We start from the raw sequence: 922,746 nt of genomic DNA, 5'->3' as shown, positions 1-922,746 counted from the left end.
GTGATTCCGGTGCTGCTATTGTTCGTCGCGCTGCAGCGCTACTACATCCAAGGTCTTCTGCTGGGGAGTGTGAAGGGGTGAAGCCAATGTTCCTGCGATTGTTTGCCATGACCGCTGTTGCCACCTCTGCGGTCACGGCGCAGGCGCAGGAACGCGTGCTCGACGGCTTCAACGACATCGGCGCCTGGCGCCTGGTGGTGTCCAACCAGGTCAGCGGCTCGCTGCGGCCGGTCGCCACCAGTGCCGGCGGGCATGCGCTGTGCCTGGACTACAACTTCAACGGCGTGTCCGGCTATGTCGGCATCCGCCGCAACCTGCCGATCGACTATCCGGACAATTATCGCATCGGCTTTGCGCTGCGCGGCGACTCGCCGTCCAACGACCTGCAGGTCAAGTTGATCGATGCCAGCGGCGACAACGTGTGGTGGGTCAACCGGCCCGGCTTCAACTTCCCGAAGAACTGGACCACCGTCGGCTATCGCAAGCGCAACATCGAAAAGGCCTGGGGCCCGGGCCAGGACAAGCAACTGCGCAGCAGCGCAGATGTCGAGTTCACCATCTACAACAAGGTCGGCGGCAAGGGCACGGTGTGCTTCGACCGCCTGACGCTCACGCCGCTGCCGCCGGAAGACACCTCGCCGTTGAAGGCCGAGGCGATCACCGATACCGCGCCCGCACTGGAACAACGCCTGGCCGACGGCAAGCCGGAGACCTTCTGGCTCAGCGGCGCGGTCAAGCAACAGACCGTCACGCTGGACCTGGGCAAGGTGCGCGAATTCGGCGGCGCGGTGGTGCAGTGGGTCCCCGGCCTGCAGGCCTCGCAGTACGTGGTGCGCGCGTCAAGCGACGGGCGCGGCTGGCGCGACCTACGCACCGTCACGGCCGGTGCCGGCGGCACCGATTGGCTGGCGCTGCCGGACACCGAGGCGCGTTACCTGCGCTTCGATCTTAAGGACGGCCCCAACTGGCGCTACGGCATCAAGGAAGTGCAGCTGCAGCCGCTGGCGTTTGCGGCGACCCCGAATGACTTCATCAAGTCGCTGGCCGCGCAGATGCCGCGCGGCAGCTATCCGCGCGGTTTCTCCGGCGAGCAGCCGTACTGGACCATCCTGGGTCTGGATGGCGGCACCGAGCAGGGCCTGATCGGCGAGGACGGCGCGGTGGAAGTGGGCAAGGGCGGCTTCAGCATCGAGCCGTTCGTGGTCACCGGCGGCAAGCTGCTGCACTGGTCCGATGTCAGCAGCGAGCAGAGCCTGCAGGACGATTACCTGCCGATTCCCAGCGTCGACTGGCATCACGACCTGATGAACCTGCGCGTGACCGCGTTCGTGCAGGGCACCCCGGATCAGGCGCAACTGGTCGCACGCTATCAGCTGCACAACACCGGCAAGGAGGCGCGTGACTTCACCCTGGCGTTGGCGGTGCGGCCGTTCCAGGTCAACCCGCCGGCGCAGTTCCTCAATACCCTGGGCGGTGTCAGCCGGATCGAACAACTGGCGGTGGAGGGCGCGCAGGTCAGCGTCAACGGCAAGCCGCGGGTATTCGCCGCACAACGTCCGGATGCCGGCTTTGCCAGCGCCTTCGACAGCGGCATGGATGTCAGCCATCTCACCGCCGCCACGCCGCCGACGATCACCCAGGTCAAGGACGACACCGGCCTGGCTTCGGGCGTGCTGCTGTATCGCTGGAAGCTGGAGCCCGGCCAACAACGCGAGGTGGCGCTGGTGATTCCGCAGACCGGCACCGCGCAACTGCCGGCCGGCTTCGATGCCGACAAGGCGCAGCAGCAGGTGGCCCAGCAGTGGCGCAGCAAGCTCGATCGCGTGCGCATCAGCGTGCCGGCCGAAGGCAAGCCGGTGGTCGACACCCTGCGCACCGCGTTGGCGCATATGTTGATCTCGCGCATCGGCCCGCGCCTGCAGCCGGGCACGCGCTCGTATTCGCGCAGCTGGATCCGCGACGGCGCGATGATTTCCGAAGGCCTGCTGCGGCTCGGCCGCGAAGACGTGGTGCGCGAGTACATCGACTGGTTCGCCCCGTATCAGTTCGCCGACGGCATGGTGCCGTGCTGCGTGGACGACCGCGGCAGCGACCCGGTGCCCGAGAACGACAGCCATGGCGAGCTGATCTTCAACATCGCCGAGTACTACCGTTACACCGGCGACAAGGCGTTCCTGGAAAAGATGTGGCCGCACGTGACCGGCGCCTACGACTACATGGAAAAGCTGCGCGCCAGCGAGCGCACCGAAGACAACTTCATGCGCAACCCGGCCTTCTACGGAATGATGCCGGTGTCGATCAGCCACGAAGGCTATTCGGCCAAGCCGGTGCATTCGTACTGGGACAACTTCTGGGCGCTGCGCGGCTACAAGGATGCGGCGATGCTGGCCGGCGCACTCGACAAGCCCGACGAGGTCGCCCGCTTCAGCGCCGCACGCGACGAATTCAGTGGCGACCTGGTCGCCTCGCTGGGGGCGGCGGTGCGCCAGCACAGTCTCGATTTCCTGCCCGGCTCGGCCGAGCTGGGCGACTTCGATGCGACCTCGACCACCATCGCGCTGGCCCCGGGCGGCGAGCAGCAACGCCTGCCGCAGGACCTGTTGACCAATACCTTCGAGCGCTACTGGAAGGAGTTTTCCGACCGCCGCGACGGCAAGCGCGCATGGAAGGACTACACGCCCTACGAATGGCGCAACGTGGCCGCGTTCGTGCGTCTGGGCTGGCGCGACCGCGCCTGGGACGCCACCGCGTTCTTCTTCAAGGACCGTGCGCCGCAACCCTGGAACCAATGGGCCGAAGTGGTCTCGCGCACGCCGCGCACGCCGTTCTTCGTCGGCGACCTGCCGCATGCCTGGGTCGCCTCGGATTTCGTGCGCTCGGTGCTGGACATGTTCGCCTACGGACGCGAATCCGACGCCAGCCTGGTCATCGCTGCCGGCACGCCGACGCGCTGGTTCGAGGGCAAGGGCATCGGCATCGCCGAGCTGCGCACACCGTACGGGCGCCTCAATTACACCTTGCAGCGCACCGACAAGCAGCTGGTGCTGCAACTGCAGCCCGGCCTGATCCTGCCGCCGGGCGGGGTGGTGCTGCCGTGGCCGTACCAGGGCACGCCGGGCAAGGCCAGCATCAACGGTGAATCTGCCGAATGGCAGAACGGGGAACTGCGGATTCAACAGCTGCCGGCCAACGTGCAGATCGATGTGCCCAGCGCGGTGCGGCGGGCCGAGCGCGCCTCGCAATGAACGACGCGGCTCGACCGACCCGGGCAGCGCCGGTGCGGCGCGGCGGCGGGTGGCCGGTCGCGTGGCTGGCGCTGCTACTGTGCTTTGTCGCTGTACACGCCACGCAGGCCGCGCAACCCGCACAACTCGAGCAGACCGACCAGGCAGCACACGCATCCTCGGCAGTGCAGTCGCCGGGCGCGGCGCAGCGCGAGATGACCCTGGTCACGCTCAACCTGCATCACGACCGCGAAGACTGGCCGGCGCGTCGCGCCTATATCGCCAGACAGCTCAAGCAACTGGCGCCGGACGTGATCGCGCTGCAGGAAGTGATCGAGCGCCGCGGCAGCGTGGAGAACCAGGCCGCCTGGTTGGCGCGCAAGCTGGATTACGACTACACCTTCGCCTCGGCCGATCCGGTCGGTGCGCCCAAGCGCTACGGCAACGCGTTGCTGAGCCGGCGCACGGTGCTGGCCCGGCATCAGCGCCTGCTGCAGCCGCTGGACGACTACCGCGTAGCCGCGCATCTGCAGGTCGATGTCGACGGCCAGCCGATCAATGTCTACGTCACCCACCTCAATGAACGTGCCGATGCGCGTGGCACGGCCACACGCACGCGTCAGGTCGCCGACCTGCTGGACTTCATTGCCTCCAACAGCGAGCAGGCCCCGGTCGTGATCGCAGGCGATTTCAACACCGCCGCCGATGCCCTCGATCTGGAAGCGCTACGCAAGGGCTACGGCGACAGCTACGGCAGCGTGCATCGAAACAGCGACGCCACCGTCAGCACCTTGAACCTGCATGTCTTCGACACGCCGGCGCGGATCGACCACGTGTTCTTCCAGCAGAACCGCCTGCTGGCGCGCGAAGCGCGCATCCTGTTCGACACCCCGTATGCCGAAGGGCGCTGGGCCTCGGATCACTACGGCGTCTGGGTGCGCCTGCAGCTCGCGCCCGATCAGCCGTAACTCGACCCCTACATCAACCACGTAGGAGCGCACCCGGGCGCGATGGGCTTTACCGATAACGCCCCATCGCGCCCAGGTGCGCTCCTACGAGAAGCTGCAGATTGCAGCGCCGCCACGCTCACCCATGCAGGCGATTGAAGATCTGCACACCGGCCAGCCACACGCCGGCCATGCTGCCGAAGTTGGTCAGCAGGAAGGTCAGCACCACGCGCGAGACGCGATTGCGGTACCAGCCGCGCAAGGTCTGCGCATCGTCGCGCAGCGACAGGAAATCGCCATAGGCCGGCTTGCGCATATGCACTTCGACCAGGGCGGCGAACGCACCGGTCGGCACGCTCAGGCGGAACGGCTTGAAGGGCGCCACGACCGCCGCAGTGAGGATGCTCAACGGGTGGCTGCCGGCCAGCAGGCAGCCCAGCGCGGCCAGTCCGCCGGTATACATCGCCCACTGCAACAACAGGTCTGCGCCCATGCTCAGGCCGCCGCGCCAGAACCCGATGCCGATGCCGGTGATGATGACCGCCAGGATGCCCAGCGTGATCCACGGAATGCGCTTGCGCTGCTGCACGTATTCCAGCGACTCGCGCAACGGGCCGGGTGCGGCGGTGTCCTGCTCCAGGTGGCGTGCAAGCCCGGCCAGATGTCCTGCACCGACCACCGCCAGGATCTCGCGCTGATCGGTGGTGGCTTCCTCGCGCAGGCGCGTGGCCATGTACTGGTCGCGCTCGGCGATCACGGTCTCGTACAGCTCCGGGCTTTCGCTGGCAAAGTCGCCGAAGCTGGCCTCCAGCATGTCGCCCTGCTTGAGCTTTTCGATTTCCTCTTCGCCCACCTCGTCGGCCGCGAACAGGCCGCCAAGCAGGCCGCCAGCCAGTTTCATCTTGCCGAAGAATCCCAGCCGCCCGGACGCGCGCTTGAAGGTCAAGCCGACTTCGCGATCGATCAGGTGCACCGGCAGGCCTTGCGCGCGCGCCAGGTTCACCGCTTCCTTCAATTCCGCGCCCGGCTCGATACCGAGCTGCTTGGCCAGGCGGCGCTGGTAGGCGGCCAGGGCGAGGTTGGCCGCAAACAAGGCCACCCGGCCCTTGCGAATCACCTGCACCAGGTCCAGGCGGGCGAGGGCATCCGGGTCGCTGAGCGCCTGCAGGCGCTGCGCGTCCAGTTCCACCGCCACCGCGTCGTAGCGGCCGCTGCCGATCGCCCGCTGCACCGCGGCCACGCTGGCCAGCGAGACATGCGCGGTGCCGAGCAGGGTATAGCGCACGCCATCGCGTTCGACGATGCGATGCGGCTGGCCGGACAGCGCATCGTCCAGAACGTGGGTGGTTTGCTCAGTCATGGGGTCATTCATCAGAAGGAGGGGCGGTGTCACCGGAGCCGAGCGCGCGTTGCATCTGCACGCCGTCCAGCCAGCGACCATGCTTGCGGCCGATACCGGTGAACACTCCGACCGTGCGAAAACCAAAACGTTCATGCAGCCGTCGCGATGCCAGGTTGTCGGCATCGCCGATCACCGCAATCATCTGTCGATAGCCGCGCTGTTGGCAGCGTGCGATCAGCTCGCCGAGCAAGGCCTTGCCGATGCCGTGGCCCTGCGCGCCGCTGGCGAGATAGATCGAATTCTCGACGGTCCAGCGGTAGCCGGCGCGTGCGCGATAGGCGCCGACGTAGGCATAGCCGACCACCACGCCATCGCGCTCGGCAACAAGATAGGGGTAGCCGGCATCCACGCCCGCGCGCACCCGTGCAGCCATCTCATCGCGCGATGGTGCGCTGTATTCGTAGCTGTTGACCCCGGCAATCTGCTCCGCATAGATCGCGGTGATGGCCGGGATGTCCGCGTCGCGGACTTCGCGCAACTCGACAGGCATGCGGTCAGTCGATGTAGCGCTTGAGCAGGTCGCCATACGCATCGATACGGCGATCGCGCAGGAACGGCCAGATGCGGCGCACGTGTTCGCTGCGCTGCAGGTCGACGTCGCACACCAGCACCGTCGGGTCCTGTCCGGCTTCGGCGATGAACTCGCCCTGTGGCCCCAGCACATGGCTGTTGCCCCAGAACTGGATGCCCGACGCGCCCAACGGCGAGGGCTCATGGCCGACGCGGTTGCACGACAGCACCGGCACCCCGTTGGCGACCGCATGGCCGCGATGGCTGAGTACCCAGGCATCGCGCTGGCGCTCCTGCTCGGGTTGCTGGTCATCCGGATCCCAGCCGATCGCGGTGGGGTAGAGCAGCAGTTCCGCACCGGCCAGCGCCATCAGGCGCGCCGCTTCGGGGTACCACTGGTCCCAGCACACCAGCACGCCGAGCCGGCCGACCGAGGTATCGATCGGCGCAAAGCCCAGATCGCCCGGGGTGAAATAGAACTTTTCGTAGAAGCCCGGGTCGTCCGGGATATGCATCTTGCGGTACTTGCCGAGCAGGCGGCCGTCCTTTTCGAACACGACCGCAGTGTTGTGATACAGCCCGGCTGCGCGGCGCTCGAACAACGAGGCCACCAGCACCACGCCGTGTTGCTTGGCCAGCGCGCCCAGCCGCTCGGTGCTGGGGCCGGGGATCGGCTCGGCCAGGTCGAATTCGTCCACCGACTCGTGCTGGCAGAAATACGCACCGTTGTGCAGTTCCTGCAGCAGCACCAGCTTGGCGCCCTGTGCGGCGGCTTCGGCCACGCGCGATTCGATGATGGCCAGATTGGCCGCGGCGTCGCCGTGGTTGCGCTCCTGGATCAGCGCGACGGGAAGGAGATGACGGGTCATGGCGATTCGTCCAGCTAGGTGACGCACTAAGGTAGCGCGCGATGGTGTAACACCGGCCTGCCGGCCGGAACAGGAGTGACTCAGGCAGCCAGCAGACCGGCGGGCAGCTGCATGGTCAGACAGTGCAGGCTGCCGTTCTGCCAGATCAATGGGCGGCACGGCACCGGCACGATGACGTGCTGCGGAAACGCCTCGGCCAGTACCGCCTGCGCGCCCGCATCGGCCTTGTCGCCGTAAGCCGGCATCAGCACCGCACCGTTGACGATCAGGAAGTTGGCGTACGAGGCGGCCAGACGCCGGCCCTGGTCCAGGATCGGCTCCGCCCACGGCAACACGAACAGCCGATACGGCTGCCCATCGGCCTTGCGCAACGCAGCCAGTTCGGCGCCCATCGCCTGCAGTTCGGTGTAATGCGAATCGCTGGCCACGTCGCAGCCCTGGTAGACGATCGCATCCGGGCCGGCGAAGCGCGCCAGCGTATCGATATGCGCATCGGTATCGTCGCCTTCCAGATAGCCGTGATCCAGCCACAGCACGCGGTCCTGCGCCAGCCACGCGGCAAGATCGGCACTCAGCGACTCGCGCGTGCGCTGCGGATGCCGCTCGTGCAGGCACTTCCAGGTGGTCAGCAAGGTGCCCGCACCATCGGTCTCGATCGCGCCGCCTTCCAGTGCAAAGTCCACCGTCTGCACCTGCGAGGGCACAAACACCTGCGCCGCATCCAGCGAGGTGACCAACTGATCGTCCAGGCTGGCCTCGAACTTGCCACCCCAGCCGGTGAAGCGGAAATCCATCAGGCGGAAACCGCCGTCCTTGCGCAGCGTGATCGGGCCCGAATCGCGCAGCCAGGTGTCGTTGTAGGCCGCAACCACGAAGCGCACCTGCGCCATGTCCACCCGTGCCGAGCGCAGCCGCGCTTCCGCGTAGATCTGCAGGTCGTCATCGGCCACGCACACGATCAGCGGCTCGAAACGGGAAATCGCCGTGACCAGCGCGATATAGGTTTCTTCCACCTCGGCAAGACGCTCGGCCCAATCGGTGCCCGCATGCGGCCACGCAATCAACACGGCGGACTGAGATTCCCACTCGGCAGGAAAGCGAACGCGATCGGTCATACCTGAAAATTACCCATCAATGCCCAGGCGAGCCCAGGCTGTTAATTCAAATCCCCGCACATGGATGTGCGGGCTCTTGCGAGGGACTCGCATCAAAGAGGTTTGGGCCCGATCTCGTTGGCATCGGCCTGGTTGGCCACCACGTCGATCACCCGGCTCTTTTCGAAGTACACGGTGAAGGCCGGATACACCCAGCGGTGGATCGTCGGCCACTGGCGCTTCTGGCCACCGCGCGGCGCCAGCTTTTCCTGCGGCGCGCCATAACGGCCTTCGACCTGGCTCATGCTGTCGCCGCGCAAGGGCAGGGCAGCGGCAGGCTTCTGCTGTGCGCGGTCGATCAGCAGCGTATCGGCCGACGCAGCGGCACTGATCCCCATCAGCGCGATCAGCGGCAGGACAAACAAACGGTTGCGCATGTCATCTACTCCCCAGTGGACAAGATTCGGATGGTGATTACAGCAAAACCAGGGCCAGCGTGCTTGCAGAGCGGTGTTACCCAACGCCGCGCCGGATGTCTGCCAGCGCGGCCGTTACGCGGAGCCGGCCGGGCGGCCGCGCATTCCAGCCTGCATGAGGCAATCGTCGGCGTGAAGCATCGGCCAAGAAAAAACCGCCCGAAGGCGGCTTTCTCGGGTCTTGCACGCGCGGCGAAAGCTTAGCGCTGACGCGCCTTGAAACGCGGGTTCGACTTGCAGATCACGAAGACCTTGCCGCGGCGGCGGACCACCTTGCAGTCGCGGTGACGGGTCTTCGCAGACTTCAGGGAGGACAGGACTTTCATGGCACACCTCGGCGTAAACGGTTGGATTCGATGGAAGAGTGCCCGCAATCGAGGGTGCACCCGGAATTAAGCCGGCAATTCTAACCGGCTTTTCGTCGTGCTTTCAAGTGGTTGCATCGCAATGCCCGCGAGCGGCGCTACACTACCGCCTGATGACCTTCCGGAAACCTGAATGACCGACCTTTCGCCCGTCCTTACCATCGATGGTCCCTCCGGCGCCGGCAAGGGCACCGTGAGCCGGATTGTGGCCGCCCGGCTGGGCTGGCATTACCTCGATTCGGGCGCGCTGTATCGCGCGGTGGGCGTGGCGGCGAGCTGGGCCGATCTGGATGTCTCCGACCCGGCCGCGCTGGTGCGCTGCACCTTCGATACTAAGGTGGAGTTCGACGACGCCGGCGAAGCAGGGTTGCGGGTGCTGGTCAACGGCGTGGACGCCACCGGCGAGCTGCGTCTGGAGACCACCGGTGCACTGGCCTCGGCGATTGCGGCCATTCCCGAGGTGCGCAGCGCACTGAAGGAGCGCCAACGCGCATTCAGGCAGGCGCCCGGCCTGGTCGCGGACGGGCGCGACATGGGCACGGTGATCTTCCCCGATGCCGCCTTCAAGGTGTTTCTGACCGCAAGTGCCGAAGAACGTGCGGGCCGTCGCCATAAACAGTTGATGGAAAAGGGTGTTTCGGTTATCTTTGACGACCTGCTGCGCGAGATCATGGCTCGAGATGCCCGTGATGCGCAGCGGGTGGTGGCGCCATTGCGGCCGGCCGAAGACGCCGTGCTGATCGATACCAGCGGAATGGGGATCGAGGATGTCGTCCAGCGTGTGGTCGGGTTGTTAGCCGCTCGCACGTCGTCGTAAGCGTTCCGCAAGCGGGCATGTCCCGCCGACCGTAAGGCGTTCCAAGGCTCCGTCGCACATCCCGTGTGGCGGTTCTATTACTACTTAACCGACTCGCTGTCCGGAGTCGACCAACAGGCTGGGCGCTTGGCATCTGTCGCATCCGACGATCAACGCCCGTGTGTTCAACTGAGTAAAATTCAAATGACAGAATCTTTTGCTGAACTGTTCGAAGCCAGTCAAGCCAATCTGGCGAAGCTGAAGCCGGGCTCGATCGTCACCGGTACCGTCGTGGAAGTGCGCGGCGACGTGGTGGTGATCAACGCTGGCCTGAAGTCCGAAGGCATCGTGCCGATCGAGCAGTTCCGTAATGACGCTGGCGAGATCGATGTCGGCGTAGGCGACCAGGTCAAGGTTGCCCTCGATTCCATCGAGAACGGCTTCGGTGAGACCGTGCTGTCGCGCGAGAAGGCCAAGCGCGCAATGGTGTGGGACGAGCTGGAAGAGGCGTTGGAAAAGAACGAAACCATCACCGGCCGCATCAGCGGCAAGGTCAAGGGTGGTTTCACCGTGGACATCAAGGATGTCCGCGCGTTCCTGCCTGGTTCGCTGGTGGATGTGCGCCCGGTGCGCGACCCGGCCTACCTGGAAGGCAAGGAACTTGAGTTCAAGCTGATCAAGCTGGACCGCAAGCGTAACAACGTGGTGGTCTCGCGTCGTGCCGTGGTCGAGAGCGAGCACTCGGAAGAGCGCGAGCAGCTGATGGACAAGCTGCAGGAAGGCGCGATCCTGAAGGGTGTCGTCAAGAACCTGACCGATTACGGCGCATTCGTGGACCTGGGCGGTATCGACGGCCTGCTGCACATCACCGACATGGCCTGGAAGCGCGTGCGCCATCCGTCCGAAGTCGTCAACGTCGGCGACGAGCTGGACGTGCGCGTGCTGAAGTTCGATCGCGAGCGTAACCGCGTCAGCCTCGGCCTGAAGCAGCTGGGCGAAGATCCGTGGGACAACATCGCACGTCGTTACCCGGCCAACAGCCGCGTGTTCGGCAAGGTCTCCAACGTCACCGATTACGGCGCATTCGTCGAGATCGAGCCGGGCGTCGAAGGTCTGGTGCACGTCTCCGAGATGGATTGGACCAACAAGAACGTCAACCCGTCCAAGGTTGTGCAGGTTGGTGACGAAGTCGAAGTGATGGTGCTGGATGTCGACGAGGAGCGTCGCCGCATCTCGCTGGGCATGAAGCAGGTTGCCGCCAATCCGTGGGAAACCTTCGCTGCCACCCACAAGAAGAACGACAAGGTGTCCGGCCAGATCAAGTCGATCACCGACTTCGGCATCTTCATCGGTCTGGACGGCGGCATCGACGGCCTGGTCCACCTGTCCGACATCAGCTGGAACACCACCGGCGAAGATGTCGTGCGCAACTACAAGAAGGGCGACACGCTGGAAGCCGTTGTGCTGGCAGTCGATCCGGAACGTGAGCGCATCAGCCTGGGCGTCAAGCAGCTGGAGCAGGATCCGTTCGGCCAGTACATGGCTTCCAACCCGAAGGGTTCGAAGGTCGAAGGCGTGGTGCGTGAAGTGGATGCCAAGGGCGCCACGATCGACTTGGCCGATGGCATCGAAGGCTACGTCGCTGCGCGCGACATCGCCAACGAGCGTGTGGACGATGCGACCCAGCACCTGAAGGTCGGCGACAAGATCGAAGCCAAGTTCGTCGGCATGGACCGCAAGGGCCGCACCCTGCAGCTATCGATCAAGGCCAAGGACGATGCCGAAATGCGCGAAACGCTGGAGGAATACCAGTCTTCGGCCGCATCCGGTGGCATGACCCAGCTGGGCGCGCTGCTGCGTGCACAGTTGAACAGCAACAAGTCCGAGTAAGCGCGTAGCGCTCGCAAGAGCGTGATGGATCGGCCCGGGCTTGCCCGGGCCGATTCCGATGTGTCAGTCGAAAAAAGCAAGTCTTCCCATGACCAAGTCCGAATTGATTGAAATCCTGGCGCGACGTCAAGCGCATCTGAAGGCGGACGACGTGGATCTGGCAGTCAAATCGCTGCTGGAAATGATGGGGCAGGCGCTCTCCGATGGTGATCGGATCGAAATCCGCGGGTTCGGCAGCTTCTCGCTGCATTACCGCCCGCCACGTCTTGGCCGTAATCCGAAGACCGGCGAGTCGGTCGCGTTGCCGGGCAAGCATGTTCCGCATTTCAAGCCTGGCAAGGAATTGCGCGAGCGTGTCAGCTCCGTGGTCCCGGTCGATCTGCTGGATGCGGCTGACTGAGGTCATTCTGCCGCTGCGTTTATGTCGGCTCGGTTAAGCTAAGCCTCTTTTGACGGAGTCTGGCCATGAAGGTGTTTCGCTTGCTGGTGATGTTGGCCTTCCTGCTGGTCGGTCTGATCATCGGTGCGGTCAATTCCCAGGACGTCACTCTCGACTTCCTTTTCTCTAGTGTGCACACCACCTCCGGAATCGCGATCATTGTCGCGCTGCTGGTCGGTGTGTTGATCGGTGCCGGCATGGTGCTGGTCAGTGTGGTCATTCCCCTCTATTCCAAACTGCGCCAGGCCAACAAGGCGGTTGCAGTCAGTCGCACCGACGCCAGGCCGATCACGCCTGCCGCAGTCGAGCCGCGCCCCTTTGATGGACTGTAAGCGCGTATGGACTTTCTGACCGAGTGGATCTGGTTCTTCCTGTTCGTGCCATTGGCAGCGCTGGGGGGCTGGGTCGTTGGCCGCCGCGGTGGCCAACGCCACGGCGATACCCAGGTCAGTCGCCTGTCCAGCACCTACTTTCGCGGCCTGAACTATCTGCTCAACGAGCAGCCGGACAAGGCAATCGAGCTGTTTCTGCATATCGCAGAACTGGACAAGGAAACCTTCGAGACCCAGGTCGCGTTGGGGCATCTGTTCCGCCGTCGCGGTGAGGTCGACCGCGCGATCCGGCTGCATCAGGGCCTGGTGCAACGCGCCGACCTGACCGATCAGCAGCGCGTGCAGGCCTTGCTGGCGCTGGGCGAGGACTATATGAAGTCCGGTCTGCTGGATCGCGCCGAGACCGTATTCACCGAACTGGCGCAACTGGATCAGCGTGCGCCGCAGGCGCTGCGTCACCTGATCGGCATCTATCAGGCCGAGCGCGATTGGGAAAAGGCGATCGACAACGCCACCCGTTACGAAGAAGTCACCGGCGAGCCGATGGGCAAGCTGATCTCGCAATTCGAGTGCGAGCTGGCCGACCGCTATCGCGGCCTGAGCAAGCCCGACGAAGCATTGCAGGCGATCGCACGCGCCTACCAGGCCGATGGCACCTCGGTGCGCGCCGGCATTCTGGAAGGACGCATCGAAGCCGAGCGCGGACACGACGAAGCGGCGGTACGCGCGTTCGAACGTGCTGCGCGGCATGATCCGGAATACCTGCCGGAGATCATTCCTGCATTGATGGCGGCGTATCGCCGGGTCGGCGATATCGCCGGCGCACGTAATTTCCTGTCCGAGATGACCGAGCACTATCGCGGCATTGCCCCGGTGCTGGCATTGACGCAGCTGATGGAAGCGCAGGATGGCGTGGCGCCGGCGTTGGCCTATCTGGGCCGTCAGCTCAAGGATCGGCCATCGGTCCGCGGCGAATCGGCGTTGATCGACCTGACCCTGGCCGAAGGCAGCGACCCGGTCGGCACCTTGCAGGATCTCAAGCACATCACCGACCAGTTGCTGGTGCGCAACCCGAGTTACCGCTGCACCCGCTGCGGCTTCGGCGCGAAGACGCACCACTGGCAATGCCCGAGTTGCAAGGAATGGGGCACGGTCAAGCCGCTGTTGAACTACGCGGTGGTCTGATGCCGCAGGCCTGGCTGTGGTGGTGTCTGTCGCACCTGACGGTCGCGGCATTGGGAACCTGGTTGTTGCGGCGCTACGCGCTGCATCGGCGGCTGCTCGATCATCCGGGCGAACGCCGCAGCCATGTGGTCGCCACCCCGCGTGGCGGTGGCATGGCAATCGTGGCGGCGCTGCTGTTCGGGTGCGTGGCGGCCGGCGTGTTCTGGCCGGCGGCAGGCCCGATCCTGGCTTGGTTCGCGGCCGGGCTGGTGCTGGTGGCCGGGGTGGGTTGGTGGGACGACCATCGTCCGCTCTCGGCCAGGCTGCGTTTTGCGATTCATCTGTTGGCATCCGTCATGCTGGGCTGGCTGGTCAGCCATCACACCGGCAATCTCTGGGACGGTGTGCTCACCGCCATGGCGTCGGTGGTGTTGATCAATGTCTGGAACTTTATGGATGGCATCAACGGCCTGGCCAGCAGCCAGGCGGCCCTGGCCGCGCTGGCCTTTGCTGCCGTCGTGCCTGGCGCCTGGGCCTGGGCCGGCCTTGCCGTCGCCGCAGCCTGCCTGGGATTTCTGCCGTTCAACTTTCCGCGTGCGCGGATCTTTCTGGGTGACGGCGGCAGTGGTGCCTTGGGATATGTGCTGGCTGCGTTGCTCGCACTCACGGTAGCGAGCGGGCAGGTAAGTTGGTGGATCAGTTGGTTGCCATTGACAGCATTTCTTGTAGACGCCGGCTTCACGCTGCTGTCTCGCATGCTCGCCGGACAACGGTGGTGGGAGCCGCATGCCCAACATCTCTATCAGCGTCTGGCACGCAGGCTTGAGACGCACGTTCCGGTAACCGGTATTTATTTCGCTTTCAGCGTGGCTGCCGTCTGCTTGTATGTGTTAATTCGTCATGATGCAATTTGGCTGCAAGTGTCCGGAGCCCTGGTATGGGGCGTGGGTGCCACCGCAATCTGGCTTTTTCTGCGCGATGGACTGCGCAATTCCTGAGTAATGGACTTTTATGATTTCCTGGCGTGACCGTTTGACCAAAGCCCTGCCGCAAGCAGCGGTGGTGCTGCATGACCTGTTGATGGTGTGGGTGTGCTGGCAGCTGCTGCACGCCGGCCGCTACTCCATGCTGCGCGAGGCTCCCGATCTGCCGTTGTGGGATTGGCGCACTGCCGTGGTTCTGGTCGCGCAGGGCCTGGTGTTCTGGAAGATGGGCCTGTATCGCGGGCTGTGGCGATTCGCCTCGGTGCCGGACCTGTGGAACATCTTCAAGTCGAGTTTTCTCGGCCTGGTCGCGATCGTGCTGGCGCTGTCCTATGACCGCCTTGATGGGGTGCCGTTGTCGGTGCTGGTCGTCTATCCGTTCGCACTGTCGGCGCTGCTGGGTACGCCGCGGCTGCTGTACCGCGCCTGGAAGGATTACCAGATCGCGCACTCCGGCGATGCCGCGCAGCGCGTGTTGATCCTTGGCGCAGGTCGCGCCGCCGAAGGTCTGGTCCGTGATCTGCGCCGCACCGGCGCATTTGTGCCGGTCGGCTATCTGGACGATGCCAACAATCTGCATGGCGCCAAGATCCAGGGCCTGAATGTGCTGGGCAACCTGGACCAGGCTGCAGCCATCGCCAAGGAGACGGCGGCCAAACTGCTGGTCATCGCGATTCCGTCGCTGGATGCCTCGGGCATGCAGCGCGTGGTGGCCATCTGCGAAAGTACCGGGCTGCCGTTCCGGATGGTGCCCAAGCTGATCAACGTGCTGGAAGGGCGCTCGTTGCCTGGCGAGTTGAAGGAAGTCGCGATCGAGGACCTGCTCAACCGCAAGCCGGTTACCCCGGATTGGCGCTTGATTCGCGACTGGTTGACCAACAAGACGGTGATGGTGACCGGCGCGGGTGGCTCGATCGGTTCGGAAGTCTGCCGCCAGTGCGCCCGGCACGGTGCGCGCCGCATCGTGCTGTTGGAGATCGATGAGCTGGCGTTGCTGACCGTCGATTCGGACCTGCGTCGGTTGTTCCCGGATATCGAAGTGGTCCGTGTACTGGGCGATTGCGGCGACCCGGCGGTGGTCGCGCATGCCTTGAACACCGCGCTGCCGGATGCCGTCTTTCATGCCGCGGCCTACAAGCAGGTGCCGCTGCTGGAAGAGCAGTTGCGCGAGGCGGTACGCAATAACGTGCTGGCCACCGAAAACGTAGCGCGCGCCTGCCAGCGTGCACGCATCGAGACCTTCGTCTTCATCTCCACCGACAAGGCGGTCGAGCCGGTCAACGTGCTGGGAGCGAGCAAGCGCTATGCGGAGATGATCTGCCAGAGCCTGGACGCACGCGATGCGCCAACGCGCTTCATCACCGTGCGTTTCGGCAACGTGCTGGATTCGGCCGGCAGCGTGGTGCCGTTGTTCCGCGAGCAGATCCGCCAGGGCGGCCCGGTCACGGTGACCCATCCGGATGTGACGCGTTACTTCATGACCATTCCGGAAGCCTGCCAGTTGGTGGTGCAGGCCGCGGCCTCCGCCTCGCATGGCGCGATCTATACGCTGGACATGGGCGAGCCGGTGCCGATCCGCCTGCTCGCCGAGCAGATGATCCGTCTCGCCGGCAAGCAGCCCGGCAAGGATGTGGCGATCCTCTATACCGGCCTGCGTCCGGGCGAGAAGCTGCACGAAACCCTGTTCTATTCGGACGAAGACTATCGCCCCACCGCGCATCCCAAGATTCTGGAAGCCGGTGTGCGCGAGTTCTCGCACGAGCAGGTGTTGCAGCTGGTGACGCGCTTGCGTGAGGCGGTTAACCGCTATGACATCAAGGCGATGGAGACTGTGCTCGGCAGTCTGATGCCGGATTTTGCGGCTGCTCGACGGAAAGTCGACGCGCGATCTGATACGGTCGTTCCATTCCCCGCACGTGAGGTCAGAAGACTTTAATGAGCAAGCGTATTCGCAAGGCCGTATTCCCCGTCGCAGGTCTTGGGACCCGCTTTCTTCCGGCAACCAAAACGGTGCCGAAGGAAATGCTGCCAATCATCGACAAACCTTTGATCCAGTACGCCGTTGACGAGGCCATCCAGGCCGGTTGCGACACGCTGATCTTCGTGACCAATCGCTACAAGCACTCGATCGCCGACTACTTCGACAAGGCCTACGAGCTGGAGCAAAAGCTCGAGCGCGCCGGTAAGCTCGAACAGTTGGAGCTGGTGCGGCATGCCTTGCCGGAAGGCGTGCGCGCCATTTTCGTGACGCAGGCCGAAGCGCTCGGCCTGGGGCACGCCGTGCTGTGTGCAAAGGCCGTGGTCGGCGACGAGCCGTTCGCGGTGTTGCTGCCGGACGATCTGATCTGGAACCGGGGTGCCGGTGCGCTGACCCAGATGGCCGATGTGGCCGAAGCCTCGGGCGGCAGCGTCATCGCCGTGGAGGATGTGCCGCACGACAAGACCGCCAGCTACGGCATCGTGGCCACTGATGCGTTCGATGGTCGCAAGGGGCGCATCAACGCCATCGTCGAAAAGCCCAAGCCGGAAGTGGCACCGAGCAATCTGGCCGTGGTCGGCCGGTATGTGCTCAACCCGAAGATCTTCGAACTGCTTGAAGAAACCGGCGCCGGCGCTGGTGGCGAAATCCAGCTGACCGATGCGATCGCTGGACTGCTGCAGCAGGAAACCGTCGACGCCTATCGCTTCGAAGGCCGTCGCTTCGATTGCGGCGCGCATATCGGCCTGATCGAGGCCACCGTGCATTTCGCGCTTGAGCACGAAAAGCATGGCGGGCCGGCCAAGGAAATCCTGCGCACCGCATTGGCCGAGGCCGACGCGCGCGGCTGATTGCCTGGCCATCGCCTGCATCCACGAACGACGCCATCTGGCGTCGTTCGTCGTTTGTGGCCTCGCTGGGCGAGAACGCCGTGCCGCTGGCTGATCGACACGTCAGGCCGCTTTGCAAACTGCGCACTCTGGTGCAGGTCCGTGGTGCGCGCCTGCCGCTAGAATCCTTGGCATGAGCCAGCCTGCCGAATCCAGCGAACTGATCAACGTGGTGGCCCTGCTGGGCGCTGCCGTGGTCGCCATCCCGGTGTTCCGACGTCTGGGCCTGGGCTCGGTGCTGGGTTACCTGGCCGCGGGTCTGGCGATCGGTCCGTTCGGCCTGGGCCTGTTCGATGACCCGCAGGCGATCCTGCACGTGGCCGAGTTGGGCGTGGTGATGTTCCTGTTCGTGATCGGGCTGGAAATGCGGCCATCGCACCTGTGGAGCCTGCGCAAGGAGATCTTCGGCCTGGGGACGCTGCAGATCGCAGTGTGCGCGCTGGTGCTGACCGGCATCGGCCTGTTGCTCGGCTTCGCGCCGCCGGTGGCATTCGTGGCCGCATCCGGCTTCGTGCTGACCTCCACGGCGGTGGTGATGCAGTTGCTGGCGGAGCGGGGCGATGTCGCCTTGCCGCCGGGTCAGAAGATCGTGGCGATCCTGTTGTTCGAGGACTTGTTGATCGTGCCGCTGCTGGCGATCGTGGCCTGGATGGGCGCCAACGGCGACCCGCAGGCGGCCACGCAACGCTGGCAGGACATCGGCATCGGTCTGGCCTGCATCGTCGGCCTGGTGGTGGCGGGGCGCTGGCTGCTCAATCCCTTGTTCCGCATCCTGGCCGCGTCCAAGGCGCGCGAGGTGATGACGGCGGCGGCCTTGCTAGTGGTGCTGGGCGCGGCGCTGTTGATGCAGGTCGGCGGGCTGTCGATGGCGATGGGCGCGTTTCTGGCCGGTGTGCTGCTGTCCGAATCCACTTTCCGGCATCAGATCGAGGCGGATATCGAGCCGTTCCGCGGCATCCTGCTCGGGTTGTTCTTCCTGGGCGTCGGCATGAGCCTGGACCTGCGTGTGGTTGCGGCAGACTGGCGGCTGATCGTTGCCGGTGTGCTGGCGCTCATGCTCGGCAAGGGCGTGTGCATCTACGCGGTGGCGCGGCTGATGCGCAGCGACCATCGCCAGGCGCTGGATCGTGGCGTGCTGATGGCGCAGGGCGGCGAGTTCGCCTTCGTGCTGTTCGCGGCAGCATCGGCGTCCGGCGTCATCGACGCGCAGGTCAACGCCAGCCTGACGGCAATCGTGGTGTTGTCGATGGCGCTGACGCCACTGTTCGTGCTGTTGCAGCGACGGCTGACGCCGGCCGCCCAGCCGTCGCTGGAAGGCGTGGAAGCCGTCAGTGGCCAGACCGGCAGCGTGCTGATCATCGGGTTCGGGCGCTTCGGGCAGGTTGCCAGCCAGTCACTGCTGGCGCGCGATGTGGATGTGACCATCATCGATAACGACATCGAGATGATCCAGAGCGCAGAACAGTTCGGTTTCAAGATCTACTACGGCGACGGCACCCGGCTCGATGTGCTGCATGCCTCCGGTGCGCACAGCGCACGCGCGATCGCGGTGTGCATCGACAACCGCGAGGCGGCCAATCGCATCGTCGAGCTGGCAAGGCAGGAGTTCCCGCACGCCAGGTTGCTGGTGCGCTCGTTCGACCGTGAGCACTCATTGCAGTTGGTCGCTGCCGGGGTGGACTACCAGATTCGCGAGACCTTTGAGTCGGCAGTGGCGTTCGGGCAGGCGGCCCTGGTCGAGCTGGGCGTGGACGAGGACGAGGCGGTCACCATCGCGCGCGAGATCCGGCGTCGCGATGCCGAGCGTTTCGAACTGGAGATTGCAGCCGGCAATACGCGTGCCGGTGCGGTGGCAGGGCTGATGTACGGCAATCTCACGCCCACCGTGCCCAAGCCCACGCCGTTCACCCCGCCGCGGCGGGAGAGCCGCACGCTCAATCCCGATGCGGTGCCGCAGGCCACTCAGCCCGAAGCCGTGACCCGCGACTGAGTCATGTGTGGCTGGCGAGCACCGAAGCGGGTTCGGCGCTGGGATTGCCTCGGCTGGTCGAGAAAAAACCTTTGGTGATAGAGCGGCCGGCACCAAGCTGCCGGCCTGAGCTGACAAGTCGACCGGCTCAGCCGTGCCGGCGTTGAGCGGCCGCGAAGGCTTCCAGTTGCTCGGGTGTGGCATCTTTCTGGTGCTGCTGTTTCCAGTCAGCAAACGGCATGCCGTACACCGCTTCGCGCGCCTGCTCCTTGCTCATCGGCTGGCCGTGCACTTCGGCGGCTTCGCGGTACCAGTCGCCCAGGCAGTTGCGGCAGAAGCCGGCCAGGATCATCAGATCGATGTTCTGCACATCCGGGCGCTGCTGGTTGAGATGCTGCAACAGACGGCGAAATGCGGCCGCTTCGATGGACGTGGTGATGGAATCGGGTGTCGAGGTGGTGTCGGTCATGACGGAATCGGGGACAATAGACGGCCTTCGACTCTACACCTGACGCCCCATGACCGTTTCCGCGCCAGCTGCCTCTGCTCCGGCCCGCCTTCTCGATGGTCGCCGCATCGCCGAGGAATTGCTCGACGGGCTGAAGCTGCGCGTGGATGCGCGCCTGGCCGCCGGCAAGACGCGCCCCGGGCTGGCGGTGGTGCTGGTCGGCGGCGACCCGGCTTCGTCGGTGTATGTGCGCAACAAGCGGCGTGCGGCGGAAAAGGTCGGCATCGAGGCTTTCGACTACGATTTGCCGCAGGGCACCAGCGAGGCCGAACTGGCGCGGCTGATCGACCAGCTCAATGCCGACGCCAAGATCCACGGCATCCTGATCCAGCTGCCGCTGCCGGGGATTCCCGATGCCAATCGCCTGATCCAGCGCATCGATCCGCGCAAGGACGTCGACGGCTTCCATCCGCAGAATGTCGGGCACCTGGCGCTGCGCGAATTCGGCCTGCGTCCGTGCACGCCGCGCGGCATCGTGACCTTGCTGGGGCACACCGATCAGCCGGTGCGCGGCCGCAACGCGACCATCGTGGGCGTGAGCAATCACGTCGGCCGGCCGATGGGCCTGGAGCTGCTGATCGCCGGTTGCACGGTCACCAGCTGCCACAAGTTCACCCCGCCCGAGGTGCTGGAAGCCAGCGTTCGCAATGCCGACATCCTGGTGGTGGCGGTCGGTCGCCCGGGCCTGATTCCGGGCGAATGGGTCAAGCCGGGCGCAGTGGTGATCGATGTCGGCATCAATCGGCTGGACGACGGCCGCCTGGTCGGCGATGTCGGTTTCGACGCAGCGGTGCAACGTGCGGCCTGGATCACGCCGGTGCCGGGTGGAGTCGGGCCGATGACGGTCGCCACGCTGATGCAGAACACGCTGGAAGCGGCCGACGCGGCTGGCTGAGGCGCGTGTAACGCTGCATTGCAGTCGCGTTGTGTCTTCGTGAAGGCTTTCAGGGTAAAATGCCGCGCTTCCCCAAACTCGGGTCCGCCGATGCTCCGCATCCAGGCTGAAGCTCTCACCTACGACGACGTTTCCCTCGTCCCCGCTCATTCGATCGTCCTGCCCAAGGACGTCAGCCTGGAAACCCGGCTGACCCGCGATCTGCGCCTGAAACTGCCGATTCTCTCGGCCGCGATGGACACAGTGACCGAGCACCGCCTTGCGGTGGCCATGGCCCAGCTGGGCGGCATCGGCATCATCCACAAGAATCTGACCCCTGCGCAGCAGGCCGGCGAAGTGGCCCGGGTCAAGAAATTCGAATCCGGCGTGATCACCGAGCCGTTCACGGTGAGCCCGGACACGACCATCGGCGAGGTGCTCAAGCTGACCCGCGCGCGCAACATCTCCGGCGTGCCGGTGGTGGATGGCAGCGAACTGGTCGGCATCGTCACCAGCCGCGACATGCGCTTCGAGAAGAAGCTCGACGATCCGGTCCGCCACATCATGACCAAGAAGGATCGCCTGATCACCGTGCGCGAAGGCGCCAGTGACGAGGAAGTGCTGGAGCTGCTGCACCGCAACCGCATCGAAAAGATCCTGGTGGTCAACGACAGCTTCGAGCTGCGCGGCCTGATCACGGTCAAGGACATCCAGAAGAAGACCGATAACCCCAACGCGGCCAAGGACGGGTCCACGCGCCTGCTGGTCGGCGCGGCGGTCGGCGTGGGCGGCGACACCGAGCAGCGCATCGAACTGCTGGCCGCGGCCGGCGTGGACGTGGTCATCGTCGATACCGCGCACGGCCATTCGCAGGGCGTGATCGATCGCGTGGCCTGGGTCAAGAAGGCGTATCCGCAGCTGCAGGTGATCGGCGGCAACATCGTCACCGGCGATGCCGCGCTGGCATTGATGGACGCCGGCGCCGATGCGGTCAAGGTCGGCGTGGGCCCCGGGTCGATCTGCACCACGCGCGTGGTCGCCGGTGTCGGCGTGCCGCAGATCACCGCGGTGGACATGGTCGCCGAGGCGCTGCAGGACCGTATTCCGCTGATCGCCGATGGCGGCATTCGCTACTCGGGTGACATCGGCAAGGCGCTGGTCGCCGGCGCCTCCACGGTGATGGTCGGCGGCCTGTTCGCCGGCACCGAGGAAGCCCCGGGCGAGGTCGAGCTGTTCCAGGGCCGCAGCTACAAGAGCTACCGCGGCATGGGCAGCCTGGGCGCGATGGAGAAGGGGTCCAAGGACCGCTATTTCCAGGATTCCAGCGATGCCGACAAGCTGGTGCCGGAAGGCATCGAGGGGCGCGTGCCGTATCGCGGCCCGGTCGGTGGCATCGTCCATCAGCTGATCGGCGGCCTGCGCGCCACGATGGGCTACGTGGGCTGCGCGACCATCGAGGAAATGCGCACCAAGCCGAAGTTCGTCACCATCACCGGTGCCGGCCAGCGCGAAAGCCATGTCCACGACGTGCAGATCACCAAGGAACCGCCGAATTACCGCATGGGCTGATGTCTGTGCGCGGGATTGGGGATTCGGGATTGGGGATTGGTAGTAGCCCGCCGCATCTCCTTCGGCAGGGCGCATCGCCGCCATCCCGCTGTTGCCAATCTCCAATCCCGAATTCCCAATCCCGGCCCCAATGACCAACATCCACAGCGACAAGATCCTCATCCTCGATTTCGGCGCGCAGTACACCCAGCTGATTGCGCGGCGTATCCGCGAGATCGGGGTGTATTGCGAGATCTGGGCCTGGGATCATGACCCGTCGGAGATCGCCGGTTTCGGTGCCAAGGGCATCATCCTGTCCGGTGGTCCGGAGTCGACCACCTTGCCGGGTGCGCCGGTCGCGCCGCAGGAAGTGTTCGACAGTGGCTTGCCGGTGTTCGGCATCTGTTACGGCATGCAGACGCTGGCAGCGCAGCTGGGTGGTGCGACCGAGGCGGCGGACCAGCGCGAATTCGGTCATGCCGAAGTCGATGTGGTGGCCGCCGATGCCTTGTTCGCAGGGCTGACCGATCATGCCGGCGCGTCGCGTCTCAATGTGTGGATGAGCCACGGCGACCACGTGTCGCAGGTGCCGCCGGGCTTCACCGTCACCGCGGTGACCGACCGCATCCCGGTGGCGGCGATGTCCAACGAGGACAAGCGCTGGTACGGCGTGCAGTTCCATCCGGAAGTCACCCACACGCTGCAGGGCCAGACCTTGCTGCGCCGCTTCGTGGTCGATGTCTGCGGCTGCCAGACGCTGTGGACGGCGGCCAACATCATCGACGACCAGATTGCGCGCGTGCGCGAGCAGGTGGGCGATGACGAAGTGATCCTGGGCCTGTCCGGTGGCGTCGATTCGTCGGTGGTCGCCGCGCTGCTGCACAAGGCGATCGGCGACAAGCTGACCTGCGTGTTCGTCGATACCGGCCTGCTGCGCTGGCAGGAAGGCGACCAGGTGATGGCGATGTTCGCCGAGCACATGGGCGTGAAGGTGATCCGCGTCAACGCGGCCGATCGTTACTTCGCCAAGCTCGAAGGCGTCAGCGACCCGGAAGCCAAGCGCAAGATCATCGGCAACCTGTTCGTGGATATCTTCGACGAGGAATCCAACAAACTGGCCAATGCCAAGTGGCTGGCGCAGGGTACGATCTATCCGGACGTGATCGAGTCGGCCGGCAGCAAGACCGGCAAGGCGCACGTGATCAAGAGCCACCACAACGTCGGCGGCCTGCCCGAGCACATGAAGCTGGGCCTGGTCGAGCCGTTGCGCGAATTGTTCAAGGACGAAGTGCGCCGCCTCGGTGTCGAACTCGGCTTGCCGCGCACGATGGTGTACCGCCATCCGTTCCCGGGCCCGGGCCTGGGCGTGCGCATCCTGGGCGAAGTGAAGCGCGAATACGCCGAATTGCTGGCCAAGGCCGATGCGATCTTCATCGACGAACTGCGCAAGGCCGATCTGTACGACAAGACCAGCCAGGCGTTTGCGGTGTTCCTGCCGGTCAAGTCGGTCGGTGTGGTCGGCGATGCACGCGCCTACGAATGGGTGATCGCGTTACGCGCGGTGGAGACCATCGACTTCATGACCGCGCACTGGGCGCACCTGCCATACGATTTCCTCGGCACGGTGAGCAACCGCATCATCAACGAACTGCGCGGCGTCTCGCGCGTGGTCTACGACATCTCCGGCAAGCCGCCGGCGACGATTGAGTGGGAGTGAGTTGACTCCTCCGGGGACTATCGCCGGTTATCGAAAAATCTGCGGTAACGTGTTGATTTAAAAAAAATAGGTATCCACGAGAGCTATCGGTGGCCATTGCCGGCCAGCAGGGCGTGGATTTCCTGTTTTTGTGTAGCAGAGCTGCGGCTAGGCATTGACGTGGTGCGGATCGAGCGTACCGATGGCGTGGCTCTGAACAAGTGACCATGAGACCGGAATGTCGATCGGAATCGCTCCGTCTGTAAAAGACAGTTGCCGTCGAGCAAGTTTTCGCGAGCTTAGAACAACCGAGAGGCCGCCACCGCCTCCCGCACAACCTTGGCGGCCTTTGGGGCATCAACGTAGGCAGCGTCATCCGGTGGGCGTGAATAGTAAATGGGCGCCATAACGTTGAAGGCATGCAATGGTGCAGTGCCTGAGAAATATCGAAAAGTCATGCGCCGGTTTGCAGTTGCGCATAATTGCTTTACGTCACAGATTGTCTCTTGCTGACCATGCAGCCATATTTTTTCATGCGTTGGTGATGGCAAGATAATTCCTTACCTGCACAGAGAATTGCACTCGATGTTCGCCGCGAAGCGGCATCAAGAGGCCATTCGCACACGAGTAAGGGACGTATGGTTTCTATCTATGTGGATGGCGAAGATAAGACTTCGAAGATCAGTGATTGGGTGATTTGCTGGAGTGACAAGTACAAAGCCCTGCAACTGACTTGTCATTACCCCTCAAAAAAAACCTACACCCGCCCACTTAGCAACTGTCGCGTTTCTCCATCGCGCGAGTTGTGCGAGATGTTACTGACAAAGCCAAGCAGCAGGATCGTCAAGCCCACCTCCAAGGTGACGATCTACGGCGAACGGTATGCGGTCGTGCACTATCCGGATGCCAGTAGGCCCTACGTCTATAAGATGGACGATATCGGTCTTGTCGCGCCGGCGGCGATAAAAGAGACGCCGATCTTCCATTATTTTTCAGCCGTGGCAAATGCCCGGCGAGATTGCGCGACATCTGAAACTGACCGTAAAATCGCTTCGAATGTCGTGCGCCAACTGGAAAGACTGCCTGCCAGTGCCGACACTGCCTTGCATGCCTATTGCACGGGAAGCAACGGTGCACTGGCGCCTGGCCAGGGGCTGATCTATCCATTCGGGCTGAACGAGAGCCAGCTTGCGGCGGTCGAGCAGGCGTTCCGCGCGCAGGTAAGCGTAATCGAGGGTCCACCAGGTACCGGCAAGACTCAGACCATCCTCAACATCCTCGCCAATATCCTGCTGCGTGGGCAGACGGTGGCGGTACTGTCCAACAACAATGCGGCGGTTGAAAACGTCTATGAGAAGCTGGAGAAGTGCGGCCTGGGCCACCTAGTCGCCAAGCTCGGCAACCAGGACAACCGCAAGGACTTCTTCGCCGATCTGGCGCCGTGGCCACCCATCGAATCCGAGCCTGCGCCTTCGCTGGAGGAAATCCAGGTCCTGTTTGAGCGCGTGAAGCAGCACCTACACGATCGCAATCGGGTGGCGCAACTGCAGGTTGAGCTAGACGAGCTGACCGTCGAGCGGCGCTATCTACAGCAGTGGCAAGCAGAAAGCGGGGTGCAGGTGACCGCCTCGCTGGACAAGTACGGACTATCGCCACCCCAGACCACGGATCTGATGGCCTACCTGGCCCTTCTCGGTGAGCAGCGCATCCGCCTCAAGGATCGCATCGAGCTGCTGTTCAAGTTCAAGATTTTCCGCACCAAGCCGTTCGCTGATGGCGATGCGCGCCTGACCGTTTTCCATGCACTGCAGATGCATTATTACGACAAGGCGTCACGGGATAAGGAGGCGGAGCTGCAGAAATGCCGCGACTCGTTGGCGCGCGCAAGTTTCGATGTTTCGCTGGAGGCTTTGAAGGCGGCATCGATGCGTCACCTGAAGCAACATCTGCAGGCTCAGACGCGGCCTTCTGACAGCTTCGATGCCGACACATACCGGCATCGAAAACAGTTCGATACCTTCCTACGGCGCTTTCCGATTCTGGGCAGCGGCACGCACTCCATTGTCAATTCGATCGCGTCTGGTGCAATCCTTGATTATGTGATCATCGACGAGGCTTCACTACAGGACATTGTGCCGGGTATCCTGCCGCTGGGCTGCGCAAAGAACCTGGTCGTCGTCGGCGACAACCGCCAGTTGGCGCACATTCCGGTGTCTCTCGGCTTGCCTGCGCCCGCCGATGCCTACGATTGCGAGCGATACAGTTTGCTTGATTCGTGCATCAACGTGTTCGGGGCTGCGATACCCAGGACGTTGCTGAAAGAGCATTACCGCTGCCACCCCAGAATCATTCAATTCTGCAACCAGCAGTTCTACGACAATGCACTGGTACCAATGACCGAAGACAAGGGGGAGATGCCTCTACGCCTGGTGATAACTGCCAGGGGGAACCATACCCGTAAGAATACCAACCTTAGGGAACTGGATTCCCTGCTCAAGCTGCTGGATGACGAGGGCGATCCCGTCGGGATGGACAACGACGGCCGTGGCTTTATCGCCCCGTTCCGGGCGCAGGTTAATCTCTCGGGCACGTGCCTACCGGAGGATTTCGTCAAGGACACCGTGCACAAGTTTCAGGGCCGGGAGTGCGACGAGATCGTTTTTTCCACCGTACTGGATAAAAAGCGCTACAACCAGCAACGTGAGCGGCTGGATTTCGTCGACGACCCGCACATGATCAACGTAGCGGTTTCGCGAGCCAAGCGCCGCTTCACTTTGGTGACGGGCGACGAGGTGTTCACTGGCAACAATGGTCAGATTGCGGCTCTGATGCGCTACCTTACCTATTACGCACAGGACGAACAGATTGTGCGCGCGCCGGTGGTATCGGCATTCGATCTGCTGTATCGCGAGTACGACCAGTCCCTCGCGCGTTTGAATGCGCGCTTGAGGCCCGAAGACTCTCGCTACAAGTCCGAACAGATCGTGGCACATCTACTGCGCGAGGCGCTGTCCGCTCCTATGTACTGGTCGTTGATGTACCACGATCAGATCAAGTTGAATCAGGTCGCGTCGCCGGATAATCCGGATTTGACGCAACGCGAGCTAGCCTTCATGGCACGCGCCAGCTGGGATTTCGTGATTTACTTCAAAGTGGGCAAGGTGCCGTTAGGGGTGATCGAGGTTGATGGTGGTTCCCATGACCGACCAGATCAGGCGGCGCGTGACGCCTTGAAGAACGGAATTCTGGCGAAAAGTGGCATCCCCATCCTGCGCCTGAGCACAATTAAGTGCGGCATCGCAGAGAGTATCGGCGAGTTCATCGCTCAGTGGGCGGGTCCGCCGCGCAGCGCATAGGGCGAGGCGCGCAGGTCCATGGCATGCCGGCCTTATTTCATCCAGCTCATTACTATGCAAGCCGCCGACGCGTCACCTAGTCTGCAATGCCCGGGAGATTTCCTGCTCCAGTGTTACTTTTCGAAGGAGACGGCGATAAGTGAAGTGGTGGACGAGCAATAGATCAGTGCTGGACGGTTTAATGCATTGCTAGCAGCGTAGCCTCGTCTCGCGTCAGCGCAGCTTGGCCAGCGCTACGCGCGCATCTGCCATGAACTTCTGCGTTTCCTGTGGCGTGGAGAGGTTGGCGCCCAGCTGATTGAGCACCTGCTCGATGTCGCTCGATGCGTCCCAGGCTTCGTCACAGAGCATGCCGGCGATCGGGCCGAGATAATTCAGCGCGACTTTTTCCAGTGCATCGCGGACGCGCTCGTCCGGTGGGGAGCCAGCGCCTGCAGGTACTGCGTTCGGTGCGGCGAGCGGCGTTGCTGCGGCCTGTGCCTGAGGCGCTGCAACCGCCGCACGCGGCGGTGCCGGTGCACCACCCAGATCCTGTTCGAAACCGCCCATCAACCACTGCCGCGAGTCGTCGCTCAGCAGCGAGGGCTTGCCCATGCCGGCGCCGGGATCGGTCTGGAAGCGGGCCTTGGCCGCATTGACCATGGTGAGGCGTTGCACCGCCTCATCATTGCGCAGCATGCGGAACACCACCTCTTCGATCTGCCCGGCGTTGAGGCGGATGATGCAGGAGTGGTTCTCCTCGGTGACGATGAACAGAAAGCCGGACGCTTTCTTCAGTGCCAGCGCCTTGAGCTCGCGCAGGACCTCGATCAGCGGACGGAATTCAGTGGACATGGCGTCTTCCTTGCATCATCTGGTACGGAATGGGTGCGCGCAGCTCAGCGTTTGCTAAGCCGCTCCATGGCTAGCCGGACACTGTTTGACAGGCGGGAGATGGCGCGCGCCAGGGTACCAATTTCATCCTTGAGGTTGACCTCGTCGATGGTGTGGTTCCACTTGCCCAGGCTCAGCTCTTCGGCCACGGTGGTCAGGTGCTGGATCGGGCGCAACACGCGGCTCCAGATCAACGCCCACTGCAGGCCGAGCAACAGCGCGCAGACCAGCAGGCCGATGCCGGCGATCCACAGCGACTGGCGCACGATCACGCCATTGACGTCGCTCTTGGGGTAGGCCGACACCAGGGTGAAGCCCCAATCGGGCACTTCCTGCTTGGTGACGACCCAGTCGTCCGGCGTTTCCTTGACGATCCGCTCGATGGTGGCGGTGTCGGTGGTGGCACCGGTGGTGGACTGGAAGCGCAGCTTGTTCTTGCTGTCGAACACGGCGATGAAGCCGGAGTCGAGCACGCGACGGCTGCTGACCACGTTTTCCAGCGCCTGGGTGTCGGCCTTGTAGCCGACGTACCAGGCACCTATCACGCGCTTGTCGTTGCCGGCGAAGATCGGCTCGTAGCCGGTGACGTACGGGTTGCCGAGGATGTCGACCACGCCGTAGAAGCTTTCGCCGTTGCGCAGCTTGGCGGCGGCCTGGCCGTTGGGATCGAGCACGGTGCCGATGGCGCGGCTGCCGTCGTCCTTCTTGACGTTGGTGGAGATGCGCACGAAGTCATCGCCGGTACGCGAGAACAGCGTAGCGGTGCCTTCGTGGATGGCGGTGACATCGTCGAGCATGTCGAAGACGTTGGCCTGCGCCTTCTGGCCCAGCAGCAGGTCGTTGGCGCTGCGCTCGCCCACGCGCACTTCGTTGCCGACGCTGGCGGCGCCGTGTGCGTTAGCTTCCTTGCGCAGCTGGCGCATGGAGGAATTGACGCGATCGAGCATCATCGCGCGGGTGACTGAGAACAGGGTCTGCAAGGACACCGACTGGCGCTCGATCGCGTCGCCGATCTCGAACTTGACCCGGTTCGCTTCGGTAATGGCCAGGATGACCGTCAGTGCCACCACCACGACCAGCACCAAGGCCAGCACCGGCAACAGCAGGCGCACCCGCAAAGAGTGACGAAACATCGCAATTCCCCTGAACGCGTTTAGTGATTGAATCGAACGCCGTCGCAGCCCCCCGGCAGCGGTCGGACCTAGCCGTTATCGGCTGTTGCGCATGATGCTGAAGCGGCCCCCACGCCGCTGGCGGTGCATACGATAGCTCAAGCCGATCGTTTTGGAAGCGCGGCGGCTGCGTCAAGTGGCGTGGCGTTCAAGAACGGTCGAGAACGTCACAGGCTTGCGGCGGGACGGGCGTGGCCGACGAACGGCGCGATGGCCTTTGCGCGCCTGGAAGCCGGCGGCGCGAAGGAGAAACGCATAGAAAAGCCGACTCTCACGAGCCGGCTTGGTGTCGCGAATCGAACCGGATCAGGCTTTGGCGAAGGCCAACAGGTCCTGGTTGAACTGATCGGCGTGGGTGACGGGCAGGCCATGCGGGGCGCCTGGGTAGATCTTCAGTTCGGCGTTCTGGATGATCTTGGCCGACAGCTTGCCCGATGCATCGATTGGCACGATCTGGTCGTCGTCGCCATGCACCACCAATGCCGGCACATCGATCTTCTCCAGGTCCGGGGTGTAGTCCACTTCGGAGAACTGCTTGATGCAGTCGTACTGGCCCTTGTGGCCGCCCAGCATGCCCTGCAGCCAGAACGCATCGCGCATGCCCTGGGTGACCTTGTGGCCGTCGCGGTTGGCGCCGAAGAACGCCGTGGTCAACTCCTGATAGAACTGCGAACGGTCCTTGGCCACACCTTCGCGGATGCCGTCGAACACGCTGATCGGCAGTCCACCGGGATTGGTCGGGCTCTTGACCATCTGCGGCGGCACTGCGCCAACCAGCACCACCTTGGCCACGCGCTTGCTGCCATGGCGGCCGATGTAATGCGCCACTTCGCCACCGCCGGTGGAATGTCCGACCAGGATCGCGTCCTGCAGGTCCAGCTGCTCGATCACTGCCGCCAGATCGTCGGCGTAGGTGTCCATGTCGTTGCCGTCCCAGGTCTGCGACGAGCGGCCATGACTGCGGCGGTCGTGCGCGATCACGCGGAAGCCGTGTTGGCCCATGAACAGCATCTGCGCATCCCAGGCATCGGCGCTGAGCGGCCAGCCGTGCGAGAACACCACCGGCTGGCCGTTGCCCCAATCCTTGTAAAAAATGTTGGTGCCGTCGGGGCGGGTGACGAAATTGGACATTGGGTTGACTCCGTTGTTGGTCGGGTGGGGCGGTGTGGTGGGATGGGCGCGTAGCGCCGGGGCAGCACTGGCCAAGCTCGGCAGCGCTCACGCTGCCAGAGCGGCCGTTGCAGAGATGAGAAAGCTGCGTCGACCGGGCGCGTCTCGAACGGAGGCATGGGCGCTGCCGCGGGCGAGGGCATGCAATCCGGACGTCGTGATCACGGGCCTGGTGTGATGCGGTCGGTAGCGCATGCGTCGAACTGGTCGTTGCACACGGGACGCGCGAGACGCCGCCAACGCATCAGCCTCGACCGCAACCTGACCACTGTGACAGATCACCGAGGCGGATCACTGCAGCGCGGTATCCCACAGCAGCTTGAGGTTCAAGCCGACGATCACCGCCGCAATGACCCAGGCAATGCGCACCAGCCACGGCGGTGCCACCAATGCGCCCATCAACTCACGATCCGACACGAAGCGCACCAGCGGGATCACCGCAAACGGCAGCTGCATCGACAGCACCACCTGGCTGAGCACCAGGAGCCGCGCGGTACCGGCCTCGCCATACAACCAGGTCACGATCACCACTGGCACGATGGCGATGCCACGCGTCAGCAGGCGCCGCAGCCACGGCGGCAAGCGCAGTTGCAGGAAGCCTTCCATCACGATCTGCCCGGCCAGCGTGGCGGTGACGGTGGAATTGACGCCGGAGGCCAGCAGCGCCACTGCAAACAGCGTCGAGGCCAGGCCCACGCCCAGCATCGGCGCGAGCAGGGCGTGGGCCTGTTCGATTTCCTGCACATCGGTGCGGCCCTGCGCATGGAATACCGCCGCCGCCAGGATCAGGATCGAGGCATTGATGAACAGCGCGAACATCAACGCCACGGTGCTGTCGGTCACCGCCCAGCGCAGCGCCGACTTGCGGCCCGCATCGGTGCGCGGATACGCACGTGTCTGCACGATCGACGAATGCAGGTACAGGTTATGCGGCATCACCGTCGCACCGATGATGCCGATCGCCAGATACAGCGCGCGCGGGTCGGTGACCACCTGCGCACGCGGAATGAAGCCGCCCAGCACGGCGGCGATCGGCGGTGCCGCCAGCGCGATCTGGATGCCGAAGCAGACGAAGATGATCAACAGCAGCGCGATCACGAACGCTTCCAGCGCACGGAAACCGCGGTTCATCAGCAACAGCACCAGCACCACGTCCACCGCGGTGATGATGGCGCCCACGGTCAGCGGAATGCCGAACAACAGCTTCAACGCAATGGCGGTGCCGATCACCTCGGCCAGATCGCAGGCGATGATCGCCAGTTCGCAGATGCCCCACAGCGCCAGATTCACCCCGCGCGGGTAACGCGCCCGGCAGGCCTGCGCCAGGTCCAGCCCGGTCGCGATGCCCAGCCGCGCCGACAGGCTCTGCAGTACGATCGCCATCAGGTTGGACAGCAGGATCACCGACAGCAGCAGATAGCCGAACTGCGAGCCGCCGGCCAGGTCGGTGGCCCAGTTGCCCGGGTCCATGTACCCGACCGACACCATGTAGCCCGGGCCCAGAAACGCCAGCAGCCGGAACCACCAGTGGCCGCCCTTGGGTACGGCGACGCTGGCGTGGTGATCGCCCAGCCCGCCATTGGCCGCGGCCGGCGAGGGGAGGGGCAAGGCGGGGTGAGGACGGAGATCGACGGACATGCGGAGCAGGCAGGCTGGCTAGGAGTCGTGCCGATGATATAGCAAGTGCTATGCTGTTGAGCATTGGCAATTTAAATCGTAATGATCGGCTGCGTGCTTCAAACTACGCATCCCGGCACTGGCGCCGGACGTGATGACGGGGATGAGGGTGGGCAAGAGCGAAAAGCTGGAAGCAGCCGCGCCGGCGCTGATCGACGCACAGGTGCATATGGAGAGCTTCCGTCAGGTGCGCGAAGCGCGCCGCGCCGAGCTGGTCGAGGACTATGTGGAGCTGATCTCCGACCTGTTGGTCGACGGCGGTGAGGCGCGTCAGGTCGACATCGCCGCACGCCTGGGCGTGGCGCAGCCGACCGTGGCCAAGATGCTCAAGCGGCTAGTGCGCGACGGCTGGGTGGTGCAGCGCCCGTATCGTGGTGTGTTCCTGACCCCGGCCGGCGAGGCGCTGGCCGCGTCCAGCCGGCAGCGCCATCAGATCGTCGAACGTTTCCTGCTCGCCCTGGGCATCGACGAGGCCACCGCGCGCCGCGACGCCGAAGGCATCGAGCACCATGTCAGCGAAGCCACCGTGGCCGCGTTCGCCGCCTTCCTGGATCGCCAGGGCGGCAGCGCCGCGTGAGCATGCCGGTGGAAACGTCGGTAGAAGCGGCGCAGGCGCTGATCGACCAACAGTGGATGCAACGCGCCCTCCAACTGGCCGAGCGTGCCGAACGCGACTTTGACGAGATCCCGGTCGGCGCGCTGCTGATCGATGCCGAGGGCACCGTGCTGGGCGAGGGCTGGAACTTCAATATCGCCAGCCACGATCCCAGCGCGCATGCCGAGATCATGGCCATGCGCGAAGGCGGCCGCCGCCTGGCCAACCACCGGCTGATCGGCTGCACGCTGTATGTCACGCTGGAGCCGTGCGCGATGTGCGCGATGGCGATGATCCACGCACGCATCGCGCGGCTGGTGTTCGCCGCCAGCGACCCCAAGACCGGCGCCTGCGGCAGCGTGTTCGATCTGCCCGCCGACCCGCGCCACAACCACCGCGTGCAGGTCAGCGGTGGCGTGCTGGCCGCCGAGGCCGGCCTGCGCCTGACCAATTACTTCAGGGCCAAGCGCGGCAAGCCGCCCCTCGCGCCCTGAGCGGCGCGGCCGCGGTATGATGCGCGCCCTTCAGCATCCGGCCGGCGACGGCCCTCCACAGGACGGCGATATGGCAGACACCCTTGCAGGCAACGACCGACTGATCTGGATCGATCTGGAAATGACCGGCCTGGATACCGATCGCGATTCCATCATCGAGATCGCCACCATCGTGACCGATGCGCAGTTGAACGTGCTTGCCGAAGGGCCGGAGCTGGCCATCGCCCACCCGCTGGCGACGCTGGAAGCCATGGACGAGTGGAACCGCAATCAGCACCGCCGTTCGGGGCTGTGGCAGCGCGTGCTCGACAGCCAGGTCACCCATGCCCAGGCGGAGGCGCAGACGGTGGCCTTCCTGAGCGAGTGGATTCGCGCCGGCGCTTCGCCGATGTGCGGCAATTCGATCTGCCAGGACCGCCGCTTCCTGCACCGCCAGATGTCGCGCCTGGAGCGCTACTTCCACTACCGCAACCTGGACGTGTCCACCATCAAGGAGCTGGCACGGCGTTGGGCGCCGACGGTGGCCAATGGCTTTGCCAAGAGTTCGGCCCACACCGCCCTGAGCGATGTGCGCGATTCGATCGACGAGCTGCGCCACTACCGCCAGTTCATGGGCGCGCTGGGCGGCGATTCCCAGGCCGACGTGCCGGCCTGAGCGCTGGCGACGGCGTCGTTGCGCGCTGTTGGCGTGTTGATTGCCGGCGCCTAGTTGCGGACCACGCTCAGGCGTACGTCCGGCAACGTTTACTGCCGACCAGGCAGGCCAGAAGCCACACAATGGCAGCGCATCCAATAAGAAAGGCCGCATCGTTCGATGCGGCCTTTTGCTTTTCCATCACGCCCTTGAATGCATCAGCGCGCCAGCGGCGGACCCTTGCTCAGGTCGCCGTCGTCGGCGATGCCTTTCAGCAGCAGGTCGGAGATCGGCTTGCCGTCGGCATCGTGGTGATACACGTGCAGGTCGCGCTGCGGATACGGGATGTTAAGCCCGTTGTCCAGCAACTGGTTGCGGATCTGTTCCAGCGTGGTGCTCTTGGCCGCGCCGAAATTGCCGTTGGTCGCATACGCGAACAGCATCAGATCCACAGTACTTTCGCCCAGGTTGGTGACCTGCACGAACGGTGCCGGCGAATCCAGGATGTTCGGGTTGTCCTTGGCGATCTGCAGCAACAGCTGCTGGGCTTTCTTCAGATCGTCGCCGTAGCCCACGCCCACGGTCACTTCCAGGCGCCGGTTGGGCAGGGTGCTGTAGTTGACGATCGGCGAGGTGGTGATGGTGCTGTTGGGCAGGGTGATCATGCGCTCGTCGAACGAGCGGATCCGGGTCTGGAAGATCCGGATCTCGTCGACGATGCCTTCCTGGCCGGCAATCACCACATGGTCGCCATCGCGCATCGGCCGCAGCACGATCAGCATCACGCCTGCAGCGATGTTGGACAGCGAATCCTTCAACGCCAGACCGACCGCCAGGCCGGCCGCACCCAGCACCGCGATCAGCGAGGTCGGCGGCACACCGATCTTGCTCAGCGCACTGACGAAGACCAGCACCAGCAGCAACGCATACAACACGTTGCGCAGGAAGTTGGTCAGCGTGATCTCGATGCGCGCGCGGGTCAGCGCACGGTGCAGCCACTGGCTGAGCTGCTTGGCCAGCCACATGCCGACCACCACGATCAGCAGGGCCAGCCCCCAGTTGAGCGCGTATTGCGCCCACGGGATATTGGCCCAGTTGAACGCCGGCTCAGCCGTCCTGGCCGCCACCGGCCTTGCGGCGACTGCTCCCGCAGCCGCCAACACCGCACCCAACATGCCCATCAGCTCTCGCTCTTCAACTTGGCCAGACGCAGCCAGGTGTCGACCACGGTGTCAGGATTCAGCGATACCGACTCGATCCCTTCCTGCATCAGCCACTCGGCCAGTTCCGGGTGATCGGATGGCCCCTGGCCGCAGATGCCCACGTACTTGCCCTTGGCGCGCGCCGATTTGATCGCCATCGACAGCAGCTTCTTGACCGCCGGGTTCCGCTCGTCGAACAGATGCGCCACGATCGACGAGTCGCGGTCCAGGCCCAGGGTGAGCTGGGTCAGGTCGTTGGAGCCGATCGAGAAGCCGTCGAAGATCTCCAGGAACTCGTCGGCCAGCAGCGCGTTGGACGGCAGCTCGCACATCATGATGATCTTCAGGCCGTTTTCGCCCTGCTTGAGCCCGTTCTGCTCCAGCACCTCGATCACCTTGCGGCCTTCTTCCAGCGTGCGCACGAACGGAATCATCACCCAGAGGTTGTCCAGGCCCATCTCGTTGCGCACCTTCAGCACCGCCTTGCACTCCAGCGAGAAGGCCTTGGTGAAGGACGGATCGACGTAGCGGCTGGCGCCACGGAAGCCGATCATCGGGTTCTCTTCATGCGGTTCGTAACGCGAGCCGCCGATCAGGTTGGCGTACTCGTTGGACTTGAAGTCCGACAGCCGCACGATCACCGTGTTCGGTGCCACCGAGGCGGTCAGCGTCGCGATGCCCTCGGCCAGGCGATTGACGTAGAAACTCACCGGGTCGCCGTAGCCAGCGGTCTTGGCATCGATCTTCTTGCGGACGTCAGCGTCCTGCTTGTCGTATTCCAGCAGCGCGTTGGGATGGATGCCGATATGCGCGGCAATGATCATTTCCAGACGCGCCAGGCCGATGCCGGCGTTGGGCAACTGGCCGAAGTCGAACGCACGTTCCGGGTTGGCCACGTTCATCATGATCTTGAGCGGGGCAGGCGGCATGTTGCCCAGGTCGGTGGTGGTGCGCTCGAACGGCAGCAGGCCGTCGTAGATGAAGCCGGTATCGCCTTCGGCGCAGCTCACCGTCACTTCCTGACCGTCGCTGATCACATCGGTGGCGTTGCCCGAGCCGACCACGGCCGGCACGCCGAGTTCGCGCGCGATGATCGCCGCATGGCAGGTGCGGCCGCCGCGATTGGTGACGATGGCCGAGGCACGCTTCATCACCGGCTCCCAATCGGGATCGGTCATGTCGGCGATCAATACGTCGCCGGCCTGCACGCGATTCATGTCTTCCAGCGAGCGCACCACGCGTGCCACGCCGCTGCCGATCTTGGCGCCTACCGCACGGCCTTCGACCAGGATCTTGGCGTCCTTGGCTTCCAGCGAGAAACGCTCGATCTGGGTGGCATGGCTGCGTGACTTCACGGTTTCCGGACGCGCCTGCACGATGAACAGCTTGCCGCTGACACCGTCCTTGGCCCACTCGATATCCATCGGGCGGCCGTAATGCTTTTCGATCACCAGCGCCTGCTTGGAAAGCTCCTGCACGTCTTCGTCGCTGATCGAGAAGGTGCTGCGCAGCTCCACCGGCGTGTCTTCGGTGCGTACGCGTTCGCCGGGCACATCCGAGTAGACCATGCGGATCGCCTTGCTGCCGAGCGAGCGGCGCAGGATCGCCGGCTTGCCTGCGGTCAGCGTGGGCTTGTAGACATAGAACTCGTCCGGGTTGACCGCACCTTGCACCACCATCTCGCCCAGACCGAAGCTGGAGGTGACAAACACCACGTCGCGGAAGCCCGATTCGGTGTCCAGCGTGAACAGCACGCCAGCCGCACCGACGCCCGAGCGCACCATCAACTGCACGCCGGCCGACAGGAACACGTCTTCGTGCTTGAAGCCATGATGCACGCGGTAAGCAATTGCGCGATCGTTATAGAGGCTGGCGAACACTTCCTTGACCTTGTGCACGACATCGTCGGCACCGGTCACGTTGAGGAAGGTCTCCTGCTGGCCGGCGAACGAGGCATCGGGCAGATCTTCGGCAGTGGCCGACGAACGCACCGCCACGGCCACTTCGCCACCGCCGTTTTCCGCACACAGCTGTGCGTACGCGGTGCGGATATCGCGGTCCAGTTCCGGCTGCAGCGGAGCATCGATCACCCAGCCGCGGATTTCCTTGCCGGCAACGGTGAGGGCAGACACGTCTTCGACATCCAGCGTTGCCAGCTTGTCGAAGATGCGCTTGGACAGATCGTTATGCGCGATGAAGTCCTTGAAAGCCTCGGCAGTGGTCGCATATCCACCGGGAACCGAAACGCCAAGCCCGGCCAGGTTGCCGATCATCTCGCCGAGCGAGGAATTCTTACCACCTACGCGGGCCAGATCGGCCAGGCGTAGCTCATGCAACCACAGGATATTCTCGTTCAAGCGCGATGCTCCGTATGGCCATCGCCCGAGCGGGCTGGATGGCCGCGTCCGTAGGAAGAAGCCGCTATGATGCAGTGCACAGCGGAATCTGCACAAGCATGAACCCGTAAGTTTTGGACACCAGTTCAAAGAGGTGGTCTTGATGTCAACAATTCGACCGGTGTTCTACGTCTCCGATGGAACCGGTATCACCGCTGAAACGATTGGGCATAGCCTGCTCACGCAGTTCAGTGGATTCAACTTCGTCACCGACCGCATGTCGTTCATTGATGATGCAGAAAAAGCGCGCGATGCGGCATTGCGCGTGCGCGCAGCAGGCGAGCGGTACCAGGTGCGCCCGGTGGTGGTCAATTCCTGCGTCGATCCCCAGCTGAGCATGATCCTGGCCGAAAGCGGCGCCTTGATGCTGGACGTGTTCGCGCCCTTCATCGAGCCACTGGAGCGCGAGCTCAATGCGCCGCGGCATTCGCGCGTGGGGCGTGCACACGGCATGGTCGACTTCGAGACCTATCACCGCCGCATCAATGCGATGAACTTCGCGCTGAGCCACGACGACGGTATCGCACTCAATTACGACGAGGCCGACGTGATCCTGGTGGCAGTGTCGCGCGCCGGCAAGACGCCGACCTGCATCTATCTGGCATTGCATTACGGCATCCGCGCCGCCAACTATCCGTTGACCGAGGAAGATCTGGAAAACGAGCGCCTGCCGCCGCGCCTGCGCAATTACCGCAGCAAGTTGTTCGGCCTCACCATCGACCCGGAGCGGTTGCAGCAGATCCGCCAGGAGCGGCGCGCCAATTCACGCTACAGCGCGGCAGAGACCTGCCGGCGCGAGGTCGCCACCGCCGAACGCATGTTCCAGATGGAGCGCATTCCGACCTTGAGCACCACTAATACCTCGATCGAGGAAATTTCCAGCAAGGTGTTGTCCACGCTAGGGCTGCAGCGCGAGATGTTTTGAGGCGGGAATTGGTTGGCGGGATTGGGGATTGGGCCGCGCGTAGCGTATTCACTATCCAGGGCTGCCGTGACGTATCGCGGCCGGTCGGCAAGCGTCAAGGAAATCAAGCGGGCGGGGTAGGGCTCCGCCAAGGTAGGCCTGCCGGTGGCCGGTCGTCAATGCTGCCCGTGCGGCAGCGCAGCGTGTAGGATCGGTTCATGGCGCAAGCACTGAGTAAACTCGAACGCATCCCCAAGTTGAGCCGGTTCGGCTGGCTGATGGGCTTGTACGCAGAAAACTTTCAGCATCTGACCCGGCTGTTCGCACCGGCCGACCTCGCTCCCGGCTCCTATGTCTCGTCGATCGGCGATGGGCTGGACCTGCGTCTGGACGTGATCGAGTGTCACCGCTACACGGTCGAGTTGCGGCTGACCTACGACCTGTGCGATCCCGTCACCGGCGAGCCTGACCCGTCGGCCTACGTGCGCCTGTACCGCGATGCGCGCCAGGCCGAGACCACCCATTGCTATGTCGGCCGTCGCTGGCAGGACGTGATGGGCATGTTCCCGCCGCCGGCCGAGCTGATCAGCCACCGCATGCGCATGAATACGTTCCTGGGCAAGTGGCTGGACTATCTGGCCGAGCGCGGCCATGGCGTGGCTACCTTGCGTCTGGATACCGACTACGTCGCGCCACCGCGCCCGGGCTCGCAGGCTGCGGTCGGCTGAGGCTGCGCCACGCCGCTTGCACAGCATCGGTCATACTGATGCGCTCGATTCCAGCTCGCCCGCCATGCCCTATACCCCCATCGTCGCCACGCTCGGCTACCTGTTGTCGCCCGACGGCACACAGGTGTTGATGATCCATCGCAATGCCCGCCCCGGCGATCAGCACCTGGGCAAATACAACGGGCTCGGCGGCAAGGTGGAACCGGACGAAGACGTGCTGGCCGGCATGCGCCGCGAGATCCGCGAAGAGGCCGGCGTGGAGTGCGGCGACATGCAACTGCGCGGCACCATCAGCTGGCCGGGCTTCGGCAAGCATGGCGAGGACTGGCTGGGCTTCGTATTCCTGATCCGCAGCTTCCAGGGCGAGCCACAGGCCTCCAACCCGGAAGGCACGCTGGAATGGGTGGCGATCGACCGCATGGACCAGGTACCGATGTGGGAGGGCGACCGCAATTTCCTGCCGCTGGTTTTCGATGGCGACCCGCGTCCGTTTCATGGCGTGATGCCGTATCGCGACGGGCGCATGCAGTCGTGGACGTATTCGCGCGTCTGAGCGAGATTGAGGGAGTGCGCAGCCGCCCAGGCGAGCGCGGCTGTTATTGCTGGCTGGCGCGGTCACCGCAGTGCCGAAGTTAAGCGTCCGCCGTCCTCAATGGACTTCGATCTGCTGGCGCCAATGCACTTGCGATCGACCTGGCGAGCGCAACCGCAAGCCGGCGCTGCACGCTGTGGCGACCTGCCGCCTGCATTCCGCCTCCACGCACTTCTCCACACCGGTTGTGGATGAATCCTGCGCAAGTCTGTGGACAACTGCGCGCGCGCCTTGCGGTGCAAGGCGGCCACGGAAGCTGGTGAAAATTTCGCCAGCCGTGCTCACTGCGCGGTCCAGCCGCCGTCGATGGCGATCGCCTGCCCGGTGATGTTGCGCGCGGCATGCGACATCAGGAACGCGACCGTGCCGGCGAGTTCGTCGTAGTCGATAAAGGCGCCCTTGGGCATCGGCTTGAGCATCACATCGCGGATCACCGCCTCTTCGGCAATGCCGCGCGTGCGCGCCTGGTCGGCGATCTGGCGCTCCACCAGCGGGGTGCGTACATAGCTCGGGCATAGCGTGTTGACGGTGATGTCGCAGTCGGCGGTTTCCAGTGCGATGACCTTGGCCAGGCCGACCAGGCCGTGCTTGGCGGCGACATACGCGCTCTTGTACGGGCTGGCGACCAGCGAGTGGATGCTGCCGATGTTGACGATGCGCCCGTAGCCGGCCGCGCGCATGCCGGGCAGGAGCGCGCGGCTGAGCCGTGCGGCGCCGGTCAGCATCACATCCACCAGCAAGGCCCAGCGCTGCATCGGGAAGTCTTCCAGCGCGGCAACCTGCTGCAGGCCGGCGTTGTTGACCAGCACCTGCGGCGCGCGCGTCACGCACGCCAAGGCCTGCGCGATGCCGTGGTCATCGGTCACGTCCAGCGCCAGTGCTTCGGCCGAGCTGCCGGTGTCGCGCAGGCGCTGCGCGGTGCGTTCGGCCGCCGCCAGATCCATATCGCTGACGATCAGATGGTGGCCGCCGGCGGCCAGCTCGGTGGCGATGCCGGCACCGATGCCGCTGCCTGCGCCGGTGATCAGGATGCTGCGCTTCATGCGGTCCTCGTCGTCGATCGTGCCCGGCCGGAGCGGCCATGCTGATTGCCAGCCTAGCCGATAGCGTGAAACGGTCGCCTGCATGGCGTGCGCGCGTTACCCTTTGCGCCTTGCTCCTCTCAGGTTCCGCATGAAACGCCATTTCTCGATGCTGCGCGATTTCCAACTCGCGGACTGGTTCACCCTGGCCAACGCCTTCTGCGGTACCGGCGCGGTGTTTGCGTCGATGCGCTTCCTGCAGGAAGGCCATCGCGGCGACCTGCTGTTGGGCATGGCGCTGATCCCGCTGGCGTTCGTGTTCGATGCGCTGGACGGGCATGTGGCGCGCTGGCGCAAGGCGTCCTCGACCCTGGGCCGCGAGCTGGATTCGCTGGCCGACGTGATCTCGTTCGGCGTAGCGCCGGCGGCGCTGGGCTATGCCTGCGGCATGCGCGGCGGCTGGGATTGGCTGGTGCTGAGCTATTTCGTCTGCTGCGGCGTCAGCCGGCTGGCGCGCTACAACGTGACTGCCGAAGAGATCGCCGGCGAGGCCGACAAGGTGCCGTACTTCGAAGGCACCCCGATTCCCACCAGCCTGCTGCTGGTGATCCTGCTGGCGGTCGCTGCCAGCAGCGGCCATATCGGCCAGACCTTGTGGTGGGGGCAGTGGCAGCTGGGGCCGTGGCAGTTCCACCCGTTGGTGCTGCTGTTTGCGGTGTCCGGCTCGCTGATGATCAGCAAGACGCTGCGCATCCCCAAACCCTGACCGGTACGGCCGGGCACACGCGGTAGGATGGCTGGTGGACAGTCACGGGAAGGGATCATGGCAACCAGCGGTTCGGACAACGGCAACTTCGAAGACAAGGCGCGCCAGTACTGGAGCGCCTGGGGAGATGCCATGCGCCACGGCCAGTCCGGCGCCGCTGCCCAGCCCGGTGCCGTTCCCGGGACGGGGCCGGGCAGCGACGCACCGCAGGATTGGCGCAAGGCGATGGACTGGTGGTCGCAGCTGCTGCCCACCCAGGCCGCACCGCAGGCGCAGGAGGCCATCGACCGCTTCCGTCATCAGGCCGGCGACTGGTTCGGCACCATGCAGCAGGTGGCCGCGCAGTTCGCCGGGCGCGACACCTCGGCCAACGAAGTCTCCGAAGCCTGGCGGCGCGCCGTGCAGGGGCAGGGCGAGCAGCTGATGCAGTGGACGCTGGGCTCGCTGCGTGGCGGCAGCCCGGGCGGCTTCGACCCGTGGCTGCAGGACGCCGCGCAGGCGCTGGCGAAGTGGCGGGAAGAAAACGCGCCCTGGCTGGACATGCCGGCATTCGGCGTGAGCCGCAATCACCAGGCACGCCTGCAGACGCTGGCCCGTGCGCAGCAGGAGTACCAGGCGCAATCGCAGGCCTATGGCGAACAACTCAAGTCGGCCATCGAGCAGGCGTTCGGCCGGTTCGCCTCCAAGCTGGGCGAGCACGAAAGCAGCGGCAGTCAGCTGACCAGTGCGCGTGCCTTGTTCGACCTGTGGATCGAGGCCGCCGAAGAGTCGTATGCCGACGTCGCATTGTCCGACCAGTTTCGCGAGGTGTACGGCGGCTTTGCCAATGCGCATATGCGCTTGCGCGCCGCGCTGCAGGAAGAAGTGGAACAGTTGAGCGAGCGTTTCGGGATGCCGACGCGTTCTGAGATGGACGCCGCGCACCGCCGCATCGCCGAGCTGGAACGTACGGTGCGGCGCATGCTGCGCACTGCGGCCAGCCCGGCCGGCAAGCCCGCTGCAGCGGCGGCTGACCCGGTTGCGCCGGCCACGGCCAAACGCGCGCCGGCATCCAGGGCGGACACTGCGCCCAAGCAGGCAGCGGCGACCAGCCCGGCCAGGAAATCGCCAGCGAAAGCCGCCACAGCCAAGAACACGAAGGCGTCCAAAAGCGCCGCCAGGCCATCGGCCGGCACAGCTTCCGGTAAGCCGGCCGCACGCAAGCCACGTGGAGCGCAGACATGAAAGGCCCGTTGGGATTCAGCGCCGAAGACCTGATGCAGGAAACCCTGTCGATGCAGCGCAAGCTGCGCGAGGGGCTCAAGCTGCTGCCCGGCGTGGAAGACGTGGATTACGGCGTGACCGAGCGCGAGGAAATCTGGCGCGATGGCAAGGTGGTGCTGTACCGCTTTGTCGGCGAGCAGGCGCCGGTGACCAGGACGCCGCTGCTGATCGTCTACGCGCTGGTCAACCGCCCCTACATGGTCGATCTGCAGGCCGACCGCTCGTTGGTCAAGGGCCTGCTGGGCCACGGCCAGGACGTCTACGTGCTGGATTGGGGCTACCCGGACCGCTCCGAGCGTTACCTCACGCTGGAGGACTATCTGCTGCGCTATATCGATGGCGCGGTGGATCACCTGCGCGCGCAGTCGGGGCTGGAGGCGGTCGATGTGCTCGGCATCTGCCAGGGCGGCACGTTTGCGCTGTGCTATGCGGCGCTGCAGCGGCCGAAGGTGCGCAACCTGATCACCATGGTCACGCCGGTGGATTTCCACACCCCCGACAACATGCTCTCCAACTGGGCGCGCATGGTCGATGTGGATCTGTTCGTGGACACCATGGGCAACGTGCCGGCGGATCTGATGAACGCCAGTTACCTGATGCTCAAGCCGTTCCGGCTGAATCTGCAGAAATACGTCGGCTTGCTCGACATCCTCGACGACAAGCAGGCGCTGGAAGATTTCCTGCGCATGGAAAAGTGGATCTTCGATTCGCCCGATCTGGCCGGCGAGGCCTTCCGTGAGTTCGTCACCCAGTTCTATCAGCGCAATGGGCTGGTGACCGGGCAGGTGCGCATCGGCGGGGAGGCGGTCGATCTGCAGGCAGTGGACATGCCGGTGCTCAACATCTACGCCGAACACGATCATCTGGTGCCGCCCGATGCCTCGCGTGCATTGCGCGGCCTGGTCGGCAGCGACGATTACACCGAGCTGAGTTTCCGCGGCGGGCATATCGGCATCTACGTCTCCGGACGTGCGCAGCGCGAGGTGCCGGTGGCGATCCACCGCTGGTTGCAGGAGCGTGGCGGCGACGCGTGATCCGGCTTCGGGTTGCGCTGTGCCTGCAGCGAACAGCCGCAGCCGTCACAAGGCGCAGTCGCTGCGGTTTTTAGACTGGGCAACACGTTCGAAGGAGCCTTCCATGGCCACGACCACCGCATTGTCCCGTTCCCTCAACGACCGCATGATCGCCGGCGTGGTCGGCGGCATCGCCCGCCGCTTCGGCTGGAGCTCCACGCTGTTGCGCGTTTTGTTCGTGATCGTGTCGATCGCCTCGGCCGCGTTCCCCGGCATCCTGGTCTATCTGATCCTGTGGCTGCTGATCCCCAACCAGGCCGACTGACGCCCGCCCGGCGCCGGTGGTTGTCCGTGCAGGTGCTGGGCGCGTTGTGGACGCTGCCCAATACCTTGCTCGGCCTTGCCATCGGTGCCGCCGGCAGCTGTTTCGGCGCGCGTCCGCGCTGGTCGGGGCAGGAACTGGCCGTGGTGTTCCATGCCTGGCCATGGGGACCGGGCGGGGCGATGACGCTGGGCAACGTGATCCTGCTCAAGGGCGCCTCGCTGGATCTGCAGTGCAGCACGTATGCGCATGCGGCCGGACGTTGTCAGCACCCGCCGGTGCGCCTGGGCGACCACGAACGTGCGCATGTCTACCAGTACATGCTGCTCGGCCCGCTGTTTTTGCCGGTGTATTTGCTGTGCGGCGGCATCCACGTACGCAATCCGCTGGAACGGGCCGCCGACGCATATGCGCTGCACGGCCACGGCTGGTGGCCGTGGGGACCTCAGCGCAACCGCGAGAAACCGAACAGGTCCGATAACGGGTGAGGCCTTCCTTCCAGTTGCGCGCGCAATAAGCCTGCGCCGATCGCGCTGTAGGTGATGCCGTTGCCGCCGTACGCCATCGCGAACGAGACCCGCGGCCCATGTTGCGGATGCGGCCCAAAGAACGGCAGTCCATCGGCGGTTTCGGCGAAGGTCCCGCCCCAGGCGAACACCGGGCGCAGGCTGATGTCCGGCATCGTCTGGTGGATCTTCTTCAGCAGCGTCTTCAGCTTGCGCATGACACGCGCGTCGCGACGTGCGGGCAGATCGATGTTGTCGTCTTCGCCGCCGGCCACCACGCGTCCATCCGGCGTGCTGCGCAGGTAGAGATAGGGACGCGCGGTTTCCCACATCATGGTGTGCTTGAGCGCGCCCATCTCGCCGTCGTGCAGCGGATCGGTCACGAATGCGTAGCTGCTGCGGTTGCGTGCCACGCGCTGCGACAGCCACTGCTGGTTCGCGTAGCCTGCGGCCATGATGACGTGCCGGGCGCGCAGCGTGACTCCGTCGCGGGTGCGCAACGCGACATGCCGGTCGTTGGGTTTGATCGTGGCAATCGTAGTGCGGTCGTAGATGCGCGCGCCGTATTGCTCGCCTTCTGCAAACAGGCGGTAGCACAGCCGATACGGATCGACGCTGGCGGCCAGGCGGCTCAGGATCGCGCCTTCCGAGCGTACGCCGTAGTTGTGCCACAACGGCGCGCGCTCGATCCATTCGACCGGAAGAGTGTGGGTTTTTCGCACCTGCAGTTCGCTGCGTAGGTCGTCGAGATCCCGCGACCGGCTGGCGTAGTACAGGCTGTCCTGACGGCTGAAGTCGCAGCCGCCCAGCGTATTGCAAAGGCCTTGCAGGTCGAGGATGGCTTGTGCGCACGCAGTGTATGCCAGCGCGGCCGCCGGCATGCCGTAGTGCTTGGCCAACTCGATCATTGGTGTGTCGATTTCGTACTGCAGCAAGGCGGTGCTGGCCGAAGTACTGCCCCAGCCGATCTCGCGCTGCTCGAGCACCACCACCTCGTGCCCGTGCTTGAGCAGCTCGTGCGCGATCAGGGCGGCGGTGACCCCGCCACCGACGATGGCCACCTCGCAATCGGTATCGCGCTCCAGACGCGGATAGGCACGCATCAATCCGTTGCGGATCGACCAGAACGGGTAACCACTTTTGAGGTCCATGCAGTGTCGTACGTGCGAGCGGAGCGCAATTGGACCGGCAGGCCGGGTGAAGCGGTTGTGCAGACAGGCGAGGGGATCCCGCCGTCACCAAACCGCAAACAGCCGGCGTTAACGTGCGTGGAAAGCTCCTCACGGCACGGTCGTTATGCTCGCGCCACTAACGTAGTCACAGTTGTTAAAAGAGGGTGTGGGCATGTCGATCGTTCTGTACGTCGGTGGCAGCAAAGATGGCGACAAGGGAGTTGTGCCTTATGGGTTCAGCAAGTCGCGCGCGATGACCGACGCCGGCCCGGAGATCTATGTCGAGCGCATGGTGCCGTTGAAGGACGTCGGCAAGATCCGCGTGATGGCGCTGGAATCGCTGCACGAAAGCATTCTGGTCGAGCGCGCGGCTACGCATTACGCAGGTCGCGCCAGCTAAGCGCAGCCAAACGGACGATTGCGCTCACTGTCAGTGGGCGCCAAGTGCCACTGCTGCAGGTATCACAACGGTACTTCAGCTCTTTCGCACCCTCTGTAACCACCTGACGATCGCCCGCTAGCGCTCGTCAGCCGTCAAAGGACGCGCCGGCATAGGGTTATGGCGATCCTGTCAACGGGTTCCCGCGGCGGGCCAGCACTGCGAAAATGCTTTTTTCAGTGAAGCGGCTCCGGCCGCGCCGCCATGCACGACAGCCAGCTTGCCCAGCAGATCGCTCGCACCATCGCCGACGAGATCGGTGCCCAACCCGCCCAGGCGCGCGCCGCCATCGCCCTTCTCGACGAAGGCGCCAGCGTTCCGTTCATTGCGCGCTACCGCAAGGAAGTCACCGGCGGGCTGGACGACACCCAACTGCGCAATCTGGAAACGCGCCTGACCTATCTGCGCGAGCTGGAAGAGCGCCGCGCGGCGATCCTGTCCAGCATCGGCGAGCAGGGCAAACTCAGCGACGAATTGCGCGCCGAGATCGTGGCGGCCGACAGCAAGTCGCGGCTGGAAGACCTGTACCTGCCTTACAAGCCCAAGCGCCGCACGCGTGCGCAGATTGCGCGCGAAGCCGGTCTGGAGCCGCTGGCCGATGGCCTGCTGGCCGACCCGAACCAGGCGCCGGAAGTCGCTGCTGCGGCGTACATCGATGCAGAGAAGGGCGTGGCCGATATCAAGGCAGCGCTGGAGGGCGCACGCGCCATCCTGATGGAGCGCTGGGGCGAAGATGCCGCCCTGGTGGGCGAGCTGCGCAGCTGGTTGAACGACAACGGCGTGATTCGCGCGCGCGTTGCCGAGGGCAAGGAAGAGGCCGGTGCCAAGTACCGCGATTACTTCGATCATGCCGAATCGCTGTCCAAGATTCCCTCGCACCGCTTGCTGGCGCTGTTTCGTGCGCGCCGCGAGGAGTTCCTGTACCTGGATCTGGAGCCGGGCAACGATGCCGAGGCCGGCCATCAGTACGCCGAGGGCCGTGTGGCGCGCAATGCCGGCATCTCCAACCAGAACCGTCCGGCCGATCGCTGGTTGCTGGATGCCTGCCGGCTGACCTGGCGCGCCAAGCTGCACATGCATCTGCTGCTGGACCTGTTCAACCAGGCGCGCGAAAAGGCCGAGGCCGAGGCGATCGCCGTGTTCGGCGACAACCTCAAGGACCTGATGCTGGCCGCACCGGCCGGCCCGCGCGTGGTGCTGGGGCTCGACCCCGGTATCCGCACCGGCTGCAAGATCGCCGTGGTCGATGCCACCGGCAAGCTGGTGGCCACCGAGACGATCTACCCGCATGAGCCCAAGCGGCAATGGGAGCAGTCGCTGCAGACGATCAAGAAGCTGTGCATGCAGCACAACGTGGAGCTGATTGCGATAGGCAATGGCACCGCCAGCCGCGAGACCGACAAGCTCGCCGGTGAGGCGATCGCGCTGTGCGGGGCGAGCAAGCTGCAGAAGATCGTGGTCAGCGAAGCCGGTGCGTCGGTGTATTCGGCGTCCGAGTTTGCTGCCAAGGAGTTCCCCAATCTGGACGTGTCGCTGCGCGGTGCGGTGTCGATTGCGCGGCGCCTGCAGGATCCGCTGGCCGAGCTGGTCAAGATCGAGCCCAAGGCGATCGGCGTGGGCCAGTACCAGCACGACGTGGACCAGTATCGGTTGGCCAAGGCGCTGGAGGCGCGCGTGGAAGACTGCGTCAATGCGGTCGGTGTGTACGTCAATACCGCGTCGGCGGCGCTGCTGTCGCGCGTATCCGGGCTGTCGAGCACGGTGGCGGAAAACATCGTGCGCCATCGCGACGACAATGGGCCGTTCAAGCGCCGCAAGGACCTGCTCAAGGTGCCGCGTCTGGGCGACAAGACCTTCGAACAATGCGCCGGTTTCCTGCGCATCGCCGATGGCGACGAGCCGCTGGATGTGTCGGCGGTGCATCCGGAAGCCTATCCGGTGGTCGAGCGCATCGTCGGCAGCACCGGCAAGCCGATCAAGGCCTTGCTGGGCGATGGCAGCTTCCTGCGTGGACTCAAGCCGGAGCTGTTCACCGACGAGCAGTTCGGTGTACCGACCGTGCGCGACATCCTCAAGGAGCTGGAAAAACCCGGCCGCGATCCGCGCCCCGAGTTCAAGGCGGCACAGTTCGCCGAAGGCATCGAGGACATCAAGCACCTCAAGCCGGGCATGGTGCTCGAAGGCGTGGTCAGCAACGTGGCCGCATTCGGTGCGTTCGTCGATATCGGCGTGCATCAGGATGGCCTGGTGCACATCTCCGCGTTGTCGGACACCTTCGTCAAGGATCCGCGCGATGTGGTCAAGGCCGGCGACATCGTCAAGGTCAAGGTGCTGGAAGTGGACGTGGCGCGCAAACGCATCGCACTGACCTGCCGTCTGTCCGATACGCCACCGCCGGCCGATGCCGCAGCCCAGTCGCGCGATCAGCGCGGCAATGGCGGCACGGGGCAGGGCCGGCGCGATGGTGGCGGTGGGCGTGGCCCGGCGCAGGGCAACAGCAAGCCGCGTACCACTGCGCCGCCGGCCGACAACGCGCTAGCCGCGGCATTCGCACGCGCCAAGCGCGGCTGAGCCAGCGTGCCCGGCGGCTGCCCTGGCGTGGCTGGGCAGTGTAGATAGACCCGCTCGCGAGGCGGCGGGTCCGCTGCTGCGATTGGATCGCTATTGGAGCGGTTGATCTGCAATGCCGCTGCGGGGATCTTGCTCTCCGGCCATCGCGATGCCATGTGCAGAGAAATTGTTCGAAAGGCGGCTGATCTGAGGCCTTGGTGCAGGGCCCTTGCCCGCCCACCATCGCAGGACACGCCGCAAGTACGTCCTTGTAGGCTCTTACGCGGCATCCATGCCGCGTAAGGTCCCGCGACGGTGGGCGGGCAAGGACCTGTCGGGATGGTCGGTGAGTTTGTTGCAAACAGCAGTCGGTTGACCACGCTGTTTTATTGCGTTCCAGGCGATCTCACGCCTCGCTGCGTACCGCGCGTGTCGGCAAGATCAGGCGTTCGATCAGGTCGACCAGGCCGGGTGGTTCCACCGGCTTGCCCATATGAGCATCGAATCCGGCGACTACTGCGCGGTCGCGGTCTTCTTCGCGTACATAGGCGGTGAGGGCGATCGCGGGGATGTGCCGCGGCAGGTCGGCGCGGCCGGAGCGCACGGTGCGGATCAAGTCGTAGCCGTCGCGCACCGGCATGGCGATATCGCTGACCAGCACGTCGAAGGGAGTCTCTGCCAGGCATTGTTCGGCCGCTTCCACCGAGCCGGCCGCCTGCACCTGCGCGCCGGCAAGCATCAGGAACTGCACTACCGCCTCGCGCGAATCCTGGTCGTCGTCGACCAGCAGCAGGCGCACGCCATCCAGGCGCCCGAGACAATCACTCGGCAGCGGACCGACCTGCAGCGACCCGGCCGACGCGGGACGCAGATCGCTGACCCCGTGCTGGAACGGCAACACGATGGTGAAGGTCGACCCCTTGCCTTCGCCGGCACTGGAGGCACCCAGGCTGCCGCCGTGCAGATCGACCAACTGGCGCGAGATCGACAAGCCCAGCCCCAGCCCGCCCACGCGCCGCGTGGTGCCGGCATCGGCCTGGCGAAAGCGGTCGAACACATGCGGCAGGAACTCGGCCGCAATCCCGATGCCGGTGTCCTGCACGCACAGTCGCAGCCGGTCGTCCTCGATGTCCAGCGCCACCCGCACCGTTCCGCCGGGTGAGGTGAACTTGAGCGCATTGCTGAGCAGGTTGGACAGCACCTGCTGCAGCCGCCCGGCATCGCCGAAGAACCACAACTCGGCTTCGCCGGGTGCATCCAGTTCCAGTGCGATGTCGCGCGCCAGTGCAGAGGGTTGCATCAACTCCACCGTGCTGCGCATCAGTCCTGCGATATCGAAGTGCTCTGCCTGCAGGCGGATTTTGCCGGACAGGATCGCGCTCATGTCGAGCAGGTCGTCGATGATCTGCGTCTGCGCACGCGCACTGCGTTCGATGATGATCAGCCCCTTGCCCAGATTGGCCGGCTCGAACACCTCCGACTGCATCAGCCGCGACCAGCCCAGGATGGCATTGAGCGGCGTGCGCAATTCGTGGCTGAGCGTGGCCAGGAACTCGTCCTTGACCCGGCTGGCATGCTCGGCCTGGCTGCGTGCGACGGTCTCGGCCTGCAGCGATTGCTTGAGCTTGGCATCCACGCGCGTGCGCTCGATGACGATGCCGGCCAGATGCGATGCAGAGCGCGCCATCGCCTGTTCACGCAGCGAGGGCAGGTGGACGCGGTCGTAGTAGATGTTGAGCGTGCCCAGCACCTGCCCATTGCTATCCAGGATGGGCGTCACGCAGCAGGCAACGATGCCCAGCGCCGCCGAAATCGCGTGGTGGTCGCTGAAGCTGGGGTCGGCCTGGATGTCCTCGCAGATCACCTGCTGCCCGAGATAGGCCGAGCGCGCGCACGGCGGCCCGTTCGGTCCGATCGGCGAGGCTTCGAAATGCCCGCGGTACTCGACCGGAAAATGTGGCGCCGAGCCGAAGCTCAGCGTCTTGCGTACGTCATCCAGCACCATCACTGCGCAATACAGCGCAATGTCGCCACGCGCTTCCACGCTCGCTGCGATGGCGTCCAGCACCACCGGCAGCGGTGCGCCGGTGGTGATCAGGCTCAGGATGGCGCGATCGGAGGCGGTTTCATCCTCGATCAGCTTGCGTTCGGAGATATCGGTCAGCGAGCCGATATGGCCGAGAAAGCGTCCGTCGCTGGCGAAGTGCGGCGACGCGGTATCGATGCACCAACGGTATTGCCCGTCGTGACGACGCACGCGGTACTCGGCCAGGAACTCGCCTCGCTGCTCCAAGGCTTGGCCGAATGCGTGGCGCACGCGTTCGGCATCGTCCGGATGCATCACATCCCACCAGCCCTGATCCATGGCCTGGTCTTCGGCCTGCCCGGTGAAGTGATACCAGCGCGGATTCCAGTACACGCAGTCGCCCTGCGCATCGGCCATCCAGATCATGGCCGGCACCGTTTCGCACAAAGCGCGGAAGCGCACTTCGCTTTCGCGCAGCTGTTGCTCGAACGCACGGCGGTCATGAATATCGGTGTAGGTGCCGATCCACTCGCTGATGCTGCCGTCGTCCCCGCGCACGGGCAGGGCACGCGCCAGGTGCCAGCGCCGCTGGCCATCGTGGCGTTGCAGCTCGCACTCCATCTCGTAGGCGCGCTCGCCCTCGATGGCCAACACCCAGGCCTGCGCGGACAGCTGCAGGCCATCGGCGGTGTGTGCCTGATGCCACGCGGTAGTCTGGTGGTCGGCAGGATCCAGTCCGGTGTATTCGTACCAGCGCCGGTTGAAGTAATGCGGCTCGCCCTCCGGGTCGGCAATGAAGATGATCTGTGGCAGCGTGTCGGCCAGTCGGCGCAGCCGCGCCTCGTTGGCGGCCAGTTGCTGCTGCGCCTTGGCGCGTTGCATGGATTCCCAACAGCGCGCCGCAACCAGGCGGACCAGCTCGATCTCGGTGGACAGCCAGCGCCGCGGTGCGCGCTGATGCACGCCGATGGCCGCGACCAGACGCCCGTGTTTGTGCAGCGGAATCGCCAGCGATGCGCGCAGGCCGGAGCGTCGGTACTGCTGCGCCACATAGTCCGGCGCACCGGGCGCCATCGCATCGGTGGTGAACCAGGGGCGGTTTTCCAGCAAGGCGTCGCGCAGGCCCTGCGCCACTTCCAGCGGAAAATCGCCCTGCAGGCTAGGCATGTCCTGCACATGGTCGCTGATCACGTGCATGGTTCTGCCGTCGGCCGCTGCCAGGCCGAACGCGCAGCGATTGACCTGCAGATGCTCGCCCAGCAAGCGCACGCTTGTATCGATGATCTGACGCGGATCGGAAACGTTTTGCAGCGCGTCTTCGAGCATCAGCAGGAAACTGTCGCGACTTGCCATGCTGCGTTGCTGGGTGACATCGAATCCGTGCACCAGGATCGCGTCAATGCGGCCGTCGCGCTCGCGCATCGGCTGATACAGGAAATCCACGAAGGTCTGATCGAGCGCATTGCCGGGCGTGCGCTGCAGATAGGCGGACATTGACTCGCCGATGAAGGGACGGCCGCTGCGTCGAACCTCATCGAGCAGCTCAAGATAGCCCTGGTCAGCAACTTCGGGCATCGCCTCGAGCAAGGGGCGGCCAATCAACGGACGCTGGCCGACCAGCTCGTGGAAACGTTGGTTCGCGCTTTCGATGATGTAGCCGGGTCCACGCAGCACCGCCATGAAGGCCGGCGACTGGTCGAGCGAAGGCGACACCGCTGCGGGCGCGGACTCGCGACGGGGCGGCCCTGCAGCAGGGGCGGGCGTGCCGGCGACATACAGCATGCCCAGAGGTTTGCCGGCCTGCAGCACCGGGCTGCAGGACCACGCCGATAGCATCAAAGCTGCACGCGCATCGGCATCGCTGTGGTTGGCTTCAACGCTGTCTGCAAGTTCCCCCAATGGCTGGCCGAATGCTGCCGGGTGGCGTTCGCCCAACAGCGCGATGCAGGCATCGTTGTAGATGCAGCGTGACTGCTCGCCCCAGACCAGCAGCATCGGCACCTGTGCATGCAGGCACAGCGAAAGCGTCGTGCGCAGCGCTGGGCTGTCGCGCAGCAGCGGGTCAGCGGCCCATGCGGACGACGCCAGCAACAGCCCGGCTGTCTCGCACGTCTCCGGCAACAGACCGGCAAACGGCGACACGGCGATATCCATTGGTGACCTGCCCATCATGCCTGGATGCACGATTCTAGTGGCAAGCGGGCCGTGATCGAGGGGATGTGGCAGCCGGCGCGACCGCGCGAGGGGTCTACGTTAAGCGCGGCGGGCGGGCGGTCTGCAGGTGTGGCTGACGGTGAAGAGCGTTGAAGACTGGCCGCGCATACATGCGGGCGACGCACCCGCTTGTGCTGTTGCTCAGCTGGCGGCGCCGCTCAGCTGCCGTGCCCTGGACAGCGCGCTGATCAGTTCGTCTGACAAATAGGGCTTGGTCAGGATCACGCCGCGCTCGAAGCCGCTGGGGATGGTGCCACTGGCAACACCGGTCGCCAGCACGAACGGAATCCCGAGCTCCGACAACAGCCGCGCGACCGGCTCACTGGTCTCGCCATTGCCAAGACGGTAGTCGAGCACTGCGATCTCCGGCGCATCGGCCTGGATCAGGGTCAGCGCTTGCGCAACTTCCCCAACCGGACCCAGCACGACCGCGCCAGCCTGGACGAGCTGCAGATCGAGCAGCATGGCATTCATCTGGTCGTTCTCGACCACCAGCACCCGAACTCCACGCAACACCGACATTGCTTACTCCTTCACCTAAGTCGGCCAGTATATCGACACTGCTCCAATGCAGCGCTGGCGCCACTGCTTGCACCTGAATTCGTCAGGCGCGTTCTGACACTGTTCGTTTCATGCGCAAGTCGCTATACTGCGCGGCCACGCCGAAGTGGCGGAATCGGTAGACGCAGCGGATTCAAAATCCGCCGCCCTTAAAAGCGTGTGGGTTCGAGTCCCACCTTCGGCACCAGGATGTAGCGGTACGAGCAAAGCCCTTCTGGCGACGGTCAGAGGGGCTTTTCTTTTGTGCGCTCGATAATCGTCGGAACCTGCGAATGTTGGCGGCTGTTGCCCCCGTCGCGCCGAGCAGCATTGCGGTCAGAAACAGAGCGATTTGTCGTCGACGTGGTGCAGCAGTTGGTGCGGCATCGTCATCTTTCTTCGCCGTATGGCGGCGTGTTCAATTACCGCGCATCGATGATGCGTGGTCGCTGAAAATTCCGGCGAGATGAGCGTGCATTGACGCCAGGCGCCTGCAGGCACGCAACCATCACGCGCGATGCGTACCTTGGAAAGCTCTTTTCAAGCAGGTGGCTTCCCATGGATTTCGATTCTTCGCAGCAACTGCGCATCTTGCGCGACATCCATGGCACCACGCCGGTTGCCGACGAAGAGGCCAACTGGGCAGTGCGTGCCGGCTATGCAACACAGGCCGAAGACGGAGACATCGATCTCACTCACGAAGGCCGCAAGGCGCTGGATGTTGGCCAGACCTGATCCGTCGTTGTGCGGATTTGTTCGACTCGCAAGCAAGTTAAGTGTGCCGTCGAGTGAGCGCGTTCCACAGTCGATCCGCGCGTGTTTGGATGCAGTGGCGCGATGCGCGCGTATCGTGCCGCCACCGACTGCATGCGGTGGAGCAGGGCGCCCTGAATTCCAGGCAAAAAAAAGCCCCGGCAGTGCCGAGGCTTTCAGATGATTGGCGTCCCCACGGGGATTCGAACCCCGGTGTCCACCGTGAAAGGGTGGTGTCCTAGGCCTCTAGACGATGGGGACGCGTATCAAAACCTTGTTGTAGATTCCAGACGGCCTATGTCGGGAATTTGGTGGAGCCAGGCGGGATCGAACCGCCGACCTCCTGCATGCCATGCAGGCGCTCTCCCAGCTGAGCTATGGCCCCACGATGCTGCGAGCCGGCAATCATAGCGACATCGATGGCACTTGGGAAGTGGTGTGCGCAAAAAAGTTTGCGCGACGGATTCGCCAGTGGCGGGGACCAATGTGGCGCGTGCCTTTGCGAGCGCTTGATAAGTGCCCACGTCGCAAACTGATCGACCTAGATGTCGTCTGCATGCACGAGTGTCTGGTTGCGTAAGGTGTGGCGATGCAGTGGCCGTGGCAGCTTTTGCACGTCGGTCATATGCAACAGTCTGCGCACAACATTCGATCCGCATCGCAACATCCCGCGTTTGCTTGCACCGGCATACGCGTAACCGTGCCGGCAGCTGCAGCAGGTGAGGTGCAAAGCTCCAGGACGCACTACGTTGATGCGGAGCTGTTGCATCATCGATATCGACAGATGACACGCCACACCACGAGCACCGCGTGCAGATAACCGCGCACGCAATCGATGCTGAAAAACACGCAAAAAAAGCCCCGGCAGTGCCGGGGCTTTCAGATGATTGGCGTCCCCACGGGGATTCGAACCCCGGTGTCCACCGTGAAAGGGTGGTGTCCTAGGCCTCTAGACGATGGGGACGCGTATCAAAACCTGAGTTGTCACCCTGACGGCCTAAGCCAGGAGTGGTGGAGCCAGGCGGGATCGAACCGCCGACCTCCTGCATGCCATGCAGGCGCTCTCCCAGCTGAGCTATGGCCCCACGAAACTGAGAACGAAATGATAGCGGCCTGTTAATGTTCGCGCAAGTGCTTTTTCATTTCGCATGAGACGCAGCGTGCGCGGGCACGCTGTGCGTCTGCAACTCAGTTGACGCCGTGCAGGTCGCGCAGTTGCGTCTGCCGTGCGCCGAAGTAGGCGGCCAGGTCGGCAATGTCCTGATCGCTCAGTGCAGTGGCCTGCGCCGTCATCAACGGGTGCTGGCGATCGCCGCTGCGGTAGGCCTGCAAGGCGTGCGCAAGATAATCGCCGTACTGGCCGCCGAGCTTGGGATAGCTGGGGTCGATAGGGGCGTTGCCGTCGGCGCCATGGCAATCGATGCAGCTCTGGCCGGTGGCCTTGCCTTTCGCGTGCGCCAGTTTGTCGCCGGCGTCGGCGCGCCCGGCCGGCAGGCCGGCAGACGAGCCGGAGCCATGTTCGCCGCTGGCGTGGCCGGCATCGCCTGCAGAATGATCGGTGGACTCGACCTGGGATTGGGAGCAGGCCGCCAACATCAGGGCAGCGACCAGGGCGATGGCTAGACGCGGAGCGTGCAGGGCGTTCGGCATGTGGGCGCTTATTTGAGGGTGGACAGGTAGGCGGAGATATCGGCGATGTCCTGCTCGGAAAAGCTCTGCGCCTGCGCTTGCATGGTGGGATGCTTGCGTTTGCCCTGGCGGTACTCGGTCAGCGCCTGGGTCAGATACTGGCTGGACTGGCCGCCGATCTTGGGCACGCGATAACTGGGGTAGGCGTTCTTGTAGCCGGTGACGCCGTGGCAGCCCTGGCAGGTATAGGCCAGCAAGCGGCCGTTGGACGGATTGCCGGTGGGCGCTGCGGGTGTGGCCACTGCCGCGGCGGGCGCAGGCGTGGCGGGTGCGGCTGGCGTGACTGACGGTGTCGCTGATGCGCCCCCAAACGGCAGGAAGACGACCAGAGCGAGACAAGCGGCGAGCGGCTGCGGGCGCATGGTTTCGTATCCGGAAGACTGATTGAACGTCCGCACGTGGGGGCGTGGCGGAACCGGTCCGAGTATGCCTGCGATTTGGCGCCGCGCAAACGGGGTGAATACGCGAACTTGAACAGACCATGACCTTTGGCGCATTGGCGACATGATCGTTCGGGTGGTCTACTTGCCTACAACACCTGTTCACGCATCCACTAGGACACGACGATGTCGCCACTCTCCTTCCTGCCCGGCCGCAGCGGAACCTGCGCCGCTGCATTGTTGATCACCACGAGCCTGTTGCTGGGCGGCTGCAAGGCGGGAGATGGCGAGGCCAAGGCCGCCGAGGAGAAGAAAACCGTCGATGCGGTACCGGTGGAAATTGCCAAGGCCGCACGCCGTGCGGTGGCGGCCAGCTATACCGGCACCGCCGCCCTGGAGCCGCGTGCCGAAGCGCAGGTGGTGGCCAAGACCTCCGGCGTGGCATTGGCGGTGATGGTGGAAGAGGGCCAGAAGGTGTCCGCGGGTCAGGCCCTGGTTCGCCTGGATCCGGACCGTGCGCATCTGGCGGTGGCGCAAAGCGAAGCGCAGCTGCGCAAACTGGAGAACAGTTACCGCCGTGCCACCCAGTTGGTGGGGCAGCAGCTGGTCAGTGCCGCCGATGTCGACCAGCTCAAGTTCGATGTCGAAAACAGCCGCGCGCAGCATCGCCTGGCATCGCTGGAGCTGTCCTACACCACGGTGCAGGCGCCGATTTCCGGGGTGATCGCCTCGCGCTCGATCAAGACCGGCAACTTCGTGCAGATCAATACGCCGATCTTCCGCATCGTCGACGATTCGCAGCTGGAAGCCACGCTCAACGTGCCCGAGCGCGAACTCGCCACGCTCAAATCCGGCCAGCCGGTGACCTTGCTGGCCGATGCCTTGCCCGGTCAGCAGTTCATCGGCAAGGTCGACCGCATTGCGCCGGTGGTGGATTCGGGCAGCGGCACCTTCCGGGTGATCTGTGCGTTCGGCCAGGGCGCCGAAGCGTTGCAGCCGGGCATGTTCGGGCGCATCCGCATCGACTACGACCAGCGCAAGGACGCGTTGGTGATTCCGCGCCTGGCGCTGCTGGACGATGGCGAGCCGGCGGTGTTCGTGGTGCGTAATGGCAAGGCCAGCCGGGTGCCGGTGAAACTCGGTTATGCCGAAGGTCCGTGGCTGGAAGTGCGGCAAGGGCTGAAGGAAGGTGACCAGGTGGTGACCGCCGGCAAGGTGGCGCTGCGCGATGGCACTGCGGTGCAGGTCATCGGCCAGCCCGACCGCAAGCCGGTTGCGGCGGCGGCACCGGCAGCCGGCAGCGACGGGAAACGCTCATGAGCGATCACGGCAACCCGCACGCACCCGTGCACGACCCGCATGTCCCCTTGCCTGGCGGCGGCGGTCTGGTGGCCTTCGCCACGCGGCGGCGGGTGACCATCGCGATGATCACCGTGACCATGCTGCTGTTCGGGCTGATCGCGTTGCGCAGTCTCAAGGTCAACCTGTTGCCGGACCTGAGCTACCCCACGCTGACCGTGCGCACCGAATACACTGGCGCGGCGCCAGCGGAAATCGAAACGCTGGTGACCGAGCCGGTGGAAGAAGCGGTCGGCGTGGTCAAGAACCTGCGCAAGCTCAAGTCGATCTCGCGCACCGGGCAGAGCGACGTGGTGCTGGAGTTCGCCTGGGGCACCAACATGGACCAGGCCAGCCTGGAAGTGCGCGACAAGATGGAGGCCCTGTCGCTGCCGCTGGAAACCAAGCCGCCGGTGCTGCTGCGCTTCAATCCATCCACTGAGCCGATCATGCGGCTGGCGCTGTCGCCCAAACAGGCGCCGGCCTCCGACAACGACGCGATCCGCCAGCTCACCGGGCTGCGTCGCTACGCCGATGAAGATCTGAAAAAGAAACTTGAACCGGTGGCCGGCGTGGCCGCGGTCAAGGTCGGCGGCGGGCTGGAAGACGAGATCCAGGTCGATATCGATCAGCAGAAACTGGCGCAGCTCAACCTGCCGATCGACAACGTGATCACCCGGCTCAAGGAGGAGAACGTCAATATCTCCGGCGGCCGGCTGGAAGAAGGCTCGCAGCGGTATCTGGTGCGCACGGTCAACCAGTTCGTGGATCTGGACGAGATCCGCAACATGCTGGTGACCACGCAAAGCAGCAGCGGCAGCGCCGCGGAAGCGGCGATGCAGCAGATGTATGCGATTGCCGCGTCCACCGGGTCGCAGGCGGCATTGGCGGCGGCGGCCGAGGTGCAGAGCACCTCGTCGGCGTCCAGCAGCACCATCGCCGGCGGCATGCCGGTGCGATTGAAGGATGTGGCCGAGGTGCGCCAGGGCTACAAGGAACGCGAGGCGATCATCCGCCTGGGCGGCAAGGAAGCGGTGGAGCTGGCGATCTACAAGGAAGGCGATGCCAATACCGTGTCCACCGCCGCGGCGCTGCGCAAGCGGCTGGAGCAGTTGAAGGCGACCGTGCCCGGCGATGTGGAGATCACCACCATCGAGGACCAGTCGCACTTCATCGAGCACGCGATCAGCGACGTCAAGAAGGATGCGGTGATCGGCGGCGTGCTGGCGATCCTGATCATCTTCCTGTTCCTGCGCGATGGCTGGAGCACCTTCGTGATCAGCCTGTCGTTGCCGGTGTCGATCATCACCACGTTCTTCTTCATGGGCCAGTTGGGCCTGAGCCTCAACGTGATGTCGCTGGGCGGGCTGGCACTGGCCACCGGGCTGGTGGTGGACGATTCGATTGTGGTGCTGGAAAGCATCGCCAAGGCGCGCGAGCGTGGCCTAAGCGTGCTGGATGCGGCAATCGCCGGCACCCGCGAAGTCAGCATGGCGGTGATGGCATCCACGTTGACCACGATCGCGGTGTTCCTGCCGCTGGTGTTCGTCGAGGGCATCGCCGGGCAGTTGTTCCGCGACCAGGCGCTGACCGTGGCGATCGCGATCGCGATCTCGTTGGTGGTGTCGATGACGCTGATCCCGATGCTGAGTTCGCTCAAGGGCGCGCCGCCGATGGCATTCCCGGACGAGCCCAGCCATCCGCAGTGGCAGCCGCAGCAGCGCTGGCTCAAGCCGGTGGCTGCCGGTCGGCGCGGGGCCGGCGCGAGCGTGCGCTACGCGTTCTTCGCGGTGGCGTGGGCGGTGGTCAAGCTGTGGCGCGGCATCGCACGGGTGGTGTCGCCGGTGATGCGCAAGGCCAGCGGCTTGGCGATGGCGCCGTATGGCCGCGCCGAGCGTGGTTATCTGGCGATGCTACCGGCGGCATTGCGGCGGCCCGGCCTGGTGCTGGGACTGGCGGCCGCCGCATTTATCGGCACCGTGTTGCTGGTGCCGATGCTGGGTGCAGATTTGATTCCGCAGCTGGCGCAGGACCGCTTCGAAATGACGGTGAAGCTGCCTTCCGGCACGCCGCTGGCGCAGACCGACGCCCTAGTGCGCGAGTTGCAGCTGGCGCACGACAAGGACCCGGGCATCGCCTCGTTGTATGGGGTGAGCGGCAGCGGTACGCGGCTGGATGCCAACCCCACCGAGAGCGGCGAGAACATCGGCAAGCTCACCGTGGTGATGGCCGGCGGCGGCAGCCCGGAAGTGGAAGCGGCGGCCACCAGGCGACTACGCAGCAGCATGGTGGACCATCCGGGAGCGCAGGTGGATTTTGCACGGCCAGCATTGTTCAGTTTTTCCACGCCGCTGGAAGTGGAGCTGCGCGGGCAGGATCTGGGCGAGCTGGAACGTGCCGGGCAGAAGCTGGCGGCGATGCTGCGGGCCAATGGCCATTACGCCGACGTCAAGTCGACGGTGGAAGAGGGCTTCCCGGAAATCCAGATCCGTTTCGATCAGGAACGCGCCGCTGCGTTGGGCCTGACCACCCGCCAGATCGCCGATGTGATCGTCAAGAAGGTGCGCGGCGATGTGGCCACGCGCTACAGCTTTCGCGATCGCAAGATCGATGTGCTGGTGCGTGCGCAACACAGCGACCGCGCCAGTGTGGATGCGATCCGGCAGCTGATCGTCAACCCGGGCAGCAGCCGGCCGGTGCGTCTGGCGGCGGTGGCCGAGGTGGTGGCAACGACCGGGCCGAGCGAGATCCATCGCGCCGATCAGACCCGCGTGGCGATCGTCTCGGCCAGCCTGCATGACATGGATCTGGGCGGCGCGGTGCGCGAGGTCGAGTCGATGGTGCGCAACGATCCGCTGGCCGCCGGCGTGGGCATGCATATCGGCGGGCAGGGCGAGGAACTCGCGCAATCGGTGAAGTCGCTGTTGTTTGCCTTCGGTCTGGCGATCTTTCTGGTCTATCTGGTGATGGCCTCGCAGTTCGAATCGCTGCTGCATCCGTTCGTCATCCTGTTCACCATTCCGCTGGCGATGGTCGGCGCGGTGCTGGCCTTGCTGATGACCGGCAAGCCGGTGTCGGTGGTGGTGTTCATCGGCTTGATCCTGCTGGTGGGGCTGGTGACCAAGAACGCGATCATCCTGATCGACAAGGTCAACCAACTGCGCGAGGAAGGCGTGCCCAAGCGCGAGGCCTTGATCGAAGGTGCGCGTTCGCGCTTGCGGCCGATCGTGATGACCACGCTGTGCACCTTGTTCGGCTTCCTGCCGTTGGCGGTGGCGATGGGCGAGGGCGCCGAGGTGCGCGCGCCGATGGCGATCACCGTGATCGGTGGGTTGCTGGTGTCCACGCTGCTGACCCTGCTGGTGATCCCGGTGGTGTACGACCTGCTGGACCGTCGCGCCGATGCATACTACCTGGAGCGTGGCCGGCGCACGGCCGGCCAACGTGCGCAGGCGACCGGTAACTCCGACGGGCTGGAGGCGCTATGAGCGTTGCCGCCTTCAGCATCCGTCGGCCGGTCACCACCATCATGTGCTTCGTCTCGCTGGTGGTGGTGGGGCTGATTGCCGCGTTCCGGCTGCCGCTGGAAGCGCTGCCGGACATTTCCGCACCGTTCCTGTTCGTGCAACTGCCGTACACCGGCTCCACCCCGGACGAGGTGGAACGCAACCTGGTGCGGCCGGCCGAAGAGGCGCTGGCGACGATGACCGGCATCAAGCGCATGCGCTCGACCGCCACCGCCGATGGCGCCAACATCTTCATCGAGTTTTCCGATTGGGACCGCGACATCGCCATCGCCGCATCGGATGCGCGCGAGCGGCTGGATGCCATCCGCGACGATTTTCCGGAAGATCTGCAGCGCTTCCACATCTACAAATGGTCCAGCAGCGACGAACCGGTGCTGAAGGTACGCCTGGCCAGCCAGACCGATCTGACCGGCGCGTACGACATGCTCGACCGTGAGTTCAAGCGGCGCATCGAACGGATTCCCGGCGTGGCCAAGGTGGAGATCTCCGGCGCACCGCCGAACGAAGTGGAGATTGCCATCGCGCCGGATCGGCTCACCGCGCACGACCTCAGCCTCAATGATTTGAGCGAGCGACTGGGCAAGCTCAATTTTTCGGTGTCGGCAGGCCAGATCGACGACAACGGCCAGCGCATTCGGGTACAGCCGATCGGCGAATTGCGCGACCTGCAGGAACTGCGCGACTTGGTGCTCAATGCCAAGGGGCTGCGGTTGGCCGATATCGCGCAGGTGCGGCTGAAGCCGACGCGGATGAATTACGGCCGCCGCCTGGATGGGCGCCCGGCGATCGGGCTGGACATCTACAAGGAGCGCAGCGCCAACCTGGTGGATGTGTCCAAGGCGGCGTTGAAGGAGGTCGAGGACATCCGCGCCGAACCTGCGATGCGCGATGTGCAGATCAAGGTGATCGACAACCAGGGCAAGGCGGTGACCTCGTCGCTGGCGGAACTGGCAGAAGCCGGCGCGGTGGGCCTGTTGTTATCGATCACGGTGCTGTTCTTCTTCCTGCGCCACTGGCCATCGACGCTGATGGTGACGCTGGCGATTCCGATCTGCTTTGCGATCACGCTGGGCTTCATGTACTTCGTCGGCGTCACGCTCAACATCCTGACCATGATGGGCCTGCTGCTGGCGGTCGGCATGCTGGTCGACAACGCGGTGGTGGTGGTGGAAAGCATCTACCAGGAACGCGAGCGCATGCCCGGTCAACCGCAGCTGGCGGCCCTGCTCGGCACGCGCAGCGTGGCGATCGCGCTCAGCGCCGGCACCTTGTGCCATTGCATTGTGTTCGTACCAAACCTGTTCGGCGAGACCAACAACATCAGCATCTTCATGGCGCAGATCGCGATCACCATTTCGGTGTCGCTGCTGGCCTCGTGGCTGGTGGCGATCAGCCTGATTCCGATGTTGTCGGCGCGCATGAAGACGCCGCCGATGGTGAGCTCCGAGCGCGGCGTGATCGCGCGGCTGCAGCGCCGTTATGCCAAGGTGCTGGCATGGACGCTGGCCCATCGCGGCTGGAGCGTGGCCGGCATCGTGTTGGTCAGTGCGATCAGCCTGGTGCCGATGAAGTTGACCAAGGTCGACATGTTCGGCGGCGATGGCGGCAACGAGGCTTTCATCCAGTATCAGTGGAAAGGCTCGTACACGCATGAGCAGATGGGGGAGGAAGTGGGGCGGGTCGAGCGTTACCTGCAAGCCAATCGCGACAAGTACCACATCACCCAGATCTATTCGTGGTTCAGCGAAGCGGAAGGCGGCAGCACCACCGTGACTTTCGACGCAGGCAAGGTCAAGGAGCTGCCGGCGTTGCTGGAACAGATCCGCAAGGCCTTGCCGCGCTCGGCGCGTGCGGACTACAGCATCGGCAACCAAGGCGATGGCGGCAGCGGCAATCAAGGCGTGCAGGTGCAGTTGGTCGGCGATTCGACCCAGGCCTTGCAGGCCCTGGCCGACGATGTGATCCCGCTGCTGGCGCAGCGCAAGGAATTGCGCGACGTGCATGTGGACACTGGCGACCGCACCAGCGAGTTGGCGATCCGGGTCGATCGCGAGCGTGCGGCGGCCTTCGGGTTCAGTGCCGAGCAGGTGGCAAGTTTCGTCGGTCTGGCGTTGCGTGGCACGCCGTTGCGCGAGTTCCGCCGCGGCGACAACGAGGTGCCGGTGTGGGTGCGCTTTGCCGGCGCCGAACAGAGCAAGCCGGAAGACTTGGCCAGCTTCACGGTGCGTACCAAGGATGGCCGCAGCGTGCCGTTGCTCAGTCTGGTCGATGTGCAGATTCGCCCGGCCGCCACCCAGATCGGCCGCACCAATCGCCAGACCACGCTGACCATCAAGGCCAATCTGGCCAGCAAGGTCACCGTGCCGGAAGCACGCGCGGCAATGGAAAAGCCGCTCAAGGCGATGAATTTCCCCGCCGGCTACAGCTATACCTTCGACGGCGGCGATTACCAGGACGACGGCGAAGCGATGGGCCAGATGGTGTTCAACCTGGTGATCGCGCTGGTGATGATCTACGTGGTGATGGCGGCGGTGTTCGAATCGCTGCTGTTTCCTGCGGCGATCATGAGCGGCGTGGTGTTTTCGATCTTCGGGGTGTTCTGGCTGTTCTGGATCACCGGCACCTCGTTCGGGATCATGTCCTTCATCGGTATCCTGGTGTTGATGGGCGTGGTGGTGAACAACGGCATCGTGATGATCGAGCACATCAACAACCTGCGCCGCCGCGGCATGGGCCGCACCCAAGCCTTGATCGAAGGCTCACGCGAGCGCTTGCGGCCGATCATGATGACGATGGGCACCGCCATCCTGGCGATGGTGCCGATCTCGCTGACCAGCACCACGATGTTCAGCGACGGCCCGCCGTACTTCCCGATGGCCCGCGCGATCGCCGGCGGACTGGCGTTCTCGACGGTGGTGAGTCTGCTGTTCCTGCCGACGATCTACGCAATTCTCGATGACATGAGCAACGGCGCAGCCGCGCTGGTACGACGTGCGCGCGGCGTGCCGAAGACGCCGCCGACAAGCGTTGCGCTGGAATCGTGAGCCGCCAACCCTGCTGAAGTTTTCCCGGCGTAAGGCATTCACCAGCGCGCTGAGGCCCTGAGTGACAAGGCGCAAAGCCCCTCTCCGGTCGGGGCGAGGAGGCACGGCTTGCGCGCCAAGGGCGCGCGTGCCTTGGAGCGCCCGCGCCGCAAGCGTGGGCCGGGGCGCGGAGCGAGGGGTTGGGGTGAGGGTACGGGTTTCTCCGCGTACCACCCGCCCGTCAGTCACTGGCTTCGGTGAGGGCGACAGCGCGCCCGCGGACTGGCTCCTCGGCTCGGTCAGACATCCTGTCTGACTCGCCGCCGCGGCACATCCCTGTGCCGCTCTCCGCCAATCCCCGGCCACGCTGCCGCCTCGGCGAGTCGTTTCCGTGACGTTGAGCGACGAAAAAAGGCTGCCAATTCAGTGGTCGATTTTGGCGCGAGCCAATCATCCGCCAAGGTCGCCGCACGTCTTCTGGACCTTCGACTTCGTAGCTCTCAGACAAACCGCCCAGATGCCAACTACTCAGAAGTGCACGGTTTCCATCGCTCTCAATCCGCCGCCTTCAAGAAGGAGGCGAAGAGGCCTCTGCCCCAATAGCCGAGGCAACGATCGAAACCTAGGTCGAGCATGCCCTGCGGCAATTGTTGCTCTCCGTTCCGGCAACACAGGAACATTCGAGAGTGGTCCGCGGGCGCCGGGGCGGGACCTTACACGACAAGGCGCGTGTAAGAGCCCCCCATGGATAGGTTCACGGCGTGTCCTGCCCCGGCGCCCGCGGGCCGCTCGCACGCATGAAACAAGTCGCCTGCCAGCAGCCTTTCCTCAACCAAAATCAAAGCGCCAGCAAATCGGGCTTTCCTCATTCAAAACCAAAGCGCCAACTGATCAGCTGTCCTCAGCTATCCAGCTTTCCCGGCAACCTGGGTTCCAAGCCGCTGGATACGCTGGGAAGAGAATCAGCCCCCACGCACCTGCCGCACGATCGCCGCCGCCTTGGCCGAGCTCTCCTTGACCTTGTCCCACTGGCCCTGCGCCAGCCAGTCCTTGGGCACCATCCACGAGCCGCCGATGCACAGCACGTTCGGCTGCGACAGGAACTCGGCCGCGTTGGCCTCGCTGATGCCGCCGGTGGGGCAGAGCTTGAGTTCGGACAGCGGGCCGGCCAGGCCCTTGAGCATCTGCAAACCACCCACGGCGGTGGCCGGGAACAGCTTGCACACGCGGAAGCCCAGGCCCATCAGGGTCAGCAGCTCGGTCGGCGTGGCTGCGCCGGGCACGGCGGGGATCGGCGCATCGGCAAGCAGGCGCGCCAGCGGCGCCGGCGTGCCCGGGGTGACCAGGAAGTCGGCACCGGCATCCACCGACTGACGCAGTTGCAACTCGCTCAGCACGGTGCCGGCGCCGATCACGATGTTGGGCAGCTCACGCTTGAGCATGGCCAGCGCTTCGATCGCGACCGGGGTGCGCAGGGTCAGTTCGATCGCGGGCAGGCCGCCTTCGAGCAGCGCATCGGCCACGCGGCGCGCCTGGTCCAGCGTGTCCACGGTGACCACCGGCAGGATGCCGGCGTCACGCAGCAGCTGTTCGGCGGTGTTCTGGGTCTGGGCAATCGTCATTGCAACTCCGTTAGACGGCGACCGCGAGGCGGTCGCGCAGAGGGAAGGGGAATCAGGCGTCCTTGGACTCGTGCGGTGCGGCGGCGGCCGCTGCATCGGCACCGAGTTCGTACTCGGCGTCGTAGCTCCACAGCGCGCCGTCCGGACGGGTCGGGCCGCAGGAAATCGAGATGGCGCCCTGGTCGGCCGGGCCAACCACCTGGCGGTTGATGGCGAACAGGTTGCGCCCCAAGTCGTTGCCCGCCACCGAGGTGTTGGGTGCGACCTCGCGCGATGCCCACTCTTCGGCCGAGACCAGCACTTCCAGCGTGCCGGCTTCACCGTCCAGGCGCACGATGTCGCCTTCGCGCACACGCCCGATCGGCCCGCCGCGTGCGGCTTCGGGCGTCATATGGATCGCCGCCGGGAACTTGCCCGACGCACCGGACAGACGGCCGTCGGTGACCAAGGCCACGCGCCGGCCCTGGTTCTGCAACAGGCCCAGCAACGGCGCCATCGAATGCAGTTCCGGCATGCCGTTGGCACGCGGGCCCTGGTAACGCAGCACCACCACGAAATCGTGCGGCAGCACGCCGGCGGCGTGCAGCTTGTTGAGCACCTGCGGCGTATCGATCACCACTGCCGGCGCTTCGATCGTGCGGTGCTGCGGCTTGACTGCCGACAACTTGATCAGCGAGCGGCCCAGGTTGCCGCGCAGCAGGCGCAGGCCGCCCTGCGATTCGAATGCGGCGCTGACCGGCCGCGCCACGCTGTCGTCGGCGGTGGTCGCAGTGCCGGGCACGTATACGACCTTGCCGTCCTGCAGGCGCGGCTCGTTGGCGTAGGCGCGCATGCCGCCTTCGACCACGGTGGGCAGGTCGTCGTGCATCAGCCCGGCGTCCATCAGCTCGCGGAACACGAAGGCAGTGCCGCCCGCGGCCTGGAAGCGGTTCACGTCGGCTTCGCCGTTGGGGTAGATGCGGGTCAGCAGCGGCACGGTCTGCGAGATCAGATCCATGTCGTCCCAGGTCAGCACGATGCCGGCCGCACGCGCCACCGCAATCCAGTGGATGGTGTGATTGGTCGAACCACCGGTGGCCATCAGCGCGACCACGGCATTGACGATGGCACGCTCGTCGATCAGGCGACCGAACGGACGGAAGTCCTGGCCCAGCGCAGAAATTGCCAGCGCACGCGCGGTGCCCTCACGGGTCAGCGCATCGCGCAACTGCAGCTCCGGGTTGACGAACGAGGCACCGGGCAGCTGCACGCCCATCGCCTCGAGCAACACCTGGTTGGAGTTGGCGGTGCCGTAGAAGGTGCAGGTGCCGGGCGAGTGATACGAGGACGACTCGGCTTCCAGCAGTTCGGCGCGGGTGGCTTCGCCGGCGGCGTAACGCTCGCGCACTTCGGCCTTCTGCTTGTTCGGAATGCCGGGCGTCATCGGTCCGGCCGGCATGAACAGCGCCGGCAAATGCCCGAACGCCAGCGCGCCGATCAGCAGGCCCGGCACGATCTTGTCGCACACGCCCAGATACACCACGCTGTCGAACATGTCGTGGCTCAGGCCGATCGCTGCGGCCTGGGCGATGTTGTCGCGCGAGAACAGCGACAGCTCCATGCCGGCGCGGCCCTGGGTCACGCCGTCGCACATCGCCGGCACGCCGCCGGCGACCTGCGCGGTGGCACCGAGCGTACGCGCGGTGTCGCGGATCAGCTGCGGGTAATGCTCGAACGGCTGATGTGCCGACAGCATGTCGTTGTAGGCGGTGATGATGCCCAGGTTGGGTGTGGCCGCACCGCGCAGACGCGACTTGTCGGTCGGCTCGGACGCGGCGAAACCATGCGCCAGGTTGCCGCAGCTCAAACGGCTACGGAACGGACCCTCGCGCAGGGCGGCATCGAGACCGGCCAGATACGCCGCGCGCGACGGCGCGCTGCGCTTGCGGATACGGTCGGTGACAGCTTGGATGTTCGGATGCAGGCTCATTGGCTACCGGCTATGAGAAACGGGGAAGGTAATCACGCTGTTCTTTTCGTAGATACCCGCACATGGATGTGCGGGCTTTTGCGAGGGACTCGCACAACATCGGCTCTTGCGAAGGACTCGCACAACATCGGTTGTTGCGAGGGACTCGCACCTAGGCACACCAATGAACCCGCAATTTCGGGCCCGGCGGCTGCAGCGCCACGCGGATCGGATACTCGCTGACATCGTCACCGGCCAATGCAGCCTGCAGCACGTCCAGCTTCTGCTTGCCGCGCAACAGCAGCAGGCGTGTCGGGATGGCGGCCAACCCGGCCGGTGTCAGCGTGATCCGCAGCGGCCACTGATTCGAGCCGGGGCAGCCGGTGGCATCCAGCGACGCATACGGTTGCGGGCTGGACAGCGCCTTGCTCAGGTCGGTCGAGCCCGGAAACAGCGAGGCGGTGTGTCCGTCGCCGCCCATGCCCAGCACCGCCAGGCACGCAGGCTCGGCGTGCCTGGCCTGCAGGTTCGCGGTGTGCACGCACTCGGGTAACTGCTTGCCCGGGCGCACCAGCGGGATGAAGGTCGCCGCCGGTGCATGAGTCAGAAAGCTGTGATTGACCAGCCAGGCGTTGCTGTCCTGATCCTGCGGCGAGAGCCAACGCTCATCGACCAGACCCACTTCCACCCGCGACCAGTCCAGCGGACGGTGAGCGAGCGATTCGTACACGGGCGCCGGGGTGGTGCCGCCGGACAGCAGCATGCGTGCCTGGCCGCGTCGCGAAATCTCCTGTTCCAGCAGGTCGGCCATCTCGCTGGCCACCGCCTCGGTCCATTCGGCCGGGTCTTCGTAGCGCACCAGTGTGATGCGCGGATTGTCCTGCAGGTTCATCGCTGCTCCCCTGGATGCTGACGCTGCGCATCCACCGCATAGGCGGCGGCGCCGAGCAGGCCGGCATGCGGATGCATGACCGCCAGCGACGGCACTCGCGACATGATCGCGGAGAAGCGTCCCTTGTGTTCGAAGCGCTGACGGAAGCCGGAATGCTGCAGCGAATCCAGCACCTTGGGCACCAGCCCGCCGGTGAGGAACACGCCGTCCCAGGCGCCTTGCATCAACACCATGTCGCCGGCGATCGCGCCGAAGATGGCGCAGAACAGATCGATGGTGCGCGACGAGCGCGGGTCGCCCGCCGCCGCACGCGCGGTGATGTCCTTGGGCTGTAGCGGGCCCGGGTCGACCCCGGCGATCTCGCTGAGCGCGCGATGGATGTTGACCAGGCCTGGGCCGCAGATCAGACGCTCGTTGGAGACCCGGCCGAACTGCTCGGAAAGGATCTCCAGGATGCGGATCTCCTCCGGCGTGCCGGGCGGGAAGCTGACATGGCCGCCTTCGGTTTCCAGCGGGAAGCAACGCCCATTGCGGATGATCAGCCCACCCACGCCCAGCCCGGTGCCCGGGCCGATCACGCCGTAGTTGCGCGGCTGATCGATCGGCGCCGGCCGCCAGCTGGCGCCGCCGACCTGCACCACGTCCTGCGGGCGCAGCAGGCTGATCGCCATGGCCTGCGCGGCGAAGTCGTTGATCAGGTGCAGGGTGCTGAAGCCCAGCATCGCCGCGGTGCGCGAGCGCGAGATCACCCACGGATGGTTGGTGATGCGCGCCTCGTCGCCGTCCACGCGGCCGGCCACGGCGAACACGCCCTGGGTCGCCTGCACGCCGATCTGGTCGAGGTAATAGCGCGCGGCTTCGCCGAGCGAGCCGAAATCGACCACCGCAAACTCGCGCGAGGTGTCATCCAGCAGCGGCACCGAGGCGTCGACATCGGCCAGCGCGAAGCGCGCATTGGTTCCGCCGATATCGGCAACCAGCACCGGCTTGGAAGGAGCGGTCATGCGGTGTGTCCCTGTGCGTCGGTGGCCGGGGGCAGGAAGGGCGCCGCGGCATCGGGGCCCCAGCTGCCGGCCGGGTAGGGCTGCAGCGGCAACTGCGCGTCTTTCCACGCATCGCTGACGCTGTCGATCCACGACCAGGCGGCCTTGACCTCGTCGTCGCGCACGAACAGTGCCGGGTTGCCGTTGAAGGCATCCACGAACAGGCGCTCGTAGGCGATGCGGCGGTGCAGGCCGGTCGGTACCGACAGTTCCAGTTCCAGCGGCTGCAGTTCGATCGCGCCCCATTCCGGGCCGGCCAGGCTGCTCATCAGGCCAAGCTCGATGTTTTCCTGCGGCTGCAGCTGGAAGGTCAGGCGGTTGGGCACCGCGTTCTGCCGGTCCGGGCGCTCGAACAGCCAATGCGTCACCGGCTTGAGCGTGACCACGATACGGGTGGAACGCTCGGCCAGACGCTTGCCGGTGCACAGGTGGAACGGCACCCCGGCCCAGCGCCAGTTGTCGATATGCGCGGTCACCGCGACGAAGGTTTCCACGTCGCTGCCTTCCGGCGGGTGATAGGCCTGCGCCGGCTGGCCGTTGATGCTGCCGGCGGTGTAGCGGCCACGCACGCTGTCGTGGGCGGCATGCTCGGCGGTCATCGGGCGCAGCGCTCGCAGCACCTTGACCTTCTCGTCGCGGATGCGGTCGGCTTCCAGCGAGGCCGGCGGCTCCATCGCCACCAGGCACAACAACTGCAGGATGTGACTCTGCACCATGTCGCGCAGCGCGCCGGAGCGTGCGTAGTAGGCGTCGCGCCCGTCCACGCCTTCGCTTTCGGCCACCAGGATCTGCACCGACTCGATGTAGGTGCGGTTCCACACCGCTTCCAGCAACGTATTGCCGAAGCGCAGGGCGATCAGGTTCTGCACTGCCGCCTTGCCCAGGTAATGGTCCAGGCGGAACACCCGGTCTTCGTCGATCAGCGCGCCGATCGACTGCAGGATCTCGCGGGCGCTGTCCGAGTCGTGGCCGATCGGCTTTTCCAGCATCAGCCGGTGCGGCGCGGCCAGCGCACCGCCCAGGGCCAGGCCCTGGCAGGTGCTGATGTACAGGCCCGGCGGAATCGCCAGGTAGCTCACGCACTGGCGGCTGGCCAGCTCGCGTACGGCATTGGCCACCGACTCGGCATCGCGCAGATCCACCGAGCGATAGTCGACCCGCTGCAGCAGCGTTTCGATCTGCTCGGGCGTGGCGATCGGCAGCGCGGCGGCCAGGCGCGGGCGCAGGACCTCGCGGAATGCCTCGGTGTCGTGCGGCGACAACGCCAGCGCGCGGATACGGAAATCCTCCGGCAGCAGGCCATCGACGAACAATCGCAGCAGGGACGGGAAGAGATAGCGCTGGGCGAGATCGCCGGTGGCGCCGAACAGGATCAGGGTGTTGTGCATGGACCGAATTTCAGATTCTGGAGACATCGTGATCAGCAGCTGGTCGGAAAGGCGCCGGATAGCCGGCGGTCGGTATGTCTGTTCCTGAGCGACACTGGCGTGCGCGCAGCGGGGGATGGACGCGTACGCCCAATCCCCGATTGTTGCAGCAAGTGGCCGTCAGCAGTTAGCGCCGCGGCGGTAGACCTGAACATGCGTGGCCGAATGGCGGGCCTTGCAAGGTAGGCTGCACCGCTTGAGGCAGCGGCTTGGGTCGGTGGCGGCATGGTCCCTCCCGAGATCGATGTTGCCATGTGAAAACGATTACATGTCAGAATAAACCAATGCATTCGTTTGCAGGAAATTTCCTTGCAGGCGCATGCGGCGTCACCGCCGTCGGGAGGGCCGAGGGCAGGGCGCACAACTTACGTTGAGGCCGAAGATGGCGAAAGTGCAGTTGGAAGGTGTCCGCAAGGTCTACGAGAACGGCCAGGTCGCGGTACAGGGTGCGAGCTTCGAGGTCGCCGATGGCGAATTGATGGTGCTGGTCGGGCCGTCCGGCTGCGGCAAGTCGACCCTGTTGCGCATGATCGCCGGGCTCGAGGACATCAGCGCCGGCACGCTCAAGATCGGCGAGCGCGTGGTCAATGACGTGGCCCCCAAGGACCGCGACATCGCCATGGTGTTCCAGAGCTATGCGCTCTACCCACACATGACCGTGGCCGAGAACCTGGCCTTCGGGCTCAAGCTGCGCGGCCACCCCAAGCAGGTCATCGCCGAGCGGGTCAACAACGCCGCCGAGCTGCTGGGGCTGACCCCGATGCTCGACAAGCTGCCCAAGGCGATGTCCGGCGGCCAGCGTCAGCGCGTGGCGCTGGGGCGGGCGATGGTGCGCGAGTCGTCGGTGTTCCTGCTCGACGAGCCGCTGTCCAACCTGGATGCCAAGCTGCGCCACAGCGTGCGTACCGAGATCGCGCAGCTGCACCGCAAGCTCGGCACCACGATGATCTACGTCACCCACGATCAGGTCGAGGCGATGACGCTGGGTCAGCGCATCGTGGTGCTCAAGGATGGGGTGATCCAGCAGATCGACAGCCCGATGGCGCTGTACGACCGCCCGGCCAATCTGTTCGTGGCCGGATTCCTCGGTAGCCCGGCGATGAACGTGCTGCAGGGGCGCCTGGATGAGCAGGACGGCCTGCATCTGGTCATGGCCGATGGCTGGCGTGTGCCGCTGGGTGCGGCGCGGGTCGAGCGCAGCTGGTTCGGTCGCGAGGTGATCGTCGGCGTGCGTCCGGAGCATCTGCAGCCGTCAAACGACGCCGCGCTGGGCTTTGACGCGCGTATCGATGTGATCGAGCCGGTCGGCAACGAGATCTTCCTCAACCTCGACCGTGGCGGCCAGCCGCTGGTGATCCGGGTCGCGCCGCAGGCCCTGCCGGCGGTGGGGGAGCAGCTGCGCCTGGCACTGCGCAGCGAGGCGCTGCACTTCTTCGACCCGGCCAGCGGCGAACGGCTGGCGCTGGCCTAACGCGCCAGCCCCTGCACGAACGCAAGCGGGCGGGCGGCATGCGCGCCCGCCTGCAGCACGGCGTAGGCTTCCAGGGTCAGCTCCAGCGGCAACACCGCCAGCGCAAGATCGCCCACCACGCTGACCAGCGTGCCGACGGTGGCATCGCCCAGCAGCACGGCTTGGCCCGCCTCGACCAGCGCATCGCTGCCAACGGCATCGACCTGCAACAGCTGCAGCGCACGCTTGGCCTTGCCCAGAAAATGCGTCCGCGCCACGATCTCCTGGCCCGGATAGCAGCCCTTTTTGACGCTGAAGGCCTGCAGGCGATCCAGCGCCAGCTGCTGCGGCGTCCACTGCTCACGTTGCGCATCGGGCAGGCGCGCCAGCCCCAGTTGCAGGTCCGTACGGCGCCACTCGGCATCCATGCGCGGTACTTCGATAGGCGCGGCCAATGCCTCATCGTTCGTCAGCAACACCAGCGTGCGCGGCAGGGCAGGGCTGCCAAGGTCCAATTCGATACGCTGCGTTCCGATATCGGCCTGCGCGCCTTGGGCGCGGGCGGGCGCGGCAAGGCCGCCAAACGCCGAAAGCGCCGCCACGCCGATCTTGAGCTTGCGTCGGAACACAAAACGGCCGAGTTGCGTTGCGATCTCGGCCGCATTGCCATCGGGCAACAGCATCAGCAGGTGGGTGTCGTCCTCACGCAGGAGTGCGAAGATGGCGATCACGCGCCCCTTTGCCGTCAACCACGCATTCCACTGCCACTGCCCGATCGCCAGCGCCTGTACGTCGTTGGCAAATTGCGCATGCGCGAACGCCACTGCATCCGTCCCGATCAAGCGGACGTATTGCATGTCGTGCAGGGAGCCAAAACCCTGTGGAATAAGATTCAGGTTGTCAGCCATGGAAGGGGAGGACTAAAATCGCAATGTTGTGAGACCACTATGATAGGCCATCCAACCCCCACCCCAGCGCAGGATTCCGAGACGCAGCCTTCTCCTCAGGAGCATCTTCCCGAGAAGCAGCCACTGCCCAAGGAGATTGGTGGACGCGACGGCCCCGAGCCAACGCGCTACGGCGACTGGGAAAAAAATGGACGCTGCATCGATTTTTGAGCAGCTTTTAGCCACAGCGGTCTAGTGCCGCCCAGCCGAGAAAACGAGCCCAGCGAATGGCGATCCGCGAACGTCCTCTTTCCCCGCATCTCCAGGTGTACCGCTGGCAGATACAGATGGTGACCTCGATTCTCAATCGAGCCACCGGCATCGTACTGTCCATCGGCGCCCTGGCGATTGCCGCCGCCTTGCTGACATTGATGCTCGGCCCCGACCACTGGAATTGTTTCCGCGAGCACGCAGGCGCCTGGTACGGCCAGGTCTTCCTGTTCGGCTGGACCTGGTGCTTCGCGTTCCACCTGTTCGGTGGACTGCGCCACATCATGCAGGACTTCGGACAAGGCTATGCAGTGCGCTCGTTCGTCAGTCTTGGCTGGTTGTCGCTGATCCTAAGCTTCGTGCTCACCGCTGCGATCTGGTCCTATGTACTGCTGGCCGGAGGTGCCGTATGAACCGCTACCGTACCCCGCTGAAGAACGTGCGTGGCCTGGGCGCCGCCAAGACCGGCACCGAGCACTTCGTGGTGCAGCGCCTGACCGCCACCGCCCTGGTGCCGCTGTCGATCTGGTTCCTGATCTTCGTGCTGAGCCTGATCGGTGCCGATCACGCTGCGGCCAGCGCCGCGGTGGCCAAGCCCTGGAACGCGATCCTGTTGGTCGGCTTCCTGATCGCCTCGTTCTGGCATGCGCAGCTGGGCATGCAGGTGGTGCTGGAAGATTACGTGCACAACTCGCTGCTCGCGCTTGCTGCGCAGACCATCGTGCGCTTCGTCGCCGTGCTGGGCGCCATCGTCAGCGTGTTTGCCGTGGCGCGTATTGCGCTGGGCATCAGCTGAGTCGTCCGCGACCAAACAGGAATCCATAATTCGATGTCCGCTTACAAGATCACAGAACACAAGTACGACATGGTCGTGGTGGGCGCCGGCGGCGCCGGCCTGCGCGCCACGTTCGGCCTGGCCCAGAAGGGCCTGCAGACGGTCTGCCTGACCAAGGTCTTCCCGACCCGCTCGCATACCGTTGCGGCGCAGGGTGGCATCTCGGCCGCGCTCGGCAACATGGGCGAAGACGACTGGCGCTACCACTTCTACGACACCATCAAGGGCTCCGATTGGCTGGGCGACCAGGACGCGATCGAGTACATGTGCCGTGAGGCGATCCCGGCCATCATCGAGCTCGAGCACTACGGCGTGCCGTTCTCGCGTACCGAAGAGGGCAAGATCTATCAGCGCCCGTTCGGCGGCATGACCACCAAGTACGGCGAAGGCCCGTCCGCACAGCGCACCTGCGCGGCGGCCGACCGTACCGGTCACGCGATGCTGCACACGCTGTACCAGCAGTCGCTGGCGCACAACGCGCGCTTCATGATCGAGTACTTCGCGCTCGACCTGATCTTCGACGAGGAAGGCGTCTGCCGCGGCGTGCTGGCGCTGGACATGGCCGATGGCAGCTTGCATCTGTTCCGCGCCCACGGCGTGGTGCTAGCCACCGGCGGCTATGGCCGTGCCTACTTCAGCGCCACCTCCGCCCACACCTGTACCGGTGACGGCGGCGGCCTGGTCATGCGTGCCGGCCTGCCGGTGCAGGACATGGAGTTCGTGCAGTTCCATCCCACCGGTATCTACGGTGCGGGCTGCCTGATCACCGAGGGCGTGCGTGGCGAAGGCGGCATCCTGCGCAACAGCAACGGCGAGCGCTTCATGGAGCGTTATGCACCGCATTACAAGGATCTGGCATCGCGCGACGTGGTGTCGCGCTCGATGACCGTGGAGATCCGCGAAGGCCGTGGCGTGGGCGAGCACAAGGATCACATCCTGCTCGACCTGACCCACCTCGGCCCGGAAGTCATCAACGAAAAGCTGCCCGGCATCGCCGAGAGCGCGCACATCTTTGCCGGTGTGGACGTGACCAAGCAGCCGATTCCGGTGTTGCCGACCGTGCACTACAACATGGGCGGCATTCCCACCAACTTCTACGGCGAAGTCGTGCGCAAGCAGGGCGACAACCCGGATGCGGTCGTGCCGGGCCTGTACGCGATCGGCGAAGCTGCCTGCGTGTCGGTGCACGGTGCCAACCGCCTGGGTTCCAACTCGCTGCTGGATCTGGTGGTGTTCGGCCGTGCGGTGGCAAACCGCTGCGCCGAGACGGTCAAGCCCAACCAGCCGCACAAGACGCTGCCGTCCGATGCCTGCGACAAGGCGCTGGGCCTGCTGGACAAGCTGCGCTACGCCAACGGCTCCACGCCGACCTCGGTGATCCGCGACAACATGCAGCGCACCATGCAGTCGGACGCAGCCGTGTTCCGTACCAGCAAGACGCTGAAAGAGGGCGTCGACAAGATGGCCGAGATCTTCGCCAGCTTCGAGGACGTCAAGGTCTCGGACCGCTCGCTGGTGTGGAACTCGGATCTGATCGAAACCTACGAGTTGAACAACCTGCTGCTCAACGCAGTGGCGACGATCAACTCGGCCGAGCAGCGGCATGAGAGCCGCGGCGCGCATTCGCACGAAGACTTCCCGGACCGCGACGACGTCAACTGGCAGAAGCACACGCTGGTCACCGTCGACGACAAGGGCAAGTGCGAGTTCGAATATCGTCCGGTGCACATGTACACGCTGAGCAAGGACGTGGACGTGGTCCCGCCGAAGCCGCGCGTTTACTGATCGATGCGCATGGATCGATCCGCTTTCGCATTGCCTCTGCTGGCCGGCCTGTCCGGGTACCGCAGCCGTGCACCGCGCCAGCTGGATCGCCTCATGACGCAGGGGCAACGCCGGCAAGCCGCCGGCGGTTGCGCCACCGCCTCGGCGGTGGCATCCGTCATCTTTACCTTCATGCGCACGGTGCGGTTGTCGTTCGCACCGCGCATCGCCTGAGCCAACGAGAGCAGCTATGGCAGAGTTCACCCTCCCCAAGAATTCAAAGATCGGCAAGGGCAAGCATTACCCTGCACAGGGCGCCAAGAACAAGCGCACCTTCAAGGTCTACCGCTGGGATCCGGATGGCGAAGCCAACCCGCGTACCGACAGCTATGAGATCGATCTCGACAAGTGCGGCCCGATGGTGTTGGACGCCCTGATCAAGATCAAGAACGAGATCGACCCGACACTGGCGTTCCGCCGCTCCTGCCGCGAGGGCATCTGCGGCTCGTGCGCGATGAACATCGATGGCACCAATACGCTGGCCTGCACCAAGGCGATTGCCGCCTGCGGCAAGGCCGAGGTGCCGATCTATCCGCTGCCGCACATGAGCGTGATCAAGGACCTGGTGCCGGATCTGACGCACTTCTACGCGCAGTACGCGTCGATCAAGCCGTGGATCCGCACCCAGACCCCGCCGCCGCCGGACCGCGAGCGCCTGCAGTCGCCGGAAGACCGCCGCAAGCTCGATGGCCTGTACGAGTGCATCCTGTGCGCCTGCTGCTCGACCAGTTGCCCGAGCTACTGGTGGAATGGCGAGCGCTATCTGGGCCCGGCGATCCTGCTGCAGGCGTATCGCTGGATCATCGATTCGCGCGACGAGGACACCGGTGCGCGCCTGGACGACCTGGAAGATCCGTTCAAGCTGTATCGCTGCCACACCATCATGAACTGCGCGCGGACCTGCCCCAAGGGCCTGAACCCGGCGCTGGCGATTGCCGAGATCAAGAAGTTGATGATGGCGCGTCGCGCCTGATCGCAGCGCAATGCGGGCCCGCCTCGGCGGGGAGATGGTTCACAGCGGCACCGGCCCTTGGTCTGGTGCCGCTGTCGTTTTCGGCGCCGGCAAGGCGAGCTGGAGAGTGAGATGGATGAAGAAACCCTGCTGAAGAAACTGCGCTGGCGTTGCCGACGCGGCATGCGCGAGCTCGATCAATTGTTCGGGCGCTATCTGGATCAACGCTGGGCGCAGGCTTCCGAGTCCGAGCGCGCGGTTTTCCTACAGCTGCTGGATTGCGAAGACGATAAGTTGTGGCGCTGGTTCATGGGATACGAGGCCTGCCCCGATGCCGCCAACGCCGCACTCATCGCCGATATTCGCGCCATGCCGGCTTGAGTGGCGACCCTCGCGCGGGCTTGCCTGCGCGCTGGGCGTGCTGAGCGCGCTCGCATTGTGGGCACTCTGGCGGAGCGGGGCGCCGCCATGGCTGGCGATGCTGTTGTCTGTCCATGCAGTGTTGACCGGTGGGCGATCGCTGCGCCTGCTGTTGCGCTCGCCAGCACGGGAAGTGATCGTGCCCTGGAGCGAAACGCCTGCCAGCGTTGACGGCGCGCAGGTGCAAGGCCTGCAGGTGGCATGGCGCGGACCGATCGCAGTGGTGGCGTGGACCGGCCTGGATGCACGTCGCCAACGCCTGCTTTTCTGGCCGGACACCTTGCCCGCAGCGCAGCGACGTGAACTGCGTCTGGCCGCTCAGGCACACGCCATTTCGTCCCGGCGGCCGCAAGTGGCACCATAGCGTCCCTTTCCTGGTTGAACCGCATGTTCAAACCTATCCCGGTTGCCATCGGCTTGCGCTACCTGCGTGCCAAGCGGCGCAATGGCTTCATCTCGTTTATCTCGATGGCATCGATCCTGGGTATCGCCCTGGGCGTGACCGTGCTGATCACCACTCTGGCGGTGATGAGCGGTTTCCAGAAGGAAATCCGCGATCGTCTGCTGCAGATGGCCGCACATGCCACGGTCAGTGCGGACGGCGCGCCGATGCACGATTGGCAGCACGCGGTCGCGGTCGCCATGGCCGATCCGCGCATCGCCGGTGCCGCGCCGTACATCGAAACCGAATCGCTGCTGCAGGGCCCGCGCAAGCAGCCGGCGATCGTGCGCGGCATCGTTCCTGCCGAAGAAGGCAAGGTGTCGGTGCTGGCCAAGAAGATGCAGCAGGGGTCGGTCGACAGCCTGACCCCGGGCTCCTACAACATCGTCATCGGCAAGGAGCTGGCGATCTGGCTGGGCGTGGACATGGGCGACAGCATCGTGGTGCTGCTCAGCGATACCCAGGCCACGCCGCTGGGCGCGATGCCGCGGCTCAAACGCTTTACCGTCAGCGGAATCTTCGAGGCGGGCTACAACGAGATCGACCGCGGCCTGGCCGTGGTCAACATGCAGGACCTGGCGCGCGTGTTGCGCATGGACGGCGTCACCGGCGTGCGGCTGCGCCTGCACGACATGGATCAGGCCTGGCCGGTGGCGCGCGATCTGGCGGTGAAGTTGCATGGCCCGTACCGGGTCAGCGACTGGACCCAGGAGAACGCCAATCTCTACCACTCGTTGAAGATGGAAAAGACCGTGATGGGCATCCTGCTGTCGCTGATCGTGGCGATGGGCGCGTTCAACCTGGTGTCCTCGCAGGTCATGCTGGTCACCGACAAGCAGGCCGATATCGCCATCCTGCGCACCTTGGGCCTGTCGCCTGCGGGGGTGATGCAGGTGTTCATGGTGCAGGGTTCGTTGATCGGCTTCATGGGCACGATCATGGGCGTGATCGGCGGCATCGTGCTGACGCTCAACCTGGAACGCATCCTGGGCGTGATCGAGACGATCTTCAGCGTCAAGCTGCTGCCCGAGGACGTGTATTACATCACCGGCTTGCCGACCGACATGCAGACCCAGGACGTGGTGGTGATCACCGTCGTCGCGCTGGTGATGAGTTTCCTGGCGACCTTGTATCCGGCATGGCGCGCCTCGCGCACGCAGCCGGCGGAGGCGCTGCGTTATGAATGAGATCAGGGGATCGGCCTTGCAAACGCCACACCAAGCAGAGGCGGTGATCCGCGCCGAGGGTCTGGGCAAGACCTACGCCGAAGGCAAGATGCGCACGCCGGTGTTCGACGGTCTGGATCTGACCGTGGCGACCGGCGAAACCGTGGCCATTGTCGGCGCCTCGGGGGCAGGCAAGAGCACGCTGCTGCATCTGCTCGGCGGCTTGGACATTCCGACCTCGGGCGAGGTGTACGTGGCCGGCCGGCGCATGTCGGCGTTGTCCGATGGCGAGCGCGGCAAGCTGCGCAATCAGGCCCTGGGTTTCGTCTACCAGTTCCATCATCTGCTGCCGGAATTCACCGCGCTGGAAAACGTGATGATGCCGGTGCTGCTGTCCGGGAAAGAGGTGTCGGTGGCGCGGGCGCAGGCCTTGCAGTTACTGGAATCGGTCGGGCTCGGACATCGCATCGAGCACAAGCCCAGCGAGTTGTCCGGCGGCGAGCGTCAGCGTGCGGCGGTGGCGCGTGCGCTGGTAAACAAGCCAGGCTGCGTGCTGGGCGATGAGCCCACCGGCAACCTGGACGACAAGACCGCCGAGACCGTGTTCGAGCTGATGCTCGAGCTCAATCGTGCGCAGCGCACCAGTCTGGTCCTGGTGACGCACGATCGCAGCCTGGCGCGGCGCCTGGACCGCGTGCTCGAGCTGCATCAGGGCAAGTTGCGCGAACTGGCGCCATCTGCGGTGTGAGACGCGTCGCCTGGCCGCCGGAGTTCCTGGCGGCTGGGCGGCGGTGAACCCGCGATCTCAAATTGAAGATCCTGGGGCTGGTGGCGGGTGTATTTGCGTGATGCATCGACCGACGGTGGCCACAACATGCGCGTTCAGCACGCGGTGCCCGCGCGCAGCAACGCGTCAATGCTCGCGGTGACAGGACTTGCGTTGACAGGAAGAACGGTCGCCGCCACGCGTGTGGCGACGACCCAGCGCATCAGGGAATGATGCGCAGCGCGCGCAGGCGCGTGAACAGTTCCAGGAACGAGGCGCGGCTGTCGTAGAAATCCGTAAAGCCCAGTTCGCGGCTCTTGGTCATGTCATTGACGCACTCGATCTCGCGGCCCAGGTCGGCATCGGTGTGCCACCAGGATGCCAATCGATTGACGTCGGCCTCCACCAGGCCATGCTGGCTGGCGATCTCGCTCCATATTGCCGGCGCGGTCTCGCTCAGGCGTGCCTCCAGCGGCTGCGGGGTCTCGGGGCAGGGCGCAGCGTCGAGCCCGAAGAAGTCGGCAATCTGGGTCCACATCCAGCGCCAGCGGAACACGTCGCCGTTGACGGTGTTGAAGGCCTGATTGCGGGCGGCCGGGCTCAGGCCGGCCCAGGCCAGCTGCTTGCCGAGCAGGCCGGCATCTGTCAGGTCGGTGAGGCTGTTCCACTGCGCCTGCGAGCCGGGAAACACGAACGGCTGGCCGGTGTGCTTGCACAGCGATGCATACACCGCCAGCGTCACGCCCATGTTCATCGCATTGCTGCCATTGGCCATGCCGATCATGGTGTGCGAGCGATGCACGCTCCAGCCAAAGCCATGCTGTTCGGCGTGTGCGAACAACAGGTCTTCCAGCGTGTAGTAGAAGTTCTCGCCGGGCTGGCGCGGCTCGCTTTCGCGAAACGGCGTTTCCGCCTTGCCGCTGCCGTAGTTCTCGAACGCACCGAGGTAATGCTTGGTGCCGGTGACCAGCGCCATGTGCTGCAGCGGCGCATCGCTCAGTGCCTCGCACAGATGCCGCATCATCGCGCCGTTGGCTTCGACGTTTTCGCGCTCGGTGTCGCGCCGTGTCCAGGTGCAGAAGAACACATGGGTGATCGGCAGGCCACGCAGCGCGGTGCTGGTGCTGTCGGCATCCAGCAGATCGGCCGCAAGCGGGATCACGCCGTCCTGAGGCAGCGGGCGCCGTGCCAGGCCATAGACGGTCCAGCCATCGGCCACCAGGACATTGGCGAGGTTGTAACCGGAAATGCCGGTCACGCCGACAATCAGTGCAGTGCCTTTACGCATGGGGGAAGCTCCTCAGAAACAGTGGCGAACATAGCGCGGCAGTCATGAAATCGAGGCGAATGCAGGCTGATACGGTTGCTGTGCGGCCTGCACACGCTGTTCTGCCTGGCGCATTGCACCTGCGTGGCAGCACCTTCCACCGGCTGGATATACCACTGCAGGGTTGGCCTGATTCCTACCGCGCAATGCGCCCGTTGCTGCTGTGCCCGACGCGGGCGCTGGTCTAACTTGAGTCGGTGGATGGACCACGGCCGGGATGGGGACCGACAGCATGGATGCGTCAGCACAGGCACCGCCTACACCGCGGCGGGTATCGACGATGACCGTGGCAGCGGCCTTGTTGCTGGGCATCGTGGTGTGCGCGTGGTCGCCTGCGCTGCTGTCGCGTGCGGTCTATGCCGCGTGCCTTGCTGCAGGGCTGCTGGGCATCGGCCTCGGCACATGGCTGCGTCCGCGGTGGATCGTATTGGTGGGGACGCTGGCCAGCGCGGTGTTCGGTTTCGGTCTGATGGGCTGGCAGGTCGCCGGCGTCCTGCAGGCACAACTGCGCCCGCAGGATGAAGCGCGGGAACTGACGGTGCGCGGGCAGATTGTTGAACTGCCGGTCGCCGAGCCACGACGCACGCGCTTTCAGCTGCGCGTGGATGACGATCCCGCACAGCCCGGCGCACTGCGCGGCAAGCTGCTGCAGCTGGCCTGGTATGACGACTTTGGTGCCGAGCGCATCGGGCCGCGTGCCGCGCTGCGCGCGGGCGCCGCCTGGCAGCTGCGGCTCAAGCTGCGCGCGCCGCGCGGCTTGCGCAACCCCGGTGGCTTCGATGCCGAGCGGCAGGCACTGGCGCAGCGCATTGCCGCCAGCGGCTATGTGCGGGTGCCGGCTGCGGCGCGGCAGACCGCTGCACCGCGCGGTGTGGATGCCTGGCGCGAAGCGATGTCTCAGCGCATTGCCGACCGCGTGCCCGGATCATCGGCGCCTTACCTGCGCGCGCTCGCCCTGGGCGACACACGCGGGCTGGACGATGCAGCCTGGGCCACCCTGCGTGCGACCGGGCTCAGCCATTTGATTGCGATCTCGGGATTTCATGTGGGGCTGGTCGCTGCATTCGTCGCCATGCTGGTCGCCGGACTCTGGCGAGCCTGGCCGGTGCTTGGAACGCGGATTCCGCGGTCCCACGCGGCGGCGGTCGCCGCCTTGCTCGGTGCCGCAGGGTATGCAGTGCTGGCGGGCCTGGCGCTGCCCACGGTGCGCACCGTGCTGATGATTGCCGTGGTCGCGTTGGCGCGGGTGCTGCGGCGGCGTGCCAGCACCGTGCAGATCCTCGCGCTGGCCTTGTTGGCAGTATTGCTGTGGGACCCGCTCAGCGTGCTGGTGGCGGGCTTCTGGCTCAGCTTTGCCGGGGTGGCCTGGCTGGTGTGGTGCCTGCCAGCGGACGATCGCGCGATCGTGCGCGGCTTCCTGTCCGTCCAGACCGTCGCCACTGTCGGCCTGCTGCCGTTGACCGTCAGCCTGTTCGGGCAGGCATCGTTGGTGGGGCCATTGGCCAATCTGGTCGCCATTCCCTGGTGGACTTTTGTAGTGGTGCCACTCGCCTTGCTGGGCACCGGGCTGGAAGCAGCGCTGCCGGGAGCGGGCGTGTGGGCATGGCGACTGGCTGGCTGGTGCTTCGAGCTGACCTGGCCGGGCCTGGTCTGGCTCGGGCAGACTTCGGCGGCGTTGTGGTGGGTGCCCGAGTCCGATGCGCTCGCGTTGGTCGCGGCCTTGCTCGGCGCGTTCTGGTTGCTGTTGCCGCGCGGCACGCCCGGCAAATCCATGGCGCTGCTGTTGTGGTTGCCGCTGCTGTGGCCGGACCGCGAGCTGCCCGCGGCCGACGAGGCCGACGTGCAGGTCCTTGACGTGGGGCAGGGCCTGGCGGTGCTGGTACGCACGCAACGGCATGCATTGCTGTTCGACACCGGCCCGGCGGTGCGCGATGGCTTCGATGCGGGCGAGCGGGTAGTGCTGCCGGCCTTGCGCGCGCTCGGGGTGCGCCGCCTGGATGCCATCGTGCTCAGTCACGCCGACGCCGACCATGCCGGCGGCTATGCAGCGGTGCGTGCGGGATTGCCCGTGGCGATGACGGCGGCACCGCCACAGGCGCCACTGGACGTCAGCACCCGCTGCCGTGCCGGCCAGCAATGGGCATGGGACGGGGTGCGCTTTGGCTTCCTGCACCCCAGCGCCGGCTTTCCGTATCTGCGCAATCAGTCCAGTTGCGTGCTGCGCATCGAAACACGGTATGGAAGCGCATTGTTGCCGGGCGATATCGGCGAGCTCGTCGAGCGCCGCCTGCTGCGGGAACATGCCCCGGAGTTGCGTGCCGATGTGGTGGTGGTCCCGCACCATGGCAGCGCCGACGGCTCGCATGCCGATTTCATCGCCGCCACCGGCGCGCGGCTGGCGCTGGTGTCCTCCGGGCACGGCAATCGCTTCGGTCACCCGCGTGCCGAGGTGGTGCAGCGCTGGCAGGGCAGTGGCGCCGAGTTGCTCGACACGGCCCAGGCCGGGGCGATCCGGGTCTGGCTGGGCGCCGACGGCCTGCAGGTACGCGAGCGGCGGCGCTGGCAGCCACGGCTCTGGGATGCTGCGGAACGGCGGCGGTCGGCTGCTATCCTATCGACCAGCGAATAGGCGGCCGCGTTGCCGGAGGAATCGAATCGTGTTGGAGCTGGTCAAGGCAGGCGGTTGGCCGATGGTGCCGTTGCTGTTGCTGGGCGTGATCGCGCTGGCGATCGTGCTGGAGCGTCTGTGGAGCCTGCGCCGCAACGAGGTGACCCCGCCAGGTCTGGGCGAGGAGGTCCGCAACTGGGCCGCGCGCGGCAAACTGGATCCCAGCCACATCGAGTCGCTGCGGCGCAATTCGCCGCTGGGCGCCTTGCTGGCCGCAGCGCTGGACGTGCGCGGTCGTCCGCGTGAGTTGATTCGCGAGCGTATCGAGGACACCGGCCGGCATGTGGTGCACCGCATGGAGCGCTATCTGAATGCCTTGGGCACGATCGCTTCGGCCGGGCCGCTGCTGGGACTGCTGGGCACGGTGGTCGGCATGATCCAGATGTTCCTGGGCATTCTCGACCACGGTGTGGGCGATGTGAACCAGCTGGCCGGCGGCATCGGCAAGGCGCTGGTGTGCACGGCCACCGGCATGATCATCGCGGTACCGGCGTTGATGGCGCATCGCTTCTTCAAGGGCCGCATCGCCGGCTACATCATCGAGATGGAGCAGGAAGCCACCTTGTTGCTGGACACGATGGACGGCCGCGCGGTGCCAGGTGCCGCGGCGCCGGTCGCGGCAGCTGGCAAACCTGCCATGGCAAAGGGCTGACGGATGCGCATCGGCAGTGACCGAAGCCAGGACGAGCCGCATATCGATCTGGTGCCATTGATTGACGTCATCCTTGTCCTCATCATCTTTTTCGTGGTGACCACGACTTTCGACGCACGCTCCACGCTGCAATTGCAGCTGCCGACCGCCAGCGACCAGCACAGCAGCACACCGCCACGTTCGCTGAGCGTGCTGGTCAATGCCGATGGGCGTTATTTCATCAACGATCAGGAAGTGCTGCGCTCGGACGTGGACTCGCTCAAGCAGACCATCGCCCAGCTCGCCGGCGACGACCGCGAGCAGACAGTGTTGATGCGCGCCGATGCACGCACGCCGTATCAAGCGGTGGTGACCGCGCAGGATGCATTGGGGCAACTCGGCTTCCGCCGCATCGCGATCGCCACAGCGCCTCAAGCCGGGGCGACACCCACGACCGGCCAGACCCGCACTAACGGAACCCGCCAGTGACCACCTCCAACGACCGCCCGGCGCCAGTTTCGTCCTGGCGCACGTACCGTCGCCTGCTGGCCTTCGCCAAGCCGTATCGCCTGTTGCTGGTGGCCGCGCTGATTGCCGCGCTGATCGAAGCGGCGGGCACGACCGGCTTCCTGGCGTTGATGAAGCCGATCACCGACGAGACCTTCATCTACAAGAATGCCGAAGTCAGTCGCTGGCTGCCGGTGCAGATCATCCTGTTGTTCGTGGTGCGCGGGGTCGCCGGCTACATCACCGATATGGCGATGGGCAAATCCGCGCGCAGCATCGCGCGCGACCTGCGCGTCAAGGTGATGTCCAAATATCTGCGCCTGCCGGGATCGCGCTTCGATTCCGAACCGGTGCCGTCGATGCTGATCCGGCTGGGCTCGGACTCGGACCAGGTGGCGCAGGCGGCGGTGGATGCGGTCAAGGTGATGATCCAGCAATCGCTGCAGGTGATCGGCGCGCTGGCGCTGATGCTGTGGCATAGCTGGCAGGTCACGCTGACCATCCTGGTGCTGGCGCCGGTGCTGGCCTGGGTGATGGACAAGGTGGCGCGGCGCTATCGGCGCATTAGCCACAGCATCCAGGAAAGCGGCGCGCATCTGCTGCAGGCGGCCGACCAGACCTTGTCCAGCCATCAGGAGGTCAAGATCTACGGTGCCCAGCAGACCGAAATGGAGCGCTATGGCGCGCTGGCCGACCGCAATCTGCGTCTGGCGATGAAGGTCGAATCCACGCGTGGCATTTCCACCGCCACGGTGCAGATGATCGGTGCGATCGGCCTGTCGGCGCTGTTGTTCGTGGCCGGTGCCCAGGCACTGGCCGGGCGGCTGACCGCCGGCGACTTCGTGGTGCTGATGACCTCGATGCTGACGATCATTCCGGGCCTCAAGCAGCTCACCAATGTGCAGAACATGGTGCAGCGTGGCCTGGCCTCGGCCGAGCGCCTGTTCTCGGTGCTCGACAGTCCCGACGAGCCGGACCAGGGCGCGGTGCCGCTGACGCGCGCCAAGGGCCTGATCGAATTCCGCAATGTCACTGCACGCTATCCTGGCCAGGTGAACCCGGCCCTGGCCGAGGTCAGTTTCGTGGCGCAACCGGGCACGGTGACGGCGATCGTCGGGCGTTCCGGCAGCGGCAAGTCCAGCCTGATCAAGTTGATCCCGCGCTTCTACGAAGCAGAGTCCGGGCAGATCCTGCTCGACGGGCACCCGGTGCAGGCGTACGCGCTGGCCGATCTGCGGCGGCAGATCGCGCTGGTCGGCCAGCAGGTCATGTTGTTCGACGGTAGCATCGCTGACAACGTCGCCTATGGCGAAATGCGCAGTGCCGATGCCGGCCAGCTGGAACGCGCCATCCTGGGCGCCAACGCGATGGAGTTCGTCGCGCAATTGCCCGAAGGCCTGCAGTCGCATGTGGGCACCAAGGGCGGGCGCCTGTCCGGCGGCCAGCGCCAGCGTCTGGCGATCGCGCGCGCGATGCTCAAGGATGCGCCGATCCTGATCCTGGACGAAGCCACCGCGGCGCTGGACAACGAATCCGAACGCCTGGTGCAGGACGCCTTGCACAAGCTGATGCCTGACCGCACCACGCTGGTGATCGCGCACCGCCTGTCCACCATCGAGCATGCCGACCAGGTGCTGGTGATGGACCAGGGCCGTATCGTCGAGCGCGGCACCCATCACCAATTGCTGGAGCAGGGCGGCTTGTACTCGCACCTGCACGGCATGCAGTTCCGCGAACGTCAGGCATGAGCAAGCGCGGCACCCGCACGCCGGGTTACTGGTACGACAATGCGCCGATCCCGCTGTCGGCGCGCCTGTTGGCGCCGGTCTACGGCGCTGCCATCGCGCTGCGACGCGCCCTGTATCGCCGCGGCTGGCGCAAGCGCCACGGCGTGCCGGTGCCGGTGATCGTGGTGGGCAACGTCACTGCCGGCGGCACCGGCAAGACGCCGTTGACGATTGCCCTGGTCGCCAAGTTGCAGGAGGCCGGCTGGACGCCCGGCGTGGCCAGCCGCGGGTATGGCCGTGACGAATCGGGCACGGCACGCTGGGTCGAGGCGGACACGCCGGTCGCGCTCGGCGGCGACGAGCCGGTCCTGATCGCCTGGAAGACCGGCGCCCGCGTACGTGTGGACAGCGATCGCCTGGCTGCGGCGCGCGCCCTGGTCGAAGCGGGCTGCGACATCGTCGTCTGCGATGACGGGCTGCAGCACTACCGGCTGGCCCGCGATGTCGAGATCGAAGTGGTCGATGGCCAGCGCCGCTACGGCAACGGGCGCCTGCTGCCGGCCGGGCCGCTGCGCGAGCCGGCTGCACGCGCACGCGACTGCGATTTCCGTGTGGTCAATCTGGGCCAGGCAAGCGCAGCAGCGACCGCACCTGCGCCCGATGACGCCGGATTCGGCGAATGGCAGATGCGCCTGAGCATCGACAGTGTGCAACCGATGGATGGCAAGCGCGCTCAGCCATTGAGCAGGCTTGCCGGCCAGCGCGTGCATGCGGTGGCCGGGATTGCGCACCCGGAACGGTTCTTCGCAATGCTGCGCGCGCGCGGCATTGGCGTGGTGCCGCATGCCTTTCCCGATCACCATGTCTATCGCGCCGCCGACTTCAGCTTCGGCAGCCGCCTGCCGGTGCTGATGACCGAAAAGGATGCAGTGAAATGCAGGCCATTTGCCGACGAATGGCTGTACAGCGTGCCGCTCAAGGCGGAGCTGCCGGCGGCGTTCTGGGTGAGCCTGTTGGATCGCCTGGACAAGTTGGCCAGCCGGCAGGGCGTGTGAACGCTGCGCCGGTAGGGCGATCTGCGGCTTGGTTGCAGGGTCCTTGCCGACCCACCGTCGCGGGACACGCCGCAAGTACATCAAGGTCCCGCGACGGTGGGCGGGCAAGGACCAATCAAGATGGTCGGTGTGCCTGTGCGAGCAGTACGGGCAGCGGCGCGTAGTGCTGATGTCGGGCATCGCTGCTCAACTGAACACCGCGACTTCGCTCAATCACACCACGACATCATGCGATTCGGTTATCTCGTTTCTTCAACTCTTCCTGCTTTCCAGAGCGCGCACGCATGACCACCACAACCCCTGCAGATTTCGTCGTCGCCATTCCCGCGCGCTACGCCTCCACGCGCTTGCCGGGCAAGCCGCTGCAACTGATCGGCGATCGCCCGATGATCCAGCATGTGGCTGAGCGGGCGCTGCTGGCCGGTGCGCGTGAGGTCTGGGTGGCCACCGACGATGCACGCATTGCCGAGGTGATTGAAGGCCTTTCCGGCGTGCATGTGGCAATGACCGGTAACGAACATGTATCGGGCACCGACCGGCTTGCCGAATGCGCGCGGATCGCCGGCTGGGAAGCCGATACCTGCGTGGTGAACCTGCAGGGCGACGAGCCGTTCGCGCCGGCCGCCGGCATCCGTGCGGTGGCCGAGCTGCTGCTGCACTCCGGCGCCGAAATGGCCACGCTGGCCGCGCAGGTCGACAGCGCGCACGAAGTGTTCGATCCGAACGTGGTCAAGCTGGTGCGTAGCGCAGGTGGCGACGCCTTGTACTTCAGCCGCGCGCCGATTCCCTGGCATCGCGACAGCTTCGCCAGTCAGCGCAACAGCTTGCCCAGTGACGGGCAATGGCTGCGCCATATCGGGATCTACGCCTACCGCGCAGGATTTCTGCAGCGCTTTGCCGCAATGCCGCCCGGCATGCTGGAGCGCATCGAGTCGCTGGAACAATTGCGCGTGATGGAGGCCGGCTACCGCATCGCGGTGGCGTTGACGCCCGAACAGTTTCCGCCGGGCATCGATACGCCGGACGATCTGGCGCGCGCGCAAACCCGCGTGGCAGCGGCATGAGGGTGCTGATCGTGTGTCTGGGCAATATCTGCCGCTCGCCAATGGGCGAGGGCGCCCTGCGTGCGCGGCTGGACGACGCGCGGTTGTCGCGGCGGATCGAGGTCGATTCGGCCGGCACCGGTGACTGGCATGCCGGCGATCCACCGGACCCGCGCGCGATTCGCTGTGCACGCGGCCATGGCGTGGATATCTCCGGGTTGCGCGCGCGCCAGGTGCGTGGCGCCGACTTCGAACACTTCGACTGGTTACTGTGCGCCGATGGCAGCAATCTGCGCGATCTGCAACGCATCGCCCCGGCGCCGCTGCGCGACAAGGTCGCGCTCTGGCTGCCCTGGGCCGGTGTGGAAGAGCGTGACGATATTCCCGACCCCTACACCGGTGGCATGGACGATTTCGAGCGTGCCTGGCAGCTGGTCGATACCGCTGCGCGCCAGACCGTGGCCAGACTCACCCGCAGCTAATCGGGCTTGGGCATAATTACGGTATGACTGCCCAGCTTACCCAGGAATTGCCGGAATTTCCTACCTGGCTCAATGCCAGGCCATCCACCCTGCAGGAGCATCGCGGGCGGGCGCTGGTGCTGGCATTCGTCAATGCCAGCTCGGTGTGGTGCGCCGAGCGCCTGGCCGAGCTGGCGCATTTCCAGGCGCGCAGCCCCGGCCGGCTGCAGGTGATCGTGGTGCAGGTGCCGCGCTTCGACAGCGAACGCGAGCCGCAACGCGCGCTCAAACAACTGCGCGGCCATGGCGTCAGTGCGCCCATCTTGCTCGACAGGGACTGGGAGACCTGGCGCCGTTTCGGCATCGACTCCTGGCCGACGCTGGTGCTGCTCGATGCCTACGGCCGCGAGCGTCAGCGCCTGGTCGGCGTGACCGGCGATCTCGACAAGGCGCTGGTCGCCCTGTGCGAAGGCCAGCAGCCGCCGTCGGATGCCGATCTGCACGGGGTGGCCGAGCGCGATCCCGAGCCGCGCCTGGAGCTGCGGTTTCCAACCGGCCTGGCCGCTACCGAGGACCGCCTGTATATCGCCGACACCGGCCATCACCGCGTGCTCGAATGCACGCATGGCGGCCGCGTGCTGCGTCAGTTCGGCCACGGCAATGCGGACTTCATCGATGGTGGCGTCGGTGAAGCGGCGTTCCGGCGTCCGCAAGGCCTGGCGCCGGAGCGCGACCAATTGTATGTCGCCGACACCGGCAATCACGCCCTGCGTCGGATCAACCTGCGCAGCGGGCAGGTCGACACCTTGTGCGGCACCGGGCGCTCCGGCGAGCCGGTCGAGGGGCCGCTGGCGTTCGCCGGTGCCTCGGCGCTGAACTACCCGCAAGGCCTGGCCGTTGCCGACAATCAGGTGTTGATCGCCATGGCGGGCGACAACCGCATCTGGAGCTATGACCTGGGCCGCGCCGCATTGAGCGCACGCGCCGGTACCGGCGCGCTCGAGATTCGCGATGGCAGCGGGCATCTGGCCGCATTTGCACAGCCGGCCGGCCTGGCCGCGGTGCAGCAGGTGGCCTACATCTGCGATGGCCTGGGCTCTTCGATCCGCACCATGCAATTGCGTGGCGATCTGGTGCAGACCCTGGTCGGCGGGCAGGGTACCTGGCAGTTCGGCGACGAGGACGGCCCGCGCGGCACTGCGCGGCTGCAGTTTCCGCAAGCCATCGCGCTGGCGGCCGACTCGCCGATGCTGTGGATTGCCGACACCGGCAACGGCCGCCTGCGCTGCCTGCGTCTGGGTGGCGGCGAACTGACCACGGTCGCGCTGCCGCGCCGCCTGCATGGCCCGGCCGGGCTGGCGGTCGCCGCCGGTGCGGTGTGGGTTGCCGAGACCGATGCCCATGCCGTGTTGCGCTACGACCTGGCGAGCGGCGAACTGCGCGATGTTTCGATAGAAGAATGAACGCAAGGCCCCAATCCGATTTCGATGGAAAGGCGTTTGCTGCGCAACTGAGCACTGCGCCCGGCGTCTACCGCATGTACGCGGGCGACGACACCTTGCTGTATGTCGGCAAGGCCGGTGCATTGCGCAAGCGCGTGGGCAGCTATTTCAACGGCACGCCGAAGAATGCGCGACTGACCTCGATGCTGTCGCAGGTCGCGCGGATGGACGTCACCGTGACCCGCAGCGAAGCCGAAGCGCTGCTGCTGGAAAACCAGCTGATCAAGTCGCTGTCGCCGCGCTACAACGTGTCGCTGCGCGACGACAAGAGTTATCCCTACGTGCTGCTGACCCGCGAGCAGTGGCCGCGCATCGCCCTGCATCGTGGCCCGCGTGCCGTGCAGGGGCGCTACTTCGGCCCGTACACCGGCGTTACCGGCGTGCGCGAAACGCTGAGCCTGATGCACAAGCTGTTCAAGCTGCGCAGTTGCGAAGACAGCGTGTTCCGCAACCGCTCGCGGCCGTGCCTGCAATACCAGATCGGCCGCTGCAGCGCGCCCTGCGTAGAGCTGGTTGCCGCGCTCGATTACGCCGAATCGGTATGCCGCGCCACCATGTTTCTGGAAGGCAAGAGCGATCAGCTCGGCGAAGAGATCATGCAGTCGATGCAGCAGGCCAGTGAGGCGCTGGAGTTCGAGCGCGCCGCACGCCTGCGCGATCTGCTGTCCTCGCTGCGCAGCATGCAGAACCGCCAGTACGTGGACGGCCGCGCGGCGGATCTGGACGTGCTGGCCTGCGCCACGCAAGCCAGCCAGGCTTGCGTACTGCTGCTGAGTTTTCGCGACGGCCGCAACCTGGGCACGCGCTCGTTCTTTCCCAAGACCAATGGCGAAGACAGCGCGGACGAAATCTTGGCTGCGTTCGTGTCGCAGTACTACGCCGAACATTCGCCGCCACGCGAGATCCTGCTCGATCGCGAAATTCCCGATGCCGAGCTGATCGAAGCCGCACTCAGCACCGCCGCCGAATACAAGGTGACGTTGAAGTGGAACGTGCGCGGCGAGCGTGCCGGCTATCTGTTGCTGGCGACACGCAACGCACAGCTGACCCTGGTCACCGAACTCACCAGCCAGAGCGCGCAGCACGCACGCAGCGAGGCATTGCGCGAGATGCTGGGGCTGGCCGAGCAGGTCAAGCGGGTGGAGTGCTTCGACATCAGTCACACCATGGGCGAGGCGACGGTGGCCTCGTGCGTGGTGTTCGATGCCAGCGGCCCGGTGCGCGGCCAATACCGGCGCTTCAATATTTCCGGGATCACGCCGGGCGATGACTACGCCGCGATGCGTCAGGCCATCGAACGGCGTTTTCGACGCGCGGTGGAAGAAAACGGCGTGCTGCCGGATGTGCTGCTGATCGACGGCGGCGCCGGTCAGCTCGCACAGGCGAAGGGCGCGCTGGCTGATCTGGGCATCGAAAATGTGCTGCTGGTCGGCGTGGCCAAGGGCGAGGAGCGCAGGGCGGGGCACGAGGCGCTGATCATGGCCGACGGCCGCGAACTGCGGCCGGGCGCGGCATCGCCGGCACTGCAGTTCATCCAGCAGGTGCGCGACGAGGCGCACCGCTTTGCGATCACCGGTCACCGCGGCCGCCGCCAGAAGGCGCGCATGACCAGCAAGCTCGAGGATATCCCCGGCATCGGTCCGCGCCGACGCGCGAGCCTGCTCAAGCATTTCGGTGGGCTGGTCGGGCTCAAGGCCGCCGGCGAGGCCGAGATTGCGCGGGTGGAGGGCGTCAATGCCGCACTTGCCGCGCGAATCTACGCTAACCTGCACGGGCTGGCGCTTCCCGATGCGGCAGGCGAGTCGAGTCCGTAATGAAGTTGACCATCCCCACGTGGCTGACACTGCTGAGGATCGTGATGATCCCGGTGTTGGTCGTGGTGTTCTACCTGCCGTACACCTGGACCAATTTCGCCTCCGCCGGCGTGTTCGCGCTGGCTGCCATCACCGACTGGCTGGATGGCTGGGTCGCGCGGCGTTATCACCAGTATTCGGCCTTCGGCGCGTTCCTGGACCCGGTGGCCGACAAGTTGATGGTCGCAGTGGCATTGTTCCTGATCGTGCAGGGCCATCCCACACCATGGATGGCGTTCTGGGCGGCGGTCATCGTCGGCCGCGAAATCGCGGTATCCGCATTGCGGGAATGGATGGCCGAAATCGGCCAGCGTGCCAAGGTGCGGGTGGCGGTGATCGGGAAGGTCAAGACCACCGCACAGATGGTCGCGCTGCTGTGTCTGCTGTATTCGGTGACGCCGGGGCAGATGCCCACGCATGAAATCTGGTTCGGCAACCTGATTTTCCGCGCCGGTTACTGGACGCTGGCGATCGCCGCATTGCTGACGCTGTGGTCCGGCTTCCAGTACCTGCAGGCCGCCTGGCCGAGCCTGCGCGCCGACGAAAAAGCCGCGATCACCAGCAAACCGAAAAAAGTCGAAAGCAATAGTTGACAGCGATGCTGTTCGCTGTAGAATTTCGCCTCCCAAGCGGGAATAGCTCAGTTGGTAGAGCGCAACCTTGCCAAGGTTGAGGTCGCGAGTTCGAGTCTCGTTTCCCGCTCCAGATGTAGACAAGGCCCCTTGCCGGAGGTCTCGTTGTTTCAAGGCAGGATGCCTTGGGTTTGATGTTTCGGCCTGGTGGTAGAGTGGTTATGCAGCGGACTGCAAATCCGCGTACGCCGGTTCAATTCCGGCCCAGGCCTCCACATTGCATGCGTTGTTTCATGCGTCGGCAACGACGACAGGACTGGCGCAACGAAGTAACAAGCTGTACAATTTTGCTCCACGCGGGAATAGCTCAGTTGGTAGAGCGCAACCTTGCCAAGGTTGAGGTCGCGAGTTCGAGTCTCGTTTCCCGCTCCAAATTCGAACCCTGTATATCGAACGATATACAGGGTTTTTTATTGGCCGACGCTGGTGTCGGGCTAGCACTTGAGGAGGGCAACTATTGGCCTTCTTCTCGCTGACGTAGCGCAGCGTGCTTGATGCCAGATGTGCATTGCGCTTGGTGCACCGCTGGCGCCAGGACGTCTGTCGTAAACAAGATCGCATCGTTGTGCGTGGCACTGCGTGGATGCTGCAGTTGCTGCTCTCCAGACGCACGGAAGGGCACCGCGGTCTGCATCGCTGTGCAATGGCGCGCCGCTTCATCTCCTTCAGAGCAGGTCTTAGCATCGCTGACCATGTCTACCGCAGCCGTGATCACCAATCTGCTCGCGCTGTTCCACCTCAGCCTGCGAGGCACTGACGGTTGCGGTGATGTCCGAGACAGGGGAGCCGGCTGAGGGCGCGCCATGCACTTGTAAGCGCGACGCGGAGGCTGGACTGCGTAATGCGAGAGCGCTGCAACCTCGCAGCGGGCAAGGTTTGCCTGCGCGTCGATGGCCTTGTGCGGTTTGCAGCGCCACTAAAGCGTGCCCGGGGCGGGAATCGAACCCGCATAGCCTTGCAGCTGAGGGATTTTAAGTCCCTTGCGTCTACCAGTTTCGCCACCCGGGCATTGCGATAGCGTGCCTGATTGCGCGCCGATTGTGAATCGCCGCGTCGCCAGTTCGCCGCACTGATGGTCCGATGGCTGCCTGCGCTATGCTCCCACCGCGCAGGCGCGCAGCAACCGGCTGCGCACGATCGAAGGAACCGCATGTCCAGCACCACGCTACTCGCTCCGCTGCAGGCCCGCATCGCCGTGATTGGATTGGGCTATGTCGGCCTGCCGCTGGCCGTTGCATTCGGCGAGCAACGCGATACGTTGGGCTTCGACATCGATGCGCAGCGGGTCGGGCAGCTGCGCGATGGCCACGATGCCACGCTGGAGCTGGACGACACCGAGCTGGCTGCCGCCACCCGGTTGCGCTACACCGCGAATGCTGCGGACCTGGCTGCGTGCAGCATCTTCATCGTCACCGTGCCGACGCCGATCGACAGCTTCGAGCAGCCCGACCTGGAACCGCTGCGCAGTGCCACCACGCTGATCGCCGCTGCGCTCAAACCCGGCGACCTGGTGATCTACGAATCCACCGTTTACCCGGGCACCACCGAAGAAGTCTGCGTGCCCTTGCTCGAAGCCGCATCGGGGCTACGTTTCAACGACGACTTCTTCTGTGGCTACAGCCCCGAGCGCGTCAATCCGGGTGACCGCCAGCGGCGTCTGCGCGATATCCGCAAGATCACCTCCGGCTCCACCGCAGAAGCCGCCGATGCGGTCGACGCGCTGTACACCAGCATCATCACTGCCGGCACCTGGCGGGCGCCGTCGATGCGCGTGGCCGAGGCCGCCAAGGTGGTCGAAAACATCCAGCGCGACGTCAATATCGCACTGGTCAACGAACTGGCCTTGATCTTCGACAAGCTGGGTATCGATACGTTGGACGTGCTGGAGGCTGCCGGAACCAAGTGGAATTTCCTGCCGTTCCGTCCCGGCCTGGTCGGTGGTCACTGCATCGGGGTGGATCCGTATTACCTGATGCACAAATCCGAAAGCGTGGGCTATCACCCGGACCTGATCCACACCGCGCGCCAGGTCAACAACCGCGTCGGCCGGCACGTGGCCGAGCGCGTCTGCGCCATGCTGGCCACACGTGGCGTGGTGCTTGCGCAGGCGAGGGTGCTGGTGCTGGGCGCCACCTTCAAGGAGAACTGCCCGGACCTGCGCAACAGCCGCGCGCTGGAACTGGTGCAGCTGCTGCAAGCCGCGGGCGTGCAGGTCGACACCTGCGACCCGTGGGCCGACCCCGCAGAAGCGCTGCAACATGCCGGCGTGCAGTTGTGCGAGCTTGCGGACGACGGTGCGTACGACGCCGTCGTGCTGGCAGTCGCGCATGCGCAATACCGCGACTACGACACCCAGCGTATTGCCGCACTGGGCAAACCGGGTGCGGTGATTTACGACGTCAAATCGGTGTGGCCGCGCGAGGCGGTCAGCGATCGTCTGTAGCGCGGTTAGTCTGCTGCAACCATTGCACCACGCCATGCGCGGCACGTAATCCGCTGGCGAAGCAGGCAGTCAGCAGATAGCCGCCGGTCGGTGCTTCCCAGTCGAGCATTTCGCCGGCGCAGAACACGCCAGGCTGCGCGCGCGCCATCAGCTGCGCATCCAGCGCCTCCAGCTGCACGCCACCGGCCGAGCTGATCGCCTCGGCAAGCGGGCGCGGTCGCAGCAGGCGTAACGGCAAGTGTTTGAGCGTACGCGCCACCAGCGCAAGATCGTCGCCCGCCTGTTTGCCCAGATGTTCGTAGAGCAAGGCGGCCTTGACGCCGTCGATGCCGACCTGCCGGCGCAGGTGCTCGCTGAAACTGCGTCCCTTGCGCGGTTTTTCCAGTTCGGCGTTGACGCGTTCCAGCGAGCGCCCCGGAAGCAGGTCCAGGCCCAGCTCGGCGACGCCATCGGCATCGATCTGCGCGCGCAGATCTGCAGCCAGCGCATAGATCAGGCTGCCCTCAATGCCGGTGGACGTCGCAACGCACTCGCCCTGCAACTGCTGCGGTGTGCCGCTGCGATCCTGCCAGTGCGCGACCACGGGCTTGAGCGGCGCACCGGCATGCCGCTGCACAAAATGCGCGCTCCAGGCGATGTCGAAGCCGCAGTTGGCCGGCACCAGCGGCGCCACCGCAATGCCGTGATCCTGCAGCACGCCTTGCCAGCGACCATCGGAGCCGAGCTGCGGCCAGCTGCCGCCACCGAGCGCCAGCACCACGGCATCTGCGGTGCGTTCGACATCACCGGTGGGCGAGTGGAAACGCAGCGCACCGTCATCGCTCCAACCAAGCCAACGATGCTGCACATGAAACGTGACGCCTTGTTCCTTGAGTCGGCGCACCCAGCCGCGCAGCAGCGGCGCGGCCTTGCGATCCATCGGGAACACGCGCCCGGAACTGCCGACATAGGTCTCCACGCCCAGATCGCGTGCCCAGGCGCGCAGCGCGTCCGCATCGAACTGCTGCAGCCACGATGCGACGGCCTCCCTGCGCTCGCGATAGCGCTGCGCAAACAACGGCATCGGATCGGAGTGGGTGAGGTTCAAGCCGCCCTTGCCGGCAATCAGGAACTTGCGCCCCACCGAACCCTTGGCTTCGTACAGGTCGACCGCAAGGCCTGCCGCACATGCCACCTCTGCCGCCATCAGGCCGGCCGGCCCACCGCCAATGATGGCCAGCCGCCGCTTGCTCGCATCCGTCATTGCTCAGCCCTTCAGCGCGGCTGCACGCCGAGCAATTCCACATCGAACACCAGCGATGCGCCGGGCGGGATCACGCCGCCAGCGCCGTTGTCGCCATAGCCGTACTCGGGCGGAATCATCAAGCTGCGCTTGCCGCCCACACGCATGCCGGCCACGCCCTCGTCCCAGCCGCGGATCACCTGATGGCCGCCCAGCACGAACTGGAACGGCTCGGCGCGGTCGAGCGAGCTGTCGAACTTCTTGCCATGCTTGTCGGCGGCTTTTTCGTCATACAGCCAGCCGGTGTAATGCACGGTGACCATCGCGCCCGGTGTGGCTTCGGCACCGGTGCCGATGTTGCGGTCGATCCGCTCGAACGTGGCGATGGTGCCGCCGGACGGCGGCAGGGCAGGCGCACAGCCCGCGAGCAGCAGGGCAGCACAAAGCGTCAACAGAAGGCGCATGGGATGGTCCAGCAAAGGGAGTGCATCATTATCGCACCTGGCTCCCGGTATCATCGTGCCCATGGCCAAGCTGCTGCTCAATCTGCGCAATGTTCCCGATGACGAAGCCGACGAGGTACGGGCGCTGATGCGCGAGCATCTGGTGCAGATCTACGAAACCCGGCCCAGCAATTGGGGCATCTCCGCCGGCGGCATCTGGCTCAGCGACGATGCCGATCACCCGCGCGCCAAGGCGCTGATGGATGCGTATCAGGCCCAACGCGGTGCCGTGGCGCGTGCGCAGCGCCAGGATGCGCTCGCTGCCGGCACGGCCGAAACCTTCGGCGCGCTGCTGCGCAAGCGTCCCCTGTTCGTGATCGCCACGTTGATCGGCATGCTGGTTGTCGCCTCGCTGGTCCTGCTGCCGTTCCTGCTGTTGCGCGGCTGATCGCACCTGCGGCCGCATCGGCTTAAAATGGCCGCATGATCACCAATACCGCTGCCTACCAATTCGTCACCATCCAGGACCCGCAGTCGCTCGCCGACAGCGTCCTGGCACACGCCGGGCAGCAGGCCTTGAAGGGATCGGTGCTGGTGGCCGAAGAAGGGATCAACCTGTTTCTGGCCGGCGAAGCCGAGCAGATCGACACGTTCTATGCGTGGCTGCAGGCCGATGCGCGCTTTGCGCAGATGCGCATCAAGTACAGCCTGAGCGCGTTGCAGCCGTTCGCGCGGCTCAAGGTGAAGGTCAAGCCGGAGATCATCAGCTTTCGCCGCGACGATGCCTCGCCGCTGCAGGGCCGTGCGCCTGCGGTGACGCCCGCCACGCTGCGCGAGTGGATGCGGGCAGGGCGCGATGATCGCGGCCGCCCGCTGGTGCTGCTGGATACGCGCAATGCCCAGGAAGTGGCGTACGGCACGTTCCAGGGCGCGCTGACGTTGCCGATCGACAAGTTCACCGACCTGCCGGCGGCGCTGGAGGCGCATCGCGCTGCATTGGCCGACGCCACCGTGGTCAGCTTCTGCACCGGCGGCATTCGTTGCGAGAAGGCGGCGTTGTGGATGCAGGCCGACGGCATGGATAACGTACTGCAGCTCGAAGGCGGCATCCTCGGCTATTTCGAAGAAGTCGGTGGCGAAGGCTATGACGGCCGCTGCTTCGTGTTCGACGAACGCGTTGCACTCGATGCGCAATTGCGCCCATTGGTGGATGCCGAGCGCAGCACCGAAGCAGGAAAAATCTGACCGAGCGCGAGTGAAATGCCCGATGTTCGCGTATTGGGCGCGCTCGCATCATCCGATCACGCCGCGATAGTGCATGCAATGCCTACCATGACGCGTGGCGGCAGAGTACTTCGCGTTCTGACTCGAACGTAATACGTCGCATCGAGCTTGCCCTGAATTATTCACGGAGATAGGCTGCACCAGCCAGCCGCACAGCGAGGACAACAAGGATGACCATCAGAGTTTTTCTGATCGACGATCATGCACTCGTGCGTACCGGCATGAAGATGATCCTGTCCAAGGAAGTGGACATCGATGTGGTGGGAGAGGCAGAGAGCGGGGAGGCGGCCTTGCCGCAAATCCGCCAGCTCAAGCCCGAGATCGTGCTGTGCGACCTGCACCTGCCCGGTGTCAGCGGCCTGGAAATCACCGAGCGCATCGTCAAGGGCGATTACGGCACCCGCGTCATCATCGTGTCGGTGCTGGAAGATGGCCCATTGCCCAAGCGTCTGCTCGAAGCCGGCGCATCGGGGTATGTCGGCAAGGGCGGCGATGCGCAGGAGCTGCTGCGCGCAGTGCGCGAAGTCGCACTGGGCCGGCGCTATCTCGGCAATACCATTGCGCAGAATCTGGCCCTGTCCAACCTGGAAGGGGGCAGCTCGCCCTTCGACGCGCTATCGCCGCGCGAACTGGAGGTGGCCTTGTTGCTGACCCAGGGCCTGCGCCAGGAAGACATCGCCAAGCGCCTGAACCTCAGTGCAAAGACCATCAACACGCACAAGGCGCGCCTGTTCGAGAAGGTCGGCATCCAGGACAACATCGCCCTGGCGCGTCTGGCCAATCAGTACGGTCTGACCGATCCGGCGCGTACCTTGTAAGCCACGCCCTCGGGTTTCGATCTTGCAGATGCAGCAGTCAGATGCTGCTGCACAACGAGCGGGTTAAAAGAGCATGCACGCTGTTCTGCGCGGGAGAAGCACTCCTGCGTCCCGAACGCGCGTGTTCGCTTCGGCATTTAATGCCCGAAAGGCGCTTTGCTTGCGACGGCTGCCGATGATGACCTGTCGTTACAGCGCGGTGCGCTGCGCCATTGGAGCAGGCCGATCGAATCGGTTTGAACGCCGCCACATTCGATGACGAACGCTTGCCGATGCGTAGCAGCGGACATTTCGGTTTGCTGGCGTGGATGCAGTTACGGCGCAGGGCCATGATGGCGCTGGCTTCTGCCTGAGTCCTGATTTTGGCGGCAATCGCCCCGTCGCTCGTTGATGCGGCGGGAACAGCGCCTGGGACAAGCGCGACTGCGAGCGCAGCAACTGTTTCGTTGCGATTCCTGCAAGGCCTGGTCATCCAGTATCGGCATGACACTGCCGCACACAAAAACAAGGCGGCCCGAAGGCCGCCTTGTTTGACACTACCCGCCTGGATTCACGCAGGCGGGTTCAACCGGCTGGGAAACGATCAGTGATCGCCACGCGGCTTGTTGGTGTCGTCCTGCTGCTCCTGCGCGTCATCGCCATTGCGCGCTGCATCTGCCGTCTTTGCTGTCTCGGACACGACGACGGTCGGCTTCGGCTTGTCGGCAGTCTGCTCGTTGGCGTCTGCAGACACCACGGGCGCGACCACTACCGGCCGCTCAGGCGCCTTGTACGGCACCGGCGTTTCGGCCTGCGTCGATGTCGCGGTCGCTGCTGTTGCGTCGGCCGGAGCCAATGCGTCAAGCAGCGTGGTCTGCACAGGAGCGTACGGCTTGCGTGCCGGCGCAGCGTCGGCAGACGGCGAGGTCTGCGGCACTGTGGCGGTGGACGTGGCAGCAACATCGGCTGCCGGGCTTGCCGCCGTTGACGGCTCGGCATGCTGCGGCTTGGACGTCACGACGTCCGCCTGCGCGCTGGAAGGCGCAGCAGCGACCGGCTTCGGCACACTGACGGCTGGCGGCGCTGCGTCGGTTTTCACCGGCTCCGCTTGCGTTGCTGCCGCGGCTGCAGCCGGTGCTGCCTGTTCCTGCCGAGCAACCGAAGGCGCTGCAGCGTCGGCCGATGCCGACGGCACCGGCGTTGACTGCACAGCCGGCTCGGGCGAACGCACGGCCGAAGGAGCAGCACGCTCGACCGGCTGAGCTACAGGAGCCGCGGCTGGCGTCGCGACCGGAGCCGAGGCGGCAACCGATGGCGAGGCAGCGGACGGAGCCGGAGCGGCAACCGGCGCCTGACCCGGCGGGGTCGCCGATTCCTGCGCAACAACCGGAGCCTGCGGCGCTTGCGGGGTCGTCGATGCAACGGCAGAAGCCTGCGCAGCCGGTGCCGATGCAACCGACGCCGTGTTGCTGGCCGAGGCGGTTGCAGCCGGTGCCGCGGAGGCCGCCGATGCATCGCCACGTGCCTGCTCGGCTGCGGTGACTGCCGGAGTTGCAGCCTGCTGCTCGAACGACGGCGTGGCATTGGAAACCGGCGCCGTGGTCGACGTTGTGTCAGCCGCCAGCAGTGCTTCCGCACGCTCCTTCGGGACCGGGCGCGGTTTCACTGCGGCCGGAGCGCTGGATTCCGGCTTGGCGCGTGCCGATACCGTAGGCGTGCTCGCGTCGTCGTCGAAGTCGAACTCCGGTTGACCAGCGCGCGGGGCAGCCGAGGTGTGGACTTGCGCACCGGCTTCGTCGCTCTCGTTGTCGCCATCGAGATCGCCTTCGGCGTCGCCGTCCAGATCGTCCGTCTCCAGACCATCGACGCCGGTACCGCCTTCACCGTTTGCGCCAGCGCCGCGACGGCGACGACGGCCACCACGACGACCGCGACGACGACGGCTGCCGCCTTCGCCATTTGCCGCATCATCGCCTGCTGCCTCCGGTGCCTGGCCCTCCGCATTTGCATCGGTACCGCGATCGGCATGCGACTCGGTCACGATGACCTCGACCGGATGCGCCGGGGTGACCGCAGCTGCTGCCACTGGCGTTGCCGGTGCTGCGGTGCCGGCAATTGCCGCGACCACGGTTGCAGTCGTTGCGGTTGCAGCAGTCGAGGTCAGCGTCTGCGCCGAGGCAGTGCCTTCTTCCTGACGCGCAGGGCGCTGCTGCCGCTCGGACGGCGCGCCGTCCTGCTGCTGCGCAGCTGCACGCGGCGGGCGCGGTGCCTGGTTCTGCGGCTTCTGCTTCTGCTGCTGGGCCTGCTGCGGCTGCTTGGGCTGTTGCTGTGCCTCGTTGCGCGGCGGCTTGGGCACCTGCACCTGCTGCGCCTGACCGCCGTTTTGCGCAGCCTGACCATTGGCCGGCTGGCGACGCTCGTCACGACGCTCCTTGTTGGCGCCATTGCCATTGCCGTTACCGCCATTGCCGCGGTGCTGATTGCCACCGTTGCCGCCATTGCGGGCATCGCGGCCGTCGCGACGCTGGCCGCCACGATCGCCACGCTCGTTGCGGCTGCTGCGGCCGGCATCGTTCTGACGCGGACGCTGGGTCGACTCGGGCGCAGGCGCAACCGGCTCGACGCCGCCGAAGATGCGCTTCAGCCAGCCGACCACGCCGGTGACCGGCGCGGGAAGCGGCAGTGGCGCGACCGGAGCCGGTGCAGGTGCAGGTGCGACCGGGGCAGGGGCCTCCTCACGCAGCGGAGCCGGCTGGCTCGGCTTGATCGAGGTCACTGCCGGCGCAGCCGGGATATTCAACTGTGCCTTGGTCAGCGCATGCACCGGCAGCTTGCGCGGGGTACCGCGCTGGTAGCTCGGCTTGCCGCTGTCTTCGCCCAGCTCGTTCTCACGCAGTCGTGTGACTTCGTAGTGCGGGGTGTGCAGCTGCTCGTCGGCAACGATGATGATCGGCGACTCGTGACGCTGCTCGATCTCACGCAGCGCGCTGCGCTTTTCGTTGAGCAGGTAGTTGGCGATCTCCACCGGGGCCTGGACCAGCACCTGTCCGGTGTTTTCCTTCATGGCGTGCTCTTCGGCCACGCGAATGATCGACAGCGACAGCGACTCGACGCTGCGCATGCGGCCATGGCCGTCGCAACGCGGGCACACGATCTGGCTGGATTCGCCCAGGCTCGGACGCAGGCGCTGGCGGCTCATTTCCATCAGGCCGAAGCGCGAGATGCGGCCCAACTGCACGCGTGCGCGGTCGTACTTGAGCGCGTTCTGCAGCTTGTTTTCGACTTCACGCTGGTGCTTGGTCGAGGCCATGTCGATGAAGTCGATCACCACCAGGCCGCCCAGGTCGCGCAGGCGCAGCTGGCGGGCCACTTCTTCGGCCGCTTCCAGATTGGTCTGGAAGGCGGTTTCTTCGATGTCGCTGCCCTTGGTGGCGCGCGAGGAGTTCACGTCGACGGCGGTCAGCGCTTCGGTCTGGTCGACCACGATCGAGCCGCCCGACGGCAGACGCACGTTGCGCTCGTAGGCGCCTTCGATCTGCGATTCGATCTGGAAGCGGTTGAACAGCGGAATGTCGTCGGTGTAGTGCTTGAGCTTGCGCAGGCTCTGCGGCATCACCTGCTGCATGAACTCCTGGGCGTCGGCATACAGCTCCGGTGTATCGACCAGGATTTCGCCGATGTCGGCGCGCAGGTAGTCGCGCAGGGCGCGGATGATCAGGCGCGATTCCTGGTAGATCAGGAACGCGGCTGGCTTGCTCAGCGCCGCCTCGGCGATCGCCTTCCAGGTCTGCAGCAGGTAGTCCAGATCCCACTGCAGTTCTTCGGCGTCACGGCCGACACCGGCGGTGCGGATGATCACGCCCATGTCGTCGGGGATGTCGAGCTTGTCCAGCGCTTCCTTCAGCGCGGCGCGGTCTTCGCCCTCGATCCGACGCGAGACGCCACCGGCGCTGGGCGAATTGGGCATCAGCACCATGTAGCGGCCGGCCAGCGAGATGAACGTGGTCAGGGCGGCGCCCTTGTTGCCACGCTCTTCCTTGTCGACCTGCACCACGATTTCCTGGCCCTCGCGCAGCAACTCGCGGATGGTCGACTTGTTGTGGTCGACACCAGCCTGGAAATAGTCGCGGGAGATTTCCTTCAGCGGCAGGAAGCCATGGCGCTCGGCGCCATAGTCCACGAACGCCGCCTCCAGCGAGGGCTCGAGCCGGGTGATACGGCCCTTGTAGATGTTGGACTTCTTTTGTTCCTTGGACGGCTGTTCGATGTCGATGTCGTACAGGGTTTGGCCGTCCACAATCGCCACGCGCAGCTCTTCGGCCTGCGTTGCGTTGATCAGCATTCGCTTCATTGTTGCGTTCCTCTCGCGCTCTACCGCGCGGAACGCCGTGACGTTTCGCCTCTGGAACAGCTTGTCGGCCCTTCGCGCAACGCGCGGACAGGCCTGACCAGGGTTTCCAGCGCTGCAACACCACGGCAGGCCGCGGGAGCGCTTGTCTTAAGTTTTTATAGGTGTTTCAGGGCCGGCAGCCGCGTCCGGACGAACCGGGGCAGCGCACGGGACATGTTCAGCGCGACGGTCAAAAACCGCCGGCGATGGCCGGGTAGGCCGGTGAGCCGCTAACATGGCCGCCCCGGGGGCGGTGGTCGCGCACTGTGCCGGAATCATCGGAAGGCAGGCTTCTGGCCAATCAACTTCCAACGAAATCAAACCCTTATCTCGCTCGCCGAGTGTAACAGAATAAAGAGCCGGATGACCGACCCCCAGACCCCCAAGCCGCCCACCGACCGTGTGGGCGTGCGCATTCTCAAAGTTCCGGAAGACCGTGCTGGGCAGCGGCTGGACAATTTCCTGCTCGGCCAGCTGAAGGGCGCGCCACGCAGCCTGATCTACAAGCTGGTGCGCAGCGGACAGGTGCGCGTGAACGGCGGGCGGGCCAAGGCCGAGCGCAAGCTCGAGGGTGGCGAGGAAGTGCGGATCCCGCCGGTGCGCGTGGCCGAGGAGGGCGACAAGGCGGCGCCACCGGCGTCGTTCCTGGCGCGGCTGGAAGCGGCGATCGTGTTCGAGGACGCGCGCCTGCTGGCGCTGAACAAGCCCTCCGGGGTCGCCAGCCATGGCGGCAGCGGGATCAGCTTCGGCGCCATCGAAACCCTGCGCGCCCTGCGCCCGAATCAGACCCTGGAACTGGTGCACCGGCTCGACCGCGATACCTCGGGCCTGCTGATCGTGGCGAAGAAGCGTTCGGCGCTGACCGAGCTGCAGGCCTTGATGCGCGAAGACGACCGTGTCGAAGGCCGCGGCATCACCAAGCGCTATCTGACCTTGCTGGTCGGCCGCATGCCCGATGGAGTGATGACAGTCGATGCGCCGCTGCATATCGGGCTGCGCCAGGGCGGCGAGCGGCATGTGCAGGTCAATGCGATCGGCAAGCCCTCGCTGAGCCACTTCAAGCTGCTGGAGCGACGCGGCGGGCACTCCTATTGCGAAGTCCGTATCGAAACCGGCCGCACCCACCAGATCCGCGTGCACGCCCAGCACCTGGGGCACCCGGTGGCCGGGGACGACAAGTACGGCGAAGCGGAGGTCAACAAGCGCCTGCGCGACCAGCTCGGCCTGAAGCGCCTGTTCCTGCACGCTGCTTCGCTGGAATTTGCGCTGGACGCCGGCAAGACGCCCTATGTGTTGAGCGCGCCGCTGGCGCCGGAACTGGCCGAGGCATTGGACCGGCTAGGGCGCTGAGGCCGCCATTGCGCCGCGGCGAAGTTCCCATCCCGGTCTCGGCCGCCAGCGCGTCGCCGACGCGTCCTGGCGGTCGGCGCGATGGTCGTCGTGCCGGCGCTGCGGCTGCGGCTCCGCCGGGCGTTAAGGCGTGGCAAAGCGGAACAACACCAGGCTGATCGCCAGCGTACCCATGCCGGCCACCAGGCCGTAGACCGTCTCGTGGCCCTGCGCGTAGCGCTTGGCCGCCGGCAACAATTCGTCCAGCGCCAGGAACACCATCACCCCGGAAATCAGGCCGAAGACCGTGCCGAACACCGCTTCGGACAGCACGCTGGACAAGGCCAGATAGCCGATGCCGGCGCCGATCGGCTCGGCCAGTCCGCTGAGCAGGCTGGCGCCGAAGGCGTAGAACTTGTTGCGGGTGGCGAAGTACACCGGCACCGCAATGGCGATGCCCTCGGGAATGTTGTGGATCGCGATGGCGAACGCGAGCGGCATGCCGACCGCGGGGCTTTCCAGTGTGGCGAAGAAGGTCGCCAGGCCTTCGGGGAAATTGTGCGCGGTGATGGCGATGGCGGTCATCAAGCCGACCCGGCGGATATAGGCGCGGTTGTCGTCGCGGAACAGCGGATCGTCGCTGGACAGGCTCTGGTGCGGGTTGGGCACCAGGCGGTCGATCACCATGATCAGCAGCATGCCGGCCAGAAACGCCAGCGTGCCGAAGGTGAAGCCGAGCTTGTCGTTGTAGGCGTTGGAGAACGAGGCGATCGACTTGTTGAGAATCTCCGACAGCGACACATACACCATCGCACCGCCGGCGAATGCCAGCCCGAATGCCAGCAGGCGCGGGTTGGGCTTCTTGGAGAACACGACCATCAGGCTGCCGAGTCCGGTCGCCAGGCCAGCGGCCAGCGTGACCGCAAATGCGGTCCAGACATTGTGGGATGACACTTCGAGCATGTGACGCACGACCTCGTGGAATAGAACGTACTCGGCGGGGAGCGTGGCGACTGCTGCTGCGCACTTTGCGCATGACCACACTGCGGCTGCAGGATGGCCATGCCTGGATGACGAAGGCGTGGTGTCTGGCGCGATAACCCTGACGCGTGCACGCCGGCATCAGGCGCGCACCGTGGGTAGCTGGAGCTGATGCAGGCCGTTCGCCGTGCTCAGCCTTGCGTGCTGCGCGCCGGCGCGTTGCCGCGGCCGTACGCGCAAGGCATCAAAGGCGGCTTAGCCGCCTCGACGCGCACGCTCTTCGATGGCGAAGCATTCGTCCGGGCGCGGCACCGGCGGCTTGAACGCGACCGGCACCTGGATCGTCTGCGGCACTGCCTGGCCATTGCGCGTGGCGGCCCGGAATTTCCATTCGCGCACGCGTTTTTGCGCGGCTTCGTCCAGCACCGGCTGACCGCTGCTTTGCGATACCGAGACGTCGGTCGGGGTGCCTTCGACACCGACCACGACCCGGAGCACCGAGGTGCCGCCGATGCCGGCACAGGCCAGCTGCGGCGAGTATTCCGGCGGCGGGGTCTTCAAGGCGGCCAGTTCGGTCGGTGCCACCGCCGGGGCGGCGGGCTGCTGCGACGACTTGCCACACCCGCTGATGCCGACGGCAAGAAACAGGCCGGCAAGGGCAGCGCGAGACAGGGTCATGGGGTGGCTCCTTGATCGTAAAGCTGGGCGGCCTTGGCCGCGCAGATGAAGTCGTTTTCGCTCAATCCGCCGACGTCGTGGGTGGAATAGCGCACCACCACGCGGTCGTAATGCACGCCCAGGTCGGGGTGGTGGTCCTCGCGGTGGGCGATCCAGGCCAGCGCATTCACGAAGGCCAGCGTGCGGTAATAGTCGGCAAAGCGGAATGTGCGGGTAATTGCCGTGCCCACTTCGGCCAGCTCCCAGCCCGGCACCTGCGGCAGCAGTTCAGCCAGACGCGCTTCGCCAAGCTTGTGGTCGCTGCCCTTGCGCGGCAGGCAATGGGCCTGTTCCAGGGGAATCAGATCGGTCATGACAGTCTCGCAGGGGTGGCGGACAGCGCGTTCACTCAGGATCACGGTGTTCCATGAGCGCAGGCGCATTGAGCGGTAGAATAACCCGCATGATCCAGATATCCGACAAAGCCCAAACCTATTTCCGCAAGCTCATCGAACGCGAGGGCGTGCCCGGCATGGGTGTGCGCCTGAGCGCGGTGGACGCGGGCACTCCGCGCGCCGACGCCCGGCTGGAGTTCGCCGAACCGGCGGACCTGAGCGGCGACGAATGGGCGATCGACTGCGACGGTTTCACCTTATATATCGTCGCCGCCAGCGTGCCCTGGGTGGATGGCGCCGAGATCGACTACGTCACCCAGTCCACCGGCAACCAGCAGCTCACCATCAAGGCGCCCAAGATCAAGGGCGAAGCGCCGGCCGATTCCGCATCGATGGTGGAGCGCGTGCGCTGGGTGGTGGAGAACGAGATCAACCCACAGCTGGCATCGCATGGCGGCCGCGTGGCGGTGCAGGAGGTCTCGGCAGAGGGCGTCGTGCTGCTGCGCTTCGGCGGCGGTTGCCACGGCTGCGGCATGGCCGATGTGACCTTGAAGCAGGGCATCGAGAAGACCCTGATGGGGCGCGTGCCCGGCGTGATAGCGGTGCGCGACGCGACCGACCACGCCACCGGCGACGCGCCGTATATCCCGCGCGATAGCGCGGCCTGATTCCGCGCCACCGGTGACCACGGCCGCCGATCTGCTGCAGGCACTGCGCGCGCGCATGCCGGGCAAGCTCATCCTGGATCGGCGCACCGGCCTGCCTTACGGCTGGGCAACCTGGATGAGCAGCCGCATCGGGCCGGCGGCTGCGTTCGACGACGACCAGGTGATGGGCGTGCTGCTGGCACGGCCAGTACCGCCTGCAGGTGCTGGCGTGGCGTCGTTGTCGCCGTTCCAGGCATTTCGCAGCCTGTGGTGGCAGCACTGGGAGCCGCGGCCGAAAGACCAGCGGCCACAGCACTGGCTGGCGCTGCTCGGCAGCCTGTTGATCCATCTTGGCTTCATCGCACTGCTCATCTGGGTGGTCACGGTGCGCTGGGCGCCGGATGACACCAAGACCGGCGACGAATCGCGGGTGCGCATGACCTTCATTGGCGACGGTGCGGCAGAGCAGGGCGGTGGGCAAGGGCAGCCCGCTGACGCTGCGCAGGCCGCCCCGGGCAGTACGGTTTCAGCGCCGCAGTTCAGTGCATCCGCTGCGACCGGCAGGCCGAGCGCAGCGCCGCCGGAGCCTGCGCGTGTCGAGTCCGTCGATCCTCCTTCAAGCGCTGCCCAGGCCCAGGACATCGCGCCGGAACCGGTGGCTGCCGCTGCCAGCGAACCGGTGGCGCCAGAGGTACCACGCGTGACCGTGCAGGTGCCGCCGGTCACGATCGAATCGCCGCTGCAGGTCACCGAAACACCGGTGGCCACGAACGACTTCGTCGTGCCGCCACCGCCGACAATCACGGTCGCTCCGCGTCCGGTCGAGTCGGCCGCACCGCAGATCGAGGTGCGTCAGCGCGATATCCAGACCGTGACCGAGCAGCCGCAGCTGCGCGAATTGCAGCGTCCCGCAGCGACCGTCGCGATGCGCACTGCCAACGCACCGACGGTGCGCGAGCGGGAAATCGTCGTGCCGGACCGGCCCCAGGTCGTTGCGCCATCGGTGCGCAGCCGCGAGATCACACCGACGGTGCGCATGCCTGACGTGGCCATTCGAACGACCGAGTTGCCAAGCGTGCCGGATCCCGCGCAGCAACCGGCACCGGCCGGGCCAGCCCAGCAGACGCCGGCGACTCCAGCGCCGACATCGTCGACGTCGGTAGCTGCAGCAACGCAACCATCGGCGGCCTCCACGCAGCCCAATCAGGCACAGGCGAATTCGGCGCGACCGGCGCAACCCAGCAGCACTACGGCGGCAGCCTCATCCGCAGCCAAGCCGGCGACCAGCAATGCCGGCCCGGCGCCAGCAGACCGCAGCGGCGGCTGGGATGTCGCGGCCAATGCAGACGACTGGAGCAAATCCGACCGTCGTCGCGCCGGTGACGCCACAGGCGCCAATGGAACACGCAATGGCATGTTCAACGCAGACGGCAGCGTTCACGTCGCCGCCGGAGCCGGCGATGCCGGCAACGGCGCCGGTGATCGAGGACCGCCAGGCAGCGAAACCGATACTTGGACCCGCGACCAGATCGCCCAGGGCGGCACCTGGCTCAAACGTCCGCCGTACGGCTACACGCCGACCTCGCTGGACAAGTACTGGATGCCGAACCAGTCGCTGCTGCAGGAATGGGTGCGGCGCGGCCTGAAGAAGATCGAGATCCCGATCCCGGGCACGACCACCAAGATCAGTTGTGTGGTGTCGTTGCTGCAGTTCGGCGGCGGCTGCGGCCTGAGCGACCCGAACCTCAACGATCAACCGGCAACAGCCAGACCGCCGCCGGATGTGCCGTTCAAGCGGGAGCTGCAGGAAGACAATGGGGCTGTGAGGTAGTCGGCTGCTAAGTTGGTTCTGACATAATATACATTATGCGAAATAAGATATCCGGGCGGCATCGGCTCGACTTCGCTGGATTTGGCTCTTGTTGAGCGCGGCAACCGGGTTCGGTAAAGCTGTGACTTTTCACCCCACCACCGGCCAAGTCACAGGTCCGGCGTCCAGTTCGGGTAAGTCACAGGTTTTGCGCCTCCCGTTAGTTTTTGCCCTTGCTCGAGGTTGAGCGCAGCAATTTCTAACCAGCAGCCGCATCAACCCTCCCCAATGGCCGCACTCTAGTATCCCGGATTTCAACAGCCGCACTTTGGTAGCCCCACAAACCGCAACGCCGCGCTTTGAAATCCCCAGTTTCAACGCCGCTTCAGTTCGTACTCCTTCCAGGTCTCAATGAGACCGGCTCGTTCGTGTCCTTGGTTTCCTCTTGACTATGCCTGCGACGATGACGCAAAGCGAAGGCGTTCAAAAAAAATCGCCGTGGTCAGGCTGCCAGGCGTCGCAACACTTCGTTCTTACGATAGTTGACTACGTTCACAGTGCGTCGCCGTTTGGCGTTTGTGTTCTCGACAATGCCGGATTTGATCAGTTCGCCGAGCGCAGCCTGCAGCTCAGAAAGCAAACCGTCGGTTTCTTCGATCAGGTCAGCCATGGCGACCGTGTCGACAGTCAGAGTGCTCCCTACTTGAGGAAGCCTTCGCAGCCAGGCCATTTTCAAATCGTAGGACGGCATCGTCGGCTCATCTTCATGCTGGTCGGCATTGAAGAAGTCGCCTTGTCCCAGCTTCTCAGCCTTCTTGTCCAAGCGATGTTGCAGTTTGAGCCTCGTCTGCTGCTGCGCCGTTTTCTCTGCCTCTTCCCAGAACACCACCAGCCCCGCAGGGTGATGAGTGGCATATACCAAGTTGAAGATGACCTTTCTTTTGTTAATGTATTCCACCGGAAGCATGGCGGTGCGCAGACGCTGACCACCATGGCCATCGCACACGTCCGCAAGTTTTCGTCGATAACGTCGCATCAGCTCGCGTTGTTTGGCTTCGCCCCCGTGGATCACTGCGTCACGCCAATCTGTGCCAAACACCGCAGCCAAGTTGGTGTCCTGCTCGGCTAGGCCGGTTGCCAGATTGACGAAGTTCCACATGAAATTGATGAGGAGCTCGGTGTGTGGCCGCTTAAGAAAAGGGGCCAGCACGGTCGGTTCAATGATGCCTTTCCAGCCAAAGGGATCGACGAACACGAAAGCGAATTCGTCCGGCTGCAGCCAGCGCAATATGGCTGGGGTTGCCTCTGAGAAAGAAGTACGCCAGATTTCCGGCCGGGCGATACTCGACGGCGCGTGCTGGACATGAGCGTTCAGCAGGTCCACGCGCTCGGTATCGGATTCCACGAAAATCGAGCGAATTTGCACCTGACGTTGCATCTTCTCACGCAGCTGCGCTTGGCAGGCCGCCATGATGTGGATAGCGATACCTGGAGACGTGTCGGACAGGTCATCAGTGGACGATTTCCATGGGCCAGCAAAACAGTCGATGTATGCGATCTTGCTCCATTGCTGTCCGATGATCATCAAGCAGCGCTCAAGATAGGACGCCAAAATGGTGTGTTTAACCAAGGAGTGTTCCCTGTCTTCGTAGCGCGCCAAGGCTTGGCGAGTGACTCCGTTCATTCCCTCTTCCCCCTGTTGATCTAGCTCACGTTGGCCTTCTTGGAGCGTCGCTTGCCACCGACTCCCCAGTCGCCACATTGCTTGAAGAAGAAGGTAGCATCCTGAGCTTCGCACTGCACACGACTCACGCGCGCCCGATCCGGACGCAGGGGCGTGCTTTCTGCGCGAACTTCACGCCGAAGCACGTTGAGTGATGCGGGGTTGCTAATAACCTATAAGCGGATTGACTCAAGTTCTGCGTACGTCTTGCCGATGTTTATCACAGATTTCTATGATTGAACTCGATGCACATCATCCTCTTACTAGTAGTCGCAGGCTCTCTTCTTTGGGGATTGCTTGCCTTTACTCCATATCTCATTTCCCTTGGGTGGCCGGCATCGCTCGCCGTGCCCCTTGTAACGCTCATTGATCTTCCATGCGGTTTGAGCGCGTTCTATCTTGCGGACCTGTTAAACTCGCACTACAGGAAGAACAACGAGTTCTTGAGGCGATTTTACGCCGAGCTTCACTCTGATCTGCTCTCTTTACTGGTGTTTGCAGCCGTACTCTCTGCGATCTTCAGCCTGGCTAAAAACAAGCTACTCCTTGTCGAACATTGACATTGCGTGCTTGGGCGTACCCTTGTTTATTTACGCAATTGACACAATCGCGCGGGCTCGCGATCCAGTAGGGATTCTGCGGTTTGGCAGGCCCCTCCGGCTTATCTTTATGGCGTTCCCGGCCGTCATGTTGGTGGGCTGCGGATGGATGCTTATTCGCATCTATTCGGGTGAGGTCCCGGCGGCGGCTTCGTTGTGGATCCAGGTATGCATCCTCCTTGCCGGATTCTCTTCCTACGTTGGAGCCAAGCAACTGAGTTACTTCATGAGGCACCGGCGTCTGGGTATCTCTCCGACGTTGCAGCAGACATTTCTTCGGCTGAGGGGCGGCAAGCCAGGCATCTATGACGAGGCGGTTGTATTGGCGGAGCGCTTCCGCAGAGAGATGCTTGTCGCCACGTCAAAGGCCGCGGCGGACCGGCGAAAGTCCTTTAAGCGCAAGAAGTCTAGGCCCTGAGATCGTCTGCACGGACCGGCAGGGGCTTGCCCAAATTAGGGAAGGTGCCTGTCTGGGTGTCGGAAATGGACTCGGCGAGCCGGTCTCGCACCCGTTTCACCGAGACTTCTAGGTCGCCGCTCCTCAGGCATTCCCGTCCCCTACGTGGCTCCTACGTGGCTTTGTATACGCGCCATCGTTAAATTCGATGAGGACCTTTGGGGTAACTGCGAAACCACTCCTGCTCGAACTGCGAGGTTAGATACGGCCGCACAAACGCCGATTGGGTGAGGTCCCGCAACCGCTCCTCATGCTGGGCGATGGCTTCCACATCACTGAGTGTCGGGTAGTGACGCAACAGCCGATGGGCTTCCTCGCGCACGGACTTGGGCACGGCTTGGCTGCCGGCGAGTTCTTTGAGAAACGCCCCGGCTTGTAGCAGATTGCGAGTGCGCTCGTCAGGCAGGGTCATGCGACTGCTCACCAAGACTAAGGAGTTCTTAGCGTAGCGCTTAGCCCCACCCGCTTGCCAGCGGCGAGGGCGCAGCCTACCGCTTGGGCAACCTGCGCGTGGCACTAGCAGCCTTTTTCTTGATGGCGGGCCGCGCATTGGCGGGACGTGGTTGTGCGAGTGCCTGCGCCCGTGCCTGGGCAGCGGCGCTCTCACGTTCGGCGCTATGCTGGGCCCGTTCGGCCGCACGTCGGCCTTGATCGGCCTCGCGCAGTGCTGCGACATGTTCGCGGGCCTGCGTAGCCAGTTGGGCCTTGTGCACCTTGGCTTCCTGGCGCAGGCGATCGATCTCGGTGTAAGCCCGATCCTCGACCTGGCGCAGGTGCGTCTGCAGGGTTTCGCGTTCGCCCGCGGCCGCGCTTCGTTCCTGCTCCAGACGGGATTGGGCGCTGTGCAGCTGCACTTCCAGGGCGCCCCGGCGCCCGCTCAGCTCCTCCAGTTGCCGCTGCAGCGCGCCCACCTGTACGGCGAGCTCGCCGGCTCGTTGCTCGCAGACGGCTAAAGCCGCCTCGGCGATCTGGGCAGCAACTACCGCCTGCTGGCGTTGTGCCTCAATGGCGGCAATGCGCTCGCGCTCGGCGGTCACACGGGTTTCTATCTCGGCTTGGGCATTGGCCAGAAAAGCGCGCTCTGGCGCCAGCGCAGCGTCTGCTTGTCCACGCCCGGCCGTTAACGCCAATTCCCACACTTTGGCTAAGGCCACGCCCACATCCTCCGGAACCTCCGGCAGCGCCAGCCGGTGATCGAGCCGCTGGGAGAGCTGAGTCCACCACGCGTCCAGCAACGGCCCGATCGTATTCGGCGAACCGCGTCCGAGGTGCAGGCGCACGCGTTCGACGGTCGGCCGTTCGCCGGCGCCGAGCAACGCATCAGCCGCCTTAAAGACCTCGTTTTCTTGGATTCCTTTGGCCATCTGATGCCCTCCGACTCGAACGCCCTACCCCATTGCCAATCCATGTCCGATAACAGATAGTTATCGGCAGTAGACACCTTAAATTGCAGTATTTAATACGTACGACATATGAAATCTAACATGCTCGCGCCTAGTGTCCCTGCCTTCGGCATCCTCGCTCCGGATCGTCTCGCGATGCAGGCTGCCGACGCCGTGCGCGAACTGCTGGCCGAAGCAGCCGCAGCCAATACCACCCGCAGCTATGCCACCGCCCTGCGGTACTGGGCGGCCTGGTTCCAGAGTCGCTTTGGGCAGCCGATCACGCTGCCGGTGCCCGAGCCGGCGGTGGTCCAGTTTGTGGTCGACCACTTGGCCCGGCGCGGAAAGACTGGCCTGACATGGGAGCTGCCGCCGGCACTGGATGCACACCTGGTCGCAGCTGGCCTCAAGCAGAAGCTCGGTCCATTTAAGCTCAGCACTGTTGTGCATCGCGTGGCTGTGCTCTCGGCGGCCCACCAAGCGCATAAGGCCGCTAACCCGTGTGAAGCGCCTGCAGTACGCCAGCTGCTCAAGCGCGGGCGCCGCGCCTCGGTCAAACGTGGCGAGCGGCCACACAAGAAGACTGCCATCACCCGTAGCGAACTTGAAGCGCTGCTGGTCACCTGCGACGATTCATTAGAGGGGCTTCGGGATAAGGCCCTGCTGCTATTCGGCTTTGCCAGTGGAGGGCGGCGACGCAGCGAGATCGCCGCAGCCAACTGGCAGGACTTGCGCCGCGTTGGTCAGACCGCTTTCGTCTACCGGTTAGAACACAGTAAGACCCAGCAGGCCGGCCCCAATGCTAGCGCCACCCCAGACAAGCCGGTGCTTGGCCGCGCCGGTGCTGCGCTGGATGCCTGGCTGAATGCGGCGGCCATAATCGACGGCCCCCTCTTCCGTCGTCTCTGGAAGGATCGCGTCGGCCCGGCGCTGTCGCCTAAGGCGGTCGCCGCGATCGTGCAGCGCCGCGCGCGCCTGGCCGGGCTGGAGGGAGACTTTGGTGGGCACAGCCTTCGCTCGGGCTTCATTACTGAAGGCGGTCGCCAGGGCGTCGCCCTGCCCGCCTTGATGGCGCTGACCGAACATCGCTCGGTGGCCCAGGCGATTGGGTATTTCCAATCCGGCAGCGCCACCAACAATCCCGCCGCATGCCTGCTTGAGGACGCGCAGTGACCGGTCTTGCCGTGCTTGCTACACTTCACGCGTCGTCTCAGCGCCTGAAACTGCGCGTCAATATCCTGCAGAAAAGGACAAGCGCATGACAACCACGTCCAAGATCGAATGGACCGAGCAGACCTGGAATCCGATCGTCGGTTGCACCAAGATCTCGGCCGGCTGCAAGAACTGCTACGCCGAAACCCTCGCCCGCCGCCTCAAGGCCATGGGCACGGTCGGCTATGAGAATGGCTTCGCGCTCACCCTGCTGCCAAGCCGACTTGAAGAGCCGCTTAAGCGCAAGAAGCCAACCACGTACTTCGTCAACTCGATGTCGGATCTGTTCCACGAGAAGGTACCCGACATCTACATCGAGCAGATCGTTGCGGTGATGGCGGCCACGCCGCAGCACTCCTATCAGGTACTCACCAAGCGAGCTGCGCGGATGGCGCGGTTCTTCCGCACGCGCACGGTGCCAACCAACGTCTGGCTGGGTGTATCGGTCGAGAATCGCCGCCACGGCGTGCCACGCATCGACTATCTACGCACAATAAACGCCGGCATCCGCTTTCTTTCGGTCGAGCCGTTGCTCGAGAACGTTGGCGCACTGGACCTGAGCGGTATCCATTGGGTCATCGTTGGCGGCGAGTCTGGGCCTAAGGCACGACCAATGGCGCCCGAATGGGCCGAGGCAGTGCGCGTGCAGTGCCACGCCCAGAAGGTCGCCTTTTTCTTCAAGCAATGGGGTGGCTGGGGCGCCGACGGCAAGCGTCGCGCCAAGGCCAAGAATGGTCGGCTGCTCAACGGGCGCACCTGGGACGAAATGCCGGCTCATGTCGCCGCCATGGCCTAAGGGCGAGTGAAAGACTCCATTTTTGGCGTTTTCCCTGTTCTAGCGCATAAACTCAAAGCAGTTCCAGCAGCCCAGGAAAGTCGGTGGTTAAGAAAGCCTACGAATGGTCGGCCGACGGCGCCCCTGCGCAAATCGCCCAACACAGCGTCGCCAAGCACGAGGTCTTGAAGGCTTATCTGCTCGAGTATCTGCAGACGTTAGTCAGCTCGCCGCATCAAGACGCCATGCGTGTCACGCTGGTCGACGGGTTCGCTGGCGGCGGCATCTATAGTCACGAGGATACCGGGGAGCGGGTACTTGGTTCCCCCTTTGCGTTTCTCAACACAGTGCGCGAGGCTCAGGCGCTGATGAGCATGCAGCGCACCAAGCCGCTACAGATGCTGGTGGACTACGTCTTCATCGAGAAGCATCCCGACGGCTTCGCTTCCCTGCAGAAGACTCTGCGCGACGAAGGCTTCGGCGAACGTTTTGGCACAGACATCCATCTGCATCAGGGCGGCTTCGAAGATCACGCCGCCGCGATCATCCAGTTCATCAAGGGCAAGAGTCCGCGCAAAGGCCGCTCGCTGTTCTTGCTCGACCAGTACGGCTATAGCGACGTGCCACTGCCGATGATCCGCAACATCCTGCGCGAGCTACCGCGCTCGGAGGTGATCCTGACCTTCGCGGTCGACTCCTTCATCAACTTCGTCAGCGACACGCCGCAGTCGCGCAAGACGTTGCAGTCGATGGGCATCCCCGACGTGTTCAAGGGCCGCTCGGTGCGCGAGATCAAAGTCAACGAGCCCGAGTTCCGTCTGTTCATCCAGAGCCGCCTGTACCAAAGCTTGATCGAGAAAACTGGCGCGCAGTACTACACGGTGTTCTTCATCCGCACGACCGGCCACGGCGACTACTGGCTGGTGCATCTGTCGCAGCACCCGAAGGCTCGCGACGTCATGACCGGCGTGCACTGGAAGAGCAACAACGATTTTCTGCACTACGGCGGCGCCGGCATCGACATGTTCCAGGGCGCGATCCTGCGATACCATACGCGCAGGGACGACGACTTCCTCGGCCAGAATGCCCTGCCCTTCGGGTTCGACGACCCCGCGGCCGAAGCGAGCGTCAAGGCGCTGATGGAGCAACTGCCGCGGCGTATCCACGTTGACGCCAGCCTCACACTGGGTGAGCTTTTCGCAACCACCTGCAACACCTCGCCGGCCGACAGCGACAAGTACAAGCATGCGTTGGCAAGGCTGATCGAGCTCAAGGAGATAGATGCCTTCTCGCCCGAAGGCAGGCGGCGCCTGAAGGCTACGACACTGACCCACGCCGACCGGCTCACGCCCAGCCGGCAATCGAAGCTATTCACTGGTCGCTAGTCGCTACCTGCCACGTAAGCCATGCCCGGTGAAGCACGAGCCTCCAATTCAGTGAAAATCACGAACGCGTACAGCGGTAGAGGGGCGTGCTTGCAAGCGTCCAATGTCGCGCCGCCGCCGCGATAGGCGTACAGCGAGTCATCCTGCCAGATTCTACTGAGGTATTACACTGGCCGTCGCGACGCCTCCACCAAAGCTTCTGACATCTCAAGTACCGACAGCAATGGCCTTGAATCGCGAAATCTCGCCGAAGGGGAGTACGGAGGGGTTCTGGGTCGCAACGGGAAAACGGCTCACCACGAAGTGCTTGATGTCGCTTAAAGCCAGTTCGTCCAAGAGCATTTGTTCACGCGCACGCTCCTTCTCAAGCGCCCGCTGATAGGCACGATCCAGGCTGCGGTTGTAGCGGACGAATTTCTTCACATCCGCCTCGATCCTATTCAGGTCCACGAGGTTATTTTTGCACTGAACGTTATAGATCACGCCGTCGAGCGTCGCAACAACGTCGAACTCTGCATGTCCAACCCTTTTAATGCCTGTAACAGTGAACCCCTGGTCCCGCAGAGCCTCCTTGACCGACCCCTCAAAGATGAACCCCGAGCGGATCTGGTAGCGGCGAACGCGATTGAGACAGGAGTTCTTCCAGTGGTTAGCAAATCGGCTAAGCAGGGTGACCGAAGTGATCAACTCACCACCGACTCGAGTAAATGGTGCATATGTGCTGGTGTTATCGACGTAGTCGCCACTCTCAACGACCATCGCCCTCTTGAGGGCATCCGAAAGCTTGTGCTCAGAGATCAATTCAGCAAAACGCCTTGGCGTCAGCTGCACGAAGTACTCGTCCACGACCATCGGCAATAAGCTACGGAAGAACGCATCCAGCTGGCCATATGTAGTTTGATCAAGATTAAACTCCGCATAAGCCGCGGCTATGTGCGCCAAATTGTTCTCCAGCTCCGCTTTGGAGAAGATTAGGCGGTGATTCACGGGCAACTTCTTAAAGCCGCTAAGGTCCACACCGGCCATTTCGGTAATGGCCGTTCGCTCAGGCTCCAAGAAGAGCGAGTCGAGGGCATTGAAGCCATGGCTTGCGGAAGCTCCTACATCGTCAACTTCCAAACTGAAGTCCGGATAGACGATCGACAGCATCAGGTTGTAGTGCATCGCCGTCGTTCCCAGGCAAGCAGTCTCTATCAAATAGAGGAACTGATTGAGGCCGTCGAGTTCGTGCAGCTGCTTTGAGCCTTGGCAAGCGCTGGGAATCGTGTGGAGAAGGGCCAGAATGTGCCGCCGACGGGACTGAAGGTACCCTATGGCCGATCCCACCGTCCTCAACTCGCTGGCACAGGGGATTCCATTCATTGCAAACGAACTTGAGATGGCCTGCAATTGCACAAGCGTCTTCAGCAAGCGCTGCGCTACCAAGCGCGAGAAACGAGAATCCAGGCTTGCTTTGATAGACGCCACGTCTTGGGCGAAGCTCCCCATGTCAAGCAGGTCAAGGCCGAGAACCTTGTACAACAGCGGTTCGCTTGCCAACTCTATGGGCAGATTGATCAGCTCCTCGATTCCGCGGTAGGTCGAGAACCAAACCTTGAAAGTGCTGTTTGGCGCAAATGGTGCCAGCGCCAAATCGATACTTTCGCGTGAAAGCGCTACAACTCGCTGGGCTTCTGCTTGCGCGGCAGCGCCGGTGAACTTCTGCATTACCATGATCCGAGTCCTTGGATAGTGCACTGAATCGTCGCACAGCGCAGTCTTGAAGTTTTTGAATATACATATGTATAGTAACGACGCTGTTAGGAATTGGCTCTGTTCCCGTTAAGTAGTGACGATCTCAGTCGGTGAACCGGCCACGCCGCAGATTGGCACCACGGCCCGAGGGTTTCGAGCCGATGGAGTCCACGATGCGAGCGCGCGAACTCAAGCAATTGATGGCCTTGACGGCCAAGCTCACCCCCGGGCAGCGAGAGCAAATGATGGCGTGGCTTGGCAGCGGTGTGGCGCTGGAGCAGACCACGTCCGTGGTTCAAGCCCATCTGTCGCAGCACCTGGGTTGTCCCAGGTGCCAGGCCGAGCGGGTGGTGCGCAACGGCCAGGCCAATGGTCTGCAGCGCTACAAGTGCCGCGGCTGCGGTGTGACATTCAACGCCCTGACTGGCACGCCCTTGGCCCGACTGCGGCACCGCGATAAATGGCTGCTGCAAGCCCAGGCCTTGGATGAAGGGCTCAGCGTGCGCAAGGCGGCGGCACGAATGGGCGTCCATCGAACCACGGCATTTCGCTGGCGCCACCGGTTCCTGACGTTGCCGCGCGAGGTCAAGGCGCAGCACCTTGATGGAGTGGCCGAGGCCGACGAGACCTATGTGCTGCGCTCGTACAAGGGCCAGCGCCGCCAACTGCTGGCCGAGCAGGCGCGCAAGCCGCGCCGTCGGGGCGGTCGGGCCGCCAAACGTGGCTTATCCGCCGAGCAAGTGCCGATTCTGGTGGTGCGCAACCGGGCTGGTCAGACCACGGACTTCGTACTGGAAGCGGCCAACAAGCTTTGCGTGACCCCGGTGCTGCAAGTGGCCCTGGCCAAGGACGCAGTGCTGTGCACCGACGGCAGCAACTTGCTGGCCACCGTGGCGCGGGAGCTGGAAATCGAGCACAACGCGGTGAACACCTTGCGTGGTGAGCACACACATGGCGCCTGGCACATCCAGAACGTCAATGCCTACCACAGCCGTTTCAAAGCCTGGATGGCGCGCTTCAAGGGAGTGGCAACGTCCTACTTGCCGAACTACCTCGGCTGGTTCCGGGCGCTCGACTGGAATGCCCAATCCGGCGCCAGCGCCGCGTCGCTGCTGGCTCTGGCCATCTCGGCGTGACGTCATCCTCAGCCAACGGGAACAGAGCCTAGGAATTTCTCCTGAGTGCTTAGCTGCCGTTTTTATTGGCTCTGCTTGGCTATAAGTCCCATAGCTGCCCCTATCTGGCAACAGCGGTTCGAAAAGTTCTCCGATGAGAATTTCGAGAACGCTACCCTTAACTCCTTGATGAGAGAAGGCTGTGGCACCACACGCCTTCTCAATTGCGGCCTTAATTTTTGATCGAAGTAGTGCTTGATACGGATTGCTATTTGACATATCACTCTCGAGTGACCGACAACAATTGCATCGCTTAAATGAGGCATTACGCGGATTTCGCCGATTCGGTATTGGCGTGGAATAAGAAGAATCCTAAATGCATTCGCCAAAACGGCCGCAGCGCTTGAAGGTATGGACAGCCTTAGTAGCTACATCTATTACTGCCATCACTGCTCCGCCAGGCGATCCTGCGATGGCTGCGGGACCACGGCTATCAGCATCATCGCACTCTTTACTTGGCGCTCATTCATTTCCATTGCTTTGAAATCTGGTATGTCATTCATAATCTTGGATCCAAGAACCTTTGCGGCGGCACCTTTAAACCGGAGAATTTTCTCGCCTATGACGACGGCTCTTCTTTCGCACCTGTGAGCCGGAGCGCCGCCTGACCGCGCAGCCGGAACCAGGATTGTTATATCGGGAATGAAGCAAATACGGTCGCTTAAGCGCCGCCACGCCTTAGATGGGCACAGCAATTCTCGCCTCCGGTCTCACGCCGGGAGCGGCGGCAGTCGAATACAGCATCGGCAACGGGGAGAAGGTCAAAAAATTTTGATTCAGTTATCGTGCAAGCGCCGTGTCGGGAGAAGCGCTACGGTACGCTCTTGCAGCGTCGTCGATAACTCTCGCACACAGACCTGGGTCGGTGCGCTGGTGTCGCGCTGGGCGCATAGCGCCAGCAGGTAGTGCGGCTGTGGACGGTACTGCCACAGGCTCCAAAGCGCCGCGTCGTCGTCGAGTTCAGGTCGTACGCTCAGGCGCACCGTGCCGCACTGCGGGTAGTCGAAGCTGAAATGATCCAACGGCAGAGACAGGCCCATGCCACGCGCCTTGATATAGGCCTCCTTGAAGGTCCAATACTCGAAGAATCTGTCCTGCTGTTGCGCTACGGGCATTTGCGCCAGCGCCGCGACTTCTTCGGGGGCCAAAAAGTGATGCGCGATGTCGAGCGATACCTCGCGATGGCTCACGTGCTCCACGTCAATGCCGATCTCGCGCTCTCGCGTCACAGCCAATGCGATCAGGCCATAGGTATGAGAGAGATTGAAGCGCAGTTCCGCTCCGGCCTGTCCCTGCGTCGCTTCGATATGTGGCCTGCCGTAGGCATTTGTGCCGAACCGCCACTGGGCCGGTGCAACCGGCACATAACGCGAAAGCGTAGCGCGCACCAGAGCGCGGGTCAGCAGATAGCGCTTGCGGTCATCGGCGAAGTAGAAACGTGGTTCTTGCGCGCGCTCGGCCGGATTCAGCCACTGGCGCATGCGCGTCAACAGCGCCTCATCGTCGATCCGATCGTAACGCAACAGCCACAGATCGATGCGGTTGCTGCTTGCGCTCAGGCTAGGGGCGCCGATACCTGGGAATGGCGTAACCTGGATGGGGCTGCTCTCGGTATCGGTTGTCATGATCAGGTCTCGGCGACGCACAGCAAATACTGCGCGGCAATGCGGGTGTCATGCGGGGTATTGACATGACAAACGCCGTCAATGGCCGCGAGCGCAGAGACGGCGGGGTGTCGCTGCACGAGTCGATCAGGCCTTGGCGACGGTCGCGTTATGGTAGCCTCGCGCAGGTTTCGCCGTCGTTGCGACCAGTGAATGAAGGCGCGGGAAATAAGGCCGGTATTTGCCAAGCCGCGCCGCGCGCCTGCGCACGTCCGCACCGGCCGCAGCGTACAGTTTGGCGAGTTGGTCGTAGCTGACCGCAGTGGCGGCAACTTCGACCGCGCGCGACTGGAACGCCCCTTGCGCGAGCGCGAGCACGTTGCGTTCGAAAATCTGCCGGCAACAACGCAAGGCCAGGTCCATGACCTCACCGAAGCCGTCCTGCGGGAGGATGTCGAAGACCCGCTGCTCGACCACTGGACCGCAATCGACACGTTGCCCCGGCAGGATCCGGTGCAGGGTCACCCCATACTCCTCCTCGTCCCTGCACAGCGCGGCGAACACGCAGGCTTCGGCGGCACCACGGTAGCGCTGAACCAGGCCGTTGTGGATGTTGAAAAAGCTGGCGTCGGACGCAAGCAGCTTGTCGCTGAAAAGATGCCGGTTGTTGATCGACACCACCGTTTCGCCTTTGGCGAACTTCAGCACGCGGGCGAGATCGGCATCGGGATTACCGTTTTGGACGATCTTGATGCCGGATTGATGCAGTGCGCCGGGCAAGTGTTCGCCGGGCGGACAAGACACCGCGCGCACCTCTAGCCCGACGGATTGCGCGTAATACACAGCGTGACGAAGAAGAGCTCCGCTTCCGACGAAAATCATGTGCATGGACCGTTGGTTGGCGTTGACTGCAATCGGCTTAGCGGATCGAGCATCGCAGTCACCGTGCGCCTGCGGCGCGCCGAGCCAGGCAGTCTGCGGCCCGCTCCGTCGCCCACGTAGTGTATACAACTGCAGCCACGCTGATGATGCTCAATGTCGGTCTGGACCGGTCGCCGCTAGGCTTGACTGGATCGGGCGTCTGTGAGATACCCAAACCGATTGCGATGAAGGAATAAGCGCACGGAGCGGCCATGAATTTCGATGAATCCGTCGAAGACGTTGAAAGGATCCTTTGGCGCGATCCCAGCGGTGTGTTCTGCAAGATGGACGCGCGATCGCAGGCTGACTACCGCTGGCTGGTCGATCGATGGAGCGCTCGTTCGGGCCTCAGCCCCTGCGCTATCGCCAATCTCGCGCTGGAACTGGCGCAGCGCAACTGTCTGCTCGCCGGCGTCGCCGATCGCCGATCACATATCGGCTACTACTTCACCGGCAAGGGACTGCTGGCGCTCTCGGCGCAAGCCCAGTTGCGCCTGTCGTGGCGCGAACAAATTCGTCATGAACAACCGTCCTGGCTACTACCCGCCTACACCGGGCTGATCGCGGCCATTGCGGTGATCTATGCGCTCGCATTGATCGGTTCTTTTTCGTTCGCGCTTTCATCCGCCTGGACCGTGGTCCTTGGCGTGGCGGTGGCGATCTACGGGTTTTGCCTGCTTCCGTCCTGGATCGTGGGCCTGCTTTACAGCCAGTTCGAGCCCTATCCCCTGCCCCGCCTGGACTTCAGCGCCGGCATCGGTGAGGACCACAAGACATTGGTGGTCGTTCCGTGCCTGTTGTCCTCGACCGATGTCGTTCGCAGGCTCGGCGAGACCCTTGAAGGCCTGCACATCGACAACCGGGGGTGCGGTGCTAGCTTCGCGCTGTTGTCCGATTTCGTCGATGCGCATTCGCAACTCATGGACGACGATGAAATCCTAATCCAGGAAGCTATGGGTCAGATCGACCGCCTGAACGCGCACTATGGCGGCGGCTTCGTTCTGCTGCATCGGCCTCGGCGATGGAATCCGGGCGAAGGCTGCTGGATGGGATGGGAGCGCAAGCGAGGCAAGCTCGAAGAGCTCAACGCCTTGCTGGTCGAACCCAATGCAGCCGATGCGTTCCAGCTGATCCACGGCGACACCGGCAAGCTGTCGGGCGTTCAATTCGTGGTGACGCTGGACGAGGACGACACCCAGCTGGCGCCCGGATCGATCGAAAAACTTGCCAGTTCGCTGGCCCATCCGCTCAATCGACCCGAACTGTCCGAGCAGCGCGATGCCGTCGTGGCGGGTTACGGCGTACTGCAACCCCGGCCGATGCTGGCGCTGCCGAAGGGTTGCGCCCCCAATCGCCTCGAATTGCTGGTCAACATGCTGGTCGACATGGCCGCCGGGCCGCCGCGTGTCGATAGGGCGCCGCACAACCTCGACCAGGACATGTTCGGCGAGGTCGGCTATATCGGCAAAGGCATCTACGACGTGCACGTGTTCCATCGGCTGCTGGGCGGGCGCATCGCTGAGAACTCCATACTGAGCCACGATCTGCTGGAAGGCGCATTCGTGCGTTCGGCCTGCGTGGGCGATGTCATCCTGCCGGTGTCGTTGCTGACCTACCATGCGAACTCGCAGCGCAATCACCGCTGGATGCGCGGCGACTGGCAATTGCTGCCATGGCTGTTCGGCGTCGCGCGCGCTCCCAGGGGCGAGCGCGTCGCCGCACCGCCGTTTGCGCGCTGGAAAATCGGCCAGAACGCCGTTCGCATGCTGCTGCCAGCGGCTGCGCTGGTATGCCTGGTGCTCGGCTGGATGACATGTGCCACGCCCGTCTACTGGACGCTAGCCGTGCTGGCCACCGCCTGGGCGCCCTCACTGGTCGAAATCGTGTACGTGCTGCTGAAAAGATTCCGCTTGGGCAATCTGCTGTCGATGTGCCGATGGATCGGCACCTGGGTGCTGATGAAATCGGCCGGCCTGATTTTCCTGATCCATGAAGCACAGGTCTTGCTGGATGCGATCGTACGGGCGAGTTTTCGCATGATCGTCTCCAAACGCAAGATGCTGGAATGGCGAGCGTCGAGTAGCTTGACCTCGCAAGGCTCGCCCGGCTTGCTGGCGTATTACCGGAGCATGGGGCTGTCGCCGTTGCTGGCATTGGCCATTGCCGCAGCCGTTCGGGTATTGAATCCGAACGCGCTGCCGGCGGCGCTGCCGTTCGTGATCACCTGGCTCTTTGCACCCCTCATCGTCTGGTGGTTGAGCCAGACCCCGCTGTCCCCGGGCGACCCGCCCCAACCCGCCTAGCACCGCATACCGTGTCGCGCGATCCAATCCCGTCGCGGTGTCGGCCGAATTTCACGCAGATGCGCGCGCCACGCCACATTCACGGTGCGAACCGCGACGAAAGAAACGAAACGATGCCCTTGAGTCCCGATACCAGGCAACCCGCGCCGCATTCGCACTCGCTGACGTTCGATGCGAATCCAGCCTACAAAGCGTATCTGGACACGGCGTTCGCGCTCGGCATTCTGGCCACGGACCTGGACGTACGCAATCTGCTGTCGCGTTACTACCTCAATCTCGGCGCGCCCACCGACCAGGCTGCGCACCAGCCGGGGGCGTGCCAGTTGTACATCACCCCCTGGAACACGATCGCCAGGTTCTGCACGTTCGGCTTGTTACGCGAGCGGTTGCCGCCGTTCGACATCGGCCAGGCCAGTCGGGCGGCGATCGTCGAATGGGCCGTGCACATGTTGTCGCGCGGTATCTATGTCTACGCGACCGTCAACGATTGCTTCATTCCCGGCACTCGCGCACATGCGGCGCGCGAGGCGTACAACCACCCTTGCCTGGTGACCGCTTGCGACAGGGCTGCACAGACGTTCACGGTGTCCACTTATCTGGCCGATGGCACTTACGGTTCGACATTGGTCAGCTACGCGGCCCTGTCGCGCGCGTTCACTGAGCGCGGCGATCCGCGACGGATGTCGGACTTGCATTTCTACGAGCCGGTTTTGCATGGAATCGTGCGAGCCGATACGCCGTTCGGGCTGCAGGTGTTCGATCCGCTCGCGACCGCGAGCGCAATGGTCAACTACGTGGAATGCCGTCTCGATAAATACGCCACTTGCGAGCAGGAGGTCTACGGGCTCAATGCGGTCGCCGCGTTTGTGCAACGCCTGGCCTTGGCTATTCGCGCCGGAGACGAACTGGATCTGCGCGGTACCCGGACCTTGATGGAGCATCGGAGGATCCTGGTCAGCGTGCTCGACTACGCGCGCGAGCAATTGCAGCTGGCCGATCTGGAACGGATCGAGCGTGCGTTCAAGGCGTTGGAGTCGTGGGCCGCTACCCTGCATTCGCTGGCCTTCGATCATCAGCAGACGCGCGGCGCCGCACGTGGCCGCGGCGGAGAAGCGCGGTTGTTGAAACACATCGGCGAGATCGGCCGGATGGTGCGAATGGACAAACGCGCATCGCTGGATTTCATCGACGCGCTGATTCCGCTCGACTTGCGCGACGTCGTGGCGCGCGCAGGCCGCTCCGATCCGGGCAGGATATGGCAACGGAGGCCCGGATAATGGCGCGGATGGAATCGAACGCGTCAACGAATGCCAACGACAGGTTGATGGGGCCGTTGACGTTCTCGCAGAGGAAGATATGGCTTACCGACCAGATCGCTGGTGATACGGCCAAACACGGCGCGGGTACGCGACGGCATACGGTGCAGCTGCGCTTCCACGGACGGATCGACACCGCGATCCTGGGGACGGCGCTGGCGGTCCTTATCCAGCGACATGCGGTGCTGAGGACGACCTTCCACAGCGACGGCGGAGATCCTTATCAGCGGATCTGGCCCGCCCCGCCACAGGTGTTCTTTCCCGAGCTGGACTGGGGGGATGTTTCCGCCGCAACGCTGGAGCGCCGGATTCGCCGCTTCATGGCCGATGACGCCGGCAAGCCGTTCAACCTGAGCCGGGGGGCGCTGGGACGCTGCGTGTTGATCAGGAAAGGCGACGGCCAAGCCGACTTGGTGCTGACGTTGCACCGGATCATCGTCGACGACCGCTCGGTGGGCATCCTCGCCGACGATCTGATGACGATCTACGCAACGACGGCACAAGGCTGCTCGCTTGAGGACGAGCGGCCGCAGGCGCAGCTCGTCGACGCAGCGCTACAGCAGTGGCAGCATGCTGAGGCCCATGACGTGCGCGAGCGCCTGTGCTTCTGGCAGGAACATCTGCGCGGCGCGCCGGCCTGCGCCGAGCTGGAAACTGACGCTTCCGCTGCGACCGGTGTCGGTAACCGGCTTGGAAGCGTGCGCGTGCCGCTGGGCGCGGCGATCGCGGACGATCTCGCCCGCACCTCGACAGGGGCGGGCCTTGCGATCCACGTGCCGTTGATCGCAGCCTGGGCCGTGCTGCTGTCCAAGCTGGGCGCGGCCAGTAATATCGCCATGGGTTTGCTGTTACCGCGTCACCGCGCCGGCGGCGTGGTCGGCCCACTCGACGAGATCGTGCCGTTCCAGGTCCGCGCCTGCGATTTGGCCAGCATCGACGACCTGCTAGCCAGGATCGGCGGCGATCTCGCCGCGATCGAGGCGATGGCGAGCACGCCGAGCGAATGGATCCTGGGCAATACCGAGCACGGCATGGCGGACGCGGTACTGGATCGGGTCATGGTCCATCTGGACACCAGCGTTGCTCATCGGTCGCCGTCGCCGCACCTGTCGTTACGCTCACAACAGCCGCCGCCGCTTTACTCGGCCTCGTTCGGCGTAGCCTTGCGCATTCGCGCGATCGACGGTAGGCCAACGGCAGAGCTGATCTACGCCGCGCGCAAGTTTCGCAACACCAGCATGCAACAGCTGGCGGCGCGGCTGGCCCATGTGGCCGGATCCATCGCCGGCGATGGCCAACGCTGCGCCGGCAGCCTGCCGCTGTTGTCCCCGCAGCAGCAGCGTCGTGTCGTGGCCATGTTCAACGCGCGCAAACCGCCGAGCGAGCGCAACTTGCTGCTGCACCAGTTGTTCGAGCAGCAGGTGCGTCGCCGCCCGGACCATCCCGCGCTGAAGTTCGGCGATGCGTCAACGAGCTATCGCGATCTGAATGCGCGGGCCAACCGGCTCGCGCACTACCTGCGCGCCCAGGGGGTCGCGACGGAGGATCGCGTGGCGGTGTGCATGCCGCGCGGCCAGGACATGATCGTGGCGATGCTTGGCGTGCTGAAGGCCGGCGCCGCTTACGTGCCCCTGGATCCCGCGCTTCCCGACGATCGCCTGCGCCACATTATCGAGGACAGCGGCGCGGTCGCGGCAATCGCGCCGCGGTCGCTAGCCAGTCTGTGCAAACGCGCGCGCCTGCCCAGGATCGACCTGAAGCAAGGCGCCAGCGCTGCCGCGATCGCCATCGCTTCCGCACGCGCTCCCCGCCTGTCTGCGTCACGGCTAGGCCCCGGCAACCTTGCTTATGTGATCTATACCTCAGGCTCCACAGGACTTCCCAAGGGCGTGCTGGTCGAACACGCCAGCGCCGTCAGTTCTACCCGCGCACGCCAGCGCTACTACTGCTGCATCGGCCGGGCCTTGCTGATTTCGCCGATTTCCTTCGATAGCTCGATCGCCGTGGTCTACGGCGCTCTCGCCACCGGCGGCACCCTGGTGATCGCCTCGGACGCAGCGGCGCGTGACGCGCGCGCACTTGCGCGCAAGATCGTGTCCGAGGACATCGACTATGTCCTTACCGTGCCGGAGTTCCTGCGCCAGATACTCCATGAGCTCGGTGGCCTTCGCGGCGTGAACCCGGCGCTGCGATTGGTCACCGCGGGCGATGCGTGTCCGCGATCGCTGGTCGATGCAGCGCGTTCGCTTTCGCTGAGGCTGTACAACGAGTACGGGCCGACCGAGGCGACGGTATGGGCCAGCGTCCACGACTGCAGCGAGCTGGGCGCGCGCGCCGTCGTCCCGATCGGCCGGCCGATCGACACGGCGAGAATCTATATTCTCGATGCCTACGGATTGCCGGTCGCAGTCGGGATGATCGGCGAAATATGCATCGGCGGCGACGGCGTGGCCCGCGGCTACATGCATCGACCAGGCCTGACCGGCGAGCAATTCGTCGACGACCCGTTCGTTCGCGGTGTCACCGGTCGCATGTACCGCACCGGCGATCTGGGCCGCTGGCTGCCGAGTGGGCACGTGGAATTTTGCGGGCGCCGCGATTCGCAGGTGAAGCTGCGCGGCTACCGCATCGAACTGGAGGAGATCGAGGCGCATCTGGCCGCGATCGCCGCGGTCGAGGCGGCTGCGGTGCGCCTGGAGCAGACCGGTGCGAACTCGCAGCGCCTGGTCGCCTACATCGTCTGCAAGGACCACGTGCGCTTCCAGCCGGCCGCGTTCCAGGCGCAGCTGTCGCTCGGCCTGCCCGCCTACATGGTGCCGGCTGCCTACGTGCAGCTGAAATCTTTCCCGCTCACGCCCAACGGCAAGATCGACCGCGCAGCCTTGCCTAGGGCGGCCGAGAAGACCGTTGCCCGCGGTGGGTACTTGGCGCCGCGCGGAGACATAGAGTTGCGCCTGGCTGCGTTGTGGGCAGGAGTGCTCGTGATCCCGCGCGTCGGCCGGGAGGACAATTTTTTCCAGCTGGGCGGCGACTCGCTGAGTGCGGCCAGGCTGGTCACGTCATGCAGGCAACACGGATGGCGTGTGCGCGTGCACGACCTGTTCCGCTCGCCGACGCTGAAAGAGTTCGCCCGCCGGTTGCGCAGCTCCCGCTAGTCTGACGCCGTCGCACTGCGCCATTGGCCGGCGCGACAAGCGCCCCGCTCCGCGCGCAGATGATGTGCGAACCTTGAGCCGTGCCAGCCGTCTGCGGAGCTAGGACACCATCAGCGCCCGCAGCTTGTCGGCGGCCGCCTGGCGGTCATCGGCGGTTCGGTTGTACAGCTCGCTGTCGCGGTTGACCCGCTCGTAGTTCAAGCGGTGGCGCTTGTAGGTGTCGTCCAGGACCGACTTGTATTCGCTGTAGTGTAGATGGTCGACCAGCACCCCGGAGATGCGGATGATGCGCTGCAGGCGATTGGCGACGTCGAAGATCCAGGCCTCGTTGTACCAGAACTCGAAAATGCCGGGGGTGAAGTAACCCAGCGTCTCGTACCACCTGCGGCTCACGATCGGGAAGTCGCCGCCATCCGGAGGATACTGCCCATCCTCGAAGAACAGTGCGAACACCTCGTCCTCGCGCTCGCCATAGCACTTATCCAGGTGGAAGTCCCAACCGTAATCGATGTACATCTGGTCGTCGTTGGCCATCATCAGCAGATTGCCGCTGCATTTGTCCGCAAGCACGTTCCAGGACCTGGAGACGCTGATCGGCGGGCCCACGATCAGCTCGAGGGCCCTGAAGGCGCTATACGCGGCTCTCATCTTCTCGACCGCGATCCGGTATTGGTCGAGCTGCGGATCGTCGTCGTCCACATAAAACAGCAACTCGACCTGGGACGGATCGGCGCAGGTACGGTGCACGCTCCTGACGAAAAGTTGAACCCGCTTGACCCGGCTACGGGTCGGACACAGCATCGACTTGACCTGCGCGGCCGGGCGATCGGCGCCCACGCGGCGGTGGCGGAACGTGAACGCAATCCTGCTCCAGCGCGTGCGGCAGTCGAGCCTAACGGAGCGGGCGACGCGGCGTACGCTGATGGTGAACGCGAGCGCGCTCATCATCGCGTTGGTGCTCCAGCGCGGCTCGTTCAGCCACTCCACGATCGTTTCATACAGTCGCGGCGACCGCCTTATCGACAGGTGTCCGCCAAGCAAGGCGAGAAATGCGCCTGTTCGCCGTATCAGCTGTCGGACCGGACCGGGTGTGTTGTGCATGCGCAAACCTGCTCAGTTCTGCGGGAAACGGGAGCTCGCCTGATTTCGCCCGCGTCCGGGCCGAGTGGAATCCTTGCAAGCTATCGTGGCGGTGCACTGCGGATTTCGGCCACCATCCTGCCCAGGATCGTGCCGTTGATCTCGACGAATTCCGATACGCCGCGATCGATCAGATAACGGACGCTGTCCAGCCAGCGCACCGGCGTTGCGATCTGCGCCGCGAGCCGCTTGGCGACATCGTCGGCGCCGTAGGGGACGGCATCGGAATTGGCGATGACCGTGCGGCGCGGCGTAGCGTAGTCCAGGCCGTGCGCGAACGTGGCGAACTCCTCGGTCGCCTCGCGCATGTAACGCGAGTGAAACGCGCCGCCGACTTTCAGCGCGATCGCGGCAATCCCTGCGCGCTGCAGCGCCGCGAGCGCGCGTTCGATATCGTCCTTGCGGCCAGACACCACGGTCTGGGTCGGCGTGTTGTAGTTGGCCAGGTCCACGCCATGCAGGCCCTCGCCATCGAGAAACTCGCGCACGCGCGCGGCGTCGATCTGCAATACCGCGGCCATGGCGCCGTCGCGCACGCGGCCCATGATTTCGCCGCGCTTGGCCACCAGGCGCAAGCCGGTCTCGAAATCGAACACGCCCGCCACCTGCAATGCGTTGTATTCGCCCAGGCTATGGCCGAGGGCGTATTCGGCTTCGGCGGCCGGGTCGCCGTCGATGCGCTTGCGCAGAAAGCCAAGCGCACTGACCACATAGAGCGCCGGCTGCGTGTAAACAGTATCGTTGAGCTGCTTGTCCGGATCTTCCAGGCACAAGCGTTCGATCGAATAGCCCAGCACCTCGCTGGCGCGCCGGGTCTGTTGCGGAAACGCGGCGAACAGCGCGCGTCCCATGCCCTTGCTCTGCGAGCCTTGCCCGGGAAACATCACCGCCAGATCGCGGCGCGTACCGATGCGCGCGGCCTGCACCGCCTCAGCCTCGCACACGGTTCTGCGCGTCTACGTGGACCACGCGCGGCTGCAGTGTCCTCGCCTCGGCGTGTTCGAAGGAGCCGAACGCGGCAATGATCAGGATGTCGCCGACCTGCACGCTGCGCGCGGCGCTGCCGTTGACCGAAATCACCCCGCTGCCGGCGTCGCCCTTGAGCGCGTAGGTGACGAAGCGCAGGCCGTTGGACACGTTCCAGGCGTGGATTTGCTCGTAAGGCAGGATGCCAGAGGCGATGAGCAAGTCCTCGTCGATGGCGATCGACCCTTCGTAATGCAGTTCGGCGTGCGTCACCGTGGCCCGATGGATCTTGGCTCTGAGCATCGTAACGTTCATTGCATCTCGTCCTCGCTGAGTGGCTCGCCGATCCTGCGGGCGCAGTGCACGCGACACTGGGTCGCGAATGTAGCACCCCGATCATGCCGATCGAACCGCATCATCGAACCAGGCCGCACGGCGGGCGAAAAGTCGATCGCGGTGCCGCCGTGCGAACTCCGGTCCAGCAACCGGTCGCGGGACGCGAACGCGAGCTGTAGCCCGGCAGGTTCGTGTTATCGTCGTTCGTCAGCAAAAACGGTGCTTCCCATGCAACGGGAAGCGGCTGCTCGGCAGCATAGGCCGCACGGCGGCCGATCGCAACGCGATGAGGCTGTGGTGCAGCGCGGAAACGGATACCGCAGAGGATCAGTCATGACCGGCCCCGCGTCTGAAAATGGCAGCGCCCCCGATCTTGAGCGGTTGCGCAACCGGCTCAAGCAGCGCCTGGGTGGCGCGCGCGCGGCCGATCCGGGCCCGCAGCCCATCGCCCCAGAACGCAGGCCTGCGCAGGTCGGGCTGTCCTGCACCCAGCAACGGCTGTGGTATCTGGATCAGGAAGGCGCGGGCGCGGCATACAACCTCACTGTCGAGGTCCGTTTCACCGGCTCGCTCGATCGTGCCGCGCTGCGATCGGCGCTGTTCGCGTTGATCCAGCGTCACGAACCACTGCGCACGCGCTTTGCGCAGATCGACGGCACGCCGGTGCTGCAGGTGGACGATCACGCGTCGCCGACCTGGATCGAACTCGACTGCGAGCTCGATCCAGGCGCCGAGCGCGAGCGCCGGATCGAGCAGGCGGGGCTGGACGCATCGGCCGTGCCGTTCGCGCTGGACGGCGAGCAGCCGCTGCGTGCGACACTGCTGGTGCTCGACGCCGCCGAGCATGCGTTGTTGCTGACGGTGCACCACATCGTGGCCGACGGTTGGTCCCGCGGGATTCTGTTGCGGGAACTGCTGATCCTGTATCGCGGCCTGGTCGCTCCCGGCATGCCTGCCCTGCCCGCGCTGCCGATCGCCTTCTCGGATTACGCGGTGTGGCAGCAAGCGCAGCTCGATTCCGAAGCGATAGGCGAGCACCTGGCGTACTGGCGCGAACAACTGGCGGATGCGCCGGCGCAGATCACACTGCCGGCCGATCGTCCGCGCCGGCGCTGGTCGAGCTACGGCGGCGACAGCGTGGAGATCGCGTTCGATGCGCACCGGACAGCCGCGATCGAAGCTCTGGCCCGGCGCAGCCAGGCGACCGTGTTCATGATCCTGCAGACGGCCTGGGTCATCGTGCTTTCGCGCCTGTCCGGGCAACAGGACATTGTCGTCGGCACGCCGATCGCGAACCGGCGTTGGCAGGCGGTCGAAGGCTTGGTGGGTTGTCTGCTGAATACGCTCGCGTTGCGCACGCGCATCGACGACGACACCACCGTCAGCGGCCTGATCGAGCGTGTGCGCCAGACGACGCTCGACGCCTACCGGCACCAGGATCTTCCGTTCGAAAAGCTGATCGATGCCGTGCAGCCGGTACGGCGGCCCGGCTGCAGCCCGCTGTTCCAGGTGCTGTTCGGGCTGCAGAACACGCCTGCCGACGAGCTCGCCCTGCCCGGTCTGCGGATTCAGGCCCGGGACGTGCAGAACCGCAGCGCCGTGGTCGACCTGACCTTGTTCCTGCAGCAGACCGAGGCCGGTATCGCCGGCACGCTCAACTATGCGACCGATTTGTTCGAGCGTTCGACCGTCATGGGCTGGGCGGAGTATCTGCAGAACGCCATCGAGGCGATGACGCGGGATCCCGAACAGCTGGTGTCCTGCGTTCCGCTGCAGGACCGTGTCATCGCTAGCGCGGCGCTGCAGCGCCTGAATCCTGCTCCGGCGCCGCTGCCGGCAGATGCCGGCCTCCATCGCCGTTTCGAAATGCAAGCCGCGCGCCTGCCCCACGCCGTGGCGGTGGAGAGCGAAGACGAACGGCTGAGCTATGCTGCTTTGAACGCGCGCGCCAACCGGCTGGCGCATTACCTGTGCGCATGCGGCCTGGCTGCCGGATCGAACGTGCCCGTGCTGATCCCGCGCAGCATCGACATGCTGGTCGCGCAGATCGCCGTCCTCAAGGCCGGATGCAGCTACGTCCCGATCGACCCGGACACCCCGCCCGAGCGGCGGGCGGCGATTCTGCAGGACTGTGGCGCAAGCATGGCCATCACCGCGGCAGGCATCGAGTGCGCGGGAGCGTTGAAGTGGATCGATCCGGTCGCGGCGCAGCAGCTGATCGCCACGCAAGCGTCCACGGACCTGCCCGACCCGCCGACGCCGGCCCGCGTGGCGCCGGCCTACGTGATGTACACCTCAGGTTCGACTGGCGCGCCCAAGGGCGTGGTCGTCAGTCAGCGCGCCGTGCTGTCGCTTTGCGTCGACAACGACTACATCGCGATCGAACCGGACGACTGCGTCGCCCATTGCAGCAATCCGGCTTTCGACGCCTCCACCTTCGAAATCTGGGCGCCGTTGTTGAATGGCGCGCGCGTGCTGATCGTGCCGCATCTGACCAGCCTCGATCCTCAGGCGCTCGAACGCATCATCGTCGAACGGCATGTCACCGCGATGTGGCTGACCACCTCGCTGTTCAATCAATGCGTACGCGCGTCGTCGACGCTGTTCGCGCCGCTGCGCTATCTGCTGTTCGGTGGCGAGGCCGCCGATCCTGGCATCGTCGGCCTGCTAGCCGGCAGCGCGAGGGCGCCGCAGCATCTGCTCAACATGTATGGCCCCACCGAGGCGACGACGTTCGCGACCTGTTACGCCGTGCCTGCGACGGCCGCCACCGCGAACGTGGTACCGATTGGGCGGCCGATTTCCTCGGCCAGGATCTACGTGCTGGACGCGCAGCTGGCGCCGGTGCCGGTCGGCGTGGCGGGCGAGCTCTACATCGGCGGCCTGGGCGTTGCCGAGGGCTACCTGAATCAGCCCGAGCTGACCGCCAGGCGTTTTCTGCACGATCCGTTCCTCGGCGATTGCAATGCCGACGACGCAGACCGGCCGGCGACCATGTACCGCAGCGGCGATCGCGCGCGTTGGCGCGCCGATGGACAGATCGAGTACCTGGGCCGGATCGATCAGCAGGTGAAGATCCGCGGTTTCCGAGTCGAGCCCGGCGAGCTCGAAGTGCATCTGATGCAGCACGCGGAGGTAACGCAGGCCGCGGTCGTGGTGGTGGAACCGGTGGCCGGCGAGCGCCAGCTGCTGGCCTATGTCGCCGGCGTGGAGGGGGGCGCCGCGCGCAACCACGACCTCGTCGCCCATTTGCGCGCGCGGCTGCCGGCGTACATGGTGCCGGCCGACATCGTGCACCTGCCGGCTCTGCCGCTGACCGCCAACGGCAAACTCGACCGGCGCGCATTGCCACGCCCGGCCGCTTCCGGGCAGGACATCGCCGCGCACGTGGCGCCGGGCAGTGCGCTGGAATTGGCGTTGTGCGAGCTCTGGCAGTCGGCGCTGGCCTTGCAACGCATCGGCATCGACGACGATTTCTTTCTGCTCGGCGGCAATTCGCTGTCGGCGGTGCGCCTGGTCGGCTTGATCAAGGAGCGGTTCGGGCATGCGGTCACGCTGCAGCAATTCATGCAGGCGCCGACCGTGCACGCGCTCGCGCAGGCGCTGGGCGCAAGCCAGCCCGCGCGCGAACGTCCGATCCAGACGCTGGCGCCGGATCGCGCCGGCCGGTTCGACCCGTTCCCGCTCACGCCGATACAACTGGCCTACTGGGTCGGACGCAGCGGCGTCGCCGAACTCAGCAACGTCGGCGCGCACGCCTACGCCGAGGTCAATGTCGCGGGGCTGCATCCGGCGCGGTTCGATGCGACCTTGAATCGCATGATCGCCCGACACCCGGCGCTGCGCACGGTGGTGCGCCCGGATGCGACCCAGCAGGTGCTGGCGACGGTGCCGGCGTACGCGTCCGTGCTGGACGACTACCGCCACGCCGATCCCGGCCAGCGCCAGGACGGCGTGGCCAACACCCGGGCGGTGATGTCGCACCAGGTGTTCGACGGCATGACCTGGCCGCTGTTCGAGGTACGCATCAGCCGGTTGAGCGACGAGGCGTTCATCATCCACTGCAGCCTGGATGCGCTGGTGCTGGATGCGTCCAGCGCGATGGTGCTGCTCGACGAATTCATCGCCGCCTACCGCGAACCCGACTGCCGTCTGCCGGTGCTGGAATTGACGTTCCGCGATTACGTGCGCGCGCGCGAGGCATTCGCGCAATCCGAACTCTTCCTGGATTCGAAGGCGTACTGGACCGCGCGTGCGGCCGACTTCCCTGCCCGTCCCGACCTGCCGCTGGCGGTCGACCCGGCGCAGATCACCCACCCGCGTTTCGAGCGCCGCAGCTGCGTAGTGCCCGCGCCGCAGTGGCAGGCCCTGCTCGCGCTGGCCAGAACCCACCAGATCACCCCGACCGTGTTGATCCTGGGCTGTTTCGGCGAGGTGCTGTCGCGCTGGGCGCAGCAGCCGCGGTTCGCGCTCAACCTCACCCTGTTCAACCGCATCCCCTTTCATCCGCAGTTGGATGCGTTGATCGGCGACTTCACCACCCTGGTGCTGCTAGAAATGTCCTACGCCGATCGGTCGGTGCCGTTCCTGCAGCGCCTGCGCGCACACCAGCGGCAGCTGTGGACCGACCTGGAATACCGCTACTTCGACGGCATGGACATGCAGCAGACGCTGCGCCGGGCCGGCGGCGCGGCGACGAGCTATCCGATCGTCGTCACCAGCACGCTCGGCCTGGCGCAGGGGCGCACGCTGGCGTCGCTGCACGACCGCATCGCCGAGGCCGAGGGCTACAGCATCACCCAGACCTCGCAAGTCTGGCTGGATGTGCAGTTGTTCGAGCAGGCCGGTGGATTGCGCTGCAACTGGGACAGTGTGGCCGGGCTGTTCGGCGACGGTGTGCTGGACGCGATGTTCGCGGCGTTCAATGCTCTGCTGGCGCAGTTGCACGATGAGCGCGGCAGCTGGCACCGGCCGGCCAGCGTCGAGCTTCCGCCAGCGCAAATGCGCGCGATCGCCGCATCCAACGCGCCGGTGTCCGATCCGCTGCCGCGGCGGCTGCACGACCCGTTGCTGCGGCAACTGCATCGGCAGGGCGACAAGACCGCGATCCGCTGCCGCGACAAGCGCATCAGCTATGCCGAGCTGGAGCTGCGCAGCCGGGTTCTCGCCAACCGGCTTAAATCCGGTGGCGCCGCGCGCAATCGCCTGATCGCCGTGCTCATGGACAAGGACTGGCGGCAGGTGGTGGCGGTGACCGCGATCCTGCGCGCGGGCGCCGCCTACCTGCCGATCGACGCCGGTCTGCCGCGCGAGCGCATCGCGCTGCTGCTGGACAGCGGCGGTGTCGAGCAGATCGTCGCCTCGCCCGCGGCGGTCGAGCGCTGCCCGCCGGGACCCTTCCGGCTGTACGTGCTGGAAGACGAACCCGGCGCCGCACCGCCCGAATTGTTGCGCGAACCTGCCTGCGACGCACTGCCGGACGACCTGGCCTATGTGATCTTTACCTCCGGATCGACCGGTGTGCCCAAGGGGGTGATGATCGAACATCAGGCCGTGCACAACACCATCGCCGACATCAACCGGCGTTACCGGGTCGACGAGAGCGACTGCGTGTTCGCGTTGTCGAGCCTGAGCTTCGACCTGTCGGTCTACGATATCTTCGGCGTGCTCGGCGCCGGTGGCACGCTGGTGCTGCCCGAGGCGTCGGCGATCCGCGATCCGGCCGCGTGGCGCGAGTTGTTCGCGCTGGCCCAGCGGCACGAACCGATCACGGTCTGGAACACCGTGCCCGCATTGATGCGGATGTTCGTCGACGACCTGCAGGCCGATCCGTATCCCGCGCAGCTGCGGCTGGTGCTGTTGAGCGGCGACTGGATCGCGCTGGACCTGCCGCAGCGCATCCGCGCCGCGATGCCGGCGGCGCAGGTGATCAGCCTGGGTGGCGCGACCGAAGCGTCGATCTGGTCGATCGCCTACCCGATCGCCTCGGTTGCGCCGGAATGGAAGAGCATTCCCTACGGCAAGGCCCTGGAAAACCAGAGCATGCACGTACTGCAAAGCGATCTGGCGCCGGCACCGCTGTGGGTCGCCGGCGACCTGTACATCGGCGGGGTTGGGCTTGCGCGCGGTTACTGGCGCGACGACGCGAGGACCGCGGCGAGCTTCGTGCGGCATCCGCTCACCGGCACGCGCCTGTACCGTACCGGCGATCGCGGTCGCCTGCTGCCCGACGGCAACATCGAGTTCCTCGGCCGCAGCGACTTGCAGGTCAAGATCCGCGGCTATCGGGTCGAACCGGGCGAAATCGAATCGCGCCTGCTTGCCCATCCGCAGGTCGCGCAAGTGGTCGTGCTCGCCCAGCAGGACGCGTCGGGCGAAAAAGCTCTCGCGGCTTACCTGACCTGCACGGGCGCGGCCACGCTCACGGTCGAGACGATACGCGCGCACCTGGCCGAGGCCTTGCCGGCTTACATGATCCCGGGCGTGATCGCGATCATCGACGCGCTGCCGCTGACGCCGAACGGAAAGGTCGACCTCAAGGCCTTGCCCGCGCCGCTCAGCGCAGCCCTGTCGACGCGCAGCTTCCAGCCGCCCGAGGGCGAGATCGAACAGGCCCTGGCCGATATCTGGGCGGCGTTGCTGCAGATCGACCCGATCGGCCGCCACGACCATTTCTTCGAGCTGGGCGGCAACTCGCTGATGGCCGTGCAGCTGGTCGCGCGCATCCGCACCCAACTGGACGTCGAAGCATCGCTTGCCGATGTGTTTTCTGCGCCGCTGCTGGCCGAACTGGCGGAAAAGCTGGTCGACAGGCAGATCGCCGCATACGACCCTGGAGAACTGCTCGACCTGTCGCAGCAGGCAGGCTTGCACGAGCCGTCCAGCGGCACCGGCGGCGTCGCCGATGCGGTCGCATCGTAACCATCCGACGTCCGCGCTGGAGCTTGCGCCGGACCGCGCTGCCGGCGCCACGCGATCGCTGAAGAACGCGCGGCGCCGGCAACCAGCCTAGAAACGCCAGCGAAAACTCACCCGCACGTTGCGTGGTTCCAGCGGATGGTAGTGGATATCCTCCACGCCCTCCTCCGGCTCGCCGGGCAGGCGCGAGGCATAGAAGTAATCGATATCGTGGTCGTTGGAATCGAGCAGGTTGAACACGTCCAGGTACACCCCGAACCGGTCCCACTCGCGGCCGGCGCGCAGGTTGACCAGGGTCGAACCATCGGACTTCACCGAATTGTCTTCGATCAACGGATACGCGCCGAAATGGCGGACGCGCAAGCTCGAGAACCAGCCGCTGTCCAGGCGCGCGGTGATGCCGGCGGACACCACCAGCGGGATCGAACCGGGGATCTTGCGGCCGGCCGGATCGGAATCGCTGAAGCGCGCCTCGGTGTAGGACGCATCCAGGTCGCCGGAGAAGATACCGTTGCCGAACCAGTACACGCCCAACTCGATGCCTTCGCGCCGGCTCGGGCGGCTACCCTCGGTGGTGCCGGCGTCGCCGACGAACAGCAGTTCCGAGTCCAGATCCAGGCGCCACAGCGCGGCGGTGGCGTGCACACGATTACTGAAGTAAAGGCGCGCGCCGAGCTCGTAGCCGGTGGAATCGACCAGCGGATCGACCCGGTCGACCGGCTCGCGGCTCACCGGGTCGAGCACGATGGTGGTGCCACGCGCGTCGTTGGAATGAAAGCCCTGGCCCGCGCTGAGGTAGAGCTCCATTGCCTGGACCGGCTTCCACGCCAGGCTGGCCTTCAGCGAGGTCGCGCTGTCGTCGGCCTTGCCGGAGTTCACCGGTAACGAGCGCGAATCGACGTCGAAGTCGTAACGGTCATGACGAATACCGAGATAGCTGCGCCAGGCGTCGTTGAAATGGAACTCGTGCGCGGCGAACACGCCCAGGCTGCCCTCTTCGACCGCGTCGTCGCGCACCGTCGACAGCAGCTGCCGGGCCCGGGTGCGGAACAGGCCGACGCGTCCGATGTCGTCGAAACGTCCCTCCGCGCCGACGCGCCAGCGGCTGCGGCCGGCGGTCCATTGCTGCGACAGTGCGAATCCGTAGATGCGTCGCTGGTCGACCTGGCGGAACTCGTCGCCGTTGTCCGGATCGTCGAGGAAATAGGCGAAGTTGGAATACAAGCTGAGGTCGTAGTCGATCGCATACGCGCTCGCCGCCAGTTCGCCGCCCCATGCCGGGCCGTGCCAGTCCGCGGAAATGCTGTAGCGCGAGGAGGTTCCGCCGACCATCGTGTCCAGCGAACCGAGTTCGTCGATCAGCCCCTGCTCGACCGCGCGGCGCGGGATCTGGTCGGCGGAGTTCCAGCGGTTGTGGTAGCCCATGAGGGTCAGGCTGCCGCGGCCGCCAGCGATGTCGGCGCTGTACTTGAGCAAGCCGTTGAACTTGCGCACGTCCTCATCGATGTCGGTCCAGGGGCCGTCGTTGCGCAGGAGCTCGGTGCCGTAGAGAAGCGAGCCACCGCCGGCGCTATCGACCGAGTCGACGACAACGCCGCGCAGGTAGCCGTTGCCGCCCGCGGTCAGCTCGGCGTGGCCGCGGTCCAACCGGTCGGCGATGCGAAACCGTGCCGAACCGGCCGAGGAAAAGTCGCCGACGTCGGCGTAGTACACGCCCTTGCGGTACGTGAGTTCGTCGACCGCTTCCGGGATCAGGAAGTTGAGATCGGTATAACCCTGGCCGTGACCGTGGGTGCGCATGTTCACCGGCATCGCATCGACGAAGGTGGCGAAGTCGGTGCCGTGGTCGAGATTGAAACCGCGCAGGAAGTACTGATTGGCCTTTCCGCTGCCCGAATGCTGGGTGGCGACGACGCCGGGCACGAATTCGAGCAGGTCGCCGCTGCGCAGCAACGGGCGCGCGGAAAACTCGATCACGCCGACCGATCCCTCCGACGCGCTGATCGCTTCGCCGACCAGGTTCTGGCGGCGGCCGAACACCTGCACGCGGTCGAGATTGGTGGTGGTGAGTTCCTCGTCCTGGGGGGCGACAGTTTGCGCGATCGCTGCCGGTGCGGCCAACGCGATCGACAAGGCGAAGGCCAGGCGGGTGACATGACGGGGATGCACGTCGTCCCTCGATCGGAGCGACGATAGGACACTTGGATGAGCACGCAACATTTCGATTCCTCGGTGCGGTCCGCGGACGTGCATGCGACGCCGTCGCCGCCCGTTTGGGGCAGGCGCAACAGCGCGGGCTGTGAAGCTGCGGCAATGCAGTGCGGATTCGTTTCGCGCCCGCCGCATCGCAGCCGCGGCGGAGGATGCTCGACGGCGTCGGACGCTCAGCGCGGCGGGCGTTCACCGGGCAGGCAGTACCGCGCGATCAGCGCCAGCAGCGGCGGGCCCGACGGTGCGGCGGACGACAGGTCGTGAATCGGCAGCAGCAGTTGTGCCGGCAGCAGCATCGGGCTGATGTCGCCGGAGCGCATCAGCAATTTCGCTGGAAGTTGCGGACCGTCGTCATCGACGTAGACCACGCCGGTGGTTCCGGCGGCGTGGCGGTGATAACCCACACCTGCCGCGTGGGCCAATGCGTGGGACAGGATCTGGATGTGCGAGTGTTCCGGCCCGGCCTCGGCAGCGAACGCGTCTTCGGCTGGCGACGAATTGGCAGTCGGGCGCAACGGCGTATGCGCGTCCGCATGCTCCAGCCACAGGCGCAAATGGTCTACGCGTGCAGGCAGGGCGATCTGGGCAGCCACGCCGGCGTCACCGGGTGTTTGTGCTTGCATCGCTGGCGCCGCGTGCGGGCGACGGGCCGTCGCGGCAGCGCCCTGCCCGTGCACGCACGCGTTCAACCATCGGCATGGCGAGTGGTCGCCGACACCGTCACGCTGCGCTTGCGATGCAACGTGCGTGTGCGCGGGCCATAGCAGCCTGGTCACGGTCTGGGTCGCGATCTGGAACGACATCAGCATCGCCAGTGCCAGTGCGACCGCCAACGCGACAATGCGGTGCGAGCGCACCGCGTCGATGAAGCGTCGGCGAGTGCGGTACCGGGGTTTCATCAGCCGAGCGACGACCGACGCTTGCATAGGGTAGCGTCCGGTGCATGCACCTTCGCACGCATCCGTCGCGATGCGGCGGAATCGACGGCACTGCTGTAGCGCCCGGCATGGGCCGGCACACGTTCGAACACCTCGCTGGCCGATGCAGTCGCCGAAAGCAACAGCCCATTGCGTTCCTTGTCCATCCAGCATTCCTCCTTCGGCTTCGGCCAGGCGCAAGCGCCTGTCGCCATCGGTCGTCCGATCCGCTCGGTGATCTTGCCTCAGTCAGGCTTGCCAGCCCCCGGCTTGCGCGACAGGCGCGCCCAGCGCAGTGAATTGAGGATCACCCACCCCATCGAAACATGGTGCAGCACGTCCATCAGATGCGACATGAGCCCGATCCGTTGGCCGGCGACCCAATGGCTCAGGTGATGCAGCAGCATCAGCAGGAACGCCAGGATCGCCGTGGACGTCTCCACCCAGCGGAAGATGCGGCTGGACCCGAACGCATAGACGCCGATTGCGGAGAACAGGTAGACAGCGGACAGGATTTTCAGCACGAACACGCCGTCGTAGCCGGGATCCTGGCGCAGAGCGATAAAGTCCGCTTCGGAAAACATGCCGAACAAGGCCATGCTCAACAACGTCGTCGCCAATATCGCCAGCGATGCGATCCATCCAAGTGCGATCTGATGAGCAAGCGACTCTTCTGAGTGTTTCATCGATCTCTCCATGTTGTGCGCGCGCCCGGCCATGGCGGCCTTCGTAGGTCTATCCGATCCGATCGCGCAGATGAGCGGCGATACGTTCCCCTATCACCATGCAGCTGAGATTCGTGGGCACCGTGGGAATGGCCGGAATCAGCGATGCATCGGCGACGGACACATTATCACAGCCATGAATCAGTCCGTGCTCGTCGGCCACGGCCATGCCGTCGCGTTGCGGCCCCATCCGCAACGTTCCCACCGGATGCCACGACGCCCGCACGGTGACGCGCAGCATGCGTTCGAGCAACGGATCGGAATCGACCACCCGCTGGCTGCAAGACATGGGACGGCCGATCAATGCGTCCAGCGGCCGGCTCCTGATCAGGTCCCATGCCATGCGCACGCAGGTCTTCATCCGCTGCAGGTCGTCGTCGCGGTCGAGCAGGTTGAGGACGATGCGCGGAACCAGCGCACCGTCTAGCGGCAAAAATTCGATCCGGCCGGTCGAACGCGGCGCGGCGAGAACGCTCGACAATCCGGACACGACGCCGTCTCCGCCCAGTTCATGGACGCCCGGCAGGTCGTCGGCGTGGATGCCGGCAAGGGCGAAGATCTGCAGATCGCAGCCCTGCGCGGCGTCGGCGCTGGCGAACTGCAGCAGGCCTTTATGCAGGGTGTCGCCCAGCGCGTGTCGGCCTGGCTGCGGCTTCGCCCACAGGCTGACCACGGGATGGTCTTGCAAGCTCTGCCCTACGCCCGGTAGCGCCAGCCGCACCGGGATGCCAGCAGCCGCGAGCGCGTCGGCCGGGCCGATTCCGGAGCGTGCGAGCAACGCAGGCGAGCCGATCGCACCGGCGCACACCACGATGTGCGCAGCATGGAAAACGTCCGTTCCGCTGGCGCTGCGCACCTCCACGCCGGAGGCGTTCACGCGTTCGCCCGCTCCAGTCAGGAGAAGTCGTCGCACCTCGCATCCGCCCTTGATCTCGAGATTGGTGTGATGCGGCGCGTCGCGCAGGTACAACGTGGCGCTGGAACGCCGCCGCCCGGCGACCGCGCTATGGGGAATCGCGCCCACGCCCGCGCTGTCGCTGACTGCCACGTCCACGGTGTGGAATCCGCGCGCGGCACAGGCGGCGATGAAGCCGTCCTGCAGCGGGGACGTGGCAAGCGATGCAGGGTATGCCGATGCCGAGCCGCTGTCGCCGTACAGAACGCGGTCCACGCGCGCGCACCACGGCGATACTTGTTGCCAACCCCAACCGGGGTTGCCTGCCGCTGCCCAACGCTGGTAATCCTCGCGCCGCGCATGCACGGCGACCGAGCCATTGATCGCCGAACCGCCGCCCAGGGTCCTGGCCATGGGATACGGCAGCGTCACCGCCGAGCCGATGCCCTCGTCCCGCACATGCGCCTGCCACGGCCAGTTGTATCCCTGCAGCACTGGAAAGCCGGCGGTCGACAATGCGCGCGGCAGCTCGCCGCCGCCGGCGTCGCCGGCCTCCAGCAACAACACGCGGCGGCGGCCGTCCTCGGCCAGTCGCGCTGCGACGATGACGCCCGCGGTACCGCCGCCGACGACGATGCAATCGTATCGCGCGTGCTTGGACGCATCGTGGCGAATGGACATCGGGCGCGCCGCCATCGCAGTGAGGCGTTCAGAGCAAATCGACGACGAACACCACGCCGATGATCGCGATGCCCGCGCCGAGCAGACGCAGATAGCGGGTCAGTGACGGACGCGCCATCATGACGTGACCGATCAGCACGCCGAGCAGATGGATCGCTGTGGTACCGACCAGGAATCCGGCTCCGTAGAACACCGGATCGGCGGCGTGCGGCATCTCCAGCCCGTGCGCGTGCCCGTGCAGCGAACCGAACAACGCGGTCACAGCCATGATCAACCAGCGGTAGCGGTTGTCCTTGACCAGCAGGATGGCGACGCCCAGGGTGAGTACCGACGATGCGATTCCGACTTCGGTGGCGGGCCATTGGTAGCCGTAGATGCCGAACACCGCGCCGACGATCATGGCGCAGACGAATACCGCGGGCACCACGAAGATATAGCGTCCGCCGAGCTGGGTGCTGACGATGCCCACGCTCAGCATTGCCAGAAAATGATCCGGTCCGAAGACCGGATGCATCAGGCCGGACATGAAACCTTCCGCCGCGCTCACGGTATGCGCCGCCGCGCTGCCCGGCCAGCACAGCGCAAGAGCGCATGCGAGCGTCAAACCCCATGGCAGCCATGCGGCCGCTCCGGCATCCTGCAAACGAGTGTGGTGTAAATGCAGCATCAGTCCTCCGTCATGGCCAGCATTTCTTCCAGTTCCTGTGGCGACAAGCGATCCACGATCGCCGGATCCAGCTTGGCGGCGACGTACAGAGACATCTGCCGGATCGTAGCAAACTCGAACATCTTATCCAGCGGAAGCTCAAGTCCGAATTCGCTCTTGATCCGCGCGAAGATGCTGGTGGCGGTCAGCGACTTTCCGCCGATGTCGAAGAAGTTGTCGTTGCTGCCGATGTTCTTCGTTCCCAGCACGCCTTCCCAGATCGCCGCGATGTCGGCCTGGATGCGGCCGCGCTGGTCGGTTGTGGCGACGTGCGCGGCGTCGTCGGGCGGCGTCGCCGGTGCGGGTTCCTGTGCGCCATGGTGCCCGGGCGCGAGCGTGGCCGCCGCACCGAGCCGGTTGAAGGCGGACCGTTCGATCCAGTGGCGCGAACGCTGGAACGGATAGCTGGGAAGCGAGACGCGTCGCGGCGTGCATCCGGCATGCAGACCGTTCCAATCCACGTCCACGCCAGCCATCCACAGCGCCGCGACGGCCTGCAGAAAGACCTTGCGCGCATCATTCACGCCATCGCTATCGCCTGCAGCGGCGACACCGCGAATACGCGGCCGCGCGTCCGTCCCCACTGCGTCGAATGCCGCGCAGGCGCCGATCGACAACACAATCGGATCGCCGAGCCGGTCGATCTTCTGCAGCGCCGAATGGAACTGGACCAGGTTGGACGGTTGGCGTTCCCAGTAGCGCCTGTCGTCGGGCGCGCGGCGCTCGCGTTCGTTACCGCTGAGCACCAGCGCGAGTGCGGGCGGCTGCAACGATGCCTGCGCCAGCAATTGCGCGTACGCGGCGTAACCGGTATCGCCGCTCGCGCTTGCGGCGCGCGCCGTCGACAGCACGGCCGACGCCTGTTGATGGCCGATGCCCAGCGAGTGCAAGCGCTGCGACAAAGCCAGGATCCGCTCGGCGGTTCCACTGACGCCGCACCGCTGCGCGCCGTCCACCGATACGATCCGGCAACCGCACCCATCCACCAGGCCCTGCAACGAGTCCGCCGTCGCGTCCACCGTGCAATGCTGCTCCGGTTCCTGCGGCAGCAGCAGGCGCGCTTGCGCATCCACCAGGGCCAGCGCGGTTTCCAGCGAGAACACCGCGGCCAGGCACGCGGCCACGTATTCGCCCAACGCGCGCCCGAGCAGCGCCGCTGGTTTGATGCCAAGGCTCAGCCACAACTGCGCCAGCGCATACTCCGACGCGAACTGCAGGCCCATGCGTTGCCGCGGCGGCAGTGCCTGGATGTGCGCGGCATCGGCGTGCGTGAGCAGCGGTTGCAAGTCGTATGCGGCGATTCCGAGCAGTACCTGCGCGCAGCGATTGAACGCGTCGGCGAATGCGGGTTCCTGCCGATGCAGGCAGGCGATCGCGTCGATGCGTGCGATGCCCTCGCCCGCCAGCACCAACACCACCTGCGGGGTATGGCGATGGTTGAATTCGCGCAACGGCAGCGCGGCTGCATCCAGGGCGCGTACCGCGTCGTCGCTGTCCTCGCACACCAGCGCTAGGCGCCATTCGTGCGCCTTGCGCCCGAGCTGCAGCGTATGGGCGACGTCCTCCAGCACCAGCTGCGTATCGCCGCGGAGCGCCGCGGCCAGCTCGCCCGCCGCTTGCCGGCAGGCGTCGGAGGTGCGCGCCGACAGCACCAGCAGTTCGCTGCGTGCGGTGCGCGCCCTATCGGGCGTTGCGGGCGCGGCCGGCGCTTCCTCGACGATGACGTGCGCATTGGTGCCGCCGACGCCGAATGCACTGACCCCGCCGCGGCGCGGCCCGCTCGCCGGCGCCGGCCAGTCGCGCAGTTCGGTATTGACGAAGAACGGGCTGTCGGCGAAATCGATCTTGCGGCTCGGCACTGCGGCATGCAGGCTCGGCGGGATCTGGCGGTGGCGCAAGGACTGGATCATCTTGATCAGCCCCGCGATCCCGGCCGCCGAGCCGAGGTGGCCGATGTTGGTCTTGATCGAACCCAACGGACAGCGTTCGCCCGAGGCGCGGGGGCCGCCGAACACCGCGCGCAACCCCTCGAACTCGATCGGATCGCCCAGCGCGGTCCCGGTGCCGTGGGCCTCGATCGACTGGATTGCGTCGGGCCCGCAACCGGCCGCCTCCAGCGCATCGGCGATCGCCCGCGCCTGCCCTTGCGCACTTGGCGCGGTGAAGCCGAGCTTGCGTGCGCCGTCGTTGTTGATCGCCGTGGCCTTGATCACCGCCAGCACGTTGTCGCCGTCGGCGATCGCCCGTTTGAGCGGCTTCAACACCACTAGGCCCACACCGCTGCCGAACACGCACCCCTTGGCGTCGTCGGCGAAGGCGCGGCAGTAGCCGTCGGGCGAGGTGATGTGTCCACTCACGTAGGAGTAGCCCGACGGGCTGACCGTGTTGGCGATGGTCACACCGCCCGCGATCGCGATCTCGCAGTCACGCGAGCGGGTCAGGCTGTGGCAGGCTGCGTGCACGGCGACCAGCGAGGTCGAACACGCGGTGTTGATGCCGAGGCTGGGTCCGGTGAGGCCAAGCTTGTACGACAGCAGCGTGGCCGCGTAATCGGCCTCGTTGAGGCTGAGCATGCCGATCACGTCGGCGTTCCTGGCCAGTTCGAGATTGCCAATCAGGTGCTCGTACAGATAGAAATTGGTGCCCTTGCCGACGAACGCGCCGATCCGGGCGCCGCCGCGTTCGTCCGCGTAGCCAGCGTCGTCGAGCGCCGCGGTCGCGCATTCGAGCAACAGGCGCTGTTGCGGATCCATGATCGCCGCATCGGCCGGGGTGAGGTCGAAGTAACCGGCGTCGAACCGGTCGATGCCGGCCAGCACCACTCCGGCCTTGACGTAATCGGGCGCGGCCAGTTGCAGCGGGTCGACGCCCGCGGCGAGCAAGGCCGCGTCGCTGAACTGGCGCACCGCGCAATGTCCCGCGGTCAGGTTGGTCCACAGTGCGTGGACGTTATCGGCATCGGGAAAGCGCCCGGCCATGCCGATCACGGCCACGGCGTCGTCGTGCCCGTCCGGTGGTGCCTTCGCCGCCGCAGCGGCATTGTGCTGGCGTCTGCCCGCACCGTCCTGGCCGTCCAGGTGCCGTGCCAGCGACTCGATGGTCGTGTATTGCAGCAGCGCGTTGATCGACAATGGCTGCTCGCGGCCGAGGTTGAGTTGGTTCATCACCTCCACCAGGCTCAACGAGTCGCCGCCGACATCGAAGAAATTCGCGCGGATGTGCAACAGCTCCTTGCCCAGCACCCGACACCATACGCTCCAGATGCGGTGTTCAGTTTGCGAGCGTGGCAAGGTGACCGTGTCCGCGGCGACGCGCTCGCCGTCCGACGGCACCGGCAGGCTGTCGAGCAGCACTTTGCCGTTCCCGCTCAGCGGCAGGCCGTCCAGGGCAAGGATGCGCGCCGGCACCATGTAATCGGGCAGACGTTCGCTCAGATGGGTGCGCAGGGCGCTTTCGTCCAGCGCCGCGCCTGCGCTCGCCGGCACCGCGTACGCGACCAGGCGGCTGTTCGACCCCTCGCCGAGTACGCGTACCGCCGCTTCGCGCACCGTCGCGTGCGCAGCTAGGACCGACGAGATCTCGCCGAGTTCGACCCGGTTGCCGCGCACCTTGACCTGCAGATCGTCGCGGCCGAGAAACTCGATCACGCCGTCGTTGCGGTAGCGGCCCTTGTCGCCGGTGCGATACAGCCGCTCGCCGCTGTCGGGATGGACCAGGAAGCCGAGGCTGGTCTTGTGTTCGTCCTTCCAATACCCCTGCGCCAGGCCGCTGCCGCCGATGTACAGGTCGCCGGCGACCCAATCGGGTACCGCACGCAACCCGGCGTCGAGGACGTGGAAGGTCTGGTTCGGCAGCGGTATCCCGTAAGGGATGCTCGACCAGCCTGGATCCACCGCGCCTATCGGAAAGTGGATCGACCAGATCGCGCATTCGGTCGCGCCGCCGAGGCTGACGATGTCGAGATCGCCGGCGATCGCGCGCAGGCGATCGGGCAGCTTCACCGGGATCCAGTCGCCGCTCAGCAAGGCCAGGCGTAGCGAGGGTATCGCGCCGTCGACGATGGACTGCGCGAAATCCACCAGCATGTTCATCAGCTGCGGCGCCGAATTCCATACCGTGACCGACTCGCGCCGGATCAAGGTGTGCCAATGGCCGGGATCGCGTCCCAGCGATGGCTCCGGCACGACCAGCGTGGCGCCGGCCGCGAGCGTGCCGAACAGGTCGTAGACCGACAGGTCGAAGCCGAGGTCGGACACCGCCAGCACCTTGTCGCTCGCTTCCAGCGCGAAGATCCGGTTGATGTGCGCGACCGTGTTGACGGCGGCGCGATGATCGATGACCACGCCCTTGGGCCGGCCGGTGGAACCGGAGGTGAAAATGACGTAGGCCAGGTCCGCCGGCGACTGGCGCCGTGGCGGCGCCTGGGTGAGCGCGGCGCGATCCGGGTCGATGCGCACGTCCACGCGCACGATGCCGCAGGCGAACCCGTCGTCGGGGCATCCCGGCAATGCGAGCACGATCCTGGCCTCGCTTTCAGCCAGTACCTGGTCGCGGCGCAGCGCGGGCCAGCGCGCATCGACCGGAAGATAGGCCGAGCCGGCAAGCATGACCGCCATGACCGCGACCACCTGCTCGGGCCCACGCGCGCCGCAGATGCCGATCAGTTGCCCGGGGGCGGCCCCTGACTGGATCAGTTGCGATGCCAGCGTCGCGCTGTTGGCGAGCAGGCTGCCATAGCTCAGTGCGCGGCCGCCGCATCGCACCGCCAACCGGCCTGGATCGCGCAAGGCCTCGGCCACGAACGGCTCGTGCAGGCAGTGATCCGGGGTTGCCGCCGCGGTGGCGTTCGCGCGCGCGCGGGTGGCCGCCTGCGCGGCAGGCAGCGGCACGGGATCGGTGCTGTCCCAGGCCGCGTCATCCGCGGCCAGGGTGTCCAGCAGCGTGGCGTAGGCGGCGAACATCGCGTCGAGCACGCCCGCCTGGAACAGCGCATCGGATGCGTCCCAGTTCACCAGCAGCTCGCCGCCGATATCGAACACCTGGCAATCCAGCGACACCTGCGGGGTCTGCGAAATGCCGTAGACCATCGGGCCGAAGGCATTGAACGCGTTGCTGCTCTCGGCGCGGCTGCCGTCCAGCATCAGAGTGCTGGTGAACACGATCGGGAACGACGCGTCGAGCGCGGCGTCCTTGCCGCGGTTGAGTTCGCGGATGACGTCCACCGCGTTGAACTGGCGGTGCTCCATGTCGCGCAGGCATTGCGCCTGGACCCGGCCGACACGGTCGCGAAAGCTGCCGCCGCGCGAGGCGTCGATTTCGACCAGCATCAAGGTGGTGAAGTCGCCGACGATGGCGTTCGCCTGCTCATGCAGCGGCAAGCGGTTGAACAAGGTGAGATTCACGCAGAATCGCGGGGTCCCGCTCCAGCGCGCCAGCACGTCGGAGAACGCCGCCAGCAGCAGGTTCGATGCGGTGATGCCCTGCGCGCGCGCGCGCGCCCTGAGCTGGGTCCATTGCGACGGCGCCAGCTTCAGCGTGCGCCGCGTCAACGCATAACGCGTGTCGGGCCTGGCCTTGGACTGCGGCAACGTCGCCGGCCCTGGCAGGGTGTCCAGCCTGTCCAGCCAGTAGCGGCGTGCGCGCTGGTAGGACGGCAGCGCGCGGCAGCGCTCCTCCGCCAGCACGTAGTCTCTGAAAGTCAGCTGCAACGGGTGCGGGGAAAAGTCCGGATCGGCGTAGAACCGTGCCCATTCGCGCAGAATGATCATCATGCTCCACGCATCGATGGTCAAAAAATCCCAGCCCATGCACAGATGCCAGGCATCGCCCGGCAAGCGGATCAATCGGATCACGTACAGCGGCCAGCGGTCGCTGGGAAGGACCAGCTCGGACATCTCCTTGCGAATGCCGGCCAGCGCTTGCGCCGTGCCGGTGTCGTCCAGCCCGGACAGGTCGTGCACCTGGATCTGGTACGGATCGACCCGCGGCAGTACCCGCTGGCGCCCGTCCGCGTCGACGATCGCACGCAACATGCCATGGCGGGCGATCACGTGGCGCAACGCCGCGCTCAGGCGCGCCGGGTCGAGGGCGTCACGGCACGCGAATTCCATGTAGACGTGGGTGGACGTCCCGCCCAGTGCGAGACTGCCGTTGCGACCGAACCAGTACGCATGCTGGACCGGATTCAGCGCAAACGGTTGGTCGGCATCTTCGATCGCCGCGACGGCCTGCGGGTAGTTCTCCGCTGGCGCGAGCGCGGACTGCGCCTGCAGATGACCGATGAGCGCATCCTTGTGTTCGCCCAGGGCGTGCTGCAGCTCGCGGGTCATCACCCCAGGCGCGGCATGCACATGTAACTTGCCGTCGCGCAGCTCGATCCGCACCTGCTTCTCGGCCAGAATTGCCAACAGCTGCTGCATCGACTCGCTCCTCATTGTCCCGGCGCGGACCCGCGTCCGCGCCCCGCGACGCCATGTCGCCTAGCCATGCATCAGCTCCAGGTACTGCGCGATCGTCGCGTCCTCGAACAGACTGTAGTGGGTGCCCGGAACGCGCAGGCAGACGACCTTGCCGGAGACATGCTGCGACCATCCCCAGTCGGCACGATCGTACGCCGGGTGGCCGGCGAATTCCGCAACGACATCCTGTTCGACGCGGACCACCACGACATCGGCCTGCACCGCACCGGGCGAGTAATCCGCCGCGGCCGCGACCTGGTCGCGGAACACCGTGTAGACCGCGGCCAGCGACGTATCGTAAGACAGCTCCAGCACCTGCGAGGCCTTGCGCAATTGCGTGTCAGCATCCAGGCCGGCGAAGGACGACGGCGCCAGACGCTCGACCGGCAGTCCCAGTCCCAGGTCCTGCAGGAACCACGCCAGCAGTTGCTGCGGATCCGGTTCGGCGCGGGGCCACGGCGCGGGGCCGTCCAGCAGCACGAGCGAACTGAGCTGCTCTCCGGCAGCTTGCAGTTGTGCGGCGATTTCGAACGCGAGCACTGCGCCGGTCGACCAGCCGCCTATCGCGTACGGCCCGACCGGCTGGGCACTGCGTATCGCCTGCACATGCCGCTGCGCCAGCGCGGGAATGCTGCGGCGCACAGACGCCAGCGCCGGATCGGCGCCGACCTGCAGGCCATACAACGGACGCTGCAGGTACCGGCCGAGCGCTGCGTACGCCATCACCGAGCCGCCGGCCGGATGCACCAGGAACAAGCCGGTCCCGCGCCGCTCATCGTTGAGACGCACCGCGGCCTGCCCCTGCACGGACGGCGCACCGCCGGACTTCACCCGCGCCGCCAGCGCACGCACCGTGCGCGCGATCCAGAAATCGCTCAGTGTGTAGGTCTGCCCGAACGCCTGCTTGATCGCGGCGAAGATCCGGATCGCATCGAACGACTGCCCGCCGACCTCGAAGAAATCGTCGGTGACGCCGAGCGAATCGAGCGCGAGCACGCGCTGCCAGATGTCGCGGATCTGCCGCTCGATCTCGTCCGCGGCGGGCACATGCGCGCGCGGCGTCACCGCCGCCGGGTCTACCTCCAACGCGGTCCGCGCCAGCGCGTCGCGATCGGTCTTGCCATTGGCCGTTACCGGCAGGCGAGGCAGGATCCGCCACACGCCCGGGACCATGTACGCGGGCAACTTGCTGCGCAGGAAGGCCTCGCAATCGGCCGCGCGCAGGCCGTCGAGACCGGCGACGTGGCCGATCAGTATCCGGTGTGCGTTCGCTGTCGTTCCCACCGTCACCACCGCGTCGGCGATGTCGGGATGTTCGCCAAGCACCGCCTCGATCTCGGCCGGCTCGATGCGATGGCCTTGCAGTTTGATTTGCGAATCGATCCGTCCCATCCATTGGATGCAGTCGCCATCGAGATAACGCCCCAGGTCGCCGGTGCGGTACCAGCGTTGCCCGGTCGCGGCATCGATCACGAAGCTGCGCGCGGTCTTCTCCGGTTCGTTGAGGTAGCCGCGGGCCAGGCCGTGCCCGCCGATCAGCAGCTCGCCGCGCACCCAGCGCGGGCACGGCCGGCCATGACGGCCAAGCACGCGCCAGGACTGCCCGTCCATGGCGTAGCCGTAAGGAATGCTGGGCCAGGTCGGATCGACCGCCGCGATCGGATAGAAAATCGACCAGATCGACGCTTCGGTGGCGCCACCCAGACTGACCACGCTGGCATTGGGTGCGATCGCACGCACCGCGTCGGGCAGTTCCAGCGGGATCTTGTCGCCGCTGAGCATGACCAGGCGTAGATCCGGCAACGACACCGCACGCCTTTGCGCGGCCTCCACAAGCAGACGCATCAGCGCCGGTACCGAGTTCCATACCGTGACCCGCTCGCGTTGGAGCAGGTCGAGCCAATGATGCGGATCCAGGGTCGCGTCCGGATTCGGATAGACCACGCAGGCGCCGGCAGCGAGCGCACCGAACAGGTCGTACACGGAAAGATCGAAGCCGAACGAGGACACCCCGAAGAGACGGTCGTGCGCGGTCACGCCGAAGCGCCGGTTGACCTCGTCGATCGTGTTCATGGCCGCGGCGTGCTCGATCATCACCCCCTTGGGCCGGCCGGTGGTGCCGGACGTATAGATCACATAGGCAAGATCGTCGCCGCGCACCTGCGCCGGGTCGGCCGTGTCGTGCACGGGCTGCGCCGTCGGCGCGAACTCAGCGATCGCCAACGGCGTCACGCCCGCCGGCCACGCGGCGGCAGCGTCGTGTTCTGCCTGGATCAACACCACGCCGCAACCGCAGTCCTGCAGCATGTAGCCGACCCGCTCGGCCGGCAGCGCGGGGTCGATCGGCACGTAGGCCGCACCGACCCGCGCCACCGCCAGCGCGCAGGCCATCAGCTCGCGGCCGCGGTCCATCATGATCGCCACGATTGCGCCGCGGCCGACGCCCCGCGCGCGCAGTTGCGCGGCGCAGGCCGCACTCCATGCGTCCAGCTCGGCGTAATCGACGGTGCCGTGGCGATCGACCACGGCCGCCGCGGCGCCGCCGTCGCGGGCGTTGCGCGCCAGGCCATCGTGCAGGCGCGCGTGCGGATCCCAGTCGGACGGCGAGGAAGCCGTCGCTCCGGCATCGACGCACGCATGCGCAAACTCCACCTGCCGCCGGTCCCAGGCCGCGGCCACCGCCGCAAGTTCGTGTATCCAGCCTTCGAACGCCGCCCACATCGCGTCGATGAAACCAGGCGGGAAGCACTCCTCGATCAAATCCCAGACCGCATACAGGCTGCCGTCTTCCAGCTCGAAGAACTGGTGGTCCAGCACCGTCTGCGAGGTTTCCAGCACCTGAAAATCCGGCTTGCGATAAGCGCGCATCGCCAGCCCGCTGCCGACCACGAACGGGCTGGGCGCGCTGCCGAACGAACCGCGGATGCGGTTGAGTTCCTGCAGCACCTGCATGCCGCCGATCTGCAGGTGCTTGAGATCCTCGAGCACTTGCTGCTGGATGCGCCGGGCGTTGTCGGCGAAGCTCAGGCTTGGGTCGAGCGCGATCTCCAGCGGGTACAGCGAGGCGAAGTTGCCGAGCATGCCCAGCAGATCCGCGTGCACGCTCGGAAAACGCCGCGTCACCATCTGGCTGAGGATGAAGCGATCGCTGTTGCTCCACTCGGCCAGCACATAGGCGTACGCGGCGACGACCGCGTTGGACGGGGTCAGGCCGTACGTTGCCGCCGCGTCCTTGAACGCTGTCCATTGCGCCGCGGGCAGCAGCATCGAACGGCGCTCCAGGTGCGAGCGCCGCCGTCGCGTCGCGGCGACCTGGGACAGCGCCGGCGGCGCGGGAAGACCGGCCAGGCGATCGAACCAGTACGCGCGCGCCACCTCGCCCTCATGCGATCGCGCAAGGTTTTCCAGCGCGAGCACCGCGTCGCGATACGACAGCTGCAGTGACGCGCGGTCCGGAGCGCCGCGATAACAGGCTTCGACTTCCTCGAGCAACTTCGAGGTTCCGAAGCCATCGACGAAAAAACTGTTGTGGTTGTAGTGAACGCGCGAGGTCCGCACCCCGTCCTGGTCCCAGGTGCTGATACGCAGGTCGAACCACGGCCATCGGTCCAGCGGCAGTTCGCTGCGTGCCATCTGTGCACGCACGCGTGCCAGGTGCGCCTGCACGTGCTCGGCGGGCTGGCCGGTCAGGTCGTCTTCGACGAACGCGACGGGTTCGAACTCGGCGAGCATCTGCAGTTCGATCGAGCTGTTGACGACGCACAATTCACGCCGGTGGCGGCGCAAGGCACGGTTCCAGGCACCAGTGTACGCAGCGACGTCGAGCTCCTGGTAGTTGGTTTCCATGTAGGCGTGCGGCCGCACGTGGTACTCCATGTACGGGTCGTCGGCCAGGTAGAAGCCCAGTTGCAAATCCGACAGCGCGAACGGCGCGGAATCGTTGCCGATGTCTGCCTGCGCCGTGACGGCGATCGCCTGAGCGCCGCGGTTGGAGTTCAGCGCCGCCACCAGCGCCGGCTTGTGCTGCATCAGCCGCCGGCGCAATTCGTCGCTGAGCGCACCCTTGGGCGCGCTCAGCGTGAGCTGCCCGCCTTCGGCAGACACACGGATGCCGAGCGAAGACAGTTCTTCCAGCAATGTGCTCAGATCGCTCATCGTTGTTCCGTCCGTGGCCTGTGGCGCGGGTCAGCCCCTACGCGCGGCAAGCGGCGACGATGCCTCCCATCGGCCAGCGGTGGTGGTGATGCGGGTCGGGCACGACCTGCAGCGCCTGTAGACCAGCCTGCTCCAGCGCGGAGCGCCATTCGGGCAGGCTCATGAAACCGCGGTTGATCCGGCTTCCGCGCCCAAGCCGCGCTTTGTTATAGCTGTGGAAAGTGATCGGGAAGATTTCGATGAACAGGAAATCCCGCGCGGGCTGGCGGAAATTCTCGATCATCGCCAGCCAGCCGTCGGCGCTGAGCAGCGTTCCGAGCCATTGCAGCGTCGCCACGACGTCGACGACGTCGTGGGCGACATCGTCGAGTATCACCAGGTCGACCGATCCGGCCGCCGGTGACTGCGTGCAGCTGCCCGCGTCCAGGTCCAGCACCTGGAACTCCATGCGGGCGAATAGCGCCGGCGGCGCGTTCCGGCGAAACCAGTCCTTGCTCCATTCGATCAGGAACGGATTGATGTCGGTGTAGACGTATCGCTCCAGCGCATCGACCGCCGCGATGAAGCCGGGAAGTTCCAGGGCCGTGCGCAGCACCGAACCAACGCCGGCGCCGCACTCCAGCACGGTGATGCCGGAGCGTTGCCGGCGCATGCGCTCGATCAACAGTTCCGCGCCCAGCTGGCGCTCGACCCGGCGCTGCGGCAGGTGCAGGGTCAGCCGCTCCCACAGCGCCTGCATGCGCTGGAACCCCAGGGTATCGCGCAGGATCGTGATGCCGTCGGCGCCGGCCAGCAGGTCCGCGGCGCGGCGCTCGAATACCCCCAGCAATTCGCGCGCGTCGGCCAGCTCCGGCCGGGTCGACACCAGCGCGTCGGCGCTCTGGCGCTCGGCGGCGGCGACCGTCAGCGTACTTGAGGCGCGCACCCTGCCCTGCTCGTCCAGCGTCAGCCGTCCTTCGTCCAACAGATAATCGAGCAAGGCCTTGCGCACGCCGTGGCCGGCGACCGCCGCGGGTTGCGCCGCCGCGTCGTCGGCGACGGAAGGTCCCAGGAATGTCTCGGCGTGCACGTCGTCGGTGCCGACAAGCGCGGCGGCGAACATGCCGCGCGCGGTGTGATCCACCAGCATCCGGATGCCGTCGAGCCCGGCGTCCAGGGCCGGGCCGTAAAGGTGTGAATCGTCGATGCACGGGCGCAAGTCCATTCGGTGGTCCGGCTCAAAAAACGAAGGTTTCGGACTGCGCCGCATCCTGCGGCTGCCCGGGCGACACCAGCCGTTGCATCAGCATTTGTTCGTAGATCGCATCGGCGATCGTGGACGTCTTCTCGCCCAGCAATTGCTGGGTAGGCACGTCGATGCCGAAGCGCTGGCGCAGGGCGTTGCGCAGGTTGATCGAGGACAGCGAATCCATCCCGTACTCGGTCAGCAGCACTTCGGCGAAAGGCTGCGAATCGTTGGCGAACACGGCTTCGTCGACTTCCAGCACTTCCGCCGCGGTCGCCTGTAGCCGTGCCAGGATCTGCTCCATCTGGCTTTGCCTGTCACCGATGGCGGAAATGGCGTGTGCCGCGTCCGCGGACGCGACCTCGCGCTTGGCGGAGGGTTCGACCGCGCGTGTCGCTGTGCTCGCGGGTGTGGAGACGGGCCGCAGCCAGATGCCGTCGCTTTCGGCGAACACCACCTGGTGCGAGTGCGCATGCGCGGATGCGGCGGGAAAGCAGACCATGCGAAAGCCCGCCTGCGCTAACAGCGCGGCCCAGGTCGGCGGCGACAGCGCCGGTCCGCCCGGCAGGCGCAGCCAGGAATCGGTGAAGCGCCACCAGCCCTCCAGCAAACCGTAGGTCACGTGGGTGTAGACCGGATTTTGGGTCAGCTCTTGCACCAGCAGCGCTCCGTCGCGCTTGAGCAACACCTTACAGTGGGCCAGCGCGCGTTCGATATCCTGGGTCGCATGCAGGACGTTGGCGGCGATGACGACGTCGTACCTGCCTGGCTCCAGGCCTTGTGCCTGCGGATCGCGCTCGACGTCGAACGTGCGGTAGTCGACATAGCCCGGCAGGCTCAGCGCGGCCTTGCGATCGGAGGCGAGGAACGCGGCGGAGAGATCGGTGAATGCGTATTCGTCGATCGCATCGGGTTGTGCGCGCAGCGCGTCGATCACACGGCGCGTCGTGGCACCGCGCCCGGCGCCGACTTCGAGGATGCGGATCCTGGCGCCGGGCTGATGCCGACGCAGGCGTGCGACGCGCTCGGCGACGATGTCGGCGATCACCACGCTGCAATGGCGCAGCGCCGGATCGTTGAAGTAGCTGTCCGCCGCCGCGATCGACGTGCGCTCGGAGAACGCGACGTCGACCGCCGAACGGCGGCCTGTCAGGACCTCCGCGAGCGCCTCCAGCATGGTCTGCGCATACGCGCGCAGCGCGATGTTTCCGCGCGCTTCCCGTAATCGCGCCCAGGCCTGCGCGGGCGCGCTGTCGACGGCCGTCGCGGCATATACGCCGTCGTGGCTGCGTTGCAGGTAACCATGCCGGACCAGTTCGTCCAGCGAGCGTTCGAACCATGGACGGTAGGCATCGAGAATGCGGGCGTCGCAACGGATGGTCTCCGCGGCGCGCGGTGCAGCGAAATCGCACAGTGCGCGCAACTGCGACCACAGCACCGCGACGATCGCTTGCTCCAGCGCCGCATCCTCGGCAATCAGCGCGTCCGCACCGGCCAGTGGCGTTTCCGCCTGCGGCGCGGTGGCGTCCGCTACGAGCGAACGCGGCTGGATCTCTAGGCGGTGGTCCTGGTCGACACCGATCGCCGCCAGACCGGCACGATCCTGTACCCGCAGGTAGCCGTACTGCATCAATGGCGCGTTCAACATGCGCAAGGCGGCATTGACCGCTTCGGGCGCCTGGATCGCCGCGATGCCGGCCTTGGCCATGCGCGTGCGGTGGTATTCGGACGCGACCGCGCCCACCTCGCCCCAATACCCCCAGTTCACCACGCGCACGCGGCAGCGCGCCGCCGCGCCCCAGGCCAGCGCGAACGCGTCTTCGAAACAACTCGCGGCGGCGTAGTTGCTTTGCCCCGGCAAGGTCGCGAACGCGTTCATGCTGGAAAAGAACAGGGCAAAACGCAGGCGGTCGGGATCCAATACCTGGGCCAGGCGCACGCAGCCGGCGACCTTGGGCGCGAGCACCTCGCGCAGTTCGTCGGCGGACAGGCGCTCCACCGAGCGGTCGGCCAGCGTCATGGCCGCGTGGATCAGGCCATCGATCTTGCCGAAACGCGCCTGGATCGCGTCGCGCGCGCGTTCCAGGCTTGCGCGGTCGGCGGCATCGCCCTGGATGTAGTGCACGCGCGGCCCCAGCGAGGCGAGCGCGTCGATGCCGGCCTGGATCGCGGCTTGCGGCCGCCGTCCCATCCACACCAGCTGGAGATCGGGCGTGCGCTGCAGCAGCGCACGGCTGAAGGCCTGGCCGAGGCCGCCGGCGCCGCCGATGATCAGACAGACCGATTCCGCCGCGACGATGTATTCGTCCTGCGGCGGGTCGGTGACCACGCAGGCGCGGCGTTCGTACCAGCCATGGTTGCGATACGCCAGCACCGGGCCGCGTTCGAAATCCGCGCGGGTCAACGCGTGCAGCGGTAGCGACGCGTCCGCCGGCACGTCGATGAGCCGCGCGCGCCAGTTCGGGTACTCGCGCGCGATGCTGCCGATCATGCCTTGCAGGCCGGCATGCACCGGATCGATCCGGGCGGCGCTGGCTGGCGCGGGTGTCGATCGGGTCAGCGTCAGCCAGTCGATGCAACGGTGGCCGTAGCCTGCGGCCAGCAAGGCCTGCGCAAGCGTGAGGCAGCGGAACACGCCGCGCGTCTGCGCGTCGAGCATCGCGTCATCGGTCAATGCGAGCGCGTCGTCGTCGACCAGCCACAGCAGCCGGCGGATGTCGCTGCGTTCGGCGATCGCGCGCCGCAAGCGTTGTGCGTCGTCGATTACCTCCGCGGACAGGAAGCGAATGCCAGCATCGCAATCGGCAAGAGCGGCACGGGCCTGGGTCGTGCCGCCTATCACCAACATCACGCCGTCGCTCGCGACCCGATCGCCGCCGGAATCCACCGGTATCCACGCCGGCGCCACGAACAGGCCTTGCGATGCCATGTCGGCCGCATCGGCCGGCACGGTCGATGCGATCTCGTCGTGCACCAGCAGCCGCTCCTGCGCCGCGGGGTGAAACGCGAAGTCGCTGAAGCGCACGCACAGCGTGCCGTCGTCGTCGCACAGATCGATATCGAACGCCGTATGAGCGCCGCTGACGGCGGCCGTGGCATCCCAGCGCACCACCGCCCAGGCCGCAGCCGTACTGGCATGCAACACCTGCACGTGCCGGCAACGCGAAGGCCGCGCGCCCGGCGCCAGTCGCCAGGCGGTGCGCGCATCGAGATGGCAGGCGATGACGCTCTGCAGGGCACCATCGAGTATTCCCGGATCCAGGGCGAGCCCCGCGCTCGGCGTGCCGGTGAGCGCGAGCCGCGCCACGGCTTCGCCGTCTCCGAGCTGCACTTCGCGGATGGTGCGATGGCTGGATCCGTAGTCGAAACCGATGTGCGAGAACGCTTCATAGCACTGCGCCGACGCATGGGTCGCATGCCGGCAACGCGCGCGGACCGCGGCGATGTCCACCTGTGGGCGATCGACCGCCGCCTCGCGCGCGATCGTGCCGCTGGCGTAGACGACGTCCGGTGCCTGGCGCTCGCCATGGGCGCCGACTTCGAAGCGTATTGGTGCAGATGCATCGCCATGCAGCCACACCGACAACGACGCCGCACCGGCAGGCGCGAACGGCGCCAGCCACCGCACTTGGTCGAATCGGATCGAGCGCGGTGCGGCCGATGGCTGGTCCGCTCCCGCACGCTCCGGCGCTGCGTACTCGAGCGCCGCCCGGACCAGTTCCAGATAGGCCACGGCCGGCAACAGCCGCGCGCCATCGATGATGTGATCGGTCAGATAGGTCTCGTCGCCGTCCAGGGCAAGATCCAGCCGCCGCAGCAACACCTGCTCGCCCGACAGACGCAAGCCGCCGGATTTGGCCGCGGTGCCCGCTGGGTAAGTCGATTGCGGCAATGGAAACCGGCGCATCTCGAAGGCGTAGGTCGGCAGGCTGCAACGGTGCGGCGCATGCGCGCCGAAGACGGTGCTCCAGTCGATGGCCTCGCCCTGGACCCAGCGTCGCACCAGCTGCGTGGCGACCTGCGCGGACACCAGCGCGCTTTCGAGCACGGCTTGCGCCGGTACGTCGCCGCCGGCGGGTGGCCGGTGCAGATCGACGTGACCGTGGTGCACCTGCTCCGGTGCTATGTCTTCGCCGAGCGCGCGCAGGCATCCGGTTAACGCCTGGTGCGAATCGGCGACGAAGCCCAGGCGGTGGGCCATGGCTTCGCGTCCGCAGGCCAGGGTGTGGCTGATGTCGAGCAATGCGTTCGCGCCGGCCGGCTTGTCCTCGACCGCCTTCAGCAGCGCGGCGATCTGAGCCTGCAAGGCTTGCGCACTGCGCGCCGACAGCAGCACAGGGAAACACCGCGCCGATGTCGGCGCGCGCGGCGGCGCGCAATACTCTTCGACCAGCGCATGGGCGTTGACTCCGCCGAAGCCGAACGAACTCACGCCGGCGCTGCGCGGCGCCGGTGCACCGTCGCGTTGCGGCGCCTGCCACGGCTGCGACTGTTCGACCACGTAGAACGGGCTGCCGTCGGTCACCACGTAGGGATTGCGCGGCTGGCTGTGCAGGGTCGGTGCCAGGGTCCGATGTCTGAGCTGCAGCAATACCTTGATCAGACCGGCGATGCCCGCGGCGATCTCCAGGTGGCCGATGTTTGCTTTCACCGATCCCAGCGCGCAATACCCCGTCTGCGGCACGACACCGTAGCGATCGCTCAGCCGGTCGAACGCCGACTTCAGCGCTTCGACCTCGATCGGGTCGCCGAGTGGGGTTCCGGTGCCATGGCATTCGATGTAGCCGATGCTGTGAGGATCGGCATCGACCAGGGAATACGCGCGATAGATCAGGTCGGCCTGCGCACGCGGGTTCGGCGCGGTCAACGAGCGCGCCGCGCCGCCGTGGTTCTCGACGGTGGAACGGATCACACCGTGGATATGGTCGCGATCGCGTACCGCCAGCGAAAGCCGCTTGAGCAGGAACAGGCCGATGCCCTCGCTGCGTACGTAGCCGTTGGCCTCGCTAGAGAAGGTTTTGCAGCGCGCATCCGGGCTCAGCATGCCGGCGCGTGCGTAGCTGCCATAGAGGTACGGCGTCAACATCAGGTGGGCAGCTCCGGCCAGTGCCAGCTCGCACTCGCCGCTCTGGATCGCGCGCACCGCGCGATGCAGCGCCACCAGCGAACTCGAACACGCCGTATCGATGGCCTCGTTGGGGCCACGGAAATCCAGGTGATGGCTGATCCGGTTGGAGGTGACCGACGACAGCAGGCCGGTCGAGGTATATCCCTCCGCCGGGCGATCGGCGCGGGCGATGACGCGGACGTAATCGTGCACCTGCAGGCCGATAAATACGCCGGTATCGCTGCCGGCCAGCGAACGCGGCGCGTAGCCGGCGTCCTCGATCGCGCGCCATGCGTGCATCAGCAGCAGGCGCTGGTGCGGATCCATGGTCGCGGCTTCGCGAGGAGAGATGTTGAAGAATAGAGGGTCGAATTCGTCGATGCCGCTGATGAATCCGCCCTTGCGCATTTCGATGCCGAGTTCTTCGGAGTCGCCGCGCACCGATTCCCACTCGAAGCGGCCCGGTGGCACCGTGGTGATGCAGTCCCTGCCCTGGATCAGATTGCTCCAGAATTCATCCAGGTCCGCGGCCAGCGGCAGCGCGGCGCTGACGCCGATGATTGCGATCGGCTCGCCCGCGGCCTGCACCTCGCGCTCCTCGCGGCCGCCCCGTGCCGACGGATCCTTCCAATAACGGCTGATCCATCGCGGCATCTGGTACGAGCCCATCGAGGTTCTCCTGATATCAGATGCCGTCGGCGCGTAGCGCTTCGACGGGTGCGAGTTGGGAGGCACGCAGCGCAGGCAGCACGCCGAATACGAAACCGATGGCGATGGCGATCAGCAGCGGATTGATCACCACCGCAGGCTGCACGCTAACTGGCCACTCCGTCCAGCGACCGAGCACGAACACGGCCAGGGCGCCCAGCGCCACGCCCATGCACCCGCCGATCACGCTCAACAGGCAGGCCTCGGTCGCAATCATCGCGGCGATGTCGCGTTTCTTGGCGCCCAGCGCACGTCGCAATCCGATTTCCGACTTGCGCTGGGTCACGTTGAAGTAGGTGACCGTGAAGATGCCCACGCCACCGAGTATCAGCAGCGTGGCCGCCAGGAATTGCCCGATTCTGCCGATCAGCGCGTTGCTGACCCGGGTGGCTTCGTTCTGCCTGACCAGCCCCAGGATCTCGAAATTGTCCTCGCCGTTGGCCCGCATCCCACGCGACCTGCGCAGGATCTGCGCAGTCGCCGCTTCCACCGCGGGCATCTGCTGCCAGTCGCGCGTCTGCACCAGCAGATGCGACAGGCTTTCGACGTTGTACAGTCGCCTGAGAGAGGTCTGCAGCGGCACGAATACGTTGGTGTCCTCGCTCTTGCCGTCCGGCCCCAGCCCCTTTTCGCGCAACTCCCCGATCACCATGAACGGCACGCCGGCCACGATCAACATGTCGCCGACCAGGGAGCCCCCGGCGCGCACCGAGCGGGCGACGCCCGCGCCGACCACCGCGACCCGCTCCATGCGGCGGTCGTCGAGATCGTCGATCAGCCGGCCTTCGCCGAGCTTCCATTTCCTGGCCTGGAAGTATTGCTCGGTCACGCCGAGCACGGTGGTGGGAAAGCTTTTTCGGGTGTTCTTCACCACTACGCTGTTGCGCTGCAGTACGGGCAGCACGCGCTGCACGCCGGCAACTTCGTAGCCGATTGCATCTGCGTCGGCGAGAGTGAGCTTGGCATCGGCGACGGCACCGGACCGGGCGATGCTCGACCGCCCGGTCTGGACCATGAACATGTTCTTGCCGACCACCTCGGTCAGCGCTTGCAAGCGGCGCTGGGTACCCGCGCTGGAGGCCATGATCATCATCACCGCGGCGCTGCCCATGGCGATGGCGAAGATCGCCAGCAGCGAGCGCAACCCCGACACGCGCAAGGCAATGAACAGGATCGTTGCTTGCAGGCGCAATCGCTGTAGGAAAACCGACGCGGCCATCCAGTGGTGCTCCTATGGGCAGAGTGAGCCGCTCGTGTTCATTTCTGACGTAGAGCGATCACCGGATCCAGTCTTGCGGCCCGCCTGGCGACCAGCAGGGTGCTCAGCGCGGCGGTGGCGACGGCGGCGGCGACCAGGGCCAGGATCACCAGGAACGGGGTTTTGTGCATCACCAGCCCAAATTTTTCCAGCAGCATCGACGCGGTGGCCAGAACGATGATCTTGGCCAGCAACAATCCGGCCAACGAAGCCGTCACCGCCACCAGCACCGCTTCGATCAGCAACTGCCACTGTACGTCGCTGCTGCGCGCGCCGATCGCCTTTCTCAGGCCGATCTCGGCGGTGCGCGCCTTGATGCTCATCACCATGACCATGGCGATCACCACGCCCGACAGCGCGAAGCCGATGGCCGCCGCAAGCGCGACGAATGTCTTGATGGTGAAGAACGAATCGTCCAGGCGATGCTGGATATCGACCGGTGTCACGATGGGAAACGGATCGCCGGCAGCCGGATCGTAGGGATGGAGTTCTTGCAGCACCTCGGAAATCCGCCGCGCCGCCTCCTTCATGCGCGCTGGATCGGACAGCACGAACGTGACGCTGGTAACCGAATCGATTTTTTCGACCTGATCCATCAGCGTGGTGTACGGCAACTGGATAAAATCGTCCTGATCGTTGCCATGAGGATCCAGGCCGATGGTTTCCAGCACGCCCTTGACTTTGAACGAAATACCGTCGATGGAGATCTGCTGGCCGACCGGCGATTCATTCGGAAACAACGTCGTTGCGACCGAAGATCCCAGCAAGGCGACGCGGGCGCGGCCGGAGACCTCGGATTGGGTGAAGTACTCACCCGCGTCCACGTCGCGGTTGCGGATGTGCTGGGCGCGTTCGGAATTGCCGGTGATCAAGGCCATGGTCGCGTTCGGGCCGACCCTGACCACGCGTTGTCCGCTGAACACCAACGGGTCCCAGTCCTGGATCTCCTTGACCGTGGCCAGGATCGAATCGATGTCCTTGATGGTCAGCCGCAAACCTTCGGCATCCCAGGTCTCGTTGCCGGACTGCGGGGTCAGCACGATCGCATCGGTCGGATAAATCCGGCTGAAATAAACGGTGAACCGGTCGCGCGTGTTGACCAGCGCCAGCGCGATCAGCGTGGTCGCGCAGACGCTGATCACGATGCCGATCGACATCAGCATGGTTTGCAGACGAAAGCGCAGCAGCCGGGTCAGCGACATGCGCAACAGCAGGCTGGCGTTCACGCCTGCACCCCCTGGGCGTCGTCGACGATGACCCCGCCGCTGATGGTGATGACCCGGTCCGCGCGCCTGGCGACCTCCGGATCGTGGGTGACCAGAACGATGGTGGTGCCGCGGTCGTGCTGCTTGCGGAACTCGTTCATGATGTCGTCCGACGCCACCTTGTCCAGGTTGCCGGTGGGCTCGTCGGCCAGCAGGATTTTGGGCTCGTTCACCAACGCGCGCGCGATCGCCACGCGTTGCTGCTGGCCGCCGGACAATTCGCTCGCGTAGTGGCTCATGCGGTCCGACAGGCCTACCGCGGCCAGCGCCGCTTCGCCGAGGCTTTTGAAATCCTTGCGGTTGGCGTACAGCAGCGGCAGCTGTACGTTCTCCAGCGCGGTCGTCCTCGGCAGCAAATGGTAGCTTTGAAACACGAAGCCGATGAAGCCGTTGCGCAGCGAGGCGAGCTCGTTGTCCGACAGCCCCTGCACCGCGCGCCCGTTGAGCAGGTACTGGCCCGCATCGGGCCGGTCGAGCAGGCCGATCAGGTTCATCAGGGTGCTCTTGCCCGAGCCGGACGGACCCACGATCGCGATGAACTCGCCCTTGCTGATCGTCAGCGACAATCGATCGACGGCGCTGACGGGCGCCTCGCCGTTCTTGCGGTAGATCTTGCTGACGTCCTTGAGCTCAATCATCTGCCCCGCCTCCGTATTCCGCGACCCACAGCTGGCCATCCACGAGGACGGTCTGGCCGGCGCCGACACCGGAACTGATTTCGACCTGCTGCGAATTGCCCGCACCAGTGCGGACCCTGGTCTTGGTCCAGCCCTCTCCGTCGCGGACCAGAACGTAGCTGCTGCCGCCCTGCCGGATCACGGCGCTGCGCGGCACCAGCACGATACCACCCTTGGAGCGCAGCACGAAGTTGACCCGCGCAGTCATTTCCGGCCGCAGCGACAACTCCTTCTTGTCGAGTATCTCGACGATGACGATGTAGTTGACCACGCTGTTGACAAGCTCGGCCTTGGGCAGGATCGCTCTTACCACGCCCTTCTGCACTTCCGATGCGAACGCGTCGACGGTGAAGGTGACCTCCTGCCCGGTACGGATCTGGCCGATGCTGCTTTCGTCGATATTGCACTCGATCTGCAGGCGCTGAAGATCGACGATGGTGACGAAGGTCGGGGCCGAGAAGCTGGCAGCCACCGTTTCGCCTTGATAGGTACTGACCGATTCGATCATCCCCGAAATCGGCGCGGTGATGGTCGCGTAGCCCAATTCGATGCGCGCCTGGCGCAATTCCGCCTGCGCCCGCCTGACCGTGGACGCGCGCACCTGCGCATCGCGACGAAACCCGTCGACCTGGTTGCGCGAGATATCGCTGATCTGGGAAAAACGCTGCAACTGCACCTGGGCATACGCGTGCTCGGCATTGGCGGTGGCCAGGTCTTCCTCGAGCGCGTCGATGCGCGCGCGCATCTGGCTGGTGTTGATGACGGCGAGGACGTCGCCCTGCCTGACCATGTCGCCCACATTGACGCGCAACTGTTCGACGATGCCGGAGATCTGCGAGCCGACCTTGACCTGTCCGCCGACGTCGGGTTTGATCGCACCGATGGCGATGATCGAATCTTCCAGCGTGCCGCGCTTAGTCACCAGCGTGGCCCATCGGCGCTGGTTCTGCTCTTGCGGGGGGCGGCTAAAAACGAAAGCTGCGATCGTCGCGATGGCGACGATCAGCAAGGCAAGAACCACGTAACGCTTGGTCATAGGGCACGCTTGCAGCGAAGCAGATCCATGCATGGCGAGGCGAATACCGCCCAGCGCAGGCCGCTTATTGCGAATGCGGCGACCGGCGTCCCCTCATGCGGGGTAGTGGTTGTCCGTATATCCCATCGCCCGATCATATGCATTCGAAAGCGGGCTTGCAAGCGCAGTTTGGAGCTCTAAAAATGCACATCCGTGCAGCTTCGGCGGGCGCTGCGACGGCGCAGAGCGAGTACCGCATTCGCTTCGCATGCCGCGTGCAGTGATCGCGGGGCGGCGTCGCTTTGCGTCGTCGCAGTCGGACGCTAGCGTTTTCGAGCGCCCTCTCGCTGCCTGGATTGCAGTATATTGAGGCCGCGCTTACCACTGCCGCCGATCGCGAGCGGCCCCACGCAAGATCATCGGACGAACTGCGAAGGTGAAGGAGCTGGCCTGGTGACTGAAGCCGCTGCGACAGATGTCCCGCGAGATGCGTCCTGTGAGCCGTTCGTGCTCGCCGCGCTCGACCCATGTCCGCGCGTGTATGCGAACCAGCCCGGGATGCGCACCGGTTCGGCTGCGTCGGATGTAATGCAGTGGCCAAGCTGCCATTGCCTTGCCTAACTTCCTGAGGGACACCACGGCATGCGTATCGTTGCATTGATGTGGCGTCAGTCGGCACCACTGTTCCTGTTGTGCATACTGAGCGATGCAGTCAACGCGGTCAGCAACCTCGGGCTAATCCTGCTGGTGTCCAAAGCCTTGCGCAATCCGTCCAACGTGGCCCTGCTGTGGCCGCAGTTCGTGTTGCTGATCGCGCTGGTGATCGCGACCACGCTGCTGTCGTCGGCCGCGGTCAACCGCCTGGTGAGCGGTTGCACGCTGACGATGCGTCAGGATCTACTGCAGGCGATTTTTCGCACCCCATTGAGGATGCTGGAAGAGATCGGGCCGCCGCGCTGGCTGACCACGCTCGGCGAAGACGTCGGCCAGGTCGGCGTGGCGATGCCGGGCCTGATCGGCGTGCTGCGCAACTTCGTGTTCCTCACCGTCGCGCTCGGCTACCTGGGCTGGATGTCGCCGATCGCGCTGGTGCTGGTGGTCGCCGCGACCGCCGTCAGTATCGTCACCCATCACGTGTGCTGGCGGTATGCCTCGCGGATTCTGGAACTGCTGGGCAAGCAGCGCGAGATCGCCTCCGGCATCGGCCGGGATCTCGCCGACGGACTCAAGCAGCTCAAACTGAGCAGACGCCAGCGCGATCAGATGACCCGCTCGGCGTCGCAGAACCAGCAGCGCATCAACGCCTTGCAGCAGCGCTCGGCGCTGATCTTCAGTCTGTCCGGCTCCCTGCACACGGTGTGGATCTTCAGCCTGCCGCTGCTGATGATCTACGGCACCTCGATCGGCCTGCTCGGGCCGGAAATCGGCTATACCGCGCCATTGCTGATGTTTTTCGTGCTTACCCCGCTGATCGCGGTGATGCAGGGATTCCAGACCAACGCGCAGGCGACGTTCGCGCTGAACCGGATCCGCGACCTCACCGGCTTGCTGGAACGAGAGCTGGAGACGCACGCCGAAGGCGGCGCCGACGCAGCCGGCGACAAGCCGGCAATCCAGCGGATCGAAGCGCGCTCGCTGAGCTATACCTATCAGAAGGATGGCGAGCCCACCCTGGTCATCGGTCCGATCGACATCACCCTGCACGCCGGCGAATCGCTGTTCATCGCCGGCGGCAACGGCAGCGGCAAGACCACGGCCGGAAAGATGCTGTGCGGCCTGTACGTGCCAGGCGCCGGCAGCCTGATCGTGGACGGCGTGGAGATCGACGAATCCAACCGCCACCTGTATCGCGCCAACGTCTCCGCCCTGTTCAGCGACTTTTCGCTGTTCCATTCGCTGTCGGGCAGCGACTACGACCGCCAGGTCACCGACACCTCCCTGGACATGTTCGGCCGGACCCGGCTCTCCCACCTTCAGCTGTCGCGCGAGAGTCTGCTGGCGCAGGCCGCGCACTTCTCCACCGGCGAGCGACGCCGCGTCGCCCTGCTGCTGCTGTTGATGGAGAAGAACCAGATCATCCTGTTCGACGAATTCGCCGCTGAGCAGGACGCCGAGCATAAAGCCTGGTTCTACGACGAACTGCTTCCCTGGCTCAAGCAGGCGGGCAAGATCGTCATTGCGATCACCCACGATTTGCGCTTCCTGGACCGCGCCGACGTCAGCATGGTGTTCGATCGCGGCAACCCGCCAGTTTGCCAGCGCGCCGGCGATCGTACCGCCGCCTTCGCCCCGGCCGATCCGGCCGCAAGCGCCGCGCCGTTGCGTGCGCCGGCGCCGTTGTGACGCGCCGCATCGCGCAACGCCATCCCGGCCGCGTGTGCGCGGGGCCGGGACGGACCACGTACCGCCCGAGTGGCGCGCCGGCGATCCATCCAACGGCTTGAACCCACCGATCCGACGGCGGTAACGACTCCATGTGCGGAATTGCAGGCTTCCTGGATTTTCACGGCGCGGCGCAACCCGCGCACGAGCGCGCGTCGATCCTGCACAGCATGGGCCTGCAGCTGGCGCGCCGCGGGCCGGATGAGGAAACCCGTTACTGCGACGACAGGCTGTCACTGGTGTTCCGCCGCCTGTCGATCGTCGACGTGGCTGGCGGCGCGCAGCCGTTCTGGAACCAGGAGCGCAGCATCGTGGCCGTGGTCAACGGCGAAATCTACAATCACCGCGAGCTGCGCGCACAGCTCGGCGACCGCCATGTGTTCCGCAGCCATTCGGACTGCGAGATCGTCGTCCACCTATACCAGGAATTCGGTGTCGAGGCCTTCGCCCGCCTCAACGGCATCTTCGCTCTGTGCATCTGGGACATCGGGCAACGCAAGCTGGTGCTCGCGCGCGACCATCTCGGGGTCAAGCCGATGTTCTATTGCGACGGCCCGGATACGTTCCTGTTCGGATCCGAAATCAAGGCGCTGCGCGCCCATCCGCAGTGCTCGCCGGAACTGGACTGGAGCGATCTCCACCTTGGCGGCCCGCGCGACGGCATGCACGATCCACGCTATGCGCTGCGCCTGCCGAGCTACGTGGAGGGCGTCGACGTCCTGCCGGGCGGCCATTATCTGACGGTGCATGACGGCCGGTGCTCGCGGCCGCAGGCTTACTGGCGCATCGAAGACACCGAGATAGAAGCGGCGGCCAGCCCGCAACAGCTGTGCGAACGCTATGCGGACCTGCTCGAAGCCTCGGTCCATGCCCAGTTGATGAGCGACGTGCCGGTCGGCATCTTCCTCAGCGGCGGCCTGGACTCGTGCACGATCGCCGCCATCGCCAGGCGCTATCGCCCGGACATCCATTGCCTGAACATCGTCGAGGAGACGGTCGAAGCCTCCGGCGATGCCGATGCGGCTCGCAGCCTGGCCGCGCACGCCGGCCTGCGTTTTTCGCAGGTGCGCTTTCGCGCCGATCATTTCCTCGCCGAACAACCGCTCGGCCTGGAGGAACTGGAGTATTTCGTCTGGATGATGGATACGCCGTTCCTGGACCCGGAAATCTTCTTCAAGCACGAGGCGCATCGCTTCCTGAAGACGCAGCGGCCCGAGCTCAAGGTGGTGCTGCTGGGCCAGGGCGCCGACGAGTTCGCCGGCGGTTATTCCAACAGTTACGCAGCCCCGCATGTCTCGTGGGATGGCTACTTGAAGGCGCAGCGCGTGGCCGCGTTCGCGCCGCCCTATCGCGACTGGATCGACCGCGACAACGTGCGCGATCGCGAGCGGCTGTCGTACCGTCCGCTCATGCGCTCGTTCGTGTGCTCACTGCAGCGATACAACCTGTGGCACGAGGATCGCACCAGCGCCGCCCAGGGGGTCGAGTCGCGAGTGCCGTTTCTGGATCCGCGCCTGGTGGAGTTCCTGTGGTCGATCCCGGAATCGGCGCATGCGCAGCTGTTCTGGGACAAGCAAATCGTGCGCAAGGCAGCGTCACGCTGGATGCCCGAGCGGTTTTGCCAGAGACCGAAAGTGCCGTTTTTCCAGGGTAACGACACCTCGTCGATCACGCGGATGTTTTTCGTATTGTTTCGCAACGCGTGGCCGTCGTTCGTCGAGAAGTACGTCGACGTTGCCGACAGCCTGTTCGACACCAGGGCGGCGGCGCAGTTGGCGCAGCAGGCGGCCACGGACCCGGCCGCGCTCATCGGTCTGTTCCGGCTGATGGCGTTGGCGATCTTCGAGCGCCAAGGCAGCCGCACCGCCCAGACGCATTACCCCGGCTTCATGACCGCGCCCTCGCCACTGCACGCGGACGCTTGAGCGTGCCGCGACCGGCGTGCGGGCAATCGCTCAGCCGCCATGCAGCCACTTTTGCAGGGAGTGTGGCGCGGCCGGCGGTGCCGGCGCGGTGGTCGCCTGCCACAGCACGATCTGCCATTTGTTGGCGCGGTGCGCCCACACCCGGGTGGTCACCACATCGACCTGGCCCTTCCAGCCACCGAATTCTCCGGCCACTTTTTCCGGACCGCTGACGACGGCAAAATCGCCGTACATCCGTGTCACCATGGTCTTGTTGACGTAGCTCGAATACACGCGATCCTTGGTCACCAGCACCAGGTACGCGCTCTTGTTCATGCGCGCGCCGTCGGAGCCTACATAGATCACGTCCTCGGCGATGACCGAGTCCAGGAAGACCAGGTCCTTCTTCACGAACGCCGTCGCCAGCCGGGCTTCCAGCTCCCGGATGACGGCGTTGTCGGCGGCCGCCGCAGCTGGTGCGGCTGGCGCGGCCGGCTGCGCGCAAACGCCCACGGTGGTCGCAAGCAGCCCGCCGAAACAGCAGGCGACGGCCATTGCGCGGGTGACGGATCCGATGCTCATTGCGCTCTCCTGTGTTCGATGGTGAATGCGTTTGGGAATGTGCGATCAGGCGCGGAACGAATAGCTGAGCGAAACGACTTTGTCCTCGGCGAACACGCAATGGAACCAGCCCAGCGGATTGACCAGGATCTCGCCAGGTCCGAGCCGTACCTGCAGGGCGCGCGCGTTCGCATACAGCGGATACCGCGCGTGGTCGGCGGCGGACGGATCGACGCGACAGGGTTGGCTGTTGGTGTAGGCGATCGAGGGATACAGGAATTCGCCCTGGTCGGGCGGGAACATCAGCACGCGCTTGTAACCGTACAGTTGCGCCAGCAATCCGTGCAGATCGTCGCGATGCAGCAACGTCACCGGCCGCGTCCCCGCCCCGCCCTGCCCCATCCACAATTGCGCGATCGCGGGCGGCCCGTGGCGATCGAAGAATGGCGGCGCGAAGGCCTGCTGCAGCGCGGCCGGGATCTGGCAGCCATGGGTGTAGATGTCCTCCGCCCCGCTGCCGTCCAACGCACGCACCAGGTCCGAGATATCGCGTTGCTGGACGATGCGCGGATCGATGGTCAGTGCGCAATGCCCAAACCGCTCGGCAAACTCCTGCAGGCTGCGCGGCAGTGGCCAGGCGTCCAGCGCGCCTTCCACCACCACCGGACGCTGCTCTGCCAGGCAGGCCAGCACTTGTTCGGTCGATGGCCGATACAGGCGCTCGATCGCTGCGACCGGTGCGCGCGAGCCGCTGATGCGGGTGGCCTCCTGGAATCTCGCCACGGTCGCCGCGGACGGGCGGCGCAGCAGCAGGCCGAGCGAAAACGCCAGGCTCAGGTCGCCCTGCACCTGCATCTGCTGAGCGAACGTCGGCGAACGGAACTCGATCGATTCGGGGCTGTCGAGCACGAAATTGGCGATCGCCGACGTCATGCGCACGGTACTGGACGGATTGGGATGCGCACCGTCGCCATAGGCGATGCCGTCGGCGTCCGCCACGACATGGAACTGCTCACCTGCCTGGCCGTCGATCTCGAACGCGCACACGCCCCGCTGGCCACTGGCGTGATAGGCGTCGTGCAGGCGCTCGAACATCCTGGGGCCGAAAGTGTCCATGCTCGAACTCCTTGTCGCGTCGGTTCGTCGGTAGCCTAGCGCGCGTGATGTACTTCGAGGTGCGTGCGGAGCGTCCTGTGGTGCGTCGAGACAAGGCATGCGTTGCGGCCCAGGCTGGTGGCCGGGGCAACGCGCGCAACGCAGTATCGGCGCGCACGGAACGCTTCCTAAGACGCGCGGGCCGGCGGCCGGAGTGCCGCGGCCAGCACCTGCGCGACTGCTGCGGCCCGCGCAGGTGCCATGATCGTCCAGTGATCGGCGTCCATTTCCGTCAGTGTCACGTCCTCGCCCAGGCGCCGAGCGTGAGCCCGCGCCTGCGACGTGTCCATCGACGCGGAAGCGAAGACGTACTGGATCGGGGAATTGATCGCGTTCGGCATATGCGTTGTTCCTGCCTGCAGCAGTCGGCGACGTAGGGCGATGATAGCCCAGTCCGGCGCGGCGTCCGAATGCGTTTCATCCGCTGCCACGGCTTCGGATGGCGGTCGCAGGTGCCTTAGCAGTTGGTCGTCGGCCTGGTCCGGCCATGATTCGGTATCCAGCAGCGCGCAGTCCACCATGCCGACGACGTCGACGGTATGCCCCGCCGATTCGAGCTGAAAGGCCATTTCCTGCGCGATCAGCCCGCCCAGGGACCAGCCGGCCAAGCGATAAGGGCCTTGAACCTGGATCCCGCGCACCGCGCGCAGGTACAGCTCGGCGATTGCGCCGATCGAGGTTTGCGCAGCCGCGTCATCGCTGCGTGCTTGCAAGCCGTAGACGCAGCAGCCTTGCGGCAGCGCTTGCGCCAGAGGCACGCAGGCGGCGACATCGCCGCTGATGTCGTGGATCAGGAACATGTTCTGTTCGTGCGAGCCTTCGCGCATGTGCACCACGCAAGGCGGCAAGGCAAGAACGGGCACTGCGGTCACGCGCGCGGCCAGCGCGGCGAGCGTGGGGTTTTCAAACACTACGGTCAAGGCGATGTCGATGCCTTGGTGGCGCGCTCGTTCGACCAGGCGCATCGCCAGCAACGAGTGGCCGCCCAGTTCGAAGAAATGGTCATGGCGACCGACGTGCGGCAGTTGCAGCAGGTCTTGCCAGATCAGCGCCAGCGCCTGTTCGCGCTCGCCGCGTGGCGGTACGTAGGTTTGCAGCGGCAGCGCGTCTGCGTCCGGCGCCGGCAATGCCTTGCGGTCGAGCTTGCCGTTCGGAGTCAACGGCATCGCCGGCAGCAGCACCAGCGCCGCCGGCAGCATCGGTGTGGGCAAGTGTGCGCGCAGGTGCTGGCGCAGTGCGTCCAGGTCGGGGGATTGCGCGCCCGCGCCGGTCACGTAGCCCACCAGCCGCGCGTGTGCGCCCGTGCCGTGCAGCACCACCGCCGCTTCGCGGACCTGCGGCCAGTCGCGCAGGCACGCTTCGATCTCGCCCAGTTCGATGCGATGGCCGCGCAGCTTCACCTGGCTGTCGTTGCGGCCCAGGTAGTCGAGCGTGCCGTCGGCGCGCCAACGGCCCAGGTCACCGGTGCGGTACAGCCGTGCGCCCGGCGTCGGCCCATGGGTGTCGACCACGAAGCGCTCGGCGGTCAGGCCTGCGCGCGCTTCGTAGCCGCGCGCGACGGCGATGCCGCCGATGTAGAGTTCGCCCGGCACGCCGATCGGGACCGGTGCGCCATGCGTGTCCAGCACGTAGATCCGCACGTTCGCGATCGGGGCGCCGATCGGCACCTCGCCCGCTGGCGGCAGGTGCGCGCAGGCGTAGGCGGTCACGTCCACCGCCGCTTCGGTCGGACCGTACAGGTTGTGCAGGCCCACCTGCGGCCACCGCGCGGCGAATCGCTGCGCCAGCTCGCGCGACAAGGCTTCGCCGCTGCAGAACACCCGTGTCAACGATGCGCAAGTCGAACTTGCGTCGACCGCTTCCACGAAGGCATCCAGCATCGAGGGCACGAAGTGCAGCGTGTCGATGCCTTCGCGCTCGATGAGCGCATGCAGATAGCCTGGATCGCGATGCCCGCCCGGCCGCGCAAACACCAGCCGGGCGCCGGCCAGCAGCGGCCAGAAGAACTCCCATACCGACACGTCGAAACTGCACGGGGTCTTCTGCAGGACGCTCTGGCCGGGTTGCAACGCATAGGCGTCCTGCATCCAGCGCAGCCGGTTGACCACGCCGCGGTGCGCGTTCATCACTCCCTTCGGCCGGCCGGTCGAACCGGAGGTGTAGATCACGTAGGCCAGCTGCGCGTTCGTCAGTCCGGGTACCGCGAGGGCGGCACCGGACAACTGCGCCCAGGTGTGCGGCTGGTCCAGCCACACCTGCTGCGCGGCGCCGACCAACTGCGCCGGCACCGGCGTGCGCTGGGTCTGCAGCACCACCGTCGGCCGGCTGTCGTGCAACATCTCGGCCAGGCGCTGCGGCGGCGCGTCCGGGTCCAGCGGCACATAGGCGCCGCCAGCCTTGAGCGTGGCCAGCAATGCCAGCAACAACGGTACCCCGCGCTCCACGCTCACCGCCACGCGGTGCTCCGGGCCGACCCCGCAGGCGCGCAGATGCCGGGCCAGCCGATTGGCACGCCGGTCCAGTGCGGCGTAGCTGACCTGCTCATTGGCATCGACCGCGGCGATCGCATCGGGCGTGCGCGCCACCTGCGCTTCGAACAGCGTGTGCACCAATCCGTCAGCACAGGCGCGGTCGGTGGCGTTGAAGTCCTGCACCACCTGCCGCCGCGATGCGGCATCGAGCAGGCTCAACGTGGCGAGCGGACGCTGCGGATCCTCGACGATCTGCCGCAGCACGTGCGCGTACGCAGCGGCCCAACGCGCGATCGTGTCCGCATCGAACAGGTCGCTCGCGTAGTTCAGCGTGCCCAGGATGCGATCGCCCGACTCTCCCAGCGTCAACGTCACGTCGAACTGTGCGGTATCGCCGGGCATGGCCAACGGCTGCACGGACAGCCCCGGCAGGCCCAGATGCGCCTTGGGTACGCTTTGCCAGACGAACGCCGCCTGGAACAGCGGTGTATGTGCGAGGCTACGCGGTGGCTTCAAGGCTTCGACCACGTATTCGAACGGCACGTCGGCGTGTTGCTGCGCCTGCAGCACGCGCTCGCCCGCATGCCGAAGCAGCTCGCCGATACTCGCATCCGCGTCGATATCGATGCGCAGCACCAGCACGTTGACGAAGAACCCGATCAGACCTTCCAGCTCCTTGCGAAAGCGGTTTGCGGTGGGACTGCCGATCAACACGCAGGACTGACGGCTCAAGCGCGACAGCAGCACGCTCCAGCCAGCCAGCAACGTCGTAAACATCGACACGCCATGAGCCCGGCTGCACGCCTTGAGTGCAATGACCAGTTGTGGATCCAGCTCGATGCCGACGCTGCCGCCGCGATAACTCTGGATCGGCGGCCGTGGCCGATCGCCGGGCAGCTCGGTCGTCGCCGGCGCATCGGCCAGTGCCCGTCGCCAATACGCCAACTGCTGTTCCAGCCGCGCCCCCTCGAGCCTCTCTCGCTGCCACTCGGCGTGGTCGGCGAACTGGATGCGCAAGGGAGGCAACGGATTGTCCTGGTGCCGCGACAGCGCGTAATAGAGCGCGCCGAGCTCGTTAGTCAGGATGCCCATCGACCACGCATCGGAGACGATGTGATGCATGGTGATGAGCAGCACGTGCTCGTCCGCGCTCAGTCGGATCAAGCAGCCACGCACCAGCGGGCCGCGCTCCAGATCGAAGGCTTGCGTCGTCTCGTGCCCGACGATATCGCGCAAGCGCTCGCCGGCGTCTTTCACGCCGCTCAGGTCGTGCTGGCGAACGCTCGCGTGCGCCGCGGCGCTTATCGACTGATAAGCATCGCCATCGATCTGGCGGAAGGTGGTGCGCAGGGTCTCATGCCGCTGAACGATCAGATCCAGCGCATCGAGCAATGCACGACGATCCAGCGCGCCGCGCAAGCGCAGCCCGCCGTGGATGTAGTAGGCGCGATCGGCCCCCTTCAGGCGTGAAAGAAACCAGAGCCGTTGCTGCGCCAACGACGCCCGCAATGGCCTGTTGCGGTCGGCGATCGCGATCGGCTCGATGGGCTGGTGATCGTTCAATCACCTGGCCTTGCGCCGATCGAGAAACGCCGGACCGACCGCTGCATCGGCATGCGCCGACATCCGGCTTGAATCCACCCTGCGACGATCGCCTTCGCCCACGCAGTCGTGCGTACCGACGACAACGCAAGCACCCGCCATGCCGATGCGCGGCAAAGCGCGCCCGCCCTCAGAATTCATGATCGCACTCTCGCGCTATGCCCGGGGAGCGGGCTTCGGCTCAGCCAAGCAGTTGCAGATGACCCGTGCCTTTTAGCGTGGCCAGATCCAGCCGCGCGTTGCAGCGGACATGGGCGCCGTCGAGCGTGAGCGTGCCGGCCAGACTGACTTCGCCCGAGCCGGCCTCGAAGTCCGCTTTGCTCGTGTCGGTGTTGGCCGGGTCGATACGGATGCCGAGCTCGGTGCCGCCCTGAGTGTTGGGAAAGACGACGTGCACGTAGCCGCGATCGATCGACCGGCGCAGGACGCTGGCGCTGGTTTCCGGACGGGAGATGAAATGCACCGGATGCTCGCCGTCGGCCAGCCGCTGGTACAGCGGCACGGGTTCGTCATCGACGGGCACCTCGGTTTCGGCGACGGGAGGATTGCGCGCCATCTCCTCCATATGCTGTCGCAGGCTGAGCGGACGCATGTCGGTCCAGACCTGTTCGATGTACGCCAGGCACTCCGCCTTGCTGCCTTGCTTGCCGGCGTCGCGCCAGCCCGCGGGCAACTCCCTGGTCGCAGGCCAGATCGAATACTGTTCTTCGTGATTGACTACCACACGGTAGGTGGTCTGATCGTCATCGATGTCGGACATGGAATTCCTCTTTCCCCATTCGTCAACAGCGTTAGCAGTTGGTTAGCGCCACGATTGGCCGCTGCCGGAGTGCCCCATCTTTGCAAGCACTTTTATCAGATCGGCAGCGTTCTGATCAAGTGTCGTTGTTGCATCGTCGTGGTTATTACCCGGTGCGTCGCGGACGCACGATGCGGCCTGGAAACACCAACGCATCGAGTCCGTTGTTCAGCATGCACGCGATGGCATCGTCCGGCGTCTCCACGATGGGCTCCGTCTTGCCGTTGAATGACGTATTCAGCACCAACGGAATACCGGTCAGGCGGTGGAATGCGCAAATGAGCCGGTGGTACGAGGGATTGTCGGCGGCATCCACGCTCTGGAAACGGGTGGTGCCGTCGACATGGGTGATCGCCGGTACGCCGGGCTTGCGCACCGGCGCGACCCGAAGCATGAACGGGCTCTCCTCAATGCCGAACCACTCCATCGCATGCTCGCGCAGGATCGAAGGCGCGAACGGTCGGAACATCTCGCGCTGCTTGATCGTGCGGTTGAGGTAGTCCTTTATGTCCGCACGCCTGGGATCGGCGAGGATCGAGCGATTGCCCAATGCGCGTGGCCCGATTTCGCTGGCGCCCTGGAACCAGCCGATCACCCGCCCGTCGGCGATCATCTGCGCCGCGACCGGCGCGTGATCCTCGTGCGATTCGACCTGGACCGAGGCCGCGTAGCGGTCGAGTGCGTCTGGAATCAGATGGTCGTAGCTGCGGCGCGAGTACATCGCATCGCGGTTACTGCGCGCGATGCGCGGCTGCTGCATGAAGATGTGCCAGGAAATCAGCGCCGCGCCGATCGGCGTGCCGTCATCGCCGCAGGCCGGATACAGGTACATGTCCCGAAAACGCGAGCGCTCGAAGCAGCGCTGGTTGGCCACCGAGTTGAGCGCGGTGCCGCCGGACAGGCAGAGATTGGGCTCGATGCCGTGCGCTACGCAGGTCTCGTACAACTCGTCGAACAGACGCGAGAGCTCGTACTCCAGCAAGGCCTGGGCATGGAAGGCCACGGTCGCGTTGAGCGGTTTGCCGTCGGCGGCGGCCACTTCGATGGCATCGTCGCGGGTCTGTTCCAGCAGGCGCGCATGGGCCTTCTGGTAATGCATGCCGAGCAACTCGGCGTAGTCGATCTCGCGTTCGTCGGCGCCGTAAGGAGCCAAGCCCATCAACTTGCCCGCACCGATGAGGCCGGTTCCGAACAGTCCGGCGGCCACCCGGTCGTAGACGCGCGGCGCGACCAGATGCCGATACGACGGCACCGGCGCCTGCTGCATGCCGCGCATGAAAAAGGCGTGCGCGCCGATCGGATCGCAGGCCAGGGATACCGCGGATTCGAACGGCGAATAGAAATAAGCCGCGGCCGAGTGCATGACGTGATGGGAGGAATGGTGCATCACCGCGCATGGCAGGTGGGTGCCCATCAGATTGATCGTGCTGTAGCTGCCGTCGATCCAGAACTCGGGCCAGGTGTCCTTGAAGTTGGTGCCGTGCAGCTGCACCACCTCGGGCGAATCCATGTTGTTGAGATTGAGCAGCAGCACCTGGTCGATGTCGCGCAACTGCAGTTGCGCCTGGTCGAGCAGGTTTTCGATGTCGCTGGCACGCACGCCCGGATGCTTTTTCTTCCTGGAAAAGCGTTCGGTCGCCACGTAGCCGGCGACATGGCCGTCCTTCAGCACTACCGCCGCTCCGTCATGATTGAAGTTGATCGACAGTATGTTCATGGCCGTTTATCGCAAGGTCTGGACGGCATCGGATCCGGTGCTCGCCAGCACCGACAGCTCGTCGGCGATGTCGCGCAGCGACGGATTTCGGAACAGGAATTCGAGCCCCGGCCGATGGCCGAAGCGCTCTTCCAGGGAATTGGCGATGCGGATCATGCCGACCGAGTCCGCGCCAAGATCGAGCAGGCGTTGATCGAAACCGCAGTCGTCGACGACCAGCACGTCGGCGACGATCGTGGCGATCGCGGCGAGGGTGTCGTCGCGTCCCTCAGATGCGGATGGCGACATGATCGGGGTATCGACGACGCCGTGTACTTGCAGGGCTTCACGGTCGATCCGGCCGAAGTCGTCGAGCGGCAACTGTTCCAGCACGACGATCCGGGCCGGATGCAGGTGTTGCGGCAGCTTTTGCATGGCGTGGGCGAACAAGGCGTTGCCCGGCTCCGGCGTGTTTGCTTCGACCAGCACGACGAACGCAGTGAGTTGTTGGTCGCCGCGCGCGGTGCGCTGCGCCACCGCCGCCGCCTGCGCCACCGCTGCATGCTGCAGCATCGCCGCCTCGATCTCGCCCGGTTCGATCCGGTGACCGTGCAGCTTGATCTGAAGGTCTTCGCGGCCCAGCAGTTCCATGCAGCCGTCCGGACGGTAGCGCGCCAGATCGCCGGTGCGGTACAGCCGCTCGCCGGTGCGGGGGTGCGAGACGAAACTCGCCGCCGTGCGCTCCTGGTCGCGCCAGTACCCCAGCGCCAGGCCGTCGCCGGCGATGTACAGGCTGCCGCGCGCCCATACCGGGCACAGCTGCCAGGCGTCGTTCAACACGTACAAGCGCTGGTTCTTCATCGGCCGGCCGTACGGAATGCTGGTCCAGGCCGGATCGACTGCCTCGATCGGATACAGCACCGACCAGATCGCCGCCTCGGTCGCACCGCCCAGGCTGACCACCGCGCAGCCCGGCGCCAGCGACCGGATCGCCTGCGGCAGCGTCAGCCCGATCCAGTCGCCGCTGAGCATGGCCAGGCGCAGGCTGGTCACGCCCGCGCCGTGCGCGCGCACGCCGACACGGCGGCCGTAGTCCACCAGCAGATCCAGCAACGCCGGCACGCTGTTCCAGAGCGTCACCGCATGCGCGGCGATCAGCGACCACCACTGCGACGGATCGCGTTCGCCCTCGGCCGTCGGCAGCACCAAGCAGGCACCGACCGCCAGGGTGCCGAACACGTCGTACACCGACAGGTCGAAACTCATCGACGACAGACCCAGCACCCGGTCGGCCGCGGTCACGCCGAAACGTTCGTTGACGTCGCGCACGGTATTCAGCGCGGCGCGGTGGGTGATCATCACTCCCTTCGGCCGGCCGGTCGATCCGGAGGTGTAGATCACGTAGGCCAGGTCGTCCGGTTGCGCCGGCTCGCCGGCTGTGGCGGGCAGCGCAGCCGGCACGCGGCCGCGCTGCTGGTCCACGCAGATCGTGTGCAGGCCCGGCGGCGCACGCCAGTACTGCAGTACCCGTGCTTGGGTCAGCACCACGGTGGCCTGTGCTTCGTCCAGCAGTTGTTGCAGGCGCTCGGCCGGCCACCGCGCGTCCAGCGGCAGGTAGGCCGCGCCGGACAGCACCACCCCCAGCACCGCGGCCACTTGCTCCCAGCCCTTCTCCATCACCACCGCGACCAGGCCGTTGCGGCGCGCGCCGGCTGCGCGCAGTTGCGCGCTCAGGTGCTGGGCCAGCCCGTGCAGTTCGGCGTAGCTGAGCCGGGTAGCGCCGCAGCGCACCGCATCGGCCTGCGGCGTCGCCCGTGCCTGCAGCACGAAATCGGTATGCAGCAGATCGTCGCTGCGCGGCGCATCGGTGCGGTTCAGTGCGGTGATCAGCGCACGCTGTTCGGGCGGGAACAGCCGGCTGGCGGGAATTTCCGCGCATGCGGGCGTTGCGGTCTCAGACATCCCATGCCCCTTCGTCACTGCACAACGCATCCAGCAATTGCCCATAGGCGGCGAACATGTCGCCCATCAGGTCTTCGGGCAGGAGCTCGGCGTCGTAGTCCCAGGTGTAGGACAGCGCCCCCGCCACTTCGGTGACCTGATGATCAAGCAGCACCTGCGAGGTCTGCGAGATGCTGTGGCCGATGCTGCCACTGAGCACCGGCCCGGCGTCGCCAGGCGCGGCGATCACTTTCTCCCCTGCCCCCTCGCCGACACCGGCACCGATCGTGCTGGTGAACACGACCGGAAAGGCTGCCGCGCCGATGTGCCGTTGCAGACGGTTGCGCTCGCGCTGCACTTCGATGCCGTCGAACAGTGCGTTGTCCATGTCGCGCCAGATCTGCCGTTGCACGGTTTGCGCGGCGGTTTCGAACCTGGATGCGCCGACATCGACCAGCAACGGGATCATGGTGGTGAAATCGCCGACGATCTCGTCGATGTCGGGATGCAGCGCGAGGCGACCGAACGTGGTCATGCCCAGGGTGAAGCACGCGGCTCCCGACCACAGCGCCAGGATCCGCCCGAACGCGGCGCACAGCAGGCTCGAGGGGCTGAGTTCACTGCGCGCCCCCCTCTGCCGCAGCGCTTCCCAGCGATCGGCTTCGAACCGGGCCGACAAGCGCAGGAACGTGTGCGCGCCGGTACCGGCGCGTCCACGCCGTGGCAGTTCGGGCGCCGGCGGCAACTGCTGCAAGCGCTCCATCCAGTAGCGCTTGGCGCGCGCATAGCGCGGCGACTCGCGTAGCCGGCGCGCGGCCAGGATGTAGTCCCGGAAAGAGAAGTCGACCGTGCGCGCCTGGTAATTTTCCGCGTGCTGGTAGAAGCCGAGAAAGTCGCGATGCAACAGTTGCAGGCTGTAGGCGTCCGCCAGCAGCAGGTCGATGCTCAGGTGCAGGCGGCAATGTCCGTCCAGTTGCTGGACGAAGATCTCGAACAGCGGCCAGGTATCGGTGGCTAGCACCTGGTGCGACATGCGCGCGCGGGTCTGCGCCAGCGAGCGATCGGCGTCGGCGGCGCTCAGGCCGCGCAGGTCGCGGTAGCCAGCCTCGTACGCCGGCACCTCCTGCAGGATGCGCTGGTAGCCATCGGCAGAAAACACCACGCGCAGCATGTCGTGACGGGCGATCAGCAGTTGCATCGCCCGCTGCATGCGCGCCACATCCAGTTCGGCAATATCCACTTCCATGTAGGCATGGGTGCTGACGCTGCCCAGGTGGATGGAATCGCGGCGCCCTACCCAATAGGCCTGCTGCACCGCCGACAGCGGGAACGGTTGGTACCGGTTGACCGGATCGGCGACCGCCGGCTGCCAGACCTCGGCGTTGTGGTCCGCGTCCTGTCTGAGCTTGTCGATCAACGCTGCCAGTCCAGCAGGGGTCGCATCTTCGAAGAAGTCGGCGAGCGGAACGCTCAGGCCGAACAGGTTCTGTACCCGGCTGATCAACTTAATCGCCAGCATCGAGTTGCCGCCGGATTCCAGGAAGTTTTCCTGCACCCCGACCCGGCTGCGCCCCAGCACCTGTGCGCACAGTTCGGCCAGGATCGCCGCGGACGGTGCCGCTGCCGCTGCCGGGGGGGCCGACGCTGCCCGCGCCGCGCCGCTGGCCGGCTGCACGTCGCGCAAGGCGCCGCGGTCGATCTTGCCGTTGGCGTTCAACGGCAGGGCCTCCATCGCCACGAACGCCGCCGGCACCAGCGCGGCGGGCAGTTTCGCTTTGAGCATCGCCTTGAGCGCTGCGAACGTGGCCTCGGCCGACGTCTCGACGGTGGCAGCTTGCCTGGACCGTCCAAAGGCCTTTGCGTCTTCGATCGCGCCGTGGACCGGATCTTCTTCGCGATCGACCGGTCCGCCGAGCAGCGCGTGCATCAGCACGTGCTGCTCGTCGACGGCCAGGCGATCGCGCATCGCCGGAAACGTTACCCCGCCGATCTGGCACAGGCCGACGCCGTGATCGGCGGCGCCGTTTTCCAGGATCTGGGTGACCAGGCCGGCCTCGATGGCTGCGTAACGCCCACCTGCCTCGCCGTACAGTTCGCTCATCGCCGCCATGCTGGCGACCAGCAACAGCGCGAACGCGCAGTCGTCGAACAGCGCGGCGTTCTCCTCGCCGATGTCCTCGGCGCGCAGTGCGTTGCCATCCGGCAATGTGCGCAGGTCGTGATTACGCGGGTTGTAGTAGTAGTAACCCGGCTCCAGCCCGGCGATCCGCCCGGGCTTTGCATACAGGTACACCTGGATCGGATAGAGGTTTCCGGCCGAGCCGTACTGGTACTTGGGGAACATCAGCAGCGAGTGCCGGAGTTGGGCGATGCCGGACAACATCAGGCCGAGATCGCGCGCGGGCATGGCGTCGGGCAGGAAACGCCGCCGGCTGCGGCGCCTGAGCAGCGTGGCGACATCATCCTGCACGCGGTCCAGCGCAATCGCGGGCATGCCGGCCTTGCTCAGGTCCTTCCTGACGTTGGGCTGGCTGGTGCGGATCTCGAGCTTCTTGAGGTAATCGCTGGCGGGCGCGGCCGCGGCCATTCGGTCGGCCGGCTGGCTGGCGAGCACGACGAACGCAGTGAGTTGTTGGTCGCCGCGCGCGGTGCGCTGCGCCACCACCGCCGCCTGCGCCACCGCTGCATGCTGCAGCATCGCCGCCTCGATCTCGCCCGGTTCGATCCGGTGACCGTGCAGCTTGATCTGCAGGTCTTCGCGGCCCAGCAGTTCCACGCAGCCGTCCGGACGGTAGCGCGCCAGATCGCCGGTGCGGTACAGCCGCTCGCCGGTGCGGGGGTGCGAGACGAAACTCGCCGCCGTGCGCTCCTGGTCGCGCCAGTACCCCAGCGCCAGGCCGTCGCCGGCGATGTACAGGCTGCCGCGCGCCCATACCGGGCACAGCTGCCAGGCGTCGTTCAACACGTACAAGCGCTGGTTCTTCATCGGCCGGCCGTACGGAATGCTGGTCCAGGCCGGATCGACTGCCTCGATCGGATACAGCACCGACCAGATCGCCGCCTCGGTCGCACCGCCCAGGCTGACCACCGCGCAGCCCGGCGCCAGCGACCGGATCGCCTGCGGCAGCGTCAGCCCGATCCAGTCGCCGCTGAGCATGGCCAGGCGCAGGCTGGTCACGCCCGCGCCGTGCGCGCGCACGCCGACACGGCGGCCGTAGTCCACCAGCAGATCCAGCAACGCCGGCACGCTGTTCCAGAGCGTCACCGCATGCGCGGCGATCAGCGACCACCACTGCGACGGATCGCGTTCGCCCTCGGCCGTCGGCAGCACCAAGCAGGCACCGACCGCCAGGGTGCCGAACACGTCGTACACCGACAGGTCGAAACTCATCGACGACAGACCCAGCACCCGGTCGGCCGCGGTCACGCCGAAACGTTCGTTGACGTCGCGCACGGTATTCAGCGCGGCGCGGTGGGTGATCATCACTCCCTTCGGCCGGCCGGTCGATCCGGAGGTGTAGATCACGTAGGCCAGGTCGTCCGGTTGCGCCGGCTCGCCGGCTGTGGCGGGCAGCGCAGCCGGCACGCGGCCGCGCTGCTGGTCCACGCAGATCGTGTGCAGGCCCGGCGGCGCACGCCAGTACTGCAGTACCCGTGCTTGGGTCAGCACCACGGTGGCCTGTGCTTCGTCCAGCAGTTGTTGCAGGCGCTCGGCCGGCCACCGCGCGTCCAGCGGCAGGTAGGCCGCGCCGGACAGCACCACCCCCAGCACCGCGGCCACTTGCTCCCAGCCCTTCTCCATCACCACCGCGACCAGGCCGTTGCGGCGCGCGCCGGCTGCGCGCAGTTGCGCGCTCAGGTGCTGGGCCAGCCCGTGCAGTTCGGCGTAGCTGAGCCGGGTAGCGCCGCAGCGCACCGCATCGGCCTGCGGCGTCGCCCGTGCCTGCAGCACGAAATCGGTATGCAGCAGACCATCGCTGCACGGCGGATCCGCCGCCTCGATCCGCTGGTACGGAATTTCCAGACTGTCGCCCGCGTTCCAATCCTTGTCGGCCATTGCGCGCAGGTAGCCAACGTAGGCATCGAACATGTCGTCGGCCAGGCCTTCGGGGAATACGCCGTCGGGCACGTCCCACCCCAGCGACAGCACGCCGCCGGTGAGCAGGTCGACGCGGTTGTCCAGCCATACCTGCGGGGTCTGGCCGCAGGCGTAAACGCTGCGCAACGTGCTGGGCCTGGAGACGAAATCCACCGCCGCCGCATCGGCGTCGAAGATCAGGCTGGTGAACACCACCGGGAGGTAATAGGCGAAGCCGTGTGTGCGTCGCAGCTCGCGCATCAGCTCGATGCCGCTGACCAGCTGATGTTCGGCGCCGAAGCGCAGCTGGATGTGCGCCTGTGCCAGCAGGTCGGCGAAGTTGCCCGCCGCCGATCCGTCGAATTCGCCGATGGTGAAACTCGAGAACGGCCCGACCACGCGGTTGGTCTGCGCATGCAATTGCATGCGGCTGAACGTGGGAATATTCAAAGTGAAGCGCGCGTTGGCGCTCCACGCCGAGACGATGCGCACGTAGCCCGCCAGCGCAACGTCGACGATCGACCGGCCCAACGCGTGGGCGCGCTCGCGCAGGCGCCGGGTGGCTGCGGCGTCGAGCTGCGCGTTGAGGTTGCGCACCTTGGCGGTCGCGCCCTGCCCTGGCCGGTGCAGCACCGGCAGCTCGGGCGCGGGCGCCAGCTTGCCGATCCGTTCGGTCCAGACGGCCATCGAGCGCGCGTACGCGGGCGTGGCGGCGAGTTCGCGCGCCGCCAGGAACCAGTCGCGGAACGAAAGCTGCAGTTGCGGCGGGTCGAGCACGGCGTCGGGGTCGTCATACAGCGCGACCAGTTCACCGAACAGCAGCCGCTGGCTCCACCCGTCGAGGAAGAACGTGTCGATGCTGACGTGCAGCCGGATGCGGTCGCTGTCGCGGACGGTGGCGCGGACGTCGAATCCGGGCCAGCGTTCCAGCGGAAGCACCTGGTGCGAGAGCTCGTCGCGCAACGCCGACAATCGCTGCCCCGCGTCGTATTCGTCCAGGTCGCGCAGGTCGATCACGTCGATGCGGTAATCGGGAACCTCGGCCAGGATCTTCTGCTGGCCGTCGGGAGTCACCACCGCGCGCAACATGTCATGGCGGTGCACCAGCGTGTTCCACACGCGGGTGAAGCGGCCCAGGTCGAGTCCCTCGGCCTCGATTTCGAAGTACGCGTGGATCGACACCTGGCCGAAACGGAACGCATCGGTGCGCCCGACCCAATAGGCCTGTTGCAGGTCGGTCAACGGGAACGGCTGGCCACGGCTGGCCGGATCCGGGATCGCCTCAACGCTGGTCGACTCGTCGACGGGCTCCGCCGCCAGCGTACCGATGTGGCTGGCCAGCGCGGCCACCGTGGGATTCTGGAACAACGCGGCGATATCGAGCTTGCGCTGCAATTCCTTGTCGATGAGAAAGAGCATCTGCAGCGCGGCCATCGAATGGCCGCCCAGCGAGAAGAAATCGGCACGCGCGCCGACCGTGTCCAGATTGAGCACACGCCGCCAGATATCGGCCAGTTGTTTTTCCAGCGGCGTGGACGGCTGCGCGTCGGGCGTATCCAGCGGGTGCAGCGGGTGCAGCGCCGACAGCGCCTTGCGATCGAGCTTGCCGGTGGCCAGCGACGGCAGGCGCTGCATCCGGATCAATTGCGAGGGCAGCATGAACTGCGGCAGGCGGGTTCTGAGCGAACCAAGCAACTCCTGCTCGCCCAGCCCGCTGTCGGAAGAATAGAAGCCCACCAGCAGGTGTCCGTCGCTCGCCGCCAGTGCGGCGGCCTGCGTCACCCGCGCATGCGCGAGCATCGCGCTCTCGATTTCACCCAGTTCGATGCGCCTGCCATGGATCTTGATCTGCTGGTCGCGACGGCCGACGAAACTGCATTCGGCGTCGAGACTCAGCCTGGCCATATCGCCGGTCATGTAGACCCGTTCACCGGGCGCTCCGCCGAGCGGGCTGGGCCGGAACCGGTCTGCCGTCGCCGCCGGCAGGCGGCTGTAGCCGCGCGCCAGGCCGTCGCCGGCGATCACCATTTCGCCGGCGACGATGGGCGGCACCGGGAAACCCAGGTCGTCGACGAGCGCGGCACGGGTGTTGTGAATCGGACGTCCGAGCGGTACGCCGCCGTGCGGCGCAACGGTGTCGGTCACATCGACGGCGGTGACGTCGGCGGCTACCTCGGAAGATCCGTAGAAGTTGTAGATCCTGGCGCCGGGCACGCTGTCGCGGAAGCGTCGCACCAGGTCGGCATCCAGCGGTTCGCCGCTGCAGACCCAGTGGCGCAGCGCGGGCAAGCTCGCGCCCAGGTCGGGATCGAGCGTGAGCAAGGTCGCCAGCAGCGACGGAATCAGCACCAGCCGGCCGACCTGTTCCTGCGCCAGCGTGCGCAGCAGTTCGGCGACGTCGTGGCCGGCACGCTCGTCGACGATCGCCAGCGGCCGGCCTTGCAGCAACGGCCCCACTGCCTCGCAGATGCAGTCGACGAAATTGAGCGAGACCCGGTGGGCCAGGATCTCGCCGTCGCGATAAGGCTGGGTGTCCCACATCCATTGCAGCCGGTTCAGCAGTCCACGGTGCGGCGAGATCACCGCTTTCGGAATGCCTTGCGAGCCGGAGGTGAAGACCACGCAGGCGCTGTTGTCGGGGTGCAGCCGCGGCCGCAGCAGTGGTTGCGGGTCATGGTGTTCGTCGCCGTCGACGACCACCACCTGTACATCGAACGACGCGAACCGCGGCGCCTCCGCCGCGGTGGCAAGCAGGACGCGGATGTCGGTGAGATCGAGCAATTCGCGGATGCGTTTGTCGGGATAGTGCGGATCGATGTAGGCATAGGCTCCGCCCGCGATCAGGATGCCGAGCAGCGCGGCCACCGACTCGCACGAGCGCGCGATCGCGCTGCCGACCACGCGCTCGGGACCGACGCCCGCCGCGCGCAGGCGGCCGGCGATGTGCAGCGCCCTTCGCCGCAGTGCCGCGTAGGTCACCCGCCCTTGCGCGGCGATCAGCGCCACGGCGTCCGGCCTGGCCACCGCCGCATCCAGGAACAGCGAGCCAAGGTCGCGCTGTGCCACGTCCACCGGTGGCGCGGCGTTCCACAGCGCCAGCGGCCCGGCGCAGGCGCGCGCGCACTCGGCGCGCAACCGGGTCAGCGTGATGGACGGATCCGCGGCGACCGCCGCGGCCGCCAGCGAATATTCGGTCATCATCTGCCGCACGGTCGATTCGTCGAACAGCTGGGTGTCGTAGGTCACCGAAAACCACAGCGTGTTCTCGTGCTCGGTCGCGGTGATGTCCAGGTCGAACACCACCGGCGCGCGCGACAGTGCGATCGGCTCGCCAGCGAGGTCGGCGAAACTCGAGCGCGGCAGCGAATCATAGTGGTAGGCGATGATCGCCTGGCACAGCGGCGCATGGCTCAGGTCGCGCGCCGGCTGCAGGTCTTCCACCAGCTTCTCGAACGGAACGTCCTGGTGCTCGAAGGCGTCCACGACAGTGTTGCGCACGTCCTTGAGAAAGTCGGCAAAGCGCATGCGCGCGTCGATCGTCGAGCGCATCACCAGCATGTTCAGCACCGGGCCGACCATGCGTTGCAGCTCCGGCCGCGCGCGACCGGCCACGGGTACGCCGATGGCGATGTCGTCCTGGTTGGAGTAGCGCTGGAAAATCAACTTGAACAATGCCAGCACGATCACGAACGGGGTGGTGCCGACCTGGTTGCACAAGGCCTTCAGCCCGCCCATCACCGGCGGCGGCAGTTGCGCGAACACCTTGTGACCGCTATGGGATTGAACCGTGCCGCGGTTGCGGTCGGTGGCCAGGTTCAGTACCGGCACGCCGCGCAGCTTGTCGTGCCAGTAGCGGCGCCGCTCCTCCTGGCGACCGTCGTCGGCCATGTCGCGCTGCCATTGCGCGTAATCTCCGTATTGCAGCGATGGCGGCGATGGCGAGGACGGCAGGCCGAGCACGCACTGGGCGTAGCACTGCGCCATTTCCTCGATCAGCACCGCCATCGACCAGTCGTCGCCGATCAGGTGATGCAGGGTGAACAACAGCACGTGGTCGTCGGCCGCCAGCCGGATCAGCGCGACCCGCAGCAGCGATGGAGCGTTCCTCAGGTCGAACGGCCGCAGCGTATCGCTCTGGGCCAGCGCGGTCGCGGTGCGCCAGGCCTGGTCCGCATGCAGGTGGCTCAGGTCGACCAGCGGGATCAACCGGCGCCGCGCCGGCAGAACCTGCTGGCGCAGGTGTTGTCCGTGCATGGCGAAACGCGTGCGCAGCGGCTCGTGGCGCGCGACGATCGCCGACAGGGCCGCTTCCAGCGCGGCCGGCTTCAACGCCCCGCGCAGGCGCACCGGGTGCGGGCAGACGTAGATCGGCTTGAGCGGATCGAGCTGGTTGACGAACCAGATCCGCTCCTGGGTGAAGGACAATGGAAAGCTGTCGCGCTGCGCAGCCGCCGCGATCGGTGCGTCAGGCGCCGGCGCGTGTGCACCCGGCAGGTCCGTGACGGCATCGTCCGCAGCAGGCACCGCCTGCCGCGCGCTTTGCGCGCGCCAGTCGGAGAAGCTGCGCTTCATGAGCGCGACGACTCCGGTTCAGACTCGGGCCGGTCGTGCGCCTGCGGTTGCGCCTTCAGCGCGTCGATCATCGCGGAGAAACCGGACAGCGTCGGCGCATCGAACAGGCCACGCAGCGGCACCTGCACCTGAAGCTCTTCGGCGACCCGCGCCACCAGCTTGGTCAATAGCAGCGAATGACCGCCCAGGGCGAAGAAGTTCTGCTCGGCGTCGACCTCTTCCACCTCCAGCAGTTCCTTCCAGATGACCGCCACGGTCTGCTCGGTGGCGGTGGCCGGCGCGCTGCGCCTGGGCGTCACCTGCAGCGATGCCAGCGCGCTGCGGTCCGGTTTGCCACTGGCGGTGCGCGGCATCTGCGCCAGTACCACGAAGCTGGTCGGCACGACCGTGTCAGCCAGTCGCGCACGCAGGTGCCGTTGCCATTCGGCGCTGAAATCATGGGTGGCGTCCTGGTCGGCGCGCAATTCGACGAATGCCAGCAGGGCCTGGTGCGCCTGCCCGTCGTCGCGGCTGAGCATGACCTGGCACTCGCCGACCGCCGGATGCTGCAACAGCGCCGAACGGATTTCCTCCAGCTGGACGCGGACCCCGCGCAGCTTGACCTGATCGTCCTGGCGACCGAGAAAATGCGCGGCACCTTCTTCGTCCCAGAAACCGAAATCGCCGGTGCGATACAACTGGGCGCCAGCCAGCGCCGACCACGGATGGGGCGAGAACACCACCGCTGTCGCGGCGGGCTGATGCAGGTAACCGCGCGCCAGCCCGGCACCGCCGATGCGGATCTCGCCGCCCACCCCGATCGGTGCGGGCAGGCCGGATTCGACGATGAACATCTCGCCACCGGCGATCGGCTTGCCGATCGGGATCGAGCCGCCGTGCGGCGCGTCGCCGCTCCACCACGATGCGTCGATGCAGGTTTCGGTCGGCCCGTACAGATTGACAAACTCGGCGTCCAGCACCTGCGCCGCCTCCTGCCGCAGGCGCGCCGGCAACACGTCCCCGCCGCAGCACAGGGTCCTGAGCGAAACCGCGCCAGCAAACCCGGCCGACAACAGCGCCTGCAGCAGGCTCGGCACGGTTTGCATCACCGTGACCTCGTTGCGCACGATGGTCTGCAGCAGGCCGTCGACGTCGAAGTTGGCGTCCGGTGCGCACTGCACCAGACAGGCGCCGGTGATCAGCGGCGCGAACACTTCCCAGATCGAGGCATCGAAACTCAGTGGCGTGCGCTGCAGGACGCGATCCTGCGGGCCGATGCGCAACGCGTCGACGATCCACGCCATGTGGTTGGCCAGCGCAGCGTGCGGGACGGCGATGCCCTTGGGTTCGCCGGTCGAGCCCGAGGTGTACAGCACATACGCCGCCTGCTGCGGATGAATCGCCACCGGGGGCAGCTCCCGCTGCGCCGGCGCACCGCCGTCGCAGTCCAGCAACGGCGCCGCCGTCGCCGCGGCCAGGGGTTGCAGCGCTCCCCGGGACGCCGGCGTGGTGGCGATGAACGCGGCCGGCCGCGCGCGCGCGACGATCGTTTCGAGCCGCTGCGGCGGTGCCAGGCGGTCGAGCGGCAGCAACACCGCGCCGGCCCTGAGGATGCCGAGCACGGCGACGATCGTGTTCACGGCGTCCTCGGCCAGGATCGCCACCACCTGCTCCGCGCCGATGCCGTGGTCGAGCAGATCCTGCGCGACGCGCCGGCTGGCACGTTCGAGTTGGGCGAACGAGACCGCGCCGTCCACCGCAGCGATCGCGATCCGCTGCGGGAATCGTTGGGCGATGGTTGCGAACGCGACATGCACCGGCGGCGGCGCGTCGCCTTCCAGCGCCGGCCCCAGGCACACCGACTGCAACAGGTTGCGGGTTTCCTCCACGCCGGCGATCGCGACCGTGCCGCCGGCCACGTCGGGCTCAACACAGACGCGTTGCAGCAGTTCCACGAACGCCGTCGCGATACGCCGGGCCTGGGCAGGGCTCAGGCGTGCGCTGTCGAAATCCAGGTCGATCGCAAGCGTGCGCCAGCCCAGCCGCAAGCGGAAGGTCTGGCTGCAGACGTAGTCGTCGACGATCCGCAACGGCGAAGCCGCTGCGTGTGCATCGGTTTCCAGCATTTCGAAGACGAACGCCGGCAATTGCGCGTCATCCGGGCCGATCGCGTTGTCGCCCCCGACGAAGCAGTCCTGCCACGCATCGGCGTCGAACAGGTAGCGGTCGGTTTCCTCGATCGCCGAGCGCAGCGGGATGGCCGCATGGAACGGGAGCCGCAGCGGCAGCGTGCGCGCCAGCGGGCCGATCACCTGCTGCAAGGATTCGTCGGCGCGTCCCGCGCTGACGATGCCGAGCAACACCTCCGGCGCGCCGGTCATCCGCGCGAGCAGGGTCTTCCAGGTCGCGACCAGCACCGCCTGCACGCTGACCCCGAGCCTGCGGGCGAGCGCGGCGGCGGCCGTGGCGAGTGCGGCGTCGACGGGAAGCGACAGCCGCGACGGAGCGAAGCGCGCATCGGAATCCGCACGCTCCAGCAACAGTCTCGGTATCGCCGGCGGGTTGGCCAGCCGGGTCCGCCAGAAGGCGACGCCGACCTGGGCTTCGGGTTCACGCAGCAGATCCTGCTGCCATTGCACCACTAGCGCGTAAGGCACCGATTCGGGCAGCGCAGCGCCGCCATCGCCCAGTAACGCGTTCAATTCCGCGACCAGGTTGTGCAAGGTCGCGCGATCGGCCACCACCGCGGGCAGGCTCAGCTCCAGCCGGGCGCCGTCCGGGGTGTTCGATCGCCGTGCCCGCAAGCGGCTGCCGACCCCGATGTCGATCGGCCGTGCCGTCGCCTGCGCGTCGCCCTCGCCCGCGTCGTGGTGACCGGCGTCGTCGGCCAGCTCGTCGAGTTCGGCGCGCAGGATCTCGTGGCGCTCCACCAGGGTGCATAAGGCCGCGGCGAGCGCCGTGTCCTCGATTGCACCGGAGATCTGCGCGGAGCATTGCGCCACGAAGAACGTCGCGTCGCTACCGAACTGGCATCGCAAGGTGCGGCGCTGCTGGCTGGAGAGAGGATGGGTCAAGTGCGTGTCCATAGTGTCGTCCACAACGTTAGTTCCAGCGTCGCAAGACATTGCCGCCGATACGCCGGGTGCAGTGTCGGAGGGCAGCGTTTTTCCCGGCCACGATGGAAAAGCCGGTGGGCTTCAACTTCAATTCGAGCGCCCGCAGCTGCTTCAGCGGATCGAGCGCGTGCGCGCGGCGGCGAATGTCCGCATGCTCGAACGCGGCCTCGGGATAGATCGACAGCTCGCGCTCCAGTCCGTCGGCCAGCCGGTGCAGGTCGAACAAATGGCTGTGGCCCATGCAGTTGCAGCCGTTGACGCCGGCCCAGTCCAGGCCGGTGCCTTCGAGCAGGTCCAGTGCCTGTTCGATCCGCATGGTATGCACCACCGGATGCAGGTACGCGTCGGCGAGCTTGCTGCGCCGCCACTCTTCCGCATCGTCCAGGCGCGCGCCGGTGGCGCCGTATTGATCGTCCGGCAGGACGCAGCCCAACGCATCGACAACGGCGATACCCTGCTGCAGATCGTCGCCGTCGCCATGGAACACGGCGACCAGCTCACGCTCGAGCATGCGCTCGAATTCTCCGTATGCGTGGTAGAGCCAGGCATACAGCAGGCCGTCGTCTGACAGCGCCCCGGCCAGGGACTGGAATCCGCTGCGCGGCGACGGCAGGTGATGGATCACGCCCGTGGAGACGATCAGGTCGTAGCGGCCGGCGATGTTTCCGTGCGACAAGTCGCCTTGCAGCAGGGTTACATTGCTCAGGCCGTGCCGTGCCACCAGCGACGCAGCCACGTCCAGAGACGCGGTGGACAGGTCCAGGCCGGTGAACCGGGTGTGCGGGAACTGCCGCGCCATGCCGACCAGGCGGTGCCCGGTCCCGCAGCCGGCATCGAGCACGCAGCGGCCGTGCAGCGCGCCAGGGCCAAGCAGCATCTCGATGGCGTTGGATACATCGCGGATCGGCGCGGCCTGCTCGCGCGATGGATACGGATAGCATTCGTACAGCGCCCGCACCGCGCCGGTCGCGTCGGGTGCTGTCACGCAGCCATCGCCGGTCGCTGCCTCGGCACCGCGCTGCCGACGTTCGAGCCAGCGCCGGCGGTAGTCGTCGCCGGCGTTACGCATGCGCGCGGATCCACTCGTTGCTGTTGCGCCGGTCGTAGGGATGGCCCATGGCAAATAACAGGTTGCGCGGGCCGACGTAGGCATCGCGTCCGTGTGCGACCTTCATGTTGTCCAGCATCAGCAGATCGCCGGCCTGCCACGCGAACGCACACCGCTCCTGCTCGTACGCCTCGCGGATGTTCGCCAGCACGTCTTCTTCGATCGGCTCGCCGTCGCCGTAGTAGGTCTGGTGTGGTAGCTCGGACTCGCCGAACTCGGACCGGATCATGCGCTGCATCTGCAGGTCCAGGCTGGAAAAGTGCCAGAACAGCAGATGGTTCAACCACAGCGATTCTCCGGTCGTGGGGTGCCGGCTTTCTGCGGGGCGCAGGATCCGCGTGCGCAAGCGTCCGGCCGCATTCCATTCGAAACCGATGTCGGCGTCGTCCAGCAATCGTTCCAGCGTGTCGCGATCCTCGCATTGGTAGACGGTCTGCCAGGACTGGCCGACCTCGGCGACGAAATTGCGCACGTACAGCCAGCCGCGTTCGCGGAAACGTTGCACGATCGCCGGATCGATCCGGCGTTGCACGCCGCCGCAGTCGGCGATGGGCGTGTTGCCGCCGCTGCTGGCCGGCACGGTGCAATGGAAGAACACCCGCATCGGGAAGAGCCTGCTGTACGAATGCTCGTTGTGCAGCAGGATCGTTTCTGTCTCCGGATAGTCGGTGGACGTGCGGATGTTGCCGCGCACGGCGGTGCGCGGCGACGTGTTCTCGCGATAATCCATCGGCTCGCCGATCAGGTTGCGCACGCAGCGTTCCATGTCGACCGCGCCATGCACGCTGAAGCCTCGAAACAGCAACGCGCCGCGCGTGTCTGCCAGCGCATGCAGCGATGGCGCCGCGGCGGCGAGCCAGGCGGCCAGATCGATCGGACGCTTCGGGGTGACGAAGATCGGAAGTTCGTCGTGATTGCTCGCGATCTCGACCAGATCCAGCAGCGCATCCTGTTCGGCAGGCAGCGCTGACGCGGGAGTAACGACCTTCCGATAGTCGCTGAACTTCACTGTTGGACGCCTCTGGTGTCGAGGGACCGCTGGCCGAAGCGGCGGGCTCTCATCGTCAGGTAATTGGCCGCGGCTTCGCGCTCCGCCGTGGCCGCCACTGCGTATAGCTGTTTCAGTGAGGCATCGCCTGTCTCGGCGAGGAGACCGATCAGGCCCTGGAACTGTAGCAGAAGCATGTCGGCTTCGGCCTTGGCGACAACCGCGTCGTCGTGGCGCAGCACCAGCACCGGGCCCGCAGCGGTGTCGCTCACGTACATGCTCAGGGGAAATTCGTTGGTCGCGACCTGCAGGTCCAGCAGTTCGGCGCGGCGGGTACCGTACAACGCGAGGTCGCGGTACGGCGCATGCAGCGGTGCACCGTGCATGCCGAACATCACCTGCGGCCGGCCGCCACTGCCGTCGCGGTCCAGCAATCGAGCGATGCGCTCGGGCGGCACCTCGGCATGGCTGCAGGCCTCGAACGTCACCCGTTTCACCTGCCTGGCCAGGTCGAGCAAGCTGTTGTCGTCCTGAAGTTCGCAGCGCAGGGTCAGGCGCCTGACGAACATGCCGATCACCGATTCGCGCTCCACGCTGTCGCGATTGACGTAGTCGGTCGCGATCACCAGATCGCGCCGCCCGCTGCGATGCCGCAGTACTGCCAGGAATACCGCCAGGTAGGCGGCGAATACGGTGACGCCGGTCCGCCGGCACCAGGCCGTGATGCGTTGTGCCTGGGCCAGGTCGAGTTGGCGCACGACCACGCTGCCGGTGGTCGCGGCCGGTGCCCTGCGCATGTGCGGGAAAACGTTGGGGTCGGCGCCGCGCAGCCGGTCCTGCCAATAACGCAGGTGGCGGGCATTTTCCTGCTCGTCGCTGGCCAGGCGCTGTTCGACCGCGTAACGGGCGTACTGGATTTCCGGCGCGGCAAGCCCGGCCGGACGGCCGCGCCGGAATGCCTCGTAAGCGAAAACCAGTTCGCGCAGGAACAGCCCCAGTGACCAGCCGTCGGCGGCGATGTGGTGGCGCGATATCACCAGCCAATGCCGTTGCGGCTGCAGCTTCAGCAGCAGCGGGCGCAGCGGCAGGTCGCGCCGCAGGTCGAAACGTCGGTGGATCTCGGCGTTGGCGATCTGTTCGGCGACGCGTTCGCGGTCCGCTTCGGCCAGCGCACGCAGATCCACGATCGGCAACGGCACGTCGACGGCCTCGCCGATCACCTGCGCCGGCTCGGCGCCGCCGGTATACACGGTGCGCAGGATTTCGTGCCGTCGCACGATGTCGGTCATCGCGCGCGCGAGCGCTTCGGGCGCGAGCGGGCCGTCGATCCTGAAGGCGAGCGCGAGATTGAATTCCGGCGAATCCGGAGCCAGTTGCTGCGCCAGCCACACGCGTTGCTGTTCGAACGAGAGCGGCAACCCGGACTGCGGCGACGGCGCGACGGCGGCGTTCGCAGCGGCGAGCAACGCCGGCTTGTGTGCCTTGATCGCGGCCTGCATGGTCGGCGTGAGGACGCCGGCCGGCGCGTTGAGTCTGAGCTGCGTCGCATCCGCTTCGACGGCGATGCCCAGGTAGCGCAAGCCGTTGAGCAAGTGCGGGCCGTCACGGGAGGGTGACGCGTTCATGGCCGCGCCCCACTAGCGCGGCGTGGACGCTCGCGCAGCGCGCTCAGGCGTGCAGCGGCCCGGCGTTGCGGCGTATCGCCGTCGTCCTGGTGTGCGTTCGCCGCATCCAGATGGCGCGCCAGGCCGCGCAGCGACACATGCCGCAGCAGATCCGCGGCAGTGACCTTACGTTGGAAGCGATCGCTGACCAGGCGCGCCGCGGTCAGCAGATTCAGTGAGTTTCCGCCCAGTTCGAAAAAGCTACGATCGGCATCGACTATGTCGCTCTGCAGGACCAGCTTCCAGATCCCGACCAGGACGCCTTCGCTTTGGCTATGCGACGGCGTCCGCTCTTGCCGGTCCAACAGCAACAGGCGGGCCCGGTCCAGCCTGCCGTCGGCGGCGAGCGGCAGCGCACGCACACGCAGCAGCGACTCGGGAAGCATGTACTCAGGCAGCTGCTCGGTCAGGCGCTGCATGAGTTCGGTCTCGATGCCGATGGAGCGGCTCTCGTCGACCACGATGTACGCCGTCAGCGACGATCGGCCCGCATCGTCGGTGGCGATCCGCGCCGCGGCCGCGCGGACCCGCTGATCCGCGCGCAACGCGCCTTCCAGCGATGGCAGCTCGATGGCGCGGCCATGCAGGAGGGTGTCGCCGTCGGCGCCCAGGCAATACAAGGCGCCGTCGGCGCCGATGCGCCCGAAGTCGTCGGTCAGGCAGCGTCGCGCTCCGGCGATTTGCGACGCCGGGTCCGGTTGGAATCGCTCCGCCGTCCATCCGGGTTGCCCGAGGTAGCCGCGCGCGATGGCCGCACCGCGGATCGCCATCCGGCCGGTCGCGCCCAACGGCGCGTCGGCGTTTTGCCGACGCAACAGCTGCACGTTGGCGCGCGTCGAGGGCGTCGCAATCGGCGCGAACAACGCACGACGTCGCACAGGATGCAGGCCGGCCGGGTCGGCAGATTCATGCTCCCAGACGGAGACGGTGGCCACGTCCCACCCGGCAACGATCGCCGGCGCCGGCAATGTCTTGCGGTCGAGCTTGCCGTTCGGAGTCAACGGCATCGCCGGCAGCAGCACCAGCGCCGCCGGCAGCATCGGTGTGGGCAAGTGTGCGCGCAGGTGCTGGCGCAGTGCGTCCAGGTCGGGGGATTGCGCGCCCGCGCCGGTCACGTAGCCCACCAGCCGCGCGTGTGCGCCCGTGCCGTGCAGCACCACCGCCGCTTCGCGGACCTGCGGCCAGTCGCGCAGGCACGCTTCGATCTCGCCCAGTTCGATGCGATGGCCGCGCAGCTTCACCTGGCTGTCGTTGCGGCCCAGGTAGTCGAGCGTGCCGTCGGCGCGCCAACGGCCCAGGTCACCGGTGCGGTACAGCCGTGCGCCCGGCGTCGGCCCATGGGTGTCGACCACGAAGCGCTCGGCGGTCAGGCCTGCACGCGCTTCGTAACCACGTGCAACGGCGATGCCGCCGATGTAGAGTTCGCCCGGCACGCCGATCGGGACCGGTGCGCCATGCGTGTCCAGCACGTAGATCCGTACGTTCGCGATCGGGGCGCCGATCGGCACCTCGCCCGCTGGCGGCAGGTGCGCGCAGGCGTAGGCGGTCACGTCCACCGCCGCTTCGGTCGGACCGTACAGGTTATGCAGGCCTACCTGCGGCCACCGCGCGGCGAACCGCTGCGCCAGTTCGCGCGACAAGGCTTCGCCGCTGCAGAACACCTGTGTCAACGATGTGCAAGTCGAACCGGCACCGACCTCTTCCATCCCGGCGCCGACTTCCCTGGCGCCGATCTCTTCCACGAAAGCATCCAGCATCGAGGGCACGAAGTGCAGCGTGTCGATGCCTTCGCGCTCGATGAGCGCATGCAGATAGCCTGGATCGCGATGCCCGCCCGGCCGCGCAAACACCAGCCGGGCGCCGGCCAGCAGCGGCCAGAAGAACTCCCATACCGACACGTCGAAACTGCACGGGGTCTTCTGCAGGACGCTCTGGCCGGGTTGCAACGCATAGGCGTCCTGCATCCAGCGCAGCCGGTTGACCACGCCGCGGTGCGCGTTCATCACTCCCTTCGGCCGGCCGGTCGAACCGGAGGTGTAGATCACGTAGGCCAGCTGCGCGTTCGTCAGTCCGGGTACCGCGAGGGCGGCACCGGACAACTGCGCCCAGGTGTGCGGCTGGTCCAGCCACACCTGCTGCGCGGCGCCGACCAACTGCGCCGGCACCGGCGTGCGCTGGGTCTGCAGCACCACCGTCGGCCGGCTGTCGTGCAACATCTCGGCCAGGCGCTGCGGCGGCGCGTCCGGGTCCAGCGGCACATAGGCGCCGCCAGCCTTGAGCGTGGCCAGCAATGCCAGCAACAACGGTACCCCGCGCTCCACGCTCACCGCCACGCGGTGCTCCGGGCCGACCCCGCAGGCGCGCAGATGCCGGGCCAGCCGATTGGCACGCCGGTCCAGTGCGGCGTAGCTGACCTGCTCATTGGCATCGACCGCGGCGATCGCATCGGGCGTGCGCGCCACCTGCGCTTCGAACAGCGTGTGCACCAATCCGTCGGCACAGGCGCGGTCGGTGGCGTTGAAGTCCTGCACCACCTGCCGCCGCGATGCGGCGTCCAGCGACGGCGCGTTCGAGGGTGCCAGCTGCGTATCAAACGGTTGCGGTAAGCGGATGAGATCTGCAATTGCCGGTCCATCCACCCTGCCCCGCGCCTGCATCGTCTCGCCGCGATCGCGCCGCCTGATCACGGCGACGCTGGACACCAGGGCCGATTCCGCGCAGGCATGGCCGTGCACGACGCGTTCGATCGAAACCTGGGAAAACAACCGGTTCAATGTGTCCGCGTACAAGCTCTCCGCGGTGATCACGATCACGCGCAAGGAGACAGGCAGCCCGCGCGCTTGCAGCATGCGGTCGACGACGCCCGGAACGGCGTGCATTACATCGGGTTCGGTGCACATCAGCGCTGCGGCCGCGTGCACGGTAGCTTGCGTGGCCACGAGCGTGCCGCCGCAAGCCAGCGGCAGGCATAACTCCATCAGGAAAGCCTGGTGCCATGGCGCGGCGGTTGCCAGCAAGCGAGCGCATGACGCGCGTTCCAGGTTCGCCGCCAGCGCCTCGACGGCGCGCACCAGCGCGCGATGCTCGATCGCGACGGCACCGGCCTGCGCGCCATCGCGCACCCGAACCCAGGCCATGCTGGCCGGCGGTGGCGCCGGCGGTGCGGCCTCGCCCGCGCCGGCCGCTATGTCCTGCCAGCGCCACAGCGGCAACACGCCAGGCACCGCACGATCGGCCAGCACCGCGAGCGCACCGACCTGCGCGAGAACGACGTCGACCTGCGCGGCTGGCCACTCCGGATCCAGTGCGAGCGGCGCGGCGCCGGCACGCATCAACGCGAGCGCGGCGATCCGGCACTCGACCGGATCGCCGATGCAGAGCGCCACTACCGTCTCGGTTCCGACCCGCATCCGCATCGCCGCCGCGGCCCGATCCACGCGGCGGCGCAGCCCCGCATAGCTCCATTGGGTGCTCGCGCCATCCTCCGAAATCGTCTCCAGCGCGATCGCATCGGGCCGGTCCTGTGCGTGCCGGTACAGCATGTCGACGATGGTCGACGCGCCCTGGGCCAATGCCTGCATCAGGTCAGGCGGCCGCTCCACCGGCAGCGCGTCGATCGACGACGGCAGCAGCGCAGGCAGGGCTTGCAGCAGCGCGACATAGCGACGCTGCAAGCCGGCGATGGCGTTGGCGGCAAACGCGCCGCTGCGGTACTCGAAGCGGACGGCCAGGCAGTCGGCGGCCTCTTCCAGGAACAGCGTCAAGTCCCGCACCGGCGCGACGAAACGCGACTGCACAGGGGTGACCCGCAGTCCCGGCACCTGTTCCGACGCCAAGGAAACATCCGCACGAATTTCCACACCCACGTTGAACGGCAACGCATGCGGACCCAGCGACGGGCGGATCCGGTCCAGCACCAGCTGGAATGGCACGTCCGAATGCGCGACCGACGCATTCCAGGCGATTTTCATCCGCGCCAGCACGGCATCCAACGTCGCCGCCCCGGACAGGTCGCAGCGCAGCACCAGGGTGTTGATCAGCAAGCCGATCAGTGCTTCGTCGTCGGGATGCGGCCTATGCACCACCGTGGTGCCCACGCACAAGTCGTCCTGGTCGACGTATTCGCGCAATAGCACGAACAACGCGGTCATCAGCAGCACTGGAAGCCCGACCCGGCGCGAACGTGCATGCGCGCGAAGCGCGTGCAGCGCCGGCGCCGCGAGCACGGCCTGCTCGCTGGCGATCGCGTCCTGTCCCGGATCCGCGGTCGAGGGCAGCAAGGTCGGGCGCAGCCCATGCAGCTGGCTCTCCCAGAACCTCAGCCCGTCGGCGAATCCGTCGCCATCGGCACGCGCGGATTCAGCCGCGGCATAGTCGCCAAACCGCTTGCGCAGCGGGGCAAGCGCGCCGGTCCCACCGCGCGTGTAGGACACGTACAGCGCGTGCAGCTCGCGGGTCAGAACCTGCACCGACCAGTGGTCGCAGACCAGATGGTGCAGGCTCAGCACCAGCGCGTGACGCCGCGGTGCGCGCACGATCAGCAACGCGCGCAGCAATGGCCCGCGCCGCAAATCGAACGGGCGGCGGCTCTCCTCGTCGCACAAGCGCGCGGCCACGGCGTCGCCATGGACCAGGCCGCTCAGGTCGATGCAGGGCAGCCGCGGCAGCGCGTCCGCACCGGCAACCAGCGCGCAGCGGTCCTCCGGACCATCGACGTGCGCGCGCAGGACGGGGTGACGGCGCGAAATTTCTTGCAGCGCCTGTTCCAGCGCGGCGAGATTGAGTTCGCCGGCCAGTTCGGCCTGTCCGCAGATGTTGAACGCGCGCGTTTGCGGAGCGATCAGGCAACTGCGCCAGATGCGTCGTTGTTCGAAGGTGAGCCGCGTTGCTCCGGCATCGCCCGCGTTCGCCGGCGCAACCTGGGCCGGCGCATGCGTCGAGGTCCTGCGGATCAGCTGGCAGATATCGTGCTTGACTGCGGCGAGTCTGGCGAGCTGATCCGGGCGCAGCCCGGGCGCGGGACAGGAATAGCGCAGTGCGCCCTGATCTAGCCAGAGGCGCACGCCCGACGCGTTGAGTTCCGCCAGAAATTCGGACAAAGACATCGTGCCCGCCCGCTAGACGCTGCCGACAACGTGATCCGATGCGCTCCGCTGCTGCGCCTGGCTCCACAGGGTGGCTTCGATCACTTCGGCGACGCGTTCGACGTTGAGGTCGTCGGTCATCAGCAAGTTGATCGGAAGTTGCACTTTGAACGCGCTACGCATGCGGGCCATGATGCGCATCGCGCGCAAGGACTCTCCTCCCAGTTCGTAGAAATGCTGATCGATACCGACCACCGGCACGCCGAGCACCTCGGACCAGATGCCCGCCAGAACCTCTTCGGTGGTGGTGCGCGGCAGTCTGATCTCGACGTTGCCGACGCGCTCCTTCGGCGGTTCGGGCAGCGACTTGAGGTCGAGCTTGCCGCTGACCGTGGTCGGCAGGGTTTCCAGGCGCACGTATTGCGCAGGCAGCATGTACTTCGGCAGCTTGTCGCGGGCCAACTGGCTGAGTTCGTTGATGAGCGCCGGCTCGTCCCGGGTGTCGGCGAGGATGTAGGCCACCAGCCGCTTGGCTCCGTCCTTTTCCGAACGCACCTGCACGACCGCGCGATGCACGTCGGGATGCTTGCCGAGTACCGATTCGATTTCGCTTGTCTCGACCCGGAACCCGTTGATCTTGACTTGGCCGTCCATGCGGCCGAGGAAGTCGAGGCGGCCGTCGGCCATCCAGCGCACCAGATCGCCGCTGCGGTACATGCGCCCGCCGGGCGTGGCGGCGTACGGATTGGGCACGAAACGCTCGGCGGTCAGCGCCTGGCCTTGCACGTAGCCGTCGGCGAGTCCGGTTCCGGCGATATGCAGTTCGCCGGCGACACCGACCGGCACGGGGAAGCCGAATGCGTCCAGTACCAGCACCTGCGTGCCCGGAACGGGTTTGCCGATAAGCACCGACGGGCACAGCGGCGTGGCCTCGCCACGCGACACCGTCGACCATACCGTGGCTTCGGTCGGCCCGTACTCGTTGAAGAACGCCACCTTCGGCAGCGTGCGGCTGTGGCATTCATACAACTCGGCCGGACAGGCTTCGCCGGCCATGATCACGGTCTTCAGCGCCAGCGGACCGAGATCGCGGTGCTGTTGCAGCAACGCGTCATACAGCGAGGGAATGCTCAGCGTGTGGGTGATCTGTTCGTCGAGTACCGCGTCTTCGACCGTGGTCAGGTCGACGCCGGCCGATTCGGGTTGCAGCACCAGCCTGCCGCCGTCGACCAGGGTCCAGAAAATGCCGGCGACCGAGCTGTCGAACGCATACGAGGACAGCAGCAGGAAGTTCTCCACGCGCTCCAGGTAGAACTCGCGCCGCGCCAGGGTCGAATTGATCAACGCACGGTGCGGAATCTGCACACCCTTCGGCCGGCCGGTCGAGCCGGAGGTGTAGATCACGTAGGCAGGACGATCGCCCATATCCGGCAGCGCCAGGTTGTGTCCAGGCAGTGCGTCGAGCGCTTCGCTCTCGCGATCCAGCAGCAGCGGCCGCGCACCGCCGAGGCCGGCGATCTCGACCAGATCCGAGGTCGTCACCACGATTGCCGATGAGATGTCCTGCAAAGCCAGCTCGATGCGATCCTTGGGATTGCTCGGATCGATCGGCACGTAGGCCGCGCCGGCCTTGAGCACGCCGAGAATCGCCACGGGCATCCAGACCGAACGGTTCAGGCACAGCGGCACCAGATCGCCCGGGCGCACGCCGCTCTCGCGCAAATGTCGCGCGAGCTGGTTGGCTTTGCGGTTGAGCGCGCCATAGGAAAGATGTTCCTCGCCCTGGGTGACGGCGACGCGGTCCGGGGTGGCGCGCGCGACGGCCTCGATCAGGCGATGGATACCCTGGCAGTCCGTGGGCACTTCCGGCGTGGCGCTCCAGTCGTGGGTGAGCTTGCGCAGATCGGCGTCGCTGATGAAAGGATCCTCGTCGTAACGCCCGTTCGGCGCGGCGACCATGCTGTCGAGCACGCTCAGGTAGCATTGGCCGATCACTTCCATCAACTCGGCGGTGTATTGCAGGCTGTCGTACTCGACCCGCATTCCGAGCAGTTTGGTGACCGGGGCCAGATAGGCGTTGATGCAGTACGGGAAGGTGGATTCGCCGTAGACCTTCAGCCCCAGCAACTCAGCGTCGCTCCAGCGCTGCAGCACGTCGGCAACGTGGTAATGGTTGTAGAAGAACAGCGTTTCGGACAGCGGCTCGTTGCCGGCCTGGCGTTTGAGCTCGGCCATCGGATAACGCCGGTACGGCAGCAGTTCCTGCTCGCGCTTGAGCACTGACTGGGCCAGTTCCTCCCAGGTGCCGCCGGGCATCGGCAGCCGGAACGCCAGGCTGTTGACGAACAGCCCGATCACACCGTGGCCTTCGCTGTTTTCGGGACGGCCGTTGCCGACCGTGTAGCTGAGCACGTCCTTGCCGCCGCCGAACACGCTCATGACCCGCAGATGCACGGCCAGCAGCAGCGTCTTCAGCGGTACGCCGAATTTCTCGGCCAATGCCTTGACCGAATCGGACAGCTGTTGGGAAATCGGGATCTCGAACTTGATGATCTTGCGTGCGCCCTTGTCTGCCTTGAGCCGTCCGATCAGGCGCGGCAGGTTCATCAGCTGCGCGTCGTCGAGGTACTTGAGCCAGAACTCGCGGAAACGCTCGGTCTTCAACGCCACCTGTTCCAGCGCGATGGCCTCGCGGAAGGTCGTGGTCGGCAGCGGTGCCTCGTAGGGCTGGCCGAACACTGTGGACAGGTAGTGGGTCAGCAGCTCGGTCACCATGAACGCGTCGCTCCAGCCATCGATGATCTCGTGGTGGAAGCTGTAGCCGAGCTGGAATACGCCGTCTTCCAGCAGGTGCACCTGGTAGCGAATCAGCGGATAGCCATCGAGGTCGAAGCCGGTTTGCTTCTCCTGCTCCATCCACTGGTCGACCGTCTCGTCCTGGGACTGCGGCGACTGGCCGCGCAGGTCGTCGAACCGGAACGGCAGCTCGAATGTCTTGTGGATCAGCTGCAGCGGCCGGCTGTAGGTGGACAGGTCGAACGACGTCCTCAACAGCGGATGACGCTCGACCAGCTCCTGGATCACCTTGCGCATGAGGTCCAGGTCGAACGGCGCGCGGATGCGATAGGAGCACATCGCGTGATAGACGGCCGATTTCGCCGCGAACTCGCGGTGATAGATCATGCCCTCCTGGAGCAGGTTCAGCGGATACGCGTCCTCGATGTCGTCGGACATCGCCGCACGGTCCTGCGCGGAAATCAGGCTGAACGGCACGGTGTTGGGCGCCGATTCCAGCAACGGATCGCCCACGCGCACCTTCGCTGCCAGCTCGCGGATGGTCGGGCTGCGATGGATCTGCGCCACCGAGACCATCAGCCCCATCTTCTGCGCAAGCGCCGAGACCTGCACGCTGCGCAGCGAATCGCCGCCGAGGACGAAATAGTTGTCGTCGATGCCGATGCGCTCGGATTCGAAGATCCTGGCGAAGATGTTCTGCAGGACGCGCTCTTCCTCGTTGCGCGGCTCCACGTACGGCGCCAGCGTCATCACTGCGTTCTCGGGCGGCGGCAACGCGGATGCATCGCGCTTGCCGTTGCGGTTGACCGGAATCGCGGCGACGGTGATGAACGACGACGGCGTCATCGCGATCGGCAGCCGCTGCGCCAGCCAGTCGCGCAGGGCTTGCGGATGCACGCTCTGGCCAGGCCGCGCGACGATATAGGCGACCAGCCGGCGCTCGCCGCCGGCATTGGTGTAGGCCACGACGAACGCTTCCGCCACCGCGGGATGTTGCGACAACGCCGCTTCGATTTCGGACGGCTGGATGCGTACGCCGTTGACCTTGATTTCCTCGTCGACGCGGCCCAGGAACACCAGCGCGCCGTCCTCGCGGCGGCGGACGAAATCGCCGGTCTTGTACGACAGCCCCGGACCCCAGGGGTTGGCGCGGAACCCTTCCAGCTGGTCGGCGCCGGTGTATCCGATGGCAATCCCTTTGCCGCCGACGTGCAGTTCGCCGGGCGTGCCGATCGGGACCGGCTGGCCGTGGCGGTCCAGCACGTACAGCGCGGTATTGGCGATCGGATGGCCGATCGGCACCGCACCGTGTTGATCGGCCGGCCCCAGTTCCCAGGCGCTGCAGCCGACCGTCGCTTCGGTCGGGCCGTACTCGTTGAATACGCGCATCGTCGGCGCGTGGCTGCGAATGTCCTCGAGCATCGCCGCTTCCAGCGCTTCGCCGCCGATCACCAGCACGCGAATACTGTTGTCGAGAGTGCCTGGCGCCATCAGCCCGCGCAGGGTCTTCAGATGGGACGGGGTGATCTTGACCAGGCTGTAATCGCTGCCTGGCTGGAGCGCGCGCGCCAGCGCGGCGACGCCGTCGTCTTCGGGCAGCAGGACCACGCGCTGGCCGACCGTTAACGGCGCCAACAGGCTGGTGATGGTCAGGTCGAACGCGATCGAGGTATGCACCAGGGCGCCCTGCCCGCTGGCCAGGCCGTAGGTCGCGGCAGACCATTTCACGTAGTTGCTGAGCGCACGGTGCGGAATCGCCACGCCCTTGGGCCGGCCGGTGGAGCCGGAGGTGAACAGGACGTAGGCGACGCGTTCGCCGTCCTCATTGGCGGTCTCGGCTTGCGGCGGTGTCTGCGGTTGCGAACCGGTCGCGTCGAGCTGGTCGATGCGCAGCACCGCCACGCCCGGCGGAACCCGCTCGGCCAGCGCCGCTTCGGTGATCACCGGCGGCAACGACAGATCGGCGAGCAGGGCCTGGAAGCGTGGCGTGGGATGTTCGGGATCCAGCGGCACGTACGCGCGCCCGGCCTTCATCACGCCGAGCACGGCGACCAGCAACTCCGGAGTACGGCGCAGCAGCACCGCGACGTGATCCTTGCCGGCGGCGACGCCGTCTTGCGCGCACAGCGCCTGCGCCAGCCGTTCGGCGCGCGCGTCCAGCTCGGCGTAGCTCAGGCTGTCACGGCCATATACGACTGCGGTGTTATGCGGTGTATCGCGCGCCTGCTGCTCGAACAAACGATGGAACAGCTCCGAGCCCGGGTAGACGGTCGCGGTCTGGTTGAAGAACTCCAGCAGCCGGGTCTTCTCGCCTTCGGTGACGATACGCAGGCGATCGAGCGCGAGATCCGGCTGTTGCGCGATGTCGGCCAGATAGGCGGTCAGCCCGTCGGCGATGCGCTGCGCTTCCTCGACCGACCAACGTCCACGGTCGAACTGCAGCACCAACGCGTACTCGCCCGCTGCGGAGCGTTCGACCTGCAGGCTGAGCTTGCGCGGTGCGCCTTGCCGGGCCACGTGCGCAACCTGCACGCGTCCAGCGGCGGCGCCCGTGCCCAGATCGAGAAAATCGAAACCGCGCACCGCATAGGCATTGCCAGCGCCGACGTCGGGTCCGGCGTAATCCTGATGGGCGCGGATGCCGTCGACGACACCCATGAGCTTGCGCAATGTTTCGCCGAACACGTCGCTGTCGCGCCATTCCAGATCGACCGGAAGCCGCTGTTCGAAGGGGCCGATCGCGCGCTCCAGCTCGGCATGGGTACGGCCGTCGAAGCTGGATTCCACGCGCGCGGAGCTGGCACCGTCGAGCCGTCCGCAATAGGTCAGCCACGCGCACAGCAACGCCTCGCTCAGCGACGCGCCTGAGGTCTGCGCGATGCCTGCCAGGCGCTGGGCCACGGAGGCATCGAACGCGACGCTGACCTGCCCGGTGTCGACCGGCGCCTGGTCGCCGCCGTGTGATGCCTGGTAGGCAGCCGCGGCTTCCCAGAACGACCGCGCCGCGGCGTGCTCTTCGGATTCGAGCAGACTGTTGCGCCAACTGGCGTAGTCGGCGTACTGGTAACCGTCCTCGCCGGCGTCCGCGGTGCCGGCCAGAATCGTGGCGAGCTCGCCGGCGATCCGTACGATCGAACCGCGATCGACCACCAGCGGCGAGGCGGTCACAACCAGCGTCAGGGCATCTTCACCGCTGCGCACACAGGCGGCGCGCAGCAGCGGCCCGTGTTCGAAATCGAATGGTTTGCCGGCCTCTTCACGACACAGCTCCTGCAGCCGTGCAGCGGCGTCGGCATGATCGCGCAGGTCGGCACCGTCGCTCCAGGCACCGCCGTCCTCGACGATCACCTGCAACGGATCGCGCATGCCCGGCAACAAGGCGAAGCGCGTGCGCAGCGACTCGTGGCGTCGTTCCAGTTGCGCGAACGCCGCCTGGACCCGGCCCTCGTCGTAACCGGCGATGCGTACGACCCCTTGCACATACGCCTTGGCGTCTGGACGCCGCAGGGATGACCACAACAGGCTCTGCTGCGGCGAGCAGGTGAATCCTTGGATTGTGATGTTTGACATGGGAAATTGGTCTTCAGTCAGCGTCGGATCGGTTCTGCCGCCCGCGAACGGGCAACGATTATTCTGAGCGCCGGCAGTACAGCACCGGGTAGCGAAGCTTGAACTTGCTCAATGCGGGCCCTGCTGAGGCGTCGGAGGTCGCGGCGTCCAGTTCTTCGGCGATCAGGCCGTGGCACATCTTGAAAAAAAGCGCTCGCCGGGCGAGCAGTTGCTGCATCTGTTCGGCGCTGTCGTCGGCCACCAGCGCCTGCAGTTCGCGGCCGTTGAACCGCCGCCATGCCGCGGCCAGGCCTTCGTTGATGGTCGATTCAACCGGCGCGCTTTCGCCGATAACGTCGATCCCGACGAAGCCGGCCGCCTGTGCGAGTTCGACGTATTCATCCAATGTCGGCCAGTAGTAGCCGCTGCAGCCTTCCTGCGACAAGGCGTTGCTTATCCTGGTCTGCAAGCGGCAGATCGCGTCGCTGCCGGTCTCGATCTGGGACACGAACACGCCGCCTGGGCGCAGGCCGGCGTGGATACTGCGCAGGATCGCGGCCTGCTGGTTGTATCCGCAGTAATGGTTGACCAGGCGCATGGACGCCAGATCGGCGTCGTGCAACGGGCATTCTTCGATGTTGGCGAGCCGGGTATCGAGATTCAGCGCACGCGCATCCTGCAGGTAGCGCAGGTTGGAATCCACCACGGCGACGTCGCATTCCCGCCCGGCAGCCGACAGCGCGTTGCGCATCGCATCGGCGAGCACGCCCTGGCCGCCGCCGTAGTCGACGTAGCGAACTGCCTGCGGCAGGACGGGGAGCGCGTGTGCAAGGGCGGTGGCGGCAAATGTCTGCGCTTCCTGGCGCGAGGCGAAGAAGGAGATGGCCTCGGCTAAATTGGTACGCTCCCGCAGATCGCGCACGGTGCCCGCGGCGGTCGGCTGGAACCCTGACGTCTGCTGTCTCGCGTCGGCATCGCCGGCGTGTCGAAACATGCCACAACCTCCGGTTGCAAATCAGAGAGGAGCACTTCCTAATTCGTCGCCCTAACGCTTTGCGTGGCCGGCGGACCATCGGATAGTGGTCCTGCTGGAAGGCGGCCAAGCCCGCTTACATCATCACGTTCGATCACATCGTTTTGCTGCCGCCTGTGTTCGATCGGCGCAGCGACATCCAAACATTTCCGATGGTGCCTACTACTTCGTCCGCTTTTGCGTGGACGTCAATGTGTCGAGAATTCGGCCACTGTCGCGAATCAACTGGCCGATGCTGTGCGCGTCGAGGAACTGGCCGATCAGCAACGGCCCCATCGCGAACAACAACGGCTGGTCAGCGGTGGCGAACTCGGAATCGGCCCCAATGACTTCACGCGTGCCGGGATTCACATCCACGCCTCCGACGACGAGAGCGGGTCCACGGCGGCGCTCGATCAAGGCCGAAGCCCCTTTGCGTACTGCGATGGCGTCGGCGTGATCCGGATTGCGAAAATATCTAGCCGCGGGTTGCAGGATCCCAGAGCGCAGGGCGCCTTGAACAAGAGATGTCGGATGGTGTCGTATATCGCCCGAGCCCGCGTAGGCCCTCACGACATCGGTGAACTCCTGTATTTCTCGAAGCGCTTCCAGCGCGGGACTGGTCAACACTACCCCTTGCAGATTCGGAACACAAGCATAGTGCGGCCCGAGTGCCATCACCTGCAGATGCCCCGACGCCATCAGTGCCTGAAGCTTGCGTGCGCTGTGCAGCGTCATCGGCATCGCGTGGTGAAACAAGCGCGTGCGCAGGCGTTGATCGAAGTCGAACTCATCCTCAGCGCACAGCGCGTGCGAATACTCGCTGAGCACCGGCAACGTCGAGAACAGCGCGACTTGCCATGGCACCCGCAGCGTGTCGGCGTAGCGGCGTGAGCCCGATTCAGGTGCGAACGCAGCGCGCAGGTCCGACGCCAGCCGATGACGCAAACCGATGGTCGTGTCTGCGGCGCACCGTTTCCGCCCAGGTCCTGCGGCCACACGGAGCAAGCGCAACGACGGTCGCTGGCCTTGTTCAAGCGCGATTTCCTGTTCGAGCAGTTCGATGCACGCGTCGAGCGGGACGAATCCCTCCGCGTTTGCTGCGCCGCGCAACGACTCCAGCGCGGCCGCGGTCAGCACGCGCGCGGGCCGTAGCGACGGCGCACGTCCCCACACCCGCGGAAGACTGCCACGACGCGATCCCATGACGATGCTGAATTGTCGCGGCCCCTCGAAGCGCAATCCGCCGTCCGCCTCCTCGATGAAGCGGCCGACCCGGTGCGAAAGGCTGATCACCGCGTCCAGCGCGTTGAGATACGTGCCCAGCACCAGTACCCGTTTGGACGCGCGCGCGCCCTCGCGCAGCCAGCGTCCGCAGACGTCTTCCTGCAACTTGGCCGCAGGCCAGGGACTGACGTGATAGCCGGGAGCGCCTTCCAGCGGATCGCGCGGCTGCCAGTGGCCGCTCGCCAGCACCACGGCATCGGCGCGAACGCTGTCGCCGCCGGCGATCGACAGGTGCAGCGCCCCGTTTTCGCGCTGAATGGACGCGATCTCGATCCCCCGGCGCAGGTCCACGATCAGTCCGTGCTCGCGCAGCAACGACACCGTGTCCTGGAACTGGCGCCGCTGGTCGTCGCCAAACGCAACCCGGCTGATCGGCGCGGCCAGGCTGGTTTCGTGCTCGGCGAGCGTGTTGTGGCGGCTCCAGGCGAAGCCGGTGCCGAATTCCCAACCGCGCTCGAACACGCTGATCCGCAGCTGCGACAGGCTCCGCTCGCCGCGGGCAAGGCGCTCGGCCAGGCCGAATAGCAACCACTTCGCGGCCTGGCCGCCGCCGACGATCGCTAGGTGCCGCCTGCCGTCGCTCCCGGCCCACGCTATGGCGTCGCTCATCCCGGCTCCACCGCCGAGGCCGCGATGCGATCGCTCATGCTGACCAACACGCTGCGCGGACCGCTGTAGCGCGCGCGTCCGTGCGAGTAGAGCATGTTGTCGAGCAGCACAACGTCCTCGCGCCGCCAGTCGAAGCCCAGCGCGTTGTCGTCGTAGGCGCGGTTGATCGCGGCGACGGTGGCGTCGTCGATGACGCCACCGTCGCCGTAGTAGGTGTGGTTGGGCAGCGCCAGGTATTCATGGCGCTGCAGTAGGCCGCTCGCGATCTCCTGCGGCAACGACGACACATGAAAGAACGCTGCATGGTTGAACCAGGTCGGCTCGCGCGTGTGCGGATGCAGGACCACCGCCGGCGCGTTGCGCCATGTCCGCAACACGCCGTCGTGCGACCATTCGAATCCGCTCTGGGTCGCGCGGCAGCGTGCCTCCGCCTGCTCGCGCGTATCCACCGCGAACACCTCGCGCCAGGACAGGCCGAGCTCGGGATGAAAGTTGCGTATGTAGCGCACGCCGCGCGCACGGAACTCGGCGACGATCGCCGGGTCCAGCGCCGCGAGCACGCGGCGGCAGTCGGCGATCGGCGTGGCGCCGCCGGCGTCGGCCGGGGTCCGGCAGTAGAAGGCGATGTGCCGCGGCCAATGGCTAGCGTAGGAGTTTTCGCAATGCATGCGGATGGCCTGCGATGCGGCGTACTCGGTCGAGGTGTAGACGTCCTCGCCGACCCGCATGCGCGGGCTGGAACGTTCGAGGTAGGCCATTGGCTCGTCGCCCATCGCCAGTACCAGCCGGCGCAGGCCGTCGGCGTCGCCGACGCGGAATCCACGCAGCGCGATCGCGCCATGACGGCGCCGCAGTTCGTTCAGGCGCTCACGGTTGTCGGCGCACCATGCGACCAGGTCGACGCGGTCGGTGGTGGGCGAGATCAGCGGAATATCGAGGCTGCCGGCGGTGGGCAACTGCAACGCGACCAGATCCTGCGTGCTGTGCACGACCAGGCGCCGCTTCGCCGGCAATCGCGGCAGCTCGCTCATGACGCCGCGTCAGTATCTAGACGCACCGGCGCGCGTCGCGCGCCCAGCAGCAGGCGCCGGTCGTCGGCGGCGCGCTGTTCGCGCAGCGTCTGCATGCGCGCGTGCGCTGCCGCCCTGAGCCGCGCGGCGAGCGCCGGCATGTGCGTTTCCTGATGCAGTGCGTGCAGGGCGCATTCGAACAAGGCCATGACTGTTTGCGCCTGCTCGTCACCGATCGCCGCCGGCAGGTACTTGAGCTCGGCCAGGAAGTCCTCGCCCGGAGTGACCACCAGCACCAGCGGATAATGTTCACGCACGGTCGAGACCACGTCCGCGATTTCGCGAAACACCGCACCGCTCTGCGCGGCAAGTTGCCGCGGCAGGTTCTCGAACACCAGCAGGCTGTCGAACAGGTCCTTGCCGGCCTGGGTCCAACGCAACACCTCGGGCAGCGCGGCGTGGGCATGCTCGAGCCATGCGTGTTGCGCCGACTGGACGCCCGCCAGCCACGCGGCCACCGTGCCGTCGTGGGCGATGGCGATGCGCATGGGCAAGGTGTTGATGCACAGGCCGACGATGCGTTCGCTGTCGGGAAGTTCCGCCGGACGCACGCTCGCGGTCAGTCCGAAGCTGACCTCCGCGGTGGCCGCGATCTGGCCCAATGCCAGCGCCCAGGCTGCCTCCAGCAATACCGCCGGGGTCACGCGCAGACGCTTCGCCAACGCCGGCACGGCGATGTCGGCGGCGGCCAGGCGCACTGCGATGCGCGCCTGCTTCGCCGTCGCGGCCGTGGCGGTGTGCGCCAGCGAAAGCGGAGCGGCGCCGCGCAGGTAGGTTTTCCAGAACGCGGCCGCAGCGTCGGTCTCGCGGCGGGCCAGCCAGTTGGCGTAGTCCAGGAACGACGTCGTTACCGACGGCAACACGTCGCCGAGGTACAGCGACTGGAATTCCTGCAGCACGATCAACTGCGACCAGCCGTCCAATAGCAAGTGATGATGCGTCCACACGCAGCGGTGCTGGCCGTGTTCGGTCTCCAGCAAGGTCACGCGCATCAACGGCGCGCGCGCCAGATCGAACTCGCGTGCCAGATCCTGCTCCAGGAACGCCTGCAACGATCGCTGCGCCGCCTCGGCCGTCGCCCCCTCCAGTATGCGGTATTCGATCGACGGCATCGCATCGCGGTAGCGGCGCAGCCTGGGGTGCAGCGGATCGTCCAGATCCACCGCCGCCTGCAGCACGGCGTGCCGCTGCGCCAGCTGCTTCCATGCCTGTTCGACGCGGTCGCGATCGAGCGGGCCCGACAGCGCGCATGACAGCTGGCTGACATAAGCAGCCTGGCCCGCGTCGTGTTGGGAATGGAACACCATGCCCAGCTGCAACGGCGTCAGCGGCGCGGCCAGCACAGCGGCCGTCGCTGCCGTGGGTTCGATCGCCGGTTCGCCGGAGTGTTCCGCCGGCACCTGTTTCAGCGCCTGGGCCAGTCCGGCAACGGTCGGATGACGGAACAACAGCGTCGACGACAGTGGCAGCCCCCCTGCCCTGGCCTTGGCGACGATCGACACGCTGAGCACCGAGTCGCCGCCGAGTTCGAAGTAATTGTCATCGCGCGCGACCGCGATGCCGAGCACGTCGCTCCAGATGTCCTTGAGCTGCTGTTCCAGCGCCTGACCGGCGTGGTCCGCCGCGACAAGGGCGGCGTACTGCTCGGGTGCAAGCCGCCGCAACGCCTCTCGGCGTTCGGCCGACAGATTCGCGATACGTTGTTTCAATTCGTCCATTTCTCACCCTGTCCCAATGGGCCCGCGCTACGGGTCCGAGTCGCTCAGCAACAGCGCGATTTCCTCGGCGCTCGCGGATTCGATGCGTTGCAACAGTTCGCGCAGGCGTTCGCGCTCGTCAGGCGCGGCGGCGGCCAGTTGCGGGTAGTCGATCTTGCCGTTGCGGGTCAGCGGCAACGCGTCGACGACGGCGATCGTCGCCGGCAGCATCGGTTCGGACAATCGCGCGGCCAGGTACGTGCGCAGCGCTTGCGGTTGCGGCTTCTGGCCGTTGCGGGCGACGACATGGGCGGCCAGCGCCATGGTGCCCGCCGCGGTGCGGCGCGCGACCACGGCGGCTGAAACCAGCTGCGGATGCGATAACAGCGCCGCTTCGATCTCTGACGGCTCGATGCGGAAGCCGCGGATCTTGAGCTGACGGTCGCTGCGGCCGACGTATTCGAACAAGCCGGCGTCGTTCACGAACGCAAGGTCGCCGCTCCTATACGCGCGCGCGCCGGCTGCGAACGGATCGGGCCGGAACCGGTCGGCGGTCCCGGCCGGCGCGCCGTGATAGCCGCGCGCCAGGCCCGTGCCGGAAATCCATAGTTCGCCGACCAGGCCCGGCGCGAGCGGCTCGCCCCAGGGATCAAGCACGTACAGGCGTGTCGTCGCGATCGGCGCGCCGATCGCGACGCTGCCGTGCTCGGGATCGTCCTGGCCGATCTCGTGCACGCAGCATCCGACCGTGGCTTCGGTCGGACCGTACTCGTTGAAAATCCGGGTGCCGTGGCGACGCCATGCGTGCAGCGATTGCGCGCGCAAGGCTTCGCCGCCCACGACCAGCCGCTCCGGCGGATGAGCGATGCCGTCGGCCTGGGTGGCACGCGCCAGGTAATCCAGGTGCGAGGGCGTCAATTTGATCAACGCCGCGCCCGGCCCGTGCATCAACTCCGTGGCCAGTTCGGCCACGCCGTCGGCATCGGCCATCAGGCGCAGGGTCGCGCCGACAGTCAACGGCGCGATTTGGCTGGTGATGGTCAGGTCGAACGACGTCGCGGTATGCACCGGCACGTCGCCGCCGTCCAGGCCGTAATGGGCGACGGCCCAGGCGACGTAGTTGGCCAGCGAATCGTGCTGGATCAGCACGCCTTTTGGCGCGCCGGTCGAACCGGAGGTGTAGATCGCATATGCGACGTTGCGCGGATCCGCCGGGGACCGCACGCGGCGATATCGCCGGGCCGACCCGCGCAACGACGGCAGCGTGCATGCCGGCACCGGCCAGGCCAGCGCGTGCGCGTGATCGGTCAGCACCAGCGCAACCAAGCTGTCGCGCGCGATGCGCTCGCGGCGTTCGAACGGTTCGCCCGGATTGAGCGGCACGAACGCGGCGCCGCACAACCAGATGCCCAGCAACGCGGCGATCAGGTCGACCGAACGCTGCAGGTCCACCCCGACCAGCGCTTCCGGCCCGAGGCCGCGCTCGCGCAAGGCCAGCGCGATCTGTTCCGCATCCCGCCACAACGCGGCATAGCTGACATGGGTGTCGCCGCAGACGATCGCGACCCGGTCGGGGTGGCGGCGTGCCTGCGCACCGATCAGCTCGGGCAGGCAGTGCTGGCGGGGGCCGGATACGGCCGGCACCGGCACCGACGATGCGACGGCACGGCCGGCATGCGCCGCCGCGGGATCGGCGAGCATCGCCGCGAGATTGTCGCGATACGCCTGGGCGAGTGCGCGCACGCTGGCCTCCGACCACTGGCCCGGATCGAAGTCCAGCAGCAATTGCAAGCTGCCCGAAAGCACGTCGCGGTTGAAATGCGCGGTCAGCGCGAAGAACGTCTGGTCCGAAGCCGACGCGGACAGCACCTGGAACGTCTCGGCACCGACGATGCGCTGGTAGACGTGGAAGTCGGTGTACACGAACACCGCGTCGAACGGCGTCTGGCCGAAGTCCTTTCGCAGCTGATGGTAGGGATAGCGGCGATACGGTTGCAGTTCCTGCTCGGCGCGCCAGCAATCGCGGATCAATGCGCTCCAGGAGGCATCCTGCAGTTCCAGGCACAACACGACCGTATTGTTGAACACACCGATCACGCGGTCGCCGTCCTCACCCTCGGGCCGGCCGTTGACCTCCAACCCGCTGACGACGCGGCGGCCGCACAACGCCGACAGCACGCGCATGTGCGTGGCGAGCAATACGCTCTTGAGCGGAACCGAAAGCGCGCGCGCCAGGCCCACCGCGGCATCGTGCACCTCGGCCGCGAATGCGACGCTGACGCGCCCTTGCAGGTGCTGGCCCTGCAAGGGCGTGCGCTCCGGCCGGCGTAGCGCACCGGCGCCGAAGCGGCGCGCCTTGTCGTGCCAGAACGCGCGCGTGCCGTCGTCGGCGACCGCGGCGCGCTCCAGGGCAATGAAGTCGGCGTAGCGCGTGACCGGCGCGGTCCGCTGCAAGGGCCTGCCTTCGCACAGCGCCGCGTACTCCTCCAGCACCTCGGTGATCAGCGACGCCACGCACCAGCCATCGAATGCGGCGTCGCTCAGGCTGAACTGGAACTCGTGTTCGGACCAGCGGTGCACGGTAAAGCGCAGCATCGGTGCGCTGTTCCAGTCGAACCGCCGTTTGCGCTCGGCCAGCATCCACTCGTGCAGCTCACGCGCCTGCGCCGTTGCCGGCACGTCGCGCCGGTCCAGCACCTGGAACGGCACTTCGACGTCCCGGTGCACGCGCTGCACGCCTTCTGCGAACGCGACCAGGTCAAAGCTGACCCGGAGGAATGGATGGCGCTGCGCTGCGTGGCGCATGCACTCCGCCAGCCGCTGCGGATCGCAGCGCCCCTTCATGCGCAGGCTGGTTACGTAGATTTCGTAGACCGGACTGGTTTCGGACAGGTACACCAGTGAGCGTTGCACGTACGACAACGGATACGCGTCCTCGACGTCGGCCGGCAGGCGGTCGCGCCACTGCGCCGGGATCAATTCGAACGGCTGCGGCGCGGGTATGGCGGCCGCCACCGAAGCCTGCAGCCGCTCGGCCAGGGCACGTACGCGCGGACGGGCGAACAGGTCGGCCACGGTGAAATTCAACTGCTCCCTGGCACCCGCGGCAACGATGCGCAATGCACGGATGGAATCGCCGCCCAGGTCGAAGAAATTGTCGTCCACACCGACCGGGGCTACCGCGAGTTCGGCGGCCCATATCCGGCACAGCGCGTGTTCCTGAGGTGTGCGCGGCGGTTCGAACCCCGCGCGCGGCCGTTGCAGTGCCTGAAACGGCAACCGGCCGCGGTCGAGTTTGCCGCTGCGGGTCAACGGCAGCACGTCCACGCGCGCGAACGCCGAGGGAATCAATGGCCGCGGCAGACGCTGCCTGAGAAACGCCAACACTGCCTCCAGTGGTGGCAAGGTCTCGCCCAGCAGGAATGCCACCAGCTCCAGATCGCCATGGGCGTCGCTGCGGGTGGCGACCGCGGCGCCGAGCACGCCGGGACAGGCACACAACGCCTGCTCGATCTCACCCAGCTCGACCCGCCGGCCACGAATCTTGATCTGGCTGTCGCGCCGGCCCAGGTATTCCACGCTGCCGTCACCGCGCCAGCGGGCGAAATCGCCGGTGCGGTACAGCGGAGAGACGCCGTCCACGGGATCGACGCCGAACGCACGCGCCGTGGCCTCGGGCCGATTCAGATAGCCGCGCGCGACCTGCGTGCCGCAGATGCACAGTTCTCCCGGCGTGCCGATGGGAACCGGCCGCTCGTCCGCGTCGAGGATCCGCAGCCTCACGTTGGCGGCAGCGCGGCCGATCGGTATGTCGGCCTCGTCGCGTCCGACGACATGCCAGGTCACGTCGACCGCGGCTTCGGTCGGACCGTAGAGATTGATCAGCGCGGTATCGCCGAACGCGTCGACGAAACGGTCGCGCAAGTGCGGTTCCAGTGCCTCGCCACTGCAAATGCAGCGCGACCACGCCGGCAGGCGGGTCTGCGCGGGCAGATGTGCGAGCAGTGCCAGCAGCATCGACGGCACGAAGTGGGCGATGCTGACGTCGAAGCGGCGCATGTGCTCGATCAGCACCGGCGGATCGCGTTCTCCGCCGGTCGCGAGCAAAACCAGCCTGGCGCCCAGCAGCAGCGGCAGGAACAGCTCCCACACCGACACGTCGAAGGTCACCGGCGTCTTGTGCAGGAACACCTGCCGCGCGTCGAGTTCGAAGGTTTCGGCCATCCACAGCAGGCGGTTGACGATGGCGCGGTGTTCGATCATCACGCCCTTCGGCTGGCCGGTCGATCCCGAGGTGTGGATCACATAGGCCAGATCGTCGGGCCGGCAGCCGATGTCGGCAGACAGCGGTTGCGCGGCCGCGGCTCCGGCCACACCGATGTCGACGAACTCGACATCGGCGAACGCCGCACGGCTCCGGTGCGCCGCGGTCGACAGCACCACCCCGCAACCGCTGGCTTGCAGCAGTTGCCTCAGGTGATCGTCCGGCTCGTCCGGATCCAACGGCAGATAGGCCGCGCCAGCATGGATCGCGGCCAGGATCGCCACCACCATCGCGGCCGAACGGTCGATGGCCACGCCGACAAGCGCATCGCGCCCGCCGTATCCGCGCTGGCGCAATCGCGCCGCAACCCGCGACGCGATCGCGTGCAGCTGCGCGTAAGTCCACTGCGGCCGCGCGTCCCCGCAGACCGGGCCTCCCATCGTGCCGCACAGCGCCACTGCCGCAGGCGTGCGCGCGGCCTGTTCGAGCAACAGCGACAGCAACGTCGCCTGCGCTGGATACGTTCGGCGAGGCCCGTCGAAAGCGGTCAGCAGCAGTTGCCGCTCGTCCGCGCCCAGCAGAGCCAAGGCCGACAGTGGCGTGTCCGCGTCGTCGGCGACCGCGCGATATTGCGCCTGCAAGCGCTCTGCAGCACGGTCGATGTTCTCGCCGTCGAGCACCTGCGGGTCGTAGACGAGCTTGGCCGACAGCCCGGTTCCGGTTCCGGTTTCGGTCACGACCATGCTGAAATCGAATTGCGCGCCGCGCTCATCGAGTGCCATGACCTCGACCGCGGCGCCGGCCAGGCGCGCGTCCAGGCGGCCCGGCGCATGCCACGCCTGTGCGGCGGCGCCGAGCGTGCGCCAGACGAACACCGCGTCGACGAACGGCACCTGTCCCGGTTCGCGCGCGGCGCCCAGGCGCTGCGCCATCGCGTCCAACGGCAGGCGCGCGTGCTTGCGCGCCGCCAGCACCGCCTTCCGCACCCGCGCCGCGAATGCGCGGAAGGATTGCGTGCGATTCACTTCCACGACGATGGGCAGCAGGTTCACGCAGTAACCGATCGCGTCGGACGAACCGTCGCCCTCGCGCAGGTCGAACGGCACCCCGACCACCACCTCGGTGCGCCCGGTCCAATGCGCGAGCATGGCCGCGTACACGGCCAGGTGCAGATCGAACGCGGTGCAGCCGAGATCACGGCCCAGTCGCCCGAAGCCCTCGACGACGGCCGGCGCAACCGGCCAGCCCGTCGCCGCGCCCTGGCGGCGGTCAAGCGCGCGTTTGCGCCGTCCAGGCAATGCCGCCGGCAGGGCCAGGTAGCCGTGCAGGCGGTCGCGCCAGTACTCGGTGTCTTCGTGCGCATCGGCGCTGGCTAGGTAGTCGATCTCGCGCTGCACGTCGTCGCCGGCATGCGGTCGCGATCGGTGTGGGTGCACGGCGTCGCCGCAGGCGGCCTGCCAGGCGTGCATCAGGATCGGCAACGAGCCCAGGTCCACGGCGATATGGTGGGCGCGCAGCAGCAGCACGTGCTCGCGATCGGAGCGTGCGTACAGCACCGCTTCGATCGGCGCCGCGGACTGCAACTCGAAACCCGTGTCGGCGCGTGCCGCCAGTTGCTGCATCAGCTGCACGTCGCTGCAGTGGCGCGCATCCACCTGGATCAGTTGCGCCGGCGGCGAGTCCCAATGCTGCCAGGGTTCGCCGGCGACCACCTCCACCCGCATGCGCAAGGCCTCATGCGTGCGCTGCAATTGGAGGAAGGCGGCCGCGAGTCGGTCGACATCGAGCGCACCGGTAAGGCGTGCCGTCCAGGCTAGGTGATAGGCCCGCGATGCGGGGAAAAGCTGGGCGTGCAGCCACAGGCTGCGCTGGCCATGGCTCAACGGCGCGCGCGCAGGCGCAGGTGACGACGGCCGCCGCGCGCGCGGATCGTGCGGATGCGCCTGGCAATACGCGATCAGTTCGTCCAGGCCACCCACTTCGTGCAGCAGCGCCAGCGGAACCATCAACTGCTGCGCCTCCAGCAGCAGCGCCAGGCGCGCCATCATCAGCGAATCCATGCCGAGCGCCGGCAGCGAACGGTGGCGCGGCAGATCCGCTGCCGGACGGCCGAGCAGCCCGGCGGCCGCGGCGAGAACCTGTTGCGCGAGCACCGACGCGGGTTCGTCGGCTTCCGGTTCGCTGCGCACGGCCTTGCGCGGCTCCAGCCGCACCAGCGCATCGTCGAGAAACAATTGCCGGCACGCCTGGCGGCGGATCTTGCCGCTGGTGGTTTTCGGCACCTGGCCAGCGCGTACGAACACCACGGTGTGCACGCCCACGTCCAGGTGCTCGGCGATCGCCGCGCGGACCGTGTCGGCGGCTGCCTGGGGCTCGAAGCCGGTGCGATGCTCGATTTCGCAGACCAGCACCAACCGCTCGCCGTCCACATCGGCCACCGCGAAGGCCGCACTGCTGCCCGCGCGGATCGACGCGTGCGCGCGCTCGGCGACCCGCTCGATATCGTGCGGGTGATAGTTCCTGCCGCGCAGGATGATCAGGTCTTTCAACCGCCCGGTCACGTACAGCTCGCCGTCGATCAGGCAGCCCAGATCGCCCGTGCGCAGGTAGTCGCGCTGCAGGTCGTGTTGGAGCCGGGCACGGAACGTCTCCTCGCTCGCCTGCGGCTTTTCGAAGTATCCGGCAACCACTCCGGGACCATGCACCCAGATTTCGCCGATCCTGCCGTCGGCCAGCGCCACCCGCCGTTGCGGATCGACGATCGCCACCGATACACCGGTGCCAGGCTTGCCGCAGCTGACCAGCGTCTGCGCCTGGGCCGGGTGCGCCGGCGACGCGATCCGGTCCAGCTGCAACGCCAGCGCGTCCACCGGCAACAGGGTCGGCTCGCGATCCAGCTCGGCACCGGTGACGAACAGCGTCGCCTCGGCCATGCCATAGCAGGGGTACATGGCCTGCGGCCGGAAGCCGCTCGGTGCGAATGCGCGCGCGAAGCGCGACAGGGTTTCGGCCTGGATCGGCTCGGCGCCGTTGAACGCAAGTCGCCAGCTGCGCAGGTCCCACTGTGCGACCTCCTCGGGCGCTGCGCGCCTGGCGCACATTTCGTAAGCAAAGCTCGGCCCGCCGCTGGTGGTACCGCCGAAACGCGTGATCGCCTCCATCCAGCGCAGCGGTTCGCGGAAGAATTCGGTGGACGAAAACAGGATGCACGGGCACCCCACGTATACCGATTGCAGAATGTTCCCGAACAAACCCATGTCGTGATAGAACGGCAGCCAGCCGACCACCACGGTGTCGTGGTCGTGGCCGAAGGCGACGCGGATCGTCTCTTCGTTGCACAGCACGTTGCGATGGCTGACCACGCAGGCTTTCGGGTCGCCAATCGATCCGGACGTGTATTGCAGCACGGCGGTGTCTTCGGCATCGATCTTGAGCGCGCGCCAGGCCGCGGCGTCGATCGCATGGCGTTCGCCCAGGTCCAGCCAGCGCGCATCGGCCAGGCGCTGCTCGGCCGCTTCAACGAAGCCTTGGCGCATATCGCCCGGCGCGATGACGCAACGCGCGCGGCTGTCGGCGACCACCTGGCCAAGCCGGAACGCGAGCCTGCGCGCGTTGCCTTGCGGCAGCGGCAGCGCGATCGCTCCGGCGTACAGCACGCCGGCGATGGCGACGATATAGTCCAGGCCCGACGGATAGGAGATCGGCACCCGATCGCCAGGACGCACGCCGTGCGATTGCAGCAACGCCGCGGTCCGCCGCGCCTGCTCGTCCAGCTGCCGCCAGGTCAGGGCTTGCTGCACCTCTCCGCGTTCGAGAAACTTGAACGCCGGCCGGTCGCCATCGCGCTCCGCCCGCCACCGGAACAGATCGACCAGCGTGCGCACCGCGTGGGCCGGAAAATCAGCCATCCTGCGCCGGGTCCAGCAGATCCAGGTCGGTGGGCGGGGAAAATGCGAGCTGCTGCCGGCAGAACGCGCGCCATTCGTCGCTCACCTCGTCGAAGATCACGCTTTCGCCCGCCCAGATCGAGCCGGTCACGCTGAAGTCGCGGTGCAGGAACACGATCGCGTCCGTATCCTGTGCCGGCATTGGAGCGCGTTCACGGTGGTGTGGCCACTGCGCGAATTGTTGCAATGCAGCGAGCGGATAGGCGCGGCAATAGGGGCGTTGGTGCTCTGCTCCATCGGCGGGCTGGCTGGCGCCGGAGCAAAGATGCTGTTGTGCCTGCGCCAGCAATTGCGCCGCATCGCGATGTCCCGCTGCCAGCGCAATGAGGTACGGCGTGCGCTGGTCCTGGCCGCACAGCCCGATATCCGCGCCGCGCGCGAGCAGCGTGCGCACGATCTCGGCATTGCCGCCGCCAGCGGCCCAGCACAGCGCGGTCCAGCCGTGCTCGTCTTGCGCGTTCAGTGCAGGACCCTTCGCAAGCGCCACCTCCACCTCCGCCGGGTTGCCCGCCCGGATGCTTTCAAGCAGCTCTTCCGTCGCCATCCCTCCTCCCTATGTGAGCCGGTGCTTCGATGCGATCGAGGCGACCCACGACTGGCGCTACCTGCTGCGGCAGCGGTCGCCCATCGTCGTTACGCCACGGCCACTCTTATCATAATTTTGCGGCAAACGCCGTGCCGCCCCGCGCTTTAACGGGCATCGGACGACGCAACGACAGCTGCATTCTGTTGCCGCCTCGCCTGGACCGATTCCGCCGTTTGCTGTGCTGCGCTACGGTACGCACGCAACGTATGTTCCGCCATCCTCGCACCGCTGAACTCGGCGGCGCGCGTGCGTCCGCTCTCGCGGTAGCGCATCGCCCGCTCCTGGTCGTCGACCAGTTCCACGATGGCGTCGGCGAGCACGCGGGGATCGATCCGCGCAAACCCGCATGCATCGAACGACACGTCGACTAGGGCGCCGCTGCGGTCGTGTTCGATAATTTCGGCCAGGCCGCCCATGCGGCTGCAGACGACCGGAACACCCGCTGCCATCGCTTCGATCGCCGCATAGCCGAACGGTTCATACAGCGACGGCACCACCGCCACCGCCGAACGCTCATACAGCGCGTGCAATTGCGGCCTGCTCAACTTGCCGATGAAGCGCGTCGATGTGGCGAGCACCGGATCGCGCTCGGCGACGTAGCGCAGGGCATGGGGGTGGAGGTCGGTGCCGTCGCCGGCGACGACCAAGACGATGTCCTCGCGCTCGGTGCCGATCAGCTGGAACGCGCGCAACAGATAGCGCAGCCCCTTCTGCGGCACCAGCCGCCCGGCGAACGCGACGATCTTGCGCTTGCCGGTGCCGACTTCATCGCCGCCGGCCGGCGCCAGCATGGCCGCGACCTCGGCAATGGCGGCGGCATCGGGTTGCGGCAGCGGCTGCGCACCGTTGTGGATCACCGCGATCTTTGCATCGGCGCAGACCGTGCGCACGTCGTCTTCGACAGAGGCGCTCACCGCGATCAGCAGATCGCTGCGGCTGCACATGTCGCGCTCCAGTTCGGCGATGTAGGCCAGGGTGTCGCAGCCCCAGCGCGGCGTGAACAAATGCTCCAGCGAATGCACCGTGGCAACGATCGGCACGCCCCAGCAGTCGCGCAGCCGCTCGCCGGAGCGGTAGGTGAACCAGTTGTTGCAATGGATGAGGTCGGGAATCCCCCATTCGCTTTCGCACCGGCGAACCACCTCGTCCGCGGTCGTGTCGGACAGCAGGCCGAAGTACTCGAATCCCAGCGAGAGTTCGTCGACCGCCGGGCGCAGGAAGTGGACCTGCCGGTTCGCTTCGATGATCGAATCGCGTCTGTCGCCGCCGCCGACGACGATGGTCAGGCGCAGGTCCGCCGACTCCAGCCCCTGCGCCAACTGCGCCAGATACGTGCCCGCGCCACCGAACGTCACGGGTGGAAACTCGTAAGCGAGAATCAGGATATGCATCACGACGTCAGCCCCTGGTGCGCGATCAAGGTTATCGGCGTTGCGGAGTTTCGAGCATCCCTGCCCCAACGAACTGCGCCAACCGGAGCGATGCGTTCGCACCGGATCGCCGCCAGGAGGAACGAAGCTGCGCGTGGCCGATTCTGTACGATTGCGGCGCAAATGCAACGGCCCGCTCGCGCCGTGGCCGCAACGCACTCGGCACGGCCGGGTTCGGTGGTATCGTCGCCGGCGCGTCGTGCCGGCGCGCGACAGGCCTGGTTTTCCTTGCCTGGGCGTGGCCGAGCGACAAGGAAGACGCCCCCCGGGCATGGGAATTGTCCGTCGACGGAGGATATCCGGATGTTCGAGTACCGCGGCCGACGTATCGAACTGCTGTCGCTGATTTCCCGTGCCGGCAACGGCGAGCTGTTCTGGCGGAACTCGCTGGAGACGATCCGGCTCAGCGATCGCCACGGCTGCTCCGGCATCCTCATCCTCACCGGCAACGAGATCGCGGTCGAGCCCTGGCTGATCGCACAGGCCGTGGCCGCCGGCAGCGCTCACCTGCAGCCGCTGGTGGCGGTCAATCCGGTCTACATGCATCCGTTCACCGTGGCGCGCATGATCAGCTCGTTCGGCCTGATGTTCCGCAGGCGAGTCCGCCTGAACCTGGTGACCGGCACCTCGCTCAGCCATCTGGCAGCACTCGGCGACGGCGCGAACCACGACGAACGCTATGATCGCCTGCTCGAGTACGCATCGATCGTCGATGGTTTGCTGCAGGGGATGCCGCTGACCGTGGACGGCCGCTACTACACGGTCGATGGCCTGCAGTTGCTGCCGGCGCTGGATGAGGCCCTGCGGCCGCACTACTACGTCGCCGGACACTCAGATGCGGCTGCACGCGTGGCCAGCCGGATCGACGCGATCGGCCTGCAGATGCTCGGGCCCGCGCTTGCCGACGGCGCGATCACCGGCCAGGCGATCCACTTCGGCATCGTCACGCGCGAAGACGAGGCGTCGGCATGGGTCGCGGCGCGCGCGCGCTTTCCGGACGACGAACTGGGACGGTTCGTGCAGCAGCAGTCCATGAACAACACCGATTCGCAGTGGAAGCGCCGGCTGCAACTGGCGGCGGCGCAGGAAACCGACGCGTCGCCGGAATTCTGGATGCTGCCGTTCAAGACGTTCCAGGCCGACTGCCCGTTCTTCGTCGGAGGCCACGAACGCACCGCGGAACTGTTGGCGTCGCTGATCCGCGCCGGCGTACACACGTTCGTGCTCGACATCCCGCTCGACGAGTGCGAATACGCAAATACCGCCGCCGCATTCGCAAGAGCCGCGCGGCTGCTCGACGGCTGAATGTCCGGGCCGCGCATCAGCGCTGGATCTGCAGTTCGCCGTCAGCGCCGAGTTCGATCGTGCTGATGCCGCTATCGGTCAGGTAGCGCCTCACGGTGAGATCGGTGAAACGGTCCAGATCCACCTGCACTTCGCCGTTGCTCTTCAGCGACAGGCGTCGGAATCCACGCTCCTTCATCGAACGGCGCACCTGATCCTGCGCGTACTCGCCACCCATAAGCTCGATCCGGTCGGCTTCGGCGAGCGCGGGATGGAAGATGTCGTAGAGCATCACCACGCGTGGCTCGTCGCTGTCGTTCCAGACTTCGTGTTCGATCGAATCGTCGAAGACCAGGCACTCGCCCGGCTGCCAGGTCAGCGTGGACTGGTTCACCCGCATCTTCGCGCCCGCGGGCGTCTTGATCCCCATGTGGATGCGCAGGCGGCCGTTCGTGTATCCACAGTGGCGGGCGATATGCGTTCCGGGTTGCAGCCACGACAGCATGATCACGCCCGCGCAGCGGTGTTCGTGCGGGATGCGGTCGAGGATCGCCGAGGTCGCCGGGAACAATTCCTCGACCTGCTGGAACCGGCGCCGGCCTTCGTAGAAGATCACCTGATCCCAGCCGCCGCGGTCGACGAGCGGTTCCTCGACCGGTTTGAATGCGGCGCCGTCGGCAGTGGAGACGCGCTCGAATTCGGCGAGGATTTCCGCGTAGTGGCGCTGCAGGTAGCCGGCGATCCAGAACTTGCCCGGATCGTAGGACACTACTGGCGGCAGATAGTCGATGTAGTGCAGCGGTCGCTGGAATGCGTGCTTCCAGACGCCTTGGCGCACGGCCAGATCGGCACACTGCCCGGCTTCGGCGACCCTGCCCGCGGTCACCAGGCTGTCGATCAGCACTGCGTACAGCCGGCGCAGATTGTTGGAATTTGTTGTCATCGGTTGGCCTCCTGCGCTGAATTCCCCGGATCGCTTCCGTGGACGCCGGACCGACCCCATGGTCCGATTGTGACCTGCCCCCGTGCAAAAACAAAGCGCGTCACATCCGGCGGCTGTCGCGGCGGCCTCCGTCGCTCAGCACCGCGAAGCCGCGGACGCATTGGCGCCGCATCGCGCCGCGACGCTGTCCAGCACCGCATCGAACACCTGCTGCACGCCGGTGTCCGACAGGCATCGCGGATATGTCGGATCGCGCGGATCGTAGGCGTAGGGGCAGTGGAACTCGGCGCACGAGAACTGCCGCTGCCCATGCCGCTGCAGCGAGAACGCCGACGGCCGGCTGCAGGCGTGCTCGCCACGCACTACGCGCGCGGCATACATTCTTTGCCACAGCTCCGGGCCGATCGGCCCGCATGGCACCACGACCGGCTTGCCCAGCGCAGCGGCGATATGCATGGGCGCGGAGTCGTTGCCGACGAACAGATCGGCGCGGTCGAGCTGCGCGGCCATATGGTTGAGGCTGCCGCCGCTCGCGTCGTGGATGTCGGCGGCGGGATCAGCAGCGATCACCGCGGCACGTAGCGATGCGATCTCGGCCGCCTCGCTCGCACCGCCCACCAGCACCACGCCGGCGCCGTCGATGCGGCACAGCCGTGCGCATAGCTCGCGGTAGTGCGTCAGCGGCCAGCGCCGGTTCCAATGCGCGTCGCCGCCGATGTGCACGGCGATGCGCAAGCCGCGCCGTTGCTCGTGCGCCTCGTCGGCGACGTAGGGGAAACATCGCCCCGGCCCCGGCACGTGCAATCCGATATCGACGCCGGCCGCTTCGGCGAAGGCGCGCGTGCTGTCGAGCAGATCCGGAAAGCGCCCGGCCTGGGCGAAATCCAGCGCGACCGTCCTGTTGACGAAGACAGCTTCGACCGGGTCCAGCGGCACGCCGACGCGTTCGCGGATGCCGCTCAGATAGGCCTGGATCGCGCGCAACCCGGTGCTGCTGGGATCGATCACGCAGAGGTCGAAGCGCTGCCTGCGCAACGTGCGGATCAGCGCGATCCAGCGTCGCGGCGCGCGCGCGCCCGGTTCCGGGCACTCGACCACTTCGTCGATGTAGCCGTGCTTGAGCATGAAATCGCGATAGCGCCGAAGCAGGTTGGGGCCGGCCACGCAATACAGCCGCGCGTTTGGATAGGCTTGACGGAGCAGCTTGAGGAACAGGTTCTTGCTGATCAGGTCGCCGAGCCCGGGCACATGCGGGTTGTCGCGGTTGGCGATGGCCGCGAACAAACAGATCTTGCGCACCTGGTCCGGCCGCGAACGCCGCTCGCGCGCACCGGCGATTGCTTCAGTCGCCCTGGCATGGCCGATGGCGGCCGCACGTATCGTGCGCCAGGCCAAAGCATCGATCGCAGCTGTCCATCGCTCGCTCACTGTTGGGCCCTGGAATGCGGATCAAGCCATCTCGACGCGTCGTTCAAGCCCGAGCAGTCTTCGGCGTCACCGCGAGTCCGCGCTCGTGCGCCCGGACCCGCCGTACGGCAGCTGGCCATGCTTGCCGTCCCAGCCTAGGACATCGACACACACGCGGCAAGGATCACGCAAGGCTTTGCCGTGATAACGATGCAAGCGCCGGGCCGGCCCTGCGCTTGCACGCGTGCGACACGCCGCTCAGGCCGGGTCGGCGGCGGTGCCGGCGACGCTCGATGCGTCGCGCCCGTCGCGCCCGTCGCGCCGCCCGCCTGCGGCGAGCTTGCGTTCGCAGGCGTCGAAGACCGCCTCCACGCTCAAGCCGGTCATGCAATGCGGATAGCGGCGTAGTGCCGGATCGTATTCGACCGGGCAGTCGCGGCTGCAGGCGGCCACTGCGTCGCGGTGCAGCGTGGGACGGTGGCGCCAGCAATCCAGTTCCAGCGACACACTGGTCTGGTTGCGATAGGCGTCCCAGGTCGAATAAGGCGTCGGCCCGAACATGATCACCGCCGGTACGCCAAGACAGCCGGCGATGTGCATCACCGAAGAATCGTTGCCCACCACAAGATCCGCCTGCGCCACGTGCTGCGCCATCCAGTTCAGGTCGCCGCCGCAGGCTTGCCGCAACTCGCCGTCGCTGCAGCGTTCGCGCACGCGATCGACCAGTTGCTGCGCCTCGTCGCTTTCGTCGTCGCCACCGACCAGGACGATCTGCGCGTGGTATCGGCGCAGCAACTGCTCGCACAGCACCTGGTAATGGGCATCCGGCCAGCGCCGGTTCCAGTCGCGGCTGCCGCCGGGATGTACCACGATGATCGGCCGCCGGCCGGAGAACGCCAGCGGCCGATCCACCGGCGCGAGCCGAAAGCGCGGGTCGATCCGCTCGCGCGGCAGCGGCGGGTCGAACGCCAGCGCCCGTGCATAGGCCTGGGCCATGTCGAGCAAGGTCATTGCGCCCCAGGCGCCGCTCAGCGCGATCTGGCCCTGGTTGACGAAGGCGTCGACGGCAAGCCCGCGCTGCAGGCCGAAGCGCCTGCCGATGCCGCACAGGTGAGCGAACAGCGGACTGAGCCGGGTGTCGCGGCTGTCGTGCACGCACGCGTCATAGCGCGCAGCGCGCAAGCCGCGCAGCAGCCTCAGCCAGTTGCGCCAGCGGCCGAAGGCTGGATCGTCGCAAACGATCAGGCGGTCAATCGGCATGTGCAGCAGGTAGAGATCGTGGAACTTGCCGGCCTGGAACGCGGTGGTGACCAAATGCAGTTCGGCGCCGGGGAAACGTCGGGCGACCAGTTCGAACGCGATCGATGCCGCGATGTGGTCTCCGGCGCGCAGGCCCGGGCCCAGCGCGGAGAAGATCACCACCCGCTCGACCTGCGCCGTCGCGGCGGGCACCCGTTCGAACCGACGCAGCAGCCTGGCATAGGCCAGCAGCGCCGCGTCGGCCAGCCTGCGATTCATCGAGCCTCGGCCTGTCGACGCATTGACATGCGCGCGCCGAGTGCCGCTGGCGCGCACGGGCATTCGATCAGCGTCGTGTCCGCCGCAACCCTCCCTGCGTCGCAATACGGGCGGCACCGACCGCGTAAGGTACTGTGATAGGCTCGCTGCATGCCTTAGTGTATGTCGCCACGATCGGGATAAAGCGCGGCCGGACGATATCACACGTCATTGCGTTGGATAATCATGCTGGCAGGAGGCTGTTGACCTATGCGCGAAACCGACGCGGCGTTGACCTTGCAGGGTATCAGGCATGACGCGGTCGCGATTACAGGCATCTCGTGCCGCTTTCCCGGCGCGGACACTGCGCAACAGTTCTGGCGCAATCTGGTCGGTGGGATCGAATCGATAACACGTGTGCCGCAGCAAGGCACCGGCGGCGGGCACGAAGCCACCGCCGCACGCGCCCTACTCGCCGACGTCGAACAATTTGACGCGCACTTCTTCCGCTTCACCCAGAGACAGGCCGACATCGCTGATCCGCAATTGCGGCTGGCGCTGGAATGCGCGTGGCTCGCGCTGGACAGCGCGAATTGCGCCAACACCGCTCCGGACAGCCTGGTCGGCGTATTCATGGGCGCCAGCCTGAGCACCTATCTGCTCGGCCAGATCCTGCCGATATATCCGTCGCTGGCACAGGCCGTTGGTGCGTCGCAGATCCTTTTCACCAACGACAAGGATTTTTATCCGACCACCATTTCGCACCGACTCGACCTCAAGGGCCCGAGCGTTAACATCAGTACCGCATGCTCGACCGGGCTGGTCGCGGTGCACAGCGCTTGCCAGGCGCTGGCCACCTACCAATGCGACATCGCCCTGGCCGGCGCCAGTTCGGTGCTGCTGCCGCAGCAACCGCCGGCTTACGAACCTGGCGGCATCTACGCGCGCGATGGCCATTGCCGCGCCTTCGACGCCGATGCCGGGGGCACCGTCGGCGGCAGCGGCTGCGGCTTCGTGGTGCTCAAGCGGATCGAGGACGCGCTGCGCGACCGCGACTTCATACATGCGGTCATTCTGGGTGGCGCGGTCAACAACGACGGCAGCCACAAGGTCAGTTTCGCCGCACCGAGCGCATCCGGCCAGCGCACGGTCATCGAACAGGCCCTCGCCAACGCCGGCGTCGATGCCACCGACATATCCCTGGTGGAAGGCCATGGCACCGGCACACTGCTCGGCGATGCGGTCGAGCTGGAGGCGTTGACCGACGTGTTCGCGGACCCGGCGATCGCGGCCGGATCGTGCGCGCTGGGTTCGGTGAAGACCAACATCGGGCATCTCGACACGGCCGCGGGCATGGCCGGGCTGATCAAGGCCGCACTCGCGCTGCAGCACGCGATGATCCCGCCGAGCCTGCATTTCCGCCGCCCCGATCCGCAAGGCGCGCTCGAAGGCAGCGCCTTCTACGTGCCAACCACGGCAAGCGCGTGGCCGCACGGTCCGCAGCCGCGCCGCGCCGGCGTCAGCGCGTTCGGAATCGGCGGAACCAACGTGCACCTGATTCTGCAGGAGCCGCCGCCGGCTGCGCGCTGCGATGCGTCGACCCGGCCGTTCCACATCGTTGCGGTGTCGGCGCCGTCCGCCGCCGGCTGTGTTGCGAACGCGCGGCAGCTGGCGGCTTATCTGCGCGAAGCCGGCGATGTCGATATCGCCGATGTGGCGTTCACCCTGGGCGTGTGCAGGAAAGCGTTCGATCATCGTCACGCCTATGTCGCGCGCGATCGTACGCACTTGCTCGAGCTGATCGACACTGGCGCGGGAAGCAGCGCGGAGCCGGCGCCACACCTGCGCGTGGCCTTCGTTTTCCCGCAGCCCGGCGCCGACGATTTCGGCGTCATGAAAGCGGCATATGCGCACGAGGCGAGCGTCCGTGCGGACGTTCGCCTGTGCGCGGACGCGGCGCGCCAGTGCGCGGGCAGCGAGTCCGTCGACCTGTGCGCGGCATTCGTGCAAGAGGCTCTGCCGCAACAGGCCACGCTGCGCGCGGCCGTGTTGTTCGCCGGCCAATACGCGATGGCGCGCTTGTGGATGCGCTGGGGCGTGCTGCCGCAGGCGGTCGCCGGCAACGGCGCCGGTGCCGGCGTGGCCGCGTGCGTGGCCGGAGCGCTCACACTGTCCGAAGCCGTCGCTGCGTTGTACTCGGGCACGACGCCGCAACCGGTACGCCAGGCGCATCCGGACATCGTGCTGCTGGACACGACCGAGATCGTCGACGCCGCCGATGCCGCGAAGAGCGCTTCTTCACCGTTGGTCTCGGGCCGCGATCACGTCGCGTTGTGCTTCTCCGCGCAGGCAGATGGTGCCGGCCACACCTCATGGGCTGCGCACCTGCACGCGTGGCAGCCCGCCGATGGCGCCGCGACGACGGCGCAGCGGCTATACGAAGGCCTGGGCACCGCGTGGGTAAACCGATTGCCGCTGGATTGGGCCGCCTTTCACGGCGAGCAGGCGCGGCGAAAACTGCCGATTCCTTCGCTACCGTTCGTGCGCTCGCGTCACTGGCTGGAAGCACCCGAGACGCTCACCGCCGCGCAGGTGCAAAAGCAGGAGCAGGAGCAACCTGTCGTGCAAGCCGCGCACGAGGCCAGCGCCGATCCAGGCGACTGGTGCTACGTTCCGACCTGGAAACGCTGTCTGGCGCCGCCGGCAGCGCCGGTGCCGCAGGCACCCAAGCGCTGGCTGCTGCTGACCGCGGAAGATCGCTTCTGCGCCGAATTCGCCACACGGATCAGACAGCGCGGCCACGACGTCATCGAGGTGTTCGCCGGTCCTGGTTTCGAACCGCTCGCGGCCACGCGCGCAAGCATCGATCCGCGCAGCCCCGGCGACTACGCCGCGTTGCTGGCCGACTTGTCGCGCCAGGACAGGCTGCCGGACCGCATCGTGCATCTGTGGAGCCTGCCCGACCCCGCCGATGCCGAGCCGCTTTCCGCGCGCCTGAGCGCAGGGCTCGGGCGCGGCCTGCATGCGCTGCTGTCGCTGGCGCAGGCCCTGGGCAAGGCCGGCGTCACCCAGCCGATACGCCTGACCTGCGTCTACAGTCGCGTGCACGATGTCGGCGGCGAGCATGCCCCGCAACCGGACAAGGCGGCGTTGACCGCCGCACTGAAGGTCATTCCGCAGGAGTACCCCAACCTGTCGTGCCTGGGTGTCGACGTGATCGCGCCGAATCCCGGCTCCGTCGTCGAAGACCGCCTGCTCGACCGCCTGCTCGCCGAATGCGAAAACCAGCCGGTAGACGTCGTGTGCGCATACCGCGGCGATACCCGCTGGGTGCAGGCGTTCGAGGCCGTGCACCTGCCGGTGCCGGCGGTGCCCAAGCCCAGGCTCAGGCACGGTGGCGTGTATCTGATTACCGGCGGTTACGGCAGCGTCGGACTGGCGCTGGCCGCGTATCTGGCGCGCAACGTACGCTGCGACATCGCTCTGCTCGGCCGCTCGGCGTTCGCTCCGGAGGATCGCTGGCAGGCGCTGGCCAGCGGCGCCGAAGCCGCCGATCCAGAACAGGCACATCTGGCGTCTGCGCTGCTCGCGCTACGGGCGCAAGGCTGCCGGGTCAGGCTCTACCAGGCCGATGTGGCCGATCGTGACGCGCTGGTGCGGGCGATCGCCGCGATCGAAGACGATTTCGGCGCGATCGACGGTGTGATCCACGCTGCCGGCGTCGCCGATACCGCCGGCATCATCCAGAACCGCAGCCAGGACGGCACCGAGCGCGCCCTGTGGGCGAAGGTCCGCGGCGCGGTGCATCTGGACGACATCCTGCACGGGCGGGCGCTGGACTTCTTCGTGCTGTGCTCCTCGATCGGCTCGGTTCTGCACGCCTTGAAATTCGGCGAAATCGGCTACGTCGCCGCCAACGATTTCCTGGATGCGTTCGCCGCGTATCGGCACGCGCACGCGCGCGGCCTGACCGTATCGATCAACTGGACCGACTGGCTGGACGCCGGCATGTCGGCACGCGCGAAGGCGCGTTTCGCGCAGCGGCAACGCCATGCCGAGCCGGTCGCGCTGCCTGCGCCCGTGCATCCGTTGCTGGGACGCAAGCGGCCCGGCGCGGTCGCCGGCGAATGGATGTTCGAGAATACGCTGCGCGCGCAAGACAACTGGGTGCTGGACGAACACCGTATCGCAGGCACCGCGGTGCTGCCGGGCACCGCCTACATCGAACTCGCATTCGCAGCGTTCGCTGCATGCACCGCCAGCCACAGCGCCGAGATCAGCGATCTGACCCTGATGGCGCCGCTGGTGGTCGCCGATGCCGACGCATGCGAACTGCAGGTCGTGTTGACGCCTCGCGGCGAAGGCTATTCGCTGACTGTCCGCACGCTTGATGCGCGCACGCGCGACGCCTGGACCGAGCACGCCCGCGCCGACATCGCCGCGCTGCATGAGAGCGAAAGCATCGATGCGACGGACGATTTCCTCGACGGTGCGCCGCTGGCCGATGCTGGCTCGCATCTGGGCAACGGGCACGGCACGGGCGATGCCGGCATGCGTTTCGGCGGGCGCTGGCGTGCGTTCGAAAGCGTCGCCGCCGGCCACGGCCGTGGCAGCGCGTGCTTGCGCCTGCCTGAACAATACCGCGGCGATCTCGATGATTACCTGCTGCATCCGGCCCTGCTCGATTGCGCGGTCTCGTTCCTGATTCCCGCCTTGCTCCAGACGCAGACCGAACCCTATGTACCGCTGCACTACCGCCGCGTGCGGATTCGCAGGCCTGGGCGGTTTCCAGAAGCGTTGTTCGCGCATGCGCGCAGCGACCAGGCGCTGGTGCGCGACGGCGGCGCGCTGACCCTCGACGCGCGCATCGTGGATGGATCGGGCGCGGTCTGGGTCGAGGTAGGCGGCATGACCGCCAGGAAGAGCGCGATGGCGCCGTCCACGGCGTCCGCCCCGTCGCAGCGACCCCAGCCACAAGCGCCGGCGAACTTCCTGCTCGATACAGGCACCGTCGGCGAATTGAGCGCATTACGCTTCGTCGCCAGGGATCTGCCTGCGCTGGGCCCGCACGATGTCGAAGTCGACATCCATGCCGCCGCGCTGAACTTCAAGGACGTTCTGGTGGCGCTCGGGATGGTGCCGGCGCCGAGTCCCAAGGGTAAGTTCGGCCTGGAATTCGCCGGTGTGGTGGCCCGCTGCGGCAGCGAGGTCGGCACCCTGCAGGTCGGCGACGAAGTGATGGGATTCGGCGGCCCCTGGGTTGCCCCGCGTGCGGTCTACCCGGCCGCGTGGCTGCGGCGGCGACCGGCGCGATTGTCGGTGGCCGAAGCCGCGGCGGCGCCGGTGGCGTTCACCATCGCGCAGCTGGCGTTGCGCGAGATCGGCGGCCTGCGCAGCGGCGAGTCGGTGCTCATTCACAGCGCGACCGGTGGGGTCGGGCTGGCGGCCGTGCAGGTGGCGCAGCAGATCGGCGCGAACATCCATGCCAGCGCGGGCAGCCCGGCCAAGCGCGCGTTCCTGCTCGGGCTCGGCGTCCAGCATGTCTACGACTCGCGCTCTCCGGCCTTTGCCCGCGAAATCCTCGAACGCACGGCCGGCGGCGTGGATGTCGTGCTCAACTCCTTGGGCCTGCAACTGGGCCGCGCGAGCCTGGACGTGCTTCGCCCGCAGGGCCGGTTCCTCGAACTGGGCCTGGGCAACGACGAACTGGAGCCGATCGCCCAGGTGCAGGGCAAGCACTTCCTGCCAATCGTCGTCGATACCGCCGATCCGGGGCTGGAGCGCGCCTGGAGCAAAACCGTCGAGCAGTTGGCACAGGGCCACTGGACGGCGCTGCCGATCCGCAGCTTCCCGATCGACCGCATTGTCGAAGCGTTCGACTACATGGCCGCCGCACGCCACATCGGCAAGATCGTCCTGACCTACGATGGCTGGGAACGGCTCGGGCTTACGCAAACGGCGCCGCCGCCGGATGCGCGTCAATCCGAAGGGGATTTTTTTGACCAACTGTTGCGCGGCATGTCTTCTCGCGACGGAACCGACGTCTTCGATCGCATCCTGCACCAGGACTTCTGTCGCGTGGCGGTCTCCACCGAACCACTGCAGCCGCTGATCGAGCGCGCCCGGATGGCCGCACGGGTCGGCGTGGGTGCGTTCCTCGCCGGCCAGAACCTGTCGGTGGAGACCCGTGCGCGTCCCGAGCTGGCCATCCCGCTGCAGGCACCAGGTAACGACGTCCAATCCAGACTGGCGCAGATATGGAAGGATTTGCTGGGGCTTCGCGAGGTCGGCATCCACGACGATTTCTTCGACCTGGGCGGCGACTCGTTGTTGGCGATCCGGTTGCTGTCGCGCTGCCGCGAGGAGTTCCAGGTCGACCAGACCCTCGCCGGATTGCTCGATTGTCCGACCATCGACCAACTCGCGCAAAGAATCGAACAGTTGCAGGCAGCGCGACCGCGCGTGGGCGACGCACACGACGAAACCGTGGTCATTTGAGGCGGTTGCGCTGGCGGTCCACGGGCCTGGGCAAAGGATAGGACGCGATTTGGACAAGCAGATCACTCAGCTCACCGCCGCGCAAAAGGCGCAATTGCTGAAGTTGGCCAAGGCCGCTCGGCTACGCCCCGCGGCTGCGTCTCAGGACACGTTGCAAGAGCGGATCGAGCATCAGCCAACCACCGGCCCGCAGCCGGCATCGCTGGCGCAGCAGCGCCTGTGGTTCCTCGACCAGCTCGAACACGCATCGACCATCGCGTATCAGTTGATGGGGTCGCTGGCCTTGCGCGATCCGGTCGATCCGGCCGCCCTGCATCGCGCCGTGCACGCCCTGCGCGACCGCCACGAATCGTTGCGCACCGTGTTCGGCACGCTCGACGGCCAGGCCGTGGCCACGGTGCTGGCGCCGGCCGACGTCGACATCGCCTTGCCGGTCGACGACCTGCGTGCGCTCGCCCCCGCCGAGCGTCAGGCCGCCCTCGCCCGCATCACCGCGCAGGAAATCGATGCGCACTTCGATCTCGCCCAAGGGCCGCTGCTGCGCGTGCGCCTGCTCCTGCTCGGGCCCGACACGCACACGTTGCTGTTCAAGCTTCACCACATCGTCGCCGACGGCTGGTCGCTGCTGCTGTTCGCACGTGAGCTGGAAACGCTGTACGCGGCCTTCCGCCAAGGCGCCGAGCCGTCCCTGCCACCGCTGCCGATCCAGTATGCCGACTACGCACGCTGGCAGCAGCGCTGGCTGCAATCGCCGCAGCGCGACGCGCTGGCGCAAGCCTGGGCGCAGCGTCTGGTCGCCGCGCCAGCCTTGTTGCAGTTGCCGCTCGATCGTACGCGTCCGGCCGCGCGCAGCTACCGCGGCGCCGGTCACGATCTGGTGCTGGATCCTGCGTTGACCCAGCGCCTCAAAGCCCTGGCTGCCGCGCACGGCATGACCTTGTTCATGCTCCTCTACAGCGCGTTCGCGGTGCTGCTGTCGCGGCTCAGCGGCCAGGCGACGGTGGTGATCGGCACGCCGATGGCCAACCGGCAACGCACCGAACTGGAAGGCGTGATCGGCCTGTTCGCCAATGCCTTGCCCCTGCCGTTGCAGGTGGACGAGCGCAGCAACGTCCACGCGCTGTTGCAACAGGCCCGGCAGATGATCCTGGACGCCTACGCGCACCAGGAAATCCCGTTCGACCGCATCGTGGAGACACTGCAGCCGGCGCGCAATTTGAATCACCATCCGGTGTTCCAGGCGATGATCGCGCTGCAGAACATGCCGCGCAGCCAGACCCAGGATGCGGCGACGGGGCTGGTGCCGCAGAACGGTGCCCAGTTCGATCTGTCGCTGGGGCTGGTGGAATGGGGCGATCGCATCCTGGGCACGCTGAACTACGCGAGCGACCTGTTCGATGCGGACACGATCGCACGTTGGGCCGCTGCGTACGCGCACGTGCTGCGGCAGATCGTCGAGGATCCGCAGCGTCCGCTCGCCACGTTGAGCCTGCTCGATGCCGCATCGCGGCGGCAGGTGGTGCAGGACTTCAACGCCACCGACCGCGCCTGTGCCGACGGATTGGTGCACACGCTGTTCGAAGCGCAGGTGGCGCGCACGCCCGATGCGATCGCCGCGGTCGATGCCAATGAGCAGGTCAGCTACGCCGCACTGGACCGGCGTGCCAATCGGCTGGCCCGGCATCTGCGCGCCTGCGGGGTCGGCCCGGAGCACCGCGTGGCGGTGAGCGTGGAGCGCGGGGTACCGTTGTTGCTGGCATTGCTGGCCACGCTCAAGGCTGGCGGCGCCTATGTGCCGCTGGACCCGGACGCGCCGCCGCAGCGCCTGGCCGAGATGTTGCACGACAGCCGGCCGACGGTGGTGCTGCAGACCCAGCGCACGCCGGTGCCGGCGCAGTTGGTCGGCGCCGCGCAGCAGGTGTGGCTGGACCAGCCGCACACCTGGGCGCAGTTGTCCGGTGCCGCCCTCGCGGTACCCGGACTGACGAACGCGCAGCTGGCCTACGTGATCTACACCTCCGGTTCGACCGGCCGGCCGAAGGGAGTGATGAACGCGCACCGCGGCGTGGTCAACCGGCTGCGCTGGATGCAGGACGCCTATGCGTTGCAACCCGGCCAGAGCGTCCTGCAGAAGACCCCGTGCAGTTTCGACGTGTCGGTATGGGAGTTCTTCTGGCCGCTGCTGGCCGGCGCCCGGCTGGTGTTTGCGCGGCCGGGCGGGCATCGCGATCCAGGCTATCTGCATGCGCTCATCGAGCGCGAAGGCATCGACACGCTGCACTTCGTGCCCTCGATGCTGGATGCCTTCGTGGAAGCGGTCGACGCAAGTTCGACTTGCGCATCGTTGACACGGGTGTTCTGCAGCGGCGAAGCCTTGTCGCGCGAGCTGGCGCAGCGATTCGCCGCGCGGTGGCCGCAGGTGGGCCTGCACAACCTGTACGGTCCGACCGAAGCGGCGGTGGACGTGACCGCCTACGCCTGCGCGCACCTGCCGCCAGCGGGCGAGGTGCCGATCGGCGCCCCGATCGCGAACGTGCGGATCTACGTGCTGGACACGCATGGCGCACCGGTCCCGATCGGCGTGCCGGGCGAACTCTACATCGGCGGCATCGCCGTCGCGCGCGGCTACGAAGCGCGCGCAGGCCTGACCGCCGAGCGCTTCGTGGTCGACGCTCACGGACCGACGCCGGGCGCACGGCTGTACCGCACCGGCGACCTGGGCCGTTGGCGCGCCGATGGCACGCTGGACTACCTGGGCCGCAACGACAGCCAGGTGAAGCTGCGCGGCCATCGCATCGAACTGGGCGAGATCGAAGCGCGCCTGCGCGACTGGCCGCAGGTCCGCGAAGCGGCGGTGGTGCTGCACGGCGCAGGCACACACGCGCGCCTGGTGGGCTATGTGACCGGTGTAGCCGCCCAGCCCCCCGACCTGGACGCACTGCGCCAGCACCTGCGCGCACACTTGCCCACACCGATGCTGCCGGCGGCGCTGGTGCTGCTGCCGGCGATGCCGTTGACTCCGAACGGCAAGCTCGACCGCAAGGCATTGCCGGCGCCGGACGCAGACGCGCTGCCGCTGCAAACCTACGTACCGCCACGCGGCGAGCGCGAACAGGCGCTGGCGCTGATCTGGCAAGACCTGCTGCAACTGCCGCACGTCGGTCGCCATGACCATTTCTTCGAACTGGGCGGCCACTCGTTGCTGGCGATCCAACTGGTCGCGCGCGTGCGTCTTGTACTCGGCCAGGAACTCGCCCTGCGCACGGTGTTCGCCTGCCCTACCCTGGCCGAGCTGAGCGATGCGCTGGCCACCGCCGATTCGGTGCCGGCGGAAAAAATCGAGCATCAGCCAACCACCGGCCCGCAGCCGGCATCGCTGGCGCAGCAGCGCCTGTGGTTCCTCGACCAGCTCGAACACGCATCGACCATCGCGTATCAGTTGATGGGGTCGCTGGCCTTGCGCGATCCGGTCGATCCGGCCGCCCTGCATCGCGCCGTGCACGCCCTGCGCGACCGCCACGAATCGTTGCGCACCGTGTTCGGCACGCTCGACGGCCAGGCCGTGGCCACGGTGCTGGCGCCGGCCGACGTCGACATCGCCTTGCCGGTCGACGACCTGCGTGCGCTCGCCCCCGCCGAGCGTCAGGCCGCCCTCGCCCGCATCACCGCGCAGGAAATCGATGCGCACTTCGATCTCGCCCAAGGGCCGCTGCTGCGCGTGCGCCTGCTCCTGCTCGGGCCCGACACGCACACGTTGCTGTTCAAGCTTCACCACATCGTCGCCGACGGCTGGTCGCTGCTGCTGTTCGCACGTGAGCTGGAAACGCTGTACGCGGCCTTCCGCCAAGGCGCCGAGCCGTCCCTGCCACCGCTGCCGATCCAGTATGCCGACTACGCACGCTGGCAGCAGCGCTGGCTGCAATCGCCGCAGCGCGACGCGCTGGCGCAAGCCTGGGCGCAGCGTCTGGTCGCCGCGCCAGCCTTGTTGCAGTTGCCGCTCGATCGTACGCGTCCGGCCGCGCGCAGCTACCGCGGCGCCGGTCACGATCTGGTGCTGGATCCTGCGTTGACCCAGCGCCTCAAAGCCCTGGCTGCCGCGCACGGCATGACCTTGTTCATGCTCCTCTACAGCGCGTTCGCGGTGCTGCTGTCGCGGCTCAGCGGCCAGGCGACGGTGGTGATCGGCACGCCGATGGCCAACCGGCAACGCACCGAACTGGAAGGCGTGATCGGCCTGTTCGCCAATGCCTTGCCCCTGCCGTTGCAGGTGGACGAGCGCAGCAACGTCCACGCGCTGTTGCAACAGGCCCGGCAGATGATCCTGGACGCCTACGCGCACCAGGAAATCCCGTTCGACCGCATCGTGGAGACACTGCAGCCGGCGCGCAATTTGAATCACCATCCGGTGTTCCAGGCGATGATCGCGCTGCAGAACATGCCGCGCAGCCAGACCCAGGATGCGGCGACGGGGCTGGTGCCGCAGAACGGTGCCCAGTTCGATCTGTCGCTGGGGCTGGTGGAATGGGGCGATCGCATCCTGGGCACGCTGAACTACGCGAGCGACCTGTTCGATGCGGACACGATCGCACGTTGGGCCGCTGCGTACGCGCACGTGCTGCGGCAGATCGTCGAGGATCCGCAGCGTCCGCTCGCCACGTTGAGCCTGCTCGATGCCGCATCGCGGCGGCAGGTGGTGCAGGACTTCAACGCCACCGACCGCGCCTGTGCCGACGGATTGGTGCACACGCTGTTCGAAGCGCAGGTGGCGCGCACGCCCGATGCGATCGCCGCGGTCGATGCCAATGAGCAGGTCAGCTATGCCGCACTGGACCGGCGTGCCAATCGCCTGGCCCGGCATCTGCGCGCCTGCGGGGTCGGCCCGGAGCACCGCGTGGCGGTGAGCGTGGAGCGCGGGGTACCGTTGTTGCTGGCATTGCTGGCCACGCTCAAGGCTGGCGGCGCCTATGTGCCGCTGGACCCGGACGCGCCGCCGCAGCGCCTGGCCGAGATGTTGCACGACAGCCGGCCGACGGTGGTGCTGCAGACCCAGCGCACGCCGGTGCCGGCGCAGTTGGTCGGCGCCGCGCAGCAGGTGTGGCTGGACCAGCCGCACACCTGGGCGCAGTTGTCCGGTGCCGCCCTCGCGGTACCCGGACTGACGAATGCGCAGCTGGCCTACGTGATCTACACCTCCGGCTCGACCGGCCGGCCGAAGGGAGTGATGAACGCGCACCGCGGCGTGGTCAACCGGCTGCGCTGGATGCAGGACGCCTATGCGTTGCAACCCGGCCAGAGCGTCCTGCAGAAGACCCCGTGCAGTTTCGACGTGTCGGTGTGGGAGTTCTTCTGGCCGCTGCTGGCCGGCGCCCGGCTGGTGTTTGCGCGGCCGGGCGGGCATCGCGATCCAGGCTATCTGCATGCGCTCATCGAGCGCGAAGGCATCGACACGCTGCACTTCGTGCCCTCGATGCTGGATGCCTTCGTGGAAGCGGTCGACGCAAGTTCGACTTGCGCATCGTTGACACGGGTGTTCTGCAGCGGCGAAGCCTTGTCGCGCGAGCTGGCGCAGCGATTCGCCGCGCGGTGGCCGCAGGTGGGCCTGCACAACCTGTACGGTCCGACCGAAGCGGCGGTGGACGTGACCGCCTACGCCTGCGCGCACCTGCCGCCAGCGGGCGAGGTGCCGATCGGCGCCCCGATCGCGAACGTGCGGATCTACGTGCTGGACACGCATGGCGCACCGGTCCCGATCGGCGTGCCGGGCGAACTCTACATCGGCGGCATCGCCGTCGCGCGCGGCTACGAAGCGCGCGCAGGCCTGACCGCCGAGCGCTTCGTGGTCGACACCCATGGGCCGACGCCGGGCGCACGGCTGTACCGCACCGGTGACCTGGGCCGTTGGCGCGCCGACGGCACGCTCGACTACCTGGGCCGCAACGACAGCCAGGTGAAGCTGCGCGGCCATCGCATCGAACTGGGCGAGATCGAAGCGTGCCTGCGCGACTGGCCGCAGGTCCGCGAAGCGGCGGTGGTGCTGCACGGCACGGGCGCACACGCGCGGCTGGTGGGCTACGTGACCGGCGCGGGCGCGCAATCCCCCGACCTGGACGCACTGCGCCAGCACCTGCGCGCACACTTGCCCACACCGATGCTGCCGGCGGCGCTGGTGCTGCTGCCGGCGATGCCGTTGACTCCGAACGGCAAGCTCGACCGCAAGGCATTGCCGGCGCCGGACGCAGACGCGCTGCCGCTGCAAACCTACGTACCGCCACGCGGCGAGCGCGAACAGGCGCTGGCGCTGATCTGGCAAGACCTGCTGCAACTGCCGCACGTCGGTCGCCATGACCATTTCTTCGAACTGGGCGGCCACTCGTTGCTGGCGATCCAACTGGTCGCGCGCGTGCGTCTTGTACTCGGCCAGGAACTCGCCCTGCGCACGGTGTTCGCCTGCCCTACCCTGGCCGAGCTGAGCGATGCGCTGGCCAGTACCGCCGCAACCGCGCAAGTGCAAATCCCGGTCGCCGACAGAAGCCGCCCGCTCCCGTTATCGCCGATCCAGCAACAACTGTGGCGCTGGGAACGTACCCGCACGAATCACGAGCACCCGGCGCTGTACTGCACCGCGCTGCGCCTGCACGGCACGCTGGACCGCAAGGCCTGCACCGCGGCCCTGGACGCGATAGTCGCGCGCCACGAAATCCTGCGAACCTGGCTCGACCTCGACGTCGATCCGGATGAGCCACGCCAGCGAATTTCGGCGCAGGCGCGGTTTCCGCTGTCGCAGTTCGATCTGGCCCACCTGCCGCAAGCGCAGCGCGAGCAAAGGGTGTTCGACTTGTACAGACAGTTCGGCAGCGAGCCGTTCGACGTGAGCGCCGGGCCGTTGCTGCGCGCCTGCCTGATCCGCCTTGATCCGAGCACACATGTGCTGATCCTGGCCCTGCATCGCCTGATCTGCGATGCATGGTCGCTGGAAGTTCTGATCCGCGAGACCAGCGCGCTGTACAATGCGTTCAAGGCCGGCGAAAACCCGTCCCTGCCGCCGCTACCGATCCAGTTCGCCGACTATGTCGCCTGGTTTCACGACTGGATGCAGGGTGAAAACCTGCGCAAGCACGTCGAGTACTACACCCACCATCTTGCCGGCGCGCCGGTGGCGCTGGCGCTGCCGGCCGACACCCCCGTCGGGCCGGTGGACAGTCACCGCGCCGCTGCAGTCCATCTGGTGTGCGGACGCGCGTTGAGCAACGGCCTGTTGCGCCTGGTCAAGGACAGTGGCGTGACTCCATCGATGGCGATCCTCGCCGGCTATGCACTGTTGCTGATGCGCTTGAGCGGTCAGGACGACGTCATCATTGGCACGATCGTGGGCAACCGTCCGCGAATGGAGCTGGAATCGCTGATCGGTCCGTTCGCCCAGGCCATCGCCATGCGCTTTCGTGTGGACGCGGACATGACCGTGAGCGGTTTCCTGCATGCCGTACGCGAAGTCGCCGTCGCCAGCCAGAGCTACCAGTCGCTGTCGGCGGAAAAGATCTTCGATGCGATGAACTTGCGCCACCGTCCGATCGGCGCGCTGTTCCGGTTCCAGAACGAACCGCGCAGCCCGCTGTCGCTCGACGGCCTCAGCGTGCAGCCGCAACCCGATGGACCGGAAGGCAGGCCGGACCTGCTGCACGTCGACGTGTCGCTGGTGGTGGATCAGCAGCCCGGGCAGATCCTGGCCAACCTGCACTACGCAAGCGACAAATTCGAACACGCAACGGCGCAAGCCTGGCTGGACCGGCTGCGCTCGATCTACGCCGGCATGGCCGAACAACCGGACCGGCGCATCGCCGACTGGGATTTCTAAATCAGTGAGCGGCGACGGCAGGCACCGTTGCCACCGCCGCGCTGCGACCCGGACCGGCCGCGTCAGCCGACGCCGATACCGATCGGTCGGTACTCCACGCCTTCACTGACGCTACGCAGGTAACGCCATGGATCGAGCACCACCGAACCGGAAATAAAATGATAGTCCTGCAAAGCCGCATGCCTGCAACCGATCAGGTACACCCGCGGCGCATCGCGCGGGATATGCCGGTCGTCCGCGTCGACGTAAGGATCGAACAGCAGCACCTCGGCCTTGCGCTCTTCGAGCAGGTTCTTGAGCAGGATCGCTGCGCTACCGGTGGTGATGTTGGTCTCTTCTTTGTAGGCGTAGCCTAGGATGGTCAGCGGCAGGCGGTAGCTTTGCATCAGATCGGCGAGCCAGCGGGTCTGGCTTTCGCGCGCCTGCATCACATTCTCGAACCAGTCGAAACTCAGCCCTGTCTTGCGCGCATACCAGGACATGGCGATGTTGTCGCGCGGATGGCAGCCACCGCCATCGCCCATGCCACCGGACAGGTACTTGTCGCTGATGAGTCGGCGGTTGGCCAGCGCCAGGCACGCGACCACGTCGTCCACGTCGGTATTCGGGGTCTTGTGGCAAATCTCCATCGCCACGTTGGCGAAGACGATCTTCATGCCGATGTAGGTGTTGTAAAGCAGCTTGATCAGCTCGGCGTTCTCCAGCGTCGTGGCATGCACCGGCGCGGTGACCAGTCCGGCATAGAACGCCTTGATCGTGTCCAGCGCGGCCGGGTCGTGCGCGCCGAGCAGCACGAATTCCGGATTCAGGAAATCCACGATCGTGGTGCCCATCGCGATGAAGAACGGGTTGTAGACCAGCTTCATCCTTGCGTTGATCAGCGGCACCACGACATTGCGCATCGTGCCCGGCAGCACGGTCGAGATCACAACCACGATGGTGTCGCGCTCGATCACCGCGGCCAGCCCGCGCATGGCCTCGCACAGGTAGGTGTAATCGAAGTCCGCGCGCGCTTCACCGATGCGGGAAATCCCTTCGAACTCGGGCAGGTGCGGCGTCTGCACGGCCACGAAAATCACGTCGGAGTGTTCGGCCAGTTCTTTGAGTTCGCAGAAACGCAGGTTGCTGTCGCGCAGCGTCTGATTGAAATCGGATCGTCCGTCGGGCCCTGTCTCGCGATATGTTCGCTCGGCCTTGCTCATGTTCTGCGTCAGGCAGTCATATCCCATCACGTCGTGGCCCTTGTCCGCCATCGCTACCGCACAAGGCAATCCGAGCTTCCCCAAGCCTACGAACCCGACTTTCATACGTTCTCCTGTTGTGATCGCACGGCGCGACGGTCGACACTCTTCCTTCTGTGTTCCCCTGACCGCCACGTGTCGCGGCGGCCGCATGCGCGCACGGATATCGCGAAATGCGCGGTGCGGTCCAGGCCGCAAGCCGCGGGGCGATCCCCGGCACGCATATTCACTTCGGCTTTCCGCCTCCTGCCTTTCGCAGTTGTAACGATGTCCGGCACAGCCGGCGCATGCACAAACTCCGACGCCTGAAGGCAACAGCAACTCGTCTCGCCGTGGGCATCGCGATAACTGCGCAAGCTGGCCGGCGACATGGCGAGGCGATCGCAGTGTATCATCTGTCCGCACCGTTCCCGTTGCGTCCGGTCCTGACTGTGTACGTCCATCGCGGGGACATGACAGTCGCTCGATCGTCGTCGGCTCGGCCGCACGATCGAGCGACGGTCCGGCGATTTCCTGTTCGCGCGACCTGCCCGGCGGCTTCGTCGGCTGCGGTTGTCGCGCTGCGACACGACGCCGGACGGCTCGGCACCGGCATGGGCCGCTGGCGCGGATGTCGAATAATTCGCAACGCTCCAGCCAACGCAAACGACCACGGATCAACGATGAGCAAATCGCTATTGCTGCTGACGCCGGAACGATCGCCGACGGTGCGCGTGCTGTTCTTTCCGTATGCCGGCGGCAACGCATCGCATATCCGCAACTGGGGTTCGTCCTTTCCGCGCAATGTTGAATTGCTTGGAGTGCGTTATCCGCGGACGACCGGGCAAGTCGCGCGCACGCCGCAATCGATCGCCGCCGAGGTCTGCGCCGATGTCGCTACGCTTGCGAACGTTCCGTTGATCTTCCTGGGATACAGCCTCGGCGCACTGGTCGCTTACGAGGTCGGCCTGGAGCTGTCGCGTCGCTGCATCGACGCGCCCGTGCACATGGTCGCCGCCGCGTCACGCGCACCGCACATGCCCAGGCGGTCCCCTCCGATTTCCGAACTGACCGATGCCGAGCTCATCGAGGAGTTGCGCCGCTACGGCGGAACGCCCGAAGCGGTGTTGCAGGACAAGGAGGCAATCGCGTATCTGCTGCCTTTCATCCGCGAAGACCTGTCGGTGGCCGAACGCTATCGCCATGCACCGTCGCACGCCTTGCATTGTCCGATTACCGCGGTGGCAGGCCGGTCGGACATGCTGGCCGAGGTCGCCGACGTCGCCGCCTGGGGCGAGCACACGCAGGGACCGTTCTCTTTTCACGAGCTGAATGGGGGGCACTTCTTCCTGCACGAGGATGCGGCCGCAGTGATGGCGATCATCCGGCCGCTGACCGAGCGATACCGCTGTGGGTATGGCGCTGGTCCGCCGGGGCCGTCTTGTGCGCGTGCTGGCGACGCTGGATTTATCGACCCATGGTTATTAGAGTAGCTGGCAAACGGACTGTAGGGATACACCCCGCATGAAACGGAAGCTTCTGGAAATCCTCTGCTGTCCAGGGTGCCGCAGTGAATTGGATCTGCATCCGGATCGGACCGAGGGCGCGGAGACCCTGGAAGGATCGCTGGAATGCCGCGGGTGTGCCCGCCGCTATCCGATCGTCAACCGCGTGCCGCGCATGATCTTGAACACCGCCCCGGTACAGAAGACCCGCTCGAGTTTCCGCACGCAATGGATGAGCCGCTTCGCCGGCAAGGCCGAGCGGCGCACCATGGTGTTCGCGCAAGACGTGCTCGACACGGTGCTGTGGATTCACCAGAGCGCGCAAGGCGCCCTGCTTGCTTCCGGACCCGACAGCTGGTGCCTGGACGCCGGCTGCGGAAGTGGGGAAAAAACCGTGGAGTTCGCCAAGTGCGTGCCGTCCCAGAACGTGGTCGGGCTGGACTTGAGCGATACGCTGGAATCCTCCTACGAGGAAAACAAGCACATCTCCAACCTGCACTTCGTCCAGGCCGACATGTTCCATCCGCCGTTCAAGGAAGGCACGTTCGCGTTCGGCATGAGCTTTGCGGCGATGCACCACACTGCGGACACCGCGCAGGCGTTCCGCGCGATCGCCGCGACGGTCAAACGCCGCGGCACCTTCCTCAGCTGGCTGTATCCGGTTGCCAAGGAATATCCCAACCACGCCTATGGCGCGCTGTACCGCCAACGCGACTGGCACATGCTCAACATTCCGCGGCACTTGCCGGCATGGGCGTGCATGCTTTGTTGCAAGGCCTACGTGGCGCTGCTGTTCCCGATCCTGATACCGACGATCAAGCGGATCAGCAATTTCGGCGCGTTGAGCGAGCGCAACCTGCTCAGCCTGAGCGAGCAATACCACTCGGCCGTCTTTTATACCCACGACAACGTCGCGCCCTATTACCAGCACCGGCATTCGATCGCGGAAGTCGCAGGCTGGTACAAGGAGTGCGGGTATGGCCACGTCAACACCGATCATCCCGGGTTGTACATCGCTCACAGGCTATAGGCTGGACGGAGAACGCGGCGATGGCAACCACGAACGACACGGTCGGCATCCAGATCGCAGCATCGCCGGCCACCGGGCTGCAATCGCTCGTCGATGCGATCCGCGCCAGCGCCGACGGTCGCTGCGCGTTCTTCGATCCAGACGGGTTCGCCTGGGTCGAAGAACTTGAGGCGGAGTATCCCGTCATCCGGGCCGAGCTGGAACGCGTGCTGGACGCGGTCGAACTGCTGCCGGGGCTGGAAGACGTGCAGGTCGGCCAGTATTCGCTGACCAAGGACCGGCGCTGGAAAGTGCTGCCGCTGTACGCCTACGGGCGCTGGTCCGAACGCAACGCGCGGCGCTGCCCGGCGACCGCGCGTGCGCTACAACGGGTGCCGGGGCTGCAGGTCGCGATGTTCTCGATCATGCAGTCGGGCAAGGAACTGCCGCCGCATTACGGCAACTACTGCGGGGTATTGCGTTATCACCTCGGCCTGGTGGTGCCCGATCCGCCGGAAGCGTGCGGCCTGCAGGTCGGCGACGAGGTCCGGCATTGGCGCAATGGCGCCAGCCTGATCTTCGACGACAGCCACCTGCATGCGGCGTGGAACCGCAGCGACCGCGACCGCGGCATCCTTCTGCTCGATTTCGTTCGTCCGCTGCCGCCCGAGCTGACCCGGCGCAACGACGAGGTGGTCGCGGCGATCGCCGCCAGCCCGTCGATCGAGGATTCGGCCAACCGATGGAACGCGTGGGAGAGCGCGTTCGGAGCGCAGCTCGACCGGTTGCTGGGCATCGCCGATTGAGCGCCGGCAGCGGCCGCTTGCGGCGCAAGTGCTGCGTCATCGCCGCGGCGATCGTTTCGTCGGGTAATGCGCTGGCCGCTTCGCTTGCAACGCGCATCGCCCACCGCTGGCCGTAATGACCGGGAGCCCCCTCCGATGTCCGTGAATGCAGTCCCGGTCGAAGCCGCACCGGGTGCCGCGATCGTTACCACCTTGCGCGCCGCCGGCGCCTACCTGGACAACTTCGCGCGCTACCACCTCGCCATCGGCTTTGCCCATTTGTACCTCTTTCTCGACGATCCCGCCGAAGCGGTGCCCGACTGGCTGCGCTCGGAACCGCGGGTCAGCCTGATCCGCCGCGACGACGCGCTTGAAACCGCCTGGCGACGCATCGCACTCGAGCACGAGCTGATCGGTTTCGCGCATCAATGGCGCGAGCGCGAAGTCATGGCCCGGCAACTGTTGAACGTGAAGATCGCCATCGACCTCGCCTTGCGCGCCGGCCAGCGCTGGCTGCTGCACATTGACGTGGACGAGCTGTTCCACTGCGCGGGCAGCACGGTCGCCGAGCATTTCCGCCATGCCGAAGCACTGGGCTTGCGCCAGGTTCATTACGCCAACCACGAGCTGGTACCGTTGTCGTGGCAGCCGGGTGACATCGTGCGCGAGGAAACGCTGTTCAAACTCTCGCCTGCCTGTGTCGACGATGAGCGGAAGCGCTGGTTCCTGAGCAGGTTTCCGCGGCGGCCACGCTATTTCAACTATTACCACTGGGGCAAGGCGGCCGCGCGCGTGGACGCGGGGTTGCTGCCGGGCATGACGGTCCATGAATTCACCGTGCCTGGCCAGGCCCTGCCTTCGTTGGCCGACGCGTTCCAGCCGTCCACGCGCGCATATCGCCAGCCGACGTTGCAGAGCGATCCGTGCATCCTGCATTACGCCATCGCCGGGTTCGACGAGTTCGTACGCAAGTACCGCGTGCTCGGTCGCTTCGCGGATCGCTGGTTCGGCAACGGCGTCGACATCCAGACCGCGATTCCCTTCCACCTCGCCGCGCGCGATGCGGTCGGCGCTGCGGATGCGGGCGTGGCGACACGATTCTTCCAGGACAACGTGTTGTTTTCGTCGTCGGAGATCGACGAGCTTATCGAACGCGGCGTCTGCCGGCATTTCCCGCGGCCGGCGCGGCTGCTGCTGGAGGCTTCCGAAGCGAAGATGGCTTGAACTTCAAGCACAGCGCCGGCAGGCGCATCGCGATGCTTTCAACGCTGTGAAGACCATGGCGTCACCTTGAATCTACCCGCCACATCGAGTAGCGTCAGCAGCTGCCATACAAAGCACCTTGACCCCGTTGCGGCAGCGCGAAAACTCACGCAACGGATGCGGTTTTCTTGCCAGTCACGGAGGTCGTTGTGCCCAACCTGAAAGTCACGGACATTCGTCCGTTCATCCCCGCCAAGGACTTCGCGCTGTCCAAGCGCTTTTATACCGCCCTTGGCTGGAAAACCCACGATGTCGGCCCCGGTCTGGCCTTGGTCCAGTTGAGCGACCAGCAACATTTCTACATCCAGAATTACTACCTCAAGGACGTGGCCGAGAACAGCATGCTGCACGTGACCATCGAGGATGCGCAGGCATGGCACGCGCATCTTTCTTCGGTGTTGCAAGACGACACGTTTGCCGACGCGCAGGTGCAGCCGCCTTCCAGGCAGCCCTACGGTGCCAGTGTTGTATTCGTTCATGATCCGACCGGCGTGCTGTTGCACCTGTGCCAGTGGGACGGCTGATCCGTCCCAGCCCCGGTTTACCGGTCCGCTCCGGCGGTGATCTGCGAGCGCGGCCGGATGCAATGATTGCGACGCAAGCGCTGGATTGACCCGTCGGCCGGCACAGTGTCGGCGCGCTGATGCGTACACGCTTGCGAGCGTCTCCACGACGGCGCCGTCGACGCGCAAGCGGTCGTCAGGCGTGCCGTGCGTTTTTTCGAGGACGGTCGTGAAGCCAGCCCCAAAGATAGACTTTCTTCGCTGGTTCATCCTCCTGCTGTTCGCGGCGATTTTCGCGTTGCCGATCGGCGCCTTGGCCGTGCTTGCGCTGAGCCTGCCCAATCTGGACGGGCAGATCGCTTCGGCGGATATCGCCGCGCCGGTCAGCCTGCGCAGGGATGCGCTCGGCATCGCCGCAATCAACGCCGCCTCGCAAGCCGACGCCGCCTGGGCGCTCGGTTATGCGCACGCGCAGGATCGCTATTTCCAGATGGACGTGATGCGCCGGAGCGCGGCCGGCGAAATGAGCGAGCTGTTCGGCGGCGGACAGTTGGGTTTCGACATCGTCCAGCGCCGCTGGCAACTGCGCGCGCTCGCACGCGAACAGCTGGCTGCCTCGCGCCCGGACCTGATCGCGACCGTGCACGCCTATACGCGCGGGGTCAACGCAGGGTTGGCTCATATGCGGGTGCGGCCGTTCGAATACGTGGTTCTGCGCAGCGAGCCCAGGCCGTGGCGCGATGAAGACAGCCTTCTCATCATCCACGCGATGTTTCTGATGCTCACCGACGCAGGTGCGCGCAAGGAACAGTTCCTCAGCCGGCTCAAGCAAACGTTGCCCGACGACGTGTTCCGGTTCATCAGCTGGGATCACGGCGAATGGGACTCGAGCTTTCTCGACGGCACCACGGCTCCAGCGACGGCCGCGATTCCAGCTCCGCCGCTGCGCGACGCGTCGGCGCGTACACTCGGCGCCGATGCCGTACCGCGCGGGTATCCGGTTTTCAACGGCAGTAGCGCATGGGCGGTCAGCGGTCGCAGGACCGCCCATGCGCAAGGCCTGCTGGCCGTCGATATGCATTTGAGCCTGACCGTGCCGAACATCTGGTATCGCGCCGAAATCCATATTGACAAGGCTGGCACGCCCCGGCAATCGGGTTACGGCCTGACCGTGCCGGGTCTTCCGGGCTTCGTCGTGGGCAGCAACGGTCACGTCGCCTGGGGATTTTCCAACAGCCAGGGCGATTGGGCGGACCTGCTGACGTTGACGCCTTGCCAGCGCGGCAGCGCTCCGGGCTATCGGGTCGACGCGGACTGCCTGCCCTATCAAAGCGAGCAGGAGACCATCAAGGTCGCCGACGCGCCCGACACGGCGACGCGCTTCCTGCTCACCCACTGGGGTCCGTTGACCAATCGCGACCCGCGGCGCAAGCCGCTGGTACGGCGCTGGCTCGGCGACAACCGCCTGGCGACGAATCTATTGCACCTGGATCTGTTCGCAGCCAATAACGTGCCCGAAGCGATCCGCATCGCGCGCGCGTCGGGCATACCCCCGGTCAACTTCGTCGTCGCCGACGCGGACGGCAGGATCGGCTGGACACTGGCCGGGCAGCTTCCGAGTCGGGCAGACGGCTGCCCGATCGCGCCGCGATTGGCCGACTCCGCACGCGTCGACGATTGGAGCCGTCTCAACACCACGATCGCGGATCTGCAAGTCGTCGATCCGCCGTCCGGTTACCTCGTCACCGCGAACCAGCGCATCCTGCCCAAGGCCGACGCGCCGGCCGTATGCGACGGCTCCTACCAGCTCGGCGCGCGCGCCAGACAGATCGCCGATGCGCTCGATCGAACCAAACCGATCGACGAGGCCGCGGCGATGCGCATCCAGGGCGATGACCGCGCTCTGTTTCTGGAGCGATGGAACGAGCTGATGCTGCGCCTCATCGCGGAGCGGCCCAACCCACGCGACGGCAAGTACGACGTGCTTGCGGCGCGGCTGCGCGGCTGGACCCACCGGGCTTCGGCCAATTCGGTCGCGTACCGGGTCATCCGCGAATATCGCGACGCCGTGTCCGGCGAAATCCTGACGCTGCTGGCCAGCGGCAGCGGCATGACCGCCGCCGAACTCTATGACAACCTGCCGCAGGCCGAGTATCCCGTGTGGGCCATGGTCAGCCAACGCCCGGCGGCTTGGTTGCCTGCCGGTTTCGCGAGTTGGGACGATTACCTGCGCAGCATTCTTGATCGCAGCCTCAAACAATATCAAACCGACGATCCCGATCTGACCCTTTCGACCTGGGGTGAGCGCAACCGGTTGGAAATGCGCCATCCGATATTCGGGAACATTCCGGTGCTCGGGTGGTTCTTCAGCATGCCCAACACCGAGATGTCCGGCGACACCCACATGCCGCTGGTTCAAGCCCCGGGCTTCGGCGCAACCCAGCGCATGGTCGTGGCGCCCGGGCGCGAATCGCAGGGACTGCTGACGATGCCTGGCGGCCAGTCGTCAAATCCGCTGTCCTCGTACTTCGACAGGGGGCATGCACAGTGGGTCAAGAACCAACCTATGCCGCTTGTAGCCGGCGAAACGGAACACGAAATCCGGGTGCAACCAGAAACAGTGCGCTGACTAATACAAACGCCTGACAGCGCGGCCAAACCGCTGCTGGCCGCCCATTAGGGAACCTCTGAACAAAGCCCCGAGATGCGCGACACTGGGCAGACTCAACCTTCAAGTGCAACACCTCGCAGAGTGTAGGGTGTCGGGAAGAGAAAACAGTACAGTCGTCTGAGTCCTGAGGAGTGTGCGGTGCTTCAGGTGGAACGTGATTGAGGGACAAGCCTGCGAGCGATCGGCCGCTGCCTTGAACGCAGCGCATCGACCCTGAGCCGGGAAATTAGACGCCAGCAGTCGTCGCGACATTCGGCGGCAGTCAGCTATCGGGCGCAGCGTGCATCCGTGTCTGCTTGAACAAGGGACGGTCATGTTCGCCTTCGTGCATGATCGGCTGGTGTTCGATCGCTGGTCTCCCCCAGCAGATTGCCGCAGCACTGCGTGTCATGCATCCGGATGATGCCCGCCAGCGGGTCAGCCACGAAACAATCTATGCCGCTATCTATGCCCATCCGCGCGGTGGGCTGAAGAAGGCGCTGGTGGACGCGTTGCGCCTAGGCAAGCCGACGCGCGGGCTGCGGCTTACCACTGCGGCAAAGCGTTCGTAGGTGCCGGAGGAACTGCGCATCGTGCATCGCCCGGAGCATGTGGAGCAACGCCTGGTTCCAGGACATTGGGAGGGCGATCTGATCAAACGCGCCTTCAATCGCTCCTGCGTGGGCACGCTGGTCGAGCGCAAGACCCGGTTCTTGGTGTTGTGCAAGATGGAGGGCTGCACGGCCGAGGCGGCACTGGCTGGGTTTACGCGGCAGATGAAGAAACTGCCGGCGTTCCTGCGGCAGAGCCTGACCTACGAACGTGGAACGGAACTGACCTGCCACGAGGAATTGGCCAGGCGGTTAAACCTGGATATCTAGCACGCACACTCATGTACCGAATCATCCAACAGGCGTTCAAATTCGGCATCGGCTGCACAGCGCTGCATTGGCGAAAACGCCTTCAGCTACCGGCTGGAGCACAGCAAGACCAGCAGGCTGGTCCGAGCGCCACTTCCACACCAGACCAACCCGTGTTGGGCCGCGCAGGGTCGCCCTGGCTGCCTGGCTGAGCGCTGCCGACATCACAGGGGCCCTTCTTCCGCCGCCTCTGGGGTGAACGAGTCTGTCGCCGAAGGCGGTTGCAGCGATTGTGCAGCGGCGGGCATTGCAGGCGGGGTTAAACGGTGACTTTGGCGGTCACAGTCCGCGCTCGGGCTTTATCACCGAGGGCGGTCGCCGCCCGCCCTAGTGACGCTGACTGAGCATCGCTTCATGGCGTAAGTGATCGGCTACTTTAATGCCGGTGACGCGTCAAGCAACCCAGCGGCTCGACTGCTTGATCTCTAACGCGCGGGCCAACGCGTCATCGGCTTTTGCGCGGCTCCCGCTTCGCCGGAGTTTTCTCAAGGCTTTTGAGCAGATCCTTCTTCTGGCGAACGGATAGGTCGTTCCACTGCAGAAGGAGTTGGGCCAACAGTTCGTCTTCGGTGTAGAGAAATGCCGCGGGTATGCCAAGCACCTCCGCCAGCTGTTTGGCTGTCTTGATCTGGGGTTCGTGCTTGCCGCGTTCGTACTGGTTGATACGTGGAGAGGCCACGGCGGGATCCAAGCCGGCAAGGATGCCGAGCTGCTTCTGAGATAGCCCGGCTCGTTCGCGCGCCTGTGCTAGCCGCAGCGCAAAAACCGGATGTTCTGCCGTCCGCCCGTTCACTTTTACCCCCTCAAGAGAGGGTTAAGGATGGCGGAAGTGACCGGCGCTTGGATACTAAGATATTCTTAGATGCTATGGCAACGGCCAGCAAGCAGCTCGGGCCCTGGATTGACTGCTCCGTGTCCCTTCGTCAAAGAAATGAACAACTCAAAACCGCAGCCTCAGGGTCTTGGGCGTCTTGACGCCCCAACCATTAGCGACGTCCGTCATCTAGGCGGCCGTGGCGCCCTCTATCTTCTGGCTCTGGTGCAAGCTCTCCACGCGCGAACACGCTTGGCGCCCACCCTGGAGGGGACTCATAGTGTTCTTTCGGTATTGGATGCGCTGGGAGTCATCCGAATCGAGCCGGAGACCGGCCCGGATATCCATGCGATCGCTGGTGACAAGATTGCCTGGTCCTACACTTGGCCACACGTCCCCTTCGGAGAACTCGAATCGCGGCTCAAGGACTACCTGCAAAGTGAAGCTCAAGAGCCCCCTTATGCAGAGATGTGGTTAAGGGTCTGGCAGGAGCTGGTTCCGCTGGAGGTGACCGCTTATCTTCGGCATCAGTTGCGCATTCACCAGTTTCCCGACTTTTTCCTTGTTGAATTGGCCCGGCTACTCATGCCGTACGAGTCCCGATACAGCCTGGGCCATTGGCGCTATGCGTGCTGGGCAGCGGTTCGCAGCATGGCATCGATCTCCCTGCAATACCCAGGCAACGTCGAGATTTTGAAGTTCACGCTGAGCAGCGAACTGCCGCGGCGACTCAGGCTCACCCAGGGCAGCTTGGAAGGAAAGCTTTGCTTTTCCCCTTCCCATTCGCTCCCAGACTGTGCGCTAACGTCTGCGTTCTCCACCGTCGCCACGCGACTGGGCGATCGGTACTGGATGTCTCCCCCCACCCTTGAGCTGATATAGCACCTACGGATCTGCACTCGCGTCACGTACGTCTTGCCCACGATTAGGATTCGGCCAGACATGTGGGCATGGGTCTGATAGTCGGCCGCACGGGGTTGTCATACAGGACTGGCCAGGCGCGCCTTTCTTGCACCGGTCCGGCACGAGCTCCTTGCTGCGGCCAGACGCTGCCACCGAGGCTTCACCCAATGTCAGCCGGTGCGACTTCGCATGCTGGCCAAGTTCTGCCCTCGCCTGGCAGCTCCTTGAAGGTGGTTAACGCGACCTTGTCAGCAATCCCATCTGGGCCAGTTTGGTAGTGGAAATGGCACTGTCCTAGACATTGCCCCTGCTCGTTCGGCTTTGACTGCTGCATCGTTGAGCCGGTGAGCCCTCGGACTTAGTGGCGCAGGTGTGACACATGCGCCCATGTATCACACCGCGTAAGCAGTATCAGCGCCTTGCGGAGACACCTAACTGATCCATGATCCAGCACGCATCTGCAATAACATCGCTTTGGACATGACGCAATGATCGGCGGCCCGAGGTCGACAAGCGCTCCCCTAGGCTCATCACCTGATTGCCGACATGACGACAGTGAACGGCAGACCATTGAAAGGTGTGGGAAACAAAGACACTTGTATCGTGGGTGTGCTCGCTACGTCGGCGGGGTGATCGTATCTTTGAAGGAATATCCCAAAACGCGAGCAACATCTCGCTGGCGGAGGTCTTCCCCATAAGCGGTGCCTGCACGTACGCTAGCCAGCTCACCGACAAACACAAGCCCAGATGCGACCCTTCATACGCTAACAGGTTGACATTGTCTGACCAGACCGCAGTGTTGACTTGCCCGAGCTGGCTGCGCAAGCACCACATGGAGAAGCCGATGCTGCAGGGGCACTGAAGCTGATGTTTGCCTGATCCACCACCCATGCCTTGCATGCACGCATGGCCAGACTTCCGCGCCAAGGTGCGCGCCTGGGCGGCAATGCGAGAAATAGCTTCTGTGTGGCTATTAACAAGGGTTTTGGTTACTTGCCTAGGCGGGATGAAGCGGAAGTACTGACTAAGCACCCGGCTTTGTGGGCAAGGTGCTGCTGCGCGCATCCTCTCTGCCGCATGAATGCGCACATCATGGGGCGAAATACCCAACGGACGAGGCGGTCCGGATGACCATGGCAGACCGGCAACCCAGACCTGCTCAGCTGCCTGGCAGGTCGGTTGATCCCCGAACGAGGAGGCTTTAGGTGCGGCGGTCTGCGATATGGCGCCGTCATCCAGGCCATCCAGACGACTTCCGCATCCGCCGCATTGCAGCGGCTCCCTATCAAAGAAGACACGATAGCCAATGTGCTGGCCACAGTAGTTGCAGAATTGTTCGAGGCGGACTTGATGCTCAGGGCAGAGCCAGAGTGAGCGATGCTGATGGATCGCCTTGTGATGATTCCGCTTCATGCACTGCGGGCACCAGAACACCGTGGCTCGATACCACTCCAGAGGCACTTCAGTGAGGTCCTGGCGCGCCTTGGTGATCACGCGACGGAGCAGCTGATGCGTGATTTCGTCGTTCGCCACCTTCAGTTGCGCTACCCAGTTCATGAATTCGAACAGGTGGGTGGGCGAAGGCGGACGACACGGCTGGAATATGCGTAAGGGCCGCTCGATGAGTTTGGCAATATCATATGCGCGGCACAGGTTGAATCGACCGATCGCCGCATATGCCCCAAAAAGGGAGTTATTCTCCCAATGCTCTGAGAGATGGGCGACAAAACCCGTCGGGGCCGAGGCCCTAGATGACATCAATCTTCTGAAGCAGTTCAGATGTGATCTTCAGCTCCGCACTGTCTGCACCACGAAGGTGAATGAAGAACGATGCCAAGAACCCTGCCACACTGGACATGGCCACGACGGTCCCCACGCCAGGCAAGCGTTGCTGTTTCAGTTCGCGCCAGAACAGCGCGCTACTGCTGACAAGCCGCCCCCCGCCCTCATAGAATCGGGGCAGTAGTAGTTGCAGGTAACTCACTCCCGAACCCACAGGAAACTCAGAACCGGTGTCAATTGCCGCCAGCAGCGGTTCCAGTTCTGCTGAGTTCTGAATCCCCCTGAATTCGTTCAACGTGGACATGAAGCGCTTTTCCAGATCCGAGCGTGCGGCCTTCAACTGTTGCCGTTTCTCTTTGAGTTCGACCTGCCCGAACAAGACCACTGTGACCTTCACGCGGTCTCGCACTAGGCGATTGATGACCGACTTGAGCCAGGCAAACTCGTCACAGCTCAGCTCCTGGGCTTCATCGAAGATCAGAAAAAGGTGCCGGGACTCCCCTGATAGGGCCAGCAAGGCGCGGTGCACTTGGGTACGCTTGCCGGCCAAATCTCTGGCGATCTTGGGCGCATAGTCGATCTGGTTGAGGATTTCCGAAAGTAAGCGCCCTTCGGCCGGATTGGTATCTTCGACCACCTCAAAGATCAACACGCCGCAGCCAGGCTTTTTTCGCTTCATTTCCACCAATAGCAACTCGGCACATGAACTCTTGCCCGACAGCGGCTGGGCGAAGAAGGCAATGGATCCCCTGCCCTTGCGGCCAAGCGCCCAAACACGGGCCAGAACGTCCTTGGCAGCAAGCGTTGGCAGCACCGCTCGCTCAATGATTAGCGGATGCTCATCCCATACCTGATCACGCAAGCGTAGAATCTTCTCAATCGTCATAACGATCTCCGTTGAAGGCACCTATGTCATCCCACTGCATGTAGTTGGACGTTGTTGAGTCGCTGGCCCGATCCAGGAGGTCCGTCACTGCGACTCCGACCTGCTTAACCTGATCGGCGGTGTTGGGGACGTCATCGGGCACATCGCGGCGGGCGTTGTGATCGCCCACATGTCGCATGGCCGCCTTGGCCGGCTTGGATTTACCCTTGGCAATGGCATATTCGTCCGCCACCTTCTTCAGGAACGCGGCCACGACATCGTCGTTCCTATCGTTCTCGATGTAGCCCCCGCGAAGGAGCTGATTGATCTGGCGCCGTAGATCGATCGAGTGATCGCTCCAACGCCAGCGGCCACCCGCCTGACATGTGCCCAAGGGGCGCTGACGGCAGAAAGCATCAATGAATCGGACATTGGTTCGTGCCACATGCAGTTCTAGGTTGACCTGCTCATCCAACAGCGCCCAATCCTTCGCCATGGCCGGGTTCGTGTAGTCGACCTCCAAAAAAGAAAAATAGGGGCGACGCCCAGTGGCTTTGTTTCCCCGAATTGGTACGGTGATGATCGACTTGGACAGATCTGCCTCGCCTTCCCGAAGCGGGGGTAGAAACGGAAACTGGTACTGATCGCGTTCGGGTCCGCAAATGAGCGCATGCATGCGCTGGGCGGGGCTGGCCGCCAAGTTGGCCTTGCCCATTTTCTCGTTGAAGTTGCGCAACAGGTTTGATACTAGATCCACAATCTCGCGCTCTGACAGCACGCACGCGCGGGCGGCCTCTTCCGCCTTCTGCCGCCGAGGATCCTGTGGTCCAGCACCGGTGGTTTGAGGGAGCCGTTTAAAGCCTGCGCGTTCCAGTTCGTTGAAAACGCGTTCTACTAATTGGCGCCGGGCTGGCGTTTTTACTGGGCCAAAGTTCACCGCGCATCCGCTCAGCGACATCACACGTGAGACCAGTTCGTCAGCTAGATGGATGAGCGCGTTGTCCAGCAACAGGCAGTTGAATCCACACCAGCCGAAGCGGTCGTCCAGGTCTGCCAAGGGGCGCGTGGCCAGCTGACCGTCCTTGCGGTGGGCCCAGTCCGGTTCGCCGACTACGCCCGCGTGAAGTACGTCCATCGCATCGCCGGCGTTGGCCGCCTCGCGGAAGATCACCTTGAAGGCCATGATCCAGCCCTTGTGGCGATCGACCAGCAGCAAAAGCGTCATTCGGCCTGCATCCAAAAACCGGAAACCCTCAGGCGTCTCGATCCTGACGGTGCCGATGCAACCCATGGCATGCTCGTCCATCTCGACGATGTCCATTGGCATACAGGCCACGAGGCGAGAGACATGGCCGTTGCCGGCCTTGGCTTTGGTCGCGGCCTTGTCCCCATATTGGGTAGCCACGATCGCGTCGTAGTGCTGGATCAGAAAGGCCTTGGTGAACTCCCGTAAGGCCCCCGCCCCACGCCGACGGGAGGTAAAAGGCCAGGACTGCATGTCGGGATCCTTGGCCTCGCATAAACGCAAAAATTCCATGTGGACCGACTTGTGTCGGACGCCCGCCTCTCCGCCGGGCTTTCGTTTGGCATTGAGCAGCAAGTACGACTCCAATGCTGCGGAAATGTCGCTGTTCTGGCGTAGGAACTGCGCAAATGCCCCCGCTAGCCCTTTGCTTTGATGCGTCGGCAGGGGCTTCCGTCGCTGCCGCGGCTGGATCTCCAAATAGGGCAGCAGCCCTACCCAGCCGATCGGCATGCCTTGCCCATCAAGCGCGACACACTTGTCATAGGCGCGATAGAACACCTCTTTCCAGATCGATTGGGCCTGCAGCAGGCGTGTGATCCGTGCGCCGTGCACATAGCCGGTAATGGCCTCCTTGAGCGAGTAAAACCGTTTCTTCTCCGCCGCACCCAGGCCTTCCAGTGATGGCATGGCCCAGCTGGCGAGAACCAAACGCTCCGGAGGCGTCGTCTTCAGAGTCAGGCGGCTACCCATGGAGATGGGTCCGCAGCATAGTACCGGGACCCCATAGGCGCGTATCCACGTTGCTCTCGACCTCGCGCGAACGCAGCAGCGTGGCCACCGCGCCTGTGATCAGCGCGGTGCTTTCGGAGGTGAGCTGCTGGCACAGATCCCGAACCGCTAGCTCGCCATGTTCTTCCAGCAGATGCCGGCAGCGAATGATCAGCGGCCCCAAGGAATGCGATCGGCACCGGTTGATCGTGGGAACGATGGCCCGCCAGCTCTGGACACGCACCTTGGCTGCGTTGAGCATCGCCAGGCTGATCAATCGCCGGCCTGCCGCCGATGCCTTGTCGGCCTCAAGGGCCAGGTCGACGTCGAGCTCGGTACCCTCCAACGTGGTGACGGTAGCGAAGTGCCGCCGCCCCGGGTGCGAGTGCGCTCGCCCGTGGCGCAGGGGGGAATAGTCGACGAACGCCACATCCGGTGAACCTTCTAGGTAGAAGAAGGCCTCCAATTCGATGTCCGAACTCAGCGTTAGCGGGAGCGCCTGCGTGTCCTGCGGGGGGCTGACAAACCACAGGTTGTGGCCGCTGGCCCCTCTGGCACGCACGGAGGCCAGGTACTGGTTGCGCTTCTTTTGCGCCGGGGTCTTACCCATTAGGTTGCCCGCGCAGACCAGCGGCGGAAGGCAAGCGGGTGCGACCTTGACCCGCGTGGCGGGAAGGGGTGTATAGTGTCTTCGGCATAAACAGGTCCTCCAAACGACCTGGCCTCAAGAGTCCGACCATTGCCGTGGCGGGCTCTTTTTTGTGAATTAGTTTTTAATTCCAGTAGTGCTGGCGTACAGACTACTCGCAGGGAAGGTCGTCAGATTCAATCTCCTGCCGTGGTTTGATTTTCAATCCTCGCCCGAAGAGTCCCGATCATGGTGCTGGACTGTGCTAGCGGATTTCGTCAGATAGGCGCATGGATATGGACCCGATACCTGTTGAAGTCGTTGGAATGCGACGTCGAGTGGTTGAATCGAACTCTGCTTTTGCCCTGCGAGGGCTTCACCGGGGCGATCTATGAGGGGCTGACACCTCGGGTCTTCGAAGAGATCCACAACGCGGGCAAGAACCCCGACGGCGCCTATTGGAAAGAGATCAAGGACAAGACCAAGAAGTTCAACCTGCTCGAACGGGTATGTGAACGTGTGCCGGCGTCACGCGCTTGGTTGCTGCGCGATTTCAACCGCTACATGCAGCTTGATCCGCCCTCATTGTTGGACTCACGCGAGCAGTTGCTGGTTTACACCAACTCGCGAGGTCTTCTGCTGGTACCTGGGCGCGTCATGGCCGCCGTGAAACACCTGGATCCGGCGCTATACGCCGATCTTGAGCACCGATGCACCAGCGCGCTGATTAAAGCGGCTACCCCCAGCACACTGCTCTTTGTCATCGCCTTTCTGCATGAGGTCACCTGGCGCAGGCACCGGGGGACACAAGCGGCAAGGGAATTAGCTGACAACGCGGTTACCGCATTCTCTGCCTCAATGCACGAACGCGCCTTCGAAGACGGCCAGCGACTGGGCGAACGGCTTCGACCTTACTTGCAAGACGCCGTGGCCAATGTCTCGGTATGGGGTGACCGATCCGCGCCGTCAAAGCTCCCTCGGGCACTGGGAGACCTTTGGGTACTGCCTTTCCTGATGAGGAAAAACCAGGACATGCTCGATGCCTGCGCTTGCCTACATGCGGCCGGTGAAGCATGGTACGAACGAATCGATCATCCGTTGCCTGAGCGCTACCGGGATGGCGCCCTGGAGGTGACAACTGAGGGCTTGACCTCATATACACCCGCCCATGCGAGCATCGAAGCGGCGCTCATTGCGCTGCGATTGGAGTTGCTCAAAACACATGGGGATATCTCGCTCGAATACAATCAGTCGCTCTTGATAACGACAGGCACTAACCACGTCGCATATGAAAGGCTGCCCGGCGATTCACGGGCTAGTAGGAACACCCGTTCGCCTCGTTTATCCTCGCGTGCACAATCGGCATAGAGATCGCCGCACGCTCGCGCGACCCGTATTCACGCTCCAGATTCTTAGCCGCATGCTCCGCACGCATCTTAGCTAGTGCCGGCTCTTGCAATGCGTCATAGCTTTCCATGCAGTGAGCCGAAATTAACTGCCATCTCGCTTCTTCATTAATATTTGAAGCTTCACACACCTCGGAAAAATCGACGTCGTTTATGTCCTGCCATAGTATCGCCGGTGTGCCCTCATTTATCCTCGATGCTTGCCAACGCTCAAAGCTCGTGGGCAATTTATTTGCTAGCCAACCTGACAGTTCATCCGGATCACTTCTCAGGAAGGTCGAAATGGAACTCATCAGGCTTGCCTTCTCAAGGACGTAGGAACCGAAGGACCGCTCGGCCGTGCTATTAAGCCCCCACGCGTCCCAGAGTTCATAGGGAAGCTTCTCGTGTACGCGGTCAATGCGGCACATCTCCCACGCCACAAACCCGTTCCCTATGCAACAAAGCTTATGCGCGGTCCGAGCAGGAAACTGCCCCACTTTTTTGCGTTTGATCACCTCTCGCGAGGTTGCGATACAGGTAAGGTGATCGGAATACCGTTGAAGCAGCCAGGCACCTGCTCGCAATTGGGCAGTTCGATGGACGACAGTACGATTCTCCTCGTTGATCGAGCATGGTTCCTCGGCACGGGGGCTTTTTGAGATCCGATGGATAGATGGCTGTCCCCGATGATTGGGAGTGACTTTGATAGCGGCGAATGTTGGTACAAAAGAAAGCTCCTCGGAACGTTGTCTATTGGGCTCCAACATCGCTGTGGCAGCCTCCTTGACTCCGGGAAAATAGCCTTTCCTGCCAAACCGTCCCGTCGTCATGGAATAAATCGGTGCGCAAGTATCCATTGCCCTAAACAGCTCCTGGTGGGCGCGTGAAATCTGCCATCGGACGCGTCGGTTCGCACACACATTGGTCACATCGGCAGCTAACAGAGAGCCACCGCAGCCGTCACAGCCAAATGCTGGGCGGGACACGGCGGCGATGTAATTCATTTGCTCCCCGCAGACTGGGCAGTGCGAGATCAGTCGTCGTTGGTGGTAAGGACAGAACTCAACGAACTGCAGTTGGCAGACCGTGAAGTGCATTCCAAGGGCGATGCATTCTGTGCAAAAGCGGAGACACTCGTCTTCCCATGCCCTATCTGAGTAGTCCTTCAGCATTAGGAAATCCGACTCATTGAAGTACTCCCTTAGCCTCCCTTGCTGGATTGGCCACAGATACCTGTGCGCCTTACTGCTCCATTCATTCACCACCTCCGCGTAGTCGATCCGATCTGGCTTGCGGGGATACTGGTTTTGCTCGGTGATACGAAGATCACGCATCAGCTGAAGTGGGCCCCTTGCAGCGAACCAACCCAATTTGTTCAGAAATGCATATGTTGATTCTCCTGGCAGCAAGGCGTCGCGCACCCAAGGTATGTACGGCTCGAACTTTTCATCGCTCAAGACCCTTCTCCAAGCAAGACTTGGGGAATTGTTGATCGCTTTTCCCAAAAATTCAGCGGGTCGGGAAAGTCACAGCTTTAGCGTTCACCCCAAAGTAGTCACAGCTTTACTGGTCCCCTTGTTACAGTGATACCGAATCCAAACCCAATCCTCGCCCACCGATAAGTGATTGTTTTATATGAAGCGAGACGAAAGAAGTGTGGTCACAGGTTTACCGAGCCCGGTTCGCCCCTTGCCCGAATAGCTGTGCCCAAGATCTGCATCGGCGCGTCGTCACCAACCATGTAGAACTGACAGGCCCTTGGGCTGGCTGGCGCCTGGCCGGCCGAGACCTTGTTGCACCCAGCGGCGAACGGATCCCAGAACGCCGGCTGCGTGGATTGCTCTGGCACGCCAATGCCAGCGACATCCGGGATTCGGTCCGCAGGCGGAACGCCAAACGAAAAGCGGTTCAGCAGTCAATGGTCAAGGTCGTCGTAGTGAATCTTGGCGAATGGCGAGAACGCCACTTCGGACGCACCGCGGGATAAAGCGTTATCCGTAGGGGCTGTGCCTCTACACCCCTGGTCATTTGCAGGCGTCCTGGACGATGTTGTCCCAATAGCTGGACAGGGCAAAGTCACGGTGTACGCCAGCGGCTTCATACGCAGCAGCCCGGCCTGTCTTGGCGCGCTGGCATGCAGACCCGTTGGCCGTATCAGGAACCGTGGCGCCGCCCGAGTAGCCCCCTGAGCTATTGCGGGCTTTCAGCTGGCGATCTATGCGATATAGGCGCCACTTTTCGGCATTTGACGGCTCAGGAACGGGCGTTGCATCCCACGCTTTTTCGGCCTGACCTGATGCACAAGGCGCCGACTGATATACGACCTGACCGCGTTCGCGGCATTTGTGCACCTGCCGTGCTTGAGCAGGCACGACGATTGCCAACGCCAGAACCGCTAGAAATCTTGCTTCCATGCCCTTCCCCCCCGTGCGTCGAGGGGGATGATACCGAACGAATTAAGCTTAGAACCTACATTTTGAGGCATGCCAGTCGCAGTGCCTCTGCATCTAGCGAGGCGTGGTGTCGTCTGGACCGAACTGCAGGATGAGCCTCAAAGTGGGCTTCCGACAATGTCGCCGCCGGCCTGTCGTGGATGATCTGCACATCCACTGGCCGAGGTGTCGGGCCGCACGCAGAGACTTGGGTATCGGGTAGATCGAAGCCCGCGAGCACGTACTTGCTCACGATCTCGCCGCCCTGCGATGCCACGCCCGCCGCACCGATCGCCAGTTGGTTGGCCTGACGGGCGTGTTCGGCATTCTGGCGCACGGTGGAGGTCAGCTCTTCCATCGACGCGGCGGTTTCTTCCAGGTTGGCGGCCTGCTGCTCGGTGCGCTGCGACAGATCCTGATTGCCGGCAGCGATTTCGCTGGCGGCAGAATTGATCGACTGATACGCCCAGGGTTCCGTAGACACTCAAGACCCTCGTTGCGCGTAGCGCCATTCAAACTCTACAGGGGACAAGTCGCCAGTTGAACCGTGGCGGCGGTTGGGGTTGTAGAACATCTCGATGTAGTCGAATACCTCGGCGCGAGCGGCGTCCTTGGTGGGATAGGTCCGCCGCCTGATCCGCTCGCGTTTGAGCAGGCCGAAGAAGCTCTCCACGGGTGCGTTGTCGTGGCAGTTGCCACGCCGACTCATGCTGCACACCAAGCCATGGGACGCCAGGAAACTGCGCCAGTCATCGCTGGTGTAGACAGACCCTTGGTCCGAGTGAACCAAGCAACCAGTGTTGGGTTTGCGCCGCCACACCGCAGACAACAAGGCCTGCACGACCAACTCGGTGTCGGCCCGATCGCGCATCGCCCAGCCGACGACCTGCCTGGAAAACAGATCGATCACAACGGCCAAATACATCCAGCCTTCATGCGTGCGGATGAAGGTGAAATCACTCGCCCAGGCCGTGTCCGGCTCCGTCACGTCGAACTGTCGGTCAAGCAGGTTGGCAGCCGCCTTGCACTGCATCCCTCCATGGAAGCGCGGTTTGCGACCATAGCCCACCTGGGCACGCAGTCCCTCGGTGCGCATCAGCCGATGCACCCGATGGCGACTACAACGCTCACCTAGATCGCGCAGATCCGTGGTGATCTTGCGATGCCCATAAACACTGCCGATGGCCAGCCAGTGGTGCTTGATTAGTCCAAGCAAGCGATCATCTTCCTTGGCGCGCTCACTGTCGGGCGAGCGTAACCGGGCGTAATAACCCGCCCGGTTGACCCGCAACACCTGGCAAATCACACACACCCTGAATTCCCCGCAGTGGGCTTGCATGAAGGCGTACTTTGCCTTTACCCCTTGGCAAAGTACGCGGGGGCCTTTTTTAGGATGTCGCGCTCCTCGGTCACTCGACGCAACTCTGCCTTTAGCCGCCGAACCTCGGCGCTCTGGTCCACCTCGGCGCGCTGCACCACGCCAGGCTTGCCGAACGTGCGCAGTCAGGCGTACAGGCTGTGCGTGGTGACACCCAGCCGCTCGGCGACTTCTGCCACCTTGAACCCACGATCAGTCACTTGCCGGACCGCCTCGATCTTGAACTCATCCGTATACCGCTTGCTGCTCATAGACACCTCCTAATCAGCCATTTTCCATGGCCTTGGGATGTCTAGGAAACCCTGGGCGTATCACATACCCCCGATAAACACCCCTAATCGATAGCCACATTCCCCCAAGCTGTACTCCTTAGCCAAGCCCGTTTTTGGTCGGAGACGGGCCTTTATCTGTATCTGTTCAATCGTAGCGGCCGTCGTTGTTCGGCACGCCGAATGTCGAATCTGTGGTTGTGCAGGTCAACCTGTCCGAACGGCGCATCGACGACAAGGCGTTGGCGGAGCAAATTGCCAAGGTCGTCCTCGCCAATGACAAGAAGGCGGCCGCCATGTCGGCCATCCACGTCACGCTGGTCTATGGCTATGACCTGGGCATCGCATCGTCCTGGCGCTCGATGGGGTATCAGTTCGCGCCGAAAGCGTTGGCGGCGGCCGGTAACAGCGATGCCGCAGCGAGAAGCAGAAGGTAGCGTCTCCTACCCTGCCGAAGACAATGCCTGCGATACGGCGTGGGATGGGTATCGAGGGGAGTTGCGCGGCCCGTGCACCGCAGGCGGTTGCCAAGGCTGTGGTGAGTGCGTTGCCGCGAACGTGGGCGCCCACTCCGCTGAACGCGCTGGTTTCCTGGGCAACGCGGCTGCAGTATTCCTGCAGCCGATTACACATGCGCTTACTTATCCGCACCTGGTACCGGGTGCAGAGACAGGATGCGGAAGCTATGTGGTTCGCCGCATCTCGGAACGACGCCAGCCTCAACCCGCGATGGTAAAGACCGATCCCGAATCCACCCGGATCCCGGCGCCATTGATGAAGCTGGCTCGCTCGGAGCACAGGAAGGCAACCGCCGAGGCCACTTCTTCCGGGCGGCCGCGTCGCTTGAGCGCCATGCCGGGACGCTCTTCGTCCAGGAACGATTCGATCGCCTGCTCGAACGTGGTTCCGTTTTCGCTGGCGCGCTTTTGCATCATCTTGTCGGTCATCGGGGTTGCGATGAAGGCGGGCGACACCGTATTGACCAGCACGTTGTCCGGTCCGTAGGCCTTGGACAGGCCCTTGGCCAAGCTCAGAATTCCTGCCTTCGATGCGCAATAGGCCAGCTCGTCCACGTAGGGCTGCACGGCGTCTTCCGAGGCGAACAGCACGATCCTTCCCCATTGATTGCGGCGCATCGCGGGAATGGCCTGGCGGCACATGCGCACTGCGCCCATCAGGTTGATGTCCAGCGTTTCGAGCCAGCCGGCGTCGCTGACCTCGAGGAAGTCGCCGGTTGCGCCGGTGACGCCCGCTGCGTTGATGTAGATGTCGGGGTCGCCCAGTTGTTCGCGCACCTGTGTCCAGATGGCGGCGACGTCCTGCTCGCGGGTGACGTCGCCCTCGATGGCGATGATCTGCCCCAGGCCCGACAGCTCGGCCACTGCCTGATCGAGCGTGCCGTCCGGAAGATCGGTGATCGCCACGCGCACGCCGGCTTCGAGCAGCTGCCGCGCAGTCTCCTTGCCCATTCCGGAGTCGCCGCCACTGATGAGGGCGATCCGATTGTTGATTCCGAGATCCATGCTGAACTCCTGGTGGTAGAGAGAGGTGGTGGTAGGCGCGCCACTAGCGGGCGAGAAAACGCTCCGCCGTGCGCAGGCCAAGTGCCATCTGCGTCAGCGCGGGATTGGCTGCCAGCGCACTTGGAAAAATCGAGTTGTCGCAGATGTAGAGGTTGGCGATATCGAATGCGCGGCCGTCCGGGTCGACCACGGCCTGCTCCGGATCGGTGCCCATGCGGCAGGTACCCAATGTGTGTGCGGAGCGGGCGGCGGCGAAAATGCGTTGAGCGCCCGCCGCCTCCCAGATTGCGTGCAGCGATGCGCGTGCGTGGGCATCGATCGCGCGTTCGTTGGGCCCGTAGCTGAAGTCGATACGCGCCTTGCGCTGGCCGAAAGCATCGCACTCGTCGGACAGGCTTAGCCGGTTGGCATCTTGCGGCAGGCATTCGCCATTGATGCCGATGCCGGCCAGGCGGTTGTAGCGCGCCATGGTCGAGACGAGCTCCCTCCCCCACAGGCCTGCGCCACGTGCCAGAGTGTTGGCCAGGGTGATCGGCTGCACGCCCAGGCTCTGCACCAGATAGCCGCCGATGAAATCGGCATTGGTCGGGCGCAGCATGTCCTCGGTGATCAGCGACGAGGGGTAGCCGCGGTTCATGCGCATGTCCGAATCGAACTCCCCCCACACCTGGGTGGCCACATGCGCCATGAAATTGCGCCCGACCTGACCGCTGGAGTTGGCCAGCCCCAGGTTGAGCAGCAAGCGCGGTGTTTCCACGCCGCCTGCGCATAGGAACACGCTTGCGCACCGCTGGCGCAGTTCGCGTCCGTCCTGTTGATAGACCACCGCGCTGACCATGCCACGGGCGTCGCGCTCGATATCGATGACCCGGCAACCGGGTCGCAACTGGGCACCGTGCGCGCGCGCCAGCGGCAGCCAGGTGGTATCGACGCTCACCTTGGCGCCATTGCTGCAACCTTGATGACAGGCGCCGCAGTTGTTGCAGGCCGCGCGCATGCCGTAGTGCGGCTGCGCGTGCGCTCTGGTCACCAATGCGGCAGGGGCATCGGTGGCGGTGATGCCTAGCGTGCGGCAACCGCGCTCCATCGCGTTGGCCGAGGCATTGCGCTGCGGCGGCGCATAGGCGTAGCTGCGCTCGGGATCCCATGGATAGTGCGCCGGCCCGGACACGCCGATGAACTCCTCCACGCGGCGGATATAGGACAGCAGCTCTTCATGCGCGATCGGCCAGTCCATGCTGCGCTGCCCGGTGTGCGTCGACAGGCTCAGATCGCGCTTGTCCGGACGCGGGCAGAAGGCGCCCCAGTGCAGGGTCGAACCACCCAGACCCGAACCGGAATTGTTGGCGCCGAATGCGGTGGGCGTCTGCCCGCCGCTCAGGCGCTCCTCCATCCAGTAGATGCCGGTGGTCAACTCATCGGGCAGATGGGAGGCGGGGCTGAAGGACGCACCCGCTTCCAGCACCACCACCGACAGACCTGCCTGTGCAAGCCGTGCGGCCAGCGGGCCGCCGCCTGCACCGCTGCCTACCACCACCACATCGACTGCAGCGTCGTGGATGCCCGGGTTCATCGCAGGCCTTCGGCAGGAAGCTGCCAGGCTTCCTGCCGGTCGGCCGCGGTGTGCTGATAGCCCAGGCTGTCGATACCAACACCGCCAACCGCAAAGCCGTCGTATCCCAATGCGGCCATCGTGGCGGGAAGGCTGACCCAGGTCCGCACGGCTTCGGCGCGCACGTCCTCGAACCAGTGCGCCAGCTGCGCTGCATCCAGCCCATGTGCCGAGGAATCTCCGGCCGTCGCGCGCGACACCTCGTGCAGCCAATGGTCCTGAGTTTCCGCAGGCAGGCCAGCGAAGCCATTGCTCAGCGCGTCGAGCGTGTCGAGCCCCAGCGGCATCGCCAGCCGATCGGGTGGCAACGCGGCATGGCGCCAACCATCTCCCGCACCTTCGGCAAGCTGGACGTCGATTCGCCGTGCAATCGCGCGCGCATCGCCGGCCCCATCCAATACACGCGCGACGACTGCGCCGAGTATCTCCAGTTGGTGCTGGCTCAGCACGCCTTGCGCATTTGCGGGTGGGCCGGCATGCCGGCTGAGCAGCAGCTTGCGCATGCGCGGGGCAACCCGGTCTGCATTGAGCAGCCTGACGAAGTCATCGGGCAGGCACGTGTCCATGCTGCGCTCCACATGCGCTGCGATCAGCTGCGCCAGGTGTTGCGGTTGTTCGTAGGGGATCAGGTGCGCGGCATCGGCCACGACGGCAAGACGCGCATCGTGGTAATGCGGCGCGTTCAGCGTTGTTTGCGCGGCTTCGCCGAGGTCGCCATCCTCACTGCCGGCGAGGATCAACGCCGGCACATGCACGCAGCCGGCTTGCGCACTGCAGTCCTCACGACTGGCGTGTGAGAGCCAGGCGATCCATGCTTTTGCGCTGGTTCGCAGCACATCGTTTACAGCCGCGTTCCTCACAGGCGCAGGCAACCTCGCCGCACAGTTGTCGTCGATAAACTGCTCGGCCTCTTGCCGGGTGGGATGGCCCTTTTCGAACCACGCCAGCATGGTCTGCCGGCGTGATTCCTCCATCGGCTCGGGCGCCGGCGGCGACGCCGCGACCAGGATCACGCCGGCCAGGCCAGCAAGCCCGGCCACGCCATCGCGCGCCTGCGCCGCTGCCAGGGTGGCGATCTTTCCGCCCATGCTGTGTCCGATCACAAACCAGCAGGTCGGTTGCCGCCTGATCACCTCTTCGACAAACCAGGCAACCAGTGCGGCGGTGTCGACCGACTGCAGCGGCGGCGCGTCTCCAAAGCCGGGAATATCGAGCGCCACACAGTCGAAACGCGCCTCCAGTCGCTGGATCACCCCAGACCACTCGTTGCTGCTGGACCCAAGCGCGTGCAGGAAGAACAGCGTCGGCTTCGCCATGTAACACCTCTCTCCATCAGGCGCGCATGATGACCGGCGCTTTGTCCATGCCTCGTGCAGATGAGTCCGACATCGTGTGATGACGTGAGGCTTGGCGCTTGTCCGCGAACAACGTCTGTTGCATCCCGATCGGCATGCCTGCAAGGCGGCAGATCAGCGTCACACATGCGGCCTTGTCGCACGCCCTATCTGTCAGCGTGCCGTTGCAACTGCATCGGGCTCAGCGGATAAGCATCTGCATCTGCATCGCTCGCCCGGTGTCTTTCAAAGGAACAAGACGCCTCATACCAGGTCGCGATAATCCTGCAGGATCACCATCACCAACTGGCTGCGCGAACGCACGTCGAGCTTGTTGAACAGCTGCTGGAAGGTGGCCTTGATCGCGCTTTCCGAACTGCCGAGCTGGCGTGCGATCAACTTGTTGGACTGCCCACGCAGCAGGCCACGCAGCACTTCGCGCTCACGGTCGGTGAAACTGGGCCGGCTTTCCTGGGTGCCCTGGGCGACCAGCGATTGCAGATAACGCTGGTCGATCAGTACCCGGCCCATCGCCACCGCATGGATGCTGTCGATCAGTTCATCGGTGGAGACATCCTTGCGGCAGATACCGGACACGCCGAGCCGGATCAAGGCCAGCGCGTCGCGCTCGGGCAGCCCGGCGGTGACGACCAGCGTGGCCGGACGGCGCGCCTGCTCGGCCTGGCGCCGCATGTAATCCAGCGCGTTGTACTCGCCCATGTCGTAGTCGAGGATGACCACGTCCGGCGTCAGCGAGGCGATCTGTACGATGGCCTGCGCCAATGCGCCGGACTGCCCGACCACCTCGAAGCGGGCGTCGGCACCGAGCAGGCGCAGCAGGCCCTCGCGGAACAGTGTGTGGTCGTCCAGCAGATAGAGGCGCACCGGTGCGCGCCGCGACTCATCCATCCAGCGCCTCCGCATACGATGCGTGCGCCAGCGGCAGATGCAGCTCGAAACAGGCGCCTTCGCCGCCAGGCGCGTAACGCAGCAGACCGCCCTGGTTGGCCATCAGCGCACGCGAGATGTACAGCCCCAGCCCGGAGCCGTCGCTGTCGCTGCGGAACGGCTGGAACAGGCGGCCCGGCTCGGCAATGCCGGGCCCGGTGTCGCGCACGCTCAGCACTGCACGCTCCTGCTCCAGGCGCGCACTGACGATCAACTGGCGGCGTTGCGGTGGCAGCGCCTGCACCGCGCGCAGCGAATTGCGCGCCAGATTGAGCAACACCTGCAACAGCGCGTGGCGGTCGCCGTGCACCGAGGGGAAGTCGGCCGGGATCTGGATCACCAATTGGCCCTCAACGTCCTCCCAGTCCGAACGGATGATCACATCCAGCTCGCTGCACAGCGTCTGCAGCCGCGTTTCATGCGCGTCGTCGGGCAGCTGCCGACGCAGGTTGAAGGACGCCAGCTCCATCAATGCCGCCACCAGGCTACGCAACGCGGCCAGGTCCGGATCAGCGCCAATGGCCGGATGCCGCGCCAGGTTGGAGGTGACCACACCCGCCGCCGAACACAGGTTGCGGATCTCGTGCGACACCGCGCCGGCCAGCAGGCGATTGTTCTTCAGCACATCGTCGAAGTGCGCCGATTCGCGCGCGCGCACTTCCTCGCTGGTGTCGACCAGGATCGCGGCCAGGTGACGCTCGGCGCTGTCTTCGTAGACCGAGAACCAGGTGGTGGCCGGAAAGCGGGTGCCGTCGCTGCGGCAACCCCAGGTGCTGGCAGAGGTGCGCATGCCATCGAGATTGGCGCTCATACTCAGCGCGTCGTCCAGCAGCGGCAGGAACTCGCGCACCGCACGGCCTTCCAGCCCGCCCTCCTCGGCCATGTCCAGGATCTCGTGCGCGGCGCGGTTGGCCGCCACGATGCGGCCGTCGCCGGCCACGGTCAGCAAGGCCGCCGGGCTGCTCTCGGCAAGCAGCCGCAATTGCCGCTCCAGCCGCCGGCGCAGCCGCTGTTCGGCGCGCAGCTGCACGTAATGGGCCAGGATCACCCGGCGGGTGCGGCTGATTTCGGCCACGAGCAGCCCGCAGCCGGCATAGGCAATCGTCGCCATGAAAAAGCGCAGTGCCTGTTCGACCGGGGTTTCGTCGGTGACGAACAGGCCGCGCAGCACCGCGCAGGCGATCGCGGCGATGACGATGTCGCGCCGCGATAGCACCGTGGCCGCCAGCACCACCGGCAGGATGTACAGCAGCCCCAGCGATACGCCCAGGTGCGAGTACCACTCCGCCCACACCAGCGAGGCCAGCATCGCCAGCGACGCCCACAGCGTCGGGCCGCGATTGAGCTTGACCACCTGCCCGCGCCACTTGAATGGCAGTCTCAGTCTGTCCATTGCCTACCCATGCACCTGCGCTGCAATGCCGCTCCTCTCTTGCGATGGTTGATGCCACAGCATCGTGGCCAGGGCTGCGGATTTCACCCTATCGAAAGATAGCCCGGCCGCATCGTTCGGACGGTGCGTGCACTGTCCAACGCTGGCGCAAGGATGGCAGACACGACCGTGGAGGCTGGGTGTAATGCATCCACCCCACGTCGATGTTGCCTCTCCCATGATCACCCGCGATACGTTCCCGCTGCGACGCATCTGGCCCAAGACCTACAAGCGCCTGCTGGTGTTGCTGGCGTTCGACTGCGCTGTGGCCGTGCTCTACACCTTCTTCGGCTGGCAGTGGCTGTCGATCGAAGCCTTGCCGCTGGCCCAGCTCGGCTCGGCGCTCACCATCTTCCTGGCGTTCCGCGCCAATGCGGCCTATGGCCGCTGGTGGGAGGCGCGGCAACTCTGGGGCGCGCTGGTGAACACTTCGCGCGCCATCGCACGCCAGGCCTTGACCGCGCTGGATGTGGACCCGGCCGACCCGCGCCAGGCCGCACTGCGCGACGATATCGTGGTGCACCAGGTCGCCTTCGTGCACGCCTTGCGCTGCCATCTGCGTCGGCAGAACCCGTTTCCCGAGCTGGCCGGGCTGCTCGGCCAGGCACGCGCCGACGACCTGCGCGGCTACGCCAACATCCCCAACGCGCTAACCCTGCGGCTGGGCCAGCAACTGCAGCAGGCGCGCGACTGGGGCATGCTCGACAGCCTGCGCTGGTCGTCGCTGGACGCCAACCTCACCACGCTGGCCAACATCCAGGGCGCCTGCGAACGCATCAAGAACACCCCGCTGCCGCGGCAGTTCTCCTCGCTGCCGCGCACGCTGGTGAACATGTATTGCTGGCTGGTGCCGCTGGGCCTGATCGCCGGCATGGGCCTGGCCATGCCGATCGCCTCGGTACTGATCAGCTTCACCCTGATCGCCATCGACAGCGCCAGCAGCGCCATCGAAGACCCGTTCGAGAACACCGTGCACGACACCCCGATGACCGCGCTGTCGCGCGGCATCGAACTCACCCTGCGCGAAATGCTGGGCCAGCGCGTACCGCTGCGCGAAGTGCGCGCCATCGACGGTTTCATCTACTGACCACGGAGCCAGCCATGCAGACCACCCCCACCCACCTGATCTTTGCCACCAATTTTTCCGAGACCTGCCATGCCGCCATCCCGACCGTGGCGCAACTGGTGGACCGCCTGCGCGCACGCCTGACCATCCTGCACGTGCACGCCAAGGGCAAGCGTGCGCAGGCCCAGCAGTCGCTGGATGCGTTCTTTGCCGAGGCTTCCAATTACCCGGGCTGCGAGCGCGCACTTGCCGGCGGCCCGGCCGCCGCCGGCATCGTCTCGTTCTGCCGCAGCCGCGACGACGCGTTATTGATCATGCCGCCGTCCGAGCGCACCGGCCTGCCACGCCCGCTGCATGTCTCGCTGCGTGCGCGGGTGCTGCAGCGCGTGGCCACGCCGATGCTCACCCTGCCCTACGCCGATGCGATCCCGCGCGATGGCGCCGTCGGCGGCCACGTCGCCTGCTGGATCACCGGCCGCGAAACCAGCCTGGAATCGCTGCGCGATGCCGCTGCCCTGGCACGCCGTCGCGGCGCCGACTTGCATCTATTGCATGTCGTGCCGGAAATCAGCGAAGGCCTGCTGGTGGACAGCCTGTTCAACGACAAGCCGCTGAGCGAAGACGCGGCCGCCAGCTGGCTCGGCGACCTGGTCCAGCAACTGCCCGACGAGGACCTGCGCGTGCGCATCCACGTCGCCGTCGGCAATCCGCGGCGCGAGATCGCCGGCCTGCTCAAACGCGCCTGCGCCGACGTGCTGGTGGTCGAACACGACGCCGTCGTCCGCCGCGGCGTCTGGCGCTCCTCGCTGCAGTCGGCACTGGCAAAGACGCCGTGCGTGCTGATCTGCCTGCCGCCGCCCCATCTGCGCCGCCCGATCCTGGGCGCTGGTGGCGAGCAAGCCGATGCCGCGCGCGGCCGCAGCCTAGCCAGGCGGTTATTGCGCGTGTGAGGCAACCGAGTGCTCGGCGAGCGGCTGAGTGGGCATCTGCAGTGGTCAGCTGGGCAAGGGAGGGCTTGCCTCATTGCGGCATGCATCCCTGAGCGCGAGGCGGTTTACCGACGTCATGACGCGGCCGCGCGTCCCCGAACCAGCATGTTCGAGGACGCGCAAGCGGGCCTGCCATCAGCGTGTGGACCGGCTTATCGATCAGCACTTTCGCAGCGCTATCTGCACCCCAGTGGTGGATCTGTCCAGCGATAACGCGTCCACGCTGGCTGCCACACAGGCTGGCCCGCACAAGCTGGATGCAGCGCCCTACCCCTTCAGCACCAGCGACCCATCCGGATACCTTTCGCACATAAAGTCCACGAAGGCACGCACCTTCGGGGCAGCCAGGCGCCTGGACGTGTGCAACACCCACAACGCCGGCTCCGCGTCAGCGATGGTGCCCCATTGCAACAGTTCGCCACACGCGAGCTGGTTCCGGGCGATCGACTGCGGAATCAGCGCGATGCCACCGCCTGCCATCGCCGCGTCGCGGACCATCAGGAACGAGGAAAACCGCAGTCTTGGAATGGGTTCCAGGACCAGACGCCCGTCATCGAGCGTCCATGTGGTCGGCTGGAAGCTCGACATCACCACGGCGGGCAGTGGTGTAACCGCGCCGCCGGTCGGCATGGCGATGCCGGGGGCGGCCACGACCACCAGCCGATCCCTGGCGAAGCAGCGCCCCACAAGGCTGCTGTCCGGGCTGGGGTTGATGCGGATGGCCACATCGAACTGCTCTTCCACCAGATCGACCGTGCGGTCCTCAGCCACCACCTCCAGCGTGATCTCCTGATAGGCCGCGCAGAACTCTGCGCCGATGCGCCCCATCGCCAGTTGCGAGAACAGCACCGGCGATGCAACCCGCAAGCGCCCACGCGGGCTTGAGAGCCCCTCGCGTGCGGCTGCCATGGCCTCGGCCACCTCGCTCAACGGCACTTCGGTGCGCTCCATCAGCAGCTGCCCGGCCTCGGTGAGCCTGAGGCCACGTGCGCTGCGCTCGACCAGTCGCACTCCCAGTTGCTCCTCCAGCTCGGCGATGCGACGCGACAGGGTCGCCTTGGATCTGCCGCTGGCACGGCTCGCCTTTCCCAGGCCCTGGTTCGCCGCGACCAGCGCGAAATCGATCAATGCATTGAGATCCATGGTGTTCCACATTTGAAACCAGGCGTCTACATCTTGGCGTCTTCGTATTGTGGGTGCAACGGCCTATCGTCTCGTCACCGCAACGCCAAGCGCAGCGGACATGTCGCACTGACGCCTCTTCCATCCATAGCAGGAGATTCACATGAGCATTCTCGTTACCGGTGCCACCGGCACCATCGGTTCTCTGATCACCCAGGGCCTGGCCGACGCAGGCGCCAAGGTCAAGGCACTGGTTCGCCAACCCGGCAAGCGCACTTTCCCGACCGGTGTCACCGAAGTGGTCGCAGACCTCACCGACGTCGCGTCGATGCGCGCCGCGTTGTCGTCGGCGCGCACACTGTTCCTGTTGAATGCGGTCACTCCCGACGAAGTGACGCAGGCGCTGATCGCCTTGAATCTTGCCAAGGAAGCAGGGATCGAGCGCATCGTGTACCTGTCGGTGATCCATGCCGACAGGTATACCAACGTGCCGCACTTCACCGGCAAGTACACGGTCGAGCGCATGATCGAAAGCCTCGACATCGCTGCCACGATTCTGCGCCCGGCGTATTTCATGCAGAACGAAGCGATGATCCAGCAGACGATTCAACAGTACGCGGTCTACCCGATGCCGATCGGCTCGGCAGGTGTGGCCATGATCGATGCGCGCGACATCGCCGATATCGCGGTTGCCGAGTTGCTGCGCCGCGACCGCGCACCCGCCGCACTTGAGCGTGTCACGCTCGAATTGGTCGGCCCGCATGCAGTGACGGGCCCTTCCGCCGCGAAGGTCTGGAGTGCGGCGCTTGGGCGCGAGATCGCCTATGCGGGCGACGACGTGGCTGCCTTCGAAGCGCAGATGGCCACTTACGGCCCTTCCTGGCTGGCCTACGACATGCGCCTGATGATGGCCGGCATCCAGACCCACGGCATGCGGGCGGCCGACGGCACGCTGGAAAAACTGCAGGCCATGCTGGGACGTGCGCTGCGCAGCTATGAAGACTTTGTGCGCGAGGCGACGGCCCGGGCCTGAGCGCAGGTGGTACGACAGGCGCGGTGATCACTGGCAGGATGTCATGCCGCTGCATGGCATCTGCGCGTCTGAGGCAGACTACGCAGATGGACACGATTCGGCCGTATCAATCTCGGGATTTCGACGCCTGCATGGCGCTCTTCGATGCGAATGTGCCGGTGTTCTTCAGCGCCGGTGAACGTGCCGACTTTGCCAGCTTCCTGAGCCATCACGCCGCGGCGTGGCACTACCAGCTACTGGAGCGCGGCAACGCTGTCGCTGGCGCCGCCGGCTACGCGATCGGCGCCGATGGCACCACGGCGAGCTTGTGCTGGGGCATGGTCCACCCGCGGCTGCACCGTTGCGGCGTGGGGACGCAGTTGCTCCTGGCCCGGCTTGAAGCATTGCGCCAGATGCCGGATGTCCGGCGTGTCCTGTTGGATACGAGTCAACACACGCGGCAGTTCTATGCCCGCTTCGGTTTTGTGGTGCAGCAAGTGACGGTGGATGGCTATGCACCGGGTCTGGAACGGTGGGATATGGCGCTCGAGTTGTAGTGCTGGGTGCCACGTGCAGGCAGCGTTCGAGCTGTGCAGTAGCGATGTTGTTCACGGCGTATGGATGCCCCGGGCGGTCGTGCAGACAAGCAGCCTCGCCGTACCACCGCTATTTCAGGCCTGTCACCAAGTGACCGCCGTCGGACACGACTCTCCGAGCATTTCCTACGGACAAAGCAGCACGCTTATCGCGCTGCGTCCTTGTTCACCTGGGCACGCGCGAGCACGCTGGCCGATACCAGCACATCCGGCAGCTCCTGGCGGAAGGCCTCGGCTTGCCCGGCCTGCAAGACCCCGTGAAAGCTTGCGTTGTCGAACACCGGCCTGCCCTGCAGGAAGAAGCCATCGCGGCCTTGCACGACGAAATGGAAACACGCCTGCCAGCGCGGGTCGGGGCTGGCCGACAACTGCACCACCACCTCGCTGCCGGCAGATGCGGTGCTTGCCGGGGTGACCGTGATCGTTCGCGCGGTGATCTGACTGCTGTTCATGGTGACATGATCACGCTTAAGGCGTGGTGGCGGAGTGAGCCGGTGATGGCACGACATGGCATCCAGAGCAGACGCGCCGGCTGGCCAACGCGCTGAGAGCCAGCCAACGGCATATCCCGCGCCAGCGCCGATGGGTGCAGGCCATTGCCCAGGCCAAGCACGTGAACCAAGCGATGAAGCAGCACGATTGACGCACGTTGATACCGCAACGCAGCTTGCGCTGGACGCTGTATCGCGCGCCGTAAACCAGAGAATCTGGTCGGACAGGCCGTTCGCTGCCGCAGCTGGCGTCTATACGAACAAGCCAGGCATCGAGCACGATGCTGAGGCAAGCAACGTCAGCATTATCACGCTGAGAATCACCGCGCCGAAAGTCGGTTTTTTCCTGACCTGCGTGAACGCAAATGCGAGCTAAACACGGCCTGGAGCGGAAGGTTTAAGTTTCTGTTTTTCGCGTCGTTATCACGTTGCCGAGGCATTCACGCGAATATCACGTGGCCTGCCAGCCGGTGCCACCCACTGGACATCAGGACGACTCGCATGACTGCCTATTTGCAACGCTATAACGTCGGGCGCCGTCTCGGCGTCGCCTTCGGAATCCTGATTCTGCTGTCGAGCCTGCTGGTGGCGACGGGCCTGGTCACCATGGCCAATGCAAGGCAGCAATTCGATTTCATCGTGCTCGATCGCATGGCCAAGATCCAGATCGGCAACGGCATGCTGGATGCCAACTCATCGATCCTGATCGCGCTGGGCACCTATGCCATGGCCACCAGCGATGAACTCAACAACGAAGCGCTGACCACCATCAAGGCGCAGCGCCAGCGCTACAGCGAGTTGCGTGCCAAGCTCGATACGCTGCCCAGCTCCGAGGAAGGTCGCAAGATTCGCGCTGAGATGGATGCGCGACGTGCCATCTCGGGCAAGATCAACGACCAGGTCATGGTACTTGCCGCTAAAAACGATAATGCGCCAGCGCAGGCCTTGCTCAGCGAAAAGGCGCGCCCGGCGACGATGGCATGGCAGGACAAGATCCGCGAGCTGGTGACGCGTCAGGAAAACCAGAGCCAGCAAGCCTATGCCGACGCAGTGGCGTCGATGAATCGCGGCAAGCTGCTGATCATCTCCGGTGGCGTTGCCGTGGTGGTGATCAGCAGCCTGCTTGCCTGGCTCATCACCCGCAGCCTGACCCAGCCGCTCGCACGCGCAACCAAAGCCGCAGAGGCGATTGCCAACGGCCAGTTGGACAATGACGTGGAAAGCGACGCCAAAGATGAAACCGGCCGTCTGTTGCGCGCGATGCGTGGCATGCAGAGGCAGCTACAATCCTTGCTCGACGCGCAGAGCGACATGGCCAGGCGCCACGATGATGGCCAGACCAGTTTCCGCATCGATGCCGCGGCGTTTCCTGGCGACTATGGCCGCATGGCCAAGGACACCAATACGCTGGTGGCGTCGCATCTGGCGGTGCAGACCAACCTGGCACGCATCATGGGGCGCTACGCCGTCGGCGACCTCAGCGAGAGCATGGACCGCCTGCCCGGCGAGAAGGCCGTGCTCACGCAGACCATGGACGAGGTGAAGGCCAACCTGTCTGCGATGAACCGCGAGATCAAGCAGCTGGCGCAATCCGCAGCCAACGGCGACTTCAGTGCACGCGGCGATGCCGAGCGTTTCCAGTACGACTTCCATGTGATGGTCGACAGCCTAAACCAGCTCATGGCCACTGCCGACGGCAACCTGCAATCGCTGTCGTCGCTGCTGCAATCCATCGCCGCAGGCGATCTCACCGCGCGGATGACCGGCGAGTTCAAGGGCGTGTTCGCGCAGATGCGTGACGACGCCAACGCCACTGCCGCGCAGCTGGCAGAGATTGTCGGCCGTATCCAGCACTCGGCCGTGTCGATCAATTCTGCCGCCAGCGAAATCGCCGCAGGCAATCAGGACCTGTCGCAGCGCACCGAGCAGCAGGCGGCCAACCTGGAAGAAACCGCCGCGTCGATGGAAGAGCTCACCTCCACCGTGCGCCAGAATGCCGAACACGCCCGTCAGGCCAATCAACTGGCGATCGGTGCGGCTGGCGTGGCCTCGCAGGGCGGCGAGATCGTGAGCAAGGTCGTAGGCACCATGGCCGGTATCGAGGCCTCGTCCAAGAAGATTGCCGACATCATCTCCGTCATCGACGGGATCTCGTTCCAGACCAATATCCTGGCCTTGAACGCGGCAGTGGAGGCCGCACGTGCCGGCGAACAAGGCCGCGGCTTTGCGGTGGTGGCGTCGGAAGTCCGCACCCTGGCCCAGCGCTCCACCGCTGCGGCGAAGGAGATCAAGAGCCTGATCGACGATTCGGTCGAGCGGGTCGCCGAAGGCTCGACGCTGGTGCACACGGCAGGCTCCACGATGGCCGAAATCGTGGCCAGCGTGCAGCGCGTGACCGACATCATGGGCGAGATTTCTGCGGCATCGCAGGAACAGTCGGCCGGTATCGAACAGGTCAACACCACCGTGACACAGATGGACGAAACCACGCAGCAAAACGCAGCGCTGGTGGAAGAAGCCACCGCCGCCGCACGCTCGATGGAAGAACAGGCCGTGCAGCTGACGCAGGCGGTAGCGGTGTTCAAGATCAGCGAGGGCAGTACGCGCACCACGCGGCCGGCAGCGCCGGTTGCGGCAAAGCTCAGCGAGATTGCGGGCCGACCTGCCGCTGTCAAAAGCCCGGGACGCCAGGCACCTGTAGCGAAACGGGCGGTGGCCGCAGGCGCATCGCACGATGCAAGCGACTGGCAGGAGTTCTGATCTGTCGCATCGCAAACAACGGCCCGGCTAGTCCGGGCCGTTTGCTTTTGAGGGCTGAGCGCATCTGCAACTGACCTACACGCCAAAGCGATCCGTCACCGGATGTGCGAGCGCCTGCACGATGCCTTAACCCGCCCAGCCTATGCTGCGCCGGGCTGGACCGCGGCGCTTTGTTGCGCTGAATATCGATTGCCGTTGTCGTCCATGCCCCCGGAAGATCAAAGACATCGCAAAGGAGACTGTATGAAGAAGCTGCACACGCTTATGGCTGTCGGTTGCCTGCTGGGTCTGAGTTCGCCTGCATTTGCCGAGATCGCCAATCTGACCAATAGCGCCGATGGCGCCAATCGCGATGCGGGTATCGCGGCGGTAAAGCAGAAACTGCAGGACGCCTGCAAGTCGCGCAACGGCAGCGTGGATCTTGATTCGTTCGAGGTGGTGTTCGAGAAGACCAGCAAGAACCCGGACGTCCCAAAGCCCTATTATGTGGACGCGAAAATCAAGTGCGACCTGCCCTAAGCGCGGCTAGCGAAACGCGCCTGGCAGTGCCAAAGCGCGTCCATCGCGCATCGGGCACCTAGATCACCACAAGGCCCCGCATACGCGGGGTTTTGTTTTGCCGCGGCCGGCCCTGCGCGTCGGGCCGGCGCTTGAAGAGCGTCGATTCCATCCTGTTTGTGAAAAACCGCGCTCAGGCGCGCTACGCGTTGATCATCGCTCGCCTGCGCTCATCGGCAGGCGGGCGGGCTTGCATCAGCTGCAATACGTGCTGCATTTGGCAATGCGGTTTTTGAACATCCTGCATGACCGTGCGCTGTACTCTCTGCAAACGCGCCTTGGCGGCTGCAAACGCCCTGCCCGCTATCCCAGCTGTGCCCGCGCGGTATCCAGGGTTGTCAGGATCTGGATCACTTCATCCAGCGGATGGAGCGGAGACTCCTTGCGCCCTTCCCCGATGTAGCGCGCCGCGGCTGTCGCTTGCCACGACAGGCCCGCGTAGCCGCTGATTCCGGTCGGATCCGTCCACATCGCGGGCGTGCCGGCGTGGTCGTTGCCGACCAGGCTCAGCGCGGTCGGGTTGTGGAACTCGCCGGCAAGGTCGATGCGGCCCTGGCTGCCGGTGACATAGGCGGTGGAGCTGCTGCGGGCCACGATGGAGCTGATCAGCGTGGATTGCGCGGTGCCGCCGTGCGACAGCACCATGGTCGAGAAGGCATCCACGCCGGTGTCGGTCAGCGCGCCGGTGGTCGTGATTGCGGTCGGTGCGCCCAGGATCATCGAAGAGAACTGCACCGTATACACGCCCAGGTCCAGCAGCGCGCCGCCGCCGAGCGCAGGATTGCGCTGGCGGTGCGTCGCGTCGTCAGGACCGCGTTGGCTCAGATCGGCGAACACATGGCGAAGCTCGCCCAACGCGCCATCGGCCAGCAGTTGCCGCAGCACCGAGGTATGCGGCAGGTAACGGCTCCACATGGCTTCCATCAGGAACAGGCCGCGCTGCCGCGCCTCCTGCACCAGCACACGCGCATCGTCGGCGCAGGTGGTGATGGGCTTTTCGATCAACACATGTTTGCCGGCGCACAGCGCCAGCAAGCCCTGCTGCAGATGTTCGCTGTGCGGTGTGGCGATATAGACGATGTCGACATCGCGGTCCTCAACCAGCGCCTCGTAGCTGTCATAGGCACGCTGCATCTCCCAGGTGCTGGCAAAGGCCTCGGCACGCGCACGCGTGCGCGAGGCCACTGCAAATGGCTGTTGCCCGGTATGGCGGCGCAGCGCGCTCACGAACGCCGAGGCGATCGCTCCAGGCCCCAGCACTCCCCACCGCAACGCGGGCTCGCCGCGCTGCGGCAGGAACAGCTCGGGCTCGGGAAACACTGTGGGCGTCATGCGCTTGGCCTCCTGGGTAGCATGTGCGCGCATCCTAGCAAAGCAGGAGCAGCGTTCCCGGTGGTGCCAGCTTGCGCAGCGTCATCGAGCGGTTTGGATGGATCACTGCAGGCTCAGCGTGCAGCGCCTTCTGTCGCAGGGTCGAAGACGCGCTTGCAATAAGAGCGCAGATGTTCCGGCGTATCCGCACGACCGCGAAAGGCGATGTGGCCGTCGGGCCGCACCAGGATCAGCGCGCTGGTGTCTGCAATGCCATAGGCGGCGTGCGCAGCGCCGTCCAGATCCGAGAGTGCGGTGGCGTCGTCGGGTTGCGGCACGGCGGCGCCCAGGATGAGTCTGGGCCGCAGCCATGGCCACGCCTCCAGACCGGCAAGCGCCAGGCGCAGCTGTGGCATGGCATCGTGCTGCCGCCCGTCGAAGGCAAGCAGCGCCCATCCCCAACTCCATCCATCCGGGTTGTAGAGATGGGCGAACAGCGTTGTCGAGGTGCCATCTGGGGCGACGACATTCGCATCGGGCGCGCGGTCGCCGCAGTGCGGCACGCGGCGCTGAAGCAGCTCGCGCAGGCCGCCAAGATGATCGTCGTTGAGCGGGCTTTGCGGATACGCCACCGACAACTGCTGCAGATCGTCCGAGCCCTGGATCAGCGTGCCGATGGTGGGGATGAGCTTGGCGGCGATGCCCATGGCCGCATCCTTGATCGGGCCGCGGTAGACGCTGTTGTGGAAGCCACGCGCCTGTCGTTCATCCAGTTCACGGTGCTCGCCGCCACGCTCTACGTCGTAGGAATCGAGCACCACCGGCGCGGCCTCGCCTTGCAAGGTCATCGCCAGCCGCCATGCCAGGCCGATCGCATCGTGCAGGCCTGCATTCATGCCCTGCCCCCCGATCGGCAAGGTACGGTGACCGGCGTCGCCGACCAGCAGCACGCGCCCCTTGGTGTAATGCGCGGCGGTGCCATGCTGGAAGCGGCTATGCGTCAGCCAGATCGGATCGCTTAGCGTCAGCGTCGGGTCTTCGGTCACCTCGCGCGCGATGGTCTGCATTTCCTCCAGGGTCGGGTCACGCTCCGGGATGCCGGTGTCGTCGGCCAGGAAAAACAGCCGGTGGTAGCCGCCCCACACTGGCAGCACACCGCAGAAACCCTTGGGGTAATAGAAAAACCAGAGCTGATCGAAATCGGTGGAACGTCGCCAACGCAGCTTGGCATCGACCTGACGGTTCATACGATTGGGTAGCTTTTTCGGTTCGAAATCCAGCCCGAGCTGTTTGCGCACGGCGCTGTCGCCACCATCGGCGCCGATCAGGTAACGGCAGCGCAATTGCTCGGTCGGGCCGTCGGCCTGGTCGCCGCTGTCGCATGTTACAAGCGTGACGGTGACGCCGTCGGCATCCTGTTCGAAGCCGATGATCTTGCGGCCACGCTCGACGCTGCCGCCTTTCGCCTCGAGCTGCTCGGTCAGCACGGTTTCGATGACGTCCTGCCCGCTGTAAAGCACCTGCGCATACGGGCTGGCGATATCGGCAATTTCCACCGGGTCGACGGTCTGCCCGTTGAGCAAGGTGTTGACCTTGGTGATCCGATACGACTTTTCCGCCAGCGCATCGCGGATACCAATGCTGTGGAGCAGCTCCTGCGGCCGCGCCCAGAGGTTGTTGGCGCGCGAATGCGGCCTGGCTTGCACGCGTTGTTCGAAGACGCGGAAGTCGACGCCGTGATGGGCGAGCGCACAGGCGGTGGTCAACCCGATCGGGCCACCTCCGACGATGATGACGTCGGTGTCGACGTCGCGTTGTACGGAAGCGTTCATGGCCTGCCTTTTTTTCGGGAGACGCGTGTTGCGTCGGCGGTCGCGCTCGGCGCACTGACGTCCTGCGCCATGACCTCGTTCATTTCGACCAGCACGGCGAGCGCGGTTGCCACGCGTCTGGCTCCGATGCGATCCAGCAAGCGTTGGTCCAGCGGAGCGGCGGCGGCTTCTGCTGCATTTAGCGCGGCGCGGCCGGTGCGCGTGAGCACCACCAGCTTTGCGCGCTGGTGGTGGGGATTGGGCTGGAGCGCAACGAAGCCTTGCTCGAGCAATAGATCGACGACGCGCTGCACCGCCTGCCGGGTGATGCCCATGTTGCGCGCGATATGCGCCACCGGCAGTGGCATCGGCGAATAGCCCAACGCGCCCAGGACCTGCCACCACGCAGTGGTCAGCCCGGCAGGGCGTACCAATGCATTACCGGTCTCGACCAGACGGCCGTTCGTTTCGAAGATCTTGATCACCAGGTTGCGGACAGCCAGTAAATCGTCTTGAGTGCTCATAGGCAGCATGCTGCCGATATGACAATATGCTGTCAATTGCAAATTTTAGGCTGCAGCATTTGCCTGCCGGTGCCCTGCATCCTTGGAAACTCCCTGCACCAGGAGTCGAGCGACGCCGCAACGCTGGCGTCGAATGCGTGCGCGATCAAGTTCGTCATCGCGTCGCTGTGATCGGTCGCGATTCGGAGCCTGTGGTCGAGATACATCGCGCCGATTAGCCCGCTGCTGTTGAAGGGTGGCACAACGCAGACGAGTCAGTGACCACATATTCCACTGCAACGACATTGTCGTCTGAGCATCGATTCGCGCAGCAAGTTGCGACAACATCCCTGCACTTCTGCTCGCTTTTCACTTGGAGAGCCCTCTTCACGCGTCACACGCCTTGCACCGTGTGCTGCTTAGCTTGTTCCGATGAGCGCACGTATTTCATCGCACACCCTTGTCTTTGCATCGCACACGGATTCAGCCCCTACCGCCGGACTCAAGCATTCGATTGCGGACAAGTGGCTCGAGACCCATCCGACGCTGCCGCTCCCCGGGCGGGGTCACACCATGGAACGCTGGCAGACGCTTGCCGATATCGCGGCAGATGACTTGTGCGCGGCCAAGTTCCTGGAAGCGCACTACGATGCGCAAGCCATCTGCGCCGATCTGGGCGTGGATCTCATCACGCCGACCCAGCGTTGGGCGGTGTGGGCGGCCGAGCCACCCGGCTCCGATATGCGTTTTTCCGGACAAGTGCTCAACGGCACCAAGGCGTGGTGTTCTGGTGCCGCGCAAGTGACGCATGCGCTGGTGACGACGGGCCATGCAGGCGCCAGTTGCCTGTTTGCCGTGGCGCTGGATCAGCCCGGCATTCAGATCGACAGCAGTGCGTGGCAGGCGGTCGGCATGCAAGGCATCGAGACGGCCAATGTCCGTTTCTCCGATACGCCAGCGCAGCAGATTGGCGCAAGTGATGCGTACCTGACCCGACCTGGATTCTGGCACGGAGGTGCCGGCATCGCCGCGTGCTGGTTCGGCGCCACCGTTGCAGTTGCCGATGTGCTGCGTGCCTCTGCGCGTGTGAGCAAAGATCCGCATGCCGCCGCGCACCTGGGCGCCATCGATGCAGGCCTGGCATCTGCCGCTGCGTTGTTGCGCCAGCTGGCAACACGCATCGATGCGCAGCCGGAGCAGGCACATCTGCGTGACGTACTGCAGGTGCGCAGCGTGGTCGAGGCGGTGGCACGTGACACGCTGGATCGGGTCGCACGTGCGTTGGGTCCAGGGCCGCTGTGCGGCAACCGCGCACATGCGCAGCGTTGTGCCGACTTGTCGGTGTTCATTCGGCAACACCATGCAGAACGCGACCTGCAGGCCCTGGGCGAGTTGTGCCAACAGGAGACATCGCCTTGGAAGATCTAGCCGGGCAGCCCATCGAGGGCACAGGCACGCCGGAAGCCGCATGGCGCGCCGCGCCTTACCTGAGCGAGCTGTCACGTGCCACGCTGTCGCACCTGATGCAAGGCGGCCAGCGTCTGGTGGTGGTGGCGCCGCACCCGGACGATGAGGTGCTTGGATGTGGCGGGTTGATTGCCGCCGCGCGTGCCGCAGGCGTACCGGTGCTGATCATCGCGCTGACCGATGGGGAGCAGGCCTATCCCGACGAACCCGGCTGGCAGCCACAGGTGTTGGGTCCGGCGCGGCGCTTGGAACTGGAAGCTGCCGCGCAGCAGTTGGGTGTAGTGCCTGGCGCATTGACCCATCTCGCCCTGGGCGACGGCGCGCTGGCGGCATGCGAAGCGCGCATGGCACAGGCCCTCGGCGATCTGATCACTGCGCAGGACACGGTGCTGGTGACTTGGGACCGCGATGGCCATCCGGATCATGAAGCCGCATCGCGTGCGACCCATGCCGCGTGCAAGGCGCAGTCGGCGCGGCGTCTGCAATATCCGGTCTGGGCGTGGCATTGGTCGCGTCCGGAAGACGGGGTATTTGCCGATGGCACTGCCGTGCGCTTCGATCTATCGCCCGCGGTGCTGGGTGCCAAGCAGCGCGCCATCGCGTGCTTTGCGACGCAGCTTGGCAACTGCACGCCGGCCGTTGCAGCACCGATCCTGCCGCCGTCGGTGCTGGAGCGCTTTGCGCGGCCGTTTGAGGTCTTCATCCGATGACCGCGCTGAGCGTTGAGCACTTTGAGCAGATGTATGCCGATGCAGACCCGTTCGGCTATCGCTCGCGCTGGTACGAGCAACGCAAGCGCGACATCCTGCTCGGTGCCCTGCCCTATCCGAGGTTCGCGCGCGGCTGGGAGTTTGGCTGTTCCAACGGCGAGCTGACCGCGCAGCTGGCGCTGCGTTGCGACACGCTGCTGGCGACGGATCTGTCGCAGCAGGCGGTCGAGCTGGCGAGCGTGCGCGTGCAGGCGCTGCCTGCGGTCACGCTGCAACAGGCCGCGCATCCGTCGGACTGGCCGGAAGGGCTGTTCGATCTGATCGTCTTCAGTGAAGTGGGTTATTACCTCGACGATCCGGCGTTCGAAAAGACCGTCGCGCTGTTCGCCCGCTCGCTCACCGCCAAGGGCTGTCTTGTGGCATGTCACTGGCGGCATGACTTCGACGGTGCATTACGCAGTGCCGAGCAGGTCCACAGCGCGCTGAACCAGGCATTGGCAATGGACACGCTGTGTTCCTATCAGGATGCGGACTTCGTGCTGCAGGCCTGGATGTCCGGGCCGTCGATTGCACAACAGGAGCAGCTGCGATGATCGCAGTGACCATCCCGGCGCATAACGAAGCGGATCTGATCGGCAAGTGCCTGCAATCCATTCTGGTGGCGGCCGCGCATCCGCATCTGTTTGGAGAGCGCGTGGAAATCCATGTCGCGCTCGATCGCTGCAGCGACGGTACCGGCGCCATCGCACGCGCGCACGGCGCAAGAACCGTCACCACCTCCGGTGGTGTCGGCATTGCGCGTGCCGCGGCGGCGTCAGCCGCGATTGCGCGCGGGGCGCGCTGGCTCGCGTTTACCGATGCCGACACCTGCGTACCGCCGGACTGGCTTTCGGCACAGCTCGATTGCGCTGCTGATGTGTTCTGTGGCGTGGTGGAGGTGACCGACTGGCACGATTTCCGTCCTGAGACACGGCAGGCCTTCCTGACCAAGGAAATTCGCCGCGATGGGCATCCGCATGTGCATGGCGCCAATCTCGGCATGAGTGTGGCTGCGTACGTGGCAGCCGGTGGTTTCTCTGCGCTCAAGTGCAGCGAAGACGTGGCGCTGGTCTCGGCACTGGAGCGCGCGGGCATGCAGATTGCCCGCCTGGTCAAGCCGGTCGTCAATACCAGCGCCCGCCGCATCGCCCGTGCGACCGGCGGATTCAGCGATCACCTGGCTCGACTGGAGATGGCCGTACTGGCAGGCGAGCCGGTACTGGGTAATCAGGTTTAGAGCGGCTATCAACATCACTGGGTAGCCGCCAGGCGGGCGTGGCTGGTGCTGGGAAGTACATGCACCACTCTTACGCCGCGATTCCTTCGCGTCATCCGCACTCGCCTGGCGACTGCACGCTAAGTTTCGCTAGCCATACTTAAGCGCTGGGTGTATCGCCAACTACTGCTCAGCAGCAAGCAGTCGCGTCGGTTCCAGGCATTGGATGGGATCGCCATTGGAAACGGCGCAAATAAATCAGTTTATCCAGCGATCGATATCTCGATCACCACCAGCTGTCGCGACAATGGAAACTACGTTTATCTGTATAAGCGAGCTGTGCATAATCCACTGTGGTCGTGTTCTTTTTGATTTAATCGTCATCTGCTGATTATTGCCTTTATCGCTTGCAAGTTGAAAAAATTGCGATCAAGGTGCAACTGTTCTCGACTTAATGCGCCGGCCACGCCGGCCACTGCCGCTACCGAGGTTATGATGGACCCCACGATGTTTCGGCAGATTGGTCGTTATCGATTGACTGCACATACGGTCCCGGTGGGCGGTGTTTTCTCCCCGGAGATTCTGGTGTCGTTCGATGATGGAATCACCTTGTATGGGCACAGGCATGAGATGCGATTCGACACGCAACTTGCCGCGCACCACTACGCCAGACAATGGATGGGCAGATGCACCATCACGCCGCTGGGCATTCTCGAGAGTCTTTGAGCGACGCCGCTACGTCTGATGTCAGGAACCAGATGGCTCCGCTGCAGGGAAGCCCAGCGTGAAGCAGGCGCCCTGCCCTGGTACCGATTGCACCTCTATATAGCCGTCGGCCTGTCTGACCGCCCCATCGACTTGCGCCAAGCCCAGCCCGGTGCCCTTGCCTGCCGGTTTGGTGGTGAAGTAGGCGTCGAACAGCTGATCGCGGATCTCCGGTGCAATACCGCTGCCATTGTCCTGGACAGAGAGGGTGACGTAATCGCCGGCCCGACGACCGGCGGCATCCACATCTGCTAGCGTCCGCGTCGCCACGGTGATGCAGACCCTGCCACGCACCGCGCAGACATCGCGCGCATTGATCACCAGGTTCAACAAGGCCCGTTCCAGCGTGTGTGGATCCGCCAGTACGTCACTGTCGCAAGTCGTGGTCTCCCACTCGACCGATACCGCAGCGCCTGCCGCCTGTTGAAGCAAGGGCAGCAGGCGCGCGACCAGCGCATTGAGCTCGACACGTTCGGGAGCATAAGGATGCTTGCGTGCAAAGCCCAGTAGGCGTTGGGCCATGACCGAGCCCTGCTGCAGAGCGGTCTCTGCCATGCGCAAAATCTTCTGATCCTCTTCTACGATCGAGCCACGCGACTGAACCACATCGATGGCAGCGCCCGCGGTTTGCAGCACATTGTTCAGGTCGTGAACGACACCGGCCAACAGTTGACCGACTGCCTCGCCCTCCTGCGCACGCTCGGCTACGCGCTCAGCCAGACGCTGCGCGGCGCGTGCAATATCCAGCTCAACCTCGATGCTTGGAGACTGCGCCTCTGCACGTACTTGGTCGTGCGTCGCCGCAGCAGCCTGCTCATCGTGCCTGGTTGTAGCCTCGCTGCGGGCCTGCAGCGTCTGGTTGAGCGTGCGTAATGCTTGCTGCGACTGCCGGCGTTCGGTGATGTCGCGATTGACCGCCAGCACGCCCTCGATCTGGCCATCAGCGTTACGCAGTGGGCTTGTCGACACCAACCAGCTCTGGAGCTGCCCGTCTGCATTCGTACATTCGGTCTCGAACTGCTGCGACTCGCCACGCTCGGCGGCAGCGAGCGCTTGTTGCACGCGTGGCCTGAATCGCTTTGGCCATAACGACACCCAGGGCAGACCCACCACGGACTTGGCATCGACAAACGCCACACGCGCCAGACCATGTGCATTGACGAACCTGACGCGTCCGTCCAAGGCAATTTCCTTGATGGAATCCAGCGACAGCTCGACGACCTGTCGATAGCGATGGTCGGGAAAGTCCTGCGTGCTGTTCATGGTTCTCAAATCGATCACGTGTTTTTCGCGTGGGAAACGTAGTGTGATGCATGCATCCTCAGAAAACCTGCTTTATGGGCTCTACAAACGAAAAACTGATTCTTGTCGTCGAAGACGATGCTGACACGCTCGAGTTGGCCACGCTGCTGCTGACCGAAAGCGGTTATGCGGTCGTCACCGCAACCGATGCGCAGGGCGCGCTGGAGCATATCGATAAGCACCCGGCGATCGCGCTGGTTTTCACCGACCTGCAGATGCCGGGCTTACTCGATGGATACGGCCTGATTTCGTATCTGCGCGCAGACGGTAACAATCTGCCGGCGATCCTGACATCGGGTCTGGGGCATTCTCCCAATGGACTACCCAGCCGGACCACGTTCTTGAGCAAGCCCTACACCCGCCGCAGCCTGGTCCAGAATATCGAGGCTTTTGTCGGGCATTAGAGCGGCTAGCAGGACTACTGCGCGGCCGTCAGGCGGGCCCGGCCGGTGCTCGGGATCGGCGTCACTTCTACCCTTGGAGTTTTGAGTTCCTCGTCCATACTCCCGACGACCGCTGGCTACGTGTTTTCAGCCGCTCTTGGCGTGACGGTCAGAACGCAGCTCACACCTTGCGGCGCATGTGCATGTTTCAGGTGTGGTGCTTGCCCCGCGCTGGGTTGATTGACCAAAACACCCCAGCAGGATCGACAGGCGTCGCGATAAGCTGCTCGACGCTGGATCGCACACTGTGCCTGCCATCAGCGCGCCGCGCGCCGCCAGCCTGCATTGATCGCTTCCTGGCTGGTGCAGAAAAAACGCTCGCCCTTGGCAGGTGAGATGCTGGTCCGCGTGTAATCGCGTTGCCCGGGCATATGAAAGATCTTGCTGCCCTTGCTCGAAATATTGCCCTTGATGGCGCAGTGCGCAGGCGTTTGCGTCTGCACTGCCGCCTGTGCACGCTGTGCACGCTGTGCCGATTGCGTGCGCTTACTGCGTCGGTAATCAGCAGGCATCTGAAAGCTGCCAGCCCAGAGATTGCGCCGTTGCTGCTGCGCGTTGCGTTCGTCGGCAACGAACGCGGTGGCGTACTCGCGGTAGGCCACCGCCCAACCGGATTGCACCATCCAGCGGTTGACCGACTGCCCCTGCACATAGCACTCGGCTACGATCCGTCCATAGCGATCGGTGTCCTTGGGTTGGCAGCGAACCGTCTTGTCGAGCAGATAGCCATCCAGTGCAGCAGCGGAACGTCGGCCGCAAGGCCATGCGCTGCCAGCGTTGCTGGTGCATTGCTGCGTGCTTTCGGGTGCATCGATGCCCCACAGGCGGATACGTTTCTGCGCGACAGTGATGGTGTCACCATCGGTCACGGTTGCCCGGCCGACCAACTCTGCTGCAATAAGGGGTGAAGCGAAGAGTGCAACGACAACCACCACCGAACATCTGAACAACATCAACAACAAGCCTCGGGTGATCGGCAGAGCGTGGTCCGTCTGTTCTTGCCTTGGTAACAGCGTCTAGCCGATTGGCTCACCAGAGATCCATCGCACTGATGCCTGCATCATCCAGGCCGACGCGGGGCCGGCACTGTATGCCAATGGGACGGCGATGCCTATCCCTTGCGGTGGTCTGCGAAGACGGTGTTGCGCTCGGTGTTCATCGATGCGCATTCGTTACGGCTGCATTGGAGGCCGATCAATCGCGGTGCCGATAGACGGCGAATAGAAACCAGTGCCTTGAAGGCCGGTGTCTCTGAAAAGTTGGATTGTTCCTGATGAGACCTACAGGTAGCCCCTGCCCCCCGCACCCTTGGCGCAAGTAACACACCGAGTACTGCCCGGTTCTTTGCAGAACCGGGCATGCAGGCAGGCTTACTGCGCAGCCGCTTGCGGCGCGACAGGCGCCGCATCCGGCGTCACGCGCCAGATCGTATTGGCCAGATCGTCCGCGACGATCAACGCACCACGTGGATCGAGCGTGACACCGACCGGGCGACCGCGGGTCAGGCCATCGTCGCCATGGAAGCCGGAGACGAAGTCGATTGGGTCGCCCGCCGGGCGGCCATCGCGGAACGGCACGAACACCACCTTGTAGCCCACCGGCGGGTCGCGATTCCAACTGCCGTGCTCCCCGACGAACACGCCGTCGCCGAACTGCGTTCCCATCGTGGTCGAAGAAAAAGCGACACCGAGTGCGGCGACATGCGAGCCCAGCGCGTAGTCGGGCACGATGGCCGAGGCGACCTTCTGCGGGTCCTGCGGCATGACCCGCGTGTCCACATTCTTGCCCCAGTAGCTATAGGGCCAGCCGTAGAAACCGCCTTCGCGTACCGAGGTGAGGTAGTCGGGCACCAGGTTCGGGCCGATTTCGTCACGCTCGTTGACCACCGCCCACAGTGCGCCGCTACCTGGCTGGATCGCCAATGCAGTGGGATTGCGCAGCCCGGTGGCATAGCTCTTGTGGGCACCGGTTGCCGGATCCACCTGCCAGACCTGGGCGCGGTCGACTTCGGCAATCATGCCGCGCTCGGTGATATTGCTGTTGGAGCCGATCGCAACATACAGATAGCGTCCATCGGCACTGGCGGTCAGCGCCTTGGTCCAGTGATGGTTGATGGCCGACGGCAAGTCGGTGACCTTGCTGGGCGCAGCGCTGGCCTTGGTCTGCCCTGGCTGATAATCAAAACGCACCAGTGCGTCCTGATTTGCCACGTACAGCGCATTGCCGATCAGCGCCAGGCCGTACGGTGCATTGAGCTTGTCGGCAAACACAGTCTTCAGTTCATAGGTACCGTCGCCATCGGCATCGCGCAGCAGCGTCAGACGGTTGCCGCTCTTGACCGAGGTGTTGCCCTTGGCCTTGATCGCACCGGCAATCACGTCCTTGGGCTTGAGGTTGGGTGCATTGCCGCCGCGGCCTTCGGCGACCAGGATGTCGCCATTGGGCAACACCAGCGTCTGGCGTGGAATGCCCAGACCGGTGGCGATTGCAGTGATGCGGTAACCCGCAGGCACGGTGGGTTTGCGCTCGCCCCAGGCTGCCGGCTCGGCGATGGTCATATCGGGCAGCAGGCCGCGATCCGGCGCTGGCAGTTCGGGACTGGTGCCGTGTTGCTTGAGCTCGGGTGCCTTGCCACAAGACGCGAGTGCGGCAGCGAGGATGGAACCCGACACGACGGTAATGGTATGACGCTTCATCGGGCACCTCCCACGCGCAGGCTGGACAGCCCCGACCAGGCTGCAACAAGCGCGAATGCGGTCGCAATCGCAGAAAATACCAACGCTGCCGGCATGATGGCCCAGGCATCGCGGGCATGATGCAGGGCGTCGAAGAAGCCGACGATCCATGCTGCACCGAGCGCGATTACATAGATCACATTGCGGCTTCCGCGAACGAAGCCGACGATCGCACACAGCAAGGCGATCGTCGTCAATACCATCGCGCCGATCAGCAGCCACGCAGCAAAATTGGCCCACTGGATCTGATGACTGCTCCAGTACGCGTAATCGCTCAGCAAGGAGCCGAGAAACAGCGGCCACACACCGCCGAGCACGGCTGCATGGAACGGATGGATGGCCCAGGATCGGGCGGGCATGGCAGTTGAATTCATGGCGGACTCATTCGGCGCGTTGGTGAAACGTGACCTGATGCTGCCAGCTGCTACGTGATGAGCGCGGTGATGCTGAGTCATCTCTGCGCGACGGCTGCTCTAATGCAGAATCCTCGTGCCCATGGTTCAGGACATCGTGACCCAAGGCTATCGATTCGAACAGCATCCGCGGCGCGGGACGCGATTAACTTACTGTCCAGATGAGGCCGATCACAGCCAAGTGTGCAACGTAATAACCATAAAATGCCCAACGTAGCCGGGGTAGCGGTAACTGCAGCCTGCCGAGCTGCATCAGCGGAAGTGCCAACAAGGCCCAGCCATTGCCGTTGTTCCAACACAACAGTCCCATGCAGATCCACAACGTCCACGGCAATTTGGCTAAAGTCGGTTTTGTGGAAGCCAGGCCGACAAGTGACTGCAGCGTTCCGCCAGTGCGAAACCAGCTCCATGCCGCCCCTACAAGCCAAACTCCGATCCATTGATAGTCGACGGCCATTGGCGCAAGCAGTCCAAGAAACGAGGCCAGCAGCCAGCGGCGATCTTGCATTGACCAGACGAGACAAGTCGCAAGTGCGAAGGTGATAAGGATGTTGACCGGCAGCAGGAAACCAAATGCCCACACGTGGAACGGCTGTGCAATGAGCCCCCAGCCAGCCAACCGCTTTACCGACTTCGCGTAGTCGGTTCCAGGTTGCGCGAGATTGAAGGCCATGATCAAAGCAAAAACTGGGAAGGCTATGCGTCCGAGTTCAGATAGAACCGGTAAATAGCCATCCAGCAGTGCCTTGACTACGTGATCGAAGGTCATAAAAACAAGCGCAATCCATTTCAGGAGCTCCCTGCCGCTACTCGTCATGTCGCCTCTCAAGTGTCGTGCTGCAGCAGCGGCGAAACTGCGCACTAGGACAGCCATGGAATGTGCGGCCAAGCCCATCACCATCGCCACGTGAAGTTTTCATCAATCAACTACCGGTAGAAGAACGGTTGTAACTCAAACCGAGCAGGCAATCACCCGCTCTTTGACACAGGCAGCTGATGTGGCTTCTCAACCGGCTGGATTTGTCGCTGCAAAAGCCCACGACAGAATAGTGGAATGTAGGCGCTCTGGCGTGGCGGGCATGGAGACATCCAGCCCCTTCCAAGGCTGCGCCGCTCAGGCGAAACCCAAACCACTCATCCTGCAGAGCGACCGCTGGACCGCCGCCATGATCACAGGTCATGGAAAGATGTGCGTGCTCCAGGCCGCTCTCTACGCTGGGCTCTATCCACTGGAGGAGCAGGCAGATGAAAGCATTCGCAATGATGTTGCTGGCAACCGCGTTGACCATGACTGACACGACCAGCATGCCCAGCCAGCGCCGCTCCAAACAGGGGCACAGAATAGGACCGCAGCGATGCGATTGCATGAGCTGCGTGACCAAGACCAGCACTGACTCCCTTCCCCGCCGATTTGGTCAGCAGCACCCATCCAGGATGGCTTGAGTTCCAGTGCGGGTGTGCAGTGATGAGCACCGGTCATAGGACCATGCAAGCTGGATGGATGGAGCGGCATTGCATCTGCGTCATGCTCGTTGCCGGTATGTACGGCAAGGAGACGGCGATGAAAAGCGCAAGCCTGATGCATTCGACTCGGCATGGTGTACGCACAGCTGGGGCGCCATCTGCACCGCATGGTCCGGCATCGGATGCTTGGATTCGCGCTGCCTTGCCCCTAAATCGGTGGAGAGATGGGATGCCATGCGCAAGCGCGCTGCGCCGCACTCTCCCCTCCATGGCTGCGCTGTTGTTGGGCGCAGTTGTCTTGCTCTCTGTTGCCCCCTCCCCCGCGGCAGCACACCCTTCGGAGATCACGTCCATGACGACACACGCCACCTTGTCGCCTACGCAGCAGGCCATTGCGCCGATTGCCGCGTTTGCGGCCACCGGCGATATCGACCGCTTGAACACCGCATTGGAGGCGGGCCTCGATGCTGGCTTGAGCATCAGCGACTGCAAGGAGGTACTGGTCCAGCTGTATGCGTACGCCGGGTTTCCGCGCAGCCTCAATGCACTGGCTGCGCTGATGCAGGTCGCCGATGCACGCAAGCAGCGCGGCATCGCCGATGCGCCGGGACACGACCCCGGCCCGGTACCGAGCGGCGATGCGCTGCTGGCGCTGGGCACCGCCAACCAGACCCGTCTGGCCGGCGCACCGGTGACCGGGCCGTTGTTCGCGTTTGCGCCGGCAATCGATCAGTACCTCAAGACGCACCTGTTCGGCGACATCTTTGCCCGCGACAACCTGGACTGGATGAGCCGTGAACTGGCCACGATCAGCGTGCTCGCCGCCCTGGAAGGCGTGGAGGCGCAGCTGCAATCGCATTTGAAGATCGGCCTGAACATCGGTGTGACCGAGGCACAACTGCACGAACTGGCCCAGGTGCTGGACAAGCGCGTCGGTGCGGCCGCCGGCACACGCGCCAAGGCGGCACTGGCCAAAGCCCGGGCCCAGTGAACCTGCGGCGGGATTCGACAACCGTAGCGCATGATGCCGCTGCGGGGTGCCATGCCGGTGGCGGCACTACGTCGAAACCGATCGGGCCCCGCTAAAGCGGCGCCGGGCCAGCCGCCAGCCCCGGCCGCCCACCGGCCTGCTTGACGATCAACTGGCCGATGTATTGTTCGGCCAGCCTGGTGCCGATCTCCAGCGCGGTCTGCAGCGAGCCGAAGGTGGGTGCAGCCGGCAGCGGCACGGGATGTCCACAGACCTGCAAGGTCTCCAGCACGATGCGCCGATGCCCGAGCTGTCGAGCGACCACGCGGTACGGCAGGCCCTGGTCGGTGCCTTCCGTGGACATTCTTTCGGTGCAGTGGGTACTCATCGGGCTCGAGCATAGCTGTGATGCCCAAATTTGGTGGCGTGGCAATTTGAACAATTTATGCAGACGCTAGCGCAGCACCAGCGGCGCACTTCCGACAGAACCGCTGCGGCCTGAGCAGGCCCGACCATGCTGCGATGACACCGATGTCGCACTCTGCGTGGCGGACGTAGCGGCGCCGACGAGGACATCATCAGAATAATCTGCTGTAGGGGAACGCCAAATTTTGAGCTCCCCCCCGAAACAATCGGCTTGAATATTCCCCTGGCATTCAGCTTTGATGGCCCGAAGCACATTCAGCTTTGATGGCCCGAAGCAAGGGCGCGCCGGCCTCGAAGTTTATTCGGCGCACTGAACATCAATCGTTTCTTCGAGCATATCTCCTTGCGAATTTCATATAGGAAATGCGAAGAATTGGGCACAATGGCCGGGCTCGCTCGCTTTTGGTCAATATAAATTCGGCGGATATATTCGCCTAGTAGCAGAAAATTTAATATAACACCGGTGTCATTTCAATAAACCGCACCGGTCAGGCCTGATACGGAAGAGTCCGTTAGAGCTGCTAACTTACAGTCGAATCCGCTACGGCGTGTGGGCAATTCACCGACACCTTCGACGCATTTCCCGATTACCTGCGATATGCATCGCATTTAGGATTGCCGCCCCCGGAGATTCGTGACCGCTTATTGTCGCGTCCGCTCTGACATTTCGTTGCGGTCGGGCCTGATAGGGAGTTTTCTAATCCAATTTGGCTATGGATTAAATCATAAAACCCTATGCGTGATGTTTTTCTCTGAATAGCAACTGTCCGTTCAGGCTTTAGAGTTTACCGATAGCGCCGTTAAACAATCTCGCAAGCACACGGTTCAATGCGTCGGCGCATCACCGTGTTATCCGGAGCGCTTATCTGAGGGGACAGATTCGCGGCGGATAAAGTGAATAACACGTGAAATCAAATGCCACGCCGGCAATCCCCGGTGATGGAATCGTCTGCGCCAAATTTTAGATCTTTTGCAGTTGCGGCGCGCCACTACCGGAATCGACCAACCTATGAATCGCTCGCTACTCGCAACCACGATCGCCTCCTGCCTTGTCCTGACTGCCTGTGGCGGCGGTGGCGGCGGCGGCGGCAATGTCCGCAGTGATCCGCCGCAGACCACGGTGATCGCTCCGACGCCGTCTACGCCTACGACGCCTACGACGCCGACAACTCCGACAACTCCGACGACGCCGACAACGCCGGGCACCACCACGGCCGACCCGTTGCCCAAGACCGCGCCGACGCCGGCACCTGCGCCCGCCCGCTACCAGGGCCTGGGCAGCAACCTGCTGGTGCCGACCAATGCGGATCTGGCACAGCAGGCCGGTGCCAGGGGCCAGGGCGTCAAGCTGGCAGTGCTGGACGACAACCTCTACGGCAGCTACGCGCCGATCAGCGGCAAGGTCGATTCCTTCAACGATTACACCGCCAGCCCCGGCACACCGGAATCCACGTCGAACGCGCTGCGCGGCCACGGCACCGTCATCTCGGCATTGGTGCTGGGCACCGCGCAGGATGGCTTCGCCGGCGGCATCGCGCCGGATGCAGACCTGTTCTATGCGCGCATCTGCGCCGAAAACTCCTGCGGTACCCAGCAGACCCGCCGCGCTGCGGTGGACCTGGCGGCTGCCGGTGTGCGGATCGCCAATCTGTCGATCGGCGCCTCGTATGCAGATGCGGCCAGCAGTGCCAATGCCGCACTGGCCTGGAAGTACGCGCTGACCCCGCTGGTGCAGGCCGATGCGCTGATCGTGGCCGCCACCGGTAACGAAGGCGCGGCGGAAGCCTCCTACCCGGCAGCGACGCCGGTGCAGGAAGCCAGCCTGCGCAACAACTGGCTGGCCGTGGGCGCGGTCAACATCGACAGCGCCGGCAATGCCGCCGGCCTGACCAGCTATTCCAACCATTGCGGCGCCGCTGCACAGTGGTGCCTGGTGGCGCCGGGCAGCTACTTCGCACCGGCATTGGCCGGCACGGAGCTGCAGGGCCAGATCGCCGGCACCTCGTTCTCCACTGCCGCAGTGAGCGGCATCGCGGCGCAGGTGCTGGGCGTGTATCCGTGGATGAGCGCCTCCAACCTGCAGCAGACCCTGTTGACCACCGCCACCGACCTGGGCGACCCCGGCGTGGATGCGCTGTACGGCTTCGGCCTAGTCAATGCGGCCAAGGCGATCAAGGGCCCGGGCCAGTTCGCCAGCAACTGGTCGGCGAATGTGACCTCCGGCTACGACAGCACCTTTAGCAATGACATCTCCGGCGCCGGCGGCCTGACCAAGAACGGCACCGGCAAGCTCACGCTCAGCGGCAACAACACCTACACCGGCGGCACCAGCGTCAGCGATGGCGTGCTCGCACTGTCCGGCAGCCTGCGTTCGGATGTCACCGTGCTCAACTCGGCCACGTTCGAATCGCACGGCGGCGTGATCAATGGTAACTACAGCCTGGTCAACACCACCGGCACCACCGCCCTCGAGCTGGGTAAGGGCTTGACCGTCACCGGCCAGGCCAGCCTGAAGGGCAACCTGCTGTTGCTGCCGGAAGCGGCTGGCTACAACGTCGGCAGCAGCGAGAAGATCGTCAAGGCCGGCACGTTGCAGGGCACCTTCGACCGCGTGCAGTACGCCAACAACTTCTTCTGGACTGCTTCGCTCGCCTACGACCCCACCACCGTCACCGCCACGCTGACCCGCAATGCCTCCGCTGCCAGCGCGCAGGCGGCCGGTGCGCCGCAGTCGGTGGTCAACGGTGCCACGCAGGCCGATACGCTGGTCAAGGTGCTGGATACGCGTGTGGCCTCCGGCGATACGGATAACCTGGGTGGCCTGATCAGCGCTACCGGCGCGCTACTGGCGGCCAACGATGCGCAGGTTGCCGCATCGCTGCCGACCCTGGCCGGTCAAGTGCACGGCATCGAGCGCACGCTGGGCTTCCAGTCGGCACTCAACGATGCACGCGTGGCGGCCGATCGCCTGCCCTACCTGGTCGACACCACCACGCTGACCACCTGGATGCAGGGCAGCTATCTGGACGGCGAACTGGGCGGCAAGGGTTTCGACTCGGCCGACTACACCCAGCAGGCCACCACCGTCGGCGTGGATCTGCCGATGGGCAACGCCGGCACCATCGTGGGTGCGGCGCTGAGTTCGGGTCAGGACCGTGCGCACATCGATGCGTCGGCCAGTCGCCTGCGCTCGGACCGTTACGCGATGACCGCGTACCTGTATCAGCCGATCGGCCAAGCGTATGTGTCCGGGATCGGTTCCTACGGCATGAGCAATGTGGACACCGAACGCACGGTGCAGGCCGGCAGCATCGGCGAGCGCCTGCAGGATCGCCGCCACGACACCAACTGGTCGCTGCGCGCGGAAGTCGGCCTGATGCCGCAGGCAGGGCTGTCGCCGTTCATTGCCGCAGGCGTGGTCAGCCAGACCCAGGATGCCTTCAGCGAAGCGTCGGCCACCGGGCTGGGGTTGAGCGCCAACAGCGACACGCTGCGCGCCGGCTATGGCGAGGTGGGTGTGCGCGGTCATCTGGTACGGGGCAAGTGGGGCTTTGATGGCTTGATCGCCTACCGCTCGCTGCTCGGCAATCCGAACTCGGACTTCACCGCCTGGTTCACCGGTCTGCCGGAAGCGCGCTTCAACGTGGCCGGCGAGCCGGTGTCCAAGCAGTCGGCACGTGCCTCGGTGGGCGTGCGCTACCAGCTCAACGATGCCTTCTCCATCTACGGCAACGTGGGCGCCGAGCGCGGTCGTTCCGATGCCAACAGCATCAATGCCAATGTCGGCTTGCGCTGGCAGTTCTGATCGCGACCGGCACCCGACCGCACTTGGTCACCACAACCACTGATGCCATGCAGCACTGCGCATCAGGCAAAAAAAAAGCCCCGGCAATGCCGGGGCTTTTTGGTCTGCGATGACTCAGAAGCTCCAGCCCCAGGTGACCTGGCCGCCGTATGCGGTCTGGCCATCGCCGTTGAGTCCCTGCAACGACAACGCCATGCGGCTGTTGGGCGAGGTAATCAGGCTGACGCCCAGTTCGCCGACCACCGCGTTCTTCGCCAGCGTGACGCTCTGCACCGAGAACTGCGAGCCGCTGCCGACAAAGCCGGCCGACCGCTCCACAGCGCGGTCACCGAACGCATGCCGCCAACCCACCGAGGCATACACCCCGGCCGCCGCACCCAACTGCCAACGCCCGCGCACACCCACTGTGCTGGTTGTGTATTCGTCCTTGGCGCTGTCCACCGACAGCCCGGCAATGCCGCCGCGCTCGTTGAAGCCGTCGGTCTTCAGGTGCGTGTAGTCCGCCGCAACAAACGGGCTGTACACCGCATTGCCGGTGCGCAGATTCCAGGCCGCTTCCAGCGACACGGTGACCGCCTTCGCATCGTAATTGCTGGTCAGCCGCTCTTCGAGCACGCCGGGCAACATCACCCGACGGCTGCTGTCCACGCTGTAATCCGCGTAGTCGACCGCAGCCTGCACAGCGAACGCGGACCAATCTGCCTGGGCGTAGATGCCGGCATGGGTGCCATCGATATCGGAACGATCCAAGGATTCGCGCGAGCGGGTTTCGATGTCCTGATTACCGACCGCGACACCGACCACGCTGCGCTCGCCAATGCGCCGTTCTGCACCGGCCATGATGCCGTTGTCCTCGCGCCGCACCGAGGCGGTGTTGGCATCTCCATCGACACGATTGGGCAGGCTACGGCCGGTGATCCAGACCGTGGTGTCGCCCACCCGCGCATCCTGACTGTCGCCACGCAGATGATTGCCGACGCCGCTCAGCAGGAAGCGGCTATCCAGCAAAGCGGTCGCCGTGCTGGCATGGCTTTCGCCCGACAGCGAGGCAAACGCCGTGCTGATCGCCTGCGGGTCGTCGGGCAAGCGCACCACCGCCTGATAGACCGGGCTGGTGGTCGGCAAGCCATCCACCGCAGCTGCGGCAGCCTGCTGGTTTGGCGCGGTGACCGCATCGACCATGGCCACGGTGTTGCGGCCAAACGACACCGACAACGCAGTGGCACTGGCGCTGACATTCGGCGTGACGAAGGCGTAGTCGGAAACGACGTTGGTGAACTGCCCGGTCAGCCCGCCAGCGGCGCTGATGACCGGGATCTCGGTGAACAACGGCAGATCAGTCGCACGCACCAGTTGCAGGGTGCTGCCCGGTGCCAGCGTGGCCGCCCCGCCCACGCTGATCGGTGTCACCGTGCCACCTGCGCCCGGCGTGACCTGCAGGGTGGAGCCATTTCCGAGCGCGGCATTGCCGCCGACGCTGATCGTGCCAGCCGTACCACCGATCGCCACGGTGCCACCGGAGGTCAGGCCGCCGATGCTGCCGCTGCCGGTGAGCGTGCCGCCCGGACCCACCGTGACCGGCCCGCCCAATGCGGCGCCTGGATTGGCAGCATTACCCACACTCAAGGTTCCTGCGGCAATCGTGATCGGCCCGGTGAAGCCACTGCTGTTTGCGGTGACCAGCAAGGTGCCCACACCATCCTTGAGCAGACTGCCGGTACCCGACAAGGTCCCTGCGTAGGTGCCATTGGCGGTTTGCTGGAACACCAGCGCGCTGGCATTGGCGATATTGCCCTGCAGGCTGTCGGTATCGCCAATCAATGTGCCTGCATTGATCGTGGTGCCGCCGAGATAGGCATTGACGCCATCCAGCGTCAACGCGCCCGCGCCGTTCTTGATCAACGTACCGCTGCCGGTGACGTTGCCGGCAAACGTGCCATCGCCGGCCTGGTCGAACACCAGTGTCGCGTTGTCGACGATGTTGCCCTGCAGGCTGGTGGTGTTGCCGATCAGGCTGCCGCTGGCAATGGTGGTGCCACCGCTATAGGTATTGGGCGCAACCAGCGTCAGCGCCCCCGCTCCCTGCTTGACCACACTGCCGGTGCCGCTGACTGCACCGGCGAACACACCATCGCTGGCCTGATCGAACACCAACGTGGCGTTGTCGACGATATTGCCCTGCAGGCTGGTGGTGTTGCCGATCAGGCTGCCGGCGCTGATCACGGTGCCGCCGGTATAGGTGTTGGGCCCGAGCAATTGCAGCGCGCCGGTGCCGGCCTTCTGCAGCGAGCCGGTGCCGCTGAGCGTGCCGGCATAGACGCTACCGGTGTTCTGGTTGAACACCAGTGCCGCGTTATTGGCGATATCGCCCTGCAGGCTGGTGGTATCGCCGATCAAGGTACCGGCTGTGATCGTGGTGCCGCCGGTGTAGCCGTTCGCACCGTTGAGCACTAGCGCGCCGGCGCCGTCTTTGATCACGCTGCCGGTGCCGGTGATCGAACCGGTGAACACGCCATCGGCCGCCTGGTTGAACGCCAGCGTCGCATTGTCGACGATGGCTCCCTGCAGGCTGGCGCTGTCGCCGACCAGCGTGCCGGCGTTGATCGTCGTGCCGCCGGTGTAGCTGTTGCTGCCGTCCAGTGTCAGCGTGCCGGTGTTGGTCTTGATCAAGGCGCCACTGCCGCTGATATCGCCAGCAAGCGAGAGGTCTGCCGGGGTGTCGACGCTCAGCGCAGCGCCCAGGACGACCGCATTGCCCACGGTTGCGGCAACAGGGTTGGTCAGCACCGCAGCGCCGACCACCGACAAGCTGCCGGTGCCCAGCGCGTTATTGCTGCCGATCGACAAGGTGCCATCGCTCAGCGCGGTCCCGCCGGCATAGCTGTTGTTGCCACTGAGCGTGAGCGTGGATGCACCGGCCTTGATCACGCTGCCGGCACCGCTGATGGCGCCAGTCAGGGCGAGATCGTTGCTGCCTAGCAGCGTCACCGCACCGTCGAGCACCACCGCATTGCCCACGGCCAATGCCTGGTCGGTATCGAGGCTGGTGCCGGCTGCCGCGGTCAGCGTGCCGGTGCCCAATGCCTGCGCATCGCCCAGCACCAGCGTGCCGCCGCCGAGCGCGGTGCCGCCGGTATAGGTGTTGGCAGCACTCAACACCAGCGTACCGGTATCGAGTTTCTGCAGCGTGCCGGTGCCGCCGATGCCGACGTCGATGGTGCCGGTGACGCCGGGGTCGACCCGGATGATGGTAGTGGCCGCATTGGCACTCAATGCACCGGCGCCGGCATCGCTCAGCACATACCCGTCGCTGATGAACTGCATGCCGGTGATGCCTTGCGTGCCCTGCACGCCTACATTGCCTGCGGTGCCGGCGAACACGGAAAAACTGTTCTGCCAGTCGCTGTTGCTCAGCCCATCGATCGAGGTCCAGTTGGTGGGGCCTGCGGCCCAGACGCCTGCGCCGCCATCGATGCTGCCATTGGCAACCGTCTGCACACCATCCCAGAACTGCACGTTGCTGCCGGGCGCCAGCAGCACCACGTTGACCTGCTGGGCCAGCGCGGTCTGCAACGTCAGCTGGGTGGGATCGATGGTACCTGGCAGCGTGCCGATGCCCAGGCCGTTGTCGGTCAAGCCACCGCTGTAGTCGATCAGGCGGTACACACCGGTGCCGAAGCCGCCGATGTCGGTGATGTTGAGCGTGCCGTCCAGGGTGAGATCGCCATTGACCGCCAACACGCCGGTCTGGCTGGGGATGCCCAGGAACGCGTCCAGCGTGGCAGTGGGAGCCAGGCTCAGGCTGCCGGTGGTCAACACTGCGCCACTGGTCACCACCAGACGGCCACCGTCGTTCACCGTGACCGCCGCATCGACCACGCCGCTGCCGCTCAAGCTGGCACCGCTGCCCACAGTCAGGCCACCTGCACTGGCCAGCGTGCCATCCACATCCAGCGTGCCGGCGGTGACCTGGGTGGCGCCGCCGAGCGCGCTGGTGCCGGTGAGCTGCAAGGTGCCGGTGCCGACCTTGTCCAGATTGCCTGCATCACTCAGGCTGCCGGCAAAAGTACTGCCGACGTTGTTGGCGCCAAGCTGCAGCGTGGCGCCGCCCAGCACCGCGACATTGCCCTGCCCGGTCACTGCGCCCAGGGCCGCATTGCTGCCGAGCGAGAGCCCGGCACCTGCGGCCACATCCACGACGCTGGTGTTGCCCAACGCGCCTGCGGCTGTGGTGGCGAGCACGCCGGCCTGCACCGACACCGGGCCGGTGAACGTGTTGCCGCCGGACAAGGTCAAGGTGCCCAGGCCCGTTTTGGTCAAGGCACCCGCGCCACTCAGCACCCCGGTCAGGGCCAGATCGTCCGCGCTGGCAATGGTCAGATCGGCACCGAGATTGACCGCATTGCCCAGTGCCAGCGCAATCGCGTTGCTCAAGGTGGCATTGCCCAGCACCGACAGGCTGCCGACACCGAGCGCGGTGTTGCTGCCAACCGCCAGGGTGCCTGCGTTCAACACGCTGCCGCCGACGTAACTGTTGGCACCGTCGAGCGTGAGCGTGGACGCGCCGTTCTTGATCAGACTGCCCGCGCCGCTGATCGGGCCTGACAGGCGCAGGTCGTTGCTGCCGACCAGGTTGACAGTGCCATCGAGCACCACCGCATTGCCGACCGCCAATGCCTGGTTGCTATCGAGGCTGGTGCCGGTTGCTGCGGTCAGGGTGCCGGTGCCCAGTGCCTGTGCGTCGCCCAGCACCAGGGTGCCGCCGCTGAGTGCAGTGCCGCCGGTATAGCTGTTGGCCGCATCGAGCACCAGCGTGCCGGTGTCGAGTTTTTCCACGCCACCGCTGCCGGAAATGGCGACATCGATGCTGGCGGTTGCACCCGGATCCACACGGATCGCGGTCAACGGCGCAGTCACAGCCAGTCCACCCGCGCCGGCATCGGTCAGCTGATAGCCATCGGTGACGAACTGCAGGCCGCCGATGCTCTGCGTCCCCACCACGCCGACGGTGGCTGCGTTGCCGGCAAAGACCGCAAAATCGCCTTGCCAGGTGCTGTTGGCGCTGCCGTCCTGGTTGGTCCAGTTGGTCGCCGCACCCCAGGTTCCTGCACCGCCGTCGACGGTGCCGTTGGCGGTGGTTTGCACACCATCCCAGAACTGCACGATGCTGCCCGGCGCCGTCACCACCAGGTTAAGTTGCTGGCCGATGGCGGTCTGCAGCGCGAGCTGGCTGAGATCCACGCTGCCCGGAAACAGGCCGATCGCCAGACCGTTGTTGGTGAGCAGGCCGGTGTAATCGATCAGCCGGTACACACCCGTGCCGAACCCACCGATGTCGGTGATGTTGAGCGTGCCGTCCAGGGTGAGGTCGCCATTGACCGCGAGCAGCCGCGTATTGCTCGGCGCTGCCAGTGCGACATCCAAAAACGCACCCGGTGCCAGGGTCAGGCCACCCACGCTGAGCGAGGAGCCACTGGTCAATGCAAGCCGGCCACCGTCGGCGATGGTCACATTGCTTCCCACGTTGCCGGTAGTGCCGGTGCCGGTCAGCGTGCCGCCCAGCGCCACATTCAATGCGCTGGTACCCAGGGTGCCGATCACATCCAGGGTGCCGCCGCTGACCTGGGTGGCACCGCCGATCGCGCTGTTGCCGAGCAGGCGCACCGTGCCGGCGCCGACCTTGTCCAGATTGCCGCCACCGGCGAGGCTGCCGCCAAAATCGCCACCGCCCAACTGCAGCGTACCGCCGGCATCGGTGTTGACATTGCCGGCGCCGCTGAGCGCGCTGATCAGGCCGCCGTTGCTGAGATTCAGCACCGCCCCTGCAGCGACATCGACATTGCTGGCGTTGCCAAGCGAGGCGGCGGTGCTGGCCACCAGCGTGCCGGCCTGGATCGCCAGCGGGCCGGTGTAGCTGTTGCTGCCAGTCAAGGTCAGGGTGCCGGCACCGGTCTTGATCAAGTCGCCTGTACCGTTGATGGTGCCGCTGACCAGCATGTCCGCACCGTTATCCACGGTGAGCGCTGCGCCAAGCGCGATGTCGTTGCCCAGCGCCACCGCAATCGCATTGCTCAGCGCTGCATTGCCGACGACCGACAGGCTGCCGGTGCCGAGTGCATCGTTGGCGCCGACCGCAATGGTGCCGGCCGTCAACGTGGTGCCACCGCTATAGCTGTTGCCCGCGTTGAGCGACAACGTGGTGGCGCCATTCTTGATCAGGCTGCCGCTGCCGGTGATGGCAGCGTTCAAGCCGAGATCGTTGCTGCCGACCAGCGTGAGCTGATCGTTCAACTGCACCGCATTGCCCAGCGTCAGCGTGGCAGCGGCATCCAGTTCGGCAGGGCCGCCGACCAGCAGCGCACCCACGCCCAGCGCAGCGTCGTTGCCGAGCACCACACGTCCCGCATTCAGCGCAACGCCGCCACTGAAGCTATTGGCATTGGCCAAGGTCAGCGTGGCAGCGCCTTGCTTGTCGAGACTGCCGCTGCCGCTGACGACGCCATTGAGCGTGATGTCCTGCGTGCCAGGCAAGGTGAGTGCGCCATTCAAGGCAAGCGCATTGCCCAGCGTCACCGCGGTGCTGGCATCCAGTGTGGTGCCCGCGGCGGTGCTCAGCGTGCCCAAGCCCAGTGCTGTGTCGCTGCCGACCACCACTGCGCCGCCCTGCAGTTGCAGTCCGCCCGCCCAGGTGTTGTTGCCATTGAGCGTGAGCGTTTGCGTGCCGTTCTTGATCAGGCGACCGGCGCCGTCGACTACGCCATCGAGGGTGAGGTCCTGGCCATCGATGGCGAGTTGACCGGCGACATTGACCGCGTTCTGCAAGGTCACCGCAGTGCTGGCAGTGAGCTGCGTGCCATCGGCAGCGGTGAGCGCGCCGGTGCCGAGTGCGCTATCGCTGCCGACCGACAGGATGCCGGTGTCGAGCAAGGTGCCGCCGGTATAGACGTTGTTGCCGGTGAGGGTCAGCGCACCGGCGCCCTGCTTGATCAGGCTGCCTGCGCCACTGACGATACCGGTGATGCCCAGATCGTTGTTGCCGGTCAGCGAGAGCGCACCGTTGAGCACCACAGCGTTGCCGATCGTGGTCGCGGCGGTGGCCTGCAGCTGCGTGCCATCGGCAGCGGTCAGCGCCCCGGTGCCCAGCGCTGCGCCGTCGCCGATCAGCAGCGCGCCTGCATTGAGATCCACGCCACCGGCAAAACTGTTCGGTCCAGCCAGCGTCAATGCAGCATTGCCGTCCTTGACCACGCCACCCACGCCACTGACCGCACCGGTGAGGGTGAGATCCTGGCTGCCGCCGAGCTGCAGGTCCGCTTCCAGCGCCACGTTGTTGGCGACCACGCGTGCGGCGGTGCTGTCGAGCAGTCCGCCGCCAACGGTCAGGGTACCAAGACCCAAAGCGGTGTCGCTGCCCAGGATCAGGCTGCCTGCACTCAGGCGCGTGCCGCCGGTGTAGCTGTTGTTGCCGGCCAGGGTCAGGCTGGCGGGGCCCAGCTTGTCAAGGCTGCCCACGCCGGTGATGGCGCCGGTAAGCGTGAGCGCGTTGCTGCCACCCACGTTGACCAGGCCTGCCAATGCAATGGCATTGGCCAGCGTGCTGACGGTTGCATTGTCCAGGGTGGTACCGGCTGCTGCGCTCAGCGCGCCAACACCGAGCGCGGTGTCGCTGCCCACCGTCAGTGTGCCGGCGCTGAGCGTGGTGCCGCCGCTGTACAGATTGTTGCCGCTCAGCGTGAGGTCGCCACTGCCGGATTTGATCAGGCTCCCGGTGCCGCTGATCGCGCCACTCAGTGTCAGTGCTTGCGCCCCGCTGAGTGTCAGCGCACCTGGAGTCAGCGCGATCGCGTTGCTCAACGCGGTGGCCGTCGTGTTTTGCAGGGCCGCATTGCCGGTGACGTTCAACGCACCCGTGCCCAGCGCGGTGCCGCTGGCCACCTGCAAGATGCCGGCATTGAGGTTGGTGCCGCCGGCATAGGTGTTCAGGCCACTCAGGGTCAAGCTGCCGGTGCCGAGCTTGTTCAACACACCGGTGCCGCCAATGGCGCCGGTCAGGTTCAAGGCATTGCCGCTGCTGCCCACGCCCAAGCTACCGGTGAGTGCAATCGTGTTGCCCAGGGTTGCCGCAGCGGTGGCATCCAGCTCGCCGCCGCTTGCGGTCAGGGTGCCGGTGCCCAGTGCCGCGTTCGAGCCCACCACCAGGCGCCCGGTACTCAAGCTGGTGCCGCCGGTGTAGGCATTGTTACCGGTCAGGGTGAGGTCGCCCGCACCGCTCTTGATCAGGCTGCCGCCACCGTTGATGGCACCGCTCAATGTCAGCGCCTGCGCGCCGGTCCAGTTCAAGGGTCCGCCAAGGCTGATGCCGTTGGCCACCGTCAGTGGCGCACTGCTGCTGAGGTTGGACGCGCCGGTGACGTTCAGGCCGCCGCTTCCCAGTGCCAAGGCACTGCCCAGTTGCAAGGTGCCCGATGCCAGTGTGGTTCCGCCAGCGAAGGTGTTGGTGCCGTTGAGTGCGAGCGTGCCGGTGCCGGTCTTGTTGACACCACCCGCACCGGCGAGCGTACCGGTCAAGGTCAGCGCATTGCCGCTGGCACCCAGGCCCAGCGTATTGGTCAAGGCAACATTGTTGGCCAGGGTCAGTGGAGCGCTGGTATCCAGCTGCCCACCGGCGGCTGTCACCGTGCCCGCTCCGAGCGCGGTGTTGGTTTCGATCAGCAGCGTCCCCGCACCCAGCGTCGTGCCGCCTGCGTAGGTATTGCTGCCGCCCAGGGTGAGCGTGCCGGTGCCGATCTTGTTCAGCGCGCCGGCGCCGCTGATGCCGCCGCCAAGTCGCAGGTTATTGGCACCGCCGATGCCGATGAAATCGTTGAGCACGAACGCGTTCGGCAAGTCGACTGCCGCACTGGAAAGCACGCTGCCGGCAGATACGTTGACGGTGCCGGTTCCCAGTGCGCCATTGGTGCCAACGGTCACTGAGCCGCCGAGCAGGTTGACGCCACCGCTGAAGGTATTGCTGCCGGTCAGGCCCAACGCACCGGTCCCGGTCTTGGTCAGCGCACCAGTGCCGACGATGGGGCCGGCAACGGTCAGGGCATTGGCGCCCTGCAAGGTCAAGCCACCTGTTCCCAACGTGATGCCGCCGGCAGGCGACAGGCTCAGGCCGGCGGCCGTCGCCTCCAGCGCACCGCCGTTGGCGGTGATGGCAGTGCCTAGCTGCGCAGGATTGGCAAACTGCAGTACGCCGCCATTGAGCGCGCTGCTGCCGAAGTTGCTTCCGCCCCCCACCGACCAGGTGCCGCTGTTGACGCGCAGGCTGCCGAAATTGATGTACTGCGCGGTGCTGAGTGTTCCGACGCCGGTGCTGCCGCTGCCAGTGCCGGTGGCCGAATTCTGCAGGATCAGCGTATTGGTGCCGCCTGCGCCGCCATCCACCACACCGGTCTGCGCAAAGCTCAGCAAGCCACCCGGCCCGAGCAGTTCGAGCGCGAGCCCGCCGCCGCTGTTGACGCTGCCGCCAGTCACCGCCGTGAAGCTGTTGGTGCTGCCCGCCCCCATCGACACGCTGCCGTTGATGGTGCCGGCGTTGACGAAGCTGTTGCCGGTGGCCGAGCTCTGGAAGCCCACACGCCCGTTGATGGTGCCGGTGTTGACCGCATTGACGGTACCGCCGCCGCTGACTGCAATCACCGGCGTATCCGCACTCAGCACCGACAGGTTCAACAATGCACGGCTATCGATCAGGCCGGCATTGTTGATCTGCACGACGCCATTGCTGGCCGAGGTGATGCCAAGCGCCATGCCGTCGAGATTGAGCAGGTTCGCTCCCAGCAGGCCGCCGGTACCGTAAATCGCGCCGGTGGCGAGATTATTGGCGGTCACCGTGGTGGAACTGGCGTTGCCCATGGTGACGCCGGTGCTCAACACCGACAACAGGCCGAGCACCGAGGGATCGATCGTACCGCTGTTGTTGAGCGTGGCATTGGTGCCACTGAGCGCAATGGCGGTGCCACCCAGCAGCCCGGCGGTCATTTGCGTGCCAGCCGCAACGTTGATGGTCAGGTTGTTTGCGTTGCTTGCGAAGCTGTTGCTGGTGATTGGCAACCCTGTGCAGGTGACGGTTGCACCCGCTGTGGGGAGCGCAGGTGTGCATGCCCCCCAGGCCAGCATCGGTGCGGCGGCTCCCACCGCCAGGACGACCAGGCTCGCCACACTGCGGCGGGTTGAACCGGGCTTGCGCCGCCGACGTACCAGCTCGTGCGTCACCACCCAATTGCCAATCGCCGCGTTCCAGACCAGCGCAAATGCACGATTCATTTTATTCCCCCTGTATCGCCGTGCAGAGACTCACGCACACACACGCGCTCTCCAACAGCAGAAAGTTGATTTACTGTCGAGTCGGTTTAAAACAGCTTTTGCCGCACCAACCGGTATCGCCTACGGATGAGTACGTTTAATACCATTCCCTGCGGATAATATTGGGAGATTAATAGGCAAAGCGCCATGCATGAAACTGTGCTGAATATCACTAACCACAAAACTATCCATGACACACGTCGAAACTGTCGACTGGTTTGCTCGTGCCCGTCAGTGTTATCGCGCCACCTCATGCGGCAGGCGCCACAGATCATGCGCGGCAGGCTTCAAGTAAAAAAATGGCATGATTCAGCTGTAAAGCGGAATATGATTGGATGAGGTCGAATGATTTAAAGAGATCTGATGCGGCAGTCTGGTTATTAGCGAACCGAACCATTTCGACTACAACTTTGTGTGGAATGCTGCGGCGCAGGAATGAATTCCCGATCGCTGCAGTGTCGTCAGCTGTTTTAATGAGCCCGCTTTCACTATTAAGACCACCACCAACTGTCGACGCCGTTCATTGATTGCGGTATTTGTGTGCGGCCACTCCGCCTGCCCAGTTTATTGTCGCGTTCGATAGCTTGCGATGCAGTTTATTGAAGAGGCCGGCTTATTCGAAAAGGTTTTAGTGCCCGATGATCGTCACCTGTCGATGACCTCGGTTTGTTTCTAGTAGCCATGCAGTGTGTGATCTTCAACACGGAATCTGACGACATGACGCTTGCTTTGGATACCAAACGGCAGGAACAGCACTTCGACTGGTCGGGTGTGCCGATCGACCTGGGTGGCATGGAGCCGCTCGATCAGATTGCGCGCCTGCTGTGCCATGCACTGGTCGCGCCTGCGGCCGCACTGACCATCGTCGAGGGTGGCCGCGTGCGCGTGCTGGCGGCGCGCGGCATCAGTGCCGCCCACGTGGAGCAAGCCATCGGGTTGTGCCGGCATGCGCCTACTGCGCCCAACGGCGTGACGGAGCTGATCGAACCTGCCGCCCTTGCCCCGATCCAGCTGGGCGACGCCGCCTTCCCGGGCTTGCCGGCGCGCTTTATTGCCTGCGTTCCGGTGGGTGCACCGCAGACCGGCGTCTCCGGCACCCTGTGCGTAATCGATACGCGCGAGCGTCGCCTGGCCAGCCAGGAACACCAACAGTTGTTGATGTTCGCCAATGTGGCCGCGGCGCAGCTGGAACTGCAATTCGGTGCCGGGCGGCGCGAACCGCACAGCGGCCTGCTCAATGCACGCCAGCTGCAGTCGGACCTGGATGCCCTGGCCTTTGGCAGCCACTGTGTGCCGACCATCGCCGCCTTCATCGAGGTCTACGACACCCAGGCGGCCAATGAAGCACGTCAGGCGCTGGGCATGCAGCCACTTGAAGAACTGGTGCGCCATGCCAGCTACGTGCTGACGCGCGCACTACGCGGCAAGGCCACGGTCTATCACGTGGCACCGATGCGTTTTGCGTTTTTTCTATTGAATTCCGCGCCGGACGAGATGGAAGACCTGTTGCTCGATCTGCGCGACATGTTGCATGCACCGATGGATGCGGCCGGCATCCCCATGTCGTTGACCTTCCATGCCGGTGTGGTGCGCTTTGCACCGCAACAACCGGACACCAACGATGTCATGCGCAAGGGGCTGGTGGCGCTGGGCGATGCGATCAGCAATCACGCCATCGTGTGCTGGTACAGCGCCTCCCACGACGATGCGATCCAGCGCTCGTACCGGTTGGCGCTGGATGCCGAAAAGGCGCTAGAAGCTGGCGATTTCCGCCTGGTGTTCCAGCCACGGATCAATCTTGAAGACTTGTCGGTGACTGGCTTCGAGGCGCTGTTGCGCTGGCGGCATGCCAACCTCGGCCCGATCGGCCCGGATGAATTCATTCCCTTGTTCGAAAAGACCGCCTTGATGTGCACCGTCACCAACTGGGTGATCGAGAACGCGCTGGTGCACTTGGCCGGCTGGCGTGCGCAGGGGCTGGATTTCTCCATGTCGATCAATCTGTCTTCGCGCGATTTCGGCAACCGCAATCTCGCCGCAGACGTCATCCAACGTTGCAGGGAACTGGCCATTCCCACCCATCGCATCGAGCTGGAGATCACCGAGGGCCGCTGGTTGCGCAGCAATGTCGAGGCCGTGCCCCGGCTGCGCACCCTGCGCGACGCCGGGGTCAGTGTGGCCATCGACGACTTCGGCACCGGCTACAGCAACTTCGGTTACCTCACCGAGCTGCCGGTCAACGTGCTCAAGCTCGATCGCTCGCTGGTGACCGGCATCGCCACCAAGGCCGGCATGCAGTTGCGCGCCGAGGCGGTGGTACGCCTGGCCAGTGCACTGGGATATCGCACCGTGGCGGAAGGCATCGAACATGCCGACGAAATTGCGCTGCTGCGCAGTTGGGGATGCGATGAAGCGCAGGGCTATCTGCTGGCCCGGCCGATGGAAGCGGAGTTGGTGGCGGCCTATGTGGCAGGCGCGGTGGCCGAACAGCGCTTGCCGTGATGCGATCTGCCCGAGTAGGCGCGTGCGTCGTCCTTGATCGACTCACACAGCGCCGCCCTCGCCGCCTGCAGTGATCGCGTGGCAACGCAGCGCGCACGCTGCATTGCCACGCAGCCATCAACTCAGATCGTGCAGGTCCTTGCCCAGCGGCGGACCTAGCGTCCAGTCGGAAAACCGCACCTTCAGCCCTGCACGCTCCGGCGTGCAGCACATCGGCCCGACCTGGTACGCGTCGGCGACGGGAAACGGGCAAAGCCTGACCAGTGGCCAGGTCCGGCCATCGGCCGATACCTGCAGACGCAGGACGCCGTCGGCAACGGTGGCGCGTATCCAGAAGTCCTTGGGGTCGGCCTCGTAGGGGCCGGTCGCCCAATCCGAGACAGGGTTGGTCAACACGCTGCTGAGCATGGCACGGCCATCACTAAGCTCGATGCCCGCCTTGACCCAGTGCTGCTCGTCCACGCGCACCATGATGCCGGCCTGATCGTAGAGCGACTCGTATTGCGCACGCACCCGCAACTGCGCGGTGAAGCGCGCTGCGGCGGTGATACCGAGAAAATGCCCGCTATCGCGCGTAAATCCGTAATGCGTCTTGCGCCAGAAATCGGTGGCCTTGTCGGTGACCACGTCCAAGGTGCCGCCGCTGATCGCGACGGTCCGTGGCCGATTGAGCCAGCTGCCATTCTGCAACTGCGTGTCCTGCGCCATCGTGTTCTCCGTCTTGGGTTGCCTGGCAAGCACACCGCCGCTGATGGCCATTCCCATCGCGCCGCCCAGCAGGCGTCTGCGTGCACCGTCTATCGCATCGTGGGTCATTCAGTGTCGTCCATGCATTTGAAGAACTGCATAGTCTAGCCGCGCGATCGGGCAAAAACGCGTGTGCCTGGGCAGTGCTGCGGATGGCTGGCGTCGCTGCGGCAACAGCTTCAGTGCTGGCGCCAACCCACGCTGTCAGCGCTGTGCGAGCGCGTATTCCAGCGCTGCGCAGATCGCAGCCACCTGCGCAGCGTTGCACTGCGCGGGCGTCGCGCGTGGACTGTCCGGATACACCTCGGTGGTGGTGCGATAGCGCGCGTCGGTGACGCCCGCGCACAGGCCCAGACGCCGTACCGGGTAGTTGATCACGCCAGGAGCGACCACCGCTGCGCCGATGATCTGGCCGTTCGCGTCGGCAGGTGCGATATGGGTGAGCTCGGCGACGGCGGCAATGATTGCCTGCTGGAACTGCGGTTGCGGATCGTCGCTATCGCCCACCAGGTAAAAGCCATCGGGAATACTGCCGGGCACGAAATCGACGCCGTCACGTGCGGCCAGGGCCGGACGAAATTCGCTCTCGTCGCTGTCGGTGGTTTCGTGCAGATCGATATGCACCAGCATCTGTCCGGCCACTGTGGCGACCAGCTGCATCAAGGCCGCCGACTCGGCGGCCGGGCTGTCCGGCCGAAACGCACGATTGGGGTCGATGGCATGGGCATTCCAGCGCTGGATTCGCTCGTAGCCCCACGGATTGACGCAAGGCACCACCAGCAGATTGAGCTTGCCTGCGTAGGCCGCCGCGCGTTGCTGCAGGAACTGCAGTGCGCCCTGCACGCCGCTGGTTTCATAGCCATGCACGCCACCGGTCACCAGCGCGCAAGGTAAACCGGCGTCCCACTGCGCGCTGCGCAGCGCGATCAGCGGATATTGCTCGGCTGCCGCCTGGATCGTCCCGTAATGCACACGCTCATAGCTGGCATCCAGTACATCGATGACCTGCACCACATCGTCGGCATGACTGCGCTGACGCAGCTGACGTGCCCGCCATGCGGCGCGCTCCGCCTCGCCCCAGGCCTGTTGTGGAGTGCCGATCGGATAGGCCATGCGTTCTGTCATTACCGGTGCCGTCCATTGAAAGACGGCCAGGGTAAGCGCTGCGCGCCGGGCGGTCCATTCGGCGGAAGATGCGATGATGGTGACGACCCGTAAGGTCGAGCCCGGTTGCTGCTGACCTTCAAATTTGCCTGTCAACAAGGCTGTGTCGACATTGGGCGCGATACCGCTTTGGATAAGGATTGCCGCAACTGTGGCCGCGGTTGGGCCTGCCCTATTCGCTGACCCGGTTTCAGTGTTGGGCGGTCGAAGGGTTCAAGACAGGCGAGCTGCCATGCAGTGGCATCCCTAGCCTTCCACCGAACGCGCTTGGCTCCTACTCCATCTGCCGGTTTTGCAACTCTGCAGTGGGTGCAAATCCTGCATTCACCTGGGTAGGTGCACCAGGCAATCGCGAAATATTTCCCTGCAATCGATAGCGTGCGTGCGACAACGAGTGGAAAAACTTCCGATCTCGTCGTGATGCATTGCACATCAATATCTTTATCAGGTCTCAATCAACCCAAGCAACGCACAAGCAGATTAAAAACAACATGTCGCTGCAATCGATTGTTCCAGACATGCTGCCAGCGCTGCGGACAGCTCCGCAAAACGAAGCAGGCCCCGCACATGGCGTGCAGGGCCTGCAGTCCGCTGCAGCAAGAACGGCGCGCCAGATGCGCGCCGCACTCTTGCCTAGACGGCCTCTTCCTGAGGTTTGGCCTGCTTGGAACGCCCACCCTTGCTGCCGATCCGCGACATATGATCGCGATCGCGGCTGACCGCCTGGCCGCCCTTGCGGCCAGCTTCGCGTGCTTCGTCGCTGGTGAATTCGTGCGCGTTGCCGCTGGCATGCGCTGCCTTGCCGCCGCTGCTCGCCAACACGCGGCGCTTTTCAGGATCCAATGCGGCAAAACCGCGCCGGCTACGAGTATTGCTTTGTCCGTCTTCCACTGTGCCTCCTCTCGATGCGTCGATCACGCCACTGGTAGGAGGGGTAACGCAACTATCGTGCCAACCCGTAAAGCCCTGCCAGACGGCGCCACGCCGCACGATGCAGGAAAAAACAGCTGCGCTCGCTGTGCAAATCTTGCACTCCTGCCTTGCGCAGGCTGATGTTGCGCACGCGACACACCGATAGCGCTACCAGCGCAGCCGCACGAACGACGTGCTCGTACGGCCGCCGCCGGCAGCATCCAGGCATGCAGCATCGTCAGATCGATCGATGCCTGGCTCGCCCAATGCGTCAGCGAACCGCAACCAGGCGCAAGGTCCGGCGATGTCAGACCGGCAGCGTAGTGGCGCTGCGCCCGTCAGCCAGCAATGCGGCCACATGCCGCGCGATGCTCAGGCAGCAGGTCAAGCCTGGCGACTCGATCCCGAACAGGTTCACCAGACCGGCGATGCCGTGCATGGACGGACCGTCGATGCGGAAATCGGCCGCCGCCTCGCCCGGCCCGCTGATCTTCGGGCGCACACCGCAATAGCCGGGCTGCAATGCGCCGTCCGGCAGGCCAGGCCAGTAACGCCGGATCGCTGCGGCAAAACGCGCCGCATGCGCTGGCTCGCAGTGATAGTCGGGCCGCGCGACCCACTCCACGTCGGGGCCGAAGCGCGCACGCCCATGCAGATCCAGCGTGAGATGCACACCCAGGCCGCCAGGTTCGGGCATGGGGTAGATCAACTGCTGGAAGGGCGAGCGCCCCGCCAGGGTGAAGTAGCTGCCCTTGGCGAAATAGCCGCGCACCTGTGCATGCGCAGGCAGGCCATCGATCCGCGCGGCCAGTGGCGGCGCACCATGACCGGCCGCGTTCACCAGCCAGGCGCAGGTCAGCCTTGCCGGCGCCTGGCCCGCGACGCTCACGCGCAAGCCCTGCGCAAGCGGCTCGACCTGCGCGACTGGTGCGCGCAGCGCCACGGTGGCGCCATGCGCTTCGGCATCGCCCTGCAACGCCAGCATCAACGCATGGCTGTCGATGATGCCGGTGGCGGTGGACTCCAGCGCCGCCACGCAGCGCAGGGCCGGTTCACGCGCCTGTACCTGTGCTGCGTCGAGCGGCAGCAAGCCGTGCGCGCCGCTGGCGATGGCATTGCGGTGCAACTGCTCGAGCTGGTCGCGCTGCGCGTGGTCGCAGGCGATGATCAATTTGCCGCAGCGCCGATGCGGCACGTGGCGCTGTTCGCAATACGCATACAACAGCGGGTTGCCGCTGATGCACAGCTGCGCTTTCAAGGAAGCGGCCGGATAGTAGAGCCCGGCATGGATCACCTCGCTGTTGCGTGCGCTGGTGCCGGTGCCGATGGCGCCTTCGGATTCCAGCACCAGCACCTCGTGCCCCCGCATCGCCAGCTTGCGCGCAATTGCCAGACCCACCACTCCGGCACCTATCACGATGCACTCTACGTCTTGCATGGCCGCTCTCACACGATGGCCGATCAGTCTATCCGCACACTAGAACGCGCAGGATTGTCGCGACCGTTATCACTGTTTTCTCACTATCCAGCTCTATATTCAGCTCAAGTCATGACGTAAATCACGTTATTCAACGCCGACAGACGTTTTCCGAATTTTGCGGTGTGCATTCTTCCCCCACCCGAGCGCGCCCAGTCGCGTCCGGTTCGAAGCTGCAATCACCGAAGGAGTTTGAATGGACGCAACGCGTTCGGTCCTGCTTGCCTCCAATTACGAGGCATGGCCAGAGGCCTTCAATGGGCAGGCATATGCATTGCTCAACGTGGTCCGCAGTCTGGAACACGCGCAGCTGCTGTGCCCGCCCGCGGCCGATTACACCCGCGGGCGCGGCGTCAATCCCGGCGTGTCGTATCTGCTCAACGAACTCAAATACCGCAGTGTCTCTGCGCTGCAGCGGCTGAGCGGGCAACCTGCGCTCTCCAACGCACAGTCACGGGTGGTCGAACAGGACTATGACCTGTTTTTCTACGTGTGCCAGTTCCCCAGGGAATTGAGCACGCTGGGGCGTATCAAGGGATGGCGCGAGCGCTGCCGTACCCGCGTGGTGTACCTACTGGAAACCTGGCCGGAATTGCTGGAATCGCAGAAGGCCGAGTTGAAACTGCTGGACCAGTTCGACCATGTGTTCGTACTCAATGCCAGTTGCGTCGATGCGCTGCGTAGCTATACCCGCACGCCGGTCTCGTTTCTGGCCAGCGCCTGCGACACCCTGCTGGCAACGCCACAGCCGCGGCCGCCGCAACGCTGCATCGACGTGGTCAGCATCGGCCGGCGCATGCCGCAGGTGCACGCGCAGTTGCTTGCGCATGCACAGGCCAACCCGGATTTTTTCTATCTGCACGATGTGCTGCGCGGTGGCGCGGTGCAGGACTGGGCTGCGCATCGGCTGCAGTCGGCAGCCATGATCAAGCGCGCCAAGTTCTTCATGGCGCACGACTTCGTGGTCGATACCCAAGGATTTTTCAAGGGTGTGAAAAAACAGGCGCTGGCAACGCGCTATTTCGAAGGTGCCGCTGGGGGTGCGGTGATTCTGGGCTCCGCACAGGCATGCCCGGAATTTGCCGAGCACTTCGATTGGGAAGATGCAGTGATCGAGCTGCCGGCCGATGGCAAGGAGATTGGCCTGTTCCTGCGTGATCTGGAGCAGCAGACCGACCGACTGGAGTGTGCCCGCCTGCACAACACCGTGCAGTGCCTGCGACGGCACGACTGGGCACACCGGTGGGCGCAGATCCTGCAGACCCTGCAATTGCCGCGCCCGCCACTGATGGCCGAGCGCTTTGCCATGCTAGACAACCTGGCCACGATGGCCGAACAGACCGCCTGCCCGCCGGCGATTGCGCTGAGCATGACCGCCTAGCGCTCCATCGCACTGCGCCGAGTCACCGGCGCGTCAGTTCAAGGAATCGCAATGAAAGCAGTCATTCTGGCGGGCGGCCTGGGAACGCGCATTTCCGAAGAAACCGCCATCCGCCCCAAGCCCATGGTGGAGATCGGCGGCAAGCCGATCCTTTGGCACATCATGAAGATCTACGCACACCACGGCATCCAGGATTTCATCGTCTGTCTGGGCTACCGCGGTGAGGTGATCAAGGATTTCTTCATGAATTACCACATGCGCGAATCCGACGTCACCTGCGACCTCGGCAGCAACACCACCACCTTGCACAACACCCGCGCCGAGCCCTGGCGCGTGACGCTGGTGGATACCGGTGCCCAGACCATGACCGGTGGCCGGTTGCGCCGGGTGCGCGAGCATCTGCGCGACGAGGCGGCGTTCTGCATGACCTATGGCGATGGTGTGGCCGATGTGGACATCACCGCCGCCATCGCACTGCACCAGCGCGAAGGCCGCATGGCCACGGTCACCGCAGTGCAACCGCCCGGTCGCTTTGGCGCCCTGCGTGTGGAAGGCGAACAGGTCACCGGATTCCGCGAAAAACCGCTGGATGGCGACGGCCTGATCAACGGCGGTTTCTTCGTGCTGGACCCGCGCGTGATCGATGTGATCGACGGCGATGCCACCGTGTGGGAGAACAGCCCGCTGGAAACACTGGTCGATCGCGATGAGCTGAGCGTGTATCGCCACGACGGCTTCTGGCAGCCGATGGACACGCTGCGCGACCGCAATCATCTCGAAACTCTTTGGTCATCCAATCGCGCGCCCTGGCGCGTGTGGGAGTAACAACATGCGTATTCTGATCACCGGCAACATGGGCTACATCGGCCCGGTCGTGGCCGCGCATTTGCGACAGCGCTATCCGCAGGCCTGGCTGGTCGGGCTGGATCGCGGCTGGTTCGCGCATTGCCTGTCCGACCCGCGCCGCCTGCCGGAAGTGGTGCTGGACCAGCAATGGTTCGGCGACGTGCGCGATCTCACCGCGCAGCAATTGCAGGGCTTCGACGCGGTGGTGCACCTGGCGGCGATCTCCAACGATGCGATGGGCAAGCGCTTCGAGCTGGTCACCGATGCGATCAACTGCCGCGCCAGCGTGGCGGTGGCGCAGGCGGCCGCGCAGGCCGGCGTGGGACACTTCGTGTTTGCCTCCAGTTGCAGCGTGTACGGCGCCGCCGCCGACGGCACGCCACGTTCGGAAACCAGCGCGATCGCACCGCTGACCGCGTATGCGCATTCCAAGATCGACACCGAACGTGCGCTTGCGCAGCTGGACACCGACATGGTGATTACCTGCCTGCGCTTTGCCACCGCCTGCGGTGCTTCCCCGCGTCTGCGGCTGGATCTGGTGCTCAACGATTTCGTCGCCAGCGCGGTGGCCAACGGTACCGTGGAAGTGCTGTCGGACGGCTCGCCATGGCGGCCGTTGATCCATGTGCGCGACATGGCGCGCGCCATCGACTGGGCATTGCGCCGCACGCCAGCGGCAGGCGGGCAGTTTTTGTTCGTCAATGCCGGCTCGGAGCGCTGGAACGTGCAGATCCGCGATCTTGCCCATGCGGTCGGCGTGGCGATCCCCTCTGCGCATGTTGCGATCTCCACCAGCGCACCCAGCGACAACCGCTCCTATCGCGTGGATTTCTCGCTGTTCGAACGACTGGCGCCGGAACATCAACCGCAGGAAACCCTGCGCTCCACCATCACCGAGCTGCGCGACGATCTGCAGCGCGCCGGGTTCAGCGATGGCGACTTCCGCCAGCGGTCGGACTTCATTCGCCTGCGCATCCTGCAGCAGCTGGTCGACACAGGAACCCTGGCAGCGGATCTGAGGGCGGCGGCATGATCTTCCACCCCACCCCGCTGGCGGGTGCGTTCGTGATCGAGCCGGAACAACGCGGCGATGAACGCGGCTGGTTTGCACGCGTGTTCTGCACCCAGGAGATGGCGCAGGCCGGCCTGGTCGATCAGTTCGTGCAGGTCAACAACTCGTTCAATGCACAGGCCGGCACCTTGCGCGGCATGCACTACCAATTGCCGCCCGCCGCCGAGGTCAAGATCGTGCGCTGCATCCGTGGTGCGCTGTGGGATGCGATCGTGGATCTGCGCCCGGATTCGCCCACCTACCTGCAGTGGTACGGCACCGAATTGACTGCCGACAATCGCCTGGCGCTGTACGTGCCGCGCGGCTTTGCGCATGGCTTCATCACCTTGCAGCCGCAGACCGAGGCGTTCTATTTCGCCAGTGCGATGTACACGCCGCAGGCCGAGCGCGGCTTGCGCTGGAACGATCCGCGCCTGGGCGTGCAGTGGCCGCTCGAACCACAGCTGGTGTCCGACAAGGATGCCGCGTGGCCGGATTTCAACGAACAACAACACGGCATCCCCACCCTTGCCGGACTCACCCCGCGGGAGCGCGCATGAATATCGATCGTCTATTGCAGGCCCGTGCCGCCGAAGGCCGCCCGTTGCGTGTTGGCCTGTACGGCGCCGGCTTCATGGCGCGCGGCATCGTCAACCAGATCGCGCATTCGGTGCCGGGCATGCGGGTGTCGGTGATCTGCAACCGCAGCGTGGACAAGGCGCTGGAAGCCTACCGCCAGGCTGGTCAGCACGCACGCGTGGTGGATGGCGCCAGCGAGTTGAAGCGCCAGATCGCTGCAGGCATTCCCGCCGTGACCGATGACCCTGCACTGCTGTACGAATGCGATGCGCTGGATTGCCTGATCGATGCCACCGGCGCCATCGACTATGGTGCACGCATCAGTCTGGGCGCCATCGCCCACGGCCGCCACATGGTCACCATGAATGCCGAACTCGACGGCACCGTCGGCCCGCTGCTCAAGCGCAAGGCCGATGCAGCCGGGGTGATCTTCAGCGCCTGCGATGGCGACCAGCCCGGTGTGCAGATGAACCTGTACCGGTTCGTGCGTTCGATCGGTCTGACGCCGCTGCTGTGCGGCAACATCAAGGGCCTGCAGGACCCGTATCGCACACCGGCAACACAGGCCGGTTTCGCAGCGAAGTGGGGCCAGGACCCGCATATGGTCACCAGTTTTGCCGACGGCACCAAGATCAGCTTCGAGCAGGCGATCGTGGCCAATGGCACCGGCATGTCGATCCTGCAGCGCGGCATGACAGGCTATGAGCATCGCGCGCACGTTGACGAACTGACCCGGCGCTACGACATCGAGGCCTTGCGTGCGGTGGGCGGCGCGGTGGATTACGTGGTCGGCGCCCTGCCCTCGCCCGGCGTGTTCGTGCTGGCCAGCCACGACGATGCCAGGCAGCAGCACTACCTCAATCTCTACAAGCTCGGCGAAGGCCCGCTGTACAGCTTCTACACGCCGTACCACCTCTGCCACTTCGAAGTCCCGCTGTCGGTGGCGCGGGTGGTGCTGCTGGGCGATGCGGTGCTGCAACCGCTGGGGGCGCCGCTGGTGGAAGTGATTGCCACCGCCAAGCGCGACCTGGCCATTGGCGAAACCATCGACGGACTCGGCGGCTACATGAGCTACGGCCAGTGCGAGCGCGCCGATATCACCGCAAACGCCGGGCTGCTGCCGATGGGCGTGGGCGAAGGCTGTGTACTCCGCCATGCGGTGGCCAAGGACCAGGTGCTGACCTACGACGATGTGCAGTTGCCGGCCAACCGCCTGATCGATCGCCTGCGTGCCGAACAGGCCAGCGTCTTTGCCGACGCTGCGGAACTGGCCGCCTGAGCGCAGGGACATCGGCCGGCGTCCGCGTACCGATGCCGCAGCCGATGGTCGCGCTGCCTGCCCGTCCCACCATCCGCGTCCTGCAGGCCGGGCGTGCGCTGGCCGCCACGATGGTGGTGCTCAGCCACAGCGTGCTGCCCACTACGCATCTGGTGCAGCCGTTACCGGCATGGCTGGCCGCAGCGCTGGCGCACGGCTACCTGGGCGTGGACTTCTTCTTCGTGTTGTCGGGCTTCATTATCTACTACGTCAACCATGCCGGTGCGGATACGCCGGGCTGGAGCTGCGATTACGCCAGCAGCCGCATCAGCCGCATCTATCTGCCGTACTGGCCGGTGGGTGTTGCGTTGGCATTGGCCTATACGCTGCGGCCCAGCCTGGATGATGGCGACATGGGCTGGTCTTGGTTTGCCACGCTGACCCTGTTGCCGATGGGTGGGCAATCCGCGTTGGGCGTGGCGTGGACGCTGAGTTACGAGCTGATGTTCTATGCACTGGCGTGGCTGTTCTTCCGTAGCGGGCATCCGCTGCGCTGCGCGCTGCTCTGGGCCGGCCTGACGCTGCTGTACGCCGCGCTTGGCGCGCCGTTCGCGCAGCCGGTGGAAGTTTCCTGGCGGGCGTTGTTGTTGCATCCCATCACGCTGGAATTCGTGTTCGGCATGCTGGCGGCACGCGCGGTACTGAGCGCTGCAGCATGGACGCTGTGGGTCAGCGCTGCAGTCGCGGTCGTGGCATCGGCGTGTTTCGTGCTCGATGGCATGCAACGCGCGCATTCGCCGCTGTTCGGCCTGGCGATCGCTGGCGCAGTGGTCGGGCTGGTGCGCGCGGAATGGCGCGGCTGGCTGCGTATCGGCCCGGTGCTGCTATCGCTCGGCAATGCGTCGTATGCGATCTACCTGGTGCATATGCCGCTGATGTCGCTGGTGGCACGCACCACGCGGCGGATGGGGCCACTGGCCACCTGGCCGGTGAACCTGCTGCTCAGCGTGAGCGCCGCGCTGCTGCTCGGCGTGGTCTATCACCTGTGCTACGAGCGCATCGCGCTGCGGCATGCGCGCCGCGTGTTGGCACGCCACGTGATCCATTGAAGTTTTGCGACCAAGCCGCGCGTGGATCGGCGCGCACGGCGCTAGGCAAATCGCGCTCACCCCGCCGCCTGCTCCAGCGCCATACCGAAGCGATCGTCGCACTGGGCTGCCGCCTCGGATAAGGCAGCGCCCACCAGCAGCAAGGTCGGCAAGCCCGGCAGCATGCCGGCGGCGGTAAGTCCCAGCTCGCCCAGCGTGGTCAGCCGGCGTTGCTGCTCGGGCCGGGTGGCGGCCTGCACGATGGCCGCCGGCGTGCTGGCCGGCAGATGCGCCAGCAACGCGGTGGCCAAGACATCGGCGCGGCGCAGGCCCATGTAGATGCCCAGCGTGGTGCCGCTGGCGGCCAGTGCGCCCCAATTCGGCTCGCCGTGATCGTGCGTATGCGCGGTGACGAAGGTGATGCCGTGGCAATGGCTGCGATGGGTCAGCGACACTTCCAGCGCGGATGCAGCGGCGAATGCGGCACTGACGCCGTTGATGATCTGCACGCCCACTCCGGCGCGGCGCAGGAAGCTGATCTCCTCGCCCGCGCGCCCGAACAGCAACGCATCGCCGCCCTTGACGCGCACCACGCGCAAGCCCTGCAAGGCGTAGCGCCGCATCAGCCGGCAGATGAAGTCCTGCGGCGTCGAGCGGCAGCCACCGCGCTTGCCGACCCGGATCACCCGCGCCTGCGGTGCGAGCTCGACGATCTGCGGGTTGGCCAGATCGTCCAGCAGAAGCACCTGCGCGGCAGCCAGCGCCTTGACCGCCTTGATGGTGAGCAGGTCCAGATCGCCGGGGCCGGCGGACAACAACACCACATCACGCGCGCAGGACGGAATGACTGACATGAGCAAGTCTCGCAATATGTGGAGGTCGGGACAGGCACTCAGGCGTGTCGGGGTTGCCGGCACAGCCGGGTGAGTTGCGGAACACAGGAGCCGCAGACCGTGCCGCAGCCCAGGCGTTGCTTGAGCTGGTGCAGGTCGGCGCCGTTGTCGATGGCGGCACGGATCGCAGCAGTCGACACCTGCATGCAGCTGCAGACGATCGGGTCGCAGGGCGCGCCCTGCGTCTGCGCAAACACCGCCAGCCGCGGACCGTACCAGGGCCGGCCTGCCAATGCGCTGCGCAGCAACGCCTGGTTGGCCTCGCGGGGCTGCGCCGCGCTAAGCAGCAGGCCGTCGATATGGTTGTGGCCGTCCTGCATGCGCCAGCCCACACGACGCAGCAGCCCGCGGCGCAGGTCGCGGTACTCCAGCACGTCTGCACCGGCCGGCAGCTGCAATGCAGCGATCAGGCAATCGAGCCATTGCGCATCCGGCGCGCGTTCGCAGGCCGCATGCAGGACCGCCCAGTGCCCGCCGGCCTCGGCCAGCGACTCGGCATGCAGCCGCAGCGATGCATAGCCGCAGTCGCGCAACAGCGGCTGCAGTGCCTGTTGCAAGGCCAACGCATCGCCGCGCCGGGCAGCGAGCAGATGCCAGCCGAACACCGCCTTCTCCACCCGCACCGCCGCATGTTTGAGCTCGGGCTGTTGCGAGCGCGCATCCACCGCCGGGCTGCTCACTTCGTTGATGCCGCCGCTGGACAGGTGCTGCCCGCTCCAATGCATCGCGGCAAATACGCTGCCCGAGCGCAGCTCGTCGGACAGTTCCAGCGGCAGCACCAGCGCACCGCGCTTGCTGGCGATCTGCACCAGCTCGCCGGCGACCAGGCCGCGCCGCGCTGCGTCGTCCGGATGCATGCGCAACGCGGGTTCGGGGCTATGCGCAAACGCTGCCGGCACGCGTCCGCTGCGCGACATGCCATGCCATTGATCGCGCAGGCGGCCGGTCAGCAAGCGCATCGGAAAGCGGGCCGAGGTCGGCTCGGCCACCTTGCGATACGGCGTGGCGTGGAAGCGCGCGCGCCCGTTGCCAGTGGCAAACAGGCCATCGGTATAGCGCCGCGCCTGCCCGTGTGCGGCGCCGGCAGGGAACGGCCACTGCTGCGGCGCGTCATCCAGCAGCGGGTAATCCAGCCCGCCGATGTCCAGATCGCGCCCCACCGTCAAGGCGCGTTGCTCGTCGAAGATCTGCGCGGTGCTGTCGAACCCGAACAGACCTGCATCGCTGGCAGGTGCCAGACGCGCTTCGAGCCGGCGTGCCACTTCGCGGGCGATCCACCAGTCCGCGCGCGCCTGGCCCGGCGCGTCCACCGCCTTGCGCACGCGGGTGATACGGCGCTCGGAGTTGGTCACGGTGCCGTCCTTCTCGCCCCAGCTGGCGGCCGGCAACAGCACGTCGGCGTACGGCACGGTGTCGGTGCCGGAAAACGCGTCCTGCACGATCACCAGTTCGGCCTGTTCCAGTGCGGCGCGAATGCCATCCACCTCCGGCATCGAATGCACGGGGTTGGTGCAGACGATCCACACCGCCTTCAACGTGCCCGCACGCAGACGCTCGAACAACTGCACGGCCGGTGTGCCGGTCGTGGCACTCAGACGGCCGGCGGGCAAATGCCACAGACGTTCCAGTTCCGCACGATCGTCGGCATTGCCGATCTCGCGATGCGCCGCCAGCATCGTCGCCATGCCGCCGACCTCGCGCCCGCCCATCGCATTGGGCTGGCCGGTCAGCGAAAACGGCCCTGCGCCCGGCTTGCCGATCTGCCCCGTCGCCAGATGCAGATTGATCAGGGCCAGATTCTTGTCGGTGCCCTGCGCGGACTGGTTCAGGCCCATGCAGTACAGCGACAACGCCGCCGGGCTGCGTCCAAACCACTCGGCCGCCTGCACCAGGTCCTCGTGCGAGATACCGCAGATCTCGGCGCTCATGCGCGGGGTGTACTCGCGCAGCATGTGCTTGAGGGCGTCGAAATCCTCGGTATGCGCCGCAACGAAACGCTCATCCACCAGACCCTCCCAGATCAGGTGGTGCAGCATGCCGTTGAACAGGGCGACGTCGGTCCCGGGTTCGATCGCCAGGTGCAGGTCGGCCATGGCCGCGGTGTCGGTGCGACGCGGATCGATCACGACCCAGCGAATGGCGGGATTTTTCGCCCGCGCCTCTTCCAGCCGGCGAAACAGCACCGGATGCGCATACGCCATGTTGCTGCCGGCAAACAGTACCGTCTGTGCCAGCTCCAGATCCTCGTAACAGGTGGGCGGGCCATCGGCGCCCAGCGCCAGCTTGTAGGCGGTGACCGCGCTGGACATGCACAGGCGCGAGTTGGTGTCGATGTTGTTGGTGCCCAGCAGGCCCTTGGCGAGCTTGTTGAAGACGTAATAGTCCTCGGTCAGCAGCTGTCCCGAGAGATAGAACGCCACCGCGTCCGCGCCGTGCTCCTCGATGATCGCCGCCAGCTTGCCGGTGACGTGGTCGAGCGCCTGATCCCAGCTCACCGCCGCCCGCGGTGCCTGCCGATGGCGACGCAGCTCCGGCGCGAGTACGCGCCCCTGCGTACTGGCGGCGGTCTGCGGCAAGGCCAGGCCCTTGCTGCACAACCGGCCATGATTGGCCGGATGCAGCGGGTCGCCTTCGATGCCGACGATGCGTTCGCCATGCTTGTCGTGCTCGCTGTGGATCAGCACCCCGCAGCCCACCCCGCAGTAGCAGCAGGTCGAACGGGTGATGCGATGCATCGGTGCGGATGTGTGCGGCTGCACCGCCGCACCGATCAAAGGTAGCTGCTGGCCGTCGCTCATGCGGCCGGCTCGGCGACTGCATCCGGCAGCGATACCGGCTGCAACACGATCCATACCGCATCGGCTTCCACCTTGACCGGGTAACGCGGCGCGCAGCCCACATCCGGTGCGCAGGCCTGGCCGCTCTGCAAGGCGATCGCCCAGCCATGCAACGGGCAGGTCACCGTTTCGCCGGCCACGATGCCCTGCGACAACGGCCCGCCCTTGTGCGGGCAATGGTCTCGCAACGCAAACACCTGATCGCTGGCGGTGCGGAACAAGGCGATCGGTGCAATGCCCTCGATCTCGAGTACGCGCGCACCCAATGCAGGTAACTCCTGCAGCGCGCACACGCGAATCCACGCGGCCTGTTGCATGCTCATTCCTCCACCGTTGCGACCGGCGCGGCGATGCGCAAGGGTTGGTACTCCTGCCGCCGTTCGCCGGCGATACGCGCCTTCCACGGGTCGACCAGGCCTTCCAGCGAGTACAGCAGGCGTTCGTACAACGCACGCCGGTTGGCCGCGTCATCCACCACTTGTGCGCGGATGTAATCCAGCCCCACCCGTGCGATGTAGTGCACGGTGCGATCCAGGTAATACGCCTGCTCGCGATACAGCTGCAGGAACGCACCGGTGTATTCGCGCACTTCCTCGGCGGTGCTCACCTTGACCAGGAAGCGGGCGACCTCGGTCTTGATGCCGCCATTACCGCCCACATGCAGCTCCCACCCCGAATCCACCGCAATGATGCCGACATCCTTGATGCCGGATTCGGCGCAATTGCGCGGGCAGCCGGACACCGCCAGCTTCACCTTGTGCGGGCTCCACATATTGGCCAGCATGGTTTCCAGGTCGATGCCCATCTGCGTGCTGTTCTGTGTGCCGAAGCGGCAGAACTCGCTGCCCACGCAGGTCTTCACCGTGCGGATCGACTTGCCGTACGCATGCCCGGACTGCATGCCCAGATCGCGCCATACATCGACCAGATCTTCCTTCTTGACCCCAAGCAGGTCGATGCGCTGGCCACCGGTCACCTTGACCATCGGCACTGCGTATTTGTCGGCAACATCGGCGATGCGGCGCAGCTCGCCGGCATTGGTCACCCCGCCCTTCATCTGCGGAATCACCGAGAAGGTGCCGTCCTTCTGGATATTGGCGTGCGCACGTTCGTTGATGAAACGCGACTGTGGATCGTCGATGGCCTCATGCGGCCAGCTCGACAACATGTAGTAGTTGATCGCCGGCCGGCAGGTGGCGCAGCCGTTGGGCGTGCGCCATTCCATGAAGGCATACGCCTGCGCATGGGTCAGCAACTTGTGTTCGGCAATGGCGCGCCGCACATCGCCATGGCTCAGATCGGTGCAGGCGCAAACTGCCTTGGTTTTCGGCGTTTCCTGGAAGTTGGAGCCCAGGCAGTTCATCAGGATCTGCTCGACCAGGCCGGTACACGACCCGCAGGAACTGGCGGCCTTGGTGTGCTTCTTCACCTCGTCGACGGTGAACAACCCCTGCTCGCTGATGGCTTTGACGATGGTGCCCTTGCACACGCCGTTGCAGCCACAGACCTCGTCGCTGTCGGCCATCGCACTGGCGCGATCCTGTCCGCCGGTGCCGGCATCGCCCAGCGCGCTTTCGCCGAAGATCAGTTGATCGCGCTGCGCCTGGATCGGCGTGCCGTCCTTGAGCAGCTTGAAGTACCAGCCGCCATCGCTGGTGTCGCCGTACAGGCAGGCGCCGACCAGCACGTCGTCGCGGATCACCAGCTTCTTGTAGACCCCGCCGGCCGGGTCGGACAGCACGATCTCCTCGCAGCCATCGCCGCCCATGAAATCGCCGGCGGAAAACAGATCGATCCCGGTGACCTTGAGCTTGGTCGACGCCACCGAGCCGCGATAAATGCCGATGCCGAATTGCGCCAGGTGATTCGCGCACACCTTGGCCTGCTCGAACAGCGGCGCCACCAGTCCGTAGGCAATGCCACGATGGTTTGCGCATTCGCCCACTGCGTACACGCGTGGGTCGAAGCTTTGCAGACTGTCGTTGACCACGATGCCGCGCGCGCAGTGGATGCCGGCTTCTTCGGCCAGCCGCGTATTCGGGCGGATGCCCGCTGCCATCACCACCAGATCGGCCGGGATCTCGCTGCCATCGGCGAACTTCACGCCAATCACCTCGCCCTGCGCGTTGCCCAGCACTGCACTGGTCGCCGTGCTCAGCCTGAACTCCAGCCCGCGCGCGCGCAGGGCCTGCTGCAGCAGATTGCCGGCTACCGGATCGAGCTGGCGCTCCAGCAACCACCCGGCCAGATGCACCACGGTCACGTCCATCCCGCGCAGCTTCAGGCCATTGGCCGCTTCCAGCCCAAGCAGACCGCCACCGATCACCACCGCATGCCGCTTGCTGCGCGCGGTCTCGATCATCGTGCGGGTGTCTTGGATATCGCGGTAGCCGATCACGCCCTTCAATTCGTTACCGGGAATCGGCAACACGAGCGGCACCGAACCAGTGGCGATCAACAAGCGGTCGTATTCCGCCTCGGTGCCATCGGCGGCGATCACGCGGCGACGTACCCGATCGATGCGGGTGACCTCCTTGTTCAGATGCAAGCGGATGCCGTTGTCCTGATACCACTGCAACGGATTGAGCACGATATCGTCGAACTCCTGTTCGCCGGCCAACACCGGCGACAGCAGGATGCGGTTGTAGTTGGGATGTGGCTCGGCCCCGAACACGGTGATCTGGTACATGCCCGGCATCAGCTTGAGCAGTTCCTCCACGGTGCGGATGCCGGCCATGCCATTGCCGATGACGACGAGTCTGGGTTGCTTCATTGCCTGGATTCCTGTCGACATGTCAGACCCGCGCCGCGCCGGCGCTGGACCATTCGCTACGCCACTGTGTCTTGACCCCGGCCAGCAGCGCCCAACCACCGAGTGCGAACGCCGCGAACATCCACATGCCCATCGCATAACTGCCGGTGTGCTGCTTGAGCACGCCCAGGCCCGCAGCCAGCGCAAACCCGCCGATGCCGCCGGCCATGCCGATCAAGCCGGTCATCACGCCGATGTCCTGCGCAAACCGCTGCGGCACCAGCTGAAACACCGCGCCATTGCCGGCACCCAGGCACAGCAAGGTCAGTACGAACAAGGCCAGCGTCACCATTGCCCCACCCGCGCCAAAGCCTGCGATGCCCACCAGCGCAGCCACCAGCAGATAGACGGTGAGCAAGGCGCGCGTGCCGCCAATGCGGTCCGCAATCACACCGCCCAACGGACGCATCACCGAACCCGCCAACACGCAGGCAGCCGTCGCCCATCCTGCAGTACGCGCATCGAAACCGAACTGGTCGTGGAAGTAGCCGGGCAATGCACTGGCAAACCCGGAAAAACCGCCAAAGGTCACCGAATAGAAAAACATGAAGCGCCATGCGTCGCGATTAGCCACCAACACGCGGCCATAGTCGGACCAGCGCTTGCGCGCGACCGGTACTGGCGCTTCTTTCGCAATCAGGACGAATACGACCAGCGTCAGCAGCAGCGGAATGCATGCCAGTCCGAACACGTTCTGGTAACCGAACGCCAACGCCAACATCGGTGCGAACAACGCCGCCAGCACGGTGCCGGAATTGCCCGCCCCGGCAATTCCCATCGCGGTGCCCTGATGCTCCGGCGGGTACCAGCGCGAGGCCAGCGGCAGCGCAACCGCGAACGAAGCGCCAGCAATGCCGAGCAATACGCCCAGCAGCAACACCTGCCCCATGCTGTGCACGCCGAACTGCCAGGCACCAAACAACGAAGCGATCACCGCAAGTTGTGCAACAACACCCGCGCGCTTGGCACCGATACGGTCGGCCAGCATGCCCAGCACCAGCCGCAGCACCGCGCCGCACAGGATCGGCACCGCCACCATCAAGGCGCGCTGCTGCGTATCGAGCCCTAGCGATTGCGCAATCGGTACCTGCAGCGGACCGAGCAGATACCACACCATGAAGCTCAGGTCGAAATACAGGAAGGATGCGAACAAGGTGGGCGTGTGCCCGGATCGCCAGAACGAGCGCTGCATAGAGACCTCTTCGAATGCGATGGCCAAAAAAAAACGGCGCCCCTCCGGTAAAACCGGAAGGACGCCGTTGTCCTGGATGCGTGCGGATCGCCGTTGATCCGCTGCATCGTGTTCGTGTTGTGGCAGGTACGCCGTTGCACCTGCACGGAATCACTACGCAATCAACGTGCCAACTTGCTCACCTGAGCATCACGACGATACAAGTCATTGAAAAATAGCGCTTTGGATGCAGTCCGTCCGATTTCACGACAGTCTACCGACACGCCATTGCAGCTCACCAGTCCCGTCTTTTGTGCAGCCTTGCACCAACAGCGTGCACCCTGTATCGCAGGCTCTGTCGCTTGGCATGACTAACAGCGCCCAACAGAGCTAATACACGGCTGTGCTCGTAAGCCTCATCTAGGACGCGTGCATACCGATCAAATATCTAGGTCAAAAGCCGTGTCAGTCGAGCGCGCGGTGCCCTCGCCGCCCGCGGGACACGCCGTGAATCCGTCCGTGGAGGCTCGGTGGCAGCATCCATGCCGCCACACGGTCCCGCAATCGGCGAGGACACCGCACCAGGAAGTTTGCAGGCTGCTTTATTGAGAACTATGCACACCGAGCATCTCGACAAGTCCTTGCCCGCCCACCGTCGCGGGACCTTACGCTGCATGGATGCCGCGTAAGAGCCTACAGGGACGTACTTGCAGCGTGTCCTGCGAGGGTGGGCGGGCAAGGGCCCTGCACCAAGCCGCAGACCACATGCCTCGCGCCGTTGCCGTTGCCTCGGCTTTTGTCCGCAAGATCCAATGCATCCAGCGCACCCCAGCCTGACTTACCGCCTGATGCGCTCGGCACCCGGGCTCAGGGCGTATCGAACAACCGATTGCTGCGGTGGTCGCCCTCGGAGGAAACCACGCCCACGCGCGCGGCAGCGCGCCGATAGTTGTCCAGTCGATGGATGTCGCGCAGCCGCACGATGTCGTCTTCCTGGATGTCATGCCAGCCCCAGCGCTGGAACTGGGTCAGGAACCACTCCCCGTCCGACAGCCACGGCATGTTGACCGCGCCATCGCGATGGAAGGCCAGCGCTGTCACATCCTTCGCATGTGCCTCGGCTTCGACATCGGCATCCAGACAGGCAGCCAGATGCGCGGCCGACACCCCGATATGCTTCGGCTCGGCCAGCCATTGCGCACATTGCGCCCGATTTGCCGGGTCCGCATCCAGCCAGCGACAGGCATCCAGTACGCAGGCGGTCAGGCGTTCGCTCAACTCGGGTTGCAGCGCGGCGAATTCGCGTCGGCAAGCCAGCACCTTCTCCGGATGTCCGGCCCATAGCTCGCCACTGCGGATCACCCGGCGACCGCTGCCCTGCGCCTGCGCAACCGCAGCCCACGGCTCGCCGGAGCAATAGCCGTCGACCAGTCCACTGGCCAGGGCGTCCGGCATCTGCGGCGGCGGGATGCTGAGCACCTCCACGTCGCGCATCGGGTCCACGCCGCGCGCGGCCAGCCAATAATAGAGCCACAGCGCATGCGTGCCGGTCGGGAAGGTCTGCGCAAACACCGCGCGACGGCCCAGGCTGGCCAGCGCCTGCGGCAAGCTCTGCCCCTCTTCCAGGGCCTGCGCAAGCGCAGGCGCCAGCGTAATCGCCTGGCCGTTGTGATTGAGCGTCATCAACAGCGCCATCGGGCATTGCGGCCCGGCAATGCCCAGGTCGATCGCATACACCAGGCTGGCCAGCACATGTGCCGCATCGACCTCGCCGGCCAGCAGACGGTCGCGCACGCCTGCCCAGGAGGCCTGCCGTTGCAATTCCAGTTGCAGCCCATGGACGCGATCCAGGCCCAGCCGCTGCGCCGCGACCAGGGGCGCGCAATCGATCAGCGGCATGTAGGCCACGCGCAATACGGGGAGGTCGGCTTGGCTCATGTGTTCATCCCAGCAACTCGGCCATGGCCACGATGCGTCGCGCCACTTCGGCCAGTTTGACGCCCTGCTTCATCGCCTGCTGGCGCAGCGCCGCGTAGGCATCGGCCTCGCTCAGGCCGCGTTTTTCCATCAGCAGGCCCTTGGCGCGATCAATCAGCTTGCGGTCTTGCAGCGCCTGCTGCACATCGTCCAGGCGCTTGCGCATGCTGCTTTCCTGCGCAAAGCGCGCAAGCGCCACCTGCACGATCGGCGCCAGCCGCGCCGGCGCCAGGCCATCGACCACATAGGCGGTGACGCCGGCGCCGACAGCCGCATGGATCAAGGCATCGTCGCCATCGCCGGAAAACATCACCACCGGCCGCGGCGCATGTGCATGCAGCATCGACAGTTGCTCCAGGGTATCGCGCGAGGGCGAGTCGACATCGATCACTACCACATCCGGCTGCTGGCTCTGCACCGCGTGCAGCAAGGCACCGACCGAGGCCACATCGTCGAGCACCGTGTAACCGGCGCGCGTCAGTGCCTGACGCAGTTCGCCGATCGGCTTTTCGGTATCGTTGACCAGCAAGACACGCATTGGCGGCAGCGAGGCGTGGACGTGGCCTGATGGTGCCATGCAACATGCCGTCGGTGCGAGCCATCCTTTCGGAGTACGTCTGATGCCGTTGTTCCCGCTGTTCGCAAACCTGCAAGCGCGCGCCGTGCTGGTCATCGGCGGTGGCGAGGTCGCCACGCGCAAGGTGCTGGCGCTGCTCAAGGCCGGCGCGCAGATACGCCTGTATGCGCATGCGCTCTCGCCCGAACTGGCGGAACTGATGCAGGCCGGCCGTTTCGAACAACTGGGCGGCGAGTTCGATCCCGCCTGGATCGACGACGTGTGGCTGGTGGTCGCCGCCACCGACGATGGCGAGTTGAATCAACGCGTCGCCGCTGCCGCCGGTGCGCGTCAGCGCCTGGTCAATGTGGTGGACGATGCCGAGTTGTCGACCTATCAGGTGCCGGCCATCGTGGATCGCGACCCGCTGGTCATCGCCATTTCCTCCGCTGGTGCCGCACCGATGCTGGCACGCCGTCTGCGCGAACGGCTGGAACGCGAACTGGATGTTTCGGTGGGCCGCTTCGCCGGCATGTTCGCGCGTCATCGCGAGCGCATCCGCAGCCAGTTCCCCGACATGAACCGACGCCGGCGCTGGTTCGACCGCGTCATCGACGGCGACGTGCCCTTGCTGCTACAGGCCGGCAACGACGACGCAGCCGAAAGCGCCTTTATCGCCGCACTGGACGATGCCGGCGCGGTGCCGGCACGCGGCAGCGTGCAACTGGTCGGCACCGGCCCGGGCGATCCCGGCCTGCTCACCATCAAGGCGCTACGTGCGATGAATCTGGCCGACGTCCTGCTGATCGGCGACGACATCCCCGACGCGGTGCTGGAACTGGCAAGACGCGATGCCTCACGCCGCGCCTTGCCGCAGCAGGCCGACGCACAACAGCACCTGGTGCTGGAACTGGCCACAGAAGGCCTGCACGTGGTCGCGTTGCGCAGTGGCGCCGGTTACAGCGATGCCGATGCTACTGCCATCGAAGCGGCGCTGCAGGCGCGCGGCCTGGCCTGCGATCGGGTGCCCGGCATTGCTGCGGGGCTTGAAAAAATCAACGCATGAGCGCTGCGCGTGTGCGCTGATGACACTTCAGGCCTTCGGAAAGCGCTTGCGCGCACTGTCGCGCACGTCGATATCGAAGGTCACCTGCAACGCCGTCGGTTCGGCATGGCCAGCACCGGCATCGACGCTGAAGCGCAATCCCTCGCGGCTGGGCAATTGCCGTGCATGCTGTTCCAGCGCATCGCGCGGCACCGACAACTGCCAATGCCCGGCAGTGCAATTGCAGGCCGCGTCACCATCGCTCAGGCTGACGCTGTGGCGCAGCAGTCGCGCGCCCTGCCCGCTCGGCAAGCGGCTCAGATTCTCGATTGTGCGCCCGGCAAGCAAATCGGCCAATTCGGCTTCGTCGATGCGGAAGCGCAGCTGCTGAGCTTCAATCTGGATTTTCATGAATGAGCTGACTCCACTGCTCGGGCGTATTGCAATTGACGAACGCGGCGCGTTCGCTGGCGGTCACAGCGATGCGATGGCATTGCAGCGCAACCTGCAGGGCGCGCAGCGAACGTGACGAAACGGGGCCGGCCATCAGCGCAGTGAGCGCCTCACGCACCACGCCATCCAGGTACAGACGCATCGGCAGCATCTGGTCTTCAAAGGTAACGCAGCGCCGATGCGGTGGCGCCAACAGCTGCTCCAGCAATGACCGGGACAGCAGCGGCATGTCGACCGGCACCACCACCAGTGTCGTTGCATCGGCCAGCTGATCGATCACGCTGGCCAGGCCGCCAAGCGGCCCCAGGTCCGGCTGTGCGTCGGCAATCCCGGCGTAGTCCGGGCGATCGCCGCTGATCACCACATTGTGCGCGCCGGCATCGCGCAGCAACACCTGCATATGCTCCAGCAATGGACGTCCGCGCCACTGCAGCAGCGCCTTGTCCTGCCCCATCCGCGAGGAACGGCCCCCGGCCAGCACCACGCCCGTCCATGCAAGCCTCGCGCTCATGCCGTCTGCTCGCGGGCATGGCATCGCACGACGTGCAAGTGCTGGCTCACGGCGCAATCGCCGGTGCCGCCGGCTGCAGATGGCCCAGCCCGAACACCTGCGCTGTCGTACCGGGCGCGGCGCCTTCGTCCTGCGGCTCCAGTACCGCCCACGCATTGGCCTGCAACAACGGCGCCACGCGGAACGACTCCTGCTGCGGCAGGATCTGCACGCAGAGCACGCCGGCAGCGCTGCAGGTCAAACGTGCACGCAGGTGCTGCCGCCACAGCGGTCGTGCCTGCATCGGCGTCTCCAGCGCAACCTGCAAGCCGCGCTCGGCCGGCATGCCAAGCAAACCGCGCAGCGCCGGCTCCACGAAAAAGCGCAGCCCGGCAGCGCTGGCCATCGGATTGCCCGGCAAACCGACATACAGCGCACCGTCTGCGAAGCGCGCCAGCAACACCGGCTTTCCCGGCCGCACCGCAACCTTGTGGAACAGCACCGCCGCGCCATGCCGTGCCAAGGCATCGGGCACGAAATCGTAGCGCCCGCGCGACACCGCACCGGTGCTCAGAATCACCTCGGCGCCCGCATCGCGCGCCTGCGCAAGCGCCAGATCGAAGCCGGCATCGTCATCGCCCACCTGTCCATGCCAGACCAGTTCGGCACCGGCTGCACGCAGCTGGCTGAGCAGATAGCTGCTGGTGCCATCGCGAATCTGGCCAGGCCGCAACGGCTGCGCCGGATCGCCGATCAACTCGCGGCCGGTCGCAATCAAGGCCACACGCGGACGCCGCACCACCTGCACCCGCGCACAGCCCAGCCCGGCCAGCAGCATCAGGTGCGCGGCGAGCAGCACGGTACCGGCCTCGATCACGCGGTCGTGCAAGGCCACATCTTCCCCACGTCGACGAATATGCTGACCGGCGCGGATATCGGCGCGCAGCCGGATGCGGCCGGGCCGCGCGCCATCGTGCGCCAGCACGTCCACCTGCTCGATTGGCACCACTGCATCGGCACCGGCAGGCAAGCCGGCACCGGTCATGATTTCCCACGCGCTGCCCGCCGCAATGCCAACTACATCTTCGCCCGCGGCAACGCTGCCACCGATCTCGTGTTCGCTACCGGCGATCGCGCCACGGCCGGCCGTGACCAATGCAAATCCATCCATCGCGCTGTTGTCGAACGCCGGCAACTCGGCCGGGCTCGACAACGCCTGCGCAAGCACCCGTCCCTCGGCATCGGCGCTGTCCACCCACTCGCCGGCAAGCACGGCGATCTGCTGATGGACAATCGCAAGTGCGTCGGCGTAGCTGATCATGAGCAAGGCACGGTCGACCGGTGGATGACCTGGCTAGGATACCGGCCCCCGACGCGGCCGGTACAGGCGCAGCGATCGCGGCATCACCGCATGCTGCTGCATGTGCGCCCTCGTCTCGACCAGGGCGCACTTCGCTTGAAGCCGCTAGAACGCAGCGCCTACACGGCAGATCGCACAGTGGCACGTAGTTCCCCCACGGTATCTGTGCCGCATGCAACTCGTCGACCTTGTGGGCTGGCTCGCCAGTGCCGTCCTGATTGCCACCTTGATCCGCCAGATCTACAAGCAATGGCGCTCGGATGCGGCACAGGGCGTGTCTCGCTGGCTGTTCATCGGCCAGATCAGCGCCTCGGTGCTGTTCATCCTCTACAGCTACCTGGTCGACAATGCCGTGTTTATCGTCAGCAACGTATTGATCCTACTGACCGCCCTCACCGGGCATGTGCTGCACCGGATCAAGCAGCGTCGGATGGAGCGTCACGCGGGCAGTATTGGCTAGCCCTGCCGCGTTATTTGGCGGTTTTCTTCGTCGGCTTGCGCGGCTTGGTGGGTCCGGTTGACTTGCTGGCGGCAGACCGCGTCGCGGCCTTTTTCCCCGCAGTCTTGGGCGTTTTCTTCGTCATGGACGTGCGTGCCGGGCTTGCCTTTGCCACGGCCCGCTTCCGTGGCCTGGGCACGGCCTTGGCCTGCGTTGCTGGCTCGGCTACCGCTTCGGGCACACGCACGCTGATCCAGGTCGGCGCATGATCGCTGGCCTTTTCCAGTGCACGTACCCACTTGTCCACGCCGGCGTCCTGCAACTCGGGCGCCAGGGTGCGGTTGAGCAGCAGGTGGTCGATGCGCAAACCACGATCGCGCGCAAAATGCTGGCGAAAATAGTCCCAGAAGGTGTAGATCGGCGTTTCGCCGTGCACCGCAAGCAGGCTGTCGGTCCAGCCCTGCTCGAGCAGGGTCTGGTACGCCTGGCGACTCTCCGGCTGCAGCAACGCATCCTTGCGCCAGCCCTTGGGGTCGTAGATGTCGGCGTCGGTCGGCACCACGTTGAAATCGCCGATCAATGCTACCGGGTGCGGTAAGTCCACCAGCGTCTTGGCGTGCCGGATCAAGCGTTGAAACCACGCCAGCTTGTAGTCGAACTTCGGCCCGGGCTGTGGGTTGCCATTGGGCAGATACAGGCAGGCCACCACCACCCCGTGTATTGCAGCTTCCAGATAACGGCTCTGCGTATCGCCGCGGTCCCATGGCAGCCCGCGACGGATTTCCACCGGATCGGCGCCGCGCGCCAGCAATGCCACGCCGTTCCACGACTTCTCGCCCTGCCAGATCACGCCGTAGCCGGCGTCGCGGATCGCCTGTTGCGGAAAAGCGTCCTGCGTGGCTTTCAATTCCTGCAAGCCGACGATGTCCGGTTGCTCGCGCTGTAGCCATTCCAGCAGATGCGGCAGCCGGCTAGTGATGCCATTGACGTTAAATGTCGCTATCTTGCGGGTGGTGGCGGACATAGATGAGCGACCAGGCGTGCGTGATAGACCAGCATCGCCGCCATGGCATTAAGCAGATGCTCAAGCGAGGTGAAGCTCCGCTGGTATCGGCGCACGCGCTCACGCCTCGCAGACCATCAGCCTCCGTAGCCTGGCCCCACTACTCATTATTGGAGATCGCATGCGACCGTCCGCGCTTTGGATCGCCCTGCTGTGCGCCGGCTGCTCGCGCAGTCCGCCTTCGGTTACCCTGCCGGGCGCGCCTGAAAGCGCCAAGACCAATGTGCTGGAAGCCGGCGCCAGGGTCCTGCAACCGACCGGGCCGGTCGGCAAGCTCGACATCTACCTGGTGGGCTTCCATCCGATGAAAGACGCACCGGATGTACAGATGGAGGCGCATCACTACTGCCATCAGGTCAATGAAGACCTGGCGCAATGCGCGCTCTACGACGGCAATACCGATCAGGCCAACCTGACCGGCATCGAGTACATCATTTCCGAACAACTGTTCGCGCAGTTGCCGCAGCACGAGCGCAGCTTTTGGCATCCGCACAATGGCGAAATCCTGTCGGGCCAGCTGTCCGCGCCCAATCTGCCGCTGGTCGCGGAGAAAGAACTGATGCGCAGCAAGCTCAACAGTTATGGCAAGACCTGGCATACCTGGCACTCGCGCAACGGCACCGCCGCGGGCGATGCATTGCCACTAGGCGAGCCGATGCTGGCCTGGTCATTCAATCGCGATGGCGAGGTCCAGCAACCGTTGATCGATCAGCGCGACAAGCTGGCTACGTTCTCTACCGCGCAACGTCGCGCCAATCGCCAGGACCTGACCCCGCTGGCCAAGCCGCAGCACGGAGTGGATGCCTTGCGGCCGCACTTCGGCAATGCCGAACCGATCCCCGGGGTGGTCGACGCAAGCACCCCATCCGACTGAACCCTCAAAACCTGGCCGCCCATAGCAACTGCAATCGGGGGGCCAGGCATTCGAAGTCCATCGACAAGGTGCGGACGAGCGGACGCGATCTCACACGTCCATACCGTCACGCAGGCGCCGTAACGCCTTGCCCATCCACAGATGCCGGACACGCTGCATGCGCTCGACCGATGGCCCAGCGCGCTCTCGCTCATCTGCACCCTGCAGGCTCAACGTGACACAACTGCCCGCGCATGCAGGCGCAGTCTGCACATGCAGCAACACGCCCAGCTGCAGGCCGCGACCGCCATCGATCTGGTAGCGCACCGATTCACCCAGGCGCGCCTCACCACGCTGCAACCCGACAACACCGCGCCTACACCAGGTTGCCTGCAGCACCCAGCGCGATGCATGCCCATCGCCAGCCGCCAGCTCCGCCACTCCACGCAGGATGCGTCGCTGCACATTGGCATCGCACCACGCATCCAGGATCTGGTGCGGCTCGGCACGGATGATCAGGCGACGCATCCGCAGCATCGGATCTTCAGCGGCGGCAACCGGTGTTGCCGGCAATCCAGGCATGTCTCAGCGTCCAGCACCCTTGCTGCTGGCCTGCAGCGTCTTGGCAGCCGCCAGATGCTCGGCGACATGGCTGCGCGTGGTCTGCAGATGCGCCAGCACCTGTGGCGTCTTGGCCGCAGGAATCAGTTGCTTGTCCAGCGCCGCCAGCGCATCGGTGTGGTCCTTGACCATTGCCGTGACGTAGGCGGCCTCGAAGGCCTTGGTATCGAGCTTCTGCAACATCGCCAGTTCGGTCTTGCCCTTGCTTATCTGCGCCTTGGCAGCGGCAGCAAACAGGTCCGGCGACCACTTGGCCAGCTTCTGATTGTTGTCGGCATGCTCCTTGACCATCTGCTTCGCATAGTCGCGCACGCCACCTTGCACCTGCTTCTGCAGCGCCAGATTGGCCGCACTGATTTCACTGGTATTGATGGCGCTCAAGGTGCCCAGTGCCTCACGCTCCTTCGCGCTCGGGGCGCTATTGCCCGCCTGTTGCTGCGTGGTGGCAGGCATGCCGGCCTGCGTTGCATTCTGCGCGTGCGCAGCGGCGGTGATGCCTAAACACAGGGTCAGCGCCGCAAACATCGGGTGACGTACTTTCATGTGAATCTCCAGCCAGAGGGTGTGCATCCATGCTGGACCTGGTTGCGTGACCCGATCGTCGTACCGGTGTCGAAAGATGGAGAGGAGACGGTGCTGCAACGCAGTGCGCTTCACATGGAGTGAAGGTGGCATGGCGTCCTTGTTCGGCGCGGCGCTACGTATAGTGCAGGTAAGTTGCGCAACAGGCTCCTGCGCCGACGGAAGATGGTTGGGACCGTCAGACTGCTTTGGAACACCCAGCACTCAGCACCGCCGATGCTGCGATCAAGCGCTGTACGCATATGCTTCAGAGCTCCATCTGCCAACGGCCGCGTGCACGGCGGGCATGACGGTATATCAGTAGGCCGAGCATTATCCCTCCGACCGATCCGCATATCTGCTGAGATGGCCGACCCCATGCGCTAATCGATTGCATGCAGCGACTGCGTGCCAGGCAGGATCCCTGCGTGCACCGCTATGCGATGCCAAGGGCAAGCCGGCGCTACCGTAATGCTGCGCCAGCTTGCTGCCGGTCGATGTTATGGATACGCGGAGTGGGCGCAGGCCAACCTGACCTACGACAGCGCCCGCGCATCGAAGACTGCTGGGTCAGGCGCCGGGATCCGCAGGGCCCAACTGCTGCGCCGACAGGATTTCGTCGATGCGTTTGACGATTTGCGCCGCCTGCTCCTGCGACTCTGCGGCAGCAGTGATCTTCTCTGCACGTGCATGGAATACATCCCAGAAATCGTCCGGATGCTGGCGACGAATATCAGGCAATGCATCAGCAAGTTGTTTCAATTGCGCGTCGATATCGGGTGTCATTGAGGGTCTCCTTGTGTGCCCACGCTACCGCCGTGCTGGTGAGCCTGATGCCAACATGGCAGTCCTGTGCATCGCATGGCCTGTGTTTGCGCGACAATGGCGCCATGAGCAGCCACGACATCTCCCCTGCCAACGCCCGCCTGCGCGCGCTGCAAGGCGCTTTGCTGATCGATATCCGGCAGTTGCACGAACGTGCCGGCGGCCAGGCCGAAGGCGCGTTGGCGATTGCGCAACACGATCTGGAAACCACACCCGCACAGCATCTGTCGGAGCAGGCGCGCGAGATCGTGCTGATCTGCCAGAGCGGCAAGCGCTCGGCACACACGGCGGAGATCTTGCGCGCGCACGGCTATACGCAGGTGTCTTCGGTGCTCGGTGGCACCGCCGCGTGGACCAGCGCCGGCCTTCCCTTGGTGCGCCCTACCCTGCCGCCCGACGAGCAGGATTTTCTCGAGCGCTATTCGCGCCATCTGCGCCTGCCGCAGGTCGGTCTGGAAGGCCAGCAGCGCCTGGCGCAGTCGCGCGTGTTGCTGGTCGGTGCAGGTGGTCTCGGCTCGCCGGCGGCGTTCTATCTGGCTGCCGCCGGGGTCGGCCACCTGCGGATCGCCGATGACGATGTGGTGGACCGCAGCAATCTGCAGCGCCAGATCCTGCATGTGGAAGACAGCGTCGGCGTTGCCAAGGTCAGCTCGGCCGCGCAGCGCATTGCCGCGCTCAATCCACGCGTGCAGGTCGAGGCGCTGCAGGCACGCGTGACTGCCGGCAATGTCGAAGCCCTGTTGAAGGACGTGGATGTAGTGGTCGACGGCGCCGACAATTTTCCTGCGCGCTATCTGCTCAACGATGCCTGCGTCAAACTCGGCAAACCGCTGGTCTACGGCGCGGTACAGCAGTTCGAAGGGCAATTGAGCGTGTTCGATGCCGGCCGCAAGCGCGGCCATGCACCGTGCTATCGATGCCTGTTTCCCGAGCCGCCACTGCCCGAATTTGCGCCAAGCTGCGCCGAGGCCGGCGTGCTGGGCGTGCTGCCCGGGGTGATCGGATTGCTACAGGCCACCGAGGCGATCAAGTTGCTGCTGGGCATCGGCGACACCCTCACCGGGCGCTTGCTCAGCTTCGATGCGCTGGCAATGCGCTTTCGCGAAATCCGGCTGCCGCCCGACCCGCATTGCCCGGTGTGTGCGCCCGGCGTTGCATTCACCGGGTATGCCGACTACGCCGCATTCTGCGGCAGCGCCGTCGGCTGAGAACGGCCTGATCGGTGCTGTTGCAGCCTCGCGTCCAGACGCCGCGTTCCCGCGTACGACGTGGACGGGACGGTCTGCCACACCGGGCTGCGCCATCCATTTTGGTTGCCATCAGCTCGCGCAGCGTCGGCGTTTAGTGCCGAAGGCGCGAAAGGACCGGCGTGCAGCCGATAGTGCCCGCCTGGCGGCGAGCGCGGCCCCGCCGGTTGTCGCGCGTGCTGCACCAAACACTCAAAGCGCGTAAGGAATCACCCGCACGCTCTCGCCCGCCTCGAAGCGCCGCGCCTGCTCAGGCAACACAATCAAGGCATTGCTGTCGGCCGCGCCACGCAGCAGATGCGATGCATCACCACGATGCGGCAATGCCGTCAGACGCCCGTCTTCGCCGCACTCCAGCCGCCCGCGCAGGAACTCCAGGCGCTCGTGGCGTTTTTCCCACGGACTGGCCAGGGCTGCATGCCACAGCGGACGCGGCTCGCTACGTCCCTGCAGGCCATCCAGCAACGGCACGCCGTAGGCGATCAGCGTCGCCAGCACCGAGACCGGATTGCCCGGCAGGCCCAGCACCAGGCAGCGGCCGATCTGGCCCAGCACCGCCGGCATACCCGGGCGCATGCGCACGCGCCAGAAGTGGATGCGGCCGAGTTCGCCGATCAGCTGCGGCAGATAATCCTTTTCCCCCGCCGAGACGCCGCCGCAGGTGATCACCACGTCGAAGGCCGCAGCCGCGTCCTCCAGCATGGTGCGGATGCGTTGCGGATCGTCCGGCAGGGTCGGCCATGCGGTCGGCGCGTAGCCTAGTGCGCGCAGCTGCGCCATCAGCATGTCGCGGTTGCTGTTGTAGATCTGTCCCGGCCCCAACGGCATGCCCGGCTCCACCAGCTCATCGCCGGTGGCCAGCACCGCAATGGTCGGCCGCGGCGCCACCGCAAGCCGCGACAGACCGAGCGCAGCCGCCAGTCCGATCCGCGCAGGCGTCAACACTTGGCCACTCTGTACCACCAGATCGCCCGCGCGCACGTCACTGCCGGCCTGGCGCACCGCCGCACCCGGCGCAGGCATGCTATGGAAACGCACCACGCCATCGCGTTCCTGCGCATCCTCTTTCGGGATCACCGTATCGGCGCCATCGGGCAGCGGCGCACCGGTGGTGATGCGCAGGCACTGCCCGGCGCTCAGCGTGCCGGTCCAACGTTCGCCAGCGAACTGTTCGCCGACCAGCTGCAACGCCGCATCGCCGCCAGCGACATCGGCATGCCGTAACGCGAAGCCGTCCATTGCGCTGTTGGCAAAGGGCGGCAACGCAATCGGTGCGATCAGATCGGCAGCGCTGATCCGCCCATCGGCACGCGAGGTGGCGATGTTCTCGTCGGGCGGACGGCTATTGGCGGCGACGGCCTGCAGGATCTGCAGCGCCTGTGCATAGGGAATGCGGGAGGGATAGTCGGTCATGGCACGCAGGATACCAGTGCACCACGACGACTCAGAACGCCAGGCACTGCCAGTGCAGATGCCAGAAGGAATCACTGCACTTTTCTGGCGTAGCTCGCGGCACTCGACCACGGTTGCAGCCGCTGCGGCCCCCCACCTGACGATCATTCGCCAGGCACGGACCGTTCCCTGCTTACTTGCCCTTGACGTGCTTCATCAACCGTCTTTTGCGCGCCACCTGCCGTTCGGTGAGGGTGTTCTTCTTGCCCTCGTACGGATTGGCACCTTCGCGGAAGATGAAACGCACCGGCGTGCCGACCAGCTTGAAGCGCTTGCGGAAGAAGTTTTCCAGATAGCGCTTGTAGGACTCCGGCAACACTTTCAGGCGCGTGCCGTGCACGATGAAGGTGGGCGGATTTGCGCCACCCGGATGCACGTAACGCAGCTTGGAGACGTGGCCACGGATGCTCGGCGGCGGATTGGTCTCGTAAGCGATTTCCAGCGCCTGGTTGACTTCGCTGGTGCTGAACTCGTGCGTGGCCGACGCGTGTGCACGGTGGATCGCCTGGAACAGCTCGCGCATGCCCGAGCCGTGCAGCGCGGAAATCCGCACCGCCTCGGCCCAGCTGACAAAGCCCAGCTTGCGCGATAGCAGGTCTTCGGCCTGCGCACGCTGGTAGTCGCTCTGCCCGTCCCACTTGTTGATCGCCACCACCAGGGCGCGGCCAGCGTCCAGGATGGCGCCCAGAATGGTCGCGTCCTGGTCGGTGACGCCTTCGCCCGCATCCAGCATCAGCACCGCAACCTGGCATTGCTCGATAGCCTGCAGCGTCTTGAACGCGCTGAACTTCTCCACCGCCTCCTCGACCTTGCCGCGGCGACGCAGGCCGGCCGTATCGATCAAGCGGTACTGGCGCCCGTCGCGGTCCATGTCCACGGCGATCGAATCGCGCGTGGTGCCCGGCACTTCCGAGGCAATCATGCGTTCTTCGCCGAGCAGGCGATTGACCAGCGTCGACTTGCCCACGTTCGGGCGCCCGACGAAGGCGATGCGCACACGCGCCGGGTCGGTATCCAGCAGCTCGCCGGCACCTTCCTCGGGCAGACGTGCGCCGACTTCCTCAAGCAGTTCGTCGATGCCTTGCCGATGCGCGGCAGACAACGCCACCACATCGGAGAAACCGTAGCGCGCAAACTCCGAGCGCACGGTCTCCTCGTCGGTGCCGTCGATTTTGTTGATGACCAGCACGGTCGGCCGCGCCAGCTTGCGCAGCCAGGCCAGGATCTCGTCGTCCAGCGAAGAGGCGCCTTCGCGGCCATCGACCACGAACAGCACCAGATCGGCTTCGCCGGCAGCGGCGCGGGCCTGCCGCGCGGTGGCGCCGGCCAGGCCTTCCTCGTCGCCGGCGATACCGCCGGTATCGACGACGATGAACGGGCGTTCCTCGTCGAGACGACAGACCCCGTAATTACGGTCGCGGGTGACGCCGGGCTGGTCGTGGACCAGCGCGTCACGGGTGCGCGTCAGCGCATTGAAGATGGTGGACTTGCCGACATTGGGCCGTCCGACCAGGGCGACCAGGGGCAGCATCGCGAAGTCCTTATTGTGCCAACCGGAAGGCGGTGATATCGCCATCGGTGTTTTGTACCAACAGAATGCCGTCCACGACGATCGGCTGCGCCAGCAGCGTGTCGCGTCCAGCGCGAGCGCGCGCGGCCAGTGCACCGTCGCTGAGTTTCAGCCAGTGCAGATAGCCCTTGTAATCGCCGACCACAGCGTAATCGCCCTGGATAGCGACGCCGGTCAGGGAGCGACGCGCCAGCGCGGCCTGCGACCACATCGCCGCACCGCTGCTCTTGTCCAGGCCCCACACCGAGCCGGCGTTGTCGGACACCACCACCACCGCCGACGACACGCCAACGCCACCGGCGCCGCCGTGATCGCGCGTCCACAGCGGACGGCCGCTCGGGCCTTCCAGTGCGAGGGTTTCGTTCTTGAAGCTGGTCGCATACAACGTGGTGCCGTCGAGCACCGGGGCACCGTCCACATCGGACATGCGCTCCAGCTCGGTGCGGCCTTCCGGCACGCCGATCGCCTGCTCCCACAACGGGCGGCCGTCCTGCAGCGCCAGGGCGCTCAAGGTGCCGCTGTCGTTGCCGACGAACAGCACGCCCGGGCCGGTCACGATCGGCGCATTGCCGCGCACCGACAGGGTCGGGCCTTCTTCGGCATGGAACCAGCGGCGCTCGCCGGTAGCCGCGTCGAAGGCACTGACGCGACCATCGTTGCTGCGCACCAACACCAGGTTCTGTGCAATCGCCGGTGCGGCGATGACTTCGTTCGGCACCTTGGCACGCCATTTTTCGGTGCCATCGGCCTGGTTCAGCGCAATCACGTCACCAGATAGCGTGCCGATCACCACCAGGCCTTCGCCGACGCCGGGGCCACCGGACAGGCGCTGCTTGAACTTGCGATCGTTACGCTCTTCCTTCTTGGGCTTGTATTCCCACACGCGCTTGCCGGTCTGCAGGTCCAGCGCCTGCACGCCGCCGGTAATCGCCGCGGCGTACACCTTGCCATCGGCCACCGCCGGACGCTGGCGCACACCGATATGGCCTTCGCCCTTGCCCACGCCGGTGGACCAGATCTTGTCGACCTTGACCGACGGCTCGAACTTGACCAACTCGGCAGGTTCCTGCGCCTTCTTGGCAGCAGCGTCCTTCCCGGCGAACCAGCCCTTGACGGTGCTGCAACCGGCCAGCGACACGCCCATCAGGGCGATCAATGCAATGCGCTTGTACATATCAACCTGCTTCATCAAATCTGCTCCGCCGGATCGGGCACCTTGCCGCCCACATCCATCAGCTTGGTTTCCAGCAAACGGCGCTGCGGCGAGGCCACGTCCACCGTGGTCAGGGCCTTGGCGTAGAGCGCACGCGCCTCATCCGGCTTGCCCTGCACGACCAGCGCATCGGCGCGGATCTCCAGGCTGGTGTGGTCCTGTGCATCGGCCAGCAGCTTGATCGCTTCGTCCGGCTTGCCGCTTTCGGTCAACACACGCGCCAGGCGCTGCTGCACGATCTGCTTGAGTTCGCCTTCGGCAGGCACATCGCGCAGGGTCTTGATCGCTTCGGCATGCTTGCCGGCATCCACCTGGGCCTTGGCCAGACGCAATGCAGCCAGTTCGGCGTAGACACCGCCCTTGCCGTCGTCAAGCGCCACGATGTCCTTGGCCGCCTTGTCCAGGTCCTTGCCCTGGATGGACTTGACCACCGCTTCGTAACGGGTATTGGCTTCCACCGATTGGGTGGCGGTGTGCTTCTGCCACCACTGCCAGCCCAGGATCAGGGCCAGGCCCACAACGACGCCGCCTACCAGCCCTGCGCCATTCTTTCTCAACCAGGAACGAACGCGTTCGCCTTGTTCGTGTTCGTCCAGCAGATCGTCGATCGCCATGCGTACTCTCGCTCCGTCATCCCGGAGGCGCGGAACATCAATAGGGAAAAATGAAAAACCGCAGTCCGCTTCACTCGGAAGCAGGTACCACGGAGCCGTCGGAGGATACCGCAAAACGGGCCACGTTAGCGCGCTGGAACGGTTTCACATCGACGATACTGCCGCCTTGCTGAACCTCTACCGCCGACGCATTACCCAGCACGATGCGACCCACCTGCCCTGGCGAATAACTGCGACGCTCGCCGGCACGCACCAGTGCTTTTTCAACCGCGCTGCCATCCGGTGCCAGAATCTGCACCCAGCTGTCGCCGCTGAAACTCAACGACAAACTGCCGCCACTGGCGGCCGACGCTGCAGGGGTCTCGACCTCGGGCGTGGCCCGCGGCACCGGCGTCATCGACGCGATGTACGGCGCCGGCTGCTCGCGCGGCGCACTGGCCGGCGGCGTGGCAGTGTTGGCCGGGGTGCCGGTCCCGGGCGCTTCCGGCATGCTGTCCAGCGATACCGTGCTGGGCGCCTTGCCATCCAGATGCGAACGGGTCGCGTACCACACCGGCACCGCGAACACGCCGGTGATCACCACATACATCGCCTTGCGTGCCGTGCTTTCCAGAATGCGCCGCGCCCGCGGCGTATGCGTATGGCTGACCAGCTTGACCGGCTCGATCGGCGCAATCGCCGCCTGCTGCAGCAGTGGCTCCAGGTCCACATGCAGCAGCCGCGCATAGCTGCGCAACTGACCGCGCACAAAGACCGGCGCACCCAGGCGTTGCCACTCTTCCTGCTCCAGCGAGCGCACCACGTGTGCCGGCATGCGCAGCTTGCCGGCGACCTCGTCAACGCTCAGACCTGCCGCTTCGCGCGCGTCGCGCAAATGCTGTCCGCAGCCCTTTTCCTGCTCAAAAGGGTTCGGATTGGAATCACTGATCACAATGCATTGGCCCCGGGGTTAGCGGTCGCTGCGTCAGGAAATTCCTTGACCAACCGCTGTTGATAACGGCTGGCAGCTACCTTGTCGCCTAGCCCTTGCTCAATCTGAATGGCGAGTTGTAACACGGAAGCGGTTGCCGGTGCAGCCGCAAGCCGTCGTTCAATAAACGCGCGTGCTTCGAAATAATTGCGATTGGTTGCTTCGGAGCGCGCCATCGACTCGAGTGCGTACGGATTCCGCGGATCCAGTTCCAGCGCCTTGCGCAAGTCGCCGGCCGCACGCTGCGGCTGCCCCGCCTTGAGTGCACAGCCACCTGCATTGCCCAACGCGGAGGCTGGCGATGCGTAGTTTCTGTCGGTCAGGGCGCGATCGAACCAGATCAGCGATTCGGCCGGCGAGCCGTTCGCGCACAACCATGCGCCGTAATTGTTCAGGACATCGCCGCGCTGCGGCGCAAGTTCCGCGGCCCGGCGGTATGACGCGCCGGAGCCGGCGACATCGCCCTTGACGCCTTGAATCAGCGCCAATAGACCAATGGCATCCACCGACTGGGGATCTTTCTTCAAGGCTGCACGGACCTGCTCTTCGGCAGCGGCGTAGTCGCCTGTCTGTAGCCGATTATTGGCCAGGCCGAGCTTCTCCTGCACCGCCAGACGATTCTTTGTCTCGGTGCTGTCGCGGAACGAATGCACCTGCGCGACCTCCTCGACCGTCTCGACCGAGCCCGCCTTGGCATTGCGACCACCGCAGCCGACCGCGCACAGTGCGATCGCCACGGCCGCCATGGCCGCTAGATCACGCTGCCGCATCTCGACCGGCCTGCCCTTCCAGGGTGCGCAGGAAATCCGCCTGACGACGGGTGCGGTCCATGACCTGCCCTTTGAGCTGTCCGCAGGCGGCATCGATATCGTCGCCACGGGTACGCCGGACCATCGTCAGCACTTGCGCGTCGAGCAGAATCTTCTGGAAAGCGCGGATCTCGGTCTCGCCCGAGCGCTCGTAGCGCGTGCCCGGGAACGGATTGAACGGGATCAGGTTGACCTTGCCGGCGTCCTTGGACTGCACCGCATTGTCGAACTGACGCATCAACCTGGCCAGCTGGCGCGCATGCTCGGGCTGGTCGTTGATGCCCTTCATCAGGGTGTATTCGAAGGTGACCGAATCGCGCTTCTTGTTGCCGCGCAGATAGCGCGCGCAGGATTCCATCAGCTCGGCGATCGGGTATTTCTTGTTCAACGGCACCAGGCTTTCGCGCAGCGTGTCGTTGGCCGCGTGCAGCGAGACCGCCAGCGAGACATCGCTTTCGGTCGAGAGCCGGTCGATCATCGGCACCAGGCCCGAAGTCGACAGCGTCACCCGCTTGCTGGCCAGGCCGTAGCCCAGATCGTCACGCATCACGCTCATGGCGCGCACGACGTTGTCAAAATTCATCAGCGGCTCGCCCATGCCCATCATCACCACATTGGTGAGGCGGCGCTGCTGGTGCGGCACGTTGCCCAGATGGCGTGCCGCCACCCACACCTGCCCGACGATCTCGGCGGTGGTGAGGTTGCGGTTGAAGCCCTGGGTGGCGGTCGAACAGAAGGTGCAGTTCAGACCGCAGCCGACCTGGGACGACACGCACAGCGTGCCGCGGCCCTTGTCGGGGATATAGACGGTTTCGATCGCGTTCTTGCCGTCGGTACCCATGGCCAGCAGCCACTTGTGGGTCCCGTCGGTGGAGGGCTTGTCGAACACGACATTCGGGACGAGGACCTCGGCGTGCTGGTGCAACTTCGCACGCAGCGCCTTGCCGAGGTCCGTCATCTGGTCGAAATCAGTGACGTAGCGATGGTGGATCCACTTCATCACCTGATGGGCACGGTAACGCGCTTCGCCGAGCGTGTCGGCGAAGAAGCGCTCCAGTCCCTCGCGGTCGAGGTCGAGCAGGTTCTGCTTGCGCAGTTCCGGGGTACGGACGGGGACGTCCTGCAGCACGGAGGGGATCACGACCTCATTCACGATTCGACTCTCTCGGCCTCAGCGCGAGACCACTTCGGTGGCGGCAAAGAAATACGCGACTTCGTTGGCAGCGTTCTCGACCGAATCCGAGCCGTGGGCGGCATTGGCATCGATCGAGTCGGCGAAGTCGGCGCGGATGGTGCCCGGCGCAGCGTCCTTGGGATTGGTCGCGCCCAGCAGGTCACGGTGTGCGGCAACGGCGTTCTCGCCTTCCAGCGCCTGGATCATCACCGGGCCGGAGATCATGAACTCGACCAGCGCGTTGAAGAACGGACGCTCGCGGTGCACGGCATAGAAGCCTTCGGCTTCACGACGCGACAGCTGCTTGTACTTGGATGCCACAATCTTCAGGCCGGCCTTTTCGAAACGGCTGTAGATTTCGCCGATGACGTTCTTGGCAACGGCGTCGGGCTTGATGATGGACAGGGTGCGCTCCAGCGCCATGGGAGGATCTCCGTTGGGCGGGCCACTGAAGGCCCGAGATTATCATGAAAAAAACCCGCGTCAAAACGCGGGCTTAGGCTTCTTTGCGATGGTCAATTCTATCTCTTCATCGCTGCGTTTGCACACCGCCCCCTGAATCGTGCTGCATTGCCGCATGACCGGTGCGCCATGCTGCCCGTAGACTCAAACAATCGTTTGATTGAGTTCCGCCCCGCGCATGCCCAAGCCCGCCCACTTCTCCACCAAGGACCGCATCCTCGGCGCGGCCGAGGAGCTGTTCGCCCAGCATGGCTTCGCAGGAACCTCGCTGCGCCAGCTGACCACCCAGGCCGACGTCAATATCGCGGCGGTCAATTACCACTTCGGGTCCAAGGAAAACCTGGTCAACGAGGTGTTCCGTCGCCGCATGGACGAGATGACCGCCGCGCGCCTGCAGCAACTGGAGGCGGCCAGGAAGTCACAGCCAGGCGAACTCACCGCGGTGCTGGCGGCCTTCGTCGAGCCGGCGCTGGCGATGGCGCAGGACCGCCAGAGTGGCGGCGCGTTCGTGCGCGTGATTGCGCGCGCCTATGCCGAAAAGAACGACAACCTGCGCAAGTTCCTGTCCGATCACTACGGGCATGTGCTGCGCGAGTTCGGCAAGGCCATCGCTGCCTGCGTGCCGGGCCTGAGCAAGGAAGAGCTGTACTGGCGCCTGGATTTCCTCGCCGGTGCGCTCACCTATGCGATGGCCGATTTCGGACTGATCAAGCGCCCGGCCGGGGTCAGCGAGGCCGACCACCGCGCGCGCGCCGCGCGCGAACTGATTCGTTTTGCGGAACCCGGTTTCCGTACCCACTCCACACCGTAGTCGCTCACACCAAAGGCTCATCGCTATGTCCAATCCGTTGCTAGTCCGTCGTGCTGCCGTGCTCGGTGCCGGCGTCATGGGCGCGCAGATCGCCGCGCACCTCACCAACGCCGGTGTCGACACCGTGCTGTTCGACCTGCCTGCCAAGGAAGGTCCTGCCGACGGCATCGTGCTCAAGGCCATCGCCAACCTCGGCAAGCTCAGCCCTGCCCCGCTCGCCAGCAAGGCCCTGGCCGAGGCGATCACGCCGGCCAACTATGAAAGCGGTCTGGAGCAGCTGCGCGATTGCGACCTGATCATCGAAGCGATCGCCGAGCGCATGGACTGGAAGCAGGACCTGTACAAGAAGATCGCCCCGTTCGTGGCCGATCACGCCGTGCTGGCCTCCAACACCTCGGGCCTGGGCATCAACAAGCTCTCCGACGTGCTGCCCGAGCAGTTGCGTCACCGCTTCTGCGGCGTGCATTTCTTCAATCCGCCGCGCTACATGCACTTGGCCGAGCTGATTCCGGCCAAGGGCACCGATAAGGCCGTGCTGGAAGGACTGGAAAGTTTCCTGGTCACCACGCTGGGCAAGGGCGTGGTGTATGCGAAGGACACCCCGAACTTCATCGGCAACCGCATCGGCGTGTTCTCGATCCTTTCCACCATCCACCACACCGCCGAGTTCGGGCTGGGCTTCGATGAAGTCGATGCGCTGACCGGCCCGCTGGTCGGGCGCCCGAAGTCGGCGACCTACCGCACCTCGGACGTGGTCGGCCTGGACACCATGGCGCACGTGATCAAGACCATGGGCGACACCCTGCCCGACGATCCGTGGCACCAGTACTTCAAGTCGCCCAAGTGGCTGGATGCGCTGATCGGCAAGGGCGCGCTCGGCCAGAAGGTCGGTGCCGGCATCTTCCGCAAGGTCGGCAAGGACATCGTGGTGCTGGACCTAGAGAAGCAGGATTACAGAACCGCCGATCGCAGCGCGGCGCCGGAAGTGGCCGAGATCCTCAAGATCAAGAACCCGGCCGAGAAGTTCGCCAAGCTGCGCGAAAGCCAGCACCCGCAGGCGCAGTTCTTGTGGGCCACGTTCCGCGACCTGTTCCACTACAGCGCCTACCACCTGGCCGATATCGCCGAGACCGCGCGCGACGTGGATCTGGCGATCCGCTGGGGCTACGGCTGGTCGCTCGGCCCGTTCGAGACCTGGCAGGCCGCCGGCTGGAAGCAGGTAGCGCAGTGGATTGCCGAAGACATCTCCAACGGCAAGAGCATGAGCAGCGCGCCGCTGCCGAACTGGGTGTTCGACGGCCGCGATGGCGTGCATGCGGCCGAAGGCTCGTACAGCCCGGCGCGCGACGCCAAGCTGCCGCGCTCGGCACTGCCGGTGTACAAGCGCCAGCGCTTCCCCGATCCGCTGCTGGGCGAGCAGTTCTCGCCGGGCGAGACGGTGTTCGAAAACGACGGCGTGCGCATGTGGCATGACGGCGACGACATCGCCGTGGTCAGCTTCAAGACCAAGATGAACACCGTCTCCGATCACGTGCTCAACGGTCTGCAGGAGGTCGTCGGCCGCGCCGAGAAGGACTTCGCCGGGCTGGTGATCTGGCAGCAGAAGGAGCCCTTCTCCGCCGGCGCCGATCTGGCCGGCGCGCTGGGTCTGCTGCAGGCCGGCAAGGTCGATGCATTCGAAGCGCTGGTCGCCAACTTCCAGGCCACCAGCCAGCGCATCAAGTACGCGCAGGTGCCGGTGATTTCGGCCGTGCGCGGGCTGGCGCTGGGCGGCGGCTGCGAGTTCCAGATGCACAGCGCCAAGACCGTGGCCTCGCTGGAAAGCTACATCGGTCTGGTCGAAGCCGGCGTCGGCCTGCTGCCGGCCGGCGGCGGCCTGAAGGAAATCGCCGTGCGCGCCTCGCAGGCCGCAGGTCCGGGCGGCGATGTGTTCGCCGAGCTGAAGAAGACCTTCGAGACCATCGCGATGGCCAAGGTGTCCAATTCGGCGGTCAATGCCAAGGAGCTGGGCCTGCTGCGCGCCACCGACAAGGTGGTGTTCAACAGCTTCGAGGCGCTGCACATCGCCAAGGCCGAAGCGCGCGCACTGGCCGAAGGCGGCTACCGCGCCCCGCTGCCGGCACGTCGCATCCAGGTCGCCGGCGACGTCGGCATCGCCACCTTCAAGATGCTGCTGGTCAACATGCTGGAAGGCCGCTTCATCAGCGACTACGACTATGAAATCGCCACCCGCATCGCCACGGTGATGTGCGGCGGCGAAGTCGATCGCGGCGCACTGGTCGACGAAGAATGGCTGCTCAAGCTGGAGCGCAAGCACTTCGTCGAACTGGCCCAGCAGGAAAAGACCCAGGCGCGGATTGGGCACATGCTCAAGACGGGTAAGCCGTTGAGGAACTGAGATTCGGGATTCGGGATTGGGGATTCGTAACAGCGGCTCCCCTGCCCTCCAACATTCTCGCTTCCACCAAATTCATCCGCCGGGCAGGAACATTCAGGAATCAGGATCCGCTGTTGCGAATCCCTAATCCCGACTCCCCAATCCCGGCTATCGGAGATAGCCATGAGCAAACAGATTCAAGAAGCCTACATCGTCGCCGCCACCCGTACGCCGGTCGGCAAGGCGCCCAAGGGCGTGTTCCGCAATACCCGTCCCGACGACATGCTGGCGCACGTGTTGCGTGCAGTCGTGGCGCAGGCGCCAGGCATCGATCTGTCGCGGATCGACGATGCCATCATCGGCTGCGCGATGCCCGAGGGCGAGCAAGGCATGAACGTGGCGCGCATCGGCGTGCTGCTCGCCGGCCTGCCCAATAGCGTGGCCGGCCAGACCATCAATCGTTTCTGTTCGTCCGGCATCCAGGCCGTGGCGATGGCCGCCGACCAGATCCGCCTGGGCAATGCCGACCTGATGCTGGCCGGCGGTACCGAGTCGATGTCGATGGTGCCGATGATGGGCAACAAGGTCGCCATGTCGCCCAACGTCTTTGCCGACGACCATGTCGCGATCGCCTACGGCATGGGCATCACCGCCGAGAAAGTGGCCGAGGAATGGAAGGTCTCGCGCGAGGATCAGGATGCATTCGCGCTCGCTTCGCACCAGAAGGCGATTGCCGCCATTGCCGCCGGCGAATTCCGCGACGAAATCACTCCGTACGAAATCCTGTCGCACCAGCCCGACCTGGCCGGCAATGTCATCGCGCTGCGCAAGCGGCTGGTCGACACCGATGAAGGCCCGCGCCCGGACAGCTCGCTCGAAGGCCTGGCCAAGCTGCGCCCGGTGTTCCGCAACGGCCAGTTCGGCGGCAGCGTCACCGCCGGCAACTCCTCGCAGATGAGCGACGGCGCCGGTGCGGTGCTGCTGGCCTCCGAGCAGGCGATCAAGGATTACGGCCTCACCCCGCTGGCGCGCTTTGTCAGCTTCTCGGTGGCCGGCGTGCGTCCGGAAGTGATGGGGATCGGCCCGATCGCGGCGATTCCCAAGGCGCTCAAGCAGGCCGGCCTGACCAAGGACCAGATCGACTGGATCGAGCTCAACGAAGCCTTCGCCGCCCAGGCGTTGGCGGTGATCCGCGACAGCGAACTGGATCCGTCCAAGGTCAACCCGCTCGGCGGCGCCATCGCTCTGGGCCACCCGCTGGGCGCCACCGGTGCGATCCGTGCCGCCACCCTGGTGCACGGCCTGCGCCGTCGTCAGCAGAAGTACGGCATGGTCACCATGTGCATCGGCACCGGCATGGGCGCGGCGGGCATCATCGAAGCGCTGTAAGTCATGTACTGCGGGATCGGCCGCCGGGCCGATCTCGCAGTGCCGACCAAGCTGTCGATCAATCAGGGCGTGCGCAAGCACGCCTTTTTTATGCGCCAGTGCAAACGGTCGTCAGCGAATGCCAGCGACATCATGCATCCGTCGGCGCGCCCGACAGGCACGCGGCCAGGCGTCGCGTCCGAGCATGGCCCCCTGATCGCACGTTGACCGTCGCCCGGCGGCGCCAACACATGCCAGCCATTCGATCGTCGGCGTGGCGCCATGCACGCGACGTCGCCGCATCCCGGCCTTGGCTTCACTGCCGCGATTACACGGCAGAGCTGCGCCTAGCGCGCCACCAGCCACTGGCCGGTACGCGCACCGGCGAACACCAGCGCCAGTCCGGCCACCAGCGTGATGGCCAGATACACGCCGATCATCGCGGACCGATCCGTGCGTGCGAACACCAGGCATTCCATCATCAGCGAGGAGAACGTGGTCAGCCCGCCGATCACGCCGACGATCAGCAAAGCCCGCAGCGGCCAGCTCGCCGGCCCGCGCGCATCCAGCCAGACCAGCAGCACGCCGGCGACGAACGAGCCGAGCAGATTCACCGTCAGCGTGCCCCACGGAAATCCGTTGCCGAAGCGCTGCAGCAACGAGGCACCGATGGCAAAGCGCAGGCCGGAACCCAGCGCACCGCCGGTCATCGCCAGCAGCAATTGCTGCCACCACACCGGTGCGTTCATGCGCGCACTCCGCAGGCGGCCGAAGGGGATTTCAACAAGGTGTCGTGCATGTCGGCATCATCCGGTTTTCTGAGCAAGAAAAGATGCCGGGGCACAGACCTGCCGCCCCGGCGGGGGTGGGCAGGCATCATCAGCGCGCAGGGTGCGTGCGGTTCAAGGAGGAATGCCATCTCCTGTGCGGCCGATTATGCCGTGGGCTTGCCGCCCTTGTCAGCCCGCGCCTGCTCGCGCGCGGCGCGCAGGCGATCGAGCTTTTCCTTGAGCTTGATCTCCAGCCCGCGCGGCACCGGGTTGTAATAGACCCGCTCGCCCATCGCATCCGGAAAGCCGGTCTGGTCCAGCGCGATCCCGCCTTCGGCGTCGTGGTCGTACTGATAGTCCTGCCCGTAGCCCAGCGTCTTCATCAGCTTGGTCGGCGCGTTGCGCAGATGCAGCGGCACCTCCTGCGTGCCGGTGGCGCGCACCTCGGCCTTGGCCTGGTTGAAGGCGGCATAGCCGGCATTGGACTTGGCGGTGCTGGCCAGATACAGCACCAGTTGCGCGAACGCCAGCTCGCCCTCCGGGCTGCCCAGACGTTCGTAGATGTCCCAGGCTTCCAGCGCCATGCTCTGCGCGCGCGGATCGGCCAGGCCGATGTCCTCGATCGCCATGCGGGTCAGCCGCCGTGCCAGATAGGCCGGGTCGCAGCCGCCGTCGAGCATGCGCGTGAGCCAGTACAGCGCGGCATCGGGGTTGGAGCTGCGCACCGATTTGTGCAGCGCCGAGATCTGGTCGTAGAACTGCTCGCCGTTCTTGTCGAAACGACGCGTACGGTCGGCCAGCACCTGCAGCAGCGTCTGCGGGGTAATCTCGCCACCCTCGCCGCCTGCCAGTTCTGCAGCGATCTCCAGCAGGGTCAATGCGCGGCGCACATCGCCATCGGCCGCGCTGGCAATCTCCAGCAGCGAGGCATCGCTGACCTGGATACTCTCCTGCCCCAGCCCGCGCTCTGGATCATGCAGCGCACGTTGCAAGGCCTCGACGATGTCCTGCGGAGAAACGCCTTCCAGCACGTGCACGCGGCAGCGTGACAACAATGCCGAATTCAGTTCGAACGAGGGATTTTCGGTCGTCGCGCCGACGAACAGGATCGTGCCGCGTTCGATATGCGGCAGGAACGCGTCCTGCTGCGCCTTGTTGAAGCGATGCACCTCATCGACGAACAACACCGTGCGGCGCCCGCCGGCGAAGCGCTGCGCAGCCTCGGCCAGCACCTGGCGCACCTCGGGCAAACCCGACAGCACTGCCGAGATCGCCTTGAATTCGGCGTCGGCGTAATGCGCCAGCAGCAGCGCCAGGGTGGTCTTGCCACAGCCGGGCGGGCCCCACAAGATCATCGAATGCACACGGCCGGATTCCACCGCGCGTCGCAATGCGCTGTCGGGCGCGAGCAGTCGCTTCTGCCCGACCATCTCGTCGAGGGTGCGCGGACGCATGCGCTCGGCAAGCGGGCGCAGATGCTCGCCGTCTACGCTAAGCAGATCGGCTTCGGGAGTGATGGGGAGCTTGGTTCGTGCCACGCGGCATTGTATCGCGTCAGCCAACGACCTTCTGCGAACACGGCCGTTGGCTGCACGACTCCTGCAAGCAACGGCTTACTGCGCGTCGCCGACCACGTCCACACCCTTGCCCGGCGTGTAGCGGAAGGTGTCGGCGGCGAATGCCGGGTTGCGCTTCCAGCCGCTGAAGCTGATCGCGGTGCGCTGGCCGACCGCATCCACCACTTCCATCCTGGCCAGGCCATCCTTGCCGAACCCCAGCGAGGCCATCTGGAAACTGGCTTCGGTGTCGACCTTGGGCGTCAGCGACAGCCACTGCAGTCCGTCACGTGGCGCCGCTTCTTCGCTGACGTCGTATTGCTTGTCCAGGCGCGCCGGGTCGATCAATGCAACCAGTGGGCTGTTCTGTTCTTCGCTGCCCTGCGCACGCACGGTCACCTGCTCCAGGTCCGGGTCGAACACCCACACCTTCTTGCCGTCGGCCACGATCAGCTGCTTGTAGGGCTTGGCGTATTCCCAACGGAACTGGCGCGGCGCCGACAATGCCACCCGCCCGCTCGCGCGCTCCTTGACCCGGCCATTGGCATCGGAGACCTGCTGGCTGAACTGCCCGTCCAGGCCTTTCAGGCCGCGCGTGAACGTGTCCAGCTCCTGGCGCGCACCGGCAAACGCGGTGCCGGCGAACAGGGCGGTGGCAAGAACGGCATAACGGAGCTGGCGATGCATCGCGATGTTCCAGAAAGGGTATGCGTGAATTCTGATACTTCATGGATGAATGGGCGAGCGCTATCGCACAAGGCGTTCAGATCGCGGCCGCCGCCAGTTAGCCCATCTCACTGCGCCGTCTGCACCCTGGACAGATCGCCATACACGATCTGCCCGCGAAAGCCGCGCCGCACCTGCTGGTAGAGCTCGCGAAACGCGCGGTAATCCTGCGGCTGACACAGCGCCTGCGGCCCACGTACTGCCGCGCGTTGCAGGCGATGCACCGCCGTCACCGTCTGGCCCTGGCGCGTCCACTCGACCGCGTACTCGCCAGCGGCATTGCGAAAGCGGCTGCTGCGCGGAATTGCGATGATCGGCACCGTCGCCGGGAAGCTCACCACATAGGTCTCTTCGCGCACGCTGTCGTTGCAGTAGAACGGGGTCAGGTTGTCGTCGGCCGAGGTGGTCGTATAGATGCCTCGGGTGGATTCGGCACCGGGCATATCGGGCAAGGTCATGCCGCCGACCACCGAAAAATCCACCGCATCCTCGGCCTGGAACGTGTAGCGATAGTTGAACGGCGCATCCAGATCCAGCGGGTCGCCCTGGATCAACAGATCGCCGGTGCCATCGAAGCCGGACTGCGCAATGATCGACTCCTCGATGCGATTGCGGTTCTGCGCATTGAGCTGCACGAACATCGCACGCAGCCCCACCTCGCCGGTCTGTCCGCTGTCGAGCGTGGTCAGGCCGTGCAGCCCGCCCTGCGGGGTAAAGCGGTACTCGGTACGCGCGACGTAGCGGTTGACCTTGCGGTCGTTGGGCGGGGTATGCGTGACCTTGCCGTCCAGCGTATGCACCACCGGCGCCCCGAGGTCGCCGGCCGGCAACTGGCCGAAACGCGCATAGGGGTTGGTCGAATCCACATACAGATCGAACGCCGGGATGTAGGTGATGGCGTGATTGAAGCGGCCGAGCACCGGGATCGGCGGCAGCGTCGGCCCACCCTCGGCACCGATCAGCACGGGGGTGCTGGCGATGCCCTTGGCCGCCAGCAAGGCTTCCAGGATCACGGTGTGGTCCTTGCAGTCGCCATAGTGGTTGGCCAGGATGCTGTCGGCGCTGTTGGGCTCCAGTCCGCCATTGCCCAGGTACACCGCCACATAGCGGATATTGCGTGCCACCCACGCGTACAACGCAGCGGCCTGCGCCCGCGGTGCGTCGATGCCGCGGGTCACCTCGTCGGCTAGCGACTGGATCGCCGGCGTCACCGCAGCGGCGCGGCCCCCCTTGACGTGATAGGCCAGCCCCATCTGCGCCCAGCTGTCGAAGGTGCTGGCCATCAAGGTGGGGCTGAACTCCCAGGTCGCCGCGCTCCAGTTCTGGTTCTTCATCGGCGTGGTGCGCTGATAGCGCCACTCCCAGCGCGCCTGATCGCCACGCACCACCGGCCTGGTCCCGCCCTGCAGCCCGCGCACCGACAAATGCATCGGCAATGCCTTCGGCGCCACCAGTGTGACCACCGCATCGTCGTATTGCGCGAACACGCTGAAGGTCTCCCATAGGCTGAAATAACCGGGGAAGTACGGCGTGTTCTGTGCACGCCGCACGCGATAGACGATACGCGCGCCCGGCGCCAGATTCGGGAACACCACCACCTTGACCTTGCGATCGGCATACATCGCCGCCGCCGCGCTGGAATAGCTTTCCTGGGTGTAGATCTTGTCGGGCGCCACGTCCTGGCGCAGCCCTTCGGCGGTGACGGTGTAGGCCTGCAGCACCTCCAGGGTTTCCATCTTCTCGCTGTAGCTGAGCCGCACCTGGCTGAACTGCTCCACTGCCGACTTGGTCTTGAGCAGGATCTCGTACTCGTCGGTTTCCACGCTGCTGGCATCGGCACGCACTTCGTAGTCGGCGCGATAGCGCACGAAGCTGTAGTTGGTGTCGGCCTGCGTGCGCGCCGCGGCGGCGGCAGGCGCGGCCTGTTGCTCGGCCTGGGCCAGCAACGGCAATGAGATCAGCAGCAGCAACAGCAACACGGAACGACGCAGCATGGGTCTTGATCGCGGCGGGCCGGAGCGGCCCTCGTGCAACAGGGTAGCGGGTGCGCGCCGCAGCGTCAGGCACCGGCCTCCAACATTGCCGCATCCACGCGTCTAGGCATCCGCAATCCGAACAAGCCCGGAACGCGGCGCCACGGCCAAGCCGATACGCGCCGCGTTGCCGGTCGCCGATTACTTGGGCGGCGGCGGTGCCAGCACGGTGCGGTCGCCATTGTGCTCGGGCTGGCTGACCACACCGGCCGCTTCCATCGCTTCGATCAGGCGCGCGGCGCGGTTGTAGCCGATCTTCAAGCGCCGCTGCACGCCGGAGATCGAGGCGCGCCGGGTTTCGGTGACGATGCGCAAGGCCTCGTCGTACAAGGGGTCGGACTCGTCGCCACCGCCACCACTGCTTTCCGGCAAGCCGGTCGCACCGACCACGGTGCCATCGCCCATGGTCTGCACTTCGTCCAGCACGCCCTCGACGTAGGACACCGGCCCGCTGGCCTTGAGGTGCTCGACCACCCGATGCACTTCCTCGTCGCTGACGAAGGCGCCATGCACGCGATCCGGCAGCGCGGTGCCGGGCGGCAGATACAGCATGTCGCCATTGCCCAGCAGCGCTTCGGCGCCGGACTGGTCCAGGATGGTGCGCGAGTCGATCTTGGAGCTGACCTGGAACGCCACGCGGGTCGGAATATTGGCCTTGATCAGGCCGGTGATCACGTCCACCGACGGCCGCTGCGTGGCCAGGATCAGATGGATACCGGCTGCACGCGCCTTCTGCGCCAGGCGCGCGATCAACTCTTCGACCTTCTTGCCGACGATCATCATCATGTCGGCGAATTCGTCGATGAAGATCACGATGAACGGCAGCGTCTCCAGCGGCCGCGGCGCCTCGCCCAGCTCGGGATTGGGCTTGAACAACGGGTCCATCATCGGCTGGCCGGCGTCGATGGCGTCCTTGATCTTCTTGTTGAAGCCAGCCAGGTTGCGCACGCCCACCGCGCTCATCAGCTTGTAGCGGCGCTCCATCTCGGCCACGCACCAACGCAGGCCGTTGGCGGCCTCCTTCATGTCGGTGACCACCGGCGCCAGCAGATGCGGGATGCCCTGATAGACGCTCAGTTCGAGCATCTTCGGATCGATCATCAGCATCCGCAGTTCCTTGTGCGAGGCCTTGAACAGCAGGCTCAGCACCATCGCATTGACCGCCACCGACTTGCCCGAGCCAGTGGTACCGGCCACCAGCAAGTGCGGCATGCGCGCCAGGTCGGCCACCGTCGGGCGCCCGGCGATGTCCTTGCCCAGGGCCAGCGTCAGCGGGCTGGCCGACTTGTCGTATTCCTTGGAGCGCAGCAGCTCGGACAGGAAGATCATCTCGCGGGTGACGTTGGGGATTTCCAGGCCGACCACCGACTTGCCCGGAATCACGTCGACCACGCGCACCGACTTGACCGACAGCCCGCGCGCGATGTCCTTGTCCAGCGAGCTGATCTGGCTGACCTTGATGCCCGGTGCGGGCTCGATCTCGAAGCGGGTGATCACCGGACCCGGATAGGCCCCCACCACTTGCGCTTCGATGCGGAAGTCCTTGAGCTTGAACTCGATCTGCCGCGACAGCGTCTCCAGCGTCTCTTCGGAATACCCCTTGGCCTGCGGCTTGGGGTCGTCCAGCAGGGCCAGCGGCGGCAGGTCGGAGCCGTCGGTGCTCACGCCCTGGAACATCGGGATCTGGGTATCGCGCTTGGCGCGCTCGCTCTTCTCCACCACCGGTGCCGGCGGCGGCTCGATCTTGACCGGCTCGCGCTTGGCCTGCTTGACCGCATCGACCTTGCGCACTTCCTCGCGATCTTCGCGCATCACGCGGGTCTGCTGCCACTCGGTGGCCTGATGGGTCTTGCGCTGCATCAGCGGCCCCAGCGCCAGCACCCAGGTGCCGATGCGCTCCATCACCGCGAACCACGACAGGCCAGTGGCCAGGGTGATCGACACCAGCAGCAGCACCAGCACGAACAGGTTGGCGCCCAGGGCCCCGAACCCGGCGCTCAGCGAATTGCTGACCAATCGCCCCAGGATCCCGCCGGCGGCGGCCACGTCGCCGTTGAACAGGCGCAGATGCAGGAAGCCGGTCGAGGCGATCAGGAAACCCACCATGCCGACCAGCCGCAATGCCGGCCCCAGGTCGGCCTCGGCTTGCCCTTCCTTGTCCATGCCGAACAAGGCGATCCAGGCCACCGCGCCCAGCACCACCGGCAGCAGGAAGGCCACATAACCGAACAGCTGCAGCAGCACGTCGGCCGTCCAGGCGCCGACGCGGCCGCCCATGTTGTGCACCGGCGCGACCACGCTGCCGGTCTGCGACCAGCCGGGATCGGCGCTCGAATAGGTGAACAGGCTGGCCAGCAGATACAGCAGCAGCGGCGCCACCGCGATCAATGCCAGATCGCGCCAGAGCTTTTGCCGACGCGGATTGTCCGCCGCCGCTGTCTTGCGCGAGGACGTCTTGCCCTCAGCGGGCTTGCTGCGTTCGGGAACCTGCTTTGCCACCTGTAGCCAGACCTTAGAAAAATGCTGTTAGTGGTTGATAATAAACGACTGAGGCCACGGTTTCAGCTGTTGCATGCGCATCGCCTGCCCGGGCATCCGATGGTCAACAAAAAACGCCGCACGGGGCGGCGTCGATTACGCGTACTGGGTGGACCATGCCATCTGCGGTTCAAGCAGTTCCATCGCGCCGCCTTGATTCACCGGGTGGGGACCGCCACTCTATGCCGCCACAGGGGCGCGAATTCACTCGTCTGCCCTGCCAATTCCTAGATCGCGAGTATACATGAGCGCCTCTTCTGCCAGTCCCGCCAAGCATTCCCGCCTGTTGATCCTGGGCTCCGGCCCGGCCGGCTGGACCGCCGCGGTCTACGCCGCCCGCGCCAACCTCAAGCCGGTGGTGATCACCGGCCTGCAGCAAGGCGGCCAGCTGATGACCACCACCGAAGTCGACAACTGGCCGGGCGACCCCCACGGCCTGATGGGCCCAGACCTGATGAGCCGCATGCAGGCGCATGCCGAGCGCTTCGAGACCGAGGTCATCTTCGACCACATCCACACCGCCGACCTGTCGCAGCGCCCGTTCCGGCTGACTGGCGACGGTGCCGAATACACCTGCGACGCACTGATCATCTCCACCGGCGCTACTGCCAAGTACCTGGGCATCCCCAGCGAGGAAGCCTTCAAGGGCCGCGGCGTGTCCGCCTGCGCCACCTGCGATGGGTTCTTCTACAAGGACCAGGACGTGGTGGTGGTCGGCGGCGGCAATACCGCAGTCGAAGAAGCGCTGTACCTGTCCAACATCGCCCGCAAGGTCTACCTGGTGCACCGCCGCGATACGCTGCGCGCCGAAAAGATCATGCAGGACAAGCTGTTCGCCAAGGTCGCCGCCGGCAAGATCGAAACTGTCTGGCACCACGCCATCGATGAAGTGCTGGGCAACGATGCCGGCGTCACCGGCGTGCGGGTCAAGTCCACCCTCGACGGCAGCACCCGCGAGATCGTCGCGCACGGCTTCTTCGTTGCCATCGGCCATCACCCCAACACCCAACTGTTCGACGGCCAGCTGGCGATGAACAACGGCTACCTGGAAATCCGCTCCGGCCTCAACGGCGCGGCGACCGAGACCTCGGTGGCCGGCGTGTTCGCCGCCGGCGACGTCGCCGACCAGCACTACCGCCAGGCGATCACCTCGGCCGGCTTCGGCTGCATGGCCGCGCTGGATGCCGAGCGCTACCTCGACAAGAGCGCCTGAGGTGGCTGCTGACCGCCGGCCGCGCCGTGCGGGCAGCGCCGATACCAGCGGGCCGTACGCATGAGCGTCACCGCCCGCTGGTGCCGCCGGCTGGACGAGCTTCCGGCCGGGGCCTGGGACACGCTGCACGACGGCGCGCACCCATTCATTTCTTATGCGTTCCTGGAAGGCCTGGAGCAGGAGGGCTGCCTGCGACCGGACTGGGGCTGGAACCCGCTGCACCTGACGCTATGGGACGGCGACACGCTGGTCGCCGCCGCACCGGGATACCTGAAGAACAACTCGCATGGCGAGTTCGTGTTCGACCACGCCTGGGCGCATGCCTACGCGCGCTACGGGCAGGAGTACTTCCCCAAGTGGCTGTGCGGGGTGCCCTACTCGCCGGTGACCGGACCACGCCTGCTGGGCGCACCACGCTGGCGCCCGCAGTTGCTCGGGGCGATGCGCACGCTGGTGGAGCGCAGCGGGCTGTCGTCGGCGCACGTCAACTTCCACCCGGCCGACGAAGATGCCGCCTTCGACGCCGACTGGCTGGAGCGCAACGATCTGCAGTACCACTGGCACAACGCTAGCGGCTGGAGCGATTTCGAAAGCTTCCTGGCGGCGATGGACCACAAGCGGCGCAAGAACATCCGCCAGGAGCGCGTCAAGGTGCAGCGGGCCGGCGTGCAGTTGCGCGTGGTGCATGGCGATGAAGCCAGCGACGCCGACCTGGAAGCGATGTACGGTTTCTACCTCAAGACCTTCAACGAATACGGCAACTCGCCCGCGCTGACGCCGGAATTCCTGCATCACCTGGCCCGGCACCTGCCGCGCCAGCTGGTGATGTTTCTGGCCGAGCTGGACGGGAAACCGATCGCCGGCGCGCTCTGCCTGCGCGGGCGCGACACGCTGTACGGGCGTTACTGGGGCGGTGAAGCCCTTCCGGGGCTGCATTTCGAAACCTGCTACTACCAAGGCATCGAATACTGCCTGCGCGAGGGCCTGGCCCGCTTCGAGCCCGGCGCGCAAGGCGAGCACAAGATCGCGCGCGGCTTTCTGCCGACCCTGGTCCGCAGCCGTCACTGGATCGCCGACCCCGGCTTCCGCGAGCCGCTGGCGCAATGGTGCGCCGACGAGCGCCAGGCGGTGGCCCGGCATGCACGCGAGCTGTCCGAGCACAGCCCGTTTCGCGACTGAACCTCGCGGCGGCGACGTAGGGCGTAGCCGCCGCTGATCGCCGGCCGGGCGTCTTGCAGATGTGGCGGCGATGCGATTCAACCCGTCCAAGGACTAATCCTTAGCCGAGTAGCGAACTACGCGCCCAGCATCGCGGTGCTTGCGGACGCATGCCGCAAAGCATGTCGACCACACACGCGGTTCGTCGCGTGCCGGCGATGGTCAACACCCTGGGAGCACCTGTACGACACGCTCTACACTGCACGCATGTCCCGCGCCCTTCCCTACCTGCTGGCGGCCGATCCGGCCGCCCCGTTTCCGCCGGCCGAGTCCGCGTTGCGCGAGCCGGACGGCCTGCTCGCCATCGGTGGCGACCTGTCGCCGCAGCGCCTGCTCAACGCCTATGCCAGTGGCGTGTTTCCCTGGTTCTCGGAAGGCCAGCCGATTCTGTGGTGGAGCCCGGACCCGCGCACGGTGTTTCGTACCGATGGCGTGCGCCTGTCCTCGCGCTTCCGTCGCCAGCTGCGCAGCAGCCACTGGATCGTGCGCGCCGATACCGCCTTCGCGCAGGTGATCGATGCCTGCGCGTCGATTCCGCGTGCCGGCCAGGATGGCACCTGGATCACCACGCCGATGCAGCAGGCCTACATCGAACTGCATCGGCTGGGCCATGCGCATTCGCTAGAGGTGTTCGATGGCATGCACCTGGTCGGCGGCATCTACGGCGTGGCGGTCGGCCGGATGTTCTTCGGCGAGAGCATGTTCAGTGCCGACAGCGGCGGCTCGAAGGTGGCGCTGGCGGCGCTGGCTGCGCATCTGTACTCCCGCGGCTGGCCATTGCTCGACGCGCAGGTGGAGAACCCACACCTGATGCGCCTGGGTGCACAACGCCTGCCACGTGCAGAATTCCTGCAGCAGGTGCGGCTGCAGGTCGGCCAGGCGGCGGCACCCGGCAGTTGGTCCGAGCGCTACGGCGAGCGGCCTGCCAGCGCGCTCGCTGAAGTCCGCTTAACATAAAATTTGCACCGCGGGGAGATGGAGCGTAAAATGCCGTCCCTTACGGCCCTTCCGGGCCAGCCGTGATTGCACAGGATTACATGTCGAAAGACGACTCCATTGAATTCGAAGGCAGCGTCAGCGAGACGCTCCCCAACACCACGTTCCGGGTCAAGCTGGAAAACGGGCATGAAATCATCGCCCACATCTCCGGCCGCATGCGTAAGAACTACATCCGCATCCTGACCGGCGACCGGGTCAAAGTTGAGATGACTCCCTACGACCTGACCAAGGGTCGTATTACCTACCGCATGAAGTAAGCGGTTCTGGTGTGAGACGCGAGGCGGCCAATGGCCGCTTTTTGTCGTGCCCCCGAGATTTGCGGATCTGGTTGGCAGCGGTGATCCGGCGGTGTCGGCTTGCTTCTGCCCTTCGCTCGCACCTTGCCTCCAGTGCTTGCGCCTCGGTCGCTACTCCGCCCAAGCTCCGGAAGCGCGCTGTCGTTGCTCCTCGCGAGCCGCGACCGCCGCTCGGCTTCTACGCCCCCTCCACTCGGGCCACACGTTCTGAGGGCATAAAAAAAACCGCTCTTTCGAGCGGTTTTTTCGTTTCAGGACCGCAAGGCGATCAGTCGACCGTTGCCGGCAGCAGACGCTCCGGTTCCGGGTGCGCTTCCACCACCAGTTCGCCATCCTTGACGTCGATATTGACCCGACCGCCTTCCACCAGCTTGCCGAACAACAGTTCGTCGGCCAGCGGACGCTTGATCTTCTCCTGGATCACGCGCGACATCGGGCGCGCGCCCATCAATGGATCGAAGCCGTGCTGGGCCAGCCAGTCGCGCGCAGTCGGGGTAGCCGACAGCGAGACGTGCTTTTCCTGCAACAGCATTTCCAGCTCGATGATGAACTTGTCCACCACCCGCAGGATGTGGTCGAAGCCCAGCGGCTGGAACTGCACGATCGCATCCAGGCGGTTGCGGAACTCGGGCGTGAACCCACGACGGATCGACTCCATCGCATCGGTGGAGTGATCCTGCTTGGTAAAGCCGATCGACCGCCGCGACGCCTGGGTGGCACCGGCATTGGTCGTCATCACCAGGATCACGTTCTTGAAGTTCGCCTCACGCCCGTTGGTGTCGGTGAGGATGCCGCGATCCATGACCTGCAACAGGATGTTGAAGATGTCCGGATGCGCCTTCTCCACCTCGTCCAGCAGCAGCACGCAGTGCGGTGTCTTGACGATTTTCTCGGTCAGCAGACCGCCCTGATCGAAGCCGACATAGCCCGGAGGGGCACCGATCAGACGGCTGATGGAATGCGCTTCCATGTACTCGGACATGTCGAAGCGCACCAGCTCGATCCCCAGCTGCAGCGCAAGCTGCTTGGTGACCTCGGTCTTGCCGACGCCGGTGGGGCCAGCGAACAGGAAGTTGCCTATCGGCTTTTCCGGATTGGCCAGGCCCGAGCGTGCGAGCTTGATCGAACCGGCCAGCGTCTCGATCGCCGGGTTCTGCCCGAAGATCACCATCTTCAGATTGCGCTCCAGATGCTGCAGCACGTCCTTGTCGGTCGCGCTGACCTGCTTGGCCGGAATCCGCGCCATCTTGGCGACGATGGTCTCGATCTCCTCGATGTCGATCAGCTCCTTGCGCTTGCCTTCCGGCAGCAGACGCTGACGCGCACCGGCCTCGTCGATCACATCGATCGCCTTGTCCGGCAGCAGGCGGTCGCCGATGTGCTTGACCGACAGGTCCACGGCCGCCTGCAGTGCGTCATCGGCATAGGTCACGCCGTGGTGCGCCTCATACTTGGGCTTGAGGCCCTGCAGGATTTCGAAGGTCTCGCCCACGGTCGGCTCGACGATGTCGATCTTCTGGAAACGACGCGCCAGTGCACGGTCCTTTTCGAAGATGCCGCGGTATTCCTGGAACGTGGTCGAGCCAATGCAGCGCAGCTCGCCAGACGACAGCGCCGGCTTGATCAGATTGGACGCATCCATGGTGCCGCCCGATGCAGAACCCGCACCGATGATGGTGTGGATCTCGTCGATGAATAGCACCGCGTTGGGCACCTTCTTCAGCGCCGCCAGCACGCCCTTGAGGCGCTTTTCGAAGTCGCCACGGTACTTGGTGCCGGCGACCAGCGCGCCCAGGTCCAGCGAGAAGATCACCGCATCGGCCAGCACTTCCGGCACGTCGTTGTCGACGATGCGCTTGGCCAGACCTTCGGCGATCGCGGTCTTGCCCACGCCGGCCTCGCCCACGTACAGCGGGTTGTTCTTGCGGCGGCGGCACAGCACTTGGATGGTGCGCTCGATTTCGTCGCCACGGCCGACCAACGGGTCGATCTTGCCGTTGCGGGCCTGCTCGTTGAGATTGGTGGCGAACTCGGCCAGCGCATCGCCCTTGGCCTCGCCCTCCCCGCCCTCGCTCTTGGGCTCGCCATCGGAGGCGGACGGCTGCTCGCCGTCCTCGCCCAGCTTGGCGATGCCATGCGAGAGGTAATTGACGATATCCAGACGGGTGATGTCCTGCTGGTTCAGGAAGTACACCGCGTGCGAATCCTTCTCGCCGAAGATCGCGACCAGCACGTTGGCGCCGGTGACTTCCTTCTTACCCGAGGATTGCACGTGATAGACCGCACGCTGCAGCACACGCTGGAAGCCCAGGGTGGGCTGGGTGTCGCGGCCATCGTCTTCGGCCAGGCGCGAGACCGAGGCCTCGATCGCCTGCTCCAGATCGTTGTGCAAACGCACCTGGTCGGCGCCGCAAGCCTTGAGGACGGCCTGGGCGGACGGGTTGTCCAGCAGCGAGAGCAGCAGGTGCTCGACGGTCATGAACTCATGACGCGCCTCGCGTGCTCGCTTGTAGCACTGGCCGATGGTTTGCTCTAGGTCTTTGCTGAACATTGGTAACTCCGAACGGCTGTTGCCAACAATATGCGGCTTTTGTTGGGATTTACCACAACCCTATCGGATAGGCATGTTCAGACGGCGTTAGCATGTGATTGCAGCCACAGTGTTGCGCTGCTGGAATGATCCGATTGACGCCTCAGGTCTGTTCCATCGTGCACAGCAGCGGGTGCTGGTTCATGCGCGAGAATTCGTTGACCTGCGCCACCTTGGACTCGGCGACTTCGCGGCTGTAGACCCCGCAGACGCCGCGTCCACGGGTGTGGACATGCAGCATGACCTGCGTGGCCCGCTCCAGATCGAGGTTGAAAAACTGCTGCAGCACCGTCACCACGAAGTCCATCGGGGTGTAGTCGTCGTTCAGCAAAAGCACCTGATAACGCGGCGGTGGCGCCACTTCAGGCTTGCTGGCTTCGACGGTGAGGCCGTGATCGTGTTCGTGTGAGGTCTTACGAGGCATCCGGGCATTATACGGTTCATCGCCGCACGCATTGGACGATTTACGCCGCGCCCCGCACAATTTGTCTCCGATTCCATGGCTGGCCCTTGATGACCGATTCCCTGACCGCGCGGTTGCTGGCGCCGTCGTTCACTGCCGACTTGCCCAGCTCCGTGCACCTTGCCGGGTCGCAGCGCCGCTGGACCTGGCTTCAAACCGTATGGTTCGCCGCTAGCGCGAGCGCGGCCCCGATCGCGCAGGACCCGCAGCGATGAGCGCTTCCGACCAACGCTGGCATCCGGATGTCACCGTGGCCACCGTGGTGGTGCGCGACGGGCGCTTCCTGCAGGTGGAAGAGACCATTGGCGGCAAGCTGTTGTTGAACCAGCCTGCCGGGCATCTGGAACCGGAGGAGAGCCTGCTCGATGCGGCGGTGCGCGAGACGCTGGAAGAGACCGGCTGGGATGTCCGCCTGACCCACTTCATCGGCACCTACCAATGGGTCGCCCCGACTGGCCAGTGCTTCCTGCGGTTCGCGTTTGTGGCCGAGGCCGTGACCCACCATCCCGAGCGCAGCCTGGATACCGGCGTGGTGCGCGCGTTGTGGATGACGCCGGACGAATTGCGCAGCGCGACCGAGCGCCTGCGCAGCCCGCTGGTGTGGGAAGTGGTGGCCGACTATCTGGCCGGCCAGCGCCATCCCTTGGCCTTGGTGCGGCACGTCGCATGAGTACGCCGCGGATCGTTGTCGGTGTCTCCGGCGGTGTGGATTCGTCGGTGGCGGCCTGGCGGTTGGCCCAGCAGGGCGAGTCGATCGCCGGGCTGTTCATGCAGAACTGGGCCGACGACGGCAGCGGCGATTGCCGCGCCGAGGACGACCGCCGCGATGCGGTGGCGGTGTGCGGAGTGCTGGGCATCCCGTTCCACTTCCGCGATTTTTCCGGCGAATACTGGAGCGGCGTGTTCGAGCACTTCCTGGCCGAATACGCGGCCGGGCGCACACCGAATCCAGACGTGCTGTGCAACCGCGAGGTCAAGTTCAAGCATTTTCTGGATGCGGCCCAGGCGCTGGGCGCCGAGCGCATCGCCACCGGCCACTATGCGCGGGTGGCGCACAGCGGCGGGCGCTGGCGCCTACTGCGCGGCGCCGACCGCAGCAAGGACCAGAGCTATTTCCTGCATCAGCTGGGACAGACGCAACTGGCCGCGACGCTGTTTCCGATCGGCGATATGGAAAAAAGCACGCTGCGCCGGGTCGCCCAGGACGCCGGTCTGCCGACCCATGCCAAGAAGGATTCCACCGGCATCTGTTTCATTGGCGAACGCGATTTCCGCGAGTTTCTGGGCCGGTACCTGCCCGCGCGCAGCGGCGAGATCCGCGATCCGCAGGGGCAGCGCATTGCCGAGCATCCGGGCGTGTTTTATTTCACCCTGGGTCAGCGCGAAGGCCTGAACATCGGTGGCGTGCGTGGGCGTGCCGCCGCGCCGTGGTACGTGGTCGGCAAGGATGTGGCGAGCAACGTGCTGTATGTGGACCAGGACCGCGACAGCCCGCTGCTGCAATCGCGCTGGCTGCAGTCCGAGCAGGCCCATTGGGTCACCGGGGCGCCGCCGGCGCGCAGCTTCGGCTGCACCGCGCAGACGCGTTACCGGCAGCCCGACGAGCCGTGCACGGTGGAGGTGCAGGACAATGGCAGCGTGCAGGTGCGTTTCGAGCGGCCGCAGCGGGCGGTGACGCCCGGGCAGTCGCTGGTGCTGTACGACGGCGAGGAATGCCTGGGCGGCGCGGTCATTGCCGCCACCGATGCGCCGCTGGAACGCCAACTGGCAGGATCTTCTTTTTCACCTGAGGTAGTGGCTTGATGAGTTCTTCCATGGATCACCGCGTGCTGGCGCTTGCCGGCGTCGCCCAGGCCCTGCAACAGGTGCGGCGGATCGCCGAAACCGGGCATTCGGAGGCTGCGACGGTGCGTACCGCCATGGACAGCGTGTTCCGGGTGGATGCGTCCTCGCCGGAGGCCGTGTACGGCTCGCCAGCGGACCTGGCGCCAGGGCTGAGGCTGCTGCACAACTATTTCCACAACCAGGGCCAGGACGAGGTCCTGCCGCGGCTGGCGCTGGCAGTGCTGCAGCTGGAGCGCCGCTTCGTGCGCGACACCGCCACCGTGGCCACGGTCTCCAATGGCATCGAGGCAGCGGCGCGGCAGGCACACAGCCTGGGCGACAGCGGCCACCCTGACGTGCTGAGTTCGCTGGGCGGGCTGTATGCGCACACCATCAGCCACCTGCGCCCCAAGGTCATGGTGCAGGGCAATCCGCATTACCTGGGCCAGGCCGGCGTGGTTGCGGAAATCCGCGCGCTGCTGCTGGCCGCGGTGCGCTCGGCCGTGTTGTGGCGGCAGATGGGTGGCAGCCTGTGGGATTTCCTGTTTGCCAAGCGCGCAATGATTGAAGCGGTGGACCGCGCGCTGCGCTAAACCACTGACGATCCCGGTGTGCTACACGCGCTGGCGGTCGCTGGCGCGTGTCAACAAAGCTTGAACGGGCGAGACGATGTGGCGATCGTCGCTAAAGACAAAGGGGGTACGGCCGATACAGCAACCGTGACTCTGCCGAGAACGCCCATGTATTCACGTCCACTTATCCGTCTGGCCGCCCCTTTGGCCCTGACCTTGCTGTTTCCCTTCGCTGTCGGATTCGACTGGCCCGCTTCGGTGCGCTGGGCGATCCTGGCGACCATGACGCTCAGCTGGCTCGGTTTCGCTGCCTGGGTGACCTACTCCCAGTTCCGGCGTAATCCGGACCAGACCCGCATCCTGCGCGAGCAGGACCAACTGCTCAACGAACTGCGTACGTTCGTCAGCAACGAAGTCGACGGTTCGCGCTCGGAAGTCGAGCGTGCCCGCGAACTGATCCGCCAGGCCGTGTCCGGTCTTGGTGGCAGCTTCGAAGCGATGAACCGCAAGTCGCGCCAGCAAAGCCAGGCATTGGCCCGCATCGTCGACCGTGCCGGTGACGACGGCAGCGCCGGTGTCGACGTCGCCCGCTTCGCCCAGCACGCCAGCTCCCGCATGGAGCAACTGGTGGAAGCGCTGGAACAGGTGAGCGGCCAAAGCACCAACACCGTGCATCACATCGATGAGATGGCCCAGCATCTGGATGGCATCTTCGCGCTGCTGGAAGACGTCAAGTCGATCGCCGACCAGACCAACCTGCTGGCATTGAATGCCGCCATCGAAGCAGCCCGTGCCGGTGAAGCCGGTCGCGGCTTCGCGGTGGTCGCCGACGAGGTGCGCAATCTGTCCGAGCGTTCCACCACCTTCAACGAACAGATCCGCAAGCTGGCGCACAGCTCCAAGGAATCGATCGCCAAGGTGCGTGAAACGGTCTCGCAGCTGGCCTCGCGTCACATGGATCGCTCCCGCGAAGCCCGCCACGAATCGGCGGCGATGCTGGAGAATGTCGCGCAGATCAACGCCTCGCTGGGCGACGGCATGCGCGAAATCTCCGAATGTGCGCGCTCCATCGACGGTAGCGTGGCCGAAGCGGTGCGTGCCCTGCAGTTCGAGGACATCGCCACGCAGACGCTGAGCGGTATCCATACCCACCTCGATCGCCTCACCGCGATCAACCGCGAAGCGGTGGCGCTGCAGGAACTGCTGCATCGCAATGGCGGCGTGTACGACAGCGATCTGGTCGCCGCGCTGGCCAAGGTGTCCAACCGCCTGCGCGACATGCGTGTGGAATGGGAGCGCCCGCCGCACAAGCCGGTGGCGCAGCAAGGCATGGGCGCCGGTACGGTCGAGCTGTTCTAAGACCGATGCCACGCACTGTCTGATTTCCGACATTCCCCGGCCTTCCGGGGATTTGTCGTTCCGCAACAACCTGGTATTCCGCTGATGACGCTCCTTGCTCCGCCCACCGATGCACCCACGGCCGTGCTGGAATCAGCCGCGCTGGCAGCTGCACACGCCCAGCGCATTGCGCAAAGCGACGCTGCCCGGCCCGCGCTGCGCAGCGTGCGCATGCCGGCCGCGCTGGAACGGCTGGAGCGTGCCGCCCGTGCGGAAGTGCAGGCAATGCAGCACCCGCGCCGCAGCTGCAGCGAAGAAGAACTGCTGTTTGCGACCGTGGCCTGGGACCTGGGTCTGGATGGCGCCGCGGTCGACGTATCCGGACGCTGACGTTTTTGTGCGACAGCGGGGCGTGCCTCGGCAGGCGCCCCGCTGGCTGTATTCACTGCCCGACCTGTGGCGTTTGTGCATCAGGCCGTGCTACCCGGCGTGGCTCCGAACACGCAATGCCGTGCGATTGCAGCACCAGGGTGAGGTCTCCCCTGCCCGTCTGCTCGAGTACTTCCACGACATAACGCAACACTTCGATCGGATGATCTGCGGCCTGGCTGCGGGGTCCTTACTTGCCTACCGTCGCTGGTCACGCCTTGAATCCGTTCCTGAGGTGTCTTGAGCGGAATCCATGCCGCACAAGGTCCCGCGATGGTGAGCGGGCTGCACCGGCACGACGTAGCTTCCGCTCTGAATTGCGACGTGTACCTTTTCGGTAGTCAGGCGTGTGATGGATCAGGTGTGGATCGCCTGGCTTTGCAGGTTGGCTGCAGGGCCCTTGTCCGCCCACCATCGCAGGACACGCCGCAAGTACGTCCCTGTAGGCTCTTACGCGGCATCCATGCCGCGTAAGGTCCTGCGACGGTAGGCGGACAAGGACCAGTCGAGATTGTCGGTGTGCGGGGTTGCAAGCAGAGCACGAGGTGCATTGTTCGGATCACCTTGCGTCCGAAAATCTTCCTCACGCAAGCCGAATAACAGGCAGGCTTTCAACAGGCAGGCTATGGACTTCTCAAAGTCTCAAGACCCTGCAATACGTATGTTTTTATCTGGCCACCGACCAACTCTCTGGTGCGGTGCCCTTGCCGGTTGCTGGCTCCTTGGACGGATTCACGGCGTGTCCCGCAAGTGGCGAGGGCATCACGCCCTCGACTCGCTGAGCTTTTGACCGGCGCATTTCAACAGCCAGGCGGGCGACGCCGGGCGCTGCGACAGATGGCGTCAGTTGGCGAGGACCAGGCGTGCGCCTAGGCGCATGCCGGCTTCGGCTTCGCGCAGCCACTGCGCCATGTCGCGCGGCGACAGCGGCCGCGAGTAGAAATAGCCCTGGATTTCGTCGCAGCCCTGCTGGCGCAGCAATGCGTCTTCCTGCACCGTTTCCACGCCCTCGGCGACCACCTGCATGCCCAGCGCGTGGCCCAGATGCACGATGGCCTGGGTCACTTCGGCGGTGTTGGCGTCGTCGAGCATGCCTTGCACGAAGCTGCGGTCGATCTTCAGACGCTGCACCGGGAAGCGGTTGAGGTAATGCAGGTTGGAGAAGCCGGTACCGAAGTCGTCCACCGCCAACAGCACACCATTCTGTTCGAACAGCTCGAAGCAGCGGCGCAGCGAGTCGGAATCGCGGATCAAGGCCGATTCGGTCAACTCCAGTTCCAGGCGCGATGGCGACCAGCCGTTGTCGCGGCAGATTTCCAGTACGCGCTCTGCAAAGCCGCGCTCGCGCAACTGCACCGCAGAGACGTTGACCGCGATGCGGCTGAAATTGAGCCCGGCGCGGTCCCAGACCACGGCCTGGCGGCAGGCCTCGCCGATCACCCATTCGCCCAGGCGCACGATCTCGCCGCACTCCTCGGCAATCGGAATGAACTCGACCGGGCTGCACTGGCCATGGCCGGGGCGATTCCAGCGCATCAGCGCTTCGATCGCCGGCGACGATTCACCCACCGTGTTGACCAGCGGCTGATAGACCAGGGTGAATTCTTCGCGTTCCAGCGCACCTTGCAGCGCGTGTTCCAGCTCCAGGCGGCGCTGTGCACGCATCAGCACGTCCTGGCTGTAGTAATGGAAGGTGTTGCGGCCCGATTCCTTGGCTGCATACATCGCCGCATCGGCGGCGCGCAGCAGGCTGTCGAAATCCGACAGGCCCTCGCCCTGCAACGCGATACCGATGCTGGCACCGAGCTTGAGGGTGACGTGGTCCTTGCGCAGCGGCTCGCCGAGCGCGCTGATCAGCTTGCGCGCCACATGGCCGGCGTCTTCCGGTTCGGAGAGATCACGCAGCAGCACGATGAATTCGTCGTCGCTGAAACGACCGAACAGGTCGCTGTTGCGCAGATGCTGGTGCAGGCGCGCCGAGGCCAGTTTGAGCAGATTGTCGCCGGTGGCGTGACCGAAGGAATCGTTGATGCTCTTGAAGCCATCCAGATCGATCAGCAGCATCGCCAGCACCTGGCCGCGCTCGTGCGCTTCGCGAATCGCGTTCTCTGCCTGCTCGCGCAGCAGGAAGCGGTTCGGCAGACCGGTCAGGCGATCGTAGTGGGCCAGCAGCTCGATGCGCTCGTTGGCTTCGCGCTCGCGGGTGACGTCGCGGAACAAGGCGACGAAACGCGGCGGCAGGCCTTCGCGACGGTCCAGCTCGATCAGCACCTGTACCCAGATCCGCTGGCCGGAGTTGCGGTAGAAACACAGCTCCAGCTGTTCGGGCAGGCCGCCATCGGAGATACGCAGCAGCGCCGCCTCGAAGGCGTCGCGCGAGTCCTGCGTGTACAGCGACAGCGCCTGCTCCAGGGTGATGTTTTCCTTGCGCAGGCCGTGGATGCGGTAGCACTCCTCGGTCCACTGCATGCGCCGGGTGTCGACCTCGATCTCGCAGCCGCCGATCTTGCCCAGCGCAGACACGCGGTTGAGCAGCTCGGTGCGCCAGCGGATCAATGCATCGGTCTGGCGTTGCTCGGTGACGTTCTGCAACTGGCCGAGCAAACGCACCATGCTGCCGTTGCCATCGAACACCGGCTGCGCCCAGACCCGCAGGTGATGCGGATTGACGTCGCCAAGCCCATTGATTTCCAGCTCGAAATGCACCGGCAGGCCTTCGTGCTTGATCTTGCGCCAGGCGCTGCGCAGATGCGCAACCGACGGCCGGCCCAGCAGGCGCAGGATGTCGCGAATGCCCTGCAGGCGCTGCTGGGTCACGCCGAGCTGTTGCAGGAAATCCGGCGACACCCACAGCGTGTCCTTGAGCGTGTCCCAGCTCCAGCTGCCCATGCTGGCGATGCGCTGGGCCTCTTCGAGCTGGGCCTGCTGCTCGCGCAGCTGCTGCTCGAGCAACTTGTGGTGGTGCACATCGGTATGCGTGCCGACCATGCGCAGCGGGCGGCCGTCGGCGGTCCGCGACACCACGCGGCCGCGATCCAGGATCCAGCGCCACTGGCCGTCGTGCTGACGCAGACGGAATTCGGCCGTGTAGGTATCGGTGCGCCCGTCCAGGTGCGCCTGCACGGCAGCACTGACCAGCGCGTGGTCGTCGGGATGGATCAGCCCGGACAACGCGGTGAGATTGTTCGGTAGCGGCTGCTCGGAATACCCGAGCATGCGGGTCCAGCGCTCGGAGCGGTAGACCACATCGGCTGGAATGTCCCAGTCCCACAGTCCGTGATCGGCGCTGTCCAGGCCCATTTCCCAGCGGCTGGTACCGTCGGCGCCCATCGGCTCGGGAATGCTCAGGGTGAAGGCCATGACCTGGCCGTGTTCGTCGCTGACCGCGCGCAGCCAGCCTTCCAGACGCCCGCCACCGGTACCCGGCAGCACGCAGGCGGCCATGCCGCCGCTATTGGCCACCTGGACGCGACTGCTTTCCAGGACTTCGGCATAGGCGCCAAGGGTGGACGGCAATCCCAGCGATTGCGCAACGCGGTTGGCCGCCAGAGGCTGGCCATGCGCATCCAACAACACCACCGCCGAGGTCAGCGGGTGCTGCAGCATGCTTGCAATGACGCCTGAGTCCACTCTGGAACACTCCGAAGAATCGACCCCGGCCTTCGGAGTCGCAATGGATAACGGCCGTTTCCTGGATTAGTTGAGGCGCGTGTTTCGGGCCCGACCGAACCGGGACGAGTTGCGGCTAAGATGGTTGCATCGCCAGCACCAAAGGTCGTCCGCGGACCCATGCCTCATCCTGTCGCCGCGCCCGCGTTTTCGTCCGCTCCCGTGTCCCGTCTTCGCCTCGCCGAGCGCCTGCAACAAGGTCTGTGGACCCTGACCGGGCTGTATTTGCTGGTCGGGGTGATCTGGCTGCTGCTGGGCAACCGGCTGCTGCACCTGGCCGGCGCCGCCATGCCGGAGCGCTGGTCGGACGCCAGCTTCCTGCTGGTGTCGAGCGTGGTGATCCACCTGGTGCTGCGCCGTTTCGTGGCGCTGATCGTGGAAGAGCACGCGCAACTGGCGCAATCGGAGGCGGTGCTGCAGGCCAAGTTCCTGGCCCTGCCCAGCCCTGCGCTGATCTACGACCTGGCCACGCTGCGCATCCTGGATGCCAACCCGGCAGCGCTGGAATTCTTCGGCTGGGAGCGCGACGAATTCCTGCAGCAGACGCTGCAGGCAATCTGGCCCAACGCCGACGGCGCGCGCCTGGAGGAAATCATTGCCCAGATCCGCGCCAAGGGCGACGCCACCTGCACCCTGCACGAGGATCTGCTGACCCGCAGCGGCCCGCGCCATGTCGAGATCCGCAGCAACCAGCTGCATCTGGCCAGCGGCCCTGCTCGCCTGGTGGTCACCGTGGACCGCAGCGAGGAACGCCAGGCGCAGCATCTGCGCGACGAGGCGCTGCAGCGGCTGGAAGAGGCGCAGAGCATCGCGCGGCTTGGCTCATGGCAGCTGGATCGCGCGACCGGATTGGGGCGCTACTCGCCGGCGGTGTACCGCCTGCTTGGCCGCAGCGTGCCGATGCATCGGCGCGAGCATCGGCTGGAAGAACTGTTGACCGCCTCGGACACCGCCACCCAGGCGCGGATCGAGCGCATGATCGAGGACATGTGCACCGGTGGCGAAGTGCAGATCGACGTGCTGCTGCCGCTGACCGGTGGCGATTCGCAGCCGCGCACCGTGCATCTGCGCGCCGAAAGCGTGACCAACCCGAACGGCGCCCGGCATATCCATGGCACGCTGCAGGACGTCAGCGAGCGCGAGCAGTCGCGCCGCTTGCTGCGCGAGCGCGAGGAGCAGTTCCGCGAGCTGGTCAGGGTGCTGCCCGATGGCGTGCTGATCCTGGCCGACGAGCACGTGATGTATGCCAATGCCGCCGGATCGGTGCAGTTCGGTTTCCAGGGCGAAACCATCCTGGGCGAGCCGCTGCAGACGCTGGTCGGCGACAGTGATCTGCCGGTGGTGCGCGAGTACCTGCGCGCGGGCAGCGATCGCAACGAGCCGGTGTCCAGCGCACGGGCGATGCGCCGCCGCGATGGCAGCACCTTCTATGCCGGCCTGTCGGCCGGCGATATCCGCTATGGCGGACGCAGCTGCAAGTTGTTGGTGGTGCGCGACCTGAGCGAACCCGAACGCATGCGCGATGCGCTGGCCGAGAGCAATGCCGAGTTGCAGGCGATGGCCAAGCGCCTGTTCTCGCTGCAGGAGGACGAACGCCGCGCGATCTCGCGCGATCTGCACGACGACATCGGCCAGGCCATAACGGCAATGAAGCTGTCCGCGCATGCGGCGCTGGACGAGCCCGATCCTGACGCGCGCCGCGAAGACCTGCTGGAAGTGGTGTCGCTGGCCGACAGCACCGTGACCAAGCTGCGTAACCTGTCGATGCTGTTGCGTCCGCCGCAGCTGGATGCGCTGGGCCTGGAAGCGGCGCTGCGCTGGCAGGCCTCGATGCTGTTTCGCGCATCGCCGGTGCGGCTGGAGCTGGATATCCAGGCACTGGACGTGCGCCCGGGCAACGAGATCGAGCAGGCGTGTTTCCGGATTGCGCAGGAAAGCCTGACCAACGCGCTGCGCCACGCCTGCGCCGGCGAAGTGCACATGCGGCTGTACTCGATCGACAGCGAGAGCTTTCGCCTGGAAGTCAGCGACGACGGCGATGGCTTCGAACCGGAAGGCCCGCGTGGGCTCGGGCTGATCGTGATGCGTGAGCGTGCGCAAACCGTCGGCGGCGCGCTCGCGATAGAATCAGCACCCGGAGCAGGCACGCGCGTGACGTTGCGCCTGCCCTATCACCCGGTCGGCGAGCCCGTCCACGACGATGGTGGACGTTAAGTCATGTGGAGCCCCGTAATCCCGCCCGGACTGGAAATCGTCAAACCCACCCGCCTGGGCGCGGGCAATCCCGAACTGCTGCATCTGGTGGACGCTGCCGCATCCGGCGGCCCGCCGTTGATGGTGTTCCACATCGATATCGATCACTTCGCCTCGATCAACGAGAACATGAGTGCCGAAGTCGGCGATCAGGCGTTGACGCTGGTGGCGCGCCGGCTGCAGGATTTTCTCGGCGCGCGCGGCAAGTTGTGGCGTCACGGCAGCGATGAGATGGTGGTGGTGGCGGTGCGTCGCGAAGACACCCCGCTGCCGGAGGATTTTGCCGAAGAGATCCGCCAGCAGCTGGAACTGCCGCTGTCGGTGCTGCCGTACACCTTGTTCATGACCGGCAAGGTCGGCATCAGCCTGTGCCCGGAACACTCCACCTCGCTGTCGATCCTGCTCGACTACGCCGAAGAAGCCAGCTACCAGGCCGCACGCGAAGGCGGCAATACGGTGCGCCTGTACACGCGCAACTCGACCACCAATGCGCATAGCGAAAGCATCATTGCGCGGCAGATCGTCGATGCGATCCCGCATGGCGAACTGCGGCTGCGCTACCAGCCGCTGGTGAGCGCGCGCGACGGCCGCATCGTCGGCATGGAAGCACTGCTGCGCTGGCAGTCGCCTACCCTGGGCATGCTGGTGCCGGAACGCTTCATGCGCACTGCCGAGCGCCTGGGGGTGATCGTGCAGATCGGCGAATGGGTGCTGCAGAACGCGGTGCGCCAGGCACGGCTGTGGCGCGACCAGGGCTTCGACGATTTCAGCATCGCGGTCAACGTCTCCACGCTGCAGCTGTTGCGCCCGGGTTTCTTCAACGAAGTGATGGCGATGCTGCAGACCGCCGGCGTGCCGGCGCAGTTCGTCACGCTGGAGATCAACGAAAGCGCGTTGACCAACAACGTTAACTTCGTCCACGAGACGATGGCCAACCTGCGCAACGAAGGCATCAGCCTGAGCCTGGATAACTTCGGTACCGGCGATTCCAGCCTGAGCGCGCTGGTGCGCTATCCGGTGGACCGGCTGAAGATCGATCGCAGCTTCATCAAGAGCGCGCCGGCCGGCAGCCGCGAGGCGGCGATTGCGCGCGCGATCATCGCGATGGGCCACCAACTCGGCATGACGGTGATCGCCAACGGCGTGGAATCGCAGGCGCAACTGGGCTTTTTGCGGCGCAACGATTGCGACATCTTCCAGGGCTATCTGTTCGGCGAACCGATGTCGGCCGAGTCGGCCGGCATGGCGCTACGCCGCCGCTACCTGCGCCCGGAATCGTTCGCCGAAAGCCGCCCCGACCGCACGCTGCTGCTGCTGGACGACGAAGAAAACGTGCTGCGCTCGCTGGTGCGCCTGTTCCGCCGCGATGGCTACCGCATCCTGGCCGCCGGCAACGTGCGCGACGCCTTCGACCTGCTCGCCACCAACGACGTGCAGGTGATCCTGTCGGACCAGCGCATGAGCGACATGAGCGGCACCGAGTTCCTGGGCCGGGTCAAGATGCTCTACCCCGACACCGTGCGCCTGGTGCTGTCCGGCTACACCGATCTGGCCACGGTCACCGAAGCGATCAACCGCGGCGCGATCTACCGCTTCCTGACCAAGCCCTGGAACGACGACGAGCTGCGCGAGCACATTCGTCAGGCATTTCGCACGCATGATGAGCTGCGTAACGGCAGGGAATAGGGATTCGGGATTGGGGATTGGTAAAGCAAAAGCCAACAGCGATATTCCTGAGCCGCAATCGGAGATTCGCTGAGTAAGGCAGACGGCAAGAGCGCGGCAAAACCGCTCTTGCCAATCCCTAATCCCGACTCCCCAATCCCAGCGCCAAGCGCTACCGCGGCTGCCGCACCGGCAGCACGATCCGGAAACTGGCGCCCTGCCCCGGGACGCTTTCGACGTCGATGCGGCCGTGGTGCTTGTTGATGATGCCGTAGGAGATCGACAGGCCCAGGCCGGTGCCGCTGCCGACCGGCTTGGTGGTGAAGAACGGGTCGAAGATGCGTTGCAGCAGGTCCGGAGCGATGCCCGCGCCGCTGTCCTGGAACTGGATCCAGACATTCTCGGTCTCGTCGCGGCCGGTGGTGACCGTGATCGTGCCACGCTCGACGATCGCCTGGCCGGCGTTGAGCAGCATGTTCATGTAGACCTGGTTGAGCTCGGACGGCAGGCATTCCACCAACGGCAGCTCGGCGTAATTGCGCTCCAGCGTGACCTTGTACTTGAGCTCGTTCCAGATGATGTTGATCGTGGATTCGAGACCGGCATGCAGGTCGACCATCTTCCACGACTCGGACCGGTCCGAGTACGAGAAGTCCTTGAGGTCGCGCACGATGCGGGTGACCCGCTCGATACCTTCGCGCGACTCGGCCATCAGCTGCGGCAGGTCGCGGCTGATGAAGTCGATGTCGGCGCGGTTGCGGATCTCGTCGATCTCCGGAATCAGCGCCTTCGGATCCGGCGCCTGCAGTGCGCGCTCATAGGCTTCGATCAGCGTGAACAGGCTGCGCAGGTATTCCTGCAGGCTGCCGAGATTGGAGTGCACATAGCCGATCGGGTTGTTGATTTCGTGCGCCACGCCGGCGGCCAGCTGGCCGATGGAGGCCATTTTTTCCGACTGCAGCAGCTTGTCCTGCGCGCCGTTCAAACGCAGATAGGCCTGCCGCAATTCGGCATGGCGCTGCTGCAGCTCGCGCTCGTAGTCCTGCTGGCCTTCGATGTTGTGGAACAGCGCCAGGAAGTGCCCGACGCCCTGCTCCTCGTTGTAGTACAGATGCGCGATGACCACGCGATCGGCCACCGGCAGGCTGCCGGTCCAGCTGCCCTTGCTGCGCGCCTGATTGAGCGCATCCGACGGCAGCACCTGCGAGATCCGTTCGCCGAGATTGCGGTCGTCGGCAGGATCTTCCTTGCACAGGCTCTGGCGGGCGATGGCGTTGGCCAGGATCAGCTGTCCGTCGGCGCGGAACAGCAGCACGCCCTCGAGCATCTGGTCGCCAAAGGCGCGCAGCATGGTCGAGGACGGTAATAGGGTTTGATTGAGAAAAAACTTGGCAGTCACGGGACAGGGCGGCGTAGAGGACGCTTCAATATACGCCGAACCGCCCAGGCCTCGTATTGCGCGGGGCCACGCTCTTGCACGCCGGGCAGCTCAAAGCTGCGGCACAGACATCTGGTCCAGCCTGCGCGTGCGCTCGGGCACGCTGCGGTGCTTCAGGCCACTGCCAGCGAACGACCGCCGCGCAGCACGCTCGATTGGCCCTTGGCGTCGTAGGACGGCGCACTCTCGGTGCGGCCCAGATGACGCAGTGCCCAGTTCACTTCGCGGCGCCGGCGTGCCAGCAGCGCGCCGTTGGCGCGATTGGCTTCGGCCAGTTCGCGCAGCCGCTCTTCTTCGCCTTGGGGCATTGCCGCTTCCAGCGCGCGCAGTGCCGACAGCTTGTCCTGCGTATGGCGCATCAACCCATCGATGTCGTTCTCGAGTAATGCCTGGCGTTCGCCGGCCAGCGCATCGCTGAGACGTTGCAGGAACTCGTTCACGTTCATCCTTTGGGTCGGGGATTAGCCCGCCAGTTGCTGATTCAGATCCATCATGCGGCTGGCGATGGCATCCGGGTTGATGGAGTAGCTGCCGTTCTGCAACGCATCCTTCACTGCCTGGACGCGACCGGTGTCGATCGCCGAGGACTGCGACAGCGTGCGTTGCAGGTTCTGCAGGTTGGTCGCCTCACCGGTCAGCTTGACGCTGTCGGTCGGCGGCAATGCGGCGATCGGGGACGCGCGATCTTCACCGGCCGAAGCGATCTTGCTGCTCGTGGCCGCGGTGCGAAGGGTTGCAGCGGTCGGTAGATTGCCTTCGATTTTCTGGCTCATGTCGGGAACTCCTCTACAGGTCGTAGGGGATAACGGCATGCCAAAAAAAAACTTTATAGCGATTTTCTATCTGGACACTACAACGGTCCCGCTCGCTTCGACGATCCCCTGCACCACCCGGCGCGAAGAGGAATTTTCCACCGAAACCCGCTCGTTCTCGCCGGCATCGGACAGTGCGCGACCGCTCATGCGCACCTCCAGACCGCCATTGCGCGACACCAGCGGCACGGTGTCGCCGCGCCGGACCAGCCGCTGCGTGACCAGATCGTTGGCCGACAGCAGCGAGCCGGCCGGTAGGATGCGCCGGGCGGTCTTGCCCACCGCTGCCACCGGATCGGCCAGCACCGCGCCGACGATGCGCGCTGCATCGCGCTTCTCGATACTGATATCGGCCAGCGAAATGACTTCTCCAGCGCTGATGCCGCGGCGCAGCACCAATACGTCCTGGTTGCGGCGCACCTTCAGCGGCACGAACAGGCGCCAGCCGGCCGGCTGCGGGCAGGCCACTTCCACCGTATTGGTGCCGGTCGGCTGCGCCTGCAGCGCGATCGGACAGGCCGGCATGCGCAAGCCCGGATCGAGCGTGGCCTCGGCCTCGGCATCCGGGCCAACGGTGGCCAGCGCCGCAGCGCGGATGGAATCGACAGACTGATAGCTCTGGGCCCAGGCCGGAGCGGCAGCCAACAAGATGACAAGCAGGAGCAGGCGCATGGGACCAGATCCGGAGGGAGACGGAACAGGCAGTGCAAGAGGCGTGCCTGTTTTTTTGCCGGGATTGGGGAGTTGGGATTGGGGACTTGTAAAAGCGGCTTGGCGGGTGATTCATTTAGCCGTTGCCAGGGCCCTTTGAGCCAGCGGGTCTATCCGACCAACTGTCTCCGAAGTCTTCAGGGCTGCAGAAGCAGCAACGGCCTGACCAACGCGCTCATTCACGCCGTTGAGCCAATCCCCAATCCCAAATCACCAGATCCCGGCGCTTGAGCCAATCCCGAATCCCGACTCCCCAATCCCGACAGCGCCCCACGCCAGGCTAAAACCGCTCAAGTTTTCCGAGGGCGCTGTCGATATCTGCCCCATGACCCACGATCTGCTCAACCGCATCGACCAGCGCACGCGTCTGGCTGGCCACAACCGACTGGCCCTGCTGCTGTTCCGGCTGGGCGGGCGCCAGCTTTTTGGCGTCAACGTGTTCAAGGTGCAGGAGGTGCTGCGCCGCCCGGAGCTGTTCCAGGTGCCCGGCCTGCCGACCGAGTTCGCCGGCGTGGCCGACGTGCGCGGGCGCTCGGTGCCGGTGCTGGACCTGGGCCTGGCGATCGGCCACCCGGAGCGCGACGCGCACTCGGAAAACGGCCCCGGCTATCTGGTGGTGGCCGAATTCAACCGCTCGGTCCAGGGCTTTCTGGTCAGCGGCGTGGAGCGCATCGTCAATATTGCGGTGGAAGATATCCACCCGCCGCCGGAACTGGGCGCCGAAGCCACTTATTTGACGGCGGTGACGCGCTTCCAGGGCGAGTTGATCCAGGTCATCGACGTGGAAAGCGTGCTCGCCGACATCGCCAAGGTCAGCAAGGACGTGCAGCTGGATCCCTCGCTGCAGCTGGTCGCCTACGACCGGCAGTTCCAGGTACTGGTGGTGGACGACTCGCGCGTGGCGCGCCAGCAGATCCGCAGCGTACTCGACCAACTCGGCGTCTCGGCGACCTTGTTGTCCGACGGCCGCCAGGCGCTGGACCACCTCTTGCAGGTGGCTGCATCAGGCGAAAATCCAGCCGACCGCTATGCGATGGTCATCTCCGACATCGAAATGCCGGCCATGGACGGCTACACGCTGACGACAGAAATCCGGCGCACGCCGGGCCTGCAAGGCCTGTACGTGCTGCTGCACACCTCGCTGTCGGGCGTGTTCAACAACGCCATGGTCGAACAGGTCGGCGCCAATGCCTTCGTGGCCAAGTACAGCGCCCACGAATTGGCCGACTACGTGCTGGCGCGCCTGAAAGTGGTCGCCGAAGCGGCCTGAGCAGGCCAGGCGGCTGCCGGGTCGGAGCCGATGGCAGCGACAAGGCGATGCGCCGGCTTCCAAGAGTCCGGCAGCATTGAAGTTGGAGCGGTGTGCGTCAACCCGCTTTTAAAGTGACATCCGCTAAGGCCGGACGTCGGCGGGCAGTCCTGACGTCATCCCGAACCTTCCCGCCTGGCGTGCCTGATCGAAGCAACACCACGACGGATACGATGTCCATCGCGTTCCCGGGACGGCCAAGCTGCCGTTCGTCGGCAGCTCCGATCACTCTCCGCGTTCCGCGGCCCGCACCACCTCGATTGGCACAAACATTGCTTTCTCCCTGGTAACACTTCGCGGGAGAGCACCGTGTCCAATTCCATCTCGTCCTTTCTAGGCATCCACGGCGATGCTCTGCCGCTACGCGAGCAGCGCATGAAGCTCATTGCCAGCAATCTGAGCAATGTGGATACCCCTGGCTACAAGGCAAAGGATCTGAATTTCGAGGCGGCGCTCAAATCGGCCGAAGGCGTACGCGACGGAACGCTGCTGCAGACCACCGACGCCAAGCATTACGAGATCGGCAGCAGTGCCGGGCTCAACCCGTTCCAGATCACCCGCGAATCCGACCAGCCCAGCCTGGACGGCAATACCGTCGATCCCGATGCCGAACGTGCTGCCTACGGCCGCGCCGCGCTGGAATACCGCGCCTCGCTGAGCTTCCTCGAATCCAAGGTGCGCTCGATGCTCACCGCGATCACCGGCCAATAAGTCATGAGCAATCTACCCATCTTCGATGTGGCCGGCTCGGCGCTGCACGCGCAGTCGGTCCGCCTGAGCACCATCGCCTCCAACCTGGCCAATGCCGACTCCGTCGCTGGCTCGGCCGAGGCGACCTACAAGCCCATCGAGCCGATCTTCCAGGCCCAGCAAAGTCGCCAGGACCCCAGCCTGACCTCGGTGAACGTCAAGGAGATCACCACCACCAACGCGCCGCCGATCCGTCGCTACGAGCCCGGCCATCCGCTGGCCGATGCCGATGGCTACGTGTTCTCGCCGGACGTGGACCCGGTCTCGCAGATGGTCAACATGATCTCGGCCTCGCGCAACTACCAGGCCGGCGTGGAAATGCTCAACACCGCCAAGGAACTGGCGCTCGCCACCCTGACCATGGGTCGCTGACCCTCCTAGCTGACCCTTCCCTTACGGACCCTTTCACATGAGCACGATCGGTAGTGACCTCTACACCAGCCTCGGGCTGACCTCCAGCAGCGCCACAGCGACCAAGAAGAAGGAGGAATCGCTCGGCCAGGCCGACTTCCTCAAGTTGATGACCGAGCAGCTGCAGCACCAGGACCCGCTCAAGCCGATGGAAAACAGCGCGTTTCTGGGCCAGTTGGCGCAGTTCTCCACCGTGCAGGGCATCGGCGACCTCAATACCAAGGTCAGCAGCTTCTCGGCAGCGCAGAGCAGCGATCAGGTGCTCAAGGGCGCCTCGCTGGTCGGGCACAACGTGCTGGTGCCCTCCGCACAGCTCGCCATCGATGCCACCAATTCGGCCAAGGGCGTGGTCGCCGCGACCTCGGCCGGCACCGTCAATTTCGAAATCACCGATGCCAACGGCGCCTTCGTCAAACAGCTCAGCGTGCCGGCCAGCGCCGCCGGTGAAGTGTCGTTTGCCTGGGACGGCACCGATGCCAACGGCAACCGCATGGCCGCCGGCAAGTACGGCGTGACCGCCACCCAGACCGACACCGCCGGTTCCAAAAGCAAGTTGTCCACCTATGTCGACGCGCCGGTGGACAGCGTCACGATCGGCTCGGACGGCCTGTATCTCAACCTGACCGGGCTAGGCACTTCCCCGCTCGCCAACGTGCTCCGCGTCAGCTGAGCCGGCAACCGACACTTAAAGGACCTCATCCATGGCTTTCAATACCTCGTTGTCCGGCATCAACGCAGCCAATGCCGATCTGAACGTCACCTCCAACAACATCGCCAACGTCAACACGACCGGTTTCAAGGAATCGCGTGCCGAGTTTGCCGACATGTTCCAGAGCACCAGCTACGGCCTGTCGCGCAATGCGGTGGGTTCGGGCGTGCGCGTCAGCAATGTGGCGCAGCAGTTCTCGCAGGGCAATATCGACCCGACCGGGCGCAGCCTGGACCTGGCGGTCTCCGGCGAAGGCTTCTTCACCGTGACCTCCAACGGCGCCAAGATGTACACCCGCGCCGGCAACTTCCAGACCGATGCCAACGGCTATGTGATCAATCCGCAAGGCGCGCGCCTGCAGGTCTTCGCTCCCAACCCGAGCGGCAACGGCTTCGACGTCGGCCGCCTGTCGGACCTGCAGCTGCTGACCACCGACAGCCCGCCCAAGTCGACCTCCACGGTCAACCTGGCCTTCACCCTGCCCGGCAATGCCACCGCCCCGTCGGTGACCCCGTTCAGCCCGGCCGACGACAAGACCTACAGCCACTCCACCGGCGGCATCAACGTCTACGATTCGCTGGGCGTCAGCCATGTGCAGACCTCCTACTTCGTCAAGACCGCCAACCCGAACGAGTGGCAGGTGCACAACTACGTGGACGGTGCCGCGGTCGGTGCGCCCACCACGCTGCAGTTCTCCGATACCGGCGCGCTGACCACCCCGGCCAACGGCATCATCACGATGGACCCGTTCACCCCGAGCACCGGCGCCGGCGTGCTGAACATGCAGCTCAACGTCAGCGGCTCGACCCAGTACGGCGAAGCCTTCGCGCTGCGTGATACCCGCCAGGACGGCTATGCCAGCGGCAAGCTCAACGAGATCAGCATCGACACCAGCGGCGTGGTGTTCGCGCGCTACTCCAACGGCGCCGACAAGCCGCTGGGCCAGGTCGCCCTGAGCACCTTCGTCAACCCGCAGGGCCTGCAATCGCAGGGCAACAACATGTGGGCCGAAAGCTACACCTCCGGCGCCGCCCGCACCGGCGCACCGGACACCTCGGACCTGGGCCAGATCGAATCCGGCTCGCTGGAATCCTCCACGGTGGACCTGACCGAGCAGCTGGTGAACATGATCGTGGCCCAGCGCAACTTCCAGGCCAACTCGCAGATGATCTCGACCCAGGATCAGGTCACGCAGACGATCATCAATATTCGTTAACGGCTGGGATGAGTGATTAGGGATTAGGGATTGGCAAGAGCCGGTATTCCGCTAAACGGATGCCGGCCCTGTCCCTCTTCTGCCAGGTCGCAATAGCCAGCGTTTTACGAATCCCGAATCCCGACTCCCCAATCCCGGTGCCCAATGGACAAAGCTCTCTACGTTGCGATGACCGGTGCCCGCGCCTCCCTGCAGGCGCAGGGCACCGTGTCGCACAATCTCGCCAACGTCGACACGGTGGGGTTCAAGGCTGCGTTGGCCAATACCGAGGCGTTCAAGATCCAGGGCAAGGGCTATCCGTCGCGGATCGATGCGCTGCATATGGACCAGGGCTTCGACCGCAGCCAGGGCCACCAGAAGGTCACCGGCAACCCGCTGGACGTGTCGCTGCAGCAGGACCGCTGGCTGGCGGTGCAGTCGCCCGACGGCAGCGAGGCCTACACCCGCAACGGCGAGCTGGCACTCACCGCCAATGGCCAGCTGGTCACCGCCAATGGGCATGCGGTGCTGGATGAGGGCGGCAACCCGATGACGATCCCACCGCACCAGGCGATGGAGATCGGCAGCGACGGCAGCATCTCGATCATTCCGCAGGGCGAAGGCCCGCAGACCATGGCCATCGTCGGCAAGATGAAGGTGGTCGACGCCCCCGCCGACCGTTTGACGCGGCGCCCGGACGGGCTGATGCGTAACACCAGCACCGACCCGGCGCAGGCGTTTGCAGTGGCCACCGGCAAGACCATCAACAGCGGCATGCTGGAGGGCAGCAACGTGGACGCCGCCGGCGCGCTGGTGGAGATGATCCAGCTGCAGCGTCAGTTCGAAATGCAGGTCAAGATCATCAAGAACGGCGACGACAACGCGCAGTCGGCCAATTCGCTGCTGCGGGTTAGCGGCTAAGCGCCACTGGCGCCCACTGCCGCACCGCCGGTTGGCTTGCCGCGCTGCCTAGCACCTGGATGGCGGCCGCCTAGGGGACGTGGCTCGCGAGCGAAGTGGCATGTCGTTCGACTCCTGCGGTCTCGCAGGTGGTTTGTATGCGGTTGACGCTGACTACCGATGGTTTGTTGGCAAGGTGTGTGCGGTTGGCAATGCTGTTGATCTGGGCATTCGCTGCAGAGCGGCTGGTTTGTGACTTTGCTGCAGGGCCCTTGCCCGCCCACCATCGCGGGACACGCCGCAAGTACGTCCGTGTAGGCTCTTACGCGGCATCCATGCCGCGTAAGGTCCCGCGACGGTGGGCGGGCAAGGACCTGTCGAGATGGTCGGCGTGCATGGTGCAAACAATGCCTGACGTGGGTTGCTTGGATAACGGCGCGTCCAATGATCTTCTCAATGCAAGCCGAGCAATGGACAAGCTTTAAGAAAGCAACCTTCAAACTCTCTGGTGCGGAGGCCTCGCCGATTGCGGGACCGTGTGGCGGCATGGATGCCGCCACCGAGCCCCCAGAGATGGGTTCACGGCGTGTCCCGCGAGCGGTGAGGACACCGCGCCCTCGACCAACCAGCCTGTTGACTGCGTCGCAATGCCAGCCGGCAAATCCCCAAACCCTTCCGCACGCAGCGCCAAGGGTTCACACGTCGTCGAACACATCGCTGACCGGCGACCGATCTGCCGCGCCTGATCTGCCGCGCAGGTGTCCACCGCTTCGGCCTAGCCGCTGCCTGTCCGCCGCCACCCCTGCCCCGCGCAGGCCACCGCGGCCACTTCGCGTGATCCAGTGCACAGCCGGCAAAAATCCGACGCGGGTTTGGCACAGCACGTGCATATACCCACCCGTACCCGGAACACATCCCCGGGTCTAACGAGGAATCGGGTCATGAATCAGGCTTTGTGGGTCGCCAAAACCGGACTGGATGCGCAGCAGACGCGCATGTCGGTCATTTCCAACAACCTGGCCAATACCAATACCACCGGCTTCAAGCGCGATCGTGCGGCGTTCGAAGACCTGTTGTACCAACAGGTGCGTGCGCCGGGCGGTTCCACCTCCGCGCAGACGCAGCTGCCGACCGGCCTGCAACTGGGTACCGGCGTGCGGGTGGTCTCCACCTTCAAGGGTTTCGACCAGGGCAGCCAGCAGCAGACCGGCCGCGCGCTCGACGTGATGGTCAACGGCCGCGGCTTTTTCGAAGTGCAGATGCCCGACGGCACCTCGGCCTATACCCGCGACGGCACCTTCCAGATCAATGCGCAGGGCGAGCTGGTCACCAACAGCGGCTACCCGCTGCAGCCGGGCATCCAGATCCCCGAAGGCGCGCAGTCGCTAACCATCGGCAACGACGGCACCATCAGCGTGACGCTGGCCGGCCAGGCCGCCGCGCAGGAAATCGGCGCGTTGACGCTGACCGACTTCATCAACCCCTCGGGCCTGCAGTCCAAGGGCGAGAACCTGTTTGTCGAAACCACCGCCTCCGGCCCTGCTCAGAACGGCACCCCCGGCCTCAACGGCCTGGGCAACACCGTGCAGGGCGCGCTGGAAGGCAGCAACGTCAACACGGTGGAAGAACTGGTGAGCATGATCGAAACGCAGCGCGCCTACGAAATGAATGCCAAGGCGATCTCCACCACCGACTCGATGCTCGGTTACTTGAACAACAACGTCTGATCGGCCCGCCGGTCGCTGCCCTCTCAGGAATCCACGCCATGTCCCGCCTGCCTTCTCCTTCCTCCCTGTGCCTCGCCATTGCCTGCAGCGCGCTGCTGGGCGGCTGCGTGGCGGCCGGCGATGTGCGGCCGTTCGCCGAACTGGCGCCGATCGTGCCGGTGGTCGCGCCGGTGGCGCAGCCCACCGCCGGGGCGATCTACGCCGCCGGCCCGAGCCTGAACCTGTACGGCGACCGCCGCGCCCGCGATGTTGGCGATCTGCTGACGGTGAACCTGGTGGAAAGCACCACCGCCTCGTCCACCGCCAATACCAGCATCAGCAAGAAGGACGCGACCACCATGGCCGCGCCGACGCTGCTGGGAGCGCCGCTCACCGTCGGTGGCTTGAATGTGCTGCAGAACTCGTTGAGCGGCGATCGCAGCTTCGACGGCAAGGGCAACACCGCGCAAAGCAACCGCATGCAGGGCAGCGTGACCGTCACCGTGATGCAGCGCCTGCCCAACGGCAATCTGGTGATTCAGGGGCAGAAGAACCTGCGCCTGACCCAGGGCGACGAACTGGTGCAGGTGCAAGGCATCGTGCGCGCCGCCGACATCGCCCCGGACAACACCGTGCCCTCGAGCAAGGTGGCCGACGCCCGCATCGCCTACGGCGGCCGCGGCGCGATCGCGCAGTCCAACGCGATGGGCTGGCTGAGCCGCTTCTTCAATTCCCGTCTGTCGCCCTACTGAGCCTGCGACCATGAATCTGTCTTCCCTGCCCTTCCGTCTGCTGGCCGCCGCTGTGGCGGTCTGCGCGATCGCCGCGCCGGCCTCGGCCGAGCGCATCAAGGATCTTGCCCAGGTCGGCGGCGTGCGCGGCAACGCGCTGGTCGGTTACGGCCTGGTGGTCGGCCTGGACGGCAGCGGCGACCGCACCAGCCAGGCGCCCTTCACCGTACAGAGCCTGAAGAACCTGCTTGGCGAGCTGGGCGTCAATGTTCCGGCGAACGTCAATCCGCAGCTGAAAAACGTCGCGGCCGTGGCCATCCATGCCGAACTGCCGCCGTTTGCCAAGCCCGGCCAGCCGATCGACATCACCGTGTCCTCGATCGCCAACGCGGTGTCGCTGCGTGGCGGCTCGCTGCTGATGGCACCGCTGAAGGGCGCCGACGGCCAGGTCTATGCGATGGCGCAGGGCAACCTGGTGGTCGGTGGCTTCGGCGCGCAGGGCAAGGACGGCTCGCGGGTGTCGGTCAACATCCCCAGCGTCGGCCGCATTCCCAACGGCGCCACCGTCGAACGCGCATTGCCGGACGTGTTTGCCGGCAGCGGAGAGATCACCCTCAACCTGCACCAGAACGACTTCACCACCGTCTCGCGCATGGTCGCGGCGATCGACAGCAGCTTCGGCGCCGGCACCGCGCGTGCGGTGGACGGCGTGACCGTGGCAGTGCGCTCGCCGACCGATCCTGGCGCGCGTATCGGCCTGCTGTCGCGGCTGGAAAATGTCGAACTCTCTCCGGGCGATGCCCCGGCCAAGGTGGTGGTCAATGCACGCACCGGCACGGTGGTGATCGGCCAGTTGGTGCGGGTGATGCCGGCGGCGATCGCGCATGGCTCGCTCACCGTGACCATCAGCGAGAACACCAACGTCAGCCAGCCGGGCGCCTTCAGTGGCGGCCGCACCGCGGTGACCCCGCAGTCGACGATCACGGCCACCTCCGAAGGCAGCCGCATGTTCAAGTTCGAAGGCGGCACCACGCTCGATCAGATCGTGCGTGCGGTCAACGAAGTGGGCGCCGCTCCCGGCGACCTGGTGGCCATCCTGGAAGCGCTCAAGCAAGCCGGTGCGCTCACGGCGGAGCTGGAGGTGATCTGACATGCGTATCGCAGCCTCGCCCATTGATCTCAACCCGAGCACCAAGGCCGATCCCGCCAAGATCGACAAGGTCTCACGTCAGCTCGAAGGACAGTTCGCGCAGATGCTGGTCAAGAGCATGCGCGATGCAAGCTCTGGCGACCCGATGTTCCCGGGCGAAAACCAGATGTTCCGCGAGATGTACGACCAGCAGATGGCCAAGGCGCTGACCGACGGCAAGGGGCTGGGCCTGTCGGCGATGATCTCCAAGCAGTTGAGCGGCGACACCGGCGGCCCGGCGTTGAATACCTCGCTGAGCACCGCCGATGCCGCCAAGGCCTATTCGCTGGTGGCCGGCAAGCGCGACGCCTCGTTGCCGCTGCCGAGCCGCGATGGCGCGGCGACCGGCGTCGGCGCAAGCACCGGTAGCGCTGCAGGCATCGGCGCAGGCGGCCTGGGCGGCATCGGCATGAGCCAAGTGCTGGATCTGATCGCCGGGCGCACCGGCAGCAGCGATGCCGGCAGCGACGATGCGGCCGCGCTGAGCTGGCCCTCGGCCAACGATCGCTGGAGCGATGTGGCGGCCAGCGATGCCGCCGATGCCAACGCCGCGGTCAATGCGAGTGCGGCGAGCAGCGCGGCCGCCAGCCTGGGCGAGCGTACCCCGGAAGGCTTCGTCGCCAAGATCTGGACGCATGCGCAGAAGGCCGCGCGCGAACTGGGCGTGGATCCGCGTGCGCTGGTGGCGCAGGCCGCGCTGGAGACCGGCTGGGGCCGGCGCGGTATCGGCAATGGCGGCGACTCCAACAACCTGTTCGGCATCAAGGCCACCGGCTGGAGCGGTGACAAGGTCACCACCGGCACCCACGAATACGTCAATGGCGTCAAAACCACCGAAACCGCCGATTTCCGTGCCTACGGCTCGGCCGAGGAGAGCTTTGCCGACTACGTGCGGCTGCTGAAGAACAACAGTCGCTACCAGCCCGCACTGCAGGCCGGCACCGATATCAAGGGTTTTGCACGCGGCTTGCAACAGGCTGGATACGCCACCGATCCGGGCTACGCAGCCAAGATCGCGGCGATCGCCAACGGTCCGACCATCGACCGTGCGGTGGCCGCGATCGGCAACGCGGCGGCCGACCTGTCCAACCGCTATGCCAGCACCGCCGAGCCTGCTGGGCTCGGCACCATTCGTCGTTGAGGTAAACGCCCATGTCCATCATGTCCACCGGGACCAGTGCGCTGATCGCCTTCCAACGGGCGTTGTCGACCGTTAGCCATAACGTCGCCAACATCAATACCGAAGGCTACAGCCGCCAACGTGTGGAATTTGCAACGCGCACGCCCACCGACATGGGCTACGCGTTCGTGGGCAATGGCGCCAAGATCACCGACGTGAGCCGGGTGGCCGACCAGCTGGCCACCTCGCGCCTGCTCGACAGCGGCGGCGAGCTGTCGCGGCTGCAGCAGCTGTCCTCGCTGTCCAACCGCGTCGACAGCCTGTACTCCAACACCGCCACCAACGTGGCCGGGCTGTGGTCGAACTTCTTCGACTCCACCAGTGCGGTCTCGTCCAATGCCTCGTCCACCGCCGAGCGGCAGAGCATGCTCGACAGCGGCAACTCGCTGGCCACGCGCTTCAAGCAGCTCAACGGGCAGATGGACAGCCTGAGCAACGAGGTCAACAGCGGCCTGACCTCCGCGGTGGACGAGGTCAATCGCCTGACCCAGCAGATCGCCAAGATCAACGGCACCATCGGCAACAGCATCGACAGCGCCTCACCGGACATGCTCGACCAGCGCGACGCGCTGGTGTCCAAGCTGGTGGGCTACACCGGCGGCACCGCGGTGATGCAGGACGGCGGCTTCATGAATGTTTTCACCTCCGGCGGCCAGGCCCTGGTGGTGGGAACCACCTCGTCCAAGCTGACCACCGTCGCCGACCCGTATCAGCCGAGCAAGCTGCAGGTGGCAATGCAGACCCAGGGCCAGAATGTCAGCCTCAGCGCCAGCTCGCTGGGCGGGCAGATCGGCGGGCTGCTGGAGTTCCGCAGCAGCGTGCTGGAACCGACCCAGGCCGAACTCGGTCGCCTGGCCGTGGGCATGGCCAGCACCTTCAACGCCGGTCACGCGCAAGGCATGGACCTGTATGGCGCGATGGGTGGCAATTTCTTCAACATCGGCTCGCCCACCACCGCCGCCAACCCGGGCAACACCGGCAGCGCGTCGCTGAGCGCCAGCTTCAGCAACATGGCGGCGGTGGATGGGCAGAACGTCACGCTCAGTTTCGACGGCACTGCGTGGAAGGCCACCAATGCCAGCACCGGCTCGGCGGTGCCGCTCAGCGGCACCGGCACCCCGGCCAATCCGCTGGTGCTCAACGGCGTCAGCCTGGTGGTCGGCGGCACGCCGGCCAACGGCGACAAGTTCCTGCTGCAGCCCACCGCCGGGCTGGCCGGCACCTTGTCGGTGGCCATCACCGACCCCTCGCGGATTGCCGCGGCCACCCCGGTCAAGGCCTCCGCCACGGTCGCCAACCTGGGCACCGGCAAGATCAGCGACGTCAAGGTCACCAATGCGCAGAACCCGGCGCTGCTGACCCCGTCGTCGGTGGAGTTCATCGACGCCAACCAGTACACCATCGACGGCGCCGGCCCGTTCGCCTACACCGCCGGCCAGACCATCAGCGCCAACGGCTGGAGCTTTGCGCTGGACGGCGCGCCCAAGGCCGGCGATACCTTCGGCGTCGGCCCCACCGGTGCCGGCTCCAGCGACAACGGCAACGCCAAGTTGCTGGCCAATCTCGACGATGCCAAGGCGCTCAGCGGCGGCACGGTCACGCTCAATGGCGCGCTGTCGGGCCTGACCACCTCGGTGGGCTCGGCCGCGCGTGCGGCCAGTTATGCCTCGGACGCGCAGAAGGTCATCAACGACCAGGCGCAGGCCAGCCGCGACTCGATTTCCGGCGTCAACCTCGATGAGGAAGCCGCCAACATGCTGAAGCTGCAGCAGGCCTACCAGGCCGCCGCACAGATGATCTCCACCGCCGACACCATCTTCCAAGCCATCCTGGGTGCCGTACGCTGATGACTGACCGTATCTCCACCAGCATGATGTACAGCCAGTCGGTGTCGTCGATGACGGCCAAGCAGTCCCGGCTAAACCAGATCCAGGCCCAGCTCACCAGCGGGCAGCGCCTGGTCACCGCCAAGGACGACCCGGTCGCCGCCGGCACTGCGGTAGGCCTGGATCGCGCACTGGCCGCGATCACCCGATTTGGCGAGAACGCCAACAACGTGCAGAACCGCCTTGGCCTGCAGGAAAACGCCCTGTCGCAGGCCGGCGACAAAATGGCGCGCGTCACCGAATTGGCGGTGCAGGCCAACAACTCCTCGCTCAGCCCCGACGACCGCAAGGCAATCGCCTCGGAACTGACCGCCCTGCGCGACAGCATGGTCAGCCTGGCCAACAGCACCGACGGCACCGGGCGCTACCTGTTCGGCGGCACCGCCGATGGCAGCGCGCCGTTCATCAAGAGCAGCGGCGGCGTCACCTACAACGGCGACCAGACCCAGAAACAGGTCGAAGTGGCGCCGGACACCTTCGTCAGCGACACCCTGCCCGGCAGCGAAATCTTCATGCGTATCCGCACCGGCGACGGCACCGTGGATGCGCACCCCAACACTGCCAACACCGGCACCGGGCTGCTGCTGGACTTCAGCCGCGATGCCAGCACCGGCAGCTGGAACGGCGGCAGCTACAGCGTGCAGTTCACCGCCGCCGACACCTACGAGGTGCGCGACAGCACCAATACGGTGGTCGGTACCGGCACCTACAAGGATGGCGAGGACATCAACGCGGCCGGCGTGCGCATGCGCATCAGCGGTGCACCGGCGGTGGGCGACAGTTTCCAGATCGGCGCCTCCACCACCAAGGACGTGTTCTCCACCATCGACGACCTGGTCGGCGCGCTCAACTCCGACACGCTGACCCAGCCGCAGAAGGCGGCGATGATCAACACGCTGCAGTCGTCGATGCGCGACATCGCACAGGCCTCGTCGAAGATGATCGATGCGCGCGCCTCCGGCGGCGCGCAGCTGTCGGCGATCGACAACGCCAACTCCCTGCTCGAGTCCAACGAGGTCACCCTCAAGACCACCCTGTCGTCGATCCGCGATCTGGATTACGCCTCGGCGCTTGGGCAGTACGAACTGGAGAAGGCCTCGTTGCAGGCCGCTCAAACGATTTTTCAGCAGATGCAGTCGTCGTCGTTGTTCAACCTGATCCGCTGATTGCAGCAGAAAACCCGCGTTTTCTGCACTCCTGCGCGCGAGCACTTGCGCAGGCCGACGGAGTTTATTCGTCAAAAGTTATACCAACGCTAAAGATCTACGGGGTGCTGCCGAATAAACCAAACCCCTTGATACACAACGCTTCCGTATTTCGTCCCGCAGCAGAAAGACAGTAAAAAAACACTGGATTTCGCTAAAGGTTCCCGACGCAACGCCGTTATTCATCTCAGCAGCGGCAACGGCCAACTTGATGGCCCCCCTGCGGAGGCTCCGGGCAAGTCCCCCTTGCCGGAAAAATCGCTTAGGAGAAATCAAAATGGCACAGGTAATCAACACCAACGTAATGTCGCTGAACGCTCAGCGGAACCTCAACACCAGCAGCGCGAGCATGTCGACGAGCATCCAGCGTCTGTCCTCGGGTCTGCGCATCAACAGCGCCAAGGACGACGCCGCAGGTCTGGCGATCTCCGAGCGCTTCACCACGCAGATCCGCGGCCTGGACGTTGCCTCGCGCAACGCCAACGACGGTATCTCGCTGGCCCAGACCGCCGAAGGCGCGATGGTCGAAATCGGCAGCAACCTGCAGCGTATCCGCGAGCTGTCGGTGCAGTCGTCCAACGCCACCAACTCGCCGACCGACCGTGACGCGCTGAACTCCGAAGTCAAGCAGCTCACCGCCGAAATCGACCGCGTCGCCAACCAGACCAACTTCAACGGCACCAAGCTGTTGAACGGCGACTTCTCCGGCGCGCTGTTCCAGGTCGGCGCCGACGCCGGCCAGACCATCGGCATCAACAGCATCGTTGACGCCAATGTCGATTCGCTGGGCAAGGCCAACTTCGCTGCCGCCGTTTCCGGCGCTGGCGTGACCGGCACCTCCACCGCATCGGGCTCGATCAGCGGCATGAGCCTGTCGTTCAAGGACGCCAGCGGTGCAGCCAAGAGCGTCACCATCTCGGACGTCAAGATCGGCGTCGGCGAGAGCGCTGCCGACGTCAACAAGAAGGTGGCTGCGGCGATCAACGACAAGCTCGACCAGACCGGCATGTACGCCTCGATCAAGACCGACGGTACGGTGCAGATCGAATCGCTGAAGGCTGGCCAGGACTTCACCTCGCTGACCGCCGGTACCTCCAGCGCCGCAGGCATCACCGTCGGCGCCGGCATCACCACTGCCTCGGCCGCTTCCGGCTCCACCGCTTCGACCCTGAGCACCCTGGACATCTCCACGTTCTCCGGCGCACAGAAGGCCCTGGAAATCGTCGACAAGGCGCTGACCGCGGTCAACTCCTCGCGCGCCGACATGGGTGCGGTGCAGAACCGCTTCACCTCCACCATCGCCAACCTGAGCGCAACCTCGGAAAACCTGTCGGCCTCGCGTAGCCGTATCCGCGACACCGACTACGCCAAGGAAACCGCCGAGCTGACCCGCACGCAGATCCTGCAGCAGGCCGGTACCGCGATGCTGGCCCAGGCCAAGTCGGTTCCGCAGAACGTGCTGAGCCTGCTGCAGTAATCGGCAGCGCTTCGCAGCAAGTCAAGAGCCCCTCTTCGGAGGGGCTTTTTTTGTGGCCGCAGATCTCCTTCGCCCGAGATTTGGCGCGAACGCGCAGCACGCTTTCCTGGCGCGGGTTTTTTGACGCGGCCCGCCGGCATGGAAATTGCATTACCCCAGCTCGTGAGCGAAACGGGTTGCTGCCGCTAAAGTCCTGGCGGATGCGGCCGATACCCGTCTCGTAATCCCATGCGTCCATCCTTGCTTGGACGCCCAGACGAGGAATGCAACATGGCATCGGTGATCAGCACTTCCGGCTCCGGTCTGGACATCCCAACTGTGGTGTCCACCCTGGTTTCCCGGCAGAAAGACCCGGAGCAGGCGCGCATCAACAAGGCCGGGAGCGCCGCGACCACGCAGCTGTCGGCGATCAGCCAGATCAAGAGCAGCATGACCACGCTCAAGTCTGCGCTGGACAAGGTCATCAGCAGCGCCGACACCAACGCCTACAAAGCGACGGTGCCGACCGATGCCGGCTTCACCGCCACCACCACCAGCTCGGCCGCGCCGGGCAACTATTCGGTGGAAGTGGTCTCGCTGGCCAGCGCGCAAAAGCTCGCCTCCGGCGCGTTCGTTGCCGATGCCACTGTCGGCAGCGGCACGCTGACGATCGGGTATGGCGAGAAAAAAATCACCGTGGACATCAGCGGCACCGACAAGCTCACCGACATCGCCGCCGCCATCAACAAGGCGGCCGGTGGCAAGGGCGTCACCGCCAGCGTGGTGACCGCCAACGACGGCCAGCACCTGGTGTTCAACGCGATCGACACCGGTACCAAGGGCGCATTGACCGTCAGCGCCAGCGACCCGAGCCTGAGCAGCCTCACCTATGGCCCCGGCGTCAGCGGCGGCCTGACCCAGTCCGTGGCCGCGACCGATGCGCTGGTGCGCGTGGACGGCTTCGAACGCACCTCCAGCTCCAACACCGTCACCGATATCGTGCCGGGCGTGGTGCTCAACCTCACCAAGGCCGCCGAAGGCACCAAGGTCACATTGGGCGTTGCGGCCGACACCAGCGGCCTCAAGGCCAATCTGACCGCGTACGCGGCCGCCTACAACACCGCCAACACCCTGCTGGCCAAGAGCAGCGCCTACGACCCCACCACCAAGACCGCCGCGGCGTTGACCGGCGACTCGCTGGTGCGCGGCCTGCAGCAGCAGTTGCGCGGCCAGGTCAGCGGCAACCTCACCGAACTCAAGTCGCTCGGCCTGACCATCGACAAGGATGGCGTGATGAGCTTCGATGGCGGCAAGTTCGACACCGCCATCGCCGCCGATGGCGGTGCCGCCGCCGAGGTGCTCGGCAAGGACAGCAAGTTCGGCTCGGCCATGACCAAGCTGCTCGACAGCAACGTCAACGCCAACAACGGCACCCTGACCCTGCGCTCGGACAGCCTGAACAAGCAGATCAAGGGCTACGAGGATGACCTGGATGACCTCGACGCGCGCATGACCAAGCTCAGCGATCGCTACACCGCGCAGTTCACCGCGATGGAAACCATGATCAGCAAGCTGCAGAGCAGCACCAGTTCGCTCAGCGGACTGCTGACGAGCTGATTTCCGTGATGAGGATCCTCAAGTCCCGCAATGGTCTTGCCGATACAAGAAGGGCCTATCGTGATTTCGGCCTTGCCTTCCGGCAGGAGCGTCGTCGCAGGAGCGCAGCGCTCCGGGACCAACGAAGGTCAGCCCATTGAGGAGTCATCCATGTACGGTTCCAATCGTCAGTATGCCGAGCAATACCGCAAGGTCGGCGTGTCCACCAGCGTGACCGAAGCCGACCCGCACAAGCTGGTGTCGCTGCTGTTCGCCGGCGCCTGCCAGCGCATCCGTCTGGCCCAGGCCTGCCTGGCGCAGGGCGACCAGGCGCGCAAGGGCAAGGCCATCGGCGAAGCCTGCGCGATCGTCGGTCACTTGAACGGATCGCTCGATCACGAAGCCGGTGGCGAGATCGCTGGTAACCTGTCGGCGCTTTACGACTACGTGATGCAGCGGCTGACTGCCGCCAACCTGCACAACGACGAAACCGCGTTGACCGAAGCGCTGGAACTGCTCAGCGAAATCGACTCGGCGTGGAATTCCATTCCCCTGGACCAACGCGGCCTTTCCGCCGCTTCGTGAGTCATACCATGCATAGCGCGCAGAGCCTTCAAGCCGAAATTGCCGACATCCGCCTGGCCATGGCACAGGAGGAATTCGAGGTGATGCCGTTCATGCTGGACGCCCACGATCTGCACCTGCGCGAGTACGCGCAGCAGGCGGACCTGAGTCAGGACCGCGACGCGTTGCAGACGTTGCAGGTGATGCAGCAGGACCTGATGCGGATGATGCTCGAACGTCGACGCAAGCTGCTGGATCTGATCCGCGCGCAGCGCACGTCCTCTACGGCCAGCCGCGCCTACGCACGGATCGGACGGATCTGATGCCCGCGCTCGGCACATTCGCGCCATCGGCCGATGCCGCGCTGTTCGCCGACACGCTCAGCTGCGAAGTGCGCCTGCCAGCCAGCTTCCGTGCCGGCAGCGACGCCGGCTCGCACAGCGCCGCAGAAACCCTGCTGCGCAGCCTGGGCCAGGTGGAAGACCTGCGCAGCGAAGACACCAGCGAAGACCGTGGCGAGCTGCCGCTGCTGGTGCAGCGCATGGACGCCAAGCTCGACCTGATGCTGGCCCTGATCGGCCGCCTGGTGCAACAGGGCGACAGCGGATTGATCCAGGCGAACGTGCACTGGTCGGTGCGCGGAATCCGCCTGAGCTGCGCAAGCAGCCACCCGCCGGGCACCCTGGGCAGCGTTTGCCTGCAACCCTCCGACTGGCTTCCTGAACTGGTACAGCTTCCTGCCGAGGTCCTGGCAAGCGCAAGCGATGGCCACGATCACTGGCTATGGCTGCGGTTTGCGCCGCTTTCCCCAGGCTTGCAGGAGGCGCTGGAACGTCATCTGTTCCGTTTGCATCGCCGTCAGATCGCCGACGCCCGCCGCCAGCGCTGATAGCGCCTGTTGGCGCGGGGCGCCGGGTCGGCTAAGGTGCCCTTTACTGAAAAAAGGTCTCTTCTGCGCCGTGCGAGTCATCATCGTCGACGATCACACCCTTGTCCGTGCCGGCCTGTCCAGGCTGCTGCAAACCTTCGCCGGCATCGATGTCGTGGGTGAGGCCAGCAATGCACAGCAAGCTCTGGACATGACATCCCTGCACCGGCCTGATCTGGTGTTGATGGATCTGTCCCTGCCCGGCCGCAGCGGCCTGGATGCCATGACCGATGTGTTGCGCGCGGCGCCGCGCACGCATGTGGTGATGATGTCGATGCACGACGACCCGGTGCACGTGCGCGATGCACTCGATCGCGGTGCGGTCGGCTTCGTGGTCAAGGATGCCGCGCCGCTTGAGCTGGAATTGGCATTGCGTGCAGCGGCGGCCGGCCAGGTGTTCCTGAGCCCGCAGATTTCGTCCAAGATGATCGCGCCGATGCTGGGCCGGGAAAAACCGGTCGGTATCGCTGCCTTGTCGCCGCGCCAGCGCGAGATCCTGCGCGAGATCGGCCGCGGCCAGAGCAACAAGGAAATCGCGGCCGACCTCGGCATCAGCGTCAAGACGGTGGAGACCCATCGCGCGCGCATGATGGAATCGCTCGGTTGCCGGCGTGCCAACGACCTGGTGTTGCTGGCCGCCAAGCATCACAACGAACTGGTCTGAGCAAACCGCTGCGCCGACCGGAAACGGCCGCCAGCGACGAAAACAGTGACGGGATTCCGGCGGGCACGCTTGAGTCCGTATTGAACGTCAGGGAATTCCCCACGCCCTGTCAGGAAAATCACGAATTGCCTCACGCGATTCCCTGATTAGAAACCCGTCGCCTTGTCCTGCAAGATGCGTTCCATCGCTGCCACGTGCGGCGCCTTCCGGAAGCGCTTCGATGAAGACGACCATTTCCGCCCAGCTTGGCCAGCAACTGCACCTGACCCCGCAGTTGCTGCAGTCGATCCGTCTGTTGCAATTGGACGGCATGCAGTTGGAACTGGAAATCCGTCGCGCGCTGGAAACCAACCCGCTGCTGGAACTGGAAGAACTGGCCGACAGCGATGCCGCCGCGACCAGCGACGATGGCGCATCCGATGTCGCCGCCTTCGATGAACTGCCGGAAAGCACGATGTGGGACGTGCAGAGCAGCAGTTGGAACGGCGACGACGACGACCGCATGCAGCGCGTGGCAGCCGGCGAATCCACCGACCCGCACGTGCGCATCCTGCGCGATCTGGCGCTGGACCTGGACGAGGCCGCATTGGGGGCCGCCGCGTTCTGGCTGGAGCAGACCGACGACGCCGGCTATCTGAGCGAGGCCCTGGCGACGCTGCAGCAGCTTGGCGCCACCCGTCTTGGTATGACCGTGCAGGCAGTGGAAGCGGTCCGTCAGCGCCTGCTGCACGGCGACCCGGCCGGCCTGGCCGCCTGCGACCTGCGCGAGTGCCTGCAGGCCCAGCTGGGCGCCCTGCCCGGCCGGGTGCCGGCGCGCCATCTGGCCGCGCGCATCCTTGCCGGCGACCTGGACCTGCTGGCCAGCCACGACTATCCGGTGCTGGCGCGCGCACACGATGCCGAAGTGGACGATGTGCGCGAAGCGGTACGGCTGATCCTGTCGCTGCAGCCGCGCCCCGGCGATGACCTGTTGCAGGAGAGCAACGCCAGCGTGATTCCCGACGTGCTCGCCTGGCATGCCGATGGCAGCTGGCGGGTGGCCTTGAACCCGGCCACCACGCATCGGGTGAGTATCAACCCGGTGCATGAGCGCGCACTGGCCGAGGCCGGCGACGCTGCCCAGCCGCTGCGCGACATGCTGCAGGAAGCGCGCTGGCTGACCCGCGGCCTGTCGATGCGCTACGAGACCCTGCTGCGCGCCACGCGCGCCATCGTCGAACGCCAGGCCACCTTCCTGGTGCGCGGCGAAGAAGCGATGGCACCGCTGACGCTGAAGGAAATTGCCGATGAGATCGGCATGCACGAGTCGACGATTTCGCGCATCACCACCGGCAAATACATTCAGACCCCGCGCGGCACCTTCGAGCTCAAGCACTTCTTTGCCGTACGTCTGGAAGGCGCCAGCGTCTCCGGCCAGGCGGTCAAGGCGATGGTGCGGCGACTGATCGAAAGCGAGCCGGCCGGGCGGCCGCTGGCCGACGAAGCCATCGCCGGGCTGTTGTCGCGCCAGGGCGTTAATATTGCCCGTCGCACTGTGGCCAAGTACCGCGAACAACTCGACATCGCCCCGGCACGCGAGCGCCGCCGCATCAACAAACCGCTGCTTGCCCGGGCAGGATAAGGATTACTATGAGCAAACTCACCGTGCTGCTGGTCGACGACCACGAGGGCTTCATCAACGCTGCGATGCGTCATTTTCGCAAAGTGGAGTGGCTCGATATCGTGGGCAGTGCCGCCAATGGACTGGAAGCGATCGAGCGCTCTGAGTCGCTGCGCCCCAATGTCGTGCTGATGGACCTGGCCATGCCGGAGATGGGCGGGCTGCAGGCAACGCGTCTGATCAAGACGCAGGACGATCCGCCGTATATTGTCATCGCGAGCCACTTCGACGATGCAGAGCATCGTGAACATGCTCTTCGCGCGGGTGCTGACAATTTTGTTAGCAAGCTGTCCTATATCCAGGAAGTCATGCCAATCCTGGAGGGCCTGACGGAAGGAGCCAGGAATGAGTGAGTCCCGCATTCTGTTGATCGACAGCGATGCCGTGCGCGCCGAGCGCACGGTCTCGCTGCTTGAGTTCATGGACTTCAATCCCCGCTGGGTCACCGACGGCGCCGACATCAATCCCGGCCGCCATCGCCACGACGAATGGATGGCGGTGATGGTGGGCTCGGCGCAGGACGCTGCACAGGCCGACAAATTCTTCGACTGGCTGGCCGATGCCAAGCTGCCGCCACCGGTGCTGCTGATGGAAGGCAGCCCGAGCGCGTTCGCACAGGCCCATGGCCTGCACGAAGCCAATGTCTGGACGCTGGACACCCCGCTGCGGCATACGCAGCTGGAAGCCCTGCTGCGCCGTGCCAGCCTCAAGCGCCTGGATGCCGAGCACCAGGCCGGCGTGCAGCAGGACACCGGCCCGACCGGCAACAGCGAGGCGGTGACCCGCTTGCGCCGCTTGATCGACCAGGTGGCTGCCTTCGACACCACGGTGCTGGTGCTGGGCGAATCGGGCACCGGCAAGGAAGTCGTCGCGCGCGCCATCCACCAGCATTCGCCGCGGCGCGACGGGCCGTTCGTGGCGATCAACTGCGGCGCGATCCCGCCGGATCTGCTGGAAAGCGAGCTGTTCGGTCACGAAAAAGGCGCCTTCACCGGCGCGCTGAGCACCCGCAAGGGCCGCTTCGAAATGGCCGAGGGCGGCACCCTGCTGCTGGACGAAATCGGCGACATGAGCCTGCCGATGCAGGTCAAGCTGCTGCGCGTGCTGCAGGAGCGCAGCTTCGAGCGCGTCGGTGGTGGCCAGACCATCCGTTGCAACGTGCGCGTGATCGCCGCGACCCACCGCAACCTGGAAACCCGCATCAGCGACGGCCAGTTCCGCGAGGACCTGTTCTATCGCCTCAACGTGTTCCCGATCGAGATGCCGGCGCTGCGCGAACGTGTCGACGACCTGGCCATGCTGGTGCAGACCATCGCCGGGCAGCTGGCACGCACCGGACGCGGCGAAGTGCGCTTTGCCGACGAAGCCCTGCAGGCGCTGCGCAGCTACGACTGGCCGGGCAACGTGCGCGAGCTGACCAACCTGGTGGAGCGCCTGGCGGTGCTGCATCCGGGCGGACTGGTACGCGTGCAGGACCTGCCGGCGCGCTACCGCGGTGATTTTGCCGCGGCCGTGCCGGTCGAGCTTGCGCCCGAGCCGGCGCTGGTTGCCGCCCCCGTCGAGGACATCGCGCTGCCGGGCAATGTGGTGACCCTGCCATCCTCGCCAGCCGATGCCGAGCCGGCGACCAGCTCCAGCCTGCCCGACGACGGCATCGATCTGCGTGGCCACATGGCCAACATCGAGCTGGCACTGATCAACGAGGCGCTGGAACGCACCCAGGGCGTGGTGGCGCATGCAGCGCAGCTGCTCGGCCTGCGCCGCACCACGCTGGTGGAAAAGCTGCGCAAGTACGGCATCGATCGCGAGCAGACCGAGCTGGCGAACTGAGCGGGCCGGCACCCCGGCCCGGCTCGCTGGCATAGCGCTTGCTTCAGCAGGATTGCCCCGTCCGCAGCCATCGGCTGCGGCGGAATTCCGACATTCACCAGCACCTGCCGAGGCATTGATGCCCATCCCTGTCACCAGTCCGCTGCTGCCGCCGCTGGAAGAATTTCTGCCCTATCTGGAGCAGATCTGGTCCAGCCGCATTCTCAGCAATGGCGGTGACATGCATCACGCGCTCGAACGCGCGTTGTGCGAGTACCTGGGCGTGCCGCACCTGGCCTTGCTCACCAACGGCACCACCGCGTTGATCACCGCGCTGCAGGCGCTGCGCATCACCGGGGAAGTCATCACCACGCCCTACTCGTTCGTGGCCACTGCGCATTCGCTGCTGTGGAAAAGCATCACCCCGGTGTTTGTGGATATCGACCCGGTGACGCTCAACATGGATCCGTCCAAGATCGAAGCGGCCATCACCCCGCAGACCACCGCCATCATGCCGGTGCACTGCTACGGCACCGCCTGCGATACCGCTGCGATCACGCGCATCGCCGACATCTACAACCTCAAGGTGATCTACGACGCGGCGCATGCCTTCGGCGTGCGCGATGAGGGTGGCTCGATCCTGCGCCACGGCGACCTGAGCGTGTTGAGCTTCCATGCCACCAAAGTGTTCAACACCTTCGAAGGTGGCGCCATCGTCTGCCCGGACGAAAGAACCTATCAGCGCATCGGGCATCTGAAGAATTTCGGCTTCGTCGATGAGACCACGGTGGTGGCGCCGGGCATCAACGGCAAGATGAACGAGATCAGCGCAGCCTTCGGCCTGCTGCAGCTCAAGCACATCGATCACGCCATCGCCCAGCGCAGCGCCATCGATGCACAGTATCGGCAGCGCCTGAGCGATGTTCGCGGCGTGCGCTGCGTGGCACGGCCCGATCACGCCAGCGCCAACTACGCGTACTTTCCGATCCTGGTGCAGGACGACTACCCGCTGTCGCGCGATGCGCTGTACCAATTGATGCGCGAGCACGGCATCCTGGTGCGGCGGTACTTCTATCCATTGATCAGCGATTTCCCGATGTATCGCGCCCTGCCCTCCTCGGCGCCGGCATGGCTGCCGGTCGCGCGCTCGGTGGCCGCACAGGTATTGTGCCTGCCGATCTTTCCTGGCCTGACCGGCGACCAGGTCGATACCATTGCCGATCTGATCGCCCGTGCACAGGCAACATGATCGCAACACGCTGCAGCTGCATTTCAGACTCCCATCTCTTCAACAGGCAACCAGGCGAGCTCGCATGACCCAGGCAACATTTATCGAGAACTTCCTCTCCGCCACCGACTTCCAGGAACCGGTTGATGTCACGCTGGACACCGTGCTGCTGGAATTGCCGGAGTGGGATTCGCTGGCCGCGTTGGGTGTGATCGTCATGTTCGACATGGAGTACGGCAAGACCATAACCGGCGACGATCTGACCGCCGCCGTTACCGTGGGCGATCTCTACAGACTGACCGAGGCGTAACATGCCGACCTCCACGCTGCACAACGTCCGCTTTGCCGGCATGGCGACCTGCGTGCCGAAGCGGGTCGTGTCCAATCTCACCGACTGCCGCCCGCAGATCCGCTCCGAACGCGAGCGCCTGGTGCGCAACATCGGCATCGAGACACGCCGCATGGCCTCGGATTGGCAGTGCTTTTCCGACTTGGCCTTCGATGCGACCGAAGTGCTGCTGGAGCGTCTGCAGTGGAAGCGTGAGGAGATCGATGCATTGATCGTGGTGACCCAATCGCCGGATTACCCGATCCCGGCCACCGCGATCATCCTGCAGGACCGGCTAGGGCTGTCGCATGCCACGGTCGCCTTCGACGTCAACCTGGGCTGCTCGGCCTACCCGTTCGGCATCAACCTGCTCGGCTCGATGATCGCTGCCGGCGGCGTCAAGAAAGGCCTGTTATTGGTGGGTGACCGCAGTGCCAATCTGGAAGACCCGATCTTCTCGGACTCTGGCACCGCCACGGCGCTGGAGTTCGACCAGAACGCAGCGCCGATGTATTTCGACCTCAACAGCGATGGGAGCGGCTACAAAGCCATCATCCTGCCGGTGGGTGGTCAACGCGAGCCTGTCGCCATTCAGCACCTGCTGCCTTATCGTGAAAACGAGAAGGATCGCTGGCACCGGGCCACCGATCTGCAGCTCGATGGCACCGCCGTGCTCAGCTTCTCGACCCAGCGCGTTCCCCCCGCAGTTGAAAAATTGATCGCGTATGCCGGTGTAAGCAAGGATGACATCGATTATTTCGTGTTCCACCAGGCCAACCGGATGATCAACGAGACCATTCGCAAGAAGCTCGGCCTTGCGATCGAAAAGGTGCCGTCCACCCTGCGCGACTTCGGCAACACCAGCGGCGCATCGCTGCCCCTGACCATGACCGCACGGATCAACAAGGAACTCGAATCTGGCCCCAAGCGTGTCCTTCTTTCAGGCTTCGGGATCGGGTTGTCTTGGGGTACCTGCCTGGTTGATATCGAAGGCGCGGTGTTTCCTGAGTTGATCGAGTCGTGAATATCGCCCTCGATCCCAACGACCCGTTCTCGTTGCAGGGCAAACGCATCCTGGTCACCGGCGCATCGTCAGGCATCGGACGACAGATCGCGCTGAGTTGCGCGCAGATTGGCGCACAACTGGTCATCAGCGGCCGCGACGAAGGCCGCCTGGCCGAGACCTTCGCCGCACTTGAAGGCACCGGGCATGAGCAGGTAATCGCCAATCTGGACAAGCAGGAGGACATCGACCATCTGGTGGCTTCGGTCGGTGCCCTGGATGGCGTCGCACACGCGGCCGGCATCGCCCGGCTAGCACCATTCCGGATGATCAACCGCGCGCAACTGGACGAAACCTTCGCCAGTAATGTCTATGCACCGCTGCTACTGACGCGCGGCCTGCTGGCGAAAAAGCGCATCAACGCCAAAGGTTCGATCCTATTCATCTCGGCGGTGGGCTCGCACATCGGTCCTGTGGCCACTGCCGCCTACTCCGCCAGCAAGTCAGCCCTGCTCGGCGCAATGCGCACTCTGGCACTGGAAGTGGCCAAGCACGGTATCCGCGCCAACTGCATCGTGCCCGGCTACGTGCGCACGCCAATGCTTGAAGGCCTCAACAAGAGCGGCGGCAACATCGATGAGCACGCCAAACTGACCCCGCTGGGACTGGGCGAACCGGAAGACGTGGCTTATGCGGCGGTGTTTTATCTGTCCGACGCAAGTCGCTGGGTCACCCGCAACTACTTCGTCGTAGATGGTGGCCTGACCGTGCCGATGGACATCTACGCATGAGCAATCCGACTCGCAAAGCCTTTTCCCTTACTGGCAAGACCATCCTGGTCACCGGCGCATCGTCCGGCCTTGGCCAGGAAATCGCGCTGACCTGCGCACGGCGTGGCGCGCGCTTGGTCATCAGCGGTCGCGATCCCGAGCGTCTCCAGCAAACCCATGCGCAACTGGCCGGCGATGGGCATGTGCAGGTGCAGGCCGACCTGACTGTTTCGCAGGACCGGGAGCGCCTGGTGCAAGCCAGCCAGCGCATCGACGGCGTCGTGCACTGCTTCGGCGGGCAGATGCTGTCGCCGATCCGCCAACTGAAGGAAGAACTGATGACGCGCATGTACCAGGTTCATTTCCTTGCACCGGTCATGCTGACGCAGCGTCTGCTGCAAGCCAATGCCATTAACGCGCAAGGCTCCATCGTGTTCATGCTGTCCACCTCCGCGCATATTGGTACACGCGGCGTGGGGCCGTACTCGGCAATGAAGTCCGCCCTGCTGGGCATTATCCGGTGCTTGGCTTTAGAACAGGCGAAGCACCGCGTGAGAGTCAACGGGATTTCGCCATCGGCCGTGCCCACTCCGCGCCTTTGGGGCGAGGACAACGGGCTCAATGAACTGCTGAACCAACAACGCGCGCGCCATCCACTGGGTCTAGGCACACCGCAAGATGTCGCCAACGCTGCGGTCTACCTGCTGTCCGACGCCAGCCGCTGGGTCACCGGCACCAGCCTGGTCATGGACGGCGGGGCGGTGCTCTGATGGAACGCGCACTCATTATCGGCGCCGGCGGCTGGGGCCGCGAAGTCCTTGAGCAAATGCGTAACGATGCCGGGCATGGCAAGGACTGGCTGATCGGCGGGTTCCTGGACAGCCGCGCCGATATCCTAGATCGCTACGGGGTCGATACACCGATCATCGGCGATCCGATGAGCTATCTGCCCCAGCCTGACGATGTATTCGTCTGTGCGATGGGAAATCCCTACGACCGCCACCGCTATGCTCTGCCGATCCTCGAAAAGGGCGGGCGGTTCATTCCAATCTGCACCGACGTCCGCCTGGGCAGGCGGGTGCATTTCGGCCAGGGCTGCTTCTTTGGTTTGCTGGTCCATTCCGGGCCGGACGTGCGCATGGGCGACTTTGTCACCATCCATGCCCAAAGCATGCTCGGGCACGACGTACGCATCGGTGACTACGTGCACGTTGGCGCAATGACGTTCATGGGCGGTGGCGTGCAGATCGGCGACTTCGTCACCGTGCACCCACGCGCCACCCTGATGCCAGGCGTCAAGGTCGGTGACGGCGCGGTCATCGGAGCCGGTGCGGTGGTCATGAAGGACGTACCGGCCGGCGCCACGGTGTTCGGCAATCCGGCCAAAATTGTTTTCCACAAAAACAACCCAGCAGACTGATCGATGCGCTCCCGGATGCACCCCAAGTATTACCTGTCGCAGGAAATCTTTGAGCGCGAGCAGCGCAAGATCTTCCGTCGGGTTTGGTTGTTTGCAGGGCTCAAGACACTGCTGCGGGAAAACAACTGCTTCATCACCCGCAAGATCGCGGGCATTCCCCTGGTAATTCAGAACTTCCACGGCCAAATCCGTGCGTTCGAGAACGTCTGCCTTCACCGCAGTGCACTGATTCAAACCGGTGCTATCGGTTGCCGGCCTTTGGTGTGCCCTTACCACGCCTGGAGTTACGACGAACAAGGCCGGGTAAAAAACATCCCGGACTGCGATGCGATCTATCGCCTGGACACTAGTGAAAGGGACAACCTGAAGCTGCGCGAATTCTCACTGCGCGCCATCGGCAACCTGCTGTTCGTCAACCTCGACTCCAACCCGATGCCCATCGAGGAGCAGTTTTCGGCAGACTTCATCGCCTTGCTGGAAAGTAGTTCCAACGCCTACGACACCGAGGTCATGGTGACCACATGGCATGGCCGGTACAACTGGAAGCTGGCCTACGAGAATCTGCGGGACGCCAACCACCCGCGCTTTGTCCACCCCAAAACACTGGCCAAGAGTGTCAGCTTCACTCCCCAGGTAAACGAGGAACAAGCCAGGCAGTCCATGGAAGCCTTGCAGGGCACATCGCCCGCAGCCTTGCGGCGCGAGATGCGCCGCTTCAGTTTCGGCGGCCCGGAAGCCCCCATCCCCAACTTTCAGCATTTCGGCTGGCACGACAAAGTGGAGCGCTGGGGCAAGCAGGATGCCTACTTCAACTGGCTTGCCTTCCCGAACATGCATATCGCCAGTTCCAACGGTGGCTATTCCTTCACGCTGGAACACCATATCCCCGTCGCCCCGGACCGGACCGACCTGGAAATCTATTGGTTTAGCGCACGCAAGAAACAGCCTTACGGTTCTTCCAGCCAAGTGCTGCTTGCGCAGATGCACGGCAGCAAGGTGGTAGTGGGCGAAGACGTCGACATCATGGAGCGGGTGCAGTCTGCATTGCACACCGACGCGCCGCTGCCTACCCAGGGAGCCTATGAATCCATGAATCGCTTGGTCGAACGTTGGTACACGCTGCTGATGGAGACCGAACATGAAATCTAGGTGGATCATCGGCAGCAGCGAGTACCTCGACCTGGCCTTTCACGCCTGGAAGCAGGCGCGTCAGGACGAGGCGGTCATCAGAATCGACGTGCCACAAGACGCGGGACACGAATTCGATCTGGCCGTGCTGGATGGGCTGAATCCGACCGACGGCGCCATGTTCGTGGCTTTCGACGAACGCTTCGGCAACTTCAAGCGCATGGAACTGATGCAGGCAGCAATGGAACGTGGCTTCAAGCTGGAGTCCTTCATCCACTCCAGCGCAGCCATCGGCTCTGACACGACCATCGGGCTCAACGCATTCGTAGGTGCCCATGCCGTTGTCGGGCACGGGTGCAGGATCGACTACAACACCGTCATCCACGCCGGTGCACACCTCGGACCGGCATGCCGCGTCAAATCGTCATGCTGGATAGAGAACGGTGTGCAAATCGGCGCGGGCGTCGAGATCGGCAGTAATAGCATCCTGCGGACCGGCGCCATCGTGAGTGGGGGCGTCAAGGTGGGACGAAACTGCGAACTTGGCTGGCCGCGTGTCTATTGCGAGGACGTGCCTGCCAAGACCTATTTCGACGCCCGCTACGACGCCCCCATTCATACCTACGAGAGATGACGTTCATGAACTCAAGAAATGAGCAGCTTCGCCAACGGATTCTCCGTATTGCGGAGCAGGAGCGCCCTGCGCTGGAGGATGTCATTGCACGCCTGCCCGCGATTGCCGACCGTCCTGTCTTCCTCGTCGCTCCCGAGTCCTATGCAGGCATGGTGCATGGTCCCAGGGTGGTTGCCGACCTGCATCATGTTGTTGCCGCAATTGATGACCAGAGCATCCACCTGGACCGCATTCATGGCGCGCCGCGCTGGAGCAGTCAGGAGTTTCTTGCCAAGGCGGGGCAGTATGCCGATGCGATCGCTATCGATTTCTCTTGCAGCCCGCGCGGACGGGCGTTTGCAAATGACCTGTGCACCAATGCGGGCATCGAGCAACTGAGCGTTGCGCCTTGCTTGGATCCGCTGATCCCGCATTTCGAGCAGCGCCCCCTCTTTTTGCTCCAACCGCGCTCGGGCATTGGCGACATTTATGGCCCAAAGATCGTCCAGCGCTCCAGCCATGTAATTGCCGCCGTTGATGACCAGCCAAGCGACAGCGACACCGTTCATGGGGTGCCGCGCTGGAATTCTCGCCAGTTCATCGAACAAGCGGCCCAGTATCCCCAGGCATTGGCCATCGACTTTTCTTATAGCCCGGGAGAATCGGGCTTGGCCCGCGAGCTTTGCGAGCAAGCAGGCATTGAAAGGGTAAATGCCTGCCTGGCCGTTGCCAACTGTGGGCTGGTCGCCGTATACGAGCCTGCCCAGGTATACCGTCAGCGGACGCTTCTGCGCCTGGACGAATTTCTGCGTTTTGCGGATCGACTGGACGACGAGTTCAGCGTTTTTACGCTCTACAGCAACCTGTTGTTCCGCCTGACCTACGATTCCAGCCTCCTACTGGACTGCTGGGCGACGCCGATCAACGAGTACTTTTCAGAATACGCCGATACCAGCACATTCCAGTTGGGCAAGCGTGAACACTTTTGCGATGGCGGTGCCTTCCAAGGCCCCATCGTCCACAAGTTTCTAGAAGCATCCCGCCATCGCTACGAAAGCATCACCGCCTTCGAACCCGACAACATCAACTTCCAGAAATTGGAGGGCGTCGCGAGCGCCCTCCCCCTTCCCCCGCACAATTTCAGGGCCATCAAAAAAGCGATCTCCAACGAACAGACGACGCTGCGCTTCGAGGAGACCGGCACCGTTTCCAGCCATGTATCGCCGGATGGCGGAATCTCCGTTGCTACTACTCGTCTTGACGATGAGTTGGAAAAGCTGACGTTACTGAAGTTGGACATCGAAGGGTTCGAAGCCAGGGCACTCGAAGGCGCATCTCATCTCATCCGCACCCAGCGCCCCCGCATGGCTATCTGTGTGTACCACTACGCCCAGGATTTACTGGATATCGTGGAACAACTGGACAAGTTGGTGGATGGCTATCACTTCCGTCTACGCCAGCACTCTCCCGGCCACTACTACGACCTCGTTTTGTATGCATCGCCCGTCGCCGGTGCCGCACCACCACCCTGGGCGGAGTAAGCCCAGGGAACTTCACGGCTTGGAGAGATAGAGCGATGACTGACGCCCGCAAATTTTCTTTTCAACCATCCCCTTCCTGAATTCATTGAGATATCGAACTTCCTGAAAAGCATAGAACCTGCTCATGCTGTCGGACATCTGCCAGTTGGTCTACGCCATCATCGACTTGCGAGAGCATGACAAAGGGCACTCGATTAATGTCATAAGCCGGATTGTGGACACAGCGAAAAACTCGACTTGTCAGCTTACCCTCCACTGGGTAGTGTCATGGTTCGGTGTGCGCGTCGTGCATCGAAACGTCCTTTAGATCTCGACGGATATCATTCTATCGACGCATCTCAGCAGTATTCTGAAGCGAGGAAACCACCATGGAAATCTCGGGCAAGACAACGATTGTTCCGGTAGGAGCTCAATTTGCGAATGTCGGCGTTGCAGCCAACGTTGTGACGCAAATTGTCTCTCCTGCCACCAACCAGTACGGCCTCGTGATTCGCACATGTAGTCTGAGCGGCGCTTCATCCGCAATAGGCCTTGCCGTTTACGCGGATACATCGGCGCCATCCGGATATGGGGACGGAACCAAAAGGGTAATATTTCTCGGCGTTGCCCCTCCCTCAGACCACTTCCCCTACCAGGTCTACCTACCTCCCGGCTATGGCGTTTGGCTGGTAACGAACGGAAACGGCAGTATCAACATGACCTATGACGTTCTGGATAGACTGCCCACCGGCCTTTGACTGTCCATCGGCCCAGATCTCGAGTGCATTGCGCTCTCGATGCGTCCATCGTTGACATGCAGGAGACCTGGATCACAGCACTCGTAATCCTGCAACCTTGTCTGGGCATCACCACTCACCGGTCGAGGGTATTTTCATCGCCCACACCCGTTCAGGCGAGCAAGCCAGGCACGGGGCGTTGATGTGGCGTTCTTCGTTGGACGATTCATCTACCGCGCAAGCGAAGGACGTGATGAGTGCTGCCGAATTCCGGTGGCACGCCGCCAAACGGCCACTGCCTGCTCTTGAATGCCAAATGGCCCGTAACCAAGCGCATTGCCTACTTCAGGAGCCAGGACGGAAAAAGGGTTGCCGACGGGCAGCACGGTGGCAGCGTAGCCATTCCTCCCGATAACGACGCGTCATGCTTCGAGCGGCATGCATATTGCATCGGTTCGGCCAATTCGATGCTCGCTGCCTTCCGCGTGATCGGACTAATTCGCGTTGGCACTGCATCTAGCATCGGATAATTCTTGAATGATCAACTCGAACCACCACCCGTGAGCTCTCCTGCCCTCGTCAGCATCGTCATGCCGGCCTACAAGCCGCGCTATTTCGCGCAGGCGCTGGATAGCGTGCTGGCGCAGACTTACACGGCGCTGGAGCTGGTGATCTGCGACGACAACGCCGATGGCGCCATCGAGGCCGTGCTGGCGTCGAGGCTGGCTGACGCCCCATTTCCGATCCGCTACCACCGCAATACCCCCCGCCTCGGCGAACTCGGCAGCACGGTCAAGGGGATCGGCCTGGCGCAGGGCGAGTACGTCAAGTTCCTGCACGACGACGACGTGCTGCAGCCGGACTGCGTCGCGCAGCTGGTCGGCGCAATGGAGCGCAACCCCGGCACCGCGCTGGCGTCCTCGCGCCGGCTGCGGATCGACGACGACGGCGCCCCATTGCCGGACATCCTGGCCACCAGCTTCCCGTTTGCCGAGGACGTGCTGATCGATGGGCCGGAGCTGGTGTCGTTCCTGGCCGACCACGCCATCAACTTCATCGGCGAGCCGAGTTGCGTGCTTGCACGGCGCGACGACCTGGTGGCGCTGGGTGGCGAGCTGATGATGTTGAACGGCAAGGCCATCCACTGGGTTGGCGACCTGGCGATCTACGTCAAGCTGCTGCGTCACGGCAACCTGGCCCTGCTGTCCAGCCCGCTCACGCAGTTTCGCGTCTCCAGCGCGCAGTTCAGTCAGGCCGGCCGCGACCAGCCGGGTATCGGCGATCAAGGCCACGACGACCTGCGCCAGGGCATCCGTCAACTTGGCTGGCGACGCGAGGGCGGCGACAACCGACAGGTGCGTGTCGCCCCGCTCAGCCCGCACAAGGCGCGGGTGTTCAAGTCGGTGGATCTGGTCAACGCCTTGATGCAGAGCGCAGGAATGGCCGAGCGCGTGTCGCCGGCCACCTGGTTGGGGGTGCGTCATCCCAGCACCGTGCAGCGCGCCTTGATCGATGCGCGTTTGCAGGCGCATGCGGGCGGCCCACGGATCGCAGTGATGGTGGTCGACAGCGACGGCGATGCGGCGGCGGTGGCCGCAACCCAGGCCAGCCTGGCGGCGGTGGCGTGTTATCGGAACCAGCAGACCTGGGTGATCAGCAGCTCGCCGCAGCAGGCCGCCGAGCACGGCGGGCGCGGTGTGCTGATCGGTCCGGACGGCTTGGTGCCCGCACTCAATCGGGCCATCGCCACGCAACAGTCCATCGACTGGGTGCTGCTGGTCCAGGCCGGCAGCCTGTTCACCGCCAGTGGCCTGCTGATGCTGGCGCTGGAGATGCTCGCGCTGCCGGACACGTGTCAGGCCATCTACGCCGATGAAGTGGTCGCGCTGGACGGCGGTCAGCTGGGGCTGGCGATGCGACCGGCGCTATACCTGGACATGTTGCTCAGTTCACCGTCGACGATGTCGCGGCATTGGCTGTTCCGGCACCAAACGCTAGCGGCCGATGGCGGCTTTGCAACCGAAACGAGCGACGCCTTCGAACTGGATTACCAGCTTGGGCTGGTCGAACGCTACGGCCTGGCCTGCATCCAGCACATCGCCGAACCCTTGCTGGTGGCATCGGCCACCACGCGGCATGGCGACGAAGACGAACGGCGCGCCATTGCCCGCCATCTCGCCGCGCGCGGTTATGTGGACGCGCTGGTGAGCAGCAATGGCCCCGGCCGGCACGCGGTGGATTACCGGCATGCACAGCAGCCATTGGTCAGCATCCTGGTGCTGGTGGATGGACGCCTGGCGCAGGTGCAGCGCTGCCTGGAAAGCGTGCTCGCCAACACCGGCTACCCGCACTACGAGCTGCTGTTGCTGGATCGCGGCGACAGCGCCGAACCGGGGCTGCGCGACTGGCTGGCGGGCATCGACAACCTCGGCCTGCAGCAAATCCGCGTGCTGCGCTTCGACGGTGCGCCGTCGCGCGAGGCGGCCTGCAATGCGGCGGCCGAGCAAGCACGTGGGGAGATGTTGCTGTGGTTGGCGGCCGGCGCCGCAGCGATCAAGGCCGATTGGCTGGCGCAGTTGCTCAACCACGCGCTGCGCCCGGAGGTCGGCGCGGTGGCCGGCAAGCTGCTGCGCGGCGACGGCACCGTGCATCACGCCGGCCTGCTGCTGGGCCTGGGGGCACCAGCGGCGCGCGCCTTTGCAGGTGCGGCGTTTGACGAATCGGGTTATCTGCAGCGCCTGCAACTGGATCAGAACTACAGCGCGCTCAGTGGCGAATGCCTGATGCTGCCGCGCCAGCTGTTCCTGGACGCCGGCGGCTTTGCGCAGGAACCGGCATTGGCGCAATGGAGCGACGTCGACCTATGTCTGCGCCTGCAGCAGGCCGGCTATCTCAATGTCTACGCCGCGCGCGCGCAGCTGCTGATCGACCCGCCCGACGCGCCACCCGCCACTGCACTCGACGAAGAAGCGATGTATGCGCGTTGGCTGCCGGTGATGGCCAACGACCCGGCCTACAACCCGGGCTTCTCGCTGGATCCCGGCGCCGGCTTCCAGCTGGCCGACCCGCGCGCCAGTTGGCGGCCGCTGCAGTCGTGGCGACCGCTACCGACGATGATCGCCCTGCCCGCCGATATCGAAGGCTGCGGCCACTACCGGGTAATCCAGCCGCTGCGCGCCCTGCGCGAGGCGGGCATGGTCGAAGGCGTGCTGTTCAACGGCTATCTGGAGATCAGCGAGCTGGCGCGCCAGGATCCCGACGTGGTGATCCTGCAACGCCAGGTCGGCGAGCCGCGACTGGAAGCGATGCGGCGCATGCAGGCGCTGTCGCGTGCGTTCAAGGTCTACGAGCTGGACGACTACCTGCCCAACCTGCCGCTGAAGAACGCGCATCGCGAGCACATGCCCAAGGACATCCTCAAGACCGTGCGGCGCGGGCTGGGCATGGTGGACCGCTTCGTGGTGTCCACCCCTGCCCTGGCCGAGGCGTTCGCCGGGTTGCATGGCGATATCCGCGTGGCCGAAAACCGCCTGCCGCCGCATTGGTGGGAGCACCTGCCCGCACGCAGCGAACGCAAGCAACGCCAGGGCGGCAAGCCGCGCATCGGCTGGGCCGGCGGCGTCAGTCACACCGGCGACCTCGAACTGATCGCCGATGTGGTGCGCGAGCTAGCCGACGAAGTCGAATGGGTGTTCATGGGGATGTACCCGTTCGCGTTGCGCAAGCACATCCATCAGTTCCAGCCTGGCGTGCCGATCGATCATTACCCGGCCGCACTGGCGGCGCTGGATCTGGACCTGGCGCTGGCGCCGGTGGAACAGAACCTGTTCAACGAGTGCAAGAGCAATCTGCGCCTGCTCGAATACGGCGCCTGCGGCTACCCGGTGATCGCCAGCGATGTGCGCTGCTACCAGGGCAACCTGCCGGTGACCCTGGTGAAAAACCGCTACCGCGACTGGATCGGCGCGATCCGCGAGCATCTGGCCGACCCGGCCGCTTCAGCGGCAAAGGGCGCGGCGTTGCGTGATGTGGTGCGCCGCGACTGGATGCTGACCGGAAGCAATCTTGATCGCTGGCGTGAGGCGTGGTTGCCGGATTAGTGGATCGAGGCCGCGGGTGCATGCACCACCGTCTCGCTTGGTCCTTGTCCGCCCACCGTCGCGGGACCTTACGCGGCAGGGATGCCGCGTAAGCGCCTACACGGACGTCCTTGCGGCGTGTCCTGCGATGGTGGGCGGCACGGGCCCTGCAGCCAAGCCGCAGATCCGACGCTCTGCACCCAATACTCCTGGGCCATCGCCCAGCGCCGGACCAATCCGCGGCTGACTTAAAGCCTCTCCCCGCCCCGGCGCCGGAATCCCGGCGCGGTTTCGGCACGCCGCTTGCATTGGTGTGGATGCCTCCCTGGCTGACCGCACCCATGAGCGACTCCGTTACCTCCATCCTCTCGCAGATCCGCAGCTACCAGACGCAGATGGGCCAAGGCCCGATGGGCGCGGTGGGCGATGCGGCGCGCGGCAATCAGATCCAGGGGCTGGCCGGCACGCAGGGAACACCGGCCACCCAGGCACCGAGCTTCAGCGAGACCTTGCGCGGCGCCATCGGCGGCGTCAACGAGGCTCAGCAGAAGTCCGGCGCCTTAGCCAAGGCCTTTGAAATGGGCGACCCCAGTGCCGATCTGGCACGGGTCATGGTCGCCTCCCAGCAGTCCCAGGTGGCCTTCCGCGCCACCGTGGAAGTCCGCAACCGTCTCGTCCAGGCTTATCAGGACGTCATGAACATGCCGCTGTAAAGGTTGACGACACATGGCTCTCGCGATCACCAAAGAAAACATGAACCAGAACGCCGAAAAGGCGGGGCAATGGTTCGACCGTGTCCGCAGCCTGCAGATCACCCGCAAGCTGACCATGATGGCGATGATCGCCGTGGCGGTGGCGGCCGGTCTGGCAGTGTTCTTCTGGTCGCAGAAACCCGGTTACCAGTCGCTGTACACCGGCCTGGACGACAAGGGCAATGCCGAAGCGGCCGACCTGCTGCGCACCGCGCAGATCCCGTTCAAGATCGACCAGGACACCGGCGCCATCTCGGTGCCGCAGGACCGTCTGTACGACGCCCGCCTGAAGCTGGCCGGCTCCGGCCTGACCGGCAAGGAGACTGGCGGCGGCTTCGAGCTGATGGAAAAAGACCCCGGCTTCGGCGTCAGCCAGTTCGTCGAAAACGCCCGCTACCAGCACGCCCTGGAAACCGAGCTGTCGCGCACCATCGGCACCCTGCGCCCGGTGCGCGAGGCCCGTGTGCATCTGGCCATCCCCAAGCCGAGCGCCTTCACCCGCCAGCGTGACGTGGCCAGCGCCTCGGTGGTGCTGGAGCTGCGCGGCGGCCAGGGCCTGGAGCGCAACCAGGTCGATGCCATCGTCAACCTGGTCGCCTCCAGCATCCCGGACATGACCCCCGAGCGCGTCACCGTGGTCGACCAGAGCGGCCGCATGCTCTCCATCGCCGACCCCAACAGCGACGCCGCCCAGCATGCCGCCCAGTTCGAACAGGTGCGTCGCCAGGAAAGCTCCTACAACCAGCGTATCCGCGAGCTGCTCGAGCCGATGACCGGCCCGGGCCGGGTCAACCCGGAAGTCAGCGTGGACATGGACTTTTCGGTGGTCGAGGAAGCACGCGAGCTCTACAACGGCGAACCGGCCAAGCTGCGCAGCGAACAGGTCAGCGACACCAGCACCAGCGCCACCGGCCCGCAGGGCCCCCCGGGCGCCACCAGCAACAGCCCCGGCCAGCCGCCGGCGCCGGCCGCAAACGCCACTGCCGGCGCACCGGGTACCCCGGCCGCTGCCAATGGCCAGGCCGCCGCACCGGCCGCGCCGACCGAAAGTTCCAAGAGCGCCACCCGCAATTACGAATTGGACCGGACCTTGCAACACACCCGCCAGCCGGCCGGCCGCATCAAGCGGGTGTCGGTGGCGGTGCTGCTGGACAACGTCCCGCGCCCCGGTGCCAAGGGCAAGATGGTCGAGCAGCCGCTGACGGCCGCCGAGCTCACCCGCATCGAGGGCCTGGTCAAGCAGGCGGTGGGCTTCGACGCGGCCCGTGGCGACACGGTGTCGGTGATGAATGCCCCGTTCGTGCGCGAAGCGGTGGCCGGCGAGGAAGGTCCGAAGTGGTGGGAAGACCCGCGCGTGCAGAACGGTCTGCGCCTGCTGGTCGGTGCGGTGGTGGTGCTGGCGCTGCTGTTCGGCGTGGTGCGCCCCACCCTGCGCCAGCTCACCGGCGTGACCGCAATCAAGGAAAAGCAGGCCAAGGGCGGCAACGATGGCACTCCGCAGAGCGCCGACGTGCGGATGGTCGACGATGACGACCTTATGCCGCGTTTGGAAGAGGACACCGCCCAGCTCGGTCAGGACCGCAAGAACCCGATCGCGCTGCCGGACGCCTACGAAGAACGCATGCGTCTCGCACGCGAAGCAGTCAAAGCCGATTCAAAACGTGTCGCACAAGTCGTGAAGGGATGGGTCGCCAGTGAAGCCTGATACACCACCGATGACCGGCGTACAGCGCGCCGCCGTGCTGCTGCTGTCGCTTGGGGAAAGCGACGCCGCCGAAGTGCTCAAGCACATGGACCCCAAGGAGGTGCAGAAGATCGGCATCGCCATGGCTACCATGACCGGCATCTCGCGCGATCAGGTCGAGAAGGTGATGGACGAGTTCAACGGCGAACTGGCCGGCAAGACCTCGCTGGGCGTGGGCGCCGACGACTACATCCGCAACGTGCTGATCCAGGCGCTGGGCGCCGACAAGGCCGGTGGCCTGATCGACCGCATCCTGCTCGGCCGCAACACCACCGGCCTGGACACCCTGAAGTGGATGGACCCGCGCGCGGTGGCCGACCTGGTGCGCAACGAGCACCCGCAGATCATCGCCATCGTCATGGCGCATCTGGACAGCGACCAGGCCGCCGAGGCGCTGAAGCTGCTGCCCGAGCGCACCCGCGCCGACGTGCTGCTGCGCATCGCCACCCTGGACGGCATCCCGCCCAATGCGCTGAGCGAGCTCAACGACATCATGGAGCGCCAGTTTTCCGGCAACCAGAACCTCAAGTCGTCCAATGTGGGCGGCATCAAGGTGGCCGCCAACATCCTCAACTTCCTGGACACCGGCGCCGACCAGGGCGTGCTGGGCGAGATCGGCAAGATCGACGCCGACCTGGCCGGCAAGATCCAGGACCTGATGTTCGTGTTCGACAACCTGGTGGACCTGGACGACCGCGGCCTGCAGACGCTGCTGCGCGAGGTCTCCGGCGAGCGCCTGGGCCTGGCCCTGCGTGGCGCCGACGTCAAGGTGCGCGAGAAGATCACCCGCAACATGTCCCAGCGCGCCGCCGAGATCCTGCTCGAGGACATGGAAGCGCGCGGCCCGGTGCGCCTGGCCGACGTGGAAGCGGCGCAGAAGGAAATCCTCACCATCGTCCGCCGCCTGGCTGACGAAGGCGCCATCAGCCTCGGCGGCGCCGGTGCGGAGGCGATGGTATGAACGACATCGTCACCCGCTGGCTGGCCCCCGACCTGCACCTGGAGCCGGCCCCGCCAGCGCCGGAGTATGACGAGCCGGCCGTGCTCGAGCCGGTGCTGCGTCCGCCGACCCTCGAAGAGATCCAGGCGATCGAGGACGCCGCCCAGCAGGAAGGCTTCGCCCGCGGACATGCCGAAGGCTTTGCCCAGGGCCAGTCCGAAGTGCGCCGCCTGACCGCGCAGATCGACGGCATCCTGGACAACTTCACCCGCCCGCTGGCGCGGCTGGAGAACGAAGTGGTCGGCGCGCTCGGCGAGCTGGCCGTGCGCATCGCCGGCTCGCTGGTCGGGCGTGCCTATCAGGCCGACCCGCAGCTGCTGGCCGAGCTGGTGCAGGAGGCCGTCGATGCGGTCGGCGGCGCCGGCCGCGAGGTGGAAGTGCGCCTGCATCCCGATGACATCACCGCGCTGCTGCCGCATCTGGCGCCCAGCAGCACCACCCGCGTGGCCCCGGACCTGAGCCTGAGCCGCGGCGACCTGCGCGTGCACGCCGAAAGCGTGCGCGTGGACGGCACCTTGGACGCGCGCCTGCGGGCCGCGCTGGAGACAGTCATGCGCAAATCCGGAGCGGGCCTGTGAGCGCCCTGCTGGGTGCCACCCCGGCCGACTGGCTGGATGCACGCAACCTGCGCCTGGCCACCCGCCTGAGCGGACTCGGGCTGGAACCGAGCGCCGGGCGCACCCTGATCCGCGAAGGCATCCTGCGCCGCGCGGTCGGCCTGACCCTGGAAGCCACCGGCTGCGAGGCGCCGATGGGCGCCACCTGCAAGGTCGAAGTCGACGGTGGCTGGGTCGATGCCGAAGTGGTCGGCTTTGCCGGCGAACGCACCTACCTGATGCCCAGCGCCGAACTGCATGGCCTGCTGCCCAACGCCCGCGTGGTGCCCTCGCGGCGCCGCGGCGGCGTGGAAGTGGGCGAAGGCCTGCTCGGCCGCGTCATCGACAGCGACGGCACCCCGCTCGACGGCAAGGGCCCGATCCGCGGCGAAGGCAGCGTCAGCATGGCCGGCGTGTCGATCAACCCGCTGGCGCGCGAGCCCATCACCACCTCGCTGGATGTCGGCGTGCGCGCGATCAACGCGCTGCTGCCGATCGGCCGCGGCCAGCGCGTCGGCCTGTTCGCCGGCTCCGGCGTCGGTAAATCGACACTGCTAGGCATGATGACCCGCTTCACCTCGGCCGACGTGATCGTGGTCGGGCTGATCGGCGAACGTGGCCGCGAAGTGCGCGACTTCGTCGAAACCACGCTGGGCGAGGAAGGCCTGCGCCGCGCCGTGGTGGTGGCCGCCCCGGCCGACCGCCCGCCGTTGGCGCGCCTGCATGGCGCCTACCGCGCCACCGCCATCGCCGAATGGTTCCGCGACCAGGGCCTGAACGTGCTGCTGCTGATGGATTCGCTGACCCGTTTCGCCCAGGCGCAGCGCGAGATCGGCCTGTCGGTCGGCGAGCCGCCGACCACCCGCGGCTACCCGCCGTCGGTGTTCGCCAAATTGCCGGCGCTGGTGGAACGCGCCGGCAACGGCGCCAAGGGGCGCGGCTCGATCACCGCCTTCTACACCGTGCTGACCGAGGGCGACGACCCGCAGGACCCGATCGCCGACGCCGCGCGCGCCATTCTCGACGGCCACATCCTGCTGTCGCGCCGGGTTGCCGACAGCGGCCTGTACCCGGCCATCGACGTCGAATCCTCGGTCAGCCGCGTGGTGCAGGACATCGCCGACGACACCTGGCGCCTGCGCATCCGCAAGCTCAAGCGTCTGCTGTCGGCCTACACCGCTAACCGCGACCTGATCGCCATCGGCGCCTATCAGCGCGGCAGCGACCCGGCCACCGACGAAGCATTGGCGCGCTGGCCGGAGATCGTCGAATTCCTCGGCCAGGACGTCCACCGGGCCGCCGACCTGCCCGACAGCCTGTCCGCGTTGCAGCGGCTGGTCGAACCCGAGAACTAATCCATGATGCAGTCCAAACGGATCGACCCCCTGCTGCGCCGCGCCCAGGAACAGGAAGACAAGGTCGCGCGCGACTTGGCCGAGCGTCAGCGCGCCCTGGACACCCACCAGTCGCGCCTGGAAGAGCTGCGCCGCTACGCCGAGGAATACGCCAACAGCCACATGGCCGGCACCAGCGCCGCTGCACTGACCAACCGCCGCGCCTTCCTGGACCGGCTCGACAGCGCCGTGCTGCAGCAGGCGCAGACCGTCGAAAACAACCGCAACAAGGTGGAAGCCGAGCGCACCCGGCTGCTGCTGGCCAGCCGCGAGAAGCAGGTGCTGGAGCAACTGGCGGCCAGCTACCGTGCGCAGGAGAACAAGGTGATCGAACGCCGCGACCAGCGTGAGATGGACGACCTCGGCGCGCGTCGTTCGCGCCTGGCCCGCAGCGAAGACACCCACGGAGAATCCGCATGAACCCCTTGTCCGCTTTTGCCGCCGGCCTCGGCGCACTCGCCGGCACCGGCAAGAAATCCAGCTACAGCGATCCCTCGTCCGAGCCGGACGCCGGCCAGGACCCGTTTGCGCGCATGCTCAACCCGGCCAACACGCCGAACCAGGCCCCGCCGCAGGCGCCCGAGCGCGTGCCGGCCAAGCAGGCCGCGCCCAAGTCCAACCAGCCCGACAAGCAGCGCAGCGACGACGACCACGGCGACGACGCGCCGGGCGATGCCACCGCACGCCCGCGCGCGCAGGATGGCGATGCCAAGGCTGCCAAGTCCGGCACCGCCAAGGAGTCGTCTGCCGCCGACGGTAGCAGCGCTGCCGCCACCGCCAAGACCGGCAAGGGCGGCAAGACCGCGAGCAACGGCGAAGACGCACAGGCCGACGCAGCCACCGCCACCGACACCGGCTGGCCACCGCCGGGCCTTGGCGGCTTCGGCATGGGTCTGCTGGCGCAGGCATTGCCCGGCGGCGATGTGCTGGCGGCCGCGGCTGCGGCACTGGCTGCCGGCGTGACAGCTGCGGCCGGCGCCACGCCGACGGCAACCGCGCTGCCGACCGACGCGGCCGCACCCACCGCACCCGCGACCGCCGGCACCGCCCTGCCCTCGTTGGGCGCGCTGGCACCGGCTGCCACCGCAGGCGCCAAGCCCACCTCCGTCACCGCCTTGAGCGGCGACGCCCAGGCGGCCGCACTGATGAGCATGGCGACCAAGGCGCTGGACCCGGCCACCGATGACAGCGCCGGCCCGGCCGCGCCGGACGCCCCGGCGTTCGTGCTGCCGACCACCACGGCGGCCGCGCTCGGCCGCCTGCAGGACCCGGCGCCGGTGTTCAGCGCCTCGCCCACCCCGACCCCGGAAATGGGCAGCGACACCTTTGACGACGCCATCGGCGCGCGCATGAGCTGGCTGGCCGACCAGAAGATCGGCCATGCCCATATCAAGGTGACCCCGAACGAGATGGGCCCGGTCGAGGTGCGGCTGCATCTGGAGGGCGACAAGGTCAACGCCAGCTTCAGCTCCGCCAATGCCGACGTGCGCCAGGCGCTGGAGCAGAGCCTGCCGCGCCTGCGCGAAATGCTCGGCCAGAACGGCTTCCAGCTCGGCCAGGCCGATGTCGGCCAGCAACAGCAGAGCCAGTCCGGCAACCGCAACGGCGGCGGCAGCGATGGCAATGGCCTCAGCCTGGACGACAGCCCGCCTGTCGGAATTCCGTCGGTGGTATTACGCCAGCGTGGATTGCTGGACGCCTACGCTTGAGCGCGCGCGCCGGGCACGCCCCGGCGCGGCTGAAACCTGGATGCCGGCAAGCTCCGGCACGCCCCACGCCCCTCGCAGCGCAAGGCCTGCGGGGGTTTTGCCGTTGAAGCTGTACGCGCGCCGGGAAACCGTCGCCGAATTGGCACGCCAATTGCATCCATTGGGTGAGCATTCCCCCTGGAGCAGACTGTGGCAGCCGCGGAAAAACCCAAGAAGACCGAAGACAAAGACGACAAGGGCGACAAGAAGAAGGGCGGCAAGAAACTTCTGCTGATCGCCGTCGGGGTCGTGGTGCTGGCCGCTGCCGGTGGCGGCGCCTGGTTCTTCTTCGGCCACAAGGGCGAGGAGAAAGACGGCAAGCACGCCGCGCCCAAGGTGGCCGAGGTGCCCAAGCCGGCGCAGTACTTCCCGATGGATCCGGCAATCGTGGTCAACCTGGCCGACCCCGGCGACGGCCCGCAGTACCTGCAGGTCGAGGTGCAGCTGGTCACTCGCGACCCGGAAGACCTCAAGCTGATCACCGAAAACGCCCCGGCCATCCGCGCGCATCTGCTGATGCTGCTGTCGCAGGTCAAGGCCACCGATGTGGCCGACCTGGTCGGCAAGCAGAAGCTGCAGAAGGCCGCCCTGGCCGAAGCGCAGAAGGTCATGACCAGCGAGACCGGCAAGAAGTGCGTCGAAGAACTGCTGTTCACCAGTTTCGTCACCCAGTAAGGCCTGCCCCATGAGCGTCAGCGATCTGCTTTCCCAGGACGAAATCGATGCCCTGCTGCATGGCGTGGATTCGGGTGCGGTCAATACCGAGCCGGAGCCGCTGCCCGGCGAGGCGCGCCAGTACGACCTGTCCAGCCAGGACCGCATCATCCGTGGCCGCATGCCGACCCTGGAGATGGTCAACGAGCGCTTCGCGCGGCTGTGGCGGATCGGCCTGTTCAACCTGATCCGGCGCTCGGCCGACCTGTCGGTGCGCGGCATCGACCTGGTCAAGTTCAACGAGTACATGCACTCGCTGTACGTGCCCACCAACCTCAACCTGATCCGCTTCAAGCCGCTGCGCGGCACCGGCCTGATCGTGTTCGAACCCACGCTGGTGTTCACCGTGGTGGACAACTTCTTCGGGGGCGACGGCCGTTACCACACCCGTATCGAAGGTCGCGAATTCACCGCCACCGAGATGCGCGTGGTGCAGCTGATGCTCAAGCAGACCTTCGCCGACCTCAAGGAAGCCTGGGCGCCAGTGATGGAAGTGGACTTCGAGTACATCAACTCGGAGATCAACCCGCACTTCGCCAACATCGTCACCCCGCGCGAGTACGTGGTGGTGTGCCGCTTCCATGTCGAACTGGAAGGCGGCGGCGGCGAGATCCACATCACCCTGCCGTATTCGATGCTGGAGCCGATCCGCGAACTGCTCGATGCCGGCATCCAGAGCGACCGCAACGACCGCGACGACTCCTGGAACGTGATGCTGCGCGAGCAGCTGGACACCGCCGAGGTGACCCTGTCCAGCGTGCTGGCCAGCAAGCGCATGAGCCTGCGCCAGCTCACCGGCCTGAAGATCGGCGACATCCTGCCGATCGACCTGCCCGCACAGGTGCCGTTGTGCGTGGAAGACATCCCGTTGTTCACCGGCGAATTCGGCGTTTCCAATGGCAACAACGCCGTCAAGATCACCGCCGTACGCCCGCCCGGCGTGCAAGCCCCACGCGCCGTTCCCTCCCAGGACTCCAGCAAATGATCAACTCCGACATCCTCGACGCCGCGCCTGCCACCTTCGACAGCCTGCAGGCCGAGCACGACCAGAATGCCACCGACCTCAACCTGGACGTCATCCTGGACGTGCCGGTGACGCTGTCGCTGGAAGTGGGCCGCGCGCGCATTCCCATCCGCAACCTGCTGCAGCTCAATCAGGGCTCGGTGGTGGAACTGGAGCGCGGCGCCGGCGAGCCGCTGGACGTGTACGTCAACGGCACCTTGATCGCGCATGGCGAAGTCGTCGTCATCAACGACCGCTTCGGCATCCGCCTGACCGACGTGGTCAGCCCCAGCGAACGGATCCGGAGGCTGCGGTGATCGGCCTGCTGGCCACTGCCGCGCCGGTCGCGGCCAAGGCCACCCAGGTCGGCGCGCAGGCACCGTCCTCGCCTAGCCTGTTTGGCGCGGTGTTTGCATTGCTGCTGGTGCTGGCGCTGATCGTCGGCCTGGGCTGGTTGCTCAAGCGCATGCCCGGCAGCGGTTTCCGCAGTACCGAAGGCCTGCGGGTGGTGACCAGCCTGGCGGTGGGTGCCAAGGAACGCGTGGTGGTGGTGGAGGTCAACGGCCAGCAGTTGTTGCTCGGCGTCACCGCCGGCGGCATCAACACCTTGCACACCCTGCCCGAACCGCTGCCGTCCGCGCCCGCCCCCACCCTGCCCAACTTCAAGCAACTTCCCAATTTCGCCCAGCTGCTGGCACAGAAGCTGCGCAAGGACCCGTGACATGTTGAGTCGTTGGAATCGCTGGGGGCGCAGCCTCCGCCTGGTGCTGATCCTGCTGGTGATGAGCTGCCCACTGCTGGCCGCTGCCACGCCTGCCGCATTGCCGGCCATGGCCCAGGCCGCCGCTCCCGCCGCCGCGCCTGCGGCCGCTCCGGCCGGCGCCAATCAGCTGCCGTCGTTGCCCAATGTCAGCGTCGGCCGCATCGGCGACCAGCCAGTGAGCCTGCCGCTGCAGACCTTGCTGCTGATGACGGCGATCACCCTGCTGCCGTCGATGCTGCTGGTGCTGACCGCCTTCACCCGCATCACCATCGTGCTGGGCCTGCTGCGCCAGGCGCTGGGCACCGGCCAGACCCCGTCCAACCAGGTACTGCTGGGACTGTCGATGTTCCTGACCGCGCTGGTGATGATGCCGGTGTGGCAGAAGATGTGGGGCGCGGGCCTATCGCCGTACCTCAACAACCAGATCGATTTCCAGACCGCCTGGACGCTGACCACCCAGCCGCTGCGCGCCTTCATGCTGGCGCAGATCCGCGAGACCGACCTGATGACCTTCGCGGGCATGGCCGGCGACGGCAAGTACGCCGGCCCGGACGCGGTGCCGTTCCCGGTGCTGGTGGCCTCGTTCGTGACCAGCGAGCTGAAGACGGCGTTCGAGATCGGCTTTCTGATCTTCATCCCGTTCGTGATCATCGATCTGGTGGTCGCCAGCGTGCTGATGTCGATGGGCATGATGATGCTGTCGCCGATGTTGATCTCGGCGCCGTTCAAGATCCTGCTGTTCATCCTGGTGGATGGCTGGGTGCTGGTGGTGGGCACATTGGCCGCGAGCTTCAACGCGTCGTAGCCGCAAGGTCTGCATGCGCGCCGCCCTGCCGGCGTGTCGACCCGGCCTGCCGCTTCGGCATGGGGTCCCGAAGTCGAGCAACAGACGTAGAGCAGACAGCAAGCGCGCCAGCCAGTGCAGCCGATAGCGGCCGAAGCGCACAGCTGAGCGACGCCCAGCGGAACCACCCAACACGCGTGGCTTCGCCTCGTACCCTCACCCCAAGCCCTCTCCCGCTGGAGAGGGGCGAGCTTCTGCAGACCGCACCTTGGTCAGCCCCTACACCGTCGCACCAGCTTCAGACCTCCCCCCCGATTCCCGCTTCCCGCTTCCCGCTTCCCGATTCCCGCTTCCCGATTCCCGCTTCCCGATTCCCGATTCCCCAATCCCGAATCCCGAATCCCGTCCTTTGGCACCCCACTTGCATCATCACACCCATGAGCCCTGAAATCGCCCTGACCGAATTGCGTGGTGGCCTGGTCACCGTCCTGTGGATTGCCGGCCCGATGTTGCTGGCGGTGCTGGTTGTCGGTGTCGTGATCGGCGTGGTGCAGGCTGCCACCCAGTTGAACGAGCCGACCATCGCCTTCGTGGCCAAGGCGGTGGCATTGACGGCCACCCTGTTTGCCACCGGCAGCATGCTGCTGGGGCATCTGGTGGAGTTCACCATTGCGCTGTTCCAGCGCATACCGCATCTGATCGGCTAGCGGACCCGGCCGGATGGATGCTGCCACCCAGATGGTGATCGACGGCCAGCGCGCGTTTGCGATGGTCGGGGCGATCATGTGGACCATGCTGCGCACCGGTGCGCTGCTGACCGCGATGCCGTTGATCGGCACCCGCGCGGTGCCGGGACGGGTGCGGGTGATGCTGGCCGGGACCTTGTCGATGGTGCTGGCGCCGCTGCTGCCGCCGGTGCCGGACTGGGACGGTTTCACCGCGCAGGCGGTGCTTAGCGTCGCCCGCGAGCTGGCGGTGGGCGCCAGCATGGGCTTCATGCTCAAGCTGATCTTCGAGGCCGGCGCGATGGCCGGCGAGCTGGTGTCGCAGTCCACCGGCCTGTCGTTTGCGCAGATGTCCGACCCGCTGCGCGGAGTCACCTCCGGGGTGATCGCGCAGTGGTTCTATCTCGGGTTCGGCTTGCTGTTCTTCGCGGCAAACGGACACCTAGCGGTGATCGCATTGTTGGTGGACAGCTACAAGGCCCTGCCGATCGGCACCGCGCTTCCCGACGCCGCCGCCTTCGCCGAAGTAGCGCCGACCCTGTTCCTGCAGATCCTGCGCGGCGGGCTCACCCTGGCACTGCCGATGATGGTGGCGATGCTGGCGGTCAACCTGGCATTCGGCGCGCTGGCCAAGGCCGCGCCGGCGCTGAATCCGATGCAGCTGGGCCTGCCGCTGACGGTGTTGCTGGGGCTGTTCCTGCTGTCCAGCTTCGCCAGCGAATTCGCACCGCCCGTGCAACGCATGTTCGATACCGCCTTCGACGCCGCCAGGGAATTGACCGCCTAGCGGACACATCCATAAGTGTGAACTGCCTCAAGTTTTTCGCCCGTCAGCCGTCAACGGCACAGGACGATTGATACCGCCAATCGCCATCACTCACCCACGCCAAAGCCCGCGGGAACCGATGCCCAACCTGTCTGCGCTGTTCGCTCCGATTGCGTCACGAGGCGGCCACTGGTGGGCCTGGGCCTGCCTGTGGATTGCCGGGCTGCTGGTGTGCGGCCACCTGCAGGCACAGACCTACAGTTTCCGCGACTACGCCCAGGCCGATGGCCTGCAGGGCATGACCGTCAACAGCCTGCTTGAAGACCGCCAGGGCGTGGTCTGGGTGGGCACCGAGCTGGCCCTGCACCGCTTCGAGCGCGAGAGCTTCATCCCGGTCGGCCAGGAAAGCGGCCTGGATGCGCGCTACATCCGCGCCCTGGCGCTGGATGCGGCAGGACGGCTATGGGTGGCCAGTGCCAACGGCGTGTTCGTGCGCGACGGCGGTGCGTTCGTGCAGCTGCAGCGCGACGGCAAACCGATCCGCGCCGACAGCGGCAATGTGCTGGCCGCCTATGCCGGCGGCATGGTGGTGGTCAGCGAGAACGCCTTGCTGCATCTGTCGCCGGACCACACGGGCGGCTGGTCGGTGCACCCGCTGCCGTTGCAGCTGGCCGATGGCACCAGCCTGCCGGCCGGCAAGGCGTTACTTGCCGATGGCACGGCGCTATGGAGCAGCTGCGGGCCGCACGTCTGCCGGATCGACGAGAACGGACGCACCGAGTTGCTTGGCGAAGCCGACGGAGTGCCGGAGCGGCAGTGGCGGGCGATCTTTCGCGACCACCAGAACACCCTGTGGCTGCGCGGCGGTGGCCTGGTGTTGTCGCGCGCGCCGGGAGAGCGTGTATTCCGCAACCATGCGGCGCCGGCAGGCACCAGCTTCGACACGCTCTCGGCCGCCACCACCCTGTCCGAAGATGCACAGGGCCGCCTGCTGACCCGCTCCGATCGCGGCCTGGTGCGCTGGGAAGGCGATCACTGGCGCTATTTCGGCCACGACCAGGGGCTGCCGATCAGCCCGATGGTCGGCCCGTTGCTGATGCAGCGCACCGGCCAGCTGTGGATCGGTACCCGTGGCCTGGGCGTGCAGCGCTGGCTGGGCTACGGCAACATCGAACACTGGGACGAAAGCCAGGGCCTGGCGGAAGCGCCGACCTGGATGATCCAGCGGCTGCCCAGCGGGGAGCTGCTGGTCGGCAGCGATGCCGGCTCCAATGTGCTGGATCCGCTCAGCGGGCGCATGCAGCCCTGGACGCTGGACGACGGCCAGCCTCTGCTGCAGTCGATCTCCCTGGCGCTCTCGCCGACAGACGGCGCCGCCTGGGTGGCACGCTCGTCCGGCGCATTGGCGCGGCGCGATCCGCGCAGCGGCCGGACCGTCGACGTGCTGCAGCTCGGCCTGCCGATCAACAAGCTGCTGTTCGACGCGGCCGGCACCTTGTGGATCACCACCCCGCGCGGCCTGTATCGCATGCCGCCGGGCGCGCCATACCAGGCCATCCGCGATCCGGGCGTGCCGGCCGCGTTCGTGGGCGATGTCGATCTCGACCCCCAGGGCCGGCTCTGGGCCAGCACCCGCGAGGGGCTGTACAAGCGGCAGGCAGACGGCGCCTGGCAGCGCGTGCAGGTGCGTGGCGCGCTGCCCAGCCAGGATTTCTTCCTGATCGATTTTGCTCCCGATGGCGAGCTGTGGATCTCGCTGCGCGATACCGGGCTGTGGCATGGCCGCCTGCAGGCCGATGGCGTGCTGGCGCTGCGCGCGGTGGACGATCCGCTGGTGGCGCGGGTGATGCCGTTCATCCTGCGCCACGACCGCGAGGGCCGGCTGTGGCTGGGCAGCAGCCAGGGCCTGGACATGCTGGAAAACGGCCATTGGTCGCGGGCCACGCGCACCGAGGGCCTGTTGTGGGATGACATGTCGGCCAATGCGTTCTTCGAGGACGTGGATGGCAGCATCTGGCTCGGCAGCAGCCGCGGCGCCACCCATCTGATCGATCCGTTGCGCGTGTTCGACGCGCCGCCATTGCGCGTGGACATCCTGCGCGTGCGGCGTGGCAACCAGGCGATCACGCCGGGGGCGCAGGTCGATTGGTCGCAGGTGCCGCTGGATGTGGACATCAGCGCACCCGGCGCCGAAGGCGGCCCGGACCGCATCAGCTTCCGCTACCGGGTGGAGGGCCACCAGGCGCGCTGGACCCAGACCTCGCTCAGTCACCTCACCTACCCACTGTTGCCGCCCGGCACCTATACGCTGGAAGTCCAGGCGCTGGATGCCTACCAGCGCAGCGCCAGCCCGGTCGCGCGGCTGCGTTTCGTGCTGCGCCCGCCGTGGTGGCGCGGCGCGCCGGCAGTGGCCGGCTACGTGCTGCTGGGCATTGCCGCGGTGATCGCGCTGCTGCGCTGGCGCACGCGCAAACTGCTGCGGCGCAAACGCGAACTGGAGCAGCTGGTGGCCGAGCGCACTGCCGAGCTGGAACAGGACAAGCGCGAGCTGGAGGCGGCCCGCGCCGAACTGGCGCTCAAGGCCACCCACGACGAGCTGACCGGGCTGCTCAATCGCGCCGGCATCCTGCACGCGCTGCGCGGCATGCTGGCGCGTGCCGATACCAGCGCGCGGCCGCTGGCGGTGGTGCTGATCGACCTGGACCACTTCAAGCTGGTCAACGACCAGCACGGCCACCTGGCCGGGGACGCGGTGCTGGCCGAGGTCGGCCGGCGCCTGGATACGCTGGTACGCGGCGACGACCGCATCGGTCGCTACGGCGGCGAGGAATTGCTGGCGCTGCTGCCGGGGCTCAGTGCCGAAGCCACCCATCGCCTGCAGGCACTGCATCGCGGGATCTGCGGTAACTACCCGATCGATGGCGGCGTGTTGCCGGTGACCTGTTCGGTCGGGGTGGCCTGGTTCCAGCCGGGCGAAACCCTGGAACAGCTGCTGGCGCGCGCCGATGCCGCGCTCTATCGCGCCAAGCGCAATGGACGCAACCGCATCGATTACGACCATGTGCGCTACGACGCCGCGGCCAGCGGCTGAGCCTGCGCCCGGACGCAGGCCGAAAGGCAGTGCCAATGCTGCGATCTGCCGACCGACCCGGCGCACAATGGGCCTTGGCGGCGCGCCTGCAGACACGTCGCTGCAGAGAGTGTCCGCTGCCACGCAGGTGCTTGTGCGCGAGCAGCACGCAACTGTTTTGAAACCGGCATCAAGCCATCTGCGTGATCGCGCCTGCAGCGACAGGGTCCGGCCCAGGGAACAACACGCGCCCGGCAATGGCCGTGCGCGCTGCGCACTCACGCCGCCATGCCTGCTTAAGCATTAAAGAAACACGCGTGAACAGCCGCTAGTCGGTTTACTGCGGCCTGCTATGGGGGCCGCCCATGGCAAGCGTGAGACACCCGCGCGAGGGGCGCGGACCACACGCGCCGATGCGTGGGAGAGTGCAACGCTCGTGGGGGTTGAGTACCGCCAATGCAGGTCGTCAGGCCGGCGTGCACCGTTCTTGGCGGTGCTGCTGCTGGCCTTGCTGTCGCTGGCCGATCTGGCCGGCGCGCAGAGCGCGAGCATTCGTCGTTACGCCCACGACCAGGGCTTGCTCGGGCTGGCCGGCACCTGCCTGCTGCAGACCCGCGCCACGCTGCTGTGGGTGTGTACCGAAAGCGGCCTGTATCGCTACAACGGGCGCAGCTTCCAGCAGGTCATGCTGGATGGCCTGCGCAACGAACCGATCACCTCGATGACCGAAGCCGCCGACGGGCGGCTGTGGGTGGCCGGCTTCCAGGCCCTGTTCGTCGGCGACGAGCACGGCTTCCGCAAGCTGGCCCCCGACGAGGCCGAACACCTGCAGGAAGACATGCTGCTGGCCAGTCCCTCCTGGGGCACCGTGCTGGCCAATGGCGGCACGCTGGAACGATTGAGCGCACGCGGCAACGGCCACTGGCATAGCGAGCCGCTGCTGGACACCGCCACCCGGGTGCGCGTGCCCGAGCTGTCCAAGGTGCTGAGCCTGTCGGTGGAAGGCGACACCTTGTGGGCCGGCTGCGCCAAGCGACTGTGCGCCATCGATGCGCAACGCAAGGTGCAGGTGTACGGGCCGGACCAAGGCGTGCCGGACGATCGCTGGTACAGCGTATTGCGTGATCACGACGGCGCACTGTGGGTCCGCGGCACCGGCAACCTGCTCTATCGCGCGCCGGGCGCCAGCAAATTCAGCGTGCAGCCGCTGCCCTTGCTCGATGGCAGAACCATCGGGCGGCAGGCACCGTTGGTGCTGGACCGCGAAGGGCGCGTGCTGGTGCGTCGCAACGACGGGCTGGCACGCTGGGAGAACGGCCGCTGGCGCAGTTTCGGCGCCGACAACGGGCTGCCGCCCGGCAGCAGCGATGCGATCCTGGTGGACCGCGATGGCGATGTCTGGATGACCGTCGATGGCGAAGGCCTGGTGCGCTGGGCCGGCTACGAATGGATAGAGAACTGGGACGTCTCGCAGGGCATGCCGGCCGCGCCCACCTGGTCGATCGCCCGCGACGCGCAGGGCGCGCTGCTGGTCGGCAACGAACACGGCACCGGCCGCCAGGTCGATCCGGGCGGCCGGTTCGTTCCGGCCCTGCAGGCCTCCGGGATCCAGATCGTGGGCATGCAACGCAGCGCCGACGGCAGCCTGTGGACGCTCAATTCGGCCGGTTTCCTGCGCCGCACCTGGCCGGATGGCCGCAGTGCGCAGATCGCCAAACTGCCGCGCACCGCGCGCCGCCTGCTGATCGATCGCCAGGGGCGGATGTGGATGCTCAGCGCGGGCGGGCTGTTCGTGATCCGGCGCCCGCTGGAAGGCGGCACGATGGAAGCGGTCACCGAGATGCCCACCATCGCCTATACGGATGTCCAGCAGACCGCCGACGGCACGCTGTGGGTGTCCACCGCCAACGGCTTGTTCCGGCTGCAGGGCGCGCGCTGGTCCAAGGTCGAGGTGCTGGTCAATGGCGGCACCTCCGACCCGTGGATCAGCAAGTTCCACATCAGCGATAGCGGCGAGGTGTGGCTGGCGTTCTATCGGCCCGGTCTCTGGCACGGCATGTTGCTGGGCGAGCGGCTGGATCTGCAGGCGATCAGCGACGAGGCGCTGCGCGATGTCGGCGTCTACCTGATGCGCGGCGACAGCCTCGGCCGGGTCTGGGTGGGCCATGCGCGCGGCGTGGAGGTCTACGACGGCGAGCGTTGGGCGCATCTGTCGCAGTCGCAGGGCCTGCTGTGGGACGACATCTCCGAAGCCGCCTTCGCCGAGGATCCGGATGGGTCGGTCTGGATCGGCACCTCGCGCGGGGTGAGCCATCTGCTGGATCCGGCGCGGCTGTTCGATGCGCGCCAGCCCAGCGTGCGCATCGACAGCGTCAGCCGTGGCGGCGTGCCGGTGCAGCGCGGCCAGTTGCTGGGCTGGAGCGACAAGCCGCTGCATATCGAGCTGTCCACGATGGAGGTGTACGACGACCCGAGCCGCCTGACCGTGCGTTACCGCTTGCTCGGCCTGCACAACGAATGGATCCAGAGCGACAACCTGTCGATCGACCAGGCGCCGCTGCCCTCCGGGCATTTCCGGCTGCAGGTGCAGGTGCTGGACCGCTACCGCCGCACCGCCTCGCCGATCGCCGACCTGCCGTTTGCGGTGGCCCCGCTGTGGTGGCGCAGCCCGCCGGCGATCGTGCTGTATGTGCTGATCGGCAGCGCGTTGCTGGCCGGCCTGTGGCGCTGGCGGCACCGCCATCTGGTCGCGCGCGAGCGCATGCTGGCCGAACTGGTGGCCGAGCGCACCTATCAGCTGGAACACGAAAAACGCGATCTGGAAAGCGCGCGCGCAGCGCTGGCCCTGAAGGCCAGCCACGATGCCCTGACCGGCCTGCTCAACCGCTCCGGCGTGCTCGAAGCCATGGCCGAAGAACTGCAGGCCTGTGCGCACGGCGGGCACCCGCTGGCGGTGGTGCTGATCGATCTGGACCACTTCAAACTGGTCAACGACGAACACGGGCATCTGGTCGGCGATGCGGTCCTGGCCAAGGTCGGCGCTCGCCTGACCGCCTGCCTGCGCGACTCGGACAAGGTGGGCCGTTACGGTGGCGAGGAACTGCTGTTGCTGCTGCCGGGCATGTCGCAGCATAGCCAGCACCGGCTGCGCGCCATCCACGAAAAGCTCAGCCTGGCACCGTACGAGGTGGGTGCCGCCCGGCCGCTGCAGGTGACCTGTTCGGTCGGCGTGGCCTGGTTCCGGAACGGCGACAACGCCGCCACGCTGCTGGCGCGTGCCGACGAGGCGCTGTACCGCGCCAAGCGGCATGGCCGCAATCGCATCGAACCGGAAGAGCCCGAATCGTCGGTGGCGTGAGCCCAAGAGTCGCCGGTCGGGCGCAGCTCGCTGCGTACGGATTTCAGCTCGACGCACAGCATCCACGCATGCACTGGCAGCTACCCGCATGCCGGTCACGGCACCGCAGCATCGCCCGCACCGTCACCTCGCGCGCAGCCCCCTCGCCTCCAACGCATCACAGCCATCGCCGGCGGCCCCTGCCCGGCCGACCAGCGCAGTTGCGCGTGACCTGCGGCGCATGCACGTCGATCGCCGCCGGCTGCCCGCAGGCGCTCAAGAAGTGGCGCCCGGGGTCGCTAGGTGCTTGAGCAAGTGCGTCCCTCGGCGCCGGAAGTGGATGGGTGGTCGGAACCTATAACCCTGGCATGGTGATGCTGTCGCTGGTGGTGGCCGTGCTGGCCTCCTATACCGCACTGCATCTGGCCGCACGTGTGACTGCCAGCCGTGGCGGCGATGCCGTGGCCTGGCTGATGGGCGGCGCGGTGGCGATGGGGATCGGCATCTGGTCGATGCACTTCGTCGGCATGCTGGCGTTTCGCCTGCCGATTCCGCTGGGCTACGACCTGGCGTTGACGACCTATTCGATGCTGGCGGCGATTCTGGCATCGGCATTCGCGCTGTGGCTGACCTCGCGGGCCGATCTGCCGTGGCCGCGGCTGGGCATGGGCGCGGTGCTGATGGGGCTGGGCATCGCGCTGATGCACTACATGGGCATGGGTGCGCTGCGCATGTCCCCGGCCATCAACTACGACCCGCTGCTGTTCGGGCTGTCCCTTGCCATCGCCATCGGCGCCTCGGCGGCGGCGTTGTGGATCGCCTTCCGGCTGCGCCACGACGGCCGCCGCTACAGCCTGCGCCTGATCGCGGCGATGATCATGGGCGTGGCGATCGTGGGCATGCATTACACCGGCATGGCGGCCGCGCAGTTCGCGCCCGGCAGCATCTGCGGCGCGGCCGCCGGTGCGCATCTGCCGCTGCCCTGGCTGGCCGCGGTGGTGGTGCTGGTCACGCTGGCGCTGCTGGCGCTGGCACTGGTGATCTCGGTGCTGTCGCGGCGCTTCCAGCAACGCACCGACGTGCTCGCGCGGTCGTTGGCGCAGGCCAATGCCGAGCTGGTGCTGGCCGCCCTGCACGACCCGCTCACCCGCCTGCCCAACCGCGTGCTGCTGCACGAGCACGTGCTGCAAAGCATCGACCGCGCCCAGCGCGACGGGCAACGCTTTGCGGTGATGCTGATCAACCTGGATGGATTCAAGGCCATCAACGACGGCTACGGCCACCAGTTCGGCGACCAGTTGCTGGTGGCGGTAGCCGGGCGCATGAGTGCGCACCGGCGCGCCCACGGCAGCCTGGCGCGGCTGGGTGCCGACGAGTTCGTGCTGGTGTCGGCCATCGCCGACCCCGAGGATGCCGCCGCCATCGCCGCGCATCTGCTGCAGGCGCTGGCGGTGCCGTTCCTGGTCGCCGACCAGGAATTGCGCCTCAGCAGCAGCGTCGGCATTGCGCTGTATCCGGAGGATGCCGGCAGCGAACATCAGTTGATGATCCATGCCGATGCGGCGATGAGTCACGCCAAGCAGGCCGGCCGCAACCGTTACAGCTTTTTCGAGCGCTCGATGACCGGCACCACCCGCGAGCGCCTGCAGCTGCTGCAGGATCTGCCGCGTGCGCTGGAACTGGGTCAGTTCGTCCTGCACTACCAGCCCAAGTATTGCGCCGACGATGGCCGCCCGGTCGGCGCCGAGGCGCTGCTCCGCTGGCAGCACCCCGAGCGCGGCCTGGTGCCGCCGGACAGCTTCATCCCGCTGGCCGAACGCAGCGGCATGATCGGCCCGCTCGGCAGCTGGGTGCTGCAGCAGGCCTGCCGGCAGATGCGCGACTGGCGCGAGGCGGGACATGGGCACTGGCGGGTGGCGGTCAACCTTTCGGCCACGCAGCTGGCCTCGCCCAGCCTGCTGGACGAGGTGGCCACCACCCTGGCCAACTACGCGATCCCACCGGCCCAGCTCACCCTGGAAATCACCGAGAGCATGGCCATGCGCGATGCCGAGGCCTGCCTGCGCACGCTCGGCCAGCTCAATGCGCTGGGCGTGCGCATTGCCATCGACGACTTCGGCACCGGTTATTCCAACCTGATGTACCTGCGCAAGCTGCCCGCGCACGAACTCAAGATCGACCGCAGCTTCGTGCAGGCCCTGGACAATGGCCCGGAAGACATCGCCATCGTCGCCGCGGTGGTGGCACTGGCGCACACCATGCGCCTGCAGGTGGTGGCCGAGGGCGTGGAGACCACCGCCCAGCGCAACACGCTGGAACGGCTGGGCTGCGACCAGCTGCAAGGCTACCTGCTGGGCCGGCCAATGGACGCCGAGCACTTCATCGCGATGGTGGTCGCCCAACGCGACGGCCCAACTCGCCCGACCGGCTGAGCGAAGGCGTCAAAACAACCGCCGCCCCGGCATCCACGCGCAACGACCCGCCAGCAGTCCCACGCACAGCCGCTGCGTCCCGACTACCCAATCCCCAATCCCAATCCCAATCCCAATCTCAATTCCCCAATCCCGATTCCCGATTCCCGATTCCCGATTCCCGAACTGGAACGCCACTTGCATGACACAGGGCTGACCAGTCACCGGCACCTCCATGTCCGAGTCCGAAGACGGCGGCGAACGCACAGAGCTTCCCACCGAAAAACGCCTGCGCGAAGCCCGCGAGCAGGGCAACATCCCGCAATCGCGCGAGTTGTCCACTGCCGCAGTGTTCGGTGCCGGCGTGTTCGCGCTGATGGCCCTGGCCCGCGGTATCGGCGATGGCGCCAGCGTCTGGATGAAGACTGCGCTCAGCCCGGACCCGAAGATGCGTGAAAACCCGATGGCGCTGTTCGGCCATTTCGGCGACCTGCTGCTGCAGCTGCTGTGGGTGATGCTGCCGTTGATCGGCATCTGCCTGGCCGCCGGCCTGGCCGGCCCGCTGTTGATGAGCGGGCTGCGCTTTTCCGGCAAGGCGATCATGCCCGACCTCACCAAGCTCAACCCGATGAACGGGATCAAGCGCATGTGGGGCAGCAACAGCCTGGCCGAGTTGATCAAGTCGGTGCTGCGGCTGCTGTTCGTCGGCCTGGCTGCCAGCCTGTGCATCTCCAAGGGCCTGCACGGCCTGCGCTCGCTGGTGAACCAGCCGCTGGAACAGGCGGTGGGCAACGGCCTGGACTTCACCAAGAGCCTGCTGTTCTACACCGCCGGCGCGCTGGTGCTGCTGGCCGCCATCGACGCGCCCTACCAGAAGTGGAACTGGCTGCGGAAGCTCAAGATGACCCGCGAAGAGATCAAGCGCGAGATGAAGGAGAGCGAGGGCAGCCCGGAGGTCAAGGGCCGCATCCGCCAGATGCAGATGCAGATGTCGCAGCGCCAGATGATGGAAGCGGTGCCCAAGGCCGACGTGGTGCTGATGAATCCGACCCACTACGCGGTGGCGCTCAAGTACGAAGGCGGCAAGATGCGCGCCCCGATCGTGGTGGCCAAGGGCGTGGATGAAATGGCCTTCCGCATCCGCGAAGCCTGCGAACAGCACCGCGTGGCGATCGTCACCGCCCCGCCTTTGGCACGCGCCTTGTATAGAGAAGCGCAAATCGGCAAGGAAATTCCCGTGAGACTCTATTCGGTCGTGGCCCAGGTGCTGTCCTACGTCTACCAGCTGCGTGGCTGGAACGGCGGCCCGATGCCGGAATTGCCGTCGCTGGACGTGGATGAGTTCGGCAAGGGAGCCAGCGCATGAGCGCCCAACCCGCCCCGATGAATGCCCGGCGCATCATGGAGTTGCTGCGCAACGGCCTGGGCGCGCCGCTGGCGCTGATGGCCATGCTGGCCATGCTGATGGTGCCGCTGGCCGCGCCGGTGCTGGATGCGCTGTTCACCTTCAACATCGCCATCTCGCTGATGGTGCTGCTGGCGGTCGTCTACGTGCAGCGCCCGCTGGAATTCACCATTTTCCCGATCGTGCTGCTGATGACCACGATGCTGCGGCTGGCGCTGAACGTCGCCTCCAGCCGCGTGATCCTGATCAACGGCCAGGACGGCCATGCCGCAGCCGGCAAGGTGATCGAGGCGTTCGGCCAGTTCGTGATCGGCGGCAACTACGCCGTGGGTATCGTGGTGTTCGCGATCCTGACCATCATCAACTTCGTGGTCATCACCAAGGGTGCCGGGCGCGTGTCGGAAGTGACCGCGCGCTTCATCCTGGACGCCATGCCCGGCAAGCAGATGGCCATCGACGCCGACCTCAACGCCGGTTTGCTGACGCGCGAGGAAGCCAAGGCCCGCCGCGAGGAAGTCCGCGAGGAAGCCGACTTCTACGGTGCGATGGACGGTGCCAACAAGTTCATCCGCGGCGACGCCATCGCCGCCATCCTGATCCTGTTCATCAACCTGGTCGGCGGCATGGCGGTGGGCATGTTCCAGCACGGCATGAGCTTTGTGGATGCCGCCTCCACCTACACCCTGCTGTCGATCGGCGACGGTTTGGTGGCGCAGCTGCCGGCCCTGCTGGTGTCGTCCTCGGTCGCCTTGCTGGTGACCCGCGCCTCGCGCGCGCAGGACATGCGCGGCGCCATGATCAGCCAGGTGTTCGGCCAGCACCGCGCCCTCGCGGTGGCCGCAGCGATCCTGGGCCTGGTCGGCCTGGTGCCGGGCATGCCCAACGTCGCGTTTTTGACGCTGGGCCTGATCCTGGGCGTGATCGCCTGGAAAATGTACAAGCGCAGCCTGGTCATCCCGCCGACCGGCGACCCCGCCACCGATCCCAAGGCCGCCGCCGCGGCCACTGCCGCCCAGGCCAGTTCGGAGCTGAGCTGGGACGAGCTGCGCCCGATCGACCCGCTGGGCCTGGAAGTGGGCTACCGGCTGATTCCGCTGGTTGACAAGAATCAGGGTGGCGAACTGATGGCGCGCATCAAGGGCGTGCGCCGCAAGCTCACCCAGGACATCGGCTTCCTGGTGCCGCCGGTGCATATCCGCGACAACCTGGAACTGTCGGCCAACGCCTACCGGTTGCTGGTGCACGGAGTGCCGGTGGCCACTGCGGAAATCTATCCCGATCGCGAACTGGCGCTGGACCCGGGCGGCGCGCTCGGCCAGCTCGACGGCATCCCCGGCAAGGACCCGGCGTTCGGCCTGGACGCCACCTGGATCCAGCCGCACCAACGCGCCTATGCCGAATCGATGGGCTACACCGTGGTCGACCCGGCCACCGTGGTCGCCACCCATCTGTCGCACCTGATCCGCGAACACGCCCCGGAACTGCTCGGCCACGAGGAAGTGCAGCAGCTGCTGGCGACCCTGGCCAAGACCGCGCCGAAGATGGTCGAAGACCTCACCCCGAAGGCGCTGCCGCTGTCGGTGGTGGTGCGCGTGCTGCAGAACCTGCTGATCGAGCGCATCCCGGTGCGCCAGCTGCGCAAGATCGTCGAAGCGCTGGTCGAGCACGCCCCGCACAGCCAGGACCCGACCACCCTCACCGCCGCGGTACGCACCTCGCTGGGCCGCTTCATCGTGCAGGAAATCGCCGGCATGTCGGCCGAGCTGCCGGTCTACACGCTGGCCCCGCAGCTGGAGCGCGTGCTGCAGGAGTCCACCCACGGCAACGGCGTGGCGCTGGAGCCCGGCCTAGCCGAGCGCCTGCACCAGAGCCTGGCCGACTGCGTCGGCAAGCAGGAAGCCCGCAACGAGCCGGCAGTGGTGCTGGTGCCCGGCCAGGTCCGCGCCGCCCTGGCCCGCCTGGTCCGCCACAGCGTCCCGTCCCTGTCGGTACTGGCCTACAGCGAAGTGCCCGAAGACAAGCGCCTGAAGCTGGTCGGCACGATCAGCTGAAACCGCCCCGCCGACCAACGCCCCCCGTGGGGGCGCACCCGGGCGCGACAGGCGTTACCGGCACACCCCGTCGCGCCCGGGTGCGCTCCTACGACAGGCCAGGCAATCCGACAACACACCACAGACGCTGACACCACTGTAGGAGCGCACCTGGGCGCGATTGGCTTTACCGGCACATCCCGTCGCGCCCGGGTGCGCTCCTACGACAGGCCAGGCAACCCGAGAACACGCCGCGGACGCCGACACCACCGTAGGAGCGCACCTGGGCGCGACAGGCGTTACCGGCACAGCCCGTCGCGCCCAGGTGCGCTCCTACGACAGGCCAGGCAATCCGACAACGCACCGCAGACGCCGACACCACCGTAGGAGCGCACCTGGGCGCGACAGGCGTTACCGGGACGGCCCGTCGCGCCCAGGTGCGCTCCTACGAACCTACCCACCACGCTGGCCAGCGATGGCAGCAGGCCGGAGACCGACCAGCGCCCCGGCGTCGGAAAGCCGCCACTGGCCCGGATCTCCAATCGATTGCACGGCGCTGGCCGTTTCCAGGCATCCCGAGCGCCCCAGACTTGGCCTTCCGGCCGCCAGCGCTTCCGCCCGCACGACGACGCCAGCGCATCGCCGCCCCGGAAAAAAGTCAATCAATCCATCGACTTGAAGCCGTCGGACCCGGCCGGACACACAGCCCCCGCCTGTTCCTAACGCCCCAGCTTCCCGCGCCGGAACCCCGGCACCCCGTTTTGGCACGCCGCGTGCATTAGCTCTGCCGAGACCGCAGCCAGCGCCACCGCTGCGGGGCGAGAGCAGCACTTGGAACAACCGAACGGGACAGGCAACTCATGACGCTGGCAACACACCCACATTCATCGCGCACCCGTCCGGCGTCCGGCGGGTCCCGTTCCTGGAGGCACTTCGCATGAAAATCAAACGCTTCGTTGCCCCGGACATGCGCACCGCATTCCGCATGGTGCGTGAAGAACACGGCCCGGACGCAGTGATCCTGTCCAATCGCCGCACCGCCGAAGGCATCGAGATCGTCGCTGCCAGCAACTACGACGAAGAACTCGTGCAGCGCGCCCTGGAAACCGCGCGCTCCGAGACGCCGGCCGTTGCCGCCGCGCCGATCCCGTCGGCAGCTGCCCCGCAGGCACCGGCCCCGCAAGCCGCCGCCGCACCGGTCCACGCACCGCTGAAGCAGGCCGCCGATGCCGGTACGAGCCAGCGCCAGCGCGTTGCCAGTGCCGCCGAAGACATGATCGCCGCGATGGCGCTGCGCCAGCCGGTCAATGTGCCGCGCCAGCCGCAGGTCCCCGCACCGGTGCGTAGCGCTGCCGTCCCCTCGCCTGCCGCCCAGGCCCTGGCCCATGCCGTCGCGGTGACCGCCGCGCCGCGCCAGGAACACGCGCTGTCGGCCGTGCCGGAACAGCTGTTCGCCGATTTCCTGACCACCGCGCCGGTGCAGCGCGCCGCCGTGCAGGCTGCCCCGGTGCAGGCCCCGACCCCGATCATGGCCGCCGCTGCTGCCCCCGTGCAGGCCGGCTACGACCAGGACGAAGACGCGCTGGACGACGACGCCGACTTCGACCTGGACGCGCTGCCGCAGATCCTGCCGCCGGCCGCGTTGCCGCCGCTGGTGGTCGCCCCGCCGGCGCTGGCCGCGGTGCCGGTCGCCGCCGCCCCGGCGCCGCAGAACGATGAAGAACTCAAGCAGTTGCGTGGCGAGCTGGCGCTGATGCGGCAGATGATCGAGCGCGAAATGAACCGCCTCACCGACGAGCGCCTGCGTGGCTCGCCGGTGCGCGCGCAGGCTCTGGAGCTGATGGACGACTACGGCTTCGACGCCGGCCTGATCCGCGACGTGGCACTGCAGATTCCGGCCGATACCGAATTGCACCGCGGCCGCGGGCTGATGCTGGGCCTGCTGTCCAAGCGCCTGCCGGTGGCCCCGGTCGACCCGCTGGAACGCGGCGGCGTGATCGCCCTGGTCGGCCCGACCGGCGCCGGCAAGACCACCACCATCGCCAAGCTCGCCCAGCGCTTCGCCGCCCAGCACGCCCCGCGCGATGTGGCCCTGGTCACCACCGACACCCAGCGCGTCGGCGGCCGCGAGCAGCTGCACAGCTACGGCCGTCAGCTCGGCATCGCCGTGCACGAGGCCGACAGCGCCGAGAGCCTGCTGGAACTGCTCGAGCGCCTGCGCGACTACAAGCTGGTGCTGATCGACACCGCCGGCATGGGCCAGCGCGACCGCGCCCTGGCCGCCCAGCTGAACTGGCTGCGCGCCGCGCATCAGGTCACCTCGCTGCTGGTGCTGCCTGCCAACGCGCACTTTTCCGACCTCGACGAGGTCGTGCGCCGCTTTGCCCACGCCAAGCCCCAGGGCGTGGTGCTGACCAAACTTGACGAGACCGGCCGCTTCGGTAGTGCGCTGTCGGTCGTCGTCGATCACCAAATGCCCATCACCTGGGTGACTGACGGACAGCGGGTCCCCGACGACCTGCACCGCGCCAATGCCGCCAGTCTCGTTCTTCGCCTTGAAGATTTGCGGCGCGCTGCCGATAAGCCCTGTACTCCGGAGCACAACCATGCAGTCGCGTGAATACGCCAAGCTGACCAACGCCTTCCCCCTGTCGGCGACCCGTCCCGAGCCCCTGGGCCCGGTGCGCACCATTGCCGTGACCGGTGGCAAGGGCGGCGTGGGTAAAACCAACATCTCCGCCAACCTGGCCGTGGCGCTGGCCGACATGGGCAAGCGCACCCTGCTGCTGGACGCCGACCTGGGCCTGGCCAACCTGGACGTGGTGCTGGGCCTGTCGCCCAAGTACACCCTGGCCGACCTGATCGCCGGCCGCTGCACGCTGGATGAAGTGATCATCGAAGGCCCCGGCGGTGTGCTGGTGGTCCCGGCCGCCTCCGGTCGCCGCCACATGGCAGAACTGGCCCCGGCCCAGCACATCGGCCTGGTCAACGTGTTCTCCGAGCTGGAACGCGACCTGGACGTGATGGTCATCGATACCGCCGCCGGCATCACCGACAGCGTGCTGACCTTCTGCCAGGCCGCCCAGGACACCGTGGTGGTGGTCTGCGACGAGCCGGCCTCGATCACCGACGCCTATGCGCTGATCAAGGTGCTCTCGCGCGAACGCGGCGTGGACCGCCTGCAGATCATCGCCAACATGGTGCGCGACCCCAACGAGGGCCGCCTGCTGTACGACAAGCTGTCGCGGGTCTGCGAAAAATTCCTCGGCGACGTGTCGCTGAACTACCTCGGCCACGTGCCGCAGGACGACTGGTTGCGCCTGTCGGTGCAGCGCCAGCAGCCGGTCATCAAGGCCTACCCCGCCAGTCCGTCGGCGCAGGCCATTGCAGAAATCGCTCGCCGTACCTCGCGCTGGCAGGCCCCCACCGTGCCGCGCGGCAATGTCGAGTTCTTCGTCGAACGCATCATCCAACGGGGAGTGGCCGCATGAGCACCGCTACCGCAACCACGGCCAGCGCGCAGTACCGCGCCGTGCAGCGCAACAACGCCAACGATATCGTCACCCAGCACGCCGACCTGGTGCGCCGCATCGCCCACCATCTGGCCGCGCGCCTGCCGGCGAGCGTGGAAGTGGACGATCTGATCCAGGCCGGCATGATCGGCCTGATCGAAGCCTCGCGCAGTTACGACTCCGAACAGGGCGCCTCGTTCGAGACCTATGCCTCGATCCGCATCCGCGGCTCGATGATCGACGAGATCCGGCGTGGCGACTGGGTACCGCGCTCGGTGCACCGCCGCGCACGCGACGCTGCCGCCGCCGTGCGCAAGATCGAACAGCACACCGGCCGCGCCGCCGCCGCCACCGAAGTGGCCGCCGCGATGGAGATGCCGCTGCCCGACTACCTGCGTCTGATGGAAGATGCCGCCCGCGGCCAGGTGCTGAGCCTGGAGTCGCGGATCGAGGATCACGGCGAGCTGGACACCACCGCCAAGGGCGGCCCCAATCCGCAGCAGATGATGGAGCGTGGCGAATTCGGCCGCGAGCTGGGCAAGGCCATCGGCCAGTTGCCCGAGCGCGAGCAGCTGGTGCTGTCGCTGTACTACGAACAGGAATTGAACCTGAAAGAAATCGGCGCCGTGCTCGGTGTCAGCGAATCGCGCGTCTGCCAGATCCATGGCCAGGCGGTGGTGCGTCTGCGCGGCCGCCTCAAGGTCTTCGAACTGGCCGATGCCGGTGTCGAAATTGACGAATGATTTTTTCGCGTATTTTTAGTGTTAGGAGCTTGATGTGAACAAGAACATGCGGATTTTGATCGTGGACGACTTCTCGACGATGCGACGTATCGTCAAGAATCTGTTGGGCGATCTGGGCTTCACCAATACCGCAGAGGCCGAAGACGGCAACAGCGCATTGGCGGCGTTGCGGGCCGGCCCGTTCGATTTCGTGGTCACCGACTGGAACATGCCCGGCATGACCGGCATCGACCTGCTGCGCAACATCCGCGCCGACGCCAAGCTCAAGCACCTGCCGGTGATGATGGTGACCGCCGAAGCCAAGCGCGAGCAGATCATCGAAGCGGCCCAGTGCGGCGTGAACGGCTACATCATCAAGCCGTTCACCGCACAGACGCTGGAAGAGAAGCTGGGCAAGGTGTTCGAACGTCTGGCGGCGACCGCCTGATGAACGCCACCGTGGAAGCCGATGCCGAACGTGCCGCCCTGATCGAGCGCCTGCAGCACGCGCTCGATGCACTGGAAAGCGGTGACCAGGTCGCCTGGCGGCGCGAGGTGGACCACCTCGCCGCGCTGCGCACGCGCCCGATGATGCAGAGCCTGAGCCGGCTCGCGCGCGAACTCGGGCAGGCGCTGGGCGAGCTGCCCACCGTGCCCGAGGAAGCCGGCGAACTGGACGATGCCTGCTCGCGCCTGGACCACGTGGTGGAAATGACCGAGAAGGCCAGCCATCGCACGCTGGACCTGGTCGAGGAATGCCGCGAGCTGGCCAACCAGCTGCGCGACGGTGGCCTGAACCAGGACCAGGGCGCGCTGATGGACAAGATGCGCCATAACCTGACCGAGCTGTCGCTGGCGCAGAGCTACCAGGACCTGAGCGGCCAGATCATCCGTCGCGTGGCCGGCATCGTGCGGCGCGTGCACGAGGGCTTCGGTGCGCTCGGCCTGCCGCCGAAGAATCCCGAGCCGAAGAAAGACGACGGCGGTCTTGCCGGTCCTGCAGTCAAGGGCCTGGACCGTCACGCGGTGTCGCAGGACGACGCCGACGACCTGCTGTCCGGATTGGGGCTGTAACCATGAGTGCTGTTCCAGACGATATTGCTGCCGATTTCATTGTCGAGGCCCAGGAAATCCTGGATCGCCTCGGCGAACAGCTGGTGTCGCTGGAACAGGCACCGGACGAAGCCGACCAGCTCAACGCGGTGTTCCGCGGCTTCCACACGCTCAAGGGCGGCGCCGGCTTCCTGGCGATCAAGCCGATGGTCGAGCTCTGCCACGCCGCCGAGGAAACCCTGGGCATGGCACGCTCCGGCCAGGCGGTGTTGCAGGCGCATCACTTCGATGCCGCGCAGCAGTCGCTGGATTATCTGCAGGCCATGCTGGATGCGATGGGCTCGGGCGAAACCGTGCCGCATGCACCGGCCTCGCTGATTGCGCAGTTCGATGCCAAGAGCGGCCCGCCGGCGGTCAAGGCCGCGCCCAAGGCCGCTGCCGCTGCACCCGCACACGATGACGCACATGGCGCTGCTGCGCCTGGCGCCAAGGCCGCGCCCAAGGCGGCGGCCAAGGCGGCCGACGCCGAGCAGACCGTGCGCGTGGACACCAAGCGCCTGGACGCCATCGTCAACCTGATCGGCGAACTGGTGCTGTCGCGCAATCGCCTCAAGACCCTGCGTACCCGCCTGCGCGACGAAGAACTCGACCGCGCGGTCAGCACGCTGGACATCGCCACCGCGCGCCTGCAGACCGCGGTGATGCGCACCCGCATGCAACCGGTCAGCAAGGTGTTCGCACGCTTCCCCAAGGTGGCCCGCGATGTCGCGCGCACGCTGTCCAAGGAAGTGGAGCTGGAACTGATCGGCGCCGAGACGGAACTGGACCGCAACCTGGTCGAGGCCCTGGCCGACCCGCTGGTGCACCTGGTGCGCAACGCGATCGACCACGGCATCGAATCGCCGGCCCTGCGCGAAGCCACCGGCAAGCCGCGCAGCGGTCACGTGCGCCTGTCGGCGCAGCAGGAAGGCGACTACGTCAGCATCGAAATCCAGGACGACGGCGCCGGCATCGACCCCGAACGCCTGCGCGAGATCGCCCGCAACAAGGGCCTGATCGATGCCGAAGCCGCCGCCCGCCTGAGCACCGACGAGTGCCTGCATCTGATCTTCATGCCGGGCTTTTCGACCAAGGCCGAGGTCACCGACATCTCCGGCCGCGGCGTGGGCATGGACGTGGTGCAATCGCGCATCCGCGAGTTGAGCGGGCAGATCCAGATCCAGTCCGAACTGGGCCGCGGCAGCCGCTTCATGATCCGCGTGCCGCTGACCCTGGCGATCCTGCCGACCCTGCTGGTGCAGGCCGGCGAAGCCGTCTACGCCCTGCCGCTGGCGCGCGTGGTCGAAGTGCTGCACGCCCCGCAGACCTCGCTGGGCTGGTTCGACGGCCGCGCCGTGCTGGACCGCCGCTCGCACACCCTGCCGCTGATCGACCTGCGTCGCTGGCTGGGCGTGCCTGCCGAACAACCGCCGCTACTGACGGTGGTGCTGCTGCAGGCCGGCGAAACCCGCTTCGGCCTGGTGGTGGATCAGGTGCGCGGCCGCGAGGAAGTGGTGATCAAGCCCCTGCCCCGCGCCCTGCGCGGCCTGCCCGGCTACGCCGGCGCCACCCTGATCGGCGACGGCCGCATGGCGCTGATCCTGGATGTGGATGGGCTGCGTTCCAGCGATCATTGAGGTTGGGGATTCGGGATTGGGAGAATCGGGAATCGGGAATCGGGAATCGGGAATCGTCAAGACGATCCTGGTTGCCTGATCTAACGACAACGGCCGCGTACTGCGGCCGTTGTCGTGTCACTACCAGCATCGCTGCCGATCTATGTCGCTACGCGCGCAGGCATGGGCGCGATGGTTTGGCGACGGCTAGGCTGCCGTGGAAGTGAATCTGGAACCGTTATTTCAGAACCATTACTTCACCAGACCTCACACCATCCGGTGTTGAGGCGCAATCGACTGCTCTCGCTGTTGCTCCTGCTGCTGGGATTGCTGGTGGCGCTGAGTTTCGCCCAAGGCCTGTAATTGCGCCAAGGATTGCTCGACGGGCTGCGCAATCGCATCACTCGTCTTCATATGCGCCATCTTGTGAGCGGGATCGTTCAACGCACCTTCCACAACGAAGACGTTCTCGCCCTGGCGCACGGACTTGGTGTTCTCGCTCAGCACGACATGATCGATTCGCGACAACCCGTTCTCTTTGGCTAAATACGCGCTGCTTGCTGCCAGCCGTGCGCTGTTGTTGTCGTACTCGCGGCCGAGACCTTGCTCAAGGCGGCGAACGGCTTCTTCTGCTTGGTGATGCAGCGGATCTGTTGGCAGCACTCTCGCGAGCTGTGTTACTTCCTGTAGTGGAGATACCTGCTCACCGGGCGGCTGCGCCTCACCAATCATCTTCTGCCAAAGTTCCTGCTTGGGCTTCGGATTGTTGTGCTCCTTATTCAACTCACTTGTAGGCACAGGAGCAGGAATGCTCTTGATATCATCTACGTTTTCTACGGGTCTGATATCCCCCTCAAAGTCTTTATCAACTCCATCTTTTGTCTTCCGGTGCAGTCCAGCATGATTGAGCGCATCCCATGTGAAGTCGATACAACTGTTTTTAGCACCGTGATATTCCATATTGAACCCGTGCTTAGCAGGGGCCGCGCCGAAGGCCTCCAGCTTTTCATACTGCGCCTTATCGATCTCCATCGTGCGTGAGTAATATGGTTTTTGGTAGGTATCGACGTCATTGAACGAAACTTTTCCTGGCCCGCTAGCCTCGCCATGCTTGATGGGTGAGAACCCATAACTTTTGACAGTCGTTCCGTCGTCAATCGAGTAGTACATATGGCCACCGAAGGATGTGCCTCCGGCCATCAACGGCGTACCTGCGGCAGCGACGTAGACAGTGACTGCATAGCGCTTTTCATGATCATCCATGCTCACTCCCCTCACTTTCCTTTGTAGGTGTAAGCGACAAGAAGTTGAGCATTAGCCGCAACCAGCGCCTCGGCGTTCTGATCAAAGCGCAGTTTGAGCCGATAACGGCCTGGCTGGACAGCATTGCTATAGCCGAACGCCAACTCCCTGGACGCGGTCTGTTCAGTAGACAAACCGGCGTCTTGCAGCGTCGTACCGTCCGCATCAAAAGCGAACAGACCAGGAGCCATACCATCAGCTGACAGGGGAATGGACGCCTGCTGACCTACTCCCACACGCTGACTACGCTGCAATTCCACGGAGACCGGACCGGATGGCTCAATACGCTCCAAGTGGAGCTCGGCCGAAACACCAGCGCTAATCAGCCTGTCAGCACTTTGGGAGACGGCAGTTGGATCGACACCGGTGATCCGCACACCGATGAAAACGGGAGGAGTCGCGTCGTCGGGCAGTGCGGGCACATCGAATTCCAGCTCTGTAGGCCCACGATCATGTGGGGTCAAACTCCGTACCAACGGGACGACCGTTCTCATCTCTATCTGCTCCTTTGCGATAGGCACGTTTGCAGGCGGCGGTTGCAGGCTGCAGCCAGCGATCAGGCAGGTAATCAATGCCGTGAGTGCAAAGCGCATTGGATCGTTTGCAAGAGGCACGGCCTTTCTCCAATAAGTGTTGGTGCTGCAGGGGGAATCTTGATAGTTTTTCAATGTCATCGTGTTATGCACGCCTCTCAAGTACCCCCAATGCCCTATGCGCGCGTTGCTTTATGAGTCCTGACAACTCCAGGGCTGAGTGACATGTCCGCTACCTCAGCTTATCGGATGTAGACCCATTCGACGCATTTGTGCGCTACCAACTCTTGCGGTTCCGCAGCTTCGCCTCTCGGGAAAACCTCTACACGCATCCCTGGGCGCGTGTAGAGATCACTCATCCAGCGGCCGTCCTCGACGATGTTGCGCTCGCGCGCAAATCCCATTAGCTCAAGCTGCTGGGTGAAGCGGTCGAAGTCCAGACGACAGATCTCAGTCATTGAAGACGATGCACCGGCCACATTGCGATCAAAACGGAATTCAAACCAGCGTCCATCGAGTTTGGTTTCATCAACACCAAAGCCGTAGCTCCACTCTTTGGTGAGCCGGCCAAAAGCACGGTATAGGCGTTCATCGTTTTTTTACGAATTGAACGACCTGCCCCATTGCCGACTTCAGACGCTCGGGAGTGAAGTCGGAAATGGTCTGGCTGCCTCTGATCAACGCAAGCAGGTGGCCAAGCAAACCCTCCGCAGTGGGCTTGTCAGGCGGCACAGTGGCAGGGCTGGATGAACTCAGGGCGGATGTCTCCGTGACGGTTGCCGGAGCTGCGCCGCCCGCCGCGTGGGCGCATGCGCCCAGAGCCAGGGTGGCGAGCAAGGCGTAGAGGGGGCGCGCGATCATGAAGCGTCCGTAGTGCGCTGATGTCGCTGCGACGCTAGTGGCATGCGGCACTGAGGTCAATCGCAGGTCTCTGTCACCCGCACCATCATCGCCGCACGCTGCGCGCCTTGGCCGGCACCTCCACCGGCGGCAACACCTCCATCAGCAGCTGCCCTTCGCTCGCGGTGATGCGCAGCTTGGTGCCGATGGCAAAGCCCAGTTGTTCCAGCCATAGGCCGCTGAGGCGGACATGGGGCACGTGCTGGTCGCCGGCGTGGTCGTGGGCGCCGGGGTAATGGGTGTAGCTGACGGTGCATTGGCGCGGGCGGCGGGCGCGGCGGGGTGCGCGTAGCGTCCCGGGGCCTTGCGGGGAGGCGTCCGGGTCGGGCGGCAGCATCGGTGGCAGCTTGGTGCGGTCGGGCTCCACAACAACCCACTGCACCCGCTTGGGTGGCGCGGGGCGCGTACGTGTGCGGGTGGGCCGTGCGCTGGCAGATGCCGTGGGTGGGCGGCGGCGGGTCATGGCGCCTCCGGGTGGTGGCGGGTGATGGATGCGGCCGCGCACTGCTGCAGCGCCACGGCACTGCGTGCGAGCCGGCGGCGTGAGGTACGCGACAACACACCGAGCTGGCGACTCAGCAGATGCGCGGTATGGTCTCTCGCCTGCTCAATAGCTGTGCTTGCGTCGAGCCTGCGCAGCACATCGCCCATATCCCCCCGCAGGCGGTGAGCAGAGGCTGGCAACAGATCAACCGGTACAGATGCCGGCATGGATAGTGCGGTAGACATGGCAACGCCCTCCTGGAACAACCCAAGAACCGCCGCCAACGGCGACGGGATGTCGGGAGGTTCGAAACCGCACGTAGCCGGCGGGCATATTCCCCTTGCGGGTGTTGTATTAGCCGCCCTCCCGACACAGGCATTGCGTCGGCTTGTACCTGCAGGATGCAGGCACAAAAAACCCACCGGTTTGACGGAGGTGGGTACCGCTACGTGAGGAGTTTCGACGCTCCTTGGGCCTAGATTGCAAGTACGCGGTCTGGCGTGTCAATACACGCTGGCAAGTCTCGCGCGGCTACGTGCGCCGCTGGCGCAGTTCCATACGGGCCAGGCAAGCCGAACGCCGTTGCCTGATAAGTGCACCTGCCCCATCACGGTTAAGGCCATGCTGCGTGGAAGTGAACCTGGAACCGTTACTTCTGCGTCGCTACGGCCAGGCGATGGAAGACAGCTTGACCCGTCGCGGTGAGCGACTGCAGATCCTGTTGTTGCTCAATACGCTTGCCACCTTCGCCAGTTGGCTGGCGGGGCTGGGCTGCGAAGCCACCGGTATCGTCCAGTGGCTATCGCCACGCAGCAGCACACGCAAGCGTTACTCGACACTGCACGTCGGCCGCGAGGCGCTGGTCAGGCGCTGACCCATGGAACCTGTCTCACGCTGGCTAGGATGACGCTGGTGCTTTAAAAACGTGGGGATACTTAAGAACCTGGAACCGTTATTTCCGAACCGTTATTTCTTCAGGAAAAGTCTCCACAGGGTCAGCTCTTCTAGATCTGAGACATTGGGCATGAAGGCCTCAATCTGTAGCATTCGGCTCAGAGCCGCTGCCGCGAGCTTCAAAGTGGTCTTTGAATAGTGGGACCAGACAAAGATGCCACATCAGCCAACAAGCATAGATGGAATCGCCGGAGTAGGATTGGCCATCGCTTGTCGTTCCGTGCGCGATGGCGTGGCGAAGCCCCGGACCGGACCGAGTAAGGAACACTCGCTCGATGTCGTCAATCACGGGCGCACTGAAGATGGCCTCTAGCTCACCGCGATGATTCTTGTACAACTGCGTAATGCTCATGTCTTCCTGGGTCCCAGAATCCTCATCGTGACGAACAACATCGACGTCATGTCCTTTCAGGACATAGATCAGCGAGGCCTCTAGCAGCGGAGTGAGGATGAAAATGGCCGACGTCATATCACCATGCAGAAATGCCAGAATTCCCTTAGAAAAGGTCTCCGTGAGATCAGGGGGAACGAATGGGCTTTCTCGGCAGAGAGGGAAGACCTCGTCTAGTGATACTGAGTGCTCGCTGGCCAACTGATATAGAACGACAGCGATTCGGCCCCGCACCACAGTCTCTCGGTAGATCCCCTCTTGCCTCGCGATAGCATGCTCCAACGCAGCAGGATCAATGTTCCGCGTGTCCGTTCCCGGAGAACGGAATCGAACGTGGCCATCGGAATCGTGCTGCTGAACACCGAACAAAGAACCTAACGGATGCTTGCGCATCCCTTCAATTGCCTCTTGCTCAATGAGCGAAGTAGGTCGGGGTCGGTGGATAGCAGCAAGCAAGAACAGAGCCTCCTTAATCGAAAGACCCTGAGTCCGATCTTTCACAGCTTTGACCAACTCACTCAGATCATACGAGTACTCGAAGGTGCCGAACTCGTCCTCGGCAGCGGACTGAAGCCGAATCAACTCTATGCGCAGCTCGCGCTTGAAAGCTTTTGCATCAGGCGAAGACAGCCCCCGCAGCAAGTCAATGGCCTGCTGTACGAAATGTGACCCACTTAAATTTCCGCCGAGTGCTTTTCCGTGCTCTGCCATACGGCAGCTTGCTTCAATCATGCATCGTTCGTAGTTGGCACTGTCCTTCGCACGGCGCCAAGCGCGACCCGCACCAACAAGCGCATCGCAAACAAAATGAGGGTCTGTTCCAGAAGTGAATCCGCGTGCAGCTGCCTCCATACGAGGTGCACAATGCTCCGGCAGATCCAAGTCATAGTCCAAGGCCAGATTCATCATGGCCAGCAGTCCCTGGCTGTCGCCTTCAGTCTCAAACTGACCGGCAGACGCCAAGCAGAAAGTCTTCAGCGCTATGAGATCGGAGTCGTCCTCGCGCAGGCGCAGCAGGTCACAGATCTGGAGCCCTCTGCGAAGCGACCTCGTGACCTCGCCAATGGGACGATGATCTGAATCATAATCCCGATGCCTAAGCTCGCGGGTAAGCATCCCATCTGCTACACGAATGTAGGCGAGCACGGCCGCTCTACCAGCATCAACACGACTCCGCTCGACCAGCCAGGCAAGATCCAAAAGCCGAGCGCAGATCACAGGATTGGGCGAACGTCTCCCCAACTCCTCCAGCACTGCGCCACACCCACTCCAATCCGAACCAATAGCTGTCCGCCGGCCATCGAACTCCATCATTGCGCTGTAAGGGGCCTTGGGTAGATCAAGCCTTTGGTGCAGCTGCAATGCTGAAGCCACCATACGAAGAACCCGACTTCGCGGTGAGGTGGCTTGCTCATCGGCACGCTGCTCTTCCGCTATAAGTAGGTCACCTATACGATGCGCAGAAGCTTCACTGGCGAGCAGCCCAGAATCACCAATATCAAAATTAAACTCACTTGCATCTGAAAGTGAAGCTTCTGTCCAGGGATAATTGATGCTGTTCATCAGGCGCGTCCCCACCAAGTCAGTATATAGCGATGACGATATGAGGTTGGCGCTGCGAAGAAAAGACAGAACCAACTAAACTTGCGGAAAACAAATAACGGTTCCAGGTTCACTTCTTTACCATCGCGCCCATACCGCCACGCGGCAGACATGGGCGCGACACGTTGGCGCTAGAACTTGTAGGTCAGCCCCAGGTACGCCAGCCGGCCTGCGTAGCCGCCGGTATAGAAGCGTGCGCGGGTGTCCTCGCCCAGGTGCGAGCGGGACTCCTGCTTGGTCAGGTTCAGCACCGAGGCGGTGAGGCTGAGCGCCGGGGTGATGTTGTAGGCCGCGTTCACGTCGATCTGGTAGTACGGCTCCTCAAAGACGTTCAACCCGTTGACCAGGCCTTGCACCAGTTCGCCGCGACGGTTGTACGAGGCGCGCAGCAGCAGGCTGTCGATCTCGTAGAACACGGTGAGGTTGGTCTGGTTTCTGGCGCTGCCCGGCATGGAGGTCTCGCCGGCCTCGGTGCCGTCCTCCAGCCGCACCGCCGCCTTGCTGGCATCGTTGTAGGTGTAGTTGAACTGCACACCAAGACCGAATGGCAGCGTGTGCTGCGCGTAGAGCTCCACACCTTGCGAGACCGCGTCCTGGCCGCCGGCCTGGGTGCTGTAGTTCTGCACGGTGACCGGTTGCCCGTCGACCATCATGTTCACGTCGCTGATCACGTCGACCGCAAAATTCTCCACGTTCTTGCGGAACAGTCCCACACCTGCCACCGAGCCCGGCTGGAAATACCATTCCAGCCCCAGGTCGAACTGGTTGGCCTTGTACGGCTCCAGGTTCTTGTTGCTGCCCGAGCCGTACCAGCCCTGCTCGCTGGCACCGCCGGTCAGGCGCCGGTCGGCCACGTACTCGGGACTGTAAAACTCCAGGCTGCCAGGCGCGGCGATGTCGTTGTAGCTGGGACGTGCGATCACCTTGGCTGCTGCCGCGCGCAGCAGCAGGTTCTCGGTCAGGTCGTAGGCCAGGTTGAAACTCGGCAGCACGTCGGTGTAGTTGCGGTCCAGCCCGCTGACCACGAACGACTCGGTGCGTTGCACGCTGTCGGACAAACGCCAGTAGCCTTCGGTCCCGCAATAGGTGTCGGCCGGGGCGCCGCTGGGCATGGCGGCGCCCTGCTGGCAGGCCAGCGGATTGCCGTCGGCGCCATCGAAGAAGTAGTCGTTGTAGGCGGTCACCTTGTCGGTGGAATCGGCACGCTGGCCGGTGCGCGCCACCCGCACGCCGACGTTGCCACGCAGCCGCTCGGTGTGGAAGTTGAGTTGCAGGTAGGTGGAATAGATCTCCTCGTCGACGTTGTAGACGAAGTTGTCTTCGCTGCGGGTCTGCATCGCGCCGTAGGTCTGGTTCAAGTAGCCGATGTAGCCCGGGAAGTTGATCGCCGGGAACGCGCTGGCGTTGACGCCACCGGCCAGGTTGTCCTGCGCGAACAGCAGGCCCGGCGAGAACTGGGTGGCGATGGCATTGCAGCGCCCGTTCCAGTAGCGGTTGTCGTAGTCGCCCGGATCGGTGCCCGGGCACACCCAGTAGTTGTTGCCGGTACTGCGGTGGATGCCGCCGTCGCGACGCTTGAGGCCGAACTGCAGCGAGTCGAAGACCTCGCCATCGAAATGCCAGGTGGTATCGATCTGCGCGTACTGCTGCTGATTGGTGTTACGGGTCCAGGACGAGCCGGTCGAGCCCAGGTCGACCTGCAGGATGCCGTCGCGCAGGTTCTGCATCAGCTGCGGCGAGAATGTCATGGACGGCGTGCCGGTGAGGTCCCAGGCGCTGGCGAAGTTGCCGTTGGTCCAGCTGCCGTCGGCGTTCTGCAGGCGCGGCTTGATCGGCAGGGAGAACTGCAGCTCCGGCCCGCCCTTGGCCCAGGTGCGGCCGACCTTGAACGCCACGTCCACCTGCTCGCCACGCCATTCGCCGCCCAGATCCACCGTCTGCGACTGCGATTTCTCGATGTTGTAGCTGCCGGTGATCTGCGGCGTCGGCACGGTGCAATCGTCCGAGCCCCAGCCGCCCGGCGGCAGGCCGGCCGCGGCGGCCTGCGCCTCGCTGCAATAGTAGGTCTTGCCCGGACGCAGGCTGTAGGCGGCGCCAGTGACAATCGTGCCGCTGGGATCGAACTGCAGCCGGTCGAGCAGACGGCCGCCGCGCCAGTTGCCATCGCCGTTATAGCGGGCAATGTTCCACTCGGGAATCTTGATGGTATTGGTCTGCGAGTCCTGCGACAGGTCGAAGCGGAAGTAGTTCGCGGTCAGGGTCAGGTCGTCGGTCGGCTTGAACTGCAAGGTCAGTTGCCCACCCTTGCGTTCGCGCTCCTCGCGTTTGGCGTCCAGGCTGACCGCCGTCGGCATCATGAAACCGGTGTAGTAATTGCTGTTCTGGTCCCAGAAACCGGTACCGCCCCACCAGTTGGCGTTGAAGTCCGACGGATTTCCATTCACGTCGACCGCCGGGCCGACTTCGTCGCGGCCGTACCACTGCCAGCTCTCGGTACTGGCATTGAGCGTGCGCGCGGTACGCTTCTGCTGCGTGTAGCCAACGAAGACACCGAAGCGGTTGTCCTTGTCGTGCCACGAGTACGAACCGGAGAACTGGCCGTCGGTCTTCTTGCTGGTATCCGACCAGGTGCCCTCGGCCGAGACGAAGCCGGAATGTGGCTCCAGTTCCAGCGGGCGCCGCGTCTGCAGGATCACCGTGCCGCCGATGCCGCCTTCGTCGATGCGCGCTTCCGGGGTCTTGTACAGCTCCGCGCTGCCCAGCAGGTTCGACGGCAGCAGCGTGTAGTTGAACGAGCGCGTCGGGTCGCCGTTGGATTCGGCGGTGGCGATGTAGTTGCCGTTCAATTCGGTCAGCACCAGCTCCGAAGACAGGCCGCGCACACTGACGTTCTTGCCTTCGCCGCCGTCGCGGCTGATGACCACGCCGGGCACGCGCTGCAGCGCATCGGCCACGTTCTTGTCGGGGAACTTGCCCACGTCCTCGGCGGTGATCACATCGACCACGGCGTTGGCGTTGCGCTTCTGCTCCAGGCTTTTTTCGATCGCGTAGCGGTAGCCGGTCACCGTCACCGCATCCAGGTCCGTGGCCTGCACCTCGGCCTGGCCGGTGGGCGCCGGCGTGGCGTCGGCCTGCTGGGCGACAGCGGTGGTAGAGGCGGCGCTCGCGAACAAGACGATGGCGATACCGGCGGACAGCGTGCTGCGGTTGCGTGCGAATGGCATGCAGTTCATTTCGATCATGCTCTCCCAGTAGTGATCGGCTTCGGCGGATTCCTGTCGATACAACGATCGGACAAAGACGCCGCGCGAAGTGACGCAGAAATATCCGGCGCCGTTGCGCCCCCCTCCTCTTGCGTCCGCTTCCACGCAGATGCAATTAGATCGTTCTAATGCCGTGGAAAGCTAAGTAGCACAGCCGATGCGGCAGCGCATTCTGCCCCGCAACAGGCCCGCGGCGTTGCAAGGCATCCACGATGGCCGGCCGGCCCGCCACGCTTGCGCGCGGCATGGCACGGCCTGCCGCGTCGCCGGCTGCAGCAGCGTGATCGCTGCAAGCAACACACCCTTGCCCGCAACCGGACGCAAGCGGTTCGCCGAAGCGCCAGAACGCACCTTATTTGAAACCAAACTCAGCAATAGGCTGGATCGACGTCAGGGCATCGTCCACCACACGCCGCTTGGCGGCCATCGCCAACGCGATCGCCACCACCGAACATGCGCGCGTTTGTTGCCTGCGTACACGCGCAAGGGCGGCGGGGCCTGCTGCGGCATTGATGACACGCCTTGGTCGGAAGCGCACGCGCCGATGACCTGTCAACCCTGCATCGACGCCAGCGTGGAAGCGGCCCATGCCGCAAAACGACAACTTTCTGGCGCATCGACCGAGTGCGCCTATCAAGTCCGCCGCGCTCGCGCCGATATGGCTTCCATGGACAGACTCAGCATCATCGGACTGGTGCTCGCGATCGTGGCGATCGTGGGCGGCAGCGTGTTGAAAGGCGCCGGCATTTCGTCGCTGTGGTCGCCGGCTGCCTTCGTGATCGTGATCGTCGGCACCGTGGCGGCGATCCTGCTGCACACCTCGCCGGCGGTTTTCCGGCGCGCCTTCAAGATCCTGCGCTGGGTGATCCAGCCGCCGGCCAGCGATCGCCCGCAGTTGCTGGCGCGCATCGTCGAATGGAGCAACATCGCCCGCCGCCAGGGCCTGCTGGGCCTGGAAGACCAGCTCCCGCGCCAGGACGACGCGTTCCTGCGCAAGGGCCTGCAGATGCTGGTCGATGGCGTGGAGCCCGAATCCATGCGGCACATGCTCGAGATCGAAATGGACAACCAGGAGCGTCAGGATCTTGCCGCGGCCAAGGTGTTCGAAGGCATGGGCATCTATGCGCCCACGCTGGGCATCATCGGCGCGGTGCTGGGGCTGATGGCGGTGATGAAGAACCTGGCCGACCCGGCCATGCTCGGCCATGGCATCGCCGCGGCGTTCACCGCCACCATCTACGGCATCGCTTCGGCCAATCTGCTGTTCCTGCCGGTCGCCGCCAAGCTCAAGAGCGTCATCCACTGCAGCACCAACGAGCGCGAAATGGCGATCGAAGGCCTGATCGCGATCGCCCAGGGCGAGAACCCGCGCAACATCGAGTCGAAATTGGCCGGATACTTGCATTAGTCCCGTCATGGCCCGCCGTCGCAAACATCACGAAGACCATGGCAACCACGAAGCGTGGGCGATTCCGTATGCCGATCTGATGACGCTGCTGCTGGCGTTCTTCGTGGTGATGTACGCAATCTCCTCGCTCAACGAGGGCAAGTACAAGGTCATGGCGCAGGCGCTGACCACCGCTTTCGGCGGCTCGTCCACTGCCGCCAGCCCGGTGCAGATCGGCAAGACCCAGACCCTGGGCGCCGATTACGACCGCCCCTCGGTGATCAAGGCCGGCGCGCCGATGGCCGCCTCCAGCGGGCCGACCGACCCCACCCTGCTGCCGTCGATGGCCGCCCAGATGCGCATGCCGGTGTCGCTGCGTAACCAGGCGCAGCTGGCGCGCGCGCAGCGGCAGATGGACGCGGTGGCCCAGCAGCTGAGCAAGACGTTGGCGCCGCTGATCGAGCAGAAACTCATCACCATCCGCCGCAACGACCTGTGGATCGAGGTGGAGATCAACAGCGACATCCTGTTCGGCACCGGCTCGGCCTCGCTGGCCGGCAGCGCCCGCGGCACCCTGTCGGCGCTGGCCGCGGTGCTGCGCGATGCGCCCAATGGCGTGCGCGTGGAGGGGTATACCGACAACCAGCCGATCGCCACCGCACAGTTCCCCTCCAACTGGGAGCTGTCGGCCGCGCGCGCCGCCAGCGTGGTGCACCTGTTTGCCGACGACGGCGTGGCCCCGCAACGATTGGCGATGGTGGGCTATGGAGAATTCCGCGCACGTGCCGATAACAGCACTGAGGCGGGACGGAATGCGAACCGGCGTGTGGTGTTGATCATCCTCGCTGACTCGGCTGGCTCACTCGCACCCGATCCGCCATCGCAGATGCATGCGACCGCCGCCGGGGCGCCCAAGCTTCCCAAGTCTGACGGCGGCCAAACGGCCGTCACCACCGAAAGCGGCACAAGTTCCGTCCCCGCCGTAATTCAAGGAGTGCAGTGAGATGCGTATCTGGGCAATCGCCAACCAAAAGGGCGGCGTCGGCAAGACCACCACGACGCTGGCATTGGGTCGCGGCCTGGCCGCGCTCGGCCACCGGGTATTGTTGATCGACCTCGATCCGCACTCCTCCCTCACCCGCGCGTTCGGTGTGGCGATCGACCCGCCGCCGCGCGGTGTGCTGGACCTGTTCGGCACCCCGCCGAGCGACCTGGCCAGCCTGGCCCATGAAAGCGCCATCCCCGGCCTGTCCTATGTGTGCGCACAAGCCGCACTGGCCACGCTGGAACGCCGCAGCGCCAACCAGCCCGGCCTGGGCCTGGCGCTGCAGAACGCAATGACCCGGCATGCCGGCCAGCACGACTACATCCTGCTCGACTGCCCGCCCACGCTCGGCCTGCTGATGATCAATGCCCTGGCCGCCTGCGACCGCGTGGTGGTGCCGACCCAGGCCGAGCCGCTGGCGCTGCATGGCCTGGCCAGCATGGTGCGGACTGCCGACATGGTGCAGCGCTCGCGTCGCCGCGCGCTGCCGGTGTCGATCCTGCCGACCCTGTTCGACCGTCGCACCCGCGCCGGCACCGAGACGCTCAGGGAGATGCAGGACACCTACGGCGCCGTCGTCTGGGAAGACGCGGTGCCGGTGGATACCCGAATCTGTAATGCCGCCGCACTGACTGTCCCCGCCACCGGCGGCGACTACCAGGGCCGCGGCCTGTCCGCCTATCGCCGCGCGCTGGAATGGGTGCTGGCCGATGACGCGATGCGTATGGAGCAAGCTGCATGAGCAACCACACCGCCAACGGTGAGCTGGACGATTATCTGGAAGGCCTGTTGCACGACGCCGGCGTCGAGATCCCCGCCCCGGCTGCTGGGGCCACTGCCGCCCCTGCTGCCAGCGAAACTCCGGCGCCTGCGGACGCAGACCTCGCGCTGGCCGAGCCGCCGGTGCAGGCTGCCGCGGCTCCCGAAGCCGCCGCTGTGTCGGAAGCGGCGACGTCCAACGCGATTGCCGCGGTGCTGAGCGCCGACGCGATCGCTGCCGATTTCCTCGCCGAAATGGATGCCGACCCGGCCTTCGGGCCGCCAGTGGTTGCCGCACCCAGCGCCGCGGACATTGCCGCCGACTTCCTGGCCGAAATGGATGCCGACCCGGCCTTTGGGCCGCCGGTGGTTGCCGCACCCAGCGCCGCAGACATCGCTGCCGATTTCCTGGCCGAAATGGATGCCGACCCGGCCTTCGGGCCGCCGGTGGTCGCCGCACCCAGCACCGCAGACATTGCTGCCGACTTCCTCGCCGAAATGGATGCCGACCCGGCCTTTGCCACCGCTGCGCCCAGCCCGTTCATGAGCACGGCCGACCTGATGGCCGAAATGGACGCCGACCCGGCCTTCGCCACGGCGGCCTCCAGCGCGGATCTGCTGGCGGCCGATCTGCTGTCGGAGATGGATGCCGACCCGGCCTTTGCCGATGCCGCACCTGCCCCGCCGGTACCGGCACGGCCTGCGCCGGCACCCATGCAGGCACCGCACCGCGCGCCGCCGCCGCCGATCTACCCGCAAGGCCTGCAGGCACTGCTGGCTCCCGGCCAGGCCGAGCACATCCAGGCCGAGCGGCGCGCCAGCGAACGCAGCACGCGCTGGCTGCGCCTGCGCTGCGGCGAGCAGACCTATGCGCTGGAATTGCTCAAGGTGCAGGAAGTGGTGCTGCCGGTACCGCTGCTGCCACTGCGCGGCACTGCCAGCGCGATGCTCGGCATCATGAACCTGCGTGGCCAGGTGGTGCCGGTGATCGATCTGGGCATGCATCTGGGCTCGGCGCCGATCAACATGGACCTGCAGACGCGCGTGGTGGTGCTGGAAGAAAACGGCGAGACCATGGGCCTGCGCGTGTCGGCGGTGGAAGATGTCACCAGCCTGACCGATCAGCAGATCGAGCCGCCGGACAACGCCCGCCTGTGCCGCATTTCCAACAACCTGTTCCGCGGCGTCGCGCGGCTGGGCCATCAACCGATGATCCTGCTCGATGCCAGCCATCTGCTGCATTGATCCAGCGCGCAGCTGACGCGCACCTGCACGCGCAACGATTCAGCGTTAAAGCTTTCCCGCCCCCCGCCGTTAGTACGCATAGAACCATCCGTTCGGAGCAACAATGAGCACAGTGACATTGGGTGAGGATCTCGGCATCGAGACCAGCGCCGACCTCAAGCAGAAGCTTGCCGCGTTCCTGACCCAGGACGGCGACCTGGTGCTCAATGCCGGCGACGTCCGGCGCATCCATACCGCCAGCGTGCAGTTGCTCTGCGCCTTTGTGCAGACGCGCCGCCAGGCGGGCTTGCATACCGAATTCGATGGCTGCAACGACACTTTTAGAGATGCGGCCCGTCTGCTCGGCGTCACCGACGCGCTCGGACTTTCCGCATCCAATGACAACCTGAAATCTGTGGAGAACGCCGCATGAGCGCACGTATCTTGGTGGTGGACGATTCGGCGTCAATGCGCCAGATGGTCTCTTTCGCCCTCACCTCTGCCGGCTTTGCCGTCGAAGAAGCCGAGGACGGCGCCGTTGCGCTGGGCCGCGCGAAGGGCCAACGCTTCAATGCGGTGGTGACCGACGTGAACATGCCCAACATGGACGGCATCTCGCTGATCCGCGAGCTGCGCCAGCTGCCGGACTACAAGTTCACCCCGATGCTGATGCTCACCACCGAGTCGGCGGCCGACAAGAAGTCCGAAGGCAAGGCCGCCGGTGCCACCGGCTGGCTGGTCAAGCCGTTCAATCCGGAACAGCTGATCGCCACCGTCCAGAAAGTTCTGGGTTAATCCTTACTCGCTTCACCATCGGATCTCACGCCCATGAGCATGGACCTGCAACGTTTCCACGCCACCTTTTTCGAGGAAAGCCGCGAAGGGCTGGACGCGATGGAGGCCGGGCTGTTGTCCCTTGAAGAGGGCAACCGCGACCCGGAAATCATCAACTCGGTGTTCCGCGCTGCGCACTCGATCAAGGGCGGCGCGGCCACCTTCGGTTTCGAAGCCGTCGCCGGCCTGACCCACGTGCTGGAGACGCTGCTGGACGAGCTGCGCTCCAACAAGCGCCAGCTCGAACCCAATGCGGTCGATGCCATGCTCGGCTCGGTCGACGTGCTGCGCGCCCTGCTGCGCGAAGCCGAACACGGCACCCCGGCCGACCCGGCCGCGGTCAAGGCCGTGCATACCCGTTTGAACGCCGTGCTGGCCGGCGAAGCGCCGACCGCCGCCGCGGTCGCCAAGCCGAAGGAAGAAGAACCCGAAGCCTGGCATATCGGTTTCACCCCGGCGCCGTCGCTGTTCATGAGCGGCAACGACCCGCTGCGCATCATCCGCGAGCTCGAGCACCTGGGCCCGCTGCAGATTGCCGCACGCCTGGAGCGCATGCCGGGCTTTGAGAACATCGACCCGCTGGAAGCCTACCTGGCCTGGGACCTGGGCCTGATCGGCAAGATTCCGCGCAGCAAGATCGAAGACACCTTCGCCTGGGTGGTGGACGATTGCGAGCTGGACATCCGCCCGATGGCGGTGCCCGGCCCGCCGCCGAGCCTGGCCGTCGAAGCCGCTGTCGCGGCGCCGGTCGCCGTCGCTGCGGCACCTGCCGCTGCTGCCGAACCTGCCGCCGCTGCTGCCGCCACGCCGGCCAAGGCCGCCGCTGCCGAAGCGGAAACCTCGATCCGCGTCAGCGTCGACAAGGTCGATGCGTTGATCAATCTGGTCGGCGAGCTGGTCATCACCCAGGCCATGCTCAAGCAGGTCTCCACCGGCCTGGATCCGGCGCATGCCGAACAGCTGTTCGCCGGCCTGGATCTGCTCGAACGCAATACCCGCGACCTGCAGGAAGCGGTCATCGGCGTGCGCATGCTGCCGGTGGATGCGGTGTTCCGCCGCTTCCCGCGGCTGGTCCGCGACCTCTCCAGCCGCCTTGGCAAGCAGGTGCGCCTGCGCACCATCGGCGAAGGCACCGAACTGGACAAGGGCCTGATCGAAAAGATTGCCGATCCGTTGGTGCACCTGGTGCGCAACTCGATCGACCACGGTCTGGAAATGCCCGATGCGCGTCGCGCCTCCGGCAAGGACGAGACCGGCACGATTACCCTGGCGGCCTCGCACCAGGGCGGCCATATCGTGATCGAAGTCAGCGACGACGGCCGTGGCCTCAATCGCGCCAAGATCCTGGAAAAAGCCGCCGAACGTGGCATCGCCGTGCCGGACAACCCGACCGATGCGCAGGTGTGGGACCTGATCTTCGCACCGGGCTTCTCCACCGCCGATGCCGTGACCGACCTGTCTGGCCGTGGCGTGGGCATGGACGTGGTCCGCCGCAACATCCAGGGCCTGGGTGGCGAAGTGCAGCTGGAAAGCAATGCCGGCAGCGGTACCCGCGTGCTGATCCGTCTGCCGCTGACCCTGGCCATCCTCGACGGCATGACCGTGTCGGTGGCCGGCGAAACCCTGATCCTGCCGCTGGCCTATGTGCTCGAGGCCCTGCAGCCGGCACCGGAAGACATCCGCTCGATGGCGGGCGACGGCCGGGTGCTGCGGGTCCGCGGCGAGTACCTGCCGATCCTGTCGCTCACCGATTACTACGGCTTCGGCGGGCAGCAGTCCTCGCAGGAACCGCTGGTGGTGGTGGTCGAAGGCGATGGCCAGAAGATCGCGCTGGAAGTGGACGAACTGCTCGGCCAGCAACAGGTGGTGGTCAAGAACATCGAGAACAACTACCGCCGCATCCCGGGCGTGTCCGGCGCCACCATCCTGGGCGATGGCCGGGTCTCGCTGATCGTGGACATCGGTGGGCTGGTGCGCTCGCTGCGCGTACCGCAGGCCGCGTAAGACGCCAAGCCACGCAACAACTGCAATGTGATCCCTTCTCCCACCGGGAGAAGGTGCCCCGAAGGGGCGGATGAGGGTACGAGCACAGCCACGCACAGTCGGAGTTACACGCGGCTGCGCCGGTACCCTCGCACCATCCCCTCTCCCGCAGGAGAGGGGCTCAAAGCATCCAGGCCGCTACTTTGTGCGGCAACGATAGAGCCCTGGCAGCGATGCCGGGGCTTTGTCGTTGCGGCGTCTGTGTGCCCTGTTTTTGCTGCCTGCCTGCCCGTGGCTGAGCACGCCTGCATGCGCGCAGCGTGCTCAGCGTTGGCTGTGCGCGATCTGCAACGTGAGCTCAGGTCACCTCGTTCCTCACCCCGCTCTCCCAAACGCACACTGCGCAACGCGTCACATCTAAAGAACGCAAGCGGGCCGGCAGACGCCGGCAAGCTCAAGAAAGCCGGCTAGCGAACGCTACCGCTGTACCTCTTCTCCTCCCTCCCTTCCGAGAACACCATGAAATTTCTGCACTCCCTCAACGTCGGGCGACGCCTGGCGTTGGCATTTGCGTTGCTGATCGTCCTGCTGGCCGGTTCAACCAGCCTGGCGCTGTACGAATTCAAGACCGTCAAGAACCAGGTCTCGATCATCATCGAGATCAACAACCGCAAGGCGCAGCTGCTCAACCAGATGCGCGAAAGCAATATGCTTGGCGAGCGTTACATCCGCGACTTCATGCTGGCCTCGCCGCAGCAACAGCCCGCCATCGATGCACAGCTCAAGGCCAATCGCGCGCACTACGCCGAGTTGTGGGCTGCGCTGAAACGTCTGCCGACCACCGCCGATGGCATGCGGGCACGCCAGACCATCGAAGACAGCCTCACCGCAGCCCGCGCCACCAACAACCGTCTGCTCGGCATGATCCGCAGCGGCGATCTGGATGGCGCCAAGCAGCTGTTGCGCGGCGAAGCGCAGCCGTTGCTGGAGCGACGCTCCAAGGCGATTGGCGCCGCGGTGGAATTGCAGAATGCGCAGAACGCCGCCGGTGCCGCCGCCATCCTGGGCAGCGTGGCGCTGGCCAACCGCGCGTTGATCGCCTTCGGTCTGTTGTCGGCCGGCCTTGCTGCCGCACTGGCCTGGCTGATCTCGCGCAGCTTGGTGCGTCCGTTGACCCAGGCCACCCAGGTCGCCGACGCCATCGCGCACGGCAAGCTGGACAACCCGATCGGCCCGCAGCCCGGCGATGAACCCGGCCAGCTGTTGACCAGCATGCGCGGCATGCAGGACCAGCTCAAGGCGGTTGCCGCCGCACAGCAGGACATGGCGCGCCGCCACGACGACGGGCAGATCAGCTTCCGCATGGACGAAGCGGTGTTTCCCGGCGAATACGGCAGCATGGTGCGCGACACCAATGCGCTGGTCGATTCGCATATTGCAGTGAAGATGAAGCTGGCACAGATCATGTCGCGTTATGCCATCGGCGACCTGAGCCAGGACATGGACCGCCTGCCCGGCGAGAAGGCCGTGCTCTGCGACACCATGGATGCGGTCAAGCGCAACCTGTTTGCGATGAACAGCGAGATCAAGTTGCTGGCCCAGGCCGCGGCCAATGGCGATTTCAGCGTGCGTGGCGATACGCAGCGCTTCCAGTACGACTTCCTGGCCATGGTGGAGAGCCTCAACCAGCTGATGGCCACTGCCGATGGCAATCTGGGTGCCCTGTCCAAGGTGCTGCAGGCAATTGCCGCCGGCGACCTGACCGAGCGCATGCACGGCCAGTTCCACGGTGTGTTCGCGCAGATGCGCGACGATGCCAACGCCACCACCGAGCAGCTGTCCGGCATCGTCGGGCGCATCCAGCACGCCACCACCTCGATCAATGCGGCCGCCAGCGACATCGCCGCCGGCAACAACGACCTGTCGCAGCGCACCGAGCAGCAGGCGGCCAACCTGGAAGAAACCGCCGCCTCGATGGAGGAGCTGACTTCCACCGTCAAGCAGAATGCCGAAGGCGCCCGCCAGGCCAACCAGTTGGCGATCGGCGCAGCCGGCGTGGCCTCGCAAGGTGGCGAGGTGGTCAGCAAGGTCGTCGCGACGATGGCCGACATCCAGGCATCTTCCAGGAAGATCGCCGACATCATCAGCGTCATCGACGGCATCGCCTTCCAGACCAACATCCTGGCCTTGAATGCGGCGGTGGAGGCAGCGCGTGCCGGCGAACAGGGCCGTGGCTTTGCGGTTGTCGCCAGCGAAGTGCGCACGCTGGCGCAGCGCTCGGCCGGTGCGGCCAAGGAGATCAAGCAGCTGATCGACGACTCGGTGAGCAAGGTCGCCGAAGGCTCGGTGCTGGTGAATCAGGCCGGCACCACCATGACCGAGATCGTGGCCAGCGTGCAGCGTGTCACCGACATCATGAGCGAGATCTCCGCCGCCTCGCAGGAACAGTCGGCCGGCATCGAACAGGTCAACCTGACCGTGACGCAGATGGACCAGGCCACCCAGCAGAACGCGGCATTGGTGGAAGAAGCCACCGCCGCCGCACGGGCGATGGAAGCACAGGCCGGGCAGCTGTCCGATGCGGTGGCGATCTTCAAGATCCAGCCGAACGTGGCACTGCCGTCGGCAAGCCGCACACCCGCCGCGCGGCATCTGACGGTGGTTTAAGCCACAGGGACCTGCCTTCGTCCCCTCGTCCGACGCTGCACGCCACTTCTGCCGCGGGGAGAAGCAAACGCCCTGTCCGGTTTGACACGTCGGCATCGACACCCGAAACGCCCCGATCCTGTCGGGGCGTTTTGCCATCCGGCAGCGACTCACGGACGCACCAGACCACCCCTGCGATCGCCAGGCAATGCTGCCGTTGGTCGAAAGGTGATCAAGCACAAGCTTCGGCGGCCGATACCAGGAGCAATGAGGGCTGCCTGGCCCGCGCTACGTTCAAGGAAGTCCGCATGCCTACCGTCAACTCACCACGCTCTGCCCGCCACATGCTGGGCTCGGTGTTCGCCGTCGCGCTGCTGGTTGCCAGCGTCTCGTTGCCGCCGTCCTTCGCAGCACCGGCCGCGCCGGTTTCGGTCCTGCTGGACAACGTGCCGATGAGCGCGCTGCAGTCGCTGGCCATCGACCTGGTGCAGTTGCGCGACGACCAGCGGGCGCAGCTTGCCGCAGCGCACGACCCTGCCCGCATCGAGGCCTATGACGAGCGCCTGGGCAACCTGCGTCAACGCATTGCACGGCATGCGGGCTATTTTCAGGCCAGCGCGCCGCAGGGCGAACAGGCGCGCCAGTTCGCGCTGGTGCAGCAGCAGTTGGGCCAGTACCTGGCGCAACATCGGCAGGCCAATCGCGCCCTGCACGATGGCGACCTGCAGTCTGCGCAGGCCCTGTCGCTGGGCCATGCCGGCGACACGCGCCACCTGCTGTGGACCGAACTGCAGACCCTGCAGCAGTCGGTGGCCAGCGTGGGCAACACGCAACGCAACTGAGCACTGCCCGCATTGCGACCGGGTGGTCGCAGTGGCGTTGCAGCATTCCCCGCTTAGCCAGCCCTGCGCTGCGCCAAACCACGCGGCCTGCCACGCAGGTACGCGTGCGCCCTGCCCGGCTGATCCCGGTGCCGCCTGCCCTGCCCGCGCGGGTGCGCGCAATCGCCGCGCGGCCCTGGCAACCGGATGACATGCCAGGCGTACGCCTGTCTCGCCTCAAAAACCGCTGAAAAGCCGCCGTCGGACCGGCTGTCGCGCAGCGCTCAACATTTTGGGGATCAGGTCGCTATTCGACTTATCCCGGTCACATTCCTTTGCTGGATACCTGCCATGACCTTCAAGACCACGATTGCAAACACGCTGGCCAACGTTCCGCTCAAGCGCAAGTTCCTGGCGCAGACCGCGCTGGTGGCGCTGGGCATCATCGCGCTGGCGGTGATCGCCGCCCGCATGCAATACGTGGATCTCACCGATACGCGCCGCGACGGACTCAAGAGCCAGATCGAGATGGCGATTGCGGTGGTCAACGGCTACGCCGAGCGCGCCGAGAAGGGCGAGATGGACATGGACAGCGCCAAGAAAGCCGCGCTGCATACCTTGTCCACCATGCGCGCACGCGGCGGCGTGGATTACATCTACGTCACCGACCAGACGCCGGTGATGCTGATGCACCCCATCCGCCCGGATCTCAACGGCAAGCCGCTCAACGACGTGCTGAGCCCGGACGGCAAGCGCATCTTCCCGGCCTTCGTCACTGCGGCGCAGGCCGGAGGCGGCTATGTCGATTACGCCTGGGCCAAGCCCGGCGAAAAAGAGCCGGTGCAGAAGACCTCGTACGCCGCGCTGTACAAGCCGTGGGGCTGGGTGATCGGCACCGGCGTGTATCTGGACGACACCCAGTCCCAGGCGCTGGCCTTCACCGGCGTCGTCACCCTGGCCGGCGGCGTGCTGGTGCTGCTCAACCTGCTGGTGGGCTGGCTGATCGGCAATTCGATCCTGGAGCCGGTGTCGCGTGCGCTCGCCGCCATCAAGGGCGTGGCGCGTGGCGACCTGAGCGTGCGCACCGCACAGCACGGCAGCGATGAAATCGGCCAGATGCTCAAGGCCACCGACGACATGGTGCACACGCTGGAGCGCTTCTCCGCGCAGACCAAGGTGATGGTGCACATGCACGCCGGCGAAGACGTCGGCCACCGCATGCCCACCGATTTCCCCGGTGTCTACGGCGAGCTGGCCGGCGGCATCAATACGATGATCTTCGAACACCTGGACGCCATCATCGATGCGATCGGCATCCTCAACGAATATGCGCAAGGCGACCTGTCGCGCGACGCCGCGCGCCTGCCCGGCACGCGCGCGGTGCTGCACGAAGCGATGGATGCGGCCAAGGCCAGCCTGCTGGCGATTAACACCGAGATCAAGCGCCTGGCCCAGGCCGCAGCCAATGGCGACTTCAGCCAGCGCGGCGATGCCACGCGCTTCAGGCACGACTCGGCGCGCATGATCAACGACCTCAACGCGATGATGGAAGTCAGCGACCGCAACCTGGGCAAGCTGTCCGAGCTGCTGGCCGCGCTGGCCGAGGGCGACCTGACCGCGCGCATGGACGGTCAGTTCCACGGCGTGTTTGCACGCATGCGCGATGACGCCAACACCACGGCCACGCAACTGGCCGGCATCGTCGGGCGCATCCAGCAGGCCGCCGGTGCCATCACCGAATCGGCCAGCGAGATCGCCGCCGGCAACAACGACCTGTCGCAACGTACCGAGCAGCAGGCCGCCAACCTGGAAGAAACCGCCGCCTCGATGGAGGAGCTCACCGCCACCGTCAAGCAGAATGCCGAGCACGCACGCCAGGCCAACCAGCTGGCGATCGGTGCCGCCTCGGTGGCCTCGCAGGGCGGCCAGGTGGTCAGCCAGGTGGTGGACACCATGTCCGGCATCCAGACCTCGTCCCGGAAGATCGCCGAGATCATCTCGGTCATCGACGGCATCGCCTTCCAGACCAACATCCTGGCCTTGAACGCGGCGGTGGAAGCGGCGCGTGCCGGCGAACAGGGTCGCGGCTTTGCGGTGGTCGCCTCTGAAGTACGCACGCTGGCGCAGCGTTCGGCCGGCGCGGCCAAGGAGATCAAGCACCTGATCGACGACTCGGTCGGCAAGGTGGCGCAGGGTTCGGCGCTGGTGGATCAGGCCGGCAAGACCATGGCCGACATCGTGTCCTCGGTGCAGCGCGTGACCGACATCATGAGCGAGATCTCCGCCGCCTCGCAGGAACAGTCGGCCGGTATCGAGCAGGTCAACCTCACCGTCACCCAGATGGACGAGAGCACCCAGCAGAACGCCGCGCTGGTGGAAGAAGCCACCGCCGCCGCCAACGCCATGCAGCAGCAGGCGCAGCAGCTCGATGAGGCGGTGTCCAGCTTCCGGGTAAGCGTTGCCTCGCCCGCACAGCGCGGCAGCAGCCGTAGTACCGCGCGCGCGGAGGCCTTGCGCGTCGCCAGCTGACGACCGCCCGATCGCTCCCGCACCACCTCCCTCACTTCGAAGCCACGCCCATGCCCTCGTCCCTCACGCAATCCCGCTCCGGCGGCAGTCTGGCGTACCGCCTGATGCTCGGCACCGCCGTCGCTGCGTTGCTGTGCTTCGGCCTCACTGCGGCGATCAGCTACTGGCAAAGCAGCCGCGCACTGATCGCCTCGGCACAGACCACGATGCAGAACGCCGCGCGCTATCAGGCCGAGCAGATCGGCAGCGAGCTGGGGCAGGCGTTCACCACCGGCCAGTCGGTCGCCAGCGCCTTGCTGGCGCAGCGTGCGCACGGCGGGGTGAGCCGCGAGGCGGCGTCGGCGATCGTGCACGACCAGTTACAGAACCATCCCGAATGGGTGGGCATGGGCACGTTGTGGGAGCCGCAGGCCTTCGACGGCAAGGACGGCGACTATGTCGATGCCGAGGGTCACGACAACACCGGCCGTTTCATGACCTACTGGGCCTACAACGGCCAGTCGCTGATCCGCGAACCCCTGGTCGGTTACGAAAAACCCGGCGACGGCGACTGGAACCTCAAACCGCGCGAGCTGGGCCGGCAGATCGTGGCCGGCCCCTACGATTACCAGATCGGCGGCAAGCCGGTGCTGATGACCACCTTGTCCACGCCCATCATGGATCAGGGCAAATACGTGGGCGTGGTGTCGGTGGATTTCGCCCTGGCCGCGTTGCAGAAGCGCCTGAGCGGCTTGCGTCCGATGGACGATGGCTATGTCGAACTGATCTCGCCCGCCGGGGTGATTCTGGCCTCGCGCGACGCTGCGCGGATCGGCAAGCCGGCCGACGGCGCCGACTATCGCACGATGCTGACGGCCACCAGGGCCGGCAAGGACTATCTGGATTTCACGCCGGATGCCGCCGGCACGGTCAGCGCCTATGTGCCGTTGCAGATCGGCCAGGCGCAGGAGCGTTTTGCGCTGGGCGTGGTGGTGCCGTATGCGGCGATCATGCAGCAGGCACATCGGCTGTTGTGGACCATTCTGGCGGTCGGCCTGGGCTCGGCGATGGTGCTCAGCCTGGCGCTGTTCGCACTGTTGCGGCGCCAGGTGGTGGGTCCGCTGGACGTCGCGGCCAAGGTGGCCGGTGCGATTGCCTCCGGCAAGCTGGACAACCAGATTGCCGCGCAGCGCCAGGACGAAGTCGGCCGCCTGATGGGCGCCATGCAGCGCATGCAGACCGACCTGCGCCAGCGCATCGAACGCGACGCACAGATCGCCAACGAAAACCTGCGCATCCGCACCGCGCTGGAACATTCGGAAATGGAAGTGCTGCTGGCCGACGAGCAGCATAATGCGGTGTTCATCACCGAGGCGCTGCACACCTCGTTCAAATGCGGCGAAGCGGCGTTTCATGCCAAGGGCCAGCAGGGCTTCAGCGCCGATGCGGTGGTCGGCAAACCGCTGGACTACGTATTCGGCAGCGATGCCGACGGCAAGGCGCGCTTGCAGCGCCTGCAGCAACTGCAGTCCACCACGCTGGAGCGTTACACCTTCGGCCCGGTGACGCTGGACCTGACCATGACCCCGCTCTACGCCGCCGATGGCCATCGCAGCGGCAGCATGCTGCTGTGGCGCAATGTCAGCGCCGAAGTCAGCACGCAGGCAGAGGTCGCCGCGCTGGTGCAGTCGGCGCTGATGGGCGACTTTGGCCAGCGTCTGGCGCTGGACGACAAGCACGGCTTCTATCTGGAATTCGGCCGTCAGCTCAACGGCTTGCTGGAAACCACCTCGCAAGGCCTGGAGCGTATCTCCAGCCTGCTCAGCGCGCTGGCCGAGGGCGACCTCACCGTGCGCATGGACGGACAGTTCCAGGGCGTGTTCGCACGCATGCGCGACGATGCCAATGCCACCGTGGCGCAACTCACCGGCATCGTCTCGGGCATCCAGACCTCGGCCACGCAGATCAACGCGGCCGCCAGCGAGATCGCCGCCGGCAACAGCGACCTGTCGCAACGCACCGAACAACAGGCCGCCAACCTGGAAGAAACCGCCGCCTCGATGGAGGAGCTCACCTCCACCGTCAAGCAGAACGCCGAGCACGCACGCCAGGCCAACCAGCTGGCGATCGGCGCGGCCGATGTCGCCTCGCATGGCGGCGCGGTGGTGGCGCAGGTGGTCACCACCATGTCCGGCATCGAGGTCTCGTCGAAGAAGATCGCCGAGATCATCAGCGTCATCGACGGCATCGCCTTCCAGACCAATATCCTGGCCCTGAACGCGGCAGTGGAAGCGGCACGCGCCGGCGAACAGGGGCGCGGCTTTGCGGTGGTCGCCAGCGAAGTGCGTACGCTAGCGCAGCGCTCGGCCGGCGCGGCCAAGGAGATCAAGCACCTGATCGACGACTCGGTCGGCAAGGTGGCGCAAGGCTCGTCGCTGGTGCAGCAGGCCGGCACCACCATGGCCGAGATCGTCGCCAGCGTGCAGCGCGTCACCGACATCATGGGCGAGATCTCCGCCGCCTCGCAGGAGCAGTCCAGCGGGATCGAGCAGGTCAACCTGACCGTGACCCAGATGGACGAGGCCACCCAGCAGAACGCGGCATTGGTGGAAGAAGCCACCGCCGCTGCACGCGCGATGGAAGAACAGGCCGGCCAGCTGACCGAGGCGGTGGCGGTGTTCAAGCTCAGCCATGCCGGCAGGCCGGCGGCGATTGCGCCTGCCGCCAGACCCGTGGTCAGCGCGGTTGCGCCATCCACCCGGGCGCCGACCGACAAGAAGCGTGCGGCATTACCGCCGCGTCACCCCACCCGCAAGTCGCCCGGCAGTGTCGCCGGCAACGACAGCCAGTGGCAGGATTTCTGAGTGCAGCGTGTGCAGCTGCGCACGCGCGCAGCTGCGACGCAGGATGAAGCACATCCACTAGCGGCATATCGCTGACCTGACACCCGACCCCACTGCCCGGCTCCGGCCATCGGCCATGCTTAAAGATTCAGCCGCCGTTGCCGCTAGCGAGGGAGACATCGGCGGCCTGCGTCCCAGCGCAGTAGCCGGTCCAGCAGCGCATCTGCCTGGTCGCCAGACCTGCACATGCGCCCGGAGATTCGCGCGTTCCAGGGGTCGCCATGAAGCCATGCCTTGTTGCCAGCTGTATTGTGCTGTGTTGCGTCGTCGGCCATGCCCGCGCCGAAGATCCGATCGCCACCGACCGCCCTGATTTCGTCGAGTCCAGTCTCACCGTCGGCGACCGCCGGTTGCAGGTGGAAACCAGCGTCGCCTGGGAGCGCGATGCGTCGGTCGACGGATATTCCACGCCCACGCTGTTTCGCTACGGCCTGGGCCAGAGCTGGGAACTGCGGCTGGAAACCGATGGCTGGCAGCGCATCGACGCGCCCGGCGAGGCCAGCGTGAGCGGCATGTCCGATGTGTCGCTCGGGGTCAAACACCATCTTGCCGGGTCCGACGACGGCAAGGCCTCGCTGGCCTGGCTGCTGCATGTGGACCTGCCCAGCGGCGCCCGCGCCCTGCGTGGGCACGGTGCACGGCCATCGTTGCGGTTGGTGGCCGAATGGGAGCTCAGCGACAGCCTCTCGGCCGGGGTGATGCCCGGCGTGGTGTGGGACGACGATGGGCAAGGCAACCGCTACACCGCCGGCATCTTCGGCGCGGTGCTGGGCAAGGCCTGGAACGAGCGCGTGCGCTCCTTCGTGGAAGTGGCATTGCCGCAGGTCGCCAACAGCGAGGACGGTGGCACCGTGGCACTGCTCGATGTCGGCTCGGCCTGGCTGCTGAGCAACGATGTGCAACTGGACGCGGTGTACAGCCGCGGCCTCAACGATCGCTCACCGGATCACGCGCTCGGCGTGGGTCTGTCTTTCCGCTTCTGAAACAGGCCACACAATGAAGATCATGCACATGCTGGGGATCCTGGTGCTGGTGGCAGCGTTGGCGCTGCTCGCGCTGGGCGGCGTCGGCTACAACGGCCAGCGCGGCCTGCTCGACGCGATCGCCGCACAGGTCATCTCCTCCGATGCGCTGCGCAACCACATGCAGGCCGACATGATGCACGACGCCCTGCGTGGCGACGTCACTGCCGCCCTGCTGGCTGCCTCGCGCCAGGACGCCGCTGCGATCGCAGAAGCACGCAGCGCACTGGGCGAACACGCCACGGAATTTCGTCAGGCGCTGCAGGCCAACCGCAAACTGCCGCTGGACCCGGCACTGCGCAGCGATCTGGACGCGGCGGCACCGGCAGTGCAGGCCTATATCGGCGCGGCCGACCAGGTCATGACCCTGGCCGAAACGCAGGCCGACAGCGGCGCGGCCTACGCCGACTTCACCGCCAAATTCGCCCAACTGGAAACCCGCATGGGCGCGATCAGCGAGCGCATCCTGGCCTTGAACAAGGCCAATCGGCTCAAGGCCGAACAGGACAGCCACCGGGTGATGTGGCAGCAAGGCGGCGCGGTGGTGCTCGCCTTCGTCTGCCTGGCACTGGCCGCAGGCTGGATCCTGCGCTCGGTGTTCGGCCTGCTCGGCGGCGAGCCGCAGCTGGCCATGAGCGCTGCGCAGCACATCGCCGAAGGTCGCCTGGACCAGCCTATTCCGGTGGCCGCACATCACACGCGCAGCCTGATGGCCGCACTGGCACGCATGCAGCGCGACCTGCGCGAACGGCTGGAGCGCGAGCGCAGCATCGCTGCGGAAAACCTGCGCATCCGCACCGCGCTCGACAACGCCTCCACCGGCATGTACATCGCCGACCCGGACCTGACCATCATCTACGCCAACACCGCGCTGCGGACCTTGCTGCAGACCTATGCCGACGACATCCACGCCTGCGCGCCGGCGTTCGACCGCTCCAGCAATCTGATCGGCCAATCGGTGTCCATGCTGGAAGTGGGCAATGCGCAGGATGCGGAGATCTATCAACGTCTGGATCGCCAGGATTCGGCGCAACGCCAGGTGCAGTACCGCGCGGCATGCATCACCCAGGATGTTTCGGCGATCCGCGACCCGGCCGGTGCGCATCTGGGCTTTGTCTGCGAATGGCGCGACCGCACCGCCGAGGCACGCGTGGAAATCGACGTGGCCGATGTGGTGCGCAGCGCCGCGGCCGGCGACCTGTCCAGGCGCATCGACAGCGCCGGCAAGCAAGGCTTCTTCCTGCAGTTGGCGCAGCAGCTCAATGCGCTGCTCGATGCCAACGCGGTCAGCATCGCCGAGGTCTCGCGCCTGCTCAGCGCATTGGCCGATGGCGACCTGAGCGCGCGCATGCAGGGCGATTTCCACGGCGTGTTTGCCCGCATGCGCGACGATGCCAACACCACCGCCGAGCAACTGGCGCTGGTGATCGGGCGCATCCAGCAGGCAGCCGGCAGCATCCACACCGCTTCCAGCGAGATCGCCGCCGGCAACAGCGACCTGTCGCAACGCACCGAACAACAGGCGGCCAATCTGGAAGAAACCGCCGCCTCGATGGAGGAGCTGACCTCCACCGTCAGGCAGAATGCCGAAAGCGCGCGCCAGGCCAACCAGCTGGTGATCGGCGCGGCCGGCGTCGCCTCGCAAGGCGGTGCGGTGGTGGCCAAGGTGGTCACCACCATGTCCGGCATCGAGGTCTCGTCGAAGAAGATCGCCGAGATCATCAGCGTCATCGACGGCATCGCCTTCCAGACCAATATCCTGGCCTTGAACGCCGCAGTGGAGGCGGCGCGTGCCGGCGAACAGGGCCGCGGCTTTGCGGTGGTCGCCAGCGAAGTGCGCACGCTGGCGCAACGCTCGGCCGGCGCGGCCAAGGAGATCAAGCACCTGATTGACGACTCGGTGAGCAAGGTCGCCGAAGGCTCGGTGCTGGTGCAGCAGGCCGGCACCACCATGGCCGACATCGTGGCCAGCGTGCAGCGTGTCACCGACATCATGGGCGAGATCGCGGCAGCCTCGCAGGAGCAGTCGGCCGGCATCGAGCAGGTCAACCTCACCATCACCCAGATGGACGAGGCCACCCAGCAGAATGCTGCGCTGGTGGAAGAAGCCACCGCTGCCGCGCGCACCATGGAAGACCAGGCCGGTCAGCTGGCGCAGGCGGTGTCACGCTTCACCCTTGCCGATGCGCCGGCACCGATGGCGGCAGCGCCGACGGCCGCAGCGGCAGTGGCTGCGCTCAAGCGTGGCCCCGGCGCAGCGGCTACACGCAAGCCGGCAACCAGGCCGGTGGTCGCCACTGGCAACGACGGGCAGTGGCAGGACTTCTGAGCCACGCGTGCAGGCGGCCCAAGCTTGGGCCGCACCTGCGCGCTTGCCGCGCCACCGGCGTGCCCGCCCTGCCCGCCACGGCAGCGTAGCCGGCGGCCTGATCGCGGCATCCGCGAGCCGGCCGCCGCACCGTTCATCCTTCAAAGATAAAGAATCATGCCGGGCAGCCGCTAGCGTGCTGGAGAGCGTTCCTGCGCAATGCCCCGGAGTTACTGATGAACAAGTTCAACGATTGGCCGATCCGCCGCAAACTGATGTTTGCCTTTTGCCTGAGTGCCGTGCTGACTGCCCTACTCGGCGGGCTCGGCTTTTCGCGCATGCAGCAGATGCAGCAGCAGACCACCCTGATCAACCAGGACGTGGTGCCGGTGCTGAGCCGTCTGTCCGAGCTGCGTGGCTTTGCCGGCGAATTCCGCGTCTATGAAGTGGGCCAGTTCGTCAATCTGGACGATCCGGAACGCTATGCGATGTTCTTCAAGCGCATGGACGAGATCCAGGCCAAGTACGTCGAGACGCAAAAACTGCTGGACGCCAAGATCGGCGCCGGCTCGCCGCTGCAGGCCGAATACGCGAAGCTGAGCGATGCCAGCACGCGTTACTTCGCCGCCAACCAGCAGCTGCGCAAGCTCTATGCAGAACCCGACCGCGCTGCGGCGATGGAATTTTCGCGCAAGCAGTCCGGCGAGATCCGCAAGGAACTGTTCGCCTCGGTCGACAAGCTGTATGCACAGCAATCCAAGGCCCTGAGCGACATGGTCGCGGCCAGCGACGCCTCGTTCAAGCTGACCAGCGCGGTGCTGCTGATCGGCACGCTGCTGATGGCCGCGCTGTCGGTGACCTTTGGCTGGCTGATCGCACGCAGCATCACCAATCCGCTGTCCAAGGCGCTGGGCGCCATCAAGGCGGTCTCGCGTGGCGATCTGAGCGTGCAGGTCAACAAGACCAGCAACGATGAAATCGGCCAGATGCTCGAAGCCACCGGCGGCATGACGCAGATGCTGCGCCGCTTCAGCGACGAGACCGCGCGCATGTCGCACCTGCATGCGGCCGAAGACATCACCCACCGCATGCCGGAGGATTTCCCCGGCGTGTACGGCACGTTGGCCGGCGGCATCAACACGATGATCTTCGAGCATCTGGATGCCATCACCGACGCGGTGCGCATCCTCAACCAGTACGCACAGGGCGATTTGACCCAGGACGCACGCCGTCTGCCGGCCAGCCGCGCCATCCTGCATGAGGCGATGGATGCGGCCAAGGCCAGCCTGTTGTCGATCAACACCGAGATCAAGCAGCTGGCGCAGGCCGCAGCGGCCGGCGACTTCAGCGCACGCGGCGACGCGGCGCGCTTCAAGTACGACTTCGCGGTGATGGTGGCGGACCTGAACTCGATGATGGAGGTCAGCGACCGCAATCTGGGCAAGCTGTCGCAGCTGCTCGGCGCCGTGGCCGAAGGCGATCTGACCGCACGCATGGATGGCGACTTCCACGGCGTGTTCGCGCGCCTGCGCGACGATGCCAATGCCACCACCCAGCGCCTGACCGACATCGTCGGGCGCATCAAGCACTCCACCCTGGCCATCAACACCGCCGCTGGCGAAATCGCCGCCGGCAACCAGGACCTGTCGCAGCGCACCGAACAGCAGGCCGCCAACCTGGAAGAAACCGCCGCCTCGATGGAGGAGCTCACCTCCACCGTCAAGCAGAATGCCGAACACGCACGCCAGGCCAACCAGCTGGCGATCGGTGCCGCCGATGTGGCCTCGCACGGCGGCAGCGTGGTCGGCCAGGTGGTCACCACCATGTCCGGTATCCAGACCTCGTCCAAGAAGATCGCCGAGATCATCTCCGTGATCGACGGTATCGCGTTCCAGACCAATATCCTGGCCCTGAACGCAGCAGTGGAAGCGGCACGTGCCGGCGAACAGGGCCGCGGCTTTGCGGTGGTCGCCAGCGAAGTGCGTACGCTGGCGCAGCGTTCGGCCGGCGCCGCCAAGGAAATCAAGAGCCTGATCGACGACTCGGTCAGCAAGGTGGCCGAAGGCTCGGCGCTGGTGAACCAGGCCGGCACCACCATGAGCGAGATCGTCTCCTCGGTGCAGCGCGTGACCGACATCATGAGCGAGATCTCCGCCGCCTCGCAGGAACAGTCGGCCGGCATCGAGCAGGTCAACCAGACCGTCACCCACATGGACGAAGCCACCCAGCAGAACGCCGCGCTGGTGGAAGAAGCCACCGCCGCCGCGCGTTCGATGGAAGAACAGGCGCAGCAGCTCACCGAAGCGGTGGCCTTGTTCCGCCTGTCGGCCGAACTGGAAGCGGTGACGCGTGCCACGCCGGTGGTGCGCCAGATCGCTGCCAAGCGGCCTGCCGCCGCCAGCGCAACGGCGACCAAGCCGCCGGTCGCCAGGCCCGCTGCACGCGCCGCAGTGGCGCTGGCACCGTCCAACGAATCGGATTGGGCCGAGTTCTAGGAAACGCCGCAGCGGCCGCGCACTGGCCGCTGTGAAACACAAGCCGCGCTCCTGAAAGCGCGGCTTTTTTATTGCCGCATCGTTTTTAAAAGACATATCAACCCGATAGGCAATAAAACAACTTTAAAATAACCTTTTACTTATGTAGCAATATGCCTATTGTCGAGTTCGGCATTATCTCCGCCGGTAGCGATTACAAAACCCGATTAACTCCACCCCTGGCGACTTATATTTTTCACAAGCCTGACCGAGTTATATATTTTTTTGATATCGAGGTATTCAGTGATGCGATCGCGCGCCGTTACTGCGCATAGCGACATGTCACGCAGACACTGGTTGGCGTTGCCTGGTCGCTCCCATCCATCGCCTAAAGCCTTCCAGGATCTGTCATGACTGCACTTCTCCAACGCTACAACGTCGGCCCTCGACTAGCGGCGGCTTTTGCTGTCCTGATCGTATTATCCGGCATCATTGCGTTTATCGGTTACCGCGGCCTGACCTCTGCACGCGCGCTGGTGGACCATCTGGTGCACCAGAACATGGAGAAGATCCGCCTCTCCCACAACATGATGAATGCCAATTACATCATTGCGATGCAGATCCGCAACGTGGTCCTGCCGACCTCCAATGAAGATAATCTCAAGTTCATCGAGATCATCAAGACCGCGCGCGCCGATTACCTCAAGGCACGCGAAACGCTGTATGCAATTCCGCCTTCCGAGGAAGGCAAGGCCATCCGGGCGGAAATCGATCGCCGCCGTGCGGTCGCCAAGGTCCTGAACGACAAGGTCATGGATCTGGTCATGACCGGCCACAGCGATGAGGCGCTGCCCTTGCTGCTGACCCAGGCCGCGCCGGCGATGCAGCAATGGCAGGACAAGATCGCCGAGAACATCGCCCTGCAGGACAGGCTGGCTGGTGAGGCCTCTGCGGTCGCACTGCAATCCATGGACGACTCGCGCAAGCTGCTGGTCGGCGGCTCGCTGCTGGTGGTGCTGCTGAGCGGCGTGCTGGGCCTGCTGATCACCCGCAGCCTCACCCAGCCACTGAGCCGGGCCACCCGCGCAGCCGAGTCGATTGCCGGCGGCAAACTGGATAACGACGTCGACACCCAATTCAACGACGAAAGCGGCCGTCTGCTCAAGGCGATGAGCAAGATGCAGCTGCAGTTGCGCAACCTGCTCGCCGCGCAGACCGACATGGCCAAGCGCCACGACGACGGCCAGATCAGCTTCCGCATCGATGCCACTGCCTTCCCCGGCGAGTACGGCCGCATGGCGCACGACACCAACACGTTGGTGGGCTCGCATATCGCGGTGAAGATGCGCCTGGCGCAGATCATGGGCCGCTACGCGATCGGCGACCTGTCCGAGGATATGGAGAAACTGCCCGGCGAAAAGGCCGTGCTCAGCGAGACCATGGCGCAGGTCAAGGTCAATCTCGGTGCGATGAATACCGAGATCAAGCACCTGGCCGTGTCGGCGGCCAACGGCGACTTCAGTGCCCGCGGCGATGCCGAGCGCTTCCAGTACGACTTCCGCCTGATGGTGGAAAGCCTCAACAACCTGATGTCCACCGCCGACGGCAACCTGCAGTCGCTCTCCACCCTGCTGCAGTCCATCGCCGCCGGCGACCTCACCGCACGCATGAGCGGCGACTTCCGCGGCGTGTTCGCGCAGATGCGTGACGACGCCAATGCCACCGCCACGCAGCTGGCCGAAATCGTCAGCGGCATCAAGGCCTCGGCGGTGTCGATCAAGGGCGCTGCCAGCGAGATCGCGGCCGGCAACCAGGATCTGTCGCAGCGCACCGAGCAGCAGGCCGCCAACCTGGAAGAAACCGCCGCCTCGATGGAAGAGCTTACCTCCACCGTCAAGCAGAACGCCGAGAGCGCGCGCCAGGCCAACCAGCTCGCCATCGGCGCGGCCGGCGTGGCCTCGCAGGGCGGCGAGATCGTCAGCAAGGTGGTCGAGACCATGAGCGGCATCGAAGCCTCGTCCAAGAAGATCGCCGACATCATCTCGGTCATCGACGGCATCTCGTTCCAGACCAACATCCTGGCCTTGAACGCGGCGGTGGAAGCCGCCCGTGCCGGCGAGCAGGGCCGCGGCTTTGCCGTGGTCGCCTCGGAAGTGCGCACGCTGGCGCAGCGCTCGTCCGCGGCCGCAAGGGAGATCAAGGGGCTGATCGACGACTCGGTGCAGCGTGTCTCCGAAGGGTCGGTGCTGGTGCACAGCGCCGGCAAGACCATGGGCGAGATCGTGTCCAGCGTGCAGCGGGTCACCGACATCATGGGCGAGATCTCCGCTGCCTCGCAGGAGCAATCCTCCGGCATCGAGCAGGTCAACCAGACCGTCACCCAGATGGACGAGACCACCCAGCAGAATGCCGCGCTGGTGGAGGAAGCCACCGCCGCCGCACGTGCGCTGGAAGACCAGGCCACCCAGCTCACCGACGCGGTGGCGGTGTTCAAGACCGATGCCGGCTATGCCCTGGCGCCGGTGCGCACCGCCGCGGCGCGGCCGGTGGTGACTCCCGCGCTGAAGGCCAAGGTGGTCGCGGCCGGACGCACCGCCGCGTCCAAGCCGCGCCCCGTGGCCACCGCGCCGAGCAACGACGCCAGCTGGCAGGAGTTCTGAGCCAAGCGAGCACAACAGTCTGAATGGAGCCGGGCGGCATCGATGCTGACCGGCTCAAGGCATAACTGTTATCGGCCGATAGGCTGCGTACGCCTATGAGAACCCTCCATGACCACTTCGCCCGCGCTGTCGCCGCAGACCGCCCCACCCTCTCCGCAGCGCTGGAGCAGCCGCTGGGATGATCTGGCGATCGCCAGGAAGCTCGGCATGATCGGGATCCTGGCGCTGGCCGGCCTGGTCATTCCGGTACTGCTGTACAGCGGCAAGCTCAACGAAAGTGTGGCCATCAGCAGCAACGAGTTGCGCAGCTACGCGCCGCTCGGGCAGATGCTGGGCCTGATCACCGACCTGCACGCCGCCCACGTCGACAGCGGCAGCACCGCCCGCGCCGCGGCCACGCGCGCCGATCGCGATCTGCAACAACTGCTGGCCACCACCGCCACGATGCCGGGCTTCGAACGCAGCCAGAAGGCCTTGCTTGGCCTGCAGCAGCGTCACGTTGCCAGTGCCGCTGCAGACGGCTATGCCGCGGTCAGCGAGCAGGCGTTTGCTGCGCTCGACGCCTTGCGCGACGACAGCCAGCTGGTCTACACCCCCTATATCGAGAGCTACCACCTGGTGGTGGCCACGCTGATCTACAGTCCCGATGCCACCGAATCGCTGACCCGCCTGGATGCGGCCAGCGACCCGTCGCAGGCGGCCGACAGCCGCGCCATGCTGCGCGAACAGCTCGGCCAGCTGGCCCGCAGCCATGCGCGCTTCCGGCATGAGCTGGACAAGGCGATGGGCCTGCTGGAACAACCCGACCCCGCCCTGGCCGATGCCGCCAAGACCGAAACCACGCGTGCAACCGCAGCGCTGGCCGCGCTCGGCACCGCCCTGGACGGCAGCGACGCCAACGCCGACACCCAGTGGAACGCTGCGCTCGACGATCTCGGCCAAGCCATGCAGGCGCTCAGCAGCGTCTCGCTGCAGGCCCTGCAGCGCCAGTCCGAACGCCACCTGGCCGATGCCCGCAACGCGATGTGGCAGGCCATTGCCGGGCTGTCGCTGCTGGCGGTGCTGATCGCGGCGCTGGGCTGGTACACCTTGTCGCGGCTGACCCGCAACGTGCGCCGCGCCGCTGCGGTGGCGGCCAATATCGCCCGAGGCCAGCTCGGCGAACACATTGCCGCGCCCAGCCGCGATGAAACCGGCCAGTTGCTCGACAACATGCGCCGGATGCAGGAGCAGCTGCAGCGCGTGCTGGCAGCGCAGAGCGAGATGGCCCAGCGCCACGACGCCGGCCAGATCAGTTATCGCATGGACGCGGAGAGCTTCCCGGGCGCGTACGGCACCATGGTGCGCGACACCAATGCCCTGGTCGGCACGCATATCGCGGTGAAGATGAAGCTGGCGCAGATCATGTCGCGCTATGCCATCGGCGACCTGAGCCAGGACATGGACCGCCTGCCCGGCGAAAAAGCCGTGTTCAGCGACACCATGGATGCGGTCAAGCGCAACCTGTTTGCGATGAACAGCGAGATCAAGTTGCTGGCGCAGGCTGCGGCCAACGGCGATTTCAGCGTGCGTGGCGATACACAGCACTTTCAGCACGACTTCCTGGCCATGGTGCAGAGCCTCAACCAGTTGATGGCCACCGCCGATGGCAATCTGGGCGCGCTATCCAGCGTGCTGCGCGCCATTGCCGCCGGCGACCTCACCACCCGCATGCATGGCGACTTCCACGGCGTGTTCGCGCAGATGCGCGACGATGCCAATGCCACCGTGGCGCAGCTGGCCGATATCGTCGGACGCATCCAGCAGTCCACCGACGCCATCAACGATGCCGCCAGCGAGATTGCCGCCGGCAACCAGGACCTGTCGCAGCGCACCGAGCAGCAGGCCGCCAACCTGGAAGAAACCGCCTCCTCGATGGAAGAACTCACCTCCACCGTGCGCAACAACGCCGAGCATGCGCGGCGTGCCAACCAGCTGGTGGTCGGTGCCGCCGCGGTGGCCTCGCAAGGTGGCACGGTAGTCGGCGAAGTGGTCGGCACCATGGCCGGCATCCAGGCCGCCTCGCGCAAGATCGCCGACATCATCTCGGTCATCGATGGCATCGCGTTCCAGACCAATATCCTGGCCCTGAATGCGGCGGTGGAAGCGGCACGCGCCGGCGAACAGGGGCGCGGTTTTGCGGTGGTCGCCTCCGAGGTACGTACCCTGGCGCAGCGCTCGGCCGGCGCGGCCAAGGAGATCAAGCAGCTGATCGACGATTCGGTGAGCCGGGTCGAGCAAGGCAATGTGCTGGTCAGCCAGGCCGGCCGCACCATGCAGGACATCGTCGATTCGGTGCACAGCGTCACAGAGATCATGCACGAGATCAGCGAAGCCTCGCAGCAGCAGTCGCAGGGCATCGAACAGGTCGGCCAGACCATCGCGCAGATGGACCAGGCCACCCAGCAGAACGCCGCGCTGGTGGAGGAAGCCACCGCCGCAGCACGTTCGATGGAAGCACAGGCGCAGCAGCTACGCGATGCGGTGTCGGTGTTCCAGCTGCAGGCCGCTGCCAGGCCGGCCAGGCTGGTGCGCGCCGCGTAAGGCGGTTGCGCGCGCAGCTGCATGCGCGCGAGGCCGTACACATGTGGGCCAGCGCATAGGGCCCTCGTGCAACAGGGTCGCCGGCGCCGGTGTGCTGACCGATCGCGGCCGAGCAACACCGCCTGGGCCGCGCAATCAAGCGCTGCCTCCAGACTGGAACCAACGCAGCGGCATGACGTCCGCTGCGGACCCGACGTCAATCTGCCCGGCAGCCGTTTGATGTCTGGCGCAGGCAATGCCCTGCTCTCGCACGCCGCTGCGACAACGTCGCATAGCCGGCCCCATCACTGCATCGGCCAGGGATTTCCATCCGGCCATCTCGCAACGGCAACGTCGCACCGCGCCCAAAAGGGTGAGACAGATGTGAATCCGCCGATGGATGCATTGGTGTTGATAGCGCTCCCATCGACGTTTCCGGTCCATTTGTGCACATGCGCGTCACTTCAGTGACGGCCACCCATACGCAGCGGTGGGCACGCGTTCAGTCGTCCAGGCACCGGCCGTTACCTACCACGCACGCATACCTGCCTTGCAATTGCTGGGGTCACCACGCTGTGGCCCGGGTGATGGATCGGTTGGATGCCTGCCCGCTGCACCCGTGTACCGCCCACGCGTCCTCCCCGACGCGTCTTGTCCTTCCTTGCCAACTGCCTCGAGACCCCCCAAATGATCGCTCTTCTTCAACGGTACAACGTCGGCAAGCGCCTGAGCTTCGCCTTTGGCACGCTGATCCTGTTGTCGTGCGCGCTGGTCGCCGCCGGCCTCTACACGCTGGCGCAGGCCCGCGAACGCATGGACACGGTGGTCAACCGCAACATCACGATCATGCAGTACGCACAGGACATGACCAACGCCACCTCGGTCATCGCCGTGCAGCTGCGCAACATCGTCTTGCCGACCTCGCAAGAAGACAATCTGCGCTTCTACGCCATCATCAAGGACCAGCTGAAGCGTTACGAAGAGACCCACCGCAAGTTGTATGAATTTTCTGCCTCGCCCCAGGCCACCCAGATCCGCGAACGGATCGACCTTGCCAGCGACCAGGCCCGCAAGACCAACGAAGCGGTCGCGCAGCTGGGCCTGACCGGCAAGGCTGATGAGGCACTCAAGCTACTGCTGGAAAAGGCCGCACCGAACACGCAGAACTGGCAGGACGCGTTGACGGAGTATTCCGATCTGCAGCGTCAGCGCACCCAGGAAGCCTATGTGGCCACGACGGCAGAAATGGCCCGCGGCCGCGCGATGTTGATCGGCGGCGGCCTGGCGGTGGTGCTGTTCAGTACCCTGCTCGGCTTCCTGATCACCCGCAGCCTGGTGCGCCCGTTGACCCAGGCCACCCGCGCTGCCGAAGCGATCGCCAACGGCAATCTCGACAACGACGTGCGCACGCAGTCCAACGACGAAACCGGCCGCCTGTTGCAGGCCATGGATCGCATGCAGGGCCAGGTGCGCAACCTCATCACCGCACAGCTGGACATGGCCAAGCGCCACGATGACGGCCAGATCAGCTTCCGCATGGATGCCGGCGCCTTCCCGGGCGACTTCGGCCGCATGGCCAAGGACACCAACGAGCTGGTCGCCGCGCACATCAAGGTCAAGATGCAGACCATCCATCTGGTGGAGCGCTATGCGATCGGTGACCTGAGCGAAGACATGCCGCAGCTGCCGGGCGAAAAAGCCGCCATCACCACGGCAATGAATCAGGTCAAATTGAACCTGTCGACGATGAACGCCGAGATCAAGCAGCTGGCACTGGCCGCCGCCAACGGCGACTTCAGCGCCCGCGGCGATGCCGAGCGCTTCCAGTACGATTTCCGCGTGATGGTGGAAAGCCTCAATAACCTGATGGCCACCGCCGACGGCAACCTGCAGTCGCTGTCCGGCCTGCTGCAGTCGATCGCCGCCGGTGACCTCACCGCACGCATGAGTGGCCAGTACCAGGGTGTGTTTGCACAGATGCGCGACGACGCCAACGCCACCGCCGAACAGCTGGCCGGCATCGTGGGCCGCATCCAGACCGCTGCCGATGCGATCGGCCTGGCCTCGGGCGAAATCGCCTCCGGCAACCAGGATCTGTCGCAGCGCACCGAGCAGCAGGCGGCGAACCTGGAGGAAACCGCTGCCTCGATGGAAGAGCTCACCTCCACCGTCAAGCAGAATGCCGAGCACGCCAGCCAGGCCAACCAGCTCGCCATCGGCGCGGCAGCAGTGGCCTCGCAGGGCGGCGATGTGGTGGCCAAGGTGGTCACCACCATGTCCGACATCCAGAGCTCGTCGAAGAAGATCGCCGAGATCATCAGCGTCATCGACGGCATCGCCTTCCAGACCAACATCCTGGCCCTGAATGCCGCGGTGGAAGCGGCGCGTGCCGGCGAACAGGGTCGCGGCTTTGCGGTGGTCGCCAGCGAAGTACGCACGCTGGCGCAGCGCTCGGCCGGTGCCGCCAAGGAGATCAAGCACCTGATCGACGACTCGGTCGACAAGGTCACCCAGGGTGCCACCCTGGTCGACCAGGCCGGCACCACCATGGCCGAAATCGTTGCCAGCGTGCAGCGCGTCACCAACATCATGGGCGAGATTTCCTCTGCGTCGCAGGAGCAGTATTCCGGCATCGAGCAGGTCAACCAGACCGTGACCCAGATGGACGAAACCACCCAGCAGAATGCCGCGCTGGTGGAAGAAGCCACTGCCGCCGCACGGGCGATGGAAGAACAGGCCCAGCAGCTCACCGAAGCGGTGGCCGTGTTCAAGGTTGCCGAACACGCACCGGTGGCGCGCCAGTTGTCGGCCATTGCCAATGCGCCCGCCAACGCCCGCAGCACACCGCGCCCGATCGCCCGCACCAGCACGGCCGCGCCGGTGCGCCGCAGCACCGCTGCTGCGTCGGCAACGGCAAACGACGTGGGCGACTGGCAGGAGTTCTAAAACCGCCAGCAAGCACTGTCAGCACATCGACAGCAGTGCACGCCGGTTGTTGCAACCGGCGTGCACGGTGCGCGGGATCCATACGCTCGACACCACGCACGAGCACGCGGCCGTGCACTCCGCATCCGCAGCAAGTTCACCACGGCACCGCACACGCGGTGCCGTTTTACGTTGTGCGCGCCATGCCAGCTGCCCGCAAGCCCGCATGCACCGCGGCCAGCGTGAAATCGCACTTCACATCGTGCAAGCCGGACTCTATCGCGTTGCCTCCAAAACCACGTTAAACGGGTGTTTTCTAGGGAAATTCCCGACACACCCCCACCAATTCCCTACCCCTTGTACACATGGCAGTCACGTGCCTGAGACCCGGCTTTACCGGCCAGCCCGGCTTGCCTCAATACAGCAGTTCTAACGCCGTTATCTGACCGACGCATCACACAAGGGATGACGTGCGACGCACTGCTCCAGCACTGCATCGCATGCCAGTCCACCTAACGGCACATTCGCTCAGGTCACTCCATGAATTCCTTTCTGCACCGCTTCAACGTCGGCAAGCGCCTCTCCCTGGCCTTCGGCGTGTTGATCCTTCTGTCCTGCGCGCTGGTGGCCGCCGGCCTGTACACGCTCAGCCAGGCGCGTGAGCGCCTGGACACCATCGTCAACCGCAACATGGCGATGATCCAGTACGCCACCGACATGCTGGACGCCAATGCCACCATCTCGTTGAACCTGCGCAACATCGTGCTGCCGACCACTGCCGAGCAGAATCGCCAGTTCGGCGAAGTGATCGACGCCCAGCGCATCCGCTACAAGGAGCTGCGCGAGAAGCTCTACGCGTTCCCCGCCGACGCGCACGACCAGCAATTGCGCAACGCGCTGGATCTGACCCGCGAGCAGGCGCTGGCGCATAACCAGCAGGTGCGCGAACTGGGCACGGCCGGCAAGGTCGACCAGGCCATGCCGATCCTGCTCGAACGCGCCGCACCGGCCACCCAGCGCTGGCAGGATGCGATCCGCACCTACTCGGACGCGCAGCGCAAGAGCAGCCAGCTGGCCTACGACCAGGCCAATGCCTCGATGGCGCGTGGCCGCGCCATGCTGATCGGCGGCGGCCTGGCCGTGGTGCTGCTGAGCGCCCTGCTGGCCTGGACGATCACCCGCAGCCTCACCGGCCCGTTGAACCGCGCCACGCGCGCCGCCGAGGCGATCGCCGACGGCCGGCTCGATAACCAAGTGCACAGCGAGGCCAGCGACGAAACCGGCCGCCTGCTGCAGGCAATGGACAAGATGCAGTCGCAGGTGCGCAACCTGATCACCGCGCAGCTGGACATGGCCAAGCGCCACGACAACGGCCAGATCAGCTTCCGCATGGATGCCGACGCGTTCCCGGGCGACTACGGCCGCATGGCCGGCGATACCAACGCCCTGGTCGACAGCCACGTCCAGGTCACGCTGCGTCTTGCGCAGATCATGGGCCGCTACGCCATCGGCGACCTCAGCGAGGACATGGACGCGCTGCCCGGCGAAAAGGCCAGGCTGACCGACACCATGGCGCAGGTGAAAACCAACCTGGCGGCGATGAATCAGCAGATCAAGCAGCTGGCGCAGTCCGCTGCCGACGGCGACTTCGGCGCACGCGGCGATGCGGCGCAGTTCCAGTTCGATTTCCGCGTCATGGTCGAGAGCCTCAACCAGTTGATGGCCACCGCCGATGGCAGCCTGCAGTCGTTGTCGGGCATCCTGCGTGCGATTGCGGCGGGCGACCTGACTGCGCGCATGGACGGCGAGTTCAAGGGTGTGTTCGCACAGATGCGCGACGACGCCAACGCAACGGCGACCCAGTTGTCCGGCATCGTCGGGCATATCCAGCACTCGGCCACCTCGATCAATGCCGCCGCCAGCGAGATCGCTGCCGGCAATCAGGACCTGTCGCAGCGCACCGAGCAGCAGGCCGCCAACCTCGAGGAAACCGCTGCCTCGATGGAAGAACTCACCTCCACCGTGCGCCAGAATGCCGAAAGCGCACGCCAGGCCAATCAACTCGCCATCGGTGCCGCCAGCGTGGCCTCGCAGGGTGGCGAGGTGGTCAGCAAGGTGGTCGACACCATGAGCGGCATCGAGGCCTCGTCCAAGCGCATTGCCGACATCATCAGCGTCATCGACGGCATCTCGTTCCAGACCAACATCCTGGCCTTGAATGCCGCCGTGGAAGCGGCGCGTGCCGGCGACCAGGGCCGCGGCTTTGCGGTGGTCGCCTCCGAGGTGCGCACCCTGGCACAGCGTTCGTCGGCGGCGGCCAAGGAGATCAAGAGCCTGATCGACGACTCCGTGCAGCGGGTGGCCGACGGTTCGCAGCTGGTGGACCAGGCCGGCAAGACCATGGCAGAGATCGTCGCCAGCGTGCAGCGTGTCACCAACATCATGGGCGAGATCTCCGCCGCCTCGCAGGAACAGTCGGCCGGCATCGAGCAGGTCAACCAGACCGTCACCCACATGGACGAAGCTACTCAGCAGAACGCCGCGCTGGTGGAAGAAGCCACCGCCGCCGCCCGCGCGATGGAAGAACAGGCCCAGCAGCTCACCGAGGCGGTGGCCGTGTTCAAGATTGTCGAGCAGGGCCCGGCCGCACGTCAGCCCGCGTCGATGGTCGCTGCGCCGGTCAATGCACGCTTTGCCGCCCGCCCGACCGCACGTGCCGGCAGCAACGCAGCGCCACGCCGCAGCACCGCAGGCACGGCGACAGCGGCAGCCACGGCAGGCCCCAGCGACTGGCAGGAGTTCTGAGCCCCACCGCAACGCGTGACACCCGCAATCTCCAGAAACACCATTCGAGCGTAGTTTGATTCGGTGACGAATCTTGAGGGTCGCTTCCTAGCGAGGGAAGCGGCCCTTTTTTTGTTCCGGGCATCGGTCTACATCGGCCGGCGGGCGTCAGACGGAGCGTCAGGCGACGCGTCATATTTCATCAAAAACTAACAATCGCCACAGTGCGGCAACCGCCTAATCCGGCAAGCGAACTGGACAATTGTGCGGATTTCGACACAAACCATCAATTAATTGCATAAACGGCCGCTATCGACTTCACGCATCCGTAACGCCCTCCCCCGGGCAAGGTCGATCCCTCATGCACTCCTTCAACCGCCTGTCCGTCGGCACCCGGCTGTCCGCGCTGCTGACGTTGGTGATTGCGCTCTCCCTCGGCCTGCTGGCCCTGACCATCTACCGCCAGTCCGCCGACGACATCGAATCCCAGGTCAAGGCCGAGCTGCGCTCCAGCACCCGGTTGATGCAGCAGTCGGTGGCGATGTACGACGTCACCCTGACCGAGGGCACCCAGCGCCTGGGCAGCGTGTTCGAGACCATGCTCCCCAGCGGCGAGCGCAGCCTCGACACCGCCAGCACCGTCGTCATCGGCGAGCAGCAGACGCCGTCGCTGCGGGCCGGCAAGCAGGTACTGAACCTCAACGTCGACGCGGTGGATCGCTTTGCGCAGACCGCCGGCGGGGTCGCCACGATCTTCGCGCGCACCGGCGACGACTTCGTGCGCATCACCACCTCGCTGCGCAACAAGCAGAACGAACGCGTGGTCGGCACCCTGCTCGACCGCAAGGGCAAGGCCTACGCCGCGCTGTCGCAAGGCAAGGCCTTCACCGGCCAGGCACAGCTGTTCGGCGAGCAGTACATGACCCATTACCAGCCGCTGCGCAATGCCGCCGGCGAGGTGATCGGCGCCCTGTTCGTCGGGCGCAACTACACCCAGGGCCTGGCCGCGCTGAAGGCGCAGGTCAGCACCACCAAGCTGGGCCAGGACGGTTATTTCCTCATCGTCGACATGGCGCCGGGCGAGCACCAGGGCCAGGTCATCGCCGCACCGCCGGGCACACCGGCCACGCTGGCGGCGCTGGTGCCGGCCGAGCAGCAATCGCTGCTGCAGTCGGTGCTGGACGGCAAGCAGCCCAGCGCCAACCTGCAGTTGCGCGATGCCCAGGGCAACGCCCAGGCCTTCGAAGTCACCGCCCAGCGCTACGCGCCGTGGCAGTGGGCGGTGATCGGCACCCAGCCGCGCAGCGCCATCGACGGCCCGCTGGACGAGCTGATGGGCAGCATGCTGCTGTTCTCGCTGGTGGTGCTGGGCCTGTGCATTGCAGTGGTCTTCATCGCCGCGCGCAAAATGGTCACCCGCCCGCTGCTGGCGGTGGAACGCGTGCTCGGCGACGTCGCTGCCGGGCGCCTGGACAATCCCATCGAGATCGACCGCCACGACGAACTCGGTCGCCTGCTGCTCAATGCACGCGCCATGCGCGACGACCTGCGCGCGCGGCTGCAACGCGATCAGCTGATCGCCAGCGAAGCGCTGCGCGTGCGCACCGCGCTGGACGATGTCAGCACCAACGTGATGATCGCCGATGCCGATCGCCGCATCATCTACGTCAACCGCCCGCTGCAACGCATGCTCAAGAGCGTGCAGGACGAACTGCGCCGCGACCTGCCCAACTTCGATGCCGATGCGCTGATCGATGCCAGCATCGACCAGTTCCATCGCAAGCCCGAGCACCAGGCACGCATGCTCGACCAGCTCACCGGCACCCACACCGCGCAGATCCATGTCGGTGGCCGCACCATGCGGCTGGTGGTCAACCCGGTGCTGGGCGCGGCCGGCGAGCGCATGGGCTTTGTGGTCGAGTGGGCCGACCGCACCCAGGAAGTCCAGGTGGAACAGGAGGTCGCACGTATCGTGCAGGCCGCCGCCGCCGGCGACCTGAGCGAGCGCGTCGGCCTGGAAGGCAAGCAGGGGTTCCTGCTGCTGCTCGCCCAGCAACTCAACGCGCTGCTGGACAACAATGCGGACGGGCTGTCGCGCGTGTCCGCCCTGCTCTCTGCGTTGTCGCAGGGCGATCTGACCGCGCGCATGGACGGCGACCTGCAAGGCGTGTTCGCCACCATCCGCGACGACGCCAATGCCACCGCCGACCAACTGGCCGGCATCGTGCGCCGGATCAAGGACTCTTCGCTGGCGATCAACTCGGCCGCCACCGAGATCGCCACCGGCAATGGCGACCTATCGCGTCGCACCGAACAGCAGGCCGCCGCCCTGGAAGAAACCGCCGCCTCGATGGAGGAGCTCACCGCCACCGTCAAGCAGAATGCCGACAACGCCGACCAGGCCAATCGGCTGGTGCTGGACGCTGCCGGCGTGGCGGCCCAGGGCGGCGATGTGGTCGGCCGCGTGGTCACCACCATGGCCGACATCGACACCTCGTCCAAGAAGATCGCCGAGATCATCGGCGTCATCGACGGCATCGCCTTCCAGACCAATATCCTGGCCTTGAACGCGGCAGTGGAAGCCGCCCGCGCCGGCGAACAGGGCCGCGGATTTGCCGTGGTCGCCTCGGAAGTACGTACGCTCGCACAGCGTTCGGCCGGCGCAGCCAAGGAGATCAAGCACCTGATCCAGGACTCGGTGACCCGCATCGGCAACGGCGCCGCACTGGCGTCCGAAGCCGGCAGCACCATGCAGCAGGTGGTCAGCTCGGTGCAGCGCGTCACCGACATCATGAGCGAGATCACCAGCGCCTCGCGCGAGCAGGCCGCCGGCATCACCCAGGTCAACCAGACCGTCACCCAGATGGACGAAACCACCCAGCAGAACGCCGCCCTGGTGGAAGAAGCCACAGCGGCTGCACGCGCGATGGAAGACCAGGCCGCGCAACTGGTGGATGCAGTGGCCGTGTTCCGCCTGGAACAGCAGGACCAACTGAACACCTTGCTGGCCAACGCACGCCACGCCTACACCTGATGCGACAGACGACGACGCGCCCATCGAATATGTAAATCGAGGGCGCGATGCCCTCGCCGCTCGCGGAAACGCCGTGAATCCGTCAGCGAAGACTGCGTCGCGTCGTTTAGGCGCGATCCTGATTGAATCAAAAAGCTCAGTGAGTCGAGTGCGCGGTGCCCTCGCCGCTCGCGGGACACGCCGTGAATCCGTCCATGGAGGCTCCTTGGCGGCATGCATGCCGCCAAGGGTCCCGCAACCGGCAAGGACACCGCGCCAGACAGTTGGCAGGCTGCTTTCTTGAAGGCTTGTTGTGCGGCTCGTGATAGAAGATTGTTGAACGCGCAATCCGAACAACGCGCATCAAGCACTGCTCTTACCGTGCACACCGACCATCTTCACTGGTCCTTGCCCGCCCACCGTCGCGGGACCTTACGCGGCATGGATGCCGCGTAAGAGCCTACACGGACGTACCTGCGGCGTGTCCTGCGATGGTGGGCGGGCAAGGGCCCTGCAGCAAAGTCACAGATCACCCGCTCTGCGACTGATGTATCCGCACTATCCAAGCCCATCGAAACACAGCGCCTGAAAAAACGAGACCCTGGAATCGTTGCCGCGTTCAGACGCGATCAGATGCTCAGATCAAAAGCTCGGTGAGTCGAGTGCGCGGTGCCCTCACCGCTCGCGGGACACGCCGTGAATCCATCCATGGAGGCTCCTTGGCGGCATCCATGCCGCCAAGGGTCCCGCAACCGGCAAGGACATCGCACCAGGGAGTTGGTCGGCTGCTTTCTTGAAAGCGTATTGCTCGGCTTGCGAAGGGAAAATGGTCAGAGGTTGATCGAACGCTTAGTGAGCCGACCAGCGCACGTCATGCGTCGCTTCCACTATGACACCGACCATCTCGACGGGTCATTGCCCGCTCACCGTCGCGGGACCTTACGCGGCATGGATGCCGCGTAAGAGCCTACACGGACGTACTTGCGGCGTGTCCTGCGATGGTGGGCGGGCAATGACCCTGCAGCAAAGTCGCAGATCACCCGCTCTGCGACTGATGTATCCGCACCATCCAAGCCCATCGAAGCACAACGCCTGAAGAAATCGAGACCTACAACCACGCACACCGACTACCTCGAAAGTCCTTGCCCTCTCACCGTCGCGGGACCTTACGCGGCATGGATGCCGCGTAAGAGCCTACACGGACGTACTTGCGGCGTGTCCCGCGATGGTGGGCGGGCAAGGACCCTGCAGCCAAGCGGCAGGACCACGCGCTCTACACTTGATCCATGTGCACTATCCAGCCACTGGGAACACAACACCCAAAGCAACCAACGCTTCATGCAATAGTTTTTGTCAGCCGCTCTTAAAGATTTCGCTTTGCCGCCGATATCAAGGCGACGCCGGGACAACCGTTCCGGCGTCTTCCCGCATCCACAGTGCTTGTGCCCATGTCCCAAGGCGATACCTCAGAGCTGGACCACGACGCCGACCACCTTGCCGAAGGTGACGAGCGCTATCTGCTGCGCAATAAACGGCAGATCCGTGGCCTGCTGCGCCAGTTGCTCGATCAGCGCGCCATCGTGACCATGCATGTGGCCGGGCGCGACATGGCCGTGCCCACTGCCGTGCTCGAGGTGGACGAAGACGACGACTGCGTGATTCTGGACGGCAGCCATAACGAAGCCTCCAACCGCGCCATCCAGGACGCCAAGTACCTGCTGTGCTACGCGCAGCTGGAACGGGTCAATATCCGTTTCCGCCTGGAAACGCCCGAGCGGCTGGAGCGCGACATCCACGTTGCCTTCCGCGCCGAGCTGCCCGAGGCGATGTATCACCTGCAGCGTCGCGAGTCATACCGGCTGGAAACGCCGATCACCGACTCGCCCATCTGCATCATTCGCCAGGACGAAGCACAGGGCGGCAATCTCAACCTGCAGCTGCGCGTGATCGATATCAGCAGCGGTGGCCTGGCCGTCTCGCTCACCGATGGCATGCCCCTGCTCGAACCGCAGCGCACCTACCGCAATTGCACGCTGCAGTTGCCAGACACCGCTCCGATCACCCTGCCGCTGACGGTGTGCAGCCAGTACAAGCAAACCCTGCCCAACGGCAGCGAAGGTTTCCGCGTCGGCATGCAGTTCAGCGACCTGCCACGCGGCGCGGACGAGACCATCCAGCGCTACATCTTCCGGGTCGACCGCCAGCGCAATGCGCGCAAGAGCGGCGTGTTCTGAACCCACCCGCACCAGCCACGGCGCGCGGCTAAAGTTGCCCTGCGCTGCGCCGATGTTGCTAGGGCAATCCTCATCCGCATGCTTTTCCTATAGCTGCAATCCGACACTCAGCCGCAACGCCCGGAGTTTCCATGAACGACAAAAGCACGACCACCGGCACCGGTGGTGAATTCCTCAGCTTCGCCTTGGGCGAAGAACACTACGGCGTGGACATCCTGAAGGTGCAGGAAATCCGCGGCTACGATTCGGTCACCCGCCTGCCCGACGCACCGGACTACATCAAGGGTGTGATCAACCTGCGCGGCACCATCGTGCCGGTGATCGACCTGCGCCTGAAGCTGCGCCTGAAAGAAGCGCGCTACGACGCCTTCACCGTGATGATCGTGCTCAACGTCGAAGACCGCGTGGTCGGCATCGTGGTGGACAGCGTCTCGGACGTGATTCCACTCAACGACGACCAGATCCGCCCCACCCCCGAATTCGGCGCCTCGGTCGACACCCGCTTCATCTCGGGCATCGGCACCCAGGACGACCGCATGCTGATCCTGCTGGATATCGAGACCCTGCTGGACAGCACCGAACTCGGTCAGCAGCAACTGGCCGAAGAAGCGGCCTGATTCAGACCATCTGGTGTCGGGAGCTTCCCGACACGAGACGCACAACGAAGTTGAAGTGAGATAGAAATCACGTTTTTCGGATTCAAGTTGAACGGCGGCTAGCCGATAGCTGAATAGAAGCCCGCGTACACAAACGGGTCACCGTTCGACTTTTGATTCTGGAGAATCCCAATGAAGTTCCTGCTCTCGCTCCTCCCCGTCGCTGCTCTCGTGATCGTTGCTCCCACGCTGTCGGCTCAGTCGCAGGAAATGATTCCGCCGGAAATGGCGACCCGTTTCGTCGGCAAGGACGGCATGGTGTGCGGCAAGGTCGAAAAGGCCAAGTACGCCCAGAGCTCGGAAGGTGAACCCACCTTCCTGTACATGGGCGGCATGTTCCCGCGTCACACCTTCTCGGCCCGCATCGACGGCGCCAACCGCGGCAAGTTCAGCTTTGCCCCGGAAAGCCTGGAAGGCAAGGACGTCTGTGTGCTCGGCAAGATCCAGCGCGACAGCTCGCGTGCCGAAATCGAAGTCAGCTCGCCGGCCAGCCTGAAGCTGGCCACCATCAAGTAATCGCCCACAGATCGCCACGCCCTCGCGCGTGGCGATCTGCTGTTTGCGGTTATGCGCACTGACTTCTATCGGGGAATCGTGTCAATGCAATGGATCAACAATCTGAAATTGATGCCCAAGCTGATGCTGGCGTTCGGCATCGTGCTGCTGATCATGCTGGTGCAGGGCATCATCGCCTATGCCGGCCTGGCGTCGCTCAATAACGTCACCCGCGATCTGGCCGGCAATACCATGTCCAGCGTGCGCGAAGCAGGCGACCTGCGCGGCATGCTCGGCGAATATCGAAATGCGTCTTATCAGAATCTGGTACGCGCCAGCGACTCGGTCAAGCAGGAAGCCAAGGTCCGCGCCAAGCGGCTCCATGGCGAAATCGAAGCCACGATCAAGGGCTACCCCCGCCTGATCGAGAGCCCGCAGCAGAAGAAGTTGTTCGACGTGTTCGTGGCGGACTGGAAGAAGGCAGCGGCCTCCTACGCCAGCGTCGACGAAATGGTCGAGCTCAATCTGCCCGACGATGCCGTCGACACCTTTGTCGGCGAGACCCGCACCCTGCACAACAAGGCCAAGGATTCGCTGGCCGCGTTGATCGTCGAAGACAACACGTTGGCGCAGGCTGCCAAGAACAAGGCCGAAAAAGTCCATGCCACCTCGGTCTCGCTGACCGTGATGGTGCTGTTGATCGGCATCGCCGGTGGTCTGGGCCTGGCATTCCTATTCGCACGTTCCATCGTCAAGAGCATGCGCGGCGCTGTTTCCACCGCCACCGAAATCGCCAGCGGCAAGCTGGATGGCCAGATCAATGTGCAGGGCCAGGACGAAGTGGGCGAACTGATGCGCTCCATGCACCGCATGCAGCGCGACCTGAAGGAACGCATCGAACGCGATCAGAAGATCGCCGACGAAAACCTGCGCATCCGTACCGCGCTGGACAAATCATCCACCAGCACCTTCATCACCAACGCCGACCGGGTCATGATCTACGCCAACGAGGCGTTCATGAAGCTGGTCACGCATTACGAAGGCAGCATTCGTCTGTCCTCGCCCGATTTTGAAGCCAGCAAGATCATCGGCCAGCACATCAGCTATCTCGGCCTGCCCGAAACGACCGTGCGCAAGGCCATCGCAGCACTGGAACGCGACGGCATCACCAGCTTCGAAGAGCGCTACGGCGAGTTTGTGATGATGCAGACCGTCACCGTCATCAAGAACGAGCAGGGCGAAAGCACCGGCGATGTCTGCGAATGGCGCGACCGCACCATCGAAGTCCAGGTTGAAGAAGAAGTCGCCCGCATCGTGCGTGCCGCCGCCAGCGGCGACATGAGCGGCCGGGTGGAAACCGACGGCAAGCAGGGCTTCTTCCTGCAGCTGGCCCAGCAGCTCAACGGCCTGCTGGATGCCAACGCCGGCAGCCTGGAGCAGATCTCCGCGCTGCTGTCGGCGCTGTCGCGCGGCGACCTGACCGTGCGCATGCACGGCGAATTCAGCGGCGTGTTCGCGCAGATGCGTGACGATGCCAATGCCACCGCCGAGCAGCTGGCCGACATCGTCGGGCGCATCAAGGTCTCGTCCACCGCGATCAACTCGGCGGCCGGCGAGATCGCCTCCGGCAACAGCGACCTGTCGCATCGTACCGAGCAGCAGGCCGCCAACCTGGAAGAAACCGCTGCCTCGATGGAGGAGCTCACCTCCACCGTCCGGCAGAACGCCGAAAGCGCCCGTCAGGCCAACCAGTTGGCCATTGGCGCCACCGGCGTGGCCTCGCAGGGCGGCGACGTGGTCTCGCAGGTGGTCACCACCATGTCGGGCATCGAAGCCTCGTCCAAGAAGATTGCCGACATCATCTCGGTCATCGATGGCATCGCGTTCCAGACCAACATCCTGGCCTTGAACGCAGCGGTGGAAGCCGCCCGTGCCGGCGAACAGGGTCGCGGCTTTGCCGTGGTCGCCTCGGAAGTGCGTACGCTGGCACAGCGTTCGGCCGGTGCGGCCAAGGAGATCAAGGGCTTGATCGACGACTCCGTGCACAAGGTGGCCGAGGGTTCGGCACTGGTGCGCAAGGCCGGTGCGACCATGGCCGAGATCGTGGCCAGCGTGCAGCGCGTGACCGACATCATGGGCGAGATCTCCGCCGCCTCGCAGGAGCAGTCGGCCGGCATCGAGCAGGTCAACCAGACCATCACCCAGATGGACGAAACCACCCAGCAGAACGCCGCCCTGGTGGAAGAAGCCACTGCGGCCGCACGCTCGATGGAAGAGCAGGCCGGCCACCTGGCCGAAGCGGTGTCGGTGTTCAAGCTGGACGAGCCGGCCTCCCAGGCCGCCCCCGCCGCCCGCGTGCGCGCGGTCGCCTCGCGCCCGGTGGCGGTGAAGTCCGCAGCCAAACCGGCTGCACGCGCAGCGGCCACCTCGTCACGTCCGGCCAAGCCGCAGGCCGCGTTGGCCGACGGTAACTGGCAAGAGTTCTGATCCACCGCTGTCCCCCACCAAGCCCCGGCACTGCCGGGGCTTGGTGTATCTGCGCTCGGCGCAGCGCGCGCTGCCCCGCCGCCGGGTGCGATCGCACCGCCCACGCCGCGCCGGGCACCGTCAGCAGACCCGACTGTCTGCAATACGTGATTGGTGCTTCAGTTGCATGACCACGTGGCCGATATCCAGTCATAGCTAACGACGCGCATGGATATGACGACCACCTCGACTTCCGCTTCAGACACACGCGAATTTGATTTTGGCGACCGCGATTTCAAGCGCGTCTGCGACCTGATCTATCAGCGTGTCGGCATCGCCCTGGCTCCGGCCAAGCGCGACATGGTGTATGGCCGGTTGTCGCGTCGTCTTCGCGTGCTCGGCCTGCGCTCCTTCCGCGACTACCTGGACCAGCTGGAAGCAGGCAACGACGAAGAGGAATGGCAGGCGTTCACCAACGCGCTGACCACCAATCTGACCTCGTTCTTCCGCGAGCCGCACCACTTCGACAAGCTGCGCGAAGAACTGCAAAAGCGCGCCTCGCAGGCACCGTTGAAGATCTGGTCGTGCGCGGCCTCGACCGGTGAGGAGCCCTACTCCATCGCCATCACCGCCTGCGAAGCCTTCGGCACCTTGACCCCGCCGGTCAGCATCGTCGCCACCGACGTCGACACCCAGGTGCTGGAAACCGCCTCGCGCGGCGTCTACGCCATCGACCGCGTCGCCTCGCTGGACGCATCGATCAAGCGCAAGTACTTCCAGCGCGGCAGCGGCCCCAACGAAGGCAAGTGCCGGGTCATCCCGGCGTTGCGCCAGCTCATCGAATACCGCCAGCTGAACCTGCTGGCACCGCGTTACGACGTCGGCGGCCCGTACGCGGCGCTGTTCTGCCGCAACGTGATGATCTATTTCGACAAGCCGACCCAGCGCGGCATCCTGTCGCGGCTGGTCAGCCATATGGGCGACGACGGTCTGCTCTACACCGGGCATTCGGAGAACTACCTGCACGCGGCCGATCTGATCCAGCCGTGCGGGCGCACGCTGTATCGGCGCAGCCCGCGCGCGGGAGCGTCTGCATGAGTACCGCCGTGCAGGTCGACGATGTCATGCGCTACCGCGATTCGCGGTTCCAGACCATCACCGCCAAGCTGCTGCCCACCCAGTACCTGGTGGTCGACGACGACACCGCGTTGACGACCACCTTGGGATCGTGCGTTGCCGCCTGCCTGCGCGACCCGGTCCTGAAGATCGGCGGCATGAATCACTTCCTGTTGCCGGAAGGCCAGGTTGGCGATGGCGCACCCGCGCGTTACGGCAGTTATGCGATGGAGTTGCTGATCAACGACATGCTCAAGCGCGGCGCGCATCGCAAACGCATCGAAGCCAAGGTCTTCGGTGGCGCCAACGTGCTCAAGGGCTTCACCAGCAACCCGGTCGGCACCCGCAACGCCGAGTTCGTGCGCCAGTATCTGCAGGCCGAACACATTCCCATCATTGCCGAAGATCTGTGCGGCATCCATCCGCGCAAGGTGTGGTTCTTCCCGACGACCGGACGCGTGGTCGTGCAGCGTTTGCCGCATGCACACGAAGCCGAAGTCGCCGCCGCCGAATCGGCCGTGCGCGCCCGTCTGTCCAAAGCACCGGTTACCGGTGGAGTGGAGTTGTTCGAATGACGCTGGAAACTCCTGTGCGTGTATTGATCGTCGACGACTCAGCGGTCGTACGCCAGATGCTGACCGAAATCCTCTCGCGCGATGCCGGCATCGAGGTGATCGGCTCGGCCGCCGACCCGATCCTGGCGCGTGAAAAGATCAAACGCCTCAATCCGGACGTGATTACGCTGGATGTGGAAATGCCGCGCATGGACGGCCTGGTGTTTCTGGAAAATCTGATGCGCCTGCGCCCCACTCCGGTAGTGATGATTTCGTCGCTGACCGAGCGTGGCGCCGACACCACCCTGCAGGCCCTGTCGCTGGGTGCGGTGGATTTCGTCTCCAAGCCCAAGATCGACGTCGCACGCGGGCTGGAAGGCTACGCGGAAGAAATCGTCAGCAAGGTCAAGATGGCCTCCAAGGCCAAGGTCAGCGCGCTCAATCGTCCCAGCGCGCCCAAGGTCACCCTGGACATGCAGTCCGCACCGGTTCCCGGCAGCGCGCTGCGCTTCCGCACCACCGACCGCCTGATCGCCATCGGCGCCTCGGCCGGCGGCACCGAAGCCCTGCGCGTGGTGCTCGAACACATGCCCGCCGATGCCCCGGCGGTGGTGATGACCCAGCATCTGCCGGCCAGCTTCAGCACCGCCTTCGCCGAGCGCCTCAATCGCCACTCGGCGATGTCGGTGCGCGAGGCCAGCGATGGCGAGGCGATCCTGCCGGGCCACGCCTACCTGCCGCCGGGCGGCCAGCACCTGCGCATCATCCGCGACGGTGCGCGCTGGCGCTGCCGCATCGACGACGGCCCGCCGGTCAATCGCCACAAGCCGGCGGTGGACGTGCTGTTCCGCTCCGTGGCCGCCAACGCCGGCCCGAATGCGGTCGGCGCCATCCTCACCGGCATGGGTGACGACGGTGCACGCGGCCTGCTGGAAATGTTGCAGGCCGGCGCGCCCACGCTGGTGCAGGACGAAGCCAGCAGCGTGGTGTGGGGCATGCCCGGCGCCGCCTACAAACTGGGTGCCGCGCAGGAAGTGGTGCCGCTGAGCCGCGTTGCCGAGCGCCTGATCGCGCTGTCGGCACAGGCACGCTGATCCGGCATGACGGCCCGTCCCCCGCATCCGACCGAACAGGCGGCGGCTCCCGGCATTACGGGAACCGCCTCGCTGGCGACGGCGGATGCGCCGGCAGATCACGCGCCCGCCCCCGGGACGATCAAGCCCGGCCCGCTCACCGCTGGCATAACCAGGCCTGACGAACATCCCGACGCCACGCGCTCACGCCTGCTGGCCGAAGCGCTGGACGGCAGCAGCAGTGCGATCCTGATCTGCGATCTGCAATCGCGCCTGCTCTACGCAAATGAGGGCTTCCAGCGCATGTTCGGCTATACCGAAGCCGAACTGGTGGGCAAGCGTCCGTCGGACGTGCTCACCCGCGCGCAAAGCGGCCAGGAAGAAGTGGCGCGCATCCGCGACCGCGCCGACGCGTTGCAGCAGACCCAGGCCGACCTGCTGGTGTACCGCAAGGACGGCACGCCGCTGTGGATCTCGCTCAACTTCAATCCGATCTACGACGCCAGGCATCTGCCATCGCATTACGTGGCGGTGCTGACCGACATCACCGACACCAAGATGCATGAGGTGCTGCAGCACCGCGTGCTCGAGGCGCTGGTGCAGGAGCGGCCGCTGATCGAGGTGATGACGCTGATCTGCACCGAGGTCGAGCGCATCGCACCGGACGTGCTGGCCACGGTCATGAGCGCGGACAATCAGGGCTGCCTGCATTCGCTGGCCGCACCCAGCCTGCCGCCGGAATACGCCGATGCGGTCAACGGTTTGAAGATCGCGCCGGGTGCAGGCGCCTGCGGCACGGCCGCCTGGCGCGGCCGCCCGGTGATGGTGGAAGACATCGCCACCGACCCGCTGTTTGCGCAATTCCGCGAACTCTTGCTGCCGATGGGTTTGCGCGCGTGCTGGAGCACGCCGATCCGCTCCAACAGCGCACGCGTGCTCGGTACCTTCGCGCTGTATTACCGCAGGGCGCAGCGTGCCGATGCGTGGCACGTACGCCTCACCGATCTGTGCCAGCAGCTGTGCACGCTGGCGCTGGAACGCGAACAGATCCGCCAACGCGTGCATCAACTCGCGTTCTACGATGCGCTGACCGGCCTGCCCAACCGCATCATGTTCAGCGCACGCGCCGAGCAAGCACTGACGCAGGCCGAATACGCCGGCGAACCGGCCACGTTGATGTTCATCAACATCGACCGCTTCAAGTTGATCAACGACAGCCAGGGCCATGCCGCCGGCGACGGGCTGTTGCGCGACATCGCCTTGCGCATCGGCGAACAGCTGACCGCCACAGCCATGCTGGCGCGCCTGGCCGGCGACGAATTCGCACTCGCGCTGCCGCAATGCAGCGCCGAGCAGGCCAGTGCCGCCGCAGAACGCGTACTGGGCACCATTGCCAGGCCGCTGCCGGTCGGGCACATGACCGTGCATCCCTCGGCCAGTATCGGCGTGGCGATGTTTCCCGAGGACGGGCGCGACATCAACATCCTGCTGCGGCATGCCGATCTGGCCATGAATCGCGCCAAGCAGGAAGGCGGCGGGCGGTTCCGCTTCTTCAGTTCCGACATGAACCGCATGGCGCAGGAGCGCGTTGCGCTGGAAGCGGAGCTGCGCCAGGCCATCGGCCGCGATCAACTGCAACTGCACTACCAACCGCAGTTGCACAGCGCCGCACCGCACGCGCTATACGGCGTGGAAGCGCTATTGCGCTGGAATCATCCGCAAATGGGCGCCATTTCGCCGGCGCGGTTTCTGCCGGTGGCCGAAGAACAAGGCATGATGCCGCAGCTCAACGACTGGGTGCTGCGCAGCGCCTGTCGGCAGATCGCCGATTGGCGCAAGCGTGGCGTGCCGGTGTCGCGCGTGTCGGTGAACCTGTCGGCGAGCAGCTTCGAAAGCCCGCGCATGCTCAGCGACCTGTTGCGCCTGATCGCCGACATGGGCGCGCAGCCCTCCGACCTCACGCTGGAAATGACCGAGAGCGTGATGCTCTCCGGGCAACCCGGCGTCCTGGAAAACCTGCACGCCATCCGCGAAGCCGGCATCTCGTTGTCGCTGGACGACTTCGGCACCGGCTACTCGAGCCTGAGCCACCTGCATCGCCTGCCGATCGACGAACTCAAGCTGGACATGAGCTTCGTGCGCGACATCGAACACAGCGAAGACGCCCGCGCCCTCACCACCTCGGTGCTGCGCATCGGCGAGCATCTGCGCAAGCACGTGGTTGCCGAAGGCGTGGAAAACGAAGCCCAACGCCTGTTCCTCGCCGACCTCGGCTGCGAAGTGCTGCAGGGCTATCTATTTTCGCGGCCATTGCCGGCAGCGGCACTGGAAGCCTGGTTGGGTGCGCAGTCTTAGAGCGGCTCACGACACGACGTCGTGGTTTGGCAGGCTGTTCTCATAGCGTTTCTACGCCCACATCAGCAGATCGAAGCAAATTGCCGGAAGGCAAAACATCTGATCTGGTGCTTCTGTGCAGGGCCCTTGCCCGCACACCATCGCAGGACACGCCGCAAGTACGTCCTTGTAGGCTCTTACGCGGCATCCATGCCGCGTAAGGTCCCGCGACGGCGAGCGGGCAAAGACCAGTCGAGAGGATCGGTGTGCATGGCAACAGCAGGAACGGCGGCCGGCGGGTTAGATGCAGCGCTGGTTCCATGGACCTTGTGCGATCTGGCTGACGTGGTCTGAATTCCAAAACTTTCCGTCGAAGGCGGGCCGCAAGTTGCTTGGGTTTGCTCCTATCGCTAAATAGCCATGCACCCATGCATGCAGGCGACAAAGCCGTTGCGTTTAATGGCCTCGCTCAAGTCATCTCGCTTTTGCGGTTGCATCAGTGCACGACCAACTTAGGAGGCGTGATGTCCTTGCCGGTTCCGGGACCCTTGGCGGCATGGATGCCGCCAAGGAGCCTCCACGGACGGATTCACGGCGTGTCCCGGAAGTGGTGAGGGCATCGCGCCCTCGACCAACCGGCTTTGCTGGTTTGAAACGGCAGACAGCGCTCAAAGCAGGTTGTCCTGAGCTCAGGCTGCACGACATGGAAGAAGCGAACACAAAGCACCTGATCTGGCGCTTCGGTGCAGGGTCCTTGCCCGCCCACCATCGCAGGACACGCCGCAAGTACGTCCATGTAGGCTCTTACGCGGCATCCATGCCGCGTAAGGTCCCGCGACGGTGGGCGGGCAAGGACCAAGTGAGGTGTTCGGTGCTCATGGTTGCAAGCAGCGCCAAGTGAAGTGGCCGGTGCTCATGTTTGCAAGCAACGCACGATGTCGTTCTGATCGCCAGATCAGCAGCACATCATGAGAGCGGTGCCTGTGCCTGAGCGCTGCCTTCAAGCGCGCGCCTTTCCATCCGCGTCGAATCCGATGCCACGGTGCGCTTCAACCAACCCAGCAATTGCGCAGTGACGAACGCCGGATTCTCCAGCGAGGCGATATGCCCTGCATCGGGGATCAGCTCGTAGTCGCAACCGATCACCTCGGCCATCAACCACAATTCTTCCGGCGGCCTCGGAATATCGTCTGCGCCGCCAAGCAGGAAGGTGCTGGCCGGATTCAGCGCGGACATCGCCTCCAGGCGATCCGCGCGCCCGAAGATCAGCCGGCCCAGCGGCACAATCGAGGTGCGCAACTGCTCGGCCGACAGCGCGGCCAGGCGCTGCGCAAACGCAGCCGGCAGTGCGGAATTCAGATCGATGCCGGGGCGGAAAAAGATCGGCACGATCGCCTCGATCAACGCAGGCGTCACCTGCCCGGCCGCTTCGATCGCATCGAGCAGAGCGAAATAACGCGTTTGCGTGGCTTGCGGCTCGGCACCCAGGAAGGTATCCATCAGCACCAGGCTGCGCACGCGCTGCGGTGCCAGCAACGCCAGCTCGGCGCCCCACATGCCGCCGACCGACAGGCCGACCACCGCGCATTGCGGCAGTTCCAGCACATCCAGCAACAGCAGCATCTGCTTGGCAAGATCGCCAACCGTCTGCGTGCTTGTTGGCAATGCTGCTGATTGCCCGTGCCCCCACAACTCGGGAACGATGACCCGATAGTGCTGCGAAAGCGCCTGGATCTGCGGCTCCCACATGGCCGCGTCCCAGAGATAACTGTGGCCAAGCAACACCGGAAACCCTTGACCGTGTTGTGCGTAGTGCAGCGTTTGACCAGCGATCGTGCAAGTGGGCATTGGAGATCAATCAGAGCGATGGGAGCGGCGCCACTCTAGACCTCCGGACTTCAGATTTTTGTTGCAATGCGATAGCCGAGTTAACTGCGATTGCCTTAACTCCCGACATCACGCAGCTAAAACGAAGTCATCGCCCGAATAACGAAAAACGCCCGGCATTGCCGGGCGTCTTCGAACAGGTGATCAGCCAGCTGGATCAGGCAGCGACGGTGTCGGCCACGTCCTGATATTCCTGGATCTGATCGAAGTTCATGTAGCGGTAGATCTGATCGCCACTGGTCTTGATCACGCCCACATCGGCCATGTACTCGTCCTTGGTCGGGATGCGGCCCAGACGCGAGCAGATCGCCGCCAGTTCCGCCGAACCCAGGTACACGTTGGTGTTGCGGCCCAGACGATTCGGGAAGTTACGCGTGGAGGTGGAGAACACCGTGGCGCCCTCGCGTGCCTGCGCCTGGTTGCCCATGCACAGCGAGCAGCCCGGCATTTCCATGCGTGCACCAGCCGCGCCGAAGGTGCCGTAATGGCCTTCCTTGGTCAGCTCGGAGGCGTCCATCTTGGTCGGCGGTGCAACCCACAGACGGGTCGGGATATCGCGCTTGCCTTCCAGCAACTTGGCAGCGGCACGGAAGTGACCGATGTTGGTCATGCACGAACCGATGAACACCTCGTCGATCGCCGCACCGGCCACGTCGGACAGCGTCTTGACGTCGTCCGGGTCGTTCGGGCACGCCACGATCGGCTCGTGGATGTCGGCCAGGTCGATCTCGATGACGGCGGCGTACTCGGCGTCGGCATCGGGCTGCAGCAGCTGCGGATCGGCCAGCCACTCTTCCATCTTCTTGATGCGGCGGCCCAGCGTGCGCGCATCGGCATAGCCTTCGGCAATCATCCAGCGCAGCAGGGTGATGTTGCTGGTCAGGTATTCGATGATCGGCGCCTTGTCCAGGTGCACGGTGCAACCGGCCGCCGAACGCTCGGCCGAGGCATCGGACAACTCGAACGCCTGTTCCACCTTCAGGTTCGGCAGGCCTTCGATTTCCAGGATGCGGCCGGAGAAGATGTTCTTCTTGCCCTGCTTGGCCACGGTCAGCAGACCGTCCTTGATCGCATACAGCGGGATCGCGTTGACCAGGTCACGCAGGGTCACGCCCGGCTGCATCTCACCCTTGAAGCGCACCAGCACGCTCTCGGGCATGTCCAGCGGCATCACGCCGGTGGCGGCGGCGAAGGCCACCAGGCCGGAGCCGGCCGGGAACGAAATGCCGATCGGGAAACGCGTGTGCGAGTCGCCACCGGTACCGACGGTGTCGGGCAGCAGCATGCGATTGAGCCAGCTGTGGATCACGCCATCGCCCGGACGCAGCGACACGCCGCCACGGGTGGAGATGAACTCCGGCAAGGTGTGGTGGGTCTTGACGTCGACCGGCTTCGGGTAGGCCGCGGTGTGGCAGAACGACTGCATCACCAGGTCGGCCGAGAAGCCCAGGCAGGCCAGGTCCTTCAACTCGTCGCGAGTCATCGGGCCAGTGGTGTCCTGCGAGCCCACCGAGGTCATCTTCGGTTCGCAATAGGTGCCCGGGCGCATGCCCTGGCCTTCCGGCAAGCCGCAGGCGCGGCCGACCATCTTCTGCGCCAGCGAGAAGCCCTTGCCGGTATCCGGCGGGTCCATCGGCAGGCGGAACAGGTCAGAGGCCGGCAGGCCCAGGAACTCGCGCGCCTTGGCGGTCAGGCCGCGGCCGACAATCAGCGGAATGCGGCCACCGGCGCGCACTTCGTCGAACAGCACATCCGACTTCATCGCGAACTCGGCGATCACCTGCCCGTTCTTCAGCGCCTTGCCGTCATACGGACGCAGCTCGACCACATCGCCGTGCTCCATCTGCGACACGTCCAGCTCGATCGGCAACGCGCCGGCGTCTTCCATCGTGTTGTAGAAGATCGGGGCGATCTTCGAACCAAGGCACACGCCGCCGAAGCGCTTGTTCGGAATGAACGGAATGTCCTCGCCGGTCCACCACAGCACCGAGTTGGTCGCCGACTTGCGCGAGGAACCGGTACCGACCACATCGCCCACGTAGGCGACCAGATGGCCCTTGTCCTTGAGATCGGCGATGGCCTGAATCGGGCCGCGCTTACCGTCTTCTTCCGGCTCGAAGGCCGCGCCGTCGCGCTTGTTCTTCAGCATCGCCAGCGCGTGCAGCGGGATGTCCGGGCGCGTGGTGGCATCCGGGGCCGGCGACAGGTCGTCGGTGTTGGTCTCGCCCGGCACCTTGAACACGGTGACGGTCATGCTCTGCGGCACTTCCGGCTTGCTGGTGAACCACTCGGCATCGGCCCAGCTCTGCAGCACGGCCTTGGCATGCGCATTACCGGCTTCGGCCTTTTCCTGCACGTCGTGGAAGGCGTCGAACACCAGCAAGGTGTGCTTGAGCGCTTCGGCGGCGGTGGCGCCCAGCTCGGCGTTATCGAGCAGGTCGATCAGCGGCTGGATGTTGTAGCCACCCAGCATGGTGCCGAGCAGTTCGGTCGCACGCGTGGGGCTGATCAGCGCGGTTTTCTCGGTGCCGAAGGCCACCGCAGCCAGGTACGAAGCCTTGACCTTGGCGGCATCGTCGACGCCGGCCGGCACGCGCTGGCTGAGCAGCTCGACCAGGAATTCTTCTTCGCCCGCCGGCGGAGCCTTCAGCAGCTCGATGACCTCGGCGGTCTGCTGCGCGGTCAGCGGCAGCGGCGGGATACCGAGCGCGGCGCGCTCTGCAACGTGGTGGCGGTAGGCTTCCAACATGCGGATTCTCCGAAAGACAACAGTGAATGTGTAGACGCGAAACGTGGATCAGCTTGCGGGTTTGGGAACAACGATCTTCAAACCCTTGAAGTAGTCGCGGAAAAAGCCCTCGTCGCGGGTGATCAACCCGTCGCACTGGAGCATCGCGTGGGCACCGATCAGGAAATCGGCCACCACCCGCTCGCGCTTGCCGCCGCGCGCGCGGAAGCGCTTGTTCATATGGCCGGCGCGCACCGCCGCCGCTTCCTGGGTGGCTTCGTAACGCACCCCGATCGAGGCCAGGGTTTCCATCAGGTCGACCTGGGTATCGAGCATGGCCAGCACCTCGGCCACCACCGCATCGCAGACCACCACTTCGTCGCGCGCCAACGCATCGCCGATGCAGATCTCCGACACTTCGCCGTAGACCGCATCGCCGACCAGGATGTCGAGCAGCACCGAGGAATCCAGGGCAATCATGGGTCGAACGGATCCCCGGGGGCGCGGCCGCGGATGGCGCGCATCGCCTCGTCGGTGCTGGTCAGCCCGTCGACCAGCTTGAACTTGCCGCGCACCTTGCGCAGCGCCTCGCTGACGTCCTTGCGCAGGATGATGCGCCCGCCGTCGAGCTCGATCTTGAGCGTGGTGCCCTTGGTCAGGCCCAGGGCATCGCGCACGGCCTTGGGCAGCGTGATCTGCCCGCGTTCGGCAACTGTGGCTTCCATGGAGGTGGCCCCGGCAGAAAGTATGCGCCGATTTTACATACTTGACTTGTCGTACTCAAGGCCACATACCCTGTCCTGCAACCGAACGTACACACTGAATTGGTCACACTGTTCCAAACAGACCTACAGCCTGCAGCCATAGGAGTGATGCATGAGCGATTCCTTTTCCACCCGCACCTCGCTTGAGGTCCACGGCAAGCGCTACGAGTACTACAGCCTGCCGAAGCTGGGCGAGCGCTTCGATATCGGCCACCTGCCCTATTCGATGAAGATCCTGCTGGAGAACCTGCTCCGGCACGAGGACGGCGGTGTCACCGTCGGCAAGGACCATATCGAAGCGGTCGCCAAGTGGGACCCCAAGGCCGAGCCCGATATCGAAATCGCCTTCATGCCCGCCCGCGTGGTGCTGCAGGACTTCACGGGCGTGCCATGCGTGGTCGACCTGGCCGCGATGCGCGATGCCGTGGTCACGCTCGGCGGCAACGCCGACCAGATCAACCCGCAGATCCCCTCCGAGCTGGTTATCGACCACTCGGTGCAGGTGGACGTGTTCGGCTCGGCCGATGCGCTCGACCTCAACGGCAAGATCGAATTCCAGCGCAACCAGGAACGCTACGGCTTCCTGCGCTGGGGCCAGAAGGCGTTCGAAAACTTCAAGGTGGTGCCGCCCAACACCGGCATCGTCCACCAGGTGAACCTGGAAAATCTGGCGCGCGTGGTGATGAGCGCGGACAAGGAAGGGACACAGATCGCGTACCCGGACACCGTGTTCGGCACCGACAGCCATACCACCATGATCAACGGCATCGGCGTGTTGGGCTGGGGCGTGGGCGGGATCGAGGCCGAGGCCGCAATGCTGGGGCAGCCCTCGTCCATGCTGATTCCGCAGGTGGTCGGCTTCAAGCTCAGCGGCAAGCTGCCCGAAGGCGCCACCGCCACCGATCTGGTGCTCACCGTCACCCAGATGCTGCGCAAGGCCGGTGTGGTCGGCAAGTTCGTCGAGTTCTACGGCGAAGGCCTGCAGCATCTGCCGCTGGCCGACCGCGCCACCATCGGCAACATGGCACCGGAATACGGCGCCACCTGCGGCATCTTCCCGGTCGACGACGAATCGCTGACCTATCTGCGCCTGTCCGGTCGCAGCGAGGAGCAGATCGCGCTGGTCGAGGCCTATGCCAAGGCGCAGGGCCTGTGGCACGACGCCAACACCCCGCCGGCGCAGTACAGCGCCACGCTGGAGCTGGACATGGGCGAGGTCAAGCCGTCGCTGGCCGGCCCCAAGCGCCCGCAGGACCGCGTGCTGCTGGAAGACATGCAGTCCAACTTCCGCGAGAGCCTCAAGCCGTTCGTGGACGCGCGCAGCAAGCGCCTGACCGACATCAAGCAGGAAGACCGGCTGAAGAACGAAGGCGGCGGCGGCACCGCGGTCGGCGCCAAGGCAGCGCAGGCCGAGAGTTCCACCAACAGCGGTGCCGGCTGGCAGCTGCGCGACGGCTCGGTGGTGATCGCCGCGATCACCTCGTGTACCAACACCTCCAACCCGGCAGTGATGCTGGGTGCCGGCCTGCTCGCGCGTAACGCGGCGGCCAGGGGGCTGAAGGCGCAGCCGTGGGTGAAGACCTCGCTCGGGCCGGGCTCGCGCGTGGTCACCGATTACCTGAGCAAGGCCGGCGTGCTCGCCGATCTGGAAACGCTCGGTTTCTACGTGGTCGGCTATGGCTGCACCACCTGCATCGGCAACTCCGGCCCGCTGCCGGACGATGTGTCTGCGGCAATCGCCAAGGACGACCTGGTGGTGTCTTCGGTGTTGTCGGGCAACCGCAACTTCGAAGGCCGCGTGCATCCCGAAGTGAAGATGAACTACCTCGCCTCGCCGCCGCTGGTGGTGGCGTATGCGATCGCCGGTACCACCGACATCAACCTCACCACCGATCCGCTGGGCACCGGTAGCGACGGGCAGCCGGTGTATCTGCGCGATATCTGGCCGAGCAACAAGGAAATCGGCGACACCATCGCCGCCACCGTCGGCCCGGAAATGTTCAAGCAGAACTACGCCGACGTGTTCAAGGGCGACAGCCGCTGGAACACCATCGCCTCCCCGGATGGTGCGCTGTACGAATGGGACGCAGCCTCGACCTACATCAAGAACCCGCCCTACTTCGACGGCATGACCATGCAGGTCGGCCACGTCGAGGACGTGCACGGTGCGCGCATCATGGGCCTGTTCGGCGACTCGATCACTACCGACCACATCTCGCCGGCCGGCAACATCAAGAAGGATTCACCGGCGGGCCGCTTCCTGCAGGAGCGCGGCGTGCAACCGGCCGACTTCAACAGCTACGGCAGCCGCCGCGGCAATGACGACGTGATGGTGCGCGGCACCTTCGCCAATATCCGCATCAAGAACCTGATGTTCGGTGGCGAAGAAGGCGGCAACACGCTGTACTACGGAAAGGACGGCGCGGCGCCGGAAAAACTGGCGATCTACGATGCGGCAGTGAAGTACAAGGCCGACGGCGTGCCGCTGGTGGTGCTGGCCGGCAAGGAATACGGCACCGGCTCCTCGCGCGACTGGGCGGCCAAGGGCACCAACCTGCTCGGCGTCAAGGCGGTGATCGCCGAGAGCTTCGAGCGTATCCATCGCTCCAATCTGGTCGGCATGGGCGTGCTGCCGCTGCAGTTCCTGGAGAACGAAAACGCGCAGACGCTGGGCCTGGATGGTTCGGAAGTGCTGGACATCACCGGCCTGCAGGACGGCGCCAGCCGCCGTGCCACCGTGGATGCCAGAAAGTCCGACGGCAGCGTCAAGCAGTTCCAGGTCAAGGTGCTGCTGCTGACGCCCAAGGAAGTGGAGTACTTCAAGCACGGCGGCCTGCTGCAGTACGTGCTGCGCCAACTGGCCGCACGCAAGGCGGCCTGATCGCAAGGTACGCTGCGCCATCAGCTCGACGACACTCCCGCCGCCAGGCGGGAGTGTCGTTTTGGGTGGCCAGAACTTGCCGACGCTGGACGAGCGAAGCATCGTCGGACGCAGCAAGACGCTGCACGCGACGCAGCGCGACGGGGAGATACCTTGCCACCAGACACCGGCCGCGCTCGCCTGATGATGCGCGCCCCGGAATCGCCGTCCTCACCGCCCCGCGGGCTCCCATTGCGCGTGAGTCAGCTGCCAGTCGCCGTCCTGCAGGCGCCAGCCGGTGGTCACCTGATAGGTCTGTGCCTGCTCGGGCAGCCAGCGTCCGCTGCCACCGGTCAGCAGCGCGGTGAAGCGCACGCGCGCGGTGTCATCGCGCACTTGCACATCCACCGGCCCCAGGGTCACGCCGATGCGGCGGTTGCCCAGCATCTGCAGTTGCATCAACCGTCGCAGGCCGGCTGCGTCCAGCCCTTGTTCGCCGACAAAGTCCTCGGCCACCGGCGCCATCGCCTCACCAATCTCGCGCGCCTCGATCGCCTGATGCATCGCTTCGAGTGTTGCGCGCAGCCGTTGCTCCGGTGCGGCACGCGTGCAACCGCTCAGGGCCACGACCAAAATCGCGACCAACCCGACCCGCCACCGCGCTTGAATGCTGCTCTGCATCACGCTTCGCCTTTTCCATCCATGACGGTATGCTGCCCGCTGTTGTAGTGCCGTGGAACACACCGCGGCACGTACCGAATACCCTGGAGGGGGGCAGATGAATCAGGCACGTCCTTGGTTGCAAAGTTATCCGGCCGGCGTCGCCGCCGAGATCGATCTGGAGCAGTTCCGTACCGTGGCCGAGGTGTTCGCCACCTCGGTCAAGCGGTTTGCCGACCGCCCCGCGTATCACAGCTTCGGCAAGACCATCACCTATCGCGAAGCTGATCAGCTGGTCGAGCAGTTCGCCGCCTATCTGCTTGGCGAACTGCAGTTGAAGAAAGGCGACCGCGTTGCCCTGATGATGCCCAACTGTCTGCAGTATCCGGTCGCCACCTTCGGCATCCTGCGTGCCGGCCTGACCGTGGTCAACGTCAATCCGCTCTACACCCCGCGCGAGCTGAAGCATCAGCTGATCGACTCCGGCGCCAGCGTGCTGGTGGTGATCGACAACTTCGGCACCACCGTGCAGCAGGTCATCGCCGACACCCCGGTCAAGCAGGTGATCACCACCGGGCTGGGCGACATGCTCGGTTTCCCGAAAGCGGCGCTGGTCAACTTCGTCGTCAAGTACGTCAAGAAGCTGGTGCCCGATTACCGCCTCAATGGCGCGATCCGTTTCCGCGACGCACTGGCGCTGGGCCGCAAGCACAGCATGCCGACCTTGCAGATCGAGCCCGACGACATCGCCTTCCTGCAGTACACCGGCGGCACCACCGGCGTGGCCAAGGGCGCGATGCTCACCCACCGCAATCTGGTGGCCAACATGCAGCAGGCCCATCAGTGGCTTGCCGGCACCGGCAAGCTGGAAGAAGGCGCCGAGGTGGTGATCACCGCGCTGCCGCTGTACCACATCTTTGCATTGACGGCCAACGGCCTGGTCTTCATGAAGATCGGCGGCTGCAATCACCTGATCAGCAATCCGCGCGACATGCCCGGCTTCGTCAAGGAACTGAAGAAGACCCGCTTCACCGCCTTCACCGGGGTCAACACGCTGTTCAACGGCCTGCTCAATACCCCCGGCTTCGATCAGGTGAATTTCTCGTCGCTCAAGATGACCCTGGGCGGTGGCATGGCGGTGCAACGTTCGGTCGCCGAACGCTGGAAAAAGGTCACCGGCCTGACCCTGGTCGAGGCCTACGGCCTGACCGAAACCTCGCCGGCCGCCTGCATCAACCCGATGGACCTGAAGGACTACAACGGCTCGATCGGCCTGCCGATTCCGTCCACCGATGCCTGCATCAAGGACGACGCCGGCGCGGCGCTGCCATTGGGCGAGATCGGCGAGCTGTGCATCAAGGGTCCGCAGGTGATGAAGGGCTACTGGAAGAAGCCCGAAGAAACCGCCAAGGTCATGGATGCCGACGGCTGGCTGCATACCGGCGATATCGCGCGGATGGACGAACAGGGCTTTGTCTACATCGTCGACCGCAAGAAGGACATGATCCTGGTGTCCGGCTTCAACGTGTATCCGAACGAGATCGAGGACGTGATTGCCGAGATGCCCGGCGTGCTGGAAGTGGCCGCCGTCGGCGTACCGGACGAGAAGTCCGGCGAGATCGTCAAGGCCGTCATCGTGAAGAAGGACCCTGCCCTAACCGCTGACGCCGTCAAGGCGCACTGCCGCGCCAACCTGACCGGCTACAAGCAGCCGCGAGTGATCGAATTCCGCAAGGAATTGCCGAAAACCAATGTCGGCAAGATCCTGCGCCGCGAATTGCGGGATGCGCCCAAGGGATAATCCACCTACGCCAGCGCAGATCGACAGCCACCCGGCTGTTATCCAACGCCCGCACTGCCGCCAGGCTTGCGGGCGTTTGTTTTTGAAGGCTTCGGACGGAACGTTCGTTTCGGACGGCCAGCGTGCGACGACGCGCGCGCCGGAATAAGGGCCGATTTGCACTTGGTTATCTGCGCCGTTCTGATGCGTGGAAATACCATCATGCTTTTTCAGAGTTCATGACGGCCACCCAGGGAGTACTTCGGCGGCCCCGGAACGCAGAATCACGGGACACATAATTTCAAGAATGTGCAATTCACAATAAACTACTTTTGCTTGCGGAAATTCACTGAAAGATTCAGGTCATAGGGCTCACCGGATAGAAAGGAAGCCCTCTGCGTTCATGGAGATAGTGCCGGTGTAGCATCGATTCGGAGTGGATCGCGCGCGCCCGCCGGCGTTCACTCTCCCACTGCGGGCTTTTCCAGGATCACGCCCATGAACACGATTGAAAAGATTTCCCTCGGTCGTCCCCACTCCACCATTCGGGTCGATTCTTCGGCTGCTGACGGCACCCACTGGTTGTTCATGCATGCCGATGCGCCTTTTGGCATACGTCCCTGCTGCAGTCCTGAGTTACTGGACGACATCTGGGATGTCATGGGCTCCATCACCCGCGCTCCGCATGAGCGACGCAGTGGGGAACTGCGCCATTTCGTACTCGCCTCCGACGCGGATGCCTTCAATCTCGGTGGCGATCTGGACCTGTTCGCACGCTTGATCCGCGAACAGAATCGCGAGCAACTCATGCGGTATGCGATTCGCTGCGTGGAAGGCGTCCATCACCTGCATACCGGCTTCGGTGGGGATGTGCGCAGCATCGCGCTGCTGCAGGGCGATGCATTGGGAGGCGGACTGGAGATGGCCCTGGCCTGCCACACCATCGTGGCCGAGGAAGGCATCGGCATGGGACTGCCCGAGGTCCTGTTCGGCCTGTTTCCGGGCATGGGCGCATATTCCTTCCTGTGCCGTCGCGTTTCGCCCCATCTGGCAGAGAAGATCATTCTCGATGGACGCATTTACAGCAGCGAAGAAATGCATGCGATGGGGATCGTGGACGTACTCGTACCGAAGGGCCAAGGCGTGGTTGCCACAGAAACGCTGATTCGCCAGCAAAAGCGCATCTCCCACTCCTATCTGGCGATGAACGCCGCACGCAATCTCGCGCAGGCGGTGCCTTACGAGGAATTGCTGCGCATCACCGAAGTCTGGGTAGACACGGCCCTGGCACTCAATGAGAAATCACTGCGCACGATGGGCCGTTTGGTCAAAGCACAGAACCGCCGCGCAGGCGCGGGTGTCGCCTGATTTTGGTGGATCCAATACTGGGGGAATCAGGCCCGGCCTATTGCCGGGCTTCGCTTACCCACGGTCGCCATTCCCGCTGACGCCTCCGTCGGACTTATTTTGAGCACGCTGGGCGAGCGCTTCGCGCCCAAGCTTCAAACCAGTCTTCAGCTGCTCCAGTCTTTGACTCCATTCTGCTCGCAGCTGCGCTTCCGGCAGGCGCATTAACTCACCGCCCTGTTCGGCCAACATCACCAGCCCGAGATTGCTGGAAACACCTTTGACCGCGTGAGCATGCTCGCGTAGACGTGCCCAATCTCCGTCCGCCGCCGCCTTACCGAGCTGGACAACACATGCCGCAGCATCGCTGAGACATTGTTGAATGAACTCGCGTTCGAACTCATTTCCCATCCCCAGTTCCGCCAGCTCGTCGAGCACGGCAGGATCGAGGACTGCGCCGCTTGGGGCCGCGCTACGGGTACCAATGCTCAGATCGGTCTGACGCAGCTTCTGGTTGACCGCGATTTCGGCCAGAGTATCCAGCAACTTGATCGCCGCCACCGGCTTGGCCAGGAATGCATAGGCGCCCGCCTGTTCGCAGCTGCGAATCGACTCGGGGGTGACATCAGCGCTCAATACCACGATCGGGGTTCCCGGCTTACCGCCGGCCTGCATGACCCTCAGCTGCTTCAACATGTCCAGACCGCTGACACCAGGCATATGCAGGTCGACGATGGCCGCGTCGTAGTCGGCTTCGGCCAGCGCATCCAGGACGGCTTCGCCGCCATCAACACAGGTGACGCGATGCCCTGCTTTTTGCAGCAGCCGCTGCAGCACAAGGCGATTTGCCAGATGGTCGTCCGCCACCAGGATCTGCATGCTACGCACGCGGGCACGGTGACGTAGGAACGGATCGGCAAACGCAATTACGTTGCCCGGTATGGTGGTGGACTCCGTCTCGTGCAGCACAGGCGACGGAGTTGCTGCAGGCTTGGCGGTCGCCAGGCCGAACGGCAGTTCAAACCAGAACAAGCTGCCGCCTTCGGGATTTTCCTCAAACCCGATCGCGCCACCCATCGACTGCACCAGCCCCCTGGCGATCGTCGTTCCGAGGCCGCTGCCTTCGAAGCGGCGCGCCAGTCCCGTGTCCGCCTGTTCGAACGCCTCGAACAAACGCGGACGCATATCGACCGGCACACCGATCCCGGTATCGAGCACTTCAAAACGGAGCAGCACACCAGCGCGACCGCTGGCCTCGGTGGCCGCCACCTTCAACTGGACACTGCCGTGGTCGGTGAACTTGACCGCATTGCCGACCAGATTGAGCAGGATCTGCTGCAGATGTCCCGCATCCCCGTGCACACGGGGAGGGACATCTGCGGCGATAGTTGCCTGATAACGCAAGCCCTTGGCCTTGGCCTGCGGCTCCAGGATCAGACCGATTGCCTGCAAGGTGTCATGCACTGCAAAATCGGACGCGTTGATCCGCAGCTTGCCGGCTTCGATGGCCGAGATGTCCAACACCTCCTCCACCAGCGCCAGCAGACTGCGTGTGGAGGCTTGAATGGTTTTCAGGCATTCGCGCTGCTCATCGTCCAGCCGCGTCGTTGCCAATACCTCGGTCATGCCGGACAGACCGTTCAGCGGTGTCCGGAACTCGTGACTCATGTTGGCCAGAAAGCGGCTCTTGGCCTCGCTGGCGCGGCGCGCCTCGGCGGTTGCACGGGTCAACTGCCGCAGCAGACTGGAGAAATACAGCGGAACGGCGGCCAGACCAACCGCAAGCCCGACCCCAAGGCGCTGGTTGTGTTGCCAGTATTCGGTCATCGACAGCGTCGTGGAAAAACTCACCACTGCCATTGCCACCGCAAGATACAGATAGCGGTTGCCGTAGCGCAGGCCGTTACCGACGGTGACCCACATCACCACGACATAGACCCAGGCCAGCGGCTCGCCCATCTGGATCATGCCGGCAGCCATCAGCCCGTAGTCGGCCAGCATGCCCAGGATGCGACGCGCATCCGAGCGGTCGGGTCGCCACAGCAGCCATCCAAACAACGCCAGGCCAAGCCCCAGGCCTGTCAGCACGATGACCAAGACACCGGTGTGCTGGTGCAGCGGCAAACTGTGCCGGACGCTCGGCACGAGTACATACGACAGGATCAGGCTGATCAGAACGATGCGGACGATCGCCTGGCCATGTTCGCTGTCAGGTCGATTCATCAACCGCTGCCGGATCCTTCCGAACGGATTCATAGCCTTACACCCCGGGTCGTGCCGATGCGGTCGAGAATTCGCCGCAGATCTGGTCCAGCTGCGCGCGGCCGCGCAGCAGCGCATCCACACAGCGTGGGTCGAACAGGCGACCGCGCTGTGCGTAGAGATAGGCCAGCGCGGCGTCCATGGTCCAGGCCTCCTTGTACGGGCGCGGCGACAGCAGCGCGTCGAAGACGTCGGCCACCGCCACGATGCGCGCTTCCAGCGGAATCGCCTCGCCCACCAGTCCATCCGGGTAGCCGGTGCCGTCGTAGCGCTCGTGGTGACGCAGCGCGATCAGGGCGCCGACCTGGATGAAGCGGTTCTGGCTGCCGCTGAGCAGCTCGTAGCCGATCCGCGGATGCCGCTTCATGATGCTCATCTCGTCGTCGGTGAGCTTGCCCGGCTTGAGCAGCACCGCGTCGGGAATGGCGATCTTGCCCATGTCGTGCAGCGGCGCGGCCATCTCGATGATGCGCACTTCTTCTTCCGACAGGCCGAGCTGCTCGGCGATCAGGCCGGCCACGTGCGACATGCGCTCCAGGAAGGCGCTGGTGCCCGAGTCGCGGTACTCGATGGCGCGCGCCAGCCGTGACAGCGTCTCGCGTTCGCGCTCCTCGACCTCGTTCATGCTGGCCAGCAGACGCTGCTCCAGCGACAGTGCGCGTTGCTTGACGCTTTCGCTCTGCTGACGCAGCTGCAGCAAATTGGCGCAGCGCGCACGCAGTTCGCGCGGGCGGATCGGCTTGACCAGGAAATCGATCACGCCCGCTTCCAGCGCCGCCTGGCGGATCGGCTCGTCGCCGACGATGGTGATCAGGATGATCGGAATATCGCGATGGCTGGGCAGCCGGCGCAGACGCCGGGCGAACTCCAGGCCATCCATGCCGGGCATGCGGTAGTCGAGCAGCAACAGATCCACCCGTCCGGCCTCGCACCACGCCAGCGCGTCGAGCGGGTCACCGAAATCGTGGACTTTCAACTCCGGTGCGATGTCCTCGATGACGTGGCGCAGCATCGTCCGCGCAGACATCTGGTCATCGACAATGACGATGTTCAATCCCAGATCCGCCTTTTCCGACCAGCTTCCCGATGGATCCGCCGACGATACGCCGGCAAGATTACCCAAAACATCCTGCATAGCCGTTGCTCCTCTATCCCGAGAACGGAAAAGCGATGACGCCGGCCGCTGTGCCGACTCCCCCGACGATACGCCATTCGGGGCTCCGCTCTAGCATATGCAGTATCTGTGCCGTCGGCACGCCGACGACACAAAAAAGATCAGGCTTCCGGACGCATGTACGGGAACAGCAGCACATCGCGGATCGAGGTGCTGCCGGTCAGCAGCATCACCAGCCGGTCGATGCCGATGCCCAGGCCGCCGGTCGGCGCCATGCCGTACTCCAACGCACGGATGTAATCGGCGTCGTAATGCATCGCTTCGTCGTCGCCACCGTCCTTGGCCTGCACCTGCGCCTGGAAGCGCGCGGCCTGGTCTTCCGGGTCGTTGAGCTCGGAGAAGCCGTTGGCGAGCTCCTTGCCGTTGATGAACAGCTCGAAGCGGTCGGTGTACCCCGGCTCGGTGTCGCTGGAACGCGCCAGCGGCGACACCTCGACCGGGTGGTCGGTGATGAAGGTCGGCTGCACCAGGGTGTGTTCCACGGTGGCCTCGAAGATTTCCAGCAGCAGCTTGCCCCAGCCGTAGGACGGCTTGACCTTGATCTTCAGCCGCTCGCAGTGGCGCAGCAGCGCATCGCGATCGGTGCAATCGGCCGCGCTGATCTCCGGATTGTGGTGACGAACGGCCTCATCCATGCGCCAGCGCCGGAAAGCCGGCGCCAGATCGATGGCGGCGCCGTCCCAGTTCACCTGAGTGGTGCCCAGCACCGACTGCGCGGTGTCGCGGATCACCTGCTCGGTCAGGTCCATGATCTCGTGGTACGTGGCATAGGCCTCGTAGAGCTCGAGCATGGTGAACTCGGGGTTGTGCCGGGTCGACACGCCCTCGTTGCGGAAGTTGCGGTTGATCTCGTAGACCCGCTCCAGCCCACCGACCACCAGCCGCTTGAGGTACAGCTCCGGCGCCACGCGCAGGTACAGGTCCAGATCCAGCGCGTTGTGGTGGGTGGTGAACGGCTTGGCGGTGGCGCCACCGGGGATGTAATGCATCATCGGCGTTTCCACTTCCAGGAAGCGGCGCGTATCCAGCCAGGCGCGGATCGCGCGGATGATCCTGGAGCGCTTGATGAAGACCTCGCGCGCCTCCGGGGTGACGATCAGATCGACGTAGCGCTGGCGATAGCGCTGCTCCACGTCCGACAGGCCGTGCCACTTGTCGGGCAACGGACGCAGCGACTTGGTCAGCAGGCGCAGCGCACTGGCCTTGACCGACAGCTCGCCGGTCTTGGTGCGGGTCAGCCCGCCCTCCACCGCCACGATGTCGCCGACATCCCAGCCCTTGAACGCGGCATAGGCATCGCCCAGCACATTGCCCTGCAGGAACAGCTGCACGCGCCCGGACTCGTCCTGGATCTGCGCAAAGCTGGCCTTGCCCATCACCCGCTTGGCCATCAGGCGGCCGGCCATCCTGACCGTGCGCCCGCTCGCTTCCAGCGCCTCGGAGGTCCAGGTGTCGGCATCGGCGAACTCCGCCTGCAGATCGCCGGCAAAGTGTTCGCGCACAAAATCGTTGGGATAGGCGATGCCCTGGCCGCGCAACGCGCCCAGTTTCGCGCGACGCTCGGCGATGAGGCTGTTCTCGTCGGCGGGGATCTGCGGCGCGGGGGTCTGTTCGGTCATGGCGGGAATCGGTCTGCGATAGGTCGGGCGCGTGCCCGGTGGAGAATGCGGAACCGGGCTGGCCGGTTCCTGCGTTTTACGGTGTATCGGTGACAACTGCACGGCGCAACGGGACTGCGTGGCGATGTACAGGCTGCGCGGCGCTGCACATGTCGCAGCGTCCGCGAAAAAAGACGTCGCTGCGCGGCGGGCGCGGCGACGTCTTGCTGCAGTCAGGCATCCAGGCGTTTGGAGCCTGCCGCCAGACCGGCCTTGAGGCTGGCCTCGACGAATTCGTCCAGGTCGCCGTCCAGCACTTTCTGCGTGTCGCTGCGTTCGATGCCGGTGCGCAGATCCTTGATGCGGCTCTGGTCGAGCACGTAATTGCGGATCTGGCTGCCCCAGCCGATGTCGGACTTGGTGGCTTCCAGCGCGTCGCGCTCGACGTTGCGCTTCTGCACTTCCAGCTCGTACAACTTGGCGGCCAGCATCTTCATCGCGTTGTCGCGGTTCTGGTGCTGGCTGCGGCCGGTCTGGCAGGCGACCACGGTATTGGTCGGAATATGCGTGATACGCACCGCCGATTCGGTCTTGTTGACGTGCTGACCACCGGCGCCGGAGGAGCGATACACGTCGGTGCGCAGATCGGCCGGGTTGATGTCGATCTCGATGTTGTCGTCCACTTCCGGCGACACGAACACCGAGGTGAAGCTGGTATGCCGGCGGTTGTCCGAATCGAACGGCGACTTGCGCACCAGCCGGTGCACGCCGATCTCGGTCTTCAGCCAGCCGTAGGCGTACTCGCCCTCGATGCGGATCGTGGCCGACTTGATGCCCGCCACTTCGCCGCCGGACACTTCCATCAGCTCGGTCTTCCAGCCACGCGACTCGGCCCAGCGCAGGTACATGCGTAACAGGATTTCGGCCCAGTCCTGCGCCTCGGTGCCGCCGGCGCCGGCCTGGATGTCGACGAACGCGTTGGCGCCGTCCATCTGGCCGGAGAACATGCGCTGGAATTCCAGCTTTTCGACATGGGCCTGGTACTTGTCCAGATCGGCGATCACCGCCACCGCGGTGTCTTCGTCCTGCTCGCTTTCGGCCAGTTCCAGCAGATCGCCGGCATCACTCAGGCCGGTCAGCACATCGGCGATGCCGATGACGGTCTTTTCCAGCATCGAGCGCTCGCGGCCCAGGGCCTGCGCGCGCTCGGCGTCGTTCCACACATCGGGGCTCTCAAGCTCCCGGCTGACTTCTTCTAGACGCTCTTTCTTGACGTCGTAGTCAAAGATACCCCCTGAGCGAGAGCACGCGATCGTTGAGATCGGTGATGCGCTGGCGGATCGGATTGGTTTCGATCATGACGGACTTCCGGCAAACAAGCTGGCTAGTTTAGCAAGCGGGCGACGGTGGCGGAACGCAGTGGCGATCGTGACGGGCCGCAGTTTCGTGCCGGCCGTGGACGTCATGGCCAGCACTGCAAGCTCAGACTGGAACAAGGCAGCCAGGAGGCGGCTCAGACGACGAGCGCCTGTGCTCATCTGCCACTGCAAAGCCCTCGGTGCGATCGCAGGGCTGACAGCCTGGACAACCGTCAGCCCTGTGCGGCCTCGACACGCTGCGGTGTAGGCGCCTGCCCTGCCACCGCCCGCAACGCGGCCAGGTAACGGCGACTGCACGGCAGCACGGTGGCGTCGGCCAGGTGCACGCGGGCGTCGCCGGATTCCAGCGGCTCGATCGCCTGTACGCGTGCCAGCTGCACCAGATAGCTGCGGTGGATGCGCACAAACACGGCAGGATCGAGCCTGGCCTCGATCGCGGCCATCGTGCTGCGCAGTGGGTAATCGTGGCCGCGTACATGCAGATTGACGTAGTTGCCCGACGCCTGGACCCATTCGATGTCGGCGGTGGCGACCAGGAAGTCGCGCCCCAGCTTGCGCACCAGAAAACGTTCCGGACGGTCCAGCGGTTCGACCGGCGGGCCTTCGTCTGGCGCAGCCAGCAGATGCGCCTCGCCCTGCCGACGCCGGCCATACCATGCCAGCGCATGTCGTAACGCCACCAGCAGGGCAAAGGTGCGCAGATCCTTGGAGAGTTCATACAGCCACTGCAACCGCAAGGCACCGAAATCGTAGTGCGCACCGACCGCCAGATAGACCAGCTTGCGCAGCAGCACCATGCCGCTCACGTGCAGCAGCCACCAGACAAGTGCGGCCGCAATATAAAGAGGAACGCGCCGCCGCCAGACGTCGGCATGCAATGGCCAACGCGTGCAGAGCCAGATCAGCGGCGGCAAGAGCAGCAGTGAGACAGTCGCGCTGCTCAGCTCCCAGGTCAGCACCTGCCACAGCAGCAGCGGCTGACCGTCGCGCCGTGCTGCCAGCCATGTGCTCGCGGTGTTGCCCAGCGCGCTGCCATAGAAAACCAGCAGCCAGATCAACGCTACCCAGCGCCTGCCCGCGCTGGCATCGCTGTCGGTCTCGTGTGCGATAGCCCCGGACACAGGTGAATTCATCCGCGCATTCTATGCAAACCGCCCGTTTGCCGTCCCCGGTTCGTCCCTGTGGGACCGCAACTGGTCACTCGGGGACGGCATTGCCGCCCTTGGCGCAGCTGTTTGGGGCCTGCGTTGCCGAGGATGCGGGCATGCCTCCTGCCGACACCACCATGACCGAACGCCGTCACGATATCGATGCCTTGCGCGTCTTCGCCTTCGCACTGCTGATCCTCTATCACGTGGGCATGGCCTATGTGGCCGACTGGGATTTCCACCTCAAGAGCGTGCACACCGCGCAGTGGCTGCAATGGCCGATGATCGTGCTCAACCGCTGGCGGATGCCCCTGCTGTTCATGATCTCCGGCATCGCGATCGGGCTGGCGCGGCCGCAGGCCAGGCCCTGGCGCTTTGCCTTGCAGCGCTGCGGGCGATTGCTGCCGCCGCTGTTGTTCGGCATGTTCGTGGTGGTCGCGGTGCAGGCCTATTGCCAGGGCGTGAGCAACGGCAAGGTCAGCCCGGGCTTCGGCAGCTTCCTGCTGCGCTACTGGCAGGTGCGGCCGTGGCCGGCCGGGAGTTTCGACGGGTGGGAGCACGGCATCACCTGGAACCATCTGTGGTATCTGGCCTATCTACTGCCCTACACCATCGCCTTGATGGCGCTGGTGTCGCTGACCCGAGCGCTGCGGTTGGCCGCGTGGCCGCGCTTACCCGCTGCGCTGGCGGTGCCGGCACTGCTGCTGTTGCCGATCCTGTGGGAAGCGTTCTGCGTGCTGTGGGTAATGCCGCGGCATCCGCCCACCCACGCGCTGTTTGGCGACTGGTTCGTGCACGCCGAATCGTTTCCGCTGTTCGTCCTGGGGTATCTGTTGGCACGCCGCGAACGCTTCTGGCAGTTGGCCGTACAACTGCGCTGGCTCACCTTGGTCGCCGCGCTGGTGGCGATCGGCACCGAACTGGGCATTCGCTATGCCAGCATCCAGGGGCAGACTGCGCAACTGGGTGCACCGCTGGCCGCGCTGCCGTGGGAGGCGATCGAACACAGCGCACGGGCCGCCTACACCTGGCTGGCGCTGCTGACGATTCTCGGCTGGGCAAGGCTTCGATGGAATCGCCCGTTCCGCTGGCTGCCGTACTGCACGGAGGCGGTGTTCCCGTGGTACATCCTGCACCAAAGCCTGATCATCGTGACGCTGTACTGGCTGATGCCGCTGCATCTGAATGCCTGGCTGGAGCCGGCGCTGGTGATCGCCGCCACCGTGATCGGCTGCCTGGCGTTGCATGAGTTTGCGATCCGCCGGGTGCGCTGGTTGCGTCCCTTGTTCGGATTGCGTGCACGCAGGCCGCGACCGGCGAGCAAGACCGACAGCGCGCCGGTGCCGTCATGAAAATGTTGCGCAGGCGTGTCCCGCTTCGGCATGCGACGCACTGGACGGCCCGTCGGCAGCAACGCAAGATGCCCGCCGGATACGCTCTTTCGAAGACACCATGCGCCCTACCCTGCTTGCCGCCACCTTGTTGCTCGCACCCGTCGCCGCCCTTGCCGATGCGCCGGTCGGCATTGCCTTCGATCACCAGGACTGGACCATCGCCTGCGACAACACCCGCACCTGCCGCGCTGCCGGTTATCAGCCGGATGACGACGGCAGCACGCCGGTATCGGTCTTGCTGACGCGCAAGGCCGGTGCCGGGCAAGCGGTCACCGCCGAGTTGGTGCTGGGCCAGTACGACGAGATCAAGATGCCGGCATCGCTCACCTTGCGCATCGACCAGCGCGACCTGGGCAAGCTGACACTAAATCGCGACAGCGGCACCGCTCCGCTGACCAGCGCGCAGGTGACCGCGCTGCTGGCCGCACTGACCCGCAGCAGCAAGATCGTGGCGCTCGGCAACGATGGTCGCCGCTGGCAGCTGTCCGACCGCGGCGCCGCAGCGGTGCTGCTGAAGATGGACGAGTTCCAGGGTCGGCTGGGCACGCGTGGCGCACTGGTGCGCAAGGGCGATCGCGACGACGCTGCAGTGCTGCCGGCCGTGCCCGCACCGCAGGTGCGAGCAGTCAGACTCGCAGCAACGCAAGCAGCCGATGCGCGCCTGGGCACACTGCCGGCGCTCTATCAAGCACTGCGTGCCAGCTTGCCGGCCGATGAGGAATGCAAGGGACTGCAGGCCGGTGACGCAACCGAGCCGCTGACGGTTACCCGGCTCAGCAGCGACAAACTGCTGGTCTCGACCGACTGCTGGATGGGCGCCTACAACGTCGGCACCGGTTTCTGGGTCATCAATGCACGCGCGCCGTTCGCGCCGACGTTGGTGACCACGCACGCCAGCGATATCGACGGTTCCACCATCCTTGCATCGCAGAAGGGCCGCGGCCTGGGCGACTGCTACAGCGAGGCCAGCTGGACCTGGGACGGCCGCCGTTTTGTGCCGACCTCCAAATCCACCTCCGGCCTGTGTCGGCTGGTGGCCGCTGGCGGGGCGTGGGAATTGCCGACCTTGGTGACCGAGGTCAAGAAGGCGCCCTGATCGAGGCGAGAACGGTGCGAGCGTGCGCTTGCACTGCCCTGCAAGACGCCTTGAGCGGCGAACGGAACTACTTTGCCGCCATCATCAGGCAGGCGCCACTTGCGGCATGTACCACCAAGTGCATGCCGGCTGTGGGTGCGCCGTCCCGTGTAGAGCGGTTGATGTGCAGCCTGGCTGCAGGGCCGCGCTGTCGCCCCTACCGAAGCCCGCGATTGACAGCCGCGCGCTCAGCCCGTGACTGCCGCCGGCTCGCAGTGCTCGACGATCAACTGCACCGCGGTGCCGCCGCGATAGTCGTCGCTGACCAGGCGGTACGCCAGCCGCACCATGCGTGCCGGCTCGCTGCCGCGCCAGCCGTTGAAGTGGATGGCGTTGAGCGGTTCGGCGCGGCCGGCGCAGCGCAGGGTGAGCTTGAGATGGCGTTCCTTGAGCAGGCGCCATTGCAGCACTTCGAACTGACCATCGAACAGCGGCTCGGGAAAGCCCTGCCCCCACGGCCCGGCCACGCGCAGCGCCTCTGCATGCAGGTGATCGAGTTCGTGCACAGCCAGTTCGCCATCGCTGTGCAATTCGGCATGCAGCAGCGAGGCGTCGACCATCGCCTGCACCTGGCGCTGGAATGCCTGTTCAAAGGTCGCGAGCGCGGCATGCTCCAGACTCAGCCCGGCCGCCATCGCATGCCCGCCGAACTTCTGGATCAGGCCCGGGTGGCGCGCATCCACTGCCGCCAGCACATCGCGGATATGCAGGCCGGGGATCGAACGTGCCGAACCACGCAGCTGACTGCTGCCCGGCTCGGCCGGCGCCAATGCAATCACCGGGCGATGCAGGCGGTCCTTGAGCTTGGAGGCGACCAGGCCGATCACGCCCGGGTGCCAGTCGGCATCGAACAGGCACGCGGCGATCGGCAACGCGCCATCGGCATCCAGCACCACCTTGGTGACGGCCTGCTCGGCATCGTCGGTCATCAACTGCTGCACCGCCCGTCGCTCGGCGTTGATCTCTTCCAGCATGCCGGCGATCTCGCGCGCCCGGTTCCAGTCCTCGCTGAGCAGCAGCTCGATGCCCAGCGCCATGTCTTCCAGCCGGCCGGCTGCGTTGAGACGCGGGCCCAATGCAAATCCGATATCGCTGGCGCTCAAGCGCGCCACGTCGCGGCCGCTGGCATCGATCAAGGCGCGCAGGCCGATGCAACCCTTGCCTTCGCGCAGGCGGCGCAGGCCGGCCGACACCAGCGCCCGGTTGTTGGTGTCCAGCGGCACCAGATCGGCAACGGTGCCGACTGCCACCAGGTCCAGCAATACCGACAGATCCGGTTCGGCGCGCTCGGCGAAGGCACCGCGCGCGCGCAGCACGCCGCGCAAGGCCATCAGCACATAGAAGATCACCCCGACCCCGGCCAGGGATTTGCTCGGGAAGCGATCGTTGGCCAGATTCGGATCGACGATCGCATCGGCCGGCGGCAGCACCTCGCCAGGCAGGTGGTGGTCGGTGACCAGCACCGTCCAGCCGCGCGCCTTGGCGGCGGCCACGCCGGCGTGGCAGGCGATGCCGTGATCGACCGTGACCAGCAGATCCGGCTGCAATGCGGCCAGCTCCTCCACCAGTGCCGGCGACAGGCCATAGCCATGCACCATGCGATTGGGTACCGCGTGATGCACATCCAGCGCGCCGAGCATGCGCAAGCCACGCACGCCGACCGCACAGGCGGTGGCGCCATCGCAGTCGAAATCGCCCACCACCAGGATGCGCCGTTGCCGGGCGATCGCATCGGCCAGCAACTCGGCCGCCACGTCACTGTTGTGCAGCAACTGCGGCGACAGCAACTGACCCAGGCGCGGCTGCGCGCCGTGCGTATCGGTAACGCCACGCGCGGCATAGATGCGGCGCAGCAGCGGTAACATGGCATCGGGCCAGCTGCCGGCCTGCCCGGGCGGGCGCCGGACGATCCGCGGGGTGGAGGTCATTGCGCCAGCTGTACGCGCGGCTTGCGCCAGAAACGCCAGCGTTGCGCATGCGTCAGCGACACGGTTTCGCCGTCCTGGAAATCCAGCACCAGCCGATCCAGTTCGCCGCGTGCCATCGCCGCCAGCAGCGGCGCCACCGCGTCGTCGCTGAACTGCTGCAGCGAGCGCAGATGGCGCAGGTCCACCAACGCATCCACGCGTTGTTCGCCCTGCGCATCGGCACCGGCCGCCAGCGCCAGCGCACGTAGGAGTGATTCGCGGCTGCGTACCTGACGGTGCGGCGAGCTGACCGCATGCGGCAGCACGCCACCGCCCCAGAACCACAGCGAATTGATCGCCGGCTTGCCGCTGGCCACGCGGCCCTCGTTCCAGGGATGCTGATGCAGCAGCACCTGCGCCTCGGTCAGCAAGGCACGCCAGCGCCGGCCGATCTCGCCGGCCGGCAGATGCTCGAACAGGTCATCGCCGATCGCCAGATCCGGTGGCGCAAATTCTGGCAATTTGGCATCCGGCGACAGCCGCAGATACCAGCGCGCAGGCGTGGGCGCATCCAGCAGGAAGCCGGCATCGCCAAACATCGGCTTGAGGATGGGCAGCAACACCGCCAGGTCCTCGGCCGTGGGGCCGAGCGCCTCGCCGTAGCCCATCAAGCGCGCGCCCTGCATATCCGGCACCACATAGGCCGGATCGGCACGCACCCAGGTCGCACCGGCCGCATCGCCGGCATCGAGCTGGCGGGTCAACGCGGCCACCGGCCAGTGCGCAGGCGTCAGCGAGAAGTGGCGCTGCAGCTGCGCCACTTCGCCGGGCTCGGCACCTTGCTGGTCGGCACGCGCCAGCGCACGCGCCACCGGCGTGTCGCCCAGTTCACCGGGCAGGCGGCGTTTTTCCGGCAGCAGCAGCGTGGCGGTGGTCATCGGGCGGTGGCGTCGTTCAATCCCGGCCCGTCAGTCCAGATAGGCAACGCTGACCACTTCGTACTCGCGCTGGCCGGCCGGCGCATCGATGGTGACCGAGTCGCCTTCCAGCTTGCCGATCAACGCACGCGCCAGCGGCGAGGAGATCGCGATCATGCCCAGTTTGATGTCCGCTTCCAGATCGCCAACGATCTGGTAGCGCTTCTCTTCGTCGGTCTCGGTGTCGGCCAGCGTCACCGTGGCGCCGAACACGATCTTGTTGCCGGCCGACAGCTTGGTGATGTCGATGATCTCGGCATGCGAGAGCTCGCCTTCCAACTGCTTGATGCGGCCTTCGATGAAGCTCTGCTGCTCGCGCGCGGCGTGGTACTCGGCGTTTTCCTTCAGATCGCCGTGCGCGCGCGCTTCGGCGATCGCGTTGATCACCGCCGGACGCTTGACCGACTTCAGCTGGTCCAGCTCTTCGCGCAGACGCTGCGCGCCCTTTGCCGTCATGGGTGCTCTCATGCTTCCAGCTCCTTGTGCAGTTCCTGCAGCGACCAGACAGGGCCGGTGCCGCGGAATTCCAGCGAATGCACCAGCGCCTTGGCGCCGGCAACGGTGGTCGAATAGGTCACGCGATGCTGCAACGCTTCACGCCGGATCGAGAACGAGTCGGAGATGGCGGCGCGACCTTCGGTGGTGTTGACGATATACACGATCTCGCCGTTCTTGATCGAATCGACGATATGCGGGCGCCCTTCGGCGACCTTGTTGACGATCTCGCAGCTCAGCCCGTTCTGCTGCAGCCAGGCTCCGGTGCCGCGCGTGGCGACCAGCGTATAGCCACGCTCCACCAGCGCCTGCGCCACCGGCAACACGCGCTGCTTGTCCGGATCGCGCACCGACACGAAGGCCTTGCCCACCGGCGGTGCCTTGATGCCGCCGGCCTCCTGCGCACGCGCAAACGCGGCGCTGAAGCTGCGGCCCACGCCCATCACCTCACCGGTGGAGCGCATCTCCGGCCCGAGGATCGGGTCCACGCCCTGGAACTTGGCGAACGGGAAGATCGCCTCCTTCACCGAGTAATAGCCCGGCACGATTTCCTTGGTGGCGCCCTGCTCGGCCAGCGTCTTGCCGGCCATGCAGCGCGCGGCGATCTTGGCCAGCGGCATGCCGATCGCCTTGGACACGAACGGCACGGTACGCGAGGCACGCGGGTTCACTTCCAGCAGGAACACCACGTCGTCGCCGGCCTCGTTCACCTGCACCGCGAACTGGGTGTTCATCAGGCCGACCACGTTCAGGCCTTCGGCCAGCATCACCACCTGACGGCGCAGCTCGGCCTGGGTCTTGGGCGAGAGCGAATACGGCGGCAACGAGCAGGACGAATCGCCCGAATGCACGCCGGCCTCTTCGATGTGTTCCATCAGCCCGCCAATCAGCACGTTGCCGTCCTTGTCGGCAATGATGTCCACGTCCACTTCCACCGCGTTGTCGAGGAAGCGGTCCAGCAGCACCGGCGAATCGTTGGAGACCTTGACCGCGTCGCGCACATAACGCGCCAGGTCGGATTCGCCGTAGACGATTTCCATCGCGCGGCCGCCCAGCACGTAGCTCGGGCGCACCACCAGCGGATAGCCGATTTCGCGCGCCAGCACCAGGGCTTCCTCGGCATTGCGGGCAATGCGGTTCGGCGGCTGCTTCAGGCCCAGCTTGTCGACCAGTTGCTGGAAACGCTCGCGGTCTTCGGCCAGATCGATCGAATCGGGCGAGGTGCCGATCACCGGCACGCCGTTGGCTTCCAGCGCGCGCGCCAGCTTCAGCGGGGTCTGGCCGCCGTACTGCACGATCACGCCCTTGGGTTTTTCCAGCTCGACGATTTCCAGCACGTCTTCCAGCGTCAGCGGCTCGAAGTACAGACGGTCGGAGGTGTCGTAGTCGGTGGACACGGTCTCCGGGTTGCAGTTGACCATGATGGTCTCGTAGCCGTCATCGCGCAGCGCCAGCGCCGCATGCACGCAGCAGTAGTCGAACTCGATGCCCTGGCCGATGCGGTTGGGGCCACCGCCCAGGATCATGATCTTGTCGCGGTCGGTCGGCAGCGCCTCGCACTCGTCCTCGTAGGTCGAATACAGATACGCGGTGCTGGTGGCGAACTCGGCGGCGCAGGAATCCACGCGCTTGTAGACCGGGCGCACCTTGAGCGCGCGACGCAGCGTGCGCACCGATTCCTCATTGGTGCCGGTCAGCTCGGCCAGCCGCGCGTCGGAGAAACCGGCGCGCTTGAGCGTGCGCAGACGCGCCGCATCCAGTGCCGGCATCCCGTCGTCGGCCAGTTGCTGTTCGTGGCTGATCAGTTCTTCGATCTGATCCAGAAACCACGGGTCGATGAACGACAGCGCGTAGACATCGGCCACGCTCATGCCGGCGCGGAACGCATCGGCGACATAGAACAGACGCTCCGGGCCCGGTGCCTTGAGCTCGCGCTTGAGCGCGGCGATATCGTCTTCGCTGCTCAGATCCAGGCCGGTCGGGTCCAGCCCGATCTTGCCGGTTTCCAGGCCACGCAGTGCCTTCTGCAGCGATTCCTGGAAGGTGCGGCCCATCGCCATCACCTCGCCCACCGACTTCATCTGGGTGGTCAGGCGCGCATCGGCCTGCGGGAATTTTTCGAACGCAAAGCGCGGGATCTTGGTGACCACGTAGTCGATCGACGGCTCGAACGAGGCCGGGGTCAGGCCACCGGTGATCTCGTTCTTCAATTCGTCCAGCGTGTAGCCCACCGCCAGCTTGGCGGCGACCTTGGCGATCGGGAAACCGGTGGCCTTGGACGCCAGCGCCGAGGAGCGCGACACGCGCGGGTTCATCTCGATCACCACCACGCGGCCGGTGGTCGGGCTGATGCCGAACTGCACGTTGGAGCCGCCGGTATCCACACCGATCTTGCGCAGCACCGCGATCGAGGCATCGCGCAGGCGCTGGTATTCCTTGTCGGTCAGCGTCTGCGCCGGCGCCACGGTGATCGAGTCGCCGGTATGCACGCCCATCGGATCGAGGTTTTCGATCGCGCAGACGATGATGCAGTTGTCCGCGGTGTCGCGGACCACTTCCATCTCGAATTCCTTCCAGCCCAGCACCGATTCTTCCACCAGCACTTCGGTGGTCGGCGACAGTTCCAGGCCACGGCCGACGATCTCGATCAGCTCTTCGCGGTTGTAGGCGATGCCGCCGCCGCTACCGCCCAGGGTGAAGCTGGGACGGATGATGGTCGGGTAGCCGACCCGGGTCTGGATATCCAGCGCCTCTTCCAGCGTGTGCGCCACTTCGGCGCGGGGGCAATCCAGGCCGATCTCGCCCATCGCCACGCGGAACAGCTCGCGGTCTTCGGCCATGCGGATGGCTTCGCGCTTGGCGCCGATCAGCTCGACGTTGTACTTCTCCAGCACGCCGTGGTCGGCCAGATCCAGCGCGCAGTTCAGCGCGGTCTGACCGCCCATGGTCGGCAGCAGGGCGTCAGGCTTTTCCTTGGCGATGATCTTCTCGACCGTCTGCCAGTTGATCGGCTCGATGTACACCGCATCGGCCATGTCCGGGTCGGTCATGATCGTGGCCGGATTGCTGTTGACCAGCACCACGCGATAGCCCTCGTCGCGCAGCGCCTTGCACGCCTGCGCGCCGGAGTAATCGAACTCGCAGGCCTGGCCGATGACGATCGGGCCGGCGCCGATGATCAGGATGGTTTTTAGGTCGGTGCGCTTTGGCATTTCTTTACTCGATTAGGAACATGCGGCAAGCCGCAGGTGCGGAAGAGTGGCCGCGGCGATCGCATCGCGACGCGGCGTGATAGTGCATCGACTCAGCGGAGTCGAACGCCGGGTTCATCCGGCAGATCCATAGCCGAGGGCGCGCAGGGTGTGCTGAAGCCATTGATACAGCCCGAAGGACGCGGCAAAGCTGCCCAGGATCAGCAGCCAGCCGATCCCGGAGGTCTTGCCCCAACGGCGTACCTTGTCCGGGTCGGTGTTCTGCATGCGGTGGTGAAAGGATTCCCCTCCAGCCACATAGCCGACGCCGAAAACGAAGCACATCGGTACCAGCAAGGCCAGCTTCATGCCGCCGTGCAGCGTGATTGACTGTGCACCAGCGCGTGCCTGCTCCAGCGGCATCCACACGCCCCAATACGTCAGCGCGACGCCCATCAGCACGATCAGCACGCCCATCAAACGAGCGCTCATGCGCGCTTGGCATCCTTGGCCATCAACTCCACGAACCGATCGAACAACGGCCCTACATCGCGCGGGCCCGGCGAGGCTTCCGGGTGGCCCTGGAACGAGAACGCCGGTGCGTCGGTCAGCGCGATGCCCTGATTGGTGCCATCGAACAGCGACCGATGGGTCACCCGCACATTGGCCGGCAGCGTGCTTTCGTCGACCGCAAAGCCATGGTTCTGCGAGGTGATCATCACCCGCCCGCCGTCCAGATCCTGCACCGGATGGTTGGCGCCGTGATGGCCGGTGGTCATCTTGACCGTGCTGGCGCCGGCGGCCAGCGCCAGCAGCTGATGGCCCAGACAGATGCCGAAGGTGGGCACCTGCCTGGCGATCAATTCCTGGATGGCGCTGATGGCGTAATCGCAGGGTTCCGGATCGCCCGGTCCGTTGGACAGGAACACGCCGTCCGGATTCATCGCCAGCACCTCGGCCACCGGCGTGCGTGCCGGCACCACGGTGACGTCGCACCCACGGTCGGCCAGCATGCGCAGGATGTTGAGCTTGACGCCGTAATCGTAAGCAACAACCTTGTGCTTCAGCTCGGCGCGCACGAAGGTGTCGGAATTCAGATCCAGCGAGCCTTCCTGCCAGCTGTAGCTGGTCTCGGTGGAAACCACCTTGGCCAGGTCCATGCCCTTCAGGCCGGGGAAGCTGCGCGCGGCTTCCAGTGCCTTGGCGACATCGATCTCGCCGGCCATCAGTGCGCCGTTCTGGGCGCCCTTCTGCCGCAGCAGGCGGGTCAGCTTGCGGGTGTCGATGCCGGAAATGGCCACCACACCGCGGGCCTGCAACCACTCCGGCAGCGCGACTTCGCTGCGCCAGCTGCTGGGGCGACGCGGCACGTCGCGCACGATCAGGCCGGCGGCCCAGATCTTGCTGGCCTCGTCATCCTGATCGGTAAAGCCGGTGTTGCCGATATGCGGATAGGTCAGCGTGACCATCTGGCGGGCGTAGGAGGGATCGGTCAGGACTTCCTGGTAACCGGTCATGGCGGTGTTGAACACCACTTCGCCGACGGAAAGCCCGTTGGCGCCTACGGATTCGCCCTCGAACACGGTGCCGTCTTCGAGGACAAGGATTGCGGGTTGGGTCACGTGGGGGTCTCGCTCTGGCTGCCTGGGACTCCGATGCGCTTCCGGCCAAATTCCGGTTGCAGCAAAGCGCGGACGCGGTGCTGAGGACCGGTCCGACGCTGGTTCGGGCAAGCGAGAATTGTAAAGGCAAGTGCCCCGGCATGCCAGCCTGGAGAACACTGGTCGCCGCGCTGGCATGGCAATGGCGGGATGAATGCGCCACCGCGATCACTCGCCATTCATGCGCGGCGACGCGCCGGCTTACAGCACCAGATCGCGCACGCGATAGCTGCCGGCCGGCTTGCCGAGCAGCCGCTTGGCCGCATGCAGGGCACCGCGCGCGAAGATGTCGCGGTTGGTGGCGCGGTGCACCAGCTCCACCCGCTCACCCAGCCCGGTGAACTGCACCGTGTGCTCGCCGACGATGTCGCCGGCGCGCAGGCTGGCAAAGCGCGGCTGCGCGCCGCTGCCAGTGGCCGCCTCCCCCAGCGTCAGTGCGGTCCCGGAGGGTGCGTCCTGCTTGTGTACGTGATGCGCCTCGACGATGTCGCAATCCCAGCCCGGCAGGCTGCCGGCGGCACGCTCCACCAGTTCGGTCAGCACCGCAACGCCCAGGCTGAAGTTGGACGCCCACACCAACGGGATCTGTTGCGCGGCCTGCAGCAACGCGGCGCGCTGCGCCTCATCCAGGCCGGTGGTGCCGGACACCAGCGGTTTGCCGCGCTGCGCGCACAGCGCCAGGATCGGTGCGAAGCCCTGCGGCAGGCTGAAGTCGATTGCCACATCGAAGGCCGGCGCACCGCCGAGTTCGCTGGCGGCAAAGTACGGCACACCGTCCACCACGCGCTGCGACGGCGAGCGCCCCACCACCGCACCGACGACGTGCAGCGCCTCGTCTTCGGCAGCCAGGCGCAGCAATGCCTTGCCCATCCGCCCGGAGGCGCCGTGGATCAGAACTTTCACAGGAGACGGTGTCATGGCGGCAGGCCTAGCTGGGCGATGGGGTTGTACAAGATAGCTGGGAATCGGGAATCGGGAATTGTAAAAGCCGGGAATCGGGAATCGGGATTAGGGAATCGTGAGAGCGGATGCGGGTGTGCGCGTTTTACGTGCTGTGGCGCTTTGGCTTGGTGGCGTCCGTGGGGTGCGCGTGGTGGTTGGCACACAACGGCGCGAGCGGTCATGGGTTGGTGAGGGCTGCGTCGCTGCACGCTGGTAAGGACGATTAGGACGCATGGCACACGGCCATCATGGTGGCGCCTGGAAGGTGGCGTTTGCCGACTTCGTGACCGCGATTCCCCAATCCCGACTCCCGAATCCCAAATCTCAGCCCTGCAGCTAGCGCGGCTGAGGCCTTTGATTGCGCGCGATGGTGTTGGCGGCTCTCAGTCGCTTGCGCCGTGCAGGCGTTTGCTCCAGCTCTCTATTTCGCGGCGTTGCAGGCGGCGTTCGAATAGCGCCTGCCATGACGGCACCAGCGGCAGCTGCAGCACCTCGGTGATGGCGGCGACATCGACATCGCGCGCATACAGCAGCTGTTGCAGGCGCGACAGCGTCCATTGCGGATGCGGTCGCTGCTGCAGTGTCAGCGTATCGCCGGCCGCAATGTCGCCGGACTGCAGCACGCGGTAATACCAGCCGGTGCGGCCGGTGTCCTGCACGCGGCGCGCCATGTCGCGCAGGCCGAAACGGTCGGACAGCTTCCAGCATGGCTGACGCAGCTGCGAGACCTCCACCACCGCCGTACCCAATGCAAAGCGATCGCCCAGGCAGACGTCGGCTTCGGTAAGGCCGAGGCTGCTCAGGTTCTCGCCGAATGCGCCGGCCGTCTCCAGCAACGCATGCGCACCGAGCTCGGCCTGCCAGGCGGCGTAGTGCTCACGGGGATAGTGATGGATCGCCTTGTCCGGCCCGCCATGCACACGCCGGTCGCCCTGCTCGTCGCCGTGCAGACCGTCGGGACCGACGTGCACCCTGCCGTCCACCACCCGCTTGTCGATAGCGCTGCGGCTACCGGGCCGGGTGAAGTCGCGTGCGATGCCGATCGCAATGCTGTCGATGGTGGTCGCAAGCGCAGGCGCCTGCACGCCAGCGGTCTGCGTACTCACGCGCCCTGCCCGGGCAATTCGGCCAGCGCCTCGCGTAGCACTTCACCCAGGACCTGGATGCCGGCGTCGATCCTGTCGCCAGGCACGGTGACGAACGACAGCCGCAAGGTATTGACCTGCGGCAAGGTGGCGTAGAACGGCGCGCCCGGCACGAATGCCACATTGCGCGCGATCGCACGCGCCAGCAGCGCGGTGCCATCCAGCCCGGGCGGCAGGGTCACCCACAGGAACATGCCGCCTTCGGGGCGATTCCATTGCACCTGGGGCGGGAAATGCCGATCCAGTGCCTCCAGCATCAGGCTGCATTGACGCGCATACAGCGCGCGGATCTGCGGGATATGCGTGTCCAGGAAATCGTCCTGCAACGTCTGGTGGACCACGCGCTGGGTGAACGAGGGCGTATGCAGATCGGCCGCCTGCTTGGCCTGGATCAGCTTGCCCAGCACCGCTTCGGGCGCGACCACATAGCCCAGCCGCAACCCGGGCGCGAGCACCTTGGAGAACGAACCCATGTAGATGACGCCCTCCGGGTTGAGCGACAGCAGGCTCGGCAGCGGCTGGCCGCTGTAATACAGCTCGCCATACGGATCGTCTTCGACAATCGGCACGCCCGCCTCCGCCGCCCGCGCCACCAGGGCCTGACGGCGCGCCAGCGGCAGCCGGCGACCGGTGGGGTTCTGGAAGTTCGGCAGGCAATACAGAAAGCGCGCATCGGCCAGCACTGCAGGATCCAGCGCGTCCACCACCACCCCGTCCTCGTCCGAGGGCATGCCGACGAAACTCGGCTGGAACAGCGAGAACGCCTGCAGCGCGCCCAGGTAGCTCGGCGTTTCCACCAGCACCTTGCTGCCTTCGTCGATGAAGACCTTGCCGAGCAGGTCCAGACCCTGCTGCGAGCCGGTGGTGATCAACACCTGGCTGGGCCGGATGCTGGCGCCGTCGCGGCTCAGGCGTGTGGCCACCCATTCGCGCAGCGGCGCATAGCCTTCGGTGGGGCCGTATTGCAGCGCGGCCTGCGGCGCATCGCGCAGCACCTGATCGCTGGCCGCGCGCATGCGCTCCACCGGAAAGGTGGCCGGCGACGGCAGCCCGCCGGCGAAGGAAATCACCTCCGGCCGCTCGGTCACCTTGAGGATTTCGCGAATCGCCGAACTGGTCAGCGCCTGCGCACGTCGGGAGATCTGGAAGGAAGTCGTCATCGCGCAAGCATAGCGAAGGCCCGTGGCCGACGCGCTGTGCACTGCAGCGTCGGCTACGCGACCCGGCCAGTGACGGTATCGCTGCTGCACCGACCATCGCCACGCGTCACCACACACGCCTGGGTTGCGGTGGCGCTAACGAACACGCGCTGCAGTGATGCCGATGCACTGGCGCCGATGCCAGCCGGCAAGGCAATCGCTACACGCGCATCCCCTCGCCCAGGATGGTCACCGGCTTCTGTCGTCGACGCGGGTTACGTGCGCAAATCGGCTGGGTCGCGAGCCAGGGCAGCGCGTACCGATCACAGGCAGCCCTTCCGCGCATCGATGGCGCCGGCACGACAATGCGGCAGCAATCGTGCCGACGGCGTTCAGTCGTACGCCGGGCCGACCCAGGCAGTGCCTTCGCTGCGTTCGATCAAGGTCTTCCAGCGCTTGCGGACCAGCTTGTCGCGCGAGCGGAAGGTCATTCGCAAGCCCGGCAAGCCGAGCGTGGCGCGCGTCTCGACCATGGCTGAGGCCTCATCGGCAGCAATCTCGATCCTGGTGATCGACTGCTTGTAGTCGATCACCTCTTCCGGGTTGGTCACATGACGCATCTGACGCAGCACCTGCGCCCATTCGCCATTGGATTTGCAGTACTGCTCGCGCGTGGTGGTCTGCCGCTTCTGATGCGAATCCATGCGGTACAGCACCACCATTTCGAACGCCGGCGCGGTCATCGCGCACAGCGCTTCGCCGTCCTGACCGAGCATGGCCTTGTCGTGCGCGGCGTAGAAATCGCGCACCTGCGCTTCGTCCAGCGCGTTGCCACCGTAGTTATAAATGCCGGCAACCGCCGCCAGGATTGCCAATAACACCAACAACCGCATCTGTGTCCCCTGCACCGCCGCGTCCTGCGGCCGCGCAAGTGTAAGGGATGCGATGGATCAGTGACGACGCGGCGGCGCCGGCCCGCAGCTGTCGCAACCACCGCAGGCCGCGGCGTTCTGCGCGGCCGGCGGTGCCACGCGGCGGCCCAGCGCCCGCATCCACGCAGGCCGCCCATCGCGCAGCAGGCCGATCGCCACTGCGCCACGCAGACGCCGCAGCGTGCCGGGAAATTGCTTCTTCATCACCACCCACAGGCTGAGCAACACCGCCAGCGCGATGACCAGGTATTGCAGCGTAAGTGACAGATCCACTTCAGCCGGCTCCCAGCAGCACGGCCAGCTGGTAGGTCACCAGCGAGGCCAGGTAGGCCAGCGCGAACAGGTACACCGCGCTGACCGTCATCTGCTTCCACGAGTTGGTTTCGCGCTTGATCGTGGCCAGCGTGGAGATGCACATCGGAGCGTAGATGTACCAGACCAGCAGCGACAGCGCGGTGGCCAGCGACCAGCCATCGCTGATCAGCGGCGACAAGGCCTGCGCCGCGGCATCGTCGTCGGCCGCCGACAGCGCGTACACGGTTGCCAGCGAGGCCACCGCGACTTCGCGCGCGGCCAGGCCCGGAATCAGCGCGATGCAGATCTGCCAGTTGAAGCCTAGCGGCGCGAAGAAGACCGCCATCGCATGGCCGATGCGCCCGGCGAAGCTGTAATCGATCGCCGGCAAGGTGGCGTCGGCCGGCGCGGCCGGAAACGACAGCAGGAACCACAGCAGAATGGTCAGGGCCAGAATGATGCCGCCGACGCGCTTGAGGAAGATCAGCGCACGCTCCCACAGCCCCAGCGCCAGGTCGGGCAGATGCGGCAGGCGGTACGACGGCAGCTCCAGCATCAGCGGGTGCTCGCTCTTGTCGCGGCGCCACTTCTTCATTGTCCACGACACCAGCAGCGCGCTGACGATGGCCGCGGCATACAGCCCGAACAGGATCAGGCCCTGCTGATTGAAGATGCCCCACACGGTCTTCTGCGGGATGAAGGCACCGATCAGCAAGGCATACACCGGCAGGCGCGCCGAACACGTCATCAATGGCGCGACCATGATGGTGGCGAGCCGGTCGCGTGGGTCCTGGATGCTGCGGGTGGACATGATGCCCGGCACTGCACAGGCAAAGCTCGACAGCAACGGAATGAATGAGCGCCCGGACAAGCCGGCGGCAGACATCATGCGGTCGAGCAGGAAGGCCGCGCGCGGCAGGTAGCCGGACTCCTCCAGCGCCAGGATGAAGGCGAACAGGATCAGGATCTGCGGCAGGAATTTGATCACCCCGCCCAGGCCGGTGATGATGCCGTCCTTGAGCAGGCTGTTGAGCGGGCCCTCCGGCAGCGTGGTGCCCGCCCACTCGCCCAGCATCGCGGTGCCGGCATCGATCAGGTCCATCACTGGGTTGGCCCAGGCATACACCGCCTGGAAGATCAGGAACATCACCACCGCCAGCGTGACCAGGCCCCAGAGCGGGTGCAGCAGCCAGCGGTCCAGCGCATCGTCCACGCGCGAGGTCCGCGTCGGCATGGTCACCGCCGCACTCAGGATCTGTCGCACCTGCGCATGGTAGTTGCCATCGGCAGGCGGCGTGGCGCTCGGTGCCGCCAGGCGCGCGGCCTGCGCGTCGATGCGCTCGACCAGCGCCTTGGCTCCGCCGCGGCGTACCGCCACCGTTTCCACCACCGGCACCCCGAGCGCCTGTTCCAGCGCCGGCAGGTCGATGACGATGCCGCGCCGCTGCGCCGCATCGACCATGTTCAAGGCCACGATCATCGGCCGGCCCAGCTCGCGCAGCTCCAGCGCAAAGCGCAGATGCAGGCGCAGGTTGGTCGCATCCATCACGCAGACCAGCACGTCCGGTGCCGGTTCGCCGGGGTAAAAGCCACGGCACAGGTCGCGGGTGATCGCCTCGTCCAGGCTGGCCGGCTGCAGGCTGTAGGCGCCGGGCAGATCCAGCACCGCGAAGTCGCGCCCGGATGGCGCGCGGAACTGCCCTTCCTTGCGTTCGACGGTGACGCCGGTGTAGTTGGCGACCTTCTGCCGGCTGCCGGTCAGCTGATTGAACAGCGCGGTCTTGCCGCTGTTGGGATTGCCCACCAGCGCCAGCCGCAACGGAACGCTTGCCACGCTCATGCCTGTGCTCCATCGACGCGTACCTGCACGCGTGCGGCCTCGCTACGGCGCAGGGCGAACCGGGTGTAACCGACCTGTACCAGCAGCGGTTCGCGCCCGACCGGCCCGGTCGCCAGCACCGTGACTTCTTCGCCGGCGACAAAACCCAGTTCGCGCAGACGCCGGGCGATCGTGTCGTTGGGGAGGCGATCCTCCACGGAATCCACGATGGCGGCGCGATGCAAGGGCATGTCGGACAGCGTCACAAAGACGGCCTGATTGTTAGGAATGGTTCTCAATTCTAGCATCGACGCACCGCGTCATGGCTCAGCCGACCCGTGCCGCTATCATGGTTCGCATCCCATTCATGGACGTTGACGCAATGCAGGACACCGGCTTGATCGTGGAGGACCAGGGAGCGGTCCGCACGTTGCGACTGCACCGCCCGGCGGTGCACAACGCCTTCGATGCGACCTTGATCGGCGCGCTCACCGACGCCTTGCAGCAGGCCGGCCGAGCGGCGCAGATCCGCGTCGTCGTGATCACCGGCGCCGGCGCTGCGTTCTCCGCGGGCGCCGACCTGAACTGGATGCGCGGCATGGCCGGTGCCAGCGAGGCCGACAACGCGGCCGATGCGCTCGCCCTGGCGCGTTTGATGCGCACGCTGGACGAGTTGCCCAAGCCGACCATCGCGCGCGTCAACGGCGCGGCGTTCGGCGGCGGCGTGGGCCTGGTGGCGTGCTGCGATATCGCCATCGGCTGCACCGAGGCGCGCTTCGGGCTGACCGAGAGCAAGCTCGGCCTGCTGCCGGCGGTGATTTCGCCGTATGTGATCGCCGCGATCGGCGCGCGCCAGGCACGGCGCTGGTTCGCCACTGCCGAGATCTTCGACGCGGCCACCGCGCAGCTGCTGGGCCTGTTGCATCAACTGGTGGCCGCCGACCAACTGGATATCGCGGTGGAGCGCCAGGTCCGCCTGTTGTTGGCGGCCGCGCCATTGGCCGCGGCCAGCGCCAAGGCGCTGGTGCGCGCGGTGCTGCCACCGATCGACCGCGACGCCATCGACGCTGCCAATGCCGCGTGGATCGCGCGCCTGCGCGTTTCCGCGGAAGGCCAGGAAGGCCTGGGCGCCTTCCTCGACAAGCGCAGCCCGGCCTGGGTGCCAGAGGGCGCGGCGTGAGCGACTTCGTCCGCATTGTCGAGGTCGGCCCGCGCGATGGCCTGCAGAACGAAGCGACGCCGATCGCCACCGCCGACAAGATCGCCTTGATCGATCAACTCTCCGCGACCGGGCTGCGCAGCATCGAGGCGACCAGCTTCGTCAGCCCGCGCTGGGTGCCGCAGCTGGCCGATGCGGCCGAGGTGTTCGCCGGCATCACCCAGGCGTCGGGCATCGCCTATCCGGTGCTGGTGCCGAACCTGCAGGGCTATGCGCGCGCACGCGCCGCCGGTGTGCAGGAGGTGGCGGTGTTCACCGCGGCGTCGGAGGCCTTCAATCGCACCAATACCAACGCCGGCATCGACGAATCGATCGCGCGCTTTCGGCCGATCCTGGAGCAGGCCGCGCTCGACGGCGTGCGCGTGCGCGGTTACGTCTCCACCGTGCTGGGCTGCCCGTATCAGGGCGCGGTGCCGGTGGCCGACGTGGTCGATGTCGCGCAACGGTTGTACGCACTGGGCTGCTACGAGATTTCGCTGGGCGACACCATCGGCGTCGGCACCCCGGCCAAGGCACGCCAGATGCTGGCCGCGGTGGCGCAGGCGGTCCCGATGCCGGCATTGGCCGTGCACTTCCACGACACCTACGGCCAGGCACTGGCCAACATCGCCGCCTGCCTGGAGCAAGGCGTGCGCGTGGTCGATGCGGCGGTGTCCGGTGCCGGCGGCTGTCCCTACGCCAAGGGCGCCAGCGGCAATGTGGCCAGCGAAGACGTGGTGTATCTGCTGCATGGGCTGGGCATGCCGACCGGCATCGACCTGCCCGCCCTCGCCCGCACCGGCCGCTGGCTGGCGCAGCTGCTGGGTCGCGAGACCGGCAGCAAGGTCGGCAAGGCCTTGGCGGCCGCCGGCTAAGATTTTAGTCCCGCACGCCGCCGCCACGCCCGCGCATCTTCCAGGGCGGTCACACGGACGCTTCGGCTAGAATCGCCGGCTGCGTCGTCACCCGTTCGCCTGCCGGCATCCACCGGCTTCCAGGATTTCCAAGGAACCACCGCATGCAGCCTTCTTCTGTTCTTGCCATCGTCACCGGCGGCGTGTCCGGCCTGGGCCTGGCCGTGGCGCAGCGCATCGTGGCCGACGGCGGCAAGGTCGCCCTGTTCGACGTCAACGCCGACAAGGCCGAGGCGGCGCTGGCACTGCTCGGTGACGGCAACGCGCAGTATTTCGCCACCGACGTCACCGACGAAGCGCAGGTCGCCGCCAACGTGGCGCAGGCCGCGCAGGCGCTGGGCGGGCTCAACCTGGCGGTGAACTGCGCCGGCATCCTGGGTTCGGGCCGCGTGCTCGGCAAGGAAGCGCCGATGCCGCTGGCAACCTTCCGCACCACCGTGCTGGTCAACCTGGTCGGCAGCTTCAACGTGGCCAAGGCCGCGGCCGATGTGATGCAGCACAACAGTGCCGGCGACGACGGCGAGCGCGGCGTGATCATCAACACCGCCTCGGTGGCCGCCTACGAAGGCCAGATCGGCCAGGCCGCCTATGCCGCCAGCAAGGGGGGCGTGGTCGGCATGACCTTGCCGATGGCACGCGAGCTGGCCCGCTTTGGCATCCGCGTGATGACGATCGCACCGGGCGTGTTCTGGACCCCGATGGTGGACGGCATGCCCGAGGCGGTGCAGCAATCGCTGGCTGCGGCGATCCCGTTCCCCTCGCGTCTGGGCCAACCCGACGAATACGCCGACACCGTCGTCTTCATCCTGCGCAATCGCTATCTCAACGGCGACGTGATTCGCCTGGACGGCGGCGTGCGGTTGGCGCCGAAGTAGCGGGGATTGGTGCGTCGGGATTGGGGATTCGTAACAGCACTACTGCCCTGCCCGCCCGCTCCAGCTCTGCTTTGCCAATCCCTAATCCCAAATCACCAATCCCTGACTCATTCCATGAAAGCTAACGACATCAAGAAAGGCAACGTCGTCGAATACAACGGCGGCATCTACCAGATCCGCGACATCGAGCGTAGCTCGCCGCAGGGCCGCGGTGGCAACGTGCGCTTCCGCTTTATCATGTACAGCGTGCCCGGCGGCGCCAAGCTGGACGCCAGCTTCGACGCCGACGACAACCTGCCGGAAGTGGAGTTGCTGCGTCGCCTGTCGACGTTCTCGTACAAGGATGGCGAGGCGTTCGTGTTCATGGACGACGAGGACTTCACACCCTACACGCTGGATGCGGACGTGATCGGCACCGATGCCGGCTACATCATCGACGGGCTGACCGGCATCTACGTGCAGGTGATCGACGACCAACCGGTGGCCGTGCAACTACCGCAGACGGTGACGCTGGAAGTGGTCGAAACCCCGCCCGAACTCAAGGGCGGCACCGCCACCAAGCGGCCCAAGCCGGCCAAGCTCAACACCGGCCTGGAAATCATGGTGCCCGAATACATCACCAACGGTGAGCGCGTGCTGGTCAACACCACCACCGGCGAATTCGCAGGCCGCGCCGACTGATGCGCAAGCTGGTCGTTGTGGTGATGCTGGGGCTGCTGGGCGCCTGCACGGCGCAACCAGCCCCGGCGCCGACAGCCACGCACGCACCTGCGCCGGTGGCCTGCACCGATGCCAAGGTGGACGAGGAGTGGCTGCAACATCCGCCCGGCCTGTGCGGCATGCCGGAGGATGTGCGCACGCTGGTGGAGGACTACGACACCTGCGAGCACTTCGCGGGCGAGGACCCGTACGACGCCGATCGTCGCCACGAGATCGAGGTGGCGATCGCGCAATTCTGCACGCCGGCACCGGCACGGCTTGCAAAGCTACTGAAGCAATACCGCAACAACGCGCGGGTCAGCGAGTGGCTGCGCAAGTATTCGGTGCAGGCGGATCTGCAACCGGCTGGCTGAGGTGCGCCGGCTGGTGTGACAGGTGCCAGCTGTGCAATGCATTGTCCCTGGCCGGAGCACTGGGGACTGGGACTTACAGCTGCAGGCCACAGCGCCTACCTTCTCCCATCGGGAGAAGGTAGGCGCAAAGCGCCGGATGAGGGTACGGGCGAAGCCTCGTGCAGTTGGACTCACACGAGAGCTTCGCCCTATCCTCAGCTCCGCGCCCCGATGGCGCGCAAGCAGTGCCTTCTCGCCCCGCAGGGAGAGCGGCTGGTACCGCGCCCCCGGCGTGGTCCGAATCGCTATTGCGCCTGCAAAGGTATACCCATCTCCGACCGCATTTTGTCGGCAGCCGCATCACCGCGCGCTAGCACGCGCAGGCGTGCGCGCAGGCGCTGCACATTCGCCTCGCCCTGCTCTAGTCCGGCGCGGACGTCGGCCGGCAGTTGCTGCCGCCCCAGCGCCTGCAGCTGTTTCCAGCCGTCGACCAGTACGCCGGTTTCCTGCGCCACGCGCACGCTCAGGTCTTGCTGCTCTTCCGCTTGCGGCAGCCCGTAGCCGGCGCTGCCCAACAGCGTGGCCGGGTGACTGAGCTGGGCCTGCCGCGCGAACAGCGACTGCAGCTGACCCTGCACCGAGTCGCGCCCGGCAGCGCCGGGTGTCAGCAGGCGCTTGAGCGCATCGCGTGCCAGCAACTCCTGGCGGCGCAACGCGGCCTGTTCCAGCAACAACGCTGCAGCGGTCTCGCGTAGACCGCCGCGGTCGAACCACTGCGCACGCGCGTCCGCGCGCGCGTCCAGCCATTGCTCCACGCTGGTCTGCGGCACCGGCAGGCCGCGGCGGATCACCTCGAACATGGTTTGGTAATGCGCTGCCGCCGACTCGAAGTAATAGCCCTGGCGAATCGCCTGCGCAGGGTCGTCCAGCACCTGCATGTCGGCGATGCCGGCGCGCTGCAAGCGCTGCCTCACGCCGCGCGGGGTGATCGACGACAGCCCGGCCGCGGCAAGCCGCGGCACGCCGTCGTGCAGGAGCTTGAAGGTCTCCACCGCGCAGTTGTTGCCGATGAAGTAGTAGCGCCCGTCGTAACTCCAATGCACCTGCGCGGCGCGTGCGAGCAGCGCGGCGATCTCCTCGCGCGTCAGTGTCAGCGGCACCGACGACAGCGCGCGCAGCTCCACCTTGGTGTATTCGTCCACGACCTGATTCAACGGCAATACGAACAGCCGCGAGGGATACGAGCCGGTCAGCCCGCGCCAGCTGGAAATCTGCACATCGCCGACGAAGGCGCGGAACGACAGCACGCGGTGATACTGCAGATCCAGACGGCAATCGGGACCGGGCGTGCGGCCAGGGGCACAGATCACCAGACGCAGCATGCTGTGGCCCCAGCGGCTCATCGGCTGCGCATTGCCCTCGGCCAGCAGGTAGTCCACCGCGTACACACGCGCTGGATCCAGTGCCAGCAGCGACATCGCGCCGGCATCGTTATCAGCTTGCAGGTACGGCAACGTCGTCTCGCAATGGGTTGCATTCGGCATGCCACCGACCTGCTCGGCGAACCAGGCGGCCAGCGCCGGACGCCGGCAGTGATAGTCGGCATCGAGCACGTAGTGTTCGAGATTCACCGCGACGAATTCGGCTGGGCTGCGCCGCTCGTAATCGTCGGGGCTGCGATCGCTGAACCGGTTTGCGCCGCGCCCGATCCGCCAGGGACGCACCTGCCAGCCGGCCAGATCGCGCAGCCGCGGGTCGCGCGACAGGCCGCCGTGCGCACCGCGGTCCAGCACATGCGCCAGTTCATGCACCACGGCGGCCATTGCCGCGCGCGTGGCCGGTGCGCCGGGGTCGGTCTGCGCAGCTGTCGCCTGCACGCTCCAGGCATCCAGCAGCGCACGATCGAGCAGGATGCGCCGGCCGATCGCGCGGCCATGCACGTGTGCCGGCAAGTCCGTACGCCACTGCAGCTGGATCGGTGCATCGATGCGCTGCATCCAGGCCGGCGGCAGACGCTGCGCCACCTGTTTCACCAATGCGTGCGTGGTGTCGATCTGCGCCGCAGACAGGCCCTGCGGATCGACATCGATGCGTAATTCGGCCTGCGCCGCCGGTGCGATCGCTGCGGCCAGCCACAGCCACCAGCACCGGCGAGGAGAACTCACTGGGCCAGGATGGACTGCGCCAGTTCCAGGTCGCTGGACAGCCGCGCCGCATCGCTACGGCTGCGCAACTGCAGCAGCGCCGCTTCCAGCCGCGCGCCGCGGATCGCGCCATCGCTGGCGACGAAGCCGGCGGCATCTTCGCGTGCGTCGGCCACTACCTTGTCGTCGCCGGAACTGCTGCCGGAGGAATTGGATGACCCGGCCGACGATGCACCCGCCGAGGTTCCGGCCAGGCTGGATGCGAAGGTCGCCAGCGGCAGCAGCGTCAAAGCGCAAAACACGAGGGAGCGCATCATTGGCGTATCGATTCCATGTGAAGGTGGTGAAAGACTAACCGGCACGCGTGGCGGCAGGCGCGTCGTCCATCTCGAACAGCTTGCCGGGATTCAGCAAAAGATGAGGATCGAGCACATGTTTGATCCCGCGCATCAAGACGATCTCCTCGGCCGAGCGGGTACTCCACAGGTAGGCTTTCTTGACCAGGCCGATGCCGTGTTCGGCGGAGATGCTGCCGCCAAAACGTTGCAAGGCCTGCGCCAGCAACTTGGTCACCTGATCGCAGGCCGCCACGAAATCTGCCTGGCTGGTGTCGTCGGGCTTGAGCACGTTGATATGCAGATTGCCGTCGCCGATATGGCCGAACCACACCACATCGAAATGCGGATACGCATCGTGCAGCAACGCCTGGGTTTCGGCCAGGAACGCCGGCATCGCCGAGATGCGCACCGACACGTCGTTCTTGTACGGCGTGTAGCGCGCCAGCGCTTCGGTGATGCCTTCGCGCAGTCGCCACAGTTGCGCGGCCTGCGCATCGCTCTGGCTGATCACCCCGTCGCTGACCCAGCCCTGCTCCATGCAGGTTTCGAATGCCGCCATCGCTGCGGCTTCCTGGGCCTCGTCGCCGGCAGCGAATTCGGTGACCACGTAATACGGATGCACCTCGGCAAACGGTGCCTGCGCGCCGTGCGCCAGCACGTGTTCGAGCGCGCGGTCGGTGAAGAATTCGAACGCCTCCAGCCGCAGCTGCGCGCGGAACGCGGCAAACACCTGCATCAGCACCTCGAACGAAGGCAGCGCCAGCAGCATCACGTTGCTGGGCGGCGGCGGGTCGGTCAGTCGCAATGTCGCTTCGACCACCACGCCGAGCGTGCCCTCGGAGCCGATCATCAAATGGCGGAAATCGTAGCCGCTGGAATTCTTCACCAGCGCGTTGTTGAGTTCCAGCAGTTCGCCGGCACCGGTGACCACCTTCAGGCCGGCCACCCAGTCGCGGGTATTGCCGTAGCGGATCACGCGGATGCCGCCGGCATTGGTGGCGATATTGCCGCCGATCGAACACGAGCCGCGCGCGGCGAAATCCACCGGATACACCAGCCCATGCTCGCGCGCGGCGTTGTGCACCGCTTCCAGCGGCATGCCGGCCTGGACGGTGAGCGTGCGATCCACTGCGTTGAACTCCAGCGGCTTGTTCAGGCGCTCCAGGCTCAGCACCAGCTCGCCATTGGCAGCCACCGCACCGCCGGACAAGCCGGTGCGCCCGCCCGAGGGCACTACCGCAACCGCGTTCGCATTGGCCCAGCGCAGCACCGCCTGCACCTCGTCCACCGAACCGGGCAAGGCGATCGCCAGCGGGTTGGGCGTCCAGCGCCGCGTCCAGTCGCGGCCGTAGTGTTCCAGGTCGGCCGGCTCGGTCTTCAAACGCAACGCGGGCACGGCCTGTTGCAACGAAAGGATGCGGGGATCGGTCATGACACACGGCGCTGCAGTAGGAACCGCACAGCGTGCCAGTGCGCGCCAGCCTCGTCCAGTTGCACGACATGGCGCCGCCGCGGCGTTGGATTCAGCTGAAACCGTTGCACCACAAGGACTTTGCCTGCGCAAACACTGCGTTGCGGGCGCCCCATCGCGCGGCCCATCTGGCATAGTTGCCGACCCGATTGCTGCAATGCGCTCCCCCATGTCGCCGAAGAGAACCTCGTTTCCCAAGCAGGACATCCGCGTCCTGTTGCTGGAAGGCATCAGCCAGACTGCCGTGGATGTGTTCCGCGCCGCCGGTTATTCGCAGATCGAATTGCACGCCAAGTCGTTGCCGGAAGACGAGCTCATCGCGCGCATCGCCGAGGCGCATATCGTCGGCATCCGCTCGCGCACGCAGTTGAGCGCCGAGGTGCTGGCGCATGCCAAGCGCCTGATCGCAGTGGGCTGCTTCTGCATCGGCACCAACCAGGTCGATCTGGACGCGGCCGAGCTGGCCGGCATCCCCGTGTTCAACGCGCCCTACTCCAATACCCGCAGCGTGGCCGAGCTGGTCATCGCCGAGGCAATCCTGCTGTTGCGCGGCATCCCGCAGAAGAATGCCGAATGCCATCGCGGTGGGTGGTCCAAGTCGGCCGCCGGCAGCCACGAAACGCGCGGCAAGGTGCTGGGCATCGTCGGTTACGGGCATATTGGCACCCAGGTCGGCGTGCTGGCCGAGTCGCTGGGCATGCAGGTGATCTTCCACGACATCGAAACCAAGCTGTCGCTGGGCAATGCGCGTGCGGCGATCGATCTGGACGACCTGCTGGCACGCTCGGACGTGGTGACCCTGCATGTGCCGGAGACGCCGTCGACCAAGGACATGATCGGCGCGGCGGAAATCGCGCGCATGAAGCACGGCGCGCATCTGATCAACGCCTCGCGCGGCACGGTGATCGACATCGACGCACTGGACGCGGCGCTGAGCTCGGGCCAGATCGGCGGCGCGGCGGTGGACGTGTTCCCGATCGAGCCCAAGGGCAATGGCGATGCGTTCGAATCAAAGTTGACCGCACACGACAACGTGATCCTGACCCCCCACGTCGGCGGCAGCACGCTGGAAGCGCAGGACAATATCGGCATCGAAGTGGCCGCCAAGCTGGTGCGCTACAGCGACAACGGCAGCACCCTGTCGGCAGTGAACTTCCCCGAGGTCACCCTGCCCGAGCACCCCGACAGCCTGCGTCTGCTGCATATCCACCGCAACGTGCCCGGCGTGCTGTCCAAGATCAACGAACTGTTCTCGCGCCACAACGTCAACATCGACGGCCAGTTCCTGCGCACCGATCCCAAGGTGGGCTACGTGGTGATCGACGTCAGCGCCAGCGAGGCGCAGGCCACCGCGTTGAAGGAAGGCCTGGCCTTGATCGAAGGGACCTTGCGGACGCGCATTCTGTACTGAGCGGACTTTGTACCGAGGTGATCCCTTCTCCCAACGGGAGAAGGTGACCCGAAGGGCCGGATGAGGGGCGCTGCGGCCAACTTCGGTGCGTCTGCCATGGCAAACGCGTCGCCACGCGCCAGTAAGGGTGACTCGTAGACTGGCAGCCGATACCTGGCCGTACTCTCCCCAAACATCCGCTCCGCGCCCCGGCCCGCGCTTGCTGCGCGGGCGCTTCCAGGCACGCGCAGCAAGCGCGGGCCGGGGCGCGCAAGCTGTGCCTGCTCGCCCCCACGGGAGAGGGGCTTTGATTCTCAGACCTGAGCATGAAACAACGTTTCATCACTCACCCACTGCTTCCAAGGTCATGACAGCGAATAGCCGAGGCAGCAGCGTGGCCGGGGATTGGTGGAAAGCGGCGCACGGATGTGCCGCGGCGGCGAGTCAGACAGGATGTCTGACCGAGCCGAGCAGCCGATCGCCGGCCGCGCTGCTGCCACCCACCGAAGCCGCTAAGCGACAGGCCAGGCCGCGCTTGTGGCGCGCAAGCTGCGCCTGCTCGCCCCCACGGGAGCGGGGCTTTGATTCTCAGACCTGAGCATGAAAAAACGTCTCATCACTCACCCACTGCTTCCAAGGTCATGACAGCGAATGGCCGAGGCAGCAGCGTGACCGGGGATTGGCGGAAAGCGGCACAAGGACGTGCCGCGGCGGCGAGTCAGACAGGATGTCTGACCGAGCCGAGCAGCCGATCGCCGGCCGCGCTGCTGCCGCCCACCGAAGCCGGCAAGTACCAGGCGTAGTGCCCGCGCTTGCGGCGCGCGCGCCAGTGGCGCGCAAGCAGTGCCTTATCGCCCCGACGAAAGGGGCTTTGACAAGCTGCTCAACGCGCGCGCGCCATCCACTTCTCCGCCATGCGCCGCATCGACGGATCCAGCTGCGGATCGGCAAGCAGTTCGGCGACCGGGCGCCACGCCAGGGCCAGCGATTCTTCGCTGACTTCGAACGCCTCGTCCGCCCCAGCCATCACCACATAGCGCGCGTCGTAATGCCAGTGCCCGGCCACCTCGCCGCGCGCGGGAATCCAGTGCCGGTCCAGGTCGAAAATGGCCGCGTCAGCCAGGCGCAAGCCGGTCAATCCGGATTCCTCCTGCGCCTCGCGCAAGGCCACCTGCGCCAGGTCGCGGTCGCCGTCGGCGTGCCCGCCCAGCTGTAGCCAGCGTTGCAGCTTGCGGTGATGGGTCAGCAACGTGCGCGTGCCATCGGCGCTGACCACCCACGCCGAGCCGGTGAAATGACCTTCGACACGCTCGCGCAGGAACGGGTTGGTGGCATCGTCCAGCAGCTGAGCGAACTGCTCGGCCAGTTCCGCTTCGTCAGGCCAGCGTGCGCGGTAGTCGGCCAATCGCTGTTGCAGGGTTGCATCCACCATCTGTCGTTCCCGGTCGCCCGTTGCGGGCCAGGCGGCCATTATCGCCATTCATGCTGCGTACGTGCTTGTCGTGAGCGTGTAGCTTTGGCAAGGTAGGCCGCTTGCCTGTCCCACCGGGATGCGGCGCACCACCTTCGCCCAGGCGCGCGCGCCTTAGCTTTGCCACTTAGGGATGTACCGAATGCTGAAGTCTCTGTTGAGGGTCAAACCGATCGAGCCCGCTGGACATGTCGATGGGGGCGAACCGGTCGAAGGCAGCCTGCAAGGCGAAGCCACCCTGCAACGCACCCTCACCGCCAAGCACCTGATCATGCTCGGCATCGGCGCGGTAATCGGTGCCGGCATCTTCGTATTGACCGGCCAGGCCGCTGCCAACCATGCAGGCCCGGCGGTGATGCTGTCCTTCGTGTTCGCCGGCATCGCCTGTGCGTTCGCCGGCCTGTGCTACGCAGAATTCGCGGCGATGATGCCGGTCTCCGGCAGCGCCTACTCGTATTCATATGCCACCCTCGGCGAGGGCATCGCCTGGTTCATCGGCTGGTGCCTGGTGCTGGAATACCTGTTCGCCGGCTCCAGCGTTGCGGTCGGCTGGTCCGCCTACCTGATCAGTTTCCTGACCGGCACGCTTGGATTGCCGTTCCCGGCCGAGCTGGCCGGCGCGCCACTGGCCTGGGACGGCCACAACTTTGTCAGCTCCGGAAACCTCATCAACCTGCCGGCCGTGCTGATCGTGGCGGCGGTGAGCATGCTGTGCTACGTCGGCGTCACCCAATCGGCATTCGCCAACGCCATCGTGGTGGCGATCAAGGTGGTGGTGATCTGCCTGTTCGTCGGCTTCGGTATCGCCTACATCGACCCGGCCAACTGGCATCCCTTCATCCCGGAAAATACCGGGCCGGGCCAGTTCGGCTGGGACGGCGTGTTCCGCGCCGCGTCCATCGTGTTCTTTTCCTACATCGGCTTCGACGCGGTCTCCACCTCCGCCGGCGAGACCAAGGATCCGCAGAAGAACATGCCGATCGGCATTCTGGTATCGCTGGCGGTCTGCACCGTCATCTACATCATCGTCTGTGCGGTGTTGACCGGCTTGCTGCCCTACACCCAGCTCGGCACCGCCAAGCCGGTGGCCACCGCGCTGGAAGCGCACCCGCAACTGACCTGGCTCAAGACCGCAGTCGAGATCGGCGCGATCGCCGGCCTGTCCTCGGTGGTGCTGGTGATGCTGATGGCGCAGCCGCGCATCTTCTACACCATGGCCAAGGACGGGTTGATGCCCCGACTATTCGGCAAGGTGCATCCGAAGTTCCATACCCCCTATGTCGGGACGATCTTCGTCGGCGTGGTCGCGGCGTTGCTGGCAGGGTTGATCCCGCTCAGCGTGCTGGGCGAGCTGGTGTCGATGGGCACCCTGCTCGCCTTTGCCACCGTGTGCGCCGGGGTGATGGTGCTGCGTTTCACCAAACCGGATCTGCCGCGGCCGTTCCGGGTGCCGCTGGCGATGCTGATCTGCCCGCTGGGCGCGCTGGCCTGCCTGTTCCTGTTCTTCCAGGCCTTCCAGGAACACTGGAAGGTGTTCGTGGGCTGGACCATGATCGGCCTGGTCATCTATTTCGGTTATGGCATTCGCCATAGCCGGCTGGCCCGTAAGGTTTGATTGCGAGTCCCTCGCAAGAGCCCGCACATCCGTGTGCGGGGATTTGACGACACGAGTCCTTCGCAACAGCCCGCACATCTCGCACACGCCCGCACCGCCACGTGCAGGGATTCAACAGGAACCGCTGCATGTTCAAGCAACTCTGGGCCACCAAGCACCCGCACGCCAGCCACGAGGCGGCCGACGGGCTGGGCCTGCAACGCGCACTCGGGCCCTGGGGGCTGACCGCCCTGGGCATCGGGGCGGTGATCGGCGGCGGCATCTTCGTCATCACCGGCCAGGCCGCGGCAGACCATGCCGGCCCGGCGATCATGCTGTCGTTCGTGCTGGCCGCGGTGTGCTGCGCGTTCTGCGCAATGGCCTACGCCGAGTTCGCGGCGATGGTGCCGGTATCCGGCAGCGCCTACACCTATACCTATGCCACCTTCGGCGAACTGGCGGCCTGGTTCATCGGCTGGATGCTGGTGCTGGAATACGGCGTATCCGCCTCGGCGGTGGCGGTCAGCTGGACCGGCTATTTCCTCAGCCTGCTGGAGCATTTCAACATCCACCTGCCGGCTGCCTTGGTCAGCGCGCCGCTGGACGGCAAGCTGCAGCGCACCGGCGCAATCGCCAACCTGCCCGCCGCCGGTATCGTGCTGCTGCTGACCTGGCTGTGCTACGTGGGCATCCGCAAGTCGTCGGCGATGAACATGGCGATGGTGATCCTCAAGACCGGGCTGATCCTGCTGGTGATCGCGGTGGGCTGGAAGTACGTGGATACCGCCAACTGGCACCCGTTCATTCCGGCCAATGAAGGTCCGGGCAAGTACGGCATGGAAGGCGTGCTGCGCGGCGCGGCGATGGTGTTCTTCGCCTATATCGGCTTCGAGGCAGTGTCGGTGGCGGCACAGGAATCGCACCGCCCGCAACGCGACCTGCCGATCGGCATGATCCTGTCGCTGGTCATCTGCACCGTGCTGTACATCGCCATGGCGGCGGTGATGACCGGCCTGGTGCCCTATACCCTGCTCGGCACCGACGAGCCGGTGGTGACCGCGGTGGCGGCGCATCCGCAGCTGGCCTGGCTGCGCGTGGTGGTGGAAGTCGGCGCGCTGATCGGGCTGTCGTCGGTGGTGCTGGTGATGATCATCGGCCAGCCGCGCATCTTCATGATCATCGCGCGCGACGGGCTGCTGCCGTCGATCTTCACTCGCATCCATCCCAAGTACCGCACCCCGCACGTCAATACCGTGATCACCGGCGTGGGCATCGCCCTGCTGGCAGCGGTGTTCCCGCTGGATGTGCTGGGCGAGCTGACCTCGATGGGCACGCTGATCGCGTTCGCCGCCGTGTGCGCCGGCGTGCTGATCCTGCGCCGCACCCACCCGGAACTGCCGCGTCCGTTCCGCATGCCGGTGGCCTGGCTGATCTGCAGCGCTGGCGTGTTGAGCTGCCTGGCCCTGCTGTCGGCGATGACCCTGCACAACTGGATGTTGATGGGGGTGTGGACGCTGGTCGGGCTGGTGGTCTATTTCGGCTACGGCTATCGCCACAGCCGTCTGCGCGACAGTCGCTGAGCACACGCGTGGGCTGAGAGCGGCTGATAGAACGCCTGCGCGCTGGTCTATCGCAGAGCGGCTGATCTTGGGCGGGCTGATCTGTAGCTTGGTTGGTGGGCGCTTGATCTGCGGCCTGGCTGCAGGGTCCTTGCCCGCCCACCATCGCAGGACACGCCGCAAGTACGTCCCTGTAGGCTCTTACGCGGCATCCATGCCGCGTAAGGTCCCGCGACGGTGGCCGGGCAAGGACCAATCGGGATGGTCGGTGTGCATGTACGAGCAACGCACGATGCACGTTGTTCGACGCCACCTTGTCCGATCCTGATGAGTGAGCTCGATGTCCCGACGCACGTCGCGCGACAGGCAGCTTTATATGCGAGCGCCGACCAATTTTAGGGTGCGGTGCCCTCGCCGATTGCGGGACCGTGTGGCGGCATGGATGCCGCCACCGAGCCTACATGGACGTACTTGCGGCGTGTCCCGCGGGCGGTGAGGGCACCGCGCCCTCGACCAACCAGGCATTTGACCTAGGCTTCTGACTGCATCCAACAACAGACGACTGACAAACCCACCGCGCCCACTGCCAGGCGCGCGCTCTTCACGTTTTGTCGGCCGATCTGGGTACGGGCGTGGCAGGAACAAACCCTGCTGCGCTGCACCTGACCGTAATCCGGCGGGGCAGTAGAATAGGTCCATGAATGCGACCACTGCCCCCCTGCCCTATAGCGCCGCGCGTCTGCACGAGCTGGCGCACCTGCTGATCGGCAATATCCGCGAGCTGGCCCAGGCCGGCTGGACGCCGGCCACCAGCAGCAATTTCTCCCATCGCCTGGACGAACAGCACGCGGCGATCACCGTGTCCGGCCGCGACAAGGGCCGCCTGGTCGAAGAAGACATCATGGTGGTGGACTTCGATGGCCTGGCGGTTGGCCGTCCGTTGCGCCCGTCTGCGGAAACGCTGCTGCATACCCAGCTGTATCGCCGCTTCCCCGAGATCGGCTGCGTGCTGCACACGCATTCGCCGGTGCAGACCATTGCCTCGCGGCTGTACGCCGGCAGCGGGATGATCCGGCTGGAGGGCTATGAGCTGTTGAAAGCCTTCGAAGGCAACACCACACATGAAACGGCGGTGGACGTGCCGGTGTTCGCCAATACGCAGGACATGCAGGTGCTGGCCGCACAGGTCGAGGCCCTGCTGGACAAACAGAGCCTGTGGGGGTATCTCATCGAAGGGCACGGTCTGTATGCCTGGGGCCGCAACATGGCAGAGGCGCGCCGTCACCTGGAGGCCTTCGAATTCCTGCTGCATTGCGAACTCGAGCTGCTGAAGCTGCGCGGCCCGCGCTGAGTCCTCGCCACCTCCCCCCTTCCCTTGTGAGCCAGATCGCCATGAGCCGACTTCGCATCTACAACGATTCCGATCCCAACCTGCCGCAGCTCGATAGCCGCGACGGCGAGCAGATTGCTGCCGAGCTGAGCAAGATCGGCGTGACCTTCGAGCGCTGGAAGGCCAATCAGCCGATCGAGCCGGGCGCATCACCCGAGCAGGTGATGGCAGCCTACCGCGAGGATATCGAGCGGCTCAGCGCCGAGCGCGGGCTGAAGACTGTCGATGTGGTCAGCATCGCGCCGGACAATCCCAAGCGCGAGGAAATGCGCGCCAAGTTCCTGGACGAGCACTTCCACAAGGAAGACGAGGTGCGCTTCTTCGTCGCCGGCTCGGGCCAGTTCACGCTGCACGTGGACAACAAGGTCTACGAGATCGAATGCGTGAAGGACGACCTGATCGCCGTGCCCGACAGCACCCTGCACTGGTTCGACATGGGGCCGGAGCCGCACTTTGTGGCGATCCGCTTCTTCACCGAGCCCGATGGCTGGGTCGGCCACTTCACCGGCACCGAAATCGCCCAACAATTCCCCCGCTACGCCCCCGAGAAACCTCCAAAGGCCAGCTGACGATGACACGACCGCAAGCGATCCTCACCGATATCGAAGGCACCACCAGCAGCATCTCGTTCGTCAAGGACGTGTTGTTTCCGTATGCGCGCCGCGCCATGCCGGCCTACGTGCAGGAGCACGGCGGTCACCCGCAGGTGCGGCACTGGCTCAACCAGGTGGCCGACGAGATCGGCGAGGACGTACCGGACGAAGTCCTGGTCAGCACCCTGCAGACCTGGATCGACGAGGATCGCAAGCACACTGCGCTCAAGGCGTTGCAGGGGATGATCTGGAGCGACGGCTACAAGACCGCCGACTTCACCGCGCACATCTATGCCGATGCGGCGATCCAGCTGCAGGCCTGGCATGCGGCCGGCATTCCGCTGTACGTGTATTCGTCCGGCTCGGTGCCGGCGCAGAAGCTGTTCTTCGCGCATAGCGATGCCGGCGACCTGAGCGGGCTGATCAGCGACTGGTTCGATACCGAGGTCGGCCCCAAGCGCGAGAGCGCCAGCTACCGCCGCATCGCCGAACGCATCGGCGTGCCGCCGGGCGAGATCCTGTTCCTGTCGGACGTGATCGAAGAGCTGGACGCCGCCAAGCGTGCCGGCATGCGTACCGCGTTGCTGGACCGCCTTGAGGATTACCCCTCCCCACGCTCGGCCGACGAGATCGGCAGCCACCAGCGCGTGGAAAGTTTCACCGAGCTGGCGCTGTAAGCGCGATCGGCAAGTCCGCTGCGCTCATCCTCGGGTGAGCGCAGTCGTTACTCCGCGTTGCATGCGCTCCTGATGCATTGCGGTTCAAGCGCGCCGTGCGCACCCGCCTGACGGCAGGCTCGCGGCGCTGTTGCAGGCGTGGCTCAGCCGACCTTGTCGATGCGCAGTGGCGAGACTTGGAAGGCCTGCTGCAGGCAACGTGTTCTGCAAGATGTGCTTGAAGCGGATCGATGGACGTTGTGCAACGTCATGGCCTGCGTTGCGATCACTGCGCCCAGGCGCTCCACCCGTCCTCCCAGACCTCGGCGTTTGTCATGTCGCTGCATTCCCCCTTCGGACCGAACGCCTTGTTGCGGCGACTCTCATTGTTGATCCTCATCGTGGCCTTGATGGCCGGCTGTCACCCCGATGCGGGTGCCGCATTGCCCAAGCAGGCGGCGGCAGGCAAGGATGAGGTCGACCCGGTCGACCAGGCGGCGCTTGCGCAGGCATTGAACGCGCTGCAGCCACAGCGTCCTGGGGTGACCGACCTGTATGTGGTCGGCTTCGCCGGCGATGCCAGCGACGATGTGTTTCGCAACGAGACGCTCTACCTCAGGCAGCTGTTCGAACAACGCTTCGCTGCGCGCGGCCGCGTGGTGACGCTGGTCAACAACCCCGACAATCTGGGCGAGCAGCCGTACGCACCGCTGGCGACCTACGACAACCTGTACGACACGCTCGCCGCAATCGGCAAGCGCATGGATCGCAAGGAAGACGCGCTGCTGCTGTTCGTCACCACCCATGGCACCGAAGACCACACGCTGTACGTGCAGGTGGACCAGAACGAGGAAGACTTCATCAGCCCGCAGGATCTGCGCCAGGCATTGGACGATGCCGGCATCGGCAATCGCATCATCGTGCTGTCGGCGTGCTACTCGGGCGGCTTCATTCCGGCGCTGCGTTCGCCGGACACGTTGATCCTCACCGCCGCGCGCGCCGACCGACCCTCGTTCGGCTGCGGCAACACTTCCAATGCAACCTACTTCGGCCAGGCCTGGCTGATCGATGCGATGAACCGCAGCGACGACCCGCTGGCCGCGTTCGATATGGCCAAGACGGCGATCACCGCGCGCGAGAAGCAGGAAGGCGAACTGCCGTCGTTGCCGCAGCAATCGCTCGGCAAGCGCATCGCGCCGGTGCTGGCACGCTGGCGTGCAGGCCTGCACGCAGGCGCGGCCGTGGCCTACCCGTATCCGCCGCTGGAGACCGCCCCGGACGCCGGGCAGGACCAGGATCCGGAAGCCGATCCCGATAGCAGGTCGCTGGACGATCCGACCAAGGTCAAGGTGCCGGCCGCACCGGCCAGCCCGCGCAAACCGTCGCCCGTGCCGGCACCCGCGACGCCATGAAGATTGCCACGCGCTGAGACTAATTCTCATTTCGTCAGCGCTGGCGCAGCCTCGCTACACTCGCCCGGCCAGCCAGCTCACGCCAGCCAGCATCGATCCCCGCCAGCGCGCCATCGCCTGCCAGCCCGGGTCCCAAAACGCCTCCCTCGTGGAGGCGTTTGTGTTTCCGGCAATAGGGTTCAAGCGTCAACGAACCAACAACCAATCACCGTAGGAGCGCATTTATGCGCGACGGGCTTCACCCAAGAACCCCCGCACCACGCACGCATCCCTATCAGAGATCGGCGCGCTGCAAGCGATACACCGTGCGTGCGCTGTACTGCCCGGTCGGCAGCGATGCGCGTACGTCCACCGCGTGCTCGCCTACCTCCAGCGTGGTCGGCAACGCGCCACGCCATAGATGCGTGGACGGCGTGGCCTCGGGCGAGCGGTCGTAGCCGCGCAATTGCTCGGCCGCATCATCGCGCACGTTCTCGGCCAGCAGGCGCGGATCGGCGCGCTCCACCCGCTTCATCGGCTGCCATGCGCCATTGTCGATGCGCATCTCGACGAGGGTGTTGTCCTGGCCCATGAAGACATTGGCGTAGATCCCCCAGGCCGCATACGCACCCTGGCGCAGCACCTTGGGCGCGTGCAGCAGCAGTTGCGCATCATCGACCGAGCGCGCGACGTGATAGGCCAGCGTGTAGTCGCCGCCGGGCGCGACCTGCAGCACCGCGTACCCGTTCGGCGTTCCGTCGCTCATCGTCGCGTCGGGAATGCCGTCGGCATCCTTGGCGCCGGACCAGAACGCACCGCAGGCCGCGCCGACGTTGTATTCGTGCAGCGGGCGGGCACCCTGCCAACCTTCGTCGGCGCCGTGATCGACCTGTCGCTGGGTATGGCTGTGTGCGCTGAGCACCAGCACATGCGGAAAATCCTTCAACAAGGCGAACAGGCGGCGACGATCGGCATGCCGGAAGGTCTCCTGCCCCGGCGCCGCGTCGAACAACGGAATATGCATGCCCAGCACCAGCAGCCGCTCGCGCGGCAGCTGCGCCAGATAAGCCTGCAGGAACGCGAACTGGTCCTCGCGCAGGCCGCCGACATAGGCCGGTTTGCCGCCTGGCGTATAGATCACATCGTCCAGGAACACGAAGCTGGCGTTGGCCTCTTCCACCGCATAGGTATCCGGGCCGTAAACGGCACGCCAGCTGTCCAGCGAATGCGCATCGTCGCCCGCGTCGACGTTGAGATCGTGATTGCCCGGCACATGGAACCACGGCACCCCCAATTGGGTGGTCACCTTGTTCAAGGCCGGGTACAGGCTCAGATCGTCGCTGACGATATCGCCCAGCGTGGTGCCCAGCCTGGCCGAGGTCTTGCCGACGATCGGTGCCACGATATCGCGCTGGTAGTAGCCCACGTCGGTCAGGCTGGCGGTCTGGCTGTCGGCAAACACCAGCATCTGGAAGCCCTCCTTGCCGGCACTGGCGCGCGGGGTCAGCGCAAAATCCCAGTGCTGCGTGCTGCGCCCGGTTGCGGCGATGCCTGGGTATTTGCGCTTGGCCGAGCCCTTGGGCGCGTAGTGACGCCAGAAACCCGGCAGTCCGTCGGCGGCTGGCACGAAGCTGCGCTCGCCCGGTTTGATCACGAACACCGTCTGCCCGTCGCGCACCGGCAGGCGATAGCGGCCTTGCGCGTCGGTACGTACCAGCTGCTCGCCGTTGGAGACCACTACATCGGCAATGCCCGGCTCATCGGCACTGCGCCCGGCACGCCCGTCGCGTTCTTCGTAGACGGTGCCATCGACAACGGCATCGCGCGCGTACGCGCTTCCCGCGAGCACACCCAGGGCCAACAGAGCGAAGCGAAGCTGCATGCGTTTTCCCGCGCGAAGATCAGCGGAAATTGTACCCGCCCTCGCCAGGCGCACGGCGCGAAAGACACGCCGACACATTCCGTAGGAGCGCACCCGGGCGCGACGTGCATTATCGATAACGCCCGTCGCGCCCGGGTGCGCTCCTACATGACTACGTTACTTGTGCCGCGACTCCAGCAACGCCACCGCGTCGCCCAGGCCCAGGCCACGCGCACGCAGCAGCACGATCAGGTGATACAGCAGGTCGGCAGACTCGCCGAGCAACTCGGCATCGCCCTGAACCACGCCGGCCAAGGCGGTTTCCACGCCCTCCTCGCCCACCTTCTGCGCGATGCGGCGGATGCCCTGCTCGAACAGCTTGGTGGTGTAGCTGCCGTGCGGGCGCTCCTGCTCGCGCGTGGCGATCAAGGCATCCAGGCTGCCGAGGAACTGGCCGGGGGCGCCCGGAAAGCAGCTGGTGCGGCCCAGATGGCAGGTCGGCCCGTGCGGGCGCGCCTGCACCAGCAGCGTGTCGGCGTCGCAATCGGTCTCGATCGACACCACCCGCAACACGTTGCCCGAGCTCTCGCCCTTGGTCCACAGGCGCTGCTTGCTGCGGCTGAAGAAGGTCACTTCGCCACGCTGCTGCGTCACCGCCAGCGCTTCGGCGTTCATGTAGCCCAGCATCAGCACGCGCAGGTTGTCGGCGTCCTGCACGACCACCGGCAACAGGCCCTCGCCCTTGCTCCAGTCCAGCGCGGCGAGCGCGTCGCCCGCTGTCATCTCGTTACTGCCCATCACGTACCTCGATCTGTTGCGCGCGCAGGAATTGCTTGAGTGCCGGGATCGGAATCGCGCCGCTGTGAAACACGCTTGCCGCCAGCGCGCCATCGACATCGGCCTGGTCGAACACGTCGGCAAAATGCTGCATCTCGCCAGCACCGCCGGAGGCGATCAACGGCACGTGGCAGAGCGCGCGCACCTGACGCAGCTGTGCAATGTCGTAACCACGCCGCACGCCGTCGTTGTCCATGCAGTTGAGCACGATCTCGCCCGCACCCAGGCGCTGCGCTTCGGCCACCCAGTCCAGCGTGCGCATCGGCAAGGCCTGGGTCTTGCTCGGGTCGCCGGTATAGCGACGCACGCGCCACTGCCCATCGTCCTCACGAATCGAGTCGACACCGACCACCACGCACTGCACGCCGAAGGCATCGGCCAGCTCGGAGATCAACTGCGGGCGGCCAAGCGCGGGCGAGTTGATCGAAATCTTGTCAGCACCGGCATGCAGCACCGCGCGCGCGGTTTCCACATTACCGATGCCGCCGGCCACGCAGAACGGGATATCGATCAGCCGCGCCACCCGCTCGACCCAGGTGTAGTCGACCGAGCGCCCTTCCGGGCTGGCACCGATGTCGTAGAACACCAGCTCGTCTGCACCCTGGTCGCGGTAGCGCAGCGCCAGTTCGACGATGTCGCCCATGTCGATGTGGTCGCGGAACTTGACGCCCTTGACCACGCGCCCGTCGCGCACGTCCAGGCACGGAATGATGCGGCGGCTCAGCATGCCAGTGCCTCCTTCAATGCCAGATGCCCTTCCAGCAAGGCCTTGCCGAGCACGATGCCGGCGCATCCGGCAGCCTTGGCGGCCGCGACATCGACCAGGTTGCGCGCACCGCCGGACACCTGCACCTGCAACTGCGGCGCCAGCGTGCGCAGGTGCGCGTACAAATCCATATTCGGGCTGGACAGCATGCCGTCGCGTGCGATGTCGGTGCACAGCAGATGCTGCAGGCCGGCCCGCGCGTAACGTACGGCCAACTGATCCAGCGTGGCCTCGGCGGCCTCGGTCCAGCCGTGCACCGGCAACTGCCATACGCCGTCGGCGTCCTGTCGCGTGTCCAGCGCGATGGTCAACCGATCGGCGCCGAATTCCTGCAGCCATTCGATGACGCTGTCGGGCTGGCGCACCGCCAACGAGCCGATTACCACGCGTGCGGCGCCAGCATCGAGGATACGCGCCACATCGGCGCGTGAGCGGACGCCACCACCGGTCTGCACCCGCAAGCCGGTGGCACGTGCAATCTCGCCCAGTGTGGTGGCCAGGGTGTAACCACCGGCCTTTGCCGCATCCAGATCGACCAGATGCATCCACTGCGCGCCGGCACCGGCAAACGCCTGCGCGCGCGGCAGCACATCGTCGCCGTACTGCGTCTCGCGTGCGTAGTCGCCTTGCAGCAGGCGCACCACGCGACCGTTGCGGATATCCAGGGCGGGGTAAACGGTGAAACTCATGGGAAGCTCATCTCAAGAAAATTGCGCAGGATGCGTGCACCGGTTTCGGCCGAACGCTCGGGGTGGAACTGCGCGCCGCAGCGCAGGCCTTGCTGCACCACCGCCGTGAACAGGCCGCCGTGATCGCAGGCGGCCACGGTGTCGGCCGTCACCGGCGCGGCATAACCATGCACGAAATACGCACTGGCACGCGCCGGCAGGCCGTCCAGCAGCGCGGACGCGCGCATCGGCACCAGCTGATTCCAGCCCATATGCGGTACGCGAATGCCGAGCGCCGGCGTCATGTGACGCACGATGCCCGGCAGCAGACCCAGGCAATCGACATCGCCTTCTTCGGAATGCTCGAACAGCAATTGCATCCCTAAGCAGATGCCGATCAGCGGCACCTGCAGTTGTCGCAACGGCTCGACCAGGCCCTGTGCGCGCAGGCGCGACATCGCTTCGGGCGCAGCGCCGACGCCAGGCAGGATCACCCGCTGCGCGCCCTGCAACCCGGCTGCATCGCGTACCAGGCGCGCTTCCACGCCCAGCCGCTCCAACGCGTAGCGCACCGAGCCCAGGTTGGCGCCGCCGGCATCGATCAACGCGACATCGGTCATAGCGCACCCTTGGTGGTGGGCAACGCCGTGCCTTCGCGACGGATCGCCTGGCGCAACGCACGCGCCAGGGCCTTGAAGCAGGCTTCGACCTTGTGGTGATCGTTCTCACCGCGCACGCTCAGGTGCAGGTTCAAACCGGAGGCGTCGCAGATCGAGCGGAAGAAATGCGGCACCAGTTCGGTCGGCATGTCGCCCACGCGCTCGCGTTTGAACTCTCCGTCGAACACGAAGTACGGCCGGCCACTAAAATCCAGCGCGGCACTGGCGATGGTTTCGTCCATCGGCAGCGTGAAGCCATGCTGCGCGGTGGCGCCGGCCACGCGCCACGGGCTGTCGTCGGGATCGAAGCCGTAACGGCCGATGCCGCGCTTGTCGCCCAGCGCTTCGCGCAAGGCTTGGCCCAGCGCCAGACCGGTGTCTTCGATGGTGTGGTGCTCGTCGATGTGCAGGTCGCCTTCAGCGCGGATGTCCAGCGCAAAACCGCCGTGCTTGCCGATCTGTTCCAGCATGTGATCGAAGAACGGCAGGCCGGTGGCGGTCTTCGGCTCGGCCACGCGGTCCAGATCCAGTTCGACGCGAATCTTTGTTTCCTTGGTGTTGCGCTGAACCACCGCGCGCCTTGGTGCATCGGCGAGCTCGTGTGCGATGCCGGGCCAGTCCCACTCGCCACCGAACTCGTCGGTGCGCAGCTGGAAGCCACGGATATTGAGGTTCTGCGCGAACTGGATGTCGGTGATGCGGTCGCCCACCATTGCCGAGCGTGCCCAGTCGATCGTGCGGTCCTGCAGGTAGGGCACCATCAGGCCGACCCCGGGTTTGCGCGTGGGCGCGTTGTCGGCCGGCCAGCTGCAATCAATCAACACCTCGCGGAACACGATGCCCTGGCTGGCGAAGATCTGCAGCATCAGGTTGTTGGGGCCATCGAAGGACGCGCGCGGATAGCTGTCGCTGCCCAGTCCGTCCTGGTTGCTGACGATGACGAACTGATAGCCGGCATCGCGCAACTTGAGCATCGCCGGAATCACGTTGTCGACCAGGCGCAGTTTTTCATATGCGTCGATCTGGTAATCGGCCGGCTCGGTGATCAGCGTGCCGTCGCGGTCGACGAAAAGAATCGGGGTCATGCGGCGGCCTCCTGCTTGCGTTGCAGTGCGCTCAGCACGCGCTCGTTCTGTTCGGACGTGCCCAGGGTGATACGCAGCGCGTCGGACAGCTGCGCAACCGCGCGTTGGTCGCGTACCACCACACCGGCCTCCAGCAATGCCTGGAATGCCGCTTCGGCATCGTCGAAGCGCACCAGCAGGAAGTTGCCCTGCGAGGGATACACCTGACGTACCCCGGCCAGCTGCTCGAGCGCCTGGTGCACGCGCGTGCGCTCGCTGCGTACCTCGGCGATGCGCCGACGCGTGACCTCCAGCGCAGGCGCCGACAAGGCCTGCTCGGCCATTGCCGCGCACGGCGTCGGCACCGGGTACGGCGCCTGGCAGCGCCGCAGCAAGGCGATCAGCTCGGCGTTGGCGATCAGGCTGCCGATGCGCGCCGCTGCCAGCGCATGCGCCTTGGACAGCGTGCGCAACACCGCCAGATTGTCGTAGCGCGCAAGCAGGCTCACAGCCGATGGCACATCGGAGAATTCGCCGTAGGCTTCGTCGACCACCACCAGCGCCTTGCCCTGCAGGGCCTGCACCGCGGTTTCGATCGCGTCCAGGGCAATCGCCGAGCCGGCCGGGTTGGACGGCGAACACAGGAATACCAGCTTGGCCTGCGAGGCCAGCGCTGCCGCAACGATCGCCGGGATATCCGCGTGGAAACCCGCAGGCCCGTCCATCAGCGGCACCTCGACCAGGGGTGCGTTCTGCAGGCGCGCACACACCGCGTACATGCCGAACACCGGTGGCGTCACCACCACCGCATCGCGCCCGGGTACGCACAGGCCACGCACCAGCAAATCGATTGCCTCGTCGCTGCCGCGGCCAATCAACAGCTGCTCGGGCGTGCAGCCGTACAGCGCCGCCAGTGCGCTGCGCAAGCCCTTGGGTTGCGGATCCGGATACCGCCGCGTGCTCGCGCCGGGGTCGGCCGGATTGCCCCAGGCCGACTCGTTGGCGTTGAGCCACACATCGCCCTGCAAAGCGCTGGTGCGTGCCGACGAATAGCCGGCGAACGCACGCAAATCCTCGCGCACCAGATCCAGAATCGAATACGTGCTCATGCTGCCACTCCCATGCGCAATGCCACTGCATTGGCGTGCGCATCCAGGCCTTCGGCGCGCGCCAGAATCAGCGCGCATGCGCCGATGCCGTCGATGCCGGCCTTGCTGGCAGCCTGCACGCTGACCATGTTCTGGAAGCTGGCCACGCTCACGCCGCTGTAGGCGCGCGCCGCGCCGCTGGTCGGCAACACATGGTTGGTGCCGCTGCAGTAATCGCCCAACGCTTCGGGCGTGTAATCGCCGAGAAACACCGACCCGGCCGCTTCGACCTGGCTCAGCCACGCACGCGGCTCGCGCAGCGCGAGAATCAAATGCTCAGGTGCATAGCGGTTGCTGATCGCAAACGCCTCGTCCAGGGTCTGCACCTTGATCAGGCGCGATTGCGCCAGCGCCTGGCGTGCGATCCCGGCGCGCGATAGTTGCGCCAGCTGGGCATCGAGTTCCACCTGCACCGCCGCGATCAGCGCATCGCTGTCGGACAGCAGCAGCACCTGCGAGTCCGGGCCGTGTTCGGCCTGCGACAGCAGATCGGCGGCAACGAAGGCCGACTGCGCACCGGCATCGGCGATCACCAGCACTTCGGACGGACCGGCCGGCATGTCGATCGCCGCCGCGCCGGACTGCGCCACCTGCTGCTTGGCCTCGGTGACGAAGCTGTTGCCCGGGCCGAACAGCTTGTCGCAACTCGGAACCGATTCGCTGCCATACGCCATTGCCGCAATCGCCTGCGCACCGCCGAGCTTGAACACCCGGCGCACGCCGGTCAGCTGCGCGGCAACCAGCACAGCCGGATCCACGCTGCCGTCCTTGCGCGGCGGCGTGCACAACACCACCTCGCGGCATCCGGCCAGACGTGCCGGCACGCCCAGCATCAACGCAGTCGACGGCAACGGCGCACTGCCGGCCGGCACGTACAGGCCGACCCGGCCGATCGGCCGCACGATCTTTTCGCACACCACGCCCGGCGCGGTTTCCACCGCATAGCCTTCGCTCATGCCGGCGCGGTGGAAGGTGTCGATGCGCGCCACCGCATCCTGCATGGCCTGACGCAGTTCCGGCGCCACCGCCGCTTCGGCGGCGGCGAATTCGGCCTCGCTCACGGCAAAGCTGTCCAGCGCCACGCCATCGAAACGCGCGGTGATCTCGCGCAAGGCGGCATCGCCGCGTGCGCGCACATCGGCAATCAATGCAGCCACCGCGTCGCGCGTCTGCGTGGCCACGGTCTGCACCGGGCGGGTCAATGCCTGCGTCCGTGCAGCGGCGTCCAGTTGCGACCAATCGAGAATATTCATGCCAGCGATCGCTCCACCGTCAACACCATCAGACCTTGCGCACCTGCGCGTTCGAGTTCTTCCAAGCGTTGCCAGGTCACCGCGCCATGACACATGGTCTGCAGGCGCAACGCGCCGTTGCCATCGTCGGGCAGCTGCACCAGCGGCTCGGCATCGGGCAGCAGACGGCGCAGCGCATCCACGTTGCCGTGTTCAGCGCGGAACATCAGCAGCTTGCTGTCGCGCAGCTTGAGCACGCCATCCATGCGCCGCAGCAGCATCGCCAGCAGCGCGGCGCGTGCGTCGGCCGGCTCGCGCACCGCACCGGCCAGCACCGCTTCGCTCTCCATCACCAGCTCGACCGGCTTGAGCTGGTTGGCGGCCAGGGTGGCGCCGCTGGAAACCAGATCGCAGATCAGATCGGCGGTGCCCAGGCGCGGGGCGATCTCCACAGAGCCAGACAGCTCCACCACCGCCGCGTCGATGCCCTGGCGCTCCAGCCAGTCGGCCAGGATTGACGGGTAGCTGGTGGCGATGCGCTTGCCGGCCAGTTGCGCCACGCCCTGCCAGTCCCACTCTTCCGGCACCGCGAGCATCAACCGGCACTGGCCGAAACCGACTCCGCGCACCGCGTGATACGCGGCCGGCAGGCCGTTGCGGCGGCGCTCGGATGCCTGCTCTTCGAGTTCGTTCTGGCCAACGATGCCCAGATCGCAGACGCCATCGGCGATCAGGCCGGGGATGTCATCGTCGCGCACCAGTAGCAGGTCCACCGGCAGCGATTCGCCGTAGCAGAACAGCTTGTCGCGGCTCTGCCGCCAGCTCAGCCCGCAGGCGGCCAGCAGGCTGCGCGCCGGTTCGGCCAGGCGGCCGCTCTTCTGGATGGCGATACGCAACCGGTCACGGGCCGGTGCTGCCGTGGAAGCACTCATCTTGTTCTCTCAGTGGGATTCGACAGGGCGCGACGATTGCTCGCGCAGGGCCTCGGCATAGCCGCCGGCGCCATGTTCCAGGGTGCGCGCAACGCGCCCGATGGTGGTCACGCTGACCTGGGTCAGCTCGTGGATTTCGCGATACGGCACGCCCTTGATCAACAAGGGCACCACCCGCCAGCGGTCGGACATGGCCTCCAGCTCGGCGGGCGTGCACAGGTCGCGCAGAAAGGCCTCGACCGCGCCGGGGTCCTTCAGGCACGCCAGCGCATCGGCCAGCATCTTGAGGGAGGCGGCGGCATCGGCACTTTCGCGGGGGGCAGGTCGTTGTTTCATTGCGTTAATGTAATAGCGTGTTAGCACATTAACGCAAACACAGGTTGCGGGACAAGTCCGACGGGCAAAGCGTTCAGAGAAGCCCCGAACCGTGCGGCGGACCAGAAACGACAAACCCACCGACACCGAGGTGCCAGTGGGCCTGTGCATGCTTCAGCAGGCGTGAGCGCTGCTGACCGTCTTTACCACCCTGGCGGCGCCATCGCGCTGCTTCCGGAGGCGTCAATCGCCGGTGGCGTTACCGGCCACCAGCATCGCCCTGGCCTGCTCCAGCTCCACCAGCAAGGTGCTGGCCAGCTCGTCGCGGGCCACATCGAACTGCTGCTCGCGCACCAGGTCCTTGACCGCCACCACCCCGCGCGCCAACTCGTCGTCGCCGGCCAGCACCACGAAGCGGATGCCCGCGCGTGCGGCGTACTGGAACTGCTTACCGATCTTCTTCGGCTCCATCTGCACTTCGGTATTGATGCCGCCGATGCGCAGCCGGCGCGCGATATCCAGCGCGTCGTCCAAGCGCGACTCGTCCATCAGCGCGACCATCGCGTGCACGCTGCTTTCGGCGATGCCCTGGATCAGGCCGGCCTCGCGCAGCTGCCAGAACAGCCGGGTCAGGCCGATCGAAATGCCCACGCCGGGCAACTTGGACTTGGTGTAGTGGCTGGCCAGGCTTTCGTAACGGCCGCCCGAGCAGATCGAGCCGATCTGCGGGTGGTCGGTCAGCGTGGTCTCGTAGACGGTGCCGGTGTAGTAGTCCAGCCCGCGCGCGATCGAGAAGTTCAGGCAGTACGCGCTCTCGGGCACGCCCAGCGCCTTGACCAGTTCCAGCACCTCGCGCAGCTCGGCGATGCCCTCGCCCAGCGTCGCGCTCGCAGCGACCGAGGCCTCCAGCGCCTGCAGCTGCGCCAGCGCATCGGCATGCCCGTTCGAGCGCACCGCCACGAAGGCCAGGATCTTGTCGACCTGCGCGGCGGCAATGCCGAAGCCTTCGCCCACCAGCGTGTCGCGCACGTAGTCGGCGCCGCGCTTGTCGATCTTGTCGACCTCGCGCAACACCGCCAGCTGCAGCTCGCCCTCGGCCACGCCCAGGCTTTCGAAGAAGCCGCGCAGCAGCTTGCGGTTGTTCAACTGCACCTTGAACGCGCCGATGCCCAGCTCGGCGAACACCGCGTGGATCACCGCCAGCACTTCGGCGTCGTAGCGGATGCTCAACGCATCCTTGCCGATCACGTCGATGTCGCACTGGTAGAACTCGCGGAACCGCCCGCGCTGGGCACGCTCGCCGCGATACACGCGCTGCATCTGGTAGCGGCGGAACGGGAAACTCAAGTCGTGCTCGTGCTCGGCCACGTAGCGGGCAAGCGGCACGGTCAGGTCGAAACGCAGCGCCAGCTCCGGCAGGCCGCCCTCGCCGCCCTCGTCTGCCGCCGCGGCGGCATTGGCCAGCGCGCCGGTGGACTGCACGAAATACACCTGGCGCTCGGTCTCGCCGCCGGACTTGGTCAGCAACACGTCGGACAGCTCGAACACCGGGGTTTCGACCGGCAGGAACCCGAACCGCTCGTAGTTGCGGCGGATGACGTCCAGCATGCGCTGGAACGCGATCTGCTCGCGCGGCAGCAATTCCATGATGCCGGGCGGCGTACGGGGCTTGATCACGAGCGAAACTCCTGCAGGGCAATGTGGCGAACGCGCAATTCTACCGGCTGCCGGCCGCGCTGACCGCATGGCGTATCATTCACACGCGTTCCAGCAGTGCGTGACTCATGTACCGGCAGCTTCCAGACCCCAGCACGACCTGCCCGGCGCCCAGCGCAGCCGCGCGCACCGATGCGCGCGGTTCCGACTGCGCACAGTGTGCGGTCCGCGGCCGCGCCATCTGCGCGGCGCTGTCGCCGCAGGAAATGGACGCACTCGACCAGGCCACCAGCGCCCAGTCCTACGCGCCCGGCAGCACCCTGGTGCGCGCCGGCGACACCCGCCACCACGTCTATACGCTCACCTCCGGTGCGCTGCGCATGGTGCGCACGCTGGCCGACGGCCGCCGCCAGGTCACCGGCTTCGTGCTGCCGGGCGATTACGTGGGGCTGACCGAAACCCCGCAGCACCGCCACGATATCGAAGCCATCATCGACAGCCGGGTCTGCCGCACGCCGCTGGCGCAGATGCGCCAGTTGCGCGAGCGCTACCCGCAGCTGGAACGCAAGCTGCTGCAGCGTGCCAGCATGGAGCTGGCCGCCGCGCAGGACACCGGCCTGCTGCTGGCACGCCTGCAACCGGGCGAACGGCTGGCGCACTTCCTGCTGCGACTGGCCGCCCGCTCCACCCAGCCCGGCGCGACCGGCGACACGGTGGCGTTGCCGATGAGCCGCAGCGATATCGCCGACCACCTCGGGCTGACCGTGGAAACGGTGAGCCGCACTTTCACCAAGCTGCGGCAACAGCAGCTGATCGCGCTGCCGCAGCTGCATCTGGTGCAGATCCTGGATTACGCGGCGCTGCGCAGCCTGGCGGGCGATACCGTCTGAGACGCGACGGCCAGCAGGACCGATGCGACCAGCGAGCGCACGCACCCATAGGCGCAAGTGGTGCGGAAGTTGGCATCACCAATTGCGGATGTTTGCGCGACGTCCGCACCAGGCCATTGACCAAGCTTTGCTTTGCGCTTCGCGCAGACAGCAGGCATCGCCGCGTGACTGACCCGCAGATTCGAATGCGATGCCAGCACTTCAGTCCGCTCGCGCGATCGTTACAGCCCGCGCCGCCTACAACGACTCAGCGACCGCCCACATTCGCACTCGCCACCGCCGCACCGCAGCCGCCGCCCAGCAACCGCGATTGCCGCAGCCAGGCCCGGTCCGGGTAGTAGGCGAACACGAAGGCGCCTTCACGCAGGGTATCGATCAACTGCCTGGCCACCGCCGGACGCACCGCCGGGCAGCCCAGGCTGCGGCCAAGCCGGCCCTGCGTGCGGATCACCGCCTCGCTGACATAGGGCGCGCCATGGATCACGATCGCGCGGTCGCGCGCATGGTCGTTGAAGCCAGGCTCCAGGCCCTTCAGCCGTAACGAATAGCCGTTGTGGCCGGTGTACGACTCCTGCGCGGTGAACGCACCCAGGCTGGACTGGAAGCTGCCGTCGTCGTTGGAAAACTTCGCCGCCAGGTTGTTGCCGGTATTGCGCCCGTGCGCCACCCATTCCTGGAACAGCAACCGCTGCCGCTCCAGATCGAACACCCACAACCGGCGCTCGGTCGACGGCCGGCTGTAGTCGATGACGCTGAGCACTCGCTCAGCGCCCACCTGCTGGCGCTGCCGCGCGCATTGCAGCGCCTCGGCCGCCAGGGCCAGCACCTGGCGATCCAGCGACGGCGCCTGCCGCGCCAATGCATCGACCAGACCGATACGCGGTGCGCCCAGCCCCGGCAACGGTCCGGCGGAGATGGCATCGGCCGCACTGGCCGTTCCAGCCGCTGCCCACCCGCACAACGCGGCGGCAACGGCGATCACTCGATAAGACATGCAACGACCCACATCGGACGCGGCGCCATGGCGGAACCGCACCCCCTACAAATAGCCGCATGTGCCGCACTTTCCAACCCCGGCAGGCTGAACGCGTTCGGTCAGGCGGCATCCGCAAGCAGGCGCTGCCGGAACGCCGCATAGTCCGGCGCCAGCGTTTCGGCATGTGCAGGACGCTGCAGCAGCACGGCCAGCGCTGGAGGCACCTCCACCTCACGCCCGATCAGCGGCTCGACCACGCCCTCGAACTTGGCCGGATGTGCGGTGGCCGCGACCGCCCAGTCGCCGGTGCCGCCCTCGGCCCCTTCTGCGCGCAGCTGCTCCAGCACATGCACGGCGGTGGCGGTATGCGGGCAATGCACTTCGCCGTAGCGCGCAAAGCGCTGCTGCACGGTGTGGCGGATCGCGGCATCGTCCACCGAGAGCGCACGGAAGGCCTCGCGCAGCGCGGCATCGTCGCCCTGGTAGAGCCAGCGCAGCCGTTCGAAGTTGCTCGGCGCACCCACGTCCATCGCATTGGCCAGCGTGGCGATGCTGGGCTGCGGCGCGTAATCGTCGCCGGCAAAATAATCCGGCAACACATGATTGGCATTGGACGCCAACGCGATACGGCCCAGCGGCACACCGAGCGCGCGCGCCAGGATCGCCGCCAGCCCGTTGCCCAGGTTGCCGGTGGGCACCACCAGATTCAGCGCCGCCCCCGCCCCGGCATGGTGCTGCAGGGCGGCGTGTGCGTAATAGCTCATCTGCGGCAGCAAGCGGCCCAGGCTGATGCTGTTGGCCGAACTCAGCGGCAGCTGCGCCTGCAGGTCGGCATCGTTCAAGGCCTGCTTGACCATCGCCTGGCATTCGTCGAACGAGCCGGCCACGCGCAGGGCGTGGATGTTGTCGCCGAAGCAGCCCAGCTGATGCGCCTGGCGCGGCGACACGCGCCCGTCCGGATACAGCACCACCACGCGCAGACCCGGCTGGCGGTGGAATGCCGCGGCCACGGCAGCGCCGGTGTCGCCGGAGGTGGCGACCAGGATGGTGAGCGGACGGTCTTCGGCACGGCGCAGGCGGGTCAGGCAGGCGGCAAGAAAGCGCGCGCCGAAATCCTTGAACGCGGCGGTCGGGCCATGGAACAGCTCCAGCGCGTAATCGCCAGGGGTGCCCAGGGCCACCAGCGGCGCCGGGAAGTCGAAGGCTTCGGCACAGATGGCCGGCAGCTCGGCCGCCAACGCATCGCCGTCGAAGAACGGCCGCAGCAACGTGGCGGCGGTGTCGGCCAACGTGGTGCCGGCCGTCAGCGTGCGTGCCGGTGGCAGGGTCTGCGGCACGTACAGGCCGCCATCGGGCGCCAGGCCGGCGGCAATCGCCTGGCTCAGGCTGGCGGCGGGCGCGCCGCCACGGGTGGAGAGGAAGTTCATGGTGACAACTCCAGACAAAACGAAGACGGGGCGTTACCCGTGAATGAGAAGGCCGGACACTGCGGCATGGCCACGCCGCGTTGCGGCGGCGCCCGGCAAGGGCGGCGCAGCGCTATGCTGCGCGCACCTTCCAGTGGAGCCGGCAGATGATCAAGGTCAGCGTGATGTACCCGTACCGCGAAGGCGCCCGCTTCGACCATGCCTACTACCGCGACGCGCACATGCCACTGGTGAGCGCGCGGATGGGCGCGGCCTGCCTGCGCTATACGGTGGACAAGGGCATCAGCGGCGGCGAGCCGGGCAGCCCCCCGGCCTTCATCGGCATGTGCCATATCTTCTGCGAGTCGGTGGAGGCCTTCAGCGCCAGCTTCGGGCCGCATGCCGATGAGATCCTGGCCGATATCGCCAACTACACCGATCTTGCGCCGGTGATGCAGATCAGCGAGGTCGTGGTCGGTTAAACGTTGCGTTGCACGCTGCACGGCATGGATGCCGTGGGCGGGCGATCGATCGACGACGACATGCGCGCGATGGCTCATGCGAGCAACCGCGCGGCCGGGCTGGCAATCGGAGACACCCAGTGCTGGCTATCCAGGCCAACGCCTGCGAAGGCGGCCTTGACCGATGCGGCGGCAGCGTCGGCGGCGGCGCGCGATGCAAACCAGGCGAACACACTGGGGCCGGCGCCGGAGATGCTGGCACCCAAGGCATCGTGATCCATCGCGGCCTGCTTGGCAGCGGCAAAGCCGGCGATCAAGGGCGCGCGGCGTGGTTCAACAAGCACATCGCGCAGTCCCGCACGCACCAGCCCCGCATCGCCGGCATAGCAGCCGGCCAGTACCAAGGCCAGGTTGGTACTCTGCGCGACGAACTCGCGCAGCTGATAGTCGCCGGCCAGGGCTTCGCGCGCGCGGCGCGTTTCCAGCACCGCATCCGGATGCACCAACAGGCTATGCCACGCGGCCGGCACGTTGATCGGCACCAGACGCTCCAGCGTGCACAGCACCAGGCCGCCCAAAAACAACGGGCCAAGATTGTCGCCGTGGCGGCTACCACTGGCCACCGCCTCGCCATCGAGTGCGTGCTGATACAGCTGCTCGTTACTCAGCGGCGCATCCAGCAGCGCGTTGGCGGCAACCAACGCCGCCACGCATGACGCTGCCGATCCGCCCATACCCGAACTCAAGGCGATGCCTTTGTCGATCTCGATTTCAAAGCCGAACGGCAACGCCAGCGCCGCGCGTAACGACATCAAGGCCGCACCCGCAGTGTTGCGTTCAGCATCCAGCGGCAAGGCCACGGTGGTGCCACGGATGGCGGCGATGCGCACCACAGGCGCATCGATGCGCCGCACCGTGACGGTGTCGCCGACGCCGTCGATGGGATAGCCAAGCAGATCGAATCCCACCGCCACATTTGCCACCGAGGCCGGTGCGAAGGCGCGTGCCTGGCCAAGCTCGCGCGCAGCAATCGCCACCTGTTGCATCTCCGCGGACTGGTCTGCAACCGCCTGATTCACAAGCGTGCCCCCTCGCCCGCCGCCACCCGCAGCAGATCGGCAAACACGCCGGCTGCGGTGACTTCCGGCCCCGCACCAGGCCCCTGCACCACCAGCGGATTCTCGCAATAACGACGCGTGGTGAACTGCACCACGTTATCGGTCAGGCGCAAATTGGCGAACGCATGATCGGCCGGCAATTCGACCAGGCCGACGCTCGGTGCGCGATCCGGCGGCAGTTGCGCGACATAGCGCAGCACATTGCCGCGTGCACGTGCGTCGGCCAGGCGCTGCGCGAACGTCGCATCCACCTCATGCAGGCGCGCCATGAAATCGTCCACGCTGGCCTGACGCAGTGCTTCGGGCACCAGGCTTTCGACCTGCACATCTTCCAGGCTGATCTCGCGCCCGGCTTCGCGCGCCAGGATCACCAGTTTGCGCGCCACATCTACGCCGGACAGATCGTCGCGCGGATCCGGTTCGGTATAGCCCATGCCGCGCGCCTGCGTCACCAGTTCGGCGAACGGCACGCTGCCGTCGTACTTGTTGAACAGCCAGGCCAACGTGCCGGAAAAGATGCCTTCAATCGAGGTCACCGCATCGCCGGTATCGACCAGATCGCGTAGCGTGGTGATCACCGGCAAACCCGCGCCCACGGTGGCTTCGTAACGGAAGCGCGCGCCGCTGGCATCGGCCGCCGCACGGATCGCCTGATAGCGCTGCAACGGGCCGGAGCCGGCCTGTTTGTTCGGCGTCACCACATGGATGCCGGCAGCCAACCAGTCCGCATAGCGATCGGCCACTTCTGCGCTACCGCTGCAATCGATGATCACCGTATGCGGCAGATGCGCGGATAACAAGTGCGTGGTGAAACGCTCCAGATCGGTCGCGGTGGCTGCGGAGGCGAAGGCATCGCGCCAGTTGCCGACCAGGCCGCGCTCGTCCAGCAGCATGCGGCCGCGCGAGACCACCGCGCGCAGGCGCAGATCCAGGTTGGCCTTGCCCAGCAACTGCGGCTGCGCAATGCGCAACTGATCCAGCAACGCCGCACCCACGTTACCCGGGCCGATCACGCCCACCGAGAACGTCTGCGGCGACAACCAAAAGCCGGCATGCGCCGCGCGCAAGGCCTTGGTCGCATGCGCCGCGTCGATGGCCACCGAGATGTTGCGCTCCGACGAACCCTGTGCGATCGCCAGGATATTGACCTGCGCACGCCCCAGGGACTCGAACAGCCGCGCCGCTACACCCGGCTGCCCGGCCATGCCATCGCCCACTGCGGCGAGCACACTGATGCCGGTGGTCAGCTGCACACGCTGCACCTGACCGACCGTGAGTTCATGCGCAAAGGCCTGCAGCAAGGCATTGCGCGCGCGCTCGGATTCATGCTGCTTGACCACGCAACAGATCGAATGCTCGGACGAGCCCTGCGAGATCATCACCACCGACACCTGCGCCGTGCGCAGCGCCGCGAACACGCGCTCGGCGGTGCCCGGCACGCCGATCAGGCCGGTGCCTTCCAGGTTGAGCACGGCCAGATCGGGGCTCAGCGTCAGCCCCTTGATCGGCCCGCTCACCGCGCTGCTGGCGGTGATGCGCGTACCCGGATGTTCCGGCTGGAAGGTATTGCGGATGATGATCGGCAAGCCGCGCTCGATGGCCGGCGACATGGTCTGCGGGTGCACCACCTTGGCGCCGAAGTAGGCAAGCTCGCAGGCTTCGTCGTAGCTCAGCGTTTCCAGCTGCACCGCTTCGGGCACCACGCGCGGATCGGCCGAGAGCACGCCATCCACGTCGGTCCAGATATGCAGCTCATCGGCATCGAACAAGGCCGCGAAAATTGCACCGGAATAATCGCTGCCATTGCGCCCCAAAGTGGTGATACGGTCGGCGCGGTCGCGCGCCACAAACCCGGTGACCACCACGCGCGTCTGCGGATACGCCTGGCGCCAGGTCGCAAGGCGCTGCGCGCTGGTGTCCCAGTCCACATCGACACCGAGTTCGCCACGGTTGACCACCAGCACATCGCGCGCATCCAGCACCGCGCAATCCTCGCCAAGCGCACGGAAATGGTCGCCCAGCAACTGCGCCGAATACACCTCGCCCAGGCCTTGCACGCGGTCGAGCACCTCGCGCGGCAGCTCGCCGATCACCGCCAAGGCGCCGAGAATCTGCGACAGATGCTCGAAGCGCTCGTCCAGCCAATCCACCGTCGGCCCGGAATGCTCGCCCAGTAGGGCCACCGCCGCACCGCGATGGCGCGCCCGCGTCTCATGCCAGCGCTCGCGCCATTCGGGGCGGTTCTGCGCGGCCAGTTCGGCCAGCGCGATCAAGGCATCGGTCACCCCCTTCATCGCCGACACCACGGTGACCTGCACCGACTCGTCGCGTGCCAGCAACAACTGCGCCACATGCCGGTAGCGCTCGGCATCGGCCACCGAGGTACCGCCGAATTTGTGCACGATGGTGCGTGCGGAAGATGCGGCAACAGCGGCGGGTTCGAGCAAAACAACAGGCGATGACATCGACAGACCTCGTTAGGGAGGCCCCGTCCGCATCAGATGAGGGAGGAAAGCCCCCGCATCCTGATCCGGGTGCGGGGCCGTTGTTTTCGGAAGTTACGCGAAGACGACGGGCCGCACCGGGCGAATGGTGACGGTGGTAATGGTGGTGCTAATGCCGGCCACGCCCGCACCCGGCCGCAGATGCGGCTGACAGGTAAACGAGGAGATGGCGGAGGCGTTAGGCATGTACGCAAAAGACATCACCGCGGCGAGGCCTGTCAAGCGTTGCGTGAATGGGCAGGCGCACGTGCTCGGCCTACAGAACAGAAAACCTTGCGGCTCAGGGATTTAAGCGACGCGCTCGCAAGCAATTGATTGCTATGGAAACTTTTGGAGCGGCCTAAGCGGACGGCCCTGCGCAGGTTTTGCACATGGATTGGTGCCGTCGTGTCACTCGGCTGACGTGTGACTCAGCTGATGCGATGCAGCTAACGGGCTCACTTGAGCGCAATGCACCGCATCACTATAGGCGTCACTTCGCATCAAGCAACAGATCGTCGCTGCCGTCACGCTGGTAGGTGCAAGTCACTAAGGTCCGCAGCGAGATCAGCCGAGCACCTGAGGATTGAGTTGCCAGATCGAAAAGTTGAGCGCGGCCGCAAAGCTCACCCATGCGAGATACGGCACCAACAACCACGCCGCCAGAGCCTGCCTCTTCGCAAACGCCCCGATGGTCGCCACCAGCACAAGCCACAGCACCAGGATGTCAGCGAACGCCCACGCCCCCAGATGCCACGCAAAGAACAACCAACTCCACAGTCCGTTGAGCGCCAGCTGCACGACGAACAGTGTCAGCGCCACGCGCGCACCAGCCCATCCCCCAAGGCGCCACACCAACCAAGCCGACACTGCCATCATCCCGTACAACACCGTCCACACCGGCCCGAACAACCAGCCCGGCGGCGCCCACGCCGGCCGTGCAAGTTCTGCATAGAAGCTGGCCGCCTGGATGGATGCCATCGCACCAAGCCCAGCGACCGCATAGCACAGCGCCAACCAGACGAGGAGGCCGAGCCATTGCGACTTTCTTGAAATACTTTGCGTCATGACTGCCGTGAAGTGTTGTCGTGCTCCTTAGCCTGGCAGAGCATCTGTGCAAGCCGCGACTACGCGGATGAATGGTCCGAGTTTAGTCAGTCCACTATGGATTTGCGCCGCCATAACGCCGACAGCAAGGCCTGCACGACTCCCTAGGCTGACCGACAACCCGACACCTGCTGAGTTTGGCGCGCAGCATCAACTGCGGGCCATCAACTTTAGCTGGCAATGAATTGCGCGGGGCTGACATGAGCTCCCACTCAAAATTGAGTGCATGTCCAAGTGAACCTGATCCTAGTAGTGATAGGAGCGTTTGTTCGTCATCCGACTGCAATAGCTGCATTCGCTTAAATTTTATAACACGCTCTAGCTCTACTCCTAACCTCACGCGGGGAAGATGTCACGTACGCCTAACCGCGCCGATCAAAATCTTTATCCTGCTCTAAATCTGTTTTGAATCCAAATATAAGCGCCACTTCCAATAATTTAACCACAGCGAAACCCGACAAAGTGAAATCATATTTTTCAAGTAGACAAATAATGCTTTCATAAGCCAATCCATATTCACCAGCATCCTGTACCCATTCCATCACTTGGTTAATTTGATCCACATAAGACATTTCATTTTTTAAAAATGAATTACCAACCCCAGGCTGATTAGCCAACTCAGATATAACGATATAAAGATTTTTCTTAACCAAATTATGATAAATATTCATGGCTTTGGATTCTTGGGAACATTTGTCGGATAACCACTCACAACTCTACCTTTTTTTGTATCATAAACAACCTTTACATCCAAACCATCGCGATTCGCCGTCCCAGTTATATATCCACGACCATCCGGCAAAGACCATTTAACTTTTGGATCAGTAGCAATATCAGAAACAGTGTGAGCTATCTTATCATCACTCCAGCTTGCTGGAAATTCCGTTTTTCCAGGATTTCCTGTTCCAAATCGATGCCCTCCCGACGTGGGAGAATCGCCATCCAAAATGTGTTTAGTTGCCTTAGGATCAAGAAGCGATGTGTACTGCTCAGCATCTTTTACCGCACCTGCAAATCCATCACTACTCTTAATAATTCCAGCAATACCCGCCTTTGTCCCTAACACACCGAGCGATGAGAGCAATGTATCGACAAGCATTGAGCTCGTGGCGTGACTAGCCGGATAAACCGCCTGTTGATCACCGTCGGTGTAGGCACCGAATGCAGCTGAACCTACAAACGGCGAAAATGGCTGAACTAAGAAGGTCTCTTTCTTGTCCTGTGCATAGCTGGCAATTGGCGTCGCACCCAAAAGTGCGCCACCGAACGTTTTAACCGGACCACCGGCTGCCGCCATTAGCACAAGAGCAGTCGTTTCGGCGGTCTTTGGCCCAAGGAAGTTTTTGAACTCTTCGACTTTCTGTCCGCCTGCGATCGCCAAATCGGATACAACTCTAGCGCCCTTGAAACGCAAGCTTTCGTTATCCGATGCCGCTCCGCTTAAGCCAGTAGAACCAGTTGCAGCAGAACCGCCGACATCCCGGGACTGCAAATTATCAGATGCGGATGTCCCTTCTGTCTTCCCAATCAATACAGTAACAGTACCTGTCGGGATCTTCTTGATTACTTCACTTTGTTGATCAACAGTAAGCCGATTGTACTCTTTTCCGTACAGCTTGAAGGCATAGGTCTCCGGCGCAGCGATACTTGCAAGATATGAACCTGCCTCAGGAGACTTTAGCAACAACACTAAGTCGTCCGGATTGGCTCCCAACCTGACCGCATTATCCAAAACCGTGTTGATACCTGCCCGCTGGTCAGGGTCGACCACGTTGATCTTATCCAGAGCGGCAGCCACCATACCCTGGCGCTGCTGTCTTCCATCGCGGTAATCGTAGTAGCCGTAGACTTGTGCAGTACTCGCCATAGAAGCACCTGCCTGTGTGTCACCGGCAAGGAGGCCACCGGCTGCCCCGAAAAGAGCCGCCATTCCGCCCATTAGTGCCGATTCGACATCGCTACCGGGACTAACGCCGTTACGTTGCAAAGCTTCGGCAAACCTAGGGAGTGCATTCTCGCTAACAAACACGCCACCTGCGGCTGCCAAGACGTTGCCTCCAGAGGCCGCAGCTGCGAGCGCGCCGGCAGCAACCTGCGTGACTTGCTTAGCAGTTCCTTTGTCATTCCAGCTCGCCAGACTTTGCTTTGCATCTGCTAATCGATTACGAGCTTCAGCAGCCGCTGCCTTATCGCCATCACGTTCGGCGACAGACAAATCGTTCATCGCTTGGTCTGCAGCAGCTGCTGCCTGCTCCCGCTTATAGGTGATCACCGCTTTAGCGGACCGCAACGCCACTTCGCCCGCTGCCTGAGCAAGCTCTTGCTGTTCGGCAAGTTTTTGCTCGTCGAAAATCTCCTTCAGCCCAGATTGTTGCAACTCGGCCGCACTTCGATCCAACCCTGCCAGCGCAGAGTCGTCGCCATTGCGGATCTGGATCGTACCGGCGGCGATATCGCTTTTGGTCGTGCTGCTTGAGCTGTCGCTGGCGTTACCCAGCATGCTCAATCCGGCACCGATGGCAACGCTGGCCATGCTGCTGCCCGTGCCGCCGGCAACTGTTACGCCGCTGGTCTTGTACTCCGCCTTGTTCTGGAGGTCCTCGACCGTCAGGCTATCGGTGGACAGCCGATTGAGACTGGCATCGGCAGCACTAGCAATCGCACCACCGACCAACTTCGTGTTACCGCCCACAGTGATGTCGAAGCCACCATTGCCAGCCTGGATGCCGCTCTGCTCAGTCACACTGGTGTAGCTGCTGTTGACCTTCTGCTGGCTGTAGCTGCCGCCACTGCCCGAGCCGGTCGCTAGGGTCAGACTGGCCTGCTGTTGTTTGCTCTTGTACTCATTGGTGTCCTGCTCGCTCTTGATCAGCAGATCGCCGCCGACATTAGCAAGGACCTTGTTGCCAACAGCTTGTGCACCCTGGATCGTAGTGTCGTTGCCGCTCACCAAGGTCAACGTGTCGTTGGCAGTGACCACGCTTTCTGTGCGTAGATCGCTATTGCCCTTGGCGCTGCCCTTGCCTGCAGACACCGTGAGGTAATAGCCAGTTACCGCACCGACACTGATGCCGATTTCACCGCCTGCGTTCTTGTTCTCCGACTTAGTGGTGTTGGTTTCTTTGTTACTGAGCAAGTTGAGATTGTTTGCTGCAGCCAAGGCCACATTTTCACCGGCAATTTTGCTGCCAATGACGTTGAGATCGCCGCCAGTTGCCGCGATGGTGACATCACCATTACTGAGGATGCGGCTACCGCCGGTGGTCTCTTCGTGTGTGGTTGTCTTACTCGACGAACTGCTGGCACCGATGCCAAGGCGCAAGCTTACCCCCGTCGCATTGGCGGCACCTTGCGCACCATCGGCTGCGGCGGCGCCAGTCTTTGTCATGTTTCCGGCAACCGCTTGGCCGTCGTAGCCCTTCAGGCCATTGCCAACCAGGCCCACGGTGTCGCTGACCGCGTAACCCGCCTTGGCGGCATAGAGCGCCTTCAGGCGATCGTCTTCAACCTCCGAGCCGCGCTTGACTGCGCCGTAGATCGCCTGCGCGGCGTCTACAGCCCCACCGGTCAATCCTAACGTGATGCCAGCACTCTGCTGCTTGGACGTCTGCACCATATCCACGGTATTTTCTGCCGCGGCAATCGTGACTTCCTTGCCCACGATCGTAGTGCTGGTGGCACTCAGCACATCGCTGCCGGTAATGGCCACCTTGTTGCCGGCGGTCATTGTCACCGAGCCATCGGTACTGCCGACCAGGCTGCCGCTGTTGGTGACCTCGGTGACGTCCAGGCCGTCGGTCTTCTTGGTGACGCCCAAAGCGACGCTGAATCCGCCGCCGCCGTAGAGACCGGACTTCTTGACAGTCTTTTCGTGTTCCTCGCTGTGCGTGTTCTGCACCGTGTCCAGCGTCAGGTTGTTGCCTGCGGCCAACACCACATCGCCGGTGCTGGCGACCTGTGCGCCTTGCGACAGCAGATCGTTACCCGCCGCAATCTGCACCGTGTCGCCACTGAGCGTGGTGGTAACCGCCACGGTGTCCTGCCACTCATCATGCGTGGTCGTGGTCTTGCTGGAGAACGTGCCCTTCTTCTTCTTGGTCATGTCCTGCACGGCGTCGTGCTGTTCGATGGCGGCGAGCAGGTTGACGTCGTTGCCGGCGGCCAGGGTGATGCCGCCTTCCTTGGTGGCGGCTGATGCGGCGGTGAGGGTGATGTCGTTGCCTGCCTGCATCGCCAGGTTGCCGCCGGCGTTTAGCTCGGTGCCGTGGACGGTTTCGTCGCTGGTCGTTGTGGTCTGCTTGAAGCGCTTGCGCGTTTCCAGCGTGTTGCTGGTGTCCACCGTGGTCAGCGTGCTGGCATTGATGTCGTTGCCGGCGCTGATGCCCAGACCCTTGCCGGCGTCCAGCTTGGCCGCGACCAGATTGACGTCGTTGCCGGCGCTGAGGATCAGGTTGCCGCCGGCAGTGAGCGCCTGCTGGTCAATGCTCTGGGTGGTCGTGGTGGTGGTGACGCGCGTCTTGCCGTTGCGGGTCTTGTAGCTGTTGGTTTCGGTCTCGTTGAGGACGGATTCGACGTTGAGGTTGTTGCCTGCTGCAGCAATCAGATCACCGCCGGCCTTGACGTTGGCCTGGCGGATGGTCAGGTCGTTGCCGGCGGTCAGTTGCAGGCTGTCGCCGGTGCTGATGTTGGTACGGGTGGCGACCTTGCCGTCCAGACCGGTGGTCGGTGTCAGCGAGAGGTTGTTGCCTGCCTGCAGTGCAGCGCTACCGTCGGCCTTGATGGTGACGCCGTGCAATTGCAGGTCGTTGCCTGCCGACATCACCAGATCTTTGCCCGTGGTTACCGACACGGCGTCGCCACCGCGCAGCAAGCCGTTGTCGTTGCGCAAGGCGCTGGGCGTGAGGCTGAGGTTGTTGCCCGCAATCAACGCTGCGCTGCCATCGGCCTGCACGCGGGTACCGGTCAGCGTCATGTCGTTGCCGGCCATCATCTGCAAGGTGTTGCTGGCGGTGATGCCCGACAGGATGCCAACGCCGTTGATGGCCTTGGATGCTTCGCTGACCAGGTTGTTGCCGGCCACCAGCGCCACATCGCGACCCTGGATCTGGCCCTGGTTGAGCAGGTCGTTGCGCGCTTCCAGGGCAACGCTGCCAGTGCCGCTGATGCGGCCCTGGTTGAGCAGGTTGCCTGCGGTGATGCTGACATCGGCGCCGGCAATGACGCCCTGGTTGCTCATGGCGTTGGTGGCGTTGAGCTCGACGTTGCCACCGGCGATCAAGGCGCCATTGCCACGCAACTGCAGCGAGTTGGAGGCAAGATACACGACCGGTACCAGCACCTTCTGGCCCTGGTAGTCCTGCTCCACCATCCAGACGATGTCCTGCGTCAGCGCGGCCGCTTGTGCGGCGGTGAGGCCCACGCCCATGCTCAGCTGCAACTGGCCTGCGGCGGCCACGCCGGATTCGAGCAAGGCGCGGTACTGCGCCACGCCATCGGCGTAGTTGCCCAGATAGCGGCGGCCAGTGAGCTGGGTGATCTGGTCCAGCACCAGGCGCTGCTCATAGAAGCCATCGCCCAGGCGGGTCTGGGTCCACTCCGGGTCTACACCCAGCTTGTCCAGCAGGAAGTCGCTGCTGATGAAGTTGTCGTAGTTGACGAAGCGCGGGTCGGTCTCGATCAGGTAACGACGGCCCGGGCCATTGCTGCGCCAGGCATTGATGCCGCCCAGCCCGTTGGCAGCACGGCCCATTGCGGTCAGATCGGTACCGGTGCCGCCGGATAGGCGATACAGCCCGCCAATGGGCAGATCGATCTGCGTCAGCGAGGTTTGCCCGCTACCAACAATGTTGGTCACCGGAATGGTGGCCGGATCGACTCGGGTACGGCTGTCAGTTGCGACGGCAGTGACGCCGGTACCGGCCGCGGTGGCCTGCACGTCTGCCTGATCGACGCTGCTGCGTACAAGCCCGCTGTCGTTGGACGCGACAGGTGCAACCGACATCTTGACGATGCCACCCGATGTAGCCAGCGTTGCGTCTTGCGTGTTGGTACCCACCTGAGTGCCTGCACTGCCGGTCGTACCGGTGGCAACACGAATACTGTTCGCGCCGCCATTGGCGCGGCCGATCACTGCCTGGCCGCCCACTCCACCGGCGCTTTGCGTGGCGCGACCGGTCAAGCCACCTTGTGCGCCGACACCGTTCAGCGAAGCGCCGCTGATACCACGACCGTCGCTGCCGACGGCACCATTGCTGATGTTGGCGCCGTTGATGCTGACGCCTTGGCCACCGGTCATGCTGGCGCCCAGGGCGATATAGCTCGTGTTGATCGTGGAAGAAGAAATGGTTTTTGACTCGGCATCATATGTACAGATAGGACGCCGATTCCCTTGGTTCAGCGCACAGTCGTCAATGACTGCTGTTACTGAATACTCGTAGTCTCTCTGTACGACTTGCCTATTCAAGGCAAGCGATTCGTTGAAGATCGACTCTCCTCCAACGAAAAGCCCATCACTCAATCCACCCACGCCACGTTGGTTTATTTGCAGCGCACCTGCCGCCGCAATCGACGAAGTGTTATTGGTGATGCTTCCGGAAATCGCTATATTTCCTCCAGCCGCGATTCGTCCCTCCGTACTTGCAGCGATGAGACGCTCTTGCTGCTCAACCGAATAGGAACGATAAACACCAGGATTTTTTCCTGTGTAAGGAAAACGAATGAAGTAAGATTGCCTTGGATAGACGATTCCACGTGACTCAATAAGCTCCTCGGGCATCGTTGCATTCGCAGCTGCCTTTTCTTGCTCGGTCAATGCACCCAATGCAGTGGTCAAAACCCGCCGCCGATTATTCAGCTGATTGGCCGCAATCAAGATGCTCCCATCAGCCTCGATACTGCCCGACAGGTTATTGACCACACCCGTACGCGATACCAAGGTACCGCCGCCATCCTGCGCGCCGCCGATGGCGATATTGCCCAGGCTGAAGATGCGCGCGTCGCGATTGAGTAGTTGATCGCGCACGATCAGATTCATGTTGCCGGTGGAACCAAGCAAGGCCGAGCCATAGGCTGCGTTGTCGGTCGCGCCGCCGAAGTCGGCGCCGTTCACCAATGTGCCGGTGTTCACCGAGACGTTGCCGCCGACGATGCTGCCGGTGTTGTTGATGCTGTTCGCCACCAGCGACAGTGCGTTGTTACCGGAAATGCTGCCGGCGTTGTCGATGATGCTGCCACCGTTGAGACGCGTGTCGTTGGACAGGATGTTGGCACCGGCGCGGTTGGTGATGCTGCCTGCCGTAATGTCCAGGGTGCGCGCAGCCTTGAGCGTGGACTCGTTGACCAGGCTCCCGCCTACGCGCAGGTTGAAATTCCCGTTGCTGGTGAGGTCAGCACCTGCGCGATGCGTGTAGTCGCTACGCAAGGTCAGATCCAGCAGATTCTGCGCAAGAATACTGCCGCCGCCGTCGAAACCGACGGTATCGATCACCACATCGCCAGCACCACCGATCGCGCTGCCGGCACCGATCTGGCCACCGGCATTGCTCAGGTTCTGCAGATTCAGGCGGACAGCCTGCTCGGCCTTGATCCTGCCGTTCTGGTTGTCCAGCGTGGCGCCTGCGCGCTGCAACAGAAAGCTCGCGCCGGCATAGACATTGCCGCCCTGGTTGTTCAAGCCATTGGTATTGGCAATCAGATCGCCGCCAGCAACCAACTGGCCGCCGTTGTTGGCGATGTTGGCAGCGTCGATGACCACGCTGCCGCGCCCACCGAGATTGCCGCTGGTGTTGGTCAGGGCCCCGCCCGTGGTAATGCGCGTCAGTCCGCCGCCGTTGTTGACGATGCTGCCCTGGGTATTGTCGATGAGGCCGCCCGATGCGGTCAGCGTGTTGCCGGCATCGAGCTGGCCGCCGCTATTGAGCAGCGCACCGGTGACGGCAACGTTGAGATCGCGCCCCGCACTGAGCTTGCCACCTTGGTGATTGTCCAACTGGCCGCGTGCGGTGACGCTGAGGTCGCGTGCGGCTTGCAGACTGCCGCCGCTGCTGCTGATGTTTTCTGCAGTGATCACTGCATCGGTGCCGGCACCGATGGTGCCGTTGCCGTTGTCCAGGCCGCGATTGAGCTCTACGCGCAGACCACCGCCTGCTCCGCCGCTGGCGACTGCCTGCACGGTGCCGCCGGTATTACTGAGGCTGTCGGCGCGCAAGGTCAACGCACCACCACTGGCCTGCAGCAGGCCGTTGCGGTTGTCGGTGGTGCCGCCCGTTTGCACGTTCAACCCACGTGCGGAGACCGAACCATTGACGTTGTTAAGGCTGGCAGCGGTCAGCACCGCATCGCCAGCTGCGGCAATCGCGCCGCCCTGGTTGTTTAACCCGCCACTGGCACCCAGCGTCAGTTGACCCTGCGTCAGGATACGCCCACCGCTATTGCCCAACGCGCCACGACTGGTGACCGACAAGGCGCCGGTGCCGGCGTGTTCGATCCGCCCCTGCGCATTCTCCAGGCTGGCCGCGGTAATGGTCAGATCCTGCGCATTGCTGGCCAGCGTGCCGCCGGTGTTGTCGATCGCGCCGCCGATGCTGACACGGGTCAGCCCGTTGCCACTTTGCACCAACCGCCCGCCGACATTACTCAAGCTGCCGCCGTCGATACTCAGCTGGTTGGCCTGCATTTGACCTGCGACGTTGTTGAGACGCCCGTTGTCGATGTTGCCGCCTGCCTGCACGGTGAGCGTTCCACCAGCGAGCAAGTCGCCACCGCGATGATCGAGGCTGCCGCCGGTGGTCAGTGCAACGTTGCCGGTTGCGCGCGTACTGGCACCCGCCAGTTGCAGCTGGCTGCCCTGCGCGGTGAGGTTGCCGCCGGCCAGCAATTTGCCGGAGGCGCTGAGCTGACGATCAGCGATCAGGCTCAGCGTGCGTCCGCTGCCGAGGCTGCCATCTGCGTTGATACCAGCGCCGACGGTGCCGGCGATGCTGATCTCACCCGCACGCAAACTCAAGTTACCCGAGGCGGTAGTCTGCCCGGCATTCTCGATACGCGCGCCTTGCAGGCCCACCGTCGTACCGCTGACGGTACCCTGCTGACGCAACACGGCATCGCTGGTCAGGGTGACCTGCTGAGCACCGACCTGGCCGGCCACACTTAGGTCGCCCTTCGAGCGCAATTCCAGCGTGCTGCCTGCACTCAAGGTACCGCTTTGTGCCAGCGTGCCATCGGCCTGCGCCGAGAAGGTACCAGCCGATGCAAGGCTACCCCCGAGCTGCAGGTTGCCGCGGCTGATCAATGCAACATCGCCGCGCTCGCTACCCAACTGGCCGCTGCTGCTGACTTGCGCCGCTTCCACGCGCAAGCCATTGCCGCCAATCAGGTCACCGCGATTGTCCACCGCTCCAGTGGCGATAACACCCAGGCGTTGCAAGCCGTAGGCCTGGCCAGTCTGGCGCAGCGACCCGACGCCCAAGGCGAGTTGATTGCCGGCGCGCACGGCGCCAGCATTGTCGAGCAAGCCGCCGATGGCGAAGGTGGCGTCGCCCTGCGCGAGCAGCACGCCGCTGGCGGCATTGCTTGCGCTGGCTGCGGTGACGTTCAAGCTCTGACCAGCGACGACTTGCGCCGCATTGGTCAACGCGCCAACTGCGCTCAGCACCACATTACGGTCGGCTTGCGCGACACCGGCAACCGCCAGGTCGCCGGTGCTGCGTAGGTTCAAGTTAGTGGCTGCATCGAGTGCGCCACGGCAGTCGATCGCGGCACCATCCAGGCTGATCGCGCCACCGCTTTGCAGTACGGCAGCCTGACCGGTACCGATCCGCGCGCCGCGCAGGGTTGCATCGCCACTCGCCACCGCCTGTCCGTTCATTGTCAGTGCGCGCTGCGCCTGCAGATCCAGTTGCGTTGCCGACTGCAGCGTGCCTGCGGCGGTGAGATCGCGACCGGCCTGTAGCGCGATCGATTGCGCCTTGAGCGAGCCGGCCTGCTGCAGATCGCCAACTGCAGTGGCCTGCAGTGTGGTCGCTGCGGCGACAACGCCTTGCAGCGTCATGTCGCCTTGGCTGATCAAGCTGACGTTGGCAGTTTCGCTACCGAGCTGGCCGCTGCTGCGTAAGCTGCCTGCCTCCACCTGCAGCGTGTCTTTGGCAATGAGGTTGCCGCGGTTGTCCAGCGTGCCAGTGACCTTCGCGGTCAGGGCCTTGCCTGCAATCGCAGTACCGCCCTGATCCATGCTGGCGGCGGTGATGCGCAGATCGCCGCCGCTCTGCAGGCTGCCGCCGTTCTGCAACGCGCCAGTGGTCAGCGTGACGCTGCCATCGGCCGCCAACACGCCGGCCGCCACGTTGTTGATGTTGCCTGCCTGCACCGACAGATCACGGCCGGCAATCACCTGGCTCGCATTACTTAAGGTGTCGGTTGCGCTCAACACGACATCGCGATTGGCTTGCGCCACGCCTGCGAGCGCAAGTGCTCCCGTGCTGAGCAGGCGCAGATCCGTGCCGGCGTCGAGCGTTCCACGGCTGTCGATTGCCGCACCATCCAGGCTGATCGCGCCGACGCTTTTCAGCACGGCGTCGCGGCCGGTGGCGATGCTGTTGCCGCGCAGGTTGGCGTCACTGCCCGCCTGCGCCTGACCGTTCAACGTCAGGCTGCGCTGCGCCTGCAGATCCAACGCAGACGCGGACTGCAGGGTTCCACCGGCAGTCAGATCGCGGCCAGCCTGCAAGGTGACGGCCTGCGCGTTGAGCGAGCCGGCCTGCAGCAGATCGGTGCCAGCGGTGGCTTGCAGCGTGGTCGCCGCAGCCACAACACCGTGCAGATCGATCGCGTTCTGGCTGGTCAGCGTCAGTGCGCCGTTGACCGAGCCGAGTTGCCCGCTGCTGACGATGCTGTCGGCAGCGATGGTCAGGTCCTTGCCGGATACCAACTGGCCCACGTTCTCGAATGCGCCTGTCGACGAGATCGATACCGCATCCCCGCTGTAGACACGGCCGCGCTGCAGCAGCGTGCCGGTGTTCAGTGCAAGGCCACGCTCGCCATGCAGGCTGCCCTTGTTTTCCAACACCCCGGCGACATCGACGCGCAGGTCGCGTAGTGCACCCAGAGTTGCAGTTGCAGCATTGTTGGCGCTGGCGGCCTGCACATTCAGATCGCGGGCTGCAACGACTTGAGCCCCATTGTTCAACGCGCCCGCAGCGGTCAGCGCAACATCGCGCCCGCCCTGGACCACGCCAGCCAGTGCAAGATCACCGGCACTGTGCACGTTCAAATCGGTCGCCGCATCGAGTGAACCACGGCTCTCGATGGAGCCGCCATCCAGCGTGATGGCGGCTCCGCTCTGCAGCACTGCTGCTGCACCAGTCACAATGTTCGCGCCGGTGACACTCGCGTCACCGGTGCTCGATGCTTGTCCGTTCAAAGCGAGCGTGCGCTGCGCCTGCAGATCCAACGTGGATGCCGATTGCAGAGTGCCAGTTGCAGTGAGGTCGCGCCCCGCCTGCAACGCGATCGACTGTGCCTTGAGCGAACCGGCCTGCTGCAAATCGCCGCCAGCAGTCGCACGTAATGCAGTGGCCGCTGCAACCACACCCTCAAGTTGCAGCGCGTCTCGGCTGTTCAACGTGACATCGGCCCGCTCGCTACCCAACTGTCCACTGCTACGCAGCGTGGCCGCATCGACCTGCAACGCATCCTTGGCGATCAGATTGCCACGATTGGCCAGCGTGCCTGCGATGGCGGCGCGCAACGCCTTGCCTGCAGACGCGCTGCCGCCCTGGTCCATATTTGCTGCGCTGACCTGCAGATCGCCACCGGCCTGCACGCGGCCAGCGTTGTTCAGCAGTGCCGTAGCGGTCAGGGCGATGTTGCCCTCGCCCGCCAACACACCGCTCGTGGTGTTGTCGAGGCTACCTGCCTGCAACGACAGATCGCGCCCTGCAAACACCTGCGCTGCGTTGCTGAGCGCGCCGGTGGCATTCAAAACAACGTCGCGCCCGCCTTGTGCCACACCCGCCAGCGCCAGATCGCCCTGGCTGCGGATGTGCAGATCGCTCCCTGCATCCAGCTTGCCGCGGCTGTCGATGGCCGCGCTGTCCAGCGCAATCGCTCCCGTGCTCTGCAACACCGCATCCTGGCTGGTTGTCAGTGTGGTGGCGCGCATCGAAGCATCACCGCCAGCCTGGCCCTGGGCAGCAAATGTCAGAGCACGTTGTGCCTGCAGATCCAGCGTGGACGCTGATTGCAGGTTGCCAGCAGCGGCGAGATCACGCCCGGCACTCAATGCCAGCGATTGCGCTCTTAGCGACCCTGCCTGCTGCAGATCGCCAGCGGCGCTGGCCTGCAGCGTGGTCGCAGCGGCAACCACGCCTTGCAGCGCGATATCGCCCTGGCTGCCCAGACGGACACCTGCCGCTTCGCTGCCGAGTTGACCGCTGCTGCGCACGCTGCCGGCATCGATCTGTAGCGCGTTCCTGGCAATCACGTTGCCAGCGTTGTCGAATGACCCGCTCACAGCTGCCGAAAGCGTGTTGCCCGAGCTGGCGCTGCCGCTTTGCGTGAACGCGCCTGCGGTCAGCTGCAGATCGCTCGCCGCATACAGGCTGCCGGCATTGTCCAATGTGCCGGCCGTGCGCACGCGCGCACCGGCATCCGACGAAAACGCGCCACTTTGCGCGTTGCGCAACGAGGCTGCCTCTACATCCAGCGCACCAGCTGCAATCACCTCCGCGCGGTTCTGCAGTGCTGCGCCCGCCTGCAATGTGGCTGAGCCAGCGCTCTGCACGGTGCCGTCCAACGCGAGCTCGGCAGCACTGGTGATGCGCAGGTCGCCAGCTGCATCGATGACACCGTTGTGCTCGACCGCCGCGCCACGCAATTGTACCGCGCCGTCGCCGCGGAGCTGACCACGCTGACGCAGCGCGCCGTTCGCCTGCAAATCGATCGTGCCTGTCGAACCCACCACGGCATCGCTGACGAGCTCACCGCCTGCGGTGATCACCAACCCACCGGCGGTGGTCTGCAGGGTGCCAGAGAGTGCGGCATCCCCGCCGCTACGAAGATTTACGCTACCAGCGTTGACGATGCCCGAGACCTGCGCATCCGCTGCGGCGTCCAGGCCCAGGGCAGTGCCTGCCACGGTGTTGCCGCTCAGCGCCAGACCACCGCGGCTGCGCAGCAACGTCTCCCCACGCTGGCTGCCGATATCGCCACGACTGTCCAGCTGCGCCGCGTCGATGGTCAGCGCATTGCCAGCAACGAACGTGCCGCTATTGACCAGACCACCCGCAACCGCCGCCTGCGCATCACGTGCGGCCGCCAGACTGCCTGTCGTGGTGACGGACGCTGCCTGGAGACGCAGATCGCGGCCAGCGTAGCCGCTACCGGCATTGTTCAGCGCACCTGCGCTGCGCAGCTCCAGATCGCCACCCGCAGACACTACGCCGCGCTGTGCGATGTCGATACTCGCCGCATTGAACGCCACTGCATCCGCTGCAATCAGCTGACCCTGCAGTTCCAGCCGACCGCCGGCTTGCACATCAGCACCCTGCCCGGCCTGCGCCAATCCACCCAGGCGCGCGTCGCCGCTACTGTTCACGCGCAAGGCGGTGGCCGCGTCCAGGGTGCCCAGTGCATCAATCGCGTTCGCATTTAGCCCGATCGCGCCGCCGCTCTGCAGCGTGCCGGTCAGGCCAATCTGGCCCGCGCGCAGGGTTGCAGCGGTTGCCGCATAGGCCACACCGTTGCTGCGCAACACACCATCGGCGCCCAGATCCAACGCACCAGTCGTATGCAGGCTGCCATCGGCATTCAATTCCGAACCGAACAGACGGATGGCGCCGGCACTGCTGCGGCCGCTGTGGCTCAAGGTGCCGCTGGCTTGTGCATCCAGGATACCGGCGGCGACCAGATCGCCGGCCAGGGTCATGCGCGTGCCGCGCAGACGCACATCGCCTTGCTGCGAGCCGAGCACGCCGCGCTGGTCGAGGTCACCGGCTGCACGCACACCCATTCCATCGCGCGCCACCGTGGTCCCGCTCAGGCTCACCTGGCCCGCGCTGTCGATCTGCAGATCGCCACTCTGCGCCGCCAGAGTGCCGCGACTCACCACGCCCACACCGGCTTCGGTCGCAATCAGGCGAATACGGTCGGCATACATGCCGCCCAGCTGCGCCACGTCGATGCCGATCGACGGTGCCGCGCCATCGGTGCCCGGCACCACGTCCAGCAGCATGCCGTCATAGTTGACCCGCCCTGCACCCGCGGCAGCGACCAGTTCCCTGGTCCAGATCGAGCCCTCCACGCTGAGCTGACGCGAGAGCAGGTCCAGGCGGTCCACATTGAACGCATCCAGACCGTTACTGCCAATACTCAGCGCACCGCCGGTGATGCTGAAGCCGTTCAACGCGCCATCGCTGCCCAGGTTGGGTGTGCCGGTGGTCAAGGTCACGCGCGAGGTGTTGAGAAACCCGCAGCCATCGCAGGAAATGCCGTTGGGGTTGGCGATCACCAACTGCGCCTTGGCACCGGCGATTTCGGTGTACCCCTGCAAGCGGCTGCTGGCCGAGGTGACCTCATTGAGGATCAGCGAGGCGGCACCGCTGCGCTGCAGATTGTCGTTACCGGCGACATAGCCGCCCAGCTCGGTCTTGGAGATCTGCGCGCTGTTGTTGAGGATCAACCCGTTCGGGCCGACGTTGAAATTGCTGTAGCGGTTATGCGAGATGCCGCGCGCATTGGGCGCGACGATGTCCACCACCGGCACGCCATTGGCGGCGACCTGTTGACCGGGTGTCTGCCCGCCGGGATTTGGCGTTGGCGCCACTTGTGCCCACGCCGGAAACGATGTCCAGGTAACCGTGCAGCACAGTAGCAACGCAAGCGCGCGCTTGCTTTGTTCGGCCAGGTAAGCACGTACGCTCATCGCTTCGGTGTCCATCGCTTCTCTCTCGCCACTGGTGGGCGTCATCAATCAACAGCGCGCTGCCGGCTGGCGGCGCGATCCATGTCAGAACTGGTAGATCACACGCGCGCCATATGCCGGCTGCGCACTTCCAAATCCGTCCGGGCGATGGATCGCCCAGCCTGCAAACGCATCGATGCTGGCACCGAACCAACCGCCGCGCAGACCCACCGCGCCGCCCACCAGACTGCGGCCGCGCAGGCCGCTGGCACTGGTGCCATCGATGCGACCGGCATCCAGGCCCAGGTACGGTGTCAGCCCGATCTGCTGGATCGGAAAACTCAAGGTGTTGCGCCAATACGCGCCTTTTTCCGCGCCCAAGGTCGCTTCGCCATCGAAGCCGCGCACGCTGTAGCGGCCCCCGATGGTGACGAACTCCGAGCCAAGCAACAGCTCGCCTGCAGTTTGCGCACGCAGGCTGCTTTCCCACGCCATCGGCACCGGTCCCAGCTTGAACGGCATGGCGGTGCTCACGTCCAGCGTGGTCACGCCATAACGGAATGTCGGGAACCCGATCTGCGGGTCGTAACCGGTCCACTGGCTGTTGAACCACGGCGTGCCACGCCGATGCGCGATACGCACGTCCAACTGCATCGTCCCCAGATAACGGCGATGGGTGAAGTAGAACTCCGCGCTGCTGGTATCGCGACGCTGGATGCCGATCTCCACGCCATCCAGATAGCTGCGCGCACGCCGCCGGCCAACCGTGACACCGGCAGAGGTCTTGCTGGTGCCGTTGCGATGCAATACGCGCTGGATATCCAGCTGCGCGTTGCTGGATTCGCCGCTGGACTGGAAGGTCTGCAAAAATCCGTCCACGCGCTGGTGATAGCGGTATGACGAGGCCGACAACGCAAACGTCCACCAGCCCCACGGCAGGTTGTAACTGAGACTGTTGCCGCGCGTGCCGCGCTCTTCGTCGCGCGTGGCCAGGTCATGGCTGTAGCCGACACTGAGCAGATCGTTGAGGCCCAGCAGGTTGTCCAGCGAAAAATCCAGCCCGCTCTGCACGCGCCCGGTGGCTTCCACGCCAGAGTCGTCGGCATTGGCCACGCCGCGCCAGCGCCGACCATGCTGCAAGGTGATGACCAGATCCGATTCGCCCGGTGCCTCGCCCGGAGCGATGTCGATCTTGGCGTCCTGCGATGGCAGTCGCTTGAACTGCTCCACCGCCTGCTCGATCGCACGCAGGTCCAGCAGGTCGCCGTGCCGTAGCGGCAGCGCGCTCTTCCAATGTTCGCTGCCGGTGTCGGAAACCACGCGCACCGTACGCAAGCGGCCGGGCATCAATTCGAAACGCAGTTCGCCGCGCGAAAGATCCTGTTCGGGCACGCCGATGCGGGTGGTGACCAGGCCGCGCGCGACCAGTTGGTCCAGGGCGCGACGGCGGATGATGTCGATACCCGCGCGACCGATGCAGCGGCCCTCATAACGACGCAGCGACTTCCACAACCACGCAAAGCGTGCACCGTCGTTCCCTGCACCGGACAGGCGCACGCGGGCGATCGGGAAACACAGTTCCTCCTTGGGCAGCACGGTGCTGCGCGTATCCACGCGCTCGGCATCCTCGCGCGGGCCGGCGAAGGGTGCTTGTCGCTCCTGTTCCTGACGCCGCTGAATCTCCTCGGCCTGGCGCAATTGCTCCTGCCGATCCAGCGTTATCGGTGCTGTTTGTTGTGCAGCCGCCAGCCCGGCGACAGCCCATAGGCAAGCCGCCAGCGCCATTGGCGCCGAACGCATCCACATCTGTCCTGCCCCCTGTGCGGCGGGCCGCGCCTTGGCGCGCCGTCGCTCACACCGCTATGCCTGGCCACCAAGACGGCGACGCAACCCTTCAACACAACGAGTGCGGCGCAACTGTGATGGAACGTTAAGAACTGGTCAACGCGCCATGTAGGGGCCACCCTGTAAGAAAAACCCGACCCTTTTACTTTTGTGACGTAAATCACTTAAAAAGCGGGCGAAAATATCTCGGGCCACGCGCTCACTACCGAATTCCGCCTCTCTCAAACCCGAAACATCCGGCAACGTGCCGCTAACGTTGACAACAGAGTAATGACCTTTAATGAATATCTAACTGCGACCAGCGTGGCAAATCAGCGGCGTAGTTGAGTAATGCCGGTCTGGTCAATCTTCAGATCCCCGCGGCGCCGCTTGGAGGCAATTAATTGGAGCGCGAAGATTGCCTCAAGCATTTTTCGTGACTCAAGTCACATATAAAGCAGACTGATCCGATGACGATCGCGTTAAATTCGTGATGACGTAGGCTTTACATGGGCATACGCAGTATCGCCAGTCGTCATACGCCTGGACCGCTAATGCACTGCCTTTTCCCCCAGCTTTTGCAACCACGTGCGTCGCGGTTGTCCTGACCGCACGGGCGCACTCACTTCTCTGCTCGGCCTCGCCTTGATTGCCGCATGTGTGCCCCAGGCGCACGGTGGTGAGGTGCGGCCGAACGGGGTGACTGACGCCTCTACCGCCCTCACTCCCATGCAGCAGGCTGAGCAATTGCGCGGCCAGCAACGCCATGCGGATGCCTTGGCCATCTATGAGCGCGTACTGCGTGCGAATCCGCGGGATCGTGGCGCCTACACCATGCGTGCGATCACGCTGAGCGATCTCGGCAGCGCACAGCTCGCGGCAGAGGCCATGTGGCGGCATCCGGACTGGTTTTCGCAGCAGGAGCGCGAGCGCATCGAAAACGATCGTGTCGCCCGCATGATCGGGTGGGCCAGCGCCGAGCCCATCGATGCGGCGCACCGCTATGCAGAGACCGATCAGGCCCTGGTCAATGTCGCCCGCATCGAACGCGAATCACCGCCGACGCTGACGTGGGAAGCCACGCGGCTGCGCGTCGACAGCCTGGTCGCGCTCAACCAGAGGCAGCGCCATCGCGACGTCGTGGCCAACTATCAGGCGTTGAAGGCGGAAGGTATCGAGGTTCCCGCCTATGTGCTGCCGACGGTCGGCGATTCGCTGATGGGCCTGCGTCGCCCGGCCGAGGCCGAAGCCGTGCTCCGGCAGGCCCTGCAGCACAATCCCGACGACTTCAATACGCAGCTGTTGCTGGGCTATGCCTTGTTGGAGCAGGAACGCTTCGACCTGGCGATGCCGCTGTTTGAAAAACTCGCGGCCACGCAGGCGCCGTGGCCGCGCCGCAACGGTGCCAGCAGCGGCTACGAAAACTGGGATCGCTTCAGCGCAGACATCGCCCTGGCCACCGCACGCTCGGCGGCCAACCACAATCGCGACGCAGACGCCCTGTTGCGCGAACGTGTGGCCATCGGCCCCGACAATGCAGAGCTGCAGGCGGCACTGGCCTCGATCGAATTCCGTCGCGGGCACCCGAGCGCGGCACTGCAACGCAACGCGATGGCATCGACGCTGGATCCGCATCAGAAACAGGCGCGCAGTGGCGTGGTCGAAGCGCAGCGCGATCTGGATCGCCTGGATCTGGCCGAGGCGACCTTTGCGCCGCTGCACAAGGAATATCCGGATGATGCCGGCCTGCAGCGGCTTGGTGCCTCGCTGGAACGTCAACGCGGCTGGCAGGTACATCTCAGCCATGCGCGCGGCCGCAGCGACAGCGACACCCTGACCAACAGCACCTCGCCGCTCGGCAACGACTTCGGCAGCACGCTGCTGGAAGCCGAATCGCCACTGCTCGGCGAGCGCTGGCGCGTGGGATTGCGTGCACGCGACGATTGGGCCGATTTCCAGGACACGCGCGTGCGTTACCGCAGCTTCTGGCTGGGCACCCACTACCGCTACGACCGCCTGGATGTCAGCGCCTACGGCGGACGCGCGCTCGACGAATTCGATCGCGATGGCACCGCCTGGGCGCTGGATGCCGGCTGGCGGTTTTCCGATGTTTGGTACGGCAGCTTGGCCTGGCGCACGCGCGATCCGGATGCCTCATTGCAGGCACGCCGCTTCGGCATCACCGGCGACAGCATCGGCGCTGCCCTGCGCTGGACTCCCAACGACGAAAGCCGTTGGGAACTGCAGGCACGCCAGCTGCGCTACAGCGACGGCAACCGGCGCGATCAGCTGGATCTGTCCGGCAGCCAGCGCCTGTGGGCCAGCCCGCACGTGCTGCTGGATGGCCTGTTCGCCGCTTCGGCCGGACGCGCCGAAGACGACCGCGCCGTCAATTACTTCAATCCGCGCCGCACCTCTGCGGTGGCCGCTGGCGTGCGCATCGATCAGATCGGCTGGCGTCGCTACGACTACGCCTTCCGGCAGCGGCTTGAGGTCACCGTCGGGCCGACCTATCAGTCCGGCTTCGGCAGCCAGTGGGTGCCCAGCGCGGCGTATCGGCACCTGTGGTCGCTGGGCGACGGCAGTGCGCTGAGCTACGGCGTGAGCTGGTCGCGCCCGGTCTACGACGGCCAGCGCGAACAACAACTTGGATTCGACCTGGATTTCCGATGGGGAGGTACGCCTTGATCCGCCTGCCGCTGTTGCTGGTCGCCTTGCTGCTGATGACGTTCGCGTCGTCGGCGCAGGCGGGCCTGCTGGTGCTCAGCTACCACGATATTCGCGACGACGTCGCCGCCAAGGGCGATTCCGATCGTTATGCGGTGTCCACCAGCAACTTCGCCGCGCATCTGGATTGGCTGCGTTCGCATGCCTACCACCCGGTAAGCGTGCAGCAGGTATTGGACGCACGTGCAGGAAGGCGCGCCCTGCCCTCCAGGCCGGTGTTGCTGACCTTTGACGACGGCTTGCGCAGCGTCTACACGCGCGTCTTTCCGTTATTGCAGGCCTATGGCTACCCCGCACTGGTCGCCCCCGTCACCAGCTGGGTCGAATTGCCGGCCGACCAGGTAGTGCCCTACGGCCATCGCGATTTCACCCACGATGATTTCGTCACCTGGGCACAACTGCGCGAAATGCAGGACAGCGGCCTGATCGAAATCGGCTCGCACAGCGACGATCTGCACAAAGGTATCCCCGGCAATCCATTTGGCAATCAGACCCCGGCAGCGGTCACCCGTCGTTGGGAGGCGGGCAAGGGCTATGAGAGCGAAGCGGATTATCGCCAGCGCATCCAGACCGATCTGCGCCATAGCCGCGACGCCATCGTGGCGCATCTTGGCAAACCGCCGCGCGCCATGGTGTGGCCGTATGCCGCCTACAACCGCGCCAGCAACGCCATTGCCGCGCAACTGGGCATGACGCTCAGCTTCGATCTGGAAGGCCGTTCGCACGAAGCCGATATCGGCCAGCAGGGCCGCGACCGCGTGGACGGGCAATCGCTGGCCAGCCTCGGCCGCCTGTTGCTGTTCAACAACCCCGATGTCCGCGACCTGGCCGGCGAACTGCGACGCGACCTGTCGCGCGACGGCCTGCGTGCGATCCAGATCGATCTGGATTACGTCTACGACCCGGATCCGGCGCAGCTGGCACGCAACCTCGACATCCTTGTCCAGCGCGTCAAGGACATCGGCCCCAGCCATGTGTTCCTGCAGGCCTTCGCCGACCCGGATGGCGATGGCGCAGCCGATGCGCTGTACTTCCCCAACCGGCATCTGCCGATGCGCGCGGATCTGTTCGGGCGTGTGGCCTGGCAGCTGCGCACCCGTGCCGGCGTGCGCGTATTCGCCTGGCTACCGGTGCTGGGCTTCCATCTACCCGATGCACAGCAACAGACGGCGCTGCAGATTCGCGGCAAGGACCCGAAGGATGTGCCGCGCCTAGACCCGGGCAATCCGCGCACGCATCAGCTGGTCGCCGACATCTACGAAGACCTGGCTGCCAACACCTACTTCGAAGGCCTGTTGTTTCACGACGATGCCTATCTGCGCGACGACGAGTTGCCTGCCTACGGCAATGGCGATCCTGCCACGCGCACGCAGCAGCTGATCGGCTTCACCCAGGAGCTGAAAGCAGCCGCCGAACGCTGGCGTCCTAAACTGGTGACCGTGCGCAACCTGTTCGCGCAGCCAGTGCTGCAGCCGCATAGCGAAGCCTGGTTCGCGCAGCGCCTGGATGCGTTTGCTTCGGCCTACGACTACACCGCACTGATGGCGATGCCGTACATGGAGCAAGCCAACGACCCGCAACAGTGGCTGCAGCAGCTGGCGCAGCGTGTCGGCCAGCAGCCGCATGGTTTCGAGAACACCATTTTCGAACTGCAGACCGTGGATTGGCGCACCGGCAAGCCCTTGCCGGAGGGGGTGCTGCTCGAACACAGCAAGTTGCTGCTGGCTGCGGGCGTGCGCCACCTGGCGTACTACCCCGACGACTTCATCGGCGGCCACCCGTCTGTTCCCGAAGCGCGCGAGGCCATGTCGGCTCGGCAATTCCCATATATCGAGCGGTAACCGATGACGACCAGCCTCCTGTTGGGCGCCCTGTTCAACTTCGCGTTTTTCTATCCCATCATCATGGCGTTCTTCTGGATGATCGGAGGCACGTATTACTACCTGCGACGCGAGCGCGGCACACCGGGTCCCTCGTCGCCGCCACCGTTGGCCAGCGAGCCGTTCGTGTCGTTGCTGGTGCCCTGCTACAACGAGGCCAAGCATGTCGGCGAAACCATCGCCGCGATGAGTGCGCAGAACTACCCGGACTTCGAGATCATCGCCATCAACGATGGCAGCAGCGACGACACGGCCCAAGCGCTCGACGACCTCACCCACCAGCATCCGCGCCTGCGCGTGGTGCACCTGGAGCAGAATCACGGCAAGGCCAACGCGCTGCGCGTCGGCACGCTGGCGTCGCGCTCGGACTATCTGGTCTGCGTGGATGCTGACGCCATCCTGGACCCAAACGCCACCCGCTGGATGGTCGGCCACCTGATCTCCGGCCCGCGCGTCGGTGGCGTCACCGGCAACCCGCGCGTGCGTAACCGCACCACGCTGATGGGCCGCATGCAGGTGGGCGAATTTTCCGCCATCGTCGGGCTGATCAAGCGTGCGCAGCGTGTTTACGGACGGCTGTTCACCGTGTCGGGCGTGATCTGCGCGTTCCGGCGTTCGGCGTTGCATCACGTCGGCTTCTGGTCCGACAACATGGTCACCGAAGACATCGACATCTCCTGGCGTCTGCAGCTCGACGACTGGGATATCCGCTACGAACCCAACGCACTGTGCTGGATCCTGATGCCGGAGACCTTCCGCGGCCTGTGGATGCAGCGCCTGCGCTGGGCACGCGGCGGTGTGGAAGTGTTGCTGAGCCATGGCCGCCGCGTGCTGTCCTGGCGCAGCCGACGCATGTGGGGCGTGCTGCTGGAATACGCACTCAGCCTGGCCTGGGCCTACACGATGCTCTTCATCATCGTGCTGTGGCTGCTCGGCAAGGTCATCCCGCTGCCGCCTGCGCTGTACGTCGACACCATCCTGCCGCGCTGGCATGGCCTGGTGCTGGCGGTGGTGTGCCTGATGCAGTTCGCCACCAGCCTGGTGATCGAACGCCGCTATGAAAAAGGCCTGGCGCGCCAGTTCTTCTGGGTGATCTGGTATCCGGTCGCCTTCTGGATGATCGGCATGCTCACTGCCGTCATCGCCTTCCCCCGTGCCCTGCTCGCGCGCCGCAGCAAACGCGCCCGCTGGAAAAGCCCCGACCGAGGAATCCAATGACACCGCCCATCATCAACCTGCCACAACGCCTCGGCCGCTCGCGCCGACTCGCCTACGGCGCCGCCACCGCCGGCGCCTGGATGGTCTACTTCTATCTGTGGGCACCACTGGCAACCCTGATCGCCTGGTTCTTCGGCCTGCGCAGCGCCTACATGGAGCTTTACCTCAAGCACAACGCGCTGGATCCGTTCGCACTTGGCGCCCTGCCGGTGATCGCTTTGATGAGCGCCATCACCACGGTCGGCTGGGCCGAGTACAACCGCATTCGCTTCGCCAAGGCCGACCAGCGCAAACGCCGCCGCACCGTGCTCGAACCGGAAGTCGATCAACGCCTGGGCGTTCCCGAACAGCTCGGCAGCCTGCTGCGCCATAGCCGCATCTCCTCGGTGGCGATGGATAAGTTTGCAAGGCCGGTGGGGGTGCGGGTTGTGCGGCATGGGTGAGAAAGGTGGCGTTTGCGCAACGACAAACGAACTAGGGCCTGTTTTGCGCGGGCAGGTCTTGGCCCCTAAGCGCTAGTCAGGAAGGTATCGGAACGCCCTCACCGGTGACGCCCCGGATCTTGGTAATAACACGCTCAGCGTGTTCTCTCGCCTCACGTTCATTGCGAAATTTGAAGCCACGCAGCCAAAGCATATGACGTGCCCGGCCTTCGAGACGCCTGCTCAAAATTCCGGCCACGGGCTTCCCCTTTTCATCCGTCTCCACATGGGCGGAAACTGTCCATCCATCAATTTCGCGCATGGGCATATCCATCTTTCCTTAGACGCAGCGGAGCCTGCTTGCCCGCACCGCAGCAAGTCAAGTAACGAGCGGTGCGCTAACTCGCTCGTTAGCCTCTGCGAGGCGCAAGTGCCTACCTCCGCTGGCACCAGAGCGGCGTACCTCACCGCATCTGCCTCGGCCGCCTCGGCGCTCATGAGGCTGAAGAAATACCAGCAGCGAAAGAAGCTGAGCTGACGCATGGCGTACGCATCCTTGCGCGCCTGCCACTGGTGAGCGTCTACCCTGAGTGGACGTGGCCGAGCACCCCGCCACAGCAGGCAAGGCGCGAAGGGAATTGAAGCGCTTCATCGCCAACTTCGGCCACGCGAGCACGCTTGTGGCACCTGCGGCAGTCGGCTGTGGATATGTCTCTAAATCTGGCAAGACCCGAAAAGAAAATCGGCGCTAATTCGTTGATTCATGGTGACCCCGGCCCGATTCGAACGGGCGACCTTCCCCTTAGGAGGGGGACGCTCTATCCAGCTGAGCTACGGGGCCAAGGTGGGCATTGTCGCACGATCGTTGCGATTGCCAAGCCGGCGGGTGGTCGGCGGAGCCTGCTAAAATCGGCGGCTACCCGTGTCGCGGGAGGCCCTGGCCGCCGCGCGACCGTCCCGACCTTTGGAGATCCCATGTCCGCTGACCTGCTCAAGGCGCTCGACCTCGCCGCGTCCAATTCCGGTACCTATCTTGGCGAGGCGACCTGGTCGCAGGCCACCGGCGCCGGGGTGCTGCAGCCGCTCAATCCGACCACCAACGCGGTGATCGCCGAGGTGCAGGCCACCACGCCGGAAGACTACGAGCTGATCGTCCAGCGTGCGCAGGCTGCCTTCAAGGTGTGGCGGACCACGCCTGCGCCGCGCCGTGGCGAAGCCGTTCGCCTGTGTGGCGAGGCGCTGCGTGCGCACAAGGATGCGCTGGGCTCGCTGGTGGCGCTGGAAATGGGCAAGAGCAAGCCCGAGGGCGATGGCGAAGTACAGGAGATGATCGACATCGCCGACTTCGCGGTCGGCCAGAGCCGCATGCTCTATGGCTACACCATGCACTCGGAGCGGCCGGGCCACCGCATGTACGAGCAGTACCAGCCGCTGGGCCTGGTCGGCATCATCAGTGCGTTCAACTTCCCGGTGGCGGTGTGGGCGTGGAATGCGTTCCTGGCGGCCATCTGCGGCGATATCTGCATCTGGAAGCCGTCCAACAAGACCCCGCTGACCGCGATCGCGACGATGAAGATCTGCAATGCGGCGTTGAAGGACGCCGGTTTCCCGGACATCTTCTTCCTGATCAACGATGCCGGCACGGCGCTGTCGCAGAAGTTGGTGGAAGACACCCGCATCCCGCTGATCAGCTTCACCGGTTCGACCCAGATCGGCCGCGTGGTTGCGGAAAAGGTCGCGCACCGCCTGGGCCGTTGCCTGCTGGAGCTGGGCGGCAACAACGCCATCATCCTGGACGAGACCGCCGACCTGAAGCTGGCCATCCCGGGCATCGTGTTCGGCGCGGTGGGCACCGCCGGGCAGCGCTGCACCACCACGCGCCGCCTGATCGTGCACGCATCCATCTACGACAACGTGCTGGCCACGCTGGTCAAGGCGTACAAGCAGCTCGACAGCAAGATCGGCGACCCGACCGACCCGGCAAACCTGATGGGCCCGCTCAACAGCCAGGGCGCGGTGGAACAGTTCCTGGCATCGATCGCCAAGGCCAAGGCCGCTGGCGGCACGGTCGAAGTGGGCGGCACCGCGATCGACCGCCCGGGCAACTTCGTGCTGCCGGCCATCGTCACCGGGCTGCAAAACAGCGACGCGGTGGTGCAGCACGAGACCTTTGCGCCGATCCTGTACGTGATGAAGTACAGCACGCTGGACGAGGCGATCGAGCTGCAGAACGGCGTGCCGCAGGGCCTGTCGTCGTCGATCTTCACCCAGAATCTGAAGGCGGCCGAGAAGTTCCTGTCGGCGGCCGGCAGCGACTGCGGCATCGCCAACGTCAACATCGGCACCTCCGGTGCGGAGATCGGCGGCGCGTTCGGCGGCGAAAAGGAGACCGGCGGTGGCCGCGAATCCGGCTCGGATGCGTGGAAGGTCTATATGCGTCGCCAGACCAACACGATCAACTACTCCGCCTCGCTGCCGCTGGCGCAGGGCATCAAGTTCGATCTTTGATCGACGCGCAGGCGCGCCGGGCATCGAGCCGGCGCGCTGTCGCAAGCTTGCCGGAGCATGGCTGCCACGTTGTGCCTGCGTCCGGCTCAGCCAATCAGCGGCGGCCGGGTGCCCGGATCATTTGCAGTGAGTCACGCAGTTGCGCACGACCTCGGTGCTCAACGTTTCAGCGGCCGCTAGTCCCGATATCAGGGACGGCCACAGACGCAGCCTCGCCCATTCCGGTCAAAACCGGCCACGCACCGCGTCTGGCCGCAGACGGCACGCCATTCGGGCGGCAGCTCTGGGATAATCAGGACACGCCAGCCGTCGGCTGCCGCCACTTCAGGAGTTCATGATGAACGTCGTCGTTCGACAGACCAGCGCCATGGCCATCGTCAGCCTGGTCTCGGGCATTCTCGGCTGGACGCTGATCCCGTTCCTCGGCAGCCTCTGCGCCATCATCACCGGCCACCTGGCGCGTGGCGAAATCCGCCGCAATCCGCAGGGGCTGGACGGCGACGGGCTGGCTATCGGCGGGCTGATTCTTGGTTGGCTGGCAGTTGCGCTCTGGGTGGCAGGGGTGGCGATCTTCATCTTGTTCTTCGGCGGCCTGGCCTGGCTTGCGGCCGCCAACAGTTGAGCATGGCCGCGCCCTCCTCCGCCCAACGCTTCAACGACCGCGTCGCGGCCTATGTGCGCTACCGGCCGAGCTATCCGCCGCAGCTGCTGCGCTGGCTGCACGAAGAGCTGGGCCTGACGCCGGCCACCGCGGTGGCCGATATCGGTGCCGGCACCGGCATCTCCAGCCGGCTGTTTCTGGAGGCCGGTTATCCGGTCACGGCGGTGGAACCCAACCCGGCCATGCGCGCCGCCGCGCAGCAGTGGCTGGCGGAGTTCCCCAAGTTCCGCGCGGTCGACGGCACCGCCGAGGCCACCGGGCTGGCCGATGCCAGCGTCGGCTTGGTGTCTGCGGCGCAGGCCTTCCACTGGTTCGACGTGCAGGCGGTGCGTGCCGAGTGGGCGCGCATCCTGCAGCCCGGCGGGCTGGCGGTGATCTACTGGAACAGCCGCGAGCTGGACACCACCGACTTCCTGCGCGGCTACGAGCAACTGCTGCTGGACTACGGTACCGACTATTCGGCCGTGGCCGAACGCTATCAGGACGATGCCACCATGCAGGCGTGGTTCGGCGAAGGCTTCCGCGCGATGGCACGCTTTCCAAATGTGCAACGGCTGGACTTCGATGCCTTGCGCGGCCGGCTGCTGTCTTCGTCGTATGCGCCGCTCGCGCATGACCCACGCCATGCCCCGATGCTCGCCGCGCTGCGCACGCTGTTCGATGCGCATGCGCGCGACGGGCTGATCGACTTCCAATACCAGACCCGGGTGTTCGCCGGGGGATTGAACTGACCCGCATGTATTCGCTTGCCCGCCCCTTGCTGTTTTCCCTCGATGCCGAGCGCGCCCACGCGCTGGCATTGCGCTCCATCGATGTCGCCTACCGCACCGGCACCACGCCGCTGCTGGCCAAGCGCCCGGTGCCGCTGCCGACGCCGGCCTTCGGTCTGATGTTTCCCAATCCGGTCGGGCTCGGTGCCGGCCTGGACAAGAACGGCGAGCACATCGATGCGCTGCTCGCGCTGGGTTTCGGCTTCGTCGAGATCGGCACGGTGACGCCGCGTCCGCAGGAAGGCAATCCCAAACCGCGCATGTTCCGCTTGCCGGAATACCAGGCGGTGATCAACCGCATGGGCTTCAACAACCTGGGCGTGGACGTGCTGGTGGCCAACGTGCAACGCGCGCGGCGTCGCGGCGGCCTGCTCGGCATCAACATCGGCAAGAACAAGGACACGCCCAACGAGGAAGCCACCAGCGACTACCGCTATTGCATGGAGCGCGTCTACCCGCTGGCCGACTACATTACGGTCAACATCTCGTCGCCCAACACCGCCGGCTTGCGCGAGCTGCAGGAAGAACAGGCGCTGCGCCGGCTGATCGCCGATCTGCGCGACACCCAGGAAGCCCTGGCCGCGCAACACGGCAAGCGCGTGCCGATGCTGGTGAAGGTGGCGCCGGATCTCAACGACCGCGACATCGATGCGGCCGCGCGCGTGCTTGCCGATCTGGCGGTGGATGGCGTGATCGCCACCAACACCACGGTGACGCGCACCCTGATCGCCAACCATCCGCTGGCCGCCGAAGCCGGTGGCCTGTCGGGCGCGCCGCTGCTGGGGCAATCCACCCTGGTGCTGCGCCGCCTGCGCGCGCGTCTGCCGGAGTCGATCCCGTTGATCGGCGTGGGCGGCATCAACTCCGGTGCGGATGCGGTGGCCAAGATGGCAGCAGGCGCGACGCTGGTGCAGTGCTACAGCGGCCTGGTGTATCGCGGGCCGCCGCTGATCGGCGAATGCGTGGACGCGATCCGTCGCCGCCGCGAAGCGCCCAGCGGCGGTGCGGTGTCGCCGCTATGAGCGATGCAACACAGGACGGCTGGCGTTTGAGCGAACACGCGCCCCTGCGCGCGCTCAATACCTTTCATGTCGATGCCACGGCGCGCTGGTTGCTGAGCATCCACGCAGCCGATGCCTTGCCGCAGGCGCTGGCGGCGCCGGAGATCGCCGGGCAACCGCTGCTGGTATTGGGCAGCGGCAGCAACGTGCTGCTGGCCGGCGACCCGCAGGGCTGCGTGCTGTGTTTCGAAAACCGCGACATCGCCATCATCGCGCACCATGCCGACCACGCCATCGTGCGCGCCGGTGCCGGCGTCAACTGGCACGCGCTGGTGCTGTATTCGCTGCAGCAAGGCCTGTCGGGGCTGGAGAATCTGGCCTTGATTCCCGGCACTGTCGGCGCCTGCCCGATCCAGAACATCGGCGCATACGGCGCGCAGGTGGGCGACTTCATCCATGTGGTGGACGCCTTCGATCTGCATGCCCAGCAGTTCGTGCGGCTGACCGCGGCCGAGTGCGCCTTTGCCTATCGCGACAGCGTGTTCAAGCAGCAGCCGGAGCGTTATCTGATCGTCGCGGTGGAATTCAATCTGCCGCTGCTGCACGAGTTGCGGCTGGACTACGCCGGCATCCGCGAGGAGCTGGCGAGCATGGGCGCCGACCTGGCCGGTGCCGCCGATGTGGCGCAGGCGGTGATCAACATCCGTCGACGCAAACTGCCGGACCCGGATGTGCTCGGCAATGCCGGCAGCTTCTTCAAGAATCCCTTGCTGCCCAGCGAGCAGATTGCCGCGCTGCAGGCCACCTTTGCCGATATGCCGGTGTATCCCGGTGAGCAGCCCGGCCAGGGCAAGTTGTCGGCGGCCTGGTTGATCGAGCAGTGCGGCTGGAAGGGCCGGCGCGAAGGCGATGCCGGGGTGTCGCCGGATCACGCCCTGGTGCTGGTCAACTACGGCACCGCCAGCGGTGCGCAGCTGCTGGACTTTGCGCGGCGCATCGCCGAATCGGTGCGCGAGCGTTACTCGGTGATCCTGGAGCAGGAGCCGCGCATCATCGGAGCGCATTGGTGACAGCGCAGCAGGCATCACGACGTGCTGCGCTGTGGATGCTCACCAGTACCTTCGCCTTCGGCCTGATGGCCATCTGCATCCGGCTGGCCTCGGGCACCATCGCCACCACCGAGATCGCGTTCTTTCGCAATGCATTCGGGCTGTTAGCCCTGTTGCCGCTGATCCTGCGCGCCGGCAAGGCGCTGCCGCGCACGCGGCAATTGCCGCAGTACCTGGCACGTACCCTGATCGGCCTGGCCTCGATGCTGTGCGGGTTCTGGGCGATCGGCCACCTGCCGTTGTCGCAGGCGATCTCGCTGTCGTATTCCACCCCGTTGTTCGTCACCGTGCTGGCCGTGGTGTGGCTGCACGAACAGGTGCGCCTGCGCCGCTGGCTGGCGGTGGCGGCCGGATTCATCGGCGTGTTGGTGATCCTGCGGCCAGGCTCGTCCACCTTTACGCCCGGTCTGCTGATTGCGCTGCTGGCAGCGGTGATCAGCGCCGTGGTGGCGATCCAGATCAAGCAGCTCTCGCGCAGCGACGACTCGGACACCGTGGTGTTCTACACCTATGTGTTCTGGGTGCCGATGTCGCTGATTCCGGCACTGTTTCAGTGGAGCTGGCCGCAGGGCATCGACTGGCTCTGGCTGGCGGCGACCGGCATCTTCGGCACCGCCGGCCAGCTGTTCTGGACGCGCGCGCTCAAGCTGGGCGAAGTCTCCGCACTGCAGCCGATCAGCTTCATGCAGCTGCCGCTGGTGGCGCTGCTGGGCTGGTGGCTGTTCGGCGAGGCGATCGAACACCATACCCTGATCGGTGCGGCCATCATCATCTGCGCCAATGTCTACATCGCCCATCGTGAAAGCGTGCTGGCACGTCGCGCCGCCACGCACGCACCGCTGGAAGGCGCAAAACCGGGCGAGTGATCGACCGTCTGCGAGCGGCCTGACCGGCCCGCGCGGTGGCGTGGCGACGATGCCGACGTACACTGCGCTGGTACGCGCTCCCCGGCCATTGAAGGGGCGATGCGCACGCACTTCGTTGACTGTTCCAAGGTGAGGTCGGCATGCCGGTTCCAAGCAAAACCATCGGCCTGATCGGCGGCATGAGCTGGGAATCCACCCTGCCCTACTACCGCATCATCAACCAGCGGGTGCGCCTGGCCTGCGGTGGCCTGCATTCGGCCAGGCTCTTGCTGTACAGCGTCAATTTCCATGAGATCGAACGCCTGCAACACGCCGGCGACTGGGACGGCGCAGGCCAGGCAATGGCGGCAGCGGCGCGCGCGCTGCATGCCGGCGGTGCCGACTTCCTGGTGCTGTGCACCAACACCATGCATTGCGTTGCCGATGCGATCACCTCCGCAACGCCGCTGCAATTGCTGCATATCGCCGATGCCACCGCCGATGCGTTGATTGCCGCGGGGGTCACCCGGGTCGGGCTGCTCGGCACGCGTTTCACCATGGAACAGCCGTTCTATCGCGAGCGCCTGGCTGCGCGTGGCCTGCAGGTGCTGGTACCGCCGGCCGACGCACGCGCGCAACTGCATCGGGTGATCTACGACGAACTCTGCCAGGGCATCATCCGGCCGGAGTCGCGCGGCTATTTCCGCCAGGTCATGGCCGACCTCGGCCAGGAGGGTGCGCAAGCGATCATCCTGGGCTGCACCGAGATTTCGCTGCTGATGGACAGCAGCGATGCGCAGCTGCCGTTGTTCGACACCACCGCACTGCATGCCGAAGCGGCGGCGCACGCAAGTGTGCGCGACTGATCGGTACCGAAGGCGCAGCCAGCGCGCCTTTCCCGAAGTGCATGCGCCTTGCCATGGCGGGCAAGCGTGCAAGCTGGGCATTGCCGCGGCAATAGCACGGATGACTCATACCTCACTGCTCCAGCACGCGCATGCGCGCGAGCACCTGCCACAGGATGTCATGCCTTGAAGACCCCTTCCACAACAGGCACTGCACCCACAAGCCAGCTCACTTGCGGCGACTACAAGACGCTGGCCCTGTCCGCGCTGGGCGGCGCGCTGGAATTCTACGACTTCATCATCTTCATCTTCTTCGCGACGGTGCTGGGAGAGCTGTTCTTTCCGCCGGGCATACCGGACTGGATGCGGCAGTTGCAGACCTTCGGCATCTTTGCTGCCGGCTACCTGATCCGTCCGCTGGGCGGGATCGTGATGGCGCACTTCGGCGACCTGCTCGGTCGCAAGCGCATGTTCGCGCTGAGCATCGGGTTGATGGCCTTGCCGACCCTGGCCATCGGCGTGCTGCCGACCTATGCGCAGATCGGCCTGGCCGCCCCGCTGCTGCTGCTGACGATGCGGTTGCTGCAGGGCGCGGCCATCGGCGGCGAAGTTCCCAGTGCATGGGTCTTCGTCGCAGAGCACGTGCCTGCGCAACGCAGGGGACTGGCCTGCGGAACACTGACCGCCGGCCTGGCCGCCGGGGTGTTGCTCGGTTCGCTCAGCGCCGGGGCGATCAATCGCGCCTTCACGCCGCAGGAAATCGCCGACTATGCCTGGCGCCTGCCGTTCTTGGCCGGCGGCCTCTTCGGCCTGCTTTCCGTGTATCTGCGGCGTTGGCTGCACGAAACACCGGTGTTCGCCGAGCTGATGGCGATGCGTGCCGTCGCGCGCGAAACGCCGCTCAAGCTGGTGCTGCGCGATCATCCACGCAGTGTGGCGCAGTCGTTATGGCTGACCTGGATGGTGGCAGCCGGGGTGCTGGTGGTGTCGTTGATGACGCCGACGCTGCTGCAGAGCGCGTACCACTACCCGGCAGCGGTCGCCTTGCAGGCCAACCTGCTCGCGGTCCTGCTGCAGGCGATCGGCTCGATCGTGGCCGGCGCCTTGTCCGATCGCTACGGCAATGGACGCGTGCTGCTTGCCGGCAGCGTGTTCCTGGGCGCCAGCGCCTGGCTGTTCTATCGCCTGGCCGGTGATCCGCAGTTGCTGTTTCCGCTGTACGCCCTGCTGGGCGCGGCGCTCGGCGTCCTGGGGGCAGTTCCGCGCGTCATGGTCGAAGCGTTCCCGCCGGTGGTGCGCCTGTCCGGGGTGTCGTTCGCCTACAACCTGGGCTATGCGGTATTCGGTGGCCTGACCCCGTTGGTGGTGGTGATGTTGCTCAAGCAGCACCCGATGGGACCGGCGTATTACATGATTCTGCTGGCCGCGATCGGCAGCGTGATCGGGCTGCAGTTGTGGCGCCGGGAACGCATACGTCGTTACTGAGTCGGACACCGTGCCGGTCTGCGCCAGTCCCGGTCGCACGCCTGCGCCGACCACGTTCGACATCGCGCGGCCGTGCCCTCAGGCCGAGGTGAGATGGCGGCGCCAATGCGGCCGCCGTGCGCCGCGAAACATCACCAGATACAGCCCGACCACCCATACCAGCGCGGCCGACCAGCCGCCCAGGATGTCGGAGGGATAATGCACGCCCAGGTAGATCCGCGACACGCCGACAAGCACCGCGAACAGGCTGGCGGCAATGGTCACCGGCCAGCGCCAGCGCGTGTTCCAGGCCAGCGCGATGAGCACCGCAGCGAGCGTCATCGAGCCCATCGCATGCCCGCTGGGAAAGCTGAAAGTGCTTTCCGGGGCGATCGATTCCCACAGGCTCGGGCGGTCGCGCTGGAACACCTGCTTGGCGCCCATGTTCAATAAGGCCGAGCCGCCAAAGCCGAGTGCGGCAAAGGTCCCCTCGCGCCAGCGCCGCAACATCAGCAACACCAGCACGATGGCGATATCAGCCGGGATCACCCCGTATTGGTAGCCGATCTTGGAAATCACCCCGAAAAACGCGTCCAGCCCCGGCGTGGCGATGCTGCGCATGCTCCACAGCAGGGGCTCATCGAAATAGAAGTTTTCCAGCTCGTGGACTTCGTCGGCGAGGTCGACGAACAAGCCCAACGGCAGCAGCACGCCGGTAAACAGCAACGCCATGCGCCACGCATTGCTGCGCAGCCATCCCCTGAAACCGGCCGGCGATTCAGCCGGCGCGGCGGACATAAGTGCGTTCGACGTACTGATCGATCAGATCGATGAACTCGTAGGCGATGTTTTCGCCACGCAAGGTGACGCTTTTCTCGCCATCGATGAACACCGGTGCCGACGGCGCCTCTCCGGTGCCCGGCAACGAGATGCCGATGTTGGCGTGGCGCGATTCGCCCGGCCCGTTGACCACGCAGCCCATCACCGCCAGGGTCATGTTTTCCGCGCCGGGGTTGCTGATCTTCCACTCCGGCATCTTGGCGCGCACGTGGTTCTGCACCACGCCGGCCAGTTCCTGGAAGAACTCGGAGGTGGTGCGGCCGCAGCCCGGGCAGGCCGTGACCATCGGCGTGAAGGCGCGCTGGCCAGTGGTCTGCAGCAGTTCCTGCGCGACAATCACTTCCTGGGTGCGCGACTGGCCCGGTTCCGGCGTCAGCGAGATGCGGATGGTGTCGCCGATGCCTTCCTGCAGCAGCACGCTCAGCGCGGCGGCGGAGGCCACGATGCCCTTGCTGCCGATACCGGCCTCGGTCAGGCCCAGATGCAGCGCAAAGTCGCAGCGGCTCGCCATATCGCGATATACCGCGATCAGCTCCTGCACACCGGATACCTTGGCCGACAGGATGATGCGCTCGCGCGCCAGCCCCAGCTCCACCGCGCGCTCGGCCGAATCCACTGCCGAACGGATCAAGGCCTCACGCAGCACGCGACCGGCATCCCAGGGGGTGTCGCGCTGCGAGTTCTCGTCCATCAGCTGCGCAGCCAGCGACTGGTCCAGCGAGCCCCAGTTGGCACCGATGCGCACCGGCTTGTCGTACTTGATCGCGAACTCGATCAGCTGCGCGAACTGCAGGTCCTTTTTCTTGCCGAAGCCGACATTGCCCGGATTGATGCGGTACTTGGCCAGCGCTTCGGCGCAGGCCGGCTCGGCGGCGAGCAACTGGTGACCGTTGTAATGGAAATCGCCGATCAACGGCACCTCGATCCCCATCATGCGCAGCTTGTCGACGATGCGCGGAATGGCCGCGGCCGACTCGGCGTTGTTGACGGTCAGGCGCACCATTTCCGAGCCGGCGCGCCACAGGTCGGCCACCTGCTTGACGCTGCCGGCGATGTCGGCGGTATCGGTATTGGTCATCGACTGGACGACCACCGGGTGGCCGCCGCCCACAGTCACGCTGCCGATCTTGACGGCCTGGGTGATGCGGCGCGGCCAGGCGGTGGCGTCGGCGGGAGGGGTTGGGCGAGTCACGGCGTCGTACATCGCGGTATTTTAGCCTGTCATCGGTCCGCTCACAGCTGAAGCGCTGCGCGGGTCGTCTTCCGGGCCGATGCGACGGTTTGTCGCAGGCCGCCACGCCCCCGAGCGCATAGCATTGCCGTGATGAATTCCTCAGACGCCTCCTTCCTGCGGACCCTGTGCAGCCTGCGCTGGCTGGCCACCGCCGGCCAGGCCGCCACCATCCTGGTCGCCACCGGCCTGATGGGTCTGGACCTGCCGCAGCAACCCTTGTGGGCCGGCGTGGCCGCACTGGCGGTGTTCAACCTGTATGCGCAACTGCGGGTGGCCCACCGTGGCGCGGTCAGCCCGGCCACCGAGTTTGGCCACATCCTGGTCGATGTCACCGTGCTGACCTGGATGGTGGGCTGGAGCGGCGGCATCGCCAACCCGTTCGGCTCGCTGTTCCTGGTGCTGATCGCGCTGGCCGCACTGGCCCTGCCGCTGGGCTGGGCGATGGCGGTGGCAGCGTCCTGTGTGGCCGGTTATGTGATCAGTGCGGCATTCGGCCTGCCGCTGCCCTACGGCAGCTTCGACCCGCTCAGCCTGCACATGTGGGGCATGGCGGCCAACTTCCTGCTGTCGACGGTGGTGGTGCTGGCCTTCGCCACCCGGCTGGCCTTGTCGATGCGCGAACGCGAGCGCGAGATCTCCACGCTGCGCGAGCGCTTCGCGCGTAACGAGGGCATCGTCGCGCTGGCCACGCACGCGGCCTCGGTGGCGCATGAGCTCAACACGCCACTGGCGACGATGACCCTGCTGGTCGACGACATCGCCGATCAATGCGACCAAGGCGAATTGCGCGAGGACCTGGATACCCTGCGCGAGCTGCTGGTGCAGTGCCACGAGCGCGTGCTGGCGCTGGCCGCACCGGCCGACAACGGCCACCTCAGCCGCGAGGTGGCGGTCAAGGACGTGCTGGAACAATGGCGGCTGGTGCGCCCGACCATCGAGCTGCGCCGCAACGACGACGCACCGATGCGCCTGCTGCTGCAGCCGGGCGTCAGCCATCTGCTGATGGTGCTGCTCAACAATGCGGCCGATGCCGGCGAACGTGCCGGCCGGCCGCAGATCGATCTGACCCTGCGCGTGGAGCAGGACCATCTCAGCGGCGAAGTCCGCGACTACGGTCCGGGCTTCGACACCTCGCAGGCCATGCTGCCAGGCACTTTATTCAACAGCGGCAAGCACGACGGCATGGGCGTCGGGCTGGCGCTCTCGCACGCCACCGTCGAGCGGCTGCAGGGCGAGTTGTGGATGCTGCCCGCCGAAGGCAGCGGCGCCCGCGTCGGTTTCCGTCTGCCGCTCTCCGAACACGAGGCACTCGCATGACAAGCACTCCCCTGCGTACCGGCCTGCTGGTCGACGACGACACCTTGTACCTGCGCACGCTGCAGCGCAGCCTCGCCCGCCGCGGCGTGGAAACCCTGACCGCCACCGACGCGGCCAGTGCCCTGTCGACCGCCCGAAGCGCCTTGCCCGATTTCGCTTTGATCGACCTCAAACTCGGCCACGATTCCGGCCTGAGCCTGATCCAGCCGCTGCGCGAGATCCGCGCCGACATGCGCATCCTGCTGGTCACCGGCTATGCGAGCATCGCCACCGCGGTGGAGGCGATCAAGCTCGGCGCCGACGACTACCTGCCCAAGCCGGCCAATATCCCGACCATCATGCGGGCGCTGGGCGAAGAGGACGACGAGCTGCCGGAGCCGGACGAAGAAGAAACCGCGCGGGAGATGATGACACCGCTCAGCCGCCTGCAGTGGGAGCACATCCAGCAAGCGCTGCACGAGACCGGCGGCAATGTCTCCGCCGCCGCCCGCCTGCTCGGCATGCACCGCCGCTCGCTGCAGCGCAAGCTGACCAAGCGGCCAAGCCCGGGGCCGTTACGCGAGCCCGGGCGTTGAGGCCTGACATCGATACGTTGAACCGTGGCGTTTTTCAGGCGCTACCCGAGGCTTGATCCGTTCAACCATGGCGCTGTTTTTTTGGCGCGATCCGACGCTTAAGTCAAACGCTCGGTGAGTCGAGGGCGCGGTGCCCTCGCCGCTTGCGGGACACGCCGTGAATCCGTCCATGGAGCAACTGTGTTGTTGGAGTGGCTCTGCCGCTCCGCAAGCCGGGCACGGTGGTGCTGGCCGCCTGTCGGCAGCCATGGCCCCATCGAGCGCATTGACACTCAGGTCGGGATGGCTTGGGCCTGTCCGCCTAGCGCATCTCTGGCGCGGGCGTTGAGGATGACCAGCATCTTGCGCATCGCCGCCACGACGGCGACCTTGCCGGGCTTTCCGCGTGCCCGCAGCGACCGATAAAACTCCCGGATCTGGGGCTCGTGCTGGATGGCCGACAGGCAGGCCATGTACAGCACGTTGCGCACCTCGATCCGCCCGCCGCCGATCCTGCGGATGCCGCGTGTGGTGCCGCTATCGTGGGCGATGGGAGCGACGCCGACCAGCTTGGCAATGGCCTTGCCATCAAGGGTGCCCAGCTCCGGCAGATAACTGGCGATCACCGCTTGCAGGATCGCTCCGACGCCTTTAAACGAACGCATCGCTTCCAACTGCGGTTGCTGGCGGACCTGTTCGGCGATGTGTTTTTCCAGTCGCACGCAGTGCTTTTTCATCTGCGTGATATTGGCCTGCAGCAGGCGGCGTAAGCTGGTGTCCGTCCCCTGTTCCAACTGGTTTTGCGCGCTTGTTGCCAGGTCCACAAGCTGCTGTCGCGCACGCACGAACTCGCGCAGCTTTCGCCGCCAAGGCTCCATCGGCTGATAGGCACGCAGCTCAAGGGTGGCCGCCATGCAGGCCAGATTGGTCGCATCCAGGCGATCTGTTTTTGCCGGCAAACCGGTGGCAGCAGCGAAGGCCTGGCAGCGGTACGCATCGGCCCGCACGACTTGGTGACCGGCGTCGAACAGGGCATCCAGTATCTGCTGTTCGTAACCGCCAGACGCCTCCAGGACAACCTGGCCAACCTGCTGCGTCGCCAGCCAGGACAGAAGCTTGCGATGGCCCGCGGGTGTGTTGTGAAACCGCTCGAAAGGGCCGCGATGGACGGCCACATCCAACATGGCCTTGCACACATCAATCCCGATGCCGTTCATGGGTGAACTCCGTTAGGCTTAAAGGGTCGAGAGCTCCCCCGCCTGCCCAGCCTTACGTCTACGCGTGGCAACACTGGCAACTGTTCGGGCGATACGGGGGAGAAACCGACGTGGGCACCTGTCTCCACGACGATCGGCAATGATCTAGGCTCTAACGGTGGCCCACGTCGGCTCTCGACACCCAGACTGGCAGAATCTGAACAGATAAGGCTCCTTGGCGGCGTCCATGCCGCCAAGGGTCCCGCAACCGGCAAGGACACCGCGCAAGAGAGTTGGCCGGCTGCTTTCTTGAAAGCGTGTTGCTCGGCTTGCGGCAGCAGATGCGACGTTTGCAGCTTGCGTGTTGAAAGCCCGTTTGCTGCTCGGCTTGCGACGCGAAAATGGTCAAAGGTTGATCGAACGCTTAGTCATCCGACCAGCGCACGTCCTGCGTCGCTTCCACTATGGCACCGACCATCTCGACGGGTCCTTGCCCGCCCATCGTCGCGGGACCTTACGCGGCATGGATGCCGCGTAAGAGCCTACATGGACGTACTTGCGGCGTGTCCTGCGATGGTGGACGGGCAAGGGCCCTGCAGCAAACTCACAGCGTCGAGAACACGGCGAGGACACCGCACCGGTTTCCGGTTGCTCTGTCGAAACCATGCACACCGACCATCTCAACTGGTCCTTGCCCGCTCACCGTCGCGGGACCTTACGCGGCATGGATGCCGCGTAAGAGCCTACAGGGACGTACTTGCGGCGTGTCCTGCGATGGTGGGCGGGCAAGGGCCCTGCAGCAAATTCACAGCGTCGAGGGCGCGGCAAGGACACCGCACCGGTTGCCGGCTGTTTTGTTGAAAACCATGCATACCGACCATCTCGACTGGTCCTTGCCCGCCCACCGTCGCGGGACCTTACGCGGCATGGATGCCGCGTAAGAGCCTACAGGGACGTACTTGCGGCGTGTCCCGCGAGGGTGGGCGGGCAAGGGCCCTGCAGCCAAGCAGCAGATCAACTGCGCTGCAGCTCTGCAGCAAACTATCCAGGCATCCCAAAAAATTAAAGACGCTGACCGCAGGGCTTCACTCTCAACGTGGCCCGAACACGCTCGCCCTGCGCGAGGTCGCGGTGATGCCATCGGCGCCCAGGATCAGGTTGCGCCCCCAGCTGCTGAGGCGCGTGGCGTTCCAGCCGATTGCGATATCCAGCGATTGCGTGCTGCTGTCGTTGCCCGACCACGACCAGCCCAGATAGCCAACGTCGTATTCGCGGGCACGGCGCATGATCGCTGCCTCGTCCACGTGCGCGCCGCGATGGTCTCCACCGAACTCGCCGATCACCAGCGCCAGCTTTTTATCGCGGAAAGCGCGCAGATAATTGTTGACCGTCGCATCGCTGCCGAACACTTCGTACATGTGCACGCTGAAGATCAGGTTGCGGCGGCTGTCGCGCGCCAGCAACGCGGCAGCGTTGTCGCGCATGTAGAACTTCCAGTCCTGGCCCCAGTTCGGCGCATCCACCATCAGGGCGTGGGTCAGTCCGGCCTTGCGCAATGCGGCGATTGCGGTTGCATGGCCGTTGACCCATTCGCTGGCGCTCAACTGATTGCCGAACGGCTCGTTGCCGATATTGATGATGACCTGGTCTTCGTTGCCGATCAGCGCCTTGCGGATGCTGGTCCAGTACGCAGTAGCGTGGGCCAGGCCAGCGGCAGCGCCGTCTTCGCCATAGCCAGTGGTGTCGTGCACTTCCAGCACCGCGATCAAGCCCAGGCTTTTGCAACGCGCGATGATGCGCGACACCTCGGCCTCCGGTGTGCGGTTCCAGCGATAACCGGAACTGAGCACCACGCGCACGCTATTGGCGCCGGTGGCAGCGATGGCAGCCAGGGCCGCGTCGGTACGGCTTGCATACCAGGCGTGCGGCAGATTGACGCCACGCAAGACCACGGTGTTGCCATTGGACTCACGCAGTTGTGTGCCGGACACCGACAGCCCCGCGTGCGCGGCAGACGACACTGCCAGGCCTGCAACGACCAGCAGCATGCGGTGGGCAAAACCAGACAACGGTGATTTCACGATCGATTTTCCAGACAGAGGGGAGGACGACGAACGATGGCGACCCTCACAGTGCGCGTGAACACTGTGTCAATTTGACGTGCCAGCCGATGCAACCCCTGTCACATATCGAACAAGCGCCGAAACAAGTGCGCTGAACGATTACGTTGTTGTGGGGCGACGAAGCAGGCGCACCCTCAGTCATCGGCGAGGGGTCGGCAATGTTTAGCGGCCGCGCGCCAGCGCCGGCCGCGACGCCGCACGTTTGCTTAAATCACGCATGACGTGGGAGTCAGCGCGACCGCGGGCCTGGCGCCTGGCTGTCGCCTCATGCTGTGGCCTGATGCCATCGCGCAGCTGTCGTCGCGGCAGCGGCTCAGTCGCAGCCATCGCGTGGCAAGGCCCGCTTCAACTGAACGGCGCCCAGCGCGATCGATCAAGGGATTACGCTCCAGGCCGATAGAAGCACATGCAATCCGTGCTCGCTCCCGCCAAGTCCCCTCCTCCGCCCGTGGTCGACGAGTCGACCCGGTTGTCCGTCCTGCGTGGCCTGTGCCTGCTGGACTCGCCGCCGGACCCGGTGTTCGAGACCATCGCCGCGATGGCCGCCCGCAACCTGGGCGCGGAAATCGCGCTGGTGTCGCTGGTGGACGAGCATCGTCAGTGGTTCAAGGCCCGCATCGGCCTGGAGCCGCAGGAAACGCCGCGTGACCAGGCGTTCTGCGCGCATGCGATCCGCGCCCCCAAGGTGATGGTGGTGCCCGACGCGCAACTGGATCCGCGCTTTTGCGACAACCCGCTGGTGCTGGGGCCACCCTTCATCCGCTTTTACGCCGGCGCGCCGCTGACGCTGCGCGACGGCCACCGCATCGGCACCTTGTGCGTGATCGGGACCAGCCCGCGTCCGGGCCTGGACGCCGAAGCGATCGCCCAACTGGAAGGCCTGCGCGACCTGGCGGTGCTGCGGGTGGAAAACCTGCGCAGCACCACCTACCGCGACGGCCCGACCGGGCTGCCCAATCGGTCGCGCTTTGCCGAAGACCTGGATGCCTGGCTGTCGCAACGCGACAGCGCGCCGGCCACTACCGCGGTGGCGGTCGACATCTGCGGCAGCGATTACTTCCGTGACATGGTCAAAGCGCTGGGCTGGGATTACGCCGACGGTTATGTGGCCATCGCCCAGCGTCGGCTGGCGGCGTATCTGCCCGCCGGCACCGCGCTGTATCGGCTGGACCCGACCACCTTCGGCTTTCTGGCCCAGGCCGAAACGCAGCGTCTGTCCGCGCTGTGCACCAAGGTCTCCAAGGCCTTTGCCGAGACGCTGGAACATCAGGGCATTCCGCATACCGCAGTGGCCTCGATCGGCGCGGTCTCGTTGCAGACCAGCTATGGCGCGGCCGACACGATCCGCTCGCTGACCACCTCGGTGGATATCTCGCGCGAACGCGGCGTGCCGTGGAGCATGTACGAGCGCAAGCACGACGTGGCCCAGCGCAATACCTTCCGCCTGCTGGCTTCCCTCCCCGCCGCGCTGGACAGCGCCAGCCAGCTGCGCCTGCACTACCAGCCGCGCGTGGACCTGCACGATCACCGCTGCGTCGGAGTGGAGGCGCTGCTGCGCTGGCAGCATCCGATGATCGGCCCGGTGATGCCCGCCGATTTCGTGCCGATGGCCGAGAAGACCGCGCTGATCAACCGCATCACCGCCTGGGTCATCGACAACGGCATCGCCCAGGCCGCGCGCTGGCAGCAACAGGGCCTGGATTTCAATCTGGCCCTGAACGTGTCGGCCGCCGATCTGGACCGGCCCGGATTCGTTGGCCTGCTGCGGCGTGGCCTGGAGCGCCACAACCTCGATCCGCGCCGGCTGGAGATCGAATTCACCGAAAGCGCGATGATCCGCCACCCCGAGCATCTGGCCGAGCAATTGGCGGCCATCGCAGCGCTGGGCGTGCATATCGCCATCGACGACTTCGGCACCGGCTACAGCAATTTCAGCTATCTCAAACAGCTGCCGGCCAGCTCGTTGAAGATCGATCAATCCTTCATCCGCTCATTGCCGGACAACCGCACCGACCGCACCCTGGTGCCGGCGATGATCCAGCTCGGCCACAGCCTGGGCCAGCGCGTGGTCGCCGAAGGCATCGAGTCGGCAGAGGCCTACACGCAGTTGCGCGCCTGGGGCTGCGACGAAGGTCAGGGCTACTGGATCGCCAAACCGATGCCGGCAGCGGCACTGGAAACCTGGCTGCAGACGCCGTGGTATGAGCAGTTCGAAGCGCCGGTCAACCTGCTCGCCGCAAGCCTGGCCGCGGCGCGGGTGTAAGCGGAAGCAGCACAGCAGCCAAAACGCACGCGGCGCGACACCTGAGTGTCGCGCCCCATGCGCACAACCAATTTCAGCGGACTGACTGGGCGATTACCAGAACACCGCGTACAGCGCGATCAGGATCACCACCACTCCGATCGCACCGACCTTGAAGCCCAGCGTGGTGCCGTAGGCCACATCGTCGGTACGGATCAGGTCGCGCGCCTGGGTGGGCGCGGTCATCAACGACACCAGAATCGCCAGCACCAGCGCCGCCACGAACACCACGCCGATGCGGTCCATGAACGGCAGTTCCGGCCAGGCGAACTTGAGCGCGAACGACAGCACCACCGAGCCGATCGCCGCGGTCAGTGCGCCGGCTTCGTTGGCACGCTTCCAGAACAGGCCAAGCATGAAGATCACCACCACGCCGGGCGTAAAGAAGCCGGTGAACTCCTGGATGAACTGGAAGCCCTGATCGAAGTTGCCCAGCAACGGCCGCGCGGTGAGGATGCCGATCACCACCGCCACGATGGCCACGATGCGACCCACGCGCACCAGTTGCTTCTGCTCGGTCTGCGGGCGGAACTTGGCGTAGAAATCCAGGGTGAAGATGGTCGCCACCGAGTTGATCTTGGAGGCCAGCGAGGCCACGATCGCCGCCACCAGCGCCGCGAACACCAGGCCCAGGATGCCGGTCGGCAACAGCTGCATCATGGTCGGATAGGCCTGGTCGGGCTTGGCCAGGTCCGGCGCCAGCACCACCGCGGCAATGCCCGGCACCACGATCACCAACGGCATCAGCAGCTTCAGGAACGCGGCGAACACCATGCCCTTTTGCGCCTCGCCGATGTTCTTGGCCGCCAGCGCGCGCTGGATGATGTACTGGTTGAAACCCCAGTAACTGATGTTCATCACCCACAGACCGCCCAGCAGCACGCTCAGGCCGGGCAGGTCCTTGTAGAACGGATTGTCCTTGCTCAGGATCATGTGGAAGTGCTCCGGGTGCGCACTCCACAGATGCTTGAAGCCGGCCAGCACGCCGGCACCGTCGCCGATCCGCGCCAGGGTCAGCCCGGCCACCAGCAGGCCGCCCAGCACCAGCAGCGTGACCTGCACGATGTCGGTCAGCGCCACCGCCTTCAGACCGCCGTACAGCTGGTAGACCAGCGCGAACACGCCGATCAACGCCAGCGCCAGGGTCTGGTCCATGCCGGTGACTTGGCTGACCGCGATCGACCCCAGCCACAGGATCGAGGTCAGGTTGACGAACACGTACAGCAGCAGCCAGAACACCGCCATCAGCGTGCGGATCCACTTGCCGTACCGCTGTTCCAGGAACTGCGGCATGGTGTAGATGCCGTTGCGCAGGAAGATCGGCAGGAAGAACTTGCCCACGATCAGCAGCGTCAGCGCCGCCATCCACTCGTAGGAGGCGATCGCCAGGCCGATCGCATAACCGGAACCGGCCATGCCGATGATCTGTTCGGCCGAGATGTTCGCGGCGATCAGCGAGGCGCCGATCGCCCACCACGGCAACGACTTGCTGGCCAGGAAGTAATCCTCGGCGCTCTTGCTGTGACCTGCCTTCTCGCGCGAGACCCACTGCGCGAGCACGAAGATGCCGGTCAGATAGACCAGCACAATCACGATATCCAACGTCGCCAAACCCACTGCACTCTCCTGTCTGGCTCTGGGCTGAGCGTCGTGGACCGGACAGGTCTGCAGACTGCCGCCGCCCGCACTACGTGCGCGGCAGCAGCGCGGCGAACCGCAGCTGCAGGCCGTCCCGGCCGATCGACGCGCGCGTCCCGCGGCGGCTGATGACACCACCGCTGAGGGTGGCCGCTGTAACACGTCGCCGGGGCCGGCGACGCATGTATGTGGTTCTTACCTGGGCACACCCGCAAGCGCGCCTGCGGGTGTGCTGCTTACTTGACCGGGCAGTCGAGCGTGACTTCAGCTTCGTTGAGCGCGCCCAGCGCGATTTTCGACACCGACAGGTCCAGCGCTGCAGCGCTTTCGATGCTGGCGACCTGGGTCAGCTTGGTCACATCTGCACCGGCCACCGCAAAGCACTTCAATGGCACGCCAACCACCTTCCACTGGCCTTGCGGCAGCGCGGCCAGGGTCTTCTGCGCATCAACGCGGCCGCCGCACTTGTCGCCACAGCCCACGCCCAGCCACACCGGCGCGGTCACCGCGCTGTCGCGGCGGACGGTCAGCTGCAACTGCACATCGCCATTACTCTCACGCGAGACATCGACCGGCTTGCCGGACACCAGCAATACGCTGGAGGCCTTGGCACCGGACCAGACCAGACGCCGTGCATCTTCCTGCGCCTTGTGGTCGACCGCGGTCATCTTCAGGCTGCCATCGGACAGACCCACCGGCAGCGTGGTCGCGGGCATGTTGGCCTGGCCGGCATTGGACAGCTGCATCGCAATACCCAGCGCCGGCTTGCCGCGCACGAAGTACACCCCGCCCACCGACTGCTCGCCGGACACACCCGATTCCTCCGGCAACGCAGCCAGGTCGCCCTTGTCGGCGTAGGTCAGGCCGAAGCCGAACTTGAACTGCGGGTCGTAATCCTTCTGCCCGACGTTATTGGCGAACTGCACCGCGGTCTTGGGCCAGGAGAAGCTCAGCTTGCCCTTGAAGTCATTCTGTACCGTGCCATCAGCCTTGCGCAGCAGCACGTCGGCAATGCCCTCGCCTTCCGAACCCGGCAACCAAGCGGCGACGAAGGCATCGGCGGCGTTGATGTACTGGTTCATCCACAACGGGCGCCCGCTCAGGAACACCGCCACCACCGGGATGCCCTCGGCCTTGAGCTTCTTGATCAGCGCCAGCTCGCTCTCGTCGCCCGGCTTGTACAGCAGGGTGGCGATGTCGCCCTGGAACTCGGCGTACGGGTTCTCACCGAACACCACCACCGCCACGTCGGGCTTGGTCTTGTACGCACCATCGACTGCCAGCTCGGCCTTGCCGCCGGCGGCCTTGATCTGCTTGTCCAGGCCTTCCCAGATGGTGTTGCCATTGGGGTAGTCGCTGCGCTTGGTGCCGGTGCCCTGCCAGTTCAGCGTCCAGCCGCCGGACTGCTTGCCCATGTCGTTGGCGCCGTCGCCCAGCACCAGCACGCGCTTTTTCGGATCCAGCGGCAGGATGCCGGCCTGGTTCTTCAGCAGCACCAGCGACTCGCGTACTGCCTGGCGGGCGATCGCGCGGTGTTCCGGCGCGCCGAGCAATTCGTACTTGCCACCGAGCGGGCGCTTGGACGGCTTGCCGGCTTCGAACAGGCCCAGGCGCAGCTTGACCCGCAGGATCCGGCGCACCGCATCGTCCAGGCGCTCGGCCGAGATCTGGCCCGATTTCACTGCCGCCAGTTCGGTCTCGTAGATGCCCTTCCAGCTGTCGGAGGCCATCGCCATGTCGACACCGGCAATGAACGAGGCCGGGCAGTTTTCGTTGGTGCAGCCTTTGACCTGGCCGTGACCATTCCAGTCGCCGACCACGAAGCCGCCGAAGTTCATGCGGCCCTTGAGCACGTCGGTCAGCATGACCTTGTTGCCGTGCATCTTCTCGCCGTTGAAGCTGTTGAACGAGGCCATTACCGTCTGCGCACCGGCCGCGATCGCCGGCGGGTAACCGGCCGCGTGGATATCGCGCATGGTGGCTTCGGACACCTTGGTGTCGCCTTGGTCCTTGCCGTCGGTGGTGCCGCCGTCGCCGACGAAATGCTTCACCGAGGAAATCACGTGGCTGCCGTCGAGGAACTGCGGGGTGCCCGGCACGCCCTGCACGCCTTCGACCATCTTGCCGGCGAAGCTGGCCACCACGTCCGGCGACTCGGAATAGCCCTCGTAGCTGCGGCCCCAGCGGTCGTCCTGCGGCACCGCCACGGTCGGCGCGAAGGTCCACTCCATGCCGGTGACGCGGGTTTCGGCGGCGGTGACTTCGCCGATCTGCTTGATCAGCTCCGGGTTGCGCGTGGCGCCCAGGCCGATGTTGTGCGGGAACAGCGTGGCGCCGACGATGTTGCTCTGACCGTGCACCGCATCGATGCCGAAGATGATCGGAATCGCGTTGCCGCCCTTGGAGGTGTCCATTGACGCTTCATAGAAGGCGTCGGCCAGCTTCAACCATTCGGCCGGGCTGGCGTCGTACTTGCCGCCCGGATCGGAATTGCCGCCGGCCAGCACCGAGCCGATGCGGTACTTGCGCACATCGTCCGGGGTCATGCTGGCGATGTCGCCCTGGATGGTCTGCGCGACCTTCTCTTCGACGCTCATCTTGGCCATCACATCGGTGATGCGCTGCTCCAGGGCCTGGTCCTGGGCGAATGGCCACTTCGGCGACGGCCACTGGTCGGGATGGATCGTGGTGGACGCCTCGGCAGGTGCGGCGGCCGGTGCGGTCTTGCTCGCCTCGGCAGCGGTGTCCTTGCCTTGGCAGGCGGCCAGCATCAGCACCGCAGCGGCGGTGGCCAGAGAGAGGGCACGACGCGCGACAGGCGCGGCGGTACGACGAAGCAGCTTGTCCAAGATCCAGGTCTCCAGGTGGTTCTCCCCACGGCGATGCGTGACGCCGCAGGCCATTAGGCGGCGTACGCTTGCGTGATTCCCCTACCCTGTCAACAACGCGCGCTTGTATGCCAAACGACGGCCAACTTATTGGCCCGGGCTATAGGCTTGGAATACCGGCAGCACCTGTCAAACCACGGCAAAGCGCCGAATCCGGCGTGGCGCTTGATCTTTCGCGACGGCGTACTTTGCTGCAATGCACCACTTCGCAGGCTTCGCACTGCGCAGCCCCTGTCGCCCGCGCAGGTATTGCCGGGTTCGCTTGCAGGCAGGTGTTCGAACGCCCGCCAACGGGTGAGCTCGCCGTCAAACAACTGTCATACCTCGGGCCTAGCGTGACCGGCTTGCCGATGCGCCACCGGCCATCGTTGATCGTCGTCTTTGCCTGGAGTTTCGATGTCTGCCTCCCCCGATCCCGCCCGCCGCCGCCTGATGCAGTTGCTGGCGTCCGTCCCGCTGTTGCCGCTGGGCAGCGCCAGCGCCGCCGCCCTGCAACACCTCGGTGGCGCGGCACTGGCCGCACACCCGTTGCGGCCGTCGGACAACCCGACCCAGCTGGTGTCGGCCACCTTCCATGGCATGCCCGCACCCAGCCTGGCCAACCCCGCGGCGATGGCCACCACCACGGTGGGGTCGGCGCTGACAGTGGCGCGCAGCGATGGCAGCAGCCAGCGTTATGCGCTTGCGTACCACCCGTTCTTCGTCACCGGCGACCAGGTGCCCGACGGCAAGGGCGGCACCGTGCTGGCCGGTGGCTATTACGACATCCAGCATCGGCCGATCATCGACCGCTCCACACCCGGTGCCGAACGCCCGTTCTTTTCCGATTGCCCGGACGGCTCCTCGCTGCTGACCCTGCCCGATGCCAAGGTGCCCGGGGTCAAGGGCAACCACGTGTTTGCGGTGGTGCAGTTCGAATACACCACCCGCGACCAGGCCGGCAACGACACCAACCGCCACCTGCCCGCGCCGATCGCGGTGCTGACGCTGGATCAGGACCCGGCCACCGGCAAGCTGTCGCTGGTGAAATACCACAACGTCGACACCGCGCCGGTGCACGGACTGTGGACCACCTGCGGCGCCAGCCTGTCGCCGTGGAATACCCATCTGTCCAGCGAAGAGTACGAACCCGACGCCACCGCGCTGGCCGGCAACACCCAGTTCCGCAGCTACAGCACACACCTGTACGGCGACCCGGAAAAAGCCAACCCGTATCACTACGGCCACCTGCCCGAAATCACCGTGCACCCGGACGGCACCGGGAGCGTGCGCAAGCACTACTGCCTGGGCCGCATCTCGCACGAGCTGGTGCAGGTGATGCCCGACCAGCGCACCGTGCTGATGGGCGACGACGCCACCAATGGCGGTCTTTTCATGTTCATCGCCGACCGCAAGGCGGACCTGTCGGCCGGCACCTTGTACGTAGGCAAGTGGCAGCAGACCTCGGGCGTGGGCCCGGGCGCGGCCACGTTGCGCTGGATCAAGCTCGGCCACGCCACCAGTGCCGAGATCCAGGCCATGGCCGACCGCCTGACCGCCGCCGACATCCTCGACGTGCATCTGAGCGACCCGGGCGACGCCTCGTTCACCAAGATCCCGTTCAACGGCACCTTCAACTGGATCCGCATCAAGCCGGGCATGGAGAAGGCGGCGACTTATTTGGAAACCCATCGCTACGCGGCGCTGGCCGGCGGCAGCCTGGGCTTCACCAAGCTCGAAGGCACCACCGTCAACGCCCGCGACAAGATCGCCTACATGGCGATGTCCTACATCGTCACCAGCATGCGCAACGGCTCGGGCGACGTGAAGGTGGAAGGCCCGGATGCGGGTGCGGTGTACGCCCTGAATCTGCGCGGCGGCCAGCGCGACAACCACGGCGCGCCGATCCACAGCGACTGGGTGCCGATCGACATGGCCGCACCGGCCGCGCTCACCGGCCACGATCTGGCCAAGGCCGACGCGCTGGGCAACCTGGCCGATCCGGAACGGCTGGCCAACCCGGACAACCTCAAGTTCTCCGAAGCGCTGCGCACCTTGTTCATCGGCGAAGACAGCAGCCTGCACGTCAACAATTTCCTGTGGGCCTACAACGTGGACAGCGGCACGCTGACGCGGGTGCTGTCGGTGCCGGCCGGCGCCGAATCCACCGGCCTGCATGCGGTCGACCAGATCCACGGCTGGACCTACGTGATGAGCAATTTCCAGCATCCCGGCGACTGGGAAAGCCCGCTGCACGACACCGTCAAGGCCACGCTGGATCCGCTGATCCGCGCCAATTACAAGAACCGTTTCGGCGCAGCGGTGGGCTATCTCACCGGCGACCCGGTAGCGGTGAAGCTGGGCAAGGCGTAAGCGCCGCCGTTCGTGCAGCGTGGCGTTCTCGCTGCTGTCGCAATGCCAGTAGGAGCGCACCTGGGCGCGAGGAGCTTTTGCCGGTATGGCCTGTCGCGCCCGGGTGCGCTCCTACGGGTGAGGCTGACACGTGCAGCGTGGCGTTCTCGCTGCTGTCGCAAGGCCAGTAGGAGCGCACCTGGGCGCGAGGAGCTTTGCCGGTAGGCCTGTCGCGCCCGGGTGCGCTCCTACGGGTGAGTCGATGGATGTCTGGCAGCGTCAGTGAGAAGCAGATCAGACCGCAAGTGCCTGAGCGCGCGGTTCAGGACTGCCGCACCTCCAGCGCCGCCATCACGATGGGCTTGGCCCATTCGGGCACCTGCGCCAATTCTTCGGGCGTTTGCGGGTGCTGCAGGCCGTTGCGGTCCAGTTCCAGCACCAGCAGCGGCGCGACCTGCCCGGTCGCGTCGGCAGGCGCGCTGTTGTCGTAGACATGCAGCACCGACAGGTGCGGCAACAGCGCGATCAGGTTGGCGCGCGAGGCATCGTAACGTTCGCGGATCTTGTGCTCGGGGATGGCATGCCCGCCCGCGGCCACGCGCGCTGCCACACGTGCGATATGCAGCTCGACGCTGGACAGGCCGCAGAACCAGACCGCCACCGTGTGCGTCGCGCAGGCCTGCCGCAGCAGGCGCGGGATGGTGGTCGCGCCCAGGGTGGTTTCGAATGCATAGTCGTGGCCGGCGTCCATGGCCTGACGCAGCCGCCGCACACCTTCCTGCCAGGCTTGCGCATTAGCATCTTCGGGTGACCAGCCCTGCTCCACCAGGTCACGGGTGAACGCATCCGGGTTGAACCAGGTGGCACCGTCTTCCCGCAGCAGGCTGCCCAGCAGCGAACTCTTGCCGGCGCCGTTGACGCCGGCCAGCACCAGAATGTTCCCCACGATTTAGAGCGACGGCCCCAGCGCGATCTTGCTGCCCCGGCGTGCCGGCTTGCCGATCACCTGGGCCAGGCCTGCGCCATCGGTCACCGCAGCAAGATGCGCATCGAACCTGGCCTGCAATGCCTGCAGCGACTGCGCGCGCGTCGAGGAGGCCGTCGCTGCACTCGCCTGGCTGACCAGCCGGCGGTATTCCTCCGCGTCCACCACCACCGCCTCGGGGTGATTGTGGTTGGTGATGACCACCGCGCCATGCGAGCGCACCTTGCGCATCAGGCTGGGCCAGCCCTTCACCTTGATGTCGGCGGCGGGGGATTTTTCGAGCTCGGGCAGATCCTGGAGGCGAGACATGGGACGGTCCTGCGCGCTGTGGTGGCTTCAGCCTACTCCCAACGTCCCATTTTGGGAAATTTGGCCATTTAGTCCAAATTTATCGCCAGGCAGGTGCTCCAGAAACGAAACGGGGCCCGCAGGCCCCGTCATCTGACACCCATCGATGCGCAACAGGCTCAGCCGCGCAGCTTGGCCAGTAGCTCGCGCGTCACCGGGTCGGCCACGTCGGCCGACTCGCCCTTCAGCGCCGGCAGCAACTGGCTGGCCAGCTGCTTGCCCAGCTCCACGCCGAACTGATCGAACGCGTTGATGCCCCACATCACCGACTGCACGTAGACACTGTGCTCGTACATCGAGATCAGCGCACCCAGCGCCTGCGGGGTCAGCGCATCGAGCAGAATCACCGTGCTCGGGCGGCCGCCCGGATAGCTGCGGTGCGGATCGCTGCTGTTCTGGCCGTTGGCCAGCGCTTCGGTCTGCGCCAGCACGTTGGCCATCAGCGCGACGTGGTTCTCCGCATACGGATCGTCGTTGTGCACGGTGCCGATGAAATCGGCCGGCACCACGCTGGTGCCCTGGTGCAGCGCCTGGAAGAAACTGTGCTGCACATCGGTGCCCGCACCGCCCCACCACACCGACACGGTGTCGCTGTCCACTGCAGAACCGTCGAGCTTGACCCGCTTGCCCAGGCTTTCCATCACCAGTTGCTGCAGGTAGGCCGGCAGCAGGGCCAGACGCTGGTCGTAGGTCATCACCGCATGCGTGGCGCTGCCGAGCAGGTTGCGGTTCCACACCGCAGTTAGGCCGTGCAGCACGGCGACGTTTTCTTCCAGTGGCGTGTCGAGCACATGCGCGTCGAACTGCGCAGCACCTTCCAGCAATTGTTCGAAACGCTCGAAGCCGATCGCCAGCGCGATCGGGAAACCCACCGCCGACCACAGCGAATAACGCCCACCGACCCAGTCCCACATCGGCAGCACGCGGCTCGGTGCGATGTCGAAGGCCTTGGCGGCGCGCTCGGGATTGGCACTCACCGCATACAGGCGCTCGCTGCCGCCCAGCCAGGCGTGAAGGATGCTGCCGTTGAGCAGCGTTTCCTGGGTACCGAAGGTCTTGGAAATCAGGATGCCGGCGGTGTGTGCCGGGTCCAGCGTGGCCAGCGTGCGCTGCATCGCCGCGCCATCGACATTGGAGACGAAATGCACGCGGAAACGCGCACCCGACGGTGCCCGCAAGGCATCGGCCACCAGCCGCGGCCCCAGGTCCGAACCGCCGATGCCGACGCTGACGATATCGGTGACGTCGGTGGCTTCCAGCTGCTGGATCAGCGCGCCCATGCGTTGGCGGACTTCCGCAGCGGTGGCATACGCTTCGGAGGCCACCGGCGCATCGGTCAAGTCGCCGCGCAATGCGGTGTGCAATGCAGCGCGCTGTTCGGTGACATTGACCTGCTCGCCGCGGAACAGGCGCTGGAACGCGCCGGCCAGGTCACGCTCGCGCGCGATGGCGAACAAGGCATCCAGCGCGGCGCGGTCGTACTTCTGCCGCGCGAAATTGAAATACAACGGACCGACCTGCCTGGCGTATTGCGTCGGCCGTTGCGGCTCGGCGGCAAGCAATGCGGGGATGGCAGCGCCGCGCAGGCGCTGGGCGTGGGCGTGAAGCGCGTCGAATCCGTTGGTATGTGTCATGCGGCCTGCGTGGGGATGCTGTGGTTGGTGTGGGTGATCGTGTTGCTGCCGTCCACATATACCAGATTGGGCTTGAAGGTCTCGGCTTCGGCTTCGCTCATGCTGGCGAAGGCGGCCACGATGATCAGGTCACCGACCTGCACGTGACGCGCGGCGCCGCCGTTGAGCGAAATGATGCCGCTGCCTTCGTCGGCACGGATGGCATAGGTGCTGAAACGCGCACCGTTGGTGACGTCCCAGATATGCACCTGTTCGAACTCACGGATGCCGGTGGCTTCCAGCAGCAGGCCGTCGATGGCGATCGAGCCTTCGTAATTGAGCTCGGAATGGGTGACGGTGGCGCGGTGGATCTTGGCTTTCAGCAGGGACAGGTGCATGACGGGCAACGGCAAAGGAAAGCCGGCATTTTAGCGGAAAGCGCCGGTGTCCACCGGCCTGCCGCGCAACCGGTGGTGAGGGCTTCAGGCCGGCACTGGACAAACACGCCTGTGCGCAGGATCGCAGGCGTCGCCGGTCACGGCCTGACGCAGCGCCTGCAGCGGCATCAGACCGCTCAGAATTCCAGGTTGTCGATCAGCCGCGTGCTGCCCAGACGGGCGGCGATCAGGGCCACGCGCGCGCCAGCATGGCTGTCGCCCGGCTCGCTCAGGTCGGGCAGCCGCACCACCGCGTAATCGACGCGGAAACCGGCCTGTTCCAGCGCCTGGGTGGCGGCGTCCTCGACCTGCGCACGCGGCGTACCGGCGGCGTAGCTGTCGCGCATCTGCAGCAGCACCTTGCGGATCTGGGTCGAGCGCGGGCGCTCGTCGGCGGTCAGATACTGGTTGCGCGAGCTCATCGCCAGGCCGTCGGCCTCGCGCACGATGCTGCCGCCCAGGATCTCGATCGGAAACGCCAGGTCAGCCACCATCTGGCGGATCACCGCCAGCTGCTGGTAGTCCTTCTTGCCGAAGGCGGCCACGTCCGGCTGCACCTGGTTGAACAGCCGCGCCACCACCGTGCACACGCCATCGAAATGCCCCGGCCGGCACACCCCTTCCAGCACGTCGCTGACGCCCGGCGCGTGGATCGGTGTGGCCAGTGCGGTGCCGAGCGGATACATGGTGTCCACGTCGGGCAGCCACAGTGCATCGCAGCCGGCGTCTTCCAGGCCGCGCAGGTCGGCCTCGGGCGTGCGCGGGTAACGCGCGAAGTCTTCGTTGGGGCCAAACTGGGTCGGGTTGACGAACACGCTCGACACCACGCGGTCGGCATACTGGCGCGCCAGCATCACCAGCGAATAGTGGCCGGCATGCAGGTTGCCCATGGTCGGCACCAGCGCCACGCGCAGGCCCTCGCGCTTCCAGCCGGTGACCAGTGCGCGCAGGGTGGACAGATCGGTCAGGGTCTGGATCATGCGGCGTACGCGTGCGCTGCGTCGGGGAAGCTACCGTCGCGCACGGCCTGCGCGTAAGCGCGCACTGCGCCCGCCACCGAGCCGCCTTCGGCGAGGAAATCCTTGACGAACTTGGGCCGGCGGTGGCCGCTGTCCAGGCCCAGCATGTCGTGCATCACCAGCACCTGGCCATCGCAGCCGGGGCCGGCACCAATGCCGATGGTGGGCACGCCGAGCGCGGCGCTGATCTGGGTGGCGATCGGCGTGGGCACGCATTCCAGCACGACCAGGCTGGCACCGGCATCAACCACGGCCTGCGCGTCGCGGCGCAACTGCTCGCCGGCTTCGCCGCGCCCCTGCACCGTGTAACCGCCAAAACGCAGCACCGATTGCGGGGTCAGCCCCAGATGCGAGCAGACCGGGATCTCGCGCTCGACCAGATAACGGATCACCTCGAGCTTGTGCCCGGCGCCCTCGATCTTGACCATCTCCGCGCCGGCCTGCAGCAGTTGGGTGGCAGCGTCCAGCGCGCGCTCGGGCGTGGCATCGGCCTGGAACGACAGATCGGCCACCAGCAACGCCCGCTCCAGCACCCTGGCCACCGCGGCGGTGTGGTAGACCATGTCGGCGGTGGTCACCGGCAAGGTCGAATCGTGCCCCTGCACCACCATGCCCAGCGAATCGCCGACCAGGATCAGGTCGACGCCGTTGGCATCGAAGGTCCGCGCAAAGCCGGCGTCGTAGGCGGTCAACATGACCAGTTTTCGACCCTCGCGCTTGGCCTGCGCCAAGGCGGGCACGGTCCAGGGCTTGCTGTCGGTATGGCTGCTCATGAAGTCATTACGTGGGGTGATAAGCCGGCCATTATCTACCCAATCGGCTCCAGCCCGCAGACATCGATGGCCTGCAGGGCGTGTCGCACTGTTCCATGGCCCGGAATGATCGCCTCCGGAGCAAGCTCGGACAGCGGCAGCAGCGCAAAGGCGCGCGCCTGCAGATGCGGGTGCGGGACCTGCAGGCGTGGCAGGTCGATCACCTGATCGGCGTACAGCAGCAGATCCAGGTCCAGCGTGCGCGGGCCCCAGCGCTCGCCGTCGATACGCTGCCGGCCGAAGGCCTGCTCGATGCCGAGCAAGGCCTCCAGCAGTTGCAATGGCGCCAGCGCAGTGCGCAGCTGCGCCACCGCATTGATGAAATCGGGCTGGTCTTCGCGGCCCCAGGCCGGCGTGCGGTACAGGCGCGAGGCAGCAATCAGGGTGGATTGCGGCAGCTCGCCCAGTGCGGCGATGGCCGCGCGCACGCTGGCCTCGGCCGGACCCAGGTTGGCGCCCAGGCCGACGAAGGCGGTGTACACGCCCTACTCGCCTGCCGGTGCGCCGGTGCGACGGCGGCGACGGCGCCGCTTGCGCGGTGCACCTTCCTCGCCTTCGTGATCGGCCTGCGCGGTTTCGATCGCATCGACCAGTTCCTGGCCGGAGGACTTCTGCGCCTCGCGCCAGAACTCCACATCGGCGGCGTGATCGGCCGAGGCGAACTGGCGCAACACCAGGAAATCGAACGCGGCGCGGAAACGCGGATGCGACAAGGTGCGGAACACGCGCTTGCGCTGACGCGAGGAGAAGCGCGTCTGCAGCAGCCAGATTTCCTGCATCGGCAGCGAGAAACGGCGCGGCAGCGCCACGCGCTCGAGCTGATGCAGGGTGACCCGGTCGGCGGCGCGACGCTGCGCGTCTTCCGGCTGCACGCCCTGCGCCTGCAGGCCCATCAGGGTGCGGCAGAACGCCGGCCAGAGCAGCAGGGCGAACAGGAACGCCGGCGACACCGGCTCGTCGTTGGCCACGCGCGCATCGGTATTGCGCAGACCTTCCAGCACCATGGCGCGCAATGCGCCACTGCGGTTGGAGCGCAATGCGGCCGCACTCTCCGGGAACAGCGCACCGAGCAGGCCGTAACGCTCCAGCCCCTCAAAACTGGCCACACCGTGTCCAGACAGGAACAGCTTGAGAATCTCTTCGAACAAGCGCGCCGGCGCGGCCTCGGACAACAGACCGGCCAGGCGCGGGATGGGTTCTGCGGTGCCGGCTTCGATATCGAAGTTCAGCTTGGCCGCCAGACGCACCGCGCGCAGCATGCGCACCGGATCTTCCTGGTAGCGCAGCTCAGGGTCGCCGATCAGCTTCATCAGGCGCGCCTGCACATCCTCGAAGCCGCCGCAGTAGTCGCGTACCGAGAAATCCTCGATCGCGTAGTACAGCGCGTTGCAGGTGAAGTCGCGACGGATCGCATCGTCTTCGATGGTGCCGTAGACGTTGTCGCGCACCAGCCGGCCGTTATCCAGTTCGCGGTCGCCGCTGCCATCGTCGATGTTGGCGCGGAACGTGGCCACTTCGATGATCTCGCGGCCGAACACCACATGCGCCAGGCGAAAGCGGCGGCCGATCAGGCGACAGTTGCGGAACAGCGCTTTGACTTCTTCCGGCGTGGCGCTGGTAGCCACGTCGAAATCCTTGGGATGGCCGCCGACCAGCAGGTCGCGGACGGCGCCGCCGACCAGGTAGGCACCAAAGCCCGATTCGCGCAGGCGGTACAGCACGCGCAGCGCGTTGGGGCTGATGTCCTTGCGCGAGATGGTGTGCTGATCGCGTGGGATGACGCGCAGCGTGAACGGAGATGTAACTGAGGGTTCGATGATGGCGCTTCCGTCTTGTGTTGCAGGATTGCCCAACGGGTTTTAGCGCACTATACTAGCGCGCTGCACAAGACGCACCAAACGCTCCCTTCGTCTAATGGTTAGGACGTGGCCCTCTCAAGGCTAAAACAGGGGTTCGAGTCCCCTAGGGAGCACCACCGTCGTCTGACTGCAGAACACGCCGAGACCCCGCATTGCGGGGTTTTTGCGTTATTGGGCATGGGTGGTTGCCGCTGGTCGGGTGGACGCGCATTGATCCCGCACCGGTCAGACAAGCGCAGCTCCCATGGCAACGCCATCGAGCCAATTTGCTGAGATGCGCCGATTGGCTGAGGCCGGTTACGGCGCCGAGCGCTGCGGATTGCGCCTTACCGCCGATCGCGCAATTCAGTCCTGCGGCTGCACATCGTTCACCCTGGCGGCGGCACATGGGCGTGGCTCTTGCCGATCACCCCACTACAAAAATCATGTACGGCCCGATCAACACATAGGCCTGCGCGACAGCGCGTCCGCATCGCCGCAGCGTGCGATCAATCTCGCATTTGCGCGCAGCAACGGCAGATCGACGTGGATGTTTGCATTGCATGGCAACTCCTCACTCAGCCAATGGATGAAACGCGCCGGCATCGCTGTCGGTTTCGGCAATGGCGTCATGGGCATGCAGACTTTCCAGGTGGCGCACTGCCACATGGAAGACGGCGTGGCGCTCGGCCAGCACCTTGCGCAACCGCCGCGCGGCATCTTCGACATACATCAGGTTGGCGCCATTCAAGCGGGCAAACGCCTGCTCGTCGATGCGCCGTACCGCCGCCTGTACCGGCGTCGCCAGTGCCTGTTCGCACAGGCCGACCAGTTCGCGGATGTCAAAGCGCTGCACGCATGCGCTCAGTTCCACGCGCACCTGCGCCACGCTGCGCTGACTATGCGGCGTGGCGTGCGAACCGTTGTGTTGCAGCCATTGCGCAACCTCTGCGACCGGTAACGCATCGCGCCCTTGGTGCTGCTGCAAAAACGCATCGCTCAGCAACTGGCGCGACAAGGCCGCCGAACAGGGACAGGTGGAGGCGTACAGCACATCGACCTGCAACTGGATCTCGGTGCGGCCTGCCCTGGATTGCGCGTCGATGCGCACCGGATAGGCGCGCCAACCGCTCAGCCCTTCGCTGCGCAGCGCCGGCATCCGCAGCATCAACTCGAAGTTCAGCGCCAGCCGCGCCGCACGGCTGCCGCAATCGGCATGACTGTCGATCAGCGCTTGCAGCAGCTGCGACACCATCGCTGGCGACACCGGCTGCTCCAGATGCCGATCCAGCAGGCGGTACAAGCGCGACATGTGGATGCCCTTGAGCTCCCGGCGCGGCAGATCCACCTGCACGCTGGCACGCGCGGCCACGCTGCCGCTGGGCCCGGCATCGGCCAGGCACAGCGGCACGGCGATGTCCTGCATGCCGACCCAGCGCAGCGGCGCGCTCAGTGGGGAAGGTTCGGTAACGGCAACATCGGGAAGCGTGGCGGACATCGAAAGCTCGTAGAAGGAGATGAGGGCAATCCCGCCTCAGGCGCGACCGGGAAACATCTGGAAGTAATCGTCGATACCGGCATGCAGCGTGTGCGCCAGTTCGTCCTGATGCGTATCGCCGCACAGCCGCCGGCAGTCGTCGCGATTGCTCATGAAGCCGGTTTCCACCAGCAGCGACGGAATGTCCGGCGACTTCAACACGGCAAAGCCGGCCTGCCCGACCTGGTCCTGATGCAGCCGCGTCACCTGCTGCAGCCGCCCGAGCATCAACTTGCCGAACGCCACGCTGCTGGCGATGGTGCCGCTCAGCGACAGGTCGGCCAGCACCTGCGACAGCACCGGGTTGCTGGGCACCCGCAAGCGGCGCGCACTGTCGCCCATGTCGTCGGCGGCGTTTTCGCTGTCGGCGATCCAGCGCGCCAATGCAGAGCTGGCGCCGTTCTGCGACAAGGCAAATACCGACGCGCCGCGCGCCTGGCTGCTGGGCGCAGCATCGGCATGGATGGATACGAACAGATCGGCATTGTGGCGATGGGCGATCAACACCCGCTCGTGCAACGCCACGAAGCGATCGTCGCTGCGGATCATGGTCGGCAGGTAACGCGGATCGGCCGCCAGGCGCTGGTGCAGCCGCCCCGCGACCGCCATGGCCACATACTTCTCGTAGCGCGCATCGGCACTGACCGCGCCGGGATCCTTGCCGCCGTGACCGGCGTCGATGGCGACCACGTAGGGATGCAGGCGGGAGCGCGTGGGCACAGCCGCCGCAACGGCCGGCTCGGTCGGATCGGCTGCGGACAACGACGCAGTGCCGGGCACAGCAGCAAGATCGACCACCAGTGCACCATCCTCCCAGCGCGCCGTGGCTGTCAGCGGCTGCGCCAGATCGAGCACCACGCGCAGCCCATCGCCGTGCGGGCCGCTGCGGATGGCAACGACCGCGAGACCGTCAGGCAATGGATCGATCTGCGGTGGCTGTGTCGAAACGCCCGGCAGGTCGATGACCAAGCGCGCTGGATTGGACAGGCTGAAGCTGCGGTAGGCGACCTGCGTACTCAATGCGAGCCGAAGTCGCAGCCCCGCATCCTGACGCTGCAGATTGCAACTACGCAGCAGCGGCAGCGGCTGCGCCTGGACCAGGCGCGGCGACAGCAGCAAGGCTGCGCCGACGGTGTGCAACACCTGCCGCCGCCTCATCGGGCCAACCCCGCTGGATCGACGCGGCCACCGCGCCACTTGGAGCGCGGACGGTTCGGCATGGTGACCAGGCAAACGACACTCTGCGGCAAGGAACGCGACACGGCGTGACCGGACGAACGATGGATGAAGTGTTATAAAGTAACACTCGTTGCGCAAAATCAAGCCCGCCGTGCCTCGCCACTGCCCTCACGTTCACTTTTACCGAAGAGCGCCTCGATGTCGCCCGTCATCCCCGACAGCTATACCGCCTGGCGCCACTGCATCGAAGTCGACTGCGCCCAGCCACTGACCGTCCCTTTCATCGCCCAACGACTCGCCAGCCTGCGCGACCTCGGCGACCACCACACCCAGCAGTTCTCGCGTCGTTGGGGCGAATCTCATCACCGGCGAGTGATTGGATGGTTTGAACGTGCCGGTGGCGAACTCGAGCCGAGCCGCTAAATAGCGCGCGCGCTCCAGCACTGCACATCACGCCTGACCGGATAGGTCCAAGGTAACAGCGGATGCGGTTGACTGTTCCTCGCTGATCGGCGAACGGTATGCCGCAGCGATTTTCTGCGACAAACAATCAACAAAATCTGCCATTCAACACGTAACGTATAAGCGCCTGAATCGCAGGCGGAGTTGCCCCATGCAGGGGGAAGGCAAAATCATGAAGAACGCAAAAGATTGGCTTATGGCTTTTTGCGTCGTTGCTGGAATGCTGTCGTCAGGCATGGCAATGGCTCAATGCTGTGCCAATGGTGGCGTCGGCGTACATGCAATGACAGGACTTGGCGACAGCAATCCCAAGGCAGCCAACCTAACGATGGATCCGTCGCTTGCCATTTATGAACTCCATCGCGATGGAGTGACATATCTCCAGATCAACGATGTAACTGGAGTGGTCCACGCAGTGGTAGCACGAGTGGACAACGCACTCTGGACCTTGCCAATGGGCAAGGATGTAGAACGCGTCGTGCTGCCGGCGGCAAACAGGATTTCGGCAAGCACGAGTTCAAACAATCCGCCAACGTTTGATTCAACTCAGCGTGATCAAGCACGACTTGTCTACAAAACAAAGAACTTCACGGTATTCAACTGGCGGGAAGCAACTGGGGAACACTGGATAGTCTCCCCCTGACTGCAACGGAGACTGGCTCGGCAACCAGAAAGGTAAGAACCAACGCATGGCGGCGGCGAAACATGCCGCCATGCGCTTTCAAGCGCGCCTTCAGTTCAGCTTCCACATCGACCGAGTCGCTCTTGGCCGCCTCAGCTGACGACGAATCCGCAATCACGCGCACCAACACGCCCTTAGCCCCTCTCCCTGTCCAAGCACGAGCCTGGATGAAGTGCCGACTAGCCGGCGGCAAGATCTCCACACAATTGAGCGTACTGCGATAAGCACTCAATTGGAGCTCCAATGACAGCTTCCTGCAGTCACCGCGAAACACGCATTGAAACTGAGATTGGCAGAAGCGTTCGAGTGCTGACGAACGCAGAGCCTGATACAGCCCATGCGTCTCGATTTCCAACGGATACAGCGCGGCGACATACTGCTGAAGCAATTGCGACTCAAGGACACCAACCCGCGTCATCTCCATTGCTGCAGAATGCTGCCCTCTGCCCCTCAAATCAGCCACCACATCTTTGCGCATCTTGTTGATCTGAACATTGATGTCAGAGTATTCGAGCACCCGATTGCGCAGCATGCGCTCAGCACTGGAATAGCTTGCTCGGGCTAGTATGAAGGCATCATCTCTTGGCTGGTTCGAAACCTTATCGCGGGCAGGCTTGCGCAGACGAGCATTGAAAACAAAAAGAGCTGTCGTCGTGACCGCATAGAGCAACTGGATACTAAAGACTTGTTGATCAAAAAACCCGATCTGATACACCCGAGGAAGCGAGAACTCAATTGCGAAGCTTGCCAATAGTGACCCTAGAGCACTGCCTCTCCACCCCTGCCTGAAAGTCAACACGACCATTGGCACGAGCATCGCAACCATCAAGATGCTTCGAGTCAATGGTTCCTGCGAGACCCCTAATAAGAAGAACAAACCGAGGATAACAGCCACCGCGATTCCGAGATCTCGCTGGAGACTCGGGCGTACAGGACCGTCATTCCAGTTCGCCCATAACATCGCAGGAAGAAGCAAGACCAGCATGCCCAGATAGCTACCTGACCAATAGAGCACTATCAGGTCTAGTGCAGGGTCAGCCTGCGGTCCACCGAGGGTCACGTTTATTAACAGGCTGCATATAGCGTTCCAGAGAGCTATAGCAAGAGCAGCAGGAATAAACCACTGCTGGCTTTTAACAATATGAGGAACTTGATATCGAAGCAGGCCAATCGCCCCAGCAATCAAAGGCGCATGAATGAAGGGACTCAGATATGACCATAACGGATTGAAGCCCTGTAACTCGCCTAGCGGAATACGCAAGAACAACATCGCCGCAGCGTCACCTGCCAACAGAAAAGGCCACTCGCGATAAGGCCGAAAGAGCAAGGCGACTACGCGCAAACCAACCGGCAGATACCATTGTTCGATCGACAAGCGCCAAAGCATCAGAAACACCAAGCAGTAGCACACGCTGATCAGCATGCCTCTGACAAGCTCTTTAGCTACTGCCATACCACCACTCCTTGGTTCCACGATTCGCCCTAGTCTGGAGGGAAACTGCCTGGTGGAGTATAGCGGTGGCGCACAATTTGCAAAAAGAGCCGGTGCCCTTGCAGGCGGTTATCGCCGTTGAAGACGCGCATTGCACTTTGCTGGTGCGTTGGGCCACGCGGGAATCAGGCCGCCTGACACAGCACAGGTCAGAGCTGCCGGCAGTCACGAGACGACGCACGCACCCAATCCAGCCCAACGATGACAGCCAGCGCGATTGAGGCGCCCGCAGGTATGCGAGACATCGGCAAGATCCCGGCGAGACCGTCAACGAACAAGGCCGCGCAGTGCGCGGCCTTGTTCGTCTTCCATGCCGCTATCAGCATAACGGGGAGATCAGCCCTCCATCTGCTCCAGCTCCTTGCCCTTGGTCTCGTAGACGTACTTGAGCACGAAGAACACCGAGATGAAGGCGGCGACGGTGTAGATGCCGTATGCGCCGGCCAGGCCGATGCTGCCGAGCAGGATCGGGAAGCTGACGGTGATGGCGAAGTTGGAGGTCCACTGCGCGGCGCCGGCAATGGCCAGGCCCGAGCCGCGGATCTGGTTGGGGAACATCTCGCCCAGCATCACCCACATCACCGGGCCCCACGAGGCATTGAAGAACACCACGTAGACGTTGGCGGCCACCAACGCGAGCATGCCCATGGCATCGGACATGGCGAGCTTGCCGTTGGGGTCCAGCGAGGCGGTGGCGAAGGCATAGGTCACCAGGGCCAGCGAGACCGCCATGCCGGCCGAGCCGATCCACAGCAACGGCTTGCGGCCGATCTTGTCGACCAGCATCACCGTGACCAGGCAGGCGCCGATGCTCAGGCCGCCGGAGAGCACGTTGATCAGCAGTGCGTCCTGCTCGGAGAAGCCCACCGCCTGCCACAGCACGGCGCCGTAATAGAACACCACGTTGATGCCGACCAGTTGCTGGAACACCGCCAGACCCACGCCGATCCAGACGATCGGACGGATCTTGCCGGTGGCCTTGTTGATGAGGTCGGAGAACTTGGGCTTGTGCTGGTCGGCCGACATCGAGGCCGAGATTTCGGCCAGCTTGGTCTGCGCGGCGGCGTTGCCGTACAGCCGCTTCAGCACCACCAGCGCCTGCTCGCGGCGGCCCTTGACCACCAGGTAGCGCGGACTTTCCGGGATGACCAGCAACAGCAACAGGAACAGCAGCGAGGGAACCGCCTGCATCCAGAACATCCAGCGCCAGGCGGCCTGCCCGGCCCATAGCGGCTCGGTTGAGGCACCGGCAGCATTGGCCAGCAGATAATTGCTCAGGAACGCACAGAACAGCCCGCTGATGATGGCGATCTGCTGCATCGTGGCGAGCCGGCCGCGATAGCGCGCGGAGGCGACCTCGGCGATGTAGGCCGGCGAGATGACGCTGGCGGCGCCCACCGCAAAGCCGCCCATCACGCGAGCGAAGATGAAGAAGCCGGAACTGTGCGAGGCACCGGCGCCAATGGCCGAGAGCAGGAACAGCGCCGCAGAAATGATCAGGACCGCGCGGCGGCCCCAGCGGTCGGCCAGACGGCCGGCAAAGAAGGCGCCGATGGCGCAGCCCAGCAGCATCGAGGCGACTTCGAACCCGGTCTCGGCGGCGCTGGAATTGAAGGTCTGCTTCAGGCCGTCGACAGTGCCGTTGATCACACCGCTATCGAAACCGAACAAAAAACCGCCGATCGTGGCTACGCAACTGATCAGGACGATAAAACGGGTGTTCTCACCGGCATCGGGGGCGCCGTTTACGGAGACACTGGACATGGATTCACCTGGAAGCATGCAAGGGAGCGGCCACGGGGGCAGCCGACATCGGCCGGCGACGCGCAGTGCGCCGCCGGCCACGGGACATCAACGCGTCAGATACTGGTTGATCAGGTTCTCGTAGGCTTCCTGACGGCCACTGAGCTGCTTGGGTTCGTTGCCGGCGGCGTACTTGGCCAGATCCACCAGCGTGCTGCTGCCGTTGGCGAAGTCCGCACCCGCGCCGCTGTCGAAGCTGGCGTAACGCTCGGCGCGCCATTGCTCCAGCGGCGAGGAGGTCAGCAGCGCATTGGCCACTTCCAGCCCGCGTGCGAACGCGTCCATGCCGCCGATATGCGCCAGGAACAGATCCTGCGGGTCGGACGACTCGCGGCGCACCTTGGCATCGAAGTTCAAGCCGCCTGGTGCCAGCCCGCCCTGGCGCAGCACCACCAGCATCGCGCCGACGGTGTCGTACAGGTCGGTCGGGAACTGGTCGGTATCCCAGCCGTTCTGTGGGTTGCCGCGGTTGGCGTCGATGCTGCCGAGCAGGCCGGCATCGGATGCCACCTGCAGGTCGTGCTCGAAGCTGTGGCCCGACAGCGTGGCGTGGTTGGCTTCGATGTTGAGCTTGAAGTCCTGGTCCAGGCCGTGCTGGCGCAGGAAGCCGATCACCGTGGCGCTGTCGAAGTCGTACTGGTGCTTCATCGGCTCCATCGGCTTGGGCTCGATCAGGAAGTTGCCGGTGAAGCCGATCGCACGGCCGTAGTCGCGTGCCAGGGTCAAGAAGCGCGCCATATTGTCCTGCTCGCGCTTCATCTGGGTGTTGTGCAGGCAGGCATAGCCTTCGCGGCCGCCCCAGAACACGTAGTTCTCGCCGCCCAATTCCACGGTGGCATCGATCGCGGCCTTGACCTGCACCGCCGCACGCGCCACCACGTTGAAGTCCGGGTTGGTCGATGCACCATTCATGTAACGCGGGTGCGAGAACAGGTTGGCGGTGCCCCACAACAGCTTGATGCCGGTGTCGGCCTGGCGCTGCTTGGCGATGCCGACCATGTGCTTGAGGTTGCTCTGGTACTCGCCGATGTCGTCGGCATCGGGCGACAGGTCGATGTCGTGGAAGCAGTAGTACGGCACGCCGAGCTTGGTGAAAAATTCGAACGCGGCATCGGCCTTGGCTTCGGCGCGGTTCAACGCGGTGTTGCCGATATCCCACGGGTACGCACGCGTGCCCGGGCCGAACGGATCGGCGCCGTTGCCGCAGAAGCTGTGCCAGTAGGCCACGGCAAAGCGCAGATGCTCGGCCATGGTCTTGTCACCGATCTGCTTGTTGGCGTCGTAGACCTTGAACGCCAGCGGGTTGTCCGAATCGCGGCCTTCGAAGCCGATCTTGCCGATACCGGGGAAATATTCCTTGGCGCCGATGTAGACGGTGTTGCTCATGGGGTGGAATGTCCTTGCTGCTGGGGGAGTTGTAGAAAGCGTGTCGATCAGCCGGCGTAGAGCGGGCTGACCACATGCAGGTGCTTGAGGAAGTGCTGGTAGTGCTGCTGATACTGGGCCACGCGCTGCGGATCCGGGCGCGCCGACAGGCTGTCGTCGACCTGCAGATGCTCCAGCACCACATCCGACAACGCGTCCGTACCGCCGTCATCGCGATCGCAGGCCCACAAGGCCTGCAGCGCGGCACCGAAGGCAGCGCCTTCGGGCTGGGTCGGCACCACGACCTGCAGGTTGAAGATATCGGCCACCATCTGCCGCCATTGCGCGCTCTTGCTGCCGCCGCCGGTGAGCAGGATGGTGTCGAACTGCAGACCCGCCGCAACGAACGCATCGAAGCCGTTGCGCAGGCTATAGGTCGCCCCTTCCATCGCGGCGCGGTAGAAATGCGCCGGGGTGGTGTTGTGCAGGTCCATGCCGAACAGGCAGCCGCGGGCGGCCGGCAAGTCCGGGGTGCGCTCGCCGTTGAAGAACGGCAGCAGTACCAGGCCATCGGCGCCGGGCGTGGTGCTGGCGATCAAGGCGTCGGTCTGCTCGCGGGTGATCGAGAACATGCGCATCACCGCCTCGGTGGCGACGGTGCAGTTCATGGTGCAGATCAGCGGCAGCCAGCCACCGCTGGACGAGCAGAACGCGGCCCAGCGTGCCTCGTCGTCCACCACCGGGTGATCGGCGTAGGCGAACAAGGTGCCCGAGGTACCCAGGCTCATGGTCAGGCGCCCCGGCACCACGTTGCCGGTGCCGATGGCGGCCATCATGTTGTCGCCGCCGCCGGTGGTGACACGCACACCGGCCGGCAGATTCAAGGCATCGGCGGCTGCGTCAGACAAGGCATAGACCGCGCCGGTCTCCACCAGCGGCGGCAGTGCCTCGCGCAGGTCGCGTTGTGCGTCCACCGCGCCGAGCATGCGCTCGGACCACTGCCGCGTGCGCACGTCCAGCCAGCCGGTGCCGGAGGCATCGCCGACTTCGGCAAAGCGCTCGCCGGTGAGCCAGAAGTTCACGTAGTCGTGCGGCAGCATCACCGTGGTCATCGCCGCATACGCCTCGGGGCGATGCTTGCGCGTCCACGGCAGCTTGGAGGCGGTGTAGCCGGCCATGATCGGGTTGCCGGCGGTGGCCACGCTGCCTGCGGCGCCGCCCACCGCATCCATGATTTCCTCGCATTCCAGTGCGGTGCTGGTATCGCACCACAGCTTCACCGGTGCGGTGACGCTGCCATCGGCGGCCACCGGCACAAAGCCGTGCTGCTGGCCGGAGACCGAGATGCCACGCACCTGCGCACGCTGCTCGCCATCGAGCTGCGCGAAGCAATGCACGATGCCGTCGATCCACCACTGCGCCTGTTGCTCGCGGGTGCCGTCGTCGCGGCTGATCAGTTCCATGGGCGCGGCGATCGTGGCGACCACGGCGCGCTCCTGCGGATCGTAGGCCACCAGCTTGACGCTCTGCGTGCCCACATCCAGTCCTACGTACAAGCTCATTGCGTCACCAATCGGTTGTTGTTGAGGCCCACCTGCTGGGTGCGGCCAGCACCCAGTTCCAGGTCCAGGGTCTGCCCTGCGTAAGACAGTTGATAGCGCCCGCCCCGCTCGCTGTGCACGCGTGCCTGCTGCAGGCGACCGCCCTCCCAGTGCAGGTCCACGCTGGCACCGCCGCGCACGCGCAATCCACGCACACTGCCGCGCGGCCATGCCTTGGGCAAGGCAGGCAGCAGGAACACGCTGCCGCCCCAGCTTTGCAGCAGCATTTCGGTGATGCCGGCGGTGCCGCCGAAGTTGCCGTCGATCTGGAACGGCGGATGTGCGTCGAACAGATTTGGGTAGGTGCGCTCGGGCGAGATCAGCAGTTGCAGGATGCGGTAGGCATGCTCGCCATCGGCCAGCCGTGCCCATAGATTCAGCCGCCAGCCGATGCCCCAGCCGGTGGTGTTGTCGCCGCGCGTTTCCAGCGTGCGCTTGGCCGCGGCGGCAAGCTCGGGCGTATCGCGCAGATTGATCTGGCTCGAAGGATGCAAGGCATACAGATGCGAGACATGGCGGTGATGGATCTCCGGCGCCTGCATGTCCCAGTCCTGTTGCCACTCCTGCAATTGCCCCGCCTTGCCGATGCGGTTGGGCGGCAATTGCTCGCGCAGCGTGCTCAGCTGTTGCGCGAAGGCGTCGTCGACCTTGAGCAGCTTGCTCATCGCGATGCATTGGGCGAACAGATCGCGCAGCAGCTGCGCATCCATGGTGGGGCCGGCACACAGCGCGGCGTTGAACGGATGCTGGTTTTCCGGCGAGATCGACGGGTTGGTCACCATCGCGCCGGTCTGCGGATCCTTTACCAGCGTGGCGACGAAGAACTCCGCTGCGCCCTTGAACAAGGGATAGATCTTGCCCAGATAGGCGCGGTCGCGGCCGTAATCCCAGCGGTCCCACAACTGCTGCAGCAGCCAGACGCCGCCCATTGGCCACAGGCTCCACTTGGCGCCATCGATCGGCCCGGCCTGGCGCCACAAATCGGTGTTGTTGTGCACCACCCAGCCGGGTGCGTCGTACATCGCACGTGCGGTGTGCGCGCCAGTTTTGGCCAGATCGAACAACATGGATTCCAGCGGTTCGACGCACTCATGCAGCGCGTTGGCCTCGCTGGGCCAGTAGTTCATCTCGGTGTTGATGTTGATGGTGTACTTGCTTTCCCACGGCGGCTGCATCAGGTCGTTCCAGATGCCCTGCAGATTGGCCGGCTGGGTGCCGGGCCGCGAGCTGCAGATCAGCAGGTAACGGCCGAACTGGTGATACAGCGCGGCCAGCGCCGGGTCGTTGCCCTGCGCAAAACGCTGCACGCGCTCGTCGGTAGGCAGTGCCGCCGCCTCGCTGGTGCCGAGATCGATCGCCACGCGCCGGAACAGCCGCTGGTGATCGGCCAGATGCGCACGCAGCAATGCGGCATAGTCCAGCTTGCCCGCCTTCTGCATGCTTGCTGCGGTCAATGCCAGCGGATCGCCATCGACTGCATCAAAGCGTTGGTAGCTGGTGGCGGCGGTGAGCAGCAGCACCACTTCATCGGCGGCGTCGATGCGCAGGCGGTCGCGCAGCCCGCTGAGCGTGCCGCCCTTGACCTGCGGCAACACGCGCAAGGCAAAACGCAGCTTGCCGTCGATGCCGGCAAAGCTGCCGTTGCGGCCACTGAACAGCAGCCCGCCCTGCTCCACCGTGACCTCGCCGGTCTGCGGGCTGTCGATGCCCACGCGCAGGGAAATCGCGTGTGGCCGATCGCAGGACAGGCGCACCACGATGCATTGCGACTGCGCCGACACGAACACTTCGCGCTTGTGCACAGCACCGCCGGAGCGGAACGTGGTAGTGGCCACGCCGGTATCCAGATCGAGCTGGCGGCGGTACTCGCTGATGCCGTCGGCACGATCGAAATCCAGCAACAGATCGCCCAGCGGTTGATACGGCATCTGCTTGAGCGGACGCGAGAGCATCTTTGCGTCGGCCAGGGTTTCGGCTTCGGCATAGCGCCCGGCAAACACGAGCGCGCGCACCTGTGGCAAGGCCGCCAGTGCTTCCGGGCTGGTGGCATCGTACGGGCCACCTGCGTACAGCGTGTCCTCGTTGAGTTGCAGGCGCTCGTGGGCAATACCGCCCCACACCATCGCGCCCAGCCGGCCGTTGCCGACCGGCAGCGCCTGCACCCACTCGTTGGCCGGTTCGCGGTACCACAGCTGCAAGGCATCGCCCGCAGCAACGGCAGGCAACGATTGCTCGCCGGCAGCCTTGGTCGGCGCAGCAATGGCGGACGCAGCCGGCGCAGCGCCCAGCGCCGCGAGTGCGGCACCGGTTGTCTTGCAGACTTCCCTGCGGGTCAGCACGTGCACCACCGTGCTGCATGACCGGACCTGCACGCCCGAGCCTTGCGGCGATCCGGCATCTGCGCACTCACTGACTGACAACGAGTTGCGATCATCGACGACGCGCTTTGCCGGACGCAATCTTGCGCTGCAACACGCTGACCGGATTACCGTCGTACTGGATGCTGGCATCGGTCCTGGGCTCCAGCGCACCGGCGTCCTCGCGCGGGCCGTCGACAAAGCGCACATTGACGGTGCGCTTGGCCTGCATGCCGGTCCAGCTGCCTTCGCGCTTGCCGATGCTCAGCTCGCCCTTGGCCTGGTTCCAGCTCAGCGGAATGCGGCTGAACTCGCCCTTCTCGTAGCCATAGCCCTTGCCGTCGTCCTCATACAGCGAGAACTGGCCGTCGGCACCGGTGTAGACCACCACGGTGAGCGGCGCATCCGGCTTCTGATCCACGTATTCCTGCACCGGGCCGGTCGGCACGATGGAACCGGCGCGCACGAACAACGGCATGCGCTCGATCGGCGCGGCCGCCTCGATGCTCTGGCCGCCTTCGTAGCGCTTGCCGGTGGCGAAATCCAGCCAGCTGCTGCCGGCCGGCAGATAGACCTGACGCGAGGTGGCGCCGAAGCGGGTCACCGGTGCGACCAGGAAGGCCGGCCCGAACAGGTACTGGTCGTTGATGTCGCGGACCTTGGGGTCGTTCGGGAAGTCCATCATCATGCCGCGCATGATCACGCCATCGCGCTGATAGGTGTCGCCGGCCAGGCTGTAGATGTACGGCAGCAGCGCGTAACGCAGGCGGTTGTAGTACGCCATGCTGTCGTAGAACGGCGTGCCTTCCGGGGCAATGTTCCAGATCTCGCGGTACGGGAACTGGCCGTGCGAGCGGAAGATCGGCACGAATGCGCCGAACTGGAACCAGCGCGTGTTGAGTTCGCGCCATTCCGGCAGGTGTGCCGGGTCCTGGTTCTCGTAGCGCTTCTCCACCGCAAAGCCGCCGATGTCGAAGGTCCAGTTGGGCAGGCCCGACAGCGCCATGTTGACGCCACCGGAGATCTGGTCGCGCATGTCGTCCCAGCGCGAGACGATGTCGCCGCTCCACACTGCCACCGCATTGCGCTGGGTGCCGGCATAGCCCTTGCGCGAGAGGATGAACACGCGCTTGTCGTCGACCGCACGGTCGCCCACGTACACGCCATGGGTGTGCGGCAGCGGGTAGGAATTGAAGTATTCGGTGGACGAGCCCAGCGCGTTGGGCGTGGTGCGCGCCTTGCGCTCGCCGATGTCCAGGTTGGAATGCACGTCCGGTTCGTCGGCGTCCATCCACCACGCATCGAAGCCCTTGCTGTTGAGCTTTTCGTTGACCTGGCGCCAGTAGATCGCCTGCGCCTTTTCCGAATAAGGATCGTAGAACGAGTTCTTGTAGCCCTTGCCGATCCAGTCCAGCTCACCCACTTCCACGTTGCGCTTGAACATGAAACCGGCTGCGTCCAGTTCCTTGTAGTTGGCGGTGGTGGGATAGAACTTGGGCCAGATCGAAATCATGATCTGCGCATGCATGTCGTGCACGGCCTTGATCATACCGTCCGGATCAGGGAAATGCTGCGGGTCGAAATCGTGCGAGCCCCAGGCATTCTCGGGCCAGTACGACCAGTCGAGCACGATGTTGTCCAGCGACAACTTGCGCTTGCGGTATTCGGCCACTGCGCCGACCAACTCGTCCTGGCTCTTGTAACGCTCGCGGCTCTGCCAGAAGCCGTAGGCCCACTTGGGCAGCATCACCGACTTGCCGGTCAGCTCGCGGTAGCCGGCCACGGCCTGATCGTAGGAATCGGCGGAGACGAAGTAGTAATCGATCATCTGGCCGGCTTCGGACCACAGCGACAGGTCCTTCGCTTCGGCGGCCGGCAGCGGGTCGCGGTGCAGCAGCGCGATGTAGCTGGGGTCAATCAGGTCCCACTCGACCTTGACGGTGTGGCGCGTGCCCGGCTCCAGATCCAGCTTGAACTCGTGATTCCACGGGTTCCAGTTCTGGCGCCAGCGATCAACGACCAGCTTGCCGTCCACGTACAGCTTGGCGTACTCGCTCGAATACAGCGAGAAGGTGTGCTCGCCACCGGTGAGCGCTTCGATCTCGCCCTCCCAGGTGACCTGCATGCGGCTGTCCTTGTCCTTGGTGATCGCCTTCTTCGGATACTTGGTCAGGTCGCTGAGGTACTGGTAGTTCACCTCGCTCTCGCGGCGTTCGACGATCTGCTTGCCGTTGATCGCATAACGTGCGGTCAGCGCACCGGCCTTACCCTTGGCGTCGTACAGCTTCAGCGTCTTGGGCAGCGGCTGCAGGCCGCGCGGGTCGCCCAGGCGGCTGATCGAGTTGTTGTCCCACAGCAGGCCGTAGTTGCGGCTGGACACCAGGTACGGCACCGCCATGTCGATATTGTTCTGCTGCAACTCGATGTTGCGGCCCTTCTGGTTCATCCAGCCCTGCTGATGCTGGCCGAAGCCGTACAGCGCTTCGTCGTCGGGCGACTGGAAGCGCTGACGCACGCTCAGGTACTGCTTGCCCTCCACTTTCAGCGGCGCAAAGCTGCGCCCGCCGGCAACTTCCGACAACACCGGCTTGCCATTGGCATCGGCGAAGCTGACATGGCCATCGACGGTGGACACGGTGGCGGTGACCTTGCCGGTCTTCAGCTGCACGCTGTCGCCCTGCTCGGCCAGCTGGAAGTTGCCATCGCCCTGCACCGGCACGCGCATCAGGCTGGGGCTGCGCGCGAAGTCGCCGTCCGGGTCGGCACTGACGCGGATGATGCCGGCATCGACCACCTGCAGACGCACCGGTGCGGCGCCCTTGGCGCTCGGCACCACGGTGACGCCATCAGCGGCCTTGCGCACTTCCTGCGCGTGCGCGGCATTGGCCAGCAAGGCCAGCGACAACGCCAGGCACTGCGCAAGCGGTGTACGTCGGGTGGCAGGCGCATGGCCGGCGGAACGGTTGATGGTTTGCATGTTCACTCCCTTGGAATTACGAAACGCTGCCGCGGGGGCGGCAACGCATGGGTTCATTGCGTTCGACCTGGAAGCCGGCCTGCTGCGCAGCGATCGGGCTGCGCAGAAGGCGGCCGTGCAGGCTTACTTGTAGGTGGCCAGCTTGATCTTCAGCAGCTGCGGCGCGCTGGAAAAGTTGACGCCGTAATCGGTCTGGTCGCCGTTCCAGTTGCGCTCGAACTTCCAGTCGCTGCCGTCGTAGACGCCTTCCTCGACGCGGTCGTAAAGCATGTTGGCGGTCGCCTCGCTGGCCGGATGCAGGGTCACGCGCACGTGGTAGCCGGTGACCAGGAATTCATCCGGGCCGAGCTCGGCAATCAAGGCCGCACCGATCGGCTCGGGGTTGCCCGGCGGCTCGCCCTTGAACCAGAACTGCGGCACGCCGTAGGTGATGGTGGCGCCCCAACGCTCGTTGAGCTGCAGCTCCTGCACCGCCTGGCCGGGTTCTTCGGCCGTGCCGTGCAGCTTGCCTTCGGACGCGGCCTTGGCGAACGGACGCATGCCGCGCTTGACCAGCTCGAACCCCAGCGCAAACGGGGCCAGGGTTTCTGCGTTGACGTGCTTGGCGCCCAGCGGATAGTTGGAATAACGCGTGTAGTCCATGCCGAACGCCGACCAGCCGATGCCGTCGTGGCCCAGCGCGGGGAACAGATAGCGCGCGTATTCCGGGCGGTTGCCGGTTTCGGCGACGAACAGCGCATTGTCCGGGCGGGCGTAGCGCTCCAGTACCGTGGTGTAGGTACGGTATTCGGGCATGTAGATGTCCGGCGCCAGCAGGTCGATATGCGGGCCGGCGGCCTTCCACACATCCAGCACGTTGTCGGTGGGGCCGCCGCTGGCGTACTGGCCAGGCTGGCCGGGATTGAACGGGCCACGCAATGCGGCGTTGACGTACATCGGCAGCGGGTATTCGGCCTTGCCGGCTTCGGCCACCTGGTCGATGTAGCGACCGATCGACCAGGCATGGAAGATCTCGTCCGCATCGGCACCGAACACCTGTGCCCAGCTGCCTGGCTGCTTGTTCAAGCGCTTGAGCAGCTCTTCCGGCACCGGGCCGTCGAACAGCTTCTGCGCCATCGGCGAGAAGTCGCGCACGCTGCCGTAGGTGCCCGGCTCGTTCTCGGGCTGGATCATGATCACGGTGTGCTGCGGATCGACCTGCTTGAGGTGCTGCATGAAGGCGACGAAGGCCTTGCGGTCGGCATCCAGGGTGGCCTGCGCATGCGGCGACAGTGAGCCGATCGCCTTGCCCTCGCGCGTCACCACGCGCGGAAAGCGCTGGTTGTCGGTCTTGACCCAGTGCGGCGCGTACGCCGGGCCGTTGTTCTTCCAGGTCGCAAACCACAGCAGCACCAGCCGCACCTTGTGCTTGCGTGCCTGCGTGAGCAGCGTATCGACGAAGGAGAAATCGAACTTGCCTTCTTCCGGCTCGACCTGCTCCCAGGCGATCGGCACCTGCACGGTGTTGGGGCCCAGCACCTGCATCGCCGGCCACACCTTGTCCATCACGCCGGGATAGTTGCTGGAGTTGTTGACCTGCGCGCCCAGGATCAGGAACGGCGCACCATCGACCATCAATGCGTGCTTGCCGTCCTTGCTGACGAACTGCGGCATCGGCGTCTGCGCAGCCGGCGCCGCTGCCGTGGCAGGCGCGGTCGCTGCGCTACCGGCAGTCGGTGCGACTGCGGCCGATTTGGCTTTGTCGTTCTGCTCGCCGGATTGGCACGCTGCCAGGGCCAGCGTCAGCGCGGACAGCAGCAGCGGACGCAGGCAACGGCGTGCAGGGGAAGAAGCGATTAGACGTGCAACGGGGGAATGCATGGACATAGGACTCCGTGTCACCAGGTATCGGTGCGGAAGGGGGAAACGGGAAGCTGTTCGCGATTGACCAGGTTGGCGTCGTCCGGATTTTCGCTCCAGCCGTAGCGCACCGCGACCGGTGCAGCCACCGCGTCGCTGCGCACGATCACCCGATCGCCCTCGATGCGTGCGGTGGCCGGATGGAAGTGTTTGTCGGCACCGGCGACACGGAAGCCCTGCACTTCGCCACCATTACGCACCTGCAAGGCACTGCCCTGCAGGTCGAAACTCAGCATTGCCTGACTATCAACAAAGCGCGCCTGCTCGAACACCGGCGCGCTGTACACCAGCGTTTCACCGTACGCCACATGACGTGCAGCAAGCGCAAGGCGATGGCCGACATCGCGCTTGTTGGTGGGATGGATATCGGTGGGGTTGCCGATATCGATGATCACCGCCTGACCGGTCGCCGGCAGCGCCAGCGTCTTGGACTGCGACTCGCGCAACAGTGCCCACGGACTCAGCTCGCCCTTGTCGCCGCCGGCCTTGAAGTTGGCCAGCTGCACCCACAGGAACGGCAGCGTCTTTTCCCCGCGTTCGGCGCGCCATTGCTGGATCATCGCAGCGAACTGTTGGCGATACTTCAGCGCGCCGGTGTCGCTGGCATTGGTTTCGCCCTGGTACCAGATCACGCCCTTGACCGGGAACGGCTGCAGCGGATGGATCATCTGGTTGTACAGCAGCGTGGGCAGCTGATTCTTGTTGTCGACCAGCGATACACGCACGGCGGCGGGGCGGAATTTCCAGCCGCCCAACGCGCGTTTGGCACCGGCGCTGGTCTGCACGAAGCGCTGCTCGTCCGGGCCATGCATGCCGCCACCGCCACTGAGATCTTCCACCCGTACCGCGATGTGGTTGACCCCTGCATGCAAGGCCGAAGCCGGCACGCTGTAGACGCGCGGCAGGTTCCACTGCTTTTCGGTCGTGCCGACCTGCTGGCCATTGACGTAGGTGATGTCCGAGTCGTCGATCTGTCCCACGCCCAACGTGATGCTGGCCTTGGCTTCGGCAGCGCTCAGGGTGACCGTGGTGCGATACCAGGCGATTCCGTCCATGCCGTCATAACCGCTGGATTCCCACTGCTGGGTGGTCGGGATGCTGTCCCAGTCGCTGTCGTCGAACGCCGCTTCGCGCCACTGCGGCATCTCGCCATCCACCTTGGGCCAGCGCGCGATGCGCTTGCCGGTGGCCGCCTGCGCAGCGGCATCGCGCTGCTTGATCGCTTCGATCGCGCCCTGGTTCTGCCCGGCATCCAGGCCCAGCGAGGCTGCATCCATCCAGGCCTCGATCGCGCTGCCGCCCCAGGTGCTGTTGACGATGCCGATCGGCACGCCGGTGCTGGCGCGCAGCTCCTTGGCGAAGAAATAACCGACTGCGGTGAACTCGCCGGCGTTGTCCGGTGTGGCGGGCTTCCAGTCGCCGCCGGTCAGGCGCGCTTCCGGCTGCAGCGACCACGACTTGGGCACCTTGAAGTGCCGCAACTGCGGGTCGTTGGCGGCCGCCACCGCCTGCGGTCCATCGCTGGCCTGCGCCAACGGCCACTCCATGTTCGATTGACCGCTGGCCAGCCACACATCGCCGACCAGCACATCGCGCACCTGCAACTCGCCGCCGTCGCCCTGCACGCTCAGCACATAGGGGCCGCCGGCCTTGTGTGCGGGCAGGCTGACCTTCCACTGGCCCTTGGCATCGGCCTTGGCGGTGGCCCGCTTGCCGTCGAAGCTGACCGTGATCGCGGCATTGGGCGTGGCCCAGCCCCACACCGGCATCGCCTGGTCGCGCTGCAGCACCGCGCCATCGGCAAACAACAACGGCAGGCTCGGTTGCGCCAACGCAGCAGGGCTGGCCAGGACCAGGCCCAACAGGCAGCCACGACGGATGAAAGAAACGGTCATGCAGTGATCTCCAGGGTCGGCGCGGCCACTTGGCGCGCAGCGATGCGACGGCGCATGCCGCCGTACACGGTAAGACAGCGCGATGACGTACGCAGGGACGCAGCACTCATCGTGGATCGCCGTAGAAGATGCCACGCCCACCGGTGGCGAAGTACACGCGCCCGGGGAGGCGCGGGTCGCCGGTGACGCTGTAGGGCTTGCCGAACCGGTGCGCGTCGTCGTTGATGCGCAACCAGTGCGCGCCTTCATCGTCGGAGCGGAACACGCCGTCGACTCCATCCACGCGGCCGGCCAGATACAGCGCCGGCGGTGCGCCATCGCGCAATGCCTTGCCGATGCCCAGCGAACGCGCCTCGTCCGGCCTGGACAAGGTCTGCAAACGCCCGTCCTGCCAGCGCATCACGCCCAGCGCGGGGCTGGCCAGATACACCACCCCTGCCCGCCACGGATCCGGGCGCAGCTGCGGGCGCGCCCGTTCGTCGCGCGCCGGGTTGCCGGCCTGTGCACCGGTGTCGCGAAAGTTCGCTGCACCATCGCCGCTCTCGTACAAGCGCCCGCTGGCGGTATCCACTGCATACCAGCGCCGCGCATCGACGCGATCGGCCACCGCCACTGCGGTCTCGGGCAGCCCCTGCACACGCTGCCAGTGCTTGCCGAAATCGGCGGTGCGCCAGTTACCGCCTTTCTCGGGCGCCCACACCACATGGGATGCATCGGCGGCGATGGCGATGTTGCCGGCGCCCTGCCCGGCTGGCGGTTCGCTGGCGAACGCCGTCCACTGCGCGCCGCCATCGCGCGAGTACAGCGCGCGGATCTCGTTGTTGCGGCGATCGCGCACGGTACCGCTGCGCACCACCCACTGCGCGGCCTGCCCGGCGGCATCGATGCTCTCGCCATTGGTCAGGCGCGGGCCGGCGTATTGCAGCTGCGCACGTTCCAGATCGTCATGCCGGAAGCCGTCGATATCGCCCAGCGCACTGAGCAGGTGCGCGCCCTGCATCGGGCTGAGCAGATCCAGCGGCACGGTCTCCTCCAGCCCGCGATCCTGGAACCACCACTGCAACGGCTGCTGCTGCCTGGCGAAATCCTGCAGGTTGCGCGAGGCCCAGATGCCGTAGCCGGTGACGAACAAGGCGTGGTTGCTGTCGAACGGATCGATCGCCAGCGCGCCCATCCAGTGCGGCGTGGCCTGTGCGGTCCACGGCGCTGCGCTGTGATCGAACTGCGCGCCCGCCAGCAACGGCGTCCAGCTGCGCCCGCCATCCACGCTGCGGAACAGCTCATCGCGCGGGCTACGGCGGCGGAAGGTGCTGGCCAGCAGTACCTGCGGCTGTTGCGGATCCACCGCCACCGCGCCCCAGCCGAAACCATCGCCGCTGGCCGGCTGCGCGATCGGGCTGATCTCGCTCCAGCGCCCCTGCGCCGGGGTGTATTTCCACAGCGCGCCGCCGGCCATCAGGTCCGGCCCGGGCTGGTCGCCGTAGCTCAGGTACCACTGCCCATCACTGCCGCCAGCCATATGACTGGGACGCAGGCCCTTGGGCTGCCCGGCCACCGCCGACCAGCTGCGACCGGCGTCGTCGGAAACATACAGACTGGTCTGCGCGGTGGACACGCCGACATAGATGCGCGGGGTCGGACGGCCGGCGCGGCCGCTGGCGGCATCGAAGACGACAAAGGCGATGCCTACCGCCTGCTCGCGTCCGACATGATTGCGCGCCGTCGCGCCCGCCATTGCCTCGGCGGGAAATGTATCCACCCGCGCCCAGTGCGCGCCGCGATCGTCGCTGCGCCACAGGCCTGCATCGCGTGAGCCCAGCAACAGCACACGGCCATCGTGCGGGTCCACCGCCAGCCGTTCGCCATTGGCACGGCCCAATTGATTGCCGCCGAGTTTGAACGGCAACTCGGCACGCTCGAAACTGCGGCCGCGATCGAACGAGCGCAGCACCGCGGCATTGCCGGCGCGCTCGTGCATGTAGGTGCCCGCGGCCAGATACAACGCCTGCGGGTCGGCAGGATCGACCGCGAATGCGTCGATCCCCATCAGGTTCCAGTCGTCGGCACCCAGCCAATCGGTCAGTGCGATCCACTGCTGCGCACGCGCATCCCAGCGGTACGCACCACCGACATCGGTGCGTGCATACGCAAGGTCGCGCTCGGCGGGATGAAACAGCACACCGGTGACGAATCCGCCACCGCCGATGGCGACGCTGCGCCATTGGTATGGCCCCTGCACCGCCGGATCGGCGGCCTGCAGCGGCAAAATCGAAAGCGACAACAGCACCAGCAGTGCCAGCCATACACGGACCGGCCACATCGCTGCGGTAACGCGGCGCACAGTAGGCGGATCGATCACAGCGATCATTCCTCCGGCTCCTCTTGCGATCGACGGCATGCCGTCGATAGGAAAAACACCGGCCCGACGGGCTGCCTGCACAGCTCGCCGGACCGGAGACGCACTTCCTACGGCGCGTTCTACAGGCTGGCCCGCAATGTCAGGCCATACCGACGATCGTTGATCACGAAGTCACGGTAGCGCGACTCGGTGCCCAGATAGCTTTCGCGACGGGTATCGAGCAGATTCACGCCATCGAGCGAAATCGACCACACATCATTGATGTTGAAACGCAGCGAGGCATCCAGCTGGCCGAAGCCCTTGTTGTAGACCGGCAGGTTGCCGGTGCCGTTGCCCGCGGTGGTCACCAGCCAGTCGCTGCGCCAGTTGTAGGCCACACGGCCCTGGAAGCGCGAGGTTTCGTAGCTGAGGATCGCGTTGTAGCTGTTCTTGGACAGGCCTTCCAGCGGCACGGTCAGCGCCTGGCCATTGGTGTCGGTGGCAGTGGGGCTCGGCGCCTCGCTGTCGACATAGGTGTAGTTGGTCTGCAGGCCGAAGCCGCTCAACCAGCCCGGCAGGAAGTCGAAGAACTGCGTGTAGCCCAGCTCCGCACCGCGGATCTTACCGGCATCGCCGTTGACCGGACGGGTGATCTGCCAGACCTGACCGTCGTAGACCTCGTTGAAGACGGCATTGGCGATGAAGCCTTCGACCTTCTTGTAGAACAGGGTGCCGTACATCATCGAGCCCTGGCCGAAGTACCATTCCAGCGCGGTGTCGAACTGGTCGGCCTTGACCGCTTCCAGACTCGGGTTACCCGCAGTACCGGTGAAGGTCGAGGCACCATTGGAGGTGCCGGTACTCAGGCTCAGGTTCGGGTTGAGCCGGTCGAAGGTGGGACGGGAGATGCCGCGCGAGGCCGCAAAACGCCACTGCAGCTGATCGCTCAGCATCCAGCGCAGGTTCAAGCTCGGCAGCACGTCGGTATAGGTCTGCTGCGCATCCACCGGGATCAGGCCACCGCCTTCGCTGTCGGTCCCGGTGCGCACGCCCTGCGAGCCCACCTCGGTGCGCACCACGCGCACGCCGATGTTGCCGTCGAACGGAATCGAGTCGCTGTCCACGCCGAAGCGCAGCACGCCATAGGCTGCGTAGGTCTTCTCGTTCTGCGTGTTGATGTTGTTGGGCGCAAATTCCAGCGGGCTGGCACCGAAGGTGGCCAGGGTCTGCTCGTAATTGGCGACTGCCGAGTCGGCAGCCGTCAGCGTGCGGCCGAAGGTGCTGCTCTCACCGCGGAAGAAGTCGGTGATCGGGTTGGTCACCAGGCCGATGGTCGGGTACTGCGAGAACGGGGTGCCCGAGCAATCGTTGATGCACATGAAACGGTAGATATTGCCCTTGGTCTCGGCATCGCGGTCGGTGTAACGCACACCGGCCTTGAAGCTGCGCACGAAGTCGCTGTCGAAGGCCAGGTCCATGTCGGCGCGCCAGGCGAACTCGGTGCCCTTGTTGTCGTCCTTGTTGTCCAGGTGCCAGCGCCAGCCGTCGTAGTTGTTGGCATCGGCCAGATAGCCTTCCGCGCCGCTGGCATCGGTCACCGACAGGCGCGGCAGATCGCCACGGAAGTCGACATTGAACTGCGGGCTGGTGTCCTGCCCGGTGGCGACGATGTAGCGCGTGCCCTTGGTGGTGGCATCGACGTACTGGAAGTCGGTGCTCAGGGTCAGCTTCTCATTGACCGTCCACTTGGCACCCAGCGAGTAATCGGTGGTCACCGAATGCCGCTCGGTCAGGCTGGTGTTGGATTCGGTCGGCACGTTCTGGAACGAGCCATTGACAAACTCGTTGCGGTCGTTGACCTGGATGCCCGGCAAGCCCTGCATCGGGTTGGCGCCGGTCAGGGCGAAGAACGAATAATCGTGCCAGCTGAAGTCGTAATCCGAACGCAGCACCTGCGTATAGACCTCGACCGAATCGTTCGGACGCCACTGCATCGCAAACGCACCGGTCTTGCGCTCGCGCTCGCCGATGGTGGTGTTGATGCCGGCGCCGTGCGGCACCGACACGCCCTGGCCTTCATAGCCCGGCAGATCGGTTTGCGTATACCACGGCTCGATCGAGATGGTGTCCTGGCGGAACGGGCTCTTCTGCTGCGAGTAGTTCACCAGCAGGCCGATCTCGCCGATGCCGGTCTGCCAGCGATCGCTGAACAGGCCCGAAAACGCCGGCTTGCCGTCGTCGGCCAGGTCGTAATAGTTGTACTGGACGCTGCCGGCGATCTTGCGGCCGTCGTAGTCGAACGGCAGGCGCGTGCGCAGATCGACGGTGCCGCCCAGGCCACCTTCGATCATGTCGGCCGAGGGATTCTTGTACACGTTGACGCCGCCGAGCAGTTCGGCCGACACGTCCTCGAAGCTCAGGCCACGGCCATCGTTGGCGGTGAAGATGTCACGGCCATTGAGTTCGGTGCGCACCTGGGTCAGGCCGCGGATGGCGATCGAGCTGCCTTCGCCGTAGTTGCGCGAGATCTGGATGCCGGAGATACGCTGCAGCGCCTCGGCGACGTTGTTGTCGGGCAGCTTGCCGATGTCTTCGGCAACGATGGAATCGACGATCTGCTCGGCGTTCTGCTTGACCAGCTGCGCCTTGGTGACGCTGCTGCGCGTGCCGGTGACCTGCACGGTGTCGAGCTGCTGGGTGGTGGAGTCCTGGGCCGGGGCGGCAGTGGTGGTCGCGTCCTGCGCGTAGGCCTGCGCGCTCAACAGCGTGGCCACACTGAGGGCCATCACGGAGCGGCGGAAATCACGGATCGAACGCTGACCCACAGTCCGGCCTGCCGGAATGTGGCGATGTTGCACTGACATGGTGCTCCCTCCCAGGACGCATGTACTTCTAGTTTTTAGCGGGTCGGTGCGCGAACGCCCTGCCCGTCGTTGGTGCTGGCCCGCATCCGCCCACGACCGGTAGGCCGGGCGGGTGCGATGCGTGGTAATCCTGACGAGGCTTACCTAGCGGCTGCGGCCGGAGCATAGGGCGGCGCCGTCGTGCCACACCAATGAAATATTCCTGGAAAGGTATTCGTAAAACCTATAGCAACGCCGACAAACCCGCTGGGTCTGGCATTGCGGATCCGGATGGCCGGAGCGGCCAAAGCGGGCTCAAGTCTGCGAGCCCGCGCACGGCAGTTCCGTGATGGCCCTTGCTTACCAGTTCATGCGCAGCACCAGCGAATAGCGCCGGTCGTTGACGAACGAGGAGCGCGTATACAGACGCGGATCCACCTCGCCGCCTTCGTACGAGGTTGGCCCCATCAGCACCTTGGTCACCGTGTTGGTCAGGTTGTTGGCCTGCACGCCCAGTTGCAGATGCTCGTTGAAGCGGTAGAAGAACGAGCCGTCGAGCTGGCCATAGTCGTCGGCCCAGGTCGGCAGACGGGTGGACGCATCGCTGGTGGTCAGCAGGTAACGCGAGCGCCAGTTGTAGGCCAGACGCAACGACAACGGGCCCTTCTCGTAGATACCGGCCAGGTTGTAGCTGCGCCGCGACAGGCCTTCCAGCGGCAGCTCGACACCGGTGACGGTGGTATTGGTGTACGGGTCGGTGGCGGTGTTGGCGCCGCCCTGGCTGTCGACGAAGGTGAAGTTGGCATTGACGCCGAACCCGCTCAGCCAGCCCGGCAGCTGATCGAAGAACTGGGTATAGCCCAGCTCCGCGCCGCGGATGGTGCCCTCGTCCATGTTGTACGGGCGTGTCACCAGCCACGGGCGGTTGTCGTAGATCTCGCTGCGGGTCTGGGTGGAGAAGTAATCCTTGACCTTCTTGTAGAACAGCGTGGCGTAGAGCATGTCGCTGGTGTCGAAATACCACTCCAGCGCGGTGTCGAACTGGTTGGCCACCATCGGCTTGAGGTTCGGGTTGCCGGCCGTGCCGACAAAATCGGTGGCCTGGCCGGCGTCGTTGGTTTCCACGTTGAGCAACACATACGGCTGCAGCTGGGTGTAGTCCGGGCGCGCCATCGCCTTGGAGGCGGCAAAGCGCCACTGCAGGCTGTCGGTGAAGCGCAGCCGCAGGTTCAGGCTGGGCAGCACGTTGGTATAGCTGCCCTGGGAGTTGTTCTCGAAGTACTGCCCGGTATAGCGCGCCTGCAGTTCCGGTGAGACATTGAGGCCGGCCAGGTTCTGGAACTGGCCGAAGCCTTCGGCCTGGGTCTTGGTCTGCACCACGCGGATGCCGATGTTGCCGTCCACCGGCACGCCCCAGGCCTCGTCGTTGCCGAAGTACAGCGCCGCGTAGGCGGCCTGGGTGCGTTCGTGCTGGCGGTTGGTGTCCTGCGGCTGATAGGTGTCGGGCGCCCAGCCGTAGCCGCGCAGCGCCACGATCTGCTGGATCATCTGCGAGGCGGAGCGGTAGTTGTTGACAAGGCTGCTGTTGGGCACCACCAGCGTGGTCGGCACGTTCACCCCGCCGCGGAAGAAGTCGGAGAAGGTGAACAACGACGACTGGTCGGTCATGAACTCGGACATATTCGCCAGGCCGTTGCTGGTGCCCGGAATGGCGGCCCAGTTGTCGGAGATCACGCCCCAGTTGTAGCCGGAATTCTTGTTGATCTGGTTGCGGTCGGTGGCGCGCATGCCGAAGCGCGCAAAACGCAACCAGCTGCTGTCATCGAAGGTGTATTCCAGATCCACGCGCGTGGACAGCTGCCGCCCGCGGTTCTTGCCCAGGTGGTCCATCGCCGCCGCCCAGAAGTAGTTGGACGGGTCCTGGGTAAAGGCCGGATTGGCGATCTGCACGCTGGGATACTTGCCCGACACGTCGTACGACAGGCCCGGCAGATAGGTCGCACTGAACACGGTGAAATCCAGCTGTTCGTTCTCCGACTCCACCAGCTGCATATCGCCCTTGATCTGCAGGTTGTCGTTGAAGAAATGGCTGAAGCCCACCGACATGTCGGTGGTGGTGGTGCGCTGTTCGGAATAGCGGTTATCGGTATTGAAGCGCACACCATCGCCGGTGAGCACCCCGCGCCACGAGCTGGACACCGGCGAGCCGCGCAGGAAGGCGCCGCGATCGTCGTAGTCGAAGGTGGTGCCCGGTGCCGGCGTGATGCTGTTGTTGCTGTCGTTGAAGAACGCGGCGCGCTCCTGCCAGTTCATCTCGTAGCGCGAGCGCAGGAACTGCGCATAGATCTCGGTGGCATCGCTGGGCTTCCACTGGAACGCCGCCGCGATCCCGTCGCGCTTGCGCTCGAAATCCAGCTGACGCCAGTTCACCCCGCCCGGCACGAACACTTCGCTGCGCCCGCTGCCGGCCAGCACGGCCTCATCGGTCCGCCGCACGTACGGCTCCACCTGGATGCCGTCCGAGCGCGTGGCCAGCTCCGAATGCGCGACGTCGATCATGAAGCCCATTTCGCCGATGCCGGTGTTCCAGCGGTCGCTGAACAGGAACGAGGCCGACGGCTTGTACTTCTTGCTCATGTCGCCGTAGTTGTAATCGACGTTACCGCCAACGATCCGTCCCGGATTGTCGAACGGCATGCGCGTGCGCAGATTGACGGTGCCGCCCAGCCCGCCTTCGATGATTTCCGCCGAGGGGTTCTTGTAGACGTCCACACCGGCCATCAACTCGGCCGGCACGTCTTCGAAGCTCAGGCCGCGGCCGCTGGCGGCGCTAAAAATGTCGCGCCCATTGAGTTCGCCGCGCACCTGGGTCAGGCCGCGAATCATCACGCCGCTGCCTTCGGCGGAGAAATGGTCCGGGTCGCTGCGTGCGGCGAAGTGATCGATGGTTACGCCACTGACGCGCTGCAGGGTTTCGGTGACGCTGCGGTCGGGCAAGGCGCCGATGTCTTCGGCACTGACCGAATCCACGATCTGGCTGGCATCGCGCTTGATCACCTGCGACTTGATCAGGCTGGCGCGCACGCCGCGTACTTCCACCGTATCCAGATCCACCGCGCTGCCGGCGGTCTTGCCGGCCGGGGCAGTCGGATACGACGGCGTCTGTTGTGCGTACACCGGTGCGGCGAGCAACAGCCCGATGCTGACGGCCATGGCGGAATGACGCAAACGCGGGGTACGACGTGCGTGCACGCCCGTCCCTGCCGAGGCATGGCTTGAAAACTTGTACATCTGAATCCCTCCCAGGACGCAAGACGACTGAAGACTGGTTGTCGCGGCACCGTCAACGGGCCGCATGATCGTGCAGGACGCGGACGTCGCCGCCCGGCTCCACTTCTCACTGCATGGCGGCTTGGCCGCCGATCACCTGCCCGACTTCACGTGCGCTTCAGCGTGCGATCTGGCTCACAGATATAGGCGCGTGGTCTAGCGCCAGCCAATGAAAAATTCACAGCCTGGTATGCCGTGCCGGAATAGAAATGGAAGAGCCCGTTTAACCAGTGGATTCCGGCCCGCGCAGACCGGGGTACAAACGCCGCGCGGTGGTGCGCAGCGCCTGCAGAATGCGCTCGGCCCCCGGCGGCAGGATGTAATCGCGCCGCCGGATGATGCCGAACGACTCCATGCGGACGCCCAGCTCGATCGGCAGCACGGTCAGCAGCTTGGCCTGGATCAGCGGCGCCACCGACTCCACCGGCAAGGCGGTCAGCATGTCGGTGCCGCGCAGCAGCGTGGAGGTCACCGGCAGCGACGAGGTTTCGATCGCATTGGTCGGCGTCTGCACGCCGTGCTCCATGAACATCGAATCCAGCCGCGCGCGCAGCACGCTGTCGGCCGGCGGCAGGATCCAGCCATGCCGCACCAGATCCGCATGCTGCAGGCCGGCCCGGCTGGCCAGCGGGTGGCCGGCACGCGCGATCACCGAATGCGGCTCGTCGGCCAGCGGCTCGAACTCCAGCTCGCCCACGCCTTCGGGCCCCAGGATGCGGCCGATCACGATGTCCAGCTGGCCGTCCAGCAACTTGGCCACCAGCGGGCGGCTGTAGTCCATTTCCACCCGCACCAGGATGTCGGGGAACTCGCGCTTGACCTCGGCGATCGCCTGCGGCACCAGGTTGGTGCCCGGATTCACAACGGTGCCAATCGAGGCCTGGCCCATGCGCCCGGCGCGCAGCGCGGCGATTTCCTCTTGCGCCCGACCGATCTCCGACATCGCCGCACGCGCACGCCGGATCAGCACATGGCCGTACCAGGTGGGCTCCACCCCGCGGGCATGCCGCTCGAACAGTTTCACCCCCAGCATGTCTTCCATTTCCGCCAGCAGCTTGGAGGCGGCCGGTTGGGTCATGCTGGCGGCCTCGGCCGCACGCAGCACCGAACGTTGTTCGTGCAGATGCAGCAGCAGCAGCAACTGGCGCGTCTTGAGACGGGCAGCGTTGAACCAGGGAGTGCCGGAATTTGCCATGGGGTATCGCCACGCAGCTGTATTCGTAAGAGGAATAGAATATGCCGAAAATTTCATTTGCAGCACATATCTCCCCGCGCGAGGCTATCGAACGCCGCAGCAGGAGCCCCTACCTCCCGGGCGCGGCCAGAACAGACGTGACCCATCTTCCACGAGATGGCAACACGCACGCCATGATTGCGGAGGTGGACGACGATGACGGCAACTTGCCGGCCAATTGCAGGCCGTTGGAGTGCGCACGCAAGTGCCTCAGCCACCTCGTCGCGACCGCCTGTCGCCCTCCATGCGCTGCCGTGCAGCGCTGCAACTTCCCCCGACGCTGGCGCCCATCCGGACGCTGGCGGCCGCTTTCCGTTCTATCGCGAGTAACACGATGACCTCAGACACCACCGCCAGCCTGTTCGCCCTGCCGCTGATCGCCATCCTGCGTGGCATCACGCCGGAAGAAACGCTCGACCATGTCGGTGCACTGATCGACGCCGGCTTCGACGCGATCGAGATCCCACTCAATTCGCCGCGCTGGGCCGAAAGCATCGCCCTGGCCCAGCAGACCTACGGTGAGCGCGCCTGGATCGGCGCCGGCACCGTGCTGCGCAACGACGATGTCGACACCCTGGCCGAGATCGGTGCGCGCTTCATCGTCACCCCGAATACGCGCCCGTCGCTGATCCGCCATGCGGTGTCGCGCGGGCTCACCGTGGTGGCCGGTTTCGCCACCGCCAGCGAGGCGTTCGACGCCATCGATGCCGGCGCCACGATCCTGAAGCTGTTTCCGGCAGCCACCTATGGCGCCGCGCATGTGCGCGCGCTGCGCTCGGTGCTGCCCAAGCACATTCCGGTCTACGTGGTCGGCGGCGTCAGCCCGCGGACCCTGGCCGGCTTCCTTGCCCAGGGCGCCGCCGGCGCCGGCATCGGTGGCGAACTGTACAAACCCGCGCAATCGCTCGAAACGACCCAGACGCATGCACGCGCCTTCGTGCAGGCCTACCAGGAACTGCAAGGATGAAGATCACCCGCCTCACCACCTACCACGCCGCACCGCGCTGGCTGTTCCTCAAGGTCGAAACCGACGAGGGCATCACCGGCTGGGGAGAGCCGGTCATCGAAGGCCGCGCGCGCTCGGTGGAAGCCGCCGTGCACGAACTGGCCGGCTACGTCATCGGCAAGGATCCGGCGCGCATCAACGACCTGTGGCAGACCATGTACCGCGCCGGTTTCTACCGTGGCGGCGCCATCCTGATGAGCGCCATCGCCGGTATCGACCAGGCCTTGTGGGACATCAAGGGCAAGGCCCTGGGCGTGCCGGTGTACGAGCTGCTGGGCGGGCTGGTGCGCGACCGCATGAAGACCTATCGCTGGGTCGGCGGCGACCGCCCGGGCGCGATCATCCAGCAGATCACCGACTACCGTGCGCTGGGCTTTGACACCTTCAAGTTCAACGGCACCGAGGAAATGAAGCTGATCGACAGCGCGCGCGCGGTCGATGCGGCGGTGGTCAAGGTCGCCGAGATCCGCGAGACCTTCGGCAACAGCATCGACTTCGGCATCGACTTCCACGGCCGCGTCGGCGCGCCGATGGCCAAGGCGCTGCTGCGCGAGCTGGAGCCGTTCAAGCCGCTGTTCGTCGAGGAACCGGTGCTGGCCGAGCAGGCCGAGTACTACCCGCGCCTGGCCGCGAGCACCTCGATTCCGCTGGCGGCCGGCGAGCGCATGTTCTCGCGCTTCGAATTCAAGAACGTGCTGTGCGCCGGCGGCATCGGGATGGTGCAGCCGGACCTGTCGCATGCCGGCGGCATCACCGAGTGCGTCAAGATCGCCGCGATGGCCGAAGCCTACGATGTCGGCTTCGCCCCGCACTGCCCGCTCGGGCCGATCGCGCTGGCCGCCTGCCTGCACGTGGACTTCGTTTCGCACAACGCGGTGCTGCAGGAACAGAGCATCGGCATCCACTACAACGAAGGCGCCGACCTGCTCGATTACGTCATCAATAAAGACGATTTTCAGTGTGTCGATGGCAGTATCGCCGCGCTGCCCAAGCCCGGGCTCGGTGTGGAGATCGACGAAGACATGCTCAAGCGCGCAAACGAAAATCCGCCGGACTGGCGCAACCCGGTCTGGCGTCACAGCGATGGCAGCATCGCCGAATGGTGAGCACGCCCGAACACACCGCCGTGCTGGCGGTCGACAGCCGCTGCACGCATGGCGAAGGCGTGCTGTGGTGCGAGCAACGTGAAGCGCTGTACTGGGTGGACATCAGCGAGAAGCGGCTGTGGCGGCATCATCCGCACAGCGCACACACGCAGTACTGGACGCTGCCGGACCGCCCCGGTTGCCTCGGCCTGATGGACGACGGCCGCGTGATGATCGCACTGGCCAAGTCGGTCTGCATCGCCGACCCGGACAACGCCGACGCCGACACGCTGCCGCTCGAGCACCTGGCCGATATCGAAGCCGACAACCCGCATACGCGCAGCAACGACGGCCGCGCCGACCGCAACGGCAACCTCGTGTTCGGCACCATGGACGAGCATGACCACAAGGCCGCACGCGGCGCGATGTACCAGTTTTCGCTGCGCCACGGCCTGCGTGCGTTGCCGCTGCCGGGCGTGTCGATACCCAACTCGATCTGCTTCAGCCCCGACGGCCGCACGCTGTATTACTGCGACTCGCTGCGCCCGCAGATCCTGTGCTGCGATTACGACGCCGACACCGCGCAGACCAGCAACGTGCGCGTGTTCACCACGCTGGATCGCGACGATGCCGAGCCGGACGGCTCCATCATCGACAGCGAAGGCCATCTGTGGAATGCGCAATGGCGCGCCTGGCGCGTGGTGCGTTACCGCCCTGACGGCAGCATCGAGCGCATCGTGCAGCTGCCGGTCAAGCACCCCACCTGCAGCGCCCTCGGCGGTGCCGCGCTGGACCGCCTGCACGTGATCAGTTCGCGCCTGGACCACAGCGCCGAAGAACTGGCGCGCACGCCGGAAGCCGGCGGTCTGTACGTCTGCGACGTGCCGATCAAGGGCCTGCCCGAGAGCCGGGTGGCCAGCGCATGATCGCCATCGACTGGGGCACCAGCAGCCTGCGCGGCTACCTGCTCGCTGCCGACGGCACGGTGCTGGAGCAACGCCGCGGCAGCGACGGCATCCTGGCCTGCCAGGGCCGCTTCGCCGAAGTGCTGAGCACGCTGATCGACGGCTGGGATGGCCCGCTGCTGCTGTCGGGCATGATCGGCAGCCGCAATGGCTGGGTCGAGCAGGCCTATCTGCCCTGCCCGGCCGATACCACCGCACTGGCGCAGGCGATGCGCAGCTACGCCGACCTGCTGCCCGGACGCACGCTGTGGTTCGTGCCAGGCGTAAGCACCGGCGAGCAGCACGGTGTGCCCGATGTCATGCGTGGCGAGGAAACCCAGCTGGTCGGCCTGATCGCCGCACTCGGCGACGGCGAGCACGTCGCCTGCCTGCCCGGCACCCACAGCAAATGGGCGCAGATCGCGCACGGCCAGCTGACCGGTTTCGCCACCGTCATGACCGGCGAGCTGTATGCGGTGCTGCGCCAGCACAGCATCCTGGGCAAGTTGATGCAGGACGACCCTGCGGACCTGGACACCGATGCCTTCGCGCAAGGCGTCGACCGCAGCGCCGCGCCCGGCGGCCTCAGCCATCACCTGTTCGGCGCCCGCACGCTGGGCCTGTTCGACCGCCTCGCCGCCACCGCACTGCCGTCCTACCTCTCGGGCCTGCTGATCGGCCACGAACTGCGCGAGCAGCGCGGCAGTCACGCCACCGTGCACCTGGTCGGCAGGCCCGGCCTGGCGCAGCGCTACGCGCTGGCGCTGGCGCAGCTGGGCGTGCAGACGCAGCTGCATCCGGAAGATCTGGCTGCCACGGGATTGTTCGCGCTGGCCAGGCAGCGCGGCTTGGCCTGACCGGAGACGGTCAGGACCGCGCCGAGCGGCCAGGGCTGGAGGCCGACAAATCCCGGCCAACCCCACACCGGCCACCGGACTGCTTTAGAATTGACAGGCTAAACGCCGGATTCCGCCATGCCTTTTGTTGTCACCGAAAACTGCATCAAGTGCAAATACACCGACTGCGTCGAGGTCTGTCCGGTGGATTGCTTCCACGTCGGCCCGAATTTCCTGGTCATCGACCCGGATGAGTGCATCGATTGCACGCTGTGCGAGCCGGAGTGCCCGGCCAATGCGATCTACCCGGAAGACGACGTCCCGGCAGGCCAGGAAGGCTTCGTCGCGCTCAACGCCGAGCTGGCCAAGGCCTGGCCGGTGCTGACCGTGCGCCAGGAGCCGCTGCCCGATGCCGCCGAGTGGGATGGCAAGCCGAACAAGCTGCCACTGCTGCAACGCTAAAACGGCGCCTGGCAGCATCCAGCCTGGCGATAACGCAGCGACAAAGCGATACCACGCACCAGAACGCAAAACGGGCGCCCGAAGCGCCCGTTCTGCTGTCCGTGATTGCTGCAGCGGCCTCAGCCGCCCAGCTTGCCCTTCAACGCGGTGATGACCGCCACCGGCGCTGCCGCGGTGGCCGGCATGCCGCGCGGATCCACCGCCGACACATAGCTGCCGGCTTCGACCTTCACCACGCGTACCAGGAAACTGGAACCTTCGTAGCTGACGTCGTAGGAACCGAGCATCTGCGCCTTGCTGGCGATGGTCAGGCCGGGAATGTCTGCCAGTGCAGCGCCGACCTTGGCGAATACCTCGTCGCGCTCGCCCGGCGTGGTGAAACCGCTGTTGGCGCTGGCGGACGGCGGCGCCGAAGTGTTCTGCTGCGCGCTTGATGCCAGCGTCGGCACCTTCATCGCACCGGAGGTGTCGGGCAGGTTCAGATCCGGCGGCACTTCCAGCGGACGGGCTTCCGGGGCCAGCGCGTAGTCACCGCGTGCGCCCTTGTGGAACCAGCTGCAACCGCTCGTGGCGGCGACGGTGGCGGTCGCCAGCAACGCGAGCGAGAGCACGCGGACGGGGGAAACGGAATGACGCATCGATAAATCTCCTGGGTCAGGCCGCGAGCATTTCGCGGCTGGAAAGCGCTTCCAACGCAACAGCGTCGGCGGCAAGGCGGTCGGCGGCAGGCTGGTGCGCCGCTGAAAGAGGCAGTAACGGCAAACGCAGGCCGTGCCCGATCCCGGCGCGCTGCAGCAGCGCCTTGACCGGGATGGGATTGGATTCGATCCCGCAGAAACTGTGGTACTCGCTCAAGCGTGCGTCCCACGTGGTGGCCGCCTCGCGCTGGCCATCGCGGGCCAGATCGCACAGCCGCCGGTACGCCGACGGCAACGCGTTGGACGCCACCGAAATCAGCCCGTCGGCGCCGGACAGCATCGCCTGCGCGGCGCTGCCATCGTCACCGCTGAGTACCACGAAGGACTCGCTGCGCAGCGCCACCAGCGCGGCGACGCGCTCCGGTTCGCTGCGCGCTTCCTTGATACCGACGATATTCGGATGGCCGACCAGTCCAGCAACCGTCTCCGGCAACAGATCGCATCCGGTGCGGCCGGGCACGTTGTACAGCACCACCGGCAGCCCGCCGTTGTCGGCAACCGCCTGGAAATGTGCCTGCAGGCCGGCCTGGGTCGGACGCACGTACGGCGGCGTCACCACCAGCGCGTACTGCGCACCCAGCGCGGCGGCGCGGCGCGTCTGCGCAATGGTCTTGGCGGTGCCCGACAGGCCGGTACCGGCCAGCACCGGCACGCGGCCGGCCACCTGCGCAACCGCGGCGCGCAACAAGGTGTCGTACTCCTCGTCGCTCAGTGCCGCAGCCTCGCCGGTGGAGCCGGCGACGACGATTCCCTGCACGCCGCCGTGCAGTTGCTGTTCCAGCAACCGCCGCCAGGCATCCAGGTCGAGTGCGCCGTCCGGACCGAAAGGGGTCGCCAGCGCGGTGATGATGCCGGAAAGGGACAAGATTCTGCTGCTCTTACGTGACAGGAAAGGCCCGCGCGCACGCGGGTTGTGGCCGCCTGCATGTTACTTGCGGCGCGAAACCACGGGCAAGTATGCTGGTCACCGCCAGGGCGCCTGCCCGGGCGGCCATTCAGCCTGATGCAATGCCGGAAGCCCCTTTGACCGACTCGACTCCCCGGCCTTCGCCGACCGAAAACCACCTCCTGATCAACGCCTACACGACGCATCCGGAGTCCCCCCTGTTGCCCGTCACCCGCCGCATCGCCGACAGCGGCTGCAATCTCGTGGACGCCCGCCTGGCCACGGTGGGGCGCGATGTCTCGGTCACCGCCCTGGCCACCGGCTCCTGGGATTCGGTCGCCAAGCTCGAAGCGATGCTGACCCGGCTCGAGCGCGAGGAAGGCCTGAAGCTGGTGTGGTACCGCACCGGCCCCAAGCAGACCCAGTCCAACTTGCTGCCCTACATCGTCGAAGTCATCGCCGCCGACAAGCCGGGCATCCTGTTCCAGCTGGCCGATTTCTTCGACCGCCAGGGCATCACCATCGAGAACCTGCAGAGCACGCGCTACCGCGCCATGCAGACCGGCGCGGAGATGTTCTCGGCGCAGGTGACGATCGGCGTGCCGGCCAACATGCACATCGCCGCGTTGCGCGATGATTTCCTGGAATTCTGTGATCACCTCAATCTCGACGCGATCATGGACCCGATGAAGTTCTGAGGCAGACGTTCCGATGGCCATTGCCCTTTCCGCACTGAAACAGATGTTCGAGCACATCCGCTCCGAGACCGACTGGAATCTCGACGGGCCGTTGCGCTGGGAATATTTCTTCGCCGACCCGGCGCAGCAACCGCTGCAACACCTCGCCGAGCAACTGACCCAGGACGGCTATCGGGTCATCGACATCTTCCTCGGCGAACGCGACGAAGACGATGGCGACGACGAAGAGTCCTATTTCCTGCACGTGGACAAGCTGGAACAGCACACCATCGAGTCGCTGAATCAGCGCAATGCGCAGTTCGATGCGCTTGCTAAACGTTTCCATGTGGCTGCTTATGATGGGATGGACGTCGGCCCGGCTTGACCGCGCCGTACGCCCCTCCACTTAGGGCTGAGCAACGATGACCGACGCTGTATTCGAACTACCCGCTGCAAGCTTCGACCTGCCACTGTCGCTGTCCGGCGGCACCAACACCACGCTGCGCGGCTACGCCGGCAAATGGGTGGTGCTGTACTTCTACCCGAAGGACAGCACGCCCGGCTGCACCACCGAGGGCCTGGATTTCAATGCGCTGCTGCCGCAGTTCACCCAGGCCGGCGCGGTCGTGCTGGGCGTCTCGCGCGACTCGGTGAAGTCGCACGACAATTTCTGCGCCAAGCAGGGATTTACCTTCCCGCTGGTCAGCGATGGCGACGAGGCCCTGTGCCGCGCCTTCGATGTGATCAAGGAAAAGAACATGTACGGCAAGCAGGTGCTCGGCATCGAGCGCAGCACCTTCCTGCTGTCGCCCGAAGGGGTGGTGGTGCAGGCCTGGCGCAAGGTCAAGGTTGCCGGCCACGCCGACGCCGTGCTGGCCGCGTTGAAGGCGCACGCCAGACAGTGACGCCCCCTGGTTTCCCGTGTCCTCCATCACCCTGCCCTGCAGGCGTGATGGCTCGCCCCTGCTCCATCACTTGGAAGACCCAATGACCCGAGGCAAGCGCATCTACGTGCTGGACACCAACGTGCTGATGCACGATCCCACCGCGCTGTTCAAATTCGAGGAACACGATGTGTTCCTGCCGATGCAGGTGATCGAGGAACTCGACAACGCCAAGAAGGGCACGTCCGAAGTCAGCCGCAATGCGCGCCAGGTCAGCCGCTTCCTGGACGAACTGCTGGAGAACACGAATGCCGAGCAGATCCAGGCCGGCATTCTGCTCAGCCATCCGCAGGGTATCCAGCTCAAGGGCCAGGCCGCGATCGGCCGGCTGTATTTCCAGATTCATCCGATCGACCCGGGCCGCACCTTCGGCGCGATGATCCCGGACAACAAGATCCTGGCCTCGGTGCTGGCGCTGTGCGAGGAGCATCCGGATGTGCCGGTCATCCTGGTGTCCAAGGACATCAACCTGCGCATCAAGGCCTACATCAGCGGCCTGAACGCGGAGGACTACCAGAACGATCGCGCGCTGGACGATTTCAGCCTGCTGTTCACCGGCGCCATCGAGCTGCCGGACAACTTCTGGGAAAAGCACAACCAGGACCTGCGCAGCTGGAACGAGCGTGGCCGCACCCATTACGAGATCGTGCTGGCCGAGGACGAAGACTGGTATCCGAACCAGTACCTGTACCTGCCGGGCGAGGACGAAGTGGAGCTGCGCGTGGCCAAGGTCGGCGGCGGCAAGGCCACGCTGTGCCTGGTCGACGATTTCCGCAGCGGCCAGCACGCGGTCTGGGGCATCGTGGCGCGCAACCGCGAGCAGAACTTCGCGCTCAATGCCTTGATGGACCCGGAAATCGACTTCGTCACCCTGCTCGGCACCGCCGGTACCGGCAAGACCCTGCTCGCCCTGGCCGCCGGCCTGGCGCAGACGATGGATCAGCAGCGTTACCGCGAAATCATCATGACCCGCGCCACCGTCAGCGTCGGCGAAGACATCGGCTTCCTGCCCGGCACCGAGGAAGAAAAGATGACGCCGTGGATGGGCGCACTGACCGACAACCTGGAAGTGCTCACCCACAACCAGGACGGCGGTGCCTGGGGGCGTGCGGCCACCAACGACCTGCTCGCCAGCCGCATCAAGATCCGCTCGATGAACTTCATGCGCGGACGCACCTTCCTGTCGCGCTACCTGATCCTGGACGAGGCGCAGAACCTCACCCCCAAGCAGATGAAGACGCTGATCACCCGCGCCGGCCCCGGCACCAAAATCGTGTGCCTGGGCAACGTCGAACAGATCGACACGCCCTACCTCACCGAAACCACCTCCGGCCTGACCTATGCGGTGGATCGCTTCAAGGCCTGGCCGCACAGCGCGCATATCACGCTGCGGCGCGGCGAGCGTTCGCGCCTGGCCGACTTCGCCTCGGAGGTGCTGTGATGCACAGGCTGCGCGGCGCGGCGGCGCTCGCCGTGATGGCACTGGCCGGCTGCGCGACCGCGCCGCCGCCAGCGAGCGTGCCGACCAACCTCAAGAACGGGCAGTCCTGGGTCATCACCCGCCAGGGCATCGCCGAGCAGGTGCTGGACACCTGCTCGCGCGACAGCCCGGCGCGGCATCCGGGCCAGATCACCGGCTACTGGACACCGAGCCAGCAGCAGATCGAACAGCTCGAATCCAGGCAGGATGCCTTGACGCCGACCATCCCCGAGCCGCGCGATTTCGATCGCCAGTACGTGGGCGTGGTGATCCAGGGCCAGCAGCTGATCTACATCAACGCCTTCAAACTCCCGAACGATCCGCCGGTGAAACCTGCCAAGGAAGCGATCCGGGTGTGCGATGGCGGCAGTGCCTTCTGGGGTGCGCTGTACGATCCGCAAACCGGCGCGTTCTCGAAGATCGCCGTCAACGGTACGCCCTGACCCGCGATGGGAATCCTGCTGCCGCGCTGGGTCTGGATCGGCGCGGTGGCGTTATCGGGCGTGGCCGGCATGGTCAACGTGGTCGGCTACCTGGGCTCCGAGCATCAGGTGGTCAGCCACCTCACCGGCACCACCAGCCTGCTCGGCGTGGCCCTGGTGCAGAACAGCGCATCGGAGATCGGCTTTCTCTGGGGCATCCTGATCGCCTTCTGCGCAGGCGCCATGCTCAGCGGCCTGATCATCCAGGACGATGTCTTGCGGCTGGGACAGCGCTACGGCGCGGCGCTGCTGCTCGAAGCGCTGCTGTTGCTGGCGGCAATCCCGCTGTTCAAGCTGCACCATGTCGGCGGCGCGCTGGTCGCCGCAGGCGCCTGCGGCCTGCAGAACGCCATGGCCACCACCCTCAGCGGCGCAGCGGTCCGCACTACCCATCTGAGCGGCATGTTCACCGACCTGGGCATCGGCCTGGGACATCTACTGCGCGGGCGCCCGCTGCAGGTGCGCCGGCTCACGCTGAGCGGGCTGATCATCGGCGGCTTTCTCGGCGGCAGCATGCTCGGCACCTGGCTGTTCCAGCGCTGGCACTACGACGCGCTCTACCTGCCGGCCGGCCTGACCGGAGTGACCGGTGCCGGCTACGTTGGCTACCTGCAGTGGCGTCGCTGGCGCACGCGCTGATCCGCACATCCGCCAGACAGCAGTGCAGAATCCCCCCATGACCACGTCCAGCACGCTGTCCGCCCTGACCATCGCCGGCTCCGATTCCGGCGGTGGTGCCGGCATCCAGGCCGACCTCAAGACCTTCGCCGCGCACCGCGTGCACGGCTTGTCGGCGATCGCCGCGTTGACCGCGCAGAACACCCGCGCCGTCACTGCCGTGCATATCCCGCCGGTCGCGTTTCTGCGAGCGCAGATCGATGCCTGCTTTGCGGACTTCGAGATCCAGGCGGTCAAACTCGGCATGCTCGCCAACGCCGAGGTCATCCATTGCGTGGCCGATCTGCTCGAAACCCATCGCCCACCGTTCGTGGTGCTCGACCCGGTGATGGTGTCCACCAGTGGCGCCCGCCTGCTCGAAGACGCCGCGCTAGAGGCCCTGCGCATGCGCCTGCTGCCGCTGGCCACGCTGATCACACCCAATACGCCCGAAGCCGAACTGCTGACCGGCCGCCGCATCGACGATGCCGATGCCGCCGAGCACGCCACCGCCGCCCTGCTCGAACTCGGCGCCAACGCGGTATTGCTCAAGGGCGGTCACCTGCACGAAGGCACGCGGGTGATCGACCGCTTCGATGACGGCGTCACCCAGGACGTGTTCATGCATCCGCGCCTGCAGGTCGATGCGCATGGCACCGGCTGCAGCCTGTCGGCGGCCATTGCCGCGCAGCTGTGCCAGGGCCTGTCCCTACTCAACGCCTGCGAAGCGGCCATCGACTACGTTGCGCGTGCCATCCGCCTCGGCCACAGCCCCGGTCACGGCGAGGTGCTGGTGCTGGACCATTTCGGTGCCGCGCCCAGCCCATGAGCGTGCAGGCCAGCACGCTTGTCGTGACCGCAGCGGATGGACATGCCTGGCAGGTGCTCCGCCACGCACCGGCGCGGCCGATCGCCGGCCTGCTGTGGCTGCCGGCACTGGGCGTTGCCGCCCGCCACTACCAGCCGTTCGCGCACGCCCTGGCGAGCGCCGGCATTGCGGTGTATCTGCACGAGTGGCGCGGCAACGGCAGCAGCACCCTGCGCCCCTCGCGCGAGCACGACTGGGGCTATCGCACGCTGCTTGCCGACGATATCCCCACCAGCCGCGCGCTGCTCGACCTGCATGACCCGCAGCTGCCGTGCGTGCTGGGCGGTCATAGCCTGGGCGGCCAACTGGCTTGCTGCCATGCCGCGCTGCAGCCGGCACGGATTGCGCAGCTGTGGCTGGTCGCCAGCGGCTCGCCGTACTGGCGCAATTTTCCGGTGCCGATGCGCTACGGCCTGCCGCTGATCTTCCGGCTGCTGCCATGGCTGGCACGCACGCAGGGCGTGTTGCACGGGCGAACGCTCGGTTTCGGCGGCACCGAGGCGCGCAGCCTGATCGCCGATTGGGCGCAGGTCGGTCGCAGCAATCGCTATCGTGCGGCAGGCACGTCGTGGGATCTCGAGCAGGCATTGGGCCAACTCGATCTGCCGATCAGCGCAGTGACCTTTGCACGCGACCGCTTCGGCCCGCCCGGCGCCTTGCAGGCCTTGCTGCAGAAAATGCCGCAGGCACGTGCCGAACGTGTTGCCTTGGACGATGCGCAACTGGGCGCGCGCAGTGATCACTTCGCATGGATGAAGACGCCTGCCGCCGTGGCCGCTGCACTGCGCCGGCGTCTTGGCGATGAGGGTAGCGACAATCGAATGTCACAAAGGGATTGACGAGGACTCCAGGCATCCGCATAATTCCGCTCCTGACGACGCGCCCGTAGCTCAGTTGGATAGAGTACCTGGCTACGAACCAGGCGGTCGGGAGTTCGAATCTCTCCGGGCGCACCATCTTCAGAACAATAAGAGACAGCCTTCAACCGCTGTCTTTTTAGTTACAAGGGTCCGATCACACTGCGACGGATCTGCAAGTTAGAAATGCAAGTCAAAACAAGATAATGCGCCCGTAGCTCAGTTGGATAGAGTACCTGGCTACGAACCAGGCGGTCGGGAGTTCGAATCTCTCCGGGCGCACCAATCTTGAAGAAAACGACCAGCTTGCTGGTCTTTTTTTTTGCCTGTCGTTCGAGCGCATGGCGTGGCCACGCTGTTACCACGCAGCGAACGCGACGCAGCAACTGCCAAAGACCAGCACGCCCGCCGCAGGACATCGCGTCACTGCGGTCAGGCCATCGCACCCAGCACATCGGTCCGGGCAACCACCGCCACCGGCAGCAGCGAGGTCACCGGATGCCCGGCGTCGCGCCATGCATCCAGCCCACCCAGCAACGGCCGCACGTCGCCATATCCGCGCTCGCGCATCCGGCCGGCCAACCACGCCGCCGACACCTCGTCCGGACACGCGCAATAAATCACCACACTGCGATCGCGCGGCACGCTGGCCAGGATCTGCGCAAGCTGCCGCTCGTCGGCAAATACCGCGCCGGGAATCGTGTACGGCTGCAGATCGCGGTGGCCCGGCGCACGGATGTCCAGCACCGTCGGCCGTAGCGCTTCGTCGCCATCGAGCAGCGGCACCAGCTCGTCCACCGCGATACGCGCGTGCTCCAGCGAGCGCAGCAAGGCATGCCGCCGCCACCAACGCCAGCCGACATAGCAGGCCAGCAACACGGCCAGCACCACCACCGCACCAGAACCCAGATCCGACAGCAACGCGAGCACGTCCTGCACCTGATGCGCGAACAGCGCACCCAGGCTCAGCCCGACGAACGCCCACAGCGACGCACCCAGGGCGTCATAGCGCAGGAATGCCGCCGGGCGCACCCGCATCGCACCGGCCATCGGTACCGAGACCATCGACAGACCGGGCACGAACTTGGCCACCGCCAATACCCGCACACCCCAGCGCGAGAAGAACCGCTCGGTCTTCTTCATGCAGGTATCGCGCGACAGCGACAGCCGGCACAGCGACTGCAGGGTGCGATTGCCGAAACGGCGGCCGGCCAGATACCAGGCCAGGTCACCGAGCAGACTCGCCAGCACCGACACTGCCAACGCCAGCAATCCGGCCAGCCAGGCATCGCTGCCGCCCTGCAGCGCGTAGCCGGCACCGACCAGCACCAGGGTCGGCAGCGCCGGCACCGGCAGGCCCAGCGACAACGCCAGCACGTTGGCAAAGACCAGCGCCAATCCGTACTGTTCGATCAAGCCTTGCATGCGGCGACCCTGCGCGACGGCGAGGGCCGATTATCCGCCCTTCCTCACGCACGCGGCTGCCCGGCGGCGACGGAACGATACGTTTCGGCAAGCGACTGCAACCAGCCATCGAACAGTCCATCGCGGCGCAGTGCGCGCCGCCACCAGCCCAATGCCTCGCCCTCCTCGCCCGGCCGCCACGCCAGGTAGAAGGTTTCATCAGGTTTACGGGTCTCCACCTGCAGCGCACACAGCCGCCCGTCCTGTAGCGCGCCGCGCGCATACGGCTCGGGCAGAAAACCGTAGCCGGCACCGGCCAGCTGCAACTGCAGCTTGGCCTGCATGTCCGGCACGGTGAGCACATCGCGCGCGGAGAGCAGGCCCACCGTGCGTGGCAGCAGACGCCGCGCCGAATCCGCCACCGCAATCGCACGATGTTCGGCCAGCTCGGCCGCGCCCAGCAGGCCGGCGCCCGCCAGCGGATGCGTGGAGGCCACCGCGAACACGAAGCCCAGCGTGCCGATCGCCTCGGCGACATAGCCACCACCGCTCGGCCCCTCGCCCGCCGCCACGATCAGGTCCACGCGCCGATCCAGCAACGCCTCCCAGCTGCCGGACAAGGATTCGCTCACCACGCGCAGGCGGGTGCTGTCGGCCACCGTGTAGAAGTCCAGGATCTGCGCCTGCAGCAAGGCCACCGGCAGGATCGCATCCAGCCCGATCGCAAAGTCCGACTCCCAACCCGACGCCACCCGCCGGACCCGCACCTCCAGCTCCTGCGCGGCCCGCAGCAGCTGCCGCCCCTCGCGCAGCAGCTCGCGCCCGGCCTGGGTCGGTGTCGCCTTGGGGCCGACCCGCTCGAACAGCTGCACACCCAGATCGTCCTCCAGCTTGGAGACCGTGTAGGAAATCGTCGACGGCACCTTGAACAACACCTTGGACGCGGCCGTGAACGAGCCGCGGCGGTCGATCGCATCCAGGATCTGCAACGCTTCCAGGCTGATTTTCATTGTTCGATTTTTTCGATGGTAGCGACCAAATCTACTCGCTTTTTGGCGCCGGCGCGGAGGTGGAGACTAGCCATCAAGCCGCCGGGACACCGATTCATTCCCTGGCGACACCAACCCTTCAAGGAGAAGCAGCATGTTGAATGTCCGCAAGAGCGAAACCCGTGGCCGCGCCGAACATGGCTGGCTGTCCTCGCGCCATACTTTCTCCTTCGCCAGTTACCACGACCCGCGCCACATGGGCATCGGCCCGCTGCGGGTGATCAACGAAGACAAGGTGACCCCGGGCGAAGGCTTCGGCACCCATGCCCACCGCGACATGGAGATCATTTCCTACGTGCTGGGTGGCGCACTGGAGCACAAGGACAGCATGGGCACCGGCTCGGTGCTGCACTACGGCGACGTGCAGCGCATGAGCGCCGGCAGCGGCGTCACCCACAGCGAGTTCAACCACTCCGCCAGCGAACCGGTGCACTTCCTGCAGATCTGGGTGATGCCCGAGCGCAGCGGCATCGAGCCCAGCTACGAGGAGAAGCATTTCGATGCAGACAGCAAGCGCAACCAGCTGCGCCTGATCGCCTCGCCCGGCGGCGAGCACGGTTCGCTGCGCCTGCACCAGGATGCGCGCCTGTATGCCTCGATCCTCGATGGCGAGGTGCGCCTGCAGCAGCCACTGGCCGAGGGCCGCATCGGCTACGTGCAGGTGGCGCGCGGCAGCCTGAGCGTCAATGGCCAGGCGCTGTCGGCCGGTGATGCGCTGCAGATCACCGATGAGCCGGAGATCGTGCTGGCCGATGCGCGCGATGCGGAAGTGCTGGTGTTCGACCTGCCGAGGTAAGCGGCACCAGCGCAGCGCGCAGCGTGCCGCCGACAAGCCGGCACGCTGCGCACTGGAGATTTGCCGATATCAAAAAAGCCCGCTTCCGGCGGGCTTTTTTGTGCTCAAGCAACGCTGATTGCAGGACTGCGATGACGCTGCCACGCTTGACGCAACGCATCGCCAACGCCAACGCCGCGCAGTACTGCATCACTGCGCGAGATCACGCGGCCTGCGGCTTGGCAGGCCTGGCAAGCAGCTTGCTCGGGGTCTCGCTGCGCGCCGCCGCTATAGCGCCATCGCCATCGCTATCGCCATTGACCAGGGCAAACAGCGCGTCGGCATCGGCTTCCAGCACACGTGCAGAGCGCGCCAGATCGTCGACCATCTGCGCCTGGTCGCGCGCCTGCACACCGATCGATTGCAGCGCGGTGTTGGCGGTGGAAATGTCCCGCGCCTGCTCCTGACTGGCAGCGGCAATCTGCTCCACGGTGGCGGTGACCCGCAGCACCGAACCGACCATGTCCTGCATCACCGCCCCGGCCTGCTCGGCCAGGCGCGAACCATCGCCCACCTGGTCGGTCGCATTGTCGATCAAACCACGAATTTCCTTTGCCGAGACACTGCAGCGCTGCGCCAGGCTACGCACCTCGGTCGCCACCACGGCAAATCCACGCCCCTGCTCGCCAGCGCGTGCCGCTTCCACGGCTGCATTCAAGGCCAGGATATTGGTCTGGAACGCGATGCCGTCGATCACCTCGATGATCTGGCCGATACGGTCGGTGGCCGCGCGAATGCCCGCCGTGGTCTTGACCATGTCGGCGATGACGGTGGCGCCGCGTCGCGCCACATCGGCCGATGCCTCGGCCATGCGCTGCGCCGAACCGGCGCTGTCGGAATTGCTGCGCACGGTTTCTGCCAGCTGATCGATGGTGGTCGAGGTCTGCGCCACGGCTGCCGACTGCGTGGACGAGCGGCTCACCAGTTCCTGGTTGCTGACCGAAATATGGTGCGCTTCGCGCTGCACGTTCTGCGCAATGCTCATGGTCTGCTGCATCAACTGATGCATGCGCTCGGCCGAGCGCACCTGATCGGTGACATCGGTGGCGTACTTGACCACCTTGTACGGGCGCCCGGACACATCCAGGATCGGGTTGTAGGACGCCTGGATCCACACCGGACTGCCGTCCTTGCGCAGCCGACGGTAGCGGCCCGCATCGAACTGCCCACGCGCCAGCTTCGCCCAGAAATGCCGATAGTCCTCGGAGGCGCCATAGCTTGCGTCCACGAAGATGCGGTGATGCTGGCCGATCGCCTCCTCGGCGGAGTACCCCAAAATGGCCAGGAAGTTGTCGTTGGCACTCAGCACGCGCCCTTGCAGATCGAATTCGATCACGCCCATCACCTTGTCGATGGCCTGGATGCGCCCATCGGCGTCGGCCGAATCGATCACCTGGCGGGTCACGTCGGTGGCGTACTTGACCACTTTGTACGGCCGCCCGTGCTCGTCGAGCACCGGGTTGTAGGACGCCTGGATCCACACCTCGCTGCCGTCCTTGTTGAGGCGCTTGTAGCGCCCCGCGTCGAACGCGCCGCGCCCGAGCTTGTCCCAGAACGCGCGATAGGCCGCGGACTGCCGCGTTTGCGCGTCCACGAACATGCCGTGATGCTTGCCGCGGATCTCATCGAGCCGGTAGCCCATCACCGCAAGGAAATTCTCGTTGGCATCGAGCACCGTGCCATCCAGCGAAAACTCGATGACCGCCATGACCTTGTCGATCGCATCGATGCGGCCTTCGAAGTCGGCGGTCTGGCGCACCTGCGCGGTGATGTCGGTGGCGTACTTGATCACCCGGTAGGCCTTGCCCGCGCGATCCAGCAACGGGTTGTAGGAGGCGTTGATCCACACCTCGCGCCCGTTCTTGTCCAACCGGCAGAACCGCCCGGCATTGAAGTCGCCGCGACGCAGCGCCTGCCAGAACTGTCGATAGCTTTCGCTGTCGCGGTCGCTGGGGGTCACGAACATGTGGTGATGCTGACCGACGACTTCGTCCAGCCGGTAGCCCATCAGCGACAGGAAGTTCTGGTTCGCATGCAGGATGCGGCCATCCAGATCGAACTCGATCACCGCCATCACCCGGTCCACCGCATCGGCCTTGTGCTGCAGCCCACGGCTCAGTGAAGAAAACAAGCGTCCAAGCAGCGGCGGCAGGCGCATCGGGGTGAGATCCGAGAGAGGTGTCACAGCCTTAGCGACCCGTGCCCGGCTTACTTGAATCGCTGCCCGCAGCGCGTTCGTGGCAGTTCAGATGCTGCGGCCGGCACAGCCGCCGGCGTTGCGCCAGCGATGCCCATGCAGACCGTCACTGACCTGCCGGCACAAATGAAAACGCCCGCAAATCAGGGATTTGCGGGCGTCTAGAACACTGGCGGAGCGAGAGGGATTCGAACCCTCGATAGAGCTTTTGACCCTATACTCCCTTAGCAGGGGAGCCCCTTCAGCCGCTCGGGCATCGCTCCAGTTTTTGCGTCCTGCCGCGGTGTCCGTTGCAGGCCGCGAAGAATACCGGGTAAGAGGGGCTAACGTAAACCCTTTATGACGATCAATTCGAAGAATCGTCGCCCTGATGCGCACCGGAAGCGACCGGCTCATCCCCACGCTGGATCCGCTGATAGATTTCTTCGCGGTGTACAGCAACATCTTTCGGTGCGGTGATGCCGATACGCACCTGATTACCCTTGACGCCGAGTACGGTCACAGTGACCGAGTCGCCGATCATCAAGGTTTCGCCTACCCGGCGAGTGAGGATCAACATTTTGCAAATCTCCTGGAACCGGTGGGTTTCCCACCAGCATCGGCGGCCGACTGACGAGGCGCGCCCTAGGTAAAGGGAATAGACCGGAAATGGTAGCGGGACACCCTGCCAACCAGCAAGGCATACCAGGACAAGTGTTCAGCCCAAGTGTTGCTTGACCCAGGAGGGCACGCCTTCCAGCGCGGTCGCAAGGGCGGGACCATCCTCGCCACCACCCTGGGCGAGATCCGGACGACCGCCGCCCTTGCCTCCGATCTGACTGGCAATATGGCCAAGGAGTTCCCCCGCCTTCACCTTGCCAGTTGGGCTGCCGTTCACGCCGGCCACAAGCGCAACCTTGCCGCCAGCAGCGCCTGCCAACACGATGACCGAGTCGCCCAACTGCTGCTTGAGGCGATCCATCGCATCGCGCAGCGCCTTGGCGTCGAAGCCCTCCAGACGCACGGCGACCACCTTGACGCCTGCAACATCGACCGCGCTGGAACCCAGGTCTGCAGTTGCGCCGGAGGCCAGCTTGGCCTTGAGCGACTCCAGCTCACGCTCGAGCCGCTTCTGACGTTCGGTGAGCGCGCGAACCTTGTCGACCACCTCGGCGGTATTGCCGCCGAGCAGGCTGGCCGCCTCGAGCAGACGTCGCTCCTCATCGGCGACATGGTCCAGCGCGCCCTGCCCGGTCACCGCCTCGATACGACGCACGCCCGAGGACACACCGCCCTCGGAAGTGATCTTGAACAAGCCGATGTCGCCGGTGCGGGTGACATGGGTGCCGCCGCAGAGCTCGGTGGAATAACCGCCCATCTTCAGCACGCGCACGTTCTCGCCGTACTTTTCGCCGAACAGCGCCATCGCGCCGAAATCCAGCGCCTCCTGCATGGCCATGTTGTGCACTTCCACGCTGTGGTTGGTGCGCACTTCGGCGTTGACCTTGCGTTCGATCACGGCGAGCTCTTCGGGCGTGATTGGCTGGAAGTGCGAGAAGTCGAACCGCAAACGGTCCGGTGCAACCAGCGAGCCCTTCTGCTGCACATGCGTGCCCAGCACCTCGCGCAGGGCCGCATGCAGCAGATGCGTGGCCGAGTGGTTGAGGATGGTCTTGCCGCGACGCTGCACGTCGATGCCGCCTGCCAGCCCATCGCCCAATGCCAGCGCACCTTCGGTGATGCGCCCGACATGGCCATGGAACTGACCGGCAAACTTCTGGGTGTCGGTGATCTCGATGGAGACATCGCTACCGCTCAGCTGGCCGCTATCGCCGACCTGGCCACCGGACTCGGCATAGAACGGCGTACGGTCGGTGAACACGATGACCTCGTCGCCGGCTTCTGCACGTTCAACTGGACGGCCCTGCTTGAGCAACGCCACGACCTTGAGCGCATCGGCGTCATAGGCCTCGTAGCCCAGAAACACCGTCGGCGACATGGTGGCGACCAGATCGGCCGGCAATGCGACGCCGCCACCGAACTTGCCGGCGGCACGCGCGGTCTCGCGCTGACGCTCCATGGCGAACTCGAAGCCCTCCATGTCCACGCGCAAGCCACGCTCGCGTGCGATGTCGGAGGTCAGATCGACCGGGAACCCGTAGGTATCGAAAAGGCGGAACGCATCGGCGCCGGGAATCACTTCCTGCGCGCGCGCGGCGACGTCATCGAAGATCTTCATGCCGGCGTCCAGCGTCTCGGCAAAACGCTCTTCCTCGGCCAGCAGCGCGCGCGCGACGGTCTCCCGCGCGACCACCAGTTCGGGATAGGCCTCGCCCATCAACTCGACCAGGGTCGGCACCATCTTGCTGAAGAACGGCTGGCGTACCCCCAGCATCCAGCCGTGGCGCAGCGCACGCCGGATGATCCGGCGCAGCACATAACCGCGGCCTTCATTGGACGGCAGCACACCGTCGACGATCAGGAACGAACAGGCGCGGATGTGATCGGCGATCACCCGCAGCGACTTGTTCTCCAGATCGGTGACGCCGGTCAGCGCGCTGGCCTTGCCGATCAAGGCCTGGAACAGATCGATCTCGTAGTTGGTATGCACGTGCTGCAGGATCGCAGCCAGGCGCTCCAGGCCCATACCGGTGTCCACGCACGGCGCCGGCAGCGGCACCAGGGTGCCGTCGGGCTGGCGGTCGAACTGCATGAACACCAGGTTCCAGATCTCAATGAAGCGATCGCCGTCCTCGTCCGGGGAGCCCGGGGGGCCACCGGCGATATGGTCGCCGTGGTCGAAGAAGATCTCGGTGCACGGGCCGCACGGGCCGGTATCGGCCATCTGCCAGAAGTTGTCCGACGCGTACGGCGCACCCTTGTTGTCGCCGATGCGCACGATGCGGCTTTCCGGAATACCGATCATGTCGCGCCACAGCGCGAAGGCTTCTTCGTCAGTGTGGTAGACGGTGACCAGCAACCGCTCGGCCGGCAGCTTCCAGACCTGGGTCAGCAGCTCCCAGGCCCAGCTGATGGCGTCCTTCTTGAAGTAGTCGCCGAACGACCAGTTGCCCAGCATCTCGAAGAAGGTGTGATGGCGCGCGGTGTAGCCCACCGAATCCAGATCGTTGTGCTTGCCGCCGGCACGCAGGCAGCGCTGCACGTCGGCCGCGCGGACGTAGCTGCGCTTCTCCGCGCCGAGGAAGACGTCCTTGAACTGGACCATGCCGGAGTTGGTGAACAGCAAGGTCGGGTCGTTGCCCGGCACCAGCGGCGCGGATGGCACGATGGTGTGGCCCTTCCCCTCGAAGAACGCGAGGAAGTCACTACGGATCTGGGAAGTGCTGAATTTGGCAGGTGCGTTCATGTGCTGGCATTGGGCGGGCGGCAGTCCCGGTCACCCAATGAGATGTGGGCGCAGATGAGCGGAACAACCTGAAACCACGAAGGGTAGCAGGCCTGACGCCCTCAGTCCTCAAGGTCGAAGCGGGTGGCGCTACGAATGCTGTTGCCATCGAAACCACGCCGGGCCAGCAGATCGGCGGCCTTGCGCCGTTGCGGCAGATCGGTGGGGCCCTGGTCGCCAAAGCGACGCCGGATCAGATCGCGCGCGTTTTCGGTCCAGTCGCCCTCAAATGTCGCCATTGCGGCGCTGATGGCATCGCTGTCCAGGCCATGGGTTCCGAGCTCGGCGCGGATATGCAGTGGGCCGTAGCCCGAGCCTGCGCGATTGCGCACGACCGAGGCCGCAAAACGGGTGTCGTCCTGCCACCCCTCGTCAGCAAGGCGCTCCACGGCCGCCTGTGCAGCGTCCGGCTCGATACCGCGGGCCAGCAGCTTGCGGTTCAATTCCTTGCGCGAATGCTCGCGCCGCACCAGCAATCCCAGTGCGCGTTGGACCGGCGTCTGCTCCTTGAACCGGCGTCCCCGCTTTGGCGCGGGCTGTTGCTCGTCCATCGTGGGTGTCCCAAGTACCAAACTCACAGCATCAATGCGCCGTCCATGGCGCCTGCCCTCCTGGCCTTCAATAGATCTACCGCGGGAAGCGACGGCACTGACTCCGCCGTCCCCGCGATAGAAAACCTGCCACAGCCATCAGCGCTGCCGTTCTGCCATCAGGCGGACGCGGCCGGTAGGCAGGCAGAACCGGGGGTGGCCCCGCGGACGTCCCGGTTCGCGCGGCCGCCGAGACACCTGCCTGATGACGGCCGAGCTCGCACTACCTGGCTGCTGTTATTCCTTCTCGACATCGTCGCCGGCTTCGCGCGGCGCTTCGGCCGGCTGGAACTTCTCGCGCAGCTCGGCTTCCAGCCGCACCGCAACCTGCGGGTTGTCGCGCAGATAGCCACGCGCGTTGTCCTTGCCCTGCCCGATGCGTTCTTCACCGTAGCTGTACCAGGCGCCGGCTTTCTCGACCAGCTTGGCTTCCACGCCCATGTCGATCAGCTCACCCTCGCGGCTGATGCCTTCGCCGTAGAGGATTTCGGTCACGACCTGCTTGAACGGAGGCGCCAGCTTGTTCTTGACCACCTTGATCTTGGTCTGGTTGCCGATGATTTCGTCGCCCTTCTTGATCGCGCCGATACGACGGATATCCAGACGGACCGATGCGTAGAACTTCAGCGCGTTGCCGCCAGTGGTCACTTCCGGGCTCTGGCCCGGCATCATCACACCGATCTTGTGGCGCAACTGGTTGATGAAGACCACCAGCGTGTTGGAACGCTTGATGTTGCCGGTCAGCTTGCGCAGCGCTTGGCTCATCAGGCGGGCCTGCAGGCCCGGCAGCTGGTCACCCATTTCGCCTTCGATTTCCGCCTTCGGGGTCAGCGCAGCGACCGAGTCGACCACCACGATGTCCACCGAACCGGAACGCACCAGCATGTCGGCGATTTCCAGCGCCTGTTCGCCGGTATCCGGCTGCGACAGCAGCAGGTCGTCGACATTGACGCCCAGCTTGGCGGCGTAGATCGGGTCCAGCGCATGCTCGGCGTCGATGAAGGCAGCGGTGCCGCCCTTCTTCTGGCACTCGGCAATCGCCTGCAGGGTCAGGGTGGTCTTGCCCGACGATTCCGGACCATAGATCTCCACCACGCGGCCCTTGGGCAGGCCGCCGATCCCCAGTGCGATGTCCAACATCAGCGAGCCGGTCGGAATAACTTCGACGGCCTCGATCACACGGTCGCCCATGCGCATCACCGAGCCCTTGCCGAATTGCTTCTCGATCTGGCTCAGTGCGGCGGAAAGGGCGCGCTTCTTGTTCTCATCCATCTGGGTGATCCTTGTCAGTGATTTCGGTGTAGGGCTAATGTAACGGCGGTGTATCGCACAGGCTGAGACTGGCTGCGACACACTCAGATTAGGGAGGCGGCCATGGCGATGGCAGCGGGAAATCCTGCGGCACCGGCTCGGGATAACGCCAGTGGGGCCATCGGCGCAGTACTCAACGATTCGGCCTCAACAGCCCGCAGTACAGGCCCTCGATCGCGAAATCCTGATCCGGCAACACTTCGATCGGCGCGTAGTCCGGGTTGCGCGGCAGCAGGCGGATGCGGTCCTTGCCGATCTTCAACAGCTTGACCGTGATCTCCTCATCGATGCGCGCCACCACGATCTGCCCCGAGCGCGCGTCGCGGGTGCGGTGCACCCCGATCAGGTCGCCGTTGAAAATACCTTCGTCGCGCATCGAGTCGCCCTGCACCTTGAGCAGATAGTCCGGCGACGGCGAGAAGAACACCCGGTCCAGCACCACGAAGTCGTCCGAGCCGATATCCGCGCCGATGGGCAGGCCTGCGGCCACGCGTCCCAGCACCGGCAGACGCAGCACATCGTCGCGCATCGGCTCGTTTGCAGCGGCAGGCGGAGTGCGCGACTGGGCGCCCTGCCCGGCCAGACGGATGCCGCGGGCCTGGCCGGGGACGCGACGGATCGCACCGGCCTGCTCCAATGCCTCCAGATGGTATTGCGCGCCGCGCACACCCTTGAAGCCGAAGGCGCGCGCGATCTCGGTCTGCGAGGGCGGTACGCCGTCGGCATCGATGCGCTCGGCGATCAAGGCCAGGATTGCTTGCTGGGTATCGGTCAGGTCCATGGTTAGTAGTATTACTACTAACTGACGCCTGCGCAATAGCCGCGTTGTGCGCCATGCGCAGTCCGGCAATCGGGGGTCAGCATGTGCCGCGTCTAGCGGCGGCTGCGCCAGATAGAGAACAGGATCCAGACGCCGCAGATGGCTGCGCCGATGAAACCGCCGACGCCCAACGCGAGCAGCCAGCGGCTGGCACTGCCGCCGACACTGTTCATGACGATCGACGAGCCGATCACCAGCGCGGCAGTCACGATCCCCATGGTGAGCCGGTTGGCCGCGCGATCGACCTGCTCGCCGAACTCGCGCAATGCACGCGTTTCGATCTGCAGTTGCAGCTTGCCGCGCCGTGCGGCCTGCAGCAGCCGTTTGAGATCGCGTGGCAGATCGCCGATCAGGTCGATCGCGCCGGTCACGGTGCGACGGCTGCGCCGCAACATTGCGCTGGGTGCATAACGCTGCAGCACCACGCGTTCGAGATATGGACGCGCCTCGGTGGCCATGTCGAAATCCGGATCGAGCTGGCGCCCCATGCCTTCGAGCGTGAGGAACGCCTTGATCATCAGCGCCAGATCCGATGGCAGGGTCAGCCCGTGATCGCGCAGGATCGAGGTCACATCGCCCAGCATCGCGCCGATGCGCAGCTCCTTCAGCGGCACGCCGCGGTACTCGTCGACGAAGGCACCGATATCCTGCTGCAGCCGCGACTCATCGATCTCCAGGCTGGTACCGGCCCATTCCAGCAGTACGTCGATGACCGCTTCGGCGTCGTAGCTGACCATGCCATGCAGCAGTTGCGCGACCTGGAAGCGGCGCTGCTCGGAAACGCGCCCGACCATGCCGAAATCGATGACGGCGATGCGCCCGTCGCGCAGATAAAAGATATTGCCCGGATGCGGGTCGGCGTGGAAACAGCCATCCTGCAGCACCATCTTCAGCACGATCCCGGCGCCGGTGCGTGCGAGCGCCTTGCGGTCCAGGCCGGCCGCATCCACGGCGATCAGGTCCCGTCCCGGGATGCCGTCGATGAATTCCTGCACGTTGAGCGATTCGCAGGTCCACTGCCAATAGACGGACGGCACCACCACCTGGGGGTCGTTGACGAAATTGGCTGCGATGCGCTCGGCATTGCGGCACTCGGCGGCGAAATCGAGTTCGCGCCGCAAGGAGACGGTGAATTGCTGCACCACTTCGGCGGGGCGATAACGCTTGAGATCGGGCGCACGCGTTTCCACGATTTCCGCCAGGCGCGCCAGCAGACGCAGATCCGCATCGATGACATCGCCAATGCCGGGGCGGCGGATCTTCAGCACCACCGGCGTGCCATCGGCCAGCCAGGCGCGATGCGTCTGCGCCAGCGATGCCGCAGCCAGAGGCTGTTCGTCCAGGCGTGCGAACACGCTTTCCGGCTCCGCGCCCAGGGCTGCGACCAGTTGCGGGCGGATCTGTTCGAACGGCAACGCAGGCACGGCGTTCTGCAGCTCGCTCAGCTCTTCGATCCACTCCGGCGGCAGCAGGTCCACGCGCGTGGCCAGCACCTGCCCCAGCTTGACGAAAGTCGGCCCAAGTTCCTCGAGCGCGCGCCGCACCCGCGTCGCGGCAGACATGCGCAGGCGGCCCTCGGCGTTATGCCAGTGCAGCAGCTTGCCGGCACGTTCGAGCACGTCGGCCAGCCCGATGCGCCGCACCACATCGCCGAATCCGTAGCGGATCAGCACCGCGGCGATTTCCTGCAGCCGCCCCAGGTCTCGAACGGTGCCGAGCGCTTCCCACATCAGCACACCGCCTGCGATTGCGCTGCGGCAACGAGCCGCATGGCGTTAACGTGCATCGCTGCTTGTGTGGGCTCCTTGCAAACGCCTGTTGAGCATGCGCGACCACGCGCAACGCCTGTGGCTGCATGATCGCTCGCGCACAGGACGGCGCGGTGGCCGGCCGCCGCAGGCATCGGTTGCCGGACGGCTGCGCGCCGCTCATCCAGCAACGCCAGGACAGCGCCCGCAGATCGGCGCAGCAAGGACAACGACAACGCATGAGCAAAAAGCGGAAGCATCGGCACGCAGGTTGGAAGCGGGACCTTGTTTGTAGCCGATCTGCACGTGCCTGTCGCGTCATGAACACCCGCGGGCTTAGCCGAGGTTGCGCTTGCGCATGCATCCTGCTGCCTTGGCAATGCCGTGCTTGGGCCTTCGAGACCTAATACCGCAACCGCAAGGTGAGCCCATACGTGCGCGGGGCGCCCAGAAATGCATTCCACGAACCCGCCTGTAGCGGCGCATCGATGACGATCTGGCGATAGGTTTCGTTGCCAAGATTTTCTGCCCACGCTTCCAGCATCCAGCGCTTGTCGTCGGCGCCGATGCCCAGCCGTGCATTGAGCACCGTATAGCCCGGTTGCGCCTTCTGCGGATCCAGATCGGAGCCGGCGTTGTACTCGGAAACATACTTCGCGCCGACATTGAACCGGCCGGTCATGCGATTGCCGAGCGCGTGCTCGTAGCTGACCGAAAGATTGGCCGACCAGCGTGGCGCAAAGCTCAAACGACTGCCCGGCAGCAGTGCCAGATCGGCGTCCGGCAGCGGATCGTCGCCATATGCGGTATCCGTGTAGCTGAGCCCACCCTGCACCATCAGGCCGGGCATGGCGCCCTGCCACAGCAGTTCGGTATCGATGCCGCGCGACACCACACTGGGAATGGCGCGCACCACGAAGCTGGTCCCGAGGAAATTGTTGAGCTGGAAGTCGCTGAAGTCCTGATAGAACAGCGCGGCATTGAGCAGCAGGTTGCCACCGAGCCAGCTGGTCTTGGCGCCGAGCTCGTAACTGTCGACGAATTCGCCGGGAAACGCGGTGTCGTCCACCGGCAGGATCCCTTGCACGCCGCTGGACAAACCATCGGAGGACTGCACGCGATCCAGGTTGAAGCCGCCGGCCTTGTAGCCGCGCGCGGCGGACACATAGGTCATCACCGCATCGCTCCAGCGGTATGCCAGCTTCGCCGTGCCCGACCATTCGCGCTCGGTGCGGCGTTGCTCGGTGCGACGGCCGGCATGGGCGACATTGGCCCAGGGCAGACAGGTGAAACCGACCACTTGTGGCGCGATTGCCGGCACTGCCGATGCAGGCACGCCGCGCGCGACCAGCGCGGCCCCGATACGCCGCAACGCGGCCGGATCGAGCTGACCATTGGCCGCGAAGTAACTGGCGCACGCCGGGCTTCCATCGGGATTTTCGAACCTCGACTGCAATACCTTGTGCTCGTAGGTGTAGCGCAGCCCAACCACCACATCCAATGCATCGGTGGCATGCCAGGTGTTGTTGGTGAACAGCGCGGCACTGGTGCCATCCTGCCGAAAGCGATCCTGGCTACCCTGGCCGCGAAACAGCGTGCCGGCCGGCAAGCCGGTAGCATCCGCGAGAAAGCGCGTTGCATCCGCACGGGTGGCCAGCGCCGGATTGACCCGTGCAAGCAACACGCTGGACAGATACGGCTCGTAGGCACTGCCGAAGCGATAGGACTCGTTGCGATGCAGGGTTTCGTCGGCGTAGAACGCACCGACCATCCAGTCCAGACGCTCGCCAGATCCGGCCAGGCGCAGTTCCTGGCTGAAGGTCTTGAACCGGGTCAGCATCTCGTCCTCGCGCGGCGCGCGGTAGAGGATGTCGGCCGCACTGTAGTCGAAGTCCAGACCATTGACGGATGTCCAGTCGCGCAATGCGGTGATCGAGGTCAGCACCGCCTTGCCCAGCCACGGCGTGGTCCAATCCAGCTGCGCCGACACGCCCTTGTCCTGGATATCCTGCGCGGTGCTGCGATTGCTGTAGGCACGCCTGCCTCGCGGATCGGCACGCGCAATCGTGCCCTGCCCGCCTGGTGCCAGCGCATCGATCAGTGCTGCGGTCGGCCCACGTTCGGTAGTGACGGTGACGCAGCAGTTTTCCTCGCGGCGGGTGTAGTCGGCAGCCAGATTGATGTCCAAGTCGGCGCCGGGTTCCCATAACCACTGCACGCGCGCAGTGCGCAGGTTCTGGTCGCCATCGTCGCTGGCGGTGCGCGGGCCGGCTCCGGTGACCACCTGTTCGAAGCCGTCGCGACGCCGCCTGGCGGCATAGACGCGCAAGGCACTGGTGTCGCCCAGCGCATCGTTGAAGGCGCCGGCAATCCCGAGCGCGCCATAGTTGCCCACGGTGATCTCGGCATCGGCACTGCGGGTAAAACTGGGCCGACGCGTCACCACGTTGATGACGCCGGCCGAGGTGTTCTTGCCGAACACGGTGCCTTGCGGCCCCTTCAACACCTCGATGCGCTCAAGCTCGCCGAGGTCGGCAAAGCCCACGCCGTTGCGTGCGCGCGCCACCCCATCGATGACCACACCGACCGAGGATTCGAGCCCGGCGTTGTCGCCCACGGTGCCAATGCCGCGGATGCGCGCGGTGGTCTGCGCAGCGCTCTGACTGCTGGTCACGATCAAGCCGGGCACCAGCACCTGCAGTTCCTTGATGTCATGCACGCCGCTGTCCTGCAGCAGTTGCCCGGGCAATACCGAGACCACCACCGGCACGTTCTGCAGCGATTCCTCGCGTTTTTGCGCAGTCACCTTCAGGGCCGCCAGTGTTGCCGGCTCGTTGCGCTGTTGCTGCGTGGCCGTTTGCGCATGCAGCGGCGATGCCTGTGCGGCCGCGAAGAGCGCCAGCGCAAGCCCGGTGCTGCGTTGCTGTTGCATGCGCATGCCTGTCCCCCGACAAAGAGCCCGCAATGCACTGCGGCGAGCGCCGCAGGTCGCGTGAGACCACACCTTAGCGAGTGAACGGGGTTGGACCACACCGTTGGCAGAAGCTGCGCAGCGCGCAGCGAACGCAATGCAACGAAAGCTGCATTGCAGCCATGCATGAACTGCGCAATCGCTGGATGTCGAAGAGAAACACCGCGGCCAGCGTCGCACTGCGCGCAGCATAGGCGCGCGTGCGGCTTTCTTCCGTACGAGGACTAGAGCAGTGCGCTCAAGCCCCGCAGCGCGGCAACCACGGTCTGACGCCGCACTGCATCGCGATCGCCAGCGAATTGGAACAACTGCGCAGTGGCATAGCCGCCGCGCCGCTTCCAGCCGATCCATACCGTGCCGACCGGCTTGTCCTCACTGCCGCCACCCGGGCCGGCGATGCCGGTCACCGCCACCGCGATGCTCGCGCCGGAATTGACCAGCGCGCCCGACACCATTTCAATCACCGTTTCGCGGCTGACCGCACCATGCACTTCCAGCGTCTGCGGCCGCACCCCCAGCAAGGCCTGCTTGGCCTCGTAGCTGTAGGCGGCCATGCCGCAATCGAACCAGTGCGAGGACCCCGCCACATCGGTGACCGCCTTGGCGATCCAGCCACCGGTACAGCTCTCGGCAGTGACCAGGCGCTCGCGCGCGGCAAGCAGCTGTTGACCGAGGCGTTCGGCCAGCTGCTGCAGTTCGGAATCGGCGGACATGGACATGGGCACGGCGAGTGAAGGAGCAACCGACGTTTTAGCCGAATTTGCCGCGCCTGTCTGCGCTGGCGCCCAATCCGCGCCAGCGACGACGTGGCCGGGGTTCAGTAGCGGTGTGCAGCGATGGCAGCGGGCATCGGCTGTGCTGGCGACAGGATCGCAAGGATATCGGCTGCTGGCGGACGTTCTCACGCCTGCACCACTGCTGCAGACACGCGTTCGGTCGTCAGCAAACAGAACGCCACGGCCGAAACGGCGCGATCGCCGCAGCGCTTGCACCCATCAGCCTGCCCCGACAACGGCGATCTGCACGGCCGGCACAAGCCGACCGTGCAGCGCCGATCACGACTCCCAGTCTTCGCGACGATCGGGCAGCATCGCGCGCAGTGGCGCACCGTCGTCGCCGGCAGCCAGGCGCTCGGCCTCGACCATCGGCAGGTCGACGTCCAGCAACCAGCCGTCCTCGTCGGACTGCTCGCCGCGCACCACTTCCAGTTGGTGCAACTTGGAGCGCAGACGGCCGGCCGATGGCGGCAACCGCAGTTGTCCGGTCACATGGCGCAGGTCCAGTCGCTGCCCGAGCGCATGCTGCAGTTCCTGCAGCCCGCGTCCGTCGCGCGCGGAAACCCACACGCGTTCGCGCCGAGCTTGGTCGGGAATACCGTCCTGCGCATCGTGACGCACCTGCGCGCCTTCGATCTTGTCGATCTTGTTGAACACCAGCAGCTGCGGCAGATCGCCCGCACCCACCGCATGCAACACCTCATCGACCTGCTGGATGCGTTCCTCGCGCAGCGGGTCGGCCGCATCGACGATATGCAACAGCAGATCGGCGTCGCGCGCCTCGGACAAGGTCGAACGGAATGCAGCGACCAGTTGGTGCGGCAGATCGCGTACGAAGCCGACCGTGTCGGCCAGGATCGCACTGCCGCCGGGCAGCGCGATGCGGCGCACGGTGGGGTCGAGCGTGGCGAACAACTGGTCGGCCACGTAGGCCTCCGCACCAGTCAAGGCGTTGAACAGCGTGGATTTGCCGGCATTGGTGTAACCGACCAATGCAATCCGCGGCAGTTCGCTGCGCATGCGCGCACGCCGCATCTGGGTGCGCTGCACCTCGACCTTTTCCAGCCGCTGCTGCAACTGCTCCACCCGCTTCTGCAGCAGGCGGCGGTCGGTTTCCAGCTGGGTTTCGCCAGGGCCGCGCAGGCCGATCGAACCACCGCGCTGACGCTCCAGGTGGGTCCAGCCGCGGACCAGCCGGGTGGCCATATGCCGCAGCTGCGCCAGCTCCACCTGCAACTTGCCCTCGTGGCTGCGTGCCCGTTGCGCGAAGATGTCCAGGATCAAGCCAGTGCGGTCGATCACGCGCCGCTCCAGATAGCGCTCCAGATTGCGCTCCTGGCCCGGCGACAAGGTGTGGTTGACCAACACCAGATCCGCACCAGTGGCCTCGGCGGCGGCCTTGATTTCTTCCAGCTTGCCGCTGCCGATCAAGGTCGACGGGTTCGGTTTGTCGATGCGCGCGGTGAGCGTGGCCGCCACCGTGGCGCCCGCCGACTTGGCAAGGTCGGCGAACTCCTCCAGCACATCCTCTTCGGCAGGCCCACCGGAGTGGGTCTGAATCAACAACGCGTGTTCACCCTTCCGTGAGCGATCAAACACGCACTACTCCATTACTGCTCGACGTCGTCATCTTCCGCCTGGTTGCCTTCATTGGATTGCACATACCCACCACCCGGTCCCACGCGCACATTGCGCGCCGGCACGACCGTGGAGATGGCGTGCTTGTAGACCATCTGACTCACGGTATTGCGCAGCAGAACCACGAACTGGTCGAACGACTCGATCGTGCCCTGCAGCTTGATGCCGTTGACCAGATACACAGAGACCGGCACCCGCTCGCGCCGCAGCGCGTTGAGGAATGGATCCTGTAAAGATTGCCCCTTAGCCATCGAAAACTCCTCTTCATTATTGTTCTTATAATCCCGGTCGACACCTGCCATCCCCAGCCGGCCCCGGAAACGGGATGTTACACGCCTGAAGCCTGCCGCACAGGGGGACGTTGACCGAGGAAGCCGACAAGTGCGCTCTGCAGTCGATGGCGGTCACGCTCCGGGTCGAACCAGCGTGCGTCGAGCTCGCCACGCAGCCAGGTGAGTTGCCGCTTGGCCAGTTGACGGGTGGCCTGCACCGCCTTGTCACGGAAGTCGGCCAGGCGACCGGCCCCATCCAGGTACTCCCAGGCCTGGCGGTACCCCACCGCGCGCACCGCGGGCAGATCCAGCGGCGCGGCGACCGCACGCAGTTGCGGCAGTGCCCGCAGACGTTCCACCTCGGCCAGGAAATCCTGCGCCAGCATCGTGTCCAGGCGCTGTTCGATGCGTGCATGCAGCACCGCGCGCTCGCGCGGCGCCAGCACCACCTTCAGCACCCGCACCGGCAAGCGCGGACCCGGCGGTAGCGCCTGCCAGTAGCTGATCGGCCTGCCGCTGATGCGGTAGACCTCCAGGGCGCGCTGGATCCGCTGCGGATCGGTGGTATGGATGCGCGCCGCCGCAACAGGGTCGACGTCCGCCAGTTGTGCGTGCATCCGGGCCCAGCCAAGTTCGCCGGCTTCGGTTGCGATCGCCGCGCGCACCGCCGGGTCGGCCTCGGGCAACTGCGACAGCCCTTCCAGCAAGGCGCGGAAGTACAGTCCGGTGCCGCCGGCCAGAATCGGCAGCTTGCCGCGCGCCACGATCTGCTCGATCGCCTGCCGCGCATCGCTGGCAAATTCCGCCGCCGAATAGATCTGCCAGGGCTCGCGCAGATCGATCAGGTGATGCGGCACCGCCGCGCGCATCGCCGCATCCGGCTTGGCCGCGCCGATGTCCAGGCCGCGATACACCAGCGCCGAATCGACGCTGACGATCTCGCCGTTCCAGCGCTGCGCGGCGTTCAGTGCCAGCGCGGTCTTGCCGCTGGCGGTCGGCCCCATCAGCGCAATCGCCAGCGGGCGGCGGTCGGCCGGCATCAGTCCTCGTCCGGCCAGCGAATGCTCGGTGCCACAGGCGCGCTCACCCGCGGCAGCGGAATCGCCGCCATCGCGCTCCACACCTTCAGGGCATCCATGGTGGCGGCCACATCATGCACGCGCAGCAACATCGCGCCGTGCTGGGCGGCGATCAGATGCGCAGCGACCGAGCCGTATACGCGCTCTGCGGCGACCTGGCGCCCGGTCAACTCACCGATACTGCGCTTGCGCGACAGCCCCGCCAGCACCGGCAGGCCGAACTCCTGCAGGCGCTGCAACTGCGCCAGCACGGTCAGATTGTGCGTAGTGGTCTTGTCAAAGCCGAACCCCGGGTCGAGGATCAAGCGGCGCTTGTCGATCCCGGCCATTTCGGCCGCGAAGATACGCTCGGCCAGGAAGCGATGCACCTCGGCCACCACGTCGTCGTAGTGCGGCGCGTCCTGCATCGCATGCGGCGCGCTGCGTGCATGCATCAACACCACCGGCACCCGCAACTCGGCTGCCGCATCCAGCGCCCCCGGCGAGCGCAGTGCATGCACGTCGTTGATCATGCCGGCGCCGGCTGCGACCGCCGCGCGCATCACCTCCGGCTTGTAGGTATCCACACTGATCGGGACAGTGGTCTGCTGCGCCAATGCCTGGATCACCGGGATCACGCGCTGCAGCTCGTCCTCCAGTGACACCGGCGTGGCGCCGGGACGGGTGGATTCGCCACCGATATCCAGCAGCGCAGCGCCCTGCTCGACCAGACCCAGGCCATGCGCGATGGCGGCCTCGCAGCTGGCGTGCTGGCCGCCGTCGGAAAACGAGTCCGGCGTGACATTGACGATCCCCATCACCTGCGGCGCATCCAGTCGCAGCTCGCGACCGGCGCAATCCAGCTTGAGGGCGGTGTCAAACATCGATGGTGTCTCCTTGGATGATTGCGGCAAGCGCTGATCGGGTGATGCGGCGCTATAACGCATCAAGGCCGGGAATCGCTTCCCGGCCTTGATGAATGCTGCTGCAGCTGACCGATGCGTTGGGTTACAGCTGCTCGGCCGGCCCGGCAATCGGCGGCAACGGACGCGGGCTACCCTTGTCGTTGTTGTTGCCACCGTCCTTGTCGGACTTGCCCCAGCCTGCCGGCGGCGGCGGCTCGCGGCCTTCCATGATGGCGTCGATCTGCGGCACGTCGATGGTCTCGTACTGCAGCAGCAGCTGCGACATCGCATGCAGCTTGTCCAGGTTCTCGGTGAGGATCGCCTTGGTCTTGCTGTAGGCCTTGTCCAGGATCGAGCGCACCACTTCGTCGATCATGCGCGCGGTCTCGTCGGAGACGTTCTTGTGCTGGGTGACCGAACGACCCAGGAACACCTCGTCTTCCTCCTCGCCGTAGGCCACCGGGCCGAGCTCGTCGGACAAGCCCCACTTGGTGACCATGTTGCGCGCCATCTTGGTCGCACGCTCAATGTCATTGGACGCACCGGTGGTGACCTTGTCGCCGCCGAAGATCAGCTCTTCGGCAACGCGGCCGCCGTACAGCGAGCACAGCTGCGACTCGATCGCCACTCGATTCATCGAGTAACGGTCGCCTTCCGGCAGATACATCGTCACGCCCAGGGCGCGACCACGCGGGATGATCGTGACCTTGTAGACCGGGTCATGCTCGGGCACCAGACGACCGACGATGGCGTGACCTGCCTCGTGATAGGCAGTGAGCGTCTTCTCGTCCTCGCTCATGGCCATCGAGCGGCGCTCGGCACCCATCAGGATCTTGTCGCGGGCACGATCGAAGTGGTCCATGCGGACTTCCTTCTCGCTGCCACGCGCGGCAAACAACGCCGCCTCGTTACAAAGGTTGGCCAGATCGGCACCGGAGAAGCCCGGCGTACCGCGTGCGATGACCATCGGCACCACGTCGTCGGCCAGCGGCAGCTTGCGCATGTGCACGCGCAGGATCTGCTCGCGGCCCTTGACGTCCGGCAGGCCGACCACAACCTGGCGGTCGAAACGGCCCGGACGCAGCAGCGCCGGATCCAGCACGTCGGGACGGTTGGTCGCGGCGATGACGATCACGCCTTCGCCGCCTTCGAAACCGTCCATCTCGACCAGCAACTGGTTCAGGGTCTGCTCGCGCTCGTCATGCCCGCCGCCCAGACCGGCGCCGCGATGACGGCCCACCGCATCGATTTCGTCGATGAAGATAATGCACGGCGCATGCTTCTTGGCCTGCTCGAACATGTCACGCACGCGGCTGGCACCCACGCCGACGAACATTTCCACGAAGTCCGAGCCGGAAATGCTGAAGAACGGCACCTTGGCTTCGCCAGCGATCGCCTTGGCGAGCAGCGTCTTACCGGTACCCGGCGGGCCCACCATCAGCACGCCGCGCGGGATCTTGCCGCCCAGCTTGGTGAACTTGGTCGGGTCACGCAGGAAGTCGACCAGCTCGCCGACTTCTTCCTTGGCCTCGTCGCAGCCGGCAACGTCGGCAAAGGTGATCTTGACCTGGTCCTCGCCCTGCAGCTTGGCGCGCGACTTGCCGAAGCTCATTGCACCCTTGGCACCGCCGCCACCGCCCTGCATCTGGCGCATGATGAACAGCCAGAAGCCGATGATCAGGATGACCGGCAGGAAGTTGAGCACCAACGACCAGAAACCAGGCCCGGTGGAGGGCTTCTGGCGGGTCATTTCGATGTTCTTGCTATACAGCACGTCGACCAGCTTGTCGTCGCGCGGACCGTAAACAGTGGCTTCGCTGCCGTCGGTGCGCTTGAAGCGGATCGCGTTGACCGCCAGGTTGGTTTCGTCGGTGTAGTCCACCGATTTCACACGGCCTGAGTCCACTTCCTTCAGGAACTGGGTGTAGGTGATCGAGTCGGGGCCGACACCGCCCGCCATCCGCGGCGAGAAGCTCTGGAAGACGACCATCAGCACAACCGCGACGACCACCCACAGCAGCAGATTCTTGGTCAAGTCGTTCATCCTCATTGGCTCCGGTGCCCTCTACTCTTCGATTCTTGAAACACGGTGGTCATTGGCAGCTTACTTGATCTGGGCACGCTTGCCCTGACCGAGCGCATAAACTTCCGGGGAGCGCTTGCGCGAAGCCGCCGGCTTGCGAATCGTCACCTTGTCATAGCGGCGGCGAAGCTCACGAATGTAGTCGTCGGACCCGACACCCTGGAACAGCTTGATCAGGAACGCCCCGCCCGGTTTCAGGTGGGTGTCGGCAAATTCCATCGCCAGTTCCGCCAGGTGCATCATCCGCGGTTGGTCGACCGCATCCATGCCACTCTTATTGGGGGCCATATCGGACAGCACAAGGTCCACCGGCACATCGCCCAGCATCGCCTCGAATTCCGATAGGACGGTTTGCTCCCTGAAGTCGCCGTGAAGGAACTCCACGCCGGCCAGCGGCGGCATCTCCAGGATATCCAGCGCCACCACCCGGCCACTGTCGCCCATGGACTTGCGCACCTGCTGCGACCAGCCGCCCGGCGCCGCGCCCAGGTCGACCACCACCATGCCCGGCTTGAGCAGGCGGTCGCGCTGGAGCAGTTCTTCCAGCTTGTAGGCCGCGCGCGAGCGCATGCCTTCGGCCTGCGCCTTCTTGACGAACGGATCGGCGAAGTGTTCCTTGAGCCAGCGCTGGCTGCTTTTACTACGGGAAGGCATCGGCAAAGGGGTCTGAACGGGTCGCCATGATACCCTGAACACCCTTTGCTTCCCTTTGATCCTGCATGTCCATTGTTCTCACCTCCGCCCAGAACCGTTTCCTGCGCGGTCAGGCCCACGATCTCAAGGCACTGCTGCAAACCGGCGGCAAAGGGGTCACGCCGGCATTTCTGGCCGAACTCGAGGAAGTGCTCGAGCGCCACGAACTGATCAAGGTGAAGGTGACATCGGAGGATCGCGAGGCCCGTGACGCCATGATCGCCGAACTGAGTGAGAAGACCGGCAGCGCGCTGGTGCAGCGGATCGGCCATGTCGCCATCCTGTACCGCCCCAGCAAGGAAAAGCGTCAGATCGTGCTGCCGCGCGGCTGACCCGACGAGTTCGATATGCCTCTAAGTCAGGAACACCCCGACTACACCTATGCGCTGCGCGCGGCCGATGGCCGCCACGCCAAGGTGAACGACCAGATTCTGCAGCGCAGTTTCATCCTGATGCCCGACGAGCTGGTGGAAGGCTGGCCGGTCTCCGGCCTGGAACAACTCCAGGTCGCGCATATGGACGCGGTGCTGGCGCTCGCCCCGGCGGTGATCCTGCTCGGCACCGGCGAGCGGCAGCAGTTCCCGAAGACGGACGTGCTGGCAGCCTGCCTGACCCGCGGCATCGGCCTGGAAGCGATGACCAATGCGGCCGCGGCACGCACCTACAACGTGCTGGCCAGCGAAGGCCGCCGGGTGGCATTGGCGATGATTCTGGAAGGCAGGGATTAGGGATTAGGGATTAGGGATTGGGGTTTCGCAACAGCGGGCTGGAGCAGATGCGGGCTGGAGCAGATGTTGCTCTCATGCCAGCAGCAGTAGCGACACCTCAAGCGAGCTCAGGCCGGTAGAACGCACCTTCCACGCAGCACCATCGGCCCAGCGCCGCTGCAGTTACGAATCCCAAATCCCGAATCCCGAATCACTTCCTCGGCAGATACAGCAACGGATCCACCGGCTTGCCGTTGTAGCGGATCTCGAAGTGCAGCATGTCGCGGGCCGCGCCGCTGCGGCCCATCTCGGCGATCTGCTGGCCGGCCTTGACACTCTGGCCTTCGTTGAGCAGGCGCTTGCGGTTGTGTCCGTAGGCGGACAGCCACTGGTCGTTGTGCTTGATGATGATCAGCTCGCCGTAGCCGACCAGGCCGGCGCCGGAGTACACCACCACACCGTCGGCCGCGGCACGCACCGCCTGCCCGCTGGCGCCGGCGATGTCCACGCCCTGCTTGGTGGTCTCGCCGCTGACGAAGGTGCCGACCACCACGCCGTCGGCCGGCCAGCGCCACGGAAATCCGCTGCTGACCGGTGCTGCGATCGGGGCACTCGGGCGCGGCGGAACCACCATGCCGGCGCTGGAGCTGCTGCCGCCCGGCCTGCTGGCTCCGGGCGGATAGAGCTTGAGGGTCTGGCCGGGATAGATGGTGTTGGGTGAGGACAGGCCATTCCAGGCCGCCAGATCCGGCGCGGTGATGTTGGTGCGGCGCGAGATGGCGTACAGCGTGTCGCCGCGCTGCACGGTGACGGTCGCACCCGGGCGCGGCACCGACGGACGCGGCGTCGCGGACGGACGCGCGGACGCCGAACCACCGCCGGCTCCGGGCGAGCGCACCACCGTGGCGCTGCTGCAGGCGCCTAGCCCGACGGCGACTGCGAGCAGGACTGCTGTCTTACGTACCGAATTCATCTGCAACTTGCTCATCCGTTGGTTGTCTTCCACACCAGCCAGCCTGCTCCCACCGCCAGAACGGCCATGGCCACCCAGCCCAGCGGCTCGATCCAGCGATGCAACGCGGCCTCGGCACGCGCCCCACCCAGCCGGATCGCGCCGGCCACCAGATACACGCGCTTGCCGCGCCCCACCAGCATGCTGGCAATGAAGGGCAGGATCGGCACGCCGACCACGCCCGAGGCCCAGGTAAAGATCTTCAACGGGATCGGGGTGAAGCCCACCAGCACCAGCGCCCAGAAGGCCTTCCACGGCGAATCGGCGACCAGCGTGCGCAGCGTCTCGATCTGCGCCTGGATCTTCGCGCTCCAGCCCAGCCATTCGATCAGCGGCTGCAATGCGGCGAAGGCGAAATGGCCGAGCAGGTAACCTACTAGCGCACCGCAGACCGAGCCGATCAGGCTCAAGGTGGCGAACCACAACGCACGCCTGGGTTCGGCCAGTGACATCGGCGCCAGCATCACCTCCGGCGGCACCGGGAAGATGAAACCCTCCACGAAACTGAGGCCGGTCAGCAGCGCCGGAGCGCGGCGATTGCGCGACCAACGAATGGCCACGTCGTACAACGGCCCGAAGATCTTCATCGAGAAACTCTCATGGATTCAATCCAGCATGCCCGACAACAGCGGGACGAACGTGACCGGCGCCAGAACCTGCTGCTCGATCGCGCCGTCGGCAGCGCGCGTGAGTTGCACCAGTGACTGCGACGAGGCACCACCGACCGGGGCGACCAGCCGCCCGCCGACCGCCAGCTGATCGACCAGCGCATCGACCAGCGCCGGAGCGGCGGCGGTGACCACGATGGCATCGTAGGGGCCATGTTCGGGCCAGCCGATGCGGCCGTCGTCGTGCTTGCTGCGCACGTTCATGCCCAGATGGCGGAAGCGCTTGCGCGCCTGCCGCAGCAGGTCGCCGATGCGCTCGACGGTGTACACCTCCAGCCCCAGCGCGGCGAGGATCGCGCCCTGGTAGCCTGAGCCGGTGCCCACTTCGAGCACCCTGGTCGGGCCGACCTGCAGCACCGCCTCGGTCATGCGCGCGACCACCCAGGGCTGCGAGATGGTCTGGCCGTGGCCGATCGGCAAGGCGGTGTCTTCGTAGGCACGCGAGGCCAGCGCTTCGTCGATGAACAGATGGCGCGGCACGGTGCGCACCGCGTTGAGCGTCGCTTCGTCCTGAATGCCGGCCTCGCGCAGGCGCTCGACCAGCCGGTCGCGCACGCGTTGCGAGGTCATGCCGATCCCGACCGATTCCGGTTGCAGCCGCAGCCTCGGCGTCATGCCGGCGTATCCAGCGCGGCGGTCAGGCCGCCCACCCAGCCGGCCACCGTCTCCAGCGCCTGATAACGGGTCAGGTCGACATGGATCGGGGTGATCGAGATATGCCCGGTGCGCACGGCATGGAAGTCGGTGCCGGCGCCAGCGTCCTGCTCCGGCCCGGCCGGGCCGATCCAGTACACGGTGCGGCCGCGCGGGTCGCGCTGCGGCACGCAGGGCTCGGACCGGTGGCGGTTGCCCAGCCGGGTGACCTCGAAACCGAGCACCTCCGACCAGGCCAGGTCCGGCACGTTGACGTTGAGGATGGTATCGGCGGGCAACGGGTCGGACTTCAGCCGCGCCACGATCTCCACCGCGGCGCGCGCGGCGGTTTCGTAGTGATGCGCTTCGTGGTTGTGCGTCACCAGCGAGACCGCCACCGCCGGCAGACCGAGGAAACGGCCTTCCATCGCGGCGGACACGGTGCCCGAATAAATCACGTCGTCGCCCAGATTGGCCGAATTGTTGATGCCGGAGACCACGATGTCCGGGTCGTAATCGAGCATGCCGGTCAGCGCCAGATGCACGCAGTCGGTGGGCGTGCCGGCAACCGCGCAGGTCTGCGCGTCGATGCGGCGGGTGCGGATCGGCACATCCAGCGTCAGCGAATTGCTGGCGCCGGAGCGGTCGCGGTCGGGCGCGACCACCATCACTTCATGACCGGCATGGCGCAGCGCCTCGGCCAAAATCTGGATGCCGGGGGCGTCGACACCGTCGTCGTTGCTAACCAGTACGCGCATGGGACTCCTCGGAAAACCGGGTCATGATACCGGATGCGTCCGCGCCCTTCGCGCTTGATCTTCGCTTGCGCCTGAGGTTGGGCAGGTTAGGCTGTGAGCATGTCGCATCCTGAAGACGAAGACGACGGCGCGCTGTTCCGCGCAGCGATCGGCGCGGTCAAGCCGATTCGTGAAGTCGCCCCACCGGCCAATGCCAAGCCGCGCCCCAAGCCGCGCGCGCGCATGGCCGAGCGCGACGATGCGGAAGCGCACACCGAATTCGCGCGTCTGCTGCGCGACAGTGCGCCGCTGGAGGCCGGCGATACCGCCAGCTACCGGCGCGAGAATCTTCCCACCCGATTGTTTCAGCGGCTCAAGCGCGGTCAATTCTCGATCCAGGACGAACTGGACCTGCATGGCGCCACCGCCGCGCAGGCCGAATCGCTGCTTCGGCAGTTCCTGCTGGAAGCGCATGCGCACGACCATGGCTGCGTGCGCATCATCCACGGCAAGGGGCTGCAGTCGGACAATGGCGCGCCGGTGTTGAAAAACCTGATGGATCGCCTGCTGCGTCAGCGCAACGATGTGCTGGCGTTTCATTCCGCGCCGGCCACGCAAGGTGGCACCGGGGCATTGCTGGTGTTGCTGGCACGACGTTAGCGCCGATTGGGTGACGGGTCGCTGGTGCAAGCATGCGCTTGCGCAAAGGACGCGTTGATGGGCAGGCCTGTCGCGGCCAGGTCCGCTCCTACGGCGGTGACGTGTTTGCCGGGCGGCCAACGACAACCGAGCAGGCCTAGGCGTCGGAACGCAGGCCAGCGTTGAGACGGCCGACGTCGCTGACCTCGCCGAGTTCCCACAGCACTGCGGTGGCGTAGCAGCCCGGCGGCAGTGCGAATTCGATCTGCAGGCTGTCCGCATCCAGCCAGCGATACTCCAGCTGTTGCGGACGCAAGCGCAGTGCGCGGCGCTCCTGCTTCAAGCCCGCGGCCTCCAGGCCTTGTCGCAGCACCTCCGATTGCGGATCGGACAACGCGCCCTGCTCCACTGCCGCAGCCTGCCCGGTCGGACGCAGCTCGCCGGCGCCCCACAACGGCCCGCTGGGATGGATATCGAAGCGCGCCAGGCGCTCTGCCAGTACATCGGTGAACGGTTCGGGGCCGAACACGCTGCGCGAGCCATCCAGCATCCACGCCTCGCCATCCAGCGCGGCGTCCCAGCTACCCTGCTCCACGCGTGCGGTGAGCACCCGATTGAACAACGCCGAGCGCGCCGCCGACAGCAGCATCGAGCGTTGATCGTTGCGCAGCCGCCGCCGGGATGCCGGCGCCGCCGACAAGGTGCCGTCGGCATTGGACACATAACCGAACATCGCCAGCGCGGAGGCCACATTGCCGCCATCGCGGCCGAAACGCTGCTCGCCAAACCAGTTCGGGATACCGCGCGCGGCGATTGCCTGCAGGCGCTGTTCGATCGCCGCGTGCTCGCCCTGCACCTGTCGCAACGTCAACACGAAACGATTGCCCAGCAGTGCGCCGCGTTGCAGCTTGCGGTTGTGCCAGGTACTGGCGATGACCTGCATCTCATCGTCGTCGAGCGCGGCGAGCTCCGGCGCGATGCGCTTGGGCAGATGCACACTGAAGCGCTGCGTGGTCACCGCATGGCGGTCCTTCAGCCCGGCGTAGCTGACGCCCATTTCGGCGATCCCGGCCCACTGCGCGAGTTTCTTCGCGATATAGGCGGTGTTCTGCCCACGCTTGCGGATGGTGAGCAACAGGTGCTCGCCCTCGCCGGTGGGCTCGAAGGCCGGCAGCTCATCGACCTGAAAATCTTCGGGCGTGCTGCGCATTGCCGCGCCGAGGACCGCAGCGCCATGCGCACGCGGCAGAACAGAGGTGTCGCTCATGCTGTGATTTACCTTCGCGCCGACAGGTCGTGCGCTATGTGCCGAATGCCTCGGCGCGGTGGTGTCGCGGTGCGACGCCAAGACGAGCCCGGCGCAGGTAACCGCGATCTAGAGCGGCTGGAAAAACCTGGCCGGGGTGGCCGGATGCGTGTGGATGGCACGCTCGGGACCACAGGGTATGCGTATTCATCGCCATGCCCGGCACCGTCCATGCCACCGACGGTGCGCGCAGGCGTTTGTCAGTCGCGGTCAGCCGGCGATCTTGCCGAGCAACACCGCAGCTTGGGCGGCGATGCCCTCGCTGCGGCCGGTGAAGCCCAGTTTTTCGCTGGTGGTGGCCTTGACGCTGACCGCATCGAGTTCGATCGCCAGCAGGCCGGCGATGCGTTCGCGCATCGCCAGCGCATGCGGGCCGATCTTGGGACGCTCGCAGATCACGGTGACATCGGCATTGCCGACGCGCCAGCCACGCTCGCGCAGCAAGTGATCGCAATGCTGCAGGAACTGCGCGCTGTCGGCGTCCTTCCAGCGCGCGTCGGACGGCGGAAAGTGCTGACCGATATCGCCCAGCGCCACCGCGCCCAGCATCGCATCGCACAGCGCGTGCAACACCACGTCGCCATCGCTGTGCGCGAGCACGCCATGGCTGTGCGCGACGCGCACGCCGCCCAGCATCACGTGGTCGCCCGCACCGAACGCGTGCACGTCGTAGCCCTGACCGATTCGAAAATTGAAAGACATGGTAATCCGTGGTGATTAGGGAGCGTCGGCGTCGTGGTGCGCGCCAGCGGACAGCGCATCGGTGTGGCCAACGACCGCCCCGGCGCGCGGATCGGCTGCAGGCGACAAGGCATCCACCGCCACGCCGCGGCGCGCCAGTTCGAATTCGAAGCGCGCCAGATCCGTCGGCGTGGTCACCTTGAAGTTGTCTTCGGCACCTTCCACCAGCAACGGGCGCAATCCCAGCCGCTCCATCGCCATCGCCTCGTCGGTCACGTCCACCCCGGCCGCCGACGCTTCGGTGAGGCCGCGGATCAGTTGATGGCGACGGAACAGCTGCGGGGTCAGCGCGCGCCACAGCCGCTCGCGTGGCTCGGTGGCATCGATGCCGCCATCGTCGCCGGCTCGCTTGAGCGTGTCGCGCACCGGCGCAGCCAGGATCGCGCCGACCGGATCGCCGCGGCCGATTTCCAGCAGACGCTCCAGATCGGCCAAGGCGAGATTGGGCCGCGCGGCATCGTGCACCAGCACAAAGTCATCGGCCCGCACGCTCTCCGGCAGGGCCAGCAATCCGGCCAGCACCGATGCTGCACGTGTCCCGCCGCCGACGCAGGTCAGCACCGGCTTGTCCTGCACCGAAGTCCAGCCTGGCCAATCCGCATCGTCGGGCGCGATGGCCACCACGATGCCGGCCACCACCGGATGCGCGGCAAGCGCCGCCAGCGTATAGGCCATCAGCGGTTGCCCGGCAGCGGACAGATATTGTTTGGGGGTCTGCCCACCAAAACGCGTGCCGCGCCCGGCGGCCGGCACAATCGCCCAGATCGAACCGGTCATGGTTGTTCCGCCGGAGCGTCAGGCTCGACGGGCGCAGCGGACGGCGCGGCCACCGCGGGCGGTAGCGGCGGTGCATCCTCGACCACGCGATAGAACGTCTCGCCCGGTTTGATCATGCCCAGCTCGCTGCGCGCGCGTTCCTCGATTGCCGCCTCGCCGTCCTTCAAATCCTTCACCTCTGCTGCCAACGCCTGGTTGCGTTGGCGCAGACCTTCGTTGTCCTGTGTCTGATGCGCGACCTGGGCTTCCAGCATCATCACTTCGCCGGAATTCCCAGGCCCGAACCAGAAGCGGTACTGCAGCCAAGCCATCAGCACCGCCAGCACCAGCAGTAGCCAGCGCCAGTTGCGCACGGCTTAGCGCTTGAGCGAAACGAACGCGTCGCGGCCGGCGTAACGCGCGCCGGAGCCCAGCGCCTGCTCGATGCGCAGCAACTGGTTGTACTTGGCGACGCGGTCGCTGCGGCACAGCGAGCCGGTCTTGATCTGCGTGGCGGTAGTAGCCACGGCGATGTCGGCGATGGTGGTGTCTTCGGTTTCGCCCGAGCGGTGCGAGACGATCGAGGCGTAATTGGCCGCATGCGCCATCGCAATGGCTTCCAGCGTCTCGGTCAGCGTGCCGATCTGGTTGACCTTGATCAGGATCGCGTTGGCGGTGCCCGAATCGATGCCCTGCTTGAAGATCTTCGGGTTGGTGACGAACAGATCGTCGCCGACCAGCTGCACCTTCTTGCCGACGCGGTCGGTGAGCAGCTTCCAGCCGGCCCAGTCGTCCTCGGCCAGGCCGTCTTCGATGCTGATGATCGGGTACTGCGCGACCCAGTCGGCCAGGAAGTCGACGAACTGCTCGCTGGTCAGGCGCTTGTTCTCGCCAACCAGGTTGTACTTGCCGTTGTCGTAGAACTCGCTGGAAGCCACGTCCAGGCCCAGCAGCACGTCTTCGCCGGCGGTGTAGCCGGCCTTGCCGATCGCCTCGAGGATGGTGTCCAGCGCTTCGACATTGCTGCGGAAGTCCGGCGCAAAGCCGCCTTCGTCGCCCACCGCCGTGCTCAGGCCGTGGCCCTTGAGCACCGACTTGAGCGCGTGGAAGATTTCGGTACCGGCACGCAGCGCTTCGGAGAACGAGCTGCAGCCGACCGGCAGCACCATGAACTCCTGGAAGTCGACGTTGTTGTCGGCATGCGCGCCGCCGTTGATGATGTTCATCATCGGCACCGGCAGTGCCACGTCGGACTCGGTGATGGTGGACAGGTACTGCCACAGCGGCTGCTTGCGCGAGGCGGCCACCGCATGCGCGGCGGCCAGAGAAACACCCAGCAGCGCGTTCGCGCCCAGGCGGCCCTTGTTCTCGGTGCCGTCCAGGTCGATCAGGCGGCGGTCCAGACCCTGCTGGTCGGCCGCGTCAAAGCCCTTGAGCGTCTCGGCGATGGTGCCGTTGACGTTCTGCACCGCATGCAGCACGCCCTTGCCCAGGTAGCGGGTCTTGTCGCCATCGCGCAGTTCCACCGCTTCCTTGGTGCCGGTCGAGGCGCCCGAGGGCACGGCGGCGCGGCCGAACGAGCCGTCGTCCAGCGTGACTTCGGCCTCCAGCGTGGGATTGCCGCGGGAGTCAAGGATTTCGCGGGCGAGGATCTTGGCGATAGTGGTCATAGGTCGATCGGTTACCAGTAAGGGGGAAGTACACCGGAAACAAGCTGCGGGATTATCGCCGCACACCGGCACATTGCCAAATCGCGTGAAGCTGCCGCACGCAACAGGCCGGCAAGCATGCTGCTAGGCCATCAAGCCCAGCAGCGGTAAACCAGACAGCAGCAGCAAGACCGACAGCAACACCAACGCAAAGATCGCTGCGCCGGATTGGCGAGCCAGCCGCAACGCCAGCGGGCCGGCGATCAGGCAACTTGTGATCGCGACCGCGGCCAGCAGCAGCGTGACCAGCATTGGCACCCGCGTGGCCTGCATGGCATGGTCGCCGTCACCCGGCATGCCGATGCTGGCAGCGACCAGAAACACCATCGCGGCCATGCACGCCCACGCGGCGATCGATGCGACCAGCGCGATCCAGCCCCAGGGCCAGTGGCGCCACTGCCGACGCTGGCGCTGCGACGCGGCCAGCGCCCAGGCATCGGAACTCATGCGAAGCGCGCGAACCCGTGCTTCTTGGTGACGGCATCCAGCTCCATCAGGGTCTCGAGCAGCTCTTCCATGCGGTCCAGCGGCCAGGCGTTGGGGCCGTCCGACAAGGCCTTGGACGGGTCCGGATGGGTTTCGGCAAACAGGCCGGAAATGCCCACCGCCACCGCCGCGCGCGCCAGCACCGGCACGAACTCGCGCTGGCCGCCGGAACTGCTGCCCTGCCCGCCCGGCAACTGCACCGAATGGGTGGCATCGAACACCACCGGGCAGCCGGTGTCGCGCATCACGCTCAGCGAGCGCATGTCGCTGACAAGATTGTTGTAGCCGAACGAGGCGCCACGCTCGCAGACCATGATCTGCTCGTTGCCGGTCGACTTGGCCTTGTCGACCACCGGCTTCATATCCCACGGCGCAAGGAACTGGCCCTTCTTGATGTTGACCGGCTTGCCGGCGGCGCAGACGTTCTTGATGAAATCGGTCTGGCGCACCAGGAAGGCCGGGGTCTGCAGCACGTCGACGACGGCGGCGACCTCGTTCATCGGGGTGTATTCGTGCACGTCGGTCAGCACCGGCACGCCGATCTGCTGTTTTACCGCAGCCAGCACCTTCAGGCCCTCTTCCAGGCCCGGGCCGCGGAAGCTGGTGCCGGAGGTGCGGTTGGCCTTGTCGAAGCTCGACTTGAAGATGAAGTTGATCCCCAGCTTGCCGGTGATCTCTTTCAGCTTGCCGGCCACGTCGAGCTGCAGCTGCATCGACTCGATCACGCAGGGGCCGGCGATCAGGAACAACGGCTGATCCAGGCCAACGTCAAAGTCACACAGTTTCATCAGGTCACCTATTGATTAAAGCCCCTCTCCCGTCGGGAGAGGGGTTGGTGTGCGGGTACGGTTGCGAAGCGCTGCTGAAGTGCGATGGTTTGCCCTGGCTGACGCGTGGCGACGCGTTCGTCATGGCTGCCAACTCCCGGTGCGTTGCGGCGCCGCTCATCCGGCGCTGCGCGCCAGCTTCTCCCGACGGGAGAAGGAGCGGCTCAGGCACGCGCTTCCTTCAACAACTTCCCGCCCGCCTTCTTCTCGCGCGCAGCGCGCACGAAGCCGATGAACAGCGGATGCCCGTCGCGCGGGGTGGACAGAAATTCCGGATGCGCCTGGCAGGCCAGGAACCACGGGTGCGCATCGCGCGGCAGCTCCACCATCTCCACCAGCGTGTCGTCCATCGACTTGCCGGAGATCACCAGGCCGGCGTCTTCCAGCTGGGTGCGGTAGCGGTTGTTGAACTCGTAGCGGTGGCGATGACGCTCGGCGACCACGTCCTTGCCGTACACCTCGCGCGCCAGCGTGCCCGGCTTGAGCCGCTGCTCCTGCAGACCCAGCCGCATGGTGCCGCCCAGGTCGGACTTCTCGTCGCGCTTTTCCACTTCGCCGGTGGCGGTGCGCCATTCGGTGATCAGACCGATCACCGGGTGTGGCGACTGGCGATCGTTCTCGGTGCTGTTGGCTGCGTCCAGATCGGCCACGTGGCGGGCATAGTCCACCACCGCCGCCTGCATGCCGTAGCAGATGCCGAAGTACGGCACCTTGTGCTCGCGCGCATACTTGGAGGTGAGCACCTTGCCTTCGAAACCACGGTCGCCGAAGCCGCCCGGCACCAGGATGCCGTCGATATCCTGCAGCGCAGCCATGTCGCTGCCCTCCAGATCCTGCGCTTCCAGCCACTTCAGGTTGACCTTGGTGCGCTGGCGCAGACCGCCGTGACGCAGCGCTTCGGCCACCGACTTGTAGGCGTCCTGGTGATCGACGTACTTGCCGACCACCGCAATGGTGACCTCGTCCAGCGGGTGCTTGACCGCATCCACCACCGCAGCCCATTCAGACAGGTCGGGCGCAGCCACCTTGTCGCGCAGCTTGAACTGATCGATGACCAGTTCGTCCAGGCCCTGGCGACGCAGCTCCAGCGGCATGCCGTACAGCACATCGATATCGGGGCAGCTGATCACTGCGCGCTCGGAGACGTTGGTGAACAACGCGATCTTGCGGCGCTCCGAATCCGGCACCGCCTGCTCGGAACGGCATAGCAGCACGTCCGGCTGGATGCCGATCGAGCGCAGCTCCTTGACCGAATGCTGGGTCGGCTTGGTCTTCAACTCACCGGCGGCGGCGATGTACGGCACCAGGGTGAGATGCATGAACATGGCCTTTTCGGCGCCACGCTCGGTGCGCACCTGGCGGATCGCTTCCAGGAACGGCAGCGACTCGATATCGCCGACGGTGCCGCCGATCTCGATCAGCGCCACGTCGAACCCGGCGGTGGCCTCGTCGATGCAACGGCGGATCTCGTCGGTGATGTGCGGGATCACCTGCACGGTGGCGCCCAGGTAATCGCCGCGACGCTCCTTGCGGATCACGTTCTCGTAGATCCGGCCGGTGGTGACCGAGTTCTTGCGCGACAGCCGCGTGCGCACGTAGCGCTCGTAGTGACCCAGATCCAGGTCGGTCTCGGCGCCGTCGTCGGTGACGTAGACCTCGCCATGCTGGAACGGGCTCATCGTGCCCGGGTCCACATTGATGTACGGGTCCAGCTTCATCATCGTGACCTTCAGGCCACGCGCTTCCAGAATGGAGGCAAGCGAAGCGGCGGCAATGCCCTTGCCTAGCGAGGACACTACGCCGCCGGTAACAAAAATCAGGGGGGTCATGGGGCTTGAAGCCTCCCGGAAAGCCATAGTTTAGCGGGTGACGGGCGAATGCCCAAGGGTTGCGTGACGATCATGTCGTCACAGCGGCGAAAAACGCGCTGCGCCTGGCGCGCAAATGCAGACGCCCCGACCAAGGCCGGGGCGTCCGTGTGGCGTTGTGCCGTCGCGCGATGGAATCAGCGCGCCGGCTTTTCTTCTTCCTCTTCCTCGCGCGTGGCGGCGTCGGCTTTGGGCTTGTGTGCCGCGGAGGCGGCGCGGCGCTCGGCCTTGCGCTCGGCTTCGGTCTTGGCCTTGGCGTCGTCGGCCTTCTGCGCGCTGGCGCCGGCGCCCTGCCCGGTCTGCTGGGGAGCGGCCTGGGCCATGGCAGGAAGCGCGGCCACTGCGGCAGCACCGAGGGTGAGCATCAGGATGTGCTTGAACTTCATGGTGTCCTCCGGGTTCGGTGACATCCTCAGGTGGGGACGTTTGGTTCCGAATCCAACGCCAGGGTATCCAGCCGCACCCCGCCCTGCACTGAACGCCTGTCGCGTGCAAAAAATCGGCCCAGCCCCCACACTTGCCCGTCGTTTCACGTGCCAACGAGATGCATGAACACCCGTTATAACGCCGCCGATATTGAAGTGCTGTCGGGCCTGGACCCGGTCAAACGCCGCCCTGGCATGTATACCGACACTGCGCGCCCGAACCATCTGGCGCAGGAAGTGATCGACAACTCGGTCGACGAGGCGCTGGCCGGTCACGCCAGGCAGGTCGAAGTGACCCTGTACAAGGACGGCAGCTGCGAGGTGTCCGACGACGGCCGCGGCATGCCGGTGGACATGCACCCGGAAGAAAAGATTCCCGGTGTCGAGCTGATCCTGACCCGGCTGCATGCCGGCGGCAAGTTCAGCAACCGCAACTACACCTTCTCCGGCGGCCTGCATGGCGTGGGCGTGAGCGTGGTCAATGCGCTGTCGACCAAGGTCGAGCTGTTCATCAAGCGCGAAGGCAGCGAGCACCGCATGGAGTTCCGCGACGGCCACGCTGCCTCCAAGCTGGAAGTGGTCGGCACCGTTGGCAAGAAGAACACCGGCACGCGGCTGCGCTTCTGGGCCGATCCGAAGTATTTCGACACGCCCAAGTTCAACGTGCGCGCGCTGCGTCATCTGCTGCGCGCCAAGGCGGTGCTGTGCCCGGGCCTGACCGTGAAGCTGCATGACGAGGCCACCGGCGAGCAGGACAGCTGGTACTTCGAGAACGGCCTGCGCGACTACCTCAAGGGCGAGATGGCCGAGCACGAGATGCTGCCGGCCGACCTGTTTGCAGGCAGCCTGAAGAAGGACACCGAGATCGTCGACTGGGCCGCGGCCTGGGTACCGGAAGGCGAACTGGTGCAGGAAAGCTACGTCAACCTGATCCCGACCGCGCAGCACGGCACCCACGTCAACGGCCTGCGTTCGGGACTGACAGATGCGCTGCGCGAGTTCTGCGACTTCCGCAACCTGCTGCCGCGCGGGGTCAAGCTGGCGCCGGAAGACGTGTGGGACCGGGTCACCTTCGTGCTCAGCCTGAAGATGACCGACCCGCAGTTCTCCGGGCAGACCAAGGAGCGGCTGTCCTCGCGCCAGGCCGCCGGCTTCATCGAAGGCGCCGCGCACGATGCCTTCAGCCTGTATCTGAATCAGAACGTGGAGATCGGCGAGAAGATCGCGCAGATCGCCATCGACCGCGCCAGCGCGCGCCTGAAGACCGAAAAGCAGATTGTCCGCAAGAAGGTCACCCAGGGCCCGGCCCTGCCCGGCAAGCTGGCCGACTGCATCAGCCAGGATCTGTCGCGTACCGAATTGTTCCTGGTCGAGGGCGACTCGGCCGGCGGCTCGGCCAAGCAGGCCCGCGACAAGGACTTCCAGGCGATCCTGCCGCTACGCGGCAAGATCCTCAACACCTGGGAAGTGGCATCGGGCAGCGTGCTGGCCTCCGAGGAAGTGCACAACCTGGCGATCGCGATCGGCTGCGATCCGGGCAAGGACGACATCACCGGGCTGCGTTACGGCAAGGTGGTGATCCTGGCCGATGCGGACTCCGACGGCCTGCATATCGCCACCTTGCTGACCGCGCTGTTCCTGCAGCATTTCCCTGCGCTGGTCGCGGCCGGCCACGTGTTCGTGGCGATGCCGCCGCTGTTCCGCGTGGACGTGGGCAAGCAGGTGTTCTACGCGCTGGACGAAGAGGAAAAGACCACGCTGCTGGACAAGATCGCGCGCGAGAAGCTCAAGGGCCAGGTCAGCGTCACCCGCTTCAAGGGCCTGGGCGAGATGAATCCGCAGCAGCTGCGCGAATCGACCATCCACCCGGATACGCGTCGCCTGGTGCAGCTGACCATCGACGATGGCGAACAGACCCGCTCGCTGATGGACATGCTGCTGGCGAAGAAGCGCGCCGGCGATCGCAAGCAGTGGCTGGAGACCAAGGGCGATCTGGCGTCGCTGGAGGTTTGAATTCGCTGAAAATCCGAGAACACCAAGCAGCGGAAGCTTCGCCCCCCCCCATCGGGGCGAGAAGGCACTGCGTGCGCAGGTATCTTCGAGCGCCCGCGCTGCCAGCCCGGGCCGGGGATGCGAAGCGGAAGTTGGGGTGAGGGTGAAGCCGATGATTCACTCTGGTGGCGCGTGGCGACGCGATTGCCATCGCTGGCAGTGATATCCCTCTGAGGCGCCCCTCATCCGCCCCTGCGGGGCAGCTTCTCCCGAGGGGAGAAGGAGGTGTTACCGGTTTTCTTTTCAGTCGACGCGGATTTCAGCGGACTGCGCAGACCCCACCCTTTGGCTCAGACGGCTGCCTGCAGCGGCACATGCTGCTCCAAGCCAGGCAGGCCACGTCGGTCAGCGCGACACACATGCCTTTGTGCACATCCATCGGACGCCATCGGCGGCCTAGCATCGTCGCTCCCCTGCCGAACCCCTGATGCTCATGCCCTCCCTTCTCCGTGCCAGCCTGCTGGCCTGCGTCCTGCTCAGCGGAACCGCGCTGGCCGACACGCCCGACAACAACGCTGCAAAAACCGACGCAAAGTCCGATGCCGCCGTCGCCAAGCCCGCGCCACTGCCGGCCGATGCCAGCGTGCGGCAAAGCACCCGCGTGGGCGGGCGCACGCTGAGTTACACCGCAACCGTCGGCACCCTGCCGGTGCGCGATGCGCAGGGCAAGACCACCGGCGAGGTGGTGTTCACCGCCTACACCGTCGATGGCAAGGACCGCCCGGTGACCTTCGCGCTGAATGGCGGGCCCGGTGCGTCGTCGGTGTATCTGAACATGGGCGCGATCGGACCCAAGGTGGTGGGTTTCGGCGCCGAAGGCGACAGCGCTTCCGCGCCGGCGGCGCTGCGCGATAACCCCGGCACCTGGCTGGACTTCACCGACCTGGTGTTCATCGACCCGGTCGGCACCGGCTTCAGCCGCACCCTGATCGGCGACGACGAGGCCAAGAAGCAGTTCTACAACCCGCAGGCCGACGTGGAATATCTCTCGCGTGTGGTCTACGACTGGCTGCTGAAGAACCGCCGCCTGCAGGCACGCAAGTACCTGGTCGGCGAAAGTTATGGCGGCTTCCGCGGCCCGCGCATCACCCAGTACCTGCAGACCCGGCTGGGCGTGGCGATGAACGGCGTGGTGCTGGTGTCGCCGTATCTCAATCCCACCCTGGACGACAACAGCGATGTGTCGCCGCTGGCCTGGATGATGACGCTGCCCTCGATCGCCGCCGCACACCTGGAGCGCCAGGGCCAGCTCAGCGACACGGCGATGCGCCAGGTGATCGATTACACCCGCGGCGACTACGCGGTGGCGCTGATGAAGGGCCGCACCGACCCGCAGGCGACCGAGGCGATGCTGCAGCAGGTCACCCGCATGACCGGGCTGGACGCAACCTATGTGCGCCGCTCCGGCGGGCGCCTGGAAACCCAGGCCTACCTGCGCGAGGTGTTCCGCGACAAGGGCGAGCTGGGCAGCCGCTACGACTCCAACGTGACCGCGTTCGACCCCTTCCCCAACGATCCCGAGCAGCGTGCCAACGACCCGCTGCTGGACAGCATCATCGCGCCGACCACCACCGCGATGGTGGACTTCGTCACCCGCGTGGTTGGCTGGAAGGTCGATGCGCGTTATCAGGCGCTCAATTACGACGTCAACAAGCTATGGGACTGGAACGACGAACTGCGCAAGGGCGCGGTCACCCAGCTGCGCCAGTCGGTGGCGATCGACCCCAAGCTGCGTGTGTTGATCGCGCATGGCTGGAACGATCTCTCCTGCCCGTTCATGGGCTCGGTGCTGACAGTGGACCAGATGCCGACGATGGGCAGCGACCCCAAGCGCGTGCAGGTACGCGAATATCCCGGCGGCCACATGTTCTACAACCGCGCCGACAGCCAGGCCGCGTTCCGCAACGACGTCAAGACGATGTACGAAACCCGCTGAGCACCACCATCGCCGGCCGCACACGCGGCGGGCGATGCATCACGCCAGCCGCAACTAAATGCGCAACCAGCCGCGCTGCCACCAAGCAGCGCAATCCCCTTCCCGACCGCCGCGCACACTCCTTACCACCCGTTAATCCGGAGCGGCAAGCGCCGTCGGACGCTAATCAGCCGCACATATCAGGCAGCGCACCAGCTGCTACGAATCCCGAATCCCGAATCCCGAATCACCATTCCCCATTCCCGATTCACCATTCCCGATTCACAACGCCCCAGCCCGAACAGCCTCCACATTCCACCCCAGCCACTCGTAAACCCGATAGCGCGCAATGCCCAGGTACTCGTGCAAGGCGACATCGGCCACGGTGAAGTTGTAGCTCTGCGGCAACCACGCCCAGGACGCGATCAACCAGTCCGAGCGAACCGGCGTGGCTTCGATGCCGAAGTGGCGGAAGTACAGCTCGGCACGCCGCAGATGCGTGGCCGAGGACACCAACACGACCCGATCGGGGCGGTACTGGCGCAGCAAGGGCTGGCTGAACTGCGCGTTCTGCCAGGTGTTCATGCTGGACGGCTCCATGATCAGGTCGGCCTGGGCGATGCCCAGCCCGATCAGCACCTTTCGATACACCACCGCCTCGGACAGCCCCAGCCCGCGCGCGTCGCCGCCGCTGATCTCGATCTTGCAGTCGCCGCCATGCGCACGGCACTGCCGGTACAGCCGCGCCGACTCGACGATGCGGCCATAGGCAAACATGTTGGCCTCGGCGGTGGCGTCGGGGCCATCCGGCCGCACCGTGCCCGCGCCCAGCAGCACGATCATGTTGCGTGCACGCCAGTCGTTGAAATCGTTGACGCCGGTCTGCTGCAGCCCGTGCAGCATCCAGCTCGCCAACGGGCCGCAGCCCACCAGCAGCAGCAACGCCAATGTGGCCGCTGCCAGCGCACGCGCAGTGCGCAGCCAGCGCCGGCGGCCGATCAGCCAGGACAGCAAGAACAGCACGCACACCAGCGCAAGCATCATCGGCGCGTTTCCTCAGGCAGGACGCGTTGGCACATCAGAGTCGAACGGCATGACCTACAACAGCACATGCCGCGGTGGGCGCGCATGCTCGCCCACCGAGGTGACCACAGCGCGACATCGCTCAGGTCCAGCCGAACCATTCGAAGCAGCGCAGGATCAGATACGCCACTCCGCCGGCGGCCGGGATGGTCAGGATCCAGGCCCAGACGATGCGCTCGATCACACCTAGCCGCAGCGAGCGCGGGTTCTTGGCAAAGCCCACGCCCATGATCGCGGTGGAAATGCTGTGCGTGGTCGACACCGGCATGCCGAAGTGCGCGGCCACGGTCAGCACGGTGGCCGAGCTGGTTTCTGCGGCAAAGCCGTGGATGGGATGCAGCTTGACCATCTTGTGGCCGAGCGTCTTGATGATCTTCCAGCCGCCCGAGGCGGTGCCGGCGGCCATCACCACCGCACAGGTCAGCACGATCCAAATCGGAATGCCGGCGCCCGCGGCCAGGCCGGTGCCCGGATGCAGGAACGACAGCCAGCTCGGCAGATCGTCCAGCGCACCGGCCGACTGCGCGCCGATCAGGGTCATGGCGATGATGCCCATGGTCTTCTGCGCGTCGTTATGGCCGTGGGCATAGCCCATGTAGGCGGCCGAGGCGATCTGCGCCTTGCCGAAGAACGCATTGACCCAGCGCGGACGCGCCAGCCGCCCGATCGGCCCGCCCAGCCGGGCCATGCCGGCGATGATTGCCCACAGCAGCAGCATCACCACGATGCCAAGCAGGAAGCCGGCGATCGGCGAGGTGATCATCGGCACGAACACCTTCCACAACAGGCCCTTGTTCTTGGCCCAGTTACCGATGTTTTCCGACCAGATCAAGGCGTTCCAGTTGTTGTGCGCGGCCGCCAGGCCGGCGCCGCACAGCCCGCCGATCAGGGCGTGCGAGGACGACGACGGCAGGCCCTTCCACCAGGTGATCAGGTTCCAGATGATGCCGCCCAGCAGCGCGCACAGGATCACTTGCGGGGTGACTTCGACCACGTCGGTATTGAGCAAACCGGAGGCGATCGTCAATGCCACCGCAGTGCCGGTGAGCGCGCCGATCAGGTTCATGCCGGCGGCCAGCATCACCGCCCAGCCCGGCGACAGCACCTTGGTGGCGACCACGGTGGCGATGGAGTTGGCGGTGTCGTGGAAGCCGTTGATGAACTCGAACACCAACGCCGCCAGGATCACCACCAGAACTAGGGTAAGCACGCGGCGACCTCAGCTGTTCTTCAATACGATCTGGTACACCACCACCCCTGCCTCACGGCACCGGTCGATGGCCTTTTCCAGAATCTCGAAGAATTCCTTGAGCAGGAACATCTGCAGCGTGTCCAGGCGGCCGGAATAGATGTCGCGGTACAGCTCAAGCATCAGCCGGTCGGCCTCGTTTTCCAGCATGCGCAGCTTGTCGTTGAGCGCGGTCATGCGATCGATGTTCATCTGCGGCAGGTCGGCCACCATCTCCACCACCACCGCGGCGGCCTGTTCCAGCATCGCCGCGCGCGGGGCGAAGTCGATGTGCTCCAGATGCTTGGTGGCCAGCGAGTAGCGGTCGGCGAACTTCTCGACCTGCTTGGGAATCTTGTACAGCGCCGAGCCCAGCGCTTCGATGTCCTCGCGCTCGATCGGGGTCATGAAGCTGTCCACCAGCGCCTGGCCGATCTTGTCCGAGGCGGCGCGTTCGCGCAGGCGCGCCAGCTTGAAGGCGTCCAGCGCGGGTTGGCGGTCGGACGTGCGCATCATGGCGTGCAAGGCCTTGGTGCTGTCGTAGGCGGCCTGCGCCGCTTCGTTCAGAAGCGCATAGAACTGCTTGCCGGAGCCGAAGATGGTCTGCAACGAGAACATGGGTGGAAAACTTCCTGCCGTCGAGGGAGAGACGGACGCCAAGCGCGAATTATGACCGTTCCATGACCTGTCTGGGTATCTCGGCGGCGCGGGCGGCCTTCACATCGGCATTTCCCGGCTCGAACCACCCTGTGGTTTGCTAACATGCTCCCGCGCCCTCGGGTGCACCCTATGGAAGACGACCCTATATTCCCCCGTTGCCGCCCCGCCCCTGTGCGCGCCGGCCAACCCAGTGCTCGCCCGCCCTCCCCTTCACTGACCGGGGAAGACGCCCGTGGTTGAGTTTCTGATCGTCATCGCGCTGATCCTGTTGAACGGCTTCTTCGCGATGTCGGAAATGTCCCTGATGACCTCGCGCAAGAGCCGGCTGAAGCAGATGGCCGGCTCCAGCAAGCGCGCCGCCCGCGCCCTGGCGCTGGCCGAAAGCCCGGAAAACTTCCTGTCCACGGTGCAGATCGGCATCACCCTGATCGGCATCCTCACCGGCGTGTTCGGTGGCGAGGCGATCGGCGAGGCCATCAGCAGCTGGCTGCAGGGGCTGTTCCCGGCGCTGTCGGCCTCGTTCGAGCTAGTCGGCAAGCCGCGCCCGTATTCGGTGGTGATCGGCAGCACGCTGGCGGTGGCGCTGATCACCTTCCTGACGCTGATCTTCGGCGAGCTGGTGCCCAAGCGGCTGGCGCTGCGCAACTCCGAAGACATCGCCGGGGTGGTCGCGGTGCCGATGGCGTGGCTGGCAAAGATCGCCGCGCCCGGCGTGTGGGTGCTGGCGCGCTCGACCCGGCTGGTGCTGCGCATGCTCGGCATGGGCAAGGACGAATCGGCATCGGTGACCGAAGAGGAGATCCGCATGCTGGTGGCCGAAAGCCACGAGGCCGGCGTGATCGATGCACACGAGCGCGACATGATGAACCGCGTGATGCGGCTGGGCGACCGCACCGCCGACAGCCTGATGACGCCGCGCAACCGCATCGCCTGGCTGGATGCCAATGCCGAGCCGGAGCGCAATCTGCTGGTGATGCGCGAACACGAATTCTCGCGTTACCCGGTCTACCGCGGCAGCGACCAGGACATCGCCGGCGTGCTGGAGGTCAAGTCGCTGGTCACGCGCATGGACGGACACGGCGCGCAGCTGTTCCAGGCGCTGCGCGACACCTTGTTCGTGTCCGAATCCACGCATGCGATGAAGCTGCTGGAGATCTTCCGCGAAGAACAGCAGTCGATGGCGCTGGTGGTGGACGAATACGGCGAAATCCGCGGGCTGGTGACCATTAGCGACCTGATGGGCGCGGTGGTGGGCCGCCTGCAGGCGGTAGAAAACACCGACGAGGACGCGCTGGTGGTCACGCGCGCCGACGGCTCGCTGCTGATCGACGGCTCGTTGCCGGTAGAGGAACTGCGCGAAGTGCTGGGTGCCGAACTGCCGGAGGCCGACGAAGGCGACTACCACACCCTCGCCGGCCTGTGCATCTACTATTTCGGGCGCATTCCGCAGGCGGGCGAATTCTTCGATTGGGCCGGCTGGCGCATCGAGATCGTCGACCTGGATGGCGCACGCGTGGACAAGCTGCTGCTGAGCCGCGTCAGCGACGAGGGCAGCGATGACATCGTCGGATAACCGCGTACCGCCCTCGGATGGAGCGGACGGCGCGCAGATGCGCTATCGCAACGAAGGCATCCGCAGCCTGCTGGCGGCCTTCAGCGAGGGCGATCCGGAGCATGTGCTGCGGGTGCGCGAGATCCTGGCCGATCTGCAGCAGAGCGCATTCGGGGTGTTCCTGTTCCTGGCGATCCTGCCGTCGTTCATTCCGATTCCCGGCGTGGCCGGCGGCATCAGTGGCCCGCTGACGGTGTTGATCGGGCTGCAGATGATGTGCTGCCTGCGCAAGCCATGGGTGCCGCGTTTCATCGGCGATCGCGGGCCGCGCCGCAGCACCAGCCAGCGTTTCGTTGCGCGGCTTGCGCCGACGCTGCAGCGCCTGGACCGGCTGCTCAAGCCACGCCTGCACGGCATGCTGGACCGGATGCCGGCGCAGATGTTCACCGGCGTGCTGCTGGTGCTGGTCGGCATCCTGTTGACGCTGCCGATTCCCTTCACCAACTACATCTTCGGGCTGATCCTGCTGCTGTTTGCGCTGGCTCTGCTAGAGCGCGACGGCGCATTGCTGCTGGTGGGCTGGGCCGCTGCGCTGATCTCGGTGGCGGTGTTCGGCGTCACCTCGGACCAGTTGCTGGACCTGATCCGCGGTTGGTGGCCGGCCGCCTGGCGCTGAGCGCGCGACGGCCGGCGCACCTGGAGCGCAGTTACTTCAGATCGACCACGCGGTTGTCCGACAGGCTGCCGGTATCGTCGGTCACGGCCGTCATCACGAAGTACAGCGCCTTGCCGAGCAGCCCGCTCGGGCCATCCCAGTACTCGGCCGACTCGGCGCGCACATGGATCAGGCGCAGGTTCGGGTCGTCCTTGCCACCTGGGAAGAACACCTTCATCGCCGGCGACCACAGCTGCTCGATCTTGGCGCGGTCATCGACCACGCGTGCGGTACCGGCGACCGATACGTAGCTGTTCTTCGAGGCCGAGGCATAGGCCACGTTGACGCGCGGATCGGCGGCGATTTCGGCCACCTTGGGGCTGTCGGCGGCGGTGGCGAACCACAGGTCGCCATCGAATTCGACTTCCTGCGTTCCCAACGGCCGGCTCACCAACTTGCCGTCGGCCGACACGGTCGTGAACATCGCGATGTCCACGCCGCGGATCAATTCCGCCAACTGCTTGATGCTCTCGCTGCGTTCCTGAAATTGCATGCTGGTGTTCCCAATGGAGGTGCATGCATCTGAGCGGATCGCCGCGCAAAGCGACGTGAATCACGCAGGAGTCACGTCCAGTTCGCGGCAGGCCACGGCGGCGATTTCGAACGAACGCAAACGCGCGGCATGGTCGTAGATGTTGGCGGTGAACAGCAGTTCGTCCGGGGTGTGGCGCTCGATGAACTCGGCCACGCCCTGGGCGATCTGCTCCGCATCGCCCAGCACCGTGCACGCCAACGCTCGCTCCACGCCGGCACGCTCGTGCGGCTGCCAAAAGCTGTCGATGTCGTCGATCGGCGCGGGAATCTTGCCCGGCTTGCCGCGACGCAGGTTGACGAAGCTCTGCTGCTGGGTGGTGAACAGGCGGCGTGCTTGCGCTTCGGTTTCCGCAGCCACCACATTCAAGGCCAGCATCACGTACGGCTTGGCCAACTGCGCGGACGGACGGAACTCGCGGCGGTAGATCGCGACCGCCTCGTCCATCGCGTCAGGCGCGAAATGCGAGGCGAACGCAAACGACAAGCCCATCGCCGCGGCCAGCCGCGCACTGAACAGGCTGGAACCCAGCAGCCACACCGGCACGTCGAGACCGCCCCCCGGAACTGCCTGCACCAGCTGCCCCGGCACCACCGGCGCGAAGTAGCGCAACAGCTCGGCCACGTCCTGCGGGAAATGGTCGGCGCTGTCGAAATAGCGACGCAGGGCGCGCGCGGTCGGCTGGTCGGTGCCGGGCGCACGGCCCAGGCCCAGGTCGATGCGCTGCGGGTACAGCGAGGCCAGCGTGCCGAACTGTTCGGCCACCTGCAGCGGCGCATGGTTGGGCAGCATGATGCCGCCGGCGCCGACGCGGATGGTCTTGGTGCCGCCGGCGACGTGGCCGATCAGCACCGCGGTGGCGGCGCTGGCGATGCCCGGCATGTTGTGATGCTCGGCCAGCCAGTAACGCTGGTAGCCCCAGCGCTCGGCGTGCTGGGCCAGATCGAGCATGTTGGCGAAGGCGTGGGTGGTGTCGCTGCCTTCGCAGACCGGCGCCAAGTCGAGCACGGAAATGGGCGTCATCGGATGACTCCGGGGAATGAGTGATGTGCAAGAGATGGGGCTGGCCAGGCGGCTTTGCCACCTGCCCAGGTGGCGCTGGGGGGATTACAGCATTCCAGTGGTCAAACAACGGGAGGATCTGCAGCTGGCCACCGCCCCGCTCCGTGCCCAGGCCCGCGCCTCGTTGCACAGGCGCTGCAATGCAGGCGCGGTAATGGCGCGCAAGCCATGCATTCGCCTCGGAGAGAGGGGCTTCACGCTGTGCACGATGGCTGTTGATGTCTGGCGCTCGGCGGATCGCCTGCGAATGCAGTTGCCTGACCGCGAAGCGCGGGCACCGGGTGACAGGGCTGCTGGCTATGATGGACACCGCATTAGCAGCGCCTGCATGACGATGGCTTCGACCGCTCCGCTTGACCCCGCTTCCGCCACCGTGCACATCGCCGCGCGGATCGATCGGCTGCCGGCCAGCGCCACGCTGTGGCGGCTGGTCGGCCTGCTCGCGCTGGGTGGATTTTTCGAGTTGTACGACCTGTTCCAGACCGCCTACATCAGCCCCGGGCTGATCCGCGACGGCATCTTTGCCAGCGCTGCCGATGGCGCGTTCGGCATGTCCGACCAGGCCGCGTTTGCGGCGGCGACGTTTCTGGGCCTGTTCGTCGGCGCGGCCCTGCTGAGTCCGTTCGCCGACCGCTTCGGGCGCCGTCCGGTGTTCACCTTTGCCCTGATCTGGTACACCGCCGCGACCGTGGCGATGGGCCTGCAGCACACCGCCACCGGGGTCATCGTGCTGCGCTTGGTGGTCGGGATCGGCCTGGGCATCGAGCTGGTCACCATCGATACCTATCTGTCCGAGCTGGTGCCGCGGCATATGCGCAGTGCCGCATTCGCGTTTGCATTCTTCGTACAGTTTCTGGCGGTGCCTGCGGTGGCGCTGACTGCCTGGCTGCTGGTGCCGCACGCACCGCTGGGGGTGAGCGGCTGGCGCTGGGTGGTGCTGCTGAGCGGTGTGTTTGCGCTGGCGATCTGGTGGTTGCGCAGCCGATTGCCGGAATCGGCCCGCTGGCTGGCGGCGCAGGGACGCCATGCCGAAGCCGATGCGGTCTTGACCCAGCTCGAAACGCGCTGCGCGCGCGATCTGGGTGCGCCCCTGGCCGCACCGCAGCCGGTTGCCCCCTCGCCGGCCGGCGACATGCAGACCGCGATGCTGTGGCGTGCGCCGTATCGCGGGCGCATCGGCATGCTGGTGGTATTCCATATCTTTCAGGCGATCGGCTTCTTCGGCTTCGGCAACTGGTTGCCGGCATTGATCTCGGCGCAAGGCACCGGCGTGACCAAGAGCCTGGCCTATTCCTTTGCGATTTCGCTGGCCTACCCGCTGGCGCCGCTGCTGTTGCTGCGCTTTGCGCAGCGCTGGGAGAACAAATGGCAGATCACCGCATCGGCCCTGGGCGCAGTGCTGTTCGGCGTGCTGTTTTCGCTGCAGCATCAGGCGCTCGGCATGGTGTTGTGCGGGGCGATGATCGCGTTCTGCAATGCCTGGATGAGCTTTGCCTATCACGGCTATCAGGCCGAGCTGTTCCCCACCGGCTTGCGCGCGCGGGCGGTGGGCTTTTGCTATTCCTTCAGCCGTCTTTCCACGGCGGTGAGCAGCGTGCTGATCGGTTGGCTACTCGCCCAAGTCGGCAGCAATGGCGTGCTGGCCTTTATCGTGATCAGCATGTCGATCTTGGCCAGCGTGATTGCGCTATTGGGCCCGCGCACGCGCAATCGGGCGCTGGAAGAGATTGCCGGCTGATCGCGCTGCCAACGCGAGCACGCCATCTGGCATCACGCGTCTGAGCTTGCAACCGCATCGGCGTGGGCAGCGGTCTGCGCGGCAACTGCGGTGCCCAAGACAACAGTGCGATCGGCTACTGCGGCCAGGCTGGTGCGATGCGAGACCACCACCAGCACGGTCTGCGGCAGGCGTTGCCGCAGCATGCACAACACCTGCTGTTCGGCCTCTGCATCCAGTGCGCTGGTGGCCTCGTCCAGCACCGCCAGGGTCGGCTTGCGCAACAGCACCTGCGCCAGCAGCAGGCGCTGCGCTTCGCCACCGGACAGGCGCCCATCCGGGCCGTTGATCGGGCTGTCCAGGCCTTGCCCGTCGCGCTGCAGACGCGCGCCCAGGCCGACGTCGGCCAGCACCTGCCACATGCGTGCATCGCTGGTGCCGGGCAATGCCCAGTCCAGACAGGCGCGGACCGTGCGCTGCCACGGCCGCACCCCCTGGCCCAGGTAGGCGCCATGCCGCACCAGGGCGCGATACGCGGTGAAATCCAGCCGGCGCCCGGCCATGTGCGCGGTGAACTGCGCAGGCGGGGTCTGACCCGAGAGCACGTCCATCAGACTGCTCTTGCCGATGCCGGAGGGACCGACGACCAAGGTCAGTTCGCCGGGCAGCAACAGCAGCGGATCGAGAGCGAGCCTGGGCAACGGCGGTGCCAGGCCGATGTGTTCGAGATGCAGGGCGGCCGGCAACGGCTGGGCCGGTGCGGCCGACGCCGGCGGACGCGTTGTGCCCAGCGCCACATAGCGCCGCCACAGCTGCAACGCCGGCCACGCCGAGCGCAGTTGCTGCACGCTCTGGCGAGTGCTGACCAGATACGGCAGCAGGCGCCCGAGCAGCAGGCTGACGGTGATCAACGCAGCGCGGTCCGCGCCCTGCCACAGGTTGGCCAGCACCAGGATGCCGGCGATGGCGGCCACCGCGGTGGCTTCGAGCATCAGCCGGCTGCCCGCCACCAGCGCCTGCTGCTGCGCATAGCCCTGCCCCAGCCGTGCGGAAATGCGCTCGTAATGGCGGGTTTCCAGTGCTTCGCGCTGGAACGAACGCACATGCCGCAGGCGACGCGGGAAATCTTCGCTCAACCAGAACAGCTGCGTCATGTCGGCCACGTAATCGCGGCTGATACGTGCCTGGGCGTCGCTGCTGGAGATGCGCAAACCCAGCCACGCCAGTGCCAGCAGCAACGGCGTCGCCATCAGCAACGCGGGGGCGATCATGACCGCGATGCAGATGCTCACCAGTGCGGTCATGCCGGCCACCAGCAGCTGCAAGGCTGCACTGAAGCCCTGGGTGGCGATCTCGATGTTGTAGGTCAGCACATTGGCGATTTCCGCCGAGCTGGCACCGGACAGCGCCGGCAGCGGCGCATCGATCAACGCCGCATGCACGCGTTGCCGCAGCCCGATCGCGTAGCGGCTGGTCAGCTGTGCGGCCAGCCGTGCGCCATGCCAGCGCAGTGCGGCAAACACCAGGCTGACACCGGCAAACAGCGCCACCTGCATCGCCAGACCATCCGCTGAAGCCAGCGCGTAGCCGGCCAGGCGGACGGCATGACCAGGCTGCACCAGCGGCACCAGGCTGACCGCGACCAGGCTGCCGGCCAGTGCGGCCAGCAGCGACAAGCCGACATAGAGTGCGATGGTCGAAACATCCGCCGGCACCAGCGTGCCGACGAAATCGCGCCATAGCGCGCCCATGGGCTTGCGGTCTGCAGCCGCGCGCATCTCAGTCACGCCTGACCCTCACGGTGGCATGCGGCATGGCGTCGGCCTGAAAGAGGCCGCGCTGCTGCCGCGTTGCCGGCGCGCTCACCGCAACACCTGCAGCAGCGCGTCCAGCGCGGCCTGCGGATGCGCTCCACGGCGCAGGGTGAACATGCCGATGCGCTGTACCTGTTGGATAAAGCGCTGCCAGCCCGGTTGCCCGGCCGCATACGGTTGATCGTCTGCCAGGCAAGCGGCGATGCGTTCGGCGGGCATCGCCAGCAATGGCTGTGCGGGATCGCTCGCTGGCGTTGCCGACAGCACCACCACCGCACACAGCTGCAAGGGCGCGCGCGCCAGCTGCGCACGGCCGTGGCGGATGTCGATCTCGAATTTTTCCACACCGCTGCGGCGGCGGATGGTTGGCGAGGCGCTGATCCACGCGCGGGTGTCCGCATCGACCAGGCCCAGCGCGTCGGCGCGCAGATGCAGGAAATTGGCAACGCCGGTGGTCAGCAGACCCTCCGGCTCCACGAACACACCGTCTTCGGCGATGAAATCCAGGCCATGCAGCAGGCCGTGCAGCGCCAGGGTCGATTTGCCGGCGCCACTGGCGCCGAGCAACAGCACACAGCGTCCCTGCCGGCCCACGCAGGCGCCATGCAACGGCACCAGGCCCATGCCGCGCGCCGCCAGCAGGAACACCGAAAATTCGATCAGCTCATAACGCACGTGATAGGCGTGGGCGAGTATGTCGTCGGAAACCACCAGCATGGCGCGGCGCGCGGGCACCGACAACATCAGGTAATTGCAGGCATCCATGACGCCGCATAGCAATCCGCCGCTGGCATGAGTGCGTACCCGTGGCGGCTGTGCGCTCGAAGACGCGTGACCACGCGCCACCAGATCCAGCGTGATATGGAATTCCGGCGCACCCGGCAGGCGATGCGCGGGCAGGCCGGCGTAGGCCAGGTCCACCAATGCCAGCAGCGCCTCGCTGTCGCTTTCGAAGTGGAACAGTGCGCCGAGGATCTGCCGGCGCACGCAATGCCGACGCGGCCGATGTTCGCCGAACGGATCTGCTGCCACTGCCGCCGCATCCGGCGCGCCAGTGCCTGCGTCATCGCCCACCGGCATCAATTGCGCCAACGCAGCCGACTGCGGCATGCCCTTCCATCCATTGCATCGATCAGCCGGTGTGTGCCGAACGGCAACAGAAAGGTTGCCGCATCCGCATCGGCACGCGTGCCCAATGCACGCCAACGACGGCATGCCGATCGGCGCAACCAAAGCCACCTGCATCCGCACCTACTGCCGAGCCGAATGCCGGTGCCTGCGCACGCCGCCGCTGCGCGCACCTGGCGACAGAACGAGAGCCTTGTGCAGATGCTAAAGATCCAGGTCAGTCATTCGTATTTCCTGCGTTACGACCCCAAGCAATGGGAGCGCGGCAAGCCGTATCCACCGCTGGCAACGCTGCAGGTTGCCGCGTTATTGCGCGAGCGCGGCCATGCGCTGAGCCTGTTCGACGCGATGCTGGCCGACGACGTGCAGGACTACACCGGCGCCTTGCACGCTGCGCAGCCGGATCTAGTGGTGTTCTACGAGGACAACTTCAACTTCCTCACCAAGATGTGCCTGAGCCGCATGCGCGAGGCGGCCTGCCAAATGATTGCGCAAGCGCGCGCGGCCGGCTGCCGCGTGCTGGTGGCCGGATCGGATGCATCCGACAACCCGGATGTGTTTCTGGCTGCCGGCGCGCATGCGGTGTTGATCGGCGAAGGCATTGCACCACTGCTCGAACTGGTGGCGCGCGTCGAAGAAGATCCCATCATCGATACAGACGCCTGGCTCGCGGGCGTTGCACGTATCGCCGTCAGATCATCTGCTGCAGCACACGTGCATCGTGGCGCGCAACCGCCGGACGCGCGCCTGAGCGGCCTGCCGGCCTGGGACCTGGTCGACATGCCACGCTATCAGCGATTCTGGCGGCAACGGCACGGCTATTTCAGCCTCAACATGGCCGCCTCGCGCGGTTGTCCGTTCCGCTGCAACTGGTGCGCCAAACCGATCTGGGGCAACCACTACAAGCGCCGCGACGCGGAAGACGTGGCTGCCGAAATGATCCATCTCAAGCGCAGCTTCCAACCCGATCACCTCTGGATGGCCGACGACATCTTCGGCTTCCATATCGATTGGGTGGAAACCTTTGCGCAGCGCCTGAGCGATGCCGATGGCGCGATCCCGTTCACCATCCAGACCCGTGCCGACCTGGCCAGCGAGCGTATGGCTGCCGCACTGGCGCGCGCCGGCTGCGCCGAAGCCTGGCTGGGTGCCGAAAGCGGCAGCCAGCGCATCCTGGACAAAATGACCAAGGGCACCGAGGTTGGCGAGGTGATCGCCGCACGCCGGCGCCTGGGTGCGCATGGGATCCGCGTGGGCTTCTTCATTCAACTCGGCTACCTGGGCGAAGAACTCGAAGACATCCTGGCCACGCGCGCACTGGTGACGCAGGCCAACCCGGACATCATCGGCGTCAGCGTGTCCTATCCGCTGCCCGGCACCAAGTTCTACGAAGAAGTGAAAAACCAGCTGGGCGGCAAGACCCATTGGCAGGACAGCGACGACCTGGCGATGATGTTCCATGGCGCGTACGACTCGGAGTTCTACCGCAGCGTGCGCGATCTGCTGCATACGCAGGTCGACCTGCAACAGGCGCGCGCCACGCTGGGCGCCGATGCGTTTGCACAGGCCTCGGACACGTTGGAAGCGCGCTGGTCCGCCTTGATCGCCAGCGAACAGCAACATCGCACCGCGCCGCTTGCCGGCGCTGCCGCACATCAACCGCGCCAGTTGGCCAGCGTGCTGGTCGGCTGACGCACAACCCGCCGACCTCGCTTCCCGACCTCACGTTGCCTTTCTCGGAATCTCCGCCGCATGCAGCCTTCCCTTCGCACCATCAAGCACGGCCTGCAGACGGCCACCGAACGGCTGGCCCGGGAATTGGCGCAGCCCGGCGAGGCGGTGCCGCAGTGGGACCGGCTGCAATGGCAGCTGGCCGCGGCCGCGGCGGCCGCACATGGGGTGTCGCCGCTGCTGCAACGCCGTTCGCTGTGGCAGGACACGGACTGGACCGCGTTTCTGCACGAGCAACGCAGCCATGTCGAAGACCGCCATCGGCGCATCGCGCTGCTGCTGACGCGCATCGACGCGGCAGCGCGTGCGGCGGGCATCGCCCTGGTCGGTCTCAAGGGCACCGCCCTGCATCGGCTCGGCGTCTATCTGCCCGGCGATCGCCCGATGGCCGATATCGATCTGCTGGTGGCGCCGGAGGATGCGCCCGCGGCGGCGGCGCTGTTGTGCGAGCTTGGCTATGTGGCCTCCTTCGAACAATGGAAGCATCAGGTATTCAAGCCGCTGCAGGGCGAGGCGGTCGCAGGACTGGGCGAGCATCGCGATGCGCCGATCAATCTTGAGCTGCATACCCGCATCCAGGAACGCCTGCCGCTGAGCAGCGTGGACATCACCGCGCGCATCCTGCCGGAGCGTCCGCAGCCGGGATTGAATCCCTACCCGTCGGTCGGCGCGCTGATGTGCCATCTGCTGCTGCATGCCGCCGGCGGCATCTGCCAGCGCAGCATCCGCCTGATGCATCTGCATGACCTGGCATTGCTGGCCACGCGCATGGGCCCGCGCGACTGGGAACAGTTGTGGGACGACCCGGCCATGGCACCGTGGTGGGCGTTGCCACCGCTGCTGCTGCTGCAACGTTATTACCGCAGCGTGGTGCCGCCGGCGGTGATGGCGCGGCTGCAGGCCGATTGCCCGCGCCTGCTGCGCATGCGTGCGGCCCGCCAGACCCTGACCACCGCCTCGTGTTCCAACCTGTGGTTGTCGGCCCTGCCCGGCATCGAATGGTCACGCTCGCTGGGCGAAGCGCGCCAGTACCTGCGCAACCGGGTGGTGCCGTCGGCCGAGAGCCGCAAGGAACGTGCGGATATGCTGCAGACCCAGTTGTGGCTTCAGGACCAGCCGTGGGTGCGGCAGACCCAGCTGCGCCGGGTGATGACGCGCCTGACCCGGCCGGTGCCGCGCACCGACATGCTGTATGTGGTGCGTGCAGCGCTGGACGGCTATCTGCAACCAGTCTGAGCGCGGCTGACAACGCTGCTGCGCTCACTGCCGGGCCGGCGCGGCCGGTGCCCTGAGTCGGCAGGTATCAGCCGCACAGTCCGATTCCGAGCGCGCCGTCCGCACCATCCATCGGCCGATCGCGACGTCTTGTTGGTCATTCCAGGACTGCAGCAGGCGTGCACAAGCGTTCGGCTTGTACAGTCGACCACCCTTGCGAGGATGTCACCACGTTTGGCCTGGCAGCCTCGTTGCTGCACCGCGCGTACTGCATGGCGGCCGCTGCAGGCTGCGTCCTTGCAGGCGCAGTCAGCGCAGCGGCCGCGCCTCGCACAGTTGCCGATACAGCTGCTCGAACAGCCGCGTGGTCAACGCCGCGTCCTCGCGTACCGCACGGCATTGCGCTGCCCAGGCCAGGCGCAGGCGCAGCTCGTCATCGGCCAAGACCTGGCGGACGGCTTCTGCCAGCCCGGCCCAGTCGCCCGGCGGCACAGCGAGCGCACACACCGGTGCCCACTCGACCAGATGCCCGACTGCGGTGCCGACGGTGGGCACGCCGGCGACCGCCGCTTCCAGCAGCACCAGCGGGCCGGCTTCGTGCAAGGACGACAGCACCAGCAGGTCGGCCGTCTGCATGATCGGGCGCAACTCGCGCTGGGTCTTGAAACCGAGAAAACGCACCTGCCCGCCCAGGTCCAGCTGGTGCACCAGGCGCTGCATGGCGCCGTCCAGCGTATCGACGCCGACCATGTCCAGGGTAAAGGCGACACCGGCGCGTTTGAGCGCCGCCATTGCCTGCAGCAAGGTGGTCTGGTCCTTGACCGGATTGAGGCTGGCCACATGCAGCAAGCGGGCGATGCCGCCGCTGCGTGCACGTGGCGCCGCCGGCGGCCAGGCCCGCAGGTCCACGCCCAGCGGTACCCGCTGCGCGTGGATGCCGAGCGCCGTCAGCGACTCCAGGATGGGCGCACTGGCCGCGGTGACGCGATCAGCCAGGCGCAGGATCACCGCTTCGCGCAGGCGCCCGCGCCAGCGCTGCCGGCCGCCGTAGCCGATGCCATGCAATGCGACGAGTTCGCCACCGGCGATATGCACCACGCTTGGACGACGCAACAGCCTTGCCGCGGCGACCGCGATCAGGCTGCAATAGCCGGAAAAAATGGCCTGGATCACATCGAACGGAGCACGCCGATGTTCGTCGACGATGGCGGCGATCGCGCGCGTGCGGGTGCGCCTGGCGCCGATGTTGTGCACGGTGGCGCCGCGCAATGCCCAGGTACCGGGCAACGGCTCCTGGTGCAGCACGAACACATGCACCTGGTGATGGCGCGCCAGCCATTCGATCAGGGTCAGGAACACCGGGATCACGCGGACCTCGCCGCTGCGGTCCACGCCGCCCGGGACCACCAGGGCCAGTTTCATGCGGCCCGCCCTGGCGCGGCCAGCAACCGGGTGTACGCATGCTTCCAGCGTTGCCCCACCGCGGCAAACGACAGCCGTGCATCGAAATGCGCGCGCACCTGTGCGCGGTCGGGGCGTTGCCGGAAGAGCCGCAACAGCAGTTCCGCCAGGGCCGAGGCATCGCCCACCGGCCACAACGCGCCGACTGCGCCGCCATCGCTGAGCGCACGAAAGGCCGGGATATCGGTCAAGAGCGGCAAGGTGCCGCAGGCATACGCCTCCACTGCGGCATAACCGCAGCTCTCCGCATGACTGGCGGAGACGAACAGATCGCAGGCACGCAGCAGGGTTTCCACGCGCGCATGCGGCACCTTGCCCAGCAGCTGCACGCAGCGCGCCAGCGACGGATCGGCGCGCAGGCGTTGCTGTACCTGCTCCAGCAACGGCGCCTGGTCGAACACGCACCACAGCCGCAGCCCCGGCAACACGCGCGCGGCCAGGGCGACGGCATCGAGCACGCACAGCGGATCCTTGGCCGCGCTCAGATGCCCGACCCACAACACGCAGGGGTCGCCATGCAGGCGGGTGTGCTCGCGTGCCTGCAGGCGATCGCCCGGCAAGAAGCGGCTGCTCGATTCGGGAATCGCAAACAGCTGCGTCCTGGCCTTGAACAGGCGCGCCTGTGCGAACGGCTGCGCCATGTCCAGCGAGGTGAACGCGATCCCGGCGGCGGCAGCGTAGCGACGCCGCCACACACTCCGGGCCCACCAGCGCGGCGGGCGATTGGCGTGATCCTGCAGCAGGATCGGCGTATGCGGCAGCAGGCGCGCGAGACGGCGTGCATCGCCGGCAAATTCCAGACCGTGGACATGGACCACATCGGCGCCGATCTCGCGCAGCGTCGCCGCAAGCAGCGCTGCGCGCTGCGCACTGCCGCGCGCGCCCAGCTCGACGAAGCGGTAGTCCACGCCCTGGCGGGTGAGCCGCAGGTTCAGTGCGGAGGCCTGGACTACCGCCACGCGCACTCCGGCGCTGGCGACGGCCTCGGCGATATCGGCCAGCGATGGCCATTGCGCGAACACCTGTTCTGCCGTCAGGCCGGCCGGCGTCGGCACCAGGTTGAGTTGCGCCACCCGCAAGCTCATGACAGCGACCACGCCCGGATTGCACGGCCTGCAATCGCGATCGGGCCACGTGCCGCGCAATGCGCGGCGCGCAAACGGCAAGGCTTGCCTGCGGCTGAAGTGGCCAGCATGACCGCCACGGCGCTCACGCGATGCGCCGCAGCCGCAACACCAGCGCGACCGGCACCTGCAGCGCGGCCTGATCGAACCGTGCACCGGGCGCGATGTCGGCCGGGTCCAGCATCGGCTCGGCCACTGCTTCGATCTCCATTCCCAGCGCCGCACAGGCCGCATGCCAATGGCTGTAGAGATGTTGCGTATGCCGCACCGCGTACTGCCGGCCATCGGCCTTGAAGTCGCGCCGCCAGCCCAGCGCATGCCCGATCGGATGCACGTCGCTGCACAGCACGATGCCGCCGACGCGGGTGACCCGATGCAGTTCTTCCAGCGCCGGCCATAGCCGCTGCAGATGGCCGACCACCAGGCCGCAGACGCTGAGATCGGCCACTGCATCGTCCAGTGGCAGTTGCTCCAGGCTGCCCTGTTGCAGGTGCATGCGCGCCGCTGGCCAGTGCTGCGACAGCTCGGTGTGCGCACGCTGCAGCATCTGCGGCGACAGATCCACGCCGGTGACCTGCAGCGCGCCGCGCCGCAAGGCATGCAGCATGTAGCGGCCACTGCCGCAGCCGGCGTCCAGCACGTGCTGGCCCTGCAACACGCTCGGCATCAGCGCGAGCATGGCGCGCTCCTCGGCCAGCATCACCGGATTGTGCGCATGCGGCGGATACGCCTGCGCCCACAGCGCATACGCCGCTGCCGGCTCCAGCGTCGGCACTGCGCTCACGACAGCGCACCGCTGGTGGCCATGGCCACGCCGGGCCGGTGCGCAGCCAGCGCCACGCGCTGCAGGCCCGGTTCCAGTGCCAGCACCGCCGGATCGGCCAGCGTGGCATCGAGCAGCTTGGGGCGGCCATCCAGCAGCACCGGCACGGTCCGGACGCCTGCAGCGTCGAACCAGTCGGCAAAATCCGGGTCGGCGATGCGCGGGACGCCATCGCGTATCACCGCACGCAGGTCGCTGCGTGTGCAGCCCACCACGCTGTCGGCCGGGTCGCCACCGCGGTCGCGCACGATCACCAGATCGGCCGCCGCCCCCGGCGCCAGGCGTCCACGCGTGGCCATGCGCAGGATGCGCGCCGATTGATGGGTGACCAGGCCGAACAACAGATCCGCGGCCAAGCCGCTGCTGGCGGCAATGCGCAGTTCTTCCAGCAGATCGCGCGAACCGCTGACGCGCGAATCGTTGCCCAACGCGAGCCGGCCCGCCATGCACAGGCGCCAGGGGTCGAGCGTGCGACCCAGCAGCGCAAGATTGCTCGACGGGCACCACACCACCGCCGCGCCGCACGCGATCACCCGCTCGATGTCGCACTCGCCCATGCCCACGCCGTGGATCAGCACGCTGTTGGAGGCCAGGCAACCGAGCCGATCCAGTTCGTCCAGCTCGGCGGCCGCCACCGCGTCGGTGCCTTCGGCCAGGTGGATCATCCAGGGATGCTCGGGCGAGGTGGCGGCAAAGCTGCCCTGCACCGGTGGGCCATAGCCGGTCCATCCCAGCGCATAGCTCCAGCCGAACTCGCGCAGCAGGCCAACCGGAAAGCCGGGCTCGTCCAGGGTGGCATGCCACGGGTCGTGCTGCGCCACGCAGGTGACGCCGGCCAGCAGATTCTTTAGACCACCGTGACGCAAACGCACCGCCTTGGGCACACGCAGGGCCGCGGCCACCTCGGGATGCTGGAAATGCGCCTGGAATGCCTCGATCCACGCATAGCTGTTGGGAAACGCCGCGCCCTGCGGCAGCGGCGGCACGCAGTTGACCTGCAGATGATCGTGCGCATTGATCAGGCCGGGCGCCAGCACATGCCCCTGCAGGTCCAGCCGCAGGCTGCGCGTGCCGAGCGTGCCGCCGAAGCGCCCCGCGCGGATGGTCAGCGGCGCGCGCGAGGGGCCGGCCAGGGTGATCGAGCGCGCGCCCTGCAGACAGACATCGGCCATGGACATCGGCGTCTCCACTCAGCGCTTGCGCATCACGATCAGGAAGTGGTCGCCCATGTCGCGCAGCAACGGCAGGCCGCCCAGCCGGTCGTCGCACTGCCCCAGGCGCGCGGACAGGCGCGGATGCCGTTCGCAAAAATCCACCAGGTACGGCGGCGGCAGGAACAGGCTCAACGCGCGATAGCGGTCCAGGACGAAGTGCTTGGCGAAGGCGCGGTAGAACTCGCGCGGCAGGTGGTACCAGGTCCAGATGGTGTGGCCGTTCATGCCCACCGCGGTGACCCCGCGCGCGGCGCGCACCGCGGCGCGTTTGAGCCGCCCACGCACGCCGTAATGGCCGATTTCCCAGGGGCAGATGCGCCCGATCACCGAGAACACCAGGCAGCCATCGGCGCGCAGCAGACGCGCGCATTCGGCCGCCACCGCCGGCAGATCCGGCGCGCAGTTGAGCGGGCCGAAGTTGGAATACATGCCGTCGAAGCTGCCCTGCAGCTGGTCGAGCTGCTGGATGCCGACATGGGCGGCGCTCAGGCGCTTTTGCAGGCCGTGCGTGGCCGCGCGATGGCGGGTGCGCTCGACCATCGCCGGCGACCAGTCGGTGGCCAGCACGTGATAACCGCGACGTGCGAATTCGCCGGCATCCAGGCCGGTACCGCAGCCCAGGTCCACCAGATGCGAGCCCACCGGCAGCTCGGCCGCGACGGTGTCCCACAAGGTGGTGCGCATGCGCTGGATCAACGCGTTGTTGCCGCGTGGGCCGTCGTAGTCGGGCGCAACGCTGTCGAACGCGCGTTGCGTTTCCAGCAAGCGCTCCGGGGCCACCGTGCCACCGCGCGCCGCATGCTCATTGGCCACCGACATGCGCAGCCTCCCACACCGATCCAGCTGTTCTCACGACACTCTCCAGACGCGATACCGCCAACGCGGCAATCGCTTGATTGACCGGTGAGTGCCTCGAGCCGGCGGTTTGGTTGCAGCGTGGGCAGCCTTGCGCAGCGTGCCGCACGGCGCTGCGCAGATCAGCCGGCAGCGCGCGGTGCGGCCACCGTGCGGCGCCGCCATGCATTGCGCAACACCGCCGCCAGCACCGCCAGCCCCGCCCCGCCGAGCAGGCCGGCGGCCCAGGCGGTGACGGCATTGGGAAACGCCTGCTGCTCGGGCACGTACAACGGCCACGCCAGCGAGGTCTGATAGGTGTAGCGCGTGGTCAGGCGGGCAATCAGATCGTCTCGTTCGCTCTTCAATGCGCGCACGGTGGTGTTGCTGTCGGTCAACAGCACGCCCGCCAGAACCTGGGCCGGCGTGGCCGCGGCGGCGCCCTGCCCGGCCTGCACCTGCTGCTGCAGCCGATCGCGGTTGCGGGTTGCCGCGCGCAGATCGTCGGTGAGGCCTTGCAGGCGTGTACGCGCCAGTGCGAGCGCCACTGCGTTGGTGTCGCCGTGCAGGCCCTGCAAGGCGCTCACCGTCGCCATCGCCAGCTTGCGCGCCTGCGCCGACGATTCGGCCCGGATAGTCACCCCGATCAGATTGGCATACGGGTCCGGGTCCGGCTTGAGGCTGCCGCGGTACAGCTGCGCAGCGCGGCTTTTCAGCGGCACGCCGGCCTGGCGCAGCACCGCATCCTGGAACAGCCGCGTCTTCATGCGGTCGATCACGCGCTGGAACGGCTCGACCTTGGGGTCGCGCCCGGCCGGCGTGGGGCCGATCTCGCCGACCTGGATCCAGGCGGTGGCTTCCCACTGCGGCCTGGCCAGGCGGGTAAAGGCAAAGGTCAGTGCAAGCACCACCAGCAGTGCGGCCAGCGCCCAGCGCCATTCGCGGCGCAGGATGCGCCACAGGTCGATCAGATAGATATCGTCGTGTTGAGTCATGGTGCACCGGCTCTGGAACAGGGTGAAGCGAAGCGGCCGCGCATTACGCAGCAGCGGTGGGTACGGCATTGCGGGTAGGCAACAGCACCGTGCAGGCATGCAACACCAGGCACAGCGCGATGAAGCCGAAATTGGTCCAGGTAAAGGCCTGCGGCGCGAATGGCGACATCAGGCAGGCATAGGCGATGCGCAGGAAGATCAGCACATGGAAGATCGACAGCGAGCTGTTGAGCAGGCGCACGCTCCACACCAGCCCTGCATACAACGCCAGCAGTGCCAGCAACGCACCCGGCGCGCCCCAGGCCATCAGGAACGGGAAGAATTCGGTCCCTACATTGATGTTGGGCGCATCCAGCGGAATGCTGGTGCCGGCAGTGGCGATCGAGCCACTGAACGGCACCAGCTGATTGACCAGGAAACTGGCGTTGACATAGCCCTTGGCCAGGATCGCGCCGAAGTTGTACGGCCCGGCGCTGATGTACAGCAGCAACCACTGCACGCCCTGCGGCATGGCGCGATACAAGGCACTGAACGGCAGGGCGACCGTGGCCAGCGAGCCGGAACGCAATGCGCCGAGGATGGAAAACACCCCGCCGCCGGCCAGCACCAGCAGGCCGATGGTCTTCCACGGCAGGCGACGTGCCGGATCGCGGCGCAACAGCATCACCAGCACGAACGAAAACAGCCCGGCAAAGATGCGGTTGCGGTCGATCACCACGATCGGAAACACGAATCCCAGCGTCAGCATCGCCGCGCGCAGTCCGCGATGGCGCACGCACAGCAGCGCGATCGGCGGCAGGATCCAGCACATGTTGGAGATGTGCCGCACATGCGCGCGCAGCGGACTCAAGGTGGCATACGAGGACGGATCGCTGAACAGCGGAATCGGAAACAGCGCCACATCCACAATGCAGAACAGCGTCACCACCGCCGCCAGCGTCATCACCAGGAACGCATCGCGAGTGCCGGCGTAACGGTAGGCGCGAAAGCGCTCCACCGCAGGCAACTGCACGCGCAGCACGGCATCCAGTACACAGGTCGCGGCGGCGGCAGCGGCCAGCAGCGCGATGCCGTCCGCATAGTCGCCGGGCAAGTTGTAAGTCAGAAGCGTCAGCGCGCAACTGAACAGCATCGGCAGTGCCAGATAGGTCGCCGGCCGGCGTAACAACGTGCTCATGCCGGTTTTACCGTGCTGCGCGCCTGCCTGGGCCGACACCTGGCTGGCAGCGACATCCAGGCATAGGCGAGCAGATGCCCGATCACCCGGTGCGGCCGGCGCTGCAGGAACGCCACCTTGGCCGCGATGTAGTGCGACTGCGCGTGCAGCAAGCTGCGCTCGGGCGCATCGAACAATTCCGCACAGCGCCGTGCCACCTGACGTGACTCGCTCAGGTTGGCGATGCGCGCGCGCACGTCCACGGTCTTGCTGAGGTTGTGGCCATGCAACCGGTACGCGCACACCGGCACGTCGACAAAACCCAGCGCATCACGCGCGGCCAGGCGCAGGAAAAAATCCCAGTCTTCGATCCGTAGCGACTCGTCCCAGCCGGCGCGCGCATCGAAGGCACTGCGGCGCAGCAGCGCCACCGCGCCGCCGACCGCCCACTGCTGGATCACCGCGCGGCGGATGCCGGATGCGGAGCGGTACAGGTCCACATCCACCCGATGCAGGTCGCGCATGGCGCTGCCGTGCAGCAGCTGCCCATGCTGGTCGACCACACAGGCATCGCCGATCACCGCCAGTTTCTGCGGATGCGCACGCAGGTAGCGCACCTGTGCATCCAGCCCGCCGGCCAGCAGATAATCATCGCTTGCACCCAGCCGCAGGTACTCGCCGCGCGCACGTAGCGCCAGTTCGTTGAGTGTGGCCGCCACCCCGCGATTGGCGCGCTGCACGAACTGCACCGGCAGCCGGTGGCCATGGCTGGCGATCCACTGCGCAATCTTCTCGCCGGTCGCATCGCTGGAGCCATCGTCGATGATGACCAGCTCCTTGCACGGGTACGGGTCCTCCAGCACGCTGTCCAGGCAGCGTTGCACGAAGCGTTCGTGGTTGAAGGCCGGGATCAGCACAGATACCAGCGGCCAGCGTGCACGCCCGAGGGGTTGGGTGGAATCGCTCATGCCGGCTGCACCAGATAGCGCCGCACCACCACGATGTTGAACAGCAGATACAGCACGTAGTTGGCGAGGAAGGCATACATCGCACCGATCAGCCCCCATTGCGCGGTGAACAGATACACCAGCGCCAGATAGCTGGCGGCAAACACGCATTCGGAGATCACGAACAGCCGCGTCATCGCCTTGGCCAGCATCACGTACGACAGCACGAAGGCGGCGATCTTGATCACATCGCCCAGCAGCTGCGGGGCATACAGCGGGGTGGCCTGGGCAAACCGGGCGTCGAACAACAGCCAGGTCAGCCAATCGCGACACAGGTAGACGCCCAGCGCCATCACGATCACCGCCGGCAGCACATGGCGATACGCGGCACGCAGCTCGCGCCCGAGCGCTGCGCGCTCATGCAGCGATGCCAGCTTGGGCAGGTAATACACGTTGATCGCGGTCGTGAAGAACAGCAGATACGCATCCGACACCCGGCTCACCGCCTGCCAGTAACCCACCTGCTGCCAGCCGAACTGCAGCGCCAGATGGTCGCGTACCAGCATGGCCACCAGCTGCGGCACCAGCGTGGAGGTCAGCGTCATCACCGAGAACGTCGCCAGCCTGCGCGTCATCTGCGCATCGAAGCGCATGCGCAACATCTCGCGTCGAAAATAACCGCTGCGCCGCAGCGCCGGCACGCCGGCCAGCAACCACAGCACCTGACCCAGTACCAGCGCCAGCAAGGCGCCCTGCAGCTGTGCCTGGCTGGACAGCCATGCCACCAGTGCCGTGCTCAGCACCGCACCGCTGACCTGCACGAATGCCAGGCGGCGTACGTCCATGAAGCCGTTGATCACCGCCAGGATGTAATTGACCAGTGCGATGCCCAGCTGCGCCACCGCCGCCACGCAGATCAGCGGCCGGTACGCCGCATCGCCAAGCAGGCGCTCGGCGATAGCGCCACTGAACAGCAACGCCAGTGCCGCCATCACGCAGGCCGCGCAGAACGCGTACCACAGTGCCGCGCTGAGCAGACGTGCCAGCGCAGCCGCGTCGTCGCGGTACTCGGCCACGTACTTGACGATGCCGGCACTGATGCCGCCGCCTGCCAGCACCGCCAGCACCGACATCAGATTGAGGAACTGGCCCAGCCGGCCGACCCCCTGCGGGCCGGCGTAGACCGCCACCAGCTTCACCACCACCAGCGCAGCCAGCAGCTTGGCCAGCGTCGCAACGCCGGTGTAGGCGCTGCTGCGCACGACATTCATGCGGGGGCGCCAAACGACTGGCATGCGGCAATCACGCGCGCAACCGACGCATCGTCCAGCGCCGGCCCCATCGGCAGGCTCAGCACATCACGGTGCAGCCGCTCGCTCACCGGCAGGCAGGCATCGCCCAAGGTGGTGTAGGCCGGCTGCCGATGCGGCGGCACCGGGTAATGGATCTGGGTATGGATTCCCGAGCGCAGCAGATGCGCTTGCAAGGCATCGCGCTGGGCGCTGCGCACCACGAACAGATGCCAGACGTGCTGCGCTTCGGCCACCACCGTCGGCAAGGTGATCAGGGGGTTGTCGATGCCGTGCAGGTAGCGCTGCGCCACTGCGCGGCGACGGGCGATCTCATCGTCCAGATAGCCCAGCTTGACCCGCAGGAACGCCGCCTGCATCTCGTCCAGCCGTGAATTCACGCCCTGGCAGAGGTGGTGATACTTCACCTGCGAACCGTAGTTGCGCAGCGCGCGGATGCGCTCGGCCAGGCGCGCATCCGAGGTCACCACTGCGCCGCCGTCGCCGAGTGCGCCCAGGTTCTTGGTCGGGAAAAAACTGAACGCCGCCGCATCGCCAAAGGCGCCGGCACGTCGCCCGTGAGCACTGGCGCCATGCGCCTGCGCGGCATCTTCGATCAGCATCAGCCCGTAGCGATGCGCCAGCGTCTGTAGCGCTGCCACATCCACCAACTGCCCGTACAGATGCACCGCCATGATGGCGCGCGTGCGCGGGCCGATCGCCTTCTCCACACTGGCCGGGTCGATGTTGAAGGTCGCAGGATCCGGCTCCACCGGTACCAGCACCAGATGGTTCTGGCTGATCGCAAGAAAGCTGGCAATGAAGGTATTGGCGGGCACGATGATTTCGTCGCCCTCGCGCAGTACGCCCAGCTCGCGATAGCCGCGCAGGATCAGCGACAGCGCATCCAGCCCGTTGCCCACACCCACCGACTGCGCAGCGCCGCAGTAGCTGGCGAATTCTTCCTCGAAGGCGGCCAGCTCCTGCCCAAGCACATACCAGCCGGCATCGATCACCCGCGCCGCAGCGACCTTCAGCTCCTCCGCATACCGCGCATTGACCGCGCGCAAATCCAAGAACGGCACATCCATTACAGCATCCACCGATAAAAATCCTGTACCACGGCGCGTGCGCCGAAACGTTCCTTTTGTTCGACCAGACCGTCGTTGAGCACCTGGCCGGCCTGCTCGGTCGAGATACCGAAGCTGAAGTAATGGCGCTGCGCATACACTTGGGTGATCAGCTCGGCCAGCAGCAGGCTCAGCGCATCCAGCTGGCGACCGCGCGTGGACACCGCCAGATACTGGGTATGCACGCTGCGACCGAAATCCAGCACCAGCGCTGCCGCCAACAGCTCCCCTTCGGCTCGCGCCTCATGCAGCACGATCTGCTGCGGAAACCGGCGTTGCAGCAATTGCAGCTCGTCCAGCCGATGGGTCGGCGCCACGTGGTGGCGCTGCAACACCTCGGTCAGCAGGGCATGAAATTCATCGAGTCGGGTGCTGGCCTGGACCTGCATACCGGCCTTGCGCGCCTTGACCAGCGAGCGTCGACGTTCGGCGCTGAACGCAAATGGCTCGCGCAACGCGATCGCCGAGGACAGATCGCGCCGGTACAGCTGCGCGCCTACGCGATGCAGGGCATACAGGTCTTCTTCGGCCGGATATGCGTGAAAGATATGCGGCACCGGCTTGTACACAAGCTCGCGCACCCCACGCGCGCGATAGTGCGCGGCGATCTGTTCGAACACCTGCAAGGTCGCACCCGCACGCAAGGCCGTGGACGACAGCAGGCCCGCATAGGTCAGGCCGGCGTGGCTGCTGACGCAGTCGCCCTCCACGTTCGCCGGCAACACCGCCACCACCTCGCCACCGCGTTCGATCAGCAACGATGCGTCCACGAAGCGGTCGGCGTGATAATCCATGTAGCCGCGCCGATGCAACACATTGCCATTGCGCGAGGACGCCACCAAGGCATCCCAGGCAGGCGCATCGCCGGGCAGATACGACCTAACCGAAAACATGGCGCCCCTGCAGGCCTGGCGGCAACGCGGCATCGGCCAGGCCGAAGCCGGCCTGCCCCATTGCATTGCCGTTGTAGAACATCAACACCCGATCATGCTGCTGGATCAAGGCCGGGTAACAGAGTGTCTGCGCATCCCAGCCCTGCTCGGACAGCTGCAGCCCCAGCTGACTGTCATCGCGCTGCCACTGCACACCGTCGCGACTGGACGCGAAACCCGGGAAATAACCGCCGTGCGTATCGCCGCGGGTGAAATACATCAGATAGCGATCACCCAGGCGATGCACGCGCGGACGGCCGATACGGTATTCGTCGTCCTGCGGGCGCAGGCACACCACATCGTCGGCAGGGATATGGCGCAGATCGTCGGTCTCCGCATAGCGGATGTGGTAGCGCGGATACGGCTGGCCGCCGATGGTTTCCCAATCGTCGCCCACCGCGTACCACAGCCGCCACCGCCCCTCCTCGAAACGTGCCGAATGCACCGCGGCAATCGTGCTGCGCCCGGGCGCGCGATCCAGCAGCGGAGTGTCCTGCAAGCGTTGGAAACGCTCGCCACCATCGCGGGACAGCGCAAGCCCGGTGAAGGCCAGGAACTTGGCCTTGGCCACGCGCTGGAAGCCAACATAGAACATGTACAGCCCATCCGGCCCGGCCACCACATCGCCGAGAATCATGCCGTTGTCGTCGAAACAGCCAGCGCGGCCGATATCCAGCACCGGCTGCGGGCTGACGCCGACGATCTGCGTCGGTACGTCGGCGCGCACGTCCACATAGCCGATCCGGCTCACGCCCTGCGCATCGCGAAAGCCCGCATAGACACGCAGCACCTGCGCAGACAACCGGTAGGGCGTCGGCGTCAGCGCGGCGTGCTGCATCCAGCCGCCCACGCCATCGCGTGCGACGTCGAACACCAGGCCGCGCTTGGTCCAGGCAAACATGCTCACAGCTCCACGTCGAAGCTGGATCTACCGGCCACCGCGCGCGCCGGCGAGCCAACGTAGACACGCTCGGCATCGGTATGCCGGGTCACCAGCGCACCCGCGCCGATGATGTTGTCGGCGGCGATGCGCACCTTGTCGCTGAGCGTGGCGTTGACACCGATGAAGCTGCCGCGCCCGATCTCGCAATAGCCGGAAATCACCGCATGCGAGGCGATGAAGACATTGTCCTGCACCACGGTGCGGTGGCCGATATGGTTGCCGCTCCACAGGATGCAGTTGTCGCCGATCCGGGTGAACGGCTGGATCACGTTGCCTTCGAACAGGAAACAGTTGGCGCCGATCTGCGCATTGCGCCAGACGAACGCACGCGAGCTGACATAGCTGGCGCAGCGATAGCCACGCCGCAACATGTCCTGGAAAAAGCGCGTCCGCAGGCGATTGAGCTGCGTGGCCGGGATGGCGACGAAGACCTCGTACTGTTCGGGCGGATAGCGCTGTTCGAGCTCCTCGTAGGCCACCACCGGCAACTCGGCCAGCGTGGGCCGCAACAGGAAGTCGCGCTCCACGCTGAAGGCCACCACCGTGTAGTCGCTGTCGTGCTGAAAATACTCGCAGGCGATCTGCGCAAATTCGCCTGCGCCCACGATCACCAGGGGCTTGTGCACGCTCATGCTTCCAACCTGCGTGCGTCCAGACCGCTGCCAGCGCGCACTTCGCTGAGGAACTGGTCGTAATCGAGAATGTAGTCGGCGGGATCGTAGAACTGGTCGGCCAGCACCATCAGCACGCAGTCGGGGCTGAAGCGATGCAGGTCGCGCCACACCATGCGGCCGAGCAGCAGGCCCTGCGATGGATCGTCCAGCACCACTTCCTGCTGGCCGTGGCCGTCGCCCTGATCCAGCAGGATCGTCACCGAGCCGTGCAAGGCCACCGCCAGCTGGTTGAGCCGCCGGTGTGCATGCTGTCCGCGATGGACGCCGTTGCGGGTGCCGAACAGGTAATACACACGACGTATCTCGAACGGGACATTGCGCTGCTGCTCCAACGAAATGAGCAGCCCGCGATCGTCGCCGTGGGTATGCAACTGGATGCGTTCGATGGCCATGATCGGAAGGGCGTAACCGCTGACTGCACGTAGTGCGACATGCCTGAGTGCGCCGGCATGCGCGAAAGGTTGCGCGGCGTCACGGCGCTGCGAACCCGTGTGCGCGCAAGCGCAGTCGCTGCCGCCAACACCGTGGCCAGGCACGTCATCACTGCACGGCGATGCAACCTTTCAGCGGCCGCGCCGCACATATCGGTGCACGTTCACGTGGCCGCAGCTCGGCCGGCGTGGGGAGCCAGGCCTGGCAGCGCACCGCGCACTGCCGGATCCAACGACACCAGCGCAGGACACCGATCGATGAGTTCATCCCCCCACGCGCCCGATGCGGTTGCAGCCGACAGTGTCAGTGCGCTGCCGGAGCAGTCCGCACTGCCGGCGCGCGTCATTCCGCTGCCCAGACCGATGCGCGTATTGCATTGGCTGACGGTGTTCTGCCTGGCCATGGCAGCCACGCTGATCCTGTTGCGCGCCGAGCTGGAAGGACGCGCCCTGCGGCAGTGGCTGATGGAAGGCCATCGCCACTTCGGTTTGATGGTGCTGCTGCTGTTCGTCCTGCGGGTGGGCCTGCGCATCCGCCTGCGCGCGTTGCCGCCTGGCCCGCCATCGCCGCTGCCGATGCGGCTGGCTGCTGGCGCCACCCACCTCGCGCTGTACGGCTTGATGGTCGCCCTGCCGCTGATCGGCTGGTCGTTGAGCAATGCCTACGCCAAACCGGTCTACCTGTTCGGACTGACGCTGCCCAATCTGGTTGCGCCGGATGAAGACCTGGCCGACACCCTGAGCACCTGGCACTTGAATGCCGCCTGGGTGTTGCTGGCCTTGGTGATCGCGCATATCGGCGCCGCCCTCTGGCATCACCTGGTGTTGCGCGATGGCCTGCTGCACCGCGTGCTGCCGGGAAAACGCCGATGAGCTCCGCCGTGTTGCCCGCCGCCTCCCGCTCCCGCAGCGCCGACCCCCGTACCGTCGAACAAGGACTTTCCATGCCTACTCCCCAGCCCGCTCCGCGTCGCACCACTGCCACGCGCACCGCTTCCCTGACCTCCTTGTTGTGCGTGTCCGGCCCGTTGCTGCTGCTGGCCAGCACCCAGGCGCAGGCGATTCCCTCGTTCGCACGCCAGACCGGTTCGTCGTGCGCGGACTGCCATGTCGGCTCCTACGGTCCGTCGCTCACCCCGTACGGCATGCGCTTCAAGCTCGGCGGCTTTACCGATACCGACGGCAACGGCACCAAGATCCCGGCCTCCGGCCAGGTCACCTGGACCCGGCGCAATCCCAGCCGCGGCGACAGCAGCGCACGCATCAACGAAGCGGACCTGTATCTGGCCGGGCGGGTCAACGACCACGTCGGCGGTTACTCCAAGATCCGCTCCAACAACGGCGGCAACGACACCTTCAACACCCAGCTCGACGATGTGGATCTGCGCTTTGTCAGCAAGCCGTTCCAGCTGGCCGGCAAGGACGCGATGGTCGGCGTCAGCATCAACAACAATCCCGGCGTGTCCGACCCGATCCAGGTGCTGCCCAATGCATCGACGTTGAGCCCGGTGTCCAATGCGGGCTCGGCCAGCATGCTCAGTTCGTCCTCGCTCTCCAACCGCGTGATCGGCGCCACCGTGTACGGCCTGTTCGACCGCAACTGGTACGGCGAAGTCGGCAGCTACAGCGCGCTGTCCACCGACGCGCAGGACCACCTGGGCTGGAACCCCAACGGCGACCCGGGCAAGCTCAGCGACACCGGTTATGCGCGCTTTGCCTACATGAAGGACATGAAGCGGCAGTTCTTCTCGGCCGGCCTGACCGCCATGACCACGCGCCGCCAGCGCTTGCGCAGCGGCGGCCCCAGCGATGACCTCACTGATCTGGGCTACGACCTGACCTATCAGTTCCTCGGCACCCGCGAGCACGTGCTGTCGCTGGCCTACGTCAACATCTACGAACGCCGCAAATACGGCAGCCCGCTGCTGCCCACCGACCCGAGCATGTCCCCGCGCGATCGCGGCAGCGTGCGCGACCAGAACATCAGCATGAACTACGCGTTCAAGCAGACCTACGGCGTGCTGGCGGCGCATCTGATCAACAGCGGCTCGTTTGATGTGGCGCGCTATCAGCCCTACGGCATCCCCGACACCACCGCCAATCTGATCCTGCTGTACTGGACCCCGTTCGGCAAGGAAGGCACCTACACCACCAATGCCAACGTGCGATTTGCGGCCACCTGGTTCCGCTTCGACAAGTTCAACGGCAGCACCACCAATGTGTTCGGTGGCGGCATTCCGATCACCAACCCGCGCGATCTCGACAGTTTCGCGCTGTCGGTCAATGTCTCGTTCTGATCCCCCCGCACGCGTAAGGACCCCCATGAAGTCATTCCACCAGACCCTGTTGTGTGCCCCGCTGGCCGGCCTGCTGCTGGCCGGCGCCCTGCTTGCCCCACCTGCGCACGCGGCCGACGGCAAAGGCGTTTTCATGACCGAATGCGCCGAATGCCATAGCGCCGCCCAGGGCAAGAACAAGAAGGGCCCGTCGATGTTCGGCGTGGCCGGGCGCCCGGCCGCCAGCCTGGCCGACTACAGCAATTACTCCGATGCGCTCAAGGCCAGCAAGTGGCAGTGGACGCCTGCCCAGCTCAAGACCTATCTGTCGCAGTCCTCCTCCAAGGCCTTGCCGGGCACCAAGATGAAGTACGAAGGCCTGGAAGATCAAAAGGAACTCGACGCGCTGATCGCCTACCTCAACACCCTGCACTGATCGCCACCGGCGCGCTGCCGGTTGGCATCCGGAAGCGCGATCGCCGGCGCATACCGGCACAGGTGCGCGTTGCCTGTGCCGGTTCCTTCGCGTATACGGACGGAACAACCGCCGTCGCAGCGGTCTCGTCTTGCGTGATGGGTCACTATCGCGCCCCTGTTCCATGTAGACGCCCACCCCATTGCCGAATGCCTTGACTGCCAGGCCCTACCCGCTCCGGACGCGACGCAGCTGCGCCTGCGACGGGCAGCCGTGGCTCGCGAGCGGCCACTGGGCGGGCCGGCGACGCTGCCACACGCCCTGGGGCATGCCGCACTGCCGGCACGCGCAGGCCGCACGCCGACGCGCCGCGTTGCGTCACTGCCTGCTGCTGGCCCTGGTGTTGGGCCCGGGCAACGCCATCGCCGGCACGGTCGGCGGCGCGGTGGCGCTGACCTCGCAATTGATCGACCGCGGCATCTCGATCGCGCCCAACAAGGCCACCCTGCAGACCGCAGGCTATTGGCTGCCCGCACCGGGCTGGTCGATGTCGGCGTCGGTCGCGCTGCAATCGCCCTCGCTGAGCAGGCCGGTGGCGGTGACCGCCCAGGCCGCACGCGCCTGGATGCTGGGCGACCGCTGGCAGATGCAGGCCAGCGCGCTGTATTACGGCTACCCGACCAATCAGGCCACGCGCACCTTCGACCGCCAGGAGGCCAGCCTGGCCTGGTCCTATCGCGACGTGCTGACCTTCTCGGTGTCGACCTTCAATTTCCCGCGCGCCGACCAGTCGCCGTGGAATGTCGCCATCGACGTTACCGCCAATATCCCGCTGCGCGACGACCTCAGCCTGACAGTCGGCGCCGGTTCGTCACGTTTTCCGGCGATGGCCTACGGCGCCGCCCGGTCCGGCCGCTATCAGTATGGGCAATTCGGCCTGCGCTGGAGTCGGGACCGATGGACGCTGAAGCTGGAACGCATCGTCACCAGCGACAACACCCCACGCCTGCAGGGCGGCCCCGGCGAAACGCCCTGGCTGGGCACCGCGTCGGTCACCTTCTGATCCCCACGCAACCTTTTGCCCGCCCGCGGGCACTGACATGCGTCCTAAGCCGTGCCTGCCTCGATGAATGATTCCGACACCCTGGGTGATGCCACCGATCGCATGCTGCTGCGCCGCATGGCGGCGGGCGATCGCGCCGCGTTGTCCACCATGTACACCAGCTATCACGGCCGGCTGTGCCGCTTCCTGTCGCGCCTGACCCGGCGCCCGGACATCATCGAAGAAGCCATCAACGACTGTTTCTGGATCGCCTGGCAGAAGGCCGGCGACTTCCGCGGCGATTCGCAGGTTTCGACCTGGATCATGGGCATTGCCTATCGCTGCGGCCTCAAATGCCTGCGCCAGCACGACGGCGAGGCCATCGACGATACCGCGGTGGTGGAAGACCACGCCCCCAGCGCCGACGACAACGACGACCGCGAGCTGCGCGACTGGCTCGACAAGGGCATGGAACGGCTGTCGCCGGACCAGCGCCTGGTGATCGAATTGGTCTACGGCGTCGGCCACAAGCTGGAAGAAGTGGCCGAGATCATGCAGTGCCCGGTAGGCACCATCAAGGCCCGGCTGTTCCATGCGCGGGTCAAATTACGCAATGTGCTGCCCGGTCTGGCCGGCGGCGCCCCCTATACGGAGACCATGCAATGAAGACGTTTTTCATCGCGCCTGGCAAGGAATGCTCGCACGCCTGGGAACTGATGCCCGCGGTCCTGCTCGACAGCGCCACCGAGGAAGAGAACACCTGGCTGATCGCGCACGTGGCCAAGTGCGCCTCGTGCAGTGCCGAGTTCGCCCAGCAGAACCGCCTGCGCCAGGCGCTGGCGCTGCCGTCTGCGGTAAAGCTGGACGCCAATGCCGGCCTGCAGCGCCTGCTCGGCCGCCTGGACGCGCCGGAGCAGGCCAGCGCGCCCGCGCCGCCGCCAGCGCGCCGCTCCGGTAGCTGGACGGTGCGCGCGTTGGCGGCCGCGGCGCTGGTGCAGGCAATCGGCCTGGGCGTCATGGGCGTCAGGCTGGCCTCGCCCGCGCCCTCGCACGACTACCGCACGCTCAGCAGCGCCACCGCACAGCCGGTGCCGCAAGGCGCCATCCGGGTGGTGCCGGACGCCAAGATGACCGTGGCCGACTGGGACCGCCTGCTGCATGCACAGCAGTTGCAGGTAATCGGCGGGCCCAACGAGATGGGCGCCTACACCGTGGTGCCGGCCCAGCCGCAACCGCCGGCCCAGCCGCAGCAGACCGTGCAGCAACTGCGCGCCAATCCGGGCATCCGCATGGCCGAGATCGTGTCCGCACCATGAAGCGCCTGCTCGCCATCGGCATCATCGCCGCCTGCATCGGCCTTGGCCCGCAAGCCGCCGCGCAGGAGCCGGCGCAAGCCGCCGCCAGCGCCAGCACGCTACCAGCGGCCGATGCGCATACGCCCGACAGCAGCCGCGACATCCTGCTGGCGGTGGCCAACCCGCTCAGCGCGCCACCAGCCCGCGCCGGGTCCAGCCTGATCGGCTACGCCTCCAGTTATTACGGCGCCGGTCAGAAGGCCGCCGTGCGCATGGAAGCACTCAAGCAGCGCTACAAGCTGCGCGAAGTCTCCGGCTGGCCGATCACCTCGCTGGGCCTGTATTGCGCCGTGCTGCAGCCACCGCCGGGGGTGTCGCGCGACGAACTGGTCAGCGCGCTGGCCGACGACGACGGCGTGGAGCTGGTGCAACCGGTGCAGGATTTCTCGGTGTTTTCCGCCGACGCATCGGAAAAGACCACCGCGCTGTCCGGCTACAACGACCCCTACGTGGATCTGCAACGCGGCTTCATCGCCACCGATGCGGCCAGCGCACAGACCGTCACCCAGGGCCGCGGCGTGGTGGTAGCGGTGGTCGACACCGGCGTGGACACCACGCATGCCGACCTGAAGGCGCGCATCCGCGACGTGCACGACCTGGTCGACGACTCGCCGGTGATGACCAGCAGCGACTCGCACGGCACCGAGGTGGCCGGCATCATCGCCGCCGGCAGCAACAACCATCAAGGCATCGTCGGCATGGCGCCCAAGGCCATGCTGAGCATCTACAAGGCCTGCTGGTATGCGCCCACGGTCGGTGCCACCGCACGCTGCAACACCTTCACCCTGGCCAAGGCGCTGGCGGCGATCAACAACAGCTCCGCGCGCGTGATCAACCTGAGCCTGGGCGGCCCGGCCGACCCGCTGCTGAGCAAGATGCTGCAGCACCTGGTGCAGCAGGGCCGCATCGTGGTCGCCGCGATGCCGCCCAACGGCCGCCTGGACGGCTTTCCCAACGATGTGCCGGGCGTGCTGGTGGTACGCAGCAGCAGCCCCACCGCGGCCATGCCCGGCGTGCTCAGCGCCCCCGGCAAGGACATCCTGACCACCCAGCCGAACGGCCGCTACGACTTCACCTCCGGCTCGTCGATGGCCACCGCGCATGTCAGCGGCGTGGTCGCGCTGCTGTTGTCGCTGTCGCCGTCGCTGGACGCCACTGCATTGCGCGAGCTGATGCAGCGCACCAGCAAGCTCTCCGACGGCCAGTTGCAGGTCAACGCCGGTGCCGCCGTGCAGGCCCTGGCGCCTCCCGCCAGACATTCCAACTGACGACACCGGCATGGCCAAGTGGATTCCCTTGTGGCTGCACAGACTCAGCTCGCCACCGACCTTCTATCGCGTGGCCGGACGCGTGCGTCCGTGGGCCTTGGGCCTGGCGCTATTGCTTGGTGCGGTAGCCGCCTACGGTGGGCTGGTGCTGGCGCCGCCGGATTACCAGCAGCACGATGCCTACCGCATCATCTTCATCCACGTGCCCAGCGCCTGGATGAGCCTGTTCATCTACGCGGCGATGGGCGTATCCGCGTTCATCGCACTGGTCTGGCGGATCAAGCTGGCCGAGGTGGTGACCATGGCCTCGGCGCCGATCGGTGCGGCCTTCACCTTCATCACCTTGTGCACCGGCTCGCTGTGGGGCAAGCCGATGTGGGGCACCTGGTGGACCTGGGATGCGCGGCTGACCTCCGAGTTGCTGCTGCTGTTTCTGTATCTGGGCGTGCTCGGCCTGTACCACGCGGTGGAAGACCGCCGTCAGGCGATGCGTGCGGCCGGCTTGCTGGCATTGGTGGGCCTGGTGAATCTGCCGATCGTGCACTACTCGGTGGTGTGGTGGAACACGCTGCACCAGGGCTCCACCGTGCGCCTGCTCGGCCCCTCCACGATGAGCGCGGACATGCTGTGGCCGCTGCTGACGATGACGCTGGCGACCAAGTGCTATTACGTGGCCAGCCTGTTCGGCCGCGTGCGTGTGGACCTGCTCGCCCTGGAAAGCGGCAAGGACTGGGCGCGCCGCATCGTGTTGACGGAGCGCACCGCATGACGACCCTGCTGGCGATGGGCGGTTACGGGCAATACGTGTGGACCGCGTACGCGCTGTTCGTGCTGGTGCTGCTGGCCGACCTGGCATCGCCATGGTTGCGTCGCCGCCGGCTGCCGCGCGAGCTGCGCGGCCAGCTGCAACGGCAAACGCCGCGGCGCACGCGCGAATTGTCGGCAACAGCGCCGCTGGAGCGTGACGCCCCATGAACGCCACCCGCAAACAACGCCTGTGGCTGGTGATCGGCGCGCTCGCCGCTGCGGCATTGGCGGTCACGCTGATCGTGCTCGCGCTGCAGCGGAACATGAGCTACCTGTTCACGCCCAGCCAGGTGCATGCCGGCGAGGCGGCCAGCTACCGGCAATTCCGCCTCGGCGGCATGGTCAAGGCCGGCTCGATCCAGCGCGCCACCGACAGTCTCACCGTCCACTTCACCGTGATCGACAAGCATGCCGCGACGCAGGTCGAATACACCGGCATTCTTCCGGACCTGTTCCGCGACAACCAGTCGGTGATCGCCAACGGGCGCATGCAGGGCGGGCGCTTCGTCGCCAACGAAGTGCTGGCCAAGCACGACGAAACCTATATGCCGAAGGAACTGAAGGACGCGATGGCCGAAGGCCATGTCGGCAAGCCGATTCCCGCCGCCGCGGTGCCGCTGTCTGCGCCGCGCTGATGCGGCGCGCAGGCTGTTCCTTCCCTCGATGATCCCTCTTCGCTGCACGATGCGATTCGCCCATGACGCCTGAACTCGGCCAGATCGCACTGATCCTGGCGTTACTGCTCTCGCTCGCCCAGGGCGTGCTGCCGCTGATCGGCGCCTGGCGCGGCAATGGCGCGTTGATGGGCATTGCGCGGCCGGCCGCGGTCGGTCAGGCGCTGTTCGTGTGGATGGCGTTCGGCCTGCTCGCCTGGTCGCTGCTGTCGCTGGATTTTTCGGTGCGCTATGTCGCCGACAACGCCAACATCGCCCTGCCCTGGTACTACCGCTTTGCCGCGGTGTGGGGCGCGCACGAAGGCTCGTTGCTGCTGTGGATCGCGATCCTGTCGACCTGGACACTGTTGCTGGCCGCCTTCAGCCGGCATCTGCCGCAGCATTTTGCCGCGCGCGTGCTGGCGGTGCTGGGGCTGGTATCGGTGGGCTTTCTCGCCTTCATCCTGCTCACCTCCAATCCATTCGCGCGGCTGTCGCCGATTCCGCTGGATGGCAACGAACTCAATCCGGTGCTGCAGGACCCGGGCATGACCTTCCACCCGCCGGTGCTGTACACCGGCTATGTCGGCTTCTCGGTGGCGTTTGCGTTTGCGGTGGCGGCCTTGCTGGGTGGCGAACTGGAACAGGCCTGGGTGCGCTGGGCGCGGCCGTGGACCAATGTGGCCTGGGCCTGCCTCACCGCCGGCATCGTCGCCGGCAGCTGGTGGGCGTATGCGGAACTGGGCTGGGGCGGCTGGTGGTTCTGGGATCCGGTGGAAAACGCCAGCTTCATGCCGTGGCTGGTCGGCACCGCGCTGATCCACACCCAGGCGGTCACCGAAAAACGCGGCAGCCTGCGCGCCTGGACCATCCTGCTGTCGATCCTGGCGTTCTCGCTGTCGTTGCTGGGGACCTTCCTGGTGCGCTCGGGCGTGCTGACCTCGGTGCACGCCTTCGCCGCCGATCCGCGCCGTGGCCTGTACATCCTGATCTTTTTAGTCGCGGTGGTCGGCGGCTCGTTGCTGCTGTACGCGCTGCGCGCGCCCCGGATCGCCAGCGGCAAACCGTTCGCCGCCGCCTCGCGCGAGACCGCGATCCTGATCGGCAACCTGCTGCTCACCGTGGCGGCGGCAATGGTGTTGCTGGGCACCTTGTTTCCGCTGGTGGCCGATGCCTTCGGCCTGGGCAAGGTGTCGGTGGGGCCGCCCTACTTCGGCTTGCTGTTCCCGCTGCTGATGTTGCCGGTGATGCTGTTGCTGCCGTTCGGCCCGTACCTGCGCTGGGGCAAGGCCGAGGCGGCGCCGTTGCAGGCACTGGGCACGCGCGCCGGCATCGCCGCAGTCGCCTGTGCGCTGGTCGGCAGCCTGTTTGCCGAGGGCCAGCCCAGGGCGATCGCCGGCATCGGCGTCGCCGCATGGGTGGCGGCCGGCACCGCGCTGTACATGTACAAGCGCTGGCGCGAGATGCCGCGCGGCCGGCGGTTTCCGGCGGAAATGGCCGGCATGCTGCTCGCGCACGCGGGCGTGGCGGTGTTCGTGGCCGGCGTGCTGGTGTCGGAAAGCCTGTCGGTCGAACGCGACGTGCGGCTGTCGCCCGGGCAGACCGCCGAGATCGCCGGTTACGCCTTCCGCTTCGACGGCGTGCAACTGATCGACGGGCCGAACTGGAAGGCCGAACAAGGCAGCGTGCAGGTCAGCCGCGATGGCCAGCTGGTCGCGCAACTGCATCCGCAAAAACGCCTGTACAGCAGCGAGCGCATCCAGACCGAATCGGCGATCGACCCCGGTATCACCCGCGATCTGTATGTCGCCCTCGGCGAGCCGCTGGACGATCAACACATCGAGTACGACTGGACGCTGCGGCTGTACTACAAACCCTTCATCCGCTGGATCTGGGCTGGCGGCCTGCTGATGATGCTGGGCGGCTTCGTCAGCGCCTGTGCCCGCCGGTTCCGTGCGCCGGCGCTCGCCACGACGGCGGCCACGGCACCCGCACACGGCACCAGTGTCGCTGCGCAGGAATCGCACGCATGAACCGTCTGCTGCCCTTGCTGGGTTTTTTGTTGCTGGCGGCGCTGTTCGGCTTCGGCATCTACTGGACGATGCAACACAACCCGCGCGATGTACCCTCGCCGTTGATCGGCAAGCCGGCACCGGCGTTCTCGCTGCCGCGGCTGGATCGGCCCGAGCAACGCGTCAGCCGCGACCAGCTGCTGGGCAAGCCCTATGTCCTCAACGTGTTCGGCAGCTGGTGCGCCGAATGCGTGCACGAACATCCGGTGCTGATGGCGCAGGCCAGCCGGCTCGAGGTGGCGTTGATCGGCTACAACTACAAGGACGCGCCTGCCGACGCCACGGCCTGGCTTGCGCAGTACGGCAATCCGTATGCGTTGGTGATTGCCGATGAAGCCGGCCAGACCGCGATCGATTTCGGTGTCTACGGTGCGCCGGAGAGTTTCCTGATCGATGCGCAAGGCGTGATCCGCTACAAGCACATCGGCGTGCTCACACCCGCGGTCATCAACGACGAGCTGCTGCCCGCCATCGCCGCACTGCCCAAGGGCACGCGGTGATGGCGGCGCGCTGGGTTTGGCGCTGGTACTGGCGCATGCACGGCCGGCAACTGCGTCTGCTGCTGGTGCTGCTGCTGGTGCTGCTGCTGGGCGTGCTGCTTGCGCCGCCGCTGGCGGCGCAGGCGGTGGACCCGCTGCCGTTCAAGAACCGCAGCGACGAAGCGCGTTATCAGCGCCTGACCGCGCAGTTGCGCTGCTTGGTGTGCCAGAACGAGAACCTGGCCGACTCCAACGCCGAGCTTGCGCGCGATCTGCGCCACCAGGTGTTCGCGCAGTTGCAGGCCGGCAGGAGCGATGCGCAGATCAAGCAGTACATGGTCGATCGCTATTCGGACTTCGTGCTGTACGACCCGCCGGTCAAGCGCGGCACCTGGCTGCTGTGGTTCGGTCCGTTGCTGCTGCTGGGTGCCGGTGCGGGCGTGGTGATCCATACCGTGCGCAAACGTGCGCGCGCCGGTACGCCGGTGGCGCCGCAACCGGAGGAAGAATGGTGATGACCGGTTTCTATGTCGCAAGCGCCGCGCTGGTGGTCGTCGCCTTGCTGTTGGTGCTGGTGCCGTTGCTGCGCCAGCCCGCGCGTAATGGCAACGCACGCTACACCTTGCCGATTGTGCTGGTGCTCGGCTTGCCGATCGCCACGGCCGGCTTGTATCGGCTGGTCGGCGCGCCGGATGCGATCGCACGGCGTGTGTATGCGACGGCGCAGCCCCAGGTACAACCGGCAGACGCGCCTGCCGTCGCCGCCGCGGGTGAGCAGGCCCGGGCCGCAGAGGCCAACGCCGACGCTGCGCAGGAGCAGGCGCTGGAGTCGTGGATGCAGCAAGCCAAAACCCACGAGCAGGACAACCGCCCCGCCGATGCGCGTGAGGCCTATGCGCAAGCGCTCAAAATCGCGCCGGATCTCAGCGCCGCCATCGTCGGCTGGGTGGCCGCGGACATGGCCACGCATAGCGATTTCGCCATCGACGCCAACTCACGCAGCCGCCTGCAACAGGTGGTCGCACGCGAGCCGGATCATCAACGCGGCCTGTGGCTGCTGGGCATCAGCGACTTTCAGCAGCAGGACTACCACGCCGCCAGCGAGCACTGGCGGCATCTGCACGGCCTGCTCGACGCCGGCTCGCCGATGCAGAAGGCGGTGGCCGACAAGATCGCCGTGGCCGAGTCGCTGGCCAGCGCGCGGCAATCCGGGCGCGCAGCGCCCTGACGCCAACCTCAGGCTGCATCCCTCATCAAAAACGCCCCGGTGCCAGCGGACGGCAGCGCCGTCGTGGTGTCAGGCGCGATTGACCGCGCAACGCCATCAGGCCGACGGCCCCAACACCTCGTGCAGCTTTCCGCTGAACTCGCCCAGCGTAAACGGCTTGGCGATCATGCTCATGCCGTCGGCAAGAAACTCGCCGCGATCGCGCGCAGTTTCCGCATAGCCGGTCATGAAGATCACCGGCAGATCCCGCCGCGACTGCCGCGCAATCTCGGCCAACTGGCGCCCGTTGAGTCCGGGCAGGCCCACATCGGTCACCAGCAGATCGATGCGCCGCTGCGAAGCCAGGATCGGCAGCGCCGCATCGGCGTCGGCCACCACATCGGCCTCATAGCCCAACTCGTTGAGCAGTTCGGTGACCAGCAGCCGCACCTGTTCGTCGTCTTCCACCACCAACACCTGCTGGCCGCGCCCGGCCACCACGGCACCGGCTTGCGGTTGCGGCGACAGCGCCTGCGGATGGAGACCGGCGGGCAGATACAGGCTCACCGTGGTGCCCTTGCCCAGCTCGGACTCCACCCACACCTGCCCGTTGGACTGCTGCATGAAGCCGTAGATCATCGACATGCCCAGGCCGGTGCCCTGCCCGATCGGCTTGGTGGTGTAGAACGGTTCGAACACACGCTCCAGCACGTCGGCCGGCATACCCGCGCCGCTGTCGGTCACCGACACCACCACGTAATTGCCCGGCGCCAGCGTCACCCCGCGCCCGAGTTCCAGCGGCTGCGCTTGGACCTGCAACTGCCGGGTGGCGATGCGTAGCTGCCCGCCATCGGGCATCGCATCGCGGGCATTGATCGCCAGGTTGAGCAGCGCGCTTTCCAGCTGGTTTTCGTCGACATACGCCTGCGGCAGGTCGGCCTGCAGATCGGTTTCCAGATGCACCGATTCGCCCAGCGTGCGCGCCAGCAATTCCTGCAGCGATACCACCAGGTCGTTCAGATGCAGATGCCGCGCTTCCAGCGATTGCCGGCGCGAGAACGCCAGCAGCCGTTGCGTCAGTGCGGCCGCGCGCAGAGCCGAGGCCGACGCCACATCCAGAAAGCGACCCAGCCCTTCGGTGCGGCCCTGGTCGATGCGCAAGCGCGCCAGATCCAGCGCCGACAGGATGCCGGTCAGCATGTTGTTGAAGTCGTGTGCGATGCCGCCGGTGAGCTGGCCCACCGCCTCCATCTTTTGCGCCTGGCGCAATGCCGCTTCGCTGGACTCGCGTGCCAGCATCTGCTGCTGCAGCTCGGCGGTGCGTTCGGCCACCTTGACCTCGAGCAGGCTGGCCTGCTGCTGGATCGATTCCAGCGCCAGCGCGCGCGCAGTGATGTCGGTGGCAAACACATGAAAGCCGTCCACCTGGCCGTCCGCATCCAGGCGCGGCATGTAGCGAATCTCCGCATCGCGCCGGCGTCCGTCGGCGTGCGGCCAACTGGCCTCCACCGTCAACGCCTGCCCGGCCAACGCGGCCTCGATCCAGGCGCGGCGCTGCTGCACCATCGCCGGCCCCACCACATCCACCATGGACCGCCCGATCACCTCGGCAGGCGGGATGCCGATCCAGTCTTCATACGAGCGGTTGGCGAAGCGGTACACCAGATCCTTGTCGATGAAGGCAATCAGCACCGGCAGTGCGTCGGTGACGCGACGCAGCTCGGCCTCGCTCGACATCAGGGCCGTCTTGCTTTCGGCCAACTGCGCCATCTGGTCGCGAATGACGAACTGCTTCTGGCGCGAGCGCAACGCAGTGGAGATCGCGCTCAACAACGAAGACGAACTCAGCGGCCGTTCCAGCTCGATGACGTTGGTCACTTCCGCCGGCAGCGTGGCCTGGCGCCCGTTGTGGCTGCCGCGCGGCGCACGCAGCAGCACGAACGGAATATCCGACCAGGCGGCCTGGCTCTGCAGGGCATGCGAGAACTGACTCAGATCCCCGCCCACCGCTTCCTCGGTCAGCACCACCACGCCGGAGGCATCGAGCAGGTCGTCCGCCAGCGCAGCCAGCGACCCGTACACCCGGCGCGTCAGTCCGCGCTGACCGACGATGCCGGCAATGCTCTCCGCATCGCGGCCGAACGGCGCGATGATGTGGACGATGGACCCATCCGGGTCACAGGTAGTCAAGTGGACGATCCAGCAACGGCGTATCGTCCCCAACGAAATGCGGAGTACCGGTCAGCACGCCGTGGAATTTCTCCAGCGGCTCGCTCAGATGGATACCGCCCGTCCCGATGCGCAGCTCGCGGATCGAATCCTCGTGCGCGCCACTGCGGTTCTTGATCACCGACAAGGCCTTGCGGATGCGCCCTTGCGCCTCGAAGAAGCGGAACAGGATGACGGTGTCGGCCATGTAGGAGATGTTGAGGTTGCCGGTGGACATCGTGCCGACCAGGCCATGCTGCGGATTGACCAGGAACGTGGTCACACCGCTCTGGTTGAGGTAGGACAGCAGCTCGTGCATCTGCAGCATCAGCTGCTTTTCCTGCGGCATCGAGGTGAGATAGCCGTTGAGGCTGTCGATCACCAGCACGCGGCAGTTGCGCTGTTCCACGCTGGCGCGCACCGCCCAGGCGAACTCGCCCGGGGTCAGCTCGGCCGGATCCATCTGATGCAGTTCCAGCAGGCCCGCGTCCAGATACTTGCGCAGATCCATGCCCAGGCTCTCGGCACGCGTCAGCAAGGTGCCGGTGCGCTCGTCGAATTCCAGGATGCAGCAATGCTCGCCGCGCTCGCAGGCAGCGGTCACGTACTGCAGCGCGATATTGGTCTTGCCCGAACCGGCAGGCCCGGTCAGCAGCGTGCTGGTACCGCGCAGCGGCCCCCCGTGCAGCAGCGCATCGACACGCGCCACGCCACTGGACACCGCATCGCCAATGAACGGCACATGGTGATCGGAGGCGATCAGCCGCGGAAAGATCCGCATGCCGCCGGTGGTGATGGTGAGGTCGTGGTAGCCGGCGATGAAATCCACACCGCGCAATTTCTGCACCTGCATGCGCCGCCGCGCCGCACCGAAATCCAGCGTCATGCGTTCCAGCGAAATCACCCCGTGGCACAGGCTGTGCAGATGCGCATCGCGTTCGCCGTTCTCGCCGGTGAGGTCGTCGACCAGGAACACGGTGATGTTGCGCGGTGCAAAGAACTGCTTGAGCGCCAGCACCTGACGCCGGTAGCGCAGCGAATCCTGCGCCAGCAGGCGCAACTCGGACAGCGAGTCGAACACCACACGCGTCGGCTTGACCCGGTCCACCTCGGACTGGATCAGCTTGATGGTGCCATCCAGCTCCATTTCCCACGGATGCAGAATGGACTGCTGGCGTCCATCGCCCAGAAACGCTTCGGCCGATGCCAGCTCGAAGATATGCAGCGCCTCCAGCGACCAGTTGTGCGAGGCGGCCACTTCGTTGAGCTCGTCGATGGTTTCCGACAAGGTCACGTACAGGCAGCTCTCGCCCTTGGCAGCGCCATCGAGCAGGAACTGCAGCGATGCGGTGGTCTTGCCTGAGCCCGGCTGGCCCTCCAGCAGGTACAGGCGGTTGGGCGGCAGGCCGCCGCGCAGGATGGTGTCAAGCCCCGTCGTACCAGTCGTAATGCGGTTTGCGATCATCGGCTTCAGATTTTTCATAGGTTTAAATTTATCACGGGCGCATCACTGGCCGCTGCGCACCAATGAATGGATCAGCTTGCTTGGCGCGAGCTGAGCGCCCGCGATACCGGTAGCGTGCTGTGACCTGCGCCGTGCTTTATGACAGTTCCGACACGTTCGTCACGCGCGTGGGCCTAGCGTTACGCATGAAGTGCATCGCATGGTTGCGATCGCTCGAGGACAGCGGTGAATCACGCATCATGTAACGCCCGTATCTTGTTGGTCGAAGACGACGATGCCATTCGTGCGATGACCGCAGATATCCTGGGTGATGAGGGCTACCAGGTCATCGCTTCGCCAGATGCCGAGCAGGCGCTGGAGCAGCTCAACCAGGCGCGTCCGTTCGATCTGCTGCTGTCCGATATCTGCCTGCCCGGCATGAACGGGCGCGACCTTGCCGACAATGCGCGCCGTCTGTATCCCGCCCTGCCCATCGTGTTCATGACCGGCTATGCCGGGTCCATTGCCAAACGCGCGGATTTTCTCGATACCGGCATGCGTCTATTGACCAAGCCGTTTTCTTTGCGCGACCTGCTGGGCATCGTGCAGACCGCGCTGTAAGCAAGCCCGACCGAATCATCGCCAGGCCTGCATGCAGGCCTCAGTGCGATTTGCGTTCCAGCAACTGCGCCACGCGGCGTTCCAGGTCCACGGCCAGAAACGGCTTGGTCAGCACCTCCATGCCGTCCTCCAGTTGCCCGGCGCCCACCGCCGCGGTTGCCGCGTAGCCGGTGACAAACAGCACCGGCAGCGTCGGCCGCGACTGCCGCCCCGCGTCGGCGACCTGACGTCCGTTCAATCCGCCGGTCAGGCCGACGTCGGTCACCAGCAGATCGATCGTCTCCTGCGAGCGCAGGCGCTCCACTGCGGCGCTGCCTTCGGCGGTCTCGATGACGCGGTAGCCCGCTTCGCTCAGCACTTCGGACATCAGCACGCGGATCGCGGTTTCGTCTTCCACCAGCAGCACCGTGCAGCTTGGCGCGGTCGAGCGCAGCGGTTGCTCGGTCGCCGGCACTGCCTCGTCCTGCGCCAGCACGCCATCGAAGCGCGGCAGGTACAGCGCCATCGTGGTGCCGACGCCCACCTCCGAATCGATCCGCACGTGGCCGCCAGACTGGCGGGTGAATCCGTAGATCATCGACAGCCCCAGACCGGTGCCCTGCCCGATCGGCTTGGTGGTGAAGAACGGCTCGAACACCTTGGACATCACCTCGGCGCTCATGCCGGTGCCGGTGTCCTGCACGCTCAGGCACACGTACTCGCCGATCGGCAGGTCCAGCTGCTGGGCGGCGCCGGCGTCCAGCACCCGGTTGGCGACGGCGATGGTGAGCTCGCCGCCATCGGGCATCGCATCGCGCGCGTTGATGCACAGGTTCAATAGCGCGTTTTCCAGCTGCGGCGCATCCACCAGCACTTTCCAGGGGTCGGCTGCAGGGCGCAGCTGCAAGGCGATCGAAGGCCCCAGCGTGCGCGCGATGATGTCGTGCATGCCCTGCACCAGTGCCTGTACCTCCAGCGCGGTGGGCGCCAGGGTCTGCCGGCGCGAAAACGCCAGCAGCCGCTGGGTCAACGCGGTGGCGCGCGCGGCGCTGGATTGCGCCATTTCCACGTAGCGCTCCAGGCGGTCGTACTTGCCCTGTTCGATACGCGTCTGCAACAGCTCCAGACCGACGCTGATCGCCGTCAGCAGATTGTTGAAGTCGTGCGCCAGCCCGCCGGTCAGCTGGCCGACCGCCTCCATCTTCTGGCTCTGGCGCAGCTTTTCCTCAGCCAGCAGCAGCGCCGCGCTGCGTTCGCGTACGCGCTCTTCCAGCGTTTCGGTCAGCTGGCGCAGCTGCTGTTCGGCCAGCCGCTTGTCGGTGATGTCGGCAGCGGTGCCGAACCACTCCACGATCTGCTCGCGCTCGTCCAGCAGGGGAATCGCGCGCATCAGGGTCCAACCCACCCGCTGATCGGCATCCAGCACGCGGTATTCCACATCCAGCCCGGTCTTGTTGATGATCGAATGCGCAATGGCTTCGGCCAGCCGCGCGCGATCGTCCGGGTGCACCATCTCCTGCTGCCAGTTCAAGCTTGCCGAGAGCGCATCGCTCAGCGCCCCCTCGCCAACCAGTTGGCGAAGCTCGCGCCAGTCGGCGCTGGCCGAGAAGATCGACTGCGAAGACGCGCGCACCAGCGCATCCAGCCGGCGCTCGCTCTCGCGCAGGGCTTCGCTGGCCAGCCGCTCGGCAGTGCGGTCGCGCAACACCTTGACAAAGCCGATCGCCGCGCCGGTTTCTTCGCGCAGCACCATCAGTGAACCGTTCGCCCAGAAACGCTGGCCGGACTTGCGCACATGCCAGCGCTCGTCCATGCCGCTGCCACTTTCCAGCGCCGCCGCCGCCTCGATCAGGATCTGCCGGCGCTCCACATCTTCCGGGGTGAAGGTGCGCTCCAGCGTCTGGCCCAGCATCTCGGCCTCGCTCCAGCCCAGAATGCGCTGCGCGCCCTCGTTCCAGGACGTGACCAGGCCGTGCAGGTCGGTGGCGATGATCGCGTAGTCCATCACGCTGTCCAGGATCTGCCGGTTGCGCACTTCCGCCTCGCGCACCGCGCGTTCCAGGCCGATGCGGTCGGTGATATCCAGGCCCTGCACGAAGATGCCTGAGACGGTGCCGTCGGCGCCAGCGATCGGCTGGTAGACCAGATCCAGCAGACGTCGCTCCACCGGGCCGCCCGGCTCGGCCTGCACGTTGTACGCCAGCGCATTGGCCGCATAGGCACGCCCGGACTGATACACCTCGTCCAGGCGATGCAGATGCCCCTGCTCGACCAGATCCGGCAGGGCCTCGGCCAGCGGCTTGCCGATCACGTCGCGGTGCCCGATCAGGCGCGAATAGCACGGGTTGGCGAACTCCACCCGATGCTGCGGACCGCTCAAAAACGCCATGAACATCGGCGCCTGCTCGAACAACCGGATCAGCCGCTCGTGCTCATCGGCAAGCCGGTTTTGCGCCACCTTGCGGTCGGTGACTTCGTTGGTGACGCAGAACGCGCCGCCCACACGCCCATCGTCCAGATAGATCGGCGAGAACGAGAACGTCCACCAGGTATCTTCCGGCGTGCCGTAGCGGTTCATGCCGATCGGCACTTCCTCGAAGCGCGAGGCGCGCCCCGCAAACGCCGCCTCGATCGGCGCACGCACCGCCTCCCACGCATCGGCCCACAGTTCCTGCAGCGGCGCACCCAGCGCATGCGGCTGCCGCGGTCCCAGGATCGGCGTATAGGCATCGTTGTAGAAGAAGGTCAGCGCATCGCCCCACACCACATACATGCTTTCCGGCGAGCTGAGCATCAGGCTGACCGCATTGCGCAGTGGCGACGGCCATTGCGTGGTCGGCCCCAGCGGTGTTGCGGCCCAGTCGTAGGCGCGCACGGCCTGCGCCATGGCGCTGTCGCCATACGGAAACGACGCGCTCATGCGGCGCCCGATCGTGCTGCCGTCCAGCGGCAGTCGTCCTGCGTGCAATGCGCACCGCGGTGCGCGGCCGGTTTACCAATCACCCAAACAAGCATCTTTGACGAACCATTGAAGAGGAACCAGGGGCCAACGCCGCGCATCGCCGGCTGGCAGGATCGGACCAGGCCGACCAGCCGGCCTGACCTGCCACCAGCGCCATCCGGCATCGCCGTGGGCGCCCTGCCCGGCGTGCAGCGCCCGCCTACGTTACAACACTCAGGTGACGATACCTGCTGACTGCGCGCCGCCCCCACCATGGCGCGCGTTGCCGCGCGGCAGCCGGCATGGATGTCTCGACGCGGCGCGCAGGCAATGCCCCGTGGTGCGCGTGCCCGGATAAAATCGCGAGATGGCCGAAAGGCGTGGCACGGTAACGCAGATGCAGGATCGCGACGTACTCATTCACCCACTGGCTGCGGTCGCACCGGGGTATCTGGCCAACCATGCTGCGCGGGTCTTCAATCGTCTGGTGGATGCGCAACTGCGGCCGCATGGCGTGTCGCTGGCACTGATCGGGCCAATCATGCTGCTGTCCTGGAAAGGGCCGATGCTGCAACGCGACCTGGTGATCGACTCGGCGGTGAAGCAGCCGGCAATGGTGGCCCTGCTGGACAAGCTGGAGGGCCTGAAGCTGATCAAGCGCTCCCCGGCGCCGCAGGACCGCCGCGCCGCGGTGGTCTCGCTCACGTCGCGCGGGCGCAAGATCGCCGAGATCGGCGGCAAGATACTGATCGATCTCAATGCCGATGCGCTCAAGGACTTCTCGCCCGAGGAGGCGCAGCAGACTGTCGCGTTCATGCAGCGCCTGATCGCCAACCTGGAGCAGCGCGACCAGGACATGTAATATCACTTCTGATATTTATTCTTCCGGGTGGTCTGTCATGGCGCGTCGCATCCTCATCACCGGCGCAAGCGTCGCCGGCAACACCGTGGCCTGGGCGCTCGCCCAGCAGGGGTTCGACGTCAGCGTCGTCGAGCAGACCGCGCAGTTTCGCGATGGCGGCCAAAACATAGACGTGCGCGGCGTCGGCCGCGAGGTCCTGCAGCGCATGGGCCTGGAGCAGGCCGCACTCGATCACGGCACCGGAGAGGAAGGCACCGCCTGGGTCGACGACCACGGCCATGCGGTAGCGACCTTCAAGACCGACGACATGGACGGCGATGGCCCGACCGCAGAACTGGAAATCCTGCGCGGCGACCTCGCCCGCCTGCTCTACGACGCCGCCCGCCAGAAGGCCGAGTACCGGTTCGGCGACCGCATCGCCAGCATCGACAACGACGGCGAGGCTGCCACCGTGCACTTCCAGAGCGGACGCAGCGACCGCTTCGATGCCGTCATCGTCGCCGAAGGCGTCGGCTCGGCCACACGCGAGCTGCTGTTCCCCGGCGAGAACGACCCGCGCTGGATGGATCTGACCATCGCCTACTTCACCATCGCACGCACCGCCGACGATGACCGCCTGTGGCGCTGGTATCACGCCACCAGCGGGCGCAGCATCTCCTTGCGCCCGGACCAGCATGGCACCACGCGCGCCATGCTGTCGCTGCAGAAAGCCCCCGAGGGCGAGCAGGACTGGGACATGGCGACCCAGAAGGCCTATCTGCGCGAACGCTTCGCCGACGCCGGCTGGCAGGCTGCGCGGGTGCTGGACGGCATGGACACCACCGACGATTTCTACTTCGATGCCTTGCGGCAGGTGCGCATGCCGCGCTGGCACGCCGGCCGCGTCGTGCTGACCGGCGATGCGGCCTGGTGCGCAACCCCGCTGGCCGGCATCGGCGCCACCCTGGCGGTCACCGGCGGCTATGTGCTGGCCAACGAGATCGCACGCGCCGCGACGCTGGAACAGGCCTTCGCCGCCTACGCCGACGCCATGCGGCCGATGGTGGAACAGGGCCAGGGCGTACCGAAGATCGGCCCGCGCCTGATGAACCCACACAGCCGGCTCGGCATCCAGCTGCTGCACGGCGCACTGAAATTCGCCAGCCAACCCAGCATCCAGAACATTGCCGCCAAGCTGATGACGCCGTCGATGAAGGCGCCGGATCTGTCGCGCTATGACTGAAGCCATCTGGATCGGCGGCTGGGCTGCGGTGGCGGCACGATGCATGCTGATCGACGCCTGCAATCGGCCGCAGCTTAGGCGCCGCGGCCGTCTCCACGCCTTGGTCACTTGCCGCGCCTGAATCCGCTTCTGCCCTGGCGCTGACCGGCACCGCAGCACTGCGCTGCGGCCGCGACCGATGGCTTGCGTTCTGCTCGCCCTGGCCTGAAAGCATTGCGAAGCCAACCGTGGATGAATCCTGCCGCGGCGAGCGGTTTCATTTCCGCTGACGCAAGCCGCTAACGAACAGGTCGAGACATCCTTCGTGCAGCGGCAACGCTGCCGACCCCATCGGTGTCCCGGGCGCATCGCCTCCCAGCTGTTGCTGGGATTCTCCCCGCTCTTCCGCTCGCCGGATCACCGATCAAACTCCCTATGTCCCTGCTTTCGAATCTGCGCATCGGTCAGCGCCTGGCCCTCGGCTTCCTCGCGATCATTGTCCTGATGGTGATCCTCACCGTCGTCGGCATCCAGCGCGTACGCAGCATCGACCAGCAGCTCACCGCCATCAACGAAGTGAACAGCGTCAAGCAACGCTATGCGATCAATTTCCGCGGCAGCGTGCACGACCGCGCGATCGCCCTGCGCGATGTCGTGCTGCTGGACGACCCGGCAGAGCGGCACACGGCAGAACAATCGATCGACAAGCTCGCCGCGGACTACGCCCGCTCCGCCAAGCCACTGGACGACATGATCGCGGCCTCCACGGACGCGGAAGAAAAGGCCATCCTCCAGCGGATCAAGGCCATCGAGCAGCGCACCATGCCGTTGATCGCGCAGGTGCGCGCGTTCCGCGATGGCGCCGACAAGCCGCATGCCGAACAACGCCTGCTGCAGCAGGCGCGCCCCGCCTTCGTCGCCTGGCTGGCCAGCATCAACGCCTTCATCGACCTGCAGGAGGCCAAGAACCGCGCGGCCGCCAAGGACGCGGTGACAACCGCGCGCGGCTTTGCAATGCTGATGGTGGTCTCCACCGTCATTGCCTTGCTGCTGGGCGCCACCATTGCGTGGTTGCTGACCCGCAGCGTGGTGCTGCCCTTGCGCCAATCGCTGCGGCTGGCCGAGCGCATCAATGACGGCGACCTGCGCAGCCAGGACCTGCCTACCAGCAAGGACGAATCCGGCCAGCTGCTGCGCGCCATGCAGCAGATGCAGCGCCGCCTGCAGGACGTGATCTCCGCCCAACGCAGCATGGCGGCCCGCCACGATGCCGGCGAGATCAGCTACCGCACCGACGCCCAGCAGTTCCCCGGCGAATACGGGCACATGGTGCAGGACACCAACGCCCTGGTGCATGCGCACGTGCAGACCCAGCTGCGCATGACCGAGGTCATGGGCAGCTATGCCATCGGGGACCTGGCCCCCGAAATCGAGCAATACCCCGGCGAGAAAGCCGCCATCACCGCCACCATGCAGCAGGTCAAGCAGAACCTGCGCGCCATCAACGCGCAGATCCAGCAGCTCACCCAGGCTGCCTGCGCCGGCAACTTCGCGCTGCGCGGCCAGCCTGAGAAGTTCGAGCACGACTTCCGCCTGATGGTCGAAAACCTCAACACCATGATGGCCACCTCCGACACCAACCTGGCCAGGTTTTCCGACCTGCTGCGGTGCATCGCCGATGGCGACCTGACCGTGCGCATGACCGGCAACTTCCACGGCGTGTTCGCCTCCATGCGCGACGATGCCAACAGCACCGTGCATCGCCTGACCGACATCGTCACGCATATCCAGACCACCTCCAACAGCATCGGTTTTGCCGCCGAAGACATCGCCAGCGGCAACCAGGAACTGTCGCGCCGCAGCGAACAGCAGGCCGCCAGCCTGGAAGAAACCGCTGCCTCGATGGAAGAACTGACCTCCACCGTCAAGCAGAATGCCGAGCACGCCGGCCGCGCCAATCAGCTCGCGCTGGGCGCCGCCGCCATCGCTTCGGAAGGACGCGACGTGGTTGGCCAGGTCATCGAACAGATGTCCGGCATCGAAGCCTCGTCCAGGCGTATTGCCGACATCATCTCGGTCATCGACGGCATCGCCTTCCAGACCAACATCCTTGCGCTCAATGCCGCCGTCGAGGCCGCACGCGCCGGCGAACAAGGCCGCGGTTTTGCCGTGGTGGCCTCGGAAGTGCGCACCCTCTCGCACCGCTCATCGGACGCCGCCAAGGAGATCAAACGCCTGATCGAGGACTCCGTGCAGCGCGTCGCCGACGGTGCAACGCTGGTGCACAAGGCCGGCACCACCATGGGCGAGGTCGTCACCAGCGTCCAGCATGTCACCGACATCATGGGCCACATCTCCGCCGCCTCGCAGGAACAGGCCGGCGGCATCGAACAGGTCAACCTGACCATCGCCCAGATGGACGAAACCACCCAGCAGAACGTCAGCCTGGTCGAAGCCGCGAGCACGGCGGCCCGTTCGCTGGAAGCGCATTCGACCCAGCTGACGCAGGCGGTCGAGGTGTTCAAGGTCAATGCCTCGGTGATCTGACTGGCCGGGTGGCGCGATCCTTAGTGACTGGCCGTATTGCTGCCTGCGCTCGCGCAATGCTGCGCACTTGCGCGGGCGCGTCACGGCGAAGTGACGCTACATCGCATTGATGTGGTCGCTACATCCGCACAGCGCACCGAAACATCAGCTTGCATCTCCACAACACACGGGCATGATTGCCGCCATGGAACGTCTCCGCCCCTTCCGCACGCTGGTGCTTGCAACACTTCTGGTCGCCTGGCTTGCCGCGTGCGCGGCGGCTGGCCCCATTGCCAGCCAGCCCATCGAAGGCCCGGTGTGGCTGGGAGAAATCGCGGCGGTCGATGGCCCCAAGGTACGTCCCGACCGCGTCATCGAAGACAGCCGTTGCCCGGCCGAGGTGCAATGCGTCGTGGCGGGCCGGTTGATCGTCAGGGCAACCGTGCTCGGCGGCGGCTGGTCCAAACAGATCGATCTCACGCTTGGCGTCCCGGTGCCTGTGGCCGATGGCCAGTTGACGTTGGTCGACGCCACTGCCCCGCCAGCAGACTCGGCAACGGCCGCCACGTCGGACATGCGCTTCACCTTTCGCTTTCAGGGTGGCCGCTGATCAAAATGCTTCAGGCCCGGGGCGATGCAGCACAAACGCGAGGCCCTGCAGGCGCCCACACGTCATCCAGCGCTGCTCGTAGCCGGTGAACCGAGGCGTACGCTTGTTCTCGCGTTGCAAAGCCTGAGAATCCCATCAGCAAACCGCCGGATGATGAGGGGCGCATTCGCCACCTGCTCAATGCCTGAAGTGGCAGTCCGTGGGATTGGGCGGCCTGCGCCAGCAGCGCATCGCTTTGTCCTGTCGCGGGATAAGCCAGCACCTGGAGTCCGCCTGCCTGGGGCTGGATCGCCATGCGGGAGCCAAAGATGTCGGTGAGCGCATCGACCAAATAGCTGCGCCGCTGACTGTAGAGCACGCGCATCCTGCGCAAGTGACGGGAGAAGTGCCCTTGCTCCATGAATTCGGCGACCGTGGCCTGTGACACGAAGGATCCCACACCGCCAAACTGCCCGGCTGCATCGGCGAAACGTTCGGCCTGGGCCTTGGGGACAACCAGATAGGCCAGGCGAAGACCAGGGAAAAGCACCTTGCTGAAAGACCCCGTATAGAGCACGCGATCATTGTCATCCAGGCTACTGAGCGCCGGAAGGGGCCTGCCGTGGTAACGAAATTCGCTGTCGTAATCGTCTTCTATCACCCATCCATTGACCTGGCTGGCCCAGTCCAGCAATTGCAGGCGGCGAGGCAATGAAAGTGCCACGCCCGTCGGGCTTTGATGGGCAGGTGTGACCACGGCGAATCGAGCCGCAGGGCTTTGCTTCAGACCTTCGCCTACGTTCAAGCCCTCCTCGTCTACTGGCACCGGCTGCAGCTGCATCCCGGAGCGTTGCAGGAACTGGCGGGCGAACACATAGCCCGGATCTTCGTACCAGCCGACATCCCCCGTTTTCAGCAGGGTGCGACAGATCAAGTCCAGGGTACCCGGGTAGCCTGCAGTCACGAACACCTGCTCGTATGTGCAGGCAACGCCTCGTGAGCTGACCAGGTAGTTGGCAATGGCACGGCGTAGCGGCTCATAACCTGCCGCTTCGGGGTAGGCCATGGCTGCCGTATCCAGCGAGCGCAGGTGACGCCCCGCCAGGCGTTTCCACACCTTGCAGGGGAATGCATCGAACGCCGGTACGCCGAGTTGGAAGGGCCTGCTGAGCACGCCTGCAGACGACGTGCCCAGCGAAGGCGCGGCGCGCGGCAGAGGGTGACTGTCACGCCGGCCAGCGCCCACGCCACGCGCCATGGGTGACACGACGGTTCCGGCTGGTCCCCTGGTCAGAAGGTAGCCCTCACTCACGAGCAACTCGTAAGCCTTCTCTACCGTTCCACGCGCAACCCCTACTTCGCTGGCAAGACTGCGCACCGAAGGCACCCGGTCACCCGGGCGCAGCCCGCCTTGCGCAATTGCGTTTCGGTAGCGCCAATACAACTGCAGAAACATCGGCAAGTCGCGCGCCGGCTCGCACTGCCCCCTCTCACTCATGTCCCACTCGACTCTTCAATTCTTGCCCCATCCAGCTGGGACATCAGTCTCCTAAAGTAGGCGTGGTCGCACAAGATGCGGCTGAAGTTCCGCCGGGCACCCGAACATTGCTCGCCGCTCATTCCTGTTCTGCGGCCTCATTGGCGCAACGGCAGCATCAGCGGGTTTGCCTCCTAAAAACGGCTGCTTGCTGCCACTGACTCAAGACTGGATTCTGCGTGAACACACTTCGTTTGCCTTACCAAACCCTATCTCCAGATGCCTATAAAGGATTTGGCACCACCAAGAAGGCACTGGAGAAGAGCAGCCTCGGCAAGCCCCTGATTGAACTTGTCTACCTGCGCGTTTCGCAACTCAATGGCTGCGCCTTTTGCCTGGAAATGCACGCTGCTGCGCTACGTGCCGGCAGCATGCCCGACGCCAAGTTGGACAGCCTGGCCGGGTGGCGGGTGAGTCCGCATTTCAGCGAACGTGAGCGCCTGGCCCTGGGGTGGACCGAGTCACTGACAGATATTGCAAACAGCCGAGCCCCTGACGATGACTTTGCTCTTCTGAAAGCCCATTTCAGTGACGCCGAGATTGCCGACCTGAGCTTTGCCATCGCGCTGATGGCCGCATTCAATCGTTTGGCGATTGGCATGCGTCAGTAAAGTCCAGCGCGTCAATGCAGACCGCCCGCTCTGTCTCGCAACGCTGATAGCCGCCAAGGCTGAGAACAGGAGCTTGACGGCCGGCTAGCGTCCGGCGCCAGCACACTGCACTGCTGGCGACTGCTCATTGTTGCCTTCGCTGATCCATCCAGTGCGTATGACTACGCTACGCACTGGATGGCCAGGTGCTGTGCATCGAGCGGAATGGCAAGCGCTGCCTTGCAGTAGCCCGGGCTAGGATTGCCCTCTGGCCTGGGGAAAACAGCGCTCCATTCGATCCGTCCACGCTGCCAACTGCTCAAGCGTATACGCCTCGATCGGCTTTGCCATTGTCGAGGAGGCCTTGTGTTGCGAAACGGTCGCAACCAAGGAGGAGGAAAGGCGATCCCAACACCGCATCAGCAGCACCGGCGATGGATGCGAAGCAACCAGGGCCTCAAGCACCGCGCCCTGCGCCACCCTTGCTGCCTGCAGGTCGCTCAAGGCATCCACAACCGCTGTCATCCATTGCTCGTTCAACTGCTCCATACCTTTCAACAACGTTGTGGGAGGCGCATAGCGTATCCGGATCCACATGTCCTTGGTGGTGCGTTGTGCCAGTCGGCGCAAACACAGCTGAACAAGCAAGGTGATGCCGAGTTCAAGCAGAGCATTTGCGTGACAGACGTCAGCGGTCACCACTAGCCAACGCAGTTTCTATAACGAAGAACCATCGCTTGAGATGATCGATACCAGCTGAAGTTGAGCGCGGCAATCAATGCTCAAGCTGTGATCAGGCAACTCAAGCCGCATGGCAAAGGCACCAGGGACATCGTCACTTCTGAGCTATTTGCAATCCAAGCTGAAACGAATCCCCGGCCACTACGTCACCAGAAAATGAAATGAGAACGTGGAGCGGCTGCCAACTGAAAAACTGTGCTGATGCAGACATTGCTTGAACTCAATGCAAACCCATCAGTGATGAAGGTTGAAATCAGCCGCTGCCAGCAGCGTCTTCACCGCACACGGCGACATCGGCCGGCCCCACTTCAATGCGATTCACGGTCGAGCGCCTGAAACAGCGCATGTCTCTCCTCTTCGTAGTCAGCAACCCATGCCCTCTGGCACAGGACGCTTGTCGTTCCCGTGGTTACCGTTCGATGACCTACTCGATCCTTCGTCCAGCATGTTTCAACAAGGCTCCTCAAGCGCACATATCCACCCGGGCATCCCTGCACTGGGACATCCTCTGGCACGCATCGCAGCAATCGCCGTCATCCTCGCACTGGCGCACTACCGTTGGGTGCAGTTTCCCTGGCGGATGCCGCTTGTCGGCATTCTAGGGATTGCCTTGGTCTGGCTGGAAACGCGCTCGCTGAGTGCCTGTGGATTAAAGCCTCAGCCGTCCCGCGCCTTGCTCGGCTGGACGCTGCTGCTGCTCGCGCTGGTCATCGGCGTCATCAATCCGTTCGTGCAACCGCTGATCGATGCGCTGACCGGGACCAAAGCCGACTACAGCGGCTACGGCGCACTGCTTGGCAACGTCAACGCGGCAGCCCACCTGGCAGGCGGCGCCTGGCTCAGCGCGGCGCTTGGCGAGGAACTGGTCTTCCGTGCGTTCCTGATGCACCACCTCGATCACTTGCTGGGCCGCTATCGTGGCGGACGCGTGATGGCGGCACTGGCAGGGGGAGCCCTGTTTGGCGCGATGCACCTGACCCAAGGCATCTCGGGGGTGCTGCTGACCGGGCTTGTCGGCGCGTTGTTCGGCTATGTCTATCTGCGATCACGACGCAACCTCTGGGCGATGATCCTGGCGCATGGCTTGATCGACACCTGGGGCATTGCGACGCTGTATCTGGGTTGGTACTAGCAGACACCCACCAGGATCCGCTTGCTTCGGTGCCTCACTGCCAGCAAATCCTTGGCACGTCATCCGTAGATGCTGGACGATAGCGGCTTGTCCTTCTCTACACGAGCATTGTCAGACATGACCACCGATAGCCTGCTCTCGATCGTTCAAGCGCAGCTTGATGCCTACAACGCCAAGGATATCGACGCCTTGCTGGCCACCTATGCTGACGATGCCGAGCATTACACCTTGCACGGACCACAGCTGGCCAAGGGGCATGCCATGCTTCGCGAGCGGTTTCTGGCCCGCTTTCAGGAGCCGGACCTGCATGCGCAGCTGTTGTCGCGGACCGTCGTCGGCAACATCGTCGCCGACGCGGAGCGCATCACCCGCAACTTTCCAGACGGGATTGGCCTTGTTGAGATGCTATGCATCTACGAGGTGATCGACGGAAAAATCCAGAGAGCCTCATTCGCGACGGGCGCACGCATCGACACCGCACCTGCCCGATGAAACATTTCAGGCGATCGGTCTAGACCGGGCGCCTTTTCAGGCCGAGCGTAGAAAAGCCATCGAGCGCATTCTGGTTTCCAGTGCACCGCCCTGCTTCCCGGCATTACCAGGTCACAGGGCGGCACTGGCTGCGCGCGTTATGCGGCCAATGCGAGCTTCGCCTTGCCAGCGACGCTGCGTGAGCTGTTGGCAACACTCTCCACCAACGCAGTCGCCTGATCCTCAAGTGCGCGGGCCGACGATGCCATGGTGTCAACCAAAGCGGAATTCTGCTGCGTCGCTGCATCCATCTGCGAGATGGTTTGATTGATCTGCTCGATGCCAGCGCTCTGCTCGTGACTGGCCGCGGCAATGCCGCTCATGATGTCGTTGACCTGCCGCACCGAGGAAAGCAGTTCTTCCATGGCCTTTCCCGCCACGTTGACCTGCTCCGCACCCTGCCCCACCTTCGCACCCGAATCGGCGATCAGGTCGCGGATCTCCTTGGCGGCCATGGTGCAGCGCTGCGCGAGGCTACGCACCTCGGACGCGACGACCGCAAAGCCACGTCCCTGCTCGCCAGCCCGCGCCGCTTCCACGGCCGCGTTCAGGGCAAGGATATTGGTCTGGAACGCGATGCCATCGATGACGGTGATGATTTCGCCGATCTTCCGCGACGATGCCTGGATTGCCGCCATGGTGCTGACGACACCATTGACCAGCTCACCGCCATGCAACGCGGTCTCCGCGGCCTTGCTCGCCAGCGAATTGGCCTGACGCGCACCTTCGGCGTTCTTGCGAACGATGCTGGTCATCTCCTCCATGGAGCTTGCGGTCTCCTCGAGCGCCGCCGCCTGCTGCTCCGTGCGCCGCGACAGGTCATCGTTGCTGCGCACGATGTCGCCTGCCGCACTGCTGAGCGTGTTTGCCACCTCGCCCAGCTGACGCCCGGCTTCCACGTCCATCAATGCTCCAACCGCACGCAACGGCGTGCCGTCGGCAGCGCGCTTGGTCAGGCCGCGTGCGCGGAACCAGCGGTACTGGCCGTTCTTGAGCTGCAGGCGATACTCGATATCGAAGTTGGTGCGGCCACTGCGGTCGTTCAAATGCGCCGCGAACGCGTTCAAAGAACGCTCCTTGTCTTCCGGGTGCAGCCGTGACGCCCAGCTATCGAGCACATTGGGAAACTCCTGCTCGGACTCGAAGCCAAGCAGGTGGCGGAACTGCTGCGACCACCAGAACTCGTTGTTCGGGTTGATCGGATCACCTGCGATCACGCTCATGTCCCACAAGCCATCGCTGAGCATCTGTGAGCCGAGCTCGAAGCGCGTCAGCGTGATGTCGAGGAACTGCTCGCGCTCGCGACGCTCGGTGATGTCGGTGAGCGAACCCGCCACCCGGAGCGGCAAGCCCTGCGCATCGCGCTCGGTGGTGCCGAATGCGCGGAACCACCGATATTCGCCGGATTTCAGACGCAGGCGGTTTTCGACGTCGTAGGGCGTCCGACCGCTGCGATCGGCAAGGTGCGCCGCAAAGGCATCCAGCGTCGGCTGCTTGTCATCCGGGTGCAGGCATGCGACCCAGCTGTCCAGGACATTGGGAAAATCCTGTTCAGAGGCAAAGCCCAGCAGCCGGCGCATCTGCGGCGACCACCACACCGGGCTGTCGGGGTGGCTGGGATCGCCGGCGATGACGCCAATATCCCAGAGCCCGTCGGTCGTACCGCTGGCGACCAGCTCGAAACGGCCCTCCAGATGGCGTAATGCGGTGGCCGCGTCTTCCGCCTCGGCCTTGGCCAGGTCGCGCTCCTGCTGGGCCGCATACAAGCGCTCGGCCATCTTCTTGAGCAGCAGAGCCGATCCGTTGTTGGGCCACTGCGCACTGCCACCTTTCAACGTGGCATCAACCGCCTTGGTCAGTGCGTCCACCTTGTGGCTGTCGGAGAAAAACATAGCGGCCTCTGCTGCTTGCGTTGGGGATGCGTCCCTAGCGGCAGCGATCGGCCGTTCTTGATGGTTCTTTCCCGATCCACCACCCTGGGCGAGTCGAGCATTCAGCTAAGCAAGAGCAGCAGTCCTGGTGGATCGAGCCCGCGGCCTGCTACTCCTTACCAAACGCGGCGGCGGTCACCCTGCCATGCCAAGCCGGTCGCTGCAGTCGCTCAACGACTTGTCAAAATCCTTGCCCGGCAGCTGCAATCCGGGGCACTCCGGCCCGCGGATGCAGAGAGACTGCATGACACGAGGCAAGCAGCGAGGACGGCTAGACGCCAGTCGGCTCGTGGATCGGGCAGCGATTGAATTCGGAGCGGAATCGGCGCGAGGCTGCCATCACGATACGGCGCGCCCGGTTGATGGCGCCCAGCGGCCGGTGCGCGGCCAAGGCATGCCACGGCGAGAAGGCGATGCGGTCTTCCAGCTGCTGCGAGTTCTCTCCGTCCCAGCCAGCCTGACACTCGACCACCACGCGCGCGACTGCCACAAAGGGGCTGATGGATTGCGACCACTCTATCGACGCATCCTCGACCGGCATCTTCTCCACGTCCCGGCACAGCTGCACGCGCAGCTCCCACTCGGCCGGGCTGTCCAGGGTGCTGATGGCGTGATGAACGGCCTCGCGCTGCGCATCCGGGGAGTCGCCAACTTCCTGCCCATCGAGTTCGACGAGATTGCTGGACACCGGCGCCAGCGAGAACTTGGCAATGTAACGCCCGTAGAGGTACGGCACCTGCGAGAAAAACGTCTCGCCCAGCGGATGAACCTGCGGCTGTCCGCCCATCTGCTTGATGCTGCCGCTTCCCCCACCGATCTTTTCAAGCGTGTGTTCGACACCCCGAAGCACTTTTGAAAGCGCCGCCTTGGCGCCTGGCGCCTTTTCCGTGGTCGTCGCCAGCACCCGGAAATTACGCAAGAACCCATCGGGACCGGGGGTGGTGAAGGAAGGGCCATTGACCATCAAGAAATCCTGGCTGTGCTTCTCGTCTCCGCCCTCGACGCGCTCGCCGCTGACACCCAACACCTTCAAGGCCAGAGCGCGCGGGGTCGAGACAGCATCGCTCAGTTGTTCTGCAGGTGGCGATGACAGGCGGATGTAAGCATCGTATTGCCCGGGCCCTGCAAACAGGCCTTGTCGCAGCTCTTCGGGCAGATCGTTGAATACGCTGAGCTTGGCGGTGAACAGGCCCTGTCCTTTCGCATGGACTGCGCGGTGCGCATGCCCTTCCTTTTCAGCCACGGTCGTTGCCATGTCAACGAACAGCGCTTCCAGGGAACGAATGGTTTCCTGTTCACTGACGCTGGGCGTTTCCAGATCGGGGCGGTATTCGACGGGCGCGTTCATGAGGTTCCTGGCTTTATGGCTGGTCAGGCCAATGTGCTCCACCCGCTGTTTACGCTCCGTCGAAGCCGGGGACAGTCACTTGTCGAGGGCCGTACACCTACTCTGTCCTACCCTTGCAATGGCAATGGCTAATAGACGCGCGATCCGGCTTACGCTGGGCATTCCTTTCGCTTTTCTAGTCGAAGCTGCCGCTTCGTTAGAGAAACCCGCGGCAGTCCTCGCAGGCGGCTGATTTTGCTCATTTCATGAACAATTTATAGCCAGGCCACGCCCCTGATGTTTTTCCTCGTTTGCTGCCGCAAGGCTTAACTCCCATCAGCACACCAACACACAGTAATCACTGTTCGAAAGACGGCGGTGTTGTCGCGCTGGCAGCCTGCGCCTGCATCGAGGTCAGGGCACCCGCTCAAACAACGCCATATCGCGTTGACCATTCAAGAGCAGCGAAAGCACGGCGCTGCCATCAGGACGCATCTGCATCCTGGCTTGGCTGTCGCTGAGCCCCCGGCAGTAGCCGCTATCGTTGGCACCGATCCAGGCAGTCAAAGCACCTGCCTGCGCGCGCTCTCAGAACGACATAAACCGGCCCTGTGCCGCCGCGGGTGGACAGGATTCCGCGCCAATCCCCAGGCGAAATGCTGTCAGCCGCAGCAGCCGGTGCTGCAGGCAGCACCAGCAAAGCGCGAGCGCCGAAATCATGCGAAAGATGTGACGCGGACGATGATGTCGACCAGACATTGGAAGCGCCCATGGCGAATTTGACCGCGTGGAAAGGCCGTCCCGGCGTTGCTCAGCATCGGCTGCAGCAATCGCGGGGACGGCAAGCAGATGATGGCCATGAACCAGCTGCTGCGCCGAGACAGACGGCAGAGATTTGCAGACGCGTTGGCCACATCGGTTGGCAGCTGCCCTGCGCACGGTCCGCTGCAAACGGTACGGCACTGCCCGCCATGACGAATCGGCGGGTCTCGAAAAAAGCGGGCGCCTTAGTGCTCTGCAGCGACATATGGCAGACCGCGACCGCGCCCGACGATGATGAGCACTACGTCTACGCTATAGCCCTCCAACGCCGCATTCTCTGCCGCCGTGCGCGGAAATTTGCGTATATGAGGCGGAAATAGCGACGTTCGGGGCGCTCTCTCGACGCCCATGCATCATGGCCTGCGCGATCACGTCGGCATCTTCCTCGTCGATACCGAACAAACCTAAGCGAAGCTGATAGCCCCAGTTGGCGCCGACCTGGGTGAAGGCGAGCCGGCCAAGCAGTGGCCGGATCGGGGTTTCTTCCGCAGACTGCCAAACGACATCCCGCCGCCAGGGCCTGAAGCCGCTTGCCATCTCCACCTGGTAAGGTGCGCTATCGCGCGCTGCGCCGATCGCGGTGAAGGCTTGGCAACGTTCCTTGGCCCCGAAGGTGACGGTCGGCGAATAGTAGATCACGCAGTCGCCCGGCCTGATGCGCCTGAGCGGCGCCGCTTTGCCGTGACAGACCTGCATGAAGCCGGCCTCTCGACCGATCCGGACATGCTCCGCCGAGGCGACGGCAATCCAGGCCTTGGACATGGCTCACATCTCCTCGTTCACGGTGTAGACGCGCAGACGATGCCCGTCCGGATCGGCGGCGACGAAGCTCCGACCGAAATCGAGGTCGGTGGGCGGCAGGGCGATATCCGCGCCCTTGTTCCGCCAATCGGTATGGATCGCATCGACCATGGCAGCCGTATCGACCTTGAACCCTATGTCGCAGCCGCCGCCCACAGCCGCCGGCGCGGGTTCCACGCCCGTCTTGCCCCAGAGGCCGAGCCCCAGGCCGGAGGGCAGGATGAACATGGCGAAGGTCGGGCTTGCGTCCACGGGTTCCTGCCCGAGCAGTTTCGTGTAGAAGGCGGCGCTCTTCAGCGCGTCGGTCACATAGAGAAGAATGCTGTTGCTGTTGGTCATGAGTTGCACCTGTCGTTCGTTGGACAGGCATGATCCTATGACCTGATGCTGCCAGTTTCCGGCAGTATCAAGCGTCCGGGCGCGGTATTTTCTGGATCTCCCGCCACTGTTTCAGCAGCACCTGACGTCGCTTGGGATAGCGGGCGTCGAGTATCTCCGCACAGGCGATGCGATCCGTGCGGAAGGAGCGAAAATCCTGGCGCAGTTCGCACCATCCGACCAAAACGCGCACTTGATCGAAAAAGGCGAGCGCGAACGGCCAAACCACACGCTCCGACCCTGTCCCTGATCCATCGCGATAGGACAGCGACAGTTTGCGTTCGGTGCGGATCGCTTTGCGCAGCAGCGCCGGGTCGATCGCGTCGGCCGGGATGTTGGCACCAGGCCCGACCAGCAGTGACGACGCATCCAGCTCGTCGCGCAGTTCGGGTGGCAATATGGCGGCGATCCGCGCCAGTGCGCTTCTCGCCGCATCACGCAGATGATTGTCTGCTCTGTCCGCTACCCAGCGCGAGCCCAAGACGAGCGCTTCGATCTCCTCTGCCGGAAACATCAGCGGCGGCAGAAGGAATCCCGGTTTCAGGACGTAGCCGACGCCCGGCTCGCCCTCGATGGTGGCGCCTTGCGCCTGAAGGCTGGCGATATCGCGATAGAGGGTGCGGATGCTGACGCCGATCTCTTCGGCCAGCACCTTGCCGCTCACCGGACGGCGGTGGCGGCGAAGCGTCTGGAGAAGATCGAAAAGGCGTTCGGAGCGGGACATGCAAGCAAGCTCATAGCCACTTCATGCTGCCATATAGTGGCAGCATGAGACTTGGCAGGTACAGCAGCCATGCGGCAATCGGCGGCTTTGGTGTCGCTATCGCGCAGAATTTCGCGCCACGGCGTGAAATCGGCGGGCTGGCGGAGAGAGTGGGATTCGAACCCACGGAAGGTTTGACCCTTCGCCGGTTTTCAAGACCGGTGCCTTAAACCGCTCGGCCATCTCTCCGATGCTGCTTTGCGTGACCGCCAAAGGCGTCGGGTGATCACGCTTGCGCCACGCGCGATGCGGGTGACGTGTGTCGATGGACTCCGCTTTGCGCGCTGCCATCGACCCGGGACTGCTCCCGGGCGCGCATTCTCGCATGCCCGGACGCGCTTTGCTAAGCGCCGCGTGTTGTTGAGCTGCGCAACTCTGCCAAGCGGTTCCGCTTGCCGGGTTACGCGGCGTTCTCGATTACGCAGCGCTGCCAAGCGACAGCGCTGATGTGCCGACGTCGACGACCAGGCGCAGCGCTTGGCCGGCTTCAGCCACGAACAGGCAAAGCGCTCAGCCAGCTTCAGCCACGGCCAGGCGCGGTGCGGTCGCGGCCGCACGCTTGAGCTTTTCGGCCAGCTCGGCGCAGTTGCCGCCGCAATCCAGGCGCGAGCGTTCGATTTCCTGCGGCAGGTGCTCGGCCAGGAAGTCGATGAACACCCGCACCGCCGGCAGCAGGCCGCGGCGCGAGGCGAACACCGCGTGGCAGATGCCTTGCGGGAGCGACCAGTGCGGCAGTACCACTTCCAGCTCGCCGCTGCGCACTGCCTGGGCGCACACGGTTTCCGGCAGCATGGTGATGCCGAAGCCATCGCGCGCCATCGACTGCAGCAGCGGGAAATCGAAGCCGGCCAGACGCGGCTGCAGGTCCACGCGGCGCATCTCGCCATTGGGGCCGTGCAGTTCCCAGCGCTGGTGCGCTTCGTCTTCGCTGGTGCTCATGGTGGTGTGGTTGGCCAGCTCGCTCGGGTCCTTGGGACGCCCGGCGCGGTCCAGGTATTTGGGGCTGGCCACCAGCAACTCCTGCACCTGGCCAAAGCTGCGCATCACCAGGCTGCCGTCGTCGTCCAGGCGCGATCGCACGCGCAGCGCGATGTCGTAGCCCTCGTTGATGACGTCGACGCGGCGATTGCTGATGTTGAGCTGCAGCCGCACCTTGGGGTACTTGGCCAGGAATTCCGGCAACAGCTTGGGCAGCTGGATCTGCGCCAGCGAGACCGGAACGCTCACACGTACAAGACCGCGCGGCTCGGCACTGAGACGATCCACCACCTCGCGCGCGGCCTGGGCTTCGGCCAGCATGGTCTGCGCGTGCCGATGCACGCTGGTGCCGACGTCGGTGACCGCAAAGCGGCGCGTGGAGCGCTGCAGCAGGCGCACGCCAAGATCCGTTTCGAGCTGGCTGATACGGCGGCTCAGGCGCGACTTGGGGATCCCGAGCGCACGCTCGGCCGCGGCGAAGCCGCCGTGGTCCACCACCATCGCGAAGTAGTACAGGTCATTCAGGTCGTGCATGGCGCATGCATCCATGGATAGAACGATAGGTAATATTTAACCACCTTTATTCCAACAGAGCAACGACCTGATACATCAGAAATGTAGTTCCTTGCAGCCAGACCATCGAACTCTTGCGCCCTGAGCTCCATCGTTTTCGCCGCGGCTACGCGCAGCACCCAGCGCAGATGTCGGCGGGTAGCGCTCGCTAGATCCGCCGGGATCTTCCAGGCGCCGCAACAGGCCGTGCGCCATGAACATGCAAACGGGGCCAGTGATGGCCCCGTTCTTGATCAATATGTTTAACAGCTACGCCATCTCAACCTGGGCGGCTGAGCGGCCGCGCGAGCAACATGCTAAACAAGGCTGACGAGCGAGCCGGAGCTGGCAGTCGCCAGTCGAGGCTGCCTGCCCGCCCGGAATCGAATATTAAGATGCATGCCCATTCCAGGCATCGGCCGCGTCCGCCTGGATGCCACGCAGCCGGAGCCTCGGCCGCTCTTATCCGATCCGCTCGAGCCCGCCCATATACGGACGCAGCACCTCGGGCACATTGAGCGAGCCGTCGGCGTTCTGGTAGTTCTCCATCACCGCGATCATTGCGCGGCCCACGGCGGTGCCGGAGCCATTGAGCGTGTGCAGCAGCTCCGGCTTGCCGCTGGCCGGGTTGCGCCAGCGCGCCTGCATGCGCCGCGCCTGGAAATCGCCGCAGTTCGAGCACGACGAAATCTCGCGATAGGTGTCCTGCGACGGCAGCCACACCTCCAGATCGTAGGTCTTGATTGCCGAGAAGCCCATGTCGCCGGTGCACAGCAGCACCTTGCGATACGGCAGGCCGAGTTTTTCCAGCACCACTTCGGCGCAGCGGGTCATGCGCTGATGCTCGGCATCGCTATGTTCCGGCGCGCAGGCGGTGACCAGCTCGACTTTTTCGAACTGGTGCTGGCGGATCATGCCGCGCGTGTCGCGGCCGCCGCTGCCGGCTTCGGCGCGGAAGCACATCGAATGCGCGGTCATACGCAATGGCAGACGCTCGGCATCGACGATTTCGTCGCGCACGACATTGGTCAGCGGCACTTCCGAGGTAGGAATCAGATAGCGGCGCGACTCGCCCACTTCGGTCTGAAACAGGTCGTCCTCGAACTTGGGCAGTTGCCCGGTGCCGCGCATCGATTCGGCATTGACCAGCAGCGGCACATTGGTTTCTTCATAGCCATGCTCGCCAACATGCAGGTCGAGCATGAATTGCGCCAGCGCGCGGTGCAGCCGCGCGACCGGCCCGCGCAGCACGGTGAAACGCGCACCCGACAGCTTGGCGGCAGTCTCGCCGTCCAGCCAGCCGTGCGGCGCACCGAGTTCCACATGGTCCTTGACCGGGAAGTCGAACTGGCGCGGCGTGCCCCAGCGCGACTGCTCGACATTCTCGCTCTCATCCTTGCCCTGCGGCACGTCGTCGGCCGGCAGATTGGGCAAGCCCAGCGCGATGGTCTCCAGCTTGGCGCGAATCACCTCCAGCGCTTCTTCGGAGGCTTTGAGCTCATCACCGAAACCGGCCACTTCGGCCATCAGCGCAGTGACATCCTCGCCCTTGGCCTTGGCCTGCCCGATCGCCTTGGACTTGGAGTTGCGCTGACTCTGCAATTCCTGCGTGCGCACCTGGATGCGCTTGCGCTCGCTTTCCAGCGACTCCAGTTCCGCGGTGTCCAGGGAGAAACTGCGCGTGCTGCGCAGGCGCTCGGCAAGGTCGGCGGGATGTTGGCGAAGCAGGGCCGGATCTAGCATCGGGAGTCTGTGTGTCGGTAGGAAGCGCGAGATTATCGCCTGTTCCGTCACCTGCTGCGATCGATTCACCGCCGCTATGCCAGAATTGGCCCGATCCTTCAGGTGAGCCCTATGCCCGCGCCCCGCCCTGCGTCCGATCGTCAGATCGTCCTGCGTCTGCCCCGCCACACCCTGAAAATTGCCGGTATCGCCTTCGTTGCCGGCCTGCTGCTGTTCCTGCTGGTGTGGGCCACCGGCCGCAAGGACGACTTCTACAAGGCCTCGCCGGCGCAACCGGCTGCAGGTGCGCAGGCCGACGACAACATTCAGCCGCTGCCCGCGCCGCTGCCGGCCCAGGACGGCGCCAGCGACATGCCCCAGGCCAAGCCACCGGAGGAAGCCCCGACACTGGTGGAAACTGCGCCGCCAGCCTCGCCCGCGCCGACGCCCTTGCCGGAGGACGCGGTTCCCGGCGCGCCGGGCGCAGCACCGGCAAACACCGCGGCGGCCGCAGGCGGAGATCGCCCGGTGCCGATGCAGGGCCAGATGCCGCCGCCACGCTATCCCTCGGCTGCCTTGCGTCGCGGCGATGCCGGCGACGTGGTGGTGCGGGTAGACGTGGACGCAGCGGGCAATCCGGGCGGGGTGACGCTGGTGCAACGCAGCGGCTCGCGCGATCTGGACCGCGCCGCGATGGAAGCGGTGCGTCACTGGCGCTTCCATCCGGCGCAGCGCAACGGCCAGCAGATTGCCGGCAGTCTGGATATCCCGTTCGAGTTCAAGCCGGCGCAGTAAGTCCACCGATAGCTGCGTCGCATACACCGCAAAACCGATGACCGCCGGACTGCAGCAATCGACGAACATCACTGCGCGTTAACCGGACAACGTGGGTCAAACCAGACCCCGACTCGGTTTGACCAAGCTGAATGTCTACCGCCGTTTAAACCCTCCTGAGTGCTCTGCCTTAGCTGGGCCTCAGGCAAGGCCGACCAGACTGGCCACGTCATCCCAAAGATGCGCCAGGAGGCCGGCCATGTCCTTCATCTCCAATCCCTCGTCACACCCCACCCAGGCACTGCCGCCCCGCCCCGTGCATGCGGAAGACCGCGTGGGCGACGACATGGCCGACGGCGCCTCGCCATGGCTGTGGGCGACCCTGCTGGCGCTGCTGGTGGTGGTGCCGACCTGGTGGTGGGCCCGCCATAGCGATGAATCGTTTGCGACCGATACGCGCCCTGCGCCTGCGGCCAGTCGGCAGATCCTGCCGACCTCGGAGGGCCCGCGTGCGATGACCATGATTGCGCACCAACCCGCGCGCGCGCCGATCAGCACTGAAGAAGCGATTCCGCTGCCGGGCAATGCGATGCCGAGCTACCCGTCGGATATCGCGCAGGCCGGGATCGCAGGCAGCCGCACCGCCCGCCTGCAGCTGGATGTACAAGGCCGGGTGAGCGATGTGAGCATCGTCGATCGCAGCGGCAGCAACGACCCGCGCCTGGATGCAGCGGTGATGGACAGCTTGCGTCAGTGGCGTTTCGAGCCAGCCACCCGTGACGGCCACGCCGTCGTCAGCAGCGTGCAGGTGCCGGTGGAGTTCACCGCAGAGCGCTGAGTGGGATCAACCGAGTTGGATCGCAGTAGCGCCGTGCTGGCTGAAATGCGGCATCTAAACGTCGACTGACAGGCGTTACCACTCAACCACTCACGAGGCTTTAGCTCGAGCAGTCCTCATTCGATGAGAGAACTGCCCGCCTTTCCTACTGAAGCCGTTTCACTACTCAGGCCGTTTCAAGCCCGAAACCGGCGTCCCGCGCCAGGCTGTCGAACCCCGGAAACGAAGTTGCGACATTGGCCACGTCGTTAACCCGCACGCTGCCGGTGGACAGCTGCCCGGCAATGGCAAACGCCATCGCGATGCGGTGGTCGCCATGGCTTTCGATCACGCCGCTGCCGATGCTGCCGCCATGAATGGTGGCGCCATCCGGGGTCTCGTCCACCTGCACGCCCAGCGCGCGCAGCCCGGTGGCCATGGCTGCAAGGCGGTCGGACTCCTTGACCCGCAGTTCGGCAGCGCCAGTGACCACCGTTTGCCCGGTTGCCGCAGCGGCGGCCACAAACAGCGCCGGGAATTCGTCGATCATGTCCGGCACCAGCGCTTCGGGAATCTGCGCGCCCCGCAGCGGCGCATAGCGCACGCGTAGATCGGCCACCGGCTCGCCACCATGTTCGGCGTGACGTTCTTCGGCGATATTTGCGCCCATCAGCCGCAGTGCCGCGAGCAACCCGGTGCGACGTGGATTCAGGCCCACCGCACGCAGCAGCACCTCCGAACCGGGAATGATGCTGGCTGCCACGATGAAGAACGCCGCCGACGAAAAATCCGCAGGCACCGCGATATCGGTGGCGCGCAGACGCTGACCACCGCGTAGCCGCGCCTTGCCGGGCGAGAAGTCGATCTCAACGCCAAACGCGGACAACATGCGTTCGGTGTAATCGCGGGTGGGATGCGGCTCGCTGACCGACGTCTCTCCCTGCGCATACAGGCCCGCCAGCAATACCGCGGATTTGACCTGCGCACTGGCCACCGGCGAGACGAAGTCGATGCCATGCAAGACCTGGCCGCCGTGCACACGCAGCGGCGGGGTGCCGTCGTCCTCGGTGTCGATGCGCGCGCCCATCTGTGCCAGCGGGCCGGTCACGCGCCGCATCGGGCGCTTGGACAGCGACGCATCGCCGACCAACTCGCTATCGAAACGCTGCGCCGCCAGCAGGCCGGCGAGCAGACGCATGCCGGTGCCGGCGTTGCCACAGTCCAGCGCCTGGCTGGGCGGCTGCAGTCCATCCACGCCGACGCCGTGCACGATGCGCTGCGACGCCGACGGCGTGTCGATGCGCACACCGAGCTGGGCGAAAATGGCCGCGGTGGAGCGCGTGTCTTCGCCTTCGAGAAAGCCGTCGATCTGCGAGACGCCATCGGCCAGCGCGGCGAACATCACCGCGCGATGCGAGACCGACTTGTCGCCGGGGATTGCCAGGCTGCCCTGCAATGCGCTGCCCTGCCGGGCGATCCAGTGGTGCGTGCTGCTGCTCATGCGTGTGATCCGATTGCTGCGGCATCGCCCTGTGCGGCGATACGTGTTGAAGAGTGTCGTGGCGCTGCCGTCACCTCGGCCGGTGACGACGCGCCCGTCGGGACGGCGCTGGCGTGACGCCCGGCGCTCAGGGAATGGCGACCGGGTACGAGCCCAGCACCTTGATCTGCGCCGAGTGCGCTTCCAGTTCGGCCAGCGCCTGCTTCATCGCCTCGTCTTCCACGTGGCCGGCCAGGTCGATGAAGAAGCCGTATTCCCACTTGGCCTGGTGCGAGGGACGCGACTCGATGCGGTTCATGCTGATGCCATGCCGCGCGAACGGGCTGAGCACGTCGAACAACGCACCCGGCTTGTCGTGGATGAACACCAGCACCGAAGTGCGGTCATGCCCGGAGGTGGGAAAGATCTGCCGGCCGATCACCAGAAAACGCGTGGTGTTGTCGTCGTCGTCTTCGATCGACTTCATGATGACTTTCTTCAAGCCATACACATGCGCGGCGCTCTCGCCGCCGATCGCCGCGGCGTCCTCGGCATTGCGGGCGCGGCGTGCGCCTTCGGCATTGCTGGAGACGGCGATCTTCTCGACCTTGGGCAGGTGCGAACGCAGCCAACCGGCGGTCTGCGCAAACGACTGCGAATGCGCGTAGATGCGCTCGATGTCTTCCAGCCGGCCGTTGCGCGAGAGCAGGTACTGGTGCACGCGCAGTTCGACTTCGCCACAGATTTTCAGGTTGGAGGTCAGGAACATGTCCAGGGTGACCTGGATGGTGCCCTGGCCGGAATTTTCCACCGGCACCACACCGAAATCGGCATTGCCGGCTTCCACTTCCTGGAACACTTCCTCGATGGTTGCCATCGGCAGGCCGACTGCCGAACGACCGAAGTGCTTAAGCACCGCCTGCTGGCTGAAGGTGCCTTCCGGGCCGAGATAGCCGATCTTCAACGGCTCCTGCTGGGCCAGGCACGCGGACATGATTTCGCGGTACACGTGCACCAGCACTTCGTCGCTGAGCGGGCCTTCGTTGCGGTCCACCACCATGCGCAGCACCTGCGCCTCGCGCTCGGGCCGGTAGTAATCCACCGCCGCGGCGAGCTTGCCCTTGGCCTTGCCGACCTGATGGGCGAAGTTGGCGCGTTCGGCGATCAACGCCTGGATGGTGCGGTCGATCTCGTCAATCTTGGCGCGCACGTCGGCCAGCACCGGCGCAGCCGTGGCCGGCTTGGTCGCGCGCTTGTCTGAGGCGTTGGCCGCGGACTTGGCGGCGGACTTGCCTGCCGGTTTGGTCTTGCCGCCGGTGGGGGCACTGGGCTTGCTGGACTTGGGAGCCATCGCTCGGCATTCCTTGAAATTGCGGCGCATGCGCCTGCGCGGCATGCGCCGCGGTCGAATGAAAGACTCAGCCGTGACGCTGCTGGAAGTCGTGCATGAAGCTGGCCAGCGCCTGCGCGCCCGCCACCGGCATCGCGTTGTACAAGGACGCGCGAATGCCGCCGACCGCCTTGTGCCCCTTCAGCGCCAGCAGACCGGCCGCCTTGGATTCGCTGACGAACAACGCATCCAGCTGCTCGTCGGCCAGGAAGAACGGGATGTTCATGCGCGAACGCACCGCCGGCTTGACCAGGTTGCGGTAGAACCCGCCGGAACCATCGATCGCGCCATACACCAGCGCGGCCTTTTCGGCGTTGCGGCGGGCGAACTCGTCCACCCCGCCCTGCTCCAGCATCCACTTCACGGTGAGTCCGAGCAGATACCAGTTCCAGGTCGGCGGCGTGTTGAGCATCGAATCGCGGGCGGCATGCGAGGCGTAGTTGAAGATGTCCGCGCGCGGCTGGCCGGCGCGTTCGAGCAACTCGCGCCGCACGATCAGTACCGAGATGCCAACCGGGCCCAGATTCTTCTGCGCGCCGGCATAGATCAGCCCGTAGCGCGACACATCCAGCGGCTCGGAGGCGATCGACGAACTGAAATCGGCAAACAGCGGCAGCGTGCCCACCGCCGGCGTGTCGCGGAACTCGACGCCATGGATGGTTTCGTTGGCAGTGATGTGCACGTAGGCCGAGTGCGGCGACAAGGTCCAGCTGGCTACTGGCGGAATGTCGGTGAAGCCGCCCGCCTGGCCGTCGGCGGCAATGCGTGCATCCACATAGGTTGCCGCCTGCTTGATCGCGGTCTTGCCCCAGTGGCCGGTGATCACGTAGTCGGCGGCCTGGCCGGGTGCGGCGAAATTCAGCGGCAGCAGCGCCTGGATGGTGGTGGCGCCACCGGCAGTGAACAGCACCGCGTAATCGTCGGGAATCGACAACAGGGTGCGCAGATCGGCTTCGGCCGCGGCCGCCACGGCCATGAAATCGGCGCTGCGGTGGCTGATTTCCACGATCGAGGCGCCGACGCCGTTCCACTCGACCATCTCTTCCTGCGCCTGGCGCAGGACCGATTCCGGCAATGTCGCAGGGCCGGCACTGAAATTGAACGCGCGTGTCATGGCACACCTTGTCGAGCTAGCCTTCTAGTATGCCGCAGCGCACCGGCCTTGGCAGCGTTGCAGAAAAGTTGCATGTGCATCCTTCTCACCCACGGCGACGTATGGTTTGCGTAGACCATCGGCAGCGTCATCACCATGGTCCGGTATTCTCATCAGCAGCCACTGTCAGGAGCGAGCCATGTCCCTTCGCGATGTCTTGAAGACGCCGTCCAGCGAGATCACCGATGAGGCCGTCTACCGCGACCGACGCCGGCTGCTGCAGCTGTTTGCGCTGACCCCGGCGCTGGGCGTGGCCGGCTGCGCCGAGGCCGATCCGCCGCCTCCGCCCAAGACCGTGGTGACCCCGGCGCAGGCACGCAGCGGCTTCCGTACCGCCGAGGAACTGACCCGGCTGGAAGACGTCACCAGCTACAACAACTTCTACGAGTTCGGCACCGACAAGACCGACCCGTCCAAGGCCGCCAAGACCCTGAAGCTGTCGCCGTGGTCGGTGAAGGTCAGCGGCGAATGCGAAAAGCCCGGCAGCCTGTCGCTGGACGAGTTGCTCAAGGGCATCAGCGCGGAAGAGCGCATCTACCGGCTGCGCTGCGTGGAAGGCTGGTCGATGGTGATCCCGTGGACGGGCGTGCCGCTGGGTGAGGTGCTCAAGCGCTTCGCACCGACTTCCAAGGCCAAGTACGTGGCATTCACCACGCTGGCTGATCCGCAGCAGATGCCGGGCGTGCGCTACCGCTCGATCAACTGGCCGTACCGCGAGGGCCTGCGCATTGACGAAGCGATGCATCCGCTGACCCTGCTGGCCACCGGCCTGTACGGCAAGCCGCTACCGCAGCAGAACGGAGCGCCGCTGCGGCTGGTGGTGCCGTGGAAGTACGGCTTCAAGAGCATCAAGTCGATCGTGGAAATCCGCTTTGTCGAGAAGATGCCCGAGACCGCGTGGCACGATCTGCAGCCGTCCGAATACGGCTTCTTTTCCAACGTCAATCCGGCGGTGGATCACCCACGCTGGAGCCAGAAGACCGAGCGCCGTATCGCCGGCACCGCGAGCAAGTTGTTCGCCGAGCGCATCGCGACCAAGCCGTTCAACGGCTACGCGGACCAGGTCGCCTCGCTGTACGCGGGGATGGACCTGAAGAAGTGGTTCTAAGGGCAGTGATGCCCCCTGAGTAGGAGCGCACCCGGGCGCGACGGGCGTCACCAGGAATGCCCGTCGCGCCCGGGTGCGCTCCTACGATGCATGTTGATGCCCGCGCTGCATCGCTTCCTTCTTCGAGATCGCATGGCCAAGACTTCCGCGTCCCTGATCGCCGCCAAGACCCTGGTGCACGTCGCCGCGCTGACGCCGATCGCCTTGCTCGGCTGGCAGTTCTGGCAGGTCTGGCAAACCGGCAGCGATGCGCTGGGTGCCGATCCGGTGGCCGAGATCGAGCACCGCACCGGGCTGTGGGCGCTGCGCTTTCTGTTGATCACCCTGGCGATCACGCCGCTGCGCCAGCTCACCGGCCAGGCGACGCTGATCCGTTTCCGGCGCATGCTCGGGCTGTACGCGTTCTTCTACGCCAGCGTGCATCTGGCGGCCTACCTGAGCCTGGATCTGCGCGGCTACTGGACGCAGATCTTCGAGGAGATCCTCAAGCGTCCCTACATCACCGTGGGCTTTGCGGCATGGCTGCTGCTGGTGCCGCTGGCGATCACCTCCACCCAGGGCTGGATGCGGCGGCTCAAGCGCAACTGGGGACGCCTGCACATGCTGATCTACCCGATCGGCTTGCTGGCCGTACTGCATTTCTGGTGGCTGGTGAAATCCGACATCCGCGAACCGGCGCTGTATGCCGGCATCCTGGCGGTGCTGCTGGGCTGGCGGATCTGGAAGAAACTCAGCGCGCGCCGAACCACAGCAAGGCGCTCAACGCCGCCGCCAGCAGCACCGCGCTGAGCAGCAACCACGGCCAGCGCGCCACCTTGACCGGCGCACGCACCGGTTCGCCGGGCGCGCGTGGTGGCGGCAACGGCTCCGACTCGGGAAGGTCCCAGGTGGTGCCGTGATGGATCCGCGGCACCTCCACGACAAAGCGGTGGCGGGCATCGAACACAATCTGGTCGCCGGCCTGCAGCCAGCCGTCGCGCACCTGCACGCCGTTGATCCAGCTGCCTTCTTCCGAACCCAGGTCGCGGATCAGCACACGGTCGCCGTGACGTTCCAGGCGCGCGTGCTGCGCGGCGAAGGCCGGGTCGTCGATGACGATGTCCGCCGCCGGGTCGCTGCCGACCAGGCGTGAGCGGTCCAGCGTGAAGCTGCGCCCGTGATGGCGGCCGCCCAGCCCGCGCAACAGCAGGCAGACCTCGCTCAGGCCGGCATCGTCGTCTGCAACGTCGTTGGCCGGCGCGCTCGATGGCGCACTGCGCAGGAGCATCTCCACGCCGTCGGCGTAGATCGCATCGCCGGGGCGCAACAGCGCCATGCGCCGCACCGGACGTCCGTTGACATGGATGCCGCGGATCCCGTTGGCCACCTGCAGCCACAGCCCGCGCTGGTCCAGGCAGAACTGCGCCAACAGCAACGCCCCCTGCGCATCGGCAACCACCCGCACGCTGCCGGAGGCATGGCGGACGATCCGGTGGACGCCGGGCTTGAGGGAATGATCCGGCTGCTGCCGGTGGGTGAAATGAACTTGCAGATCGCGCACCCGCCGCAGCCTAGCAGGTTTGCCCCGCGCCGCGGCCAACAATGTGACCGGCGTCCGGCCGACGCAGGTACGGCATCGAGGTGCGTCGCTGCCCGACCACACGCGCGCCGCACTTGGAGCCTGGCCCGCGCATGCGCACAATGCACGCTTCTTTCATCTTTCCCATGGAACCCATGTCCAGCATCGATATCCGCCACGACCATGCCTTGTCGCCGGCCCAGGCCCGCGCAGCGATCGATGCGGCGGCGCGCAAGTTGACCGATCGCTATGGCGTCGCCTCGCACTGGGAAGGCGACACCTTGCGCATCGCGCGGGCCGGCGTGGATGGGGCAATCACCCTGCTGCCGCAGCAGGTACATGTCACCGCCGAGCTCGGTTTCCTGTTGTCGGCGATGCAGCCGATGGTGGAGTCGGAGATCCGTCGCCTGCTGGCAGAAAAACTCGCCTGAGCATGCCGCGTCGCTGGTCCGGGCCTGATCGCCTGGCCAGGGCCTGACCGCGCAGGTGCTTCAGCGACAAGTCACCCGCGCGGCCCGTGGCAGGCGGATGCTCTGAGCGTGCTTCACCTGCTCGATGCAGTGCCGGGACTAGGGTGAAGGCAACGTCACTTTGGCAACCCACAGGAGCATTCCATGACGACCGGATACGATCAGAACGGCAAGCGCGACGATGCCGCGCACGGCTTCCAGGCGCAGGCAGAACAGATTTCGCGCCGGCTCGGCGAATCGGCGCAGACGGTGTGGCTGGCCGGGCTCGGTGCGCTGGGACGGGTACAGAGCGAGGGTGGCAAGTTGTTCGATTCGCTGGTGCGCGAAGGCGCAGCCTACGAGCGCAGCGGCCAGCGCAAGGCAGCCGAAAGCGTCGATGAGCTGCGCGAAGAGGTGGAGACCCAGTTCGAGCAGGCACGCGACACCGCCGTACGCGGCTGGGACAAGCTGGGCAAGGCCTTCGACGAACGCGTCAAGGGCGTGCTGCGCACGCTCAACATCCCCGAGCAGGACGAACTGGAAAACCTGCGCCGCGAGGTGGAATCGCTCAAGGCCCAGGTGCGCGCCAATACCGCCGCAACCAAGCGCGCCAACCGCACCGCCAATCAGGCCGCACAGGCCGCCAGCAGCGACACCACCGGCGCAGGCTCGACCAGCAGCAACTCCAGCCCTGGCAGCGCTGCGTTTGATGGTGAATAAGCCAGCCCGGCAATGTTGCAAAGCAACATGATTTTTTAGACAATCAGGAAGGACCCGCCAGTCCTGTAATACGAAGTCCGTTTGCTCCCCTCCCCTCACGGCTTCGGACTGGCGGGTCTTTCGCTATCTGGATCACGCTGCGTGGTATCGCCGCCCGCGATCCATTGACGAATCTGCGGCGAAGGATTCTTCTAGGCGCACCGCTTCGTCATACGTTCCATACCTTCGCTTGATGCTCATGCCTTCCTGGATTGTGGCGCTTGTGGCTTCCCTGCTGCTCTGGCTGGGAGTGTGTGCGTATGTGTGGCTGGTGCGCCGCCGTGCCAACGAAACCAGCGAGGGTGTGCGTGCATTGGCGGCGATGCACTGGCGCGACTTTTCCGCCGTGGTGCAGCGCGTGCTGCAGGAGCAACGCGGCTGGCAACCCACGCACGTGCCGCAGGACGGCCTGCCGACGGCCGACTTCATGATGCAGACCGAGCACGGCACGCGCCTGGTGGCCTGCAAGCACGGGCGCGGCTATCGCATCGGCGTGGCAGCGGTGAACGAGCTGGGCGCGATGGCGCGGCTGGCCGGCGCGGGCGGCGGCGTGATGGTGACCGAGGGCCGCATGGAACGCGAAGGCCTGGCGGCCGCCGAGAAGCAGTCCATCGAAGTGCTGGATGGCGTGCGCTTGTGGCCCTTGCTCAAACCGTATCTGCCGGGCGATGTGGAAACCGGCGTAGTCGGCATGGCGCGCCGTCGCGCGATCCGTCACAGCGTCATTGCCGGTGCAGCGCTGGCGACCCTGGCGCTGGTCGCGGTGCTGGCCTTGCAACCGGTGGCGCCGCCTGCGCCCACGCAGCAGGCAGCGGTGGCCGCCGCCCCAGGCGCTGCCGCAGCGGTCGCTGCAACACCTGCACCGCAGGGCGCGAGCTCGCCGCAGGCCGCGCCGCCATCAGCCGCACCGCCTGCATTGACGCCACTGGCAGGCGATGCCGAACCGGATGCGGCAACCATGCAGGGCTATCAGCGCGAGGTGTCCAAGGCGCTGGCACAGACGCCCGGCCTGGTGCGCGGCATCTGGATCACCCAGGCAACGCTGGCGGTGGATCGCTCGGTTGACGATGCGGCGGCGTGGCCGTTGATCTGCCGCGAACTGCAGCGCTATCCCTACCTGCGCACCGTGCGCGTGCAACTCAATCCGCGCCCCGGCGTGGACGAAGCGGTGCGCTGGCGGCAGTGCACGACGATCTGATTCATGGATCGCCCCATGCGCCTGCGCGCGAGGCTTGAGGGTCAGCGCATTCCCGGTGCGAACCGCGCCACCAGGTCGTAGGATCCGCCCAGAAACAGCTGACGTACGTAGGTGACCGGCTGGTCGCCGCGCCAGGTGTGGCGATCGATGACCAGGCAGGCCGCGCCATCGTCCACCTGCAGGCGTTCGGCTTGCGCGGCGTCCGCACTGACGGCGCTGATGCGGTGTTCGGCGCGCGTCCACGGCACGTTGCGCAACAACCAACTGCCCGGCGCCACGTCGGTGAACGGCTGCAGTAACGCCTCGGGCACGGTAGTGGTGTCGATCACCCGCTGTTCCAGCGCGAACGGGCGGCCGTCTGCCAGGTGCACGCTTTCCAGCGCCAGCACCTTGCCGCTGCTGCCCAGGGCCCGCTCCTGCGGCACGCGCAGGCGCGGGCTGCGCAGTCGACGCGACAACAACGCGAACCGGTAGACGTGGCCGCGCGCGGTCATTTCCACTTCGATGTCGGGGATCGACAACGCGACCTGCTCCAGATGCGGATGCGGGCGCGCCACGAACGAGCCGGTGCGGCGACGCCGTTCGATCATGCCGGCATCGGCAAGCAGGCCGAGCACCTTGTTCACGGTCATGCGCGAGCAGCCGTATTGCGCCATCAGCTCGTGCTCGGGCGGCACACGGTGACCGGGCGGCCAGTCGCCACTGTGGATGCGGCGTTCCAGATCCTGCCGGATGCGTTGATGCAGGGTGCCGGGCGCGGCGGTGGGGGTGGCGGTCAAAACAGGTCTCCGGTCAGACCCGCATTGTGCGCGCATCCGCTCATTTGCTCAGCAGCGATCGCAGAACCCCGGCAAAACGCGTGGCAATCCGCGTGCGATCCACATGGCGCCCGTCGCGCACCACCGGTTGCCCGGCGCGCCAGACGGTGCGCACCGCACCGCCGCGCGCGGCGAACAGCCAACTATCCAGCAGCGCATCGTCGTTGCGCGCCAGCAGCGCCGGATGAGTCGGGTCCAGTTCGAGCAGATCGGCCGATGCGCCGACCCGGATGCCGCTGCGCGCAATGCCCAGGGCCTGCGCGGCACCCTCGCCCGCCTGCTCGAACAACCAACGCCCGCTGGAGGCGCCCCCCTGCGCCAGCACATTGCGCGCCTGCAGCTGCAGACGCTGGCCGTATTCGAGCAGGCGCAGTTCTTCGGCCGCGTCGATCAACACATTCGAATCCGAGCCGACACCAAAGCGCCCGCCCGCAGCGGCAAATGCCTGCATCGGGAACAGGCCGTCGCCCAGATTCGCCTCGGTGATCGGGCACAGACCGACCACCGCGCCGCTGTCGACGATGGCCTGCAGCTCGCTCGCGTCCACATGCGTGGCATGCACCAGGCACCAGCGTGCATCCACCGGTGCGTTGGCCTGCAGCCACTGCAGCGGGCGCTGGCCGGACCAGGCCAGGCAGGCCTGGACCTCGCGCTGCTGCTCGGCGATATGGATGTGGATCGGCCCATCGGTGAGTGGCACCAGCGCAGCCAACTGCTCCGGCGTGACCGCGCGCAGGCTGTGTGGCGCCAGCCCGAGCACGGCATCCGGCAATGTTTTCAAGCTGCCCTTGCAGTCGTCCAGCAACCGAGCGAAGCCGTCGATGTCGTGGATCAAACGACGCTGCGCTGCGCTGGGCGCCACGCCACCGAAATCCGCATGCGCATAGAACACCGGCAACAGCGTCAGCCCGATGCCGGTGTTGGCGGCGGCAGCAGCGATGCGCCCGGACATTTCGCCGGCCTGCGCATACGCCGCGCCGCTGGGGCTGTGGTGCAGGTAATGGAATTCGCCGACGCGGGTGAAGCCGCTTTCGAGCATCTCCACATAGGCCTGTTCGGCGATCGCCTGCAGGCTGTCCGGATCGAGCCGGTCGACGAAGCGGTAGATCAACTCGCGCCAGCTCCAGAAACTGTCGCCACTGCGCCCGCCCACTTCGGTCAGCCCCGCCATGCCGCGCTGGAACGCATGGCTATGCAGGTTGCCCAGCCCGGGCAGCAGCCGCTCGACCCGGGTGTCGTCTGCAGCAGGCGTGGCGCCGGGCTGCACCGAGGCGATGCGCCCCTGCGCCAGTGTGATCCGCACGTCGCCCGCCCAGCCATCGGGCAGGAGAGCCCGCGCCGCCCACAACGCCTGCACCTGTTGGTCTGCCACTGGACACCCTCGATTGCCGGTTCTATTGTATATACATATCAGACACCACGAGCCTGCGCCATGCATTGCGACGTCCTCTGGCACAACGCACAGCTGATGACCCTGGACGCAGCCGATGGTGGCCTGGGCATCGTGGACGATGGCGTTCTGGCCTGCCAGGACGGCCGCATCACCTATGCCGGCCCGACCGCGCAGGCCCCGGCGCTGACACCGGACGTTGCGCACGATTGCCGGCGTCGCTGGATCAGCCCCGGCCTGATCGATTGCCATACCCATCTGGTGTATGCAGGCAATCGCGCCAACGAATTCGAGCAACGCCTGCGCGGTGCCAGTTATGCCGAGATTGCCGCAGCCGGCGGCGGCATCGTGGCCACGGTGCGCGCCACCCGCGCCGCCGACGACGCAGCGCTGCTGGCCGCCAGCCTGCCGCGCCTGGACGCCATGCTCGCCGAAGGCGTGACCACGCTGGAAATCAAATCCGGCTACGGGCTGACGCTGGAGGACGAAACCAAGCAGCTGCGCGTGGCACGCCAGCTCGCTGCGCTGCGCAAGGTCGAAGTGGTGCCGACCTTCCTCGGTGCGCATGCGGTGCCGCCGGGCGGCGATGCGCAGAGCTATATCGATGCCGTCTGCACGCAGATGATTCCGGCGATCGCCGCGCAAGGGCTTGCCGAGGCGGTGGACGTGTTCTGCGAGCATCTGGCGTTCTCGCCCGCACAGGCCGAACAGGTCTTCCGCGCCGCGCAGGCACACGGCCTGGACATCAAGATCCATGCCGAGCAACTGAGCAATCAGCATGGCGCGCAACTGGCCGCACGCCATGGCGCGTTGTCGGCCGACCACATCGAATACCTGGATGACGCCGGCATTGCCGCAATGGCCGGCGCCGGCACCGTCGCGGTGCTGTTGCCGGGCGCGTTCTATTTCACCCGCGACACCCAGCTGCCGCCGATCGCGGCGTTGCGCGCCGCCGGCGTGCCGCTGGCCCTGGCCACCGACTGCAATCCGGGCACCTCGCCGCTGACCAGCCCGCTGCTGGCGATGAACATGGCCGCCACGCTGTTCCGCATGACCGTGGACGAGTGCATCGCCGGGTTCACCCGCGAAGCCGCACGCGCGCTCGGGCGCGGCGAGCGACTGGGCCGGCTGCGCGCCGGCCTGCACTGCGACCTGGCGATCTGGGACATCGATGCGCCGGCCGACCTGGTCTACCGCATGGGCTTCAACCCTCTTCATGCCCGCGTCTGGCGCGGGCATTCCTGCTGAATCCGGAGTCATCATGAGTGCTTCTCTTGTCTTGCAGCCCGGCCAGGTCACGCTGACGCAGTGGCGTGCGCTGTATCGCGGCGCCGACGTCGTGCTGGACGACGCCTGCGCGGCCGCGGTGCTGCGCAGCGCGCAGACGGTGGAGGCCATCGTGGCGCGCGGCGAGCCGGTGTATGGCGTCAATACCGGCTTCGGCAAGCTGGCCAGCGTGCGCATCGAACGCGAGGACCTGCAGACCCTGCAGCGCAATATCGTGCTCTCGCACGCCGCCGGCGTCGGCGAGCCCACGCCGGTGCCGGTGGTGCGGTTGATGATGGCGCTCAAGCTCACCAGCCTGGCCCAGGGCGCTTCCGGGGTGCAGCCGCAGACGCTGGCATTGCTGGACGCGATGCTGCGCCTGGGCATCACGCCGGTGGTGCCGTGCCAGGGCTCGGTCGGTGCCTCCGGCGATCTGGCACCGCTGTCGCACCTGGCCGCGGTGATGATCGGCGTCGGCGAAGCCTTCGTCGGCGGGCAACGCCTGCCTGCCGCCGACGCGCTGGCACAGGCGCAGCTGCAGCCGCGCGTGCTGGGCGCCAAGGAAGGCCTGGCGCTGCTCAACGGCACCCAGTTCTCCACCGCCTGCGCCTTGGCCGGCCTGTTCGAGATCGAAACCGTGCTGCAGGCAGCGCTGGTCACCGGCGCGCTGTCGGTGGAAGCGGCCAAGGGCTCGGACACGCCGTTCGATGCACGCATCCATGCCTTGCGCGGCCAGCCGGGGCAGATCGCCACCGCTGCCGCGCTGCGCGCGCTGATGGCCGATTCGAGCATCCGCGAATCGCATCGGCTGGGCGATGTGCGCGTGCAGGATCCGTACTGCCTGCGCTGCCAGCCGCAGGTGATGGGCGCGGCGCTGGACATCATGCGTCAGGCCGCACGCACGCTGGAGATCGAGGCCAATGGTGTCTCGGATAACCCGTTGGTGTTCAGCGATACCGGCGAGGCCTTGTCCGGCGGCAACTTCCACGCCGAGCCGGTGGCCTTCGCGGCCGACATGCTGGCGATGGCGGTCTGCGAAATCGGCTCGATCAGCGAACGCCGCACCGCGATGCTGGTCGACCCGGCCTTGTCGGGCCTGCCGGCGTTCCTCACCCCGCGCCCGGGCCTGAATTCCGGTTTCATGATTCCGCAGGTCACCGCTGCGGCCCTGGTGTCGGAAAACAAGCAGCGCGCGTATCCGGCCAGTGTCGATTCGATCCCGACCTCGGCCAATCAGGAAGATCATGTGTCGATGGCCGCGCATGGCGCGCGGCGTCTGCTGGCGATGGCCGAGAACGCCGCGCACGTGATCGGCATCGAACTGCTGGCGGCCGTGCAAGGCTGCGACTTCCATGCGCCGCTGCGCTCCAGCACCGCGCTGGAAGCCGCGCGCGCCCTGCTGCGCGCGCAGGTACCGACCCTGCAGGACGACCGCTATTTCCATCCCGACATGCTGGCGGCCAGTGCGTTGGTGCGTTCGGGCGCGCTCGCGCAGGCGGTCGCCATCGCCTTGCCAGGCGTGGAGCAGCACGCATGACGCGCCACTTCGCAGCCGCTGGAATGACCTCGGCAGCGTCGTGTTCGCGGGTGCAAGGTCTCGCGTCACTGCCGAGCGCGCATCTGCGCGACGACCATGCACTGCGGGCGATACGCGCGCGCGGACTGCTTGCGCGTCAGGCCGTGCTGCGCGCTTGCGCGCCGCGCGCCGGCCGGATGCAGGCGCGACATCGTCGCGCCTTGACGATCGCACCAGCACAAGGTGCACCGCGATGAGCGCCCTGCCCTGGCTCGAGATCCACCGCGGCGATGCGCCGCTGATCCTCAGCTTTCCGCATACCGGCACCGAGCTGCCCGAGGAGATGGTCGACCAGTTCGTCTCGCCCTGGCTGGCACGCCGCGATGCCGATTGGTGGGTGCATCAGCTGTACGACTTCGCGCAATCGCTCGGCGCCACCACCGTGCGCACCGCGATCTCGCGCTCGGTGATCGACGTCAACCGCGACCCCAGCGGAGCGTCCCTGTACCCGGGCCAGAACACCACCGGCCTGTGCCCGCTGACCACCTTCGACAACCAGCCGCTGTATGCCGACGGCGCCGAACCCGACCAAGCGCAGATCGCCTGGCGCCGCACGCAGTGGTTCGACCCTTATCACGCTGCGCTCGCTGCCGAGATCGCGCGCCTGCGTACGCAGCACGCCAGCATCGTGGTCTACGACGCGCATTCGATCCGCTCGCATATTCCGCATCTGTTCGATGGCGAGCTGCCGCAGTTCAACATCGGCAGCAACGACGACCGCAGTTGCGATCCGGCCCTGGCCGATGCCGTGGAGCAGCTGTGCCGCAGCAGCGGCTCGAGCACCGTGCGCAACGGGCGCTTCAAGGGCGGCTGGATCACCCGCCATTACGCGCAGCCCGGGCATGGCGTGCATACGCTGCAGATGGAGCTGGCGTGCCGCGGCTATATGCGCGAGCCGGACACCATCACCCCGCAGAACTGGCCCACGCCCTGGCTTCCCGCACATGCGGTCGCACTGCGTGCGGTGCTGCGCCACGTGCTGCTGGCCTGCCTGCAGTTTGCCAACGCCACCGCTCACTCCTCCGCCACCACGCCGCCTGCGGCGCACCGTTGATTGCAAGGAAACCGGCATGACCCGTCACGATGCAACCCGCGTCATCCGCGCCGCCACCGGCACCACGCTCACCGCAAAAAGCTGGCTCACCGAAGCGCCGCTGCGCATGCTGATGAACAACCTGGACCCGGACGTGGCCGAGCGTCCGCAGGAACTGGTGGTCTATGGCGGGATCGGCCGCGCCGCGCGCGACTGGGAATCCTTCGATGCGATCGTCGCCGCGCTGACCCGCCTGGACGACGACCAGACCCTGCTGGTGCAGTCCGGCAAGCCGGTCGGGGTGTTCCGCACGCATGCCGATGCGCCGCGGGTGCTGATCGCCAACTCCAACCTGGTGCCGCGCTGGGCCAGCTGGGAGCATTTCAACGAACTCGATCGCAAGGGTCTGGCGATGTACGGCCAGATGACCGCCGGCAGCTGGATCTACATCGGCGCGCAGGGCATCGTGCAAGGCACCTACGAAACCTTCGTGGAAATGGGCCGCCAGCATTACGGCGGTAGCCTGGCCGGCAAGTGGCTGTTCACCGGTGGCCTGGGCGGCATGGGCGGCGCGCAGCCGCTGGCCGCGGTGATGGCCGGCGCCTCGTGCCTGGCGGTGGAATGCCGCCGTTCCAGCATCGACATGCGGCTGCGCACCGGCTACTTGGACACCTGGACCGACGACCTGGACGAAGCGCTGCGCCTGATCGAGGAATCGTGCACGGCGAAGAAACCGCTGTCGGTCGGCCTGCTCGGCAATGTCGCAGACGTGCTGGACGAACTGCTGCTACGCGGGGTCAAGCCGGACCTGCTGACCGACCAGACCTCCGCGCACGACCCGATCAACGGCTACCTGCCGCAGGGCTGGACGGTGGAGGAATGGGACGCGAAACGCGTGAGCGCGCCGAAGGAGGTGGAAGCGGCCGCGCGCGACTCGATGGCCAACCACATCCGCGCCATGCTCACCTTCCACGCACTCGGCGTGCCCACCGTCGATTACGGCAACAACCTGCGCCAGATGGCGCTGGAGGCCGGCGTCGACAATGCGTTCGATTTCCCCGGCTTCGTGCCCGCCTACATCCGGCCGCTGTTCTGCCGCGGTATCGGCCCGTTCCGCTGGGTCGCGCTCAGTGGCGATCCGGACGACATCGCCAAGACCGATGCCAAGGTCAAGGAGCTCATCCCCGACGATGCGCATCTGCATCGCTGGCTGGACATGGCTGCCGAAAAGATCGCCTTCCAGGGCCTGCCTGCGCGGATCTGCTGGGTCGGTCTGGGCGACCGCCATCGGCTCGGCCTGGCCTTCAATGCGATGGTGCGCAGTGGTGAACTGAAGGCGCCGGTGGTGATCGGCCGCGATCATCTGGATTCGGGCAGCGTCGCCTCGCCCAACCGCGAGACCGAAGCCATGGCCGACGGCTCGGATGCGGTCTCCGACTGGCCGCTGCTCAACGCCCTGCTCAACACCGCGTCCGGTGCGACCTGGGTGTCGCTGCATCACGGCGGCGGCGTCGGCATGGGCTTCTCGCAACACGCCGGCATGGTCATCGTCTGCGACGGCAGCGAGGCGGCCGACAGACGCCTGGAGCGCGTGCTCTGGAACGACCCGGCCACCGGCGTGATGCGCCACGCCGATGCCGGCTACGCCATCGCCACCGACTGCGCGAAGCAAAAAGGCCTGGATTTGCCGGGCATTCTCGGCTGAGGATTCTAGGCCCCGGCTGTTTCGTCGACCGCGTGCACGCCGCACGCGGAGATCACCGGTTGTGGGCGCAGCGTCCGCAGCAGGCGACGACGATCTGCCGCGTTCTGCCGACGGCTTCCAGCTCCATCACGGTCTACTTGCAGGCCGATGCAGCAGCGGCCAGCAATGCGCTGTCATCGAGCACCGGTGTCGCACCGCTTGCTGGATAGGCCGCTGCGATCGCCTTCGCCGCCCGATCGGCGTCCGCCTGGATGTACCACTGCGACGACGGCGGCAGCGAACGCCCGCGCACTGCCTGCTCGAATCGGTACTGTCCCCAGTAGATCGCCAAGGGCTCTTCCAGCGCGTTGAGCGGGTTACGCAAGGTGGCCGCACCCGGACACAGCCGCACGAAGTTGGCAGCGAGCATGCGTTTGCGCGCCAAGGGCTGCCCCGCAGACAGGTAATGACTCAACTCATGCAACACGATCGGCGCCCAGTCCATCGAGGCCGTGCCGGCACGCGCATCATGCTGCGAATACAGCAGCATGGTGCGTCCGCGCACCTTGGCCTGAGTGGTGTCCGGCTCCGGCCACCAGACGAATCTTGCCTGGAACACCGCAGGCTCCGGCACCGCAAAGAACGCCCGCATCTGCGCTGCCAACCGCGAAACGGCGGAGTTGGACAGTTCCTCGTCCAGCTCGCGCGCCTGTTGCTCGAAACGCGGTGCAACGGCGACCACGCGCCTGGCGCGCGGAACGAAGCGGGCAAAGTACGCGCGCAACATCGCCTGGTCGTCTGCCGACTGCTCGGCAATGGCGGCATCCGCTGACGCCTCGAATCCCGCGTTCCCGAGGAAATGCCGGGAAAAAGGATCCACCTCACGGGTGGCATCTGGCGCAAACACACGGTCGAGCACCTCCAGATCGTCGTCCTTTGCCAGCCCCGAGGTGCGCCGACGGAAAGCTGCGTAGGCCACAAGCGCTGCACGATCGGCCGGGTCCAGCCCGCCATGGGTTTCGAAATAGCTGCGATACACGGGCGCCGTATAGCCCGGCAACCAGTCCGACAGGTTATCCAGCAGGTTGAACAGATCCGTGGCCTCGCTGTAACCCACCTGCACGGGTGCCGATGACGGCATGGCTGGCGCGGCATGCGCGGTGGCACACATCACGACCCAGATCAGTCCGGCTGAGCGGACGCGCCGCAGCGTTGGCGGCCAGCGATCGATCCATCTGCGCATGCAAGGCTCCGGGCTGGCGAGTGCGCTGATTCGAGCATGCCGGGATACCGCCCGCCACGTGCCTTTGGTCAGGGGGCGCGAGAGCTTCCGGCGTCGGGTTGCAAGCGAGGACATCGTTGCCCATCACATTCTCGACGATTGCCCTCAAGTCCGCCGCATGCAGGCCGACAAGGTATGCAACGTTTCGAGGGATCTCCATGGGCATCTTGATCTACCTGGTGCCTGCATTCGCGCTCTGGGCGCTGATTGCCACCGTGCTGGCGTTCGTGCGTGGCCGCCAGCTGCGTGCCGAATCCGGCCAGCTCGCCAGCACCCAGGACAGCCTAGCCCGCTACCAGGCTGCGCTCTCGCAGGCGAAGGCGCGTGCGGCCGCCAGCGTGCTGGAGCTGGAATCGCTGCAGCGCAGCTACACCGTCCTCAAGCAATCGCTGGAGCAGCAGGAACAGACGGCCGCCGAACAGGCGCCGGCTGCCGACAGCCAGGTGATTCCGATGGTGATGGTGCAGCGGCTGGATATCGCCAACGAGATCGGCACGTTGTTCGCGCACGTCGCACGGGTGGCACGCAGCCTGCGCCGCTACAGCGCCTACAGCCGCGGCCACACTGCGCCGGAACCGGCCACCGCCCGTTACGACCTGCATTGGCTGGCCGATTGCCTGCACAGCTTCGACCAGATCGGCTATGCCTTGTTGCGCGGCAACGTCGCGGCGCTGATCACCGCCTGCCAGGATCTGCTGTCGATGTACGACCATTATCTGAAGGACGGGTCAGGCTACAACAGCCGCGACACCTTCCAGCGCCTGAGCAGCGATGTGCCGCTGTCGGATGCCACCGATGCCATCCGCTCGATCATCGTCAAGGCGACGCTGGCGCAGGATGTGCGCGATGCGGTGATGGAGGATGCGGTTGCGGCTAACGTTGGGTGAGTCGGGAATCGGGAATCGGGAATCGGGAATCGTAAGAGCGTGGGTGCGGGGTTCTGTTGGGTCAACAGGTAGATGCATGCTGTTTGACCGCTTCCTGATGCAGCGACTGCTGTGATGCGATTGCCCAAAAAAAAGCGCACCGCTTGCGGTGCGCTTTTTTTCGTTTCAGGCCTCGGGAATGGCCGGCCTGCCTTGGTTGGCGGGTTTGACCGCTGCCTGCGTCATGGTGCCTGCTGCGGCAGCGCGTAGGCCACCACGGCATCGCCTGCGGGCGTTTCCATGAAGTGGTGGCCGCCGGCCATGATCACCAGATACTCGCGGCCGTTGTAGGCGTAGACCATCGGGTTGGCCTGGCCGCCGGCCGGCAGCTTGGCATGCCACAGCTCCTTGCCAGTGGCCAGATCGATGGCGCGGATCAGGTCGTCGGTGGCTGCGGCAATGAAGATCAAGCCACTGGCCGTCACCACCGAACCGCCATTGTTGGGCGTGCCGATCTCGATCGGCAGACCCGAGCGGATGCCGAACGGACCATTGCCGCGTGCGCTGCCGAACGGGCGGTCCCAGAGCGTCTTGCCGCTGGCCAGATCGATTGCACGAATGCCCCCATACGGCGGCTGCTTGCACAGCAGCTTGGTGAACGGCAGGCGCCAGCCGGCGTTGACGTTGATCGCGTACGGCGTGCCGGCCTGCGGATCGCCCGCGCCTTCTGCGCCACCTGCATCGCCGCGCGCTTCATCGCGCGGTGCCCAGCCCAGTTTGTCGGCCTTGGCGCGCGGCACCAGCAGGTTGTAGTTGGGCATGTCGTTGTAGTTGGCCACAATCACGCCGCGCTGCGGATCCACCGACACGCTGCCCCAGTCCGAACCGCCGTTATAGCCAGGGTATTCGATCGAATGGCGGTCGGCTTCCGGCGGCGTGTAGATGCCTTTGTAGCTGGCCTTGCGGAACTGGATGCGGCAGACCAGCTGATCGATCGGCGTCATCCCCCACATATCGCGCTCGGTCAGATCCGGCTTGCGTAGCGTGTGGTACAGCGAAAATGGCTGCGTCTTGGCACGCATCTGCGGCTCCACGCCACCGCCCGGCACTGCGCGTTCTTCCACGCCGACCAGCGGCTTGCCGGTACGCCGATCCAGCACGTACAACTCGCCCTGCTTGCTCGGCAACAACACTGCCGGCACGTTGACGCCGTCCTTGGGGAAGTCGATCAGGCTCGGCTGCGAGCCCAGGTCGTAATCCCACGCATCGATATGCGTGGTCTGGAAATTCCACACCGGCTTGCCGGTGGTGACATCCAGTGCCACCAGCGAGGTCGCATAGCGATTCTCCTCCGGCGTGCGCGAGCTGCTCCAGTAATCGGCGGTGGAGTTGCCCATCGGCAGATACACATAGCCCAGCTGTTCGTCGGCCGCGGCGGTGGTCCACATGTTCGGCGTGCCACGCGTCCAGGTCTGGCCCGGCGGCGGTGCGCCGTTCCAGTCCGGATGGGTCATGTCCCAGGCCCAGCGCAATTGGCCGGTCACCGCATCGAAGCCCTCGATCACACCGGACGGCTCGTAACGCTTCTGCCCGTCCAGCACCTGATGGCCGGTGACCACCACCCCGCGCACGATGGCGGGCGGCGAATTGATCGATACATAACCCGGCGGCGTCTGCCCCATGCCGACGGTGATATCGACCTGGCCGTTGTTGCCGAAGTCCGTGCACGGCTTGCCGCTACGCGCATCCAGCGCGATCAGGCGGCCATCCAGCGTGCCTTCGATGATGCGCGTGCGGCACAGCGGCGCCCCCTCCGTTGCCATCGTTGCGGCGGCCTCATTGGCTGCCGCCGGCACCTGGTAGTACGACACACCACGGCAGGCGGCCGTATACGGAATCGCCTCATCCTTGACCTTGGGATCGTAACGCCAACGCTCCTTGCCACTGGCGGCATCCAGCGCGATCACCTGATTGCGCGCAGTGCACAGGTACAGGCTGTCGCCCACCTTCAACGGCGTGGTTTCCGCACCCCAGCGCTTGCTCGGCAGGTCGCCGGTGTGGAAGACCCAGGCCTGCTTCAATTGCGCAACGTTGTCGCGGTTGATCTGCTGCAGCGGCGAATAGCGCTGCCCGGCCTGGCTGCGTCCATATGCGGCCCAGTCGTCGTCGGCAGGCGCATTGCCCGGCTGCCCGTCGGCGGCGGCCGGCGCTGCAGACGCGCTGCGCTTGACCAGGCCCGCGGCCATGCCGGCGGCGTGTGCCAGCGCGCCATCGGCCTCGGTCACCCCAAACGGCACGAAGGCGAGCGCGAAGGCCACCACGAACACCGCCGCCAGAACGCCGGCCACGCTGCGCGACACCGCGCGCGACACCGGGCGCTCCAGCTTCGGCAGCAGCAGCGCCAGCACGAACGCCAGGCCGACGATCAAGCCCAGCCGCGGTACCCAACGCCAGTAGTCGCTGCCCGATTCCCACCACGTCCACGGCAACGTCGCCGCCACCACTGCGGCAAACCACCACGCGCCCGCATTGCGACCGCGAAACAGCAACACGCCGGCGATCAGCAAGGCCACGCCCACAGGCGCGTAATACCAGGAGCCGCCCAGCGCGGCCAGCCACACGCCGCCTGCCAGCAGCACGGCGCCCAGCACTCCAATCACGCCTCCCAACGTCGCCAGCGCCCAGTGGCCGCGACGGGAAGGACGATGCAATGTCGTCATCAGTTGTTCCTCTTCGATCTGCGGCGACGCAACGCCGCCGCACCACCCCCAACCTTCGACCCGCTGCGGTGAAAAAACCGCGTTCTTTGCGAACGCCGTCGAAAAACACTGCGTTGCAGATGTCACCGCGTGCAATAAAAAACGCCGGCTGTGCGCCGGCGTTTTTCTTCAGCTGCGTTGCTCGCCAGATGCGATCACGCTTCGGTGGGTGGCAGGTCGTCTGCACTTGCTGCCGGTGCAACCGCTGCATCGTCCAGCACGTCCTCGGCCTCATCCAGCGAGGCATCCAGGCGTTCGACCGCCTGCAGCTTTTCGCCCTTGGACAAGCGGATCAAGGTCACGCCCTGGGTATTGCGACCCACGCGCGAGATCTCCGAACCGCGGGTGCGCACCAGCGTACCGCCATCGGAAATCAGCAGCACTTCGTCAGTGGCGCCCAGCAGCACCGCACGCACCAGCTTGCCGTTGCGCTCGGTGGTCTGGATGCCGATCACGCCCTGCGTGCCACGGCCCTTGCGCGGGTACTCGGTCAGCGGGGTGCGCTTGCCGTAGCCGTTCTCGGTGGCGGTGAGGATGTAGGCCATGTCGTCGCTCTCGGCAACGTCGATCACCTCCGCCTCGACACCATCCGTGCTCTCCACCACGTCCTCGACACCCTCGTCCTCGACATCGCCTTCAACGCCGCCGGCACGCTCGGCCACGATCAGGCTGACCACCTCTTCACCCTTGGTCAGACGGATGCCGCGCACGCCGGTGGCGGTACGGCCCATCGAACGCACGGTGGATTCGCCAAAGCGCACGGTCTTGCCGTTGGAGGCGAACAACAACACGTCGCGGTCGCCATCGGTCAAGGCCACACCGACCAGCGCATCGCCCTCATCGAGGTTGATCGCGATCTTGCCGCGTGCCAGGCGGAACGCGAATTCGCTCAGCGGGGTCTTCTTGACCGTGCCGTTGCGCGTGGCAAAGAACACATAGCGGTTGTCGGCGTACTCGCGCACCGGCAGCACCGCCTGCACACGCTCGCCGGGTTCCAGCGGAATCCAGTTGATGATCGGACGGCCACGCGCATTGGAGCCGGCCTCCGGCAACTGGTACACCGGCAGCCAGAACACCTTGCCGCTGCTGGTGAAGGTCAGCAGCGTGTCGTGCGTGTTGACCAGCCACAGCTGGTCGATGAAATCCTCTTCCTTGGTCGCCGCCGCAGACCGGCCGCGGCCACCACGGCGCTGCGCACGATATGCGCTGACCGGCTGGCGCTTGGCATAGCCGGCATGCGAGAGCGTCACCACCACGTCTTCCGGCGAGATCAGGTCCAGGATGTCCAGATCTTCTTCGCTGTGACGGATTTCGGTGCGACGTTCGTCGCCGTACTCTTCGCGGATGTTGATCAGCTCGTCGCGGATCACCTGCAGCAGCACGTCCGGGTTTTCCAGGATGCGGATCAGGCCCTGGATGACCTCGAGCAACTGCTTGTACTCGTCGGTCAGCTTTTCCTGCTCCAACCCGGTCAGGCGATGCAGGCGCATTTCCAGGATCTGCGAGGCCTGCACTTCACTGAGCTGATAGAAGCCGTTGGCCAGGCCCACGCCCGGCGCCAGATCTTCCGGCTTGGAGGCTTCGGCACCGGCAGCACCCAGCAGCGCGCCGACCAGACCCGGTTCCCAGGTCTTGGCCAGCATGCGCTCGCGCGCTTCCTGCGGGTTGGCCGAGGTCTTGATCAGCTCGATCATCTCGTCGATGTTGGCCAACGCGACGGTCAGGCCTTCCAGCACGTGCGCACGCGCACGCGCCTTGCGCAGCTCAAAGATGGTGCGGCGGGTCACCACTTCGCGGCGGTGGCGGATGAACGCCTGCAGCATCTGCTTGAGGTTCATCAACTGCGGGCGGCCGTCGATCAGCGCCACCATGTTGATGCCGAACACCGACTCCATCTGGGTCTGCTGATACAGGTTGTTGAGCACAACCTCGGCCGACTCGCCGCGCTTGACCTCGATGTAGATGCGCATGCCGTCCTTGTCGGACTCGTCGCGCAACTCGCTGATGCCTTCGAGCTTCTTTTCCTTGACCAGCTCGGCGATCTTCTCGATCAGCCGCGCCTTGTTCACCTGATACGGAATCTCGGTGACGATGATCGCTTCACGGCCGTTGTCGGCCACTTCCACATCGGCCTTGGCGCGCATGCGCACGCGGCCACGGCCGGTGCGGTAACCGGCAGCGATGCCGGCGGTGCCGTTGATGATGCCGGCGGTGGGGAAATCCGGGCCAGGGATGTATTCCATCAGGCCTTCGACATCCAGCTCCGGCGTGTCGATCAAGGCGATGCAGGCGTTGATCGCCTCGGTCAGATTATGCGGCGGGATGTTGGTGGCCATGCCCACCGCGATACCGGCCGAGCCGTTGACCAGCAGGCTCGGGAACCGGGTCGGCATGACCGTCGGTTCCTGTTCCTTCTCGTCGTAATTGGGCTGGAAATCGACGGTTTCCTTGTCGATGTCGGCCATCAGCTCATGCGCCAGCCGCGACATGCGCGACTCGGTGTAACGCATTGCCGCGGCGGAGTCGCCATCGACCGAACCGAAGTTACCCTGGCCGTCCACCATCATGTAGCGCAGCGAGAACGGCTGCGCCATGCGCACCAGCGTGTCGTACACCGACTGGTCGCCGTGCGGGTGGTATTTACCGATGACGTCGCCGACGATACGCGCCGACTTGAAGTAGGCCTTGTTGCTGTGTGCGCCCAGCTCGTGCATGGCGTACAGGACGCGACGGTGCACGGGTTTGAGGCCATCACGGGCATCGGGGAGTGCGCGGCCCACGATCACGCTCATCGCGTAATCGAGATAGCTCTTGCGCATCTCGTCTTCCAGATTGACCTGGATGATTTCCTTGGCGGTTTCTGCCATTCGGGTTCCGTAAGTGAGGTGGCGGGCGAGCCGGAAAGCCGCGTCGGGGGCGCCCTGACAACGGGCTGCCGACCCCACGCTCCCGCCGATCGATTCAAGCCCCGGATTGTATCACGAAGGGGCACCACGATGCCGCCGGTTTACCGGCCAGAAACAAGCACTTGCAGGATTTTGGCGGGGCGATGCGGCGATAGTGCGCCGCACTGGCCTCAGCCGCCGAACGCCGCCTGCATGCGGGCCAGGTCCGGCTGCGCGATCACCCCGCGTTCGGTGACGATCGCATCGATCAGGCTGCCGGGGGTGACATCGAACACCGGATTCCAGGCGTTGATGCCATCGGCCACCGTGCGCACGCCGCCGATCCCGAACAATTCGCCCGGATCGCGCTGCTCGATCTCGATCTGATCGCCGCTGGCGGTGTCCATGTCCACCGTGGACGACGGTGCCACCACCATGAATTTGACGCCGTGGTGGCGCGCGGCGATCGCCAGCTGATAGGTGCCGATCTTGTTGGCGGTATCGCCGTTGGCGCAGATGCGGTCGGCGCCGACGATGACCCACTGCACCAGCCCGGACTTCATCAGATGCGCGGCGGCCGAATCGGCGATCAGGGTCGCGTCGATGCCATCCTGCTGCAGCTCCCACACCGTCAGGCGCGCACCCTGCAACCACGGCCGGGTCTCGCCGGCAAACACCTTGGCGATGCGCTGCTGCGCCATGCCGGCACGGATCACGCCCAGCGCGGTGCCGAAGCCGGCGGTGGCCAGCGAACCGGTATTGCAATGGGTCAGCACGCCGCTGCCGGTCTCGATCAACGACGCACCCAGCGCGCCCATATGCCGGTTGGCCGCCAGGTCTTCGTCAGCGATGGCCTGCGCCTCGCGCGCGATTACCTCGCGCCAGTCGGCACCGGCAGCGCCCAGCACGCGACGCATGCGCATAAGCGCCCAGGCCAGGTTGACCGCGGTCGGACGCGCAGCATTGAGCCGCAACAGCGCCGGTTCGAGCTTCTGCAGGGCCGCACTGCCGTCGTCGGCAACGATGTCGCGCGCCGCCAGCACCACGCCCCACCCGGCCGCAATGCCGATCGCCGGCGCGCCGCGCACGGCCAGCGAATGGATCGCCTCGGCCACGGCATCGCTGGTGTCGCAACGCACATGCTCGACCACGAAGGGCAGCTTGCGCTGGTCGAGCAGTTCCAGGGCATCGCCCGTCCACAGCAGCGGGCGGATATGGTCGTAGCGGGCGTAATCGATATGGGCGCTGTCGTTCATCCGGACATTGTAAGGCGCGCGGGCAGCCCAGTCAGTGGCCACATCGCTCAGCCCGCTGGCGATGTCGCTACTGAGCTGGTCGAGTGCGCGGCGTCCGCACCGCGCCAGAGAGTTGGCCGGCAGCTTCTTGGAAGCCTGTTGCGCAGCCTGCGCGAGGCGGATGAGAAGTTGGCAGGTGGCGTGTTGAACGCTTTTCTGTTGCCCGGCTTGCGATGGCAAGGTAAAGAGAAGCTGGCCGACGCACAGTGCTCCAACCAGCGCACGTCACGCCCTGCCTGCACCACTCACACCGACCACACCGACGGGTCCTTGCCCGCCTATCGTCGCGGGACCTTACGCGGCATGGATGCCGCGTAAGCGCCTACAGGGACGTACTTGCGGCGTGTCCCGCGAGGGTGGGCGGGCAAGGGCCCTGCAACCGAGCCACAGATCGCCCGCTCCACGCCCGACGCATCCGCACCCCGTTCAATCACATCTCAAGAGAACTGGGAGCTTGAGCTTCAGCGTGGTCTGGATGTTCCAAGCAGAGCTGGTCGAGGGCTAGACACCCTCACCAACCTGGTCGCGTGCTGACGGGGCCACGGCGCCGGCTACGCCCACCTACGCGATGGAGAGCAGCGGTTTCGTCACTCCATCAGTCGACGATGAACTCGGCGCGGCAGCCGTCGTTGACCCACACGCCGTCGCGGCTCCAGCCCCAGGTCTGGCCTTCCACGCATTCCTTCTTGGAGATCTGCCGGCCTACCCGCACCTGGCGCTCCACCGAGATCCCGCAGGTGCGGCGTGCGCCCTTCTTCGATTCGCAGGTCACCATGCGTGGCATGGCCACGAACCCGGAACCGTCCTCGGCAGCGACCTCGAATTCGCCATCGCAGCCGCGCGAGACCCAGATTTCGTTACGGCGCGCACCCCAGCTGCGGCCTTCCTTGCACGGCCACACCGAGCGCTGGCGCAGCAGGCGCACCGGCGCACCACGCAGCACCACCGGGCAAACCACCTTGCCGCCGTTGGAATCGCAGCGCACCACGCGGCGCATCTGCGGAGCGCTCAGCACCCGCGCGGCCGCAAACTCCGCACGGCAGCCCTGTTCGACCCAGACGCCACCGCGTTCGATGTCCCACTCGCTGCCACGGATGCAACTGGTCTCGGACAGCTGGCGTACCAGCTGGACGCCGTGCTCGGTATCCATCGCACAATGCACGCGCGCCATGTCCTTGGACTCGCAACGGACGACGCCGGCGGCGCGATCCGCCGCACGCGCATCGGCCAGCATCAGCAGCGGCAAGCACCACAAACCGCATAAGCTGATCAGCCACTTCATGCCGACAATCCTCACCCAAACACACTCTGCGCCGCGCCCCCGTGGACGCCACGATGAGAGCATCATCGATGTGAAGATAGCAATACGGTGGCGATGACAGCGGGATGGCACCGGGCGCGCGCCCGGTGCCGCGCAGACACTGGGTACCGCCGTGGGTCAGGCGCGGGCGAACGCGAAGGCCAGCACATCGGCAATCTGCGTGGTGCCACGCATGGCCATCAACAGCCGGTCCACACCGACCGCCACCCCCGCGCAATCGGGTAGTTGCGACAACACCGCCAGCAGGCGCTCATCCACCGGCAGCTGCGGCAATCCACGCGCCGCACGCACCGCGTTGTCGCGCATGAAACGCGCACGCTGCTCCTGCACATCGTTGAGCTCGTGGTACCCGTTGGCGACCTCGTAGGCGCCCAGATACAGCTCGAAGCGCTCGGCCACCGGCGGCTCCCCGGGGCGGATGCGCGCCAACGCGCACTGGCTGGCAGGCCAGTCGTGCACCACGGTCAGCGTGTCGCTGGCAAAGCCCGGCTGGAGGCGATGGGTCACCAGCAGATCCAGCCAGTCGTCGCGGGTCAGGCCATCCGGATCGATGGCGATGTCGTGCAGCGGTGCGCGCAGCGTTTCGATCGGATCGCGCAACGGGTCGATGCCCAGTGCCTGCACGAACAGCGCGCGATAGCTCAGCACCTGCACCTGCGCGTGGCGCCCGACCAGCGCAAGCGCGCGGCGCACCAACGCAACGGTCTCCTGTGCCAGGGCGCGATCGTCCCAACCCACCCGGTACCACTCGAGCATGCTGAACTCGGGATTGTGGCGGCCGCCGGCCTCGCCATTGCGGAACACCCGCCCCAGCTCGTAGCAATCGCCCACCCCGGCCGCCAGCAGCCGCTTGAGCGGATATTCCGGCGAGGTGCGCAACCAGCGCACCGCCGCGCCGGCATCGACATGGCCGCTAAAGCGCGTGCTAAAGCTCTCGATATTCGGCTCGGTGTTGCCGGCCTCCGACAGCACCGGCGTCTCCACTTCCAGCACGCCGCGCTCGGCGAAGAAATCGCGGATCAGCGCGTTGAGCCGCGCGCGCAACCGCAACGCGTCCAGATCGACCTGCGTCACGGTCATGGTTGCTGGCCGTGCTCGCCAAGGAAGCCCAGCAAGCGCGCCTCGTCCCAGATCTCCACGCCCAGCGACTGCGCCTTGTCCAGCTTGGACCCGGCTTCTTCGCCAGCCACCAGAAACGCGGTTTTCTTGGAGACGCTGCCGGCGACCTTGGCGCCCAGCGCTTCCAGCCGTTGCTTGGCCGCATCGCGGGTGAGCGCGGCCAGGGTCCCGGTGATCACCACGGTCTGGCCGTCGAGCGGGCCGGTTTGCAGCGCGTCGGCGTCGGGCAGACGCGACAGCACCGTTTCCATCGCCTGCTGCGCGGCGCTTGCCAAGGCCGCATTTTCCGGCCGCTCCAGCCATTGCAGCAGCGACGCCACCACCGGCGCGGGAACGCCGGCCTGCAACAAGGCATCGGACCCCGCGCTGCGCAGCGCATCGAAGGAGGCCACCGCGGCAGCCAGCTGCTGCGCACGCACCGGCGTCACCTTGGGGATATCCATGTCCTGCAGCACGCTGGCAAAGCTCAGCGCCTCGCGCAGCCTGGGTGATGGCGGATGCGCATCGCCAATGCGCACGCCACGCTGCAGCAGGTCGTCGATGGCCTGCTGATTGCCGGGCTGGTCGAAGAAGTGCCCGAGCGAGCGCGCCACCTCGCCACCGATGTCGGGCACGCGCTTGAACAGCGGCCACGGCAGATGGCGGATCAACGCCAGATCGCCGAACCACGCCGACAAGGCCTTGGCGGTGCTCTCGCCGACATGCTCGATGCCGAGCGCAAACAGGAAACGCTCCAGCGTGGTATCGCGCGATTGCTCGATCGCCTCGATCAGGTTTTCCGCCCACTTGGTGGCGATCTTCTTGCGGTTCCAGTCGAACGCCGGCAGCCCGGCGCGCAACAGATCGGCCTGCCAGGTGTGCGGCGCCTCGCGCTCGCCGGCCAGATCCACACCGATGCCGACCACGGTATTTTCCAGCTGGCCGTACGCACCGCTGGCCAGATGCTCGCGCGCCTCGCGCAGGAATGCGTGCGGGCTTTCGGCAGTGCTGATCATGCGCAATTGCAGCAGCTGGTCCACGTTGAGCAGATACAGATCGGCCACGCCCTGCACCACGCCGCTATCGACCAGCACCTCGATGAATTTTTCGCCCAGCCCATCGACATCCATCGCACGGCGCGAGACGAAATGCCGGAACGCTTCCTTGCGCTGTGCCGGGCAGGTCAGCTCGCCGGAGCAGCGCCACACCGCCTCGCCTTCCTCGCGCACGATTTCCGACCCGCAGACCGGGCAGTGCGTGGGCATCTGCCATGGCTGGGTGCCGGGCGGCCGTTGATCGGCAACCACGCCGGCCACTTCCGGAATCACATCGCCGGCACGCCGCACGATCACCGTATCGCCCACGCGCACATCCAGCCGCGCGATCTGGTCGGCGTTGTGCAGCGTGGCGTTGGTGACGACCACCCCGGCCACGTGCACCGGCTTGAGCCGCGCCACCGGCGTGGCCGCACCGGTACGGCCGATCTGGATCTCGATCGCCTCCACCGTGGTGGACTGCTCCTGCGCCGGGAACTTGTGCGCGATCGCCCAGCGCGGCGCGCGCGAGACAAAGCCCATCTCGCGCTGCCCGGCCAGATCGTCGAGCTTGTAGACCACGCCGTCGATATCGAAGGGCAAGCCATCGCGCGCCTCACCGATGCGTTGGTAATACGCCAACAGGCCGTCGCTGCCCTGCACCACCTCGACCAAGGCGCTGACCGGAAAACCCCATGCGCGCAACTGCGCCAGGATCGCCGAATGCGTCTGCGGCAGTGCACCTTCACTCACTTCGCCCACGCCATACGCAAAGAAACTCAGCGGGCGCTGCGCAGTGATGCGCGCATCCAGCTGACGCAGCGAGCCGGCGGCGCCATTGCGCGGATTGGCCAGCACCTTGCCGCCCTGCAGGCGCATCTGCGCGTTGTAGGTCTCGAAGGCGGCACGCGGCATGTACACCTCGCCGCGCACCTCCAGTACCTGCGGCCAGCCTTCGCCACGCAGGCGCAGCGGAATCGCCTTGACGGTACGCAGATTGGCGCTGACATCCTCACCGGTGGCGCCGTCGCCCCGCGTTGCGCCCTGGACGAACTCGCCGTTTTCGTAGCGCAGGCTGATCGCCAGGCCATCGAGCTTGGGCTCGGCCGAGAACAGCGGCTGCTTCACCTCCAGCCGCTCGCTGATCCGCCGTACGAACTCGGTCACTTCCTCGTCGCTGAAGGCATTGCCCAACGACAGCATCGGCAGGGCATGCCGCACTTCGGCAAAGCGCGACGCGGCCAGGTGGCCGACGCGCTGGGTCGGTGAATCGGCGCTGGCCAGCTCCGGGTGCGCAGCCTCCAGGGCTTCCAGTTCGCGCATCAGGCGGTCGTAGTCGACGTCGGCCATCTGCGGCTCGTCAAGCACGTGATAGCGGTAGTTGGCGTCCTCGATACGATGACGCAGGGCGTCGATGCGCTGAGCGGGATCCGGGCTGACAGTCATACGATCGCTGGGCTGGCTCTGGGCCGCCCATTCTAACGGGCCGTGCCGGTGTGCAAGTGCTGCCGGACCGCCGACCAAACCGCGCGACAGCGAGCCCGGCAGCGATTTCCCGATAGGCAGACAGGCACAAACCCGCTAGCGTGGCGCCCTCTTTGCCTGCTCGCCTGGAGCTCACCGTGCCGTTGCCCGTTTCGCGCCGTTCGTTTCTCAGCCTTGCCAGCGTTGGCGTGGCGATCTCCGCACTGGGCCTGGCACCGGCAGCCGAGGCAGCCCGCAAGCGTGCCGCTGCGCCTGCCAAGCCAGGCGTGGCGCCGGCAGCGGGCGCGGTGTTTCTCAATCTCAACGAACATCCGCTCGGCCCCTCGCCCGCCGCAGTGGACGCGGCAACGCGCTCGCTGGCACGTGCAGGCCGCTATCAGTTCGAGATGGAACAGGACCTGCGCAACCTGATGACCGGCGAGCTGCAACTGCCCGGCGACCATCTGGCGTTCTTTCCCGGCTCCAGGGACGCACTGCTGCGTGCCGGCGGCCTGTTCACCTCGGCACGTGCCGGGCTGGTGGTGGCCGACCCAAGCTTCGACCCGATCATCGACAGCGCCACCGCCCGCGGCGTGCCGGTACGCAAGGTACCGCTGCGGGCCGATGGCGCGCACGACGTCAAGGCGATGGCCAAGGCCGACCCGTCCGCCGGCCTGATCTACCTGTGCAACCCCGGCAACGCCAGCGGCGCCATCACCCCGCGCGCCGATATCGAGTGGCTGCTGGCCAACAAGCCGGCCAGCGCGGTGCTGGTGGTCGACGAGGCGTATATCCACTACAGCAACGAGCCGTCCATGGCGGACCTGGTGCGTCAGCGCCAGGACCTGATCGTGCTGCGCAGCTTCTCCAAGCTCTACGGCATGGCTGGCCTGCGCCTGGGCGCCGCGCTGGCGCCGCCGGGGCTGCAGACCAAGCTCGCCAGCCTGGGCAGCAACCCGTTGTCGGTACCGGCAATGGCCGCCGGCATCGCCAGCCTGCGCGACCCGCAGCTGGTGCAGACCCGCCGCACGGAGAACGCCCGCGTGCGCGACGACACCATCGCCTGGCTCAAGAGCAAGGGCTACACCTGCCTGCCCACGCAGGCCAATTGCTTCCTGCTCGACGTCAAGCGCGACGCCGGCGTGTTCGCCGACTCGATGCAGAAACAGGGCGTCATCGTCGGCCGCAGCTGGCCGATCTGGCCCAAGCGGGTGCGTGTGAGCGTCGGCACCGAGGCGGAGATGCTGCGCTTTCGCGAGGCCTTTACCAAGGCCAAGCGCTGATCGCCAAGCACAGAGTGGCCATCCCTTCTCCCCTCCGGAGAAGGTGCCCCGAAGCGGCGGATGAGGGTGCGCCTCGGAGATCTGCCATCACCTGTAATGACAAACGCGTCGCCACGCGCCGTCAGACCTGAATCACCGACTGCTCCACTGCTTCGCCTCCGTACCCCACCCCCCTCTCCCGCCGGAGAGGGGCTTTGATTTCCTATCGCGTGGGCGTTGGAAGAGGCGCGGCAGCATTCGGACGCAGCACGCGCCGGATCCACACGTAGCTGAGCGCAAACGTCAGCGCCATCGACACCGCAATCCACACCAGGAGCTGGCGCATCATCGGCGGGCCCTGAAAGATGCGCGCGTAGTAGCTTGCATCCAACAGCGCGATCACGTGCGGCAGGAAGACAGTGACGATGGGCGTTGGCACTGGCGCAACCAGTAGCGCCACTGCAGCGGCAAACCCGATCGAGTTCCATTGCGCGCGACCTGGGCTTGCCGACGCGCCTTTGCGCAAACGCAGCGCAATCCGCGACGCCATCCATAGCAGCGGTGCGGCCAGGATGGCCCACACCGCCAGCAACATCAGCACCGCCAGCGCGCCCTGCAAGCTCCACATCGTTCACCTTTACGCTAGAACGCGTCCTGCGGCAGGTCGCGACTCAGACCGCGTCTGGATGACTCACGGTCGGGATGACTCGCGGTCAATGGCTCGCAATCACTGACTCAGCGACGCTCGATCACCAGCGGTGCGCAATCACCACCCACGCACATCACCAGCAGCGCGCACTTAAAAGCAATACGCACTCACCAGCGCGGCGACTTGGTCAGCGGCGGTGCCTGGTGCTGGCGATCGTAGGCGCGCAGTTCGTCGCGGATATGCGCCACGCGCTGGCGGCCCAGCGCATTGCGGCTGTCGTCCAGCACCACGCCGTCGAGCAGTTCGGCCATGCGCTGCACGGTCGGCAGCATCTTTTCCCAGGCATCCAGCGCGGTCATCGGCGCCGGCAAGGTGAGGAAGAACGCAATCGCCGGGGTCTGCATCTCGCGGATGTTGGCCATGTCGAAGCTGCCGGGCTTGAGGATGCTGGCCATGCTGAAGATCGGCCCGCGCTCCGGGTGCCCTTCCACCAAACGGTGGAAGACATTCATGTGACCGAACACCAGCCCGGTCTTCTCCGCAGCGACCACCACGTCTTCGCCGCGCAGCACCTGGCCGGCCTTGGCGGCCACGAACAGCGAGACGATCTTGTCGAAATCCTGGTTGGGCCGCTTGCCGACATCGTTGCCGCCGGCCGCATCGGCATCGTCCAGGTTCAGTTCGCTTTGCTCGGCGCCTTCATTGCGCTCGAACGGGTCGCCATCCACGCCAGGCTCGCTGGAGATCACCGGCTCGCGGCGCTCGCGCGGTTGCCCGTCGTCCTTGTCGACCCGGCGCCCTTGCGGCGATTTTTTCGGGCGACCAAACAGGAAGATGGCCGCGACCAGCAGCAGTCCAGCGATCAGGATCCCGATCCGGATCATGGCCATGTCGGACATTCAGCGTGCCTCCGCATAAGAGTGACAGGTGTCGATATTCCGACAAGCATGGCACGTCATGCCGCACCCGCCAAACGTGCGGCCTCTTCCAGGTCCACGCTGACCAGGCGACTGACGCCCGGCTCGCGCATGGTTACACCGGAGAGCTGGCGCGCAGCCTCCATCGTCGCCTTGTTGTGGCTGACGAACAGGAACTGCACCTTCTCGCTCATTTCCCGCACCATGTTGGCCAGGCGGCCGACATTGGCTTCGTCCAGCGGCGCGTCCACCTCGTCGAGCAGGCAGAACGGCGCGGGATTGAGCTGGAAGATCGCAAACACCAGCGCCACCGCGGTCATCGCCTTCTCGCCACCGGACAGCAGCGAGATGCTGGACACGCGCTTGCCCGGCGGGCGCGCCATGATGGTCACGCCGGTGTCGAGCAGGTCTTCTCCGGTGAGCTCCAGATACGCGTGGCCACCGCCGAACAGACGCGGATACAGCGCCTGGACGCCGGAATTGACCCGGTCGAAGGTGTCCTTGAAGCGGCCGCGGGTTTCGCGGTCGATTTTGCGGATCGCCTCTTCCAGCGTCTCCAGTGCGGTGTTGAGATCCAGATTCTGCGCGTCCAGATATTCCGAACGCTGCGCCGCTTCGCCGTACTCCTGGATCGCGGCCAGGTTGACCGGTTCCAGCCGCCGCATGCGGCCGTCGATCTGGCCGACCGCCGCCTCCCACTCGGCCACGTTCGCGGCTTCCGGCAACCCATTGACGACGTCTTCGAGCACAAAGCCGGCTTTCACCACGGCGGCCTCCAATTGCTCTGCGCTGAGCACCAGCGCCTGCTGATCGAGCTTGCGCTGCGAGATGCGCTCGCGCTGGGCCAGCGCCTGTTCGTCGCGCTGCTGGCGGGTCTGCTCGTAGCTGCGCAGCTCGCCATCGATGCTCTCCAGCATGGTGCGCGCTTCGCTCAGCACGCGCTCGGTGCGTACACGCTCGCTCAACGCGGCCTGGTGCTCGTGCTCCAGCGTTTCCACCGGCGAGTCGCCGTCGCTGAGCTGGGCGACCAGGTCCTCCAGGCGCGTATCGAGCTGGCCGCGCTGGCTGTCCATGCGCTCCAGCGTCTGGCTCAGCGAGGTGATCTGGGTGCGTTGCGATTCCAGCGTCAGCGCCAATGCATGCATCGCATCGCGCACGCCACGTGCGGCATCGCGGGCCTGATCGCGCGCATCGGTGAGCTGACGGCGTTCGTTCTCCAGCGCCTCGCGAGTGCCTTGCAGGTCGCCCATCAGGGTCACTGCGTCTTCGAGCTTGGCGCGTGCCTCGCGTGCCTGCTCGCGGCTGGTGTCCAGTGTTTCCAGCAGCTGCGACAATTCGTTTTCGATGCGTTCGATGCGCGTGCGCGCGGCATCGACCTTGCCCTGCTGACTCTGCAGCTGACCGGCCAGCTCGGACACGCTGCGGTGCGCCATGTACAACTGGCGCTGCGCATCTTCGCGTTGTTGTTCGGCCGCCAGCAGTTGTTCGCGGAAGCTGCCCAGGCGCTGCTCGAGTTCGGCCTCGCGCTCCTGCAGCGTTTCGATCTGCGCACGCAGCTCCTGAATCTCGCGCTCGCGCAGCAAGGCGCCCTGCTTGGCGGCACCGGAGCGCGACACCCGCACCCAGCCCTCGCCCAGCCGCTCGCCGCTGCGGGTGATGACCGAATCGCCTTCGGGCAGGCTGCGCTGCAGCGTGCGCGCGGCCTCCAGATCCTCGGCCGCGTGCAGGCGCGCGAGCAGGCGACGGATCGCGATCGGCCCCTGCACCTTGGCCGCCAGCGAGGTCGGCGCGAAGCTCGCGTTGTCGCTGGCACCGGACACCAGCGCAATGCGACCCTCGCCCAATTCGCCCAGCGCATCGACCAGTTGTTCCGGCGCATCCACCAGCACGCCTTCGATCAACTGCCCCAACGCGCCTTCCACCGCGTTTTCCCAGCCGCTTTCGACCGTGATGCGCTCGCCGACACGTGCGGCAGAATCCAGCCCGCGCGACTTCAGCCACGCCACTGCGGCGCCCTGCTCCTGGCCGAGTGCGGCCTGCTGCAGGGTTTCCAGCGACGACAGCCGGCCACGTGCGGCCTGCGCCTGCTTGCGCACGTCGGCCAGTTCGCCCTGGCTGGCGCGCTGTTGTTCCTGCAGCCCGCCGAGCGCGTGCTTGCGCGCTTCGACCTGCTCGGTCAGCCCGTCCAGCGAGGTCTTCTGGGTTTCGTGGCGCAGCTCGATCTGCTCGAACGCCTCGGCCAGCGCATCCAGGTCCAGCCCAGCGCGCTCATTGACCAGCGCTTCGCGGCGGCGCTCGGCCTCCAGCGACTGGCGATCGAGATAATCGACGCGCGTGCGCTCCACTTCGCCGGCACGCGAGGCTTCGCCGGTGTCGCGGTTATGGGTTTCCCAGCGCTGCTGCCAGTCGGCCAGACGCGCTTCGGCCTCGCGTAGCGACTCCTGGCGGAATTCATGGTCCTCGCGCAGCTGTTCCAGTTGCGGTTCGGCAGCGTCCACCGCCTCGCGCAACACCGCCAGCCTGGCCGAATCGCCGCTGATATGCTGGGTCAGCTCCTGCAACTGGCTCTGCGCCTCATCGCGCGCCTTGTGCAGACGATGCGAGAGCTCGCGCTGGTGCTGGATCTGCTGCTCGATGCGCGCCAGCGCGCCACCAACCTGATAGACATCGGCCTGCGCCTTGGCCACCGCTTCGGCGGCTTCCTCGCGACGCGCGCGCCCGGTTTCGATCCGCGCCTCGGCATCGCGCTGTTCGGCGATCAGCTGCTGCAGCCGGGTCTCTTCCTGATTCAGTTTTTCGCGCAGCCCCTGCAGCCGGCCATCCAGGCCGCGGTATTCCAGCGCCTTCCACTCGGCGTCCTTGATCCGGCGCTCTTCCTGCAAGGCCTGATACTGCTCGGCCTGGCGCGCCTGGCGTTGCAGATGCGCCAGTTGCTTGGTGATCTCTTCGCGCAAGTCGCCGAGGCGATCGAGGTTTTCGCGGGTATGCCGGATGCGCGTTTCAGTTTCCTTGCGGCGCTCCTTGTACTTGGAAATGCCGGCGGCTTCTTCCAGATACACGCGCAGGTCTTCCGGGCGCGCCTCGATGATCTGGCTGATCATGCCCTGCTCGATGATCGAGTAGCTGCGCGGCCCCAGGCCGGTGCCCAGGAACAGGTCGGTGATGTCGCGGCGCCGGCACTTGGTGCCGTTGAGGTAGTAGGCGCTGTTGCCGTCGCGACTGACCAGGCGCTTGACCGAGATCTCGTTGAACGAGGCGAACTCGCCGCTGATGGTGTGATCGGAATTGTCGAAGATCAGCTCCACCGTCGCCTGCGACACCGGCTTGCGCGCCGAGGAGCCGGAGAAGATCACGTCGGTCAGCGAGTCGCCACGCAGGCGGCTGGCCGAACTTTCGCCCATCACCCAGCGCACCGCGTCGATGATGTTGGACTTGCCGCAGCCGTTGGGACCGACGATGCCGGTCATGTTGGTGGGCAGGTGCAACGTGGTCGGGTCGACGAACGACTTGAAACCGGACAGTTTGATCGTGGACAGGCGCATGGGACTGAAGGTTCCGGGCACCGCACGGGCGAGGCCGGCAGGCGCTTTTTCCTGTGAAGCCGCCCCTAAGCCCTTGATCCACAAGATCTATGGGCCGTGGAACCGGCAATGGAGCATGAGTATAGCGGCCCTGGCATCGCTGGCGTGGCCGCAGAAAGACGAAGGGCGCCTAACCAGGCGCCCTTCGGGTACAGCGTGCAGCGTGGATCAGGCGTCGGATTCGACGATGACCTTGACCGAGGTTTCCACATCGGCGTGCAGGTGCAGCACAACGTCGTACTCGCCGACATTGCGGAATGCGCCTTCGCCCAGGATCACTTCGCTCTTTTCCAGCGGCAGGCCGGCGGCGGTGAACGCCTCGGCGATGTCGCGCGGGCCGACCGAGCCATACAGCTTGCCTTCGGTCGACGCATGCGCGCCGATGGTGACGCTGGCGCCTTCGAACTTGCCGGCGCGGCTCTGTGCATCGGCCAGGATGGTGTTGGCCTTGGCTTCGTAATCAGCACGCTTGGCTTCAAACGCTTCAACGTTGGCAGCGGTGGCCGGAACGGCCTTGCCCTGCGGCACGAGGAAGTTGCGGCCGTAACCCGGCTTGACGCTGACCTTGTCGCCCAGGCCGCCGAGGTTGGTCACTTTCTGCAGAAGAATCAGATCCATGGTGGTGCTCCGTTATTCGTTAGCGCCGGCGCTTTGGCCGACGCAACGTTTGCTGTCCGAAAAGACGGGATTCGGGAATCGGGATTTGGGAATCGCAAGAGCACGATCAACACCGCATCTCGAATGACCGGCCTCTATATTTATTACCCGCACATGGATGTGCGGGCTTTTGTGAGGGACTCACATACAACCGTGCGGGCTTTTGTGAGGGACTCACATACAACCGTGCGGGTTCTTGTGAGGGACTCACATCAACGACTCGGATTAAACGTCGTGATTGTCCGTGTACGGGATCAGCGCCAGGAAACGCGAGCGCTTGACGGCCGTGGCCAGCTGACGCTGGTACTTGGACTTGGTGCCGGTCACGCGGCTCGGCACGATCTTGCCGTTCTCGGTGAGGTACTGACGCAGGGTGTTGAGATCCTTGTAATCGATCTCTTTCACGCCCTCGGCGGTGAACTTGCAGAACTTGCGACGACGGAAGAACTTGGACATGACAGCGCTCCTTAAGCGGCTTCGGCGTTGTCGCCGTCGGTATCGGTGGCGGCAGGTGCAGCATCGCCCTCATCGTCATCACGACGACGACGCTCGCTACGCTCGGGCTTGTCGCCCTTCTCGTCCTTGCTCTTCATGATCAGCGACTGCTCGGTGTCCGGGCCGTCGCGCTTGACGACCAGGTGACGCAGCACCGCATCGTTGAAGCGGAAGCTTTCCACCAGCTCGCTCAGCACGGCCTGGTCGACTTCGATGTTGAGCAGCACGTAGTGCGCCTTCACCAGATTCTGGATCGGGTAGGCCAGCTGACGGCGGCCCCAGTCTTCCAGACGGTGGATGGTGCCGTTACCGCCCTCGATCAGCGACTTGTAGCGCTCGATCATGGCCGGGACCTGCTCGCTCTGATCCGGGTGGACCAGGAACACGACTTCGTAATGACGACTCATGTTGTATTACCTTTCGGATGTGGCCACGTGGGCCGGACAGCTCCCCGGTGACCCGCGCAAGGCGGCCGGTGGAGCAAGGATTCCCACCCGGAACCGGGCAGGAAGCAAGAAAGTATGGCAGTTCAGGCGCTTAGCCGCAACCGGGCCGAGCCAGCGGCCGAGCCTAGGAACGTGACATCTGCGCGGCGACCGCTTGAGCCCCTCTCCCCGCCGGGGCGATAAGGCACCGCTTGCGCGCGTACCTTGGAGCGCCCGCGCCGCAAGCGCGGGCCGGGGCGTGGAGCGGGGGTTGGGGTGAGGGTCCGCGGCGAAGCCACTGGTGACGTCTAACCGCGCGAGGCTTCGCCCCTTACCTTCATCCGCCCTTCGGGCAGCTCCTCCCGCAGGGAGAAGGAATAGCGCGCACCAGCGAGCTCAGCGATGCTCGGCTTCGGTCGTAAAGCTCTCCCCGCAGCCGCACTCGGCAGTCGCGTTGGGATTGCGGAAGGTAAAGGTCTCGCTCAGGCCGTGCTTGCCGAAATCGATGCAGGTGCCGTCGACCAGCGGCAGGCTGACCGGGTCGACGAAGATGCGCACACCCTCCTGCTCGAACACCGCGTCGTCGTCGCGTTTCTCGCGCGCCAAGTCGGTGACATGGCCCCAGCCCGAGCAACCGGTCTTGGTCACGCCAAAGCGCAGACCCAGCGTCCCCGGGGTCTGCTGCACGAAACGCTGCACGCGCTCCAGCGCGGCGGGGGTGAGGCTGATGGCCATGGGGGATGCTCCGGAAACGATGGTGGCAAGTATAGCGAGGCTGCAATCACCGGGGCTGCAGCCGCTGCGACGCCGTGTTCCCCAGATGGGGCCATGTCCGGCCTTGGACAAGCGCAACCACCGGCAAGCGGTTCAGATGCTCGCGCCAGCGCGCCCGCAGCCAGTAAACTCGCAGACCATTCAAAGTCGCTACGGCGAGGACAAGTCATGACGGTGGTCAGCGTTGAACATGCGCTTGCGGGAAAACTCCCGGAAGGCGGCGAAGTCACGGTACGGGGGTGGGTGCGCACGCTGCGCGGATCTGCCGGACTGGCCTTCATCAACGTGACCGATGGCTCCTGCTTCGCTCCGATCCAGGTAGTGGCCAACGACACCCTGCCCAACTTCGACGAGATCAAGCGCCTGACCAGCGGTTGCTCGCTGATCGCCAAGGGCGTGCTGGTGAAGTCGCAGGGCAAGGGCCAGTCGTTCGAGATCCAGGCCAGCGGCGTGGAGATCGTCGGCTGGGTCGAAGACCCGCTGACCTACCCGATCCAGCCCAAGCCGATGTCGCCGGAGTTCCTGCGCGAAGTGGCGCACCTGCGCCCGCGCACCAACCTGTTCGGCGCGGTCACCCGCATCCGCAACTGCCTGGCGCAGGCGGTGCACCGCTTCTTCCACCAGAACGGCTTCAACTGGATCAGCACCCCGATCATCACCACCTCCGACGCCGAAGGCGCCGGGCAGATGTTCCGCGTCTCCACGCTGGACATGGTCAACCTGCCGCGCGATGCCAGCGGCGCGGTGGATTTCAGCCGCGACTTCTTCGGCAAGGAAACCTTCCTGACCGTGTCCGGCCAGCTCAACGTGGAGGCCTACTGCCTGGCGCTGAGCAAGGTCTACACCTTCGGCCCCACCTTCCGCGCCGAGAACAGCCACACCACGCGCCATCTGGCCGAATTTTGGATGATCGAGCCGGAAATCGCCTTTGCCGATCTGGCCGAAGACGCGCGCCTGGCCGAGCAGTTCCTCAAGTACCTGTTCCGCGCGGTGCTCGATGAGCGTGGCGACGATCTGGCATTCCTGGCCGAGCGCGTGGACAAGAACGCGATCGCCAAACTCGAGGCCTTCATCAATGCCCCGTTCGAGCAGATCGACTACACCGAGGCGGTGAAGCTGCTGCAGAACTCGGGCAAGAAGTTCGACTTCCCGGTCGAATGGGGCCTGGACCTGCAGACCGAGCACGAGCGCTGGCTGACCGAGGAACATATCGGCCGCCCGGTGGTGGTGACCAACTACCCCGAACACATCAAGGCCTTCTACATGCGCCTGAACGACGACGGCAAGACCGTCGCGGCGATGGACGTGCTGGCGCCGGGCATCGGCGAGATCATCGGCGGCAGCCAGCGCGAAGAGCGCCTGGATGTACTGGATGCACGCATGGCGCAGTTCGGCCTGGACCAGGAGCACTACAGCTGGTACCGCGATTTCCGCCGCTACGGCTCGGTGCCGCATGCCGGCTTCGGCCTGGGGTTCGAGCGCCTGGTGGTTTACGTGTGCGGGCTGAGCAACATCCGCGACGCCATCCCCTACCCGCGCGCGCCGGGCAGCGCCGAGTTCTGATGTGAGCCTGCTGGCCGCCGCCACGCTGCAGTTGCTGGCCTTCGCGGCGGCGTTGCTGGGCGCCGGCATCGCCGGGGTGCGCGGCGTCCGGCTGGAGCAGCTGGCAGCCGCACATCCAGGTGCCAGCGCATGGTGGCAGGGTGATACGGCACGCAGGGCGATCATCCACGCCGTGCGTCCGTTATGGTGGACCATCACTGCGCTGGTGATCGGCGCAGCACTTCCCCAACTCGCACTGATGCTGGCGGGCACATGACCCTGTTCTTCGCATTGTGTTTTGTCGGTGTGGCGGTTGCCGGCCTCACCGCCTTGCTGATCTTCTGGCCGCTGACGCTAGTGCACCTGCGCGACCGACATCCCGAGGCGCTGGCCAGCTTCGGCGAGCCGGCCTTCATCAGTCCTGCGGCGCTGTGCTGGTTGCTGGCGCGGCGCTACCGCAGCCATCGCGACAGTGCGCTGTCCGGCCTGGCCACGCCGGCCTGGCTGTCGCTGCTGACCATCTTCTTCGGCCTGGGCATGGCAGCCCTGCTCGGCCTGCTTTCCAAGGTAATGCCATGAATACACCGCAAGACACCGCTCATGACGACCACGATTCGTGGTGGCTGGCCACGATTGGCCGCACGCTGATCTGGGCACGCCTGCGCGTCAAGCAGGCCGGTACCGCCGAAGTCCTGGACAGCGACGGCAAGATCCTGCCCTACGACAGCGAGGACAGCGCCCGCGCGGCCTTGTTCGATGCCGAATTCGTCGCGCTCGACGGGCTGGACGAAGAAGACGCGCTGATGCGTGGCTTCTCGCTCGACGAAGTGTCGCCGCCGCGTGGCGACGACGATGCCGACCTGCGCGAACGCATGGTGCTGACCCTGGGCGGTCGCGCCTGACATGTACGCCCCGCGCGCATTCGCGCAGACCGATCTGGCACTGCTGGACTGGCTGATCGCGCGCGACCCGTTCGTCACCATGATCAGCCACGGCGAGGACGGACAGCTGGCGATCTCGCATCTGCCTGTGCTGTACCGACGCGATGCGCAATCCGTGGTCATCGAAGGCCACTGGGCGCGCCCCAATCCGCAGGCACGCAGCCCCGGCGATGCGGTCCTCGTGGTGCAGGGTCCGCACGCCTATGTGTCGCCCAGCTGGTATCTGGACAAGGAAGCGGCCGCACGTGTGCCGACCTGGAACTACGCCGTGGCGCATCTGCATGGACGCTGCGAGCAGGTGAGCGATGAGGCAGCGCTGGGCGAGCTGATCGGCCGCATGAGCACCCACTTCGAACAACGCGTCGGCAGCGACTGGCTGTTCGAGATGGAACGCGACAGCCACCGCCGCCAGTTACGCGGCCTGGTCGGCTTCCGCTTCGTTCCGAGCCGCATCGAGCTGACCTTCAAGCTCAGCCAGAACCACCCCGCCGCCAATCAGCGCAGCGTCAGCCAGTTTCTGGCACAGCAACCCGACCAAGCCTCGAACGCGATCGCAGCGTTGATGCAGGCGGCCATGGACGCCAATCCGACGCGCTGAGATGGCAGCAGTTGCACATTGGAAAGACGGATCACCAGAGGGTTGGGACGCGTCGGCCACATTGTCGGCCGACGCCGGCGTGCCTGGCACCCTATTTCCCCGAAGGCTAGTGCAACTCAGCCAGCCCGGCGCGATCGCTGCGGCACAAGCGCCTCACAGGGATCGCTGCCACAGCCGGATGCGGGGTCAAGCGGAGAAAGTCCTTGCGCGATTGCATAGCGGGTGAGCTGGGCAATGCTTTGAATATTGAGTTTCAACATGCAGTTTTCACGATGCGTGCCTACCGTTTTCACGCTCAAGTGCAAGCGCGTGGCGATCTGCCTGGTCGACAGGCCTTCGGAGTAGAGCTGCACGATTTCGCGCTCACGTGAGGTCAGCCGGGTATACGCAGAATCGTCTTTGGCGGCTCGACGCAGTCCTGCGATCAACGAACGCGACATCTGCGGACTGATATAGATCTGATCCTGACCAACGAGTTGAATCGCACGCAGCAACTCGGCGAAGGTACTGGTTCGCGCCAGATAGGCTTTTGCGCCAGCTTCGAAGACCGCGCTGGCACGCATGCAGGCGTCGGACGGAGCAATGCAGATTGCCCGGCTGCCGGGACTGCGTTGAATCAAACGTCGCGTCAGATCGATGCCATTGAGGCCAGGGAGCAGGACATCCACCAGGACGATATCCGGCTGCTCTCTGGCAGCGATCTGCAGACACGCCAGTCCGTCTTCGGCATGCCCCACCACTTCGAAACCCGGAACCTTTTGCAGCAAAGCGACCATGCCTTCCACGAGGATGGTGCGATCAGCAGCGACGACGATACGTGTCTTCATCATTCCCTCGGTTACACGAATGGGGACCGCGATGTGCAGCGGCATTCGAGCGGCGCGCTGCAGCGAATCGACAGATGCTCGGCAGGAGCACTTGAGCGAGCTTGTCATACGCTCACCTCGGCACCATCGGTTCTGGACTGATTTGGCGACCGTCAAATGCTGGTTTGCACAACGGTGTAGATGTCGGTGCGACGCAATGACGGGTAGGTTTGCCTGAGGTGTGTTACGCACGTTGCACCGGAGCCGAAGCGGACTGCGCCGCTCCGGACCAACCCACACCGCCACCGAATGCTTGGCACCCTGTGCCAGACATCGTTTCTGCATAAGACTGCCGATAAAAAACGAACGCGGTTCCAGCTGCAGCTCAACCGCGAAAGATTACGAATCGCCGGACATCACCTGCCTGGCAAGGCCGGCCAGTTGCTGACGCACCTGATCCAAACGCGGGTCCGCTTCCAACTCGCGTTGCAGGTCCAGCAGACCTGCGGCAAGTTCGCCACGCGCGCGGATGCCTTCGGACTCGACCGATGCGCGCTGAGACTGGATCGCTGCAGCGGCGTGTTGGCTGGAATCGCCGCGTACGACCGTTTCCATGACATCGACCATGCGTTGCAGCAGGCGATAGACGGCACTTGCCGAAAATCCGCCCATCATCGCCAACGCGGGTTTTCCGAACGCGCCCAGGCTACTTTCGGCAAAGAGATCCTCCGGCAGCAACTCCACCAAGATCAGACCGGCGATGAGGCCCAGAATCATGCGCGCGGCATAGGAAGAATCGAATCGCGGATCGTACGTCGCGTCGGCGACGTAACGATGGGCCTGGAACAGGGCGGAAAACGCTGCGCCAAGCCCGGCACAGGCCAGGATGAACATCACATTCCAGCCCAGCGTGCTGCCCGAGGAGTCGAGAAATCCCAGCGCGATGTTCTGCTCGTTGACAAGGCTGGACATCGCCAGCCCGACCACTGAGGCAAGGCAGCCGACCGAGCTTAAGGTCAAGGTGCGGATCAGCGGAATTGGACCGAGCCAGCGCAAAAAGCCACCGCGTAAGCGCTCCCGCTCGATCAGCACCACCGCTTGCGGCGTTGCGGGTTGGATCGCGCGAACCAGCTGTCGGTGCAGAGCGGCCAGTTCGCGCGCGCCAGCTTCGCCATGCAGGGAGGTGCCAGGCGTCACCCGTAGTTCCGCCAACCGGCCAGGCAGATCGGGCGACATTGCCAACCCCTGCTTTAGCGCATACGACACCATGGCCCGACATTCGAGCTCCAGCTGTTCAAGCACGCTGGAGAAGACCGGCCCGGTGAATCCTGACGACGAGACGGACTGGGCCACCGCGCGTCGCCGCAGGCCGACGCGCATCCTGGTTCGCTTCCACATAAGTGATTCCCAACATGCAGGCGCGCATCCAGCCCGACCTCAGGGCATCCGTTCGAACAGCGTCGTATCGCGCTGACCTTTCACAACAAGAGCAAGCTCTGCGCTGCCATCGTCGCGAATCCGCAGACTGGCTTGGCCATCGCTGAGCTGGCGGCAATAGCCCCTATCGTTGGCCCCGACCCAGGCATTCAACGCGCCTGCCGCACGCCCGGCATAGCGCAATTCCACCTGGCAGTCGCGGGGGGCGCCATAGCGCAGGCGACCGAGCACGTCTCCCGGGCGGACTGTGGTCGCCACGATCTCCAGCTGGGCGGAAATCAGGCCCGCCCCGCGCCAGCGCCCCGCTTCGGCCAAACCTGCGCTGCTCTGATCCAAGGCAACGACCAACGGCGAATCGTGGCCGGGCAGCGTGAGTTGCATGCCGGACGTCGCACCCTCCGTCACCTCAAGCTGGGCGCGGCCACCGGCTAGCGCATCGCAAAACCTGCCGCCATTGCGAGACAGCAGCGCGTAACCGTCCGGCTGCGCTCGTAGCTCCAGCGCACAATTGAAAGGAGGTCCAAACCGCACGTCCGCCGTTTGGGTGCCGTCGGCTCCCACCGCGCGCCCGCTCAGGCGAACATAAACCGGGCCGGCACCGCCGCTGGCGGACAGGATTCCGCGCCAGTCACCTGTCGGAATGCTACCAGCCGGAGCGGCCTGTACTGCGCTCAACGAAAGACACAAGGCCAGTGCTGAGGTGATGCGGAGAACGTGACGTCGATGATGAGGTTGGACAGACATGAGAAAGCTCCGATAAGAAGTTGGACAGGATGGAAAGATCGATCAAGCTGCTGCTCAGCACACCGGCTGCAGTAATTACCAGAACTGCAACCAAGCAGATGATGAAGATGGGCCGCCGCCGGTACCAAGACCGCCGGCAGAGAGCCGCATGCAGGGCCGCCACATCGGTTCCCAGCCGCTCGGCGAGCGCGCGGGCATCGGCGTCTGACAGCAGCAACCTCACGGCACCGCTCCGGGACCGGAAGATGGCACGTCCACGAACGGATGAAGCGTCCATTCCTTCAGCGCGATGCCATCGAACCAAAGCACGCCACGCGGACGCTCGCTGCCTTGATAGCCGATTTTCAGCGCGTGGCTTGGCGTACGGCTGCGTGGCGGCGCGATACGCAGCGCCAGTCCGGGAGCGCCGTCGCTCTGCGTGACCGGCTCTATTTGCACTTGCAGCGTCAACGAAAACTCGCTGATTTGCGATAGCCGCAGCGCACGCAATTGGCAGACCGGAATGGACAGCAGGGTCTCCATTTCGCCCTGGGCCGTTCCGTCATCATCCATGCAGCGAACCTGCATGCTGCAGGCGGCCACCGCAGCATCCACCAGTGCGGCGTGGCGCTGGCGGCATCGCTGTTGCGCTCGTCGGACGGCCTGGTCGAGCAGCTCCACGAAGACGTCCAGGGAATAGCTCGCGTGTGCCATCTACGACTCCGTCAGCCAGATCGGCTTGCGCTTGAACCCCACGTGGTAGCACAACCATTGCAGTACCACCTGATGCTCGCCCAGCTGCACAATGGTGAAGCTCTTCTCGATCCCGAGAATCGTTCCCCTGGGCGCTTCGCTGAGGCAGCGATTGAGCAGATGCTGCGCGGCCTCGACCTGCTCAGCGGTCTGCATCTTTGCCGGGTTGTCGCTGCCGACGACGATGCGCTTGATGTAGCTCACTTCTGACAAATCGATCATCGGCAACGACTCGGGTGATAGAAAGGTGCAGGACTCAACAGCGACGCTTACGGCACCGGGACAGGCGCAGTGACTTTACGTGGCGCTGCGGCGGTCTGCAGGATGTCGAGCACGCGCGACAGCCCTTCGGGGGTACCACGATCTTCGGCGTGCAATGCGACGTGATACTTGGCCGAGTTATCGGAAGAGCGCGTGTTTTCCTTGTGGCTGGACACCGACCCCTGCACGTTGACCTTGGCCTTGAACACGCCCCAGCCGACGCTTGCCTCCAAATCCACCTTGAGGCTCTTGTCTTCGGCTTCCTTTTCCGAAAACGAGGATTTGACTTCCATGTCGAAGGTCACGTCCACGGTCTGAATGCTCAAATTGGGAACGTTGACCAAGGTCAGCAGCGGCACGACGATCTCGACTTCCTCCTCGGCCATCCCGGTACCGCTGGGGTCTTCGACCGGGCGCTTGAACTTGAACTGCGCGGTCCGCGTACCGCCGTTTCCGTTGGGATCGGCAGCAGGGTCGGTCGGCGGCAGAAAACCGATGACCTTGATGAAGTCTGCGGTGGCGCGGGCCAGCATGACCTGCGCATCGCAGGCTGCACGCAACGGGGCGCCGATCAGGTCCGCCATCGGCAGGCCCTTGAACTGGTCGGACATATTGACAATATCGCTCATGGTGTTCTCCTGAAGAGTGGTTGTTTGAAAAAAAATCGATGACGGCGGGATCAATCGCCCTTGACCGTCTTGAACACGCCTTGCGACTGCGCAAGGCGATTGATGAGACGTGCCACGCCTTCGGTCGGCTCGCTGCCTTCCACGCGTAACACGACATGCACCGCACTGTGCCGCGCACTTTTTGCATTGGAGCCGAGGTCGATGCCGATCTGGCCGGGCAGCGCTGGCGGCTTGGGATGCCAGTCATCCACTGCGGCAGGAACCGCCAGCGACGCCGGCAACGCGGCTTCGTCCAGTTCGCTGAGCTCGCCGAGTTGTGCATCGAAGCTGATCTCTACGTCCTTGATGCGCAGGACGTTGGACGACACCAGCGGCAACAGCGGTGCGCGATACAGGTCTTCGTCGTTCTCGCCCGCTTCCGGGTGCTGCGACGGCAAGCGGATCAGAACGCTTCTGGGACGGTTGTCCTCGTCAAAGAACGCGCCCAGGTTAGCCATCTGGTGCTGTTCGATCCGGTCCTGGGCGTCGATAACTGCCCCGGCCAGCGCTTCGATCAGATCATTGAGGGAGATTTGCGCCATGTTGGGCTCGTTGGTCGGAGATGTCGCGGGGACGGTGACGGCTCAGACCGCGCTGGGGAAGCTATCCACGCGTGCCAGCCACCCCTTGAGAAACTTGCCAAGCGCCGGTCGCGCGGCGACCAGTCGCTGGTAGTAGTCCTTGCGGCCGACCCTGTAGCGTGCATACAGGTCTTGCTGATTGCTGGATGCCAGGGCGGCGAAGGTCGCCGGTCCCATCCGTCCGTCCACCACCAGCGCGCCGCCGGTCTGGGCGTTGAGCACGGTCTGCAGCAGCTTGATCGCGTTGCCGCCGGCGTTGACATAGAAGTCGAACAAGATGTTGGCCAACGGCTGCAGTGCGATCTGGTCGGCGCGTAGCCGGTCCCAGTACTGCGTCTTGTAAATGACCCCGGCCTGGGCATCGGTCAATGCACGCAGGTTCGCCAAGCTGGGCTCCACGCCCAGCAAGTTCTGGGCGCAGGCCTTGAAGGTCAGCAGCGTGATGCCTTTGTTGGTGGCACCGCCCGGATCGGCGGGGTCGTTGACGAAGCCGCCCTCGTGCTTGAGCAGGGTCGGAAAAAACATGTTGAAGTCAGCCATCGGCGCCACCTGTTGAATTGATCGGTGGCGCCAGTTTCCGCATCGGTGCAATAGCGGGACATCGGCCCTTCACCGATACTACGAAGCCTGAAAGCTGATTCATCCCGGTCCCCGACAGGGGGCCACCAACACTGCGTTTTCTGGAATACTGCGCGCATGAACGAGCTCAACCATTTGCTTGAAAACAACCGTGCCTGGTCCGAGCGCATCCGCCGCGAGGACCCGGAATTCTTCTCCAAGCTGTCCACCCAGCAGACGCCCGAGTACCTGTGGATCGGCTGCTCGGACTCGCGCGTGCCGGCCAACCAGATCATCGACATGGCACCGGGCGAGGTGTTCGTCCACCGCAACATCGCCAACGTGGTGGTGCATACCGACCTGAACTGCCTGTCGGTGATCCAGTTCGCCGTCGACGTGCTCAAGGTCAAGCACATCCTGGTGGTCGGCCATTACGGCTGCGGCGGCGTGTTCGCCAGCCTGACCCAGAAGCGCATGGGCCTGGTCGACAACTGGATCCGCCACGTCACCGATGTGGCCGACAAGCACGAGGCCTGCCTGCACGAGGCGGGCGACCTGCCGGTGCAGCACGCGCGCCTGTGCGAGCTCAACGTGCTCGAGCAGGTGGTCAATGTCTGCCGTACCACCATCGTGCGCGACGCCTGGGACCGCGGCCAGGCACTGCAGGTGCATGGCTGGGTCTACAGCCTGCGCGACGGACGTGCGCACGACCTGGGCATGTCGATCGACCGCCCGGAGCTGCTGCAGGAACGTTACGACGCCGCACTGGCGCGCATCCAGGCCGATCACGCCGAACGCTGAGCCGCACCCGCACGCCATCCAGCCGCGGCGCCCATCGGCGCCGTCGGTTGGCTATGCTGGACGTCTTCTTTGCCGAGGAACGTCGATGCTGGTCCCGCCGATCAACCTGCAAGCCTGGATCGAGCAACACCGCCACCTGCTCAAGCCGCCGGTGGGCAACAAATGCATCCAGCAGGACGGCTTCATCATCATGATCGTCGGTGGGCCGAATGCGCGCACCGACTATCACTACGACGAAGGCCCGGAGTGGTTCTTCCAGCTCGAAGGCGAGATGGTACTGAAGGTGCAGGACGAAGGCGTGGCACGCGACATCCCGATCCGCGCCGGCGAGATCTTCCTGCTGCCGCCGAAGGTGCCGCATTCGCCGCAACGCGCGGCTGGCTCGATCGGCCTGGTGATCGAACGCGAGCGCTTGCCCAACGAGCAGGACGGCCTGCAGTGGTATTGCCCGCAGTGCAATCACAAACTGTACGAGGCGATGTTTCCGCTGCAGGACATCGAAACCGATTTTCCGCCGGTGTTCGATCATTTCTACCGTTCGCTCGCGCTGCGCACCTGCAACCAGTGCGGGCATCTGCACCCTGCGCCGGAGCGCTATGCCACTGTCGAGGCATGAGTGGGCGATGGCCCAGCCAATTCCAGGCACGCGTCGCACAGGTCTTCGAGCGCGCTCGCTCGGCGGTGGCCATCGGCGCGCCGCCGCGCCCTCGCAATGCCGCGCAACGCAATGACGATGCAGCTGTGCGCAGCGCGCCGTGTGTCGGGCGTGTGCACGCGCCGCAGCCGCGCTGTGCGCCCGCGTTGAACCCCATGCCATGCTGCGCACGCTGATCGACCTCAAGCCGCGCGACGTGCCATTGCGCGTTGCGCTGCGCAACACCGCCGCGGTAGTGCTGCCGCTGGCGGTCGGCGTGGCCACCGGGCATGTCGCCGCCGGTCTGGCCGTGTGTACCGGCGCGCTCAACACCATGTTCACCGACCAGCCCGGCCCGTATCGCGCGCGCCTGCAACGCACGCTGATGGCCGCGCTGGCAGCGGGCCTGGCCACGTTGCTCGGCATCTGGGTCGGCCACAACACGCCGGCATTGGTGATCGCCGGGTTGCTGCTCGGCCTTGGCGGCGGCTTGCTGGTGGCACTTGGCCCGGTAGCGGCGCGGGTGGGGCTGACCAGCATGATCCTGCTGGTGGTCAGCGCCGACATGCGCCTGCCGGTACAGCAGGCCGCGGGCGTGGCGGCGTTGATCTTCGCCGGCGGCCTGCTCCAGGTAGTGCTGGCACTGGCGGCCTGGCCACTGCAACGCTATCGCCCGGAGCGCTTCGCGCTGGCCGACCTGATGCGTCAACTGGCCGGCATCGCACGCCAACGTCCGGAAGCCAGCGCCCCGCCACCGGCCACCCAGGAAGTGCTCGATGCGATGGTGATGCTGCATGGCGAGCATCGCTCGCGTGCGATCGCCGTGCAGAGCTTCCGCATCATCGCCGAGCTGTGCGAGCGCGTACGGCTGGAGCTGCTGTCGCTGGCCGATGTCGATACCCGCCTGACCGACTCGCAGGCGCGCCCGGCGATCGAGCGCGTGCTCGAACGCAGCGCCATCGTGCTGGAACAGCTCGCGCATGCGATGACGGTGGGCGAAGACCCGCTCGCCGCCAATGCCTCGATGACCGGCTTCGACGATCTGGTCGCCGCACTGGCGCAGTTCCAGCACGACAACGCCGATACCCGCGAGCGCCGGCTGGTGCGGGTGGCGGTGGCGCGCGCGCAAGGCCTCGGCGGCCAGCTGCGCGCCCTGATCCGCAACGCGCATTGGGCCAGCAGCCGTGGCGAGATCCAGGCGCAGCTGGCCGAAGCGCGCCTGCCGGCGGCCCTGCGGCCCGCAGCGACCTGGGCCACGCTGCGCGCGAACCTGGATCTGTCCTCGGTGGCGTTCCGGCATGCCTTGCGCTGCGGCGTGTGCCTGGCGCTGGCCATCGCCTTCCAGCGCTGGCAGCAGATCCCGCACGGCTTCTGGATTCCGATGACCACCGCCATCGTGCTCAAGCCGGATTTCGGCGGCACTTTCAGCTTCGGCGCCTTGCGCGTGACCGGCACCTTCGTCGGCCTGCTGGTGGCGACCTTGCTGGCGCACCTGGCGATGGACGGCGCCAGCGTCCGCCTGGCGTTGCTGGCACTGTTCTGCCTGGGCTTTCGCCTGCTGACGCAGGTGAATTACGGCATCGGCGTGGCGTTTCTGACCGGCATGCTGGTGCTGCTGCTGTCCTTCGAAGGCGTGGCACCAGGCGAGGCCATCGGCGCGCGTCTGCAGGCCACGGTCGCCGGCAGTGCCTGGGCGTTGATCGCCTACGCGGTGTGGCCCACGCGCGAGCGCCGGCATATCCGCGCGTCACTGGCGCAGTTGCTGAGCGCCTACCGCGATCATCTGCGCAATCTGCTGCTCGGCAGGATGGAGGATCTGGGCGACACCCGCGCTGCCGCACGCGTGGCGCGCACCAACGCGCAGGCCTCGATCGAACGGCTGCGCGGCGAGCCACGCAGCCGGCGCAATCTGCACGAGCTCAAACTCGCCGAATCCTTGCTGGCCAACGGCAACCGGCTGATCCGCGCCACCCTGTCGCTGGAGGCGGTGCTGCGCGACGGCCATCCTCTGCCTGCGCTGGAAGCGCTGCCCGCCTTCGCGCAACAGGCCGACCAGGCGCTGTCCGAGCTGATCGCCTGCCTGGTCGACGGCGGCATTCCCGCCGCGGCCACCTTGCGCAGCGCCGAGCGCCAGCTGTCCGATGCATTGGCAGCCCTGCCCGACGGCTCGCCCGCCACCGCCGCACTGGCCGACACCATCGACCGCATCACCGACAGTATCGGCACCCTGACGCATCTACTGCGCCCTGCCCGGCCAGCCTCGACCACCGCTGCAGCCGAGGCGGCGGCGGCGCATGACGGCGCACACGGTGCCGGCGGGTAAACTGCGTCACTGACCTGCGTTGCGAGCCGTGATCATGACCGACCTGCTGTCCCGCGCCCATGCCGTTGCCCTGGACGCCGCCGACCCGCTGCGCCACCTGCGCGATGACTTCGTGTTCCCGCAGCATGCCGGCCAGGACCAGACCTATTTCGTCGGCAATTCGCTGGGCCTGCAGCCGCGCGGCGCACGTGCGATGGTGGCCGAGGTGCTCGACCAGTGGGGCGCGCTCGCGGTGGAAGGCCACTTCACCGGCCCCACCCAGTGGCTGACCTATCACCAGCTGGTGCGCGATGGCCTGGCGCGCGTGGTCGGTGCGCAGCCCGGCGAAGTGGTCGCGATGAACACGCTGAGCGTCAACCTGCATCTGATGATGGCCAGCTTCTACCGGCCCACGCCCGAGCGTGGCGCCATCCTGATCGAAGCCGGCGCGTTTCCGTCCGACCGCCATGCGGTGGAATCGCAGCTGCGCCTGCATGGGCTGGATCCGGCCACGCAACTGATCGAAGTGGAAGCCGACCAACCCAATGGCACGGTATCGATGGCGGCGATCGCCGATGCCATCGCACGGCACGGTCCGCGGCTGGCGCTGGTGCTGTGGCCCGGCATCCAGTACCGCACCGGCCAGGCCTTCGAGCTGGGCGAAATCGCGCGGCTGGCACGCGCGCAGGGCGCGATGGTGGGTTTCGACCTGGCGCATGCGGTCGGCAATATCGCGTTGACGCTGCACGACGACGGCGCAGATTTCGCGGTGTGGTGCCACTACAAATATCTCAACGCCGGCCCCGGCGCGGTGGGTGGCTGTTTCGTGCACGCACGCCATGCCAACAGCGACCTGCCGCGCATGGCCGGTTGGTGGGGACACGAGCAGCAGAGCCGCTTCCGCATGCAGCCGCAGTTCGTGCCCTCGCCTGGCGCCGAAGGCTGGCAGCTGAGCAATCCGCCGGTGCTGGCGCTGGCGCCGTTGCGTGCGTCGCTGGAGCTGTTCGATCAGGCCGGCATGCCGGCGCTGCGCGCCAAGTCCGCACAACTCACCGGGCACCTGGAACAGCTGATCCACGCCCGCGTGCCGCAGGTGCTACAGATCGTCACCCCGGCCGAGCCGGCGCAACGCGGCTGCCAGCTGTCGTTGCGGGTGGCCGGTGGCCGCGCGCAGGGGCGCTCGCTGTTCGAGTACCTGCAGTCGGTCGGCGTGCTCGGCGACTGGCGCGAACCGGACGTGATCCGCATCGCACCGGTGCCGCTGTACAACCGCTTCAGCGATCTGCATCGGTTGGTCGAACAGGTGGAAACCTGGGCCAGCGCCTGAGCACACGCGGCACAGACTGTGCCATCGACCAGATCGGCGCGGGGACCGGAACCGGCACACGCGCACGTACACTCCGAACCCGCACCTGGCTGACCGCGGCAGGTGCCGTTGCCAGCCATCCCCGTTCTCCCCCTTCGCCGGCACTTGCGTCCGGCCGCTGCCGGATACCGCATTGAGCGCAGTCTCTCCCCGTTCCCTGACCTTGATCGGCGCTGGCCTGGCCGGTTGCCTGCTGGCCATCCTGTTGTCGCGTCGCGGCTGGCAGGTCACCGTCTACGAGCGCCGCGGCGATCCGCGCATCAAGGGCTACGAGTCCGGCCGCTCGATCAACCTGGCGCTGGCCGAGCGCGGCCGCTATGCGCTGCGCCAGGCCGGTGCCGAAGACGCGGTGATGGCCAAGGCGGTGATGATGCGCGGGCGCATGGTGCATCCGTTGATCGGCGAACCGCAGCTGCAGCGCTACGGGCGCGACGACAGCGAAGTGATCTGGTCAATCCACCGCGCCGCGTTGAACGTCGCGCTGCTGGATCTGGCCGAACGCGCCGGCGCACGCGTGCATTTCTATCGGCGCCTGCACACGGTGGACTTCGATGCCGGCTATGCGCGCTTCATCGACGACCGCGACGACCAGCCGCACGAAATCCACTTCCAGAGCCTGGTCGGCAGCGATGGCGCCGGCTCGGCCTTGCGCGCGGCGATGCAGCGCAAGTCGCCGCTGGGTGAACGCACCGAATTCCTAGATCACTCCTACAAGGAGCTGGAAATTCCGCCGCTGCCGGGTGGCGGTTTCCGCATCGAAGGCAATGCGCTGCACATCTGGCCGCGCGGGCGCTACATGTGCATCGCGCTGCCCAACGACGGTGGCACCTTCACCGTCACGCTGTTCCTTCCCAATGCCGGCGAGCCCAGCTTTGCCACCACGCGTACCGGCGACGAAGCGCTGGCCCTGTTCGCGCGTGATTTTCCCGATGCCCTGCCGCTGATCCCGCAGCTCAAGGAGCATTGGGAAGAACATCCGCCCGGCCTGCTCGGCACCCTCACCCTGGACCGCTGGCATCTGGGCGGCCGCGCACTGCTGATCGGCGACGCTGCGCACGCGATGGTGCCGTTTCACGGCCAGGGCATGAACTGCGCGTTCGAAGATTGCGTGGCGCTGGCAGAGCAGCTGGATGCGCACGAGGATCTGGAAACTGCGTTTGCCGCGTTCCAGGCCGCACGCCGTGACGACGCCGCAGCAATCCAGCAGATGGCGCTGGAGAATTACCTGGAGATGCGCGACCGCGTCGACGATCCCGATTTCCTGCTGCAACGCGCGCTCGAACAGCAATTGCAGGCGCGCTGGCCCACCCGTTTCGTGCCGCATTACACGATGGTGACCTTCCTGCGCACGCGCTACTCGATCGCCCTGGCGCGCAGCGAGATCCAGCGTCAGATATTGGTCGAGGCCACGCGCGGGCACAGCGACCTGTCGCGCATCGACTGGGCCGCGCTGGAAGCGGTCGTGCATGCGCGCCTGCAGCCGCTGGAAGGCGCGCACTGATCCACTCGCACAGGCCGGCGTCAGCAGGCGTAGGCGCGGATAAGAGATACTAGGCAGCACTGGCGGCGCCCTGCGCAGTGCGCCGCGGATCTGGATTTCATACGGCATGCCTGACAGCTTTCTCTTCTACGACCTGGAAACCTTCGGCCAGGATCCACGCCGCACGCGCATCGCACAGTTCGCCGCGGTGCGTACCGATGCGCAACTGCGCGTGATCGAAGAGCCGATCAGTTTCTATGTGCAACCGGCCGACGATCTGCTGCCCTCGCCGTACGCGACCATGGTCACCGGCATCACCCCGCAACACGCACTGCGCGAAGGCGTGAGCGAGGCCGAAGCGTTCGCACGCATCTCCGAGCAGATGAGCCGGCCGCAGACCTGCACGCTGGGCTACAACTCGATCCGCTTCGACGACGAGTTCGTGCGCTGCGGGCTGTTCCGCAATTTCTACGACCCGTACGAGCGCGAGTGGCGCGGCGGCAATTCGCGCTGGGACCTGCTCGACGTGTTGCGGCTGGTGCATGCGCTGCGCCCGGATGGCATCGTCTGGCCGCAGCGCGAAGACGGCGCCACCTCGTTCAAGCTCGAACACCTGGCCGATGCCAACGCAGTGCGCGAAGGCGACGCGCACGAGGCGCTGTCGGACGTGTACGCCACTATCGGCATGGCGCGCAGGTTCCAGCAGCATCAACCTAAGTTGTGGAACTACGCGCTGCGCCTGCGCGACAAGCGCTTTGCGGCGACGCTGCTGGACGTCATCGCGATGCAGCCGGTGCTGCATATCTCGCAGCGCTATCCCGCCTCGCGCATGTGCGCCGCCGCGGTGCTGCCGTTGACCCGCCATCCGCGCATCGACAGCCGCGTGATCGTGTTTGATCTGGATGGCGACCCTGAAGTGCTGTTGCGCCTGAGCCCGGACGAGATCGCCGACCGGCTGTATATCCGCGCCGCCGACCTGCCCGAGGGCGAGCAGCGCATTCCGCTCAAGGAAGTGCACTTGAACAAGTCGCCGGCGCTGGTGGCCTGGCAGCATCTGCGCGCAGCGGATTTCCAGCGCCTGGGCATCGACCACGACGCGGTGCTGGCCAAGGCTGCACGCCTGCGCGAACTCGGCCCTGAACTGGCCGAAAAAGTGCGCCAGGTGTACGGCAACGAGCGTGCTGCGGCGCCGGCGGTCAACGATGCCGATGCCTCGCTCTATGACGGCTTCCTGGCCGAAGGCGACAAGCGCCTGCTGGCGCAGGTGCGCGCCAGTGCGCCGGCCGAACTGGGGGCACTGGAGTCGCGCTTTCGCGACCCGCGCCTGGTCGAGTTGCTGTTCCGCTACCGCGCGCGCAACTGGCCGCAGACGTTGTCGTTCGAAGAGCAGGAACGCTGGAACGTCTACCGTCGCCAGCGCCTGCTCGAAGACCGTGGCCTGGGCGAGGTCACGCTCGATCAGTTCCATGCGCAGATCGCGGATTTACGGCTTGCTCACCCCGACGATGCTACCAAGCAGTCCCTGCTCGATCAGCTCGCCGCCTGGGGTTTGGACCTCCAACGCACGCTATGACCACCTATTTTTCCGACGCCAGTTTCAAGTTCCTGCGCGCACTGGCGCGCCACAACGACAAGACCTGGTTCAACGACCACCGGCATCAGTACGAGGCGCATGTGCGCCAGCCGTTCCTGCAGCTCATCACCGACCTGCAGCCGGCCCTGGCCGAGGTCAGCGAGCACTATCGCGCCGACCCCAAGACCCAGGGCGGCTCGCTGTTTCGCATCTACCGCGATGCGCGTTTTTCCAACGACAAATCGCCGTACAAGAACTGGCAGGGCGCGCGCCTGTTCCATGAGCGCCGCCGCCAGGTGCCGGCGCCGTCGTTCTACATCCATCTGCAGCCGGGCGAGAGCTTCGTCGGTGCCGGGCTGTGGCATCCGGAGCCGGACACCCAGCGCAAGCTGCGCCAGTTCATCTTCGACAATCCCGCCAACTGGAAAGCGGCCGCCTACGAACCCAGACTGCGCCGCAAGTTCGCGCTGGACGACAGCGAGAAACTGGTGCGTGCACCGCGCGGCTTTCCCAACGAGTTCGAGTTCATCGACGATCTCAAGCATCGCAACTGGGCGTACCTGCGTCATCTCGACGATGCCGTCATGACCGGCCCGCGCCTGCGCCAGACCATCGAGGCCGACCTGGTGGTGCTGGCGCCGTTCGTCGATTACCTGTGCGCCGCGCTGGATCTGGAATTTTGATGGATCGCGCGGCGCCGACAGCCATCGACGCGGCGCCGGCGATCGGCATACCGGAGCGATCTCTCGCTGCGCGGCGCTGTGCATCGCTGCGTCTTGCACCAACCACCGCGATGGACTGCACACCATGAACAAACGCTGGTTGCTGTTGCCTGTACTGGCCGTGCTGCTGCTTGTCAGCTATGTGGTTGCAGGCCCGTACCTGGCCATTCGCGGCATCAGCCAGGCAGTCGCCAATCGCGACGCCGCGCAGCTGGAACGCCATGTGGATTTCCCCACCCTGCGGGTCAACCTCAAGGCGCAGCTGGACGATTACCTGGTCCGCCAGGCCGGCAGCCGCATGCAATCGAGCCTGCTCGGCGGGTTCGCCCTGCAGCTCGCCAGCGGCATCAGCGGTGCCGGCGTGGACACGCTGGTCACGCCGCTGGGCATCGGCGCGCTGCTGCAAGGCCATAGCGTGTGGAATCGCGTCACCGGCGACACCGTCAGCCCGGACACCTATGCGGCGCCGGCGCCGGCGCGTCCGCTGCAAGGCGCCGAGCAGCGCTTCGAATCCACCCGCCGCTTCACCGCCACCACCCGCACCGCGACCGGAGCGCCGGTGGTGTTCGTGCTGACCCGCCAAGGGCTGCGCTGGCGGCTGACCGACATCCAGTTACCGCTGGCAGATGCGGAAACTCCGCTGCCCCCATGACCGCGCGCCTGCGAGCGCGGTCGAAGTGTTCTCCTTCGCAGGCTGACGCCACGCGCCCGACAGCGGCTCACGAAAACCGCCAGGCCCGCTCCATCCACGCTGCCTGCAGCCGCAGCATCGACGGCCGCAGTTGCCGGCGCGCCAGCCACGGCAACGTCGCCAGCGCCTGCTCCGCAGTGCCCGGCGTGCGTTTGCCGTTCCAGGCATACAGCAACTGGTTGCGCGGATCCGGCTCGGGCAACAGCAGCACCCGCCCATCGAATACCTCGCGCAGCGCGGCCAGATGCCCGGCCAGCGGCACCTGGAACAGGTTCAGCGCCAGCACACCGCCGGGCGTCAGCGCAGCGCGGCAATTGGCGTAGAACTCGGGCGTGCACAACGCCGGTGGGATGCCATCGGCATCGTAGGCATCCAGCAGCAACAAGTCGTAGCGCCCGGCACGCGTACCGATCCATTGCGCACCGTCGCCATGCGTAACCTCAAGCCGTGCATCGTCGCGCGGCACGCCAAACGCATCGCGCAACGCCAGCACCTGCGCATCGGCATCCACCGCCTCGATGCGCGTGCTGCGCAGATACCGGTGGCAGAACTTGGCCTGCGCGCCGCCGCCGAAGCCGATCAGGCCGATGCGTTCGGGCCGCGGCTGCAGCCATAGCGCCGCCAGCATGCCGCGCGTATACGGCAGCATCAGCCGGTACGGCGCCCAGCGCGACATGCGGGTCTGCACGGTGTCGTCGGCGAAGTACAGCTCCAGCTGGCGCCAGCTGGAGCGCAGCGCGGCGCGTCCGGCCGGCTTCGGTGCCTGGCTCACCTGCCCGGCGGATCGTTGGCCACGCCATGCGGCACGTGGCCGGCCGCCACGTGCTGGTGCTGGCGCGCACTGTCGATGTTGTGCTGCGAATCGTCGAAGAAGATGTCCGCGCCGAACGCCTCCAGGAACGGCCCCTTGTGCCGCCCGCCGAGGAACAGCGCCTCGTCCAGACGCACGCCCCACTCGCGCAGGGTGCGGATCACCCGCTCGTGCGCCGGCGCCGAGCGCGCGGTCACCAGCGCGGTGCGGATCGGCGAGGCCTCGCCCGGCGGGAATGCCGCCTGCAGCGCATGCAGCGCCGACAGGAAATTGCGGAACGGCCCGACCGACAACGGCTCGCGCGCACGTTCGCGCTCGTGGCGCCCGAATGCCTCCACGCCCTGCTCGCGCGAGATGCGTTCGCTCTCGTCGCCGAAGATCACCGCATCGCCGTCGAAGGCGATGCGCAGTTGGGTCGACAGGCGGCTTTCGTCGTTGTCCACGATCGCCGCGGCGGCCTCGGCGCGTTCGCCCGGCGCGCGCGGCATGATGGTCGCCGCCGCAATGCCATGGGTGAGCGCACGCCGTACCGACTCCGGGTTGGCCGACAGGAACAGGTCGGTGCCGAACGGCTTCACGTACGGCCAGGTCGGCTGACCCGAGGTGAAGGTCGCCCGCACGATGCCCAGGTTGTAGTGCTGGATCGAATTGAAGATGCGCAGCCCGGTGTCGGCGGAATTGCGCGACAGCAGGATCACTTCCACACGCGGGGTTTCTTCGGGCACATCGTGGTTGAGCGCCAGCAGCTTGCGCACCACCGGAAAGGCGACGCCCGGCTCCAGGATGTCGTCCTCATGCTCGCGCTGGAACGCCGAATACGCCTCCACGCCATCGGCCTCGAACAGCGCATGGCCTTCTTCGAGATCGAACAGCGCGCGCGAGGTCACTGCGACGGTCAGGAGTCTTGGGGAATTATCGGTCATTGGGGCGGGGATTCGGGAGTGGGGATTCGGGATTGGTCAGGAGCAGGGATCAGGGAGTTTCAAATTCGGGACCGGATCATTCATACCGCAGCGTACTGTGCCGACAACATCGCGTGCGCTAGGTGGCACGCTGCTGCCGTTGCCAATCCCCAATCCCCACTCCCCAATCCCCGCTCCTCAAACCGCAAACTGTTCGCTGAAGATGCGTTCTTCCAGATTGTGTTCGGGATCGAACAGCAGCGTCACCTGGCGCTGGGTGGATTCGCGGATGGTCACTTCGACCACGTCGCGGATCTCGTGCGAGTCGGCGGTGACGCTGACCGGGCGCTTGTACGGGTCCAGCACGCGGAAGCACACTTCGGTATCGGCCTTGAGGATGGCGCCACGCCAGCGGCGCGGGCGATACGGGGCGATCGGCGTCAGTGCCAGCGTGTGCGAGCCCAGCGGCAGGATCGGCCCGTGCGCGGAATAGTTGTAGGCGGTGCTGCCGGCTGGCGTGGCGACCATGACACCGTCGCCGATCAGCTCGGCGATGCGGGTCTGGCCATTGAGATCCACGCTCAGATGCGCGGCCTGGCGGGTCTGGCGCAGCAGCGAGACCTCGTTGTAGGCCAGCGACACCGTGCTGGCACCGGACTCGGTCTGCACCTGCATTTCCAGCGGGCGCAGGTGCGCCGGTTCGGCACGTTGCAGACGCGCGAGCAGGTCGTCCTCGTCGTCGCGGTACTGGTTCATCAAGAACCCGACCGAGCCCAGCTTCATGCCGAACACCGGCTTGCTGGCAGCGCCGTGCCGGTGCAGGGTCTGCAGCATGAAGCCGTCCCCGCCCAGGGCGCAGACGATGTCGGCGGTGTCCAGCGCATGATCGCCATAGCGCTGCACAAGACGCGCGCGCGCGGTCACCGCCGGCTCGGCGTGACTGGCGAGAAAGGCAATCCGGGGTGGTGCGGTCATCGTTGACTCCAGAGCATGCGAATCAGCATACCGCAGCGCTGTGGTGGGCTTGTTGGCTGGCCGCCCCGCCCTCGCCTGTGCGGCCGCACCTGCGCCTGCGCGATCGGGCGCCACCGGTGACACGGCGCGCGGCAGCGTAACGGGCGCGGCAATCTCGCGCGCCATACGCGTATTGCCCGGCCAGACGTCACCGGGCCACTTCCTCAGGCGGTCAATCGCCAGGCGCGATGGATGCGCGCATGCCGCTCGAAATCCGGGTCGATGGTGCGCGGGCTGATTTCCTCGCACTGCGCAAACTCGGCCACCAGTTCCTCGTCGAGCTTGAAGCGGCGGAAGTTGTTGGAGAAATACAGCACCCCACCTGGCGCCAGGCGCGCCACTGCCGCGCGTAACAGCCGCACATGCTCGCGCTGGATGTCGAAGTCTTCGGCGCGTGCGGAGTTGGAGAAGGTCGGCGGGTCGCAGAAGATCACGTCGAAATGCGCGCGCTCGGCTTCCAGCCAGGCCAGCGCGTCGGCCTGTACCAGCTTGTGCTTGCTGCCGGCCTGGCCGTTCAGGGCCAGGTTGTCGGCGCACCACTGCAGATAGGTACCGGACAGGTCCACGCTGGTGGTCGAGCTCGCGCCGGCCACCGCCGCTTCCACGCTGGCCACGCCGGTGTAGCAGAACAGGTTGAGGAAGCGCCGCCCCTTCGATTGCGTGGCCATGGTGCCGCGCAACGGGCGATGATCCAGGAACAGACCGGTGTCCAGGTAATCGAACAGATTCACCCGCAGCAGCGCGCCATGCTCGCGCACGTTGATGAACTCGTTGCGCTGCTCGAAGCGGCCGTACTTGCTGCCGCCCTTGCCGCGCTCGCGCGATTTGAGCGCCACGCGTTCGCCCGGCACCTCGAACACCTCGCGTGCGGCGGCCAGCAGTTCGCCCAGACGGCGGCGCACGTCGGCTTCCGGAATCGTCGCCGGCGCCGCGTATTCCTGCACATGCAGAAACACGCGGCGATCGCCATCGGCTTGCTGGTACACGTCGATGGCGGCGGAGTATTCCGGCAGATCGGCGTCGTAGACACGGAAGCATTCGATGCCTTCGCGTGCGCGCCACTTCTTGAACTTCTGCAGATTCTTGCGCAGGCGGTTGGCGACCATCTGCGCGCCTTCGCTGAGCGCGGTCGGCGCCGCCAGCGGGGTGCGCCGCGGCACCGCGATCGGGTCGCAGACGATCAACGCGCATTCGATCGCGCCATTGAACAGCTGGTATTTCTTGCCCGCGCGCAGGCCGGTGGCATACGCCAGCTCGGCGTTGCCGCACAGCAGGCTTGCCCGCCATTGCGGCACGGCGCGCTGCAGGGTATCGCCGATGCGGCGATACAGCGCCGCATCGGCGGCCAGACGTTCGTCGTAAGGCGGATTGCACACCACCACGCCGGTGGCCTGCGGCGGGGTCTGCAGGTCGCCTACCTCGCGCACGCCGAACCAGATCGCCTCGGCCACGCCGGCCACTTGCGCATTTTCTTTCGCGGCGCGGATCGCATGCGGGTCCATGTCGCTGCCGTGGATCACCTGCCGGAGCGCGGCGCGGCCGAGACTGTCGCGCTCGCGCGCTTCGCCCACCAGTTGCTGCCAGCCCTCGCGGTCGAAGCCGCGCCAGCGGCTGGGGAGATCGCTGCCATAGCGCTGCAGGCCGGGCGCCACGTCGGCGGCCATCAGCGCGCCTTCGATCAGCAGGGTGCCGCTGCCGCACATCGGATCCAGCAGGCCGCCGCCATCGGCGTAGGCGCGCGGCCAACCGGCGCGCAGCAACACCGCCGCGGCCAGATTTTCCTTGAGCGGCGCGTCGTTCTGCGCCATGCGCCAACCGCGCCGGTGCAGCGGGCCGCCGCCCAGATCCACCGAAATGGTGGCGCGGCCCTTGCGCAGCGACAGGTTCAGACGCAGATCCGGGCTGTCCACATCCACCGACGGACGTTCCAGGCCCTGCCGACGCATGGTGTCGACCACCGCGTCCTTGATCCGCTGCGCCGCGTAACGGGCATGCGTGATCGCGGTACCGGAGACATGCGCGTCCACCGACAGCGTGTGGCCGACGGATAGGTGCTCGTCCCACGGCAATTCGGCCACACCGGCATACAGCGCGTCCTCGTCCGGGCAATCGAACTCGCTCAGCGGCCACAGCACGCGGCTGGCCAGGCGCGACCACAGCACGGCGCGCTGCGCATCGCGCAGGTCGCCTTCGACGTTGACGCCGGAGATGGTGGCGGTGGCCTTGCTGGCACCGAGCGACAGCAGCTCGTCGGCAAGCAGGTATTCCAGGCCCTTGGCACAGGATGCGAAGAATTTCACGTAGGCAGGTATCGATGGAGACGCTGGCCGTGGGGGCGAGCGTGGGAGCAGGACGCTGGGCCGGCGCCCGGGAGGGCAAAGCCGTGGCCGCCGCGGGCGGGGCGCAAATGGTCGGCCATCGGAGCCGGCTTTACCAGCCCGCCGGCCGGATCGCCCGCTACGCGGTTCACCACGGCGCCAGCCGCCACTGCGGCTGCGCAGTCTCCAGGCGCTGCTGCAGGCCCAGCCGCTGCAGGAAGGCGGCATCGTGCGATGCGACGATCAGCGCCCCCTGGTAGCTGCGCAGCAGCGCCTCGATCGCTTCCACCGCGGCCAGGTCCAGGTGGTTGGTCGGCTCGTCCAGCAACAGCAGTTGCGCCGGCTGCGCCCGGTACAGCGCACACGCCAGCGCCGCCTTGAGCCGTTGGCCGCCGCTGAGCTGGCCGGTGGGCAGGTCGGCACGCTGCTGGTCCAGCCCCAGCAGCGCCAGCCGCAGCCGCTGTGCGTGGGCTGGCGCACCCGGGTCTGCATCCTGCAGCTGCGCAGCGGCCGAGCGCATCGGATCCAGCAGGCCCAGGTGCTGATCCAGATACGCCGCCGGCACATGCACCTGGCATTGCCCCGCGCTGGGTTGCAGGCGCCCGGCCAGCAGTTGCAGCAACGACGACTTGCCGCTGCCATTGGGGCCGACCAGGCCGATCCGCGGCTGCCCATGCAGCAGCAGGTCCACCCGCCGCCCGCCCAGCCGTCCGTCGGCCAGCTCCACCTGCTGCAGCGTGGCCAGCTGCCGCGATGCCCCGGCGGGCGATGTCGGCGCCAGGAGCGCGATCGTGGGGTCGTCCTGCACCAGCGCTGCGGCCTGCACCACCGCCTCGCTCAGCCGCGCCTGTTCGGCCTGGCGTTGCTGTTGCAGCCGCCCCGCGCTGACCTCGCTGCGCTGCCTCTGCGCGCCGAGCAGGATCGCGGCCTGGTTGGCCTGCCCTGCAGCACGCGCGCCGCGTGCCTGGCGTTGCTGTTGACGCTGCTGCTGTTCGCGCAACGCCTGCTCACCGCGTGCACGCGCCTGTTTGCGCTGGGCCAGCAACGCGCTGGCCGCCTGCTGTTCGATGGCACGCTGCTGCGCATAGAACGTGTAATTGCCGCCGTAGCTGCGCAGCCCCTGCGCGGACAATTCAACAATGCGCTGCATCGCATCGAGCAGGCCGCGGTCGTGGCTGATCACCAGCAAGCCACCGCTCCACGCCAGCAACTGATCCATCAGCCGCTGGCGTTGCGGGCCATCCAGGTGATTGCTGGGCTCGTCCAGAATCAACAGGTCCGGCCGGGTCAGAAACGCACCGGCCAGTGCCACGCGCATCGCTTCGCCGCCGCTGAGCTGCGCGGCCGGTGCACGCGGATCGCGCCCACCCAGGCCTTGCCGTTCGAGTTCTGCGGCAAATTGCGCATGGGCGGTCCAGCGCTCGCCGACCAGTTCAAAATCGGCGGGCGCAACGCTGCCGGCGGCGATACGGTCCAGCGCATCCAGCAGCGGCGCGACACCGGCCAGTTCGGCAATGCTCTGCCCCGGCGCCACGCGCACGCGCTGCGGCAGGTAATGCACGCTGCCGTTGCGCACGCAACGCCCGGCGCTGGGCAGCACCTCGCCGGCCAGCAGGCGCGCAAGCACGCTCTTGCCCACGCCATTGCGCCCGACCAGGCCGGTGGCGCGTTGGTCGATGTGGATGGTCAGATCGGAAAATAGCGGGCTGCCATTGGGCAGCACATACGCAACGCTTTCCAGCGTCAGCGACGGACAGGTCATACGGGTCTCCATTGCATGCCAGCACACGCACCGATCCAGCCGGACCGGCAGCGGGTAAGGCCGTCATCACGACGGCGGCATCAATGGCGCATTGGACCAATCCTCAGACAGTGGGCAACGCGGCAAAGTGTAGGTCAGCCTGCGACGCAAGCCAAATCCCAAACACCGCGGCAGGATTGACCGCGTTCAAGCGCAGCATGGCGAGCGCCCGACCTTGCAGACATGCTCAAGCTCCTGGCGGCCGGCACCTGCTGACTTCCAGGCGCCCTCGAGAAAAACGCGGCAAGTACTCGCCGAAGGCCGGGACCCGCAGCCCGCACACTTAACACGCAGCACGAAACTCGCCCGCCAGGCTTGCGTCCAACCGGCACAGCGGCACAGCGGCGCCTACGACGCGGCCGATGCCTTCGCCACCACCCACTCAGCGGGCCGCAGGTCTCCGGGCAACCACCGTAGGAAAGATGCCGGCGCGATCATCGATGAAGCGGAGATCGGTGAACCCGGCGCTTTCCAGCTGTGCGCGGGTCTGCGCGTGGGTGCGGAACGAGGCCCAACGCGCCTGGACGATCTCGGCGAACACCAGGTTCTGCAGCGTCAGCGCCTCGGGATCGATGTGTTCCAGCTTCCACGGCGACTCGGCAGACAGCGTCGGCGGCGGTGTCAGGAAACTTGCGACCAGCACGCCGCCTGGCGCCAGCCTTTGAAAAAATGCGCGATACAGCGCAATCACGCGCTCGTCGTCCGGCTCATAGATGTTCAAGCCATTGCTGGTCAGCACATCCACGTGATCGTCGGCACCAGGCGTCCATGCGTCCTGGAGACGAAGCGAAAGCTGCCCCTCCAGCCCGCGCGCACGTGCGAGGTGCAGCGCCCCTTCCAGCGCCTGTGGGTCCAGGTCGATACCGATCAGGCGCACGTCCGGACATTCCCGGTAGTCCAACAGCAACAGCTCGCCCATCCATCCGCAGGGCACCGATGCCAGCGTCATGCCTGGCCGCAGCAGCTCCTGCAGCTGCTGCTGGAAGATGCCGAAGCGCTCGCGGGTCGCCAGCACTGCAGGCGCCTCTTCGAAGATATGCCGTTCCATCGCCGACATCGACTCGTTCGGCTGCGCATCGGCGCGATACGTCACCAGCCGATGGGTCCAGTAGGCATTCAACCCGCGATGCCTGAGCAAAAACCGCCCGAACTCGGTGGCCCAGAGCGCATCGACCAGACCGAGCAGACGCTGGACCAGCGCATCGGGCCGGTCACCGCTCTGGCGCAAACGCGATGTGAGCGATGCCAGCAATGCAGCATCGTCCTGGTCATCGCTGCCGTGGGAAATCAGCCGGCCCGCCTGCGCGGCCTGGCCCAGGTCTTCGTCATCACGTTGCATCGTCCACCTCGACAGGAGCGCGCCAATCGCAGCGCTCGCCATGCTGCGATCACTCCCGGCGCGACGGCGTCTCTACCGCGATGAAAGATGCGGCCGAGCGAACTGGCACCGCACGCAAGGCCTGGCGTGGATCACGCCAGGCGGTCGCCAGCGGCTGCACTCAACCCAGCCCGAAGGCCGGGTGATAGGCGACATCGGCCAGCGGCAGCAGACGGTCGCCGAACGCCAGCGCCTGCAGCTCGGACGCCGGGACGCCGGGCAACACCAGCCCCGGTTCCACCGCAAAGCCCAGACGCCGGAAAAAGGCCGGCTCGCCCAATGCCAGGCAACCGGCGGCGCCACGCTCGCGCAAGCTGCCCAGCGCCGCCTGCACCAGGCGCGTGCCCAGTCCCTGGCGCTGATGCCCCGGCCCGATCGCCAGCGGCCCCAACGCATACCAGCCAGGCGAATCGTCCGACAGCGACACCGGCGACACCGCCAGGTGCCCGACCACATACCCGTCGTGGTCGGCCACCAGCGACAGCGCCAGCGCGCCGTCGTTGCGCAAGGCGGCGATCACGTGCTGCTCGTCGTGGCGGCTATGTTCGTCGCGCATGAACGCGACCATCGTCAGCAGTTCGATCGCCGCGGCATCGCCATCGCTGGCTTCGCGAATCAGCACGTTCATCGCACGCCCCGCAGCCCGCACACCTTCAGAACATTGCGCATCACAGGCTCTGCAACAGTTCGGCGAAGGCACGCGCCGACGCATCCACATGCGACGCCAGCCGGTGTTCGTCATCGACCAGCAGCAAGCGCGCATGCCGCGCCTGCGCCCAGGCGATCACCTCGCCGGCCGGAATCAATTCATCGCGCCAGGCATGCACGATGGAAATCGGCACGCGCGCCGCATCCAGTGCCGGCAACGGCCCCATCCTCGTCGGCGGCACCATCAGGAACAGCCCGCGCGTGGGCACCTGCAACGACACCTGCGCGGCGATGTACGAGCCCAGGCTGGAGCCGACCAGCACCAGCGGGCCCTTGTCGGCCGCCGCCCGCGCGATCTCCAGCAGGCGTTGCAGCCGGCCCTGCACGTCGCCAAGCGAACTGACCTCGCGGCGTGCGTCCAGATCGGTGTAGTCCGGGCGCTCGTGGGTCCAGCCCAGCTGCCCGGCGACATCGGCCAGGGCGGTGACCTTGAGCGCGTCAGGGCCGCTTTCGAAGCCGTGCGACAGGATGCAGTGACCGCGGCTCATAGCGCCTGCACCGTATCGCCGATGCGCAGCACGCCGCCACGCAGGATGCGCGCGCACAAGCCGCCATGGCCGCGCATGGCGTTGTAGCCGCCTGCGCCCAGCGCGTCTTCCATGCGCGAGCACGGATCGCAGGGGTCGGTGCCTTCCAGCTCGACATCGCCGATGCGGAAGCGCCGCCCCTTCAAGGCGATCAGCGGGATGCCGGACACCACCAGATTGCGGCGCAAGGTGGCCGGCGCAATCGCGGGGTGGCCGGCCAGCGCTGCGATCACCGGCAGATGTTCGGCCTGGATCAGGGTCACGCCGCGCTTGCCGCTGCCGCCCTTGTAGCGGTCGCCGACCAGGCCGATGCCGGTGGTGGCCTGCGCCGCGTCCACCTCGATCATGTCCACGTCGCGCGCCGGGCGCACGCCGATCCAGGTCACCTGGCCGGTCTGCGGCAGGGTTGCCATCAATTTGCCCAAAGGGCTGTCGGGATTCAAAGCCATCGTCGAATGCTAGCATCCGCCCCATGTCCGATGCCGTCCTGCCGTCGCCACCGATCACCTACGCGCCGTTGTCCTACGAATCGCGGCTGGCGCGACGCGCGCTCACGCAGATCGACATGGTGGTCATCCATTGCACCGAATTGCCCGACATGGCGATGGCGCGCGAATACGGCGAACGCGTGCTCTACGACAGCGGCACCGGCAACAGCGGGCATTACTACATCGACCGCAACGGCAGCATCCAGCAATACGTTGCGCTGGAGCGCGTCGCCCATCACGTGCGCGGCCACAACCCGCATACGCTGGGCATCGAACTGGTCAACAGCGGCCGTTATCCGCACTGGCTGGACTCGCGCCATCAGTGCATGAGCGAACCGTACCCGCAGGTGCAGATCAACGCACTGATCACGCTGCTGCAATGGCTGCAACAACAGTTGCCGTCGGTACGCCGCATTGCCGGCCACCAGGCACTGGACACCACCCAGGAAGCGGCCAGCGACGACCCGTCGCGCAAGATCCAGCGCAAGCTCGACCCCGGCCCGCTGTTTCCGTGGCCACAGATCGAAGCGGCGGTCAGCTGGTCGCATACGCCGCGCTAGCAGCGCTGCCCACGGCACCATCGGCCCCGCATGTCCCTTAGCTGGTGCAGCGCTCAGCGCTCGGCGGCGCGGTAAGTCTTCTCGCCTGCATTCACCGCCAGATCCAGGCGATTTTCCGGCGATGCGATCGGGCAGACAACGTGCGGCGTCAACGCGCAGGGCGGATTTTCGGCCAGATTGAAGTCGAGCACGAGCCGGCCATCATGTGGCGGCGCGGTGTAGAGATAACGCGCGCCGCCATAACTTTCCTTGCCGCTGGTGCGATCGGCGAACAGGAAGAACAGGCCCTGCCCGTCGTCGCTGACGATCGGCTGCAAGCGGTATTGCTCGCCATTGCGCGAGAACACCGCCTCGCCCGGTATCTCGACAGTGAGCGGTGTGCCGATCGACGTCAGCAATGTGGTCGTGCGCGGGGTGGGATACGCCTGCCAGCGCGCCTGGATGCGCCAGTGCGGATCGGTCGCAAAATATTCCAGCCCGGCGAAATGACTCAGCAACGGCGCTGCCGGGTCGCGGAAACGCCAGCCAAACAAGCTGCCGGTCTGCACCAGATAGAACTGCCGCCCTTCCACATCCAGGCGATCACCCCGCTGCCCTGCGCGCTCCGGCTCCAGGCGGACGCGATCGACGCGCTGCCCGTTCAAGTACACCGGTACATTGGCGGCGGCGTCGAAGTGCACGCGGCCGTCGCCATCCAGCGTCAGCTGCCCCAGTTGCGCAGGACCGGCCGGCAACACCAGATCGCTGCGCGGATCGCTGCCCACCTGGTAATGGCCTGCACGCACACGCCCGGAGCCGGTGTAGCTTAGCCAACCGTCGGGCGTACGCAAGCGCTGCAAGCGCTCGGCGCGTGCACGTTCGAGTTCGACCTGATACACCGCATGGCGGTCGCTCTGTCCACGACCGGCAATGCGCGCACCGTTGGCGTCGGCGGTCGATCCCGCCGAACAGGCAGCCATCGACAGCATCGCGACGCACAGCGCGCCGACCTGCAACTGCAACCGCATGAGTCACCCAGCACTGCGAGAAACTGCGCTCCGCGCAGCGAACCTGCGTCCCCACAGGTCACCGTTCCTGCCGCCATTGTGCCTGCAATCAGGGGCCGGTCGCGACCGGATGTGTCGCATCCTGCAACCAACCGCTCCAGGAGCCGGCGTAAACGCGCGCGCCCGACAAGCCGGCCACTTCCAGCGCCAGCAGCAGATGGCAGGCGGTCACGCCCGAGCCGCACATCACCACTGCCTGCTCGGGGCGATAGGCGCCCAGCAGCACTGACAACTCGCTGCGCAGTTCCTCGGCAGGCTTGAAGCGCCCGTCGCGCAGGCTCACACCCAGCGGACGACTCACCGCACCGGGCACATGCCCGGCCACCGGATCGACCGGCTCCACCTCGCCGCGAAACCGCTCGGCGGCGCGCGCATCCAGCAACCAGCCCGGCGCCTGATCCAGCCGCGCCAGGATCTGCCCGGCCTCGACCACGGCACCGCCGTCGAAGCTGCCCGGGTACGCCGCGCCATCGTGCAGTGCCGGCGGCTCGGTGCTTTCCGGCAACCCCGCCGCGCGCCAGGCGGCCAACCCGCCATCGAGCACCGCCACGCGGCGATGCCCCAGCAACCGCAGCATCCACCATGCCCGCGCCGCGGCCATGCTGCCGTCGGCGGCGTCGTAGATCACCACCTGGCTGTCCGGGTCGATCCCCCACTCACCCAGCCGCCTGGCAAATGCCGCGCTTTGCGGGAGCGGATGCCTCCCTTGCGCCGGCTGCGACAGATCGGCCAAGTCCTCGTCGAGATCGGCGTAGTGCGCGCCTGGCAGATGCCCCTGTGCATAGGCCTTGCGCGCTGCATCCGGGTCGGGCGCAGTCGGTGGCGCAGCGCGCGCGTCCAGCAGTCGCAACTGCGGATGCGGCAATGCCGCGGCCAGCGTGGCGCTGTCGACCAGCGTGGTCCAGTGGGGTTCCGCACTCATGCAACCTGCTCCAGACGACGACGAAGATTGAGGAGAATGGCCGCGGTGGCACCCCAGATGCGGTGGCCGGGCCAGTCGTATTCCAGCACGCGGCGTGGCCGGCCGCGAAACTCCAGCTCAACGCTGCGCAGATTGTCCGGGTCCATCAGATAACCCAACGGCACCTCGAACACCTCGGCCACCTCATCCGGCTGCGGCACCGCCACGAACGCCGGGTCGATCACCGCCACCACCGGGGTGACGCGAAACCCGCTCACGGTCAGAAACGGATCCAGATATCCCAGCGCATGCACCTGGCCGGCGCCGAGCGCGATTTCCTCGCAGCTCTCGCGCAAGGCCGCAGCGGCCGCATCCGCATCCGACGGCTCGACCCTGCCACCGGGAAAACTGACCTGCCCGGCATGGTGACGCAGGCTGTCGGTGCGTCGGGTCAGCAGCACCATGGTGCCCTGCGCGCGCGGCACCAGACCGCACAGCACTGCGGCCTCGGCAGACGCGCCGCCTTCGGTCAGGTCGATCAATTCGGCATGATTCCAGCCCGGCCCGTCGGGCGCGGTGTCCAGCGCATACAACGCACGCTGCAGCTGCGCACATTCGGGCAGCCGCGCGGCCAACGCGCGCGCGGGCAGAACCGTGTGCAGATACTCCTGACGTTCGCCGTCGCTCATGCTCATCCAGCGTGCAATTTCATCCAGGCTGCGCAGGCAGCCGACACAGTGCGCCTGCGCGTCCAACGAACATACACCGATACACGGGCTGGGCAGGCCACTGCGGTTCGAATCCGTGTCGCTCATCGCTGGCTCCCGCCGCACCGCATCCTCCCGCCGTCCGTCCATCCTGTCGCGCATCCGGTGGACCCAAACGACAACGCCGGCCTGGTGGCCGGCGTTGTCACAGCAACAGCAAACGCAATTACTTGACGCTGACCAGCTTGATCTCGAACTGCACAGCCACGTTCGGCGGGAACGGGGTACGCGGGTCGGCACCGTAGGCCTTCTCCGGCGGCAGGGTCACTTCCCACTTCGAGCCGGCCGGCATCTGCAGCAGCGTGTCGCGCATCGCCTGCATTTCGACTTCGCTGACCTTGATGGCCGGGATCTGCTGCGCCGGACGGGCCTTCTCGCGGTCGCCGAACGGGAACGGACCGGCCACTTCCAGCTGCACGGTGCTGGCCTGGGTCGGCTTGGCGCCCTTGCCGGCTTCAATCACGCGGTACTGCACGCCGCTCGGCAGCGTCTGCACGCCAGCGGTGCCCTTGTTCTTGGCCAGGAACTGGTCGCTCTTGGTCTTGTTGGCAGCAGCGGCCTTGTCGTACTCAGCCTTGGCCTGCTGGGCACGGCCCTGCTCACGCTTCTGGAACGCTTCGACAGCAGGCTTCAGCTGGTCGGCGGTGATCGCCGGCTGCTTCTTGGCATAGGCGTCCTGCAGACCCTTTACCACCGAGTTGATGTCGAGCTGCTCGCCGCGGCCGGTGAGCTCGGCAAGGTTGTTGCCGTAGTCATAGCCGAAGTAGTAGCTCAACTTGCCCTTCTCGGACGTCGTGTCCTGGGCCAGTGCATTGCCCGTCAGGGCCAGGGCCGCCACAGCGACCGCGATAGAACGCAACTTCATCAAACAATTCTCCAGGGTGGTGGCACAGGACGGGTCTGCCGCCTGAGATGACGCGCTAGGATAGCGGCCGCGATAGCGAACCGCTACTTATCACGAAAGCTATGACCAGCAAGGCTTTCGGAAGTTCCGCATTTACTAATTTTTTACGTTCGTAAGGATTTCCATGTCCAATCACGTCATTCTGATCGCCGACCACGCCAGTGTACGGACGATCACGGTCAATCGACCGGACAAACTGAACGCCTTGAACCAAGAAACGCTGCGGGCGCTGGATCACGCCTTCGCCGAGGCTGCGAGCGCGGACGACATCCGCGTGGTGATACTGACCGGTGCCGGCCCCAAGGCGTTTGTCGCCGGCGCGGACATCGCCGAAATGCGCGACCTGTCGGCGATGCAGGGCCGCGAGTTCTCGCTGCTCGGCCAGCAGCTGATGCGCCGGATCGAGCGCATGCCCAAGCCGGTGATCGCCATGGTCAATGGCTTTGCACTCGGCGGCGGGCTGGAGCTGGCAATGGCCTGCCATCTGCGCATCGCCGCATCCAGCGCGCGCCTGGGGCAGCCGGAAATCAATCTCGGCCTGATCCCCGGCTTCGGCGGCACGCAACGGCTGTTGCGTCTGACCGGGCGAGCGGCAGCCCTGGAACTGTGCCTGCTCGGCCTGCCGATCGATGCCGCGCGCGCGTTCCAGTTGGGCCTGGTCAATCGCGTAGTCGAGCCGGAGGCGCTGCAGGACGAAACCCTCGCCCTGGCACAACGCCTGGCCGCCGCCGCACCGCTCGCGCTGCGCGGCATCCTGGATGCGGTGGTGTTCGGTGGCGAATGCGCCATCGAAGAAGGCCTGCAGCTGGAAACCGCGCAATTTGCGCTGTTGTTCGCCAGCGACGACATGCGCGAAGGCACCGGCGCCTTTCTCGAAAAACGCCCCGCACACTTTCTCAATCGCTGATCGGCCTGCCATGACGTTCGACCCCACACCGGCACCACGTCCACTAGCCCTGCAGCTGTTCGACTGCGTCCACGCCGACGATCTCGATCGTGCGTTGGCACTGGGCCTGATGGAGTACCGGCCCGATCCACGCGACGACCTGCTGGATCCGGCCTGCCCGCAACTGAGCGCGGTGCTGCTGGCCGCACAACAACGGCTGCGCGACGCCTGGGCAGCACGCGACCGCTACCGTGCACGCGCCGCGCGCCTGCAACGTCGCGCCGCCGAACGCGATGCACGCCGGACGCCGGCACCGGCGCCCAGCCAACCGGCGGCCGCCGCATTACCGCCGCTGGCTGCGGCCATCCTGGCGCGCGCCAAGGCCAAGGCCGCTGGTGGAGCACAGCCATGAACGCACTCCACGTCACCGCGCCGGCACGGCGCGGCAGCAACATGCGCAAGCCCGAAATACAGGAGATGTTCGCGCGCCTGCGCGAGCTCAATCCGCACCCGACCACCGAGCTGGAATACACCACGCCGTTCGAGTTGCTGATCGCAGTGCTGCTGTCGGCACAAGCCACCGATGTCGGCGTCAACAAGGCCACCCGCAAGCTGTATCCGGTGGCCAATACTCCGCGCGACATTCTCGATCTGGGCGAAGAAGGCCTGAAGCGCTACATCGCCACGATTGGCCTGTTCAACGCCAAGGCCAAGAACGTCATCGCCACCTGCAGGATCCTGCTGGAGCAATACGGCGGCGAGGTGCCGCACGATCGCGCTGCACTGGAGGCCTTACCCGGCGTCGGCCGCAAGACCGCCAACGTCGTGCTCAACACCGCGTTCGGCGAGCCCACCATGGCGGTGGATACGCATATCTTCCGCGTCGCCAACCGCACTGGTCTTGCACCGGGCAAGGACGTGCGCGTGGTCGAGGACAAACTGGTCAAGGTCATTCCTGCCGAATTCCTGCACGACGCACACCACTGGCTCATCCTGCACGGCCGCTACGTCTGCAAGGCACGCAAACCCGATTGCCCAGGCTGCGTGATCCACGACCTATGCCGCTACCGCGACAAGACCCCCGCACCCGCCGAAAGGCCGACAACACCGAAGGGATGACGCGGTCTGACTCAACCTGGCTGACACAATCTAGCGAAACCGGTCGTAATAACTGTGCAGCGTCCAGCCAGGCGCCAGGCTTCTCGTATCGGCAACGCCATTCCCGGCTTTTGCAAATCCCAAATCCCGACTCCCCAATCCCCGCCCAAAAAAAAATCGTGACCGGGATGATGCGTCTTGCGGCGCCATGCATCACCCGGTCACGATAGATGTCACCCGGCGCGAGCGCCGGGCGTCTGCAGCAGGTCTACGCCGCCTTGGCTTGCTCCACGCGCTGTTCGACCAGCGCGCTTTCCACCGTCGGCTGGCCTTCCACGCGTCGATCCAGCTCGTTCCAGTCCACTACCAGCTCGCAGCCGCGCGAGGCCGCATTCCGGCTCCAGTCGCGCAGCAACTCGATGCAGGCGTGGTCGACGTGATGCAGCTTGGCCACGTCCAGATGCAGTGCGGTGTTCGGCGGTACGCTTTCCAGCGTACGCGCCATCGCCGGCACCTTCAGGAACGTTGCCGAGCCCTGCAGGGTCAGATGCATCTCGTCCTTCTTGTGCTCGTGCTCACGCACGTCCACCTTCAGGCGCGAAGAATGCAGGGCCAGACGGAACAACGACAGGCCGAAGCCGATCAGCACGCCGGTCAGCAGGTCGGTCGCCACGATCGCGAAGGTGGTCGCCAGGTAGATCGCCGCGGTGCCGCGACCATAGGTCGCCAGTTCCTTGACCTGCCCGATCTTTATCATCTTCACACCGGTGTAGACCAGGATGCCGGCCAGACACGCCACCGGCGTCATCCGCAACAGCCACGGCAGCAGCATCGCGAAGACCAGCAACCAGCCGCCATGCAGCACCGTGGACATGCGCGTGGCCGCACCGGCCTGCACATTGGCCGCGCTACGCACGATCACGCCGGTCATCGGCAATGCGCCCAGGAAGCCGCACAGCATATTGCCCACACCCTGCGCCGCCAGCTCACGGTCGTACTGCGTACGCGCACCCTGATGCATGCGATCCACCGCCGCCGCCGACAGCAAGGTCTCTGCGCTGGCGATGAAGGCAAAGGTCACCGCCGACACCAGCAAGGTCGCATTGAACACGCCCAAGATGTCCGCGACGCTGGGGATGCTGATCGCCGAGAACAGATTGGTCGGCACGTCGACCTTGTTGACGTTCAGGCCCTGCAACTGCACCGTCGCCGTGACCACCACCACCGCGATCAACGCACCCGGCAAAAAGCGCAGACGCTGCGGACGCAGCTTGTCCCATGCCAGGATGATGCCGATGGTGGCCAGGCCCACGAACAACGCGGTACGGCCGGTCCCTTCGGTGATCGCCTGCCACACTACGGCCGGCAATGCAGCGAAGTTTTCCAGACCGCGCGCCTTGGGAGCGGCGTCCATCAGCACATGCGCCTGCGAGGCCACGATCAGGATGCCGATACCCGACAACATGCCGGCCACCACGGCCGGCGACGTCATCCGGAACCACACGCCTGCGCGGCACAGACCGGCAACCAACTGAATCGCACCGGCCAGCAGGATCACCGGACCGAGGGCGGCAATGCCGTGCTCGCGGACCAGTTCGAACACCAACACAGCCAGGCCGGCGGCCGGTCCGCTCACCTGCAGAGGAGAGCCCGCCAGGAAGCCGACGACCAGCCCACCGATGATGCCGGTGATCAGACCTGCGGCCGGCGGCATGCCGGAAGCGATCGCAATGCCCATACACAACGGGAGCGCGACGAGGAAGACCACGACAGACGACAACAAATCACGTCCGAACAGTCCCTGGCGGAAATATCCGCCGATACCTGATGTGTTCATGATGTGCTCCGTCAGGCGAGTTCAGCGCGCACGACTTGCTGCAGTCGCGGACGTGGGGTGGCTTCGGGGGTGTTGTCCGCCAACAACGGACGGAAGCCACCCTTCTCGGCATCGAAGGCGCGGATCTCGCCATGGGCGATGTCATAGATCCAGCCGTGGATGCGCAAGGTACCGGCCGCCAGACGCGCGGCGACCACCGGCTGCGTACGCAGATGGTCCAGCTGCGAGACCACGTTCTCTTCGGTCATGCAGCTCAGCGCTTCCTGGCTATGCGGGTCGTGCCCGTGATGGGCAGTGACGTGACGCGCTGCATCGGTGTGCTTGAGCCAGGCCGCCACGGACGGCACGTCTTCCAGCGATTCCGGCTTGAGCACGGCCTTCATTGCGCCGCAGTCGGTATGACCGCAGATCACGATGTGCCGCACGCCCAGGACGGCGATGGCGTATTCGATCGCCGCAACCACGCCGCTGACGTGCTGGGAGTAAGGCGGCACCACATTGCCGATATTGCGATAGACGAACAATTCGCCCGGCTGTGCGGAGAAGATCAGCTCCGGCATGACACGCGAGTCGGCGCAGGTGATGAACAACGTATGCGGACTCTGGCCGCCGGCCAATTCCTGAAAGCGCGCACTCTGGCGCGGATACACTTCCTTACGGAAATGACGAAAACCTTCTAGCAAACTTTCCATGGGAGATACCTCTAGGCAACGAATGGCCATCCGCGGCGCAAACCGCGAAGTGCAAAGACGAACAAGTCAAAGGAAGCCGGTGCGCTGCACCGGTTGACGCGACTAACGAAGGATCAGGCGCGCACTGCGTTAGGAGGACGCAGTTGCGGGATCAGGTCGCGTTTTTGAGTTGCCGGCGCGTAATGCGCGTACCAGGAGGGGAAATAACGTGCGACCACCGGCCATGCCTGGGAGAGCAAGGGGATATCGTCTGCAGAATGGGTATCGACCTGGGTCTGTGCATCCCCGTCGCCCTGCAGATCATCGGCTGCGTCACGTTCTTCGCCAGCATCCGCCATTACCGCCACGCCGTCGCCCACAAGCGCATCGTGGATGCGGCTGTGCGCATCGGCCGCCGACCACGCAGTAAGCGCGAGCAGGCAGACCAACAGCAATTGGAGGAATCGAGGAAACATGGCCTCGAAACTAACAATTTAGAACGCGCCTGTGCAAGTGGTGCGACGCACAAAGCGCTTGATACGCCACAGTTCCACCTGGTTGGTTCAGGTCGCAATAAGCTTGAGCTCGCTCAAACGGTGAACCACGCCACTGTCACATCTGTCACACGACGCGTCCCGTTCAGACTCATGACACACACTGACAAAAAACAAACACGCGTAAATCTTTGTCTTTGTTGACAAAAATCAGATTGCAGCGCGATCTGAAGTTGTCACATTAACGCAACTTTCACGCCATAGCCTGCGCTCACTTTCTCAGGTCGCAAGGCACATATGAAACTTTCTCCCACCCTGCTTGGCTCCGCCCTGCTGCTGGCGCTGGCCGCACCCGCTGCGCACGCCGAAATCGCCATCGACGTGATTGGCGGCTCGGAGATGTCGCTCGAAGGCCTGGTCCAGGCCGACGGCAACTGGTTCCACAACGATGTGCAGGACCTCAATGGCCCGATCGGTGCCAACGGCGACAATTCCGAATTCAGCATCCGCCGTGCCGAGCTGGTGCTCAAGGGCAAGGGCCCGGGCAATTTCGAATGGGTGGCCGGTTACGACCCGAGCGTGCTGAAGGAAGTCACCATCCGCGGCACCACCATCCGCAGCACCGGGCGTTTCCTCGACAACAACATCAAGTACAAGTTCGCCGGCAACGCCAACAACTATCTGCAGGTCGGCCAGTTCAAGCAACCCAACAGCCTGGAAGAGCTGTCCAGCACCAAGAACAATGACTTCGTCTCCAAGGCCGCAGTGACCAACACGTACGGCATCTCGCGCCGGCTGGGCGTGGCCTACGGCATGGGCGACAACGACTGGAGCATCACCGCCAGTGCGTTCGGCCGCGAACTGACCCGCAACCAGGCACACGGCAGCGGCTACGGCGCGCGCGGCACCTGGGCGCCGATCAACGAGAGCGGCAACGTGCTGCACTTCGGCCTGAGCTACCTGGGTTATGACACCGACGACGACACCCTGCGCCTGCGCGCACGCCCCGACGCCGACCTGACCACGGTGCGCCTGATCGACAGCGGCGCCATCACCAACGTGGACCGCGTGGGTGTGGCCGGCGCCGAGGCGATGTGGATCACCGGCCCGTTCAAGCTGCAGAGCGAGTTCTTCCAGGAAAACGCCAAGCGCATCGGCAACAACGCCAACGATTACAAGAGTGACGGCTGGTACGTCAGCGGCGTCTGGAACATCACCGGCGAGACCTGGGGCTACAAGGCCGGCGTGCCGACCACCCCGCTGCCGAACGCACCGGCCTCGGGGATGTGGCAGCTGGCGGTGCGCTACGACACCCTGGACCTCAACGACGGCCACCTGGTCTCCAACGGCACCACCCCGTTCGTGGACGGCGTGCTGGGCGGCAAGATGGACGTGTGGACGATCGGTGCCAACTGGTACTGGCGCTCCAACTTCAAGTTCGCACTCGACTACGCGAAGGTGGAAAGCACCCGTTACAACAGCGCCACGCGTGGCCTGGTCGACGACAACCCGTCGATCATCGAGGCACGTGCGCAGTTCTATTGGTAAGTGCGCGCTGGATCGGCCGCCGTGCTGCGCTCCCGTGAGCGTGCCACGGCGGCAACCGGCCTGATCCGACCCGGCAACGCCCCCCGCCGCAACACCGTCATCTGCATGTCATCTCCCGGACACCGCGCGGTCATGCCCCTGCCCTGCAATGGCACGACCGCGGGACGTCCTCATCCCTTCGCTACAGGAGCTGTTCCGTGATCCACTCTCTGAAGACCCGTCTGGCCGTCGGCGTGCTCACCGCCTCGCTGGCCTTGTGCGCCCAGGCCGCCGATGTCACCGGCGCCGGTGCGTCGTTCATTTACCCGGTGATGTCCAAGTGGTCGGCCGACTACAACGCGGCCACCAAGAAGCAGGTCAACTATCAATCGATCGGTTCGGGCGGCGGCATCGCCCAGATCAAGGCAGCCAGCGTGGATTTCGGCTCGTCCGATGCGCCGCTCAAGCCGGAAGAACTGGCCGCGGCCGGCCTGGCGCAATTCCCGTCGGTGATCGGCGGCGTGGTGCCGGTGATCAACGTGCCCGGCGTGGCGGCAGGCGCGCTGAAGCTGGACGGCAAGACCCTGGGCGACATCTTCCTGGGCAAGGTCAGCACCTGGAACGACCCGGCGATCGCCGCGCTCAACCCAGGCATGAAGATGCCCGACGGCAAGATCACCGTGGTGCATCGCTCCGACGGTTCGGGCACCAGCTTCAACTTCACCAACTACCTGTCCAAGGTCAATCCGGACTGGAAGGGCAAGGTCGGCGAAGGCACCGCAGTGCAGTGGCCGACCGGCATCGGCGGCAAGGGCAACGAGGGTGTGGCCGCGTACGTGAAGCAGATCAAGGGCGGCATCGGCTACGTCGAGCTGTCGTATGCGCTGCAGAACAAGATGGCCTACACCGCGATGAAGAACGCCGCCGGCAAGTTCGTGCAGCCGTCCGACGAGACCTTTGCAGCCGCCGCCAACAGCGCCGACTGGGGCAACAGCAAGGACTTCTACCTGGTGATGACCAATGCCTCCGGCGACAATGCCTGGCCGATCACCGCCACCAACTTCATCCTGGTGCAGAAGAAGCCCAAGAATCCGGCCGGCCTCAAGAACACGCTGGAGTTCTTCCGCTGGGTCTACAGCAAGGGCGATGCGCAGGCCAAGCAGCTGGACTACGTGCCGCTGCCGGACAGCCTGGTGACCCAGATCGAAGGCTACTGGGCCAAGAACCTGCCCAAGTAACCCCAGCCACAGCGACAGGAACGACGCCGTCTCTCTCCCCGGCGTCGGCACCGGGACGCGGCCCCCACGGGGTCGCGTCTTTTTTGTGATGCCTTCTCCAAAAGGCACTGTCATGCACGTGTAACAAAAACATCATTTCATAGCGTGGTCTGCCGGGTCCCCCGGCCAACCCAGCCTCGGAGCTTCCATGAAACTGCAGTCGGCCAGCCTGACCGCCCTGTCCCTCACCATCGCCCTCGCCCTGGCCGCCTGCTCGCCCGGCAAGGATGCGCAGTCCGGCGACACCGCCAAGGGTGCCACCGCCGCAGGTGCCACCGCTGGCGACAGCAAGAGCGCCGAGATCTCCGGCGCCGGTGCGTCCTTCATCTATCCGCTGGTCTCCAAGTGGTCGGCTGACTACAACGCCGCCACCGGCAACAAGGTGAACTACCAGTCGATCGGCTCCGGCGGCGGTATCGCGCAGATCAAGGCCGGCACGGTGGACTTCGGTTCGACCGACAAGCCGCTGGACAGCGCCGAACTGCAGCAGGCCGGCCTGGGCCAGTTCCCGTCGGCGATCGGCGGCGTGGTGCCGGTGGTGAACCTGGAAGGCATCGCACCGGGCAAGCTGCGCCTGACCGGCGCGCTGCTGGGCGACATCTTCCTGGGCAAGGTCACGATGTGGAACGACGCGGCGATCGTCGCGGCCAATCCGGGCGTGACCCTGCCGGCGACCAAGATCAACCTGGTGCATCGCTCCGACGGTTCGGGCACCACCTTCAACTTCTCCAACTACCTGTCCAAGGTCAGCCCGGAGTGGAAGAGCAAGGTCGGCGAAGGCACCTCGGTGCAGTGGCCGGGTGGCGTCGGCGGCAAGGGCAATGAAGGCGTGGCCTCGTACGTGCAGCAGATCAAGGGTTCGATCGGTTATGTCGAACTGGCCTACGCACTGCAGAACAAGATGCCCTACGCCTCGCTGCAGAATGCGGCCGGCCAGTGGGTGGAGCCGAATGCGGAAAGCTTTGCCGCCGCTGCCGCCAGCGCCGACTGGGCCAACGCCAAGGATTTCAACCTGGTGATCACCAACGCACCGGGTGAGAAGGCCTGGCCGATCACCGCGACCAACTTCATGCTGATGCACAAGCAGCCCAAGGATGCGGCGCGCAGCAAGGCGACGCTGGACTTCTTCAAGTGGGCGCTGGACAACGGCCAGGCCCAGGCCAGCGAACTGCATTACGTGCCGCTGCCGCCGGAACTGGTCAAGCAGATCCAGGCCTACTGGGCCAGCGAGTTCAAGTGATGCCCTGCACCCGCTGTGATGGCGGGCTGCGCTGCGGTGAGGTGCCTGCGGGTGCCTCGCCGTTCCTGCTGTCTCACGCTCCCGCCAGTGCGCGGGTGACGAGTCCAATCGAATGAATGCCACCGCCATTCCCGAAGCGATGACCGCCCCGCGCGGCCGCGACCTGCGCGATGCACGTGCCGATCGCCTGTTCAAGCTTGCGCTGGCCGCCACGGTCGTCTTCGTCCTGTTGGCGCTCGGCAGCGCCGCGCTGTCGATGCTGTGGGGCGGGCGCCATGCCTTGCAGATGCAGGGCCTGAGCTTTTTCTATTCCGCCGACTGGAATCCGGTGGAAAACAAATACGGCGCGCTGGCGCCGATCTACGGCACCCTGGTCACCGCCTTGGTTGCGATGGTGATTGCGGTGCCGGTGAGTTTCGGTATCGCGTTCTTCCTCACCGAGGTGGCGCCGCGCTGGCTGCGCGGCCCGGTCGGCACCGCCATCGAACTGCTGGCCGGCATCCCGTCGATCATCTATGGCATGTGGGGCTTGTTCGTGCTGGTGCCGGTGATGACCGAGCACGTGACGCCCTGGCTCAACGATCACCTGGGCACGCTGCCGCTGATCGGCCCGTTGTTCCAGGGCCCGCCGTTGGGAATCGGGTTGCTGACCGCAGGCTTCGTGCTGGCGATCATGGTGATTCCGTTCATCTCCTCGGTGATGCGCGAGGTGTTCCTGACCGTGCCGACGCGCCTGAAGGAATCGGCGTACGCGCTGGGGTCGACCAAGTGGGAAGTCAGCTGGGACATCGTGCTGCCCTACACCCGCTCTGCGGTGATCGGCGGCGTGTTCCTGGGCCTGGGCCGTGCGCTGGGCGAAACCATGGCAGTGGCGTTCGTGGTCGGCAACACGGTGCGGCTGTCGCCGTCGCTGCTGGAGCCCGGCACCACCATCGCCGCGCTGATCGCCAATGACTTCGGCGAGGCCACCGAAACCTATCGCTCGGCATTGCTGCTACTGGGCTTTGTCTTGTTCATCGTGACCTTTATCGTGCTGGCGATTGCGCGCTTCATGCTGATGCAGCTGTCGCGTCGGGAGGGCAACTGATGTCCTCGGTCTCGCAATCGTTGTACAACCGCCGCCGCGTGACCAACGCGATCGCACTGTTGCTGTCCTGCGTCACCGCGGTGTTCGGCCTGTTCTTCCTGGGCTGGATCCTGTGGACCTTGTTGTCCAAGGGCGTGCCAGGCATCGACGTCAACCTGTTTACCAAGATGACACCGCCGCCGATGCAGGAAGGCGGCCTGCTCAATGCCTTCTTCGGCAGTGCGGTGATGTGCGGCCTGGCGCTGGCGATCGGCACGCCACTGGGCATTGCCGCCGGCACCTGGCTGGCCGAATACGGCAATGCACGCAAGGCCGGGTTGGTGGTGCGCTTCGTCAACGACATCTTGTTGTCGGCACCGTCGATCGTGCTGGGGTTGTTCGTCTACACGCTGTACGTGATGCAGACCGGCGGGCGCTTCTCCGCGTTTGCCGGCGCGCTGTCGCTGGCCTTCATCGTGCTGCCGGTGGTGGTGCGCACCACCGACGAAATGCTGCGCCTGGTACCGGCGCAGATGCGCGAAGCGGCGTTGTCGCTGGGCATCCCGCAGTGGAAGGTCACCGTGCAGGTGCTGTATCGCGCCGCCTCGGCCGGCATCCTCACCGGCATCCTGCTGGCCCTGGCCCGCATCAGCGGCGAGACCGCGCCGTTGCTGTTCACCGCCTTCGGCAATCAGTACTGGAACAGCAACGTGTTCCAGCCGATGGCCAGCGTGCCGGTGATCATGAATCAGTTCGCCGGCAGCCCCTATGAGACCTGGCAGACCCTGGCCTGGTCCGGCGCGCTGGTGCTGACCGTGTTCGTGCTGCTGGTGAGCCTGGGCGCGCGCGCCCTGCTATTGCGCAACAAGATTTCCAATGACTGACCTCTCCCTCCGGACACCCGACATGAACGATCTCCAAAACGCCATGCCGATGCATCGCATCGCCGTTCCGGCCGCCAAGGGAGCACCGGCCGCGCAGGCGCCGGTGAAGGTGGCCGCACGCAATCTGGACTTCTATTACGACAAGTACCACGCGCTCAAGGGCATCAACATCGAGATCCCGGAAAAGCGCGTCACCGCGCTGATCGGGCCGTCGGGTTGCGGCAAGTCCACCCTGCTGCGCATCTTCAACCGCATCTATGCGCTGTATCCGAAGATGGAAGCGCGTGGCGAAGTGCTGCTGGACAACGAAAACATCCTGTCGCCGAAGTACCCGATGAACCGGCTGCGCAGCAAGGTCGGCATGGTGTTCCAGAAGCCGGTGCCGTTTCCGATGACGATCTTCGAAAACGTCGCCTACGGCATCCGCCACCACGAAAAACTGTCCAAGGCCGACATGCAGAACCGGGTCGAGCAGGCGCTGCGCCAGGGCGCGCTGTGGGACGAGGTCAAGGACAAGCTGGGGCAAAGCGCGCTGGGACTGTCCGGCGGCCAGCAGCAGCGGCTGTGCATCGCACGCGCAGTGGCGCTGCGCCCGGACGTGTTGCTGCTGGACGAACCGACCTCGGCGCTGGATCCGATTTCCACCAGCCGTATCGAGCAACTGGTGGAAGAACTCAAGCGCGAATACACCATCGTGATCGTGACCCACAACATGCAGCAGGCGGCGCGCGTCTCCGACTACACCGCCTTCATGTACCTGGGCGACCTGATCGAGCATGACCGCACCGAAACGATTTTCTCCCAGCCGTCCAAGCAGCAGACCGAGGACTACATCACCGGCCGTTTCGGTTGATGTAAGGCGGGCCATCGCAACGCCGCATTGACGCAGCTCCGCCGCACTGCCCGGCACGACATTTGCATCACCTGCGATGTCGCCAGGGTTACGGCGGACATCCACCATTGCCACGAATCGAGATCACGATGAACCAGCACCTCAACGACCATATCGTCAAAAGCTACGACGAGGAGCAGCACCGTCTTGTCGCCGAGATCGTGCGCATGGGCGACACGGCGGTGGCGCAGCTGGAAGCCGCACTGGATGTGGTGGAGCGTCGCGACGACAACGCTGCGCATCGCATCGTGGTCAACGACGAGGCGATCGATGCGCTGGAGCATGCGATCAGCCACGACGTGATGCGGCTGGCGTTGCGTGGGCCGATGGCGCGCGACCTGCGCGAGATTCTGGCCGGCCTGCGTATTCCGGCCGATATCGAACGCATCGGCGATTACGCGGCCAACGTCGCCAAGCGCTCGATCGCGCTCAATTCCGCACCGCCGCTGCCGCAGACGGTGGGCCTGCGTGCGCTCGGCCAGATGGCCGCCGATGCCGTGCGCGAAGCGGTGCAGGCGTACCGCAACAAGGATGCCGATGCGGCCATCCGCGTACGCGACGAAGATGCACGCCTGGATGCGCAATACACCGCGCTGTTCCGCGAGCTGCTGACCTACATGATGGAAGACCCGCGCAACATCACTCCGTGCACGCACCTGCTGTTCATGGCCAAGAACCTGGAGCGCATTGGCGACCACGCCACCAACATCGCCGAGAACGTGTGGTTCCTGGTCCATGGCGAACAGCCGCTGCCGCCACGCCTGAAGCGCGACGACACCAGCACCACCGGCGTCATCTGATCGTCAATGTGTGCCGGCGGCATTTGCCGGCACAGGCCGCAACGCCTTATTTCATTACGTATTCAGCTCCAAATGCCTACGGTGGGCTCGCACAGGCTGTTCCTGTGACGCAGGAGTAGGCAGATGAAACGCATCATCGGATCCCTCATGGTTGTGTCGCTGTTGACGTCCGGCGCAGCGTTCGCCGCGCCGCAACAGCATGACGACCGCGACCGCGGCGCGCAGCACCACGACGCGCGTGGTCCGGACCGCCGCGACGATCATCGCGACGACAGGCACGATGACAAGCGTGACCACCGCCCCAGCGCGCACAACGACGACCACCGCAACGATCGTCGCGGCCCGCCGTATCGGCGTGGCGAGCGCCTGGCACCCGACCATCGCGGCATACGGGTAACCGACTACCGCAAGCATCACTTGAACACGCCGCAGCGCGGGCACGAGTGGCGCCGCGTGGACAACAACTACGTGCTAATTGCGGTGGCCACCGGGCTGATCGCAAGCGTGGTCGCCGCCCGCTGACGCCAGCGGTGTAGCACAGCTTCCGGGCCCGATCCGTGGCAACACGGGTCGGGCTTTTGTTTGCCGGATCGCCGCTCAGTACACGCGGGCAGGCCGCCAGCTGCCACGATCGGGCCGGCCGTGCGACCTGCTAGGCTATGCCGATGAACGAACCGGTCGACCTGCAGCCTGCCCCCTCCTTCCTGCCCATGTCGCGGCGCTTCCGCGGCTACCTGCCCGTGGTGGTGGATGTGGAAACGGGAGGTTTCGACTGGAACAAGCACGCCCTGCTGGAAATTGCCTGTGTGCCGATCGAAATGGATGCCGACGGGCGGTTTTTCCCCGGCGACACCGCCAGTGCCCATCTGGTGCCGGCGCCAGGACTGGAGATCGACCCGAAGTCGCTGGAGATCACCGGCATCGTGCTCGACCACCCGTTCCGCTTCGCCAAGCAGGAAAAGGACGCGCTGGACCATGTGTTCGCACCGGTGCGTGCGGCAGTGAAGAAGTACGGCTGCCAGCGCGCGATCCTGGTCGGCCATAACGCGCATTTCGACCTGAACTTCCTCAACGCCGCGGTTGCGCGCGTGGGCCACAAGCGCAACCCGTTCCATCCGTTCAGCGTATTCGACACCGTGACCCTGGCCGGCGTGGCGTACGGGCAGACCGTGCTGGCGCGCGCGGCACAAGCCGCAGGCCTGGAGTGGAACGCCGCCGATGCGCATAGCGCGGTCTACGACACCGAGCAGACCGCGCGGCTGTTCTGCACGATCGCCAATGCCTGGCCGGGGCCTGTTTGAGCGGGGATTTGGCGTTGGGGATTGGGGATTCGCAAAGGCACGCTGCCTGACGCGTCCCTTCTGCTGAGCCACGATGCTCCGCACGCAATGGCACAGCCAGTCGGTGGGTTCTAAAGCAGACCAACACACTGCCCTTGCCAATCCCCAATCCCGACTCCCCAATCCCAGCAGCTAGCCCACACAGATGCGATCGCGCCCCGCGCTCTTGGCCTGGTACAGCGCCTGGTCGGCGCGTTGCATCAGCGATGAGCCGGTGTCGTCGTCGCGCAACTTGGCCACGCCGGCACTGAAGGTCACCTGCAGGCCTTCCACGCCACCCCAGCCGTGGCGCGCGTGGAACAGCTCGCGGATGCGCTGGCACAGCGCCTGCGCATCCTCCATCGTCGTGTCGGCCAGCAGCAGAGCGAACTCTTCACCGCCCAGGCGTGCTGGCAGGTCCGACGCGCGCGCGGCGGCGGTCAGCAGCACGCCGACTTCGTGCAGCACCGCATCGCCACTGGCATGCGAATAGTGGTCGTTGATGCGCTTGAAATGATCGATATCCAGAATCGCCAGCACCAGCGGGCGCGCGCTGCGGCGGGCGCGGCTGATGTCGCGCGCCAGCGCCTCGTCGAAATGCCGGCGGTTGGGCAGCCCGGTCAGGGCGTCCTCGTGCGCCTGGCGCTCGAACACATCCGACTTGATGCGCAGCCGCGTCAGCAACTCGCTCTTTTCCTGGTTGGCCTGCAGCAAGCGCTGTGCCTGCAGTTGCAGATCTTCGGTGCGTTTGCGCACCAGCTCGGCCAGGCGCGCGTTATGGCTCTTGTAGCGGCGTAGCAGGAACCGATACACCAGCGCCAGCAATAAAATCGCACCCAGCACCGCGGCCAGGCGCACGTCCTGGCGCTGCCACCACAGCGGCAGCACCTCGAACGCCCACATCGCCTCGTGCGGACTCCAGGCACCGCCCGGGTGACGGGCCGCCACATGCAGACGGTAGCGCCCCGGCGGCAGGCCGATGAATTCCACGCTGCGTTGCCGGCCACGCTCGGTCCAGTCGTTGTCCAGGCCTTCCAGGCGCGTGCGGTATTCGATCCGCTCCGGCAGCAGAAAACTCATGCCGACGTAGGACACGTTCAGGCGATGCCCGCCCGGCAGGCGTGCCTGCTGCCGCCATGTCAGCGGACGTGCGTCCTGCTGCACGCTCTCGATCACCGCCGGCGGCGCGCGCCGCTCGCGAAAGCGCTGCAGGCGCGCCGGGTCGACCGTGCTCACGCCGCCGGCGGTGACCACCCAGATCGAACCATCGGCACGCGCGATCATGCTCGGCCCGGAGCTGCCGTTGGCCTGCGCGTTGCCCATGCCGTCGATCTCGCCATAGCGTTCGATGAGCAGCCGGCCGCGTCCATCGGCAACCGCGTCGAGCTGCGTGAGTTGCGTGCGCAGCACGCCGCGATTGCTGCTGATCCAGGCGTTGCCGAACCGGTCGCCGACCAGCTGGAACACCGTATCGACCGGCATGCCCTGCTCCAGGCCCACGCGTGCGAGCCTGCCGTTGCGCACCCGGTACAGGCCGCGATCGGTCGAAATCCAGACAGCGTCACCGATGCGCTGAAAACCGAACACGCTCCGCGCGCCGCCCAGCGCTTCCAGATTCAATCGCTGCAATTTTCCGTCGCGCAGTACCGCCGCGCCGTCGACCGAGCCGATCCACAGCGCACCATCGATGCTGGCCAGCGCGGTCACCACGCCATCGGGCAGGCCGTCGACGGCCAGGGGCACCCGCTTGCCGTTCACCAGCTTCACCACGCCGCGCTGCGTGGCCAGCCACACCACGCCGGAGTCTTCGATCACGATGGCGCGGATATGCCCGCTGGGAATGCCCTCGGCGTCGCCGTAATGCCGCAGCAGGCGTCCGTCGCGCAGCACGAAGACGCCATCGGCATACGTTCCCACCCATAGATCGCCGTGCCGATCCAGCGCCAGGCTGAGCACCGAGAGCTTGCGCCCGGATGGCGTGGCCACCGCCACCGGCACGATGCGTCCGTCCGGCAGCATCCGATCCAGGCCGGCGGTGCTGGCGATCCACAGGCTGCCGTCGCGGTCTTCCAGCACCGCGCGGGCGTAGTCGCCGCTCAGCCCATCGCGTTGGCTGTAACTGCTGAACAACGTCTCGCGCAGCCGAAACAGCCCGCCGTTGGCGCCGACCCAAATGCTGCCTTCGGCATCCTCGCGCAGGCTGACGATGCGCCCGGTCGGCAGGCTGCGACCAGCCGGCAGATGCTCCACTCCATGACCGCCGATGCGCAGCAGCCCCTGATTTTCGCTGCCCAGCCACAGGTCGCCATGGTGGTCCTGCAGCATCGCGGTGAAATGGCCCTGCCCGGGCACCCGCCGCACCAGCTCGGCAGTCTCGCCCCGCAGCCGATACAGCTGCTCGCCGGCGACGACCCACAGCGTGCCGTCCGGCGCGCGGTATGGCCACGCCAGCCCCGGCGGCAGGCCGAAGGCGGCCGGGGCGCGATGCATGCGCCCGTCCGGTTCGCGATAGATCAGGCCGTCCAGCGTGCCGATCAGCAGCCGGCCCTGGTCGTCGAACGCCATGCGCGGAAAGCTGCTCTGCAGCGGCACGCCATCGCGCGGCGGAAAATACTCGAAGCGCCCATCCGGCCACAGGCAGCCCAGCCCGTGGCCCTCAAACAGCAACCACATGCGGCCGTGCGCATCCATGGTCATTGCATGGATCAGCGCCTGCGGCCACTGTCCCTGCCGCTGCCAGTGCCGCCACTGCCCGTCGCTGCCGTGCCGCACCAGATTGCCGCGCGCATCGCTGAGCCACAGCGCCCCGTCGTGGTCGACGTACAAGGCGCCGACGCCGTTGTCGGGCAGGCCGGGACGCGTGCTGCGGTCGATGATGCCGAATTCCAGGCCGTTGTAACGCACCAGGCCTTCCCAGGTGGCGAACCACAGATAGCCATCGCGGGTCTGGGCGATATCGCGCAAGGAGTTGTGCGGCAGGCCGTTACGCGAGCTCCAGCTGTCGATCGCGTAGTCGCGCAATGGCGCCGTGCCCGCCGGTGCAGCCAGTGCCGCGAGCGAGCACAGCGCCAGCAGCATGCAGACAACGGCACCGAGCCAGCGCTGCGGCCGCTTGTCTCCCCGTGCCGACGCCTTGGCATCGCATCCGTTCTCGCCCGTCGACCAGGCCCCCGCCCCATCTCTCATCAGACATAACACGCCGTTCGCTGGCGATATGGTAGGCAAAAACGGGCACGCGCGCCGGTGGATCTCCACATGCCTGGGCGAAAGTCATATGCAGCGCGCCACCTGCCCGCCAGACACTGCAGCGGCAAGTGCACCGGCGCCATGGTTTGCGCAGATCGACTGCTGCGTGGTGCGCGGACCGCGCTGCGCCGCACGCGCGATCTCGCCGTGCCGATCGACCTGCGCGGCTCGCCATTGGCACATGCGTGCGATGCAGAGTGGTTGGCAACACAGGGCGAACAGTCGCCAGCTGGATGCGGACGACGCGCAGCAAGCGCAGTGCACGGGTGGTGCATGCCGAGTCAGGGCATCGGCCGCGCCCGCGCCCACCTGGCGGTGAGCGCAGTCGTTTCGGTCGCCGCTTCAGGCGCCCAGGCGCTGGCGTACCGCTTCGAACAGGGTCACACCGGCGGCCACCGACACATTGAGGCTTTCGATATCGCCCGGCATCGGGATCTTGACCAGACCATCGCAATGCTCGCGGGTGAGACGACGCAGGCCGTCGGCTTCGCCACCGAGCACCAGCCCGACGTTGCCGCGCAGGTCCACGCTGTACAGCGACGCCTCGGCTTCGCCGGCCAGGCCATACAGCCACACGCCCTGCTTCTGCAGATCGCGCAGGCAACGCGCCAGATTGGTCACCGCGACCACCGGAATACGGTCGGCCGCACCGGCCGAGGTCTTGCGCACGGTCGCGTTGACCGTGGCCGACTTGTCCTTGGGAATGACCACCGCAGTGACGCCGGCCGCGGCCGCGCTGCGCAGGCATGCACCGAGATTGTGCGGGTCCTGCACGCCATCGAGGATCAGCAGCAAGGCACGTCCCTCGGCTGCGGTCACCAGCGCTTCGAGCTCGTTTTCGGCCCACAGCCGCGCTGCGGCATAACGCGCGACCACGCCCTGGTGGCGCACCTGTCCACCGACGCCATCGAGTGCCTGGGTGTTGACCCGGCGCACGTCGATGCCCTTGCGGCGGGCCTGCTCTTCGATTTCGATCAGGCGCGGATTCTTGCTGCCGGCCTCGATCAAGACCTCGCGCACGTTGTCGGCGTCGTTCTCGACGGACGAGGCGACGGCGTTGACGCCGACGATCCACTGATTCTGCTTGCTGCTCATTGCGCCGGATACGAAGAGATAAAGGGGAATGGTAGGGCCTGCGGCCTGCCACGTCACGGCCGGAGCGCAGACGGCGCTGCCAGCAATGAGATCGCGTTATTCCTGGACCACGGCTAGAACCTCAGCACGCTGTACGGCCGATTGCGGGGATCGAAGATGGCGCTCGCACCGTCGTGATGGTGCCGGCACCTGCGCGCACCCGCTGTCGCGCGCCCCTGCGGTAGGCACTCACGCCTGCGGGCGCGGACTCACACTGGCCACTGCGCGGTATCGTGATCCGGATGCTGCCTTGACACCACATCGGCCAGAAAGGTCAATGCGGCGACATCGTCCTCGGTGGTGCGCGCCGGCAGATCGGCCAATGCATCGACGAAGGGCAGCTTGCGCTCCACCCCGTACTGGATTGCCGGAGGCAGCCGCTCGGGCGTATCGAACGCACCGGCAGCAATCGCCAGGCCGTCGGGCGCTTCATAGGTCAGCGGCGTTCCACATTCGGCGCAGAAGCCACGCAACACCATCGATGACGAGGCGAAGCGCTTCGGCTCGCCGCGTGTCCAGCTGAACTCGGTACCGCGCACCGAAACCAACGGCGCGTAGTAGGCACCGAAGGCCTTTTGACACATGCGGCAATGGCAGATCGAGGCGTCCGTCAGCCTGCCGCGCACGTGGAAACGCACCGCACCGCACTGGCAGCCACCGCTGTACTCGATTGCTGCGTCCATCGTCGCCACAAGCCTTGAAAGTGGGCATCCAGCGCGCGTTGCGAGCGTCTGCCCGCAACGACCTGCCGCTCATATCCGGCGGTCCGTACGCATCGCGAGCCGCCGCCGGACGGCGGCTCGCGGTCCTGCAGACGCGCTTAGTACTGCTTCTTCTTGCGCTTGGCCGGCTGAGCGCTCGGCGGCGGCGGCGGTTCGGGCGAATCGCCGCGATCCTCGGCCAGGCGGAAGTCGATCTTGCGCTCTTCCATGCTGGCCTTCAGCACCAGCACCCGCACCGGATCGCCCAGACGGAACGTGCGGCCACGGCGCTCGCCACTGAGCGTCTTGCGGATCGGATCGAACTGGTAATAGTCCTGCGGCAGCTGGGTGACATGCACCAGGCCGTTGACCTTGGACTGGGTCAACTCCACGAACAGGCCGAACCCGGTCACGCCGCTGATCACGCCATCGAACTGGCCGCCGACATGCTTTTCCATCCACGCGGCGCGATACCGCTCGTCGACTTCGCGTTCGGCTTCGTCGGCACGCCGACCACGCTCGGAACACTGCAGCGACAAGGCCGCCATCTGACGCGGGGTATAGATGTATTTTTCCGGGCTGGCACCGGTCAGGGCGTGCTTGATCGCGCGGTGCACCAGCAAGTCCGGGTAACGCCGGATCGGCGAGGTGAAGTGCGCATATGCCTCAAGCGCCAGACCGAAGTGACCGTTGTTGTCCGGCGAATACACCGCCAGGCTCTGGCTGCGCAGCAGCACCGATTCCAGCAGCGCCGCATCGGGGCGCGCACGCACCTTCTTCAGCAACTTGGTGTAGTCGCCGGGGCGCACCTTGCTCCATGCCGGCAGGCTCAGCTGGAATTCCTTGAGGAACTCCAGCAGGTCTTCGTATTTGCTCTCCGGCGGCCGCTCGTGCACGCGGTACGGTGCCGGCACATGCATGCTCAGCAGGTAACGCGCGGCCTCGACGTTGGCGGCGATCATGCATTCTTCGATCAGCTTGTGCGCATCGTTGCGCACCAGCATGCCGGCCTGGGTGACTTCGCCGGTGTTGTCGAGCACGAAGCGCACTTCGGAGGTTTCGAACTCGATCGCGCCACGCTGCGTGCGCGCCTTGGACAGCACGTTGTACAGCTGGTGCAGGCGCTGCACCTGCGGCAGCAACGGGCCGATGAAGGCCTTGGTGTCGGCATCGTCTTCACCCACCGCCTTCCAGACCTGGTTATAGGTCAGGCGCGCATGCGAGTTCATCACCGCCTCGTAGAAACGCGAACCGGTGACTTCGCCGTCGCGGCCCACCTGCATGTCGCAGACAAAGCACATGCGGTCGACCTTGGGCATCAGCGAGCAGATGCCGTTGGACAGGGTTTCCGGCAGCATCGGCACCACGAACCCCGGGAAATACACCGAGGTGGCGCGCTTTTGCGCTTCATCGTCCAGCGGCGTGCCGGGACGCACATAGTTGGACACGTCGGCGATCGCCACCACCAGACGGAAACCGTCAGCATTGGGCTCGCAATACACCGCGTCGTCGAAATCCTTGGCGTCTTCGCCGTCGATGGTGACTAGCGGCATCTGCCGCAGATCCACGCGCCCGCCGATCATCTGCGGCTCGACCACCAACGGCACTGCCGCGGCTTCGTCCAGCACTTCCTGCGGGAATTCGTGCGGCAGCTCATGGCCATGGATGGCCATCTCCACCACCAGCGACGGGGTGAGCTTGTCGCCGAGCACCGCGATGATCTTGCCGATCGCCGGGCGCCGCGCGTCCGGCGGCGCGATCAGTTCGCACACCACCAACTGCCCTTCGCGCGCCTCGCCGATGCCGTCCGGTGCGATCTGCACGTTGCGTTGCACGCGCTTGTCGTCCGGGTCGACATAGGCCACGCCATGCTCATAGAAGAAGCGTCCGAGCATGCGCGACATACGGCGTTCGAGCACGCGGGCGATCGCACCTTCGCGACGGCCACGGCGGTCGATGCCGGTGACGTTGGCCAGCGCACGGTCGCCGTGCATGACCTTGCGCATTTCGTAAGGCGGCAGGAACAGGTCGTCGCCACCTTCGTCCGGCTTGAGGAAACCGAAGCCTTCCGGATTGGCGATCACCACGCCGGCAATCAGACTGGTCTGCTGCACCGGCGCGTAGCCGCCGCGACGGTTCTGCACCAGCTGCGCTTCGCGCACCATCGCCGCCAGGCGCTTGCCCAGCGCGTCGATGCGGTCGCTGAGATTGAGTTTTTCGGCAATTTCCTCGGCGGTCTGCGGGCCATCGCAGGCGTCGAGCAACTGCAGGATGGCCTCGCGGCTGGCGATCGGCTCTGCGTAGCGCAGTGCTTCGCGATCGGCATGCGGGTCCTTGAACTCCGCCGCCGGCGCGGGCGCTTCGGTCGGCGCCTGCTGGAAGCGTTCCGGCGGCGGCGCCGGCGGACCGCTCTTGCGCGGATGCGGTGCGCGTGGTGCCGGCGGCGTGGGCAGCGCGGGCGCTACCGGCAGCTCGGGCGAGGCGTTGGCGGCCTTGTCGGCAGCGCGTTTGTTGGCGGACTTGGTCGACGCACCGGCGGCGGCGCGGACCAGGAAGTCCGGCATCCAGCCCGGCAACTTCTGTTTTTCGGCGGTGGTGGACTCGCCCGGGCTGGTGGACTTGCGGCGACTGGGCCGATCGGAATCTGGGGTGTTTTTCTTTGTCATTGCTTACATGGTACCCCTTGCGGCCGCGCCATGGGCAGCAAGCCTCGCCCGGCCGGCCATCATCGCCGCTCGCCAGGCATTGACAAGCCCGCCGGGAGTCTGCAAAATTCGCGGCTCACCTGCCCAGGTGGCGGAATTGGTAGACGCACTAGCTTCAGGTGCTAGCGGGGGCAACTTCGTGGAGGTTCGAGTCCTCTTCTGGGCACCAGTTTAAAAAGACCTCCGAGCGATCGGGGGTCTTCTGGTTTCTGGGGTCCGGAAAGTTCCGCTGGTGGCCGTGCGCCGGCGTTGCCGGCCGATGGCAGCCCGCTATTGATCGGCGGCCGAAGCTTTCATTCCGCTCACCCCATGACGCGGCAACTGTGCAACCGGATAGCCTGCTGCGCGGCAGCAGCGCCCTCTTCGAAGGCGCAGCCCTGACTCCGCAGCGCAGGACGCTTATGGCGTTGCCGTGATGCCTGCCTCGCGCAACGCCGTGGCCCAGATCGCATACCCGGTCTCACTGGGATGGGTGCCGTCGGGCATCAGCGCCTCGGGCAAGGTCCCGTCCGGCTGCAGCATCCGAGGGCCGATGTCGACCAGGCGCACGGAGCGATCCTTGCCATACCGCGCGGCCAACAGCCGATTGGTCTCGGCAATGGGCGCGCGCTGCGCATCCCCGGCATGGCGGCCGCGCGGCATGATCGCCATCAGGATCAGCTGACTCCTGGGCAAACGGCGACGCACCTCGCTCACCACCGCCTCCACGCCCTGCGCGGTCTCGGCCGGCGTGGATGCGCGCGCTTGCGCGGTGCCGGTGAGGTTGTTGGTGCCGATATGCAGCACCACCCAGCGCGGATCCAGGCCGTCGAGCTCGCCCTGGCGGATGCGCCACAGCACGTTCTGGGTGCGGTCCCAGCCGAAGCCCAGATTCAGCACCGGGGCCCTGCCGTACAACCAGCTCCAGGACTCGGGGCCACTGACACGCGTGGCCTGCGGTGGGCCGGCCCAGAAGTGCGTGATCGAATCGCCGATCATCACCACCTCGGGCTTGAGCGTGCGCGCTGCGGCCAGCGCCGCATGGTGACGCGCATACCAGTCGTAGGAATCCTGCTCCAGCCGGTCGACCGGAATCAACGAGGTCGCAAAATCGCGGCCCAGCGCGGCAACCGGCTTGACCGGCGGCTCGCCCAGCAGGCGCGCCAGGGTCGGCTCGATCGCCTCGGCCAGCATGCGCTGGCCTTGCGTGTCCGGATGCAGGGCAGCGGCCGGCGGGCGGAAGCGGGTGTCGTAAAACAGCTCGGTGCGCAGCTTGCCGTCGCGCTGGAAGATCGACCCCACATCCAGATAGGTCACGCGTGGATTGTCGCCATAGCGCACCGCCAGGCCCTGGTTGATCTGCGCATCGCGGCGCGACTTCTCGCTGGAGATGTCGCTGGGCAGCACACCCACCAGCAAGATCTGGGTGCGCGGCAATTTTTGTTCAATCGCCGCCACCACCGCATCGATACCGAGCTGGGCCTGCTCCGCGGTCTGGCCGAGGTGGCCGGTGTTGTTGGTACCGATCAATACCAGCGCGACCTTGGGCTGCAGGCCATCGACCTCACCATTGGCCAGCCGCCACAGCACGTTCTCGGTGCCGTCGCCGCTGAAGCCCAGGTTGAGCGCGCCACGGCTGCCGTAGAAGGTTTGCCAGGTCGGCTGAAAATCCTCGTCCGGTGCCTTGGCTTTTTCGTAGTTCTGGGTGATCGAATCGCCGATCAACAACAGCGGCGTGTCGGCGTGCTGTTTCACCTGCTCCAGCACCTGCGCATGCCGCTGCGCCCACCAGGCTTCCTGCAGGCGGTCGGTGGGCACGATCGAGGGCGGCGGCGTTTGCGCAGTTGCCGCAGCGCAGACCAGCAACAGCGCCCAACACACCAGCACCGGAACAAGGGCCGACAACGGAAGGCGGGAAAACACAGCGTGCAAGGACCGGGGCATGCGCGCACCAGAGGCCAGAGAAGCCGCGATTGTGATCCGCGCGCGCCGCGCACGACAAGGTCGGGCGCAACCACGCGCGATGTAAGGCTGTGACGTTGCTTGCGGTGTGCCGGCGCCAGGCCACTGACACGGCGCCGCTGCGATATCTGACCGCCCACGTCTGCGCAGGAGCGCGCTTGCGCGCGATGGGGCGTTATCGAGAACGCCGCTTCGCGCGCAAGCGCGCTCCTACATAGTGCGAGGCAATCGCCAGCGCCAAGGTGCCGGATCGACTGCTGCGCAGCTTGGGCCGATGGTGTCGACCGCGACGTACTGCCGGATCAGGCGCTTCAGCGCAGGCCGGTCTCGCCACGGGCGATCACCAGGCGCTGGATTTCCGAGGTGCCCTCGTAGATTTCGGTGATCTTGGCGTCGCGGAAGTAACGCTCCAGCGGCATTTCCTTGGAATAGCCCATGCCGCCGTGGATCTGCACCGCCTGATGGGTGATCCACATCGCCGCTTCCGAGGCAGTGAGCTTGGCCACGGCCGCTTCGGTGCCGAACTTCTGGCCCTGCCCCTTCAACCAGGCCGCGCGCAGCGTCAGCAGCAGCGCCGCATCCAGCTTGCACTTCATGTCGGCGATCTTGGCCTGGGTCATCTGGAAGGTGCCGATGGCCGCACCGAAGGCCTTGCGCTCCTTGACGTAGGCCAGGGTCGCCTCATAGGCGGCACGCGCGATGCCGACCGCCTGCGAAGCGATGCCGATACGCCCGGCGTCGAGCACGCTCATCGCGGTCTTGAAGCCCTCGCCTTCCACGCCCAGCACTTCGTCGGGCTGGGCGATGTAATCGGCAAACTCGATCTCGCAGGTGGCCGAGGCACGGATGCCGAGCTTGGGCTCGGTCTTGCCGCGATGGAAGCCGGCGCGATCGGCGTCGACCATGAAAGCGGTGATGCCGCGCGAGCCCTTGTCCGGCTCGGTCACCGCAAACAACACGATGTACTTGGCGACCGGGCCGGAGGTGATCCAGCTCTTCTTGCCGTTGATCACGAAGCTGCCATCGGCCTGCTTGACCGCGCGGCAACGCATCGCCGAGGCATCCGAACCGGACTGCGGCTCGGTCAGTGCGAACGCGCCGATCTGCGCGCCTTCGGCGATCGCGCGCACGTACAGCTGTTTCTGCGCCTCGCTGCCGTTCTTCAGGATGCCGGTGCAGAACAGCGAGTTGTTGACCGACACGATGGTGGAATGCGCGCCGTCGGCGGCGGCGATCTCGATCATCGCCAGCGCATAGCTGATCGGGTCCATGCCGGCGCCACCGTACTCGGCAGGCACCTCGATGCCCATCAGGCCGTTCTCGCCGAGCAGGCGGATGTTCTCCAGCGGGAACTCGCCGCTGCGATCGAACTGCTCCGCGCTGGGGGCGATCTTTTCCTGGGCGATGCGGCGCGCCACATCCTGGATCATCAATTGTTCTTCGGTAAAGCTGAAATCCACGTCGCACCCCTCCAGGCCTAGACTGAGCGCCCATTGTAGCCCCAACCATTCGCATGCGTATGTAGTTGACCCCACACCCTGCTCGGCCGAAAATATCTCCATATCGCGATATAGAGATATTCATGGATCTGGAAGACTGGTCGGCGCGCCTGAAAGTATTTGCCGACGCCACCCGCGTCCGCCTGCTGACCTTGCTGGAGCAGGAAGAACTCACCGTGGCCGAGCTGTCGGCGATCACCCGCCTGGCCCAGCCGCGCGTGTCCACGCACCTGGCCAAGCTCAAGGAAGCCGGGCTGGTGCGCGACCGCCGCGCCGGCGTATCGGCTTACTACCGTTTCGACGAGGTGTCGCTGGACCCGGCGCAGCGAGCCCTGTGGCTGGCATTGAGCACCGGCAGCGACGACCCGCTGCTGCGTCAGGACGCCGAGCGTGTGGCCGCAGTGCTGGCCAACCGCGCCGCCGACCAGAACTGGGCCGACTCGGTGGCTGGCGACATGGAGCGGCATTATTCCCCGGGGCGCACCTGGGAGGCGCTGGCGCGCACCGCCCTGCCCCTGCTGGAAACCGGCGACGTGCTCGACATCGCCTCCGGCGACGGCGTGCTGGCCGAGCTGGTGGCACCACATGCCACCCGCTACATCTGCATCGACACCAGCGCACGCGTGGTCGCCGCCGCCAGCGAGCGCCTGCGCAAGCTGCGCAATGTGGAAGTGCGCGAGGGCGACATGCATGCGCTGCCGTTTCCCGATGCCAGCTTCGACCTGGTGGTGCTGATGCATGCGCTCACCTACGCAGCCAAGCCGGCGCAGGCAGTGGCCGAATCCGCGCGCGTGCTGCGCCCCGGCGGGCGGCTGCTGCTGTGCAGCCTGGCCAAGCACGAACACCGCGCCGCGGTGCACGCCTATGGCCACGTCAATCTTGGCTTTGCTGCCAAGGAACTGCGCAGGTTTGCCGAGAAAGCCGGGCTGGACGTGTCCAGCCTGGAGACGGTGACGCGCGAGAAGCGCCCGCCGCATTTCGAGGTGATTTCATTGATTGCGGCGAAGCCGGGAATTGGGAGTCGGGAATCGGGAATCGTCGAAAGCGGCGCCACTGCCTCACGGAGAATCGCATCATGACGCCCGCAGCAATCTCCAATTCCCAACCCCCAATCCCGTTTGCACTGCCCTGGCTGCATCCCGAGCGCGCCGCCAAACTCACTGCCGCGCTCGCCGAACGCATCCTCATCATCGACGGCGCGATGGGCACCATGATCCAGCGCCACGATCTGCAGGAGCCCGACTACCGCGGTACCCGCTTTGCCGACGGTTACGACAGCGCGCAGGTACACGTGCATGGCCCGGACTGCGATCACGCACACGCACCGGAAGGCCACGACCTGAAAGGCAACAACGATCTGCTGTTGCTGTCGCGCCCGGAGATCATCGCCGGCATCCATCGCGCCTATCTGGACGCCGGTGCCGACCTGCTGGAAACCAATACCTTCAACGCCACCTCGGTGAGCCAGGCCGACTACCACCTGGAACATCTGGTGTACGAATTGAACAAGGCCGGCGCGCAGGTCGCGCGCGCCTGCTGCGACGAAGTCGAGGCGCTGACCCCGCACAAGCCGCGCTTCGTGATCGGCGTGCTCGGCCCCACCAGCCGCACCGCCTCGATCAGCCCGGACGTCAACGACCCCGGCTACCGCAACACCAGCTTCGACGCCTTGCGCGACACCTATCGCGAGGCCATCGACGGCCTGATCGACGGCGGCGCCGACACGCTGATGGTGGAAACCATCTTCGACACGCTCAACGCCAAGGCCGCGCTGTATGCCATCGAGGAAGTGTTCGAAGCGCGCGGCGGACGCCTGCCGGTGATGATCTCCGGCACCATCACCGATGCCTCCGGACGCACCTTGTCCGGCCAGACGGCCGAGGCGTTCTACGCCTCGGTCGCGCACGGGCGGCCGCTGTCGGTGGGCCTGAACTGCGCGCTCGGTGCCAAGGACCTGCGCCCGCATGTGGAAACGCTGGCGCAGATTGCCGACGCCTACGTCAGCGCGCATCCCAATGCCGGCCTGCCGAATGCCTTCGGCGAGTACGACGAAACCCCGGAAGAAATGGCCGAAACCCTGCGCGAATTCGCGCAGGCCGGTTTGCTCAATCTGGTCGGCGGCTGCTGCGGCACCTCGCCGGATCACATCCGTGCGATCGCCGAAGCGGTCGCCGACCTGCCGCCACGGCAATTGCCTGGCTCGCAGGAGCTGGCGGCGTGATGCAGAGCGCTGAGGCTCATCCGTCCTTCGGGCACCTTCATCCGCATGCCGGGGAAGCAGGCGTGCAGCGCCGGATGAGTGCGGACGACTGCGTCCCGTCACTTCCTTTTCCGATCCGGGCTAGCAACGCGGCCGCCCTTCTTCAGAGCATCGCATGAGCACTCCCCGCCACACCCGCCTGTCCGGCCTGGAACCGCTGGTCATCACCCCGGACCTGTTGTTCGTCAACGTGGGCGAGCGCACCAACGTCACCGGCAGCGCGCAGTTCCGCAAGCTGATCAAGGAAGAGCGCTACGAAGAGGCGGTGGAGGTGGCGCGCCAGCAGGTCGCCAACGGTGCGCAGATCCTCGACGTCAATATGGACGAGGGCCTGATCGATTCGGAAAAGGCGATGACGCGTTTTCTCAACCTGATCATGTCCGAGCCGGATATCGCGCGCATTCCGGTGATGGTGGATTCGTCCAAGTGGAGCGTGATCGAAGCCGGCCTGAAGTGCCTGCAAGGCAAGAGCGTGGTCAACTCGATCTCGCTCAAGGAAGGCGAGGCGCTGTTCATCGAACAGGCGCGCAAGGTGCTGCGCTATGGCGCTGCCGCGGTGGTGATGGCCTTCGACGAAGTGGGCCAGGCCGATACCTGCGCGCGCAAGGTCGAGATCTGCACGCGCGCCTACAAGGTGCTGACCGAGCAGGTGGGCTTTCCGCCGGAAGACATCATCTTCGACCCGAACATCTTTGCGGTGGCCACCGGCATCGAGGAGCACGACAACTACGCGGTGGACTTCATCGAAGCCACCCGGCAGATCAAACGCACGCTGCCGCACTGCCATGTCTCCGGCGGCGTTTCCAACGTGTCGTTCTCGTTCCGCGGCAACGAGATGGTGCGCCAGGCGATCCACTCGGTGTTCCTGTTCCATGCGATCAAGGCCGGCATGGACATGGGCATCGTCAACGCCGGCGGCATGCCGATCTACGACGAGCTGGACCCGGAGCTGCGCGAACGCGTGGAAGATGTGATCCTCAATCGGCGCAAGGACGGCACCGAACGCTTGCTGGAAATTGCAGAGCGCTACAAAGGCAGCAAGGGCGCGGCGAAAGTCGAAGACCTGGCCTGGCGCGAGAAGCCGGTGCGTGCGCGGCTGGCGCATGCGCTGGTGCACGGCATCGACGCATTCGTGGAAACCGATACCGAGGAGGCGCGCCAGCAATCCACCCGCCCGCTGGACGTGATCGAAGGCCCGCTGATGGACGGCATGAACGTGGTCGGCGACCTGTTCGGCGCCGGCAAGATGTTCCTGCCGCAGGTGGTCAAGTCCGCGCGTGTGATGAAGAAGGCGGTGGCGTACCTGCTGCCCTTCATCGAAGCGGAAAAGCTGCGGACCGGCGATGTCGGCAAGTCCAACGGCAAGATCATCATGGCCACCGTCAAGGGCGACGTGCACGACATCGGCAAGAACATCGTCGGCGTGGTGCTGGCATGCAACAACTTCGACGTGGTGGATCTGGGCGTGATGGTGTCGGCGCAGGTGATACTGGACCGTGCACGCGCAGAGAATGCGGACCTGATCGGTTTGTCCGGCCTGATCACGCCGTCGCTGGAAGAGATGTCGCATGTCGCGCGCGAGATGCAGCGGCAAGGCTTCGAGATTCCGCTATTGATCGGTGGCGCCACCACCTCGCGCGCGCACACCGCCCTGAAGATCGACCCGCACTACACCGCCCCCACCGTGTGGGTGAAAGATGCCTCGCGCGCGGTGGGCGTTGCGCAATCGCTGATCTCGCGCGACCTGCGCCAGGCCTTCGTCGCCGCCAACGATGCCGACTACGCAGAGATCCGCGCGCGCCATCGCAACCGCGGCGATGCCAAACGCCTGGTGTCGCTGGAAAAGGCACGCGCACAGCGTTTCGACTGTGATTGGGACACCTACACACCGCCCGACCCGCGTCAGCCAGGCCTGCACGTGTTCGACGACTATCCGCTGCAGGAGTTGATCGAGCTGATCGACTGGACCCCGTTCTTCCAGGCCTGGGAGCTGGCCGGCAAGTTCCCGGCGATCCTCAGCGACGAGGTGGTCGGCAGCCAGGCCAGCGAGTTGTACCGCGATGCACGCAAGATGCTGCGCACCATCGTCGCCGAAAAATGGCTCACCGCGAAGGCGGTGTTCGGGCTGTGGCGGGCAAACAGTGTGGGCGATGACGTGGAAGTGGTGCTGACAGACCACAGGGATTCGGCAAGCGGGATTGGAGATTCGCAGCAGCCTGGCCAATCCCAAATCCCGAATGCCCAATCCCGGCAGCTCTTGCACTTCTTACGCCAACAAGTCGACAAACCCATCGACCGCCCCGACTTCTGCCTAGCCGATTTCATCGCGCCCAAGAGCAGCGGCAAGCAGGACTGGATCGGCGCGTTTGCGGTCACCGCCGGCATCGGCATCGAGCCGCATGTGGCGCGGTTCGAAGCCGCGCATGACGACTACAACGCGATTCTGCTCAAGGCCCTGGCCGACCGTCTGGCCGAGGCGCTGGCCGAGCGCCTGCATCAACGCGTGCGCACCGAATTCTGGGGCTATGTGGAGGATGAGACGCTGGACAACGAGGCACTGATCGCCGAGCGCTATCGCGGCATTCGCCCGGCACCGGGGTATCCCGCCTGCCCCGAGCACAGCGAAAAGCGCACCCTGTTCGACCTGCTCGATGCCGAGCGTCATACCACGATGACGCTGACCGAAAGTTTCGCGATGCTGCCCACCGCAGCGGTCTCCGGCTACTACTTCAGCCATCCCAAGAGCCAGTACTTCGTGGTCGGGCGCCTGGGCAAGGAACAGGTGGCCGACTATGCCAAGCGCAAGGGCATCACCGTAGCATTGGCCGAACGTTGGCTGGCATCGAATCTGGATTACGACCCGGAATAAGCACAGCCGCAAACTGCAGACATCGTAGGAGCGCACCCGGGCGCGACGAGGCTTTATCGGTAAAGCCGCATCGCGCCCCGGGGCGCTCCTACGCGGCGCCGACGCATTGCGCGGCGGCGCCCCTTGATCACGCCAGCATCAAGCAGCCGGCGGCAACACGTTCAAGACCTCGTAGCAGGCGCCCATGGTGTGGTAATCGGTCTTGCCGGCGGGGCTCTTTTCGTCGCTGTACTTGCGATTATCCGCATCCAGAATGCGGTACCACGCACCATAGCGATGGTCGATCATGTGCTCCCAGGAATACGCCCAGAGCTTGTCGTACCACTGCCAGTAGCGCGGCTCGCCGCTGCGCTGCGCCAGCAACGCCGCCGCCGCCAGCGATTCGGCCTGCACCCAGAAATACTTGTCGTCGTCGCAGACCTTGCCGTCCGGGTCGAAGCCGTAATACAGCCCGCCACGCTGCGCATCCCAGGAGCGCTCCACCGCCACATCGAACAGGTGTTGCGCGGTCGGCAACAACCAGTCGGTCGGTGCGTAGCGATCCAGCAGCATCAGCAGCTTGGCCCATTCGGTCTGATGGCCCGGCTGGAAACCCCAGGGGCGGAACAGGTGCTTGGGATTGTCGCGGTTGTAGTCCCAGTCGATGTTCCATTGCAGATCGTAGTGTTCCCACACCAGGCCATCGGCCTTGGCCGCCTGGCGCCGGGTCATGGTGTCGGCCAGCGACAGCGCACGGTCCAGGTAGCGTTGCTCGCCACTGGCTTCGTACGCGGCGATCATCGCCTCGCACATGTGCATGTTGGCGTTCTGACCGCGGTAGCTGGTGAAGTTGAACTGCGCATCGGCTTCGTCGCGGTACAGGCCGAATTCCGGCTCCCAGAAATACTTTTCCAGCAACTGCCAGGTCTCGTCCATCCATGCGCGCGCCTCCTCGATGCCCGCCTTCAGGCCGCACGAATACGCCAGCAGCACGAAGGCCACGCCGTAGCAGTGATTCATGTCGTCTTCGACCACGCCATCACGCAAGGTCCATGCGTAACCGCCGGTGGCCGGATTGCGATGCACGTTGCGCAGATAGTCCAGGCCGTGACGCACCGCCTGCAGGTACTGCGCATCGCCGAATTCGCGATACGCCATCGCGTAGTTAAAGACGAAGCGCGTGCTGCTGACCAGATGCCGATGCCCGGCATCGTAGATCGAACCATCGTCGCGGAAATACTGGAAAAATCCGCCCGCCGGGTCGATCGCGCGCGGGTGGTAGAACGCCATGGTGTCGGCGATATGCTGACGCAGTACATCGGCCGAACGGAAATCGGGTGCGGGGCTCGCAGGCAAACGGCTCATGATTGTTCCTGGATCAGGGAATGGACTTCATCGACGCTCGGCATGGCCGCAAACGCGCCCTTGCGCGTTACCGCGAGCGCGCCGACCGCCGCGGCAAAGCGGATCACCTCGGTGATCGCAGCGGCATCGCCGGACAGCTGCTCCAGCGTGGATGCACGCGTCGCCAGCTGAAACAGCAAGCCACCGACGAACGCATCGCCCGCTGCCGTGCTGTCGCGCACCTGCACGCGGAAGGCCGGTACCTGACCCGAATCGGTGCGTGTCTGCCAGTGCACCGGGCCACCACCGTCGGTGACCAGCAACCAGCTGGCCTGGCCCTGCCAGAGCTTGCGGGTGACCGCGCTGGCGTCGCCATCGAGCGTGCCGGCCAGGTAATCGAGTTCTTCGCGCGAGAGCTTGACCACATCGGCCAGCGCCAACGCCTCCCACAGCAGTGCAGCCGGGTCCACGTCCTGCGGCCACAGCATCGGGCGCAGGTTGAGATCCAGGCTGACGATGGCGCCATCGGCGCGTGCGCGGCGCATGCCGTCCAGCGTGCATTGCGCGATCGCAGGCTCGGTCATGCTGTTGGAACACACATGCAGCACGGCAGCTTGCGTGAAGCCGTCCGCGGCGAAATGCTCCGGCCGGAACAGCAGATCCGCCGCAGGCGGACGGTAGAAACTGAAACTGCGTTCACCGGCTTCATCCAACGCCACGAACGCCAGCGCGGTCTTCGCCTCATCGGTGCGCACGATGCCCTCGGTGGCGACACCGGCCTGCTGCAGGCTCTGCAGCAGAAAATCGCCAAACATGTCGCGCCCCAGCATGCCGACGAAATGCGCTGCGCCACCCAGGCGCGTCACCGCGACCGCGACATTGGCCGGTGCACCGCCGGCGTATTGCGCAAACGTGCGCGCCTCATCCGGACCGGCCTGTGGCAGTGCCAGCATGTCGATCAAGGCCTCGCCAAAACACACCACCCGGTTCTTCAAGGCACTCATGCGCGCGCCTCCGCCAGTGCGCCGCGCAGACGCGAACCCCAGATGCCGTAGAACACGATGTACAGGTAGCACACCAGCGGCAGCACGAACGACTCGTGCAGGCCGATGCTGTCGGCCAGCAGGCCCTGCAGATACGGCACGATGGCGCCGCCGACAATGGCCATGATCAACAGACTCGAGGCGCGGCCGGTCAGCGGGCCAAGCCGCTCGATGCCCAGAGTAAAGATGGTCGGGAACATGATCGAATTGAACAGACCGATCGCCACCAGCGCATACACCGCCAGCATGCCGCCGCTGGCCATGGTCAGGCCCAGCAGCAGTGCGTTGATCCCGGCGAACACCGACAACAGCACGCGCGGCGACAACTTGGCCAGCAAGGCCGAACCGATGAAGCGGCCGATCATCGCCAGCGTCCAGTACGCCGACACGTAGTGGGTCGCTTCGCGTTCGGTGAACCCGCCGATCTGCGGCAACGAGAAATAGTTGACCATCAGGCTGCCGATCGCCACTTCCGCACCAACATAGAAGAAGATCGCCAATACACCAAAGCGCACATGCGGATGCGCCAGCGCATCCAGCAGCGAATGCCTGCTTTCATCCTTCTGCGCGCCCGCATCGGTCAGGGCCGGCAGACGGAACAGGAACACGAAGATCGCCAGCAGAAACAGCACGATGCCCAGACCGATGTACGGCCCCTGCACGGCCTGCGCTTCCTGCACGCGATAGGCCAGTTGCTCGGCTTCCGGCAGTACCTTGAGCTGGTCGCCACTCATCACCGTGTTGGACAGGATCAGCCAGCCACCGAACAGCGGCGCGATCGCGGTACCCAGCGAATTGAGCGCCTGCGCCAGGGTCAAGCGGCTGGACGCACTGCGCTCCGGACCCAGCAGCGCGACATACGGGTTGGCCGCCACCTGCAGGATGGTGATGCCGGTGGCCAGCACGAACAGCGCGCCGAGAAATGCGCCATAGACGCGCAGTTCCGCTGCGGGCCAGAAGCCCAGCGCACCGACCGCGGCAACCGCCAGCCCGGCCACGATGCCTTGCTTGTAGCCGAGCCTGGCCACCAGCCAACCGGCTGGCAGCGACATCAGGAAATACGCGCCGAAGAAGGTGAACTGCACCAGCATCGCCTGGGCGAAGTTGAGTTCGAATACCGCCTTCAGATGCGGAATCAGGATGTCGTTGAGGCAGGTGAGAAAGCCCCACATGAAGAAGATCGTGGTGACGACCGACAACGCAACGCCGTTGTTGACGGGCGCCTTGTTGCCGCTTGGCACTGTGGACTGCGTGGAAAGGGAAACCATAGGAATTGCCTGGTCAGCGGCCTGAGGCCTTGGTGGGGGAATGGGCGGGGGAATCGCTGGGGGAATGAAGCGGAACCATGGAGCTTGACGCGCTGGCGCTGCTGGCGCGGATCTTCAATTCAACCGCGGCGGTCAGGCGCTGCGATGCAAGGGCGGGACTCCCGATACGCTGCAACACCAATTGCGCAGCCTGGCGGCCACGCGCACGCGGATCTGCGGCCAGCGTGGTCAGCGCGGGCGTAAACAACGCGGCCTCGGCAATATCGTCGAAACCGGTCACCGCGAAATCGCGCCCTGGCACGATGCCATGCATCGCCAGCGCCGCCATCAGGCCCAACGCGACGCTGTCGTTGTAGCAGACCGCCGCAGTTGCGCGATCGTGCGCGGTGCTGTCCAACATGCGAGCGGCACACAACGCAGCATCCTGTCTGTTCGGTGCGGATTCGACGTAATGCGCGGCCAGACCGGCATCGGCCATCGCACGCGCATAACCGGCGCGGCGTTGCCGGCAGGAACTGGATTCGGCATGGCCACCGAAGAACACGATGCGCCGATGGCCTTGCGCGATCAGATGCGCGCAGGCAAGCAACGCGCCCTGCTCGTTGTCCAGCGCCAGCAGATCCCAGCCCGCGCCCTCCACTTCGCGGTTGAACAACACCACGTTGTGTTGTCGTCCCAGCACCTGGGTCAGCGCCTCTGCCTGGCTGCCTTCGGCCGGCGACAGGATGATGCCGGCAGGGGTGTGCTCCATCAGCGAGGTCAGCACCGCCTGCTGGCGCTGCGTCGATTCGCCGGTACTGCCGAGCAGGGTCACATAGCCGGCCGCGCCCAGCGCTTCGTCCACGCCTGCGGCGAATTCCGCAAAGAACGGATTGGACAGATCGTTGATGACCAGCGCGATGCTGGATGAGGTGCGGCAGCGCAGATTGGCCGCAGCACGGTTGTAGACGTAGTGCTGCCGGTCCAGTTCGGCCTCCACGCGCGCGCGCGTGGTCGCATGCACCAGCGGGCTACCGCGCAGCACCAACGACACCGTCGCGCGCGATACGCCGATGGCACTGGCGATATCGCGCAGGGTCACCGCCCCGCGCCCGTTGCGGCGCGCGTCGCCGTCCTCCGAAGCGGAGGGCGCCGGTTTGGCACGCGTCACGTTGCCGACCTTGCAATGGGAGAAGTGCGCATGCATCTGGCGTCGATTGGATCGATCCAATTAGGCCTTTTCCGGGCACTCAATGCATGCGGCAGTGCAACATGGACAGCTGCCGCGACGCTGCCGCCGCCTTCCATCATCCCATCACTGAAAGGCAATCGACAGGCCGATCCCGCCCTGCCAGTCCGGGCTCTCCGAGGTCAGCCCGCGCAGCACCGAGACATCCAGTTGCATCGCATGCGGCAACTGCCAGGCACCACCGGCGCCGGCCACACGCGAATGCTCGCTGCCGGTATCGAAGCCTGCCTCGACATAACTGCTGAAATGCTCGCCGGAAAAGAACGTGTAATTGGGCGAGAAGGTCCAGGTATGCCCGTCGCTGTCGCGCGCATAGTTGACGTACAGCGCCAGTGCGCGCTGCTGGGCCAGATCCCAGGACGCGGTCACGCCCAGTTCGCGCGCGTAGCCATCACTGAAGGCAGGGCTGCCGGTCGGCACGCTGTAGCTGCCGAGCGCGGCCCAATGAAAGCTGTCCGACTGTGACGGCAATGCCGCCTTCAGGCCGATATGGCTATCGCCTCCGCCACGCACATGCGCACCGCCGCCGTGCTGCCAGTTGTAGCTGTCGCTGCCGACCTGCAGTTCCACGTTCTGGAACAAGCCAAGGCGCAGCACCGTATCGGCGGTGTACTGCGTGATTCGCTGCCCGTCGCTGCGATCGGTACTCGCATCCGGCAGCCCCTGCTCCCAGGCGAACACACCGGGCTGCAGCACCTCGGCGGCAAACGGAATGCCGGGACGGTCAAACGCGGGCGCATCCTCCGTCTGTGCAGCGGCCTGCCCACTCATCCCGCATAACGCAAGCATGGCAGCGGCCAACACCGTGGCGCGCGTCGCCTGCAAACCCGAAGCGCCACGCGCAGTGGACGCAATCGACGCAGCGGCACGGGACTTCAACACGTTCGACAACATGGACATACACGGCACCATCGGCAGGAGTGGGCAGCGACGCAGTGGGCACCATGCCCGGCTGCGTCGACAGTAACGCGGCGATGGTGCCGCGCGCGCCGTGACCGGCCCGTGTATCGCCGGCGGTGCGTTTGCCGCATAGCTCGACCCGAAGGCGCGCAAGTAACAATTCAAGCACGCAACACACAGGGCAACGGACAAAAAACATAGGCACCCATCAGGTGCCCATGTGCCAACACAAAACTATCTACGCAGCCTTACCAGACCAGGTCGTCGGGCACTTGGTACTGGGGATCGGCATACGGGTCTTCGCCTGCCGGCGCATTCGGGTCCACCTTCAATGCCACCGATGGCGCGAATACCGCTTCGGCGTCGGCCAGTACCTCGGCAGTCACCAATAGATAACGACCGTTGAGCTGCAGCACGCCGAGCTCGCCGGCGTTGAGCGCCTTGAGCTGATCGGCAGTCACGTAGATACGCTTGATCTTGCCGCCATACGGGAAATGCCGGGCGATATCCGCATCGGGATGATTGAGCCCCTTGTCCTTGAGCAGCTCTTCGAGCTTGGCCTTGGCCTCGCGACGCAGGCGTGCTTCTTCCTGCTTCAGCCGCTCGGCTTCGATGCGCTCGTCCTTCTCGCGTTGCGCGCGGATCGCATAGGCCTTGGCCAGGTCGATGTCCTCACGCGTGCGTGCCGGCCTGGGTCCGCGGCGGTCGGCCGTGGACTGCGGCGGACGTTGCGATCCTGCCGGCTTGCCATCGTTGCGACGCTCCGGCCTGCCGTCATTCTTGCGCTCGCCCCTGCCGTCGGTCGCCGCAGCGGCATGCGGCCGCTGCGGTCCCCTGCCCTGGCCACCCGGCTTGTTGCCGCCGGGCGCAGGCCTGCCACCGTTGCCATGCTGACGCGCGGCAGGCCGTGCGTCGGGTTTGCGTTCGGGCTTGGGTGCGGACTTGAAGCCCAACCCAAGCAACTGGTCACGTAAGGTATCGCTCATGGCGGTGGCAATCTGCAATCAATAATGCGGAGGCGGCGGTTCATCCGCTGCGTCGGCAAACAACGTGGAGCGCACCTTGCCCAGATCCTCGAGCAGGTGGCGGATCAGTTCGGCATTGCGGGCGCCCGTCAAACGGGCGTCCGCAAGTGCTTCACTCAGTTCATTGAGCGCCTGCTCTTGAAAGGACAGGCGCGTTTCCAGTTCAACCAACCGCGCGTCCAGTTCCTGGTCGCGCGGCGAGAGTTGCTCATGCATGCAACGAACGGCCTCGTCCGATGGCGTAGTAGGCCAGACCTGCGGCTTCGATTTCCTGCGGGTCGTAAAGGTTGCGGCCGTCGAACACCACGTCGTCCTTCAAGGCCTGCTTGATCTTGCCGAAATCCGGGCTGCGGAACTGCTTCCACTCGGTGACCACGACCAGGGCGTCGGCGCCTTCCAGTGCAGCAAATGCCTCGTCGCAGAAGGTCAGATCGTCGCGCTCGCCGAAGATGCGCTTGGCTTCATGGGTCGCTTCCGGATCGTAGGCACGCACGGTGGCACCGGCTTCCCACAACTGCTCCATCAAACGGCGGCTGGACGCGGCACGCATGTCGTCGGTATTGGGCTTGAACGCCAGGCCCCACACCGCGAAGGTCTTGCCGGCAATGCTGCCGGTGCCTTCGGCGCCGTAATGCCGCTGCACCAGTTCGAACAGGTGCCCCTTCTGCGCGTTGTTGACGCTTTCCACCGCGTTGAGCAGGGTCGGCTCCATGCCGTACTGTTCGGCGGTCTTGGCCAGTGCCTGCACATCCTTCGGGAAGCACGAGCCGCCATAGCCGGCGCCGGGGTAGATGAAGTGCCAGCCGATGCGCGGATCCGAACCGATCCCGTTCCGCACGTGCTCGACGTCCGCACCGACGCGCTCGGCAATATTGGCGATCTCGTTCATGAAACTGATCTTGGTCGCCAGCATTGCGTTGGCCGCGTACTTGGTCAGCTCGGCCGAACGCACGTCCATCTCCACGATGCGGTCGCGGTTGCGGTTGAACGGCGCATATAGACGACGCATGCGGGCGATGGCCGCCGGCTTCTTGGCGCCGATCACGATGCGATCCGGACGCATGCAGTCGGCCACGGCGTCGCCTTCCTTGAGGAACTCGGGGTTGGAGACCACATCGAACTCATGGTCCACGCCGCGTGCGTCCAGCTCTTCCTGGATCGCCACGCGCACCTTGTCGGCGGTGCCGACCGGCACGGTGGACTTGTTGACGACCACCGAGGGGCCATCGATATGGCGACCAACGGTACGCGCAACCGCCAGCACGTACTGCAGGTCGGCACTGCCATCCTCGTCCGGCGGCGTGCCCACAGCGATGAAGGTGATTTCGCCGTGCGCAATCGCCTCGGCCGCATCGGTGGTGAAGCGCAACCGGCCAGAGGCGTGGTTGGCTTTCACCATCGGCTCCAGGCCGGGTTCATAGATGGGAATCACCCCACGATTGAGACCATCAACTTTCGCCTGGTCGATATCCACGCAGATGACGTGATGACCTACTTCCGCCAGACAGGTACCGGTGACAAGACCAACATAGCCGGTACCAAAGATCGCAACTCGCATGGGTGGGGGTACTCCTGTGGGGGATCAGGGAAGGATACCCATCAGTTCGACATCGAACGTCAACGTTGCGTCTGGTCCGATCGGCCCCCCCTGCGTGCCGTTCGGGCCATAGGCCAAGTTGGATGGAATCCAGAAACGGTATTTCGAACCGACCGGCATCAACGCGACGCCCTCGGTCCAACCTGCAATGACTTGATTCAGACCGAACTCCGCCGGCTGGCCGCGCTGGTAGGAGCTGTCGAACACCTGACCGTTGAGCAGCTTGCCTTCGTAGTTCACGCGCACCGTATTGGTGGGCATCGGACGCTCGCCGCTGCCCTGGCGCAGCACCATGTACTGCAGGCCCGATGCGGTGGTGATCACGCCCTTTTCGGTCTTGTTCTTGGCCAGGAAGGCATTGCCTTCCTCGCGATTCTTTGCACCGGCTGCACCCTGCTTGGCAGAGGCGAACGCCTGCATGGTGGCAGCGGCTTCCTGCTGGGTCAGACGCGTGGTGCCCTTGGCGAACACGGTGCGCACCGCTTCCATCAGGATCGACAGATCGATCTCGTCCTTGATGCCGGCCAGCGACGGACCGACCGCGCGATCGCCCAGCATCAGGCCGACATTTTCCTTGGACGGCGCGGCCGGCGCGCTACCCGGCGCCATGCCCGGGACCTGCTGGCCGTTACGCGCCGCCAGCGCCGTGCGCAGTGCGGTGTCGGTGGCCTGGGTCTGCTCGTCGGACAACAGCGGCTTGCCGCCCTTGAATGCATTCTCGATGGCGCGTTGCAGTGCGCTCACATCGATGTCCTGGGCAATCGGCTCGAACGAACGTGCCACGTCCATACCGATGGCGTAGCTGACGTTGTCGCGCGTGCTCTTCTCAGACGATGCATTCAAAACTGGCTTCTCCTTGGTGGCCGCTGCGGCCGGTTGCTGCGACATCGCCGGCATCGATGCCGACAGTGCCACCATCAGTAGCGACGCCGCCGCGCCGCGCTTTCCCATCTTCATTCGATGCACTTCCCGAAAGTGAAAAGACACGCCGACGCCGGCGCTGAATGCGCATTGTCGCATGTGCGCGTGGCCTTGCGAGCGCCGTGCTCAGCGCGACGGCGCGTTGAGCTCGCGTTCGATTGCCGCCAGCACGCTCGGATCGTCAGGTTTGATCTTGCTGGGGAACTGCGCCACCACCCGTCCATTGCGCCCGATCAGATACTTGTGGAAGTTCCAGCCCGGCGCCACACCGGTGGCCTGGGTCAGCCGTTGATACAGCGGCGTGGCCTGCGCACCCAACACATGCACCTTCTCAAACATCGGGAACTTGACGCCATAGGTCAGCGTGCAGAATTCCTGGATCTGCTTCTCAGATCCGGGTTCCTGCCCCTGGAAATCGTTGGACGGAAAGCCCAGCACCGAAAAACCGCGGCTGCCGAAGCGCTGGTTGAGCGCCTCCAGCCCTTCGTACTGCGGGGTGTAGCCGCACTTGCTGGCGGTATTGACCACCATCAGGACCTTGCCGCCGTAGGTACGGTTCAGGTTGATTGGCGCCTTGCCGGCCAACGGCCGGTAATCCAGATCCAGCACCGGCGCGCCGGCGGCCAGCGCCGAGGCGGAGAAAAAGCCAGCGAATACAACGACCAGCAGACGCTTGAGCAACATGAGCGATCCCTTTCGATAGGTCCGGGCCACCCGCCGACGCGGGGTGCCATCAGTTGGGTATGACAGGCAGTTGACTGCCTGCGTGTCGGTGTTATAGTTGAATACAACACCAGTCATCCAACGCAGGGGAAAGCATGAACAGCACACGCTTCACGCGACCAGCTCCATTGCTGCTGTTCGGCAGCGCCCTGTTCGCCATTGGTTGCCTGGGAGCCGCTTCCAGTCAGGTCACGGAATCCGGCGCCGATTATGGCGTGTCGGAGGCGGTTACGGAAAACGCGACAACTCCCCCCGAGGCGCGCACCCGGCCCAGCCGGCACCTGCGCGCTTCGCTGTCGATGCCCTATTTCTCCTTCGCGCAGGTTCTGCGTCCACGGAGCTGACCATGAACGACATCCAATGGAGCGACGGCGCTCCCATCTACCGCCAACTCAAGGAACGGGTGATTGCCATGATGCTCGATGGAATCCTCAAGCCTGGCGACGCCCTGCCCTCGGTACGGCAGGTGGCGGCCGACTACCAACTCAATCCCATCACCGTCTCGCGCGCCTACCAGGAACTGGCTGACGAGAACCTGGTGGAGAAACGCCGCGGCCTGGGCATGTTCATGACCCCGGAGGCCGCACAGAAATTGCGCGGCAGCGAGCGCGAGCGTTTCCTGAATGAAGAATGGCCCGCAGTGCTGGAACGCATCCAGCGCCTGGGACTGTCCATCGACGATCTGTTGCCACAGGGAAAAACACCATGACCGCCGTCTCCTCCGACCATGTGGTCGACGCACGTGGCCTGCGCAAGGCTTACAAGCATCGGCTCGCGCTGGACAACACCAGCTTCACCATCGCTGCCGGGCGCATCGTCGGCCTGATCGGCCCCAACGGCGCCGGCAAGACCACTGCGCTCAAGGCGGTGCTGGGGCTGACCGATTTCGATGGCGAACTGAGCGTGCTCGGCATGGATCCGCGCACCCAGCGCAATGCGCTGATGAACGAGGTCTGCTTCATCGCCGACGTGGCGGTACTGCCGCGCTGGCTGCGGGTCGGCGAGGCGATCGACTTCGTCGCCGGCGTGCACCCGCGCTTTGATCGCGCCAAGTGCGAGCGCTTCCTGGCCAATACGCAGCTCAACCGCAAGTCGCGGGTGCGCGAACTGTCCAAGGGCATGATCGTGCAGTTGCACCTGGCGCTGGTGATGGCCATCGATGCCCGCATCCTGGTGCTGGACGAGCCCACCCTGGGCCTGGACATCCTATATCGCAAGCAGTTCTACCAGCGCCTGCTGGAGGACTACTTCGACGAGCAGAAGACCATCATCGTCACCACCCACCAGGTCGAAGAGATCGAACACATCCTCACCGATGTGATGTTCATCCGCGACGGCCGCATCGTGCTGACCGCCGACATGGAAAACGTGGCCGAGCGGTACACCGAAGTGCTGGTGGGTGCCGAGCATCTCGACGCCGCCAGAGGCCTGCAGCCGATCGACGAGCGCAGCCTGCCGTTTGGCAAGACCGTGATGCTGTTCGATGGCGTGCCGAAAGCGCAGCTCGCCCGTTTTGGCGAAACCCGCAATCCCGGCCTTGCCGACCTGTTCGTTGCGGTCATGAAGGGGACCTACGCATGAATGCACTCACCCACCAAGCTTCTCCCGCACGCACGTTCGGCTGGCTGCTCAAACGCGAGTACTGGGAACACCGTGGCGGTTTCGTCTGGGCACAGATCATCACCGGCGGCATCGCGGTGTTCTTCGCGCTGCTGGGCGCGGTGATCGGCGCGATCAGCGCGCGTCGCAACATGATCGGCGACAGCATCACGATGGACGATCTGGCCGAATACACGCGCACCCTGGGCCAGGTCGGCGACGGCCTGCTGCTCGGCGGCATCGGCATCGCCTCGGTCGTCCTGGCGTTCGTGGTGTTCTTCTATTCGCTGGGCAGCCTGTACGACGACCGTCGCGACCGCAGCGTACTGTTCTGGAAATCGCTGCCGGTGTCCGATGTGCAGACGGTGCTGTCCAAGGCCGCCTGGGCGCTGTTGCTGGCGCCGCTGATCGCCATCGTGATCGGCGTGCTGGTCGGCCTGGCACTGTGGCTGATCGCCATCGTGGGCGCCTCGATCGCCGGCGTCCCCAGCCCCTGGGCCCTGGCCACCCATTCGCACCCGTTCTCGTTGCTGTGGCTGTTGCTGAAGACCGTGCCGATGAGTCTGCTGTGGGCATTGCCGACGGTGGGCTGGCTGATGTTCTGCTCGGCCTGGGCCACCAGCAAGCCGTTCCTGTGGGCGGTGCTGTTCCCGCTGCTGGCCTGCGTGATGCTGAGCATCCTCTCGGCGATGCCGGGTATCTCGCTGCCGATCGGCTGGATCTGGTACATCGTCGGCTACCGCGGCCTGCTCAGCGCCCTGCCCGGCACCTGGTCGCCGCGTGCGGTCAGCGGCAACCTCGACAGCAGCGCAATGCAGAACCCCAGCGACCTGGTGCAATGGGCGCTGCAGCACACCGACAGCGCACGGGTCTACGGCAATCCGGACATCTGGATCGGCGCTGCAATCGGCGTTGTCCTGATCGCCGCCTCCATCTACCTGCGCCGTCGGCGCTCCGAAGCCTGAAGGACATCCCATGCGTCGTGTGCTGAGTCTGGCCATCCTGTTCGCCGTGCCCGGCGCTGCGTTTGCCGAAGAGCAATGTAAGTTCTCCGAACCGCGCAGCCTGGAGTTGAAGCTGAGCGGAGTGAAGTCGGTGCTGTTCGAGGTGGGCTCCAACGACCTGCATCTGGACGCCGCGCCGGGCAACGGCGGGCGTTTGGGCGGCCGCGCCTGCGCCGCCAGGGCCGATCTGCTCAAGGGCCTGACCGTCACCCAGAAGCGGGTCGGCGAAAAGCTGGTGGTCACGCTGGCCGACGACCGCCCGCTGCGCATCTCCATCGGCGACAGCTATTCGTACCTGGACCTGCGCGGCAGCGTGCCGGACACGCTGCTGGTGCAGTTCGACGTGGGCTCTGGTGACGCCGAGATCAGCGGCGCTGCGGCCGTGAGTGCCGATGTCGGTTCCGGCGACATGGCCATTCGCCGCACCAGGGGCCGGGTCACCGCCAAGGTCGGTTCCGGCGATATCGAACTGGAAGAGATGGGATCGCTGCGCGTGCTGGCGATCGGCTCGGGCGATCTCAAGGCCAGGCAGGTGCATGGCGCAGCGGAGGTTGGCAAGGTCGGTTCGGGCGACGTCAAGCTGCGCGGCGTGGCAGGCAACGTCAAATTCGGCACGATCGGCTCCGGCGATGTCGACATCGACGATGTGCAAGGCGATGTCGGCGTGGAAGCGGTCAACTCCGGCGCCCTGAGCGTGCACAAGGTGCGCGGCGATGTCAGCGTCGCGCGCAAGGGCAGCGGCGATATCGACGTCAGCGATGTGGCCGGCACCACCCGCGTGCCGACCGACAACTGACCACTGCATTGACCATTCAAGAGGGGAACGGCTGATGAAACTGTTGATTTGTGCGGTACTGGTGGGCGCGCTGCTGGTCGGCTGCGGCAAGTCCGAACCCACGGTCGTGGTGTCGGGCAAGACCAACGCGAACGGGGTGATCTTCAACGGCAAGAGCCTGACGCTCCACCGCGACGGCCTGCCCGCGGCCACCATCGGCGTGGATGGCGCGCTCAGCATCGCCGGCAAGCCGGTGAGCCTGAACGATGCGCAGCGGCAGGCGATGCGCGGGTTCTACGTGCAGATCCAGGGCGTCGCCGATAAAGGCATCGACATCGGCACGCAGGGCGCGGCCTTCGGTGCGCATGCCGCCGGCGAAGCGCTCAAGGGTGTGCTCAGCGGCAACACCGACCAGATCGGCGACAAGATCGAAGCGCAGGCGGAAACCTTCAAACACACTGCGATGCAGATCTGTGATCAGCTGGCCAAGCTGCGCAACGCGCAAGACGCCGCCGCGCAACTGGTGCCGGCATTCGCGCCGTACTCGACCCTCACCCAGCACGATATCGACGACTGCCGCAAGTAAGCGCGGCCTTGATCGCCGCTGCGCCCGCATCGACGGGCGCAGCGGCTGACCGGAACCTTATGGATCGTCACGCCGATTGCTGCGCGCACGCCAGGCACCCAACATCGGCCTGCGACATCTTGTCAGCCGCGCCATGTGTCGCAGGCGCCGATCGGCTGGCCGGAGCGGGATTACACTAGTGCGCTCCCCTGAATCCGGCGACCCCATGAACAAGTTCGTGATGCTCTGCATGGCGCTTCTGCTATGCGCCCTGACCGCCTGTGGCGACCAGTCGTCGCGGCGCGCCGAACGCGGCAAGCCGCGCGTTGCCATTACCACCCAGTCGGTGATGATCCGCCGCCCACCCGCGGCCAATGCGGAAATCACCCCCGACGGCACGCTGAAGATCGACGATATCGCGCTGCCGCAGAAAGAGCCGACGCGCGCCAAGTTGCAGTTGCTGTTCGGGCACCTGCAGATGCTGCGCCAGCAGGCCGTCAACGAGGCTGGCGCAGACCCTGAATACAAGTCGATCAAGCTGACCGCCACCCCGGAGATCCAGAAGCTCAGCGGCGAATTGCTCGATGAAATCCCGTCGCTGCAGCCGTATCGCGAGAGCTTCGGCAACGTGCAGGCCGAGCGGCACTGAGTCCTGGCGACGCCGCGGATTCGCGTAAAGCGTGTAGGAGCGCACTCGTGCGCGATGGGGCTTTACCGACAACGCCCATCGCGCCCAGGTGCGCTCCTACGCACGCACGCTGCGGTGGTCAGCCACCGCCGCCTGTGCTGCCGGCCTGGATGCCACCGCGGGTCAGCGCTGCCGGATCCAGCAAACGGCGCAGATCCGCTTCGGTGAGTCCGCTGTCTTCCAGTGCCACGTCCAGCACCGGGCGCTGTTCCTTGTAGGCTCGCTTGGCGATCGCCGCGGCCTTCTCGTAGCCGATGATCGGGTTGAGCGCGGTGACCAGGATCGGATTGCGGTCCAGTGCCTCGCGCACGCGCTCCTGACGCACCTTCAACCCGGCAATCGCGCTATCGGCCAGCAGCCGCGCCACATTGCCCAGCAAGTTGATCGAATCCAGCAGGTTGTAGGCGATCAACGGCAGCGTCACGTTCAACTGGAAGTTGCCGGTCTGCCCGGCCACGGTAATCGCGGTGTGGTGGCCGATCACCTGTGCGCAGGCCATTACGGTGGCTTCGGGAATCACCGGGTTGACCTTGCCCGGCATGATCGAACTGCCAGGCTGCAGCGCCGGCAACTCGATCTCGCCCAGCCCGGCCAGGGGGCCGGCATTCATCCAGCGCAGGTCGTTGGCGATCTTGATCAATGCCACCGCCAGCGCATTGAGCTGACCGGACAACTCCACCGCATCGTCCTGCGCAGCCAGACCTTCGAACTTGTTGTCAGCACTCTCGAACTTGAACTTGCTCAAGCCCGACAAGGCCTTCGCCACCTTGCCGCCAAAGCGCGGATCGGCATTGATGCCGGTGCCGATCGCGGTGCCGCCCAGCGGCAGCCGGCGCAGGCGCTTGAGGGCATCGTCGATGCGCTCCTGCGCCGAACTCAGCTGCGCCGACCATGCACCGAATTCCTGGCCAAAGGTCAGCGGCATCGCATCCATCAGATGCGTTCGCCCGGTCTTGACGACCTTGTCCAACCCCTTGCCGCGCTTGTCGATGGTCTTGCGCAGATGCTTGAGCGCCGGCTGCAGGTGTTCCTGCACCGCCAGCAACGCCGACACCCGGATCGCGGTGGGCACCACGTCGTTGGAACTCTGGCCGAGATTGACGTGATCGTTGGGATGCACCGCGTCCTTGCCGGCGCGCGTGGCCAGTGTGGCGATCACCTCGTTGGCATTCATGTTGGACGAGGTGCCCGAGCCGGTCTGGTAGACGTCGATCGGGAACTGCGCGTCATGCGTGCCGTCGGCGACCTGCAGCGCCGCGTCCTGCACGGACTTGCCGATCGACTTGGGCAGCAGCCCGAGTTCGGCATTAACGCCGGCCGCGGCGGCCTTGATCAGCCCCAGCGCGCGGATGAAGCCGCGCGGCATCGGCTGGCCGGAGACTGGAAAATTCTGCACGGCACGCTGGGTCTGCGCGCCCCACAAGGCATCGGCGGGCACCTGCAGCTCGCCCATGCTGTCGTGTTCGGTCCTGAAACGTTCGCTCATCTGCACTCTCCGCACATGGTTGGTTTGTGGTGATGGATGGCTGGCAGCGGGCGTACCCACGCTGGCGAGACTGCCTACGATACTCGCTCGCGGCGTTGCGACCGTGTCGTCGCAAGCCGTGGGCTAGACTGCCCAATGATCCATACGAGGTACCACGCCGCCATGGGCGACGACCCTGACTGTAGAAACGCATCGTTTGCGTCTTTCTCGCCTGCACACCGCCCCGGCACTGACGCGCAGCCGCTGACACGCAACGTCACTGCTGTAACGCGGCACGGAGGCGGACGCCATGTTGGGTAACGTGCTGCTGTTGTTCGTCGCACTGCTGCTGGTGCTGTTGAACGGTTTCTTCGTTGCCGCCGAGTTCGCGCTGGTCAAGCTGCGCCACACGCAGGCGGTGGGCCTGGCGCAGAACAACGGTTGGCGTGGACGGTTGTTGCTCGGGGTACATGCGCATCTGGATGCCTACCTGTCGGCGTGCCAGCTCGGCATCACCCTGGCCTCGCTCGGCCTGGGCTGGGTCGGCGAGCCGGCCTTCGCGCATCTGCTGCAGCCGTTGTTCGATACCGCCGGCCTGTCGCCGGAAGCGGCGCAGTTCACCGCACTGGCGATCGCCTTCAGCCTGATTTCGTTCCTGCACATCGTGCTGGGCGAACTGGCGCCCAAGACCATGGCGATCCGCCGCCCGGAGCGGATGTCGCTGTGGACCGCCGCGCCGCTCTATGTGTTCTATTGGCTGATGTACCCGGCGATCTGGGTGCTCAACACCAGCGCCAACCGCCTGCTGCGGGTGCTGGGCTGGGGCGATGTGGAGCACCAGTCGCACCGCTACTCGCGCGAGGAGCTGATGCTGATCGTCGGCCGCCAGGATCCCAACGCCGCCACGCCCGATCACGGGCTGGCCCTGATGAGCCATGCACTGGAACTGCCCGACCTGGTCGCCGGCGACCTGATGCGCCCGCGCGAGCACCTGCGCAGCCTGCGCGAAGGCATGACGCTGGAATCGGTGCTGGCCGAGTTCAGCGAGTCGCGCTACAGCCGCTACCCGTGGTTCGACGCCGATGGCGAGCAGGTGCTGGGCATCCTGCATACCAAGGATCTGCTGGTGGCGATGGCACGCAGCCAGGACCTGGACGACCTGCGCCCGTTGCTGCGCCCGCCCACCCTGCTGACCCTGGAAACCCCGATCCCCAGCGCGCTGGAGCAGTTCCGCACCGGCACCACCCATCTGGCGCTGTGCGTGGAGGACGAGGGCCGCATCCTGGGCTTCTTCACCCTGGAAGACCTGCTGGAAGTGGTGGTCGGCGAGATCGAGGACGAGCACCGCCACGTGGTGCGCGATGCCCCGATCCGCAGCCAGGACGGCTCGCTACTGGTGGCCGGCAGCACCTCGATCTTCCGCCTGGAACGCCTGCTGGGCCAGGACCTGAGCGCGCCGGACCACGTCAATTCGGTCGGCGGGCTGATCGTGCACCAATTGCAGCGGCTACCCGAAGAAGGCGAAACCCTGGAGCTGGACGGCCACGCACTGACCGTGCGGCGCATGGCCGGGCACCGGATCCAGGCCATCACGGTGCGGCCGATCGGCGAAGCCGGCGCCGGGGCGGCGTAGAATACGCACCCCCGCCAGCCTCCCAGTGCCCTGCCCATGTCGGATTCCGCCCTGCTTGCCCTGTCCCCGCTCGACGGCCGCTACGCTTCCAAAGTGGATGCGCTGCGCCCGATCTTCTCCGAATACGGCCTGATCAGGGCACGGGTCAAGGTCGAGATCGAATGGCTGCTGGCATTGGCTGCCGAGCCGGGCATCGCCGAGCTGGCGCCATTCTCGGCCGCCGCCACCCAGACCCTGCGCCGCCTGGCCGACGACTTCAGCGTCGGCGATGCCGCGCGGGTCAAGCAGATCGAGCGCACCACCAACCACGACGTCAAGGCGGTGGAGTACTTCATCAAGGAACAGCTCAAGGACGATGCCGAGCTGGGCCCGGCGCTGGAATTCGTGCATTTCGCCTGCACCAGCGAGGACATCAACAACCTCAGCTACGGCCTGATGCTGGAGCAGGCGCGCCGCGAGGTGCTGCTGCCCACGCTGGACGGCATCACCGCCAGCCTGCGCACCCTTGCCCATGCCCAGGCCGGCCAGCCGATGCTGTCGCGCACGCATGGCCAGACCGCCTCGCCCACCACGCTGGGCAAGGAAATCGCCAATGTGGTCGCGCGCCTGGAGCGGCAGCGCAAGCAGATCGCCGCGGTCGAACTGACCGGCAAGATCAACGGTGCGGTCGGCAACTACAACGCGCACCTGGTGTCGTACCCGGAGCTGGACTGGGCCGCGTTCGCGCAGCGCTTCGTCGAAAGCCTGGGCCTGGTGTTCAACCCCTACACCACCCAGATCGAGCCGCATGACAATGTGGCCGAAATCGGCGACGCCAGCCGCCGCGTCAACACCATCCTGATCGACCTGTCGCGCGACATCTGGGGCTACATCTCGCTGGGCTACTTCAAGCAGAAGCTCAAGGAGGGCGAAGTCGGCTCATCGACCATGCCGCACAAGGTCAACCCGATCGACTTCGAAAATGCCGAAGGCAACTTCGGCATCGCCAATGCGCTGTTCGAGCACTTTTCCGCCAAGCTGCCGATCAGCCGCTGGCAGCGCGACCTCACCGACTCCACCGTGCTGCGCGCGCTCGGCACCGCGTTCGGCCATACCCAGGTCGCGCTGGATTCGCTGGCCAAGGGCCTGGGCAAGCTGACCGTCAATCCGCAGCGCCTGGATGCCGATCTGGACGCGGCCTGGGAAGTACTGGCCGAAGCCGTGCAGACGGTGATGCGTCGCCACGGCCTGCCCAACCCCTACGAACAGCTCAAGGCGCTGACCCGCGGCCAGGGCATCACTGCCGCGTCCATGCAGGCCTTTGTCGAGAGCCTGCAGTTGCCGGAGCAGGACAAGCAGCGGCTGCGGGCGCTGACGCCGGGTGCCTACACCGGGCTGGCCGAACAGTTGGCGCGCGCGATCTAAGCAGCGGTATTCATCCACCGGTATCACGCCCTTGTATCCAGCTGTCAGGAGTATTGCCATGGCATTGCGCGCGCTGCTGTCTGTCTCCCTGCTTGCATCGGTGGCCTGCGGATTGCTGGCCTGCGGGAAGCAGGCCACTCCCGACTCGCACCCCGACTCCCCCGCTGCCGCGCCGCACGCGCCGGCCGGCGTGGCGGCCGCAGCGGTGCCGCCGGTTCCTTCGGTTCCGTCAGTTCCGAGCATGGACGGCGCCACCCAGGTCGCCAGCAATGGCGAGCGGCAGACACTGATGGTCACCTCGACCAGCGGCACGGTCAGCTGCGACGGCCATAACGTCGATCTGACCGGCCAGAACGCCAATCTGGTCCTCAAGGGTGACTGCGGCACGATCGCGGTACTGGGCCAGCATGCGATCGTGCAGATCGAGCGCGCCGAGGCAGTGCGCATGGTCGGCAACGATGCCCAGGTCACCCTCGCCGGCGATGCCAGCACCATCGAACTGTTCAGCCGCACCTCCACGCTCAAGGCCGGCCGCATCGGCGCGCTGCTGGTGCCGGGCGACGACAACCAGGTACAGGCGCAGGCGATCGCCTCCGCCACGCTGCACGGCCGCGGCAACCGCATCACCCAGCAATCCGGCACTGCGGTGGTCAACGACTACGGCAGCAACAACCAGATCTCCACCCGCTGATCTGCTGACACCGAGACACCCAGCTGCATCCCCGGCCCTGCATGGCCCGGACGCGCACCGCAACCTCACCGCGACACCCGCATGCAAGGCAGCGCATGGCGGGCTGGGCGACAATAAGCCACCTCGCCGGCCGCAGCGCCGGCCCTCCAGTCGGACCCGTGACACCATGAAAAAGACCCCCGCAAAAAAGATCGCTGCCAGGAAAGGCGCGCCACTGCCCTTCGAGATCCACGCCACCCGCGACCAGCCGCTGGGCATGCCGGTCGAGCGCTTCCTGCGCAACTACTGGCACAAGCATCCGCTGCTGATCCGCAACGCGTTTGCGAACTTCCAGTCCCCGCTGCAGCCCGAAGACCTGGCCGGCCTGGCCTGCGAAGACGGCGTGCTGGCACGCCTGATCAGCCATGACCGCGCCACCGACGATTGGAACGTGCGCACCGGCCCGTTCCAGGAAACCGACTTTCCCGGCCTGCCCGACCATGACTGGACCCTGCTGGTGCAGGACGTGGACAAGTGGGACGCCGACGTGCGCGCGCTACTGGAGCAGTTCCGCTTCCTGCCGCGCTGGCGCATCGACGACATCATGATCAGCTTCGCCGCCACCGGCGGCTCGGTCGGCGCGCATGTCGACCATTACGACGTGTTCCTGCTGCAGGGCCAGGGCCACCGCCGCTGGCAGATCGACGCACGCGCGCAGCAGGGCCGCAAGGCCGCGCCGCTGGCGTTCCGCGACGATGTCGAGCTCAAGCTGCTGCGCGACTTCAAGCCCACCCACGACTGGGTGCTGGGCCCGGGCGACATGCTGTACCTGCCGCCGCTGGTGCCGCACCACGGCGTGGCCGAAGACGCCTGCCTGACCTTCTCCATCGGCACCCGCGCGCCGTCCTCGGCCGAGCTGATCGGCGACTACCTGGACACCTTGATCGCCGATGCCGACGAGGCCGTGCGCTATCACGACGAAGACCTCAAGGTGCCGGCCGATCCGTACGAGATCGACGTCACCGCGATGAACCGCGTGGTCGAAGCGCTCAACGCGCTGCGCATGAACGACCCGGATCGCCTGGGCGACTGGTTCGGCCGCTTCATGACCACCTACCGCGCCTCCGGCGACGTGGTGCCGGCACCCGAACCGATCCCCCGCGAGGCGGTCGAGCAGGCGCTGGAAGAAGGCGTGCTGCTGCACCGTCACCCCTGGTCGCGGCTGGCCTGGCGGCGCGCCAAGCGTGGCGCCACCCTGTTCTGCAGCGGCCTGGAATTCGCGCTGTCGGCCAAGGACGCCGCACGGCTGGCAGCGGCCGAAGAGATCGACGGCGCGCTGTATGCGCAGCTGTCCAACCGTGGCCGCGAGGTGGTGCTGGAGCTGCTGGCGCAGGGCCATTACCAGCGCGCCCACGAGGAGGCGGAGGACGACTTCGAGGACATCGACGACGACCAGGCCCACGTCGTGAGCCTGTCGGCTGACCAAGACGATGCCGACGCCGAGGCCGACACGCCGGACGCGGACGACGAGATCGACGCCGAGGCCGACGTCGAGCAGGTCGCCGACGCCGCGGACGGCCCGGCCCAGGCTGAGGAGGCCGAACAAGGCGAGGATGCCGACCAGGACGACGACAGCGGGCTGGCCGACGACGACGCGGCAGCGGACGCTGGCGACGACGACGGGTCCGACCAGCGCGCATGAGTTCCCAGGCCGGGCCGCAGATCGTTTCGCTGGATGCGGCGTCCGACGCCGCAGCCCTGCGTGCGCTGCGCCTGGCCTGCGGCACTGGCAGCACCGACGACAGCGCTGCCGACTGGGACGCCCTGGACCCGCTCAGCCTGCACCTGGCGCTGCGCAGCGAGGACGGCCAGCTGATCGGCTCGGTGCGGCTGACGGCAGATCGGCGCATCGACCGGCTCGGCGTGCTGCCGGGCTGGCGCCGCCGCGGCCTGGCCGACCGGTTGCTCGCAGCCGCCGTCGCCACCGCGCAACAACGCGGCTGGCCCGGCCTACAAACCCGCGTGAACACAGACGCCGAGGCCGTGTTCGCACGCCTGGGCTTCCTGCCGGACACCTCTTCCGACCGGCACCCGGCTAGCGCGGCAACGGCGGGCGATCGTCCGGGCAGGCCCCTACACCGCCGTCTCGACGGCCCGATGGCGGTGGACGACCTGCGCGCGGCCCTGGCCGCCACCACCGGCCTGCTGTGCGCCGCACGCCGCCAGGTGCTGATCTATACGCGGGCACTGGATCCACCGCTGTTCGACAACCCCGCAGTGCTCGATGCGCTGCGCCGCTTTGCCACCGCCCGCCACGACAAGCGCGTGCAGGTGCTGGTGCAGGACACCGCCGCCGCGGGCGCCAACAGCAGCGCGATGCTGCGGCTGGCCCAGCGCCTGCCCAGCGTGTTCCGCTTCCGTGCGGTCAGCGATCCAGTCGATGCCAGCTACGCGTCGGCCTATGTGGTGGGTGATGACGCCTACTACTTTCGTCCAACAGGCCATCGCTTCGACGATGGCGAAACCTGGCTGTCGGGCGCGGCGCGCAGCCGCCAGCTGGAGCGCGAATTCGCGCAGATATGGGAGCGCAGCGCGCTTTGGAACGAACCGCGCGCACTCGGCATCTGAGACCGCAGCGCCCTTCGCACGTAGGCGTCAGGCGGTTGCACCTACCCGTCCGGTCAGCTGGCAGACGCCCCCTCACTAGCGCAAGGGGGTATAATTTTTCGAGATTTGAGACCGACCGACAGGGCATCTCGCCCCGGCGCTTCCGCACAATCATCCCCACAGCAGACCCGACTTACCATCGTGGATAATCTCCTAAAGCAGTTCGCACAGTCATCGCAGCTCGCCGGCGGCAACGCCGCCTATATCGAGGATCTGTACGAGCAGTACCTCGTCGCCCCGGACAGTGTTGACCCGAAGTGGAAGAGCTATTTCGATGGCTTCAAGGGTCGCGATGCCGGTGATGTACCGCACTCGGCGGCCATTGCCCACATCCTCACCGCCTCCAAGCAGGCTGCCAACGCCGGCACTGGCGCCGCGGCCAGTGACGAGCGCGAGCGCAACGTCGGCCGCCTGATCACCGCCTACCGTGCGCGTGGCCACCTCGGCGCGCAGCTCGATCCGCTCGGCCTGACCCCGCCGGTCAACCCGCCCGATCTGGACCTGCCGTTCCACAGCCTGTCGCAGGCCGATATGGACAGCGAGTTCAGCACCGGCGGCGTCGGCGGCCAGCCGCGCATGAAGCTGAAGGATCTGCTGGCCCGCTTGAAGGCGACCTACGCCAGCACCATCGGCGCAGAGTTCATGCACATCCAGGAATTCGACCAGCGCCAGTGGATCTACAAGCGCCTGGAAGATGCCGGCGGCAAGATCGCCGGCGACGCGGCCAGCCGCAAGCGCACGCTGGAGCGGCTCACCGCTGCCGAAGGCCTGGAGCGCTACCTGCACACCAAGTACGTCGGCCAGAAGCGCTTCTCGCTGGAAGGCGGCGACGCGCTGATCCCGATGATGGACGAGATCATTCGCCAGTCCGGCAACGATCAGGTCAAGGACATCGTGATCGGCATGGCCCACCGCGGCCGCCTCAACGTGCTGGTCAATACGCTGGGCAAGAACCCGCGCAAGCTGTTCGACGAGTTCGAAGGCAAGTTCGAGCACGCCCACGACGACCGCGCCCACACCGGCGACGTCAAGTACCACATGGGCTTCTCGGCCGACATCGCGGTCGGTGGCGACAAGCAGGTGCATCTGGCGCTGGCCTTCAACCCCTCGCACCTGGAAATCGTCGACCCGGTCGTGGTCGGCAGCGTGCGTTCGCGTCAGGAACGCTTCGGCGATGCCGAGCGCAAGACCGTACTGCCGATCCTGATCCACGGCGATGCCGCATTCGCCGGCCAGGGCGTGGTGATGGAACTGTTCCAGATGTCGCAGGCGCGCGGTTTCGCCGTCGGCGGCACCGTGCACATCGTGGTCAACAACCAGATCGGCTTCACCACTAGCGCCCGCGACGACGCCCGCTCCACGCTGTACTGCACCGACGTGGCCAAGATGATCGGCGCGCCGGTCTTCCACGTGAACGGCGACGACCCGGATGCGGTGATGTTCGTGTCCAAGCTGGCCTACGAATTCCGCCAGCAGTTCAAGAAGGACGTGGTCATCGACCTGGTCTGCTACCGCCGCTGGGGCCATAACGAGGCCGACGAACCGGCAGCGACCCAGCCGGTGATGTACCAGACCATCCGCAAGCACAAGACCACCCGCGAGCTGTACGCCGCCAAGCTGGAAAGCGACGGCGTGCTGAGCGCCGACGAGGCCAAGGCGCTAGTCGACGGTTATCGCAACAAGCTCGATTCGGGCGAGTACACCACCGAACTGGCGACGCGCAAGCCGGACGAATTCGCCATCGACTGGTCCAAGTATCTGGTCGGCACCGCTGCCGATCCGGTCGACACCCGCGTCAAGCGCGAGCAGCTGGACCGTCTGGCCAAGCTGATCACCACGATTCCGGAAGGCGTCGAGCTGCATGCGCGCGTCGGCAAGATCTACGACGACCGCGTCAAGATGGCCGCTGGTGAGCAGGCCGGCGACTGGGGCTTTGCCGAAAACCTGGCCTATGCCACCTTGCTGGCCGAAGGCCACAAGCTGCGCCTGGTCGGCCAGGACGCCGGTCGCGGCACGTTCTTCCACCGTCACGCGATCCTGCATGACCAGAAGACCGACAGCTATCACCTGCCGCTGCGCCAGCTGGTGCAGAACCCCGAAGATGCCACCATCATCGACTCGCTGCTCAGCGAAGAAGCGGTGATGGGCTTCGAATACGGCTACTCCACCACCGACCCGAATGCGCTGTGCATCTGGGAAGCGCAGTTCGGCGACTTCGCCAACGGCGCGCAGGTGGTGATCGACCAGTTCATCGCCGCTGGCGAAGCCAAGTGGGGCCGCATCGCGGGCCTGTCGCTGTTCCTGCCGCACGGCTATGAAGGCCAGGGCCCGGAGCACAGCTCCGCGCGTCTGGAGCGCTTTCTGCAGTTGTGCGCGCTGGAGAACATGCTGGTCTGCGTACCGACCACGCCGGCGCAGTGCTTCCACATGATCCGCCGCCAGATGCGCATGACCACCCGCAAGCCGCTGGTGGTGATGACGCCCAAGTCGTTGCTGCGCCACAAGCTGGCGGTATCGAGCCTGGAAGAACTGGCCGAGGGCGAGTTCCAGCATCTGATTCCCGACGCCAAGGCCGATGCCGGCAAGGTCAAGCGCGTGGTGCTGTGCTCGGGCAAGGTTTATTACGACCTGCTCGAAGACCAGACCAAGCGTGGCCAGGACGACGTCGCCATCCTGCGCGTGGAGCAGCTGTATCCGTTCCCGCGTGCGCAACTGGCCGCCGAGCTCAAGGCCTATGCCAACGCCACCGACGTGGTGTGGTGCCAGGAAGAACCGCAGAACCAGGGTGCGTGGTATCAGATCCGCCACCATCTGAACTTCTGCCTGGCCAGCGGCCAGAGCCTGCATTACGCCGGCCGTGCCCGTTCGCCCTCGCCTGCCGCCGGCCATATGGCCGACCACATCGTCGAACAGCAGAAGCTGGTCGCCGATGCGCTCCTCAATCCGTTCAACGACCAAGTCGCTGAATAACTCCTCTTCCCCAAAGAACGAAAACCCTAGGACGCTCCCCGAATGGCCACCGAAGTCAAAGTTCCGGTACTGCCCGAATCCGTTTCCGACGCCACCATCGCCAGCTGGCACAAGAAGGCCGGTGAAGCGGTCAAGCGCGACGAGAATCTGGTCGACCTGGAAACCGACAAGGTCGTGTTGGAAGTTCCTTCGCCGGTCGACGGCGTGCTGAAGGAAATCAAGTTCGAAGCCGGCAGCACCGTCACCAGCAACCAGATCCTGGCGATCATCGAAGAAGGCGCCGTGGCTGCGGCCGCACCGGCCGACGAGAAGAAGGCCGAGGCACCGGCGCCTGCCGCTGCTGCCCCGGCCGCCGCACCGGCCCCGGCTGCTGCCGCTGCGCCGGCCGCTGCGTCCAAGTCCGCTGCCGATGCGCTGCCGCCGGGTGCGCGTTTTTCCGCGATCACCCAGGGCGTGGATCCGGCCCAGATCGAAGGTACCGGCCGTCGTGGCGCGGTGACCAAGGAAGACATCGTCAACTTCGCCAAGGCCGGCGGCGTGGGCAAGGCGTCCGGCGCCCGTCCGGAAGAGCGCGTGCCGATGACCCGCGTGCGCAAGACCATCGCCAAGCGCCTGATGGAGTCCAAGAACTCCACCGCGATGCTGACCACCTTCAACGAGGTCAACCTCGCCAAGGTCTCGGCCGCACGCAAGGAGCTGCAGGACGAGTTCCAGAAGGCGCACGGCATCAAGCTGGGCTTCATGAGCTTCTTCGTGAAGGCCGCTGCCAACGCCCTGCAGCGCTTCCCGCTGGTCAACGCCTCCATCGACGGCGACGACATCATCTATCACGGCTACAGCGACATCTCGATCGCGGTGTCGACCGAGAAGGGCCTGGTCACGCCGGTGCTGCGTAACGTCGAGCGCCAGTCGTTCGCCGACGTCGAACAGGGCATTGCCGACTACGCCGCCAAGGCGCGCGCCGGCAAGCTGGGACTGGACGATCTGCAGGGTGGCACCTTTACCATCACCAACGGCGGCACCTTCGGCTCGCTGCTGTCGACCCCGATCATCAACCCGCCGCAGAGCGCCATCCTGGGCATGCATGCGATCAAGGAACGCCCGATCGCCGAGAACGGCCAGGTCGTGATCGCTCCGATGATGTATCTGGCGCTGTCCTACGACCACCGCATCATCGACGGCAAGGACTCGGTGCAGTTCCTTGTCGACATCAAGAATCAGCTGGAAAACCCGGGCCGGATGTTGTTCGGTCTGTGATGAAAGCCGGGATTGGGGATTCGGGATTGGGGATTGGCGAGAGCCGCCCCCTCCCGAGCATCCCGCTTTTACGAATCCCCAATCCCCAATTCCCAATCTCGTGAGCGAAGAATGAGCGAACAAGAACAATTCGACGTCGTCGTCATCGGTGCCGGTCCGGCCGGTTATCACGCTGCGATTCGCGCGGCCCAGCTGGGTATGAAGGTCGCCTGCATCGACGCGGCTATCGGTAAGGATGGCAAGCCGGCGCTGGGCGGTACCTGCCTGCGCGTGGGCTGCATTCCGTCCAAGGCGCTGCTGGATTCCTCGCGCCAGTTCTGGAACATGGGCCACCTGTTCGGCGACCACGGCATCAGCTTCAACGACGCCAAGATGGACGTGCCCACCATGATCGGCCGCAAGGACAAGATCGTGAAGCAGTTCACCGGCGGCATCGCGATGCTGTTCAAGGCGAACAAGATCACCCCGTACTACGGCTTCGGCCAGCTGCTGCCGGGCAACATCGTCAAGGTCGCCCAGCACGAAGGCGGCGAGATCGAGCTCAAGGGCACCAACGTGATCCTGGCGCCGGGCTCGGAGTCAATCGAGCTGCCGTTCGCCAAGTTTGAAGGCGACACCATCGTCGACAACGTCGGCGGCCTGGATTTCACCGCCGTTCCCAAGCGTCTGGCGGTGATCGGCGCCGGCGTGATCGGCCTGGAGCTGGGCAGCGTGTGGAAGCGCCTGGGCGCCGAGGTCACCATCCTCGAAGCGCTGCCGGATTTCCTGGCGCTGGCCGATGCCGAAGTGGCCAAGACCGCGCTGAAGGAATTCAAGAAGCAGGGCCTGGACATCAAGCTCGGCGCCAAGGTCAGCAAGACCGAGATCACCGGCAGCGGCGATGCCAAGCAGGTGGTGGTCAGCTACACCGACGCCGCCGGCGAGCAGACCCTGACCGTGGACAAGTTGCTGGTGGCCGTGGGCCGCAAGGCCGCGACCAAGAACCTGCTGGCTGAAGGCACCGGCGTCAAGCTCAACGAGCGCGGCCAGATCGAGGTGGACGGACATTGTCACACCGGCGTCGATGGCGTGTGGGCGATCGGTGACTGCGTGCGTGGCCCGATGCTAGCGCACAAGGGCTTCGAGGAAGGCATCGCGGTTGCCGAGCTGATCGCCGGCCTGCCTGGCCACGTCAACTTCGACACCATTCCGTGGGTTATCTACACCGAGCCGGAGATTGCCTGGGTCGGCAAGACCGAGCAGCAGTTGCAGGCCGAAGGTGTCGCCTACAAGGCCGGCAGCTTCCCGTTCGCGGCGATCGGCCGTGCCGTAGCCATGGGCGAGCCGGCCGGCTTCGTCAAGGTCATCGCCGATGCCGAAACCGATCGCGTGCTGGGCATGCATCTGGTCGGCGTGGGCGTGTCCGAGCTGGTCCACGAAGGCGTGCTGACGATGGAGTTCAACGGCTCGGCCGACGATCTGGCACGCATCTGCCACGCGCATCCGACGCTGTCCGAAGCAATCCACGACGCCGCGATGGCGGTGAGCAAGCGCGCGATTCATAAGGCCAACTAAGCCGGGAATCGGGAGTGGGGAATCGGGAATCGTAAGAGCGTTCCCTTCACCTCTCTCTTCATGCTGACGCCGGACCTAGGTCCGGCGTCATGCGTTCTGGCTGCTGTGTTTGCTTTGACCCATTCCCTATTCCCAACTCCCGATTCCCGAATCCCATGAAAAGCATCTGCGTCTACTGCGGTTCCAATGCCGGCAACAAACCCGCCTATGCCGAGCGCGCCACTGCGCTGGGCCAGCGCATCGCCGAGCAGGGCCTGCGGCTGGTGTATGGCGGCGGCAATGTCGGGCTGATGGGCACCGTGGCCAATGCGGTGCTGGCGGCTGGTGGCGAAGTCACCGGGGTGATTCCGCAGCAGCTGGCCGATTGGGAGGTGGCGCACCGTGGGCTGACCACGCTGGAAATCGTCGGCTCCATGCATGAGCGCAAGATGCGCATGTTCGAGCTGTCCGATGCCTTCGTCGCCCTGCCCGGCGGCTTCGGCACCATGGAAGAGATCTTCGAGATGCTGACCTGGCGCCAGCTCGGCATCGGCAACAAGCCCTGTGCGTTTCTGGATATCGAAGGGTTTTACGCACCGCTGATCGGCATGATTGATCGCATGGTGGAAGAGCGCTTCCTGCATCCGGACCAGCGTAGCGACCTGTGGTACGGCGCCGATATCGAACAGATGCTGGAGTGGATGCAGCACTACACGCCGGCGCAGGCGTCCAAGTGGATCGACGAGAAGCGCCGCTCCACCCTGGTGTGATGCGGGGCGACGCACGCTCCCTGCCCCATCGCAGGCCAGGCCCGGCGTCAGGCATGCGCCTCAGTAGGCACGCAGCGGCGCTGTAGTCATACGTCAGCTGCGTGGAAGTGCAGCGACGCACCTCGGACATCTCTCACGTATACGGCCATCGCTCCGGCGCGATGCCGCACCCGGCGGCACCTGCCCCGGCCCGAACCGCGCGTCACGTTGCTCGCCAAGTCGACGGAGCAGCCACACGGCCTGCGTGTAATGGCCCCAGGGCCTGCGCGCACCCATTGCGCATCTACCCGTCGGCGCAACGCCGCAACGCATCCCCTGCCGATCTGCAAGCTTGCAACGGCAGTCACGATGGCTGCGGCGTCCGGCGCGACCGGCTCGCATAGAATGGCGACGATGCTCGATACCCTCGCCGCTGACGCGCACCACAGCCTGGACATCAAGCACAGTCGCTTTCTGGCCAACGCTGCGGCACTGGACTCTCCCGCGCAGGCGCTGGAGATCGTGCAGCGCGTGTCCGTTGCCGATGCCACCCACAATTGCTGGGCCTATCGATACGGGCAGGACTACCGTTCCAGCGACGATGGCGAGCCCAGCGGCACTGCCGGGCGGCCGATTCTTGCGGCCATCGATGGCCAGGGCTATGACCGCGTGGTGGTGGTGGTCACGCGTTGGTATGGCGGCATCAAGCTCGGTGCCGGTGGGCTGGTGCGTGCCTACGGCGGCGCCGCGGCCGAATGCCTGCGACTGGCGGCGCGACAGCCATTGATTGCGTTGTCGCTGCTCGACCTGCAATGTCAGTTCGACGACCTGGGCCTGGTGCATGCTGCACTGAGCGCCTTCCACGCCGACAAGCTGGACGAGCGCTTCGACGCGCAGGGCGCGGCACTGCGCGTGCAACTGCCTGCCGATCAACTGGCCGGCTTGAAAACGCGCCTGTGCGACGCCACTCGCAACCGTGTCCATCTCTCATCACCGGAAGCCGCATGAACCAGCCAGCCGTCGCCAGGCCCAACCCGTTGCGGAAGCTTGGCAGCCTGCGCACCTTGTGGCCGTTCGTGCAGCGCCAGCGTGGCCTGTTCGCCGCCTGGCTGATCGCACTGGCCATTTCCTCGGCCGCCACGTTGAGCCTGCCGGCGGCGGTCAAGCAGATGATCGACCATGGTTTCTCCGGCGGCTCGCAGATCAACCATGCCTTCGCGCTGCTGTTCGCGGTGGCGGTGGTGCTGGCGGTGGCAACGGCCGCGCGGTTTTATTTCGTCGCGTTGCTGGGCGAAAAAGTGGTGGCCGATTTGCGCGGCCGCCTGTATGCGCATCTGATCGGGCTGGACGCCGGCTTCCATGATCGCAGCCGCAGTGGCGAGCTGGTGTCGCGCCTGTCAGCCGACAGCGAGCTGCTGCGCGGCGTGATCGGCACCACCATGTCGGTGGCGTTGCGCAGCTCGGTGACGGTGATCGGCAGCATGGTGATGTTGTTCGTCACCAGCCCGCGGCTGGCCGGCTTCACCCTGATCGGCATTCCGCTGGCGGTGCTGCCGATCGTGCTGGGCGCACGCCGCCTGCAGAAGATCTCGCGCGCCAGCCAGGACCGCGTTGCCGATGCCAACACGCTGGCGGCCGAAACGCTGGGCGCGGTGCGCACCGTGCAGGCGCATGCGCGCGAGCGCTACGAGAGCCAGCGGTTCAGCCAGGCCCTGTTCGCCGCGATCGATACCGCACGGCTGCGCATCCGCACCCAGGCCACCGTGACAGCGGTGGCGATCATGCTGATCTTCGGCGCCATCGTCGGTGTGCTGTGGCTGGGCGCGCACGATGTGATCGCCGGACGCATGACCCCCGGCACGCTGGGACAGTTCGTGTTGTACGCGCTGATCGGCGGCGGCTCGGTCGGTGCCTTGGCCGAGGTCTGGAACGAGTTGCAGCGCGCGGCCGGCGGCATGGGCCGGGTCGGCGAACTGCTCGACGAGCAGCCGGCGATCGTCGCGCCAGCCACGCCGCAGCCCTTGCCGCAGCCGCTGCGCGGCGCGATCCATTTCGATCAGGTGGTGTTCCATTATCCGCAGCGCCCCGATGCGCCGGCGCTGGATGGCTTCGACCTGCATGTCCATCCGGGCGAAACCGTGGCGCTGGTCGGGCCCTCCGGGGCCGGCAAGAGCACGGTGCTGGCGATGTTGCTGCGCTTCCACGACCCGGTCAGCGGCAGGCTGCGTATCGACGAGGTGGACCTGCGCGATACCGACCCGGTACTGCTGCGCGAACGCATCGCCCTGGTGCCGCAGCAGCCCACGCTGTTTGCCGCCAGCGCCGCCGACAACATCCGCTATGGGCGTCTGGACGCCAGCGATGCAGAGGTGCAAGCCGCCGCCGCGGCCGCCGAGGCCGACAGTTTCATCCGCGCCCTGCCGCAGGGCTACGCCAGCGAACTCGGCGAACGCGGCACGCGCCTGTCCGGCGGCCAGCAGCAACGGGTGGCGATCGCGCGCGCCTTGCTCAAGGACGCGCCGATCCTGCTGCTGGACGAGGCCACCAGCGCGCTGGATGCGCAGAGCGAACGCGCCGTGCAGCAGGCGCTGGACCGGTTGATGGAAGGCCGCACCACGCTGGTCATCGCCCATCGCCTGGCCACCGTGCTCAAGGCCGACCGCATCGTGGTGATGGATGCCGGCCGCATCGTCGCGCAGGGCACGCATGCGCAGTTGATCGCCGAAGGCGGCCTGTACGCGGAGCTGGCGCGGCTGCAGTTCATCGATCAATGACGCCTGGGTGACACCGGCGTGTGCTGTCATACCGGCGTGTCCGCGGCAGCGGCCCGGGCCGATCCTGCGCCCCCACGCGCCCCACCTGACGACGTCACGCATGCCCCGCCCCAGAACCACCATTCGCCAGCTCAGTTATTTCGTCGCGCTCGCCGACACCGGCAGCTTCACCCGCGCCGCAGAGCAGATGGGCGTGTCGCAACCCTCGCTGTCGCAACAGATCCGTGCGCTGGAAACCATCGTCGGCGCCGCGCTGTTCGAACGCGGCGTGCCGGCCATCCTGACCCCGTTGGGGCGCGACCTGCTTGATCGCGCGCGCAGCATCCTGCTGGACGTCGCCGATCTGGAAGACGTCCGCGCCACCTCGGCCGACACCTTGATCGGCACCATCCGGCTGGGCGTATCGCCCACGCTGGGCGCCTATCTCATGCCGAGCCTGGTCGCGCGCCTGCACCGCGAACACCCGGCGCTGCGCGTGCACGTGCGCGAAGGCCTGCCGACCGCGCTCGCCAGCGGCCTGGCCAGCGGCGTGCACGACCTGATCCTGGCGCAATTGCCGGTGGCCGGGCGCGGCCTGCATAGCGAGCGGCTGTTCCGCGAACCGCTGCACGTGACCATGGCCGCCGATCACCCCTTGCGGGCCAAGACCTGCATCACGCCGGCCGATCTGCGCGGCGCCAACCTGCTCACCTTGATGCCCGAGTACCGCCTGGCCGAACAGGTTGCGGCGATCGCCATGGACGTCGGCGCCAATGTGCTGCGCGATTACGAAGGCACCAGCCTGGATGCGATCCGCCAGATGGCCGGGATGGGCATGGGTCTTGCACTGCTGCCAGACCTGTATGTGCGCCAGGAAATCCGCGAGGGCGACGATGTCGTGGTCCGGCCGATCAAAGGCGGACGCTACTATAGGGAGATCGGGCTGTTGTGGCGGCAGGGCGCAGGACGCGCGCCGGCCTTCGGCCTGATCGCCAATCTTCTGCGTGCGGTGGCCGCATAGGAAAATCCTATGCGTCGAATAAGTGCTGCGGCCTTGTTCGCCAGCTGCAACTCGTCAATGCTTCATTGAACTCATCAACGGAAATCGAATGGCGGGCAAGCAGATCGGATGGCGAGAAGCGGGAGCCTGGCTGGCGGAAATCGTCGGGCCGGACATGCCCTATGTGCGCCTGGCCATGGTGTACGGAGTCGCGATCAGCCTGCTGTCGCTGGCCACGCCGATCTCGGTGCAGTTGCTGATCAACAGCGTGACCAATACCGCGCTGCCGGCGCCGCTGTGGACCCTGTCGAGCCTGCTGCTGGGCCTGTTGCTGCTGGTCGCCGGCCTGAGTGCGATGCGGGTGTGGGTCATGGCGCTGTTCGAGCGCCGGCTGTTCGCACGCGTGGTGTCGGAAATCACCGTGCGCGCGGTGCATGCGCAGAATCCGTTCTTCGCCGATCAGAACCGCGGCGACATGTTCAACCGCTACTTCGATCTGGTGGTGGTGCAGAAGGCGGTGCCGAGCCTGGCCATCGGCGCCTTCACCATCGTGCTGCAATCGGCGGTCGGACTGATACTCACCAGCTTCTATCATCCCTTCTTCCTGGGCTTCAATGCCTTGCTGCTGCTGGTCATCTTCGGCATCTGGATGATCTGGTCGCGCGGGTCGATCCGCACCGCGGTCGACCTGAGCCATGCCAAGCACGAGGCTGCGCGCTGGCTGGAAAGTGTTGGCGGCTCCAACGGTTTCTATAAATCCAGCCGCCACCTCAACTTTGCGATGGACCGCTCCGAGTCCGTCACCGCCGCCTATGTCGACCGGCATCGGCGCCACTTCCGTTACAGCTTCACCCAGACGGTCGCGTTCCTGCTGGTCTACGCGATCGCCAGCGCGGCGCTGCTGGCGCTGGGCGGCAACCTGATCCTGCGGGGCGAGCTGTCGATCGGTCAGCTGGTGGCAGCCGAGCTGATCCTCAGCGCGGTCTTCTACGGCATCTCGCAACTCGGTGCGTACCTGGACGCGTTCTACGACCTGGTGGCCAGCTCCGAGGAACTGTCGCTGCTG

The 922,746-nt window shown here is 65.6% G+C and carries 701 protein-coding genes, 16 tRNA genes, 3 other RNA genes, 14 pseudogenes and 1 riboswitch (2 of these 735 cut by a window edge); of the genes and pseudogenes, 370 read left to right on the top strand and 364 right to left on the bottom strand.

Going from position 1 to position 922,746, the window contains the following annotated elements; translation table 11 throughout:
• The 3 genes in view from AC1PLA_RS11870 to AC1PLA_RS11860 are tightly spaced (at most 26 nt apart) and all read left to right on the top strand, a layout consistent with a single transcriptional unit that may run on beyond the window.
• A protein-coding gene (locus AC1PLA_RS11870) for a carbohydrate ABC transporter permease (protein WP_016904891.1) crosses the window boundary here: on the top strand, positions 1-81 show its end. Its footprint begins 756 nt before the window's first position; only the last 81 of its 837 coding nucleotides appear in the window; its start codon lies off the left edge, out of view; its stop codon occupies positions 79-81.
• 26 nt (positions 82-107) lie between these two features.
• Complete coding sequence (locus AC1PLA_RS11865; RefSeq protein WP_481104589.1) at positions 108-3,245, top strand: discoidin domain-containing protein; 3,138 nt, start codon at positions 108-110, stop codon at positions 3,243-3,245.
• Entirely contained in the window at positions 3,242-4,192 is a 951-nt protein-coding gene (locus AC1PLA_RS11860; RefSeq protein ID WP_228607641.1) for an endonuclease/exonuclease/phosphatase family protein, read from the top strand. Before AC1PLA_RS11865 ends, AC1PLA_RS11860 begins: the two co-directional genes overlap by 4 nt.
• Positions 4,193-4,310: 118 nt before the next feature.
• Here AC1PLA_RS11860 and AC1PLA_RS11855 read toward each other — a convergent pair whose 3' ends face one another.
• From AC1PLA_RS11855 to ykgO, 6 genes are all read right to left on the bottom strand, one after another.
• Entirely contained in the window at positions 4,311-5,543 is a 1,233-nt protein-coding gene (locus tag AC1PLA_RS11855) for a TraB/GumN family protein (protein ID WP_051750033.1), read from the bottom strand.
• On the bottom strand, positions 5,536-6,063 hold the full coding sequence (locus tag AC1PLA_RS11850) for a GNAT family N-acetyltransferase (protein WP_184352485.1): 528 nt from the start codon (positions 6,061-6,063) through the stop codon (positions 5,536-5,538). The genes AC1PLA_RS11855 and AC1PLA_RS11850 overlap by 8 nt, the downstream gene beginning before the upstream one ends.
• Positions 6,064-6,067: 4 nt before the next feature.
• Positions 6,068-6,952, bottom strand: a complete 885-nt coding sequence (locus AC1PLA_RS11845) for a carbon-nitrogen hydrolase (protein WP_016904714.1) — start codon at positions 6,950-6,952, stop codon at positions 6,068-6,070.
• Positions 6,953-7,032: 80 nt separating this feature from the next.
• A complete protein-coding gene (locus AC1PLA_RS11840; protein WP_481104588.1) occupies positions 7,033-8,067 on the bottom strand; it encodes an agmatine deiminase family protein in 1,035 nt (344 codons plus the stop codon).
• A gap of 92 nt (positions 8,068-8,159) precedes the next feature.
• Positions 8,160-8,483: a hypothetical protein gene (locus AC1PLA_RS11835; RefSeq protein WP_024939217.1), complete on the bottom strand. Its 324-nt coding sequence runs from the start codon at positions 8,481-8,483 to the stop codon at positions 8,160-8,162.
• A 239-nt stretch (positions 8,484-8,722) separates the two neighbouring features.
• Entirely contained in the window at positions 8,723-8,848 is a 126-nt protein-coding gene (gene ykgO / locus AC1PLA_RS11830; RefSeq protein WP_005913193.1) for a type B 50S ribosomal protein L36, read from the bottom strand.
• Positions 8,849-9,020: 172 nt separating this feature from the next.
• Between ykgO and cmk the strand changes: the two genes are divergently transcribed.
• The 9 genes from cmk (at position 9,021) to AC1PLA_RS11785 (ending at position 19,349) form a co-directional block, all read left to right on the top strand.
• Positions 9,021-9,704, top strand: a complete 684-nt coding sequence (gene cmk, locus AC1PLA_RS11825) for a (d)CMP kinase (RefSeq protein WP_046342939.1) — start codon at positions 9,021-9,023, stop codon at positions 9,702-9,704.
• A gap of 183 nt (positions 9,705-9,887) precedes the next feature.
• On the top strand, positions 9,888-11,573 hold the full coding sequence (gene rpsA / locus AC1PLA_RS11820) for a 30S ribosomal protein S1 (protein WP_016903550.1): 1,686 nt from the start codon (positions 9,888-9,890) through the stop codon (positions 11,571-11,573).
• A gap of 88 nt (positions 11,574-11,661) precedes the next feature.
• On the top strand, positions 11,662-11,973 hold the full coding sequence (locus AC1PLA_RS11815; protein ID WP_016903549.1) for an integration host factor subunit beta: 312 nt from the start codon (positions 11,662-11,664) through the stop codon (positions 11,971-11,973).
• 65 nt (positions 11,974-12,038) lie between these two features.
• Positions 12,039-12,344, top strand: coding sequence for a lipopolysaccharide assembly protein LapA domain-containing protein (locus tag AC1PLA_RS11810; protein WP_016903548.1), 306 nt, complete (start codon positions 12,039-12,041; stop codon positions 12,342-12,344).
• 6 nt (positions 12,345-12,350) lie between these two features.
• Positions 12,351-13,529, top strand: coding sequence for a lipopolysaccharide assembly protein LapB (gene lapB, locus AC1PLA_RS11805; protein WP_016903547.1), 1,179 nt, complete (start codon positions 12,351-12,353; stop codon positions 13,527-13,529).
• A complete protein-coding gene (locus AC1PLA_RS11800) occupies positions 13,529-14,506 on the top strand; it encodes an MraY family glycosyltransferase (RefSeq protein WP_481104587.1) in 978 nt (325 codons plus the stop codon). Before lapB ends, AC1PLA_RS11800 begins: the two co-directional genes overlap by 1 nt.
• Before the next feature lie 13 nt (positions 14,507-14,519).
• Positions 14,520-16,427: a polysaccharide biosynthesis protein gene (locus AC1PLA_RS11795; protein ID WP_024939212.1), complete on the top strand. Its 1,908-nt coding sequence runs from the start codon at positions 14,520-14,522 to the stop codon at positions 16,425-16,427.
• Entirely contained in the window at positions 16,427-17,320 is an 894-nt protein-coding gene (galU, locus tag AC1PLA_RS11790) for a UTP--glucose-1-phosphate uridylyltransferase GalU (RefSeq protein ID WP_016903544.1), read from the top strand. Before AC1PLA_RS11795 ends, galU begins: the two co-directional genes overlap by 1 nt.
• 172 nt (positions 17,321-17,492) lie before the next feature.
• A complete protein-coding gene (locus tag AC1PLA_RS11785; protein WP_481104586.1) occupies positions 17,493-19,349 on the top strand; it encodes a monovalent cation:proton antiporter-2 (CPA2) family protein in 1,857 nt (618 codons plus the stop codon).
• 127 nt (positions 19,350-19,476) lie between these two features.
• Here AC1PLA_RS11785 and AC1PLA_RS11780 read toward each other — a convergent pair whose 3' ends face one another.
• Positions 19,477-19,797: a DUF1244 domain-containing protein gene (locus tag AC1PLA_RS11780; protein WP_481104585.1), complete on the bottom strand. Its 321-nt coding sequence runs from the start codon at positions 19,795-19,797 to the stop codon at positions 19,477-19,479.
• A 49-nt stretch (positions 19,798-19,846) separates the two neighbouring features.
• On the opposite strand from AC1PLA_RS11780, the gene folD reads away from it, so the two are divergent.
• The 4 genes from folD to AC1PLA_RS11760 all read left to right on the top strand — a co-directional run bounded on the left by folD (position 19,847) and on the right by AC1PLA_RS11760 (position 27,310).
• On the top strand, positions 19,847-20,731 hold the full coding sequence (gene folD, locus AC1PLA_RS11775; RefSeq protein WP_481104584.1) for a bifunctional methylenetetrahydrofolate dehydrogenase/methenyltetrahydrofolate cyclohydrolase FolD: 885 nt from the start codon (positions 19,847-19,849) through the stop codon (positions 20,729-20,731).
• Between the two features lie 90 nt (positions 20,732-20,821).
• Entirely contained in the window at positions 20,822-22,279 is a 1,458-nt protein-coding gene (gene guaB / locus AC1PLA_RS11770; RefSeq protein WP_016903541.1) for an IMP dehydrogenase, read from the top strand.
• A gap of 130 nt (positions 22,280-22,409) precedes the next feature.
• Entirely contained in the window at positions 22,410-23,975 is a 1,566-nt protein-coding gene (guaA, locus tag AC1PLA_RS11765; protein WP_024939209.1) for a glutamine-hydrolyzing GMP synthase, read from the top strand.
• A gap of 617 nt (positions 23,976-24,592) precedes the next feature.
• Positions 24,593-27,310 carry an AAA domain-containing protein gene (locus AC1PLA_RS11760; protein ID WP_481104583.1) on the top strand — a complete coding sequence of 906 codons (2,718 nt, stop codon included), beginning with the start codon at positions 24,593-24,595 and terminating at the stop codon, positions 27,308-27,310.
• A gap of 213 nt (positions 27,311-27,523) precedes the next feature.
• On the opposite strand, the gene AC1PLA_RS11755 is transcribed toward AC1PLA_RS11760, so the two are convergent.
• From AC1PLA_RS11755 to AC1PLA_RS11740, 4 genes are all read right to left on the bottom strand, one after another.
• On the bottom strand, positions 27,524-28,144 hold the full coding sequence (locus AC1PLA_RS11755) for a DUF8082 domain-containing protein (protein ID WP_481104582.1): 621 nt from the start codon (positions 28,142-28,144) through the stop codon (positions 27,524-27,526).
• A gap of 44 nt (positions 28,145-28,188) precedes the next feature.
• The gene (locus AC1PLA_RS11750; protein ID WP_481104581.1) at positions 28,189-29,316 is read right to left on the bottom strand and encodes a Cache 3/Cache 2 fusion domain-containing protein; all 1,128 of its coding nucleotides are present in this window, start codon (positions 29,314-29,316) and stop codon (positions 28,189-28,191) included.
• A gap of 345 nt (positions 29,317-29,661) precedes the next feature.
• Complete coding sequence (locus tag AC1PLA_RS11745; protein ID WP_481104580.1) at positions 29,662-30,486, bottom strand: alpha/beta fold hydrolase; 825 nt, start codon at positions 30,484-30,486, stop codon at positions 29,662-29,664.
• 330 nt (positions 30,487-30,816) lie between these two features.
• Complete coding sequence (locus AC1PLA_RS11740; protein ID WP_481104579.1) at positions 30,817-32,163, bottom strand: Nramp family divalent metal transporter; 1,347 nt, start codon at positions 32,161-32,163, stop codon at positions 30,817-30,819.
• 148 nt (positions 32,164-32,311) lie between these two features.
• Between AC1PLA_RS11740 and mntR the strand changes: the two genes are divergently transcribed.
• The 3 genes from mntR (at position 32,312) to orn (ending at position 33,946) form a co-directional block, all read left to right on the top strand.
• A complete protein-coding gene (mntR, locus tag AC1PLA_RS11735; protein WP_024939187.1) occupies positions 32,312-32,779 on the top strand; it encodes a manganese-binding transcriptional regulator MntR in 468 nt (155 codons plus the stop codon).
• A 2-nt stretch (positions 32,780-32,781) separates the two neighbouring features.
• Positions 32,782-33,291 carry a tRNA adenosine(34) deaminase TadA gene (gene tadA, locus AC1PLA_RS11730; protein WP_481106195.1) on the top strand — a complete coding sequence of 170 codons (510 nt, stop codon included), beginning with the start codon at positions 32,782-32,784 and terminating at the stop codon, positions 33,289-33,291.
• 70 nt (positions 33,292-33,361) lie between these two features.
• Positions 33,362-33,946, top strand: a complete 585-nt coding sequence (gene orn / locus AC1PLA_RS11725; protein WP_024939185.1) for an oligoribonuclease — start codon at positions 33,362-33,364, stop codon at positions 33,944-33,946.
• Between the two features lie 197 nt (positions 33,947-34,143).
• On the opposite strand, the gene AC1PLA_RS11720 is transcribed toward orn, so the two are convergent.
• Complete coding sequence (locus AC1PLA_RS11720; protein ID WP_481104578.1) at positions 34,144-35,106, bottom strand: mechanosensitive ion channel family protein; 963 nt, start codon at positions 35,104-35,106, stop codon at positions 34,144-34,146.
• The gene (gene ppsA / locus AC1PLA_RS11715) at positions 35,106-37,484 is read right to left on the bottom strand and encodes a phosphoenolpyruvate synthase (protein WP_481104577.1); all 2,379 of its coding nucleotides are present in this window, start codon (positions 37,482-37,484) and stop codon (positions 35,106-35,108) included. Before ppsA ends, AC1PLA_RS11720 begins: the two co-directional genes overlap by 1 nt.
• A 142-nt stretch (positions 37,485-37,626) precedes the next feature.
• Here ppsA and ppsR point away from each other — a divergent pair, with 142 nt between their 5' ends.
• The 3 genes from ppsR (at position 37,627) to AC1PLA_RS11700 (ending at position 39,708) form a co-directional block, all read left to right on the top strand.
• The gene (ppsR, locus tag AC1PLA_RS11710; protein WP_024939184.1) at positions 37,627-38,448 is read left to right on the top strand and encodes a posphoenolpyruvate synthetase regulatory kinase/phosphorylase PpsR; all 822 of its coding nucleotides are present in this window, start codon (positions 37,627-37,629) and stop codon (positions 38,446-38,448) included.
• A 197-nt stretch (positions 38,449-38,645) separates the two neighbouring features.
• Positions 38,646-39,155 carry a DUF1249 domain-containing protein gene (locus AC1PLA_RS11705; protein WP_016904415.1) on the top strand — a complete coding sequence of 170 codons (510 nt, stop codon included), beginning with the start codon at positions 38,646-38,648 and terminating at the stop codon, positions 39,153-39,155.
• A 64-nt stretch (positions 39,156-39,219) separates the two neighbouring features.
• A complete protein-coding gene (locus AC1PLA_RS11700; protein ID WP_047125288.1) occupies positions 39,220-39,708 on the top strand; it encodes an NUDIX hydrolase in 489 nt (162 codons plus the stop codon).
• Positions 39,709-40,028: 320 nt separating this feature from the next.
• On the opposite strand, the gene AC1PLA_RS11695 is transcribed toward AC1PLA_RS11700, so the two are convergent.
• On the bottom strand, positions 40,029-40,790 hold the full coding sequence (locus tag AC1PLA_RS11695) for a 3-hydroxybutyrate dehydrogenase (protein ID WP_481104576.1): 762 nt from the start codon (positions 40,788-40,790) through the stop codon (positions 40,029-40,031).
• Between the two features lie 82 nt (positions 40,791-40,872).
• Between AC1PLA_RS11695 and AC1PLA_RS11690 the strand changes: the two genes are divergently transcribed.
• From AC1PLA_RS11690 to AC1PLA_RS11670, 5 genes are all read left to right on the top strand, one after another.
• Complete coding sequence (locus AC1PLA_RS11690; RefSeq protein WP_026064801.1) at positions 40,873-41,535, top strand: CDP-alcohol phosphatidyltransferase family protein; 663 nt, start codon at positions 40,873-40,875, stop codon at positions 41,533-41,535.
• A gap of 54 nt (positions 41,536-41,589) precedes the next feature.
• Entirely contained in the window at positions 41,590-42,759 is a 1,170-nt protein-coding gene (gene phaE / locus AC1PLA_RS11685) for a class III poly(R)-hydroxyalkanoic acid synthase subunit PhaE (RefSeq protein WP_481106194.1), read from the top strand.
• On the top strand, positions 42,756-43,832 hold the full coding sequence (locus tag AC1PLA_RS11680; RefSeq protein ID WP_481104575.1) for a class III poly(R)-hydroxyalkanoic acid synthase subunit PhaC: 1,077 nt from the start codon (positions 42,756-42,758) through the stop codon (positions 43,830-43,832). The genes phaE and AC1PLA_RS11680 overlap by 4 nt, the downstream gene beginning before the upstream one ends.
• A 103-nt stretch (positions 43,833-43,935) precedes the next feature.
• Positions 43,936-44,136: a PspC domain-containing protein gene (locus AC1PLA_RS11675; RefSeq protein WP_016904409.1), complete on the top strand. Its 201-nt coding sequence runs from the start codon at positions 43,936-43,938 to the stop codon at positions 44,134-44,136.
• Between the two features lie 20 nt (positions 44,137-44,156).
• Complete coding sequence (locus AC1PLA_RS11670; protein WP_481104574.1) at positions 44,157-44,621, top strand: hypothetical protein; 465 nt, start codon at positions 44,157-44,159, stop codon at positions 44,619-44,621.
• Here the strand turns inward: AC1PLA_RS11670 and AC1PLA_RS11665 are convergent.
• Positions 44,579-45,790 (bottom strand): NAD(P)/FAD-dependent oxidoreductase, encoded by a 1,212-nt coding sequence (locus tag AC1PLA_RS11665; RefSeq protein WP_481104573.1) that lies wholly within the window; start codon positions 45,788-45,790, stop codon positions 44,579-44,581. The two genes, AC1PLA_RS11670 and AC1PLA_RS11665, sit on opposite strands and share 43 nt — an antisense overlap.
• Positions 45,791-45,983: 193 nt before the next feature.
• Here AC1PLA_RS11665 and AC1PLA_RS11660 point away from each other — a divergent pair, with 193 nt between their 5' ends.
• Both AC1PLA_RS11660 and AC1PLA_RS11655 read left to right on the top strand, forming a co-directional pair.
• On the top strand, positions 45,984-46,211 hold the full coding sequence (locus tag AC1PLA_RS11660; protein WP_016904406.1) for a hypothetical protein: 228 nt from the start codon (positions 45,984-45,986) through the stop codon (positions 46,209-46,211).
• A 243-nt stretch (positions 46,212-46,454) separates the two neighbouring features.
• Positions 46,455-48,821, top strand: a complete 2,367-nt coding sequence (locus AC1PLA_RS11655; protein ID WP_047125291.1) for a Tex family protein — start codon at positions 46,455-46,457, stop codon at positions 48,819-48,821.
• Positions 48,822-49,206: 385 nt separating this feature from the next.
• Here the strand turns inward: AC1PLA_RS11655 and AC1PLA_RS11650 are convergent.
• From AC1PLA_RS11650 to AC1PLA_RS11640, 3 genes and pseudogenes are all read right to left on the bottom strand, one after another.
• A pseudogene (locus tag AC1PLA_RS11650) lies at positions 49,207-52,188 on the bottom strand (PAS domain S-box protein); the annotation flags it as partial.
• Positions 52,189-52,242: 54 nt separating this feature from the next.
• A pseudogene (locus tag AC1PLA_RS11645) lies at positions 52,243-52,506 on the bottom strand (hybrid sensor histidine kinase/response regulator); the annotation flags it as partial.
• A gap of 675 nt (positions 52,507-53,181) precedes the next feature.
• Positions 53,182-53,562 carry a response regulator gene (locus AC1PLA_RS11640; RefSeq protein WP_026064880.1) on the bottom strand — a complete coding sequence of 127 codons (381 nt, stop codon included), beginning with the start codon at positions 53,560-53,562 and terminating at the stop codon, positions 53,182-53,184.
• Positions 53,563-53,701: 139 nt separating this feature from the next.
• On the opposite strand from AC1PLA_RS11640, the gene AC1PLA_RS11635 reads away from it, so the two are divergent.
• Together AC1PLA_RS11635 and AC1PLA_RS11630 are read left to right on the top strand one after the other, a co-directional pair.
• A tRNA-Leu gene (locus AC1PLA_RS11635) sits at positions 53,702-53,788 on the top strand.
• A gap of 350 nt (positions 53,789-54,138) precedes the next feature.
• Complete coding sequence (locus tag AC1PLA_RS11630) at positions 54,139-54,315, top strand: hypothetical protein (RefSeq protein WP_481104572.1); 177 nt, start codon at positions 54,139-54,141, stop codon at positions 54,313-54,315.
• Between the two features lie 203 nt (positions 54,316-54,518).
• On the opposite strand, the gene AC1PLA_RS11625 is transcribed toward AC1PLA_RS11630, so the two are convergent.
• The 6 genes from AC1PLA_RS11625 to AC1PLA_RS11600 form a co-directional block, all read right to left on the bottom strand.
• Positions 54,519-54,594 (bottom strand) — tRNA-Glu (locus tag AC1PLA_RS11625).
• A 48-nt stretch (positions 54,595-54,642) separates the two neighbouring features.
• Positions 54,643-54,718: transfer RNA gene (locus tag AC1PLA_RS11620), tRNA-Ala, on the bottom strand.
• A 503-nt stretch (positions 54,719-55,221) separates the two neighbouring features.
• A tRNA-Glu gene (locus AC1PLA_RS11615) sits at positions 55,222-55,297 on the bottom strand.
• 45 nt (positions 55,298-55,342) lie between these two features.
• Positions 55,343-55,418, bottom strand: a tRNA-Ala gene (locus AC1PLA_RS11610).
• A 103-nt stretch (positions 55,419-55,521) separates the two neighbouring features.
• Entirely contained in the window at positions 55,522-55,983 is a 462-nt protein-coding gene (locus tag AC1PLA_RS11605; protein ID WP_026064881.1) for a c-type cytochrome, read from the bottom strand.
• Between the two features lie 8 nt (positions 55,984-55,991).
• A complete protein-coding gene (locus tag AC1PLA_RS11600) occupies positions 55,992-56,384 on the bottom strand; it encodes a c-type cytochrome (protein ID WP_046342823.1) in 393 nt (130 codons plus the stop codon).
• A 204-nt stretch (positions 56,385-56,588) separates the two neighbouring features.
• Here AC1PLA_RS11600 and AC1PLA_RS11595 point away from each other — a divergent pair, with 204 nt between their 5' ends.
• From AC1PLA_RS11595 to AC1PLA_RS11585, 3 genes are read left to right on the top strand one after another with little or no spacing between them, the layout of a single operon-like run.
• Complete coding sequence (locus AC1PLA_RS11595; RefSeq protein ID WP_039529911.1) at positions 56,589-57,722, top strand: efflux RND transporter periplasmic adaptor subunit; 1,134 nt, start codon at positions 56,589-56,591, stop codon at positions 57,720-57,722.
• On the top strand, positions 57,719-61,228 hold the full coding sequence (locus tag AC1PLA_RS11590) for an efflux RND transporter permease subunit (protein ID WP_481104571.1): 3,510 nt from the start codon (positions 57,719-57,721) through the stop codon (positions 61,226-61,228). The genes AC1PLA_RS11595 and AC1PLA_RS11590 overlap by 4 nt, the downstream gene beginning before the upstream one ends.
• Positions 61,225-64,311 carry an efflux RND transporter permease subunit gene (locus AC1PLA_RS11585; protein ID WP_481104570.1) on the top strand — a complete coding sequence of 1,029 codons (3,087 nt, stop codon included), beginning with the start codon at positions 61,225-61,227 and terminating at the stop codon, positions 64,309-64,311. The genes AC1PLA_RS11590 and AC1PLA_RS11585 overlap by 4 nt, the downstream gene beginning before the upstream one ends.
• Before the next feature lie 941 nt (positions 64,312-65,252).
• On the opposite strand, the gene AC1PLA_RS11580 is transcribed toward AC1PLA_RS11585, so the two are convergent.
• The 5 genes from AC1PLA_RS11580 to zwf form a co-directional block, all read right to left on the bottom strand.
• Complete coding sequence (locus AC1PLA_RS11580; RefSeq protein ID WP_481104569.1) at positions 65,253-65,912, bottom strand: bifunctional 4-hydroxy-2-oxoglutarate aldolase/2-dehydro-3-deoxy-phosphogluconate aldolase; 660 nt, start codon at positions 65,910-65,912, stop codon at positions 65,253-65,255.
• 52 nt (positions 65,913-65,964) lie between these two features.
• The gene (edd, locus tag AC1PLA_RS11575; RefSeq protein ID WP_024938694.1) at positions 65,965-67,881 is read right to left on the bottom strand and encodes a phosphogluconate dehydratase; all 1,917 of its coding nucleotides are present in this window, start codon (positions 67,879-67,881) and stop codon (positions 65,965-65,967) included.
• A gap of 151 nt (positions 67,882-68,032) precedes the next feature.
• The gene (gene pgl, locus AC1PLA_RS11570; RefSeq protein WP_102254232.1) at positions 68,033-68,752 is read right to left on the bottom strand and encodes a 6-phosphogluconolactonase; all 720 of its coding nucleotides are present in this window, start codon (positions 68,750-68,752) and stop codon (positions 68,033-68,035) included.
• Positions 68,749-69,756 (bottom strand): glucokinase, encoded by a 1,008-nt coding sequence (gene glk, locus AC1PLA_RS11565; RefSeq protein WP_016902597.1) that lies wholly within the window; start codon positions 69,754-69,756, stop codon positions 68,749-68,751. Before glk ends, pgl begins: the two co-directional genes overlap by 4 nt.
• Positions 69,753-71,183, bottom strand: a complete 1,431-nt coding sequence (gene zwf, locus AC1PLA_RS11560; protein WP_016902596.1) for a glucose-6-phosphate dehydrogenase — start codon at positions 71,181-71,183, stop codon at positions 69,753-69,755. The genes glk and zwf overlap by 4 nt, the downstream gene beginning before the upstream one ends.
• Before the next feature lie 421 nt (positions 71,184-71,604).
• Between zwf and AC1PLA_RS11555 the strand changes: the two genes are divergently transcribed.
• Positions 71,605-72,693, top strand: coding sequence for an ABC transporter ATP-binding protein (locus AC1PLA_RS11555; protein WP_024938691.1), 1,089 nt, complete (start codon positions 71,605-71,607; stop codon positions 72,691-72,693).
• Here the strand turns inward: AC1PLA_RS11555 and ygfZ are convergent.
• A complete protein-coding gene (ygfZ, locus tag AC1PLA_RS11550) occupies positions 72,690-73,580 on the bottom strand; it encodes a CAF17-like 4Fe-4S cluster assembly/insertion protein YgfZ (RefSeq protein WP_481104568.1) in 891 nt (296 codons plus the stop codon). The genes AC1PLA_RS11555 and ygfZ overlap by 4 nt on opposite strands.
• Between ygfZ and AC1PLA_RS11545 the strand changes: the two genes are divergently transcribed.
• The 10 genes from AC1PLA_RS11545 (at position 73,482) to lolD (ending at position 80,216) form a co-directional block, all read left to right on the top strand.
• Positions 73,482-73,790 carry a DUF1674 domain-containing protein gene (locus AC1PLA_RS11545; protein ID WP_228599687.1) on the top strand — a complete coding sequence of 103 codons (309 nt, stop codon included), beginning with the start codon at positions 73,482-73,484 and terminating at the stop codon, positions 73,788-73,790. The genes ygfZ and AC1PLA_RS11545 overlap by 99 nt on opposite strands.
• Positions 73,791-73,846: 56 nt before the next feature.
• Entirely contained in the window at positions 73,847-74,242 is a 396-nt protein-coding gene (gene sdhC, locus AC1PLA_RS11540) for a succinate dehydrogenase, cytochrome b556 subunit (RefSeq protein ID WP_102584478.1), read from the top strand.
• Positions 74,239-74,625 (top strand): succinate dehydrogenase, hydrophobic membrane anchor protein, encoded by a 387-nt coding sequence (sdhD, locus tag AC1PLA_RS11535; RefSeq protein WP_016902592.1) that lies wholly within the window; start codon positions 74,239-74,241, stop codon positions 74,623-74,625. Before sdhC ends, sdhD begins: the two co-directional genes overlap by 4 nt.
• Positions 74,626-74,658: 33 nt before the next feature.
• Entirely contained in the window at positions 74,659-76,449 is a 1,791-nt protein-coding gene (sdhA, locus tag AC1PLA_RS11530; protein ID WP_016902591.1) for a succinate dehydrogenase flavoprotein subunit, read from the top strand.
• Positions 76,450-76,452: 3 nt separating this feature from the next.
• Entirely contained in the window at positions 76,453-76,662 is a 210-nt protein-coding gene (locus AC1PLA_RS11525) for a hypothetical protein (protein ID WP_481104567.1), read from the top strand.
• 16 nt (positions 76,663-76,678) lie between these two features.
• Positions 76,679-77,461, top strand: coding sequence for a succinate dehydrogenase iron-sulfur subunit (locus AC1PLA_RS11520; RefSeq protein WP_039521725.1), 783 nt, complete (start codon positions 76,679-76,681; stop codon positions 77,459-77,461).
• 111 nt (positions 77,462-77,572) lie between these two features.
• Positions 77,573-77,821 (top strand): FAD assembly factor SdhE, encoded by a 249-nt coding sequence (locus AC1PLA_RS11515; RefSeq protein WP_024938685.1) that lies wholly within the window; start codon positions 77,573-77,575, stop codon positions 77,819-77,821.
• Positions 77,772-78,224 carry a YgfX family protein gene (locus AC1PLA_RS11510; RefSeq protein WP_481104566.1) on the top strand — a complete coding sequence of 151 codons (453 nt, stop codon included), beginning with the start codon at positions 77,772-77,774 and terminating at the stop codon, positions 78,222-78,224. Before AC1PLA_RS11515 ends, AC1PLA_RS11510 begins: the two co-directional genes overlap by 50 nt.
• Positions 78,225-78,247: 23 nt before the next feature.
• Positions 78,248-79,489, top strand: a complete 1,242-nt coding sequence (locus tag AC1PLA_RS11505) for a lipoprotein-releasing ABC transporter permease subunit (RefSeq protein ID WP_039514422.1) — start codon at positions 78,248-78,250, stop codon at positions 79,487-79,489.
• Positions 79,490-79,505: 16 nt separating this feature from the next.
• Positions 79,506-80,216 (top strand): lipoprotein-releasing ABC transporter ATP-binding protein LolD, encoded by a 711-nt coding sequence (gene lolD / locus AC1PLA_RS11500; protein ID WP_481104565.1) that lies wholly within the window; start codon positions 79,506-79,508, stop codon positions 80,214-80,216.
• 241 nt (positions 80,217-80,457) lie between these two features.
• Here lolD and AC1PLA_RS11495 read toward each other — a convergent pair whose 3' ends face one another.
• A complete protein-coding gene (locus AC1PLA_RS11495; RefSeq protein ID WP_184352504.1) occupies positions 80,458-81,522 on the bottom strand; it encodes an SDR family oxidoreductase in 1,065 nt (354 codons plus the stop codon).
• 256 nt (positions 81,523-81,778) lie between these two features.
• On the opposite strand from AC1PLA_RS11495, the pseudogene AC1PLA_RS11490 reads away from it, so the two are divergent.
• The 13 genes and pseudogenes from AC1PLA_RS11490 to AC1PLA_RS11430 form a co-directional block, all read left to right on the top strand.
• Positions 81,779-84,325: pseudogene (locus AC1PLA_RS11490) on the top strand (DNA internalization-related competence protein ComEC/Rec2); the annotation flags it as partial.
• Positions 84,219-84,881 (top strand): MotA/TolQ/ExbB proton channel family protein, encoded by a 663-nt coding sequence (locus AC1PLA_RS11485; protein WP_481104564.1) that lies wholly within the window; start codon positions 84,219-84,221, stop codon positions 84,879-84,881. The pseudogene AC1PLA_RS11490 and the gene AC1PLA_RS11485, both read left to right, overlap by 107 nt.
• Positions 84,882-84,884: 3 nt before the next feature.
• Positions 84,885-85,349, top strand: coding sequence for an ExbD/TolR family protein (locus AC1PLA_RS11480; protein ID WP_016902581.1), 465 nt, complete (start codon positions 84,885-84,887; stop codon positions 85,347-85,349).
• A complete protein-coding gene (msbA, locus tag AC1PLA_RS11475; RefSeq protein ID WP_016902580.1) occupies positions 85,346-87,115 on the top strand; it encodes a lipid A export permease/ATP-binding protein MsbA in 1,770 nt (589 codons plus the stop codon). Before AC1PLA_RS11480 ends, msbA begins: the two co-directional genes overlap by 4 nt.
• Positions 87,112-88,149, top strand: a complete 1,038-nt coding sequence (lpxK, locus tag AC1PLA_RS11470) for a tetraacyldisaccharide 4'-kinase (RefSeq protein ID WP_102256608.1) — start codon at positions 87,112-87,114, stop codon at positions 88,147-88,149. The genes msbA and lpxK overlap by 4 nt, the downstream gene beginning before the upstream one ends.
• A 284-nt stretch (positions 88,150-88,433) precedes the next feature.
• Entirely contained in the window at positions 88,434-89,213 is a 780-nt protein-coding gene (gene kdsB / locus AC1PLA_RS11465) for a 3-deoxy-manno-octulosonate cytidylyltransferase (protein WP_481104563.1), read from the top strand.
• Complete coding sequence (locus AC1PLA_RS11460) at positions 89,210-89,674, top strand: low molecular weight protein-tyrosine-phosphatase (protein ID WP_481104562.1); 465 nt, start codon at positions 89,210-89,212, stop codon at positions 89,672-89,674. The genes kdsB and AC1PLA_RS11460 overlap by 4 nt, the downstream gene beginning before the upstream one ends.
• 23 nt (positions 89,675-89,697) lie before the next feature.
• On the top strand, positions 89,698-91,116 hold the full coding sequence (locus AC1PLA_RS11455; protein ID WP_481104561.1) for a hypothetical protein: 1,419 nt from the start codon (positions 89,698-89,700) through the stop codon (positions 91,114-91,116).
• Positions 91,113-92,969, top strand: coding sequence for an excinuclease ABC subunit UvrC (gene uvrC / locus AC1PLA_RS11450; RefSeq protein WP_481104560.1), 1,857 nt, complete (start codon positions 91,113-91,115; stop codon positions 92,967-92,969). The genes AC1PLA_RS11455 and uvrC overlap by 4 nt, the downstream gene beginning before the upstream one ends.
• A complete protein-coding gene (pgsA, locus tag AC1PLA_RS11445; protein ID WP_016902574.1) occupies positions 92,969-93,601 on the top strand; it encodes a CDP-diacylglycerol--glycerol-3-phosphate 3-phosphatidyltransferase in 633 nt (210 codons plus the stop codon). The genes uvrC and pgsA overlap by 1 nt, the downstream gene beginning before the upstream one ends.
• Before the next feature lie 36 nt (positions 93,602-93,637).
• Positions 93,638-93,713 (top strand) — tRNA-Gly (locus AC1PLA_RS11440).
• Between the two features lie 68 nt (positions 93,714-93,781).
• Positions 93,782-93,855 (top strand) — tRNA-Cys (locus AC1PLA_RS11435).
• Positions 93,856-93,936: 81 nt separating this feature from the next.
• A tRNA-Gly gene (locus tag AC1PLA_RS11430) sits at positions 93,937-94,012 on the top strand.
• 552 nt (positions 94,013-94,564) lie between these two features.
• Here AC1PLA_RS11430 and AC1PLA_RS11425 read toward each other — a convergent pair.
• Positions 94,565-94,648: transfer RNA gene (locus AC1PLA_RS11425), tRNA-Leu, on the bottom strand.
• 142 nt (positions 94,649-94,790) lie between these two features.
• On the opposite strand from AC1PLA_RS11425, the gene AC1PLA_RS11420 reads away from it, so the two are divergent.
• Positions 94,791-96,083 (top strand): nucleotide sugar dehydrogenase, encoded by a 1,293-nt coding sequence (locus AC1PLA_RS11420; protein WP_481104559.1) that lies wholly within the window; start codon positions 94,791-94,793, stop codon positions 96,081-96,083.
• On the opposite strand, the gene AC1PLA_RS11415 is transcribed toward AC1PLA_RS11420, so the two are convergent.
• Both AC1PLA_RS11415 and AC1PLA_RS11410 read right to left on the bottom strand, forming a co-directional pair.
• Entirely contained in the window at positions 96,067-97,326 is a 1,260-nt protein-coding gene (locus AC1PLA_RS11415) for a TIGR03862 family flavoprotein (RefSeq protein WP_481104558.1), read from the bottom strand. The two genes, AC1PLA_RS11420 and AC1PLA_RS11415, sit on opposite strands and share 17 nt — an antisense overlap.
• A gap of 11 nt (positions 97,327-97,337) precedes the next feature.
• On the bottom strand, positions 97,338-97,769 hold the full coding sequence (locus AC1PLA_RS11410) for an FKBP-type peptidyl-prolyl cis-trans isomerase (protein WP_181142676.1): 432 nt from the start codon (positions 97,767-97,769) through the stop codon (positions 97,338-97,340).
• 61 nt (positions 97,770-97,830) lie between these two features.
• Between AC1PLA_RS11410 and AC1PLA_RS11405 the strand changes: the two genes are divergently transcribed.
• The 3 genes from AC1PLA_RS11405 to AC1PLA_RS11395 all read left to right on the top strand — a co-directional run bounded on the left by AC1PLA_RS11405 (position 97,831) and on the right by AC1PLA_RS11395 (position 99,850).
• Complete coding sequence (locus AC1PLA_RS11405) at positions 97,831-98,196, top strand: DUF6164 family protein (RefSeq protein ID WP_065031449.1); 366 nt, start codon at positions 97,831-97,833, stop codon at positions 98,194-98,196.
• Between the two features lie 35 nt (positions 98,197-98,231).
• Positions 98,232-98,993, top strand: coding sequence for a sulfurtransferase (locus AC1PLA_RS11400; RefSeq protein ID WP_024938668.1), 762 nt, complete (start codon positions 98,232-98,234; stop codon positions 98,991-98,993).
• A gap of 209 nt (positions 98,994-99,202) precedes the next feature.
• Positions 99,203-99,850 (top strand): response regulator, encoded by a 648-nt coding sequence (locus AC1PLA_RS11395; RefSeq protein WP_016904564.1) that lies wholly within the window; start codon positions 99,203-99,205, stop codon positions 99,848-99,850.
• Positions 99,851-100,433: 583 nt separating this feature from the next.
• Here AC1PLA_RS11395 and AC1PLA_RS11390 read toward each other — a convergent pair.
• The gene (locus tag AC1PLA_RS11390) at positions 100,434-104,171 is read right to left on the bottom strand and encodes an Rne/Rng family ribonuclease (protein WP_481106193.1); all 3,738 of its coding nucleotides are present in this window, start codon (positions 104,169-104,171) and stop codon (positions 100,434-100,436) included.
• Between the two features lie 411 nt (positions 104,172-104,582).
• Between AC1PLA_RS11390 and AC1PLA_RS11385 the strand changes: the two genes are divergently transcribed.
• The gene (locus AC1PLA_RS11385; RefSeq protein WP_016904562.1) at positions 104,583-105,569 is read left to right on the top strand and encodes an RluA family pseudouridine synthase; all 987 of its coding nucleotides are present in this window, start codon (positions 104,583-104,585) and stop codon (positions 105,567-105,569) included.
• A gap of 123 nt (positions 105,570-105,692) precedes the next feature.
• On the opposite strand, the gene zupT is transcribed toward AC1PLA_RS11385, so the two are convergent.
• The 3 genes from zupT to AC1PLA_RS11370 form a co-directional block, all read right to left on the bottom strand.
• Positions 105,693-106,511 carry a zinc transporter ZupT gene (gene zupT, locus AC1PLA_RS11380; RefSeq protein WP_016904561.1) on the bottom strand — a complete coding sequence of 273 codons (819 nt, stop codon included), beginning with the start codon at positions 106,509-106,511 and terminating at the stop codon, positions 105,693-105,695.
• Between the two features lie 273 nt (positions 106,512-106,784).
• Positions 106,785-107,207 (bottom strand): energy transducer TonB, encoded by a 423-nt coding sequence (locus AC1PLA_RS11375; RefSeq protein ID WP_016904560.1) that lies wholly within the window; start codon positions 107,205-107,207, stop codon positions 106,785-106,787.
• Positions 107,204-107,560 carry a 4a-hydroxytetrahydrobiopterin dehydratase gene (locus tag AC1PLA_RS11370; RefSeq protein WP_024938664.1) on the bottom strand — a complete coding sequence of 119 codons (357 nt, stop codon included), beginning with the start codon at positions 107,558-107,560 and terminating at the stop codon, positions 107,204-107,206. The genes AC1PLA_RS11375 and AC1PLA_RS11370 overlap by 4 nt, the downstream gene beginning before the upstream one ends.
• A gap of 89 nt (positions 107,561-107,649) precedes the next feature.
• Between AC1PLA_RS11370 and AC1PLA_RS11365 the strand changes: the two genes are divergently transcribed.
• Both AC1PLA_RS11365 and AC1PLA_RS11360 read left to right on the top strand, forming a co-directional pair.
• On the top strand, positions 107,650-108,249 hold the full coding sequence (locus AC1PLA_RS11365) for an NfuA family Fe-S biogenesis protein (RefSeq protein ID WP_039815233.1): 600 nt from the start codon (positions 107,650-107,652) through the stop codon (positions 108,247-108,249).
• A gap of 13 nt (positions 108,250-108,262) precedes the next feature.
• A complete protein-coding gene (locus AC1PLA_RS11360; RefSeq protein WP_481104557.1) occupies positions 108,263-110,059 on the top strand; it encodes a transmembrane repetitive protein in 1,797 nt (598 codons plus the stop codon).
• 481 nt (positions 110,060-110,540) lie between these two features.
• Here AC1PLA_RS11360 and tcmP read toward each other — a convergent pair whose 3' ends face one another.
• Positions 110,541-111,722 (bottom strand): three-Cys-motif partner protein TcmP, encoded by a 1,182-nt coding sequence (gene tcmP / locus AC1PLA_RS11355; protein WP_374151294.1) that lies wholly within the window; start codon positions 111,720-111,722, stop codon positions 110,541-110,543.
• A gap of 284 nt (positions 111,723-112,006) precedes the next feature.
• Here tcmP and AC1PLA_RS11350 point away from each other — a divergent pair, with 284 nt between their 5' ends.
• Both AC1PLA_RS11350 and AC1PLA_RS11345 read left to right on the top strand, forming a co-directional pair.
• Positions 112,007-112,321, top strand: coding sequence for a hypothetical protein (locus tag AC1PLA_RS11350; protein WP_349780599.1), 315 nt, complete (start codon positions 112,007-112,009; stop codon positions 112,319-112,321).
• Positions 112,322-112,430: 109 nt separating this feature from the next.
• Positions 112,431-112,778, top strand: coding sequence for a MotA/TolQ/ExbB proton channel family protein (locus tag AC1PLA_RS11345; protein ID WP_481076702.1), 348 nt, complete (start codon positions 112,431-112,433; stop codon positions 112,776-112,778).
• 178 nt (positions 112,779-112,956) lie between these two features.
• Here AC1PLA_RS11345 and AC1PLA_RS11340 read toward each other — a convergent pair whose 3' ends face one another.
• Together AC1PLA_RS11340 and AC1PLA_RS11335 are read right to left on the bottom strand one after the other, a co-directional pair.
• On the bottom strand, positions 112,957-113,229 hold the full coding sequence (locus AC1PLA_RS11340) for a BPSL0761 family protein (RefSeq protein ID WP_154832056.1): 273 nt from the start codon (positions 113,227-113,229) through the stop codon (positions 112,957-112,959).
• Between the two features lie 76 nt (positions 113,230-113,305).
• Positions 113,306-114,181 (bottom strand): DNA-binding protein, encoded by an 876-nt coding sequence (locus tag AC1PLA_RS11335; RefSeq protein WP_349780598.1) that lies wholly within the window; start codon positions 114,179-114,181, stop codon positions 113,306-113,308.
• A 108-nt stretch (positions 114,182-114,289) separates the two neighbouring features.
• Between AC1PLA_RS11335 and AC1PLA_RS11330 the strand changes: the two genes are divergently transcribed.
• From AC1PLA_RS11330 to AC1PLA_RS11320, 3 genes are all read left to right on the top strand, one after another.
• Positions 114,290-115,372, top strand: a complete 1,083-nt coding sequence (locus AC1PLA_RS11330; protein ID WP_481104556.1) for a site-specific integrase — start codon at positions 114,290-114,292, stop codon at positions 115,370-115,372.
• 85 nt (positions 115,373-115,457) lie between these two features.
• Positions 115,458-116,207, top strand: coding sequence for a DUF5131 family protein (locus AC1PLA_RS11325; protein WP_104573372.1), 750 nt, complete (start codon positions 115,458-115,460; stop codon positions 116,205-116,207).
• An 83-nt stretch (positions 116,208-116,290) separates the two neighbouring features.
• Positions 116,291-117,571 carry a three-Cys-motif partner protein TcmP gene (locus AC1PLA_RS11320; protein WP_481104555.1) on the top strand — a complete coding sequence of 427 codons (1,281 nt, stop codon included), beginning with the start codon at positions 116,291-116,293 and terminating at the stop codon, positions 117,569-117,571.
• Between the two features lie 207 nt (positions 117,572-117,778).
• On the opposite strand, the gene AC1PLA_RS11315 is transcribed toward AC1PLA_RS11320, so the two are convergent.
• On the bottom strand, positions 117,779-119,278 hold the full coding sequence (locus AC1PLA_RS11315; RefSeq protein WP_104573370.1) for a hypothetical protein: 1,500 nt from the start codon (positions 119,276-119,278) through the stop codon (positions 117,779-117,781).
• Between the two features lie 200 nt (positions 119,279-119,478).
• On the opposite strand from AC1PLA_RS11315, the gene AC1PLA_RS11310 reads away from it, so the two are divergent.
• Positions 119,479-120,441 (top strand): IS1595 family transposase, encoded by a 963-nt coding sequence (locus tag AC1PLA_RS11310; protein WP_104573766.1) that lies wholly within the window; start codon positions 119,479-119,481, stop codon positions 120,439-120,441.
• Positions 120,442-121,256: 815 nt separating this feature from the next.
• Here the strand turns inward: AC1PLA_RS11310 and AC1PLA_RS11305 are convergent.
• On the bottom strand, positions 121,257-122,105 hold the full coding sequence (locus tag AC1PLA_RS11305; RefSeq protein ID WP_104573369.1) for a 4'-phosphopantetheinyl transferase family protein: 849 nt from the start codon (positions 122,103-122,105) through the stop codon (positions 121,257-121,259).
• 126 nt (positions 122,106-122,231) lie between these two features.
• Complete coding sequence (locus tag AC1PLA_RS11300; RefSeq protein WP_154832049.1) at positions 122,232-122,972, bottom strand: formyltransferase family protein; 741 nt, start codon at positions 122,970-122,972, stop codon at positions 122,232-122,234.
• A 245-nt stretch (positions 122,973-123,217) separates the two neighbouring features.
• Between AC1PLA_RS11300 and AC1PLA_RS11295 the strand changes: the two genes are divergently transcribed.
• From AC1PLA_RS11295 to AC1PLA_RS11285, 3 genes are all read left to right on the top strand, one after another.
• Complete coding sequence (locus tag AC1PLA_RS11295) at positions 123,218-125,308, top strand: hypothetical protein (RefSeq protein WP_349780593.1); 2,091 nt, start codon at positions 123,218-123,220, stop codon at positions 125,306-125,308.
• 119 nt (positions 125,309-125,427) lie between these two features.
• Positions 125,428-126,585: a hypothetical protein gene (locus tag AC1PLA_RS11290; RefSeq protein ID WP_481104554.1), complete on the top strand. Its 1,158-nt coding sequence runs from the start codon at positions 125,428-125,430 to the stop codon at positions 126,583-126,585.
• Complete coding sequence (locus tag AC1PLA_RS11285) at positions 126,585-129,779, top strand: non-ribosomal peptide synthetase (RefSeq protein ID WP_349780591.1); 3,195 nt, start codon at positions 126,585-126,587, stop codon at positions 129,777-129,779. The genes AC1PLA_RS11290 and AC1PLA_RS11285 overlap by 1 nt, the downstream gene beginning before the upstream one ends.
• Positions 129,780-129,878: 99 nt before the next feature.
• Here AC1PLA_RS11285 and AC1PLA_RS11280 read toward each other — a convergent pair whose 3' ends face one another.
• The 3 genes from AC1PLA_RS11280 to panD (AC1PLA_RS11270) form a co-directional block, all read right to left on the bottom strand.
• Positions 129,879-130,880 carry a hypothetical protein gene (locus AC1PLA_RS11280; protein ID WP_146097910.1) on the bottom strand — a complete coding sequence of 334 codons (1,002 nt, stop codon included), beginning with the start codon at positions 130,878-130,880 and terminating at the stop codon, positions 129,879-129,881.
• An 80-nt stretch (positions 130,881-130,960) separates the two neighbouring features.
• Entirely contained in the window at positions 130,961-131,863 is a 903-nt protein-coding gene (gene fabD / locus AC1PLA_RS11275) for an ACP S-malonyltransferase (protein ID WP_154832044.1), read from the bottom strand.
• Entirely contained in the window at positions 131,850-132,200 is a 351-nt protein-coding gene (gene panD, locus AC1PLA_RS11270) for an aspartate 1-decarboxylase (protein WP_102251983.1), read from the bottom strand. The genes fabD and panD (AC1PLA_RS11270) overlap by 14 nt, the downstream gene beginning before the upstream one ends.
• Before the next feature lie 354 nt (positions 132,201-132,554).
• Between panD (AC1PLA_RS11270) and AC1PLA_RS11265 the strand changes: the two genes are divergently transcribed.
• The gene (locus tag AC1PLA_RS11265) at positions 132,555-139,142 is read left to right on the top strand and encodes an amino acid adenylation domain-containing protein (protein ID WP_481104553.1); all 6,588 of its coding nucleotides are present in this window, start codon (positions 132,555-132,557) and stop codon (positions 139,140-139,142) included.
• A gap of 87 nt (positions 139,143-139,229) precedes the next feature.
• On the opposite strand, the gene AC1PLA_RS11260 is transcribed toward AC1PLA_RS11265, so the two are convergent.
• From AC1PLA_RS11260 to AC1PLA_RS11195, 14 genes are all read right to left on the bottom strand, one after another.
• Positions 139,230-141,308 carry a TonB-dependent receptor gene (locus AC1PLA_RS11260; RefSeq protein ID WP_349780589.1) on the bottom strand — a complete coding sequence of 693 codons (2,079 nt, stop codon included), beginning with the start codon at positions 141,306-141,308 and terminating at the stop codon, positions 139,230-139,232.
• Positions 141,309-141,523: 215 nt separating this feature from the next.
• A complete protein-coding gene (locus AC1PLA_RS11255) occupies positions 141,524-142,276 on the bottom strand; it encodes a hypothetical protein (RefSeq protein ID WP_146097909.1) in 753 nt (250 codons plus the stop codon).
• Complete coding sequence (locus AC1PLA_RS11250; protein WP_104573359.1) at positions 142,249-142,434, bottom strand: hypothetical protein; 186 nt, start codon at positions 142,432-142,434, stop codon at positions 142,249-142,251. Before AC1PLA_RS11250 ends, AC1PLA_RS11255 begins: the two co-directional genes overlap by 28 nt.
• A gap of 78 nt (positions 142,435-142,512) precedes the next feature.
• Positions 142,513-142,953, bottom strand: coding sequence for a hypothetical protein (locus AC1PLA_RS11245; RefSeq protein WP_146011157.1), 441 nt, complete (start codon positions 142,951-142,953; stop codon positions 142,513-142,515).
• A 49-nt stretch (positions 142,954-143,002) separates the two neighbouring features.
• On the bottom strand, positions 143,003-144,568 hold the full coding sequence (locus AC1PLA_RS11240; RefSeq protein ID WP_180968720.1) for a GMC family oxidoreductase: 1,566 nt from the start codon (positions 144,566-144,568) through the stop codon (positions 143,003-143,005).
• Between the two features lie 28 nt (positions 144,569-144,596).
• Positions 144,597-145,235 (bottom strand): HupE/UreJ family protein, encoded by a 639-nt coding sequence (locus AC1PLA_RS11235; protein ID WP_102251976.1) that lies wholly within the window; start codon positions 145,233-145,235, stop codon positions 144,597-144,599.
• Positions 145,235-151,693, bottom strand: coding sequence for a non-ribosomal peptide synthetase/type I polyketide synthase (locus AC1PLA_RS11230; RefSeq protein ID WP_349780588.1), 6,459 nt, complete (start codon positions 151,691-151,693; stop codon positions 145,235-145,237). The genes AC1PLA_RS11235 and AC1PLA_RS11230 overlap by 1 nt, the downstream gene beginning before the upstream one ends.
• Positions 151,694-151,753: 60 nt before the next feature.
• Positions 151,754-155,887, bottom strand: a complete 4,134-nt coding sequence (locus AC1PLA_RS11225; protein WP_349780587.1) for a non-ribosomal peptide synthetase — start codon at positions 155,885-155,887, stop codon at positions 151,754-151,756.
• A gap of 37 nt (positions 155,888-155,924) precedes the next feature.
• Positions 155,925-157,091: a methyltransferase domain-containing protein gene (locus AC1PLA_RS11220; protein WP_349780586.1), complete on the bottom strand. Its 1,167-nt coding sequence runs from the start codon at positions 157,089-157,091 to the stop codon at positions 155,925-155,927.
• A 13-nt stretch (positions 157,092-157,104) separates the two neighbouring features.
• Entirely contained in the window at positions 157,105-162,888 is a 5,784-nt protein-coding gene (locus AC1PLA_RS11215; protein WP_102251972.1) for an SDR family NAD(P)-dependent oxidoreductase, read from the bottom strand.
• A gap of 16 nt (positions 162,889-162,904) precedes the next feature.
• Entirely contained in the window at positions 162,905-164,146 is a 1,242-nt protein-coding gene (locus AC1PLA_RS11210) for an ABC transporter permease (protein WP_102251971.1), read from the bottom strand.
• Between the two features lie 38 nt (positions 164,147-164,184).
• Positions 164,185-165,411: an ABC transporter permease gene (locus tag AC1PLA_RS11205; RefSeq protein WP_102251970.1), complete on the bottom strand. Its 1,227-nt coding sequence runs from the start codon at positions 165,409-165,411 to the stop codon at positions 164,185-164,187.
• On the bottom strand, positions 165,408-166,088 hold the full coding sequence (locus AC1PLA_RS11200) for an ABC transporter ATP-binding protein (RefSeq protein WP_102251969.1): 681 nt from the start codon (positions 166,086-166,088) through the stop codon (positions 165,408-165,410). Before AC1PLA_RS11200 ends, AC1PLA_RS11205 begins: the two co-directional genes overlap by 4 nt.
• On the bottom strand, positions 166,081-167,163 hold the full coding sequence (locus tag AC1PLA_RS11195) for an efflux RND transporter periplasmic adaptor subunit (protein ID WP_180968715.1): 1,083 nt from the start codon (positions 167,161-167,163) through the stop codon (positions 166,081-166,083). Before AC1PLA_RS11195 ends, AC1PLA_RS11200 begins: the two co-directional genes overlap by 8 nt.
• Before the next feature lie 621 nt (positions 167,164-167,784).
• On the opposite strand from AC1PLA_RS11195, the gene AC1PLA_RS11190 reads away from it, so the two are divergent.
• On the top strand, positions 167,785-169,485 hold the full coding sequence (locus AC1PLA_RS11190; protein ID WP_102251967.1) for an ATP-binding cassette domain-containing protein: 1,701 nt from the start codon (positions 167,785-167,787) through the stop codon (positions 169,483-169,485).
• A gap of 131 nt (positions 169,486-169,616) precedes the next feature.
• Positions 169,617-171,449, top strand: coding sequence for an asparagine synthase (glutamine-hydrolyzing) (asnB, locus tag AC1PLA_RS11185; RefSeq protein WP_104573350.1), 1,833 nt, complete (start codon positions 169,617-169,619; stop codon positions 171,447-171,449).
• Positions 171,450-171,479: 30 nt separating this feature from the next.
• Here asnB and AC1PLA_RS11180 read toward each other — a convergent pair whose 3' ends face one another.
• The 22 genes and pseudogenes from AC1PLA_RS11180 to AC1PLA_RS11075 all read right to left on the bottom strand — a co-directional run bounded on the left by AC1PLA_RS11180 (position 171,480) and on the right by AC1PLA_RS11075 (position 224,450).
• A complete protein-coding gene (locus AC1PLA_RS11180; protein ID WP_102251965.1) occupies positions 171,480-172,010 on the bottom strand; it encodes a nuclear transport factor 2 family protein in 531 nt (176 codons plus the stop codon).
• A gap of 45 nt (positions 172,011-172,055) precedes the next feature.
• A complete protein-coding gene (locus AC1PLA_RS11175; RefSeq protein WP_180968714.1) occupies positions 172,056-173,105 on the bottom strand; it encodes a cupin-like domain-containing protein in 1,050 nt (349 codons plus the stop codon).
• 167 nt (positions 173,106-173,272) lie between these two features.
• Complete coding sequence (locus tag AC1PLA_RS11170; protein WP_481104552.1) at positions 173,273-177,178, bottom strand: amino acid adenylation domain-containing protein; 3,906 nt, start codon at positions 177,176-177,178, stop codon at positions 173,273-173,275.
• A gap of 220 nt (positions 177,179-177,398) precedes the next feature.
• Complete coding sequence (locus tag AC1PLA_RS11165; protein WP_102252990.1) at positions 177,399-177,977, bottom strand: MbtH family protein; 579 nt, start codon at positions 177,975-177,977, stop codon at positions 177,399-177,401.
• 145 nt (positions 177,978-178,122) lie between these two features.
• Positions 178,123-179,733: a carbamoyltransferase C-terminal domain-containing protein gene (locus tag AC1PLA_RS11160; RefSeq protein ID WP_102252991.1), complete on the bottom strand. Its 1,611-nt coding sequence runs from the start codon at positions 179,731-179,733 to the stop codon at positions 178,123-178,125.
• 6 nt (positions 179,734-179,739) lie between these two features.
• Complete coding sequence (locus AC1PLA_RS11155; RefSeq protein WP_374151391.1) at positions 179,740-181,674, bottom strand: amino acid adenylation domain-containing protein; 1,935 nt, start codon at positions 181,672-181,674, stop codon at positions 179,740-179,742.
• A pseudogene (locus tag AC1PLA_RS11150) lies at positions 181,667-184,312 on the bottom strand (condensation domain-containing protein); the annotation flags it as partial. The pseudogene AC1PLA_RS11150 and the gene AC1PLA_RS11155, both read right to left, overlap by 8 nt.
• Positions 184,313-184,375: 63 nt before the next feature.
• A pseudogene (locus tag AC1PLA_RS11145) lies at positions 184,376-185,539 on the bottom strand (amino acid adenylation domain-containing protein); the annotation flags it as partial.
• 489 nt (positions 185,540-186,028) lie between these two features.
• A pseudogene (locus AC1PLA_RS11140) lies at positions 186,029-190,303 on the bottom strand (amino acid adenylation domain-containing protein); the annotation flags it as partial.
• The gene (locus AC1PLA_RS11135; RefSeq protein ID WP_349780774.1) at positions 190,300-193,356 is read right to left on the bottom strand and encodes a non-ribosomal peptide synthetase; all 3,057 of its coding nucleotides are present in this window, start codon (positions 193,354-193,356) and stop codon (positions 190,300-190,302) included. The pseudogene AC1PLA_RS11140 and the gene AC1PLA_RS11135, both read right to left, overlap by 4 nt.
• 28 nt (positions 193,357-193,384) lie before the next feature.
• Entirely contained in the window at positions 193,385-194,467 is a 1,083-nt protein-coding gene (locus AC1PLA_RS11130; protein WP_273664671.1) for a class I SAM-dependent methyltransferase, read from the bottom strand.
• Complete coding sequence (locus tag AC1PLA_RS11125; RefSeq protein ID WP_481104551.1) at positions 194,460-195,515, bottom strand: TauD/TfdA family dioxygenase; 1,056 nt, start codon at positions 195,513-195,515, stop codon at positions 194,460-194,462. The genes AC1PLA_RS11130 and AC1PLA_RS11125 overlap by 8 nt, the downstream gene beginning before the upstream one ends.
• Positions 195,512-197,086 carry a condensation domain-containing protein gene (locus AC1PLA_RS11120; RefSeq protein ID WP_481075417.1) on the bottom strand — a complete coding sequence of 525 codons (1,575 nt, stop codon included), beginning with the start codon at positions 197,084-197,086 and terminating at the stop codon, positions 195,512-195,514. Before AC1PLA_RS11120 ends, AC1PLA_RS11125 begins: the two co-directional genes overlap by 4 nt.
• 29 nt (positions 197,087-197,115) lie before the next feature.
• Positions 197,116-202,263, bottom strand: a complete 5,148-nt coding sequence (locus AC1PLA_RS11115; RefSeq protein ID WP_374151288.1) for an amino acid adenylation domain-containing protein — start codon at positions 202,261-202,263, stop codon at positions 197,116-197,118.
• Between the two features lie 12 nt (positions 202,264-202,275).
• Positions 202,276-208,608, bottom strand: coding sequence for an amino acid adenylation domain-containing protein (locus tag AC1PLA_RS11110; protein WP_481104550.1), 6,333 nt, complete (start codon positions 208,606-208,608; stop codon positions 202,276-202,278).
• A gap of 58 nt (positions 208,609-208,666) precedes the next feature.
• Complete coding sequence (locus AC1PLA_RS11105) at positions 208,667-209,581, bottom strand: methyltransferase domain-containing protein (RefSeq protein WP_104576180.1); 915 nt, start codon at positions 209,579-209,581, stop codon at positions 208,667-208,669.
• Positions 209,582-209,782: 201 nt separating this feature from the next.
• Positions 209,783-211,495 (bottom strand): FAD/NAD(P)-binding protein, encoded by a 1,713-nt coding sequence (locus AC1PLA_RS11100; RefSeq protein WP_481104549.1) that lies wholly within the window; start codon positions 211,493-211,495, stop codon positions 209,783-209,785.
• Entirely contained in the window at positions 211,492-212,526 is a 1,035-nt protein-coding gene (locus AC1PLA_RS11095) for a TauD/TfdA family dioxygenase (protein ID WP_481104548.1), read from the bottom strand. Before AC1PLA_RS11095 ends, AC1PLA_RS11100 begins: the two co-directional genes overlap by 4 nt.
• The gene (locus tag AC1PLA_RS11090) at positions 212,523-214,274 is read right to left on the bottom strand and encodes a condensation domain-containing protein (RefSeq protein ID WP_481104547.1); all 1,752 of its coding nucleotides are present in this window, start codon (positions 214,272-214,274) and stop codon (positions 212,523-212,525) included. The genes AC1PLA_RS11095 and AC1PLA_RS11090 overlap by 4 nt, the downstream gene beginning before the upstream one ends.
• A gap of 36 nt (positions 214,275-214,310) precedes the next feature.
• Positions 214,311-222,434: an amino acid adenylation domain-containing protein gene (locus AC1PLA_RS11085; protein WP_481104546.1), complete on the bottom strand. Its 8,124-nt coding sequence runs from the start codon at positions 222,432-222,434 to the stop codon at positions 214,311-214,313.
• Positions 222,427-223,017 (bottom strand): ankyrin repeat domain-containing protein, encoded by a 591-nt coding sequence (locus tag AC1PLA_RS11080; RefSeq protein ID WP_102252151.1) that lies wholly within the window; start codon positions 223,015-223,017, stop codon positions 222,427-222,429. The genes AC1PLA_RS11085 and AC1PLA_RS11080 overlap by 8 nt, the downstream gene beginning before the upstream one ends.
• Before the next feature lie 146 nt (positions 223,018-223,163).
• Positions 223,164-224,450, bottom strand: a complete 1,287-nt coding sequence (locus AC1PLA_RS11075; protein WP_181098612.1) for a glycosyltransferase family 4 protein — start codon at positions 224,448-224,450, stop codon at positions 223,164-223,166.
• Between the two features lie 342 nt (positions 224,451-224,792).
• Here AC1PLA_RS11075 and AC1PLA_RS11070 point away from each other — a divergent pair, with 342 nt between their 5' ends.
• Positions 224,793-225,794, top strand: coding sequence for an LLM class flavin-dependent oxidoreductase (locus tag AC1PLA_RS11070; RefSeq protein WP_181098613.1), 1,002 nt, complete (start codon positions 224,793-224,795; stop codon positions 225,792-225,794).
• Between the two features lie 16 nt (positions 225,795-225,810).
• Here AC1PLA_RS11070 and AC1PLA_RS11065 read toward each other — a convergent pair whose 3' ends face one another.
• The 3 genes from AC1PLA_RS11065 to AC1PLA_RS11055 all read right to left on the bottom strand — a co-directional run bounded on the left by AC1PLA_RS11065 (position 225,811) and on the right by AC1PLA_RS11055 (position 229,845).
• Complete coding sequence (locus tag AC1PLA_RS11065) at positions 225,811-226,677, bottom strand: aspartyl/asparaginyl beta-hydroxylase domain-containing protein (protein ID WP_180968757.1); 867 nt, start codon at positions 226,675-226,677, stop codon at positions 225,811-225,813.
• 174 nt (positions 226,678-226,851) lie between these two features.
• Positions 226,852-228,015, bottom strand: coding sequence for a glycosyltransferase family 9 protein (locus AC1PLA_RS11060; protein WP_146098056.1), 1,164 nt, complete (start codon positions 228,013-228,015; stop codon positions 226,852-226,854).
• A 366-nt stretch (positions 228,016-228,381) separates the two neighbouring features.
• The gene (locus AC1PLA_RS11055; protein WP_349780766.1) at positions 228,382-229,845 is read right to left on the bottom strand and encodes a glycosyltransferase family 9 protein; all 1,464 of its coding nucleotides are present in this window, start codon (positions 229,843-229,845) and stop codon (positions 228,382-228,384) included.
• Positions 229,846-229,890: 45 nt separating this feature from the next.
• Here AC1PLA_RS11055 and AC1PLA_RS11050 point away from each other — a divergent pair, with 45 nt between their 5' ends.
• A complete protein-coding gene (locus AC1PLA_RS11050) occupies positions 229,891-236,118 on the top strand; it encodes an SDR family oxidoreductase (protein ID WP_349780765.1) in 6,228 nt (2,075 codons plus the stop codon).
• 49 nt (positions 236,119-236,167) lie between these two features.
• On the top strand, positions 236,168-243,970 hold the full coding sequence (locus AC1PLA_RS11045; RefSeq protein WP_481104545.1) for an amino acid adenylation domain-containing protein: 7,803 nt from the start codon (positions 236,168-236,170) through the stop codon (positions 243,968-243,970).
• A 62-nt stretch (positions 243,971-244,032) separates the two neighbouring features.
• Here AC1PLA_RS11045 and AC1PLA_RS11040 read toward each other — a convergent pair whose 3' ends face one another.
• Entirely contained in the window at positions 244,033-245,346 is a 1,314-nt protein-coding gene (locus AC1PLA_RS11040) for a nucleotide sugar dehydrogenase (protein WP_349780516.1), read from the bottom strand.
• 527 nt (positions 245,347-245,873) lie between these two features.
• Here AC1PLA_RS11040 and AC1PLA_RS11035 point away from each other — a divergent pair.
• The 8 genes and pseudogenes from AC1PLA_RS11035 to AC1PLA_RS11000 all read left to right on the top strand — a co-directional run.
• On the top strand, positions 245,874-246,683 hold the full coding sequence (locus AC1PLA_RS11035) for a thioesterase II family protein (protein ID WP_349780515.1): 810 nt from the start codon (positions 245,874-245,876) through the stop codon (positions 246,681-246,683).
• A 31-nt stretch (positions 246,684-246,714) separates the two neighbouring features.
• Positions 246,715-246,804 (top strand): annotated as a pseudogene (locus AC1PLA_RS11030) (Trm112 family protein); the annotation flags it as partial.
• A 66-nt stretch (positions 246,805-246,870) separates the two neighbouring features.
• Positions 246,871-247,725 (top strand): class I SAM-dependent methyltransferase, encoded by an 855-nt coding sequence (locus tag AC1PLA_RS11025; RefSeq protein WP_252513682.1) that lies wholly within the window; start codon positions 246,871-246,873, stop codon positions 247,723-247,725.
• A gap of 20 nt (positions 247,726-247,745) precedes the next feature.
• Positions 247,746-248,510, top strand: a complete 765-nt coding sequence (locus tag AC1PLA_RS11020; protein ID WP_180968751.1) for an aspartyl/asparaginyl beta-hydroxylase domain-containing protein — start codon at positions 247,746-247,748, stop codon at positions 248,508-248,510.
• A gap of 66 nt (positions 248,511-248,576) precedes the next feature.
• Positions 248,577-249,713, top strand: coding sequence for a glycosyltransferase family 2 protein (locus AC1PLA_RS11015; protein ID WP_154832014.1), 1,137 nt, complete (start codon positions 248,577-248,579; stop codon positions 249,711-249,713).
• A gap of 188 nt (positions 249,714-249,901) precedes the next feature.
• Positions 249,902-250,276, top strand: a complete 375-nt coding sequence (locus tag AC1PLA_RS11010; protein WP_104574333.1) for a VOC family protein — start codon at positions 249,902-249,904, stop codon at positions 250,274-250,276.
• Between the two features lie 208 nt (positions 250,277-250,484).
• Complete coding sequence (locus AC1PLA_RS11005) at positions 250,485-252,884, top strand: penicillin acylase family protein (RefSeq protein ID WP_181098357.1); 2,400 nt, start codon at positions 250,485-250,487, stop codon at positions 252,882-252,884.
• 159 nt (positions 252,885-253,043) lie between these two features.
• A pseudogene (locus tag AC1PLA_RS11000) lies at positions 253,044-253,783 on the top strand (IS30 family transposase); the annotation flags it as partial.
• 487 nt (positions 253,784-254,270) lie between these two features.
• Here the strand turns inward: AC1PLA_RS11000 and AC1PLA_RS10995 are convergent.
• The gene (locus tag AC1PLA_RS10995) at positions 254,271-254,618 is read right to left on the bottom strand and encodes a helix-turn-helix domain-containing protein (protein WP_104574331.1); all 348 of its coding nucleotides are present in this window, start codon (positions 254,616-254,618) and stop codon (positions 254,271-254,273) included.
• Positions 254,619-254,891: 273 nt separating this feature from the next.
• On the opposite strand from AC1PLA_RS10995, the gene AC1PLA_RS10990 reads away from it, so the two are divergent.
• Complete coding sequence (locus AC1PLA_RS10990; RefSeq protein WP_258080384.1) at positions 254,892-255,521, top strand: hypothetical protein; 630 nt, start codon at positions 254,892-254,894, stop codon at positions 255,519-255,521.
• Between the two features lie 432 nt (positions 255,522-255,953).
• Here AC1PLA_RS10990 and AC1PLA_RS10985 read toward each other — a convergent pair whose 3' ends face one another.
• The 4 genes from AC1PLA_RS10985 to AC1PLA_RS10970 form a co-directional block, all read right to left on the bottom strand.
• Positions 255,954-257,099 (bottom strand): hypothetical protein, encoded by a 1,146-nt coding sequence (locus AC1PLA_RS10985; RefSeq protein ID WP_349780514.1) that lies wholly within the window; start codon positions 257,097-257,099, stop codon positions 255,954-255,956.
• Between the two features lie 190 nt (positions 257,100-257,289).
• The gene (locus AC1PLA_RS10980; RefSeq protein WP_104574328.1) at positions 257,290-258,210 is read right to left on the bottom strand and encodes an ATP-binding protein; all 921 of its coding nucleotides are present in this window, start codon (positions 258,208-258,210) and stop codon (positions 257,290-257,292) included.
• Positions 258,200-260,185 carry a hypothetical protein gene (locus AC1PLA_RS10975; protein WP_104574327.1) on the bottom strand — a complete coding sequence of 662 codons (1,986 nt, stop codon included), beginning with the start codon at positions 260,183-260,185 and terminating at the stop codon, positions 258,200-258,202. The genes AC1PLA_RS10980 and AC1PLA_RS10975 overlap by 11 nt, the downstream gene beginning before the upstream one ends.
• Positions 260,178-260,813 carry a hypothetical protein gene (locus AC1PLA_RS10970; protein ID WP_349780511.1) on the bottom strand — a complete coding sequence of 212 codons (636 nt, stop codon included), beginning with the start codon at positions 260,811-260,813 and terminating at the stop codon, positions 260,178-260,180. Before AC1PLA_RS10970 ends, AC1PLA_RS10975 begins: the two co-directional genes overlap by 8 nt.
• Positions 260,814-261,143: 330 nt before the next feature.
• Between AC1PLA_RS10970 and AC1PLA_RS10965 the strand changes: the two genes are divergently transcribed.
• Complete coding sequence (locus AC1PLA_RS10965; RefSeq protein ID WP_146097961.1) at positions 261,144-262,199, top strand: hypothetical protein; 1,056 nt, start codon at positions 261,144-261,146, stop codon at positions 262,197-262,199.
• On the opposite strand, the gene AC1PLA_RS10960 is transcribed toward AC1PLA_RS10965, so the two are convergent.
• The 4 genes and pseudogenes from AC1PLA_RS10960 to AC1PLA_RS10945 all read right to left on the bottom strand — a co-directional run bounded on the left by AC1PLA_RS10960 (position 262,147) and on the right by AC1PLA_RS10945 (position 266,280).
• Entirely contained in the window at positions 262,147-263,676 is a 1,530-nt protein-coding gene (locus AC1PLA_RS10960; RefSeq protein WP_146097960.1) for a hypothetical protein, read from the bottom strand. The genes AC1PLA_RS10965 and AC1PLA_RS10960 overlap by 53 nt on opposite strands.
• 567 nt (positions 263,677-264,243) lie before the next feature.
• Positions 264,244-264,633: a DUF4124 domain-containing protein gene (locus tag AC1PLA_RS10955; RefSeq protein ID WP_104595180.1), complete on the bottom strand. Its 390-nt coding sequence runs from the start codon at positions 264,631-264,633 to the stop codon at positions 264,244-264,246.
• A 256-nt stretch (positions 264,634-264,889) separates the two neighbouring features.
• Positions 264,890-265,108 (bottom strand): annotated as a pseudogene (locus AC1PLA_RS10950) (methyl-accepting chemotaxis protein); the annotation flags it as partial.
• Between the two features lie 27 nt (positions 265,109-265,135).
• Positions 265,136-266,280, bottom strand: a pseudogene (locus tag AC1PLA_RS10945) (IS3 family transposase).
• Between the two features lie 182 nt (positions 266,281-266,462).
• Between AC1PLA_RS10945 and AC1PLA_RS10940 the strand changes: the two are divergent.
• A pseudogene (locus AC1PLA_RS10940) lies at positions 266,463-266,735 on the top strand (RDD family protein); the annotation flags it as partial.
• 282 nt (positions 266,736-267,017) lie between these two features.
• Here AC1PLA_RS10940 and AC1PLA_RS10935 read toward each other — a convergent pair.
• From AC1PLA_RS10935 to AC1PLA_RS10915, 5 genes are all read right to left on the bottom strand, one after another.
• Entirely contained in the window at positions 267,018-267,821 is an 804-nt protein-coding gene (locus AC1PLA_RS10935) for an SDR family NAD(P)-dependent oxidoreductase (protein ID WP_104645748.1), read from the bottom strand.
• Positions 267,822-267,864: 43 nt separating this feature from the next.
• On the bottom strand, positions 267,865-269,394 hold the full coding sequence (locus tag AC1PLA_RS10930) for a GMC family oxidoreductase (protein ID WP_481104544.1): 1,530 nt from the start codon (positions 269,392-269,394) through the stop codon (positions 267,865-267,867).
• The gene (locus AC1PLA_RS10925; RefSeq protein ID WP_481106192.1) at positions 269,391-270,749 is read right to left on the bottom strand and encodes an alpha/beta hydrolase; all 1,359 of its coding nucleotides are present in this window, start codon (positions 270,747-270,749) and stop codon (positions 269,391-269,393) included. The genes AC1PLA_RS10930 and AC1PLA_RS10925 overlap by 4 nt, the downstream gene beginning before the upstream one ends.
• A gap of 282 nt (positions 270,750-271,031) precedes the next feature.
• The gene (locus AC1PLA_RS10920) at positions 271,032-271,676 is read right to left on the bottom strand and encodes a LuxR C-terminal-related transcriptional regulator (protein ID WP_024939961.1); all 645 of its coding nucleotides are present in this window, start codon (positions 271,674-271,676) and stop codon (positions 271,032-271,034) included.
• A complete protein-coding gene (locus tag AC1PLA_RS10915; protein WP_349780506.1) occupies positions 271,669-273,108 on the bottom strand; it encodes an ATP-binding protein in 1,440 nt (479 codons plus the stop codon). Before AC1PLA_RS10915 ends, AC1PLA_RS10920 begins: the two co-directional genes overlap by 8 nt.
• 184 nt (positions 273,109-273,292) lie before the next feature.
• Here AC1PLA_RS10915 and AC1PLA_RS10910 point away from each other — a divergent pair, with 184 nt between their 5' ends.
• Both AC1PLA_RS10910 and AC1PLA_RS10905 read left to right on the top strand, forming a co-directional pair.
• Positions 273,293-274,234, top strand: coding sequence for a bestrophin family protein (locus tag AC1PLA_RS10910; RefSeq protein ID WP_226427848.1), 942 nt, complete (start codon positions 273,293-273,295; stop codon positions 274,232-274,234).
• Between the two features lie 14 nt (positions 274,235-274,248).
• Positions 274,249-275,163 carry a universal stress protein gene (locus tag AC1PLA_RS10905; RefSeq protein WP_016903865.1) on the top strand — a complete coding sequence of 305 codons (915 nt, stop codon included), beginning with the start codon at positions 274,249-274,251 and terminating at the stop codon, positions 275,161-275,163.
• A gap of 306 nt (positions 275,164-275,469) precedes the next feature.
• On the opposite strand, the gene AC1PLA_RS10900 is transcribed toward AC1PLA_RS10905, so the two are convergent.
• Positions 275,470-276,345: a LysR family transcriptional regulator gene (locus AC1PLA_RS10900; RefSeq protein ID WP_481104543.1), complete on the bottom strand. Its 876-nt coding sequence runs from the start codon at positions 276,343-276,345 to the stop codon at positions 275,470-275,472.
• A gap of 142 nt (positions 276,346-276,487) precedes the next feature.
• On the opposite strand from AC1PLA_RS10900, the gene AC1PLA_RS10895 reads away from it, so the two are divergent.
• Together AC1PLA_RS10895 and AC1PLA_RS10890 are read left to right on the top strand one after the other, a co-directional pair.
• Complete coding sequence (locus tag AC1PLA_RS10895) at positions 276,488-277,357, top strand: NmrA family NAD(P)-binding protein (protein WP_166768476.1); 870 nt, start codon at positions 276,488-276,490, stop codon at positions 277,355-277,357.
• An 86-nt stretch (positions 277,358-277,443) separates the two neighbouring features.
• Entirely contained in the window at positions 277,444-277,893 is a 450-nt protein-coding gene (locus AC1PLA_RS10890) for a GNAT family N-acetyltransferase (protein WP_481104542.1), read from the top strand.
• 185 nt (positions 277,894-278,078) lie between these two features.
• Here the strand turns inward: AC1PLA_RS10890 and AC1PLA_RS10885 are convergent, their stop codons facing one another.
• A complete protein-coding gene (locus AC1PLA_RS10885; RefSeq protein ID WP_039529927.1) occupies positions 278,079-278,384 on the bottom strand; it encodes a hypothetical protein in 306 nt (101 codons plus the stop codon).
• A 187-nt stretch (positions 278,385-278,571) separates the two neighbouring features.
• On the opposite strand from AC1PLA_RS10885, the gene AC1PLA_RS10880 reads away from it, so the two are divergent.
• From AC1PLA_RS10880 to AC1PLA_RS10870, 3 genes are all read left to right on the top strand, one after another.
• Entirely contained in the window at positions 278,572-278,799 is a 228-nt protein-coding gene (locus AC1PLA_RS10880; protein ID WP_481104541.1) for a hypothetical protein, read from the top strand.
• 125 nt (positions 278,800-278,924) lie between these two features.
• Positions 278,925-281,183, top strand: coding sequence for a methyl-accepting chemotaxis protein (locus AC1PLA_RS10875; protein WP_481104540.1), 2,259 nt, complete (start codon positions 278,925-278,927; stop codon positions 281,181-281,183).
• Positions 281,184-281,426: 243 nt separating this feature from the next.
• Positions 281,427-281,702 carry a hypothetical protein gene (locus tag AC1PLA_RS10870; protein ID WP_016903859.1) on the top strand — a complete coding sequence of 92 codons (276 nt, stop codon included), beginning with the start codon at positions 281,427-281,429 and terminating at the stop codon, positions 281,700-281,702.
• 342 nt (positions 281,703-282,044) lie between these two features.
• On the opposite strand, the gene AC1PLA_RS10865 is transcribed toward AC1PLA_RS10870, so the two are convergent.
• The 3 genes from AC1PLA_RS10865 to AC1PLA_RS10855 all read right to left on the bottom strand — a co-directional run bounded on the left by AC1PLA_RS10865 (position 282,045) and on the right by AC1PLA_RS10855 (position 285,429).
• Positions 282,045-283,073, bottom strand: a complete 1,029-nt coding sequence (locus AC1PLA_RS10865) for a Gfo/Idh/MocA family protein (protein WP_481104539.1) — start codon at positions 283,071-283,073, stop codon at positions 282,045-282,047.
• Positions 283,074-283,186: 113 nt separating this feature from the next.
• The gene (locus AC1PLA_RS10860; protein ID WP_481104538.1) at positions 283,187-284,884 is read right to left on the bottom strand and encodes an FAD-dependent monooxygenase; all 1,698 of its coding nucleotides are present in this window, start codon (positions 284,882-284,884) and stop codon (positions 283,187-283,189) included.
• Positions 284,881-285,429, bottom strand: a complete 549-nt coding sequence (locus AC1PLA_RS10855) for a MarR family winged helix-turn-helix transcriptional regulator (RefSeq protein ID WP_481104537.1) — start codon at positions 285,427-285,429, stop codon at positions 284,881-284,883. The genes AC1PLA_RS10860 and AC1PLA_RS10855 overlap by 4 nt, the downstream gene beginning before the upstream one ends.
• 369 nt (positions 285,430-285,798) lie before the next feature.
• On the opposite strand from AC1PLA_RS10855, the gene AC1PLA_RS10850 reads away from it, so the two are divergent.
• The 6 genes from AC1PLA_RS10850 to AC1PLA_RS10825 all read left to right on the top strand — a co-directional run bounded on the left by AC1PLA_RS10850 (position 285,799) and on the right by AC1PLA_RS10825 (position 289,524).
• On the top strand, positions 285,799-286,794 hold the full coding sequence (locus tag AC1PLA_RS10850) for an acyl-CoA dehydrogenase family protein (protein ID WP_481104536.1): 996 nt from the start codon (positions 285,799-285,801) through the stop codon (positions 286,792-286,794).
• Positions 286,782-287,543, top strand: coding sequence for a PIG-L deacetylase family protein (locus AC1PLA_RS10845; RefSeq protein WP_481104535.1), 762 nt, complete (start codon positions 286,782-286,784; stop codon positions 287,541-287,543). The genes AC1PLA_RS10850 and AC1PLA_RS10845 overlap by 13 nt, the downstream gene beginning before the upstream one ends.
• A complete protein-coding gene (locus AC1PLA_RS10840; protein WP_481104534.1) occupies positions 287,540-288,136 on the top strand; it encodes a class I SAM-dependent DNA methyltransferase in 597 nt (198 codons plus the stop codon). Before AC1PLA_RS10845 ends, AC1PLA_RS10840 begins: the two co-directional genes overlap by 4 nt.
• Positions 288,133-288,819 carry a glycosyltransferase family 2 protein gene (locus AC1PLA_RS10835; RefSeq protein WP_104574310.1) on the top strand — a complete coding sequence of 229 codons (687 nt, stop codon included), beginning with the start codon at positions 288,133-288,135 and terminating at the stop codon, positions 288,817-288,819. The genes AC1PLA_RS10840 and AC1PLA_RS10835 overlap by 4 nt, the downstream gene beginning before the upstream one ends.
• A 59-nt stretch (positions 288,820-288,878) precedes the next feature.
• A non-coding RNA gene (locus AC1PLA_RS10830) (sX9 sRNA) lies at positions 288,879-288,954 on the top strand.
• A 351-nt stretch (positions 288,955-289,305) separates the two neighbouring features.
• Entirely contained in the window at positions 289,306-289,524 is a 219-nt protein-coding gene (locus tag AC1PLA_RS10825; RefSeq protein WP_230583935.1) for a hypothetical protein, read from the top strand.
• Between the two features lie 21 nt (positions 289,525-289,545).
• Here AC1PLA_RS10825 and AC1PLA_RS10820 read toward each other — a convergent pair whose 3' ends face one another.
• Complete coding sequence (locus AC1PLA_RS10820; RefSeq protein WP_481106138.1) at positions 289,546-290,826, bottom strand: two-component system sensor histidine kinase NtrB; 1,281 nt, start codon at positions 290,824-290,826, stop codon at positions 289,546-289,548.
• A gap of 50 nt (positions 290,827-290,876) precedes the next feature.
• On the opposite strand from AC1PLA_RS10820, the gene AC1PLA_RS10815 reads away from it, so the two are divergent.
• Positions 290,877-291,269, top strand: coding sequence for a response regulator (locus AC1PLA_RS10815; protein WP_372358761.1), 393 nt, complete (start codon positions 290,877-290,879; stop codon positions 291,267-291,269).
• 296 nt (positions 291,270-291,565) lie between these two features.
• Here the strand turns inward: AC1PLA_RS10815 and AC1PLA_RS10810 are convergent, their stop codons facing one another.
• The 4 genes from AC1PLA_RS10810 to AC1PLA_RS10795 form a co-directional block, all read right to left on the bottom strand.
• Positions 291,566-292,261, bottom strand: a complete 696-nt coding sequence (locus tag AC1PLA_RS10810) for a thermonuclease family protein (protein ID WP_481106137.1) — start codon at positions 292,259-292,261, stop codon at positions 291,566-291,568.
• Positions 292,262-292,678: 417 nt separating this feature from the next.
• Positions 292,679-294,004, bottom strand: a complete 1,326-nt coding sequence (locus tag AC1PLA_RS10805; protein ID WP_481106136.1) for a PQQ-dependent sugar dehydrogenase — start codon at positions 294,002-294,004, stop codon at positions 292,679-292,681.
• Entirely contained in the window at positions 294,001-294,417 is a 417-nt protein-coding gene (locus tag AC1PLA_RS10800; protein ID WP_481106135.1) for a hypothetical protein, read from the bottom strand. Before AC1PLA_RS10800 ends, AC1PLA_RS10805 begins: the two co-directional genes overlap by 4 nt.
• A 184-nt stretch (positions 294,418-294,601) precedes the next feature.
• A complete protein-coding gene (locus AC1PLA_RS10795; protein ID WP_481106191.1) occupies positions 294,602-295,273 on the bottom strand; it encodes a TraX family protein in 672 nt (223 codons plus the stop codon).
• A 262-nt stretch (positions 295,274-295,535) separates the two neighbouring features.
• Between AC1PLA_RS10795 and AC1PLA_RS10790 the strand changes: the two genes are divergently transcribed.
• Together AC1PLA_RS10790 and AC1PLA_RS10785 are read left to right on the top strand one after the other, a co-directional pair.
• On the top strand, positions 295,536-295,751 hold the full coding sequence (locus AC1PLA_RS10790; RefSeq protein ID WP_481106134.1) for a hypothetical protein: 216 nt from the start codon (positions 295,536-295,538) through the stop codon (positions 295,749-295,751).
• A gap of 521 nt (positions 295,752-296,272) precedes the next feature.
• A complete protein-coding gene (locus tag AC1PLA_RS10785; RefSeq protein WP_481106133.1) occupies positions 296,273-296,911 on the top strand; it encodes a carboxymuconolactone decarboxylase family protein in 639 nt (212 codons plus the stop codon).
• A gap of 91 nt (positions 296,912-297,002) precedes the next feature.
• Here the strand turns inward: AC1PLA_RS10785 and AC1PLA_RS10780 are convergent, their stop codons facing one another.
• On the bottom strand, positions 297,003-297,278 hold the full coding sequence (locus tag AC1PLA_RS10780) for a hypothetical protein (protein ID WP_024940668.1): 276 nt from the start codon (positions 297,276-297,278) through the stop codon (positions 297,003-297,005).
• A gap of 1,047 nt (positions 297,279-298,325) precedes the next feature.
• On the opposite strand from AC1PLA_RS10780, the gene AC1PLA_RS10775 reads away from it, so the two are divergent.
• Complete coding sequence (locus AC1PLA_RS10775) at positions 298,326-301,121, top strand: S8 family serine peptidase (RefSeq protein WP_481106132.1); 2,796 nt, start codon at positions 298,326-298,328, stop codon at positions 301,119-301,121.
• Between the two features lie 114 nt (positions 301,122-301,235).
• On the opposite strand, the gene AC1PLA_RS10770 is transcribed toward AC1PLA_RS10775, so the two are convergent.
• Positions 301,236-311,432, bottom strand: coding sequence for an autotransporter-associated beta strand repeat-containing protein (locus tag AC1PLA_RS10770; protein WP_481106131.1), 10,197 nt, complete (start codon positions 311,430-311,432; stop codon positions 301,236-301,238).
• A 729-nt stretch (positions 311,433-312,161) separates the two neighbouring features.
• Between AC1PLA_RS10770 and AC1PLA_RS10765 the strand changes: the two genes are divergently transcribed.
• Positions 312,162-313,973 carry an EAL domain-containing protein gene (locus AC1PLA_RS10765; RefSeq protein WP_481106190.1) on the top strand — a complete coding sequence of 604 codons (1,812 nt, stop codon included), beginning with the start codon at positions 312,162-312,164 and terminating at the stop codon, positions 313,971-313,973.
• Between the two features lie 117 nt (positions 313,974-314,090).
• Here AC1PLA_RS10765 and AC1PLA_RS10760 read toward each other — a convergent pair whose 3' ends face one another.
• From AC1PLA_RS10760 to AC1PLA_RS10745, 4 genes are all read right to left on the bottom strand, one after another.
• A complete protein-coding gene (locus AC1PLA_RS10760; protein ID WP_104595164.1) occupies positions 314,091-314,789 on the bottom strand; it encodes a DUF1349 domain-containing protein in 699 nt (232 codons plus the stop codon).
• 135 nt (positions 314,790-314,924) lie between these two features.
• Positions 314,925-315,845: a M14 family metallopeptidase gene (locus AC1PLA_RS10755; protein ID WP_039527241.1), complete on the bottom strand. Its 921-nt coding sequence runs from the start codon at positions 315,843-315,845 to the stop codon at positions 314,925-314,927.
• Positions 315,846-316,517: 672 nt separating this feature from the next.
• Positions 316,518-316,775 (bottom strand): KGG domain-containing protein, encoded by a 258-nt coding sequence (locus tag AC1PLA_RS10750; RefSeq protein WP_039521587.1) that lies wholly within the window; start codon positions 316,773-316,775, stop codon positions 316,518-316,520.
• Between the two features lie 328 nt (positions 316,776-317,103).
• Positions 317,104-318,234 carry an NAD(P)/FAD-dependent oxidoreductase gene (locus AC1PLA_RS10745; protein ID WP_104574302.1) on the bottom strand — a complete coding sequence of 377 codons (1,131 nt, stop codon included), beginning with the start codon at positions 318,232-318,234 and terminating at the stop codon, positions 317,104-317,106.
• A 235-nt stretch (positions 318,235-318,469) separates the two neighbouring features.
• Here AC1PLA_RS10745 and AC1PLA_RS10740 point away from each other — a divergent pair, with 235 nt between their 5' ends.
• Genes AC1PLA_RS10740 through AC1PLA_RS10715 form a run of 6 tightly spaced genes read left to right on the top strand, consistent with a single transcriptional unit; the run spans position 318,470 to position 324,497 of the window.
• Positions 318,470-319,654 carry a glycosyltransferase family protein gene (locus AC1PLA_RS10740; protein ID WP_104595163.1) on the top strand — a complete coding sequence of 395 codons (1,185 nt, stop codon included), beginning with the start codon at positions 318,470-318,472 and terminating at the stop codon, positions 319,652-319,654.
• 51 nt (positions 319,655-319,705) lie between these two features.
• Positions 319,706-320,479 carry a glucose-1-phosphate cytidylyltransferase gene (gene rfbF / locus AC1PLA_RS10735; RefSeq protein ID WP_039527250.1) on the top strand — a complete coding sequence of 258 codons (774 nt, stop codon included), beginning with the start codon at positions 319,706-319,708 and terminating at the stop codon, positions 320,477-320,479.
• Positions 320,480-320,483: 4 nt separating this feature from the next.
• A complete protein-coding gene (locus AC1PLA_RS10730; protein WP_102584520.1) occupies positions 320,484-321,533 on the top strand; it encodes an NAD-dependent epimerase/dehydratase family protein in 1,050 nt (349 codons plus the stop codon).
• Positions 321,530-322,111, top strand: a complete 582-nt coding sequence (rfbC, locus tag AC1PLA_RS10725) for a dTDP-4-dehydrorhamnose 3,5-epimerase (RefSeq protein ID WP_102584521.1) — start codon at positions 321,530-321,532, stop codon at positions 322,109-322,111. Before AC1PLA_RS10730 ends, rfbC begins: the two co-directional genes overlap by 4 nt.
• Positions 322,108-323,409 (top strand): NAD(P)H-dependent oxidoreductase, encoded by a 1,302-nt coding sequence (locus AC1PLA_RS10720; protein WP_481106130.1) that lies wholly within the window; start codon positions 322,108-322,110, stop codon positions 323,407-323,409. Before rfbC ends, AC1PLA_RS10720 begins: the two co-directional genes overlap by 4 nt.
• 44 nt (positions 323,410-323,453) lie before the next feature.
• Positions 323,454-324,497, top strand: a complete 1,044-nt coding sequence (locus AC1PLA_RS10715) for an acyltransferase family protein (RefSeq protein ID WP_481106129.1) — start codon at positions 323,454-323,456, stop codon at positions 324,495-324,497.
• A 56-nt stretch (positions 324,498-324,553) separates the two neighbouring features.
• Here the strand turns inward: AC1PLA_RS10715 and cobA are convergent, their stop codons facing one another.
• The 7 genes from cobA to AC1PLA_RS10680 form a co-directional block, all read right to left on the bottom strand.
• Positions 324,554-325,300 (bottom strand): uroporphyrinogen-III C-methyltransferase, encoded by a 747-nt coding sequence (gene cobA / locus AC1PLA_RS10710; protein ID WP_481106189.1) that lies wholly within the window; start codon positions 325,298-325,300, stop codon positions 324,554-324,556.
• Between the two features lie 68 nt (positions 325,301-325,368).
• On the bottom strand, positions 325,369-328,167 hold the full coding sequence (locus AC1PLA_RS10705) for a nitrate reductase (RefSeq protein ID WP_481106128.1): 2,799 nt from the start codon (positions 328,165-328,167) through the stop codon (positions 325,369-325,371).
• Complete coding sequence (nirD, locus tag AC1PLA_RS10700) at positions 328,164-328,529, bottom strand: nitrite reductase small subunit NirD (protein ID WP_481106127.1); 366 nt, start codon at positions 328,527-328,529, stop codon at positions 328,164-328,166. Before nirD ends, AC1PLA_RS10705 begins: the two co-directional genes overlap by 4 nt.
• On the bottom strand, positions 328,526-330,943 hold the full coding sequence (gene nirB, locus AC1PLA_RS10695; protein WP_349792221.1) for a nitrite reductase large subunit NirB: 2,418 nt from the start codon (positions 330,941-330,943) through the stop codon (positions 328,526-328,528). The genes nirD and nirB overlap by 4 nt, the downstream gene beginning before the upstream one ends.
• Positions 330,944-331,001: 58 nt before the next feature.
• Positions 331,002-332,171: a nitrate/nitrite transporter gene (locus tag AC1PLA_RS10690; RefSeq protein ID WP_181108624.1), complete on the bottom strand. Its 1,170-nt coding sequence runs from the start codon at positions 332,169-332,171 to the stop codon at positions 331,002-331,004.
• A gap of 885 nt (positions 332,172-333,056) precedes the next feature.
• Positions 333,057-334,127, bottom strand: coding sequence for a CmpA/NrtA family ABC transporter substrate-binding protein (locus tag AC1PLA_RS10685; RefSeq protein WP_481106126.1), 1,071 nt, complete (start codon positions 334,125-334,127; stop codon positions 333,057-333,059).
• A 4-nt stretch (positions 334,128-334,131) separates the two neighbouring features.
• Complete coding sequence (locus AC1PLA_RS10680; protein WP_024940396.1) at positions 334,132-334,704, bottom strand: ANTAR domain-containing response regulator; 573 nt, start codon at positions 334,702-334,704, stop codon at positions 334,132-334,134.
• 82 nt (positions 334,705-334,786) lie between these two features.
• On the opposite strand from AC1PLA_RS10680, the gene AC1PLA_RS10675 reads away from it, so the two are divergent.
• A complete protein-coding gene (locus AC1PLA_RS10675; protein WP_481106125.1) occupies positions 334,787-335,788 on the top strand; it encodes an NAD(P)-dependent oxidoreductase in 1,002 nt (333 codons plus the stop codon).
• 27 nt (positions 335,789-335,815) lie between these two features.
• On the opposite strand, the gene AC1PLA_RS10670 is transcribed toward AC1PLA_RS10675, so the two are convergent.
• Genes AC1PLA_RS10670 through AC1PLA_RS10660 form a run of 3 tightly spaced genes read right to left on the bottom strand, consistent with a single transcriptional unit; the run spans position 335,816 to position 338,031 of the window.
• Entirely contained in the window at positions 335,816-336,178 is a 363-nt protein-coding gene (locus AC1PLA_RS10670; RefSeq protein ID WP_481106124.1) for a hypothetical protein, read from the bottom strand.
• Positions 336,162-336,731 carry a molybdenum cofactor guanylyltransferase gene (locus AC1PLA_RS10665; protein ID WP_481106123.1) on the bottom strand — a complete coding sequence of 190 codons (570 nt, stop codon included), beginning with the start codon at positions 336,729-336,731 and terminating at the stop codon, positions 336,162-336,164. The genes AC1PLA_RS10670 and AC1PLA_RS10665 overlap by 17 nt, the downstream gene beginning before the upstream one ends.
• A 46-nt stretch (positions 336,732-336,777) precedes the next feature.
• The gene (locus AC1PLA_RS10660) at positions 336,778-338,031 is read right to left on the bottom strand and encodes a molybdopterin molybdotransferase MoeA (RefSeq protein ID WP_481106122.1); all 1,254 of its coding nucleotides are present in this window, start codon (positions 338,029-338,031) and stop codon (positions 336,778-336,780) included.
• 211 nt (positions 338,032-338,242) lie between these two features.
• On the opposite strand from AC1PLA_RS10660, the gene AC1PLA_RS10655 reads away from it, so the two are divergent.
• Positions 338,243-338,530 carry a PQ-loop domain-containing transporter gene (locus AC1PLA_RS10655; RefSeq protein WP_104595155.1) on the top strand — a complete coding sequence of 96 codons (288 nt, stop codon included), beginning with the start codon at positions 338,243-338,245 and terminating at the stop codon, positions 338,528-338,530.
• 10 nt (positions 338,531-338,540) lie between these two features.
• Here the strand turns inward: AC1PLA_RS10655 and xth are convergent, their stop codons facing one another.
• Positions 338,541-339,533 (bottom strand): exodeoxyribonuclease III, encoded by a 993-nt coding sequence (gene xth / locus AC1PLA_RS10650; protein ID WP_047130667.1) that lies wholly within the window; start codon positions 339,531-339,533, stop codon positions 338,541-338,543.
• Between the two features lie 160 nt (positions 339,534-339,693).
• Here xth and AC1PLA_RS10645 point away from each other — a divergent pair, with 160 nt between their 5' ends.
• Positions 339,694-340,446, top strand: coding sequence for an OBAP family protein (locus tag AC1PLA_RS10645; RefSeq protein ID WP_481106121.1), 753 nt, complete (start codon positions 339,694-339,696; stop codon positions 340,444-340,446).
• 90 nt (positions 340,447-340,536) lie between these two features.
• Here AC1PLA_RS10645 and AC1PLA_RS10640 read toward each other — a convergent pair whose 3' ends face one another.
• From AC1PLA_RS10640 to AC1PLA_RS10630, 3 genes are all read right to left on the bottom strand, one after another.
• A complete protein-coding gene (locus AC1PLA_RS10640; protein WP_481106120.1) occupies positions 340,537-341,007 on the bottom strand; it encodes a hypothetical protein in 471 nt (156 codons plus the stop codon).
• Between the two features lie 3 nt (positions 341,008-341,010).
• Positions 341,011-341,589, bottom strand: a complete 579-nt coding sequence (locus AC1PLA_RS10635) for a DUF4142 domain-containing protein (RefSeq protein ID WP_047130670.1) — start codon at positions 341,587-341,589, stop codon at positions 341,011-341,013.
• 588 nt (positions 341,590-342,177) lie between these two features.
• Positions 342,178-342,393, bottom strand: a complete 216-nt coding sequence (locus AC1PLA_RS10630) for a hypothetical protein (RefSeq protein ID WP_047130671.1) — start codon at positions 342,391-342,393, stop codon at positions 342,178-342,180.
• Positions 342,394-342,497: 104 nt separating this feature from the next.
• Between AC1PLA_RS10630 and moeB the strand changes: the two genes are divergently transcribed.
• Positions 342,498-343,640 carry a molybdopterin-synthase adenylyltransferase MoeB gene (moeB, locus tag AC1PLA_RS10625; RefSeq protein ID WP_481106119.1) on the top strand — a complete coding sequence of 381 codons (1,143 nt, stop codon included), beginning with the start codon at positions 342,498-342,500 and terminating at the stop codon, positions 343,638-343,640.
• Between the two features lie 231 nt (positions 343,641-343,871).
• Here moeB and AC1PLA_RS10620 read toward each other — a convergent pair whose 3' ends face one another.
• From AC1PLA_RS10620 to ndk, 8 genes are all read right to left on the bottom strand, one after another.
• Entirely contained in the window at positions 343,872-345,092 is a 1,221-nt protein-coding gene (locus tag AC1PLA_RS10620; protein ID WP_481106118.1) for a molybdopterin molybdotransferase MoeA, read from the bottom strand.
• Positions 345,093-345,264: 172 nt separating this feature from the next.
• Positions 345,265-346,662, bottom strand: coding sequence for a ribosome biogenesis GTPase Der (gene der / locus AC1PLA_RS10615; RefSeq protein WP_016904421.1), 1,398 nt, complete (start codon positions 346,660-346,662; stop codon positions 345,265-345,267).
• A gap of 10 nt (positions 346,663-346,672) precedes the next feature.
• A complete protein-coding gene (gene bamB / locus AC1PLA_RS10610) occupies positions 346,673-347,890 on the bottom strand; it encodes an outer membrane protein assembly factor BamB (RefSeq protein WP_039527305.1) in 1,218 nt (405 codons plus the stop codon).
• Positions 347,890-348,528, bottom strand: coding sequence for a YfgM family protein (locus AC1PLA_RS10605; protein WP_016904423.1), 639 nt, complete (start codon positions 348,526-348,528; stop codon positions 347,890-347,892). Before AC1PLA_RS10605 ends, bamB begins: the two co-directional genes overlap by 1 nt.
• A 70-nt stretch (positions 348,529-348,598) precedes the next feature.
• Positions 348,599-349,459, bottom strand: a complete 861-nt coding sequence (locus tag AC1PLA_RS10600) for a RodZ domain-containing protein (RefSeq protein WP_102584535.1) — start codon at positions 349,457-349,459, stop codon at positions 348,599-348,601.
• A complete protein-coding gene (gene pilW / locus AC1PLA_RS10595) occupies positions 349,456-350,244 on the bottom strand; it encodes a type IV pilus biogenesis/stability protein PilW (RefSeq protein WP_102584536.1) in 789 nt (262 codons plus the stop codon). The genes AC1PLA_RS10600 and pilW overlap by 4 nt, the downstream gene beginning before the upstream one ends.
• Positions 350,245-350,254: 10 nt before the next feature.
• Complete coding sequence (gene rlmN, locus AC1PLA_RS10590) at positions 350,255-351,460, bottom strand: dual-specificity RNA methyltransferase RlmN (protein ID WP_039527310.1); 1,206 nt, start codon at positions 351,458-351,460, stop codon at positions 350,255-350,257.
• Positions 351,461-351,478: 18 nt separating this feature from the next.
• The gene (gene ndk / locus AC1PLA_RS10585) at positions 351,479-351,904 is read right to left on the bottom strand and encodes a nucleoside-diphosphate kinase (RefSeq protein ID WP_024940120.1); all 426 of its coding nucleotides are present in this window, start codon (positions 351,902-351,904) and stop codon (positions 351,479-351,481) included.
• A gap of 217 nt (positions 351,905-352,121) precedes the next feature.
• Between ndk and AC1PLA_RS10580 the strand changes: the two genes are divergently transcribed.
• The 4 genes from AC1PLA_RS10580 to AC1PLA_RS10565 all read left to right on the top strand — a co-directional run bounded on the left by AC1PLA_RS10580 (position 352,122) and on the right by AC1PLA_RS10565 (position 356,727).
• Positions 352,122-352,754, top strand: coding sequence for a TetR/AcrR family transcriptional regulator (locus AC1PLA_RS10580; protein ID WP_024940119.1), 633 nt, complete (start codon positions 352,122-352,124; stop codon positions 352,752-352,754).
• A gap of 25 nt (positions 352,755-352,779) precedes the next feature.
• Positions 352,780-355,152, top strand: a complete 2,373-nt coding sequence (locus tag AC1PLA_RS10575; protein ID WP_481106117.1) for a 3-hydroxyacyl-CoA dehydrogenase/enoyl-CoA hydratase family protein — start codon at positions 352,780-352,782, stop codon at positions 355,150-355,152.
• Between the two features lie 162 nt (positions 355,153-355,314).
• Positions 355,315-356,520 carry an acetyl-CoA C-acyltransferase gene (locus tag AC1PLA_RS10570; RefSeq protein WP_024940117.1) on the top strand — a complete coding sequence of 402 codons (1,206 nt, stop codon included), beginning with the start codon at positions 355,315-355,317 and terminating at the stop codon, positions 356,518-356,520.
• A 39-nt stretch (positions 356,521-356,559) separates the two neighbouring features.
• Positions 356,560-356,727 (top strand): hypothetical protein, encoded by a 168-nt coding sequence (locus AC1PLA_RS10565; RefSeq protein ID WP_481106116.1) that lies wholly within the window; start codon positions 356,560-356,562, stop codon positions 356,725-356,727.
• Between the two features lie 119 nt (positions 356,728-356,846).
• Here the strand turns inward: AC1PLA_RS10565 and crcB are convergent, their stop codons facing one another.
• The 5 genes from crcB to AC1PLA_RS10540 all read right to left on the bottom strand — a co-directional run bounded on the left by crcB (position 356,847) and on the right by AC1PLA_RS10540 (position 364,083).
• Complete coding sequence (crcB, locus tag AC1PLA_RS10560; RefSeq protein ID WP_119131996.1) at positions 356,847-357,248, bottom strand: fluoride efflux transporter CrcB; 402 nt, start codon at positions 357,246-357,248, stop codon at positions 356,847-356,849.
• Between the two features lie 114 nt (positions 357,249-357,362).
• Positions 357,363-357,431: riboswitch (Fluoride riboswitch) on the bottom strand.
• Positions 357,432-357,433: 2 nt separating this feature from the next.
• The gene (locus AC1PLA_RS10555) at positions 357,434-358,723 is read right to left on the bottom strand and encodes a replication-associated recombination protein A (protein WP_230582134.1); all 1,290 of its coding nucleotides are present in this window, start codon (positions 358,721-358,723) and stop codon (positions 357,434-357,436) included.
• A gap of 159 nt (positions 358,724-358,882) precedes the next feature.
• Positions 358,883-359,512, bottom strand: coding sequence for an outer membrane lipoprotein periplasmic chaperone LolA (lolA, locus tag AC1PLA_RS10550; RefSeq protein ID WP_016901760.1), 630 nt, complete (start codon positions 359,510-359,512; stop codon positions 358,883-358,885).
• A gap of 107 nt (positions 359,513-359,619) precedes the next feature.
• The gene (locus tag AC1PLA_RS10545; protein ID WP_481106115.1) at positions 359,620-361,545 is read right to left on the bottom strand and encodes a DUF3857 domain-containing transglutaminase family protein; all 1,926 of its coding nucleotides are present in this window, start codon (positions 361,543-361,545) and stop codon (positions 359,620-359,622) included.
• 180 nt (positions 361,546-361,725) lie between these two features.
• Positions 361,726-364,083: a DNA translocase FtsK gene (locus AC1PLA_RS10540; RefSeq protein WP_481106114.1), complete on the bottom strand. Its 2,358-nt coding sequence runs from the start codon at positions 364,081-364,083 to the stop codon at positions 361,726-361,728.
• A 283-nt stretch (positions 364,084-364,366) separates the two neighbouring features.
• Between AC1PLA_RS10540 and trxB the strand changes: the two genes are divergently transcribed.
• The 4 genes from trxB (at position 364,367) to infA (ending at position 367,809) form a co-directional block, all read left to right on the top strand.
• Positions 364,367-365,335, top strand: a complete 969-nt coding sequence (trxB, locus tag AC1PLA_RS10535) for a thioredoxin-disulfide reductase (protein WP_016901755.1) — start codon at positions 364,367-364,369, stop codon at positions 365,333-365,335.
• A 60-nt stretch (positions 365,336-365,395) separates the two neighbouring features.
• A complete protein-coding gene (locus AC1PLA_RS10530) occupies positions 365,396-366,514 on the top strand; it encodes a GNAT family N-acetyltransferase (protein ID WP_481106113.1) in 1,119 nt (372 codons plus the stop codon).
• Positions 366,515-366,760: 246 nt separating this feature from the next.
• A complete protein-coding gene (aat, locus tag AC1PLA_RS10525; protein WP_411759420.1) occupies positions 366,761-367,510 on the top strand; it encodes a leucyl/phenylalanyl-tRNA--protein transferase in 750 nt (249 codons plus the stop codon).
• 80 nt (positions 367,511-367,590) lie between these two features.
• On the top strand, positions 367,591-367,809 hold the full coding sequence (infA, locus tag AC1PLA_RS10520) for a translation initiation factor IF-1 (RefSeq protein ID WP_002813418.1): 219 nt from the start codon (positions 367,591-367,593) through the stop codon (positions 367,807-367,809).
• A gap of 307 nt (positions 367,810-368,116) precedes the next feature.
• On the opposite strand, the gene clpA is transcribed toward infA, so the two are convergent.
• Positions 368,117-370,399: an ATP-dependent Clp protease ATP-binding subunit ClpA gene (clpA, locus tag AC1PLA_RS10515; protein WP_016901749.1), complete on the bottom strand. Its 2,283-nt coding sequence runs from the start codon at positions 370,397-370,399 to the stop codon at positions 368,117-368,119.
• Positions 370,400-370,541: 142 nt separating this feature from the next.
• The gene (gene clpS, locus AC1PLA_RS10510) at positions 370,542-370,862 is read right to left on the bottom strand and encodes an ATP-dependent Clp protease adapter ClpS (RefSeq protein ID WP_016901748.1); all 321 of its coding nucleotides are present in this window, start codon (positions 370,860-370,862) and stop codon (positions 370,542-370,544) included.
• A 250-nt stretch (positions 370,863-371,112) separates the two neighbouring features.
• On the opposite strand from clpS, the gene AC1PLA_RS10505 reads away from it, so the two are divergent.
• The 5 genes from AC1PLA_RS10505 (at position 371,113) to AC1PLA_RS10485 (ending at position 375,025) form a co-directional block, all read left to right on the top strand.
• Entirely contained in the window at positions 371,113-371,571 is a 459-nt protein-coding gene (locus AC1PLA_RS10505) for an NUDIX hydrolase (RefSeq protein ID WP_039521525.1), read from the top strand.
• Entirely contained in the window at positions 371,568-372,704 is a 1,137-nt protein-coding gene (mnmA, locus tag AC1PLA_RS10500) for a tRNA 2-thiouridine(34) synthase MnmA (protein WP_481106112.1), read from the top strand. Before AC1PLA_RS10505 ends, mnmA begins: the two co-directional genes overlap by 4 nt.
• Positions 372,704-373,318, top strand: a complete 615-nt coding sequence (hflD, locus tag AC1PLA_RS10495; RefSeq protein WP_481106111.1) for a high frequency lysogenization protein HflD — start codon at positions 372,704-372,706, stop codon at positions 373,316-373,318. Before mnmA ends, hflD begins: the two co-directional genes overlap by 1 nt.
• Positions 373,319-373,378: 60 nt before the next feature.
• Positions 373,379-374,656 carry a methyl-accepting chemotaxis protein gene (locus tag AC1PLA_RS10490; RefSeq protein ID WP_172454375.1) on the top strand — a complete coding sequence of 426 codons (1,278 nt, stop codon included), beginning with the start codon at positions 373,379-373,381 and terminating at the stop codon, positions 374,654-374,656.
• Positions 374,657-374,740: 84 nt separating this feature from the next.
• On the top strand, positions 374,741-375,025 hold the full coding sequence (locus tag AC1PLA_RS10485) for a hypothetical protein (protein ID WP_047128680.1): 285 nt from the start codon (positions 374,741-374,743) through the stop codon (positions 375,023-375,025).
• A gap of 882 nt (positions 375,026-375,907) precedes the next feature.
• Here AC1PLA_RS10485 and AC1PLA_RS10480 read toward each other — a convergent pair.
• Entirely contained in the window at positions 375,908-378,694 is a 2,787-nt protein-coding gene (locus tag AC1PLA_RS10480) for a sensor domain-containing protein (RefSeq protein ID WP_481106110.1), read from the bottom strand.
• Between the two features lie 120 nt (positions 378,695-378,814).
• On the opposite strand from AC1PLA_RS10480, the gene AC1PLA_RS10475 reads away from it, so the two are divergent.
• Together AC1PLA_RS10475 and AC1PLA_RS10470 are read left to right on the top strand one after the other, a co-directional pair.
• The gene (locus tag AC1PLA_RS10475; RefSeq protein ID WP_039521515.1) at positions 378,815-380,947 is read left to right on the top strand and encodes a sensor histidine kinase; all 2,133 of its coding nucleotides are present in this window, start codon (positions 378,815-378,817) and stop codon (positions 380,945-380,947) included.
• Positions 380,948-380,950: 3 nt separating this feature from the next.
• Positions 380,951-382,672 (top strand): EAL domain-containing protein, encoded by a 1,722-nt coding sequence (locus AC1PLA_RS10470; RefSeq protein WP_039521514.1) that lies wholly within the window; start codon positions 380,951-380,953, stop codon positions 382,670-382,672.
• 151 nt (positions 382,673-382,823) lie between these two features.
• Here AC1PLA_RS10470 and AC1PLA_RS10465 read toward each other — a convergent pair whose 3' ends face one another.
• The 4 genes from AC1PLA_RS10465 to flgA all read right to left on the bottom strand — a co-directional run bounded on the left by AC1PLA_RS10465 (position 382,824) and on the right by flgA (position 385,573).
• Positions 382,824-384,050: an ATP-binding protein gene (locus AC1PLA_RS10465; protein ID WP_039527359.1), complete on the bottom strand. Its 1,227-nt coding sequence runs from the start codon at positions 384,048-384,050 to the stop codon at positions 382,824-382,826.
• Positions 384,051-384,202: 152 nt separating this feature from the next.
• On the bottom strand, positions 384,203-384,535 hold the full coding sequence (locus AC1PLA_RS10460; protein ID WP_024939614.1) for a hypothetical protein: 333 nt from the start codon (positions 384,533-384,535) through the stop codon (positions 384,203-384,205).
• A 15-nt stretch (positions 384,536-384,550) separates the two neighbouring features.
• Positions 384,551-384,862, bottom strand: a complete 312-nt coding sequence (gene flgM / locus AC1PLA_RS10455) for a flagellar biosynthesis anti-sigma factor FlgM (RefSeq protein ID WP_016901729.1) — start codon at positions 384,860-384,862, stop codon at positions 384,551-384,553.
• Between the two features lie 66 nt (positions 384,863-384,928).
• Positions 384,929-385,573 carry a flagellar basal body P-ring formation chaperone FlgA gene (gene flgA / locus AC1PLA_RS10450; protein ID WP_039527362.1) on the bottom strand — a complete coding sequence of 215 codons (645 nt, stop codon included), beginning with the start codon at positions 385,571-385,573 and terminating at the stop codon, positions 384,929-384,931.
• A gap of 364 nt (positions 385,574-385,937) precedes the next feature.
• Between flgA and AC1PLA_RS10445 the strand changes: the two genes are divergently transcribed.
• The 57 genes from AC1PLA_RS10445 (at position 385,938) to AC1PLA_RS10165 (ending at position 451,491) form a co-directional block, all read left to right on the top strand.
• Positions 385,938-386,882 (top strand): chemotaxis protein CheV, encoded by a 945-nt coding sequence (locus tag AC1PLA_RS10445; RefSeq protein ID WP_016901727.1) that lies wholly within the window; start codon positions 385,938-385,940, stop codon positions 386,880-386,882.
• A gap of 348 nt (positions 386,883-387,230) precedes the next feature.
• On the top strand, positions 387,231-387,632 hold the full coding sequence (gene flgB, locus AC1PLA_RS10440) for a flagellar basal body rod protein FlgB (protein ID WP_024939612.1): 402 nt from the start codon (positions 387,231-387,233) through the stop codon (positions 387,630-387,632).
• A gap of 3 nt (positions 387,633-387,635) precedes the next feature.
• Entirely contained in the window at positions 387,636-388,043 is a 408-nt protein-coding gene (gene flgC, locus AC1PLA_RS10435) for a flagellar basal body rod protein FlgC (protein WP_005914451.1), read from the top strand.
• A gap of 37 nt (positions 388,044-388,080) precedes the next feature.
• A complete protein-coding gene (locus tag AC1PLA_RS10430) occupies positions 388,081-388,752 on the top strand; it encodes a flagellar hook assembly protein FlgD (RefSeq protein ID WP_016901725.1) in 672 nt (223 codons plus the stop codon).
• 31 nt (positions 388,753-388,783) lie between these two features.
• Entirely contained in the window at positions 388,784-390,007 is a 1,224-nt protein-coding gene (flgE, locus tag AC1PLA_RS10425; protein WP_016901724.1) for a flagellar hook protein FlgE, read from the top strand.
• 144 nt (positions 390,008-390,151) lie between these two features.
• Positions 390,152-390,907: a flagellar basal-body rod protein FlgF gene (flgF, locus tag AC1PLA_RS10420; RefSeq protein ID WP_481106109.1), complete on the top strand. Its 756-nt coding sequence runs from the start codon at positions 390,152-390,154 to the stop codon at positions 390,905-390,907.
• 920 nt (positions 390,908-391,827) lie between these two features.
• Positions 391,828-392,613 carry a flagellar basal-body rod protein FlgG gene (flgG, locus tag AC1PLA_RS10415; protein ID WP_016901723.1) on the top strand — a complete coding sequence of 262 codons (786 nt, stop codon included), beginning with the start codon at positions 391,828-391,830 and terminating at the stop codon, positions 392,611-392,613.
• Positions 392,614-392,651: 38 nt separating this feature from the next.
• Complete coding sequence (flgH, locus tag AC1PLA_RS10410) at positions 392,652-393,344, top strand: flagellar basal body L-ring protein FlgH (RefSeq protein WP_481106108.1); 693 nt, start codon at positions 392,652-392,654, stop codon at positions 393,342-393,344.
• Positions 393,345-393,354: 10 nt separating this feature from the next.
• On the top strand, positions 393,355-394,473 hold the full coding sequence (locus AC1PLA_RS10405) for a flagellar basal body P-ring protein FlgI (protein WP_039521506.1): 1,119 nt from the start codon (positions 393,355-393,357) through the stop codon (positions 394,471-394,473).
• A 1-nt stretch (position 394,474) separates the two neighbouring features.
• A complete protein-coding gene (gene flgJ, locus AC1PLA_RS10400) occupies positions 394,475-395,653 on the top strand; it encodes a flagellar assembly peptidoglycan hydrolase FlgJ (RefSeq protein WP_053045464.1) in 1,179 nt (392 codons plus the stop codon).
• Between the two features lie 11 nt (positions 395,654-395,664).
• Positions 395,665-397,539 carry a flagellar hook-associated protein FlgK gene (flgK, locus tag AC1PLA_RS10395; protein ID WP_065049297.1) on the top strand — a complete coding sequence of 625 codons (1,875 nt, stop codon included), beginning with the start codon at positions 395,665-395,667 and terminating at the stop codon, positions 397,537-397,539.
• Positions 397,539-398,744 (top strand): flagellar hook-associated protein FlgL, encoded by a 1,206-nt coding sequence (gene flgL / locus AC1PLA_RS10390; RefSeq protein WP_102254461.1) that lies wholly within the window; start codon positions 397,539-397,541, stop codon positions 398,742-398,744. Before flgK ends, flgL begins: the two co-directional genes overlap by 1 nt.
• Positions 398,745-399,060: 316 nt before the next feature.
• Positions 399,061-400,260, top strand: coding sequence for a flagellin (locus AC1PLA_RS10385; RefSeq protein WP_104570063.1), 1,200 nt, complete (start codon positions 399,061-399,063; stop codon positions 400,258-400,260).
• A 270-nt stretch (positions 400,261-400,530) separates the two neighbouring features.
• Positions 400,531-401,856 carry a flagellar filament capping protein FliD gene (gene fliD / locus AC1PLA_RS10380; protein ID WP_065049301.1) on the top strand — a complete coding sequence of 442 codons (1,326 nt, stop codon included), beginning with the start codon at positions 400,531-400,533 and terminating at the stop codon, positions 401,854-401,856.
• A gap of 150 nt (positions 401,857-402,006) precedes the next feature.
• Positions 402,007-402,420 (top strand): flagellar export chaperone FliS, encoded by a 414-nt coding sequence (fliS, locus tag AC1PLA_RS10375; protein ID WP_039527382.1) that lies wholly within the window; start codon positions 402,007-402,009, stop codon positions 402,418-402,420.
• Between the two features lie 8 nt (positions 402,421-402,428).
• Positions 402,429-402,722, top strand: coding sequence for a hypothetical protein (locus tag AC1PLA_RS10370; protein ID WP_039527384.1), 294 nt, complete (start codon positions 402,429-402,431; stop codon positions 402,720-402,722).
• Entirely contained in the window at positions 402,722-403,288 is a 567-nt protein-coding gene (locus AC1PLA_RS10365) for a PilZ domain-containing protein (RefSeq protein WP_126968853.1), read from the top strand. The genes AC1PLA_RS10370 and AC1PLA_RS10365 overlap by 1 nt, the downstream gene beginning before the upstream one ends.
• Before the next feature lie 70 nt (positions 403,289-403,358).
• The gene (locus tag AC1PLA_RS10360; RefSeq protein WP_003482986.1) at positions 403,359-403,991 is read left to right on the top strand and encodes a response regulator transcription factor; all 633 of its coding nucleotides are present in this window, start codon (positions 403,359-403,361) and stop codon (positions 403,989-403,991) included.
• 220 nt (positions 403,992-404,211) lie between these two features.
• Entirely contained in the window at positions 404,212-405,612 is a 1,401-nt protein-coding gene (gene rpoN, locus AC1PLA_RS10355; protein WP_039521489.1) for an RNA polymerase factor sigma-54, read from the top strand.
• Positions 405,613-405,620: 8 nt separating this feature from the next.
• A complete protein-coding gene (locus AC1PLA_RS10350; RefSeq protein WP_016904817.1) occupies positions 405,621-406,004 on the top strand; it encodes a response regulator in 384 nt (127 codons plus the stop codon).
• Positions 405,997-407,481 carry a sigma-54 dependent transcriptional regulator gene (locus tag AC1PLA_RS10345; RefSeq protein ID WP_481106107.1) on the top strand — a complete coding sequence of 495 codons (1,485 nt, stop codon included), beginning with the start codon at positions 405,997-405,999 and terminating at the stop codon, positions 407,479-407,481. Before AC1PLA_RS10350 ends, AC1PLA_RS10345 begins: the two co-directional genes overlap by 8 nt.
• A gap of 118 nt (positions 407,482-407,599) precedes the next feature.
• Entirely contained in the window at positions 407,600-408,709 is a 1,110-nt protein-coding gene (locus AC1PLA_RS10340; RefSeq protein WP_481106106.1) for a DegT/DnrJ/EryC1/StrS family aminotransferase, read from the top strand.
• 64 nt (positions 408,710-408,773) lie between these two features.
• Complete coding sequence (locus AC1PLA_RS10335; RefSeq protein ID WP_115510986.1) at positions 408,774-408,998, top strand: acyl carrier protein; 225 nt, start codon at positions 408,774-408,776, stop codon at positions 408,996-408,998.
• 1 nt (position 408,999) lies between these two features.
• On the top strand, positions 409,000-410,040 hold the full coding sequence (locus AC1PLA_RS10330; protein ID WP_166768431.1) for a ketoacyl-ACP synthase III: 1,041 nt from the start codon (positions 409,000-409,002) through the stop codon (positions 410,038-410,040).
• Positions 410,037-410,810: an SDR family NAD(P)-dependent oxidoreductase gene (locus AC1PLA_RS10325; RefSeq protein ID WP_102254468.1), complete on the top strand. Its 774-nt coding sequence runs from the start codon at positions 410,037-410,039 to the stop codon at positions 410,808-410,810. Before AC1PLA_RS10330 ends, AC1PLA_RS10325 begins: the two co-directional genes overlap by 4 nt.
• Positions 410,807-411,559: an SDR family NAD(P)-dependent oxidoreductase gene (locus AC1PLA_RS10320; RefSeq protein ID WP_039515090.1), complete on the top strand. Its 753-nt coding sequence runs from the start codon at positions 410,807-410,809 to the stop codon at positions 411,557-411,559. Before AC1PLA_RS10325 ends, AC1PLA_RS10320 begins: the two co-directional genes overlap by 4 nt.
• Entirely contained in the window at positions 411,559-412,209 is a 651-nt protein-coding gene (locus tag AC1PLA_RS10315) for an acetyltransferase (protein ID WP_039515089.1), read from the top strand. Before AC1PLA_RS10320 ends, AC1PLA_RS10315 begins: the two co-directional genes overlap by 1 nt.
• Before the next feature lie 3 nt (positions 412,210-412,212).
• Positions 412,213-413,358: an aromatic ring-hydroxylating oxygenase subunit alpha gene (locus tag AC1PLA_RS10310; protein WP_481106105.1), complete on the top strand. Its 1,146-nt coding sequence runs from the start codon at positions 412,213-412,215 to the stop codon at positions 413,356-413,358.
• Positions 413,348-413,971: an LbetaH domain-containing protein gene (locus tag AC1PLA_RS10305; RefSeq protein WP_481106104.1), complete on the top strand. Its 624-nt coding sequence runs from the start codon at positions 413,348-413,350 to the stop codon at positions 413,969-413,971. The genes AC1PLA_RS10310 and AC1PLA_RS10305 overlap by 11 nt, the downstream gene beginning before the upstream one ends.
• Positions 413,968-415,491 (top strand): FkbM family methyltransferase, encoded by a 1,524-nt coding sequence (locus tag AC1PLA_RS10300; protein WP_481106103.1) that lies wholly within the window; start codon positions 413,968-413,970, stop codon positions 415,489-415,491. Before AC1PLA_RS10305 ends, AC1PLA_RS10300 begins: the two co-directional genes overlap by 4 nt.
• 368 nt (positions 415,492-415,859) lie before the next feature.
• Entirely contained in the window at positions 415,860-416,228 is a 369-nt protein-coding gene (locus AC1PLA_RS10295) for a hypothetical protein (protein WP_126968849.1), read from the top strand.
• 569 nt (positions 416,229-416,797) lie between these two features.
• Entirely contained in the window at positions 416,798-420,307 is a 3,510-nt protein-coding gene (locus AC1PLA_RS10290) for a glycosyltransferase (RefSeq protein ID WP_481106188.1), read from the top strand.
• A gap of 320 nt (positions 420,308-420,627) precedes the next feature.
• Positions 420,628-420,999: a flagellar hook-basal body complex protein FliE gene (fliE, locus tag AC1PLA_RS10285; protein WP_006449786.1), complete on the top strand. Its 372-nt coding sequence runs from the start codon at positions 420,628-420,630 to the stop codon at positions 420,997-420,999.
• A gap of 13 nt (positions 421,000-421,012) precedes the next feature.
• Positions 421,013-422,743 (top strand): flagellar basal-body MS-ring/collar protein FliF, encoded by a 1,731-nt coding sequence (gene fliF / locus AC1PLA_RS10280; protein WP_016904679.1) that lies wholly within the window; start codon positions 421,013-421,015, stop codon positions 422,741-422,743.
• A 10-nt stretch (positions 422,744-422,753) separates the two neighbouring features.
• The gene (gene fliG / locus AC1PLA_RS10275; protein ID WP_016904678.1) at positions 422,754-423,743 is read left to right on the top strand and encodes a flagellar motor switch protein FliG; all 990 of its coding nucleotides are present in this window, start codon (positions 422,754-422,756) and stop codon (positions 423,741-423,743) included.
• Positions 423,740-424,360, top strand: coding sequence for a FliH/SctL family protein (locus AC1PLA_RS10270; protein WP_016904677.1), 621 nt, complete (start codon positions 423,740-423,742; stop codon positions 424,358-424,360). The genes fliG and AC1PLA_RS10270 overlap by 4 nt, the downstream gene beginning before the upstream one ends.
• On the top strand, positions 424,357-425,733 hold the full coding sequence (gene fliI, locus AC1PLA_RS10265; RefSeq protein WP_016904676.1) for a flagellar protein export ATPase FliI: 1,377 nt from the start codon (positions 424,357-424,359) through the stop codon (positions 425,731-425,733). The genes AC1PLA_RS10270 and fliI overlap by 4 nt, the downstream gene beginning before the upstream one ends.
• Positions 425,734-425,736: 3 nt before the next feature.
• Positions 425,737-426,192 (top strand): flagellar export protein FliJ, encoded by a 456-nt coding sequence (gene fliJ / locus AC1PLA_RS10260; RefSeq protein WP_016904675.1) that lies wholly within the window; start codon positions 425,737-425,739, stop codon positions 426,190-426,192.
• A complete protein-coding gene (locus AC1PLA_RS10255) occupies positions 426,189-427,481 on the top strand; it encodes a flagellar hook-length control protein FliK (RefSeq protein ID WP_481106102.1) in 1,293 nt (430 codons plus the stop codon). The genes fliJ and AC1PLA_RS10255 overlap by 4 nt, the downstream gene beginning before the upstream one ends.
• A 189-nt stretch (positions 427,482-427,670) precedes the next feature.
• Positions 427,671-428,195, top strand: coding sequence for a flagellar basal body-associated FliL family protein (locus AC1PLA_RS10250; protein WP_016904990.1), 525 nt, complete (start codon positions 427,671-427,673; stop codon positions 428,193-428,195).
• Between the two features lie 10 nt (positions 428,196-428,205).
• Positions 428,206-429,219: a flagellar motor switch protein FliM gene (gene fliM / locus AC1PLA_RS10245; RefSeq protein WP_016904991.1), complete on the top strand. Its 1,014-nt coding sequence runs from the start codon at positions 428,206-428,208 to the stop codon at positions 429,217-429,219.
• Positions 429,216-429,554: a flagellar motor switch protein FliN gene (gene fliN / locus AC1PLA_RS10240; protein WP_016904992.1), complete on the top strand. Its 339-nt coding sequence runs from the start codon at positions 429,216-429,218 to the stop codon at positions 429,552-429,554. Before fliM ends, fliN begins: the two co-directional genes overlap by 4 nt.
• Positions 429,551-429,958 (top strand): flagellar biosynthetic protein FliO, encoded by a 408-nt coding sequence (gene fliO / locus AC1PLA_RS10235; protein WP_481106101.1) that lies wholly within the window; start codon positions 429,551-429,553, stop codon positions 429,956-429,958. The genes fliN and fliO overlap by 4 nt, the downstream gene beginning before the upstream one ends.
• 1 nt (position 429,959) lies before the next feature.
• The gene (fliP, locus tag AC1PLA_RS10230) at positions 429,960-430,805 is read left to right on the top strand and encodes a flagellar type III secretion system pore protein FliP (RefSeq protein ID WP_039521458.1); all 846 of its coding nucleotides are present in this window, start codon (positions 429,960-429,962) and stop codon (positions 430,803-430,805) included.
• Positions 430,806-431,221: 416 nt separating this feature from the next.
• Positions 431,222-431,491, top strand: a complete 270-nt coding sequence (locus AC1PLA_RS10225) for a flagellar biosynthetic protein FliQ (protein ID WP_005917968.1) — start codon at positions 431,222-431,224, stop codon at positions 431,489-431,491.
• Positions 431,492-431,504: 13 nt separating this feature from the next.
• Entirely contained in the window at positions 431,505-432,296 is a 792-nt protein-coding gene (gene fliR / locus AC1PLA_RS10220; protein WP_016904238.1) for a flagellar biosynthetic protein FliR, read from the top strand.
• 118 nt (positions 432,297-432,414) lie between these two features.
• Entirely contained in the window at positions 432,415-435,366 is a 2,952-nt protein-coding gene (locus tag AC1PLA_RS10215) for a diguanylate cyclase (RefSeq protein WP_349780462.1), read from the top strand.
• A gap of 415 nt (positions 435,367-435,781) precedes the next feature.
• Positions 435,782-438,703, top strand: coding sequence for a ligand-binding sensor domain-containing diguanylate cyclase (locus AC1PLA_RS10210; RefSeq protein WP_349780461.1), 2,922 nt, complete (start codon positions 435,782-435,784; stop codon positions 438,701-438,703).
• Positions 438,704-439,026: 323 nt separating this feature from the next.
• The gene (locus AC1PLA_RS10205) at positions 439,027-441,114 is read left to right on the top strand and encodes a putative bifunctional diguanylate cyclase/phosphodiesterase (RefSeq protein WP_481106100.1); all 2,088 of its coding nucleotides are present in this window, start codon (positions 439,027-439,029) and stop codon (positions 441,112-441,114) included.
• Positions 441,115-441,328: 214 nt separating this feature from the next.
• Positions 441,329-442,459: a flagellar biosynthesis protein FlhB gene (gene flhB / locus AC1PLA_RS10200; protein ID WP_039511031.1), complete on the top strand. Its 1,131-nt coding sequence runs from the start codon at positions 441,329-441,331 to the stop codon at positions 442,457-442,459.
• A gap of 17 nt (positions 442,460-442,476) precedes the next feature.
• Complete coding sequence (gene flhA / locus AC1PLA_RS10195) at positions 442,477-444,549, top strand: flagellar biosynthesis protein FlhA (protein ID WP_024937671.1); 2,073 nt, start codon at positions 442,477-442,479, stop codon at positions 444,547-444,549.
• Positions 444,550-445,465: 916 nt separating this feature from the next.
• A complete protein-coding gene (gene flhF, locus AC1PLA_RS10190) occupies positions 445,466-447,148 on the top strand; it encodes a flagellar biosynthesis GTPase FlhF (RefSeq protein WP_167705250.1) in 1,683 nt (560 codons plus the stop codon).
• On the top strand, positions 447,135-448,019 hold the full coding sequence (locus AC1PLA_RS10185; RefSeq protein WP_010374294.1) for a MinD/ParA family protein: 885 nt from the start codon (positions 447,135-447,137) through the stop codon (positions 448,017-448,019). Before flhF ends, AC1PLA_RS10185 begins: the two co-directional genes overlap by 14 nt.
• The gene (locus AC1PLA_RS10180; protein ID WP_024937674.1) at positions 448,016-448,783 is read left to right on the top strand and encodes an RNA polymerase sigma factor FliA; all 768 of its coding nucleotides are present in this window, start codon (positions 448,016-448,018) and stop codon (positions 448,781-448,783) included. The genes AC1PLA_RS10185 and AC1PLA_RS10180 overlap by 4 nt, the downstream gene beginning before the upstream one ends.
• 34 nt (positions 448,784-448,817) lie before the next feature.
• A complete protein-coding gene (cheY, locus tag AC1PLA_RS10175; RefSeq protein WP_002813536.1) occupies positions 448,818-449,210 on the top strand; it encodes a chemotaxis response regulator CheY in 393 nt (130 codons plus the stop codon).
• Entirely contained in the window at positions 449,210-449,836 is a 627-nt protein-coding gene (locus tag AC1PLA_RS10170) for a protein phosphatase CheZ (protein WP_016904946.1), read from the top strand. Before cheY ends, AC1PLA_RS10170 begins: the two co-directional genes overlap by 1 nt.
• 2 nt (positions 449,837-449,838) lie before the next feature.
• Positions 449,839-451,491 carry a chemotaxis protein CheA gene (locus AC1PLA_RS10165; protein WP_016904945.1) on the top strand — a complete coding sequence of 551 codons (1,653 nt, stop codon included), beginning with the start codon at positions 449,839-449,841 and terminating at the stop codon, positions 451,489-451,491.
• A 246-nt stretch (positions 451,492-451,737) separates the two neighbouring features.
• On the opposite strand, the gene AC1PLA_RS10160 is transcribed toward AC1PLA_RS10165, so the two are convergent.
• The 4 genes and pseudogenes from AC1PLA_RS10160 to AC1PLA_RS10145 all read right to left on the bottom strand — a co-directional run bounded on the left by AC1PLA_RS10160 (position 451,738) and on the right by AC1PLA_RS10145 (position 454,668).
• On the bottom strand, positions 451,738-452,640 hold the full coding sequence (locus AC1PLA_RS10160) for an XVIPCD domain-containing protein (RefSeq protein WP_481106187.1): 903 nt from the start codon (positions 452,638-452,640) through the stop codon (positions 451,738-451,740).
• Positions 452,641-452,744: 104 nt separating this feature from the next.
• Entirely contained in the window at positions 452,745-453,446 is a 702-nt protein-coding gene (locus AC1PLA_RS10155; RefSeq protein ID WP_481106099.1) for a hypothetical protein, read from the bottom strand.
• Between the two features lie 101 nt (positions 453,447-453,547).
• Positions 453,548-454,166 (bottom strand): annotated as a pseudogene (locus AC1PLA_RS10150) (hypothetical protein).
• An 85-nt stretch (positions 454,167-454,251) separates the two neighbouring features.
• Positions 454,252-454,668 carry a SymE family type I addiction module toxin gene (locus AC1PLA_RS10145; RefSeq protein WP_076038903.1) on the bottom strand — a complete coding sequence of 139 codons (417 nt, stop codon included), beginning with the start codon at positions 454,666-454,668 and terminating at the stop codon, positions 454,252-454,254.
• Between the two features lie 676 nt (positions 454,669-455,344).
• On the opposite strand from AC1PLA_RS10145, the pseudogene AC1PLA_RS10140 reads away from it, so the two are divergent.
• A pseudogene (locus tag AC1PLA_RS10140) lies at positions 455,345-455,560 on the top strand (IS4 family transposase); the annotation flags it as partial.
• A gap of 162 nt (positions 455,561-455,722) precedes the next feature.
• Here the strand turns inward: AC1PLA_RS10140 and AC1PLA_RS10135 are convergent.
• Both AC1PLA_RS10135 and AC1PLA_RS10130 read right to left on the bottom strand, forming a co-directional pair.
• Positions 455,723-457,597, bottom strand: coding sequence for a DUF7380 domain-containing protein (locus AC1PLA_RS10135; protein WP_481106098.1), 1,875 nt, complete (start codon positions 457,595-457,597; stop codon positions 455,723-455,725).
• A gap of 170 nt (positions 457,598-457,767) precedes the next feature.
• Positions 457,768-460,869: a TonB-dependent receptor gene (locus AC1PLA_RS10130; protein WP_481106097.1), complete on the bottom strand. Its 3,102-nt coding sequence runs from the start codon at positions 460,867-460,869 to the stop codon at positions 457,768-457,770.
• Positions 460,870-461,566: 697 nt separating this feature from the next.
• Here AC1PLA_RS10130 and AC1PLA_RS10125 point away from each other — a divergent pair.
• From AC1PLA_RS10125 to AC1PLA_RS09995, 27 genes and pseudogenes are all read left to right on the top strand, one after another.
• On the top strand, positions 461,567-462,307 hold the full coding sequence (locus tag AC1PLA_RS10125; protein ID WP_026064871.1) for a flagellar motor protein: 741 nt from the start codon (positions 461,567-461,569) through the stop codon (positions 462,305-462,307).
• A gap of 7 nt (positions 462,308-462,314) precedes the next feature.
• The gene (motD, locus tag AC1PLA_RS10120) at positions 462,315-463,289 is read left to right on the top strand and encodes a flagellar motor protein MotD (protein ID WP_039515497.1); all 975 of its coding nucleotides are present in this window, start codon (positions 462,315-462,317) and stop codon (positions 463,287-463,289) included.
• 1 nt (position 463,290) lies between these two features.
• On the top strand, positions 463,291-464,073 hold the full coding sequence (locus AC1PLA_RS10115) for a ParA family protein (RefSeq protein ID WP_481106096.1): 783 nt from the start codon (positions 463,291-463,293) through the stop codon (positions 464,071-464,073).
• Positions 464,070-465,335 carry a chemotaxis protein CheW gene (locus AC1PLA_RS10110; protein ID WP_481106095.1) on the top strand — a complete coding sequence of 422 codons (1,266 nt, stop codon included), beginning with the start codon at positions 464,070-464,072 and terminating at the stop codon, positions 465,333-465,335. Before AC1PLA_RS10115 ends, AC1PLA_RS10110 begins: the two co-directional genes overlap by 4 nt.
• 103 nt (positions 465,336-465,438) lie before the next feature.
• Positions 465,439-465,747, top strand: coding sequence for an STAS domain-containing protein (locus AC1PLA_RS10105; RefSeq protein ID WP_039521431.1), 309 nt, complete (start codon positions 465,439-465,441; stop codon positions 465,745-465,747).
• On the top strand, positions 465,744-466,109 hold the full coding sequence (locus AC1PLA_RS10100; protein ID WP_002806565.1) for a response regulator: 366 nt from the start codon (positions 465,744-465,746) through the stop codon (positions 466,107-466,109). The genes AC1PLA_RS10105 and AC1PLA_RS10100 overlap by 4 nt, the downstream gene beginning before the upstream one ends.
• A 33-nt stretch (positions 466,110-466,142) precedes the next feature.
• Complete coding sequence (locus AC1PLA_RS10095; protein ID WP_039527454.1) at positions 466,143-468,152, top strand: chemotaxis protein CheA; 2,010 nt, start codon at positions 466,143-466,145, stop codon at positions 468,150-468,152.
• A gap of 498 nt (positions 468,153-468,650) precedes the next feature.
• A pseudogene (locus AC1PLA_RS10090) lies at positions 468,651-470,786 on the top strand (methyl-accepting chemotaxis protein); the annotation flags it as partial.
• A gap of 299 nt (positions 470,787-471,085) precedes the next feature.
• Complete coding sequence (locus AC1PLA_RS10085; RefSeq protein ID WP_039521426.1) at positions 471,086-471,619, top strand: hypothetical protein; 534 nt, start codon at positions 471,086-471,088, stop codon at positions 471,617-471,619.
• Between the two features lie 330 nt (positions 471,620-471,949).
• The gene (locus AC1PLA_RS10080; RefSeq protein ID WP_481106094.1) at positions 471,950-474,127 is read left to right on the top strand and encodes a methyl-accepting chemotaxis protein; all 2,178 of its coding nucleotides are present in this window, start codon (positions 471,950-471,952) and stop codon (positions 474,125-474,127) included.
• A gap of 50 nt (positions 474,128-474,177) precedes the next feature.
• Entirely contained in the window at positions 474,178-476,970 is a 2,793-nt protein-coding gene (locus AC1PLA_RS10075; RefSeq protein ID WP_481106093.1) for a methyl-accepting chemotaxis protein, read from the top strand.
• 260 nt (positions 476,971-477,230) lie between these two features.
• Positions 477,231-477,992, top strand: a complete 762-nt coding sequence (locus AC1PLA_RS10070) for a transporter (RefSeq protein ID WP_228608959.1) — start codon at positions 477,231-477,233, stop codon at positions 477,990-477,992.
• Between the two features lie 13 nt (positions 477,993-478,005).
• Positions 478,006-480,360: a methyl-accepting chemotaxis protein gene (locus AC1PLA_RS10065; RefSeq protein ID WP_481106092.1), complete on the top strand. Its 2,355-nt coding sequence runs from the start codon at positions 478,006-478,008 to the stop codon at positions 480,358-480,360.
• A 215-nt stretch (positions 480,361-480,575) separates the two neighbouring features.
• Positions 480,576-482,834, top strand: a complete 2,259-nt coding sequence (locus AC1PLA_RS10060) for a methyl-accepting chemotaxis protein (protein WP_166773563.1) — start codon at positions 480,576-480,578, stop codon at positions 482,832-482,834.
• Positions 482,835-483,223: 389 nt separating this feature from the next.
• A complete protein-coding gene (locus AC1PLA_RS10055) occupies positions 483,224-485,473 on the top strand; it encodes a methyl-accepting chemotaxis protein (RefSeq protein WP_481106091.1) in 2,250 nt (749 codons plus the stop codon).
• A gap of 108 nt (positions 485,474-485,581) precedes the next feature.
• Entirely contained in the window at positions 485,582-488,056 is a 2,475-nt protein-coding gene (locus AC1PLA_RS10050) for a methyl-accepting chemotaxis protein (RefSeq protein WP_481106090.1), read from the top strand.
• 666 nt (positions 488,057-488,722) lie between these two features.
• Positions 488,723-490,981, top strand: coding sequence for a methyl-accepting chemotaxis protein (locus AC1PLA_RS10045; protein ID WP_481106089.1), 2,259 nt, complete (start codon positions 488,723-488,725; stop codon positions 490,979-490,981).
• Between the two features lie 519 nt (positions 490,982-491,500).
• Positions 491,501-493,765 carry a methyl-accepting chemotaxis protein gene (locus AC1PLA_RS10040; protein WP_102254159.1) on the top strand — a complete coding sequence of 755 codons (2,265 nt, stop codon included), beginning with the start codon at positions 491,501-491,503 and terminating at the stop codon, positions 493,763-493,765.
• 340 nt (positions 493,766-494,105) lie between these two features.
• On the top strand, positions 494,106-496,778 hold the full coding sequence (locus AC1PLA_RS10035) for a methyl-accepting chemotaxis protein (protein WP_481106088.1): 2,673 nt from the start codon (positions 494,106-494,108) through the stop codon (positions 496,776-496,778).
• A gap of 1,427 nt (positions 496,779-498,205) precedes the next feature.
• The gene (locus AC1PLA_RS10030) at positions 498,206-498,991 is read left to right on the top strand and encodes a flagellar brake protein (protein WP_024937698.1); all 786 of its coding nucleotides are present in this window, start codon (positions 498,206-498,208) and stop codon (positions 498,989-498,991) included.
• A gap of 131 nt (positions 498,992-499,122) precedes the next feature.
• Positions 499,123-499,608, top strand: a complete 486-nt coding sequence (locus AC1PLA_RS10025; protein WP_016904902.1) for a chemotaxis protein CheW — start codon at positions 499,123-499,125, stop codon at positions 499,606-499,608.
• Positions 499,609-499,779: 171 nt separating this feature from the next.
• Positions 499,780-500,163, top strand: coding sequence for a hypothetical protein (locus tag AC1PLA_RS10020; protein ID WP_005993867.1), 384 nt, complete (start codon positions 499,780-499,782; stop codon positions 500,161-500,163).
• Between the two features lie 84 nt (positions 500,164-500,247).
• Entirely contained in the window at positions 500,248-502,629 is a 2,382-nt protein-coding gene (locus tag AC1PLA_RS10015) for a methyl-accepting chemotaxis protein (RefSeq protein ID WP_481106087.1), read from the top strand.
• A gap of 207 nt (positions 502,630-502,836) precedes the next feature.
• Positions 502,837-503,706, top strand: coding sequence for a CheR family methyltransferase (locus tag AC1PLA_RS10010; protein WP_024937700.1), 870 nt, complete (start codon positions 502,837-502,839; stop codon positions 503,704-503,706).
• Positions 503,703-504,299 carry a chemoreceptor glutamine deamidase CheD gene (cheD, locus tag AC1PLA_RS10005; protein ID WP_024937701.1) on the top strand — a complete coding sequence of 199 codons (597 nt, stop codon included), beginning with the start codon at positions 503,703-503,705 and terminating at the stop codon, positions 504,297-504,299. Before AC1PLA_RS10010 ends, cheD begins: the two co-directional genes overlap by 4 nt.
• Positions 504,296-505,372 carry a protein-glutamate methylesterase/protein-glutamine glutaminase gene (locus tag AC1PLA_RS10000; protein ID WP_104541965.1) on the top strand — a complete coding sequence of 359 codons (1,077 nt, stop codon included), beginning with the start codon at positions 504,296-504,298 and terminating at the stop codon, positions 505,370-505,372. The genes cheD and AC1PLA_RS10000 overlap by 4 nt, the downstream gene beginning before the upstream one ends.
• Before the next feature lie 6 nt (positions 505,373-505,378).
• Positions 505,379-507,706 carry a sensor domain-containing protein gene (locus tag AC1PLA_RS09995; protein WP_481106086.1) on the top strand — a complete coding sequence of 776 codons (2,328 nt, stop codon included), beginning with the start codon at positions 505,379-505,381 and terminating at the stop codon, positions 507,704-507,706.
• A 945-nt stretch (positions 507,707-508,651) separates the two neighbouring features.
• Here AC1PLA_RS09995 and AC1PLA_RS09990 read toward each other — a convergent pair.
• The 4 genes from AC1PLA_RS09990 to AC1PLA_RS09975 form a co-directional block, all read right to left on the bottom strand.
• Positions 508,652-509,533: an alpha/beta fold hydrolase gene (locus AC1PLA_RS09990; RefSeq protein ID WP_481106085.1), complete on the bottom strand. Its 882-nt coding sequence runs from the start codon at positions 509,531-509,533 to the stop codon at positions 508,652-508,654.
• Between the two features lie 196 nt (positions 509,534-509,729).
• Positions 509,730-512,321, bottom strand: coding sequence for a bifunctional aconitate hydratase 2/2-methylisocitrate dehydratase (gene acnB, locus AC1PLA_RS09985; RefSeq protein ID WP_024937705.1), 2,592 nt, complete (start codon positions 512,319-512,321; stop codon positions 509,730-509,732).
• A 48-nt stretch (positions 512,322-512,369) separates the two neighbouring features.
• Positions 512,370-512,780 (bottom strand): type II toxin-antitoxin system VapC family toxin, encoded by a 411-nt coding sequence (locus AC1PLA_RS09980; RefSeq protein ID WP_039515076.1) that lies wholly within the window; start codon positions 512,778-512,780, stop codon positions 512,370-512,372.
• Positions 512,777-513,025 (bottom strand): AbrB/MazE/SpoVT family DNA-binding domain-containing protein, encoded by a 249-nt coding sequence (locus tag AC1PLA_RS09975; protein ID WP_016903180.1) that lies wholly within the window; start codon positions 513,023-513,025, stop codon positions 512,777-512,779. The genes AC1PLA_RS09980 and AC1PLA_RS09975 overlap by 4 nt, the downstream gene beginning before the upstream one ends.
• A 151-nt stretch (positions 513,026-513,176) precedes the next feature.
• Here AC1PLA_RS09975 and acnA point away from each other — a divergent pair, with 151 nt between their 5' ends.
• Positions 513,177-515,945 carry an aconitate hydratase AcnA gene (gene acnA / locus AC1PLA_RS09970; RefSeq protein ID WP_481106084.1) on the top strand — a complete coding sequence of 923 codons (2,769 nt, stop codon included), beginning with the start codon at positions 513,177-513,179 and terminating at the stop codon, positions 515,943-515,945.
• Between the two features lie 210 nt (positions 515,946-516,155).
• Here the strand turns inward: acnA and AC1PLA_RS09965 are convergent, their stop codons facing one another.
• Positions 516,156-516,605 (bottom strand): Cif family virulence factor, encoded by a 450-nt coding sequence (locus AC1PLA_RS09965; protein ID WP_104574244.1) that lies wholly within the window; start codon positions 516,603-516,605, stop codon positions 516,156-516,158.
• A gap of 97 nt (positions 516,606-516,702) precedes the next feature.
• Here AC1PLA_RS09965 and rpfB point away from each other — a divergent pair, with 97 nt between their 5' ends.
• Entirely contained in the window at positions 516,703-518,385 is a 1,683-nt protein-coding gene (gene rpfB / locus AC1PLA_RS09960) for a fatty acyl-CoA ligase RpfB (RefSeq protein WP_104574243.1), read from the top strand.
• A 477-nt stretch (positions 518,386-518,862) separates the two neighbouring features.
• Entirely contained in the window at positions 518,863-519,732 is an 870-nt protein-coding gene (locus AC1PLA_RS09955; RefSeq protein WP_039527492.1) for a crotonase/enoyl-CoA hydratase family protein, read from the top strand.
• A gap of 54 nt (positions 519,733-519,786) precedes the next feature.
• Here AC1PLA_RS09955 and AC1PLA_RS09950 read toward each other — a convergent pair whose 3' ends face one another.
• The 5 genes from AC1PLA_RS09950 to AC1PLA_RS09930 all read right to left on the bottom strand — a co-directional run bounded on the left by AC1PLA_RS09950 (position 519,787) and on the right by AC1PLA_RS09930 (position 527,257).
• Positions 519,787-521,934 carry an ATP-binding protein gene (locus AC1PLA_RS09950; protein ID WP_230620396.1) on the bottom strand — a complete coding sequence of 716 codons (2,148 nt, stop codon included), beginning with the start codon at positions 521,932-521,934 and terminating at the stop codon, positions 519,787-519,789.
• A gap of 37 nt (positions 521,935-521,971) precedes the next feature.
• Positions 521,972-523,108 carry a cyclic di-GMP phosphodiesterase response regulator RpfG gene (rpfG, locus tag AC1PLA_RS09945; RefSeq protein ID WP_024937712.1) on the bottom strand — a complete coding sequence of 379 codons (1,137 nt, stop codon included), beginning with the start codon at positions 523,106-523,108 and terminating at the stop codon, positions 521,972-521,974.
• 140 nt (positions 523,109-523,248) lie between these two features.
• Entirely contained in the window at positions 523,249-524,766 is a 1,518-nt protein-coding gene (gene lysS, locus AC1PLA_RS09940) for a lysine--tRNA ligase (RefSeq protein ID WP_065046421.1), read from the bottom strand.
• 212 nt (positions 524,767-524,978) lie between these two features.
• Positions 524,979-526,104, bottom strand: a protein-coding gene (gene prfB, locus AC1PLA_RS09935) for a peptide chain release factor 2 (protein ID WP_102254087.1) whose coding sequence is annotated in 2 segments (ribosomal slippage) — positions 524,979-526,028 and positions 526,030-526,104 — 1,125 coding nt in all. Because the reading frame shifts where the segments join, the coding sequence is not laid out codon by codon here.
• A gap of 232 nt (positions 526,105-526,336) precedes the next feature.
• Positions 526,337-527,257 carry a LytTR family DNA-binding domain-containing protein gene (locus AC1PLA_RS09930; RefSeq protein ID WP_481106083.1) on the bottom strand — a complete coding sequence of 307 codons (921 nt, stop codon included), beginning with the start codon at positions 527,255-527,257 and terminating at the stop codon, positions 526,337-526,339.
• A gap of 152 nt (positions 527,258-527,409) precedes the next feature.
• Here AC1PLA_RS09930 and AC1PLA_RS09925 point away from each other — a divergent pair, with 152 nt between their 5' ends.
• On the top strand, positions 527,410-528,624 hold the full coding sequence (locus AC1PLA_RS09925) for an acyltransferase family protein (protein WP_481106186.1): 1,215 nt from the start codon (positions 527,410-527,412) through the stop codon (positions 528,622-528,624).
• 100 nt (positions 528,625-528,724) lie between these two features.
• A complete protein-coding gene (locus tag AC1PLA_RS09920) occupies positions 528,725-529,762 on the top strand; it encodes a DUF1176 domain-containing protein (RefSeq protein WP_349780698.1) in 1,038 nt (345 codons plus the stop codon).
• Positions 529,763-529,989: 227 nt separating this feature from the next.
• On the opposite strand, the gene recJ is transcribed toward AC1PLA_RS09920, so the two are convergent.
• The 7 genes from recJ to dapB form a co-directional block, all read right to left on the bottom strand.
• On the bottom strand, positions 529,990-531,729 hold the full coding sequence (gene recJ, locus AC1PLA_RS09915; protein WP_349780697.1) for a single-stranded-DNA-specific exonuclease RecJ: 1,740 nt from the start codon (positions 531,727-531,729) through the stop codon (positions 529,990-529,992).
• The gene (locus tag AC1PLA_RS09910) at positions 531,726-532,646 is read right to left on the bottom strand and encodes a phosphoglycerate mutase (protein WP_039527509.1); all 921 of its coding nucleotides are present in this window, start codon (positions 532,644-532,646) and stop codon (positions 531,726-531,728) included. Before AC1PLA_RS09910 ends, recJ begins: the two co-directional genes overlap by 4 nt.
• A 30-nt stretch (positions 532,647-532,676) precedes the next feature.
• Positions 532,677-533,141: a transcription elongation factor GreA gene (greA, locus tag AC1PLA_RS09905; protein ID WP_016903166.1), complete on the bottom strand. Its 465-nt coding sequence runs from the start codon at positions 533,139-533,141 to the stop codon at positions 532,677-532,679.
• 8 nt (positions 533,142-533,149) lie between these two features.
• A complete protein-coding gene (gene carB, locus AC1PLA_RS09900; protein WP_024937721.1) occupies positions 533,150-536,392 on the bottom strand; it encodes a carbamoyl-phosphate synthase large subunit in 3,243 nt (1,080 codons plus the stop codon).
• Positions 536,393-536,506: 114 nt separating this feature from the next.
• Positions 536,507-536,848 (bottom strand): type II secretion system protein M, encoded by a 342-nt coding sequence (locus AC1PLA_RS09895; protein ID WP_230584004.1) that lies wholly within the window; start codon positions 536,846-536,848, stop codon positions 536,507-536,509.
• Positions 536,849-536,859: 11 nt separating this feature from the next.
• Positions 536,860-537,993 carry a glutamine-hydrolyzing carbamoyl-phosphate synthase small subunit gene (carA, locus tag AC1PLA_RS09890; protein WP_024937723.1) on the bottom strand — a complete coding sequence of 378 codons (1,134 nt, stop codon included), beginning with the start codon at positions 537,991-537,993 and terminating at the stop codon, positions 536,860-536,862.
• Positions 537,994-538,233: 240 nt separating this feature from the next.
• Positions 538,234-538,950, bottom strand: coding sequence for a 4-hydroxy-tetrahydrodipicolinate reductase (dapB, locus tag AC1PLA_RS09885; protein ID WP_349780695.1), 717 nt, complete (start codon positions 538,948-538,950; stop codon positions 538,234-538,236).
• A gap of 256 nt (positions 538,951-539,206) precedes the next feature.
• On the opposite strand from dapB, the gene AC1PLA_RS09880 reads away from it, so the two are divergent.
• Positions 539,207-539,314, top strand: a complete 108-nt coding sequence (locus AC1PLA_RS09880; RefSeq protein ID WP_115655336.1) for a flagellar motor protein MotB — start codon at positions 539,207-539,209, stop codon at positions 539,312-539,314.
• A 43-nt stretch (positions 539,315-539,357) separates the two neighbouring features.
• On the opposite strand, the gene AC1PLA_RS09875 is transcribed toward AC1PLA_RS09880, so the two are convergent.
• From AC1PLA_RS09875 to AC1PLA_RS09850, 6 genes are all read right to left on the bottom strand, one after another.
• The gene (locus AC1PLA_RS09875; RefSeq protein WP_349780694.1) at positions 539,358-540,080 is read right to left on the bottom strand and encodes an MOSC domain-containing protein; all 723 of its coding nucleotides are present in this window, start codon (positions 540,078-540,080) and stop codon (positions 539,358-539,360) included.
• Positions 540,077-541,279: an aminotransferase-like domain-containing protein gene (locus AC1PLA_RS09870; RefSeq protein WP_179465918.1), complete on the bottom strand. Its 1,203-nt coding sequence runs from the start codon at positions 541,277-541,279 to the stop codon at positions 540,077-540,079. The genes AC1PLA_RS09875 and AC1PLA_RS09870 overlap by 4 nt, the downstream gene beginning before the upstream one ends.
• Positions 541,280-541,650: 371 nt before the next feature.
• Entirely contained in the window at positions 541,651-542,151 is a 501-nt protein-coding gene (locus tag AC1PLA_RS09865) for an autotransporter outer membrane beta-barrel domain-containing protein (protein ID WP_481106082.1), read from the bottom strand.
• 57 nt (positions 542,152-542,208) lie between these two features.
• A complete protein-coding gene (locus tag AC1PLA_RS09860; protein WP_039521380.1) occupies positions 542,209-542,463 on the bottom strand; it encodes a DUF6587 family protein in 255 nt (84 codons plus the stop codon).
• 1 nt (position 542,464) lies between these two features.
• Entirely contained in the window at positions 542,465-544,324 is a 1,860-nt protein-coding gene (gene feoB / locus AC1PLA_RS09855) for a ferrous iron transporter B (protein ID WP_104623144.1), read from the bottom strand.
• Positions 544,321-544,569, bottom strand: coding sequence for a FeoA family protein (locus AC1PLA_RS09850; RefSeq protein WP_016904358.1), 249 nt, complete (start codon positions 544,567-544,569; stop codon positions 544,321-544,323). The genes feoB and AC1PLA_RS09850 overlap by 4 nt, the downstream gene beginning before the upstream one ends.
• Positions 544,570-544,685: 116 nt before the next feature.
• On the opposite strand from AC1PLA_RS09850, the gene AC1PLA_RS09845 reads away from it, so the two are divergent.
• The 5 genes from AC1PLA_RS09845 (at position 544,686) to AC1PLA_RS09825 (ending at position 548,363) form a co-directional block, all read left to right on the top strand.
• Entirely contained in the window at positions 544,686-545,483 is a 798-nt protein-coding gene (locus AC1PLA_RS09845) for an enoyl-CoA hydratase-related protein (protein WP_039521374.1), read from the top strand.
• Positions 545,480-546,376, top strand: a complete 897-nt coding sequence (locus AC1PLA_RS09840) for a hydroxymethylglutaryl-CoA lyase (RefSeq protein ID WP_126961989.1) — start codon at positions 545,480-545,482, stop codon at positions 546,374-546,376. Before AC1PLA_RS09845 ends, AC1PLA_RS09840 begins: the two co-directional genes overlap by 4 nt.
• Before the next feature lie 143 nt (positions 546,377-546,519).
• A complete protein-coding gene (locus AC1PLA_RS09835; RefSeq protein WP_481106081.1) occupies positions 546,520-547,290 on the top strand; it encodes an SDR family oxidoreductase in 771 nt (256 codons plus the stop codon).
• Between the two features lie 114 nt (positions 547,291-547,404).
• Entirely contained in the window at positions 547,405-547,971 is a 567-nt protein-coding gene (gene yeiP / locus AC1PLA_RS09830) for an elongation factor P-like protein YeiP (RefSeq protein WP_016904354.1), read from the top strand.
• Positions 547,971-548,363, top strand: coding sequence for a hypothetical protein (locus AC1PLA_RS09825; RefSeq protein ID WP_349780689.1), 393 nt, complete (start codon positions 547,971-547,973; stop codon positions 548,361-548,363). Before yeiP ends, AC1PLA_RS09825 begins: the two co-directional genes overlap by 1 nt.
• Positions 548,364-548,647: 284 nt before the next feature.
• Here AC1PLA_RS09825 and AC1PLA_RS09820 read toward each other — a convergent pair whose 3' ends face one another.
• Genes AC1PLA_RS09820 through AC1PLA_RS09810 form a run of 3 tightly spaced genes read right to left on the bottom strand, consistent with a single transcriptional unit; the run spans position 548,648 to position 552,256 of the window.
• Positions 548,648-550,507, bottom strand: coding sequence for a DUF7844 domain-containing protein (locus AC1PLA_RS09820; protein ID WP_481106080.1), 1,860 nt, complete (start codon positions 550,505-550,507; stop codon positions 548,648-548,650).
• Complete coding sequence (locus AC1PLA_RS09815) at positions 550,504-550,803, bottom strand: DUF2388 domain-containing protein (protein WP_039527539.1); 300 nt, start codon at positions 550,801-550,803, stop codon at positions 550,504-550,506. The genes AC1PLA_RS09820 and AC1PLA_RS09815 overlap by 4 nt, the downstream gene beginning before the upstream one ends.
• Before the next feature lie 34 nt (positions 550,804-550,837).
• Entirely contained in the window at positions 550,838-552,256 is a 1,419-nt protein-coding gene (locus tag AC1PLA_RS09810) for an FAD-binding oxidoreductase (protein WP_411759379.1), read from the bottom strand.
• Positions 552,257-552,464: 208 nt separating this feature from the next.
• Between AC1PLA_RS09810 and serA the strand changes: the two genes are divergently transcribed.
• A complete protein-coding gene (gene serA, locus AC1PLA_RS09805) occupies positions 552,465-553,706 on the top strand; it encodes a phosphoglycerate dehydrogenase (protein WP_024937734.1) in 1,242 nt (413 codons plus the stop codon).
• A gap of 862 nt (positions 553,707-554,568) precedes the next feature.
• Here the strand turns inward: serA and AC1PLA_RS09800 are convergent.
• On the bottom strand, positions 554,569-555,156 hold the full coding sequence (locus AC1PLA_RS09800) for an NUDIX hydrolase (RefSeq protein ID WP_411759378.1): 588 nt from the start codon (positions 555,154-555,156) through the stop codon (positions 554,569-554,571).
• A 142-nt stretch (positions 555,157-555,298) separates the two neighbouring features.
• Here AC1PLA_RS09800 and AC1PLA_RS09795 point away from each other — a divergent pair, with 142 nt between their 5' ends.
• The 6 genes from AC1PLA_RS09795 to AC1PLA_RS09770 all read left to right on the top strand — a co-directional run bounded on the left by AC1PLA_RS09795 (position 555,299) and on the right by AC1PLA_RS09770 (position 562,360).
• Positions 555,299-556,771 carry an amino acid permease gene (locus tag AC1PLA_RS09795; RefSeq protein WP_024937736.1) on the top strand — a complete coding sequence of 491 codons (1,473 nt, stop codon included), beginning with the start codon at positions 555,299-555,301 and terminating at the stop codon, positions 556,769-556,771.
• A gap of 128 nt (positions 556,772-556,899) precedes the next feature.
• Positions 556,900-558,330 carry an amino acid permease gene (locus tag AC1PLA_RS09790; protein ID WP_115510946.1) on the top strand — a complete coding sequence of 477 codons (1,431 nt, stop codon included), beginning with the start codon at positions 556,900-556,902 and terminating at the stop codon, positions 558,328-558,330.
• A gap of 676 nt (positions 558,331-559,006) precedes the next feature.
• The gene (locus tag AC1PLA_RS09785) at positions 559,007-559,660 is read left to right on the top strand and encodes a methylthioribulose 1-phosphate dehydratase (protein WP_016904399.1); all 654 of its coding nucleotides are present in this window, start codon (positions 559,007-559,009) and stop codon (positions 559,658-559,660) included.
• Between the two features lie 41 nt (positions 559,661-559,701).
• Positions 559,702-560,268: a 1,2-dihydroxy-3-keto-5-methylthiopentene dioxygenase gene (locus tag AC1PLA_RS09780; protein WP_024937737.1), complete on the top strand. Its 567-nt coding sequence runs from the start codon at positions 559,702-559,704 to the stop codon at positions 560,266-560,268.
• Positions 560,269-560,270: 2 nt separating this feature from the next.
• Positions 560,271-560,969 (top strand): acireductone synthase, encoded by a 699-nt coding sequence (gene mtnC / locus AC1PLA_RS09775; RefSeq protein ID WP_481106079.1) that lies wholly within the window; start codon positions 560,271-560,273, stop codon positions 560,967-560,969.
• A gap of 314 nt (positions 560,970-561,283) precedes the next feature.
• The gene (locus tag AC1PLA_RS09770; protein ID WP_481106078.1) at positions 561,284-562,360 is read left to right on the top strand and encodes a C13 family peptidase; all 1,077 of its coding nucleotides are present in this window, start codon (positions 561,284-561,286) and stop codon (positions 562,358-562,360) included.
• Between the two features lie 274 nt (positions 562,361-562,634).
• Here AC1PLA_RS09770 and AC1PLA_RS09765 read toward each other — a convergent pair whose 3' ends face one another.
• The 11 genes from AC1PLA_RS09765 to hisS form a co-directional block, all read right to left on the bottom strand.
• On the bottom strand, positions 562,635-564,221 hold the full coding sequence (locus AC1PLA_RS09765) for a calcineurin-like phosphoesterase C-terminal domain-containing protein (RefSeq protein WP_481106077.1): 1,587 nt from the start codon (positions 564,219-564,221) through the stop codon (positions 562,635-562,637).
• A gap of 156 nt (positions 564,222-564,377) precedes the next feature.
• Positions 564,378-564,998 carry a bifunctional phosphoribosyl-AMP cyclohydrolase/phosphoribosyl-ATP diphosphatase HisIE gene (hisIE, locus tag AC1PLA_RS09760; RefSeq protein WP_024937741.1) on the bottom strand — a complete coding sequence of 207 codons (621 nt, stop codon included), beginning with the start codon at positions 564,996-564,998 and terminating at the stop codon, positions 564,378-564,380.
• The gene (hisF, locus tag AC1PLA_RS09755; protein WP_024937742.1) at positions 564,988-565,764 is read right to left on the bottom strand and encodes an imidazole glycerol phosphate synthase subunit HisF; all 777 of its coding nucleotides are present in this window, start codon (positions 565,762-565,764) and stop codon (positions 564,988-564,990) included. The genes hisIE and hisF overlap by 11 nt, the downstream gene beginning before the upstream one ends.
• Complete coding sequence (gene hisA / locus AC1PLA_RS09750; RefSeq protein WP_481106076.1) at positions 565,758-566,492, bottom strand: 1-(5-phosphoribosyl)-5-[(5-phosphoribosylamino)methylideneamino]imidazole-4-carboxamide isomerase; 735 nt, start codon at positions 566,490-566,492, stop codon at positions 565,758-565,760. Before hisA ends, hisF begins: the two co-directional genes overlap by 7 nt.
• Complete coding sequence (gene hisH, locus AC1PLA_RS09745; protein WP_065032267.1) at positions 566,489-567,091, bottom strand: imidazole glycerol phosphate synthase subunit HisH; 603 nt, start codon at positions 567,089-567,091, stop codon at positions 566,489-566,491. Before hisH ends, hisA begins: the two co-directional genes overlap by 4 nt.
• Positions 567,088-568,215 carry a bifunctional histidinol-phosphatase/imidazoleglycerol-phosphate dehydratase HisB gene (gene hisB / locus AC1PLA_RS09740; protein WP_047125468.1) on the bottom strand — a complete coding sequence of 376 codons (1,128 nt, stop codon included), beginning with the start codon at positions 568,213-568,215 and terminating at the stop codon, positions 567,088-567,090. The genes hisH and hisB overlap by 4 nt, the downstream gene beginning before the upstream one ends.
• Positions 568,212-569,303, bottom strand: coding sequence for a histidinol-phosphate transaminase (hisC, locus tag AC1PLA_RS09735; protein WP_481106075.1), 1,092 nt, complete (start codon positions 569,301-569,303; stop codon positions 568,212-568,214). The genes hisB and hisC overlap by 4 nt, the downstream gene beginning before the upstream one ends.
• Positions 569,300-570,595, bottom strand: a complete 1,296-nt coding sequence (gene hisD, locus AC1PLA_RS09730) for a histidinol dehydrogenase (protein ID WP_104576791.1) — start codon at positions 570,593-570,595, stop codon at positions 569,300-569,302. The genes hisC and hisD overlap by 4 nt, the downstream gene beginning before the upstream one ends.
• On the bottom strand, positions 570,592-571,506 hold the full coding sequence (gene hisG, locus AC1PLA_RS09725) for an ATP phosphoribosyltransferase (protein ID WP_024937748.1): 915 nt from the start codon (positions 571,504-571,506) through the stop codon (positions 570,592-570,594). The genes hisD and hisG overlap by 4 nt, the downstream gene beginning before the upstream one ends.
• Before the next feature lie 9 nt (positions 571,507-571,515).
• Positions 571,516-571,842 (bottom strand): YerC/YecD family TrpR-related protein, encoded by a 327-nt coding sequence (locus AC1PLA_RS09720; protein WP_047128609.1) that lies wholly within the window; start codon positions 571,840-571,842, stop codon positions 571,516-571,518.
• 222 nt (positions 571,843-572,064) lie between these two features.
• On the bottom strand, positions 572,065-573,498 hold the full coding sequence (hisS, locus tag AC1PLA_RS09715) for a histidine--tRNA ligase (RefSeq protein WP_104542015.1): 1,434 nt from the start codon (positions 573,496-573,498) through the stop codon (positions 572,065-572,067).
• Positions 573,499-573,743: 245 nt separating this feature from the next.
• Here hisS and AC1PLA_RS09710 point away from each other — a divergent pair, with 245 nt between their 5' ends.
• Positions 573,744-574,367: a Crp/Fnr family transcriptional regulator gene (locus tag AC1PLA_RS09710; RefSeq protein ID WP_181098348.1), complete on the top strand. Its 624-nt coding sequence runs from the start codon at positions 573,744-573,746 to the stop codon at positions 574,365-574,367.
• Between the two features lie 247 nt (positions 574,368-574,614).
• On the opposite strand, the gene AC1PLA_RS09705 is transcribed toward AC1PLA_RS09710, so the two are convergent.
• Together AC1PLA_RS09705 and thrC are read right to left on the bottom strand one after the other, a co-directional pair.
• On the bottom strand, positions 574,615-575,361 hold the full coding sequence (locus tag AC1PLA_RS09705) for a murein L,D-transpeptidase catalytic domain family protein (protein ID WP_481106074.1): 747 nt from the start codon (positions 575,359-575,361) through the stop codon (positions 574,615-574,617).
• A gap of 101 nt (positions 575,362-575,462) precedes the next feature.
• Positions 575,463-576,770, bottom strand: a complete 1,308-nt coding sequence (gene thrC, locus AC1PLA_RS09700; RefSeq protein WP_481106073.1) for a threonine synthase — start codon at positions 576,768-576,770, stop codon at positions 575,463-575,465.
• 146 nt (positions 576,771-576,916) lie between these two features.
• On the opposite strand from thrC, the gene AC1PLA_RS09695 reads away from it, so the two are divergent.
• On the top strand, positions 576,917-577,231 hold the full coding sequence (locus AC1PLA_RS09695; protein ID WP_481106072.1) for an EthD family reductase: 315 nt from the start codon (positions 576,917-576,919) through the stop codon (positions 577,229-577,231).
• A gap of 74 nt (positions 577,232-577,305) precedes the next feature.
• Here the strand turns inward: AC1PLA_RS09695 and AC1PLA_RS09690 are convergent, their stop codons facing one another.
• From AC1PLA_RS09690 to AC1PLA_RS09665, 6 genes are all read right to left on the bottom strand, one after another.
• A complete protein-coding gene (locus tag AC1PLA_RS09690) occupies positions 577,306-578,256 on the bottom strand; it encodes a homoserine kinase (protein ID WP_481106071.1) in 951 nt (316 codons plus the stop codon).
• Between the two features lie 29 nt (positions 578,257-578,285).
• Positions 578,286-580,793 (bottom strand): bifunctional aspartate kinase/homoserine dehydrogenase I, encoded by a 2,508-nt coding sequence (gene thrA, locus AC1PLA_RS09685; RefSeq protein ID WP_481106070.1) that lies wholly within the window; start codon positions 580,791-580,793, stop codon positions 578,286-578,288.
• Between the two features lie 585 nt (positions 580,794-581,378).
• Positions 581,379-581,879 carry a TspO/MBR family protein gene (locus tag AC1PLA_RS09680; RefSeq protein WP_115510933.1) on the bottom strand — a complete coding sequence of 167 codons (501 nt, stop codon included), beginning with the start codon at positions 581,877-581,879 and terminating at the stop codon, positions 581,379-581,381.
• A 401-nt stretch (positions 581,880-582,280) separates the two neighbouring features.
• Entirely contained in the window at positions 582,281-582,589 is a 309-nt protein-coding gene (locus AC1PLA_RS09675) for a hypothetical protein (protein ID WP_104570131.1), read from the bottom strand.
• Positions 582,586-596,850 (bottom strand): two-partner secretion domain-containing protein, encoded by a 14,265-nt coding sequence (locus AC1PLA_RS09670; RefSeq protein ID WP_481106069.1) that lies wholly within the window; start codon positions 596,848-596,850, stop codon positions 582,586-582,588. The genes AC1PLA_RS09675 and AC1PLA_RS09670 overlap by 4 nt, the downstream gene beginning before the upstream one ends.
• A 69-nt stretch (positions 596,851-596,919) precedes the next feature.
• On the bottom strand, positions 596,920-598,620 hold the full coding sequence (locus AC1PLA_RS09665; protein WP_481106068.1) for a ShlB/FhaC/HecB family hemolysin secretion/activation protein: 1,701 nt from the start codon (positions 598,618-598,620) through the stop codon (positions 596,920-596,922).
• 747 nt (positions 598,621-599,367) lie between these two features.
• Here AC1PLA_RS09665 and AC1PLA_RS09660 point away from each other — a divergent pair.
• From AC1PLA_RS09660 to pgaD, 4 genes are read left to right on the top strand one after another with little or no spacing between them, the layout of a single operon-like run.
• Positions 599,368-601,326 (top strand): tetratricopeptide repeat protein, encoded by a 1,959-nt coding sequence (locus AC1PLA_RS09660; RefSeq protein WP_481106185.1) that lies wholly within the window; start codon positions 599,368-599,370, stop codon positions 601,324-601,326.
• On the top strand, positions 601,308-603,206 hold the full coding sequence (gene pgaB, locus AC1PLA_RS09655) for a poly-beta-1,6-N-acetyl-D-glucosamine N-deacetylase PgaB (protein WP_481106067.1): 1,899 nt from the start codon (positions 601,308-601,310) through the stop codon (positions 603,204-603,206). The genes AC1PLA_RS09660 and pgaB overlap by 19 nt, the downstream gene beginning before the upstream one ends.
• A gap of 3 nt (positions 603,207-603,209) precedes the next feature.
• Positions 603,210-604,463: a poly-beta-1,6-N-acetyl-D-glucosamine synthase gene (pgaC, locus tag AC1PLA_RS09650; protein WP_039527593.1), complete on the top strand. Its 1,254-nt coding sequence runs from the start codon at positions 603,210-603,212 to the stop codon at positions 604,461-604,463.
• Positions 604,460-604,906, top strand: a complete 447-nt coding sequence (gene pgaD / locus AC1PLA_RS09645; RefSeq protein WP_016904642.1) for a poly-beta-1,6-N-acetyl-D-glucosamine biosynthesis protein PgaD — start codon at positions 604,460-604,462, stop codon at positions 604,904-604,906. Before pgaC ends, pgaD begins: the two co-directional genes overlap by 4 nt.
• A gap of 76 nt (positions 604,907-604,982) precedes the next feature.
• On the opposite strand, the gene AC1PLA_RS09640 is transcribed toward pgaD, so the two are convergent.
• Together AC1PLA_RS09640 and AC1PLA_RS09635 are read right to left on the bottom strand one after the other, a co-directional pair.
• Positions 604,983-605,207, bottom strand: a complete 225-nt coding sequence (locus tag AC1PLA_RS09640) for a hypothetical protein (RefSeq protein WP_126750540.1) — start codon at positions 605,205-605,207, stop codon at positions 604,983-604,985.
• A 442-nt stretch (positions 605,208-605,649) separates the two neighbouring features.
• A tRNA-Arg gene (locus tag AC1PLA_RS09635) sits at positions 605,650-605,726 on the bottom strand.
• A gap of 134 nt (positions 605,727-605,860) precedes the next feature.
• Here AC1PLA_RS09635 and amaB point away from each other — a divergent pair.
• The 8 genes from amaB (at position 605,861) to AC1PLA_RS09595 (ending at position 614,109) form a co-directional block, all read left to right on the top strand.
• Positions 605,861-607,393, top strand: coding sequence for an L-piperidine-6-carboxylate dehydrogenase (gene amaB / locus AC1PLA_RS09630; RefSeq protein ID WP_481106066.1), 1,533 nt, complete (start codon positions 605,861-605,863; stop codon positions 607,391-607,393).
• Positions 607,394-607,730: 337 nt separating this feature from the next.
• Positions 607,731-608,015, top strand: a complete 285-nt coding sequence (locus tag AC1PLA_RS09625; RefSeq protein WP_016903110.1) for a DUF4190 domain-containing protein — start codon at positions 607,731-607,733, stop codon at positions 608,013-608,015.
• 2 nt (positions 608,016-608,017) lie between these two features.
• Positions 608,018-608,785: a class I SAM-dependent methyltransferase gene (locus tag AC1PLA_RS09620; protein WP_016903109.1), complete on the top strand. Its 768-nt coding sequence runs from the start codon at positions 608,018-608,020 to the stop codon at positions 608,783-608,785.
• 5 nt (positions 608,786-608,790) lie between these two features.
• Entirely contained in the window at positions 608,791-609,846 is a 1,056-nt protein-coding gene (locus AC1PLA_RS09615; RefSeq protein WP_039521311.1) for a quinone-dependent dihydroorotate dehydrogenase, read from the top strand.
• Complete coding sequence (gene murB / locus AC1PLA_RS09610; protein ID WP_481106065.1) at positions 609,843-610,895, top strand: UDP-N-acetylmuramate dehydrogenase; 1,053 nt, start codon at positions 609,843-609,845, stop codon at positions 610,893-610,895. The genes AC1PLA_RS09615 and murB overlap by 4 nt, the downstream gene beginning before the upstream one ends.
• Positions 610,889-611,800 carry a DMT family transporter gene (locus AC1PLA_RS09605; RefSeq protein ID WP_026064463.1) on the top strand — a complete coding sequence of 304 codons (912 nt, stop codon included), beginning with the start codon at positions 610,889-610,891 and terminating at the stop codon, positions 611,798-611,800. Before murB ends, AC1PLA_RS09605 begins: the two co-directional genes overlap by 7 nt.
• A gap of 140 nt (positions 611,801-611,940) precedes the next feature.
• Positions 611,941-612,645: an aspartate/glutamate racemase family protein gene (locus AC1PLA_RS09600; protein WP_481106064.1), complete on the top strand. Its 705-nt coding sequence runs from the start codon at positions 611,941-611,943 to the stop codon at positions 612,643-612,645.
• Positions 612,646-612,810: 165 nt separating this feature from the next.
• Positions 612,811-614,109: an MFS transporter gene (locus AC1PLA_RS09595; RefSeq protein WP_481106063.1), complete on the top strand. Its 1,299-nt coding sequence runs from the start codon at positions 612,811-612,813 to the stop codon at positions 614,107-614,109.
• Between the two features lie 78 nt (positions 614,110-614,187).
• On the opposite strand, the gene AC1PLA_RS09590 is transcribed toward AC1PLA_RS09595, so the two are convergent.
• Entirely contained in the window at positions 614,188-614,886 is a 699-nt protein-coding gene (locus tag AC1PLA_RS09590; protein WP_102254122.1) for a phosphatase PAP2 family protein, read from the bottom strand.
• Complete coding sequence (gene ispG, locus AC1PLA_RS09585; protein WP_024940821.1) at positions 614,867-616,132, bottom strand: flavodoxin-dependent (E)-4-hydroxy-3-methylbut-2-enyl-diphosphate synthase; 1,266 nt, start codon at positions 616,130-616,132, stop codon at positions 614,867-614,869. The genes AC1PLA_RS09590 and ispG overlap by 20 nt, the downstream gene beginning before the upstream one ends.
• 120 nt (positions 616,133-616,252) lie before the next feature.
• On the opposite strand from ispG, the gene AC1PLA_RS09580 reads away from it, so the two are divergent.
• Positions 616,253-617,479, top strand: coding sequence for an ATP-binding protein (locus AC1PLA_RS09580; RefSeq protein WP_016903101.1), 1,227 nt, complete (start codon positions 616,253-616,255; stop codon positions 617,477-617,479).
• Positions 617,476-618,054, top strand: coding sequence for a response regulator transcription factor (locus tag AC1PLA_RS09575; RefSeq protein WP_016903100.1), 579 nt, complete (start codon positions 617,476-617,478; stop codon positions 618,052-618,054). The genes AC1PLA_RS09580 and AC1PLA_RS09575 overlap by 4 nt, the downstream gene beginning before the upstream one ends.
• 272 nt (positions 618,055-618,326) lie before the next feature.
• On the opposite strand, the gene AC1PLA_RS09570 is transcribed toward AC1PLA_RS09575, so the two are convergent.
• Both AC1PLA_RS09570 and AC1PLA_RS09565 read right to left on the bottom strand, forming a co-directional pair.
• Positions 618,327-619,250, bottom strand: a complete 924-nt coding sequence (locus AC1PLA_RS09570) for an IS110 family RNA-guided transposase (protein ID WP_481105486.1) — start codon at positions 619,248-619,250, stop codon at positions 618,327-618,329.
• A gap of 1,070 nt (positions 619,251-620,320) precedes the next feature.
• Complete coding sequence (locus AC1PLA_RS09565; protein ID WP_481106184.1) at positions 620,321-621,277, bottom strand: glycoside hydrolase family 5 protein; 957 nt, start codon at positions 621,275-621,277, stop codon at positions 620,321-620,323.
• Positions 621,278-621,758: 481 nt separating this feature from the next.
• Here AC1PLA_RS09565 and AC1PLA_RS09560 point away from each other — a divergent pair, with 481 nt between their 5' ends.
• Entirely contained in the window at positions 621,759-623,615 is a 1,857-nt protein-coding gene (locus AC1PLA_RS09560) for a putative bifunctional diguanylate cyclase/phosphodiesterase (RefSeq protein ID WP_481106062.1), read from the top strand.
• A 93-nt stretch (positions 623,616-623,708) separates the two neighbouring features.
• Here the strand turns inward: AC1PLA_RS09560 and AC1PLA_RS09555 are convergent, their stop codons facing one another.
• Positions 623,709-625,271, bottom strand: a complete 1,563-nt coding sequence (locus AC1PLA_RS09555; protein ID WP_039527623.1) for a sodium/sugar symporter — start codon at positions 625,269-625,271, stop codon at positions 623,709-623,711.
• Positions 625,272-625,528: 257 nt separating this feature from the next.
• Entirely contained in the window at positions 625,529-628,141 is a 2,613-nt protein-coding gene (locus AC1PLA_RS09550; RefSeq protein ID WP_104623391.1) for a glycoside hydrolase family 3 protein, read from the bottom strand.
• A 435-nt stretch (positions 628,142-628,576) separates the two neighbouring features.
• Between AC1PLA_RS09550 and AC1PLA_RS09545 the strand changes: the two genes are divergently transcribed.
• On the top strand, positions 628,577-630,532 hold the full coding sequence (locus AC1PLA_RS09545) for a PhoX family protein (RefSeq protein WP_411862960.1): 1,956 nt from the start codon (positions 628,577-628,579) through the stop codon (positions 630,530-630,532).
• Between the two features lie 301 nt (positions 630,533-630,833).
• Here AC1PLA_RS09545 and AC1PLA_RS09540 read toward each other — a convergent pair whose 3' ends face one another.
• From AC1PLA_RS09540 to pcnB, 8 genes are all read right to left on the bottom strand, one after another.
• Positions 630,834-631,457: an ATPase gene (locus tag AC1PLA_RS09540; RefSeq protein ID WP_126968828.1), complete on the bottom strand. Its 624-nt coding sequence runs from the start codon at positions 631,455-631,457 to the stop codon at positions 630,834-630,836.
• Between the two features lie 3 nt (positions 631,458-631,460).
• A complete protein-coding gene (locus AC1PLA_RS09535; protein WP_104627810.1) occupies positions 631,461-631,805 on the bottom strand; it encodes a type II toxin-antitoxin system prevent-host-death family antitoxin in 345 nt (114 codons plus the stop codon).
• Between the two features lie 158 nt (positions 631,806-631,963).
• Positions 631,964-633,478: a glucose-6-phosphate isomerase gene (gene pgi, locus AC1PLA_RS09530; protein WP_481106061.1), complete on the bottom strand. Its 1,515-nt coding sequence runs from the start codon at positions 633,476-633,478 to the stop codon at positions 631,964-631,966.
• A complete protein-coding gene (gene panD / locus AC1PLA_RS09525) occupies positions 633,475-633,855 on the bottom strand; it encodes an aspartate 1-decarboxylase (RefSeq protein WP_024939767.1) in 381 nt (126 codons plus the stop codon). Before panD (AC1PLA_RS09525) ends, pgi begins: the two co-directional genes overlap by 4 nt.
• Positions 633,856-634,031: 176 nt before the next feature.
• Complete coding sequence (gene panC, locus AC1PLA_RS09520) at positions 634,032-634,874, bottom strand: pantoate--beta-alanine ligase (RefSeq protein ID WP_039510409.1); 843 nt, start codon at positions 634,872-634,874, stop codon at positions 634,032-634,034.
• Positions 634,871-635,686 (bottom strand): 3-methyl-2-oxobutanoate hydroxymethyltransferase, encoded by an 816-nt coding sequence (gene panB, locus AC1PLA_RS09515; protein WP_039510407.1) that lies wholly within the window; start codon positions 635,684-635,686, stop codon positions 634,871-634,873. The genes panC and panB overlap by 4 nt, the downstream gene beginning before the upstream one ends.
• 35 nt (positions 635,687-635,721) lie before the next feature.
• Positions 635,722-636,207 carry a 2-amino-4-hydroxy-6-hydroxymethyldihydropteridine diphosphokinase gene (gene folK, locus AC1PLA_RS09510; RefSeq protein ID WP_047128593.1) on the bottom strand — a complete coding sequence of 162 codons (486 nt, stop codon included), beginning with the start codon at positions 636,205-636,207 and terminating at the stop codon, positions 635,722-635,724.
• 3 nt (positions 636,208-636,210) lie between these two features.
• On the bottom strand, positions 636,211-637,578 hold the full coding sequence (gene pcnB / locus AC1PLA_RS09505; protein ID WP_024939771.1) for a polynucleotide adenylyltransferase PcnB: 1,368 nt from the start codon (positions 637,576-637,578) through the stop codon (positions 636,211-636,213).
• 47 nt (positions 637,579-637,625) lie between these two features.
• On the opposite strand from pcnB, the gene AC1PLA_RS09500 reads away from it, so the two are divergent.
• Positions 637,626-637,700: transfer RNA gene (locus tag AC1PLA_RS09500), tRNA-Glu, on the top strand.
• 437 nt (positions 637,701-638,137) lie between these two features.
• Here AC1PLA_RS09500 and folE2 read toward each other — a convergent pair.
• A complete protein-coding gene (gene folE2, locus AC1PLA_RS09495) occupies positions 638,138-639,061 on the bottom strand; it encodes a GTP cyclohydrolase FolE2 (RefSeq protein ID WP_349780027.1) in 924 nt (307 codons plus the stop codon).
• Between the two features lie 36 nt (positions 639,062-639,097).
• Positions 639,098-640,258, bottom strand: a complete 1,161-nt coding sequence (locus AC1PLA_RS09490) for an N-acetylmuramoyl-L-alanine amidase (protein ID WP_349780026.1) — start codon at positions 640,256-640,258, stop codon at positions 639,098-639,100.
• A 219-nt stretch (positions 640,259-640,477) separates the two neighbouring features.
• Here AC1PLA_RS09490 and AC1PLA_RS09485 point away from each other — a divergent pair, with 219 nt between their 5' ends.
• Positions 640,478-640,702, top strand: coding sequence for a hypothetical protein (locus AC1PLA_RS09485; protein ID WP_349780025.1), 225 nt, complete (start codon positions 640,478-640,480; stop codon positions 640,700-640,702).
• Positions 640,703-640,892: 190 nt separating this feature from the next.
• On the top strand, positions 640,893-641,384 hold the full coding sequence (locus tag AC1PLA_RS09480; RefSeq protein ID WP_349780024.1) for a hypothetical protein: 492 nt from the start codon (positions 640,893-640,895) through the stop codon (positions 641,382-641,384).
• Here the strand turns inward: AC1PLA_RS09480 and AC1PLA_RS09475 are convergent.
• The 12 genes from AC1PLA_RS09475 to AC1PLA_RS09420 all read right to left on the bottom strand — a co-directional run bounded on the left by AC1PLA_RS09475 (position 641,338) and on the right by AC1PLA_RS09420 (position 666,518).
• Entirely contained in the window at positions 641,338-642,876 is a 1,539-nt protein-coding gene (locus AC1PLA_RS09475) for an MASE1 domain-containing protein (protein WP_349780023.1), read from the bottom strand. The genes AC1PLA_RS09480 and AC1PLA_RS09475 overlap by 47 nt on opposite strands.
• A 375-nt stretch (positions 642,877-643,251) precedes the next feature.
• Positions 643,252-644,679 (bottom strand): sugar porter family MFS transporter, encoded by a 1,428-nt coding sequence (locus tag AC1PLA_RS09470; RefSeq protein ID WP_016904374.1) that lies wholly within the window; start codon positions 644,677-644,679, stop codon positions 643,252-643,254.
• Positions 644,680-644,766: 87 nt separating this feature from the next.
• Positions 644,767-646,104 carry a xylose isomerase gene (gene xylA, locus AC1PLA_RS09465; RefSeq protein WP_104644572.1) on the bottom strand — a complete coding sequence of 446 codons (1,338 nt, stop codon included), beginning with the start codon at positions 646,102-646,104 and terminating at the stop codon, positions 644,767-644,769.
• A 47-nt stretch (positions 646,105-646,151) separates the two neighbouring features.
• Positions 646,152-647,645: a xylulokinase gene (gene xylB, locus AC1PLA_RS09460; RefSeq protein ID WP_039511815.1), complete on the bottom strand. Its 1,494-nt coding sequence runs from the start codon at positions 647,643-647,645 to the stop codon at positions 646,152-646,154.
• On the bottom strand, positions 647,642-650,023 hold the full coding sequence (locus tag AC1PLA_RS09455) for a glycoside hydrolase family 95 protein (RefSeq protein ID WP_481106060.1): 2,382 nt from the start codon (positions 650,021-650,023) through the stop codon (positions 647,642-647,644). The genes xylB and AC1PLA_RS09455 overlap by 4 nt, the downstream gene beginning before the upstream one ends.
• A 91-nt stretch (positions 650,024-650,114) precedes the next feature.
• A complete protein-coding gene (locus tag AC1PLA_RS09450; protein WP_481106059.1) occupies positions 650,115-653,018 on the bottom strand; it encodes a TIM-barrel domain-containing protein in 2,904 nt (967 codons plus the stop codon).
• Positions 653,019-653,141: 123 nt separating this feature from the next.
• Positions 653,142-654,812: a GH35 family beta-galactosidase GalD gene (gene galD / locus AC1PLA_RS09445; RefSeq protein WP_481106183.1), complete on the bottom strand. Its 1,671-nt coding sequence runs from the start codon at positions 654,810-654,812 to the stop codon at positions 653,142-653,144.
• Positions 654,813-654,895: 83 nt separating this feature from the next.
• On the bottom strand, positions 654,896-656,812 hold the full coding sequence (locus AC1PLA_RS09440; RefSeq protein ID WP_481106058.1) for a sialate O-acetylesterase: 1,917 nt from the start codon (positions 656,810-656,812) through the stop codon (positions 654,896-654,898).
• A gap of 106 nt (positions 656,813-656,918) precedes the next feature.
• On the bottom strand, positions 656,919-659,180 hold the full coding sequence (locus AC1PLA_RS09435; RefSeq protein ID WP_481106057.1) for a cellulase: 2,262 nt from the start codon (positions 659,178-659,180) through the stop codon (positions 656,919-656,921).
• A 110-nt stretch (positions 659,181-659,290) separates the two neighbouring features.
• Positions 659,291-662,014 carry a TonB-dependent receptor gene (locus AC1PLA_RS09430; RefSeq protein ID WP_039520826.1) on the bottom strand — a complete coding sequence of 908 codons (2,724 nt, stop codon included), beginning with the start codon at positions 662,012-662,014 and terminating at the stop codon, positions 659,291-659,293.
• Between the two features lie 339 nt (positions 662,015-662,353).
• A complete protein-coding gene (locus AC1PLA_RS09425) occupies positions 662,354-665,284 on the bottom strand; it encodes a TonB-dependent receptor (protein WP_481106056.1) in 2,931 nt (976 codons plus the stop codon).
• A 262-nt stretch (positions 665,285-665,546) separates the two neighbouring features.
• Complete coding sequence (locus AC1PLA_RS09420; RefSeq protein ID WP_016903232.1) at positions 665,547-666,518, bottom strand: LysR family transcriptional regulator; 972 nt, start codon at positions 666,516-666,518, stop codon at positions 665,547-665,549.
• A 373-nt stretch (positions 666,519-666,891) separates the two neighbouring features.
• Here AC1PLA_RS09420 and AC1PLA_RS09415 point away from each other — a divergent pair, with 373 nt between their 5' ends.
• From AC1PLA_RS09415 to fdxA, 5 genes are all read left to right on the top strand, one after another.
• Positions 666,892-667,524 carry a 2-dehydro-3-deoxy-6-phosphogalactonate aldolase gene (locus AC1PLA_RS09415; protein ID WP_481106055.1) on the top strand — a complete coding sequence of 211 codons (633 nt, stop codon included), beginning with the start codon at positions 666,892-666,894 and terminating at the stop codon, positions 667,522-667,524.
• Positions 667,521-668,669, top strand: a complete 1,149-nt coding sequence (gene dgoD, locus AC1PLA_RS09410) for a galactonate dehydratase (RefSeq protein ID WP_053045508.1) — start codon at positions 667,521-667,523, stop codon at positions 668,667-668,669. The genes AC1PLA_RS09415 and dgoD overlap by 4 nt, the downstream gene beginning before the upstream one ends.
• Positions 668,663-669,574: an SMP-30/gluconolactonase/LRE family protein gene (locus AC1PLA_RS09405; protein ID WP_046342374.1), complete on the top strand. Its 912-nt coding sequence runs from the start codon at positions 668,663-668,665 to the stop codon at positions 669,572-669,574. Before dgoD ends, AC1PLA_RS09405 begins: the two co-directional genes overlap by 7 nt.
• The gene (locus AC1PLA_RS09400; protein ID WP_481106054.1) at positions 669,571-670,449 is read left to right on the top strand and encodes a 2-dehydro-3-deoxygalactonokinase; all 879 of its coding nucleotides are present in this window, start codon (positions 669,571-669,573) and stop codon (positions 670,447-670,449) included. Before AC1PLA_RS09405 ends, AC1PLA_RS09400 begins: the two co-directional genes overlap by 4 nt.
• A 117-nt stretch (positions 670,450-670,566) precedes the next feature.
• Positions 670,567-670,890 (top strand): ferredoxin FdxA, encoded by a 324-nt coding sequence (gene fdxA, locus AC1PLA_RS09395; RefSeq protein ID WP_006453280.1) that lies wholly within the window; start codon positions 670,567-670,569, stop codon positions 670,888-670,890.
• Positions 670,891-671,009: 119 nt separating this feature from the next.
• On the opposite strand, the gene AC1PLA_RS09390 is transcribed toward fdxA, so the two are convergent.
• Both AC1PLA_RS09390 and dapA read right to left on the bottom strand, forming a co-directional pair.
• Complete coding sequence (locus tag AC1PLA_RS09390; protein WP_026064956.1) at positions 671,010-671,528, bottom strand: hypothetical protein; 519 nt, start codon at positions 671,526-671,528, stop codon at positions 671,010-671,012.
• A 16-nt stretch (positions 671,529-671,544) separates the two neighbouring features.
• A complete protein-coding gene (dapA, locus tag AC1PLA_RS09385; RefSeq protein ID WP_481106053.1) occupies positions 671,545-672,453 on the bottom strand; it encodes a 4-hydroxy-tetrahydrodipicolinate synthase in 909 nt (302 codons plus the stop codon).
• Positions 672,454-672,545: 92 nt separating this feature from the next.
• Between dapA and AC1PLA_RS09380 the strand changes: the two genes are divergently transcribed.
• From AC1PLA_RS09380 to AC1PLA_RS09335, 10 genes are all read left to right on the top strand, one after another.
• On the top strand, positions 672,546-673,172 hold the full coding sequence (locus tag AC1PLA_RS09380; RefSeq protein ID WP_002813792.1) for a glycine cleavage system transcriptional repressor: 627 nt from the start codon (positions 672,546-672,548) through the stop codon (positions 673,170-673,172).
• 13 nt (positions 673,173-673,185) lie between these two features.
• The gene (locus tag AC1PLA_RS09375) at positions 673,186-673,536 is read left to right on the top strand and encodes a ribonuclease E inhibitor RraB (RefSeq protein WP_026064883.1); all 351 of its coding nucleotides are present in this window, start codon (positions 673,186-673,188) and stop codon (positions 673,534-673,536) included.
• Between the two features lie 37 nt (positions 673,537-673,573).
• Positions 673,574-674,056, top strand: a complete 483-nt coding sequence (locus tag AC1PLA_RS09370) for a peroxiredoxin (RefSeq protein ID WP_024939789.1) — start codon at positions 673,574-673,576, stop codon at positions 674,054-674,056.
• Between the two features lie 82 nt (positions 674,057-674,138).
• Entirely contained in the window at positions 674,139-675,536 is a 1,398-nt protein-coding gene (locus tag AC1PLA_RS09365; RefSeq protein WP_016904785.1) for a PhoH family protein, read from the top strand.
• Positions 675,536-676,018, top strand: a complete 483-nt coding sequence (locus tag AC1PLA_RS09360; protein WP_481106052.1) for a hypothetical protein — start codon at positions 675,536-675,538, stop codon at positions 676,016-676,018. Before AC1PLA_RS09365 ends, AC1PLA_RS09360 begins: the two co-directional genes overlap by 1 nt.
• Before the next feature lie 6 nt (positions 676,019-676,024).
• A complete protein-coding gene (locus AC1PLA_RS09355; protein ID WP_481106051.1) occupies positions 676,025-676,696 on the top strand; it encodes a YoaK family protein in 672 nt (223 codons plus the stop codon).
• Between the two features lie 37 nt (positions 676,697-676,733).
• Positions 676,734-677,543, top strand: a complete 810-nt coding sequence (gene thiD, locus AC1PLA_RS09350) for a bifunctional hydroxymethylpyrimidine kinase/phosphomethylpyrimidine kinase (RefSeq protein ID WP_047125512.1) — start codon at positions 676,734-676,736, stop codon at positions 677,541-677,543.
• The gene (locus AC1PLA_RS09345) at positions 677,540-678,421 is read left to right on the top strand and encodes an alpha/beta hydrolase family protein (protein WP_481106050.1); all 882 of its coding nucleotides are present in this window, start codon (positions 677,540-677,542) and stop codon (positions 678,419-678,421) included. Before thiD ends, AC1PLA_RS09345 begins: the two co-directional genes overlap by 4 nt.
• A gap of 40 nt (positions 678,422-678,461) precedes the next feature.
• Positions 678,462-678,538 (top strand) — tRNA-Arg (locus AC1PLA_RS09340).
• A 109-nt stretch (positions 678,539-678,647) separates the two neighbouring features.
• A tRNA-Arg gene (locus tag AC1PLA_RS09335) sits at positions 678,648-678,724 on the top strand.
• A gap of 147 nt (positions 678,725-678,871) precedes the next feature.
• Here AC1PLA_RS09335 and AC1PLA_RS09330 read toward each other — a convergent pair.
• Both AC1PLA_RS09330 and AC1PLA_RS09325 read right to left on the bottom strand, forming a co-directional pair.
• On the bottom strand, positions 678,872-679,864 hold the full coding sequence (locus AC1PLA_RS09330; RefSeq protein ID WP_481106049.1) for a DedA family protein/thiosulfate sulfurtransferase GlpE: 993 nt from the start codon (positions 679,862-679,864) through the stop codon (positions 678,872-678,874).
• 44 nt (positions 679,865-679,908) lie between these two features.
• Positions 679,909-680,853, bottom strand: a complete 945-nt coding sequence (locus AC1PLA_RS09325) for a LysR family transcriptional regulator (RefSeq protein WP_104589179.1) — start codon at positions 680,851-680,853, stop codon at positions 679,909-679,911.
• A 133-nt stretch (positions 680,854-680,986) separates the two neighbouring features.
• Here AC1PLA_RS09325 and AC1PLA_RS09320 point away from each other — a divergent pair, with 133 nt between their 5' ends.
• Positions 680,987-681,688 (top strand): pirin family protein, encoded by a 702-nt coding sequence (locus AC1PLA_RS09320; protein ID WP_046342365.1) that lies wholly within the window; start codon positions 680,987-680,989, stop codon positions 681,686-681,688.
• A 202-nt stretch (positions 681,689-681,890) separates the two neighbouring features.
• Here the strand turns inward: AC1PLA_RS09320 and AC1PLA_RS09315 are convergent, their stop codons facing one another.
• The 16 genes from AC1PLA_RS09315 to rlmE all read right to left on the bottom strand — a co-directional run bounded on the left by AC1PLA_RS09315 (position 681,891) and on the right by rlmE (position 702,135).
• On the bottom strand, positions 681,891-683,858 hold the full coding sequence (locus AC1PLA_RS09315; protein ID WP_481106182.1) for a methyl-accepting chemotaxis protein: 1,968 nt from the start codon (positions 683,856-683,858) through the stop codon (positions 681,891-681,893).
• Positions 683,859-684,094: 236 nt separating this feature from the next.
• Positions 684,095-684,187: transfer RNA gene (locus AC1PLA_RS09310), tRNA-Ser, on the bottom strand.
• 83 nt (positions 684,188-684,270) lie between these two features.
• A complete protein-coding gene (gene csrA / locus AC1PLA_RS09305; protein WP_024939585.1) occupies positions 684,271-684,483 on the bottom strand; it encodes a carbon storage regulator CsrA in 213 nt (70 codons plus the stop codon).
• A gap of 138 nt (positions 684,484-684,621) precedes the next feature.
• A complete protein-coding gene (alaS, locus tag AC1PLA_RS09300; protein WP_481106048.1) occupies positions 684,622-687,270 on the bottom strand; it encodes an alanine--tRNA ligase in 2,649 nt (882 codons plus the stop codon).
• 101 nt (positions 687,271-687,371) lie between these two features.
• A complete protein-coding gene (recX, locus tag AC1PLA_RS09295; protein ID WP_016904266.1) occupies positions 687,372-687,860 on the bottom strand; it encodes a recombination regulator RecX in 489 nt (162 codons plus the stop codon).
• A gap of 276 nt (positions 687,861-688,136) precedes the next feature.
• Entirely contained in the window at positions 688,137-689,171 is a 1,035-nt protein-coding gene (gene recA / locus AC1PLA_RS09290; RefSeq protein ID WP_016904265.1) for a recombinase RecA, read from the bottom strand.
• Between the two features lie 172 nt (positions 689,172-689,343).
• Positions 689,344-689,991: a transcriptional repressor LexA gene (lexA, locus tag AC1PLA_RS09285; protein WP_104537811.1), complete on the bottom strand. Its 648-nt coding sequence runs from the start codon at positions 689,989-689,991 to the stop codon at positions 689,344-689,346.
• A 92-nt stretch (positions 689,992-690,083) separates the two neighbouring features.
• Entirely contained in the window at positions 690,084-691,760 is a 1,677-nt protein-coding gene (gene ubiB, locus AC1PLA_RS09280; protein WP_166768302.1) for a 2-polyprenylphenol 6-hydroxylase, read from the bottom strand.
• A 421-nt stretch (positions 691,761-692,181) separates the two neighbouring features.
• Positions 692,182-694,710 (bottom strand): TonB-dependent receptor, encoded by a 2,529-nt coding sequence (locus tag AC1PLA_RS09275; RefSeq protein WP_481106047.1) that lies wholly within the window; start codon positions 694,708-694,710, stop codon positions 692,182-692,184.
• A gap of 263 nt (positions 694,711-694,973) precedes the next feature.
• A complete protein-coding gene (locus AC1PLA_RS09270; RefSeq protein WP_181120469.1) occupies positions 694,974-695,468 on the bottom strand; it encodes a CinA family protein in 495 nt (164 codons plus the stop codon).
• Between the two features lie 336 nt (positions 695,469-695,804).
• The gene (gene hflX, locus AC1PLA_RS09265; RefSeq protein ID WP_039527808.1) at positions 695,805-697,124 is read right to left on the bottom strand and encodes a ribosome rescue GTPase HflX; all 1,320 of its coding nucleotides are present in this window, start codon (positions 697,122-697,124) and stop codon (positions 695,805-695,807) included.
• A gap of 11 nt (positions 697,125-697,135) precedes the next feature.
• Positions 697,136-697,414, bottom strand: coding sequence for an RNA chaperone Hfq (hfq, locus tag AC1PLA_RS09260; protein ID WP_005915027.1), 279 nt, complete (start codon positions 697,412-697,414; stop codon positions 697,136-697,138).
• Between the two features lie 77 nt (positions 697,415-697,491).
• A complete protein-coding gene (miaA, locus tag AC1PLA_RS09255) occupies positions 697,492-698,475 on the bottom strand; it encodes a tRNA (adenosine(37)-N6)-dimethylallyltransferase MiaA (RefSeq protein WP_481106046.1) in 984 nt (327 codons plus the stop codon).
• Positions 698,475-699,377, bottom strand: coding sequence for a dihydropteroate synthase (gene folP, locus AC1PLA_RS09250; RefSeq protein WP_481106045.1), 903 nt, complete (start codon positions 699,375-699,377; stop codon positions 698,475-698,477). Before folP ends, miaA begins: the two co-directional genes overlap by 1 nt.
• A gap of 124 nt (positions 699,378-699,501) precedes the next feature.
• Positions 699,502-701,442, bottom strand: coding sequence for an ATP-dependent zinc metalloprotease FtsH (gene ftsH / locus AC1PLA_RS09245; RefSeq protein ID WP_016904004.1), 1,941 nt, complete (start codon positions 701,440-701,442; stop codon positions 699,502-699,504).
• Between the two features lie 60 nt (positions 701,443-701,502).
• Positions 701,503-702,135, bottom strand: a complete 633-nt coding sequence (gene rlmE, locus AC1PLA_RS09240; RefSeq protein ID WP_016904005.1) for a 23S rRNA (uridine(2552)-2'-O)-methyltransferase RlmE — start codon at positions 702,133-702,135, stop codon at positions 701,503-701,505.
• Between the two features lie 65 nt (positions 702,136-702,200).
• Between rlmE and yhbY the strand changes: the two genes are divergently transcribed.
• Positions 702,201-702,506, top strand: a complete 306-nt coding sequence (gene yhbY, locus AC1PLA_RS09235; protein WP_481106044.1) for a ribosome assembly RNA-binding protein YhbY — start codon at positions 702,201-702,203, stop codon at positions 702,504-702,506.
• Positions 702,507-702,521: 15 nt separating this feature from the next.
• Positions 702,522-702,902 (top strand): Mth938-like domain-containing protein, encoded by a 381-nt coding sequence (locus AC1PLA_RS09230; protein ID WP_016904007.1) that lies wholly within the window; start codon positions 702,522-702,524, stop codon positions 702,900-702,902.
• A gap of 190 nt (positions 702,903-703,092) precedes the next feature.
• On the opposite strand, the gene AC1PLA_RS09225 is transcribed toward AC1PLA_RS09230, so the two are convergent.
• Genes AC1PLA_RS09225 through surE form a run of 4 tightly spaced genes read right to left on the bottom strand, consistent with a single transcriptional unit; the run spans position 703,093 to position 705,952 of the window.
• The gene (locus tag AC1PLA_RS09225) at positions 703,093-703,869 is read right to left on the bottom strand and encodes a peptidoglycan DD-metalloendopeptidase family protein (RefSeq protein ID WP_481106043.1); all 777 of its coding nucleotides are present in this window, start codon (positions 703,867-703,869) and stop codon (positions 703,093-703,095) included.
• A complete protein-coding gene (locus AC1PLA_RS09220) occupies positions 703,866-704,480 on the bottom strand; it encodes a YqaA family protein (RefSeq protein ID WP_016904009.1) in 615 nt (204 codons plus the stop codon). The genes AC1PLA_RS09225 and AC1PLA_RS09220 overlap by 4 nt, the downstream gene beginning before the upstream one ends.
• Before the next feature lie 18 nt (positions 704,481-704,498).
• Positions 704,499-705,176: a protein-L-isoaspartate(D-aspartate) O-methyltransferase gene (locus tag AC1PLA_RS09215; RefSeq protein ID WP_047125524.1), complete on the bottom strand. Its 678-nt coding sequence runs from the start codon at positions 705,174-705,176 to the stop codon at positions 704,499-704,501.
• On the bottom strand, positions 705,173-705,952 hold the full coding sequence (gene surE / locus AC1PLA_RS09210; protein ID WP_024939572.1) for a 5'/3'-nucleotidase SurE: 780 nt from the start codon (positions 705,950-705,952) through the stop codon (positions 705,173-705,175). The genes AC1PLA_RS09215 and surE overlap by 4 nt, the downstream gene beginning before the upstream one ends.
• 99 nt (positions 705,953-706,051) lie before the next feature.
• Here surE and AC1PLA_RS09205 point away from each other — a divergent pair, with 99 nt between their 5' ends.
• Positions 706,052-706,591, top strand: a complete 540-nt coding sequence (locus AC1PLA_RS09205; protein ID WP_039527819.1) for a Smr/MutS family protein — start codon at positions 706,052-706,054, stop codon at positions 706,589-706,591.
• A gap of 136 nt (positions 706,592-706,727) precedes the next feature.
• On the opposite strand, the gene truD is transcribed toward AC1PLA_RS09205, so the two are convergent.
• The 9 genes from truD to AC1PLA_RS09160 form a co-directional block, all read right to left on the bottom strand.
• Complete coding sequence (truD, locus tag AC1PLA_RS09200; RefSeq protein WP_166764290.1) at positions 706,728-707,837, bottom strand: tRNA pseudouridine(13) synthase TruD; 1,110 nt, start codon at positions 707,835-707,837, stop codon at positions 706,728-706,730.
• 249 nt (positions 707,838-708,086) lie between these two features.
• The gene (gene ispF, locus AC1PLA_RS09195; RefSeq protein ID WP_481106042.1) at positions 708,087-708,578 is read right to left on the bottom strand and encodes a 2-C-methyl-D-erythritol 2,4-cyclodiphosphate synthase; all 492 of its coding nucleotides are present in this window, start codon (positions 708,576-708,578) and stop codon (positions 708,087-708,089) included.
• A gap of 15 nt (positions 708,579-708,593) precedes the next feature.
• The gene (ispD, locus tag AC1PLA_RS09190) at positions 708,594-709,394 is read right to left on the bottom strand and encodes a 2-C-methyl-D-erythritol 4-phosphate cytidylyltransferase (RefSeq protein WP_481106041.1); all 801 of its coding nucleotides are present in this window, start codon (positions 709,392-709,394) and stop codon (positions 708,594-708,596) included.
• Complete coding sequence (gene ftsB / locus AC1PLA_RS09185; RefSeq protein WP_481106040.1) at positions 709,391-709,747, bottom strand: cell division protein FtsB; 357 nt, start codon at positions 709,745-709,747, stop codon at positions 709,391-709,393. Before ftsB ends, ispD begins: the two co-directional genes overlap by 4 nt.
• A gap of 3 nt (positions 709,748-709,750) precedes the next feature.
• A complete protein-coding gene (gene eno, locus AC1PLA_RS09180; protein ID WP_016904017.1) occupies positions 709,751-711,043 on the bottom strand; it encodes a phosphopyruvate hydratase in 1,293 nt (430 codons plus the stop codon).
• 123 nt (positions 711,044-711,166) lie between these two features.
• Complete coding sequence (locus AC1PLA_RS09175; RefSeq protein ID WP_024939566.1) at positions 711,167-711,409, bottom strand: hypothetical protein; 243 nt, start codon at positions 711,407-711,409, stop codon at positions 711,167-711,169.
• Between the two features lie 116 nt (positions 711,410-711,525).
• Positions 711,526-712,356 (bottom strand): 3-deoxy-8-phosphooctulonate synthase, encoded by an 831-nt coding sequence (kdsA, locus tag AC1PLA_RS09170; protein ID WP_006453321.1) that lies wholly within the window; start codon positions 712,354-712,356, stop codon positions 711,526-711,528.
• A 203-nt stretch (positions 712,357-712,559) separates the two neighbouring features.
• Positions 712,560-714,224: a CTP synthase gene (locus tag AC1PLA_RS09165; RefSeq protein ID WP_024939564.1), complete on the bottom strand. Its 1,665-nt coding sequence runs from the start codon at positions 714,222-714,224 to the stop codon at positions 712,560-712,562.
• A 176-nt stretch (positions 714,225-714,400) separates the two neighbouring features.
• Complete coding sequence (locus tag AC1PLA_RS09160) at positions 714,401-714,649, bottom strand: hypothetical protein (protein ID WP_481106039.1); 249 nt, start codon at positions 714,647-714,649, stop codon at positions 714,401-714,403.
• Between the two features lie 162 nt (positions 714,650-714,811).
• Between AC1PLA_RS09160 and parE the strand changes: the two genes are divergently transcribed.
• Both parE and AC1PLA_RS09150 read left to right on the top strand, forming a co-directional pair.
• A complete protein-coding gene (gene parE / locus AC1PLA_RS09155; protein ID WP_016902062.1) occupies positions 714,812-716,701 on the top strand; it encodes a DNA topoisomerase IV subunit B in 1,890 nt (629 codons plus the stop codon).
• 472 nt (positions 716,702-717,173) lie between these two features.
• On the top strand, positions 717,174-718,676 hold the full coding sequence (locus AC1PLA_RS09150; RefSeq protein WP_481106038.1) for a S10 family peptidase: 1,503 nt from the start codon (positions 717,174-717,176) through the stop codon (positions 718,674-718,676).
• A 261-nt stretch (positions 718,677-718,937) separates the two neighbouring features.
• Here the strand turns inward: AC1PLA_RS09150 and AC1PLA_RS09145 are convergent, their stop codons facing one another.
• From AC1PLA_RS09145 to AC1PLA_RS09135, 3 genes are all read right to left on the bottom strand, one after another.
• On the bottom strand, positions 718,938-719,699 hold the full coding sequence (locus tag AC1PLA_RS09145; RefSeq protein WP_481106037.1) for a YdcF family protein: 762 nt from the start codon (positions 719,697-719,699) through the stop codon (positions 718,938-718,940).
• 121 nt (positions 719,700-719,820) lie between these two features.
• Positions 719,821-720,948, bottom strand: a complete 1,128-nt coding sequence (locus AC1PLA_RS09140; protein ID WP_481106036.1) for an inorganic phosphate transporter — start codon at positions 720,946-720,948, stop codon at positions 719,821-719,823.
• Between the two features lie 9 nt (positions 720,949-720,957).
• On the bottom strand, positions 720,958-721,584 hold the full coding sequence (locus AC1PLA_RS09135) for a DUF47 domain-containing protein (protein WP_016902066.1): 627 nt from the start codon (positions 721,582-721,584) through the stop codon (positions 720,958-720,960).
• Positions 721,585-721,858: 274 nt separating this feature from the next.
• Between AC1PLA_RS09135 and AC1PLA_RS09130 the strand changes: the two genes are divergently transcribed.
• Both AC1PLA_RS09130 and AC1PLA_RS09125 read left to right on the top strand, forming a co-directional pair.
• Entirely contained in the window at positions 721,859-723,199 is a 1,341-nt protein-coding gene (locus AC1PLA_RS09130; RefSeq protein WP_016902067.1) for a hemolysin family protein, read from the top strand.
• On the top strand, positions 723,183-723,854 hold the full coding sequence (locus AC1PLA_RS09125; RefSeq protein ID WP_172454141.1) for an exopolysaccharide biosynthesis protein: 672 nt from the start codon (positions 723,183-723,185) through the stop codon (positions 723,852-723,854). Before AC1PLA_RS09130 ends, AC1PLA_RS09125 begins: the two co-directional genes overlap by 17 nt.
• 31 nt (positions 723,855-723,885) lie before the next feature.
• On the opposite strand, the gene AC1PLA_RS09120 is transcribed toward AC1PLA_RS09125, so the two are convergent.
• Both AC1PLA_RS09120 and AC1PLA_RS09115 read right to left on the bottom strand, forming a co-directional pair.
• Positions 723,886-724,386, bottom strand: coding sequence for a pyridoxamine 5'-phosphate oxidase family protein (locus AC1PLA_RS09120; RefSeq protein ID WP_016902069.1), 501 nt, complete (start codon positions 724,384-724,386; stop codon positions 723,886-723,888).
• Positions 724,387-724,446: 60 nt separating this feature from the next.
• A complete protein-coding gene (locus tag AC1PLA_RS09115; protein WP_481106035.1) occupies positions 724,447-725,448 on the bottom strand; it encodes an LLM class flavin-dependent oxidoreductase in 1,002 nt (333 codons plus the stop codon).
• 367 nt (positions 725,449-725,815) lie between these two features.
• Here AC1PLA_RS09115 and AC1PLA_RS09110 point away from each other — a divergent pair, with 367 nt between their 5' ends.
• Positions 725,816-727,225, top strand: a complete 1,410-nt coding sequence (locus tag AC1PLA_RS09110) for an MFS transporter (protein WP_481106034.1) — start codon at positions 725,816-725,818, stop codon at positions 727,223-727,225.
• 32 nt (positions 727,226-727,257) lie between these two features.
• Here the strand turns inward: AC1PLA_RS09110 and AC1PLA_RS09105 are convergent, their stop codons facing one another.
• A complete protein-coding gene (locus AC1PLA_RS09105; RefSeq protein WP_481106181.1) occupies positions 727,258-728,955 on the bottom strand; it encodes an ATP-binding cassette domain-containing protein in 1,698 nt (565 codons plus the stop codon).
• A gap of 111 nt (positions 728,956-729,066) precedes the next feature.
• On the bottom strand, positions 729,067-730,128 hold the full coding sequence (locus AC1PLA_RS09100) for a phosphoenolpyruvate carboxykinase (ATP) (RefSeq protein WP_481106033.1): 1,062 nt from the start codon (positions 730,126-730,128) through the stop codon (positions 729,067-729,069).
• Positions 730,129-730,284: 156 nt separating this feature from the next.
• Between AC1PLA_RS09100 and AC1PLA_RS09095 the strand changes: the two genes are divergently transcribed.
• From AC1PLA_RS09095 to AC1PLA_RS09085, 3 genes are all read left to right on the top strand, one after another.
• Complete coding sequence (locus tag AC1PLA_RS09095) at positions 730,285-731,838, top strand: B12-binding domain-containing radical SAM protein (protein ID WP_481106032.1); 1,554 nt, start codon at positions 730,285-730,287, stop codon at positions 731,836-731,838.
• Between the two features lie 60 nt (positions 731,839-731,898).
• Positions 731,899-733,113 (top strand): nucleotidyltransferase family protein, encoded by a 1,215-nt coding sequence (locus AC1PLA_RS09090; RefSeq protein ID WP_481106031.1) that lies wholly within the window; start codon positions 731,899-731,901, stop codon positions 733,111-733,113.
• A gap of 62 nt (positions 733,114-733,175) precedes the next feature.
• Positions 733,176-733,251: non-coding RNA, sX9 sRNA (locus tag AC1PLA_RS09085), on the top strand.
• Between the two features lie 150 nt (positions 733,252-733,401).
• Here AC1PLA_RS09085 and AC1PLA_RS09080 read toward each other — a convergent pair.
• The 14 genes from AC1PLA_RS09080 to AC1PLA_RS09015 form a co-directional block, all read right to left on the bottom strand.
• Positions 733,402-734,514, bottom strand: a complete 1,113-nt coding sequence (locus AC1PLA_RS09080; protein ID WP_104554930.1) for a glycosyltransferase family 4 protein — start codon at positions 734,512-734,514, stop codon at positions 733,402-733,404.
• Positions 734,511-735,638 carry a glycosyltransferase family 4 protein gene (locus tag AC1PLA_RS09075; protein ID WP_039527854.1) on the bottom strand — a complete coding sequence of 376 codons (1,128 nt, stop codon included), beginning with the start codon at positions 735,636-735,638 and terminating at the stop codon, positions 734,511-734,513. The genes AC1PLA_RS09080 and AC1PLA_RS09075 overlap by 4 nt, the downstream gene beginning before the upstream one ends.
• A 124-nt stretch (positions 735,639-735,762) precedes the next feature.
• Positions 735,763-736,461 (bottom strand): class I SAM-dependent methyltransferase, encoded by a 699-nt coding sequence (locus AC1PLA_RS09070; protein WP_167704080.1) that lies wholly within the window; start codon positions 736,459-736,461, stop codon positions 735,763-735,765.
• On the bottom strand, positions 736,458-737,678 hold the full coding sequence (locus tag AC1PLA_RS09065) for an amidohydrolase family protein (RefSeq protein WP_481106030.1): 1,221 nt from the start codon (positions 737,676-737,678) through the stop codon (positions 736,458-736,460). Before AC1PLA_RS09065 ends, AC1PLA_RS09070 begins: the two co-directional genes overlap by 4 nt.
• A gap of 12 nt (positions 737,679-737,690) precedes the next feature.
• Complete coding sequence (locus AC1PLA_RS09060) at positions 737,691-738,533, bottom strand: class I SAM-dependent methyltransferase (protein ID WP_481106029.1); 843 nt, start codon at positions 738,531-738,533, stop codon at positions 737,691-737,693.
• A gap of 158 nt (positions 738,534-738,691) precedes the next feature.
• Complete coding sequence (locus tag AC1PLA_RS09055) at positions 738,692-739,543, bottom strand: Wzz/FepE/Etk N-terminal domain-containing protein (protein ID WP_104623397.1); 852 nt, start codon at positions 739,541-739,543, stop codon at positions 738,692-738,694.
• A gap of 43 nt (positions 739,544-739,586) precedes the next feature.
• Complete coding sequence (locus AC1PLA_RS09050) at positions 739,587-740,720, bottom strand: hypothetical protein (RefSeq protein WP_481106028.1); 1,134 nt, start codon at positions 740,718-740,720, stop codon at positions 739,587-739,589.
• Entirely contained in the window at positions 740,717-741,667 is a 951-nt protein-coding gene (locus tag AC1PLA_RS09045; RefSeq protein ID WP_481106027.1) for a glycosyltransferase, read from the bottom strand. The genes AC1PLA_RS09050 and AC1PLA_RS09045 overlap by 4 nt, the downstream gene beginning before the upstream one ends.
• Positions 741,664-742,917, bottom strand: a complete 1,254-nt coding sequence (locus tag AC1PLA_RS09040) for an O-antigen translocase (RefSeq protein ID WP_054592790.1) — start codon at positions 742,915-742,917, stop codon at positions 741,664-741,666. Before AC1PLA_RS09040 ends, AC1PLA_RS09045 begins: the two co-directional genes overlap by 4 nt.
• The gene (locus AC1PLA_RS09035) at positions 742,914-744,026 is read right to left on the bottom strand and encodes a DegT/DnrJ/EryC1/StrS family aminotransferase (protein WP_481106026.1); all 1,113 of its coding nucleotides are present in this window, start codon (positions 744,024-744,026) and stop codon (positions 742,914-742,916) included. Before AC1PLA_RS09035 ends, AC1PLA_RS09040 begins: the two co-directional genes overlap by 4 nt.
• Positions 744,026-744,937, bottom strand: coding sequence for a GNAT family N-acetyltransferase (locus AC1PLA_RS09030; RefSeq protein ID WP_481106180.1), 912 nt, complete (start codon positions 744,935-744,937; stop codon positions 744,026-744,028). Before AC1PLA_RS09030 ends, AC1PLA_RS09035 begins: the two co-directional genes overlap by 1 nt.
• 7 nt (positions 744,938-744,944) lie before the next feature.
• Complete coding sequence (locus tag AC1PLA_RS09025; protein WP_481106025.1) at positions 744,945-745,898, bottom strand: hypothetical protein; 954 nt, start codon at positions 745,896-745,898, stop codon at positions 744,945-744,947.
• Between the two features lie 2 nt (positions 745,899-745,900).
• Positions 745,901-746,572 carry an acetyltransferase gene (locus AC1PLA_RS09020; protein WP_016902086.1) on the bottom strand — a complete coding sequence of 224 codons (672 nt, stop codon included), beginning with the start codon at positions 746,570-746,572 and terminating at the stop codon, positions 745,901-745,903.
• Positions 746,569-747,006, bottom strand: coding sequence for a sugar 3,4-ketoisomerase (locus AC1PLA_RS09015; RefSeq protein ID WP_016902088.1), 438 nt, complete (start codon positions 747,004-747,006; stop codon positions 746,569-746,571). Before AC1PLA_RS09015 ends, AC1PLA_RS09020 begins: the two co-directional genes overlap by 4 nt.
• 297 nt (positions 747,007-747,303) lie before the next feature.
• Here AC1PLA_RS09015 and AC1PLA_RS09010 point away from each other — a divergent pair, with 297 nt between their 5' ends.
• From AC1PLA_RS09010 to AC1PLA_RS08945, 14 genes are all read left to right on the top strand, one after another.
• Positions 747,304-747,918, top strand: coding sequence for a cytochrome b (locus AC1PLA_RS09010; protein ID WP_481106024.1), 615 nt, complete (start codon positions 747,304-747,306; stop codon positions 747,916-747,918).
• Positions 747,919-747,989: 71 nt separating this feature from the next.
• On the top strand, positions 747,990-749,342 hold the full coding sequence (locus AC1PLA_RS09005; protein WP_026064224.1) for a hypothetical protein: 1,353 nt from the start codon (positions 747,990-747,992) through the stop codon (positions 749,340-749,342).
• Positions 749,343-749,367: 25 nt separating this feature from the next.
• Positions 749,368-749,757, top strand: coding sequence for a c-type cytochrome (locus AC1PLA_RS09000; protein ID WP_016902092.1), 390 nt, complete (start codon positions 749,368-749,370; stop codon positions 749,755-749,757).
• A gap of 307 nt (positions 749,758-750,064) precedes the next feature.
• On the top strand, positions 750,065-750,799 hold the full coding sequence (locus AC1PLA_RS08995; protein ID WP_065049055.1) for a TorF family putative porin: 735 nt from the start codon (positions 750,065-750,067) through the stop codon (positions 750,797-750,799).
• 63 nt (positions 750,800-750,862) lie between these two features.
• A complete protein-coding gene (locus AC1PLA_RS08990; RefSeq protein WP_016902094.1) occupies positions 750,863-751,444 on the top strand; it encodes a sigma-70 family RNA polymerase sigma factor in 582 nt (193 codons plus the stop codon).
• The gene (locus tag AC1PLA_RS08985) at positions 751,441-752,094 is read left to right on the top strand and encodes a zf-HC2 domain-containing protein (protein WP_481106023.1); all 654 of its coding nucleotides are present in this window, start codon (positions 751,441-751,443) and stop codon (positions 752,092-752,094) included. Before AC1PLA_RS08990 ends, AC1PLA_RS08985 begins: the two co-directional genes overlap by 4 nt.
• On the top strand, positions 752,091-753,401 hold the full coding sequence (locus AC1PLA_RS08980; RefSeq protein ID WP_481106022.1) for a S8 family serine peptidase: 1,311 nt from the start codon (positions 752,091-752,093) through the stop codon (positions 753,399-753,401). Before AC1PLA_RS08985 ends, AC1PLA_RS08980 begins: the two co-directional genes overlap by 4 nt.
• Before the next feature lie 10 nt (positions 753,402-753,411).
• Entirely contained in the window at positions 753,412-754,170 is a 759-nt protein-coding gene (gene ccmC, locus AC1PLA_RS08975) for a heme ABC transporter permease CcmC (RefSeq protein WP_104559210.1), read from the top strand.
• Positions 754,167-754,376 carry a heme exporter protein CcmD gene (gene ccmD, locus AC1PLA_RS08970; RefSeq protein ID WP_024940343.1) on the top strand — a complete coding sequence of 70 codons (210 nt, stop codon included), beginning with the start codon at positions 754,167-754,169 and terminating at the stop codon, positions 754,374-754,376. The genes ccmC and ccmD overlap by 4 nt, the downstream gene beginning before the upstream one ends.
• Positions 754,373-754,843, top strand: a complete 471-nt coding sequence (ccmE, locus tag AC1PLA_RS08965) for a cytochrome c maturation protein CcmE (protein WP_039527891.1) — start codon at positions 754,373-754,375, stop codon at positions 754,841-754,843. The genes ccmD and ccmE overlap by 4 nt, the downstream gene beginning before the upstream one ends.
• Before the next feature lie 62 nt (positions 754,844-754,905).
• Complete coding sequence (locus AC1PLA_RS08960; protein WP_481106021.1) at positions 754,906-756,894, top strand: heme lyase CcmF/NrfE family subunit; 1,989 nt, start codon at positions 754,906-754,908, stop codon at positions 756,892-756,894.
• On the top strand, positions 756,891-757,433 hold the full coding sequence (locus AC1PLA_RS08955) for a DsbE family thiol:disulfide interchange protein (protein ID WP_481106020.1): 543 nt from the start codon (positions 756,891-756,893) through the stop codon (positions 757,431-757,433). Before AC1PLA_RS08960 ends, AC1PLA_RS08955 begins: the two co-directional genes overlap by 4 nt.
• Positions 757,433-757,927 (top strand): cytochrome c-type biogenesis protein, encoded by a 495-nt coding sequence (locus AC1PLA_RS08950; RefSeq protein WP_481106019.1) that lies wholly within the window; start codon positions 757,433-757,435, stop codon positions 757,925-757,927. The genes AC1PLA_RS08955 and AC1PLA_RS08950 overlap by 1 nt, the downstream gene beginning before the upstream one ends.
• Positions 757,921-758,640 carry a tetratricopeptide repeat protein gene (locus AC1PLA_RS08945; protein WP_481106018.1) on the top strand — a complete coding sequence of 240 codons (720 nt, stop codon included), beginning with the start codon at positions 757,921-757,923 and terminating at the stop codon, positions 758,638-758,640. The genes AC1PLA_RS08950 and AC1PLA_RS08945 overlap by 7 nt, the downstream gene beginning before the upstream one ends.
• A 96-nt stretch (positions 758,641-758,736) precedes the next feature.
• On the opposite strand, the gene AC1PLA_RS08940 is transcribed toward AC1PLA_RS08945, so the two are convergent.
• On the bottom strand, positions 758,737-760,809 hold the full coding sequence (locus AC1PLA_RS08940) for an ATP-binding protein (protein ID WP_481106017.1): 2,073 nt from the start codon (positions 760,807-760,809) through the stop codon (positions 758,737-758,739).
• A complete protein-coding gene (locus tag AC1PLA_RS08935) occupies positions 760,796-762,310 on the bottom strand; it encodes an ATPase domain-containing protein (RefSeq protein WP_481106016.1) in 1,515 nt (504 codons plus the stop codon). The genes AC1PLA_RS08940 and AC1PLA_RS08935 overlap by 14 nt, the downstream gene beginning before the upstream one ends.
• 237 nt (positions 762,311-762,547) lie before the next feature.
• Here AC1PLA_RS08935 and AC1PLA_RS08930 point away from each other — a divergent pair, with 237 nt between their 5' ends.
• A complete protein-coding gene (locus AC1PLA_RS08930) occupies positions 762,548-762,892 on the top strand; it encodes a response regulator (RefSeq protein WP_016903378.1) in 345 nt (114 codons plus the stop codon).
• Between the two features lie 40 nt (positions 762,893-762,932).
• Here the strand turns inward: AC1PLA_RS08930 and AC1PLA_RS08925 are convergent, their stop codons facing one another.
• On the bottom strand, positions 762,933-765,791 hold the full coding sequence (locus AC1PLA_RS08925) for a hybrid sensor histidine kinase/response regulator (RefSeq protein ID WP_481106015.1): 2,859 nt from the start codon (positions 765,789-765,791) through the stop codon (positions 762,933-762,935).
• A 418-nt stretch (positions 765,792-766,209) separates the two neighbouring features.
• Here AC1PLA_RS08925 and AC1PLA_RS08920 point away from each other — a divergent pair, with 418 nt between their 5' ends.
• From AC1PLA_RS08920 to AC1PLA_RS08905, 4 genes are all read left to right on the top strand, one after another.
• Positions 766,210-766,674, top strand: coding sequence for a MarR family winged helix-turn-helix transcriptional regulator (locus tag AC1PLA_RS08920; protein ID WP_102254005.1), 465 nt, complete (start codon positions 766,210-766,212; stop codon positions 766,672-766,674).
• 37 nt (positions 766,675-766,711) lie between these two features.
• Positions 766,712-767,896, top strand: coding sequence for an FAD-dependent monooxygenase (locus AC1PLA_RS08915; RefSeq protein ID WP_481106014.1), 1,185 nt, complete (start codon positions 766,712-766,714; stop codon positions 767,894-767,896).
• Between the two features lie 414 nt (positions 767,897-768,310).
• Entirely contained in the window at positions 768,311-770,422 is a 2,112-nt protein-coding gene (locus AC1PLA_RS08910) for a methyl-accepting chemotaxis protein (protein WP_481106013.1), read from the top strand.
• 172 nt (positions 770,423-770,594) lie between these two features.
• A complete protein-coding gene (locus AC1PLA_RS08905) occupies positions 770,595-771,011 on the top strand; it encodes a hypothetical protein (RefSeq protein ID WP_481106012.1) in 417 nt (138 codons plus the stop codon).
• Positions 771,012-771,021: 10 nt separating this feature from the next.
• On the opposite strand, the gene pdxR is transcribed toward AC1PLA_RS08905, so the two are convergent.
• On the bottom strand, positions 771,022-772,446 hold the full coding sequence (gene pdxR / locus AC1PLA_RS08900; protein ID WP_481106011.1) for a MocR-like pyridoxine biosynthesis transcription factor PdxR: 1,425 nt from the start codon (positions 772,444-772,446) through the stop codon (positions 771,022-771,024).
• 260 nt (positions 772,447-772,706) lie between these two features.
• Between pdxR and AC1PLA_RS08895 the strand changes: the two genes are divergently transcribed.
• Positions 772,707-773,138 carry a carboxymuconolactone decarboxylase family protein gene (locus tag AC1PLA_RS08895; protein WP_481106010.1) on the top strand — a complete coding sequence of 144 codons (432 nt, stop codon included), beginning with the start codon at positions 772,707-772,709 and terminating at the stop codon, positions 773,136-773,138.
• 234 nt (positions 773,139-773,372) lie between these two features.
• Here AC1PLA_RS08895 and AC1PLA_RS08890 read toward each other — a convergent pair whose 3' ends face one another.
• Positions 773,373-773,816 (bottom strand): hypothetical protein, encoded by a 444-nt coding sequence (locus tag AC1PLA_RS08890; RefSeq protein ID WP_481106009.1) that lies wholly within the window; start codon positions 773,814-773,816, stop codon positions 773,373-773,375.
• A 622-nt stretch (positions 773,817-774,438) separates the two neighbouring features.
• Between AC1PLA_RS08890 and AC1PLA_RS08885 the strand changes: the two genes are divergently transcribed.
• Together AC1PLA_RS08885 and AC1PLA_RS08880 are read left to right on the top strand one after the other, a co-directional pair.
• Positions 774,439-774,990, top strand: coding sequence for a CPBP family intramembrane glutamic endopeptidase (locus AC1PLA_RS08885; RefSeq protein ID WP_481106179.1), 552 nt, complete (start codon positions 774,439-774,441; stop codon positions 774,988-774,990).
• A gap of 117 nt (positions 774,991-775,107) precedes the next feature.
• Complete coding sequence (locus tag AC1PLA_RS08880; RefSeq protein ID WP_226426456.1) at positions 775,108-775,482, top strand: nuclear transport factor 2 family protein; 375 nt, start codon at positions 775,108-775,110, stop codon at positions 775,480-775,482.
• A gap of 137 nt (positions 775,483-775,619) precedes the next feature.
• On the opposite strand, the gene AC1PLA_RS08875 is transcribed toward AC1PLA_RS08880, so the two are convergent.
• The 8 genes from AC1PLA_RS08875 to serS all read right to left on the bottom strand — a co-directional run bounded on the left by AC1PLA_RS08875 (position 775,620) and on the right by serS (position 784,816).
• Complete coding sequence (locus tag AC1PLA_RS08875) at positions 775,620-777,413, bottom strand: methyl-accepting chemotaxis protein (protein WP_481106008.1); 1,794 nt, start codon at positions 777,411-777,413, stop codon at positions 775,620-775,622.
• A 310-nt stretch (positions 777,414-777,723) separates the two neighbouring features.
• A complete protein-coding gene (locus AC1PLA_RS08870) occupies positions 777,724-778,800 on the bottom strand; it encodes a catalase family protein (RefSeq protein WP_481106007.1) in 1,077 nt (358 codons plus the stop codon).
• A 1,053-nt stretch (positions 778,801-779,853) separates the two neighbouring features.
• Positions 779,854-780,363: an EVE domain-containing protein gene (locus tag AC1PLA_RS08865; RefSeq protein ID WP_481106006.1), complete on the bottom strand. Its 510-nt coding sequence runs from the start codon at positions 780,361-780,363 to the stop codon at positions 779,854-779,856.
• 3 nt (positions 780,364-780,366) lie between these two features.
• Complete coding sequence (locus AC1PLA_RS08860; RefSeq protein WP_481106005.1) at positions 780,367-780,741, bottom strand: VOC family protein; 375 nt, start codon at positions 780,739-780,741, stop codon at positions 780,367-780,369.
• A 67-nt stretch (positions 780,742-780,808) separates the two neighbouring features.
• Positions 780,809-781,504: a helix-turn-helix transcriptional regulator gene (locus AC1PLA_RS08855; protein WP_104559198.1), complete on the bottom strand. Its 696-nt coding sequence runs from the start codon at positions 781,502-781,504 to the stop codon at positions 780,809-780,811.
• 138 nt (positions 781,505-781,642) lie between these two features.
• Positions 781,643-781,732: transfer RNA gene (locus tag AC1PLA_RS08850), tRNA-Ser, on the bottom strand.
• Between the two features lie 321 nt (positions 781,733-782,053).
• The gene (locus AC1PLA_RS08845) at positions 782,054-783,070 is read right to left on the bottom strand and encodes a LysR family transcriptional regulator (protein ID WP_016903391.1); all 1,017 of its coding nucleotides are present in this window, start codon (positions 783,068-783,070) and stop codon (positions 782,054-782,056) included.
• 465 nt (positions 783,071-783,535) lie between these two features.
• The gene (serS, locus tag AC1PLA_RS08840; RefSeq protein ID WP_481106004.1) at positions 783,536-784,816 is read right to left on the bottom strand and encodes a serine--tRNA ligase; all 1,281 of its coding nucleotides are present in this window, start codon (positions 784,814-784,816) and stop codon (positions 783,536-783,538) included.
• Between the two features lie 111 nt (positions 784,817-784,927).
• Here serS and AC1PLA_RS08835 point away from each other — a divergent pair, with 111 nt between their 5' ends.
• Positions 784,928-785,590: an energy transducer TonB gene (locus AC1PLA_RS08835; RefSeq protein WP_481106003.1), complete on the top strand. Its 663-nt coding sequence runs from the start codon at positions 784,928-784,930 to the stop codon at positions 785,588-785,590.
• A 349-nt stretch (positions 785,591-785,939) separates the two neighbouring features.
• Positions 785,940-786,407: an energy transducer TonB gene (locus AC1PLA_RS08830; protein ID WP_481106178.1), complete on the top strand. Its 468-nt coding sequence runs from the start codon at positions 785,940-785,942 to the stop codon at positions 786,405-786,407.
• Positions 786,408-786,573: 166 nt separating this feature from the next.
• Here AC1PLA_RS08830 and aroA read toward each other — a convergent pair whose 3' ends face one another.
• From aroA to serC, 3 genes are all read right to left on the bottom strand, one after another.
• On the bottom strand, positions 786,574-787,887 hold the full coding sequence (aroA, locus tag AC1PLA_RS08825; protein ID WP_481106002.1) for a 3-phosphoshikimate 1-carboxyvinyltransferase: 1,314 nt from the start codon (positions 787,885-787,887) through the stop codon (positions 786,574-786,576).
• 127 nt (positions 787,888-788,014) lie between these two features.
• Entirely contained in the window at positions 788,015-789,217 is a 1,203-nt protein-coding gene (pheA, locus tag AC1PLA_RS08820) for a prephenate dehydratase (RefSeq protein ID WP_481106001.1), read from the bottom strand.
• 67 nt (positions 789,218-789,284) lie between these two features.
• A complete protein-coding gene (serC, locus tag AC1PLA_RS08815; RefSeq protein ID WP_039514318.1) occupies positions 789,285-790,370 on the bottom strand; it encodes a phosphoserine transaminase in 1,086 nt (361 codons plus the stop codon).
• Positions 790,371-790,548: 178 nt separating this feature from the next.
• Between serC and msrP the strand changes: the two genes are divergently transcribed.
• Positions 790,549-791,517, top strand: a complete 969-nt coding sequence (gene msrP, locus AC1PLA_RS08810; RefSeq protein WP_024940184.1) for a protein-methionine-sulfoxide reductase catalytic subunit MsrP — start codon at positions 790,549-790,551, stop codon at positions 791,515-791,517.
• Positions 791,518-791,649: 132 nt separating this feature from the next.
• Positions 791,650-792,306: a protein-methionine-sulfoxide reductase heme-binding subunit MsrQ gene (gene msrQ, locus AC1PLA_RS08805; protein ID WP_481106000.1), complete on the top strand. Its 657-nt coding sequence runs from the start codon at positions 791,650-791,652 to the stop codon at positions 792,304-792,306.
• On the opposite strand, the gene AC1PLA_RS08800 is transcribed toward msrQ, so the two are convergent.
• Entirely contained in the window at positions 792,248-793,057 is an 810-nt protein-coding gene (locus AC1PLA_RS08800; RefSeq protein WP_104594733.1) for an FHA domain-containing protein, read from the bottom strand. The two genes, msrQ and AC1PLA_RS08800, sit on opposite strands and share 59 nt — an antisense overlap.
• Positions 793,058-793,230: 173 nt before the next feature.
• On the opposite strand from AC1PLA_RS08800, the gene AC1PLA_RS08795 reads away from it, so the two are divergent.
• The 3 genes from AC1PLA_RS08795 to AC1PLA_RS08785 all read left to right on the top strand — a co-directional run bounded on the left by AC1PLA_RS08795 (position 793,231) and on the right by AC1PLA_RS08785 (position 795,481).
• Positions 793,231-793,506, top strand: coding sequence for a polyhydroxyalkanoic acid system family protein (locus AC1PLA_RS08795; protein ID WP_026064847.1), 276 nt, complete (start codon positions 793,231-793,233; stop codon positions 793,504-793,506).
• A gap of 183 nt (positions 793,507-793,689) precedes the next feature.
• On the top strand, positions 793,690-794,244 hold the full coding sequence (locus AC1PLA_RS08790) for a phasin family protein (RefSeq protein WP_481105999.1): 555 nt from the start codon (positions 793,690-793,692) through the stop codon (positions 794,242-794,244).
• A gap of 232 nt (positions 794,245-794,476) precedes the next feature.
• Positions 794,477-795,481 carry a restriction endonuclease gene (locus tag AC1PLA_RS08785; protein WP_481105998.1) on the top strand — a complete coding sequence of 335 codons (1,005 nt, stop codon included), beginning with the start codon at positions 794,477-794,479 and terminating at the stop codon, positions 795,479-795,481.
• A gap of 41 nt (positions 795,482-795,522) precedes the next feature.
• Here AC1PLA_RS08785 and hutC read toward each other — a convergent pair whose 3' ends face one another.
• Together hutC and AC1PLA_RS08775 are read right to left on the bottom strand one after the other, a co-directional pair.
• Positions 795,523-796,296, bottom strand: coding sequence for a histidine utilization repressor (gene hutC / locus AC1PLA_RS08780; protein ID WP_180969646.1), 774 nt, complete (start codon positions 796,294-796,296; stop codon positions 795,523-795,525).
• 4 nt (positions 796,297-796,300) lie between these two features.
• On the bottom strand, positions 796,301-797,671 hold the full coding sequence (locus tag AC1PLA_RS08775; protein WP_481105997.1) for a formimidoylglutamate deiminase: 1,371 nt from the start codon (positions 797,669-797,671) through the stop codon (positions 796,301-796,303).
• 60 nt (positions 797,672-797,731) lie between these two features.
• Between AC1PLA_RS08775 and hutI the strand changes: the two genes are divergently transcribed.
• Both hutI and hutH read left to right on the top strand, forming a co-directional pair.
• Entirely contained in the window at positions 797,732-798,937 is a 1,206-nt protein-coding gene (gene hutI, locus AC1PLA_RS08770; protein ID WP_481105996.1) for an imidazolonepropionase, read from the top strand.
• A gap of 13 nt (positions 798,938-798,950) precedes the next feature.
• Positions 798,951-800,492 (top strand): histidine ammonia-lyase, encoded by a 1,542-nt coding sequence (gene hutH / locus AC1PLA_RS08765; RefSeq protein WP_481105995.1) that lies wholly within the window; start codon positions 798,951-798,953, stop codon positions 800,490-800,492.
• 65 nt (positions 800,493-800,557) lie between these two features.
• Here hutH and AC1PLA_RS08760 read toward each other — a convergent pair whose 3' ends face one another.
• Positions 800,558-800,683 (bottom strand): hypothetical protein, encoded by a 126-nt coding sequence (locus AC1PLA_RS08760; protein ID WP_481105994.1) that lies wholly within the window; start codon positions 800,681-800,683, stop codon positions 800,558-800,560.
• A gap of 41 nt (positions 800,684-800,724) precedes the next feature.
• Between AC1PLA_RS08760 and hutG the strand changes: the two genes are divergently transcribed.
• The gene (hutG, locus tag AC1PLA_RS08755) at positions 800,725-801,585 is read left to right on the top strand and encodes an N-formylglutamate deformylase (RefSeq protein WP_102252226.1); all 861 of its coding nucleotides are present in this window, start codon (positions 800,725-800,727) and stop codon (positions 801,583-801,585) included.
• Between the two features lie 16 nt (positions 801,586-801,601).
• A complete protein-coding gene (gene hutU, locus AC1PLA_RS08750) occupies positions 801,602-803,269 on the top strand; it encodes a urocanate hydratase (RefSeq protein ID WP_039527941.1) in 1,668 nt (555 codons plus the stop codon).
• A gap of 133 nt (positions 803,270-803,402) precedes the next feature.
• On the opposite strand, the gene AC1PLA_RS08745 is transcribed toward hutU, so the two are convergent.
• The gene (locus AC1PLA_RS08745) at positions 803,403-804,491 is read right to left on the bottom strand and encodes a hypothetical protein (protein ID WP_481105993.1); all 1,089 of its coding nucleotides are present in this window, start codon (positions 804,489-804,491) and stop codon (positions 803,403-803,405) included.
• Between the two features lie 197 nt (positions 804,492-804,688).
• On the opposite strand from AC1PLA_RS08745, the gene AC1PLA_RS08740 reads away from it, so the two are divergent.
• Complete coding sequence (locus AC1PLA_RS08740) at positions 804,689-805,417, top strand: hypothetical protein (protein WP_039514302.1); 729 nt, start codon at positions 804,689-804,691, stop codon at positions 805,415-805,417.
• A gap of 221 nt (positions 805,418-805,638) precedes the next feature.
• On the opposite strand, the gene AC1PLA_RS08735 is transcribed toward AC1PLA_RS08740, so the two are convergent.
• From AC1PLA_RS08735 to ligA, 6 genes are all read right to left on the bottom strand, one after another.
• On the bottom strand, positions 805,639-808,116 hold the full coding sequence (locus tag AC1PLA_RS08735; protein WP_349779979.1) for a membrane-bound PQQ-dependent dehydrogenase, glucose/quinate/shikimate family: 2,478 nt from the start codon (positions 808,114-808,116) through the stop codon (positions 805,639-805,641).
• A 194-nt stretch (positions 808,117-808,310) separates the two neighbouring features.
• A complete protein-coding gene (gene gyrA, locus AC1PLA_RS08730) occupies positions 808,311-811,022 on the bottom strand; it encodes a DNA gyrase subunit A (protein ID WP_481105992.1) in 2,712 nt (903 codons plus the stop codon).
• A 209-nt stretch (positions 811,023-811,231) separates the two neighbouring features.
• Positions 811,232-812,296, bottom strand: coding sequence for an S-methyl-5-thioribose-1-phosphate isomerase (gene mtnA, locus AC1PLA_RS08725; RefSeq protein ID WP_349779977.1), 1,065 nt, complete (start codon positions 812,294-812,296; stop codon positions 811,232-811,234).
• A 634-nt stretch (positions 812,297-812,930) separates the two neighbouring features.
• Positions 812,931-813,617: a DUF3011 domain-containing protein gene (locus AC1PLA_RS08720; protein ID WP_047125576.1), complete on the bottom strand. Its 687-nt coding sequence runs from the start codon at positions 813,615-813,617 to the stop codon at positions 812,931-812,933.
• Positions 813,618-813,773: 156 nt separating this feature from the next.
• Entirely contained in the window at positions 813,774-814,736 is a 963-nt protein-coding gene (epmA, locus tag AC1PLA_RS08715) for an EF-P lysine aminoacylase EpmA (RefSeq protein ID WP_349779976.1), read from the bottom strand.
• Positions 814,733-817,234, bottom strand: a complete 2,502-nt coding sequence (ligA, locus tag AC1PLA_RS08710) for an NAD-dependent DNA ligase LigA (RefSeq protein ID WP_481105991.1) — start codon at positions 817,232-817,234, stop codon at positions 814,733-814,735. Before ligA ends, epmA begins: the two co-directional genes overlap by 4 nt.
• A gap of 176 nt (positions 817,235-817,410) precedes the next feature.
• Here ligA and AC1PLA_RS08705 point away from each other — a divergent pair, with 176 nt between their 5' ends.
• The gene (locus tag AC1PLA_RS08705) at positions 817,411-818,535 is read left to right on the top strand and encodes a pyridoxal phosphate-dependent aminotransferase (protein ID WP_481105990.1); all 1,125 of its coding nucleotides are present in this window, start codon (positions 817,411-817,413) and stop codon (positions 818,533-818,535) included.
• Between the two features lie 202 nt (positions 818,536-818,737).
• On the opposite strand, the gene AC1PLA_RS08700 is transcribed toward AC1PLA_RS08705, so the two are convergent.
• The 7 genes from AC1PLA_RS08700 to AC1PLA_RS08670 form a co-directional block, all read right to left on the bottom strand.
• The gene (locus tag AC1PLA_RS08700; protein WP_481105989.1) at positions 818,738-819,142 is read right to left on the bottom strand and encodes a hypothetical protein; all 405 of its coding nucleotides are present in this window, start codon (positions 819,140-819,142) and stop codon (positions 818,738-818,740) included.
• Positions 819,143-819,330: 188 nt separating this feature from the next.
• Positions 819,331-820,062 carry a cell division protein ZipA gene (gene zipA, locus AC1PLA_RS08695; RefSeq protein ID WP_024939850.1) on the bottom strand — a complete coding sequence of 244 codons (732 nt, stop codon included), beginning with the start codon at positions 820,060-820,062 and terminating at the stop codon, positions 819,331-819,333.
• Between the two features lie 56 nt (positions 820,063-820,118).
• The gene (smc, locus tag AC1PLA_RS08690; protein ID WP_054592266.1) at positions 820,119-823,622 is read right to left on the bottom strand and encodes a chromosome segregation protein SMC; all 3,504 of its coding nucleotides are present in this window, start codon (positions 823,620-823,622) and stop codon (positions 820,119-820,121) included.
• A gap of 207 nt (positions 823,623-823,829) precedes the next feature.
• The gene (gene rplI, locus AC1PLA_RS08685; protein WP_016904199.1) at positions 823,830-824,279 is read right to left on the bottom strand and encodes a 50S ribosomal protein L9; all 450 of its coding nucleotides are present in this window, start codon (positions 824,277-824,279) and stop codon (positions 823,830-823,832) included.
• Positions 824,280-824,543: 264 nt separating this feature from the next.
• Positions 824,544-824,774 carry a 30S ribosomal protein S18 gene (gene rpsR / locus AC1PLA_RS08680; protein ID WP_005991243.1) on the bottom strand — a complete coding sequence of 77 codons (231 nt, stop codon included), beginning with the start codon at positions 824,772-824,774 and terminating at the stop codon, positions 824,544-824,546.
• Between the two features lie 11 nt (positions 824,775-824,785).
• A complete protein-coding gene (gene rpsF / locus AC1PLA_RS08675; RefSeq protein WP_006451585.1) occupies positions 824,786-825,220 on the bottom strand; it encodes a 30S ribosomal protein S6 in 435 nt (144 codons plus the stop codon).
• A gap of 414 nt (positions 825,221-825,634) precedes the next feature.
• Entirely contained in the window at positions 825,635-825,973 is a 339-nt protein-coding gene (locus AC1PLA_RS08670; RefSeq protein ID WP_016904198.1) for a HesB/IscA family protein, read from the bottom strand.
• A gap of 207 nt (positions 825,974-826,180) precedes the next feature.
• On the opposite strand from AC1PLA_RS08670, the gene asnS reads away from it, so the two are divergent.
• Genes asnS through AC1PLA_RS08645 form a run of 5 tightly spaced genes read left to right on the top strand, consistent with a single transcriptional unit; the run spans position 826,181 to position 829,093 of the window.
• The gene (asnS, locus tag AC1PLA_RS08665; RefSeq protein ID WP_039511777.1) at positions 826,181-827,575 is read left to right on the top strand and encodes an asparagine--tRNA ligase; all 1,395 of its coding nucleotides are present in this window, start codon (positions 826,181-826,183) and stop codon (positions 827,573-827,575) included.
• Position 827,576: 1 nt separating this feature from the next.
• The gene (locus AC1PLA_RS08660) at positions 827,577-827,831 is read left to right on the top strand and encodes a hypothetical protein (protein WP_481105988.1); all 255 of its coding nucleotides are present in this window, start codon (positions 827,577-827,579) and stop codon (positions 827,829-827,831) included.
• Positions 827,828-828,133 (top strand): hypothetical protein, encoded by a 306-nt coding sequence (locus AC1PLA_RS08655; RefSeq protein ID WP_481105987.1) that lies wholly within the window; start codon positions 827,828-827,830, stop codon positions 828,131-828,133. Before AC1PLA_RS08660 ends, AC1PLA_RS08655 begins: the two co-directional genes overlap by 4 nt.
• The gene (locus AC1PLA_RS08650) at positions 828,130-828,456 is read left to right on the top strand and encodes a hypothetical protein (protein ID WP_024939855.1); all 327 of its coding nucleotides are present in this window, start codon (positions 828,130-828,132) and stop codon (positions 828,454-828,456) included. Before AC1PLA_RS08655 ends, AC1PLA_RS08650 begins: the two co-directional genes overlap by 4 nt.
• Position 828,457: 1 nt before the next feature.
• Positions 828,458-829,093: an FMN-binding negative transcriptional regulator gene (locus AC1PLA_RS08645; RefSeq protein ID WP_481105986.1), complete on the top strand. Its 636-nt coding sequence runs from the start codon at positions 828,458-828,460 to the stop codon at positions 829,091-829,093.
• Positions 829,094-829,209: 116 nt separating this feature from the next.
• Here AC1PLA_RS08645 and AC1PLA_RS08640 read toward each other — a convergent pair whose 3' ends face one another.
• The 8 genes from AC1PLA_RS08640 to AC1PLA_RS08605 form a co-directional block, all read right to left on the bottom strand.
• Complete coding sequence (locus tag AC1PLA_RS08640; protein WP_052767946.1) at positions 829,210-829,923, bottom strand: LuxR C-terminal-related transcriptional regulator; 714 nt, start codon at positions 829,921-829,923, stop codon at positions 829,210-829,212.
• Positions 829,924-830,298: 375 nt separating this feature from the next.
• Complete coding sequence (locus AC1PLA_RS08635) at positions 830,299-831,168, bottom strand: hypothetical protein (protein ID WP_179465034.1); 870 nt, start codon at positions 831,166-831,168, stop codon at positions 830,299-830,301.
• A 168-nt stretch (positions 831,169-831,336) separates the two neighbouring features.
• Positions 831,337-832,080, bottom strand: coding sequence for a hypothetical protein (locus AC1PLA_RS08630; RefSeq protein WP_481105985.1), 744 nt, complete (start codon positions 832,078-832,080; stop codon positions 831,337-831,339).
• Positions 832,081-832,299: 219 nt separating this feature from the next.
• Positions 832,300-832,773 carry a hypothetical protein gene (locus tag AC1PLA_RS08625; protein ID WP_481105984.1) on the bottom strand — a complete coding sequence of 158 codons (474 nt, stop codon included), beginning with the start codon at positions 832,771-832,773 and terminating at the stop codon, positions 832,300-832,302.
• Positions 832,774-833,034 carry a hypothetical protein gene (locus AC1PLA_RS08620; protein WP_016904187.1) on the bottom strand — a complete coding sequence of 87 codons (261 nt, stop codon included), beginning with the start codon at positions 833,032-833,034 and terminating at the stop codon, positions 832,774-832,776.
• Between the two features lie 47 nt (positions 833,035-833,081).
• Positions 833,082-833,702: a DUF2589 domain-containing protein gene (locus AC1PLA_RS08615; protein ID WP_039511773.1), complete on the bottom strand. Its 621-nt coding sequence runs from the start codon at positions 833,700-833,702 to the stop codon at positions 833,082-833,084.
• Positions 833,703-833,752: 50 nt separating this feature from the next.
• Positions 833,753-834,283 (bottom strand): DUF2589 domain-containing protein, encoded by a 531-nt coding sequence (locus AC1PLA_RS08610; protein WP_039520615.1) that lies wholly within the window; start codon positions 834,281-834,283, stop codon positions 833,753-833,755.
• Positions 834,284-834,325: 42 nt separating this feature from the next.
• Positions 834,326-834,862 carry a glycoside hydrolase family 108 protein gene (locus AC1PLA_RS08605; protein WP_039812660.1) on the bottom strand — a complete coding sequence of 179 codons (537 nt, stop codon included), beginning with the start codon at positions 834,860-834,862 and terminating at the stop codon, positions 834,326-834,328.
• A 156-nt stretch (positions 834,863-835,018) separates the two neighbouring features.
• On the opposite strand from AC1PLA_RS08605, the gene can reads away from it, so the two are divergent.
• The 8 genes from can (at position 835,019) to AC1PLA_RS08565 (ending at position 844,410) form a co-directional block, all read left to right on the top strand.
• A complete protein-coding gene (gene can / locus AC1PLA_RS08600) occupies positions 835,019-835,681 on the top strand; it encodes a carbonate dehydratase (protein ID WP_104574135.1) in 663 nt (220 codons plus the stop codon).
• 85 nt (positions 835,682-835,766) lie between these two features.
• On the top strand, positions 835,767-836,297 hold the full coding sequence (locus AC1PLA_RS08595; RefSeq protein ID WP_115510854.1) for a 3-hydroxyanthranilate 3,4-dioxygenase: 531 nt from the start codon (positions 835,767-835,769) through the stop codon (positions 836,295-836,297).
• 199 nt (positions 836,298-836,496) lie between these two features.
• Positions 836,497-838,638 carry an FUSC family protein gene (locus AC1PLA_RS08590; RefSeq protein WP_481105983.1) on the top strand — a complete coding sequence of 714 codons (2,142 nt, stop codon included), beginning with the start codon at positions 836,497-836,499 and terminating at the stop codon, positions 838,636-838,638.
• A gap of 34 nt (positions 838,639-838,672) precedes the next feature.
• Positions 838,673-839,944 carry a kynureninase gene (kynU, locus tag AC1PLA_RS08585; RefSeq protein WP_166768239.1) on the top strand — a complete coding sequence of 424 codons (1,272 nt, stop codon included), beginning with the start codon at positions 838,673-838,675 and terminating at the stop codon, positions 839,942-839,944.
• A gap of 172 nt (positions 839,945-840,116) precedes the next feature.
• Positions 840,117-841,484: an FAD-dependent oxidoreductase gene (locus tag AC1PLA_RS08580; RefSeq protein ID WP_481105982.1), complete on the top strand. Its 1,368-nt coding sequence runs from the start codon at positions 840,117-840,119 to the stop codon at positions 841,482-841,484.
• Between the two features lie 106 nt (positions 841,485-841,590).
• Entirely contained in the window at positions 841,591-843,036 is a 1,446-nt protein-coding gene (sbcB, locus tag AC1PLA_RS08575; protein ID WP_481105981.1) for an exodeoxyribonuclease I, read from the top strand.
• Positions 843,033-843,719: a DUF2461 domain-containing protein gene (locus AC1PLA_RS08570; RefSeq protein ID WP_024940671.1), complete on the top strand. Its 687-nt coding sequence runs from the start codon at positions 843,033-843,035 to the stop codon at positions 843,717-843,719. The genes sbcB and AC1PLA_RS08570 overlap by 4 nt, the downstream gene beginning before the upstream one ends.
• Before the next feature lie 124 nt (positions 843,720-843,843).
• Positions 843,844-844,410 (top strand): DUF2939 domain-containing protein, encoded by a 567-nt coding sequence (locus tag AC1PLA_RS08565; RefSeq protein WP_481105980.1) that lies wholly within the window; start codon positions 843,844-843,846, stop codon positions 844,408-844,410.
• A 67-nt stretch (positions 844,411-844,477) separates the two neighbouring features.
• Here the strand turns inward: AC1PLA_RS08565 and AC1PLA_RS08560 are convergent, their stop codons facing one another.
• From AC1PLA_RS08560 to AC1PLA_RS08515, 10 genes are all read right to left on the bottom strand, one after another.
• On the bottom strand, positions 844,478-845,221 hold the full coding sequence (locus AC1PLA_RS08560) for a spermine/spermidine synthase domain-containing protein (RefSeq protein ID WP_481105979.1): 744 nt from the start codon (positions 845,219-845,221) through the stop codon (positions 844,478-844,480).
• Complete coding sequence (locus AC1PLA_RS08555) at positions 845,218-846,183, bottom strand: 5'-nucleotidase (RefSeq protein WP_102584340.1); 966 nt, start codon at positions 846,181-846,183, stop codon at positions 845,218-845,220. Before AC1PLA_RS08555 ends, AC1PLA_RS08560 begins: the two co-directional genes overlap by 4 nt.
• A 177-nt stretch (positions 846,184-846,360) precedes the next feature.
• Positions 846,361-847,137: an NAD kinase gene (locus AC1PLA_RS08550; RefSeq protein ID WP_016902458.1), complete on the bottom strand. Its 777-nt coding sequence runs from the start codon at positions 847,135-847,137 to the stop codon at positions 846,361-846,363.
• A 203-nt stretch (positions 847,138-847,340) separates the two neighbouring features.
• Positions 847,341-849,476: a bifunctional 23S rRNA (guanine(2069)-N(7))-methyltransferase RlmK/23S rRNA (guanine(2445)-N(2))-methyltransferase RlmL gene (rlmKL, locus tag AC1PLA_RS08545; protein ID WP_481105978.1), complete on the bottom strand. Its 2,136-nt coding sequence runs from the start codon at positions 849,474-849,476 to the stop codon at positions 847,341-847,343.
• Complete coding sequence (locus AC1PLA_RS08540; RefSeq protein ID WP_080715720.1) at positions 849,473-849,664, bottom strand: hypothetical protein; 192 nt, start codon at positions 849,662-849,664, stop codon at positions 849,473-849,475. Before AC1PLA_RS08540 ends, rlmKL begins: the two co-directional genes overlap by 4 nt.
• Positions 849,643-851,256, bottom strand: a complete 1,614-nt coding sequence (locus AC1PLA_RS08535) for an ABC-F family ATP-binding cassette domain-containing protein (protein WP_047125013.1) — start codon at positions 851,254-851,256, stop codon at positions 849,643-849,645. Before AC1PLA_RS08535 ends, AC1PLA_RS08540 begins: the two co-directional genes overlap by 22 nt.
• 421 nt (positions 851,257-851,677) lie before the next feature.
• Entirely contained in the window at positions 851,678-852,634 is a 957-nt protein-coding gene (locus AC1PLA_RS08530; RefSeq protein ID WP_481105977.1) for an SAM-dependent methyltransferase, read from the bottom strand.
• A 160-nt stretch (positions 852,635-852,794) separates the two neighbouring features.
• Complete coding sequence (locus tag AC1PLA_RS08525; protein WP_024940677.1) at positions 852,795-853,301, bottom strand: GNAT family N-acetyltransferase; 507 nt, start codon at positions 853,299-853,301, stop codon at positions 852,795-852,797.
• 40 nt (positions 853,302-853,341) lie between these two features.
• Positions 853,342-853,869, bottom strand: a complete 528-nt coding sequence (locus AC1PLA_RS08520; RefSeq protein WP_024940678.1) for an alpha/beta hydrolase — start codon at positions 853,867-853,869, stop codon at positions 853,342-853,344.
• Entirely contained in the window at positions 853,866-854,357 is a 492-nt protein-coding gene (locus AC1PLA_RS08515; RefSeq protein WP_039528007.1) for an MOSC domain-containing protein, read from the bottom strand. The genes AC1PLA_RS08520 and AC1PLA_RS08515 overlap by 4 nt, the downstream gene beginning before the upstream one ends.
• A gap of 23 nt (positions 854,358-854,380) precedes the next feature.
• On the opposite strand from AC1PLA_RS08515, the gene AC1PLA_RS08510 reads away from it, so the two are divergent.
• Positions 854,381-854,956, top strand: a complete 576-nt coding sequence (locus AC1PLA_RS08510; RefSeq protein WP_104600694.1) for an N-acetylmuramoyl-L-alanine amidase — start codon at positions 854,381-854,383, stop codon at positions 854,954-854,956.
• A gap of 53 nt (positions 854,957-855,009) precedes the next feature.
• On the opposite strand, the gene AC1PLA_RS08505 is transcribed toward AC1PLA_RS08510, so the two are convergent.
• The 4 genes from AC1PLA_RS08505 to AC1PLA_RS08490 all read right to left on the bottom strand — a co-directional run bounded on the left by AC1PLA_RS08505 (position 855,010) and on the right by AC1PLA_RS08490 (position 858,535).
• A complete protein-coding gene (locus AC1PLA_RS08505; protein WP_481105976.1) occupies positions 855,010-855,963 on the bottom strand; it encodes a DUF1684 domain-containing protein in 954 nt (317 codons plus the stop codon).
• A gap of 88 nt (positions 855,964-856,051) precedes the next feature.
• Positions 856,052-856,924 carry a sulfurtransferase gene (locus tag AC1PLA_RS08500; protein WP_415916949.1) on the bottom strand — a complete coding sequence of 291 codons (873 nt, stop codon included), beginning with the start codon at positions 856,922-856,924 and terminating at the stop codon, positions 856,052-856,054.
• Positions 856,921-857,718, bottom strand: a complete 798-nt coding sequence (locus AC1PLA_RS08495) for a CoA pyrophosphatase (protein ID WP_053045552.1) — start codon at positions 857,716-857,718, stop codon at positions 856,921-856,923. Before AC1PLA_RS08495 ends, AC1PLA_RS08500 begins: the two co-directional genes overlap by 4 nt.
• Positions 857,719-857,836: 118 nt before the next feature.
• On the bottom strand, positions 857,837-858,535 hold the full coding sequence (locus AC1PLA_RS08490; protein WP_016902469.1) for an FKBP-type peptidyl-prolyl cis-trans isomerase N-terminal domain-containing protein: 699 nt from the start codon (positions 858,533-858,535) through the stop codon (positions 857,837-857,839).
• A 163-nt stretch (positions 858,536-858,698) separates the two neighbouring features.
• Between AC1PLA_RS08490 and AC1PLA_RS08485 the strand changes: the two genes are divergently transcribed.
• Genes AC1PLA_RS08485 through nth form a run of 3 tightly spaced genes read left to right on the top strand, consistent with a single transcriptional unit; the run spans position 858,699 to position 860,579 of the window.
• A complete protein-coding gene (locus tag AC1PLA_RS08485) occupies positions 858,699-859,481 on the top strand; it encodes an enoyl-CoA hydratase-related protein (protein ID WP_184576766.1) in 783 nt (260 codons plus the stop codon).
• Positions 859,482-859,491: 10 nt separating this feature from the next.
• Positions 859,492-859,872, top strand: a complete 381-nt coding sequence (locus AC1PLA_RS08480) for a hypothetical protein (protein ID WP_039511742.1) — start codon at positions 859,492-859,494, stop codon at positions 859,870-859,872.
• Positions 859,869-860,579 (top strand): endonuclease III, encoded by a 711-nt coding sequence (nth, locus tag AC1PLA_RS08475; protein WP_481105975.1) that lies wholly within the window; start codon positions 859,869-859,871, stop codon positions 860,577-860,579. The genes AC1PLA_RS08480 and nth overlap by 4 nt, the downstream gene beginning before the upstream one ends.
• A 247-nt stretch (positions 860,580-860,826) precedes the next feature.
• Here the strand turns inward: nth and AC1PLA_RS08470 are convergent, their stop codons facing one another.
• The 3 genes from AC1PLA_RS08470 to AC1PLA_RS08460 all read right to left on the bottom strand — a co-directional run bounded on the left by AC1PLA_RS08470 (position 860,827) and on the right by AC1PLA_RS08460 (position 863,521).
• Entirely contained in the window at positions 860,827-862,395 is a 1,569-nt protein-coding gene (locus tag AC1PLA_RS08470; protein ID WP_481105974.1) for a SulP family inorganic anion transporter, read from the bottom strand.
• Positions 862,396-862,406: 11 nt separating this feature from the next.
• Positions 862,407-863,087, bottom strand: a complete 681-nt coding sequence (locus AC1PLA_RS08465) for a carbonic anhydrase (protein ID WP_016902474.1) — start codon at positions 863,085-863,087, stop codon at positions 862,407-862,409.
• Between the two features lie 113 nt (positions 863,088-863,200).
• Positions 863,201-863,521, bottom strand: a complete 321-nt coding sequence (locus AC1PLA_RS08460; protein ID WP_016902475.1) for a hypothetical protein — start codon at positions 863,519-863,521, stop codon at positions 863,201-863,203.
• A 336-nt stretch (positions 863,522-863,857) separates the two neighbouring features.
• Here AC1PLA_RS08460 and AC1PLA_RS08455 point away from each other — a divergent pair, with 336 nt between their 5' ends.
• The 9 genes from AC1PLA_RS08455 (at position 863,858) to rnt (ending at position 872,547) form a co-directional block, all read left to right on the top strand.
• A complete protein-coding gene (locus AC1PLA_RS08455; RefSeq protein WP_024940436.1) occupies positions 863,858-865,108 on the top strand; it encodes an OprO/OprP family phosphate-selective porin in 1,251 nt (416 codons plus the stop codon).
• A 197-nt stretch (positions 865,109-865,305) separates the two neighbouring features.
• Positions 865,306-866,325, top strand: a complete 1,020-nt coding sequence (gene pstS / locus AC1PLA_RS08450) for a phosphate ABC transporter substrate-binding protein PstS (RefSeq protein WP_481105973.1) — start codon at positions 865,306-865,308, stop codon at positions 866,323-866,325.
• Between the two features lie 187 nt (positions 866,326-866,512).
• Positions 866,513-867,604 (top strand): phosphate ABC transporter substrate-binding protein PstS, encoded by a 1,092-nt coding sequence (gene pstS, locus AC1PLA_RS08445; RefSeq protein WP_016902478.1) that lies wholly within the window; start codon positions 866,513-866,515, stop codon positions 867,602-867,604.
• A gap of 112 nt (positions 867,605-867,716) precedes the next feature.
• The gene (gene pstC / locus AC1PLA_RS08440) at positions 867,717-868,691 is read left to right on the top strand and encodes a phosphate ABC transporter permease subunit PstC (RefSeq protein WP_349779951.1); all 975 of its coding nucleotides are present in this window, start codon (positions 867,717-867,719) and stop codon (positions 868,689-868,691) included.
• On the top strand, positions 868,691-869,554 hold the full coding sequence (gene pstA / locus AC1PLA_RS08435) for a phosphate ABC transporter permease PstA (RefSeq protein WP_039520545.1): 864 nt from the start codon (positions 868,691-868,693) through the stop codon (positions 869,552-869,554). Before pstC ends, pstA begins: the two co-directional genes overlap by 1 nt.
• A 22-nt stretch (positions 869,555-869,576) precedes the next feature.
• Entirely contained in the window at positions 869,577-870,407 is an 831-nt protein-coding gene (gene pstB, locus AC1PLA_RS08430) for a phosphate ABC transporter ATP-binding protein PstB (protein ID WP_016902480.1), read from the top strand.
• Positions 870,408-870,535: 128 nt separating this feature from the next.
• Entirely contained in the window at positions 870,536-871,246 is a 711-nt protein-coding gene (gene phoU, locus AC1PLA_RS08425; protein WP_005994733.1) for a phosphate signaling complex protein PhoU, read from the top strand.
• Between the two features lie 123 nt (positions 871,247-871,369).
• Positions 871,370-871,768, top strand: coding sequence for an RcnB family protein (locus tag AC1PLA_RS08420; RefSeq protein WP_039511722.1), 399 nt, complete (start codon positions 871,370-871,372; stop codon positions 871,766-871,768).
• Positions 871,769-871,905: 137 nt separating this feature from the next.
• Positions 871,906-872,547, top strand: coding sequence for a ribonuclease T (gene rnt / locus AC1PLA_RS08415; RefSeq protein ID WP_102584351.1), 642 nt, complete (start codon positions 871,906-871,908; stop codon positions 872,545-872,547).
• Between the two features lie 171 nt (positions 872,548-872,718).
• On the opposite strand, the gene AC1PLA_RS08410 is transcribed toward rnt, so the two are convergent.
• The 5 genes from AC1PLA_RS08410 to rnr form a co-directional block, all read right to left on the bottom strand.
• Positions 872,719-875,751 (bottom strand): diguanylate cyclase domain-containing protein, encoded by a 3,033-nt coding sequence (locus AC1PLA_RS08410; protein WP_481105972.1) that lies wholly within the window; start codon positions 875,749-875,751, stop codon positions 872,719-872,721.
• Between the two features lie 259 nt (positions 875,752-876,010).
• Positions 876,011-876,086, bottom strand: a non-coding RNA gene (locus AC1PLA_RS08405) — sX9 sRNA.
• 67 nt (positions 876,087-876,153) lie between these two features.
• A complete protein-coding gene (gene rlmB / locus AC1PLA_RS08400) occupies positions 876,154-876,906 on the bottom strand; it encodes a 23S rRNA (guanosine(2251)-2'-O)-methyltransferase RlmB (RefSeq protein WP_024940443.1) in 753 nt (250 codons plus the stop codon).
• 248 nt (positions 876,907-877,154) lie between these two features.
• A complete protein-coding gene (locus AC1PLA_RS08395; RefSeq protein WP_053045558.1) occupies positions 877,155-877,628 on the bottom strand; it encodes a GFA family protein in 474 nt (157 codons plus the stop codon).
• 137 nt (positions 877,629-877,765) lie between these two features.
• Positions 877,766-880,312, bottom strand: a complete 2,547-nt coding sequence (gene rnr, locus AC1PLA_RS08390; RefSeq protein ID WP_166764254.1) for a ribonuclease R — start codon at positions 880,310-880,312, stop codon at positions 877,766-877,768.
• 121 nt (positions 880,313-880,433) lie between these two features.
• Here rnr and AC1PLA_RS08385 point away from each other — a divergent pair.
• A tRNA-Leu gene (locus AC1PLA_RS08385) sits at positions 880,434-880,520 on the top strand.
• Positions 880,521-880,750: 230 nt separating this feature from the next.
• On the opposite strand, the gene AC1PLA_RS08380 is transcribed toward AC1PLA_RS08385, so the two are convergent.
• Together AC1PLA_RS08380 and AC1PLA_RS08375 are read right to left on the bottom strand one after the other, a co-directional pair.
• Entirely contained in the window at positions 880,751-882,274 is a 1,524-nt protein-coding gene (locus tag AC1PLA_RS08380) for a platelet-activating factor acetylhydrolase IB subunit (RefSeq protein WP_481105971.1), read from the bottom strand.
• Positions 882,275-882,603: 329 nt separating this feature from the next.
• Positions 882,604-883,722 carry an acyl-CoA dehydrogenase family protein gene (locus tag AC1PLA_RS08375; protein ID WP_225874194.1) on the bottom strand — a complete coding sequence of 373 codons (1,119 nt, stop codon included), beginning with the start codon at positions 883,720-883,722 and terminating at the stop codon, positions 882,604-882,606.
• A 152-nt stretch (positions 883,723-883,874) separates the two neighbouring features.
• On the opposite strand from AC1PLA_RS08375, the gene AC1PLA_RS08370 reads away from it, so the two are divergent.
• The 3 genes from AC1PLA_RS08370 (at position 883,875) to metH (ending at position 888,920) form a co-directional block, all read left to right on the top strand.
• Positions 883,875-884,870, top strand: a complete 996-nt coding sequence (locus tag AC1PLA_RS08370; RefSeq protein ID WP_415916944.1) for an ArsR/SmtB family transcription factor — start codon at positions 883,875-883,877, stop codon at positions 884,868-884,870.
• Positions 884,867-886,012: a homocysteine S-methyltransferase family protein gene (locus AC1PLA_RS08365; protein WP_481105970.1), complete on the top strand. Its 1,146-nt coding sequence runs from the start codon at positions 884,867-884,869 to the stop codon at positions 886,010-886,012. The genes AC1PLA_RS08370 and AC1PLA_RS08365 overlap by 4 nt, the downstream gene beginning before the upstream one ends.
• Before the next feature lie 154 nt (positions 886,013-886,166).
• Positions 886,167-888,920, top strand: a complete 2,754-nt coding sequence (gene metH / locus AC1PLA_RS08360) for a methionine synthase (RefSeq protein WP_481105969.1) — start codon at positions 886,167-886,169, stop codon at positions 888,918-888,920.
• Between the two features lie 138 nt (positions 888,921-889,058).
• On the opposite strand, the gene AC1PLA_RS08355 is transcribed toward metH, so the two are convergent.
• The 10 genes from AC1PLA_RS08355 to AC1PLA_RS08310 all read right to left on the bottom strand — a co-directional run bounded on the left by AC1PLA_RS08355 (position 889,059) and on the right by AC1PLA_RS08310 (position 898,909).
• Positions 889,059-890,264, bottom strand: coding sequence for an AGE family epimerase/isomerase (locus tag AC1PLA_RS08355; protein ID WP_481105968.1), 1,206 nt, complete (start codon positions 890,262-890,264; stop codon positions 889,059-889,061).
• A complete protein-coding gene (locus AC1PLA_RS08350) occupies positions 890,261-891,247 on the bottom strand; it encodes a carbohydrate kinase family protein (RefSeq protein ID WP_481105967.1) in 987 nt (328 codons plus the stop codon). Before AC1PLA_RS08350 ends, AC1PLA_RS08355 begins: the two co-directional genes overlap by 4 nt.
• The gene (fucP, locus tag AC1PLA_RS08345; protein ID WP_039812780.1) at positions 891,244-892,554 is read right to left on the bottom strand and encodes an L-fucose:H+ symporter permease; all 1,311 of its coding nucleotides are present in this window, start codon (positions 892,552-892,554) and stop codon (positions 891,244-891,246) included. Before fucP ends, AC1PLA_RS08350 begins: the two co-directional genes overlap by 4 nt.
• Before the next feature lie 13 nt (positions 892,555-892,567).
• Entirely contained in the window at positions 892,568-893,740 is a 1,173-nt protein-coding gene (locus tag AC1PLA_RS08340) for a LacI family DNA-binding transcriptional regulator (RefSeq protein ID WP_481106177.1), read from the bottom strand.
• 108 nt (positions 893,741-893,848) lie between these two features.
• The gene (locus tag AC1PLA_RS08335; protein ID WP_481105966.1) at positions 893,849-894,694 is read right to left on the bottom strand and encodes a transporter; all 846 of its coding nucleotides are present in this window, start codon (positions 894,692-894,694) and stop codon (positions 893,849-893,851) included.
• A gap of 236 nt (positions 894,695-894,930) precedes the next feature.
• A complete protein-coding gene (locus tag AC1PLA_RS08330) occupies positions 894,931-895,668 on the bottom strand; it encodes a DUF2058 domain-containing protein (RefSeq protein WP_481105965.1) in 738 nt (245 codons plus the stop codon).
• 18 nt (positions 895,669-895,686) lie between these two features.
• Positions 895,687-895,923: a SlyX family protein gene (locus tag AC1PLA_RS08325; protein ID WP_024939344.1), complete on the bottom strand. Its 237-nt coding sequence runs from the start codon at positions 895,921-895,923 to the stop codon at positions 895,687-895,689.
• On the bottom strand, positions 895,916-897,265 hold the full coding sequence (locus AC1PLA_RS08320) for a UDP-glucose dehydrogenase family protein (RefSeq protein ID WP_024939343.1): 1,350 nt from the start codon (positions 897,263-897,265) through the stop codon (positions 895,916-895,918). The genes AC1PLA_RS08325 and AC1PLA_RS08320 overlap by 8 nt, the downstream gene beginning before the upstream one ends.
• Positions 897,266-897,289: 24 nt before the next feature.
• Entirely contained in the window at positions 897,290-898,261 is a 972-nt protein-coding gene (locus AC1PLA_RS08315) for an FKBP-type peptidyl-prolyl cis-trans isomerase (RefSeq protein ID WP_016901531.1), read from the bottom strand.
• A 90-nt stretch (positions 898,262-898,351) separates the two neighbouring features.
• Positions 898,352-898,909 (bottom strand): glutathione peroxidase, encoded by a 558-nt coding sequence (locus tag AC1PLA_RS08310; RefSeq protein WP_016901532.1) that lies wholly within the window; start codon positions 898,907-898,909, stop codon positions 898,352-898,354.
• Positions 898,910-899,043: 134 nt separating this feature from the next.
• On the opposite strand from AC1PLA_RS08310, the gene AC1PLA_RS08305 reads away from it, so the two are divergent.
• The 7 genes from AC1PLA_RS08305 to AC1PLA_RS08275 all read left to right on the top strand — a co-directional run bounded on the left by AC1PLA_RS08305 (position 899,044) and on the right by AC1PLA_RS08275 (position 903,540).
• Complete coding sequence (locus AC1PLA_RS08305) at positions 899,044-899,292, top strand: hypothetical protein (RefSeq protein ID WP_024939341.1); 249 nt, start codon at positions 899,044-899,046, stop codon at positions 899,290-899,292.
• 2 nt (positions 899,293-899,294) lie between these two features.
• Positions 899,295-899,657 carry a GntR family transcriptional regulator gene (locus AC1PLA_RS08300; protein ID WP_003483692.1) on the top strand — a complete coding sequence of 121 codons (363 nt, stop codon included), beginning with the start codon at positions 899,295-899,297 and terminating at the stop codon, positions 899,655-899,657.
• Positions 899,654-900,529 carry an ABC transporter ATP-binding protein gene (locus AC1PLA_RS08295; protein ID WP_016901534.1) on the top strand — a complete coding sequence of 292 codons (876 nt, stop codon included), beginning with the start codon at positions 899,654-899,656 and terminating at the stop codon, positions 900,527-900,529. Before AC1PLA_RS08300 ends, AC1PLA_RS08295 begins: the two co-directional genes overlap by 4 nt.
• Positions 900,526-901,512 (top strand): ABC transporter permease, encoded by a 987-nt coding sequence (locus AC1PLA_RS08290; protein ID WP_039520498.1) that lies wholly within the window; start codon positions 900,526-900,528, stop codon positions 901,510-901,512. Before AC1PLA_RS08295 ends, AC1PLA_RS08290 begins: the two co-directional genes overlap by 4 nt.
• Positions 901,513-901,522: 10 nt before the next feature.
• Positions 901,523-902,347: a GIN domain-containing protein gene (locus tag AC1PLA_RS08285; RefSeq protein WP_481105964.1), complete on the top strand. Its 825-nt coding sequence runs from the start codon at positions 901,523-901,525 to the stop codon at positions 902,345-902,347.
• Positions 902,348-902,381: 34 nt separating this feature from the next.
• Entirely contained in the window at positions 902,382-902,912 is a 531-nt protein-coding gene (locus tag AC1PLA_RS08280; protein WP_047128499.1) for a DUF2884 family protein, read from the top strand.
• 205 nt (positions 902,913-903,117) lie between these two features.
• Positions 903,118-903,540, top strand: a complete 423-nt coding sequence (locus tag AC1PLA_RS08275; RefSeq protein WP_039520491.1) for a hypothetical protein — start codon at positions 903,118-903,120, stop codon at positions 903,538-903,540.
• Positions 903,541-903,658: 118 nt separating this feature from the next.
• Here the strand turns inward: AC1PLA_RS08275 and AC1PLA_RS08270 are convergent, their stop codons facing one another.
• Positions 903,659-905,065, bottom strand: coding sequence for a class II fumarate hydratase (locus AC1PLA_RS08270; protein ID WP_481105963.1), 1,407 nt, complete (start codon positions 905,063-905,065; stop codon positions 903,659-903,661).
• A gap of 289 nt (positions 905,066-905,354) precedes the next feature.
• On the opposite strand from AC1PLA_RS08270, the gene AC1PLA_RS08265 reads away from it, so the two are divergent.
• From AC1PLA_RS08265 to AC1PLA_RS08205, 13 genes are all read left to right on the top strand, one after another.
• On the top strand, positions 905,355-906,677 hold the full coding sequence (locus AC1PLA_RS08265) for a hemolysin family protein (RefSeq protein WP_039528082.1): 1,323 nt from the start codon (positions 905,355-905,357) through the stop codon (positions 906,675-906,677).
• Between the two features lie 36 nt (positions 906,678-906,713).
• Positions 906,714-908,081: an adenylosuccinate lyase gene (purB, locus tag AC1PLA_RS08260; RefSeq protein WP_104608035.1), complete on the top strand. Its 1,368-nt coding sequence runs from the start codon at positions 906,714-906,716 to the stop codon at positions 908,079-908,081.
• Positions 908,082-908,139: 58 nt separating this feature from the next.
• Positions 908,140-908,772, top strand: coding sequence for a DUF3060 domain-containing protein (locus AC1PLA_RS08255; RefSeq protein WP_481105962.1), 633 nt, complete (start codon positions 908,140-908,142; stop codon positions 908,770-908,772).
• 190 nt (positions 908,773-908,962) lie between these two features.
• Complete coding sequence (locus AC1PLA_RS08250; protein ID WP_481106176.1) at positions 908,963-910,453, top strand: ribosomal protein uL16 3-hydroxylase; 1,491 nt, start codon at positions 908,963-908,965, stop codon at positions 910,451-910,453.
• Positions 910,450-911,379 (top strand): GNAT family N-acetyltransferase, encoded by a 930-nt coding sequence (locus AC1PLA_RS08245; protein ID WP_212579370.1) that lies wholly within the window; start codon positions 910,450-910,452, stop codon positions 911,377-911,379. Before AC1PLA_RS08250 ends, AC1PLA_RS08245 begins: the two co-directional genes overlap by 4 nt.
• A 180-nt stretch (positions 911,380-911,559) precedes the next feature.
• On the top strand, positions 911,560-914,388 hold the full coding sequence (locus AC1PLA_RS08240) for a 2-oxoglutarate dehydrogenase E1 component (protein WP_047125629.1): 2,829 nt from the start codon (positions 911,560-911,562) through the stop codon (positions 914,386-914,388).
• A gap of 42 nt (positions 914,389-914,430) precedes the next feature.
• A complete protein-coding gene (gene sucB, locus AC1PLA_RS08235; protein WP_481105961.1) occupies positions 914,431-915,645 on the top strand; it encodes a dihydrolipoyllysine-residue succinyltransferase in 1,215 nt (404 codons plus the stop codon).
• Between the two features lie 111 nt (positions 915,646-915,756).
• Entirely contained in the window at positions 915,757-917,199 is a 1,443-nt protein-coding gene (gene lpdA, locus AC1PLA_RS08230; RefSeq protein WP_481105960.1) for a dihydrolipoyl dehydrogenase, read from the top strand.
• A 155-nt stretch (positions 917,200-917,354) separates the two neighbouring features.
• A complete protein-coding gene (locus AC1PLA_RS08225) occupies positions 917,355-917,948 on the top strand; it encodes an LOG family protein (protein WP_016901548.1) in 594 nt (197 codons plus the stop codon).
• Positions 917,949-918,332: 384 nt separating this feature from the next.
• The gene (locus AC1PLA_RS08220) at positions 918,333-918,935 is read left to right on the top strand and encodes an IMPACT family protein (protein WP_166768210.1); all 603 of its coding nucleotides are present in this window, start codon (positions 918,333-918,335) and stop codon (positions 918,933-918,935) included.
• Positions 918,932-920,701, top strand: coding sequence for an ABC transporter transmembrane domain-containing protein (locus AC1PLA_RS08215; protein WP_481105959.1), 1,770 nt, complete (start codon positions 918,932-918,934; stop codon positions 920,699-920,701). Before AC1PLA_RS08220 ends, AC1PLA_RS08215 begins: the two co-directional genes overlap by 4 nt.
• A 100-nt stretch (positions 920,702-920,801) precedes the next feature.
• Positions 920,802-921,701 carry a hydrogen peroxide-inducible genes activator gene (locus AC1PLA_RS08210; RefSeq protein WP_481076450.1) on the top strand — a complete coding sequence of 300 codons (900 nt, stop codon included), beginning with the start codon at positions 920,802-920,804 and terminating at the stop codon, positions 921,699-921,701.
• A gap of 88 nt (positions 921,702-921,789) precedes the next feature.
• Positions 921,790-922,746: the 5' portion of an ATP-binding cassette domain-containing protein gene (locus AC1PLA_RS08205; RefSeq protein ID WP_481105958.1), read on the top strand. Its footprint extends 732 nt past the window's final position; the window shows 957 of its 1,689 coding nt (coding positions 1-957); the start codon lies at positions 921,790-921,792; its stop codon lies off the right edge, out of view.

It is taken from the genome of Xanthomonas sp. NCPPB 1826, from assembly GCF_056725285.1.
This window is presented reverse-complemented; position numbering and strand designations above follow the sequence as displayed.

What these genes read in the sequence shown, in the direction of transcription:
- AC1PLA_RS11865 (WP_481104589.1), top strand. Translation starts at nt 108, where the DNA reads ATGACCGCTGTTGCCACCTCTGCGGTCACGGCGCAGGCGCAGGAACGC.
- AC1PLA_RS11860 (WP_228607641.1), top strand. Translation starts at nt 3,242, where the DNA reads ATGAACGACGCGGCTCGACCGACCCGGGCAGCGCCGGTGCGGCGCGGC.
- AC1PLA_RS11855 (WP_051750033.1), bottom strand. Translation starts at nt 5,543, where the DNA reads ATGAATGACCCCATGACTGAGCAAACCACCCACGTTCTGGACGATGCG.
- AC1PLA_RS11850 (WP_184352485.1), bottom strand. Translation starts at nt 6,063, where the DNA reads ATGCCTGTCGAGTTGCGCGAAGTCCGCGACGCGGACATCCCGGCCATC.
- AC1PLA_RS11845 (WP_016904714.1), bottom strand. Translation starts at nt 6,952, where the DNA reads ATGACCCGTCATCTCCTTCCCGTCGCGCTGATCCAGGAGCGCAACCAC.
- AC1PLA_RS11840 (WP_481104588.1), bottom strand. Translation starts at nt 8,067, where the DNA reads ATGACCGATCGCGTTCGCTTTCCTGCCGAGTGGGAATCTCAGTCCGCC.
- AC1PLA_RS11835 (WP_024939217.1), bottom strand. Translation starts at nt 8,483, where the DNA reads ATGCGCAACCGTTTGTTTGTCCTGCCGCTGATCGCGCTGATGGGGATC.
- ykgO (WP_005913193.1), bottom strand. Translation starts at nt 8,848, where the DNA reads ATGAAAGTCCTGTCCTCCCTGAAGTCTGCGAAGACCCGTCACCGCGAC.
- cmk (WP_046342939.1), top strand. Translation starts at nt 9,021, where the DNA reads ATGACCGACCTTTCGCCCGTCCTTACCATCGATGGTCCCTCCGGCGCC.
- rpsA (WP_016903550.1), top strand. Translation starts at nt 9,888, where the DNA reads ATGACAGAATCTTTTGCTGAACTGTTCGAAGCCAGTCAAGCCAATCTG.
- AC1PLA_RS11815 (WP_016903549.1), top strand. Translation starts at nt 11,662, where the DNA reads ATGACCAAGTCCGAATTGATTGAAATCCTGGCGCGACGTCAAGCGCAT.
- AC1PLA_RS11810 (WP_016903548.1), top strand. Translation starts at nt 12,039, where the DNA reads ATGAAGGTGTTTCGCTTGCTGGTGATGTTGGCCTTCCTGCTGGTCGGT.
- lapB (WP_016903547.1), top strand. Translation starts at nt 12,351, where the DNA reads ATGGACTTTCTGACCGAGTGGATCTGGTTCTTCCTGTTCGTGCCATTG.
- AC1PLA_RS11800 (WP_481104587.1), top strand. Translation starts at nt 13,529, where the DNA reads ATGCCGCAGGCCTGGCTGTGGTGGTGTCTGTCGCACCTGACGGTCGCG.
- AC1PLA_RS11795 (WP_024939212.1), top strand. Translation starts at nt 14,520, where the DNA reads ATGATTTCCTGGCGTGACCGTTTGACCAAAGCCCTGCCGCAAGCAGCG.
- galU (WP_016903544.1), top strand. Translation starts at nt 16,427, where the DNA reads ATGAGCAAGCGTATTCGCAAGGCCGTATTCCCCGTCGCAGGTCTTGGG.
- AC1PLA_RS11785 (WP_481104586.1), top strand. Translation starts at nt 17,493, where the DNA reads ATGAGCCAGCCTGCCGAATCCAGCGAACTGATCAACGTGGTGGCCCTG.
- AC1PLA_RS11780 (WP_481104585.1), bottom strand. Translation starts at nt 19,797, where the DNA reads ATGACCGACACCACCTCGACACCCGATTCCATCACCACGTCCATCGAA.
- folD (WP_481104584.1), top strand. Translation starts at nt 19,847, where the DNA reads ATGACCGTTTCCGCGCCAGCTGCCTCTGCTCCGGCCCGCCTTCTCGAT.
- guaB (WP_016903541.1), top strand. Translation starts at nt 20,822, where the DNA reads ATGCTCCGCATCCAGGCTGAAGCTCTCACCTACGACGACGTTTCCCTC.
- guaA (WP_024939209.1), top strand. Translation starts at nt 22,410, where the DNA reads ATGACCAACATCCACAGCGACAAGATCCTCATCCTCGATTTCGGCGCG.
- AC1PLA_RS11760 (WP_481104583.1), top strand. Translation starts at nt 24,593, where the DNA reads ATGGTTTCTATCTATGTGGATGGCGAAGATAAGACTTCGAAGATCAGT.
- AC1PLA_RS11755 (WP_481104582.1), bottom strand. Translation starts at nt 28,144, where the DNA reads ATGTCCACTGAATTCCGTCCGCTGATCGAGGTCCTGCGCGAGCTCAAG.
- AC1PLA_RS11750 (WP_481104581.1), bottom strand. Translation starts at nt 29,316, where the DNA reads ATGTTTCGTCACTCTTTGCGGGTGCGCCTGCTGTTGCCGGTGCTGGCC.
- AC1PLA_RS11745 (WP_481104580.1), bottom strand. Translation starts at nt 30,486, where the DNA reads ATGTCCAATTTCGTCACCCGCCCCGACGGCACCAACATTTTTTACAAG.
- AC1PLA_RS11740 (WP_481104579.1), bottom strand. Translation starts at nt 32,163, where the DNA reads ATGTCCGTCGATCTCCGTCCTCACCCCGCCTTGCCCCTCCCCTCGCCG.
- tadA (WP_481106195.1), top strand. Translation starts at nt 32,782, where the DNA reads ATGCCGGTGGAAACGTCGGTAGAAGCGGCGCAGGCGCTGATCGACCAA.
- orn (WP_024939185.1), top strand. Translation starts at nt 33,362, where the DNA reads ATGGCAGACACCCTTGCAGGCAACGACCGACTGATCTGGATCGATCTG.
- AC1PLA_RS11720 (WP_481104578.1), bottom strand. Translation starts at nt 35,106, where the DNA reads ATGGGCATGTTGGGTGCGGTGTTGGCGGCTGCGGGAGCAGTCGCCGCA.
- ppsR (WP_024939184.1), top strand. Translation starts at nt 37,627, where the DNA reads ATGTCAACAATTCGACCGGTGTTCTACGTCTCCGATGGAACCGGTATC.
- AC1PLA_RS11705 (WP_016904415.1), top strand. Translation starts at nt 38,646, where the DNA reads ATGGCGCAAGCACTGAGTAAACTCGAACGCATCCCCAAGTTGAGCCGG.
- AC1PLA_RS11700 (WP_047125288.1), top strand. Translation starts at nt 39,220, where the DNA reads ATGCCCTATACCCCCATCGTCGCCACGCTCGGCTACCTGTTGTCGCCC.
- AC1PLA_RS11695 (WP_481104576.1), bottom strand. Translation starts at nt 40,790, where the DNA reads ATGAAGCGCAGCATCCTGATCACCGGCGCAGGCAGCGGCATCGGTGCC.
- AC1PLA_RS11690 (WP_026064801.1), top strand. Translation starts at nt 40,873, where the DNA reads ATGGCGTGCGCGCGTTACCCTTTGCGCCTTGCTCCTCTCAGGTTCCGC.
- AC1PLA_RS11680 (WP_481104575.1), top strand. Translation starts at nt 42,756, where the DNA reads ATGAAAGGCCCGTTGGGATTCAGCGCCGAAGACCTGATGCAGGAAACC.
- AC1PLA_RS11675 (WP_016904409.1), top strand. Translation starts at nt 43,936, where the DNA reads ATGGCCACGACCACCGCATTGTCCCGTTCCCTCAACGACCGCATGATC.
- AC1PLA_RS11665 (WP_481104573.1), bottom strand. Translation starts at nt 45,790, where the DNA reads ATGGACCTCAAAAGTGGTTACCCGTTCTGGTCGATCCGCAACGGATTG.
- AC1PLA_RS11660 (WP_016904406.1), top strand. Translation starts at nt 45,984, where the DNA reads ATGTCGATCGTTCTGTACGTCGGTGGCAGCAAAGATGGCGACAAGGGA.
- AC1PLA_RS11655 (WP_047125291.1), top strand. Translation starts at nt 46,455, where the DNA reads ATGCACGACAGCCAGCTTGCCCAGCAGATCGCTCGCACCATCGCCGAC.
- AC1PLA_RS11640 (WP_026064880.1), bottom strand. Translation starts at nt 53,562, where the DNA reads ATGTCGGTGTTGCGTGGAGTTCGGGTGCTGGTGGTCGAGAACGACCAG.
- AC1PLA_RS11630 (WP_481104572.1), top strand. Translation starts at nt 54,139, where the DNA reads ATGGATTTCGATTCTTCGCAGCAACTGCGCATCTTGCGCGACATCCAT.
- AC1PLA_RS11605 (WP_026064881.1), bottom strand. Translation starts at nt 55,983, where the DNA reads ATGCCGAACGCCCTGCACGCTCCGCGTCTAGCCATCGCCCTGGTCGCT.
- AC1PLA_RS11600 (WP_046342823.1), bottom strand. Translation starts at nt 56,384, where the DNA reads ATGCGCCCGCAGCCGCTCGCCGCTTGTCTCGCTCTGGTCGTCTTCCTG.
- AC1PLA_RS11595 (WP_039529911.1), top strand. Translation starts at nt 56,589, where the DNA reads ATGTCGCCACTCTCCTTCCTGCCCGGCCGCAGCGGAACCTGCGCCGCT.
- AC1PLA_RS11590 (WP_481104571.1), top strand. Translation starts at nt 57,719, where the DNA reads ATGAGCGATCACGGCAACCCGCACGCACCCGTGCACGACCCGCATGTC.
- AC1PLA_RS11585 (WP_481104570.1), top strand. Translation starts at nt 61,225, where the DNA reads ATGAGCGTTGCCGCCTTCAGCATCCGTCGGCCGGTCACCACCATCATG.
- AC1PLA_RS11580 (WP_481104569.1), bottom strand. Translation starts at nt 65,912, where the DNA reads ATGACGATTGCCCAGACCCAGAACACCGCCGAACAGCTGCTGCGTGAC.
- edd (WP_024938694.1), bottom strand. Translation starts at nt 67,881, where the DNA reads ATGAGCCTGCATCCGAACATCCAAGCTGTCACCGACCGTATCCGCAAG.
- pgl (WP_102254232.1), bottom strand. Translation starts at nt 68,752, where the DNA reads ATGAACCTGCAGGACAATCCGCGCATCACACTGGTGCGCTACGAAGAC.
- glk (WP_016902597.1), bottom strand. Translation starts at nt 69,756, where the DNA reads ATGACCGCTCCTTCCAAGCCGGTGCTGGTTGCCGATATCGGCGGAACC.
- zwf (WP_016902596.1), bottom strand. Translation starts at nt 71,183, where the DNA reads ATGCACAACACCCTGATCCTGTTCGGCGCCACCGGCGATCTCGCCCAG.
- AC1PLA_RS11555 (WP_024938691.1), top strand. Translation starts at nt 71,605, where the DNA reads ATGGCGAAAGTGCAGTTGGAAGGTGTCCGCAAGGTCTACGAGAACGGC.
- AC1PLA_RS11545 (WP_228599687.1), top strand. Translation starts at nt 73,482, where the DNA reads ATGCGCGAACGCCACTGCATCCGTCCCGATCAAGCGGACGTATTGCAT.
- ygfZ (WP_481104568.1), bottom strand. Translation starts at nt 73,580, where the DNA reads ATGGCTGACAACCTGAATCTTATTCCACAGGGTTTTGGCTCCCTGCAC.
- sdhC (WP_102584478.1), top strand. Translation starts at nt 73,847, where the DNA reads ATGGCGATCCGCGAACGTCCTCTTTCCCCGCATCTCCAGGTGTACCGC.
- sdhD (WP_016902592.1), top strand. Translation starts at nt 74,239, where the DNA reads ATGAACCGCTACCGTACCCCGCTGAAGAACGTGCGTGGCCTGGGCGCC.
- sdhA (WP_016902591.1), top strand. Translation starts at nt 74,659, where the DNA reads ATGTCCGCTTACAAGATCACAGAACACAAGTACGACATGGTCGTGGTG.
- AC1PLA_RS11525 (WP_481104567.1), top strand. Translation starts at nt 76,453, where the DNA reads ATGCGCATGGATCGATCCGCTTTCGCATTGCCTCTGCTGGCCGGCCTG.
- AC1PLA_RS11520 (WP_039521725.1), top strand. Translation starts at nt 76,679, where the DNA reads ATGGCAGAGTTCACCCTCCCCAAGAATTCAAAGATCGGCAAGGGCAAG.
- AC1PLA_RS11515 (WP_024938685.1), top strand. Translation starts at nt 77,573, where the DNA reads ATGGATGAAGAAACCCTGCTGAAGAAACTGCGCTGGCGTTGCCGACGC.
- AC1PLA_RS11510 (WP_481104566.1), top strand. Translation starts at nt 77,772, where the DNA reads ATGCCGCCAACGCCGCACTCATCGCCGATATTCGCGCCATGCCGGCTT.
- AC1PLA_RS11505 (WP_039514422.1), top strand. Translation starts at nt 78,248, where the DNA reads ATGTTCAAACCTATCCCGGTTGCCATCGGCTTGCGCTACCTGCGTGCC.
- AC1PLA_RS11495 (WP_184352504.1), bottom strand. Translation starts at nt 81,522, where the DNA reads ATGCGTAAAGGCACTGCACTGATTGTCGGCGTGACCGGCATTTCCGGT.
- AC1PLA_RS11480 (WP_016902581.1), top strand. Translation starts at nt 84,885, where the DNA reads ATGCGCATCGGCAGTGACCGAAGCCAGGACGAGCCGCATATCGATCTG.
- lpxK (WP_102256608.1), top strand. Translation starts at nt 87,112, where the DNA reads ATGAGCAAGCGCGGCACCCGCACGCCGGGTTACTGGTACGACAATGCG.
- kdsB (WP_481104563.1), top strand. Translation starts at nt 88,434, where the DNA reads ATGACCACCACAACCCCTGCAGATTTCGTCGTCGCCATTCCCGCGCGC.
- AC1PLA_RS11460 (WP_481104562.1), top strand. Translation starts at nt 89,210, where the DNA reads ATGAGGGTGCTGATCGTGTGTCTGGGCAATATCTGCCGCTCGCCAATG.
- AC1PLA_RS11455 (WP_481104561.1), top strand. Translation starts at nt 89,698, where the DNA reads ATGACTGCCCAGCTTACCCAGGAATTGCCGGAATTTCCTACCTGGCTC.
- uvrC (WP_481104560.1), top strand. Translation starts at nt 91,113, where the DNA reads ATGAACGCAAGGCCCCAATCCGATTTCGATGGAAAGGCGTTTGCTGCG.
- pgsA (WP_016902574.1), top strand. Translation starts at nt 92,969, where the DNA reads ATGAAGTTGACCATCCCCACGTGGCTGACACTGCTGAGGATCGTGATG.
- AC1PLA_RS11420 (WP_481104559.1), top strand. Translation starts at nt 94,791, where the DNA reads ATGTCCAGCACCACGCTACTCGCTCCGCTGCAGGCCCGCATCGCCGTG.
- AC1PLA_RS11415 (WP_481104558.1), bottom strand. Translation starts at nt 97,326, where the DNA reads ATGACGGATGCGAGCAAGCGGCGGCTGGCCATCATTGGCGGTGGGCCG.
- AC1PLA_RS11410 (WP_181142676.1), bottom strand. Translation starts at nt 97,769, where the DNA reads ATGCGCCTTCTGTTGACGCTTTGTGCTGCCCTGCTGCTCGCGGGCTGT.
- AC1PLA_RS11405 (WP_065031449.1), top strand. Translation starts at nt 97,831, where the DNA reads ATGGCCAAGCTGCTGCTCAATCTGCGCAATGTTCCCGATGACGAAGCC.
- AC1PLA_RS11400 (WP_024938668.1), top strand. Translation starts at nt 98,232, where the DNA reads ATGATCACCAATACCGCTGCCTACCAATTCGTCACCATCCAGGACCCG.
- AC1PLA_RS11395 (WP_016904564.1), top strand. Translation starts at nt 99,203, where the DNA reads ATGACCATCAGAGTTTTTCTGATCGACGATCATGCACTCGTGCGTACC.
- AC1PLA_RS11390 (WP_481106193.1), bottom strand. Translation starts at nt 104,171, where the DNA reads ATGCTGATCAACGCAACGCAGGCCGAAGAGCTGCGCGTGGCGATTGTG.
- AC1PLA_RS11385 (WP_016904562.1), top strand. Translation starts at nt 104,583, where the DNA reads ATGACCGACCCCCAGACCCCCAAGCCGCCCACCGACCGTGTGGGCGTG.
- zupT (WP_016904561.1), bottom strand. Translation starts at nt 106,511, where the DNA reads ATGCTCGAAGTGTCATCCCACAATGTCTGGACCGCATTTGCGGTCACG.
- AC1PLA_RS11375 (WP_016904560.1), bottom strand. Translation starts at nt 107,207, where the DNA reads ATGACCCTGTCTCGCGCTGCCCTTGCCGGCCTGTTTCTTGCCGTCGGC.
- AC1PLA_RS11370 (WP_024938664.1), bottom strand. Translation starts at nt 107,560, where the DNA reads ATGACCGATCTGATTCCCCTGGAACAGGCCCATTGCCTGCCGCGCAAG.
- AC1PLA_RS11365 (WP_039815233.1), top strand. Translation starts at nt 107,650, where the DNA reads ATGATCCAGATATCCGACAAAGCCCAAACCTATTTCCGCAAGCTCATC.
- tcmP (WP_374151294.1), bottom strand. Translation starts at nt 111,722, where the DNA reads ATGAACGGAGTCACTCGCCAAGCCTTGGCGCGCTACGAAGACAGGGAA.
- AC1PLA_RS11350 (WP_349780599.1), top strand. Translation starts at nt 112,007, where the DNA reads ATGCACATCATCCTCTTACTAGTAGTCGCAGGCTCTCTTCTTTGGGGA.
- AC1PLA_RS11345 (WP_481076702.1), top strand. Translation starts at nt 112,431, where the DNA reads ATGGCGTTCCCGGCCGTCATGTTGGTGGGCTGCGGATGGATGCTTATT.
- AC1PLA_RS11340 (WP_154832056.1), bottom strand. Translation starts at nt 113,229, where the DNA reads ATGACCCTGCCTGACGAGCGCACTCGCAATCTGCTACAAGCCGGGGCG.
- AC1PLA_RS11335 (WP_349780598.1), bottom strand. Translation starts at nt 114,181, where the DNA reads ATGGCCAAAGGAATCCAAGAAAACGAGGTCTTTAAGGCGGCTGATGCG.
- AC1PLA_RS11330 (WP_481104556.1), top strand. Translation starts at nt 114,290, where the DNA reads ATGAAATCTAACATGCTCGCGCCTAGTGTCCCTGCCTTCGGCATCCTC.
- AC1PLA_RS11325 (WP_104573372.1), top strand. Translation starts at nt 115,458, where the DNA reads ATGACAACCACGTCCAAGATCGAATGGACCGAGCAGACCTGGAATCCG.
- AC1PLA_RS11315 (WP_104573370.1), bottom strand. Translation starts at nt 119,278, where the DNA reads ATGCAGAAGTTCACCGGCGCTGCCGCGCAAGCAGAAGCCCAGCGAGTT.
- AC1PLA_RS11310 (WP_104573766.1), top strand. Translation starts at nt 119,479, where the DNA reads ATGCGAGCGCGCGAACTCAAGCAATTGATGGCCTTGACGGCCAAGCTC.
- AC1PLA_RS11305 (WP_104573369.1), bottom strand. Translation starts at nt 122,105, where the DNA reads ATGACAACCGATACCGAGAGCAGCCCCATCCAGGTTACGCCATTCCCA.
- AC1PLA_RS11300 (WP_154832049.1), bottom strand. Translation starts at nt 122,972, where the DNA reads ATGCACATGATTTTCGTCGGAAGCGGAGCTCTTCTTCGTCACGCTGTG.
- AC1PLA_RS11295 (WP_349780593.1), top strand. Translation starts at nt 123,218, where the DNA reads ATGAATTTCGATGAATCCGTCGAAGACGTTGAAAGGATCCTTTGGCGC.
- AC1PLA_RS11285 (WP_349780591.1), top strand. Translation starts at nt 126,585, where the DNA reads ATGGCGCGGATGGAATCGAACGCGTCAACGAATGCCAACGACAGGTTG.
- AC1PLA_RS11280 (WP_146097910.1), bottom strand. Translation starts at nt 130,880, where the DNA reads ATGCACAACACACCCGGTCCGGTCCGACAGCTGATACGGCGAACAGGC.
- panD (WP_102251983.1), bottom strand. Translation starts at nt 132,200, where the DNA reads ATGAACGTTACGATGCTCAGAGCCAAGATCCATCGGGCCACGGTGACG.
- AC1PLA_RS11265 (WP_481104553.1), top strand. Translation starts at nt 132,555, where the DNA reads ATGACCGGCCCCGCGTCTGAAAATGGCAGCGCCCCCGATCTTGAGCGG.
- AC1PLA_RS11255 (WP_146097909.1), bottom strand. Translation starts at nt 142,276, where the DNA reads ATGCAAGCGTCGGTCGTCGCTCGGCTGATGAAACCCCGGTACCGCACT.
- AC1PLA_RS11250 (WP_104573359.1), bottom strand. Translation starts at nt 142,434, where the DNA reads ATGGACAAGGAACGCAATGGGCTGTTGCTTTCGGCGACTGCATCGGCC.
- AC1PLA_RS11245 (WP_146011157.1), bottom strand. Translation starts at nt 142,953, where the DNA reads ATGAAACACTCAGAAGAGTCGCTTGCTCATCAGATCGCACTTGGATGG.
- AC1PLA_RS11240 (WP_180968720.1), bottom strand. Translation starts at nt 144,568, where the DNA reads ATGTCCATTCGCCACGATGCGTCCAAGCACGCGCGATACGATTGCATC.
- AC1PLA_RS11235 (WP_102251976.1), bottom strand. Translation starts at nt 145,235, where the DNA reads ATGCTGCATTTACACCACACTCGTTTGCAGGATGCCGGAGCGGCCGCA.
- AC1PLA_RS11230 (WP_349780588.1), bottom strand. Translation starts at nt 151,693, where the DNA reads ATGCAGCAGCTGTTGGCAATTCTGGCCGAGAAGCAGGTGCGGATCGAG.
- AC1PLA_RS11225 (WP_349780587.1), bottom strand. Translation starts at nt 155,887, where the DNA reads ATGAGCGATCTGAGCACATTGCTGGAAGAACTGTCTTCGCTCGGCATC.
- AC1PLA_RS11220 (WP_349780586.1), bottom strand. Translation starts at nt 157,091, where the DNA reads ATGGACTTGCGCCCGTGCATCGACGATTCACACCTTTACGGCCCGGCC.
- AC1PLA_RS11215 (WP_102251972.1), bottom strand. Translation starts at nt 162,888, where the DNA reads ATGGGCTCGTACCAGATGCCGCGATGGATCAGCCGTTATTGGAAGGAT.
- AC1PLA_RS11210 (WP_102251971.1), bottom strand. Translation starts at nt 164,146, where the DNA reads ATGGCCGCGTCGGTTTTCCTACAGCGATTGCGCCTGCAAGCAACGATC.
- AC1PLA_RS11200 (WP_102251969.1), bottom strand. Translation starts at nt 166,088, where the DNA reads ATGATTGAGCTCAAGGACGTCAGCAAGATCTACCGCAAGAACGGCGAG.
- AC1PLA_RS11195 (WP_180968715.1), bottom strand. Translation starts at nt 167,163, where the DNA reads ATGACCAAGCGTTACGTGGTTCTTGCCTTGCTGATCGTCGCCATCGCG.
- AC1PLA_RS11190 (WP_102251967.1), top strand. Translation starts at nt 167,785, where the DNA reads ATGCGTATCGTTGCATTGATGTGGCGTCAGTCGGCACCACTGTTCCTG.
- asnB (WP_104573350.1), top strand. Translation starts at nt 169,617, where the DNA reads ATGTGCGGAATTGCAGGCTTCCTGGATTTTCACGGCGCGGCGCAACCC.
- AC1PLA_RS11180 (WP_102251965.1), bottom strand. Translation starts at nt 172,010, where the DNA reads ATGAGCATCGGATCCGTCACCCGCGCAATGGCCGTCGCCTGCTGTTTC.
- AC1PLA_RS11175 (WP_180968714.1), bottom strand. Translation starts at nt 173,105, where the DNA reads ATGGACACTTTCGGCCCCAGGATGTTCGAGCGCCTGCACGACGCCTAT.
- AC1PLA_RS11165 (WP_102252990.1), bottom strand. Translation starts at nt 177,977, where the DNA reads ATGTCCGACATCGATGACGATCAGACCACCTACCGTGTGGTAGTCAAT.
- AC1PLA_RS11160 (WP_102252991.1), bottom strand. Translation starts at nt 179,733, where the DNA reads ATGAACATACTGTCGATCAACTTCAATCATGACGGAGCGGCGGTAGTG.
- AC1PLA_RS11155 (WP_374151391.1), bottom strand. Translation starts at nt 181,674, where the DNA reads ATGTCTGAGACCGCAACGCCCGCATGCGCGGAAATTCCCGCCAGCCGG.
- AC1PLA_RS11130 (WP_273664671.1), bottom strand. Translation starts at nt 194,467, where the DNA reads ATGCGTAACGCCGGCGACGACTACCGCCGGCGCTGGCTCGAACGTCGG.
- AC1PLA_RS11115 (WP_374151288.1), bottom strand. Translation starts at nt 202,263, where the DNA reads ATGTCTTTGTCCGAATTTCTGGCGGAACTCAACGCGTCGGGCGTGCGC.
- AC1PLA_RS11110 (WP_481104550.1), bottom strand. Translation starts at nt 208,608, where the DNA reads ATGTCAAACATCACAATCCAAGGATTCACCTGCTCGCCGCAGCAGAGC.
- AC1PLA_RS11105 (WP_104576180.1), bottom strand. Translation starts at nt 209,581, where the DNA reads ATGTTTCGACACGCCGGCGATGCCGACGCGAGACAGCAGACGTCAGGG.
- AC1PLA_RS11100 (WP_481104549.1), bottom strand. Translation starts at nt 211,495, where the DNA reads ATGAGCGACGCCATAGCGTGGGCCGGGAGCGACGGCAGGCGGCACCTA.
- AC1PLA_RS11095 (WP_481104548.1), bottom strand. Translation starts at nt 212,526, where the DNA reads ATGAGCGAGCTGCCGCGATTGCCGGCGAAGCGGCGCCTGGTCGTGCAC.
- AC1PLA_RS11085 (WP_481104546.1), bottom strand. Translation starts at nt 222,434, where the DNA reads ATGGCTGATTTTCCGGCCCACGCGGTGCGCACGCTGGTCGATCTGTTC.
- AC1PLA_RS11080 (WP_102252151.1), bottom strand. Translation starts at nt 223,017, where the DNA reads ATGGCGACGGAAGAGCTGCTTGAAAGCATCCGGGCGGGCAACCCGGCG.
- AC1PLA_RS11075 (WP_181098612.1), bottom strand. Translation starts at nt 224,450, where the DNA reads ATGCATATCCTGATTCTCGCTTACGAGTTTCCACCCGTGACGTTCGGT.
- AC1PLA_RS11070 (WP_181098613.1), top strand. Translation starts at nt 224,793, where the DNA reads ATGTTCGAGTACCGCGGCCGACGTATCGAACTGCTGTCGCTGATTTCC.
- AC1PLA_RS11050 (WP_349780765.1), top strand. Translation starts at nt 229,891, where the DNA reads ATGCGCGAAACCGACGCGGCGTTGACCTTGCAGGGTATCAGGCATGAC.
- AC1PLA_RS11035 (WP_349780515.1), top strand. Translation starts at nt 245,874, where the DNA reads ATGAGCAAATCGCTATTGCTGCTGACGCCGGAACGATCGCCGACGGTG.
- AC1PLA_RS11025 (WP_252513682.1), top strand. Translation starts at nt 246,871, where the DNA reads ATGATCTTGAACACCGCCCCGGTACAGAAGACCCGCTCGAGTTTCCGC.
- AC1PLA_RS11020 (WP_180968751.1), top strand. Translation starts at nt 247,746, where the DNA reads ATGGCAACCACGAACGACACGGTCGGCATCCAGATCGCAGCATCGCCG.
- AC1PLA_RS11015 (WP_154832014.1), top strand. Translation starts at nt 248,577, where the DNA reads ATGCGCTGGCCGCTTCGCTTGCAACGCGCATCGCCCACCGCTGGCCGT.
- AC1PLA_RS10985 (WP_349780514.1), bottom strand. Translation starts at nt 257,099, where the DNA reads ATGAACTGGGTAGCGCAACTGAAGGTGGCGAACGACGAAATCACGCAT.
- AC1PLA_RS10980 (WP_104574328.1), bottom strand. Translation starts at nt 258,210, where the DNA reads ATGACGATTGAGAAGATTCTACGCTTGCGTGATCAGGTATGGGATGAG.
- AC1PLA_RS10975 (WP_104574327.1), bottom strand. Translation starts at nt 260,185, where the DNA reads ATGGGTAGCCGCCTGACTCTGAAGACGACGCCTCCGGAGCGTTTGGTT.
- AC1PLA_RS10970 (WP_349780511.1), bottom strand. Translation starts at nt 260,813, where the DNA reads ATGGGTAAGACCCCGGCGCAAAAGAAGCGCAACCAGTACCTGGCCTCC.
- AC1PLA_RS10955 (WP_104595180.1), bottom strand. Translation starts at nt 264,633, where the DNA reads ATGGAAGCAAGATTTCTAGCGGTTCTGGCGTTGGCAATCGTCGTGCCT.
- AC1PLA_RS10935 (WP_104645748.1), bottom strand. Translation starts at nt 267,821, where the DNA reads ATGGATCTCGGAATCAACAATCGGATCGCCCTCATCAGTGGCGGCGAC.
- AC1PLA_RS10930 (WP_481104544.1), bottom strand. Translation starts at nt 269,394, where the DNA reads ATGAACCCGGGCATCCACGACGCTGCAGTCGATGTGGTGGTGGTAGGC.
- AC1PLA_RS10925 (WP_481106192.1), bottom strand. Translation starts at nt 270,749, where the DNA reads ATGGCGAAGCCGACGCTGTTCTTCCTGCACGCGCTTGGGTCCAGCAGC.
- AC1PLA_RS10920 (WP_024939961.1), bottom strand. Translation starts at nt 271,676, where the DNA reads ATGGATGAGTCGCGGCGCGCACCGGTGCGCCTCTATCTGCTGGACGAC.
- AC1PLA_RS10915 (WP_349780506.1), bottom strand. Translation starts at nt 273,108, where the DNA reads ATGGACAGACTGAGACTGCCATTCAAGTGGCGCGGGCAGGTGGTCAAG.
- AC1PLA_RS10910 (WP_226427848.1), top strand. Translation starts at nt 273,293, where the DNA reads ATGCATCCACCCCACGTCGATGTTGCCTCTCCCATGATCACCCGCGAT.
- AC1PLA_RS10905 (WP_016903865.1), top strand. Translation starts at nt 274,249, where the DNA reads ATGCAGACCACCCCCACCCACCTGATCTTTGCCACCAATTTTTCCGAG.
- AC1PLA_RS10900 (WP_481104543.1), bottom strand. Translation starts at nt 276,345, where the DNA reads ATGGATCTCAATGCATTGATCGATTTCGCGCTGGTCGCGGCGAACCAG.
- AC1PLA_RS10895 (WP_166768476.1), top strand. Translation starts at nt 276,488, where the DNA reads ATGAGCATTCTCGTTACCGGTGCCACCGGCACCATCGGTTCTCTGATC.
- AC1PLA_RS10890 (WP_481104542.1), top strand. Translation starts at nt 277,444, where the DNA reads ATGGACACGATTCGGCCGTATCAATCTCGGGATTTCGACGCCTGCATG.
- AC1PLA_RS10885 (WP_039529927.1), bottom strand. Translation starts at nt 278,384, where the DNA reads ATGAACAGCAGTCAGATCACCGCGCGAACGATCACGGTCACCCCGGCA.
- AC1PLA_RS10875 (WP_481104540.1), top strand. Translation starts at nt 278,925, where the DNA reads ATGACTGCCTATTTGCAACGCTATAACGTCGGGCGCCGTCTCGGCGTC.
- AC1PLA_RS10870 (WP_016903859.1), top strand. Translation starts at nt 281,427, where the DNA reads ATGAAGAAGCTGCACACGCTTATGGCTGTCGGTTGCCTGCTGGGTCTG.
- AC1PLA_RS10865 (WP_481104539.1), bottom strand. Translation starts at nt 283,073, where the DNA reads ATGACGCCCACAGTGTTTCCCGAGCCCGAGCTGTTCCTGCCGCAGCGC.
- AC1PLA_RS10860 (WP_481104538.1), bottom strand. Translation starts at nt 284,884, where the DNA reads ATGAACGCTTCCGTACAACGCGACGTCGACACCGACGTCATCATCGTC.
- AC1PLA_RS10850 (WP_481104536.1), top strand. Translation starts at nt 285,799, where the DNA reads ATGAGCGCACGTATTTCATCGCACACCCTTGTCTTTGCATCGCACACG.
- AC1PLA_RS10840 (WP_481104534.1), top strand. Translation starts at nt 287,540, where the DNA reads ATGACCGCGCTGAGCGTTGAGCACTTTGAGCAGATGTATGCCGATGCA.
- AC1PLA_RS10835 (WP_104574310.1), top strand. Translation starts at nt 288,133, where the DNA reads ATGATCGCAGTGACCATCCCGGCGCATAACGAAGCGGATCTGATCGGC.
- AC1PLA_RS10825 (WP_230583935.1), top strand. Translation starts at nt 289,306, where the DNA reads ATGTTTCGGCAGATTGGTCGTTATCGATTGACTGCACATACGGTCCCG.
- AC1PLA_RS10820 (WP_481106138.1), bottom strand. Translation starts at nt 290,826, where the DNA reads ATGAACAGCACGCAGGACTTTCCCGACCATCGCTATCGACAGGTCGTC.
- AC1PLA_RS10815 (WP_372358761.1), top strand. Translation starts at nt 290,877, where the DNA reads ATGCATCCTCAGAAAACCTGCTTTATGGGCTCTACAAACGAAAAACTG.
- AC1PLA_RS10810 (WP_481106137.1), bottom strand. Translation starts at nt 292,261, where the DNA reads ATGTTGTTCAGATGTTCGGTGGTGGTTGTCGTTGCACTCTTCGCTTCA.
- AC1PLA_RS10805 (WP_481106136.1), bottom strand. Translation starts at nt 294,004, where the DNA reads ATGAAGCGTCATACCATTACCGTCGTGTCGGGTTCCATCCTCGCTGCC.
- AC1PLA_RS10800 (WP_481106135.1), bottom strand. Translation starts at nt 294,417, where the DNA reads ATGAATTCAACTGCCATGCCCGCCCGATCCTGGGCCATCCATCCGTTC.
- AC1PLA_RS10795 (WP_481106191.1), bottom strand. Translation starts at nt 295,273, where the DNA reads ATGACGAGTAGCGGCAGGGAGCTCCTGAAATGGATTGCGCTTGTTTTT.
- AC1PLA_RS10790 (WP_481106134.1), top strand. Translation starts at nt 295,536, where the DNA reads ATGGAGACATCCAGCCCCTTCCAAGGCTGCGCCGCTCAGGCGAAACCC.
- AC1PLA_RS10785 (WP_481106133.1), top strand. Translation starts at nt 296,273, where the DNA reads ATGACGACACACGCCACCTTGTCGCCTACGCAGCAGGCCATTGCGCCG.
- AC1PLA_RS10780 (WP_024940668.1), bottom strand. Translation starts at nt 297,278, where the DNA reads ATGAGTACCCACTGCACCGAAAGAATGTCCACGGAAGGCACCGACCAG.
- AC1PLA_RS10775 (WP_481106132.1), top strand. Translation starts at nt 298,326, where the DNA reads ATGAATCGCTCGCTACTCGCAACCACGATCGCCTCCTGCCTTGTCCTG.
- AC1PLA_RS10770 (WP_481106131.1), bottom strand. Translation starts at nt 311,432, where the DNA reads ATGAATCGTGCATTTGCGCTGGTCTGGAACGCGGCGATTGGCAATTGG.
- AC1PLA_RS10760 (WP_104595164.1), bottom strand. Translation starts at nt 314,789, where the DNA reads ATGACCCACGATGCGATAGACGGTGCACGCAGACGCCTGCTGGGCGGC.
- AC1PLA_RS10755 (WP_039527241.1), bottom strand. Translation starts at nt 315,845, where the DNA reads ATGACAGAACGCATGGCCTATCCGATCGGCACTCCACAACAGGCCTGG.
- AC1PLA_RS10745 (WP_104574302.1), bottom strand. Translation starts at nt 318,234, where the DNA reads ATGCAAGACGTAGAGTGCATCGTGATAGGTGCCGGAGTGGTGGGTCTG.
- AC1PLA_RS10740 (WP_104595163.1), top strand. Translation starts at nt 318,470, where the DNA reads ATGGACGCAACGCGTTCGGTCCTGCTTGCCTCCAATTACGAGGCATGG.
- rfbF (WP_039527250.1), top strand. Translation starts at nt 319,706, where the DNA reads ATGAAAGCAGTCATTCTGGCGGGCGGCCTGGGAACGCGCATTTCCGAA.
- AC1PLA_RS10730 (WP_102584520.1), top strand. Translation starts at nt 320,484, where the DNA reads ATGCGTATTCTGATCACCGGCAACATGGGCTACATCGGCCCGGTCGTG.
- rfbC (WP_102584521.1), top strand. Translation starts at nt 321,530, where the DNA reads ATGATCTTCCACCCCACCCCGCTGGCGGGTGCGTTCGTGATCGAGCCG.
- AC1PLA_RS10720 (WP_481106130.1), top strand. Translation starts at nt 322,108, where the DNA reads ATGAATATCGATCGTCTATTGCAGGCCCGTGCCGCCGAAGGCCGCCCG.
- AC1PLA_RS10715 (WP_481106129.1), top strand. Translation starts at nt 323,454, where the DNA reads ATGGTCGCGCTGCCTGCCCGTCCCACCATCCGCGTCCTGCAGGCCGGG.
- AC1PLA_RS10705 (WP_481106128.1), bottom strand. Translation starts at nt 328,167, where the DNA reads ATGAGCGACGGCCAGCAGCTACCTTTGATCGGTGCGGCGGTGCAGCCG.
- nirD (WP_481106127.1), bottom strand. Translation starts at nt 328,529, where the DNA reads ATGAGCATGCAACAGGCCGCGTGGATTCGCGTGTGCGCGCTGCAGGAG.
- nirB (WP_349792221.1), bottom strand. Translation starts at nt 330,943, where the DNA reads ATGGCCGGCATCCGCACCGTGGAGGAACTGCTCAAGCTGATGCCGGGC.
- AC1PLA_RS10685 (WP_481106126.1), bottom strand. Translation starts at nt 334,127, where the DNA reads ATGAGCCAAGCCGACCTCCCCGTATTGCGCGTGGCCTACATGCCGCTG.
- AC1PLA_RS10680 (WP_024940396.1), bottom strand. Translation starts at nt 334,704, where the DNA reads ATGCGTGTCTTGCTGGTCAACGATACCGAAAAGCCGATCGGCGAACTG.
- AC1PLA_RS10675 (WP_481106125.1), top strand. Translation starts at nt 334,787, where the DNA reads ATGCCGTTGTTCCCGCTGTTCGCAAACCTGCAAGCGCGCGCCGTGCTG.
- AC1PLA_RS10670 (WP_481106124.1), bottom strand. Translation starts at nt 336,178, where the DNA reads ATGAAAATCCAGATTGAAGCTCAGCAGCTGCGCTTCCGCATCGACGAA.
- AC1PLA_RS10665 (WP_481106123.1), bottom strand. Translation starts at nt 336,731, where the DNA reads ATGAGCGCGAGGCTTGCATGGACGGGCGTGGTGCTGGCCGGGGGCCGT.
- AC1PLA_RS10660 (WP_481106122.1), bottom strand. Translation starts at nt 338,031, where the DNA reads ATGATCAGCTACGCCGACGCACTTGCGATTGTCCATCAGCAGATCGCC.
- AC1PLA_RS10655 (WP_104595155.1), top strand. Translation starts at nt 338,243, where the DNA reads ATGCAACTCGTCGACCTTGTGGGCTGGCTCGCCAGTGCCGTCCTGATT.
- xth (WP_047130667.1), bottom strand. Translation starts at nt 339,533, where the DNA reads ATGTCCGCCACCACCCGCAAGATAGCGACATTTAACGTCAATGGCATC.
- AC1PLA_RS10645 (WP_481106121.1), top strand. Translation starts at nt 339,694, where the DNA reads ATGCGACCGTCCGCGCTTTGGATCGCCCTGCTGTGCGCCGGCTGCTCG.
- AC1PLA_RS10640 (WP_481106120.1), bottom strand. Translation starts at nt 341,007, where the DNA reads ATGCCTGGATTGCCGGCAACACCGGTTGCCGCCGCTGAAGATCCGATG.
- AC1PLA_RS10635 (WP_047130670.1), bottom strand. Translation starts at nt 341,589, where the DNA reads ATGAAAGTACGTCACCCGATGTTTGCGGCGCTGACCCTGTGTTTAGGC.
- AC1PLA_RS10630 (WP_047130671.1), bottom strand. Translation starts at nt 342,393, where the DNA reads ATGACACCCGATATCGACGCGCAATTGAAACAACTTGCTGATGCATTG.
- moeB (WP_481106119.1), top strand. Translation starts at nt 342,498, where the DNA reads ATGAGCAGCCACGACATCTCCCCTGCCAACGCCCGCCTGCGCGCGCTG.
- AC1PLA_RS10620 (WP_481106118.1), bottom strand. Translation starts at nt 345,092, where the DNA reads ATGACCGACTATCCCTCCCGCATTCCCTATGCACAGGCGCTGCAGATC.
- der (WP_016904421.1), bottom strand. Translation starts at nt 346,662, where the DNA reads ATGCTGCCCCTGGTCGCCCTGGTCGGACGGCCCAATGTCGGCAAGTCC.
- bamB (WP_039527305.1), bottom strand. Translation starts at nt 347,890, where the DNA reads ATGAAGCAGGTTGATATGTACAAGCGCATTGCATTGATCGCCCTGATG.
- AC1PLA_RS10605 (WP_016904423.1), bottom strand. Translation starts at nt 348,528, where the DNA reads ATGGCGATCGACGATCTGCTGGACGAACACGAACAAGGCGAACGCGTT.
- pilW (WP_102584536.1), bottom strand. Translation starts at nt 350,244, where the DNA reads ATGGCGGCCGTGGCGATCGCACTGTGCGCGGTCGGCTGCGGTGGTCGC.
- ndk (WP_024940120.1), bottom strand. Translation starts at nt 351,904, where the DNA reads ATGGCGCTGGAGCGCACCCTGTCCATCATCAAGCCCGACGCCGTTGCC.
- AC1PLA_RS10580 (WP_024940119.1), top strand. Translation starts at nt 352,122, where the DNA reads ATGCCCAAGCCCGCCCACTTCTCCACCAAGGACCGCATCCTCGGCGCG.
- AC1PLA_RS10575 (WP_481106117.1), top strand. Translation starts at nt 352,780, where the DNA reads ATGTCCAATCCGTTGCTAGTCCGTCGTGCTGCCGTGCTCGGTGCCGGC.
- AC1PLA_RS10570 (WP_024940117.1), top strand. Translation starts at nt 355,315, where the DNA reads ATGAGCAAACAGATTCAAGAAGCCTACATCGTCGCCGCCACCCGTACG.
- crcB (WP_119131996.1), bottom strand. Translation starts at nt 357,248, where the DNA reads ATGAACGCACCGGTGTGGTGGCAGCAATTGCTGCTGGCGATGACCGGC.
- AC1PLA_RS10555 (WP_230582134.1), bottom strand. Translation starts at nt 358,723, where the DNA reads ATGCGTCCGCGCACCCTCGACGAGATGGTCGGGCAGAAGCGACTGCTC.
- lolA (WP_016901760.1), bottom strand. Translation starts at nt 359,512, where the DNA reads ATGCATCGCCAGCTCCGTTATGCCGTTCTTGCCACCGCCCTGTTCGCC.
- AC1PLA_RS10545 (WP_481106115.1), bottom strand. Translation starts at nt 361,545, where the DNA reads ATGCTGCGTCGTTCCGTGTTGCTGTTGCTGCTGCTGATCTCATTGCCG.
- trxB (WP_016901755.1), top strand. Translation starts at nt 364,367, where the DNA reads ATGAGCGCCTCTTCTGCCAGTCCCGCCAAGCATTCCCGCCTGTTGATC.
- AC1PLA_RS10530 (WP_481106113.1), top strand. Translation starts at nt 365,396, where the DNA reads ATGAGCGTCACCGCCCGCTGGTGCCGCCGGCTGGACGAGCTTCCGGCC.
- aat (WP_411759420.1), top strand. Translation starts at nt 366,761, where the DNA reads ATGTCCCGCGCCCTTCCCTACCTGCTGGCGGCCGATCCGGCCGCCCCG.
- infA (WP_002813418.1), top strand. Translation starts at nt 367,591, where the DNA reads ATGTCGAAAGACGACTCCATTGAATTCGAAGGCAGCGTCAGCGAGACG.
- clpA (WP_016901749.1), bottom strand. Translation starts at nt 370,399, where the DNA reads ATGTTCAGCAAAGACCTAGAGCAAACCATCGGCCAGTGCTACAAGCGA.
- clpS (WP_016901748.1), bottom strand. Translation starts at nt 370,862, where the DNA reads ATGCCTCGTAAGACCTCACACGAACACGATCACGGCCTCACCGTCGAA.
- AC1PLA_RS10505 (WP_039521525.1), top strand. Translation starts at nt 371,113, where the DNA reads ATGAGCGCTTCCGACCAACGCTGGCATCCGGATGTCACCGTGGCCACC.
- mnmA (WP_481106112.1), top strand. Translation starts at nt 371,568, where the DNA reads ATGAGTACGCCGCGGATCGTTGTCGGTGTCTCCGGCGGTGTGGATTCG.
- hflD (WP_481106111.1), top strand. Translation starts at nt 372,704, where the DNA reads ATGAGTTCTTCCATGGATCACCGCGTGCTGGCGCTTGCCGGCGTCGCC.
- AC1PLA_RS10485 (WP_047128680.1), top strand. Translation starts at nt 374,741, where the DNA reads ATGACGCTCCTTGCTCCGCCCACCGATGCACCCACGGCCGTGCTGGAA.
- AC1PLA_RS10475 (WP_039521515.1), top strand. Translation starts at nt 378,815, where the DNA reads ATGGTTGCATCGCCAGCACCAAAGGTCGTCCGCGGACCCATGCCTCAT.
- AC1PLA_RS10470 (WP_039521514.1), top strand. Translation starts at nt 380,951, where the DNA reads ATGTGGAGCCCCGTAATCCCGCCCGGACTGGAAATCGTCAAACCCACC.
- AC1PLA_RS10460 (WP_024939614.1), bottom strand. Translation starts at nt 384,535, where the DNA reads ATGAACGTGAACGAGTTCCTGCAACGTCTCAGCGATGCGCTGGCCGGC.
- flgM (WP_016901729.1), bottom strand. Translation starts at nt 384,862, where the DNA reads ATGAGCCAGAAAATCGAAGGCAATCTACCGACCGCTGCAACCCTTCGC.
- flgA (WP_039527362.1), bottom strand. Translation starts at nt 385,573, where the DNA reads ATGCGCCTGCTCCTGCTTGTCATCTTGTTGGCTGCCGCTCCGGCCTGG.
- AC1PLA_RS10445 (WP_016901727.1), top strand. Translation starts at nt 385,938, where the DNA reads ATGACCCACGATCTGCTCAACCGCATCGACCAGCGCACGCGTCTGGCT.
- flgC (WP_005914451.1), top strand. Translation starts at nt 387,636, where the DNA reads ATGAGCAATCTACCCATCTTCGATGTGGCCGGCTCGGCGCTGCACGCG.
- AC1PLA_RS10430 (WP_016901725.1), top strand. Translation starts at nt 388,081, where the DNA reads ATGAGCACGATCGGTAGTGACCTCTACACCAGCCTCGGGCTGACCTCC.
- flgE (WP_016901724.1), top strand. Translation starts at nt 388,784, where the DNA reads ATGGCTTTCAATACCTCGTTGTCCGGCATCAACGCAGCCAATGCCGAT.
- flgF (WP_481106109.1), top strand. Translation starts at nt 390,152, where the DNA reads ATGGACAAAGCTCTCTACGTTGCGATGACCGGTGCCCGCGCCTCCCTG.
- flgG (WP_016901723.1), top strand. Translation starts at nt 391,828, where the DNA reads ATGAATCAGGCTTTGTGGGTCGCCAAAACCGGACTGGATGCGCAGCAG.
- flgH (WP_481106108.1), top strand. Translation starts at nt 392,652, where the DNA reads ATGTCCCGCCTGCCTTCTCCTTCCTCCCTGTGCCTCGCCATTGCCTGC.
- AC1PLA_RS10405 (WP_039521506.1), top strand. Translation starts at nt 393,355, where the DNA reads ATGAATCTGTCTTCCCTGCCCTTCCGTCTGCTGGCCGCCGCTGTGGCG.
- flgJ (WP_053045464.1), top strand. Translation starts at nt 394,475, where the DNA reads ATGCGTATCGCAGCCTCGCCCATTGATCTCAACCCGAGCACCAAGGCC.
- flgK (WP_065049297.1), top strand. Translation starts at nt 395,665, where the DNA reads ATGTCCATCATGTCCACCGGGACCAGTGCGCTGATCGCCTTCCAACGG.
- flgL (WP_102254461.1), top strand. Translation starts at nt 397,539, where the DNA reads ATGACTGACCGTATCTCCACCAGCATGATGTACAGCCAGTCGGTGTCG.
- AC1PLA_RS10385 (WP_104570063.1), top strand. Translation starts at nt 399,061, where the DNA reads ATGGCACAGGTAATCAACACCAACGTAATGTCGCTGAACGCTCAGCGG.
- fliD (WP_065049301.1), top strand. Translation starts at nt 400,531, where the DNA reads ATGGCATCGGTGATCAGCACTTCCGGCTCCGGTCTGGACATCCCAACT.
- fliS (WP_039527382.1), top strand. Translation starts at nt 402,007, where the DNA reads ATGTACGGTTCCAATCGTCAGTATGCCGAGCAATACCGCAAGGTCGGC.
- AC1PLA_RS10370 (WP_039527384.1), top strand. Translation starts at nt 402,429, where the DNA reads ATGCATAGCGCGCAGAGCCTTCAAGCCGAAATTGCCGACATCCGCCTG.
- AC1PLA_RS10365 (WP_126968853.1), top strand. Translation starts at nt 402,722, where the DNA reads ATGCCCGCGCTCGGCACATTCGCGCCATCGGCCGATGCCGCGCTGTTC.
- rpoN (WP_039521489.1), top strand. Translation starts at nt 404,212, where the DNA reads ATGAAGACGACCATTTCCGCCCAGCTTGGCCAGCAACTGCACCTGACC.
- AC1PLA_RS10350 (WP_016904817.1), top strand. Translation starts at nt 405,621, where the DNA reads ATGAGCAAACTCACCGTGCTGCTGGTCGACGACCACGAGGGCTTCATC.
- AC1PLA_RS10345 (WP_481106107.1), top strand. Translation starts at nt 405,997, where the DNA reads ATGAGTGAGTCCCGCATTCTGTTGATCGACAGCGATGCCGTGCGCGCC.
- AC1PLA_RS10340 (WP_481106106.1), top strand. Translation starts at nt 407,600, where the DNA reads ATGCCCATCCCTGTCACCAGTCCGCTGCTGCCGCCGCTGGAAGAATTT.
- AC1PLA_RS10335 (WP_115510986.1), top strand. Translation starts at nt 408,774, where the DNA reads ATGACCCAGGCAACATTTATCGAGAACTTCCTCTCCGCCACCGACTTC.
- AC1PLA_RS10330 (WP_166768431.1), top strand. Translation starts at nt 409,000, where the DNA reads ATGCCGACCTCCACGCTGCACAACGTCCGCTTTGCCGGCATGGCGACC.
- AC1PLA_RS10320 (WP_039515090.1), top strand. Translation starts at nt 410,807, where the DNA reads ATGAGCAATCCGACTCGCAAAGCCTTTTCCCTTACTGGCAAGACCATC.
- AC1PLA_RS10315 (WP_039515089.1), top strand. Translation starts at nt 411,559, where the DNA reads ATGGAACGCGCACTCATTATCGGCGCCGGCGGCTGGGGCCGCGAAGTC.
- AC1PLA_RS10310 (WP_481106105.1), top strand. Translation starts at nt 412,213, where the DNA reads ATGCGCTCCCGGATGCACCCCAAGTATTACCTGTCGCAGGAAATCTTT.
- AC1PLA_RS10305 (WP_481106104.1), top strand. Translation starts at nt 413,348, where the DNA reads ATGAAATCTAGGTGGATCATCGGCAGCAGCGAGTACCTCGACCTGGCC.
- AC1PLA_RS10300 (WP_481106103.1), top strand. Translation starts at nt 413,968, where the DNA reads ATGACGTTCATGAACTCAAGAAATGAGCAGCTTCGCCAACGGATTCTC.
- AC1PLA_RS10295 (WP_126968849.1), top strand. Translation starts at nt 415,860, where the DNA reads ATGGAAATCTCGGGCAAGACAACGATTGTTCCGGTAGGAGCTCAATTT.
- AC1PLA_RS10290 (WP_481106188.1), top strand. Translation starts at nt 416,798, where the DNA reads ATGCCGGCCTACAAGCCGCGCTATTTCGCGCAGGCGCTGGATAGCGTG.
- fliE (WP_006449786.1), top strand. Translation starts at nt 420,628, where the DNA reads ATGAGCGACTCCGTTACCTCCATCCTCTCGCAGATCCGCAGCTACCAG.
- fliF (WP_016904679.1), top strand. Translation starts at nt 421,013, where the DNA reads ATGGCTCTCGCGATCACCAAAGAAAACATGAACCAGAACGCCGAAAAG.
- fliG (WP_016904678.1), top strand. Translation starts at nt 422,754, where the DNA reads ATGACCGGCGTACAGCGCGCCGCCGTGCTGCTGCTGTCGCTTGGGGAA.
- AC1PLA_RS10270 (WP_016904677.1), top strand. Translation starts at nt 423,740, where the DNA reads ATGAACGACATCGTCACCCGCTGGCTGGCCCCCGACCTGCACCTGGAG.
- fliJ (WP_016904675.1), top strand. Translation starts at nt 425,737, where the DNA reads ATGATGCAGTCCAAACGGATCGACCCCCTGCTGCGCCGCGCCCAGGAA.
- AC1PLA_RS10255 (WP_481106102.1), top strand. Translation starts at nt 426,189, where the DNA reads ATGAACCCCTTGTCCGCTTTTGCCGCCGGCCTCGGCGCACTCGCCGGC.
- fliM (WP_016904991.1), top strand. Translation starts at nt 428,206, where the DNA reads ATGAGCGTCAGCGATCTGCTTTCCCAGGACGAAATCGATGCCCTGCTG.
- fliN (WP_016904992.1), top strand. Translation starts at nt 429,216, where the DNA reads ATGATCAACTCCGACATCCTCGACGCCGCGCCTGCCACCTTCGACAGC.
- fliP (WP_039521458.1), top strand. Translation starts at nt 429,960, where the DNA reads ATGTTGAGTCGTTGGAATCGCTGGGGGCGCAGCCTCCGCCTGGTGCTG.
- AC1PLA_RS10225 (WP_005917968.1), top strand. Translation starts at nt 431,222, where the DNA reads ATGAGCCCTGAAATCGCCCTGACCGAATTGCGTGGTGGCCTGGTCACC.
- fliR (WP_016904238.1), top strand. Translation starts at nt 431,505, where the DNA reads ATGGATGCTGCCACCCAGATGGTGATCGACGGCCAGCGCGCGTTTGCG.
- AC1PLA_RS10215 (WP_349780462.1), top strand. Translation starts at nt 432,415, where the DNA reads ATGCCCAACCTGTCTGCGCTGTTCGCTCCGATTGCGTCACGAGGCGGC.
- flhB (WP_039511031.1), top strand. Translation starts at nt 441,329, where the DNA reads ATGTCCGAGTCCGAAGACGGCGGCGAACGCACAGAGCTTCCCACCGAA.
- flhA (WP_024937671.1), top strand. Translation starts at nt 442,477, where the DNA reads ATGAATGCCCGGCGCATCATGGAGTTGCTGCGCAACGGCCTGGGCGCG.
- flhF (WP_167705250.1), top strand. Translation starts at nt 445,466, where the DNA reads ATGAAAATCAAACGCTTCGTTGCCCCGGACATGCGCACCGCATTCCGC.
- AC1PLA_RS10185 (WP_010374294.1), top strand. Translation starts at nt 447,135, where the DNA reads ATGCAGTCGCGTGAATACGCCAAGCTGACCAACGCCTTCCCCCTGTCG.
- AC1PLA_RS10180 (WP_024937674.1), top strand. Translation starts at nt 448,016, where the DNA reads ATGAGCACCGCTACCGCAACCACGGCCAGCGCGCAGTACCGCGCCGTG.
- AC1PLA_RS10170 (WP_016904946.1), top strand. Translation starts at nt 449,210, where the DNA reads ATGAACGCCACCGTGGAAGCCGATGCCGAACGTGCCGCCCTGATCGAG.
- AC1PLA_RS10165 (WP_016904945.1), top strand. Translation starts at nt 449,839, where the DNA reads ATGAGTGCTGTTCCAGACGATATTGCTGCCGATTTCATTGTCGAGGCC.
- AC1PLA_RS10160 (WP_481106187.1), bottom strand. Translation starts at nt 452,640, where the DNA reads ATGTACTACTCGATTGACGACGGAACGACTGTCAAAAGTTATGGGTTC.
- AC1PLA_RS10155 (WP_481106099.1), bottom strand. Translation starts at nt 453,446, where the DNA reads ATGACATTGAAAAACTATCAAGATTCCCCCTGCAGCACCAACACTTAT.
- AC1PLA_RS10145 (WP_076038903.1), bottom strand. Translation starts at nt 454,668, where the DNA reads ATGACCCGCCGCCGCCCACCCACGGCATCTGCCAGCGCACGGCCCACC.
- AC1PLA_RS10135 (WP_481106098.1), bottom strand. Translation starts at nt 457,597, where the DNA reads ATGAACAGCATCAATTATCCCTGGACAGAAGCTTCACTTTCAGATGCA.
- AC1PLA_RS10130 (WP_481106097.1), bottom strand. Translation starts at nt 460,869, where the DNA reads ATGAACTGCATGCCATTCGCACGCAACCGCAGCACGCTGTCCGCCGGT.
- AC1PLA_RS10125 (WP_026064871.1), top strand. Translation starts at nt 461,567, where the DNA reads ATGGACAGACTCAGCATCATCGGACTGGTGCTCGCGATCGTGGCGATC.
- motD (WP_039515497.1), top strand. Translation starts at nt 462,315, where the DNA reads ATGGCCCGCCGTCGCAAACATCACGAAGACCATGGCAACCACGAAGCG.
- AC1PLA_RS10115 (WP_481106096.1), top strand. Translation starts at nt 463,291, where the DNA reads ATGCGTATCTGGGCAATCGCCAACCAAAAGGGCGGCGTCGGCAAGACC.
- AC1PLA_RS10110 (WP_481106095.1), top strand. Translation starts at nt 464,070, where the DNA reads ATGAGCAACCACACCGCCAACGGTGAGCTGGACGATTATCTGGAAGGC.
- AC1PLA_RS10105 (WP_039521431.1), top strand. Translation starts at nt 465,439, where the DNA reads ATGAGCACAGTGACATTGGGTGAGGATCTCGGCATCGAGACCAGCGCC.
- AC1PLA_RS10100 (WP_002806565.1), top strand. Translation starts at nt 465,744, where the DNA reads ATGAGCGCACGTATCTTGGTGGTGGACGATTCGGCGTCAATGCGCCAG.
- AC1PLA_RS10095 (WP_039527454.1), top strand. Translation starts at nt 466,143, where the DNA reads ATGAGCATGGACCTGCAACGTTTCCACGCCACCTTTTTCGAGGAAAGC.
- AC1PLA_RS10085 (WP_039521426.1), top strand. Translation starts at nt 471,086, where the DNA reads ATGCCTACCGTCAACTCACCACGCTCTGCCCGCCACATGCTGGGCTCG.
- AC1PLA_RS10080 (WP_481106094.1), top strand. Translation starts at nt 471,950, where the DNA reads ATGACCTTCAAGACCACGATTGCAAACACGCTGGCCAACGTTCCGCTC.
- AC1PLA_RS10075 (WP_481106093.1), top strand. Translation starts at nt 474,178, where the DNA reads ATGCCCTCGTCCCTCACGCAATCCCGCTCCGGCGGCAGTCTGGCGTAC.
- AC1PLA_RS10070 (WP_228608959.1), top strand. Translation starts at nt 477,231, where the DNA reads ATGAAGCCATGCCTTGTTGCCAGCTGTATTGTGCTGTGTTGCGTCGTC.
- AC1PLA_RS10065 (WP_481106092.1), top strand. Translation starts at nt 478,006, where the DNA reads ATGAAGATCATGCACATGCTGGGGATCCTGGTGCTGGTGGCAGCGTTG.
- AC1PLA_RS10060 (WP_166773563.1), top strand. Translation starts at nt 480,576, where the DNA reads ATGAACAAGTTCAACGATTGGCCGATCCGCCGCAAACTGATGTTTGCC.
- AC1PLA_RS10055 (WP_481106091.1), top strand. Translation starts at nt 483,224, where the DNA reads ATGACTGCACTTCTCCAACGCTACAACGTCGGCCCTCGACTAGCGGCG.
- AC1PLA_RS10050 (WP_481106090.1), top strand. Translation starts at nt 485,582, where the DNA reads ATGACCACTTCGCCCGCGCTGTCGCCGCAGACCGCCCCACCCTCTCCG.
- AC1PLA_RS10045 (WP_481106089.1), top strand. Translation starts at nt 488,723, where the DNA reads ATGATCGCTCTTCTTCAACGGTACAACGTCGGCAAGCGCCTGAGCTTC.
- AC1PLA_RS10040 (WP_102254159.1), top strand. Translation starts at nt 491,501, where the DNA reads ATGAATTCCTTTCTGCACCGCTTCAACGTCGGCAAGCGCCTCTCCCTG.
- AC1PLA_RS10035 (WP_481106088.1), top strand. Translation starts at nt 494,106, where the DNA reads ATGCACTCCTTCAACCGCCTGTCCGTCGGCACCCGGCTGTCCGCGCTG.
- AC1PLA_RS10030 (WP_024937698.1), top strand. Translation starts at nt 498,206, where the DNA reads ATGTCCCAAGGCGATACCTCAGAGCTGGACCACGACGCCGACCACCTT.
- AC1PLA_RS10025 (WP_016904902.1), top strand. Translation starts at nt 499,123, where the DNA reads ATGAACGACAAAAGCACGACCACCGGCACCGGTGGTGAATTCCTCAGC.
- AC1PLA_RS10020 (WP_005993867.1), top strand. Translation starts at nt 499,780, where the DNA reads ATGAAGTTCCTGCTCTCGCTCCTCCCCGTCGCTGCTCTCGTGATCGTT.
- AC1PLA_RS10015 (WP_481106087.1), top strand. Translation starts at nt 500,248, where the DNA reads ATGCAATGGATCAACAATCTGAAATTGATGCCCAAGCTGATGCTGGCG.
- AC1PLA_RS10010 (WP_024937700.1), top strand. Translation starts at nt 502,837, where the DNA reads ATGGATATGACGACCACCTCGACTTCCGCTTCAGACACACGCGAATTT.
- cheD (WP_024937701.1), top strand. Translation starts at nt 503,703, where the DNA reads ATGAGTACCGCCGTGCAGGTCGACGATGTCATGCGCTACCGCGATTCG.
- AC1PLA_RS10000 (WP_104541965.1), top strand. Translation starts at nt 504,296, where the DNA reads ATGACGCTGGAAACTCCTGTGCGTGTATTGATCGTCGACGACTCAGCG.
- AC1PLA_RS09995 (WP_481106086.1), top strand. Translation starts at nt 505,379, where the DNA reads ATGACGGCCCGTCCCCCGCATCCGACCGAACAGGCGGCGGCTCCCGGC.
- AC1PLA_RS09990 (WP_481106085.1), bottom strand. Translation starts at nt 509,533, where the DNA reads ATGCCCACTTGCACGATCGCTGGTCAAACGCTGCACTACGCACAACAC.
- acnB (WP_024937705.1), bottom strand. Translation starts at nt 512,321, where the DNA reads ATGTTGGAAGCCTACCGCCACCACGTTGCAGAGCGCGCCGCGCTCGGT.
- AC1PLA_RS09980 (WP_039515076.1), bottom strand. Translation starts at nt 512,780, where the DNA reads ATGATTGCCCTGGATTCCTCGGTGCTGCTCGACATCCTGGTCGGCGAT.
- AC1PLA_RS09975 (WP_016903180.1), bottom strand. Translation starts at nt 513,025, where the DNA reads ATGGAAGCCACAGTTGCCGAACGCGGGCAGATCACGCTGCCCAAGGCC.
- acnA (WP_481106084.1), top strand. Translation starts at nt 513,177, where the DNA reads ATGAGCGATTCCTTTTCCACCCGCACCTCGCTTGAGGTCCACGGCAAG.
- AC1PLA_RS09965 (WP_104574244.1), bottom strand. Translation starts at nt 516,605, where the DNA reads ATGCAGAGCAGCATTCAAGCGCGGTGGCGGGTCGGGTTGGTCGCGATT.
- rpfB (WP_104574243.1), top strand. Translation starts at nt 516,703, where the DNA reads ATGAATCAGGCACGTCCTTGGTTGCAAAGTTATCCGGCCGGCGTCGCC.
- AC1PLA_RS09955 (WP_039527492.1), top strand. Translation starts at nt 518,863, where the DNA reads ATGAACACGATTGAAAAGATTTCCCTCGGTCGTCCCCACTCCACCATT.
- AC1PLA_RS09950 (WP_230620396.1), bottom strand. Translation starts at nt 521,934, where the DNA reads ATGAATCGACCTGACAGCGAACATGGCCAGGCGATCGTCCGCATCGTT.
- rpfG (WP_024937712.1), bottom strand. Translation starts at nt 523,108, where the DNA reads ATGCAGGATGTTTTGGGTAATCTTGCCGGCGTATCGTCGGCGGATCCA.
- lysS (WP_065046421.1), bottom strand. Translation starts at nt 524,766, where the DNA reads ATGACCGAACAGACCCCCGCGCCGCAGATCCCCGCCGACGAGAACAGC.
- AC1PLA_RS09930 (WP_481106083.1), bottom strand. Translation starts at nt 527,257, where the DNA reads ATGAATTCACCTGTGTCCGGGGCTATCGCACACGAGACCGACAGCGAT.
- AC1PLA_RS09925 (WP_481106186.1), top strand. Translation starts at nt 527,410, where the DNA reads ATGACCGAACGCCGTCACGATATCGATGCCTTGCGCGTCTTCGCCTTC.
- AC1PLA_RS09920 (WP_349780698.1), top strand. Translation starts at nt 528,725, where the DNA reads ATGCGCCCTACCCTGCTTGCCGCCACCTTGTTGCTCGCACCCGTCGCC.
- recJ (WP_349780697.1), bottom strand. Translation starts at nt 531,729, where the DNA reads ATGACCTCCACCCCGCGGATCGTCCGGCGCCCGCCCGGGCAGGCCGGC.
- AC1PLA_RS09910 (WP_039527509.1), bottom strand. Translation starts at nt 532,646, where the DNA reads ATGACCACCGCCACGCTGCTGCTGCCGGAAAAACGCCGCCTGCCCGGT.
- greA (WP_016903166.1), bottom strand. Translation starts at nt 533,141, where the DNA reads ATGACGGCAAAGGGCGCGCAGCGTCTGCGCGAAGAGCTGGACCAGCTG.
- carB (WP_024937721.1), bottom strand. Translation starts at nt 536,392, where the DNA reads ATGCCAAAGCGCACCGACCTAAAAACCATCCTGATCATCGGCGCCGGC.
- AC1PLA_RS09895 (WP_230584004.1), bottom strand. Translation starts at nt 536,848, where the DNA reads ATGGGCGTGCTGATCGTGCTGATGGGCGTCGCGCTGACGTATTGGGGC.
- dapB (WP_349780695.1), bottom strand. Translation starts at nt 538,950, where the DNA reads ATGACACCGTCTCCTGTGAAAGTTCTGATCCACGGCGCCTCCGGGCGG.
- AC1PLA_RS09880 (WP_115655336.1), top strand. Translation starts at nt 539,207, where the DNA reads ATGGCACACGGCCATCATGGTGGCGCCTGGAAGGTGGCGTTTGCCGAC.
- AC1PLA_RS09870 (WP_179465918.1), bottom strand. Translation starts at nt 541,279, where the DNA reads ATGACGACTTCCTTCCAGATCTCCCGACGTGCGCAGGCGCTGACCAGT.
- AC1PLA_RS09865 (WP_481106082.1), bottom strand. Translation starts at nt 542,151, where the DNA reads ATGCGGTTGTTGGTGTTATTGGCAATCCTGGCGGCGGTTGCCGGCATT.
- feoB (WP_104623144.1), bottom strand. Translation starts at nt 544,324, where the DNA reads ATGAGCGTGGCAAGCGTTCCGTTGCGGCTGGCGCTGGTGGGCAATCCC.
- AC1PLA_RS09845 (WP_039521374.1), top strand. Translation starts at nt 544,686, where the DNA reads ATGCAGGACACCGGCTTGATCGTGGAGGACCAGGGAGCGGTCCGCACG.
- AC1PLA_RS09835 (WP_481106081.1), top strand. Translation starts at nt 546,520, where the DNA reads ATGCAGCCTTCTTCTGTTCTTGCCATCGTCACCGGCGGCGTGTCCGGC.
- yeiP (WP_016904354.1), top strand. Translation starts at nt 547,405, where the DNA reads ATGAAAGCTAACGACATCAAGAAAGGCAACGTCGTCGAATACAACGGC.
- AC1PLA_RS09825 (WP_349780689.1), top strand. Translation starts at nt 547,971, where the DNA reads ATGCGCAAGCTGGTCGTTGTGGTGATGCTGGGGCTGCTGGGCGCCTGC.
- AC1PLA_RS09815 (WP_039527539.1), bottom strand. Translation starts at nt 550,803, where the DNA reads ATGATGCGCTCCCTCGTGTTTTGCGCTTTGACGCTGCTGCCGCTGGCG.
- AC1PLA_RS09810 (WP_411759379.1), bottom strand. Translation starts at nt 552,256, where the DNA reads ATGACCGATCCCCGCATCCTTTCGTTGCAACAGGCCGTGCCCGCGTTG.
- serA (WP_024937734.1), top strand. Translation starts at nt 552,465, where the DNA reads ATGTCGCCGAAGAGAACCTCGTTTCCCAAGCAGGACATCCGCGTCCTG.
- AC1PLA_RS09800 (WP_411759378.1), bottom strand. Translation starts at nt 555,156, where the DNA reads ATGGCCGCCTGGCCCGCAACGGGCGACCGGGAACGACAGATGGTGGAT.
- AC1PLA_RS09795 (WP_024937736.1), top strand. Translation starts at nt 555,299, where the DNA reads ATGCTGAAGTCTCTGTTGAGGGTCAAACCGATCGAGCCCGCTGGACAT.
- AC1PLA_RS09790 (WP_115510946.1), top strand. Translation starts at nt 556,900, where the DNA reads ATGTTCAAGCAACTCTGGGCCACCAAGCACCCGCACGCCAGCCACGAG.
- AC1PLA_RS09785 (WP_016904399.1), top strand. Translation starts at nt 559,007, where the DNA reads ATGAATGCGACCACTGCCCCCCTGCCCTATAGCGCCGCGCGTCTGCAC.
- AC1PLA_RS09780 (WP_024937737.1), top strand. Translation starts at nt 559,702, where the DNA reads ATGAGCCGACTTCGCATCTACAACGATTCCGATCCCAACCTGCCGCAG.
- mtnC (WP_481106079.1), top strand. Translation starts at nt 560,271, where the DNA reads ATGACACGACCGCAAGCGATCCTCACCGATATCGAAGGCACCACCAGC.
- AC1PLA_RS09770 (WP_481106078.1), top strand. Translation starts at nt 561,284, where the DNA reads ATGTCGCTGCATTCCCCCTTCGGACCGAACGCCTTGTTGCGGCGACTC.
- AC1PLA_RS09765 (WP_481106077.1), bottom strand. Translation starts at nt 564,221, where the DNA reads ATGCAGCTTCGCTTCGCTCTGTTGGCCCTGGGTGTGCTCGCGGGAAGC.
- hisIE (WP_024937741.1), bottom strand. Translation starts at nt 564,998, where the DNA reads ATGGGCAGTAACGAGATGACAGCGGGCGACGCGCTCGCCGCGCTGGAC.
- hisF (WP_024937742.1), bottom strand. Translation starts at nt 565,764, where the DNA reads ATGCTGAGCCGCCGCATCATTCCGTGCCTGGACGTGCGCGACGGGCGC.
- hisA (WP_481106076.1), bottom strand. Translation starts at nt 566,492, where the DNA reads ATGAGTTTCACCGTTTACCCCGCCCTGGATATCCGCAACGGTCGCGTG.
- hisH (WP_065032267.1), bottom strand. Translation starts at nt 567,091, where the DNA reads ATGACCGATGTCGCGTTGATCGATGCCGGCGGCGCCAACCTGGGCTCG.
- hisB (WP_047125468.1), bottom strand. Translation starts at nt 568,215, where the DNA reads ATGACCCCGATTCTTTTCGTCGACCGCGACGGCACGCTGATCACCGAG.
- hisC (WP_481106075.1), bottom strand. Translation starts at nt 569,303, where the DNA reads ATGAGCACGTATTCGATTCTGGATCTGGTGCGCGAGGATTTGCGTGCG.
- hisD (WP_104576791.1), bottom strand. Translation starts at nt 570,595, where the DNA reads ATGAATATTCTCGATTGGTCGCAACTGGACGCCGCTGCACGGACGCAG.
- hisG (WP_024937748.1), bottom strand. Translation starts at nt 571,506, where the DNA reads ATGAGTGCTTCCACGGCAGCACCGGCCCGTGACCGGTTGCGTATCGCC.
- AC1PLA_RS09720 (WP_047128609.1), bottom strand. Translation starts at nt 571,842, where the DNA reads ATGAAACAACGACCTGCCCCCCGCGAAAGTGCCGATGCCGCCGCCTCC.
- AC1PLA_RS09710 (WP_181098348.1), top strand. Translation starts at nt 573,744, where the DNA reads ATGGACGCACTCGACCAGGCCACCAGCGCCCAGTCCTACGCGCCCGGC.
- AC1PLA_RS09705 (WP_481106074.1), bottom strand. Translation starts at nt 575,361, where the DNA reads ATGTCTTATCGAGTGATCGCCGTTGCCGCCGCGTTGTGCGGGTGGGCA.
- thrC (WP_481106073.1), bottom strand. Translation starts at nt 576,770, where the DNA reads ATGAACTTCCTCTCCACCCGTGGCGGCGCGCCCGCCGCCAGCCTGAGC.
- AC1PLA_RS09695 (WP_481106072.1), top strand. Translation starts at nt 576,917, where the DNA reads ATGATCAAGGTCAGCGTGATGTACCCGTACCGCGAAGGCGCCCGCTTC.
- AC1PLA_RS09690 (WP_481106071.1), bottom strand. Translation starts at nt 578,256, where the DNA reads ATGCAACAGGTGGCGATTGCTGCGCGCGAGCTTGGCCAGGCACGCGCC.
- thrA (WP_481106070.1), bottom strand. Translation starts at nt 580,793, where the DNA reads ATGTCATCGCCTGTTGTTTTGCTCGAACCCGCCGCTGTTGCCGCATCT.
- AC1PLA_RS09680 (WP_115510933.1), bottom strand. Translation starts at nt 581,879, where the DNA reads ATGACGCAAAGTATTTCAAGAAAGTCGCAATGGCTCGGCCTCCTCGTC.
- AC1PLA_RS09675 (WP_104570131.1), bottom strand. Translation starts at nt 582,589, where the DNA reads ATGAATATTTATCATAATTTGGTTAAGAAAAATCTTTATATCGTTATA.
- AC1PLA_RS09670 (WP_481106069.1), bottom strand. Translation starts at nt 596,850, where the DNA reads ATGGACACCGAAGCGATGAGCGTACGTGCTTACCTGGCCGAACAAAGC.
- AC1PLA_RS09665 (WP_481106068.1), bottom strand. Translation starts at nt 598,620, where the DNA reads ATGTGGATGCGTTCGGCGCCAATGGCGCTGGCGGCTTGCCTATGGGCT.
- AC1PLA_RS09660 (WP_481106185.1), top strand. Translation starts at nt 599,368, where the DNA reads ATGCAGCAGGCTGAGCAATTGCGCGGCCAGCAACGCCATGCGGATGCC.
- pgaB (WP_481106067.1), top strand. Translation starts at nt 601,308, where the DNA reads ATGGGGAGGTACGCCTTGATCCGCCTGCCGCTGTTGCTGGTCGCCTTG.
- pgaC (WP_039527593.1), top strand. Translation starts at nt 603,210, where the DNA reads ATGACGACCAGCCTCCTGTTGGGCGCCCTGTTCAACTTCGCGTTTTTC.
- pgaD (WP_016904642.1), top strand. Translation starts at nt 604,460, where the DNA reads ATGACACCGCCCATCATCAACCTGCCACAACGCCTCGGCCGCTCGCGC.
- AC1PLA_RS09640 (WP_126750540.1), bottom strand. Translation starts at nt 605,207, where the DNA reads ATGCGCGAAATTGATGGATGGACAGTTTCCGCCCATGTGGAGACGGAT.
- amaB (WP_481106066.1), top strand. Translation starts at nt 605,861, where the DNA reads ATGTCCGCTGACCTGCTCAAGGCGCTCGACCTCGCCGCGTCCAATTCC.
- AC1PLA_RS09625 (WP_016903110.1), top strand. Translation starts at nt 607,731, where the DNA reads ATGAACGTCGTCGTTCGACAGACCAGCGCCATGGCCATCGTCAGCCTG.
- AC1PLA_RS09620 (WP_016903109.1), top strand. Translation starts at nt 608,018, where the DNA reads ATGGCCGCGCCCTCCTCCGCCCAACGCTTCAACGACCGCGTCGCGGCC.
- AC1PLA_RS09615 (WP_039521311.1), top strand. Translation starts at nt 608,791, where the DNA reads ATGTATTCGCTTGCCCGCCCCTTGCTGTTTTCCCTCGATGCCGAGCGC.
- murB (WP_481106065.1), top strand. Translation starts at nt 609,843, where the DNA reads ATGAGCGATGCAACACAGGACGGCTGGCGTTTGAGCGAACACGCGCCC.
- AC1PLA_RS09600 (WP_481106064.1), top strand. Translation starts at nt 611,941, where the DNA reads ATGCCGGTTCCAAGCAAAACCATCGGCCTGATCGGCGGCATGAGCTGG.
- AC1PLA_RS09590 (WP_102254122.1), bottom strand. Translation starts at nt 614,886, where the DNA reads ATGTCCGCCGCGCCGGCTGAATCGCCGGCCGGTTTCAGGGGATGGCTG.
- ispG (WP_024940821.1), bottom strand. Translation starts at nt 616,132, where the DNA reads ATGTACGACGCCGTGACTCGCCCAACCCCTCCCGCCGACGCCACCGCC.
- AC1PLA_RS09580 (WP_016903101.1), top strand. Translation starts at nt 616,253, where the DNA reads ATGAATTCCTCAGACGCCTCCTTCCTGCGGACCCTGTGCAGCCTGCGC.
- AC1PLA_RS09575 (WP_016903100.1), top strand. Translation starts at nt 617,476, where the DNA reads ATGACAAGCACTCCCCTGCGTACCGGCCTGCTGGTCGACGACGACACC.
- AC1PLA_RS09570 (WP_481105486.1), bottom strand. Translation starts at nt 619,250, where the DNA reads ATGAACGGCATCGGGATTGATGTGTGCAAGGCCATGTTGGATGTGGCC.
- AC1PLA_RS09565 (WP_481106184.1), bottom strand. Translation starts at nt 621,277, where the DNA reads ATGCTGCTGGTCGTTGCAGGCCTGGCAGTGTCGTCTGCCGCGCACGCG.
- AC1PLA_RS09560 (WP_481106062.1), top strand. Translation starts at nt 621,759, where the DNA reads ATGCAATCCGTGCTCGCTCCCGCCAAGTCCCCTCCTCCGCCCGTGGTC.
- AC1PLA_RS09545 (WP_411862960.1), top strand. Translation starts at nt 628,577, where the DNA reads ATGTCTGCCTCCCCCGATCCCGCCCGCCGCCGCCTGATGCAGTTGCTG.
- AC1PLA_RS09535 (WP_104627810.1), bottom strand. Translation starts at nt 631,805, where the DNA reads ATGTCTCGCCTCCAGGATCTGCCCGAGCTCGAAAAATCCCCCGCCGCC.
- pgi (WP_481106061.1), bottom strand. Translation starts at nt 633,478, where the DNA reads ATGACACATACCAACGGATTCGACGCGCTTCACGCCCACGCCCAGCGC.
- panD (WP_024939767.1), bottom strand. Translation starts at nt 633,855, where the DNA reads ATGCACCTGTCCCTGCTGAAAGCCAAGATCCACCGCGCCACCGTCACC.
- panC (WP_039510409.1), bottom strand. Translation starts at nt 634,874, where the DNA reads ATGATCCAGACCCTGACCGATCTGTCCACCCTGCGCGCACTGGTCACC.
- panB (WP_039510407.1), bottom strand. Translation starts at nt 635,686, where the DNA reads ATGAGCAGCCATACCGACAGCAAGCCCTGGACCGTGCCCGCCTTGGCG.
- folE2 (WP_349780027.1), bottom strand. Translation starts at nt 639,061, where the DNA reads ATGTCCGCCACGCTTCCCGATGTTGCCGTTACCGAACCTTCCCCACTG.
- AC1PLA_RS09490 (WP_349780026.1), bottom strand. Translation starts at nt 640,258, where the DNA reads ATGAGGCGGCGGCAGGTGTTGCACACCGTCGGCGCAGCCTTGCTGCTG.
- AC1PLA_RS09485 (WP_349780025.1), top strand. Translation starts at nt 640,478, where the DNA reads ATGTCGCCCGTCATCCCCGACAGCTATACCGCCTGGCGCCACTGCATC.
- AC1PLA_RS09480 (WP_349780024.1), top strand. Translation starts at nt 640,893, where the DNA reads ATGCAGGGGGAAGGCAAAATCATGAAGAACGCAAAAGATTGGCTTATG.
- AC1PLA_RS09475 (WP_349780023.1), bottom strand. Translation starts at nt 642,876, where the DNA reads ATGGCAGTAGCTAAAGAGCTTGTCAGAGGCATGCTGATCAGCGTGTGC.
- AC1PLA_RS09470 (WP_016904374.1), bottom strand. Translation starts at nt 644,679, where the DNA reads ATGTCCAGTGTCTCCGTAAACGGCGCCCCCGATGCCGGTGAGAACACC.
- xylA (WP_104644572.1), bottom strand. Translation starts at nt 646,104, where the DNA reads ATGAGCAACACCGTCTACATCGGCGCCAAGGAATATTTCCCCGGTATC.
- xylB (WP_039511815.1), bottom strand. Translation starts at nt 647,645, where the DNA reads ATGAGCTTGTACGTAGGACTGGATGTGGGCACGCAGAGCGTCAAGCTG.
- AC1PLA_RS09450 (WP_481106059.1), bottom strand. Translation starts at nt 653,018, where the DNA reads ATGCAAACCATCAACCGTTCCGCCGGCCATGCGCCTGCCACCCGACGT.
- AC1PLA_RS09440 (WP_481106058.1), bottom strand. Translation starts at nt 656,812, where the DNA reads ATGACCGTTTCTTTCATCCGTCGTGGCTGCCTGTTGGGCCTGGTCCTG.
- AC1PLA_RS09435 (WP_481106057.1), bottom strand. Translation starts at nt 659,180, where the DNA reads ATGATCGCTGTGATCGATCCGCCTACTGTGCGCCGCGTTACCGCAGCG.
- AC1PLA_RS09430 (WP_039520826.1), bottom strand. Translation starts at nt 662,014, where the DNA reads ATGTCAGTGCAACATCGCCACATTCCGGCAGGCCGGACTGTGGGTCAG.
- AC1PLA_RS09425 (WP_481106056.1), bottom strand. Translation starts at nt 665,284, where the DNA reads ATGTACAAGTTTTCAAGCCATGCCTCGGCAGGGACGGGCGTGCACGCA.
- AC1PLA_RS09420 (WP_016903232.1), bottom strand. Translation starts at nt 666,518, where the DNA reads ATGGCAAATTCCGGCACTCCCTGGTTCAACGCTGCCCGTCTCAAGACG.
- AC1PLA_RS09415 (WP_481106055.1), top strand. Translation starts at nt 666,892, where the DNA reads ATGACCTCAGACACCACCGCCAGCCTGTTCGCCCTGCCGCTGATCGCC.
- dgoD (WP_053045508.1), top strand. Translation starts at nt 667,521, where the DNA reads ATGAAGATCACCCGCCTCACCACCTACCACGCCGCACCGCGCTGGCTG.
- AC1PLA_RS09405 (WP_046342374.1), top strand. Translation starts at nt 668,663, where the DNA reads ATGGTGAGCACGCCCGAACACACCGCCGTGCTGGCGGTCGACAGCCGC.
- AC1PLA_RS09400 (WP_481106054.1), top strand. Translation starts at nt 669,571, where the DNA reads ATGATCGCCATCGACTGGGGCACCAGCAGCCTGCGCGGCTACCTGCTC.
- fdxA (WP_006453280.1), top strand. Translation starts at nt 670,567, where the DNA reads ATGCCTTTTGTTGTCACCGAAAACTGCATCAAGTGCAAATACACCGAC.
- AC1PLA_RS09390 (WP_026064956.1), bottom strand. Translation starts at nt 671,528, where the DNA reads ATGCGTCATTCCGTTTCCCCCGTCCGCGTGCTCTCGCTCGCGTTGCTG.
- AC1PLA_RS09380 (WP_002813792.1), top strand. Translation starts at nt 672,546, where the DNA reads ATGCTGGTCACCGCCAGGGCGCCTGCCCGGGCGGCCATTCAGCCTGAT.
- AC1PLA_RS09375 (WP_026064883.1), top strand. Translation starts at nt 673,186, where the DNA reads ATGGCCATTGCCCTTTCCGCACTGAAACAGATGTTCGAGCACATCCGC.
- AC1PLA_RS09370 (WP_024939789.1), top strand. Translation starts at nt 673,574, where the DNA reads ATGACCGACGCTGTATTCGAACTACCCGCTGCAAGCTTCGACCTGCCA.
- AC1PLA_RS09365 (WP_016904785.1), top strand. Translation starts at nt 674,139, where the DNA reads ATGACCCGAGGCAAGCGCATCTACGTGCTGGACACCAACGTGCTGATG.
- AC1PLA_RS09360 (WP_481106052.1), top strand. Translation starts at nt 675,536, where the DNA reads ATGCACAGGCTGCGCGGCGCGGCGGCGCTCGCCGTGATGGCACTGGCC.
- AC1PLA_RS09355 (WP_481106051.1), top strand. Translation starts at nt 676,025, where the DNA reads ATGGGAATCCTGCTGCCGCGCTGGGTCTGGATCGGCGCGGTGGCGTTA.
- thiD (WP_047125512.1), top strand. Translation starts at nt 676,734, where the DNA reads ATGACCACGTCCAGCACGCTGTCCGCCCTGACCATCGCCGGCTCCGAT.
- AC1PLA_RS09345 (WP_481106050.1), top strand. Translation starts at nt 677,540, where the DNA reads ATGAGCGTGCAGGCCAGCACGCTTGTCGTGACCGCAGCGGATGGACAT.
- AC1PLA_RS09330 (WP_481106049.1), bottom strand. Translation starts at nt 679,864, where the DNA reads ATGCAAGGCTTGATCGAACAGTACGGATTGGCGCTGGTCTTTGCCAAC.
- AC1PLA_RS09325 (WP_104589179.1), bottom strand. Translation starts at nt 680,853, where the DNA reads ATGAAAATCAGCCTGGAAGCGTTGCAGATCCTGGATGCGATCGACCGC.
- AC1PLA_RS09320 (WP_046342365.1), top strand. Translation starts at nt 680,987, where the DNA reads ATGTTGAATGTCCGCAAGAGCGAAACCCGTGGCCGCGCCGAACATGGC.
- csrA (WP_024939585.1), bottom strand. Translation starts at nt 684,483, where the DNA reads ATGTTGATCCTCACTCGCCGGGTAGGCGAAACCTTGATGATCGGCGAC.
- alaS (WP_481106048.1), bottom strand. Translation starts at nt 687,270, where the DNA reads ATGAACGCACCTGCCAAATTCAGCACTTCCCAGATCCGTAGTGACTTC.
- recX (WP_016904266.1), bottom strand. Translation starts at nt 687,860, where the DNA reads ATGGACGAGCAACAGCCCGCGCCAAAGCGGGGACGCCGGTTCAAGGAG.
- recA (WP_016904265.1), bottom strand. Translation starts at nt 689,171, where the DNA reads ATGGATGAGAACAAGAAGCGCGCCCTTTCCGCCGCACTGAGCCAGATC.
- lexA (WP_104537811.1), bottom strand. Translation starts at nt 689,991, where the DNA reads ATGGACCTGACCGATACCCAGCAAGCAATCCTGGCCTTGATCGCCGAG.
- ubiB (WP_166768302.1), bottom strand. Translation starts at nt 691,760, where the DNA reads ATGTGGGAAGCGCTCGGCACCGTTCGAGACCTGGGGCGGCTGCAGGAA.
- AC1PLA_RS09275 (WP_481106047.1), bottom strand. Translation starts at nt 694,710, where the DNA reads ATGCAACAGCAACGCAGCACCGGGCTTGCGCTGGCGCTCTTCGCGGCC.
- AC1PLA_RS09270 (WP_181120469.1), bottom strand. Translation starts at nt 695,468, where the DNA reads ATGTCCATGTCCGCCGATTCCGAACTGCAGCAGCTGGCCGAACGCCTC.
- hfq (WP_005915027.1), bottom strand. Translation starts at nt 697,414, where the DNA reads ATGGCTAAGGGGCAATCTTTACAGGATCCATTCCTCAACGCGCTGCGG.
- miaA (WP_481106046.1), bottom strand. Translation starts at nt 698,475, where the DNA reads ATGCCGGCCGACCGCCGCCCGCTGGCGATTGCGCTGATGGGGCCGACC.
- folP (WP_481106045.1), bottom strand. Translation starts at nt 699,377, where the DNA reads ATGTTTGACACCGCCCTCAAGCTGGATTGCGCCGGTCGCGAGCTGCGA.
- ftsH (WP_016904004.1), bottom strand. Translation starts at nt 701,442, where the DNA reads ATGAACGACTTGACCAAGAATCTGCTGCTGTGGGTGGTCGTCGCGGTT.
- rlmE (WP_016904005.1), bottom strand. Translation starts at nt 702,135, where the DNA reads ATGCCTTCCCGTAGTAAAAGCAGCCAGCGCTGGCTCAAGGAACACTTC.
- yhbY (WP_481106044.1), top strand. Translation starts at nt 702,201, where the DNA reads ATGTCCATTGTTCTCACCTCCGCCCAGAACCGTTTCCTGCGCGGTCAG.
- AC1PLA_RS09230 (WP_016904007.1), top strand. Translation starts at nt 702,522, where the DNA reads ATGCCTCTAAGTCAGGAACACCCCGACTACACCTATGCGCTGCGCGCG.
- AC1PLA_RS09225 (WP_481106043.1), bottom strand. Translation starts at nt 703,869, where the DNA reads ATGAGCAAGTTGCAGATGAATTCGGTACGTAAGACAGCAGTCCTGCTC.
- AC1PLA_RS09220 (WP_016904009.1), bottom strand. Translation starts at nt 704,480, where the DNA reads ATGAAGATCTTCGGGCCGTTGTACGACGTGGCCATTCGTTGGTCGCGC.
- AC1PLA_RS09215 (WP_047125524.1), bottom strand. Translation starts at nt 705,176, where the DNA reads ATGACGCCGAGGCTGCGGCTGCAACCGGAATCGGTCGGGATCGGCATG.
- surE (WP_024939572.1), bottom strand. Translation starts at nt 705,952, where the DNA reads ATGCGCGTACTGGTTAGCAACGACGACGGTGTCGACGCCCCCGGCATC.
- AC1PLA_RS09205 (WP_039527819.1), top strand. Translation starts at nt 706,052, where the DNA reads ATGTCGCATCCTGAAGACGAAGACGACGGCGCGCTGTTCCGCGCAGCG.
- truD (WP_166764290.1), bottom strand. Translation starts at nt 707,837, where the DNA reads ATGAGCGACACCTCTGTTCTGCCGCGTGCGCATGGCGCTGCGGTCCTC.
- ispF (WP_481106042.1), bottom strand. Translation starts at nt 708,578, where the DNA reads ATGTCTTTCAATTTTCGAATCGGTCAGGGCTACGACGTGCACGCGTTC.
- ispD (WP_481106041.1), bottom strand. Translation starts at nt 709,394, where the DNA reads ATGACCGGTTCGATCTGGGCGATTGTGCCGGCCGCCGGGCGCGGCACG.
- eno (WP_016904017.1), bottom strand. Translation starts at nt 711,043, where the DNA reads ATGACCACTATCGCCAAGATCCTCGCCCGCGAAATCCTTGACTCCCGC.
- AC1PLA_RS09175 (WP_024939566.1), bottom strand. Translation starts at nt 711,409, where the DNA reads ATGGTGTTTCTGGTCGCTGCCAGCATCGGCATGCCGGGTGACGGCGAC.
- kdsA (WP_006453321.1), bottom strand. Translation starts at nt 712,356, where the DNA reads ATGAAACTGTGTGACTTTGACGTTGGCCTGGATCAGCCGTTGTTCCTG.
- AC1PLA_RS09165 (WP_024939564.1), bottom strand. Translation starts at nt 714,224, where the DNA reads ATGACCCCCCTGATTTTTGTTACCGGCGGCGTAGTGTCCTCGCTAGGC.
- AC1PLA_RS09160 (WP_481106039.1), bottom strand. Translation starts at nt 714,649, where the DNA reads ATGAAGTTCAAGCACATCCTGATGCTCACCCTCGGTGCTGCCGCAGTG.
- parE (WP_016902062.1), top strand. Translation starts at nt 714,812, where the DNA reads ATGAACACCCGTTATAACGCCGCCGATATTGAAGTGCTGTCGGGCCTG.
- AC1PLA_RS09150 (WP_481106038.1), top strand. Translation starts at nt 717,174, where the DNA reads ATGCCCTCCCTTCTCCGTGCCAGCCTGCTGGCCTGCGTCCTGCTCAGC.
- AC1PLA_RS09145 (WP_481106037.1), bottom strand. Translation starts at nt 719,699, where the DNA reads ATGATGCTTGCGCTGGTGTGCGTGCTGTTCTTGCTGTCCTGGCTGATC.
- AC1PLA_RS09135 (WP_016902066.1), bottom strand. Translation starts at nt 721,584, where the DNA reads ATGTTCTCGTTGCAGACCATCTTCGGCTCCGGCAAGCAGTTCTATGCG.
- AC1PLA_RS09125 (WP_172454141.1), top strand. Translation starts at nt 723,183, where the DNA reads ATGACATCGTCGGATAACCGCGTACCGCCCTCGGATGGAGCGGACGGC.
- AC1PLA_RS09120 (WP_016902069.1), bottom strand. Translation starts at nt 724,386, where the DNA reads ATGCAATTTCAGGAACGCAGCGAGAGCATCAAGCAGTTGGCGGAATTG.
- AC1PLA_RS09115 (WP_481106035.1), bottom strand. Translation starts at nt 725,448, where the DNA reads ATGACGCCCATTTCCGTGCTCGACTTGGCGCCGGTCTGCGAAGGCAGC.
- AC1PLA_RS09110 (WP_481106034.1), top strand. Translation starts at nt 725,816, where the DNA reads ATGACGATGGCTTCGACCGCTCCGCTTGACCCCGCTTCCGCCACCGTG.
- AC1PLA_RS09105 (WP_481106181.1), bottom strand. Translation starts at nt 728,955, where the DNA reads ATGGGCGCGCTATGGCGCGATTTCGTCGGCACGCTGGTGCCGGCGGAT.
- AC1PLA_RS09100 (WP_481106033.1), bottom strand. Translation starts at nt 730,128, where the DNA reads ATGCCGCAGTCGGCTGCGTTGGCGCAATTGATGCCGGTGGGCGATGAC.
- AC1PLA_RS09095 (WP_481106032.1), top strand. Translation starts at nt 730,285, where the DNA reads ATGCCGGTGCCTGCGCACGCCGCCGCTGCGCGCACCTGGCGACAGAAC.
- AC1PLA_RS09090 (WP_481106031.1), top strand. Translation starts at nt 731,899, where the DNA reads ATGCAGCCTTCCCTTCGCACCATCAAGCACGGCCTGCAGACGGCCACC.
- AC1PLA_RS09080 (WP_104554930.1), bottom strand. Translation starts at nt 734,514, where the DNA reads ATGAAACTGGCCCTGGTGGTCCCGGGCGGCGTGGACCGCAGCGGCGAG.
- AC1PLA_RS09075 (WP_039527854.1), bottom strand. Translation starts at nt 735,638, where the DNA reads ATGAGCTTGCGGGTGGCGCAACTCAACCTGGTGCCGACGCCGGCCGGC.
- AC1PLA_RS09065 (WP_481106030.1), bottom strand. Translation starts at nt 737,678, where the DNA reads ATGTCCATGGCCGATGTCTGTCTGCAGGGCGCGCGCTCGATCACCCTG.
- AC1PLA_RS09060 (WP_481106029.1), bottom strand. Translation starts at nt 738,533, where the DNA reads ATGTCGGTGGCCAATGAGCATGCGGCGCGCGGTGGCACGGTGGCCCCG.
- AC1PLA_RS09055 (WP_104623397.1), bottom strand. Translation starts at nt 739,543, where the DNA reads ATGACTCAACACGACGATATCTATCTGATCGACCTGTGGCGCATCCTG.
- AC1PLA_RS09050 (WP_481106028.1), bottom strand. Translation starts at nt 740,720, where the DNA reads ATGAGCACGTTGTTACGCCGGCCGGCGACCTATCTGGCACTGCCGATG.
- AC1PLA_RS09045 (WP_481106027.1), bottom strand. Translation starts at nt 741,667, where the DNA reads ATGAGCGATTCCACCCAACCCCTCGGGCGTGCACGCTGGCCGCTGGTA.
- AC1PLA_RS09040 (WP_054592790.1), bottom strand. Translation starts at nt 742,917, where the DNA reads ATGAATGTCGTGCGCAGCAGCGCCTACACCGGCGTTGCGACGCTGGCC.
- AC1PLA_RS09035 (WP_481106026.1), bottom strand. Translation starts at nt 744,026, where the DNA reads ATGGATGTGCCGTTCTTGGATTTGCGCGCGGTCAATGCGCGGTATGCG.
- AC1PLA_RS09025 (WP_481106025.1), bottom strand. Translation starts at nt 745,898, where the DNA reads ATGTTTGCCTGGACCAAGCGCGGCCTGGTGTTCGACGTCGCACGCGAT.
- AC1PLA_RS09020 (WP_016902086.1), bottom strand. Translation starts at nt 746,572, where the DNA reads ATGAGCGTGCACAAGCCCCTGGTGATCGTGGGCGCAGGCGAATTTGCG.
- AC1PLA_RS09015 (WP_016902088.1), bottom strand. Translation starts at nt 747,006, where the DNA reads ATGGCCATCGAACGCATCCAGTTGCATACCCACGGCGACGATCGCGGG.
- AC1PLA_RS09010 (WP_481106024.1), top strand. Translation starts at nt 747,304, where the DNA reads ATGAGTTCATCCCCCCACGCGCCCGATGCGGTTGCAGCCGACAGTGTC.
- AC1PLA_RS09005 (WP_026064224.1), top strand. Translation starts at nt 747,990, where the DNA reads ATGCCTACTCCCCAGCCCGCTCCGCGTCGCACCACTGCCACGCGCACC.
- AC1PLA_RS09000 (WP_016902092.1), top strand. Translation starts at nt 749,368, where the DNA reads ATGAAGTCATTCCACCAGACCCTGTTGTGTGCCCCGCTGGCCGGCCTG.
- AC1PLA_RS08995 (WP_065049055.1), top strand. Translation starts at nt 750,065, where the DNA reads ATGCCGCACTGCCGGCACGCGCAGGCCGCACGCCGACGCGCCGCGTTG.
- AC1PLA_RS08990 (WP_016902094.1), top strand. Translation starts at nt 750,863, where the DNA reads ATGAATGATTCCGACACCCTGGGTGATGCCACCGATCGCATGCTGCTG.
- AC1PLA_RS08985 (WP_481106023.1), top strand. Translation starts at nt 751,441, where the DNA reads ATGAAGACGTTTTTCATCGCGCCTGGCAAGGAATGCTCGCACGCCTGG.
- AC1PLA_RS08980 (WP_481106022.1), top strand. Translation starts at nt 752,091, where the DNA reads ATGAAGCGCCTGCTCGCCATCGGCATCATCGCCGCCTGCATCGGCCTT.
- ccmC (WP_104559210.1), top strand. Translation starts at nt 753,412, where the DNA reads ATGGCCAAGTGGATTCCCTTGTGGCTGCACAGACTCAGCTCGCCACCG.
- ccmD (WP_024940343.1), top strand. Translation starts at nt 754,167, where the DNA reads ATGACGACCCTGCTGGCGATGGGCGGTTACGGGCAATACGTGTGGACC.
- ccmE (WP_039527891.1), top strand. Translation starts at nt 754,373, where the DNA reads ATGAACGCCACCCGCAAACAACGCCTGTGGCTGGTGATCGGCGCGCTC.
- AC1PLA_RS08960 (WP_481106021.1), top strand. Translation starts at nt 754,906, where the DNA reads ATGACGCCTGAACTCGGCCAGATCGCACTGATCCTGGCGTTACTGCTC.
- AC1PLA_RS08955 (WP_481106020.1), top strand. Translation starts at nt 756,891, where the DNA reads ATGAACCGTCTGCTGCCCTTGCTGGGTTTTTTGTTGCTGGCGGCGCTG.
- AC1PLA_RS08950 (WP_481106019.1), top strand. Translation starts at nt 757,433, where the DNA reads ATGGCGGCGCGCTGGGTTTGGCGCTGGTACTGGCGCATGCACGGCCGG.
- AC1PLA_RS08945 (WP_481106018.1), top strand. Translation starts at nt 757,921, where the DNA reads ATGGTGATGACCGGTTTCTATGTCGCAAGCGCCGCGCTGGTGGTCGTC.
- AC1PLA_RS08935 (WP_481106016.1), bottom strand. Translation starts at nt 762,310, where the DNA reads ATGAAAAATCTGAAGCCGATGATCGCAAACCGCATTACGACTGGTACG.
- AC1PLA_RS08925 (WP_481106015.1), bottom strand. Translation starts at nt 765,791, where the DNA reads ATGAGCGCGTCGTTTCCGTATGGCGACAGCGCCATGGCGCAGGCCGTG.
- AC1PLA_RS08920 (WP_102254005.1), top strand. Translation starts at nt 766,210, where the DNA reads ATGCAGGATCGCGACGTACTCATTCACCCACTGGCTGCGGTCGCACCG.
- AC1PLA_RS08915 (WP_481106014.1), top strand. Translation starts at nt 766,712, where the DNA reads ATGGCGCGTCGCATCCTCATCACCGGCGCAAGCGTCGCCGGCAACACC.
- AC1PLA_RS08910 (WP_481106013.1), top strand. Translation starts at nt 768,311, where the DNA reads ATGTCCCTGCTTTCGAATCTGCGCATCGGTCAGCGCCTGGCCCTCGGC.
- AC1PLA_RS08905 (WP_481106012.1), top strand. Translation starts at nt 770,595, where the DNA reads ATGATTGCCGCCATGGAACGTCTCCGCCCCTTCCGCACGCTGGTGCTT.
- pdxR (WP_481106011.1), bottom strand. Translation starts at nt 772,446, where the DNA reads ATGTTTCTGCAGTTGTATTGGCGCTACCGAAACGCAATTGCGCAAGGC.
- AC1PLA_RS08885 (WP_481106179.1), top strand. Translation starts at nt 774,439, where the DNA reads ATGCCGCTTGTCGGCATTCTAGGGATTGCCTTGGTCTGGCTGGAAACG.
- AC1PLA_RS08880 (WP_226426456.1), top strand. Translation starts at nt 775,108, where the DNA reads ATGACCACCGATAGCCTGCTCTCGATCGTTCAAGCGCAGCTTGATGCC.
- AC1PLA_RS08875 (WP_481106008.1), bottom strand. Translation starts at nt 777,413, where the DNA reads ATGTTTTTCTCCGACAGCCACAAGGTGGACGCACTGACCAAGGCGGTT.
- AC1PLA_RS08870 (WP_481106007.1), bottom strand. Translation starts at nt 778,800, where the DNA reads ATGAACGCGCCCGTCGAATACCGCCCCGATCTGGAAACGCCCAGCGTC.
- AC1PLA_RS08865 (WP_481106006.1), bottom strand. Translation starts at nt 780,363, where the DNA reads ATGTCCAAGGCCTGGATTGCCGTCGCCTCGGCGGAGCATGTCCGGATC.
- AC1PLA_RS08860 (WP_481106005.1), bottom strand. Translation starts at nt 780,741, where the DNA reads ATGACCAACAGCAACAGCATTCTTCTCTATGTGACCGACGCGCTGAAG.
- AC1PLA_RS08855 (WP_104559198.1), bottom strand. Translation starts at nt 781,504, where the DNA reads ATGTCCCGCTCCGAACGCCTTTTCGATCTTCTCCAGACGCTTCGCCGC.
- AC1PLA_RS08845 (WP_016903391.1), bottom strand. Translation starts at nt 783,070, where the DNA reads ATGGATGCATGCGCCATGCACGACCTGAATGACCTGTACTACTTCGCG.
- serS (WP_481106004.1), bottom strand. Translation starts at nt 784,816, where the DNA reads ATGCTAGATCCGGCCCTGCTTCGCCAACATCCCGCCGACCTTGCCGAG.
- AC1PLA_RS08835 (WP_481106003.1), top strand. Translation starts at nt 784,928, where the DNA reads ATGCCCGCGCCCCGCCCTGCGTCCGATCGTCAGATCGTCCTGCGTCTG.
- aroA (WP_481106002.1), bottom strand. Translation starts at nt 787,887, where the DNA reads ATGAGCAGCAGCACGCACCACTGGATCGCCCGGCAGGGCAGCGCATTG.
- pheA (WP_481106001.1), bottom strand. Translation starts at nt 789,217, where the DNA reads ATGGCTCCCAAGTCCAGCAAGCCCAGTGCCCCCACCGGCGGCAAGACC.
- serC (WP_039514318.1), bottom strand. Translation starts at nt 790,370, where the DNA reads ATGACACGCGCGTTCAATTTCAGTGCCGGCCCTGCGACATTGCCGGAA.
- msrP (WP_024940184.1), top strand. Translation starts at nt 790,549, where the DNA reads ATGTCCCTTCGCGATGTCTTGAAGACGCCGTCCAGCGAGATCACCGAT.
- msrQ (WP_481106000.1), top strand. Translation starts at nt 791,650, where the DNA reads ATGGCCAAGACTTCCGCGTCCCTGATCGCCGCCAAGACCCTGGTGCAC.
- AC1PLA_RS08795 (WP_026064847.1), top strand. Translation starts at nt 793,231, where the DNA reads ATGTCCAGCATCGATATCCGCCACGACCATGCCTTGTCGCCGGCCCAG.
- AC1PLA_RS08790 (WP_481105999.1), top strand. Translation starts at nt 793,690, where the DNA reads ATGACGACCGGATACGATCAGAACGGCAAGCGCGACGATGCCGCGCAC.
- AC1PLA_RS08785 (WP_481105998.1), top strand. Translation starts at nt 794,477, where the DNA reads ATGCTCATGCCTTCCTGGATTGTGGCGCTTGTGGCTTCCCTGCTGCTC.
- hutC (WP_180969646.1), bottom strand. Translation starts at nt 796,296, where the DNA reads ATGCGCGCACAATGCGGGTCTGACCGGAGACCTGTTTTGACCGCCACC.
- hutI (WP_481105996.1), top strand. Translation starts at nt 797,732, where the DNA reads ATGCATTGCGACGTCCTCTGGCACAACGCACAGCTGATGACCCTGGAC.
- hutH (WP_481105995.1), top strand. Translation starts at nt 798,951, where the DNA reads ATGAGTGCTTCTCTTGTCTTGCAGCCCGGCCAGGTCACGCTGACGCAG.
- AC1PLA_RS08760 (WP_481105994.1), bottom strand. Translation starts at nt 800,683, where the DNA reads ATGTCGCGCCTGCATCCGGCCGGCGCGCGGCGCGCAAGCGCGCAGCAC.
- hutG (WP_102252226.1), top strand. Translation starts at nt 800,725, where the DNA reads ATGAGCGCCCTGCCCTGGCTCGAGATCCACCGCGGCGATGCGCCGCTG.
- hutU (WP_039527941.1), top strand. Translation starts at nt 801,602, where the DNA reads ATGACCCGTCACGATGCAACCCGCGTCATCCGCGCCGCCACCGGCACC.
- AC1PLA_RS08745 (WP_481105993.1), bottom strand. Translation starts at nt 804,491, where the DNA reads ATGCGCAGATGGATCGATCGCTGGCCGCCAACGCTGCGGCGCGTCCGC.
- AC1PLA_RS08740 (WP_039514302.1), top strand. Translation starts at nt 804,689, where the DNA reads ATGGGCATCTTGATCTACCTGGTGCCTGCATTCGCGCTCTGGGCGCTG.
- AC1PLA_RS08735 (WP_349779979.1), bottom strand. Translation starts at nt 808,116, where the DNA reads ATGACGACATTGCATCGTCCTTCCCGTCGCGGCCACTGGGCGCTGGCG.
- gyrA (WP_481105992.1), bottom strand. Translation starts at nt 811,022, where the DNA reads ATGGCAGAAACCGCCAAGGAAATCATCCAGGTCAATCTGGAAGACGAG.
- mtnA (WP_349779977.1), bottom strand. Translation starts at nt 812,296, where the DNA reads ATGAACGACAGCGCCCATATCGATTACGCCCGCTACGACCATATCCGC.
- AC1PLA_RS08720 (WP_047125576.1), bottom strand. Translation starts at nt 813,617, where the DNA reads ATGAAGTGGCTGATCAGCTTATGCGGTTTGTGGTGCTTGCCGCTGCTG.
- epmA (WP_349779976.1), bottom strand. Translation starts at nt 814,736, where the DNA reads ATGACCGTGACGCAGGTCGATCTGGACGCGTTGCGGTTGCGCGCGCGG.
- ligA (WP_481105991.1), bottom strand. Translation starts at nt 817,234, where the DNA reads ATGACTGTCAGCCCGGATCCCGCTCAGCGCATCGACGCCCTGCGTCAT.
- AC1PLA_RS08700 (WP_481105989.1), bottom strand. Translation starts at nt 819,142, where the DNA reads ATGTGGAGCTTGCAGGGCGCGCTGGCGGTGCTGATGTTGCTGGCGGTG.
- zipA (WP_024939850.1), bottom strand. Translation starts at nt 820,062, where the DNA reads ATGTCCGACATGGCCATGATCCGGATCGGGATCCTGATCGCTGGACTG.
- smc (WP_054592266.1), bottom strand. Translation starts at nt 823,622, where the DNA reads ATGCGCCTGTCCACGATCAAACTGTCCGGTTTCAAGTCGTTCGTCGAC.
- rplI (WP_016904199.1), bottom strand. Translation starts at nt 824,279, where the DNA reads ATGGATCTGATTCTTCTGCAGAAAGTGACCAACCTCGGCGGCCTGGGC.
- rpsR (WP_005991243.1), bottom strand. Translation starts at nt 824,774, where the DNA reads ATGTCCAAGTTCTTCCGTCGTCGCAAGTTCTGCAAGTTCACCGCCGAG.
- rpsF (WP_006451585.1), bottom strand. Translation starts at nt 825,220, where the DNA reads ATGAGTCGTCATTACGAAGTCGTGTTCCTGGTCCACCCGGATCAGAGC.
- AC1PLA_RS08670 (WP_016904198.1), bottom strand. Translation starts at nt 825,973, where the DNA reads ATGGCCATCAGCCTCACCCCCGCCGCGCTGGAGCGCGTGCAGCGTTTC.
- asnS (WP_039511777.1), top strand. Translation starts at nt 826,181, where the DNA reads ATGACGGTGGTCAGCGTTGAACATGCGCTTGCGGGAAAACTCCCGGAA.
- AC1PLA_RS08655 (WP_481105987.1), top strand. Translation starts at nt 827,828, where the DNA reads ATGACCCTGTTCTTCGCATTGTGTTTTGTCGGTGTGGCGGTTGCCGGC.
- AC1PLA_RS08650 (WP_024939855.1), top strand. Translation starts at nt 828,130, where the DNA reads ATGAATACACCGCAAGACACCGCTCATGACGACCACGATTCGTGGTGG.
- AC1PLA_RS08645 (WP_481105986.1), top strand. Translation starts at nt 828,458, where the DNA reads ATGTACGCCCCGCGCGCATTCGCGCAGACCGATCTGGCACTGCTGGAC.
- AC1PLA_RS08640 (WP_052767946.1), bottom strand. Translation starts at nt 829,923, where the DNA reads ATGATGAAGACACGTATCGTCGTCGCTGCTGATCGCACCATCCTCGTG.
- AC1PLA_RS08635 (WP_179465034.1), bottom strand. Translation starts at nt 831,168, where the DNA reads ATGGTGTCGTATGCGCTAAAGCAGGGGTTGGCAATGTCGCCCGATCTG.
- AC1PLA_RS08630 (WP_481105985.1), bottom strand. Translation starts at nt 832,080, where the DNA reads ATGTCTGTCCAACCTCATCATCGACGTCACGTTCTCCGCATCACCTCA.
- AC1PLA_RS08625 (WP_481105984.1), bottom strand. Translation starts at nt 832,773, where the DNA reads ATGGCACACGCGAGCTATTCCCTGGACGTCTTCGTGGAGCTGCTCGAC.
- AC1PLA_RS08620 (WP_016904187.1), bottom strand. Translation starts at nt 833,034, where the DNA reads ATGATCGATTTGTCAGAAGTGAGCTACATCAAGCGCATCGTCGTCGGC.
- AC1PLA_RS08615 (WP_039511773.1), bottom strand. Translation starts at nt 833,702, where the DNA reads ATGAGCGATATTGTCAATATGTCCGACCAGTTCAAGGGCCTGCCGATG.
- AC1PLA_RS08610 (WP_039520615.1), bottom strand. Translation starts at nt 834,283, where the DNA reads ATGGCGCAAATCTCCCTCAATGATCTGATCGAAGCGCTGGCCGGGGCA.
- AC1PLA_RS08605 (WP_039812660.1), bottom strand. Translation starts at nt 834,862, where the DNA reads ATGGCTGACTTCAACATGTTTTTTCCGACCCTGCTCAAGCACGAGGGC.
- can (WP_104574135.1), top strand. Translation starts at nt 835,019, where the DNA reads ATGAACGAGCTCAACCATTTGCTTGAAAACAACCGTGCCTGGTCCGAG.
- AC1PLA_RS08595 (WP_115510854.1), top strand. Translation starts at nt 835,767, where the DNA reads ATGCTGGTCCCGCCGATCAACCTGCAAGCCTGGATCGAGCAACACCGC.
- AC1PLA_RS08590 (WP_481105983.1), top strand. Translation starts at nt 836,497, where the DNA reads ATGCTGCGCACGCTGATCGACCTCAAGCCGCGCGACGTGCCATTGCGC.
- kynU (WP_166768239.1), top strand. Translation starts at nt 838,673, where the DNA reads ATGACCGACCTGCTGTCCCGCGCCCATGCCGTTGCCCTGGACGCCGCC.
- sbcB (WP_481105981.1), top strand. Translation starts at nt 841,591, where the DNA reads ATGCCTGACAGCTTTCTCTTCTACGACCTGGAAACCTTCGGCCAGGAT.
- AC1PLA_RS08570 (WP_024940671.1), top strand. Translation starts at nt 843,033, where the DNA reads ATGACCACCTATTTTTCCGACGCCAGTTTCAAGTTCCTGCGCGCACTG.
- AC1PLA_RS08565 (WP_481105980.1), top strand. Translation starts at nt 843,844, where the DNA reads ATGAACAAACGCTGGTTGCTGTTGCCTGTACTGGCCGTGCTGCTGCTT.
- AC1PLA_RS08555 (WP_102584340.1), bottom strand. Translation starts at nt 846,183, where the DNA reads ATGACCGATAATTCCCCAAGACTCCTGACCGTCGCAGTGACCTCGCGC.
- AC1PLA_RS08550 (WP_016902458.1), bottom strand. Translation starts at nt 847,137, where the DNA reads ATGACCGCACCACCCCGGATTGCCTTTCTCGCCAGTCACGCCGAGCCG.
- AC1PLA_RS08535 (WP_047125013.1), bottom strand. Translation starts at nt 851,256, where the DNA reads ATGACCTGTCCGTCGCTGACGCTGGAAAGCGTTGCGTATGTGCTGCCC.
- AC1PLA_RS08530 (WP_481105977.1), bottom strand. Translation starts at nt 852,634, where the DNA reads ATGCAACGTGATGACGAAGACCTGGGCCAGGCCGCGCAGGCGGGCCGG.
- AC1PLA_RS08525 (WP_024940677.1), bottom strand. Translation starts at nt 853,301, where the DNA reads ATGAACGTGCTGATTCGCGAAGCCAGCGATGGCGATGCCGCGGCGATC.
- AC1PLA_RS08520 (WP_024940678.1), bottom strand. Translation starts at nt 853,869, where the DNA reads ATGAGCCGCGGTCACTGCATCCTGTCGCACGGCTTCGAAAGCGGCCCT.
- AC1PLA_RS08515 (WP_039528007.1), bottom strand. Translation starts at nt 854,357, where the DNA reads ATGGCTTTGAATCCCGACAGCCCTTTGGGCAAATTGATGGCAACCCTG.
- AC1PLA_RS08510 (WP_104600694.1), top strand. Translation starts at nt 854,381, where the DNA reads ATGTCCGATGCCGTCCTGCCGTCGCCACCGATCACCTACGCGCCGTTG.
- AC1PLA_RS08505 (WP_481105976.1), bottom strand. Translation starts at nt 855,963, where the DNA reads ATGCGGTTGCAGTTGCAGGTCGGCGCGCTGTGCGTCGCGATGCTGTCG.
- AC1PLA_RS08500 (WP_415916949.1), bottom strand. Translation starts at nt 856,924, where the DNA reads ATGAGTGCGGAACCCCACTGGACCACGCTGGTCGACAGCGCCACGCTG.
- AC1PLA_RS08495 (WP_053045552.1), bottom strand. Translation starts at nt 857,718, where the DNA reads ATGAGCGACACGGATTCGAACCGCAGTGGCCTGCCCAGCCCGTGTATC.
- AC1PLA_RS08490 (WP_016902469.1), bottom strand. Translation starts at nt 858,535, where the DNA reads ATGAAGTTGCGTTCTATCGCGGTCGCTGTGGCGGCCCTGGCCCTGACG.
- AC1PLA_RS08485 (WP_184576766.1), top strand. Translation starts at nt 858,699, where the DNA reads ATGTCCAATCACGTCATTCTGATCGCCGACCACGCCAGTGTACGGACG.
- AC1PLA_RS08480 (WP_039511742.1), top strand. Translation starts at nt 859,492, where the DNA reads ATGACGTTCGACCCCACACCGGCACCACGTCCACTAGCCCTGCAGCTG.
- nth (WP_481105975.1), top strand. Translation starts at nt 859,869, where the DNA reads ATGAACGCACTCCACGTCACCGCGCCGGCACGGCGCGGCAGCAACATG.
- AC1PLA_RS08470 (WP_481105974.1), bottom strand. Translation starts at nt 862,395, where the DNA reads ATGAACACATCAGGTATCGGCGGATATTTCCGCCAGGGACTGTTCGGA.
- AC1PLA_RS08465 (WP_016902474.1), bottom strand. Translation starts at nt 863,087, where the DNA reads ATGGAAAGTTTGCTAGAAGGTTTTCGTCATTTCCGTAAGGAAGTGTAT.
- AC1PLA_RS08455 (WP_024940436.1), top strand. Translation starts at nt 863,858, where the DNA reads ATGAAACTTTCTCCCACCCTGCTTGGCTCCGCCCTGCTGCTGGCGCTG.
- pstS (WP_016902478.1), top strand. Translation starts at nt 866,513, where the DNA reads ATGAAACTGCAGTCGGCCAGCCTGACCGCCCTGTCCCTCACCATCGCC.
- pstC (WP_349779951.1), top strand. Translation starts at nt 867,717, where the DNA reads ATGAATGCCACCGCCATTCCCGAAGCGATGACCGCCCCGCGCGGCCGC.
- pstA (WP_039520545.1), top strand. Translation starts at nt 868,691, where the DNA reads ATGTCCTCGGTCTCGCAATCGTTGTACAACCGCCGCCGCGTGACCAAC.
- pstB (WP_016902480.1), top strand. Translation starts at nt 869,577, where the DNA reads ATGAACGATCTCCAAAACGCCATGCCGATGCATCGCATCGCCGTTCCG.
- phoU (WP_005994733.1), top strand. Translation starts at nt 870,536, where the DNA reads ATGAACCAGCACCTCAACGACCATATCGTCAAAAGCTACGACGAGGAG.
- AC1PLA_RS08420 (WP_039511722.1), top strand. Translation starts at nt 871,370, where the DNA reads ATGAAACGCATCATCGGATCCCTCATGGTTGTGTCGCTGTTGACGTCC.
- rnt (WP_102584351.1), top strand. Translation starts at nt 871,906, where the DNA reads ATGCCGATGAACGAACCGGTCGACCTGCAGCCTGCCCCCTCCTTCCTG.
- AC1PLA_RS08410 (WP_481105972.1), bottom strand. Translation starts at nt 875,751, where the DNA reads ATGAGAGATGGGGCGGGGGCCTGGTCGACGGGCGAGAACGGATGCGAT.
- rlmB (WP_024940443.1), bottom strand. Translation starts at nt 876,906, where the DNA reads ATGAGCAGCAAGCAGAATCAGTGGATCGTCGGCGTCAACGCCGTCGCC.
- AC1PLA_RS08395 (WP_053045558.1), bottom strand. Translation starts at nt 877,628, where the DNA reads ATGGACGCAGCAATCGAGTACAGCGGTGGCTGCCAGTGCGGTGCGGTG.
- rnr (WP_166764254.1), bottom strand. Translation starts at nt 880,312, where the DNA reads ATGACAAAGAAAAACACCCCAGATTCCGATCGGCCCAGTCGCCGCAAG.
- AC1PLA_RS08380 (WP_481105971.1), bottom strand. Translation starts at nt 882,274, where the DNA reads ATGCCCCGGTCCTTGCACGCTGTGTTTTCCCGCCTTCCGTTGTCGGCC.
- AC1PLA_RS08375 (WP_225874194.1), bottom strand. Translation starts at nt 883,722, where the DNA reads ATGATCCAGGATGTGGCGCGCCGCATCGCCCAGGAAAAGATCGCCCCC.
- AC1PLA_RS08370 (WP_415916944.1), top strand. Translation starts at nt 883,875, where the DNA reads ATGGATCTGGAAGACTGGTCGGCGCGCCTGAAAGTATTTGCCGACGCC.
- AC1PLA_RS08365 (WP_481105970.1), top strand. Translation starts at nt 884,867, where the DNA reads ATGACGCCCGCAGCAATCTCCAATTCCCAACCCCCAATCCCGTTTGCA.
- metH (WP_481105969.1), top strand. Translation starts at nt 886,167, where the DNA reads ATGAGCACTCCCCGCCACACCCGCCTGTCCGGCCTGGAACCGCTGGTC.
- AC1PLA_RS08355 (WP_481105968.1), bottom strand. Translation starts at nt 890,264, where the DNA reads ATGAGCCGTTTGCCTGCGAGCCCCGCACCCGATTTCCGTTCGGCCGAT.
- AC1PLA_RS08350 (WP_481105967.1), bottom strand. Translation starts at nt 891,247, where the DNA reads ATGAGTGCCTTGAAGAACCGGGTGGTGTGTTTTGGCGAGGCCTTGATC.
- fucP (WP_039812780.1), bottom strand. Translation starts at nt 892,554, where the DNA reads ATGGTTTCCCTTTCCACGCAGTCCACAGTGCCAAGCGGCAACAAGGCG.
- AC1PLA_RS08340 (WP_481106177.1), bottom strand. Translation starts at nt 893,740, where the DNA reads ATGCATGCGCACTTCTCCCATTGCAAGGTCGGCAACGTGACGCGTGCC.
- AC1PLA_RS08335 (WP_481105966.1), bottom strand. Translation starts at nt 894,694, where the DNA reads ATGGTGCCGTGTATGTCCATGTTGTCGAACGTGTTGAAGTCCCGTGCC.
- AC1PLA_RS08330 (WP_481105965.1), bottom strand. Translation starts at nt 895,668, where the DNA reads ATGAGCGATACCTTACGTGACCAGTTGCTTGGGTTGGGCTTCAAGTCC.
- AC1PLA_RS08325 (WP_024939344.1), bottom strand. Translation starts at nt 895,923, where the DNA reads ATGCATGAGCAACTCTCGCCGCGCGACCAGGAACTGGACGCGCGGTTG.
- AC1PLA_RS08320 (WP_024939343.1), bottom strand. Translation starts at nt 897,265, where the DNA reads ATGCGAGTTGCGATCTTTGGTACCGGCTATGTTGGTCTTGTCACCGGT.
- AC1PLA_RS08315 (WP_016901531.1), bottom strand. Translation starts at nt 898,261, where the DNA reads ATGAAGATGGGAAAGCGCGGCGCGGCGGCGTCGCTACTGATGGTGGCA.
- AC1PLA_RS08310 (WP_016901532.1), bottom strand. Translation starts at nt 898,909, where the DNA reads ATGTTGCTCAAGCGTCTGCTGGTCGTTGTATTCGCTGGCTTTTTCTCC.
- AC1PLA_RS08305 (WP_024939341.1), top strand. Translation starts at nt 899,044, where the DNA reads ATGAACAGCACACGCTTCACGCGACCAGCTCCATTGCTGCTGTTCGGC.
- AC1PLA_RS08300 (WP_003483692.1), top strand. Translation starts at nt 899,295, where the DNA reads ATGAACGACATCCAATGGAGCGACGGCGCTCCCATCTACCGCCAACTC.
- AC1PLA_RS08295 (WP_016901534.1), top strand. Translation starts at nt 899,654, where the DNA reads ATGACCGCCGTCTCCTCCGACCATGTGGTCGACGCACGTGGCCTGCGC.
- AC1PLA_RS08290 (WP_039520498.1), top strand. Translation starts at nt 900,526, where the DNA reads ATGAATGCACTCACCCACCAAGCTTCTCCCGCACGCACGTTCGGCTGG.
- AC1PLA_RS08285 (WP_481105964.1), top strand. Translation starts at nt 901,523, where the DNA reads ATGCGTCGTGTGCTGAGTCTGGCCATCCTGTTCGCCGTGCCCGGCGCT.
- AC1PLA_RS08280 (WP_047128499.1), top strand. Translation starts at nt 902,382, where the DNA reads ATGAAACTGTTGATTTGTGCGGTACTGGTGGGCGCGCTGCTGGTCGGC.
- AC1PLA_RS08275 (WP_039520491.1), top strand. Translation starts at nt 903,118, where the DNA reads ATGAACAAGTTCGTGATGCTCTGCATGGCGCTTCTGCTATGCGCCCTG.
- AC1PLA_RS08270 (WP_481105963.1), bottom strand. Translation starts at nt 905,065, where the DNA reads ATGAGCGAACGTTTCAGGACCGAACACGACAGCATGGGCGAGCTGCAG.
- AC1PLA_RS08265 (WP_039528082.1), top strand. Translation starts at nt 905,355, where the DNA reads ATGTTGGGTAACGTGCTGCTGTTGTTCGTCGCACTGCTGCTGGTGCTG.
- purB (WP_104608035.1), top strand. Translation starts at nt 906,714, where the DNA reads ATGTCGGATTCCGCCCTGCTTGCCCTGTCCCCGCTCGACGGCCGCTAC.
- AC1PLA_RS08255 (WP_481105962.1), top strand. Translation starts at nt 908,140, where the DNA reads ATGGCATTGCGCGCGCTGCTGTCTGTCTCCCTGCTTGCATCGGTGGCC.
- AC1PLA_RS08245 (WP_212579370.1), top strand. Translation starts at nt 910,450, where the DNA reads ATGAGTTCCCAGGCCGGGCCGCAGATCGTTTCGCTGGATGCGGCGTCC.
- sucB (WP_481105961.1), top strand. Translation starts at nt 914,431, where the DNA reads ATGGCCACCGAAGTCAAAGTTCCGGTACTGCCCGAATCCGTTTCCGAC.
- lpdA (WP_481105960.1), top strand. Translation starts at nt 915,757, where the DNA reads ATGAGCGAACAAGAACAATTCGACGTCGTCGTCATCGGTGCCGGTCCG.
- AC1PLA_RS08225 (WP_016901548.1), top strand. Translation starts at nt 917,355, where the DNA reads ATGAAAAGCATCTGCGTCTACTGCGGTTCCAATGCCGGCAACAAACCC.
- AC1PLA_RS08220 (WP_166768210.1), top strand. Translation starts at nt 918,333, where the DNA reads ATGGCGACGATGCTCGATACCCTCGCCGCTGACGCGCACCACAGCCTG.
- AC1PLA_RS08215 (WP_481105959.1), top strand. Translation starts at nt 918,932, where the DNA reads ATGAACCAGCCAGCCGTCGCCAGGCCCAACCCGTTGCGGAAGCTTGGC.
- AC1PLA_RS08210 (WP_481076450.1), top strand. Translation starts at nt 920,802, where the DNA reads ATGCCCCGCCCCAGAACCACCATTCGCCAGCTCAGTTATTTCGTCGCG.